Origin of the sequence: Providencia xihuensis (genome assembly GCF_041953405.1) — a bacterium.
In the GTDB taxonomy this organism is placed as follows: domain Bacteria; phylum Pseudomonadota; class Gammaproteobacteria; order Enterobacterales; family Enterobacteriaceae; genus Providencia; species Providencia vermicola.
This window is the reverse complement of record NZ_CP169565.1, coordinates 1,038,084-1,960,829: the sequence shown is the minus strand read 5'-3', so window position 1 is coordinate 1,960,829 and position 922,746 is coordinate 1,038,084. Positions and strand designations below refer to the sequence as shown.

The 922,746-nt window shown below is 40.9% G+C and carries 801 protein-coding genes, 12 tRNA genes, 3 rRNA genes, 2 other RNA genes, 5 pseudogenes, 1 riboswitch and 1 other annotated feature (2 of these 825 running past the window's edge); of the genes and pseudogenes, 300 read left to right on the top strand and 523 right to left on the bottom strand.

The window, feature by feature from the left end:
* The 4 genes from ACE2AL_RS08655 to ACE2AL_RS08640 form a co-directional block, all read left to right on the top strand.
* Positions 1-467 carry the end of a DMSO/selenate family reductase complex A subunit gene (locus ACE2AL_RS08655; protein ID WP_206082306.1) on the top strand. 1,963 nt of this gene lie to the left of the window's left edge, so only the last 467 of its 2,430 coding nucleotides appear in the window; the start codon falls outside the window, past its left edge; its stop codon occupies positions 465-467.
* Between the two features lie 11 nt (positions 468-478).
* Positions 479-1,096, top strand: a complete 618-nt coding sequence (locus ACE2AL_RS08650) for a DMSO/selenate family reductase complex B subunit (protein ID WP_206082307.1) — start codon at positions 479-481, stop codon at positions 1,094-1,096.
* Between the two features lies 1 nt (position 1,097).
* On the top strand, positions 1,098-1,874 hold the full coding sequence (locus tag ACE2AL_RS08645) for a DmsC/YnfH family molybdoenzyme membrane anchor subunit (RefSeq protein ID WP_206082308.1): 777 nt from the start codon (positions 1,098-1,100) through the stop codon (positions 1,872-1,874).
* A 150-nt stretch (positions 1,875-2,024) separates the two neighbouring features.
* A complete protein-coding gene (locus ACE2AL_RS08640) occupies positions 2,025-2,618 on the top strand; it encodes a molecular chaperone (protein WP_206082309.1) in 594 nt (197 codons plus the stop codon).
* Between the two features lie 54 nt (positions 2,619-2,672).
* Here ACE2AL_RS08640 and ACE2AL_RS08635 read toward each other — a convergent pair whose 3' ends face one another.
* The gene (locus tag ACE2AL_RS08635; RefSeq protein ID WP_375084247.1) at positions 2,673-3,215 is read right to left on the bottom strand and encodes a DUF924 family protein; all 543 of its coding nucleotides are present in this window, start codon (positions 3,213-3,215) and stop codon (positions 2,673-2,675) included.
* 418 nt (positions 3,216-3,633) lie between these two features.
* On the opposite strand from ACE2AL_RS08635, the gene ACE2AL_RS08630 reads away from it, so the two are divergent.
* A complete protein-coding gene (locus tag ACE2AL_RS08630) occupies positions 3,634-3,903 on the top strand; it encodes a hypothetical protein (protein WP_206082311.1) in 270 nt (89 codons plus the stop codon).
* Positions 3,904-3,943: 40 nt separating this feature from the next.
* On the opposite strand, the gene ACE2AL_RS08625 is transcribed toward ACE2AL_RS08630, so the two are convergent.
* Genes ACE2AL_RS08625 through ACE2AL_RS08605 form a run of 5 tightly spaced genes read right to left on the bottom strand, consistent with a single transcriptional unit; the run spans position 3,944 to position 10,125 of the window.
* Positions 3,944-5,686: an acetyl/propionyl/methylcrotonyl-CoA carboxylase subunit alpha gene (locus ACE2AL_RS08625; protein WP_375084246.1), complete on the bottom strand. Its 1,743-nt coding sequence runs from the start codon at positions 5,684-5,686 to the stop codon at positions 3,944-3,946.
* Between the two features lie 4 nt (positions 5,687-5,690).
* On the bottom strand, positions 5,691-7,277 hold the full coding sequence (locus ACE2AL_RS08620; RefSeq protein WP_272539628.1) for a 5-oxoprolinase/urea amidolyase family protein: 1,587 nt from the start codon (positions 7,275-7,277) through the stop codon (positions 5,691-5,693).
* Positions 7,278-7,286: 9 nt separating this feature from the next.
* Positions 7,287-8,093 (bottom strand): putative hydro-lyase, encoded by an 807-nt coding sequence (locus tag ACE2AL_RS08615; protein WP_353167675.1) that lies wholly within the window; start codon positions 8,091-8,093, stop codon positions 7,287-7,289.
* The gene (locus ACE2AL_RS08610; protein WP_375084245.1) at positions 8,090-8,869 is read right to left on the bottom strand and encodes a LamB/YcsF family protein; all 780 of its coding nucleotides are present in this window, start codon (positions 8,867-8,869) and stop codon (positions 8,090-8,092) included. Before ACE2AL_RS08610 ends, ACE2AL_RS08615 begins: the two co-directional genes overlap by 4 nt.
* Before the next feature lie 14 nt (positions 8,870-8,883).
* Positions 8,884-10,125 (bottom strand): NRAMP family divalent metal transporter, encoded by a 1,242-nt coding sequence (locus ACE2AL_RS08605; protein ID WP_206082316.1) that lies wholly within the window; start codon positions 10,123-10,125, stop codon positions 8,884-8,886.
* 413 nt (positions 10,126-10,538) lie between these two features.
* On the opposite strand from ACE2AL_RS08605, the gene ACE2AL_RS08600 reads away from it, so the two are divergent.
* Both ACE2AL_RS08600 and gltP read left to right on the top strand, forming a co-directional pair.
* Positions 10,539-11,201: a GntR family transcriptional regulator gene (locus ACE2AL_RS08600; RefSeq protein ID WP_272574084.1), complete on the top strand. Its 663-nt coding sequence runs from the start codon at positions 10,539-10,541 to the stop codon at positions 11,199-11,201.
* 573 nt (positions 11,202-11,774) lie between these two features.
* Positions 11,775-13,082 carry a glutamate/aspartate:proton symporter GltP gene (gene gltP / locus ACE2AL_RS08595; RefSeq protein WP_206082318.1) on the top strand — a complete coding sequence of 436 codons (1,308 nt, stop codon included), beginning with the start codon at positions 11,775-11,777 and terminating at the stop codon, positions 13,080-13,082.
* Positions 13,083-13,921: 839 nt separating this feature from the next.
* Here the strand turns inward: gltP and ACE2AL_RS08590 are convergent.
* Positions 13,922-14,425: an AAA family ATPase gene (locus ACE2AL_RS08590; protein WP_349422372.1), complete on the bottom strand. Its 504-nt coding sequence runs from the start codon at positions 14,423-14,425 to the stop codon at positions 13,922-13,924.
* Between the two features lie 79 nt (positions 14,426-14,504).
* On the opposite strand from ACE2AL_RS08590, the gene ACE2AL_RS08585 reads away from it, so the two are divergent.
* Entirely contained in the window at positions 14,505-14,855 is a 351-nt protein-coding gene (locus ACE2AL_RS08585; protein WP_272539631.1) for an SH3 domain-containing protein, read from the top strand.
* 264 nt (positions 14,856-15,119) lie between these two features.
* Here ACE2AL_RS08585 and ACE2AL_RS08580 read toward each other — a convergent pair.
* Together ACE2AL_RS08580 and ACE2AL_RS08575 are read right to left on the bottom strand one after the other, a co-directional pair.
* Positions 15,120-15,195: transfer RNA gene (locus ACE2AL_RS08580), tRNA-Thr, on the bottom strand.
* Between the two features lie 5 nt (positions 15,196-15,200).
* Positions 15,201-15,288, bottom strand: a tRNA-Ser gene (locus tag ACE2AL_RS08575).
* 213 nt (positions 15,289-15,501) lie between these two features.
* Here ACE2AL_RS08575 and rcsD point away from each other — a divergent pair.
* The gene (gene rcsD / locus ACE2AL_RS08570; protein ID WP_272539632.1) at positions 15,502-18,177 is read left to right on the top strand and encodes a phosphotransferase RcsD; all 2,676 of its coding nucleotides are present in this window, start codon (positions 15,502-15,504) and stop codon (positions 18,175-18,177) included.
* 1 nt (position 18,178) lies between these two features.
* Positions 18,179-18,829, top strand: a complete 651-nt coding sequence (rcsB, locus tag ACE2AL_RS08565; protein ID WP_206082322.1) for a response regulator transcription factor RcsB — start codon at positions 18,179-18,181, stop codon at positions 18,827-18,829.
* Between the two features lie 63 nt (positions 18,830-18,892).
* Here rcsB and rcsC read toward each other — a convergent pair whose 3' ends face one another.
* Together rcsC and gyrA are read right to left on the bottom strand one after the other, a co-directional pair.
* Entirely contained in the window at positions 18,893-21,679 is a 2,787-nt protein-coding gene (rcsC, locus tag ACE2AL_RS08560) for a two-component system sensor histidine kinase RcsC (protein ID WP_375084304.1), read from the bottom strand.
* Between the two features lie 217 nt (positions 21,680-21,896).
* Complete coding sequence (gene gyrA / locus ACE2AL_RS08555; RefSeq protein ID WP_375084244.1) at positions 21,897-24,497, bottom strand: DNA topoisomerase (ATP-hydrolyzing) subunit A; 2,601 nt, start codon at positions 24,495-24,497, stop codon at positions 21,897-21,899.
* A gap of 286 nt (positions 24,498-24,783) precedes the next feature.
* On the opposite strand from gyrA, the gene ubiG reads away from it, so the two are divergent.
* From ubiG to yfaE, 4 genes are all read left to right on the top strand, one after another.
* Complete coding sequence (ubiG, locus tag ACE2AL_RS08550; RefSeq protein ID WP_206082325.1) at positions 24,784-25,506, top strand: bifunctional 2-polyprenyl-6-hydroxyphenol methylase/3-demethylubiquinol 3-O-methyltransferase UbiG; 723 nt, start codon at positions 24,784-24,786, stop codon at positions 25,504-25,506.
* 358 nt (positions 25,507-25,864) lie between these two features.
* A complete protein-coding gene (gene nrdA / locus ACE2AL_RS08545) occupies positions 25,865-28,156 on the top strand; it encodes a class 1a ribonucleoside-diphosphate reductase subunit alpha (RefSeq protein WP_206082326.1) in 2,292 nt (763 codons plus the stop codon).
* 11 nt (positions 28,157-28,167) lie between these two features.
* Positions 28,168-29,304 carry a class Ia ribonucleoside-diphosphate reductase subunit beta gene (gene nrdB / locus ACE2AL_RS08540; RefSeq protein WP_225818901.1) on the top strand — a complete coding sequence of 379 codons (1,137 nt, stop codon included), beginning with the start codon at positions 28,168-28,170 and terminating at the stop codon, positions 29,302-29,304.
* A gap of 2 nt (positions 29,305-29,306) precedes the next feature.
* On the top strand, positions 29,307-29,570 hold the full coding sequence (gene yfaE / locus ACE2AL_RS08535; RefSeq protein ID WP_206082328.1) for a class I ribonucleotide reductase maintenance protein YfaE: 264 nt from the start codon (positions 29,307-29,309) through the stop codon (positions 29,568-29,570).
* Between the two features lie 75 nt (positions 29,571-29,645).
* Here the strand turns inward: yfaE and ACE2AL_RS08530 are convergent, their stop codons facing one another.
* Positions 29,646-30,986 (bottom strand): anaerobic C4-dicarboxylate transporter, encoded by a 1,341-nt coding sequence (locus ACE2AL_RS08530; protein WP_206082329.1) that lies wholly within the window; start codon positions 30,984-30,986, stop codon positions 29,646-29,648.
* Between the two features lie 481 nt (positions 30,987-31,467).
* Here ACE2AL_RS08530 and tyrP point away from each other — a divergent pair, with 481 nt between their 5' ends.
* Positions 31,468-32,616 (top strand): tyrosine transporter TyrP, encoded by a 1,149-nt coding sequence (gene tyrP, locus ACE2AL_RS08525; protein WP_272539635.1) that lies wholly within the window; start codon positions 31,468-31,470, stop codon positions 32,614-32,616.
* 342 nt (positions 32,617-32,958) lie between these two features.
* The gene (locus tag ACE2AL_RS08520) at positions 32,959-33,165 is read left to right on the top strand and encodes a hypothetical protein (RefSeq protein WP_349422365.1); all 207 of its coding nucleotides are present in this window, start codon (positions 32,959-32,961) and stop codon (positions 33,163-33,165) included.
* A gap of 151 nt (positions 33,166-33,316) precedes the next feature.
* Here the strand turns inward: ACE2AL_RS08520 and ACE2AL_RS08515 are convergent, their stop codons facing one another.
* The gene (locus ACE2AL_RS08515) at positions 33,317-33,859 is read right to left on the bottom strand and encodes a YfaZ family outer membrane protein (protein WP_206082332.1); all 543 of its coding nucleotides are present in this window, start codon (positions 33,857-33,859) and stop codon (positions 33,317-33,319) included.
* Between the two features lie 327 nt (positions 33,860-34,186).
* Between ACE2AL_RS08515 and ACE2AL_RS08510 the strand changes: the two genes are divergently transcribed.
* Positions 34,187-35,629, top strand: coding sequence for a catalase (locus ACE2AL_RS08510; protein ID WP_206082333.1), 1,443 nt, complete (start codon positions 34,187-34,189; stop codon positions 35,627-35,629).
* 122 nt (positions 35,630-35,751) lie between these two features.
* Positions 35,752-36,107 (top strand): annotated as a pseudogene (locus ACE2AL_RS08505) (DUF805 domain-containing protein).
* 82 nt (positions 36,108-36,189) lie between these two features.
* Here ACE2AL_RS08505 and menE read toward each other — a convergent pair.
* The 6 genes from menE to ACE2AL_RS08475 all read right to left on the bottom strand — a co-directional run bounded on the left by menE (position 36,190) and on the right by ACE2AL_RS08475 (position 43,315).
* Entirely contained in the window at positions 36,190-37,596 is a 1,407-nt protein-coding gene (gene menE / locus ACE2AL_RS08500; protein ID WP_353169003.1) for an o-succinylbenzoate--CoA ligase, read from the bottom strand.
* Entirely contained in the window at positions 37,584-38,555 is a 972-nt protein-coding gene (gene menC / locus ACE2AL_RS08495) for an o-succinylbenzoate synthase (RefSeq protein ID WP_375084243.1), read from the bottom strand. Before menC ends, menE begins: the two co-directional genes overlap by 13 nt.
* Positions 38,555-39,412 (bottom strand): 1,4-dihydroxy-2-naphthoyl-CoA synthase, encoded by an 858-nt coding sequence (gene menB / locus ACE2AL_RS08490; protein ID WP_206082336.1) that lies wholly within the window; start codon positions 39,410-39,412, stop codon positions 38,555-38,557. Before menB ends, menC begins: the two co-directional genes overlap by 1 nt.
* Before the next feature lie 12 nt (positions 39,413-39,424).
* The gene (gene menH / locus ACE2AL_RS08485) at positions 39,425-40,189 is read right to left on the bottom strand and encodes a 2-succinyl-6-hydroxy-2,4-cyclohexadiene-1-carboxylate synthase (protein ID WP_272539639.1); all 765 of its coding nucleotides are present in this window, start codon (positions 40,187-40,189) and stop codon (positions 39,425-39,427) included.
* Positions 40,189-41,862: a 2-succinyl-5-enolpyruvyl-6-hydroxy-3-cyclohexene-1-carboxylic-acid synthase gene (gene menD, locus ACE2AL_RS08480; RefSeq protein WP_272681859.1), complete on the bottom strand. Its 1,674-nt coding sequence runs from the start codon at positions 41,860-41,862 to the stop codon at positions 40,189-40,191. The genes menH and menD overlap by 1 nt, the downstream gene beginning before the upstream one ends.
* 127 nt (positions 41,863-41,989) lie before the next feature.
* On the bottom strand, positions 41,990-43,315 hold the full coding sequence (locus ACE2AL_RS08475) for an isochorismate synthase (RefSeq protein WP_353168998.1): 1,326 nt from the start codon (positions 43,313-43,315) through the stop codon (positions 41,990-41,992).
* Positions 43,316-44,072: 757 nt separating this feature from the next.
* On the opposite strand from ACE2AL_RS08475, the gene ACE2AL_RS08470 reads away from it, so the two are divergent.
* Positions 44,073-45,281 (top strand): alpha-xenorhabdolysin family binary toxin subunit A, encoded by a 1,209-nt coding sequence (locus tag ACE2AL_RS08470; RefSeq protein ID WP_272539641.1) that lies wholly within the window; start codon positions 44,073-44,075, stop codon positions 45,279-45,281.
* An 11-nt stretch (positions 45,282-45,292) separates the two neighbouring features.
* On the top strand, positions 45,293-46,303 hold the full coding sequence (locus ACE2AL_RS08465) for an alpha-xenorhabdolysin family binary toxin subunit B (RefSeq protein WP_349414931.1): 1,011 nt from the start codon (positions 45,293-45,295) through the stop codon (positions 46,301-46,303).
* Positions 46,304-46,357: 54 nt separating this feature from the next.
* On the opposite strand, the gene nuoN is transcribed toward ACE2AL_RS08465, so the two are convergent.
* The 14 genes from nuoN to ACE2AL_RS08395 form a co-directional block, all read right to left on the bottom strand.
* The gene (gene nuoN, locus ACE2AL_RS08460) at positions 46,358-47,818 is read right to left on the bottom strand and encodes an NADH-quinone oxidoreductase subunit NuoN (RefSeq protein WP_349422353.1); all 1,461 of its coding nucleotides are present in this window, start codon (positions 47,816-47,818) and stop codon (positions 46,358-46,360) included.
* A 6-nt stretch (positions 47,819-47,824) separates the two neighbouring features.
* Positions 47,825-49,345 (bottom strand): NADH-quinone oxidoreductase subunit M, encoded by a 1,521-nt coding sequence (gene nuoM / locus ACE2AL_RS08455; protein ID WP_206082343.1) that lies wholly within the window; start codon positions 49,343-49,345, stop codon positions 47,825-47,827.
* Between the two features lie 19 nt (positions 49,346-49,364).
* Positions 49,365-51,206 (bottom strand): NADH-quinone oxidoreductase subunit L, encoded by a 1,842-nt coding sequence (nuoL, locus tag ACE2AL_RS08450; RefSeq protein ID WP_272539643.1) that lies wholly within the window; start codon positions 51,204-51,206, stop codon positions 49,365-49,367.
* The gene (nuoK, locus tag ACE2AL_RS08445; protein WP_004912233.1) at positions 51,203-51,505 is read right to left on the bottom strand and encodes an NADH-quinone oxidoreductase subunit NuoK; all 303 of its coding nucleotides are present in this window, start codon (positions 51,503-51,505) and stop codon (positions 51,203-51,205) included. The genes nuoL and nuoK overlap by 4 nt, the downstream gene beginning before the upstream one ends.
* Entirely contained in the window at positions 51,502-52,038 is a 537-nt protein-coding gene (gene nuoJ, locus ACE2AL_RS08440; RefSeq protein WP_206082345.1) for an NADH-quinone oxidoreductase subunit J, read from the bottom strand. The genes nuoK and nuoJ overlap by 4 nt, the downstream gene beginning before the upstream one ends.
* 12 nt (positions 52,039-52,050) lie before the next feature.
* Positions 52,051-52,593 carry an NADH-quinone oxidoreductase subunit NuoI gene (gene nuoI, locus ACE2AL_RS08435; RefSeq protein WP_004259834.1) on the bottom strand — a complete coding sequence of 181 codons (543 nt, stop codon included), beginning with the start codon at positions 52,591-52,593 and terminating at the stop codon, positions 52,051-52,053.
* A gap of 14 nt (positions 52,594-52,607) precedes the next feature.
* The gene (gene nuoH / locus ACE2AL_RS08430) at positions 52,608-53,585 is read right to left on the bottom strand and encodes an NADH-quinone oxidoreductase subunit NuoH (RefSeq protein ID WP_206082346.1); all 978 of its coding nucleotides are present in this window, start codon (positions 53,583-53,585) and stop codon (positions 52,608-52,610) included.
* A complete protein-coding gene (nuoG, locus tag ACE2AL_RS08425) occupies positions 53,585-56,317 on the bottom strand; it encodes an NADH-quinone oxidoreductase subunit NuoG (protein WP_375084242.1) in 2,733 nt (910 codons plus the stop codon). Before nuoG ends, nuoH begins: the two co-directional genes overlap by 1 nt.
* An 89-nt stretch (positions 56,318-56,406) precedes the next feature.
* On the bottom strand, positions 56,407-57,765 hold the full coding sequence (gene nuoF, locus ACE2AL_RS08420; protein ID WP_206082348.1) for an NADH-quinone oxidoreductase subunit NuoF: 1,359 nt from the start codon (positions 57,763-57,765) through the stop codon (positions 56,407-56,409).
* Positions 57,762-58,310: an NADH-quinone oxidoreductase subunit NuoE gene (nuoE, locus tag ACE2AL_RS08415; protein ID WP_206082349.1), complete on the bottom strand. Its 549-nt coding sequence runs from the start codon at positions 58,308-58,310 to the stop codon at positions 57,762-57,764. Before nuoE ends, nuoF begins: the two co-directional genes overlap by 4 nt.
* A gap of 2 nt (positions 58,311-58,312) precedes the next feature.
* Positions 58,313-60,115 (bottom strand): NADH-quinone oxidoreductase subunit C/D, encoded by a 1,803-nt coding sequence (nuoC, locus tag ACE2AL_RS08410; protein WP_371006958.1) that lies wholly within the window; start codon positions 60,113-60,115, stop codon positions 58,313-58,315.
* A 74-nt stretch (positions 60,116-60,189) separates the two neighbouring features.
* Positions 60,190-60,864 (bottom strand): NADH-quinone oxidoreductase subunit B family protein, encoded by a 675-nt coding sequence (locus ACE2AL_RS08405; RefSeq protein ID WP_004912254.1) that lies wholly within the window; start codon positions 60,862-60,864, stop codon positions 60,190-60,192.
* Between the two features lie 18 nt (positions 60,865-60,882).
* Positions 60,883-61,326, bottom strand: a complete 444-nt coding sequence (locus ACE2AL_RS08400) for an NADH-quinone oxidoreductase subunit A (RefSeq protein ID WP_206082351.1) — start codon at positions 61,324-61,326, stop codon at positions 60,883-60,885.
* A gap of 1,099 nt (positions 61,327-62,425) precedes the next feature.
* Positions 62,426-63,349 (bottom strand): LysR family transcriptional regulator, encoded by a 924-nt coding sequence (locus tag ACE2AL_RS08395; protein ID WP_206082352.1) that lies wholly within the window; start codon positions 63,347-63,349, stop codon positions 62,426-62,428.
* 803 nt (positions 63,350-64,152) lie between these two features.
* Here ACE2AL_RS08395 and ACE2AL_RS08390 point away from each other — a divergent pair.
* A complete protein-coding gene (locus tag ACE2AL_RS08390; RefSeq protein ID WP_206082353.1) occupies positions 64,153-65,367 on the top strand; it encodes a pyridoxal phosphate-dependent aminotransferase in 1,215 nt (404 codons plus the stop codon).
* Between the two features lie 552 nt (positions 65,368-65,919).
* On the opposite strand, the gene ACE2AL_RS08385 is transcribed toward ACE2AL_RS08390, so the two are convergent.
* Positions 65,920-66,051, bottom strand: a complete 132-nt coding sequence (locus ACE2AL_RS08385) for a hypothetical protein (RefSeq protein ID WP_272516247.1) — start codon at positions 66,049-66,051, stop codon at positions 65,920-65,922.
* A gap of 201 nt (positions 66,052-66,252) precedes the next feature.
* Between ACE2AL_RS08385 and yfbR the strand changes: the two genes are divergently transcribed.
* Positions 66,253-66,834, top strand: a complete 582-nt coding sequence (gene yfbR / locus ACE2AL_RS08380; RefSeq protein ID WP_349422348.1) for a 5'-deoxynucleotidase — start codon at positions 66,253-66,255, stop codon at positions 66,832-66,834.
* 92 nt (positions 66,835-66,926) lie between these two features.
* On the opposite strand, the gene ACE2AL_RS08375 is transcribed toward yfbR, so the two are convergent.
* From ACE2AL_RS08375 to yfbV, 5 genes are all read right to left on the bottom strand, one after another.
* Positions 66,927-67,346 carry a hypothetical protein gene (locus ACE2AL_RS08375; RefSeq protein ID WP_272539645.1) on the bottom strand — a complete coding sequence of 140 codons (420 nt, stop codon included), beginning with the start codon at positions 67,344-67,346 and terminating at the stop codon, positions 66,927-66,929.
* Positions 67,347-67,501: 155 nt separating this feature from the next.
* The gene (locus tag ACE2AL_RS08370; RefSeq protein WP_206082356.1) at positions 67,502-69,331 is read right to left on the bottom strand and encodes an SLC13 family permease; all 1,830 of its coding nucleotides are present in this window, start codon (positions 69,329-69,331) and stop codon (positions 67,502-67,504) included.
* An 88-nt stretch (positions 69,332-69,419) separates the two neighbouring features.
* On the bottom strand, positions 69,420-70,094 hold the full coding sequence (locus ACE2AL_RS08365; RefSeq protein ID WP_272574092.1) for a sugar phosphatase: 675 nt from the start codon (positions 70,092-70,094) through the stop codon (positions 69,420-69,422).
* A gap of 425 nt (positions 70,095-70,519) precedes the next feature.
* Positions 70,520-71,014: a YfbU family protein gene (locus tag ACE2AL_RS08360; protein WP_206082358.1), complete on the bottom strand. Its 495-nt coding sequence runs from the start codon at positions 71,012-71,014 to the stop codon at positions 70,520-70,522.
* A gap of 150 nt (positions 71,015-71,164) precedes the next feature.
* A complete protein-coding gene (gene yfbV / locus ACE2AL_RS08355) occupies positions 71,165-71,620 on the bottom strand; it encodes a terminus macrodomain insulation protein YfbV (protein ID WP_206082359.1) in 456 nt (151 codons plus the stop codon).
* A 598-nt stretch (positions 71,621-72,218) separates the two neighbouring features.
* On the opposite strand from yfbV, the gene ackA reads away from it, so the two are divergent.
* Positions 72,219-73,421 carry an acetate kinase gene (gene ackA, locus ACE2AL_RS08350; RefSeq protein ID WP_206082360.1) on the top strand — a complete coding sequence of 401 codons (1,203 nt, stop codon included), beginning with the start codon at positions 72,219-72,221 and terminating at the stop codon, positions 73,419-73,421.
* Positions 73,422-73,492: 71 nt separating this feature from the next.
* Positions 73,493-75,637, top strand: a complete 2,145-nt coding sequence (pta, locus tag ACE2AL_RS08345) for a phosphate acetyltransferase (protein ID WP_206082361.1) — start codon at positions 73,493-73,495, stop codon at positions 75,635-75,637.
* A gap of 53 nt (positions 75,638-75,690) precedes the next feature.
* Here pta and ACE2AL_RS08340 read toward each other — a convergent pair whose 3' ends face one another.
* Positions 75,691-76,584, bottom strand: a complete 894-nt coding sequence (locus ACE2AL_RS08340; protein ID WP_375084241.1) for a LysR family transcriptional regulator — start codon at positions 76,582-76,584, stop codon at positions 75,691-75,693.
* 103 nt (positions 76,585-76,687) lie between these two features.
* Between ACE2AL_RS08340 and ACE2AL_RS08335 the strand changes: the two genes are divergently transcribed.
* Positions 76,688-77,158, top strand: coding sequence for a DMT family transporter (locus ACE2AL_RS08335; RefSeq protein WP_206082363.1), 471 nt, complete (start codon positions 76,688-76,690; stop codon positions 77,156-77,158).
* 56 nt (positions 77,159-77,214) lie between these two features.
* Here ACE2AL_RS08335 and ACE2AL_RS08330 read toward each other — a convergent pair whose 3' ends face one another.
* The 4 genes from ACE2AL_RS08330 to yfcD all read right to left on the bottom strand — a co-directional run bounded on the left by ACE2AL_RS08330 (position 77,215) and on the right by yfcD (position 80,884).
* On the bottom strand, positions 77,215-78,657 hold the full coding sequence (locus tag ACE2AL_RS08330; protein ID WP_349414927.1) for a sodium:solute symporter: 1,443 nt from the start codon (positions 78,655-78,657) through the stop codon (positions 77,215-77,217).
* On the bottom strand, positions 78,654-78,851 hold the full coding sequence (locus tag ACE2AL_RS08325) for a DUF3311 domain-containing protein (protein WP_206082365.1): 198 nt from the start codon (positions 78,849-78,851) through the stop codon (positions 78,654-78,656). The genes ACE2AL_RS08330 and ACE2AL_RS08325 overlap by 4 nt, the downstream gene beginning before the upstream one ends.
* Positions 78,852-78,869: 18 nt before the next feature.
* On the bottom strand, positions 78,870-80,105 hold the full coding sequence (locus ACE2AL_RS08320; RefSeq protein ID WP_272539649.1) for a M24 family metallopeptidase: 1,236 nt from the start codon (positions 80,103-80,105) through the stop codon (positions 78,870-78,872).
* A 236-nt stretch (positions 80,106-80,341) separates the two neighbouring features.
* Positions 80,342-80,884, bottom strand: coding sequence for an NUDIX hydrolase YfcD (yfcD, locus tag ACE2AL_RS08315; RefSeq protein ID WP_206082367.1), 543 nt, complete (start codon positions 80,882-80,884; stop codon positions 80,342-80,344).
* Between the two features lie 700 nt (positions 80,885-81,584).
* Between yfcD and ACE2AL_RS08310 the strand changes: the two genes are divergently transcribed.
* Positions 81,585-82,493, top strand: a complete 909-nt coding sequence (locus ACE2AL_RS08310) for a TIGR01777 family oxidoreductase (protein ID WP_375084240.1) — start codon at positions 81,585-81,587, stop codon at positions 82,491-82,493.
* A gap of 215 nt (positions 82,494-82,708) precedes the next feature.
* Positions 82,709-84,232, top strand: a complete 1,524-nt coding sequence (locus ACE2AL_RS08305; protein ID WP_375084239.1) for a hypothetical protein — start codon at positions 82,709-82,711, stop codon at positions 84,230-84,232.
* Positions 84,233-84,245: 13 nt separating this feature from the next.
* Here the strand turns inward: ACE2AL_RS08305 and ACE2AL_RS08300 are convergent, their stop codons facing one another.
* The 12 genes from ACE2AL_RS08300 to ACE2AL_RS08245 all read right to left on the bottom strand — a co-directional run bounded on the left by ACE2AL_RS08300 (position 84,246) and on the right by ACE2AL_RS08245 (position 96,323).
* Positions 84,246-84,818, bottom strand: coding sequence for a UbiX family flavin prenyltransferase (locus tag ACE2AL_RS08300; RefSeq protein WP_206082371.1), 573 nt, complete (start codon positions 84,816-84,818; stop codon positions 84,246-84,248).
* Between the two features lie 518 nt (positions 84,819-85,336).
* Positions 85,337-86,161: a YwqG family protein gene (locus tag ACE2AL_RS08295; RefSeq protein ID WP_206082372.1), complete on the bottom strand. Its 825-nt coding sequence runs from the start codon at positions 86,159-86,161 to the stop codon at positions 85,337-85,339.
* A 258-nt stretch (positions 86,162-86,419) separates the two neighbouring features.
* Positions 86,420-87,937: an amidophosphoribosyltransferase gene (gene purF / locus ACE2AL_RS08290; RefSeq protein ID WP_206082373.1), complete on the bottom strand. Its 1,518-nt coding sequence runs from the start codon at positions 87,935-87,937 to the stop codon at positions 86,420-86,422.
* Positions 87,938-87,951: 14 nt separating this feature from the next.
* The gene (gene cvpA / locus ACE2AL_RS08285; RefSeq protein WP_206082374.1) at positions 87,952-88,455 is read right to left on the bottom strand and encodes a colicin V production protein; all 504 of its coding nucleotides are present in this window, start codon (positions 88,453-88,455) and stop codon (positions 87,952-87,954) included.
* 178 nt (positions 88,456-88,633) lie between these two features.
* Complete coding sequence (gene dedD, locus ACE2AL_RS08280) at positions 88,634-89,269, bottom strand: cell division protein DedD (protein WP_206082375.1); 636 nt, start codon at positions 89,267-89,269, stop codon at positions 88,634-88,636.
* 5 nt (positions 89,270-89,274) lie between these two features.
* Positions 89,275-90,564, bottom strand: coding sequence for a bifunctional tetrahydrofolate synthase/dihydrofolate synthase (folC, locus tag ACE2AL_RS08275; RefSeq protein ID WP_206082376.1), 1,290 nt, complete (start codon positions 90,562-90,564; stop codon positions 89,275-89,277).
* On the bottom strand, positions 90,554-91,525 hold the full coding sequence (gene accD, locus ACE2AL_RS08270) for an acetyl-CoA carboxylase, carboxyltransferase subunit beta (protein WP_206082377.1): 972 nt from the start codon (positions 91,523-91,525) through the stop codon (positions 90,554-90,556). Before accD ends, folC begins: the two co-directional genes overlap by 11 nt.
* Before the next feature lie 104 nt (positions 91,526-91,629).
* Positions 91,630-92,316, bottom strand: coding sequence for a DedA family protein (locus ACE2AL_RS08265; RefSeq protein WP_206082378.1), 687 nt, complete (start codon positions 92,314-92,316; stop codon positions 91,630-91,632).
* Between the two features lie 65 nt (positions 92,317-92,381).
* The gene (truA, locus tag ACE2AL_RS08260) at positions 92,382-93,197 is read right to left on the bottom strand and encodes a tRNA pseudouridine(38-40) synthase TruA (protein WP_206082379.1); all 816 of its coding nucleotides are present in this window, start codon (positions 93,195-93,197) and stop codon (positions 92,382-92,384) included.
* Positions 93,197-94,207, bottom strand: coding sequence for an aspartate-semialdehyde dehydrogenase (locus ACE2AL_RS08255; protein ID WP_206082380.1), 1,011 nt, complete (start codon positions 94,205-94,207; stop codon positions 93,197-93,199). Before ACE2AL_RS08255 ends, truA begins: the two co-directional genes overlap by 1 nt.
* 79 nt (positions 94,208-94,286) lie before the next feature.
* Complete coding sequence (gene pdxB, locus ACE2AL_RS08250; protein WP_375084238.1) at positions 94,287-95,423, bottom strand: 4-phosphoerythronate dehydrogenase PdxB; 1,137 nt, start codon at positions 95,421-95,423, stop codon at positions 94,287-94,289.
* Positions 95,424-95,501: 78 nt separating this feature from the next.
* Positions 95,502-96,323: a helix-turn-helix domain-containing protein gene (locus ACE2AL_RS08245; protein WP_225818938.1), complete on the bottom strand. Its 822-nt coding sequence runs from the start codon at positions 96,321-96,323 to the stop codon at positions 95,502-95,504.
* A gap of 101 nt (positions 96,324-96,424) precedes the next feature.
* On the opposite strand from ACE2AL_RS08245, the gene ACE2AL_RS08240 reads away from it, so the two are divergent.
* Positions 96,425-97,345, top strand: a complete 921-nt coding sequence (locus tag ACE2AL_RS08240; RefSeq protein ID WP_375084237.1) for a DMT family transporter — start codon at positions 96,425-96,427, stop codon at positions 97,343-97,345.
* A 364-nt stretch (positions 97,346-97,709) separates the two neighbouring features.
* Positions 97,710-102,377: a sel1 repeat family protein gene (locus ACE2AL_RS08235; RefSeq protein ID WP_375084236.1), complete on the top strand. Its 4,668-nt coding sequence runs from the start codon at positions 97,710-97,712 to the stop codon at positions 102,375-102,377.
* Between the two features lie 209 nt (positions 102,378-102,586).
* Here ACE2AL_RS08235 and ACE2AL_RS08230 read toward each other — a convergent pair whose 3' ends face one another.
* Positions 102,587-104,017: a sensor histidine kinase gene (locus ACE2AL_RS08230; protein WP_272539896.1), complete on the bottom strand. Its 1,431-nt coding sequence runs from the start codon at positions 104,015-104,017 to the stop codon at positions 102,587-102,589.
* Positions 104,014-104,682, bottom strand: a complete 669-nt coding sequence (tctD, locus tag ACE2AL_RS08225; RefSeq protein ID WP_206082386.1) for a transcriptional regulator TctD — start codon at positions 104,680-104,682, stop codon at positions 104,014-104,016. The genes ACE2AL_RS08230 and tctD overlap by 4 nt, the downstream gene beginning before the upstream one ends.
* Positions 104,683-104,994: 312 nt before the next feature.
* Between tctD and ACE2AL_RS08220 the strand changes: the two genes are divergently transcribed.
* The 4 genes from ACE2AL_RS08220 to ACE2AL_RS08205 all read left to right on the top strand — a co-directional run bounded on the left by ACE2AL_RS08220 (position 104,995) and on the right by ACE2AL_RS08205 (position 108,905).
* Positions 104,995-105,969, top strand: a complete 975-nt coding sequence (locus tag ACE2AL_RS08220) for a tripartite tricarboxylate transporter substrate binding protein (RefSeq protein WP_206082387.1) — start codon at positions 104,995-104,997, stop codon at positions 105,967-105,969.
* A gap of 11 nt (positions 105,970-105,980) precedes the next feature.
* On the top strand, positions 105,981-106,412 hold the full coding sequence (locus ACE2AL_RS08215) for a tripartite tricarboxylate transporter TctB family protein (protein ID WP_206082388.1): 432 nt from the start codon (positions 105,981-105,983) through the stop codon (positions 106,410-106,412).
* An 11-nt stretch (positions 106,413-106,423) separates the two neighbouring features.
* Positions 106,424-107,932: a tripartite tricarboxylate transporter permease gene (locus tag ACE2AL_RS08210; RefSeq protein WP_206082389.1), complete on the top strand. Its 1,509-nt coding sequence runs from the start codon at positions 106,424-106,426 to the stop codon at positions 107,930-107,932.
* 511 nt (positions 107,933-108,443) lie between these two features.
* Positions 108,444-108,905, top strand: a complete 462-nt coding sequence (locus ACE2AL_RS08205) for a hypothetical protein (RefSeq protein WP_353167103.1) — start codon at positions 108,444-108,446, stop codon at positions 108,903-108,905.
* Between the two features lie 44 nt (positions 108,906-108,949).
* Here ACE2AL_RS08205 and ACE2AL_RS08200 read toward each other — a convergent pair whose 3' ends face one another.
* Positions 108,950-109,513 (bottom strand): hypothetical protein, encoded by a 564-nt coding sequence (locus ACE2AL_RS08200; RefSeq protein WP_375084235.1) that lies wholly within the window; start codon positions 109,511-109,513, stop codon positions 108,950-108,952.
* A 161-nt stretch (positions 109,514-109,674) separates the two neighbouring features.
* Positions 109,675-110,889 carry a beta-ketoacyl-ACP synthase I gene (fabB, locus tag ACE2AL_RS08195; RefSeq protein WP_272539900.1) on the bottom strand — a complete coding sequence of 405 codons (1,215 nt, stop codon included), beginning with the start codon at positions 110,887-110,889 and terminating at the stop codon, positions 109,675-109,677.
* A gap of 201 nt (positions 110,890-111,090) precedes the next feature.
* On the opposite strand from fabB, the gene mnmC reads away from it, so the two are divergent.
* Positions 111,091-113,130 carry a bifunctional tRNA (5-methylaminomethyl-2-thiouridine)(34)-methyltransferase MnmD/FAD-dependent 5-carboxymethylaminomethyl-2-thiouridine(34) oxidoreductase MnmC gene (gene mnmC, locus ACE2AL_RS08190; RefSeq protein WP_349414920.1) on the top strand — a complete coding sequence of 680 codons (2,040 nt, stop codon included), beginning with the start codon at positions 111,091-111,093 and terminating at the stop codon, positions 113,128-113,130.
* 36 nt (positions 113,131-113,166) lie between these two features.
* On the opposite strand, the gene ACE2AL_RS08185 is transcribed toward mnmC, so the two are convergent.
* The 11 genes from ACE2AL_RS08185 to hutI form a co-directional block, all read right to left on the bottom strand.
* Positions 113,167-113,682, bottom strand: coding sequence for a GNAT family N-acetyltransferase (locus ACE2AL_RS08185; RefSeq protein ID WP_375084234.1), 516 nt, complete (start codon positions 113,680-113,682; stop codon positions 113,167-113,169).
* A 72-nt stretch (positions 113,683-113,754) separates the two neighbouring features.
* Entirely contained in the window at positions 113,755-114,027 is a 273-nt protein-coding gene (locus ACE2AL_RS08180) for a YfcL family protein (protein ID WP_047756281.1), read from the bottom strand.
* Between the two features lie 27 nt (positions 114,028-114,054).
* Entirely contained in the window at positions 114,055-114,603 is a 549-nt protein-coding gene (locus ACE2AL_RS08175; protein ID WP_206082396.1) for an elongation factor P hydroxylase, read from the bottom strand.
* Between the two features lie 17 nt (positions 114,604-114,620).
* Positions 114,621-115,424, bottom strand: a complete 804-nt coding sequence (locus ACE2AL_RS08170; protein WP_206082397.1) for a TSUP family transporter — start codon at positions 115,422-115,424, stop codon at positions 114,621-114,623.
* A 172-nt stretch (positions 115,425-115,596) separates the two neighbouring features.
* The gene (gene aroC, locus ACE2AL_RS08165; RefSeq protein WP_206082398.1) at positions 115,597-116,685 is read right to left on the bottom strand and encodes a chorismate synthase; all 1,089 of its coding nucleotides are present in this window, start codon (positions 116,683-116,685) and stop codon (positions 115,597-115,599) included.
* Positions 116,686-116,798: 113 nt separating this feature from the next.
* Positions 116,799-117,731, bottom strand: coding sequence for a 50S ribosomal protein L3 N(5)-glutamine methyltransferase (gene prmB / locus ACE2AL_RS08160; protein WP_206082399.1), 933 nt, complete (start codon positions 117,729-117,731; stop codon positions 116,799-116,801).
* A 212-nt stretch (positions 117,732-117,943) separates the two neighbouring features.
* Positions 117,944-119,335: an amino acid permease gene (locus ACE2AL_RS08155; RefSeq protein WP_225818951.1), complete on the bottom strand. Its 1,392-nt coding sequence runs from the start codon at positions 119,333-119,335 to the stop codon at positions 117,944-117,946.
* Positions 119,336-119,425: 90 nt separating this feature from the next.
* Positions 119,426-120,958, bottom strand: coding sequence for a histidine ammonia-lyase (gene hutH, locus ACE2AL_RS08150; protein WP_206082401.1), 1,533 nt, complete (start codon positions 120,956-120,958; stop codon positions 119,426-119,428).
* 12 nt (positions 120,959-120,970) lie between these two features.
* The gene (gene hutU / locus ACE2AL_RS08145) at positions 120,971-122,650 is read right to left on the bottom strand and encodes a urocanate hydratase (RefSeq protein ID WP_206082402.1); all 1,680 of its coding nucleotides are present in this window, start codon (positions 122,648-122,650) and stop codon (positions 120,971-120,973) included.
* A gap of 325 nt (positions 122,651-122,975) precedes the next feature.
* Positions 122,976-123,707: a histidine utilization repressor gene (gene hutC / locus ACE2AL_RS08140; protein WP_375084233.1), complete on the bottom strand. Its 732-nt coding sequence runs from the start codon at positions 123,705-123,707 to the stop codon at positions 122,976-122,978.
* A gap of 306 nt (positions 123,708-124,013) precedes the next feature.
* Positions 124,014-125,252, bottom strand: a complete 1,239-nt coding sequence (gene hutI, locus ACE2AL_RS08135) for an imidazolonepropionase (protein WP_206082404.1) — start codon at positions 125,250-125,252, stop codon at positions 124,014-124,016.
* 219 nt (positions 125,253-125,471) lie between these two features.
* On the opposite strand from hutI, the gene smrB reads away from it, so the two are divergent.
* Positions 125,472-126,017: an endonuclease SmrB gene (smrB, locus tag ACE2AL_RS08130; protein WP_206082405.1), complete on the top strand. Its 546-nt coding sequence runs from the start codon at positions 125,472-125,474 to the stop codon at positions 126,015-126,017.
* A gap of 21 nt (positions 126,018-126,038) precedes the next feature.
* Here the strand turns inward: smrB and sixA are convergent, their stop codons facing one another.
* The 4 genes from sixA to ACE2AL_RS08110 all read right to left on the bottom strand — a co-directional run bounded on the left by sixA (position 126,039) and on the right by ACE2AL_RS08110 (position 130,915).
* Positions 126,039-126,521 carry a phosphohistidine phosphatase SixA gene (gene sixA / locus ACE2AL_RS08125; RefSeq protein ID WP_206082406.1) on the bottom strand — a complete coding sequence of 161 codons (483 nt, stop codon included), beginning with the start codon at positions 126,519-126,521 and terminating at the stop codon, positions 126,039-126,041.
* 314 nt (positions 126,522-126,835) lie between these two features.
* Positions 126,836-129,025, bottom strand: a complete 2,190-nt coding sequence (gene fadJ / locus ACE2AL_RS08120; protein ID WP_353167110.1) for a fatty acid oxidation complex subunit alpha FadJ — start codon at positions 129,023-129,025, stop codon at positions 126,836-126,838.
* On the bottom strand, positions 129,025-130,344 hold the full coding sequence (gene fadI / locus ACE2AL_RS08115; RefSeq protein ID WP_206082408.1) for an acetyl-CoA C-acyltransferase FadI: 1,320 nt from the start codon (positions 130,342-130,344) through the stop codon (positions 129,025-129,027). The genes fadJ and fadI overlap by 1 nt, the downstream gene beginning before the upstream one ends.
* A 274-nt stretch (positions 130,345-130,618) precedes the next feature.
* The gene (locus tag ACE2AL_RS08110; RefSeq protein WP_206082409.1) at positions 130,619-130,915 is read right to left on the bottom strand and encodes a YfcZ/YiiS family protein; all 297 of its coding nucleotides are present in this window, start codon (positions 130,913-130,915) and stop codon (positions 130,619-130,621) included.
* A 353-nt stretch (positions 130,916-131,268) separates the two neighbouring features.
* Here ACE2AL_RS08110 and fadL point away from each other — a divergent pair, with 353 nt between their 5' ends.
* Positions 131,269-132,591 carry a long-chain fatty acid transporter FadL gene (fadL, locus tag ACE2AL_RS08105; protein WP_272574108.1) on the top strand — a complete coding sequence of 441 codons (1,323 nt, stop codon included), beginning with the start codon at positions 131,269-131,271 and terminating at the stop codon, positions 132,589-132,591.
* 553 nt (positions 132,592-133,144) lie between these two features.
* On the opposite strand, the gene mlaA is transcribed toward fadL, so the two are convergent.
* A complete protein-coding gene (gene mlaA / locus ACE2AL_RS08100; RefSeq protein ID WP_206082411.1) occupies positions 133,145-133,897 on the bottom strand; it encodes a phospholipid-binding lipoprotein MlaA in 753 nt (250 codons plus the stop codon).
* Positions 133,898-134,461: 564 nt separating this feature from the next.
* Here mlaA and ACE2AL_RS08095 point away from each other — a divergent pair.
* Together ACE2AL_RS08095 and ACE2AL_RS08090 are read left to right on the top strand one after the other, a co-directional pair.
* Positions 134,462-134,536 (top strand) — tRNA-Arg (locus tag ACE2AL_RS08095).
* Between the two features lie 164 nt (positions 134,537-134,700).
* On the top strand, positions 134,701-135,870 hold the full coding sequence (locus ACE2AL_RS08090) for a tyrosine-type recombinase/integrase (RefSeq protein ID WP_375084232.1): 1,170 nt from the start codon (positions 134,701-134,703) through the stop codon (positions 135,868-135,870).
* Positions 135,871-135,920: 50 nt separating this feature from the next.
* Here ACE2AL_RS08090 and ACE2AL_RS08085 read toward each other — a convergent pair whose 3' ends face one another.
* Together ACE2AL_RS08085 and ACE2AL_RS08080 are read right to left on the bottom strand one after the other, a co-directional pair.
* A complete protein-coding gene (locus ACE2AL_RS08085; RefSeq protein WP_375084231.1) occupies positions 135,921-136,931 on the bottom strand; it encodes a Shedu immune nuclease family protein in 1,011 nt (336 codons plus the stop codon).
* A gap of 1 nt (position 136,932) precedes the next feature.
* The gene (locus ACE2AL_RS08080; protein ID WP_375084230.1) at positions 136,933-137,262 is read right to left on the bottom strand and encodes a hypothetical protein; all 330 of its coding nucleotides are present in this window, start codon (positions 137,260-137,262) and stop codon (positions 136,933-136,935) included.
* Between the two features lie 459 nt (positions 137,263-137,721).
* Between ACE2AL_RS08080 and ACE2AL_RS08075 the strand changes: the two genes are divergently transcribed.
* Positions 137,722-137,973, top strand: coding sequence for a hypothetical protein (locus ACE2AL_RS08075; RefSeq protein WP_375084229.1), 252 nt, complete (start codon positions 137,722-137,724; stop codon positions 137,971-137,973).
* 142 nt (positions 137,974-138,115) lie between these two features.
* Here the strand turns inward: ACE2AL_RS08075 and ACE2AL_RS08070 are convergent, their stop codons facing one another.
* From ACE2AL_RS08070 to ACE2AL_RS08025, 10 genes are all read right to left on the bottom strand, one after another.
* Positions 138,116-138,484 (bottom strand): hypothetical protein, encoded by a 369-nt coding sequence (locus ACE2AL_RS08070; protein WP_375084228.1) that lies wholly within the window; start codon positions 138,482-138,484, stop codon positions 138,116-138,118.
* A gap of 545 nt (positions 138,485-139,029) precedes the next feature.
* Positions 139,030-139,188: a hypothetical protein gene (locus ACE2AL_RS08065; RefSeq protein WP_375084227.1), complete on the bottom strand. Its 159-nt coding sequence runs from the start codon at positions 139,186-139,188 to the stop codon at positions 139,030-139,032.
* Positions 139,189-139,269: 81 nt separating this feature from the next.
* The gene (locus ACE2AL_RS08060) at positions 139,270-139,488 is read right to left on the bottom strand and encodes an ogr/Delta-like zinc finger family protein (protein ID WP_375084303.1); all 219 of its coding nucleotides are present in this window, start codon (positions 139,486-139,488) and stop codon (positions 139,270-139,272) included.
* Between the two features lie 300 nt (positions 139,489-139,788).
* Positions 139,789-142,503 (bottom strand): DUF927 domain-containing protein, encoded by a 2,715-nt coding sequence (locus tag ACE2AL_RS08055; protein ID WP_375084226.1) that lies wholly within the window; start codon positions 142,501-142,503, stop codon positions 139,789-139,791.
* Entirely contained in the window at positions 142,500-142,730 is a 231-nt protein-coding gene (locus ACE2AL_RS08050) for a hypothetical protein (protein ID WP_150375674.1), read from the bottom strand. The genes ACE2AL_RS08055 and ACE2AL_RS08050 overlap by 4 nt, the downstream gene beginning before the upstream one ends.
* Positions 142,731-142,732: 2 nt before the next feature.
* On the bottom strand, positions 142,733-143,245 hold the full coding sequence (locus ACE2AL_RS08045) for a host cell division inhibitor Icd-like protein (protein WP_375084225.1): 513 nt from the start codon (positions 143,243-143,245) through the stop codon (positions 142,733-142,735).
* Between the two features lie 69 nt (positions 143,246-143,314).
* Complete coding sequence (locus ACE2AL_RS08040) at positions 143,315-143,836, bottom strand: GPO family capsid scaffolding protein (RefSeq protein WP_150375678.1); 522 nt, start codon at positions 143,834-143,836, stop codon at positions 143,315-143,317.
* Positions 143,833-144,852, bottom strand: a complete 1,020-nt coding sequence (locus ACE2AL_RS08035) for a P2 family phage major capsid protein (protein ID WP_375084224.1) — start codon at positions 144,850-144,852, stop codon at positions 143,833-143,835. Before ACE2AL_RS08035 ends, ACE2AL_RS08040 begins: the two co-directional genes overlap by 4 nt.
* Before the next feature lie 21 nt (positions 144,853-144,873).
* Positions 144,874-145,713: a hypothetical protein gene (locus ACE2AL_RS08030; protein WP_375084223.1), complete on the bottom strand. Its 840-nt coding sequence runs from the start codon at positions 145,711-145,713 to the stop codon at positions 144,874-144,876.
* Positions 145,713-145,925: an AlpA family transcriptional regulator gene (locus ACE2AL_RS08025; RefSeq protein WP_210846750.1), complete on the bottom strand. Its 213-nt coding sequence runs from the start codon at positions 145,923-145,925 to the stop codon at positions 145,713-145,715. Before ACE2AL_RS08025 ends, ACE2AL_RS08030 begins: the two co-directional genes overlap by 1 nt.
* Positions 145,926-147,703: 1,778 nt before the next feature.
* Between ACE2AL_RS08025 and ACE2AL_RS08020 the strand changes: the two genes are divergently transcribed.
* Positions 147,704-148,135, top strand: a complete 432-nt coding sequence (locus tag ACE2AL_RS08020) for a hypothetical protein (RefSeq protein WP_206082412.1) — start codon at positions 147,704-147,706, stop codon at positions 148,133-148,135.
* Positions 148,136-148,140: 5 nt separating this feature from the next.
* On the opposite strand, the gene ACE2AL_RS08015 is transcribed toward ACE2AL_RS08020, so the two are convergent.
* The 4 genes from ACE2AL_RS08015 to ACE2AL_RS08000 all read right to left on the bottom strand — a co-directional run bounded on the left by ACE2AL_RS08015 (position 148,141) and on the right by ACE2AL_RS08000 (position 152,425).
* Positions 148,141-148,563 (bottom strand): GNAT family N-acetyltransferase, encoded by a 423-nt coding sequence (locus ACE2AL_RS08015; RefSeq protein ID WP_375084222.1) that lies wholly within the window; start codon positions 148,561-148,563, stop codon positions 148,141-148,143.
* A gap of 110 nt (positions 148,564-148,673) precedes the next feature.
* Entirely contained in the window at positions 148,674-149,204 is a 531-nt protein-coding gene (locus tag ACE2AL_RS08010; RefSeq protein WP_206082414.1) for an MltR family transcriptional regulator, read from the bottom strand.
* Between the two features lie 111 nt (positions 149,205-149,315).
* A complete protein-coding gene (locus ACE2AL_RS08005; RefSeq protein WP_375084221.1) occupies positions 149,316-150,464 on the bottom strand; it encodes a mannitol-1-phosphate 5-dehydrogenase in 1,149 nt (382 codons plus the stop codon).
* 11 nt (positions 150,465-150,475) lie between these two features.
* Positions 150,476-152,425, bottom strand: a complete 1,950-nt coding sequence (locus ACE2AL_RS08000; protein WP_272539909.1) for a PTS mannitol transporter subunit IICBA — start codon at positions 152,423-152,425, stop codon at positions 150,476-150,478.
* A 600-nt stretch (positions 152,426-153,025) separates the two neighbouring features.
* Here ACE2AL_RS08000 and ACE2AL_RS07995 point away from each other — a divergent pair.
* Positions 153,026-154,258 (top strand): SLC13 family permease, encoded by a 1,233-nt coding sequence (locus tag ACE2AL_RS07995; RefSeq protein ID WP_206082417.1) that lies wholly within the window; start codon positions 153,026-153,028, stop codon positions 154,256-154,258.
* A 61-nt stretch (positions 154,259-154,319) separates the two neighbouring features.
* On the opposite strand, the gene ACE2AL_RS07990 is transcribed toward ACE2AL_RS07995, so the two are convergent.
* Both ACE2AL_RS07990 and ACE2AL_RS07985 read right to left on the bottom strand, forming a co-directional pair.
* The gene (locus ACE2AL_RS07990; protein WP_206082418.1) at positions 154,320-155,057 is read right to left on the bottom strand and encodes a cyclase family protein; all 738 of its coding nucleotides are present in this window, start codon (positions 155,055-155,057) and stop codon (positions 154,320-154,322) included.
* A 209-nt stretch (positions 155,058-155,266) separates the two neighbouring features.
* Positions 155,267-156,109 (bottom strand): MetQ/NlpA family ABC transporter substrate-binding protein, encoded by an 843-nt coding sequence (locus ACE2AL_RS07985; protein WP_206082419.1) that lies wholly within the window; start codon positions 156,107-156,109, stop codon positions 155,267-155,269.
* A 213-nt stretch (positions 156,110-156,322) separates the two neighbouring features.
* Here ACE2AL_RS07985 and ACE2AL_RS07980 point away from each other — a divergent pair, with 213 nt between their 5' ends.
* Genes ACE2AL_RS07980 through ACE2AL_RS07965 form a run of 4 tightly spaced genes read left to right on the top strand, consistent with a single transcriptional unit; the run spans position 156,323 to position 160,594 of the window.
* Positions 156,323-157,447 (top strand): CMD domain-containing protein, encoded by a 1,125-nt coding sequence (locus tag ACE2AL_RS07980; RefSeq protein WP_375084220.1) that lies wholly within the window; start codon positions 156,323-156,325, stop codon positions 157,445-157,447.
* A gap of 4 nt (positions 157,448-157,451) precedes the next feature.
* On the top strand, positions 157,452-158,912 hold the full coding sequence (locus ACE2AL_RS07975) for an NAD(P)/FAD-dependent oxidoreductase (RefSeq protein ID WP_272681038.1): 1,461 nt from the start codon (positions 157,452-157,454) through the stop codon (positions 158,910-158,912).
* 3 nt (positions 158,913-158,915) lie between these two features.
* Positions 158,916-159,929 carry a methionine ABC transporter ATP-binding protein gene (locus ACE2AL_RS07970; protein ID WP_206082422.1) on the top strand — a complete coding sequence of 338 codons (1,014 nt, stop codon included), beginning with the start codon at positions 158,916-158,918 and terminating at the stop codon, positions 159,927-159,929.
* The gene (locus ACE2AL_RS07965) at positions 159,926-160,594 is read left to right on the top strand and encodes a methionine ABC transporter permease (RefSeq protein ID WP_206082423.1); all 669 of its coding nucleotides are present in this window, start codon (positions 159,926-159,928) and stop codon (positions 160,592-160,594) included. The genes ACE2AL_RS07970 and ACE2AL_RS07965 overlap by 4 nt, the downstream gene beginning before the upstream one ends.
* Positions 160,595-160,932: 338 nt before the next feature.
* On the opposite strand, the gene ACE2AL_RS07960 is transcribed toward ACE2AL_RS07965, so the two are convergent.
* The 5 genes from ACE2AL_RS07960 to ACE2AL_RS07940 all read right to left on the bottom strand — a co-directional run bounded on the left by ACE2AL_RS07960 (position 160,933) and on the right by ACE2AL_RS07940 (position 163,397).
* Positions 160,933-161,226, bottom strand: a complete 294-nt coding sequence (locus tag ACE2AL_RS07960; protein WP_206082424.1) for a helix-turn-helix domain-containing protein — start codon at positions 161,224-161,226, stop codon at positions 160,933-160,935.
* A 1,768-nt stretch (positions 161,227-162,994) separates the two neighbouring features.
* Positions 162,995-163,070: transfer RNA gene (locus tag ACE2AL_RS07955), tRNA-Lys, on the bottom strand.
* 42 nt (positions 163,071-163,112) lie between these two features.
* Positions 163,113-163,188 (bottom strand) — tRNA-Val (locus ACE2AL_RS07950).
* Positions 163,189-163,219: 31 nt separating this feature from the next.
* Positions 163,220-163,295 (bottom strand) — tRNA-Val (locus tag ACE2AL_RS07945).
* Between the two features lie 26 nt (positions 163,296-163,321).
* Positions 163,322-163,397: transfer RNA gene (locus ACE2AL_RS07940), tRNA-Val, on the bottom strand.
* 437 nt (positions 163,398-163,834) lie between these two features.
* Here ACE2AL_RS07940 and gltX point away from each other — a divergent pair.
* The 3 genes from gltX (at position 163,835) to ACE2AL_RS07925 (ending at position 165,626) form a co-directional block, all read left to right on the top strand.
* Positions 163,835-165,256, top strand: coding sequence for a glutamate--tRNA ligase (gene gltX / locus ACE2AL_RS07935; protein ID WP_272539205.1), 1,422 nt, complete (start codon positions 163,835-163,837; stop codon positions 165,254-165,256).
* Positions 165,257-165,428: 172 nt separating this feature from the next.
* Positions 165,429-165,504: transfer RNA gene (locus tag ACE2AL_RS07930), tRNA-Ala, on the top strand.
* A gap of 46 nt (positions 165,505-165,550) precedes the next feature.
* A tRNA-Ala gene (locus tag ACE2AL_RS07925) sits at positions 165,551-165,626 on the top strand.
* A 138-nt stretch (positions 165,627-165,764) separates the two neighbouring features.
* Here ACE2AL_RS07925 and ACE2AL_RS07920 read toward each other — a convergent pair.
* Positions 165,765-166,517, bottom strand: a complete 753-nt coding sequence (locus tag ACE2AL_RS07920; protein WP_375084219.1) for an SDR family NAD(P)-dependent oxidoreductase — start codon at positions 166,515-166,517, stop codon at positions 165,765-165,767.
* 121 nt (positions 166,518-166,638) lie between these two features.
* Between ACE2AL_RS07920 and ACE2AL_RS07915 the strand changes: the two genes are divergently transcribed.
* A complete protein-coding gene (locus ACE2AL_RS07915) occupies positions 166,639-167,055 on the top strand; it encodes a MarR family transcriptional regulator (RefSeq protein ID WP_206082427.1) in 417 nt (138 codons plus the stop codon).
* Between the two features lie 5 nt (positions 167,056-167,060).
* Here the strand turns inward: ACE2AL_RS07915 and ACE2AL_RS07910 are convergent, their stop codons facing one another.
* From ACE2AL_RS07910 to zipA, 4 genes are all read right to left on the bottom strand, one after another.
* Positions 167,061-167,279, bottom strand: a complete 219-nt coding sequence (locus ACE2AL_RS07910; protein ID WP_206082428.1) for a DUF3820 family protein — start codon at positions 167,277-167,279, stop codon at positions 167,061-167,063.
* A gap of 65 nt (positions 167,280-167,344) precedes the next feature.
* Entirely contained in the window at positions 167,345-168,529 is a 1,185-nt protein-coding gene (locus ACE2AL_RS07905) for a NupC/NupG family nucleoside CNT transporter (RefSeq protein ID WP_206082429.1), read from the bottom strand.
* Between the two features lie 271 nt (positions 168,530-168,800).
* Positions 168,801-170,819 (bottom strand): NAD-dependent DNA ligase LigA, encoded by a 2,019-nt coding sequence (gene ligA, locus ACE2AL_RS07900; RefSeq protein WP_375084218.1) that lies wholly within the window; start codon positions 170,817-170,819, stop codon positions 168,801-168,803.
* A 56-nt stretch (positions 170,820-170,875) separates the two neighbouring features.
* Positions 170,876-171,868, bottom strand: coding sequence for a cell division protein ZipA (zipA, locus tag ACE2AL_RS07895; RefSeq protein WP_206082431.1), 993 nt, complete (start codon positions 171,866-171,868; stop codon positions 170,876-170,878).
* 218 nt (positions 171,869-172,086) lie between these two features.
* On the opposite strand from zipA, the gene cysZ reads away from it, so the two are divergent.
* The 5 genes from cysZ to crr all read left to right on the top strand — a co-directional run bounded on the left by cysZ (position 172,087) and on the right by crr (position 177,075).
* Positions 172,087-172,851 carry a sulfate transporter CysZ gene (cysZ, locus tag ACE2AL_RS07890; protein WP_206082432.1) on the top strand — a complete coding sequence of 255 codons (765 nt, stop codon included), beginning with the start codon at positions 172,087-172,089 and terminating at the stop codon, positions 172,849-172,851.
* A 229-nt stretch (positions 172,852-173,080) separates the two neighbouring features.
* The gene (cysK, locus tag ACE2AL_RS07885) at positions 173,081-174,034 is read left to right on the top strand and encodes a cysteine synthase A (RefSeq protein ID WP_206082433.1); all 954 of its coding nucleotides are present in this window, start codon (positions 173,081-173,083) and stop codon (positions 174,032-174,034) included.
* A gap of 353 nt (positions 174,035-174,387) precedes the next feature.
* On the top strand, positions 174,388-174,645 hold the full coding sequence (ptsH, locus tag ACE2AL_RS07880) for a phosphocarrier protein Hpr (protein WP_047756382.1): 258 nt from the start codon (positions 174,388-174,390) through the stop codon (positions 174,643-174,645).
* A 144-nt stretch (positions 174,646-174,789) separates the two neighbouring features.
* Positions 174,790-176,517, top strand: a complete 1,728-nt coding sequence (ptsI, locus tag ACE2AL_RS07875; protein ID WP_206082434.1) for a phosphoenolpyruvate-protein phosphotransferase PtsI — start codon at positions 174,790-174,792, stop codon at positions 176,515-176,517.
* Between the two features lie 48 nt (positions 176,518-176,565).
* Positions 176,566-177,075 (top strand): PTS glucose transporter subunit IIA, encoded by a 510-nt coding sequence (crr, locus tag ACE2AL_RS07870; RefSeq protein WP_206082435.1) that lies wholly within the window; start codon positions 176,566-176,568, stop codon positions 177,073-177,075.
* 104 nt (positions 177,076-177,179) lie between these two features.
* Here the strand turns inward: crr and cysM are convergent, their stop codons facing one another.
* The 8 genes from cysM to ACE2AL_RS07830 all read right to left on the bottom strand — a co-directional run bounded on the left by cysM (position 177,180) and on the right by ACE2AL_RS07830 (position 184,757).
* The gene (gene cysM / locus ACE2AL_RS07865; protein ID WP_272539202.1) at positions 177,180-178,064 is read right to left on the bottom strand and encodes a cysteine synthase CysM; all 885 of its coding nucleotides are present in this window, start codon (positions 178,062-178,064) and stop codon (positions 177,180-177,182) included.
* A 375-nt stretch (positions 178,065-178,439) separates the two neighbouring features.
* Positions 178,440-179,528, bottom strand: a complete 1,089-nt coding sequence (cysA, locus tag ACE2AL_RS07860; RefSeq protein WP_272539201.1) for a sulfate/thiosulfate ABC transporter ATP-binding protein CysA — start codon at positions 179,526-179,528, stop codon at positions 178,440-178,442.
* Between the two features lie 2 nt (positions 179,529-179,530).
* Positions 179,531-180,391 (bottom strand): sulfate/thiosulfate ABC transporter permease CysW, encoded by an 861-nt coding sequence (cysW, locus tag ACE2AL_RS07855; protein ID WP_206082438.1) that lies wholly within the window; start codon positions 180,389-180,391, stop codon positions 179,531-179,533.
* A complete protein-coding gene (cysT, locus tag ACE2AL_RS07850; RefSeq protein ID WP_206082439.1) occupies positions 180,391-181,221 on the bottom strand; it encodes a sulfate/thiosulfate ABC transporter permease CysT in 831 nt (276 codons plus the stop codon). Before cysT ends, cysW begins: the two co-directional genes overlap by 1 nt.
* On the bottom strand, positions 181,221-182,243 hold the full coding sequence (locus tag ACE2AL_RS07845) for a sulfate ABC transporter substrate-binding protein (RefSeq protein ID WP_206082440.1): 1,023 nt from the start codon (positions 182,241-182,243) through the stop codon (positions 181,221-181,223). Before ACE2AL_RS07845 ends, cysT begins: the two co-directional genes overlap by 1 nt.
* Before the next feature lie 238 nt (positions 182,244-182,481).
* Positions 182,482-183,381 (bottom strand): Dyp-type peroxidase, encoded by a 900-nt coding sequence (locus ACE2AL_RS07840; RefSeq protein WP_206082441.1) that lies wholly within the window; start codon positions 183,379-183,381, stop codon positions 182,482-182,484.
* Positions 183,382-183,629: 248 nt separating this feature from the next.
* The gene (locus tag ACE2AL_RS07835) at positions 183,630-184,235 is read right to left on the bottom strand and encodes an RpoE-regulated lipoprotein (RefSeq protein WP_272539200.1); all 606 of its coding nucleotides are present in this window, start codon (positions 184,233-184,235) and stop codon (positions 183,630-183,632) included.
* Positions 184,236-184,325: 90 nt separating this feature from the next.
* Positions 184,326-184,757: a GNAT family acetyltransferase gene (locus ACE2AL_RS07830; protein WP_206082443.1), complete on the bottom strand. Its 432-nt coding sequence runs from the start codon at positions 184,755-184,757 to the stop codon at positions 184,326-184,328.
* A gap of 136 nt (positions 184,758-184,893) precedes the next feature.
* Here ACE2AL_RS07830 and hemF point away from each other — a divergent pair, with 136 nt between their 5' ends.
* Together hemF and ACE2AL_RS07820 are read left to right on the top strand one after the other, a co-directional pair.
* Positions 184,894-185,811 (top strand): oxygen-dependent coproporphyrinogen oxidase, encoded by a 918-nt coding sequence (gene hemF, locus ACE2AL_RS07825; RefSeq protein WP_206082444.1) that lies wholly within the window; start codon positions 184,894-184,896, stop codon positions 185,809-185,811.
* Positions 185,812-185,969: 158 nt separating this feature from the next.
* On the top strand, positions 185,970-187,124 hold the full coding sequence (locus ACE2AL_RS07820) for a M4 family metallopeptidase (RefSeq protein WP_206082445.1): 1,155 nt from the start codon (positions 185,970-185,972) through the stop codon (positions 187,122-187,124).
* 126 nt (positions 187,125-187,250) lie between these two features.
* Here ACE2AL_RS07820 and rluF read toward each other — a convergent pair whose 3' ends face one another.
* The 24 genes from rluF to trmJ all read right to left on the bottom strand — a co-directional run bounded on the left by rluF (position 187,251) and on the right by trmJ (position 217,080).
* Complete coding sequence (rluF, locus tag ACE2AL_RS07815; protein WP_206082446.1) at positions 187,251-188,126, bottom strand: 23S rRNA pseudouridine(2604) synthase RluF; 876 nt, start codon at positions 188,124-188,126, stop codon at positions 187,251-187,253.
* A 171-nt stretch (positions 188,127-188,297) separates the two neighbouring features.
* Positions 188,298-189,776, bottom strand: coding sequence for a ribosome biogenesis GTPase Der (der, locus tag ACE2AL_RS07810; RefSeq protein WP_047756428.1), 1,479 nt, complete (start codon positions 189,774-189,776; stop codon positions 188,298-188,300).
* Between the two features lie 129 nt (positions 189,777-189,905).
* Positions 189,906-191,078, bottom strand: a complete 1,173-nt coding sequence (gene bamB, locus ACE2AL_RS07805) for an outer membrane protein assembly factor BamB (protein WP_206082447.1) — start codon at positions 191,076-191,078, stop codon at positions 189,906-189,908.
* Between the two features lie 20 nt (positions 191,079-191,098).
* The gene (locus ACE2AL_RS07800) at positions 191,099-191,722 is read right to left on the bottom strand and encodes a tetratricopeptide repeat protein (protein WP_225819008.1); all 624 of its coding nucleotides are present in this window, start codon (positions 191,720-191,722) and stop codon (positions 191,099-191,101) included.
* Positions 191,723-191,732: 10 nt separating this feature from the next.
* On the bottom strand, positions 191,733-193,010 hold the full coding sequence (gene hisS / locus ACE2AL_RS07795; RefSeq protein WP_206082449.1) for a histidine--tRNA ligase: 1,278 nt from the start codon (positions 193,008-193,010) through the stop codon (positions 191,733-191,735).
* A gap of 223 nt (positions 193,011-193,233) precedes the next feature.
* Positions 193,234-194,352 carry a flavodoxin-dependent (E)-4-hydroxy-3-methylbut-2-enyl-diphosphate synthase gene (gene ispG, locus ACE2AL_RS07790; RefSeq protein WP_206082450.1) on the bottom strand — a complete coding sequence of 373 codons (1,119 nt, stop codon included), beginning with the start codon at positions 194,350-194,352 and terminating at the stop codon, positions 193,234-193,236.
* Positions 194,353-194,507: 155 nt separating this feature from the next.
* Entirely contained in the window at positions 194,508-195,455 is a 948-nt protein-coding gene (rodZ, locus tag ACE2AL_RS07785) for a cytoskeleton protein RodZ (RefSeq protein WP_206082451.1), read from the bottom strand.
* A gap of 199 nt (positions 195,456-195,654) precedes the next feature.
* Positions 195,655-196,836: a bifunctional tRNA (adenosine(37)-C2)-methyltransferase TrmG/ribosomal RNA large subunit methyltransferase RlmN gene (locus tag ACE2AL_RS07780; RefSeq protein WP_206082452.1), complete on the bottom strand. Its 1,182-nt coding sequence runs from the start codon at positions 196,834-196,836 to the stop codon at positions 195,655-195,657.
* Positions 196,837-196,984: 148 nt separating this feature from the next.
* The gene (gene ndk, locus ACE2AL_RS07775) at positions 196,985-197,410 is read right to left on the bottom strand and encodes a nucleoside-diphosphate kinase (protein WP_206082453.1); all 426 of its coding nucleotides are present in this window, start codon (positions 197,408-197,410) and stop codon (positions 196,985-196,987) included.
* 279 nt (positions 197,411-197,689) lie between these two features.
* Positions 197,690-200,011 (bottom strand): peptidoglycan glycosyltransferase PbpC, encoded by a 2,322-nt coding sequence (pbpC, locus tag ACE2AL_RS07770; protein WP_206082454.1) that lies wholly within the window; start codon positions 200,009-200,011, stop codon positions 197,690-197,692.
* Between the two features lie 70 nt (positions 200,012-200,081).
* Positions 200,082-205,121, bottom strand: a complete 5,040-nt coding sequence (locus ACE2AL_RS07765) for an alpha-2-macroglobulin (protein WP_272681049.1) — start codon at positions 205,119-205,121, stop codon at positions 200,082-200,084.
* Positions 205,122-205,437: 316 nt separating this feature from the next.
* Entirely contained in the window at positions 205,438-205,890 is a 453-nt protein-coding gene (locus tag ACE2AL_RS07760) for an enhanced serine sensitivity protein SseB C-terminal domain-containing protein (RefSeq protein ID WP_225819013.1), read from the bottom strand.
* A gap of 126 nt (positions 205,891-206,016) precedes the next feature.
* Positions 206,017-207,312 carry an aminopeptidase PepB gene (gene pepB, locus ACE2AL_RS07755; protein ID WP_206082457.1) on the bottom strand — a complete coding sequence of 432 codons (1,296 nt, stop codon included), beginning with the start codon at positions 207,310-207,312 and terminating at the stop codon, positions 206,017-206,019.
* 172 nt (positions 207,313-207,484) lie between these two features.
* The gene (gene iscX, locus ACE2AL_RS07750) at positions 207,485-207,685 is read right to left on the bottom strand and encodes a Fe-S cluster assembly protein IscX (protein WP_004912658.1); all 201 of its coding nucleotides are present in this window, start codon (positions 207,683-207,685) and stop codon (positions 207,485-207,487) included.
* 67 nt (positions 207,686-207,752) lie between these two features.
* Positions 207,753-208,556, bottom strand: a complete 804-nt coding sequence (locus tag ACE2AL_RS07745) for a helix-turn-helix transcriptional regulator (RefSeq protein WP_375084217.1) — start codon at positions 208,554-208,556, stop codon at positions 207,753-207,755.
* Positions 208,557-208,596: 40 nt separating this feature from the next.
* A complete protein-coding gene (locus tag ACE2AL_RS07740) occupies positions 208,597-209,763 on the bottom strand; it encodes an MFS transporter (RefSeq protein ID WP_206082459.1) in 1,167 nt (388 codons plus the stop codon).
* An 867-nt stretch (positions 209,764-210,630) separates the two neighbouring features.
* Positions 210,631-210,966, bottom strand: coding sequence for an ISC system 2Fe-2S type ferredoxin (fdx, locus tag ACE2AL_RS07735; RefSeq protein WP_206082460.1), 336 nt, complete (start codon positions 210,964-210,966; stop codon positions 210,631-210,633).
* A gap of 2 nt (positions 210,967-210,968) precedes the next feature.
* Positions 210,969-212,819 (bottom strand): Fe-S protein assembly chaperone HscA, encoded by a 1,851-nt coding sequence (hscA, locus tag ACE2AL_RS07730; RefSeq protein ID WP_375084216.1) that lies wholly within the window; start codon positions 212,817-212,819, stop codon positions 210,969-210,971.
* Positions 212,820-212,831: 12 nt separating this feature from the next.
* Positions 212,832-213,353, bottom strand: coding sequence for a co-chaperone HscB (hscB, locus tag ACE2AL_RS07725; protein WP_206082462.1), 522 nt, complete (start codon positions 213,351-213,353; stop codon positions 212,832-212,834).
* Between the two features lie 95 nt (positions 213,354-213,448).
* The gene (iscA, locus tag ACE2AL_RS07720) at positions 213,449-213,772 is read right to left on the bottom strand and encodes an iron-sulfur cluster assembly protein IscA (protein WP_047756461.1); all 324 of its coding nucleotides are present in this window, start codon (positions 213,770-213,772) and stop codon (positions 213,449-213,451) included.
* A 209-nt stretch (positions 213,773-213,981) separates the two neighbouring features.
* On the bottom strand, positions 213,982-214,368 hold the full coding sequence (gene iscU / locus ACE2AL_RS07715) for a Fe-S cluster assembly scaffold IscU (protein ID WP_206082463.1): 387 nt from the start codon (positions 214,366-214,368) through the stop codon (positions 213,982-213,984).
* Positions 214,369-214,392: 24 nt separating this feature from the next.
* A complete protein-coding gene (locus ACE2AL_RS07710) occupies positions 214,393-215,607 on the bottom strand; it encodes an IscS subfamily cysteine desulfurase (protein WP_225819018.1) in 1,215 nt (404 codons plus the stop codon).
* 124 nt (positions 215,608-215,731) lie between these two features.
* On the bottom strand, positions 215,732-216,229 hold the full coding sequence (gene iscR / locus ACE2AL_RS07705; protein WP_206082465.1) for a Fe-S cluster assembly transcriptional regulator IscR: 498 nt from the start codon (positions 216,227-216,229) through the stop codon (positions 215,732-215,734).
* Positions 216,230-216,348: 119 nt separating this feature from the next.
* Positions 216,349-217,080, bottom strand: coding sequence for a tRNA (cytosine(32)/uridine(32)-2'-O)-methyltransferase TrmJ (trmJ, locus tag ACE2AL_RS07700; protein ID WP_206082466.1), 732 nt, complete (start codon positions 217,078-217,080; stop codon positions 216,349-216,351).
* 123 nt (positions 217,081-217,203) lie between these two features.
* On the opposite strand from trmJ, the gene suhB reads away from it, so the two are divergent.
* Positions 217,204-218,007 (top strand): inositol-1-monophosphatase, encoded by an 804-nt coding sequence (suhB, locus tag ACE2AL_RS07695; RefSeq protein ID WP_206082467.1) that lies wholly within the window; start codon positions 217,204-217,206, stop codon positions 218,005-218,007.
* A gap of 51 nt (positions 218,008-218,058) precedes the next feature.
* On the opposite strand, the gene ACE2AL_RS07690 is transcribed toward suhB, so the two are convergent.
* On the bottom strand, positions 218,059-219,075 hold the full coding sequence (locus tag ACE2AL_RS07690) for a zinc-binding alcohol dehydrogenase family protein (RefSeq protein WP_241016771.1): 1,017 nt from the start codon (positions 219,073-219,075) through the stop codon (positions 218,059-218,061).
* Between the two features lie 142 nt (positions 219,076-219,217).
* On the opposite strand from ACE2AL_RS07690, the gene ACE2AL_RS07685 reads away from it, so the two are divergent.
* The 10 genes from ACE2AL_RS07685 to ACE2AL_RS07640 all read left to right on the top strand — a co-directional run bounded on the left by ACE2AL_RS07685 (position 219,218) and on the right by ACE2AL_RS07640 (position 230,923).
* Complete coding sequence (locus ACE2AL_RS07685; RefSeq protein WP_206082469.1) at positions 219,218-220,123, top strand: GntR family transcriptional regulator; 906 nt, start codon at positions 219,218-219,220, stop codon at positions 220,121-220,123.
* Positions 220,124-220,510: 387 nt separating this feature from the next.
* The gene (locus tag ACE2AL_RS07680) at positions 220,511-221,932 is read left to right on the top strand and encodes a tagaturonate reductase (RefSeq protein WP_375084302.1); all 1,422 of its coding nucleotides are present in this window, start codon (positions 220,511-220,513) and stop codon (positions 221,930-221,932) included.
* Positions 221,933-221,978: 46 nt separating this feature from the next.
* A complete protein-coding gene (locus ACE2AL_RS07675; protein ID WP_206082471.1) occupies positions 221,979-222,983 on the top strand; it encodes a C4-dicarboxylate TRAP transporter substrate-binding protein in 1,005 nt (334 codons plus the stop codon).
* Positions 222,984-223,060: 77 nt separating this feature from the next.
* Positions 223,061-223,540, top strand: a complete 480-nt coding sequence (locus ACE2AL_RS07670; RefSeq protein WP_206082472.1) for a TRAP transporter small permease — start codon at positions 223,061-223,063, stop codon at positions 223,538-223,540.
* On the top strand, positions 223,531-224,808 hold the full coding sequence (locus tag ACE2AL_RS07665; RefSeq protein ID WP_206082473.1) for a TRAP transporter large permease: 1,278 nt from the start codon (positions 223,531-223,533) through the stop codon (positions 224,806-224,808). Before ACE2AL_RS07670 ends, ACE2AL_RS07665 begins: the two co-directional genes overlap by 10 nt.
* Positions 224,809-225,267: 459 nt before the next feature.
* On the top strand, positions 225,268-225,861 hold the full coding sequence (locus ACE2AL_RS07660; protein WP_206082474.1) for a fimbrial protein: 594 nt from the start codon (positions 225,268-225,270) through the stop codon (positions 225,859-225,861).
* 47 nt (positions 225,862-225,908) lie between these two features.
* Complete coding sequence (locus ACE2AL_RS07655) at positions 225,909-226,601, top strand: molecular chaperone (RefSeq protein ID WP_206082475.1); 693 nt, start codon at positions 225,909-225,911, stop codon at positions 226,599-226,601.
* A 14-nt stretch (positions 226,602-226,615) separates the two neighbouring features.
* Positions 226,616-229,126 (top strand): fimbria/pilus outer membrane usher protein, encoded by a 2,511-nt coding sequence (locus ACE2AL_RS07650; RefSeq protein ID WP_206082476.1) that lies wholly within the window; start codon positions 226,616-226,618, stop codon positions 229,124-229,126.
* Positions 229,127-229,134: 8 nt separating this feature from the next.
* The gene (locus ACE2AL_RS07645) at positions 229,135-230,217 is read left to right on the top strand and encodes a fimbrial protein (RefSeq protein WP_375084215.1); all 1,083 of its coding nucleotides are present in this window, start codon (positions 229,135-229,137) and stop codon (positions 230,215-230,217) included.
* 10 nt (positions 230,218-230,227) lie between these two features.
* Positions 230,228-230,923, top strand: a complete 696-nt coding sequence (locus ACE2AL_RS07640; protein WP_375084214.1) for a molecular chaperone — start codon at positions 230,228-230,230, stop codon at positions 230,921-230,923.
* Positions 230,924-230,965: 42 nt separating this feature from the next.
* Here the strand turns inward: ACE2AL_RS07640 and ACE2AL_RS07635 are convergent, their stop codons facing one another.
* Complete coding sequence (locus ACE2AL_RS07635; RefSeq protein ID WP_375084301.1) at positions 230,966-232,117, bottom strand: 3-phenylpropionate MFS transporter; 1,152 nt, start codon at positions 232,115-232,117, stop codon at positions 230,966-230,968.
* Positions 232,118-232,196: 79 nt separating this feature from the next.
* Entirely contained in the window at positions 232,197-233,450 is a 1,254-nt protein-coding gene (gene glyA / locus ACE2AL_RS07630; protein WP_206082480.1) for a serine hydroxymethyltransferase, read from the bottom strand.
* A gap of 462 nt (positions 233,451-233,912) precedes the next feature.
* Between glyA and hmpA the strand changes: the two genes are divergently transcribed.
* Positions 233,913-235,112 carry an NO-inducible flavohemoprotein gene (gene hmpA, locus ACE2AL_RS07625; protein ID WP_375084213.1) on the top strand — a complete coding sequence of 400 codons (1,200 nt, stop codon included), beginning with the start codon at positions 233,913-233,915 and terminating at the stop codon, positions 235,110-235,112.
* A 183-nt stretch (positions 235,113-235,295) separates the two neighbouring features.
* Here hmpA and glnB read toward each other — a convergent pair whose 3' ends face one another.
* From glnB to ACE2AL_RS07600, 5 genes are all read right to left on the bottom strand, one after another.
* Positions 235,296-235,634: a nitrogen regulatory protein P-II gene (gene glnB / locus ACE2AL_RS07620; protein ID WP_004912721.1), complete on the bottom strand. Its 339-nt coding sequence runs from the start codon at positions 235,632-235,634 to the stop codon at positions 235,296-235,298.
* Between the two features lie 12 nt (positions 235,635-235,646).
* Positions 235,647-237,269: an NAD+ synthase gene (locus ACE2AL_RS07615; RefSeq protein ID WP_206082482.1), complete on the bottom strand. Its 1,623-nt coding sequence runs from the start codon at positions 237,267-237,269 to the stop codon at positions 235,647-235,649.
* Between the two features lie 74 nt (positions 237,270-237,343).
* Positions 237,344-238,684, bottom strand: coding sequence for a two-component system response regulator GlrR (gene glrR, locus ACE2AL_RS07610; RefSeq protein ID WP_206082483.1), 1,341 nt, complete (start codon positions 238,682-238,684; stop codon positions 237,344-237,346).
* Positions 238,684-239,502 (bottom strand): two-component system QseEF-associated lipoprotein QseG, encoded by an 819-nt coding sequence (gene qseG / locus ACE2AL_RS07605; protein ID WP_272539191.1) that lies wholly within the window; start codon positions 239,500-239,502, stop codon positions 238,684-238,686. The genes glrR and qseG overlap by 1 nt, the downstream gene beginning before the upstream one ends.
* A complete protein-coding gene (locus ACE2AL_RS07600) occupies positions 239,502-240,941 on the bottom strand; it encodes a HAMP domain-containing sensor histidine kinase (protein WP_206082485.1) in 1,440 nt (479 codons plus the stop codon). The genes qseG and ACE2AL_RS07600 overlap by 1 nt, the downstream gene beginning before the upstream one ends.
* A 1,042-nt stretch (positions 240,942-241,983) precedes the next feature.
* Here ACE2AL_RS07600 and ACE2AL_RS07595 point away from each other — a divergent pair.
* The 7 genes from ACE2AL_RS07595 to fbpC all read left to right on the top strand — a co-directional run bounded on the left by ACE2AL_RS07595 (position 241,984) and on the right by fbpC (position 251,336).
* A complete protein-coding gene (locus tag ACE2AL_RS07595) occupies positions 241,984-243,015 on the top strand; it encodes a methyltransferase (RefSeq protein WP_272539190.1) in 1,032 nt (343 codons plus the stop codon).
* 180 nt (positions 243,016-243,195) lie between these two features.
* Entirely contained in the window at positions 243,196-243,825 is a 630-nt protein-coding gene (locus ACE2AL_RS07590; protein ID WP_206082487.1) for a response regulator transcription factor, read from the top strand.
* Positions 243,826-243,829: 4 nt separating this feature from the next.
* A complete protein-coding gene (locus tag ACE2AL_RS07585) occupies positions 243,830-245,356 on the top strand; it encodes an MASE1 domain-containing protein (RefSeq protein ID WP_206082488.1) in 1,527 nt (508 codons plus the stop codon).
* A 106-nt stretch (positions 245,357-245,462) separates the two neighbouring features.
* A complete protein-coding gene (uhpC, locus tag ACE2AL_RS07580; protein ID WP_206082489.1) occupies positions 245,463-246,782 on the top strand; it encodes an MFS transporter family glucose-6-phosphate receptor UhpC in 1,320 nt (439 codons plus the stop codon).
* Positions 246,783-246,802: 20 nt separating this feature from the next.
* Positions 246,803-247,834 carry an ABC transporter substrate-binding protein gene (locus ACE2AL_RS07575; protein WP_206082490.1) on the top strand — a complete coding sequence of 344 codons (1,032 nt, stop codon included), beginning with the start codon at positions 246,803-246,805 and terminating at the stop codon, positions 247,832-247,834.
* 348 nt (positions 247,835-248,182) lie between these two features.
* Positions 248,183-250,261, top strand: a complete 2,079-nt coding sequence (locus ACE2AL_RS07570) for an iron ABC transporter permease (RefSeq protein ID WP_206082491.1) — start codon at positions 248,183-248,185, stop codon at positions 250,259-250,261.
* Positions 250,251-251,336 carry a ferric ABC transporter ATP-binding protein gene (fbpC, locus tag ACE2AL_RS07565; RefSeq protein ID WP_206082492.1) on the top strand — a complete coding sequence of 362 codons (1,086 nt, stop codon included), beginning with the start codon at positions 250,251-250,253 and terminating at the stop codon, positions 251,334-251,336. The genes ACE2AL_RS07570 and fbpC overlap by 11 nt, the downstream gene beginning before the upstream one ends.
* Positions 251,337-251,490: 154 nt before the next feature.
* Here fbpC and ACE2AL_RS07560 read toward each other — a convergent pair whose 3' ends face one another.
* The 3 genes from ACE2AL_RS07560 to ulaR all read right to left on the bottom strand — a co-directional run bounded on the left by ACE2AL_RS07560 (position 251,491) and on the right by ulaR (position 254,979).
* The gene (locus tag ACE2AL_RS07560) at positions 251,491-252,363 is read right to left on the bottom strand and encodes a DMT family transporter (RefSeq protein WP_272539187.1); all 873 of its coding nucleotides are present in this window, start codon (positions 252,361-252,363) and stop codon (positions 251,491-251,493) included.
* Positions 252,364-253,041: 678 nt separating this feature from the next.
* Entirely contained in the window at positions 253,042-254,109 is a 1,068-nt protein-coding gene (gene ulaG, locus ACE2AL_RS07555) for an L-ascorbate 6-phosphate lactonase (protein WP_206082495.1), read from the bottom strand.
* Between the two features lie 114 nt (positions 254,110-254,223).
* Positions 254,224-254,979: an HTH-type transcriptional regulator UlaR gene (gene ulaR, locus ACE2AL_RS07550; RefSeq protein ID WP_206082496.1), complete on the bottom strand. Its 756-nt coding sequence runs from the start codon at positions 254,977-254,979 to the stop codon at positions 254,224-254,226.
* A 402-nt stretch (positions 254,980-255,381) separates the two neighbouring features.
* Here ulaR and ACE2AL_RS07545 point away from each other — a divergent pair, with 402 nt between their 5' ends.
* The 4 genes from ACE2AL_RS07545 (at position 255,382) to ACE2AL_RS07530 (ending at position 259,170) form a co-directional block, all read left to right on the top strand.
* The gene (locus tag ACE2AL_RS07545; RefSeq protein ID WP_206082497.1) at positions 255,382-257,136 is read left to right on the top strand and encodes a PTS ascorbate-specific subunit IIBC; all 1,755 of its coding nucleotides are present in this window, start codon (positions 255,382-255,384) and stop codon (positions 257,134-257,136) included.
* A 69-nt stretch (positions 257,137-257,205) separates the two neighbouring features.
* Positions 257,206-257,682 carry a PTS sugar transporter subunit IIA gene (locus tag ACE2AL_RS07540; RefSeq protein ID WP_206082498.1) on the top strand — a complete coding sequence of 159 codons (477 nt, stop codon included), beginning with the start codon at positions 257,206-257,208 and terminating at the stop codon, positions 257,680-257,682.
* Between the two features lie 14 nt (positions 257,683-257,696).
* A complete protein-coding gene (locus tag ACE2AL_RS07535; RefSeq protein ID WP_272539185.1) occupies positions 257,697-258,518 on the top strand; it encodes a Cof-type HAD-IIB family hydrolase in 822 nt (273 codons plus the stop codon).
* Positions 258,519-258,522: 4 nt separating this feature from the next.
* The gene (locus ACE2AL_RS07530) at positions 258,523-259,170 is read left to right on the top strand and encodes a 3-keto-L-gulonate-6-phosphate decarboxylase UlaD (RefSeq protein ID WP_206082500.1); all 648 of its coding nucleotides are present in this window, start codon (positions 258,523-258,525) and stop codon (positions 259,168-259,170) included.
* A 115-nt stretch (positions 259,171-259,285) separates the two neighbouring features.
* On the opposite strand, the gene ACE2AL_RS07525 is transcribed toward ACE2AL_RS07530, so the two are convergent.
* Both ACE2AL_RS07525 and purL read right to left on the bottom strand, forming a co-directional pair.
* The gene (locus tag ACE2AL_RS07525) at positions 259,286-261,949 is read right to left on the bottom strand and encodes a calcium-binding protein (RefSeq protein ID WP_375084212.1); all 2,664 of its coding nucleotides are present in this window, start codon (positions 261,947-261,949) and stop codon (positions 259,286-259,288) included.
* Positions 261,950-262,312: 363 nt separating this feature from the next.
* The gene (gene purL, locus ACE2AL_RS07520; protein ID WP_206082502.1) at positions 262,313-266,200 is read right to left on the bottom strand and encodes a phosphoribosylformylglycinamidine synthase; all 3,888 of its coding nucleotides are present in this window, start codon (positions 266,198-266,200) and stop codon (positions 262,313-262,315) included.
* Positions 266,201-266,473: 273 nt separating this feature from the next.
* Between purL and mltF the strand changes: the two genes are divergently transcribed.
* A complete protein-coding gene (gene mltF, locus ACE2AL_RS07515) occupies positions 266,474-268,141 on the top strand; it encodes a membrane-bound lytic murein transglycosylase MltF (protein WP_375084211.1) in 1,668 nt (555 codons plus the stop codon).
* A 29-nt stretch (positions 268,142-268,170) separates the two neighbouring features.
* Here the strand turns inward: mltF and tadA are convergent, their stop codons facing one another.
* Complete coding sequence (tadA, locus tag ACE2AL_RS07510) at positions 268,171-268,662, bottom strand: tRNA adenosine(34) deaminase TadA (protein WP_206082504.1); 492 nt, start codon at positions 268,660-268,662, stop codon at positions 268,171-268,173.
* A 97-nt stretch (positions 268,663-268,759) separates the two neighbouring features.
* A complete protein-coding gene (leuE, locus tag ACE2AL_RS07505; protein ID WP_206082505.1) occupies positions 268,760-269,404 on the bottom strand; it encodes a leucine efflux protein LeuE in 645 nt (214 codons plus the stop codon).
* 533 nt (positions 269,405-269,937) lie between these two features.
* On the opposite strand from leuE, the gene ACE2AL_RS07500 reads away from it, so the two are divergent.
* Positions 269,938-270,198, top strand: a complete 261-nt coding sequence (locus tag ACE2AL_RS07500) for a YfhL family 4Fe-4S dicluster ferredoxin (protein WP_206082506.1) — start codon at positions 269,938-269,940, stop codon at positions 270,196-270,198.
* 83 nt (positions 270,199-270,281) lie between these two features.
* On the opposite strand, the gene acpS is transcribed toward ACE2AL_RS07500, so the two are convergent.
* The 11 genes from acpS to rpoE form a co-directional block, all read right to left on the bottom strand.
* The gene (gene acpS, locus ACE2AL_RS07495) at positions 270,282-270,671 is read right to left on the bottom strand and encodes a holo-ACP synthase (RefSeq protein WP_206082507.1); all 390 of its coding nucleotides are present in this window, start codon (positions 270,669-270,671) and stop codon (positions 270,282-270,284) included.
* Positions 270,671-271,402, bottom strand: coding sequence for a pyridoxine 5'-phosphate synthase (pdxJ, locus tag ACE2AL_RS07490; protein WP_206082508.1), 732 nt, complete (start codon positions 271,400-271,402; stop codon positions 270,671-270,673). Before pdxJ ends, acpS begins: the two co-directional genes overlap by 1 nt.
* 310 nt (positions 271,403-271,712) lie before the next feature.
* Positions 271,713-272,441 carry a DNA repair protein RecO gene (gene recO / locus ACE2AL_RS07485; protein ID WP_272573535.1) on the bottom strand — a complete coding sequence of 243 codons (729 nt, stop codon included), beginning with the start codon at positions 272,439-272,441 and terminating at the stop codon, positions 271,713-271,715.
* 11 nt (positions 272,442-272,452) lie between these two features.
* Positions 272,453-273,361, bottom strand: a complete 909-nt coding sequence (gene era / locus ACE2AL_RS07480; RefSeq protein WP_206082510.1) for a GTPase Era — start codon at positions 273,359-273,361, stop codon at positions 272,453-272,455.
* Positions 273,358-274,038 (bottom strand): ribonuclease III, encoded by a 681-nt coding sequence (rnc, locus tag ACE2AL_RS07475; RefSeq protein ID WP_206082511.1) that lies wholly within the window; start codon positions 274,036-274,038, stop codon positions 273,358-273,360. The genes era and rnc overlap by 4 nt, the downstream gene beginning before the upstream one ends.
* Before the next feature lie 304 nt (positions 274,039-274,342).
* Complete coding sequence (gene lepB, locus ACE2AL_RS07470) at positions 274,343-275,308, bottom strand: signal peptidase I (RefSeq protein ID WP_206082512.1); 966 nt, start codon at positions 275,306-275,308, stop codon at positions 274,343-274,345.
* Between the two features lie 17 nt (positions 275,309-275,325).
* The gene (gene lepA / locus ACE2AL_RS07465; protein ID WP_206083009.1) at positions 275,326-277,122 is read right to left on the bottom strand and encodes a translation elongation factor 4; all 1,797 of its coding nucleotides are present in this window, start codon (positions 277,120-277,122) and stop codon (positions 275,326-275,328) included.
* 385 nt (positions 277,123-277,507) lie between these two features.
* Positions 277,508-277,972, bottom strand: coding sequence for a SoxR-reducing system protein RseC (gene rseC, locus ACE2AL_RS07460; RefSeq protein WP_206082514.1), 465 nt, complete (start codon positions 277,970-277,972; stop codon positions 277,508-277,510).
* Positions 277,973-277,975: 3 nt separating this feature from the next.
* Complete coding sequence (gene rseB / locus ACE2AL_RS07455) at positions 277,976-278,926, bottom strand: sigma-E factor regulatory protein RseB (protein WP_206082515.1); 951 nt, start codon at positions 278,924-278,926, stop codon at positions 277,976-277,978.
* The gene (gene rseA, locus ACE2AL_RS07450; RefSeq protein WP_206082516.1) at positions 278,926-279,549 is read right to left on the bottom strand and encodes an anti-sigma-E factor RseA; all 624 of its coding nucleotides are present in this window, start codon (positions 279,547-279,549) and stop codon (positions 278,926-278,928) included. Before rseA ends, rseB begins: the two co-directional genes overlap by 1 nt.
* A 59-nt stretch (positions 279,550-279,608) precedes the next feature.
* Positions 279,609-280,187: an RNA polymerase sigma factor RpoE gene (rpoE, locus tag ACE2AL_RS07445; protein ID WP_206082517.1), complete on the bottom strand. Its 579-nt coding sequence runs from the start codon at positions 280,185-280,187 to the stop codon at positions 279,609-279,611.
* Between the two features lie 394 nt (positions 280,188-280,581).
* On the opposite strand from rpoE, the gene nadB reads away from it, so the two are divergent.
* A complete protein-coding gene (gene nadB / locus ACE2AL_RS07440; RefSeq protein WP_206082518.1) occupies positions 280,582-282,177 on the top strand; it encodes an L-aspartate oxidase in 1,596 nt (531 codons plus the stop codon).
* Positions 282,178-282,213: 36 nt separating this feature from the next.
* On the opposite strand, the gene ACE2AL_RS07435 is transcribed toward nadB, so the two are convergent.
* Positions 282,214-282,948, bottom strand: a complete 735-nt coding sequence (locus ACE2AL_RS07435) for a tRNA1(Val) (adenine(37)-N6)-methyltransferase (RefSeq protein WP_272539179.1) — start codon at positions 282,946-282,948, stop codon at positions 282,214-282,216.
* A 155-nt stretch (positions 282,949-283,103) separates the two neighbouring features.
* Here ACE2AL_RS07435 and ACE2AL_RS07430 point away from each other — a divergent pair, with 155 nt between their 5' ends.
* The 4 genes from ACE2AL_RS07430 to srmB all read left to right on the top strand — a co-directional run bounded on the left by ACE2AL_RS07430 (position 283,104) and on the right by srmB (position 287,771).
* Positions 283,104-283,835 carry an IclR family transcriptional regulator gene (locus tag ACE2AL_RS07430; RefSeq protein ID WP_206082520.1) on the top strand — a complete coding sequence of 244 codons (732 nt, stop codon included), beginning with the start codon at positions 283,104-283,106 and terminating at the stop codon, positions 283,833-283,835.
* A 2-nt stretch (positions 283,836-283,837) separates the two neighbouring features.
* Complete coding sequence (gene hutG / locus ACE2AL_RS07425; RefSeq protein ID WP_272539178.1) at positions 283,838-284,755, top strand: formimidoylglutamase; 918 nt, start codon at positions 283,838-283,840, stop codon at positions 284,753-284,755.
* Between the two features lie 289 nt (positions 284,756-285,044).
* The gene (gltS, locus tag ACE2AL_RS07420) at positions 285,045-286,250 is read left to right on the top strand and encodes a sodium/glutamate symporter (RefSeq protein WP_206082522.1); all 1,206 of its coding nucleotides are present in this window, start codon (positions 285,045-285,047) and stop codon (positions 286,248-286,250) included.
* Positions 286,251-286,430: 180 nt separating this feature from the next.
* Positions 286,431-287,771: an ATP-dependent RNA helicase SrmB gene (gene srmB / locus ACE2AL_RS07415; protein WP_353167025.1), complete on the top strand. Its 1,341-nt coding sequence runs from the start codon at positions 286,431-286,433 to the stop codon at positions 287,769-287,771.
* 31 nt (positions 287,772-287,802) lie between these two features.
* Here the strand turns inward: srmB and ACE2AL_RS07410 are convergent, their stop codons facing one another.
* Both ACE2AL_RS07410 and grcA read right to left on the bottom strand, forming a co-directional pair.
* Positions 287,803-289,248 (bottom strand): ankyrin repeat domain-containing protein, encoded by a 1,446-nt coding sequence (locus tag ACE2AL_RS07410; protein WP_206082524.1) that lies wholly within the window; start codon positions 289,246-289,248, stop codon positions 287,803-287,805.
* 158 nt (positions 289,249-289,406) lie between these two features.
* Positions 289,407-289,790 (bottom strand): autonomous glycyl radical cofactor GrcA, encoded by a 384-nt coding sequence (gene grcA / locus ACE2AL_RS07405; RefSeq protein ID WP_206082525.1) that lies wholly within the window; start codon positions 289,788-289,790, stop codon positions 289,407-289,409.
* 384 nt (positions 289,791-290,174) lie between these two features.
* Between grcA and ung the strand changes: the two genes are divergently transcribed.
* On the top strand, positions 290,175-290,855 hold the full coding sequence (gene ung, locus ACE2AL_RS07400) for a uracil-DNA glycosylase (RefSeq protein WP_272539176.1): 681 nt from the start codon (positions 290,175-290,177) through the stop codon (positions 290,853-290,855).
* 55 nt (positions 290,856-290,910) lie between these two features.
* Here ung and grpE read toward each other — a convergent pair whose 3' ends face one another.
* The gene (grpE, locus tag ACE2AL_RS07395; RefSeq protein WP_206082527.1) at positions 290,911-291,504 is read right to left on the bottom strand and encodes a nucleotide exchange factor GrpE; all 594 of its coding nucleotides are present in this window, start codon (positions 291,502-291,504) and stop codon (positions 290,911-290,913) included.
* 101 nt (positions 291,505-291,605) lie between these two features.
* Between grpE and nadK the strand changes: the two genes are divergently transcribed.
* The 3 genes from nadK (at position 291,606) to bamE (ending at position 294,742) form a co-directional block, all read left to right on the top strand.
* Positions 291,606-292,505 carry an NAD(+) kinase gene (gene nadK, locus ACE2AL_RS07390; protein WP_272539175.1) on the top strand — a complete coding sequence of 300 codons (900 nt, stop codon included), beginning with the start codon at positions 291,606-291,608 and terminating at the stop codon, positions 292,503-292,505.
* 85 nt (positions 292,506-292,590) lie between these two features.
* Positions 292,591-294,252: a DNA repair protein RecN gene (gene recN, locus ACE2AL_RS07385; protein WP_272539174.1), complete on the top strand. Its 1,662-nt coding sequence runs from the start codon at positions 292,591-292,593 to the stop codon at positions 294,250-294,252.
* A gap of 112 nt (positions 294,253-294,364) precedes the next feature.
* Positions 294,365-294,742, top strand: coding sequence for an outer membrane protein assembly factor BamE (gene bamE / locus ACE2AL_RS07380; protein WP_206082529.1), 378 nt, complete (start codon positions 294,365-294,367; stop codon positions 294,740-294,742).
* 169 nt (positions 294,743-294,911) lie between these two features.
* Here bamE and ACE2AL_RS07375 read toward each other — a convergent pair whose 3' ends face one another.
* Both ACE2AL_RS07375 and ACE2AL_RS07370 read right to left on the bottom strand, forming a co-directional pair.
* Positions 294,912-295,226, bottom strand: coding sequence for an RnfH family protein (locus tag ACE2AL_RS07375; protein ID WP_272573553.1), 315 nt, complete (start codon positions 295,224-295,226; stop codon positions 294,912-294,914).
* The gene (locus tag ACE2AL_RS07370; protein WP_206082531.1) at positions 295,219-295,653 is read right to left on the bottom strand and encodes a type II toxin-antitoxin system RatA family toxin; all 435 of its coding nucleotides are present in this window, start codon (positions 295,651-295,653) and stop codon (positions 295,219-295,221) included. Before ACE2AL_RS07370 ends, ACE2AL_RS07375 begins: the two co-directional genes overlap by 8 nt.
* Positions 295,654-295,806: 153 nt before the next feature.
* Here ACE2AL_RS07370 and smpB point away from each other — a divergent pair, with 153 nt between their 5' ends.
* From smpB to ACE2AL_RS07355, 3 genes are all read left to right on the top strand, one after another.
* Positions 295,807-296,289, top strand: coding sequence for an SsrA-binding protein SmpB (smpB, locus tag ACE2AL_RS07365; RefSeq protein WP_206082532.1), 483 nt, complete (start codon positions 295,807-295,809; stop codon positions 296,287-296,289).
* 48 nt (positions 296,290-296,337) lie between these two features.
* Positions 296,338-296,701, top strand: a transfer-messenger RNA (tmRNA) gene (ssrA, locus tag ACE2AL_RS07360).
* A 384-nt stretch (positions 296,702-297,085) separates the two neighbouring features.
* Positions 297,086-297,946, top strand: coding sequence for a WlaTC/HtrL family glycosyltransferase (locus ACE2AL_RS07355; RefSeq protein WP_375084210.1), 861 nt, complete (start codon positions 297,086-297,088; stop codon positions 297,944-297,946).
* A 185-nt stretch (positions 297,947-298,131) separates the two neighbouring features.
* Here the strand turns inward: ACE2AL_RS07355 and ACE2AL_RS07350 are convergent, their stop codons facing one another.
* From ACE2AL_RS07350 to ACE2AL_RS07215, 28 genes are all read right to left on the bottom strand, one after another.
* Positions 298,132-299,583, bottom strand: coding sequence for a hypothetical protein (locus tag ACE2AL_RS07350; protein ID WP_375084209.1), 1,452 nt, complete (start codon positions 299,581-299,583; stop codon positions 298,132-298,134).
* A gap of 5 nt (positions 299,584-299,588) precedes the next feature.
* Positions 299,589-300,248: a DUF2612 domain-containing protein gene (locus tag ACE2AL_RS07345; RefSeq protein ID WP_206082534.1), complete on the bottom strand. Its 660-nt coding sequence runs from the start codon at positions 300,246-300,248 to the stop codon at positions 299,589-299,591.
* Positions 300,245-301,432, bottom strand: coding sequence for a baseplate J/gp47 family protein (locus ACE2AL_RS07340; RefSeq protein WP_375084208.1), 1,188 nt, complete (start codon positions 301,430-301,432; stop codon positions 300,245-300,247). Before ACE2AL_RS07340 ends, ACE2AL_RS07345 begins: the two co-directional genes overlap by 4 nt.
* Entirely contained in the window at positions 301,425-301,769 is a 345-nt protein-coding gene (locus ACE2AL_RS07335) for a hypothetical protein (RefSeq protein ID WP_267722810.1), read from the bottom strand. The genes ACE2AL_RS07340 and ACE2AL_RS07335 overlap by 8 nt, the downstream gene beginning before the upstream one ends.
* Positions 301,766-302,458, bottom strand: a complete 693-nt coding sequence (locus ACE2AL_RS07330) for a Gp138 family membrane-puncturing spike protein (RefSeq protein ID WP_349491938.1) — start codon at positions 302,456-302,458, stop codon at positions 301,766-301,768. Before ACE2AL_RS07330 ends, ACE2AL_RS07335 begins: the two co-directional genes overlap by 4 nt.
* A 3-nt stretch (positions 302,459-302,461) precedes the next feature.
* The gene (locus tag ACE2AL_RS07325; RefSeq protein ID WP_375084300.1) at positions 302,462-303,277 is read right to left on the bottom strand and encodes a hypothetical protein; all 816 of its coding nucleotides are present in this window, start codon (positions 303,275-303,277) and stop codon (positions 302,462-302,464) included.
* Positions 303,270-303,563 (bottom strand): phage baseplate plug protein, encoded by a 294-nt coding sequence (locus tag ACE2AL_RS07320; protein WP_349484256.1) that lies wholly within the window; start codon positions 303,561-303,563, stop codon positions 303,270-303,272. Before ACE2AL_RS07320 ends, ACE2AL_RS07325 begins: the two co-directional genes overlap by 8 nt.
* Before the next feature lie 3 nt (positions 303,564-303,566).
* Complete coding sequence (locus ACE2AL_RS07315; RefSeq protein WP_206082539.1) at positions 303,567-304,094, bottom strand: phage baseplate protein; 528 nt, start codon at positions 304,092-304,094, stop codon at positions 303,567-303,569.
* Complete coding sequence (locus ACE2AL_RS07310) at positions 304,091-306,601, bottom strand: hypothetical protein (RefSeq protein WP_375084207.1); 2,511 nt, start codon at positions 306,599-306,601, stop codon at positions 304,091-304,093. The genes ACE2AL_RS07315 and ACE2AL_RS07310 overlap by 4 nt, the downstream gene beginning before the upstream one ends.
* A gap of 82 nt (positions 306,602-306,683) precedes the next feature.
* A complete protein-coding gene (locus ACE2AL_RS07305; RefSeq protein WP_375084206.1) occupies positions 306,684-307,142 on the bottom strand; it encodes a hypothetical protein in 459 nt (152 codons plus the stop codon).
* Positions 307,143-307,192: 50 nt separating this feature from the next.
* Complete coding sequence (locus tag ACE2AL_RS07300) at positions 307,193-307,645, bottom strand: phage tail fiber protein (RefSeq protein ID WP_068445366.1); 453 nt, start codon at positions 307,643-307,645, stop codon at positions 307,193-307,195.
* A 9-nt stretch (positions 307,646-307,654) separates the two neighbouring features.
* Positions 307,655-309,142, bottom strand: coding sequence for a DUF3383 domain-containing protein (locus ACE2AL_RS07295; protein WP_375084205.1), 1,488 nt, complete (start codon positions 309,140-309,142; stop codon positions 307,655-307,657).
* Between the two features lie 9 nt (positions 309,143-309,151).
* Positions 309,152-309,667, bottom strand: a complete 516-nt coding sequence (locus ACE2AL_RS07290; RefSeq protein ID WP_211889359.1) for a hypothetical protein — start codon at positions 309,665-309,667, stop codon at positions 309,152-309,154.
* Positions 309,657-310,025, bottom strand: coding sequence for a hypothetical protein (locus tag ACE2AL_RS07285; RefSeq protein WP_375084204.1), 369 nt, complete (start codon positions 310,023-310,025; stop codon positions 309,657-309,659). Before ACE2AL_RS07285 ends, ACE2AL_RS07290 begins: the two co-directional genes overlap by 11 nt.
* Positions 310,025-310,483: a hypothetical protein gene (locus tag ACE2AL_RS07280; protein ID WP_375084203.1), complete on the bottom strand. Its 459-nt coding sequence runs from the start codon at positions 310,481-310,483 to the stop codon at positions 310,025-310,027. The genes ACE2AL_RS07285 and ACE2AL_RS07280 overlap by 1 nt, the downstream gene beginning before the upstream one ends.
* On the bottom strand, positions 310,483-310,914 hold the full coding sequence (locus ACE2AL_RS07275) for a DUF4054 domain-containing protein (protein WP_272525297.1): 432 nt from the start codon (positions 310,912-310,914) through the stop codon (positions 310,483-310,485). The genes ACE2AL_RS07280 and ACE2AL_RS07275 overlap by 1 nt, the downstream gene beginning before the upstream one ends.
* A gap of 2 nt (positions 310,915-310,916) precedes the next feature.
* Positions 310,917-311,258: a hypothetical protein gene (locus ACE2AL_RS07270; protein WP_105881054.1), complete on the bottom strand. Its 342-nt coding sequence runs from the start codon at positions 311,256-311,258 to the stop codon at positions 310,917-310,919.
* Between the two features lie 56 nt (positions 311,259-311,314).
* On the bottom strand, positions 311,315-312,382 hold the full coding sequence (locus ACE2AL_RS07265) for a major capsid family protein (RefSeq protein WP_181468537.1): 1,068 nt from the start codon (positions 312,380-312,382) through the stop codon (positions 311,315-311,317).
* Positions 312,382-312,879, bottom strand: a complete 498-nt coding sequence (locus ACE2AL_RS07260) for a hypothetical protein (RefSeq protein WP_110592063.1) — start codon at positions 312,877-312,879, stop codon at positions 312,382-312,384. The genes ACE2AL_RS07265 and ACE2AL_RS07260 overlap by 1 nt, the downstream gene beginning before the upstream one ends.
* Entirely contained in the window at positions 312,879-314,135 is a 1,257-nt protein-coding gene (locus tag ACE2AL_RS07255) for a DUF2213 domain-containing protein (protein WP_375084202.1), read from the bottom strand. Before ACE2AL_RS07255 ends, ACE2AL_RS07260 begins: the two co-directional genes overlap by 1 nt.
* Positions 314,132-314,860 (bottom strand): phage minor head protein, encoded by a 729-nt coding sequence (locus ACE2AL_RS07250; RefSeq protein ID WP_375084299.1) that lies wholly within the window; start codon positions 314,858-314,860, stop codon positions 314,132-314,134. The genes ACE2AL_RS07255 and ACE2AL_RS07250 overlap by 4 nt, the downstream gene beginning before the upstream one ends.
* Positions 314,861-314,897: 37 nt before the next feature.
* A complete protein-coding gene (locus tag ACE2AL_RS07245; RefSeq protein WP_375084201.1) occupies positions 314,898-316,400 on the bottom strand; it encodes a DUF1073 domain-containing protein in 1,503 nt (500 codons plus the stop codon).
* Positions 316,401-316,404: 4 nt separating this feature from the next.
* Positions 316,405-317,802, bottom strand: a complete 1,398-nt coding sequence (gene terL, locus ACE2AL_RS07240; RefSeq protein ID WP_166685299.1) for a phage terminase large subunit — start codon at positions 317,800-317,802, stop codon at positions 316,405-316,407.
* Positions 317,803-318,015: 213 nt separating this feature from the next.
* Positions 318,016-318,450 (bottom strand): hypothetical protein, encoded by a 435-nt coding sequence (locus tag ACE2AL_RS07235; RefSeq protein ID WP_166264720.1) that lies wholly within the window; start codon positions 318,448-318,450, stop codon positions 318,016-318,018.
* Between the two features lie 30 nt (positions 318,451-318,480).
* Complete coding sequence (locus ACE2AL_RS07230) at positions 318,481-319,491, bottom strand: terminase small subunit (RefSeq protein ID WP_375084200.1); 1,011 nt, start codon at positions 319,489-319,491, stop codon at positions 318,481-318,483.
* A gap of 134 nt (positions 319,492-319,625) precedes the next feature.
* Positions 319,626-320,141, bottom strand: a complete 516-nt coding sequence (locus ACE2AL_RS07225; RefSeq protein WP_375084199.1) for a lipocalin family protein — start codon at positions 320,139-320,141, stop codon at positions 319,626-319,628.
* Positions 320,142-320,275: 134 nt separating this feature from the next.
* Positions 320,276-320,650: a KilA-N domain-containing protein gene (locus ACE2AL_RS07220; protein ID WP_349491950.1), complete on the bottom strand. Its 375-nt coding sequence runs from the start codon at positions 320,648-320,650 to the stop codon at positions 320,276-320,278.
* Between the two features lie 206 nt (positions 320,651-320,856).
* A complete protein-coding gene (locus ACE2AL_RS07215) occupies positions 320,857-321,099 on the bottom strand; it encodes a hypothetical protein (RefSeq protein WP_166686136.1) in 243 nt (80 codons plus the stop codon).
* Positions 321,100-321,494: 395 nt separating this feature from the next.
* Between ACE2AL_RS07215 and ACE2AL_RS07210 the strand changes: the two genes are divergently transcribed.
* Positions 321,495-321,626 carry an entericidin A/B family lipoprotein gene (locus ACE2AL_RS07210; protein ID WP_048607741.1) on the top strand — a complete coding sequence of 44 codons (132 nt, stop codon included), beginning with the start codon at positions 321,495-321,497 and terminating at the stop codon, positions 321,624-321,626.
* Between the two features lie 272 nt (positions 321,627-321,898).
* Here the strand turns inward: ACE2AL_RS07210 and ACE2AL_RS07205 are convergent, their stop codons facing one another.
* The 9 genes from ACE2AL_RS07205 to ACE2AL_RS07165 form a co-directional block, all read right to left on the bottom strand.
* Positions 321,899-322,102, bottom strand: coding sequence for a hypothetical protein (locus ACE2AL_RS07205; protein WP_375084198.1), 204 nt, complete (start codon positions 322,100-322,102; stop codon positions 321,899-321,901).
* Positions 322,103-322,645: 543 nt separating this feature from the next.
* Positions 322,646-323,095, bottom strand: coding sequence for a lysis protein (locus ACE2AL_RS07200; protein WP_375084197.1), 450 nt, complete (start codon positions 323,093-323,095; stop codon positions 322,646-322,648).
* Between the two features lie 20 nt (positions 323,096-323,115).
* Positions 323,116-323,289, bottom strand: a complete 174-nt coding sequence (locus ACE2AL_RS07195) for a hypothetical protein (RefSeq protein ID WP_375084196.1) — start codon at positions 323,287-323,289, stop codon at positions 323,116-323,118.
* On the bottom strand, positions 323,271-323,741 hold the full coding sequence (locus ACE2AL_RS07190) for a lysozyme (protein WP_349487124.1): 471 nt from the start codon (positions 323,739-323,741) through the stop codon (positions 323,271-323,273). Before ACE2AL_RS07190 ends, ACE2AL_RS07195 begins: the two co-directional genes overlap by 19 nt.
* Complete coding sequence (locus tag ACE2AL_RS07185) at positions 323,741-324,010, bottom strand: HP1 family phage holin (protein ID WP_375084195.1); 270 nt, start codon at positions 324,008-324,010, stop codon at positions 323,741-323,743. Before ACE2AL_RS07185 ends, ACE2AL_RS07190 begins: the two co-directional genes overlap by 1 nt.
* Positions 324,011-324,096: 86 nt before the next feature.
* Positions 324,097-325,281 carry a hypothetical protein gene (locus ACE2AL_RS07180; RefSeq protein WP_375084194.1) on the bottom strand — a complete coding sequence of 395 codons (1,185 nt, stop codon included), beginning with the start codon at positions 325,279-325,281 and terminating at the stop codon, positions 324,097-324,099.
* Between the two features lie 181 nt (positions 325,282-325,462).
* The gene (locus ACE2AL_RS07175) at positions 325,463-325,996 is read right to left on the bottom strand and encodes an antiterminator Q family protein (protein ID WP_375084193.1); all 534 of its coding nucleotides are present in this window, start codon (positions 325,994-325,996) and stop codon (positions 325,463-325,465) included.
* Positions 325,984-326,298 (bottom strand): Ref family recombination enhancement nuclease, encoded by a 315-nt coding sequence (locus ACE2AL_RS07170; RefSeq protein WP_375084192.1) that lies wholly within the window; start codon positions 326,296-326,298, stop codon positions 325,984-325,986. Before ACE2AL_RS07170 ends, ACE2AL_RS07175 begins: the two co-directional genes overlap by 13 nt.
* A gap of 11 nt (positions 326,299-326,309) precedes the next feature.
* Complete coding sequence (locus tag ACE2AL_RS07165) at positions 326,310-326,903, bottom strand: DUF1367 family protein (RefSeq protein ID WP_375084191.1); 594 nt, start codon at positions 326,901-326,903, stop codon at positions 326,310-326,312.
* A gap of 203 nt (positions 326,904-327,106) precedes the next feature.
* Here ACE2AL_RS07165 and ACE2AL_RS07160 point away from each other — a divergent pair, with 203 nt between their 5' ends.
* Positions 327,107-328,816 carry an ATP-dependent endonuclease gene (locus tag ACE2AL_RS07160; RefSeq protein WP_375084190.1) on the top strand — a complete coding sequence of 570 codons (1,710 nt, stop codon included), beginning with the start codon at positions 327,107-327,109 and terminating at the stop codon, positions 328,814-328,816.
* Between the two features lie 71 nt (positions 328,817-328,887).
* Here ACE2AL_RS07160 and ACE2AL_RS07155 read toward each other — a convergent pair whose 3' ends face one another.
* The 5 genes from ACE2AL_RS07155 to ACE2AL_RS07135 are packed head-to-tail and all read right to left on the bottom strand — an operon-like array spanning position 328,888 to position 332,121.
* The gene (locus ACE2AL_RS07155; protein ID WP_375084189.1) at positions 328,888-330,309 is read right to left on the bottom strand and encodes a replicative DNA helicase; all 1,422 of its coding nucleotides are present in this window, start codon (positions 330,307-330,309) and stop codon (positions 328,888-328,890) included.
* Positions 330,299-331,129: a replication protein gene (locus ACE2AL_RS07150; RefSeq protein ID WP_375084188.1), complete on the bottom strand. Its 831-nt coding sequence runs from the start codon at positions 331,127-331,129 to the stop codon at positions 330,299-330,301. Before ACE2AL_RS07150 ends, ACE2AL_RS07155 begins: the two co-directional genes overlap by 11 nt.
* A gap of 1 nt (position 331,130) precedes the next feature.
* Positions 331,131-331,355, bottom strand: a complete 225-nt coding sequence (locus ACE2AL_RS07145; RefSeq protein ID WP_068445415.1) for a hypothetical protein — start codon at positions 331,353-331,355, stop codon at positions 331,131-331,133.
* A gap of 17 nt (positions 331,356-331,372) precedes the next feature.
* Entirely contained in the window at positions 331,373-331,828 is a 456-nt protein-coding gene (locus ACE2AL_RS07140; RefSeq protein WP_110592086.1) for a toxin YdaT family protein, read from the bottom strand.
* Positions 331,829-331,872: 44 nt separating this feature from the next.
* On the bottom strand, positions 331,873-332,121 hold the full coding sequence (locus ACE2AL_RS07135; protein ID WP_375084187.1) for a helix-turn-helix domain-containing protein: 249 nt from the start codon (positions 332,119-332,121) through the stop codon (positions 331,873-331,875).
* 107 nt (positions 332,122-332,228) lie between these two features.
* On the opposite strand from ACE2AL_RS07135, the gene ACE2AL_RS07130 reads away from it, so the two are divergent.
* The 8 genes from ACE2AL_RS07130 to ACE2AL_RS07095 all read left to right on the top strand — a co-directional run bounded on the left by ACE2AL_RS07130 (position 332,229) and on the right by ACE2AL_RS07095 (position 338,445).
* Positions 332,229-332,981 (top strand): S24 family peptidase, encoded by a 753-nt coding sequence (locus ACE2AL_RS07130; protein WP_272525277.1) that lies wholly within the window; start codon positions 332,229-332,231, stop codon positions 332,979-332,981.
* Positions 332,982-333,359: 378 nt separating this feature from the next.
* A complete protein-coding gene (locus ACE2AL_RS07125) occupies positions 333,360-333,692 on the top strand; it encodes a hypothetical protein (protein WP_375084186.1) in 333 nt (110 codons plus the stop codon).
* A gap of 12 nt (positions 333,693-333,704) precedes the next feature.
* Entirely contained in the window at positions 333,705-335,672 is a 1,968-nt protein-coding gene (locus tag ACE2AL_RS07120) for a hypothetical protein (protein ID WP_375084185.1), read from the top strand.
* Positions 335,672-336,172 carry a siphovirus Gp157 family protein gene (locus tag ACE2AL_RS07115; protein WP_110732079.1) on the top strand — a complete coding sequence of 167 codons (501 nt, stop codon included), beginning with the start codon at positions 335,672-335,674 and terminating at the stop codon, positions 336,170-336,172. The genes ACE2AL_RS07120 and ACE2AL_RS07115 overlap by 1 nt, the downstream gene beginning before the upstream one ends.
* 45 nt (positions 336,173-336,217) lie before the next feature.
* Complete coding sequence (locus tag ACE2AL_RS07110) at positions 336,218-336,397, top strand: hypothetical protein (protein WP_273827039.1); 180 nt, start codon at positions 336,218-336,220, stop codon at positions 336,395-336,397.
* A 442-nt stretch (positions 336,398-336,839) separates the two neighbouring features.
* The gene (locus ACE2AL_RS07105) at positions 336,840-337,046 is read left to right on the top strand and encodes a hypothetical protein (RefSeq protein ID WP_375084184.1); all 207 of its coding nucleotides are present in this window, start codon (positions 336,840-336,842) and stop codon (positions 337,044-337,046) included.
* A gap of 44 nt (positions 337,047-337,090) precedes the next feature.
* Positions 337,091-337,300: an excisionase gene (locus tag ACE2AL_RS07100; protein WP_068445436.1), complete on the top strand. Its 210-nt coding sequence runs from the start codon at positions 337,091-337,093 to the stop codon at positions 337,298-337,300.
* Complete coding sequence (locus tag ACE2AL_RS07095) at positions 337,255-338,445, top strand: Arm DNA-binding domain-containing protein (RefSeq protein ID WP_375084183.1); 1,191 nt, start codon at positions 337,255-337,257, stop codon at positions 338,443-338,445. Before ACE2AL_RS07100 ends, ACE2AL_RS07095 begins: the two co-directional genes overlap by 46 nt.
* 166 nt (positions 338,446-338,611) lie before the next feature.
* Here ACE2AL_RS07095 and ACE2AL_RS07090 read toward each other — a convergent pair whose 3' ends face one another.
* The 5 genes from ACE2AL_RS07090 to lpxL all read right to left on the bottom strand — a co-directional run bounded on the left by ACE2AL_RS07090 (position 338,612) and on the right by lpxL (position 344,820).
* Entirely contained in the window at positions 338,612-339,262 is a 651-nt protein-coding gene (locus ACE2AL_RS07090; RefSeq protein WP_375084182.1) for a hypothetical protein, read from the bottom strand.
* 509 nt (positions 339,263-339,771) lie between these two features.
* A complete protein-coding gene (locus ACE2AL_RS07085) occupies positions 339,772-341,142 on the bottom strand; it encodes a DUF3427 domain-containing protein (protein WP_375084181.1) in 1,371 nt (456 codons plus the stop codon).
* 574 nt (positions 341,143-341,716) lie between these two features.
* Entirely contained in the window at positions 341,717-342,004 is a 288-nt protein-coding gene (locus ACE2AL_RS07080; protein ID WP_375084180.1) for a hypothetical protein, read from the bottom strand.
* Between the two features lie 161 nt (positions 342,005-342,165).
* Positions 342,166-343,230, bottom strand: coding sequence for an FtsK/SpoIIIE domain-containing protein (locus tag ACE2AL_RS07075; protein WP_375084179.1), 1,065 nt, complete (start codon positions 343,228-343,230; stop codon positions 342,166-342,168).
* A gap of 666 nt (positions 343,231-343,896) precedes the next feature.
* Positions 343,897-344,820, bottom strand: a complete 924-nt coding sequence (lpxL, locus tag ACE2AL_RS07070) for an LpxL/LpxP family Kdo(2)-lipid IV(A) lauroyl/palmitoleoyl acyltransferase (RefSeq protein WP_206082594.1) — start codon at positions 344,818-344,820, stop codon at positions 343,897-343,899.
* 266 nt (positions 344,821-345,086) lie between these two features.
* Between lpxL and ACE2AL_RS07065 the strand changes: the two are divergent.
* Positions 345,087-345,269: pseudogene (locus ACE2AL_RS07065) on the top strand (NAD(P)-dependent alcohol dehydrogenase); the annotation flags it as partial.
* Positions 345,270-345,357: 88 nt separating this feature from the next.
* Here ACE2AL_RS07065 and ACE2AL_RS07060 read toward each other — a convergent pair.
* The 6 genes from ACE2AL_RS07060 to galE all read right to left on the bottom strand — a co-directional run bounded on the left by ACE2AL_RS07060 (position 345,358) and on the right by galE (position 352,786).
* Positions 345,358-346,989, bottom strand: a complete 1,632-nt coding sequence (locus ACE2AL_RS07060; RefSeq protein ID WP_206082595.1) for a sodium/sugar symporter — start codon at positions 346,987-346,989, stop codon at positions 345,358-345,360.
* Positions 346,990-347,269: 280 nt separating this feature from the next.
* Positions 347,270-348,274 carry a substrate-binding domain-containing protein gene (locus ACE2AL_RS07055; RefSeq protein WP_206082596.1) on the bottom strand — a complete coding sequence of 335 codons (1,005 nt, stop codon included), beginning with the start codon at positions 348,272-348,274 and terminating at the stop codon, positions 347,270-347,272.
* Between the two features lie 136 nt (positions 348,275-348,410).
* Positions 348,411-349,442: a galactose-1-epimerase gene (gene galM / locus ACE2AL_RS07050; protein WP_375084178.1), complete on the bottom strand. Its 1,032-nt coding sequence runs from the start codon at positions 349,440-349,442 to the stop codon at positions 348,411-348,413.
* Between the two features lie 20 nt (positions 349,443-349,462).
* On the bottom strand, positions 349,463-350,614 hold the full coding sequence (galK, locus tag ACE2AL_RS07045; protein WP_206082598.1) for a galactokinase: 1,152 nt from the start codon (positions 350,612-350,614) through the stop codon (positions 349,463-349,465).
* 81 nt (positions 350,615-350,695) lie between these two features.
* Positions 350,696-351,748, bottom strand: coding sequence for a UDP-glucose--hexose-1-phosphate uridylyltransferase (locus ACE2AL_RS07040; protein WP_375084177.1), 1,053 nt, complete (start codon positions 351,746-351,748; stop codon positions 350,696-350,698).
* Between the two features lie 12 nt (positions 351,749-351,760).
* On the bottom strand, positions 351,761-352,786 hold the full coding sequence (galE, locus tag ACE2AL_RS07035) for a UDP-glucose 4-epimerase GalE (RefSeq protein WP_353167121.1): 1,026 nt from the start codon (positions 352,784-352,786) through the stop codon (positions 351,761-351,763).
* A 462-nt stretch (positions 352,787-353,248) separates the two neighbouring features.
* Here galE and ACE2AL_RS07030 point away from each other — a divergent pair, with 462 nt between their 5' ends.
* The 5 genes from ACE2AL_RS07030 to ACE2AL_RS07010 are packed head-to-tail and all read left to right on the top strand — an operon-like array spanning position 353,249 to position 358,537.
* Positions 353,249-353,962 carry an IclR family transcriptional regulator gene (locus tag ACE2AL_RS07030; protein WP_206082601.1) on the top strand — a complete coding sequence of 238 codons (714 nt, stop codon included), beginning with the start codon at positions 353,249-353,251 and terminating at the stop codon, positions 353,960-353,962.
* A 56-nt stretch (positions 353,963-354,018) separates the two neighbouring features.
* Positions 354,019-355,647 (top strand): OPT/YSL family transporter, encoded by a 1,629-nt coding sequence (locus ACE2AL_RS07025; RefSeq protein ID WP_206082602.1) that lies wholly within the window; start codon positions 354,019-354,021, stop codon positions 355,645-355,647.
* 21 nt (positions 355,648-355,668) lie between these two features.
* The gene (locus ACE2AL_RS07020; protein ID WP_353167124.1) at positions 355,669-356,871 is read left to right on the top strand and encodes an aminotransferase class V-fold PLP-dependent enzyme; all 1,203 of its coding nucleotides are present in this window, start codon (positions 355,669-355,671) and stop codon (positions 356,869-356,871) included.
* Entirely contained in the window at positions 356,868-357,593 is a 726-nt protein-coding gene (gene pepE / locus ACE2AL_RS07015) for a dipeptidase PepE (RefSeq protein ID WP_375084176.1), read from the top strand. Before ACE2AL_RS07020 ends, pepE begins: the two co-directional genes overlap by 4 nt.
* A complete protein-coding gene (locus ACE2AL_RS07010) occupies positions 357,593-358,537 on the top strand; it encodes a DUF1177 domain-containing protein (protein ID WP_375084175.1) in 945 nt (314 codons plus the stop codon). Before pepE ends, ACE2AL_RS07010 begins: the two co-directional genes overlap by 1 nt.
* A 53-nt stretch (positions 358,538-358,590) precedes the next feature.
* Here ACE2AL_RS07010 and uhpC (ACE2AL_RS07005) read toward each other — a convergent pair whose 3' ends face one another.
* From uhpC (ACE2AL_RS07005) to ACE2AL_RS06990, 4 genes are all read right to left on the bottom strand, one after another.
* The gene (uhpC, locus tag ACE2AL_RS07005) at positions 358,591-359,916 is read right to left on the bottom strand and encodes an MFS transporter family glucose-6-phosphate receptor UhpC (RefSeq protein WP_206082606.1); all 1,326 of its coding nucleotides are present in this window, start codon (positions 359,914-359,916) and stop codon (positions 358,591-358,593) included.
* A gap of 183 nt (positions 359,917-360,099) precedes the next feature.
* Positions 360,100-360,729 (bottom strand): NAD-dependent dehydratase, encoded by a 630-nt coding sequence (locus ACE2AL_RS07000; protein WP_272539148.1) that lies wholly within the window; start codon positions 360,727-360,729, stop codon positions 360,100-360,102.
* A gap of 85 nt (positions 360,730-360,814) precedes the next feature.
* Positions 360,815-362,071: a type II toxin-antitoxin system HipA family toxin gene (locus ACE2AL_RS06995; protein WP_353167126.1), complete on the bottom strand. Its 1,257-nt coding sequence runs from the start codon at positions 362,069-362,071 to the stop codon at positions 360,815-360,817.
* The gene (locus ACE2AL_RS06990) at positions 362,068-362,391 is read right to left on the bottom strand and encodes a helix-turn-helix domain-containing protein (protein WP_349415796.1); all 324 of its coding nucleotides are present in this window, start codon (positions 362,389-362,391) and stop codon (positions 362,068-362,070) included. Before ACE2AL_RS06990 ends, ACE2AL_RS06995 begins: the two co-directional genes overlap by 4 nt.
* A gap of 313 nt (positions 362,392-362,704) precedes the next feature.
* Between ACE2AL_RS06990 and hemP the strand changes: the two genes are divergently transcribed.
* The 8 genes from hemP (at position 362,705) to ACE2AL_RS06950 (ending at position 369,971) form a co-directional block, all read left to right on the top strand.
* Positions 362,705-362,878, top strand: a complete 174-nt coding sequence (hemP, locus tag ACE2AL_RS06985; protein ID WP_225819117.1) for a hemin uptake protein HemP — start codon at positions 362,705-362,707, stop codon at positions 362,876-362,878.
* Positions 362,879-363,238: 360 nt separating this feature from the next.
* Positions 363,239-365,239, top strand: coding sequence for a TonB-dependent hemoglobin/transferrin/lactoferrin family receptor (locus ACE2AL_RS06980; protein ID WP_375084174.1), 2,001 nt, complete (start codon positions 363,239-363,241; stop codon positions 365,237-365,239).
* A 25-nt stretch (positions 365,240-365,264) separates the two neighbouring features.
* A complete protein-coding gene (locus ACE2AL_RS06975; RefSeq protein WP_353167131.1) occupies positions 365,265-366,314 on the top strand; it encodes a ChuX/HutX family heme-like substrate-binding protein in 1,050 nt (349 codons plus the stop codon).
* Positions 366,315-366,332: 18 nt separating this feature from the next.
* A complete protein-coding gene (locus tag ACE2AL_RS06970) occupies positions 366,333-367,154 on the top strand; it encodes a hemin ABC transporter substrate-binding protein (RefSeq protein WP_206082614.1) in 822 nt (273 codons plus the stop codon).
* Positions 367,151-368,152 carry an iron ABC transporter permease gene (locus ACE2AL_RS06965; protein ID WP_206082615.1) on the top strand — a complete coding sequence of 334 codons (1,002 nt, stop codon included), beginning with the start codon at positions 367,151-367,153 and terminating at the stop codon, positions 368,150-368,152. The genes ACE2AL_RS06970 and ACE2AL_RS06965 overlap by 4 nt, the downstream gene beginning before the upstream one ends.
* A 3-nt stretch (positions 368,153-368,155) precedes the next feature.
* Positions 368,156-368,944 (top strand): heme ABC transporter ATP-binding protein, encoded by a 789-nt coding sequence (locus ACE2AL_RS06960; RefSeq protein ID WP_272573514.1) that lies wholly within the window; start codon positions 368,156-368,158, stop codon positions 368,942-368,944.
* A 278-nt stretch (positions 368,945-369,222) separates the two neighbouring features.
* On the top strand, positions 369,223-369,438 hold the full coding sequence (locus ACE2AL_RS06955) for a HEAT repeat domain-containing protein (RefSeq protein ID WP_206082617.1): 216 nt from the start codon (positions 369,223-369,225) through the stop codon (positions 369,436-369,438).
* A gap of 314 nt (positions 369,439-369,752) precedes the next feature.
* Positions 369,753-369,971, top strand: coding sequence for a HEAT repeat domain-containing protein (locus ACE2AL_RS06950; protein WP_206082618.1), 219 nt, complete (start codon positions 369,753-369,755; stop codon positions 369,969-369,971).
* Between the two features lie 84 nt (positions 369,972-370,055).
* Here ACE2AL_RS06950 and fghA read toward each other — a convergent pair whose 3' ends face one another.
* The 7 genes from fghA to ACE2AL_RS06915 form a co-directional block, all read right to left on the bottom strand.
* A complete protein-coding gene (fghA, locus tag ACE2AL_RS06945) occupies positions 370,056-370,889 on the bottom strand; it encodes an S-formylglutathione hydrolase (RefSeq protein ID WP_206082619.1) in 834 nt (277 codons plus the stop codon).
* Between the two features lie 10 nt (positions 370,890-370,899).
* A complete protein-coding gene (locus ACE2AL_RS06940) occupies positions 370,900-372,012 on the bottom strand; it encodes an S-(hydroxymethyl)glutathione dehydrogenase/class III alcohol dehydrogenase (RefSeq protein ID WP_206082620.1) in 1,113 nt (370 codons plus the stop codon).
* Positions 372,013-372,029: 17 nt separating this feature from the next.
* Positions 372,030-372,302, bottom strand: coding sequence for a formaldehyde-responsive transcriptional repressor FrmR (gene frmR, locus ACE2AL_RS06935; protein WP_206082621.1), 273 nt, complete (start codon positions 372,300-372,302; stop codon positions 372,030-372,032).
* A gap of 160 nt (positions 372,303-372,462) precedes the next feature.
* Positions 372,463-373,380 (bottom strand): bestrophin family protein, encoded by a 918-nt coding sequence (locus tag ACE2AL_RS06930; RefSeq protein ID WP_206082622.1) that lies wholly within the window; start codon positions 373,378-373,380, stop codon positions 372,463-372,465.
* A gap of 161 nt (positions 373,381-373,541) precedes the next feature.
* Positions 373,542-374,606, bottom strand: a complete 1,065-nt coding sequence (locus ACE2AL_RS06925) for an oxidoreductase (protein WP_272539143.1) — start codon at positions 374,604-374,606, stop codon at positions 373,542-373,544.
* A 15-nt stretch (positions 374,607-374,621) separates the two neighbouring features.
* Positions 374,622-375,365: a DeoR/GlpR family DNA-binding transcription regulator gene (locus tag ACE2AL_RS06920; protein ID WP_375084173.1), complete on the bottom strand. Its 744-nt coding sequence runs from the start codon at positions 375,363-375,365 to the stop codon at positions 374,622-374,624.
* A gap of 216 nt (positions 375,366-375,581) precedes the next feature.
* Positions 375,582-375,908 (bottom strand): DUF1090 family protein, encoded by a 327-nt coding sequence (locus tag ACE2AL_RS06915; RefSeq protein ID WP_272539141.1) that lies wholly within the window; start codon positions 375,906-375,908, stop codon positions 375,582-375,584.
* 544 nt (positions 375,909-376,452) lie between these two features.
* On the opposite strand from ACE2AL_RS06915, the gene ACE2AL_RS06910 reads away from it, so the two are divergent.
* Both ACE2AL_RS06910 and ACE2AL_RS06905 read left to right on the top strand, forming a co-directional pair.
* Positions 376,453-377,547, top strand: a complete 1,095-nt coding sequence (locus tag ACE2AL_RS06910; protein WP_272681095.1) for an acyl-CoA desaturase — start codon at positions 376,453-376,455, stop codon at positions 377,545-377,547.
* 403 nt (positions 377,548-377,950) lie between these two features.
* Positions 377,951-378,895: an ATP-grasp fold amidoligase family protein gene (locus ACE2AL_RS06905; RefSeq protein WP_371007016.1), complete on the top strand. Its 945-nt coding sequence runs from the start codon at positions 377,951-377,953 to the stop codon at positions 378,893-378,895.
* A gap of 61 nt (positions 378,896-378,956) precedes the next feature.
* Here the strand turns inward: ACE2AL_RS06905 and ACE2AL_RS06900 are convergent, their stop codons facing one another.
* Positions 378,957-380,099, bottom strand: a complete 1,143-nt coding sequence (locus ACE2AL_RS06900) for an MFS transporter (RefSeq protein WP_206083018.1) — start codon at positions 380,097-380,099, stop codon at positions 378,957-378,959.
* 584 nt (positions 380,100-380,683) lie between these two features.
* On the bottom strand, positions 380,684-382,276 hold the full coding sequence (gene prpR, locus ACE2AL_RS06895; RefSeq protein WP_272681097.1) for a propionate catabolism operon regulatory protein PrpR: 1,593 nt from the start codon (positions 382,274-382,276) through the stop codon (positions 380,684-380,686).
* Positions 382,277-382,521: 245 nt separating this feature from the next.
* Between prpR and prpB the strand changes: the two genes are divergently transcribed.
* The 3 genes from prpB to ACE2AL_RS06880 are packed head-to-tail and all read left to right on the top strand — an operon-like array spanning position 382,522 to position 386,094.
* On the top strand, positions 382,522-383,409 hold the full coding sequence (prpB, locus tag ACE2AL_RS06890) for a methylisocitrate lyase (protein ID WP_206082629.1): 888 nt from the start codon (positions 382,522-382,524) through the stop codon (positions 383,407-383,409).
* 53 nt (positions 383,410-383,462) lie between these two features.
* A complete protein-coding gene (prpC, locus tag ACE2AL_RS06885) occupies positions 383,463-384,626 on the top strand; it encodes a 2-methylcitrate synthase (RefSeq protein ID WP_206082630.1) in 1,164 nt (387 codons plus the stop codon).
* Positions 384,627-384,639: 13 nt separating this feature from the next.
* A complete protein-coding gene (locus ACE2AL_RS06880) occupies positions 384,640-386,094 on the top strand; it encodes a bifunctional 2-methylcitrate dehydratase/aconitate hydratase (protein WP_206082631.1) in 1,455 nt (484 codons plus the stop codon).
* Positions 386,095-386,174: 80 nt separating this feature from the next.
* Here the strand turns inward: ACE2AL_RS06880 and ACE2AL_RS06875 are convergent, their stop codons facing one another.
* Both ACE2AL_RS06875 and ACE2AL_RS06870 read right to left on the bottom strand, forming a co-directional pair.
* A complete protein-coding gene (locus ACE2AL_RS06875) occupies positions 386,175-387,215 on the bottom strand; it encodes a galactose-1-epimerase (RefSeq protein ID WP_375084172.1) in 1,041 nt (346 codons plus the stop codon).
* 240 nt (positions 387,216-387,455) lie between these two features.
* A complete protein-coding gene (locus ACE2AL_RS06870; protein ID WP_206082633.1) occupies positions 387,456-388,385 on the bottom strand; it encodes a cation diffusion facilitator family transporter in 930 nt (309 codons plus the stop codon).
* A gap of 299 nt (positions 388,386-388,684) precedes the next feature.
* On the opposite strand from ACE2AL_RS06870, the gene ACE2AL_RS06865 reads away from it, so the two are divergent.
* The gene (locus ACE2AL_RS06865) at positions 388,685-389,122 is read left to right on the top strand and encodes a universal stress protein (RefSeq protein ID WP_206082634.1); all 438 of its coding nucleotides are present in this window, start codon (positions 388,685-388,687) and stop codon (positions 389,120-389,122) included.
* A 63-nt stretch (positions 389,123-389,185) separates the two neighbouring features.
* Here ACE2AL_RS06865 and eco read toward each other — a convergent pair whose 3' ends face one another.
* A complete protein-coding gene (gene eco, locus ACE2AL_RS06860) occupies positions 389,186-389,662 on the bottom strand; it encodes a serine protease inhibitor ecotin (protein WP_206082635.1) in 477 nt (158 codons plus the stop codon).
* Between the two features lie 267 nt (positions 389,663-389,929).
* On the opposite strand from eco, the gene ACE2AL_RS06855 reads away from it, so the two are divergent.
* The 3 genes from ACE2AL_RS06855 to ACE2AL_RS06845 all read left to right on the top strand — a co-directional run bounded on the left by ACE2AL_RS06855 (position 389,930) and on the right by ACE2AL_RS06845 (position 392,436).
* Positions 389,930-390,142 (top strand): DUF465 domain-containing protein, encoded by a 213-nt coding sequence (locus ACE2AL_RS06855; RefSeq protein ID WP_206082636.1) that lies wholly within the window; start codon positions 389,930-389,932, stop codon positions 390,140-390,142.
* A gap of 212 nt (positions 390,143-390,354) precedes the next feature.
* Positions 390,355-390,723 (top strand): nitrous oxide-stimulated promoter family protein, encoded by a 369-nt coding sequence (locus ACE2AL_RS06850; protein WP_272573511.1) that lies wholly within the window; start codon positions 390,355-390,357, stop codon positions 390,721-390,723.
* A gap of 891 nt (positions 390,724-391,614) precedes the next feature.
* Positions 391,615-392,436, top strand: coding sequence for an AraC family transcriptional regulator (locus ACE2AL_RS06845; protein WP_349415790.1), 822 nt, complete (start codon positions 391,615-391,617; stop codon positions 392,434-392,436).
* Positions 392,437-392,639: 203 nt separating this feature from the next.
* Here the strand turns inward: ACE2AL_RS06845 and ACE2AL_RS06840 are convergent, their stop codons facing one another.
* From ACE2AL_RS06840 to xerD, 7 genes are all read right to left on the bottom strand, one after another.
* A complete protein-coding gene (locus tag ACE2AL_RS06840) occupies positions 392,640-398,138 on the bottom strand; it encodes a hypothetical protein (RefSeq protein WP_375084171.1) in 5,499 nt (1,832 codons plus the stop codon).
* A 20-nt stretch (positions 398,139-398,158) separates the two neighbouring features.
* Positions 398,159-398,707 carry a hypothetical protein gene (locus ACE2AL_RS06835; protein WP_272539132.1) on the bottom strand — a complete coding sequence of 183 codons (549 nt, stop codon included), beginning with the start codon at positions 398,705-398,707 and terminating at the stop codon, positions 398,159-398,161.
* 838 nt (positions 398,708-399,545) lie between these two features.
* The gene (lysS, locus tag ACE2AL_RS06830) at positions 399,546-401,060 is read right to left on the bottom strand and encodes a lysine--tRNA ligase (protein WP_375084170.1); all 1,515 of its coding nucleotides are present in this window, start codon (positions 401,058-401,060) and stop codon (positions 399,546-399,548) included.
* Positions 401,061-401,067: 7 nt separating this feature from the next.
* Positions 401,068-402,169, bottom strand: a protein-coding gene (gene prfB, locus ACE2AL_RS06825; RefSeq protein ID WP_206082641.1) for a peptide chain release factor 2 whose coding sequence is annotated in 2 segments (ribosomal slippage) — positions 401,068-402,090 and positions 402,092-402,169 — 1,101 coding nt in all. Because the reading frame shifts where the segments join, the coding sequence is not laid out codon by codon here.
* Between the two features lie 126 nt (positions 402,170-402,295).
* Positions 402,296-404,029 (bottom strand): single-stranded-DNA-specific exonuclease RecJ, encoded by a 1,734-nt coding sequence (gene recJ / locus ACE2AL_RS06820; protein WP_272539131.1) that lies wholly within the window; start codon positions 404,027-404,029, stop codon positions 402,296-402,298.
* Between the two features lie 9 nt (positions 404,030-404,038).
* Positions 404,039-404,743 (bottom strand): bifunctional protein-disulfide isomerase/oxidoreductase DsbC, encoded by a 705-nt coding sequence (dsbC, locus tag ACE2AL_RS06815; RefSeq protein WP_206082643.1) that lies wholly within the window; start codon positions 404,741-404,743, stop codon positions 404,039-404,041.
* 17 nt (positions 404,744-404,760) lie between these two features.
* Complete coding sequence (gene xerD / locus ACE2AL_RS06810) at positions 404,761-405,663, bottom strand: site-specific tyrosine recombinase XerD (protein WP_206082644.1); 903 nt, start codon at positions 405,661-405,663, stop codon at positions 404,761-404,763.
* Positions 405,664-405,780: 117 nt separating this feature from the next.
* Between xerD and fldB the strand changes: the two genes are divergently transcribed.
* A complete protein-coding gene (gene fldB / locus ACE2AL_RS06805; RefSeq protein WP_206082645.1) occupies positions 405,781-406,299 on the top strand; it encodes a flavodoxin FldB in 519 nt (172 codons plus the stop codon).
* 55 nt (positions 406,300-406,354) lie between these two features.
* On the opposite strand, the gene ACE2AL_RS06800 is transcribed toward fldB, so the two are convergent.
* Both ACE2AL_RS06800 and sdhE read right to left on the bottom strand, forming a co-directional pair.
* Positions 406,355-406,816: a protein YgfX gene (locus ACE2AL_RS06800; RefSeq protein WP_241016779.1), complete on the bottom strand. Its 462-nt coding sequence runs from the start codon at positions 406,814-406,816 to the stop codon at positions 406,355-406,357.
* Positions 406,746-407,012 (bottom strand): FAD assembly factor SdhE, encoded by a 267-nt coding sequence (gene sdhE, locus ACE2AL_RS06795; protein ID WP_206082647.1) that lies wholly within the window; start codon positions 407,010-407,012, stop codon positions 406,746-406,748. The genes ACE2AL_RS06800 and sdhE overlap by 71 nt, the downstream gene beginning before the upstream one ends.
* A gap of 250 nt (positions 407,013-407,262) precedes the next feature.
* Between sdhE and ygfZ the strand changes: the two genes are divergently transcribed.
* The 3 genes from ygfZ to ACE2AL_RS06780 all read left to right on the top strand — a co-directional run bounded on the left by ygfZ (position 407,263) and on the right by ACE2AL_RS06780 (position 409,969).
* On the top strand, positions 407,263-408,249 hold the full coding sequence (gene ygfZ / locus ACE2AL_RS06790; protein WP_206082648.1) for a tRNA-modifying protein YgfZ: 987 nt from the start codon (positions 407,263-407,265) through the stop codon (positions 408,247-408,249).
* A gap of 11 nt (positions 408,250-408,260) precedes the next feature.
* On the top strand, positions 408,261-408,881 hold the full coding sequence (locus ACE2AL_RS06785; RefSeq protein ID WP_206082649.1) for an HD family hydrolase: 621 nt from the start codon (positions 408,261-408,263) through the stop codon (positions 408,879-408,881).
* A 191-nt stretch (positions 408,882-409,072) separates the two neighbouring features.
* On the top strand, positions 409,073-409,969 hold the full coding sequence (locus ACE2AL_RS06780) for a YncE family protein (RefSeq protein WP_206082650.1): 897 nt from the start codon (positions 409,073-409,075) through the stop codon (positions 409,967-409,969).
* A gap of 99 nt (positions 409,970-410,068) precedes the next feature.
* Here ACE2AL_RS06780 and gcvP read toward each other — a convergent pair whose 3' ends face one another.
* From gcvP to ACE2AL_RS06745, 7 genes are all read right to left on the bottom strand, one after another.
* A complete protein-coding gene (gene gcvP, locus ACE2AL_RS06775; protein ID WP_349415786.1) occupies positions 410,069-412,945 on the bottom strand; it encodes an aminomethyl-transferring glycine dehydrogenase in 2,877 nt (958 codons plus the stop codon).
* Positions 412,946-413,340: 395 nt separating this feature from the next.
* Positions 413,341-413,733, bottom strand: coding sequence for a glycine cleavage system protein GcvH (gcvH, locus tag ACE2AL_RS06770; protein WP_047756761.1), 393 nt, complete (start codon positions 413,731-413,733; stop codon positions 413,341-413,343).
* A gap of 43 nt (positions 413,734-413,776) precedes the next feature.
* Complete coding sequence (gcvT, locus tag ACE2AL_RS06765) at positions 413,777-414,871, bottom strand: glycine cleavage system aminomethyltransferase GcvT (RefSeq protein WP_375084169.1); 1,095 nt, start codon at positions 414,869-414,871, stop codon at positions 413,777-413,779.
* Positions 414,872-415,441: 570 nt separating this feature from the next.
* Complete coding sequence (gene ubiI, locus ACE2AL_RS06760) at positions 415,442-416,671, bottom strand: FAD-dependent 2-octaprenylphenol hydroxylase (RefSeq protein WP_375084168.1); 1,230 nt, start codon at positions 416,669-416,671, stop codon at positions 415,442-415,444.
* Positions 416,672-416,695: 24 nt separating this feature from the next.
* Complete coding sequence (ubiH, locus tag ACE2AL_RS06755) at positions 416,696-417,874, bottom strand: 2-octaprenyl-6-methoxyphenyl hydroxylase (protein WP_375084167.1); 1,179 nt, start codon at positions 417,872-417,874, stop codon at positions 416,696-416,698.
* A 48-nt stretch (positions 417,875-417,922) separates the two neighbouring features.
* Entirely contained in the window at positions 417,923-419,245 is a 1,323-nt protein-coding gene (pepP, locus tag ACE2AL_RS06750; RefSeq protein WP_272539126.1) for a Xaa-Pro aminopeptidase, read from the bottom strand.
* A gap of 164 nt (positions 419,246-419,409) precedes the next feature.
* Positions 419,410-419,988 (bottom strand): YecA family protein, encoded by a 579-nt coding sequence (locus ACE2AL_RS06745; protein ID WP_206082656.1) that lies wholly within the window; start codon positions 419,986-419,988, stop codon positions 419,410-419,412.
* Between the two features lie 138 nt (positions 419,989-420,126).
* Between ACE2AL_RS06745 and zapA the strand changes: the two genes are divergently transcribed.
* The 3 genes from zapA to ACE2AL_RS06730 all read left to right on the top strand — a co-directional run bounded on the left by zapA (position 420,127) and on the right by ACE2AL_RS06730 (position 421,472).
* A complete protein-coding gene (zapA, locus tag ACE2AL_RS06740) occupies positions 420,127-420,456 on the top strand; it encodes a cell division protein ZapA (RefSeq protein ID WP_047756767.1) in 330 nt (109 codons plus the stop codon).
* A 111-nt stretch (positions 420,457-420,567) separates the two neighbouring features.
* Positions 420,568-420,749, top strand: a non-coding RNA gene (gene ssrS, locus ACE2AL_RS06735) — 6S RNA.
* A 132-nt stretch (positions 420,750-420,881) separates the two neighbouring features.
* The gene (locus ACE2AL_RS06730; RefSeq protein WP_272539125.1) at positions 420,882-421,472 is read left to right on the top strand and encodes a 5-formyltetrahydrofolate cyclo-ligase; all 591 of its coding nucleotides are present in this window, start codon (positions 420,882-420,884) and stop codon (positions 421,470-421,472) included.
* Positions 421,473-421,518: 46 nt separating this feature from the next.
* On the opposite strand, the gene serA is transcribed toward ACE2AL_RS06730, so the two are convergent.
* Both serA and rpiA read right to left on the bottom strand, forming a co-directional pair.
* Positions 421,519-422,769: a phosphoglycerate dehydrogenase gene (gene serA, locus ACE2AL_RS06725; RefSeq protein WP_206082658.1), complete on the bottom strand. Its 1,251-nt coding sequence runs from the start codon at positions 422,767-422,769 to the stop codon at positions 421,519-421,521.
* 482 nt (positions 422,770-423,251) lie between these two features.
* Positions 423,252-423,914, bottom strand: coding sequence for a ribose-5-phosphate isomerase RpiA (gene rpiA / locus ACE2AL_RS06720; RefSeq protein ID WP_206082659.1), 663 nt, complete (start codon positions 423,912-423,914; stop codon positions 423,252-423,254).
* A gap of 193 nt (positions 423,915-424,107) precedes the next feature.
* Between rpiA and ACE2AL_RS06715 the strand changes: the two genes are divergently transcribed.
* Positions 424,108-425,022 (top strand): LysR family transcriptional regulator ArgP, encoded by a 915-nt coding sequence (locus ACE2AL_RS06715; RefSeq protein WP_206082660.1) that lies wholly within the window; start codon positions 424,108-424,110, stop codon positions 425,020-425,022.
* Here the strand turns inward: ACE2AL_RS06715 and ACE2AL_RS06710 are convergent.
* From ACE2AL_RS06710 to ACE2AL_RS06695, 4 genes are all read right to left on the bottom strand, one after another.
* Complete coding sequence (locus ACE2AL_RS06710) at positions 425,019-425,750, bottom strand: oxidative stress defense protein (protein WP_206082661.1); 732 nt, start codon at positions 425,748-425,750, stop codon at positions 425,019-425,021. The two genes, ACE2AL_RS06715 and ACE2AL_RS06710, sit on opposite strands and share 4 nt — an antisense overlap.
* 155 nt (positions 425,751-425,905) lie before the next feature.
* The gene (gene argO / locus ACE2AL_RS06705) at positions 425,906-426,538 is read right to left on the bottom strand and encodes an arginine exporter ArgO (RefSeq protein WP_272539124.1); all 633 of its coding nucleotides are present in this window, start codon (positions 426,536-426,538) and stop codon (positions 425,906-425,908) included.
* 178 nt (positions 426,539-426,716) lie between these two features.
* Positions 426,717-427,583, bottom strand: a complete 867-nt coding sequence (gene mscS, locus ACE2AL_RS06700) for a small-conductance mechanosensitive channel MscS (RefSeq protein WP_206082663.1) — start codon at positions 427,581-427,583, stop codon at positions 426,717-426,719.
* A 142-nt stretch (positions 427,584-427,725) separates the two neighbouring features.
* Positions 427,726-428,091 carry a YacL family protein gene (locus ACE2AL_RS06695; protein WP_206082664.1) on the bottom strand — a complete coding sequence of 122 codons (366 nt, stop codon included), beginning with the start codon at positions 428,089-428,091 and terminating at the stop codon, positions 427,726-427,728.
* Positions 428,092-428,271: 180 nt separating this feature from the next.
* Between ACE2AL_RS06695 and ACE2AL_RS06690 the strand changes: the two genes are divergently transcribed.
* Positions 428,272-428,649 (top strand): VOC family protein, encoded by a 378-nt coding sequence (locus ACE2AL_RS06690; RefSeq protein ID WP_206082665.1) that lies wholly within the window; start codon positions 428,272-428,274, stop codon positions 428,647-428,649.
* Positions 428,650-428,703: 54 nt separating this feature from the next.
* Here the strand turns inward: ACE2AL_RS06690 and acnB are convergent, their stop codons facing one another.
* The 19 genes and pseudogenes from acnB to nadC form a co-directional block, all read right to left on the bottom strand.
* Positions 428,704-431,301 (bottom strand): bifunctional aconitate hydratase 2/2-methylisocitrate dehydratase, encoded by a 2,598-nt coding sequence (gene acnB / locus ACE2AL_RS06685; RefSeq protein WP_047757406.1) that lies wholly within the window; start codon positions 431,299-431,301, stop codon positions 428,704-428,706.
* Positions 431,302-431,742: 441 nt separating this feature from the next.
* Entirely contained in the window at positions 431,743-432,096 is a 354-nt protein-coding gene (locus tag ACE2AL_RS06680; RefSeq protein ID WP_206082666.1) for a VOC family protein, read from the bottom strand.
* A 246-nt stretch (positions 432,097-432,342) separates the two neighbouring features.
* On the bottom strand, positions 432,343-432,705 hold the full coding sequence (locus tag ACE2AL_RS06675; RefSeq protein WP_375084166.1) for a hypothetical protein: 363 nt from the start codon (positions 432,703-432,705) through the stop codon (positions 432,343-432,345).
* Between the two features lie 55 nt (positions 432,706-432,760).
* Entirely contained in the window at positions 432,761-433,045 is a 285-nt protein-coding gene (locus ACE2AL_RS06670) for a hypothetical protein (protein WP_206082668.1), read from the bottom strand.
* Positions 433,046-433,093: 48 nt separating this feature from the next.
* On the bottom strand, positions 433,094-433,441 hold the full coding sequence (locus tag ACE2AL_RS06665) for a DUF3969 family protein (RefSeq protein WP_375084165.1): 348 nt from the start codon (positions 433,439-433,441) through the stop codon (positions 433,094-433,096).
* Positions 433,442-433,537: 96 nt separating this feature from the next.
* Positions 433,538-433,762, bottom strand: a complete 225-nt coding sequence (locus tag ACE2AL_RS06660) for a hypothetical protein (RefSeq protein ID WP_375084164.1) — start codon at positions 433,760-433,762, stop codon at positions 433,538-433,540.
* Positions 433,763-434,417: 655 nt separating this feature from the next.
* Positions 434,418-434,741 (bottom strand): hypothetical protein, encoded by a 324-nt coding sequence (locus ACE2AL_RS06655; RefSeq protein WP_349415779.1) that lies wholly within the window; start codon positions 434,739-434,741, stop codon positions 434,418-434,420.
* A 250-nt stretch (positions 434,742-434,991) separates the two neighbouring features.
* Positions 434,992-435,153, bottom strand: coding sequence for a hypothetical protein (locus ACE2AL_RS06650; RefSeq protein ID WP_375084163.1), 162 nt, complete (start codon positions 435,151-435,153; stop codon positions 434,992-434,994).
* Between the two features lie 147 nt (positions 435,154-435,300).
* A complete protein-coding gene (locus ACE2AL_RS06645) occupies positions 435,301-435,516 on the bottom strand; it encodes a hypothetical protein (protein ID WP_349415777.1) in 216 nt (71 codons plus the stop codon).
* Between the two features lie 422 nt (positions 435,517-435,938).
* Positions 435,939-436,010: pseudogene (locus tag ACE2AL_RS06640) on the bottom strand (dihydrolipoamide dehydrogenase); the annotation flags it as partial.
* A gap of 100 nt (positions 436,011-436,110) precedes the next feature.
* Positions 436,111-436,347, bottom strand: a complete 237-nt coding sequence (locus ACE2AL_RS06635; protein ID WP_206082674.1) for a hypothetical protein — start codon at positions 436,345-436,347, stop codon at positions 436,111-436,113.
* On the bottom strand, positions 436,344-436,844 hold the full coding sequence (locus ACE2AL_RS06630; RefSeq protein WP_349415776.1) for a hypothetical protein: 501 nt from the start codon (positions 436,842-436,844) through the stop codon (positions 436,344-436,346). The genes ACE2AL_RS06635 and ACE2AL_RS06630 overlap by 4 nt, the downstream gene beginning before the upstream one ends.
* Positions 436,845-437,005: 161 nt before the next feature.
* On the bottom strand, positions 437,006-437,329 hold the full coding sequence (locus ACE2AL_RS06625; RefSeq protein ID WP_036959259.1) for a hypothetical protein: 324 nt from the start codon (positions 437,327-437,329) through the stop codon (positions 437,006-437,008).
* Positions 437,330-437,345: 16 nt separating this feature from the next.
* A complete protein-coding gene (locus ACE2AL_RS06620; RefSeq protein ID WP_375084162.1) occupies positions 437,346-438,719 on the bottom strand; it encodes a hypothetical protein in 1,374 nt (457 codons plus the stop codon).
* Positions 438,720-439,010: 291 nt separating this feature from the next.
* On the bottom strand, positions 439,011-440,438 hold the full coding sequence (lpdA, locus tag ACE2AL_RS06615) for a dihydrolipoyl dehydrogenase (RefSeq protein ID WP_206082677.1): 1,428 nt from the start codon (positions 440,436-440,438) through the stop codon (positions 439,011-439,013).
* A 204-nt stretch (positions 440,439-440,642) separates the two neighbouring features.
* Positions 440,643-442,499, bottom strand: a complete 1,857-nt coding sequence (aceF, locus tag ACE2AL_RS06610; protein WP_375084161.1) for a pyruvate dehydrogenase complex dihydrolipoyllysine-residue acetyltransferase — start codon at positions 442,497-442,499, stop codon at positions 440,643-440,645.
* Positions 442,500-442,512: 13 nt separating this feature from the next.
* Positions 442,513-445,179, bottom strand: coding sequence for a pyruvate dehydrogenase (acetyl-transferring), homodimeric type (gene aceE, locus ACE2AL_RS06605; protein WP_206082679.1), 2,667 nt, complete (start codon positions 445,177-445,179; stop codon positions 442,513-442,515).
* 171 nt (positions 445,180-445,350) lie between these two features.
* Positions 445,351-446,121: a pyruvate dehydrogenase complex transcriptional repressor PdhR gene (pdhR, locus tag ACE2AL_RS06600; RefSeq protein WP_206082680.1), complete on the bottom strand. Its 771-nt coding sequence runs from the start codon at positions 446,119-446,121 to the stop codon at positions 445,351-445,353.
* A 596-nt stretch (positions 446,122-446,717) separates the two neighbouring features.
* A complete protein-coding gene (gene nadC / locus ACE2AL_RS06595; RefSeq protein WP_206082681.1) occupies positions 446,718-447,620 on the bottom strand; it encodes a carboxylating nicotinate-nucleotide diphosphorylase in 903 nt (300 codons plus the stop codon).
* A gap of 105 nt (positions 447,621-447,725) precedes the next feature.
* Here nadC and ampD point away from each other — a divergent pair, with 105 nt between their 5' ends.
* The 7 genes from ampD (at position 447,726) to yacG (ending at position 453,305) form a co-directional block, all read left to right on the top strand.
* On the top strand, positions 447,726-448,262 hold the full coding sequence (gene ampD / locus ACE2AL_RS06590; protein ID WP_272539117.1) for a 1,6-anhydro-N-acetylmuramyl-L-alanine amidase AmpD: 537 nt from the start codon (positions 447,726-447,728) through the stop codon (positions 448,260-448,262).
* A 276-nt stretch (positions 448,263-448,538) separates the two neighbouring features.
* Positions 448,539-448,964: a prepilin peptidase-dependent pilin gene (ppdD, locus tag ACE2AL_RS06585; RefSeq protein ID WP_206082683.1), complete on the top strand. Its 426-nt coding sequence runs from the start codon at positions 448,539-448,541 to the stop codon at positions 448,962-448,964.
* 12 nt (positions 448,965-448,976) lie between these two features.
* A complete protein-coding gene (locus tag ACE2AL_RS06580; RefSeq protein ID WP_349415708.1) occupies positions 448,977-450,374 on the top strand; it encodes an ATPase, T2SS/T4P/T4SS family in 1,398 nt (465 codons plus the stop codon).
* A 1-nt stretch (position 450,375) separates the two neighbouring features.
* Positions 450,376-451,554, top strand: coding sequence for a type II secretion system F family protein (locus ACE2AL_RS06575; protein ID WP_206082685.1), 1,179 nt, complete (start codon positions 450,376-450,378; stop codon positions 451,552-451,554).
* 164 nt (positions 451,555-451,718) lie between these two features.
* Positions 451,719-452,324, top strand: coding sequence for a dephospho-CoA kinase (coaE, locus tag ACE2AL_RS06570; RefSeq protein WP_206082686.1), 606 nt, complete (start codon positions 451,719-451,721; stop codon positions 452,322-452,324).
* 8 nt (positions 452,325-452,332) lie between these two features.
* Positions 452,333-453,091: a cell division protein ZapD gene (gene zapD, locus ACE2AL_RS06565; protein WP_206082687.1), complete on the top strand. Its 759-nt coding sequence runs from the start codon at positions 452,333-452,335 to the stop codon at positions 453,089-453,091.
* A 16-nt stretch (positions 453,092-453,107) separates the two neighbouring features.
* On the top strand, positions 453,108-453,305 hold the full coding sequence (yacG, locus tag ACE2AL_RS06560) for a DNA gyrase inhibitor YacG (RefSeq protein ID WP_206082688.1): 198 nt from the start codon (positions 453,108-453,110) through the stop codon (positions 453,303-453,305).
* Positions 453,306-453,389: 84 nt separating this feature from the next.
* On the opposite strand, the gene mutT is transcribed toward yacG, so the two are convergent.
* The 3 genes from mutT to secM form a co-directional block, all read right to left on the bottom strand.
* Positions 453,390-453,782, bottom strand: a complete 393-nt coding sequence (gene mutT / locus ACE2AL_RS06555; RefSeq protein ID WP_272539115.1) for an 8-oxo-dGTP diphosphatase MutT — start codon at positions 453,780-453,782, stop codon at positions 453,390-453,392.
* Between the two features lie 61 nt (positions 453,783-453,843).
* Positions 453,844-456,555: a preprotein translocase subunit SecA gene (gene secA / locus ACE2AL_RS06550; protein ID WP_206082690.1), complete on the bottom strand. Its 2,712-nt coding sequence runs from the start codon at positions 456,553-456,555 to the stop codon at positions 453,844-453,846.
* A 96-nt stretch (positions 456,556-456,651) separates the two neighbouring features.
* On the bottom strand, positions 456,652-457,179 hold the full coding sequence (gene secM, locus ACE2AL_RS06545; RefSeq protein WP_272539113.1) for a secA translation cis-regulator SecM: 528 nt from the start codon (positions 457,177-457,179) through the stop codon (positions 456,652-456,654).
* A 77-nt stretch (positions 457,180-457,256) separates the two neighbouring features.
* Between secM and ACE2AL_RS06540 the strand changes: the two genes are divergently transcribed.
* Positions 457,257-457,778 (top strand): DUF721 domain-containing protein, encoded by a 522-nt coding sequence (locus tag ACE2AL_RS06540; RefSeq protein WP_272539112.1) that lies wholly within the window; start codon positions 457,257-457,259, stop codon positions 457,776-457,778.
* A gap of 27 nt (positions 457,779-457,805) precedes the next feature.
* Here the strand turns inward: ACE2AL_RS06540 and lpxC are convergent, their stop codons facing one another.
* The 21 genes from lpxC to leuO form a co-directional block, all read right to left on the bottom strand.
* Positions 457,806-458,723, bottom strand: coding sequence for a UDP-3-O-acyl-N-acetylglucosamine deacetylase (gene lpxC / locus ACE2AL_RS06535; protein ID WP_206082693.1), 918 nt, complete (start codon positions 458,721-458,723; stop codon positions 457,806-457,808).
* A gap of 99 nt (positions 458,724-458,822) precedes the next feature.
* Complete coding sequence (gene ftsZ, locus ACE2AL_RS06530; RefSeq protein WP_206082694.1) at positions 458,823-459,983, bottom strand: cell division protein FtsZ; 1,161 nt, start codon at positions 459,981-459,983, stop codon at positions 458,823-458,825.
* Positions 459,984-460,043: 60 nt separating this feature from the next.
* On the bottom strand, positions 460,044-461,300 hold the full coding sequence (ftsA, locus tag ACE2AL_RS06525; RefSeq protein ID WP_206082695.1) for a cell division protein FtsA: 1,257 nt from the start codon (positions 461,298-461,300) through the stop codon (positions 460,044-460,046).
* Between the two features lie 35 nt (positions 461,301-461,335).
* Positions 461,336-462,142 (bottom strand): cell division protein FtsQ, encoded by an 807-nt coding sequence (ftsQ, locus tag ACE2AL_RS06520; protein WP_047756121.1) that lies wholly within the window; start codon positions 462,140-462,142, stop codon positions 461,336-461,338.
* A 1-nt stretch (position 462,143) separates the two neighbouring features.
* The gene (locus ACE2AL_RS06515) at positions 462,144-463,064 is read right to left on the bottom strand and encodes a D-alanine--D-alanine ligase (protein ID WP_206082697.1); all 921 of its coding nucleotides are present in this window, start codon (positions 463,062-463,064) and stop codon (positions 462,144-462,146) included.
* A gap of 2 nt (positions 463,065-463,066) precedes the next feature.
* Positions 463,067-464,530: a UDP-N-acetylmuramate--L-alanine ligase gene (murC, locus tag ACE2AL_RS06510; RefSeq protein ID WP_225819189.1), complete on the bottom strand. Its 1,464-nt coding sequence runs from the start codon at positions 464,528-464,530 to the stop codon at positions 463,067-463,069.
* Positions 464,531-464,575: 45 nt separating this feature from the next.
* Positions 464,576-465,649 carry an undecaprenyldiphospho-muramoylpentapeptide beta-N-acetylglucosaminyltransferase gene (murG, locus tag ACE2AL_RS06505; RefSeq protein ID WP_375084160.1) on the bottom strand — a complete coding sequence of 358 codons (1,074 nt, stop codon included), beginning with the start codon at positions 465,647-465,649 and terminating at the stop codon, positions 464,576-464,578.
* Positions 465,646-466,839: a cell division protein FtsW gene (gene ftsW / locus ACE2AL_RS06500; protein ID WP_206082700.1), complete on the bottom strand. Its 1,194-nt coding sequence runs from the start codon at positions 466,837-466,839 to the stop codon at positions 465,646-465,648. Before ftsW ends, murG begins: the two co-directional genes overlap by 4 nt.
* Complete coding sequence (gene murD / locus ACE2AL_RS06495) at positions 466,839-468,149, bottom strand: UDP-N-acetylmuramoyl-L-alanine--D-glutamate ligase (protein ID WP_206082701.1); 1,311 nt, start codon at positions 468,147-468,149, stop codon at positions 466,839-466,841. Before murD ends, ftsW begins: the two co-directional genes overlap by 1 nt.
* A 1-nt stretch (position 468,150) precedes the next feature.
* Positions 468,151-469,233, bottom strand: coding sequence for a phospho-N-acetylmuramoyl-pentapeptide-transferase (mraY, locus tag ACE2AL_RS06490; protein ID WP_206082702.1), 1,083 nt, complete (start codon positions 469,231-469,233; stop codon positions 468,151-468,153).
* A complete protein-coding gene (murF, locus tag ACE2AL_RS06485; RefSeq protein ID WP_206082703.1) occupies positions 469,227-470,591 on the bottom strand; it encodes a UDP-N-acetylmuramoyl-tripeptide--D-alanyl-D-alanine ligase in 1,365 nt (454 codons plus the stop codon). The genes mraY and murF overlap by 7 nt, the downstream gene beginning before the upstream one ends.
* Complete coding sequence (gene murE / locus ACE2AL_RS06480; protein ID WP_375084159.1) at positions 470,588-472,075, bottom strand: UDP-N-acetylmuramoyl-L-alanyl-D-glutamate--2,6-diaminopimelate ligase; 1,488 nt, start codon at positions 472,073-472,075, stop codon at positions 470,588-470,590. Before murE ends, murF begins: the two co-directional genes overlap by 4 nt.
* Positions 472,062-473,828: a peptidoglycan glycosyltransferase FtsI gene (gene ftsI / locus ACE2AL_RS06475; protein WP_206082705.1), complete on the bottom strand. Its 1,767-nt coding sequence runs from the start codon at positions 473,826-473,828 to the stop codon at positions 472,062-472,064. The genes murE and ftsI overlap by 14 nt, the downstream gene beginning before the upstream one ends.
* Before the next feature lie 12 nt (positions 473,829-473,840).
* Complete coding sequence (ftsL, locus tag ACE2AL_RS06470) at positions 473,841-474,161, bottom strand: cell division protein FtsL (RefSeq protein ID WP_206082706.1); 321 nt, start codon at positions 474,159-474,161, stop codon at positions 473,841-473,843.
* Entirely contained in the window at positions 474,161-475,114 is a 954-nt protein-coding gene (gene rsmH, locus ACE2AL_RS06465; protein ID WP_206082707.1) for a 16S rRNA (cytosine(1402)-N(4))-methyltransferase RsmH, read from the bottom strand. Before rsmH ends, ftsL begins: the two co-directional genes overlap by 1 nt.
* Before the next feature lie 2 nt (positions 475,115-475,116).
* A complete protein-coding gene (gene mraZ, locus ACE2AL_RS06460) occupies positions 475,117-475,575 on the bottom strand; it encodes a division/cell wall cluster transcriptional repressor MraZ (RefSeq protein WP_206082708.1) in 459 nt (152 codons plus the stop codon).
* A gap of 698 nt (positions 475,576-476,273) precedes the next feature.
* Complete coding sequence (gene cra / locus ACE2AL_RS06455) at positions 476,274-477,290, bottom strand: catabolite repressor/activator (protein ID WP_206082709.1); 1,017 nt, start codon at positions 477,288-477,290, stop codon at positions 476,274-476,276.
* Positions 477,291-477,374: 84 nt separating this feature from the next.
* Positions 477,375-477,866: an acetolactate synthase small subunit gene (ilvN, locus tag ACE2AL_RS06450; protein ID WP_206082710.1), complete on the bottom strand. Its 492-nt coding sequence runs from the start codon at positions 477,864-477,866 to the stop codon at positions 477,375-477,377.
* Positions 477,867-477,868: 2 nt separating this feature from the next.
* Entirely contained in the window at positions 477,869-479,596 is a 1,728-nt protein-coding gene (gene ilvI, locus ACE2AL_RS06445) for an acetolactate synthase 3 large subunit (protein ID WP_206082711.1), read from the bottom strand.
* Between the two features lie 358 nt (positions 479,597-479,954).
* A complete protein-coding gene (locus ACE2AL_RS06440; protein ID WP_349415705.1) occupies positions 479,955-481,787 on the bottom strand; it encodes a long-chain fatty acid--CoA ligase in 1,833 nt (610 codons plus the stop codon).
* A gap of 244 nt (positions 481,788-482,031) precedes the next feature.
* A complete protein-coding gene (gene leuO, locus ACE2AL_RS06435) occupies positions 482,032-483,000 on the bottom strand; it encodes a transcriptional regulator LeuO (RefSeq protein ID WP_206082713.1) in 969 nt (322 codons plus the stop codon).
* 914 nt (positions 483,001-483,914) lie between these two features.
* Here leuO and leuA point away from each other — a divergent pair.
* The 7 genes from leuA to ACE2AL_RS06400 all read left to right on the top strand — a co-directional run bounded on the left by leuA (position 483,915) and on the right by ACE2AL_RS06400 (position 492,856).
* On the top strand, positions 483,915-485,492 hold the full coding sequence (leuA, locus tag ACE2AL_RS06430; protein ID WP_206082714.1) for a 2-isopropylmalate synthase: 1,578 nt from the start codon (positions 483,915-483,917) through the stop codon (positions 485,490-485,492).
* A 2-nt stretch (positions 485,493-485,494) separates the two neighbouring features.
* Positions 485,495-486,583, top strand: a complete 1,089-nt coding sequence (gene leuB / locus ACE2AL_RS06425) for a 3-isopropylmalate dehydrogenase (RefSeq protein ID WP_206082715.1) — start codon at positions 485,495-485,497, stop codon at positions 486,581-486,583.
* Between the two features lie 2 nt (positions 486,584-486,585).
* Positions 486,586-487,989, top strand: a complete 1,404-nt coding sequence (gene leuC / locus ACE2AL_RS06420; RefSeq protein ID WP_272539108.1) for a 3-isopropylmalate dehydratase large subunit — start codon at positions 486,586-486,588, stop codon at positions 487,987-487,989.
* 11 nt (positions 487,990-488,000) lie between these two features.
* A complete protein-coding gene (leuD, locus tag ACE2AL_RS06415) occupies positions 488,001-488,603 on the top strand; it encodes a 3-isopropylmalate dehydratase small subunit (protein ID WP_206082717.1) in 603 nt (200 codons plus the stop codon).
* A gap of 522 nt (positions 488,604-489,125) precedes the next feature.
* Positions 489,126-490,805 (top strand): HTH-type transcriptional regulator SgrR, encoded by a 1,680-nt coding sequence (gene sgrR / locus ACE2AL_RS06410; protein WP_206082718.1) that lies wholly within the window; start codon positions 489,126-489,128, stop codon positions 490,803-490,805.
* A gap of 564 nt (positions 490,806-491,369) precedes the next feature.
* Entirely contained in the window at positions 491,370-492,053 is a 684-nt protein-coding gene (mutH, locus tag ACE2AL_RS06405; RefSeq protein ID WP_206082719.1) for a DNA mismatch repair endonuclease MutH, read from the top strand.
* Between the two features lie 71 nt (positions 492,054-492,124).
* Complete coding sequence (locus ACE2AL_RS06400; protein WP_272573416.1) at positions 492,125-492,856, top strand: TerC family protein; 732 nt, start codon at positions 492,125-492,127, stop codon at positions 492,854-492,856.
* On the opposite strand, the gene ACE2AL_RS06395 is transcribed toward ACE2AL_RS06400, so the two are convergent.
* On the bottom strand, positions 492,853-493,101 hold the full coding sequence (locus ACE2AL_RS06395; RefSeq protein ID WP_353167364.1) for a helix-hairpin-helix domain-containing protein: 249 nt from the start codon (positions 493,099-493,101) through the stop codon (positions 492,853-492,855). The genes ACE2AL_RS06400 and ACE2AL_RS06395 overlap by 4 nt on opposite strands.
* A gap of 151 nt (positions 493,102-493,252) precedes the next feature.
* Here ACE2AL_RS06395 and ACE2AL_RS06390 point away from each other — a divergent pair, with 151 nt between their 5' ends.
* Positions 493,253-494,128: an alpha/beta fold hydrolase gene (locus ACE2AL_RS06390; protein ID WP_206082722.1), complete on the top strand. Its 876-nt coding sequence runs from the start codon at positions 493,253-493,255 to the stop codon at positions 494,126-494,128.
* A gap of 65 nt (positions 494,129-494,193) precedes the next feature.
* On the opposite strand, the gene ACE2AL_RS06385 is transcribed toward ACE2AL_RS06390, so the two are convergent.
* From ACE2AL_RS06385 to speA, 3 genes are all read right to left on the bottom strand, one after another.
* The gene (locus ACE2AL_RS06385; RefSeq protein WP_102137372.1) at positions 494,194-494,973 is read right to left on the bottom strand and encodes an acetoin reductase; all 780 of its coding nucleotides are present in this window, start codon (positions 494,971-494,973) and stop codon (positions 494,194-494,196) included.
* Between the two features lie 337 nt (positions 494,974-495,310).
* A complete protein-coding gene (gene speB / locus ACE2AL_RS06380; RefSeq protein ID WP_206082723.1) occupies positions 495,311-496,231 on the bottom strand; it encodes an agmatinase in 921 nt (306 codons plus the stop codon).
* A gap of 272 nt (positions 496,232-496,503) precedes the next feature.
* Positions 496,504-498,408, bottom strand: a complete 1,905-nt coding sequence (gene speA, locus ACE2AL_RS06375) for a biosynthetic arginine decarboxylase (RefSeq protein WP_206082724.1) — start codon at positions 498,406-498,408, stop codon at positions 496,504-496,506.
* Between the two features lie 905 nt (positions 498,409-499,313).
* Here speA and metK point away from each other — a divergent pair.
* A complete protein-coding gene (metK, locus tag ACE2AL_RS06370; RefSeq protein ID WP_206082725.1) occupies positions 499,314-500,465 on the top strand; it encodes a methionine adenosyltransferase in 1,152 nt (383 codons plus the stop codon).
* An 85-nt stretch (positions 500,466-500,550) separates the two neighbouring features.
* Here metK and ACE2AL_RS06365 read toward each other — a convergent pair whose 3' ends face one another.
* Genes ACE2AL_RS06365 through ACE2AL_RS06355 form a run of 3 tightly spaced genes read right to left on the bottom strand, consistent with a single transcriptional unit; the run spans position 500,551 to position 501,731 of the window.
* Positions 500,551-500,961, bottom strand: a complete 411-nt coding sequence (locus tag ACE2AL_RS06365; RefSeq protein ID WP_375084158.1) for a DUF6691 family protein — start codon at positions 500,959-500,961, stop codon at positions 500,551-500,553.
* Positions 500,962-500,965: 4 nt separating this feature from the next.
* On the bottom strand, positions 500,966-501,403 hold the full coding sequence (locus ACE2AL_RS06360; protein ID WP_206082727.1) for a YeeE/YedE family protein: 438 nt from the start codon (positions 501,401-501,403) through the stop codon (positions 500,966-500,968).
* A gap of 1 nt (position 501,404) precedes the next feature.
* Positions 501,405-501,731: a helix-turn-helix transcriptional regulator gene (locus ACE2AL_RS06355; RefSeq protein WP_206082728.1), complete on the bottom strand. Its 327-nt coding sequence runs from the start codon at positions 501,729-501,731 to the stop codon at positions 501,405-501,407.
* A 109-nt stretch (positions 501,732-501,840) separates the two neighbouring features.
* Here ACE2AL_RS06355 and ACE2AL_RS06350 point away from each other — a divergent pair, with 109 nt between their 5' ends.
* The gene (locus tag ACE2AL_RS06350) at positions 501,841-502,374 is read left to right on the top strand and encodes a SprT family zinc-dependent metalloprotease (protein WP_206082729.1); all 534 of its coding nucleotides are present in this window, start codon (positions 501,841-501,843) and stop codon (positions 502,372-502,374) included.
* Between the two features lie 31 nt (positions 502,375-502,405).
* Here the strand turns inward: ACE2AL_RS06350 and ACE2AL_RS06345 are convergent, their stop codons facing one another.
* On the bottom strand, positions 502,406-503,476 hold the full coding sequence (locus tag ACE2AL_RS06345) for a magnesium transporter (protein ID WP_206082730.1): 1,071 nt from the start codon (positions 503,474-503,476) through the stop codon (positions 502,406-502,408).
* A 74-nt stretch (positions 503,477-503,550) separates the two neighbouring features.
* A riboswitch (M-box (ykoK) riboswitch) is annotated at positions 503,551-503,723 on the bottom strand.
* 576 nt (positions 503,724-504,299) lie between these two features.
* On the opposite strand from ACE2AL_RS06345, the gene ACE2AL_RS06340 reads away from it, so the two are divergent.
* Positions 504,300-504,536, top strand: a complete 237-nt coding sequence (locus tag ACE2AL_RS06340; RefSeq protein WP_206082731.1) for a HEAT repeat domain-containing protein — start codon at positions 504,300-504,302, stop codon at positions 504,534-504,536.
* A gap of 102 nt (positions 504,537-504,638) precedes the next feature.
* Here ACE2AL_RS06340 and hcr read toward each other — a convergent pair whose 3' ends face one another.
* Both hcr and hcp read right to left on the bottom strand, forming a co-directional pair.
* Positions 504,639-505,643, bottom strand: a complete 1,005-nt coding sequence (gene hcr / locus ACE2AL_RS06335) for an NADH oxidoreductase (RefSeq protein ID WP_272573413.1) — start codon at positions 505,641-505,643, stop codon at positions 504,639-504,641.
* Between the two features lie 77 nt (positions 505,644-505,720).
* Entirely contained in the window at positions 505,721-507,373 is a 1,653-nt protein-coding gene (gene hcp / locus ACE2AL_RS06330) for a hydroxylamine reductase (protein ID WP_206082733.1), read from the bottom strand.
* Between the two features lie 307 nt (positions 507,374-507,680).
* Between hcp and clcA the strand changes: the two genes are divergently transcribed.
* Positions 507,681-509,066 (top strand): H(+)/Cl(-) exchange transporter ClcA, encoded by a 1,386-nt coding sequence (gene clcA, locus ACE2AL_RS06325; protein ID WP_272539102.1) that lies wholly within the window; start codon positions 507,681-507,683, stop codon positions 509,064-509,066.
* A gap of 44 nt (positions 509,067-509,110) precedes the next feature.
* Here the strand turns inward: clcA and tehB are convergent, their stop codons facing one another.
* From tehB to ACE2AL_RS06300, 5 genes are all read right to left on the bottom strand, one after another.
* Positions 509,111-509,998: an SAM-dependent methyltransferase TehB gene (tehB, locus tag ACE2AL_RS06320; RefSeq protein ID WP_206082735.1), complete on the bottom strand. Its 888-nt coding sequence runs from the start codon at positions 509,996-509,998 to the stop codon at positions 509,111-509,113.
* A 120-nt stretch (positions 509,999-510,118) separates the two neighbouring features.
* A complete protein-coding gene (locus tag ACE2AL_RS06315) occupies positions 510,119-511,198 on the bottom strand; it encodes a linear amide C-N hydrolase (RefSeq protein ID WP_272539101.1) in 1,080 nt (359 codons plus the stop codon).
* 179 nt (positions 511,199-511,377) lie between these two features.
* Positions 511,378-512,151, bottom strand: a complete 774-nt coding sequence (locus tag ACE2AL_RS06310; RefSeq protein WP_206082737.1) for a topoisomerase IV — start codon at positions 512,149-512,151, stop codon at positions 511,378-511,380.
* Between the two features lie 310 nt (positions 512,152-512,461).
* On the bottom strand, positions 512,462-513,040 hold the full coding sequence (locus ACE2AL_RS06305; RefSeq protein WP_206082738.1) for a YceI family protein: 579 nt from the start codon (positions 513,038-513,040) through the stop codon (positions 512,462-512,464).
* A gap of 13 nt (positions 513,041-513,053) precedes the next feature.
* Positions 513,054-513,611 carry a cytochrome b gene (locus tag ACE2AL_RS06300; protein WP_047756889.1) on the bottom strand — a complete coding sequence of 186 codons (558 nt, stop codon included), beginning with the start codon at positions 513,609-513,611 and terminating at the stop codon, positions 513,054-513,056.
* A gap of 366 nt (positions 513,612-513,977) precedes the next feature.
* Between ACE2AL_RS06300 and ACE2AL_RS06295 the strand changes: the two genes are divergently transcribed.
* Positions 513,978-514,607, top strand: a complete 630-nt coding sequence (locus ACE2AL_RS06295; protein ID WP_349422169.1) for a glutathione S-transferase family protein — start codon at positions 513,978-513,980, stop codon at positions 514,605-514,607.
* A gap of 147 nt (positions 514,608-514,754) precedes the next feature.
* Here the strand turns inward: ACE2AL_RS06295 and ACE2AL_RS06290 are convergent, their stop codons facing one another.
* A complete protein-coding gene (locus ACE2AL_RS06290) occupies positions 514,755-515,375 on the bottom strand; it encodes a malonate decarboxylase holo-ACP synthase (RefSeq protein ID WP_206082741.1) in 621 nt (206 codons plus the stop codon).
* Between the two features lie 208 nt (positions 515,376-515,583).
* Between ACE2AL_RS06290 and ACE2AL_RS06285 the strand changes: the two genes are divergently transcribed.
* Positions 515,584-516,579, top strand: a complete 996-nt coding sequence (locus tag ACE2AL_RS06285; RefSeq protein WP_272573410.1) for an FUSC family protein — start codon at positions 515,584-515,586, stop codon at positions 516,577-516,579.
* 19 nt (positions 516,580-516,598) lie between these two features.
* On the opposite strand, the gene ACE2AL_RS06280 is transcribed toward ACE2AL_RS06285, so the two are convergent.
* Positions 516,599-517,291, bottom strand: coding sequence for a DAPG hydrolase family protein (locus tag ACE2AL_RS06280; protein ID WP_206082743.1), 693 nt, complete (start codon positions 517,289-517,291; stop codon positions 516,599-516,601).
* Positions 517,292-517,382: 91 nt separating this feature from the next.
* Here ACE2AL_RS06280 and ACE2AL_RS06275 point away from each other — a divergent pair, with 91 nt between their 5' ends.
* Together ACE2AL_RS06275 and ACE2AL_RS06270 are read left to right on the top strand one after the other, a co-directional pair.
* Positions 517,383-518,024, top strand: coding sequence for a TetR/AcrR family transcriptional regulator (locus ACE2AL_RS06275; protein ID WP_206082744.1), 642 nt, complete (start codon positions 517,383-517,385; stop codon positions 518,022-518,024).
* Between the two features lie 129 nt (positions 518,025-518,153).
* Positions 518,154-518,795, top strand: coding sequence for an NAD(P)-dependent oxidoreductase (locus ACE2AL_RS06270; protein WP_206082745.1), 642 nt, complete (start codon positions 518,154-518,156; stop codon positions 518,793-518,795).
* A 181-nt stretch (positions 518,796-518,976) separates the two neighbouring features.
* Here ACE2AL_RS06270 and iolB read toward each other — a convergent pair whose 3' ends face one another.
* The 4 genes from iolB to ACE2AL_RS06250 all read right to left on the bottom strand — a co-directional run bounded on the left by iolB (position 518,977) and on the right by ACE2AL_RS06250 (position 523,969).
* Complete coding sequence (gene iolB / locus ACE2AL_RS06265; protein ID WP_272539098.1) at positions 518,977-519,807, bottom strand: 5-deoxy-glucuronate isomerase; 831 nt, start codon at positions 519,805-519,807, stop codon at positions 518,977-518,979.
* A 174-nt stretch (positions 519,808-519,981) separates the two neighbouring features.
* Complete coding sequence (gene iolE / locus ACE2AL_RS06260) at positions 519,982-520,875, bottom strand: myo-inosose-2 dehydratase (RefSeq protein WP_206082747.1); 894 nt, start codon at positions 520,873-520,875, stop codon at positions 519,982-519,984.
* A 30-nt stretch (positions 520,876-520,905) separates the two neighbouring features.
* Complete coding sequence (iolC, locus tag ACE2AL_RS06255) at positions 520,906-522,810, bottom strand: 5-dehydro-2-deoxygluconokinase (protein WP_375084157.1); 1,905 nt, start codon at positions 522,808-522,810, stop codon at positions 520,906-520,908.
* Between the two features lie 25 nt (positions 522,811-522,835).
* Positions 522,836-523,969 (bottom strand): Gfo/Idh/MocA family protein, encoded by a 1,134-nt coding sequence (locus ACE2AL_RS06250; RefSeq protein ID WP_206082749.1) that lies wholly within the window; start codon positions 523,967-523,969, stop codon positions 522,836-522,838.
* 390 nt (positions 523,970-524,359) lie between these two features.
* On the opposite strand from ACE2AL_RS06250, the gene ACE2AL_RS06245 reads away from it, so the two are divergent.
* Both ACE2AL_RS06245 and ACE2AL_RS06240 read left to right on the top strand, forming a co-directional pair.
* Positions 524,360-524,593: a type II toxin-antitoxin system RelE/ParE family toxin gene (locus ACE2AL_RS06245; protein WP_241016781.1), complete on the top strand. Its 234-nt coding sequence runs from the start codon at positions 524,360-524,362 to the stop codon at positions 524,591-524,593.
* A 125-nt stretch (positions 524,594-524,718) separates the two neighbouring features.
* Positions 524,719-524,862: a helix-turn-helix domain-containing protein gene (locus tag ACE2AL_RS06240; RefSeq protein WP_375084156.1), complete on the top strand. Its 144-nt coding sequence runs from the start codon at positions 524,719-524,721 to the stop codon at positions 524,860-524,862.
* Between the two features lie 67 nt (positions 524,863-524,929).
* Here ACE2AL_RS06240 and ACE2AL_RS06235 read toward each other — a convergent pair whose 3' ends face one another.
* From ACE2AL_RS06235 to ACE2AL_RS06215, 5 genes are all read right to left on the bottom strand, one after another.
* The gene (locus ACE2AL_RS06235; RefSeq protein ID WP_206082750.1) at positions 524,930-525,358 is read right to left on the bottom strand and encodes a PTS sugar transporter subunit IIA; all 429 of its coding nucleotides are present in this window, start codon (positions 525,356-525,358) and stop codon (positions 524,930-524,932) included.
* Positions 525,359-525,412: 54 nt separating this feature from the next.
* Entirely contained in the window at positions 525,413-526,819 is a 1,407-nt protein-coding gene (locus ACE2AL_RS06230; RefSeq protein WP_206082751.1) for a sugar porter family MFS transporter, read from the bottom strand.
* A 408-nt stretch (positions 526,820-527,227) separates the two neighbouring features.
* Positions 527,228-528,214, bottom strand: coding sequence for an inositol 2-dehydrogenase (gene iolG / locus ACE2AL_RS06225; protein ID WP_206082752.1), 987 nt, complete (start codon positions 528,212-528,214; stop codon positions 527,228-527,230).
* Between the two features lie 508 nt (positions 528,215-528,722).
* Positions 528,723-530,660 carry a 3D-(3,5/4)-trihydroxycyclohexane-1,2-dione acylhydrolase (decyclizing) gene (iolD, locus tag ACE2AL_RS06220; protein ID WP_375084155.1) on the bottom strand — a complete coding sequence of 646 codons (1,938 nt, stop codon included), beginning with the start codon at positions 530,658-530,660 and terminating at the stop codon, positions 528,723-528,725.
* A 12-nt stretch (positions 530,661-530,672) separates the two neighbouring features.
* Positions 530,673-532,184 carry a CoA-acylating methylmalonate-semialdehyde dehydrogenase gene (locus ACE2AL_RS06215; protein WP_206082754.1) on the bottom strand — a complete coding sequence of 504 codons (1,512 nt, stop codon included), beginning with the start codon at positions 532,182-532,184 and terminating at the stop codon, positions 530,673-530,675.
* Between the two features lie 394 nt (positions 532,185-532,578).
* On the opposite strand from ACE2AL_RS06215, the gene ACE2AL_RS06210 reads away from it, so the two are divergent.
* The gene (locus ACE2AL_RS06210; protein ID WP_206082755.1) at positions 532,579-533,415 is read left to right on the top strand and encodes a MurR/RpiR family transcriptional regulator; all 837 of its coding nucleotides are present in this window, start codon (positions 532,579-532,581) and stop codon (positions 533,413-533,415) included.
* 256 nt (positions 533,416-533,671) lie between these two features.
* Positions 533,672-534,667, top strand: a complete 996-nt coding sequence (locus tag ACE2AL_RS06205; RefSeq protein WP_241016783.1) for a hypothetical protein — start codon at positions 533,672-533,674, stop codon at positions 534,665-534,667.
* 150 nt (positions 534,668-534,817) lie between these two features.
* On the opposite strand, the gene ACE2AL_RS06200 is transcribed toward ACE2AL_RS06205, so the two are convergent.
* A complete protein-coding gene (locus tag ACE2AL_RS06200; RefSeq protein WP_206082756.1) occupies positions 534,818-535,072 on the bottom strand; it encodes a helix-turn-helix domain-containing protein in 255 nt (84 codons plus the stop codon).
* A 923-nt stretch (positions 535,073-535,995) separates the two neighbouring features.
* On the opposite strand from ACE2AL_RS06200, the gene ACE2AL_RS06195 reads away from it, so the two are divergent.
* Positions 535,996-536,880, top strand: coding sequence for a helix-turn-helix domain-containing protein (locus ACE2AL_RS06195; RefSeq protein WP_206082757.1), 885 nt, complete (start codon positions 535,996-535,998; stop codon positions 536,878-536,880).
* A 52-nt stretch (positions 536,881-536,932) separates the two neighbouring features.
* Here ACE2AL_RS06195 and ACE2AL_RS06190 read toward each other — a convergent pair whose 3' ends face one another.
* The 19 genes from ACE2AL_RS06190 to napF all read right to left on the bottom strand — a co-directional run bounded on the left by ACE2AL_RS06190 (position 536,933) and on the right by napF (position 555,674).
* Positions 536,933-538,969: a TonB-dependent copper receptor gene (locus ACE2AL_RS06190; RefSeq protein WP_375084154.1), complete on the bottom strand. Its 2,037-nt coding sequence runs from the start codon at positions 538,967-538,969 to the stop codon at positions 536,933-536,935.
* Positions 538,970-539,147: 178 nt separating this feature from the next.
* Positions 539,148-539,627 carry a DUF2946 domain-containing protein gene (locus ACE2AL_RS06185; RefSeq protein WP_241016784.1) on the bottom strand — a complete coding sequence of 160 codons (480 nt, stop codon included), beginning with the start codon at positions 539,625-539,627 and terminating at the stop codon, positions 539,148-539,150.
* A 250-nt stretch (positions 539,628-539,877) separates the two neighbouring features.
* Complete coding sequence (locus ACE2AL_RS06180) at positions 539,878-540,909, bottom strand: phosphotriesterase (RefSeq protein ID WP_206082759.1); 1,032 nt, start codon at positions 540,907-540,909, stop codon at positions 539,878-539,880.
* Positions 540,910-540,911: 2 nt separating this feature from the next.
* Complete coding sequence (locus ACE2AL_RS06175) at positions 540,912-541,877, bottom strand: DMT family transporter (protein WP_206082760.1); 966 nt, start codon at positions 541,875-541,877, stop codon at positions 540,912-540,914.
* A gap of 121 nt (positions 541,878-541,998) precedes the next feature.
* The gene (locus tag ACE2AL_RS06170; RefSeq protein WP_206082761.1) at positions 541,999-542,736 is read right to left on the bottom strand and encodes a glutamine amidotransferase; all 738 of its coding nucleotides are present in this window, start codon (positions 542,734-542,736) and stop codon (positions 541,999-542,001) included.
* Positions 542,737-542,762: 26 nt separating this feature from the next.
* Positions 542,763-543,983, bottom strand: coding sequence for a PfkB family carbohydrate kinase (locus ACE2AL_RS06165; protein ID WP_349415692.1), 1,221 nt, complete (start codon positions 543,981-543,983; stop codon positions 542,763-542,765).
* A 625-nt stretch (positions 543,984-544,608) separates the two neighbouring features.
* Entirely contained in the window at positions 544,609-545,679 is a 1,071-nt protein-coding gene (locus ACE2AL_RS06160; RefSeq protein ID WP_206082763.1) for a cytochrome c-type biogenesis protein CcmH, read from the bottom strand.
* On the bottom strand, positions 545,676-546,233 hold the full coding sequence (locus tag ACE2AL_RS06155; protein WP_206082764.1) for a DsbE family thiol:disulfide interchange protein: 558 nt from the start codon (positions 546,231-546,233) through the stop codon (positions 545,676-545,678). The genes ACE2AL_RS06160 and ACE2AL_RS06155 overlap by 4 nt, the downstream gene beginning before the upstream one ends.
* A complete protein-coding gene (locus tag ACE2AL_RS06150) occupies positions 546,230-548,161 on the bottom strand; it encodes a heme lyase CcmF/NrfE family subunit (protein ID WP_375084153.1) in 1,932 nt (643 codons plus the stop codon). The genes ACE2AL_RS06155 and ACE2AL_RS06150 overlap by 4 nt, the downstream gene beginning before the upstream one ends.
* Positions 548,158-548,643: a cytochrome c maturation protein CcmE gene (gene ccmE, locus ACE2AL_RS06145; protein WP_206082766.1), complete on the bottom strand. Its 486-nt coding sequence runs from the start codon at positions 548,641-548,643 to the stop codon at positions 548,158-548,160. Before ccmE ends, ACE2AL_RS06150 begins: the two co-directional genes overlap by 4 nt.
* Complete coding sequence (gene ccmD, locus ACE2AL_RS06140; protein WP_206082767.1) at positions 548,640-548,852, bottom strand: heme exporter protein CcmD; 213 nt, start codon at positions 548,850-548,852, stop codon at positions 548,640-548,642. The genes ccmE and ccmD overlap by 4 nt, the downstream gene beginning before the upstream one ends.
* Positions 548,849-549,589, bottom strand: coding sequence for a heme ABC transporter permease (locus ACE2AL_RS06135; RefSeq protein ID WP_272539087.1), 741 nt, complete (start codon positions 549,587-549,589; stop codon positions 548,849-548,851). The genes ccmD and ACE2AL_RS06135 overlap by 4 nt, the downstream gene beginning before the upstream one ends.
* Before the next feature lie 197 nt (positions 549,590-549,786).
* On the bottom strand, positions 549,787-550,425 hold the full coding sequence (gene napC, locus ACE2AL_RS06130; protein ID WP_206082769.1) for a cytochrome c-type protein NapC: 639 nt from the start codon (positions 550,423-550,425) through the stop codon (positions 549,787-549,789).
* A 9-nt stretch (positions 550,426-550,434) separates the two neighbouring features.
* Positions 550,435-550,884 (bottom strand): nitrate reductase cytochrome c-type subunit, encoded by a 450-nt coding sequence (napB, locus tag ACE2AL_RS06125; RefSeq protein ID WP_206082770.1) that lies wholly within the window; start codon positions 550,882-550,884, stop codon positions 550,435-550,437.
* The gene (gene napH, locus ACE2AL_RS06120) at positions 550,881-551,744 is read right to left on the bottom strand and encodes a quinol dehydrogenase ferredoxin subunit NapH (protein ID WP_272539086.1); all 864 of its coding nucleotides are present in this window, start codon (positions 551,742-551,744) and stop codon (positions 550,881-550,883) included. The genes napB and napH overlap by 4 nt, the downstream gene beginning before the upstream one ends.
* The gene (gene napG / locus ACE2AL_RS06115) at positions 551,731-552,441 is read right to left on the bottom strand and encodes a ferredoxin-type protein NapG (protein ID WP_206082772.1); all 711 of its coding nucleotides are present in this window, start codon (positions 552,439-552,441) and stop codon (positions 551,731-551,733) included. The genes napH and napG overlap by 14 nt, the downstream gene beginning before the upstream one ends.
* Positions 552,442-552,447: 6 nt before the next feature.
* Positions 552,448-554,934, bottom strand: a complete 2,487-nt coding sequence (gene napA, locus ACE2AL_RS06110; protein ID WP_375084152.1) for a nitrate reductase catalytic subunit NapA — start codon at positions 554,932-554,934, stop codon at positions 552,448-552,450.
* A complete protein-coding gene (gene napD / locus ACE2AL_RS06105) occupies positions 554,915-555,193 on the bottom strand; it encodes a chaperone NapD (RefSeq protein ID WP_206082774.1) in 279 nt (92 codons plus the stop codon). Before napD ends, napA begins: the two co-directional genes overlap by 20 nt.
* On the bottom strand, positions 555,183-555,674 hold the full coding sequence (gene napF / locus ACE2AL_RS06100) for a ferredoxin-type protein NapF (RefSeq protein WP_206082775.1): 492 nt from the start codon (positions 555,672-555,674) through the stop codon (positions 555,183-555,185). The genes napD and napF overlap by 11 nt, the downstream gene beginning before the upstream one ends.
* Positions 555,675-556,487: 813 nt before the next feature.
* Here napF and nrfA point away from each other — a divergent pair.
* From nrfA to ACE2AL_RS06065, 7 genes are all read left to right on the top strand, one after another.
* Positions 556,488-557,927 carry an ammonia-forming nitrite reductase cytochrome c552 subunit gene (gene nrfA / locus ACE2AL_RS06095; protein WP_206082776.1) on the top strand — a complete coding sequence of 480 codons (1,440 nt, stop codon included), beginning with the start codon at positions 556,488-556,490 and terminating at the stop codon, positions 557,925-557,927.
* 48 nt (positions 557,928-557,975) lie between these two features.
* Positions 557,976-558,545: a cytochrome c nitrite reductase pentaheme subunit gene (gene nrfB / locus ACE2AL_RS06090; RefSeq protein ID WP_272539085.1), complete on the top strand. Its 570-nt coding sequence runs from the start codon at positions 557,976-557,978 to the stop codon at positions 558,543-558,545.
* A complete protein-coding gene (nrfC, locus tag ACE2AL_RS06085; RefSeq protein WP_206082778.1) occupies positions 558,542-559,213 on the top strand; it encodes a cytochrome c nitrite reductase Fe-S protein in 672 nt (223 codons plus the stop codon). The genes nrfB and nrfC overlap by 4 nt, the downstream gene beginning before the upstream one ends.
* Complete coding sequence (gene nrfD, locus ACE2AL_RS06080; protein WP_206082779.1) at positions 559,210-560,166, top strand: cytochrome c nitrite reductase subunit NrfD; 957 nt, start codon at positions 559,210-559,212, stop codon at positions 560,164-560,166. Before nrfC ends, nrfD begins: the two co-directional genes overlap by 4 nt.
* A gap of 24 nt (positions 560,167-560,190) precedes the next feature.
* Positions 560,191-562,050 (top strand): heme lyase CcmF/NrfE family subunit, encoded by a 1,860-nt coding sequence (locus ACE2AL_RS06075; protein ID WP_375084151.1) that lies wholly within the window; start codon positions 560,191-560,193, stop codon positions 562,048-562,050.
* Positions 562,043-563,086, top strand: coding sequence for a heme lyase NrfEFG subunit NrfF (gene nrfF, locus ACE2AL_RS06070; RefSeq protein ID WP_272539082.1), 1,044 nt, complete (start codon positions 562,043-562,045; stop codon positions 563,084-563,086). The genes ACE2AL_RS06075 and nrfF overlap by 8 nt, the downstream gene beginning before the upstream one ends.
* A 315-nt stretch (positions 563,087-563,401) precedes the next feature.
* Positions 563,402-563,800, top strand: coding sequence for a hypothetical protein (locus tag ACE2AL_RS06065; protein ID WP_206082782.1), 399 nt, complete (start codon positions 563,402-563,404; stop codon positions 563,798-563,800).
* A gap of 149 nt (positions 563,801-563,949) precedes the next feature.
* Here ACE2AL_RS06065 and ACE2AL_RS06060 read toward each other — a convergent pair whose 3' ends face one another.
* Positions 563,950-564,216 (bottom strand): GDCCVxC domain-containing (seleno)protein, encoded by a 267-nt coding sequence (locus tag ACE2AL_RS06060; protein ID WP_206082783.1) that lies wholly within the window; start codon positions 564,214-564,216, stop codon positions 563,950-563,952.
* A gap of 173 nt (positions 564,217-564,389) precedes the next feature.
* On the opposite strand from ACE2AL_RS06060, the gene yegD reads away from it, so the two are divergent.
* Positions 564,390-565,742: a molecular chaperone gene (gene yegD / locus ACE2AL_RS06055; RefSeq protein WP_272573396.1), complete on the top strand. Its 1,353-nt coding sequence runs from the start codon at positions 564,390-564,392 to the stop codon at positions 565,740-565,742.
* 53 nt (positions 565,743-565,795) lie between these two features.
* Here yegD and ACE2AL_RS06050 read toward each other — a convergent pair whose 3' ends face one another.
* Positions 565,796-566,275: a DUF4822 domain-containing protein gene (locus tag ACE2AL_RS06050; protein WP_206082785.1), complete on the bottom strand. Its 480-nt coding sequence runs from the start codon at positions 566,273-566,275 to the stop codon at positions 565,796-565,798.
* Between the two features lie 182 nt (positions 566,276-566,457).
* A complete protein-coding gene (locus ACE2AL_RS06045; protein WP_272573395.1) occupies positions 566,458-567,318 on the bottom strand; it encodes a LysR family transcriptional regulator in 861 nt (286 codons plus the stop codon).
* Positions 567,319-567,428: 110 nt separating this feature from the next.
* Between ACE2AL_RS06045 and ACE2AL_RS06040 the strand changes: the two genes are divergently transcribed.
* The 6 genes from ACE2AL_RS06040 to dmsD all read left to right on the top strand — a co-directional run bounded on the left by ACE2AL_RS06040 (position 567,429) and on the right by dmsD (position 573,952).
* Positions 567,429-567,899 carry a multidrug/biocide efflux PACE transporter gene (locus tag ACE2AL_RS06040; RefSeq protein WP_375084150.1) on the top strand — a complete coding sequence of 157 codons (471 nt, stop codon included), beginning with the start codon at positions 567,429-567,431 and terminating at the stop codon, positions 567,897-567,899.
* A 253-nt stretch (positions 567,900-568,152) separates the two neighbouring features.
* A complete protein-coding gene (locus ACE2AL_RS06035; RefSeq protein WP_272681197.1) occupies positions 568,153-568,620 on the top strand; it encodes a hypothetical protein in 468 nt (155 codons plus the stop codon).
* Between the two features lie 617 nt (positions 568,621-569,237).
* The gene (gene ynfF / locus ACE2AL_RS06030) at positions 569,238-571,664 is read left to right on the top strand and encodes a selenate/tellurate reductase subunit YnfF (protein WP_272681198.1); all 2,427 of its coding nucleotides are present in this window, start codon (positions 569,238-569,240) and stop codon (positions 571,662-571,664) included.
* Positions 571,665-571,674: 10 nt separating this feature from the next.
* On the top strand, positions 571,675-572,292 hold the full coding sequence (locus ACE2AL_RS06025; RefSeq protein WP_206082790.1) for a DMSO/selenate family reductase complex B subunit: 618 nt from the start codon (positions 571,675-571,677) through the stop codon (positions 572,290-572,292).
* A gap of 1 nt (position 572,293) precedes the next feature.
* Positions 572,294-573,151, top strand: a complete 858-nt coding sequence (locus ACE2AL_RS06020) for a DmsC/YnfH family molybdoenzyme membrane anchor subunit (protein WP_375084149.1) — start codon at positions 572,294-572,296, stop codon at positions 573,149-573,151.
* A 183-nt stretch (positions 573,152-573,334) separates the two neighbouring features.
* Positions 573,335-573,952 (top strand): Tat proofreading chaperone DmsD, encoded by a 618-nt coding sequence (gene dmsD / locus ACE2AL_RS06015; protein ID WP_206082792.1) that lies wholly within the window; start codon positions 573,335-573,337, stop codon positions 573,950-573,952.
* 57 nt (positions 573,953-574,009) lie between these two features.
* Here dmsD and ACE2AL_RS06010 read toward each other — a convergent pair whose 3' ends face one another.
* Genes ACE2AL_RS06010 through ACE2AL_RS05990 form a run of 5 tightly spaced genes read right to left on the bottom strand, consistent with a single transcriptional unit; the run spans position 574,010 to position 579,188 of the window.
* Entirely contained in the window at positions 574,010-574,354 is a 345-nt protein-coding gene (locus ACE2AL_RS06010; protein WP_206082793.1) for a DUF3088 family protein, read from the bottom strand.
* 49 nt (positions 574,355-574,403) lie between these two features.
* Complete coding sequence (locus ACE2AL_RS06005) at positions 574,404-575,543, bottom strand: trans-sulfuration enzyme family protein (RefSeq protein ID WP_375084148.1); 1,140 nt, start codon at positions 575,541-575,543, stop codon at positions 574,404-574,406.
* Between the two features lie 26 nt (positions 575,544-575,569).
* Positions 575,570-576,565, bottom strand: a complete 996-nt coding sequence (locus ACE2AL_RS06000; protein ID WP_272681199.1) for a D-cysteine desulfhydrase — start codon at positions 576,563-576,565, stop codon at positions 575,570-575,572.
* Between the two features lie 16 nt (positions 576,566-576,581).
* Positions 576,582-578,006 (bottom strand): Na+/H+ antiporter NhaC family protein, encoded by a 1,425-nt coding sequence (locus tag ACE2AL_RS05995; protein ID WP_206082796.1) that lies wholly within the window; start codon positions 578,004-578,006, stop codon positions 576,582-576,584.
* A gap of 36 nt (positions 578,007-578,042) precedes the next feature.
* Positions 578,043-579,188 (bottom strand): PLP-dependent aspartate aminotransferase family protein, encoded by a 1,146-nt coding sequence (locus ACE2AL_RS05990; RefSeq protein ID WP_206082797.1) that lies wholly within the window; start codon positions 579,186-579,188, stop codon positions 578,043-578,045.
* Between the two features lie 1,339 nt (positions 579,189-580,527).
* On the opposite strand from ACE2AL_RS05990, the gene ACE2AL_RS05985 reads away from it, so the two are divergent.
* Together ACE2AL_RS05985 and ACE2AL_RS05980 are read left to right on the top strand one after the other, a co-directional pair.
* The gene (locus ACE2AL_RS05985; protein ID WP_272573392.1) at positions 580,528-581,658 is read left to right on the top strand and encodes a M20 family metallopeptidase; all 1,131 of its coding nucleotides are present in this window, start codon (positions 580,528-580,530) and stop codon (positions 581,656-581,658) included.
* Between the two features lie 24 nt (positions 581,659-581,682).
* On the top strand, positions 581,683-583,122 hold the full coding sequence (locus ACE2AL_RS05980; protein WP_375084147.1) for a YfcC family protein: 1,440 nt from the start codon (positions 581,683-581,685) through the stop codon (positions 583,120-583,122).
* A gap of 69 nt (positions 583,123-583,191) precedes the next feature.
* Here the strand turns inward: ACE2AL_RS05980 and ACE2AL_RS05975 are convergent, their stop codons facing one another.
* Entirely contained in the window at positions 583,192-583,593 is a 402-nt protein-coding gene (locus ACE2AL_RS05975; protein WP_375084146.1) for a hypothetical protein, read from the bottom strand.
* A 234-nt stretch (positions 583,594-583,827) separates the two neighbouring features.
* Here ACE2AL_RS05975 and dbpA point away from each other — a divergent pair, with 234 nt between their 5' ends.
* The 6 genes from dbpA (at position 583,828) to cfa (ending at position 591,399) form a co-directional block, all read left to right on the top strand.
* Positions 583,828-585,201, top strand: a complete 1,374-nt coding sequence (gene dbpA / locus ACE2AL_RS05970; RefSeq protein WP_272539074.1) for an ATP-dependent RNA helicase DbpA — start codon at positions 583,828-583,830, stop codon at positions 585,199-585,201.
* A 165-nt stretch (positions 585,202-585,366) separates the two neighbouring features.
* Positions 585,367-586,410: an ABC transporter substrate-binding protein gene (locus ACE2AL_RS05965; RefSeq protein WP_272539073.1), complete on the top strand. Its 1,044-nt coding sequence runs from the start codon at positions 585,367-585,369 to the stop codon at positions 586,408-586,410.
* Complete coding sequence (locus tag ACE2AL_RS05960) at positions 586,410-587,123, top strand: substrate-binding domain-containing protein (protein ID WP_375084145.1); 714 nt, start codon at positions 586,410-586,412, stop codon at positions 587,121-587,123. The genes ACE2AL_RS05965 and ACE2AL_RS05960 overlap by 1 nt, the downstream gene beginning before the upstream one ends.
* A gap of 134 nt (positions 587,124-587,257) precedes the next feature.
* Entirely contained in the window at positions 587,258-588,505 is a 1,248-nt protein-coding gene (codB, locus tag ACE2AL_RS05955; RefSeq protein WP_272539071.1) for a cytosine permease, read from the top strand.
* Entirely contained in the window at positions 588,498-589,790 is a 1,293-nt protein-coding gene (locus tag ACE2AL_RS05950; RefSeq protein ID WP_272681203.1) for a cytosine deaminase, read from the top strand. Before codB ends, ACE2AL_RS05950 begins: the two co-directional genes overlap by 8 nt.
* 445 nt (positions 589,791-590,235) lie before the next feature.
* Positions 590,236-591,399 (top strand): cyclopropane fatty acyl phospholipid synthase, encoded by a 1,164-nt coding sequence (cfa, locus tag ACE2AL_RS05945; RefSeq protein ID WP_206082806.1) that lies wholly within the window; start codon positions 590,236-590,238, stop codon positions 591,397-591,399.
* 58 nt (positions 591,400-591,457) lie between these two features.
* Here the strand turns inward: cfa and torS are convergent, their stop codons facing one another.
* Positions 591,458-594,220, bottom strand: a complete 2,763-nt coding sequence (torS, locus tag ACE2AL_RS05940) for a TMAO reductase system sensor histidine kinase/response regulator TorS (RefSeq protein ID WP_206082807.1) — start codon at positions 594,218-594,220, stop codon at positions 591,458-591,460.
* 84 nt (positions 594,221-594,304) lie between these two features.
* On the opposite strand from torS, the gene torT reads away from it, so the two are divergent.
* A complete protein-coding gene (gene torT / locus ACE2AL_RS05935; RefSeq protein ID WP_206083029.1) occupies positions 594,305-595,336 on the top strand; it encodes a TMAO reductase system periplasmic protein TorT in 1,032 nt (343 codons plus the stop codon).
* On the opposite strand, the gene torR is transcribed toward torT, so the two are convergent.
* Positions 595,309-596,010, bottom strand: a complete 702-nt coding sequence (torR, locus tag ACE2AL_RS05930) for a two-component system response regulator TorR (RefSeq protein WP_272539068.1) — start codon at positions 596,008-596,010, stop codon at positions 595,309-595,311. The two genes, torT and torR, sit on opposite strands and share 28 nt — an antisense overlap.
* A gap of 136 nt (positions 596,011-596,146) precedes the next feature.
* Between torR and torC the strand changes: the two genes are divergently transcribed.
* The 3 genes from torC to torD are packed head-to-tail and all read left to right on the top strand — an operon-like array spanning position 596,147 to position 600,476.
* On the top strand, positions 596,147-597,316 hold the full coding sequence (torC, locus tag ACE2AL_RS05925) for a pentaheme c-type cytochrome TorC (RefSeq protein WP_206082809.1): 1,170 nt from the start codon (positions 596,147-596,149) through the stop codon (positions 597,314-597,316).
* Positions 597,316-599,862, top strand: a complete 2,547-nt coding sequence (gene torA, locus ACE2AL_RS05920) for a trimethylamine-N-oxide reductase TorA (RefSeq protein ID WP_371007049.1) — start codon at positions 597,316-597,318, stop codon at positions 599,860-599,862. The genes torC and torA overlap by 1 nt, the downstream gene beginning before the upstream one ends.
* Entirely contained in the window at positions 599,859-600,476 is a 618-nt protein-coding gene (gene torD, locus ACE2AL_RS05915) for a molecular chaperone TorD (protein WP_349422148.1), read from the top strand. The genes torA and torD overlap by 4 nt, the downstream gene beginning before the upstream one ends.
* 59 nt (positions 600,477-600,535) lie before the next feature.
* Here torD and ACE2AL_RS05910 read toward each other — a convergent pair whose 3' ends face one another.
* Complete coding sequence (locus ACE2AL_RS05910) at positions 600,536-601,138, bottom strand: DJ-1/PfpI family protein (protein WP_375084144.1); 603 nt, start codon at positions 601,136-601,138, stop codon at positions 600,536-600,538.
* Between the two features lie 86 nt (positions 601,139-601,224).
* Here ACE2AL_RS05910 and ACE2AL_RS05905 point away from each other — a divergent pair, with 86 nt between their 5' ends.
* Together ACE2AL_RS05905 and ACE2AL_RS05900 are read left to right on the top strand one after the other, a co-directional pair.
* Positions 601,225-601,770 carry a TetR/AcrR family transcriptional regulator gene (locus ACE2AL_RS05905; protein ID WP_272681209.1) on the top strand — a complete coding sequence of 182 codons (546 nt, stop codon included), beginning with the start codon at positions 601,225-601,227 and terminating at the stop codon, positions 601,768-601,770.
* An 88-nt stretch (positions 601,771-601,858) separates the two neighbouring features.
* The gene (locus tag ACE2AL_RS05900) at positions 601,859-602,395 is read left to right on the top strand and encodes a GNAT family N-acetyltransferase (RefSeq protein ID WP_375084143.1); all 537 of its coding nucleotides are present in this window, start codon (positions 601,859-601,861) and stop codon (positions 602,393-602,395) included.
* A gap of 24 nt (positions 602,396-602,419) precedes the next feature.
* On the opposite strand, the gene ACE2AL_RS05895 is transcribed toward ACE2AL_RS05900, so the two are convergent.
* The 5 genes from ACE2AL_RS05895 to ACE2AL_RS05875 all read right to left on the bottom strand — a co-directional run bounded on the left by ACE2AL_RS05895 (position 602,420) and on the right by ACE2AL_RS05875 (position 608,038).
* On the bottom strand, positions 602,420-603,046 hold the full coding sequence (locus ACE2AL_RS05895; RefSeq protein ID WP_206083031.1) for an SDR family oxidoreductase: 627 nt from the start codon (positions 603,044-603,046) through the stop codon (positions 602,420-602,422).
* A gap of 319 nt (positions 603,047-603,365) precedes the next feature.
* Positions 603,366-604,541 carry an ROK family protein gene (locus tag ACE2AL_RS05890; protein WP_206082814.1) on the bottom strand — a complete coding sequence of 392 codons (1,176 nt, stop codon included), beginning with the start codon at positions 604,539-604,541 and terminating at the stop codon, positions 603,366-603,368.
* Between the two features lie 318 nt (positions 604,542-604,859).
* Positions 604,860-605,891: an N-acetylglucosamine-6-phosphate deacetylase gene (locus tag ACE2AL_RS05885; RefSeq protein WP_272573386.1), complete on the bottom strand. Its 1,032-nt coding sequence runs from the start codon at positions 605,889-605,891 to the stop codon at positions 604,860-604,862.
* Between the two features lie 24 nt (positions 605,892-605,915).
* Positions 605,916-606,659, bottom strand: a complete 744-nt coding sequence (locus ACE2AL_RS05880) for a glucosamine-6-phosphate deaminase (protein ID WP_375084142.1) — start codon at positions 606,657-606,659, stop codon at positions 605,916-605,918.
* Between the two features lie 41 nt (positions 606,660-606,700).
* Positions 606,701-608,038, bottom strand: coding sequence for an MFS transporter (locus tag ACE2AL_RS05875; protein ID WP_206082817.1), 1,338 nt, complete (start codon positions 608,036-608,038; stop codon positions 606,701-606,703).
* Between the two features lie 427 nt (positions 608,039-608,465).
* On the opposite strand from ACE2AL_RS05875, the gene ACE2AL_RS05870 reads away from it, so the two are divergent.
* From ACE2AL_RS05870 to ACE2AL_RS05850, 5 genes are all read left to right on the top strand, one after another.
* Positions 608,466-609,905, top strand: a complete 1,440-nt coding sequence (locus ACE2AL_RS05870; RefSeq protein ID WP_375084141.1) for a mannitol dehydrogenase family protein — start codon at positions 608,466-608,468, stop codon at positions 609,903-609,905.
* A gap of 704 nt (positions 609,906-610,609) precedes the next feature.
* Positions 610,610-611,398: a DUF3100 domain-containing protein gene (locus tag ACE2AL_RS05865; protein WP_206082819.1), complete on the top strand. Its 789-nt coding sequence runs from the start codon at positions 610,610-610,612 to the stop codon at positions 611,396-611,398.
* 12 nt (positions 611,399-611,410) lie between these two features.
* A complete protein-coding gene (locus ACE2AL_RS05860; protein ID WP_219246199.1) occupies positions 611,411-611,887 on the top strand; it encodes a hypothetical protein in 477 nt (158 codons plus the stop codon).
* A gap of 19 nt (positions 611,888-611,906) precedes the next feature.
* Positions 611,907-613,232, top strand: a complete 1,326-nt coding sequence (locus ACE2AL_RS05855; protein WP_206082821.1) for an amidohydrolase — start codon at positions 611,907-611,909, stop codon at positions 613,230-613,232.
* A gap of 574 nt (positions 613,233-613,806) precedes the next feature.
* Entirely contained in the window at positions 613,807-614,985 is a 1,179-nt protein-coding gene (locus ACE2AL_RS05850) for a M20 family metallopeptidase (RefSeq protein WP_206082822.1), read from the top strand.
* A 60-nt stretch (positions 614,986-615,045) separates the two neighbouring features.
* On the opposite strand, the gene ACE2AL_RS05845 is transcribed toward ACE2AL_RS05850, so the two are convergent.
* The gene (locus tag ACE2AL_RS05845; protein WP_206082823.1) at positions 615,046-616,023 is read right to left on the bottom strand and encodes a LysR substrate-binding domain-containing protein; all 978 of its coding nucleotides are present in this window, start codon (positions 616,021-616,023) and stop codon (positions 615,046-615,048) included.
* Positions 616,024-616,250: 227 nt separating this feature from the next.
* Between ACE2AL_RS05845 and focA the strand changes: the two genes are divergently transcribed.
* Complete coding sequence (focA, locus tag ACE2AL_RS05840; protein ID WP_272539063.1) at positions 616,251-617,108, top strand: formate transporter FocA; 858 nt, start codon at positions 616,251-616,253, stop codon at positions 617,106-617,108.
* A gap of 94 nt (positions 617,109-617,202) precedes the next feature.
* On the opposite strand, the gene ACE2AL_RS05835 is transcribed toward focA, so the two are convergent.
* From ACE2AL_RS05835 to ACE2AL_RS05735, 21 genes are all read right to left on the bottom strand, one after another.
* Positions 617,203-617,943, bottom strand: coding sequence for an SDR family oxidoreductase (locus ACE2AL_RS05835; protein ID WP_206082825.1), 741 nt, complete (start codon positions 617,941-617,943; stop codon positions 617,203-617,205).
* Positions 617,944-618,195: an acyl carrier protein gene (locus tag ACE2AL_RS05830; RefSeq protein WP_206082826.1), complete on the bottom strand. Its 252-nt coding sequence runs from the start codon at positions 618,193-618,195 to the stop codon at positions 617,944-617,946.
* Positions 618,196-618,216: 21 nt separating this feature from the next.
* Positions 618,217-619,023 carry a MaoC family dehydratase gene (locus ACE2AL_RS05825; RefSeq protein ID WP_272573383.1) on the bottom strand — a complete coding sequence of 269 codons (807 nt, stop codon included), beginning with the start codon at positions 619,021-619,023 and terminating at the stop codon, positions 618,217-618,219.
* A complete protein-coding gene (locus ACE2AL_RS05820) occupies positions 619,020-620,273 on the bottom strand; it encodes a beta-ketoacyl-[acyl-carrier-protein] synthase family protein (RefSeq protein ID WP_375084140.1) in 1,254 nt (417 codons plus the stop codon). The genes ACE2AL_RS05825 and ACE2AL_RS05820 overlap by 4 nt, the downstream gene beginning before the upstream one ends.
* Entirely contained in the window at positions 620,270-621,700 is a 1,431-nt protein-coding gene (locus ACE2AL_RS05815; RefSeq protein WP_206082829.1) for an efflux transporter outer membrane subunit, read from the bottom strand. Before ACE2AL_RS05815 ends, ACE2AL_RS05820 begins: the two co-directional genes overlap by 4 nt.
* A complete protein-coding gene (locus tag ACE2AL_RS05810) occupies positions 621,697-623,670 on the bottom strand; it encodes an ABC transporter permease (RefSeq protein WP_206082830.1) in 1,974 nt (657 codons plus the stop codon). Before ACE2AL_RS05810 ends, ACE2AL_RS05815 begins: the two co-directional genes overlap by 4 nt.
* 2 nt (positions 623,671-623,672) lie before the next feature.
* A complete protein-coding gene (locus tag ACE2AL_RS05805) occupies positions 623,673-624,851 on the bottom strand; it encodes an efflux RND transporter periplasmic adaptor subunit (RefSeq protein ID WP_371007054.1) in 1,179 nt (392 codons plus the stop codon).
* A gap of 2 nt (positions 624,852-624,853) precedes the next feature.
* Positions 624,854-627,049: a peptidase domain-containing ABC transporter gene (locus ACE2AL_RS05800; protein WP_272573381.1), complete on the bottom strand. Its 2,196-nt coding sequence runs from the start codon at positions 627,047-627,049 to the stop codon at positions 624,854-624,856.
* A gap of 5 nt (positions 627,050-627,054) precedes the next feature.
* Entirely contained in the window at positions 627,055-628,011 is a 957-nt protein-coding gene (locus tag ACE2AL_RS05795; protein WP_349415670.1) for an ABC transporter, read from the bottom strand.
* Positions 628,008-628,694 (bottom strand): DsbA family protein, encoded by a 687-nt coding sequence (locus tag ACE2AL_RS05790; RefSeq protein ID WP_272573379.1) that lies wholly within the window; start codon positions 628,692-628,694, stop codon positions 628,008-628,010. The genes ACE2AL_RS05795 and ACE2AL_RS05790 overlap by 4 nt, the downstream gene beginning before the upstream one ends.
* Before the next feature lie 78 nt (positions 628,695-628,772).
* Complete coding sequence (locus tag ACE2AL_RS05785; protein ID WP_206082834.1) at positions 628,773-628,973, bottom strand: DUF4762 family protein; 201 nt, start codon at positions 628,971-628,973, stop codon at positions 628,773-628,775.
* Positions 628,974-629,088: 115 nt separating this feature from the next.
* On the bottom strand, positions 629,089-630,786 hold the full coding sequence (locus ACE2AL_RS05780; RefSeq protein WP_375084139.1) for an O-antigen ligase family protein: 1,698 nt from the start codon (positions 630,784-630,786) through the stop codon (positions 629,089-629,091).
* Positions 630,787-630,803: 17 nt separating this feature from the next.
* Positions 630,804-631,367 carry a fimbrial protein gene (locus ACE2AL_RS05775; protein WP_272539055.1) on the bottom strand — a complete coding sequence of 188 codons (564 nt, stop codon included), beginning with the start codon at positions 631,365-631,367 and terminating at the stop codon, positions 630,804-630,806.
* 8 nt (positions 631,368-631,375) lie between these two features.
* Positions 631,376-632,497: a fimbrial protein gene (locus ACE2AL_RS05770; RefSeq protein ID WP_375084138.1), complete on the bottom strand. Its 1,122-nt coding sequence runs from the start codon at positions 632,495-632,497 to the stop codon at positions 631,376-631,378.
* A 2-nt stretch (positions 632,498-632,499) separates the two neighbouring features.
* Positions 632,500-633,114, bottom strand: a complete 615-nt coding sequence (locus ACE2AL_RS05765; protein WP_206082838.1) for a fimbrial protein — start codon at positions 633,112-633,114, stop codon at positions 632,500-632,502.
* A 10-nt stretch (positions 633,115-633,124) separates the two neighbouring features.
* On the bottom strand, positions 633,125-633,832 hold the full coding sequence (locus tag ACE2AL_RS05760; protein ID WP_371007075.1) for a molecular chaperone: 708 nt from the start codon (positions 633,830-633,832) through the stop codon (positions 633,125-633,127).
* 87 nt (positions 633,833-633,919) lie between these two features.
* Positions 633,920-636,388 (bottom strand): fimbria/pilus outer membrane usher protein, encoded by a 2,469-nt coding sequence (locus tag ACE2AL_RS05755; RefSeq protein WP_371007061.1) that lies wholly within the window; start codon positions 636,386-636,388, stop codon positions 633,920-633,922.
* Positions 636,389-636,468: 80 nt separating this feature from the next.
* Positions 636,469-637,008: a fimbrial protein gene (locus ACE2AL_RS05750; RefSeq protein WP_206082841.1), complete on the bottom strand. Its 540-nt coding sequence runs from the start codon at positions 637,006-637,008 to the stop codon at positions 636,469-636,471.
* A gap of 85 nt (positions 637,009-637,093) precedes the next feature.
* A complete protein-coding gene (locus ACE2AL_RS05745) occupies positions 637,094-637,636 on the bottom strand; it encodes a fimbrial protein (protein WP_206082842.1) in 543 nt (180 codons plus the stop codon).
* A gap of 182 nt (positions 637,637-637,818) precedes the next feature.
* On the bottom strand, positions 637,819-638,139 hold the full coding sequence (locus ACE2AL_RS05740; protein WP_206082843.1) for a helix-turn-helix domain-containing protein: 321 nt from the start codon (positions 638,137-638,139) through the stop codon (positions 637,819-637,821).
* 520 nt (positions 638,140-638,659) lie between these two features.
* Positions 638,660-638,977, bottom strand: coding sequence for an MGMT family protein (locus tag ACE2AL_RS05735; protein WP_206082844.1), 318 nt, complete (start codon positions 638,975-638,977; stop codon positions 638,660-638,662).
* Between the two features lie 226 nt (positions 638,978-639,203).
* Here ACE2AL_RS05735 and ACE2AL_RS05730 point away from each other — a divergent pair, with 226 nt between their 5' ends.
* The 5 genes from ACE2AL_RS05730 to ACE2AL_RS05710 all read left to right on the top strand — a co-directional run bounded on the left by ACE2AL_RS05730 (position 639,204) and on the right by ACE2AL_RS05710 (position 644,183).
* On the top strand, positions 639,204-639,875 hold the full coding sequence (locus tag ACE2AL_RS05730; RefSeq protein ID WP_272681222.1) for a heavy metal response regulator transcription factor: 672 nt from the start codon (positions 639,204-639,206) through the stop codon (positions 639,873-639,875).
* Positions 639,872-641,236 (top strand): heavy metal sensor histidine kinase, encoded by a 1,365-nt coding sequence (locus ACE2AL_RS05725; protein WP_375084137.1) that lies wholly within the window; start codon positions 639,872-639,874, stop codon positions 641,234-641,236. Before ACE2AL_RS05730 ends, ACE2AL_RS05725 begins: the two co-directional genes overlap by 4 nt.
* An 89-nt stretch (positions 641,237-641,325) precedes the next feature.
* Positions 641,326-642,333, top strand: a complete 1,008-nt coding sequence (gene msrP, locus ACE2AL_RS05720) for a protein-methionine-sulfoxide reductase catalytic subunit MsrP (RefSeq protein ID WP_206082847.1) — start codon at positions 641,326-641,328, stop codon at positions 642,331-642,333.
* On the top strand, positions 642,333-642,941 hold the full coding sequence (locus ACE2AL_RS05715; protein ID WP_353165770.1) for a ferric reductase-like transmembrane domain-containing protein: 609 nt from the start codon (positions 642,333-642,335) through the stop codon (positions 642,939-642,941). The genes msrP and ACE2AL_RS05715 overlap by 1 nt, the downstream gene beginning before the upstream one ends.
* Positions 642,942-643,178: 237 nt before the next feature.
* Positions 643,179-644,183 carry an FUSC family protein gene (locus ACE2AL_RS05710; RefSeq protein ID WP_375084136.1) on the top strand — a complete coding sequence of 335 codons (1,005 nt, stop codon included), beginning with the start codon at positions 643,179-643,181 and terminating at the stop codon, positions 644,181-644,183.
* A gap of 134 nt (positions 644,184-644,317) precedes the next feature.
* Here the strand turns inward: ACE2AL_RS05710 and ACE2AL_RS05705 are convergent, their stop codons facing one another.
* From ACE2AL_RS05705 to ACE2AL_RS05600, 22 genes are all read right to left on the bottom strand, one after another.
* Entirely contained in the window at positions 644,318-644,551 is a 234-nt protein-coding gene (locus ACE2AL_RS05705; protein ID WP_349415666.1) for a hypothetical protein, read from the bottom strand.
* A 48-nt stretch (positions 644,552-644,599) separates the two neighbouring features.
* The gene (locus ACE2AL_RS05700; protein WP_206082851.1) at positions 644,600-644,977 is read right to left on the bottom strand and encodes a CrcB family protein; all 378 of its coding nucleotides are present in this window, start codon (positions 644,975-644,977) and stop codon (positions 644,600-644,602) included.
* A 12-nt stretch (positions 644,978-644,989) separates the two neighbouring features.
* Complete coding sequence (gene crcB, locus ACE2AL_RS05695; RefSeq protein ID WP_206082852.1) at positions 644,990-645,370, bottom strand: fluoride efflux transporter CrcB; 381 nt, start codon at positions 645,368-645,370, stop codon at positions 644,990-644,992.
* A gap of 146 nt (positions 645,371-645,516) precedes the next feature.
* Entirely contained in the window at positions 645,517-646,116 is a 600-nt protein-coding gene (locus ACE2AL_RS05690) for an ATP-binding cassette domain-containing protein (RefSeq protein ID WP_206082853.1), read from the bottom strand.
* An 18-nt stretch (positions 646,117-646,134) separates the two neighbouring features.
* Positions 646,135-647,370 carry an SLC13 family permease gene (locus ACE2AL_RS05685; RefSeq protein ID WP_375084135.1) on the bottom strand — a complete coding sequence of 412 codons (1,236 nt, stop codon included), beginning with the start codon at positions 647,368-647,370 and terminating at the stop codon, positions 646,135-646,137.
* 100 nt (positions 647,371-647,470) lie between these two features.
* Complete coding sequence (locus ACE2AL_RS05680; RefSeq protein WP_206082855.1) at positions 647,471-648,646, bottom strand: ion channel; 1,176 nt, start codon at positions 648,644-648,646, stop codon at positions 647,471-647,473.
* A gap of 31 nt (positions 648,647-648,677) precedes the next feature.
* A complete protein-coding gene (yut, locus tag ACE2AL_RS05675) occupies positions 648,678-649,670 on the bottom strand; it encodes an urea transporter (protein WP_206082856.1) in 993 nt (330 codons plus the stop codon).
* Between the two features lie 167 nt (positions 649,671-649,837).
* Positions 649,838-650,803 carry an urease accessory protein UreD gene (locus tag ACE2AL_RS05670; RefSeq protein WP_206082857.1) on the bottom strand — a complete coding sequence of 322 codons (966 nt, stop codon included), beginning with the start codon at positions 650,801-650,803 and terminating at the stop codon, positions 649,838-649,840.
* A gap of 2 nt (positions 650,804-650,805) precedes the next feature.
* Positions 650,806-651,438, bottom strand: a complete 633-nt coding sequence (gene ureG / locus ACE2AL_RS05665) for an urease accessory protein UreG (protein WP_206082858.1) — start codon at positions 651,436-651,438, stop codon at positions 650,806-650,808.
* Positions 651,439-651,467: 29 nt separating this feature from the next.
* The gene (locus ACE2AL_RS05660) at positions 651,468-652,154 is read right to left on the bottom strand and encodes an urease accessory protein UreF (RefSeq protein ID WP_206082859.1); all 687 of its coding nucleotides are present in this window, start codon (positions 652,152-652,154) and stop codon (positions 651,468-651,470) included.
* Positions 652,155-652,183: 29 nt separating this feature from the next.
* On the bottom strand, positions 652,184-652,816 hold the full coding sequence (ureE, locus tag ACE2AL_RS05655) for an urease accessory protein UreE (RefSeq protein WP_349415664.1): 633 nt from the start codon (positions 652,814-652,816) through the stop codon (positions 652,184-652,186).
* Positions 652,817-652,878: 62 nt separating this feature from the next.
* Positions 652,879-654,597: an urease subunit alpha gene (locus ACE2AL_RS05650; protein WP_042848772.1), complete on the bottom strand. Its 1,719-nt coding sequence runs from the start codon at positions 654,595-654,597 to the stop codon at positions 652,879-652,881.
* 62 nt (positions 654,598-654,659) lie between these two features.
* Positions 654,660-655,085 carry an urease subunit beta gene (locus ACE2AL_RS05645; RefSeq protein WP_206082861.1) on the bottom strand — a complete coding sequence of 142 codons (426 nt, stop codon included), beginning with the start codon at positions 655,083-655,085 and terminating at the stop codon, positions 654,660-654,662.
* A gap of 19 nt (positions 655,086-655,104) precedes the next feature.
* Entirely contained in the window at positions 655,105-655,407 is a 303-nt protein-coding gene (locus ACE2AL_RS05640; RefSeq protein WP_206082862.1) for an urease subunit gamma, read from the bottom strand.
* Positions 655,408-655,633: 226 nt separating this feature from the next.
* Positions 655,634-656,413, bottom strand: coding sequence for an ATP-binding cassette domain-containing protein (locus tag ACE2AL_RS05635; RefSeq protein WP_206082863.1), 780 nt, complete (start codon positions 656,411-656,413; stop codon positions 655,634-655,636).
* Positions 656,413-657,219 (bottom strand): ABC transporter permease, encoded by an 807-nt coding sequence (locus ACE2AL_RS05630; RefSeq protein WP_206082864.1) that lies wholly within the window; start codon positions 657,217-657,219, stop codon positions 656,413-656,415. The genes ACE2AL_RS05635 and ACE2AL_RS05630 overlap by 1 nt, the downstream gene beginning before the upstream one ends.
* Positions 657,216-658,184: an ABC transporter permease gene (locus ACE2AL_RS05625; RefSeq protein ID WP_206082865.1), complete on the bottom strand. Its 969-nt coding sequence runs from the start codon at positions 658,182-658,184 to the stop codon at positions 657,216-657,218. The genes ACE2AL_RS05630 and ACE2AL_RS05625 overlap by 4 nt, the downstream gene beginning before the upstream one ends.
* Positions 658,184-659,773, bottom strand: a complete 1,590-nt coding sequence (locus ACE2AL_RS05620; RefSeq protein WP_206082866.1) for an ABC transporter substrate-binding protein — start codon at positions 659,771-659,773, stop codon at positions 658,184-658,186. The genes ACE2AL_RS05625 and ACE2AL_RS05620 overlap by 1 nt, the downstream gene beginning before the upstream one ends.
* Before the next feature lie 103 nt (positions 659,774-659,876).
* Positions 659,877-661,121: an ammonium transporter gene (locus ACE2AL_RS05615; protein WP_206082867.1), complete on the bottom strand. Its 1,245-nt coding sequence runs from the start codon at positions 661,119-661,121 to the stop codon at positions 659,877-659,879.
* 857 nt (positions 661,122-661,978) lie between these two features.
* Positions 661,979-662,431, bottom strand: a complete 453-nt coding sequence (arsC, locus tag ACE2AL_RS05610) for a glutaredoxin-dependent arsenate reductase (RefSeq protein WP_375084134.1) — start codon at positions 662,429-662,431, stop codon at positions 661,979-661,981.
* Between the two features lie 10 nt (positions 662,432-662,441).
* A complete protein-coding gene (locus ACE2AL_RS05605; RefSeq protein WP_206082869.1) occupies positions 662,442-663,731 on the bottom strand; it encodes an arsenic transporter in 1,290 nt (429 codons plus the stop codon).
* Between the two features lie 63 nt (positions 663,732-663,794).
* Positions 663,795-664,130 carry a metalloregulator ArsR/SmtB family transcription factor gene (locus tag ACE2AL_RS05600; protein WP_206082870.1) on the bottom strand — a complete coding sequence of 112 codons (336 nt, stop codon included), beginning with the start codon at positions 664,128-664,130 and terminating at the stop codon, positions 663,795-663,797.
* Positions 664,131-664,493: 363 nt separating this feature from the next.
* Between ACE2AL_RS05600 and ACE2AL_RS05595 the strand changes: the two genes are divergently transcribed.
* The gene (locus tag ACE2AL_RS05595) at positions 664,494-665,030 is read left to right on the top strand and encodes a MarR family winged helix-turn-helix transcriptional regulator (RefSeq protein ID WP_206082871.1); all 537 of its coding nucleotides are present in this window, start codon (positions 664,494-664,496) and stop codon (positions 665,028-665,030) included.
* Between the two features lie 78 nt (positions 665,031-665,108).
* On the opposite strand, the gene ACE2AL_RS05590 is transcribed toward ACE2AL_RS05595, so the two are convergent.
* Positions 665,109-666,041: a DMT family transporter gene (locus tag ACE2AL_RS05590; protein ID WP_206082872.1), complete on the bottom strand. Its 933-nt coding sequence runs from the start codon at positions 666,039-666,041 to the stop codon at positions 665,109-665,111.
* Positions 666,042-666,261: 220 nt separating this feature from the next.
* On the opposite strand from ACE2AL_RS05590, the gene dcuC reads away from it, so the two are divergent.
* The 3 genes from dcuC (at position 666,262) to ACE2AL_RS05575 (ending at position 670,049) form a co-directional block, all read left to right on the top strand.
* The gene (gene dcuC, locus ACE2AL_RS05585; protein ID WP_206082873.1) at positions 666,262-667,626 is read left to right on the top strand and encodes a C4-dicarboxylate transporter DcuC; all 1,365 of its coding nucleotides are present in this window, start codon (positions 666,262-666,264) and stop codon (positions 667,624-667,626) included.
* 26 nt (positions 667,627-667,652) lie between these two features.
* Positions 667,653-668,927: an amidohydrolase gene (locus tag ACE2AL_RS05580; RefSeq protein WP_206082874.1), complete on the top strand. Its 1,275-nt coding sequence runs from the start codon at positions 667,653-667,655 to the stop codon at positions 668,925-668,927.
* 72 nt (positions 668,928-668,999) lie between these two features.
* Entirely contained in the window at positions 669,000-670,049 is a 1,050-nt protein-coding gene (locus ACE2AL_RS05575; protein WP_375084133.1) for an asparaginase, read from the top strand.
* A 171-nt stretch (positions 670,050-670,220) separates the two neighbouring features.
* On the opposite strand, the gene ACE2AL_RS05570 is transcribed toward ACE2AL_RS05575, so the two are convergent.
* The 5 genes from ACE2AL_RS05570 to dpaL all read right to left on the bottom strand — a co-directional run bounded on the left by ACE2AL_RS05570 (position 670,221) and on the right by dpaL (position 677,145).
* On the bottom strand, positions 670,221-671,567 hold the full coding sequence (locus ACE2AL_RS05570; RefSeq protein ID WP_206082876.1) for a cytosine permease: 1,347 nt from the start codon (positions 671,565-671,567) through the stop codon (positions 670,221-670,223).
* A 27-nt stretch (positions 671,568-671,594) separates the two neighbouring features.
* Complete coding sequence (gene hydA / locus ACE2AL_RS05565) at positions 671,595-673,001, bottom strand: dihydropyrimidinase (RefSeq protein ID WP_272681232.1); 1,407 nt, start codon at positions 672,999-673,001, stop codon at positions 671,595-671,597.
* Between the two features lie 70 nt (positions 673,002-673,071).
* On the bottom strand, positions 673,072-674,670 hold the full coding sequence (locus ACE2AL_RS05560; protein WP_375084132.1) for an amidohydrolase family protein: 1,599 nt from the start codon (positions 674,668-674,670) through the stop codon (positions 673,072-673,074).
* A gap of 52 nt (positions 674,671-674,722) precedes the next feature.
* Positions 674,723-675,913 carry a YgeY family selenium metabolism-linked hydrolase gene (locus ACE2AL_RS05555; RefSeq protein WP_206082879.1) on the bottom strand — a complete coding sequence of 397 codons (1,191 nt, stop codon included), beginning with the start codon at positions 675,911-675,913 and terminating at the stop codon, positions 674,723-674,725.
* A gap of 14 nt (positions 675,914-675,927) precedes the next feature.
* Positions 675,928-677,145, bottom strand: a complete 1,218-nt coding sequence (dpaL, locus tag ACE2AL_RS05550) for a diaminopropionate ammonia-lyase (RefSeq protein WP_375084131.1) — start codon at positions 677,143-677,145, stop codon at positions 675,928-675,930.
* A gap of 347 nt (positions 677,146-677,492) precedes the next feature.
* On the opposite strand from dpaL, the gene ACE2AL_RS05545 reads away from it, so the two are divergent.
* On the top strand, positions 677,493-679,247 hold the full coding sequence (locus ACE2AL_RS05545) for a sigma 54-interacting transcriptional regulator (protein ID WP_206082881.1): 1,755 nt from the start codon (positions 677,493-677,495) through the stop codon (positions 679,245-679,247).
* Between the two features lie 271 nt (positions 679,248-679,518).
* Complete coding sequence (locus ACE2AL_RS05540; RefSeq protein ID WP_375084130.1) at positions 679,519-680,859, top strand: 2-carboxy-D-arabinitol-1-phosphatase; 1,341 nt, start codon at positions 679,519-679,521, stop codon at positions 680,857-680,859.
* Positions 680,860-680,940: 81 nt separating this feature from the next.
* Here ACE2AL_RS05540 and ACE2AL_RS05535 read toward each other — a convergent pair whose 3' ends face one another.
* A complete protein-coding gene (locus ACE2AL_RS05535) occupies positions 680,941-681,156 on the bottom strand; it encodes a YccJ family protein (RefSeq protein ID WP_047756975.1) in 216 nt (71 codons plus the stop codon).
* A 182-nt stretch (positions 681,157-681,338) separates the two neighbouring features.
* On the opposite strand from ACE2AL_RS05535, the gene rhaB reads away from it, so the two are divergent.
* The 6 genes from rhaB to rhaM all read left to right on the top strand — a co-directional run bounded on the left by rhaB (position 681,339) and on the right by rhaM (position 687,540).
* Entirely contained in the window at positions 681,339-682,787 is a 1,449-nt protein-coding gene (gene rhaB, locus ACE2AL_RS05530; protein WP_272539044.1) for a rhamnulokinase, read from the top strand.
* A 44-nt stretch (positions 682,788-682,831) separates the two neighbouring features.
* On the top strand, positions 682,832-684,082 hold the full coding sequence (locus ACE2AL_RS05525; RefSeq protein ID WP_272573365.1) for an L-rhamnose isomerase: 1,251 nt from the start codon (positions 682,832-682,834) through the stop codon (positions 684,080-684,082).
* A gap of 10 nt (positions 684,083-684,092) precedes the next feature.
* Entirely contained in the window at positions 684,093-684,914 is an 822-nt protein-coding gene (gene rhaD / locus ACE2AL_RS05520; RefSeq protein ID WP_206082885.1) for a rhamnulose-1-phosphate aldolase, read from the top strand.
* A gap of 74 nt (positions 684,915-684,988) precedes the next feature.
* Complete coding sequence (gene rhaT / locus ACE2AL_RS05515; protein ID WP_206082886.1) at positions 684,989-686,023, top strand: L-rhamnose/proton symporter RhaT; 1,035 nt, start codon at positions 684,989-684,991, stop codon at positions 686,021-686,023.
* A 39-nt stretch (positions 686,024-686,062) separates the two neighbouring features.
* A complete protein-coding gene (gene fucO, locus ACE2AL_RS05510) occupies positions 686,063-687,214 on the top strand; it encodes a lactaldehyde reductase (protein ID WP_272573363.1) in 1,152 nt (383 codons plus the stop codon).
* An 11-nt stretch (positions 687,215-687,225) separates the two neighbouring features.
* On the top strand, positions 687,226-687,540 hold the full coding sequence (rhaM, locus tag ACE2AL_RS05505; RefSeq protein ID WP_206082888.1) for an L-rhamnose mutarotase: 315 nt from the start codon (positions 687,226-687,228) through the stop codon (positions 687,538-687,540).
* 33 nt (positions 687,541-687,573) lie between these two features.
* Here the strand turns inward: rhaM and ACE2AL_RS05500 are convergent, their stop codons facing one another.
* The 3 genes from ACE2AL_RS05500 to ACE2AL_RS05490 form a co-directional block, all read right to left on the bottom strand.
* Complete coding sequence (locus tag ACE2AL_RS05500; RefSeq protein WP_206082889.1) at positions 687,574-688,431, bottom strand: helix-turn-helix domain-containing protein; 858 nt, start codon at positions 688,429-688,431, stop codon at positions 687,574-687,576.
* Between the two features lie 42 nt (positions 688,432-688,473).
* Positions 688,474-689,280 (bottom strand): HTH-type transcriptional activator RhaS, encoded by an 807-nt coding sequence (gene rhaS / locus ACE2AL_RS05495; RefSeq protein WP_206082890.1) that lies wholly within the window; start codon positions 689,278-689,280, stop codon positions 688,474-688,476.
* 830 nt (positions 689,281-690,110) lie between these two features.
* Positions 690,111-691,301 carry a hypothetical protein gene (locus tag ACE2AL_RS05490; protein WP_353169062.1) on the bottom strand — a complete coding sequence of 397 codons (1,191 nt, stop codon included), beginning with the start codon at positions 691,299-691,301 and terminating at the stop codon, positions 690,111-690,113.
* A gap of 306 nt (positions 691,302-691,607) precedes the next feature.
* On the opposite strand from ACE2AL_RS05490, the gene ACE2AL_RS05485 reads away from it, so the two are divergent.
* The 9 genes and pseudogenes from ACE2AL_RS05485 (at position 691,608) to ACE2AL_RS05445 (ending at position 697,413) form a co-directional block, all read left to right on the top strand.
* Positions 691,608-691,853, top strand: coding sequence for an Arc family DNA-binding protein (locus ACE2AL_RS05485; RefSeq protein WP_375084129.1), 246 nt, complete (start codon positions 691,608-691,610; stop codon positions 691,851-691,853).
* A 69-nt stretch (positions 691,854-691,922) separates the two neighbouring features.
* A pseudogene (locus ACE2AL_RS05480) lies at positions 691,923-692,120 on the top strand (tyrosine-type recombinase/integrase); the annotation flags it as partial.
* A gap of 7 nt (positions 692,121-692,127) precedes the next feature.
* The gene (locus tag ACE2AL_RS05475) at positions 692,128-692,382 is read left to right on the top strand and encodes a hypothetical protein (protein WP_375084128.1); all 255 of its coding nucleotides are present in this window, start codon (positions 692,128-692,130) and stop codon (positions 692,380-692,382) included.
* 127 nt (positions 692,383-692,509) lie between these two features.
* A complete protein-coding gene (locus ACE2AL_RS05470) occupies positions 692,510-692,923 on the top strand; it encodes a hypothetical protein (RefSeq protein WP_375084127.1) in 414 nt (137 codons plus the stop codon).
* A 690-nt stretch (positions 692,924-693,613) separates the two neighbouring features.
* On the top strand, positions 693,614-693,871 hold the full coding sequence (locus ACE2AL_RS05465) for a YjhX family toxin (protein WP_375084126.1): 258 nt from the start codon (positions 693,614-693,616) through the stop codon (positions 693,869-693,871).
* A gap of 10 nt (positions 693,872-693,881) precedes the next feature.
* A complete protein-coding gene (locus tag ACE2AL_RS05460; protein ID WP_375084125.1) occupies positions 693,882-695,519 on the top strand; it encodes a methyltransferase domain-containing protein in 1,638 nt (545 codons plus the stop codon).
* Positions 695,520-695,678: 159 nt separating this feature from the next.
* Positions 695,679-696,449 carry a DUF6597 domain-containing transcriptional factor gene (locus tag ACE2AL_RS05455; RefSeq protein ID WP_375084124.1) on the top strand — a complete coding sequence of 257 codons (771 nt, stop codon included), beginning with the start codon at positions 695,679-695,681 and terminating at the stop codon, positions 696,447-696,449.
* A 77-nt stretch (positions 696,450-696,526) separates the two neighbouring features.
* Positions 696,527-696,916, top strand: a complete 390-nt coding sequence (locus ACE2AL_RS05450) for a VOC family protein (RefSeq protein ID WP_375084123.1) — start codon at positions 696,527-696,529, stop codon at positions 696,914-696,916.
* A 14-nt stretch (positions 696,917-696,930) separates the two neighbouring features.
* Positions 696,931-697,413 carry a VOC family protein gene (locus ACE2AL_RS05445; RefSeq protein ID WP_375084122.1) on the top strand — a complete coding sequence of 161 codons (483 nt, stop codon included), beginning with the start codon at positions 696,931-696,933 and terminating at the stop codon, positions 697,411-697,413.
* 1,029 nt (positions 697,414-698,442) lie between these two features.
* Here the strand turns inward: ACE2AL_RS05445 and ACE2AL_RS05440 are convergent.
* Positions 698,443-699,652, bottom strand: a pseudogene (locus tag ACE2AL_RS05440) (tyrosine-type recombinase/integrase).
* Between the two features lie 195 nt (positions 699,653-699,847).
* A tRNA-Arg gene (locus tag ACE2AL_RS05435) sits at positions 699,848-699,924 on the bottom strand.
* 187 nt (positions 699,925-700,111) lie between these two features.
* On the opposite strand from ACE2AL_RS05435, the gene folD reads away from it, so the two are divergent.
* Positions 700,112-700,969, top strand: coding sequence for a bifunctional methylenetetrahydrofolate dehydrogenase/methenyltetrahydrofolate cyclohydrolase FolD (gene folD / locus ACE2AL_RS05430; RefSeq protein WP_206082892.1), 858 nt, complete (start codon positions 700,112-700,114; stop codon positions 700,967-700,969).
* Positions 700,970-700,987: 18 nt separating this feature from the next.
* Positions 700,988-701,200: a ribosome-associated protein YbcJ gene (ybcJ, locus tag ACE2AL_RS05425; protein WP_206082893.1), complete on the top strand. Its 213-nt coding sequence runs from the start codon at positions 700,988-700,990 to the stop codon at positions 701,198-701,200.
* 47 nt (positions 701,201-701,247) lie between these two features.
* Here the strand turns inward: ybcJ and ACE2AL_RS05420 are convergent, their stop codons facing one another.
* A complete protein-coding gene (locus tag ACE2AL_RS05420) occupies positions 701,248-701,997 on the bottom strand; it encodes a hypothetical protein (RefSeq protein WP_375084120.1) in 750 nt (249 codons plus the stop codon).
* Positions 701,998-702,539: 542 nt separating this feature from the next.
* On the bottom strand, positions 702,540-703,928 hold the full coding sequence (cysS, locus tag ACE2AL_RS05415) for a cysteine--tRNA ligase (RefSeq protein WP_206082895.1): 1,389 nt from the start codon (positions 703,926-703,928) through the stop codon (positions 702,540-702,542).
* 268 nt (positions 703,929-704,196) lie between these two features.
* Between cysS and ppiB the strand changes: the two genes are divergently transcribed.
* The 5 genes from ppiB to ACE2AL_RS05390 all read left to right on the top strand — a co-directional run bounded on the left by ppiB (position 704,197) and on the right by ACE2AL_RS05390 (position 708,529).
* Complete coding sequence (gene ppiB / locus ACE2AL_RS05410; protein WP_047756161.1) at positions 704,197-704,691, top strand: peptidylprolyl isomerase B; 495 nt, start codon at positions 704,197-704,199, stop codon at positions 704,689-704,691.
* A 10-nt stretch (positions 704,692-704,701) separates the two neighbouring features.
* Positions 704,702-705,427, top strand: a complete 726-nt coding sequence (gene lpxH / locus ACE2AL_RS05405; protein ID WP_272539448.1) for a UDP-2,3-diacylglucosamine diphosphatase — start codon at positions 704,702-704,704, stop codon at positions 705,425-705,427.
* Positions 705,428-705,576: 149 nt separating this feature from the next.
* A complete protein-coding gene (purE, locus tag ACE2AL_RS05400) occupies positions 705,577-706,092 on the top strand; it encodes a 5-(carboxyamino)imidazole ribonucleotide mutase (protein ID WP_206082897.1) in 516 nt (171 codons plus the stop codon).
* Positions 706,092-707,174 (top strand): 5-(carboxyamino)imidazole ribonucleotide synthase, encoded by a 1,083-nt coding sequence (gene purK / locus ACE2AL_RS05395; protein WP_272539449.1) that lies wholly within the window; start codon positions 706,092-706,094, stop codon positions 707,172-707,174. The genes purE and purK overlap by 1 nt, the downstream gene beginning before the upstream one ends.
* A 116-nt stretch (positions 707,175-707,290) precedes the next feature.
* The gene (locus tag ACE2AL_RS05390; RefSeq protein WP_206083035.1) at positions 707,291-708,529 is read left to right on the top strand and encodes an MFS transporter; all 1,239 of its coding nucleotides are present in this window, start codon (positions 707,291-707,293) and stop codon (positions 708,527-708,529) included.
* A gap of 128 nt (positions 708,530-708,657) precedes the next feature.
* On the opposite strand, the gene ACE2AL_RS05385 is transcribed toward ACE2AL_RS05390, so the two are convergent.
* The 3 genes from ACE2AL_RS05385 to ybbA all read right to left on the bottom strand — a co-directional run bounded on the left by ACE2AL_RS05385 (position 708,658) and on the right by ybbA (position 713,311).
* Positions 708,658-710,040: an esterase-like activity of phytase family protein gene (locus ACE2AL_RS05385; RefSeq protein WP_375084117.1), complete on the bottom strand. Its 1,383-nt coding sequence runs from the start codon at positions 710,038-710,040 to the stop codon at positions 708,658-708,660.
* A 140-nt stretch (positions 710,041-710,180) separates the two neighbouring features.
* On the bottom strand, positions 710,181-712,628 hold the full coding sequence (gene ybbP / locus ACE2AL_RS05380) for a putative ABC transporter permease subunit YbbP (protein ID WP_375084116.1): 2,448 nt from the start codon (positions 712,626-712,628) through the stop codon (positions 710,181-710,183).
* Complete coding sequence (ybbA, locus tag ACE2AL_RS05375; RefSeq protein WP_206082905.1) at positions 712,625-713,311, bottom strand: putative ABC transporter ATP-binding protein YbbA; 687 nt, start codon at positions 713,309-713,311, stop codon at positions 712,625-712,627. Before ybbA ends, ybbP begins: the two co-directional genes overlap by 4 nt.
* Here ybbA and tesA point away from each other — a divergent pair.
* The 5 genes from tesA to ACE2AL_RS05350 all read left to right on the top strand — a co-directional run bounded on the left by tesA (position 713,279) and on the right by ACE2AL_RS05350 (position 717,146).
* Positions 713,279-713,920: a multifunctional acyl-CoA thioesterase I/protease I/lysophospholipase L1 gene (tesA, locus tag ACE2AL_RS05370; protein ID WP_206082906.1), complete on the top strand. Its 642-nt coding sequence runs from the start codon at positions 713,279-713,281 to the stop codon at positions 713,918-713,920. The genes ybbA and tesA overlap by 33 nt on opposite strands.
* A gap of 77 nt (positions 713,921-713,997) precedes the next feature.
* Positions 713,998-714,801, top strand: a complete 804-nt coding sequence (locus tag ACE2AL_RS05365) for an SDR family oxidoreductase (protein WP_272681246.1) — start codon at positions 713,998-714,000, stop codon at positions 714,799-714,801.
* Between the two features lie 59 nt (positions 714,802-714,860).
* Complete coding sequence (locus tag ACE2AL_RS05360; protein WP_206082908.1) at positions 714,861-715,721, top strand: co-chaperone YbbN; 861 nt, start codon at positions 714,861-714,863, stop codon at positions 715,719-715,721.
* Positions 715,722-715,734: 13 nt separating this feature from the next.
* A complete protein-coding gene (locus ACE2AL_RS05355) occupies positions 715,735-716,670 on the top strand; it encodes an SPFH domain-containing protein (RefSeq protein WP_206082909.1) in 936 nt (311 codons plus the stop codon).
* Positions 716,667-717,146: an NfeD family protein gene (locus ACE2AL_RS05350; RefSeq protein WP_272539453.1), complete on the top strand. Its 480-nt coding sequence runs from the start codon at positions 716,667-716,669 to the stop codon at positions 717,144-717,146. The genes ACE2AL_RS05355 and ACE2AL_RS05350 overlap by 4 nt, the downstream gene beginning before the upstream one ends.
* Here the strand turns inward: ACE2AL_RS05350 and cueR are convergent.
* A complete protein-coding gene (gene cueR / locus ACE2AL_RS05345) occupies positions 717,100-717,510 on the bottom strand; it encodes a Cu(I)-responsive transcriptional regulator (protein WP_206082911.1) in 411 nt (136 codons plus the stop codon). The genes ACE2AL_RS05350 and cueR overlap by 47 nt on opposite strands.
* Positions 717,511-717,629: 119 nt before the next feature.
* Here cueR and copA point away from each other — a divergent pair, with 119 nt between their 5' ends.
* Both copA and ACE2AL_RS05335 read left to right on the top strand, forming a co-directional pair.
* Positions 717,630-720,563: a copper-exporting P-type ATPase CopA gene (gene copA / locus ACE2AL_RS05340; protein ID WP_206082912.1), complete on the top strand. Its 2,934-nt coding sequence runs from the start codon at positions 717,630-717,632 to the stop codon at positions 720,561-720,563.
* Between the two features lie 344 nt (positions 720,564-720,907).
* Positions 720,908-721,489: an HdeD family acid-resistance protein gene (locus ACE2AL_RS05335; protein ID WP_206082913.1), complete on the top strand. Its 582-nt coding sequence runs from the start codon at positions 720,908-720,910 to the stop codon at positions 721,487-721,489.
* 32 nt (positions 721,490-721,521) lie between these two features.
* Here ACE2AL_RS05335 and ACE2AL_RS05330 read toward each other — a convergent pair whose 3' ends face one another.
* The gene (locus ACE2AL_RS05330; RefSeq protein WP_375084111.1) at positions 721,522-724,314 is read right to left on the bottom strand and encodes an RHS repeat-associated core domain-containing protein; all 2,793 of its coding nucleotides are present in this window, start codon (positions 724,312-724,314) and stop codon (positions 721,522-721,524) included.
* Between the two features lie 206 nt (positions 724,315-724,520).
* On the opposite strand from ACE2AL_RS05330, the gene ACE2AL_RS05325 reads away from it, so the two are divergent.
* Together ACE2AL_RS05325 and ybaK are read left to right on the top strand one after the other, a co-directional pair.
* Positions 724,521-725,336, top strand: coding sequence for a TraB/GumN family protein (locus ACE2AL_RS05325; RefSeq protein WP_206082915.1), 816 nt, complete (start codon positions 724,521-724,523; stop codon positions 725,334-725,336).
* Positions 725,337-725,347: 11 nt separating this feature from the next.
* The gene (ybaK, locus tag ACE2AL_RS05320) at positions 725,348-725,821 is read left to right on the top strand and encodes a Cys-tRNA(Pro)/Cys-tRNA(Cys) deacylase YbaK (protein ID WP_206082916.1); all 474 of its coding nucleotides are present in this window, start codon (positions 725,348-725,350) and stop codon (positions 725,819-725,821) included.
* Between the two features lie 59 nt (positions 725,822-725,880).
* On the opposite strand, the gene ushA is transcribed toward ybaK, so the two are convergent.
* A complete protein-coding gene (gene ushA / locus ACE2AL_RS05315; protein ID WP_206082917.1) occupies positions 725,881-727,551 on the bottom strand; it encodes a bifunctional UDP-sugar hydrolase/5'-nucleotidase UshA in 1,671 nt (556 codons plus the stop codon).
* Positions 727,552-727,806: 255 nt separating this feature from the next.
* Between ushA and ACE2AL_RS05310 the strand changes: the two genes are divergently transcribed.
* Together ACE2AL_RS05310 and ybaL are read left to right on the top strand one after the other, a co-directional pair.
* Positions 727,807-729,030 carry an MFS transporter gene (locus tag ACE2AL_RS05310; protein WP_375084108.1) on the top strand — a complete coding sequence of 408 codons (1,224 nt, stop codon included), beginning with the start codon at positions 727,807-727,809 and terminating at the stop codon, positions 729,028-729,030.
* 286 nt (positions 729,031-729,316) lie between these two features.
* Positions 729,317-731,068 (top strand): YbaL family putative K(+) efflux transporter, encoded by a 1,752-nt coding sequence (gene ybaL / locus ACE2AL_RS05305; protein ID WP_375084106.1) that lies wholly within the window; start codon positions 729,317-729,319, stop codon positions 731,066-731,068.
* Between the two features lie 214 nt (positions 731,069-731,282).
* On the opposite strand, the gene ACE2AL_RS05300 is transcribed toward ybaL, so the two are convergent.
* The 4 genes from ACE2AL_RS05300 to ACE2AL_RS05285 form a co-directional block, all read right to left on the bottom strand.
* Positions 731,283-731,630, bottom strand: a complete 348-nt coding sequence (locus ACE2AL_RS05300; RefSeq protein ID WP_353167562.1) for a DUF1937 family protein — start codon at positions 731,628-731,630, stop codon at positions 731,283-731,285.
* A 106-nt stretch (positions 731,631-731,736) separates the two neighbouring features.
* A complete protein-coding gene (locus ACE2AL_RS05295) occupies positions 731,737-732,513 on the bottom strand; it encodes a DeoR/GlpR family DNA-binding transcription regulator (RefSeq protein WP_206082920.1) in 777 nt (258 codons plus the stop codon).
* Positions 732,514-732,549: 36 nt separating this feature from the next.
* On the bottom strand, positions 732,550-733,779 hold the full coding sequence (locus tag ACE2AL_RS05290; RefSeq protein WP_375084104.1) for an NAD(P)/FAD-dependent oxidoreductase: 1,230 nt from the start codon (positions 733,777-733,779) through the stop codon (positions 732,550-732,552).
* Positions 733,776-735,176, bottom strand: coding sequence for an NAD(P)/FAD-dependent oxidoreductase (locus ACE2AL_RS05285; RefSeq protein ID WP_272681251.1), 1,401 nt, complete (start codon positions 735,174-735,176; stop codon positions 733,776-733,778). The genes ACE2AL_RS05290 and ACE2AL_RS05285 overlap by 4 nt, the downstream gene beginning before the upstream one ends.
* 241 nt (positions 735,177-735,417) lie before the next feature.
* On the opposite strand from ACE2AL_RS05285, the gene ACE2AL_RS05280 reads away from it, so the two are divergent.
* Together ACE2AL_RS05280 and eutH are read left to right on the top strand one after the other, a co-directional pair.
* Positions 735,418-736,857, top strand: a complete 1,440-nt coding sequence (locus tag ACE2AL_RS05280) for an FGGY family carbohydrate kinase (protein ID WP_206082923.1) — start codon at positions 735,418-735,420, stop codon at positions 736,855-736,857.
* A 22-nt stretch (positions 736,858-736,879) separates the two neighbouring features.
* The gene (gene eutH, locus ACE2AL_RS05275; protein WP_206082924.1) at positions 736,880-738,130 is read left to right on the top strand and encodes an ethanolamine utilization protein EutH; all 1,251 of its coding nucleotides are present in this window, start codon (positions 736,880-736,882) and stop codon (positions 738,128-738,130) included.
* Positions 738,131-738,449: 319 nt separating this feature from the next.
* On the opposite strand, the gene ACE2AL_RS05270 is transcribed toward eutH, so the two are convergent.
* The 9 genes from ACE2AL_RS05270 to apt all read right to left on the bottom strand — a co-directional run bounded on the left by ACE2AL_RS05270 (position 738,450) and on the right by apt (position 748,995).
* Positions 738,450-739,763 (bottom strand): inosine/guanosine kinase, encoded by a 1,314-nt coding sequence (locus ACE2AL_RS05270; RefSeq protein WP_206082925.1) that lies wholly within the window; start codon positions 739,761-739,763, stop codon positions 738,450-738,452.
* Positions 739,764-739,871: 108 nt separating this feature from the next.
* Positions 739,872-740,990, bottom strand: coding sequence for an LPS O-antigen length regulator Wzz(fepE) (gene wzz(fepE) / locus ACE2AL_RS05265; RefSeq protein ID WP_272573351.1), 1,119 nt, complete (start codon positions 740,988-740,990; stop codon positions 739,872-739,874).
* 119 nt (positions 740,991-741,109) lie between these two features.
* Positions 741,110-742,078: a ferrochelatase gene (gene hemH, locus ACE2AL_RS05260; RefSeq protein ID WP_206082927.1), complete on the bottom strand. Its 969-nt coding sequence runs from the start codon at positions 742,076-742,078 to the stop codon at positions 741,110-741,112.
* 182 nt (positions 742,079-742,260) lie between these two features.
* Positions 742,261-742,905 carry an adenylate kinase gene (gene adk / locus ACE2AL_RS05255; protein ID WP_206082928.1) on the bottom strand — a complete coding sequence of 215 codons (645 nt, stop codon included), beginning with the start codon at positions 742,903-742,905 and terminating at the stop codon, positions 742,261-742,263.
* A gap of 192 nt (positions 742,906-743,097) precedes the next feature.
* Positions 743,098-744,972, bottom strand: coding sequence for a molecular chaperone HtpG (htpG, locus tag ACE2AL_RS05250; RefSeq protein ID WP_206082929.1), 1,875 nt, complete (start codon positions 744,970-744,972; stop codon positions 743,098-743,100).
* A gap of 451 nt (positions 744,973-745,423) precedes the next feature.
* Complete coding sequence (gene recR / locus ACE2AL_RS05245) at positions 745,424-746,023, bottom strand: recombination mediator RecR (RefSeq protein ID WP_206082930.1); 600 nt, start codon at positions 746,021-746,023, stop codon at positions 745,424-745,426.
* Complete coding sequence (locus tag ACE2AL_RS05240; RefSeq protein ID WP_004260403.1) at positions 746,023-746,352, bottom strand: YbaB/EbfC family nucleoid-associated protein; 330 nt, start codon at positions 746,350-746,352, stop codon at positions 746,023-746,025. The genes recR and ACE2AL_RS05240 overlap by 1 nt, the downstream gene beginning before the upstream one ends.
* A 47-nt stretch (positions 746,353-746,399) precedes the next feature.
* Complete coding sequence (gene dnaX, locus ACE2AL_RS05235; RefSeq protein ID WP_375084100.1) at positions 746,400-748,331, bottom strand: DNA polymerase III subunit gamma/tau; 1,932 nt, start codon at positions 748,329-748,331, stop codon at positions 746,400-746,402.
* A 112-nt stretch (positions 748,332-748,443) separates the two neighbouring features.
* Positions 748,444-748,995 carry an adenine phosphoribosyltransferase gene (gene apt, locus ACE2AL_RS05230; RefSeq protein ID WP_206082932.1) on the bottom strand — a complete coding sequence of 184 codons (552 nt, stop codon included), beginning with the start codon at positions 748,993-748,995 and terminating at the stop codon, positions 748,444-748,446.
* 142 nt (positions 748,996-749,137) lie between these two features.
* On the opposite strand from apt, the gene priC reads away from it, so the two are divergent.
* Together priC and ACE2AL_RS05220 are read left to right on the top strand one after the other, a co-directional pair.
* Positions 749,138-749,686, top strand: coding sequence for a primosomal replication protein PriC (gene priC, locus ACE2AL_RS05225; RefSeq protein ID WP_206082933.1), 549 nt, complete (start codon positions 749,138-749,140; stop codon positions 749,684-749,686).
* Between the two features lie 29 nt (positions 749,687-749,715).
* On the top strand, positions 749,716-749,895 hold the full coding sequence (locus ACE2AL_RS05220; RefSeq protein ID WP_206082934.1) for a DUF2496 domain-containing protein: 180 nt from the start codon (positions 749,716-749,718) through the stop codon (positions 749,893-749,895).
* Here the strand turns inward: ACE2AL_RS05220 and mscK are convergent, their stop codons facing one another.
* From mscK to acrR, 3 genes are all read right to left on the bottom strand, one after another.
* The gene (mscK, locus tag ACE2AL_RS05215) at positions 749,896-753,294 is read right to left on the bottom strand and encodes a mechanosensitive channel MscK (protein WP_375084298.1); all 3,399 of its coding nucleotides are present in this window, start codon (positions 753,292-753,294) and stop codon (positions 749,896-749,898) included.
* Between the two features lie 118 nt (positions 753,295-753,412).
* Entirely contained in the window at positions 753,413-753,766 is a 354-nt protein-coding gene (locus tag ACE2AL_RS05210; RefSeq protein WP_206082936.1) for a DsrE/DsrF/TusD sulfur relay family protein, read from the bottom strand.
* 16 nt (positions 753,767-753,782) lie between these two features.
* Positions 753,783-754,430, bottom strand: coding sequence for a multidrug efflux transporter transcriptional repressor AcrR (gene acrR, locus ACE2AL_RS05205; RefSeq protein ID WP_349415638.1), 648 nt, complete (start codon positions 754,428-754,430; stop codon positions 753,783-753,785).
* 134 nt (positions 754,431-754,564) lie between these two features.
* Here acrR and ACE2AL_RS05200 point away from each other — a divergent pair, with 134 nt between their 5' ends.
* From ACE2AL_RS05200 to ACE2AL_RS05190, 3 genes are all read left to right on the top strand, one after another.
* Positions 754,565-755,752, top strand: a complete 1,188-nt coding sequence (locus ACE2AL_RS05200) for an efflux RND transporter periplasmic adaptor subunit (RefSeq protein WP_206082938.1) — start codon at positions 754,565-754,567, stop codon at positions 755,750-755,752.
* A gap of 15 nt (positions 755,753-755,767) precedes the next feature.
* The gene (locus ACE2AL_RS05195) at positions 755,768-758,926 is read left to right on the top strand and encodes an efflux RND transporter permease subunit (RefSeq protein WP_272681751.1); all 3,159 of its coding nucleotides are present in this window, start codon (positions 755,768-755,770) and stop codon (positions 758,924-758,926) included.
* 188 nt (positions 758,927-759,114) lie between these two features.
* On the top strand, positions 759,115-760,053 hold the full coding sequence (locus tag ACE2AL_RS05190; RefSeq protein WP_375084098.1) for a filamentous hemagglutinin N-terminal domain-containing protein: 939 nt from the start codon (positions 759,115-759,117) through the stop codon (positions 760,051-760,053).
* 66 nt (positions 760,054-760,119) lie between these two features.
* Here ACE2AL_RS05190 and ACE2AL_RS05185 read toward each other — a convergent pair whose 3' ends face one another.
* From ACE2AL_RS05185 to dgt, 8 genes are all read right to left on the bottom strand, one after another.
* On the bottom strand, positions 760,120-761,505 hold the full coding sequence (locus ACE2AL_RS05185; RefSeq protein WP_206082941.1) for a DASS family sodium-coupled anion symporter: 1,386 nt from the start codon (positions 761,503-761,505) through the stop codon (positions 760,120-760,122).
* 351 nt (positions 761,506-761,856) lie between these two features.
* Entirely contained in the window at positions 761,857-768,654 is a 6,798-nt protein-coding gene (locus ACE2AL_RS05180) for a TcdA/TcdB pore-forming domain-containing protein (protein ID WP_375084095.1), read from the bottom strand.
* 220 nt (positions 768,655-768,874) lie between these two features.
* Positions 768,875-770,176, bottom strand: a complete 1,302-nt coding sequence (gene eno, locus ACE2AL_RS05175; protein WP_206082943.1) for a phosphopyruvate hydratase — start codon at positions 770,174-770,176, stop codon at positions 768,875-768,877.
* Positions 770,177-770,241: 65 nt separating this feature from the next.
* The gene (pyrG, locus tag ACE2AL_RS05170; protein ID WP_206082944.1) at positions 770,242-771,879 is read right to left on the bottom strand and encodes a glutamine hydrolyzing CTP synthase; all 1,638 of its coding nucleotides are present in this window, start codon (positions 771,877-771,879) and stop codon (positions 770,242-770,244) included.
* A gap of 568 nt (positions 771,880-772,447) precedes the next feature.
* Complete coding sequence (gene mazG, locus ACE2AL_RS05165) at positions 772,448-773,242, bottom strand: nucleoside triphosphate pyrophosphohydrolase (RefSeq protein ID WP_375084094.1); 795 nt, start codon at positions 773,240-773,242, stop codon at positions 772,448-772,450.
* 608 nt (positions 773,243-773,850) lie between these two features.
* Positions 773,851-776,082, bottom strand: coding sequence for a GTP diphosphokinase (gene relA, locus ACE2AL_RS05160; protein WP_375084093.1), 2,232 nt, complete (start codon positions 776,080-776,082; stop codon positions 773,851-773,853).
* 16 nt (positions 776,083-776,098) lie between these two features.
* Positions 776,099-777,430, bottom strand: coding sequence for a 23S rRNA (uracil(1939)-C(5))-methyltransferase RlmD (gene rlmD / locus ACE2AL_RS05155; RefSeq protein ID WP_206082947.1), 1,332 nt, complete (start codon positions 777,428-777,430; stop codon positions 776,099-776,101).
* A gap of 165 nt (positions 777,431-777,595) precedes the next feature.
* Positions 777,596-779,122: a dGTPase gene (gene dgt / locus ACE2AL_RS05150; protein WP_206082948.1), complete on the bottom strand. Its 1,527-nt coding sequence runs from the start codon at positions 779,120-779,122 to the stop codon at positions 777,596-777,598.
* Between the two features lie 246 nt (positions 779,123-779,368).
* Between dgt and mtnN the strand changes: the two genes are divergently transcribed.
* Both mtnN and btuF read left to right on the top strand, forming a co-directional pair.
* Complete coding sequence (gene mtnN / locus ACE2AL_RS05145; protein WP_206082949.1) at positions 779,369-780,061, top strand: 5'-methylthioadenosine/S-adenosylhomocysteine nucleosidase; 693 nt, start codon at positions 779,369-779,371, stop codon at positions 780,059-780,061.
* A gap of 63 nt (positions 780,062-780,124) precedes the next feature.
* The gene (gene btuF, locus ACE2AL_RS05140; RefSeq protein ID WP_272539469.1) at positions 780,125-780,955 is read left to right on the top strand and encodes a vitamin B12 ABC transporter substrate-binding protein BtuF; all 831 of its coding nucleotides are present in this window, start codon (positions 780,125-780,127) and stop codon (positions 780,953-780,955) included.
* Positions 780,956-781,363: 408 nt separating this feature from the next.
* Here the strand turns inward: btuF and erpA are convergent, their stop codons facing one another.
* On the bottom strand, positions 781,364-781,708 hold the full coding sequence (erpA, locus tag ACE2AL_RS05135; protein WP_154623408.1) for an iron-sulfur cluster insertion protein ErpA: 345 nt from the start codon (positions 781,706-781,708) through the stop codon (positions 781,364-781,366).
* Between the two features lie 213 nt (positions 781,709-781,921).
* Between erpA and hemL the strand changes: the two genes are divergently transcribed.
* The gene (hemL, locus tag ACE2AL_RS05130) at positions 781,922-783,211 is read left to right on the top strand and encodes a glutamate-1-semialdehyde 2,1-aminomutase (protein ID WP_206082951.1); all 1,290 of its coding nucleotides are present in this window, start codon (positions 781,922-781,924) and stop codon (positions 783,209-783,211) included.
* A gap of 327 nt (positions 783,212-783,538) precedes the next feature.
* On the opposite strand, the gene mrcB is transcribed toward hemL, so the two are convergent.
* Entirely contained in the window at positions 783,539-786,061 is a 2,523-nt protein-coding gene (mrcB, locus tag ACE2AL_RS05125; protein WP_375084090.1) for a bifunctional glycosyl transferase/transpeptidase, read from the bottom strand.
* Between the two features lie 189 nt (positions 786,062-786,250).
* The gene (gene hrpB / locus ACE2AL_RS05120; protein WP_349422762.1) at positions 786,251-788,710 is read right to left on the bottom strand and encodes an ATP-dependent helicase HrpB; all 2,460 of its coding nucleotides are present in this window, start codon (positions 788,708-788,710) and stop codon (positions 786,251-786,253) included.
* A gap of 100 nt (positions 788,711-788,810) precedes the next feature.
* Between hrpB and sfsA the strand changes: the two genes are divergently transcribed.
* From sfsA to panD, 7 genes are all read left to right on the top strand, one after another.
* A complete protein-coding gene (gene sfsA / locus ACE2AL_RS05115; RefSeq protein WP_206082954.1) occupies positions 788,811-789,521 on the top strand; it encodes a DNA/RNA nuclease SfsA in 711 nt (236 codons plus the stop codon).
* Between the two features lie 194 nt (positions 789,522-789,715).
* Positions 789,716-790,171 carry an RNA polymerase-binding protein DksA gene (gene dksA, locus ACE2AL_RS05110; protein WP_004260494.1) on the top strand — a complete coding sequence of 152 codons (456 nt, stop codon included), beginning with the start codon at positions 789,716-789,718 and terminating at the stop codon, positions 790,169-790,171.
* Between the two features lie 728 nt (positions 790,172-790,899).
* Positions 790,900-792,246: a polynucleotide adenylyltransferase PcnB gene (gene pcnB / locus ACE2AL_RS05105; RefSeq protein WP_241016797.1), complete on the top strand. Its 1,347-nt coding sequence runs from the start codon at positions 790,900-790,902 to the stop codon at positions 792,244-792,246.
* A gap of 14 nt (positions 792,247-792,260) precedes the next feature.
* Positions 792,261-792,752 (top strand): 2-amino-4-hydroxy-6-hydroxymethyldihydropteridine diphosphokinase, encoded by a 492-nt coding sequence (folK, locus tag ACE2AL_RS05100; protein WP_206082956.1) that lies wholly within the window; start codon positions 792,261-792,263, stop codon positions 792,750-792,752.
* Between the two features lie 58 nt (positions 792,753-792,810).
* Positions 792,811-793,602, top strand: a complete 792-nt coding sequence (gene panB / locus ACE2AL_RS05095) for a 3-methyl-2-oxobutanoate hydroxymethyltransferase (RefSeq protein ID WP_206082957.1) — start codon at positions 792,811-792,813, stop codon at positions 793,600-793,602.
* 26 nt (positions 793,603-793,628) lie between these two features.
* Entirely contained in the window at positions 793,629-794,492 is an 864-nt protein-coding gene (panC, locus tag ACE2AL_RS05090) for a pantoate--beta-alanine ligase (RefSeq protein ID WP_272681760.1), read from the top strand.
* Positions 794,493-795,101: 609 nt separating this feature from the next.
* Positions 795,102-795,482 carry an aspartate 1-decarboxylase gene (panD, locus tag ACE2AL_RS05085; protein WP_206082959.1) on the top strand — a complete coding sequence of 127 codons (381 nt, stop codon included), beginning with the start codon at positions 795,102-795,104 and terminating at the stop codon, positions 795,480-795,482.
* A 115-nt stretch (positions 795,483-795,597) separates the two neighbouring features.
* On the opposite strand, the gene ACE2AL_RS05080 is transcribed toward panD, so the two are convergent.
* Entirely contained in the window at positions 795,598-796,368 is a 771-nt protein-coding gene (locus ACE2AL_RS05080) for an ABC transporter permease (RefSeq protein WP_206082960.1), read from the bottom strand.
* A complete protein-coding gene (locus ACE2AL_RS05075) occupies positions 796,365-797,306 on the bottom strand; it encodes an ABC transporter ATP-binding protein (protein WP_206082961.1) in 942 nt (313 codons plus the stop codon). The genes ACE2AL_RS05080 and ACE2AL_RS05075 overlap by 4 nt, the downstream gene beginning before the upstream one ends.
* A 257-nt stretch (positions 797,307-797,563) precedes the next feature.
* Here ACE2AL_RS05075 and can point away from each other — a divergent pair, with 257 nt between their 5' ends.
* Together can and ACE2AL_RS05065 are read left to right on the top strand one after the other, a co-directional pair.
* Entirely contained in the window at positions 797,564-798,220 is a 657-nt protein-coding gene (gene can, locus ACE2AL_RS05070) for a carbonate dehydratase (RefSeq protein ID WP_206082962.1), read from the top strand.
* Positions 798,221-798,632: 412 nt separating this feature from the next.
* Positions 798,633-802,787: a filamentous hemagglutinin N-terminal domain-containing protein gene (locus tag ACE2AL_RS05065; RefSeq protein WP_375084087.1), complete on the top strand. Its 4,155-nt coding sequence runs from the start codon at positions 798,633-798,635 to the stop codon at positions 802,785-802,787.
* Positions 802,788-802,857: 70 nt separating this feature from the next.
* On the opposite strand, the gene hpt is transcribed toward ACE2AL_RS05065, so the two are convergent.
* The gene (hpt, locus tag ACE2AL_RS05060; protein ID WP_206082964.1) at positions 802,858-803,394 is read right to left on the bottom strand and encodes a hypoxanthine phosphoribosyltransferase; all 537 of its coding nucleotides are present in this window, start codon (positions 803,392-803,394) and stop codon (positions 802,858-802,860) included.
* A 127-nt stretch (positions 803,395-803,521) separates the two neighbouring features.
* Positions 803,522-805,171 carry a multicopper oxidase CueO gene (cueO, locus tag ACE2AL_RS05055; RefSeq protein WP_375084085.1) on the bottom strand — a complete coding sequence of 550 codons (1,650 nt, stop codon included), beginning with the start codon at positions 805,169-805,171 and terminating at the stop codon, positions 803,522-803,524.
* 240 nt (positions 805,172-805,411) lie between these two features.
* Here cueO and ACE2AL_RS05050 point away from each other — a divergent pair, with 240 nt between their 5' ends.
* Entirely contained in the window at positions 805,412-805,762 is a 351-nt protein-coding gene (locus ACE2AL_RS05050) for a YacC family pilotin-like protein (RefSeq protein WP_206082966.1), read from the top strand.
* 68 nt (positions 805,763-805,830) lie between these two features.
* Here the strand turns inward: ACE2AL_RS05050 and ACE2AL_RS05045 are convergent, their stop codons facing one another.
* Together ACE2AL_RS05045 and ACE2AL_RS05040 are read right to left on the bottom strand one after the other, a co-directional pair.
* Positions 805,831-806,871, bottom strand: a complete 1,041-nt coding sequence (locus tag ACE2AL_RS05045; RefSeq protein WP_206082967.1) for an AbrB family transcriptional regulator — start codon at positions 806,869-806,871, stop codon at positions 805,831-805,833.
* A 162-nt stretch (positions 806,872-807,033) separates the two neighbouring features.
* Positions 807,034-807,675, bottom strand: a complete 642-nt coding sequence (locus ACE2AL_RS05040; RefSeq protein WP_272574245.1) for a TetR/AcrR family transcriptional regulator — start codon at positions 807,673-807,675, stop codon at positions 807,034-807,036.
* 357 nt (positions 807,676-808,032) lie between these two features.
* On the opposite strand from ACE2AL_RS05040, the gene ACE2AL_RS05035 reads away from it, so the two are divergent.
* Together ACE2AL_RS05035 and ACE2AL_RS05030 are read left to right on the top strand one after the other, a co-directional pair.
* Entirely contained in the window at positions 808,033-809,250 is a 1,218-nt protein-coding gene (locus ACE2AL_RS05035; protein WP_349415628.1) for a Tm-1-like ATP-binding domain-containing protein, read from the top strand.
* Positions 809,251-809,261: 11 nt separating this feature from the next.
* Positions 809,262-810,089: a phosphoenolpyruvate hydrolase family protein gene (locus tag ACE2AL_RS05030; protein ID WP_206082970.1), complete on the top strand. Its 828-nt coding sequence runs from the start codon at positions 809,262-809,264 to the stop codon at positions 810,087-810,089.
* 50 nt (positions 810,090-810,139) lie between these two features.
* On the opposite strand, the gene ACE2AL_RS05025 is transcribed toward ACE2AL_RS05030, so the two are convergent.
* The 3 genes from ACE2AL_RS05025 to ACE2AL_RS05015 form a co-directional block, all read right to left on the bottom strand.
* A complete protein-coding gene (locus tag ACE2AL_RS05025; protein ID WP_375084082.1) occupies positions 810,140-810,835 on the bottom strand; it encodes a hypothetical protein in 696 nt (231 codons plus the stop codon).
* Positions 810,836-810,839: 4 nt separating this feature from the next.
* Complete coding sequence (locus ACE2AL_RS05020) at positions 810,840-811,577, bottom strand: hypothetical protein (protein ID WP_206082972.1); 738 nt, start codon at positions 811,575-811,577, stop codon at positions 810,840-810,842.
* A gap of 166 nt (positions 811,578-811,743) precedes the next feature.
* Positions 811,744-812,640 (bottom strand): diaminopimelate dehydrogenase, encoded by an 897-nt coding sequence (locus ACE2AL_RS05015; RefSeq protein WP_206082973.1) that lies wholly within the window; start codon positions 812,638-812,640, stop codon positions 811,744-811,746.
* Between the two features lie 199 nt (positions 812,641-812,839).
* Between ACE2AL_RS05015 and ACE2AL_RS05010 the strand changes: the two genes are divergently transcribed.
* Together ACE2AL_RS05010 and ACE2AL_RS05005 are read left to right on the top strand one after the other, a co-directional pair.
* A complete protein-coding gene (locus tag ACE2AL_RS05010; protein ID WP_206082974.1) occupies positions 812,840-814,186 on the top strand; it encodes an MATE family efflux transporter in 1,347 nt (448 codons plus the stop codon).
* A 208-nt stretch (positions 814,187-814,394) separates the two neighbouring features.
* On the top strand, positions 814,395-815,717 hold the full coding sequence (locus tag ACE2AL_RS05005; RefSeq protein WP_375084081.1) for a serine dehydratase subunit alpha family protein: 1,323 nt from the start codon (positions 814,395-814,397) through the stop codon (positions 815,715-815,717).
* 361 nt (positions 815,718-816,078) lie between these two features.
* Here the strand turns inward: ACE2AL_RS05005 and yjiA are convergent, their stop codons facing one another.
* From yjiA to ACE2AL_RS04965, 8 genes are all read right to left on the bottom strand, one after another.
* Positions 816,079-817,047, bottom strand: a complete 969-nt coding sequence (yjiA, locus tag ACE2AL_RS05000) for a GTPase (protein WP_375084080.1) — start codon at positions 817,045-817,047, stop codon at positions 816,079-816,081.
* A gap of 36 nt (positions 817,048-817,083) precedes the next feature.
* Complete coding sequence (locus tag ACE2AL_RS04995) at positions 817,084-817,287, bottom strand: YbdD/YjiX family protein (RefSeq protein WP_004260586.1); 204 nt, start codon at positions 817,285-817,287, stop codon at positions 817,084-817,086.
* A 101-nt stretch (positions 817,288-817,388) separates the two neighbouring features.
* Entirely contained in the window at positions 817,389-819,542 is a 2,154-nt protein-coding gene (locus tag ACE2AL_RS04990) for a carbon starvation CstA family protein (protein ID WP_206082977.1), read from the bottom strand.
* A gap of 421 nt (positions 819,543-819,963) precedes the next feature.
* Positions 819,964-820,416, bottom strand: coding sequence for a WG repeat-containing protein (locus tag ACE2AL_RS04985; protein WP_206082978.1), 453 nt, complete (start codon positions 820,414-820,416; stop codon positions 819,964-819,966).
* A gap of 16 nt (positions 820,417-820,432) precedes the next feature.
* Positions 820,433-822,982, bottom strand: coding sequence for an energy transducer TonB (locus ACE2AL_RS04980; protein ID WP_375084077.1), 2,550 nt, complete (start codon positions 822,980-822,982; stop codon positions 820,433-820,435).
* A gap of 12 nt (positions 822,983-822,994) precedes the next feature.
* The gene (locus ACE2AL_RS04975) at positions 822,995-824,431 is read right to left on the bottom strand and encodes a DNA-binding protein (RefSeq protein ID WP_272539481.1); all 1,437 of its coding nucleotides are present in this window, start codon (positions 824,429-824,431) and stop codon (positions 822,995-822,997) included.
* On the bottom strand, positions 824,431-825,183 hold the full coding sequence (locus ACE2AL_RS04970; protein ID WP_206082981.1) for a PP2C family serine/threonine-protein phosphatase: 753 nt from the start codon (positions 825,181-825,183) through the stop codon (positions 824,431-824,433). The genes ACE2AL_RS04975 and ACE2AL_RS04970 overlap by 1 nt, the downstream gene beginning before the upstream one ends.
* Before the next feature lie 3 nt (positions 825,184-825,186).
* Positions 825,187-825,867 (bottom strand): VWA domain-containing protein, encoded by a 681-nt coding sequence (locus tag ACE2AL_RS04965; protein WP_206082982.1) that lies wholly within the window; start codon positions 825,865-825,867, stop codon positions 825,187-825,189.
* 794 nt (positions 825,868-826,661) lie between these two features.
* Between ACE2AL_RS04965 and ACE2AL_RS04960 the strand changes: the two genes are divergently transcribed.
* The 8 genes from ACE2AL_RS04960 (at position 826,662) to ACE2AL_RS04925 (ending at position 833,714) form a co-directional block, all read left to right on the top strand.
* Entirely contained in the window at positions 826,662-827,192 is a 531-nt protein-coding gene (locus tag ACE2AL_RS04960) for a fimbrial protein (RefSeq protein WP_272539482.1), read from the top strand.
* Between the two features lie 70 nt (positions 827,193-827,262).
* Positions 827,263-827,937: a molecular chaperone gene (locus ACE2AL_RS04955; RefSeq protein ID WP_375084074.1), complete on the top strand. Its 675-nt coding sequence runs from the start codon at positions 827,263-827,265 to the stop codon at positions 827,935-827,937.
* Positions 827,912-828,475 carry a fimbrial protein gene (locus tag ACE2AL_RS04950; RefSeq protein ID WP_206082985.1) on the top strand — a complete coding sequence of 188 codons (564 nt, stop codon included), beginning with the start codon at positions 827,912-827,914 and terminating at the stop codon, positions 828,473-828,475. Before ACE2AL_RS04955 ends, ACE2AL_RS04950 begins: the two co-directional genes overlap by 26 nt.
* A 5-nt stretch (positions 828,476-828,480) precedes the next feature.
* Positions 828,481-829,026, top strand: a complete 546-nt coding sequence (locus ACE2AL_RS04945; protein ID WP_375084073.1) for a fimbrial protein — start codon at positions 828,481-828,483, stop codon at positions 829,024-829,026.
* 19 nt (positions 829,027-829,045) lie between these two features.
* Positions 829,046-829,759 (top strand): molecular chaperone, encoded by a 714-nt coding sequence (locus ACE2AL_RS04940; protein ID WP_375084071.1) that lies wholly within the window; start codon positions 829,046-829,048, stop codon positions 829,757-829,759.
* Positions 829,759-830,508 (top strand): molecular chaperone, encoded by a 750-nt coding sequence (locus ACE2AL_RS04935; RefSeq protein WP_272539484.1) that lies wholly within the window; start codon positions 829,759-829,761, stop codon positions 830,506-830,508. The genes ACE2AL_RS04940 and ACE2AL_RS04935 overlap by 1 nt, the downstream gene beginning before the upstream one ends.
* Positions 830,509-830,545: 37 nt before the next feature.
* Positions 830,546-833,125, top strand: a complete 2,580-nt coding sequence (locus ACE2AL_RS04930; RefSeq protein ID WP_241016790.1) for a fimbria/pilus outer membrane usher protein — start codon at positions 830,546-830,548, stop codon at positions 833,123-833,125.
* Positions 833,126-833,297: 172 nt separating this feature from the next.
* On the top strand, positions 833,298-833,714 hold the full coding sequence (locus tag ACE2AL_RS04925) for a hypothetical protein (RefSeq protein ID WP_375084070.1): 417 nt from the start codon (positions 833,298-833,300) through the stop codon (positions 833,712-833,714).
* A 69-nt stretch (positions 833,715-833,783) separates the two neighbouring features.
* On the opposite strand, the gene purT is transcribed toward ACE2AL_RS04925, so the two are convergent.
* From purT to ACE2AL_RS04910, 3 genes are all read right to left on the bottom strand, one after another.
* On the bottom strand, positions 833,784-834,962 hold the full coding sequence (purT, locus tag ACE2AL_RS04920) for a formate-dependent phosphoribosylglycinamide formyltransferase (RefSeq protein WP_272539488.1): 1,179 nt from the start codon (positions 834,960-834,962) through the stop codon (positions 833,784-833,786).
* Positions 834,963-835,088: 126 nt separating this feature from the next.
* Positions 835,089-836,015, bottom strand: a complete 927-nt coding sequence (rarD, locus tag ACE2AL_RS04915) for an EamA family transporter RarD (RefSeq protein WP_375084068.1) — start codon at positions 836,013-836,015, stop codon at positions 835,089-835,091.
* 170 nt (positions 836,016-836,185) lie between these two features.
* The gene (locus ACE2AL_RS04910) at positions 836,186-837,133 is read right to left on the bottom strand and encodes an aminoimidazole riboside kinase (RefSeq protein ID WP_272574253.1); all 948 of its coding nucleotides are present in this window, start codon (positions 837,131-837,133) and stop codon (positions 836,186-836,188) included.
* A gap of 163 nt (positions 837,134-837,296) precedes the next feature.
* Between ACE2AL_RS04910 and ACE2AL_RS04905 the strand changes: the two genes are divergently transcribed.
* Positions 837,297-838,754 (top strand): glycoside hydrolase family 32 protein, encoded by a 1,458-nt coding sequence (locus ACE2AL_RS04905; RefSeq protein ID WP_375084067.1) that lies wholly within the window; start codon positions 837,297-837,299, stop codon positions 838,752-838,754.
* 33 nt (positions 838,755-838,787) lie between these two features.
* On the opposite strand, the gene ACE2AL_RS04900 is transcribed toward ACE2AL_RS04905, so the two are convergent.
* Complete coding sequence (locus ACE2AL_RS04900; RefSeq protein WP_349415619.1) at positions 838,788-839,783, bottom strand: LacI family DNA-binding transcriptional regulator; 996 nt, start codon at positions 839,781-839,783, stop codon at positions 838,788-838,790.
* Between the two features lie 468 nt (positions 839,784-840,251).
* Between ACE2AL_RS04900 and ACE2AL_RS04895 the strand changes: the two genes are divergently transcribed.
* On the top strand, positions 840,252-840,881 hold the full coding sequence (locus ACE2AL_RS04895) for a response regulator transcription factor (RefSeq protein ID WP_206082995.1): 630 nt from the start codon (positions 840,252-840,254) through the stop codon (positions 840,879-840,881).
* A gap of 577 nt (positions 840,882-841,458) precedes the next feature.
* Here ACE2AL_RS04895 and ACE2AL_RS04890 read toward each other — a convergent pair.
* From ACE2AL_RS04890 to ACE2AL_RS04880, 3 genes are all read right to left on the bottom strand, one after another.
* Positions 841,459-842,097: a helix-turn-helix domain-containing protein gene (locus ACE2AL_RS04890; RefSeq protein WP_349422746.1), complete on the bottom strand. Its 639-nt coding sequence runs from the start codon at positions 842,095-842,097 to the stop codon at positions 841,459-841,461.
* 211 nt (positions 842,098-842,308) lie between these two features.
* The gene (gene rimO, locus ACE2AL_RS04885) at positions 842,309-843,643 is read right to left on the bottom strand and encodes a 30S ribosomal protein S12 methylthiotransferase RimO (RefSeq protein ID WP_206082997.1); all 1,335 of its coding nucleotides are present in this window, start codon (positions 843,641-843,643) and stop codon (positions 842,309-842,311) included.
* A gap of 135 nt (positions 843,644-843,778) precedes the next feature.
* Positions 843,779-844,708, bottom strand: coding sequence for a haloacid dehalogenase-like hydrolase (locus tag ACE2AL_RS04880; RefSeq protein ID WP_206082998.1), 930 nt, complete (start codon positions 844,706-844,708; stop codon positions 843,779-843,781).
* Positions 844,709-844,981: 273 nt separating this feature from the next.
* Between ACE2AL_RS04880 and ACE2AL_RS04875 the strand changes: the two genes are divergently transcribed.
* From ACE2AL_RS04875 to efeB, 5 genes are all read left to right on the top strand, one after another.
* On the top strand, positions 844,982-845,539 hold the full coding sequence (locus tag ACE2AL_RS04875; RefSeq protein WP_206082999.1) for an iron transporter: 558 nt from the start codon (positions 844,982-844,984) through the stop codon (positions 845,537-845,539).
* Between the two features lie 94 nt (positions 845,540-845,633).
* Positions 845,634-845,969: a cupredoxin domain-containing protein gene (locus ACE2AL_RS04870; protein WP_206083000.1), complete on the top strand. Its 336-nt coding sequence runs from the start codon at positions 845,634-845,636 to the stop codon at positions 845,967-845,969.
* Between the two features lie 11 nt (positions 845,970-845,980).
* The gene (locus ACE2AL_RS04865) at positions 845,981-846,829 is read left to right on the top strand and encodes an FTR1 family protein (protein ID WP_206083001.1); all 849 of its coding nucleotides are present in this window, start codon (positions 845,981-845,983) and stop codon (positions 846,827-846,829) included.
* Positions 846,807-847,709 (top strand): EfeM/EfeO family lipoprotein, encoded by a 903-nt coding sequence (locus ACE2AL_RS04860; RefSeq protein ID WP_375084064.1) that lies wholly within the window; start codon positions 846,807-846,809, stop codon positions 847,707-847,709. Before ACE2AL_RS04865 ends, ACE2AL_RS04860 begins: the two co-directional genes overlap by 23 nt.
* 11 nt (positions 847,710-847,720) lie before the next feature.
* Positions 847,721-848,992 (top strand): iron uptake transporter deferrochelatase/peroxidase subunit, encoded by a 1,272-nt coding sequence (gene efeB / locus ACE2AL_RS04855; RefSeq protein WP_272539492.1) that lies wholly within the window; start codon positions 847,721-847,723, stop codon positions 848,990-848,992.
* Between the two features lie 158 nt (positions 848,993-849,150).
* Here efeB and ACE2AL_RS04850 read toward each other — a convergent pair whose 3' ends face one another.
* From ACE2AL_RS04850 to ACE2AL_RS04840, 3 genes are all read right to left on the bottom strand, one after another.
* Complete coding sequence (locus ACE2AL_RS04850) at positions 849,151-849,885, bottom strand: vWA domain-containing protein (protein ID WP_225819555.1); 735 nt, start codon at positions 849,883-849,885, stop codon at positions 849,151-849,153.
* A 181-nt stretch (positions 849,886-850,066) separates the two neighbouring features.
* Complete coding sequence (locus tag ACE2AL_RS04845; protein ID WP_206086833.1) at positions 850,067-850,969, bottom strand: hypothetical protein; 903 nt, start codon at positions 850,967-850,969, stop codon at positions 850,067-850,069.
* Between the two features lie 230 nt (positions 850,970-851,199).
* Complete coding sequence (locus ACE2AL_RS04840; RefSeq protein WP_225819553.1) at positions 851,200-852,126, bottom strand: LysR family transcriptional regulator; 927 nt, start codon at positions 852,124-852,126, stop codon at positions 851,200-851,202.
* A 145-nt stretch (positions 852,127-852,271) separates the two neighbouring features.
* Here ACE2AL_RS04840 and ACE2AL_RS04835 point away from each other — a divergent pair, with 145 nt between their 5' ends.
* Both ACE2AL_RS04835 and ACE2AL_RS04830 read left to right on the top strand, forming a co-directional pair.
* Positions 852,272-854,047, top strand: a complete 1,776-nt coding sequence (locus ACE2AL_RS04835; RefSeq protein WP_206086835.1) for an adenine deaminase — start codon at positions 852,272-852,274, stop codon at positions 854,045-854,047.
* 32 nt (positions 854,048-854,079) lie between these two features.
* Positions 854,080-855,423, top strand: coding sequence for an NCS2 family permease (locus ACE2AL_RS04830; protein WP_375084062.1), 1,344 nt, complete (start codon positions 854,080-854,082; stop codon positions 855,421-855,423).
* A 55-nt stretch (positions 855,424-855,478) separates the two neighbouring features.
* On the opposite strand, the gene ACE2AL_RS04825 is transcribed toward ACE2AL_RS04830, so the two are convergent.
* The 3 genes from ACE2AL_RS04825 to mdlC form a co-directional block, all read right to left on the bottom strand.
* A complete protein-coding gene (locus ACE2AL_RS04825; protein WP_206086837.1) occupies positions 855,479-855,883 on the bottom strand; it encodes a RidA family protein in 405 nt (134 codons plus the stop codon).
* A gap of 130 nt (positions 855,884-856,013) precedes the next feature.
* Positions 856,014-856,775 carry an aminoglycoside adenylyltransferase domain-containing protein gene (locus ACE2AL_RS04820; protein ID WP_375084061.1) on the bottom strand — a complete coding sequence of 254 codons (762 nt, stop codon included), beginning with the start codon at positions 856,773-856,775 and terminating at the stop codon, positions 856,014-856,016.
* A gap of 127 nt (positions 856,776-856,902) precedes the next feature.
* A complete protein-coding gene (mdlC, locus tag ACE2AL_RS04815) occupies positions 856,903-858,531 on the bottom strand; it encodes a benzoylformate decarboxylase (RefSeq protein ID WP_206086839.1) in 1,629 nt (542 codons plus the stop codon).
* An 853-nt stretch (positions 858,532-859,384) separates the two neighbouring features.
* On the opposite strand from mdlC, the gene gltS (ACE2AL_RS04810) reads away from it, so the two are divergent.
* The 4 genes from gltS (ACE2AL_RS04810) to ACE2AL_RS04795 all read left to right on the top strand — a co-directional run bounded on the left by gltS (ACE2AL_RS04810) (position 859,385) and on the right by ACE2AL_RS04795 (position 863,338).
* A complete protein-coding gene (gene gltS, locus ACE2AL_RS04810) occupies positions 859,385-860,590 on the top strand; it encodes a sodium/glutamate symporter (RefSeq protein WP_206086840.1) in 1,206 nt (401 codons plus the stop codon).
* A gap of 185 nt (positions 860,591-860,775) precedes the next feature.
* A complete protein-coding gene (locus ACE2AL_RS04805; RefSeq protein ID WP_206086841.1) occupies positions 860,776-861,684 on the top strand; it encodes a LysR family transcriptional regulator in 909 nt (302 codons plus the stop codon).
* A 56-nt stretch (positions 861,685-861,740) separates the two neighbouring features.
* Positions 861,741-862,982 (top strand): D-amino acid dehydrogenase, encoded by a 1,242-nt coding sequence (locus ACE2AL_RS04800; RefSeq protein ID WP_272539497.1) that lies wholly within the window; start codon positions 861,741-861,743, stop codon positions 862,980-862,982.
* 2 nt (positions 862,983-862,984) lie between these two features.
* Positions 862,985-863,338, top strand: coding sequence for a RidA family protein (locus tag ACE2AL_RS04795; RefSeq protein ID WP_206086844.1), 354 nt, complete (start codon positions 862,985-862,987; stop codon positions 863,336-863,338).
* A gap of 57 nt (positions 863,339-863,395) precedes the next feature.
* Here the strand turns inward: ACE2AL_RS04795 and ACE2AL_RS04790 are convergent, their stop codons facing one another.
* Both ACE2AL_RS04790 and ACE2AL_RS04785 read right to left on the bottom strand, forming a co-directional pair.
* Positions 863,396-864,409, bottom strand: a complete 1,014-nt coding sequence (locus tag ACE2AL_RS04790) for an XdhC family protein (RefSeq protein WP_206086845.1) — start codon at positions 864,407-864,409, stop codon at positions 863,396-863,398.
* Between the two features lie 8 nt (positions 864,410-864,417).
* On the bottom strand, positions 864,418-864,981 hold the full coding sequence (locus ACE2AL_RS04785; RefSeq protein ID WP_206086846.1) for an NTP transferase domain-containing protein: 564 nt from the start codon (positions 864,979-864,981) through the stop codon (positions 864,418-864,420).
* A gap of 194 nt (positions 864,982-865,175) precedes the next feature.
* Between ACE2AL_RS04785 and ACE2AL_RS04780 the strand changes: the two genes are divergently transcribed.
* The 6 genes from ACE2AL_RS04780 to ACE2AL_RS04755 all read left to right on the top strand — a co-directional run bounded on the left by ACE2AL_RS04780 (position 865,176) and on the right by ACE2AL_RS04755 (position 874,987).
* Positions 865,176-867,971, top strand: a complete 2,796-nt coding sequence (locus ACE2AL_RS04780) for a xanthine dehydrogenase family protein molybdopterin-binding subunit (protein WP_206086847.1) — start codon at positions 865,176-865,178, stop codon at positions 867,969-867,971.
* Complete coding sequence (locus ACE2AL_RS04775; protein ID WP_206086848.1) at positions 867,968-868,519, top strand: (2Fe-2S)-binding protein; 552 nt, start codon at positions 867,968-867,970, stop codon at positions 868,517-868,519. Before ACE2AL_RS04780 ends, ACE2AL_RS04775 begins: the two co-directional genes overlap by 4 nt.
* Complete coding sequence (locus ACE2AL_RS04770) at positions 868,516-869,751, top strand: cytochrome c (RefSeq protein WP_206086849.1); 1,236 nt, start codon at positions 868,516-868,518, stop codon at positions 869,749-869,751. Before ACE2AL_RS04775 ends, ACE2AL_RS04770 begins: the two co-directional genes overlap by 4 nt.
* 423 nt (positions 869,752-870,174) lie before the next feature.
* The gene (locus ACE2AL_RS04765; RefSeq protein WP_375084060.1) at positions 870,175-873,093 is read left to right on the top strand and encodes a xanthine dehydrogenase family protein molybdopterin-binding subunit; all 2,919 of its coding nucleotides are present in this window, start codon (positions 870,175-870,177) and stop codon (positions 873,091-873,093) included.
* Entirely contained in the window at positions 873,090-873,656 is a 567-nt protein-coding gene (locus ACE2AL_RS04760; RefSeq protein WP_375084058.1) for a (2Fe-2S)-binding protein, read from the top strand. The genes ACE2AL_RS04765 and ACE2AL_RS04760 overlap by 4 nt, the downstream gene beginning before the upstream one ends.
* Positions 873,657-873,667: 11 nt before the next feature.
* The gene (locus ACE2AL_RS04755) at positions 873,668-874,987 is read left to right on the top strand and encodes a cytochrome c (protein WP_375084056.1); all 1,320 of its coding nucleotides are present in this window, start codon (positions 873,668-873,670) and stop codon (positions 874,985-874,987) included.
* Between the two features lie 13 nt (positions 874,988-875,000).
* Here ACE2AL_RS04755 and ACE2AL_RS04750 read toward each other — a convergent pair whose 3' ends face one another.
* Entirely contained in the window at positions 875,001-875,147 is a 147-nt protein-coding gene (locus tag ACE2AL_RS04750) for a hypothetical protein (protein ID WP_206086852.1), read from the bottom strand.
* Between the two features lie 117 nt (positions 875,148-875,264).
* On the opposite strand from ACE2AL_RS04750, the gene mutS reads away from it, so the two are divergent.
* The gene (gene mutS, locus ACE2AL_RS04745) at positions 875,265-877,832 is read left to right on the top strand and encodes a DNA mismatch repair protein MutS (RefSeq protein WP_206086855.1); all 2,568 of its coding nucleotides are present in this window, start codon (positions 875,265-875,267) and stop codon (positions 877,830-877,832) included.
* A 1-nt stretch (position 877,833) separates the two neighbouring features.
* On the top strand, positions 877,834-878,598 hold the full coding sequence (miaE, locus tag ACE2AL_RS04740; protein ID WP_206086856.1) for a tRNA isopentenyl-2-thiomethyl-A-37 hydroxylase MiaE: 765 nt from the start codon (positions 877,834-877,836) through the stop codon (positions 878,596-878,598).
* Between the two features lie 79 nt (positions 878,599-878,677).
* Here miaE and rpoS read toward each other — a convergent pair whose 3' ends face one another.
* The 15 genes from rpoS to cysJ form a co-directional block, all read right to left on the bottom strand.
* The gene (gene rpoS, locus ACE2AL_RS04735) at positions 878,678-879,664 is read right to left on the bottom strand and encodes an RNA polymerase sigma factor RpoS (RefSeq protein ID WP_206086857.1); all 987 of its coding nucleotides are present in this window, start codon (positions 879,662-879,664) and stop codon (positions 878,678-878,680) included.
* A 54-nt stretch (positions 879,665-879,718) separates the two neighbouring features.
* On the bottom strand, positions 879,719-880,792 hold the full coding sequence (gene nlpD / locus ACE2AL_RS04730; protein WP_206086858.1) for a murein hydrolase activator NlpD: 1,074 nt from the start codon (positions 880,790-880,792) through the stop codon (positions 879,719-879,721).
* Between the two features lie 313 nt (positions 880,793-881,105).
* Positions 881,106-881,732: a protein-L-isoaspartate(D-aspartate) O-methyltransferase gene (locus ACE2AL_RS04725; RefSeq protein ID WP_206086859.1), complete on the bottom strand. Its 627-nt coding sequence runs from the start codon at positions 881,730-881,732 to the stop codon at positions 881,106-881,108.
* On the bottom strand, positions 881,729-882,490 hold the full coding sequence (gene surE / locus ACE2AL_RS04720; RefSeq protein ID WP_272539506.1) for a 5'/3'-nucleotidase SurE: 762 nt from the start codon (positions 882,488-882,490) through the stop codon (positions 881,729-881,731). The genes ACE2AL_RS04725 and surE overlap by 4 nt, the downstream gene beginning before the upstream one ends.
* Positions 882,468-883,526, bottom strand: coding sequence for a tRNA pseudouridine(13) synthase TruD (gene truD / locus ACE2AL_RS04715; protein ID WP_206086861.1), 1,059 nt, complete (start codon positions 883,524-883,526; stop codon positions 882,468-882,470). The genes surE and truD overlap by 23 nt, the downstream gene beginning before the upstream one ends.
* Entirely contained in the window at positions 883,492-884,004 is a 513-nt protein-coding gene (gene ispF, locus ACE2AL_RS04710) for a 2-C-methyl-D-erythritol 2,4-cyclodiphosphate synthase (protein WP_206086862.1), read from the bottom strand. Before ispF ends, truD begins: the two co-directional genes overlap by 35 nt.
* 9 nt (positions 884,005-884,013) lie before the next feature.
* Entirely contained in the window at positions 884,014-884,736 is a 723-nt protein-coding gene (ispD, locus tag ACE2AL_RS04705) for a 2-C-methyl-D-erythritol 4-phosphate cytidylyltransferase (protein ID WP_206086863.1), read from the bottom strand.
* 59 nt (positions 884,737-884,795) lie between these two features.
* Complete coding sequence (gene ftsB / locus ACE2AL_RS04700; RefSeq protein WP_047757167.1) at positions 884,796-885,092, bottom strand: cell division protein FtsB; 297 nt, start codon at positions 885,090-885,092, stop codon at positions 884,796-884,798.
* Positions 885,093-885,262: 170 nt separating this feature from the next.
* Complete coding sequence (gene cysC / locus ACE2AL_RS04695) at positions 885,263-885,871, bottom strand: adenylyl-sulfate kinase (protein ID WP_375084297.1); 609 nt, start codon at positions 885,869-885,871, stop codon at positions 885,263-885,265.
* 4 nt (positions 885,872-885,875) lie between these two features.
* On the bottom strand, positions 885,876-887,318 hold the full coding sequence (gene cysN / locus ACE2AL_RS04690; protein ID WP_206086864.1) for a sulfate adenylyltransferase subunit CysN: 1,443 nt from the start codon (positions 887,316-887,318) through the stop codon (positions 885,876-885,878).
* A 22-nt stretch (positions 887,319-887,340) separates the two neighbouring features.
* Positions 887,341-888,249: a sulfate adenylyltransferase subunit CysD gene (gene cysD, locus ACE2AL_RS04685; RefSeq protein ID WP_272681796.1), complete on the bottom strand. Its 909-nt coding sequence runs from the start codon at positions 888,247-888,249 to the stop codon at positions 887,341-887,343.
* Between the two features lie 14 nt (positions 888,250-888,263).
* Positions 888,264-889,676 (bottom strand): siroheme synthase CysG, encoded by a 1,413-nt coding sequence (cysG, locus tag ACE2AL_RS04680; protein WP_206086866.1) that lies wholly within the window; start codon positions 889,674-889,676, stop codon positions 888,264-888,266.
* A 460-nt stretch (positions 889,677-890,136) separates the two neighbouring features.
* On the bottom strand, positions 890,137-890,871 hold the full coding sequence (locus ACE2AL_RS04675; protein WP_206086867.1) for a phosphoadenylyl-sulfate reductase: 735 nt from the start codon (positions 890,869-890,871) through the stop codon (positions 890,137-890,139).
* Positions 890,868-892,601: an assimilatory sulfite reductase (NADPH) hemoprotein subunit gene (gene cysI / locus ACE2AL_RS04670; RefSeq protein ID WP_272539508.1), complete on the bottom strand. Its 1,734-nt coding sequence runs from the start codon at positions 892,599-892,601 to the stop codon at positions 890,868-890,870. Before cysI ends, ACE2AL_RS04675 begins: the two co-directional genes overlap by 4 nt.
* Positions 892,601-894,406, bottom strand: a complete 1,806-nt coding sequence (cysJ, locus tag ACE2AL_RS04665; protein WP_272539509.1) for an NADPH-dependent assimilatory sulfite reductase flavoprotein subunit — start codon at positions 894,404-894,406, stop codon at positions 892,601-892,603. Before cysJ ends, cysI begins: the two co-directional genes overlap by 1 nt.
* 364 nt (positions 894,407-894,770) lie before the next feature.
* On the opposite strand from cysJ, the gene queD reads away from it, so the two are divergent.
* Positions 894,771-895,136: a 6-carboxytetrahydropterin synthase QueD gene (gene queD, locus ACE2AL_RS04660; RefSeq protein WP_206086870.1), complete on the top strand. Its 366-nt coding sequence runs from the start codon at positions 894,771-894,773 to the stop codon at positions 895,134-895,136.
* Positions 895,137-895,199: 63 nt separating this feature from the next.
* Here queD and queE read toward each other — a convergent pair whose 3' ends face one another.
* Positions 895,200-895,871: a 7-carboxy-7-deazaguanine synthase QueE gene (gene queE / locus ACE2AL_RS04655; protein ID WP_272539510.1), complete on the bottom strand. Its 672-nt coding sequence runs from the start codon at positions 895,869-895,871 to the stop codon at positions 895,200-895,202.
* A 173-nt stretch (positions 895,872-896,044) separates the two neighbouring features.
* Here queE and ACE2AL_RS04650 point away from each other — a divergent pair, with 173 nt between their 5' ends.
* Complete coding sequence (locus tag ACE2AL_RS04650; protein WP_206086872.1) at positions 896,045-897,412, top strand: amino acid permease; 1,368 nt, start codon at positions 896,045-896,047, stop codon at positions 897,410-897,412.
* A 56-nt stretch (positions 897,413-897,468) separates the two neighbouring features.
* Here ACE2AL_RS04650 and megL read toward each other — a convergent pair whose 3' ends face one another.
* The 13 genes from megL to rluD form a co-directional block, all read right to left on the bottom strand.
* Positions 897,469-898,671 carry a methionine gamma-lyase gene (megL, locus tag ACE2AL_RS04645; protein ID WP_206086873.1) on the bottom strand — a complete coding sequence of 401 codons (1,203 nt, stop codon included), beginning with the start codon at positions 898,669-898,671 and terminating at the stop codon, positions 897,469-897,471.
* A gap of 15 nt (positions 898,672-898,686) precedes the next feature.
* Complete coding sequence (locus tag ACE2AL_RS04640) at positions 898,687-899,079, bottom strand: hypothetical protein (RefSeq protein ID WP_206086874.1); 393 nt, start codon at positions 899,077-899,079, stop codon at positions 898,687-898,689.
* Between the two features lie 13 nt (positions 899,080-899,092).
* Positions 899,093-900,280 carry an FAD/NAD(P)-binding oxidoreductase gene (locus ACE2AL_RS04635; RefSeq protein WP_206086875.1) on the bottom strand — a complete coding sequence of 396 codons (1,188 nt, stop codon included), beginning with the start codon at positions 900,278-900,280 and terminating at the stop codon, positions 899,093-899,095.
* Between the two features lie 222 nt (positions 900,281-900,502).
* Entirely contained in the window at positions 900,503-901,060 is a 558-nt protein-coding gene (locus ACE2AL_RS04630; RefSeq protein ID WP_241016922.1) for a DUF1287 domain-containing protein, read from the bottom strand.
* A gap of 87 nt (positions 901,061-901,147) precedes the next feature.
* Positions 901,148-901,939: an endonuclease/exonuclease/phosphatase family protein gene (locus ACE2AL_RS04625; protein WP_206086877.1), complete on the bottom strand. Its 792-nt coding sequence runs from the start codon at positions 901,937-901,939 to the stop codon at positions 901,148-901,150.
* A 1,377-nt stretch (positions 901,940-903,316) separates the two neighbouring features.
* Positions 903,317-903,432: ribosomal RNA gene (gene rrf, locus ACE2AL_RS04620) — 5S ribosomal RNA — on the bottom strand.
* A 142-nt stretch (positions 903,433-903,574) separates the two neighbouring features.
* Positions 903,575-906,481 (bottom strand): 23S ribosomal RNA (locus ACE2AL_RS04615).
* A gap of 328 nt (positions 906,482-906,809) precedes the next feature.
* A tRNA-Ala gene (locus tag ACE2AL_RS04610) sits at positions 906,810-906,885 on the bottom strand.
* A gap of 140 nt (positions 906,886-907,025) precedes the next feature.
* Positions 907,026-907,102: transfer RNA gene (locus ACE2AL_RS04605), tRNA-Ile, on the bottom strand.
* Between the two features lie 65 nt (positions 907,103-907,167).
* Positions 907,168-908,707 (bottom strand): 16S ribosomal RNA (locus ACE2AL_RS04600).
* The 16S, 23S and 5S rRNA genes sit together here with 2 tRNA genes alongside, the layout of an rRNA operon.
* A 546-nt stretch (positions 908,708-909,253) precedes the next feature.
* Entirely contained in the window at positions 909,254-911,827 is a 2,574-nt protein-coding gene (gene clpB / locus ACE2AL_RS04595) for an ATP-dependent chaperone ClpB (RefSeq protein ID WP_206084782.1), read from the bottom strand.
* A gap of 124 nt (positions 911,828-911,951) precedes the next feature.
* Positions 911,952-912,686: a purine nucleoside phosphorylase YfiH gene (yfiH, locus tag ACE2AL_RS04590; protein WP_206084781.1), complete on the bottom strand. Its 735-nt coding sequence runs from the start codon at positions 912,684-912,686 to the stop codon at positions 911,952-911,954.
* Positions 912,686-913,663, bottom strand: a complete 978-nt coding sequence (gene rluD, locus ACE2AL_RS04585; protein ID WP_047757334.1) for a 23S rRNA pseudouridine(1911/1915/1917) synthase RluD — start codon at positions 913,661-913,663, stop codon at positions 912,686-912,688. Before rluD ends, yfiH begins: the two co-directional genes overlap by 1 nt.
* Positions 913,664-913,800: 137 nt before the next feature.
* On the opposite strand from rluD, the gene bamD reads away from it, so the two are divergent.
* The 3 genes from bamD (at position 913,801) to pheA (ending at position 916,670) form a co-directional block, all read left to right on the top strand.
* Entirely contained in the window at positions 913,801-914,532 is a 732-nt protein-coding gene (gene bamD / locus ACE2AL_RS04580; RefSeq protein WP_206084797.1) for an outer membrane protein assembly factor BamD, read from the top strand.
* 350 nt (positions 914,533-914,882) lie between these two features.
* Positions 914,883-915,212 carry a ribosome-associated translation inhibitor RaiA gene (gene raiA / locus ACE2AL_RS04575; protein WP_206084780.1) on the top strand — a complete coding sequence of 110 codons (330 nt, stop codon included), beginning with the start codon at positions 914,883-914,885 and terminating at the stop codon, positions 915,210-915,212.
* 141 nt (positions 915,213-915,353) lie between these two features.
* Positions 915,354-915,472, top strand: a sequence feature (Phe leader region).
* 25 nt (positions 915,473-915,497) lie between these two features.
* Positions 915,498-916,670, top strand: a complete 1,173-nt coding sequence (gene pheA / locus ACE2AL_RS04570) for a bifunctional chorismate mutase/prephenate dehydratase (protein ID WP_206084779.1) — start codon at positions 915,498-915,500, stop codon at positions 916,668-916,670.
* 48 nt (positions 916,671-916,718) lie between these two features.
* Here the strand turns inward: pheA and ACE2AL_RS04565 are convergent, their stop codons facing one another.
* From ACE2AL_RS04565 to trmD, 5 genes are all read right to left on the bottom strand, one after another.
* Positions 916,719-918,284: a methyl-accepting chemotaxis protein gene (locus tag ACE2AL_RS04565; RefSeq protein WP_206084778.1), complete on the bottom strand. Its 1,566-nt coding sequence runs from the start codon at positions 918,282-918,284 to the stop codon at positions 916,719-916,721.
* Between the two features lie 313 nt (positions 918,285-918,597).
* A complete protein-coding gene (tyrA, locus tag ACE2AL_RS04560) occupies positions 918,598-919,719 on the bottom strand; it encodes a bifunctional chorismate mutase/prephenate dehydrogenase (RefSeq protein ID WP_375084053.1) in 1,122 nt (373 codons plus the stop codon).
* 13 nt (positions 919,720-919,732) lie between these two features.
* Positions 919,733-920,827, bottom strand: coding sequence for a 3-deoxy-7-phosphoheptulonate synthase (locus ACE2AL_RS04555; RefSeq protein ID WP_272516353.1), 1,095 nt, complete (start codon positions 920,825-920,827; stop codon positions 919,733-919,735).
* A 962-nt stretch (positions 920,828-921,789) separates the two neighbouring features.
* Complete coding sequence (gene rplS, locus ACE2AL_RS04550; RefSeq protein WP_047757186.1) at positions 921,790-922,143, bottom strand: 50S ribosomal protein L19; 354 nt, start codon at positions 922,141-922,143, stop codon at positions 921,790-921,792.
* 41 nt (positions 922,144-922,184) lie between these two features.
* Positions 922,185-922,746: the 3' portion of a tRNA (guanosine(37)-N1)-methyltransferase TrmD gene (trmD, locus tag ACE2AL_RS04545; protein WP_047757187.1), read on the bottom strand. It continues 203 nt past the right edge of the window; 562 of the gene's 765 nt are visible here — the last part of the coding sequence; its start codon lies beyond the right edge, outside the window; the stop codon is at positions 922,185-922,187.

The window sequence follows — 922,746 nt, the reverse complement described above, 5'->3', positions numbered from 1 at the left end:
TCAAAAACTGGGAGTTGCCAGAAGGCCAGCGCATCCCTGCTCTTCCTGAATATTGTGTGAATAAAGAAGGGGTTGAAGCACAAGCTAAAGACCAAAAGCACACTTTATTAATGACAGGCTTCCATGATAAAGGCCACGTACACTCCTCTTATTATAATGTTGCGATGCTGCGTGAAGCCATCCCACACCAATTTTGGCTCAATCCAATTGATGCACAGCAACGTGGTTTAAGTAATGGTGATCTGGCTGAAATTTTCAATGACCGTGGCCGTATCCAAATTAAAGTCAAAGTCACTGAGCGTGTCTTACCTGGTGTTATTGCTGTTCCACAGGGTGCATGGCGTACTCTAAATAGTGAAGGTTTAGATGTTGGTGGTTGTATCAATACATTGACTTCTCACGTGCCTTCTCCGTTGGCAAAAGGAACACCACAGCATACTAACCTTGTTGAAGTTAAACGCGCTTAAGGAGTTAAATCATGAAACAGTATGGCTTTTATTTTGACTCCACAAAATGCACTGGCTGTAAAACCTGTCAGGTCAGTTGTAAGGACGAAAAAGATTTAGATTTAGGCCCTAAATTCCGTCGTGTGTACGAATTTGGCGGCGGTAGTTGGCAAAAACAAGATGGCATTTGGCAGCAGAATGTCTTTAATTATTATCTGTCAATTTCCTGTAACCACTGCTCAAACCCAACATGTGTCGCGGGTTGCCCAACAGGTGCAATGCATAAGCGAGAAGAAGATGGCCTAGTAGTTGTTGATCAGTCTATTTGTGTAGGTTGTCGTTATTGTGAATTGCGTTGCCCATATGGTGCCCCGCAATTTGATGAGAAGAAAAAACTGATGAGCAAATGCGATGGCTGTTATGAGCGTGTCGCAAAAGGTATGAAGCCCGTGTGTGTTGAGTCCTGCCCACAACGCGCTTTAGACTTTGATGATATTAATGTTCTGCGTGAGTTACATGGCACAGAGTGTGGGATTGCACCAATGCCAGACCCAAGCTTCACTAATCCGAACATTGTCATCAAACCCCATAAAGACGCGAAGCCATTTGGTGATAAAAGTGGCGAACTAAAAAACCCTGCGGAGGTGTAAAATGCATGAATTACCATTAGTTTTTTTCACCGTCTTAGGGCAATCCGCTGCGGGGCTGTTTTTATTGGCCTATTTAAGCCGCAAAATGGGTTCCATCGATGACAAACAGTTAAAAACGGCGAATATCGTTGCGTTTGTTATTATGCTTATTGGTTTAGTTATCGGTGGATTGCACGTAGGTCAACCACTGCGCTTCTTTAATATGCTGTTAGGTGTTGGTCGTTCTCCAATGAGTAACGAAGCCTTCTTAAGTGGTGTATTTGTTGGATGTGCAGCAGCAACCTTGTTTTTCACATTGTTCTTCAAAAATACCGTCTTGCGTGAATTGGCGAATATCGCGGCTGTGGTATCTGGATTAGCCTTTGTCTGGTCAATCCCACAGGTATATAACATTGCAACAATCGCAAACTGGAATACGGGCTATACCACACTGCAAATGTGGATGACCATGCTCGTTGGGGGTGGTGCACTTGCCATTGCCATTGGTGCTCGCGGATTAGGCATTGCTGCTTTTCTTATCGGTACGTTCGCTATTTTTGCCAGCCGAGCGGGATATCAAGCGTTCCTAACAGAAACAGGCCCTGTTCTCAGTAGCGAGCAAACAGGTTTCTGGGGCTTCCAAGTGGTTGTTTTAGCTATTGCCTTAGCTGCATTTGTTGGTATCGCACTGAAACAACGCGCACCGAAAGCGACCTTAGCTACCTGTGCGGCAGCGGTTTTACTGGCTGAACTTGCGGGTCGCATTGCTTTCTATAATTTATGGCAAATCACCATGTAACCCTTTGTTGTTACTGTGTTAAAATGACCTATCAAAGGACGCCTTCTGGCGTTCTTTGATTAAATGCCAAAATTACTCTGCAACAATATCATTGAACGTAATCAGATTAAAATGCCATGCTGCAGCGCGAAATAAGATGGATAAAATACGATGCTAGACACCACTATACTGCGCATTTTAGGTGCGTTTTTTTACTATTCCCCACAATCAGATACCTTACAGAACGTCTATTCCGCCTTAGGTGAATTACCACAATTACACTCATGGAAAGACTCAGAACAAATTCAGGCTATTTGTGCTTCATTGGCACAAACTGCCCCTAATGATATTGCTTATGATTACTCTGTCTTATTTGAAGGGCAAGGTAGCATGCCTGCTCCACCTTGGGGATCAGTGTACTTTGAGCATGATAATACCGTCATGGGAGAGTCAACTGCGGCTTATCGCAACTTACTGCAATCAAAAGGGTTAGTTACTGATACTGGCATTCGAGAACCTGAAGACCAGTTTGGCTTGATGTTGATGGCAATTTCAGCGCTCGCAGAACATGGGGAAGATGACGCTATCGTTGAATTGTTGGAGCAGCATTTATTACCGTGGGCATACCGCTACTTAACCTTAGTTCAACAAACGCAAACAGAAAACGCCTTCTACCCAAATATCGCCAAGGTCACTGAAGTCTACTTAACTGACTTACAAAAACAACTTGAACTTACACCAATTCAGGTTGAGTTATTCCGCTAATTTTATTATACCCAAGAGTAAGCTCAAGCTACCTGCTCTTTGGTTGTTTAAACGTTAAAATGAGGAGCCTGGCTCTTGCAAAAAAGCCAGCTCTTGTTGGGTCGATGAGCGGCCTAAAACCGTATTACGATGCGGATAACGACCAAATTTATCAATAATCGCTTTATGGCGCATTTCATAATCTAACGTATTGTCATCCCCTAACATACGGAAGAGTTCCACCGCTTGTAAATGAATGAAACTGGACTCTGAGTGCATATAAGGCATTAAGACAAATTTACGTTGCGATAGCGTCAATAAATTATAATCATGCTGCTTGATGGCTTCTTGCGCTAACGCCAACGCCATCGCATCTTGAGCAAAAGCGCGCGGAGTATCACGCCATAAATTACGAGAGAACTGATCAAGCACGATAATTTCCGCTAAACGACCACGAATTGACGCACGCCAATAAGCGAGTTCTCCTTTCGCTGCACGCTCACAAATCGCTGAAAAACGGCGGGCAATCGTCGAATCAAATTTTGTACTTTTTTCAAACCACTGTTTTGGTGTTGATTCTTCAAACCAAAATGAAAGCACTTCTTCCATGGCATTCATCGTATATTCCTATCGATTTTCTTATTAGACGTTATCGTAATCCTAGTTAATAATCGTATTAATTAACAGAGTTAAACTCTAAAAACAGCAATTCACAGCAAATTATTTTGTTTTTTTGAGACCTAACGCTAAAAAATTGCACAACATTTTTTGTCACAATTTAACAAATTAGCTTGTTTATACCTGAGGTAAATTATTGTATCTATCACTATAATAGGTTTAAACTTTTTCAATTTTCATGTTTTGTTATTTAATGTGAGGACATCTGTTTATCAAGAGGAAATAGATACATTTGGTTAAGCTAATGTTAGAATTTCACTGATAAGATAATTGTATAGCTAACGCGTTTAAGTACACGACGCCACATTAATAATTCTTCAGCGTTTAATATTGGCTCTCATTAAGGATGGCAATGTAAATGGCAGGACATATGGTACTTATTGGTTGGGCATTATGGGTCAGCCCTTGCGGGACAGATTCATGTGATGCACTCCCTGTCACTGACACCATTTTCACTCAAGAACAATGTGTTAGCAGAAAAAGCTACCTCGAGTCAAAACGCCCTAATCTGTATTTCCTCTGCGGGGAGGTCTATCGTGACAGCGAAGAAATGACTGCGGAAGAAAAACATGCTGTTCCAGCACCGCATCCCCCTCTACGTTCACTGCCAGAACGCCATTCACGCTAACTTGAGCCCCTATTTGAACCCAAGTTAGCTAAAGGATTAACTAATTTATTTGTGCAATTTGGCAATCTGCTTCGATAAAATCGCCTTTATTGACACTATGTTCTAAAGTTCCTGTTTGATGAGCAAGCACCTGAACTTCCATTTTCATTGCTTCCATTACCCCAATAATATCCCCTTCATTCACTTTTTCACCTTGTGGGATTAACCAGTTAAATAACACACCTGAGATCGGAGCATTAACAGCATCTGGATTACTCTCCTTTTTAGAAGTCACTTTTGTTACTGGTGCATTGTTAACGGATAAACCAGAAAGGAGCTCAGCTGGCAAGCCCAATTCACAGCGTTTGCCATCAATTTCAATAAACGTACGCGTTAATACATTGCTATCTTGTGGAATTTGACGTGGCGCAGGAGGAATATCCACATTAAACTCCGTTTCAATCCAGCGAGTGTGCACTTTAAAATCGCCACAAAAATCAGCCTGTTCCATCACGGCCTGGTGGAAAGGTAAAACAGAAGCCACCCCCTCAATAGTAAACTCAGCCAAAGCACGACGAGCACGTGAAATAGCTTGTTCACGGGTATTTCCAACCACGATCAGTTTTGCCATTAAAGAGTCAAAAGTTCGCGGGATTGTTGTGCCTGCTTCTACCCCACTGTCCACTCGTACACCTGGCCCTGATGGTGCATCAAAAACGGTAATCGTCCCTGGCGTCGGTAAGAAACCATTTCCTGCATCTTCTGCATTTATACGAAACTCAAAAGCATGCCCCCGCGGTTTAGGCATTTCATTGATACTTAACGGCAGGCCTTGTGCAATACGCAACTGTTCAATAACCAGATCAATTCCTGCCGTTTCTTCTGTCACAGGATGCTCAACTTGTAATCTTGTATTGACCTCAAGGAAAGATAACGTTCCATCTTGGCTAAGCAAAAACTCAACCGTACCCGCGCCGACATACCCCGCCTTACGACAAATATCGGTCGATGAAGTGATAATTTGCTGTAATTGCTTTTCTGATAAATATGGAGCAGGAGATTCTTCGACTAATTTTTGATTACGACGTTGCAATGAGCAATCGCGGGTTCCCACGACCAGTACATTGCCATGCGTATCTGCAATAACCTGTGCTTCAATATGGCGTGGATTATGCAAAAATTGCTCAACAAAGCATTCACCTCGACCAAATGCAGCGGTCGCTTCGCGCACAGCGGAATGATAAAGCTCTTCGACCTCATGCATTTGCCATGCAACCTTTAAGCCTCGTCCACCACCGCCAAACGCCGCTTTTATTGCAATCGGCAAGCCATGTTGATGGGCAAACTCCACCACTTCTCGCGCGTCTTTAACAGGGTCTTTTGTCCCGACAACCAAAGGGGCTCCGACCTGCATTGCGATATGACGAGCTTGCACTTTATCCCCTAAGATATCAATGCTTTCAGCACTCGGGCCAATCCAAATTAACCCTGCCTCGTTAACCGCGCGAGCAAACTCTGCTCGTTCGGATAAAAAACCGTATCCTGGGTGAACCATTGTTACCCCTGATTTCTTGGCAATACTTATCAGCTTTTCAATATTTAAGTAACTTTCAGCTGGGGTGCTCCCCCCTAAAGCATAAGCTTCATCAGCCATTTTGACGTGTAACGCAGCTATATCGCTATCTGCATACACGGCAACAGATTGAAAACCATAATCACGACATGCACGGATAATGCGTACAGCAATTTCGCCACGATTGGCAATCAATACTTTATGGTCTTTGTTATTGTTGTTCGTATTCATAAGCTCAATCACTCCCTTGTAATTCTTTAAACTCGCCTAATGGGTTAAAACGTATTAAGGCATTCACTGGAATTTGCCCTGCGAGATCCAAATGATACTCACAGACAGTACCGATAACGGGGTATCCGCCCGTCAATGGGTGGTCGTTTAAAAATAAAACAGGTTGTCCATTTGCAGGGACTTGGATCGCCCCAATACAGGTCCCTTCACTCGGTAATTCCTGTTGGATTTTTCGCTCAAACGGTTGTTCACCCAGAAGTCGCAAACCAATACGGTTCGATGCAGCAGTCACTTGCCATAATTGGTGAGTGAGTCGCTCAATAGCCTCCTGAGTAAACCAATCTGTTCTTGGCCCCAAAATAACATCTAAAACCACAACATCATCTGCTGATGGGTAATCAAAAGCAGGCATTTCGTTAACGGAGATAGCTTGCGAAGTTGTTTGATTATTTATTGCGAGCTCTTGACCAACCGCTAAGGGTAATGGCCCAACTTGGGCTAGGGTATCAAACGAACGACTCGATAAAATCGGGGCAACATTAAAACCACCACGAATGGCCAAATAACTGCGAACACCTTTCGTTGGGCGCCCCAGTTTAATCTCATCGCCTTTAGCAAGATGAAGAGTTTCATACACATTCGCTTCGTAGTATTCGTTGTTGTTTGTCGTTATTTCAATTGCACAAGGCGCCCCTGTGACCGCAACGATTAAATTTTTATTTGCCCGAGCCTTAAAACCACCTTGCGTGATTTCTAACACGGTTTCATCGGAACGATTACCCACAAGGCGGTTAGCGCTACGCAGAGCCGTTTTATCCATAGCCCCTGATTCTGAGATACCCAGCGCTGATTGGCCAACACGGCCTAAATCTTGGAATAATGTTTGTAACCCTGTCGCTAATACGGTGAAATCATTCGTTAAATTCTGAGAGATTGCTGTTTGCTTGACCTTTTCAGGCAGGCTATAGCTCAGCGTACTTTTCGCTGCATTGGTAAAATTCACCCGTGAGCCCGCTTGGACTAAAGCAGGCTCGGGACGATTGATATCCCACATAGCAAGATCTGTCACACCAATCAGCTGCCATCCGCCTGGACTTGCTTGTGGGTACACGCTGCTAAACTCCCCTGCAAGCGCGACAGAACCCGCGGGGATACGAACGCGTGGTGATTGGCGTCTAGGGACATGCAACTGTGCATCTTTCGACACCATGTAACCAAAACCAGGTGCAAAACCACTGAATGCAACGTGGTATTCATTTTCCGTATGACGACGGATCACTTCACTGATAGAAACACCTAATATTTCAGCAACTTCTATTAAATCTTCCCCTGTATAATGCACTGGGATGACCACTAATTTGCTCGATTTAGACGTCACTTTCGAAATATCTCTGACAGAAATCTGGCTAACCAAATTTTTCGCATTAACAATGATAGGGTTATAGCGAACTAAAATCGTCCTTGCTGCAGGTGTGATTTCTTCAATCCCCTTAATTGGCGTTTCATACAATGAATCTGTGAGCGCCATTGTCTGCTCAAGGCTTTGAAGCTCTACCATCAGCGCACTTAAATTGACAGGTAAAAATCTCAATGGGCACCTCTATATATGATAAGCCGCATCAGGCACATCAGTGATGAACATATATCCAGGCGCATGGCTTAACGCAAATGGCACCCCCGATTTCATCACTGCCGCTTGTGGCGTCACACCACAGGCCCAAAATACGGGAATTTCCCCCTCTTCGATACGTACCGCATCGCCAAAATCGGGTTGCATTATATCGGCAATGCCAAGCTGCTCAGGAGCACCAATGTGCACAGGTGTACCGTGAACGGAGGGGAATCGCCCTGTTATACTGACAGCATCAGCAACGCGGTTTGCAGGAATTGGTCGCATCGAAACCACTAACTCCCCTTGTAAGCGCCCTGCAGGGCGACACAAGCGATTGGTTTTATACATTGGGACATTCGATTTATCGGTGATATGGCGCACATCAATACCTGCCTCAATCATAGGTGTCTCGAATGTGAAACTACAGCCAATCAAAAATGTAACTAAATCAGGATATTGTCGATAAATTGCGGTCGCATCCGTGATTTCATCGGCTAATTGCCCATGTTCCCATACGCGATAACGCGGGATATCAGTTCGTAAATCTGCACCTTCAGCTAACATGGTTTGCCAACTTCCCGATTCACACACATCTAATACTGGGCAACTTTTCGGATTACGTTGTGCGTACAATAAAAAATCAAACGCCCAATCACGAGGAAGTGCAATCATGTTGGCCTGCGTCATACCTGGAGCAAGACCTGCAGTCGGTTTATCATAGCCATTACGTATCGCTTCGCGGGCAATTCGTGCGGCCTCAATCGCTTGCGTAGAGGCTTTCATTAATTGTGTCATTCGCGCTCTCCTTTATGGGCAAAGCCATAAATTTCAATCCCTTGTTTTTCAAGGATAGAGCGAACTTGTTGTGCCATTTCAAGCGCACCTGGACTATCCCCGTGAACACAAATGGAGCCAGCATCAATTGGGGTAAATTTACCATCAATAGATACAACACCGCCTTCCTGCACTAATTGCAACATACGCTCAGCCACAATTTTCGGGTCATATAATACAGAGCCTGCGAGTTTACGGGAAACCAATGTACCATCGCTGTTGTAAGCTCTATCTGCAAAGGCTTCTGCCACAACTTGCAAACCACTGTCTTGTGCCCAACCAATCAGCGGAGATCCCGCTAATGCAACAAGAATTAAATGATTATCAATCGATTTGATTGCATCAATCACTGCGATAGCTTGGCGTTTATCATGTGCAATCGTGTTATAAAGTGCACCATGGGGCTTCACATATAACACATCAGTACCCGCAGCAGTGGCTAAACCTTTTAGTGCGCCAATTTGGTAAATCACATCCGCAATCAATTCACTGGAAGCAATATCCATATTTCGACGTCCAAATCCCACTAAATCGGGATACCCTACATGAGCGCCTACTGCCACACCATTTTCTTTGGCCGCTTTTAAGGTTTTTAAGATCCCTTCAGGTGAACCCGCATGAAAGCCACAAGCCACATTTGCACTGCTGACTACAGATAAGATAGCCTCATCATTTCCCATCTGCCATTGACCAAAACTTTCCCCAAGGTCGCTATTTAAATCGATTTGTTTTTTCATCATCACTCCAAGGGTTATTTCAGATAATTAAAGATGGCGCTGACTGACATCGCCCCCATGTACCAAGTCAGTGCGCAAGTCACCACACCTGACCATAATAACCAACGTGGATAGTGATAACCTGACATCAAATCTGCACGTTTCCAGCCAATATAGACAAAAAGAGTCAAACCAATTGGCAGGATTAATCCATTGAATCCCCCCGCAAAAACTAGCAATGCAGCAGGTGCCGTTCCCATCAGCAAATACACTATCAGAGAAACTGCAATAAAAATGATCGTTGCGATATTACGTTGTCTTTCAGAAATAGTGTGTTTGAAAGCAGTTAAAAAACTCATCGACGTATAAGCCGCACCAATCACACTTGTTAGTGCCGCAGCCCATAAGATCAATCCAAAAATACGTAAGCCAAAATTACCCGCAGCAGCCTGAAAAGCTTGAGATGCGGGGTTAGCTGCATGACCAGAGATATCAATTGTTACGCCACTTGCAACAACTCCTAGAATGGCAAGGAATAAGACATAGCGCATTAAACCAACAACCAATATTCCTTTTGTTGCCGCACTGGATACCACATGAATGTTTTCAATCCCTACCGTGCCTTTATCGAGTAAGCGATGAGCCCCCGCATAACAGATATAGCCGCCAACCGTACCGCCCACAATTGTCGTAATCATCGCAAAGTCGACGGTATCGGGTAAAACACTTTGACGTAGCGCTTCCCCAACGGGTGGATTCGATGCAATTGCGACAAACACGGTTAAACCAATCATGACAATCCCGAGGCCAATAATTAACCTATCAATAAATGTACTGGCTTTGCGTGATGAGAAAATATAAATGGCAAGTAAGGCGCTAATTAATCCTCCCCATTTTGGGTCAAGGCCAACAAGTGCATTTAACCCTAGTCCTGCCCCTGCAATATTACCGATATTAAAAATTAAGCCGCCAAAAATCACCAATATTGCCAGTAAATAACCACTCCCAGGGATAGTCGCATTCGCTATTTGTGATGAGTGCATTTTGGTTAATGTCACGACTCGCCAGATATTTTGCTGCACAACAAAATCAATCACGATGGAGGCTAAAATACCAAAAGCAAATGCCGCGCCCAACGTTACAGTAAATGTTGCAGTTTGGGTAATAAACCCAGGACCTATCGCAGACGTCGCCATCAAAAATATGGCACCAATTAGTGACGAACGGCGACTTTTCACATACTCAGCAGTGCTTGGTGCGCTTTCTTGAGCTGCCATATACATACTCCTCTATGTGTTATTGTTTTAATTATTTGTGTCGTTGTAGATGTTGTTATTGCGATTATCACTCAGGCAATTATCGTGCCATTGTTCTACTTGTTATGTTAATTGTTAATTCATCTTTAATGGATTGTTGAACAATTAGTATGAGATGACGAATAAACAATCAATAAAAATCGTTATCCATGATTTAAAAATCAAGGCGTGATCACTTTTTTAACAATGAAAGCAAAAAATAGGTTATGGATCTCATTGGAATGCACTAATTCAGTGCGGCTTAGGCTATTTTTCACCATATAGGTGCAAATCAGGGGATGCACCCTGATGTTTTTGAAAGGAAACTTGCCGCTTAAACTTGAATATGTGAATATAGCCGCTTCATCATCCACCAAATTCAAGTTTGCATTTTTATGAAAAAAACGCCTGTTGCTCAAACCTTGTCAGTCACGATTGCGGAAGTCATCCGTGCTAAAATCACCGTAGGGGAAATCACGCCAGGGCAGCGGCTGTCTGAAGCAACATTGAGTGATGAACTCGCTATTTCACGTAATACGCTTCGCGAAGTCTTTCGTGTATTAACACAAGAAGGATTACTGACCTATGCACCAAATAAGGGCGTTTTTGTGTCAGTTCCTGATATGGCTGCGATTATTGATATTTACCATGTGAGACGGCTCATTGAATGTAATGCACTAGAACACGCTTATGCGTTACATCCTGCCGTGCAAAAAATGAAAGATGCAGTTGTTGATGCGCGTCAACATGAAAAAATCGAGAATTGGATTGGTGTGGGCACAGCCAATATGAAATTCCATACTGCTATTGTCGAATTAACCGATAGCGAGCGGCTTATCAAACTTTATCGTAATATATCTGCTGAATTACGTCTCGCTTTTGGGCACCTAAATGACCCCAAAATTTTATATGCACCCTATATTGATAAAAACCAATTTATTCTTGAGCTACTCGATAAAGGCCACAACCTTGAAGCTGCAAATACCTTACGCAGCTACCTTGATTTATCTGAACGAACACTATTGGCAGCTTATAAACGCAGCCAAACTTCATTTTAATTTTCTTGTTTTACCAAATTAACGCTGTTCCTCCCCTCTTTGAATTACCCCCAGATTAAATTTTTTACATTACAAAAATTTGAGTGAATCATCTTATTCCCACAATAAAAATTTTTACGAATATTACAGCAAAATAAGTTTAAATTTATCGAGTAGAAAACTCTGCATTGTTAATTAATCACATTCATATCTTTAATTTTAATATTCTATTTATATCGGTATGTAATAAAAAAAGTACTTTTGTTTGTTTTTTCATCCAATCTAGTTTCCCCCCTTACGCATTTAACTTATTTTTAACGTAAAAATAACCAGAATAAAACACTTTCATTTTTTTAATGTAACTCGAAAATTAACTTTCTCACGCCACAAGAATTTACATCAAACACAAAATTATCACAATTAATTGACTTTAAGGCCGCTTATTTAACAAAAGTAACGAATTAATATAAATTACCCACTGAAATTACTCAAATAAATCGAGTTAATAGTTGTAGTTTTCTCGAATATTCGTTATAAAATTTACGATAATAAAAAAGCATACATAAAAATTATTAATATAAATGAGATTTCATTATGACATTAAACCAAGTGACTAATAAGAAGCCCTTTAAATTTGGCCTAGGATGGCAAATACTGATTGCTCTTATTTTAGGTGTTATTGCTGGTGCACTTTTGCATGACAATACAGAGTACAAAGATTGGCTTATTTTAAATATCCTTTCTCCCGCGGGTAAAATATTTATTCAGTTAATTAAAATGATCGTTGTGCCCATTGTTATCTCAACGCTCATCGTGGGTATCGCTGGTGTCGGAAATACAAAACAATTAGGTTCTCTCGGTTTCAAAACCATTCTCTATTTTGAAGTGATTACCACAATCGCCATTATTGTTGGTATCTCCTTCGCAAATATATTTCAACCGGGTGTTGGTATTGATATGTCTCAACTCACCCAAGTCGATATTTCTCAATACGAAAAAACGACACAAGAAGTCGAAAGTCATCCATCAGGGATTATCAATACCATTCTCACTTTAGTCCCTAGCAATATTTTTGCTGCGATGGCAAGTGGTGACATGCTCCCTGTCATCTTTTTTGCAGTTATCTTCGGTTTAGGGCTGTCATCTTTACCCGCTGAGAAAAAACAACCACTGCTTGATGTGTTACAAACATTTTCTGAAACCATGTTCCGCGTGACTAATATGATCATGATGTATGCACCAATCGGGGTGTTCGCATTGATCTCAGTCACCGTTGCAAACTTTGGGTTCTCATCATTAGTCCCATTACTTAAATTGGTTATTCTTGTGCACTGTGCAATTATTTTCTTTGCTGTGGTGGTATTAGGAATTGTTGCGCGTTATTGCAAAATTAATATCTTCACGTTAATGAAAATATTAAAAGATGAGCTCCTATTGGCCTATTCCACAGCAAGCTCTGAAACTGTACTTCCACGCATTATGGATAAAATGGAGAAGTACGGCGCACCAAAATCTGTAACCAGTTTTGTTATTCCTATCGGTTATTCATTTAATCTCGATGGCTCCACTTTATATCAAAGTATTGCAGCAATATTTATCGCCCAACTCTATGGTATTGAATTATCCATAGGCCAAGAGCTGATACTCGTATTTACCCTGATGATTACGTCAAAAGGTATTGCAGGCGTTCCTGGTGTATCATTCGTTGTACTACTTGCGACATTAGGCAGTGTTGGGATCCCATTGGAAGGCCTTGCATTCATTGCAGGTGTTGACCGTATTTTAGATATGGCACGTACTGCTCTTAACGTTGTTGGCAATGCATTGGCCGCTCTCGTTATTGCTAAATGGGAACATAATTACGACATCAAAAAAGCACGTGAGTATGAAAGTACCTTTTAATTCAAAATATAAATAAGCTATTACAATGATGCCCTCTCTGACAATTAGATAGGGCATCATTTTCTAAAAAATACAAGTCTAGAATATTTTCCCTTACGCATTCATTATAACAATATTTTCTATATATATTTAAGATATCTTTAACATATCTTTAACACTAGTTACATATACCTATTTCTTTCTTTTATTTTATTTTTTTAAATAATTTACCTTTAGTCATTGGAACTTTATTGATATCTTAACTACGCTATAAATCTTGCACTAAGTATTTCGTATATTTGTTAGTCTGAGCAGGAAAAAATGAATCAAATAAGAAGATTTCTTTTATTTTTAAAGGTGCTTCAACACCTAATGGTAATTTTTGTATTTTCATTATCCTATTTTATGCTACACAGCTGGTTCTAACAAAAAAAGCCTCGTCATCTAACGAGGCTTTTCTTTATTAAAAATAAAATAGGTAATTTAACTTATTATTGAAAATTAATTTTTAACTAAAAATATCTATTTTCAATACGCAATGAAATTTATATTTCCACTGCACCAATATCTTAATACCTCATCCCCTTTCGACCATAACTATAAGCAAGACCATTGCCATCACCGATACCACCTCTGAGCCTAACGTGATTTCCTTTACCTTTAATTACTTTACAAAACTTAATTTAATTTTAACTATCACTTGCAAAAAATGACGCTCATTCGCGTATAACTAATTCTATGAGTTAATCCTAGTAGTACCATCCCTTTTAAGCCCCAACACCAGGGGCTATTTTTTTAGCCAATATTGATAACTTGTTTTCTCTTCCTCAGAGCCAGTCAATACTAAGACGTGATATTAATTAGGTACCTTTGAAAGACTTAACAATGTCAATCACACATAAATTATTGCGATTTATAATGACTTTCTTTGCATGAAATTCAGGGTGTAAGGCAAAAAAGGCCTCTAATCGAGATTCAAATTTTTTAGTAAAGTGCAATAACTCGCAAGTATTTTTCCACGTTTCTTTTGGTTGTGTCCTCGCTATACGTGCCAATAAGAAACGTTTTATAATCCGAGTGGCGCAAACATGATGTGGCTTTTTTAAATGTATGATTAACATGGAGTCATTAAAAAATGGCAAAAGTCGTTTGTCATATGCCCCCTCAACTATCCATTTATCCTGTGACAATACATTTGAAACCAAAGAATTAATAATAATTTGGGTATTTTTGTGGTATTCCCCTCCGCTTTTATCCCAATAAATATCATCATAACTGTATAGTGAAATATTAAATTCCTTAGACAGTTTTTTTGCTAACGTTGTTTTACCAACTCCCGATGTACCTACAATACAAATTTTCATTCTTATTCTTTTAGTTACGTTTAAATTAGACTATAAATGGTTAGTACCGCGCTATGTTCAAAATTTGAGACTACAAATAATGCGTAAATTTACTGTCGTTAAATCACATATTTCAGAATTCCCTAACCCTATACATTTTTGCAAAGGGGATATTCTGTCTGTCGGTGATGAATATATCGGAGATGAAGGGTGGGAGAATTGGTTAGAATGCCGTTTTAATAACCTACAAGGCTTTGTTCCTAAGCAAATCATCCAGCTTATTGATTCCAAGTCTGCCATTGCAATTGAAGATTACACTGCATTAGAGCTTAATGTAGTTACTGGTGAAACACTCACATCCACACGGGAAATCAATCAATGGATTTGGGCTAAAAATAGTAAAAACCAAGAAGGTTGGGTTCCGCTTTGCCATCTGCAAGAAGAACTTTAAGCATTAAAGCATCTCTTGATTTTTTTATGCTTTATAACAACAGAAATTCGCTCATTTTATTGCATTTCTTAAATTAAATCCCACTTCTCTACAGGCTTTAATGGTGAAAGACATGCTTAGTACTAAATCATCTTGCTGAGCATGTAAAATGGAGTAATAAACTGATGTTATACGATGGCACAACTACTACTTAACGTATTGTAATTATACAGAGAACTAAAAAGAAAAAACCCGCTAACTTTTTCAAGTTAACGGGTTCTTATTTGGTGCCGGCTACCGGAGTCGAACTGGTGACCTACTGATTACAAGTCAGTTGCTCTACCAACTGAGCTAAGCCGGCTAATTTGGCGGAGAGATAGAGATTCGAACTCTAGGATGGTTACCCATCGGCGGTTTTCAAGACCGCTGCCTTCGACCGCTCGGCCATCTCTCCATGGGGCGCGATTATGGAGGAATCTGACCTCCTTGTCTACCCCCGAAAGTAAAAAAATTGCTTTTTTTAATTCATTTGGCTAATCTTCACTCAATTGTTCTCATTTTACCAAGAAAAATGGTAATATCTGTGCAAAATCGGAGTCTACTAGTACTCTAGGCGTATGATTTTTAATCTAATAATAAATTTGCCGATGGGATCGCGTGCTCGAGTATGTACAGACAAACATTATTAAAACCAAATGCCCTTTCACGCATTTTTGCGACATTTATTTTACTGTTAGTTGTGATACTTTCGTTATCACTTTTTAACTACTATCAAGAATGGGTAAAAAGCCGCCAAACTGCACTTCATAGCATGGCAACTAGGTTAGCCTATCAAATTGAAGACTACCGTTATCAAGCAAGTCATATTTATAAACTTGCTAACGATAAATCACACGTCTCTGCAAATACCCCACTTTCCGCGATGGAAATACGCCATGATATTTATTGGTTGACTAGCACCAACCAAACCTTAGATGCCATTGTATTCGGGCCAAATAAAGCCACCAATAATGAACTCGCAACTAAACTAGCTAACTACATGGAGATCGTTTGGGGGGCAAGAAATGAATATAACTCCATGTATTACCTAAATGGGTTAGATAACACTTTAGTTCTTGTGACCACTCATTCCGTTCTAAAACCTGAATTGCGTTTCAAAGAAAGCTATCTAACACTCACGGCGGAAGAAAAACGCGCCGACATGCTAGCTCAATCCACATTACTTGACCGACGGGAAATCATATCTAACGTACAAAAATACTCCCCTGAAAATGTATATTACTATACATACCGGCTGATGTTTAATTCACCAGGGCAATTAACCAGTGTTATATCATTTGATATTTCGATGAATTCATTGATTCCTTCTTCATTAGATGGCGACTTCTTCACAATAAACTCTCGTCCAACTAGCACTCTGGGCCCTGAAACCAATACCACATTAATGGGAACAAACCTTATATTTTCACAACCAATAGACGGCACTCCCTATCAGCTTTATTATCATATTTCGTTAAAAACGATTATCTTTCATCTTATTAGCTATAACTTTTGGCTAATTGCTTGCATGATAGCCATGATTTTTTTAGCGGTATTAACGCTACTTTTCCTACGTAAGCGTTTGATTTCACCGAACACATCCATGCTGCAGGAGCTCCAGTTTAAAGAGTCACTGAATAACGATATCATCAATCATATATCTTATGGGATCTTGGTTTACGATTTTAATACCAACACGAAAATCCTCAGTAATAATCTTGCTAATCAGCTATTACCTTCAATGGATCTCGCTCACATAAAAGAAATGGCCATAGATAACCATGATTTTATTCAAGTCTCCATAGAAAATAATATCTTCGAAGTTGTACTCGTAGAAAATGACGCAATGCCTAATGCCGCACTCTTTATTATTATGGATAAAGATAAAGAGGTTTTGACGCAAAAACGCCAAGAACTCGCAATGCGTGAATATCAAAAAAATATTCAAATGCGCAAAGTTGTACTTGAAAATATGTGCCATGAAATTTTACCCGCACTGTCAGCGCTGGAATTACAATTCTCTCAGTTAACACAACCTACTGACCCTAGTGAACTATCCATACTACAAGAGATTGAAAATCAATTAATTACAATTCATTCTTGGTTTAATAATATTGAACTTCTTAACCAATTAGAGTCACAGAAAACCTCTCTCAAACCTGAGGCAATTTCAATCAGTCAATTGATCAACCAGTTTCTCAAGAACAATCTATCGAAAATCAATAATAAAGGTCTATCGCTCTATTTCCATAACAATGTAAATCCAGAGTCCCTAATTGAAGTAAACCCTATATACCTACAAAACCTTTTACAACTAATTTGGGAATATTCTCTTGTCACAACCTCTTTTGGAAAGATCTCATTCACGCTATCTTATGATACAGAGAAACATATTATTTCTCTCAATATTAGAGACAGCGGTACAGGCTTGAGTAATCAAGAGCTGAGTAATCTGCAAAATCCGTTTAGTGCGCAAACTGTTAAACCAGCACAATTTACGCGCTCAGGAATGGCACTCTATTTATGCAAATTGTTGGCAAAAAAGATGAACAGCACGCTTTCTATTCGCTCAAGTACTGCGATTGGAACACATTATGAACTTTCACTGCCTGCCATTAATGAATCTATCGAGCATGAATACCCTGCACTATTAGAAGATGTGTACATTCGTTTAAATATCCATAATGCAGACATCTCTCGTATAGTAAGAAGTACACTGTCAAACTACGGTGCTGAATTTCTTGATTTAAGCGAAAGCTCAGCCCAATCAGATTGGGATTTACTCATCACGGATAACAATGAAGAAGCGTTTGAATATACACTTAAAGTTGACGGAAGTATCACTTCAATAAATGAAGTTAATCATAATTATATTGAAGCTAACTACAATTTTGCAGATGAACTGATTGATGCGATTTCTTTATTAATAGAAAATGCCAATACCGATAGCAGTAATATTAATGAAATAGCTCTACCTGATGAACCTTTAGCCACTACAGAAAAAGCGATTGCGGCATATCAATTTGCTTTGGCACAAAGCGGTTATCGAGATTTGTTCATCACAACAGTACCGATAGATATTAATAAACTGTATAATAGTGAAAGTGTTGAGGATTTAGCCGAATTGAAAAACACTGCACATCGTTTAAAAGGAGTTTTTGCTATGCTCGAATTTACAGTTCTTCATAAACTTTGCGAGGACTTAGAACACTACATAGCAGATAAAAACGGAATTGAAATAAGAAATTGCATTAGAGACCTGGATAATTCAGTCAAAAAACTAATGCCAGAAGGTAACCAATAATATGAATAACCTAAATGTCATTGTTGCCGATGATCATCCTATTGTTCTTTTCGGTATTCGAAAGTCACTTGAGCAGATCGAATGGGTGAATATCGTAGGTGAGTTTGAAGATTCAACCTCTTTGATTAATAACTTAGCGCGCTTAAATGCTGACGTTCTAGTTACTGATTTATCTATGCCAGGTGATAAATATGGCGATGGTATTACACTAATTAAATACATTAAACGCCACTATCCTGACCTTTCCGTTATTGTTCTGACCATGAATAATAACCCAGCTATCTTAAGTGCTATTCTTGAGCTGGATATTGAAGGCATTGTTTTAAAACAAGGTGCGCCTGCAGACTTACCAAAAGCGCTTGCGGCTTTACAAAAAGGTAAAAAATTCACACCTGAAAGCGTCAGCAAATTACTCGAGAAAGTTAATGCAAGTGGCTATGGTGACAAGCGTTTATCACCAAAAGAAAGTGAAGTTTTACGCTTATTTGCAGAAGGTTTTTTAGTCACGGAAATTGCTAAGAAATTGAATCGCAGTATTAAAACAATCAGTAGCCAGAAAAAATCTGCGATGCTGAAGTTGGGTGTAGAAAATGATATTGCACTACTCAATTATCTCTCATCGGTGAGTATTGATAATTCTCCTTCCGAATAAGGCTTATCAGCCCATCTAAACGATAAAAACCCGATTGCGGGTTTTTATTTTTTATTCATTACGTTAACAAAATTGAATAAGTGTTTCACGCAAAATTGCAATAGTTGTTGGCTTAGATAAACACTCGTTCATCCCTGCATCAATACAGCGTTGTTTTTCTTCTGCCATTGCATTGGCGGTTAATGCAATAATCGGTAATGTTTCCCCTAAAAGTCGTAATTCCTGAGCCAACTGGTATCCATCCATATTGGGCATATTCACATCTGATAAAACGATATCTGCACGGTTATTTTTCAAATACTTAAGCGCATCAATACCATCAACTGCAGTGCTTGTACTAAAACCAATACTGGCAAGTTGCTCACTCAATAACATTCGATTAATTGGATGATCATCAACAATTAAAACATGATACCCACTCAATCGACAATCCGCTTCAATAGGCTCATGAATATTCTGGTTCTTTATATTTTCTTCTGCAACTTTAACTAACCACTTATCAATAAGTAGCGGTAGCTTATCTAATTGATAAGTATTATAAATCCACTCATTTGGCTGAGCCTCATAAAACTCTCCTGCATAGCAACTTAAAAGCCTGATTTGGTAACGGCTCTGTACTGAAATTGTGTCAGTAAAATCAGTGATGAGTAGGTCATAAGCCTTCTGTGTATCAATATCATTCCCAGTGACTACGGAAAATTCAGCATGTTTGAGTAGGCGTGACAGAAAACTCATCAAAAATTCATTTTTACACGAGACGGCGATTTTATAATTTGCGCGATATTCAGGTATATTTTTTTGAATATATTCTTGCCCATATAATGGAATACGTATAATAAAGGAACTTCCGAGACCATGCTGAGAACTCACCTCCATGTCCCCATCCATCAAGTTTATCAATTTTTCACAGATAGCTAATCCTAACCCTGTACCTTTATGACCCGTGTTATTTTGATCATAAACTTGAAAGAATGGATCAAACAACTGCATAACAACCGCATTAGTCATACCAATTCCTGAATCACGGATTTCAATTTTTAAATAATTATTATCTTTCCAAACATGGAGCAAGACGAAACCTGAATGGGTAAATTTAATACTGTTGTTCACAATATTAGAGACCACTTGTTGTAACCGCACTGAGTCATTCAATATCAAATCAGGGATATCAGGCTCAATATATGAATACAGTGAAATTCTTTTTTTCGATACCAATGGCAGGTAATTCGCTAATACAAAGGCAAAAACGTCTCGACAATTGAATAGTTTATTTTCAATTTTAAGTTGTTTAGATTCAATTTTAGAAAAGTCTAAAATATCACTGATAATTTGCAATAATAATGCAGAGGAATTATCCATTGTAGAAACTAAGCGAGTTGCTTTCTCTGATAACTCATAACGTTGTAATAATTCAATATTTCCAATGATCCCATACAGCGGCGTTCTTAATTCATGGCTCACTGTTGCCAAAAACATCGATTTAGCATGGTTCGCCTGTTCTGCTGCATCCGCAACATCTTGCAGTGATTTTTCCATTTGTACACGGATGCTAATATCTATCAACACACAGATCGCCACATCTTCGTTTTGATATCGAGAATTTACGAAGCTAATTTGTAAGTGAGTTCCGTTGGTGGTCACAACATCAATATAATTACTCGTTTTTTGGCGAATGATCGTCAAAACTCGCTGCTTGTCATCATCATTAAGCAGTCTAAAATAATCGTGTGCAAGTTCATTACTCAGTATGTTCCCGCCATCCGTTAACCTTAAAATAATAATCCCAACAGGTGCTGACGCAACAATTTTATGATTAAACTGTTCATGTTCTTCTAAGCGAATAGCTGTGTTCGCTGCAGGTTCTAACATTTTTCTTTCAAGCAGCCAAATCAAAAAAAATAGCAAAACCGCAGTAAAAATATTTAGCATCGCGCCATAAAATATAGTGCTTTCAAGGTTGGATAAAATTTCGGACGTCGGAATTGAAAAGAAAACAGTGAGTTGTGCAGGTAATAACCGTTTTTTAAAAATGAGTTTTGAGTAATCAGAATTAAAACCAAAGAATGAGGGCTCCGCAATCGCCAACAATGCTGAATTTTTCGGGTTGACCTCTGCTGACGAGTATAAAACAGGTTGATTATGGGAATTTACCACCATGATTTCGATGGATTTATCTTTGCTGATATTAAATTGATTTAAATTTATCGCACGCTCAATACCGATAAACCCTGTCACAGCTCCCTGGTTTTGAATCGGTTGGATCAAATAAACTTGGCCATTATCAGGTTGTGCACCATGTACGATAGTATATATATTACGCTCTTTACCTTGTGATTTTAGACTTTGGTAAGAGTGCGCACTTTCATAACCAACCTTTTTGAGCGTCTCAATATCAGAAACCGTCGAACGAATTGGATAGTCCACTAAGCAATAACTTTGAGAGCCAATGACAAAAACGTGATTCAATCCTTGAGGTACTGCAATACTCTCTTTCCAAAAATAATTTAGTTGTTCAAAAGCCAGTAAATACCCCTGAGAACGGTATTGAAAATAATCACAATCAGAGTTTAGCGTTAACTTATAGTAAGAGTAATTTACTGAGCCAGGTAATGTCATAAATTCAGGCTCATTTTCATTTAAATTTTTATACCTATCCAATTTAATCCGATGCTGTTCTGTCATGGATTGGATAGCTTGTAGCGTTTCACCTGTTTGTTGAATATACGATTGTAAGCTTTCAAAACCTGAATGGAATTGCTGACGAATATCCGATTTGTATTCATTAAATTGAGAATAGAGAAAAAATAATGTAATAAAGGCACCCATGCCCCATAACATCAATCCAAGGATACGAAAAAGATCCCGGGATAATCTTAATGATGTTTTAAATGAGGGTAAGTATCTCAAGTGTCTTCCTAATTATGCGTTATCACAACAGCGAATTATACTCGATTACAATATTAAAAAACGATAAACATGAAAAGGAATAAAATAGATGGTTCTATGGAAGATAAATAAAACGGGCAGCCATCTCCGTGCTGCCCGTTATATCGCTTAAAGGCGTTGTTTATTCTTGATCGTTGATATTTGCATCATCAGCACCATTTTCGTCGGTGCTTTCATCTGCATTCTCATCATCTTCAGTCTCAGCAACACGCTGTAATCCAACAACCTTTTCGTTTTCAGCCGTTCTAATCAAGGTAACACCTTGTGTATTACGGCCCACAATGCTCACTTCAGAAACACGAGTACGAACTAAGGTTCCCGCATCCGTGATCATCATGATTTGGTCAGTATCATCAACTTGAATCGCACCCACAACGTTCCCGTTACGCTCACTCACTTTAATGGAGATAACACCTTGAGTTGCACGAGATTTTGTTGGATATTCCGCTTCTTCAGTACGCTTACCATAACCATTCTCTGTTACGGTTAAGATATGCCCTTCACCACGTGGAATAATTAAAGAAACAACTTTATCGTCGTCCATTAATTTAATACCACGAACGCCCGTTGCGGTACGACCCATCGCACGCACTGCATCTTCAGAGAAACGAACGACTTTACCTTGAGCAGAGAACAACATGACTTCATTAGAACCATTAGTTAAATCTACACCAATGAGTTCATCCCCTTCATTGAGGTTCACGGCAATAATACCTGCACTTCTTGGACGACTAAAGTCTTGCAGAGGGGTTTTCTTCACAGTACCGCTTGCGGTTGCCATAAAGACAGTATAACCCTCTTCGTACTCCCGTACAGGTAAGATAGCTGTAATACGCTCATCTTGCTCCAGTGGCAATAAGTTAACAATAGGACGACCACGCGCACCACGGCTAGCTTCAGGTAATTGATACACTTTCATCCAATACAAACGACCACGGCTTGAGAAACACAAAATGGTATCGTGAGTATTCGCGACTAATAAGCGCTCAATAAAATCTTCATCTTTCGTTCTTGCAGCTGATTTACCTTTACCACCACGACGCTGTGCTTCGTAATCAGACAATGGCTGATATTTCACATAACCTTGGTGAGACAAAGTAACAACGACATCTTCTTGATTGATAAGATCTTCGATGTTGATGTCAGCGGTGTTTTCGGTAATTTCAGTGCGGCGCGGATCATTGTAAGTATCGCGAATAATTTCTAATTCTTCGCGGATCACTTCCATTAAACGCTCAGGGCTTCTTAAGATAAACAGTAGTGCCTCAATTTGCACTAACAGCTCACGGTACTCTTCCAGTAATTTCTCGTGCTCAAGACCCGTTAATTTTTGCAGACGTAAATCAAGAATCGCTTGTGCCTGTTGTTCAGTCAGGAAGTATTGACCTTCATGAACACCAAATTGCTCTTCAAGCCACTCTGGACGCGCTGCATCATCACCTGCACGTTCAAGCATAGCGGCCACATTGCCTAAATCCCAAGAGCGTGCAATCAGCCCCGCTTTTGCTTCAGCTGGCGTTGGTGCTTTACGGATTAACTCAATAATTGGGTCAATGTTAGCTAATGCAATAGCCAATGCTTCAAGGATATGTGCGCGATCACGCGCTTTGCGCAATTCGAAGATCGTACGGCGTGTCACCACTTCACGGCGGTGGCGAACGAAGGCAGCGATGATATCTTTCAGGTTTAGAATTTTTGGTTGGCCTTGGTGTAAAGCCACCATATTAATACCGAAAGACACTTGTAATTGAGTCAATGAATACAAGTTGTTCAGAACAACTTCACCCACTGCATCGCGTTTTATTTCAATCACAATACGCATACCGTCTTTGTCCGACTCGTCACGTAATGCGCTGATACCTTCAACACGTTTTTCTTTGACTAATTCAGCGATTTTTTCAATCAGGCGTGCTTTATTCACCTGATAAGGAATTTCGCTAACAATAATGGTTTCGCGGCCATTTTTTTCGTCAACCTCAACTTCGGCACTGGCACGGATATACACCTTACCACGACCCGTTTTATAAGCGTCGATAATACCGCGACGACCATTAATAATGGCCGCAGTTGGGAAGTCTGGCCCTGGAATATGTTCCATTAAGCCTTCAATACTAATATCTTCGTCTTCTATATAGGCAAGACAACCATTAATTACTTCGCCTAAGTTGTGAGGCGGAATATTGGTTGCCATTCCGACAGCAATACCTGACGACCCATTAACCAGTAGGTTAGGGATTCTCGTTGGCATGACTTCAGGAATTTGCTCTGTACCATCATAGTTTGGAACGAAATCTACGGTTTCTTTTTCAAGATCCGCCAGTAACTCATGGGCAATTTTCGCCATACGGATTTCCGTATAACGCATTGCGGCTGCGGAGTCCCCGTCAACCGAACCAAAGTTCCCCTGACCATCTACCAGCATGTAACGCATAGAGAAAGGCTGAGCAAGACGAACAATTGTCTCGTAAACAGCGCTATCACCATGTGGATGGTATTTACCGATAACGTCCCCGACTATACGGGCAGATTTTTTATAGGGTTTATTCCAATCATTTCCCAATACATTCATCGCAAAGAGGACTCTACGGTGTACTGGCTTCAGTCCATCTCGAACATCTGGAAGTGCACGGCCGACAATAACGGACATTGCATAATCCAAATATGAGCTTTTCAGCTCTTCTTCGATATTGACTGGGGTGATTTCTCTGGCAATCTCGCTCATGGAACCACTGTCCCTCATAACTTCGGATTCAAAGAGTAGGACTATACCACAATTCGCCAATTTAATAAAAATAAGAGACGGGTATTTGTCTTTCAAGCTATGTATAATAGCGGAAAATTAAGTTTGTGTGTCCGAAACTTGTGGGATTATTCATTAATAACTGCCTTAAGTGCATTATTGTCTAGATTATGACCATCAATGATTGACGGACACCTATCACTGCGCCTAATTCGTCTCATCATAAAAGGCAATATGCAGTCATAGGGTTAAAATAGGAGTTTTATCAATGAGCGATACCCAAGCACCGACATACTTAAATGTCGATAAACAAGAAATCGAAAAATTTGAGTCTATTGCATCCCGTTGGTGGGATTTAGAAGGGGAATTTGCCCCGTTACACCGTATTAACCCATTGCGTCTTGGTTATATTATGCAACGTGTAGATGGCATTTTCGGTAAAAAAATTCTTGATGTCGGTTGTGGCGGCGGTATTTTATCTGAAAGTATGGCGCGTGAAGGTGCGGATGTTACAGGACTTGATATGGGCGCAGATCCGTTAATGGTCGCTCGCTTACATTCTCTCGAATCGGGTATTCCCGTTGAATATGTTCAAGAAACCGTTGAACAGCATGCCGATAAACATCCACAAGCTTATGACATCGTCACTTGCATGGAAATGTTAGAACATGTTCCTGACCCACAATCTGTCGTGAGAGCTTGCGCTAAATTGGTTAAGCCTGGTGGTCATGTTATTTTTTCAACCATCAACCGCAACAAAAAAGCGTGGCTGATGGCAGTCGTTGCCGCCGAATACGTTATGAAGATGGTTCCAAAAGGCACCCATGATGTGAATAAGTTTATTCGCCCTTCTGAACTCATCGGTTGGATTGACGGAACACAGTTAAAAGATAAGCATATCACGGGGTTACACTACAACCCTATCACTGACAAGTTCTGGCTGGGGCCAAATGTAGATGTGAATTATATGCTTCATACAATTAGTGAGTAGCTAACTAATCACGAAAAGAATAAATCGCAATCAGTACGTTTAAGAAATCAGCAAACGGTCTACGTTTACAAAATTTATTTTAGTCATCATGTCGGAAGCCTTTTTTTTATTAGTCCCTTTTACCATGCAGCTTACCGACATGATCATTTTTCTTATCCAACCAGTTATCCACAAGATCCCTCGAATTTGTTCACTTGATAAAATCGCATATTAACATTATCTTGTTATTGTCTACTCAACAAACTACTACATATAGTAGTGAAGCTAAACTAAACAGCACTAGACTCATGGTATTCAACCATGAGCTTTTTTATGTTTGTGGCACACTATTTGTAGTTCAACCAAGGTGTACTTACTCATGAACCAGAGTCTGTTAGTCACAAAACGTGACGGACATAAAGAACGCATTGATCTCGATAAAATCCACAAGGTAATCACCTGGGCTGCGGAAGGCCTAAGTAACGTATCTGTTTCACAGGTGGAGTTACGTTCTCAGATTCAGTTTTATGATGGGATCAGAACATCTGATATTCACGAAACGATGATCAAAGCAGCTGCCGACTTGATTACTGGTGAAACACCAGACTATCAATACCTTGCTGCACGTCTAGCTATCTTTAACTTGCGTAAAAAAGCCTATGGCCAGTTTGAGCCGCCTGCACTCTATACGCACGTAAAACGCCTTGTTGAAATGGGCAAGTATGATAAGCATTTGCTGGAAGACTACACGCAAGCAGAGTTCGAGCAAATGGACGGTTTTATTGACCATTGGCGTGATATGAATTTCTCCTATGCAGCCGTTAAACAGCTCGAAGGAAAATATTTAGTTCAAAACCGTGTAACGGGTGAAATCTACGAAAGCGCACAGTTTTTATATATTTTAGTGGCGGCGTGTTTATTCTCCCATTACCCAAAAGAAACGCGTTTAGACTACATTCGTCGTTTCTATGATGCGGTTTCAACATTTAAAATTTCTTTGCCAACGCCAATTATGGCGGGGGTACGCACACCAACTCGTCAGTTCAGCTCTTGTGTCCTGATTGAGTGCGGTGACAGCCTTGATTCCATCAATGCGACATCAAGTGCAATTGTTAAATACGTTTCTCAACGCGCTGGAATTGGCGTAAATGCGGGCCGAATTCGCGCATTAGGTAGCCCAATACGCGGTGGTGAAGCATTCCACACAGGTTGTATCCCATTCTACAAACACTTCCAGACAGCGGTTAAATCATGCTCTCAAGGCGGTGTGCGTGGTGGTGCAGCAACATTATTCTACCCAATTTGGCATCTTGAAGTTGAAAGCCTGTTAGTCCTGAAAAATAACCGTGGTGTTGAAGGTAACCGTGTTCGTCATATGGATTACGGTGTGCAATTGAATAAATTAATGTACGAACGTTTAATTAAAAACCAAGACATTACCTTATTCAGCCCTTCTGATGTACCAGGTCTGTACGATGCATTCTTTGCTGACCAAGATGAATTCGAACGTTTGTATGTTCAATATGAACAAGATGAAACTATTCGTAAGTCCAGCGTAAAAGCCGTCGAATTGTTCTCATTAATGATGCAGGAACGTGCATCAACAGGCCGTATCTATATTCAAAACGTTGACCACTGTAATACACATAGTCCGTTTGACCCACAGGTTGCTCCCGTTCGTCAATCTAACCTATGTTTAGAAATTGCACTGCCAACTAAGCCGTTGAATAACATCAACGATGAAGAAGGCGAAATTGCATTATGTACGCTGTCTGCATTTAACTTAGGTGCAATTGATAGCCTTGATGAATTAGAAGAGTTAGCCATCTTAGCGGTGCGTGCTTTAGATGCCCTACTCGACTACCAAGACTACCCAATTATTGCGGCAAAACAAGGCTCTATGGGTCGCCGTACATTAGGTATTGGTGTGATTAACTATGCCTATTACTTAGCGAAACACGGTGTACGTTACTCCGACGGTAGCGCAAATAATTTAACGCACAAAACTTTTGAAGCTATTCAATATTATCTGTTAAAAGCATCAAACGATTTGGCGAAAGAACAAGGTGCATGCCCGTGGTTCAATGAAACGACCTATTCGCAAGGTGTATTACCTATCGACACCTATAAAAAAGAGCTCGATAAGTTAACCAATGAACCACTGCATTATGATTGGGAAGCACTGCGTAAAGATATTCAGACTTATGGCCTGCGTAACTCAACGCTGTCTGCTTTGATGCCTTCTGAGACATCTTCGCAAATTTCTAATGCAACCAATGGTATTGAGCCACCACGTGGCTACATCAGTATTAAAGCGTCGAAAGACGGCATCTTGCGCCAAGTGGTGCCAGATTATGAAAACTTGAAAGGGGCTTATGAACTGTTGTGGCAAATGCCATCTATCAGCGGCTACCTACAACTCGTTGGTATTATGCAGAAGTTTATCGACCAGTCGATTTCTGCTAACACAAACTATGACCCTACTCGTTTCGAGAGTGGTAAAGTACCAATGAACCAATTACTAAAAGATTTATTGCTCGCCTATAAGTTTGGTGTAAAAACACTTTACTACCATAACACCCGCGATGGTGCGGAAGATGTTCAGGGCGATCTGGAAGAAGTTGTTGAGTCAGCGGATTCCGATTGCGAAGGCGGCGCGTGTAAAATTTAATAGGAATTGTTATGTCACATACATATACAACGTTTTCACAGAAGAAAAATGACCAAATGCAGGAGCCGATGTTTTTCGGCCAACCTGTTAATGTGGCACGCTATGATCAGCAAAAATACCCGATTTTCGAAAAGCTGATTGAAAAACAGTTATCGTTTTTCTGGCGTCCTGAAGAAGTGGATGTATCACGCGACCGTATTGACTACAATGCGCTACCAGATCACGAAAAACACATTTTTATCAGTAATTTGAAATACCAAACGCTGCTTGACTCTATTCAGGGTCGCAGCCCTAATGTGGCATTACTGCCGCTGATTTCAATTCCTGAGTTGGAAACATGGGTAGAAACGTGGGCGTTCTCTGAAACTATTCACTCACGTTCATACACGCATATTATTCGTAATATTGTGAATGACCCAGCGATTATTTTTGACGATATCGTTGAAAATGAAGAAATTTTAAAACGTGCGAAAGATATTTCGGGTTTTTACGATGACCTCATCGAAATGACCAACTACTATCACATGTTTGGTGAAGGCACACATAATTGCAACGGGAAACAAATCACCGTTTCATTGCGCGCGCTGAAAAAGCAATTATACCTATGCTTAATGAGTGTTAACGCACTGGAAGCTATCCGCTTTTATGTGAGCTTTGCCTGTTCATTTGCGTTCGCAGAACGTGAACTCATGGAAGGCAACGCAAAAATCATCAAACTGATTGCACGTGATGAAGCGCTGCACTTAACAGGTACCCAACATATGTTGAACTTGTTACGTTCAGGACAAGATGACCCTGAAATGGCAGAAATTGCAGCAGAGTGCGAACAAGAATGTTATGACTTGTTTGTGCAGGCAGCAGAGCAAGAAAAAGAGTGGGCCGATTACCTGTTCAGTGAAGGTTCAATGATTGGTCTGAATAAAGATATTCTGTGCCAATATGTTGAGTACATCACCAATATCCGTATGCAAGCTGTTGGTCTGAAGCTGCCTTTTGAAGCACGTTCTAACCCAATTCCATGGATCAATGCATGGCTGGTGTCAGATAACGTTCAAGTGGCACCACAAGAAGTTGAAGTGAGTTCTTACTTAGTTGGTCAAATTGACTCTGAAGTCAATACTGACGACCTGAGTGACTTCGAACTGTAATTATGGCTAGCCACAAAATCACCCTGCGACTCACGCAGGGTGTTCAAGTCCCCTACCATACAGAAGTTCATTCTTGCTTATTGGAAGCGCTAGAAGATAGCCGAGTACCTGTCGAGTATCAATGCCGTGAAGGTTACTGTGGCTCATGCCGTGTAACATTGTTGCGAGGAAAAGTAGGCTATAAGCGTAAGCCTCTAGCCTTTGTACAAGAAGGTGAAATTTTACCTTGTTGTTGCCACCCGCTTTCTGATATCGAGATTGGCTAGCATTATCAGCGATTGCACAGCTCTTCTATGCAATCGCTTTTAATCTATTTGTTCTTTATTAATTCGCCCTCGCTATTATAAATAGCCATAAAGCGCTGCAAATACCCAACCAAACACACAGGATACACCAACCCCAATTAACCCGGGTAAGATAAAGCTATGGTTGATGACGAATTTACCGATACGCGTCGTTCCTGAACGGTCGAATTGAATCGCCGCAAGGTCGCTTGGGTAAGTTGGTAAAATATAGTAACCATAACATGCGGGTGCTGATGCAATAATATACGCGGGGTCAACACCAATACCTAACGCGATAGGCACAACCGCGGCCAATGCCGCTGCTTGAGAATTAACAAACTTAGATACCAGTAATAAGATGACCGCATACGCCCATGGGAAGTCTTTCACTAAAGACCCCAGTGTACTTTTAATTTCATCCATATGGGCGCCGAACATGGTTTCTGCCATCCACGCAATGCCATACACCGCCACAATCGCAATCATCCCCGAGCGGAATACTTCATTTTTCGAAATTTGCCCTGGATTGGTTTTACAGATAATGATGATGAGCGCACCCGCCAGCAACATAAACATCTGAATAACTAAAACCATCGATAACGGCTTGCCATTGACTAACGGCCTTAACTCAGAAAATGCGCCGAGTAATGCCACAACCACAATTGATGCTAAGAAAATCCACATCGCGACCCAGTTGATTTTCGGTAATTTTTTATCCAGCAATGTCACACTGCCACCATACACGTAATCATGGTTTTCAGGGACCGAAATAAATTCTTGGAATACAGGGTCTTTATCGAGATCTTTCCCTCTGAACCAACTAAAAATACCGATGGCTAAGATACCAATTAAGGTTGAAGGAATAGTAATTGCCAGTAAATCAAGGAATTCAAGAGACTTGCCATTAATAGTCACACCGTTAAGCATGGCAACTAGGGACACAACTGCAACAGAAACAGGGCTGGCGATGATCCCCATTTGTGCGCCAATACTACTTGCTGCCATTGGTCTTTCAGGACGGATATTATTTTTAATCGCCGCATCATAGATAATAGGTAAGATAGTATAAACAACATGCCCTGTACCACACAAAATGGTTAAGATACAAGTCACAAAAGGTGCCACAATAGAGATGTACTTAGGGTTTTTCCGTAGTAGTCGTTCTGCAATTTGTAGCATAACATCCAAACCACCTGATGCTTGTAACGTAGCTGATGCGGCAACAACAGCAATAATTACAAGCATAACATCAACAGGTGGTTTTCCTGGTGGTAATCCAAAACCAAATACTAAGATAACAAGACCTACCCCACCAAGAAGCCCTAATGCCATTCCCCCCTTTTTTGCCCCATAAAACAAGCAAACAAGGATAATGGCGAGTTGAATCATAAAGTCCATAGTTCCATCCTTTTATATGTATTTGCCTCCTATTATTGAGATGATTTTCAAGCATTAATTTGATTTATGATAATTTTAAAACCAATATAGTTTTATTTTTGTTGTGTTTATTTTGACCGCATCACACTATTTATCTTAAGTAACTGCGATACTAGCCAGTTCAAACAATAATTATGTAAAATCAATAAATTACACACCATTTCTTAACAAATAAGCCAAAATTAATTTACCTTTAGGTATCTTTATTCATCATTTTTCCTTTAGATAACTAACCTTGATATTGGTCGGTTATTTATTATTATTTTGCCTCTAATTAGTGTACAAATAAATTTACACCAACTGTAATTTACATTTGACACAATTCGCACAATCGCATAATCTGCATCACTTATTAATTATTCAGATTCAATTAGAGGAACTTGTGAAGAATCGTACTCTTGGCAGTGTGTTAATCGTTGCAGGAACAACAATAGGTGCAGGGATGTTGGCAATGCCACTTGCCGCTGCAGGCGTCGGTTTTACAGGCATCGTCTGTTTGCTTGTTGGGTTATGGATGTTAATGAGCTATACCTCATTATTATTAGTCGAGGTCTACCAACATAACCCTGCAAATATGGGGTTAGGTACCGTAGCAAAAAAATACCTTGGTCCAGCAGGACAAATCGTCACGGGTTTAAGCATGTTGCTACTGATGTATGCGCTAACAACCGCTTATATTGGTGGGGCTGGCGTATTGATTTCTGACAGTCTTTCATCTTGGTGGGGGATTACCATCAGTACCGAAGCGGCCATTATCGCCTTCACAATTATTGGTGGAGCTGTTGTATGTATTGGTACCCATTCGGTTGACTTTATTAACCGAATTTTATTTACCGCCAAAACAATTTTCTTAATCATCATGTTAGTTGTTATGATGCCACATGCTGAAGCGGTGAACTTAAGCACCATGCCTATTGAAAAAGGTTTAATTCTCGCCGCTGTTCCCGTTATATTCACCTCATTTGGCTTCCACGGTAGTGTTCCTAGCTTAGTTAACTATATGAATGGTGATGTGCGTAAACTGCGTATGATTTTCATTACAGGTAGCGCAATTCCATTGGTTGCATATATCCTTTGGCAGGTAGCAACACTTGGCTCAATCCCCTCAACAACATTTTTAGGTATTTTAGCACAAGAGTCTGGCTTAAATGGCTTGCTAACTGCCATTCGTGATGTGGTAGCAACACCACGGGTCAATATTGCTGTTAGCCTATTTATGGACTTAGCACTTGCGACTTCTTTCTTAGGTGTTGCTTTAGGATTATTTGACTACCTTGCTGACTTATTTAAACGCAGTAATAGCTTATTTGGTCGTATTCAAACGGGCTTATTAACCTTCGCTCCGCCATTACTTGCGGCACTGTTCTTTAGTAGCTTCGTGCAAGCCTTAACATACGCAGCTGTGGCATTATCTGTCCTTGCTTTAATTATCCCCGCCCTGCTCACTATGCGTGTTCGCAAGGTAGAAGATAAAGGTGAATACCAAGTTAAAGGTGGCATGCCTGTTTTAGCGATAGTATTACTCTGTGGTATTACTGTTATTGCTATTCAGTTCTCGATTGTTGCGGGTTTTCTACCTAACGTCGGCTAATAAATTGTTAAATTAAGCCGTAATTTGGATAACTTCAAATTGCGGTTTTTCTTTTATTTGTCATTCCCCTATTTCCAATAGCTTCCCTTCACTCTTTTATAGATCATATCAATCACGACGCCTCGAATATTGGCATTTAATATTTCAGTTCTCATTAAATGCTTATTATTGAAATTTATTTCTTTAATTACGTCATATACCGTAAATAATACTGAAAAGACAACCAAGCTACCTTGATTTACTGTTAACCAGAGGTTAATAAGGAAACTGTTAGACTCAACTAACTTTGAAGAAATCGTTCAAATTTTAGAGGAACAAACGGAACAACATAAGGAAACGATCATGAATATTGCACAACGCCTACAAAATAAAGGCCGCCAAGAAGGTATTCAGCAAGGAAGAGAAGAAGGTATTCAGCAAGGAAGAGAGGAAGGTATCGCTGAAGCCAAGATCACCATGGCAATCCAGTTGCTAAAAAATGGTGTTAGCCCTGAAATCATCATGAAAAGTACAGGGCTAAGTCATGATGTTTTGGCTTCATTACAATAACGCAATGAAAATCAACATGAATATCTAAGAAATCATAAACAAAAAGATAATAATTTGATTTAAAAGTATTTAATTGCAGCAAAATCAAGACCTATGCCCCTAGATGCAAATTACACAAGCAACTAAGGGCAATATAAACTAGGTTACAACGCTAGAATGAAAGACCAGCCCCTAAATAAAGACCATCTGCAATTTTTTCATTCGACTTGTTGTGTGAGCCTTTCATTTCAATTATACGATAGCCCGCATCAATAGATAACGGTTTAAATACCGTATAACGTGCGCCCGCTTTTGCTTCAACATAAGACTTGCTACCTGAAGTCAGTGACTCTGGTGCACCATAGGCTTCACCATAAATATTCAGTGAAGGCAGAGCCTGCCAGTTTAAACCACCACCCACAGCTAATGCTGCACCACTGCTGTTATTATCAGGGGATAAATATAAACCTTTACCGCCAACATAAGCAGAAAAAGGCCCAATAGGGAGACCAAATGTAGCGCCTAAACTGCCCATTTGACCATCATGGTCACTACGCGCCCAAGAACCATTAAACGCGAGGCCTGCATTTTGATTGCCTAAACCCGCTGATAATTCAGTATAGTGTTTGCCAGCTTGTGCGCTCACAGAAACAGCTTGAGCAGAATTCATAAAAAATGGGGACATCGCCGCCACTAATAACACCACTTTGCGCATTATTTTATCCTCTTTAAATTATTACCTACGGATATTACGCGATTTACACACGTTTCTCAGCCTTAATTACTCAGATTTACGCAACCTATTCAGCCAAAAGATAATTTCATCGCACCTAAGTCAGATTTAAATTTTAAATCTGTATTTTAAAAATCCAGCTTATCTCACATTCAATCACAGTAATTGGTTATATTAATTAGATAATCATATCAATAATTACTATACTGAATCACAAGTTTATTGTAGTGGTATTTTTGTTTTATTACAAAATAATAACTTTTTAGTTAGGTTTATGTAGTCATTAAATTCAAAATCAGGAGCATTGTGATGAAGAAAAAAGGCCTTACGACTGCCTCTGGCGCACCCGTCGCCAATAATAATAATGTCATGACCGCAGGTAAACGCGGCCCAATGTTGTTACAAGATGTCTGGTTCTTAGAAAAATTAGCCCATTTTGACCGCGAAGTGATCCCTGAAAGACGTATGCACGCCAAAGGATCTGGTGCATTTGGTACATTTACCGTCACCCACGATATTACGCCTTATACCCGCGCTAAAATTTTCTCTGAAGTAGGCAAAAAAACAGAAATGTTTGCCCGTTTTTCAACTGTAGCTGGCGAGCGTGGTGCTGCTGATGCAGAGCGTGATATTCGTGGTTTTGCACTCAAGTTTTACACTGAAGAAGGCAACTGGGACATGGTGGGTAACAACACACCTGTGTTCTACTTTCGTGACCCATTAAAATTCCCTGATTTAAACCACGTCGTAAAACGCGATCCTCGCTCCAACTTACGAACAATGGAACATAAATGGGCATTTTTCTCCCAATTACCCGAGTCTTTACACCAATTAACGATCGATGCTAGTGACCGTGGTATTCCACAAAGCTACCGCCATATGCACGGTTTTGGTAGCCACACTTACAGCTTTATCAATGCCAATAATGAACGTTTCTGGGTGAAATTCCACTTCCGCTGCCAACAAGGCATCGAAAACCTTTCCGATGAACAGGCTGAACAACTCGTGGGGAAAGATAGAGAAAGTTCACAGCGCGATTTATTTGAATCGATTGAAAAAGGGGATTTCCCTCGCTGGAATTTGCAAGTACAAATAATGCCTGAAAAAGAAGCTTCAAAGGTTCCTTATAACCCATTTGACCTGACTAAGGTTTGGCCACACAAAGACTATCCATTAATTGATGTAGGATATTTTGAACTAAACCGTAATCCAGATAATTACTTTGCTGATGTTGAGCAAGCTGCATTTAGCCCTGCTAACGTAGTGCCTGGTATTGGTTTCTCACCAGACAGAATGCTTCAAGGGCGTCTCTTCTCTTACGGTGATGCTCATCGTTACCGTCTTGGTGTTAACCATCATCAAATTCCTGTGAATGCGCCACGTTGCCCATTCCACAATTATCACCGTGATGGTGCAATGCGTGTTGATGGTAATAGCGGAAATCATGTTACCTATGAGCCAAACGAAGCGGGTTTATTCCAAGAACAACCTGATTTTAGTGAACCACCATTATCTATTGAAGGTGCCGCTGACCACTGGGATCATCGTGAAGACCAAGACTATTTCAGCCAACCACGCGCATTATATGAATTATTAGATGATGCCGAACACCAACGTATGTTTAAACGTATTGCTGGTGAGCTAATTGATGCCACAGAAGCCACGCAAGTGCGCCAAATTGCGTTATTCAAACAAGTTCACCCAGAATACGGTGCAGGTGTTGAGAAAGCGTTGAATGAATTAAAGAAATAAAAATATACCACGACGGGTAATCTGCCCGTCGTATTTCGTTCCCTACCTCCCTTCTGTATTTACATTCATTAATTCAAGCGATCTACTCTCCCTACTTTAAATTTAGGTTAAGTAAAGACAAAGTGAATTGGTATTTGGATGTATTAAGAAATAACTATGCAAATTTTGAAGGGCGCGCTAAACGTAAAAAGTATTGGATGTTTACATTATTCAACCCGATTATCTTTTTGGTATTGATTATATTAATCAGTATTTCAATGGATAGCTATATAGGTGAAATTGGCAGTATCGGCTATATAGCTTAGGGATTATTGTACCAAGTATCTCGGTCACCATTAAACACTTGCACGATATAGACAAATCAGGCTGGTGGTATCTTATCTCATTTGTTCCTTTCGGTGGGATTGTCTTATTTGTTTTTAGCATTCTTGGTGGTACTCCGAGTAATAATCGATTTGGTCCAGATCCAAAGGCCTAATTTTTTACTTATCAAGCCGATTCCTCGGCTTGATACTCTCAGTACAAGCAATATTGCCTACCCACAAACATTTTTATTCAGCTCATCGACCTTGAGCTAAAACCCAGCTTTTCACTTGCTGGCGAGACACTTTAATTCCCCCACTCTTTAAGCTAGGCTCTAACTGATAAAAGCTTTTCGGGTATTGATAGGGAGCAAGTTTGTCTTTTAACCAAACGGATAATTCACTGAGTGGTAAATCTGAGTCGCACTCCACCACGGCAACAGGGCGTTGACCAAATTCGGTATCATCAATGGGAATAATAAAACTTTGCGATACATTAGGGTGAGAATTAATGACTGCTTCAATATCTTCGGGTTGAACGCACTCCCCACCACTAATAAAGAGATTATCGAGGCGACCGAGTATTTGATACTCACCATCAATAAATGCGCCTTTATCATTCGTTTTAAACCAGCCATCAATACAATTTAAAGGCTTAATTTTACCGTCAAACCAATAGCCTAGAGCCTGACTCGTTGACTTAACTTGAACTTCATCAGCAACAACACGAATTTGTTTCCCTTTTAACGGTAGGCCTACACCACGTTTACCATCTGCACGCTTAGCACACACTGTCGAGGCCATTTCAGTCATACCATAGCCGCTCCAACATGCGATACCTCGACTTTCAGCTAAATCTGTTAATGCAACAGGAATAGAGGCTCCCCCCAACAACACTTCTTTAAGGGACAGTTGGCTGTCAAACTCACCATTAAGTAAACGCCATAATTGTGTTGGCACCAATGAAGCGTGAGTCACTCCTTGCAAAGCATCTATTAGTGGCGTACTTTTTAATGCGAGCGTTCCCCCTTTAAGCAGCCAACGCCAAACAATCCCTTGCCCAGAAACATGAAAAAGCGGTAGGGAAAGTAACCAACAATCGCCCTGTTGGTAGTCCATCGCATTAACGACACCATCTGCGCTACTGAGGTGCGCCTCAACGCTATGAACCGCCGCTTTAGGTAAGCCAGTTGATCCAGAGGTTAATATTAGTGTGGCTGGTTGTGTCACATGAATCTGAAAATTAACTGGCTGAAACTCATCATCACCAATAAAGTGGTAATACAGCTGATAGTCAAGATTTCGGTAATTTGAAAGTGTCTCAATATCATCAGTAAAATCAATCACGAAACTGATATCAAGATGGGGTAATAATTCCCTCAGCGTCCGTTCAGGTATCTTAGGGTTAAGAAGAAGAACACGCGCACCACAGGCAATCAGCGCCAGTTGGCTAAGTAATAACTCAACCGAGTTTTTACCCCGAAGAGCCACACATTGACCGTTCGTCACACCTTGCATTGAAAAATAGGTGACAAGATCTTTAACCTGTTGATTAAGTGAGTCCCAGGTTAAGCTCTCACAATCTGACTGTAAAGCAATTGAATTGGGTTGAAGATTGGCCCAATGCTGCCAAGGCCAATCTCTAAACTGCGTTAACTCTGCCATACAATGGTTAAGTCTTCTAACTGCTGTAATGGAATATCGCACTGCGGCCAAGGGCGGATTAACTGTGATTGAATTAAAGAAACCGTATCAAGGCCAGGGATAGTATTAGGTGTTAACCAATGCGCAACGCGAGCTAGCTGAGTTAAGCCAAAACTGCTTTCAATGGACGAGCTAATCACTGCTTGTAAGCCAAGGCGATGAGCATCTTCAACTAAAGAACGGCAATAGGCTAAGCTACCCGTAAGTGTTGGTTTAATCACAATTGCCGCAACACCCGCTTGAGCTTCCACCTTGAACCCCTCTTCTCGCACACTTTCATCCCATGCAATGTTAATGCCCGTATCAGCAGCAAATTGCAGAGACTCTTCACGCGTTTTACACGGCTCTTCTAAGAATGCGATACGATCACGATAGTCAGGGTTAACATATTTAGCAAACCCGTCCGCTTTCGTTCGTGTCCAACTGCGATTTGCATCAAGGCGTAGTTTGAGCTCAGGCACCGCTTCTAGCAACAAATTTGCTACCATGCCATCACGCACGGCCTCATATAAGCCCACTTTAACTTTCGCAACTTTTTCGCCTTCCATCGCATCAAGGCTTAAAATTAAGTCATCAGGATCACCACTACACAGTGGTGCTTTGCGATAGTCTGCGTCTTGGGGTAATTCGCCAGTTAGCTCAGCCACAGCACAACTACATCCAAATGCCACGGAAGGAAGTGGACTATCAGAAATTTTGCTGTCTTTCACCCATTCATTCAGGCGAACAATGGTTTCAGCGGTCGCTTCTTCCAAAGTTTCTTGACTGAATTCAGGTAGAGGTGAAATTTCCCCCCAACCTTCGTTATCCCCATCTTGCAAGCACACCAAAAGCCCATCACGTGTTTTGAGGCGTTGATAACGAAGGATAACACCTGCCTCCATAGGCAGGCTGAACGAATAAATTTTGGCTTTACGCATTACGGGTTACGCTTATATTTAGAGAAGTCAGGCGCACGTTTTTCGTTGAAGGCATTACGGCCTTCTTGACCTTCATCAGTCATATAGAACAGCATCGTCGCATTACCCGCCAATTCTTGCAGGCCTGCTTGGCCATCACAGTCCGCATTTAATGCTGCTTTCAAGCAACGCAGTGCCATTGGGCTATTCTCTAACATTTCACGACACCAGCGAACGGTTTCTTTTTCTAATTCTGCGTAAGGAACGACGGTATTAACCAGCCCCATATCTAATGCTTCTTTTGCATCATATTGACGGCATAAGAACCAGATTTCACGCGCTTTTTTCTGCCCTACAATACGCGCCATGTAAGATGCACCCCAACCGCCGTCAAAAGAACCTACTTTTGGCCCTGTTTGACCAAAAATCGCGTTATCCGCCGCAATCGTTAAATCACACATCATATGTAAAACATGACCGCCACCAATGGCAAAACCAGCAACCATTGCAACGACAGGTTTTGGACAGGTGCGAATTTGGCGTTGAAAATCTAAAACGTTTAAGTGATGAGTACCACTTTCATCACGGTATCCACCGTAATCACCGCGAATTTTTTGGTCACCGCCAGCGCAAAAAGCTTTTTCACCTTCACCCGTTAAAATAATAGTACCAATGTGGTCATCATAACGTGCGTCAGATAAGGCTTGGATCATCTCTTTAACCGTTTGAGGACGAAACGCATTGCGCACTTGCGGGCGATTAATCGTAATTTTCGCGATCCCTTCGGGGGATTTATGATACAGAATATCGTCAAACCCTTCGGAGCAATCTTGCCATTCAATAGGTGCGTACAGTTTTTCTTCGCTTGGATAAATCATTCTCAAATTCCTTTAACCACAGTGTGATAAAAAATGGTGAAGTGCAGTTGCATAGCCCACAGGATTTTCTCGATGAGCATTATGCCCTGCATTTTCAATCAGCGTTAATGGCAATGTGTATTGTTGCGAAACGCTTCGAAACTTTTGATCTCGCTCTCCACAAAAATAGTGGTACGGGCAAGATAATTGATGCAAATTTGGCACTAAAAACGGCTGCTGAGATAACGATGTACTCTCAAGCATGTCCGCAATACCTTGCGGATTATTTTCTTGACGCAATTCAATCAGTTTATTTCTCTGTTCTGGTGATAAATCCGCAAAAACAGCTTGTTGGTACCAATCATTTAGTACCTTTTTTATGGACTCTGTACGAAAACGTTGTGCCCATGCTTTATCATTCTTTTCACGGTCGCGTCTCGCCTGCATGTCATCCAACCCAACATTTCCGCCCTCTATAACCAACCCTAATAAACCTTTTGGCTGGTAAAAGCAGGCAAAATGCATAGCAAGGCGAGCTCCCAATGAATAACCTATCAAGTAATATTCATCAACATGATGATATTGCAGAAGTGCATTTAATTGCTCATCGAAGTGTTCGAAACCTTGACACGTCTCTTTCTGCGAAGCACCGTGTCCAGGCAAATTAATGGCTAGTGATCGGTAATCATTAAACTGTCTAATCACAGGAAGCCAATCATCTGCACTCCCCAGCAACCCATGAAGCCAAATGAGCCAAGGACCTGATTTTTCTGGATTGTACTGTGTAGCTGTTAGCATTATAGCTCCGAGACGACGCTGAGTAGCTGTTGTAACGTTCGAGCACCCTCATCACTGTCCACAACCAACTCCACAACCAATGTACCATACTGATTATGCCAAAATTGCTGGACAGTATTCTTTAAGCTTTCCCAATCTGTCGGGGCACAATACTGCAAGCCAAACATTTTTGCTGCAGGTTCAAAGCTGACATTCTGCGGCATACAATAATAATTTTGTCTCGCGTCAGCTGGGGTTGGCAGCATAGAGAATATTTGGCCGCCATTGTTATTGACAATAACCAAAATGGTCGGCGCTGAAGGTTTTCGTAATAACGCGAGGCTATTTAAGTCATATAAAGCTGACAGATCACCCACAATACCTAAGGTCGGTCTCGCCGTTGCACGCTGAACACCTGCCAATGTAGAAATTAATCCATCAATACCACTAGCTCCTCGATTGCTATAAACGGGATAACTAACAGGTAGTTGTGCGAATGAATCAATTAAGCGTACGATTAAACTATTACCCACAAATAATTGTCCACGCGGAGGAAGTAGTTCTGGGAGTTGATGTGCAACTGCGGCTTCAGAAAATTGACCTGAAAGTTGTTTTTCAACACAATTTTGAGTTTTCTCAGCAAGGCTCAATAATGCTTCACACCATAAGCTGCGCGGCTGAGCGGGATGGTTATCAAGCCAGCCCTTAATCGAACAAGTCAACTTGCGGCCCATGTGATTCGCAGGGTCTAAACGTTGTGGTATTGAGTCCACAATCCAGTACTCTTTCGGTTGGCAATTCGCTTGCCATTGCAACAAACGTTTACCTGTAATACTTGAGCCAAACTGCACCACTAATTCAGCACTCTGCAATATAGCTTGAGCACTCGGGTTTTGTAACCATAAATCACTGCAAGGATAGGGCTGCCCCGTTTGAGATAACACATCACCAAGAACGGGCCAGCCCAACTCTTGAGCCCACAGGGCAACTAATTCGCCTTCAGTAGCATTCATTCGCCCTGCGATGACAACACCCTTTTTCTGACGCCAAAAGTACCAATCCGCCACGAGTGCAACCGTATGTGTTAACGGCTCACTTAACCATGGGTGGTTTGAGTTCCACCAATCACCTAATGTTTGCTGCCATTCATACTCCCCCTCATTTTCGCCATAGAGGGGTTCAGCAAATGGGCAGTTAATATGAAAAGCACCATGATGGAGTTGGTTCATGCCGTTATCAACAGCAGTCACCAGCCATTTAGCGGAAATATCTCTCGTTGGACGAGGCAGCATCAATGACTGAGTCGGATGCGAAGCAAATATATGGGTTTGGCGAATAGCTTGATTTGCACCACAATCAATCAGTTCAGGAGGACGGTCAGCTGTCAAAAAAATAACGTTTTCACCCGTTAACCCAGCTTCTATCAATGAAGGATACAAATTAGCCACCGCAGTACCTGAAGTCACTATCACGCCGACAGGCTCACCGCTTGCCTTAGCCAGTCCGAGCGCAAGATGACCTAAGCCACGCTCATCAAAATGCGTATGGCAATGCAATTTTGGATTGTTACTTGCCGCTAACGTTAAAGGCGTCGAACGGGAGCCTGGCGCGATACAAATGTGTTTCATACCATGACGGCTAAGTGCTTCAATGATCACTTCAGCCCAACGGATATTAAATGCAGAATTCGACATAATATGCTCAGCAAATTATTAATTATCAATCAGTTTAGACTGATAGAAAAAAGTTTCTTGATCTCAGAACAATTTTTGATGAACTAATTGAAAATAAAAAGGAATAACCTTTTTTATTCTAAGGTTTTTAGCCATTACCAAACAACGATTTTAAACCCGCTGCTTTATTTTCAATTTCTTCCCACTCTTGTTCAGGAGCTGAATCTCTCACTATGCCAGCGCCTGAGTATAATGAAACTTGCGAACCATTAATTTGCGCACAGCGCAAAGAAACGGCAAACTCGCTTTTATTTAAGCTAATAAATCCGCCTGTTCCCGCATACCAGCCACGAGAAAAAGGTTCATTCTTTGCAAGAAATTGCCTTGCTGCCTGTCGTGGTAAGCCACATACAGCGGCTGTTGGCTGAAGTCGTTGCAAACAATCGCTGTCTGAAGGCTCAATCAGCGTTGCCACGATAGAACGATATAAATGTTGAATTTTTCTCAAGCGGATCACTTTCGCCGATGAAACATCTACTCCCGTAACAGCCCCTTGCAATTGTTGGCAAATATCATCCACGACAACTAAATTCTCGTGTTGATTTTTTTTGTCTTCCATTAACCATTTTGCTTGTTCCGCCGCAATGTTATCATCAGGATCATTCGCCACTGTACCAGCTAGAGCCTCTGAATTAAGCTGTGTCCCCTGCCTCAGATATAAACGTTCTGGCGTCGAAGAAATAAAGCCCGAATGTTTGTCAAACGCCATCATAAAATGGTAACAATAGTGGTTAACTTGTTGACTGGCAGATAAAAGCTCCGCGACTGAAATCGCATTTGATAGTGTGAGTTGGGTCTCCCGCGCCATAACCACTTTTTCCATCTTACCTGCTTTCATATCGCTAATGGCGCAATTTAATAAACGGCACCATTCATCATGGCAAGGAATATGTTTTTGCTCAGTAATCGACGCAGAAAGCGTTAGTGAGACATTTGGTGCCGCTGTCAGTTGCGAAAGAAATAAAATTGCAGCCTGAATGTCATCTTTTCCATCAATATTCAAGTTCACATTAATTGTTGAGCGCAGCCGATGAATCTCTAAACGCGGGAGAAAACAATATGTTGCTTGCTGTTTTTCTTCATCTGTGAGGCCATCCCCCACTGCATTCCAACCATTTAAGCCCCACAAACGCACATCAGGTATCTGTGGGTTTTGGGATAAGAAATATTCGGCATCCTCAATAGAGCAAAAGGATTTAACACGTCCCAACGCACTGCATTCCTCTGCACCTGTACGTTGATACCAATAAAATTGCGGGTAACAAGCTTGCGAAGATAACCATGCTAAACCAGGAAAAATGGTTTGCTCGTCAAGTTGCCAAACAAGTCGTACGTATTCTTTGTTTCCCAGTGCCAATGTAGACAAGTGTTCCAGAATTTCAGCTATTACATTATCAATTTTTTTATTTATCACTTTAGATCCCTACTGCCACAGCACATAGATTTACACCAATTATTATATAGCGCAATGTAATGCATTAATACATTGATTAATTATTGTATCTATAACTAGTCTCCCACAAGCACGCCTTTACTTATTCACAAAGACCAGCCAAAGCTGAGATTCGATGCTCTGCTTGCATCTAGTATAGTTTATTCTAACAATTATATAATGACATATTCATTTAATTAATTGATATTTTGTGGCTTTATCACTGTTCTTGGGATTACATTACCGATTTATTGGCCAATCAACTGCTTTACATCATCGATGCCAAGGATTAAATGGGGAGCGGACATTGATTCGTATAAAATATACTCGATTCTATTTATCGTATTTCATTATGAAACATATCTTTAATATCAATTGAACACGGAAAGTACAATACCTTATCTTATGGTACGATACTTTCTCCCTATCCTCTTTCCATATAAGATTATTTTTATAAAATTAATCTTTCTATTAATTAAGCTAATTTTATAAATACAAATTTTTACTATTGTGATACGCACATTGAGTTATTTTTTAGCGATGATTTTCATTTTTTAGTATCAACCCCCGTCATCACTTTCTAGTAGGTTATTCAATATAAAGCGCTCACCTTATGCTTTACCAATGATTAATTTCCATTGAATAGAACTAATTCAGACACCTACTGTACATACGTCTCCAAACAATGAATCAAGTTAAAAATTCATTACTCATTAACTTAATAAATCTGGAATTCATAATGTATATTCAAGAAAACTATGACCGAATTATTGAAAAAGAAAATATAGGAAATGCAACATTAGCATTGTTAACTAACCAAGATACGCTTTCTGCGCGTTCCGCAGGTATATTTACCTTAGATGATTTAGTCAATATTCATAAACATGTTCGTTTCGCACTTTCTCTTCCTTTACGAGAAATAGATATTTTGAAATGGTTTGGTATCAATAGTTCAACAGAACTACCGATTAACCATCATGATTTAACAAGTGCAATTATTGATATTCGAAATCATGCAAATAGTTGGGATAACGTAGAACAACAAGTTAAAGAACAATCTGTTAATTTATCACTGACAAGTCGCAATATTACACAAACAGGAAATCAGATAATTGAATATATTAACCACATGCCTATTTTGCAAAGAATATCCGATAGTCTAGATGATTTAACCACAAATGACTTAGATAAAATAACCTATCAAAATGATGACCAACAAATTGCTACTGAGCTTGTTAGCATTTTAAATATAATTAAAAATGACATTAAGCAGCAATCAATAAAGACAATAAAAATTAAAAATACAGTATCAGATTTTAGAGCTTACATTACAGGCGGATACCTCTCAAATTTTGAGCATGTTGAATCACTTCTATTTAATATAAAAGGTATTTATCAGCAACTCGAACCGACCAATCAAGATAGCACCGAATCTTTTTTGAAAGAAATGATTGAATTTAAAAAGCAAGATATTATGCAACTAGAACAAGAATATTCTCACTTTATTAAATTATGTTTTACTGGATTAGCTGGCGGAATTATTGGCCTAGTCATTACCAGCAGCATTTTTGGACCTAAAGCCGATTTGATAAGAACCAGAAAAAATGAACTACTGAAAGAAATTGCCGAAATAAACACCAAGATAAACAATGAAAAATTAATTCAAAAAACAATTTTCGATATCCAACTTAACTTACATAAACTTGAGGGACTATTTAAAGATGCTAGATTAGCGATTGACCACCTTGACTATATGTGGCTAGTTATTTTAACAGAAATAAAACAGTCAATTGATATTTTTCAGCGAATAAACAATGCAGACAAACTCATTCGATTTATTGCCCAGTTCAAGAAAATTATTATGTCTTGGAGTTCAATTCAAGATTACTCAGTTCATTTAATTACATTATTTGATGAGCTACAAAAAAATAACACATCATCTCAATAAAAGGCATTAATATGCATGACAACCTTGATTTACCAATGTTACCCCCTATTGATATTTATCAGTTAAGATGTATTTCAAATAATATCGTTGCATTTAATAAAAGCATCATGAGTTATGACTATATTATTTACGGACGAATTCAAAAAATCGCAATTAAAACAGAGCGTCTCAATGAGTTGATCCGGAATTCGATTCCAATATTACGCATCAAAATTAATTATATAATAGACAATGAGTTAAATAACCCCCAAAGCTCAACAACCAGCGAAGATAGCTATTCAGATATTAAAAAACAACTTCTAACCGCCAATTTTATTGATGATTTAATGGATGCAAAGTTAGAATTAGAAAAACTTATTTCAAAAATACGCTACGCAAATGAATCACTACTGATCTTTCACCTTAACGAACCTAATAAGTTAAAACTAACCCAGTACACTAGCCAAAAAGAAATCCTTTTGACATCCAAGCACAGTATGCAAGCTAAAATAAATGATTTACACAAGAATTATTCTATTATTATGGCTGCTGAAGATATTGTTTTGCGAGCAAAGCTAACTGATTTTTTTGATAAGTATTTTAAAGGGAAAGAGTTAATTGACGCTCTAAACATCCCCCCAAATAAAAAAGATATTTTAAAATCTGCAATTAGTTATATTAGAAACCTGCTAACAATGGTAGATGATGGCCTTGAATTTGCTAAATTAGTTGATGTTAGATTGTACTTAAATGACCAAATTATTGAGCACAAAGAAGAACTTAATACCATTGATACAAATATTTTTAGACTCACACAACTAATGTCTCTTTCCAATGAAGTTACTGCCATCGATTTACATAAACAAACCATTATCCACCAAGTTGGATTACTCAAAAATTACTGGGAGTCATGGTGTCAATATATTAGTGAAAAGATATCAGAACAACCCCTTAACTTAGTACAAATCAATACGGCAAGCCAAATGCTGATGACTTATTTGAATGATGTGGAATATCAATACCAACGCCAGCTACCCGATTAAAAAAAAACCGGTTACTTTGCAGTAACCGGCTTCATATTACTTAGACTGTATTCATTAACCAACGATTGCTACAGCTAATGCTGAAATATCAATAAGCGGTTGTGGCCAAACACCGAAGACAATGGCTGCAATTGCACAGACAGCTGCAAAAACCGTACCCAGAGTTGCTTTTTCAGGGCCAGTATAACGTTCAGCATGTTCTGCATCACGACTGTACAGGCTTGCCATAAAGCGCAGGTAATAGTACAAACCGATTGCACTACCGACCACAACAGCACCTGTTAACCACCACAGTTCGGCATTTACCGCTGAAACAATCACATAGAATTTACCAATAAACCCTAATGTAATAGGAATACCTGCTAAGGATAACAGTGCGACTGTCATCACAGTTGCAAGCACAGGCTTGTGCCAGAACAACCCACGAAATGCGCTGAAATCGTCTTGATCATCACCACGATAAGGGCTAGAAACGATACTGATCACGCCAAATGCGCCCAAACTTGCAAACAAGTAACCGACTAAATAAATTGCAATCGTTACTTGTGAAGCAACAGGGTCAATACGCAGGGCAACCAGTGCCACTAACAGATAACCCATATGGGAGATAGAGGAGTAACCCAGTAAACGTTTTGCGCTTTTTTGTGTGATAGCCAGTAAGTTACCAAACAGAATAGACGCAATTGCAATCACTGAAATAACAATTGTCAGTGTGTCGCTACTGGTAATTGGCGCTTCCATAAAGACACGCACTAATACCGCAAAAATAGCTATTTTACTGCCCGTTGCTAGGAAAGCTGAAACTGGTGCTGGCGCGCCTTGGTAAACGTCTGGTGTCCACAATTGGAATGGAAACAGTGACAGTTTAAAACCAAAGCCAACAATCAGCATACCGAAACCAATCATCACTAATGGTGCGTGAATTTGGCTATCAGAAAGGCTTTGACCAACCGCAGCAAAACTTAAGCTGCCAGATTCTGCGTACAGCAACGCAATACCAAATAACAGGAACGAAGAGGCTGCTGCAGATAACAGCATGTACTTAATCCCTGCTTCCAGTGTACGTTTACGTTCGAAGGTATACGCCACTAAACCAAACAGCGGTAATGAAATCAGCTCGATACCGATAAACATTGATGCCATATGATTTGACATGGATAACAGCACACCACCTGCGACGGCAATTGCGACTAACAGATGGAATTCATCTCTGTTATCACCAAAGCCTTCTAACCAGTGGTAAGCGAAGATACTGGTGCCGATACCTGCGATCAGGACAAGCGCACTATAGAACAGCGCAAAGCCATCAACACGGATAAGCGAAGTCACATCCATTAGGTAGCCGTCGGCTACCCAAATGAGTGAAAGCAACGCAATGATAAAACCCGATACTGTCAGCGCGGCACTAGTCAGGTGATCGCGTCGCCACGCAATGGACAGCATCACAACCACCGCCGTCAACCCGACGATCATCAGTGGTAGTATTGCGATCAGTTCTTGAGGAGTTATTGTCATGGCGAATTACAGCCCTAATGTTGTTAGTGAAGCAGAATACAGGTTATGCAATGTTTCCATTGAACCAACTGATGTATCTAAAATTGGTTGTGGATAGAAACCGATAATAACCAGTAAAGCAGCCAGAGCCAGTAGCACACCGAATTCACGCGCCGTTAACCCTTTCATTTCTTTTTCTGATTTTGGTGTACCGTAGTAAGTCTGCTGCATCATCCACAGTGAGTAGATAGAAGCAAACACCACACCAAATACCATAATGCAGGTCACTAATGTGAATTGGCTGAAGCTACCGAATAGGATCATGAATTCGCCAATGAAGTTACCTGTACCTGGCATTCCTAGCGTTGCCGCAGCAAAGAACAGGGACATTCCTGGTAACCATTTAATGCGTTTCCACAATCCACCCATCATGCGCATATCACGCGTTTGCGTACGCTCATACAGTTGGCCACTGATGATAATCAGCGCTGCACCTGACAGACCGTTGGTGATCATTTGGATTACAGCACCTTGGTACGCCAACACTGAGCTTGCATAAATCGCCACGGTCACAAACCCCATATGGGATAAGCTACTGTATGCCGCCAGACGTTTAATGTCGGTTTGTTTGAACGCTAACCATGCACCATAGAAGATACTGACCACACCCAGAGTCATTGCCACTGGCGTGAACTGGATAGACGCTTCTGGGAACAGAGGCAAAGTAAAACGTAACAGACCATACGCAGCGGTTTTTAGCATAATACCCGAGATATCTACCGAACCTGCGGTTGGTGATTGCTCTTGGGTATCCGCCATCCAACCATGGAATGGTACCAGAGGCATTTTAACAGCGAAGGCAATAAAGAAGCCTAACATCAACATGAATGCGACGCTGCTAGACATTTGCGTGCCTAATAACTGGTCGTAATCAAATGTTAAGGTACCCGTTGAGTTGAAGTGTGCCAGTGCCAATCCAATGATGGACACTAACATAATCAAACCACTTGCCTGCGTATAGATAAAGAACTTGGTCGCGGCTTTAATGTGTTGTCTGTTTTCTGACCCTTTGTGTCCCCAGTTTGCAATCAGGAAGTACATTGGGATCAGCATCATCTCCCAGAAGAAGAAGAACAAGAACAGGTCAACCGCCGTGAAAATCCCCATCACCCCTGTGATAATCCACAAAAGGTTAAAGTGATACGCACCTTGGTTCTTTTGGTTTTCACTCCATGAGCTCAGAATCGAGAACGCCCCCATGATAGCCGTCAAAACGACCATCAACAGTGATAAACCGTCAATCGCTAAGTGAATGTTGATTCCCAGTGCAGGGATCCACGACATGAAAAACTCGGATTGCCATAGTGGAACGCCTTGTGGGTTAGCCAGAGAGTAGCTCCCTTGTAACCACAATTGCACGGAAATAATAAGTGTTAATCCCATCGTCGCCAGCGCAATCCAACGTGGAGCGCGGTGACTGAACCGGTCAGCCTGCCAACTTAGCAGGCCACCGATGAAGGGAATAAGTATTAGCCAGGGTAGTAGCATGGCGCAATGTGTCCCTTAATTAAACCAAAAGCAGCAGAGCAAGAATCAGCACTGCACCCAGCCCCAATGAGGCAACATACCAACGGATCTGGCCGTTTTCACTCACTGCAAGTCCTTTATTTGCCCAACGTGAAAGATGTGCAGGAATATTCATCAGTGAGTTAATCGGATCGCTTTCCAGTAGCCATGCAATACCTTTAAACGGTTTCACAAAGACTACATCATACAGCCAGTCGAATCCCCATGCTTGGTACCACCAAGCACTGAAGAAGCGGCCAACCGCCGTTTTCGCGATAGCATCAACAATGGAACGTCTGAACAGATAGAGGAATACCGCAATCAACAAACCTGCGATTGCAAACCCGCCCGAAATCGCTTCAAGTAAGACTTTACCGTCTTCACTTCCTGCGGCTTCCGCTGGGAACACCCCTTCTAATGGTTGGTGGATTAATGCACCAACAAACGTTGCAAGGATAGCCAGAATGCCAAGTGGCAATGTGTGAGTGATGCCTTTAACCTTGTGCGCTTTGATTTTTGCTTCACCATGAAACACGATGAAAATCATACGGAAGGTATAAATTGCAGTCATTAATGCACCGAGGATACCTGCCCACAGCAACACAGTCTGTCCATCAAGCTTAGCTCCCCACAAAATCGCATCTTTACTGTAGAAACCTGCGGTAAACAGTGGCAATGCTGCCAGTGCGCTTCCGCCGATTAACATCACAGCATAAATGAATGGAATTTGCTTACGCAACCCACCCATTTTGAAGATGTTTTGCTCGTGGTGGCAAGCGAGGATCACCGAACCTGCTGACAGGAACAACAATGCTTTGAAGAAAGCGTGCGTCATCAGGTGGAAAATCGCCGCATCCCAAGCTTGAACACCCAGAGCCAAGAACATATAACCAATTTGGCTCATGGTTGAATAAGCGAGGACACGTTTGATATCCGTTTGGACCACTGCTGCAAAACCTGCCAGTACGAGTGTTACCGCACCCACAACGCCGACTAAGTGTAATACTTCAGGCGCTAACAGGAACAGAACATGGGTACGTGCGATTAAGTAGACACCCGCGGTTACCATGGTTGCGGCGTGGATCAGTGCAGAAACTGGTGTTGGGCCCGCCATCGCATCAGCTAACCATGTTTGTAATGGTAGCTGTGCAGATTTACCGACTGCGCCACCTAATAACATCAAGGTTGCCCAGTTGATTGCGCTTGAACCCTCAGCAAATTTCTGAGGTGCTAACACCGCCATTTCGCTGAAATTCAGTGTGCCCAGTTCATTCCACAGAATAAACATACCGATAGCAAGGAACACGTCACCGATGCGCGTCACAAAGAACGCTTTCATCGCGGCTTTGCCGTTATCTGGATTAGTGTAATAAAAACCAATCAACAAGTAACTGCACAGCCCTACCCCTTCCCAACCGAGATACATCAGCATCATGTTATCGGCGAGGACTAAAACCACCATGCTCGCGATAAACAGGTTGGTGTAAGCGAAGAAACGTGAGTAACCTTCCTCGCCACGCATATACCAAGAGGCATACACGTGAATAAGGAAGCCCACACCCGTTACCACACCTAACATAGTCAGTGACAGACCATCTAACATCAGGGTGAATGGGATATTAAAGGTACCGACAGACATCCAAGTCCAAAGTGGCTGAATAAACACACCAGCGTCGGGTTGAGCTAAAAATTCGTTACCAGCATAGAATGCGACGAGGGCAGCTAAGCCGACCGACCCCGCACCAATAATGGCCGAAACGTTTTCTGACCAGCGTCCACGGGAGAAGGCTAACAACACCGACCCCAGTAAAGGCAACAGAATAGTTAAATAGAGTAGGTTCATCCGCGCATCTCACTGACTTTATCAATATTCAGGTTCTGACGATGACGATGGAGTTGCAGTAACAACGCCAATCCAATACTCGCCTCCGCTGCAGCCAGTGCGATTGCCAAGATATACATAATCTGGCCGTCTGGTTGCCCCCAAAAACTCCCTGCAACGACAAATGCCAGTGCAGTTGAGTTAATCATGATTTCCAGTCCGATCAACATGAAAAGCAAGTTGCGGCGGATAACAAGGCAGCTAAGCCCCATCACAAATAGAATTGCCGCTAAAATCAGACCATGTTCTAGAGGTATCATTTTTGCTCCTCCGCAATGCTAACAAGGTCAGCACCGTTTTCTTTGCGGTCACGTCCAACATGGAATGCGACGACGATACCTGCCAATAACAGCAGTGAAGCAAGTTCAACAGCCAGAACATATGGCCCGAACAAGCTGATACCGACTTCTTTCGCCCCAATCACCGTGCCATCAATGCCCTTCTCGTAAGATAAAGAAGTGATGCCGTAAACCAGGATAGCCAGTAACACTGCGGATAAACCCGCTGGACCAATCCAGTTTTTCGGCGTTAGCCAAGCCCGCTCTTGTTCTTGCACAGAGCGGCCTAGGTTCAGCATCATGACGACGAACACAAACAAGACCATAATGGCACCTGCGTAAACGATGATTTCCAGCGCACCCGCGAAATACGCGCCGAGTGAGAAGAACACCATTGACAGTGCCAGCAGAGAAACAACCAGATACAACAGTGCATGCACCGGGTTGGTATTCGTTATCACCCTCAAAGTTGCAAGTATTGCAACCAGACCGGCGATATAAAATGTAAATTCCATGAATATCGCTCCTTATGGCAACAGGTCTTTGACGTTAATCGGTTTCGCTTCGTTATCCGCTTCACCTTTGTCTTTACCTGCAATCGCCATACCCGATTTACGGTAAAAGTTATAATCAGGATATTTACCTGGACCTGAAATCAACAGGTCATTTTTCTCGTAAACCAGATCCTGACGTCGCCAGTCGGCCATTTCAAAGTCAGGTGTTAATTGGATTGCCGTCGTTGGGCAAGCCTCTTCACACAGACCACAGAAAATGCAACGCGAAAAGTTAACGCGGAAAAATTCCGGATACCAGCGTCCATCTTCGTGCTCCGCTTTTTGCAGTGAGATACATCCCACTGGGCAAGCAACAGCACATAAGTTACACGCAACACAACGCTCTTCACCGTCTGGATCGCGGGTTAACACGATACGACCACGGTAACGGGGTGGCAGATAAACCGGCTCTTCTGGATACATTTGCGTTTCGCGTTTATCGAACGCATGTAGGCCGACCATCCAAATACTACGTACTTGGGTGGCGAAACCGACCAATAACTCTTTCAATGTCATGGTTCAATCACCCCTTACTGAGCGTTGTATAAAATCACTGCTGCAGTACCCAGCAGATTAAGCAGCGTCAATGGCAGACAAATTTTCCAGCCGAAAGACATCACTTGGTCATAACGTGGACGCGGTAAAGAGGCACGGATCAGGATGAACATCATCATGAAGAAGCCAGTTTTGATAGCAAACCACAAGAATGACGGCAGGAACGGGCCATGCCAGCCACCAAAGAACAGCGTCACAATCAGGGCAGAAACCGTTACGATACCGATATACTCACCAACGAAGAACAGACCGAACTTCATCCCTGAGTATTCAACGTGGTAACCATCCGCAATCTCTTGTTCTGCTTCTGGTTGGTCAAACGGGTGACGGTGACATACCGCAACGCCCGCAATCGCAAAGGTCAAAAAACCAAAGAATTGAGGAATAATGTTCCACATGCCTTCTTGGGAGTTCACAATATCAATCAGGTTGAATGAACCCGCTTGTGCGACTACGCCCATTAAAGATAAGCCTAAGAACACTTCGTAACTGACGGTTTGTGCCGAAGCACGCATCGCCCCTAATAATGAATATTTGTTGTTACTTGACCAACCTGCGAACAGAACCGCATACACCGCTAAACCAGCCATCATCAGGAAGAATAAAATCCCAATGTTTAAGTCTGCTACGTGCCAAGTCGGGCTGACAGGTACGATGGCGAATGCAAGGAACAGTGAACAAAATGCGATAACTGGCGCTAGCGTAAAGATTTTCTTGTCCGCGAACTGTGGGATCCAGTCTTCTTTAAACAGCATTTTGAACATGTCGGCGATTAACTGGCCCATCCCAAACGGGCCAACGCGGTTTGGGCCATAACGATTCTGGAACAGACCGAGAATACGGCGCTCTCCCAGACTCATGTAAGCCCCACAAGTCACAACAACCAATAAAATGACGACAGATTTGAGGATGGAAATTAATACTTCCATCACTTCAGGAGAAATCCAATCCATCATGCTCCCCTCCGCAGATTATTGACTGACACGCCAGCCATTGAAGGTGCGATACCTGGCATCCCTAATGGTAAGCCAATTTGACCTGTCGACAGGTTGTTGCTGATGCGTACAGTCAAGTTAAATCCTTGACCTGCATGGCTAAACTCAGCTTTTGTCCCTGCTGCCAAACCAAGTGCCGCAGCATCTTGCGTGCTCAGCATGATATAAGGCTCTGGCATGCGCTGTTGAATCACCTCTGAACGCTGTGACATTTCATCACTACCGAACAGATGGTAATACGGCGCGACTACCCACTGCGCATCCGCTGCTTGGTAAGCTGCTGGAATATCAGTGAAGTAAGCCAATTTACTTTCTGTTGAATTGAACAGGCGCACACCAGGGTCACCAAATAATAAATGGCCACCGACTTCCGCTTGGAATTTATTCCACGCTTGAGGTGAGTTCCAACCTGGCGCCCATGCAAATGGAATTTGCTGGCGTGGTGCGGTTGGGCTGTTGTTCCCTTCCATTGAGAAAGCAAATGGAGAGTCAATATCTTGCGGTTGGCGTGGTTCATGCACAGATTGGTTCGCCAGCATTGCTGTACGACCACTGTAACGATGCGGCTCACGCGCTAATTTTTGTCCGCGGATACGGAATGAGGCTTTCGGTGCTGAATCCACAATACCCGCAAATTGCGGTAATGCAGCCACACAGTCAGCAATCACATGGTCAAGTTGCGACCAATCTGCATCACGTTCTTGCGCTTCTGTTTGCAGCGAGTGCATCCAGCGCCAGCTTTCGTTCATCACGATAGTTTTGTCGTAATAAGTTGGGTCGAAAACTTGGAAGAAACGTTGTGCGCGACCTTCTTGGTTAATCAACGTACCGTCTGCTTCTGCGAAACTCGCCGCTGGCAGAACAAGCGTTGCTTTATCCATGATGTCAGTTTGCTGGTGATCAGCAACAATCAGGTGGCTCAATTTCGCTAATGCGCTATTGACTGCATCCACACTGCTGTGACGGTAAAGGTCATTTTCGATAACGATAGCCACATCCGCTTCGTTCGCTTCAATGCGAGCTAATGCGCTGTCTAATGGCTGTGCGTTCATCATCGATAAACCGAAGCTGTTCGCATGAGAGGCTAAGTAAGATAACCCGACATTCGCCCCTTTGGCTTTCAGTGCAAATGCCACGTTGGCTGCCGCTTGGATCATCGCATCGCTCGCGCTGTGGCTACCGCTGATAATCAGTGGTTTTTTAGCGCTTGAAAGGGCTTGTGCGATGGTTTCCACTTTCGCTTTAAGGTCCGCTGGCAAGTCGTTAACCGCAGGCGCCTCACCGTTAATCATATTGGCGATAGCAAAACCAAAACGCGCTTGGTCAGCAACTGGTGCACGGTAATTAAAAGCCGCAACATCGTCTAAGCGGGTATCATCAACGTTGGTGATAAACAGCGGATATTTCGCATGTTGACCAATGTTCATGATTGCCGCGATTTGCCAATCAGCCACTTTCTGTGCGGCGGCCATTTCACGTGCTTTACCTTTCACCGCTTGACGAACAGAAAGTGCCATACGTGCACCTGTCTGAGTTAAATCTTCACCCAGAACCAGTACCGCATCGTAACCTTCAACTTCACGCAGCGTTGGGGTATAGATACCACCATTTTGCAGAATATTTTGCATCAGCGCTAAACGGCTTTGCTCACCTGTGGAGATACCAGAATAGAAGTTTTCTGCACCCACTAATGCACGTAATGCGTAGTTGCTCTCAATGCTTGCACGTGGAGAGCCAATACCAATCACTTTTTTCGCTTGATTGATAATTTGCGCACCGCTTTGCATTGCTTCAATAGCAGAGATAACCTGTTTAACACCATCTTTGTTCAAGACAGCCTGACGTGGACGGTCTTTGCGGTTAACGTAACCGTAACCAAAGCGACCTCGGTCACACAAGAAATAGTGGTTAACAGAACCATTATAACGGTTTTCGATACGGCGAATTTCACCATAACGTTCACCTGGGCTAGTATTACAACCGATACTGCACTGTTGGCAGATACCTGGTGCAAATTGCATATCCCATTTACGGTTATAACGCTCAGAGTGGGTTTTGTCAGTAAATACCCCTGTCGGGCAGACTTCGACTAAGTTGCCAGAAAATTCACTTTCCAGCGTGCCGTCTTCTGTACGACCGAAGTACACGTAGTTGTGAGCTCCATAAACCCCTAAATCCGTGCCATCTGCGTAATCTTTATAGTAACGAACACAACGGTAACACGCGATACAGCGGTTCATTTCATGACTAATGAAAGGCCCCAGATCTTGGTTAATGTGTGTGCGTTTCGTAAAACGATATTTACGCATGTTATGGCCAGTCATCACCGTCATATCTTGCAGGTGGCAGTTACCGCCCTCTTCACAGACTGGACAGTCATGTGGGTGGTTGGTCATCAGCCATTCTACAACACTTTCACGGAATTGCTTGGCTTCTTCATCATCAATAGAGATGAAGGTGCCTTCCGTTGCCGGTGTCATACAAGACATTACTAGGCGACCGCGGGTATCATCCGCGTTCTGATACTGCTTAACCGCACACTGGCGGCAAGCGCCAACGCTTCCCAGCGCTGGATGCCAGCAAAAATAAGGAATATCTAGCCCGAGAGAAAGACAGGCTTGTAACAGGTTTTCAGACCCGTTAACGTCATATTCTTTGCCGTCTACATATATTGTAGCCATAGTCAGCATGCTTCCCAAAGGCCCGCATAAAGCAGGCGTTAATCAAAAATACGTTCTTCGTGAAAAATCTCGTTCGCGGTTGCTCAATCGCGAAACGATTACCAGCGCTGCTTCAGCAGGTTTGGCTGAATACCTGCAATCTGCACTAAATTGCGCAGATCTTTTTGCGAGATACCCGCTTCGAATTCATCACGGAAATATTTGATAGCACTTTGCAGCGGTTCAACTGCACCTGGTGCGTGAGCACAGAAGGTTTTACCTGGGCCTAAGAAACGGCAAAGTTGCTCTAATGTTTCAATATCGCCTGGTTGACCTTCGCCTTTTTCCAGTGCTTGTAAAATTTTCACACTCCACGGCAATCCATCACGACAAGGTGTACACCAACCGCAAGATTCACGCGCAAAGAAGGTTTCTAAGTTACGCACTAACGAAACCATGTTGATTTCATGATCAACTGCCATCGCCAATGCAGTCCCTAAACGGCTGCCTGCTTTAGCAATATTTTCGAAATCCATCGGTAAATCGAGGTGGTCATTGGTCAGGAAGTCTGTCCCTGCCCCACCTGGCTGCCATGCTTTTAATTTCAAGCCATCGCGCATCCCACCCGCGTAGTCTTCAAGCACTTCACGCGCTGTGGTACCAAACGGTAATTCCCACAGACCTGGGTTTTTCACACGGCCAGAGAAGCCCATCAGTTTTGTGCCGGCATCTTTACTCTTACCTGCGCTTAAATCGATATACCACTGGTCACCGTGCTCTAAAATTGCAGGCACGTTACAGATAGTTTCGACGTTATTTACGCAAGTCGGTTTACCCCAAGCACCTGATGTTGCAGGGAATGGTGGTTTAGAACGTGGATTTGCACGGCGACCTTCTAAGGAGTTAATCAACGCAGTTTCTTCACCGCAGATATAACGCCCAGCACCCGTGTGCACAAACAGTTCGAAATCGAATCCAGAACCGAGGATATTTTTACCTAATAGACCCGCTGCTTTGGCTTCTTCGATGGCCCGGCGCAGGTTTTGTGCGGCTTCAACGTATTCACCACGCAGGAAGATATAACCACGATAGGCTTTCAGTGCATAAGCCCCTGTTATCATCCCCTCAACTAACAGGTGAGGCAGTTGTTCCATCAATAGACGGTCTTTATAAGTACCTGGTTCCATTTCATCCGCATTACATAAGAAGTAACGCAGTTTCATGTTTTCGTCTTTTGGCATCAGGCTCCATTTCAGACCTGTTGAGAAGCCCGCGCCACCACGCCCTTTCAGGCCTGCGTCTTTCACGAGATTCACAACTTCATCTGGCGCCATGCCTTTAAGCGCACGCTCAAGACCTTTGTATCCGTTTTTACTACGGTACTCATCTAACCAAACAGGCTGATTGTCATCACGCAAACGCCATGTTAGAGGATGAGTTTCGGCAGTACGGATCACTGGATTAACAGAATTTGTCATGGATACTGCTCCAGTAATTTTTGAATATTTTCAGGTTGTACGTAGCTGTGAGTGTCTTCATCGATCATCATCGTTGGACCTTTGTCACAGTTACCTAAGCAACAGGTTGGCAGCAACGTAAAGCGGCCATCAGCTGTTGTTTGACCTGGGCGAATATTCAGCTGTTTAATGATCTCAGCTTCTAAGCCCTGATAACCTGTAATATGGCAAACAACACTGTCGCAATAGCGAATAATGTGGCGACCTACTGGCTGACGGAAGATTTGGCTATAGAATGTGGCCACCCCTTCAACGTCACTGGCTGGAATGCCTAAGACGTCAGCAATCGCATGGATAGCCCCATCTTCAACCCAACCGCGGTTTTTTTGCACAATTTTTAGTGCTTCAATTGAGGCAGCACGCGCATCTTCGTAGTGGTGTTTCTCACCTTCAATCTCTGCACGCTCTTTCTCTGTTAAGACAAAGCCATGATTGACTTGCGGTTCAAACACATTCACGACATTGAGCTCGTTGTGCTTCTCATTTTCGTTATGTTCATTATGCATGGTTAGCGATCCACATCCGACATTACAAAATCGATACTACCCAGATAGACGATTAAGTCCGAAACTAAACTACCTCTGATCACCGAAGGAATTTGCTGTAAGTGCTCATAACTCGGAGTACGAATACGTGTGCGGTAGCTCATGGTGCTGCCATCACTGGTCAGGTAGTAGCTGTTAATACCCTTCGTGGCTTCAACCATCTGGAATGATTCATTCGCAGGCATCACAGGGCCCCAAGACACTTGCAAGAAGTGGTTGATCAGGGTTTCAATGTGCTGCAACGTACGCTCTTTTGGTGGCGGTGTCGTCAATGGATGGTCGGCTTTGAATGGGCCTTCTGGCATATTCTTGTAGCATTGCTCAAGAATACGGATACTCTGGCGCATCTCTTCCACTTTGATCATCACACGGTCATAACAGTCACCGTTGTGTGCGATAGGAATATCGAATTCAAAGTTTTCGTAGCCTGAATATGGACGCCATTTACGCACGTCGAAATCAACACCTGTTGCACGTAAACCTGCACCTGTTACCCCCCAAGCTAGAGCCTCTTCTTTGTTGTACATTGCTGTACCAATTGAACGGCCTTTTAAGATGGAGTTTTTCAGTGCTGACGTGACATAAGATTCTAAACGTTTTGGCAGCCAGTCGAGTAACTCACGCAGCAGTTTTTCCCAACCACGCGGTAAATCGTGTGCAACACCACCGATACGGAACCATGCTGGGTGCATACGGAAACCCGTGATCGCTTCAATCACGTTATACACTTTTTGGCGGTCAGTAAACGCAAAGAATACAGGCGTCATTGCACCGACGTCTTGGATATACGTACTGATATACAGCAAGTGGCTGTTGATACGGAATAGCTCAGACAGCATGACACGAATGGTCTTCACGCGATCAGGCACTTCGATGCCAGCCAGTTTTTCAACGGCTAACACGTATGGCATTTCATTCACACAACCGCCGAGATACTCGATGCGGTCAGTGTATGGAATGTAGCTGTGCCATGACTGGCGTTCACCCATTTTCTCAGCACCACGATGGTGGTAGCCGATATCTGGCACACAGTCGATAATTTCTTCACCATCAAGTTGCAGTACGATACGGAACGCACCGTGTGATGATGGGTGGTTAGGCCCTAAGTTCAGGAACATGAAATCTTCGTTTTCATTTCCACGCGCCATGCCCCACTCTTCTGGTTTGAAAGTCAATGCTTCCATTTCCAGATCTTGTTTCTGTTTCGTCAGAACAAAGGGGTCGAACTCAGTTGCACGCGCAGGGTAATCCTTACGCAGTGGGTGACCTTCCCAGTTTGGTGACATCAGCAAGCGACGCAGATTTGGGTGACCTTGAAAGGTGATCCCAAACATATCCCACACTTCACGCTCATGCCAACTCGCATTCGGGAACAGTGAAACCACAGAAGGCACGTTTAAGTCTTTCTCATTAAGAGCGACTTTTAACATGATATCGCGGTTACGGTCGATGGAGATGATGTGGTAGAAAACACTAAAGTCTGCCTCTGGCAGACCTTGACGGTGAATTCGTTGACGTTCATCTACCCCGTGTAAGTCAAATAACATGACATACGGTTTCGGTAATTTTTTCAGGAAATCGACAACTTCCAGTAATTGTTCACGACGAACCCATATCACTGGCATACCAGTGCGGGTTGCTTGAACAGAAAAGGCATCCGGCCCAAATTGATTGCGCAGTTCCAGAAGCACAGGGTCATTTAAATGATCCTGCGTCTGCCATCCTGGCTGGGTACTACTCGCTTGCGCTATCTGATCTGTCATCATTCTTCACCATAACGCTTGATCAGGTTTATTATTTCGCAACAACATTGCTCTGTTACGCTGTATGGCTTTAAGCCTTAAATTTCGTCTGGTGTACGCAGGTTAGTCACTGCGATACGTTCACCATGCTTTCTTTCTCTTTCTGATTGCATATTGGCACGGTAAACCCCTTGGTCTCCAACGACCCAAGAGAGCGGACGACGCTCTTTACCGATAGATTCTTGCAACAGAAGCAGAGCCTGCATATAGGCTTCTGGGCGTGGTGGACAACCTGGGATATACACATCTACAGGGATAAACTTATCGACGCCTTGTACCACAGAATAAATGTCATACATGCCACCAGAGTTGGCACATGAACCCATGGAAATAACCCATTTTGGTTCGAGCATTTGGTCATACAGACGTTGAATAACAGGCGCCATTTTTGTGAAACAGGTTCCTGCAACAACCATGAAGTCGGCTTGACGAGGTGAAGCACGAAGTACTTCCGCACCAAAACGGGCTACGTCATGAACAGCCGTGAACGAAGTCACCATTTCTACATAGCAACATGAAAGACCAAAGTTATATGGCCATAGAGAGTTTTTGCGCCCCCAGTTAACCACATCGTGAAGTGCATGAGAAAGTTTCCCCATGTACACACTGTTTTCAACTTGCTGCTCCAGAGGATCTGTTACGATTTCCTGGGTTTGCAGTGGGTAACGGTCGTTCTCACCGTTCGGATCTATGCGGGTGAGCGTATAATCCATTGTATAATGCCTCGCTTTTTACTGCGGATGACGATTGCTGATTTTAATAACTTCACTAGGATGCTTCACTTTTCCGCGGGAACGGACTGGAGTCCAATCCAATGCTCCTACGCGAACCAGATAAAACAATCCCGCCAACAATACCAAAATAAAGATCGCGGCTTCGATGAAACCAACCCAACCCGCTTCGCGGATGGCAACTGACCATGCAAATAAGAACATGGCTTCAACATCGAAGATAACGAAGAACATGGCGACTAAGTAGAACTTAGCAGACATACGAAGACGTGCACTACCGACCGAATCAAGACCTGACTCGTAAGGAACATGTTTTGTTCTGGCTTTGGCGCGGCTACCTAAGAAGTGACCTGCGACCAACATGAAAGCACAAAGACCGATAGTGCCGATAAGGAATATCGCAAACGCCCAGTTATGGGCTAACGCTAGGATTGATGTAGACATACTCGTTGCTTACTCATTACTTATGGTGCGTAAACTGCTCTTTTTTACAACACGGCAGTATTGCACCACAATTGCCCAGTTAATCGAGAAGAAAGACCAAAAATCATCACCAAACATAAATCAGTCTGATGACTGCGTTTGGTTTGTCCTCTCTCATTACAATTTACTTTACCCAAATTAGGTAAAATAACCCGTATTTGTTACAAAAAACTCACACACAAAAAACATTAAAATAACAAAAAGTACTCATGATCTGCTAAAACGTGTCAGTGTAATGAAACACAAGTAAACACTCAAACTAGTTTAACTGATTATTCGTTTTTACTACACTATTATCGCAGGAAAAACCTGTCTTAACAGATGAAAAATTGCGCTTTTTATTTGATCTAACGCACAGATTTATTGAAAAAGTACTCAATTTGTTTACATGACGTTCAATTTTACTTTAAGAACATGTAACGCTTTTTTACTCAACAGTTTCACTAACCCGCTGACAATCCAGTGCTATTTTATCAATTCAGCAAAAAAAGATTGTTAATAGCGTAACAAGTTGTTAACTAAAAAATGAAATTCAGGTTCTGCCAACTACATCACAATTATTTCATGGTCTTCAACATTTAACCATACTTATTAAGTGGTTAATTGCAGGTTTTGTGTACTGAAATCGATAAAAAAATGATAAATTTGAACTTGATAACGATTTCTCAAAACCATCGCTCAATATTTATACCTTGTTTTAAAATGATTTCTTATACTCTCTCCCCAATATTGAAAATTTAACACATCAGTATTAAATAATCGTTTCAGTTACGAAGCATCTTACTCTGTAGATAGATGCATCCAAAAAAGAATGGCATTTCCCCTAGCTTATCATGGTTATACTTTCCCCTAGTAAATATCACTTTAGTCGATATATTTCTTTGAATTGAGCCGCTCATTGCATTTGCGTAAAATAATTAGATTGCAAATATTTTACCCACACTTTTTTTATGCAAATTTTTGATATAAAAAAAACGGCATTCCTAAAAAAATAGGAATTACCGTTTTATTCGTTGTATACTCGCGTATATTAACAGTCAGTTAATATCACCTGAAACGATTAATTATTCATTTCGCTCCCATCAGCAAGTTCACTTGCCGATGCAGCAACATAAGGAATTTTTTTGTTTTCAATGGCGCTAAAGACGGTCAAAACAAAATCTTTCTGCTCATCTGCATTCTTATATAGCCAATATTGAATATCAGGCAAACGCGGCAAACCATCTGTTTCATTTAAAATACGTAAATCCGCATTTTGCATTTCCATTGGGCGTGCAGTCACCCCGACTTCCGCTGTTACTGCAGCACGTACTGCAGGTAGCGACGCGGCTTCATAGGCGATGTGCCATGGTAATCCTGCGTCATCCAATGCTTGCGTGCAAAGTTTGCGGTATGGATTAGTTTCATCCATTACAACTAATGGGATCGGCTCGTTATGACGTAATTGGAAATCAGGCGAGCTATGCCATAGCACTGGCACGGTTCTTAATGCCGTTTTTGGGTGATGGCTAATACGCGCTGTTGTTAATGCTAAATCGATTTCATGGTTATCCAGCATTGATTCAATAAATTGAGCACGCTTAATGCGAACTTCAACCGCAATGCGTGGGTACACAGAAGCGATACGATTTAGCAAAAATGGCAAAAGGATATCAACAGTGTCATCAGATGCACCGATACGTAATTCGCCTTCAGCATCGTTATAGGTTAATGATGCTGTTGCATCATCATTAGCACGCAAGATTTGTCGTGCATAACCCAGTAATTGTAAACCATGCGCTGTGAGGAGTTTATTACGCCCATGACGAGCGAAAAGCTCACGGCCAACAAGTTGCTCTAAACGCTGCATCTGCTGGCTTACCGCAGATTGCGTTCTACACACTGCTGCAGCCGCAGCTGCGAATGTATTTAGATCAGCGACTGCAACAAACGTACGCAGCAAGTCCAGATCTAAGTTCATGATGGGACGATTGGAATTTATCATCGTTCATTCTCTTATATAATATTTATGTTACCTGGTGTTCTGCTCTCCTCCATGAGAATCAGCGATATAATTTAATACTACTCATCTAGTGCATCTCTAATCCTTAGATTTGCAATGACTACTCATTATTTTATCTAGTTATAACCAACCCGTTATTAACGAATAACATCAATGCTGGTATAAACAGGGTACTGCCAATCAATCAAAAATAGTGTTAACAAAAAGTGTATTCTCTTACAGAATCTGATTAAAGAAACGCTTTATAAAGTACCGCTAAATAGTAACATATTTAATGTAATCGCAATTATTTTAATGTAAGCACATTATAAAATTCATTTCACTATTTTTTTACGCTCTTAAATTTCAATGCGTTATGTATTTTAAGTATATGTTTAATTAAAAATTATTGAGCAAAACAATCAATATTACTAACAAAAACGGTCAAAAAAATATAAAAAAAGGGCAATATGCAGTGAAATTTATGACTAAACTAACGAATCTAGGCTTAATATTACATTTTGATACAATTTTTTAGTTCAACTGTTATTTTTCCTTTTTTTTTATATTTACACACCAAAAGACACGATATTATCGAGATATAAATCCAACATAAGTGTGTTAATTGAAATATTAAACCAACATAAAAAAGATAATAAGATGTCAAACATCACATTTATACTTTAACCAACCTTTTACACCAAAAATAACCTTGCATCTTCAAAAGCTTCTGAGGGAGGAGTACAGTAAGACAATAAAGCCGGCCCCCCCTACCAATGCAATCCCGTTAGGGTAATGAGAGAACAATGAATAATCTAACTAAATCCAGCAAGCTCGATAATGTCTGCTATGACATCCGTGGGCCCGTATTAAAAGAAGCAAAACGCTTAGAAGAGGAAGGTAATAAAGTCCTCAAGCTGAACATTGGTAACCCGGCACCGTTTGGCTTTGAAGCACCTGATGAAATTCTTGTGGATGTTTTACGCAATTTACCAAGTTCCCAAGGCTATTGTGACTCCAAAGGGCTCTATTCTGCTCGTAAAGCCATCGTCCAACATTACCAAGCTCGTGGTATTCACGAAATGACAGTAGAAGATGTTTACATCGGCAACGGTGTATCTGAACTTATTGTCCAAGCGATGCAAGCACTGCTTAATAATGGCGATGAAATGTTAGTCCCAGCCCCTGACTACCCACTTTGGACTGCAGCGGTTTCGCTTTCTGGCGGGAAAGCGGTGCACTATATGTGTGATGAGCAACAAGGCTGGATGCCAGATATTGAGGACATTCGTAGCAAAATCACTCCAAGAACTCGTGGTATTGTGGTCATTAATCCCAATAACCCAACAGGTGCTGTATATAGCAAAGATTTGCTATTAGAGATTGTTGAACTGGCTCGTCAACACAATCTAATTATCTATGCTGATGAAATTTATGATAAAATTCTTTATGATGATGCAGTTCATCACTCTATTGCGGCATTAGCACCTGACTTATTAACAATTACATTCAATGGGCTATCAAAAACCTATCGTGTTGCAGGTTTCCGACAAGGTTGGATGGTACTTAATGGCCCGAAAAAACATGCAAAAAGCTATATTGAAGGCTTAGAAATGCTAGCCTCAATGCGTTTATGTGCCAATGTGCCGATGCAACATGCCATTCAAACTGCACTGGGTGGTTACCAAAGTATTAGTGAATTTATTCAACCAGGTGGGCGTTTATATGAGCAGCGTAACCGTGCGTGGGAACTCATTAACCAAATTCCAGGTGTATCTTGTGTGAAGCCACAAGGCGCACTGTATATGTTCCCCAAAATTGATATTAAGCGTTTTAATATCCATGATGACCAAAAAATGATCCTTGACTTGCTGTTGCAAGAAAAAGTGTTATTAGTCCAAGGTACAGCATTTAACTGGCCAGAACCCGATCATTTTAGGATCGTGACCTTACCTTATGCTGACGATCTTGAAATGGCAATTAATAAATTTGGCCGCTTCCTTGAAGGCTATCGTCAATAACATCTTATTTAGATTATCTATTATTAATAAAGCCTCCAAATTCGGAGGCTTTATTAATTCAAAGTGTAATCATCATTAAATGAATGTGTTATTTTGATTATCAAATAATGGAAATAATATATATCGCAACCAGGAAAAAGCCTAAAAGTATGAAAGGAAAGTATTTCATAATATTCCTTGAAGATTTACTTAGTGAATCTCCATTATAAATATTAATATAGGCAAATCAAATTAAAATAAACACAACTAAATAGTTTATCTAAGATATCTCACAGATTGACCATCAAACATAGAATGGCGTTTTACACGTCTTAATTTTTCGGAGCAACTTACTGACTCAGAAAAAGAAATGTACGCCGTTTTCGTATCACCATTAACGCCTACAACTGCAACGTCTTTGTCCGAAGCAGTAATGGAACATGAGAAATAGCCATCAGTCTCATAAACCTCATCATCAATAGTGATTACAATCACTTTCCACATATTTTTAATATGGAAACAAGTTGGTTTAATAATAAAAGTGAAAAACATTTTCTTCTTTTTCACCATGGCTTATATTATTAACAGCCCCTCCGTTTTTTCTATATTATCTGCACTGTGCATAACTATAATCGACTTGATTTTGTTACCCCAATAGTTTTCTATAGAAACAAAACCTTTTTGCCCGCGTTCGTTATTAGCCATATTAACCCCTTTATTATCTAATATCACCTTCATCAAAATTAGATAATAAGTCATCGATTTTTTAATTAAACATTATTTTTCAACAGAGCTAATTATCTTTATTTTGATTTACTTTAAATAATAACTTGGCATAAATACATATCCCTCCGAGCCTATACGCGTTATAATTTACCCATTGTATACCACTGTTTATGAGGACTTATGAGCTACTTTTTTGCACACCTTGCTAGAATGAAACTAATTCACCGTTGGCCACTCATGCGTAATGTCCGAACGGAAAATGTCTCCGAACACAGCTTACAAGTTGCGATGGTTGCTCATGCACTTGCCATCATTAAGAATAAAAAATTTGGGGGTAATGTTGATGCATCTCGTATTGCTTTACTTGCCATGTACCACGATGCCAGTGAAGTTATTACTGGAGATTTGCCTACGCCTATCAAATATCATAATCAACAAATTGCCCATGAATACAAAAAAATAGAAAAATTTGCCCAACAAAAGCTGTTGGATATGCTACCTGATGAGCTTCAAGATGACTTCAGGGAGTTAATTATTGAAGACTTACAATCTGAAGAAGAACATTTTATTGTTAAGCAAGCAGATTCCCTGTGTGCTTATTTAAAATGTTTGGAAGAGTTGTCTGCGGGAAATAGCGAATTTAAATTGGCCAAAAAGCGCCTTGAAAAAATGCTAGCAGAAAGAAAAAGCCCTGAAATGGATTATTTTATGGAAAAATTTGTTCCAGGTTTTACGCTTTCGTTAGATGAAATTAGCAATTAATATATAAGTAGTATGTTATATCTACTTATATATCTGTTAATTTACCAATCTAAAAACTGTAGGCTAGATCTAACTTCACCTTATAAAATAGCTTAACCAACTTTGTTTAACTTTACACTACAACCTATCATTGTAGAGAATGCAACATACAATGTTTTTGCATCCCCATTAACGCCTAATATTACAAACTCAGAATCATCAATGGAGATAGTACAACGTAAAGGCTCTTTAGTTTCATAAACCGCCCCACTCTTAGTTACAAGTTTTATTGACCAAAAATCATATGAATCTATTGTAGCTCGCTCAAATAATATGGTAAATATTCTTTTCAGTTCAGTCCTATCTGGAATGTCATAAATTGTCTTTGAGGTATTTAATTTTTTGGTTACATCAAAATAACCAGAAACAAAGTGAGTTAATTCAACACTTGATAACTCTTCCCCCCAATAGTTTTCAAAATCACAGTAACCGTAAGTAAAACGCTCATCTCCCCACGATTCATTTTGACTCATTTCATTATCCTATAATTGATATGTAGTGAGTTGAAGAGAATATCAGTAGAGAATTCACTTTTAAAAGATATTAAATATTATAAATTTATTATTTTTAATATCAAAAGGGCTCTATTATATTTAGAGCCCTTTATTGAAGTTATTTTTATATTGACTTAAAACGGAAATAGTATTGGAATAACCGCAATACTGATAAACATCACAATAATCGTAAACGGTACACCAATTTTTAAGAAGTCAGAAAACTTATATCCCCCAGGGCCAAGCACTAAGGTATTAACGGGTGATGAAACGGGAGTCATAAATGCAGCAGATGCTGCGATACCAATTACCATTGCAAATGGTAAAGGGGATACCTCCATTTGCCGTGCGGCAGCAATCGCAATAGGGGCCATAAGGACTGCCGTGGCAGTATTAGAGATAAACAACCCAATAGTGGCACACAGAATAAATAAACACAGTAGCATCACATGTGGGCCTAACCCCCCTGCGACCTTCATTAGGCCATCAACCGCAAGGGCAATACCGCCCGTTTCTTGCAAAGCAATAGCAAACGGCATCATACCGACGATTAAAATAATACTTGGCCAGTGAATAGATTTGTACGCGCTTTCCATGTCAATACAGCGGAATTTACCCATCAGTAAGCAAGCTATCAAAGCTGCAATAAAATTTGGGATCTCATTGGTTACCATCATGGCAACCATCAGTGCGAGACAAAACAAGGCATGTGGTGCTTGTGACGCAGCTGGCGCAACGGCTTCAACCTCAGCAGCCAAATTTAGCACAATAAAATTACGTGGTTTTGTCGATAAGATACGAATGAGTTTCCAATCACCGATCACCAACAAAATATCACCAAGGCGTAGAGGCTCATCCACTAACTTGCCATCTAATGCCTTACCATCACGGCGAATACCCACCACGTTCAAGCCGTATCGTGTACGAAACTTAATGTCCCGTAAACTTTTTCCCAGTAACTCAGAGTCTGGGTTCATAGAAACTTCCGCCATCCCCACATCACGGGACTGGTCAGAGAAATAGTCTCCACGTAAAATCATTGGCTCAAGCAATTGTTCACTGCAAAACAGGCGTAAATCGTCATCACTTACAGAAATATCGACCAATAAAACATCTCGTTCACGTAGCTCTGTTCCGCCCGTTGCGCTGACCATCACACGGCGAAATTTCCGCCAGCGCTCAATCCCCACCACGTTAGCTTCATAACGTGAACGTAAATGGAGTTCATCAAGGGTATGGCCAATCAACGGTGAACCTTTGCGGATAGCTAAGCGGCGTGCACGGCCTGTCAGCTTATAATCACGAATTAAATCACGGAAGGTACGGCGGTAGCGTTCAGGAAGTTTATCAGGCTCATTACTGCCCAACCAGCGACGTGTTAACCACATATAGGCAATACCTGCCAGCAAAATAAGAATACCAATAGGAGTAATTGAGAAAAATTGAAAGCCTTTGATGCCTTCGCGTACTAACTCACTATTTACGACCATGTTAGGTGGCGTCGCGACTAGGGTCATCATGCCACTGATTAGCCCTGCAAAGCCTAGTGGCATCATTAATCTACCTGGCGATGTTTTCATTCGCGCAGCAACACTCAACACGACAGGAATAAAAATGGCAACAACACCTGTCGAGCTCATAAAGGCACCGAGCCCAGCGACTGTCAGCATCAAAAACACTAACATTTTGCTCTCGCTACTTCCTGCAACGCGAACAAGCCAATCCCCCATTTGATATGCGATCCCTGTACGAACGAGACCATCACCAATAACGAACAATGCCGCTATCAATAACACGTTCGGATCAGCAAAGCCTGATGTCGCTTGTTCTAATGTTAAGGTGTCGCTGAGCACAAACGCAACAATCACCAGTAATGCCACCACATCCATGCGGATTTTATTCGTGGTAAAAAGAACGACCGCTATCAGTAGGAGGGTTAATACCCACAGCAATTCTCCGTTCAAAATATCCCCTTTCGACGAAAAAAAACATTGCTAAAGATTTTCTTTAGTTAACCACGTTTTACGGAGAATTTCTTTGATTAGATCACGATTAAGGTAACTTTGACACTAAAAGTTCATAATCCCCATTAATGTCTGGTCCCATAACAGAAATTTGCTCTAACGAACTGACAATTACATCAATTTCATCACGACGCGGTAAGCTTTCTGGAGCATGGACTGCGACCACTTGGCAACCTGCACTAAGTGCGGAATGAATGCCTGCTTGGGCATCTTCGAAGGCAATGCAGGATTTTTCAGGCAATGAAAGTGCTTTAGCCCCTAACATAAACGGTTCTGGATCAGGCTTACCTTTAGACACTTTTTCAAATGTTACCCAATGTTTTGGCTCAGGCAGTCCCGCCGCTTGTTGGCGGCCATGAGCAATTGGCACTGTCCCCGATGTGACAATTGCCCACGGAGCTCCAATTTCATTTAAACGTGACAGCAAGGCAATCGCACCAGGTAGGGCCACAACGCCCTCCACATCTTCACTTTCCATTTTTTCTAACCAGCGAAAATACCCCATAATTTCTTCATCACTCGCCTCGGGTAAAAAGTGACGCAAGCTAGTTAACGCGGGTTTTCCATGGATAAAATTAATGACTTCGGCTGAGTCTACACCAATTCGTTCGCCAAACTTACACCAACAGCGCTCAACCACTGCCAAGGAATCTGCCAATGTGCCATCTAAATCAAATAGAAACCCTTTTGCCTTTAATTTCACGTCTACCCCTTTATTTGCTATTCACATAATAATTGAATCGATTCTGGCCCATTAGTTAACGCTAAATGGGCACATACACGCAACCTCAATATTAAAAATAATTAAGAATTGATACTAAGGCTTAGATTTGAATGCTTATGAGAAGTAAAAATCATGAGAAAAGAATGAAATTTGGCGTTCTAAATTATCCGCGTTGTCGCTAGGCGACTAGAGAGGATATCTCGGGGAGCATACACTAGTATGTAACCCGAGTAGCCGAACGCAGTCAACACCGCTACAGCCCAAAATACGACGAGCAAATATGCTCTAAATTATTCGCGTTGTCGCTAGGCGACCAGAGAGGATATCTCGGGGAGCATACAAAAGTATGTGACCCGAGTAGCCGAACGCAGTCAACAACGCGACAGCGCGAAGAATGACGAGCATTAGGCGTTTAAGATCTGGGAAATCTCCACCGCTGATAGATGATACTGCCTTGGACACGCATGCCAAATCGACAACATTCGCACATATTTCTCCCACATTGGCGTTTGTGAGTTGAACCCATGAGTTCCGCTATCAAAATGGGTATAACGCCCTTCTGTGTTCACCATAAAGCGCACATAGCTTAAATAGCGTGCTTCTGTTGCTGCATCAAAACCTAAAAATTGGACTCGGCGACCATCAATATCTTGTTTTTCAGGCAAATTACTGTAGGAAACTTGCAGTGCATGGTACATCTCCATAATTTCAATCACTGTGCGACACGTTTCTTCGCTTAAATGACCGAAATCTCTGTCTAGCTCACGCATCTGTAACCCAAAACCGCGTTCAATAATTGTTTGCAGGCGGCGATAACGTTCCGCGTTATCTGGGTCTAACATTGTCATCATTTTGTATTGATTTGATAAAATCAGGCGTTGGGCATTCGTCATTTCCATCACAGCTCTCCTACAGAAAAGTATGGCTTATCTTCGCACTCAACCCACATCTAAGACAGTGAAAACATCGCTTTTATTGATCTAAACACGCTTTTTGTATTACTTATTGTTAAATCTAGCTTTTAACAATAACTGTACAGCCATTTTTTGCTAAACATCTTCCATAAAAGAGCGATCTAATTGGTTAAATGCACGCTTAAGAAGGTCAGCCAACGCCATATAATCAGGCTGTTGTTCAACAGGTGCCATTGCTATTCCAGCCGCCGTAAATTTATCACGGATCTCATAAAACCAGCTCAGCAAGCCAGATGGCAATGGTGTAGACGCACGTTTCCCTAACCACCACAACCCTTGCATTGGTAAACTGCAGGCAAATAATGCGGTTGCGATGGCGGGGCCAAGCTGCCCACCTAAAGCGATTTGCCAGGCGAGCGTGAAAATAGCAATGGGTGGCATAAAGCGAATACCAAAACGTACCGCTTTATTAATTCTGATTTCAGGGAAGATAGGTGACAGTTTTTTTTCCATAGGAAAAATTTTCAGATATCGATTGCCTAATCTGAAGCGTTTAAAAAAACCTGGAGGTGTGTTTTGCAATGTACTCATGAATCGTTTCCTATGCACTTCTAAAACTGACTAGCTGCCGTTAAGCTTACGCCATTGTGAACAAGAACGCACACTTAAGTTAAACAAATTATTTTATTCAATTTACCTTAAGATAAGCGACTTTCATTAAAATCAGCTATTCTAATAAATACCTAACTTCGTGCTATAACTACACTTTATACGACACTTATGATTTTAATCAATCAAACGACCTATTTTTAAAAAAAACGTATAAAATATAAAATATTTTTAGTAGAATCTGCCACATTTAGAATTGCTGTTGAATTTGTTACTTTATCGCTTTATCCATCTTTTTAATAAAAAGATAGACAACAGTTATATATTGGGGTTTTGGTCGTTATTTCAACACCAGATGCGAAGTTTTCTTTTATATTGCACTTTGCACAAAAGAGTAACGATAGCTTTATAAAACCCTTGAAGATTACCAAGATCTTTAACTTTTTCGCCTTTAACATGATATCAATCATGATGTTTCAGGTCATAAATACGCTAGGCTCTAACACGCCATATTTTTATATCTGAGTCTTTTTCATGTTTTTTAAAGGCTTCACAACAACAATTAACGATAGGTATTTCCATGTCAAGTAAGCTGGTACTGGTTCTAAACTGCGGTAGCTCCTCACTGAAATTCGCCATCATCGATCCAACTAACGGTGACGAGTTTTTATCCGGTTTAGCTGAGTGTTTCAATCTCCCTGAAGCCCGTATTAAATGGAAAATGGATGGTGCTAAAAAGGAAGCTCCTTTAGGTGCTGGTGCGGCGCATAGCGAAGCATTGAATTTCATTGTTAACACCATTCTTGCTGAAAAACCTGAGTTGTCAGCGCAAATTACATCGATCGGTCACCGTATTGTTCACGGCGGCGAGAAATTCACCTCTTCTGTTTTAATCACTGACGACGTGATTGAAGGTATTGAAGCGGCAATCCCATTTGCTCCACTGCATAACCCTGCTCACCTAATTGGTATTGAAGAGGCAAGAAAATCATTCCCTCATCTGATCAACAAAAACGTGGCTGTATTTGACACCGCGTTCCATCAGACAATGCCACAAGAAGCCTATCTGTATGCCCTGCCATACGAATTGTATTCTGAACATAGCATCCGCCGTTACGGCGCACACGGCACAAGCCATTTCTATGTTTCTCGTGAAGCGGCGAAAAAACTCAACAAACCTGTTGAAGAATTAAACGTTATCACTTGCCATTTAGGCAACGGCGGTTCTGTCACTGCGATTGTTAACGGTCAATGTGTTGATACCTCTATGGGCTTAACCCCATTAGAAGGCTTAGTCATGGGAACACGTAGTGGTGATATCGACCCTGCCATCATTTTCCATTTACATGACGCTTTAGGCATGAGTGTTGATCAAATCAACAAAATGCTGACTAAAGAATCTGGCTTATTAGGCTTAACTGGTGTAACAAGCGATTGTCGCTATGTTGAAGACAACTATGGCACAAAAGAAGATGCAACCCGTGCAATGGACGTTTTCTGCCACCGTTTAGCGAAATACGTTGGTGCATACAGTGCACTGATGGAAGGCCGTCTTGATGCTATCATCTTCACAGGTGGTATTGGTGAAAACTCCGCACAAGTTCGTGAAATTACCCTGAAGAAACTGGCTATCCTTGGTTTCGAATATGACCACGAACGTAACTTAGCGGCACGCTTCGGCAAAGAAGGTTTAATCACTACCGATAACAGCCGTCCAGCGCTGGTTATCGCAACCAATGAAGAGTTGGTTATCGCTCAAGATACTGCGCGTTTAACCGCATAAGAAACTTCTACCGCCAGCAAATGCTGGCGGTATCGTTTTGTCATTAGAGTAACCGAAATAAAGAGGTTCCCGTGTCACGTACAATTATGTTAATACCTACCGGCACCAGCGTTGGCTTAACAAGCGTTAGTCTAGGTGTCGTTCGCTCAATGGAACAAAAAGGTGTTCAATTAAGCGTTTTCAAACCTATCGCACAGCCCCGCATCTCTGGCAATAAAGACCAAACTACTGAAGTTCTGCGCTCCCATTCAAGTATTACGACCATTGTTGAACCACTGACCATGGAATACGTTGAATCACTGCTGACATCCTCTAAAAAAGACGTATTAATGGAAGAGATCGTGGCTCGTTACCATGATCATACTAAAAATGCGGAAGTGATTTTAATTGAAGGCTTAGTGCCAACGCGTAAACACTCTTTTGCTCAGTCATTAAACTATGAGATAGCCAAAACGTTAGGCGCTGAAATTGTTTTTGTTACTGCGACGGGCAACAGCTCAATCACTCAAATGCAAGAGCGTTTAGAGCTGGTTCGTAACGAATTTGGTGGTCAACGTAATAAAAATATTATCGGTGTTATCATTAATAAAGTGAATGCACCCGTTGATGAACAAGGCCGCACTCGCCCTGACCTATCTGAAATCTTTGATGATTCAACCAAAGCAACCGTTGCAAATCTCGATCCTAAGCAACTTTCTGCGCTAAATCTGCCTGTGCTCGCGTCTATTCCATGGAACTTCGATTTAATCGCCACGCGTGCAATCGACATGGCAAAACACTTAGGTGCGGAGATTGTTAACGAAGGTGAAATCAAAACTCGCCGCGTTAAATCTGTCACATTTTGTGCGCGTAGCATCCCGCACATGCTTGAGCACTTCCGTCCAGGCTCACTGTTAGTGACCTCTGCTGACCGCCCTGACGTACTGGTTTCAGCATCTTTAGCAGCAATGAACGGTGTTGAAATTGGTGCGGTTCTGTTAACGGGTGGCTACAACATCGATGCCCCTATTCGTCAACTGTGCGAACAAGCATTCGAAACTGGCTTACCTGTCTTCATGGTGAAAAGCAACACATGGCAGACCTCCCTAAACCTACAAAGCTTCAGCTTAGAAGTACCTGCGGATGACCATGAACGTATCGAAAAAATTCAAAACTACGTGGCTCGCCATATTAGTAGCGACTGGATTGAATCTTTAGTAGCTGACTCTGAACGTCCAAACCGTTTGTCTCCACCAGCATTCCGCTACCAATTAACCGAATTAGCACGCAAAGCGGGCAAACGTATCGTTCTGCCTGAAGGTGATGAACCTCGTACGGTTAAAGCAGCGTCTATCTGTGCTGAACGCGGTATCGCAACGTGTGTTCTGTTAGGCAACCCTGACGATATCCGCCGTGTTGCTGCTGCACAGGGCATTGAATTAGGTACGGGTATTGAAATCGTTGACCCAGTTAAGGTTCGTGAAGAATACGTTGCACGCCTTGTTGAGCTGCGTAAGAGCAAAGGCATGACCGAAGTTGTTGCTCGTGAACAACTTGAAGATAACGTGGTTCTCGGTACATTGATGCTCGAAAAAGGCGAAGTAGATGGCTTAGTTTCAGGTGCAGTGCATACCACCGCCAATACTATCCGTCCACCGCTTCAGTTGATCAAAACTGCGCCAGGTAGCTCACTGGTTTCATCGGTGTTCTTTATGTTGTTACCTGAGCAAGTCTTTGTTTATGGTGACTGTGCAATCAACCCAGATCCAACCGCTGAGCAATTATCTGAAATCGCTATCCAATCTGCGGATTCTGCAAAAGCGTTTGGTATCGACCCGCGTGTTGCAATGATCTCTTACTCAACAGGTGATTCAGGCGCAGGTAGTGATGTTGAAAAAGTGCGTGAAGCAACCCGTTTAGCGCAAGAAAAACGCCCTGACCTGATGATTGATGGTCCATTGCAGTATGATGCAGCGGTAATGGCTGATGTGGCGAAATCGAAAGCGCCTAACTCCCCTGTTGCAGGTAAAGCAACGGTGTTTATCTTCCCTGATCTGAACACGGGTAACACCACCTATAAAGCGGTACAACGTTCGGCTGACCTCGTATCAATCGGCCCAATGCTGCAAGGTATGCGTAAACCAGTCAATGACTTGTCTCGTGGTGCGTTAGTTGATGATATCGTTTATACCGTTGCGTTAACCGCTATCCAAGCAGTACAAAACGAAAACGCATAGTTAATCAATTATTGCGATGAATGCCAGCCAGTGTCACTGACTGGCATTTTTTATTATATTAATAAACTAACAATAATCTCTCTTAGCCAATTCAACGCGTTATCTGCATCACTTCGTTCATGCCAAATCATTTGAAAATCAAGAGGCGAAATAGCAATCGGCGGTTCAAATATCACACAGTGTTCATCTATTTTCTGTGAAAAAATCTTTTGAGCGATAGTTAAGATGAGATCTGTACCTACAATAAGTTGTGGAGCAACTTGCCAATAAGGTACTGTTATAGCGACACGCCTATGCTGATTTAAGCGTTTTAATTGCAAATCCACCTCATTTGTATCAAACGGTTTCATACTCACTGCAACATGCGGATAAGATAACCATTCGTTTAGCTCCATCGTTCCGTTTGGGCAAATTGATTTGTCTGCCACACTCACCATTTTATCTTGGAAAACAGACTGTGCACGTAGTGTATTATCTAGCGCATTAAACACGCCAAATGCTAAATCTAAACTCCCTTCTAGCAACTTGTTTTGCATTTCTTCTCGGCTACAATGCCAAATTTTCAAATCCACATCAGGTGCATGTAATCGCAGATAATGCGTAAGCGGTTGTGCAATTATTGCCGCACCATAATCTGACAGCGCAATATTAAACCGTCGATGGCACAAAGCAGGCTGAAAGTCTTGCAGAGTAATCAAGTAGTCCAACTGTTCCAATGCCTGTGCTAATGGCCCATATAATGATTCCGCTTTACTGGTTAATTGATACTGCCCCTGCCAGCGCACCAAAAGTGGGTCTTGAAATAATTCACGAAGCTGATTCAAAGTATGACTAACTGCGGGCTGGCTTTTATATAAAGCCTCCGCAGCACGGCTAACATGACGTTCTCGCAATAGTACCAATAAGGTAACTAATTGATTCAAATCTAATCTTCTTAAGTTATTCATCTGGCGAATATCACCTTATAAAAATGTTCATTTCCTAATCAGTTCCCCGCTCATTAAGCTTATCTTAAATCAATCATATTCCCCTGTTAACTTTGAGGTTTATATGTCTACACTTTCATTATCTGGAATTATTTTAGCTTTGGCTGCTCTATTTGCAGGGGTTGTCGTCCCGATTCAAGCTGCAAGTAACGCCGTATTAGCCCGCCATTTGGGGCATCCGCTTTGGGCGAGTGCCATTTCACTGATTATCAGTATTATCGTTCTTATTCCACTATTATTTGTTTTTAAAGTACCAAAACCCAATTTTAGTGTTGAACTATTCAGCCAACCTATTTGGATCTGGTTTGGTGGGATAGCCGGTATGATTTACCTCACTTCGGCATTGATTTTAGTTCCTAAGATTGGCAGTACGACCTTCTTTGTTATGGTAATTGCAGGGCAATTAATCATTTCGGCTTTGATAGAGCACTTCGGCTGGTTTGGTATGCCACAAAATCCAATACCGTTCGGTAAAATATTCGGCATAGGTTTGGTCATTGCTGGCGTATTGTGTGTTCAGCTGTCTCGTAAATAATTGGCATAAAAATACCCGCATAAAGCGGGTATTTATTTTAGGTTGGTGTCGTAATATTACTTTTTATGGGTAAATAACGACACCACCACCGCAACAATAATATTCAGAATAAATGCAGCAATACCGATATTCATAAAGCTCAAACTTTCCCCTAACCAAGGGAACAATTGTGCTAACGAAATTTTCTCGATATAGGTTACCGCGAGAAATAATACCCCCGCTGAAATCCCACAGATAGCTCCCGCTGGCGTCATTGGGTTTTGCTGTTTAAAACTCATCAATAACGCAGGGAAAAATTGCGCCACAATATTTACACCGAGCAGCATAATTGCCACTAACGTGTCATTGCTATGAAAAATAAAGTACAAACTTACTAATGCCACTAATGGCACCATATAGCGCGCATAGACACCAGACTGACGCTTTTCTTCACTTGCACCCACCGCTTTTTGTACCACGCCCGCCAACATATTGGAGGTCGTTAGTAGTAGCATCGAACCTGGCACTAAGGCAGTTAACATCCCTGCTGCACCGATAAAACCAACAACAACAGGTGAAAACGTCTCTTTCGATATTTCAAATAGTGATAAATCCACTGCTGAACCTTCAAGGTGTGGAATTTGCAATATCGCCGCATAACCAACAAAAAAGGCAAAAAGCATAATCAAGCTATACGCTGGAATTAAAATACTATTTCGCTTAAGTGATTTTTCATCCTTAGCGGTAAATACCGCCGCCATATAGTGAGGCCAGCAAAAATAGGCCACGACAGATAGGAATATTGTGGAAATATACCAAGGAATATTCAGCCCTGTTTTTGGGAAGGTTAAGAAGCTCGGCATGGCGGTATCAATGGCTTTAAACATATCACCAAAGCTGCCGTAATAATGCAACGGAATATAAATCCCAATAAACACCACAACAATTAAGATCATTAAATCTTTTAGTGCGGATGTCCAAGCTGACCCATGTATACCTGAAATCATCACAAACAGCGTAACAGCAATAATACCAATCCAAATCGCCATATCTGCAGGGATCGCACCATAAGACGCTTGTGAAACAATAATACCAAGACCTTTCAATTGGAGCACAAATAATGGCACCATTGCCGCAATAGAAATTAGACTAATTAACAACCCAAGCCCTTGGCTATTATATTTCTTGGTAAATAATTCAGAGATAGTTCTAACATCGTTATCTTTTGCAAAGCGCCAGACCCGCGGATGCACCCAATATAAAAATATCCCCATAAACGCATTTACAGCCAAGGTGTAGAGGATTGCGGGGCCTTTACCATATGCCCAACCACTTCCCCCCAGAAACGTAAAGGTGGTGTAGATTTCCCCTGCACTCAGTAAGAAAACGAGCAGTGCCCCGTAGCTTCGCCCCCCCACAGACCATCCTTCATGATCCATGGTTTTTCCCTTTTTCGCTCTAATCGCCAAATAAATGCTGAAAAGGAAAAATACCGTAATAATAATTAATGCGGAACTCATGACGTTTCCTTAAGATTTTTATTGTCTAACACATTAATTAATAACATGATAAGTGCTGTCACGATCACCCATGCCACAATCCAAAACATCAAAAAAGGTAACCCCATTACAAAGGGCTCAACCTCATTGGCATAATAAATTCCAACGGTTAATGCCAATACAGGGAAAATAACGAGGTAGTGATACCATCTCATAAAGAATCCTTATTTTTATTATTCGAAAGAAATCAATTCACGAGGTAAATAACTTAACATTTCAACACCCTCTTCTGTAATCAGTAACATGTCTTCAATCATAATTCCACCAACTCCAATACCGTAGTAAGGTGTTTCCAAACTCATGACCATCCCCGCGCGGAATACTTCGGTGGTTGCAGCACTGACAAAAGGCGCTTCTTCTAAACCAACAAACACGCCATCACCATGCCCTAAATGGCCACGATTATAGTGCGGTAAACCTGATGAGCGAATTAATGCCATGGTTTCGTTAAATACGTCACTCAACGCAACTCCTGGCGCAATACGACTCAACATATATTGATGGCCTTTTAATATCGTTTGGTAAATCGCTCTCACCTTTTCATTGGGTTTACCTACCACAAAGGTACGTGCAATATCTGCACCGTATCCAGCGACATCCACACCACAATCAAACTTAATTAAGTCCCCTTCTTTTGCAGGCACATTGTCTGGCAACATTTTAGGTGAAAAATCACTTCCTACTGAAATTAAGTGAAAACGACTGTAATTGGTTTCAGGAAAGGACATTACTTTCGCTTTAAAAGCCGCGGTTAGTTCCGCGGATGTGCAGCCAACACGAATGAGCTGGCTAGCTGCTTCAATGCCTGCCTCAGTAATTTGGGCTGATTTTCGCAGATGGTTAATCTCCCACTCACTTTTGATCATGCGTAATTCATTAAAAAGCGGTGAGGAATCAACTAAGTTTAGTTCTGGAATGACTTTGTCTAACCAGTTTTTACCCGTGTAGGTAATTTGGTTAAGCTCAATCGCAACAGGTTTGCCATACACCCCCGCCTCAGATAAAGCGTCTTTTAATAAATTAAAAATGGTTTCGATTGGGCTATTGATCGGCCTTGCTTTCACCACTTTGCCATTATCAGGGTTATAAGGGTCGTCAACATCCACCCAAATTGGAAAGGTTTTAATTTGCGCATTTGGCATTTGTAAGCTTAAGTTCGCGGCTTCAAACTCATTCATGATCACCAGTGATTTTACCGTGGGATCACGGAAGATCACGGCAATGGCAGAACCTGTCTGCCTAAAAGTATACATAAAGAAGCTTGCAAACCCTGTTAAATGATAAAAATTATCACCAACTGTGGCAATTAGCGCTTCAATGCCATCACGCTCCATAATTTCACGGGCTTTATTTGTTACGTTTTCAAGGTGTTGTTGCTTTAAAAGTGACTCGGTTTTTTGAATTGTCATTGTTGTTTTCTCAATCCGTCGTTCTGATCGCTAAATAAATTCACAATATGACGAGCGAAATAATAAGTTCGCTTATTATATCGAGAGTTGAAATGAATACATCGTGTAAGGTGTAAGTTGGATATAACTAATAGTTATATATTAGTCAAAAATTAACCTTGCTAGAGATTTGAATTTTGGTGAAAAAATGAAAAGGACTACAAAAAATAGCCCTTTTACGATTTAAAACTGGGGGATTATAAGTTTTCAGCACAAGTGATGGCTTTTTCGGACTCATTGTTACGAGTGAGCCATAAAGAAAGCGCTTTTAATGAATCAGGTGTAAATTCATCACAACGTGCGCTAATTTCTTTTGGTGTAAGCCAACTTACCTCAACCACTTCTGACTCTTGCAGTGCAAAAGGGCCATGGCTAACACAGCTAAATAGCCCACCCCACACGCGGCAATGCTCATCCTCGAAATAAAAATGACCATGCTCTGCAAATGGTACACCTGCGATACCCAGCTCCTCTTCCGCTTCACGTTTTGCTGAATCAAGAATATTTTCACCTTGGGTAACAACACCACCTGCTGTGGCATCTAAAAAACCAGGGTGGAAATCTTTAATATCCGTGCGTCGCTGGACTAAGATCTTCCCCATTCCATCGTGCACAACAATATACGTCGCACGATGCCGTAAGTTTTCAGCACGCATTTGGCTGCGGGTTGCCTGAGCAATAACGTTATTATCCTCATCGACAATATCGACCCATTCGACGACTTCGGTTTGTTGTTCCATCCTGTAAACCTTTTATAATTAAGCTAAAATAGCTTATGTCATAGACTGATTGCCACGACATGTCAGACAATACAACGATGCTTTTGACTCGCACTTAATCGTTGATCCTAGCCCAATTTGCATTTGGTTGCTATCACAAATAAGCACTTATTATCACAATGCTCATAGAGCTTTTAGCAATTTTAAGATAACGTAATCAAATCACACAATTTGTGCTCACAGATGCTATAGTTAAATTATAAAACCTATGGAAACATTGTTTTAGCGCGATAACTTGAACTTAGCAAGATATCAGTTAGCTAACTGAGTGCAGACAACAACGCTGCGATTTGAATAACACACGGGATCCATCCCCTAAATAGTTCAAATTGCAGCTAGGCGTCAAACGAAGGCATCCTTAGGAGCATATACAAGTATGTGACTTAAGGTACTGAGTGCAGACAACAACGCTGCGGTTTGAATAACACACGGGATCCATCCCCTAAATAGTTCAAATTGCAGCTAGGCGTCAAACGAAGGCATCCTTAGGAGCATACATAAGTATGTGACTAAGGTAACTGAGTGCAGACAACAACGCTGCGGTTTGAAATATGACGGGGATGAGGAGCATACACAAGTATGTGACTTAAGGTACTGAGCGTAGTCAACAACGCTGCGGTTTGAAATATGACGGGGATTTTGAAATATGACGGGGATGGCAATGAAAATACTCATAACAGGCGGCACAGGGCTAATCGGTACCCCTTTAGTCCAAAAGTTAATCTCCCTTGACCATAAAGTCACCGTATTGAGCCGTTCACCACAAAAAGTGTACAGTCATTTCTGTAAAGCTGTCGAATGCTGGACATCTTTAAACGACATCAATAACCTCAACGGCTTCGATGCTGTTATCAACTTAGCTGGTGAGCCCATTGCCGAAAAACGTTGGACTGATGAGCAGAAAAAGCGCCTTTGTGATAGCCGTTGGAAAATCACCCAACGACTGACCGAACTCATTATAGCCAGTGAAACGCCACCGTCTGTCTTTTTATCGGGCTCTGCTGTTGGCTACTATGGTGACCAAGGCCAAATTGTTGTCACTGAAGACGAACAACCTCATGATGAATTTACCCATCAACTTGCCCAGCATTGGGAAGCGCTTGCAGAAAATGCAGCTTCCGATAAAACACGTGTGTGTTTACTGCGTACAGGGCTTGTATTGTCCCCTAATGGTGGAGTCTTGGGTAAAATTTTGCCTATTTTCAAAATGGGTGCAGGTGGGCCAATAGGTCATGGTAAGCAATACATGCCTTGGATACATATCAACGATATGGTCAATGCTATTTATTTTTTACTCATAACGCCTGTGCTTTCAGGCCCTTTCAATATGACAGCGCCTTATCCTGTGCATAACGACCAATTTACCGCCATTTTAGGAGATGTCCTCAACCGCCCTTCTTTTGTTCGCACCCCCGCTTTTGTGATCAAAGCCATTTTAGGCGAATCTGCAGCCTTAGTATTGGGTGGGCAGCAAGCGATTCCTAAACGTTTAGAAGAAGCTGGATTTGAATTCGAATTTATCGAGTTAAAAATTGCATTAGAAGACTTATTGGTTCCCAAGGAAAACTAACCCCCTTTTAATGCTCCTAATAGCCTCATATCTCTACCATCTCGTGATATAAATATAACGGGATGGTTTCCACGCATTCCTATGAAAATGCTTGTGAGAATCATATTTAATTATATCCATTACATATATTAAATACAAAATCATTGATATTTGAAAGATACAAATAGAAAACATCATTATGGTATCTATTTATTAGATAAATTAAGGATGCCATAATGCCTACCCAAATAAATTCATTGAATAAAACCCCCTTTACTCAATCAAAATTTTTAAATTTTTTACAAAAAGATAATTCTAAATTTTTCCAAGAAAACATTTTGAAAATTACAAACTCAAAAGAACCTTTCCTCGGTTTTTGTTATGGTGCATCTGTCAAATTCTTACACTATAGTGATAAAGGTTTAGAACAAGACTATATCAATATTTACAATAAATACTTCGATGATGTTAAAACTAATGACACAATGATACCAAGAGAACGCGGTAATTTAACGATGGCATCTATTTCAGATTATAAAAAATACACAGAAAAAAAACATGCGATTAAACAAGGGAATAAACTACTTAAGGAAATCTTTGATATACAAAAATTACAATGTGAATCCGCAAGCAGTTATGGTTTATCACTACCTATTCCATTATCTTCGCCTATTTTTGGAGAACAAGATTTTTTAAAATTAATAAGCCTAGCCTTAAATGAAAATTATGAAAAGCATAAAAGTGAGCAAGATAGACTGCAAAAAATGATTATAGCACCAATAGCTGAGGATAATATGAAATGTGCAAAAAATATATACACATTAAATGTAGATGAAAATTCAAACCTAGAAAATGATAAAATAAAAGAAACATATCAACTTGCTGAATTGAGCACTAATATTGAATCAAATCAAAAGAGAATTAATAGTCTATTACTTTCAATGAATAATTTAACAAAAGATAAAATAGAAAAAGAATGGGAGGATATCAACAAGAAACAAAATTTAACCGCCAGTGTGAAAGAACCCAACAGTACCCAAATAGTAAAAAAACCAGATGAATTTATAAAACTCATTAAATCCGATGAAAATCAAAATTATATATTTTTAAGCTCCAATCATGCTTGCGCAATTAATATCAAGAAAAGCAATAAAAGTGAAATCTATCAATTCTTTGACCCCAATGAAGGCATTTATCAATTTCATAACGTCGATGAGTTCACTTTTTTTCTAAAAAACTTTATGGATGAACATGAGACATATAAATTTATAAAAGATAGCGATTCTAATTATCAAATTTCATTTGTTAAACTTAATAGGATAAACCCAATTTCAAATAACCATAATAAAAAAAATGTTTTTGATAGTAATTTAAAAATAAACAAATTGCTTGCATTAGATAACTTTGAGGTAAAATTTAAAAGAAAATCATTCAAAAACTTGATACCAAAAAACAAAACTTATCGCATTGTTCATCGTAATTTTGACAAGAAAAGCCATCTTGTGACATTAGCGTTTCATTACACGAAATCCAATAACGATAAGCAAAAGACCATCTACTCATCGAACATTGCTACCCCCATCCTTCATCAGGTTATACAAAGTAACCTGGCGCTATTGAAAAAAACGGATGAGGACATTTTTATTGATAAAAGAGGCAATATTTATCCTGTGGCACCTGATATTTCTATGGGTAATTTTAACCCTAATACTGACCCTAGCATTATGTTTGGCACAAGGACACTTAATAACCAAGTATAAATACTATCTTAATTTATTTGGCCCCTTGCCAGCGATGAAATAAATCCTGTTCAAGTTCAATATCAAATTGGTCGAGTACACGGTTAACCGTTTGATTGACAATATCTTGAATGGATTGAGGTTGATGATAAAACGCTGGCATGGGTGGCATAATCACAGCTCCCATTTCAGCTGCTTGTACCATCAACTTCAAATGCCCAACATGCAATGGTGTTTCACGTACCCCGAGGACTAATTTTTTCCCTTCTTTGAGTACCACATCTGCCGCCCTTGTCACTAAGGTATCGGTATAGCTGTGAACAATACCTGAAAGGGTTTTCATGGTACAGGGCATAATTACCATGCCGGCAGTACGAAAGGAGCCTGACGAAATGGCCGCTGCAATATCGCGGCTATCGTAATTAAAATCAGCAAGTTGCTGTACGTCTTTCACGCTGTATTGTGTTTCCAGCGCTAATGTTTGGCGGGCAGCCGCACTCATCACCAAATGGGTTTCAACCTGTGTAACGGGTTTTAGTACCTCAAGCAATCTGACGCCATATATCGCCCCACTTGCTCCAGTTAACCCAATTATCAGTTTTTTCATTTCTCTGCCCAATCCACGGTAATTTTTAAAGATTATATACTATATTACGCGCCGTTGTTTGCCCTAACCGAATAATCAACATTCTGCGGATGTCAGGTTGCCACCAATACTGATAAAAACACACTGACGAAAACAATTCTCTAAATAGCTTGAACAACAGCTTAGCGGCAAGAGATGTCATCCCAAGGAGCATACAGTAGTATGTGACTTGGGTGGCTGAGCGCAGCCAACACCGCGACAGCCTAAAGGCACCAATCTCATCCTCTAAAGATTTTAGGTTGTCGCTAGGCGGCAAGAGATGTCATCCCAAAGAGCATACAGTAGTATGTGACTTGGGTGGCTGAGCGCAGCCAACACCGAGGTAGCCTAAAGGCACCAATCTCATCCTCTAAAGATTTTAGGTTGTCGCTAGGCGGCAAGAGAAGTCATCCCAAGGAGCATACAGTAGTATGTGACTTGGGTGGCTGAGCGCAGCCAACACCGCGACAGCCTAAAAGATGACGAGGATTTTAGGGAGATCAGCCACAATCCCAGTTATACACCACCCTGCTAAAATCCCTTTTCTTCAAATCTTCGGGATGAATAAAGAAATTCCCTACACCAATGTCTCCCCACAGGATCCCGACTTCATAGTCGCTGTTTATTTGTAGGAGCAACTCATATTGCTGAATATCTTCTTCGTACTCTCTTGGATCTGATTGCGTAAAGAATGGATAGCCACCAATACAATGCGCACCTGACGCAAAGGCATCACTGTATGGTTCAACCCAGTCATCATAAAAATCTTCGCCTTCAAACTGGTCTTCGTAGTCATAGAGGTTATCAACGCCCAATATTTTTTGCCCGAATTGAAAATCATCGATACTGATATACTGCTCTGTCGGCGTATACTCGATAGCACAGGTTTGGTCAACGGGCGTGTAATAGTCATCTGAGTGCGCTGCAATAACGGCAGAAAAGTCTTGGGTTAATTTCGCTGTATCTTCAATAATATTTTCACGGTAGATAATCCTAAAGTCCGCTTGTTTTTGGCGGTCTTCGAAATTAGCCCCATATAAATCATCACCGCCGATAAAAAATTGTAACAGTCCTTTTTCTGGGTAGTTTGCCAATTTAGGCATTTGTGCAAAGTTGATTTGTGCGAGCAATTTTAACGGAATTCCCTCGCTATCGATGGGGTAAGGTTCGTTCAGAGGTAAGTACGGCATTCCACCCACACGACTTTCCCACCACACATATTCTTCTATCGGTGTTAAGGTCATTTCAACAAGGTTTTTTTTCGTTGCTTTGATTTTATCTATGAAGGGTTTTATGACATCAGGAAGAGAATCGAAATCAGCCATACTTAGCTCCAAATAGGTTGTTAATTTCTTTCTAGCCTACTTGATTTTTTCGAATTTTAAATCAGATATAACTGCAACTTATTCGTTTATTTAAAGCAATGATAGAAAAAATAACGTAAGCCTATGTGGAGTCAATGTTCTAACGAGTTTGAGTAACAGCCTAGTGGCAAAGAAACTATCCCAAAGCGCATACAAAAGTATGTACTTGTTAGCTAAATGATGCCAACAACGCTGTCACTCAAACTATGAACGAAGATTTTAGCCTTCGTTATAAATTTCCAAATCCTCGACTTCACTCTTATCTTTTAACTTCAGCTCGTCGTCTTTTCGCAAATTTTCCAAATAATCTAAATAACCTTGGTCAATGTCTTTGGTAACATAAATCCCATCAAATACGGAACATTCAAACTCAGTAATTTCTGGATTTTCTTCACGAACAGCATCAACTAAGTCTGATAAATCTTGGAAAATTAACCCATCAGCACCAATTAATTTGCGAATTTCATCCACTTCACGACCATGAGCAATCAACTCGTTCGCATTTGGCATATCAATACCATAGACGTTCGGGAAGCGCACTTCAGGCGCCGCAGAGGCGAAATAGACATTCTTTGCGCCAGCTTCGCGCGCTAGTTCAACAATTTGCTCTGAGGTTGTGCCACGAACAATGGAATCGTCAATTAGTAACACGTTTTTGTCACGAAACTCAGCACGGTTGGCATTCAGTTTACGGCGAACAGATTTACGCCGCTCTTGCTGACCTGGCATGATAAACGTACGGCCAACATAACGATTTTTCACAAAACCTTGGCGATACGGTTTATTTAATATATGGGCGATTTCTAACGCAATATCGCAAGACGTTTCTGGAATTGGGATAACGACATCGATATTTAAGTCTTCCCACTCACGCGCAATTTTTGCACCGAGCTTTTGACCCATACGCAACCTTGCGTTATAGACCGATACTTTGTCGATGAATGAATCTTGGCGAGCAAAATAGACGTATTCAAAAATACATGGCGTCAATTGAGGGTTGTCAGAACATTGGCGTGTGAATAATTGACCTTTTTCAGTGACATATACCGCTTCGCCAGGTGCCACATCACGTAAAAATTCAAAACCTAATGTATCGAGTGCAACACTTTCAGAAGCGACCATATACTCATGTTCACCACTCTCTGTAATACGGCGTCCTAACACTAACGGACGAATACCGTGTGGATCACGGAACGCTAACATACCATGGCCAATAATCAGAGCGACACATGCGTAAGCACCACGCAGTTTTTTGTGCATCGCAGCCACTGCACTGAAGACGTTATCGGGTTCAAGGGGGAAATGGTCAAATCTGTCTAATTCATACGCCAGCACATTGAGTAAAATCTCAGAATCCGAGGTCGTATTAACATGGCGACGTGCAGTTTCAAACAAACTTCGCGTAAGTTCGTGTGCGTTTGTCAGATTACCATTATGAGCAAGTGTGATACCAAATGGTGAATTTACGTAAAAAGGCTGTGCTTCCGAGGCACTGGAGCTGCCTGCTGTTGGATAACGGACATGCCCTAATCCCATACAACCTTGTAACCGAAGCATATGGCGAGTTTCAAACACATCTTTCACAAGGCCATTTGCTTTACGTAAACGAATATTATTTTTGCCATCAATAGTGGCAATACCTGCTGCATCCTGCCCACGGTGCTGAAGCACTGTTAAAGCATCATAAATTGATTGGTTAACTGGTGTAACACCAGCGATCCCGACAATACCGCACATTTGGTCTTTCCTCATCAGCCAGACGGAGAAATGTTCTCCGGTAGGAAACTTGACGCATTTTGCAGGTAGTCAAAAAACCACCTGATAATATGACTGAACTGTGGAATAAATTCTGAACGCTGCCAATCCTCACTTTGAGGAAGCGGTGTAAAGGTATCGAGAAAAAACAGCAAGGCCGATACAATCAACACACCACGCAGCGCACCGAAGCAAATCCCCAGAACACGATCTGTGCCTGATAACCCAGTTTTTTGCACTAAAGAGCTGATCACATAGTTCACCACCGCGCCCACAATTAATGTGGCAATGAATAATGCGGCGATTGCAATGCCATTTCGCACCAGTACGTCCTCAAAGCGGGTAAAATAGTCCGCTAAATAAGGGTAAAATGTACTTGCGACAAAAAAAGCACAGCCCCATGTCACCAGTGATAGTGCTTCACGAACAAAACCACGGATCAAACTAACCAGTGCCGAGAAGCCAATAATGGCGATAATTGCGTAATCTATCCAGACCATATTTCATCCAAAATTCGCACTCACGACATCAGCGAAGTGCATTCTAACAGAAAACGAAAACGTTTGCGTAACCATTTTTCTATCAATTTACAAAAAATAGCGGCGAAAAGAAAAAATCATAATCGCCGCAGTAAGTTACTAAATCCCCTTACCTTTTAGGGATTATTGATTCTATTTATTAGGGTTTGAATGTTTGAATTATCCCTTTTGTTCCTGTTATCGCGTTAAGTTCAGGAAGCGCGGCTTCTAGCTTCTGCCGTGATGCCTCTGGCCCGACATAAATACGCGTGAGTTTATTGTTCACCGGTCTTGCTGGAACGGTATACACTTGGTAACCCGATAACCGCAGCTTCGCAACAATCTCCTCAACCTTGCTGGCATTGTTTAGAGCAATGACTTGAACAACAAATGCTTTGCCTTGCGGCTCAGGTTTAACCTCGGGTTTTGGTTCAGGCTTCGGCTGTGGTTTTGGCTCAGGCTTGGGTTCTGGCTTAGGCTCAGGCTTAGGTTCTGGTTTTATTGGCTCAACTGTCGCTGGGACGTTTGCCGCGACTTGTTCATTTTGCTGCTGGGTAATTGCTTCTGATAACATAGCCTCAGAAGCCCCTTCCGAAGAGGCGCTCGCGCTATTATGTGCTAACGGTGCAATTGCTTCGATATCTTCTTCATCACCTGGCTTTGGGATAATAGGAATGGCCGCAAATTCACTTTCATTATATTTCTTATCGCCATCAAGAAGTGCAGGAAGCACGATGACCCCTGCCGCAACCAGTACAATGACGCCAGCAAGACGATTTTGAAATTTACTAGCCACCAGCACTATCCTTTTTGGTTTTCTAATAACATCATGACATGAGCGACTGTGTGGAATGACCCACAAACTACAATCACGTCTTGTTCTTGCGCCTCAACACAAGCTTGCTGCCATGCTTTTTCAACACAATCAAACACATTAGCTTGCTGTACATGCTGGCTCAATTGAGCCACATCAGCCCCTCGAAACTCAGTTAATGGTGCGAGATACCAGTCAGTCACCTGCTGCGATAAACACTCAAGCGTGCCTTGAATGTCTTTATCACCGAGCATCCCAACAACCGCACGAATGCGACGGCCATCAACCGCAGGTAAGCCAGCTAATTTACTCACTAAATACCCTGCAGCATGAGGATTATGTGCCACATCCAAAATCATTAATGGTTTCTCACCAATAATTTGGAAACGTCCTGGCAATTGAGCTGATTTTAAACCTTGATAAATGGCAGCATCCGTGACTTTTTTTGCAATATCTGCATCAATTTGCAGTAAACAGCTAATTACGCCTAATGCCGTTGCCGCATTCGCCAGTGGCACATTCGGTAATGGAAGATCATGCCATTCACGTTGTGAGCTCTGCCAAGACCAACTCGTTGCTTGTTCGCTGTATTGCCAATCTACACCACGACGGAATAAATGGGTGCCAATGTTGTCTGCATATTTCCCAATCGACTCTGGCATATCGGGTTCACCCACCACACCATAATGTCCTTGGCGGAAAATACCTGCTTTTTCATGACCGATATGTTCACGATCAGACCCCAGCCAATCCGTGTGGTCGAGAGCAATACTGGTAATCGCAGCGATGTCTGCATCCACCACATTGGTCGCATCTAAACGCCCACCTAAGCCCACTTCTAAGATAACGATATCTAAATGAGCTTGCTTAAATAATTGTAGTGCAGCCAATGTGCCATATTCAAAGTACGTAAGAGAAATATTTTTACGTTGTGCTTCAATGGTCGCGAAAGCCTCACAGAAATCAGACTCGGAAAGCTCCTGCCCTTGAATACGTACACGTTCAGTGTAGCGCACCAAATGTGGCGAGCTGTAAACGCCCACTTTTAGCCCCGCTGCTATCAAAATTGATTCTAGCGTATGGCAAGTGGTGCCTTTTCCGTTGGTACCTGTGACGGTAATAACGCGAGGAGCTGGTTGCGTCAGATTCATGTGCCGAGCAACTTGGCCGACTCGTTCCAACCCCATGTCAATGTTTTGACTATGCAGGTCAGTGAGATAAGAAAGCCAAGCCTCCAAAGGAGACTTGGCTGTAGGAATGATTAGATTACTCATCATCTTTTTTATGCTTTGCAGAATCCTTTTCTGGTTCTTCGGCACTGATCTCATCAATAGCATTCAGGTCGATTTCTACTGTTTCTGCCACAATGATTGGCGTTTCATTAAAACTTGGCTTATTCGTTAACATCGCCAAAATTTCAGCCAGGCGATCACGCATTTCAGGGCGTCGCACGATCATATCAATGGCGCCTTTTTCCAGTAAGAATTCACTACGCTGGAAACCTTGTGGTAACTTTTCACGCACGGTTTGTTCGATAACACGAGGGCCTGCGAAGCCGATCAGCGCTTTAGGTTCTGCCACGTTGATATCACCCAGCATCGCTAAACTTGCTGAAACACCACCCATGGTTGGGTCAGTTAGCACTGAAATGTATGGTAAACCGCGCTCTTGCATTTTTGCTAAAGCGGCACTGGTTTTCGCCATTTGCATCAACGATAACAACGCTTCTTGCATACGCGCGCCACCACTTGATGAGAAACACACGAGTGGGCAATTATCTTCCAACGCTTGTTCTACCGCACGGACAAAACGTGCTCCGACGACGGAGGCCATTGAACCGCCCATAAAAGAGAATTCAAACGCAGCGGCAACAACAGGCATACCTTTCAATGTACCTTTCATCACGACCATCGCATCTTTTTCACCCGTTTCTTTCTGCGCTGCTGTAATGCGGTCTTTATATTTTTTGGAATCCTTAAACTTGAGAATATCTTTTGGCTCAAGTTCGCTACCGAGTTCTGTCGTAGAATTTTCATCAAGGAAAGTTTCTAAGCGCTGACGGGCATGGATACGCATATGGTGGTCACATTTTGGACACACAGATAAATTGCGTTCTAACTCAGCACCGTATAAAACTTGTCCACAGCTATCGCATTTAGTCCAAACCCCTTCAGGGATGTTGGCTTTGTGTGATTGGGTCAAGTTACCTTTCTTTAAAATTTTTTCAATCCAGCTCATTAATGGACCTTTTTGTCTGTTTCACTCTGGTTATCACCAGTATGTAATTTTTTGCCATTAAACCACAATGATATCTCACTGTAGATAAAAACTTTTTAAACCACTTAGTGGTTATCGATTTTTTGCGCTGCCGCACGCTTTTCTTTTGCAGCAATCCGACGATGACGAATAATTTCAACCACCCCCGGCAGAATTGAAACAAAGATAATCGCGACTATCAGTAATTTCAAATTCTTTTGTACGAACGGTAATTCACCGAAGAAATACCCTGCATAAGTGAATAATAATACCCAAATAAATGCGCCCGTCACATTATAAAATGCAAAGTGACGATAAGACATTTTGCCCATTCCTGCAACGAAAGGTGCAAAAGTTCTGACTATCGGCACGAAACGCGCCAGTATAATTGCCTTGCCACCGTGTTTTTCATAAAACGCATGGGTTTTATCTAAATAAACACGACGAAAAATCTTTGAATCCGGATTTTTAAATAATCTTTCACCAAAAATACGCCCAATCGTATAGTTTACCGCATCGCCAATAATTGCTGCGGTAATCATTAACGCCACCATCAAATGCACGTTGAGTTCATTACTGTCCAAGGACGAAATAGCGCCCGCAACAAATAATAACGAATCTCCTGGCAAAAATGGTGTGACCACTAACCCTGTTTCGCAAAATAGGATCAGGAACAGAATACCATATACCCACGTGCCATAATCTCTGACCAGTTCAGCGAGGTGCACATCAATATGTAAAATAAAGTCGATAATAAAACTGATAAATTCCATATAATCCTCATTAATAATAGCATCCGTGCTATTTGCAGTAATTATGAGATAAAGTTAGCGTCGATTTACATCAGTTCATCTTCGAGAAAAAGAGGCCCCATGACATGACTGGGGAGCGCAAATTTCTCTGGATAATCCACACTGACCAAATAAAGCCCTTCCGCTTTTGCCGTGGCGGCAGCTTTAGTTCGGTCTTTTAATTCAAGAAGATGAGCCATCCAATCAATGTCTTGATTGCCACAGCCAATCTCCAACAAACTACCAACAATGTTTCTCACCATATGGTGTACAAACGCATTGGCTTTAATATCCACCACCACATAATTGCCGTGGCGGCTCACATTGACGTGCATAACATTACGCCAAGGTGTTCTAGACTGACACTGGACTGCTCTGAATGACGTGAAATCACGCTCGCCTATCAGTGCTTGTGCCGCTTTGTGCATCCGTTTTTCATCCAGTGGATAATGAAAATGCGTCACGCCATTGGATAAGATGGCAGGCCGATAGCGGTGATTAAAAATCACGTAGCGATAACGACGCGCCGTTGCACTAAAACGCGCATGGAACTCATCACCCACAGGTTGGCACCAACGTACCGCAATATCTGGCGGTAAATGCGTGTTAACCCCCATCGTCCAAGCGGCTTCTTTACGCTCAACTGACGTTTCGAAATGCACAACTTGCCCTGTTGCGTGAACACCTGCGTCTGTCCGACCCGCACAAAACACGCCAATCGGCTCTGCGGCGATTTTCGACAAGGCTTCCTCAAGACAACCTTGTACACTTTTCACTTCTTGCTGGCGTTGCCAACCAAAATACCGACTGCCGTTGTATTCAATACCTAACGCGATACGATGCAACTTTGTTGACTCGGACATCAGTAAAACAGCTCCTGAGCGAGTTTTTCCGCTGTTTCAACTGCCATTAATGCACCACCGAAACGCACGTTGTCCGCGACTGACCAAAACTGTAAAATCTCGGGGATCCCGTAGTCATTGCGCACACAGCCAATACTGAGCAGGTCGTTACCTGACGCATCTGTCACTTGTGTTGGATAATCACCCTCTTCTGAGACCTGAATATCATCAAAACGTTCAAATTCATCGTTCGCTTCTTCAGCGCTAATCGGGCGCAGTGTTTCTAAATGGACAACTTGTGCATTACCATAAAAAACAGGGGATTGGATAAAACTGACTGCAACAGGTAAGCCATCGTCCTGCAACACTTTACGCACCTGTTCAACTAAGCGGCGCTCATGTATGACACTGCCTTCCATATCCGCCAATAGCGGCAGCATATTAAAGGCTAATTGCTTACTAAAGCGCCCTTCTTCCGCTGGAATACCATTCAATAAACGTGCGCTTTGCCCTGCCAGTTCATCTACCGCCGCTTTACCGTAGCTTGAAACTGATAGCATATTGGTTAATGTGATACGGCCTAAACCCGCGGCATCCACTAACGGTTTAATTGCTGTCAATAATTGGCTAACTGCGCTATCTGCTAACGAAATAATATTGCGATTACGGTAATCCGCTAATACTTGCGGGTTCACGGCAGGTACAATTAATGGCACATCAGGTTCTTGAGCAAACACACCGCTGGTATCAATCACAATGCAGCCATCTTGTGCCGCTGACTCTGCGTATTGCAGCGTTGCCGCTTCGCCTGCCGCGAAGAAAGCCATTTGGGCTTGTGACCAATCGAAGTCTTTGGCATCGTTTACTTGAATACTTTTACCATTAACACGTACGCTCTCCCCCGCACTGCGTTCACTGGCCAGTAAATACAGCTCGCCGACTGGGAATTCTCTTTCTTGTAACAGTGAAATTATTGCTTCACCCACAGCACCGGTTGCACCCAATACTGCAATATTCCAACCTTCAGTCATGGCTATTCCTCTAAAAAATAAAAAATTAAATGACCTCAATAATTGAAGTCATTTAATCAGATGTTCATCTTACTGAAATCTATGATTGGTGAATTAAGTTCGCCTTAAAACCGAGCTCAGTGAGTAAAGTGGCTGTTTGCGGGTCATCACAAATCACATTCAGGGATGACCACTCACGGCGTTCTTGGTAATTTTTGCGCAATTTATCAAATTCACCTTTGATACCAGCAACAGCTCTAAGTGCTGCATCATCACGGCGCACATCATACACTAGATGTACTAACCTTTTGAGCTGGTTTTGCGTTAATTTACCATTAAGAGCTAATTCGCTAATATCAGGTTTTGGCAGTAGCGATGAGAGGGAAACGTGCGCCGATTTACCGAGAAATTGGCAATAAGCTTCATAAACTTGTGTCGTTCCACGCGCTTTCCCCTCTAAGGTATAACCTGCAATATGTGGCGTACCGATATCGACTAAATGGAGTAAGTCGGTATTCAAATCAGGCTCTGGCTCCCAAACATCCAGTACGACACTGATTTTTTTTCCTTGTTGAAGTACTGCGAGTAACGCTTGATTATCAACGACCTCACCACGGCTAGCATTGATTAAAATAGTCCCTTCACGCAAGTTGTCTAAGCGGGTTTTGTCCATCAAATGGAAGGTTTGGTCTTCCCCTGCCATATTCAGTGGTGTATGGAAAGTCAGCACATCGGCCTGAGTAAGCAACTCATCAAAAGCCACAAATGGCCCTTCTTCGCCTTTTGCTGCGCGTGGTGGATCGCATAACACGGTTTTCACACCCCATGCGTTCAAGCGCGTGGCTAAACGACCACCCACATTACCGACGCCCACGATCCCAACGGTTTTATCCCGTAAATCAAAGTTATCGCGCTGTGCAAGCAGTAATAAAGACGAAATCACATATTCCACCACAGCAATGGCATTACACCCTGGTGCAGAAGAAAAACCAATATTGGCAGTGGACAACCATGCCGTATCCACATGGTCAAATCCTGCGGTTGCGGTACCGACAAATTTAACAGGTGTCTTATTCAAAAGTGATTCATTGACTTTGGTGATGGAGCGAACCATTAATGCATCTGCATCAATGAGTTCTTGTTCAGGGATCGGGCGTCCTGGTACGGCCTTAACGTCACCTAGCTCACTAAACAGTGCCTGAGCGTAAGGCATATTTTCATCAACTAAAATTTTCACGCGGTATGTCCCAATGATTGACAATTTATCTCTGTATCACAATATTTTGCCACGGTTTAATCTCGATGCCTACGAGAGTTAGCGCTCCAGACCAAAGTTATCATCCATCGCAAATTCTTTCACACGGAACCGGTCAGGTGTCACCCCTGAAATTTGTTGGAACATCGCAATAAATGCAGATGCCGAACTATATCCCACATCCAACGCCACTTCATGCACACTTTTTCCTCTTTCCAAGCCTGCAACCGCATGTAAATAACGTAAACGTTGCCGCCATTCACTAAACGACATACCGAGCTCTTGTTGGCAGCGCCTTGATAGCGTACGCTCTGAGGTATAAGAACGTTTTGCCCATTGGGCCAGTGTCGTGTTATCTGCGGGGTCGTTTTGCAGCTCTTGCAAAATCGGGGCTAAAAATTTGTCCTTGGTGGCAGGTAAATAAGTGTCTTGGCATGGGGAGAGGGAGAATTGGTCAATCAAAACATGGGCAAGGCGCAAATCTTGTTCTGTTTCGGGTTGAACAACACCCCGCTGGTACATATCCGTCATAATAGATTGAAATATCGTACTTAAACGAACCACGCACGGACGCTGAGCTAATACATCATTATATTCATGCGAGAAATCCACGATGCGAAATTTGACACTTTCTTTATTAAAGCTAGCATGGGGAATATTCGCGGGGATCCAAATACAAAATTCAGGCGGTGCCAAGTAGTGCTTGCCAGCCACTTCCATTTCCATAATACCGCACACGACATACAGCATCTGCCCAAATGGATGTGAGTGTGATTTGTACTCAGTGAGTGCAGCGGTTTGTTCGTGACGAAATGCAATAAGTTCAGGCTCAATTATATTGCATTCACTAATGTGCCAAATATCTAATTTTGAATTTCCCATGATACCTGTCTGAAAAGCGTTATCGATTGTCTGATTATCAGTATATCTAAAAAATCGGTCAGATGTATACTGGATCACATTCGATATGGGAGAATGTTTTAATGAAGAATTTGCTTTTTCCGCTAATTGCGGTTTTATTGTGGTCAATCAATGCCATTGTGAACAAAGCAGCGTCCACTGCCATTGACCCCGCAGCGATTTCCTTTTACCGTTGGGCACTTGCATTAGCCGTTATGACCCCCTTTGTTCTGCGCTCAGTACTGCGCCACCACAAAGTAGTGATGAAACATTGGTGGCAATTGGCCATTTTAGGGGCGCTCGGGATGATGCTATACCAAAGCTTAGCCTATTATGCCGCCCACAGTGTTAGTGCAACATTTATGGGAATAATGAACTCATTAATTCCATTACTTACAGTAATCATCAGTATTTTTGTACTGCGCGTAATCCCAACAGTCGGTATCGTTCTGGGTTCGGCTTTGTCGCTGTTTGGTTTATTGTGGCTAGTCAGTCAAGGCAATCCAAGTACGTTGCTATCCCACGGGTTAGGCCAAGGCGAGTTAATGATGATTGTTGCCTCTGCGGCTTATGCACTCTATGGCGTGCTGACAAAACGTTGGGCAATTCAGCTCTCTAGTTGGGACTCACTCTATGTGCAAATTTTCTTTGGGGTGATTTTACTGTTACCAAACTTCTTAATGGCCGATGACGTGGCACTGAATAGTCACAATATTGGGTTAGTCATGTTTGCAGGGATTGCCGCCTCCATTATTGCTCCAGCTTTATGGATCCAAGGGGTGATGCGTTTAGGCGCAAATACTACATCTATATTTATGAATCTCGCGCCTGTATTCACTGCAGTTATCGCTATTTTCGCCTTAGGTGAAGAGCTAAAAAGTTATCATTTAATCGGCGGAGGCGTGGTATTACTGGGTGTCATGTTAGCGCAGCAACTACGTACTCCACTCACACACATGTTCCGCCGTGAAAAAAAGGTGGTTCAAAAGGATACTTGTCAGTAGAATAGAATTACAAAAGCAATAAAGCAATGTCGTCACTCATATGCCCCACATTGTGGGGCTATGTTTGAAAGTCCCTCACAAAAGAATCCCTATATTTCTCTCTCTTTTTTACTTTTTTCGTCTCTTTTTTATCAACATTAATGCTTTGTGACATTTTAAAATCACTCAGTTATTCATTATTTTCCTACCATTGGTAATCTCAAAACCATCTTATTGCCCATTGTAGACAAAATCCGATTGAAACTTCTTCATAAGCAATTAGACTTAAGCCAAATTAAATACCTCTTTAGTAGTATTAACTCAGAGTGCCCATTGAACACAGGAGCGTGGCAAATAACCTGATAAGCCATGACAAGGAAAAACCATGACTAAACAGTTTAAGATGGTATTGTTTGTATTGATAATAATTGCTATCGCAGGTGGCATTTATTTTATCAATGCATCAAGCCAATCCAACCCAGCTCAAGCTGGGTATGACTTATATCAACAAGGTGATACTAAAGCCGCTGTTGAGCAATTTCAAAAAAATGCCGATAAAGATCCTCAATCTGCCTATGCCTTAGCCATGATGTATAAAGATGGAATTGGTATTGAGCCTGATGATGAAGCGGCGCAGCGTTATTTGATCAAAGCCGCTGAAGCTAATAATAAAAATGCACTCTATAACCTAGGTTATTACCGTTATAACCGTGAGATGGATGATACCCCAAACGATAGAAGTGGTCTCGTTTCCCTCACAAAAGCAGCTGATTTAGGTGTAATAGAAGCACAAGAGTTAGTGGGCAGTGTGTACATGGAGGATAGATACGACGAAATTCCCCAAGACATCAAGCTAGTGCGCCACTACTTTACATTAGCCGCTGAGCAAGGCTCCAAAATATCAAAATTTGCACTGGGTTATATCGCCCATCAATTTGACAAGGACAATAAAAAGGCAGTTGAAATCTTAACACCGCTAGCTAGCAAAGATTTTCCATTCCCTGCCATGTTGCTGGCCACGATTTATGAACAAGGTGGCGATGGGATCGCACCAAACCCTGCGTTAGCCAAAAAATACGAACGCATGTCATACTCCTCTACGTTCGATTATCTTTCCCAAAGCAATGACAGGGAGCCAGCACCTTTATCATTGTATGGTTCGCAAACTGCTGAAGAAAAACAACAAATTATTGCCAACCTTGAAGAACGAGCCAGTAAAGGCGAAGAATACGCTATTTACACGTTATATCACAAATACAGTGTGGGAGAAGACGTCAAACGCAGTGAATTACGCGCTATGGCGTATTTGCGCCCTCTAATACAACAAAAGAAACCTAAGGCACTGTACCTCAGTTACCTTGCAGACAATAGCAAAATTAAAGCGCTAACTGAGGCTGCGGACCAACAATATCCAGACGCGATGTATGAAGCTTATCGTGCTTATTCAGGTACTATTTTCAATTCAGTTGAACGGAATGACGCTTTAGCCAATAAATACTTAATCTCAGCGGCGGATTTGGGGCACCAAGAAGCGCTTATAACCATCACCCAACGCGCCATTTCTGACTATAATTTTCCCACTAAAAAACTCAATGAAACCGTGGCAAAATATCTGCCAGAATTAATGAAGAAGTACCCAAACTCAGCAAAGGCACAAATTCTTGCCAGCCAAGTTTATGGTACTAAAGGCAGTGTAATATATTCCCCAGAAAAATCTTTTGAGGCGACAGAAAAAGCAAACCGCATTCAGCCAAGTTATGAAACACAAATGCAACTTGCTCGCGGCTATATTAATGGCTTTGGAACAGAAAAAAACCTCGAAAAAGCCACACAAATACTGAAAGATAACTTAGATTCACGGGGCTACCCATCCACCGCAGAACGCATGTTAGTTCATTTATACTATCGTTATGATATTAAAGCATTTGTGGATGAAAAAACGATTGTTGATATCTTAAAAAAAGACGTTATTGAACGCGATAATGACGCATTAGCCCATTATTATGCAGACTATTTACTACGCCAAGATGCAGAAAACAATAAAAAATTAGCCTTTGAACTGTATGAGAAAGCAAGCAAATACGACTATAACGGCCGTGTCTATTACGCTGCTGCCCTGCTCAAATATCAACCCACTGAAACCAATACCATCGCCAATATACTTGTCGATTTATTAGACTCGCCTCGAGCCAAATCAGAGTTAACCCCCGAAGAACTCGCCACCGCCTATGATGTTTTATTTAAAGCAGGCTTAAACCGCAGAGATACGAAGGCCATACTGGTTAGATTAGCGGCCAATGAGAAAAATACCGAAGCACAAAAATTAATTGAGCCACTGATTGGTACAGACGCAGATATCACTTATCAGTATGGTATTACGCAACTTACAAACTTAAAAAATGTAAGTGCCCTAACGAATGACGAACTCAAGCCTTATTATGACACTATTTTAAAAGCCGCAGATTTAGGAAGTACCTCCGCGATTTTATATATTGCACAAAACCTTGATGGCGTGAATTACATCAATGATAAAGCCTATTATAAAGACCGCTTCCAAGCCATCTCTGGGTTAACGTCTAATGACCTCGTTCCGCAGTATAAGCGCTGTGCAGCATTAGGCAGCAACCGCTGTTTATATGAGTTGGGTGAAATTTACCAAAAAGGCAATTATGGGGAAGATGCTAACTATGATCTCGCCATGGAATATTACAACAAAATATCCGACCCTGATTTCAGCTTTTTAAAATCACGCAAAAGAGAAATTGAAAAAGCGAGAGCCTCGTTTATTACCATTCAGGCGAATGCAAAAAACAATGACCCTGATGCCATTCGCACCCTCGCCAATGCCTATAAATTCGGTAATTATGGGCAGAAGGTCGATAAGCAAAAATGGCAAGAATACCTAGAGAAAAGCGCCAAGCTGAATAATGAAACAGCACTTGAAGAGTTAATTGATTATTATAATGAAAATGAAGAACTTCAACGTGCAAACAAAAGCAAAATTATTGGTTATTACGACCAATTAGCTGCCCTTGGTAGCAAAAACTATACCCGTGAACTGGCACACCAATATTTAAATGGCAGCCAATTAGTTGATATTGATCGTCAAAAAGCCCGAGAATACTACCTAAAAGCAGGTAGTTGGGGCAATCAATACATCAAGTATATGGACGATTTTGATATTGGCATGCAAACACTAAATGAAAGTGCGGTTGCAAAATACAAAGTGGGCCGCGCCTATTTATATGGTAATGGAGTGAAAGAAGACCGCCAGCAAGCCATGAAATACTTGAAAATGGCCAGTGACGACAATAACGATAACGCAATAATCCTCTACAGTGAAATGCTGTATTTGGGCGAACTCTCCGCAGATAAGAAAACGCTAGTTGTTGAACCCAATTGGGATGAAGCCATTGTTTATCTGAGGAAACATTCCAACCCAAGCCGTGTTGAAGAATACACAAAACTGTATGATACCACCGTGGTACCTGCACAAAATGGTGATGCAGCGGCGGCTGAAAAATTAGGGGATTGGTATAAATCCCGCGGTCACGCCCCTGCTGCGCAGCTTTGGTACAAAAAAGCCATTGCTGGCGGCAACCTCGCCGTTTATCCATCACTGGATAAAGTGACAGAAAATAGCCAAGCCAAACGCCAAAACTACCTTGATGGCACCGCGAAAGGCGATCTGTTCTCTAAGGTGCAACTTGCAGGCGATTACTTGTACGATAGCAGCATCACCTTAGAGTCTGACGAATACAACGCTGCGATCCAATACTTGCAGGAAGGGATGAAATCGACTGATGAGGCGCTTTCAAAACAGGCGTTCAATTCCTTAGCAAATTTGTACCAAAACGGTATCCGCAGTGAAAAAAATGATCTAAATCGCAGCAAAGATGATAAAAAATACTTTTCTTTACTTGAAAGTGAAGCCCAAAACCGCCCTGATGCTCTCAAGCGTTTGTATTCCTATTACGCCAGTAGTGATCCACAAAAAGCCTTAGAATATCTGGAGCAAGCCTATAAAAAAGGCGATATGGGCGCAATCAAAATGCTCTATGAAATTAACTCTCCTGGGCGCTACTGTTCCAATAGTCGTAATACTGACATGGATAAGGCAGGTGCCTATCTGAAAGAGTGGTTAGAAAAAGGCAAGTTCGAAAAAAACACCGATAGAACCTTTATTCAAGAACCTGAAGATTTGTCTCGTGCCATGGGTGACCTCTACCTTAAGGGGGAATGTGATGTTGAGCAAGATCTTGATAAAGCCATTGAATGGTTTGAAATATCCTTGAAATACCATGATAAATACGCCCTTGGTAGTCTTTATGATGCCTATACCCGTAAAAATGATGCAAAACAAGCGTATTACATCGCCTTAAGATTGGAAAAAGATACTGACAATATTGAGTTGATGAATAAACTGTCAGCAGAAGATAAACAAAATGTTGATAAACGCTTTAAAGAAGAGCAGGACTTCCAAAAATATGGCCGTTTTGCAAAGGAGATTGAAGCTAAGCGGGTTAAAGCAGAAGCAGGCGACAAAATGGCCGCGTTCTCCTTAGGGATCAACTATGCCCGAGGTGAAATGGTTCCCGAAGATACGCAAAAAATGATTTACTATTATGAGCTTGCAGGAAAAAATGGTTACCCTAGAGCCTACAATATTCTTGGCAATCTCTATCGCAAAGACAATGAGCGCGGAATAGAAAAGGACTTCGTAAAAGCCCTGTATTATTTTGATTTAGGCGCCCAGCAAAATGACAGTAATACTGCGCACCTAGCAGGAGATATGCTGTACTTTGGGCAAGGTATGCCAAAAGATTACGACCGAGCAGCCAAATACTACGATATGACCAATTTAGAGCAAGGTGCCCACCATGCCATGGCAAAATACAAACTTGCCTATATGTACTATAACGGCTGGGTTGGTAGCAAAAATAAAGAAGATCTGCAAAAAGCCCACGACTACCTTGAATTAGGGGCTAAATACCAAGATAAAGACTCCATCAATGCCTTAAAAAAATGGGATTTTAGTGCACTGAAAAAATAGATGATAAAAATAAGGGCGCTCAATCAATAGCGCCCTTCAAACTGCGGAAAAACCGATTAGGTTTGGCTGTAGGTTGGAGATGTTTTAAAAATAAACTAGGAAAATCAATTTATTGATTTTCGGCTAATAACACAAAGCAGGAAAAACCACGTTTTTATCCTGCTTTGTCAACAACATCAAGGGCGCGCAATCAATAGCGCCCTTATTTTTTAACGAGTTGGCGCATAACTCGCTGTAAAAGCAATACGCACAAGCAACCCACCCAATAATTCACTTTTGAGTAATTGCGGTTCCGAATCGTGGTAACTGGCAATATCTTTTACTAACGCCAAACCAAGCCCAGCGCCCTCTTTACCCAATGCATTATTCAATCGTGTGAACGCCTCCATAGAACGGCTAATTTTCGCATCGGGGATACCAGGACCTGAATCCTCAATTTCTAAAACAAGCTGCTGAGTACTTTCATTATTCACTACACGCACCGTCACCACACCGCCTTCAGGGGTATATTTAATGGCATTATCAATTAAATTGGCGCACATCTCGGCTAGCAAAATAGGTTCGCCTTTAATCCAAGCGCTATCAAGACCTTCATAGCCTAAGTCAATTCGCTGACTTTCCGCTTGCCCGAGTCGGGTAAAACACGCCTGATGAACAATCTCCACTAAGTTAATCGCCCTGTATTGGCTAACCGCCGATTTTTCATGTGCTTTTAAGCGGGACAATTGCAAAAGTCTGTCTGTCAGCACAATGGTGCTATCCAATGTTTGATTAATCGCTTGTAAACTTTGCTGGCGTTGACTTTCATCACCGCTATTAATGGCAACAGACACTTGCGTTTTTAACACCGTCAGTGGGGTTTTTAATTGATGGGAAGCATCTGCACTAAAGCGTTCTTGCCGCCTAACCATGCGTTTTAACCGTGAAATATAACGGTTGAGCGCCTCAATTAATGGTGATAAATCAGACCATGGCAATAAATCAGGTAATGGCGTCAAATCATTTGCTGAACGCCCTAACATCAAATTCGATAGTTTCTTTAGGGGGGTCAAAAGCTTACTTAATAAGATATAGGCAAGTAACAGAGTTAAAAACACCACTGTTCCTTGGCTCATTAATGCCGATATTAATAATTGATTAGCTAAATCTTGCCGTGAATAGACCGTTTCTGCCACGCGAATTTCCACCATTCCCGTGATCCCACCTTCATTAATAGGCTGAAAAAATGTCGCAATCCGAATAGGTAAACCTTTATATTCAGCATCATAGAAATAAACCAATGCAGTATAATGCTGAGAACGCATCCAATAAGGGGGAATGGGAGGTAGGTCATCATAACCCGAAATAGTTTCACCATTGGGGGAAATCACTTGGTAAAAAATTCTGTCGTTATTGTTTAATTCAAAACTGTCGAGAACAACATAAGGTACACTCACCGACAGATGATTATCAATGACTTGTAACCTTTCCGCAACCGTTCTTGCAGAAGCCAAAAGCGTGCGATCGTAGGCCAAATTCGCGGCATATTTCGCACTATAATAGTGGGTATACACTGAAAAACTACCCAATAAAATGAGCGGGATACCGAAAAAGAGCAGCAACTGATGAAAGAGAGAGCGTGGATGAGAGACTAATTTCATACACTACACTGCTCTAGTCGGTATCCCAATCCGCGTAACGTATTGATATTAACATCTGAACCCGCTAATTTTTTTCTCACGCGGTGCACATATAATTCAATACTTTGTAAATTGGCTTCATCTGACAACGAAAAAACCTGCTCAAATAGTTGTGTTTTTGAAACAGGACGCCCTCGTCGATGGAATAACGTGTTTAACACCGCATATTCCCTTGGCGTAAGCCCTAATGGCTCTTGGCGCAATAAAAAATAACCTTCCTCATGGTAACACAGAGAGCCAAAACGCTGAGGTTCATTAACCTGCCCTTGGCTGCGCCTTAAAAGTGCACGAATTCGCGCTTCTAGCTCTGCGATATCAAACGGTTTGGTGAGGTAATCATCCGCCCCTGCATTCAATCCCTGCACGCGATCTGCCACGTCAGAGTTTGCCGTTAACAGTAAAACTGGCGTTTCTTGGTGACGTTTGCGCATTTGCGCCAAAACTTCAAGCCCACTCATTCGTGGAAGTGATACATCCAGAACAACTAAAGTATAATTTTCTGTCTGTAACAACTGATCCGCAATCGCACCATCAGGCGCAACATCCACGGCAAAACCAGAGGATGTTAAAGCCTTTTGTAACCACAACGACAATTCATCATGATCTTCAACCAATAAAATTCTCATACGCACACTCATTATTATTACTTATTGGTATACGTTGGCATTACCCATCATGAATGAAAAGCAGTTGTCATCATTTTTACTGTATTCATCACAACTATGACGTTGCAAGTACGTTAATGGTGTTAAATTAACATTAAATTAACATAACAAAGAAGCAAAAATATAAAACAATCTGATATATATCACATAAAAATAATATTATTTGTTAATGAAAGGTAAATGAAAGCTTCCTCGGCCAATCATGAGCTCGCAAACACAATAAGAAATCTACAAGTTGTTCCTCTAATTATTGGCTTAGTAAGGAAATAAAGAATGAAAAAGTTCACATTAAACACCTTAGCAACAGCAATATTTTTAGTTGGTATGAACTCAGCAGCCGCGCTCCCTGAGCGGACTGAATGTATCGCCCCTGCCAAACCAGGGGGTGGGTTTGATTTAACTTGTAAGCTCGTCCAAGTTTCCATGTTGGAAACCAAAGAAATTGAAAAACCGATGCGAGTGACCTACATGCCTGGCGGAATTGGTGCGGTTGCCTACAATGCCATCGTGGCACAGCGCCCTGCTGAACCAGGTACGATTGTCGCTTTTTCTGGCGGTTCGCTACTCAATCTCGCTCAAGGTAAATTTGGTCGCTATAACGAAAATGATGTTCGTTGGCTTGCCAGTGTGGGCAGCGATTACGGCATGATAGCCGTGCGTGCTGATTCCCCGTATAAATCCCTCAAGGATTTAATGGATACCTTTAAAAAAGACCCCAATAGCATTGTCTTTGGTGCAGGCGGCTCCATTGGAAGCCAAGACTGGATGAAAACCGCTTTGTTAGCCAAAGCCATTGATATTGACCCACGCAAAATGCGCTATGTGGCTTTTGAAGGGGGCGGCGAAACATTAACCGCGCTACTGGGTAACCACATTCAAGTACTTTCAGGGGATATCAGCGAAATGACCCCGTATATCAATGAAGGCAAAATCCGCATTCTTGCCGTGTATGCAGACAAACGTCTTGGTGACGGTTTAGCGGACATTCCAACCGCAAAAGAACAAGGCTATGACATTGTTTGGCCGATTATTCGCGGGTTTTATATGGGGCCAAAAGTTTCCGATGCAGATTACAACCAATGGGTTGAAGCATTCCAAAAACTGCAACAAACCGACGAATTCAAAAAGCAACGCGAACTGCGCGGGTTATTTGAATACAACTTAACAGGGCAAGAACTCGATAGCTATGTGAAAAAAGAAATCGAGCAATATCGTGAGCAAGCCCGTGCATTTGGTTTAGCCAAATAACGGAGCCGACGATGAGCCAACGCATATTTGCTCTAGTCTGGCTGATATTGTGTGTCATCGGAATTTATATTGGCTGGGGGATCCAAAGTGAGTTCTCTTATGAACCATTGGGCCCCCGCCCATTTCCGGTTGCCATACTCTCCTTAATGGCGATTTGTGCGCTTGCCTTACTGTTTGGTAAGCAAGAAGCCGTTGAGTGGCCAAAACCTTATGTACTGCGCCGCCTTGCTCTATTAATTTTATCCTTAGTGATTTATGCATGGGCGTTTGAGTGGCTTGGTTTTCCAATCGCCACCAGTTTATTGACCATCAGTGTCGCGCTGTTATTTGGCGCAACCCCCATCGCTGCGGTGATTTCGGGGCCTATTCTTGGCATTTTCCTCTTCTATGCCTTTGATAAGCTGTTGGATGTGACTCTGCCCATTGGCAGCCTACTGAGTTAAGGAGCGACAACATGGAAACTTGGATGTATCTATCACAAGGTTTTGAGGTTGCCCTTGTTCCTCAAAATATCTTGATTGCCTTGATAGGCTGTTTTATTGGTACCGTAGTGGGTATGTTACCTGGTTTAGGCCCCATTAATGGCGTGGCGATTTTGCTGCCACTGGCCTTTGCCTTGAAGCTCCCTGCCGAGTCTGCACTGATCTTGCTCGCCACCGTTTATTTAGGTTGTGAATATGGCGGACGAATCTCCTCTATTTTACTGAATGTACCTGGTGATGCCGCCGCGATAATGACCACGTTAGATGGTTACCCGATGGCAAAACAAGGTCGAGGTGGCGTGGCACTGTCCATTTCCGCAGTCAGTTCCTTTATTGGTTCAACCATTGCCATCGTCGGTATCATTTTGTTCGCCCCACTACTTGCCCAGTGGTCACTCGCCTTTGGGCCAGCCGAATACTTTGCATTGATGGTATTTGCCATCGCCTGCCTAGGTAGCATGATGAGCCAAAACCCAATTAAATCGCTACTCGCTGCGCTAATTGGTTTATCTCTTGCCACTGTTGGGGTAGATGCCAACTCTGGGGAATACCGTTTTACATTTGATAGCGTGCATTTATCGGATGGCGTGCAATTTATCGTTGTCGTGATTGGTTTGTTTTCTGTCAGTGAAATTCTATTGATGTTAGAAAGCACGGCGACTGGGCAAGGCCTAATTCGTAAAACAGGCCGAATGTTGTTTAACCGTAAAGAAGCCAAAGCCTGTGCTGGCCCTGCCCTGCGCTCGTCATTTATTGGTTTCTTCGTTGGGGTATTACCTGGCGCTGGTGCCACGATTGCCAGTGCCATCACTTACATGACTGAGAAAAAAATCAGTGGTGAAAAAGGTGACTTTGGTAATGGTGATGTACGAGGTGTTGCAGCACCAGAGGCAGCCAATAATGCTTCTGCGTGTGGTTCGTTCATTCCGATGTTAACCCTTGGGGTACCAGGTTCAGGGACAACCGCCGTCATGATGGGCGCATTAACCCTGTATAACATCACACCTGGACCTGGTATGTTCACTGAACAACCTGACATCGTCTGGGGGTTGATTGCCGCCCTACTGATTGCCAACGTGGTGTTGCTAATTATGAATATCCCGTTAATTGGCTTATTCACCCGTATGTTGACTGTGCCCCTGTGGTTTTTAGTTCCTGCCATCGCTTGTGTTTCTGCGGTAGGGGTTTATGCGGTTCACAGCACCACATTTGACTTACTGTTGATGATGGGGCTTGGGGTATTTGGTTTTATTTTGCGGAAAATGAACTTCCCCCTTTCCCCGCTGATTTTAGGCTTTGTACTCGGTGAAATGTTGGAGCAAAACCTGCGCCGTTCGTTATCTATCAGCAATGGTAATTTCGATATCCTCTGGAGCAGTACCATTTCACAAAGCTTATTAATCCTTGCGGTGTTAGTACTGGTACTGCCACCAATTATTAAGCGCATTCGTAAACGTAAACAGCAACACGCTCTCTCTTAGCTCGCCCCTGCGAGTACCTTCTCTGTAAAACTTTGCCCCAGATTGCTTTCGGGGCATTTTTTTGCTTATCAATAAACAGGAAGCTTTATGTAACTCAGCAATATCACATTTTTATTGTGTGCGCTTTCGCCGTAATATACATACTTTGACTCTGGAATTGGCATGGGCAGTGGTGTTTTAGGGTGTTTAATAAACAGCGGAAACGGCTTATTATTGTTAGATACACATTTAATTTTAACTGCGAATAGGCTTTTAATGCTGTTTATTAAAGCACTACCTAAAATTTTTAAGTCATTTTTCCAAATTTTGCATCGTGTGAAATCCATATTAGCCCCTTTGGTTAACTTTATTTACGTGAGTATTATCGCATTCACTCAATAATAATAATGTCATAAAGTGAGGTTTTATTATTCGAATCGTTAGATGTAAATGTTTAATCAGATAAAGACGATTGGCGAAATAACAGGTATCAATTAGCTTATAAACCCCATTTATTAAAGTAATAAGCCTTATGTTTGATAGATTATTTTTTGTTCTATTTAATATCAAGCCCAAACCGTTAGCGCATATTCGCACTGTTGAGGTGTACGATGAAACTTACGTGATCCACAGCCAAAACCCCGTTATCATCACTGAAAAAGACAGTGGTTATATTCAAATAAAATCATTTGGAAAAATGTTTATTTATTGCGGGAAAATGCTGCATGTCAGCGTGAGAAAAAATACCAGTTCAGTGACTATTGGCTGGGCAAAAGGGAAGAGCCAAATTTTTGAAGTACGTAAGAATGTGAAAGACACACCTAAACAAACCAACTCCAGCCATTCAAACTCAAGTTATGTTCCTCCCTATTATGGCAGCTCACCCAGTGATGATAACCCTCGTTCAAATAGCCATTTTTGTTCCACTGATAGCTCAAGTTCAGACTGTTCTTCATCAGATTCAGGTGGAGGAGATGGCGGTGGCGGTGATTAATCCAATCAATGGCAGAAAATGTACTGCCATTGATTTTGTTTACTCTAAAAATCAAACCTTAATTTCATTCTATTGTTTGGGTTATCTGCTTTTGTAGATAATGTATCCCTGTTTATTTTGTCCTTTATTTTTTCACTAATGTCAGAGCTTATCCCCTCATTGAAGTGAACTTTCAATGTATGACTTTCTGGAGATATAGAAAACATAACGGGGGAGTTGATATTTTGAGTCTCAGGAAATACATGTTTCAAATAAGACGAATAAATAGCTGACAACCTTTTTTCATATTTTTCTATACTTTTATCATTCACATTCAATTGATGGATTTTATTAATTTGTGAAGCAAATGCCTTTGAAACATTACCTTCTGTTGGTTGCTCAATCGCTTTAATCACTTTTGCAGAGGTTGCGCACTTGTTTTTTGTTTCTAATAAAGGAAAACAGTGACCACAACCTGATAATTCCGCATTAACCCCCATTAAAGCCGCAGCGATCCCAACAGTAATTAAGCCTGCATATACAGGAAGCATGACCAAACCTGACGCAATCTCAGCCCTATTATTGCGTATACCATTATGTAATTGGTGACCAATTAAAGAAAGACTCATCTACATTCCTTGTCTTAATAATAAAATTGAGCGGTATTTATAGCTCACCCGACAAAGAGCGTCTTTCAAAAAAAGAGGAGACAATATATTGTTTTATAAAATAAAAAAGCGAGATCCAAAGACCTCGCTTATCAATAATTCACTTATATGAACGATATAAATTACGCTTTATATTTGCTCATCACTAATGTGGCGTTAGTACCACCAAAGCCGAAGCTGTTTGACATCACAGTATTCAACGCTTGTTCCGTTGGTTTAGTGACGATGTTCAAACCCGCCGCTTTTTCATCTAAGTTTTCAACGTTAATACTTGGCGCAATAAAGCCGTGCTCTAACATTAACAAGCTATAAATTGCTTCGTGTACACCCGCAGCACCCAGTGAGTGACCGCTCATGGCTTTCGTTGCAGATATAGCAGGAGAGTGATCGCCAAACACTTCTTGGATAGCTTCTAATTCTTTGGTATCGCCGACTGGTGTTGAAGTCCCGTGAGTATTGATATAATCAATTTTATCAATACCTTGCATTGCCATTTGCATACAACGGACTGCGCCTTCACCCGATGGAGCAACCATATCAGCACCGTCAGATGTTGCACCATAGCCCACGATTTCAGCGTAAATATGCGCACCACGCGCTAATGCGTGCTCTAACTCTTCAACAACAACAATACCACCGCCACCTGCGATAACAAAACCATCACGGTCTTTGTCATAAGTTCTTGATGCTTTATCTGGGGTTTCATTGTACTTGGTAGACAATGCACCCATTGCGTCGAACTCACAGGTCATTTCCCAACTCAGCTCTTCGCCACCACCTGCAAAAATAACATCCTGTTTGCCCAATTGAATTAATTCAACCGCATGGCCGATACAGTGCGCAGATGTAGAACAAGCAGAGCTGATTGAATAGTTTACACCCTTAATTTTAAACGGTGTTGCTAAGCAAGCAGAAATACCCGATGCCATTGCACGGGTTACCATATAGGGACCCACGCCACGTAAACCTTTAGCACGCATACCGTCGGAACCTGCAACTTGGTTACGTGGAGAACCACCACCTGAGCCGACAACAATACCTGTGCGTAAATTCGAAACTTGTTCTTCAGTTAAACCTGAATCCGCAATCGCCTGCTCCATAGACAAGTAAGCATACGCGGAGCAATCACTCATAAAACGATACATTTTACGGTCAATCAGGTCTTTAGGATCTAAATTTTTGACATTACCCCAGACATGGCTACGTAGCCCTGCCTCTTTGAATTCTTCTGAGAAAGTGATCCCGGAACGACCTTCCTTCAGAGAAGCCAGTACTTCTTCCTGGTTATTACCAAGGCTGGAAACAATACCTAGACCAGTGATGACTGCACGCTTCATTCGTTACCTCATGACTATAATTATATGATTGCGGGATTACAGGGTGTCACTTTAGCTTACACTTGTACGCTGAACAAGTCCGATCAGGGTAAATATTTGTATTTTTTTCTTTGTAGCACAAATAAGACTTTTTTATGACGGTAGCCTTACACCGATATCAGCGGTAAAATTTAGGGATTATTTGACAATAATAGGCTTATCGTGAAAAAGAATGCTGTACAAACCGCGCGCCTGAGCTGGAACGACGAAGGCACACCAATGTCTGAGCAATTTGCAGATATCTATTTCTCTAACCAAAATGGGTTAGAAGAGTCCCGTCATGTTTTTTTACAAGGAAATCATTTTCCTGGGCGTTTCAAGACACATTCTGATGAAACCTGTGTAATTGCAGAGACAGGATTTGGTACTGGTTTGAATTTTCTCGTTTTATGGCAGTCTTTTATACAGTTCAAAGCGCAAAATCCACAATCCACTCTCAAGCGACTGCATTTCATTAGCTTTGAGCAATTCCCCCTGACAAAAACAGACTTAATTGCCGCACATCGCTGTTGGCCTGAGCTTTCAGCATTATCAGCAGCATTATGTGAAAATTGGCCACCTGCATTAGCGGGTAATCAAAGAATCATTTTGGATAATGGCAATATCACATTAGATTTGTGGTTTGGTGATGTTAATGAGCAAATATCTCTTCTTAAAGACAATTTAAACAATAAGATAGACGCTTGGTTTCTTGATGGATTTGCACCATCTAAAAACCCTCAAATGTGGAGCGAACACTTGTTCGCTACAATGGCAAAACTGGCACGAAAAGACGCGACATTTGCCACATTTACCGTAGCAGGTTTTGTTAAGCGAGGGTTACAACAAGCTGGGTTTACACTGAAAAAAGTCAAAGGATTTGGGCAAAAACGAGAAATGCTAACTGGGGTATTAGCCGAAAACAATCACCAACACACAGCACCTTGGAGCAAAAGATACCCCGCAGATAACCCAAATGATGTTGCTATTATTGGCGGGGGGCTTGCCAGCTTAACAGCAGCGTACTCACTCATGAGACGTGGTGCCAACGTCACATTGTATTGCCAAGATACTGACGTTGCCCAAAATGCTTCGGGTAATCGCCAAGGGGCTATTTACCCGTTACTCACAGGTGTAAATGACCCGCTCGAACGTTTTTTTGTAAGTGCTTTCCCCTTTGCCAAACGCTTTTATCATCAGCTTGAAACTATGGGAATTCCCTTTGATGGTCAGTGGTGCGGTGTTACTCAATTGGCCTATAACGAAAAAGTTGCCCGTAAAATTGCAGGTATGTTAGGCACCAATTGGCCTGAAGATTTTGCTCTGGGTAAAACCCATCAGCAGCTTAATGATATTTGTGGTGTTGATGTCAATTACGATGGTATTCATTATCCATCAGGTGGCTGGTTATGCCCTGCTGAACTTTGTGAAGGGCTATATTGCTACTTGAAAAATAGTGGCGTTCAATTTTATTTTAATCATAACGTCACGGCATTAGAGCAAGCCAATAGCCTCTGGAAATTACAAATAAGCACTTCTGAAAAAAAAGAGCTAACACGTGTACACTCTACCGTCATTATTGCTAATGGCCATAAACTACGCCAATATTCACAAACTGTTAATTTACCCATTAACCCTGTCCGGGGGCAAGTCAGCCATATACCAACGACCCCTACCTTACAAAAACTTAAAAATGTGTTGTGTTTTGAAGGTTATTTAACCCCCGTGGACAATACTGGAAAACAACATTGCTTAGGTGCCAGCTATCAACGGGATCACCTTGATTTAGATTATAACGAAGAAGAGCAGCAAGCTAACCGCCAAAAACTAATTGATAACTTACCAGATGCTTCATGGCCTCATGAGATTGATATTTCACACCAACAATCGCGCCAAGGTATTCGTTGCGTTATACGTGACCATTTTCCACTCTTGGGAAATGTGCCAAATTATGAGCAACATTTAGCGGCTTATCATGATTTGCAGACAAGAATTGCCAAAAATCAGCCAATTGATGATGCCCCTGTTTACCAAAACTTGTATATCTTTGGTGCCTTAGGCTCAAGGGGACTCTCGACCGCCCCATTGTGTGCAGAAATTCTTGCCTCGCAGATTTTTGGCCAGCCTTTACCATTGGATGATGAAACCTTGGCTGAATTGAACCCTAACCGCTTTTGGGTGAGAAAATTGCGGTTAGGTCGCCCTGTAAAAATACCGTACTAACAATCAACTGGCAGCATCAGAAATACGAAGCCTGATTTAGGTCAGTTTAATAACCATTGCACAACGGTCTTTTGCAGCGAACCCTGCGTTGATTTCATATTGCAAAATATCACGCAGGACTTCGGTTAACTCGCTTTCATTCAGTATTTCAAAACCTAATCGCTGGTAATAAGGGGCATTCCAAGGTACATCGCGGCAAGTGGTCAAGGTCACAGCCATGATATTACGAGCTCGAGCCGCATCCAGAACCTGTTTAATCAATTGCTTACCTAGCCCCTGCCCTTGCCATTGCTGGCTGACAGAAACCTCACAAATATGCAGGCTATCATGATGGTTTTCAGCATTGATGAAACCAATCAGCTCATCACTATCATTCACTGCCACCCATTCTAATTGCTCTGCGATGAACTCAAGGTGGTCTTGCTGCGTCTGTCCATCACCTTCAGCAAGCCATTTATATTTTTCGATACTCGTGAATGCCTGACCAGCAGAGGCTTCAACGGCAGGAAGGTGTTTGGCATCTGTCGGTATCGCTAAACGAATATGCACCATAATGTCTACTCATCACAAAATTTAGCTAACAAAAAAGCGGGTTTCCCCGCTTTCAATTCATAACACAGAAAATTAAATTGCGTTATTTAATAAGTTTTTCCACATACCTAGAACCAAAATTTGGTCAGGGGGTGTTAACTCACCTGCTTTAATGGCGGTTTGAATGCTGTCTTCTACGCGTTGATACAGCGCTTCTGAGCTGGTTTCGTTTTCTTCTTCAAGCTCAGCCACAGCAAGGGTTAAGTGACCACGCAGGTAACCGCCTGCGAATAGTTCATCATCGCTAGCATGTTCAACCATATCATCAATTTTTGTCAGTATGCGTGTTTCTAAATCCGCAAGCATGCTTAATCCTTACTTTAGGTGAGTCAATTAGGCAAAAATATCTTCCGGATACGGGAAGTCTTCTGCACAAAGTGGAGGCGTATTGTAAAACGATTGTAACGCATTAATAAAGCGTAATGGGCGCTCAGGAATGCCATTTTGCAAATAAATCATCACTTGTGCATGAACTTTGCGCATAAATGCAATGCGATCGGGTTCAAAATCCCCTTCTAAATTATCGCAACTGACATTAAAAGGGATCCCCACTGCAACACAAAATAGCCAATCGAGGGCTTGAGGTTTAATTTCAACGACTTCAAACTCACATTGTGTTTTTTCATCACGCCCATCTGGACAATACCAATAGCCGTAATCCACTTGTTGGCGTCTTGCATCCCCTGCAATACACCAATGAGAAATCTCATGTAGCCCGCTGGTAAAAAAACCATGAGCGAACACAATTTGATGATAAGGAACGACCTCATCAGCTGGTAAATAAATAGGCTCATCGTCCCCTTTTACCAGTTTGGTGTTATAGGTTTCACCAAAGCATCCATCAAAAATATCAATCAAATCCTGATAATTATATTTACTCATGAATAATTTAAATCATCTTAAAATAATGAAAGGAACCAAGCTTTAATGACATCACCATGGCTATCGTGGAGTAACTTAATACTCATTAACAACGAAATCACCACAATCATTGGCCTGATCAGTTTTTGTCCTTTAGTTAATACCAAACGGGCACCTAACCGTGCACCGATCATTTGGCCCGCCAGCATAACAAAACCAAGCACCCAAAGAACATGACCTCCGATAATAAAGAACACTAAAGAACCAAAATTGGAGGCAAAATTAAGTAATTTGGCATGGGCAGTCGCTTTAGCCAGATTATAACCGAGCAATAACACATAGCCTAATGCCAAAAATGACCCCGTACCTGGCCCAAAAGCCCCATCATAGAAGCCTAGAGTCATACCGATTGCAACGCCAAAAAATGGCATACTGACACGTTGCTGTCTATCTTGTACACCGATTGATGGAGTTAATAAAAAATAGAGACCAACACAGATAACTAATACTGGGAGTAATTGCTTTAGGAAGGCAGTATCAATCATTTGAATAACAATCGCACCGAGCATCGCACCAATCATTGTCATAATGAAGGGGAAAATTTGCTCACGTAGGTCAATCGCTTTACGCCTGACAAAATATAAGGTAGAAGAAAAGGAACCACCAACCGCTTGGAGCTTATTGGTTGCTAACGCTTCAACAGGGGTGATCCCAACGGATAATAGTGCTGGGATTGTTAATAAACCGCCCCCACCCGCAATGGAATCGATAAATCCAGCGAAAAGTGCAACAAAGAAAAGTAAAGCATAAACTTCGGGTGCAACGGCGGTCAGCCAATCCATTTTTCAATCCAAAATGAGAAATATCATGATGTTGGTACGTAATCTATCGCAACCTTGCGTTGCAATATCACAACCTAGATGAGGTGTTTTTAAGGAGGCGTCATCCAAACCTCCATATTAAAAGAGCGACTAACCGCTTCGCTCTTTCTATAACATTAACTACTTTTTACTATTATTCAAATGGTTGCATAGCAGGAGTTACATCAGCACACTGGCCGCGGTGACGCAAGTAATGATCCATTAGCACAATCGCCAGCATCGCTTCTGCAATAGGCACGGCGCGAATGCCTACACAAGGGTCATGGCGACCTTTCGTGATCATCTCCACTTCGTCACCATCACGATTTAATGTTTTACCTGGAACTGTAATGCTCGATGTCGGTTTTAAGGCAATATGGGCTATTATGGGTTGGCTGCTGCTAATTCCCCCTAAAATCCCCCCTGCATGGTTAGATGCAAAACCTGAGCGAGTAATTTCATCTCGGTTTTCACTGCCTTTAAGCCCAATAACACCAAAGCCATCACCAATTTCCACGCCTTTAACTGCATTAATGCTCATTAGTGCGTGAGCAATATCAGCATCTAAGCGGTCAAAAACAGGTTCCCCCAATCCAGCGGGGACGTGCTCTGCAACAACGGTGATTTTGGCACCGATAGAGTCACCTTCTTTTTTCAACCCACGCAGTAACTCATCAAGGGCATCTAATTTATTCGGATCAGGGCAAAAGAATGGGTTCTCTTCAACGATTGACCAATCTTTAATTTCGCACTCAACAGGACCCATTTGGGTTAAACACCCTCGAATCTGAATACCTAATTTTTCTTGCAGGTATTTTTTCGCAATTGCCCCTGCCGCCACGCGCATTGCCGTTTCACGGGCAGATGAACGCCCGCCACCTCGATAATCACGCTGGCCATATTTTTGCTCATAGGTGTAATCCGCATGCCCTGGTCTGAAGACATCTTTAATCGCACCATAGTCTTGCGAACGTTGGTCTGTATTTTCAATCAATAGACCAATGCTTGTCCCCGTTGTGATGCCATTAAACACACCTGAAAGAATTTTGACCTGATCGGGTTCACGGCGCGCTGTTGTATAGCGTGATGTGCCTGGGCGACGACGGTCTAAATCGATTTGTAAATCAGCTTCTGTCAGTGCTAACCCCGGAGGTACGCCATCGACGATGCAACCTAATGCCACGCCATGTGACTCACCAAATGTCGTCACACGGAACAGTTGCCCAATTGAATTTCCAGCCATCGGAGTTTCCTATTTTAAGCCGTTCTTGAATACCAAGAATGTGGTTAATAATTATGATGTCGTTATGTTGTTCTTATTGATTACCCGATCCTAACCCATCGTGCAACTATTGATTAATCAATGTATAAATCAAAATGGGCATGATGCTCAACTAGCTGCTCACGCGTTAACATAAATACGCCATCACCACCGTATTCGAAATCTAACCAAATAAATGGAATTTCAGGATATTGTTCAATGAGATGCACCATACTATTACCCACTTCGCAGACTAAAATGCCTTCTTCTGTAAGGAAACGCGGCGCATTCGCCAAAATTCGACGAACCAGTTTCAAACCATCGCTTCCTGCGGCAAGAGCCAATTCGGGTTCAACACGGAATTCTTCAGGTAAGTCATCCATATCCTCTGCATCTACGTACGGAGGATTCGTGACGATGAGGTCATATTTCACCTCAGGCATATCACGGAATAAATCTGAACGAATAGGGACGACACGGTGCTCTAAACCATGATTAGCGATATTTTCCTCAGCAACCGCGAGAACATCACTCGAAATATCAACGGCGTCCACTTCTGCATCAGGAAATTCGTAAGCACACGCAATGGCAATACAGCCGCTCCCCGTACACAAATCTAAAATCGTTTGCGGTTCATCTGCTAATAACCCAACAAAGTGGTTATTAATAAGCTCACCAATTGGTGAACGAGGGATCAGCACGCGCTCATCCACATAAAATTCATGACCACAGAACCATGAACGATTTGTTAGGTACGCTACTGGGATTCGGTCATTGATTCGTCGCAAAACACGCTCAATAATACGGTGGCGCTCAGTTGGCGTTAAACGTGATGTGAGAAGTTCATCTGGCAGATCTAAAGGTAAATAAAGCGTTGGCAACACTAATTGCAGCGCCTCATCCCACGGATTATCAGTTCCGTGGCCATAATATACATTGGCGGCATTAAAGCGGCTCATTGTCCAACGTAAAATATCCTGAATGGTATGAAGTTCTGCGACGGCTTCATCAACGAAGATCTTTTCCAAGAAGGTTTTCTCCAACGTGATTTTTAAAAGGGAATATATGAATTAGTAAAGTTTGCCACGAAGTGAAAGACAAATCAGCAGATTAATGCAATAAAATAATTAACAAAGTAACCAAACCACTCCTTTAAATAGCGATTTGATGCAAAAATGCCCTTTAAGTTCTTAAAGGGCATGAATGAAGATACCAAAACAATCAGAGAAAAATGGCGAGATTAATTTTCACTTTGGAGGAGATCTTTAGTTTCTTTTGCTGGCTTTTTAACCCATAACGCATAGGCGATAGTTAATAACGCCAACCAAACAATACCGACATATAAGGCAATTCGTGTGCTTTCGAAATAACCAAGCACGCCAAAAATAAATACCATAAAAGCAATCGCGAGGATTGGTGCGACAGGCCACATTGGTACAGGGAATTTCAATTTGCTAATTTCTTCAGGAGACATTTTTTTGCGCATCGCAAATTGTGACAGTAAAATCATCAGCCACACCCAAATGGTGGCAAATGTCGCAATGGATGCAATCACGACAAACACATCATCAGGAATGACATAATTCAAGACGACGCCCACTAGCAGTACAACCACCATAACAAGTACGGTCATCCATGGCACACCATTTTTTGTTAGCTTAGTGAATGCTTTTGGGGCTTGTCCTTCATGCGCCATCCCATACATCATACGCCCTGCACCAAAAATATCGCTATTGATCGCTGATATCGCAGCAGTGATCACCACCACATTCAAAATATTTGCTGCCGACTGGATCCCTAAACTATCAAAAATTTGGACGAATGGGCTACCTTGTTGACCAATTTGGTTCCACGGGTAAATACACATCAACACAAATAAGGTCAGGACATAAAAGAGTAAGATGCGAATTGGTACGGCATTTATAGCTCTTGGGATCGTCGTTTCAGGGTTTTTCGCTTCACTTGCTGTAATACCAATGACCTCAATCCCCCCGAATGCAAACATTACCACAGCAAATGACGCAATCACTCCCCCTATTCCATTTGGCATAAACCCATCATGAATAAATAAGTTCGACACACCCACCGCATGATCTGCTGCCTGACCAAAGCCAAACAACATGATTGCTGCACCGCCCACAATCATCGCGATAATCGCCACGACTTTGATGATGGAAAGCCAAAATTCCATTTCTCCAAACGTTTTTACGTGGCATAAGTTAATCGCCCCAATAAAAAATATAATGCTCAGAACCCAAATCCATTGTTCAACTTCTGGAAACCACAGTTTCATATACACGCCGAACGCTGTGACATCTGCGAGGCAGACAATTAGCATTTCAAATACATAGGTCCAGCCAGCAAAAAAACCCGCCCTAGCACCTAAATAGTGACTTGCATACTGGGAAAAAGACCCCGCAAGTGGGCGATGAACGGCCATTTCACCGAGTGCTCGCATGACCATAAATACTGCTGCTCCCCCGATAATATATGCCAGCAGGACCGCCGGACCTGCTGTTTCAATCGCTTTTGCTGAACCGTAAAATAGCCCTGTACCAATCGCAGAACCAAGAGCCATAAATCGGATGTGGCGCGCAGAAAGCCCTCGCGCAAGTTGTGATGTGCTTTGCATGATTTATCCTTCGTATTATTTTATTAGTCGTGCAGATAAATACTTCAGGCGGCCGATACATTGTCGGCCACCTTTTATTTGCTTGATGTGCTATTTAGGGAAGACTGTCCCTACCGTAAACAGTGTTGAGAGCTTGTGTTGATTAATAAGGTTAATTGCCGCTTCAATATCAGGGGCAAAATAGCGATCCTTATCATAGTAAGTCACTTGATCACGCAGTATTTTGCGTGCCTTTTCAAGGGCCTCACTCGATTTTAATCCTTCTCTAAAATCCATTCCCTGACAAGCGGATAACCACTCTATCGCTAGAATACCCGTAACGTTTTTCGCCATTTCCCATAAACGACGCCCCGCCGCAGGCGCCATCGAAACATGGTCTTCCTGATTTGCCGAGGTTGGTAAGCTATCAACACTAGAAGGATGAGCTAACGCTTTATTCTCACTGGCTAACGCAGCAGCTGTAACCTGCGCAATCATAAAGCCTGAATTTACACCGCCATTATTAACAAGGAATGGTGGTAACTGGGACATATGCGTATCCATCAATAACGCAATGCGGCGTTCTGACAGCGCACCAATTTCAGCCAATGCAAGCGCAATATTATCCGAAGCCATTGCTACAGGCTCTGCATGGAAGTTCCCACCAGAAATAATGTCACCGTTATCTGTAAAGACCAGTGGATTATCTGACACTGCATTCGACTCAATGAGGATCACTTCTGCCGCTTGACGAATTTGCGTTAAACACGCCCCCATCACTTGCGGTTGACAGCGTAGTGAATATGGGTCTTGTACTTTTACGCAGTTTTCGTGTGATTTGGCTAATTCACTTGTTGGCGATAAAATTTCACGGAACAATGCTGCCACATCAATTTGCCCTTTTTGCCCTCGAACCTCTTGCACTCGAGAGTCAAATGGCTTGCGAGAGCCTAATGTAGCTTCAACACTTAATGCACCACAGACAATACCCGAAAGTAGTAATTTTTCCGCCTCAAACAACCCCTTAAGTGCAAATGCCGTTGAGGTTTGTGTTCCATTTAATAGCGCTAAACCTTCTTTTGCTTCTAATTTCAATGGGGTCAGTCCAGCTTTTTCCAGCGCTTTCTTTGCTGAAATCCATTTTCCTTCAAAGCGTGCTTTACCTTCTCCTAATAAAATCAAGCTCATATGAGCTAAAGGAGCTAAATCCCCAGAAGCGCCAACGGAACCTTTAGCAGGAATGAATGGATAAACCTGTGCGTTGACCAATGCTATCAGTGCATTAATGACTTCCAGACGAATACCCGAAAACCCTCTCGCTAAGCTATTAATCTTTAAAACCATAATTAAACGAACAAGTTCATCATCAAGTGGGTCGCCAACCCCTGCAGCATGGGACATCACAATAGAACGTTGTAACGACTGCAAATCTTTCGTGGCAATACGGGTGTTTGCCAGTAAACCAAACCCAGTATTGATACCATATGCAGTTTTATCTTCCGCGATGATTTTATTGACGGTTGCAACGCTTTTCTCAATTGCAGCTTGTGCGCGTTTATCAAGAGAAATCGTCACCGTTTGTTGGAAAACAATACGTAATTCATCGAGTGTCATTTTTCCTGGATGGATCGTTAATTTAGTCATTAATGGCACTCCTTAGCGAGCTTTAATCATAGGTAAATTAAGGTTTTTTTCTTTCGCGCAATCAATTGCAATGTCATATCCTGCATCAGCATGACGCATAACACCTGTAGCAGGGTCATTGTGAAGCACTCTAGCAATCCGCTCAGCGGCTTCATCAGTGCCATCACACACAATGACCACACCTGAATGTTGTGAAAAGCCCATCCCCACACCGCCACCGTGGTGCAGTGATACCCACGTCGCACCACTTGCAGTGTTCAATAACGCATTGAGTAGTGGCCAATCTGATACCGCATCAGAGCCATCTTTCATGGCTTCAGTTTCACGATTAGGGCTAGCAACTGAGCCTGAATCTAAATGGTCACGACCAATCACGATTGGCGCTGAAACCTCGCCACTTCTGACCATCTCATTAAATGCTAAGCCGAGTTTTGCTCTATCCCCCAACCCAACCCAACAGATACGCGCAGGTAACCCTTGGAAGCTAATACGCTCACGAGCCATATCTAACCAGCGGTGTAAGTGCTTGTCATCTGGCAGTAATTCTTTAACTTTGGCATCTGTTTTATAAATGTCTTCAGGATCTCCCGACAAAGCAACCCAGCGGAATGGGCCAATTCCACGACAAAATAACGGGCGAATATAAGCGGGAACAAAACCAGGGAAATCAAATGCATTTTCGACGCCCATTTCCAGTGCCATTTGGCGAATATTATTGCCATAATCAAACGTTGGAATACCTTGCTGTTTAAACGCTAACATTGCTTTAACATGTTCAGCCATAGATTTTTTCGCGGCAAGCGCTGTACCTTGCGGGTCTTTTACGCTTTGCTCGCGGTATTCATCCCATGTCATTCCAACGGGTAAATAACCATTTAATGGGTCATGGGCACTGGTTTGGTCGGTCACCATATCTGGTTTCACACCGCGTTTAACCAGTTCAGGCAGGACTTCCGCAGCATTTGCACACAGTGCAATGGAAATAGCTTTACCTTGGGCGGTATATTTTTTGATACGGGCAAGCGCGTCATCAAGATCAATAGCTTGCTCGTCAACATAGTGAGTTCTTAAGCGAAAATCGATGCGGCTTTGTTGGCATTCAATATTGAGTGAACAAGCTCCTGCTAATGTGGCAGCTAATGGCTGAGCTCCCCCCATACCACCTAGCCCTGCGGTTAATACCCAGCGTCCCGTTAAATCCCCCTTAAAATGCTGGCGGGCAGCTTCTACAAACGTTTCATATGTGCCTTGCACGATCCCTTGGCTACCGATGTAAATCCAACTTCCCGCAGTCATTTGCCCGTACATCGCTAACCCCTTAGCGTCGAGCTCATTGAAATGCTCCCAATTTGCCCAGTGTGGGACTAAGTTTGAATTAGCAATTAATACCCGTGGTGCATTCGAATGAGTTTTAAATACACCAACGGGTTTACCTGATTGCACAAGCAGTGTTTCATCGTTTTCAAGTTGTTTTAGTGATTCAATGATTTGGTCATAGCATTGCCAATTACGTGCAGCACGACCAATTCCGCCATACACCACCAGTTCATGAGGATTTTCAGCAACATCTGGATCAAGGTTATTCATTAACATACGCAATGGTGCTTCCGTCAGCCAACTTTTTGCCGTTAATGTATTCCCATGCGGTGCTCTAATTTCGATATTTCTGTATTTATTATTTAGTGCAGTCACTTATATACCCTCTTTTATCGAATCATTGGATACCATTTATGTTTATATAGATATAGTTGTATAGACATGTATGATCAATCCATTTTTTAACATAAAAATTAAAAAAATTTGATATAAAAAGGTTTTTTCGTTTGATAAAACATTGAGATAGGTATTCTGCTTTTTTTATAACCGCTGTTTTTTTCTTCTAAATTTGCCTGTGAGATCACATTTATTTCACAATGCGTTTACACTAAGTTAGTCGAAAACAAAAAGGGGAATGATATTTAGAGAATGGCAAAACGGAAAATCACCTTAAGCAAGATTCCGTTTATAAATAATGGCGTTAGGAAGAAAAGCTACCTTTAAGTTTATAACGATTTCCAGGAAACAATAATTTAGTACTGGTAACAATAAATGCTTGTGACCACGTGCGACGAGTAATTAGCAAACAAGATGCCCCCGCATTGATTTGTAACAACTTCGCTGAGCGCTCATCTGCCTCAACCGCTTCAACAATATGCTCACCTTGAGTCAGAGGTGCTACTTGAGATAAGTAATCATGAGGCGTGACGGCTAAAAAATTCTGCTTAAGGTAGTCCGGTGCAGCCAACGCATTGACATAACGGTCTTCAATTTGAACTGGAACATCATTTTCCATATGTATAATAATCGAATGGAATACTGGGGTTTCTGGAGGAATATTCAGTTCACTTGCTAGTGATGTTGACGCCTGTATTTCTTCTAATTTAATAATCCGACAGCTGTATTTATGGTTTCTTGCAATAATTTCCGCTTCAATACTGTGAATTTCAAATAATGCAGACTGCCCTTTCGGTTCAGCAACAAATGTTCCGACCCCCTGTAAACGAACAAGTAACCCTTCCGCTGTTAATTCTCTTAAAGCACGGTTAGCCGTCATTCGGCTACATTGAAATTGAGAAACAAGTTCAGATTCAGAGGGGATGCGATCATTCGCACGCCACTTTGCAGTGTGTATTTTTTCAATAATGGATTGCTTAACTCGCAAATAGAGTGGAACTGGCGTTCCTTGTTTATTTTTTTGTTCGGCTGTCACTGTTCATTCCAAATTAGTCATTAAAATCTTGAATATGCGTATGCTGTTTTAATCGTCATTACGTTACGCAACGCGGCCTTAGTGCTATCGGATATCGTCATCATGACAGTCGCGAATAAAATCCATCATATTTAAAACGCGTTAATTGTGTAATTAAACAATGATGCTTAATAAAAAACAGAAAACAAAATACTGCCATATATAGTGACCACTTACACTATATACGGCAATAAGAACTTTATTAATTAATTATGGCGATTATCACGCCAATTTAAATGTCTTTTTTTATGCTAACGGTTATCAATATTATTGGTTATGGTGTGTAATTTGCCCTTGATAGACACGCATATGCATCGGATTACTGCCCTGCTCATAAATCATCTCTACAGGGTCTTTGGCATTCCAAACGATAAAATCTGCGGTAAACCCAACTTTTAACTGGCCATGAGTGTGCTCTTTACCTAAAGCTTTTGCCGCATGGCGCGTCACTCCAGCCCATATTTCCTCTGGGGTTAATTTAAATAATACCGCCGCCATGTTCATGATCAAACGTAATGATGCAAATGGACTTGTTCCTGGATTAAAATCCGTTGATATTGCCATTGGTACTTGATGTTCACGTAATAAGTCAATCGGTGGTAACTTCGTTTCCCGTAAGAAATAAAATGCACCAGGTAACAACACAGCCACTGTCCCACTTTCTTTAAGCGCTTTAATTCCAGCCAAATCTAAGTATTCAATATGGTCAACCGATAAACCATGATAGCGTGCCACTAACTCACTACCACCAAGATTAGATAATTGCTCAACATGGCCTTTAACGGGGATCCCTAATTGTTGGGCAGCCGCAAACAATTTTTCACTTTGCTTAAGAGAAAAGCCCACACTTTCACAAAATACATCAACAGCATCAAATAGCCCTTTATTCCATAGTTCTGGCATGATTTTTTGACAAATAAGGTCAATATATTCATCTGGTTTTCCTTTAAATTCAGGTGGCACCGTGTGAGCGGATAGCAAAGTTGAAGAAATAGAAATAGGATATTCTGCAAGTAATCTTTTTGCGACTCGTAATTGTTTTTCTTCGTTTTGATAATCAAGGCCATAACCCGATTTCATTTCAATGCTCGTTACACCTTCACGAATTAATACATCTAACCTTGGCTGTGCTTTTTCAAATAACTCAGCTTCGCTCATTTGCCTGGTTGCACGAACTGTTGAGTTAATTCCCCCACCCTGTGCACTGATGGTTTCATATGAAACACCATTCATACGCTGCTCCCACTCAGTAGCTCGGTCACCGCCAAAAACTAAATGGGTATGGCAATCAATTAATCCTGGAGTAATTAGTTTTCCTTTTACATCAATAATCTGACATTGGTTTTGTTCAATTTTCTCTGGCGGTAAAATTGCAATAATTTGATTATCACGAACGACAAGATCATGATTTTCGATAAGCCCATAAGGCTCAATTCGATCTGAATCCATTGTCGCAATACGACCATGACGCCAGATCACATCTTGTGGCAGCGTTTTAAATAGCATCAGTTTTCCTATTGTCGTAGCAGGTTGATTTATTAGTTTGAAAAATAATGGTATAGATATGTATATACAATTAGACTAGTTATACCCAGTTTGTCAATCTCTGCCGCTTAAAAGGTGACAATTTTGTTATGTCACGCTAAAAAATGCTTTTGTCTCCATCCCCCTTTAAAATAGGTTACACTAAAGACCAGCGAAAATGACTATATACACATTAGTAAAATGACGAAAAATAAATTTGGACTTAAAGATGATGAAATTCATCTATTTAAAGAAGCAATTCGTGGCGCAAAAAAAATTAATCAGGATCAAGTCCTACATGCACCTGTGCGAGTGAAAGTCACAAAACCTTCTGACAAAAAAATGAAACAGGAACAAGTTGATGCTTCTTTCTACTTTTCTGATGAATTTCAGCCACAGCTTGAAAATGAAGGCCCAACTCGTTATTTAAAACCTGATTCTAATCCTTATGAGTTAAAGAAATTACGTCGTGGGGACTATACGCCTGAATTATTTCTTGATTTACATGGATTGACTCAAATGGAAGCTAAGCAAGAAATTGGGGCGCTAATAGCTGCTTGCAAACGCGAAAATGTGTATTGTGCGTGCATTATGCATGGACATGGTAAACATATATTAAAGCAACAAACACCACTATGGCTTGCACAACATCCTGATATTATTGCATTTCATCAAGCACCTAAAGAATGGGGTGGCAATGCAGCGTTGCTACTTTTGATTGAAACCAACGAGAGCACTCGCCGTTAAGTGCTCTTATTACTGGATGGTTTATTTAGCGAATAGTAACTGTGACGGACTCAACATCCATTCAACATCACTTTTTTGAAAAGCCAAATCCAATTCAATACATGCAATCGTTGATGTTGTAAACATCGGCGGTTCTTTCTGTGGGCAGAGTTGTGAAACTAAATAGCCAACTAAAGGTAAATGGGATACAACCAATATTGCCTTTGCACCTGTCACCGCTAAATCGCGTATATGATCGGCAACAAAAGCAGCGTTTCCACCTGGCGTTAATTGCGCTAAAACCTCATTTTGTAATGGAAGTTTAAGGTGTTCACCTACTATTTTTTCCGTTTGTAATGCTCTTAGGTAAGGGCTTACTAATACAGTGTCAATTTCAATACCTCGGTTTTTCAACCATTTAGCCATTAATATTGACTCATCTATTCCCTTTTGTGTTAATGGCCTCTCGGCATCGCTTGCCGCATGTAACGCTGCATCGCCGTGACGCATAATATAAACTTGCATAATCCACCATCTGAGTAGCCTACTGACTTAAAGTGGCTATTCTTTTTGTTAAGATAATTATTGTAAAAGTAACCATCAGTTGGGGTAAAAAGTGATTCTGCATTAAATAATCAACAATTAAAATGATTTAAGTAACTTTTTGTTGATTTTTTAGTTTTCTTTACCAAGACTTATTAAATCAATCGATTAAAAAAGCCTGAAGACTGAATCGCCAATATTCAGCTCAGGCTTTATTTTTCAGGGTATTCAATTGCATTTATAGCTTATCGCATAACCCTCTCTAACTAACAAAAATAGTGTTTAACCCACTTTCGCTATTCTTGGTCATCAACAGCATAAAACGTCTGGTTATTCTGAGCCATTCTGCATAATAAGTCACAGGGTTGGAATTTATCACCATGACGTGCAGCAAGTGTTTTTAACGTCTCTACCGTTTTCGTGATACCAAAATTATCCATATACCTGAACGGGCCGCCAAAAAACGGTGGGAAACCGATACCAAAAACGGCCCCCACATCACCATCCCTTGCGCTACGAATAATTTTCTCATCAAGGCAACGGGCCGCTTCATTTAACATCATCATCACACAACGTTGAGCAATATCCGTTTTACTCAACTTGTTTTCTGGCGTGATATCAATAAGGGAATAAACTGTTTTATCCACCTGCCGTTTTTTAGTTTTTTTCCAAAATAGTAACTTACCCGAAGAATGCCCGTATTCATAAAAACCTTTACCGTTTTTCTTACCCTTACGGTCATCTTTAACAACTTTATCCAAGATATCAGGAGCTTTAAATCTTTCCCCAAACCGTTCAACTAAAATAGGTAAAATTTTAATGCCAACGTCGATACCAACTTCATCGAGTAGATTAAATGGCCCAACAGGAAAACCAAACCCAACCAATGCACTGTCAATATGGTCAATAGATTCTCCTTCAATAAGGCATTGCGCAGCCTCACATAAAAAAGGTGCCAGTATTCGGTTAACATAAAAGCCCGCATCATCGCCAACCACAATGGCTGTTTTACCTTGTCGTTTAGCAAACTCCACAACAGTAGAAATCGTTGTCTCATCTGTTTGTTTATGTGGAATAACTTCAACCAATGGCATTTTATCGACAGGACTAAAATAATGTAAACCAATAACCCGTTCTGGATGTTGCGCATTGGCGGCTATCTGGTGAATAGGTAACGAAGATGTATTCGACGCAAAAATAACGTCCTTCCTCGTCATTTTTTCAACATCAGAAACCATTTTTCTTTTTAGCGCCAAATCTTCAAAAACAGCTTCAATAACCAGATCTGCGGTTTCTAACCCTTTGTAATTCAATGTCCCTGAAATTTTAGCCATTGTTGCATCGCGTTCACGTGCCAATAACCGACGTTTGCTGACGCGTTGGGTTAATAAATCCCAGCTATATTTCAAGGCCTGAGCAATGCCTTTTTCTGAAATATCTTTAATACGAACAGGTACCTTTCCTTGAGTTGCGCTCACATATGCGATCCCGCCGCCCATTAGCCCGCCACCTAGTACACCAACTTGCTTGATATTCAACGGCTTAGCTTGTGCACCTGTTTCATTTTTTAATGCTGTGACTGCAAAAAATAAATTACGTAAAGCCGCTGATTCAGGCGTCATAACTAACTCGCCAAATGCTTTAGCTTCTTCTGCATACCCAGCCTGTACCCCTTTGTTCATCCCTATTTTTACTGTATGAATAATTTTTTCAGGAGCGGGATAATGCCCTTTGGTTTTACCCAATACTTTTTGCCTTGCACTATTAAACACTTGATTACGCAGTAATTTACAACTCAATAAGCGCTGTTGCCAATGAATAGCAGGTCGTTTTACGCCACCTTTTTTCACCATTTTAACGGCGACATCTAATAAAATTGGCTCTGGAACAACATCATCCACAAGCCCTAATTTAAGTGCTTGTTTGCCCTTTAGCTGACGTCCTGTCAGCATTAGATCAAGTGCATGTGGAATGCCAATCAAACGTGGTAAACGTTGAGTTCCACCAGACCCTGGCAACAAGCCTAACTGTACTTCTGGCAAACCTAAGCGGGTTTTATCATCATTTGAGCAAACCCTCGCATGACAAGCTAATGCTAACTCCAACCCTCCACCTAAGCATGCGCCATGGATAGCAGCAATAATCGGCAACGGATAATTATCTATTTTGTCGAATAATAAATGCCCTTCCTTTGATAACTCACTGGCTTGCGCTTTCGATTCACAGTGCGCAATCATGCTGATATCCGCACCCGCAATAAAGTTATCTTTTTTACCTGAGGTAATAACTAGCCCTTTTAAACCCGAGGTGGATTGCGCTTTTTGTAAGATGGTTAGAAACTGCTGCGCAAATTCAGCTTTAAGCGTATTGACCTTTTCATTTGGCACATCAATGAAAATCACCCCTACGTTCTCGTCATAAATTTCTAATGAGAAAGCCTGCGGCAGCTTATCCATTACTAATTCTGTAGTAGAATTTTGTGTCATTATTCCACCTCTAAAATCATAGCTACACCTAACCCGCCTGCAGCACAAGCTGTTGTTAAACCAAAACCACCACCACGACGACGAAGTTCATTTAATGTTTGTGTCACCATTCTGGCGCCTGTCGCCGCAAATGGGTGCCCGTAAGCGATAGAACCACCGAGAACATTAAATTTGTCCATGTCTATCTCGCCAATGGCTTGTGTTAAACCTAATTTATCTTGTGCAAATTGGCGACTACCAAACATTTTGATGTTTGCCAATGTTTGAGCGGCGAAAGCCTCGTGCATATCAATTAAAGTGAGATCTTGTAAAGATAACCCTGCGCGCTTCAGGGCTATGGGCGTTGCATAGGATGGCCCCAATAGCATGTCTTCCCACACATCAATCGCGCTAAAAGCGTAACTACGAATATAACCCAGCGGGGTATAACCCAATGCTTTTGCCCTTGACTCTGTCATCATTAATACCGCTGCTGCACCATCGGTTAAAGGTGTACTATTTGCGGCTGTTACACTGCCATATTTACGGTCAAATGCGGGTTTTAATTTAGCATAAGAGGACAATACTGAATTTCCTCGTACATTATTGTCCTGCGAAAAAGCGTGCTTAAAAGGCGGCAAATACGCAGTCATGACCTCATCGTTTAGTAGTCCTCCATCCCACGCTTTTGCAGCAAGGACGTGTGAACGATGTGCTAGCTCATCTTGTTGTTCTCTCGTAATGTGGTAACTTTTAGCCATTTGCTCCGCGGTATCCCCCATGCGAAGCCCTGTTGAGTATTCAGCAACACCAGGTGCGACTGGCATTAAGTCTTTTAAGCGTAATTTCGCGATAAGCGATAATTTTTGCCCAACCGACTTTGCCTTACTCAAAGCAAGTAATGTTGCTGCTAATTTTTTCGAAACACCAATCGGTAAAACTGAAGAGGAATCTGCCCCTCCTGCAACACCAACAGTAATATCCCCAACCATCATACTTTGAGCCACATTCACAATGGCTTGAAAACTTGTCGCGCACGCCCTTGAAACGCTGTAAGCATCTGTTGAAACGCTCATCCCCGTTCCAAGCACAATTTCCCGTGCAATATTGGGTGCTTCAGGCATTTGAACCACTTGGCCAAATACAAGTTGCTCAATCAACTGGTTATCTAAATCACTACGAACTAATAATTCAGCGACTACTGCTTTGCCTAAATCTACAGCAGCAACACCTTGATATGCTGTTGATTGCTTTGCAAACGGTAAACGTAAACCACTGACAATAGCAATACGCTCTTTTGTTGAATATGTACTGTCACCATGGTGGGAATGTTGATTCATGGTCGCTCCTGCAAAAGCATAAATAAAAAATTATTGTTAATTTTTTCATGACTGGCCGAAAGAGGTCTGACCTGTAATGATTGTTAACATAATTTTCACAATTATCAATTGCATTGACTAAAAAATGGGAGCGCGCACGCAAGTTAGCATAAAAATAGTGCGAAAAAGAAAGGAATGGGTCTACCTAATATCAAAAACCCTTCTAACGCTTAGCCACCTAATAAAAGGGCGCTATCACAGTAGAAGGGTTCACCTAATAGATTCAAACGTTTGATTAACGAAGGCCTAGCTGAAAAATCAGGCTTTCTGCTTCACAGCTAAAACTAAATTCTGCGCTCAGTTCAACACCACCATTAACTTGTTTAAAAGTATGGTTAATCGCACAGGGTTCAGACTCAACAGACTTCGCTTTTTCTGTGAGCATCTTCAACATGGATTCCGCTTCACCTTGTGTGGCAAAAACATGCTGATACGACGCAGTACAGTCTTTGTTGTCCAGCACTGTGCCTACATCTACACAGCAGCAAGCTGCTGTTTCATCCGCACTACAACGGTTAATCGCATCAGTCATTTTATTCTCCAAATAAACAAACTGTTAAGTGGCTATCATAACGCTGAAAAAGTGGTAAAAACCAGTGTGAATCAAAACTTATTGCTAATAATTAAACATAAGTTTGATCTTACCCCGTATCTGATTATTTATTGCTCCCATTTCGTCACTTTATGTTGCTATTTTGTTAAATGCATCGCATTTTTGAAAACGAAGTCGCAATAAACACAAAACAGACTTGCAACATATTGGGTGGTCAGACCTATACTCTAGTAACTGGTCTGATTTGTCATGGCGACAATGGACCCTACAATTCTGCGCTTCTTGCGATAGAAGTCGCTTTATTTAAAATAAAACATAAGAGGGTTTTGGTCATGAGCCAGAAAAACCTGTTTTCTAAGTCAGCTTTAGCAATAGCAGTGGCAATTGTATCATCCAACGCCGGCGCGGCTGGCTTTTTGCTCAATGAATATTCAACATCCGCACTGGGACGTGCGTTTTCTGGGGCAGGTGCGATGGGCGACAACGCAAGTGAGGGAAGCCGTAACCCTGCTGCGATGATGCTATTTGACCGACCATCTCTTTCTATCGGTGCTGTGTATATTGACCCAAGTGTTGATATTAAAGGCAAAGGTGGTTCTCCACTTCATAGTAATACGACTGCAAATGATATTGCACCAAGTGCCGTCGTACCTAATGCACACTTTATTTTTCCTGTTAATGATAAGTGGGCAGTTGGTACCTCAATGACGACCAACTTCGGCTTAGCGACTGATTTTAATAAAAATTATGCTGCTGGCCCTATTGGCGGAAAAACCGATTTAAAAACCGTTAACTTGAATTTAAGCGGCGCATACCGAGTTAATAACAACTTTAGTTTTGGCTTAGGTGTTAATGCTGTTTATGCTGATGCAGAAATCACTCGTCATGCTGGCGATCTAGGTGCATTAGCACCAATAATTAGCGGAGGACAACTTCCAGCTTTCCCTGCAAGCACCACGATGGCTAAATTAACAGGAGACGATTGGGGGTATGGCTGGAATGCGGGTATTTTATATGAAATTAATGACGATAACCGCTTAAGCTTAAGCTACCGTTCTAAGGTTAAAGTTAAATTTGAAGAAGGTAAATTCTCAAATGATATACCTAAAGGAATTCCAGGCCTATACGGTACGGGCGGCGAAAAAGTTAAAGGTAAATTAGATCTTAACTTACCTGACATTTGGGAATTCTCAGGTTATCACAAAGTTGCGCCAAAGTGGGCTCTACACTATAGTGTGGCCTATACAGGCTGGAGTGAATTTAAAGAATTAACCGCCTACCAAAAAAGTGATGGCAGAGAATTATTTCACAAACCTGAACACTTCAAGGATGCATGGCGTTTAGCATTAGGTACGACCTATTTCTATGATGATAACTGGACATTCCGCACTGGTATTGCCTATGATGAAAGCCCAGTTCGTTCTGAATACCGCTCAATTTCGATTCCTGACCAAGACCGTTACTGGTTAAGTGCGGGTACTACCTATGCATTTAATGAAAATGCGTCTGTTGATGTTGGTATTTCTTATATGCACGGTAAAAAAGTGAATATCAGTGAAAAATTGATTGAAGGTCAAGCAAATTCACCAGTTTATAACTTCAAATCTGAAGGCTCTGCTTGGTTATACGGTGTCAACTTTAACTACGCATTCTAATAAACCAAATGCTTAACTATCGGGGAGGCAACTCCCTGATAGCCCCACTATCTCAGTGTTCAAAAAAACATCCCTATCATAAATTTTTCTTGACCCTTATCACTCCCTCATGTAAATTAATTGTTAATAAAATAATTCTTATCCAAATTTCCACTTTTATACTAAAAATTAGCCCTATAAACTTTTTTCAGATAAATCCTTATATATTTCATTAGATTACCTTTCATTCTCTGAATGTTCTTATTTGCAAGCACAAGCCATACTCGTATTTTAGAATACAGATACACAAAAAATACGTATCCATTCATTAAACTGTATTATTAATGCGATAAATTCGCAGTAAAAGTACAAAAGAGGCAACAATGACAAAAACGTAGGGGGTTTTATGGGGACATTATTTACAGTAGGTTTTATTGGGGTGTTAGGCGTAATCGCCTTGATTGACACCGTTACCCAACGAGGAAAGCGAGACAATGACTAGCTGTTAATTTATCACTCTCACGTTTTAATCTAGACAAGAGAGTGATAAACCTTCCTGAGTCAATTCACCAAATTAATCAATCGAATCCAGATCCCCTTCAATTGCAGCTGCATTTGGGTTTTCAGTTGCTTTCAATACGCCGCCATTTGATAAGAAATCATTACGCTGGAAGTAAGCTTCACGCATCATTAAGTATGGGTCTGAAGAGTTTTTAAGTAACCCATCGGAATCCAGCAATCGTGCTCTTGTTTCTATCCCTTCAAGTGCCCATTTTCCTGCAGACATCCAGAATGTTAGATAGCTCAGCATTGGGTATAAACCATCAGCTAAATCCCCACCTTCCTCGCGTGGTGTTGCACTCCCATATCCGGGTAAAACGACATAAGGACCATAACCGACATCATAGTAACCGAGTGTATTACCAAAACGTTTAGGATCTTCTTTCGCCAATTGAGGATTCGCCATTGTTGCAACATCAATCAATCCCCCCATACCAAATACCGTATTGAGGAAGAAACGGTTAAAGTGTTTAAACCCTTGGGTCACTTCCCCACGCAAGAAACTGTTCAGCATACTTGCAGGCTCTTCAAGGTTAACAAAGAAGTTGGATAATCCATTACGCGCAGGCATAGGAACATAATCATTCCAAGCAACAGCAACAGGCCTTAAAACATAAGGGTCTAAGACGTTGTAGTTAAAATTAAACATTGCTCGGTTAAAACCCTCTAATGGGTCTGAACGTTCTTGCGTATCTGGGTCAATATTACTTGCACAACCTGCAATTAATACACCCGCTAGAAAAACGCTAGTCATGCGAAACTTCATAACACTTTCTCCATTCCCTGCACCGCCCTGCTATGGTACTTTCCACAATATTCACGAATTTGATAATAATAAGGGGAAAAAATTATTTTTGTTAACCGTTTTGAGTGATTATACAGATCGACTTTTAATTATACCCTAGTTAATCATGCCATTATTATAAGAGTTATGGCTAATTCACACAAAACCATTTAAATATTGTTTTTATATATTCGAAAATAGTGTGCAGTGCCATCAATTTTTACTCAAGAATAAAAGCTAACTTAACGATTAGATAAAAAATATATCAATAAAAGAAAAAATCACTGTAAAATGAGCCTTTCACCATTACTTTTTGGTTTAATACGTATTTTAACCGCTAATCCTGTAAGCACAGTTCCCATCAGCCAACCTTTAAATACGTTACCATGCGAGGTGACGTGTCAGATAATTATTTAATAAAAGAAAGACTAAAAATCATACAAAATTGCCTCATTAGCAATAAATTGAATTAATTCTATGTAACAACTTGATTCCATTGGATGCGGACAGTAAAATGCAAACCCTGTTTAGCAATGACTGCCAAAAGTCCCCTTAGTTAAATGGATATAACGAGCCCCTCCTAAGGGCTAGTTGCAGGTTCGATTCCTGCAGGGGACACCATTACCACTTCTAAACACCTCTCAAGACTTCCAATTTTTCAAATAAAAACAAAGAATTAATTATTTTGACTTCCAAGAAGGTCTAGTAACTTCTAGTGGAATCTAAGTACTAATGTGTATAGTATTGTGTATAGGTCTAGGTTCGATAAAAAAACTATACACATTATGCTGCTCACTGATATCCAAATTCGTAAAGCTAAGCCTAAAGATAAGGCTTACACCCTAAATGATGGCAATGGCTTATCCCTTCTCATTGAGCCCAATGGTTCCAAGGGTTGGCGGTTTCGTTATCGCTTTGCTGGCAAGCCTAAAATGATCTCATTTGGTGTGTATGGACAAATTTCTTTAGCCGATGCCAGAAGAAAAAGAGATGAAGCAAAAAAACAGCTTTCAGATGGCATAGACCCAAGTGATGCCCGCAAATCGGAAAAGATCACACAAAAATACGCTGCTGAAAATACGTTTAAAGCCGTTGCGATGGAATGGCATGCATCAAAATGTTCTACATGGTCAAAAGGCTATGCGAGCGAGATATTGCGTTGTTTTGAAAATGATGTTTTTCCTTTCATTGGTAGTCGACCTATTGACCAATTAGCGCCATTAGAATTACTTGCCGTATTGCAGAAGATAGAAAAACGTGGGGCATTAGAGCAAGCAAGTAAAATTCGCCGTCGTTGTGGTGAAGTGTTTAGGTATGCAGTTATTACAGGCCGAGCAAAATATAACCCTGCCCCTGATTTGTCTGGTGCAATGAATAAGCCTGAAACCAAACATTTTCCATTCCTACAAGAAAGTGAAATCCCTGATTTTGTGAAGGCACTTAATAACTATCAAGGCAGTAAAATCACGAAATATGCCACTCAGCTATTAATGCTAACAGGTGTTAGAACTGTTGAGTTAAGATTCGCGGAATGGTCAGAATTTGATTTTGAAAATGCACTTTGGGAAATACCTAAAGAACGAATGAAAAAGCGTCGCCCTCATTTAGTTCCTCTCTCACCACAGGTATTAGAGATCCTTGATGAGCTAAAAGTTATTTCAGGGAACTATTCGCTACTTTTCCCTGGGCGTAATGATGTACGAAAACCAATCAGTGATGCGAGTATAAATAAGGTCATCGCCAAAATTGGCTATAAAGGTAGACTGACAGGTCATGGGTTTAGGCACATGATGAGCACTATTTTGCATGAAAAAGGCTTTGATAGCGCGTGGATTGAGTTACAGCTTGCGCATGTTGATAAAAACTCCATCCGTGGAATTTATAACCATGCTTTGTACTTGGAATCTCGCCGACTAATGTTACAATTTTATACGGTTTTTTTATTTAATGAATGACAATGTTTCAACTCTTATACAAACCACCAGCAAGATCGTAACTTAAATTCTCACAATTCTAAAGCATCAGTAATTGAAGCCTCAAGAGATTCTGCATTTTTAACTATAAATTTAGCTCGTTCAAAAAGCTCATCATAAAATAATATACTAATACTTTTTAAATTTCTTCTATATAATTCTAGTGTTTTCTTTTTGATGATTTTTTCTCTATCACTGCCCGTGATAGATAAAGTGCTTCCAATGACTAAAATACACTCAGGATCACATGTATCTTCTAAAATACGCATGCCATCTGAAGTATAATTTGCACTTTGACTTTCGATTTCCCAATTAGCCTTTTGAGCCAATATTTGGCTAACAGCATCTGTTAATTCATTTGATAACCTCCATGAATCCGACCGATTTTGGCGGCTAGCAAACAAGGGTGTCTCTGGAGTTTTGAGCTCAACAATTTTAGTATATTGTGAATCAGACAAAAGAAAATCTGCAATTACATCATTAGAACCATTTAAATCAGTGTGTGATATATGAGCCTCTCTCTGCAAAATTTTCAAAAACTGATAATTTAATCCATAACCAAAAATCCACTCATTTCGCTCAAAAAATTTTTGCCAATCAGCTTCTCTGTAATGGCTACTATTAATTAACTTATCTTCGAATTCAGCTATCGCATCTTTTCGACCTAAAATAGTATTAATATCTGAACCAGTTAATCTATCACTAATTATGTGTTGCAAAGCAAGAATTAAAGAAGCATTATCCGAGCGTTCTAGAATTCTCATAATCTCATCATGATTGCTTTGTATTTCAACAAAACGCCCTGTAACAGAAGAAGTTGGTTCACGGATAACGCTATATTGTGATAAGTGACTATATAGGTCTTGTAAATGACTTAATTCTAATTGACATGTGAAATGTGATGAGCCTGTAGTTAAGCAATATGCATAAATACTTGCTCTGAGTGCAGATGTTTCTGTTTGGGCTCCATCTAAACCAGAAAGATTCAACATTAATTGATAAAGCCCATCACTACCAATTTCATAAGAATGGTTAATACTCATTCTACACCTTAGCAATTACATTATCATACCCAGACCACACTGGATTATATTTGCTATCAATATCAAACTGTATTCCGTTTTCTATAATAGCAACATTTGTAATCTCCTCGATATTAAACATTCTAAAGTCCGGAAAATTAGGCTCACTATCCGTTACCCCATCGACTTGTACTAAGTGAACTTTAGTAGACTCACGGCCATCTTTCGCTCTATAAATAAAAATAGCATGTGGGTTTCCTATTCTCTTTCCTGGTATTTTTCCAACTTTATTATATTCAAATGAAATTGATTTACGTTCTAAAATTGCTTTTTTAAGAAGTTGCAATGACATATTATATTCCTTTTATTTAAATTAACTAACATTACCATACCCGCTGACACTATTAATTAATAGTATTCCTCTGGCAGGGAAACGAAATAACTTTTATTTTGTGACCAACGTCATAATTTTAAAATAATAACTTTAAAATTCAGATTAAATTAAATTTTATTAAACAAACATTATTATTCAAGGAGAAGTAAAGGTTGTTTTTCTAATAAAATCATTTTGCAAAACAAAAAATAACGTAAAATTCACTACATAGCACCTTATGTCTCCCGAGACATGACCACCGATAAAGCGATGGTACTGGCACCTCAACATTGCTACAGGCTATCCAACAGACAGATAGCCTGTAGCAATTAAGCCATTGAATTAAATTGAATTTTTTAACCGGAATCGGTAAAAAAAGCAAAGGTTGATATTATTAAAGATGCCACGCTTACCGTTGTCCAAAAGCTAATTGAAAAGGTGGGCACACTTAAGCAAAGTATCGCAGGCACCAAACAAGAAATTATTGCACCTATTGTTTGGATTGGTAGCCAAGAAATTAACGTGGCACAGTTGATGATTGATACATTGGATATCGTGAAAGAGTTGGCCGAACTCACCGCCAATCATAGCCACAGCAACACAGGAATGCCAATGAATGCCAATGCTATTAAAGGCACGGCTAGTAAATCAGATGGCTTGAAAGAAAAGTATGAGCCAGTTATTGGTTGAGATACTGAACTGAACACTACACTTATTTTGTTAGTTGAAGAGTGTCGCGCAGTAATAAGATGCGCTCCTTGCACCAACAAGAACTAAGGCATATCAAGTATTTGCTTGAAATTAAAGAAACCCAACCTCACCAGTTGATTTTTTATGTTTTGAAATAATCATTTACTGCATAGGCAAATGAACAAATTAAAAAGCTATAAGAAACCATGAACTTCCATATTCTATTCATGAATTGAGAAGGTTTAAAAAAACTTCTATTTTTTATTACATTTTTAAGTTGTTTAATAAGTTCATAAAATTCATCATCAGCTACTTTAGCCCCACGTATTTTTTTAAATAACTCATATTCTTTTTTTGTTGTAAAAGTTGAAGATTTAGCAATTACTATAAAGCGTTCACTAAAGAATAATAATGTAATAGTGAATGCGGCTAATTGAAAGGCTCCATTTGTAACTCCCCAGCAGCCTAAGCTAAGTATGAATGGCCACTCCCATAATCCTCGTTTATTCATCGAATTCCACCACTCAAACATGGATTCTTTATAGTCACTGATTTCATTTTTTAACTGTAAAAACTGAGGCGACGAATTCGTCCTATTCACTATATTACCCTTAATGTTTAAATTATCATCATCATCAATGAGTTAACATAACATATCTCATATCTAGTCCTCCAGAAGTAAAACTGGAAAGAAATAACATACTAAGACCCGTACGAAATAAAGTTACTCACCACGTAAAATTCACTACACCGCACCCGCCTGCACAATTTGGATCATAAAATTATTTCAGTTTTAAAATTCTACAAAACATATCGCCAAGCCGTACCAATACTAGGTTGTTGCCGAAAATCTCAAACTGAAATCTGTGAAAAGATTTTCAATAAATTTCAGTTTTCAAGTGAAGCACACCTAGCGAATTGATTTATAATCAATTGAATATAAATAACTTTTCTATTTTACGTGAGATTTTCACTTGAAAGTATGAGCCGCATAAAAACTGAAAACCCAGTATCTATGCGGGTTGAGAGGAAATAGAAAACTGAAATATGAACGAATTACTTTTTTATTTTAGTGTTTGTTTTTTGAACTAATGAGCCTTTATTTAACCTCATATCAATCAAACGGTGGGCTTCTTTTTCTGTATATCCCCTTAGCTCTATGACTTTTTTATTGTCACTCACTTCTATTCGAATATTACGTTTTTCATTAAACATATTTAATTACCCTTAGTAATTATTACTACTTGGTTATATGTCGAAATTACCTTTATACCATTCGCCTTAATTTACATTTTGCTATGCTCTATTTTCGATAACATCAAAACATAGTTGCTTTGGCTGATCTTCGGGCTTCTTATGATAAATAGAATGTGAAAACGTCAGCGTTAGCCTATAAGTGTGTCCACACTCAAAATCAGAGCACGAACAGTAAATATAATGAGCATTATCCCTACCCTGCCTATCAATTTTCTGTATTTTGGCTTCCTGACCACACTCAGGGCAGTATATTTTCATTACTCGCATTGCTAATCCCCCTTGCTTTATATGCCTTCCAGAATAAAGCTTATTAAATACGTCCATTTCCAATTTCACTGGTAACAGTGGTAACACTGGTTACATCATTGATTTTAAATAATTTAACTTGTTACCTTTTCTGCAAAATCACGTGTAACGCAAGGTAACAGCCTATTTTTGTTACCTCTTGTTACCACTCACATTAATTTACTGGTAACAGCTATAAGCATTGATAGCCCTAGCTGTTACCTTTGTTACCACTGTTACACTTTAAATATAAGAAGGTCAGTTTCATTACTATCATTCAGCAGAGCCCAACACATCACTATTGAACAAATAAACACGTTTAAGCCCTATTTCTGGTAGGCGTATGCTGTTTTGTGACCTACCATCTTTGCCTGCTTCTAGCCAACCTTTATCAATACATAAACGCGCAACCTTCCTTGAATCATAACCTTTACATATTTCTTTCCATGCAGAAGATAGAACATAAAACTGCACCGTCGGTTCTTGGTTGCCAGCACCTTTTTCAACACGACGAAAGCCCATCATATTGAGCGGTCGGCTATTCTCATCATACCAATCCGCAAAACGGCTAAATTGATTACGTGAGATAAAATCAGTCACTTGCTCTAAGGCGGTGATATCTTCCTGATTTGCTGTATGCCCACGCTCTTTCATCCAAGCCGCTAGGCACTTTTCAGCCGCAATATAGGCTTCACCCTCCTGCCAGCCTGTGATCCCTGCAATTGTGGCAATCTCCCCCGCCATCGCAACAAGGGCAAAACGGGTGATAGCCCGACCAACTTGGTTACCTGCATTTTCAGGCATCATTTTAGCGGTATACTCTTTTAATAATGTTTTTGCTGTACCTGAGATGAACGTGAGATCATTTGTAAGATATTTTAGCCAGTCACGGAATGGGGTACCGTGGTATTTAGTGACTGCATGCTCTAGGTATTCCGCTAAGGCTTTGCCGCTAGCAAATTGATGTAAGTCCTCAAATACACCGTGTTTACCTGAATCACTTGGGATTTGTATCATACGGACTTCAACCCCTGCATAAGTGCGTTCGCCTGCATTGGCCGCATGTTCAACCAATGACAATTCACCCGTTGAGAGAAACAGTAAATTCCATCGATTCGTTTCCCTGACGCTGCCATCCGTTTTTGCACGGGCTTTACCTTGGCCATTTGCCAACATGTAAGCAATGTTACCCGCTTCGCGTCCGTCCACTTCTCGGATTTCATCCAGCATTAGCGTAGCGTCATTACGACGGCAAGCCGTTCCCTCAAGCGCGTTACCTGTTGCCCGCCATGTGTACCAGTAATCGGTACCACCACAAACAGAAGCGGCCACTTTCATTGTGGTCGTCTTACCGTCTGTTGATTCACCTTTTAAATGGTAGCCACCGCCTCCCACACCGACTAATTTTAATAATGATGACGCAAAGGCAAGGCTTACGGAAAACGCCAGCCTAGCGTTTCCCACGCAATATTTACCAATATGCTCCCGCCATTCATCGCTAGTGCCTGCTACCCTAAAATCTTTACCTTGAACACTGGAGGTTTGCAAAATAACGGAATCTGCGCCAGTTCCAACAACTTCATCCTGCAACACATACACGTTGCCATGCCAGCCCGTTTTATTTACGCAAGTGACTTTTTTCTCTGGTCGGCACAATGAAATGTATTCCATTAAATGCGCACGAGCCTGCCCCGAAATGTTGATATATGAAAGCCCGTTCACCAAAAGTACACGACGTAATTCTTCACCGCTACCGCTTAACATTTCCATTGGCATTGCCCATTTACGGCAATTTCCGTAGGTATCATCCCATTCCAATAAACGGCCGTAATTACTGCCGTCTGCATCGCAGGTGATCGCGGTAACTTTTATTGGACTGCTGATTTTGATATTTCTGACCTCGGTGTCACCATCCGATTTATTCACCAGTTTGTCATACCACAAATATTCTTGAGTCAGCCTAAAGCCTTGGGGCAAATAGGCTTTATCCTTACCGCAGTATGTCATTTCCTCAAAGAATGCTTCTTTGACTTTGACCGTGCTATTTTCTTGTCGGTAATCATCCCAATCCGCTTTGTAATGGGTTGGCGGTAAGGTGATCCAACCATCAACGGCTTTGGCGGCTTTCTCTGCCCACACCTTACCCGTATTCTCTTTACCATCTATAAAATCGTTATCACCCGCAATAATGATTTTTACCGATGGATAACGTTCCCGTAGCTGCTGAGCGACTTTCACAAGGTTAGTAGCCGCAACAGCGGCCACAATAAAGGTATCAATTACCTTTGATAGGCTTAACCCCGTAGCAAAGCCCTCAGTAATCACAATTTGTTCAAGTGTGTCTTGTGGTTCCTCCGACACAACAATAAATGAACCTGAAAGCCCAGAACCAGATAACAATGCCTTATCACCTTCTGGGCTGATAAGTTGCCCACCTTTAACCTGAAATTGATTATCAACCAAGGGCAATAAAATTGAGCCCGTTGGAAAACTTAATTCACCTTGTTTATAGAAATTCTGTGTAATTAAACATTGATGGTTAATTAAGCCCTTATTTGTTAAGTATTGGCTTTCCCCTAGGCATGACGATGCTTTCAACTTTTCAAATAATTCGATGCCCCGAGTCACATTAACTTTTTTTATTTTGGTAGGCATGACCTTACTAAACTCTGGTAGAAGCAATATTTTATTGATTTCAAAACAAGCGGTTTTCGTATCTTTTCCTATCACTAGTTTGAGCAAATCCAACCCATCACCACTGCCACAGTGGTTACAAAACCATGTACCTTTTCCATTTTTATCATCAAAACGAAAACGGTCTTTACCACCACATTTCGGGCAAGCGCCATGTTTATGATTATCAGGAACGCAAACACCCAAACTCGTTAAAATATAGTGCCAACGCCCATTTGCAGAGCGCATAATATCCGTAACGGATGGTAACTGAGTAGGAGTAGTTGATGAATTAGAACTGTTTAGTAAACTCATTGTTTTATGTCCTTATTCATTAAACTACTTTCGCTGATCACAAATTCAACCTGTTCTGCTAAACATTCCATCATTGCCGCCATTCCCTCACTTGAGACATGACGCTGGCCATTAATAGAACTAGCTATAAGTAATTCAGATAGAAAGCTCGTCATTTGCGCGGCTCTTAATAATTGTTTTTCGCCCGATGCAGAAATGACTGTATTTATATGATTTGTATTTTTCATGATTAGCATTCCTCTGTTTGGCTTACAGGTAAACGACCTGCAAAAAGTAAGATGAAATCATGAGCAAGCAGCATTCGTGCATCATATTCAGTTGACGCAATAGCAGCCCGACGGCAAGGTTTTGCTGTGATGTCAGCACGTTTAATGCTCAAGAATAAGAATTTAAATTGAGTTTGGGTAGGGGTTGCCATCATGACGATGATCTCCAGTAACTTAGTTAAGGAGTCACCACCTGAAACGCCAATTTCGGGGGTGGTGACGTTGACAGGGTTGGCGTAACTGGAGTTACTGGAATCCAGCCAGCCCGAAGGCTGCCCCGCCAACGCCACCATAGAATCAGGGCGATACAAAACCGCATTTAATAGGTGCACGTAGGCATAGACACAAAAAAAGACGCAAGGCGCGTCATGTGTCGCCAGTAACTGATTCAGGACGCCAATCCCGACGTTAGATTTTGCTAACGTGCGATCAATATAGCCCAACCGTTTAGACGGATGCAACCCTTTTATTTTCATAATTAACATGTCTTAAATTGGGAAGAATAGATATTTTAGGATATGCCCAGATCAATCTGGGCATAGGGTTTACCCCGCAGAGATAGCAGAAAACCAGTTATTTTTAGATTTGGTTAAACCACCTGATAGATTAAAATGCATTGGTGAACTAAATAAATACCGATAATTTTTATTAGCGAAATATAAGTTGTTAATTCTTAAACGTAATCTATCCGTACCTATGCTTGCTGGGTTATCCGTCACTGCTAATCCACCAAGGTAAAAAATACTCGTTCCTTGAAAGTCCTCTTCTACCTCAATTGAGCAAAATAATTTCTGACCTTCTTCATTGTATTTAATCAGTTTCTTGGTTGGTTTTAATCGCAAAAATAGCTGCATTTTACCATTCATCATGTCGGCTTTTGCATCGATTACCTCACCTAAATTCTCAAGATTACGGTTATGTTCTTCCCAAATTAAAGCCGTATAATACTTAGGATCATAGGTATCAGCCATTTCCTGTAACCACTCAGGTTTAATCGTACGCTCATCGACTGTTTGCCCTTCTGTAGCAACACAAATCCAATTAGTTATTAATTGAGGATCACTCATAATGAAAATACCCCGTCTTCAATTTGGATGGCATTTTCATCAATGGCAGCATAGAGATTTCCATCACCGAGGCCATAACCTTCATTTCTAATATAACTGTGCTCATAGACTTTTCTGTCATCCACAAACTCGGCACGAAAACGACGGGTATTTTTCTGGGTATAAATATGCAAATTATCTAATGTGGTAACCACTAAGCGACGACCAGGCATAAATGGTGGAATAATAGCGAAGCGTCCTGCAACCGTACTTAACGCCATTTGACTTGCCTGAATATCTGCGGCGTTATCTGCCCCTCTAAATAGTTTTTCACGGTATAAAGCAGCAAGTTCTGAGCCAACCAATACGACTAATCTAGGGTCTTCACGGAACTCTTCGGGTATTTTTTTGATAATAAGAAAGTTGGCCATGGCATCTAAGTTAGGGAAATCACCGTCTTTACCTAAAACAATTTTATCCGTTACAATTTGAGAGCCGTTATTAAATGATTTTGCTATGGTATGCCAACCACAGTTAACATCTTGCCCTCGTTTATATTTTTCTGGCTTTGTTGGAAACCCACAAAACTCGCCATTAAAGCCAACACGTATCATGTCTAGCGATACTGTTTTAGAGAACAAATCAGACATCACTTTAGTAAAGTGCTCATCATCACCACTACGGCTATTTGCAATTATCGAAAGCTGTTCGTAGGTAAGAGCCGTACAGGTATCCGTTTCCTCTAGCGTATAAGAAATAGCATCCATGCTTAAACGCTTATGAAAACGCTCCTCAATTGAACGACCAGTATGAAGGCTACTATCACCAAGGTTAACTGTATCCCCTTTGATTTCACTTACATCGGTTATTGTTAATTTATTTAAAAACCAATTCGAGTCTGATATTGCTACGCGCAATAAAGTTTCAGATGTATTAGTAATTGAAAATGTTTTACTATTTTTAGAAAAGTAATTTGCACCGCGTGTAAAATTGGCGTGAAAATCCCTTGCCACATTTGGTACTGTAGTAGCATACATAATATATTCCTTTTATATTTATTACATTAGATCTGATTTATTTTGAATTCTTTTTTGAATAGAAACCATTTTAGAAACATATTCATCTGCAGTTAATACTGTATTCACTGACTTATTATTAATATCATAATACTCTTTATAATAATTTAGTTGATTATCAGAGGTGTTTCTTCTCACATATTTATCAGTTGATAGATGACAATCACTAACAATTTTATTTATGTGCTTCTTTAAGTTCTCACACTCATCTAATATTAAATTACATTCATTTGAATAACCCCAATTCAAATTAGATCTTAATGAATGCGTAGTTATTTTCTCGTTCGGTATTGAAATTAAAAACTCCGATTTATAACCAGTTACGTTTTCTTTTAATAACTGTTCAACCACTGGCCTTAACAGTCCATATACCCCACTAATCTTACTTAACTTGTCTTGAGCATTACCTAAGCATCCTCTCGCTCTTTCAACGTTATCGTAAGAGTCTGATGCCCATGCATGTGCAGTTCTATAGTTATTTGGCTTTCTCAGTCGCCCTTCACTTAAATTTTCCAAGTAGGTTTCTGCATCTTCTAGTTTCTGAACCTGTACATCACAATCTGCTATATATTTTTCTAACAGTTGATTACCTTTATCAATGAGCAGCTTCACTTCTTTTGCAGTTGGCATTGAATTATCAAAGCTAAACCCTATGATTTCACCTAATGCGTTAACTTTATTTCTTAACATAAATAGATGATTTATTTCTATAGCACGAATAATAAACCCTGTATCTTTACCGTTAGCTTCAAATGGGATTGCTTTATAATTTAAAACAAAACTTAATGACTCATCTTTATAGAAAGATATATTTTCGGTCATTATCTTCTCCTTGCATTATTGATTATCCATTCATTTATTTCAGACTCTAGCCATGCAACAGAACGTGACCCTATTTTCATTTGCTTAGGAAAATCGTTCGATTTCATTTTTAAATAAATTGTGGAAGTTGGTAGACCTGTTAATAAAGTTACTTCTGGTAGCCTTAACAACCTATTTTCGGTGTTAAGTTCCCCCAAAGGTAATAAGCTCATAGTTATTCCCTTATAATTAAATTCTGTTTTTGAATCTTATTAGATGTTACTAGATGTCGTTGGATGTCTTTATATTTACACAGACATTAAGAATGGTAAAGAGAGAGGCTAAGGCATGATTTTTAGAATTATTATCTATGTCTAATTTTTGAACAACTCAAATAGCAACAAATAGTTATCAGTATTACTAGTCATTATCATTCATAACTAATCGTTCCCAATATAAAATTGCGAATTTAACAAACGGTTAAACAACTCCCTTTTGTAAAGAATTTTAATTATTTGTAAATTTACGCAAGTGAATTATAATGCATTGAAATTTAACACATTTAAATTTCAGCAAAATACTCAAAATAAACCACACATTATTTGTGTAATATTTACTCTAAAACAAATTCCTGAAATTGAGGTTCTATAGCAAAAAGTTTATGTATAACAATGTGTATAGGAAATAAAGAAAGAAAATAATATTTATTAAAAATCAACACATTGAATTAACTAGTCGATTCCTGCAGGGGACACCAGTACAAACGAAACCAACCTATTCCCAATCCTCACAAAAAATCATAGCAACTATTCATGTTATGCCGAACTATACAAAGCTAAACTGGCATGAACACATGGTGGAGAGAACATTAGTCTTTAATTGATGGCTATTGATATTTGACTTATGTATATTGTTAATCACTTAATCATACGGATGTATGTATCGTCATGGCTGAACTGATTACTTATGAAATCATATTAGGGATTGCAGTGTTTTTTTGCTTTTGGAATATAGACAGAACCAATACTTTCTGGTCTTTTATTCGAGTTATCGCTGGAATATGCCTGATAGCCACCATGTGCATGCTTGGAATGATCATAGCGTACGTTGCATCATAGCAATCATCTATCTAACGTAAATATTGGAATATATGTAGTGACATTCACCGTTATTTATCTTTTATTTGCTGCCTTTTTACTCCTGTGGCTTGCTTATTGGAGCTTTTCAGCACTATTTCCAAAATCACCACCAAGTAGTGTTTTATGTCTTTTCGCTAGGACAATCATCGGTGTGTCCTTGGTCTTATCTGCTATCTATGTAGCTCTTGTCGCTTTCGCAATCACCATCTAGTTGAATGTTGAATGTTGAATTTCCCCCTAGCCCTTTCAATCTCTCGAATGAATTTCTTGTCCAAGTTGCATTTTGCTATAGCGCTATGGCATCAGCGAATCACTGAGGCATCTCACTCCAATTTACCTGTTCAGGAATATCAGGCTGTTTTAGCCCCCTCAGCTAGTAACATCAATTTGTTTTCTTTCAATATTAGCCTAAATCACATTAATAAATTCACCTGATAAATAATATTTACTACTCTATAGATATACACAGGCAGAAAAAATGCGTTATCTGAAAACATGATACTATTAACATTAATTATCGTTTCTGCAATTATCAGACTACTTGATTCATTCATTTTAATTACCAATTAAAAGTTTACATCAATATAGCTAACTAATCATACTTGTACCACTTGAGCACTCATATCGCAATTAACGGTAGGCAGGGCATACACAATATATTAGGAATACAAGTTAGAGGCTCTTGCTTAGTTAGCCAACAACTGAAACTTTCCTGTTACTATGAATAATCTGCTCTCTTAGGGAAAAACAGTGCTGGCAGTTCGTTTATCAGTCTAAATAGAAAAATCCTATTTTTCATCTGAACATTTTTATCAAGAATAGAACTTTCTATTATCAACTCTACTGCGCGTATTCACTGAGATAATCTATCAATGAAAAATTTTATCATTATTCTTTTTTTACCACTTTTACTTTTAGCCTGCACAAAGAAAGAGCGAAAATTAGTCGTTATTTCTGGAATGAGCAAAGCTGATGTCATTAAAATTGAAGGGATACCGATTAGCTCTGCCTCTCAAGCTCAGTATGATTTGTTATTTTATTCGGATCAAATATTAACCAATCTGCCAAGTCAGAAAGCGGATCATGTGTTTATCTTTATTGATAATAAATTGATGGAATACTCAACAATAAATATTCGTTCAATTCATGATGAAAGTACAAGGGTAGGATTAAATGCAGAACAGAGCCTAGCATGCTGGGTAAATCAATTAAACTTACCTGTTAATCCATCTGCTATTGCAAATGAAAATACAATAACAAATGGGGTCAATTGTTTTTCGAATGTACGTAATGAAGACAATTAATTTCACTATTTTAAATTCATTTTAGTCAAATAATGAGATTGCATTCCCGTTTCAGGAAAATTTGGCAGTGACATTTGCTGGATATAACCTAATTTTTGGTAGAATGGTAATGCTTGAAAACTAAATGTATCGACTAAAGAATGAAGGCAGCCTACTTTTGAAGCCTCATGCTCAGCTGCTTGCATTAATTGCCTCCCTATTCCTTCATTTCTCGCAGATTCACTTACCCATAAATAATCAATACATAACCAATTGGCTCTGATTGTTGCAATCAAGCCCCCCTGCATTACACCATCATCATCTTTAAAATATACCCCTAGTTGACCGAATCGAGAGGCATCTAAAAACTGTACATTAAAACTACGAAGCCCCGCCAGTAATTCATCACGATCTTCTGGACTTACTTCATGTGTAATAACAATATTCATATTCAATTATATTCATTCTGGTTATACGTATTGGTATTTCGAACATACTTATATGATAAAGTAAATAGGTGAGTAAGATTTATAAAGAAAAAATAAAATGCGGTGACTCATTAAAAAACATCGGTTTCTAATATTTGAGCAATTAAATCGGCAACAGATAACACTAAAGACGATTTGACCATTTGTTGATAGCGTTGTTTCTGTAAACTCATTAGCTGCTGGTCAACCATGTCCTCAGGTTGATCAAAACGCATCATTTCAGGTAATGGCCCTATACAGTGAAGCGTTTTAATACTGCCTATTATTTCATCATCGGTATAATCTAATTTTAATTCTTGGTGAGATAACGAGTCATTTAATGCTAAAAATAATTCAATATCTTCATAGGTTTCGCGTGTTATAGCTCCCAAAGCAAATAACAATTTTAAACGTACAGATAAATCACCTAATGGGCCATTTCCTGTTAAAAGAGGTTCAACCGCATATTTTACGGCATAATCATCCTTTCTAAACACTTTTAACATCAACTTATCAATAGCTTGTGAAATAAGAATAATAGCCTCTTGAACAAACAAATGTAATTCTGGCCGCTGATTTAGCCGTTCAAGAATTTGATTTTCAATGTCTTGTTTATTTTCCATAATAATTTCTTTTGTCACTTTATGGCCAGCAGCTTGATATTTATTCGCAACTAACCATAAAGTGATTAAACCTCACCAATTAACTCATTATCCGTAATATTACCTATTACTCTACTTCATTAGCTCATACTGCGCACAAATTTTATTAATAATGACAGGGTGATGTTGAAGTCCACTTAATTCAACTATAGCTTGATATAGACCTTTATCTTCAATTAGAGCTGTCATTTCAATAGATTGAGGGTCACTAGTGCATCTAAAATGAAGCGCAGCTGCAATACCCATTATCAAATTCTTATTAGGGAGTTCATACTCTAATGTCCCCAATAGTGGCTTAATCAATCTATCTTCAGGGCTGAGTTTACGAATAGGTTGGCGCCCTACTCGACTCACATCATCCTTTAAATAAGGGTTAGCAAAGCGGCTTAATATTTTTTCAATATATTGCTGGTGCTTATCTGCATTAAACCCATACCGTTGAATTAAAACTTGCCCACTTTCTTCCATTGCAGCTTTTACGATAGCGAGAATCTTAGGGTCATTAATGGCATCTCTGATTGTTTGGTAGCCATATAATTGGCCTAGATATGCAGTAATCGCATGGCCTGTATTTAACGTGAATAGTTTTCGCTCAACAAATGCCATTAAATTATCCGTCAACTCCATACCGTCGATTGTCGGAATATTGCCAATAAATTGTGTTTTGTCGACAATCCATTCACTGAATGATTCGACAGTTACAGAAAGAGGGTCATCATTCGCTGCATCCATTGGAGGAACAATCCGGTCAACGGCGGAGTCAACAAAACCAACATATTGTTCAACCCATCCGTGTGTTTCTACAGGTAATTGAGCAAGAATATGTCGTTTTAATTGGCTTGTTCCTCTAACCATATTTTCACACGCAATAATATTGAGGGGCTTTTGGTTATTTAATTTACATCTTAAAGCAATACCTTGCGCTAAAGTCCCTGCTATTTTTTCGAGAATTTGTGGGCCTACTGCGGTTGTCACCATATCTGCAGAGGCTATATATTCTATTGTCTTTGGATCATTAGAATTAATTGCGTGTACATTTTGTACTTTTTCTATGCTACTTTCTTGCCCAACAACATGAACCTGATATGACTGCTGATGCTCTAGCTGATCAATTAATAGCTGATTAATATCGGTAAATGTGAGTTGTGAATTCGCATCAGAAAGTAATTTACCAATAAAACCACGACCGATATTACCTGCACCAAAATGAATGACTTTCATTGTTATTATCCTCACGCTGCACTTTGCGATGCTAAAATTTCGAGCACTTCTTGAATACTTTGGGTATTACACAATTTATCTATCACCCCATCTTCATCTAGTGCAGAGGTGATTCGTGTAATCACTTCAATATGCTCATTATTTTGTGCCGCGATGCCAATAACAAGACGTGCAATTTCATCGGGTTCATCTCCGAATTGAACACCTTCAGGATATTGGCAAATAACAATACCCGTTTTTAAAACACGATCTTTCGCTTCAATAGTTCCATGTGGGACTGCAATTGATTCACCAAGATAAGTTGAGGTTAATTTTTCTCTCGCTAACATCGCTTCAATATAATCAGGTTCTACATACCCACCCTCAACTAATTTTTGTCCCGCAAATTGAATTGCTTGCGTTTTATTCTTCGCTGATAAATTTAAGTAAATATGCTTGGCGCTAAGTGTAAACAACGCTTCATCTTTATCTTCAATATCAAAAGATTCATCATTTGCAGCAACAATTGTTTGCTTGATTAAGCGTCCATCATTTGCAGCAGTAGGATGTTTTTTCGCGATTAAATTAGTCACTAAATCATTATATATTTGACCATCTAAGAAATTCGCTAAAGAAATGTGCATTGCATTAGGTGCAAATGTTTTAGCTCTTTCAGTGAGGTCTTTGTGCGTTATCACAATATCAACACTCGTAGGAAGGTCATTGATAGCCATGTTCGTGACATAAATATCAAGCAACCCCGCATCACGAATCTTTTTCGCTAATACACCTGCCCCCATCGCACTGGAGCCCATTCCCGCATCACAAGCAACAATAATATTACGCACATTTGCAAGATTAACTGTTGAATTGTTATTCGTTACTTCCTTGCTCGATGATTTAGATTGCGCTTTCATATCACGCATTTTTTTCGTCGCATTATCTAATTCATCATCATCGCCCACACGGGTTCTTTTTAATAAAATTGCAGAAACTAAGAAAGAAACAAGTGTTGCACTAATCACAGACAGAATAACGCCAATTAAAGATGATTTTGGTGTCATCAGTAAAACTGCAAAAATAGAGCCTGGTGATGCAGGAGAGACTAAACCAGCATGAAATAGGTTCATCACAAACACACCTGTCATGCCGCCAAGAATAACTGCAAGAATTAACCGCGGATTCATTAAAACGTATGGGAAATAAATTTCGTGGATCCCGCCGAAAAAGTGAATAATTGCAGCACCAGGCGCAGACTGTTTAGCATTCCCTTTACCAAAAAACATGTATGCCAATAACACACCCAAACCTGGACCTGGGTTAGCTTCTATTAAGAAAAAAATAGACGCGCCTGTTTCAGTCGCTTGTTGAATACCTAATGGGGAAAAGATTCCGTGGTTAATGGCATTATTCAAAAAGAGTATTTTGGCTGGCTCAACAAAAATCGAAGTTAAGGGCAGTAGATTATTTTCTACCATCACATTTACACCCGCCGCCAACACTTTTGATAAGCCAGCAACGAGAGGCCCAATAGCAAGGTAAGCAAGTATCGCCAAAAGCATACCAATAATGCCAGATGAAAAGTTATTTACTAGCATTTCAAAGCCCGTTTTGACTTTACCATCTATCCAGCTATCAAAACGTTTAATAGCATAACCACCTAATGGCCCTGCAATCATTGCGCCCATAAACATTGGCATATCGGCACCAACAATTACCCCCATTGTTGTAATGGCCCCGACAATACCGCCTCTTTCACCACCAATAAGACGACCGCCCGTATAACCAATTAGCAGTGGTAATAAATAGGTGATCATTGGACCTACAAGCTGTGCCAACGTTTCATTTGGCCACCACCCCGTAGGGATAAAGAGCGCGGTAATTAAGCCCCACGCAATGAAAGCACCAATATTAGGCATAACCATATTACTGAGGAAACGCCCAAAATTCTGTACCTTTAATTTGATATTTGATGTTACCATGATAGAACCCCGTGGTACGAGAACGATAAGATTGCAACGTTATCGCCAAATAACGTTAGTGAATATTTAGACGCTTTCACTCTAACATGGCCTTTATCAGATGCGTACCACGCGGGCCTTATGTGACGGAAGTCACCTAAACCCCCCTCATCCCCCCACCTAAATATTGATCATGCTCACAAATAAATAGTGTAGTTTTACTACAAAGACGTTTTTTCACATAAAAAAAGCAAAAAAACGAGATTAATATCACATAAAAATACTTACCTTAATTTTCAGAAAAGAGATCCTGATCACAAATTATTTTCATATTCACCTTTTTTAACTCCATTAAAAACTCGATTAACCTTTTTATAGCTAGTAGATTTTATTTTGTAATTAATTTTCACTCGTTACTTATTTCAAAAAAGCACCTATGAAATGGATATAAAGTTGAAAATACAGGCTTAGCACTCATCTCATTTTGTATTTTCTATCTTTTTGCGATATCGTTAATAGGATTAACTGCAACTTATTATTATCCATAGAATATTTAGCCTTGATTCAAAAGATGTTCACCGATAAATTATTCTTAAACCTCTTCATTAAAATGTGAATATAATGACTTTAACCATTATTGTTTTTCTTTTGGTTTACGTTGCCATGGGCTTTGGTAAGTTACCTGGTTTTAAAGTAGATAGAACGGGAGCCGCTATTATTGGTGCCTTGGCCATGATGGCAGCTGATAGCATTACCCCACCACATGCATGGAATGCCATTGATTATCGGACAATTGGGATGCTGTTCGGCTTAATGGTCGTATCTGCATCATTTGTTGTATCTGGTTTTTATAGTTGGACAGCGAACCGTGTTGCGATGCTAAAAGTTTCTCCTCCAGCACTTTTAGCCGTATTAATCGGTGTTGGCGGAATTCTTTCCGCTTTATTAACCAATGATGTTGTCGTTGTAGCCATGACACCATTATTAGTTTCTATTAGCTTATCTCGCGGTTTAAACCCTATTCCATTTTTATTAGGCTTTTGTTTTGCCGCAAATAACGGTGCTGCAGGCTCATTAATTGGTAGCCCACAGAATATGATTGCAGCTCAAGGGCTCGATATTTCCTTTGTCGGTTTATTAGAAGCTTCCGCAATCCCTGCCTTACTGTCATTACCTATCACGTGGTTCGTCTTAGTTTGGCTGTACCGCAAGCGTTGGTACATAGCTAAGGACGAAACGCAAACTACAGTATCGACAATGCAAGAAAACCTCAATGTGTGGGAAACGACTAAAGCAGGAGTTATTACGCTTGCCGTTATTATTGCGTTTATTGTAAGTGATATCCCAAGGGAATTAATTGCCCTTACTGCTGCCGGATTCTTATTATTAAACCGCTCAATCGCATCAAGCGATATGCTTAAATTAGTTGATGGGAATTTGTTACTCTTAATTATGGGACTGTTTGTCGTCAATGCCGCGTTTGCCTCAACAGGTATTCCCCAGCAACTCCTCGATGATTTACGCACCCATGGCGTTGATTTAAATAATCCATTCGCTTTATTCTTAGTGACTGGAGTTCTCAGCACAATTGTGGGAAATAACCCTTCGGTAATGCTACTCGTTCCATTTTTAACCCCTGATGGAAATGCTGACGCCCTTGGTGCAGCATTAGTGCTAGGCTCAGGGTTTTCCAGCAATTTATTAGTATTTGGCAGCCTTGCAGGTATTATTGTTGTTGAACAAGCCGCGGCTTATGGCGTAAAAATATCGTTTAGTGAGTTTGCAAAATCGGGTGGTGTTGTTGCCGCGTTATGTATGATATTAGCGGCAATATGGATAGTATTAGTCTTGTAAGAATAATTGCAATTTATTACCAGCCACGCTAAGTAAATGGCTGGTAATAAAATTTCAATATTTAGGGAAGAATAGCAAATGAACGCACAGGAAACCCACTCGCATTATTTGGTTTAGCGACAATATTAAAGATCACTGCCCCACGAGTCGGTACTTTATCCAAGTTTGCCAGTAGTTCCACTTGGTAAGTATCTTGATCTAAAACGTAATACTCCCCAAGTAACGCATTATTTTTACGGAAATCTTTTGCCGCATCTGTATCAAACGTTTCATGTCCAATTGCTTTAATACCCCGTTCTTCAAATAAGAACTTTAAGGCATCCATCCCCCAGCCAGGTATTTGGTTATTACCTTCTTCGTCTTTATTATCCATAAGCTCTTGTGATGGCCAACGTTTGCTCCAATCTGTTCTTAGTGCAACAAAACTGTCAGGTTCAATTTTTCCATGCTGTTCCTCAAAAGTCAGTACATCATTAAGAGAAAATGCAAAGTTTGGATCTTGTTTTGCTCTTTCGGATTGATCAATAACAATTAAAGGTAAAACGAGTTCTTTTAGCTCTAGCTCATGCAGAAAACGTTTACCTTCAACAAAATGACATGGCGCATCAATGTGCGTGCCATATTGCCCTGGGAAGGTAAATTGCTGAGCAAAGAAACCTTCTGCATAGCCAAATAAGGTTTTAAACTCAGCAGCATCAAACATAAAAAAATGCGGTGAATTCCCATCAAAGCTGTGTGTTAAATCAACCCATTTCTTGCTCTTTATAATATTAAATGCATCAATCAGTTCGTGACTCATATTCTTCCCCTGTCAGGTTGATTTTGTTCAGTGTTTTTATGACGTTGTATTTTTTGTTGTGTTACTTATCTATTTAATAGCAGTAAAAATATTGTGTTGTCTAGGAATTTAATAAGAATAAATTTCATATTAAGTTTTAAAAAAGCCACTTATTAATTTAATAATAAGTGGCTAGGTAAGAATAAAAAAATAAAAATTAGACTAGGATTTTATTTAGGGTATTTATTCCAGCTTTCTGGTTCGATAAAGCCATCATAAATACGCTGAGAACGAATATAATCCGCATATTCTTTAGACTCAAAAGCCTCTTTTAAATCCTTAGCCCATTGAGAATCAAGATCTTTTTGCATGACAGTGACAATAACACGGTGTTCTAATGGTGAGTTTTCAACAACTAATCCATCGGCAATACGCTGGCCTGCACTTGCGACATAATTGCCATTTACCACAACAAAATCAACATCATCAAGTAATCTTAATCCTTGAGCTGCGTCCGTTTCACGCACATCTAAATGATATTTTCCTGATGAAATATCATTAACACTAAAACTCAATGTGCTGACATTCGGTTTAATTTTAATCCAGCCTAGTTGTTCTAAGATCCGCGCCCCTCTTTCTGCATTTACAGGGTCGTTAGATAAAGCGACAATCATGCCATCTTTTACATCATCAATTGATTTGTGTTTATTTGAACGTAAACTTTGTGGCGCGCTTGGTGAGTCTGTCAATGCGACCATATTAATATTATTCTTTTTGTTATATGCATCCATATATGCGCGGCTTTGGTTCACCGATGCATCAATAGAACCTTCTTCAAATGCAGGATTAATTTGCCTATTTTGTGAAAATTGACGCAAAGTTACCTTATAGCCTTTTTTCTCTAAAATAGGGACGATTCCTTTATCTACTTGATCGATATAATTACCAACTCCAAAACCTATCGTAATCTGTTTTTTATTTGGATTATCTTTTTCATTGTTATCACCACATGCTGAAAGCACAAAAACAGCTGATGCGATTAAAGATAAATTTATTAATTTTTGTTTTAACATATGTAACAACCCTGTGAAAATATTTCAGCCAGTATAATCATATTAATTTGGTTGTTCTTAGATCAGATAATTATAACTTAGTTAATTAGTGATATAAGAATAGGTTTTAATTCCTTTAAGTTATATGGATATAACAAATAGATCGTTCGATAAATGATGTGATTGATATGTAATGAAGGAGATAAAAAACGTTTAAAAAAAGTGAGTTGCTTTATGACTATTTTCAATAATGATTTAATTAACACCCTGACACACTTGCCACCAGATTCCGATTTAGCATTAATCCGCCAAGACCGATCAGCCGCAACCTTAAATACCCAAGCCGCATACAGCGAAATTTTCTCTGTACCATCAACACAATTTCCTATTGATGTTCGTTATGGTTTTGCGCATCAGGTTGCAAAATTGACTGGCAGCCAAACATTAGCAGATTTTTATTTTCAACAAGCACCAGCACTAAAAATAGAAAATCTTTCACCTGCTCTGCAAGCTGCTGCGGAATATCTGCAAATATTAACGTTATCTCCTAAAGATACTCAGTTTTTACTCATCGAAACCTTAATTACACAAGGCTGGGAAAATAGCGACATCGTTTTGCTCGCTCAGTTAATTACCTTTGTCACCTATCAAGCTCGTTTAGTCGAAGGAATTGAGCTCTTAACGACATCTAAAAATAATCCACGGGATGTCGCGAAAATAGTCGCGGGCAAATGGAATCATCAACCTTTCACTCGCCAGGGACGCCCATCCCCTACCGCCTTTACACAAGATAATTTAGGTTGGGAAGCTTGGATAACGGCTAGAAAAGCAGAAACGCTAAGCGATGAAGAAACTCAGGTGATGAAAAAATTTGGTCAATTAACCTCTGAATACTTTCTTCTGCTCGCTCACCAAAGCAAGATTTTAGAAATTAGAACCTTAATCGATCGTGGTGTCTTTTACACCGCTGGCGGCCTACCACGCTGGGAACGTGAGTTTGCAGCTGCCGCTGTCAGTAAAGTGAATGGTTGCATTTACTGTGCTTCTGTTCATGCACGCAAAGCCAGCCAGTATGCCAAAGAACGCCGTAGTGATGTCGATAAGCTATTAGCAACGCCGACAGGTGAGATTCTTGCGGATGGCTTTGACGATAGATTGTTAGCAATCACCGATCTCGTGGCGTCTTTATCAGCAACACCGATTCAAGCAACAATATCTCAAGTCGCAACACTACGCCAACTGGGACTATCTGAACTCGAATTGCTTGATTTAATTCAGTCTACTGCGTTTTTCTCATGGGCAAACCGCTTAATGCTTTCCCTCGGTGAGCCATTTGAAATTATGGAGGATAAGGAATAATTTCATGGATAGGATCATTGGCTTAGCGGCTTTAGAAGCGCACATTGCACAAGATTTGCAATATCTTAATCTCCCAATCACATCATGGGCATTATCAGATAATAATATCAACAAACAACATATTGACGTTGCCATTATTGGTGCTGGTATGTCAGGTGTCACGGCTGCATTTGCACTCAAGTTACGTGGTATTAATGCCGTCGTATTTGATAAAGCCATTACTGGAAGTGAAGGGCCTTGGCAAAAACCTGCTCTCATGGAAACACTACGTTCGCCAAAACAGGTTGTAGGGCCCGCTTTAGCTTCCCCCTCATTGACCTTTCAAGCGTGGTTCAAAGCGCAGTTTGGCGATGAAAAATGGGAAGAGTTAGATAAAATTCCTCGCCTTCAGTGGGGAGAGTATTTGCAGTGGTTTAAAGCGATTACTGCACCAAAAGTATTTAATCAATACGAACTGATTGACCTACATTTAACCGATAATGGTAGCAAGTTAATTTTTAAAACACCTGAAGGAACAACAAATTACATCGCACAGCATGTTATTTTAGCCACAGGTATGGAATCCTTTAGTGAACCGAATATTCCCAGTTTTATGGATAATATTCCACAAAACTATTGGGAGCATTCGTATGCAGGCACTGATTACAGCCGCTTTAAAGGGTTAGACATTGGTGTTGTTGGTTATAGCGCAGGTGCAATGGATAGTTCTGCAACAGCCTTAGAGAACGGGGCTAAGAGTGTGGAAATTTTAATCCGTGCCACAGATATGCCACGGGTAAACAGAGGTAAAGTTGCAGGAAGCGCGGGTTTTACTAATGCTTATGCCTATTTTACAGATGCACAAAAATGGCATTATTCAGCGTATGTTGCTGAAGCTAAAACCCCTGCCCCTCATGGCAGTACTTTACGAGTTTCTTGTCATCCAAATGCTTTTTTTAATTTTAATACTCAAATTAAACAGATTGAATTAAAAGATAAAAAACTACATATTTCGACGACAACTGAACAATTCACGTTAGATTATTTGATCCTCGCGACAGGATATAAAATTAATTGGTTCAAACATCCTGCATTTAACCAAATTACCCCTCTAATTAAAACGTGGGCTGATGTTTATACTCCACCAATCAACGAAGCGAATAGTGAACTCGGCGCACACCCTTATTTAGGCTCGCATTTTGAATTACAAGGCAAAAAAACGGCTGACACTGAAAAGTTAAAACAATTTTATTGTTTCAATTTAAGTGCTTCACTTAGCATGGGCCCTGTTATTGGTTTGATCCCTGGTACCAATACAGGTGCAGAGCGTTTAGCTGATCATATTGCCGCTCAATTGTACCTCGCTCATAGAGAAGAACACCTCGAATTAGTGAAAACAAGCCAAGAATTTGAATTATTAGGTGATGAATGGCAACCAGCAGCCTTGCCTTCAGAACGTATGCAGCTAACTGATAATGTAGAGTAAACTATGATTACATTTCAAAATGTCCAAAAAGTATATGAAAAAGATGGGCAATCTTTAGTTGCATTGCAAGATATTAACTTGCATATCAATAAAGGAGATATCTTTGGATTTATTGGCTATAGCGGAGCAGGAAAAAGCTCACTTATTCGTTTGGTCAATCAATTAGAAAAGCCCTCAAGTGGTGCTGTGATTATTGATGGGCAAAATATTGCTCATCAAACTCCCGCTGAAATTCGGGCCCATAAGAGAAGTATAGGAATGATTTTCCAGCATTTTAATTTACTGGAAACCAAAACTGTCGCTCAAAATATTGCAATGCCCTTGGTCTTGCTAGGACTTGATAAAAACGAAATCAGTCAACGTGTTGATAGCATTCTTGAATATGTAGAGCTGAGTGATAAAAAAAATCAATACCCAGGTCAATTATCTGGTGGGCAAAAACAACGCGTGGGTATTGCCCGTGCCCTTATCAATAACCCACAAATTCTGCTGTGTGATGAAGCCACATCTGCCCTTGACCCGCAAACGACACGCTCCATCTTACAGCTATTAAAAAAAATCAGTCGAGAACAAAATATTACCATCTTACTTGTGACACACGAAATGGAAGTTATAGAGCAAGTCTGTAACCGTGTTGCAGTGATGGAGGCGGGTAAAGTCGTGGAAGAAGGCACTGTATTAGATATTTTTGCAAATCCTAAACATTCAACGACCCAAAAGTTTGTTGGGACTGTTTTAAATGAAGAAATACCAGAGCGTGTGCTGCACAATTTAGACCACCAGCAAGATGTTTATCGCCTTGAATTCCTCGGGTCATCAGCTCAAGAGCCTGTTGTTAATGAGCTAATTTTAAAAAAAATCGTCAAAATAAATATTCTCTTTGCCAATATGAAAGAAATCAGTGGGGTAGTACTCGGCAGCATGTTTGTGCAGATTGTGGGTGATAAAGCACAGATTGAAGAAGCTATACAGTTTTTACGCCTGCGTGGCGTAGCGGTTAGCCAGGGGGCATTATGACAGAGTTATTTGAAACAGCCTTAACAAGTAAACAATTTTTACTCGCTATGTCAGAAACATTCACCATGGTGAGTATTGCCTTAGTACTCGGTTCCTTGTTTGGTATTTTACTGGGTATATTACTCGTTATAACGAGACCTGAAGGGATTTGGGAAAACAAATACATATACCGAATTGTTAACCCAATTATCAATATCATTCGCTCTTTACCATTCATTATCTTATTAGTGGCGATGATCCCACTAACCCGTTTTATGGTCGGAACATCGATAGGAACAACCGCGGCAATAGTGCCATTAGTGATTTTTATTGCTCCCTACACTGCCCGCTTAGTGGAAAATTCTCTTTTAAGCGTACACTCAGGGATCATTGAAGCGGCAGATTCTATGGGTGCAACAAATTGGCAAATTGTTTGGCATTTCATTTTACCAGAAGCTAAATCTTCTCTTATTTTAAGTTTGACTGCAGCAAGTATTACTTTAGTCGGTGCGACAGCTATGGCAGGAGCAGTAGGCGGTGGTGGTGTTGGCGATCTTGCTTTGAACTATGGCTATCAACGCTTTGATAATGTGGCAATGGCCATTACTGTTGTGACATTAATCATCATTGTCCAAGGGATGCAATTTATTGGCGACTACCTTGCCAGAAAAGCGCGTTTTCATTGATGATTCTTAAAGTTGATAGCGTTGCGTTATCAACTTTATTTTTCTATTTTCGCGGTTTCAATTTAGCTCACCTAGTAGCGAATCTAAAGCTTGACTATTTATCCTGTAATTAATCTCTGTTTAATTTAAAGTTAATTTCAGGCATATTATATAATAAAAAAATAAAAGCCCATTACAGGCTTTTATTTTTAAAGTTACACAGTATGAGAGATAAATAATGTATTTATTCTTTTTAATGAATTTAAAATGGTGATCAAACTTAATTTAAGTCCTTAATTGAAACAATTAGAAGTTAAAATCAAGTTAAGTTTCATTATGAGACAAAATAATTATTTATATTATACTAAAGAATAAATAGAATCATCGATCCCTTTAGTATCCCTTCTTTCTTCTGGTTGGGTATCATCTTGCAGCACTTCACTAAAAAACTCACCCATATTAACGCCTAAGACTTTTAATACGCGAACTAAACAATCAATATCAATACGATTTACACCGCGCTCATAACGAAATAATTGTTGTTCACTAATATCTATCTCTTTAGCTAACTGAAACACAGTATAGCCTTGAGCTTTTCTTAGCGTTTTAATTTTTTGTCCAACTGCACAAGCGACAGGATATTTTGTATTCATAAACATTCTCGCTTCAATTTATATTAATGAAATAAAAATTAGCAGATAAGTAGCTGCCATTTTTTTATTTTTTATGTTTTATATAATAAGTAGAACTTTGATAGTATTGCTGACGATTCAGCATATATCGATGGGAATGATATACTAGCAATCTAATTAGTTTCAACTAATCTTAAAATGATGTTACATTTATGTAACGAGATATTACAAGTCATTTACCCTATAAAAAAACAATAATTATCCCATAAATATCATACTATTATGATTAGTAAGGCAACTCCCACCCTTACCCATATTACTTGTATCACAATGAACACGACGGAATATTACACTAAAATAACAGATTTTATCCGATGTATCATCTGAAAACAAAGGAAATAAATAGAATAATTTAACACTGTAACAATATTAATGATTTTAAGAATGAACAATCATTTAACGAATAAAAAACAATCAGATATCATTTATATCTGTAAACAATGGTAAAAATAATAAGTTTTACCTCTAAAAACCTTTGGCAACATTAAATATCAATAACATATAGGAATGAATATTCTGTTACAATTAATGAAACGCTAAATTTTTAAAGTAGCATGGTAAATATTTACCAAATAACAGTGCTCAACATAACAAAACCATAACGTTAAGGAAGTTTATTATTCACTTTACTTGATGAACATCACAAAAATATGACAAACTAATACTATTAGATTATCTTATTTTAATATTGATAATTTTATCTTCGAATGAAAGTGGCGATATTAAACCCTCAAAATTTACAAATTATTAAAATTTAACCCCAAAAATACTCAAACACCCTTTTTAACGTTAAACATCCATATTTATTATGAACACATTCTATTCTAACGTTATAAAGTAATTCTCTTTACTTTATAATTCATTATTTGTAAGTTATTGATAACAATACCAAAAACGTGCCTCTATATCATCAATCATAGCAGCAGTCAGGAAAAGGTATCGCTTATATTGATTTTCAATGAGTAGATGACCTTTCAGAACATGAAATATATAGAAATAGTCCTTCAACCTTTAAGCACTATGTTCTGTTATACACTATTGGATGCTGAGATGATGGCTTAAGATGGTGGGTCGTGCAGGATTTAAATCCTTCGGATTTAGCCTTCGACCTGAACCTACAACCAGCTTATCGAGGTATCGCTAACCGATTAAGTATTTACTGGATTATGTTTTGGAAGCTGAGGTGATGACTTAAGATGGTGGGTCGTGCAGGATTTAAATCCTTCGAATTTAGCCTTCGGCCTGAACCTGCAACCAGCTTATCGAGGTATGGAAACCGATTGAATATCGACTTGAATGCGTGTTGGATACTGTGATGTGTGGCTTGAGATGGTGGGTCGTGCAGGATTTAAATCCTTCGGATTTAGCCTTCGGCCTGAACCTGCAACCAGCTTGTCGAGGTATCGCTAACCGATTGAGTATTTACTGGATTATGTTTTGGAAGCGGAGATGATGTCTTAAGATGGTGGGTCGTGCAGGACTTAAATCCTTCGGATTTAGCCTTCGGCCTGAACCTGCAACCAGCTTGTCGAGGTATCGCTAACCGATTAAGTATTTACTGGATTATGTTTTGGAAGCTGAGATGATGGCTTAAGATGGTGGGTCGTGCAGGATTTAAATCCTTCGGATTTAGCCTTCGGCCTGAACCTGCAACCAGCTTGTCGAGGTATCGCTAACCGATTAAGTATTTACTGGATTATGTTTTGGAAGCTGAGATGATGGCTTAAGATGGTGGGTCGTGCAGGATTCGAACCTGCGACCAATTGATTAAAAGTCAACTGCTCTACCGACTGAGCTAACGACCCATCTAGATTTGATTTGTGTTTTAATGTGAGTAGTTAATGAAGTGGTGGGCGATAGCGGGCTCGAACCACTGACCCCCTCCTTGTAAGGGAGGTGCTCTACCAACTGAGCTAATCGCCCACTTCATAACTTGTACCACATTATAAATGATTGGTGGGCGATAGCGGGCTCGAACCACTGACCCCCTCCTTGTAAGGGAGGTGCTCTACCAACTGAGCTAATCGCCCAATCATTTATTTTTCATCGTCAACGGTGGTGGGCGATAGCGGGCTCGAACCACTGACCCCCTCCTTGTAAGGGAGGTGCTCTACCAACTGAGCTAATCGCCCCGTCGTCGATGGAGGTGCATTATAGGGATACGGAGTTCAGAGTCAACGCTTTTTCGATAGATTTTTTTCGTTCGTTGCAAAATTAATCAAGATGTTTCAATATTCGCCAGAAAAGCTGCCTTTTTAATCAATTACCTATATAATTTAGCGTTTATATTCTTTCATAAACAGAAAATAAATTTTCACTTCAGCTTCAATTTCATTTTTTGCCTCACTTTTCCATTTTCTTTTCTTGTATCTTCATAACTTGATTGAGGAATCACCACAGGATGATAGAATAGAGGCACATTTTAGCAATGCTGACAGACTTCACGCGTTTAAAGCTTCATACGGCACTATTATCTATTGTAATGTGTTGCATACATTAGCCTTCTATTTATTCAGCCGTGAACTCTTAAGCACTTCAAAAACAATGTTTTGCAATTAAGGCAATCTCGATGAGTAAAATCAAAACCCGTTTTGCACCAAGCCCAACTGGCTATTTACACGTTGGTGGTGCGCGTACCGCTCTTTATTCCTGGTTATTTAGTCGCCACAACCAGGGCGAATTTGTCCTGCGCATTGAAGATACCGACTTAGAACGTTCAACTCAGGAAGCTATCGATGCCATTATGGACGGTATGAACTGGTTGAATTTAAATTGGGATGAAGGCCCTTATTATCAGACCAAGCGTTTTGATCGTTATAACGCAGTGATTGACCAAATGTTAGAAGCTGGCACCGCTTATCGTTGTTTCTGCTCAAAAGAACGTTTGGAAGCTCTGCGTGAAGAGCAAATGGCGAACAATGAAAAACCTCGCTATGACGGTTGCTGCCGCGACCATGCGCATAACCACACCGCTGATGAACCGCATGTTGTTCGTTTCCGTAACCCGCAAGACGGTTCTGTGATTTTTGACGATAAAATCCGCGGCCCAATTGAATTTAGTAACCAAGAGTTAGACGATTTAATTATTCGTCGCACTGATGGCTCACCAACTTATAACTTCTGTGTTGTTATTGATGACTGGGATATGGAAATTACTCACGTTATCCGCGGTGAAGACCATATCAACAATACACCTCGTCAAATCAACATTCTAAAAGCACTAGGCGCACCAGTACCTGTGTATGCACACGTTTCCATGATTTTAGGTGATGACGGTAAAAAACTGTCTAAACGCCATGGTGCTGTAAGTGTCATGCAATACCGTGATGATGGTTATTTGCCACAAGCGCTACTGAACTATTTAGTCCGTCTAGGTTGGTCTCACGGTGACCAAGAAATTTTCACCGTTGACGAAATGAAAGAATTTTTCAGCCTTGATGCAATCAGCAAATCAGCAAGTGCATTTAACACTGAAAAACTGCAATGGCTAAATCACCATTATATCAATGCATTGCCTGCTGAAGAAGTGGCTGTGTACCTTGCATGGCATATTGAGCAACAACATATTGATACCCGCAATGGCCCTCAATTAGTTGAGCTAATTAAGTTACTTGGCGAACGTTGTAAGACACTGAAAGAAATGGCTGAATCTTGTCATTATTTCTATCAAGACTTTGAAGAGTTCGATGCAGACGCAGCGAAAAAACACCTGCGCCCTGTTGCTCGCCAACCATTAGAAGTGGTTAAAGAAAAATTAACCGCAATCACCGATTGGACCGCAGAAAATGTCCACCAAGCAATTGAAGCCACTGCCGCTGAATTAGACGTGGGAATGGGTAAAGTGGGTATGCCGTTACGTGTTGCTGTGACGGGTGCTGGCCAGTCCCCAGGCCTCGATGTGACCGTCCACGCCATTGGTCAAGCACGTTCTATTGCACGCATTGAAAAAGCCTTAGCATTTATTGCTGAACGCGAAGCTTCTGCACAATAATTTATGCCATTTCTGCCCTCATTTCTTGGGGGCAGTTTTTTCTCTCTTATTTCTATCCTTGCGTTGATTGCAAAATGCTCTATATTTCAGCAATTAAACGGAAAAGCCGATTATTTTATTGACACTCCTACCGAGCTTGAATATGATGCCTCCCGTCCAAAAGATTTTGATTGGGGCTATAGCTCAGCTGGGAGAGCGCTTGCATGGCATGCAAGAGGTCAGCGGTTCGATCCCGCTTAGCTCCACCATCTAATTCCCTGTTAGATGGCTCTAAATAACAAAGTCTATCGATTTGGGGCTATAGCTCAGCTGGGAGAGCGCTTGCATGGCATGCAAGAGGTCAGCGGTTCGATCCCGCTTAGCTCCACCATAATTTCCTTCTGCTTTATCTTTCTTAAATCTAATAATTTCGAGCCTCAAAATACCCCTATTGTACTCAGCAGTATTCGGCGTATCCAACCTCAAACATTTCATAAGGAAAGCCTGTAAGCTCACGTTTTATCATCTATTACTGTGCTGTATAGCCACCATCAATAGGAATAAACGCCCCCGTTATAAAACTGCTGTCTGTTGATAATAAAAAAGCCACCACATTGGCGATTTCCTCTGTTTTTGCCATCCTCCCCATCGGGTGCGTTGATGCCATCCAATTTTGAGTATCCTGCGGTAACATCGCAATATTCGGTGTTTCAACATAGCCTGGCCCTACAGCATTAATCCGTATGCCTTTTTGGGCATTCTCTAATGCCGCTGAACGAGTGAGGCCTAACACCGCGTGTTTCGCTGCGGTATAAGGGGCTATCCCTGCTATCCCTGTTACACCATTGCAAGCGGATAAGTTTACTATTGCCCCACCGCCACTGCGATGAATTGCAGGTATGGCATATTTCAAGCCATGAAATGCCCCTGTAATATCCGTTTCAATCACGTCATGCCATGCTTCTAATGGATAATCTTCGATATTCACACCATGTGGACCTGTCACCCCCGCGTTGTTGACTAAGAAATGCAGTGCACCATATTTCATTTCTACCTGCTCAATCGTTGATTGAAAATCCTTTGCGCTTGCCACATCCATTTTTATTACACTAATACGCTCCCCTGTTGGTGTAATTTCCTGGGCTGCCTGCGTTAGTACATCTTCATGACGTCCTGTCATAACGACTGTCGCACCCAATGAGTGTAGTTTTTGTGCAATTCCAAAACCGACACCTGTAGATGCCCCTGTTACCAATGCGATTTGATTTGTGAATTGTTGCATAGCCGCCTCAATTATAATTAACTTTAGTTAACTATAATTGATTAACTTTGGTTAATCAATGCCTCGTTTTCTGCCTAGCGCCAAGGTATACTTCAACTGTTGAATAATAAGGAAGAATTTTATGCCTAGTACCCTTGAAGACGCATTATCATTATTGCAATGCACACTTGTTGCTCGCCGTGTCAGTTTCACACCAGAGCAAATTACATGGGGACAATACGATGTACTGGAGATATTGAGGCTTAAAGGTGACTTAACACCAAGCCAGCTAAGTCAATCACTGGGAATTTCACGGCAAAATTTATCGAAGTTTTTGCGGGTATTAAAATCTTTTGAGTTTGTCGAACAATATCAGTCTGAAGAAGATAAGCGGGAATTGATCACCCACTTGACAGAAAAAGGGGCTCATTTTTTACAGCGTGCAGCAACAGGGCGAGCAGAAAATGCATTAAAAGTTAAAGCCGCATTAACGCAGCAAGAACAAGATATCTTTATTCAACTGAGCAAAAAAATTACTGCCGCTTTAGGGCATGAGTGATCTGATCACTTAGCCCGTTTTAATGGCTTTACAAGCCCTTCTAACCCTTCAATTTTTAACCCAAGGGCCATTTCCATTAATTGGCCAAGACGCCCTGGTGGGAACTCTCCTTTCTTATAAAACCAAAGAAGGTATTCCTCAGGCAAATCAATCAAGATACAGCCTTTATATTTACCAAATGGCATATAGGTATTTGCCATATCGATAAGATCTTGCTTTTCCATTCTTGCTCCCATAAAAAAACGGCGTCCTAATGAACGCCGCTCTTAATTTAACACTTTTTTGCGAATTACAATACTAATCCGACAACCGCAGCGGATAAGAAGCTGACTAAAGTTGAACCGTACAGTAATTTCAGGCCGAAACGTGCTACTGTGTTACCTTGTTTTTCATCTAACCCTTTGATAGCACCAGCGATGATACCAATTGAAGAGAAGTTAGCAAATGACACTAAGAACACAGATAAGATACCGACAGAACGCTCAGATAAACCACTTGCAATAGCTTGTAAGCCATCCATTGCAACGAATTCATTCGTTACCATTTTAACTGCCATGATCCCACCCACTTGTAGGGCTTCATCCGCTGGGATACCTAAGATCCAAGCAAATGGATAAAATACATAGCCCAACATAGTTTGGAAATCGATACCGAAAATCGCAGAGAAAATACCGTTAATCATGGCAATCAGAGCGATAAAACCAATCAGCATGGCAGAAACAATAATCGCAACTTTAAACCCTGCAAGAATATATTCACCTAACATTTCAAAGAAGCTTTGGCCTTCATGCAGGTTGCTCATTTGAATGTCTTCTTCACCTTCTGGTGGGTACGGGTTGATTAAAGACAGCACCACGAAAGTACCAAACATATTCAGAACTAATGCTGCAACCACAAAACGCGGTTCCAACATCGTCATATATGCTCCCACGATTGACATGGAAACAGTCGACATAGCTGTCGCTGCCATGGTGTACATTCTGCGATCAGACATGCGGTTAAGCTGGTCTTTATAAGCGATAAAGTTTTCAGACTGACCTAGCAGTAATGAACTTACTGCGTTGAATGATTCCAGTTTACCCATTCCGTTAACTTTAGATAACACCGTACCGATGATACGAATAACGATCGGTAGAATTTTAACGTGCTGTAAAATACCAATTAACGCAGAAATAAAGATAATTGGGCACAGAACTTGTAAGAAGAAGAACGCTAAATTCCCTTCAATCATGCCACCAAAGATAAATTTTGTCCCTTCTGCTGCGTAACCGAGTAAGTGAGTAAACACCCCCGCCACACCGAGAACAAAAGATTCACCGATATTCGATTTTAAGAACAGATATGCTAATGCAATTTGGATAACAAGTAGTTGAACAACATAACGAGGACGGATCCCCTTACGGTTACTACTTGCTAAAATAGCAAGAGCGGCGATTACTACTAAAGATAAAACGAAATGCAGGATCGAGGTCATATGCGACTCCAACAAATTTAAGAATCAGTCTATGTGCATATTCTATGTAATAGACAACATTTAAATGAGACAGGCATCACATTAATATGAAAACAGAGTGGGTGTATTTTGCAGAAAGAAGAAGAGGATCACGTTTTAAATAGCAGAAAAGAGACAGATGACCTTTTCTGCATAGAAATTAAATTCAAAATTTAATTTAGGTCTAACAACCTATCAGTGACTTAGTCACCTCACCTAAGTGAAATAACTAAGCCAAATAGAATATAGTTCACTATTTAGTATTCAGCAAACGAATCAACTCATCCTCATCAATAACTGGAATACCTAACTCATTCGCTTTTGCTAATTTCGAACCCGCAGCTTCACCCGCAATCACCATATCGGTTTTCTTCGAAACACTACCTGCGACTTTTGCCCCCAGAGCCACCAGCTTATCTTTCGCCTCATCACGGGTTAAAATACTCATCGAACCTGTTAAAACCACAGTTTTACCTGCAAATGGGCTATCGATTTCTGCACTATTAATCACTTTGACTTCTGGCCAATGAATATTCGCTTTCGTGATTAAATCGTTAATAACTGCCTGGTTATGCGCTTCGTGGAAAAAATTCACCACATGTTTCGCAACCACATGGCCGATATCTTGCACCGTTTTTAAAGACTCTTCATCCGCTGCCATGACCGCATCTAGCGTTGCATAATGTGCCGCTAAATTAGCCGCGGTCGCCTCCCCAACTTCACGGATCCCTAATGCATAAATAAAGCGCGCTAACGTAGTTTGTTTAGACTTTTCGAGCGCATCAATCAGCTTTTGCGCAGATTTTGGCCCCATTCTATCCAAACCCGTCAATTTACCTGCGCTTAATTGATAAAGATCGGCTGGCGTTTTCACATATTCTTTTTCGACAAGTTGATCGATAATTTTATCGCCCATGCCATCAACATCCATTGCACGGCGAGACACAAAGTGTTTGAGTGCTTCTTTACGCTGCGCCCCACAAATTAAGCCACCAGTACAACGGGCAACGGCTTCACCTTCAATACGTTCAATGTCTGAACCACAAACAGGGCACTGGGTTGGAAAGACAATTTCACGACTATCCGCAGGACGTTTATCCGCTACCACACTGACAATCTGCGGGATGACATCCCCAGCACGACGAATAATCACTGTATCGCCAATATGCACGCCAAGACGCTCGATTTCATCTGCATTATGCAATGTCGCATTACTGACCATAACCCCCGCCACTTGGACAGGCTCAAGACGTGCTACGGGGGTAATCGCCCCTGTTCGCCCAACTTGGAACTCAACGTCTTTCAATAGAGTAATTTGCTCTTGTGCTGGGAATTTGAAGGCTGTAGCCCAGCGCGGTGCGCGGGAAACGAAACCTAATTCCTCTTGAATCGCAATTGAATTCACCTTGATCACCACCCCATCGATATCAAACCCTAATTCTGGACGAATTTGTTCGATTTGGTGATAAAAATCCAGTACAGCTTGGTGGCCTTGGCGCAGTTGTACATAGTCACTGACAGGGAGTCCCCACGCTTTAAACAGCTGTAAACGTTCATAATGTGTATCTGGCAATGTACCGCCTTCAACTAGCCCAACGCCATAACAATAGAATGTCAGTGGCCTTTTAGTGGTAATACGCGGGTCAAGCTGTCGCAAAGAGCCCGCAGCAGCGTTACGTGGGTTAGCAAAAACTTTACCGTCGGTTCTACGCGCTTCTGCATTTAGTGCTTCAAACCCTTTTTGTGGCATAAACACTTCGCCACGAATTTCCACACGAGCAGGAATATTATCCCCCATTAAACGCAGTGGAATTGCACGAATAGTACGTACATTTGCGGTAATATTTTCCCCCACCGTTCCATCACCACGAGTAGCAGCTTGCACAAATTCACCATTCTCATACAACAAACTAACCGCCAAACCATCAAGCTTCAATTCACAGCAAAATGTGAGTTCATTATGGTTTTTTAAGCGATCTCTAACCCGCTTATCAAAAGCCAAGTAACTCTCTTCATCAAAAACGTTATCCAAAGACAGCATCGGAATTTCATGGCGCACCGTTTCAAATGCTGACAAAGGTGCAGCACCGACACGCTGAGTGGGGGAATCGCTGGTGATAAGCTCTGGGTTCATTTCTTCCAGTGCCTTCAAGCGTTGCATTAATTTGTCATATTCCGCATCAGGAATTTCTGGGGCGTCCAATACATGGTATTGATATTCGTGATGACGCAGCTGTTTTTTTAATTGGTCGATTTCGTTTTTGGTAGTCATGATCCACTCGTAAAGATAAAAAACCCCCAATCAAGGGGGCTTTGTAAAACGCTTGTTTAATTTAGTGTGTTTCTGATCCGCGCATGATACACCTCTATTTTTTGCGGTGTCAGCATCTTACGCTCATCATCTAGCACCACCCCGCCTGCATCGGATGCAATGCGCTGCGCCGCTTGTAACATCAGTTTAAAGTTTTGGCTCGCATCACCGTAGGATGGCACCATCATAAACATGGAAATACCTGGTGTAGAGAAATCAGCCATGGTTTCAGGGTCAAAAGAACCTGGTTTTACCATATTCGCTAAACTAAACAGCACAGGCCCAGTACCTGACGGGTTCACGTGACGGTGGAATATTTTCATTTCACCGAATTGGAATCCCGCTTGAAGAATACTTTGTAGCAAGAGCTCACCTTGTAATTCTTGCCCCTGATGCGCCGCTACATGAAGTACCAGGACTGTCTCCTTGCTATTTGTTGTAGCAGAATTTTTCTGTGGCTCAGTTTTCGTCTCAGTGTGCGGCGGTGTCTGTTCATGATGTATCGGTTGTGTCTCTTCTTGTAGATTGTGGGTGTCAATATGGGGCTCCGATGCATTATGGTGCACGGGTTGAGTATGTATTTCAGGCTCAGCCACAATATCATCATTCATGTTGATGGTGAGCTGCTCTGGCACATGCGGCTCTTGAATACGCTGAACAACAGGCTCATCATGAACAGGCTGCTCTGACGTAGCACTCATTTTAATTTCAGGTTCAACCGACGGTAATGGCTGTATATTAGGTTCAACTTGAGACTCATTTTTTACCGGATATACAGGCTCAGTCGCAGCGGGTTGAACAGGTACCTGCTGAGTTGATTGATTTTCAGTAAATAATGCAGAATCATCATAATTCGATGAATTCTCCTGCGTATCATTTTTTCTACGTTTTACAGGTCTATCGCGAAATAACTTTGAGCGCTCTTTACGGCTGGTCCATAAACCATGCAGTAATAAAGCGACAATCGCTATCGCACCTACGACCACTAATATTAGACGCAAATCCTGCATCGCTGCTATCTCTAGTTGATGAATGAAAGTGCCATCACGGCGGAAACTACCTTAAGATTATTTCTCAATTGCTCTAAGTGCAACCCTCAGAACGATTTTCTTACAAGAAAGAGAATATTCCGCTTTCGTTTGCTGCTTTTTTAAGCAAATAATGGCTAGTCAGCCTAAATTCATATCTATATGATACAAGGTCAACCGAAAAGGAGAGAACAAGAAGTATGACCCAATCGACATTTTCGCCACAAAAAGACCACTCTGGTTTTTATTATTTTACACAAGGGTGGCGACTCGTTACACGTCCTGGCATTAAACGTTTTGTGATTTTGCCCCTATTAGCAAACATTCTTTTCTTAGGAGGCGCATTTTGGTGGTTATACAGTAAGCTTGGTGGCTGGATTGACCAAGTGATGAGCTATGTTCCTGATTGGTTACAATGGCTTAATTATCTTATTTGGCCTGTTGCTTTGATTTCTATTTTATTGGTATTCACCTATTTTTTTAGCACCATTGCCAATATCATTGCAGCACCATTTAATGGTTGGTTATCCGAAAAACTCGAGGCAGAACTTACGGGGAAACCCGCGCCAGACACTGGTATGGCTGAGTTATTAAAAGATGTTCCGCGGATGATCAAACGTGAGTTTGTGCGTATTGGTTACTATTTACCACGGGCAATTGGCTTATTAATTTTATTTTTAATACCTGGTATTGGCCAAACTGTTGCCCCCATCTTATGGTTCCTATTTGGTGCATGGATGATGTCAATCCAGTACTGCGACTACCCTTTTGATAACCACCGTGTTGGTTTTAGTGAAATGAAGCAAGCTCTTGCTAAAGATCGCATAAAAAACATTCAATTCGGAGGTGTGGTCAGCTTGCTGATGATGGTGCCGTTTATCAACTTAGTCATCATGCCTGTTGCCGTTTGTGGTGCAACATTAATGTGGGTTGACCGCTATCGTAGCCGCTACGCACGTTATTAATCTCTCTTTGCGCAGGTTTAATCGCCTGCGCAGTTACCTATTTTCTTACGCTATTCTGCCTTGTTACCCATTCTTTAGAACTATTGGATCTAAAATAGCCTTTTGTTATAAGCTTAGACCTAAATCATATTTGCATTAATCTGTTCTTCACGTATGTTGAATCCATACCCTATTTTATAGTGAACGCCAAATACTGTTTACTGGCTAACCGATTTTAAAAGGATACCCCATGAGCAAAATTTATGAAGATAATTCGTTGACCATTGGCCACACCCCACTTGTTCGTTTAAAACATTTTGGTAATGGCAATATTTTGGCAAAAGTGGAATCTCGTAACCCAAGTTTCAGCGTTAAGTGCCGTATCGGGGCAAACATGATTTGGGATGCAGAGAAAAAAGGTATCCTGAATAAAGACAAAGAGCTAGTAGAGCCAACCAGTGGTAACACGGGGATTGCTCTCGCTTATGTTGCAGCAGCGAGAGGTTACAAATTAACCTTAACGATGCCTGAAACAATGAGTATAGAGCGCCGTAAGCTATTAAAAGCATTAGGCGCTAACCTCGTGCTGACCGAGGGCGCTAAAGGGATGAAAGGGGCGATTGCTAAAGCAGAAGAAATCGTCAATAGCAATCCCAAAAAATATCTTCTGTTACAACAATTTAATAACCCTGCCAACCCTGAGATCCATGAAAAAACCACGGGTCCAGAAATTTGGGAAGACACGGATGGCAATGTCGATGTCATCATCGCAGGCGTTGGTACAGGCGGAACTATCACAGGTATTGCACGCTATCTGAAAAAGACCAAGGGTAAAGATGTGACCATCGTTGCCGTTGAACCTGAAACTTCTCCAGTGATTACTCAAGCATTAGCAGGTGAAGAAATCAAACCAGGTCCACACAAAATTCAAGGTATCGGCGCAGGTTTTATCCCTGGTAACTTAGACCTCACACTGCTCGATAAAGTGATTCAAATCAGCGATGATGAAGCAATTAAAACTGCACGTGAGTTAATGGAAAAAGAAGGTATTCTCGCAGGGATTTCTTCAGGTGCAGCGATTGCAGCAGCAACAAAAATTGCCGCAGACCCTGCTTACACAAACAAAAATATTGTCGTGATTTTACCGTCTTCTGGTGAGCGTTATCTCTCTACTGTCTTGTTCGCGGATATCTCTGCCGAGTAGCATACTTTCGTTACACAATCGTTAAAAAAGCACCTCAAAGGTGCTTTTTTTGTGGCACGGATCAAAGTTTAGCACGGATAGGGATGATTTCTAATCTGGGGTTTAGTATTAAACATAGTAATTATTTCGCACCTCAAAATTAATCAAATTTTAGTCAAATGAACGTGCCTATTTAGATGTTTTTCGACTAACCTAATCATCGTTATTTTGAGGATGAAAAGTAAAAAGGATTGATACCGCACAAAGTAGGAAACCTTTTTACAAGTTAATAATCTAACTTATACGCAAACCTAGTCTATTTCATCTACAATTGGCTGGGTAATTAAAAAAACTAAAGTTATTGAGGAAATACTATGTTCCAGCAAGAAGTCACTATTACAGCACCAAACGGTTTACATACTCGTCCTGCCGCGCAATTTGTGAAAGAAGCAAAAGCATTCACTTCTGATATTTCTTTGATTTCTGGCGGTAAATCTGCGAGTGCAAAAAGCCTGTTCAAATTACAAACCTTAGGTTTAACGCAAGGTACTGTTGTGACCATCTCCGCAGAAGGCGAAGATGAAAAAGAAGCGGTTGAATATTTAGTTAAACTGATGGGCGAACTGGAATAATTTCGCACGCAAGAGAACGCGTTTCATCGATCTCATTCGCTGTCCCTGAATGATTTCATTCGGGGACATTTGCATAATCAATAAAACGCGCCGCAGTCTCTACAACATCAGAACTCCCAGCACTAACAGCAGTAAGGTAATATTATGATTTCAGGAATTTTAGTATCCCCAGGTTTTGCTTTTGGTCAGGCTTTGATCCTCAAAGAAGACCCTATCGTTGTTAGCACAAAAAAAATCGCAGACGATCAGGTCGAAAAAGAAATTCAACGCTTCATTGAGGGGCGTAATAAATCCGCCGAACAACTTAGTCTCATTAAAGAAAAAGCCGAAAAAAATCTAGGAGCCGAAAAAGCTGAGATTTTTGAAGGTCATATCATGCTGCTGGAAGATGAAGAACTTGAGCAAGAAATTGTCTCTTTAATCAAAGGCGATAAAAAAACAGCGGATGCCGCTGCCTATTCTGTGATTGAAGACCAAGCTCAAGCGCTTGAATCTCTTGATGACGAATACCTTAAAGAGCGCGCGGCTGACGTACGTGACATCGGCAAACGCTTATTAAAGAATATCTTAAATATTCCTATTGTTGATTTAAGCGCTATCAACCAAGAAGTTATTTTAGTTGCCGCTGACTTAACCCCGTCAGAAACCGCGCAATTAAACTTAGATAAAGTCTTAGGCTTTATTACCGATTTAGGTGGCCGTACCTCCCATACCTCCATTATGGCTCGCTCATTGGAGTTACCTGCAATTGTAGGGACTAGCGATGCCACCAGCAAAATTAAAAATGGTGATTTTATTGTCTTAGATGGCGTGAATAATACCATTCACCTGAACCCATCTGATGCAGAAATTGATAAACTCAAAGCATTCCGTGATGACTATCTGCAAGAAAAAGAAGAACTGGCTAAATTAAAAGATTTACCTGCTGTGACTCTCGATGGTCATCAAGTTGAAGTTTGTGCCAATATCGGAACTGTGCGTGATGTCGCAGGTGCTGAACGTAATGGCGCTGAAGGGGTCGGTCTCTATCGTACCGAGTTTTTATTTATGGATAGAGATGCCTTCCCTACCGAAGAAGAGCAATTCCAAGCTTACAAAGCGGTTGCCGAAGCAATGGGCAGCCAAGCCGTTATCGTCCGTACCATGGATATCGGTGGCGATAAAGACCTGCCTTATATGAATTTACCGAAAGAAGAGAACCCATTCCTCGGTTGGCGTGCTATTCGTATTTGTCTTGATCGCAAAGAAATCTTACACTCACAATTAAGGGCTATTTTAAGAGCGTCAAATTTTGGTAAACTGCGTATTATGTTCCCAATGGTTATTTCCGTTGAAGAAGTTCGTGAACTAAAAGCAGAGCTAGAAATGCTAAAAGCTCAGTTACGTGAAGAAGGTAAAGCCTTTGACGAAACAATCGAAGTCGGTGTGATGGTAGAAACCCCAGCTGCCGCTGTGATTGCGCGCCATTTGGCGAAAGAAGTTGATTTCTTTAGTATTGGGACGAACGATCTCACTCAATACACTTTAGCGGTTGACCGTGGTAATGAACTGATTTCTCACCTTTATAACCCAATGTCACCTGCTGTTCTAAACCTTATCAAACAAGTGATCGATGCATCACATGCGGAAGGGAAATGGACAGGCATGTGTGGCGAGTTAGCGGGTGATGAACGTGCAACCTTATTGCTACTAGGCATGGGGCTGGATGAATTTAGTATGAGCGCAATCTCAATTCCGCGTATCAAAAAATTAATTCGCAATGCGAACTTTGCTGATACTCAGGCCTTGGCTGAACAAGCACTTGCTCAACCAACCGCAGATGAATTGATGAAACTTGTAGATACCTTTATCCAAGAAAAAACGTTATGCTAAGAACAGCACATTAGTTCGGTCCCATATAAAACGATTAGGAGAAGGTCCATGGGTCTGTTTGACAAACTGAAATCACTAGTTTCGGAAGACAAAAGTAGCAGTGGCAGTATTGAAATTATCGCCCCATTATCAGGCGAAATCGTCAATATTGAAGATGTTCCAGACGTTGTGTTTGCAGAGAAAATTGTCGGTGACGGTATCGCCATCAAACCTGCTGGCAATAAAATTGTTGCTCCAGTAGACGGTACAATCGGTAAAATATTTGAAACCAACCATGCGTTTTCTATTGAGTCAGACGATGGTATTGAACTGTTTGTTCACTTCGGTATTGATACCGTTGAGCTCAAAGGTGAAGGTTTCAAACGTATCGCTGAAGAAGGCCAAGCTGTCAAAAAAGGCGATTTAGTCATTGAATTTGATTTAGCTTTGTTAGAAGAAAAAGCAAAATCCGTTCTGACCCCCGTTGTGATTTCGAACATGGATGAAATCAAAGAGTTAAATAAACTAACAGGGTCAGTGACAGTGGGTGAAACTGTCATTATGCGTATCAAGAAATAATTACTACGCATAATAACTGAAAAACCATCAGGTTGATAACCTGATGGTTTAATTCATTCTATTGTTTCCTTGTGATAGCCTGACTGCCACCTAAAAACAACGTGTTAAGAACCAAAAACCCCCGTTGATAAATAACGGTCGCCTCTGTCGCAAATAATAGCAACGATCACCGCTCCTGGGTTTTCTTTCGCCACGCGTAAAGCCCCCGATACCGCACCGCCTGAGCTCACTCCACAGAAAATACCTTCAAACCTTGCTAGCGCTCTCATCGTCTCTTCTGCATCTTGCTGATTAACATCCAGTACGCTATCCACTAATTCGCCATCAAAAATCCCAGGAAGATAACCAGGTGACCAGCGGCGAATACCTGGTATTTGGCTTTTTTCGGCAGGCTGTAAGCCGACAATATGTACGTCTTTTGATTGTGATTTCAAATAGCGGCTTACACCTGTAATCGTACCCGTTGTCCCCATACTTGACACAAAATGAGTAATTTTACCGTGCGTTTGTTGCCAAATTTCAGGGCCTGTTGTTTTAAAATGAGCAAGTGGGTTATCTGGGTTATTAAATTGGTCTAATACCTTCCCTTCCCCGTTTTTTTCCATCTCTTTCGCAAGATCTCGCGCCCCTTCCATTCCAATGGTGGTGCTGACCAAAATTAACTCCGCGCCGTAAGCTTGCATCGATGCTTGGCGCTCTTTACTCATATTTTCAGGCATTAACAGCTTTAATTTATATCCCTTTACCGCAGCAATCATTGCCAGTGCAATACCTGTATTGCCACTTGTGGCTTCAATTAATGTATCACCTGGCTTAATTTCACCACGTTTTTCAGCTTCGCTGATCATGGAAAAAGCCGCTCTGTCTTTTACGGAGCCAGCAGGGTTGTTGCCTTCGAGTTTTACCCAAATTTCAGTATCAATCCCTTGCGTCAAACGCTGAAGTTTTACTAATGGGGTGTGGCCAATAAATTGTTCCAGAGTTGACACTTTCGCATCCTTATAATTTTTATTTATCACTTAGAATTAATAGAAATAAGATATTACCCCAATAAGTCTATGAGTGAACATGAATTCTCTTCATATTATTATTAGAAAAATAGATTATCTTTATTACCCATAATGATATAGCTAATTGATATATTATATTACAATAAGTTTATAGAATTGTCAGCTATATCTCTTATTTTAATGACAAATAAAATACTTATATATCAATTAATTAAAATTAAAATACGACAGGTGAAACCCATTGCCAATAATCAAAGAATGGGCTAGTGGAGGGTGATATACATGGAAAAAATAATAGAAAATAACACCAATAATGTTTAACTTATTGGCGTTATAAATAATGGAAAGCTATATTCACGCGCTTTGTGCTAATTGTGGAAAAACTAATTCAGTATCACCTTGATATATTTTCGCTTCTTGGCTGCCAAGAAAATAGTGTTCACCACGCTTAGGAATTGTCGAATTGGATTGCCAAATCACAGATAATGGGCCATTCCCCCACCCTATCGGTTGTACCGTCAATTGCCAAAAGTGCCCTCTTGGACCTGATTCGGTCACCCTAACTGGCAAACGATGCTGTACATCCACTTCAGGTCTCAATGAAACATCCCATGGGCGTAAAAAGACATCCACCTCACCTTGATGGGCGCTAGTATGATTTAACGAAAATTCGTAACCATCAATCGCTAAGACCGAGCCTTTTATCTGTGCAGAAATCTGATTAACTTCCCCCATAAACTCCAGTACAAAGCGGGTTTCTGGGCGCTGCCAAATATCATTTGGTGTGCCGACCTGCTCAATGTGCCCTTGACTCATGACCACAATTCTATCCGCAACTTCCATAGCTTCTTCTTGGTCATGCGTTACAAACACACTGGTAAATTTAAGCTCATCATGTAATTGACGTAACCAGCGGCGCAGTTCAATACGCACCTGTGCATCTAACGCACCAAAAGGCTCGTCTAATAGTAAAATTTGCGGGTCAACCGCTAATGCACGCGCTAACGCAACACGCTGTTTTTGCCCACCAGAAAGTTGCGCAGGATAACGCGAAGATAGATGGGCTAATTGCACCATCTCCAGTAATTGCATCACCTTTTGCTTAATCGCTTGGGATGAGGGTCTTTGCTTGCGTGGCAACACCGTTAAACCAAATGCCACATTATCGAATACGGTCATATGGCGAAATAACGCGTAGTGTTGAAAAACAAAACCAACATGTCTGTCTTTCGCATGAATTTGACTCACATCTTGCCCGTGAAAACGTAGTACGCCCCCACTTTGCTGCTCAAGCCCAGCAATAATTCGCAGTAAGGTGGTTTTTCCTGAACCTGAAGGGCCTAATAAGGCCACCATTTCACCCGATGCAATATCCAGTGAAATATCGTTGAGTACTTGGGTTTTCCCAAAGAACTTGCCGATTTTTTCAATTTCAATACTCATGTTTAATGGACTCCTGATTCAGACTGCTGACGACTTAAATGCCACTGCAATGCGCTTTTAAGAATTAGCGTAATAATGGCCATGAGCGCAAGAATAGCCGCAGCAGTAAATGCACCGACCGTGTTATAGTCCTGATGCAATAATTCAACTTGTAACGGTAACGTATAAGTTTCACCGCGAATAGCACCTGAAACGACGGATACCGCACCAAACTCACCAATCGCCCTCGCGTTGGTTAACACAACACCGTATAACAGCGCCCAGCGAATATTTGGTAATGTGACGCGCCAAAACATTTTCCAGCCTGATGCACCAAGCAATACCGCAGCTTCATCTTCTTGGCTGCCTTGGCTTAGCATCAATGGAACCAACTCTCTCACCACAAATGGACAAGTCACAAATATGGTGACTAATGCCATACCTGGCCATGAAAACATCACTTGAATATCAAAACCTTCAAGCCATCCACCAAGCCAACTGTTTGAACCATAAAACAGTAGATATAATAGCCCCGCTACCACAGGTGAAACCGCAAAAGGGATATCCACTAGTGTGAGTAATAATTGCCGCCCTGGGAATTGAAAGCGTGTCACCAACCACGCCATCATCGTGCCAAAAATCAAATTAACAGGAACCGTGATCAACGCAATTAATACAGTTAATCCAATCGCATGAAGCATATCTGGGTTAGATAAATTAAGTAGAACTTCACCAACCCCTTTTTGAAACGCCGTAATAAAAATCCAAATAATGGGGATCACCAGCAATAAGATGGCAAAGAAAACACCTGCAGCGATGAGAAACCATTTACCCCAATTAACGGGTGACCGTTGGGCGGTTTGTAGCGGAGTGATTTGCGCCATTATTTCCCCCCCAGTCGCTTACCAAAACGACTTTGTACTAAATTAACGCTGAATAACAAGAGTAGTGAAACCGCTAAAATAACCGATGCAACCGCACTTGCCGCAGGGTAATCAAATTGCTGTAATTGACTGAAAATCATTAAAGAAACCACTTCTGTTTGCCAAGCAATATTTCCTGCGATAAAGATAATTGCACCAAATTCACCTAGGCTACGTGTGAATGACAAAACGGTTCCTGCAAGCAATGCAGGGGAAAGCTCTGGCATGATCACACGACGGAAAGTTTGCCAGCGACTGGCTCCCAGTGTTTGTGCCGCCTCTTCATATTCTGGCCCCAGTTCTTCCAATACAGGCTGAACGGTACGCACAACAAAAGGGATACTGGTAAATGCCATAGCAACAGCAATCCCCAGCCAAGTATTCACGACTTTGATATCAAACTGGTGGAGATATTGGCCATACCAACCTGATGTCGCAAACAAGGTAGCCAATGTTAACCCTGCTACTGCGGTTGGCAATGCAAAGGGTAAGTCGACTAAACCGTCTAATAATGTTCTGCCTGGAAAGCGATAGCGCGTTAAAATCCATGCCAATAACAGGCCAAATACCGCATTAAATAAGCTTGCCACTAAAGCAGACAATAATGTCACTTTATAAGCTGCAACCACTTGTGGATAGCTAATCACCGACCAATATTGTTGCCATGTCATCTCCGACAGTTGGATCACTAACGCACTCATGGGTAGCAGCAAAATCAAACAGGTATAAAATAAGCTGCTACCCAACGTCAGGCCAAAGCCTGGCAAAAATCGCTTCCCAGATTGATTCATTAACGGCGCCCTTGTGCCATTAGTTCGTCAAACTCTCCTCCCGTTGAGAAATGTATATCCATGACTTTTGGCCAGCTCTCAAATTGGGATTCAACGGTAAATAATTTTGTTTCTGGGAATTTGCTTTTGTTCGCTTCCATCACCGCTTTGTCATTTACACGGTAATTAAAGTTAGTAATAATTTCCTGCGCTTGCGGGCTGTATAAATAATTTAAATAGGCTTTAGCGACATCTTCCGTACCATTTTTTTGCACATTTTTATCCACCCAAGCCACTGGGAACTCCGCCAGAATATCCACTGGTGGCACAATAACTTCATAATCGGATTCACCGTATTGTGAACGGATATTGTTAACTTCGGATTCAAAACTTATCAGCACATCCCCAAGACCACGCTCAATAAATGAGGTTGTCGCACCACGACCGCCTGTATCAAACACTTCCACATTTTTGAGGAACTGTTTCATCTGTTCGCGTGTTTTTGCTGTATCCCCTTTATTTTCTTGGTTAAATGCTCCCCAAGCGGCAAGGTAGGTATAACGGCCATTTCCAGATGTTTTAGGATTTGGAAAAATTAATTTCACATCACTGCGGACAAGGTCATCCCACGTTTTAATCCCTTTCGGATTATCTTTACGCACTAAAAAAGCCATTGTGGAATAGTAGGGTGAGCTGTTATTCGGTAAGCGAGACTGCCAATCTACAGGGATCAAATTCCCTTTATCATGCAAAATTTGTACATCAGTCACTTGGTTATAGGTCACCACATCTGCTCTTAACCCCTGCAAAATCGCCAGGGCTTGTTTTGATGAGCCAGCATGCGACTGCTTGATAGTTAATTTGTCATCGGGGTGAGCCTCATTCCATTGTTTTTCAAACGTTGGATTCAACGCTACAAACAATTCACGAGCAATATCATATGAACTGTTAAGGAGTTCAGCAGCGAATAGGTGCGGACTTCCTAACAAAGACACGGTCGCTAAGCTGGCTAAAGCTGTTTTCTTAAAAAAAGTTGTTTTCATGTCATTCCCATTCGTCACTAAACCAAAATATCTGTATGACTCCACTGTAGCGGTTTTGGTTATAACTGGATAGCTATCAATCAATTTTTTATATATCAAATTGGAATAACAAAGAAATAGAGGAAATAAGCACTAAAATATTATTAGCTATCAAAGAGTTAAACACATGAAACCTGTTCAATGATGGAAGTAAAACTAAAGAAAAGGAAATCGCCGCATCCGTGCGGCAAGGAGTCATCTATAATGCAAGCAATGTTTCAATTGAAGGTGCATAGTAATAGCTACCAGAAACCGCTTTAGTCATACGTAGAAGATCATCGTATTTACCGTCTTTTTCACCGAACATACTTAACAGTTGCTGTTCAATATTGTGTAATTTTGCACAATAGGCGATGAAAAATAGCCCGTGCTTACCGCTTGCTGTACCATATGGCAAGCTATGGCGCATCACTTCAAGCTCTTCACCGTCTTCTTCAATCACTACACGAGAAACGTGGGAAGTGATGTTTCGTGCATCTTCATCCAGTTCGACGCTATCTTTCTTGGTGCGGCCAATCATTTTTTCTTGTTCATGTTCAGAAAAACGATCCCACTTTCTTAAATCGTGCTCATAGCGTTGAACTAAAACGTAGCTTCCGCCTTTATCATTTCCTTCATCAATAAGAGTGACTTCAGCGATCTCTTCACCTTGTGGATTTTCAGTACCATCAATAAAGCCGCTTAAATCACGATCGTCAACCCAACGGAAACCATGAATTTCTTCAACTACGTTGATGGACTTACCAAATGCTTTCAATGCCGCTTGCGCTAAAGAAAAGTTGATATCATGACGCAGGGATTGAATATGAATGAACATATCTCGTTGAGTTGCAGGTGCTAAACCTTTACCTAAAGGCCGAAATGGCTTTAATTCAGGTGCACTATCTGCACGCCCCATTTGCTTCCACGCATCAGAGCCGAATGCAATCACTGCACCAAGGCGATCATCTGGGTATTGTGCTTGTAATTTTGTTAAAGCATCGATAAAGTTTTTGCAACCCGCTTTCACTTCATCCAGCGAACCTTCTTGCATCAATGCTTCAATAAAAATACCGAAACGACTATGTTCTTTCAAAATACCACTTTGAGAATGAGACATACGGTAAACCTCGTAATATGAATATGTTATCTAACCTATCTGTTATCTAGGACGATATCGCTATCCTACCTTATCGTCATGTTCTTCACCTTGTTTTAACGCAAGGCTTTATAGGTTTCGTTCTCTATTATAAGAAAGATAATTTAACAAAGGGGAAATTTCTTTAAGAAACTTAGTAGAAAAAATACCTGAGAGATAAAAAAATACCGTAAATGATTTAGCCACTTACGGCATTTTTAGAAAAAAGATTATTTATGCCAAAGGATTTGAGAGATTTCCCACTCTTTTAGGTCGTTATCTGATGGCATTAAATCCTCAGGCCCCTGCCATTTACCTGTAAAACGATACACCACTTGGCTAGATTGTGGCGAATTACATTCCACGGTAGGGACGTTGTCTATGCGCTCACCTACCCCACAGACACCAAAGGCTTTTTCATAAATATCGCTAAATGGTGTACCAATTTTTGGCCCCCATTCCGTCACCACATTCGGATCACTCACCACAATCCGTGAAACATAACCATGCTCAGGGCCAATAATTTCAACTTTGACTTTATCGTCATCAATACCTTGAAAAACCGTGACAACCTCGCCATTTTCCATTTGCATCCCATTACGGATGGAATAACGGTCATTCAGTTGTTGTTTAATAGTATCAGCCTGCATGGGTGTAAAATTAGTCACTTGTCCAAGACCAGAACTGGACACCATTAGTGGGCTACTAAACCATGTTGATGGCGAAAAAACTTTGAACCCGGCACAGCCAGATAACATTAATACCGTACCTAAAAGGGAAACTTTTAATACTGGGGCAAGCCATGTCTGGCTATTTAGATTTGCATGTTGGGACATATCATCCTCTTTAATTCGTCGCATAATGCATATTGTGACAATCTATTTGCCGAAACATTCAAACCAATGAACCAACAAATAGCAATTAACTTAGAAATCCGTTTCGTGGGTTAATTTTTTCGAGTAAATCAGGCGTTCAGGTTGTTCTTCTTCATACTGCATTTTTTCAAACATATAGATAGCAGCATCAAATTCTTCACTCACTAATAATTCTATTCTACCGCATCCACGGGCAATCAATTTCTTTTCGAGACGACTCACTAACGCATTTGCAATGCCACGACCACGGTAATCAGGGTGTACGGCAAGATAAACGGCGGTGCCACGAATACCATCATAACCGCCCATAATAGTGCCGACCACTTCCCCAGTTACTTCAGCAACTAAAAACAAGTCTGCACCACATTGTAATTTACGTTCGATGTCGAGTTCAGGATCGCCTGAAAATTCATTAAGAGAACAGCGCTCCCATAATGTCAGCACCTCTTCATAATCACCTTGGCGGAAGATCCGTATTTCCATAACATTTGCCCGTTTAAACTAATCTTCCTGCCATTATCACTGGTTTTACAACACAATCAATATTCAATATGCCTTTTTTAGCTTAAAGGAGTATACTTTAAGCATTATTTTTTCCCTTTGGTTTTATTAAAAAACAATGAATTACCCTGATATTGATCGTGTAAAAACCTATTTGCAAAACTTACAAGAGACTATTTGCAAAAAAATCACTGAGCTAGATGGTAAGGAAACCTTTCTAGAACAAACATGGGAGCGCGCTGAAGGCGGTGGTGGTCGTAGCCGTGTTTTAACAAATGGCGCCCTCTTCGAACAAGCTGGTGTAAACTTTTCGCACATAAAAGGTGAGCAACTTCCAACCTCAGCATCAGCACACCGTCCTGAACTTGCTGGTCGTAGCTACCAAGCCATGGGAGTTTCGCTTGTTATTCACCCATTAAACCCGTATATACCAACCACTCACGCCAATGTGCGCTTTTTTATGGCGGAAAAAGAGGGAGAAGCCCCTGTTTGGTGGTTTGGTGGCGGGTTTGATTTAACGCCATATTATGGTTTTACTGAGGATGTTGTTCATTGGCATACTGTTGCACGCGACTTATGTCTCCCCTTTGGTGAAGATGTTTACCCAAAATACAAGCATTGGTGCGATGAATATTTCTTTTTAAAACATAGAAATGAGCCTAGAGGTATTGGCGGTTTATTCTATGACGATCTCAATCAGGGTGGTTTCGAGCACTGTTTCAACTTTACCCAAGCTGTTGGCGATGGTTTTTTACACGCTTATGTGCCAATTGTTGAAAAACGAAGAAACTATTCATGGGCTGAACAAGAGAGGCAGTTTCAGTTATATCGTCGTGGCCGCTATGTAGAATTTAACCTTGTTTGGGATAGAGGTACATTATTTGGTTTACAAAGTGGTGGTCGAACTGAATCAATTTTAATGTCAATGCCTCCACTTGTTCGCTGGGAGTATGACTATCATCCTGAACCAAATAGTCCTGAAGAAAAGCTCTATACTGACTTTTTAATTTCAGGTAAAGAGTGGTTATCACCATAATTAATAATATTCACTTATAGAGAAAGGTAGAAAAATTATATTTTACCTTTCTAACAAAATGCAGCAGTCATTAACTTAGTTCCTTAGATATCATATAGTTACAATTAAAACATAACCGATTATGATTCCATCTCACCCAATTGAAATGGAGTTATATCATGAGTCATATCCTTGCCCGTTCATTATTATCCCCATGTTTAGTTTCTAATCTCATCACTGAAAATGATTCGGCTGAGCTGAAATCAACACTGATACATATCAATGATATGATGACCCGTGTCTATACCGATGAAGAAGTCCAACGCCAACGTAACTTGCTATCCCATTGTAAAACGAGTGCTGATAGTCACTATAAGCGTGTTATTCGCGATGCCCAACAACTTGTTGCACACAGCAGCCACACACACTCTGATCTCCCAATTTGCCAACTAGATGAACTGTCAGATGATGAGCACATGCTCTATGACGACTATAAAGTTGTAATGAGCGAAGGGGATGCCAAAGCGCCATCAAAACCTGCAGGGCATGTTTTTGATTCCATCGGGACTATTCGTACATTTTTTAAGGAGAAATTAAATATTGGTCAAATGTTTGGCTGTGCTGCTAATATCAATGCGATTATTCATTTTGGAACAAACTACTCCAATGCATTCTGGGATTCTCAAGCTATTTTCTTTGGGGATGGAGATGGAAAAACTTTTGGCCCATTCTACAATGACATTGACATAATCGCACACGAACTGGCTCATGGTTACATTAGCTCAGAAGCTAACTTTAACTATATTTTTCAATCTGGTGCACTTAATGAATCTGTCGCTGACGTTATTGGTATCATGGTCAAGCAATACGTCAACAATGAAAGTGCCACCACATCCAACTGGCTACTCGGGGAAAACCTTTTCATTAATAAAGTGAAAGCACCTGCCCTTCGTTCTATGTCTAAACCTGGCACTGCCTATTATTTTTCAAAATACAATAAAGACCCACAAGTTGCTCATATGCAAGATTACAAGGACTTACCTTATACCGTTGATAACGGAGGAGTACATATCAATTCAGGTATTCCAAATCGTGCATTCTATTTATTAGCCACTGAGTTAGGTGGGAATACTTGGGATGTTGCAGGGAAAATATGGATCGCAACCGTTTCTGATCCTGTGATTACGGCAAAGTCTAACTTCAAACAGTTTGCAACAGCCACAGTGAATAATGCACGTAAGCTATTTGGCGAAAAAGTTGCCTTACAAACACAAAAGAGCTGGGAAGATGTTGGTCTGATACTCGATAATAATGAATCGCTCACAGCACAGTAACGCATTAAAATACAGTTAGTTACCCATTAGTTTTACGTTATTTACATAAAAAGGCCGATGTTTAAGCGAATTCAATGCCCAATATTCAGCCTTATATTGCAGTCTATTTTTAACTAAGCCCACACGTTAACGTTTTTTCTTTTTACGACCTGGTTGTGTAAATTTTTTACGTGTAGGGTTTTCTGGTTTTGCCTTGGGTTTACTCCCTACGTTTTGCTTCGCCCCATTATTGCTCTTACTACTTGCTTGTGCTTTTTGTATTTTTTTTGGCTTAATATCTGATTCTGATTTCTCCATCATATCAAATAGTTCGATAAGCTCATCATCGGTTAAATCCCGCCATTCACCTACAGGTATTCCTGCTAGTCCCACATTCATAATACGAATACGTTCAAGCTTAGTCACTTCAAAACCAAAGTGCTCGCACATACGGCGAATTTGACGGTTAAGCCCTTGCACAAGGGTAATACGAAAAACAAATGGTGCTTCTTTTTTGACCTTACACTTTTTGGTCATTGTCCCTAAGATAGGAACACCTGCCCCCATGCCACGGATAAACTCATCGGTAACAGGTTTGTTGACCGTCACAAGGTACTCTTTCTCATGGGAGTTACCCGCACGCAAAATTTTATTAACCAGGTCCCCATGGTTGGTCAAAAAAATCAGCCCTTGAGAATCTTTATCTAATCGCCCAATCGGGAAAATACGCGTACTGTGATTCACATAATCAACAATATTATCTTTCTCACCACTTTCTGTGGTACTGACGATCCCCACGGGTTTATTGAGGGCAATAAGAATTAAGTCATCTTCATTACGCGGCTCAATCAATTGACCATTCACCTTGACCACATCACCTGCAAAAACTTGGTCACCAATACCTGCGCGTTTCCCATTAATAAATACATTACCTTGCTCAATATAACGGTCGGCTTCGCGCCTTGAGCAAATACCACTTTCGCTAATATATTTGTTTAGACGCGTAGAAGAACGAGTATCCATAAATTCCCTCAATCATTTATGCCCCGCCGACGCCATGATTATGCGTTATTGGCCACACGGGTTTGCGCTTTAATCGCTAAATTTGTCAAAAAGTAATATAACAAAAAGCCGTAACAGGTTGATGTGTTACGGCTTTAACGTCCATTAAGGCTAAAATGCCTTAATGACAGACTAACGTTTTTTCAAATGCTGCATCAAACGCTTACGCTTACGTAATTGTGTTGCTGTCAGCTTATTTTTCTTATCCGCATAAGGGTTTTCACCCTCTTTAAACAGAATACGGATTGGTGTTCCCATTACTTGTAATGAACGGCGGAAATAGTTCATCAAATAACGTTTATAGCTGTCTGGTAAATCAGATACTTGGTTCCCGTGGATCACTACAATTGGTGGGTTATGCCCCCCTGCATGAGCATACTTCATTTTCACGCGACGGCCACGGATCAACGGCGGTTGATGCTCATCTTCTGCCATTTTCATGATACGGGTCAGTAGCGCGGTACCAACACGACGAGTTGCGGATTCATACGCTTCTTGAACAGATTCAAATAAATTACCCACACCACTGCCATGTAGCGCAGAAATAAAGTGAATACGCGCAAAATCAACAAAACCCAGACGCAGTTCAAGCATATCCTTTACATGTTCACGATCTTCAGGCTTCATGCCATCCCATTTGTTGACCGCAATCACCAATGAACGCCCCGCATTCAAGATAAAGCCCAGTAAAGACAAATCTTGGTCAGAAATACCTTCACGTGCATCAATGACTAATAAAACGACGTTAGCATCTTCAATGGCCTGCAAGGTTTTGATGACAGAGAATTTTTCAACCGTTTCCGTCACTTTTCCGCGCTTACGTACACCAGCCGTATCAATGAGAATATATTCGCGCTCATCGCGTTCCATTGGGATATAGATACTATCACGCGTAGTGCCAGGCATGTCGAATACAACCACACGTTCTTCACCTAAAATACGGTTTGTTAACGTTGATTTACCGACATTTGGGCGACCAACAATGGCTAATTTAATTGGTAACGTTGTTGGGTCAAAATCATCTTCTTCGTCTTCTGCGAGCTCACCTTCGGCTTCTAACGCCGCCCAATAAGCCGCATTTTCCTCTTCTTCCGTTAACTCAACGTCTTCTTCATCTTCACCAATAAACGGTTTCAATGATTGTTCGATTAATTGAGTGACACCACGTCCATGGGATGCTGCAATGGGATGGATTTCACCTAAGCCAAGAGAATAAAAATCACCAATTGCCGTGGTAACATCAATACCATCCGTTTTATTGGCAACTAAATAGGTTTTTTTCTTACGGCTACGTAAGTGTTTAGCGATGCCTTCATCCGCAGGCATTAAGCCTGAGCGAGCATCTACCATAAAGAGTACGATGTCTGCTTCTTCAATGGCTTGCAAGGACTGCGCCGCCATGTGTGTTTCCACACCTTCTTCAGTCCCATCGATACCCCCCGTGTCGATAATAATGAATTCATGCCCTTCAACTTCAGCACGCCCATATTTACGGTCACGAGTCAGACCAGGAAAGTCCGCTACTAATGCGTCACGGGTACGGGTTAAACGGTTAAATAACGTGGATTTTCCTACGTTTGGACGCCCTACCAGCGCTACGACGGGTATCATTCTTAGATGCCTCACAACTTTAATTAACTAAGGAATTCTGAGGCTTAAACTCAGAAAACAAAAAAACGAAACGGCTCCTGTTATCAGGAACCGTTTATTTTATCGGTAAAATGGCGGTTTGTCAGGAAATTAACGCGTTAACAGATAAACTGTTCCGTTTTTCGCCTGAACCATCAGCTTATCACTCGCCACAACAGGTCGAGCATGAATACCAGAGCTATTCAATTTGTTTTGTGCAACAAAGCCGCCAGTGTTCATATCTAACCAGTGTAAATAACCTTCTTTATCACCAACAACGAGGTAGCCATTATACATTTCTGGTGCAGATAACCCACGGTTTAGCAGCTCTTCTTGCGTCCACAGAGTCACGCCATCACTTTTACGCACAGATAATACACGATCATTTTGGTCTACCAGATATAAGTTTTCACCCGATAAAACCATGTTATTCACAGAACCTAATTCGCGTTTCCACAGAATTTGGCCAGAGCGCATATCTAACGCAGCTAATGTGCCGTTATAGGCAATTGCATACACTTTACCATCATCAATGATTGGCGACATGTCCACATCATTCAAACGACCGATTTCAGTTGAGCTGGTCACTTGTGAAATACGTTGCTGCCAAATCAGCTGGCCTTGAGATAATAACACAGCACTGACACGACCGTTATCACCACCCACAATTGCGGCGCCAAAGGCCACTGCTGGCGCTGATTCACCACGTAAAGACAGTGATGGCGTATCCATATTCACGGTCCATTTAATTTCACCGCTGTTTACATCTAGCGCCTGCAACTGGCCATTACTGGTGTGAATCATCACTAAGTCGTTGCTAACGGTTGGCTTAGATAACGCTTCACCAGCAACTTCTACATCCCAAACAACTTGGCCATCTTCTTTGTTCAACGCAATCACAGTGCCACGTTCGGTACCAATAAAGATTTTGTCACCATCGATAGTTAAACCACCAGACAGTAGCGCAGACAAATTAGCAGAAAGGAAGCCTGTACGCTTTGAGAGATCAACAGACCAAATTTCTTTGCCACTATCGAGCTCAAGTGCTTTTACTAAACCTTTACGATCAGCCGCGTAGACGGCTGAACCATCCCAAGCTGGCGCTAATTCAGAGTAAAATTGTTCAACACCATTACCAACAGATTTATCCCAAACAATTGATGGAGTGAATTGATTCTCAACCTGTGGAAGTGGCGCCATAATGATAGAATCAGTTTCGCTGGAACAACCGGCAAGTAAAGCTGAAGCGACTAGGCCTATCAAAAGAGTTTTGCGCAACTGCATGTTTGTCGTTTCCTTTCTTCTTATGAATTAGATACGTTGTTCAATTTCAGAGTCAAAATACCTCTAAGAGATTGAGAACCTTCACTTTCTAACCCCTGTGCGTAAGCAGCTTTCGCGCCTGCTTTATCGCCCTTATGGAGCAGAGCATCACCACGGACATCCTGTGCCGTTGCTTGCCATGACTTACCTTTAATGTTAGCGACAGAAGCAATTGCCGCATCAGCATTACCTTGTGCAAGCTGTACACGCGCTAAGCGCAAGTTGATAAGATCTTGCATTTCAACCGTTTTCGCTTTAGCCAGAGCATTGCTTAATGCCGTTTGAGCGTTCGCTAAATCACCTTTATCGACAGCGATTTGTGCGAGTTCCAGCCCCATCATGGCACTGTAAACATCATCCGTTTCAGCTGCAAATTTTTGTGCAGCAATCACACCTTGCTCTGAACCTGAGCGTAATTGGGTGTTGATGGTTTCATATTTCTGCGCGCTTTCTTGCAGGACATTGACTTTATGAGACTGCCAATAGTTCCAACCGAAGACCCCACCCACACCAATGACGAGACCAATGACTAATGGCGCGCCATAATTCGCGAAAAAGCGTTTAATCGCGTCAACTTGATCATTTTCGTTTGTATAGACTTCCACTTGTCTCTCCTTAACCTAATAGCTCAGTGATACGTGATGCCATTAGTTGCTGTGAAATAGTTTCTTGCGCGCCAGTCCGTAAATCTTTTAGGGTAACTTGGCTATGATTAATTTCATCTTCCCCCAAGATCAGGGCAATTTTTGCGCCTTGTTTGTCGGCTCTTGCTAACTGTTTCTTGAAGTTTCCACCACCGTGGTTAGTCATTAACCGCAGTGTAGGTAATTCGTCACGTACTTTTTCTGCAACCAGCAGCGCAGCTTGTTGGCTGTTATCGCCAAAAGAGGCCAAATAGACATCAGCAACTGAAGTGTCTGCCGTAAATTCAGGGTTCACTTCCTGAACTAATAACACCATGCGCTCCATGCCCATCGCAAAGCCAACCGCAGGTGTTCCACGACCACCCAGTTGTTCAACTAAGCCATCATAACGACCACCCGCACACACAGTACCTTGTGAGCCTAACGCTGTCGTTACCCACTCAAAAACGGTGCGATTATAGTAGTCAAGACCACGGACTAAACGCTGGTTAACGCGATATTTAACCCCCGCATTATCCAATAATTTGCATAAGCCATCAAAGTGCTCACGTGATTCGACATCAAGGTAGTCAAACAGTTCCGGTGCATCATTCAATAAAGCTTGAATATCTTGATTTTTGGAATCTAAAACGCGTAATGGATTGGTATACATACGGCGTTTACAATCTTCATCCAATTTATCTTTGTGCTGTTCTAAGAATGCAACGAGTGCTTCACGGTAATTGGCACGCGCCTCTAAAGAACCAATAGAGTTCAGTTCTAGGGTGACATGCTCGCTAATCCCGAGTGCTTTCCACCAGCGCGCGGTCATTAAAATGACTTCAGCATCGATATCTGGCCCTGCTAAGCCAAACACTTCTGCACCTAATTGGTGAAATTGACGGTAACGGCCTTTTTGTGGGCGCTCATAGCGAAACATTGGTCCTAAATACCATAAACGCTGTTCCTGATTGTACAGCAGGCCATGCTCAATACCCGCACGGACGCAGCCAGCGGTATTTTCAGGGCGTAATGTCAGACTTTCTTCGTTACGGTCATTGAAGGTATACATTTCTTTTTCAACAACATCCGTCACTTCACCAATCGCTCTGCGAAATAGCGGGGTCTGCTCTACAATCGGGGTACGTATTTCACTAAAACCATAACCCTGTAAAATATTTTTTAATGTTGCTTCGATTTTCTGCCATACACGTGTATCAGCTGGCAAGTAATCATTCATGCCTCGAATGGCTTGGATATTTTTTCCCACTTTCTTTCTCTATTTTCAGAATGACATTAGTTTGATTATAAGAGCGAAATATCATCAGGTTCAATCAACAAACAGCAAATCCTGATACGAATCGAGATTTATCCGTGGATTTGCACAGTACTTGACCAATTTCAACTGCAAACACAGATAATAATTTGAATTGTGCACTAAAAATTTCAAGCTACAACAGATAACTGTGTAGCTTGAAATGACATGAGCAAATTTAGCTTTTTAAATTAATCTCAATTCGGTTACTTTCGTCCATCATGGCAGCTTTAGCACGAATCTTCGCTTCTAACTGGTCGATAATTTTATCATTATCAAAACGTTCTTTTTGGCGCTTGCCATCTTCATAAAAACCGCTTTTGGTTTTTGCACCTGCTACACCTAACGTTGACACTTCAGCCTCACCTGGGCCATTAACCACACAGCCAATAATCGAGACATCCATCGGTGTAATCAGGTCTTCTAAACGCTGTTCAAGTTCATTCACCGTACCAATCACGTCAAATTCTTGGCGTGAACAGGTTGGACAAGCAATAAAGTTTATGCCACGAGAACGAATACGCAGTGATTTTAGGATATCAAACCCAACTTTAATTTCTTCGACAGGATCCGCTGCTAATGAAATACGCAAGGTGTCGCCAATTCCTTCTGACAGTAACATGCCAAGGCCAATCGCGGATTTAACTGAACCCGCACGCGCGCCCCCCGCTTCGGTGATCCCTAAATGCAGCGGCTGGTCGATTTTATTTGCCAGTAAGCGGTATGAGCCAACGGCCAAAAATACGTCGGAGGCTTTAACGCTGACTTTAAACTGATCGAAATTCAGTCTATCCAAGATATCAACATGACGCATCGCGGATTCGACTAACGCTTCAGGCGTTGGCTCACGATATTTTTCTTGAATATCTTTTTCCAATGAACCGCCATTCACACCAATACGAATAGGAATGCCATAATGACGAGCACAATCAACAACTTGGCGAATACGTTCTTCACTACCGATGTTGCCAGGGTTAATCCGTAAGCAATCCACGCCATATTCAGCAACTTTCAACGCGATGCGATAATCAAAGTGAATATCTGCCACTAATGGCAAGTTAACTTGCTGTTTAATCAGTTTAAAGGCTTCCGCAGCGTCCATCGTCGGAACAGAAACACGCACAATATCAGCACCTACACGTTCGAGGGCTTTAATTTGGCGGACAGTGGCTTCGACATCAGTAGTGCGGGTATTCGTCATTGACTGAACAGCGATGGGGGCACCGTCGCCTATTGGCACGCTACCTACATTGATACGGGTGGATTTGCGTCTTTTTATCGGTGATTCGTTATGCATTTTTCTTTAATTCTCCGAACGTCCATGTGCTCTTTGTTACCGTGGTATAGTGTTAACTATTGCTTCTATGCGTTCCACTATACACAAGAAAGCAAACTATAACCTATCAAAAAAGATGTTTTCGGATATAGTTTGCTTCTTCTTTACAATATTTTTTAAGCTTCTGGCAGCTTGAATTTCGCAGGGCGCTTCGCTTTGATAAAACGGCTTAAATCAACGGGATTACCTTGGAATTGAACGGTGACATTAGCAGGTGCACCAATATTCAAGCGGTAAGGCGCTGTGCCATCCAATTCCAGTTTATCACCATTATTTTTAGCGCCACTGAATAAAATTTTATTATTCGCATCACGAACTTCTAACCAGCACTGCCCTGTAAAATTCAGAACTAATGCACTGCTACTAACTGGTGCAGGTTCTTCCGTTTGCGTATTTTGCGTTCGGTCTTGTGAAACAGTCGATTGAGGTGCATTCGGTAATGGAATGGTTCTCACGTTTGCTTGTTCAGAAGCACTATTTGATACAGCACCTTCTGGAGCCAATGTTTCTGACGTATTTTCCAACACCGCTGTTCCCACTGTAATTGAAGGATCATCGATTGGATTCGGTAATTCAACAGGTGTTGTGTTGTTGTCTTGTTGAGACAAAACCAAATCACTTTGATTTGCCATCGAGACTAATTCATCTTTTTGCGCGTTGTGGTCTTGCCACCACCAAATACCTACCATTGCTATCAAGATAATCACAATCAACCACGTCAGTTTCATTAACCAACCTTCGCGTTTTTTGCGTTTTTTACCCAACGAGTAGCTTTGCATTGGTGATACTTTCGCCAGAGGGATAGGCTCTTCCACTTTCATGAGTGCCTTAATATCACTTTCTGGTACACCAACCATCCGCGCATATAAACGAATATAACCACGTAAAAAAGTGGGTTCAACACCAGCAGGAGCAATGTCTTCTTCTATCTCTTTTACCGTACTGGTTTTAAGGCATAATCGTTCTGCAACAATATCTTGCGTTAGCCCCATGCGCTGACGTGCCTGCGCTAATAATTGTCCTACAGTGACTGTAGTTTGTTCGGTATTATTTTCGATAGTCATTTGCTGGCAACACTATTTCCAAGTTAAAAAATATAAAGCAAATATTTATAAGCTCTATTCGTCAGAATTTATCATAGTTCTGAAACAACAATTAAATTTATCTTATTGCTTCACTATTGTAGGTGAACAAAGGCGTTTTGCCTAACGTAAAAACGCCTTGAAACATTACCTAACTCACTTATTGGATAATATCTATAAATCAGACTGATTTTACTTGGATAGGTTCCCCTGCTAAGCGTTTTTTCAACGTTCGCTTGGTTCTATCGATCACATCGCCAGCTAATTGACCGCAAGCTGCGTCGATATCATCACCACGAGTCTTACGAACTATAGTCGTAAACCCGTATTCCATCAACACTTTAGAAAAACGATCGATACGACTGTTCGAACTTCGACCATATGGTGCTCCTGGGAATGGGTTCCATGGGATCAAGTTAATTTTGCTTGGTGTGTTTTTTAAACATTCGGCCAACTGGTGCGCTTGTTCTACGCTATCATTCACGTGATCGAGCATCACATACTCAACAGTGACACGGCCTGCATTCGCATTCGATTTTGTCAGGTAGCGATTCACACTATTGAGGAAGGTTTCGATATTGTATTTTTTATTAATTGGAACAATATCATCACGAATATCATCAGTTGGTGCATGCAGTGAAATCGCCAATGCCACATCAATCATATCACCGAGTTTATCCAGCGCAGGAACGACACCTGACGTTGAAATCGTGACTCGGCGTTTTGATAAACCAAAACCAAAATCGTCTAACATGATTTCCATCGCAGGAACAACATTGTTTAAGTTAAGTAATGGTTCACCCATTCCCATCATCACAACGTTTGTAATTGGGCGGCGTCCACTGGATTTTAGTGAACCAATAATTTTTGCGGCACGCCAAACTTGACCGATAATTTCGGAAACACGCAGATTACGGTTGAAACCTTGTTGCGCTGTCGAACAGAATTTACATTCCAGCGCACAACCCACTTGGGATGAGACACACAATGTTGCACGATCAGCCTCTGGAATGTATACCGTTTCAACCAGTTGATCGCCAACTTTAATCGCCCATTTGATGGTGCCATCCGATGAACGTTGTTCATCTGCCACTTCAGGAGCGCGAATTTCAGCCACTTCTTGTAACTTGGCACGAAGGACTTTGTTGATATCCGTCATTTGCTCGAAATCATCGTAGCAGTAGTGGTAAATCCATTTCATAACCTGATCGGCACGGAACGGTTTCTCGCCCATTTGTGCGAAAAATTCACGCATTTGCTTACGATTTAAATCGAGTAAGTTAACTTTTTGATTCGTTTTTTCTGGTGTGACAGAAATAGCGGAAGATGTTGCACATTGTGCATCAGTCGTCATATCGGACATGTGTATTGCCTCGTTGTTACACTTTCGGCAGTGCTGAGTTCAGCACGACGTAGATTTTGAGTAGTCTTAAAAATATAAGCGCCCTGCTAAATTATAGCAGGGCGTGGCATTGTACAAACTTTACAACAATAATGCTAATGCACGTTTATTAACGTGGGCAGATTTCATCAGCAGTGAAAAAATACGCGATTTCACGTGCGGCAGACTCTTCAGAATCTGAACCGTGAGTTGCGTTCTCTGTGAAACTGTCTGCGTAGTCAGCGCGTAAAGTACCCGCTAATGCGTTGTCTGGATTAGTTGCGCCCATCAGGTCACGGTGACGTTGAATTGCATTTTCGCCTTCTAACACTTGCAGCATGATTGGGCCAGAAGTCATGAATTCAACCAGACCATCAAAGAAAGGACGGCCTTTGTGTTCAGCGTAGAAGCCTTCAGCTTGTTCACGCGTTAAATGCATCATTTTAGCAGCAATGATTTTGAAGCCCGCGCTTTCGAAACGGTTGTAGATAGCACCAATCACGTTTTTCTTCACAGCGTTTGGTTTAATAATAGAAAATGTACGTTGAACAGTCATAAATAACCTCTTAGCGATTTATTAGGCCTTTATTCTTTGCTCTTCCCTGTAAGTTAGGATGCAAGAACGTAAAATAGGGGCATGTTGTAGTTTTTTATATTATTTCTAATTCGGATATTAGGGTTTTTGCCTCTAAAAATCAGCGCACCTAGGAAAAAGAAAAATAAGGCGTTGATTATAGGGGCTCTGATTACAATTTCCTACAGTCACAACAACATTTTGTTAAAGTTTTTATAGCAAAAAACACTATTTTTTCGGGTAAGTCACGTTTTTCCTCTGTTACTTAACTCTAAAGTTTAGCGCGGTGACTTGCCCGCTTAAATCTAAAACAGATATTTGGTAATTTCCGCTTTTTTCGAGCGTGAGCAAAATAGAGCCATTTTGCTCAGTGGAGTTCACTTGTTCACCATTTAAGAACCACCATTTCTGCCCTTGCCCACCTTGTGTGACTAAGCGTAAATCCAAGCTAGTTTTCCCTGGCAAGCGCTGTAAAACTTCCCCATCACGCACACCCGAAATCAATAACGGTGGCATTTCTAATTTCAATGGCGGGCAGCTTAAATCGGCTTTTGGTAGACGATTTTCACGTTTTTCACTTGAAGGCAACCAAGACTCAACCGTAATTGGCCACAAATGCACCTCTTTTTCTTGAGCCTTTGGACAATCTGCTGCTACTTGTAAACCTTGGTCATTGACCCAAATTTTTTGCCTTAGCCCTAATAATGACTCTTGATCACGCGCCATTAATGTTGGCGGGATGGTATTATCCAAAACCCAACTTAAACGCCGCTGACGGCAATTGTTATCGTCTTTTAATAACGCCGTCCCCCCTGGCCAACAAATCACCGCTTGGCTAACACTTGCGGGCTTAGTATCTTTTGGTAGCGTCTCATGAGAGAGGTAAATTCGGCTCAATAACATGCCATTGACTTGGTTCATAATCGGGATGGCTGTTGCAACGCCTAATTGCCCCGCAACGGGTGTGGCATCAGGTCTTCCAACCCAAACCCCGATGGTATATCGCGGATTGACACCTATCGCCCATGCATCTCGGTAACCGTAACTTGTCCCTGTTTTCCAAGCTAAGTTCAGTTGCCCTGATAAATTAGCCTCTGGAACTGGACGTGCCTCTCCTCCCATAATACGACGGACAATCCATGCAGCTCCTGGCGACATCAATGCCCTATCGCGAATTTCATCCGTCGGTTTAAAACGCAGCGGCGATACATTACCTTTGCGTGCAAACGCACTATAAGCTGACACCAAGTCTTCCATCCGCGTTGCTGTACCGCCTAAAATCAACGACAAATTTGGCTCACTGCCCACAGGGAAACGTAATTCAGTACCCACGTTACGCAATTGTGCGGTAAAGCGTTTGCTGCCATACACATCTAATAGTTGCACTACGGGCAAGTTTAATGAGCGCACCAGCGCATCACTCACGCTCACAGGGCCGTTAAAACCGCTATCAAAGTTACCTGGTCGGTAATCATTAAAACGCCTAGGCACGTCCTGTAGCAATGATTCAGCGTGGATCAGGCCATCATCCATCGCTAGCGCATATAAAAACGGTTTTAATGTCGAGCCTGGAGAACGCCAAGCGCTGACCATATCTACATGACCAAAACGGCTATTATCTTGGAAATCTATCGAACCTATATAGGCTTTCACCGCCATATCAGTGTGATCGACCACTAAAATCCCCAAGGAAGTTTGCTTGGGAAGTTGGTTTTTCCAGTTCATTGCCATGTCTTCCAGTTGACTCTGTAAACTGGCATCAATGGTCGTTTCAATGATCGACTCTTGAGCATCTTTGGTCACTCGTCGAGCCAACAGCGGGGCAGAATGTGGGTTTTTACGTGGTGCGAGCCAAATTTGCTCTTGCTTAATATCCGCCACTTTTTCGTGGCTCCAGACTTGGTATTCTTCAAGTCTATCCAGCACTTTATCTCGCGCCGCTTGTGCCCTTTCTGGATAGCGGTCTGGTCGTAAGCGGCTTGGTGCTTGTGGTAGCACTGCAAATAATGCCGCTTCACTGGCAGTAAGCTTGGCAGGGGATTTATTCAAATACACCCAGCTTGCCGCACCAATACCTTCTATCGTGCCCCCATAAGGCGCACGGTTTAAATACATTTCGAGAATATCATCTTTCGAATAATGATATTCCAGTTGAGCCGTTCGCCACAATTGCTTTAATTTTCCCCCCAGAGTACGTTCATGGGGGTCGATAAGCCGTGCCACTTGCATGGAAATGGTACTACCACCAGATACAATTCGCCCTGAGCTAACAAACTGCCCTGCCGCACGCACTAATGAAAATGGGTTCACGCCAGGGTGACGATAAAAATGACGGTCTTCGTAAGTTAATAGCGCTTCGATAAAATCAGGGGAAACCTCATCAATTTTGACAGGAAAACGCCAAATTCCGTCTTTATCCGCAAAACGCCACAGTGGTGTGCCATCAGCGGCCACAACGGTTCGTGCCATTTCGATCTGTTTGATTGGCAAAGGCCAAATTTTATCTGCTGCTAAAAATAATAACGGTAGCAAAATGACCAAAGACACGAACGTAATGCCTGTGCGACGTAACCATTTTTTCATTGATGGGTGTACCGAAAAAGAAGTAAAGAAAAGCCCTTATATTCCACAACATAAGGGCCTAAGGTGATAATTAGCGAACGATTTCGACTTGCCCTTCTGAGTAGCCAGTTGCACGCCAATCAGGGACATACATTGACTCAACTTGTGGGACAGGGATGCTATACACACCTGGTGTCACGGCACGCGCTAAGTAAACCAAGGTTGTTGGGCGATACTGCTGAACCTCAACGGCAGCCACAAAGCGATCGTCACGGTATTCCATATGACGAATTTGTGATTGTTGCATGTCATCAATCAGTTCTTGCAAATTCGGTGCTGATTCACTTAAATTCGCGCTGCTATTGGCTAAGTTTTGGTTTTCCAACTCTAAGCCCGCAGGCAGCAAATCTACGACTAGTGCATCTGGCACGCTTTGCGATGCTTGAACTTCCAGTTTCACCACCACCATTTCACCGCTTCTTAATCTATCCAGTGAAATACGGTTACCTTTCATATCAAAGTAACTGCGTTGAATCCCTAGTACATTCGACATTGGTTTCGGTGAACGTTGTGGATAACCCACCACATTCAGGCGCGTATACAATGTGTTTGTGCCACTGTTTTCAATGCTATAGCCGTTTTGAATTTGGCCTTTACTTAAGAACTCACTAACAGGTTTGTCCGAAATCATCGGCGGTTCTTGCCCGTTAATTAACGCTTTCCAAGGCGCTTCAGACTCATTCAAGTAGAAACGCCCTGCTAAGAACAATGCATTGCTTTCTTGAGTTGAGAAATAACGTTGCGAAGTCAGGTTATTTGACAGCGTTTGCAGTTTTTGGTCACGGGATTTCGGCATCAAATTATATTCATTTAATAACGCAATGATCATCGCATCATCACGAATGGTTGAGCCGTAATCACCAATATAGTTATAACCAGTACGTTGTTTTTTCAAGCCCTCAATAATCGCACTTTCACCACGGGATTTATCCCCCATCAGATTTAATGCCACCCCTAACTGAACCAATGGTAACCCGCTGATTGCATTGTTACTTTGGCTATACAGTTGGCGCAATGCCCCTAATGGTGCTTTTTGCTGTGATGCTAACACTAAACCTGCATACGCCTGTGTCGCAAAACGTGCAGCCGGCTGGTTGTCAGTGTATGGGTAATTGATTTGATTACCATCTTGCAAGTAACTTAACAGACGCGTATTGGCGTTGCTCAGTGCATCTTGCGGAACAGTGAAGCCACGTTGATTCGCTTTGTTTAAGAAATCTGCGGCATAAGCCGTTAACCAGTATTCTTCACGGCCGTTTCTATCCCATAAAGAGAAGCCACCATCGCCGCGTTGCATGCTTAACAGGTGTGGAATACCAATTTCAATCGCTTTATGGCGATCCGCATCTGTTTGCGTTTTAATCCCTAACTTGTTCAGCTCCGCTTGTGTGGAGAACAATGACGGATACAGACCACTGATAGTTTGCTCAAGACAACCGTACGGATACGCAAATAGCTCGCGAATATAACGAGAAATATCTAACGGTGGACGGCTAGTTAACAGCACTTGCCCTTCCAGAGTTTCAGGGTTCAATGCCGCTATTTGATTCGTTGGTAATGACCACACTGTACCTGGTTCAATTGCGGTTGCAAACGCTACAGTTTCCGCAGGTTGAGCAGGACGCACGCCCACTTTCCAGCTGTTGCTGTAATCTTTGTTCGCTTCCCCGTCAATCTTCATGCCATTAATGGTCATCGACACTTCACCTTGACCAAAGCCATAGTCAGCTTTGACAGGTAAATTGATTGTCGTGCGCTTACCTTTTGGAAGCGCTAATTCACGGCTCGTCACACCATCCAACTTCACCATGCCTGACGCTTTGAAATTCACGGTCAGGTTTTGCGTGTTGTCTGTCATGTTAGTCAGGTCGAGGGCGAAATAGGATTTATCACCACCCGCCATAAAACGTGGCATCGACATTTGCGTCACTAACGGTGCGGCAACAATCACTTTGCTATCTGCATGGCCGAAATCTTTTTCATTCCACGCTTGTGCCATCACACGCAGTTCACCATTAAAATCAGGGATTGCGAGGGAGACTTCCCCTTCCCCATTTTTATCCAATGTGACAGGCTTGGCTTGCTCAGCGATAATCTGCACTTCTGTCAGTGGCTTCATGCCACCCCGTTCCAGCGCAGCCTCTTCACTATCACCACCAAAACGCAGGTTCGCAACTTTACCTTGCCCTTCAATCAGATGACCATAAACGTCATATTGATCAACACTGTAACGCTTACGACCAAAGAATGCGTCGTATGGGTCTGGCGTTTTGAAATCGGTGATATTCAGTACACCCGTATCCACCGCAGATAACAGCACATTCACTTTTTCAGGAAGTGGCTTGCCATCTTGCGCTGTCGCTTTAATCTTCACCGTTAAGTCTTGGTTCGGGCGCATTTTATCTGGCGACGTTAACGCTAAAGCAATTTTACGGTTTTCATCCGCAATCGGCAGATGCAGCACACCTACAGCACGTTTAACGGTGGCTTCTTTCGAGTCATCACCTGGGCGAACGACAACAGCTGAAATATATAAATCATGACGTGCCCACTCTTTATTCACAGGCACTTCAACGTCTAAGCCTTTTTCAGGCACATCTATCTCTTCCCACCATAGAGGGCCATTGCTCGATTCAAGTAGAACGTAACCTTTACCTGCTTTTGGTGATTCAATGCGAACTTTCGCCTTTTCACCTGGTAAATAAGCGGGTTTGTTCAGGCTTAATTTCACTTGGTCAGGGCGCACAGAACCGCTGCCGCCAGTGTTATCTTGCCATGAATAGCCCGCCCAGAATTGCAGGCTAGAGACTAACTGGTTTTCTGGATTCAGCACTTCAATGCGAAACGCGCCCCAATCCACAGGGAACGAGACTTTGGCAGTACCGTCTTTTGCAATCGCGATATTTTCATTCGCCATCACTAAATCTTTTTGGTCATAATTGGATGACCAACCACCACTTTCAGACCAACTCCAGTAATAATCGCGGCGCTCATACACTAAACGCACGGTTAAGTTGTCAGCAGCTAGTTTATTACCCGCCGCATCCGCCATAACTAATTCGAACTCCGCCAGTGAATTTTCGTCCACATTATGGCGTTTCACATAACGGTCGGTGCGATAATCATAGATTTCTTTTTTCGCGAATAATGGGCGAATACCCACCAGTTTTTCCGCTGGCCAAATCGCTTGTTCCGCACGGCGCGTCACAGGGCGACCACCCGCTTCTAATAAGCTGGCCTGTAAAACCGCAGAAATTGGTGAACGAGTCGAACTCCAATTGCTATTTGGGATAGAAATAACCGTTTCACCATTGCTATCGAGTGTTAGGTCAAATTCATCCAACTTACGTGGTAAGCCTTCTTCATTGACGGCACCAAATTCAAAACCTGGCAATTTTGCGACAGCTTCACGGTTCGCTTTCAGGAGTATTTGCCCTTGCAGCTCATTGCTCGCCGCTGGTGCACCATACAAATAACGACCTTGAATATCAAAATCAACAGACTGAGTGGTTAAACGCGGCACATCACTGCCAACAATTTCTAATGCCATGCGTTCTGGCATAAAATCTTCAACATTGAACTTATAGTAACGCTGAGGTGAGCCATCCCCTAAATCAAAGCGTAATGACCAGCCACCAGTTTCGGCATTTTTTGGAATTTCAAATTGGTATTGATATAACCCATTTTGGTTTTCCTCAGGTTGCCAAACAAAGCTGCGCACCACTTGCCCATCGGTTTTCAAGATGTCAACTTTAACAGGCTGAGATTTAACAGGGTTACCATCACCATCACGCAGCAAACCATTTACTAGCAATAATTCACCAGGACGATACAAATCACGAGGGCCAAAGGTAAAGAATTGTTTTGCAAAACCTTCAGGCCCTGAAATATCGAATTCAGAAAGGTCCAACGCAGGTTGTGTTAAATCGATCATACTGGTTTGCCCATCATGGGTTGCCAGTAACAACTTGCCGCCAGCCAATTTATCTAATTGCGCATGACCGTCACCATCAGTGGTACCTTTGGTCACTAATTGGCCTTTTTCATCCAAAATACGCAATTCCACGCCTTTAATTGCGGAACCTTTAGCTAATGACTGAGTGAAAATATCCACACGGTCTTGGTAGCTGTGCAGCGATACGCCAATATCACTTAAAGTGAATACTGTCGCAGGGAATTGATAGCTGTATGAACCCGCTTTTTGCATGATTGCAAGGTACACGCCATCTTGCTGAAGTTCTTTGATGTCTTTCAGTGGCAATAAAATGGTCTGGCGGGTATTTTTATCTGGATTTAAATCAAAACGCCCTGTATAGGCCAGTTCAACCTTATCAAGAAATTCTTCGGAGTACCAATACTCGTAGTTACTGCGGTATTGCCACTGAGCTAAAAATTGCGGTAACTGTTTTTCATCCACACGGAAGAAATTCACATCCACTTTATCGACATTCAGCGCAATAACAGGCAAGCCTTGTGCCACTTTACTTGGTAATAAAGAACCTTTACTTGCAAAGCCAACGGTAGGAATGATTTGCGCCGTGGTGAACTTTTTATCGAACGTTTCAGAAATAGTGCGCTCATTAACCGCTTTAATACCTGGATTAATAGTAAGGTTTAATTCTTTTGACGGCGGTAAATGGCGAAAACGCAGTTCCATTTGATTATCAGACAGTTCCCAAGCACCATCTAATTTCCCTGACTTCACATCAATCAGGTTCACAAACTGCCCGAAATCTTGATTTGCTTGTAGCGGAACAGAGAAGGTAATGACCATCGCACTTGCACCATCAAGCTGCAATTCAGACGCATCCAGTACCGTTAAATCTTTCCCTGCGTATTTTTTAACCAACTCTTCAGTGGAAAGTTTTGGTGCTGTTTTTTTTTGCTCCGCAACGGGTGCCGTTTTGGTTTGATTTTCTGTCGACGATGCAACATTGTTTTCTTTTGTGGTTGGCTCTTTCGCGGTGTCATCACAACCAGATAATGCCACGACCGATGCTAATGCGATTGCAATATAGCGTTTTTTCGTTTTTAGACCCGCCAATGAAGCCCAACTAGATTGTTGTTTCATTACCGCCCGCCCTTTAATTAGTTAGAAATATTCTTTTTTTTAAGGTATTAACAGGAAGTTAAAACCCATTATGCATTTAGAATGGCTTTAGATTATGCATAAATGAAAACGATAGATATTTGTTTCATTCATCAACATAATTTAACAGAATGTGATCAAAAGACCTATCAGACAAAACGGAAAAAACTATCAGGGGCTAAAACAGTGGGAATGCGGGATATTTTATAAATAGGAAGTGAAATATACGTATAATTAATTATCAATAATCTGTTTATGAGTGAGAAAATACAGTTTCCCCACTCAATACGTGATTTTATCAGGTATTTTTTACAGGGATAGTGTCACGTAAAAAACTGCCTAAACGGCGCTGATAAAACGGCTGAACATGTTGAGTAATAAAATGACTAATACCTTTTTCATGTTCATTGACCACACAAAAATCAATCGATTCATCATCATTTAAATACTCACAAGCTAATGTACCTGCTTCATGAATAATTGTATCGATATTCTCTGCGCCAGTGGTAAATTCCAATGCAATCATTAAAATAGGGTTTTCGTCACCCTCTTCATCTTCAAGCGCTGACACCATAAAAGCCCGTCTGACGACCTTATGTTGCTTAAAGAACTCAGTCAGCGCATCGACAATCGCTTGTGGCTCTTCATCTAACACACTTAATTTCAACGAGGAACCTTTCGGCACCGTTAACTCTGTAAATTGGATCTCAGTTTCTTGGTTCGCATTATGATTGTTCGATTGCTGCGACATGCTCATCCCCTACCATGAAAAAATAATCGTTTATTATACGCGTACTTTTGTTGAGGTAAAAAATTGTTGAGATAAAAAATAGGCACGGAAAGTTTCCCCTTCGTGCCTGATATCAATAATCGCAATTTATTTTGCTTTACTGATTAATAAATTCGCTAATGTTCTCACACCTATACCTGTTGCGCCCTCAGCCCATAGGCTGACTGGCGATTTACGGTACGTTGCAGAGCAGTCAATATGTACCCAATTTTGACGGTAGTTTTCAACAAAGTGGGATAAAAATGCTGCTGCTGTACTTGCCCCTGCCGTGTGTGATGGCGCAGCAATGTTGTTCAAATCTGCAAAACCAGACGGTAATTGCTGGCGATGGAACTCTGCTAGTGGCAAGCGCCAAAATAGTTCAAACTCTGCATCAGAAGCACTCATTAAATCGGCAACTAATTTATCATCAAAGCTTAAAACGCTGTGGTAATCGCCACCTACGGCTGTTTTTGCTGCGCCCGTTAAGGTTGCTGCATCAATGATAAGTGTTGGTTTTTCTTTGCTTGCATCAATCAAACCGTCCGCAAGGACTAAACGACCTTCTGCATCCGTGTTCATGATTTCAACAGATTTACCATTACGGTAGCGAATAATATCGCCTAATTTAAATGCATTGCCGCTGACCATGTTGTCTGCTAGGCACAAGAACATTTTGACACGTTTTTTCAAGCCGCGTGAAATGGCTAATGCTAGTGCGCCAGCTAGTGTTGCTGCCCCGCCCATATCCGCTTTCATAGAGTTCATAGAAGAGGATGGCTTGATGCTATAACCACCTGAATCGAATGTAATTCCTTTACCCACTAATGCCGCAAATACGGGCGCATCAGGGCTTGCTCCTGGATTATAATCTAATGCTAAGAATACAGGTGGGCGGCTAGAGCCACGACCGACGGTATGAATACCTGCATAACCTTGTTCTAATAAATCATCACCTTTTACAATACGATAGCTAATGTCTTGCGCACCAACGGTACAGAGTAAATCGATAGCACGTTGAGCCAATTGTTCAGGGCCGAGTTCTTCTGCGGGCGCATTAATCACATCGCGCACCCAATCCACGGTGCGAATGCGGTTTTCTAATTCTTTACGGTCATCCTCTGGCAATACAGGCCATTCAATGGTTCTTGCCCCTTTGGGTGCACGAAAACCTTGCCAAAATGCCCAACTTTTTTCTAAATCCCAACCCTCGCCAGTCAGTGCAACATTGCGGATACCCTGGCCGTCTAATTTGCGACCCGCACTTTGCACTGCACAAAGTTTACCAGCGTGCTTCAGGTGAATTGTCATTCCTTTATCGCCAGAGCTTAACAATGCGCCCTCACCCCAACAAGGTGCTGCTGGCTCACAAGAAATCATTACTGGCATAATTTGTTTTGTCATCGTTTTTCTCACTTTGTCTATTTTTACCGACAGCAAAAGCCCAATAATCTATCGGCAGATGCCTTTACCTTAACCGATAAATAGCGTTAGCGATATCATTATAGTGCTGATATAAAATAAAAAACCGAGCACATTTTCTAATGATTGCTCGGTCTTTAATATTAATTGCTAATTATTCGAACTCATCCAGCCAAACTAACAAGATAGCTTCTAGGATTTTTTCATTCGACTTTTGCGGGTCATCATCAAACTCTTCTAAGTCGCAAATCCATTGGTGCATATCCGTAAAACGAACTGTTTTAGGGTCGACATCTGGAAACGCGTCATACAGTGCTTCGCCGATTTCACGGCTATTTGACCATTTTAAACTCATGTTTTTCTCTCATTATACGAATAATTGTTTTTCAAATTATACTCCATTGAGTCATATCAATGGCCCTTCATTTATTCTTCATTATACTATTTGTAAGAGGTAAATCGATAAGTGTCTCCAGGCATGCCAACGTAATACCTAGTTCTTTTAATGCAGTAAACAAGCCGCTTGATGATACATAAGGGCAGCCCAACTTTTCTTTGATGTTTTGTATTCGCTTATTTTCACTGGCTTCAGAGCAGCCTTGAATATAACTGATTTCTTTTACCCTACAGTGCGAAAGCAGTAACCTTATGGTTATCATTTCTTTTCGCGTAAAACGAATATTACCAAAGCGCATGTGCTTATGTGTATTGATAAATTCATCAGCAAGATTTTTAGTTTTACCTAACAACCCATTATCATCATTGATATTCGCTCTCATCGGTAATGCAATTTCTGGATTTTTTTTCCATGTATAGTGGGAGTAGTCCGCAATAATAGGACGATATTTATAAATTGCTAATATTTCAGATAAACTAAATTGCTTTTTAGCATTAATAGTCGTAATTTCAAAAATGTCGTCATATCTACTGCAAATATCTATTTTAAATTGATTTTTTTCTGTTTTTTTTAGTGTTTCTGCGTAAGCATCTGAGTAATTACTCCAATATTGAATACTCGATTTTAATCGTTCAGAAATTAAAAGGTCCAGATCATCTGCCCAACAAAGTAATTGCCATTCATAGTTACTTGATGATATATAGTATTCCTTTTTTTTAATATCAACAGAGAAAAAAGTTAAATCAATGTCATTCCAATCGAAGTATTTTGAAAATTCATTACTAAAATCTGAAAAGGTTTTTTCTAACACTATGCTTTCTATATTCATTTATTTACCTATGCAAAGTTTAAAATTGACTTACCATTATTTATCTACGAAAAGCAATAAATCTAACACCACCACAGAATGTTAAAAACACACCTATATAAATTAAATTAATATCGGCTAGATAGGATGTTATCAATGGTGTAATGCCCCCAAGCATAGTTACCGCCAGATTAAATCCTATTGCAAAATTTATCACATTACCTTCAGATGCATAAAACAACATATACGTACTATTAGATAACACCATAGCTGCATATAATGTTATTATAATCTGAGCTAATATTATTAGCTCTATAACTCGACTATTTATTAAGAAGAAAAGTGGAATAGATAAAACCAACATACAAGCCACACCCAAGTTATATATTTTTTTGGGATTACTATATTTATCAGCAAACCATCCAAAAAATAGCATGCTCACCAATAACAAAGTTGAAAACATTAACCCATACGTTGTTCTATTTTCTATAATATTCACTTTTTCAAGAAAAATAGGCGTTGATACATTTTGCACAAAGAAAATAATACTACCTGGAATAGTTAATAAAAAAACATAACCAATATTAGCATAACTAATAGATAGCTTATTTGTATCTTGAGCTATAGACTCTGGTAGTTTAACACGAAACCAAAAACTAATAATGATATTTAAAACACCTAAAAATAGAGGGATTCTCCATCCTATTGTCTGCATTACCTGTGCTTCCAGCACATTCTCAAGAATGAAGACGATACCTAGTGAAAGGATAATCCCTAGCGTTGAACTACAATTAATAATTGCTGATATCCGGCCTATTTCTTCTTTTTTTGCATCATTAAGTAAATAAGTAGATAACGAGGGATATTCACCACCAAAACTAAATGAGAGAGCCATCTGTAAAATTAAAATAATAATGGGAGTATAATTAGCTAATAACTCAATTGGAAGTAGTGCCATACATAATGTTGCTGTACCCGTTATTATCCCTGTCAATATCAACGCTGATTTTTTTCCTGATTTTTGTGCATAGCGACCTATTATATACCCACCAACAGGCCGAGCAATAAAGCGTAATGCAAATATTCCCCATACCATTTCTGTGGCTTGGTTATAGCCTAGTCGTTCTAATTCAGCGCTGAGATAACCCGATATTGCGGCAAATACTGCAATATCATAATATTCAAGTGTATTACCCGCTACTGCACCAAACCGATACTTCCATTTCATGTTAAAATTCCTTTTTATATTTAACATTATTGCATTGGTATTTATATGGAAATTAAATTATTATATTTTAACTTAAAAGACACCTCCCAATATCGATATTACCTATAACACAACAAATAAAATATAAAAAGTAAAAATTTAACCAACCCTATTAACCCATTAAACTAAAAAAAGAAATAAAATTAAAAACCGTAGTTGCATATAAAATAATTTCATTATTATATTTAATGCAAATAGTAAAAATGGCTCGTCATCTAAAAATAAAATTATCATAAGAAAACATAATTTATTTTTTAAATATTTTAAAATAACCATTAGTATATATATGAATATTTATTAATGGCTATTTAATGTTAATTATTTAAATGGCTAGTGTTGTCGCTAGGCGGCAAATTGAGCTAATCCCTAGGAGCATACAAAAGTATGTGACTAGGGTTAGCGAAAGAAGCCAACAACGCTACAGCATGAAGTATGATGAGCGTTTGGATTTTTAAATAATTCACGTTGTAGCTAGGCCGTGATTAAGAGTATCTCGAGGTGCATACAAAAGTATGTGACTAGGATTAGTGAAAGAAGCCAACAACGCTACAGCATGAAGTATGATGAGCGTTTGGATTTTTAAATAATTCACGTTGTAGCTAGGCCGTGATTAAGAGTATCTCGAGGTGCATACAAAAGTATGTGACTAGGGTTAGTGAAAGAAGCCAACAACGCTACAGCATGAAGTATGATGAGCGTTTGGATTTTTTAGATAATTCACGTTGTAGCTAGGCGGCAAATTGCGCTAATCCCTAGGAGCATACAAAAGTATGTGACTAGGGTTAGCGAAAGAAGCCAACAACGCTACGGCGTGAAGTATGACAAAAATCAGTGTTCGCGGGCGTGATTGATAGTATATTTAGGCAGCTCCACCACTAAGTCCTCATCCGCTACCATTGCTTGGCAACTCAGTCGGCTTTCAGGTTCTAGGCCCCATGCTTTATCCAGCATGTCGTCTTCTAATTCACTGCTTTCTTCTAGAGAATCAAAGCCTTCGCGCACTATACAATGGCAGGTTGTGCAGGCACAGGATTTCTCGCAGGCATGTTCCAGTTCGATACCGCTACGCAGTGCCACGTTTAAAATCGACTCACCCTCTTGTGCTTCAACTACAGCACCGTCTGGACATAAATCACTATGAGGTAAAAAAACTATTTTAGGCATAATTATATCTCATCCACAGAATGGCCTGACAACGCTTGGCGAATAGATGCATCCATTCGACGCGCAGCAAAATCCTGCGATTGCTTATCCAGTTGTTTAATGGCATTTTCAATTGCGATGGGGTCAGTACCCTCAACCGCTTTAATTAACTCATTGACCGCATTATCAATTTCTGACTCTTCGTTTGGCGTCAGTAAATTTGCATCTTGGGCTAATGCGCTCGTTAAACTTTCAAGCACTCTTGCCGCTTCAACTTTTTGCTCCGCTAGGCGGCGCGCAGTTAAATCATCTTGCGCGTTAGTCATTGAATCTTTAATCATGTTTGAAATTTCATTGTCTGTTAAACCATAGGATGGCTTAACTTGAATTGAGGCTTCTACTCCCGTGGATTTTTCCATGGCGCTCACGCTGAGCAGGCCATCGGCGTCCACTTGGAATGTGACACGAATATGCGCACCACCTGCCGCCATAGCGGGGATATCACGCAGAGTAAAACGCGCTAAAGAACGGCAATCTGCCACCATTTCACGCTCACCTTGTACCACATGAACACTCATTGCAGTTTGACCATCTTTGAATGTTGTGAACTCTTGTGCGCGGGCAACTGGGATAGTGGTATTGCGTGGTATAACTTTTTCCACTAACCCCCCCATGGTTTCTAAACCAAGGGAAAGAGGGATCACATCCAGAAGCAGCATGTCACTGTCAGGCTTATTACCCACTAAAATATCGGCTTGGATAGCCGCGCCAATGGCGACAACTTTATCAGGGTCGATGGAGGTCAGTGGTGTTTTACCAAAAAACGCCCCCACTTTTTGACGCACAAGTGGCACACGCGTCGAACCACCGACCATCACGACATTTAGCACTTCATCCGCTTCTACGCCCGCGTCTTTTAATGCACGACGGCATGCCATTAACGTGCGCTTAATATGCGTTTCAATCAATGCTTCAAATTGTTCGCGATGAATTTTCCCCTGCCAACTAGCCAGCTCAATAGTGGCTGTGTCTGCATCACTCAATGCAATTTTTACGTCAGTGGCAATATTCAATAACTGGCGATTTAAATGGTGGTCACCTTGCAGTGAAACACCGGCTTGGTCGGCAATCCACTGCGCAAGAACGTGGTCAAAATCATCACCACCAAGCGCTGTATCGCCTCCCGTGGCTAATACTTCAAACACACCACGACTTAAACGTAAGATAGACACGTCAAATGTGCCGCCACCGAGATCATAAACTGCGATTACCCCTTCTTGCCCTGAATCTAAACCATAGGCAATTGCAGCGGCGGTCGGCTCATTAAGCAAGCGCAACACATGCAGCCCCGCAAGGCGAGCCGCATCTTTGGTTCCTTGACGCTGCGCATCATCAAAATAGGCGGGCACCGTGATCACCACGCCATCCATTTCTCCGCCAAGGGTGTTTTCTGCGCGTTTTGCCAGTGTTTTTAAGATATCGGACGACACTTGAATAGGGTCAACTTGCCCTGTCGCTGTATGGATGAACGGTAATCCGTTTTCACTCGCGGTTAATTGATAAGGCAAATCAGGGTAGCGTTTTTGAATATCAGCCAATGAACGTCCCATCATTCTTTTTACAGAAATAATGGTATTCACGGGGTCTTGTTCTGCAAGTTGCTTTGCATACCAACCTACACGCTTATCCGTAGTTTGGTAATTGACGATAGAGGGCAGCAAAACACGCCCTTGGCTATCTGGTAGTGCGGCTGCTTCACCACTACGTACCGTGGCGATCAACGAGTGCGTCGTACCTAAGTCGATACCCGCCGCCAATTTGCGTTGGTGCGGCGCAGCGGTCATACCTGGTTCACTGATTTGTAATAAGGCCATAATCGTTTTCTCTTAAAATTCGTCCAGTAACCGTTCTTCGAGCTGCTCAGCTTGTTGCTGTAACTTATCGAGAAAACGCAGCTTACGCACAGTATCAGCGGCTTTTTCCCACTGCATCGCATCTAATTCGTTGACCATTAGCAAGTTTCTATCTTGCTGCATTTTTTTGACGTTCTTCATAAACACCGCCAATAAGTCAAGCGAATTGGCATTGTTTTCGATATTGTCGAGCTCTTCACGTAGCTCAAGTTGTTCCATCAGAAATACAGTATCATGCATAGTATGTTGTTCATTATTAATATCGAAACCATGCAATGAAAGCAGGTATTCCGCGCGTTTTAGCGGATGACGTAAAGACTGGTAAGCCGCGTTGATCGTGGCGGCTTTTTGAAGGGCTTGCATTTTTTCCTGCTCAGAGGAGGCAGCAAAACGATCAGGGTGGTATTGACGCTGTAAATCTTGAAAGCGCTGTGTGAGTTGTTCGCTATCAATTGCGTAATTTTGGGTTAACCCAAAGAGAGTAAAATAATCCATAAGTGCTTAGTGTCTCGAACCGGTTACCAATGCAACAAACACGTTGTTTAACAGTATCAGCTACATTGGTCGAAAATCATGCGTTTATGAAGGCATTATACGTGAAAACTTTCACCGCATCCGCATTCGCTATTGACGTTAGGGTTATTGAATTTAAACCCTTCGTTTAAGCCTTCTTTGACGAAATCCAGCTCGGTACCATCTAGATAAACGATGCTTTTACCATCGACAATGACTTTTACACCTTTATCTTCGAAAACTGTGTCTTCTTCATTGATTATATCAGCGAACTCAAGAACATATGCCATTCCTGAACAACCTGAAGTTCTTACACCTAAACGCAAGCCTTCACCTTTACCGCGATTTTGCAGGAAAGATTGAATACGCAGCGCTGCACTTTCTGTAAGAGAAATAGACATTGCAAACCTCACTTTAGAAACAAACAAGGCAGATGCTACACAATTGTTGCATCCGCCTTCAAATTATTTTTATACCTTTCACCCCGTTGATAAGTAATCACTTACTTAGCGATATTCAACATGTTGGATGAGCGATATTTTGACCAGATATAGGGCGGTAACTTTTTGTTATTTATTAATATGGGTTGCCCTATAAACTGATTTAAACCTTATTTGCTTTGGCGTTTGCTTTTGTAATCTGCAATAGCAGCTTTAATTGCATCTTCTGCCAAAATTGAGCAGTGAATTTTCACTGGCGGCAATTCTAACTCTTCTGCAATCGCTGTATTTTTGATTGACTCCGCTTCGTCTAAGCTTTTGCCTTTCATCCACTCAGTCACCAGTGAACTTGATGCAATTGCTGAGCCGCAACCGTAAGTTTTAAAGCGTGCATCTTCAATAATGCCGTCATCGCTAACTTTGATTTGCAGCTTCATGACGTCACCACAAGCAGGTGCACCTACCATCCCACTGCCGACGCTTGGATCGCTGTTGTCGAATGAACCAACGTTGCGTGGGTTTTCATAATGATCGATAACTTTTTCACTGTAAGCCATTTTTAAACTCCTGAAACCGTCTGATTAATGGTGAGACCATTCGATGCTGTTAAGATCTACGCCGTCTTTAAACATTTCCCATAAAGGAGACAGCTCGCGTAAGTGGCCAATTGCGCCATGAATCATTTTGATTGCATAGTCAATTTCTTCTTCTGTCGTGAAACGACCTAAAGAGAAACGGATTGAGCTGTGTGCTAGCTCATCATTCATCCCTAAAGCGCGCAGTACATAAGAAGGTTCTAAGCTTGCAGAAGTACATGCAGAGCCTGAAGATACAGCCAAATCTTTTAATGACATCATCAGTGATTCACCTTCAACATAGTTGAAGCTGACGTTCAGAATGTGCGGCGCACCGTGTTCCAAATCACCATTGAGGTAAACTTCTTCGATATCTTTAATGCCATTCCACAGACGTAAACGCAGGCCACGCAGACGTTCAGATTCCGCTGCCATTTCTTCTTTAGCGATACGGTAAGCTTCACCCATGCCCACGATTTGATGTACAGGTAATGTCCCTGAACGCATACCGCGCTCATGACCGCCACCGTGTTGTTGTGCTTCAAGGCGAATACGCGGTTTACGGCGAACATACAGCGCACCGATACCCATAGGGCCATACAATTTGTGTGCAGAGAATGACATTAAATCCACTTTTAACGCACTTAAGTCGATAGGTAATTTACCCACGCTTTGTGTTGCATCCACGTGGAAAACGATGCCTTTGCTACGGCATAATTCACCGATAGCCTCGATATCCTGAACCACACCGATTTCGTTGTTCACATGCATGATAGAAATCAGAATGGTTTCTTCGCGAATAGCGTCAATTAGGTCTTGCATCGCAATTAAGCCATTGCTTTGTGGTGACAAATAGGTCACTTCAAAGCCTTCACGTTCTAATTGGCGACAAGTGTCTAAAACGGCTTTATGTTCCGTTTTACAGGTAATAATGTGGTTGCCTTTCTTTTTATAGAAATTCGCTGCGCCTTTAATGGCTAAGTTATCAGACTCCGTTGCGCCTGACGTAAAGACGATTTCACGCGGGTCAGCACCCACTAATTCAGCGATTTGGTTGCGTGCAATATCAACCGCCTCTTCGGCTTGCCAGCCAAAGCGATGAGAACGGGATGCAGGGTTACCGAAGTTCCCATCCATTGTTAAGCATTGCATCATTTTTTCAGCCACACGCGGGTCAACCGGTGTTGTTGCTGAATAATCAAGATAGATTGGTAATTTCATTGCTCACATACTCCAAAGGACAAGCTAACTTGCCTTTAATTTTCTAAAGACACCGATGGCGGAACTTAGCTCTTCGTCTAGGCACTCACTACTCGGTATCGACTGCAATTTTTAATATAATATTTTAAGCACGTACATTGATAATGGATTCAGGCGTGATGCCGTTTGGCATACTTTTACGTTGTTCATTATCTTGTCTATCAGCCACAACCATCACTTCTTGATTTTTCACGAGCTCATCAAGACTGATGCTGCTAAGGAAACTGGTGATTCTGTCACTTAAGTCACGCCATAATGCATGCGTTAAACAGCGGTCGCCGTTTTGACAACCTTCTTTATTACCTTGGCAACGGGTTGCATCAACCGATTCATCAACCGCAGCGATTACCTCAGCAACAAAAATTTGGTCAGCGTCTCTACCAAGCAAATAACCACCGCCCGGACCGCGAACGCTAGAAACTAGCTCGTTTTTACGTAAACGAGAGAAAAGTTGCTCAAGATAAGAGAGGGAAATTCCCTGACGTTCAGAAATATCAGCTAAAGGTACTGGACCAGACTGAGAGTGTAACGCGACATCTAACATCGCAGTTACTGCGTAACGTCCTTTGGAAGTGAGTCTCATAACATATTACTCCGTGGTAAAATATGGCTGAATTGTGACATTCCTGAGTAATTTAGTCAACTATTTACCTGACTATTTTACTCAAGTATTATTCACTGACTTTCACCACGGATTTCGCCTCACTTTTTCGCCCATTTTTCCATCGACGTTAAGATACCGCGCAGAATGTGTAGCTCTTGGGTTTCAATGTGCGCACGAGTAAATAAACGACGTAACTTATTCATAATTAAGCCTGGATGCGCTTTGCGAATAAAGCCCGATTCATTTAATACGCTTTCAAGGTGCACATAAAAACGTTCAACATCTTCAGAGGGGGGATATTCTACCTCATCATCATTTGAGGTCACGGGATTTTTTTCATCCATGGCTAAATACGCCATACGGATCTCATAACTGACCAATTGTACCGCCATAGCAAGGTTTAAAGAACCATACTCAGGGTTAGTTGGGATATACAAGTGATACTGGCATTTTTGCAATTCTTCGTTGGTCAAACCAACACGTTCACGACCAAAAACAATCGCGACTGGCGATTCTTTTGATTGCTCAACAGATTTTACACCACATTCCCGTGGCTCAACCATCGGCCAAGACAACGTCCGCGAACGTGCGCTGGTGCCAATCACCAACTTACATCCTTCAAGGGCTTCATCTAACGTTTTGACGATGGTCGCGTTACCAATAACATCGCTCGCCCCTGCAGAAAGTGCGATTGAATGCGAGTCAGGTTCAACAAGAGGATTGACGAGGTACAGATTTGAAAGCCCCATGGTTTTCATTGCACGGGCGGTGGAACCCATATTGCCTGTGTGTGAGGTCTCAACAAGAACGATACGAATATTTTCTAGCATGGTTTATACGTTTAATGAAAAAATTATCGGCATAGCTTAACACAAAATTGCTTATTGTGACGAACATCTATATACTTCTGCTCTCAAGTTTTTTGTTCTTTAACATTCCAGTGGAAAAAGCCCATGCATCCGATGCTTAACATCGCCATACGTGCCGCACGTAAGGCCGGTAATCACATAGCTAAAAACTATGAAATGCCTAGCAATATTAAAGTCACTCAGAAAGGAACGAACGATTTCGTTACTAACGTTGACCAAGAATCTGAGCAATTAATTATTGAAATCATCCGTAAGTCTTATCCAGACCACACAATTATCACTGAAGAAAGTGGTGAATTATTAGGTAAAGATGATGATGTTCAATGGGTAATCGATCCACTGGATGGCACTACCAACTTCACAAAACGTCTCCCTCACTTCTCTGTTTCTATCGCTGTACGCGTTAAAGGCCGTACTGAAGTTGCTGTGGTTTACGATCCAATGCGCAATGAATTATTCAGTGCCGTCCGTGGACAAGGCGCGCAATTGAACGGTTACCGCGTCCGTATTGATGAGAAACGTGACCTTGACGGTGCTATCGTTGCAACAGGCTTCCCATTCAAACAAAAACAACACGCACCTGTATTTATGAACATCATGACAGCGATGTTTGATAAATGTGCGGATTTCCGTCGTACAGGTTCTGCAGCATTAGACTTATGCTATGTGGCTGCTGGACGTGTCGATGCGTATTTTGAAATCGGTTTAAAACCATGGGATTTTTTAGGCGGCGAGCTCATCATGCGTGAAGCTGGTGGGATTATGACTGACTTTATCGGTGGCCATAACTATTTAGCTTCTGGTAACTTAGTTGCAGGTAGCCCACGCGTTGTTCGCGATATGCTGTCCATCATGAAAGATGAATTATCTGAAGCGTTAAAACGTTAATTTCTCTTTTCGTTAAAGCCCACTTCATATGTGGGCTTTTTTGTGGCCATTTTAAAATAAAATAACACCTTTGATTAAGTCACGATTATTGATAACATCTTGCTCATAACGCTCGCCAATGGAATCAAAATCAAACTGGTGAGTAAGCATCATTTCACTTGATATTTTACCTTCAGCCATCAGTCTAGCAACTTTATTAAAGTCTTCAGGGGTCGCATTACGACTGCCCATCATTGTGGTTTCTTTTTTATGAAAATCAGGATCAGAGAATGAAAGGTTGCCTTTGAATAACCCCACAAAAATAACTTGCCCACCATGACGAATTAAATTAACGGTATTATTCATCGCATGCGGGTTACCCGTGGCATCAATCAATTTTTCGGCTAACATCCCGCCAAAATAGGCTTCAATGACGGCCAGATAGTCCTCAGAAGCAGGATCACAGGTTTTTACACCTAATACTTTTTCAACATGTTGGCGTCTTGCCAAGCTAGTATCAGCAACAAGAACATTTGCTCCATCTGCTTTTGCAATAGCTGCAACGCCAAGACCAATAGGCCCCGCACCGACTACAAGAATGGCATCATTTGGTTTAATTTGTGCTCGTCTCACCGCGTGGGCACTAATAGCGAAAGGTTCAATTAACGCCCCATCGATATCAGACACGCTGTCTTCAATGGCTAATATATTTTTTTCAGGGACATTCAGATATTCACAAAACCCACCATCTTCGTGCACACCAATCACTGAAATTTTTTCACAACAATTGGTTTTCCCGCTTTTACATGCACCACATTCATAGCATGCCACATAAGGCATTACAGCAACACGCTGCCCCACTTTCCATTGTTTTACATCATCAGCAACTGCACAAATAGTCCCCGAAATTTCATGCCCTAAGACACGTGGGTACTGAAAAAAGGGCTGATTCCCTCCCCACGCATGAATATCTGTTCCACAAATTCCTACCGCATGTATCTTTATTTTGACTCGCCCAGCCTTAACAACAGGTTCTTCCACTTGCTGGTAAACTAATTTTTTTGGTTCCTGACAAATCAATTGCTTCATATCACCCTCCATCAATTAATCCGTCTTTTTTAATTTAAAAAACATAAATTAGGTATTAAACAACTAATTTTTGTGATTAAATGTTTTCAAATCGGTATTAAATCGGTTTTTTAAACATAAAAATCATAGAGGGATACTGAAGATGGTAAGAAGTAAAAACTTACGTTACAGTTCAATTAATGAATTCCTAGACGCTATTCATAAAAATCTACTGTCTTCGCCATTTCCTTCACAATCATCTTTAGCTGAGATGTTTAATATCAGTCGTACGACGGTAAGACATACGATAGAATATTTACTAGAAAAGAAAATCATTGAAAAACAAGGGAGTGAATATCATGTTTCCCGATACCCTAACAAAAATGATTTCTTCCCCGTTGAGTCTAGCCTCCCCGATCAACAAATCGTTTTATTCGAAAAAGCCTTTTATCAAATGATAAAAGAAAAGGAATTGATGCCAGGTGACACATTTACTGAACTTCAATTAGCTAAAAAAAGCCATGTGAATTCCAGTGTAGTACGTGAGTTTTTAGTTGAGTTTTCACGTTATGGTCTGATTAAAAACACCCATCGCGGCAACTGGCACATGATGAAATTTTCCCGCGAGTATGCAGAAAAACTATTTGAATTCAGAGAATTACTTGAAACCAATGCACTAACACACTTTTTAAACTTACCCGCGGATGACCACCGCTGGATTTTAGCGAAAGAGTTACTTTTAAAACATCGCGCACTGAGGGAAACCGTCACAATCAATTACCGGGACTTCTCTCAACTTGACTATGAATTACACAGTTTAATTTTATCAGGTGCTAATAACCCTTTCTTTAATCAGTCACTTGAAATAATTACTGTTATTTTCCACTTCCAATATCAGTGGGATGAATCAGACCTAAAAGAGCGAAATGTGCTTGCAATTGAAGAACATATGACCATTCTCAGTGCACTAATTAGTCGTAATGACCTTGTGGCAATGAATGAGCTTCGCCACCATTTAGATACCGCTAAACGAACCATGATCAATTCTATTCAACAAACTTACGAGTAAATCGAACCATAAATAATTTGTTATATCACCATAGGGAAACAATTGATTTTTCTCATCTACTCTTATTTTCATTATTTTGTTTTTATCTGGATTTTTCCTTAAAAAAACCAAATAAACTATAAATAACATTTTAAAAACAAAGCGAAATAAAGAAAAATCAATTTAATATCAATCAATTAAACAAACAACTCCAATCAACTTTAAATTAAAAACTGTTTTTTACTCATAAAAAACAGATTAAAAGCATGAAAAAGCCATTTAATCCACAAAATTGATGCAATTAATAGTGCCTTTCTCTAAATACTTCTAGTCTGAGTCCACACCAGAACACATATACGCATAATAACTAGAGGAATGGCTATGAATTATTACCTGAACCGAAAGTCAATGGTGACAAAACAATACCCTGAAAAAATTCTTCAATTTGGGGAAGGTAATTTTTTACGTGCATTTATTGATTGGATGGTTGACCAACTTAATGAAAAAACAGATTTCAATAGCGGCATTACACTTGTGAGGCCCATTGACTCTGCTCACCCATCAATCAATAAACAAGATGGCCTATACACTGCCATCACCAGGGGACTTAACGAACAACAGCAACAAGTTGCTGATATTAGAATTATAAATTCAGTTAATAGAGAAATACTTATTTATTCTGAATATGATGAATTTATAAAATGTGCAGAAAATCCTGAACTGCAATGGATATTTTCTAACACCACTGAAGCTGGCATTGTGTATCATCATGATGTCTGTTTTGAAGAAAAACCAGCAAAGAGCTTCCCAGGCAAATTGACCCAGTTTTTGTTCCATCGTTACCAATATTTTAAAGGGGATAAAGATAAAGGTTTATTTATTATACCTTGTGAACTCATTGATTATAATGGTGAAAAGCTTAAAGAATTTGTTCTTCAACATGCACAAGATTGGGATCTGCCAGATGAGTTTGTTACTTGGCTAAATGAACACAATACCTTTTGCTCCACATTAGTGGATAGAATAGTCACTGGTTACCCAAAAAACGAAATTAAAAAATTAGAAAGCGAATTAGGCTACAAAGACGATTTTCTCGTTACTGCTGAATATTTTTATCTATTCGTCATACAAGGTCCAAAGATCTTAGAGGAAAAATTGAAGCTGAATTCTCTTCCATTAAATATCAAAATTGTTGATGACATTAAACCCTATAAAGAACGTAAGGTTGCTATTCTTAATGGTGCTCACACCTCAATGGTGCCTGTTGCTTACTTAGCTGGCATAAAAACCGTCAGAGAGGTGACTTCCAACCCAACCTTTTTGGCCTATGTTAATGAGCTTATCACTCATGAAGTTATCCCTGTTTTATCCCAACAACCCTCTGAGTTAAATCAGTTTGCTGCAGATGTTATTGATCGCTTTAATAATCCCTACATTGAGCATGAATTACTTTCCATTTCCCTTAATTCGCTCACTAAATTTAAAACGCGGTTATTACCCCAGTTAATTTCGTATTCTCAACAACGTAATGCTATCCCCTATTGTATTTCATTTTCACTTGCAGCTTTAATTGTCTTTTATCGTGGCAAATTCAACCATCTGACTATTCCATTGAAGGATGATGAATATTTACTGGAACGATTTAAGGTTTGGGACGAACTCTATGATACCGATATTACGCAGCTCACTTACAATGTGCTCGCCATGTCAGATTTATGGGAAATAGATCTCAATCAAATTGATTCGTTAACTGAGGATATCGCCTTAAAGGTTACACATATTTTACGCAGTGGCACTCAAGCAATACTTGAAGCACGATACACCAAATAAACAATAACTATTTAAAACAATAAGTCCCCCTACAGGAGATACACTTATGAAACTGAGCACATTAAACGGGAAGAATATTCTAGGCTTAACACTCAGCGCCATGTTTTTAATGGGCAGTATGGCAGGAACCGCTTTTGCAGAAGCAAAGTATAAGCTTAAAGTCGCTTACGAAAATAACCCTGGAGAACCTTTTGATCTCGCTATTCATGAATGGGCAAAAAAATTCAATGAAAAAACCAATGGTGAAGGTGAACTTATTCCTTACCCAAGCTCACAATTAGGTTCGAAAAAAGATGTCATTGAGCAGATGAAATTAGGTAGTCCACTTATCACTCTCGCCGATGGTGCTTTCTTTTCAGATTATGTTCCTGACTACGGCATCATGTTCGGCCCATATCTAGGCCTGTCATATAAGGATATTTTTAAATTAAATGCCTCTCCTTGGTATAGCTCGCTGGAACAGCAGCTAGACAAAAAAGGGTTGCATGTTGTTTCTAAAGATTGGTTGTATGGGTCTCGTCATATTTTAGCAAATAAAATGGTGCAAACTCCAGATGATCTAAAAGGTCTAAAAATTCGCGTACCGAACAACAAAATCCAAATTAAAGGATTAGAAGCAATGGGAGCTACACCGACACCATTGCCATTAGCTGAAGTTTATACTGCACTTAATCTTAAAATTATTGATGGTGCAGAGAATCCAATTCCTGTGTTATACGGTCAAAAACACCATGAAGCAGCGAAATACTTAATTTTAACTGGCCACGTTGAAAACGTTACTAACTTAGTTATGGGTAGCAAAACATATAATAAATTACCTGAAAATATCCAACTCGCCTTGGTTGAATCGGGGAATGAAGCTGGTCAATACCTCACCGAATTAGTCCTGAAAGAAGAAAAAGAAATTATTGAGAAAATGAAAAGTGAAGGTGTCACTGTTGTTGAAGTTGACCGTACCCTTTTCAAAGAAAAATCAAAACCATTCTATAACGAATTCCCTGAATGGTCTGCGAATTTATATCAACAAACACAAGATATTATTAATAACTAACCATCTATATTGGCGGTTAAACCGCCAATATTTTTAAATTAATAAATGGTTATTTATGACTTTCGCAAGGATCTTTTATGTTTAAATTTCTAGGGAAACTAAGTGATATTGTTTCATCGTTAGCTGTCGCTGCGATTGTCATTATCACAATTCTTGCTGTATTCATGCGCTGGCTGCTGAATGACCCGCTAATGTGGAGTGAAGAGGTTCTCATCATTTGCTACATATGGTTAGTCATGATCGGCGCTGCTTCAGCTGCTGGAAAAAGGATGCATGTTAGCATTGATGCAATTACATCTCTTTTTCCTCAAAAAATACAATTATCTATCGCTGTAATAACGCATATTATGGCCATCGTTGCGTTATCTATTTTTGGCTACCTTGGCTATGAACTCTCTCTAATCGCCGAAGATAAGATCACTCCAATAATCGGCGTTTCTTATTATTACATCGACCTCTCCGTTCCTATTGGTGCATCCATTATGGTGTTATTTTCCGTTCAGCATTTATTGGAAGATATGAGCAAACTGATTAAAGGGGATAAACCATGTCAGTAGTTATCGCCTGTATTGTCTTAATTTTTTGTTTTTTAATTAATGTTCCAATTTTCTTAAGTGTATTAATCGCGTTATTAACATATTTCTTTTCCGCTGGGGATATTTCGCCACTCATCGCTGTACAGCGTATTATTGGTGCTGGTGAGAACGTTACTTTACTCGCAATCCCATTTTTTATTTTGCTAGGTAACTTGTTAAATTACACTGGAATAACAAGCCGAATGTTGAAGTTTACTGGCACATTATCTGGCCACTATCCTGGCGGTTTGGCGCAATCAAACGTTTTGCTCAGCACGATGATGGGCGGGCTTTCTGCATCTAACCTTGCGGACTGCGCTATGCTGTCTAAAATGTTAGTGCCAGAAATGACCAAATTAGGCTATGGAAAAAGCTTTTCTGCCGCAGTGACCGCGGCTGGCTCACTTATTACCCCAATTATCCCCCCAGGGATTGCCCTAATTATTTATGGTTTTGTTGCCGATGTTTCTATTGGTAAAATGTTTATGGCTGCCATTATTCCTGGCTTAATGTGTTGTGTCGCATTAATGGTTGCAATTTATCTTATTGCTAAAAAACGAGGTTATAAACCTGCTCGTGATAAAGCACCGACTTTTGCTGAAGTTTATCAAACAGGTAAAGGGGCAATGTCTGCCTTTTTATTAGTATTAGTCATTATCGGTGGCATTCGATTTGGCATTTTCACCCCAACCGAAGCGGGTGCTATCGCAGTATTATACGTCATCATTATTGGCACGTTCTTTTATCGTGAAATGAAATTAAAAGATATTGCAGCTTCATTCTTAGAAACTGCCCGTTCAACCGCAAGTATTATGCTAATTATCATGACTTGCTCTGCTTTAGCATGGGTGTTAACTAACGAGCAAGTCGCACAAGATGTCGCCAGAATGATGACGAGCTTCTCTGATAATCCTTACGTATTTTTAATGATTGTTAATGCCGTTTTATTAATTTTAGGGATGTTTATTGAAGGGAATGCCGCCATTATTGTGCTTGTTCCATTATTAATGCCTACTGTTAAACTATTGGGAATTGACCCTATTCACTTTGGGATCGTCATGATACTCAATCTCGCAATTGGTTGTTTAACACCACCAATGGGCACAGTCATGTTTGTTGCAACTTCAATTACAGGTGTACGCATTGCCGACTTTATCCGTGAAGTTATGCCACTCTTCTTTGCCTTAATTGTGGTTTTATTATTAGTTACATTCATGCCATTCTTCACCACATTTTTACCTAGTTTATAATTTACAACGCCTCTAAAATGGTAGCTAGATATAATTCTAGCCACCATTTTTTACATTTATAATTTTTATAGATTAATTAAAATCAAAATAATCAAAATTATTAATTTCAAAGTAACACAATTACACTATTTAAAAATTTCGTGAATTTATTTTAAACTTAGCTCTTAACTCCCTAAAAAAACAATCACGCTAATGACAAAAACATCTGAAACATTCACATTAATATCTTAATATTCATAAAAAACACTTATTGAGTGTATTTTTTAATCTAAAATTAAAAATACATTTTCATTATTTTCATTAATATACAAAAGACGGCAATCTCATTTTTTTATTTTTTAAATTTATATTTGAAAAATATAAGAACTATATCTAGCATGAAATAAGGCAGCTAATTATTAACAGGCGGCCATTCAAAGTTATATAACTTTATTCTACTTGACCTTAATGGGGTTAACTATGTCTAGATATATACTACCTCTGTCTTTACTTTCTTTATCTGTTGTATCAGGTTCAGCACTCGCAGTAACAAACAGCCCTGGAGGTATTATTTCAATCTCAGGCGCTATAAGTGATACTACCTGTACTATTAATGGTGGTAATAGTGCTGATATGTCTATTGCCTTAGATCCAATTATTGCAACTGACGCTGGAACAACGGCAAATACAGTAATAACCAAAAACCAAAAGACATTTGCATTAACATTTTCGAATTGTGCTCAAGTTGGAGGGGGTACGCCTACTGGTACGTTAAAACTGCACTTTTCTTCCAGTAATATCTCGCCTTCTGGTCTATATCTGGTGAATACCACCGTGAATGAAAACGACCCAACGGTTGCTCGTAATGTGGGTTTTAGCTTGTCACAAACCACATCGCCAACTGTTGCTATCCCGTTAAATACAACATTTGATACTGCCCTAACCGCAGCAAATACAACTGGAGCAACAGGTGCAACATTAAACCTTATTGCAAGTTATTATAAAACGAATACAACCGCAGCCCAAGTTGGTGCTTTGCAATCTAACGTCATTTACACTGTTTCCTACTTATAAATAGCGTCTAAGCCAGGCTTTTATTAGCCTGGCTTTACAGGGATATTATGATGAAAAAAGCACTCCTATTATTCGTTATTTTATTTTCCAATAATTTATTTGCCAATGTCATTATTACGGGAACTCGAATTATCTATCCTTCAGATGCTGAGAGTATGGCAGTACAATTATCAAACAATAGTAAAACAGCTTCTCTTGTTCAGTCATGGATTGATAGTGGAGATGAAAATTCGACCCCTGAGAATTCAGATGCACCCTTTTATCTCTCGCCACCTATTGTAAAAATAGAAGGCTCACAAGGACAGCAACTTAAAATAAAAAAAATAGATAAAACTCTACCTAACCATATTGAAAGTGTATTTTATTTAAATGTACTGGATATTCCTAAAACACCCGATACTGCTAAAGGTAAAAATACGATTCAGTTAGCCACGCGATCTCGAATAAAAATTTTTTATCGTCCTGTGGAATTAACCGAATCACCTGACGATGTTATTAATAAAATTAATTACCAATTAAACAATAACACCCTATTAATAAAAAATAACTCGCAATATCACTTTACGGTTGCTGCATTGACAACAACCAATGATAAAAAAAACTCACTGATTGATTCAGGAATGATATCTCCAATGTCTTCTCTTGAGTTTCCGTTAAAACAGGTATTAAAAAATCGTGACCTTGTTTTAGTTTATGTCGATGATTATGGCGTTTTCAAATCTCACAATATTAAACTTTAAAAGAAGATATCATCGTGAAAAAAGAAAACTATCTCTATTTCCTAATTTTATTAGGACTGCAAAGCTGTCTCAAAAACGCGGTAGCAGATGAATTTGAGACATCCCTATTAGTCGGTAAATCCGCACAGGGTGATATTTCACGATTTTATACGGACAGTAAAATTCCTTCAGGAAAACAACTAGCAGATCTTTATGTAAATAATAACTGGAAAGGCCAATTTGAAATTGAGATTGATCATGACGGTAAAGTCATCAGCCTTTCCTCTAACGATGTTAAAAAGTTAAATTTAAACTTATCGCCAAGTGTGATTGAAAAAATTCAACAGCAAGATGTTATCCCTATTGATTCTTTAGTGCCAAATGTTCATTACAAATTCAATATTAATGAATTACGACTCGACATGACGGTGCCCCAAGTGGCATTAAAACAATCTGAGGCCAACTATGTCGACCCAAGCTTATGGAACTATGGTGAACCTGCAATTATTTTTTCTTATAATACAAATTATTACAGCTATAAAGAAAAGAAAAATGCCAAAACCAGTAGCGATAATTTTTATGCAACACTCAATTCGGGTGTCAATTTAGGGGCGTGGCAATTTAGGGATGAATCAAGTTATCGCAACAGTTCCCATGGTTCATCAAAATGGAAAAATAATACGCGTTATGCCTATCGTCCCATTAGCCAAATAAAATCAGGGGTTAAAATCGGTGATTTTTACACCCCTGCGGCGCTATTTAACAGCCTGCGTATTCGTGGGATTGCGCTGGCGACCGAAATGGGGATGTATCCCAACTCGAGCCAAAATTTTGTTCCTATCATTCGCGGCGTGGCTCAGACCAACGCATTGGTCAGCGTCTATCAAAATAATAACTTAGTTTACCAAGAAAACGTCCCACCGGGTGAGTTCTCCTTTAACGACCTTCAACCCAGCGCAGGCGGGGGGGATTTATTTGTCGTTGTACAAGAGGCGGATGGCCGCAAAGAAACCTTCACCGTCCCCTATTCTGCGGTTCCTGATATGCTTAAAGAAGGCATTTATACCTACAACCTTCTTGCTGGAAAAACAAACATTGAAAGCACACACTACCAGCCTAATTTTACACAAGGTGAAATACACTACGGCCTGAATAACCTCGTCACTCTCTATGCAGGTATGTTGTTCAGTGAGAAATATTATTCCGGCGTTGTGGGGAGTGGTTGGAACTTCAGTTTTGGTGCTATTTCCGCTGATGTGACACACGCAAATGCAAAACTAGACGCTGGCTCTCAGAGTGGGCAAAGTTATCGACTGACTTACAGCAAATACATTAATTCAACCTCAACCAATTTAACGTTGGCGTCTTACCGTTACTCAACGAGCGGTTATTATAGCTTTATGGATACTATCTACGCCCAAGATAACTATCGCGCGTGGAAATCTTATCAAGATGACCTTTCCCAACAACTGGGGAATGATGCACCTTCCGACTTATCATTAACCAATTTTGATGCCCTGCGCGGGTCTCGTGCAAAAAATACCTTTACGTTGAATTTGAATCAACAACTCGCCGATGGTTACGGCTCGGTCTTTGTTTCTGGCACCCATCGCGATTATTGGAATACCCATGGCAGCAGCCGTGAATACCAAGCGGGCTATGCCAATAACTACAATGATGTGTCCTACAGTGTATCGGTTTCTCGTATTCGTAATTATGATAATAAAGAAGAAACACGGGTGTATGCGAATGTCAGCGTGCCATTCTCTTTGTTTGAAAAACGCGCCAATATTAATCTCGGCAGTTACTTTACCGATTCACATTACCAACAAACAGCGTTGAGCGTTAGCGGCATTGCGGGTAAAAATGATCAAGTCAATTACACAGTGACAGCGACCAACCAAAGTGGCGGGAATAATTTAGTGGGGGCAAATGCCAGCTATCAACTGCCATCGACGACCCTGTCAGGTTCATATACTGAAGCCAATAACTACCGCCAAGCGGGTTTAGGGGCCAGAGGAACGGTGGTCGCCATTCCTGAACATATCGTTTTTTCAGGAGAAACAGGCCAAACCTACACCATTATCGAAGCGCCGTTGGCTAATAACATGATGGTCAATTCAGATAAAACCACCCTCACCAATCAGCAAGGTGTCGTATTGGTTGCGAATTCAACACCTTATCGAACAAATACCTATACCCTTTCTGATACTGACAAAACATCAGGCGCAGAAGTCCTTGGCAATATGGCTAATGTGAGCCCGTATCAAGGTGCCGTGAATTATATCAAACTCGAAACAGACACGCGTCAAACTTACATATTTAGAGCCTCACTGGCCAATGGGGAAAGTCTGCCATTTGGTACTGAGGTAAATAATGAACAAAAACAAAATATTGGTTATGTGGGGCAATCTGGAGTGATCTACATTAAGAGCGATCAATGGCCTTCCATTTTGTACATCAAGCTCAATTCTAAGGAAAAATCAGAGTGCGTAATTAAAGACCCCGTTAATACCATGGATAAAAACCATAATTTTTGTCGATAAAGGACGTTATGATGAAAAAGACGCTACTGGCACTTCTCTTACCCGCATTATTACTCGCAAGCTATGATGTTGCTGCCAGTTGCAGTAATGCGGGAGAAAAAAATGCACCGCCACTGAATTTTGATATATCCACGGAACTCACAAGCACATCAACCACCGTGAACAAATCAACCCGAACAGGATTCACAGGTCAGTATACCTGTGTAGCACCAGGGCTACTTCAATCAAATACAGTGGGCATTGATAGCCCATTTCGCCAATCAACAGTTGCGATTGGCTTTAATGGTGGGAAACAAGTGGTTTCTATCTCGGTCAGCGGTATTAGTCAATCAAGCGTGACTAATATTCCCCCAGGTACCTACCCCGCCTCTAATCTAGATACAAATTTTACGATTCAATTTAAATTACTCAGCAGCCCACCCGCAAATAATTATAAAGAGGTTGCAGGTAACAGTGTGTTAATCAGCCCAGTAATGATGGCAACGGATGTAACGGCATTAGGTCTTATCCCTTGGCTACTGCGCCTTCTCTCAGATTTAGTCACGTTTCTGTTAACCCTGCAATGGCCAACACATGCTGAAGATATGTTTTACCAACCGATGCAGTTAACCTATAACCCAATCCTAACAACCTGTAATTTTACTAATCAAGGATTAGTCGTTTCGCTTCCGCCTGTCAGTATCAATACTGTCAAAAATGTGACTCGAGCAGGCTACACGCCATTCACATTGAATTTCACGTGCCAAGATTTCCTCGCGGGTAGCACCGCTTCTCGCGATGTGTCTATGTTTTTATCCAGCGGTAGCTTACTGGCAAATGATAAAACCACGATAAACAATACCCTAACCCAAGGTGCTAAAGGTGTCGGTTTTCGGCTCGTCAAAACGAATAACCTCACCGCCCCTTTATTCCTTTCAGACAGTGTAACGGCACAAAATACTGCCACAAGTATTTTTTTCGTCCCAAAAGGCAATCCCATTTCACCATCCTTTTCCGTCAATTTAGGGGCTTATTATTATCCCTATAACCCCAATATTGTCACTCAAGGGGCGGTATCTGGTACGGCAACTGTCGTAATGTCTTACAACTAAAAAAGGAGCGATGATGAAATACTTAGGAGGAATTGCCTTATTACTGATAAGTTTACAAACACAAGCAAGCCTTGTTTTACAAGGAACTCGGGTTATTTTTCCCAGTGATAAAAAAATGGTTAGCATTCAGATGACTAATTACAGTGAACAGCCGACGTTAATCCAAAGTTGGATAGATGAAGGGAATATTAATTCGACACCCGAAACAACCAATGCGCCATTTATTGTCACGCCGCCTATCAACAAAATAGCCGCTAATGAAGGCGTTCAGCTCCGCATCCGTTTTCTTGGTAATAACTTACCCATGGATAGAGAGTCTGTTTATTATTTAAATGTTTTGGATATCGCCCCCAAGCCTAAAAACACCCAGGGTATGAATACGCTCCAGTTTGCCATCCAAACTCGAATTAAAGTGTTTTACCGCCCTATTTCGCTGTTACCCCTTCCAGATACATTATTGGATAGCGCTAAATTTTATGCCGATAACGGGCTATTAGCCGTGAATAACCCAACACCTTATTTTCTCAGCATTGCCAATATCTACACAGCAAATAACGCCAATGAGCTTATTGCTAAAAGTTTAATGATCGCACCATTTTCGACTCAGACAATCCCCTCGGGGAAAAAAGTGGTTAATGGAGAAAATATTACCGTGGTTTATATTGATGATACTGGGCAGCAAATTGAGCATCAAACCAAGCTATAAATGAAGGTGTTTCACTGCATTTATAGCTCTTTGATGGGAAGATTATGACTGTGCAGTCACTTTAGGGCGAATAAATAACGCAGGTACAGCAAGTAGCGCCATCAAATAAAAGACCACGCCATGATGAGCAGGAACACGCTCATAAATATAACCGACAATAATTGTTAATACCGCTAGACCACCACCCGTCGCCAGTGCCGAATAGACACCCTGTAATGGGATAATTTCATTTTCTTTACGCGCGCTGATAAAACGCATTGCCGCAAGATGACAAACAGTGAACGTTCCACTGTGTAAAATTTGCACGATAATAAGCATAGGTAATGCGGTAAATGCCCCCATCATTCCCCAACGGATTATTCCACAGAATGCGGATAACAACAGTAAGTTACGTGCACTCCAGCGCCTAAATAAACGGTGACTCAACATAAAGACAATAACTTCTGCGACAACACCCAATGACCATAAGTTACCAATCACTAAGTCTGAATATCCCGCTTCCTTCCAGAACAGCGAGGCAAAACCATAGTAAGCTGCGTGAGCACCTTGCAATAAAGTCACGCAAATCAGAAATCTGACCACATTTTTATCAGCAATCAGTTGTTTAAAAGTAACTTTATTACCATTATCTGCTTTTGCCGCCCCCGCAGGCATTATTGTAGGCCTCAACATCGCCCCCAATAATAAAGCTAAGCAGCTGATAATCAAAGCAACCATAATTGATTTATGGCCCCAAACCCCAGCTAGATAACCCATTAATGAAGAACCAATAATAAAGGCTATCGAGCCCCAAACACGGATTTTGCCATAATCAAACGTAAATTGTTTCTGCCATGTTCCTGCCAATGAATCCCCTAATGGAACCATTGGAGCGAAAAATAAGTTAAAACCAATCATCACAAAAAGCAGCCATGCCCAATGGGAACCAAAAGCAAAGCCAATGGAAAAAATTAAGGATGATGCAGCCAACAACCGCAATGCAGTAATTAATTTTAACGGCTCTTTAACTAATGGTGTGATAAACATCGCCCCAAGAAAACGAGCCGCAAGGCCTACACCAAGCAAAACACCGATCATTTCGGCATCAATGCCCTCACCCTGTAGCCAAACAGACCAAAACGGCAAGAAAATACTGTATGCAAAAAAGTAGGTAAAATAATCAATTGCTAGCCAGCGCGTTGATGGAATGACCATCATCCCTCCATTTTTCAATGCAAAAAACCCGCTCATACTTAACAGTAGAAGCGGGTTTAGGTAACTAAAAGTCGTTATATTATGCGTAAACTGGGTATTTTTTGCAGATTGCTAATACTTTTTGTTTCACGCTCTCAATGGTCGCTTCGTCATTGAGGTTGTCTAGAATATCACACATCCAGCCCGCTAGCTCGCGCGCTTCAGCTTCTTTAAAACCACGACGCGTAATTGCTGGAGAACCAATACGCACACCTGAAGTGACAAATGGGCTCTTCGGATCGTTTGGTACACTGTTTTTGTTTACGGTGATATTCGCACGACCTAATGCAGCATCAGCATCTTTACCCGTGATATTTTTATCAACTAAATCAACTAAGAACAGGTGGTTTTCAGTTCCACCAGAAACAACTTTATAGCCGCGTTGTTGGAAAACGTCGACCATTGCTTTCGCATTTTTCGCAACTTGTTGTTGGTAGACTTTGAACTCAGGTTCCATGGCTTCTTTAAGTGCTACGGCTTTACCTGCAATAACATGCATTAAAGGGCCGCCTTGCGAACCAGGGAATACGGCTGAGTTGATTTTTTTGTACAGCTCTTCGTCGCCACCTTTCGCGAGGATCAAACCACCACGAGGACCCGCTAATGTTTTGTGAGTTGTGGTTGTCACAACGTGAGCATGTGGAACTGGGTTTGGATAAACACCTGCCGCAATCAGACCCGCAACGTGTGCCATATCAACGAATAAGTAAGCATTGATAGCATCTGCGATTTCACGCATTTTAGCCCAATCAACCACGCCTGAATACGCAGAGAAACCACCGATAATCATTTTTGGTTTATGTTTTTCAGCTTGCGCTTTGATATCGTCGTAGTCAATCTTACCGCTTTCATCGATGCCATAAGGAACGATATTGTACAATTTACCAGAGAAGTTAACTGGGGAACCGTGAGTTAAGTGGCCGCCGTGCGCCAAATTCATACCCAGCACAGTATCACCTGGTTGTAGCAATGCCATGTAAACTGCCGCATTCGCTTGTGAACCAGAGTGTGGCTGCACGTTTGCGTAGTCTGCACCAAATAATTCTTTTGCGCGGTCAATCGCTAATTGCTCAACGACATCAACATACTCACAACCGCCGTAATAGCGTTTGCCTGGATACCCTTCTGCATATTTATTGGTTAGCTGAGAACCTTGAGCCTGCATGACTCGTGGACTGGTATAGTTTTCAGAAGCAATTAATTCAATGTGTTCTTCTTGACGTTGTACTTCTTGCTCCATTGCTTCCCATAATTTTGGATCATAGTCTGCAATATTCATTTCACGCTTTAACATTCGCTTCTCCTGCCTCAGCAATTCAATAGGTTGACAATCAATTCATCGCAATAGCACACAGTGTAAACTCTTTTTCGTTCTTGAGATAGCCCTAAAGAAAAAATATACGCAAACGATTGCATTAATTTTTTTCACGTCATTTACCACTTTCAGCCTCATTATAAAATAGCTCAAATTTTAAATTTTGACGGAGGAATATCTGGTATTGCGAGTCCCTTCTCATTATGTGCCTATTTTTGCCCTATTTTGTCTATTTGCATCTTTACAGATACCCTTAAATATTATAAATTGCATTTAAAATACATGTTTATAAATAAACTTTATGTCTCTCATAAAAGTGAAGATTTTCGGCACAAAATTCAGCTATCCCACTGAAAATTAAGTGCTATATTTTTGGATGCTTCAGAAAAAATGCCAAACTCTTCCTAACAGAGAACATGAAAAAAATTCAGGAGCACCTGTATGTTAGACAGCCAAACTATCGCTATCGTTAAATCAACCATTCCTGCTATCGCAGCCACTGGACCAAAACTTACCGCACATTTCTATGACAGAATGTTCATTCAACATCCTGAATTAAAAGATATTTTCAATATGACTCACCAAGCTAATGGTGCGCAACGTGAAGCATTATTTAATGCAATCTGCGCTTATGCTGTGCATATTGAAACCCCTGAAGCATTAATTTCTGCCGTTGAAAAGATTGCGCAAAAACACGTTAGTTTAAATATTAAGCCTGAACATTACCCTATCGTCGGCGAAAACCTACTGGCTGCCATTGATGAGCTCCTTAATCCTGGTCAAGAAGTGCTTGATGCATGGGGCAAAGCCTACGGGGTATTAGCCGATATCTTTATTGGTCGTGAAGCCTCAATTTACCAAGAAAATGCCGATAAAAATGGGGGTTGGGAAGGTTTACGCGAATTTAAACTGAAACAAAAACAACCACAAAGCGATGTTATTACTAGCTTTGAGTTCGTCCCTGTTGATGGAAAACCCGTCGCAGGCTATCGCCCAGGTCAATACATCACAATTTATATTAATCATGATGGATTCGAGAACCAAGAGATCCGCCAATACTCCTTAACGACAGCACCTAATGGCCAAAGTTACCGTATCGCAGTAAAACGCGAAGACCAAGGCGCTGTGTCTAATTTCTTGCATCAGCACATCAATGAAGGGGATAGTATTTATTTAGCACCACCATGTGGTGATTTCTTTATCGATGTTGATAACCAAACGCCCGTCACACTCATCTCAGCAGGCGTTGGCCTGACGCCAATGTTAAGCATGCTAAACCACCTGACGCAACAAGGCCATGAAGCAACGATCAACTGGCTACATGCGGCTGAAAATGGAGCTGTTCATGCGTTTAACCACGAAATCCAGCAATTGATGGCCAAACAAAAAATGGGGCATTCTGCCATTTGGTTTAACCAGCCTCGAGGCAGTGACCGCCTCGGCTTTGATTACCAATATGAAGGATTAATGGATTTACAGAAAGTACGTGAATGGATTGACCAACCGAATATGCAATTCTATTTCTGTGGTCCAGTAGGCTTTATGCAACATGTGGGTCAACAATTAATTTCGATGGGTGTTGATGCCGATGCTATCCATTATGAGTGCTTTGGCCCACATAAAGTGCTGTCCCTGAATTAATAGATAAAAAAATGCTCTTCGGTTTAGAAGAGCATTTCCTGAAACGTATCAGCCAAAAGAAACTGTTCTAATGGCTTGGTGTTTGAAGTTTTTTCACAGCTTAGCGGTAACGGGCCGCATAAAAAATACACTGTTCTAATCCCATTCCTGTGTATTTACCGTTACCGCCTTTTAACCCTAAAGTTAAATTGCTTCCTCATCTTGCTCACCCGTACGAATACGGATCACACGTGCAACATCATAAACGAAGATTTTACCGTCACCAATTTTACCTGTTTGCGCTGTTTGCATAATAGTTTCAACGCAGTTTTCTACAATATCGTCAGGGACAACTATTTCAATTTTGACTTTCGGTAAAAAGTCCACCATATATTCCGCACCACGATACAGTTCGGTGTGCCCTTTTTGACGACCAAACCCTTTCACTTCCGTAACCGTCATCCCTGTGATCCCGACTTCCGCCAGTGCTTCACGTACATCATCAAGTTTAAATGGCTTTATAATTGCATCAATTTTTTTCATAAATAGTTCCTGTTATGACCAATTTTTACGGCCAAAACCTGAGGTGATCGGATAACGGCGGTCTTTACCAAAATTCCGCATGGTAATACGCGGCCCAACAGGTGCTTGTCGGCGTTTATATTCATTCAGATCAACCAAGCGCACCACTTTACGAACAACTTCTTTATCAAAACCTAGCTTGATAAGGTCATTCACGGATAAGTCTTTTTCAACATAACCTTCTAAGATAGCATCTAATATATCGTAAGGCGGCAAGCTATCTTGGTCTAACTGCCCTGGAGCCAGTTCTGCAGATGGCGGCCTATCAATCACACGCTGTGGAATAGCGGGTGAAAGTGTATTGCGATATTTTGCCAGTTCAAAAACCAATGTTTTTGGCACATCTTTTAACACATCAAAGCCGCCAGCCATATCACCATACAGTGTTGAGTAACCCACTGCAGACTCACTCTTATTACTGGTCGTCAGGACTAAACGGCGGCGTTTATTGGACATCGCCATTAAAATAACAGCACGGCAGCGAGCTTGTAAGTTTTCTTCGGTGGTATCAACCGCAGTTCCTTCAAACATTGGACTTAATTGCGCCATGAATGAATCAAACATCGGTTCGATAGAGACAATATCAAATTCCACACCTAACAACTCAGCTTGTTCTTTGGCATCATGAATGCTCATTTCTGAGGTATAACGGAACGGCATCATCACCGCTTGCACACGTTCTTTACCGATAGCATCTACCGCGATAGCCACTGTTAAACCAGAGTCGATCCCTCCAGATAACCCAAGGATTGCACCATTGAAACCGTTTTTATTGATATAATCGCGAGTCGACATCACTAAGGCTTGATATACCTGCGCGACAGGATCATTTTCAATAAACACACTACCTTCACTTACCAATTCCAGCTCATCAAATTGTACCGTAACAACTTGTTCTTTGAATTCGGGTAATTTAAAGGTTTGTTTGCCTTTATTTGCAATGACTTTCGAGCCACCATCAAATACCAACTCGTCTTGTCCACCCACTTGGTTGAGGTAAACGATAGGCATGTGAGTGCGTTGGCAATGGTCAACCAGTAAGTCGCTACGGATATGTTCCTTGTGAATATCATACGGTGATGCATTGATAGTTAGTAATAACTCGGCTCCAGCACCTTTCACCGCATCAACAGGCTCGTCATACCAAATGTCTTCACAAATCAATAAACCTAATTGATAGCCTTTGAATTCTACCACGCAGGTTTTTTCAGCTGCGCTGAAATAGCGCGGTTCATCAAAAACACCGTAGTTTGGTAGTTCTTGTTTAAAATAGCGAGCATGCAATTTCCCTTGATAGAAGAAAGAAAGTGCATTGAAAATTTCGTCCCCTTCATAGCAAGGGTGGCCGACAATAATTGCCGTTTCTGCACTCGCCTTTTGCAAACGTTCAAGCTGAGCTTCACATCTGTCTTCAAAATCTGCACGGAAAATTAAATCCTCAGGCGGGTAGCCTGTCAGAGACAGTTCTGAAAACATCACAATATCGGTTTGTGAGGCTTGTTCACTCACGACTTGTAACATGCGATCGCAATTACCTTCGATGTCACCGACTAACCAGTTAAGTTGTGCGAGTGAAATATTAAGCTTACGGCTCATAACGTGTTTCTTCTCCCGAAGCGTGAATACGGTTTACCTTGTCCACGTAGATTATATAGGTGAATAATAGTTAATTATTCTTTAAAGTCATTAGCTTCCAAATCGTGGCGGCCAAGTAATTTATAAAATTCTGTGCGATTTCGTCCAGCCATGCGTGCGGCTTGTGTGACATTGCCTTTCGTCATCTGCAATAACTTGCGTAAATAATTCAATTCAAATTGATTACGTGCTTCAACAAAGGTTGGCAAGGCAGTATTTTCACCTTGTAACGCCTGGCTAACAAGGGCTTCACTAATAACAGGAGATGTTGTTAACGCTACACATTGTTCAATCACGTTAACCAACTGGCGTACATTACCTGGCCAAGTTGCTGTCATCAGGCATTTCATCGCATCACTTGAAAAACTGCGAACAAAGGGCTTATGCCGAGACGCAGATTCTCTCAATAAATGATTTGCTAATAATGGAATATCTTCTGCACGTTCATTTAATGCAGGAATACGTAAATTAACCACATTCAGGCGATAATAGAGATCTTCACGAAACTCATTTTTTTCCATCGCTTTGGGTAAATTACGGTGTGTTGCAGATAAAATACGCACATCGATGTCTAAGTCGCGATTGCTCCCTAATGGGCGAACTTTGCGTTCTTGTAACACCCGCAATAGTTTTACCTGCAAGGGCATTGGCATATCGCCAATTTCATCAAGAAACAGTGTGCCACCACTTGCGGCAAAAAACAGCCCCTCGCGGTTACTCACTGCCCCCGTAAAGGCACCTTTTGCATGACCAAATAGTTCAGATTCTAAAAGTTGTTCTGGCAATGCGCCACAATTGATAGCAATAAAGGGTTTACGGGCGCGCGGACTTGCTTTATGAATGGCCTGCGCTAACACTTCTTTACCCGTTCCACTTTGGCCGTTAATCAGTACACTAACGTCTGATTGTGCCACCATATGGGCTTGTTCAAGAAGACGTATCATTAAAGGGCTGCGGGTGACTATCCCCGAACTCCACTCTTCATCACTCATCGGTGAAGAAGATAAAGCAAGTGCTTCATCAATAGCTTTATATAAAGCATCTTTATCAACAGGTTTCGTTAAAAAGCTGAACACGCCACGTTGTGTCGCAGCAACGGCATCAGGGATTGAACCGTGTGCCGTTAAGATGATAACTGGCATATTAGGATGCGCTTTTTGAATTTCATCAAACAGCGCCATTCCGTCCATCTCATCCATGCGTAAGTCACTTATCACCAAATCTAACTTTTCTTTCTGTAAGATTTTAAGTGCTTCAGGGCCACTTTCCGCAGTGGTCACTTTAAACCCTTCACTGCTTAACCGCATCCCAAGTAACTTAAGTAAGCTAGGGTCGTCATCAACGAGCAGTAAACTTGCCGACTTACGGTTTGTCATTATTTCGCGTTCTCCGATGAAGGTTGTTCTACAGGAGGCTCTGCGGGTTTTGCTGCGTCAGATGAGGTTTCTTTATCGCCTTCAACAACGCTTTCGACTTCTTTTTCCGTTTCATTAGTGCTTTTTTTCCGTGAGGAAAGTTGACGCTCAATGTCTGTTAAGTTTTCGAGTTTGCGCGATGTTGTGTTCAGTTCAAAAGCTAACTTAGCGTTGTCTTCTTTTAAGCGATCAAGCTTAGTATCCATTTCTTGCTGTAAGCGTTTATAGCGCGCACCTGCATCTGAAAGGTTAATAATTTGCACTTGTTGCTCACGCCATAACTGTAATAAAGGGCGTACCGCAGTTGGAAAACTGAGGCTATATGTATTAATGCTGTCGAGCATTTTTCGCCGCTCGGCAATCGTTGGGTCAGCTGAATTTAACAGTATATTTTGTTGAAATGCATCTGACCAATTTGTAACCTCTATTTTGCTTGCATTTTCACGTGCTTGTGAAGTTTCTGTGCGATCTGCACAATCCATCATACGCAACCAAAATAGCGCATTTTCACGAGCAGCAGGCTGGTCATTTTCCCAAATCGTATCGCATGATGCATAACGATAATCAGTCACTTTCACTTCAGGCACAACCACTTGTGCCAGCGTTTCCAGTGGCGATTGACCATTTTTTGCTACGCACCCGCTTAGGATAAGGGTAAAGAATACCGCCCCAAAGCTGACCCCTGTTCGTCTCATCACGAATGGGCTTATTTGATTAAGTTTATTTGGCAGTGCTTTACGATAAAGCACTGCCAAAAAATCTGTAGACCGATTGACCATTATTCATTCTCTGCTGTTAGAGGCAGTTCAATTCTAAAACAGACATCTGCTGATTTATATGGGACTAGTGAGAGTTCTCCGCCCATTTGTTTTATACAATCTTGTGCAATACTTAACCCCAACCCACTCCCTTTCACCGCACCTTTTCTTTGCAAGGACCCTTGGTAAAAAGGCTCAAAAATCATGCTTTGCTCAGATTCGGGAATTGGCGTACCTGTATTTGCAACTTCAATCAGCAGTTTATTGCCTGTTTGACGACTCGTGATCCAAATATTACCTGATTCGCCACCATAGTGCACCGCATTGGAGTAGATATTATCAATAACTCTCCCAAGTAAAGTGGGTTCCGCTAAACAGCTTTCGACTTTTAAACGGACTTCCGTTTTAATATTTTTGGCTCTAGCAGGTAAATTATGTGCATTAACAATATCTTCAATCAATTTATTTAGGTCAACTAATTGGGCTTCTGGTGGGTCATCAACCAATTTACGATTATAATCGAGTAACTGCTCAATAAGTTGCTGAAGATGCTTACTGCTATGATCAAGAATTTCAACAACCTCCCTTTGAGAGTCAGTTAATGGCCCTGCGACTTCATCAGCAAGTAATTCGGTGCCTTCTCGCATACTGGCGAGTGGTGTTTTTAACTCATGGGAAATATGACGTAGAAACTCATGTCGTTGAGACTCAAGCCAAGCCAAGCGCTCACTTAGCCAAATAATACGCTGAGCGATTGTACGAAGCTCTCTTGGTCCTTTAAAGCGTTCAATGTTACTGGCTAGAGTTCGGCCAGTACCAAGGCGATTGATCATTCGCTCAATGACTTTCACTGGCCCAATAATCATTCGAGTAAATAAAGTCACTAATAGTGCACTGAGTAAGAACAAGATCAAACTTTGCCAACCGAATAATTGCCCTTTATTTGCAATTGCTTTTTGCAACTGTTCCCCACGGCTAAAAATCACATCGCGAGTTTCCTGTACAAGTGCGGTATTTTCTGCTGAAAATTGCTCCAAGGCTTGAGTGACTTTTGCGGTAGGCTCATTATTTTCACATGCCACTATTTTAAGTTGTGTTAATGTTGCAGTGAGCTTTGAGGTGTCAGATGTTTGAGGCAAAATGGTTTTTTGCCTTTCAAACATTTGTTCATAATCGGCAAATTGTTTTTGATATTGGGTTTGCAAAGCTGCATCTTGTAATACGCAATATTGACGATAGCTTCGCTCCATTTCCAATGCGAGACTGCTCATTACCTCACTGCGCCTAGCATCCAGTAAAGTAGTTTTATTGATATTTGCGGCTTGGTTACTCAGTTGTTCTAAGCTTTGATACGCTTGATATGCCAAAACTAATAAAGGCAACAAGACGAGCCAAAATGCCATCACAACCAGTTGGCGCAAGGAACGCGGGAAAAAACGCCATTTGCTCAATACATTCATCTCATACCCATTAAACGTATTTCAATGGTAGCAGAACTCTCTCCCGTGCGAAAAGGTGAATTCGGGTTCTGAGTTCCATAGCATAAAAATCAGACTAACTATGACTGAGCCGCTGCAATGAACGTGCCAATTTTTGTATAAAAATGAGTATTTTCAGTGAGGTATACCCTAAGAGGGAATATTTTAGAGTATTTATTAATATCCTCTAAATAATTCGGATTGTAGCTGAGCGCAGGTAACGACGTTGTGGTTCGAAGTATAACAGGCATAGGAAGGCGGAGATAAGGATCGACCTTAACTCCGCCAGCGATGATTTACTGCTTGTATAGGATTATGTCTTTACATTAAAGATAATCATATAGGTGGTGCCTCACTCCACGTGTCGCCCTGTGTTTGATAAGGCCCGAAGGCGAGTATCTGTGCTGTTGGACGGTAGGCACCTTACTTTGGCGTCATTCTGGCTTTATGTGGTATGTTCCCAACTATTTTTGGACCGACATAATGAATTGAATGAGCAACTGCATATTATTATGCACAACTCATGCCAACTTTTCAAGTAAATATCTAACCCATTAAAAAATAAGCAAATTAAATTTATTACTTCTTTTAACTCTTTCTGAATACGCTGAAACGGTTTATCCGAACCTTCAGTTTGTCGCTAATTTAAGACACTCAAAAGCTCAATTTATAAAAACTTTATTTATCATATAGATAAATGTCTCCTTTTGGCGACAGTACATATGGGGTGTTGTCGCTAATTTTAGACAACGAGGAAAAAACGCTAACTCTACGCTGCTTATTTTATCTTTTCACCAAGAAATAATTAATAATATTTATAGTTTCAAAAAAACATTTCCCACCTCAATCTTAAAATTCACAATAAAAAAAACATAAAAACCAAAATAATACACTAGGTTAATCAATTAAATTCAAATAAAGCAATTCACTAACCATTCACCTTTACACTTTAACCAATTTAAACAATACTTAATATTGATAATCGATGCATGTTCTCACTTTGAAATTAATAATTGGAGATTGTATGAATCCTACTTCAGAAACTTCAAACAAAGCAGAAAATATTGACATTGCCGTCCGAGTCATTGAAAAAGTGACGGGTTACATGTTTCAAGCAGCATTACGGGCAGCAGTCAAATTAAACATTGCAGAATATTTAAAAGATGGGCCTAAAACGTCACAAGAGTTAGCAGAAATTATTAATGGCAAACCAAAAGTTATCCATAAAACACTACGTATATTAACAACTCAAGGTATTTTTAAAATACAGGATGATTTGCACTTTGCCTTAACCCCCGAAGCTGAGTTTTTACTTCCTGACCATCCTTATTCATTACGTCAAGCGATACTCATGCTAACAGATAAGACTTTCTGGATGCCTATACATAATCTTGATGAAATTATTCTTGGCAAACCTGTATTTAAAAATATGTTTGGAGGGACATTCTTTGAATACTGGCAGAAAAATGTTCACTTACCTGACAACTTTGATGTCGGCATGTCATCTATGTCACGCATTGAAAATGAATACGTTATTAATGCATATCAATTCCCAGAAAATATTGTGATTGCAGATATTGCTGGAGGCTTAGGAGCATTACTTTTTGAGGTATTAAAAAGAAACCCCACCACTAAAGGCATTCTATTTGATCAGCCTCATGTATTAAAACAAACAATATTACCTCTACTCGGTGACGATTCGCGCTGGACCACCTACCCCGGTTCATTCTTCGAAAAATGCCCTGAAGCTGATATTTATTTACTCAAATACATTACTCATGACTGGCCAGAAGACAGTGTAATTAATATTTTAAAAACCATTCGCCGTGCGATGAAAACAACATCAAAACTCTTGCTCATTGATTGCATCGTCGCTGATGATAACAAAGTAAATATTGGTAACGATATAGACTTAATTTGTTTAAGCCTTTCACCCGAAGGTGGCGAACATACTATCAGTGAGTTTGAGACATTATTAAGCAATGCGGATCTTAAACTTAACAGAATAATCGATACCCATTGTCATATTCATATTCTTGAAGCTATACCTATATAATTTGATTAAACCAATGAATGCCGACCTTAGGGTACAAGTGATAGGTAGGCATTTTATCCATTGAATAAAACCACCGACATTTCTGATACACTTCAGAATTCTCAACCTTCTTCCTAGCTTATCCTTTCTCATCTTGATATAAGATTTCTCAATACCCTATTCATCACAGAATATAACAACATGATAAAAATCGCCTTAGTTGATGACCACGTCGTTGTGCGCTCTGGTTTCGCACAGTTGCTGACCCTAGAACCCGATATTTCCGTTGTCGGACAGTATGCTAGCGCCCAAGAAGCATTGCCAAAGCTTCTTAATTTAGAGATTGATGTCGCTATTATGGATATCTCCATGCCAGATGAAAATGGTTTGCAGTTGTTATCACGACTTCGCCAAAAAAAGCCAGACTTCAAAACCATTATTCTCAGTATTTACGATACCCCTGCTTTTGTACAAAGCGCCTTAGACGCAGGGGCCAGTGCTTATTTAACCAAACGCTGCGGGCCAGAAGAGCTGGTACAAGCGGTACGTTCTGTTCACCAAGGGGGATGCTATTTATGCGCAGACGCCATGCGAGCGCTACGCCATTCGCCGCAACAACATCAAGGGATGCAAGAATTAACGCCTCGGGAGCGGGAGATTTTTGATTTACTCGTAGCAGGCCTCAGCGTTAAAGTGATTGCAGAACAACTCGAGCTTAGCCATAAAACAGTGCATGTCCATCGCGCTAATGTGCTCGGTAAATTGCAATGCGAAAACACCATTGACCTCGTACACTACGCACTAGAGCACAACCTTATTTCAAGGTCTTAATGGCATGAGTAAAAACCTGCGTTTAACACTTCAATCTATTTTTCTACTCTTTACCTACTCATTGCTGTGGATTGGGTTGTGGATCATTGGTTTTTATTTAAGTGAAAACAGCTTTCAAGCAACCTTATTTTTACCGCAAGGGTTGCGCCTTGCTTTAATGATCATCCTGTGGCGGCGCTATTGGCCTACTTTGCTACTTAGCGAAGGTATTTTGAATTTTTGGTTATCTGGGGAGCAACTGCTTTTCCAACCGATTTTACTGCTATCTCCACTATTAAGCCTTGGTGTGGCTTTTGTTATTCAAGATATTTGGTGGCGCTATACTTTATATTGGCAACGTTTATTATTGTTGCTAGCTGGTGTCGCTGCAAACAGTGTGCTTCATGCATTGCTGTTTGGCTGGCTATCATCCTATTCCATTAGCCAACTCTTTTTAACGACATTCACTGGGGGGATATTACTCTCCCCATTTGTTTACCTTATCTATGAATACCTGCATGAGCAGCACTACCAAATGTTGCTTGACTATGGAACTCCCGACAAACAATTACGTACTTCTTTGATTGTTTGGTGTTTTTTATTTTGTGTAGTGGGATTAAGTGCCCAAGTCTTTTTCGCACCTGAAATCGAACGTTTGATTGTTTTACTGGTGTTTATTCCAAATGTGTTTATGGCTTACCGCTATGGTTGGCAAGGAGGGGTGCTTTCCGCATTATTAGGCAGTTTAATTATTACTTTTGCGCGGCAATTTCACGGTGCTTTTGCAGACTTAGAAGAACTGGAAATGTTTCTCAGCACTCAAGCCTTAATCGGTATTGGGCTGGGGATTGCCATTAGCCGCCAAAAACAGCTCGCCAATAACCTACAACGTTATCGACAACGCTTAGAACAAGAGCTAAAAGCACGACGTGATCTGATGCGCCAATTAGTTCATACTGAAGAAGATATCAAAAAAGCCATCGCCCGCGAATTGCATGATGAAATTGGGCAAAATATTACCGCCATTCAGATTCAATCCATGTTAGTCAAGAAAACAGCGCCAGACTCATTAAGCCACCAAGCGGCAAGCCAAATTAATGAGCTTGCTCAGCAAATTCACCAATCGACTCGGCAACTGTTGCGCCAATTGCGTCCGCCTGTATTGGATGAGATGTCCCTCGAGAATGCGCTCACCCATTTAATCGCAGAATTTTCCTTTCCTGAAAATAATATTCAATGCCATTTTCGCTATGCGCTACAAGAAACCCCCGTCAATGAAACCGTTCTATTTACGTTGTACCGCCTTGTTCAGGAATTACTTAACAATATCAGCAAACACGCGAAAGCCACACAAATCCACATTTCACTAGCGCAAATAGGTGACTCGATCCAGCTTGTTGTTGATGATAATGGCGTGGGTATTCCCTTTAGCAAACGCACGAGTGGCTTTGGTTTACGCGGTATTGAAGAACGCGTTAGAGCTTTAGGGGGAGATTGGACTCTCACCACACAAAACGGTACGCAAATAATTGTTAACTTGCCCACATTTTAAGATAAAACATCACAAAAATAGGAATTATTCCTAGTCCTCTAATACCTTCTCTCATCCCTTTTGTTAAAAACTTGATTACATTTTGCCAAACACGAGAAATACCATCATGACAGGTCAACATACATTGGATTTGGATAGCACTTATCGCTTTTGGCGCCGCCGACTGATGTTATTCATGATAGTGGGTTATGCCACCTTTTATCTGACGCGAAAAAGCTTCAATTTTGTCATGCCTGTCATGCAGAGCGAATTGCTGCTCGACAAAAGTGATATTGGCTGGATTGCCACGGCGTTTTACCTGACTTATGGCATTTCCAAGTTTTTATCGGGTATTTTCCACGATATCACAGGCTACCGCTGGTTTATGGGTGCAGGTCTTGTGATGACGGGGCTACTGAATATCATTTTTGCCTATTGTTTATCGTTCCCTGCCCTTTTGTTGGTATGGACGCTAAACGGATTTTTCCAAGGTTGGGGATGGCCACCTTGTGCACGAATTCTCACTCACTGGTACTCACGTAATGAACGTGGTTTCTGGTGGGGGTTGTGGAATATCTCCATCAATCTCGGCGGCATGCTGTTGCCTTTGCTCACTGCGCTGTTAGCAACGCAATACAGTTGGCAAATGGCATTGATAGTGCCAGGGTTGATTGGTGTGGGGGTTGGGCTTTGGTTATGTCGCCAGCTGCGAGGAACACCACAAGAAGAGCAACTACCCAGTGTTGGGCAATGGCGCCAAGATGTACTGGAGCTACGCCAAGAGCGTTTATCCCCCCCGATGCCAATGTGGGTGATTTTAAAAGACGCGATTGTTTTCAACCGCATGATTTGGTTATTAGGTTTCTCCTATATTTTGGTTTATCTCATTCGTATGGCGATAAACGACTGGGGAAATCTCTGGTTAACAGAAACACACGGCACCAATTTACTCAGTGCCAACGCAACATTGTCGTTATTTGAATTAGGTGGGCTACTTGGCGCACTGTGCTCAGGATGGGGCTCTGATATTTTGTTTCGCGGGCAGCGGGCACCAATGATTTTGCTGTTTTCATTGGGGTTGTGTATCTCAGTCAGTGCTTTGTGGCTTACCCCTATTCATCATTACGCTTTACTCGCAGTGTGTTTTTTTGCTATCGGCTTTTTTGTTTTTGGACCACAAATGTTAATCGGTCTCGCTGCAACAGAATATTGTCATAAAAAAGCAGCGGGCGCGGTAACGGGTTACCTTGGGTTGTATGCCTATCTAGGGGCTGCAATTGCAGGGTGGCCGCTCTCTCAAGTCATCGCACATTACGGTTGGTCAGGGATGTTTACCTTACTAGCCAGTGCCGCTGCCTTGATGGGGCTACTGCTTATGCCGCTTTTGATTGCGAATGTCAGCAAACGAGAGCACATGGCAGGATCTGTTTCACCCTCTGATAATTAAAATCTGATAAAGGATTGAAAATGAAACTGAAAACTCTCTCTACTCTAATCGCAGCAGGCTTATCCCTCGCCGCAATTTCGACCACTGCAAGTGCGGCGGGTCGCCTTGTGGTTTACTGTAGTGCAACCAACGCGATGTGCGAAACAGAAACCCAAGCATTCGCTAAAAAATATGATGTGAAAACTACGTTTGTACGTAACGGCTCAGGCAGTACTTTAGCTAAAATCGAAGCTGAAAAACGTAACCCACAAGCAGACGTGTGGTATGGCGGTACATTAGACCCACATTCACAAGCAGGAGAAATGGATTTACTTGAGCCATACAAATCACCAAAACTCGCTGAAATTATGCCTCAATTCCAAGACCCTGCAAAACGCAAAGGTAATTATTCCTCTGCGGTTTACATCGGAATTTTAGGCTTTGGAGTGAATAAAGATCGCTTAAAAGAAAAAGGCTTACCTATTCCAACTTGCTGGAAAGATTTAACCAAACCTGAGTATAAAGGTGAAATTCAAATCGCTGACCCACAAAGCTCAGGAACTGCGTATACCGCACTAGCAACATTTGACCAACTTTGGGGTAACGAGCAAGCCTTTGATTACCTGAAAAAATTAAACTCTAACATCTCTCAATACACCAAATCAGGTATTGCCCCAGCACGTAATGCCGCACGTGGTGAGTCTGCCATTGGTATCGGCTTCTTACATGATTATTCATTAGAAGTGGAAAATGGCGCACCATTAGAATTAATCGCACCATGTGAAGGTACGGGCTATGAAATTGGCGGGATCAGTATCCTGAAAAATGCCCGTAACATGGATAATGCTAAACTGTTCGTGGATTTCGTGTTGTCTAAAGAAGCCCAAGAGCTGAGCTGGAAAGAAGGTAAATCTTACCAAATCCTCACCAATACTACGGCGGAATCGTCTCCAATTTCGTTAAAACTGAACGACCTGAACCTGATTAATTACGATATGGACAAATACGGTGATGCCGATGTCCGTAAGAATTTAATCAACAAGTGGGTTACTGAAGTCAAAATGAGCAAATAACCACCCTGTGCGGCGTGAACGCGCCGCACTGAGCACTTACTTAACTAAAATAAAAATTAATTTAATTAAGCTCTAAATAGATTGGGTTGTCACAAGGTGGCAAGCGACCTTATTCCGAGGAACATACACAAGCATGTGACTAGGATAACAAAGCAAAGCCAATACCGTGACAGCGCAAAATATAACTAGATAAAAATTCTAACTATTATCATTAAGCTCTAAATAGTTTGGGTTGTCACAAGGCGGCAAGTGACGTTATTCCTAGGAGCATACACAAGTATGTGACTAGGATAACAGAGCGCAGCCAACACCGTGACAGCGCAAAATATGACGAGCTTAGGGGGATCTATGTCTCAAACCCTAGCTCTGACACCACCTAAAAAGCGAGATAGCACCTTTTTTTGGCTGCTATTGGCATGGGTTGGTTTCGCCTTGTTACCGTCTTGGAGCCTTGATTATGGCTTACTTGACTCAACACAAGATGAAATTCTTGCCGCTTATGGTTGGAGCAGCATAAACATTAGTTGGCTTTGGTATCTCTTGCCATCTGTACTGTTTATTCGCCCGTTAACACCAGCGGATCGTTATCATAAAACACGCCATTACTTCGATATTGCTGTCGCGGCTATCACTGCCGTTGTGGTGATCATCACGGCTTACTTTGATGGTAAGGGCCTTGGTTATTCCGCCATTGTGCTGTTTATTGCCCTAGGTATGGTGATGACGCACGCGTTAACCCGCCTTGAGTGGCTGGGTGGCGACCAATTCGTCATTGGGTCGCTTATCACCGTTATCGCACTGATCACGTTGTTTATCGTCTTCCCAAGTGTAGCGATTTTTATCCCCATGTTTACCGATGGTAATGGGGATTTCGCGCCATTTGCCTTTGTGGCAATTTTAACGCAATCCCATATTGTTCAGGTTATCATTAACTCGGTATTTCTCTCTTTAGCCGTGGGAGCTGGCTGTACCTTCTTTGGGTTAATTTTAGCTATCTACACCACACGTATTGCGAAACGTTCTGCCATTATTGGTCGCGTATTTTCTATCCTACCTATCGTTACACCACCTTTTGTTGTGGGCCTTGGTGTCACCTTGATGATGGGTCGCTCAGGTTATATTACTGAATTTCTGGCGACTTACATGGGGTTAGAAAATACCAACTGGCTGTATGGCTTTACGGGAATTTGGCTCGCACAGGTTCTGGCCTTTACCCCAATGTCATTTATGATTTTGGATGGTGCGATTAAAACCATTCACCCATCATTGGAAGAAGCCTCTTATACCCTGCGCGCTAATCGTTACCAAACCTTCTTTAATGTGTTTATGCCATTATTGAAACCTGCATTAGCTAACGCATTTTTAATTGTTATTGTTCAGTCACTGGCCGACTTTAGTAACCCATTAGTGTTAGGCGGTAACTTCGATGTATTAGCGACGCAAATTTATTTCTATATCACAGGTTCTCAGTTAGATTACCAAGCAGCCAGTACCTTGGGCGCTTCCTTGTTAGTCTTCTCTCTGTTGGTATTCTGTGTGCAATATATGTGGATTGGTAAACGTTCGTACGTCACGGTTTCGGGTAAATCTTATCGTGGTGATGTCCAACCCTTACCATCGTCTTTAATTGCCACTGTCACGACATTCTTAGCGATTTGGGTCGCCTTTAACGTTCTGTTATACGGTAGCATTTTCTACGGAAGCTTTACGGTGAACTGGGGTGTGGATTACACCTTAACGTTAGATAACTTTATTAAGTTATTCGGTCAAGGTATGAGTGATGGCGCATGGCCTTCATTGCTCGATACCCTTCTGTATGCAGGAATTGCCGCACCGATCACCGCAATTCTGGGTCTATTAATTGCCTATATCGTGGTGCGCCAAGATTTCCGCGGTAAGAAAACCATCGAATTCACCACCATGTTATGTTTCGCCGTACCTGGTACAGTTGCGGGTGTGTCATACATCTTAGCCTTTAACGACACACCGTTCTATTTAACAGGTACAGCGGCCATCGTAATTATTTCGATGACTATGCGTAACGTTCCTGTGGGGATCCGTGCTGGCATCGCAGGATTAGGCCAAATTGATAAATCATTAGATGAAGCGTCGCTGAGCTTACGAGCAGGTTCTATGCGTACTATTTTCTTTATCTTACTGCCGCTCTTGCGCCCTGCGATTTTATCCGCGCTGATTTACAGTTTTGTACGAGCGATTACCACTGTTAGTGCAATTGTGTTCTTGGTTACTCCTGATACACGCGTAGCCACCGCTTACATTCTTAACCGTGTTGAGGATGGTGAGTATGGTGTTGCGATTGCTTATGGCTCCATTTTAATTGTGGTCATGCTCGCAATTATCTTCTTATTTGACTATTTGATTGGCGAAGCCCGTGTTTCACGTTCCAAAGCCAAAAATGCACAGTAATCATGGAGTAACTGACATGACACAACCGAATTCTTGTGAAACAACTAGTTTTGTTGAATTAAAAAATGTGACTAAACGCTTTGGTAGCAACACGGTTATTGATGATTTAAGTTTGTCCATTCCCCAAGGCAGCATGGTGACCTTATTAGGTCCATCGGGTTGCGGAAAAACTACCGTTTTACGTTTAGTGGCAGGGCTCGAAAAGCCGACCGAAGGCCGTATGTTTATTGATGGGGAAGATGTAACCGACCGTTCAATACAACAGCGCGATATTTGTATGGTGTTCCAGTCCTACGCTTTGTTCCCCCATATGTCATTAGGGGATAACGTAGGCTACGGCTTGAAAATGTTAGGGTTACCGAAAGCTGAGATCAAAAAACGCGTTGATGAAGCATTAGAGCTGGTGGATTTAGCTGGCTTTGCCGACCGCTTTGTTGACCAAATTTCGGGAGGACAACAGCAGCGTGTCGCCTTAGCTCGGGCGTTGATCCTCAAGCCCAAAGTGCTGTTATTTGATGAGCCGTTAAGTAACTTGGATGCCAACTTACGCCGTAGCATGCGTGAGAAAATTCGCGAGCTACAGCAGCAATTTAACATCACCTCCTTGTACGTTACCCATGACCAAAGTGAAGCCTTTGCGGTGTCTGATATGGTGTTGGTGATGAACAAAGGGAAAATCATGCAGCTAGGTTCCCCTCAAGAGTTATACCGCCAGCCAGCGTCGAAATTTATGGCGAGCTTTATGGGGGATGCCAATATTTTCCCTGCAACATTGACCGCGGATTCTGTGGATATCTTTAATTATCGCTTGCCTCGTCCTGCGCAAATTACCTCAACACAAACGCAAGTCACTGTGGGTGTTCGCCCTGAAGCCATTACCTTGAGTTTACAGGGTGAAGATAGCCAACGTTGTACGGTTACTCACGTTGCTTATATGGGACCTCAATACGAAGTTACTGTTGACTGGCATGGCCAATCCATGTTGCTACAGATCAATGCAATACAGTTACAACCTACTGTTGGCGAAAATCTTTATTTGCAGATCCACCCATATGGCATGTTTATTCTTGAGTAATATCCCACTCTTTGAATAATACTAAATGTCATTAGGTAACAAGGGAAACTTAGCATTGTGAATAGCACATTTCCCCTTCGCCCAAAAGGGCGGAGGGGAAATGTGCACCCATAAGAAAATAATCACTAAAAGCATATTATCGGTGACTTAAATATCAATTTTTATTTTTTTCTGAAAGTACAATTAACATACTTAGCAAAATAAATAACATACCAATTATCATTGAAATTGTCATCGACTCATCTAAAAGATAAGATGAAATCATCACACTAATGATTGGTGAAATAAGGATTGAGTATGATGAAAGCTTTGCGCCACCATGCCCTATCATATAATACCAAAGAACATAAACAATCACGCCATTAGCTAGCCCCATATAGATAATTGGTATATATACACTGATAAAAAACTCAGAATGTATATTGCTCAATATGTTTAAATCAACATTTAAAAATGGAATTAATAAAATAAAAAAAACAAATGACACTACATTTTGATAAAATACTTTTGAAGTTAGGTTTATTTTCAAGGTGATTTTTTCAGATAAAATAGTTCCTAGTGCCCACATAAATGCACTTAATAAAATTATCACTTCACCAATACTTATACCAACTGGTGATATAAAGATAAAAATACCACTAATGCATAACAAAGATACAAATACTGACCTAGTTTCAATATGTTTATTCATTACACCCAATACAACTGTTGCCATTACTGGCATTGTATAAACAAGTACAGATGCCTTTACCGCTTCTGTATACTTTAACGCCAAACTATTTAATATAGGAACTAAAAAAACATTTAAAAAACCAAGTGGAATACTTTTTACAAAATCTCGCAAATTAAACCGACACCGACTAAAAAAGAAAAAAACAAAACACAAAAAAACAACTGAGATAATTAGTGAGTAGATTCTAAAAGCCCAAACACCTACTTGGTCAATCGCTAGTTTTGATATAGGAAATGCACTCCCCCATATAAATGATATTAAAATAGCACAAAGAAGTACTTTAATTTTTTTCATTATACCTCACAACTAATGCCATTCTTTTACTTGTTCTATTAGATGTCACTGCGGAAACGAAATGTGGGATTTTTCTTTTTTTTTGTATCAAAAATTAAAATATTTAAATATGACGGGATAAAAGTATCTAAAATTGTCTTTTTATCCTTATCTAAAATCATCGTTAATCCTCCATAATTTGCTTCCCATTCCTTGGTTAGATTAATGACAATACCTATCCCATCATCGGAGTCGCAATGTGTAGTTAGAAAATCATCTTTATCAAACCTGCTTAAGTACATGTTTGATATAATATTTATTTTACTTCCCGTTAGGTTTTCTAAAAAACTTTTAAATTTAACATCATTAACAACTGAAATTAAATTAGCATAAATTATTTTTATCTCATTAAAACATATTCTTCTATACGTTCAGTTAATTCATGAAATATTATTTCATTTTTCATATTTCCACCTTGAATTAATTTAATTTAATCTTAGTGTTATCTATATTGATAACACTAAGATTAAAAAGCATTAAATTAAGGCAGTCAATACCAACAAATTAATAAAAAACAACACCGCATAAATAATAAATATATTTAAAATACATATCATTTTAATATATGTATTTTTTTAAATACAATAAAAAAAGCAGCACCTAAGTTTCCTTAAATGCTGCTTTTAATAGCAAGGTTAATTATAAAAATGCTTTATATGGCAATTCAGGTTCATTTTTAAAGATATCGTTAAAACCACGAAAATGCTGATAATGCATACGGTCTTTATCCGTTGGGTAAGTATATTTGCCCCCCACTTGCCAGAAGAACGGTGCAAAGGTGTATTGCAAGCGCTCTTTTTTCATATTCCACAGCACTTCAATTTCCCGCGGGTCATTTTGGAAGTTTGCCCAAATATCATGGTGGAATGGAATAACCCGTTCACAATCTAATGATTCAGCTGCACGTAAAATATCCGATGAGGTCATTTTATCGGTCACACCACGCGGGTTTTCACCAAAAGAAAGCAGTGCGACATCAATATTGTAACGATTACCGTGTGCCGCATAATAGTTTGAATAGTGTGAATCACCTGAGTGATAAACCGAGCCGCCAGTGGTTTCAATTAAATAGTTGACCGCCCGTGAGTCCATACCATCCAAAATGTCCTTATCATAAGAAGAGACCCCTTGAGGTAGTGTCACTAGCGCCGTGCGGTCGAACGAATCTAATACGCGGATTTTCATGTCCCCCACTTCGAGTACATCACCGACTTTGGCGACAATACAGCGCTCAGCGGGCACTCCCCATTTTGTCCATAAATCCACGCACGCTTGTGGGCCAATAAACTTAACATGATCACCGCAGTTTTGCAGTACGGCCGCCGCCACGTTCACGTCGATATGATCAGCATGGTCATGGGACGCTAAAATGGCATCGACTTCTTTAATCGCAAATGGGTCAAGAGGGAAAATTGCTGTACGTAAGTTGGGTTGCAATGCTTCTACTCCGCCCATACGCATCATTTGATGCTGCTTGTTCATGAGTGGATTTTTTTGCGTTTTTTTCCCTGTTCCACACCAAAAATCGATGGAAATATTCGTATTACCTGCGCTTTTCAACCAAATACCTGTGCAACCTAACCACCACATTGAAAATGTATTCGGCTCAACAACCGTTTTTTCAATTTCTTCATTTAGCCAAGTTCCCCACTCAGGAAACGTGCTTAAAATCCAAGATTCACGTGTAATTTCATTGACTTTGCTCATAGTGATAATACCTTTTTCCAGAATTTTAGATGTCGGGAGCCCGATGCCTTAATGAGAGAATTAAGGCATGAAGGCAAATTGGTTTAAATTCAATAAATCAGGTAGTGGATGGGATTAAACGAGTATCACTCGCGTCCCTTGCGCTTGAATTCCTTTAATCACCTCAGGATTGGCATTTCTTCCCGTGATAAGAACATCAATTTTATTAGCTGGGCAAAATAACATTCCCGTTCGATGCCCCACTTTGGAACTGTCAACAACCACCACTAACTTGTCTATTTGATCTAGCATCTGTTGCTCTGCCACAGCGGTTAACATATCAGCTTTATATAAACCCGCTTCTGTTAGCCCCTTCCCTGACGTGAACATCCAGTTACCTGCGTAGCCCATCAGCGTATTGAGGGCTGGGTTTAAAAAGATGTTTTGTGCCTTATTATACTGCCCACCAATTAAAATGACGTCTTCATGGTCTTCATCAATCAAATAACTGGCCAGTGGAAAATAATTGGTCACAATCTGTACGTTTTTACCACAAAGCTGCTGCCCTAACATAAAGGCGGTTGAACCACAGTTAATCACTGCACTTTCCCCTGGTAGGCAAAGTTCAGCCGCTTTAATCGCGATTTCTGATTTTTCCTCGTAATGATCAGCACTATTAATATTGAGTGGTGTCCACTTACGCTTTTTCGTTTCAATTCGTTCTGCACCATTACGGACTTTCCGTAACTTACCCTGCTCGTCAAGCTTTGAAATATCACGACGCGCAGTAGCAGGAGACACATTAAACTGTTCGGTAATATGAGAAACGTTAATCACCCGCTGCGTTTCTAATAACGACAAGATTTCATTGTGTCTTTGCACTTCATTCATAACTATCGCCTTATTAAGAAATAATCACATCAATGACAACTTATGATTGAAAATGATTATTGGTGATTAGTTTTGATTCTATTTATCTCATCCGATATTGTCAACCTTTGCCTGAGCAAAAAATTGATATTTGATATAAATAAAATTATCATATTGATTTAAAAGATTATTTTAAATTTTACGTGATCAAGTCGCCATTTATTTATTTTTTTACTGGTAAAAAAACAGACAAATGCAAACAATCATAAAAGAGCAATTCGTGATTACATTTGATCATAATTGATTTTTGCGCGACCGTTTATCCATTTTAAATGATTATATCGCAATAACACCAGATACGATCAATATGATTAATCTCTGACCCCTATAAATTACAAATACAATTTGATTAGAGGTAAAAATATGGATTTTTTATACGACGCTTTCTATATTTTTTACAGCCAAGTAATGACTAAAGCGCCTCTGTTACTCGGCTTAGTCACTTTTATTGGTTACTGGTTGCTAAAGCGCGATGGAACAACAATTCTCAAGGGAACAATCAAAACGATTGTTGGCTTTATGTTAGTGGGTGTCGGAGCCAGCACCTTGGTATCTAGCTTTAAACCTGTTATTGAAAAAATGTCTGAATATCATGGCCTCACAGGTTCAGTTATCGACCCATACACCTCAATGATGGCAACCATGGAAACCATGGGTGATAACTATTCGTGGGTCGGCTATACCGTGTTGTTAGCCCTCGCGATTAATATTCTTTTAGTGCTCTTTCGCCGCATCACGGGTATTCGTACCATCATGTTGACAGGCCATATCATGTTCCAGCAAGCTGGCTTGATTGCTGTTTTCTATTTTGTGCTAGGTTCAAGCATGTGGGAAACTATTTTGTACTCTGCAGTCTTGATGGCGCTGTACTGGGGGATCTCCTCCAATATTATGTTTAAGCCAACGCAAGAAGTGACTGGCGGTGCTGGTTTTTCTATCGGTCACCAGCAGCAGTTTGCCTCCTGGATAGCCACTAAGGTTGCCCCAAAACTTGGTGATAAAAAAGACAGTGTTGATAACTTAAAATTGCCAAAATGGCTGCATATTTTCCACGATAGCATCTCCGCGACGGCCATTGTAATGACGCTCTTTTTTGGCGTTATTTTGATTTCTTTTGGTCTGACTAACCTGCAAACCATGGCAGGCACCACGCATTGGACTATCTACATTATTGAAACAGGACTGAAATTTGCCGTTGCTATTCAAATCATCGTGACAGGTGTGCGAATGTTTGTTGCAGAACTGTCTGAAGCATTTAAAGGCATTTCCGAGCGCGTTATTCCTAATGCCGTGCTCGCCATCGACTGTGCCGCTATCTATGCGTTCTCGCCAAATGCGATGGTCTTCGGCTTTATGTGGGGTGCAATCGGCCAGTTTGCTGCTGTATTGGGTATGTTAGCCTTCAACTCACCCATTATGATCATCCCAGGATTTATTCCGATGTTCTTCTCCAATGCGACCATCGGTATTTTCGCTAACCACTTTGGCGGTTGGAAAGCCGTGATGAAAGTCTGTTTTGTGATGGGCGTCATCGAAATTTTAGGATCTGCATGGGCGATTGACTTAATCAACCGCCAAGGCACGGATTTTAGTGGCTGGATGGGTATGGCCGACTGGGCATTAGCGTTCCCAGTGATTATGCAAGGCTTGTCATTCTCAAAAATGTTCTTCTTTGTGATTGTCGCTCTTGCCCTTGTCTACATGTACTTTGCCGCGAAAAAACTGCGAGCAGAAGAGGATGCCGAAGGTGCCCTTGAAGCAGCCATTGAAACAATAGAAGAAGACGTTGAATCAGCCCCACTTGAACACAGTGGTGCTAAACCGGTGCGCATCTTAGCAGTATGTGGTAATGGGCAAGGTTCCTCTATGATGATGAAAATGAAAATTGGCCAATACCTTGAGAAAAAAGGTATCCCACACGTTATGGATTCCTGTGCGGTATCCGACTATAAATCGAAATTAACAGCAACAGACATTATCGTCTCGTCAAAACATTTAAGTTCAGAAATGGACCCAGGTGAAGGTAAGTTCGTCCTTGGCGTACAAAACATGCTCAATCCTAATTCATTCGGTGACGAGTTGCTAAATATCATTCACACCAATTTTATTCGTAATTAATCATGTTGATGCCTCGATAAACGTCCCCCTATAGCTATCGAGGCAATTATCACCCAAGAGGAAGTCATAATGGGATTCAAACAATCATTAATCGACAATAATTCTATTCAACTCCATGCCAATGCAGCCCATTGGCGCGATGCTGTTAAAATTGGCACAGATATGCTGGTTGCCTCTGGTGCAATCAAACCGACTTACCATGACGCCATCATCAGCAGTGTTGAAAAACTGGGCCCGTATATCTGCATCGCCCCGCATCTAGCCCTACCCCACGCGCGGCCTGAAGATGGCGTTATTCGCACTGCTTTTGCCTTAGTCACCTTAGAAAAACCCGTTATTTTTGATGGGGAAGATGAACCTGTCGACGTTTTAATTACACTTGCGGGTAGCTCTTCGGACGAACATATGGAAGGATTGATGGAGGTCACCCAAGTTCTTGACGATGAAGATAGTGAAACGGGTGTCGATCTTAACAAACTACGCCAATGCCACACAGCCGACGATGTATATCGCGTGATTGATGAGGCACTCGCGAAAAATGCTTAAAAGGATTCATTGATATGTATAAAGTGCTCGCATTAGATTTAGATGGGACGGTTCTGACAGCTCAACACACAATCCACCCAGAAGTGAGGTCTGCTATTCAACATGCGGCGAAACACTGCCACGTAATGATTGTCACGGGACGTCACCACACCGCTGCGCGCCCTTATTACGATGAACTGGGGTTAACCACGCCAGTTATTTGCTGTAATGGTACCTATATCTATGATTATCAAAACGAAAAGGTGCTCACACAAACATCAATTGCCAAAGACGATGCCTTAGCCTTTATTGAATTGGCACAAAAAAAACAATTTAAATTGGTGCTGTATACCACCAATGAAATGACCTATTCAAAATCACAACCGATTGACTACATGAAAGATATGGAACAGTGGGCAGCGGATCCAAGCCTTGCTCATCCCCCTAAAATCTACCGTATTGATTCATTTGAAGAACAGGTTCGTGATACCGATTACGTTTGGAAATTTGTTGTTGAAGGTGACCCTAATGCCATTGAACAATTAATGGATGTCTCGTGGGTGAATGACAAATTCACTGCCGAACGTTCATGGGTCAACCGCATTGATATCGCCTGTAAAGGCAACAACAAAGGCATGCGCTTAGCGCAATACGTTAACCAACTCGGCCTCGAGCCTGAGCAAGTGATTGCCGTCGGCGATAACCATAATGATATTTCCATGATCCAATACGCAGGGCTGGGTGTTGCGATGCCTCACGCTGATGACGCAGTCAAAGCGCAAGCCAATGCTATCTGTGCCACCGATAACAATCACGATGGGCTCGCCCGTTTGATACGAGAAAAAATTCAAGGATAAAACCATGACTAAACCGTTGATCCAAATCGCGTTAGACCAAACTAACTTACCTGCGGCACTGGAAGTTGCTGAAAATGTACACACTTTTGTTGATATCATTGAAGTAGGCACAATTTTAGCGTTTGCTGATGGTATGAATGCAGTGTCGACGTTACGCCAAAGATATCCAGATCACATTCTGGTTTGCGATATGAAAACCACTGACGGTGGCGCAATTCTTTCGAAAATGGCATTTGAGGCAGGTGCAGATTGGATCACGGTGTCAGCGGCAGCGCATATTGCCACCATTGCAGCCTGTAAAAAAGTCGCTGACGAATTTAAGCGTGAAATTCAAATTGAAATTTACGGCAATTGGACATTTGACGATGCACAAAATTGGGTAGATTTAGGTATCACTCAAGCTATTTACCACCGTTCCCGTGATGCCGAGCTCGCTGGTATTGGCTGGACCGATGAAGATATCGAAAAGATGCGTAAGTTATCTAGTTTAGGGCTAGCACTATCAATAACTGGTGGCATCGTGCCTGAAGATATTCACCTATTTAATGGCATTAAAGCCAAAGCCTTTATTGCTGGTCGTGCCTTAGTGGGTGAAAAAGGCAAAAAAACCGCGGAAGCGTTGCGTGAGCAAATTAATCGTTTCTGGAAATAAGCTATTTGATGTACCACCTATAGTTTGCCCTAAAATAATATTAATTTTTAGGGCAAATTATTTTTAGATTGTCACTAAATACATAAAATAAATATCTCTGTGACTCGCTTAATTATTAAATTGCCGTTCCTTTATCCATAAAAACTCTTACAAGGCTCGCTGGGTTCCATTCGGACTTTATATTATTAACACCATGACTATTATATTCGTCCTGTAAGCGCATTGTTGCCAATGCATTTCCCAAGTATTCAAGTTTTTGTTGAGTTGTATATTCCCGCATACCAGGCAATAAATTACGATGAATAATTATTGGGGCTTCCACTCCATCTGCCTGATTAATTGTTACTTTATAGCCTGACTCAGATTGATAAATATATTGTGTTATTTTGTTTTCATTATTTTCTTTTAAAATAACTGGAGTTTCATTAAAGCTAATTAGGTATATCTCATTCGTTCCATTGCCATAATCAATGGTGCTTTCTCCCCTAACACCACCATCTATAATAAAAACATTATCTCCTTTTTTATCGTGTATTTCCCCATTATGCCCATTGATAATAAATACGTCATCGCCGGCACCACCATGCAAACTCGCAGTTCCTCCTCTCGCATCAAACACATTATTACTCAATTTATTTTTAGACAATGAAATAGAACCCTTTTCAACGTCAACTTTAAAATATCGACCATGACCACTTTCGTCCATTAAAACAGAAGATTTACCATTTATGTTAAGCACAAGCTCACCAAATGACTCACCCTGATTAATGATAATATTCTCCTTAGACATATCAATGAAATCATGTGAAGTATTTTTGAAAAAGCCCTTAAATGCATACATTGGTTGCCAAGGCAATAATGGTTTTTCCCTTTTCCAATACTGCTGATGTTCTGCTAAATATCTGACCATATAGCTCATACTTTCTTTTACGTCATTAGGGATATGTTGAGGAAGGCTATCATAGTGGTGAATATTATTTTTACGTCCCTCATTCTCTGGGAAATATTTTATTTTCACCTCACGAAGCTGCGATTTTGACGTATAAACTTGATACTTTGAGTTTTCTTCTTCGACTATTGTATATGCTTTATTAAAGTGCATTAAATGTATATTATTAATACCATTGTCATCATCTATAATTGTAGTTCCCATACCAATTGAGCCATCAACAATGTATTCGTCATTCCCCCATCCCCCCTTTAAAAGGTCATTACCTAAATCTGAAAGTAGCAAATCCCCTTGGCTCCCACCGTCTATAACATCATCACCGTTTCCACCGTAAAGAACGTTTATACCTTTTAATGCCTTAACGTTATCATTCCCATCCCCTGCATTAATAATGATCCCCCCACCACTGAAATCTTTAATTTTATCATCACCTGCTAATGTGTCGAAAACTCCCTCAGGGCAAGCTTGCCCCCTAAGAAGATAAATGTCATCAGACTGTTGGGTAAGCTCACTCACTGGATTACCCACAATAACCTTATGCCCTTTAGGATCGAGTTTAATTTGATATATATTTCCATTTGCATCTTTTAGATACACAAGATTCAGTCGATTATGTTCATAATTAATAAATTTAATTCTTGATTTTTTATCATTAAATATATTTTTAAAATATATCGACTGACCATCCACCATCAAATCCTTGCCAAGCCCATCAGAAACCTTAATAATTACACTTTCTTTCCCTGTATGATTTCCATGCAGTTCTGAAAAATCAAATGTTACTTCAGAAATGATAAAGTTATCTTCTTTTAATTGATAAATGTCATTTCCTTTCGTAACCATAATATAGCTATTTTTATTAATCATAGTGACTAAATCATCTTGGCTGCTACCTGTAAATCTTAAATTTTTAATATCTCCATTTAAGTTGAAATCCCCCCACATAGGAGCGTGATATCCATGGTTATTCACTATAATGTGCTTTTTCTCTTTATTAATAATAACGCGATCACTTTGATCCCTTGGAAGGTAATCCCTATTTTGTAAGTAGCTTACTTCGTAAAATTTCTCTATACTCTTCTTATAACTATCATTTGTTAAAATGGGATCTAATCTAAACCCATCCCGTGTATAGAGTTGATAATCATGATTTAATACTTTCCCCTCATCTAAGTCCTGATAAACATTTTTTAATGTGACGTTTAATTTTAAAGTTTCTGAGGGATTATGCGGTGATTTTGCGCTAATCGTTAGCGCTAGGTCATTACCCGCCAATTTAACGTCTGTTATCTCATCTAAAGAATAGCCTAAATGAATTTTACTTTTCCCTTTTGATGTTTCAACAATCCTTGCGCTCAGTTTAGTTATTGGTTTGCTTTTCGTATTTTCCCATTGGAAACGGCGTAAATAATAACTGTCATCCCCATTTCCCCCTCTTGCAACTCCTGCCCTAAAAATAAGATGATCATCTCCATCATATCCATTAATTTTAGTTTTGATTAAACCTGCATCTAAAATATTAGCCCTCTTATTTCCCTTTAATAAAACTTTAGATTTAGTCTGCCCATGGAGTATTATATTACTGACATCTTTCAACCTAACCTCATAGCACTCTGTATTGCTTAACTTTACATTCTTATTCATTAAGTTGATATATATTGGAATGGCAACATCCTCCAGTAAAAAATTATTTTTATTGTCATTTATAGTTTTTGAAAAATTAACATAATTCTCCCTAAATAAAAAACTCACTGTTTCATCTTGCTTTAAGTTTTTAGTATAAATATCACTTGAAAACATGTTTTTTTTTAACATATCAGATAAACTCAAAATCTATTCCCCTGTAAAATCTCATTAATAAATTTGAGGTTTTAATACAGCCACCTCAATTCCCCAGTGGAATTTAACATGTTATTTTTTGTTTTTTAAAAAAGTTAATCTGATATATCACCTTCTTTATTGATAAAAAAAATACAAAAAAAATTAACTTTATAATAGTTATATTAATGTTCTATTTTTAAGCCATTCATTTAAAATAAACATAAATTAGACAAGTCCCATTACCATGGTTCAGAAAATACTTTAGATAACCATATTTATATTAAAGTTAATAGGTGTCCATAAAAAAACACTCCACCGTTATGTTTCAATTCCTAACGATAGAGTGCCATTCTTACTGAAATACTGAGTTTTTTAGCCTAGCTGTTTACGCGCATTACGGAAAATACGCATCCATGGGCTGTCCTCTCCCCATGTTTCTGGGTGCCAAGAATTGCTCACTGTACGGAATACACGCTCAGGGTGCGGCATCATGATAGTCGCGCGACCATCTTTCGATGTCACTGACGTAATACCATGAATCGAACCGTTCGGGTTCGCAGGGTATTGCTCCGTCACTTGCCCATAGTTGTTCACAAAACGCATCGCCACTAAGCCGTTATCTTCTAATTGCTGCAAGTGCGCTGCCGCGCGAACTTCCACTTGCCCCTCACCATGAGATACCGCAATCGCCATACGAGAACCTACCATATCTTGCAGTAATAACGATGGGCTGTTGGCGATTTCCACTAAGCTAAAGCGGGCTTCAAAGCGCTCTGAACGGTTACGAACAAAACGAGGCCAAAACTCAGCTCCTGGGATCAACTCATGTAAGTTGGACATCATTTGACAACCATTACATACACCCAGAGATAAGGTGTCAGGACGATTAAAGAACGCAGCAAACTCATCACGCACTTGGTTATTAAACAAAATCGATTTTGCCCAACCTTCACCCGCGCCCAGTACATCACCGTAGGAGAATCCACCACACGCTACCAGAGTTTGGAATTGTTCAAGGGATAAATTCCCCGCTAACAAATCACTCATATGTACATCAACCGCATCAAAGCCTGCTCGGTCAAAAGCAGCGGCCATCTCAACATGGGAATTAACCCCTTGCTCACGCAGCACGGCAACTTTAGGACGCACCCCAGATAAGATAAACGGCGCAGCAATATCATCGTCAATATCGTAAGTTAAATGAGCATTTAAGCCTGGGTCTTGGTTATCTTGCTTTATTGCGTGTTCTTCGTCTGCACACACTTCGTTATCACGCAGGCGTTGCATCTGCCATGTAGTTTCTGCCCACCATTGGCGCAGCAAGCTGCGTGATTCACGGTAAACGACCGTATCACGGCTGTTAATAATCACAACATCGTCATGAATTGCAGAGCCTAAATAATGCACACAATTCGCTAAACCCGCCTCTGCAAAGCAGGCCTCAACATAAGCTCTATCTGCACCACTGATTTGGATCACAGCACCTAATTCTTCGTTGAACAATGCAGCTAAGGTGTCTTCATCAAATGAGCTGATGTCGACATTAATTCCACAATGGCCTGCAAATGCCATTTCTGCTAAGGTGACGAATAGACCACCGTCTGACCGGTCGTGGTAAGCCAGCAATTTTTGCTCTGATAACAATTTTTGAATGGTATTGAAGAAACCGAGTAAACGCTCAGGGCTATGTACATCTGGTGCTTTATTTCCTAGTTGACGATAAACCTGTGCAAGCGCTGAACCGCCTAACGCGTTTTGACCTTCACCCAAGTCAATCAATAACAGCGCGTTATCTTCTACTGTTTTTAATTCAGGCGTTACTGTTAAACGTACATCTTCAACGCGACCAAACGCCGTGATCACCAATGACAGTGGTGATGTCATTTCACGATCTTCACCATTTTGCTGCCAACGCGTTTTCATCGACATGGAGTCTTTGCCCACTGGGATAGTTAAGCCCAATGCAGGACAAAGTTCTTCACCGACAGCTTTTACTGCTTCATATAGCCCAGCATCTTCCCCTGGATGACCTGCTGCTGCCATCCAGTTTGCAGATAATTTCACACGTTTAAGGTCTTGCACATAAGAACAAGCAAGGTTAGTGAGTGCTTCCCCTACCGCCATGCGAGCCGATGCGGCAAAATCCACTAATGCCACTGGCGTTCTTTCACCAATTGACATGGACTCACCGTAGTAACTGTCTAAGCTCGCCGTAGTGACCGCACAATCAGCTACTGGGATTTGCCAAGGCCCTACCATTTGATCACGAGCAACCATTCCCGTTACCGTACGGTCACCTATCGTGATCAAGAAGGTTTTTTCTGCAACCGCTGGTAAGTGTAAAACACGTTTGACGGCTTCATTTAAATTAATCGCTGTTCTGTCTAATGCATCAGGCTCTGCTTTGAGGGTTTTCACATCACGTAGCATTTTGGGTGTTTTACCCAGTAATACATCCAATGGCATATCAATCGGTTGATTATCAAAATGCGCATCATTTAAGGTTAAATGGCGTTCTTCTGTCGCTTCACCAATCACCGCAAATGGCGCACGTTCACGCTCACAAATCGCTGTAAACTCAGCCAGATTCTCAGGGGCCACTGCCATCACATAACGTTCTTGAGATTCGTTACACCACACCTCTAATGGGCTCATACCAGGTTCGTCGTTCAAAATCTTACGTAATTCAAAACGGCCACCACGACCGCCATCACTGACGAGTTCGGGCATCGCATTGGATAACCCCCCAGCACCCACATCGTGAATAAATAAAATTGGGTTATCATCACCAAGCTGCCAACATCTGTCGATCACTTCTTGGCAACGTCGCTCCATTTCGGCGTTATCCCGCTGAACTGACGCAAAATCTAAGTCTGCATCTGACTGGCCTGATGCCATCGATGACGCCGCACCACCACCTAAGCCGATATTCATTGATGGGCCACCGAGTACGATCAATTTCGCCCCCACGGTGATCTCACCTTTTTGTACGTGATCTGCACGAATATTACCAATACCACCCGCTAACATAATTGGCTTGTGGTAGCCACGCAATTCTTCTCCATTGTGGCTGTTCACTTTCTCTTCATATGTGCGGAAGTAGCCTAATAATGCAGGACGACCAAATTCGTTATTGAACGCAGCCCCTCCAAGCGGGCCTTCCATCATGATATCCAGTGCGTTCACAATGCGTTCTGGCTTACCAAAATCCTCTTCCCAAGGCTGTTCAAACCCAGGGATACGTAAATTAGACACTGAAAAGCCCACTAAGCCCGCTTTGGGCTTTGCCCCGCGCCCTGTCGCACCTTCATCACGAATTTCCCCACCAGAACCCGTTGCTGCACCAGGCCATGGTGAAATAGCCGTTGGGTGGTTATGGGTTTCCACTTTCATTAAAATGTGGGTGTCTTCTTGGTGATAACGATATGTGCGACCTTCTGGCTCTGGGAAGAAACGCCCAACGACAGAGCCTTCCATTACCGCAGCATTGTCTTTATAAGCAGATAGCACGTGATCAGGTGTTTTTTCGAACGTGTTTTTGATCATCTTAAACAGCGATTTAGGCTGTTCTTGGCCATCAATGACCCAATCCGCATTAAAAATCTTATGGCGGCAATGTTCTGAGTTCGCTTGTGCAAACATATACAACTCAACGTCTGTTGGGTTACGTTTTAACCCCGTGAAGGCCGCTTGCAGATAATCAATTTCGTCATCCGCCAACGCTAACCCCATTTCTGTATTTGCTGTTGCCAGTGCTTGGCGTCCACCTTTGATAATATCGATGGTTTTCATCGGTGCAGGTTGTTGGTGTGCAAACAAGGCACCTGCTTGTTCAAAAGAAGAAAAAATTGTTTCCATCATACGGTCATGTAACAGTGCAATCACTTCATGCCACTGTGCTTGCGTTAATGCATTTCCCTGAACGTAGTAGGCAATACCGCGTTCAATGCGTTTAACTTGGGTAAGACCACAGTTGTGAGCAATATCCGTTGCTTTAGATGACCAAGGAGAAATTGTACCTGGGCGTGGAGTAACTAAAATCAATTTACCAAATGGGTCGTGCTCAGTTAGGGAAGGACCATATTTTAACAAACTGCTCAGTTTGCCTTGCTCACTATCACTTAACGGCGCTGATAAATCAGCAAAGTGCATATATTCAGCATAGATATCTGTTACAGGTAGTTGTTTTTCTGCAAACAACGCCAAAAGGCGGGTAATACGAAATGCTGATAGAGCAGGTGAACCACGCAAAATTTCCATAGTCTTAATTTCTCTCTTTTAAACGCCAGCCCTGAACATGAAAGCAGGGAAACTGGAGCCCATTATAGAGCAATGTTCATCAATACGAAACCGTTTGCGTGATTAAAAATAAAGCGATTAGTTAAATATTATTATGTGCTAAATACGATAATATAGGTTGCACCGATCATAATTGTTGAGCAAAATACCCAACCACTGGAATTATAACCATTACTTAGCCATACTCTTTTTTAGACACCACACAACACCAGTGACTGCACGAGAAATTATTATTTGAATAACTTAAAAGTTAACTACTTAATCATCGTGGTTATCGCGCTACTGGCTTCAATGGTCATCGGCTTTAATATCCGCTGGCCCAATACGCAAGATTCACAAATTAATAAAATACTGTCACAAGGTGAATTACGTATTAGTGCCGTCAGCTCGCCACTTATCTATATAGATGAGCAAAAACAGCTTCGTGGTTTTGACTACGAGCTTGCTCAAGGCTTTGCTTCGTACCTAGGAGTCAAACTTAAAATTACTATCCGCCCGACATTCGAGCAGATTTTTGTCGACCTCGAAAATGGTGATGCTGATATCGCTGTTGCTGGGCTACTCTACAATAAAGACCGATTAACTAAGACCAAAACTGGCCCAAGCTACCTGACGGTGACTCAGCAATTGGTCTATCGTAAAGGTTCAACACGTCCTAAATCGTTTAATGATATCAATGGTAAACTGCTTGTCACTTCTGGCACAGCCCATGCAAGCACCTTAAAAGAGCTTGCCAAAGAATACCCAAACTTAAAATGGGAAGAGACCTCTAAATACAATACAAATCAGATCCTTGAAATGCTTGCTGATGGTGAAATCGACTATACCCTAGAAGACTCTATCGCCGTTGCATTACAACAGCGCATTCACCCACAGATAGCCGTCGCCTTTGATTTACTCGATGATCATGCTGTCACCTGGTATATGCGACGTGGTGAAGAAAATAGTTTAGATGCTGCCCTACTTGATTTTTTCAACCAAGGCAACGAAACGGAGCTTTTGGCTCGCTTGAATGAGAAATATTTTAGCCATGTGGAATCGTTCGATTATTTCGATACGATGGCATTTATTAAAGCAATCGATAATAAACTACCTGAATATCAACCATTATTTGAAAAATACGCTGAAGTGATTGATTGGAAACTCCTCGCCGCAATTGCGTGGCAAGAGTCTCATTGGGACCCCCTTGCGACTTCGCCAACAGGTGTACGTGGTTTAATGATGTTAACTAAACCTACGGCTGCGACGATGGGTATCTCAGACAGATTAGATGCAGAAGAAAGCATTAAAGGTGGCGCAGCCTATATTGCTTATATAATGGAAAGGTTACCAGAAACTATTGCGGAAGATGACCGTATTTGGTTTGCACTTTCTGCTTATAATATGGGCTATGGGCATATGTTGGATGTACGAAAATTAACTCAGATGCTTGGTGGTGACCCAGACAGGTGGCTTGATGTTAAAGCACGGCTTCCACTGTTAACCCAGAAGAAATATTACTCACAGCTCACTTATGGTTATGCACGTGGGCATGAAGCTTATCGTTATGTAGAAAATATCCGCCGATACCATCAAAGCTTAGTGGGATACCTTCAAACACAAGAGCGTAAGCAGCATGCTTTGGATATTGCCCAACAGTCTTTAACCTATTTAATTTTGCCTGAGAACTTAAAAACGAAAGAGGCTAAAACTGTTGAAAACCAATCACCAATCCCTGACAATAATCATATTCCCTATTTAGGGGGATTGAACTCATCAAAGCTGTCTCAAGATAGCAATGAAAACACGAAAACATCACTCGGCCAATACCTCATTTCATTGCATCCTGAACTCAAAGAAACTGAATCAGAACAAAGCCCTATGTTCATTTCCCCTCTTAAAACACCTAATTCAACACCTTAATCAGATTTTTTGCATCAATTCACAAAGCGTTAATTCTGTTGGCGCTTTTGTTCTTTTTTCTGTGTTCTACGCATTTTAAAAAAAGCACTCAGCATCGAGGAGCATTCTTCTGCTAAAATTCCCCCCGTGACTTCCACATAATGGTTTAGCCCTGCTTGCTCCATGATGTTGATATAAGAACCACAGGCGCCTGTTTTAAAATCTTTCGCACCATAAACAACGCGCCTAATACGGCTATGGATCATCGCGCCTGCACACATTATGCAAGGCTCTAAAGTAACGTATAACGTGGTATCAAGCAGACGATAATTACTCAGTGTTTGCCCTGCTTGTTGCAGTGCCATAATTTCAGCATGGGCGGTCGGGTTATGGTCGAGAATCGAACGATTCCAACCAGAGGCGATTAACTGATTATCTTTAACTAATAATGCACCTACTGGGATTTCACCTACATCTTGTGCTTTTAAAGCAAGTTCAAGGGCTTGCTTCATCCAATATTCATCAATTTCTATTTGTGTCACTCTTACCTCTGGGCGCTTAACTCGAAAGCTAATTATTACCAAATGTCAGAGTGACTGCAATTTTAAATCTTAATCTTGAGATTCTTCACCCGACAAACTAATTGCTCAATGCCAGTTTTGCTGCAAAGCCCATAAAGAAGGCCCCAACAGTGCAATTACCCAATTTTGCGAGAATTTTTTTCTCACGTAAAAATTTAGCAATCAAATAGCCACTAAAAATCAGTATGCTTAAATATAAAAAGCTGACTAACTCTAAGATTGTCGCCAGAACAAGGTATGGTACCCACGCATTCGCGTAGTTAAAATCAACAAACTGAATAAAAAACGAAATATAAAATAAAATCGCTTTTGGATTCGTAAGACTTAACGCTAAAGCGCGAACAAAATGGTTTTCTGACTTGACTGTCACCGCAACCTCTTCTCCCTCAACCTGTGGCTTGCGCTTTAATGTACCGTATAAGATTTTACAACCGAGATATAAAAGGTAAGCCGCACCAAGATAGCGAACAATCATAAAAAGGGTTGGAGATGCTTTAATCACAGATGCGACGCCGATAAAAGATAAAAAAACCAATATGGCATCACCTGTAAAAACGCCTAGTGCAGCTCGATAGCCATACCGAGCACCACTGGAAGTACTCGTTTTGAGTACATAAATCGAATTAGGCCCTGGTACAATAATAATGAAGACCAATCCAGCAAGATAAGTCCAGAAATTAAGAACCCCGAGAGTTTCAAACATGTTTGCATCCCTTTATATTTTTTATTATTACTACCATAGATTTCGTTATTTGTGAACACTATCATTATTTTGGTTTAAATATTAAAAACAATAGGTTATGTTACCCTCAAAAGGATCCGACTTGAATTTTGTTAACCACAGAGTTTATAAAATGAAATTTCTTTCAAAATAGATAATTATACAAAAAAATTTTTTGATGATTTATCAACCTCAGAAACTAGATTAGTGCAATGCTTTATAACATCACTCTATCTGTAGTCTCTTGTTATCATGATATTAATCATGGATAAAAATGAGTACTGGTGTAATTTATTCGACTCCACAGCTCAGGGCGTTTAAAATAGTTTTATAACGACAGAATCTAGATACACTCACTGATACATATGCTATATGTAAAGTGCAGTGCTTCTATATTACAACCTTTTGTTTTTCAATACGAAATATAACTTAAGTAAAACCCAAACTGAAAGTAACGAATAGGTGCAAGATATAAGTTACTGATTTTTAACTTAATTGAATGCAAGTTATTATAAATGGCACTGTTAATTACCAAAAAATGTATCAATTGCGATATGTGTGAACCCGAATGCCCTAATGATGCAATTTTTATGGGCGCCGAAATTTATGAAATTGACTCAAGCTTATGCACAGAGTGCGTTGGCCACTATGACAAACCGACTTGCCAGTCTGTTTGCCCTATTACTAACACCATTATTACTGACCCTAACCACATAGAAACTGAAGAACAGTTGTGGGATAAATTTGTCGCTATCCATCACGCAGATAAAATCTAACTTTAATCCCACTCACGATAACTTTATTTGTAAAGCCGCCAGATATGACTGGCAGCTTTATATTCAGCCTATCAGAAGCAAATTCAATCACTAAGGCGTTCAATAATCACGGTAGCTGACGCATAATGCCGTTCATCCGTTATTGAAACGTGGAAACGGGTTGCGTTTAAGCTTTCAGCCAACTTTAATGCTTCCCCCTTTAAATTCAGCAATGGTTTACCCAGTTCATCATTCGTCACTTCAAACTGATTAAATGCTAGACCATTACGGATGCCCGTTCCCAAGGCTTTAGCAGCCGCTTCTTTAACTGCGAATCGTTTCGCCAAAAAACGAGCGGGCTTTGCTTGCTGCTGGTATTGCAAGAACTCTTTCTCAGTCAGAATTCGCTTGGCTAAGCTGTCGCCTGTACGTTCAATAACAGATTCAATACGCGTTATTTCAACGATATCTGTTCCTAGCCCAACAATTGCCATTATTTACGCGCTTCTAATAAGATTTTTTTCATATCAGCAACCGCTTGTGCGAGCCCGCTAAACAATGCACGCCCAATAATTGCATGGCCAATGTTTAACTCATAAATTTCAGGTAATTGTGCAATACGTTGAACATTATGGTAAGTCAAACCATGCCCTGCATTCACCTTGATACCTTTACCTGCCGCGTAAGTGACGCCATCACGGATACGGCGAAACTCTAACTCTTGTTCCTGCTCCGTTTTTGCATCCGCATATGCTCCAGTGTGGATCTCAATAAATGGCGCCCCACATTCCTGAGCAGCATCAATTTGTGTGTGGTCAGCATCAATAAATAGAGATACTAAAATACCGGCTTCAGTTAAGCGCTTCACTGCATCTGCCACTTTTTGCTTTTGACCTGCAACATCCAAACCACCTTCAGTGGTCACTTCTTCGCGCTTTTCAGGAACAAGACAACAAAATGCAGGTTTAATACGGCAAGCAATATCAACCATTTCATCCGTTACTGCCATTTCAAGGTTCATACGCGTTTGTATTGTTTTGTTGAGTAGCTCAACATCTCTATCCGTAATATGACGGCGGTCTTCACGTAAATGTACTGTGATGCCGTCTGCACCTGCTTGTTCAGCAACAAATGCGGCCTGCACAGGGTCAGGGTATTGCGTCCCTCGTGCATTTCTGACTGTCGCAATATGATCAATATTAACGCCTAATAAAAGCTCTGCCATTTTATACTCCCTTCAATAAACGGTAACGGATACTTCAATGCCACTATCCTACTGTAATTTTCAAAGTTCAGGGAATAAATCTTGTATCATTCGAGGCAAATTCCAAAACAACAACGCTATTACATATGAGGGATAAAATTTTTGCGAAGCGCTTCGTAAACTTTATGATGAGGCCCCAAACTTAGTGGTTTAACACCATAAAATGAGATACAACCAATACAGAGCTGAAAAAGATAAGTTAGAAAGAGATAAAAAGAGGAATAAAACAAAACATAGCAATTAATACATAAATAAAATCAATAATGAACTATTAGCTTGGTTTGTTCGCAGGGGTAGGTGATACGACAAATTGCCTAAATAACTCTCTACTTTTTAATGGCTTACCACCTAAATAAGGTTTTAACGCCATACGAGTGAAACGCTTTGCAGCCTTTAGGGTGTCAGCATCAGGGAAATCACGGCTTGCAAGTGCTTTTAATTGTTTACCCGTAAAACTAAGTTGGTCAACAATTAAACTGCCTATAAAGCCTTTTTCCTCACGGTAGCGATAAGTCATTGTGTCAGAAACAGGCTCCCCACTGCCTGCGCAATGTAAAAAATCCACGCCATAACCAAGGTAGGATAATAGCGCTAATTCAAACTGGCGCAATGCAAATTCAGGGGTACGCTCGCTTGCGGCAAGGATTTGCAAACAAGAAAGGTAATCAAAAAATAACGCGGAATATGGCGTCCCAAACTCAATCACACGAGCCGTGAGTTCATTAAGGTACAGACCACTATAAAGAACAGTACCACTTAGAGGAAGTGCTAACGAAACAGGGTCTGCACTAATCAAGGTTTTAATTTCACCTTTGCCACTCCAACGGATTAGCAAAGGTGTGAAAGGCTGTAAACAGCCTCTTAAAGGGGAGCGATTGCGGCGAGCACCTTTAGCCAGTAAGCGAATTTTCCCTTCACCTTCAGTAAAGAAGTCAAGTAATAAACTTGTTTCACTGTAAGGCCTTGAATGGAGCACAAATGCGCGTTGCCAACCACTCACTCCGCCACCTACTATTTTAGATCGTCAACATAACCCAGACTGCGTAATGCTCTTTCATCATCCGCCCAGCCTGATTTAACTTTGACCCAAAGCTCAAGGTGAACTTTGTTATCAAACATGCGTTCCATGTCGATACGCGCTTCCGTACCAATAGTTTTCAGTTTGCTACCTTTGTTACCAATGACCATTTTTTTCTGGCCTTCACGTTCAACAAGAATTAAACCATTGATATGGTAAATACCTGTTTCGGTTACTTTAAATTGTTCAATTTCAACGGTAACAGAATAAGGTAACTCATCGCCCAAAAAGCGCATCAGCTTTTCACGGATCATTTCTGACGCCATAAAACGTTGAGAACGATCTGTAATATAGTCTTCAGGGAAATGATGTGTTGCTTCAGGGATATGTTGCTTCACAATTTTAGCGATTGTATCCACGCCAGTACCTTTTTCAGCACTGATAGGCACAACATCTAAAAAATTCATTTTTTGGCTGATCATGCCAATATGTGGCAATAAAACCGTCTTATCGGTCACGTTATCAATCTTATTGATTGCTAAAATGACAGGGCAACGTAAGCTTGATAGCTTAGTTAGAACCATTTCATCATCAGCGGTCCAGTTGGTACCTTCAACGACAAAAATGACCAGTTCAACATCACCAATAGAACTTGATGCTGCACGGTTCATTAAGCGGTTAATTGCACGTTTTTCTTCAATATGTAACCCTGGGGTATCAACATAGATAATTTGATAATTATCTTCTGTGTGGATCCCCATAATACGATGGCGAGTCGTCTGTGGCTTTCTCGAGGTGATCGAGACTTTTTGCCCCAGTAATTGATTTAATAATGTCGATTTACCGACATTCGGCCGTCCAACTATGGCAACGAAACCACAGTGGGATTGTAATTCACTCATTCAAGCTCCAAAATTTTCAATGCTTGCTCTGCTGCGGCTTGCTCTGCTTTACGACGACTTGAACCAACACCATGGATGGGTTGTTCGATGCCACTTACTTGGCAGTGGATCGTAAACTCCTGATCATGAGCCTCACCTTTTACTTGAACAACTAAATAGTTCGGTAATGGTAAGTGACGCCCTTGCAGATATTCTTGTAACCGTGTTTTCGGGTCTTTTTGTTTATCACCCGGACTAATTTCAATTAATCGGCTTTGATACCAATCTAAAATAATTCTTTCAATCGTTTGGATATCGCTGTCTAAGAAAATGCCACCTATCAGTGCTTCCACTGTATCTGCAAGAATTGATTCTCGACGAAATCCACCGCTTTTTAACTCACCTGGACCTAAGCGTAAGCACTCACCCAGTTCAAACTCACGGGCAATTTCTGCCAATGTATTTCCACGAACAAGTGTTGCCCGCATCCGGCTCATATCCCCCTCATCCACTTTAGGAAAACGGTGATACAGGTCATTTGCAATCACAAAACTTAAGATTGAATCCCCTAAAAACTCTAGGCGTTCATTATGTTTACTGCTGGCACTTCTGTGAGTTAAAGCTTGAATCAACAAATCATGTTGTTTGAATTGATAACCAAGCTTACGTTGTAATCTTTCTACTAAAGAGGGGTTCATGTGCGCCCAACCATTTTTATTTGATAAAAAAAGCACACGCAACAGACCTGTAAAATAATGTATTTTACAAAACTGTTGCGTTTGCACTGACTCCTTACCTACCCACATTTTTTGTAGCTCAGTAGAACTAATGAGATAAATATTATTAGTTACAGTGAGTTACAAAAGAAAGGAGTTATAATTGGGGAGCCAATAATATTAACTAAATTATATTGTACACTGGGTAAAATAATAATGCTTCGGTTAATGCGGATTTTCAAATGAAAACCCGCACCTTCACTGTTGGCATATCCAATCAATGAAATTATAGTGGACCAATTCGACTAAAGCGAATGCCTGTTGGCCATTCGTTTTCTTGCTTATCGAGGCTTAACCAAATAAACACTGCGCGACCCACTAAATTTTGCTCAGGAACAAAACCCCACATACGGCTGTCAGAGCTATTGTCCCGATTATCACCCATCATAAAATATTGTTTTTCAGGAACAATCCACTCATTTAATGGCATTCCTGGTTGCAAGTATTTTGCTTCAGTGACGGCTTGGCGAATAATTAGAATTTGATGTTCAACTGTATCGAGTTTTTCGCTACGCTCATATTGACGCAATGCATTACGTGGCAACTCTTGATCTAATGGAACTTCATAATTCCCTTTTTGACTATCAACAACAGAGGCTACATCAAAAAACATTGTCCATTCGCTTGGGGCTAATGGCCCGTAAGTAATCGGCAAATTTTCTGTGCATTTGTTATCCGCACAATTTGGATAAATCGTCAGTTCCTTGGCATCTGGATTATAAACAATTTTATCACCTGGCAAACCTATTACACGTTTAACAAAATCGACATTTGTGTCACGAGGGTATTTAAATACAGCAATATCACCGCGTTTTGGTTTACCTGTTTCGATCAGTGTCGTTTGTGTAATAGGGTCTTTTAAACCGTATGCAAATTTCTCAACCAACATGAAGTCACCAACTAATAACGTTGGCATCATTGACCCTGATGGAATTTGAAACGGCTCATAAATAAATGACCGTACAATCAGTACAATAGCTAACACAGGGAAAATTGATGTCCCTGTTTCTAGCCATGAAGGGCGGCGGACAGCATTCGCCACATCCGCTTCGCTCACTGCACCATTTGTTGCATCCTGTAACTGCTTCAGTTTTGCTTTACGCGCAGGCGCAAATTTAAACTTATCTAAACACCATATAATCCCAGTGATTAAAGTTGCCAGTGTTAGGATCAAGGCAAAGGTGTTAGCCATTGAGACTCCTTGTAAACTTAGTTGTCTTTACCAACATGCAATATAGCAAGGAACGCTTCTTGTGGTAGCTCAACGTTACCCACTTGTTTCATACGTTTCTTACCATCCTTTTGCTTCTGCAACAGTTTCTTCTTACGGCTAACGTCACCGCCATAACATTTGGCAAGTACGTTTTTACGCAACTGTTTAACTGTAGAACGAGCAATAATATGGTTACCAATCGCGGCCTGGATAGCAATATCAAACTGCTGGCGTGGGATCAGTTCTTTCATTTTCTCGACTAATTCACGACCACGATATTGTGAGTTTGCGCGGTGTGTAATCAATGCTAATGCATCAACACGTTCGTTGTTGATAAGCACATCAACCCTAACCATGTCTGACGGCTGAAAACGCTTAAATGCATAATCCAATGATGCATAACCACGAGATGTTGATTTCAAACGGTCGAAGAAATCCAGTACGACTTCAGACATAGGAATGTCATATGTCAACGAAACTTGATTACCATGATAGACCATATTGGTTTGAACGCCACGTTTCTCAATACAAAGTGTAATCACGTTACCTAAGTATTCTTTAGGCATTAACATGTGGCACTCTGCAATTGGCTCACGCAGTTCTTCAATATTGTTTAATGCTGGCAGCTTTGATGGGCTATCCACATAAACAATCTCACCGTTGGTTTGTTGAACTTCATATACAACCGTTGGTGCTGTAGTGATCAGGTCAAGATCGTATTCACGTTCTAAACGTTCTTGAATGATTTCCATATGCAATAAGCCAAGGAAACCACAACGGAAACCGAAACCTAAAGCAGTCGATGTTTCAGGCTCATAGAATAGAGAGGCATCGTTTAAGCTAAGTTTACCTAGCGCATCACGGAAACCTTCATAGTCATCGGAACTGACAGGGAATAAACCCGCATAAACCTGTGGTTTTACTTTTTTAAAGCCTGGTAGTGCTTTTTCCGCAGGATTACGAGCGCCCGTTAAGGTATCCCCTACTGGCGCACCTGTGATGTCTTTAATTGCGCAGACTAACCAGCCTACTTCGCCACAACTAAGTACATCACGGTCGATTTGTTTAGGTGTGAAAATACCAAGGCGATCAGCGTTATACACCTGCCCTGTACTCATGACTTTAATTTTATCGCCTTTTTTCAGTGACCCGTTTTTAATACGGATCAACGAAACAACGCCTAAATAGTTATCAAACCAAGAGTCAATAATTAGTGCTTGTAATGGGGCATCCACATCACCAACTGGTGGTGGGATCTCCTTAACAAGGCGTTCAATCACATCCTGAACACCAATGCCCGTTTTTGCAGAACAGCGAACGGCATCGTGGGCGTCAAGGCCTACAATGTCTTCAATTTCATCAGCAACTCGCTCTGGGTCTGCTGCTGGCAAGTCAATCTTGTTTAAAACAGGAACGACTTCTAAATCCATTTCAATCGCTGTATAGCAGTTAGCTAATGTTTGAGCTTCAACACCTTGCCCTGCATCGACAACTAACAGTGCCCCTTCACACGCCGCAAGAGAACGCGAAACTTCATAAGAGAAGTCAACGTGGCCTGGTGTGTCGATAAAGTTTAATTGGTAAGTTTCACCGTCAGAGGCTTTATAATCGAGCGTAACGCTCTGTGCTTTGATGGTAATTCCACGCTCACGTTCCAGATCCATTGAATCTAAAACCTGCGCTGCCATTTCGCGATCCGTTAAACCACCACAAATCTGAATAATACGATCAGATAACGTGGATTTGCCATGGTCGATATGAGCAATGATAGAAAAGTTTCTTATATTATTGATTTTCAAGGTAATATCTTCTTTTAAATTGCCTTACAAAATCAGTTTTGTGCAAATATCGCGACAAAACTAAAATGCTATGATTATCACAAGATTGTTAATTAGCTGCATTTTACATATAAGACCCCGCTAACACAAAGATTCAATGTAAAACAACTGTAAACTTGCTAAAGGTTAATGAGTTAGAGCACTAATTTAGCGCTAATTTAACCCTCTAAATACTCATTTATTACGAATAATAACAAGCCTATTTTGATTTTTATCTCAAAAGAGACTGAAAAATCAATTAATTGATTATTTAAACCAATAAACTACAAAAGGAAAACATCACGTTTTCCCCTTTTTTATCATGGTATCAAATAATGAATTGAATACAATCTATTGATATTTAGCAGTTAACCTGTACTGAAAGTTCGGAAGGTGGTAAACCTATTTGCAAGACGACAGGCTGAAATGCGTCATCATCACGCCAATGAGAAGCTAATTTCCGTGCAGTATAAAAACCAACCACACCCCCTAATACACCAGAAGTCGCTACCAAAAATTGGCTAAAATCAAACGATTGAGCTAACCCAGCAAAAATAAACAACCCTAAAATTGGAGTTAAGTACACCAGCATAGCCGAACGAATTAAACTCCCTTCGGGAATACCAACCTCGATTTTTTGTCCTACGACTAAAGGTTGTTCAATAGCAATTTCTAATTCATGTTCCGTGTTTGGCCCTATTTTGCTGAGTGCATAAGAGCCACACGTTTTACGAGCACCGCAACTTCCACATCCTGATGAAGAGCCATAACGCAGTAGTGCCCTTCCGTTTTGCCAACGAATGACAGTTGCCCACTCTTTTACCATAACCTACTCCCGAAACTGAACACTACCTGCGATAACTTGTGCCGTTGGCAAAGGTAATTCGCCAATTACTGTAATGACATTTTGCTTTTGTGTCATAGTATAAATTGAACGACGCCCATTTTGCATTGGTTGATCTAACAACGGGCCTTTCACCGATTTTGTCACATTCACTGAGAAGGTAAATAACCCATCGCTGAACATTGCACTTTCCACAACGTCATCTTCACTTAATTTACGTACAGAACGCGATGTTTCTTCAAAGCCTGGAGGAAGCATCCCCACTTGCCATTTGAAGGATGGTGCCGTATTTTTCGGATATACCAATAACGGCGGCATATTCACCTTACTCAATGCAAGTAATGAATCATTAACTGTTTTACTATCTAGCACTGTAGAGATAACCCGAAATTGCTCTAACGTTTGGCTGTTATTATCCAACAAATCAATACGTAGCGGCAGTTTCGTTTCCTCATCGATTAATAGTACATAATTAAATCGGGAATTGTCTTTCGATATTATGCGGATCACCAAAGCAGGTCGATCACCAATATGTGTGCGCCCCGCATCAATAAAATTGTAGTAAGGCTTTATCTGTTCATAATTTGTAAATAAAACAGAAGGTAAATTATCAACGATATTTTGACCATTCAAACTAAACGCATCGAAGCCTGGCTCAAAGTAACTAATCCTATCACCTTTTTGAACAATCTCTCGGCGTGATGAATCCATCTGAATCATTTGTGAAACAGGAATACCGTCAATAATTGCGTGGCGATATCTTACAGGTGTAATTGTTTGCGGGCTGAATGTCATAAATGACATTTCATAAGAAAGGTTTTGGGCAGCATTCCCCATTTCTTTAAAAAGGACATCGGCACCCTGTTCAGATGCCGAAGCTTGATTAGAAATAATCAGGCTGCCCGTCAGGCAGATGACGGATAACCATTTTTTCATTATTTCAGCTTAACTCCTGCCGCAGATGCAGGTTGTTCAGATTGTTGATATTGCTGGTTCAACATCGAGCGTCTTTCAATTTCATATTGTTGCAGCATCGCATTAATACGTTGATTTTGTTGTTCAACCTGTTGAAGTTGTTGTTCATTACCAAATAATTGGTTATCTGAAATATTCAGGCTTACAGGCGCACCACTTCCAACAGGAATGGTATTAAACATTGGCTCATCAACGGTGGAATCAACAGCATTACTTTGGTTGTACTGCTGTACCCCCACAATAACGGCTAATGAAACACATGCTGCAACACCAATTTGAGTTATTTGGCTCGCCCAAGGACGGATTTTACCCCAGAATGGGAAAGCACCCCAAGTCGCAGGTTCAGGCTGCGATTCGACAACTACCTGAGGATTAATACGCACAGCTTCATTCTCTAATGCTGCCGCAACGTTACTTGCAATATCAAAATGTATGACATTGCCAGTATCATTACGTAGAGTATCACGAATAAGATGATAGCTCTCCCAACGTTGCTTTAACGTTGAATCACATGAAATGGCATTTACAAGCTCTAAATCTAGAGCTTCGCCATCCATCATTGCGGAAAGTTTCTCTCTTTGCATGCCCAATTACCTTCAGTTAATTGCATCACAATTATAATTAACCTGCTGATTTAATAGCGCTAGTGCTGTTGAATCAGAGGTTGTACTTTATTATCAATCGCTTCCCTTGCCCTAAAAATACGGGAACGTACAGTACCTACTGGGCAATCCATAATTTCAGCGATTTCTTCATAGCTCAAACCATCAAGTTCACGAAGTGTGATTGCCATTCGTAAGTCTTCAGGCAAGGATTCAATGGTTTTGAAAACAACTTTCTTTAATTCTTCAGACAACATTAAGTTCTCTGGGTTCGAAATTTCTTTTAAAGCACCAGCGGTTTCAAAGTTTTCAGCATCACTCGCTTCAAGATCTGACGCAGGAGGGCGTCTATCTTGTGCGACTAAATAATTTTTAGCCGTATTGACCGCAATACGATAAAGCCAAGTATAAAATGCGCTGTCACCACGAAACGAACCGATAGCACGATACGCTTTTATAAATGATTCTTGTGCTACATCAGGCACATCCGCTTGCGGCACATAACGGGATACTAAACTTGCAACTTTGTGCTGGTATTTAATTACCAGTAAGTTGAAAGCTTGTTGATCGCCTTTTTGTACCTTTTCAACCAATAATTGGTCTGTTAATTGCTCGCTCATTTCGGGAAGCATCTCCCGAACTCAGGCTGATAATATGTTGACTTGTTCATGTTCTCCCATCCTAAAGCAAGCACTACTTTGAGTTATAGAAACCATTGAAGTTCAATTTAATCTAAAAAAATAGTCAAAAATTTACAAAAGTGCTGGATTTTCATTTTCTAAGATCCCAAAGATCCTTATTAAAACAGTTGCATACAAATACCTTAAAGGTCAAGAACACAGCATACGGATTTTGCAAATGAATGCTATAGCTATCACATTTATTCGATGCGAATAAGTAAATAGACCTGGGTCAAGATAGTGACTGTAAACATCTATCCAGCAATAGTAATCGACAATCTGATAGGCTAACATAAAAAAACACACTACATACTATTATATACAGCAAACACTCATGAACGGATCCACACAGCATTACACTGATATTTTAATCATTGGCAGTGGTGTCGCAGGACTATCCGCCGCCTTACGCCTTGCTCCTTTCCACCAAGTGACTATTTTGAGTAAAAGCAGCTTGAGTGAAGGCGCTTCTTATTATGCTCAAGGTGGTATTGCCGCCGTATTTGATGATACCGACAGCATCGAATCCCATGTTGAAGATACCCTCATTGCTGGAGCAGGCATTTGTCATAAAGGTGCGGTTGAATTTATCGCCTCTAATGCAAAAGAATGCGTGCAGTGGCTTATTGACCAAGGTGTTTTATTCGATACTGAAATCACAGAAAGTGGCGAGACTCAGTACCACTTAACGCGAGAAGGTGGTCACAGCCATCGTCGCATACTTCACCATGCTGATGCGACAGGAAAAGAAGTTGAAACTACGCTTGTTGACCTCGCTTTTGCTCACCCAAATATCCATATAAAAGAACGCTATAATGCTGTTGACTTAATTCTATCCGAAGACAAGGCACCCTCACGTATTTTGGGTGCTTACGTTTGGAATCGGAAAAAAGAGCAAGTTGAAACGATCCGCGCCAAAACCGTTATTTTAGCCACAGGTGGCGCGGCAAAAGTCTATCAATATACCACTAACCCCGATATTTCGTCAGGGGATGGCATTGCAATGGCATGGCGGGCAGGTTGCCGTGTTGCTAACTTAGAGTTCAACCAATTTCACCCCACTTGCTTATTCCACCCACAAGCACGAAACTTTTTACTTACCGAAGCATTACGGGGTGAAGGTGCGTATTTAAAACGCCCTGATGGCAGCCGCTTTATGCCTGATTATGACGAACGAGAAGAACTTGCACCTCGTGATATTGTTGCACGAGCCATTGACCACGAAATGAAACGTCTTGGCGCAGACTGTATGTACCTTGATATCAGCCATAAGCCAACAGATTTTGTGCAACATCATTTCCCAACTATTTATGCCAAATTAATGACGTTAGGGTTAGATATCACCAAAGAGCCTATTCCTATCGTGCCCGCGGCACATTATACCTGTGGCGGGGTGATTGTCGATCAAACAGGTATGACTGATATTGCTCACTTATATGCCATTGGTGAGGTTAGTTATACTGGCCTACACGGAGCGAACCGTATGGCATCTAATTCATTGTTAGAATGCCTTGTATATGGCTGGTCAGCCGCAGAAAACATCAAATCGACACTGCAAAATATTGGTGAAGTACCACATTTACCTGAATGGGATGAAAGCCGAGTACATAACTCCGATGAACAAGTTGTAATCCAACATAACTGGCATGAATTACGTTTATTTATGTGGGACTACATGGGGATTGTGAGAACCACTAAGCGCCTCGAACGGGCACTCCGACGTATTCATTTATTACAGCAAGAAATTCATGACTATTATGCTAACTTCCGTATTTCCAATAACTTACTAGAGTTACGAAACCTTGTACAAGTCGCGGAGCTAATGGTGCGATGCGCTTTGGCGCGCAAAGAAAGCCGTGGGCTACACTACACATTAGACTATCCAGATATGTTAGAAAATTCAGGTCCAACTGTCCTGAAACCTGAATAAAGCCACGAAACCAACGGAATAACTGTTCCGTTGGTTTTAATATTTAAGGTAAAACGGCTGGATCAATGCGCGAAAATCCTCAGTATACTCACCGCTCTGTGCTTTTAGAGCTAAATTGCTTACCTGAGTGTGAGAGTTCACTAATCGCAAACCCAATAACATACGGTGAAATGGTGTTGTTGGTTTGTCACTAACATTGACTCTCAACGCCGTAAACCACCCCCTACTTTCAGCCATTGCTTGCACTTTCTCACCAACTTCATACGGTAGCACTAAACAAAATAACCCATTTTCCGTTAAACAACGCTGGGCACATTCTAATAGTACGTCATGGGTTAGTGCGCTTGTGTAGCGAGCTTGGTCACGTTGCTCATCTCGACACGCCACCGCAGGCTCAAAATAAGGCGGATTGCTTACAATCAAATCATATTGAGTGGGTGAATGCTGACTATAGTGAATAATATCCTGATTGATGATATGTAACCGTTTCGCCCAAGGTGACTCCACAAAATTACATTGAGCTTGCTGCGCTGCTTGAACATCCAATTCAACAGCATCAATTTGTGCATTTTGTTGTCGCTGTGCCAACATTAGCGCGACTAACCCACTCCCACTACCGATATCCAATGCAAATTGAACATGACCAATAGGTGCCCATGCCCCTAATAATACGCCATCAGTGCCCACTTTCATTGCACATTGGTCATGGGCCACAAAAAACTGTTTAAATGTAAACCCACCTTTTCGGTAGTTTTTTTTCTGATTGCTCATCCACACACTCTACTTACCTGAAGCTGACCATTTTCTCATATTGAGCAAATAAAAGTCATCGTTTAACCTATTCGTTACAATATAATTCTTATAATATGAGAATTATATTTGAGGCACAAAAAGTTTACTGCTAAGTTCGAAAAAAAGGAGATGCGATGAACAGCATTAATAGAACCTTAGATGTCTTGTCCTACATCACGAGTTGCGCATCCCCAGTGACGCCACAGGTTATCTCAACGGCACTGGATATTCCATTATCAACGGTTTATCGCTTACTGACAATTCTCATAGAATGGGAATTTGTGTCTCATGCAAAGCAGTATGGTACTTATTGTGTCGGCTCGCAGAGTATCAAAAATCACGAAAAATACTATCACCACAGCTTATTGATGGAAGCCACAAAATCAGAGCTTCAATCATTAGCGAAAAAAACACGAGAAACCGCAGCGATTATCACCTCAAACCTGCGAGAAACGATTTGTGTAGACATGATAGAAAGCGAACAAGCCCTACGTTGCTCATTTATCATTGGCCGCGGTAATACCCTAATCAAAGGGGCCAGTGCCAAAACATTGTTAGCTTTTCATCAAACACAATACCAAGAACACGTGTTTGAGATACATGCAAAACAGCTTATTTCTGACGTAGATAAGCTGAAATTACAACAAGACTTACAGCAGATCCGCAAACAAGGCTACGGCACATCAACCAGTGAGATTGATGAGGGGGTCTTTGGCGTTTCCGCCCCGATTTTTAAAGGAAATGATGTACTGGCCGTCGTCTCCGTTATGGCCCCTGAATTTCGCTCAACTCACCGTGTTGACGAGTTAATTATGCATACACGTCAAGCGGCAGATAACATCACTAAATTGATTAATTTGGAGTAACTATGACACAACCTTTCCAATGGCAAGGGCGCACGGATGGTGAAACACAAGAACATTTGCGTATTCATCAAGTGATTAACAAAGTATCACCCGCACAATTTACGTTGATAGGCTTTGCCTCTGATGAGGGCGTAAGACGCAATAAAGGCCGACAAGGGGCTAAAGCAGGGCCTGATGCTATTCGTCGCCAACTTGCTGGGTTACCTATCCACCAACCGCTAGCCATTAAAGATCTAGGAACCGTAAGTTGTGATGATGGTGATCTTGAATCTGCACAACGCCGCTTATCCGACAAAATTATTGAAAGTTTAACTGCAAATGAGCGCCCGATTATATTAGGTGGTGGCCATGAAGTGGCCTTTGCTAGCTTTCAAGGGTTATTTGATTATGTCGAACAAAATCAATCAGGAAAAACGATTGGGATCATCAATTTTGATGCCCATTTTGATTTACGTGAAGCCCCTGAAGCGACTTCTGGCACGCCTTTTTTACAATCTGCGCAGTTATGTCAGAAGCACCAGCGTCCTTTCCACTACTTGTGTTTAGGTATCGCTGATCATGGCAACACCAAGGTATTATTTGATACTGCAGACCGATTAGGCTGCCAATACCTTCGTGATAAACAGCTAAGCTTTTCGCAACTTCCACAAGCAGTTAAACAACTTCAAGCATTCATTGATGGCGTTGATTATTTGTATGTCACTGTGGATTTAGATGTATTCTCTGCCGCTATTGCCCCTGGTGTCAGCGCCCCTGCACCTAAAGGTATCTCTACCGAAACATTTGATGAACTTTTTACCGTTATTAAAGGCAGCAAAAAAATCGCCCTCTTCGATATTGCGGAGTGCAACCCTGAATTTGATATTGACAACCATACCGCCAAGCTTGCGGCTTATTTGATTTACCAATATTTATTCTAATAAAACAACACAACAATTCGACTGATAAATAAACTGTTCGCTTCAATCTGTTGAGATAGCTTCTATTCGAATACCACAATAAAAATAGGTTCGAAAAAATATCAACTTAGCTGTAACTCGCTAAATTATAATGTTTTTCATCATAAATATTTTAACTATTAGATTTCGAGTTACAGCTAGGCGGCTAACGAAGATAGCTGTAGGAGCATACAAAAGTATGTGACTACAGTAGCTGAGTGCGGCCAACAACGCTGTAGCTTGAAAGATAACAGTTAAAAAAGGGAAACTTATGATTCTACACCTAGACGCACTATCCACCTTATTCCTTACCGTCATCTGCCTCCTCATGGGCATCCACTTAAAAAAACGCATTGAGTGGTTACAACGATTTTGTATTCCATCTCCTGTCATTGGCGGATTTTTAGTGAGTTTAATCATTTGGGGACTGAAATCGTTCAACCTCGCTGAAATAAATTTTGATACCAGTTTACAAACCTTCTTGATGGTCGCATTCTTCACCACAATAGGTATTGATGGCAGTTTCCGAATTCTCAAAACAGGTGGTCGCTTATTATTTATGTACCTGTTTATTTGCTGGTTTGTGGTGATTTTCCAAGATACCTTTGGGGCAGGGTTAGCGCATCTATTAGGCATCGAACCTGTCATTGGTATTATGGCTGGGGGTGTATCACTCACGGGTGGCCATGGCGGAGCTGCTGCCTTTGGCGGTATGGCTGAAGGACTTGGCGTACAATCAGCGACAGTTGCCGCGATCGCTGCCGCCACCTTTGGGTTAATTACGGGAAGCTTATTGGGAGGCCCAATCGCTACCTATTTGATTAAAAAATTCAATGTCCGTATTCAAGCAGACGAAAAAGTTGAAAAAATTCAAGTTCCTGAAACTATTGCAGGGAAAATTGAGTCTATCGATGCACATGCTTTCTTGAAAATGCTTGCCTTGATCTTAGGGATCATGGTCATTGGTCAATTTGCCTCTGCGCAATTCACTAAAGCCACTGGTTTTTCACTACCGAGCTACGTTGGCGCGATGATCATTGCAATTGTCATCCGTAATATTAATGATCAGGTCGAATTGTTCCGCATCAACCAAAAATCTATCGATCTTATTTCTGAAGTGTCCCTCGGTCTTTTCTTAACTATGGCCATGATGTCACTGAAGATTTGGGAATTAAAGGCTGTGGCTCTTCCGCTCTTCACAATTTTATTGGCGCAAGTTGTCGTTTTAATTCTGCTCGTCGTATTTGTTATTTTTAGGTTGTTAGGGAAAAACTATGATGCCGCGGTAATGTGTGCAGGTTTGATGGGACATGGCTTAGGCGCGACACCAAATGCGATGGCGAATATGTCATCCGTTTGTGAACGTTACAAACAAGTTTCCATGAAAGCGTTTATGATTGTGCCATTAAGTGGCGCAGTACTCATCGACTTAGTGGGTATCCCATACCATACTTGGCTGATTAATATGCTTAGCTAATAAATATCTAGTCCAGGAGAGTTTCGGCTCTCCTGAATTCTTTTGTCATTTCGCTAACTTTTCCTCGAGTTATCGCTCCCTGTCTAACCTGAAAACAGTTACACTTGTGAAAAGCGGATTTTTTCAGGTGAACAATTTTGCTAACCTGTTTATAATCAGCGCCCCAAATAGAGGTATATAATGACTGCATCCACTTTTTCTGAACTTGATCTTGATGAAAGCCTAATTGACGCGCTGTCAGATAAAGGCTATCAACGTCCCACTGCTATCCAAGCTGCGGCTATTCCAGCTGCAATGGATGGTCGTGATGTGTTAGGTTCAGCACCAACAGGGACAGGTAAAACAGCGGCATTCCTACTGCCAGCAATTCAACATTTACTTGATTTCCCAAGAAAAAAATCAGGGCCACCACGCGTTCTGATTGTCACGCCTACCCGTGAATTAGCTATGCAGGTTGCTGACCAAGCAAAAGAATTATGCGCACATAATCACCTAGACATTGCAACAATCACAGGTGGTGTTGCTTATATGAACCACGCTGAAATTTTCAGCGAAAACCAAGATATCGTTGTCGCCACAACAGGTCGCTTATTACAGTACATTAAAGAAGAAAACTTTGACTGCCGCGCGGTTGAGATTTTGATCCTAGATGAAGCTGACCGTATGTTAGATATGGGGTTTGCAAACGACATTGAAACTATTGCAGGCGAAACGCGCTGGCGCAAACAAACCATGCTATTTTCAGCGACGCTTGAAGGTGAAGCCATCCGTGACTTTGCAGAGCGCTTGCTAGAAGATCCCGTTGAAATTGATGCGGATCCATCTCGTCGTGAACGTAAAAAAATTCAGCAATTTCATTACCGTGCGGATACCGTTGAACACAAAACTGCACTACTATGCCACTTACTGAAACAAGAAGAAGTGACAAAAGCGATTGTGTTCGTACGCAAACGTGAACGCTTACGCGAGCTTGTTCAGTGGCTACGTGAAGCAGGTATTGAGCCTTGTTATCTGGAAGGTGAAATGCCTCAAGCGAAACGTAACGAAGCGGTACGTCGCCTTGTCGACGGGCAAGTTAAAGTCCTTGTTGCGACGGATGTAGCATCACGGGGTTTAGACATCGATAACGTCAGTCATGTTTTTAACTTCGACTTACCAAGAACTGCTGACGTTTACTTACATCGCATAGGCCGTACTGGCCGTGCAGGTCGCAAAGGTACGGCAATTTCCTTAGTTGAAGCACATGACTTCCCGTTACTAGGTAAAATTACACGCTACATTGAAGACCCTATTAAAGTGCGTGTTATAGATGCCTTGCGCCCAACAACAAAAGCGCCATCTGAAGCGATGTTAAATAAGCCAAAACCATCGAAGAAAGTGCTGGCAAAGCGCAAAGAGAAAAAGAAAGAAGAACAAACGAAGAAAAAAGAAAAAGTACGCCATCGCGATAAGAAAAATATAGGGAAACGTCGTACTCCAGCCAGTCCAACAGCATCAGCGATTAGCGATAAAAACCAATAATCACTCAAACGGGTTTCGGCCCGTTTTTTATTTAATTCATCATATGAATGATTTTTTCTCGCATTTTTTTCCCTTCTTGCGTTAATGCATCATATTTAATGATATGATTATTAATGATATCTTTGCAATCAAGACCTTGGTTGTTTTTTGCCCGCCAATCAGCCCCATTGACTAACAACAATTCAGCAACATCCAAAGCATGACTATTTAAAGCATCATGGAGTGGTGTATTTCCTAAATTATCTTTTATATCAACCATTAAACCATTATCTAACAATATTTTAGACTGCATCACTCGGCCACTTTGAGCCGCTAAATGTAAAATACTTTTTTGCTGGATGAGTTGTGTATTTTTAATGGCTTGCCCATACTGTGAATCGAGTAGAATTTGCATAAACTGCCCATTCATAGCCCGCGCTGATTGATTCGCTAAAAAATCAAGGTCACATGCTTTATTGTGGCATTCTAAAAGATTCGAAAACTCAACAACATTGCCTTTTTTAATGGCACTTTTACAACTTTCTTGCCAATTAATTTTTTGTTGCTCTTCGATGATTGGGAACACTTTTAGCGGGAGCTCGACGGCTTTATCATATTCCCCAGTAATCGCATTCCAATTATTCCACGGTTTATGTTTACACATCACCTTAATAATTTTAACCATCGTATGTGCAATAAAACTTCTTGTTAATAACCGGTGTGGTAACCAATTTTTCCAAGAACTCTGTTCGCTATAAGCCATTTTAATACGCGTTCCCAGCGCTGAAGGGATAGGTAAAGTATTTTGTAGAGAATCAAGCCAGTCATATTGCACAGTATAAAATCGTATCAGCCCTTCGTTCGCCATTCGTTCCGCAACATCATAATCAAGCCCGATCTTATTTACCGTATTCCTTGCCAGCCCTGCGGGGCTAAACACAACTGCAGGGCTATGGCTCGCCAATGCGGCAATTGACGCAAGGCCACCACCTAATGAGTGCCCCGTACAAATCAGATTTCCTCTTACTGCATTAAATAAAATATTTGTCAAACCAACAGATTGATAATACTGAGGTTCATACTGCCCTAAGCCTTGACGGATGTTGGCATAAAAATCCACAATATCGTTTGAGCCTGCAAAACAGAGAATATATAAATCATTATATCGGCATATATTGGCTTGAAATCCTGATGTCACATCACCAAGTAACTCCGCATCAATACCTAATGCATTAAGTTGAGTGGTATTTAATCTCTCTACACCTAACATCTGTTGCCAATCTGTATGGTAAGCCCCATACGATAACATGGCTAAAACAAAGTCTTTTTTTTGTGCATCTTGGCCAAAAAAGTGTTCTTTTATCGTATTTTTTGGCCAATGTTCTCTTTCACATAATGAAATATCTAAACTGCGATTTTGTAAATAAATGTCTAAGCCTTCTCTAGCAAGAGAAAGGCCATCCACTGAACTAAGTGTTGGTTGTATTGAAAAAGGCATAAATTCTCCCTAACAAATGCGTATGTTGGAAGAGTATTGGAAGCTAAATAGCGGTGAAGAGAAATAATCAACTTTATTAGAGGTAAATAAAAAGCCATTGATATCAATGGCTTTAGAATTTATTATACTGTACTAGATGTAATAGTGTTTAAACTTTATTACAGGCTTTCAGTGAAAGTACGAGTAATAACATCACGTTGTTGTTCAGGGGTTAATGAGTTAAAACGAACCGCATAACCAGAAACACGGATAGTTAATTGTGGGTATTTTTCTGGGTTTTTCACTGCATCTTCTAACGTTTCACGGCTTAATACGTTAACGTTTAAGTGCTGCCCACCTTCTACACGTACAGTTGGCTTCATTTCCAGTGGTACTTCACGATACTCAAAAGCACCTAATTCATCTTTATCAACGATTTGGCCTTCATTATAATCTGCTTTAGCACAAACACAGCGAGCTTCATTTTTCTCGTTATCCAGTAACCAGAAAGAATTCAGTAATGCTGCATTATCAGTTTTAGTAATTTGAATACCTGTAATCATGTCGACCTCCACGTTCGAACTTGATTGCGCCCGATTTTTTATATCAATCAAAGCTGCATTAACCATCAATCTTATGTAAATTTGCAATTGGATATTTGGTCTAACCAATGTCTATAGGTATTTTATACCAGCTCAATAGGTCACTTTCTTTGATATTTATCAATTATTCCGTATAGCAATTAATCAAACCCATTCAACTTTATGATTTAAATCAATATTCACCATAATGAAATCTTAATTATTTTTATAAACTTTCAAATTAATTTGAAGCGTAATTATAAAGATCAGGGCTTTATCTCTGCCCAACGAACCAGTAAGCTTATTACCATCATTTGGTTCAGTTATAAATTGCGCCAGCCAACATTCATTGTTATGGAAAATTTCATGTCAAATACCATTACATGGCACGACGTCATTGGCCCCGAAAAAGTAAAACCGTATTTTAAAGAAACATTAGCCTATGTCGCGCAACAGCGCCAAGCAGGTAAAATCATCTATCCCCCGCAAGATGATGTTTTTAATGCTTTTCGCTATACCGAACTTGCTGATATTAAAGTCGTTATTTTAGGTCAAGACCCTTACCATGGTCCAGGCCAAGCCCATGGATTGTCTTTTTCAGTTTTACCTGGTATTAAGCCACCACCTTCCCTAGTAAACATGTATAAAGAACTCGAAAAAGACATCGCAGGGTTTACGCGACCATCACATGGTTATCTACTGAGTTGGGCTCAGCAAGGTGTATTACTACTCAATACTGTACTCACTGTTGAACAAGCCCATGCGCATTCTCATGCACATTTAGGATGGGAAACATTTACAGATAAAGTCATTGAAGCAATTAATGAAAATACGGAAGGCGTGGTCTTTTTACTCTGGGGTTCACATGCGCAGAAAAAAGGGAAAATCATTGATACCAAACGCCATTATGTTTTAAAAGCACCTCATCCCTCCCCGCTTTCTGCGCATCGCGGCTTTTTAGGTTGTGGTCATTTTTCACAGACTAATGAAATTTTAACTCAGCAAGGTAAAGCGCCAATTGACTGGAACCCAGTTATTAACGAATAGCTGCATATTATAGGTAAGCAAAAAAATGGGATACACATGTATCCCATTTAAACAATTATTTCGAAACAATAACCATCGCAGGTCTGAGTAATCGGTTATTTAACGTATACCCTTTTTGCATCACGTTAATCACATGATTAGGTTGGTGGTCAGGTGATTCAATCATTGTCATTGCTTGGTGAACTTCAGGGTTAAATGGCACATTCGCATCCCCCACAGGTTCGATACCAAACTTAGCGACAGCATCTAAGAACGTTTTCAGCGTTAAATCTAGCCCTTCTAACATGGCTTTAGATTGCTCATTATCGCGATCAGCAGCATCGATCGCACGCTCCAAATTATCGATCACAGGTAAAAGTTCATTTGAGAATTTCTCAAGTGCAAATTTATGTGCTTTTTCAATGTCTTGCTCTGTACGGCGACGAATATTTTCGATTTCAGCATGAGCGCGTAACATTGCTTCTCGTTCGGTCTTTTGTGAAGCAGCTAATTGCTCTTCAAGCTCAGCAATACGCGCTGCTAACGCTTGTTCGTTTGCTTGTGCATCTTCTACTTGCTGGGAGTTCACTTCTTGCTCTGCTTGAACTTTTTGTGATTCATTTAACTCAGAAGCTTGCTCATCATGCATGTTTTGGTCTTTACTACTCATGAATATCTCCGCGTATTTAGCATTAATCCCATATATGAGAGTATTATGGGGATCTAATACAGGGATTCAAGGGAAGTCATACAATGAGAGGCCAAAAAAGTATGCAAAAGGACAATAATACAGCACATTCTCACTTCAAAACGATAGGCATTGTCGGGCATCCAAGGCATCCTGAAGCGTTAGCAACCCATGAACTGATTTATCACTGGTTAATTTCAAAAAATTACCATGCCATTATCGACAAACAAGTTGCTAAAGACTTGAAGTTAATGAATGCGACAACTGGCACATTAACTGAAATTGGCCAACAAGCCGATTTAGTCATCGTCGTAGGGGGGGACGGTAACATGTTAGGTGCAGCCCGTATATTATCTCGCTATAACAATAAAGTTATTGGTGTGAATCGTGGAAATTTAGGTTTTCTAACTGATCTTGACCCCGATAATGCCTTACAGCAACTTTCACGCGTGCTTGAAGGCGAATATCGTGAAGAACAACGTTTTCTGCTTGAAGCTCAAGTGATCAAGGCTAATCAAAAGGCGCGTAAGAGCAGTGCGATAAATGAAATCGTACTCCACCCTGGGAAAGTCGCTCATATGATTGAGTTTGAAGTTTATATTGATGATAAATTTGCATTCTCACAACGTTCTGATGGGTTAATTATTGCCACACCAACAGGCTCAACAGCCTACTCTCTATCGGCAGGAGGCCCTATTTTAACCCCTAATCTGGATGCCATTGTCTTAGTTCCCATGTTCCCGCACACACTATCTTCTCGTCCTTTAGTCATCAGCAGCGACAGTAGCATACGCTTGAAATTCTTACGTACAAATATTGATTATGAAGTCAGTTGTGATAGCCAAATTATGCTACCAATTCAAGATGGTGAAGAGGTTATTGTAAAACGTAGTAATAAAAATCTAAATTTAGTTCACCCTAAAGATTATAATTACTTCAATACGTTAAGCTCAAAATTAGGGTGGGCAAAAAAAACTTTCTAATTATTTTACTTTGCCTCTTTACTGTATAAAAAAACAGGATAAACTGTATGAAAACACAGGTGTGTATTTTTACAGGAGAGCGCAGATGCTTACTCAATTAACTATCAATAATTTTGCTATCGTTCGTGAATTAGAAATTGATTTTCGTAGCGGTATGACAGCCATCACTGGTGAAACTGGTGCGGGTAAATCTATTGCAATTGATGCGCTTGGCCTGTGTTTAGGTAACCGTGGTGAAGCCAATATGGTTCGTCCTGGTGCTCAACGGGCTGATCTCTGTGCCCGCTTCTCGCTATCTGATGCAAAAATGGCCGCAAATTGGTTAGTAGAACACCAACTTGATAACCAAAACGAATGTTTATTACGCCGTACTATTGCCTCTGATGGGCGCTCAAGGGGCTTTATCAATGGCATATCGGTTCCCTTATCTCAACTCAGAGAATTAGGCACCCTATTAATCCAAATTCATGGCCAACATGCTCACCAACTGTTGCTTGATAATATTCATCAAAAATCCCTACTTGATGCCTATGCAAATCAGCAAGAATTGCTTGTACAAATGAAAAAAGCATGGCAATCATGGCATGATTCCTGTCAGCAACTCGCCGTATTTCAAAAGCAAATGCAAGAACGTGAGTCACGTCAGCAACTGTTGGATTACCATTTAAAAGAGCTCAATGAGTTTCTTCCTGTCCAAGGTGAATTTGAGGAAATTGACCAAGAATACAAACAACTCGCCAATCATGGTCAATTTTTAACGATTGGGCAAAATACAGCACAAATTTTGTCTGAAGATGATGGTGCCAATGTTATCAGCCTGCTAAACATGGCAAAAAATGAATTAACCGACCTTGTTGCACTAAACCCTAAATTCTCAGGGTTACTTGATATGCTCGAAGAAGCATCAATACAAGTCAGTGAAGTCAGCGATGAAATAAAACATTATTGCGACCAATATGAGCTCGATCCTAATCGCTTGTTTGAACTTGAACAGCGCATTTCTAAGCAAATTAGCTTAGCCCGCAAGCATCGCATTGCTCCCGAGGCTCTACCTGAATTATTTCAACAGCTTTCATCTGAACAAGCGCAAATTGCCAACCAAAACGAAGATTGTGAGGCACTAAACGCGCAAGTCTTTGCTGACCACCAAAAAGCACTCGCTTGCGCAGAACGCTTGCACCATGTTCGTTTACATTATGCACAAGAACTCAGCACACTTATTACAAATAGCATGCACCAATTATCAATGCCTCATGGCTTATTCACTATTGATGTAAAATTTATACCAGAACAACTCCAAATTGATGGCGCTTGTAAAATTGAATTCAATGTTACAACCAATCCAGGACAGCCACATCAAGCACTAGCAAAAGTCGCTTCAGGTGGCGAACTTTCACGTATAGCTCTTGCTATCCAAGTGATTACTGCGAAAAAAATGGATACCCCCGCATTAATTTTCGATGAGGTTGATGTTGGTATTAGTGGCCCTACCGCTGCCATTGTGGGTAAATTATTACGTGAACTCGGCGAATCGACGCAAGTGATGTGTGTAACGCATTTACCACAAGTTGCGGGATGTGGTCATCATCATTTTTATGTGAGCAAAGAAACAAATGGCATTGAAACTGAAACTCACATGCAATTATTAGACAAAAAAGCAAGATTACAAGAACTTGCAAGGCTTCTAGCAGGTTCTGAAGTCACAAAAAATACGTTGGCAAATGCAAAAGAATTGCTTGCGGCGTAATTTTTGACAACTTTTTTGCGCTCATGTGGTCTTAGAGTCGATAAGGAAGGTTTTAAAATGTATCAATGTCGATTATCATTGATGTTCTGACTCCAAAAGGAATGAGATATCCATGCGTTATAAATTGTTAACTGCTGCTGCACTATCACTCGCATTAATGTCTACGGGCTGTTCAATGATGGAACGTCTTGTCTATCACCCAGACATTAACCAAGGTAATTACCTCACAGCGAAAGATGTTGCTAAGATCCAAAAAGGAATGACACAGCAACAGGTCGCTTATACTTTGGGCACACCAATGTTATCCGACCCGTTTGGTACTCAAACCTGGTATTATGTATTCCGTCAAGAGCTGGGGCATGATCCAGTCAAACAAGAAACTCTGACACTTATTTTTGATCGCAATGGTATTCTTACTGACATCAAAAATGAGAAGAACCTTGCAGCTCAGGAATCGATGGAAGCTGCTGAGACTAAAACAGCTGACTAATAATGCATATGCATTGATATAGAACTACAAATATAGCTACCTATAACTGGGCCTTGGCAGGTAGACGTGTGTTTTTATAAATGCCTGATAATGCCTTCTGAGCTATAAAGTCACCGCTGATATAAACAAAAAACCGAGCAAATAGCTCGGTTTATCAATTAACTGAAGTTTAATTACTTTTCGATTCTTTCGATTCTTTCGATTCTTTCGATTTTTCAGCACGCTTACGGCGTAATTCTTTCGGATCTGCAAGCAAAGGGCGATAGATTTCAATCCGCTCCCCATCCTGTACAGTATCAGAAAGTTTTGCAGGACGACTATATATCCCTACTTTATTTTTTTTTAAATCAATATCGTCACGCAGTGAAAGAATACCTGAGGCGATAATTGCCTCTTCTATTGTTACACCTTCAGTAAGCTTTACGGATAGTAAATATTGTTTCTCTGGCAGTGCATACACCACTTCAACATTAATATCAGACACTATAAACATCCTTAGCTCTTAATGTAAAAGCCTGAACCATATTATTAGCAAGTTCTTTAAATATTTTGCCAAATGCTAGTTCTATCAGTTTATTGGTAAATTCAAAATCAAGATGAAACTCAATTTTACAAGCATCCGCACTGAGAGGAATAAACCTCCACCCGCCAGACAACTTACTAAATGGCCCTTCTACTAATTGCATATGTATGCATTTGTTGTCTTCAAGCACATTTTTAGTGATGAACGTTTTGCTAATTCCCGCTTTGGATACCTCAACAGAAGCCGTCATTTCCTCAGCACTATGACTGATAATACGACTCCCCACACACCCAGGTAAAAAGCTTGGGTATGAAATTACATCATTTACGAGTTTATACATTTGTTCTGCGCTAAAAGGGACTAACGCAGAGCGACTAATCTGTGGCATATCAATTCCTATCCCTAAAAACTGGGCATATAATAGCACTATTGATTGGTTAAACAAAAAACAAAACCCATACAGGGCAAGAAATGCACAATCAAAAAAATATCAACGCAGAAAGATTTCTTTCGACTCAGCTTACAGTATAATGATTGCACTATGACAAAGAAAAAACCATATAAACCCGGTTCAGCAACAATTGCTATGAACAAGCGTGCTCGCCACGAATATTCTATCGAAGAGGAGTTCGAGGCGGGTTTGTCCCTACAAGGTTGGGAAGTTAAATCACTGCGTGCTGGCAAAGCCAACATCGGTGATAGTTACGTATTACTGAGAGATGGCGAAGCCTATTTATTTGGTGCTAACTTTACGCCTCTTAACGTTGCTTCTACTCATGTTGTTTGTGATCCAACACGTAGCCGTAAACTATTGTTAAACCAACGTGAATTAGACACCCTTTATGGTAAAGTCAACCGTGAAGGTTACACCGTCATCGCACTTTCACTCTATTGGAAAAATGCATGGTGTAAAGTAAAAATCGGTGTTGCAAAGGGTAAAAAAGCCCACGATAAGCGTTCTGATATCAAAGAACGTGAATGGCAACTTGATAAAGCACGTATAATGAAACATTCTAATCGCTAAGTCCTAGCTTTATAGGATAATTTTCTGTTATACTGCGTTCAACAACTTGGGGCTGATTCTGGATTCGACGGGATTTGCGAAACCCAAGGTGCATGCCGAGGGGCGGTTGGCCTCGTAAAAAGCCGCAAAAAAATAGTCGCAAACGACGAAAACTACGCTTTAGCAGCTTAATAACCTGCTTAGAGCCCTCTCTCCCTAGCCTCCGCTCTTAGGACGGGGATCAAGAGAGGTCAAACCCAAAAGAGATCGCGTGAATGCCTTGCCTGGGGTTGCAGCGTTAAATTTAATCAGGATAGTTTGTTGATGGCGTGTCTGTCCGCAGTTGGCAAATGAATTTAAAGACTAGACTAAGCATGTAGTACCGAGGATGTAGAAATTTCGGACGCGGGTTCAACTCCCGCCAGCTCCACCAAATTTGGTGGGTCAGTGATAGGACAACAGGTTTAAAAACAGGAAGTTAGCAAAATCAGTTGGACTAGACACTGGCAACATTAAGACTAGAAAGTGCACGTGAAATGCACGCGCATTTGAAAACAAAAACCCCGAGGATCACTCCTTGGGGTTTTCTTTTTGTAAAAGTAAAAAAAGTGAAATTAGATATTTCATTTCACTTGAACGCCAATATATATTTTGAAAAAGATGATAAACCACCAAGCAAGTAGCTTTTTGCTGTTAGATGGCTTCACTATTTGATAGTATGAATACCTAGAACTTACTTGATAAATCAGTAATAATTTTGCTTTAAGCTTATAAATTTTACTTTATCAAAAGTAATAAAATATAAACTGGGATTTACATGAAAAAGTCTATATCTATAGTAACTGCTTTTTTTGATATTGGTAAGGCTAGTTGGAATGCACAAAATGGCAAAGAAAATAGACTAGCTAGAACCGCTGATACGTACTTTGATTATTTTAATAAGCTAGCTCAACTAGAAAATGAAATCATTGTTTTTACTTCACATGAGTATGAAAAGCGAATATTAGAGCTACGGGAAGGAAGACCAACTAAAGTTATCACGCTTGATTTATTTAGTAAATTCAAACATACATTGAGTAAAATATCATCCATTCAGTTAAGTGAAGAATATAAAAATAAAATAAGACCACAAGAAGCGGTAAATCCAGAGTGTTGGTCTGAAAAATATGTCCTTGTAACTAATCTTAAATATTATTTTGTCCATAAAGCAATTGAATCTGGTCTAGTATCTAATGAGCTCGTCGCTTGGGTCGATTTCGGCTATTGCAGAAAGAATAAGACAACTTACGGAATAAAAAATTGGTATCACCCTTTTGATGAAAATAAAATTCATTTATTTACTATCAGAGACGACTTTAAAATTGAGCCACTAGATATCGTCGTTGGCAGAGCGCTAAGAAATGAAGTGTTTATTGCAGGTTCACCGATTGTTGGCTCCCAAAACCTTTGGCGTCGCTTTTATCTCATCACATCAGAAATACAGCGGAGATATTTGAAAAGCGGCATTGTTGATGATGACCAAGGCACTCTTTTAATCGCAGCTACTGAAAACCCCGAATTAGTCGATTTACATTTTTTGGGTAAAATGAAATGGTTTTATGCCCTGAGATTATTTCATAAAGGATCTTCTATAAATTACCTAACAAGGATCAAGTTACTATTAGGAATTGCCAAGTAGTTGGAAATAGAGGTTTATTCTATTAAAAGTACCCCACCATTTTTTTAGAGTTAACTCACAATAGTATTTTAAAAGGTCAGACACTTAAAACTATAAAAGTATTCTGACCTTATCAATTCATAAACAGACGTAGATTATCAGCCTCGTAATGTAATATGTAACTATTTGCTTATGATTGGTGCGCCTTATTTAAACAAGTAAACTTTGCCAAGGCTCCAATATCTCATATCGTTTACTGTTAATGTTTTCCCGCCGTTAGATAATCGCCCCATAGCTCCACGAGAACCATTACCTCCATCAATAGCAAAGGGTATACCATCAATTGGCGCAACTCCCGTCCAAAGAGCACTACCATCCCTAGTACTTTGGATTCCAATTATAAATCCAGTAACTGATTCAGGTAATGTATGAGAAGAATCCCCAGCGCCCTTACCATCATATATTTGAACCATTGATAATTTTTTATATGATGGCAGTGTATTAATTTTATTATCAATTTCTTTTCTGTTGTACGTTTCAGATTTGGTATAACTATCACCTTTAACGGCATAATTCCCTGCAGGTGCATAGTTGCCCGCAGGTTGATAGTTCCCTTTTGGCTGGTACCGTGTATCCCCTTCTGCTTTCGTGTAGCTCTCACCCTTAAGCGCGTAATTACCTGCAGGTGCATAGTTACCTTTGAGCTGATATTTAGTATCAGACTCGGCTTTAGAATAGCTGTAGCCCGCCACTTGATAGCTGCCTTTAGGTTGGTACTTATTATCGGTTTCTGCTTTAGTGTAACTATCTCCTTTTAAAGCATAATCCCCTGACGGCTGATAACTCCCCTTAGCTTGGTAACGTGTATCCCCTTCCGCTTTGGTGTAACTGTCACCTTTAAGCGCATAATTCCCTGCAGGGGCATAATTGCCCTTAGGTTGATAGTTGGTATCAGACTCCGCTTTTGAATAACTATAGCCTGCTGCTTGATAGCTGCCTTTAGGTTGATACTTACCATCGGTTTCAGCCTTGGTATAACTATCTCCTTTTAAGGCATAGTCCCCTGAGGGCTGATAACTGCCTTTCGGCTGATATCGCCCATCGCCCTCTACTTTAGTGTAGCTTTCACCTTTAAGTGCGTAATTGCCTGCGGGGGCATAGTTGCCTTTGGGTTGATATTTGGTATCAGACTCCGCTTTAGAATAGCTATAACCTGCCGCTTGGTAATTGCCTAATGGCTGAAAGCGCTTGTCAGATTCGGTTTTGTTATAAACATTGATATCACCGGCACTTAAATCCGCTTTCAGTTCCTGCCATGCTGTACCTGCGACAGGCTCAACATTGTTATTTTCAATCTTCGACTGCCATGTTTTATTCTTATGATAAACAATGGCGCGAATAGGGTAAGGTTTGCCTTCTATCGCCCATTTAGGAAAACCAAAGCTTTGCAACTCGCCTATCGCTTCCGTGATATCGTGAAACATGCCGTTCATTTTTTCGCGTTCAATATCTTTGGCCGCAGGATCAGTTTGTTGGTCACGCTCATAATCGTAACTATAGCCTTGCGTGTAAGAAACCGCGCCATCGGCTTGCACATCATCAGGAATAGAAGTCCTGTCCCCTTGTGTTGCAAAGGGGATTTTAAATATTTTTGTCATGAGTTTTAGGCTCCGAAATTACTGCTAAGGAAGTTTTTGCGATGTTGGCCGTGACCAAAGGCTTTCTTTGTCACGATACGATATTTAACCCCTACCCCTGATGGACGAGGCATAAGGTCGAAGTTTTCAAGAAGTACCCGTAATCGTTCATCTGGATTGAAATTAAACACGTAATACAGATAGGTCATATCCAGCGGATCAAGCACAAATACTTTGCTATCAGCTTGCCAAAAGAACCGCTTAAGAAATTCGTTAATATTGGTGACCGTTGGGCTTTGCGTAAGGTTAAAATAACGCATACGCACAATGAGGCGCTTTTGGTCTACCGTCAGTGATAAGGTGTAATCGGCATTACGCCGAAAGTTGCCTTTGAAATTGGCATTCTTTTTACCAAAACCGAAACCGATTTTTGTTTTATCACTCGGGGGAACATCAATCCCCAACGGCACATCGAGTATGCGCGCCCAAATATTTAGCCCAAACTCGTTCGCGGTATCGATATTAAACACATCACGATACCAATCACGCCAAAACTGGACTGTGGATTGTTCAAAATAGTCTGCTTTGTATTTAGCTAACGCCTTGAGGTTTGCCGCATCTTCATATTGCCAAAGGATCGCCTTTAATAAATCAGAATGAAAATCAAATGATTGGATTTTGCTCATACCAGTACCACCTGTACCGCACTGCGTTTGAGCCTTGCCACCTCATTCATTTTGATTTCATAGTTATTTGATGACCAGGCTTTGCCATCGGTTGAAAGCTCGACACGTGTAATAAATAAACGAGGCTCAACAGCATTGATACCGGCTGATATTTCGAAAGGTGATACATCACGCCCCACCACTAAACCGCCCTCACCATCGATATCCCCATTTGCCCATGACTCAACCGCGGCGGGAATAATGGTTTGTGCATCGACGGTGGCTTTTTTCACTGTTACTCGGCAGAACAACACAATTTCTTTCGCCCTATCGAATTTAACGGGATAAATTTGACCGCTGATAGTTTCCAATACCTCAACCTCTTCACGACCGTTAAAGGCGGCGCCAAGGGTTTTAGTACGTAGTAACGAACGTGCTATAGCCTCTTTATCACCCCCTTCAACACACACATAAATGCTATGGGGAACTAACGTGATCCCATCAAAAATCATCGGTTCGTCCGTGTAGTTTTCTCGATACGACAACGAACGTACCCCTTCCAATTCATACAATGCAGAGGTAATCGCCTCCCCCACACTCACCGTGTTTTTGGCTAACGTCTGTTTGCGTCGTCGCCTTGATTGTAAGTCTGATTCAGCATCTCGACCCAACACCGCATTGCTGGGGTTATGTACGGTTTCCCAGCCTAATACCGAACTGGCCACTTTATTAAGTTGACCCACGCCACACTCAACCGCCCCTGTTTCAATGGCGCGCATATCCCCAGTTACTGAGCCATCTTTACCGATAATTAAGGTTTTGGTGGTTTCGAATAAGTCGCCATTCAGCGTGGCCGCTTGTGACCCCTTAGGGATGATAGTCTCGGCAATACCCGTGAATTTCACCTGTGATAAAAAGGAGTGTGTGGCATCAAAACGCTGACCGCCCATTAAAGCCCATATTGCATCAAGAAAAATACCACCGGCTAAATCAGGATTAATTTGATTGGCCAACTCTGCATTATTGCGCACAACGGCGTCCCGATTTTCGACCTCCATGGTGATCAATGCGCCTTGCGGGGTTTCGGGATTAACATCCAGTTGCTGACCAAAGACACTTTTAAATTCGTTTTCAACGTCATCACGTAACGTGCTGGTATCTGGCACAATTACACCCTGTGATGTGAGATATTGATAATCAGCCATTGAGCGTTATCTCCCCATAAATGGTTTGGATCACCGCGGTATAGTTCAGCGAGTTATCCGCGATTAATGCCGAAAATGACACCACCGATATCACATCATCCAGCTCACGCAGCCGGTCACGAAACGCCGCTTCAAATAACGGAATGTCCGCCTGTCGCCCAAAGGTGGTTTTCCAGTAGGGAATGCCCATATCGAGGTTATGCAGCATTTCACCACGGAGTGCTTTGACATAATGTTCACAACGGTTTTTCGATGCCCGTTCACCACTCGTAATCGCTAAGTTGCCACTGTTCCCCAAATGGATATCGTTATTGTTGTTTACATCAAAAGTTATCATATGGGCTCTCCTGTATTACTATCACCTCGTTGAATGCCATTGTGTTTATGGGTTGAGCCGATATCTTTACCGTTGTGTTTCATTGTGCCCCCGTTTGAATCACTGTTACCGTTTACGGCCTGATTACCATTCACCGTAACATTGCCGTTAAAGGTGGTTTCAAGCACATTGACTTCAAGAACGGGCGAATCTAAAACCGCTTTACCCTCATGCAGTGACAAACACACGGAGCCATCCATGGATTGAATCACCAAGGCATCTGTATTTTTGCCATCAATTAGCCAGCCTTTAAGTGTATCGGGAAAGAACATCGCATCGCTGAAAGTATGTAAACGAGCCGTATTCGGTTCATCCTCTAAGCCGCCACGCTGAAAGATTAAGCTGATATCACGGTCATTGGCTTTTAACCAACCGAAATCACCCGCCTTGATCGGCATACGGATAAAAAAGCCACCGCCACCAAAACGAAAAACGGGAATATTCGGTACTGCCGCTCGCCCGACTTTTTGCCCCTCCGTCGATACCATCATGACGAGTGGCTTAATCACAGCGCGGTTAGTTTTATCGTCATAACTCACCACCGTCGCGGGGAGCATGTCGTCAATATTCATCAATAGGCTACGAAATGCAGCCATAAACTGCCCTGCCAAGCTGCCTTCGCTAGCAATATCACTGTTGGGTTGGTTCATGGTTTACACTCGTTTGCAGGTCGCTTGGTAAAAGAAAGGGTCGTCGTGAGAGGCAATGTCGAACTTAAGTTGCTCAATAATGTAGTCGCCATTTAAGGCAGGATTAAACTTGCTTTCAAGGCGTAACATGCCGCCTAATGACGACTCGCTATCAATTAAATAAGTGACATCGACACCTTTTTCCGTGGCTTTCGGTATCCCTACCATGCCCGATTTTTGGTTAAGAATTCGCAAGCGGCCACTTAACGCTTTATCCTGGTCTTTCACATATAACATATCGTCGTCGATAAAGGCTTTCACATTACCAGCATCTTGCAGGCGTTCCACTTGCTTGAGTGCTGGCCCACAAAAATACCAATTGGCAATATTTTTATCAGTGGCTTGAAAGTCCAATTTAACCCCGCAATCCTGTGCAATGTTCTTGGCCAGTTCGCTCATTTTGCTTATTGCACTACCCGATGAAGATACAATATCACGCGCGTTTGCATTATTGGTTTTCGCTTTTAAGGTCAGTGTCACATCTGGCGGCGAGACGATTTCTGCACTAACAATATCCCCCACATAAATGCGAAATACGCCCGTACTGGCGCGACCGGCTTCGACAATTAAACGGTGCGGTTTCTTCGCTTGGGTATAGGGGCTGGTTTCGGTCAGCAACATATTGCGTGTTGTCGCATTGAGCCCATCGATATTGACAGTGCATTCATTTTGCAGGGGATTGGCATATTTAGTGCCGTTGGCACGAATACGCAGTCCTTCATACCATTGCAGCCGACCATTAACTTCAATCCCTAATCGGATACGACGTAAATCAATCATCATCCCCCCACCAAACAAGACTGTGCGATTGCCCAAACTGCGCCCACCACGGATATTCATCATTTTCTGTGATAAAGGCAAAATTACCGTTACCTGATAAATAGCGGTAGGGGATCAGCGGTTGATTGGGCATCACACGAATGCCTTGCAGTAAAACCACATCGTTGCGTTTGATATCGCAGCACATTGTTGTTCGCGCCGCTTTAATCGTCAGCTCCCACTCATCACCGCCAAGGCTCACGCGCAAACGTTGATTAGGCACGGCATTTAAAGGGATCTCTTGCATGGGTCACCACCCTAACGTAAATTCACCGTCAGCAATTTTGGTTGCTGCCGATTTTTTCTTTTTGTCCGGTACCGTGGACGTTTGCACTTTCCCGCGATTCACCGTACTCGATTGCTCTTTTTTTGCCACCTTACGGGGCGGCAGGTCGCCATATTCTGGCTCAACCGTTCGCCACTCCGTAAAGCGCAGCGAGAGTTTAATCGCATCGGCCATCTCTGGAGTTTCATCGTGATAGAGATTCACTAACAGCATCGGTTGGTAGGTTTTCACCCGCGTTTGGATACCCACTAACTGATGTTTATCGTAGGCTTGCTGTAGGGTTTCAAAGGCGCTTTTCATTTCGCCAGCTAAAATTAAATCCATGCCAATTTCAACGGGCTGAACTACCACATGGTCACTGCGTGTTTCCCCCGACTCAACGGTAAATTGTGTTGCTTTGTGTTCATCACGGACGTTAATTTGAATCGGATTGGCCGTTTCAAATAACGTCGAAAAGTTATCGATATTGAAGATTTTCACCTCGGTGATCATTTGCTTACCCCCGAACTGGTTTGATGGGCTAAATCTTGTAGCTGGGATTGCAGCGCATCTTTCGTGCCATTCGCCATTCCTTGCGCGTCCGTCGCTTGGGTTTCCACTTTGATTTCACCAATCGACAAGTTAGTTTCATTGGTGGTACTGGATTGATTACTGATGGCTTGGCTGGTCATCGGGTTAATTGGATTAGCCGACATACCGTTAATTTGTTGGCTCAGCCCTTTCACTAACAACGCAGTATCTTCTCCAGATAACTTGGGCTGTTCGGGGATTTGGTGCTCTATCGTGCCGTCAGTCGTGATTTTGCGTTCAACCGTTTGAGTCACTTGTGCATCCTCAAAACCAAACCACCCTTTGACCGTGCTCCAGCCATTTTTAATCGCTTCTAAGCCGTCATTAATCCAACTTAAATACTGTTTGATTTGCGCCCATAACCACTTAAAAATCCCTACAACGGCATCAGAAGCCACCGTAAAGACCCCTTCAAATTGCTTGCCCCAATCCGCTAAATCGCGAATAAACCCCGAGAGCCATACCCATAACTGCTTGCCACCATCAACAATAAAGTTAAAAGCTGACACTGCTACATCGGCAACGACCTGAGACAAGGCGATGACAAAATCAAAGAAGGCTTTAAACGCTTCCCACAACGCAATAATGGCGGCTTTAAGTTCGGGGTATTCATCCAAAAGACGCCCTATCATCGAATCATTGCCGTCAATAAAGTTCATGATATCGTCATAAACTAAGGCAAACGCCGAAGCCAGTAAGGCAATAACCGCGATAATCGCCAAGATAGGCCATGTTGCTGCCAAGGTAGCTGCCGCAGCTGATAACATGGCAGGCACATAAAACACCGCAATAGCCGAACCTATTGCAATAAAGAACCCCACAATGAGCGACTTGTTTTCTTTGCAAAAGCTCACAAAACGGTTAATCCACTCTAGCCCTTTGGTTAAAATCGGGATCACCATTTCTAAGAAGCTGTTTTTCAGTAAGCCTGATGATTGCTTAAAGCCTTGCATGGCTTTGTTGAATTTGATGGATTGTTCAATACTCTCTTTGTTGATGCCTGAGTACTCTTTTTGAATACCCATCATGCGCTCGAGTTCTTTGCGACCTTTCATCATCAGCTCGACGGTTTTATCATCTGTTACGCCCAGTCCCGCAAGCGTTGCCTTGGCTTTATCAAACTTCATACCCTGCACTTTATCTGCAGTCTGAAGTACTTTTTCCATGGAGTTTTTAGCCAAGCCAAACGATTTGGCCATCGCCGATAAATCTGCTTGGGCCGCATCACGCGTGCCGCCCAGTTCAGCCATTGAACCCGCGAATGCGTCTACATCAGCAGTCGCCACATTGATTTTTTTACCCAACTTATCGAGGGTTTCAATATCAGCCGAACGTGAAATTGACTCCCCCACCAAGGCAGTCGCCCCCATCAATAAGCCAACCGCCCCCAATGCCTTTTTGGCAAACGACATGACCGTATTACCAGCTTGCTGATATTTGGTTTCGGTATTCTCAAGGGCTTTTTGCAAGGATTGCTGTGCTTTAATTTCACTGGTCGCCGCTTCAATTCCTTTCACTTTCATGGTGTCTACAAGGCGAATTAGCTCGCTGTAATTACCTTGCAGTGCTTGAATAATGGCGTTGGACAGTTGCTTCGCGGTGATACCTTGGTGTTCGGCTAACGTGAGGTCGGTGACACCTTGATTAAGTTGAATAACATTTTGCTGTAGTGCCTGGTAGTTTGCATCGAGCTCGCCCAAGACAACCTGAGTGGATTGCATGCCTGCGTCAGATATTGACCGCTGCGCCTCAAGGTTAGCCATCGAATCTGTTACTGTCTCTAATTGTGTTTTAACCGAGCCAGTTTGGGCAATAACCTCATCTGCATTAGTAACGAAATCAATCGAATGTTCAACCGATAAGCCTTGCACCGATTGGCGTAAGTCTGCCATTACACGTTCAATTTCTGCGGCGCCATCGGCAGTGGTGGTCGGGATTTTTTGCAGCTCACTAATATACTCACTGACTGAGCCTTTTACCTGTTCTAATGCGGTTTTTTGGTCGCTCACAGATAACGAGCCAAGGTCACTTTTTAGTTGAGTGATTTCAGCTTGCAGTGATTGCCCCCAATCCCCTAGCGCATCCCCCGCTGAGACCCAAGCAACGTCTGCATTTTGCCGTTGCTCATCCAATGCGCTTAATGATGATCCCACCGCATCTAACCTATCCACGATTTGGCTTGTCTCAGCACTGACCTCGCTGGCATTGGTGGTGAACTGAATAGCATGATCGGTCGACAGCCCCTGCAACGATTGCCAAAGCTCCGTCATCACACTTCCGATGGTCAGTGAACTTTGCTGCGCCGCCTGTTGGGTTTGTTTCATGCCATCGATAATGTCATCGGTCGAACGTTGCACCTTTTTAAATGCCCCATCCGCTTGCCTTGTATCAAACTCAAAGACCTGCACAAAGGTATCCATTAATGACATTAGCGATCCTTTGAAGCCGCAAGGGCTTCGTTATAACGGTTAGTAATGGCAATTTCCCACAGGTCCATTGCTTCTTCTAAATCTATTGAGGTTTTGAGTTCGGTGAAGGTGGCGAGGCGTTCGCTGACGATGACGGCAAAGAACCCATCAGCGTTTTTATAATCGACGGGAGTGAACCGCTTACCTTGCTGAGCAGGAAGTGGAGGAAACCTTGGCTCCCGTCGTTGCCGAAAAAACTGGTGTTATATTTCAACATTTCCAACTCTAAGCGGATCAACGATTCGCCATCAGGCACATGGTTATCAATAAGTGCTTGTGTTTTAAGGGAGATTTCTTCACCATCGATAGTGACACACACATAGGCCATCATTTTGAGCATGGCCTCTTTGCTGACCTCATAGTCACCAATTTTGGGGGCGTTAGATAACGGGTATTTCGCTAGGATTTCACGCCCGACTGTGGCGGGTAGGCGACTAATAATGAATAGTTTTTCAACGCCATCAACGTCTTTGATAGCGACTTCTTTAGGTTTAATCATCATGGTAAACACCAATAAAAAAGGCGGGAAACCCCGCCAGAAATTGAAATAAATTAACGGATACGCGTACTGTCGAAATCCTGAAACACAAAGGTATAGGCTTTAGATTTCAAACGCCCCGCAGAGGCGGCTGAGTTGCCACGACTACCATTGGTGATTTTGCCATTGCGCGCCGTGACCGTTGAGCCATCGCCATAAGACGCAACAAAAGTAATAATATCCCCTGCGTGTCGGCGCCCTTTTTTCGCGGTATTTGCCTCGAGCAAAATAGACAAGTTTTGATCTTCTTCGCTACCGGCCAATACGTTAATCGTGACGGTTTGTGGTGTTGGTGTAGACCAACTCACCAAGTTACCGTTAATATCCATACCCGTTTGTGCAATATCGACAGCCGGTAAATCCAGTGGATCAGCATCGTCAGCAAAGGCGGTAATTAAAATCCCAGTGGGAAAGGTTTTGCTGGCTTGAATGGTAAAACTCAAGCCGGTTGCAGATACATCATGCATGTTCTACTCCTAGACTAAATTATGTGAGCCTTCGACTTTGCGAACCCAATCGCCTTTGCCGTAAATCAGCACGTATTTCATGACATACTCAGGCAAGTCGCTTTCACCCGTGTTTTCAACAATCTGCGCGTTATACCAATAGCCTTTATCCTGTACGTCATACCAAGCAAGGTCATCGCCAGACGCATCCGCAATAGCAAGCTTTTGCACGTCACTCAGCATTTTACCGGCTAAAATCGTGCCGTTATTAATCGCTTTGGTGACCGCACCGGCAATGACCATCAACGCACGCGCTTCACCGTCTTTATTCGCGGGAACACCACGTGTGGCCAACAACACGTTAAACCATTGCTGAGCAATATAGGCTTTTAGCCATTGTTCATTAGCGTGCACGCTCATATCCAGCGGATTAGACGCACCACCGCACAAGAAGCCCCGTTGATAGAAACGGATTTGCGAGCCGGCTATCGCGGTTTCACCGTAATAGTTCACGCGCAGCTTATCGAATCGGTCAGCCGCTTTATCTGTGGCCACTTGCGCAGGGAACGTCACACCTAACTGGCGAAACATGTAGTTTGTCGTGGCATTCGTGCGGTCATAATCCGTCGCCGCCATAACGGCCATGGGTAAGGTTTGAATAAAATAGTTAGTATCCGTTTTGAGGTTTAACCCCACGGAAGCGGTTCCCATCAATGCTGCACTAAAATCTTCAACCTGCTTTTCACTCACGCTAATATGCAACTGGTATTTGACGTTCTCACCCGACACATACTGTGCCAATGGCACCGCTTGCTCTAACGTCAGTTCATCCAAAAATGTCGCGCTCCCGAATGAATCGGAAACCTGCTCTGCTACCATAAAGGCTTCCAGAGGCGTTTGTGCGGGATTACCTTCAGATGCCGTACCGGAAGACAGCCCCATGGCATTCGCCAGCACCGAATATTCAACACTAATGGATGCGCGTTCTTGCACACCGCCACTCAGCTCAAAGGCGCTATCGAGTGAATTAAACGTCAAATAGCTACTGGAAAATTGCTGTTCTCTTTCTGCATTGAGTTTTGCTTGAATGGTGGACGCAATATCCGCATAGGACTTCGCTTCTGACAAATCAATGTCTTTGTAGCTTTTAGTGACGGTACCAATCGTGACGGAGAGCGTCCCATCCGCAATAATTTTTAAATCTGCTAATGCGGCGGCTTTGGTACCAAACAGTGTCGGTGCTCGCCCCACAGGCTCATAAGAAGCAACTTGCAGTTCTTTCGGCTTGCTCACTGGTGCGGGGCTAACATAGCTAAAATATTGTCGTGCAAAGTTAGCTTCGGGAGAATCAACACCTAACAAGTCATCAACTTGACCATTGGCGAACTCTAAAACTTTACCTGCAGGTATTTTGGGGTTAGTGGAAAATAAGCGGCCGGTTAATTTACGCATCGGAACTGCAGACGCGCCAATGACCGCTGATGCAATATCAACGTATCGAGTTTGTTTAATTGGCATAGTAAAACCTTATATGCGATGGATATCAGGATAGAGCGCGCTTATGGCAGCTGTATCAGGGAAAAGAGAGCGTTTAAACGTCACATTAAAATCAAACGAGGGGTTTTGTTCGTAGTTGCCCTGGTCATTTACAAAGTAAGGCTGTCGAACGGATGTTGCCCGTTGCACGCCAATACCTTGTTTTCTCAGTGTGGTCACAAAAGGCAGTGAATTGACAACCATTCGGGCAATGGCGGCAATATCATTGGCGGTATACGTGCCTAATTGGGTAATGAATGCCTGAACTTGGTACGTTTTCTCCGATAATTGGTTTTCTTGGTGATTGGCATTGTTACCTTGGACATTGTAATTGCGACCTTGCCAACCATGCCCACTTTCATTGATGGAAAAGAACATCACCATATTATCTTCACGGCCTTGCTTGGTGGATTGAAAACCCGCTTTCACAGGGATATCAATACCGACTTCGGCCAGCTGCCGTAATAACTGTTTGCGAATGGCGATATCAACGTCATTATCCGTCATAGGCCCCTACCTCGATGCAAATCACTGATTTCCAGCCGTCCTGCTCATACCAATCCGCGTCCCCCATCACATCGTATTTTTTACCATTAAAAACAAGGTAATCGGGAGATGTACCGCGCTGAATGCCTTTGATATCATGGGAGGTATAAAAACGGCGATAAACTTGGTTTGAATCAAAGCCCATTGATTGTGCATCTTGAGTATCGACCGCTTGCCAGCTCCCGCGAATATCAACCGGTTCATAATATTGGTTTTGGTCATGCCCTCGCTCATCGGGCTCACGGTTTTTAAAGCGAAACCACTGGACTGTTTGCTGCGGAATATAGCGAGAAGCGATACGGTGTAAATTCCCGAACATTACTTATCCTCCACGGTAAAACTGACGGCTTGTAACATCTGCCCCGTGTCCACTAAGGGCTTATCGGTGGATTTACCTTTGCTATGACGCCGCGCTCTGGCTTTTACCGTTGAATCGTCTAACGCAGGTGTGGTTACCGCTTTAATGGCCAGTTTCACATCCCCAGCCGCTTTTGCGCCGACTTGGGTTAGCCCATCGGTAACAGAGATATTGCCAGCGGCCGCCGCTTTGGCCACACGGAAAATTAACTGGCCATACTCTGTTTTTTTATCGCTCATCGTCGGGCGAAAAAACGAACGGGGAGGAATGCCACCAGCGGGGTATCCCAATTCTTGAATCGCCGCAATATAGGCAATGGGCGTGCCATCGGGATATTTGGAGTGTTCAAAGAAACCCACTTTCAATTGTTTCTTGGCTAACTCATCGTAAACCGCTTTTAACTGGGCTAATTTCGTCATTAACGTAATCGACCCCCGCGCGTAAATCGCCCACCCACACCACGAAATGCCGAGCGTTCACCTGCTCCACCAATATATTGCGGTACGCTACAGCGCTTTATCAGAGCTAAGAACTGTTGGCCGTAGGTCGTCATTTTGAACCAGTGTGACCAATCAGAACCCGCAGGCGGTGCAGAGAATGATACGCTGATTTTGTCCATGGTGACGCTGGTAACAACACCCGTGGGCGCGGCGCCCTCTGCAATTTGCTGATTTAAGTCCAACATGTGGGCGACAACCAGCATCCACAATTCATTGGTACAAACACCACGACAAGGGGAGAAATAATTCAACGCGGATTGGGCAATAATATAAATATCATCATCAGGTACTCCGCAGAACTGTGGACGAAGCACACGAAATGACGTTAGGGGAAATGTGCTCGCCTCCATCATTATTTACCCTTTTTGTTGGTTTTCGGGACTGCTTGTTTTTCTGCTTCCAATGATTCCACGGTATCCGGCGCTGACTTATCGCTGGCTTCCATATTGGTGGCCACTTTTTCAGGATCTTCTTTGCGATTTTCAACGCTGATAAACCCGTTTTCTTTATGCAGTTGAAATACATGGTTATCTTTAAGTTGAGCATATTGTTCGTCGCTGATTTCCGTGACACGCCCTCGCGGGGTATACATATGCTTGGTCATGATATTGGCTTGACCAGCAATAAACACTTTGCCATCCGTGACCGAATAGTTTTGGTCATTGGATAGCGTGCAATAGACATAGAGAGACATGGCTTGCTCCATTAAAAAAGCCCTCATTTGAGGGCGTAAAAAAGGAAGTGGTCAGGTTAAATGCCAGTTAGGCGGGTGATAGCCCAAGGGCGCGTGACAAAGACACCCGCGGTTGCGTTGGTCGCATCCTCTAAATACCCTTTAATCTGGGCTTGCGAGCCCAGTAATTGGTACTTAACGGGCACCACTTGTAGAATGGTCGCGCTGGTTGCGGTTGAACCATCATCGATGGTATCCGCAAACATATACGCCACATCCGCACCACCATTTGCCCCGACAAATTCAGGTGAAAACACAAAGCGCAGGTTTGGATAGTTCTCTTTCACCCACTGATACACCGTTTCACCTCGCGCCACAGGGTTAGCGACATTTAGCGTTGAACGGTAGCCTAACGGTAACGTCAATGTGATCGCGATATCGTCTTTGATAATCCCACCTGAACTCATTTCAATGCGCGAGAACATATCGGTAATATCTTGGGTGATATCGGCAAACGTGCCGCCCTTCCATTTTTTCGAAGCGGTTTCATAAGCCGGTAGATTCGGCTCATTCATCAAGCCAAATACACGTGTTTCAGGGCTATTAAACCCATAGTAACCAATCCGCTCACGCCCTTGCTCTAAAGATTCAGTCGCTGAATTACGTTTTTCCGCAGCAGCTTCAAACCCAGCTGCAGATTGACGCGCTTCCTCTAACTTACCAACTTGAAAACCTTGTTCAAAACGCACGATACCGCGGCGTTCTTGGTCTTGAATGTAAGACGCTAACGGCACGTTGGTATGGTCGCCGTAAAGTTCAGCCTTACCGGTTGGTGTCGCCACGTTCAGAATGATTTCCTCATCGTGCCATTCACCGGCATTCAACACACCGGTGATTTCATCCAACACACGAACACGGGTTGCAGTACGAATGAGACCAGGAAGAACGTGTTGCAACATTTCACGCTGAATTAAACCGCCTTGTACAGCAGCACCAGTGATCGCGGAGTCCATCGACGCCAAGCCACCAAAACCAATTTGCTCAAGTTCCCGATACGTCCACTGTTGGTTAGGTTGGATATTAAGTTGGCCATGTTTACGGATATCGCGGCCAGACATATAAAACTTTTGCTTGCTAACTGGCATTATTCACCTTCCTTTACTGCCGCTGGATATGGGATTTCGGTTAAGCGAATAACGCTCAAATGCGGTGCGTCAGTTGATGAAAGATGACGACTGACAAAGCCAATCACGCGCTCACCTGTACCTACCGTACCTTTAGCCGATAACGAACCGTCCGTTTCGCTGAATACGACGGGATCATTGATTTTGCCTTCGTCATCGCTTAGTTCGACATACACCTCACCCATCGTTAAAAACTCACCTTGGGTGCCATTGCGTGCATAGTTCACTTCAATACGATACGCTTTCGGGTTAATCATGATCCCCGCAAATGCGCCCTTGCCACCCACTTGCACAGACTCTACAGAATCATCTTTGTAGGTGTAAGCCCGACCGAAGATATTTTGCTTTTCATCCGCTGAGCTGAGAATGGCGGCAACGGCACGAATAGGCCCTGCATGGCTGATTTCACCCACTACGCCAGACGTTAAGCCATGCGACACTGATTTAGGAATTGCCATTATTTCGCTCCCCATTTATCCATAATTGATTGATTACTCACCGCAGAGTCCATCGTCACTGTGGCTTTCTGTGAATCAGGCACACGCCCTTGCATCCACGCATCTAGCGCAATGGCTTCATTACCTTTACCGCATTGAATACCAAGCTTATCAACGCCATACTCCGCCACTTGCTGCTTAGTCATTGCGGCATGGTCGAACACACCAAGGAATGGGGTCAACTTATGCGCTAATGAATCCCGCTCACCGATTTGTTTTAACAGCACGCCAGTATCCATCGTGGATTTTGATGCTTCTAAACGCTTAATCTTGCGCTTTAAGGATGCAATCTCATCCATCGTACCGATGCCGTTTTTTAAGCGTTTGAGTCGGCGATTTAAGCTATCCGTTGTCGCTTGGTCGAGATGCTCTTTGGCTTCTTCAATCGCTTCAACGGCAGTCTCAATCGCAACTTCGGCAGCTTCAACGGCTTCAGGTGTACCCGTTGTGGCTTCTTCTGCTGCAACTTCTGCAGCTGCCACAGCCTCTTCCGCTTTTTGTTCTTCTTCGGGATCAACATCAGTGGATTTCTTTTCTTCTTCCGGTTCTTCATCGGTTGAAGACTGAGTTTGTGCAATCACCTCTGCAATAATGCTTTTCAGCGCAGTGACTTGCTCCGCTGTAAACGTACCTTCATCAGCGGTTTGCTTCTCTTTGTTTTCTTCTTCGTTCATGCGAATAAGTTCCTTTGTGTCGATAGTGATAACGAGGTGATCTTGCACAGCGACGTCAGGGCCGGTTCGCCCTTCATCGACTAATGCGAGGTGATTGCCACGTAGATGACGCTGAATGGCGTCATAGTGTTGGCCTTCATAAATGCCTGAGGTGAATTCATATTTACTGCGATAACCCGGTGAAAGGTCGATTTTGCCGCTGTCGATATTGCTAAGCGCCACATCTGAAAAGATTTTGATATTGGCTCTAAGATACGGCGGGTCAAAATAAACATTTTCACCAATCACCCCTTGGATGCCTTTTTTCTCCGCTGGGGTCGCGTGCTTGCCTAACATTTCATGTTCAATGATGAACGGGGTGAGTTTGAAAGAGTTAATCGTCGCTTCGCTGGCCAGTTCTTCCGGTGGCCGCAATACGCGATAGATTTTATCGGGTACCGGCGCACCAATCTCTGCCCCCAAATAATCAAAAACCCCAACTTTAGAGATGGGGTTATCTGTCACTTCGAGCCAGCCGTTGTTGTCATAGGTTCGTTTTGTCATGTCTCCTCGCCACTTTCTTCCCCACTAAAATCGATTACAGGCGTCCAAAAACATTTGCAGTTAGGTAATTGACCCGGCAATCCACGTTCGCCCGTTTTTGGGTCAATAATCGGTGGGTTGTCTAAATCAAACACTTCACCATCCAGCTGTAGATGCCATTCTCTAGGTTCAGCGCTTCCACCAGAGTGATGCCAAATAGCCTTACGAATTCCCGCTGATTTCATGCGCTCATAGTTTGCCGCAGTCGTGATTTTTCGCGTTTGGTCAACGCCGATAAAATTCGCTCGGCTTTCTGTGACGCTGCCAGTGTGCCTGATTTCATCTAATAAGGTTTTCGCACCCTCACCCCCTTGTGAGATAGAGCGCAGAGCGACACTTTCGATACGTTGATGAAATTGAGTAGGGATGGATTTAATCAGGGAAACATTTTCAGCCGTGGCGGCAATCATTCGGTCTTTTAACGCGTCCGGCATGACAGCGGTTTTGATGGTAATACCGCCAGAGAGCTGTTTAAGAGAATCATCTAAATTACGCTGCGCGCCGATATCGACTTGGGAAACAAACTTATCGGCCATGGCGCTAGACTGCGTACTAAAGATTTTATCCCACTTGCGTTTTAACCGGTTGAGCCAAATTCGCGTTTGACTCGCAATGCTGGCATCCATCGTGGAGCCGTAAAAACCCTCCTTCAATTCACTAAATACGTTTTCATAGTCTTTAATCATCGAACTAATCAACCGTGACATGTCACGTTGATAACGGCTAGATGGTGCTGCTGAATACTGCAGGGGTTTGCCCTTCAATACCGCTTGGCGGGAGGTTGCCCATTTCGCCTTTTTCGTTCGGACTCGTATTCGTCTCGACATAATCGCCCTCGTTTACATCAATGCCGTAATAGCTCGACTCTTTATCAGCTGCCAGTTTTTTACGAATATCTAACCCATCAATTGCGCCCGTAGCCGCTAGAGCCGCATCCGTCTGAGCAGACTTCAACTCAATATCGGCACTCTCTGCGGCCGTTGGGCTATCAAGTGGCGCCCAAGTGACCGATATTTCAGTCAGTGGTAATTCTTCACTGCGCATCAACATGTCGTAATGACGCTGCAAGAGTTCTTCTAAGTCGTTCGATTGGACGCTTTCCAGTTCTTCACGGTAGTTCGACTCTTCATATTCACCGGTGGCATTAAAGCCCTTTGGCGTGGTACCGAGTAACTTAGTGGCGGGTACGTTTGCTGCCGCAGCCACCAGCTGGTATTGCGTCATAATGGTGGCGTCTAAATCCGCTAACGAGGTGTCGAACTGCTGTGCAACATCCTCTTTCCCCATTACCTGCACACCATAGTTATCGCGCATCTCCATAAAATAAAGCATATTTTCCTGAATGGTGTTCTTATCTGCACCTTCAGGATCAGCCATACCAATCGTCAATAACCGCTTGGTCATCGCCAGTTGTGGCGCTTCATTGGCTGTACGTTCTGAAGCATAGACACGCTCATAAATGCGCTCTGGCACGGATACGCCGAAATAGTTATAAAGCGGCTTTAGCACGTTAGGCACGGGGAACGGGACAAACTTAATAAAGTGCGATTTATGGTATTTGCGACCCGCAATCACATAATAGGTTGGGTCGTAAAAATCCATGCTGGCAGGGTCTTGGATATTCGAATCAGTTAAATCAGGCGTTACCCATTGCGGGTCAATTTGCTTGATCCCCTTGTACATCCCTTTAGTCACACCATCGAGATTGAACGGATTTTCATACCACTCTTTCGGGTTTGAGGTTTCCACCACAAACAGTGCTAATCGACCGCCATACACTCGCCCAAAGTGAATAAGCTCTTTCAAGTGATGCTGTATGCGGTACTTTTTATCACGTTTGCGTAGCTTCTTACTGATAGCGCTGTCATCGTCATCATCGCAATCAATATCATACCCTTGGCGAATGGCATCACGGGCAGGCATATTACAGGCCTTATCCACCAGCCAATGTTTCGCAATGATGGCGCACATATTGTTGCCAATAAACATTTGCGAGGCATACCACGCCGCTTGCGATTCAGGTACGCCATAAACTTGCTCGCCTTTAAATGAGGGAACGGAAGTATCGATGCTGTCCATCCCCACACCGTTAATCATCGGCTGCGGTAGAACTAACCCGTTAAATCCCTTCTCTTTTGCTAATGCAGGATACAAATCTGTGGTAAACGCTGACCGCTTCGGCGGTGCAATCTGTTCTGCAATTTTTCGCCTTTTAAACGGCCACATAGAATTACCTCTTGGTTGTAAAGAAACCGCCTTTTTTCTTCTGGTATAAATCACGCAGTGCCTGCGTCATCGCATCCACCGTATCGTCATGGCCAGCAAATGGGAACGTGGTAATTTCCTCAACGGTTTCCACTATCCACGGTGCAATGTCTTTGTGTGGTAGCCACACGTTGCCAGCCTCCCATTCAGCGGTACAGGCGTGAGCGCGTGCGATTTTGCTGCCATCAGGCTCAACGGGAATTAAGCCTGATACCGATGATTTAAGAGAGTCGATAACTGCAGGACCATTAGCTTTATCCTCCACCAGCTTACGGCGCCCTTCAGGGAATTTTTCCGCGAGCAGCTTCACGGCATCCTTAGTTTGAGTAAAGCTCATGCGTTTTCGAATTTGATAGAGCAAATAGGCATTGGCATCTTTCTTGCCCCAAACCTGACCAACAACATAGTCAGTACCGTCGCTGTCTTTAAAGGTCATATCCCAGCTATGGATAACTTTATCGAACTTATCCGGTAGGTCTTTAGGTAAGTAATAGCGAACAAACTCTTCGTGGAAGATTTGACCATCCCCCGGCTTCGGTGACTGTTGATACATGGCAGACCAGAAGTAATCACCAAGGATCGCTTTGGTTTCCAACAGTTTATCGATAGGATGAAGTTCAGGTACCAACGCTTCCCCTTGCTCATTAATGGCAGGGAATGCAAGTACCTTGGTTTCAGGGGCTTTTTCTTTTAATTGGCCAGATAAATCATCGGTCGCCCACCGCGTGGCCATGATGATTTCACCGCTGTTTTTTGATAAACGGGTCTTAAAGGTCGATACGTACCAGTTCCAAATCGATTTTTTAACCGTCGGGCTAAGTGCTTCTTTCGAGTTCTTTATCGGGTCATCAATAATACCGAGGTCAACTTTCTTACCGGTTAATGGACCACCGACCCCCGCACACACATAGCTGCCTTTGTGATTGGCAATGCCGAACTCGTCAGAGTTACGTTTAACAGCAATGCCATTCTCAGGCTTATTGCCTAACCAGCTCTTAGGAAATAACGCACGATATTCAGCCGACATCATAATTCGCTGAACATCGGTGTTCATATCACCGGCTAAATCAGAGGAATACGATAGCGCCCCGACGCGCATGTTGGGGTATTTTCCAAAGAAATAAGCGGGAAGATAACGGGAAACAATATCAGACTTACCATGCTGTGGCGGTGCGCCTAATATTAATTTAGGGCGCTTCCCGTCCATCATATCAACCAAGAACTGGTCGAGCGCATCACACACTGTTTGAGAAAAATGGCTCGTGATGTATTCAGGATTTATATACTGAATGAACTCATGCAAACTGCGGCGCGCTATCTCCCTTTCGATCTCTTCATCAAACAAACTGAAATCGATATTCATAGCCACACCTAAAATGGAATAAATAGCCCTTTCACCTCAAAATGACAGTGAAATGGAAAATGAGTTTTTGATAACAAATTAGCAACGAATAAAAAGCCTAAATTCAGAAAGAAGATTTAGACTTTTATCGGTTTGAGGTGACATTTTAATTGAGTTGAAAAGTCGCAGGGCATGTAAGGACCATTATGTTAAATAAAGGCGATAAAGAAGAAATTATCTACTAATCTTTTTCACTTCATGAGGTAGTGCTTTTCTATCTATCCACTCTCCCCGTACATCAGCAATAAATGGCCTAAATCTATCACTATTAATATGCTGCAAAATGCTCTGAATGTGTTTACTTTTGATATCATGGCCTTTGGCTATATTAAGCCTCGGTCTATATAAAAATAAACGCACACCTGATTCAACAACACTATAATCCTTAGACAGCACAGAGCCAAAGCACAACATAGTCCCAAGAGAAAAATAGCCGGCGTATTTACGCACTCGCATTACGATATGAAAATCATAATCAACACCTTTAATTTCTAGAACTTGCGCATTAGTACCATCGAAATTGAAACCATAAATTCCGTTGTACTTATCGGTTTCATATGTATGCCACTCATACGTTATTTGGTCTATTTTTACCTTTTGCATATCCATGCTTCCATTTTTCCACATGGGTATGTTATATCACTTTTGGGCTTTTTCTCTCAATTGTATAAGCTGCTCAAAACTCAAATGACTTAAATCAATACCTGTTGATTGAATAGGCCCACCATCGGCGCCCGTTATCTCAGTCTTGTTCTTAACCATCCCCAAATGCTGTGCAACCATTTTAAGCGCATCGTCTTGATTACGAGTGATCACCTCGACACCAAACTTACCCTCTTTCACACCAGCAAATAAACGACGAGCCGCGCCAGTTAAATCACGCGTATCATGAAAATGCGCACGGCCAATACCAGCACCATTACATCTAGGGCAATCGGGATTAGGGTCTAATGTGTCATCGTAACCGTAGCCACCCACATCTTGCGGAGGCGGTTTACTTGCTGCCATGTTTTTTTTCACAGCATCGTCATATTCGACCGCATCACGCCACTGATAATTGAAACCAAAGCCCCAACAATGACGACAACATAATCGGCGATATTCCGTTAGCTCGTTAACATCTGCAGTTGCAATATCCCACCACATTTTTAATACGGCATCTTGGGTTATTTCGGTTCTGCGTTCTCGTTCTACTAGTGCGTCTCTTATTGCTCGATTGACCTCAATATTTCTATATATCTGACTTGCGCTAGCGTAGGCATTATGGCCATCACATTTACCACCTGCTCTTTTGTATGCAGCTGTGCGGTTTAAGTCGATAAGATACTCATTGACGAAACGAAATTGTAGGTCTGTAAGCTTGTAGTTGCGCAGGTTAAACGCACTTTCATCATTGTGCGCATTATCTTGTTCACTAATTTGCGCAGTTGGTATAGAGCCATTACATATAAGCTCTTTTGCGCATTCTTTTTCGTGCGCAGTGCGCAATTTCTTGCGCGCAGTTTTTTGCGCAGCTGGCTTTTTAATATATCGTCGCGCAGTTGCGTAATTAAGTCCCTGGTCTTCACACCACTCTTTAGGGGATATTCCTGATTTAGCGTGTTCGGTGAGGAACTGTTGCTGTAGCGTCCCCCAATCCAGTTTAGCCATCGTCTTTATCTCCTTAGCCCATTAGAAAGTCTACTTGTAGGAATAAACTTTCTGATTAGCTATTTCCCTCAATAAAAAAACCCGCACTTGACGGGTCATGCATTGATTTATTAAGTTTTCACAAGGAATAAATACTATTGAAATATCAATATTCTTTGCCTATCAAAACCACAGCTACTTGCAAAACTAAGGTATTCATTTAATAACTCTGGTGGCATAGTTGGAGTACGCGATAGTACCCACAGATAATCTTTGTTAGGGCCAACAACTAATGAATATTGATAGTTATCATCGAGCTTAATAATATTATAACCGCCATAAAAAGGACCGAAGAATGAAACCTTCAAAGCCCCTACATCAGAAGATTCAACAAAGTAAGCTTTTCCGATACTTTCTTTCCATTTTTTATTCTCCGAATCCCATCCTTTGTTTACTACTTTTACGCCTCCATCATCACGAAGGGAATAATTAGCAGAGACCTTACTTAATCCTTTTTCAAATCGATTATCGATTCTAGCTACCTCATGCCACTCCCCAAGATAACGAGACAAATCAAAATTCTTAACAGGTGAAATATCCTTTGGCACTTTTACACTGCAACCGTTAAGTAGCAGCATACTTAAAAACATTAATGTGGACTTTATCTGCATTGTCATCTCACTCAGAATTCGCTGATGAGATACTTTCGCATAAAAAAGGCTGCTGAGCGACCTATTCAATATTCGGTAAGTACATCTGAGCTTCTTTCACTACTCGCTCTCTTGCTGTTAGTAGTAATTGCTTCCTACCACCCACTCCCCCAGTTAGCCATTGTTCTTGCACAGCTACTTACATTTTTGGTTTCAGTGTTGATGACGTGATCTAACTTATTAAGCTTAGTCATGACATCCAAACCTTTCCTTGCTGCATCTTTGAATGTGTTGTAAACGAGAATTTCAAACTCATGCTTTAACCAAGTAGCATATCTAATGACAACTAACTCTAAAGCCCATACTCCATGATTCAGCCCACCATTGATAACTTTGACCGCAGTGCAATTTTGCATTGCGCTTAATTTATCAACAAATGTCTTTATCTGCTTACTTCTCAAGAACTGGCTAGGGTTGTGATGTTTGCGTGTGAGATACGCTTTGAATAGAGATAAGCAATCGGTACGCACGGATTGAGGTTGACTCCTCTATATGGGCACCTATTTTCATTTACTGATTTTATTGAGTTTATTTTTCACAGCCATCATCACGTACCACTACGTTACTTTGGTCACTTACGGCTTACCCGTCAGTAAGATATGAACCACCTCACTTAATTGCGAAGAAGCCATTAAAAAGCCCCGCTATTGCGAGGCTCGTGATGAATTCTTGTTATCTATTTAACATCTGATGGCATATCGCGCATTGATTTAGGAATTTCTCTTCCACCATACTCTTCAGCTATGGCCATTATTTCCTTATATGGGCGAGCATACGGACCAACTACAACAGTAATGTTTTTCCTTTCTGCCTCTTCAGGCGTTAACTTCATAGCTTCGACTGTCATTATCAAGGCTACTTTCAAAGCCGCACCTGTCCATGGTAAATACTTAATTTCGTCCACTTCACTACCTGCCATGACTGACTCCCTAAATGCTACTCACTTACTAGATTCTACCCTACAAAAAAGACTGATGTCTTACCTAACCAATTTGGTATGGCTATTGATGTTAATAATAAGAGAAAACCAACTACTAAGTATTGAAAAACATAAAGCATACGGATAAATAGCTCTTTTAATATCATAGAGTGTACCCTTTATTGCTAATGTGATTAATTACCAAAATAAGTATTAACACTTAAAATATAGCAGCTCATTTTCATTTGTCAGGTATCCCTAACCATACCATTCCCATACAGATATCATGGATTAATATTACAGCTCTATGCAGATAAAAATGGTAATCAAATTGTTCTGCTATAATTAAAAGTGATCTTTTGTAACTTATAGCTTCACACTAAAAGGAAGAAAATATGTTGAAAAAAATCAGTTTCCTCATCTGCTCATTAGCTGTTGCTTTCACATTAACTGCCTGTAACACCACTAAAGGTGTTGGTGAAGACATAGAGGCTGGGGGAGAGGCAATACAAAGAGCAGCTCAGTAAAAAGCCTACTTCCATGCAAAAAGCACTAGAGGATATATTAATTCTTCTAGTGTTTCTTTGTACATTTAACGACACTCTATTTTGTATTTTCTTTTCCGTATTTGCTTACACTTAATTCATGTGAAAACTTTGCTAATCATCTATGCTGATAGTGTATTCAAATTATTGCTTCGTTTTATTTCGCCCCTAAACTGGGGCTTTTCTTTGTTTTTACTGCGTATTTTCTCATACCTCCCTTATAAAAACTCGTATAGGCTGGCTATTATGTATAGTTATTTTCCATCATTTACTATATCTACTCTCATTTTTAATATAGATGACAACGCTTTCATTGAATAAAGTTGTGACTCAAACAATCTTTTTTCACTATCTGGTAGTTTATTAAATACTCTACTTTGTATAAATTTGACTAAATATCTAATTCTTACATCTAAGAGTGCTGAATCATTTAGTAATTGTTGACTTCTGTTTTTCATACCACTTTTGTACAATCATTTACATTAATTATGGGTATTTAAAGGGTAGATGTGAATCCAGATATTTCAAATTATCAATGACTGATCATACCAGGCTAAAGGCTGCTGTGAGACCTATCCAATATCTGGCTACTAAAAAGCCCCAAAATAGAGGCTCATTGTTCACTTAATCGACTATAAATTTAAATTCTTAGAAATCATTTTGCATACTTTGAAATACCGACTATGTTTAAAGAGATATTCAATTGTATAAAGCAACATCTTTTAGCCTACTGCTGTGTAGGCTTTTTTTTGTTAAGGATATATTTTACTATTTGATAAGAATTCCATCACAAAGAGAGCTGTATAAATATATATGTATACTTACCCCATTGCGCTCTTACTCATATCTATCCCTATCCTTATCTGCATCCTATTCATTATTAGTAAAGATAAAAAACAACCAGATATAACGACGCTTTTTTTAAAGTTTTCCATCTACTTATTAAGTGCCCTTACCTTCATAAGTTTAATTTTTTTTGCAAGAGCATTTACCGATTGGTATTAACGTAAACACTCCGTTCTAATGTAATCCTGCAATCCAAGTATCATTTGCTTGGACTCTGCAATTCGTTGTCTGAGTAACCAATAATTTCGGATAGCGGAGTCAGTAGGTCTGGCGGTGATTGCATCATCCAAGCCGGAGGCGGTAGTGCCTTCGGCTTTTTTACAACTGACTTTGATATACACCCGCTCAGGATTGCGCTCAGCAGCAATACGTAACTTATCAACTTCACTTTTTGCATTAGCTAGTTCCTGAGTATGTTTTGTATCGAGTTTATGAAGAGATTGGACGCGTTCTTGGTAATCTTCATTAATTTTGACTTGCTCTGTCAGCTCAACAAGTAGTTCGGCATTCTTGGTGTTTAGCTCACCTATCCTTTCATGTTGTTTCCACATTCCCCATATGGCCACCCATGCAGCGATAAATAACAATGCTCTGACTTTATTCATGCCGGTTACCATATAGAAGATTAAAAATTAACTTGCTGACCTTTATAATGATCGATGGCTTTCTGGCAGCGTTTTTCTAAACTGATTTTATCAATACCACATGTATTATCTGTCAGACGGTAAGCACCGAAAGCTATTATTGATATCGCAAGTAGCATGCAACACATTACAACCACTATAGGTTTCCATGACATATGGCCGCCTCCGCTTCTCTGCGATTAACTAGGCCACGCCATACTTTCTTTTTAACATAAACCCATTTTTTTAATTCTTCACAGGCACCGTATTGATCACCCTCGTTGAGTTTTTTAAGCATTGTTGATCTTGCAAATGCATTAGTTCCAACATTGAAAGCAAATGAATATAGAGCTGCTTTTGTATAATCATTGATAGGAACTTTCACTAATCTATCAACCTGCATTTTTGTTAATTCGAAATCTAATTCTAATAGCTCATTGCATTCTTCTTTTGTGTAAGTCTTGTTGGGAACAATATCTATTCCCGTATGCCCATAGCAGACCGTTAATACCCCGCCAACGTCTTCATACGGCTCATACCTAACACCCTCAAAATGTGCAATCACCGTTAAAGCGATAGCCGAAGCCCCTGCGCCAACAAGCACAGTTAGTTTTTGTTTGAGTGACATTAGATATCCTTTGGCGCTTTCGCCATAAGTTCGGCGGCTTTTCGTGCAGTGGCTGAGGGGTTTAGAGGATCGGTTTTATTAACGAGTTCTTCAAATAAACGTGTTCGCCTTCGTTGCTCTCGTCGATTCATAAAAAAGGTAGCGAGACCAAGGATGATGCTGAACGCCATCCCGATAATAAAGCCCCATTCATAAAGTGATAGGCTTGCAAAGAATGCTGTAAGCCCAGCACTACCGTAGGCTGCGTTGCTATATTTATCCATACGCATGATTTCACCCCCTACGGAGTGCCTGAGATTAATTAGATATAAAAAACGGGCGAAATTATGAATTTAGCACATTAAATCAAAGTTCACTATGGAGTAGTTTTATTAGAGTTATCTCCTCTAATAGTACTTATCAATTTAGCCAACTGTTCTAAACTATCTAGTGATGAAGGAACTTTTTTCTCATCAGAGATGATATTTGAAAAAATAAGATTTTCAAATTTACTTAAAGACATATGCTCTTCATGCCTTTTAGAAAAATCAACATATCCATTAATAAATGCACATAAATTTCTTCTAAGACTTATTTGTGTCAACTCCGTTTTAATAGAATTATAATTTATAATTGCCAGTCTAAAATAATAAAGAATAATAAAAGTAACCGCCGCAGATAATGCATAACCATATATACTATACACAGTAAAAAACATAGATAGTAATTTAATTAAAATAGGAACAAATACGCTACCTCCCAATACATAAACCCATATTAAAGCGTTCTTTTTTTCATTTAACTTATCATTATAAAGAGTCTGATACCCTTGATCTAAGGAAACGAAAATTGCCGAATCAATACCTTTATTTATTCTAGTTTCCAACGTTTTTAGATCTTCAAGCTTTAAATTCAAATCAGTTTCCAATTTATCTATTCCTGTTCTTGTCTCTGATTCAATCTTCTCAAACTCTCCTTTTATTTTTGAATAAAAATCACCAGATTCAGAGTCATACTTATTCAGCTCAGATTTAATCTTATTATTAAAGTACAAATAAAGCTTACTTTGATAAATATTTTTATAGTAAAAATAATCATACTCCAGCCCTCCACCTTTCTTTAAGCATTCCAATATCAGACTTGAGTTAAACTTACGTAAATATTTATTAAAATCGAATGAATATTTTTTATCTTTATCATCCAGACCAAGATAAACGAACTCCATTAAAATCGCAATTAACTTAAAGTAATTCCCTATAAAACCAGTACTTATAGATTTAATAATTACATTTTTCATTGTATAATCACAATTATTAACAATAAAATCTGTAATATCACTTAAGAAACTTCTAATTTCAAAAGATTCTTTAATCAATTCATCAATTAGTAAATTAGTTTTATTTTGAAAATCATCAAGTGTTGAATATGAACTCTCAATTTCAATTAATTTGTTAAGTTTTTCAACATCTATATGATTCATGATGGTACTTCTGTCAACGCTATTATCAAAATAGTTTAAAAAATCAACTAATTTATTTTTATTATCTTCGGTGCTATCCATCGGTTTATCTCCTATGACAAAATATTAAACTGTTAACTAATATTCTATACTAGCTTAGTATTCTTCATAGAGTTATTTTATAAAAGAAATTAGATGGTAGTAATCAAAGCAAAAACCCAGCGCATTGGCTGGGTTAGTTCGTCACAGTTACTAAAACGGCAACTTATACTTAAATAGTGGCTCATTGGATCAAAGAAGTCAACACGTTATTACTATTATTTTTCTTTTTCCACTCATTATCGCGTATTTTAAATGCATTATAGAGATGTGGATAAATTAAATACTCTGCAGAACGGATGATTTCTTTTACCTCGCGACGGCATGTGGCCATCGAAGGTTTTCGATATTCAAGCGTGCGATTTCTGCGAACCATTTGCCGTGGCGGTGCAATACCATAGTAATAACGAGCAATGGCACGGTCAGAACTCACAAAGGCATAGCGTAATAACAATAACGTGAATGCGACTCGGTCTATATGATAAATTTTATCAACCACCTTGGTGATTAACATTCCGTCGTCGTCATTACACATTTCCCTTTCTGGATAATCACGTTTTTCTACAGTAGCCATAAATTCAGCGATGATACTGCTTTGGCGTTTCTCTAATCTACCACTGTAAACCCAAGCGCCAAATTTGGATAGCCAACCTTGCAACCAAGCTTCTTGCTCAGCATCAAGTACAAGCCCATCAGAAACACTTTTTATACTCGACATGCTCGCAGCTCCATCACTTCTCTTTTGGTTTGCTCGAGTAACTCGATTTCGGTACCGTGAATTTCCTGCCATGTTTTAGGCGCTGCATGAAAACCAGTGTCATAACTAGGCCTATGATGAGATGGGCATAACGGTAAAACATCTTTATGGCTAGCTCGTTGAGCCATGCCCTGCCCTGTTCGTGTATGATGAATTTCCGCGGGACTTGCTCCATATCCCATGTTTCGACAGCAAATACAGCCAAGTGCGGCTACATCTGATAGCCACTGTTTATCTTCTTTGGTCTTTGATTTTTTGGTCATTGGTCTTGCCTCTAGGTAAAATCTAATAACTGAACCGCCGCATTTTCAGCAGCTTCTTGGGTGGGAAATTTACGGAATAGAATGAAGTTCCAAAGCACGTCGAGCGTGGCTTTGTAGAGTTCGCCAAAGGCTAAGTCATCCATTTTGGCAAAGCTGATTGATTTGGCTACACGGCGTAGACTACCGTCTGGCATTTCAAAGGTTTCATAATGGCCAGATTGCTCTACCACCCAATAACGGAAAGCATCAAAGGATTTGGTTGCTGAAATATTATGTGCACGTTTCTGTGCTATCTCATCAAGATAAGCATCTGCAGCAGATTGGAGGGCGTCGTCGTTATCGGTGTAGTAAGCAAGGAATTTAACGTAACCACGTACTAGCTCTTTTTCTTCGGGTGAAATGGTGCCGCTGGTTGGTTCCCAGTATTCGTAGCCTAAATTGAGTAATGCGAAGTATTTGCGGTGGAATCGTGGGTTTCGTGCTTTCTTAAAATCAGCATAAAGCACATCACCACACTTGATTTTGGAATGCAAAAAATCCCTTGCCGCCGGATTAGCCGGTACAAGAGTGTCGTTAGACATTTTGATAAAGCTATGCTGTGCCATACGTTTCTCTCAGTAGACACAGCAAGTGTTAAGATTGGGTGTTCAGGCCAAGAATGCATTGTAAATACTTAATGCTTATTAATCAAATCCTATATTACTACTCAATTTATCCATACTTAGATCACATTATTTGGGCAACTTTAATGACAATTCTTTAAATAATTAGTTTGATGTAACATAAATTAACATGAGGTACCTATGAAATGAAATTAAATTTTTTTTCAATTACTAATTATCGAAGTATAACTACTGCTCACAAAATAGCCATAAGTGACTTTACCGTTTTACTAGGAAAAAACAATGAAGGTAAATCTAACATATTAAAAGCGTTAGATACTGCACTTTTCCTACTCCAAAATAACTCTTTTACTTCTAGAACTATATCTTCTTCTTTTTATAAGTACAATAGAAAGATTGATATGTATAACTGGGAGAATGACTTTCCAATATCGTTACAATTAAGAAAGTCGGGATTACAAACGATATTTAAATTAGAATTCCTATTAGATAATGATGATAGAAATTCATTTAAAGATAGTATAAAATCCACTATAAATGAGTCACTCACTATAGAAATTAAAATTGGTAAAGATAACTCTCCTAATATAAAAATATTAGAAAAACGAGGAAAAGGGGGAGTAACTTTAAATAAAAAAATAGCAAAAATAACTAGATTTATAGCCCAAAAAATTATATTTAATTACATACCTGCTGTGAGAACTGAAAATGATTCAATGCAAGTAGTAAAGAAAATGCTTTTATCAAAAATGAAAGAGATTGAGAAGTCTCCTGACTATATAGCAGCCCTTGATACTATAAAACAAATACAGCAACCAATCCTTGACACCTTATCCGACACAATAAAAAAACCACTTATCGATTTTATTCCTTCTATAAAAGATGTAAATATTACAATACCTGACGATGCAAGAAGGCTCTCAATGAGGAATGACTTTGAAATAATTATAGATGATGGTACCCCAACAAATTTATACTATAAAGGTGATGGAGTAAAAAGCTTAGTAGCACTAAGCTTACTAAGAGATAATTCACCGAACCACGGAACATCAATTATAGCAATAGAAGAGCCAGAATCTCATTTACACCCAGGGGCAATACATCAAATTAATGATGTAGTTTGTTCCCTTTCAGAAACGAATCAAATAATTTTGACAACCCACAATCCTATTTTTGTTGCTAGAGATAACTTGAAAGCAAATATTATCATCGATAATGGAAAGGCTACGCATACAAAAAACATAAAAGAAATAAGGGATATTTTAGGTATTAGAGCATCAGACAATTTAGTAAATGCTAATTTTGTTTTAGTTGTAGAAGGTGACGATGATATTATATCCCTTAAAGCCATTTTAAGTCATTTCAGTAAAGTAATAGAAGCTGCTATAAAGTCACATTCTTTAATTTTTTATTCTTTAAATGGAGCTAGTAATTTATCATACGCTCTAACATTATTAAGGAATTCTCTTTGTATGTATCATTGTTTTTTAGATGATGATCCTGCTGGTAAGGATGCTTACGCAAAAGCAGAACAATATTCATTGCTTAAAATGAAGGATGTAACTTTTACAAAATGTAATGGGAATACTAACTCTGAATTTGAAGATTGCTTAGATCTGAATCTATATAAAGATTTAATCTTTAACGAATTTGGAGTGAATTTAAATACAAGTAAATTTAAATCTAACGCGGTATGGTCTGACCGAGTAAAAAATTGTTTCTATGGTGCAGGTAAGCAATGGAGCGCTCACATTGAAGCAAAAGTCAAAAGTACTGTTGCCAATGCAGTAAAAAATAACCCCGAAAGGGCATTAAATAAACATAAACAAGGCTCTGTTGACTACCTTATTACAAATTTAGAGAATATGATTACTCAGCATAAAGCTGTAAATTAATTTACAGCCAAGCTATAGCCCATATAAAAACTTTATGTTCTTATACGGGCTCCTTTAGAAGTCATCATTGTTCAAAACATCGCTGTATTATGTTGTAGCGCTTTCTTTGAATACCCTCTCCCTTTGTCCAGCCCCTTAAACGACAGTCTTTCAGCCTCATTTTGGCTAATGTTTTTGATATACGAATCCACCAGCTGCCCATAAGCCGTTCCGGTATTTCCATCACGATTCAAACGAAGAATAATTTCCATCAGCGATTTATCGGCATTATTGTTATAAACCGCATCACGGTATAGGCCGATCCAAACATCACAATCTTGCTCAATTTGCCCTGTATCTCGGCTATCTGCAGGTGTCGGTCGTTTATCTGCTCGTTCTTCCAGTTTACGGTTAAGCTGGGTAAGTAATAGGACCACACAATCCATTTCCTTGGCTAAGTTCTTTAAACCCGTTGTAATGTCACCGTAGGCAATATCGCGGCGTTCTGCTGGGGCAGCTTTGATTAATGTCAGGTAATCCACAGCAATGAGCCCAATTTTCCCTTTAACTCTTTTTACCTTTCGACACTCAGCAATAATATGTTGCAAATCAACACCAGGAGTACTGTCGATGTACATATTCGACTCTGCGATTTCTTCAGCTCTTGCTAACGCCCGCGCCATTTCCATGTCATCATGCGCACCGGTATAGAATATATCTGCTGAAACACCACCCTCTTGAGCTATCATGCGCTCAATGATCCCTCGGTCAGTCATTTCAAGGCTGAATAACAATGTAGGTAATCTGTGATTTAAAGCAAAATGAGTCGCTACACGGTTGTAGAACGCGGTTTTGCCCATTTTAGGTCTAGCACCTACGACAATTAGAGATCCTCTTAGCGCTTGCTTGGGAGCCATTAAATCATCAAGTGATTCAATACCTAAGGTAAAACCAGCGGCATTCGTCGGATCATCAAAACGCCTTTCAACTTCCTCGACCCAGTCTCCTACTACATCACGAGCTGGTCTAAGACCCTTACTCTTACCTGTTTTAGCATGCTCAATGATGCTTGATACCACCTGCTGTACATTGGCCAGTTTATGATTTACTTCAAGGCCATCATTGGCCATCAACATTTCGACGCAAGTGTTGAGATTGTTAATCGCATAACGCTGTATAGCCTTGTCACGAATGATCCGTGCATAATTCACTATGTTTGCTGCTGTTGGTAACATACAAAGCTCAGCGACATAGGCGAAACCGCCAACTTTGTCTAAATCACCATTTGCTGTTAGCGCATCGCTTACGGTAATTACATCAGTAGGCTGATTGGTTTTAATCAGTCGTACTATCTCGGCAAAAATCCGATTATGTGACCACTGATAGAATGATTCAGGTTTAATTAGCGAAATAACATGCAGACGCTTATCTTCGTCTGTGCTAATCATCAAACCACCTAAAACCGCTTGTTCAGCTTCAAGGTTACAGGGAGGAACAAAATAATTATTTGTCATTGGCTCGCTCCTCCTTGACCGCCACGTAGCAACGTTCAGTGATCAGGTAATCCAAGTTTTTGCGTCGCCATAAACCTCCTCGGCCGTTATCACGATCTTCAGTCATCCACCGACAATGATTCGCAATGTACGACAAGTAATTTTCCCAACGTTCCTGGTTAAATTTAAATTTTAGCCAAAAGTTTTTCAGCATCCGTTTTCGTGCATCAGTCATCACTTTAACCGATGGCATATCAGGCAAAATGCTGTGATAAGCCTCAAGGATATGGCCATAATCTAATTTTATTCTTGATGAGGGTTTGGGTACGTCAGCACAGCCTGACGTACCATTAGTATTCTCTGTAGTAATCTCTGTTGTAATCTCTGTAGGATCGAACTGCGGATTTGTTTCACCGCCACCGTCGAATTTGTCTTGTGGCGACTGTTCATTTTGTTGTTTCGCCAAATCCCCATTGTGACTTTCCCCAGTTGCGCTTTGCGCATTTGGGACTTTATCAATAGGTTGCGACATTATTTGGTCAAGTTGGTCACAATCTATACGGTAATATATTTTGTGTTCTAAACGCCTATCCGTTTCAATTAAAATCCCACGTTTAACGAGGTGCTTTCTGGCGGTGAGTTGCTCGCGATAGCTTAACCCCGTTTCGGCTGTAATATCCTCAGATGACTTATAGACTCCTAATTCAGAATCCGTTTTATCTTGCCAATAAAATATCTGGCTAAAAAATATTACCGCATTGACGCTACCAAAGCGTTTAACTAGACCAGGGTAGTAAGCCACTGGCCGCCCAAAATCGAGTAACAAGTCTGATGGTCTCATTTCACACCCCCAGCGCTTTAGCGATATCGCGGCAAGCGTTCTGGTACTGCTCGGGTGACAATTTCTTTAAAAGTAGCTTTTGTTTTTGTTGTTCGTATTGCTCCCCAATATTGAGTGCTATCGCCCTTCTTCCCTCAAAAATATCTTCGATTTGTTTTCTGTCTGCTGGCTTTCCATTCAATAAAAAACCATTGCAGTAGGTAATCAATTCAGTCGTTCTTAGCATTGGTCTTGCCTCTTGAATTAGTGCACGCTGGTCGGGCGTGATATTGCATTTAGTGCGGTAATAGCGCTATTGATGTTCCGTGACATGTCACGACCCTCTAATAAAATTTCGGTCATAGCTTCTGCAAATCGCTGTATGGCCACTGATGCTAAATAGTTTTTTGTGTCGCCACGTACTCGAGCTAACCTCGAAGCTGGCAACGCCATCTCAATTGCAGGCATCAGTTCTGCTAATTTCTTCATTGATGCATTCGAATCGCCTCGCAACCAACGAAATATCTGCTGTCGGTTATTGTTAATCGCTTTCCAATCCGCTTGTCCTCGTTCATCTTCAATCACATGCAAGCGGCTCTGTGATTTGTCTCGTGTGATCTGCAAATACGCACGGCTTATCTCAATCGCTACGTGCTCTTGACCATGTTCTGTAGCCCAGCTCTCAATTTCGGAGCGGACAATATCGATATCAAAACTCATCTCTGCGTCTCCTGTCGCAAAATTGATTATGAATAATCAGTTTTTTAATCTGATAGCTGTAATACTGATGGCTCGTTGGGTAAGCCGTCGTAAGGGTTTGGGTAATCTATCGGGTTCAAATCATGTGGGGTTACTAGCCAATTTGTTTTGGATGCCCACTCGATAGCTTTTCGTCCCTTTGGAATGTAATTCCCTGAAATGACTTGGCTAATGTAGCCCTGTGTCACGCCAACTGCCTGAGCAAACTCAGACTGGCTAATTTGCTGTTGCTTTAGGTAGATATTTAATTTCATTTGTTAGCTCCTTTTTAACTTAACAATGCAATATTAGCAATGCTAATTAAATAGATCAATAGCAACGCTATTAGAAAAATATTAGTAATACAAATAAACTAGACGGTATGAACAGAAAAATTTCCGAATCTGACAAGGTAGCAGCCCAGAATTTACGCAATATCTGGGAAAGCAAACGTGAATCTCTCGGCTTAACTCAAGAAAAAGCAGCGGAGGCTCTTGGTTTTGCTACGCAGGGAGCGGTTAGTCAGTACCTAAATGGCCGTACCGCTTTAAATACAGATACCACATTAAAATTTGCTGCTTTACTTCGCGTTGATCCTGAAGATATCAACCCTGAATTAAAAATTTTACTCGACTACGTCAGGTCAACAAATCGAAATGTTGAGGTAGCTCAGCCGCAACAATCGGTTAGAAATGATCACAACACATTGAGATTAATGGATATATATGCGAAAGCAGGCCCGGGTGGTTTTATTAACAATGACTTCCCAGATACCATAAAATCTATCGAGTTCTCTTCCGAAAAAGTTTTTGAGTTATTTGGCCGTAAAAGTCTGAAAGGCATTGAGATGATTAATATCAGTGGTGATAGCATGTCCCCTGCAATTAATCCTAGAGATGTTGTCTTTGTTGATACACATAGCGATTTCTTTGATGGGGATGGCGTTTATGTGTTTAGTTTTGAAAATTCCCTATTCATTAAACGACTACAACGCGTTAAAGGCCGAAAACTTGCTGTCAAATCAGATAATCCCGCCTATGAAACCTTTTATATCGAAGAGTCTGAAATGCATGACTTGCGTGTGATAGGTAAAGTTATAAAATCTCTTCCAATAAAAATGGTTGATTTTGCTTAACTAAAACAAACAGTTAAATACCGCCGCTAATATTAGCGGCTTTTTTTTGCTTAAAATAATTAGCAATGCTATTGATAATTAAAAATAGCGCTGCTAATATTCATTTCATTAATACAAACACAGCAAGTGTTTAGATAAGTGTTCAGACTTAAAAATTAGCCCACACCAGGGAAACAGTTAAACCAAAGCCAGAGGCAAGACCAGACAGCTCGGAAAGACGAGTATTGATTTGGAAACGTAAAAAAACCCACCGAAGTGGGTTCCTTTACCTCGGGTCGCCGACCAAAGCTAACCGAGATTTCTACTAGCGCGACCAAACGCTAGAAGAGGCAAGACCAATGATAAATCACTGATCACAGTTATTTTAAAGGAGCTGCTATGAAAGCACAACCTAAAACCCTAAGTGTCACCTTATACATTCATGCACAGAAGCAACTTGACGGTTCATATCAATATAACGCATATGCATTTAAAGCTGATGTCAAATCAGGGTTAGGCTTTGTTGTTGCTGAACACACTATAGATATCCCCTTTACCAAACCAACCAATGCAGAACTTATTCAGTTAGAAATAAATGTACTCAAAGCCGAGCAAAACAAAATTCTTGCTGATGCTCAGGTTAAATCAAGCTTACTGGAAGACCAGATCCAGATGCTTCTCTGTTTGGAAGGCAAACCCATTTCTAAAACTGACGAACAAATCCCTTATTAAGAGGCAAGACCAATGACAACTTTTATCTGTGTATTTGAGCCTACGACCGAGGCTCGAACCAATGGCGCTGTACCTTTAACAATTGCTTTCAATGCAGCGAATGCCAAAATTGCGGCAGCAACAGCAATGATTAAGCTATCGGAAGCCTACCCTGATTCCATGGATAATTTTAATATCGATGAGCCGATTATTTGTGAAGATGCAGTAGGTTCCCCCCGCCCTGCACTCGATAAGTTTGATGAAAAATTTGCTGTTGAAAATGAATTTGACGGTGAGAAATGGCAACCCATTAAATATAAAGAATTTAAAAAGCTTGCAACTAAACCTCGCGTAGCTGCTTTACTACTATTTGGTAAAACTCAAATAACGGATAAAGAATTCACTTATACATTAAACCATCTTAGTGAAAGTAAAGCTGCCCCTAAAATTCGTAATATCGCCACTGGCCTTGCTGAAATCACCAAAGTTTCATTGATGGATGCTGAAGCCACGATGGAAATTGTACAGGCGGTTTATGAGCATGCTGACGATAATGTCACTATCGAAGATGCTAAGGCGCTTGGTGAAAGTTGGTTAACCGAGGAACCTGAACTTCCTCCCGTTGAGGATGAGCCTGTCCTTAAACGTGATTATGCCGCACTTGATCTCGAAATTGCCCTCGCACTCATGGACATTAAACCAAGCGATGCAAAAAGCGCGGATATTCGCAAAGCAAAAGAACTCATCAGCACTGAAGATAAAGCATGGAAACGCTTATCAATGGATTTACGCACCTTCCCTAGCGTTCTAGATATCCCTCGTGAAAACATATTTGCACTAGTGACCGAGGCACGAGAACAACCTGAATTATTTGATGACGCTAATGCCCGTAAAGCGTTTATTGATTCAAAACTTGGTACCAACAACCCAAAAGTAACATCTCTCGGTAGTGGCCGTTTCGCTGTTGATAATTTAGATGCTAAGCCAGCTAATGATGAAACACCTGAGCAACTGGCTAAAACAGAAAAACCAAGGCGCGCCAGTAAGAAGAAAGACACACCGGCTAAAGTAGAAAAAGAACCTGAACTGGTTGTGATTGAAACACCTGTTATTTCTGCGCCAATTGCCACTGAACAAGATGACTTTCAACAACGCGCAGCAGTCATTGATGAAGTGATCGATAGTAATAATGACCACCTCAATATTTGGAAACGAGTTCAGCGTACTGATGCGCGATTTACCAAACCGCTTGATGGGGTTGGTTATACCGGAACCAGTATTAACAGCACCTATATGTTTATGCGAGCCACTGAAATATTCGGCCCTATTGGTGAAGGTTGGGGTTATGAAATCGTTGAAGATAAATTTGTTAACGGCAAGCCTCTTACTGAACCGGTTCTCGATGAACGCAACAAACAAGTCGCAACGCGTTTTTTACGAGACGGTGACGGCTCTTTATTCTGCGAACAGAACCACTCACTCAAGATCCGCTTTTGGTACACCATCGAATGTGAAACACGAGGTGAATTTGAAAGCTACGGCGCTACACCTTACCGCTATCAAACCACCTATGGAATTAAGGTTGACGGTGAAGTGTTTAAAAAATCACTCACAGATGCAATCAAAAAAGCCCTTTCCATGCTTGGCTTTAGCTCTGACGTCTATATGGGAATGCATGATAACCCTGAATATGTTGCAAGCAATAAGCTCGAGTACGAAATCAAAGCCGCCAGCGATAACGCTGAAGATGCTACCCGCATTCGTAAAGAGCTAGATGAGAAGTTCACCCGACACACTGAAACTATGCGCAGTGCGGTGACGCCAAACGAATTACGGGGTATCACATCCACCCTCACCCGTGAAATTTCAACGCATGCCAAGTTGGCCAAACAACGTGGCGACAGTGAATATGAAAAATATTTAAACGGCCGCCTACGCCGATTAAATGAAATTGAAAAAGAGTGTTTAGACCAACTGAAACAAAAAGAAGAGGCAATCTAATGACCAAGACAACTGCTATTGCAATGGCTGCTGACTACAGCAAATTACAACAACTCGTCGAAACAGGTGAATTCACCGCAGAAGATGTCGCCGATACCTTAGAGGGCATCGAGTGTGAACTAGGCGATAAACTGGATGCAATTATGCTTCATGCCCGTAATTTAGAAGGGCAAGCTAAAACGCTGGATGAAGAGTCAAAACGTTTGGCTGATCGTAAAAAATCATTCGAAAACCAAGTTAAGAACTTGAAAAAATATGCATTGGATTGCTTGTTAACATCAGGCAAAGACAAGTTAAAAACCACGAAAAACACCTTTACGGCTCGCACTGGTGTTGTGCGTGTCATCATCGATAACGAAGCAGCCTTGCCCGATGAATTGGTAGATGTTCAGACCATTACAGCCCCTGATAAAAAACGGATTAAAGAAGCGATTGAAAACGGTATTGAAATACCTGGTGCTCACTTAGAAGTGGGTGACCGTTCATTAATGGTTCGTTAATAACTATAGCGCCCAGCAATGGGCGCATTATCAGGAGATATTTTTATGGCCATGAAATTAGAAGTCATCATTACTCACGATGAAACTAACAATAAATGCAGCGTTGAGTGGACCACTGCATCGACTCAACAAGTCACTCGCCAAGAAGAACAAACGCTATCACTGGTAAAAAAGGCATTGTTACTTCAGCTGGGTTACCCAACATCAATAGCCGTTATTCACTAGTGTGACATGTCACAAACGAGGCAAGACCAATGCTAAGACACGAACATCAAAAAGACCAGGAAGTAAAAATCACCCTACCCGATGGCTCGCACGGGTTTGTTTCAACGGATAGGCGTTGCAAGGTTTCTTATGACTTCCCAGCGCATATTAGAATAGAAATACAGCCAACTCAGGCAGAGCTACAAAGGAGTAAACAATGATTTATGGTTTATTCCTGCTAATTTGCAGCGGTGCTGATTGTTTATATAAATCTAACGGCTATACATATCCCGATGAGCAGAATTGTTTAATGGATAAAGACGCCCTAACTCAACAAGGTGTTTTGTCTGAATGCTATCCCATCGAAGCGATTATTCGGGCCAATAATTGATTAAGCATAATCAGTTTTATTCTGCATTTTTTCTTACTGTGGTGGTTTATTCAAAACCAATGGATAACCGCCATGAAACAGCCACAATTAGCCCCTTGGGAAACCGAGGAACAATTATTAACTGAGTTTGATATTAAGTTAGGCAAGTTAGCTGCCAGTGTAAAAAACAGACCATGCACTGAAGCTGATATCAAACATGCCTGCAACATTGCTGACCAACTTATTTTATTAATGATGAGGCAAGACCAAGATGAGACAAAATATCACAGAAGGCTATGATTTATTTCCCCGCGACATTAAGCAAGCGGATATAGGAGGAAGTTATGTTATATGAATGTTTGCCTATTTCCGCGTACTGCAATATGTACGGAGAAACACCAGAGTCCATTAATAAGCGCATACAACGGCAATATTGGATAGTCGGTGTACATGTTTTAAAGGTTGAAGGTTCAAAAGAACGTTGGATTGATATTGCTGAGGTGAATAAGTGGGCGCGAAAAAACAAACAGGCTACGCACTACCAAGAGGGGTGACGGTTCGTAACAACAAAACCAGCCAAACTATTGTTATCACGTTTACTTATAGAGGGGCGCTCTGTAGAGAGCCTCTCTCAAGATTAACCGTCGATAATAAAAATATTAAATACGCTGAAAGGTTGCTTGCTGAAATTCAAAATAATATTGAAAAAGGCACTTTTAATTACGCTAAATATTTTCCTAACTCTAAAAAATTAATGCTTTTTGGTGTTAATAATCGCGAAAAAAGAGTGATTGATTATTTAGAGGAATATTTAGTTATTTGCGAAACTCGAAATTTATCACCCTCAACGATTGGCGGTTATAAAAAATGCAAAAGTGCCTTGTCTGATTTGCACCAATTACATGTTTCATCACTGACACCGGCGATCCTAAAAAACTGGATACAAAAACAAACGACAGTACTAAAAACCATCCGAAATCAGCTCTCATTTTTGCGCAGCTCGCTAGATGAAGCCATTACCGATGGGATTGTATCAATTAACCCAGTCAGCCTTGTATCTGCTTCAAGATACCAATCAAATAACAGTGACAATGAAAGCAGTTATATTGTTGACCCATTGTCACCTAAAGAAGTCTCTGCCCTACTCGCTGCGGCAAGATGTGAGCAATGGAAAAACTTATTCCAATTTGCCATTAATACTGGGTTAAGAAGTTCTGAATTATGTGCATTGAGATGGAGTGATATAGATTTCATAGAAAATACTGCACACGTGCAATCCGCCAGCGTGGTGGGGGTTATTAAGAAAACAAAAACTAAAGCCGGCACCAGAAAAGTTGAGTTGAATAATGAAGCCATAAACGCCCTAAATGAGCAAAAGCAATTCACGTTTATGAAAGATGGTGTAATTTTTGAAGACCCGAAAACAAATAAAGCCTGGGCAGGAGCTGATGCGATCAGAAAAAAAGCATGGGTACCAACGCTAAAAAAAGCAGGTATCAGGTATCGTAACCCTTATCAAACGAGACATACCTTTGCCACGATGCATATCAGCCAAGGCGCTAATCTGTTTTGGCTAGCTGGACAAATGGGACATAAAGGACCTGAAATGTTGTTTAGACATTATGGGGGATATCTTAAGGAGTATGATGGGGGTACCGTGAAAAATGATAATTATTGTATTGGCTCAGACTTGAGTTGAATTAGGTCAGAAGGTATTCACGTTCATCAGGTCTACATATAGCTACCCAAAATACCTGTTAACAATTACATAGTATTAAGAGCTACCTACTGCTTATCAACCTAATATAGTGCAGTTTAGGTTCAATTTTGGCACTAGACAGCTCTTTAATAGGGATTAATCGCTGCTAAATCAATAAATCTTTAAACGCACATTCTAAGCCACAGTGATTAATTAATGTTTTAAGTTTTTCTTCATCCCAAGTATTTTTCCAGCATGTTCCATATTTATCAACAAGGCACTTACCTATCCGGAAAGTCGGGGTTATAGTATCCCAAGTATCACATTGAGCTTCTAACTCCCATGGCTGAGCATAGTATTTCAATACATTAATAACTTGCTCAGCAAAACCTTGTTGTCCTTCTGTATAGCGTAGCTCTGGAAGAGTCATTAAATGATGTTTTACTCCCTCCCAGTAAAGTTCCCCATGATCCGAAAAAAATAAGCGGCCTGAAATTATCTGTTGGAGATGAATTGATTCATGCTTCCATGATTGTTCTATATCTTCAAAGCGGCTTGACCTTCCAATAAAAAATAATAATGAAGGTAGCTCATTCATATTTTTATTTCCAGGAATAGCAAATCCTGCTGGACCAAAGAGATTTGTATCAACAAAACAGACACGATAATCAGCATCACTAGCCTCATCCCACAATCGACCAATTCTTTCTCGTATTGATGCTGTATTTGAATTTCTATCAAAGATATCTGGATCGACACTGTATTCCGTATGGATATATGACAAATGTTTTAGTTCATTATATGAAACGAGCATCACCAATACTCCTGATAGCTGATATAAAAATATTTTTTACACCTTATCAGAAAACCACAAGGTGAAAAAACCCCAAAATTAAAGAGATTTTGAATCTTTAGTCTCCCAATAAAAAATCAATGCGCTTTAAAATCGGTGGTACACCTATATACCCGTTAGGAATATCTTCTATTATTAGACATGCATCATGGTTGTATAACAAGTCAGCATGTATGTATCGACTTCGTCAATTCTGTTCAGAATATCCATAAGTGTTATCCGTCTGTATATAGCACAGAGCGGTCCATTGGATTAGATTTAGCTCTGTGCCACAGTAATGTCTGGTCAGTTCTGGGTTAATGCAACTCTGCTTAAAATTAATAAAACTAAATAATGCGCTATTTGCTAAGTATTAAATTTAGAATTGTGTTTTGTATTTCTTAATTTAGTACTATTTGAATTGAAGCAATATCTTATTTATAGAGTTGAATTCGCACAACTATCCAAACTTATTTTTAACTCAGCACTTCTGACTACTTTAGCGCAGCTCGATAACTTTCTGGAGTCAAATCAAAATGTTTTTCCACAGATCCTTGTATAGTATAAAAATCCACCTCATTTTTTTTCTCATTAAAGTTATAGACTCGATATATCCAATATTGCAGCCCTTGTATCTTAGAAAATTCCACCTCATTTCTTGATATAAAAAAAGGTGAATGCTTTGACTGCCTTGTAGTCTTGACTTCAATATATTTTTCAATGCCTTGCTCATCAAAAGATAGGATATCATAACCATCAGAATCTGAATTTTCTGCGGTATGGGTTACTCTTTCTGCTAAATGCGTTAATCCTAGCTCAGTCAATTTTTGAATTTCATATTGAAGAACTAGTTTCTCTCCCATCAATCCTAGACTCCTATTTTTTTCATCACGTTCTGCCCAATTAATTTTAACTTTCCTGTTATTTTTACCCCGCCCATTTGTTTTATTTGAGGCCTCCGGTGGATTAGTTTTATTGAGTGCTATTTCTGAAATATCAATAACCTCTTGTTCTGTAGTAATACCAGGAACCCATTCATATAAGCTAACCAACTTATCACTAGCTGAGCTTTGGTACTCTAATACATCGAAGATCACTTCAATAGGAACATTTTTTCTATCAACTGTATTGTTATGTTTGACATACTGTAGTTGGCCAACATATATAAATGGCTGTGATTTGCTTTTTATCTTTTCATGCACTCTTGCAAAAAGAACAACAGGATCACAATTAATGATTTTCTTTATATGTGGAGTTTCTTCTGTATTCTTATTTTGAGATTCCCACTGAAACATTTTGCCATTCAGAATGAATTTATCATTATATTTATGTGCGAGCTCTTTATGGTCCTTTTCTAGAGTAACAAACAGTACAACACAATTATTAAATCTAGTGGGTCCAGGGATATCCCGTGCGTGATTAGGAACCCAGACTCCCGCTTTTTCAAATGCTTTTAACTTAGTATACTCTTCACCAACAACAAAACTTGAATAATCAAAAAACTCATATTCACGTTTTGTTTTGTTTTTTCCAACGATTTCAAAGCGTAAATTTTTCAATATCCGAAAACAACTACTACCTTCCCCTCCAACAAAGTGTTCCGGAAGAAATTCGACACCATAATAATCTGATAGAGCTCTGCCAAGTATGGCCTTAGGAGGATACTTCTTAGAACCAATAACCACATCAAAACCGGTTGAATCTTTAAATGCACTCATATATTCATCTGATTCATCTAACTTTAAAGCGGCTTGTCTAATATGTTGAGAAGAAAGAGGTTTTGCTATCTCCCATAGTTCTTTGATTCGTTTAGTTTTATCAGAAATAGCAATTTGTGTTCCTAATTTCGTTATTAGCTTATCCAACTTAATTCCTTATTCTCAGCATCAACATGAAAACAAGTTTAACTCTTAATCAATATATCTCAATCTCATATTTAGGGTATTAATTAATAACTATTGGTAACTAAATTTGTAGCATCCATTTCAGCTATAGGAACTTAGGTATTTCTCTGCAACTAGTTTTTTAAGACATCGACAACAATATGACAGTACACAGTCCTCTATATGCACATCTAGTGCACATAATTGAAGTTCAGTAAAAATACCCTTTCACAATCAACAAATTAAAAAATTACGGACTCGGGTTCAACTCCCGCCAGCGTGATAGGACAACAGGTTTAAAAACAGGAAGTTAGCAAAATTAGTTGGACTACGCACTGACACAAATAGGACTACAAATGAAACGCAAATCGTACGCGGATTATTAAGTTCACTAAAAGCCCGCTTCGGTGGGCTTTTTTATTTACTGCTGCAGCGCTGTATCATTTTCATCAATAATAGTTTCCTGCGCTGCCCTTTCCGCTTCCTCTGCTGCACGTTTAGCTTCTTCTTGCGCTAATCGCTCTGCTTCTAGCTTAGCGAGTCTCTCAGCTTCAGCTTACTTTTGATTGTAGATAGAGTTTGATGGCATGTTTACACGAACATCAACCCAGTGGCCGCGGGGAGTATCACAAGGCTCTCCTGGTGTTAATTCTACCTTTTCCCCGCTCACTTCCTTCAAGAATTCAGGGTAAAGCTTGAATCGCTCATATTGAATGTTCTGAGGTAAATCATGCTTACGATAAGTCGTGTATAGAACAATGTCTCCATCTTCATCAGGTTCAACAATACGGCCATCGAATGAATGTGGCTTGCCCTTTTCAAGTACATCATAAAGCGCATACACAAGTGGTAGCTAATTAATACCGCATGGAATCGTGATACCACCGTGAATACCGCCCCAGCTTGCATCAGAGTGTAGGCCAAGAACACCATGCAACTGATAGATACCTGTGTGCAATTTTTGAGTGTTATGTCATCAGCTTCTTCATTTGGGGATATTCGTGGTTACTCATATGGTGGAGCTAATACCTCACGATGACCATTGTAGCCTTGTTCACTGACGATACCTTGTAATTCTAACTGCTCTACAATCATTGCGGCTCTGTTGTAACCGATTCGGAACTGCCGCTGGATCCCTGAAATAGAAACGCGCTGTTTTTCTACAACATACTCAGTTGCTTGATCAAATAATGGGTCAAGTTCTTCGTTTAGCATACTTGTATTCTGGACATCGTTATAAAGATGAAGATAATTCGCGCTTCCCCATCGTTTGCAATAATCGGCTGTATTCCTAATATCTAAGTCACTCACATAAGCACCTTGAATTCTTGTAGGCTCAGATAAACTCGGTAATGCGAATAGCATATCCCCCAAACCAAATAGTGATTCTGCACCATACTGGTCAAGGATTAAATTAGAGTCAGCCCTAGACGACACAGAAAGAGCAATACGCGTAGGAATATTGGTTCGAAGCTGTGAACCGATACTGGTGGATAAAGGGCTACGAGTCGTCAGAATGAGATGAATACCAACCGCGTGACCTTGCTGGCTCAATAGAACCAACATTTCCCCTATTTGTTTATACTCGCCAATGAGTTGGACGTAATCATCGACACAAATAACAATTTCAGGCTCATAGCCTAAATAAGGATGCTCACTATCATTCTCATTAGGGCGCCAGAAGGGATCAGGTATAGGCCTACCTAACTCTTTCGCACTTGATATGACCTTATTATATCCACTCAAATTACGTTGATTTAATGCTCCAAATAATTTTTGTCTACGCTTTAACTCATTAACCAAAAACGTTAATGGCTTTATTGATTCAACGGAATCAGAAGCGGATGGAAATAATAAGTGGGGTATATCGTTATATAAACTGAGTTCAAGCTGGCTTGTATCAAACATCACAAAGCGAACTTTATCCGGCGAGTTTCTGTATAAAATGCTCATTACCAAGGAATGCATTAACATTGACTTGCCTGAGCGCGTCACGCCTGTAATAAGTAAATGCGGCATTTGAGCCAAATCCCAACCAACTGGCTCTCCTATAATGTTTTCTCCTAACATAACTGAAAGGGAAGACAACCCATAACACCAAACTAAGCACCACGTGCTTATACTCGGAGGATTCAACGCTACCACGTAGTTGATTAGCGGTATCCCAAAGGGTTTCTTCAAAGCCTTTGGTTGGTTTTTTCGCGGGTGATTTAGCCATGTCGATAGATTCTCTTTTCTTATCAGTTATTATCGGAAAGCGCGGGTAGGGCTGAGTTAGTGTTGATTATTTTACGCTAACTGCCGATAATATATACAAAATAGATTTGGAAAAGATTATCTCATAAAATCAGGTAGGTTTGGGCAGCTAAAGCTAAAATAATAGTCCTCTTTTCTATTCATAGAACAGTAAAAATAATAAAATTGATTATAAAAACACCAAGAGATCTATGTGTATGACGATTGTACATGATTGAGGCTGCTTAGAAATATTATCGCTTTTATCAGCTCCCCAGCTATCTATGGCTGGGGACCTGATTGCTTTGTGTATCAGTACCACATGCAAAACATAACGACTCGAGAGGCGCTATTGTAGAAATAGTTTGATAAAACGTTTTTTAATTACAACAATAACATTGCCTAGAATATTTATTTTTTTAGTATTCTCTTGCTTGCACTTCTTGTCTTAAAGACCCTTATTAGCCCTATAATCAGAAAAACACGCATATTTTATTGTCGCTAAATATATAAGGAAGCCTCTCCATCTGGCCTAGTTTTAAATCGTCTATGAGCCCATAAATACTGTTCAGGTGCTTTTATTATTTCCTTTTCTAATATGGAATTAATAATAGTGGCGTCTTGTAAAGCATCATTAGTCGGATAATTAATAATTTCTTTTCCTAGTACTAAATCATAATTAATACCATTACTATTACGTAATAATGTCACCGTCAGTGTTGGTGATTGAGACAGTTGAGCAAGCGTTGATGTGCCTTTTGAGGTAGACGTATTTTTAACTGAAAAAAATGGGGCAAATACAGTCCCTTTTCTGCCAAAATCTTGGTCTGGTGCAAACCAGATGGCTTTACCGCTCTTCAATTCTTGTACCATGAATCGTAAGTTTTTTCGGTTTATCATCCCTTTTCCTGATCGGCATCGTCCTTTTGTTTGAATATACTCCATCGCTTTATTGTTATGTGGCCTATACATCGCATTAACAGGAAAACAAAGCCCCATTATCCTACCGCCCAGCTCTAAAGACATAAAGTGAACACCAACTATGATGACCCCTTTATTTTTGCTGATAACATCTTGATAGTTAGACATTCCTTTGACTTGAAATAATTTTTTTATTTTATTATCACTCCAAAACCACGCAATCCCTGTTTCAAATAATGCAATACCTAACGACCTTAAGTTTTCAGTAACGAGGTCATCTATCTCTTTGGTACTTTTATTTGGGAAACATAACTCTAAATTTCTTTTTATAATTGAAACTCTTCTTCTAATAAAATACTTCGAGTTTTCGCCCAAAAAAGCACCAAGCTTAACTTGCCATTTATAAGGAAATTTAACCAATAAAAATAAAAATACAATTCCTAACCATGTCATAGCATATTTAGGATGGAGCAACTTTATAGAAAATAAATTTTTGGTGTACATGATATTTATCAACACTTCATCTTTGCGGTATGCAATCTACGTTAGACAGTTGAATTTTTTTAAAATTCAACATCTATGATTAATTATTTATCAACGCCACGGTTTCAGCAAAAAGCTCTCACTGGGCTCATGTCCATACGATCGCCTATATAAATCAACCCTATCAATAAACGCATACTCTGAAATATGTTACCGCTTTGCATCTAAGTTCACTAAAAGTGATATTGTTATACCGCATATTGAAACAGCTATGATTGGTATGATGGACACCCACGATTCAAGGAATTGGTGTTGGTCATCGCCGAGCACTTGAAGATTTTGTCAGGGCTGTCGACTCAGTCAAGTTAAAACCAGTAATCGATAAATTATTCCGCTTTGACCAACTGCCAGAGGTACTGGCACTACTCAATCAAGGGGCATTAGGAAAAATCGTTATCGAAGTAAGCTGATATCTGACCCAAAATAAAATCTAACGATAAATGACAAAACCCACTTTTGTGGGTTTTGTCATTTTATTTATATCAACACACTTGCTGATTACCAAAACAAAGCATACAACACACACAAGATAACCATAATTGCATAGGACGCAATATTGAACCCTGTTGATGTTTTAAACGTTTCAGACGTCAAGATAATCGCGCCATTGCTATCATCCTCTTTTGCTGTTGTCAGGCTAATTAAGCCAATCACTACCGCAGTGAAGAAGAAGGTGTACATCATTTGGTCGAGGAATGGCATTCCAAGTGGCATTAACTTTAAAAATAATGCAAATGGAATGGAAAGCAGCACACCGATAATAGCACCTTTCGCATTGGTTTTTTTCCAGAACAGACCAAGCAGGAATACCGCTAAAATACCAGGGCTCACTAAGCCAGTATATTCTTGAATATACTGGAATGCTTGGCCAATATTCCCCAGCAGTGGCGCAATAAAGCAAGCAATAATTAACGCAATAACTGCACTAACCCGCCCAACATTCACTAATTTATGATCGGCAGTTGCTGGAGCAATATATTCTTTATAAATATCCATAGTGAAAATGGTTGCCACAGAGTTCAACATGGAGGCTAAAGAAGAAACAATCGCAGCGGCCAATGCAGCAAACACGACACCTTTCGCACCAACAGGTAAGAACTGAGTTAACCATGGATAGGCTTTATCAGCTTGCGCCAAGGTTGGCATATGTTCAGAAGCCATTGTCCCTAAGCCAGCCAGTAATGCAGGGTCAGAGACAATCACAAATGCAGCAATCCCAGGGACGACAACAAGAATAGGGACAATGAGTTTTAAGAATGCCGCAAACACTAGACCTTTTTGTGCTTCGCCAATGGATTTAGCGGCCAATGCACGCTGAATAATGTACTGGTTAAAGCCCCAATAATATAAGTTTGCAACCCATAGGCCACCAATCAGTACTGCGATACCAGGTAAGTTACTGAATTGCGGGTTATCTTGGCTCAATATCATCTCAAAGTGAGCTGGAGCCTCGCTCGCCATTCTGCTCATACCTGCAAACAAACCCGCATCGCCACCAATATAATTCACAGCCATAATCGTGGTTAAGAAGCCACCGAGGATTAGGAAGAAAACTTGCACAACATCGGTCCATGCAACTGCCGATAAACCACCATAAAGGGAGTAAATAACAGCAAACAGTGCTAAACCAAAAATAGCGTAATGCATTGGAATACCAAGGATGGTTTGTAATGCCAATGCACCTAGATAGAGTACTGAGGTTAAGTTAACAAAGATAAATAAAGCCAGCCAAAATACAGCTAAGATCGTTTTTAATGTTTTATTAAAGCGTTTTTCAACAAACTCAGGAATGGTGAATATGCCTTTATCTATAAATACAGGCATAAAATACTTAGCAACGATAATTAGTGTCAATGCGGCCATCCACTCATAAGAAGCAATGGCTAGTCCGATAGAAAAGCCGGAGCCTGACATACCAATAAACTGTTCTGCGGAGATATTTGCTGCAATTAAAGATGAACCGATTGCCCACCAAGGCAGTGTTTTTCCTGCTAAGAAGTAGTCTTTTGTTCCTTTTTTTTGCCCATTTTTATCTCGAGATACCCAAAGCCCGACGGTAATAATGATTAGCACATACAAGATAAATATCCCGTAGTCTAAAGTGCTTAATCCAACACCTTCTGTCTGCATAATAAATTTCCTTCGCCAAGTGATAACGAAGCAAGTGTAAACGTTACCACAAAATAACTCCGTTACTTGAATCACATATTTTCACCATTTTTTTACTTATGCCTATTAATCCCACAGAAATTGCACTAACAATGCAAATTCAACGTATTAAAAATAAGTAAAAGCAAGATTTTGACTAAAAAAATAAGAATACATGTTAAATACGTGACAAACCTCAAAAACAAAATGTAAACGTTATCATTTGACATTATGCTTTGTGGTTTTTATTGAGATAGAACGATTAAGAATGCAGTGGACGAACAGAGTTTCGTTGAACTAAAGTGGGAGAATAGATTAAATTATCGCCAGCGATAGTTTCACCTCGAGCTAAAGAGAGTGCCAATTGCGTGGCTTTTTCTGCCATCATTTGAATCGGATAGCGAATAGTGGTTAAACGAGGATGAATATAACGTGCGATTAATACATCATCAAACCCAATCACAGAAACTTGGTCAGGGGCATTAATTTCATTTTCATCAAGTACAGCAATAGCACCTGCTGCCATAAAATCGTTGTAGCCTACAACCGCCGTTATCGCCAAAGATTTGGTCAGCAAATTTGTCATCGCTTGTTCACCACCTTCACCATAAGGCACCCCATATTCAATATAGCTATCCGAAAGCGTTATCCCGTTGTTTTTTAAGGCATCACGGTAGCCTAACAGACGCTGTACCGCATCCTCAATTTGATGGTTTGACGAAATGTAAGCAATTTTCGTATGGCCATGGCGAATAAGATGTTCCGTCGCTAAATACGCGCCTTTGTAATTATTCAGTGAAATACAGCGATTACCAATTGCTTCAATATGGCGATTTATCAGTACCATACTGGGAACTTCTTTCGCATATTCAATCAGTTCATCATCAGACAGCGCTTTAGAATGGATAATCAACGCATCACATCGGTTATTGATCAGCAACTCTATTGATTGCCGTTCTTCTTTCGCATTGTGGTAACCATTACAAATTAAAATATGTTTACCATTTTTGTGGGCTACTGCATCAACAGCTTTGACCATGACGCCAAAGAAGGGGTCTGAAACATCGTTGACTAGTACGCCAATAGTATTTGAGCTCTGATTAACAAGGGCACGTGCAGCAGCATTTGGGCGGTAGCCAAGTTTATTCATGGCTTTTTTTACGGATTCAATCGAGGCTAGGCTCGCCTTTGGTGACTTATTTATCACCCGTGAAACAGTTGCAACGGAAACGCCTGCTTCTTTCGCTACATCTTTGATTGTCGCCATCGTGCACCTCTACAATTAGGATGGCTTATTAAACAATGTGCTAGGATTAAAAACAATGGCATTACGCATAATAAAATTGTTTAAATCAAAAGAAAACACCGCTAAATCGCGGTGTTGAACATACAAAACAATAAGTCTAGAAAATAAATTGGTAGCACGTTTCACTGATGTAAATCTGTTCAGGCTGTGAAATCGGGCTAAACTGCGCCCCCCACTCAGGGTGGTTTACTGCATTAGGGGGAAATTGCGTTTCAAATGCGACGCCTGAATAGGGGACATATTCCCCTGTCTTTCCTGCAACTGAGATTAAATAATTTCCTGTATATAATTGCATTGATGGCATTGTCGTTAAAACATTCATTTGTACATCCCCGTTAGGAGAACGCAGTGATGCAATGGGTTGCCGAGCATTATTCAATGTATCATCAAGAATAAATGTGTGGTCGTAACCTCGAGCCGCTTTTTGGTCTGCATCTTGTAAAAAGTCGCGGCCAATTGTTTTTACACAGCGAAAGTCAAAATGTGTATTCGCTACGCTTTTCCATTCTCCCGTCGGAATACCGTCTAAATCAGTCGGTAGGTAATAGCCGCTCTGGATTTCTAACTCATGGCCTAATACGGTTTCTCCCGCCCCTTCCCCTGCAAGATTAAAATACGTATGGTTTGTTAGGTTGACTGGGCATATCTGTGTTGTTTGGTGTTGATAACGAATAACCACTTGGTTTTCTTCCGTTAATTCATAATTCACCTCAACCTTTAGCTCCCCAGGAAAGCCTTGGTCGCCATCAGGTGAAATTAGCGAAAAAGTGACTTGATGTGCATTTTGCTGGGAAATATTCCATATTCGATAACTGAAATTATCTTTTCCACCATGCAAGCAATGAACACCTTGGTTATTTGTCACGTTGTACTGTATTCCATTAACTGAAAATTGTGCATTTTTAATGCGGTTTGCCACTCTACCGACCGTTGCCCCTAAATATACCTCCTGCTCCTTTTGTTTGGTCATATTAGGGGAGCCTAAAACAACATCACGTTGCCCATTTGCGAGGGGTAAAATACAACTTAACCAGCTCGCACCTAGGTTTGTCAGGATAATTGTCATTCCTCGTCGATTGGTTAAGGTTACCACCGTGGGTTCAGATGAAACGGAGTCTCTCTCTTGCATAAACAATCCTTTGCCCTGAATTATATAACGCCTGCACCTTGGCTTGGTTGGCACACATAAATATCCGCATGTAAACCTGTTTTATTCGCATATTGAGCTTCAACCGCATTGATGACAGGCTGAACAAACTGCTGTTGCATTAGTGCGACCACACAGCCGCCAAAACCGCCCCCTGTCATGCGGACACCACCTTGAGAGCCTAGAACCGATTTCACGATGTCCACTAACGTATCAATTTCTTTAACTGTGATTTCAAAATCATCACGCATAGAAATATGCGATTGTTCCATTAACTGGCCAAGTAACAATAAATCATTTTCTGTCAGTGCTTTGGCCGCTGATAATGTGCGCTCATTTTCGCTAATGACATGCTTTGCACGCTGAGCAACAAGGGGGGACAACAAGTGTTGTTTCTGTAAAAAGTCTTCATAGCTCACGTCACGCAATGCTTTAACGCCAAAGGTTTTCGCGGCTTCCTCACATTGCTGGCGACGCGTGTTGTACTCACTCCCAACCAGCCCTCGCTGTTTATTTGAGTTGATTATCATCACAACTAAATCATCAGGGATGGAAATAGGGAACAGTTCTAAGCTACGGCAATCAATCAATAAGGCGTGCCCTTCGTCCCCACACGCAGAAATAAGCTGGTCCATAATGCCGCAATTACAGCCGACAAATTGGTTTTCCGCCTGTTGACCATTAAGCGCAATCTCTTGTTGGCTAATATCTAATTGATACAAACTCTTAAGAGTCTGACCTATCACCACTTCTAATGAGGCTGAAGAGCTCAAACCTGCGCCTTGAGGGACATTTCCACTAACTGCTATATCACAACCATTAAATGAAAAACCGCGTTCTAATAAGAACTTAATCACACCACGAATATAGTTCGCCCACATTTTTTCAGGTAAAAATGTAATTTCGTCGTCTAAGCTGAATTCATCACTGTCATTATCATAATCAGCAGCAACAACACGAATAACACGATCTCCGCGTTTTGATGCCGCTGTCATGGTTTGGTAATCAATGGCACAAGGTAAAACAAAGCCGTCGTTATAATCGGTATGTTCACCAATTAAATTGACCCGTCCAGGCGCTTGAACATAGATATCAGCGGGGTAACCAAATGTTTTTTCAAACGAACTAGCAACCGTCTGTTTTAGTAATTCCATTATCGTGTTCCTTAATCATAAAATTGATTTGCTCGGAAAATAAAAACCAAACAAATATTAATTAGGTGTATTTTTGTAGGATTAGCACTGTTTATAGTGCTGTTCACTCACATCTCTTAGTCGTTGAGCCGCCTGCTCAGGGGTTAAATCACGCTGTGTTTCTGCCAGCATTTCATAGCCCACCATAAATTTTTTCACGGTTGCAGAACGCAGTAATGGCGGGTAGAACAGCGCATGTAACTGCCAATGTTCAATGTTTTTAGGTTCTTTAAAATAAGGGGCGAAGTGCCATCCCATTGAATAAGGAAAAGAACATTCAAATAGGTTGTCGTAACGACAGGTCAGTTTTTTCAGCGCAACACTCAAGTCCAAACGAATGGCATCGCTCATCTCATCCATGCGTTTAATGTGTTGTTTTGGCAATAATAAGGTTTCAAATGGCCAAGCAGCCCAATATGGCACCAGTGCTACCCAGTGCTCAGTTTCAACCACTATGCGAGAGCCATCCAGTCGCTCTGCGTTAACATAATCCATCAGTAAGTTAGTGCCATTGCGTTGATAATATTCAGATAAAAAATGGTTTTTACGCTCAATTTCATTAGGAAAAAAGTCACTCGCCCAAATTTGCCCATGGGGATGTGGCTGTGAACACCCCATAATTTCACCTTTGTTTTCAAATACCTGAACCCATGTATAACACTTACTTAGTTCACTAATCTGCTGCTGCCATGTGTCTATCACGCCGCCAATTTCAGACAATGAAAGTTCAGGTAAGGTTTTACTGTGATCTGGCGAAAAACAAATCACTCGGCTAACGCCGCTCACTGATTGAGTTTGAAATAATTCAGACTGGTTTTTCGGTTGCGCACAGGCATCTGCCAATAAAGCACCATGGTCATTTTGAAAAACATACGTTCCTTGATAGTTAGGGTTCACTTCCCCTGAAACCCGTGTATTGGTTGGGCAAAGAAAACAATCAGCATCATAATGGGGTAGGTTTTCTACCGCAGGCTTTTCATCCCTACCACTCCAAGGGCGTTTGGCTCTATGAGGGGAAACTAACACCCATTGCCCAGTGAGTGGGTTATAACGGCGATGAGGGCAGTCTGAGGGGTTAAATTGCATTGTGTTCATCCAATTACTCTCCTATTCACCGTAACCATTGGGATTATTTGATTGCCAACGCCAGCTATCTACCGCCATATCATCAATGGTACGGCACGTTTTCCAACCAAGTTCGCGATACGCTTTTTCAGGGGTTGACCAATATTCGGCAATATCCCCCGCACGACGTGGTTCAAACACATAAGGGATGGGTTTTCCTACGGCTTTTTCAAAAGCCTGCAATACTTGCAGCACACTGACACCGCAACCCGATCCTAAATTATAGGTGTGCAGCCCCGCTTTATGGCCGACACCCTGTAATGCAGCGACATGTCCATCCGCCAAATCCATCACATGGATATAATCACGAACCCCTGTTCCATCAATGGTTGGGTAATCGTTTCCATAAATAGCCAGTTTTTCCCTTTTTCCAACAGCGACCTGTGTAATATAAGGTGTTAAGTTATTTGGGATACCCTGAGGGTCTTCACCAAGTAATCCTGAAGAGTGTGCGCCAACGGGGTTAAAATAGCGCAACACCGATATCGACCAAGTGTTATCTGCTTGATAGAGATCCCCAAGACAACGTTCAACCATGTATTTACTTGTGCCATAGGGGCTCTGAGTATTCCCTGTCGGGAAATCTTCAGTAATAGGTAATGTATGAGGCTGTCCGTATACTGTTGCGGAAGAACTAAAAATCAAACGCTTTACGTTCACTTTTTGCATGCAGCGCACTAATACTAAGGTTCCATTGAGGTTAACATCATAATATTCAATCGGTTTTTCGACTGACTCACCGACTGCCTTTAACCCTGCAAAATGGATCACTGAATAAAATTGGTGGGAGGCAAAGATCTCATTGAGTGCTTGCTCATCACGAACATCACATGGGTAAAATACAGGCCGAACCCCCGTTAATTTTTCAATACGATTAAGGACTTCCCGCTTTGCGTTATACAAATTATCAACGATAACAGGTGAAAACCCTGCTTTTATTAGTTGAATACAAGTATGGCTGCCGATATACCCTAACCCACCTGTGACCAACACTTCAGTCAGTTGCATTTTTCACCTCTACACGTTTTTTAATCTTTAAACTTGCCATTACTGCGGAGTATAACAATGAGTCATTGCCCGCTTCTGTGATCAACCTCGACTTAGTGTAAACGTTTACACAAAAAATATAAAGGCTCTCTGAAAATAACCAAAAAATAAGAGTGAAGGAAAACCACACTATTTATTTAGCTCAATGAAAGTATTCTCTCGTTTGGATTGTGTCGCTAGTAGGAACACACTAAAAAAAATAAAATCATTAAAATTCAATTCATTATAATAGATATTGAAATTTCAAATATAAAAAACTGATTAATTAAGTGATCCAATTAACACTGCAGCAACAATTCATTTACTTCACCAGCTATTTAATCTAATTATATCTTTACTAGATATAGGAACACTGTTCCTCAAAAAGGAACGATAGAGATAACAATAAAATCGCATTCTCACGTTAACGCATAGGGGAAATTTATGAATAATCGACTACAATCTGCGGGTTTTGTCCTCGCTCTGCTTGATTATTTCTCTATTAGCAAACCAATATGGGGAGTGCGAGAACTCGCACGCCATATTGATAAGAGCCCTTCTGTTGTCCAACGTGGCTTTAATATTTTAGAAGAACAAGGCTTTCTCCAAAAAAATAAAAATAAAGAGTATTTATTAGGTTTGCGCTGTATTGAAATTGGTCACCTTGCGAATAACACACGACAATTTTCGCAATTAGCAAATGACTACTTACGTCCCCTTGCGGATAAAACCCATGAGACTATTTTTATCTATCGTCGTTATAATGATATTGCTATTTGCAATTTTATTTTAGAAAGTGAGCACCTTATTCGTTTTACTTCAAAAGAAGGTGAAGCATTATCATTGCATGAAGCACCTTTTACCCAAATTATTCTCAGCTCGATGGATGTCTCCTATATTGATGAGTATCTTGAAAAACATGATTTACAAGACAATGAAACATTGAAGAAACAATTAAAACTGTATTCTGATGAAGGCTACGCTTATTCCAAAGAAGCTTATTTAGTGGGCACACAAGGATTATCCGTTCCCATTTTTTCATTTGAAAAAGGCGTTTTAGGTTCACTTTGCATTGCTGCATCAAGCCAAAGTAAAAATTTAACTGAATATTACCCATTATTAAAATCTACAGCCAGTAAGTTATCCGCCATATTCTAAATATGGAAATATAAATTATAAAAATTAAATAATAATTAATTAAAATAGGTAACTCTATGAATCTATCTCATGATAAAAATGATACTGAGGTACGTGTATCTATTTTCTCACCAGCAATATTAATTGCTATTGTTATATTATCTTTTGTGGGTGCCATTATTGGCATTCAAATTATTGTCACACTCGGAATATCTGCAAATACATCCATTATAGGTGCCGTATTAGCTATTTTATTATCTCGGTTACCTATTGGTATATTTGCTTCATTTAAGTTTATAGATGCACAAAATTTAATTCAAACCAGTATTTCTGCTGCCACCTTCGCCGCCGCTAATGGCCTGATGGTTGCTATCGGTGTACCTTGGGTACTCGGCCTTCCAGAACTGATTTACCCTATGATGGCAGGGGCTTTTTTTGCCATTATCATTGATGGCACAATGTTATACGGTCTATTTAATACTAAAGCTTACCCAGCAAGTGCATCATGGCCAGCGGGTGTTGCTACGGCAGAAACACTATGGGCAGGGAATAAAGGTGGAAAACGGCTAGGCGCATTACTTGCTGGATTTACTGCGGGTGCAGTTGGTGCAGGATTCGGCATCCCGATGGCATCTGCGGGGATTGCCCTAATTGGCAGTATCTTTGCCTTATTCATGTTTGCAATTGGTTTACTCATTCGAGGGTTTTCTGAGTCAGGCTTAATTACTTATAATTTATATGAAAACTATGTCCCTCATGGGGTGATGATTGGTGCAGGCATTGTTGCGTTAATTCAAATTGGTGCGATTGTTTTTCGTCAGAAAAAAAATGACGACCCAATACAAGAAGAAAGCGAAGAACTCGCTCAAAGTAGCCGCCGCATTAAGTCAACGTTAATGAAAGGTGCCATCTTTTATTTCTTAACGGCATTAGCACTAACATTCATTAGCCAAATATTTGTCACTATGACATTACCGCAGTTAATTGGCTTTCTGATTTTTGCCACGCTAGCTGCCTTAATTCAAGAAATGATAGTCGGCATGGCCGCCATGCACTCTGGCTGGTTTCCCGCCACCGCCGCAGCACTTATCTCACTCATGATTGGTATTTTACTTGGCTTTCCGCCAGAGGCGCTTGCTGTGCTTGTCGGTTTTTGTGTCGCCACCGGCCCCGCCTTTGCCGATATGGGGTTCGACCTAAAAACGGGCTTTATGATCCGCGGGTATGGCAAAAACCAAAGTGCGGAACGTTTTGGCCGTAAACAACAATACTTTGCCTCCATTATTGGTTTTACCTGCGCATTGATTGTGGTTGCGCTCACTTATGATTTCTATTTTCAACAAGACAAAATTGTCCCTGCCTCTCGTTTATACGCTGCCACTATTCAAGCGGGAAGCTCGTCTGATGTCGCCATGATGCTGCTCCTGTGGGCCATCCCTGGTGCAGTGATCCAATTAATTGGCGGTGCAAAACACCAAATTGGCGTTCTATTTTCCACAGGCTTGATGATCAACTACCCCATCGCGGGCTGGACAGTCCTCGTCGCGTTAGCCGTGCGGATAATCATTGAGCGCTTCTTTCATGTTAGCTCCGACAAAATATCAACCTTTGCAGGCGGTTTGATTGCAGGCGATGCGCTGTATTCAACAGCAAAAGCCTTCTTACCCACCATAAAAGCCAAGCTGCTCGCTTTATGGACTCGCTAATTTGATGAGAGGAAATAAATAATGACGAACAAATGGTCTCACGTCGCAAACGATACTTTGGTTTCACAACATTTTGCGTATTTTGACACTGGAGCAGCGGCGCCTCCACCAAAACAGGTCATTGATGCTGTAAAAAATTACCTTGATAAAACTGCAGAGCTAGGTATCTATCTACCCAGTTTTCGAAAAGAAACATACCAACAAGTTGAAATCTGCCGTCAGAAAATGGCGGCCTTTATCGGTGCGAAAGAAACCGAAATTGCTTTTACCAAAAATGGGACAGAATCCATCAGTTTAATTGCCCGCGGGATCACATGGCAGCCTGGAGATGAAGTGATCATCCCAGATACTGAAATGCTCAGCAATATCGCTATTTGGCAATTATTGGCTGACGAAAAAGGCATAAAGGTTGTTACTGTTCAGGCAGATAGCCAAGGCGTTATCGACCCGATATCAATCAAAGAAGCCATTACACACAAAACCAAACTGCTAAGCTTTGTCGCACTTTCGAATATCACAGGCGTTATGCAACCTGTTAAAGCTATTTGTGAAATCGCAAAACAGCACAACGTGCTCAGTCACGTCAGTGCTTCACAAGCACTTGGTATGTATCAAGTTAATGTTAATGATTGGCAATGTGATTTTATGTCCTCTTGTGGGCGCAAAGGATTAAGAGCCATCGAAGGCAGTGGCATTCTTTTTGTTAAAGAAGATAAGATTACGTCGATGATACCGATGTTAGCGGGGTGGTGGAATAGCAGCATTGATAGTAATACAGGCCATATTGTTCTGCCTAACACAGCCAAACGGTTCGAAGCTGGCTGCCCTAATGTGCCTGCGATTATCAGTTTAAATACCGCATTAGACTATGCAAATCAGTTAGGCATCTTGCAGATAGAGGAACGAAATCGCGAATTAACTACCTATGCGATGAAAAAACTTGCCTTATTATCTGGTATTGAAATTTACGGCCCTGATAATAGCCACCAGCGAATAGGTATTATTCCATTTAATATTCGCGAGATTCACTCTGATTTATTAATGCAGAAATTAGAAACCAAAAATATCATCATTGAGTCAGGCCATTTTATGGCAACTGCTATTTTAGAATTTTATCACATAGAAAAAATGGCACGTATCTCCCTGCATTATTTTAATAACGAAAATGAAATTGACAGATTAATAACCGCTCTTCAAGAAATAATTAAGGAATATAAAAAATGACAAAGGCACTATTAATGAGCAGTTCACGTATGGGAAATATGAATTATTTAGAACATGCAGATGAACAAATTCACCGTTTATTACAACATAAAGAACAAGAAATTTTATTTATCCCTTACGCTGCTGTGACATTTAGCTTTGATGATTTTGAAGCTATTGTTCAACCTGTCTTTAACGCTTTAGGGTACAATTTAAAATCAATTCATCGTTTTAATGACCCAGTTTCAGCTGTTAAACATGCACAAGCCATTGCTATTGGGGGTGGAAACACATTCGCACTCCTAAAACGCTTATACGATGCCAAAATTGTTGAGCTAATTTCACAACGCGTCAAACACGAAGCAACACCTTATATGGGGTGGAGCGCAGGTAGTAATGTCGCAACACCAAGCATACGAACAACCAATGACATGCCGATTGTTCAGCCTCCGTCTTTTCATGCCCTGAATATCTCCCCTTTTCAAATCAATCCACATTTTATTTCTGGCAAACCTGTCGGCCATAATGGTGAAAGCCGCGAAGAGCGCTTAAATGAATTTTTAACGATTAATCCGAGTGAAGAATTAATTGCCTTATATGAAGGTACAGCTCTATTCATTGAAAATGAACAAGGTACTATTTTAGGTGACCAGAATGCACTTTGGTTGAGAGGGCCAAATGAGATTGAAGAGATTTCGGCAAATCATCCATTTCGCTTAGATATGATTAAAGGAGCCAACTAATGTCACTTAATTATATCAGTCAAGTGTATGACTTACTTGATGCCCCCCAAGTTGATGGTGCCAAAATGGCAGAATTGCTGCGTTCAGTGGGGGTAGAACACGCCAATATTCAAGTCACGTCTATTCCCTATGAAGCACCTGAAGATCCTAGCCAACTGTGTCATTTTATTAAAGTAACACTTAAGGGTACTGAAGGTAAGCTTTCGGGTGGCAGCTACCCCACATTAGGCATCATCGGCCGTTTAGGTGCTCAACAAGCACAACCCAATAGAATGGGGTTAGTATCAGATGCGGATGGCTCGATTGTTGCGTTTGCCAGCGCCATGAAACTACTGGATATGGCAACTAAAGGTAACCGCTTAAAAGGTGATGTAATTATTTCCTCACATATCGCCACTCATGTATCAATCACCCCCCATGACCCTGTCGACTTTATGGGGATGCCTGTTTCTTCATCAACAATGAATACCTATGAGGTTGATGAACAAATGGATGCGATTTTGTCAATCGACACATCGAAAGGAAATAGCATCATTAAGCACCGAGGTATTGCTATTTCACCAACCGCAAAACAGGGGTATATTTTACGCGTATCCCCTGACTTAGTGCGTTTGTTGGAGCACGCAACAGGCGATGTGGCCAAAACATTCCCAATTACAACGCAAGATATTTCCCCTTATGACAACGGGGTTTATCACTTTAATTCAATCATGCAACCGCATGTCGCCAGCCCTGCCCCTGTTGTTGGTTTAGCCATTACCGCTAAAACCATCGTTCCAGGGAGTGATACTGGTGCAAGTTATGAAAGTGAACTCATTGATGCAACGCGTTTTACGGTGGAAGTCGCTAAGCAATTTTGTTGGGGCCGCATTCAGTTTTATCAACAAGATGAATATGAAGAGCTTTATAATTTATATGGCTCATTAGCCCAAATCCAAGGTTAATCACTTTACCGAAAAAAGCCCACAATAGTGGGCTTTTCAATATGTTTAACATATTAATCTTCTATTATCACTTTCTTTTTGGTCATTACCATTGCAATGATCAACAATAAAATTAAGAAAATAGATAAAGTTAATAGTAAAGAATAGAAACCGTTCCACTGGTATTTTTCAATCACAATGGATAATGGATAACCTGCAATTGACGCACCTATATAGGCAAATAAGCTCACGAAACCTGTCGATGCACCAGCAGCATTTTTATGGGAATTTTCAGCAGCAGCCATAGCAATTAAGAACTGTGGGCCAAAAATAAAGAAACCCGTCATAAAAAATAAGAACGAAAAGACATATTCATTATCAACAGGTACAATCCATAAACAGAATGATGTGATAATAATACCCAATGCGTAAATTACGTTCATTTGCGCACGGTTACCTTTAAAGATTAAATCAGAACCCCATCCTGCAACAATTGCACCGAAGAAACCGCCAATCTCAAACATCATGACAACAGCATTAGCCGAAAGCAAATTAAAGCCATGTTCTTCGATTAAATATAAATTAGCCCAGTCATTAATACCTGTTCTGACGATATAAATAACCGCATAGGAAATCGCGAGAACCCAAAGGACTTTATTTTTGAAGATGTATTCGTTCAGAATTTTACCTAAAGGCAAACCAGCCCCTTTAGCTTCATACTTTAATTCCTCAAGGTCATTACGCCACTCACCCACAGTGGGTAACCCCATGGTACGAGGCCTATCACGCAAAAGAATACATAACCCAATACCAATCACAATGGCAATGATACCAGGAATGATCATCCCATAGCGCCAACCTAACGCAAGTGCAACTCCCCCTGATAAGATGGGAATTATTGCCCCACCAATATTATGGGAAGTATTCCAAATCGCCCACCAAAGACCACGCTCATTACGCGAATACCACGTATTGAGGATTTTGGCACAAGGCGGCCACCCCCAACCTTGGAAGAACGCATTCACCATCCATAAGAAAATAAACATCGATATTGAAGAGGTTAAACCGAATAGAATATTCACAACGCCCGTTGCGATTAAACCAATTCCCATAAAATAGCGCGGATTCGACCTATCACCGATAATACCAGAAAGGAATTTAGATGCGCCATAAGTTAGGTAGAACGCGGTACCTACCATACCGATGTCAGCCTTAGTGATCCCTAAGTCAGTGAGCATCTCTGGCATCACGAAGTTAAAGCTTTTGCGTGTGAAATAAAAAACTGCGTAGCCAATGTAGCTCACAATCATTAAATGTAATCGCCAGTATTTGTATTTAGCGTCGATTTCAGATTTCGACATTGTGACTGGTATATCTGGTTGTTCCTTAAATATTGACATATTTAACCCCGTCTAAAAGTACAAGCAGGCAAAAATATGACAATAAACATGCAGCAACAATAAGTGAATACACTTAAATATTACATTTTTGTTACGTTTTTGTTTCAAAATGTTGTGTGCATCAAATAATGCATTTTTTCTTATTTTATCTATAACACTAAAATAAAAGTGCTCAGTAAATTGTTATGCAAGTTGTTTCGATGAAATAATTCTCACCCCTTTTTCTGAATGAATAGCTGAATTTAGCAAAGCGCTAGCAATATTTTTTGCAGGGCTAATTTGGCAACTCGCAGGTAATATTCGGGATAAACAAGAAATAAGACGAATAACAATAACTTCACCAAGGCGCTCTTGATTGCGATGACCACTAATGACATTAGGACGCACTAATGTCAATGACTCAAAATTCAAGGCGATTAAGCTTCGTTCAAGCTCCCCTTTTATTCGGCTGTAGAAGAATGGTGAGTTTGCATTAGCACCTAATGCAGAGGTTAACGCATAAGTTGGACACCCCCATTTTTTGGCAAGTTTTGCGCACTCTAAGGGATAAGTGTAATCAACTTGGCGAAACGCAGATTTTGAACCCGCCACTTTCATTGTTGACCCTAAAGTGCAAATCACTGCATCCACTTCCCATATCATCGCATCATCGGGAAGCTGTTCAAAATTAACAATCGGTGCGAATAATTTGGGATGCTCAGGTAATGCATGGCGTACAGGGGCAACAATTTGGCTAATTCGAGAGTCTGCAAGCGCTTGCTCTAACACATGACTACCCACTAACCCTGTTGCACCTATTAGTAATATTTTCATGGATAATCCTCATAAATTAGAAATAAGGCCAATAATGCGGACTCAAAAAATATCCGTATCAATGCACTGAATATAGAAAGTTATTTTAACCAATCCGAAAATCATCACTTAACTGAGCCCAGTGCCTAATTAATTGTTCTTTCTGTTCTTGGAACATAGGCAACTCCTTTAGCATCAAGGGCCAATACGCTCTCGCATGTTGCATAACATCTAATAAATGAGGCTTGATGACAAGCCAAGGAACACCAACTTTTTGTGCCCACTGTTCAAAATGCGCCAACGTAATCTCATTCCATTGTTTTGTACCAACAAATTTTAATGCAAGTTTATCGTTCGCAATGTAAGGACTCGTGAAAACCACATCATATAATGGTGATAGGCAAGGGGATATTTTATCTCGGTAGATTAGTGACCAATTTTTTAAATGGGCATCTCCATTACCTAATAAAATATTAATTAACAATCTCCTCGCCATTTGTTGAATATCTTTATATTTTTCTGAACTTGAATAATAAAGCGTGCTTCCTAAAATTTCATAATTTGCTTTTTGATACTTATCAGTGGGATATAAACCAAATATTTGAGCAAAATCCTCCGTATGAATTCGGCCTTCTGGGCTACGATCAAACCGTTTAATCCCATAAGCATATTCCTCATCAGCCAACTTTATATCTGGAAGATCCTCAAGCTCTGCTAACTTAATTAACCGTATTTCGGGGATGTCTGCCCCTGCACTTTCAGCTAATCTCATGCAGGTATATTCATTGACTGGAACACCCTGGTGCAATGTGGAAGGCGTTTTAACAATCCACATATCCTCTGAAATTTCTTGATTAATATAGTAGCGTCCATCTAAATAAGAAGACGAAAATTTTATTTGAACGCCCGCTAATGAAAATTTGTTATCTGAATGCTTAACATCAATTTGTTGTGGTTCAGTCGAAGTTCGATATTGCAAAGCCCAATCAGGCACTTTTCCAGCACGAATTGGTTCTACATATAATGCCCCAGATAAATTACGTCCTAAATATGCCAAGAGCGCAAATTCATTGTCTATCTGACATTTAATCATTTTTGCAGTGTGTTCCCTTAAAGCCCCTTCAGGTAACAAATTGGATAAAATAGGAGGGAGCTTTATTCGACTCATTAATGGGCTATCAAGATAATCTGTGTCCATTAACTGCCGCAATGTGAACACTGGACGCTCTAGCACTGACATACCCACAAAGTCAGGATGAAAAACGAGTATATTCCTTTCCCCTGCATAATGAACAACAATGGCAACCTCTAAACCATATAACTGGATCCTGAGTCCTTCAACATTTTCAGTTTGTTTACTCATTTCGTCCTCGTGATATTTGTCCAAAAATCTAAATCATCACTCTGTGAGGTTTGTAAATCTTCCTGGTCATCTGGCAGGTGTGTTTTTTCAGCATTAAATTGTAATGATGTTTTATGCGAATCTTTCTGTACAATTGAAAGCGCTAAGTCTAACCCTTCAAGCACACGAAGAAATGTTGATAATTTAATATCGTTACCTGCTTCAACACGTTGGTATTGTTGCTGCTTCATACCAATACGCATGTACATATCTTTTTGCTCAAGACCTAAATTTTTGCGTTGTTTAATCAATATGCTCGCTATTTTTTTAATCTCGTCCATACCCACCTCAAATTACAACTTAAGTGATGTTTGTTACTCAACAATACAACTTTAACATTGTAAAACATCAAAATACAACTTAAATATTGTACAAGCCAAAAAAACAACCTGTAGATTGTTTAAATTAAAAATTACAACAAAAGAGCTGTATTGTAGCTTTAATACAATAACTAAGTTGTTTTTAATTCAAAATTTGCAGCTTGTAGCTCTTTTGTTGTTTGATTGTGAAAATCACTTGATATTGGCCATAATTATAAAGATAATCATTCTCAATATCATTTCTGTTATCAGTATAGTTAGCATGGTAAATAATATGACAGCGCCAGTTGCAGAAAATATCGCCGAAACGGCCAAGCAAACAATCAAAACTGACGTCGTAGAGAGCCAACAGCTCTTGGGGCCGACAGGAAAGGTTTCCATACAGCACAATGGCGAGCTTTACCAGTTAAGGCAAACACGTACAGGTAAATTGATTTTAACGAAGTAACGTTCCAACAAAAATTTTATTCGCAAGCCACCTAGGTCACTCATCCAGGCAGCCAGCTTAATCTAAAACATAGGAATCGGTTTCTATGGAGTTTAAACTGTCGTCTGTATTTGCTGATTTTTCATCCAAAAAGCAAACAAAAAGGTCATACTCCGACCGCGTAAAATTCGCAATCATCACTCGCACACTTTGCGATATTCCTGCGCATCTTACATTCGAAGCTCCCCATGTAATGCCTATTTCCTATCCTCCTGATGGGCAATCCGCCTGTCTATATGCATTTTCACCATTACATAAATAGCCTTTTATTTTCGCTAGTTAGCCTAGCAAAAAATGAAATTTTTACGGAGTATCACCATTATGTCTCATGTTTTACGGATATCCGTGTTGACCAGTGCGATCCTAAGTGTCATCGCCAGCGCTCATGCACAAGCGGCTGAACCCTCAACGACTAAAAAAAGCAATGACGTCATGACTGTTTATGCAACAGGGACTGAACGTGATAGCTTTGATGCGCCCATGATGGTAAGCGTGATTAAAAATGACTCACCTGAAACCCAAACGGCAAGCACGGTTAATGACATTCTACGCAAAGTTCCCGGCATTAACGTGGCAGGCACAGGCCGTTCAAATGGGCAAGATGTCTCTATGCGTGGCTTTGACCGCCAAGGGATCTTGACCCTAGTAGATGGCGTTCGCCAAGGCACCGACACAGGCCATGTGAATGGCACATTTATTGACCCTGCTCTGATTAAACAAGTTGAAATCATTCGAGGCCCATCCGCCCTGCTCTATGGTAGCAGTGCAATGGGGGGAGTCATCGCATGGGAAACCGTTGATGCTAAAGACCTACTACGCGATGGGCAAAATCACGGCTTTCGCGTATTTTCCCAAGCTGCAACAGGTGACCATAGCTTTGGTTTTGGTGGTACAACGTTCGGGCGTACCGATAACCTCGATGGTGTTTTTAGCTTTGTAACAAAAGAAGTGGGTGATATTCGCCTCAGTAATGGCGATGATATGGATAACAAAGAAACTATTGCCAACCTGCTAGCCAAAGGCACATGGCAAATTAATGACGAACAGAAGCTTGCAGGTCAGGTTCGTTACTATAATAACGACGCCCATGAACCTAAAAATCCACAGGCATTGAATGTCGGTAAAGATAACCTACAAGTTAACCGCACCACACGCCAACGTGATGCACAGGCAACTTACCAGCTCAACCCTGCATCACAAGATTGGTTAAACCTAAAAGTTACCCCTTACTATTCAGAGGTCAATATTACAGCAAAAGGGATTGGAACCCCTTATGAAGGCCGCACACAAAAAACCTACGGCTTAAAAGCAGATAACCGTTCTAACGTTTATGATTTACCGCTGGCGGCTCATAACCTCACCTATGGCAGCGAAGCTTATAAGCAAAAGCAAACCCCTTACGCAAACACAACCCAATTCCCTGATGCGGATATCACCTTTGCTTCTGGCTTCTTGCAAGACGAAATTGCCCTAAAAGACTTACCCGTGTCATTTATTGTGGGGACACGTTATGACCACTATAAAGCAAAAGCAAAAGGCAATGAGGACGTTAAAGCAGATAAATGGTCATCAAAAGGTGCGGTAAGCATTACGCCAACAGATTGGTCCATGCTATTTGCATCCTACTCTGAGGCTTTCCGTGCGCCGACAATGATGGAAATGTATAACGATGCAATTCATTTCCCTATGGGGCCCAACAAATACAACAGGTGGCGACCAAACCCAAACTTAAAACCAGAAACAGCCCAAACTACTGAATATGGGATGGGATTACGTTTTGATGATTTATTGATGGAAAGAGATAACCTGCAATTTAAAGCCAGCTATTTTGATACAAAAGCCAAGGATTATATCAATACAAGCGTTAACTTTGCTGAAGGTTATACCACATCTGTTAATGATAAACGCGCCAAAATTTGGGGTGTAGATGCATCACTGGATTATACAACAGACTATTTCACGTGGAACCTAGCCTACAACCGTACAACAGGCAAGAACGAATATGACGGCAAATCAATTACGTCAATCAAGCCAGAGTCATTAACCAGTAACCTGTCGGTTCCTGTTGCTAATAGCAGTTTCTCTGTGGGCTGGTTAGGGAAATTTACCCGCCACACCGACTTTAATAAGGCCTCTAAAGCTAAGCAACAAGCTGGCTATGCCGTCCATGATTTCTACGTTAGCTACCAAGGCGACGGTGAACTCAAAGGTTTAGGCACGAGCGTGGTGTTAGGCAATGCCTTCGACAAAGAATATTACTCATCACAAGGCATTCCTCAAGATGGACGTAATGCCAAGCTACTGGTCAGCTTCCAGTGGTAATTCATACAATACTAAGGAGATAGACGTGAATCCAACCATTTTCGAGCGTTACCAACAAGCCAAAGCAGATAACAAAGCCAAATACGCTCGTGATCTTGCCGCTTACCTGAATATTTCTGAAGCACAGCTACTGCACAGCCGTGTGGGTCATGATAAAGCCGCGCGTTTAGAAGTTGACGCGCCAACCTTGTTGACTGAATTAGCGGCAGTTGGGCAAGTCAAAGCCATTACCCGCAATGAATATGTGGTGCATGAACAAGTGGGTCGTTATGACAATGCAACATTCAGCCCTCACGGTGGTTTGATTTTAAACCCTCGCGCGCTTGATTTGCGCATGTTTTTTTCCCATTGGGATGCGATTTTCGCACTGACAGAAGACACCAAACACGGTGAACGCCACAGTATCCAGTTCTTTGATAAACAAGGTGATGCGCTGCATAAAGTCTACACCACAGATGAAACTGACATGACGGCTTGGCAAGCACTGATTGAAAAATACACTACCCCAAATAACCGTGAATTAGCCCATGTACCCGCTACGCCATTCACTAACCAACCTGTTAGTGATGAACTAAAACAGCAATTAGAACAAGAATGGCGCAACATGACCGATGTGCACCAATTTTTTGTGTTATTGAAAAAGAATAATTTGAGCCGCCAGCAAGTTTTCGCCGCTGTGAGTGATGATTTAGCCTGGAAAGTGCCGAATGATTCCTTCAATCAGCTGATTAACACTGCGTTCAATGATCAGAACGAAATCATGATTTTTGTGGGCAACCGCGGATGTGTGCAAATTTTCACTGGTGAAATCAAAAAAATCATGCCATATCAGAGTGAAGGTTCAGACTTGAAATGGCTTAACATTTTCAATCCTGATTTTACCTTACACATGATTGAAAATGGTATTCATGAGTGCTGGGTAACACGCAAACCAACGCAAGATGGCTTTGTGACTAGCCTTGAAGTTTTCGATATTGAAGGGAATCAAATCGCACAAATGTACGGTCAACGCACTGAAGGTACGCCAGAGCAAGAACAATGGCGCCAGCAAGTCACTGCGTTACCCCGCATTTAAAATTTAGGTAAATTTATTATGAAACAATGGCTTCTAACCTTATCGGTCCTGTTTGTCTCATTCAGTTCTTATGCTACCCAGCGCATTGTCACCCTCGGTGGCGATGTGACAGAAATAGTTTATGAACTTGGCGCTCAAGACCAACTTGTGGCCCGTGATAGCACCAGCTTGCACCCAGAGCAAGCGACTAAGCTTCCTGATGTGGGCTACATGCGAATGCTTAATGCAGAAGGCGTGCTTTCAATGCGCCCAACATTGGTCCTTGCCAGTGAATTAGCAAAACCATCCATGGCGTTAACGCAAATAGAAAAAAGCGGCGTTAAAATCATCAAAGTCACGGGAAAGCCGAGTTTAGAAGCCATTCCAGAAAAAATCACCACCATTGCCACTGCGGTTAACAAACCTGAGCAAGGCAAGCAATTGGTGGATAAATTTAATCAATCACTTAGCCAAGTCAACACCGCGCCAATTGATAAAAAAGTTTTATTTATCATGAGCCACGGTGGCGTACTTCCCCTTGCTGCGGGGAAAAAAACCGCGGTTGATAGCATGATAACCGCAATTGGCGCAAAAAATGCAATGGCCAATTTTGATAGCTATCGCCCGCTTTCCTCGGAAGGTTTATTGTCCAGCCAACCAGACTTAATTGTTTTCACTGAAGAAGGCATTAAATCATTAGGTGGCGTTGATCGCGTGTGGAACTTGCCTGGTATCGCCATGACCCCTGCGGGGAAAAATAAAGCACTCGCCGTCGTTGATGATGTGGGCATGCTGACATTCAGTTTAGGCACGCCAAAAGTTATGCAGCAGCTACGAGAGGCATTAGAGAAGTCCCAATGATCCGTTTTAAACGCCCTTTTTTCGTTATTCTTATTTTATTATTCGTGCTTTGTGGCTTGACGTTTATTGCATCCAACGCAGGGCCGATAAATTTTTCGTTCAATACACTGTGGCAGGCTTCTGCCACTGACCCTGACTGGCAAATTTGGCTAAATATTCGTTTGCCACGCGTCTTAATTGCCATTTTAGTGGGGCTAGCATTGGCTGTGTCTGGCGCCATTATGCAGGGGCTTTTTCGTAATCCACTCGCTGACCCTAGTTTACTGGGCATTAGTAGTGGTGCAGCATTAGCCGTTGCCGCTTTTATCGTTTTATCATTTTCATTACCAGCAGTAATGCAAAACTATGGCCATATCGCAGCAGCTTTTATTGGTAGCTTAGTTGTCTCCTTAATTATTTTTAGCTTAAATCGTTCATCCAACGGTAATTTGGCGCGTCTACTCCTGGCTGGTATCGCGATAAATGCACTGTGTATGTCATTTATCGGCGTACTCAGTTATATCAGTAATGACCAACAACTCAGAACCTTTAGTCTCTGGATGATGGGTACACTGGGAAATGTGGATTGGATGTCTCTAGCCATTGCCGCTACGGTCATTTTACCTGTCACCCTAGTGTGCTTATGGCAGGGAAACAAGCTAAATATCCTCCAATTAGGAGATGAAGATGCTCATTACCTTGGTTTGAATGTTGAACGGGCTAAATTTACCTTGCTGTTTCTCAGTGCCTTATTAGTCGGGTGTGCGGTGGCGATGAGTGGCGTAATTGGCTTTGTTGGGTTAGTGGTTCCACACTTAATCCGCATGACATTAGGCCCCGACCATCGTTGGTTAATACCAGGGGCAGCCATTGTGGGCGCTGCCCTGTTATTAATCGCCGACACCATTGCCCGTACCGCGGTCGCCCCTGCTGAAATCCCTGTGGGTCTGCTTACAGGGCTAATTGGTGGGCCATACTTCTTATGGCTTATTTTACGCCAGCCTGCGGGGAGAATGTAAGCAATGCAAGATAAATCTATTTTATTAGAGGCACAAAATCTCATTTATCAAATAGATGATAAAGTATTGATTAACAATGTCAGTCTCTCGATTAAACAACATGAAATGGTGGTCATTATTGGCCCTAATGGTGCAGGAAAATCCAGTCTACTAAAACTGTTAACGGGCTATAATTCCCCCACACAAGGTACCTGCTTGTTAGAGGGGCGCTCTTTAAAAGAGTGGCAAGGTAATGAGTTAGCACGTAAACGAGCAGTAATGAAGCAACATAGTCATTTGCAATTTGCTTTTACTGTTGAAGACGTTGTAGCCATGGGACGTACCCCTTATGGTTCGGAACACAAGCAAGTTGCTATTGAAGAAGCATTATCCCTGACCCATTGCCAAATGTTGCGCCACCGTGATTATCGGCAACTTTCTGGCGGTGAACAACAACGTGTTCAATTAGCACGTGTGTTAGCGCAGTTATGGCAACCCACACCTCAAAGCGCTTGTCTATTTTTAGATGAACCCACGTCGGCTCTGGATTTATACCACCAGCAACATAGCTTGCGCTTACTTCACCAGCTCACCCGTGAACGCCCAATTGGCGTGTGCTGCGTACTTCATGATTTAAACCTAACTGCATTATATGCCGATCGCGTTTTTTTAATTCACGAAGGGAAATTAGCCGCTAGCGGTACTCCTGCGGACGTGTTAACAGCAGAAAATCTCACTCGCTGGTACCAAGCAGACTTAGGGGTGAGCAAACACCCTGAAAATGATACACCTCATGTCTATTTGCGCCATTAATCGTTAAGTTCAATTTATACCTCATAAGAGCACACAAACGTCGTGCTCTTTCTTCATATCGACTAAAACATTCTACTCATTTGTTTTCTTTGAGCTATTCATTTCACAATTATCTTATAGCACCTAAACTTTCGCGATAAATCAATCATTCACTTACATCTCTAAAAAGGCGTGAAGTTGGTACAATCTATTGATAGTCATTTGAAATTTGAAGATAAATATTAAGAATTTTCCCCTAGAATACGCCTAAATACACAAATGGACTAACAAGGCAGAAAATGGAAAACAATATTATCCAAACATTGATTGAATTGACGCATCGTGGCAATGATGATGTGAAAATTGCCGCAATTTCTGCGTTAGGGGATTATCGAGCGACAGTCGAACAACAAACCGCAGTTCATCGTCTACTCGATTTATGTAAAGACCCAAATAAAGATGTGGCTGTATCCGCGATTAAAGCACTAAGTAAGTTATCTGAACATTTTGAATAAAAACCTTTGCCTTCGATTAAGTTAATTCGTTAACGAATCCACTGATATTTTCGCTCGTTTTTTTAGCCTCCTCCCCACACTTTTTCTTACTAAATCAAAAACTCAGGTAGGTACGGTACACTCTCTGCCGTCCTGTCATTTTTATCGTCAAAACCAATAAATTACATCTCATCTCATTTCATCCGTTTTTTTTTATATTTTTAAATAAATAATTTTGATAATATTAATATCATTGGATTTAAATGCTGATATATATTAAATATCAGTATATTTAACTACCTTAATATTTATAACATGATTTCGTAGGATGGATAATGGATACACAAGTCATCAACACACTGCTCGATTTAACCAATAGAAAAAATGACGATGTCAAAATAGCGGCAATTTCAGCGCTTGGTGATTGCAAGTTGCCAATAAACCAAATGAATACCATGAGCCGGTTGCTAGAACTTTGTAATGATCCGAATCGTGATGTGGCTATCAGCGCGATTAAAGCTGTGAGTAAGCTTTTAAATCATGATAATGAATGAGACAAATAACTTATTCACAATTGTGATAACTAGAAGGAAATAGAAGGGTAAAATTAATTATAATCCTACCCTTCTCTATATTTATTACGCCTGCTTTAAATGACGTGCGTGAAAAGCAATATGTTCACCAATAAAGCTGCTAATAAAATAGTAGCTATGGTCATAGCCATCACGTAAATGCAGTGTGCAATCAAACTGTTTTTGCTCACTTATTTTTGCGAGTAACTCAGGCTTTAATTGCTCATAATAAAAGGGATCTGCCGTGCCTACATCCACTAACATTGGTGGCGTTTTTTCGGCTTTGCCCAGTAACTCAAGCGTGTCATATTGTCGCCATTGTGCTGTATTGCCCCCCAAATACGCGGTAAAGGCTTTTTGCCCCCATGGTACTTGTGTCGGTGCAATAATCGGCGCAAAAGCAGATAAACTGCAATAACGCTCAGTATTACGCAAACCAATCATTAACGCCCCGTGTCCTCCCATAGAATGCCCTGAAATTGCTCGTTTGTCAGTTACGGGTAAATAATTTTCGACTAAAGCGGGTAACTCTGAAACGATATAATCATACATTTGATAATGACGTTTCCACGGTTCTTGTGATGCATTGACGTAAAAACCAGCCCCTTGCCCCAGGTCATAGGCTGCATCATCTGCCACGCCTTCGCCCCTTGGGCTGGTATCTGGTGCAATCAGGACCACGCCCTGTTCTGCGGCAAATTGTTGCGCCGCTGCTTTAGTGATGAAGTTTTGCTCGTTACATGTCAGCCCTGACAACCAATAAATCACAGGGCAAGGCTGCGTTTGTGCCTGCGGCGGCAAATAAGCTGCAAATTTCATTTCACAACCTAGCACCGTTGATTGATGTTGATAAACATCCTGCCAGCCACCAAAGCAAGCATGGCGCTCAATTCTCTCCATCAAAGACTCCTTATTCGTAGTGAATGACGGTGCGGATAGACTTGCCTTCATGCATTAAATCAAAGGCTTCATTGATGCTATCAAGGGGTAATGTGTGAGTCACAAACGGCGCGAGTTCTATATCACCTTTCATTGCATCTTCAACCATTTTTGGCAGTTGACTGCGCCCTTTCACACCGCCAAATGCGGTTCCACGCCATGAGCGACCAGTCACCAATTGGAATGGGCGAGTTGAAATTTCCTGTCCCGCACCTGCAACACCAATAATGATCGACTGCCCCCAGCCACGATGTGCGCTTTCCAATGCCGCACGCATGACATTCACGTTACCAATACATTCAAAGGTGTGATCGACACCCCATTCGGTCATTTCAATCAATACTTGTTGAATCGGCTTATCAAAGTCCTTTGGATTTAAGCACTCTGTTGCACCGAATTGGCGGGCTAATTCGAATTTTGAGGGATTCGTATCAATAGCAATAATACGACCCGCTTTGGCTTGTCTAGCACCTTGAATAACCGCCAACCCAATACCGCCTAACCCGAAGACCGCAACTGAGTCCCCTTCTTGTACTTTCGCTGTATTATGTACTGCACCAATACCCGTTGTCACACCACAACCTAATAAGCATACTTCTTCATGGTTCGCTTCAGGATTAATTTTAGCGAGGGAAACTTCAGCGACGACGGTATACTCACTAAATGTTGAGCAGCCCATATAGTGATAAACAGGCTCACCATTATAAGAAAAACGCGTTGTACCATCAGGCATCACACCTTTGCCTTGCGTCGCACGAACAGACACACATAAGTTCGTTTTGCCTGATTCGCAGAAAACACACTTCCCACATTCAGCGGTATACAATGGAATAACGTGGTCACCTACGCTGACACTCGTCACACCCTCACCGACCTCAACCACAATACCTGCGCCTTCATGGCCTAACACAACTGGAAATAGCCCTTCTGGGTCATCCCCTGAAAGTGTGAATGCATCTGTGTGGCAAACACCTGTATGGCTGATTTTAACCAAAACTTCACCCGCTTTTGGCGGCATAACGTCGAGCTCAACAATTTTCAGTGGCTCCCCAGGAGCAAATGCAACTGCTGCACGTGATTTCATCGTTGTTCCTTTTTTATTTAACGCAAATAAGTGCGAATAAGTGAAATAGCATCATCAACGGACTCTTTTTGATGCTGTGTGGTGGCAGACTCTTGGAGCCCCTCGCGTAAATGACTTTCTAGTACCCCCGCCATTAATCCATTAACAGCACCACGAATGGCAGCAATTTGCTGTAAAACTGCAGCACACTCCACTTCATCCTCTAGGGCGGATTCAAGAGCTAAAAGTTGCCCTTTAAGTTTACGAACCCGAGTCAGTACCGCTTTTTTTTCTTTTGGTGAATGTGGCATCTTTGAGCCCCTTTCATATACATAGGGGGAGTATAGTATCTATATTGCTATCAGTACAGAATGACACTATTTAATTTACTTATTTAAAGCACAAAAAAAGAAAAAATGGCAAAGTGAGCTCTGTTTCACTTTGCCAGTTATGGAGATATAACAATAGGAATTACAACAAATTAAAGTATTTATCAGGTTTATTGACAGGGGGAAGCGGTTTGAGATCCAGCATGTCCATTGCATTTCGCTCGATACTATTGCAAATCGCATTTAATGGCAGGTCATTCGCAGAAGTCCCAAAAGGATCTTCCAATTCTTCCGCTAATGAGTCCCACGCTAAAAAGGTATATGAAATAAATACCGAAACAAATGGGGTCATATAGTGTAAATCAACCACTAACGCAAACGGCAATAACGTACAAAATAAATACACAGTGCGCTGCAAAATCAAGGTATAAGCAAAAGGAATAGGGGTATTCGAAATACGTTCACAACCACCTAAAACGTCAGATAACGCATTAATATCTTTATTGATTGCTTGGAATAATACATCGCTAATCACTTTATTATCACGCAATTCCCCGACCTTCAGGCCAATCTGCATTAAAATACGGCTACTTGGAAATGGACTATGAATGACTTCATCAAAAATAGCGCGCGGCAGCAGCCGATATAAATCAACAATGGGGCTGGTTTTTCTTAGCTCATGTTTTAAGCTCCAACCAAATGCAATCAATAAGTGAGCGAATTCTTTTTGCGCAGCTTTGTCATTTGGTAATAATCCTTTAATATTTCTTAATATATTGCGTTGATTAATCAACAAATTAGCCCAAAGTGTTCTCGCTTCAATTAAACGGCTATAACACGCGTTATTACGAAAACCTAAAAAGATAGCGATGGCTATCCCTAATAAACTAAAAGGCGCAATAGTTAAATGAATACCTAATTGTTCGTACCATTGGTAACTCAATACGGCAACAATCGAAATCATGATATTAAGAGATAAGCGAAAGGTGATTTTTGACAGCACGGAACCGTGCCAATCGAACAACCGAAAAAACCAGTGTTGATGCGGGCGAATGACCATAATGTAATCAATAATAATTTAGCAAAACGACATAAAACTTATTATTTCATTTATCAAACTGATAATCTATAGGCCATAATTGATTAACAGTTTCCTAGTAATTTCATCTAAAGATAAAAAATAGCTGATGGACACTCTCCAGAGCAGCTATTTTTTCTATATTATTTATTCCATTGTGCTATTTCGTTTTCAGTTAGCATTAAGGGTTGCGTACTGCCAGTCTCAGCCGATTTTACCGCAGCTTCCAGAACTGCCATAACCGCCAGCGCTTGCAATGGTGTTACGGGATTAGATGCATGGCCATTCAATGCATTACGGATGCCCACATAATACTGGCTTTGGTCACCTTTTGGTGTTTGCTGCTGCTTAGGTACCAACGTCTCATCGATTAAAATAATGGAATCATTATCCAATCCCCATTCTTTATCTTGAGGAGTGATCCCTTGCAGTAATTGTTTTTCTTGTTGATCTGGCTGAGATTTTACAGCACTGCCTTTATCACCATGCACAGTGAAACGCGTAAATCCACCCGCGGCTAACATGCTGCAATGTAAAATCACTTTATGGGTTGGGTAGTTTAATAACACATGTGCCCAATCATTAATTTGACCATTATTCCTTAACGTCGCAATATTACCTTGCACAGACTGCGGCAGACCAAACAGTTGTAGTGCTTGGTCAATTAAATGTGGGCCTAAATCAAACCATAAGCCACTACCTGGTAAGTTTTGTTCACGCCAACGTACTCTTACTTCAGGGCGAAAGCGGTCGATGTGAGATTCAAAGTGCTTTATTTCACCTATCTGTTTTTGTTCAATCACATTTTTAATAGCAAGGTAATCGCTGTCCCAGCGGCGATTATGAAATACAGATAATAAAATATTGTGGGCTTTCGCAAGTTCAATCAACTCTCTTGCTTCTTGCATATCCAACGTAAATGGCTTATCAACCACCACATTTTTACCCGCTTCAATTGCTAACTTTGCCAATGGTGCATGAGTCGCATTTGGGCTTGCTATCACCACTAAGTCAATATCAGAACGAAGAATAGCCTCCTCGGGTGATGCTATCACCGTGGTGTTTGGAATATCACGTTTTACTTTTTCTTCATCACTTGAAGCGACGACAGCAAGATTCAACCCATCGACAGACCTAATTAAAGGTGCATGGAATGTTTTACCCACAAACCCATAGCCAATCAGTGCAACATTAATTTCTTTGCTCATAATCTTACCTGTTCATTAAATACTAAGAGAATTTACAGTCACCTTGCTATTAGGACTGAGTTCATCCCAACCACAATCTAAAAATAATTGGTCAATTTCGTCTAAATTAGCAACTAAATAAGGCTGACATAGGTTTAATTTCGTGCTGTCTGCAACCACCCAATGCATTTGACTATTGGCAATCATGGCGCGCTTTACATCACAATCCGCTTCCTCTGAAGCACTTAGTCCCAGCGTGGAGTGCAGTGCACAAGCGCCTAAAATGGCAATATCCGCTCTGTACCTCGCCAGCATAGATAATGTGGCACTTCCAGAAAATAACCTTTGCTGAGGATCCCACTCACCACCGAGCAAAATTAACTGGATATCGGTGCGGTCACTGAAGTGGGTCGCGATGTCCAAGGATGTGGTAATGATTTTCATCGGGCCTTGGATAAAGCTAGCAATAGCCATTACCGTACTGCCAGAATCAAGGAAAAGTGTTGAGCTCTTCGGAATCAATTTAGCAACCTGTTGCCCTAATTGTTTTTTAACCTCAGGCAATAAAATATTTCGCCCGCGACGGCTCATAACTGGCACATTGAACCCCACAGCGCCGCCATGGTTTTTTTGTGCCAAACCTTGGTTTTCTAGTTCAGTTAAATCACGCCGGATAGTATCAGCAGAAACATGCAACTGATTAGATAAGTCTGCAACACTCACCTGACCATTTTTTGCTATTATTTCAATAATATAATTCTGTCTCGCTTGTTTATGCATAACCGCAAAATCTCGCAAAATACTGCAATATGCATCATATTACCGCAATACGAAAAGAAATAAACATGAAAATAGCGCAATTATTACCGACATTTTTAATTTTATTAAATTGACATACTGTTATGTTGAATAAGAAAGGAGATTGCACATAAGAGAAAGGTCGAGATACAGTAGAAAACCGCCTATTCGGTTCTCTACTTAGCTTGAATTAAAACACTAGCTTTTTAACGATTCTAACCGTTTAATTTCATCACGTAATGCATCAATTTCGCGTTCTAACTGACGACTTTCATCTGAATAATATTTACTGTTCAGTTTTGTTGGCCCTGTAGCCCCAGAGTAATGATCATAACAACGGTTTTGTACATTAGAAATAGCACGTTGTAACCCAGCGACTCGATGACGGTTCCCATATGCTTTTGCGTATTTTAGCTGTTTTTCAAGTTGGTAAATTTTATTATCACAACCAGAGTAATTAGAACCCGCTTGGGAAGATAATGGAATAAATAGTGTTGATAAAATAATTAGCATTATCTTTTTCATTTAACTCTCCAAATATAAAAAATAAATTAAATTTTACCTATTTCATCACTTTTATATTTTATTAATATAAGCAAGCTCCTAATTTAGCTTAAGATAACAATTAAATCTAAAATAGTCACATTATAAAGCAGGATAAATGATAACATATATTTATAGTTAAGACGTCAAACAGGTCTGATCACTTTTTATGATAATTTATTACAGACAGACATAATTTTCCTTGTTACCTTACTCTCATGGACTTTTCTCTACACGGATGTAGACACTTCTTACTTCGAACGGTCATAAGCGCTAGGCTGCTTTTCAAACAGATACTTCAATTTATTCAATTAAACCTTGTCTTTTAGCTTAATTTTTTAAAATATTTATTAAGCACAAATAGCACAAAATTATTTTTATCTAAAAATAAAAAAATTCATTTAATTTGTATTTACTTAAACCTATAGGAATAAGTTTAAATCCCCCCTTATTTTCATATATTTTTTGCAGTCTCTTTATGGGCAAAGATATACTCTAGCCAAAGGTAATACTAAAGAGAGTAACCATGCACTCAACTAAATTCGAGCTCACATTTGCCAGCGCTGACGAACAACATTTTCATACAGCCTTAAAACAAGCCAGCCAAGATTATCTACAAAGCAAACACGATCACGTATATGCGAGTAAAACCGATATTGCAGTAGTCATCATCTTATTCAGTATCGCAATATTATGCTACCTACCTACGCTGTTTACCTCATCCGTATTAACTTACAGTTTATCCTATTTTATTTTTGTTCTGCTCATCATGTTCCTCAATGTCATTGGGCAACACGATGCTTGTCATAATACGTTATTTAAAAATAGTTGGAAAAACCGGGTATTTGGACGTTTAGTCACCTTACCTTTAGGGTTAGAGCCTGAATTTTGGCGAACCCGCCATGTTCACTACCACCACCATTTTGCCAATATTGAAGATTATGACTTAGACACAGAAGAAAATGGCATCTTTCGCCAAACGCCTTTTCAAAAATGGCGACCTTTCATGAAGTATCAACACATCTACTGGCCATTTATTGCGTCTTTTTCTTTAACATGGATAGCACTGGTTTTTGACTGGTCGGATAGAACAGGGAAAACACGCCTGAAAGATAAAAAGGTTTTAGCGGGAAAAAAAGGTTGGGCACTTTTTATTACTAGCAAAATTGGTCATTTACTACTGATGCTAGGCTTCCCTTTACTTTTTGCCCATGAACATGGAATAAGTTTAACCGCTATTTTTGTCACTTATATTTTAAGCCAAATGATTGCATCTATTTTTGTCATTTATTTACTTTTGGGGACGCATTGGGCTGAAACTGAATTTTTTACTGCACCAGAAGACAAACAAATTAAGCATGGTTGGTACCATCATAATTTTGTTACTGCCTGTGATTGGATACCAACACCACATTGTCTATGGCGTTTAACTGGCGGACTTAATTATCATCTCACCCATCACCTTTTCCCCAATTGGCACCATCGCCACTACCCTGCCTTGGCAAAGATTTTGGGTGAGTTAGCGACGCAACACAACATGCCTTACCGCTGCATTCGTTATAATGAATTGGTCGCAGCACAAATTCGCTTCTTAAAAAAAATGGGTGAAAAACCACACTAAATGTCGTCTCACTGTATGCATATTCTATTAATACAGTGAGGTCATTTTTCTATTTAAACAGTTACTCAACAAACTAATTATTTAAGCATTTATTAGACCTTAAAATAAATGCTTAAGGTTCATTAACCAACCATATGGTATCCTACTAAATAACCTATACCCGTATTATTTTTGGTGAATAATTAAAACAATTGATTTAATTATTGATATAAATTCAATCAAAAAACCATAATATTAATTATTTTAACATTCATTTATCACTTGTTTAATTTTCATTTATTAAGGAATTATTAAATTCACTATTGCATTCATTGATACTTCATTTAAGTTATCCAAAATATACTTCATAAAAAATAATATTTCTAATTTACACACTACATTTTATAGAATGGTTGACACTCGCATGAAAAAAGCAGAGTACATTATAAAAAAACTACGCACATTTATTATTAGTGATAAGCTTTATCTTACTAATAAATTTGCAAAAAAACTAAATTATCGCCCTGATTTTAAAACACCTAAAAGCTTCAATGAAAAGGTGAATTTTAGAATGCTGCGTGATAAAAACCCACTGTATACACAGCTTGCTGATAAACTAGCCGTCAGGAGCTACATCAGTCGAACCATTGGCGATGAGTATTTAGTTCCTATCTTAGCCACCTATCGTCATGTAAATGAAATTAATATCGATACACTTCCTGAACAATTTGTTCTTAAATGTAATCATGATAGCGGCAGCAGTGTAATTTGCCGAAACAAAGAAAAATTTGATTGGCAACATGCCAAAGATAAATTGTCATTTCATTTATTCAAAAATCTTTATTACATTACTCGCGAACGTCATTATAAAAATATTTCACCACAAATTATTTGTGAAAAATATATTGACTTATTCGCCAATAAAAATAGAAAACTCGTTCCTGAAACTTGCCGTATACATTGTTTTTCAGGTAAGCCTGTCTATGCAGAAATCGATTATACTGATGAGTCAGGTGAAGAGTTTATCAATATCTATGATATTAACTGGCAATTGCAACCCGTCACTTTTGGCTACCCAAATATGTTAGAGCCAGTATCTGAGCCACCTCTCTTTAAAGAAATGCTACGCTTGGCTGAAATTCTCGTCACACCATTCGATTATTGCCGTGCAGACTTTTTGATGTCTGATGAAAACACCTTGTATTTTAGTGAACTCACGTTTGCCCCTAATGCAGGTAGAACAGAAATATCACCATTGTCGTGGGACTTTAAATTAGGGGAGCATTGGGAACAACGCATTACCCAATCTGCGGGCTATGCGCCTCTCGAAGGTGCCTTATCAACTATCTCCGTGAATAAGAAAAAGTAACGAATAGAAAAAAGGCCCTGTGAATTCACAGAGCCTTTATAAACCATATTAACTTAAACAGTTAATTCGCCAGCACACTCGCTTTACGACGCAAGCTGGCTATTAACATATAAATTGCCGTCACGAGCAACACAATAAAGAAGAAATCCACTAACCCATTATGCTGACTTAATAATGCGCCCGCCGCGATTGGGCCCATTGCTGAACCAATGCTATAACTAAATAACATCACTTGTGTTGCAGCAACAATATAGGATGAATCCAAGTTATCACACGCTAAAGTAATCGCAACCGGGTATAACGCAAATGAAGACATTCCTAACAACGCTAATGCAACAATCATCACTAAGTAGTCGCTAGAAATATAAATAACCCCCATCGCGAATACCCCTAATAAGGAAACCATCGCTAATAACAAGGTTTTGCTCATCAAAATTGACAACTTACTGACAACAGGCTGGATCAACATACCACCCAAAATAATTGAAGCCATCAAAACCCCAACTTGGTCAGTCGTGAATTGTTCTTTCTTCAACGATAAAGGCATCAACCCATAAATCGTACCCATAGTGATACCTGAAACCATACACCCAATAATTGCAGGTTTACTTAATCGTGCAATTTTTTTCAGCGATAATTTTTGGTGTGACCCGCTATCTGGTTGCCCTTGGCGAACGAATAATGGGGGCATTACAGCTAATAACAATAAGCCCAATACAACCATAAAAGGATAAGCACCTTGGGTTCCGATAACGCCAATCGCGAGTTGCCCTAACGTTGTCCCGCCATATAATGACGTCATATAAAAGCTTAATCGCTTAGCTCGCTCTTTCGGGCTGTCACCAATCAGCAGCCAGGATTCAACCACCACAAAGATACCCGCAACCGCGATACCTGCAATTAAACGGTTTGGAAGCCAAGCTTCAATCGAAGGTGCCCACGGCAAAACCACAACCGTTGCGGCTAGCATTAATAAAAAACCAATAAAAGCGAGGCGATGACCAATTTTGGCAATCACGGGCTCAATTAGCATTGAACCAATTAATAAGCCAATGTAGTAGGCACTTGCTAACCAACCTGCGTACTGCGTATCAATTCCGAAGCTCCCCATTGATAATGGGATTAAGCTCATTAAATAACCCGATGCAATAGCAAAAATCGTTAACCCTGCAACAGGAACGAATGCATTATCGCGTTTGCGCATGATAGTAGTGGACTGATTCACGCCCCACTCTCCAACAAATAAAAATAAATAATATGCGCTGCAACTACATCGTAGAATACGACAAGGCTGTGATCTCAAAAAAGGAACACATTTCGGCGATTAGTGCAGGAGTAAAATATAAAAATAAGACTGATTTGAGCGCAATATAGAACGTTAAATCGGTAAGTTAAAATGAGAAAATCTAATGGTGACTAGTAAAATAATTTATGTGAGAAAAATCACGTTTTTTCCGAAAGAGAATTTAAATCAATATCGACCATTAAAACAAACAAAACCCTTTAAATTCATACCGATAAAAAAACAATCACTTTTCTTTTTTTGTTACAGATTGACACAACTTAAGCCAAATGGAAAAGGCCATAAAAGTACTCAATGGTAAAATAATTTATTTATTATTTAATCTTGCTATCACGCCCAATGCAAAATACCTTTTTTGCTGGCAAGAGAAATGAAAGTAACTTAATTTATACTTCTATAATGCCCTATTTAATTCATTTCGTTTTTAGTCAAAAATACTTAATAGAACATACGGTTTAATAATTTCTTTCCGCATAGTTTACCAACTAGCATTTTTCTAATGCACAAAGGCGGCGCCAAAGTGTTGTTCTGCTAATCCCTAGGTACTGAGCTACCGCTTTACGATCACCATTAAACCTTGCCATTATGTCAGTAAGTGATTCCTTACCTCTATCAATAACAACATCATTGTCATTTACTATCCACTGGCGTTCGGGAGATAAACTGATCAGCATCTCTTCAGTAATGGCCTTTTCAGGGTATGCACTACAATAAAGCGCAACTCGCTCCATTAAGTTTCGCAGCTCACGCACATTTCCTGGCCATGCATAATTTAGAAAAAAATGACGACAGCTTAAAAGCTGCTGTACCCGAAACGCAGGGAGCGGTAAAACCAAACCAGCAAAAGCCAATTTTAAAAGCCTCTGTGCGAGAAAAAGAATGTCTTCACCTCGCTCATTAAGCGCAGGTACTTGCATCCGAAGTACCCCTAAACGGTAGAATAGGTCAGCACGAAAATGCCCATTTTTCACCCAATCATCTAAATGGCAATGGGTCGCACAAATCACACGCACATTGACTTGCAAAGGTTTATAACCACCAATCCGTACCACAGAGCGCTCTTCCAGCACCCGCAAAAGTCGCGTTTGCAACGCTAATGGCATTTCGCCAATTTCATCTAAAAATAATGTGCCACCATGAGCTAGTTCAAACAACCCTGCTCTTCCCCCACGCCGTGACCCTGTAAATGCCCCCTCTTCATAACCAAATAATTCAGCTTCTAATAATGTTTCAGGGATCGCGCCACAATTAACCGCGACAAAAGGCATTTGCTGCTTACTGCGTTTGTGCTGATTAAATAATGTAAATTCATGGTGAATCGCTTGTGCCACCATTTCTTTCCCTGTTCCACTTTCGCCTTGGATCAGTACAGTAGCCTCTGAGCGTGCATATAACATAATCGTCTGTCTTACCCGTTCCATTGACAATGATGAACCAATTAAATCATTGATTGTATGGCGGACTTTTGGCGGGGTAACTGGTCGATATTTATCTGATGAATGGCGATTACGGTGAGACATTCGGCTTAACTCAATAGCATCGGAAAATGCCTGCCGTATGGTTTGAGTTGAATAGACAAAAATGCCTGTCATTCCCATTTCATCCGCTAAGTCCATAATCAACCCAGCGCCGACAACCACTGAAATCCCCATCGATTTCAAAGCCTTAAGTTGTTCTCGTGCATCTTCGGCGGTAACATAGCTACGTTGTTCAATTTGCAATGCAAAACGTTGCTGAAAATCGGTTAATGATGGAATGGTATTTTTATAATTAATAATACCAATCTTATCACTGATTTCTCGCCCCTTCGCAAGTGCTTGCATTACGTCAAATCCGTTGATATTAACGATGATAACAGGCACAGAAACATGACTTTTGAGGTAAGCACCGTTTGAGCCAGCACTAATGATAGCATCACAATGCCCTTGCTTTAGCCTCTCTCGTACCTCTTCCGCCGCCTGTTCAAATCCCAGATTTAACGGTGTAATGTCTGCTTGTTCACTAAATTCGGGGCTTATATCGCGAAAAAGTGTATATAGCCGTGAAACAGACACTGTCCAAATAATCGGTTTTTCCATCTATTTCACTCCCTCACAGTTATGTTTCAAAAAATGTTTCAATTAACAATAGCGCGTTTCAATGAAACATGCTAATCACAGATTAGAAATTTGTTTTCTTTATCACAAACCCACACAACACCCAACCAATTAATTTATAAAGATTTATTTCAAATAACCCACCTTTAGGCTAGTTGGCATGCCAATTGCTATATGATTATAGTGACCTTAAATAAAAACAATTTATTAACAATTAAGAGGCTTCTATGACATCTATTCCTGCTGGACAAAAATTCCGCGATGCTGTCGCTCAAGAATCCCCCCTTCAGTTAGTTGGGACGATTAATGCCAATCATGCCCTTCTTGCCCAACAAGCAGGCTATAAAGCGATTTATTTATCTGGTGGTGGCGTCGCGGCAGGATCATTAGGTATGCCTGACTTAGGGATCTCCACTCTAGAGGATGTGTTAATTGATATTCGTCGCATTACTGATGTCTGTGATTTACCCCTGATGGTTGATGCCGATATTGGCTTTGGCCCTTCAGCTTTTAATGTCGCTCGCACCGTCAAGTCATTTTGCAAAGCAGGTGCGGCGGGATTACACCTTGAAGACCAAGTCGGTGCGAAACGCTGTGGTCACCGACCTAATAAAGAGATTGTCTCAACACAAGAAATGGTAGATAGAATCAAAGCCGCGGTAGATGCCCGTACTGATGATAGTTTTGTGATTATGGCTCGCACAGATGCACTCGCCGTCGAAGGCCTAGATGCTGCACTTGAACGAGCTCAAGCCTATCTCGATGCAGGTGCAGACATGTTATTCCCTGAGGCTATTACTGAACTGTCTATGTACCAACAATTTACCCAAAACACCCCCGCACCTGTTCTTGCTAATCTTACAGAATTTGGCCAAACCCCATTGTTTACGTTAGATGAGCTTCGTAGTGTCGGTATCGCTATCGCACTCTATCCGCTGTCAGCTTTTCGTGCGATGAATAAAGCCGCAGAACAGGTCTACACTGCAATACGCCATGAAGGCACACAGAAAAACGTTATTCCTTTGATGCAAACACGTGATGAACTTTACCAAAGCATTCATTACTACGATTACGAACAAAAACTGGATGCCCTATTTTCGCAAAAAAAACCATAGACACACAGGCGGCACCAAGTTGAGTCTCCTCTATCCCTTACAAGGAAATTACGATGAATGAACAACTTAGTAACACCGTATCACCACAATTTAAGCCCAAAAAATCGGTGGCACTTTCAGGTGTTCCAGCGGGAAATACTGCACTTTGTACCGTAGGACGTAACGGGAATGATCTGCACTATCGTGGTTTTGATATTCATGACTTAGCCACTCAATGCGAATTCGAAGAGGTTGCACACTTACTGATACACGATAAGCTCCCCACACAAACTGAGCTCATCGCCTATAAAGCAAAACTACAAACCTATCGCGGGCTACCTGCAAGTGTGAAACAAACTTTAGAATCTGTTCCCGCAAATGCACACCCTATGGATGTCTTACGAACAGGGGTTTCGATGATGGGCTGTGTACTCCCCGAAAAAGATTCACACCCATTTTCAGGTGCCAGAGACATTGCTGACCGATTGTTAGCCTCATTAGGCTCAATGTTACTGTACTGGTATCACTTTAGTCACCATGGTCGTCGTATCGAAACGCAAACCGATGACGACTCAATAGGTGCCCATTTTTTGCATTTGTTGCATGGCAAAAAACCGCCAGCTCAATGGGAAAAATTCATGCATATTGCCGCAATTTTATATGCAGAACATGAGTTTAATGCCTCAACATTTGCCGCTCGCGTCATTGCAGGCACAGGTACCGATTTTTATTCAGCAATAACAGGCGCAATAGCCGCCTTACGAGGGCCAAAACATGGCGGCGCAAATGAGGTTTCATTAGAAATCCAGCAGCGCTATGCCTCAATGGATGAAGCCGAACGAGATATCACGGCTCGTATTCATAATAAAGAAGTCATTATTGGCTTTGGCCACCCAGTGTACACCCTTGCTGATCCACGCCATCCCATCATTAAATCCGTGGCATTGCAGCTTTCAGAACAAAATTTGAATCGCCATTTATACAGCGTTGCTGACCGTATCGAAACGGTAATGAAACGTGAAAAAGGCATGTTTCCAAATTTGGATTGGTTCTCTGCAGTGGCCTATCACTTAATGGGGGTACCAACCGCCATGTTTACCCCGCTATTTGTCATGGCGCGGACTGCAGGTTGGTCTGCCCATATTCTCGAACAAAGACAAGACAATAAAATTATTCGTCCATCGGCCAATTATATTGGGCCAGAAAATCAATTATTCACTCCAATAGAACAGCGTTAATAAAGGTAAAATAATGACAACACAAACCGTGAGTTCTCAAAAAATTGAATTTGATAAAGTTATCAGTGACATTGTTGATTATGTAATGGATTACCCAATTGTTTCTGAACTAGCTTACGATACCGCCTATCATTGCCTGCTCGATACGCTAGGCTGCGGCATGGAATCGTTAGAATACCCGGCCTGTAAAAAACTGTTAGGCCCAATAGTACCAGGAACAATTGTTCCCAATGGCACTAAAATTCCTGGCACCCAATTTCAATTAGACCCTGTTCAAGGTGCTTTTAATATTGGCACAATGTGCCGCTGGCTTGATTTTAATGATACTTGGCTCGCCGCTGAATGGGGCCACCCTTCAGATAACTTAGGTGGCATCCTTGCTACCGCCGATTGGTTATCGAGGGAAAATCTAGCTAAAGGCAAAAAACCGTTAATCATTAAAGATGTATTAACGGCTATGATTAAAGCACACGAAATTCAAGGGTGCATCGCCCTTGAAAATGCCTTTAACAAAGTCGGGCTCGACCATGTTATTTTAGTCAAAGTCGCCTCAACAGCTGTTGTCTCACAAATGTTAGGTTTAAACCGCGAACAGATCCTCAATGCTATTTCCCTAGCGTGGATTGATGGCCACAGCTTACGTACTTACCGCCATGCGCCGAATACAGGTTCAAGAAAATCATGGGCAGCAGGAGATGCAACCTCCCGTGCAGTTAGGCTCGCATTGATGGCGCAAAAAGGCGAAATGGGCTACCCAACGGCATTGACTGCCAAAACATGGGGGTTTTATGACGTTTTATTTAAGGGGCAGCCGCTTCGCTTCCAACGCCCTTATGGTTCCTATGTTATGGAAAACGTATTGTTTAAAATCGCTTTCCCCGCTGAGTTTCACTCTCAAACCGCCGTCGAAGCTGCATTACAATTACATAGAACATTAGCCGCAATGGGTAAAAGTGCCGATGATATTGCATCAATTACAATTCGCACCCATGAAGCCTGTATTCGCATTATTGATAAGAAAGGCCCACTCAATAACCCTGCTGACCGTGACCATTGCATACAATACATGGTGGCTGTGCCACTAATTTTTGGTCGACTCACCGCCGCTGACTATGAAGATAACATTGCGCAAGATAGCCGTATTGATGCGCTTCGTGCCAAAATACATTGCCATGAAGACACGCAATTTACCGCCGACTACCATGACCCAGATAAACGTTCAATTTCTAATGGATTAACCATTACGCTAAATGATGGTCACGTGTTGGATGAAGTGGTGATTGAATACCCTGTAGGCCATAAACGCCGCCGTAAAGAAGGGATGCCGTTGTTATTGAAGAAATTTAGAATTAACTTGGCAAGGCAGTTTCCTGAAGCGCAGCAGCTGCGTATTCTTCAAGCATCACTCGATAAACCCATGTTAGAAAAAATGTCCGTAAATGAATATATGGATTTATTTGTGATTTAAGCTCGTTCCACCTTTAATAATGACAAAACGCCGCTATATATTGCGATATTGCGGCGTTGCTATTTTTTAGCATCAATAAATTAAAAAATAAATTGATAGCGGGTTTGACTGGAATAAATCCGCTGTGATTCAGCAATACCCGTATATAGATCCCCCCATTCAGGGTGATTGACCGCATCAGGTGGAAACTGTGTTTCTAAAGCCACCCCTGAATATGCGGTATAAGTTTGGCTTTTTCCTGCAATAGCAAACAACTGATTACCACTATAAAGCTGCATCGCAGGCATTGTTGTGCTAATTTTCATCTGTACATCACCATCAGGCGCACCTAATGTTGCCACCGTTTGCAGCCCATCCGCCATACCGCTATTAAAGATGAACGTATGGTCATACCCACCAACCGCCGCTTGTACATCATCTTGTAAAAAATCTCGGCCAATGCGTTTGCTCGCTCGAAAATCAAAGTTCGTATCAGTGACATCCCGCCACTCCCCTGTTGGCAGCCCTTCCGCGGTTGTCGGTAAAAATGTATCAGCCGCTATCTGCAAGTCATGCTCAAATACGGTTCGAGCTGAATCTTCCCCCGCAAGGTTAAAATAGGTGTGATTCGTCAGGTTCACTGGACAATCTTCTGTTGATTGGTATTTATAATCAATAACCACTTGATTATCTTCAGTTAGTTCATAGCTAACCTCAACCAATAATGTCCCTGGAAAGCCTTGATCCCCCGCAGGCGAAACTAAAGAAAAAACCGCTTTGGATGGACTAGGCTGAATGATCCCCCAAATTCGATAGCTAAAATTGCTTTTTCCACCATGTAAACAGTGGATATTTTGATTATTGGAAACTGTATATTGATGGCCATTTAACGTAAATCGTGAGCCACAAATGCGGTTTGCAACTCGCCCGATGGTCGCACCGAGATAAACACCCTGCTCCATCTGCTTCGCCATGTTGGGTGACCCTAAAACCACATCTCGCTTCCCACTTGGTAAAGGCAATATACAGCTAACCCAGCTGGCGCCTAAACTTGTGAGTAAAACTTTCATTCCATTTTGATTAGTCAGTGCAATAACTTTTGGCGATCGGATAGCGTGACGCTGTTCTTGAGTAAACCGCATTTTTCCCTCAATATTCGACAGTAATCTATTCAGCTGAAGGGGTAAAATATTAACATTTGCTCAACCGCCCCTTCCGCGTGAACAAAAAAATTGTTCCATCCTGCAACAACAAGTTGATTTTCCACTGGTTGCCTATTGAGTGCAATAACTTATTGGCTGATATTGTTTTAATGTGACAAAAAAATAACCGAATAAGACACAAAATTCGGTTATTTTGAAAACATATTGGTAACCATTTTATTAATGCTTGATGTGTTTGTCGTAAGGGTCTAAGTGAGTCATCACATCTAAAATTTGTGGGTTTTCCATGAGTTTTTTACGTGTATTAACAGCAATATCATGCCCTTGTGTAATACTCATATTTCCATCAAGCTCTAAATGCACATCAACTAATAAAAAATCCCCTGATTTGCGGGTTTTTAAATCATGATAACCCGATAATTCGTCGATGCTATCTAGTACATCGCGGATTTCTTGTAGTGTCTCCTCATCAGCGCCTTTATCCATTAAATCTTGCATAGATTGATTGGTAAATTTAAAACCCATTCTGAAAACAAATGTCCCCACAATCATTGCAGCAAGTGGATCAAAAATACGCAGTCCACATAAATTACCCACAATACCAATAGCCACAACCAAAGAAGATGCAGCATCAGAACGTGCGTGCCATGCATTTGCAACTAACATGCTGGAATTCACTTTCTTTGCTACATACAACATATAACGGAATAATCCCTCTTTTGCGACTAATGCAACCAATGCTGCCACTAATGCAATCATATGAACTTCAGGGATCAAATCAGGATTGAGTAGCTTTTCAATGGCAGACCACACCATTCCCACTCCAACAATCAATAAAATAATCCCCAAAATCAATGATGCCCCATTTTCATAACGAAAATGTCCATAAGGGTGGTCTTCATCTGGTTTTTTGTGGCTCTTTTTATTGGCGATCAGAACAACAAAATCCGCGATTAAATCGGATAATGTGTGGATCCCATCAGCGATTAAACCTGACGAGTGAGAAAAAATACCAATAATGATCTGCCAAATAGATAGCAGCGTATTGACCAACACACTAATCAATGTGCTTTTTTTCGCCGCCTTAAATTTAGCCTGCTGAACGACAAATTCCTTGCTTGGCTGCCCTACCGCTTCATTTTTATTCATACCATCATTTCTTTAATGAAAAACAAAATAATTATCATTTAAATAAACTTTTTAAATCAATAAGTTAAATAAATACTCTGCCAATACTCGCACATTAAATGTTAAATGTCTCATGATAATTTGTAACCAGTTAGCTTGGATGAAAATGGTTATTCTTTATTTTTGATTACAAATGCGTTCATTATTTAAAATAGCGATAAATGCGCACTTAATAGCATTTCTTCTATCTTATTTAACTTATAGTATATAAATAGTGAATTGCTATAATCGATTTCAAATAACATATGAATGAGGTGGCTATGTATAAAAAAATTCTAGTTCCTATTGATTTACTAGAAGATGAGCTGAATCAGGACATCATAAAACACGTTGAAGCCTTAGCCATGTTGGGGGCACCTGAAATTCATTTTTTATCCGTCATTCCGAGTGTTGAATTATTTTTTGGTATTGAAATCGCCGCATTGCCCGAGAGTCAAAAAAACTCTGCGGAACGCTCTGTTTTAGCGATGCGTGCACTGGAAGAAATAATTAAAGACATAAAAGTGCCAGATGCTCAGATTAATTGCAAAGTCAGCATTGGCTCAGCGAAAGATGAAATCTTAGATTACGCACAAGAGATTGATGCGGATTTAATCATGGTGGGCTCACACCATCCAAGTACCTCAACTTATTTATTAGGTTCAACAGCGTCAGCTATTGTTCGTCATGCAAAAACATCGGTCTTTGTGATCCGCTAAAATAATAGATAAAAAAATGCCGCAAATTTATGGGGGTCACCTTCAATTAGCGGCATTTTTTATTTATTTTTTGGTGGAATCAATTAGCTTATCGTCTGTTGACCAAATACGATATTTAACATCCATATCTGCAGGCGCATAAACAACAATAGGGAGCTTGCTGTTATAACGAACAAACGCATCATCACCTAATTGAGTTGTGATAAAACGATCTTCAGCTGGCTTAGTACAGGCCATCATTGTTGATGCAGGCCCTTTAATTTCATCCAATTTATAGTAGTCGTAACCCCACCCCTCTAAGGTTTTCTTATCAAGATCCCCCATAAACCACTGATGGTTACAATCTGCTTTAATTGTTTTACCAATGACCAGCTCAACCATAAAGTTATTTTCATTTTGCTGGTTTGCAAGTTGAATCACATGACGAGTCATACCTGATTCTGCTTTTGGATATGGTGCGATCTTTTCCAAGTCCTCCGTTGCTACTGCACAAGATGAGACAAGTGCCGCTGCCATTACAGATAAAATCGCTTTTTTCATCATTTATTCCTATTTCAAAAGAGAAAATCAATTAAAAACTCTAAGTTCCATTACATAGTAAGTCAATTACACTGCAATTATCACTATAGATGATTCTTAATTACAAAAATATAGGTTTTTCACAGTAGATAGACGTAATAGTACTTAATTTTAGTATAAGGATCATAAAAATGATAAAAATTATGTAAATTACCCGCTAATTTAATGCACAAAATATGCGCACTGATTATACTAAATTTGAGGCTTAATACATTCTGAGGAGGTAGTATGTTATCAGCAGATCAAGATTTAGTTTCAAAATTAGTATCCACACATCCCCGTTTTCAAACGTTATATGAAAAGCATCATCGACTCGATAAAGAAATCAGTAAACTCGAAGGCCCATCTGGCGCTGGTTATAACGAGCACGTAGCCAAACTAAAAAAAGAAAAATTACATCTTAAAGATGAAATGCAAAAAATAATGCAATCTAGTCTGTAACCTATTAAAGATAGGCTCGATGAGTTTATCTTTTTATTGAATATCCAAGTGGTTTCAGTAAAAGAGGGTGGCCCACTGGTTAGCCCTCTTTTTCATTATCCCCAAATTTATTGAACTCTATCAAAGAATCCATCGTTAAGCTCTCATAAGCTTTCTATTGAAACCATTAAAATGTATATTAAATGCATGTTTTATTTTAAGCAGAGACAATCATGGTTGGTAAACGAATAAATCGGGAAATTAAAACGATTGAAAAAATGATCAACATCTATGAGAAAGCGCACTCAGCCCCCAATGACATACCAGATTATTATCAAAAGCTTTTCACTTATGCCGTTAATCGCTTAGAGAAATGTCGTTATGGGGAAGCAAAGCCTGCCTGCAAACAATGCCCTATTCATTGCTACCAACCGAAAATGCGAGAACAAATGAAGGCAGTGATGCGCTGGGCTGGCCCTAAAATGCTGTTACACCATCCAATACTCGCAATTCGACACCTACTTGATGACCGTAAGCCAGTGCCCAAACTTCCAGCTAAAGTTAATAAGCGCGCAGCGCAGAACCAAGACATAAATAAGTAGAATTAACTTAAGGGCAGAAATATTACAGCATAATCCACATAAGCGTAAGCTACATTTTTTATGCTTATTTACATAAGGTAGTCTTATTCTTTCAATATACTCTCACCATTAAGAAATTATCAATATCCAACTGATATATTTATGTTTTTCTACAAAAACACCTTTTATGCGTAAACATAAAAATGAGAAATACTGGAATCCATCACCTTAACACTGACTATTTATGACTGAAATATGCCCTTATAAAAAATAGTAACCCAAAATAACTAATTACCAAAATCTATATTTATATTACCTATTAAAACCATTAACACCACCTATCAATTGAAAATAGAGACATATATCTCATTATCATGCAATTAAATGCCATTTAAATAAAAATAACTAATCATGACGACAAATTTAATAAATAACTCAATTAAACAATTAATAAATACATAAAAATTACTTATAAATAATATTTTTTACGAGTATTTAATCAATTATTGTCATGGCAATAAAACCGATTACTACACGAAAAATGATGATCCTATACAAAAATAGAAAAAAAACACGATTAAAGGGTAAAAAACAACAAAAAATTTACAACCAGACAGAATGTTAAAATCAGAATAATAAACCATATGTTACCCGTAACTATAGAATATTATAAAATAACAAGCTTAATAGCATTTGTAAATCCGATCTATAATGCCAATTGATTCGGAAAAACTATATTTTGAAACATTTATTTATATTTAAAATAACAAAATGACACATAAATAATCGATTTATATAATTTCAACCATACAGGTAATGTCGATTTTTTATATCAAAGTCATTTCTTTTTTTGATATTTAATTTTGATAGTGATATTTAAATAGTATGAATACGATTACTTAGGTGGCTATAATGCAAGTTAAAAGCAATTTAAATCAGACCGTTATAAAAAAAATGACTATTGATAACGAGGTAGCACATACCATTATCGATTTAACATCCAAAGGCGTCATTATTGTAGAAAAAGGAACACTATTACTGGAAACCCCTGCCAATGTACAAACTTTAAATGAAGGTGATATTTTATACCATAAACAAGGCTCTTACTCATTTCAGTCTGCTGATTTAACAACAGATTGTCAGTTACTCTGGGTAGGTTTAAACGATGACTTTCTACGTGAGTTTATTACTCTACACGGTTCACAACTGACTGAGATCGAGCGATTTGAAGATACATCATCTGATGTCATCAAGTTTACCTCATTTCCATTAATTAAAGACATTAAAAATAGCTTAAATGCAATCATTGACCACGATTATCCTGAAGCTATCGTATCATTACGAATAAGCGAATTATTGCTGTTATTATCCTACAGTGAGCAAGGTGCTATTTTACTTTCTAACTTTAAGCAATTAAGTAACCGTCAAGCCCAACGATTGCAATTATTCATGGAAAATAATTATTTGAAGGAATGGAAGTTAAGTGAATTCGCTCGTACATTTGGAATGGGTTTAACAACATTTAAGGAACTATTTAATACCGTTTATGCAACATCACCCCGTTCATGGATCAGTGAAAAACGAATTATGTATGCACACCAATTATTGGTAAATACATCAATGAGCATTGTTGAAGTTTCAATGGAAGCAGGCTTCTCTAGCCAATCTTATTTCACACAGAGTTATCGAAAGCGATTTGGTTACACCCCGAGTAAATCAAGAATAACCTCTTAATTACTCAATAAAACCGAATATAGACACATGCCCTGTCAGTTATAGAAATTTATGATTTAACTATAATCTGGCAGAAAGGCAACCCAAAGTCCCTTCCTTTATTTCACTTTTAACTATTTTTCATCTCCAGTTACTCGCCATAAAAAAAGGCAATTTGCCTGAATGACAAATCACCCTTTCAAAAACCTAAACGAATTCTTTGGTTATTTGACTTTCATGATCTTCAAGTCAATGATAGACATAGAGTTTGGTGGTATTTCACCTGGAACTCCCTCTACCCCATAACCACCTTCTGGCTTAATATAAACTTTCACCATCCCGCCTTCCCCTGCACGTTCAACAAACGAATTTAATGGCGTCGGTAATTCATTATAAGGCAGCGTCACAGGGTTTTTATCCGTATACATAACAGTAACCGTTCCATCCGTTAACTGCTCTCTCATAATAAATGTGATGTCTTTCTTTTTAACATCGTTAATCGGCGTACCACGCTGAATAATTTTATAGTATGTATTATTATCCAGCTTACTGTATTTTTGTGCCGTAATATCTTGAATTATCTTCTGATTTTTCTTAGCATTTTCTGCGGCAACGACCTTGATATCTTTACTTGGTGGCACGCGTCCTGCTAGCCCTGCGTTCGAGCCAGTGTTACCTTTCGCTTTTAACGCATTATTTTCGTCTTGCAACAAAGTTATACGACGATTTAAATCCATAATTTGTGATTTAAGTACCTCATCACTTGAGAATGATTTTTGCTTCTCTAGCTCAGCCTGTAGTTTTTTCAATTGCTCTTGCGCAGAAGCTAATTCTTTTTGTGCTTTGGTTGCAGAATCCAATTTTTGAGTATCTAATTTCAAAGCACTAATTTGTTTATTTGCATCAGCCAGTTGTGACTCAACCTCTGCTTGTTTTTTAGCCTTAGCCGCTATTTCATTTTCAAGCTTGCTAATTTGCGATTCTTGTTCTTTTGTTTGTTTTGCAAATTGTGAATTTTGTAATTCGAGTTTTTTTCTTTCACTTTCTTGTGCCATAAGTGCATCTTGAATCGCTTTTTTCTCTGAATCAAGTTTACCCAAAGCATCTTCTTTTTGCTTCAACAACGCTAACTGCTTATTCAAATCTGCCGTTAATTCTTTTACTTGCTGGTCACTTGCTTGACCAATTAATGCCGTTTGTTTTTCAACGTCTTTTTGCAGTTTTTGCAAGTTATCATTAGCCTGAGCCAGCTGCTTCTGAGCCGACACATAATTTTGCTCATTTTCAGTCAATGTGGCCTGAAGTTTCTGCAGCTGTTTCTGGCTTTCTGTATATTGTTTAGAAAGCGTATTTTGAGCTGCTTGATGCTCTTCTAATTGCTGTTTAGCCAGTGTAAGCTCAGATTCTAGCGTAATTTTTTGAGCAACTTTAGCCGATTGCTCAACGAGTGACGCTTGGATTTTATCTGCTTGCTGTGTTTTGTCTTTCAATTGAGCCGAAAGTTGCTGATTTTTTTGCTCTAATTCTTTCGATGTTACTTGTTGCTTCGTCAATGCCTCTTTCGCTAAACGGCTATCTGTCTCTGCTTTCTTCAAGCCATCTTCTTTTTGCTTTAACAATGCAATTTGTTTATTTAAATCGACAGTTAATGCTTTAATTTGCTGATCCGTAGCTTGGTTCATTAATGCAGTTTTGGTTTCTATATTCGCTTTTAACGTTTTAAGCTCTAAGTTAGCTTTGTTTAATTGCTCTTGCGCAGCAACATAATTTTGTTCATTTTGGCTTAATTTGGCTTGCAACTCAGCCTGCTGTTTTTCACTATCAGCCACTTGTTTAGCTAACGCATTCTGTGCATTTTGGTGTTCAACCAATTGTTTTTGCGCCAATGCTAACTCACTTGCCAAGCTAACTTTGCCTTCCGCTTTAACTGTTTGAGCAGACAATAATGCTTGAATTTTATCTGCTTGCTGAGCTTTTTCACTCAATTGTGCGGCTAATTGTTGGTTTTTTTGCTCAAGCTCTTTGGCTGCAGCTTGCTGTTTGGCGAGCGCATCACGGGTTGATTGGCTTTCTACTTGGGCTTTTTTCAAATCGGCTTCTTTCTCTTGAAGTCGCGCAACTTGCTTATTAAGATCAAGCGTTAATGCTTTGATTTGTTTATCGTTCGCTTGCTCCATTAATGCAGTTTGTTTTTCAACGTCTTTTTGCAGTTTTAGCAGGTCTGCATTAGCTTTGTCCAACTGCCCTTTAGCCGTTGTAAAATTTTGTTCATTTTGGCTTAGTTTCGCTTGTAGCTCAGCCTGCTGTTTTTCACTGCTTGCCAGCTGTTTCGCCAACGTATTTTGCTGTGATTCATGTTCAGCTAACTGTTTCTTCGCTGCCGCTAATTCTGTTTCTAACGCGGCTTTATCCGCAGCCTTCGCCGTTTGTTCAGCTAATGCAGCTTGAATTTTATCGGCCTGTTGCGATTTTTCTGTTAGTTGCGCGGCTAATTGCTGATTTTTCTGCTCAAGCTCTTTAGCTGCAGCTTGCTGTTTGGCCAGCGCATCACGGGTTGATTCGCTATCTGCTTGCGCTTTTTTCAACCCATCTTCTTTTTGTTTTAGCAACGCTATCTGTTTATTTAAATCAGCCGTTATTGCTTTCACTTGTGCATCACTGGCTTGATTTAGTAATGCCGTTTGCTTTTCAACATCTTTACGTAATTGCTGTAAATCCGCATCGGCTTGCTTCAACTGAGCCTGTGCAGTGGCATAATTTTGTTCATTTTGGCTTAGTTTCGCTTGTAGCTCAGCCTGCTGTTTTTCACTGCTTGCCAGCTGTTTCGCCAACGTATTTTGCAGTGATTCATGTTCAGCTAACTGTTTCTTCGCTGCCGCTAATTCTGTTTCTAACGCGGCTTTATCCGCAGCCTTCGCCGTTTGTTCAGCTAATGCAGCTTGAATTTTATCGGCCTGTTGCGATTTTTCTGTTAGTTGCGCGGCTAATTGCTGATTTTTCTGCTCAAGCTCTTTGGCTGCAGCTTGCTGTTTGGCCAGCGCATCACGGGTTGATTCGCTATCTGCTTGCGCTTTTTTCAACCCATCTTCTTTTTGTTTTAGCAACGCTATCTGTTTATTTAAATCAGCCGTTATTGCTTTCACTTGTGCATCACTGGCTTGATTTAGTAATGCCGTTTGCTTTTCAACATCTTTACGTAATTGCTGTAAATCCGCATCGGCTTGCTTCAACTGAGCCTGTGCAGTGGCATAATTTTGTTCATTTTGGCTTAGTTTCGCTTGTAGCTCAGCCTGCTGTTTTTCACTGCTTGCCAGCTGTTTCGCCAACGTATTTTGCAGTGATTCATGTTCAGCTAACTGTTTCTTCGCTGCCGCTAATTCTGTTTCTAACGCGGCTTTATCCGCAGCCTTCGCCGTTTGTTCAGCTAATGCAGCTTGAATTTTATCGGCCTGTTGCGATTTTTCTGTTAGTTGCGCGGCTAATTGCTGATTTTTCTGCTCAAGCTCTTTGGCTGCAGCTTGCTGTTTGGCCAGCGCATCACGGGTTGATTCGCTATCTGCTTGCGCTTTTTTCAACCCATCTTCTTTTTGTTTTAGCAACGCTATCTGTTTATTTAAATCAGCCGTTATTGCTTTCACTTGTGCATCACTGGCTTGATTTAGTAATGCCGTTTGCTTTTCAACATCTTTACGTAATTGCTGTAAATCCGCATCGGCTTGCTTCAACTGAGCCTGTGCAGTGGCATAATTTTGTTCATTTTGGCTTAGTTTCGCTTGTAGCTCAGCCTGCTGTTTTTCACTGCTTGCCAGCTGTTTCGCCAACGTATTTTGCAGTGATTCATGTTCAGCTAACTGTTTCTTCGCTGCCGCTAATTCTGTTTCTAACGCGGCTTTATCCGCAGCCTTCGCCGTTTGTTCAGCTAATGCAGCTTGAATTTTATCGGCCTGTTGCGATTTTTCTGTTAGTTGCGCGGCTAATTGCTGATTTTTCTGCTCAAGCTCTTTGGCTGCAGCTTGCTGTTTGGCCAGCGCATCACGGGTTGATTCGCTATCTGCTTGCGCTTTTTTCAACCCATCTTCTTTTTGTTTTAGCAACGCTATCTGTTTATTTAAATCAGCCGTTATTGCTTTCACTTGTGCATCACTGGCTTGATTTAGTAATGCCGTTTGCTTTTCAACATCTTTACGTAATTGCTGTAAATCCGCATCGGCTTGCTTCAACTGAGCCTGTGCAGTGACATAATTTTGTTCATTTTGGCTTAGTTTCGCTTGCAGCTCAGCCTGCTGTTTTTCACTTGAAGCTAACTGGGCCATCAGAGCATTTTGTGCTGTTTGTGACTCTTTTAACGCTTTCTCTAATACAACTTTTTGCTCTGCTTGTGCTGTTTTTTCAGTTAAAGAAGCCTGGATTTTTTCCGCTAGCTGTTCTTTCTCTGCTAACTGAGCTAACAATTGTTGATTTTGCTGCTCTAATTGTTTGGCGTCTGCTTGCTGAGCACTCAAAGCCGACTGGGCAACATCTTTTTCATTTTTTGCAGTATTTAGTTCAATTTCTTTTTGTTTGAGTAATTCTTTTTGCTGCAAAAGTTCATTGGTCACTAATTTCACTTGCTCATCTGAATTTCCTGCAAGCTGTAATTGGTTTTTAGCATCCAGCTCTAATTTTGCAATATCTGCCGTTAACTGCTCAATTTTTAAATTTGCAGAGGCATACAGCTCCTCTTTCTCAGCAAGTTGTTGTTTGATTTTAGATTGTTCAATTGCACTTTCATTTAATTGTTTTTCAAGTTGAGCAATCGTTTCTTGGGTTTGCTGATTCTCTTGGCTAAGCTGCGTTAAATTATTCTGTTTCTGTTCAATCGTTTTTTCCGCTTCTGCCAGTTTACGATTTAGCGTATCAATTAACGATTGATCATCTGAAGATGAATTTAATAGTGCTTGTAATTGCGCAATTTGATTTTTATTTTGTTTAACATCGTCATTAAGCTGATTAATTTCAAATTCTTTTTCTGCAATTGTCTGTGTTAATTGCGCGATACTCTTATTGTGGTTAATTAGCTCAGCGACAAGTTGTTCATCATTTAACAAATTGTTATACGAAATAAGTTGTCCTACACCTTGTGCAATACCAAATTTATACAAATTGGTTAGCTGCTGGCGTTCAATTAATTTTGCAAGTTGTTCAAGATAGGCTGAGGTATCTATTCCTGAGGGTCTGGCAAATTTAGAAGAATACAACCCAAGAGGATCGAGAACTAACTGATATTTAGCAAAGTCCCTTGCTAAATATTCAGGGCTCCATTGGTTACTTTGAAAAAAGTATGGATAGGAGGAGAGTAAAATTGGCGCAGACGCGTTATCTGTTGTCACCGCACAGACATCAGAAAAAATCGTTTTTTCTGGTTCTGTTGGCGTCACTTTAGCCGAATCAACTTGGCTTGCCGATGCTACGCCAGACTTTCTTTTACCCGTAGTTTTCCCTTTGGTTCCTTTATTCGCTGCCGCAGACTTTTGTTTTTCCTTCGGCGCAGGCACTGTCGAGAGTGAAGAGAAAATATCGTAACCTTGAGCTTGTGTATTAACTGGCTGTTGTTGTTGTTTTTGCTCTTTTACTTTGCCTTCGCTTTCCAATTGGAGGTAAGTGTCAAAATCATCAATAACGCTATTAAATTTGTCTGCTTTTGGAGCATGACTAAAAAATGTCGTAACAAGTGCCAGCGACACACAAAGCCTAAGGTTTATTCTCATAATCCACTAATTTTCTTCAATGTTGATTCGGTAGACAATACTGAGTTATAGCGAACTTTTGCACAGAGTACTTTCGTTTTAGATTCAATCGCCATTTGCAGTAATTCAATTGTGTCAGGGCTAGCAGTGCCTTCAACTTCTCTGTAGAGACGATTGATTTCACTAACCTCTTTGAATGAACCTACTAAACGGTTGTAATCCTTTGGCGAAAGTGTTTTTAGTGCGTTTAATTCCTTAACACACGTATTTAGGTGAGCAAATGTTTGTTGATCAGCGCCACTTTGTCCATAAGTTGTTGACGCTATTGGTGTACGATTAATAGCGCTATTTAAAACTTTTTGTGATTCTGGATAAGAATCATCAGCTTGGGTCGCACTTGCTGATGGTTGCTCAGCAGCAGGGGCGGTATTTGCTGTTACGGTTTGTTTACTTGGGGTATTCGGTGTTGCTGTATTGTATGTGTCTGAGCCAAATGTACAGCCAGAAAGAAGAGCCGTACCTGCTATAAGCAAAGATGCAACATGAAATTTATTTTTTAAAAACATATGGTTACCTTACCAGTACTTTTCTTCGCTATTATAATGATGTCCAAGAAACCTAGTGTAAGCTAAAAGTTAGCTATTTTCTATAAGTCCGAATGTAGAAATAGAGTCATCTCATAAATTTAGATTAAAATAATTTTAGTTTTAAACTTATTTAATCGCTACCCTTTCGTAACTTTTATGAGCTTATTCTTATTAATACACCAAGACAGTCATAAATTAACACATTTAAGGTGCTATTTAATTATATTATGTTATCCAAACATTATTTTACTAGTTTATGTAACCATAAACATAACAGCTCAATAACACAAAACCCGCGTTCTTTTTTATCTTCCTGTTGTAACACTTACTAACAAATAAAATAGTTTTTTGTTACACAAGAAGAGTGTTTTAAGCACTCTCACAGTATCTGTACTGCTTTAAAAACATTTCAGTGCAACCACTTTACTTAAAAACTCAAAAACAAGTAACTTACTTGGAATTCATTTATAAAAAAGACAGCGAACAATAAATTTCATGCATTCTCAATAGGTTATATTTCAAAAAACCAACATATACCATACGTAGCACTTGTGTAATTATACCAACTCTTTGGAATAATTACTTATACTAAATTGATACTATTCGTAACTCAAATTTATTTTTAACATTATTATATAGACTACTTTCCGCTAATTAGCGAATACGAACAAAAAAAAGACTGGCACATATTATGTTGATATTAGATTGAGAGGCTTGAGGAGTCGCAAGATACGTAGAATAAAAAACAAGGAAAGTTTGAACATATTAAGAGTAAAATGATGTGCCCAGTATTATCTGGGCACAAAAACAACATCGGCTATTTTGTCGGACGTAATGCTGGGAATAAAATAACATCACGAATGGTATGACTGTTAGTGAATAACATCACCATACGGTCGATACCAATACCAAGACCTGCAGTTGGCGGTAAACCATGTTCTAAAGCAGTAACATAGTCTTCGTCATAGAACATTGCTTCATCATCACCTTCGTCTTTTTGACGAACTTGCTCAGCAAAACGTTCTGCTTGGTCTTCTGCATCATTTAATTCCGAGAAACCATTACCAATTTCACGACCACCAATAAAGAACTCAAAACGGTCAGTAATAAATGGATTGTCATCATTACGACGTGCTAAAGGTGAAACTTCAGCAGGGTATTCAGTGATAAATGTTGGTTGAATTAAGTGGCTTTCAGCGACTTCCTCAAAGATTTCACACTGGACACGACCTAAGCCCCAACTTTTCTCAATCTTAATACCTAATGATTGTGCAATCTCAACGGCCTTATCCATATCGTCTAAATCAGCCACATTGGTTTCTGGACGATATTTACAGATAGCTTGCTTCATGGTCAATTTAGTGAACGGCTGACCAAAATCAAACTGTTGGTCGCCATACTGAACGACTGTGTTGCCTAACACTTTTTGTGTCAGTGTACGGAATAAATCTTCCGTTAATTCAATCAAATCACGGTAATCTGCATACGCCATATAGAGTTCCATCATAGTGAACTCAGGGTTATGACGAGGCGATAAACCTTCATTACGGAAGTTACGGTTAATTTCAAAAACGCGTTCGAAACCACCGACCACTAACCGTTTTAAGTACAGTTCTGGTGCGATACGCAAATACATATCGATATCTAACGCGTTATGGTGCGTGATAAATGGACGTGCTGATGCGCCACCTGGAATAACTTGCATCATTGGGGTTTCCACTTCCATAAAATCACGACCAACCATGAAGTTACGGACTTCAGCTAAGATTTTAGAGCGCACAATGAAGGTGTTACGTGATTCATCATTTGCAATCAAATCCAAATAACGCTGACGATAACGTGTTTCTTGGTCTGATAAACCGTGAAATTTATCTGGCAATGGACGCAAGGCTTTGGTTAACAAACGTACTTCATGACAATGAACAGTGAGTTCACCCGTTTTCGTTTTAAATAAACGCCCTTTCGCACCTAAAATGTCACCCAAGTCCCATTTTTTGAACTGTTCGTTATAAACGCCTTCCGCTAAGTCATCACGTGATACGTAGATTTGAATACGGCCACCAACATCTTGCAATGTTGCAAATGAAGCTTTACCCATGATACGGCGCGTCATCATACGACCCGCGATAGAGACTTCAATATTCAAGTCTTCCAGCTCTTCCGATGACTTTTCACCATACTGAGCATGGATTTTGTCTGAAAGATCTTCACGACGAAAATCATTTGGGAATGGAATTCCTTTTTCACGCAACGCCGCAAGTTTTTCTTTACGGGTTTTAAGTTCGTTATTCAAATCGGGAGCCTGTTCTGCACCCTGTTGCTCTTGAGACATTTTTCCCTCACAGGCCAGCTTTTAAACTAGCTTCAATGAATTTATCCAAATCACCATCCAGTACGGCTTGCGTGTTACGCGTTTCCACACCAGTACGTAAATCTTTTATTCTTGCATCATCAAGGACATAAGAACGAATTTGGCTTCCCCAGCCAATATCTGATTTGTTCTCTTCCATCGCTTGCTTGTCCGCATTTTTCTTTTGCATTTCCAGTTCATATAGCTTCGCTTTTAACTGGCGCATTGCTTGGTCTTTATTTTTATGCTGCGAACGGTCGTTCTGGCACTGCGTCACAATATTCGTTGGAATATGAGTAATACGTACCGCTGACTCCGTTTTGTTTACGTGCTGACCACCCGCACCTGAAGCGCGGTACACATCAATACGTAAGTCCGCTGGGTTAATTTCGATATCAATATCGTCATCAACTTCAGGGTAAATAAAGGCTGAGCTAAACGAAGTATGACGACGCCCGCCCGAGTCAAATGGACTCTTACGAACTAAACGGTGAACCCCAGTCTCTGTTCTTAACCAGCCGTAAGCGTAGTCGCCAATAATTTTCACTGTCGCTGATTTTAGACCCGCGACATCACCATCAGACTCTTCAATAATCTCGGTTTTAAAGCCCTTCGACTCCGCCCAACGCAAGTACATACGTAATAACATACTTGCCCAATCCTGAGCTTCAGTACCACCAGAACCCGCTTGTAAGTCGATATAGCAATCAGCGCTGTCGTATTCACCCGAAAACATGCGGCGAAATTCCAATTGCTCTAATTTGCCTTGTAGTAATTCAAGCTCCGCCCCCGCTTCATTGAAGGTATCTTCATCGTCAGCCTCAACGGCCAACTCCAATAAACCTTCAACATCCTCAAGACCTTGTGTTAGTTGATCGATTGTTTCAACTATCGCCTCAAGAGATGAGCGTTCTTTACCAAGAGCTTGCGCTCTTTCTGGCTCATTCCAGACATCGGGTTGCTCTAGCTCTGCGTTGACTTCTTCTAAGCGTTCTTTCTTGGCATCATAGTCAAAGATACCCCCTCAGAACCGATGTCCGATCAGACAGGTCCTGAATCTTACTTTTTACTGGGTTTATTTCAAACGTCATTTTCAATATCTTATGGTTGGTCAAAATAATTTTTATTTACAAACCAATTAGTATAACGGAATTTATCTCAGGTTTATAGCACCCTAAAACGCTATTTCATCCCATACTCATCGATAATATTTGTGTTTAATCAGGCCAAATATGCTCAACCATTAATTGTACGCTTCGTTGCCCTCGGTATTCATTTACATCGAGTTTAAACGCAATTTTAGCTTTCTTAATGCTGTTATCTGGCCATCTGCGCACATCAATGTTAAACATAATTGCATCCAGCATTGGACCGCCATTGGCAGGTTCTACCATCAGTTTAAGGTGGCGCTCTCCCACTAACCGTTGCTGTAATAATAAAAAGTGTCCGTCAAACACGGGTTCGGGGAATGATTGCCCCCATGGCCCGCTTTCACGAATTAATTCTGCGGTTTCTAGGCAAAACTCGTTGCGAGACAGCTCACCATCGCTCCAAACAACACCCGCTAATTGTTCTGGTTTAATGAGCTCCCCCATTAAACGCTCAAAATGATGCTTAAAATCCTCAAATTTACTTTCGTCTAAAGTCAAACCCGCAGCCATCGCGTGGCCACCAAACTTTTGCATTAATCCAGGTTGCAAGGTATTTAAACGTTCAAGGGCATCACGCATATGCACACCTTGAACTGAACGCCCAGAACCTTTGAGTACGCCATCCCCTGCGGGAGCAAATGCAATCACAGGCCGATGATATTGCTCTTTAATTCTAGATGCTAAAATCCCAACAACCCCTTGATGCCACTCAGGGTGATAAATGGCAAGGCCATTGGGTAGTTGATTATCACTGTACTCAAATTTGTTAAAAAGCACCGACGCTTCGTGCTGCATTCCCTGTTCAATTTCACGACGAGTTTGATTTAACCCATCTAATTCGTTAGCAAGCTCCCTCGCATAAGCCATATCATCAGTCAGCAGTAATTCAATACTCACAGACATATCATCCAACCGACCCGCCGCATTCAACCGTGGGCCAAGGGCAAAACCAAAATCATTGGCAACTAGCCTTGGTAAATCACGCTTTGACACCTCAACGAGTGCCTTAATACCTGCGCAGCAACGCCCTGCTCTAACACGGTTTAATCCTTGGTGAACCAGTATCCGATTGTTGGTATCAAGAGGTACCACGTCCGCCACCGTGCCTAATGCAACCAAATCAAGATATTCGGCTAAATTAGGTTCGCTTAACCCTTGTTGGATAAACCATTCTTTTTGACGTAAATGTGCGCGCAGTGCTGACATTAAATAAAATGTCACCCCGACGCCTGCTAATGATTTTGAGCCAAAGTGACACTCATTGAGGTTTGGATTAATAATAGCGTCGGCTTCAGGCAGCGTTTCTCCTGGTAAATGGTGATCGGTAATGATGACATTAATCCCATATTGCTTTGCAACGACTACACCTTCATGAGATGAAATACCATTATCCACGGTGATAATTAAATTTGCCCCCCGCTTGTGTGCTTCTTCAACCACCAGCGGTGTTAAACCATAACCATTTTCAAAACGATTCGGTACGATATAATTTAAATTGGCATAACCCATCGATTTTAATGCACGAATAGCCAGTGCTGTACTTGTTGCACCGTCCGCATCAAAATCCCCTACAATGGTAATGGATTCGTGCTCAGTCAGTGCTCGGTAAAGTAAGGCAAGTGCATTCTCAATGCCTGATAGCGAACGATAATCCAGCAAATTTGTGGCTTTACGCTCCAGCTGAGCCATATCCGTAATACCACGATGCAAGTAAATACGCTGCAATAATTCAGGGAGCCCTGGAAGTTGAGCAGACTCACCATCAACGTGCCGTTGTCGTAAAAAAGTTTCTACATTCACAATAATTAACTATTTTTCGTCGAGTAATTGAATAAGTGCATCAGGTTTTAGGAAGCCAGGTAACATTTGACCATTAGGTAAAATAATCGCGGGGGTGCCAGTCACTTTAAATAAATTAGCTACATTCATATGCTTACTTAGATCAATTTTACAGTTGTCTATCATAGCGATTTCTTCACCCTTAAACGCTTGTGTTAACGCATTTTGTGGTAAGCCATTACACCAAATAGACGCCATCTTTTTACCTACATCACTTTGGGCACCTTGACGAGGGTAAGCAAGGTAACGCACCGTCACACCTTTACTATTAAGCTCGCCGACAGTTTCATGGAGCTTTTTGCAATATCCGCAACTAATATCAGTGAAGACAGTGACCACGTATTTTTCTTGTGGCGCCTTAAAATAAATCATTTCATTTTTAAGGGCTTCAACCTTTTTCATTAGCGGCTGGTTACTAATATTCACGGGGTTTTTTCCACTCATATCGTAAATTGGCCCTTGAAGTAAATACTTACCATCATCCGTAATGTAGACGATACCCGTCGTCGTTTCGACCACATTCAACCCAACGATAGGTGAAGGTTTAATTGACTCCACTGTCATATCGTATTTTGCCAATGTATCACGAATGACTATCTCTTCCGTTGCACTGTATGCGTTCGCGGTAATCGCAGCAAAACAAGCCACCGCCAGTAATAGCAATTTGCGTTTCATTAATAATCCTTTAATTGTCATCCTCTTGGATGATGTTGTTCATGTAGCGCGCGTAATCGTTCAGTCGCAACATGGGTATAAATTTGCGTTGTTGATAAATCGCTGTGGCCTAATAACATCTGTACGACACGTAAATCTGCCCCATGGTTCAATAAATGTGTTGCAAAGGCATGTCTAAGGACGTGAGGCGAGAGTGATTCTGCATCAATTTGTGCCAGCACCGCGTAGTACTTTATTCGATGCCAAAATGTCTGCCGGGTCATTTTTGTTCCACGTTTACTCGGAAACAAAATATCACTAGTTTTACCCTTTAATAAATCAGGGCGACCTTCATCAATATATTTTTCCAGCCAATATATTGCCTCTTCCCCCAAAGGAATCAATCTTTCTTTATCGCCTTTACCGACAACACGAATGACGCCTTGGCGCAAACTAATGTCAGAAAACGTTAAACCAATCAGTTCAGAAACACGTAAACCGCAGGCATATAAAACCTCTAGCATGGCTTTATCCCGCAATTCTAGGGAGTCTTCTGTTGCAGGCGCATTTAATAAATCATCGACTTGTTGTTCACTGAGGTCTTTTGGTAATCGCTGCGGTATTTTAGGTGCTGCAATGACAGCTGAAGGATCATCGCTACGCAACTTTTCTCGATATAAGTATTGAAATAGGCGACGCATCGCGCTTAATAAACGAGCAGAGCTAGCGGCCTTATAACCACCATCAATACGTTCAGCGAGAAAAGATTGCAAATCAATTGATTGAACACTCTCTAAATGTAAATGATGCGCATCAAGCCATCTATCTAGTGATTGAAGGTCATTACGATACGATGCTAATGTGTTTTCCGCTAAATCCTGTTCAAGCCAGATTGTATCAAGAAATTGCTCAATTAATGGATTAAGGTGTTTTGTTTCCACAGCTAATTCGTTTCCTTTGAATAATACCACACGATTCTATTATGCCTGAAAGGGGGGGCTTCTGTTACAATACCCCTCTTGTCATCAAAACCATAGCTGGACGTAGTAATAATATATATGAAAATAGGCCTTTTTTACGGTTCTAGCACCTGTTATACCGAAATGGTTGCTGAAAAAATACGTGATATTCTCGGTGATGATTTCGTCACACTGAATAATGTTAATGATACTCCCCCCAGTGAAATGGAACAGTATGATATTCTAATTTTGGGAATACCCACCTGGGATTTCGGTGAAATACAGGAAGACTGGCTAGAAATTTGGGACGCGCTTCCCAACCTTAACTTAACGGGCAAAATTGTTGCTATGTACGGGTTAGGCGATCAAATAGATTATAGTGAGTGGTTCCTCGATGCATTAGGGTTGCTATACCATCAACTTAAACCGACGGGCGTGCAGTTTATCGGTTTTTGGCCAACCGAAGGATATACTTTTGATAGCCCAAAACCTTTAAATGAAACAGGCGATATGTTTGTGGGGCTTGCGCTTGATGAAGTGCACCAATTTGAACAAACTGATGAACGCATTGCCCAATGGTGCGTACAAATTTTACAAGAAATTGAAGCGTCCCTTTAAGACGCAATTCTGGCGGTAAATATTGTTCCTACTTAACTATGGATTGAACTCACTTTTAAATATCTGGGTATTGGAGCAATAACTGATTGAGATTCCGCCAGTTTTCTTCTGAAACTGAATCTCTGGCAACCCACAAATGAATCTTCTGCGCCTTTCCTTGCAGAGCTTCCAGTGTCAGTAATATACCATAGCGGGTCAGCCACGGCGCTTTCACGATATTCCATTCGTTTTTCTTCCATTGAACTTTATTACCGTTTACCAGTACAGCAACACCTTTTATTTTGCTGATATTTTTTTGGCTTTTAGCCCAACTAGCCACCACAACAACGAGTAATGGCAGCCAAAACACAGAATTACCTTGTGACCATGGAGCCAATAGCAAAAATATGCCAACGACACCATGAACACAGGTAGAAAAAAATTGTGTCTTCCATGAAATGGAGAGATTAGATTTCCACAGGACCACGATTTTTATTTTTTTCCTGAATAAGTTTGACCATACGGAACAACTCGTCATCCTCAGGACGACCGTGATTCATTAACCAATTGAATAAGTCTGGATCCGCACACTCTAATAAACGAACAAAAATTTGTTTGTCGTGTACCGTTAAGCTATCGTATTCATACTCAAAAAAAGGCATGATTGAAATATCTAGCTCACGCATTCCACGACGACAAGCCCAATGAATTCGTGCTTTATTCTCAATATCCATTCCACTACGACCTTTTGTTGCAGTTAACTGATAAGATTGATTATTTTCAATACTCTAACAGATTATCTGCGAAGAAAACATGTCATAGACTACATTGTTGTAATTTTAGTAGTAAAATGCCGTTTTTCTACAAACAGATGATAAAAAAATCCGAGATAATGCAAGCTGCATCATAATAACTACTTGCAATGTTATCTAGCTATTTTACCATTAAGCACCTTTAATCTATCCAAGAACAACAGGTGAAATCATGACTACCCACATTGATAGTACACAGCAATTTCCCCTTGAATCTCAGTCTTTACCACTCGTTTTGATTTCACTGGAAAACTGGGAACTTATTCATCTTGCAGGCCTCGATGCAGAAAAATATCTGCAAGGACAAGTAACTGCAGATATCACCACACTGGGACAAGCTCATACTTTAACAGCACATTGTGACCCAAAAGGAAAAATGTGGAGTGACCTACGCTTATTTCATCATTTAGAGGGTTTTTCTTATTTGCTTAGGCGCAGTGTTGCAGACTCGCAATTAGCTGAGCTTAAAAAATACGCTGTTTTCTCCAAGGTAACTTTTGAGAAAAAAACCGAGATAAAATTACTCGGTGTTGCAGGAAAAGGGGCAAGAGAAGCACTCGCAACGTTATTTACCACGTTACCTGATGAGCAAAACCAAGTTGTCTCTGAGGGTGATGCTACGTTGTTGTATTTTTCATTACCTGCTGAACGTTTTTTAGTGTTAGCCACTGAGGACGTTGCACAAAAAATGGCTGAAACATTAGGTGCGACTCAAGTCAACGATGACCAATGGCTCGCGTTAGATCTCGAAGCGGGTTTCGCAGTTATCGACCAAGAAAACAGCGCACAGCACCTGCCGCAAGCAACTAATCTGCAAGCACTTCCTCACGGGATCAGCTTTAAAAAAGGCTGCTATACTGGCCAAGAAATGGTCGCTCGAGCAAAATTCCGTGGTGCTAATAAACGTGCGATGTATTTATTAAAAGGCACTGCCACAACACTTCCAGCTATTGGCGAAGGTGTAGAATGGCAATTGGGTGACAAGTGGCGCCGCACAGGAACTGTTCTTGCCGCTGTTCGCCTAGGTAATGGTGAAATTTATGTGCAAATCATTATGAATAACGATATGGAAGCCGACAGCATTTTTCGTGTCATGGCTGATGAACAAAGCCATTTAACCATTGCCGCTTTACCTTATTCATTAGAAGAAGAACATTAATTGAGGTTTTTATGTCATCTGCATTAAGTAACAAGCCCATTGAGGTGGTTAATTTTGGGGCTTTTACTGAAGTCGTCCAATTTTTAATGGAGCTCGATAAGCTTAAAAGTATTTATCGTAAAAATAAGCTACTCAACCGTGAACGCCATGAAAATACCGCGGAGCACAGCTGGCAATTTGCCGTTGCCGCAATGAGTTTTGCGCCTTATGTTCAAGGCGTGAATATCGAACATGCAATTAAACTGGCTCTCGTGCATGATATTGTTGAAATTGATGCGGGTGATGTATTGGTTTTCGATAATGCTGCTCGTGATGCTATTCATGCAGAAGAAGTCAAAGCCGCAAACCGTATTTTTAATCTTTTACCAAGCCCACAAAATACAACATTGTTAGCACTGTGGAACGAATACGACGCATTAGAAACCCCTGAGTCGCTCTATGCGAATGCGATTGATAGAGCCATGCCAATGCTGATGAACTTGCATAATCAAGGTCAAAGTTGGGTCGAAAATCATATTCGCCTCGAACAAGTACTCAGTAAATGTGATTACATTGAGCAAATACTTCCTGAGTTCTACCAACAACTTAAGCAACAATTAGAGCTTGCTCAACAAAAAGGTTGGTTGCTTTAATTAATCGGCTAAAGCGGCTTTTCTGTCGCTTTAGCCTAATCCAGAAAGCATCTCTTCACTTACCTCCTCCTTAAATAAAACTAGCCTAATTAATAGCCATTTATTAAATCAAATTAAACTATACTTAGATAAATAATTGCCTAGTAATTTATCTTTTATGCAGTTTTGATTCGCTGTCAATGAGGTTAGATATGCCAAAAGACAATAAAAATGCTTCCCCTTATTTGTTATTGCTTGATATTCATTCCCCTTCTATTGTTCAGTTCAATAAGTCAACTCATCACCTAATGCCTCTAATTGAAGGACTCGGGGGTACACCTGACGGTATTGCAGTTGATCCTGATAATCGCTTAATCTATTGGAGCAACATGGGGGATAATTTTGATGAAAATGATGGCTCAATCAATGTTATGCATTTTGATGGTAGTAATAGAAAAATGCTATTAGGCAAAGGAGCAATAAGAACCCCCAAACAATTACAACTCGATCTGCTCAATCAACGGTTATATTGGTGCGATCGTGAAGGTGGAATGGTTTGCTCCTGCAGCATTAATGGTTCTGATCTAATGACCCACATTGCAAGGCCGCGAGATAAAAATGATCAAGTTGACATACTCGAACAATGTGTAGGCTTTGCCCTTGATCTAAAAAACAATTGGATTTACTGGACGCAAAAAGGAACGCCTAAGGGAAACTTAGGACGCATTTTTAGAGCACCATTAAGACCCAAAAATCCGCAATCTCCAGAAAGCCGCAGTGATATTCAGTTACTCTTGGCTGATTTACCTGAGCCTATCGATTTGTTACTCGATGAAGAAGCGAATATTTTATATTGGACTGATAGAGGGGCTGAACCTGATGGTAATAGCCTAAATTGTGCCAATGTCACCCTTCACGGGCTCACGAATCACCGCGTGATCAGCCGAGGATTCAAAGAAACAATAGGCCTAACTTATGATAAATCGGCACAACTGATGTATGTCGCCGATCTCCGTGGCGGCGTTTATCAAGCTAATATAACAACGGGTGAGGTTGAAAAAATTTACCAAGGCAACAGTTATACAGGTATTGACCAATATTCTGGTTAAACGATAGAAGAATAAAAAGGCTTGCCCCAATAAAAATGAAAAAGGAAGCAAGCCTAATATTTATCTAACTAAATATATCTAGTTTACCCGATTAATCAATTACATATATTCTTCAATCGGCACACATGAACAATGTAAATGACGGTCGCCATAGACATCATCAAGACGTTTTACTGCTGGCCAATATTTGTTCGCTCTGGTTTGTTCCGTTGGGAATACTGCCAGCTCGCGGCTATAAGCGTGTGGCCACTCACTTGCCAGTTCAGTTTGCACGTGAGGGGAATTCACTAACGGGTTATCTTCTAATGTCCATTTCCCTTCAACCACTTGGTCAATTTCATCACGTATCGCTAACATCGCATCGATAAAACGATTGATTTCTGTGATACTTTCAGACTCAGTTGGCTCAATCATCAATGTTCCCGCCACAGGGAAAGACATCGTTGGCGCATGGAAGCCATAGTCAATCAGACGCTTAGCAATATCTAATTCGCTGATCCCAGTATCTTTCTTAATAGGACGCAAATCGACGATACATTCGTGAGCCACATAACCCTCTTGCCCCGTGTACAGAATGTCATAACGACCCGCAAGGCGCTTAGCGATGTAGTTCGCATTCAAAATCGCCACTTGACTAGCCTTTCTTAAGCCATATGAGCCCATCATGCGAATATACATCCAGCTGATAGGTAAGATTGACGCACTACCAAACGGAGCAGCGGAAACCGCGCCTTGATCAGTAACCATATCTAATTCAACCACACTATGCCCTGGCACAAATGGTGCGAGATGCTTTTTCACACCAATAGGCCCCATACCTGGACCGCCGCCGCCATGTGGAATACAGAAAGTTTTATGTAAATTAAGATGAGAAACATCCGCGCCAATGAAGCCAGGTGTCGTCAACCCAACCTGCGCATTCATATTGGCACCATCAAGGTACACTTGCCCACCGTGCTGGTGAATGATTTCACACACTTCGCGAATGCTTTCTTCATACACTCCATGGGTGGATGGATAAGTGACCATCACACAGGATAAATCATCGCTATGCTGCTGTGCTTTTTCACGCAAATCCGTTAAGTCGATATTACCTTCATCATCACAACGCACCACCACGACTTCCATTCCTGCCATATGGGCAGATGCAGGGTTAGTACCATGCGCAGAAGCAGGGATCAAACAAATATTACGCGCACCTTCATTGCGGCTTTCATGGTAACGGCGAATAGCTAACAGACCAGCATATTCCCCTTGTGCACCTGAGTTTGGCTGCATACAAACCGCATCATAACCCGTTAATTGCACCAACCAGTGAGAGAGCTGCTCAATCATTTGGTGATAGCCTTGAGCTTGATCCGCTGGACAGAATGGGTGTAGCTCGCCAAACTCTGGCCACGTAATTGGGATCATTTCCGCGGCAGCATTGAGCTTCATGGTGCAAGAACCTAGCGGGATCATGGCTTGGTTCAGCGCTAAGTCTTTGCGCTCTAAGCTATGCATATAACGCATCATTTCCGTTTCGCTGTGGTAACGGTGGAAGTTAGGATGCGCTAAGATTTCGTCTTTACGCTGTAATGCATTGGGGATGGCTTGTTCAATTTCAGCAACTTGCTGATCTAGCTTTTCAAAATTTAGTTTTTCGTCTGAGCCAGTGATTACTGCAAATAATTGATTGATATCTTGGCGAGTGGTTGTTTCACTTAGTGTGACACCTACAGCGCCATGAATATCAGTACGTAAGTTGATTTTTGCTTTTTCTGCACGCGCTAATACCGCAGTTTTGTCTGCCACCTCAATCGCTAAAGTATCAAACCAGGTTTTGTGACGTGATACAAAACCTGCATCTGCTAACGCTTTCGCCAAAATTGATGTAAAGCGGTGGATACGCCCTGCAATCAATTTAAGCCCTTCAGGGCCATGATACACCGCGTACATGGCAGCAATATTAGCCAGTAATACTTGGGATGTACAAATATTCGAGTTCGCTTTTTCACGGCGAATATGTTGTTCACGGGTTTGCATTGCCATGCGTAATGCCGTATTACCCGCTGCATCACGTGAAACACCAATAATACGACCTGGCATAGCCCGTTTAAACTCATCACGGCATGCAAAGAATGCTGCGTGAGGCCCACCATAGCCCATCGGTACACCAAAGCGCTGAGCGGAACCAAAAACAATGTCCGCCCCTTGTTTACCTGGGGCCGTTAATAATACGAGCGCCATCATTTCTGCCGCAACACAGCTGACAATTTGACGCTCTTTTAATTGGGCGAGCAGCTCAGTGTAATCATGAACATTGCCTGTTGTGCCAACTTGTTGTAACAACACACCAAATACGCCTTCATGATCTAAAACTTTTTCAGCACTATCGACAATAATTTCAAAGCCGAAAGTCCCTGCACGCGTGCGCACTACATCAAGCGTTTGTGGGTGAACGTCATCCGCCACAAAGAAACGCTCCGCATTTTTTAATTTACTAATGCGCTTCGCCATCGCCATCGCTTCTGCCGCGGCAGTGGCTTCATCCAATAATGATGCAGAAGCAAGGTCTAACCCTGTTAGGTCAATAGTCAGTTGCTGGAAATTAAGCAGAGATTCTAAGCGGCCTTGGGATACTTCGGGTTGATATGGGGTATAAGCCGTATACCAACCTGGGTTTTCCAGTAAGTTACGTAAGATAACAGGTGGCAATACAGCAGGTGCATAGCCCATCCCAATGTAGCTTTTATAGCGTTTATTCAACGATGCAATGGCTTTTAACTCAGCCAATGCTTCTTGTTCGGTGGCTCCGCCGCCTACTCTTGGCGGCTCTGGAAGTAAAATGGCCTTCGGCACAATTTTATCCATTAAGTTATCGAGCGATGACGCCCCCACGGTATCTAACATGGTTTTTATTTGTTGTTCTGAAGATCCAATGTGGCGCGAGATAAATTCTGAACGGTTTTCTAATTGACTCAGTGACATCGACATATCTGTGTTCCCATCCTTTGTCTGCTATGCATAAGTTGTCGGGCGGTTATTACGGAACTTGCGAGATAACACTCAAAATCAGTGATGTAGCGATTTGTTTCTTGTTTCTTGTTTCTTGTTTCTAACGAATTATATTTTATCAATCCTCTAAATAGTTCAACTTGTGGCTAGGTGGCAAGCAAATGAGCCCCTAGGAGCATACACAAGTATGTGACTAGGGCGAGTGAGTGAAGCCAACACCGCCACAAGATGAAATATGACGAGGATTTTATTCTAAATAGCTTGAGTTGTGGCTAGGCGGCAAACGAAGACAATCTTGGGGAGCATACACAAGTATGTGACCCAAGTTGTCGAGTGCAGCCAACACCGCCACAACACAAAATATGACGAATAAACTATTCTTCAGCTTCAATCATAGAGGTATACCCCGCCGCATCAATCAAATCCGCCAGCTCTGCGGTATCCGATGCTTTAATACGGAAAATCCAACCTTCTTGGTATGGTTGTTCATTTACCAGCTCAGGAGAATCGCTCAGTTCGCTGTTTACTGCCACAATTTCGCCGCTCAGTGGTGCATAGATATCGGATGCCGCTTTAACGGACTCGACCACAGCAACATCATCACCTGCACTGACGACATTTCCCACCTCAGGTAAATCAACAAACACCATGTCCCCTAACGTTTCTTGCGCATGTTCAGTGATACCAACGGTATATTCACCATTGCCTTCATCACGCAGCCACTCATGTTCACGGGTATACATTAACTCTTTAGGTGTATTGCTCATCATTAGCCTCTCATTTTAAATTTATTGATTGGGTTAGCCCAAATTACACTAAGCGGTTACCTTCGCGGACAAAGCCCGGTTTAACCACTTCAACTGGCATTTCTCGCTGTCGAATTTCAACAATCGCTTTGTCTTGAATTCCGTTCGGGACACGTGCCAACGCAATACTAAAACCTAAAGTGGGTGAGAAAGAACCACTGGTAATGACGCCTTCTTTCAATTCACCCAAATCATCAGTGAAGCGAATCACTTGCCCTGCACGCAGTATACCCTTATCGCGCATCACAATACCGACAAGTTTTTCTGTTCCTTGCTCACGTAATTTTTCGAGCGCTTCACGGCCAATAAACTGGCGGTCTTCAGGTTTCCACGCAATCGTCCAACCCATATTTGCAGCAAGAGGAGAAATTGTTTCATCCATATCTTGGCCGTATAGGTTCATCCCTGCCTCTAAACGTAATGTATCACGGGCACCTAAGCCTGCAGGATGAATACCTGCTTTCAATAATTTATGCCAAAAATCAACAACCTGTTCTTTTGGCATTGCAATTTCATAGCCTTTTTCGCCAGTATAACCCGTTGTTGCGATAAACAAATCGCCAGTTTGAACGCCATAAAATGGCTTCATACCCTCAATGGCATGCTTTTGCTCTGGGCTCAATAATGAATGGACTTTCTCTGGCGCTTTAGGGCCTTGAACAGCAAGAAGAGCTAAATCATCACGCACTTGGATATCGACGGCATAGCCTGCAGCGTGTTGCTCAATCCATGCAAGGTCTTTTTCCCGTGTTGCCGAGTTAACCACGAGACGATAAAAATCATCAGCAAAGTAATACACAATCAAGTCATCAATCACACCACCTGATGCATTCAACATACCGGTATACAGTGCTTTACCTTGCTCGGTGAGTTTATTGATATCATTCGCTAAAAGGTAACGAAGGAAGTCACGACAGCCACCGCCATGCAAATCGACAATGGTCATATGGGAAACATCAAACATCCCTGCATCCGTTCGAACAACATTATGTTCATTAATTTGCGAACCATAATGCAATGGCATCATCCAACCATGAAAATCCACCATCTTTGCACCACAAGCAATATGCTCGTCATACAGTGTTGTCTGCTTTACCATGAATACCCTCTTTGTTCGATTAAGATATTTTGGAATGTTTACGGGTTAAAAATATCAATTGGTCATTATTAAATGGGCATTTTTAACCTAACGCAAACGATAACTTCTGTTAAAAAACTACCACTGTTTGCCTTCTGACTCTATAAAAAAAAATAGGGCGATATCTCCCTCTGTATTACTGATTACCCCCTACTTTTACCAGTGATTTTTGTTAAATAATTGAGAATGATCACTCAAAAACAGCCCAACACTGCTTATTTAGCTCAAAATATCGTCAGGCAGCTCTAAAAACACATGAATGGTTTAATTAATTAAAAGCCCATTAAATTAGAAAAACTAATGCGAAAACTTGATATAATTAGTTTTTTTCAGTCATTGATGGAAATAATAACAGAGCAAAATTAACTCAGAAATGATCATCAATGGCGACAAAAGATAAAAAGATGAATGACTCAATTATTTAAATTGGCAATTGATGTTATGAAAAAATAGGTCACTGATAGTGGAAAATTGGAAGGTTTTAATCATTTGAGAAGGCATAATTTATATTATGCCTTCTGAGAAAGGAATTTATACTACTTCATCAACTTGTAGCTGTTCCAACCACTTAGGCATATCAAACAACCCCATCGCGTGGTTCAATAATTGGGGTTTTACACCTGGTAGGCTATCTGCCAATACTAAGCCTATATCACGCAAGAGTTTTTTCGCTGGGTTATTGCCATCGAACAACTCACGGAAACCTTGCATCCCTGCTAACATCAATGCAGCGCTGTGTTTACGACTACGCTCATAATCGCGCAAATAAAAATACTGGCCAAAATCCTTACCTTCACGATGTAAACGCTTAATTTCACCGATTAACATCGCCACATCCATGAAACCAAGGTTAACCCCTTGCCCAGCCAATGGGTGGATGGTATGAGCTGCATCACCCAATAAGGCTAATCGCTGCGCCGCAAACTGCCGTGCATAACGCCCTGTGAGCGGAATGGTCATACGGTCACTTTCGACTTGGCAAAGGCCAAGCTGAACATCGAACGCAACAGCAAGTTCTTTATCAAAATCGGCTTTATCCAACGCTTGGCGCCTTGCGGCTTCTGTTGCCGGCTGTGACCAAACAATGGAGCAAAGATGCGGATCAGCTAATGGTAGAAAGGCTAAAATGCCTTCGCCATCAAAAGATTGGTGAGCAACACCTTCGTGCGGTTTTTCTGTGCGAATAGTTGCCACCAGCGCGGTATGTTCGTAATCCCAAAACGTCAGTGGGATATCGGCATGGCTGCGTAACCACGAATTCGCGCCATCAGCGCCTACAATCAGCCTTGCAGTCAACATGTTTTCATCATCTAACGTGATAAACACATCATTCTCACCCCATACGACTTTTTTAATGGTTGCAGGTGCCAATAATGTCACATCACGCAGTTCAGAAGCCTTTTGCCACAATGCATCGCGTACCACATTATTTTCGACAATATGGCCTAAATGAGTCAGATTGCGCTCTTGTGCTGAAAATGTGATACGCCCAAAACTGTTGTTGTCCCACACTTCCATACCGTTATAGGCGGCAGCTCTCATGCTTTTAATCGCTGGCCAAACGCCCAAATGGGTCAACAGTTTTTCACTTGCCGCATTAATCGCGGATACTCGTAATGCATAAGGCTCCGACGCAGAAAATGTCTTTTTCGGTGGATGATTTTCCACCACAGCAACGCGCAGGCCGCTTCCTTCAAGGCCACATGCAAGGGCAAGCCCCACCATGCCACCACCAGCGATAACCACATCAAACGATTGCATACTTTTTTCCTCTTTATATCGTGGTTATTGGTGAACAACCCAGCCCAATGTTTGACGAGCCAAAACATCGCGGACAGGCGGCAACATCTCCATTGCCATTAAACCTAAATTTCTTCCCACAATTAATGGGATACAGCGATTTGCAAATACGCGAACCAAACCATCAGTCATGGTCACGGTTTTTTCTCGGTCAATTGCACGAGCCTGTTGATACTGGCTTAATAGGGAATAACTGCCAATATCTTGCTGATTTTCATGAGCCTTAACCACAATTTGTGCCAATTGCATCACATCACGAATACCAAGGTTAAACCCTTGCCCCGCGATAGGGTGTAATGTTTGAGCTGCATTACCGACTAAAACGACACGGTGACTCACTGGGTTCAGTGCTTTGCGAAGTGCCAGCGGGTAGCAATGGCGTTTACCCGCCATTTCTATTTTCCCTAGACGCCAACCAAATGCGGTCTGCAATTTGTTAATAAAGGTTGCATCATCCCATGCATTAATCGCCTCCGCATGTTCTTGATGATGACACCAAACTAGCGAGCTGCGCCCCTCTGACATAGGTAATAACGCCAGTGGCCCAAACTCAGTAAAGCGTTCAAAAGCTTGGCCTTTCGGGTCAATGGCCGTTTTCACATTAGCAATAATGGCGACTTGGCCATAATCATCCTGCTGCCACTGCATATTGCAGGCTTGACCAACTAAAGAACGACTACCATCTGCAGCAATCAATAGTTCACCACTCACCATTTTCCCCGTATCTAATGTCACGGTGACTGAATCTTGTTCGCGGCGAATACTGTCAACTTTTGCAGGGCAATATAACGTGACGCCAGGCGCCTTTCGTAATAGCGAAAAAAGACGAGCACCCGCTTCGTGCAACTCAATCACATTGCCAAGAGCAGGAATATGATAGTCTTTTGCGTTGATATTCACAAAACCTGCGTGCCCACGGTCAGAAACATGAACGTGAGTAATCGGCGTTACACAATCGGCAAACGCTGGCCATACCCCTATTTTCGCTAAATATTGGCACGTACCATGGGCTAATGCGATAGCACGCGCGTCGAATCCAGGGTGTTTACCTTCTGGTAAAGAGGCCTCGATTAATGAAACCGATAATTTTCCTTGGCTAAGTGAAGAAATTGCCAAGGCTAATGTCGCCCCAGCCATTCCTCCACCCACGATGATCACATTCATGGGTTGTTTATTACCTTTTTATGATTAACCTTTTACCGTTAATAACCTCTACCCTAAACGCTGCTTTGCAGCCGCCATTAGGGCTTCTATTTCATCAGGGTCTTTGACTACTAAATCCGTTAAGTTTTCATTCCCGTTTTCAGTGATCACAATATCATCTTCAATACGAATACCGATGCCACGGTATTGTGGCGGTACGTCAGCATCTGGCGCAATATATAAACCAGGTTCAACCGTCAGCACCATTCCTACTTCTAGTGTACGGTCACGGTCTGTACCATAGAAACCAACATCGTGCACATCTAACCCTAACCAATGACTTAAACCATGCATAAAGAAAGCTTGATATGCTTTGTTTTCGATCAATTGATCGACGTCGCCCTGTAAAATTCCGAGTGCAACTAACCCTTCAGTCTTAATCCGCACAATTTCACGTGTCACTTCATGGATACTGGTACCTGGGCGATACAGCGTTAATGCAGTATCCAGCGCTTTAAGAACAATGTCATAAATTTCACGCTGTGCTTGACTAAACTTGCCGTTCACTGGGAAAGTGCGGGTGATGTCCCCTGCATAGCCGTCAAACTCGGCGCCTGCGTCAATCAACACTAACTCGCCATCTTTCATTTGGCATTCATTTTCGGTGTAATGCAAAATGCAGGCATTTTCGCCGCTACCCACAATCGAGTTATACGATGGGAAACGTGCTCCATGACGAGTGAACTCGTGTTCTAACTCGCCACAGAGTTGATATTCATACATATTTGGTCGGCAGGTTTCCATCGCACGAATATGTGCTAAGGCAGAAATTCGCCCTGCCTCACGCATGGTATTCAGTTCGGCCTCAGATTTAAACAAGCGCATTTCATGGACAATTGGACGCCAATCGATAACCGCTTGCGGTGCACGTAGATTACGGCGACTGCCTTTACGCAAGGTTTCCAGCGCATCAAATACCAGCTTATCTGCATACGCAAATTCCCCCTGAGCATGATAAACCACATCCAATCCATTCAGTAATTGGTAAAGTTGTTCTTCAATTTCATCAAAGGGCAATGCTTTATCAATCCCCAGTTTTTGAGGGGCGGCTTCTTGACCAAGGCGACGACCAAACCAAATTTCAGCCGTTAAATCACGAACGCGGTTAAAAAGAACAGTATGGCTATGTTTTTCATCACTTTTAATCAGTACTAATACCGCTTCTGGCTCACTAAACCCTGTCAAATAAAGAAAATCACTGTGTTGACGATACGGGTATTCACAATCGGCATTACGCTGCGCAGTTGGTGCAGAAAAAACCACTGCTGCACTTCCCGCGTCCATTTTTGCCAATAATGCATTGCGACGAGCAACAAATTCCTGTTTATTCATACCGTTTTTGCCTTATTGTCTGAATTATTAGGTTGCTAACATATTGTTGGTGCCAATATGCGCGACGATAATGACTTAACACTGATTAAAATCGACCCAAAGCCGCTTCGTTCTACCTTTCGATAAAACAAAGTGGCGTGTTTTTAGTCATAAACAAGTCGGGATTAGTGAAGGATCGGCTTGTTATTCTCAACAACAGTTGGGCCTTTTTTCGGCTCAACTAACGCGATATAACATAACTGCACAGCCACTCTCACGTATTCAACCACTTCTTCTAGTGCCTGTTCTAGTTCTTCTTGGTCTTCATCTTCATCGTAACCAAGCATCCCGATATTACGCAGATCCGTAATGACTTCACTGATTTCTTTTTTATCAGCTAATTTCGGTTGTGCGACACCCACGCCTAATAGAAAGTGATTAACCCAGCCCGCTAATGCGTCTGCGTGGTCAAATATCGACGCCTCTTCATCAGGGAATAGCATGGTAAATGCAAATTCACTATCATCAAGCGCTTCAAATGTGGTATCGAACAATTCACGCAGAGGTTGAGCGACAGTTTGCGGGAATGCAAGACCATCGTTAGCAAGGTCATGGACAAGTGTTTGCCAGCCATGATCACGGCTTCCACCACAGATTAAGCCCGTAATTAAACCATGGATTTCCGCCGCGGTAAGTGCTATTGAGTGCTGTTGCAGCAGTTTGTCCAGTGATTCATAGTTTGGTAAAGATTTTTGTATAGACATCTGAATTCGTCATGTTAGCTTATGATTCGTGATATGCTACCATCAAGGGTAGTCGCTAACCAGTATGCTTTTGTCTTATCTATTAATTGCGCCAAATATGATGTATTTATGGCGAGTATTATTCAGTATGGAGGTTTCATGTCCGCACAACCTGTCGACATTCAGATTTTTGGGCGTTCAATGCGCGTTAATTGCCCATCAGAACAAAAAGAGGCCCTTCTTGAGTCGGCTAAAGAATTAGAACAACGCTTGCAAAATCTGAAAGATAAAAGCGGTGTTACCAATATGGAACAACTTATTTTTATCGTAGCATTGAACGTCTGTCACGAATTAGCACAAGAAAAGACAAAAACGCGTGATTATGCTTATAATATGGAAGAGAAGATAAAAATGTTGCAACATACGATTGAACAAGCCTTGCACGATCAGGTGAAAATCACTGAGAGGCAAGTATTGCCCTTAGAGTAAATCTGCTTATTAATCAGACACTAGTAAAAAAAAATATACAAAATTAGGGTTGCATTTTAAATCTAGTTTCGTACAATGAAATCACTGAGTAACGATAAGTTCTCAAACCAAATTTCTCTGAGATGCGCGTGAGTGGGCGAGTCCCCTGAGCCGATATTTCAACTAAAAAGAATGCGGTTATTGCGCTGGTGAGCATGCCTGATTCGTTCAGGAAGCCTAAAGGTTGCTAAACTGCGTTCACCTTGAACCAAGGGTTCAAGGGTTACAGCCTACAACGGCATCTTGGAGACCCTCAATTTTTTCTGTTGTACTTTCAATTGCTTAATCCCTCAAGCCCAATTTATTAACCTGCACTATTTCTGACCTTACGATATACTATTTTGAATATTGCTATTTCCTATCGCCGTTCACAGTAGGTTATTGATATGCAAGACACACTTTCTACCCAGCGCCAACAAATTCGCCAAACCATTCGTCAAGCTCGCCGTCAGTTAACCCCTGAGCAGCAAAAAATTGCGGCTGAACAAGCTAAACTCAATGCGTTGCAGCACCCTAAAATTGCACAAGCAAAAAATATCGCCCTGTTTTTATCGTTTGATGGTGAAATTAATACCCAACCGCTTATTGATGCCTTATGGCAACAAAATAAACAGATTTACTTACCTGTTTTACACCCTTTTAGTGCCCACCATTTGCTATTTCTTCACTATCACCCAGATTCACAGCTAGTGAAAAATCGCTTTAATATTGCGGAGCCGCCATTAGATGTGCGTGATGTTTTACCACCCGAGCAACTTGATGTGATGTTAATTCCGCTAGTGGCCTTTGATAGCCAAGGACAACGCTTAGGAATGGGTGGCGGTTTTTACGATAGAACGTTAGCGAATTGGCAGAAAAGTGGTTTTTACCCCATCGGTCTGGCCCATGATTGCCAACATGTTGAACAGTTGCCTGTTGCTCATTGGGATATTCCATTACCTGAAATTATTACCCCGAAAAAAATATGGCGCTGGTAATCAATACCTGCGCCATCGCATTAGAAATAAAACGGGTTATACGAAATTAGAATAACAGACGTGCACGAATAGTGCCTGGTAAGTCTTTCAGTTTTTGTAACGCTTCATCTGTTTGATTTGGTGTTTGCATCAATACGTCAATAACGACGTAACCAACATTGCCAGATGTCCGCAAATACTGACCCACCACGTTAATGTTACTTTCAGTAAACACTTGGTTAATGCTATTCAAGATACCAGGGCGGTTTTCATGGATATGCAAGAAACGGTTAGTATCTTCAGTATGCACTGGCAGAGAAACTTCTGGGAAGTTAACCGCAGAGAGCGTTGAACCGTTATCTGAGTATTTCGCCAGCTTACTTGCGACTTCTAATCCAATATTTTCTTGCGCTTCTTCTGTAGAGCCCCCGATGTGAGGGGTTAAGATCACATTATCGAATTTAATCAGTTCAGAAATAAATGGATCATTCGGGTCATTATTTGCCGCAGGCTCACTTGGGAATACATCAACTGCTGCACCTGATAAATGCTTACTTTCCAGCGCAGCTGCCAATGCAGGAATATCCACCACAGTACCACGTGACGCATTAATAAAGATTGAACCTGGTTTCATGCGGTCAAACTGTTCTTTAGCAAACATGTTTTTCGTGCTAGCTGTTTCTGGGACATGGAGGCTGACGACATCACTCATATTGAGTAACTCAGTCAAAGAACGCACTTGTGTTGCATTTCCTAAAGGCAATTTATTTTCAATATCATAGAAGAAAACATTCATACCAATACCTTCAGCCAAGATCCCCAGCTGGGTACCGATATGGCCGTATCCAACGATACCAAGACGCTTACCACGTGCTTCAAAACAGCCTTTTGCTTGTTTTTCCCAAATGCCACGGTGTGCTTGCATATTCGCTTCAGGAATACGACGTAACAGCAGTAATAGTTGACCTAATACCATCTCAGCAACGGAACGGGTATTTGAGAATGGTGCATTAAAGACAGGGATACCGCGTTTTGCCGCAGCGTCCAAATCCACTTGGTTGGTTCCGATACAGAAACAACCCACCGCCACTAATTTTTCAGCAGCGGCGAAAATCTCTTCAGATAAATGAGTGCGGGAACGGATACCGACAAAGCGCGCATCTTTGATCGCTTCTTTTAATTCTTCATCAGATAATGCGCTTTTATGGTATTCAATATTGGTATAACCCGCCGCTTTTAGGTTATCAACAGCGCTCTGGTGAACACCTTCTAGCAGTAAAAATTTTATTTTGTCTTTATGCAAAGATACCTTGACCATTTCCCTACCCTATCGTGAACGTTTTAAATTTGTGACAGATGAATTTGCTTGTTTGACTCATGGTTTTGCTCAACATAATTCAAGGCATATCCATACCAGCACATTCATCTACCTTGAAATCTGAAAAGAGTATACCAACATAGCAAAATTCCGCGCAGTATCAATACAACCGTTTGCTTAAGAGGTGCTAAAAAGCGCGAAGAAAAAGAAGTTAAATGGTAGAAAATCAGGAGCAGTAACACAAAATAAGGATTTTTCCTGCACAATACATATTAGTGTGAGATATATCACCAAAATCGCGGAATAATAAAAATAATGAAATAAATTTCAAATTAATGATATTTATAAAACTGGTCAATTGTTTTCCTATCTACCCACTAACTAAATACGTTAATTCCTTTTTTACCTTATAAAAAAGCCAGCAACTAAACAGTTTGCTGGCCTATAAATTAGGTCAATTAATTCACCAAAATAATTAGCGATTATAATTTGATCGTTTTAACACCTTCATCTGTTGTTCCCATCAGGACAACATCAGCACCGCGATTAGCAAATAAACCAACAGTGACAACGCCCGCAATACCATTAATGGTATTTTCTAACGCGACAGGATCAACAATGCTTAAATTGTGAACATCTAAGATCACATTGCCGTTATCAGTGATCACATTTTGACGGTATTCTGGTGTACCGCCCAGTTTAACCAATTCACGTGCCACATAACTACGTGCCATTGGGATAACTTCAACAGGCAGAGGGAACTTACCTAATACATCAACCAGTTTTGATTGGTCAACAATACACACAAAGGTTTTCGCGATCGCAGAAACGATTTTTTCACGTGTTAACGCAGCACCACCGCCCTTGATCATGTTCATATGGTGATCGACTTCATCCGCACCATCAACGTAAACATCTAATGAATCCACTTCATTGCAATCAAAAACAGGAATACCTAATGATTTAAGTTTTTGAGTAGACGCTTCAGAGCTAGAAACAGCGCCTTCAATTTGCCCTTTCATTGTCGCTAAAGCATCAATAAAGTGCGATGCAGTAGACCCTGTACCTACACCGACAATTGTGCCTGGTTTGACGTATTCTAGTGCTGCCCAACCCACCGCTTTTTTTAATTCATCCTGCGTCATGCTCATGCCTTTTGCTATTTAATTGAGACGTAATTGTGAATGAGTATATACCGAACCGAAAATAAGTTGCAGTGTTGTTCGCTGCATTTGTGCGTTACTTCTTGCGATTTGTCGGAAGCTCGCAATAATTGCAGGTGTTATCAATAAAAATATGGCATAGTGCTTAGCAGAATAACAACAAGGAGACTTTTTGATGAAGCGCCCTGACTACCGCGCATTACAAGCACTGGATGCTGTTATCCGTGAACGCGGCTTTGAGCGTGCAGCTCAAAAGCTTTGCATCACGCAATCTGCTGTTTCACAACGGATAAAACAGTTAGAGAACCTGTTCGGGCAACCTTTACTTGTGCGAACCGTTCCGCCACATCCGACTGAACAAGGGCAAAAACTGTTAGCACTGCTTCATCAAGTTGAATTATTAGAAGAACAGTGGCTTGGAGATGAAAATACAGGGTCAACACCTCTATTACTTTCCCTTGCAGTTAACGCCGACAGTTTAGCAACGTGGTTTCTCCCTGCACTCAACCCAGTTCTAGGCAATAGCCCTATTCGGTTGAATATCCAAGTGGAAGACGAAACTCGCACTCAAGAACGTTTAAGACGCGGTGAAGTGGTAGGTGCAATCAGTATCCAGCCACAAGCGTTACCCGGCTGTTTAGTAGATAAACTAGGCGCCTTGGACTATATCTTTGTTGCTTCTCCTGATTTCGCCGCAAAATATTTCCCTGATGGCGTCACTCGCTCATCCCTATTAAAAGCCCCCGCAGTCGCATTTGACCACTTGGATGATATGCACCAAGCTTTTGTTCAGCAAAACTTTGGCTTATCGCCGGGCAGCGTTCCTTGCCATATTGTTAATTCGTCAGAAGCCTTTGTGCAATTAGCTAAGCAGGGTTCTACCTGTTGTATGATCCCTCATTTACAAATTGCCGAAGAATTGAAAAATGGTGAGTTAGTCGACTTAACACCGGGGCTATGCCAACGTCGTATGCTGTACTGGCACCGTTTTGCACCCGAAAGCCGTACCATGAAGAGAGTGACTGACGCCCTCTTAAAAACTGGGCGTCAGATGCTAAAACAAGAAGACGAAAATGAGACTGAAAGTTAACGTTTCAGTTCAAATACAACATCAACTTGGTCATTAAAATCAATACTTTGCTGTTCATAGGTCTCATCAATATTGAGATCTTGAGCAGCGGCTTTCATTTTACCACCATAAGCTCTTGCCGCTATTGGATAAGGCACTGCCGCAGGTGCATTGTAACTAATGCTATACACTGGGCCCAACTGTGCATTAAACCCTTTTGCAACTTCAGTCGCTTGCTCTGTCGCATTTTTGATAGCTTGCGCACGAGCGGCATCACGGTATTGCTCAGGTTTTAACACCCCAAACTGCACAGAATTAATATCATTTAAACCTGCGGCTAACGCACCGTCTAATAGGGTGTTTAGTTGGTCAAGTTTAGTGACTTTCACTTCAACTGAACGGATTGCGGTATAACCTTCAATCGTCGATTTTTGCTTCACGCTGCTGTAATCATATTTTGGCTGCGTACGCACATTGGCGGCGTTAATGTCTTGTTTCTCGATTCCGTTTTTCTTTAAGAATTCGAAATACTCGGCAACACGCTTGTCTACTGCAGCCTTCGCAGCCGCAGCATCTTTTGCTGTCACTTCCACAACGATATTCAATGTCGCCATATCAGGTGTTGCTTTCACAACAGAATTACCCGATGTGGTAATGTGCGGGCCATTTGGTAGCGCATCGGCCAGAGACAGGGTAGGAACCGCTGCACCTGCCACCATGGCAGCGAGAACTAAAGATTTTAATTTCACAGAACCTCCCAATACAATAATTTGTCGCTAAAAAAGGGACAGTTCACCATAAACTATCCCGAGTACAAATTAACAGTAACACATCATAAAAAAAGTGCAGATCAGAATAATAAGAAATTCATAGTATTTATCATTCTGTTGAGGTTATGTTGTTATTAGGATACTAGCCCCAATCCTTTAAGCCCTTGTATTGCAAGTTGAAATGCAATAAACCACATCACACTTCCTACAAAGATATTAATAATTCGCTGTGACGCTGGCTTATTCAATACAGGCGAGAACCAAGCAGCCAAAATCGCTAATGCAAAAAACCACACAAATGATGCTGTCAGCGCGCCTGCCGTAAACCAAGGCCGTAATTGGCTTTCTAATTGCCCTCCCACGCTACCAAGCACCACGAATGTGTCCAAGTAAACATGCGGATTTAGCCATGTGACGGCAAATAGCGTAACTATCACTTTCCAGCGAGTAATCACTTTATTTTCAGCTTGTAAAACAACATCATCTGGGCTGAGTGCAGTACGGAACGCACCATAGCCATACCACACCAGAAAAATAACCCCTGCCCATGTAATTAGCTGCATCAATATTTCGGATTGGCTCAATAGAGCGCTGCCACCAAATACCCCACCAATAATTAACACGGTATCACTTAAAGCGCATAGAAATGCACTCATCATATGAAACTGTTTACGACTGCCTTGTTGTAAAATAAAGGCATTTTGTGGCCCTAGCGGTAAAATCATCGCTGCACCAAGAAGTGCACCCTGGATATAAGTTGTAAACATGCAAAAAATCCTAATAATTATTCAGTTCGTACACGCAAATAGTAACGAGAAAAAATTATTAGTGGAAATGATTAACTCTAATAGGTCATAAGCTAGGCTTATATAATAGAATGGGAATACAGAGACAAAAATAGCGCCATAAATAGCGCTATTTTATTGAGTCTAATTAAAAATTCTTTTATTGAATTTTGTGGGTTTCAGAACCTTGTTTATGTACATGCACATCCATTTGTGGGAATGGAATACCAATGTTGTGCTTATCTAATGCACGTTTGAATTCTTCTAACAAATCCCAATAGACAGGCCACGCATCACCATTTGTTGTCCAAAAACGAACTAAATAATTTAATGACGATGGAGCCATATCATGCAAACGAATAGTCACACCTTTACCGTGTTGAATACGGCCATCAGCGGCAACAATGTCACCTAAAACTTTTTTCACCACATCAATATCAGAATCATAAGCCACACCAATAATAATATCTTGACGACGGTTAGGCTCTCGAGTTGTGTTGATGATATTATCTGCGATTATCTTACCGTTCGGAATAACAATAATTCGGTCATCGGCTGTTTTCAGTGTAGTGGAAAAAATCTGGACATTTTGCACTGTACCTTCCACGGCACCAATAGACACATATTCTCCCGCTTTCAGTGGTCTAAACACCACCAGTAATACGCCTGCAGCAAAGTTACCCAGTGAATTTTGTAATGCTAAACCAACCGCTAAACCAGCCGCACCCATCACCGCAATAACAGAAGCCGTTTGAACGCCAATCTTGCCTAAAACAGCAATTAAGGTAAATGCAACAATGGTATAACGCGCAATTGCCGATAAAAAGTCACTAACAGTGCTATCAATACCTTTTAGGGTCATCACACGGTGTAAACCGCGACCAACCCATTTCGCAATCATCATACCGACAATCAGGATGACAATGGCAGAAACAATATTCACCACATACTGGACTAACAGATCTTGGTTTGCGACAAACCAGTTCGTTGCATCATTCAACGCACCTGTAACATCATCAGTATTCATATGTGTGTTCCTTTCGCTTTTGTTATCAAAAAATAAATTTCCGCTAGCTTATCTTAACTAAAGCGTTAAACCGCTAGTTTCACACTGCAAATAATAATGATAATTTGTTAAAATACAAAACTTATCACTAAAAAAAATGCATTTATCGATTTTCGATAACAAAAACACGATAATCTTTTAACATTAAGAGGAAGTCGTCAATACCACAAAAGGCAACGCTTTCATTATCATAGTAGCTCATTCCCTCTTCAAGCCCCTCAGTTTCAAACGACAACTGATTGGCTTTAATCATCACTTCTTCATCATCAAGTAGAAGCGTGTATTCATGGCCAATCAGCTCCCACTGATTTTCGCTGCCTTTTATTTTTTCGTAATTTTCTTCGATAGTATCGAGCAGACTAAGGTCGTTTTTAACCTCTTCATTTAGCCAATATCCAATCGCCTCATGATCCATCGAGAATTTTGCGGAAATAGCGCCTGTTATGTCTTGGAAAAATTGGTAGTCCATATGCAATACCTCTACTCTTGCGTCATTATGGCTCAGTATAACGCGAGACAATTCGATTTGTTGAGCGGTATTAACGCCTATTGCGCGATATTTAAATAAAGGCATCAATTTCAACGCCGCCTCGATAAAATTCGCTTAAAATTAATGCAAATGATATGAATGCAATGAATAGGAGCGGCAATGATCAATCGCTTAGACCATATCGTCCTGACGACAACACAATTAGACGCCTGCCTTGATTTTTACCAGCGCGTTTTAAAAATGCAGGTAATAACCTTTGGTGAACAGCGTTATGCCCTACAATTTGGCCAGCAAAAAATCAATATTCATCAGTATGGTAAAGAGTTTGAACCCAAAGCACACTTGCCTGTACCCGGTGCGTTAGATTTGTGTTTTATCAGTGACATCCCTCTCACTGAAGTTCAGGCGCATATTCAGCAGCAAGGGATCGAGATTATTGAAGGGCCCGTTAGACGAACAGGGGCAATGGGCCCCATTCTGTCTATTTATTTACGTGATGTGGATTTAAATCTGATTGAAATTTCGGAATATCTTTAGACAACAAAAAAGGCCTCTAGTCAGTAGAGGCCTCATCGTTAACAAAATAACAGATTACACTGCGGTTTGGAAAATCACACCGTCAGCTTTTTCCGTATATTGTGATAACTGGTCAAAGTTCAGATAGCGGTAGGTATCTGCCGCAGTTTCATCCACCTTGTCCATATATTGCAGGTATTCCGCAGGCGTTGGTAAACGACCTAACAATGACGCAACAGCGGCCAACTCAGCGGATGCAAGATACACATTCGCCCCAGTCCCTAAACGGTTAGGGAAGTTACGTGTTGAGGTCGAAACGACGGTAGCGCCATCTGCCACACGTGCTTGGTTACCCATACACAGTGAACAGCCTGGGACTTCAATACGTGCCCCACTCTTACCAAATACGCTGTAATAACCTTCTTCCGTTAATTGTGCGGCGTCCATCTTCGTTGGTGGAGCAACCCATAAACGTGTTGGTAATTGGCCTTTATGCGAGTCTAATAACTTACCTGCGGCACGGAAGTGACCAATGTTAGTCATGCAAGAACCGATAAACACTTCATCGATTTTCTCGTTCTGAACATCAGACAGCAAACGCGCATCATCAGGGTCATTTGGTGCACACAGAATTGGCTCTTTGATATCATTTAAGTCGATTTCAATTACAGCTGCATATTCCGCATCTGCATCACCTTCAAGCAGTTGCGGGTCCGCTAACCAACTTTCCATCCCTTTAATACGACGTTCGATAGTACGACGGTCGCCGTAGCCTTCTGCGATCATCCATTTTAACAGGACGATGTTAGATTGCAGGTATTCTGTGATTGGCGCTTTATCCAGTTTGATCGTACAACCTGCGGCTGAACGCTCAGCAGAGGCATCCGCTAATTCAAACGCTTGTTCAACTTTCAGTTCTGGCAGACCTTCGATTTCTAAAATACGACCAGAGAAAATGTTTTTCTTCCCTTTTTTCTCAACCGTCAGAAGGCCATCTTTAATCGCATATAATGGGATAGCATGTACAAGGTCACGTAACGTGATACCTGGCTGCATTTCACCTTTAAAGCGCACCAATACAGATTCTGGCATATCCAGAGGCATAACCCCTGTTGCCGCAGCAAACGCCACCAAACCAGAACCCGCTGGGAACGAAATACCGATTGGAAAACGTGTATGGGAGTCACCACCTGTACCAACGGTATCTGGTAACAGCATACGGTTTAACCATGAGTGGATAATACCATCGCCTGGACGCAGAGAAACACCACCACGGTTCATGATAAAATCAGGTAATGTGTGGTGAGTTGTTACGTCAACGGGTTTTGGATACGCCGCAGTGTGGCAGAATGACTGCATCACTAAATCCGCAGAAAAACCTAAACACGCTAAGTCTTTTAACTCATCGCGAGTCATTGGGCCCGTCGTATCTTGCGAGCCTACTGAGGTCATTTTTGGCTCACAGTATTCACCAGGGCGAATACCTGGGCGACCACAAGCACGACCCACCATTTTCTGTGCTAATGAGAAACCACGATTGCTTTGTGCAACAGATTTCGCATGACGGAAGACGTCGGTTGCTTCTAACCCTAATGACTCACGCGCTTTGCTAGTTAAACCACGACCGATAATCAGTGGAATACGACCACCTGCACGCACTTCATCAATCAGCACGTCAGTTTTTAATTCAAACGTTTCGAGTAACTCATTGGTTTCGTGGTTGCGAACTTCACCTTTAAATGGATAGATATCAATGACATCCCCCATATTTAGTTTAGACACATCCACTTCTATTGGTAGCGCACCCGCATCTTCCATTGTATTAAAGAAGATAGGCGCAATTTTGCCACCTAATACCACACCGCCACCGCGTTTGTTCGGCACGAATGGAATATCATCGCCCATAAACCACAATACGGAGTTAGTTGCAGATTTACGTGAAGAGCCCGTACCCACAACATCACCGACATACGCCAGTGGGAAGCCTTTTTTGCTCAGAGCTTCGATTTGTTTGATTGGTCCAACGTTACCTGCGTCATCTGGTTCAATACCTTCACGGGCATTTTTCAGCATCGCTAACGCGTGCAGAGGGATATCTGGGCGTGACCATGCATCTGGTGCAGGTGATAAATCATCGGTATTGGTTTCGCCTGTCACTTTAAACACTGTGACAGTCATTTTTTCGGCTAACGCAGGGCGTTGTTTAAACCACTCGGCATCTGCCCATGATTCAATAACTTGTTTCGCGTGTGCATTCCCAGCTTTCGCTTTTTCTTCTACATCGTAGAAGTTATCGAACATTAATAAGGTGTGGGAAAGGGCTTTTGCCGCGATAGGAGCTAATTTAGCATCATCCAGCGCTTCAATCAGTGCATGGATATTATATCCACCCTGCATAGTACCAAGCAGTTCAATCGCTTTTTCAGGGGAGATCAGAGGGGAGGAAGTTTCGCCTTTTGCGATAGCGGCTAAAAATCCAGCTTTTACGTACGCTGCTTCGTCAACACCAGGGGGGACGCGGTTGGTCAGCAGGTCTAACAAGAAATCTTCTTCACCTTTGGGTGGGTTTTTCAGTAACTCTACCAGTGCAGCTACTTGTGACGCATCTAATGGCTTAGGGACAATCCCTTGAGCGGCACGCTCGGCTACGTGCTTACGGTATTCTTCTAGCACGACGTTCTCCTCGCTTCTTTGTTATTTATATACCCGGCTGTCTGCACCTTATTGACAAAATTATCATCCGGTGCCAGGTCAGAGGAATTTGCTCGCATAATCTCAATGGCGGTAAAATTATGCCCAGCTTCGGGCTCTCAGCATAGCAGAATTTAAACGTAATGTTAATTCATTCACAAGAAAGTAACATTTATCTACTAACTTCATGCCTTAACACTTAATTACGGGTTATTTTTTAGCTTAAGAGACTATAAATCATCATAAAAAGCTGAAAAAACCATACTTTTTATAATGCATTTTACTGAGTAAAGCACCCTCTTTTGTGGCTTTTTCCCTCAGGTATCACAAATTATATTTATTATCGCAATTTTATTTACATTACTAATTGATAAGGTAAATCATTGCGATTGGTTTTTATAAACTTAAAGGATTTAATTGATTTTATTGACCTTTTATTCCAAGCAAGTTTCCGAAGGGATCAACGAACTGACACATTTGCTTGTTACCATCGATTAACATCGGTCCACGATACAACTTAGCCCCTAGCTGAGTGAAATGCCCAAAAGCCAAATCAAAATTATCGACCTGCCAATACAATACCGTCCCTTTTTTACCCTCGCTCACTTTGGCATCCGCTTGTACCACCTCAATCGTGAAATCCCCGACATGTAATAAGGTGAAATCAAAATCAGGCAGGTACTCCGCCCTAGCATGTGGAAAGGCTTGTTGGTACCAAGCCAAACCCGCTTGGACATCAGGCACATGAATTAAAATTGCAGTAGGTTTTAGTTCCATAGCGCTTTCTTATTGATATGTATTATTTTGTTTTATCTACACGAATGATTGAAAGTTAGTAGATGCAGATAAGGTGTAAACAATAGCCAAACCAGCATTTGCCTACACCTTTAGCATCATCAAGTCAGATCATATTGCGTGTTTTTCTGATAAATAACGAAGAATGGCTGATACATTGACTCTGTAAATATACAGAACTATTTACAGAGTAATATTGTATTGTTCTAACCCAATTTAGATAAAAATTTAGGAACCCACATATTTTCCTGATTCATCTCGCCATAAAATTGCTGACATTTCATAAAAATAGAAATTCAACTCATCATCATCTTCTGCTTTCGCATTTTCAGGCCAGTGTTGTTCAAGATAATTCATAATATCTTGGCTATTCGCACTCCAGTACGGAACCACTTTGCCTAAAGGGTCATCTGGTGAACAAAATTTAATTACTTGCTCATCTAATAAATCTTTTATCATAGAAAAAAATATACTCCGATGTTCATAGAAAGATTTATTTGGATTCCAACCCACGATGGAACCAAAGAGCCCTGATAACCATAACCCTTTTGAATCATTCAAAATTTCATTAAAATATAACGTTTTTTCCATTATAGACTCACTTAAAACCAGCTATTGCTTACACCTTTAGCGTCATCAAATCAAATTATATTGCGTGTTTTTCTGATAAATAACGAAGAATGGCTGATATATTCTTTAAGTTATATTTTACAAGTAGTTCATTTTCTTTAGCTTTACATAGCATCTCATAATCAGCCTCTAATTGCCCAATATCTAACTGAGTAGGCTCATTGTATATATCATAAATAGATTCAGAAGGCACATTCCAATAAAAATCTGCATCTAAGTCTATATTATCCATTCCCTGTACTTTCATTTCTTTGAAAATGGCTACTATAGCCTCTTCCAGTAGACTCAGTTCTATTTTCATATTTTAACCTTTACCATTCTTAATTTCATTTATGTTCTAAACATTTAGTTAGTCATCAATAATATTAATTTCTTTATCAATTAACCGTCCTAAATTTTCACTATGAGAGATTACTGATAATGTTTTGTCTAATAGATCTTTTATCTGAACGTGAAGATCTTCTGGATATAAACTTGCCACATCATCTAATTCACAACCTAGGTTTATTATATCTATCAATTTTTCCTCAGAACCCATTTGTTCAAGTAACTTGGCCAAATACGGTTTGAAAATGAATCCTTCCGCTTCATCAATTGATATCAAATTTTTATCTAATGCAGTTAATACACCTAAAGTTAAAAAGCTTATAAATTTGCTAGCCTGTTTACCACTAATACTATAATTAAGCCTCATCATATATTACTCCAGCCCGGTTTAACTTTTACATTAATTACTCTACCACTTTGGTTCCCCCACGCTAAAAATGGAGGAACCAACCTGCTTATGAGGAAATTAAACTAAAGGTTCTAAACGTAAAAGATGATCTTTAGCTTTCTCTATCAATAATAAAAATTCACTGTAATTAAATTCTAAACAATCCGAGTCAGGATAAATAATAATTTTTACCTCTTTTTTATCTTCAGACAGTGAAATTTCCCCCCACTGAACATCATTAAAGGAGAGCTCAGCATATAAATCATCTCGGCTTAAAGAACTTCCAACACTGTATTCCAACATAAAATCCCCCCATCAATCATTTGCAAACATTATGGCTCTCTAAAACCAATAAATTTCTTACCATCTATACTAAATCTTAATACCCGACCATCAGGTGATTTAGCATCAAGCACTTCAATTCTTTTCCTATTTTCATAAATAGTTCTAGGTCTTATTATTACATTTGGATTATCTAATACTTCATCGATTAATGCTTAGCTTCCTGATTCAATACTGAAGCCTTTTGGTTGGAATATAAGTATGCAGATCCTTCCCTACCTCCATGCTTTTGGAGCGATCTGCCAGCATTTGTTAAACCATTGCGATTGATTTTTGATGCTGCTTGCTTTAGTTCTTCTTTAGAAGGAAGGCCATTATTTTTTATAGAGAACTCATCAGGTTCCCACCCCTCCGGTCATCCTGCCCTAGAGCCCCCTACCTCTACTTTATCTGAATTTGATAACTCTTTTCCAACATTTGGATTTTTTGCTGCTTTATCTATATCATTTGAGCAACTCATTCCAAAAAAGCAATCAAACGTTTCAGCTAAGCAATCACGATATTGCCTAAGGGAGCCACTCCCACCTCAGCCAGCGGGACGGTTGATTATCCGGTTGGCTGACAGCTAGTAAGACCGTTAATTTAGCTCCCAGTGTGGGCTGGGATATCCTTACTTTTAAAAATCAGACCACTCTGCATAGCTAATATCATCCTCGGTTAATTCAGTAAAACCATCTTGACTTAGCATTTTATTAAAATAAAGGATCGTGTCTTCTAGTGCCTCTTCAATAGTATCTCCATAGCCAATAGCACATTCGGGAGTACCATCAAATTTTCTTTTTATTGCCAAGTCAGTCATACCAGTAAAATTTCCGGATTGACTTTCATAAATTTTCACTTTCATCTTTGAATAAGGCAAAATAGGGATCATCGTAATCGTGAATTCAGCAACTGTTTTCTCTATACAGCTCACATTTGTAATATTTAAATCATGCCACATAAGACATTCCTTTCTATTAATCTGATAGAACCTACCCTCTACAGCTCTACGTCCATTCTATTGTCCCATCTTTAAGTATCCAAACGGCCCCATCAGGGCATCCTTCATCAAAAAACCAAAATTGATCAATTAATTGCTCCTCTGTTTCCGGAAATGCAGTCATAGAATGACTGTAATTGTTCATCTATTGAACCACTTAAAAATTTACCGTACTTAGCTAATTTTAATTTTCCATCACGTAATAATTTGTCTAAAAACAAAAAAATATTTTTTTCCTTTCCTGAAAAGGAAAATTATCATACATGGCATGGAGTGAAGGAAGCATATCTGGGGTGATATACGCCCATAACCCATCAAGCGCTTGGGTTTCAGCGTATTCAGCAATAGTTTTATATTCAATATTTGATATCATCTTATTACCTAAACTTGATCTCTGCGTTTCTTCCAAGGCCGTTCTCTACTTGGCGTAAAGTTGGACAATTGATTATCCAGCTGACTGAAGGGGAGTAAAGCGGCTAAGGAGATCCCAACCCAGAACTGGGCTCTCTCTTTAATTATTTTAAACTACAAAACCATCAACCCAGCCATCTCTATCTAGAACTTCTTCACTAATACTAAACCCATCAGGGTAATCTATGAATCCAGGTTGATTAGATACCTTGTCTTGAGCCTTTTGAGCAAGCTCAAAACTTGAGTAAATTCCAATAATTTTCATATCTTCATCCTTGGTATCTTCATCTCGAATATGGTAGAGCATATAAACTGTTACCATCATTTAAAGCACTCTCTCTAAACTAGTCAGTAATATGGTCATAGTTCCCCCATTCAGATTGCATATATGGGTTTTCTTTAACAGGTAAGCGTGTTCCAATAACCGTTATTGAATCTACATGCGTCATCTTGTCCATAAACCAACTTCCTTATTAGTTATAAAAAACAGAACAAAGAAATTAGAATTTAATATTTTTATAGTCAACTAACCGTTATTACTAATAAAGATTCGTTAGTTAAAATTAAAAATATATTATTTATAAAATGATTAATATCGATTTTAATAAATAATTGAACAGACACATGCGACTAATTATTTATATTCACAAAAACAAAAAAAGTCAATGTGTTTCCATATTGGCCTCTATACGCTTTGGTGATAAACAGCATACTAGAGATACTGTTTATCTATACGATTAAAGAAAATTATTTTTCCTTTTTCGCTTTTGCGTTTGGTAAATCAGTAATGCTACCTTCGTAAATCTCAGCAGCCATACCGAATATTGCCTAAGGTAGCAATTACACACTCACGCACCAAACTAGACAGTTAATCATCCAATTAGCTGACAGCGAGTAAGACCATTAATTCAATAAAAGTTTATTGTTTCTTTAATGTATCTCTGGCTTCAATTAATATTGAAATTAGATCATCTAAAGGCATTTTCGCTGTAAAACCGCGGGATAGATCTGAACCAAATAGTTCAACTTCTAAATTGTCTACACCTTTATCTTGATTAATTTCTGCAACCCGCCCCCAATTTAATTGAACTTCTAACGTTAGATTCTCATATTCCATTGGACTTGAAAAAAATAGTTCTAATTTATTATCTTTCATTTTATTGCCTTCTTTGGATCTAACACAGTATTAAATGAGCCATCCGTATTATATCTAACGCCTTTTCCACTAGGCAATCGATATTCAAATGCACCGCCACCTAAATCGTTTCGAACGACTTTAGGATCGTTAAAGATTTCTCGGATGAAGTTCTCGGCAGCAGCATTTTTTTGTGCTGGATTACCATTTAAGGGTTCAAAAACGCCATTGGGTCTAGCAGCATGTTTGCCCCACACACGTACAGCAACAGAAAGCCTTTGCTTATTTATTATTTTATTGGCTGAAAAAATGAGCTCTTGTTTAGTAAAGTTTTCAAATTTACTCTCATTTTGTCTTTGATTATTTCTATATTCTTCATCATCTGGCTCAAAACCATTCGGTGTCCCGCTAGTGCTTCTTCCACTTGAGATCCCAAGCGCTTCTTTTTCTTCTGCTGTTAACTCTTTCCCTACATTCGAATTTTTTGCTGCTTTATCTATATCATTTGTGCAACTCATTCCAAAAGAGCAATCAAACGGTTACGCTAAGCCATCACAAATATTGCCTAAGGTAGCCACTACACACTCACACGCTAAACCGGACAGTTGATTATCCGGCTGACTGAGGGAGAGTGAAACTGTTAACAGAGATCCCTGCACTTACAGAGATCTTTTAACTTTTAAAAATCAGACCATTCTGCATAGCTAATATCATCTTCGGTTAACTCAGTAAAACCATCTTGACTCAACATTTCTTTAAAATAGAGGATAGTATCTTCTAACGCTTTCTCAATGGTACTTCCACGTCCAATAGCGCACTCGGGGCAACCATCAAATTTTCTTTTTATTGCTAAATCCGTCATACCTGTAAAAAAACCCGACTGATCTTCATAAATTTTTATCTTCATTTTGGCGTAAGGCAAAATAGGGATCATAGTAACTGTGAATTCAGCAACTGTTTTCTCTATACAGCTCACTTTTGTAATATTTAAATCATGCCACATAACATATCCCTCTATATTATTGTTTTCCAAAAGATATTATCTTTCCTTCGGATGTTCTATCTAAATATTTCCCATTTTTATAATAACGAGTCACATTATCAGTCGCACCTCTTACTTTCACTGTTCTAGCACCTTTTAAGTTTTTGACAAATTCTTCAGCTTTGTTTCTATACTGCTCAACACTACCCGCTCCAACTTCTTTTCCATGTTTTTCATAATGCTTCTGTAATGATTCGTCAGGAGAGTTAAAACTACCCTGATGCCATTTATTTTTAATATTATTTTTGTTTTCAGATAAATAGGCAATATCTTCTACTGTAATCTGATTAGGCAGTGGGGTTATATGCGTATTATCTATATGTTCAGGTATTTGATCTCCGCCAGTATCCGTCCGCCCTTGTTCAGGTATCTGTTTTCCACCCGTATCAATTTTTCCTTGTTCGGGTATTTGGTTTCCACCTGTATCTATCCGACCTTGCTCAGGTATTTGGTCGCCACCAGTATGAGGTTTCCTAACATTCGAATTTTTTGCTGCTTTATCTATATCATTTGAGCAACTCATGCCAAAAGAGCAATCAAACGTTTCCGCTAGGCCATCGCGAATATTACCTAATGTCTTTTCGATACCTTTTACAATATTGCTATTTGCCGTTTGTGTTACTTGTGAATTTGAAGCAACGCCATGAGGTAATGTAGGAACATTCGGTGTGGGAACAGCAAATACACTACTTTGGGCTATTTTCAGCTTATTTAATTCATTTACATTAAACTGAATTTTATCCGTAATACTTTTATGTTGTTTTTTAATTTCGAGCAATTGATTTCTAGCATCACGGTCAGCTCGCTTATTAACCGCATCTATATATAGATCTATATTATCAAAAGGAAACCTCGGTATACCCGGTATATTATCGTCAAAATCATCTGCGAGGAGCCTGTCTCTATCTTCAATTGTGCGAAATTTAAAGGTTGCTGAAATTTTTAATTTTGAGGAGTCTGAAGATTGAAAATTCCATTTATATGTACAAGGGTACTTTTGCGGATCAATGATAAATTTCCAGCCAGGCGATTTCTCAATCTTCGCAATATCCTTTCTCAATGTAATTAAAGCATTTTCAATTAATGCTTGTTTATATTTTAAATCATCCTTAATTGTAGTAGAAGAATCTTGAAAAGTATCGACTTTATGATTATCAACATCATCATGGATATGAGCTATATTTTTATTATCATAAAGATTTTCATGTAAAATATTTTTTAATTCTTCATACCTCCCAGTTAAATCAATATCTTCATGAGCATTATCATAATTATTAAAATAATCATTAAAATGTTCTCTTGGATTGTTTCCCCATACAGTTATTGTACCTAGGTGTGTCACATCATCCATAAACTAACTTCCTTATTAGTTGTAAATAAAAATACAATAAAGAAATTAGAATTTAATATTTTTATAGTCAACTAACCGTTATTATTAATAAATATTCGTTAGTTAAAATTTAAAACATATTATTTATAAAATGATTAATATCGTTTTTAATAAATAATTGACAGGCACATGCGACTAATTGTTTATATTCACAAAAATAAAAAAAGCCAATGTGTTTCCACATTGGCTTCTATACGCTTTGGTGATAAACAGCATACTAGAGATACTGTTTATCTATGCGATTAAAGAAAATTATTTTTTCTTTTTCGCTTTTGCGTTTGGTAAATCAGTAATGCTACCTTCGTAAATCTCAGCAGCCATACCGATTGATTCATACAGTGTTGGGTGAGCATGGATAGTTAATGCTAAATCTTCAGCATCACAGCCCATTTCAATTGCTAGGCCGATTTCGCCCAGTAATTCACCACCGTTCACACCGACAACCGCACCACCGATAACACGGTTAGATTGCTTGTCGAAAATCAGCTTAGTCATACCTTCTGAGCAGTCAGATGCAATTGCACGACCTGACGCAGCCCATGGGAAAGTCGCAACTTCGTAGCTGATATTTTGTTCTTTCGCTTCTTTTTCAGTTAAACCAACCCATGCAACTTCTGGCTCAGTATAAGCGATTGATGGGATCACTTTCGGGTCAAAGTAATGTTTCAGACCAGAGATAACCTCTGCTGCAACGTGACCTTCGTGAACACCTTTGTGAGCCAACATTGGTTGACCAACGATATCACCGATAGCGAAAATGTGTGGAACGTTAGTGCGCATTTGTTTATCCACGTGGATAAAGCCGCGATCATCAACTTCAACGCCAGCTTTGCCTGCATCTAAGTTTTTACCGTTAGGAACACGGCCGATAGCCACTAACACAGCATCATAACGTTGTGGTTCTGCGGAAGCTTTTTTACCTTCCATAGAAACGTAAATACCGTCTTCTTTCGCTTCAACTGCGGTAACTTTCGTTTCTAACAGCAGGTTGAATTTTTTGCTGATTTGTTTGGTGAATACTTTAACCACATCTTTGTCAGCCGCAGGGATGACTTGGTCAAACATTTCAACCACATCGATTTGAGAACCCAGTGCATGGTACACAGTTCCCATTTCTAAACCGATGATGCCACCGCCCATAACCAGAAGACGCTCTGGAACTTCTTTCAGTTCTAACGCATCGGTTGAATCCCAAATACGTGGGTCTTCATGAGGAATGAATGGTAATTGAATTGGACGTGAGCCCGCTGCAATGATTGCGTTATCGAAATTGATAGTCGTACTACCGTTTTCGCCTTCAACAACCAGCGTATTTGCACCCGTAAATTTACCCAGACCGTTAACGACGGTCACTTTACGACCTTTCGCCATCCCAGCTAGACCACCCGTCAGCTGATTAATGACTTTTTCTTTCCATAAGCGAACTTTAGAGATATCGGTTTTTGGCTCACCAAATACGATACCGTGCTCTGCTAATGCTTTCGCTTCTTCGATCACTTTTGCAACATGCAATAAAGCTTTTGAAGGAATACAACCCACGTTTAAACAAACACCACCAAGGGTTGAATAACGTTCAACTAAAACAGTTTCTAAACCTAAGTCAGCGCAACGGAAAGCCGCAGAATAACCTGCAGGGCCTGCACCAAGCACAACGACTTGGGCTTTAATTTCAGTACTCATCATGACCTCTTTTTGTTTTGTCCAGCGGTACTGCTGAATAAACGATCTTCCACTGGAAAAGTACACACCGAGAGCAGTTTACAGAATTGTTAACACCCTGAAAAGGCTCATTTCGTGATGTAACTCCCAACCTTTCGTAGCAGCAGCAAAAAATTCTGCCTCAGCCTAAATAAAACAGACCGGCCTATCAGCCGGTCTTATTATTTACATCACTAAACGGCGAATATCGCTCATTAATTGCCCTACTAGGGTGATGAAGCGTGCTCCATCAGCCCCATCGATGACACGGTGGTCAAAGGACAGTGACATAGGCAGGATCAGGCGAGGAACAAACTCGCTACCGTTCCAAACAGGTTTCATTGAAGAACGTGACAGCCCCATAATAGCCACTTCTGGTGCGTTCACGATTGGTGCAAAACCAGTTGTACCGATACCACCAAGGCTAGAGATGGTGAAACATCCGCCTTGCATATCAGCCGCAGTCAGTTTACCTGCACGCGCTTTCTTAGAAACTTCCATCAGTTCACGAGATAACTCTAAAATGCCTTTTTTGTTAACGTCTTTAAAGACAGGAACAACTAAGCCATTTGGTGTATCAACCGCGATACCGATATTGATATATTTTTTCAAGAACAGACGCTGTGCATCTTCAGAAATCGAGCTGTTAAAGCGCGGCATTTCTTCCAGAGCGCGGGCAACTGCTTTCATGACAAAAACTAATGGCGTGATTTTCACGTCCAGTTTTTTCTTCTCTGCTTCTTTATTCTGTTGCTTACGGAATTCTTCAACTTCAGTGGTATCCACTTCTTCCATCAGCGTAACGTGTGGGATCATCACCCAGTTACGGCTCAGGTTTGCACCAGAGATTTTTTGGATACGACCCAGTTCGACTTCTTCAACTTCACCAAACTTGCTGTAATCTACTTTCGGCCATGGCAGCATACCAGGTAAACCACCACCTGCTGCAGCTGGGGACTCAGCACGTTTGACTGCATCTTTCACGTAAGCTTGGACGTCTTCACGCAGGATACGGCCTTTACGACCAGTACCTTTTACTTTCGCTAAGTTAACACCGAACTCACGCGCTAAGCGGCGAATAACCGGTGTTGCGTGGATGTATGCGTCGTTCTCAACAAATTCATTTTTGCTATCAGCTGCTTTTGCGGCTGGAGCTGGTGCTGCTGCAGGTGTAGGTGCTGGTGCCGCTGCTTGAGCAACTGGTGCCGCAGCTGGTGCTGCACCGGCAACTTCAAAAGTCATGATCAGCGAGCCAGTTTTCACTTTGTCGCCTGTCGCAATCTTGATTTCTTTAACAGTACCAGCAAATGGTGCAGGAACTTCCATTGATGCTTTATCGCCTTCAACCGTAATGATTGATTGCTCAGCAGAAACGGTGTCGCCCACTTTAACCATTACTTCGGTAACTTCAACTTCATCACCGCCGATATCTGGCACGTTAACGTCTTTAATTGCAGAGGCTGCTGGAGCCGCTGGTGCTGCTTGTGCAACTGGAGCAGAGGCTGGCGCTGCGCCTGCGACTTCAAAGACCATGATCAGCGAACCAGTTTTCACTTTATCGCCTGTCGCAATCTTGATTTCTTTAACAGTTCCAGCAAATGGCGCTGGGACTTCCATTGACGCTTTATCGCCTTCAACAGTAATTAAAGATTGTTCTGCGGTCACGGTGTCACCCACTTTAACCATGATTTCAGTGACTTCGACTTCATCGCCACCGATATCTGGTACAGCAACGTCTTTTGACGCTGCTGCGCTTGGTGCTGCCGCAGGAGCTGCTGGCGCTTGTGCGGGAGCTGGTGCTGCTGCACCCGCTTCTGCTTCAAAGACCATGATTAGCGAGCCAGTTTTTACTTTGTCGCCTGTCGCAATTTTAATTTCTTTTACCACACCCGCTTGTGGTGATGGGACTTCCATAGAAGCTTTATCACCTTCAACGGTAATGAGCGATTGCTCTGCTTCTACTTTATCACCAACTTTAACCATCACCTCGGTGACTTCAACTTCATCAGCACCGATATCTGGCACTTGGATTTCAATAGACATTGATATTTACCTCTTATGCCAAACGTGGGTTAACTTTTTCTGGGTTAATGTTGTATTTTTTAATCGCTTCTTCAACGACTTTAACATCAACCTCACCACGTTTAGCTAATTCACCTAACGCTGCTACGATGACATAGCTGGTATCCACTTCGAAGTGGTGACGCAGGTTTTCACGACTGTCAGAACGACCAAAACCATCAGTACCCAGTACGCGGTAATCACTTGCAGGTACATAAGTACGAACTTGTTCAGCAAACAGTTTCATGTAGTCAGTTGATGCAACTGCTGGTGCGTCATTCATTACTTGTGCAATGTATGGAACGCGTGGTGTTGCAGATGGGTGCAGCATGTTCCAACGCTCACAATCTTGACCATCACGTGCCAATTCAGTGAATGAGGTTACACTGTAAACATCAGAACCAATGCCATACTCTGCAGACAGAATATCTGCCGCTTCACGAACGTGGCGCATCATTGAACCTGAACCTAACAACTGCACTTTACCTTTGCTACCTTCAACAGAAGCCAGTTTGTAGATACCTTTACGGATACCTTCCTCTGCACCTTCTGGCATTGCAGGCATGTGGTAGTTTTCGTTCAGAGTCGTGATGTAGTAGTACACGTTCTCTTGTTTCTCACCGTACATGCGCTCTAAACCGTTTTGCATAATCACTGCAACTTCATAAGCGAATGCAGGGTCATAAGAAATACAGTTAGGAATAGTCAGTGATTGAATATGGCTGTGACCATCTTCGTGTTGTAAGCCTTCACCATTCAGCGTTGTACGACCTGAAGTACCACCAATCAGGAAGCCACGTGCTTGTTGGTCACCCGCTGCCCACATTAAGTCACCAATACGTTGGAAACCAAACATTGAGTAGTAGATATAGAATGGGATCATCGGCAAGTTGTTAGTACTGTAAGATGTTGCAGCCGCTAACCAAGAAGAACCTGCGCCCAACTCATTGATACCTTCTTGCAGGATTTGACCTTTCGAGTCTTCTTTATAGTAGGCAACCTGTTCTCTGTCTTGCGGTGTATATTGCTGACCTTTCGGGCTATAAATACCGATTTGACGGAACAGACCTTCCATACCAAATGTACGCGCTTCGTCAGCGATAATTGGCACTAAACGCTCTTTAATAGAGTTGTTTTTCAACATCACGTTCAATGCACGAACGAAAGCAATTGTGGTCGAAATTTCTTTTGATTGTTCTTCTAATAATTGGCTGAAATCTGCCAGTGCAGGGATTTCCAGTTTCTCATCAAAAGTTGAACGACGAGCAGGCAAATAACCACCCAGCGCTTGGCGACGCTCGTGCAGGTATTTGTACTCTTCGGAATCTTTTTCGAAAGTAATGTATGGCAGTTTTTCGATTTGCTCATCAGCCACTGGCACATTGAATTGATCACGGAAGTGGCGAACACCGTCCATGTTCATTTTCTTCACTTGGTGCGCAATGTTTTTACCTTCAGCTGTTTCGCCCATACCATAACCTTTAATGGTTTGCGCTAAAATAACAGTTGGTTTGCCTTTGGTTTCTTTTGCTTTCGCAAATGCAGCATAGACTTTCTTCGGATCGTGACCACCACGGTTCAATGCCCAAATTTCATCATCAGTCATATCTTTAACTAATGCTGCAGTTTCTGGGTAACGATTGAAGAAGTGTTCACGAACGTACGCGCCGTCGCGTGATTTAAAGGTCTGGTAGTCACCATCTAAAGTTTCGTTCATTAACTGAACAAGTTTGCCGCTCGTATCTTTACGCAGCAGCTCGTCCCAACGGTCACCCCACATAACTTTGATAACTTGCCAGCCAGCACCGTTAAAGATACCTTCTAATTCGTTAACAATTTTTCCGTTACCTGTTACTGGGCCATCTAGACGTTGCAGGTTACAGTTGATAACGAAAACTAAGTTATCTAGTTTATCGCGTGTTGCGATAGTAATCGCACCTTTAGATTCTGGCTCATCCATCTCACCATCACCTAAGAATGCATATACGCGCTGCGCAGATGTATCTTTCAGGCCACGGTTATCAAGGTATTTCAGGAACTTAGCTTGATAGATAGCATTGATTGGGCCCAGCCCCATTGATACTGTCGGGAATTGCCAGAAGTCAGGCATCAATTTAGGGTGCGGATATGAAGATAGGCCATTACCACCAATTTCTTGACGGAAGTTGTTCATTTGCTCTTCAGTTAAACGCCCTTCTAAGAAAGCACGTGCATAGATACCTGGAGAGATGTGACCTTGGAAGAATACTAAGTCTCCGCCATCATTATTGTTATGAGCACGGAAGAAGTGGTTGAAGCAGACTTCATACAAGGTTGCTGATGACTGGAAAGAAGCCATGTGGCCGCCCAGTTCTAAGTCTTTTTTAGACGCACGCAGAACAGTCATTACTGCGTTCCAGCGAATTGCAGAGCGAATACGGCGCTCTAAGTCCATGTTACCAGGGTATGCAGGCTCATCTTCAACAGCAATTGTGTTGATGTAATCAGAACGACCAGATGCACCAGCAGCAATACTTACGCCGCCTTTACGCGCTTCGCTTAATACCTGTTCGATAATAAACTGAGCACGATCAACACCTTCTTCACGGATGACCGATTCAATCGCCTGTAGCCAGTCGCGAGTTTCAATCGGATCCACGTCATTTTTTAACATATCTGACATGGTGTATTCCTTATCTGTTATCTATTTTATATGGTTATGTGGAGCCTATCTTCCCGCTATTTTCCCAATATTGCTAAAACAGCGGGAAGATAGGCCCTGATGTAGTTGCCGCTTTAACTCTCTTTTAGAGCATTCACAATAATATAGACGCAGCAGTCAGGATCTATATTACTAAGTTAAATCAGGGTGTTGCTGTAACCGCCGTAAAGAACGTTCTCTACGAGTTTGCTCTCGGCTAATATCCAATAGCAAATCTTCAATAAAAGACAGGTGACGGTGAGATGCTTCGCGCGCTTTTTCAGGTTCTCTTGCCATTATTGCAGCAAAAATTTGTGCTCTATGGGAGCTAACCGCGTTATACATCTCTTTACGGGTATACAAAAATTCAAAGTTTTGACGGATATTCTGTTCTAACATTGGGATCATGCAGCGCAATAAATGCAATAGAACCACGTTGTGAGCCGCTTCTGTCACAATGAGTTGGTATTGGAGTACCGCATCTGACTCGGCATCTAACTCGCCGCTTTTTTGCGCGGTTTCGATAAGTTCATAACTTTGACGAATACGGTCAAGATCTTCTTCAGTACCACGGAGTGCAGCATAATAGGCCGCAATACCTTCAAGGGCATGACGAGTTTCAAGAAGATCAAATTGAGATTCGGGATTACCTTCGAGTAACTGAGCTAAAGGATCACTAAAGCTTTGCCACATTTTCTTTTGTACGAAGGTGCCGCCGCCTTGACGACGAGATAGAAGCCCTTTCGCTTCTAATGTTTGAATTGCTTCACGCACTGATGGCCTAGATACGTCAAACTGTTTTGCGAGTTCACGTTCAGGGGGCAGCTTTTCGCCAGGGCGCAATGTCCCTTCGAAAATAAGATGTTCAAGCCGTTGCTCTATTACATCTGATAACTTTGGTTGGCGAATTTTACCGTAAGTCATAATCTGCCATATTCATAAGTGAGTAATTATTGATTACGTATTACCCAGTGTTAATTGGTAATACCAATTTGTTTATGGGCTAATAAAGTAACAAAGTATTCACTATCTGTCCATAAAGACCTTGCGCTAAATCATAAAATCCTGCAAATATTAACAATTTATTTTAAAATTTAGCATGTTTTGATAACTAAACAACCAATGTCGTGAGAGTATTTTTAACATAAAAAACATCATTTACCGATTAAAAATACAAACTGAATCGTAAAAGCAATCACTTTAATGAATAAAAATTCATTAAAAGCAAATTAAAAATCAAATAAAACCTTAGCTGCTCTATTATACTTAAACGTCTCACTTTTTTTGTTTCAAAAATGTTAAAATCACAACTGAATTTACACTTATCTTAAATTCTAACCGCATCTTCAACTCAAATTGGCCCGCTTTCTATAGAATAATATTGATGCTTTTAAAAATAATATGCCAATACTTCCACTTTATGAATACTGATATAAATCACTTAATGAGAAATAAAAGAACTGTATGATGAAATTGAGCAATACAGTTCTTATATCAAACTTTGATAGCGTAATGATGCTCTAGGAATGGTTCTCAACAAAACGCATTGATAAGTCCATCGCTTGAATATGTTTAGTCAAAGCACCCACTGAAATAAAATCAATGCCAGTTTCTGCAAATTCTTTTATTGTTTTTAGTGTCACATTACCTGAGACTTCAAGCGCAGCCTTCCCTGCAGTTAGCACTACAGCCTCTTTCATCATTGTCGGTGTAAAGTTATCTAACATAATGATGTCTGCGCCTGCTTTTAGCGCTAGAAGTAACTCATCTAGGCTTTCCACTTCAATTTCAATAGGTACTTCAGGGTGTGCTTGTCTGGCAAGTTCAACCGCCATATCCACCGAACCTGCTGAAATAATATGATTTTCTTTAATTAAATAGGCATCTGACAATCCCAAACGATGGTTAAATCCCCCTCCCATAAGAACAGCATACTTCAATGCAGTTCTTAGGCCAGGAATCGTTTTGCGAGTATCAAGTAGCTTGGCACGAGTTCCTGCAATCTCTTTTACATATATCGCAGTTACTGTCGAAACCGAAGAGAGTGTTTGGATAAAATTCAGCGCAGTCCGCTCCCCTGTTAATAAAACTTGAGATGGTCCCTGCATTTCACATAACACTTGATTTGATGTGACGGTATCACCGTCTTTCACTTTCCAATCAATTTTAACTAGCCCGCCTAATTGAAGAAAGACTTCTTCTAACCATTGTTTACCGCAAAAGATACCGTTTTCCCGTGTAATAATACGGGCGGTTGCAATCGCGCTTTCACTAAGTAGCTGCCCTGTGATATCTCTTTTATAGTCAACAACCTGTCCAAGGTCTTCTTTTAATGCAACTGTCACCATAAAAGGGATATCAACTGCTAATCGCTCTAATAGAATGCCGCGTCTTTGCTGTTCATCATAACGCCGTATAGCCATTTCTTTCTCCAAAATATGCTCTCGTCTTATTGTATCTATGCTAATCTTTCCATCCAAAGATAACGAGCCCTGACAAAAAGAAGATAGAATACTATGGATAACGAGATGAAAATACATGATGGTTGGTTAAATAATGTGACTCATATCCCCTCACCGCATCATGATCAACGCCCTGATGGTGTTACTCCCTCTTTGCTTGTTATCCATAATATTAGCCTTCCTCCAGGTCAATTTGGTGGGCCTTATATTAATCAATTATTCACGGGGGTTTTGAATCCTCAAGAACATCCTTTTTTTGAGGAAATAAAACACCTTCGCGTTTCTGCTCATTGCTTAATTCGCCGTGATGGCTCAATTATTCAATATGTTCCTTTTCATTTACGTGCTTGGCATGCAGGGCAATCAAGCTACCAAGGAAAAGAAAAATGCAATGATTTTTCAATTGGTATTGAGCTAGAAGGCACTGATTTTGAGCCGTTTACTGAATCACAGTACCAATCTCTCGCGACTTTAACCCAACAACTTATTACTCAATATCCATTGATTGCCCATAATATTACGGGTCATAGTGATATCGCCCCTTTACGTAAAACCGATCCTGGCCCATTTTTTGATTGGCAATATTATAGAAGCTTACTTTAAAATTAGTTTAATCATATATAGCAATGAAAATTAATTATTTTTTAATTGCTATATATTTATTATTCTTAATACATCCATTTTCCTTTAATTAAAGAAATTAAAAAAGGCCAATATTAAAATTAAATTATATTTTGCGAAGCCGATCGATAAAAAATGTAATAAACCATCAATTCATTTATTTATCTACAAAGCGTTTCGCAACATCATTTACAATGAATAAAATATAGAGAAAAATAGCTTTATGATAAAACCTCACTTAACAACAGAGGTTTTATCATGCGCCAACAAGGATTTTCACTTATCGAAATAATGGTTGTTATTGCAATAATATCTATACTTGGTGTTATTGCTATTCCTGGTTATCAAAGCTATATGCAAAAGGCTGCAATGACCGATGTCCTGCAAACCATTTTACCTTACAAAAATAGTATTGAAATATGCCACTTCAATTTCGGTAGTCTATCTCAATGTAATAGTGGCAACGATAATATTCCAAATAATATTTCAGGGAAACACATCAAAACCATTGATGTAAAATCAGGTATTGTGAAACTGAGTGGAGATAAAACATTATCAGATCTTAATATTACACTAACACCTGTTGTCACAGGTAATAACTCGCCATTTAAATGGAATGTTGCTTGCGAAATAAAAGACAATACAAATTTAAAATCTTTATGTGAAAAAACGTTTAGTTTTTAATTAGGGGTAATTATGAATATAACGAAAGATAACCAGTTTATATTTAAAGAACTAAAAAAACTATGTGATAAGCACTATATTATTATCGTGGATTATAACCATAAAAGATTATCTATAGCCACGGTTAAAAAACCTGATGATAATCTTATGGCAACTCTAAAGTTTATTGCTAGCGTTCCTGTTTGCTATGATATTTGGCCTAAAGAAAAGGTTGATCATTACTTCAATAGTGTAATACATCAAATCAAAGAGGAGGATATCCCTTACCAACCTAAAGAAGCAGAGACATTAAATATTACATCCCCTGCGGTTGATTTTGTTGAGAATTTACTTAAAACCGCAGTTCATAAACGCTCATCAGATATTCATCTTGAGCCATCCAAACAGGGGTTAAAGATTAGGATTCGTGTTGATGGGAAACTTTACTTTCTTCCTTCTGCACCCTACGAAATTAACAATGAAATCATTGCTCGGCTAAAAATACTTTCCAAAATGAATATTGCGGAAAAAAGACGTCCACAGGATGGACAAATGAATTGGTATTTTGATGGGCAAAATTACAGCATACGCCTTTCTAGTATTCCCACCTTATATGGTGAGAAACTCGTATTAAGAATTCTTAATACTCAATTAAAATATTCATTAGAGCACATAGGGATGTGCTCTTCCCTTCTTGACTCATTAAAAAGATACTTAAATCAGCCTCAGGGTCTAATCTTAGTGACAGGCCCTACAGGCAGTGGCAAAACAGTGACTTTATATAGTGCCCTGGAATTTTTAAATCAATCTTCTCGGAATATTTCAACAATAGAAGACCCAATTGAAATTCCTTTGCAAGGAATTAATCAAATACAGGTTCATGAAAAATCCGAACTTAGCTTTGCTTTTATTCTTAGAGCACTATTACGCCAAGATCCCGATATTATTATGATTGGTGAAATAAGGGATGAAGAAACCGCCCAAATTGCTACTCGTGCAGCGCAAACTGGCCATTTAGTTTTATCTACATTGCATACTAATTGTACTGTAAGCGCTATAGAACGTATGATCCAGCTTGGCGTAGAAAAAAAACAATTAATGTCTTGCTTAAAAATGGTGATAGCTCAAAGATTAGTACGTAAATTATGTCCTAAATGTAAAATACCTACACCATCAAAAACTCAGCTAAATAGAGTGTTAACGATTAATGAATGGAAGTCTAAGGGATGTGAGCACTGTTTTTCTGGCTTTATGGGAAGAACAGCTGTTTATGAGTACATTGACCAGCAAATAATTCAAGATTTACAGGAGCAACAAGGTCGTAATATTGTAAATTTTGAACGTCTTTTTCAAGCAGGTATCAAGCTCATTGAATCAGGGGAAACAACGTTACAAGAAATTTACGCCATTGTTGGCAACGAGGGGGCTTGAAATGTTCATTTATTCATATATTGCACTCAATGCTCACAACCAAATAATTGAAGATACCTTGTTAGCTAAAAGTAAAAAAAAAGCTTTTCTTATTATTACTGAAAATAACCTTATTCCATTGAAAATCAAAATTAAAGCGATTTTTAATTTAAATCACGCCTGTATTAACTATCGAATACATTTCTTTCATCAACTAGGTGCCTTAACATCATCTGGGATAACACTAATACAAAGCTTAAAAATACTTTCAGAAAATTGCCACCTTCCTTTTTGGCGTCACTTTATTAAAAATTTGATTCTACATATCGAAAAAGGGGAGCTTTTTTCCGATTTTTTAAAGAATCATCCACAAATTTTTAGCAGTACAATTATTAGCCTTATCATTGTTGCAGAAAAGACAGGTAAATATGATGAAAATTTTAATACGATTAGCTTTATGTTAGAGCATAATGAAAAAATCTCTGCATTGTTCAAAAAAGCAATACGTTATCCGCTCACTCTCTGTCTATTTTCAGGTATGTTACTATGTATTATGTTTTTGTATGTCATTCCTCAATTTAAAGAAATTTACGATAGCTTTCAACAGGAGCTACCTCTATTAACACAAGCTATGCTTTACGTATCCGACTTTATAAAAGAACAATTCACATATTTTTTATCAGTTATTTTCGTTCTTCTAATATTTACACTAAAAATAAATAAGCATCAGCACTTACAACATTTTTTTTCACAACTGCCAGTATTCAAAAGTTTAATCTCCTATCATTATCTAAGCTTGTATTTTCTAACAGTATCATCCACATATAAAATCGGCCTTCCGCTAATTGATTGTTTAAAATGTACAATACAAACAATCAATAATAAGCAATACAAAAAAGATTGTGAAAATATTCTCTCTGCTGTTCTTAAAGGTGGGACACTTTCAAATGCAATGAAAGAGACTGTTTTATTCCCAAGTTTAGCAGTTCAATTAATCGCCGTTGCTGAAGAATCAGGTAAACTCTATTATTTTACAAGATACCTATTTAAGTTCTACTCCGAACAATACATGCTCCATATAGAGAGAAAAGTGAAAAACTTGGAACCTGTCCTTCTTGTATTTATTTCACTCTTAATTGGCATCATTATGCTAGCTATGTATCTTCCAATATTTAATCTAGGGAATGTTGTCACTGGATGATAGTTTTTAATAATATCTATCTCATATTATTAAGATACTCTAACCATATAGAATCATGTTATATAAGTATTTTTAACTATATTCATTCAAGTTAATTTGAGTGAAGACAAACGGATAATTTCAGTGTAATCTATTTTTATTTTCTATAAGTGATCGAAAAATTTATGCCTTATATCGTTGCTTTAACAGGGGGAATTGGGAGTGGTAAGACGACCATTGCAAACAACTTTGCTAAATTTGGTGTCCCCATCGTCGATGCTGATGTAATAGCTCGCCAAGTTGTAGAGCCGAATACCCCTGCTTTTGACGCTATCAGGTCACACTTTGGTAAAGAGATTATTTCTTTAGATGGCACGCTAAATCGAGGCCTTTTAAGAGACATTATTTTCTCAAACACTAATGAAAAAAAATGGCTAAATACACTTCTTCACCCCTTAATTCAGCAAGAGACGCAAAAACAGCTCTACCAAGACAATTATCCTTATGTTTTATGGGTTGTTCCTTTATTAATCGAAAACAACATTTCTCATTTAGCAGATAGGGTATTAGTCGTTGATGTTACCCCTGAAGAACAAATTCAACGTACAATAAAAAGAGACAATATAAGTCTCGAGCAGGTCAAAAATATATTAAATGCACAAGTTAGCCGTGAAAAACGATTATCTTATGCTGATGACGTTATTACAAACCATACTAAAGACACCAGCATTCAAGACAAGGTAGCAAATCTTCACAATAAATATTTAACACTAGCAAAAATAAAACCATAGGAATTAAAATGGGCGAACTAGCAACTACAAATTTAATCACTTATGAATATCCAATGAATGAAAAGATCCGTTCTTGGTTGCGCCTTGAAACTCTTTTATCTCAAATTTATGAGCTCAGCAATATCACCTCCTACTCTTCTGGTATCGCATTTTTTCGTTCAGTCTCAGAACTTATTGAAATTCTAGATAGAGGCGAAGTCCGTTCAGATCTTATTAAAGAGCTTGAAAAACAACGCACTCGCTTATCAAATTGGGCTAGCGACCCTAATGCGGACAATCAACTAATTAGTTCATTACTCACTGATTTATCAGATAAAATATCTCACTTAATGTCTGCACCTCGCTTTGGTCACCATTTACGAACAGATAAAATTATTAGCATGGTTCGCCAAAGACTAAGCATTCCCGGTGGCTGCTGTAGTTTTGATTTACCTACATTACAATTATGGTTAAATATTCCAAAAAATGAACGAGATAAAGCCATCAGTGGCTGGCTTCAAAGTCTCGATCCTTTAAATGATGCTTTAAAAACAGTTCTGTCATTAATTCGCCAATCAGGAACGTTTGAAACTAAAGAGTCATTTAATGGCTTTTATCAAGATAGTGTCGAAGGTAAAGAGCTACTGCGCATAAAATTGCCCGCAGAAAACTTTATTTACCCACAAATTTCAGGTCACAAAACACGCTTTGCTTTACGTTTCCTGCATATCGATAGCGAGAATGGTATACTCCCTGATATGATCCGTTTTGAATTATCTTGCTGTTAAAGTAGAGAAATGTTTTATGAGTGAAATTATTGAAGTTAACTGCCCAACCTGTCAAAAAGTTGTGATTTGGAATGAAAGCAGCCCTTTTAGGCCTTTTTGCAGCAAGCGTTGCCAGCTCATTGATCTTGGTGAATGGGCCAGTGAAGAGAAACGCATTGCAAGCCAGAGCGATATCTCTGAAAGTGATGATTGGAGTGAGCAACCAGATAACTAGCTTTATATTTTTATAAAGTGGAAAATGTAACTTCTGTTTAAACTTGTATATTTTCCACTTTATTTTCAATGTATTAAAAAATTATTACTGTATAAGCATCTCTACAATAACACGGTTTGCAGGTGGGAACTCATTCTCAACCAATGCTTTTTGTTCTACCCAGCGTGAATCCTGCCCTTCTTTTCCATAAGGTTCATTATCCCACGCAGAGACAATAAAGAAATAAAGCGTAATAATTCTATCTTCAAACTCATGATCTACACGGTGAAATTGTTCATACTGAGTGGCAATAATCCCGACTTCTTCCTCAAGCTCACGAATCAAGGCAGCTTCAGGTAATTCACCTTGTTCTAGCTTTCCGCCAGGAAACTCCCAAAAGCCAGCCATATGTGTGCCTTCTGGTCGTTTAGTAATAAAAATTTTTTGCTGGGAATTACGAATAATTCCAGCCGAGATATGCAGATGTTTTTTTTTCATAATCTTTTCGTCAAAAAGGCGGGTTACCCCGCCTTTTTTATATTAATGAGTTAATAGTAACTTAATTCAAACGGCCATGGCATTGCTTGTATTTTTTACCTGAGCCACAAGGACAAGGGTCGTTACGACCAATTTTGTGACCTTGAGTTGCTATGTTAGCTTCGGTTTCAGTCATTAAAGATTCAGCGCCCGCTTCATGACTTAATTGTTGTCTTTTCGCTAAACGCTCAGCTTCTTCACGACGCTGTTGCTCTAATGCTTCAACCTCTTCAGGTAAACGAACTTGTACCTTAGATAATGTGCTGATAACTTCATATTTCAAGGCTTCAAGCATATTAGCAAACATACTAAAGGATTCGCGTTTATATTCTTGTTTAGGGTCTTTTTGTGCATAACCACGTAAGTGAATGCCTTGGCGCAAGTAATCCATTGAAGCCAAGTGCTCTTTCCATAAGGTATCTAGTGTTTGTAACATGACACCTTTTTCAAAGTTACGCATCGCTTCTGCACCAACAATTTCCTCTTTACGCTCATAGATTTCAACCGCTTTTTGCATGATACGTTCACGTAAAGTTTCTTCATGCAATTCAGGTTCTTTATCCAGCCATTCTTTCATTGGCAGATCAAGATCAAAGTCATTAACTAAACGCTGATGCAAACCATCAATATCCCACATTTCCTCTAATGATTGAGGTGGAATATAGGCATCCATCGTGGTGGTAAAAACATCTTCGCGAATGCTGTCAACCGTTTCTTTAATATCACCACCGTCGAGCAATTCATTACGCTGAGTATAAATAGCACGACGTTGATCACTCGCAACATCATCATATTCAAGTAATTGTTTACGAATATCAAAGTTACGGCTTTCAACTTTACGCTGTGCGTTAGCAATCGCTTTAGTTACCCATGGGTGCTCAATCGCTTCTCCTGGTTTCATACCCAGTTTTTTCATCATGCCAGTCACACGATCAGAAGCGAAGATACGCATCAGAGCATCTTCCATCGATAAGTAAAAACGTGAAGAACCCGCATCCCCTTGACGACCTGCACGACCACGTAACTGGTTGTCGATACGACGTGATTCATGGCGCTCTGTACCAATGATATGTAAACCACCCGCAGCTAAAACCGCATCATGGCGCACTTTCCAATTCGCTTTGATTTCATCAATTTGCTCTTGCGTTGGCTCTTCTAACGCAGCAACTTCCGTTTGCCAGCTCCCACCTAACATGATATCCGTACCACGGCCTGCCATGTTCGTTGCAATAGTAACTGCACCAGCTTGTCCCGCGTTTGCGATGATATCCGCTTCCATTGCGTGGAATTTTGCATTCAGGACGTTATGGGCAATTTTGGCTTTTTTCAGTGCATTAGAAATTAATTCAGATTTTTCGATGGAAATTGTACCAACAAGAACAGGTTGCCCATTGGCGGTTCTTTCACGAATATCTTCAATAATGGCTGCAAATTTATCGGTTTCGTTCATATAAACGAGGTCAGGTAAATCTTTACGCACCATTGGACGGTTAGTTGGGATAACAATAGTGTCTAATTTATAAATTGAGCTAAATTCAAATGCTTCAGTATCCGCTGTACCCGTCATACCCGCCAGTTTTTCGTATAGACGGAAATAGTTCTGGAATGTAATCGACGCTAAGGTTTGGTTTTCATTTTGAATTTCAACACCTTCTTTTGCTTCAACCGCTTGGTGTAAGCCATCTGACCAGCGACGACCTTCCATTGTACGACCTGTATGTTCGTCAACAATAACGATTTGGCCATCTTTAACGATATAGTCAACATCTAAGGTGAACAATGCATGAGCACGTAAGCCTGCCATTACGTGGTGCATAAGCATAATGTTTGTTGGTGAATATAATGATTCGCCTTCATCCATTAAGCCTTCTTTTGCCAAAAGTTCTTCAATTAACACCAGACCGCGTTCGGTGATAGTGACTTGGCGTGATTTCTCATCAACAGAGAAATGCCCTTCCCCTTGGAAAGTATCTGAATCTTCTTTTTCTTGGCGTTGCAGATGTGGAATTAACTTATCCACTTTTTGGTAAAGTTCTGAGCTATCTTCTGCAGGACCTGAAATGATCAGCGGTGTACGCGCTTCATCGATAAGGATTGAGTCGACCTCATCCACTAATGCATAGTGCAATTTACGTTGTACACGCTCTTCTGGGCTAAATGCCATGTTGTCACGTAAGTAGTCGAAACCAAATTCATTATTAGTACCATAAGTAATATCTGCAGCGTAGGCTTCGCGCTTCGCAGGCGGTGCCATACCTGGTAAGTTGATACCAACCGTTAAACCTAAGAATTCAAATAAAGGGCGGTTATTTTCCGCATCACGTTTTGCTAAGTAGTCGTTTACCGTCACAACATGGACGCCTTTGCCACTTAACGCATTAATATAAGCAGGTAATGTCGCAGTTAATGTTTTACCTTCACCTGTACGCATTTCTGCAATACAACGCTCGTTCAGTACCATCCCACCAATTAACTGCACATCAAAGTGACGCATACCAAAAACACGACGGCTGGCTTCACGCACGGTCGCAAATGCTTCTGGAATAATGCTTTCTAAGCTCTCGCCTTTAGTTAAGCGTTCACGAAATTCAACTGTTTTGGCTTTTAACTCATCGTCTGATAGCTTTTCAAAATCAGGCTCTAAGCGATTAATTTTTTCCACTTCTTTGCGCAGTCTGCGCAGAGTACGATCGTTACGGCTACCGAATACTTTGGTCAAAATTTTAGTTAACATACTTTTAATCTCATTAAATCAATAAGTTATTTTATTATTTCATAGATTTTAAGGCGCAGATTTTCTCAACATTGAGTTGATAAATCTATTAAGAGATCAAGCAGTTAATGGACCAGCACGAATGCCATGTACTTGTGCAACCCAAATAGCAGGCTGGTAGGTAACAAAATGAGGGTAAATATAATGACTGACTAGTACCGTGCTTTCGTGCGTTTGAAGCGAACGCTCTGCCAACATGGCATAAAGCGTATCCAGCATCAATTGTGGTACAATAAGCTGTTCGGATTCTTCTTTTGTCGTCGCTACGTCATCATCTTCATTTGCAGAAAAAGCAAACGTGAGTTGGCGAATAACATTGCGCACCGCATGTTGCTGCCAATAATTAACCGAGTATGATGATGAAGAAGAAGAACGCTGAGAATTTTGCTGCGCAAATAAGTTATCAAATGCATTAACCGCTTGGTTTTGGCGGTTCGCAGGTGATGAGTTAACTTGCGTAAGCTGAGATTCGGAAAGAGCATTTAAAATTGTAGGCAAGCCGACACCCGTGGCAACCACACCTAATAATAGGTGGGACCAAAAGTATTTTCTACCAAGTTGTCGCCAAAAATTTAAAATGCCCATTAAACTCTTTTATAATGAATAAATGACAATATTATTATCTGTACATTAGTTTTCATCATTGTTAGCCGGAGCCAAAAATGAGAGATAGTCATCCACAAGCACTTTTCGATGTTCTTGAGGGATCATTGGCAAATTCATCAAATACTTTACAAACTATTCAGCGAAATGCAAAAGCCATTATCAAGCTGAACCGCGCTGTAAAGGGCTTATTGCCGGCTGAAATTAAGCCAATGTGCCGTGTTGCAAACTACCGTAATAATATTATGGTCATTGAAGTGGCAAATGCCAGTTGGATGACCCGTCTTAATTATGAAAAATTAAACTTACTTTCCGCATTAAGAACTTCTATTCTACCATCATTATCGTCTATCGACATCAGAATCAATCCTGATTTAATGCGAAAAACCAAACAAAATAGCTCAGTAAATAACCGAACAGCTGCATCAACACAAAAAATGAACGAAAGGCAGATAAGTACACAAACAGCACAAGTATTATTAAAATTAGCGGAAAATAGCCCGAAAGGATTAAAAGAAAGGTTTGAGCGGCTGGCTGCACTAGCCGGAGAGAGTACTAGTGCAACCAACAGAAAGCGCTAACCCAGATTTGGGCTAGCCGCATAATAGTTATGCGTATACAGCTGAAGGCGCTTTGAATGCCACAGGCAATTCAGCTTCATCTTCAAAGGTGACCAGATCCCAAGCTGACTCTTTAGCAAGAACCGCTTGCAGAAGTTTGTTATTCAGTGCATGGCCAGATTTGAACGCAGTGAATGCGCCAATAATGTTGTGCCCACACATAAATAAGTCACCAATTGCATCCAACATTTTGTGACGAACGAATTCATCTTCAAAACGTAAGCCATCTTCATTGAGGACTTTATAGTCATCAACAACGATAGCGCAGTCGAAACTACCGCCTAAACATAAGCCTTGGGATTGCAGATATTCGATATCACGCATAAAACCAAACGTACGTGCACGGCTGATTTGGTTCACAAATGATTCCGCAGAGAAATCAAGTGAATAGCGCTGAGTGCTGCTATCAATCGCCGGGTGTTGGAAATCGATAGTGAAATCCAGGCTGAAACCATTGTAAGGTCGCATTTCTGCCCACTTATCGCCATCTTCAACACGAACAGTTTCTTTAATACGTAAAAATTTCTTCGCACAATTTAACTCTTCAATACCGCCATCAAGCAGTAAGAAAACAAACGGTGCAGCACTGCCATCCATGATCGGGATTTCAGGCGCATTGACTTCAATAACAATGTTATCGATACCTAACCCTGCTAATGCAGCATTCAAATGCTCAACGGTCGAAATACGTACGTTATCTTCATTGACTAAGCAAGTACATAACATCGTATCGCGAACGGATTTCGCATCTGCCGGAAAATCAACCGGTGGATTAAGGTCAGTACGACGGTAGATGACCCCGGTGTTTGCCGGCGCTGGACGTAAAGTCAGCGTAACTTTTTTGCCGGTATGTAAACCAACACCAGTCGCTGTAATAATACGTTTTAATGTCCGTTGTTTGATCATCGTCTATTTCTCGCAATGTTATAAGTCCTACTGATCATCATACAAAATAATCAGTAGGAAATTTTAGCACAAAAAGCGGAGAATCCAATATAAATAAAATTAATCGGCTTGCTTACGCAAGAACGCAGGAATATCGAGATAATCTGGTTCTTTGTTTGTTTGCGTATTTTGGTCATTGACCGCTTTAGCCGCTGCTGGTTTCTCTTCGGTTAATGAAGACATGCTATTTTGCATTTGCTGATAGCGTTGTTCCATTGACGCCTGCTGTGACATTTTGTTGCTAACTAAGGTAATTTCAGGGCGTTTGTCCATACCAATACCTGTTGCAACAACTGTAACGCGCAGCTCTTCATGCATTTCTGGGTCGAGAGAAGTACCGATTACCACAGTCGCATTATCAGATGCGAATGCACGAATAGTGTTACCTACCGTTTCAAACTCATCCAAACGCAGGTCGAAACCAGCGGTGATGTTGACTAACACACCACGAGCGCCTGACAGGTCGATGTCTTCCAGTAATGGGCTAGAAATTGCCATTTCAGCAGCTTCTTCGGCTCTATCTTCACCGCGTGCCACACCAGACCCCATCATCGCGTAGCCCATTTCTGACATAACGGTACGCACGTCAGCAAAGTCCACGTTCATTAAACCTGGGCGAGTAATCAGCTCTGCAATACCTTGTACTGCGCCTTTAAGTACGTCGTTTGCCGCACCAAAAGCATCCAGTAATGAGATACCACGACCAAGAACTTTTAATAATTTGTCATTTGGGATGGTGATCAAGGAGTCAACGTGTTTTGATAACTCAGTGATACCCGCTTCTGCAAATGCCATACGCTTTTTGCCTTCAAAATTGAAAGGCTTAGTCACGACCGCAACTGTCAGAATACCCAATTCTTTCGCCACTTCGGCAACGACTGGCGCTGCACCTGTGCCTGTACCACCGCCCATACCTGCTGCGATGAAAACCATGTCAGCACCATCTAATGCATTACGTAGCGCTTCGCGATCTTCTTCCGCAGCATTGCGGCCGACTTCAGGGTTTGCACCTGCACCCAAACCTTTTGTAATACCCGTACCGATCTGGATAGTTTGTCCGACTGCGGTTTTACGCAGTGCTTGTGCGTCCGTGTTGACGGCGAAGAATTCGACGCCTTCAATACGTTCACGCACCATGTGTTCAACGGCATTACCGCCGCCGCCACCAACACCGATGACTTTAATCACCGCATCGTTAGTGAGCTCCATTGGTTCAAACATAATGTCTCTCCGTTTTGTGCTTACTACTTTTGAAGCTAATAATAGGCTTCTTTATTAAAATTAGAATTCTTTTTTCAACCAACTGGTGATTTTACTGAACCAACCTGTGACTGAGGCACGCTTTTCTGTCTCGGTATCATCGCCAAGATGGCTTTCTTTACCGTAATGCAGAAGCCCTACCGCGGTAGAATAATATGGCTCCTGCGCGTAATCTGTTAACCCCGTAATATTTAACGGCGTACCAATCCTTACTTGGGTGTGGAATACTTTCTGGGCACATTCAACTAAACCGTCAATCTGTGCAGCGCCGCCCGTTAAGACAATACCAGCCGCTAAATGGTGTTTGACACCTTGTTGACGTAACTGTTCCTGTAAATTTAAAATTTCTTCATTTACTAAGTTTAACAGCTCAGTATACCGCGGCTCGATGACTTCTGCTAAGGTTTGACGTTGTAAACTTCTCGGTGGTCGACCACCAACGCTCGGCACTTCAACCGTTTCATCTTTACTCACAATCGAACCGACAGCACAACCGTGGCGAACTTTAATCGCTTCTGCATCACTTGGTGGCGTACCGAAGGCATACGCGATATCGCTGGTAACCACATTCCCTGCGTAAGGAATCACTTTCGTGTGGCGTAACGCACCGCCAGTATAAACGGCCATATCCATAGTACCACCACCGATATCCACCACGCACACACCTAATTCACGTTCATCTTCAGTTAATACGCTATAACTTGCTGCGAGACCAGCAAAAATCAGCTGGTCAACTTTTAGTCCACAACGTTCAACCGCTTTAACAATGTTTTTCGCCATATCATTATGGCAAGTAATTAAATGAACTTTTGCTTGCATGCGCACACCCGACAAACCTACTGGGTTTTTAATCCCTTCTTGGTAGTCGATCGCAAATTCTTGCGGGATTACGTGCAGAATTCGATGCTCATCACGCACACGCACTGATTTCGCCGTATGCACCACACTATCAACGTCTTCTTGTGTCACTTCTTCTTCAGAAACTGGCACCATACCAATTTCATTTTGGCAGCTAACGTGTTTACCTGAAAGCGCCAAATAGACAGAGGAAATTTGGCAATCTGCCATCAGTTCTGCTTGGTCGATAGCCCGTTGAACACATTTTACAACAGACTCTAAGTCGTTTACGCCGCCTTTATCCATTCCACGAGATGGGCAGCTTCCCACCCCGATAATATTAACCATACCATCGGGCAGAATTTCGCCAACAAGGGCTGATACCTTGGAAGTTCCAATTTCAAGGCCTACCACTAATTTTCTGTCCGTTGCTTTAATCATTTCTTCTGCCTAATTTGAGTTATTAGCAATATTTTTTATTGTAACCCCGGTGGTGCATCGACCAAAACTGGCGCCCAGCCCACCGCAGCACCACTGGTATAACGTAAGTCAACGTAGTCGACGCGTTTGTCCGTTGTTTGCTGCAAGAGCGGATAAAGTTCAAGGAACCGATTTAACCGCTCTGAAACATCTTTTTTACCCAGTTCGATTCGGGTGTCGTTATCCAAAATGATCTGCCATGCATGACGGGCTGTCATTGATAACGATTTAAGCTTTAACTTATTTGTCGCAAGCGTATTTTTAAAGTTAGCGAGCTCTTTTAGTACCTCTTTTTGGCTACCTTGTGGGCCATAAAGCAATACATAATCCCCTTTACCATTTTCGCTTGCTGGTAAGTTAAACACCCTACCTTCTACATCCACCATATTTTGATCGTTCCATCTGGCGAATGGTTGATACTCAACAATATGAATTTTTAATTCATCTGGCCATTGTTTACGCACAGTAACTTGGCGTATCCATGGCATCATACTTATTTGGTTTTGGATAGCGTTGACATCGACAGTCATAAACGTACCCGGTTGCCCTAACGATAAAATCGCCTTTCTTACATCATCGTTCTTGGTGTAATGCCGCTCACCTGTTAAGACGAGCTTTGACATCGGTAGCCTGTCAGCATCTTTCATCCACGTCATCACCATCCAACCACTCCAAACGATGGTACCGACAACGATGAGAAAGAAAAATAACCCGCCTAAAAATGCCCCATTACTTGGGCCTGAACGTGGGTCATCATCATTGTGATGATTATGATGCCTGACGTTTAACGCTGCTTGTGACATATCAACGAGCCAATTCTAAAATTCGCACAACTAACTGCGAAAAATCTAAACCTGCCTGACGCGCGGCCATTGGTACTAAGCTGTGGCTTGTCATACCTGGCGAAGTGTTCACTTCCAACAAGTAAAACTGGCCATCGCTATCTTGCATCACATCAACACGCCCCCAACCATCACAACCGACCGTTAAATAGGCGTTCATCGCTAACTCAGCAAGCTCAGACTCACGTTGTGTATCTAAACCACTTGGGCAGAAATATTGGGTCTCATCAGACAAATATTTTGCTTCGTAGTCATAAAATATTCCTGGCGGCTGGATACGAATCGACGGTAGAGTTTTATCACCTAATACCGCGATGGTGTATTCAGGACCACTGAGCCATTTTTCAATTAATACGGTTTCGTCGAAACGAAACGCTAATTCAAGTGCCGCAGGTAATGCATCTAAGCTGTCCACCTTACTCATACCAACACTCGAACCTTCTAAGCTTGGTTTTACAATTAATGGCAAATCCAGAGCCTTAACTTTTGCAGTGATTTGTTCACTGCTCATCTGCAAATGTTGCTGTTTAGTTAAGTATATATAAGGAGATACACTTAGTCCCGCACCTTGCCATAATTGTTTTGTTCTGAGTTTATCCATACTCAGTGCCGATGCCATTACGCCACTTCCAGTATAAGGCAAACCAAGGTATTCAAGCATCCCTTGGATCGTACCATCTTCACCACCTCGACCATGTAATGCGATGAAAACTTTATCAAAACCTGCTTCTTTTAGTGTAATAACAGGGAAAGTTTTGGTATCAATAGGATGCGCATCAACTCCGCCTTGGCGAAGCCCTGCCAATACGGCATTTCCTGACTGAAGTGACACTTCACGTTCAGCTGATGTCCCACCAAATAGCACCGCAATTTTCTCTGCCATGTTTATTCCTCGACCATTGGCGGCTGTAATTTCGTTTCCGCGAGCGTTTTGGCTATTTTACCAATATTTCCTGCGCCTTGAACTAAAATTAAATCATTTTCATCAAGAGTTTGAGCTAAAAGGTGAGAAATTTGTTCCGGTTCTGAAACATAAATAGGATCAATCTGACCACGACCTCGAATTGTGCGGCACAATGAGCGGCTATCAGCCCCTGCAACATGCTTTTCACCCGCTGAATAGACATCCAACATCAGCAATACATCCACTTGCCCTAATACATTGACAAAATCGTCGTATAAATCACGGGTACGTGTATAACGATGAGGTTGAAAAATCATCACAATGCGTTTATCTGGCCAACCTGCTCGTGCTGCTTTAATGGTGGCATCCACTTCTGTTGGGTGGTGACCATAGTCATCTACTAACATGACCTCACCTTCTTTGCCGTTGACATTGCGTAATGCAAAATTACCCAAGAAGTCAAAACGGCGCCCTGTACCTTGGAATTCCACCAATGCAGACAAAATGTGTAAGTCATCAATGCCTTCTTCCGTCGCAACCGCAACCGCAGCTGTGGCGTTTAATGCATTATGGCGACCTGGTGCGTTCAACACGACCGTCAATTCCGGCATATTTTCACGTGCAATAGTGAAAAATCCTTGATTGCCTTTTTGTTCGTATTTGGTGATGCGCACATCGGCGTCCTCACTAAAACCATAAGTGGTGATGTAGCGGCCAATTTTTGGTAGCAATGAACGAATAACAGGATCATCAATACACATCACTGCTCGGCCATAAAATGGCAAGTTATGCAGAAAATTAATGAAGGTGTCCGTTAAATTATCAAAGTTACCTTGGTAAGTATCCATGTGGTCAGCTTCGATATTGGTCACTACTGCGACTAATGGCTGCAAATGCAAGAACGATGCATCACTTTCGTCCGCTTCTGCAATCAGATAACGGCTACTCCCTAAGCGTGCATGTGTTCCCGCTGATTTCACTAACCCGCCGTTAACAAACGTAGGGTCTAAACCTGCTTGTGCATAAATGCCTGAAATCATCGCCGTCGTAGTCGTTTTACCATGTGTTCCCGCAACAGCGATACCGTGACGGTAACGCATTAATTCAGCTAACATTTCTGCACGACGAATAACTGGAATACGGAGTTCTTTCGCCGCTTGAATTTCAGGGTTTTCACTTGAAATCGCCGTTGAAACGACAACCACACTGGCATTCTCAACATTTTCTGGACGGTGATTAAAATAAATCGTTGCACCTAATTCAGTTAATTGTTGAGTCACAGCATTGGGTGCCAAGTCTGAACCACTAATTTCATAGCCTTCATTTGCCAACACTTCAGCGATACCACCCATGCCTGCACCGCCGATGCCGACAAAATGGATGTGCCTGACTCTTCTCATTTCTGGCACTGATGTTCTTAATTTCGCTAATTGTTGTGTATTCACTCTGTTTTCGCTTCTTTATAAAATCGGTATCAAATGTGACTAAAACTATTTAGCCACTTCGCAAATCACGGCTGCAACACGTTCAGTTGCATCACTAATTGCACAATCATGGGCTTTTTCAGCCATCGACAACAATTCTGCTCTATCCCACTGCTCAAGCAAGTTTGCTACCGCTTCAGCGGTAAATTGTGGTTGCTCTAAGATCTTCGCAGCGCCCGCTTTTTCCAGTGGTAATGCATTCCAATATTGTTGGCGGTCTTTGTGCTGAAAAGGAACAAAAATAGCAGGTAAACCTGCGGCTGCAACTTCACTGACGGTCAATGCGCCAGAACGGCATACAACAATATCTGCCCAAGCATAAGCTTGCGCCATATCGTCAATAAATTCAGTAACTTTATACTCAGAATTGCCTGAAACTTGCAGCTGTTCATTATACAACGCTTCAGTGGATTCCTTACTGCCTTTTCCCGCTTGGTGCCAGATATTTAACTGTTTGCCTACTTTTGCAGCAACTTGCGGCATCACTTGGTTTAAAATCCGTGCGCCTTGGCTACCACCGACAACTAACACGCGTATCGCGCCTTCTCGGCCTGCTAAGCGAACCGCTGGCGTAGGAAGTGCCAGTACATCTTCACGAACAGGGTTACCAACTACAGGCGCATCAGGGAAAGCCCCTGGAAACGCTTGCAAAACCCGTTTTGCGATGCGTGATAACCATTTGTTCGTCAAACCCGCGATGCCATTTTGCTCATGCAGAACAACCGGAACACCACACTGCCATGCCGCAATACCACCAGGCCCTGAAACATACCCACCCATGCCTAATACCGCATCGGGCTGATAACGCTTGATGATTGTTTTCGCTTGTCGTATCGCTTTATAAATACGCCATGGCGCGCCTAACTGTGCGGCAATACCTTTGCCTCTTAAACCTGAAATCTGAATAAACTCAATATCTATGCCATGTTTTGGCACTAAGGTCGCTTCCATTCTATCGGCAGTACCTAACCAGCGAATTTCCCAGCCCTGAGTCTGCAAATAATGCGCCACAGCGAGCCCTGGAAAGACATGCCCTCCTGTTCCACCTGCCATGACGAGTAATTTTTTGGGCTGACTCATTTGGTACTCCTTACAAACGCCTGCGCTTTTTCTAGGCGTGTTTCAAAATCAATTCGCAGTAATACCGCTATCGCTGCGGCCATCACTAATAAACTGGAACCACCATAACTAATTAGGGGTAACGTTAACCCTTTCGTTGGCAGCATACCTGAGGCTGCACCAACGTTAACCAAAGCTTGGAAAGTAAACCAAATACCAATAGAGCAGGCCATATAGCCGCCAAATAATTGGTTAGACATCAACGCACGACGCCCAATCATCATCGCCCTAAATGCCAACATGAACACCATTAACAGGACTAATACAACTCCGACATACCCCAATTCTTCCGCTAACACGGAGAAAATAAAGTCAGTATGCGCTTCAGGGAGGTATTCCAGTTTTTGAACTGAATTTCCTAACCCTTGGCCTAACATTTCACCACGACCAAATGCCATTAATGACTGTGTTAACTGGTAGCCACTACCAAATGGGTCATCCCATGGGTTTAAAAACGAGGTCACACGGCGCAAACGGTAAGGCTCAAACCAGATCAGCGCTAATACCCCCACCGCACAGGTGGCAATACCGATAATAAACGGTGCCAGCCTTGCGCCCGCTAAAAACAGTAAGCCTAATGTTGTGACGACTAATACAATGACTGTACCTAAGTCAGGCTGTAAAAGCAGTAATGATGCCATCACAATCAAAATACACATCGGTTTGATAAACCCGAGAAAGCGAGTACGAACTTCTTCTGACTTGCGTACTAAGTAGCTTGAAACATAGCAAAATAGAGTGAATTTCGAAATTTCAGCTGGCTGAATTTTCACTAACCCGACGTCAATCCAACGAGATGCCCCGTTAACCGAACTCCCTGCCACTAATACCACGACTAACATGCCCAGTGAGCCCATCAAAAATAGGAAATTATACTTTTCCCAAAAAGCCATCGGTATGCGCATGACCGCTAATGATAAGGCGAAAGCAATAACGAGATAGACCATGTCGCGTTTTGCAAAGTAAAACGGGTCTTCTGTCAAACGCTGCCCTACTGGCATCGACGCCGAGGTCACCATAATGAAGCCGATAGCCGCTAAACCGAATGCCAACCAGACCAATGTACGGTCGTACAGCGTTGAGCCTGAAATTACGCCATTTTTTTCACCAATGACCCAATTTTTTAAACGCATCGCACCCGGTATGGTCATTACCCAAGCTCCTTCGCTAATTGAGCAAAAATAGCGCCACGCTGCTCAAAGTTTTTAAACTGATCTAAACTGGCGCAAGCTGGCGATAATAACACCATATCCCCTGCTTTTAATTGCGGTGCAATTTGACGTAAGCTTTGCTCCATCGTGTCAGTTAATACTGATTTTTCAGGGGCTAAAGCGGCTAATGATTTACCATCACGACCAAAGCAGTATAAATGGTAGTTATCCGCGGCAATATATTGTTTTAACGATGAAAAATCAGCCGACTTACCATCACCACCTAACAATAGATAGACTGAGCCGTCAACATGCAACCCATTCAATGCGGCTTCAGTACTGCCCACATTAGTGGCTTTGGAGTCATTAATCCAACGTACTCCATTGTTAAATAATACCAATTCAAAACGATGTGCTAACCCAGCGTAGGTTTTCAACACCTCAATACAAGCAGGGCGCGGAATATTTACCGCATCCGCAAGGGCTAACGCAGCCAGTGCGTTCAAATAGTTATGCTGGCCCGTCAAGCGCATCTCATTCACGTCTAACAATGTTTTACCGTTGACCACCAACGCACGATTTTTCGTGTCAAAGCAATACTTGCCACTGTTCACCCCAAAACCAATACATTCATCAGCGGATTGGTTTTCAGGCAGCGTTAACGCATCTTGCATATTCACGATACAGTTCTGTGCACCATGATAAATTTTTAATTTCGCACCGCGGTATTGTGATAACCCCAGCGGATATCTGTCCATATGGTCTTCGCTGATATTCAGTACCGTTGCTGCTGCCGCTTTTAGGCTTGATGTGGTTTCGAGTTGGAAACTGGATAACTCTAGAACGTACAATGCATGGCCTGAATTGAGTAAAGACAGCGCTGGCGTGCCAATATTGCCACCCACACCGACAGAAATCCCTGCCGCGCTCGCCATCTCCCCGACTAATGAGGTAACAGTGCTTTTCCCGTTTGACCCTGTAATCGCCACAATTGGCGCATCCGCTTCACGACAAAACAGCTCGATATCACCGACGATTTCAATACCGTTTTGCGCAGCTTCCTGCAATTGTGGTGTCGCTAATGCAATCCCTGGACTTGCAACAATCAAATCGGCTTCTTGAAGCCATGCGTTGTTCAAACTTCCGCTATGGCACTGCACATTTTCAGGCAGTTTATCCACACCCGGAGGTGTTGCACGGGTATCCATCACGCGTGGCACAGCACCACGCTCAATGAAAAATTGAACGCACGATAGACCTGTGACGCCCAGACCTATAATGACAACGTTCTTACCCTGATAATCAACCATATTAACGCACCTTCAACGTTGCTAGCCCAATCAGCACTAGCATCAAGGAAATAATCCAGAAGCGCACGATAACACGAGGTTCTGGCCAGCCTTTCAATTCATAATGGTGGTGAATTGGTGCCATGCGGAAGATCCGTTGACCACGTAATTTAAACGAACCGACCTGTAAAATAACGGATAAGGTTTCAACCACAAACACCCCACCCATAATCACTAATAGGAATTCTTGGCGCAGTAAAACGGCGATTGTACCTAATGCACCACCGAGCGCCAGTGAGCCTACATCCCCCATAAAAACTTGTGCTGGGTATGTGTTAAACCAAAGAAAACCTAAACCTGCCCCAACAATAGCCGTGCAAACAATCACCAACTCACCTGCGTGTGGTAAGAATGGAATATGCAAGTAGCCCGCAAAATTGACGTTACCTGTCGCCCATGCCACTAATGCAAAACCAGCTGCAACAAATACCGTTGGCATGATGGCTAAGCCATCAAGGCCATCCGTTAAATTCACCGCATTACTGGTACCGACAATCACAAAATAGGTCAGTAAAATGTATAACATGCCCAGTTGTGGCATCACATCTTTGAAGAATGGCACAACAAGTTGAGTGGCTGGCGTGTCTTTGCCTATCGTATACATAGAAAAAGCAACAACTAACGCGATAACGGACTGCCAAAAATATTTCCAACGAGCGATTAAGCCACGCGTGTCTTTTCTTACTACCTTGCGGTAATCATCCACAAAACCAACGATGCCGTAGCCGATTAACACCAGCAATACACACCAAACATAAGGGTTATCTAAGCGCGCCCACAGTAAAACTGACACTGTAATTGAAAACAGGATCAACAGACCGCCCATAGTTGGCGTGCCACGCTTACTGAAGTGTGACTCAGGGCCTTCGCTACGCACGACTTGCCCAATCTGCATTTTTTGCAGATAAGCAATCAGGTGCGGCCCCATCCATAACGCAATCGCAAGTGCAGTCAGCAAACCGACAATGGCTCTGAACGTCAGATATGAAAAGACGTTCAAGACGGAAAACTTGTGGACCAACATTTCGGCAAGCCAGACTAACATTCGAAGCACTCCTTCAATGCATTCACCACATCTTCCATCGCGGAGCTGCGTGAACCTTTAACTAAAATGGAAACAACATCATTCTGCTGTGCTAGCGGAATTAGTCGGGTTAATAAATCGCTTTTTACCGTAAAGTGCTCACCACACTCACTAAATTCGCTGATCAACTTACTGAGTTGACCAACGCTGAATACTTTATCTAAACCAGCCTGTTTAGCCGCAACGCCAACACGTTGGTGGCACTCTTCTGCGTAATCGCCAAGCTCGCCCATATCACCGACAACTAAAATGCGGTAACCTGGCATTTTTTCCAGTACGTGAATGGCGGCAATCATGGAGCCATCATTGGCATTGTAGGTGTCGTCCAACACCACTTTGTGTTCTGCTAAGCGAACAGGAAACAAACGGCCTGGCACGGCTTTGGTATTTGCTAAGCCATTCTTGATATCTTCAAGGCTTGCCCCAACCGAAATGGCTAATGCACTCGCCGCTAATACGTTGGCAATATTGTGGACGCCTGGTAGTGGTAACGTAATATCAACGCACCCAACTGGCGTATGTAACACAAAATCTGTTGTTAGCTGTTTGATTTGAATATCTGTTGGGTAAAAATCAGCTTTAGGCTGTTGTGTTAATGAGTAATACCACACCGTTTGGCGTGGTTGGAACTGCCATTTTTCACTGTAGCTATCCAAATTGACAATTGCCGTCCCTTCTTCTGGGATACCTTGGTAAATTTCACCTTTGGCTTTTGCCACGCCTTCTGGCGAACCAAACCCGGCTAAGTGCGCACCAAATAAATTGTTTACTAATGCCGTTTCTGGCTTAACAATATTAGTGGTGTAAGCAATCTCATTTGGGTGGTTAGCCCCCATTTCAATCACAGCAAAATCGTACTCTGGCGTTAAGCGAAACAGCGTTAACGGCACGCCGATATCGTTATTTAAGTTACCTGCGGTATATAAGGTTTTGCCTCGCTCAGCCAAGATAGATGCCGTCATTTCTTTCACGGACGTTTTGCCCGATGAACCTGTTAAACCAACAATGCGAGCACTCACTTGCTGGCGAACCCAGGCAGCCAGTTGCCCCATTGCAATACGGGTATCATCAACAACCACTTGTGGGCAATTTACGGCCAGTTGGCGATCGACTAATAAGGCTTTTGCACCGCCTTCCACCACTTGCTCAGCAAAATCATGAGCATCAAAACGCTCCCCTTTAAGGGCAATAAACAAACCGTTCTCACCAATTTTACGGCTGTCTGTGCTAACGCTTTCAAGCACAAATTCGCAGTTAGATGCAAACTCAATCCGCCCTGAAGTGATTTTTGCGAGTTGCGTGAGGGTTAATGGGATCATGCTATCACCCCCAATAACCGTGCCACCGTTAAGCGATCTGAATAATCTAACTTACGATTACCTATAATTTGGTAATCTTCATGCCCCTTCCCTGCAAGGACAATCACATCATCTGGTGAAGCTTGCAAAATAGCATTAGTTACTGCTTCTGGACGCCCTGGTATCGCTAGAGCACGACTTGAATCCAGTAAGCCCGCCATAATATCGTTGATAATATCCATTGGGTCTTCACTGCGAGGATTATCGTCAGTGATAATGATTTTATCTGCCCACTCTTCTGCCACAGCACCCATAAGTGGGCGCTTACCTTTATCGCGATCTCCACCGCAACCAAACACACACCAAAGCTGCCCTTTACAATGTAAACGAGCTGCTGCAAGCGCTTTTTCTAATGCGTCAGGTGTATGAGCGTAATCAACAACCACGGTCGGTTTGTTTGGTGCACTAAAAACTTCCATTCGACCACAAACAGGGGAAAGGGAAGATGTGGATGCTAATAACGAGTCAAGTGGGTAACCCATCATTAACAATGTCGCCATCGCAACTAATAAGTTACTGACGTTGAACGCCCCCATTAATGGACTTTCAAATGCGCCGTTACCCCATGTGGAATCAAAATGAATAGTCGCGCCTTTATCGTGGTATTCCACTTCAGTAGCTTTTAACCAAGGCCCTTGCCAGTTGGCTGGAATACGATTTTCCATCGTTACCGCACATGCTTGTGGTAGGCGTTGTAACCATTTCAGCCCAACGTCATCATCTGCATTAATAATTTGATTTTTAGTTTGATGCGTCGAGAAAAGTAACCATTTTGCTGCTTCATAATTTTCCATATCACCATGGTAATCAAGGTGATCACGGCTTAGGTTGGTGAACACTGCGGCAGCGAATTGCAATGCAGCGACACGCCCTTGTACTAAACCGTGGGAGGACACTTCCATCGCAGTCAATGTGGCTTTTTTATTTAATAACTGCGTGAGTTCTAACTGAATATCTACCGCAGAGCCTGTCGTATTCTCCGTTGGTGAAACCTGCCCTAATAAACCATTTCCAACAGTTCCCATCACAGCGCTTGTCTCGCCAAGACCTTGCGCCCACTGTGCAATCAGTTGGGTTGTTGTTGTTTTACCATTTGTTCCCGTCACGCCGACTAATTTCATTTTGGCAGAAGGCTGGTCATAAAACTCACCTGCCAGTGCAGATAAACGATTGTTTAAGTCATTGAGATAAATCACTGGCACACCATGAACAAAGCGAATTTCGCCTTCTTCAGCTTCACCTTGTGCCTCTGCAATCACAGCACCACCCCCTTGTGCAATCGCTTGAGGAATATAATGCCTACCATCCGACTGATGGCCTTTTATCGCAATAAACAGATCGCCCGCGGCAGCCTTTCGACTGTCTAGCGTCATCTCACGTAGTGAGATAGGAGTTGTGCTTACACCAAATGGCGCAAGAAGATCACAAAGATTACGATCTGCCACTTTTAACCTCTTTTTGACTGTTCACAATTTCATTTTTATCATCAGGTTGTAACGCATCTGGCTCAATATTCATCAGTCGTAAGACTCCGCCCATAATCGAACCAAACACAGGAGCAGAAACTGCCCCTCCGTAGTACTTACCACCGCTTGGCTCGTTGATTAATACAACAAGCGCATAACGTGGATTACTTGCAGGGGCTACACCCGCTGCATAAGCGAGATATTTTTCAACATATCGCCCTTCAGGACCGACTTTTTTCGCGGTACCTGTTTTAATTGCAATACGGTAACCTTTAATCGCGGCACGAGCACCACCACCACCAGGCAGAGCTACACTTTCCATCATATGCACCACCGTACGCATAATTGGCTCAGGGAAAACACGAGTTCCTGGTACTGGTGGGTCAACTTTTGTGATAGATAGCGGCCTATAGATACCAAAACTACCAATTGTTGCGTAGGCTCGCGCTAATTGTAACGGTGTTACCATTTGCCCATAGCCAAAAGAAAAGGTGGCCCTATCTAAATCAGACCACCGTGTTTTTTTACTTGGAAAGATGCCACTACTTTCCCCGACTAACCCCAGATTAGTCGGCTTGCCAAACCCAAAGCGGCTATACACATCCACCAGCTCTGTGGCAGGCATCGCTAACGCCAGTTTAGAAACACCCACGTTACTCGACTTCTGTAAAATTCCAGTAATCGTTAATTCCGCATAGCGCGCAACGTCTTTAATTTCATGTCCACTAATACGATATGGATAAGTATTAATGACTGAATTTTCTTTAATAATTTTGTTGTGTAATGCGCTCATTACCACCATTGGTTTTACTGTTGAACCTGGTTCAAAAATATCGGTAATTGCGCGATTACGCATAGCATCCATTGCTGTGCCAGCAAGGTTATTTGGGTTATACGATGGGCTATTGGCCATCGCCAATATTTCCCCAGTGTGTACATCCACTAAAATCGCCACACCTGATTCCGCTTTATTTTCTTGCACGCCGCGAGTCAGTTCACGGTAAACAATTGATTGAATGCGTTCATCGATACTTAATGTCAGGTTATGCGCCGCTTGGCTATCGACTGATGAAATCGTTTCGATCACGCGACCATTTCTATCTTTACGAACAGTACGCTCTCCTGGAGCGCCTTTTAACCAGCGGTCAAAACTTTTTTCAACACCTTCAATACCTTCACCATCAATGTTTGTCACACCTAACAAGTGTGCTGTCACAGGGCCTGAAGGGTAATAACGGCGAGATTCTTTGCGCAGGTAGATACCTGGGATTTTTAATTTTTTAACGTAGTCACCGATAGATGGGTTAACTTGGCGCGCTAAATACACAAAACGGCCACGTGGATTGGCCGATATTTTCTTGGTAATTTGCTCGAGTGGAATTTCGAGTGCGTCTGCAAGCGCTTTCCAGTGCTCATCATTGCTAATTCCACCTTTCTCAAACACTTCTTTTGGATCTGCCCAAATTGCATTAACTGGCACGCTGACCGCGAGCTGCCGACCTTCACGATCGCTAATCATACCCCGAGCAGTTGCCACTTCTTGAACACGCAAAGAGCGCATATCCCCTTCTTTAACCAGTTTTTCAGGGGCAATAATTTGCAGGTAAGCCACGCGCGTTAATAACCCTGCTAGCGCTAAGACAATACACCCGCACAGCAAAATAAAGCGCCAGCGGACAAAGCTGGTACTTTCTTCTTGTTTCTTATTTTTTGCTGTTTTTGGTGCTTTCATTGGGAACCTTTTTTATTGTTGAGAAACAATAATTTTTTCTTGTGATGGCTCAACTTGAACCATCTGTAATTTATCAACGGACAAACGCTCAATACGGCTATGGCTCGCTAATGCGTTTTCCTCGAGGATCAGATTGCGCCATTCAATATCCAACGAATCTTTTTCTTCGTACAATTTGTCTTTAGCTGCGGTTAATAAGCGAGTTTCATGTGCCGTTGTAACCACAAACACGGCGCTAATAATAATCGCAGCCAATAAAATCAAAGGAACGATGCCGTAGCGAAATAAATCACGTCCAATTACGCGTGCTAGGCTGTGCCTTTCAGGAACCATTATTGCGTCGCCTTTTCTGCAAAACGCAGCACAGAGCTTCGTGCGCGTGGGTTTTCGTCAATTTCATTATCTGAAGGCTTCATTTTGCCTAAGTCACGTAACTGCGCACTACCTAATGCTTTAATTTGCGTTTCTGTCAGTGGGATCCCAGCAGGCACACTTGGCCCTTTACTGTTTTTACGGATAAATTGTTTAACTAACCTGTCTTCCAAAGAGTGAAAACTGATCACTGATAAACGCCCTTCTGGTGCTAAAACCCTCATCGCACCGTTTAGTGCCTGCTCAATCTCTTCCAGTTCACTATTGATGTAGATACGAATAGCCTGAAAACTGCGAGTTGCAGGATGTTTATGTCGGTCTTTCATCGGGCTGACTTTTGAAATTAATTCAGCCAGATGGCGTGTTCGTGTTAATGGCTCTTCTTCGGGGTTATGATTGCGTTCCACAATCGCCCTAGCGATACGCTTCGAAAAACGCTCCTCGCCAAAGGTTTTCAGCACCCATGCAATGTCATCAGCCTCTGCGTTCATTAACCATTGCTGTGCCGATTGCCCTTTGGTTGGGTCCATGCGCATATCCAATGGTCCGTCTCGCATAAATGAAAACCCTCTTTCTGGGTCATCCAATTGCGGTGAAGACACGCCTAAATCCAATAAAACACCATCAATTTGCCCTGTTAACCCTTCTTCTTCCACATATTGTGCAATGTCAGAGAACGGGCCATGCTTAATCATAAAACGTGGATCATCAATGGCTTCGGCGGCTTTAATTGCCTCTGGGTCACGGTCAATGGCGATTAAACGCCCATGCTCACCCAATTGACTTAAAATTAAGCGAGAGTGCCCACCTCGACCAAAAGTGCCATCGATATAAATACCATTTGGCTTAATATTCAAGCCATTAACGGCTTCATCCAATAATACGGTTACGTGCTTAAATTGCTGTTGCGTCATTGTTATAGTGACAAATCCTGTAAGCGGGCTGAGAGTGGTTCAGTGGTGAGACGCTCCGCAGCGATATCATTTTCCACTTGTTTGTACCAAGTTTGCTCATCCCAAAGTTCAAATTTATTAATCTGGCCAACCAACATGACCTCTTTGGTTAGCCCTGCGTGTTGGCGCAATGTATTGGCTAACAAAAGACGTCCTGCATTATCCATCTGGCATTCGCTAGCATGACCCAGTAAAAGTCGTTGTACACGTCGTTCTGCTTCGTTCATGGTAGATAAACGAGACAGCTTTTCTTCAATGATTTCCCATTCAGGCAAGGTATAAAGCAGCAAGCACGGCTGGTGAAGGTCAATGGTACAGACCATTTGCCCTTTCGCTTCCTCGGTCAGCATTCCTCGATAACGAGTAGGCACGGTTAGCCGCCCTTTGCTGTCGAGATTAACCAGTGTTGCCCCACGAAACATACCCGATTAAACCCCTTTTATTTCCTAGCTACCCACTTTACCCCACAATTCTCCACATATAAAGTTTACGAATGGTATGAAAACCTTGTCAAGCCAGTCACACCTGGCTTTAGGTTTATTTACAGAACAATTCAGAAAATAGAAGGACGAGTAAAATCTTACTTGGAAAGAAAATAAGAAATAACAAATTGATATAATTAGCTTATTTTATAAATTTCGCACAAAATAGCAAAGTGGCTGTTTATTGTTGAAAAATTACACAAACGACGCTAAATCCAATCTCTATCTCATTTTTAATCAGTGTATTTCGTACCAATTCTTTACTTTTAATCTGTTCGTAAAACAGTGTTGATGCACTGTAAAGATAAAAACGCCTCTCCAGTAAAATAAAACCGTTATATTTCATTGAACTAAACAACTGTTTTAATAAACAGTATTAAAATTACAAAAGAAGTAACCAACCCAATGCAAACCTATGCAAAAACCTTTTTTATTTTTGTTTTTATCGCATTTAGCTTTTGTTACAAAATAAATAAATAATCGACTAGGATAATTCCTAAAGTTAAATATTTACTTATTTTTAGCCTATAAAAAAAGGGCGCCTACATTGTAGGGGCCCTTATATTACTCATAATCGTGATCAACATCACTCATTATTGAATGGCATTACACTGATCGCCTAAAGTTGCGGCTATTTTTTATTGCTTACGACCTAAACTTCCACGACGACATAAGTCACGACGAATTCGAGTGATACCTGCCTCGGGTTTTTGCTTTTCATCGAGGCTAGCTAATACTAGTTCTAAGATACGCTCTGCAATATCACGGTGGCGCTGAGCAAGTGATAGCACAGGGCAACCGAGGAAATCCAATAATTCGTTATCCCCAAAAGTCGCAATAACCATATGCTCAGGCAAACGGCCACTACGTTTAAGAGCCACATCCAGTACGCCTTGGAGTAAGGAAAAGGATGTTGTAAATAACGCATCTGGCATCTCATTACCGCTGTCGAGCCAATTCGCAAATACTTCTGCGGCAGCATCTCGCTCGTAGCTATTTGCATACAAATAGTCAACTTCACGTTCACGCGTATCGCCATTCCATGCTTTACGGAAACCTTGTTCACGTAAATAGCTGACAGACAGTTCAGGTAATGCCCCTAAGTACAATACCGATTCAGCTTTGAATTTACGCAATTCAGCTGAAATCATAAAAGCATCTTCTTGGTCATCCCCTACAACACTAATAAAGTGCTCTTTTTCAAGCGCCCTATCCAGTGCAATGATAGGAAGTGAACGGTTCGCCCAGCGCTGATAAAAAGGGTGCTCTGGCGGAAGTGCAGTCGACACAATAATAGCATCAACTTGGCGCTGCAAAAGGTGCTCAACACAACGGATTTCGTTGTCAGGTTGATCTTCAGAACACGCGATTAGCAGTTGGTAGCCACGTTGACGTGCCTGTCTTTCTAGATAATTTGCTATACGTGTATAGCTGGTATTTTCCAGATCAGGGATCACTAACCCAATGGAACGGGTGCGCCCTGCACGTAACCCCGCAGCAACTGCATTTGGATGGTAATTGTGCTCTCTGACGACTGCCATCACTTTTTCAACAGTTTTATCGCTGACTCGATACTGCTTGGCCTTGCCGTTGATCACATAACTAGCCGTTGTGCGGGAAACACCCGCTAGACGGGCTATCTCATCCAGTTTCACGTTAACCTCTTTTTAATTTCGGGAGCAGCCTCGAGTCATTCGAGGCCTTATATCCGAGTATTCTACCTTTGGAAGATAAATTTTTCACCGCATAATTTTGTCACCACGCGAAACACCGACAATACCCGAGCGTACAACTTCAACAATTTCAGCAACACCACGTACTGATTCGATGAAAGCATCCAGTTTATCGCTTGTTCCTGCGAGCTGAACGGTATAAAGCGTTGGTGTAACATCAACGATTTGCCCACGGAAAATATCTGCACAGCGTTTCACTTCATCACGCCCATAACCAGACGCTTGAAGCTTCACTAACATGATCTCACGTTCGATATGTGCTGAAGCCGTCAGCTCACTCACACGCAGAACATCCACCAGCTTGTGCAATTGTTTCTCAATTTGCTCAAGAACTTTCGCATCGCCTTTGGTTTGGATAGTCATTCGTGACAATGTTGGGTCATCAGTGGGTGCAACCGTCAAACTTTCAATATTATAACCACGTTGAGAAAACAGACCTATGACACGGGACAAAGCACCTGATTCATTTTCTAATAAAACGGATAAAATACGACGCATAATCAGGTCCTCTCTGTTTTACTCAACCACATTTCGTCCATTGCTCCACCACGGATCTGCATTGGATAAACGTGTTCGGTTTCATCAATATTGATATCAACAAATACTAAGCGTTGGTTTTCATTCACTTCCACAAGCGCTTGCTTGAGTTTTTCTTCCAGTTCATCAGGAGAAGCAATTGAAATTCCAACATGGCCATATGCCTGCGCTAATTTAATAAAATCAGGGAGCGATTGCATATAAGATTGTGAATGGCGGCCTTGATAAATCATATCCTGCCACTGTTTCACCATCCCTAAAAAGCCATTATTGAGGTTCAGAACTAACACAGGCAAGCCATATTGCAATGCCGTTGATAACTCTTGGATATTCATCTGGATGCTGCCATCACCCGTCACACAAACCACTGTTGAGTTTGGATGGGCTAACTTCACCCCTAATGCAGCAGGTAAGCCAAAGCCCATCGTGCCGAGACCACCTGAATTTATCCAATGTCTTGGTTTATCAAAAGGATAATACAATGCGGCAAACATTTGATGCTGACCAACATCAGATGTCACATATGCCTCACCATTTGTTAAACGGTAAATCATTTCAATGGCTTGCTGTGGTTTGACTTTTGTTTGATTGGTTTCATAACGTAGACACTGTTTTTTGCGCCACTCTTCAATGTCTTTCCACCAATCTTTTAATGCATTTTCATCTTGTTTTGCAACAGCTTGATCTAATTGCCCTAACATTTGTTTTAAGGTTGATTTCGCATCACCAACAATCGGAATATCTGCATTTACCGTTTTTGAAATTGAAGTTGGGTCAACGTCAATTTGGATCACAGTCGCATTCGGACAATATTTTTCTAAATTGTTCGTAGTGCGGTCATCAAACCGCACGCCAACAGCAAAAATGACATCTGAATTATGCATGACTTTATTTGCTTCATAAGTCCCATGCATACCTAACATCCCTACGGATTGCTTATGAGTTTCAGGAAATGCCCCTAAGCCCATCAACGTGGATACAACAGGCAATTTTAATGACTCTGCTAATTCAATGATTTCCGCTGAGCAATTGGCGTTAATCGCACCGCCACCAATATAGAAGACGGGTTTTTTCGCAGCGACTAATTTAGAAAGTGCTTTTTTGATCTGCCCTTTGTGCCCTTGCAGTGTAGGGTTATACGAGCGTAAAGAAACAGATTCAGGATAATGATAAGGAAACTTAAGTGCAGGGTTTACCGTATCTTTCGGGAAATCGATAACGACAGGTCCAGGGCGACCACTCGCCGCAATGTAGAAGGCTTTTTTAATCGTCTCAGGAATTTCTTCAGCACTTTTAATTAAGAAACTGTGTTTCACTATCGGGCGAGATATTCCTACCATGTCACATTCTTGGAATGCATCATTACCGATTAAAGAGCTAGCAACCTGCCCTGATAGCACCACCATCGGCACAGAGTCCATATAAGCAGTTGCTATGCCAGTAATCGCATTAGTTGCCCCGGGGCCTGAAGTGACGAGAACTACACCAACATCCCCTGTTGAGCGAGCATAGCCATCGGCCATATGCACTGCGGCTTGTTCATGACGCACCAGAATATGTTCCACACCACCAACGGTATGAAGCGCATCATAAATATCTAATACTGCACCGCCTGGATATCCAAACACGTGCTTTACTCCTTGGTCAATCAATGATTTGACGACCATTTCAGCTCCCGACAACTTCTCCATGAGTTTGCCCCCAGACATTATTTGCAAGTTAAGAGGTATTAATTACCCCTTTATTTTTATCGTTTAAACAGGTTAATGCGTGCTATTAACATATCTCTCTGGCTGAAACGAAGCAAACATCATTTCAGCACAAAAATAGCAAGTATTTCACATCATCTTAAACATTTATCGTTCACAGAGGGAATAACTGCATATGGAAAAAATGGAAGAAATATTGACTATTTTCCAACCAACTAACGACGTGAAATATTTTGTACTGCAGGCAGTAATGAATAAGAAAAAAGAACATGGATGAAATGAATATATAGAAATCAGGCTCACCTACCGACATAGATAAGCCTGATAATAAAACGCTTAATTACTCTTGATACATAGACTCAATTTCTAATTGATAGCGTTCAGAAATAATCTTACGGCGCAATTTCAACGTTGGCGTTAATTCCCCTTTTTCCATTGAAAACGTAGTGGGCAACAAGGTAAAACGCTTAACCTGATGAAAATTCTCTATATTTTTTTGCAGATCTTTTAAGCGAGCTTCAAAAAGTGCCACAATATTAGAATCTTTCAGCAACTCAAGGCGATCACGATATTTTAAGTTAATCGAATGCGCGTACTCTTCTAGGCTGTCATAACAAGGAACTATCAATGCAGAAACAAACTTACGTGCATCGGCAATGACGGCAATATGCTCAATAAATTTGTCTTGGCCTAATACCCCTTCAATCATTTGAGGTGCAATATACTTGCCGTTAGACGTTTTCATTAAGTCTTTGAGCCTATCCGTAATATATAAATTACCTTGCTCGTCAATTTTCCCTGCATCACCTGTTTTTAACCAACCGTCGGAGGTAAACGTGTCTAAGGTTTCATTCGGGCGATTGTAGTAACCTTTCATCACGACAGGGCCCTTGACTTGGATCTCATCATCTTTACCGATACGCACTTCAACCGAAGATAATGGTGTACCAATCGAACCTAGTGGATATTTACCTTCTTCCCAACATGAAACCGTCGCGCATGTTTCTGACATACCATAGCCGTATTTAATATCCACGCCTGCGGATAAGAAAAAGGCAATAACATCGTCATCTAAACGCGCTCCTGCGGCGGGCATAAAACGAATGCGCCCCCCTAACCCCTCGCGTATTTTACTTAAAACCAATTTATCCGCTAATGGGAAGATAGCCTGATTGATTAATGATGGTGTGCCGCCTTTTGACAACGCTTTAATGCGACGTTTACCAAGGGAAATTGCCATCTTAAATAGCATTCTACGTGCCCACGACGCTTTCGATACCTTACTTTGCACCGCACTGTAAACTTTTTCATAGAAACGCGGCACTGCACACATCACCGTTGGTTTGACATCAGCTAGCGCTTCTCGCACTAAATTGGTGTCCGTTAAATAGACGTTAAGTGCCCCCACGTGTATGACATAGAAACTCCAAGCGCGCTCAAACACATGAGATAACGGTAAAAAGCTTAACGAAATATCATCGGCGGTGAGTTGTAATCGTTCATCGTGCAGATACAGTTGGGCAGCCATATTGTAATAATCCAACATAACGCCTTTTGGCTCGCCTGTAGTGCCTGATGTATAGATAATCGTAAATAAATCACTGAGGTTATGGGCTGAAATTCGGGCATCCAGCTCCATTTGGTATTCAGGTTGTGCTTGTGCCATAAAAGTCGACAAGTGTAAGGTTGCCACTGAGTTATCAATCAACTCAACACTCTCGTCCATGACGACAATCATTTTTAATTGCGGGCAAAGCGCAGGCAATTGGCACGCAATGTCATATTGCGTTTGTTCACCGACAAACAACACTTTAATGTTGGCATCGTTGATAATATAAGCGGCTTGTTCAACACTGCTGGTCGCATAAAGCGGAACCGTCACTGCTCTAATCTGAAGTGACGCTAAGTCAATCAGTGACCAATTCATGCTGTTATGGGCAAATAACCCAATATTTTCCTGTGTTGAAACATCTAAGGCCAAGAGGTGGCGAGAAATCGCAGAGATGCGCTCCCCCACTTCATTCCATGTTAATGAGCTTTGTTGCCCATTATTCCATTGACTGAAAGCTATCCGGCTCGCTGATTCGTGTGCGTTAATTCTGCTACGTAAGCGATTGACTAAATGGTATGGATATAGATTTTCAGTAATCAAAGTTAATTCCCTATCGGTCATTATTGATATAAGTCACTCGGTATCTTCACAAGAACTTAACCGTTTCATTATTTCAGCTTACAAGTGTTAGCTGAATATCGGCAGTGTATCGACTAATAACGTAGGAGGAAAGTTTTTGTATGTAAATTTTCTGCAAATGTTATGTTTGCCGCAAAACTCATCATAGTATTCTCTAGAATGAGTGAATTAACTTGTCTTGGAGCCAAGAATCCTATAGTTCAAGGCTCCATTCAGAGTATTTACCTTAAGCCGCGACAGCTTGGTCCAAGAGTTCCGCAATCATTTGGCTGAATTGCGATTTCATCCATTGGTGGCCTTTATCCCTTGCAGTTGATTCATGCCATGTCAGATAACAAGGACGAGACTGACTTTCTAAAAGCAACGGTAAAGTACGTAATTTCAGTTGCCCTGTATAATGTTCAACTAACCATTTAGGCGCAATTGCAACTAAATCGGTTTGTGCAACGATATTTAATACACTACTGAGGTCAGTGCCTTGATAACTAATAGTATGGGACAATTCAGTATTGTAATAATAAGGTTTGCTGAATGAACCAATATTGTCCATTGACATGATTGCGTGTCGTTCATTCATTAAATCATACTCTTTAATAGAATTAACAATTCGTGGATGGTTATTCGCTGTAACTAATACCAGTTCATCATTAAATAAAACCTGATGTTGATATTCGGGTTTTTCGAATTGGTTATATCCAATAAAGAAATCTATTTCTTGATATTTTAACTGATGTGCAATGTTATTATCCAAAAATGAATGAATAAACACATTAATATTAGGTGAGGCCATTTTAAATTTTGCAACAATCATAGCAGCCAAGCGAATATCTAAAGGTGAACAAATCGATAAATTAAATATACGGTCGCTATCTTGTGGATCAAAACCTGCGCCAGGTAATTCATTATGCACTAATTGCAACGCTTGTCTTACAGGCCCAAAAAGCTGTTTTGCCCGCGATGTAGGCTGGATACCACGGCCATAACGAACAAATAGTTCATCGTTAAACATTGACTTTAAACGTGAAACCGCATTACTCACCGCGGGTTGAGACATCCCCAAAACTTGTGCTGCTTTCGTGACATTTTGCATCTGCATAACGACATCAAAAACGGTTAATAAATTTAAATCAACATTACGTAGGTGAATATCGCTGCTTTCTTTTTTACCTGTTGAAATCGTATCAAAATCAGTCATTTTTTACTCCACTAAATATATTTATCATTTTTCATTAACGAAAAGACAAATTCACCTTAAAAATACCGACGAATATATAAACTCGTTAAATATTATTTCTGAAACAACTTATAGATAGTAAGCTATTTCGCTTTCCCTGCATTTATTAAAACGACGTTTCTATTACTTTACTCATTAATTATAATTCACAGAATAGATATCATTATAAAACGCAAACATTCACCAAGGTAATGAGTGATATTTTTGTATTAGAATCACGATTACTCTCAGTAAAAATAATAAAACAATTTCCCGAAGAAATCATAATAAATCGCATTTGGATTCTGTAATTATTCTTATTATCAGATTAATTTTTACTTATTCATTTATTAGACAACTAAGTTAATCAATAGCTATTGATTTTAGTAATTAATTTTATGTGTTTTATCTTTTTTACAAATCATTAAACCCCAAAAAAGGCAACAATAATTTAAAAAACAATAAGTTATATGAATCAAAGACACCAATAAAATTCATTGAAAGAATTTTACCCTAAGTTTAGACTCAAAAAATAGGCAAAAACATCATAGAAATTAGTGAAAATAGTCACATACCCTAACTCAAGGGCTTAATTCACAATTGGTAAAAAACAGTCAGAAATCCATGATTGACATTAACTTTAAGATCACGTATCAATAAATACAGTTTAATTTAGATATTGATGAGAGACAGTTTAAAATGACATTTTCTATTCGCCTACTAAGCCTACTACTACTCGCATTAAATTTGCGCGGTATGCTTATGGACGGAAAATAGAAAGGCACTGTCCACAAACATTAAGAACCCGCGCAACCCGCGGGTTTTTTTATGCCTGCGGCTTTGGAAGAACATAAAACTCAATTTATTAAAACAAAATTCGATATGAGGAACACAATATGAGCAACCAAGTCATTATTTTCGATACCACATTACGTGATGGTGAGCAGGCGTTACAAGCAAGTTTGTCCGTAAAAGAGAAATTACAAATCGCATTCGCATTAGAACGCTTAGGCGTTGATATTATTGAAGCTGGTTTCCCTGTGTCATCACCAGGCGATTTCGAATCAGTTCAAACTATTGCTCGTGAAATTAAAAATAGCCGTATCTGCGCATTGGCTCGTTGTGTTGAAAATGATATCGATGTTGCGGCAGAATCCTTAAAAGTGGCTGAAGCCTTCCGTATCCATATCTTCTTAGCCACCTCCAATTTACATATGGAGAAAAAATTAAATAAGTCGTTTGATGGTGTGATGGATATGGCAATCAACTCTATCAAACGTGCAAGACGCTACACGGATGATGTTGAATTTTCTTGTGAAGATGCAGGACGTACAGACCCTGACAATTTGTGCCGTATTGTTGAAACGGCTATTAATGCAGGTGCAACCACCATTAACATTCCTGATACCGTAGGCTATACAACACCTTATCAATTTGGCGGTATCATTACCGATTTGTATAACCGTGTTCCAAATATTGATAAAGCCATTATTTCAGTTCACTGCCACGATGACTTAGGCATGTCCGTCGCAAACTCTATTAGCGCCGTTCAAGCGGGAGCTCGTCAAGTAGAAGGGACTATTAATGGATTAGGCGAACGCGCTGGAAATACAGCATTAGAAGAAGTCATTATGGCCATTAAATTGCGCGAGCAAATGTTAAATGTCCACACCAATATTAATCACAAAGAAATTTATCGCACTAGCCAATTAGTTAGCCAATTATGCAACACCCCAATCCCAGCCAATAAAGCAGTAGTTGGTAGCAATGCGTTTTCCCACTCCTCAGGTATTCACCAAGATGGCGTATTAAAAAACCGCGAAACTTACGAAATCATGACGCCTGAGTCAATTGGTTTAAAAGCAGAGAAATTAAATTTAACCTCTCGTTCTGGCCGCGCTGCCGTGAAACACCGTATGGAAGAAATGGGCTATCACGAAGGCAAAGACTTCAAATTGGATGAGTTGTACACCGCGTTTTTGAACTTAGCCGATAAAAAAGGTCAAGTGTTTGATTATGACTTAGAAGCCTTGGCATTCTTTACTAAGCAACAAGATGAAACCGACCACTTTGTGATGGATTATTTCAGTACACAGTCTGGTTCAAGCATTGTGGCAACCGCAACTGTCAAAATGCAGTGTGGCGATGAAGTGAAATCTGAAGCTGCAACAGGCAATGGTCCTGTAGATGCTATCTACCAAGCCTTTAGCAACATCACCAATTACCCAATGAAATTAGTTTCTTATCAGTTATCTGCAAAAGGTCATGGTGAAAACGCATTAGGCCAAGTGGATATCGTGGTGGAATGCCATAACCGTAAGTTCCACGGCATGGGATTAGCGACAGATATCGTTGAATCCTCAGCAAAAGCGATGGTTCACGTCTTAAACAGCATTTGGCGTTCTGAACAAGTCGAAATCGAAAAACAAAAAATAAACCAAGAATTACAATCAAACACAAAGGAAGCAGTGTAACCATGTCTAGTTATCAAATTGCCGTATTACCGGGAGATGGTATCGGTCCAGAAGTAATGGCACAAGCGCATAAAGTCTTGGATGCAGTGAGCAAACGCTTTGCTATTACGATTAACACTAAAGAATATGATGTCGGTGGTGCGGCCATCGATAATCATGGCGAGCCACTGCCACAAGCGACGGTAAAAGGTTGTGAAGAAGCTGATGCGGTGTTGTTTGGCTCAGTTGGCGGCCCAAAATGGGAACATTTGCCACCCGATAGCCAACCAGAACGAGGGGCATTATTACCATTACGTAAGCATTTCAAATTATTCAGCAACCTGCGTCCAGCGCGCTTATACCAGGCCTTAGAGGCATTTTGCCCGTTACGTGCAGATATCGCTGCACAAGGCTTTGATATTCTGTGCGTTCGTGAATTAACAGGCGGTATTTACTTTGGCCAGCCGAAAGGCCGCAAAGGCGAAGGTAGTGAAGAATATGCGTTTGATACCGAAGTGTATCATCGTTACGAAATCGAGCGTATTGCACGTATCGCGTTTGAATCTGCGCGTAAACGTACACATAAAGTGACGTCAATCGATAAAGCAAACGTCTTGCAAAGCTCTGTATTATGGCGTGAGGTTGTCAACCAAATCGCCAAAGAATACCCAGATGTAGAAGTTAATCATATGTATATCGATAACGCCGCGATGCAAATGATTAAAGCACCATCGCAGTTTGATGTAGTTTTATGTTCTAACTTATTTGGCGATATTATCTCTGATGAGTGTGCAATGATCACAGGCTCAATGGGCATGTTGCCATCGGCGAGCTTAAATGCAGACGGTTTTGGTTTATATGAACCTGCAGGCGGCTCAGCACCTGATATCGCGGGTAAAAACATTGCAAACCCAATTGCCCAAATTTTATCTGCCTCAATGTTATTACGCTTTAGCTTAAACCAAGCCGATGCTGCTGATGCAATAGAGCGCGCAGTTAACAAAGCATTAGAAGATGGCCACAGAACATCCGATTTAGCGGGTGCGGGCAAATCAATCAGTACCAGTGAAATGGGCGATGTTATTGCTCGTTATATTGCACAAGGGGTTTAATCATGGCCAAAACTTTATATCAAAAATTATATGATGCTCACGTGGTACGTGAAGTCGAAGACGAAATCCCTTTGATTTATATCGACCGTCATTTGGTACACGAAGTCACTTCTCCACAAGCATTTGATGGGTTAAGAACCAAAAACCGTCCATTGCATCAACCAAGTAAAACGTTTGCTACGATGGATCATAACGTATCCACCCAAACCAAAGACATCAATGCTTGCGGTGATATGGCGCGTATTCAAATGCAAGAACTGATGAAAAACTGCAAAGAGTTTGGTGTCACCCTGTATGATTTGAACCACCCATACCAAGGGATAGTTCATGTAATGGGGCCAGAACAAGGGATCACCTTACCAGGTATGACGATTGTGTGTGGGGACTCACACACCGCAACCCATGGCGCTTTCGGTGCATTAGCGTTTGGTATCGGTACGTCAGAAGTTGAGCATGTTATGGCGACCCAGACACTGAAACAAGCTCGTGCAAAAACCATGAAAATTGAAGTGGTCGGCAAGGCGCCTGCAGGCATTACAGCAAAAGATATCGTTTTGGCGATCATTGGTACAACAGGCAGCGCAGGTGGTACAGGCTATATTGTTGAATTTTGTGGTGAAGCCATTGAAAACCTGAGTATGGAAGGTCGCATGACGGTTTGTAATATGGCCATCGAATTGGGTGCAAAAGCAGGTATTATCGCACCAGATGCGACAACATTTGATTACATGAAAGGCCGTCAGTTTGCACCAAAAGGCCAGCAATGGGATGACGCCGTTGCTTATTGGAAGACCTTAAAAACGGATGATGATGCTAAATTTGATAAAGTCATCACCATTCAAGCTAGCAGTATTGCACCACAAGTGACTTGGGGAACCAATCCAGGACAAGTGATTGCAATCAACCAACCGATCCCTGCACCAGAGTCTTTTGCGGATCCTGTTGAGCGCGCATCTGCTGAAAAAGCTTTAGCTTATATGGGGTTACAATCAGGTATTAAGTTATCTGATGTCAAGATCGATAAAGTGTTTATCGGTTCATGTACTAACTCACGTATTGAAGATTTACGTGCAGCCGCAGCAATTGCTAAAGGCAAAAAAGTGGCTGATGGCGTACAAGCTATTGTGGTTCCAGGATCGGGGCCTGTAAAAGCCCAAGCAGAACAAGAAGGTTTGGATAAAATTTTTATTGATGCAGGCTTTGAATGGCGGTTACCTGGCTGCTCCATGTGCTTAGCCATGAACAATGACCGCTTAAACCCAGGTGAACGTTGCGCGTCCACCAGTAACCGTAACTTTGAAGGTCGCCAAGGCCGAGCAGGTCGCACCCATTTAGTCAGCCCTGCAATGGCAGCTGCGGCGGCGATTAATGGTCATTTCGCTGATGTTCGCGATATTCAGATTTAAAGGAGAGAAAAATGGACAAGTTAATCACCCATGTGGGCATTGTTGCTCCTTTAGACGCCGCGAATGTGGACACTGACGCGATTATTCCAAAGCAATTTTTACAAAAAGTCACCCGCACAGGTTTTGGTCAACATTTATTTAATGACTGGCGTTTTTTAGATGAGAATGGTCAGCAGCCTAACCCTGATTTTGTACTGAATAAACCTGTTTTCAAAGGGGCGAGTATTTTGTTAGCCCGCGAAAACTTTGGCTGCGGATCGTCTCGTGAACACGCCCCATGGGCACTGACGGATTTTGGTATCCAAGTGGTTATTGCACCAAGCTTTGCAGATATTTTTTACGGCAACTCATTCAATAACCAACTGTTGCCAATCAAATTAAGCGAGCAAGAAGTGGATGAGATGTTTAACTACGTCAACAGCCACGAAGGTTGCCAGTTTACCGTTGATTTAGAAGCACAAACGGTCACTGCAGGGGATAAAACCTATCATTTTGATATTGATAGTTTCCGCCGTCATTGCATGATGAATGGGTTAGATAGCATTGGTTTGACATTGCAACATGTCGACCAAATAAAGAATTATGAGCAACAAATCCCAACCTTTATGAACTAAGATACTCGTCATATTTCACATGGCAACGGCTTCACTACGCCTGCTTCGGTAGGCGTATTTCCGCTTTTATCTCACATTTATTCATATATAGCCGCTTTTCACCTCAAAAATGCGGAATTAACCCTTCTTAACAAATTTACGACTCCAAACGACTTCCCTATTAATTTCTTCCTGTATAATTAATAACAAAATAAATTTTTGCTTTTGCTTTTACTTTTGCTTTTAACTGACCGATTTTTTCTAAATAGTTTGAGGTGTGGCTAGGCGGCAAGCGAAGATAGCTTGGGGAGCATACACAAGTATGTGACCCAAGTAGCTGAGCGCAGTCAACAACGCCACAGCGCAAAATATGACGAAAAAATAAAAAAAAGCCGGCGAACCGGCTCGGTGATATATACACCATTACTCTAAATGGGGGAGTCGGCTTGCAATTGCACGCCAAACGAGCTACTTACTGCCACCTATTATCCGCAGATATTAGGAAATTAAAATTGATGCAATTTTTGCCGGAGTTCCTCTTTTATGTCTAATACACGCTTACAAACACAATTCGTTCGCCTCTGGCAACATTTTCAAGGGCACGATAGTGAAACCACGTTGCAGGATATTGCTGATATCTTGTTCTGTTCGCGCCGTCATGTACGAACGTTATTAAATAACATGCAAGGCCATGGTTGGTTAAGTTGGCAAGCGGAATCTGGTCGAGGCAAGCGTTCTACACTTATTTTCCATGTGAATGGGTTAGAACTCCAGCAAGCCCAAGCAGAACAACTGCTTAAAGAGGAAAGCATTGAAAAACTCGTGGCGTTAGTGGGTGATAAAGAAACTATCCGACAAATGGTGCTTTCCGAATTAGAGCGTAGCTATCGGCAAGGAAAAAATCTCTTACGCATTATTTATTACCGTGATTTCCCCAATTTATTGCCGGGAGCCCCCATGCGCCGCTCCGAAATTCATTTAATGAGCCAAATTTTTAATGGGTTAACCCATATAAATGAGGAAAAAGGGGAAGTAGAAGACGGGCTAGCCCACCACTGGCAGGACATCAGTGACACCCATTGGCGTTTCTATTTACGCCCTGCTATCTATTTCCATCATGGGCGGGAAATGCTTGCGGAAGATATTATTCACTCATTATTACGTTTAAAACAGTGCTGGCCTCTATTTTCCCATATTCAATCTGTGAGTTCACCACTGCCTTATGTCATTGATATTCAGTTAAATCAGCCTGATAAACAACTGCCTTGGTTGTTAGGTAGTCACCATGCGGCTATTTTACCTAAAGAATGGGAAAGCCTAGAAAACTTTAACCGCTACCCTATTGGCACTGGCCCCTACCAAGTTGATAAAAACCTGCCTCAAAAGCTGACCATTACCGCCTTTGACCGCTACTTTGGTTATCGCGCGCTCTTGGATGAGGTCACCATTTGGGTTGTACCTGAACTTTCAGAACAAATGGTGTGTACCACTCTAAAAATGGATGGTGATAAACACCATAATGATTCCTTAGAAAGCCGTATGGAAGAAGGTTGTTATTTTTTATTGATGGATCAACGCTCTGAGTTATCACAGCGGGAAGACGTTCGCAAATGGCTATGCAGCTTTCTCACGCCTGTCAACCTACTTGCTCATTGTGAACCTTTTTACCAGCGCCATTGGGCACCTGCTTATGGTTTATTGCTGCACTGGCATCACAGCAAAATGCTAACGTTATTTCCCAAACCTGACGACCTCACAGAGCTAACGGTCACATTTTACCATCACCACCACGAGTTCTATGCAATCAGCCAAATTATGAAGCGAGTGTTGCATGAACAAGGAGTCGAGTTAAAAATCAACATTGTTGACTATGATGACTGGTTTAACGGCAATTCCCAAAGTGATATTTGGCTAGCCACCGCCAATTTCTTTAAACCCCTTGAGTTTTCTATCTTTGCCACCTTGTATGAAATGCCACTATTACGTCAGTGCCTTGGTGATAGCCTCGATACGCAATTAAATCAATGGCGAAATAATACTTTTGATGTCGAAGCGTGGTGTGAAAGCTTAATTGACTCACAAATCTTTCATCCTATATTTCACCACTGGCTTGAGTTGCAAGGTCAACGCACTATGCGCGGCGTTAGGATGAATACCTTTGGTTGGTTTGATTTTAAATCCGCATGGTTTAAGCCTTCTGAGGATAACCTGTCTAATTTATGATAGTTATAAACAGCCAAAGTGAATAATAAGGATGTTATTCACTTTTTCTGTGGATATCCATGTGAACAACCCTATAGCAATCAGGGTATATCCCCAAATCAGGTTTTTATCAAAAATAATTAAAATCTAATAAACTTTGATAAATCAACGAAATAAAGCCCCAAAAAACACGTTATCCACTGGTTAATTTTTTCACTAAAAAGCTTAGGACTTTAACTGAGCAAATATCAAACAACGTCGTATTTATCCACAACTAATGTGTTTAACTTACTCTATTTTTGTGATGAACATCATAAAACCCCATTCGTCAAGGCTGTAAATACACACAGTAATCACTGTTTTACACAGTTATCCAGAAAACCTGTGGATAACCTAGTGTATGATCCTGTGATTATCTTGGGATGAACATGAATAACCCGATAAACAAAATTTAATACCGTTGGATAAAAAGCATTAACTACATATATATCATGCAGTTAAAAATAGTCATGAAAAAGTGTTATACTCTCTTAGTTATGTGAATTATTTTTGATTGTTTTTTATACATTTAATTTTTAGAGCATTATGTCATTTACGCCACCACAACCACCAGATAACGAAGCTACCTTAATGAGTCGGGCTCAAGCGCTTGCCGGCTATACTTTAGGTGAACTCGCCCAAATTGCCAGTGTCCCTATCCCCCCCGATCTAAAACGTGATAAAGGCTGGGTAGGCATGCTACTTGAATATTATTTAGGGGCGAGTGCAGGTAGTAAGGCGGAGCAAGATTTTGCCCACATTGGCGTTGAGCTCAAAACTATCCCTATCGACCGCCATGGTGTTCCTCTCGAAACGACCTTTGTCTCCGTTGCCCCTTTAACAGGGAACAGCGGTTTAACATGGGAAAATAGCCATGTACGGCGTAAACTATCGCGTATACTGTGGTTTCCTATTGAAGGTGAACGCCAAATTCCCTTAGCGGAACGTCGGGTCGCTAACCCAGTAATTTGGAGCCCATCCCCGCTTGAGGAACAGTTACTACGGCAAGATTGGGAAGAATTAATGGATTTGATTGTGTTGGGAAAAGTCGAAACAATTACGGCACGCCATGGGCAAGTTCTACAAATCCGCCCAAAAGCGGCAAACAATAAGGCTCTGACAGAAGCCATTGGCGAGTTTGGCCAACCCATTATGACGCTTCCTCGCGGTTTCTACCTTAAAAAAGATTTTACCGCCCCACTGTTAGCTCGGCATTTTAATCTCACTTAATCAACAAGGTGTCGCCTGTACCAAAGCAGACGATAAACATTTATCCCTGTTTCATAATAAAAGGTACACAGATGTTTGAATGGATACTCGACCCCAATGCTTGGATGGCACTTGCCACTCTAACCATTTTGGAAATAGTTTTAGGTATCGATAATATTATTTTTTTGAGTATCGTAGTGAGTAAGCTCCCCGCTCACCAACAAAATAGTGCCCGGCGTACAGGGCTAATTGCAGCGATGGTCATGCGCCTTGCCTTATTAGCCTCAATTGCCTGGTTATCACGCCTCACAACCCCGTTATTCACCATTGCAGACCATGTCGTTTCCGCTCGAGATATCATTTTATGTGCAGGGGGAATTTTCCTGATATGGAAAGCCAGCCAAGAAATTTTTGAAACTATTGAAGGAGAGGATGAAAACAATCTTGCGCAGCGGCAAGTGCATTCATTTTGGGGCGCTATTGTACAAATTGCCCTGTTAGATATTATTTTTAGCCTCGATTCCGTTATCACCGCCGTTGGGCTTTCTGATCACCTGTTTATTATGATGGCCGCAGTGATTATTGCAGTGCTTATCATGATGTTAGCCGCAAAAAGTATTGGTGACTTTGTCGAACGCTACCCATCCGTTAAAATTCTCGCGCTCTCTTTTTTAATTTTAGTCGGCTTTACACTGATACTCGAAAGCGTACAAGTTCATGTTGCTAAAGGGTATATCTATTTCGCAATGTTCTTTTCCATGGCCGTTCAAATGCTCAATATCCTGCGCAGCAAAAAATGGAAAATGAAACACAAAGTAAATTAACGCCCTGATTCAAGCGCTTGCTTTGCAGCTAAGATAGCCCCTTCAACTGCTTTCTTAGCTTGTGGGCTATTTTTCCAGCAACTTGAACCTGTAAGTGCAGCACCAGCAATTAAAATTTCATCATAAGATGCTTCACTAAGCTGAGCCAATGATGAAAACCCCATCTGTTCCAAACGGCTGATCACCATCGGGCCAACCCCTTTCACTGCCAATAAAACCTGCTTTTCTGACGCCGAAAATGCCATGAACACCTCTTTTCGTTAATTATTCAGCTAATATTTTGCAATTTACCTCTTTAATACTTTAAAATTGCAACCATAACAATGCCAGTTTGAATAATTATTAACTGAACTATCTTATCACCCAATCTTTCTTTGCCTGTTTTAGGAATTTACCATGTACAATGTGCCGTTGATTAACCCACGCCAACACTTCATGACGCTCTCTGATGGCCGTCAACTTTGCTGGTTTGAATCAGGGCCCAAAACAGGTTTTCCTGTGATTTTTTGTACTGGTGCAGGAATGAGTGGCAACCTTGGCTTTGGCTTAGATTTGCTGGAAAAATACAACATTCGCTTAATTGTGCCAGAACGTGCTGGCCTCGGTGATTCCACTTTTCACGCCAAAAAATCATTAAAAAGCTTTGCATTCGATATTCAAGCACTACTTGATAACCTAGCAATTAACCAATTTTCGGTACTGGGTTTTTCCCAAGGTGGTGTTTTCGCGATGGCGGTTGCCCATTATTGCCAGCCTGTTTCCCTTTCGATTGTGTCTGGGCAAGACCAATTCGAATACCCTGCGACTCGCGCTAAATTAACCGCTGACGTAGTGAATATGCAGGAACAAGCACTGAATACACCTGAGAACTTATCCGACTGGTTACAGAAAAATGTCACTGGCGAATGGTTACTAGCGTTTATCCTCAATTGCAGTGCAGAAATCGACCAACAGTTATACAATGAAGCACATTTTTTAGAGGCCTATACCGATTGTATACGCCGTGCTTTTTCTCAAGGCAATCAAGGCTATGTGCAGGATTTATTGCTTTCCCTGCAGAACTGGGAGTTCACCCCTGAAGACATCACCTGCCCAACCTCATTATGGTATGGTGAATTGGATATGAGCACCGTGCATTCCCCTGATTTTGGCGATGTTTTGGCCGACCGTTTTTTCAACTGTAGCCATCATTTATACACACAAGAAGGCGGTTCCTTGCTCTGGACACAAGCCGACGCTATTTTAACTGACCTGCAAAACCACGCCGCATAACATAAAAAGCCGCGGTGAATAATTCACAGCGGCTATCATTGCCATCCTAATATTACTACCTTCTATTAACGGTAAACGATCCCGCCATCCGTCAGGATAGATTGTCCTGTAATATAGTCAGAGTCATCGCTTGCTAAGAACGCCACTAAGCCCGCGACATCATCAGGAGTTTGAGCACGGCCTAATGCGATACCTTCAACATATTTTTTGTAAGTCTCACCTTTTGGTGCGCCTGTAATTTCAGCAAAGCGCTCATCGATTTCCACCCACATGTCTGTCCCAACAATACCTGGGCAATATGCATTTACAGTAATACCTGAACTTGCGTACTCTTTCGCCGCCGCTTGTGTTAAAGCACGCACCGCAAATTTGGTTGCTGAATATACACCTAACATAGCGAAACCGTCATGGCCTGCAATAGAAGAGGCATTAATGATTTTCCCTTTGTGCTTACGCTCTTGGAATTTCTCACTGGCAGCTTGAATACCCCACATAGTGCCATCTACATTGATTTTGAAGATTAAATCCATATCTTCTTGGCGAACATCAGCGATTGGCTTAACTTGCGCAATCCCTGCGTTGTTGATCATCACATCAAAACCACCTAGCTCAGCTTCTGCATGAGCAACCGCTGCAAACACTTGGTCACGCTGGCTAATATCCGCAGCAAACGTCGTGACTTTACGACCTAATGCTTCAATTTCTTTAGCCACATCTTGCAGTTTGTCTTTTTTCAAATCAACCAGTGCAATGTCCGCACCTTCTTTTGCTAAACGCAGAGCAATACCACGACCAATTCCCTGTGCCGCTCCGGTCACTAAAATAACTTTGTTATTTAAAGCCATACTGTTCTCCTACTTATTCATAGCCAAAATGACTAGTCCACCATGACTTATAAGTTAACAATAATAACAATAAGTTACAAAGAAATGATTTTAATCTACCATTTGGAACTTATAAAAAACATTTCACTATCTGATAGCGCTATTTATTTTACTCACCAACGAAAAGTACACAAATTCGTAAATTAGCAGGTATTCGTTAATAAAAATCATTCTCAAACAAGTGAGCAAAAAGTGCGAAACTCCACTATTTAATTCACGATTGTTGAATATACCAACATAAAAAAGCCACCAATTTGGTGGCTTCATGATAGCTAACTATATCGCTATAAGCGGATGATTATTTTTTAGACGCTTGAATATACAGCATTTCTAAAGCAATCGATGCCGCGGCTAATGCGGTGATTTCAGATTGGTCATAAGCGGGAGCCACTTCCACTAAATCCATCCCAACGATATTTAATGGCTGTAAACCACGCAGTAATTTCAGTGCACGGTCTGACGTTAAACCGCCAACGACTGGTGTGCCTGTGCCTGGTGCAAACGCAGGGTCAAGGCAGTCAATGTCAAAGGTTAGGTACACTGGCATGTCACCCACGATCTCTTTAATTTGCGCAACCATCTCGTCCACACCGCGGTCATTCACTTGCCCTGCATCGAGTACAGTGAAACCGTTGTCGCTATCGTGCTCAGTACGGATACCAATTTGCACTGAACGCGTTGGGTCAATCAAACCTTCTTTTGGTGCATGATAGAACATGGTGCCATGGTCATATTGACTACCATTGCCGTAAGTGTCAGTGTGAGCATCAAAATGCACTAGCGCCATTTTGCCGAAGTGTTTTGCATGTGCACGTAACAGTGGCAGCGTGACAAAGTGGTCACCTCCAAAGGTTAAGCAACGTTTGCCTGACTCTAACAGTTTTTCAGTATGTGCTTGCAGTTTATCGCACATGTCTTGTGCATCACCAAAAGCAAACACGACATCGCCGCAATCTACCACGTTTAAACGTTCTGTCAGTTTGAAGTTCCACGGCCAACGATGGCTTTCCCATGCTAGGTTAGTAGATACTTGACGGATTGCCGCAGGCCCATGACGGCTACCTGCACGGCCAGAGGTTGCCATATCAAATGGCACACCTGTAATAACCCACTCAGCGTCTGAGCTATATGGTTGAAAATTCAGTGGGAAACGTAAAAAACCAAATGCGTTAGAAACCAGTGAATTATCAACTTGATTACCTAATGTACTATTAATCATTTTTTATTCCTCAAAATAGACCCGCCTATTAGCAAGCCCCTTTAATATTTGGTTCGAATGGTTTTTACCTAATCAACTTCGCACAGTATAAATAACAAGTCATGTTATGCGCATAAAGTTATTATCTATTCACCTTCTTGATGCGCTAAATAGTTCGCGTTGTGGCTAGGCGGCAAGAGAGGATATCTCGGGGAGCATACAAGAGTATGTGACCCGAGTAGCCGAGTGCAGCCAACACCGCCACAGCACGAAATATGACGAGCATTAAGTATTTATTCGTCTTCTAAATAAGTATAACCATACAACCCATTTTCGAACTCTGCCACAAAGTCTTTTTGCAGCTGCTCGCTCAGCCCCGTACCTTTGACTTGCTCTGTAAAACTGTCTAACAGTACCTCTGGCACCAGTTTGACGTATTGCAGCATATCTGCCACTGAGTCGCCTTCTTCACTTTGTAGGTAACGAATATTACCTTGGCTATCGACCCACACATCAATTGCTGCAGTATCTCCGAATAGGTTATGCATGTTGCCTAAGATTTCTTGATAGGCACCTATCATAAAGAAACCAATCATTGGTGGGTTTTCTGGATCATACGCTGGCATTGGCATGGTGGTTTCGACACCATCACCATCAACGTAATGGTCGATTATGCCATCGGAGTCACAGGTGATGTCTAATAGCACCGCGCGGCGATCTAACGGTTTATCTAAGCCTTCAATCGGTAACACAGGGAAAACTTGGTCAATCCCCCATGAATCTGGCAGAGATTGGAATAATGAGAAATTTACATAGAACTTATCTGCCATGCGCTCTTGCAGCTCGTCGATGATTGGACGGTGAGCGCGGTTGCTTGGGTCTAAGTCTTGCTGGATACGACGGCAAATATTGAGGTATAGCTCTTCTGCCCATGCGCGTTGAGTTAAATCAAGTACGCCATGAGCATACTGGGTATGGGCTTCTTGCAAGTCGAACTGGCTATCATGCAACCATTCACGTAGCGAACGACTATTGCCTTGGTGCTGCATGGACTCCCATGTTTCCCACAGTGATACCAAAGAGCGTGGTGCGTCTTCATCTGGCGGTGAGGTTTTGGTAAATTCGTTACGCTCAACACCGATAACATTCGAGACCAACACAGTATGGTGCGCTGTCAATGCACGACCTGATTCCGTAATGACGGTTGGATGTGGAAGGTCAAATTCTTCACACGCATCGCCAATTGCCCAAATCACATTATTCGCGTACTCGTTCAAGCCATAGTTAACTGAACAATCGGACTGCGAACGTGTTCCTTCATAGTCAACGCCTAAACCGCCACCCACATCAAAGCATTGAATATTGACACCTAAACGATGCAACTCCACATAAAAACGTGCAGATTCACGAACCCCTGTCGCGATATCGCGAATATTGGCCATCTGTGAGCCTAAATGGAAATGCAGTAATTGCAGGCTATCTAACCGATTTGCATTGCGTAAAATTTCCACCAATTGCAGAACCTGCGTAGCCGCCAAACCAAATTTTGATTTCTCGCCGCCACTGGCTTGCCATTTGCCTGATCCTTGAGAAGCTAAACGTGCACGCACACCTAAACGAGGCGTCACATTCAAGCTTTCCGCTTCTTTTAACACCATCTCAATTTCAGACATTTTTTCGATCACAAGATAAACCTTATGACCCAATTTTTCCCCGATTAACGCTAAGCGAATATATTCACGGTCTTTATAACCATTACAGACGATGACGGTTTGTGTTTTGCCTGCGTTGGCGAGTACCGCCATAAGTTCCGCTTTCGAACCTGCCTCAAGCCCTAATGGTTCTCCTGAATTAACCAATGACTCAATCACGCGGCGCTGCTGATTTACCTTAATTGGATAAACCAAAAAATAGTCGCCTTTATAGCCATAGGATTCACGAGCGCGTCTAAATGCGGCATTAATTGAACGCAAACGGTGCTGTAAGATTTGAGGAAAACAGAACAATGCAGGCAAGCGCAAATGCTCTTGTTCTTCTTTGACTTGGTTAACTAATTCAGCAAGATCAACAAAAGTGTCAGGGTTTTCAGGGTTTGGGCAAACACAGACATTTCCGCGCTCATTCACCTGATAGTAACCACCGCCCCAATACGCAATGTTATAGGTCTGGCGCATTTTGCGTGCGATATTATCATTCATAATAAACTCCTGTATGGAGGGGTGAGTGGCGCGCTCTCATTCCTGATATATGTCAGTAAAGACATAGCACTGGCAAGCAGTTATATCGGAGGAAACGGCAATACTCAGATTTTAATAAAAAGTGCTTAGAATTCTAAACAGTGACAATATACGACCTTAAGCTGACAAATTAATGACTCAGCCTTGAAGGTGTATTAAAGATGTGACGGTAACTTCGTGATGAAGTAAAGAATGACAGGAAAGTAAACGCCAAAGTCACACGGCGATCCGCATATGACGGTTGGATACTGTTATTCAGTAGATTATGGATCATTCCCCATTAACCCCCAATATAACTGTTTAGCCCCTTCAGATTTCAATGTTGTAGCACTATTTTGGCAGGCTGACCTGTTGATTTAAGCTATATCACCTTGTGTTTTATTGAAATTCAAAAGTTTATAAACATTCCTGATAGATAGTAGGCGCTTTATTTTGACCTACTGGTATATAACGGGAAAAAACAACCATCCGTTACGGTCGCAGTTTATACATCTATTGGACGCAAAAAGCAAAAGCAAAATGCCGAAATTGCGATAAAATTTTAACGGCAATAAATCGAGCTATTAATCACGGCGACCTATAAGCAAAAAATAGCTCATCGATATAATGCTATTCACCCTAAATGATTTTTAAGTGAAAAACAGCCAAATAAAATAAACCTCCCTTTCCTTAAGGATTTAAAGCGATTTTGCTTAGTTTATGACGTGTTAGTAGGGATTACGCCTAGGGGATGATAGTTAATTTGTGCCTCTATTCGTTTTTTGTATAAATACAGGTAGAAATTTTTACTTCATAGGACTAAAATAGCCGTCTAGATGTTAAAACATCCAACTATAAATTCTGCGAATTCTTAAGGTATTAAACTCATGGCTACACATCTCTTTACTTCTGAGTCTGTATCAGAAGGGCATCCAGACAAAATTGCGGATCAAATCTCTGACGCAGTACTTGATGCTATTCTTGAACAAGACCCAAAAGCTCGCGTTGCCTGCGAAACCTACGTCAAAACAGGTATGGTAATGGTCGGGGGAGAAATCACCACCAGTGCTTGGGTTGATATTGAAGAAATCACACGCAAAACGGTTCGTGAAATTGGTTACACCAGTTCAGATATGGGCTTTGATGCCAATTCTTGTGCTGTTTTAAGTGCGATTGGTAAGCAGTCTCCTGATATCAACCAAGGTGTTGACCGTACAGACCCATCAGAACAAGGTGCGGGTGACCAAGGCCTGATGTTTGGTTATGCAACCAATGAAACTGATGTGCTAATGCCAGCGCCAATTACTTATGCACACCGCTTAGTTCAACGCCAAGCAGAAGTGCGTAAAAATGGTACATTGCCATGGTTGCGTCCAGACGCGAAAAGCCAAGTCACCTTTAAATACGATAACAACAAAATTGTGGGTATCGACGCCGTTGTTTTATCCACTCAGCATTCTGAAGATATCCAACAAAAAGAACTGCATGAAGCGGTGATGGAAGAAATCATCAAGCCCGTTCTGCCAGCAGAGTGGTTATCAAAAGAAACGAAATACTTTATTAACCCGACAGGCCGTTTTGTTATCGGTGGGCCAATGGGTGACTGTGGCTTAACAGGCCGTAAAATTATCGTTGATACCTACGGCGGTATGGCGCGTCATGGGGGCGGTGCGTTTTCTGGTAAAGACCCATCAAAAGTTGACCGTTCAGCAGCCTATGCAGCACGTTATGTTGCAAAAAATATTGTTGCGGCTGGCCTGGCTGATCGTTGTGAAATCCAAGTGTCTTACGCGATTGGTGTTGCTGAGCCAACCTCTATTATGGTGGAAACATTTGGTACAGCGAAAGTTGATGAGACTTTACTTATCCAATTAGTGCGTGAGTTCTTTGACTTACGTCCTTATGGTTTGATCAACATGCTTGACCTACTACACCCTATTTATCAGCAAACTGCGTCTTATGGCCACTTTGGCCGCCCACAATTCCCGTGGGAAAAAACAGACAAAGCAGAAGCTTTACGCGAAGCTGCTGGTCTGTAATACATCGAACTAAAACGTATTACACAAAAACCCATCATAGTGATGGGTTTTTTTATTGCTTGTGACTTAAACCCTATAAAATGGCTTAGGATTTTTGGCTAAATTGGTAAACGGACATCCCTGCAATCATTGCCAGCGTAAAAATAATTCCTTGAGTGATCCCCAAGCCAGTTAATAATAATGCAGGTCCTGGGCAAATCCCTGCAAGTCCCCAACCAAGGCCAAATACCGCACTCCCAGCCAACAACTTTTTGTCTATTTTTTGATCAGTTGGAATTTGCAACGGGCAATTTAACACACTCACTCGGCGCTTTTTCACCCATGCATAAGAAACTCCGCTAATCGCCATCGCAACAGCCATCGTCACCAGTAATGAAGGATCCCAATTTCCAGTGATATCTAAGAATGCTAAAATTTTGGCTGGATTTCCCATCCCCGCAAGCACTAACCCCAAGCCAAATAAGACCCCTGAAATTAAGGCAATAAGAATTGGCATCAGTTTATCCCCCTAACCCAAAATGATTAGAAATCGCAACGGTCACAAAAGCAACAATCATGAAAATCAACACCGCGACAATTGAGCGACGGGAAAAACGCGCCATACCACAAATGCCGTGTCCACTTGTACAGCCGCTCCCTAAGCGCGTGCCAAAGCCAACGAATAAACCCGCGATGATCAAAATAGGCGTACTTGCCGCGATATTGACTTCAGGTGTATAAGCAAACCACGTAAATAAAATCGGCGAGATAATAATGCCCAAAATAAAGGCAACCTTCCATGCGGTGTCCCCTTTAGTCGGTTTTAAGATCCCTCCCAAAATACCGCTAATCCCAGCAATTCTGCCGTTAAAAACCAACAAAATTGCCACAGCAACACCAATGAATACCCCACCGATTGCTGCTGAGACTGGTGTGAAATTTGCCCAATCAATACTCATCTTATTTCTCCTGCACGGGGCAATAAAGTTGATATAACGTATTGAGTAACGTGAATAATTTTTCATCCGCAATTGCATAATAAATGCGTTTGCCCTCACGGCGAGTTTTCACAAGCCCATCATTACGCAACACCGTAAGTTGCTGGGATAATGTAGGTTGTTGGATACCGAGTTGTTGCTCCAAATCGCTGACGCAAGCCTCCCCTTGAGTCAATTGGCACAATAAAATTAGCCTATCTGGGTTACCCAACGTTTTTAATAAGGAAGCCGTTTGTGATGCCGCCTGTTTCATAGCTGAAAGCTGCTGTTCCGATGTGATATTATTCATACAGTCACTTATACTTAGCAATATTATATATAAATACAATATATTATTTAATATAATAACTGTCAATTTTTACTTGTTTGAAAGCAACTGCATCACGTATTCTTAACTAATGAAAACCATTCGAGTCCCCATATTCCTACAACAGCACGTTATGCGAGTTCTACGCGAAAAGCTGGCCCTTGCTGAACAAAAACTGGAACAAACATTTCCTGAGCCCGCTGTTAACTACAAACAGCGAGGTACCACGGCGGGTAGCGCTTACCTGAAAGAGTGGGAAATTCGCCTCAATGCAACCCTACTGATTGAAAACACAGAAAAATTTATCGATGAAGTCATCCCTCACGAACTTGCACACTTGTTGGTATACCATGTGTTTGGGCGTAAAGGTGTTGCCCCCCATGGGAAGGAATGGAAATGGATGATGCAGCATGTATTAGAGGTTGATGCGAAACGCACACACAACTTTGCCGTTGCAACGGTAAAAAGCAAAACATTTGCCTATCACTGTGCTTGCCAAACCGTACATCAATTAACCATTCGTCGCCATAATAAAGTGGTACGAGGGGAAAACCAATATTTGTGCCGTCAATGTGGGGAGATTTTAAAACAAGAAAAATTAATCGAAACTGCGGCAGAAAACTGATTTCCTGCCGCATCAAATTTGAGGCGTGTGCTTAAGCGAACTCCGTCATCACTAATTTAGCAATTTCAAAGTAAATGATTAAGCCAGTTCCATCGATAAAGGTCGCGATAAACGGTGCAGATACCACGGCTGGGTCAACTTTCATTTTCTTTAAAACCATTGGAATAATTGAAGAAACAATCGCACTCCACATTGTAATCGCGACGATAGTTAAGCTCACCACGATAGTCACTTCATGGCCAACACCTAAAATCCAAGCACGGATTAGGGCTGCGCCGCCAATAGTAATTGCGACTAAAAACGAAGTTGAAACCTCTTTCTTCAGGACTGTGCCTAAATTACGCAAACTCACCTCGCCCAATGCCATCGCACGGACTAACGTTGAGGTAATTTGTGTTCCACTGTTACCCCCCGTTCCAATTAATAATGGAATAAAGAAAGCCAGTGAAATTGCGGCTTCAAGTTGTTCTTCAAATGCTTTTAGTACTGTTCCTGTGTATGCTTCCGCCACAAACAACATTAATAACCAAACCACACGCTTACGCCATAATGTGACTGGGCTTGTGGTTAAGTAAGGTTCATCAAGTGGTGTGGTTGCGCCTTGTAACTGCGCATCAAGTGTATTCTCATCTTCAATCAGTTCTGCGATATCTTGCGGACGCAAAACCCCCATTAACTTGCCAAATTGCACCACTGGGATCATATCTAACCCACTATGGTTAATCAGGTCATAAACATCATGACGAGATTGTTCAGGCGCAACTGAAAAATAATTGTGACGCATAATATCTGACACAAATAAGTTTTCAGGTGATGCTAATAATGATTTAACTGAAAGAATACCATTTAAATAATTGTCGTTATCGACAACAAATAAATAGGTGGGGATTTGCTCGCCCTCAAGGTGCTCAATAAGGTTTTGTTTTACACAAGCAATTGAATCTGCGACAGAAACTGGCAAATATGATTGGCTCATATATGCGCTGACTGTGGCGTCATCGATTTTTGGTTGTTGTGTATTGTTGCCTTTGAGGCGTGCGTCTTTCATCGCGGATTGAGCAATGGCAACTGCTCCCGCTTTGTTCTGGGTAGTGAATGTCATTTTTTTAGTCCCTAGTTACTGTTGGTTACTCAAACAGTACTCACATAGGGGCGAAACCAGATGAGAGAATGCGAAAGCTATCTCTTCGTCTCGGTTTTAGCACTATACAACGTATCCTGTCTTTAACAGGAAGTTACATGGGGATATACCTTCGGTCGATATATCCTGTCCTAATCTTGGGCGTCTCTCGACGTCGTCAGATCAGTAACCTATGTTTGTATAGGAGCCTCGCCTAACGAGATACTGCACTTTGGATGCGGCGCGAATTATACCCACTGAGAAATTAATTACCACCCTATTCCTACGGTTTTTTACGCATTGAAAACTTACCGTTTAGGTCTCGTTTAAGTTAATGTTTAAAATAAACTAATAAAGTAACAAAATGTAATTTTAAATAATTTTCATTACTTTTCTATTAACAGTTAGCATAAAAAATAAATAACCATGTGGAAAATTAAAAATGTATTTAAAATAATCGTTAACGTTTTTTATATTATACAAAGAAAACAATGACCAAACTTCATGACTACAGCCTATTTCAGCTTTTCAAGATAGATTCGCCCCATTTAATATAATGTGAACTCATATAGCGAGTAAGATAAATCACTCATACTATTATATCTTACAATCCTTTCTTTCACCAAAGGGAAAAAAACAGAAATTTAGGTATGGAAATTTACTTATGGTGATATTTAATTCCAAAAATTAACATAAGGGCACTTTTTTAATTTTATATAAATATTTTTTTATTTTAATTCAGAATTAAATATCAACGGATTTATCTTAAAATAAATCAAGATTTATTAACCGTGAAAATTTTATTATGGATAAAGTAATTGTAGGAATGTTAACTAGCTTAACATTTCGTGTAAATGATGAAATAAAAATCGCGGCGATTTCCGCTTTAGGAGATTTTAAAGCAACGATTGAATATAATGATGCCATTATAAGAATCATAGACTTGTGCCAAGATCCGAATAAGGAAGTTGCTGTTTCAGCGATCAATACATTAAGTAAGTTATCGGTGTATTTTATACAAACCCCGCTATTAGAACATTAAATCTTACTCTTATTTTATGTATTGTAAATTTTAAATACCTTTTATATGGAATACTGTCCCATTAAATAACACATGAGACAGTATATTATTATTTAAATAACATTAGGCTATTTCAGTGTCGCCTTGTAATTGACAACTACATGCTAAAACATACCCTTCTGCTATTTCAGCGGCGGTCAATGTCATTGTACTTGTTGTTGTATAATTGCCTGATAATACTTTTGTCTTGCAACTTCCGCAAACACCTGCACGGCATGCAGCAATAACAGGCTGTTTATTTTGTTCTAATGCAGATAATAACGAAATCCCCACAGGCACTTTAAAATCAGCGAGGCGCTGGCGAATTTTAAGCGTCAGCACATCTTCGCTATTAACCACTTCTGGCTCAGTTGAAAAACGTTCCATAAAAAAATGTTCGGCAGGTACACCTAAATTAGCCGCAAATTGCTGAGCATTTTTCATATAAGGAACTGGCCCACAAGTCATCACTACCCGTGAAGCAATATCGGGGACTAATGCTTGTAGTTTTTCTTCATTTAATCGACCTTGGGCTAACTCCCCATTATCTGGCGTTTCAGCCATAATACATAACTGTAAACGTTCTGGGTATGCACGTGTCAGTTGTTGCCATTCCTGCGCAAATATAACTTGCTTGTCGTCTCGCACATTAAATAATACTTTAACATGCGTTTCTGGACGATTGGCCATCAACCAGCGTGTCATTGACATAATTGGCGTCACGCCACAACCCGCAGCAAGCATTAGATATTGTTGGCTTTTCACATTTGCACAGGTAAATTCCCCTTGAGCTTCAGACAACCAGAGGTAATCCCCAGGCTTCACTGCACGAGTTAACCAGTTAGAGCCCATACCATCCTCTAATCGCCTAACGGTAATTGAAATATAACGGCTTTGACCTGGTGATGAAGAGAGAGTGTAAGCCCGCATGACATCATCACTATTTTTAATACTAACCAATGCATATTGCCCTGGTGAATACATATAAAAATCATGATTAATTAAGTTGATCGTCCAAACATCCGATGTTTCTTGGATAATCGAATGAATTTGCATTCTATTTGGACATAAACTACTTGGCATTGTCATCGCACGACTCCTTTAAAGGGGCTTTCGCCCCTCTCTTCTCATATCTGTGTTTAGGCTTGTTATATTTTTCTGGCTAATTATGCAGGTAAGATTTCAGCCAAATCTTGCTCAACTGTCGTAATGCTACGCATTCCAAACTTCTCATTTAATACATTGAGTAAGTTTTCAGTTAAGAAACCAGGTGCACTTGGGCCGGTATAAATGTTTTTCACGCCAAGGGCCAGAAGGGTTAATAAAATCACGATGGCTTTTTGCTCAAACCATGACAAAATTAAGCTCAGCGGTAAATCATTGATACCACATCCCAGTTTTTCTGATAAATTCACAGCAAGCATAATCGCTGAGTAGGCATCATTGCACTGACCCACATCAAGTAAGCGTGGTAAGCCTTCTAGGGTACCAAAATCTAATTTATTGAAACGATATTTACCGCAAGCCAGTGTTAAAATCAGGCAATCTTCAGGTACTGCACGTGCAAAATCAGTGTAATAACTTCTTTCATCACGGCTGCCATCACACCCTCCAACAAGGAATACATGACGTAATTTTTTCTGTGATACTAAATCAATTACCGCGTCTGCTGCACTTAACAGGGTTTGGCGACCAAAACCAACCGTAATTTTGTGTTCGATTTCGGTATATGGGAAACCCGCTAATGATTGTGCTTGCGCGATCATTTCTGCGAAATCATCACCCTCGAGGTGTTTTGCTCCAGGCCAACCGACAATACTGCGAGTCCAGATCCGGTCTTTATAATCCCCCACATCTGGGTCAATAATACAGTTTGAAGTCATCAATACAGGGCCTGGGAACTTCGCAAACTCCACTTGCTGATTTTGCCAACCGCTACCGTAGTTACCCACTAAGTGTGCGTATTTTTTCAGCTCAGGGTAACCGTGAGCAGGTAACATTTCACCGTGGGTATAGATATTAATCCCTGTTCCTTCCGTTTGTTCTAATAGCATTTTTAAGTCTTTCAGGTCGTGACCTGAGATTAAAATACATTTCCCTGCAACAGGGCGAACATTAACTTCCGTCGGCGTTGGGTGACCAAACTCGCCAGTTTCACCTGCATCTAAGATTTCCATGATTTTGAAGTTCATCAAACCAATTGCCATGGAATTATTGAGCAGTTCATTCATATCAGCAGGTAATGTACCAAGCCAAGCCATAATTTCATGATATTGACCATAAACATCATTATCATATTGGCCTAAAACATGTGCGTGCTCCATATACGCTGCCGCACCTTTTAAACCATACAAGCAGAGCATACGCAGACCATGGATATCCTCACCCACTTGTGCTTTATCAATATCTAATGCAAATTTTGCCGCTTGTGCTTGTAGTGTTGGGATGTCAGAGCCATCTAATTGTAAATTAATGAGTGGATGATTAAATGCGACTGCGCTATTCACAGATTGGCAGTGTTTAATTAATTTATCGCGTAAATAAATCGCTTCACGTGCATAACCAATAATACGGTCTGAATCAAAGTTCACGTTGGTTAACGTGGAGAAAAATGCGCGGGGTGCAAAGCTATCGATATCATGATCAATAACGCCTAAAGTCCGTGCAGTAACCGCACTCGCAGATAAACTTTGCAATACAGCAACTAATAAATCTTGTAGATCAGACGTTTCAGCTGTTTTACCGCACATACCCTGCGCGTATGCACAGCCATTTCCAGCTGGAGTTCTAATTGTTTGTTCACATTGCACACAGTACATGTTGTTCGCCTCTTAAAGTTGCATTTCAAATACAACATTAAGATTACGCTCTTTATTAGAATAAAAAAGAGACATTTCAGGTTATCTAACCATTTATTGATCTATATTAATATTCAATGTTAATGAGAACTATTCACATCAATTAAAGTATGCTAAATAAACAAATTCGCCTTTTTTTGTGTTACTTTTTGTTCCTTTCAGCCTACCTTATGAAAAAAAATCATTTCCTATGATGGTTTTCGAGTAAGCCTTGGTATACTAAATATAAGTGGTTGTTATTTGGTCGTAATTAGAGAATCCAATAAAGATGATACAGGCAAACGCGTCCCAAAAATCTCCCCCTTCTTCAGCCAAAGGGTTATTCACACGAATAAAAAGCTCAGACAAGACGCCATTAAAGATCCTATTACTGTCCGCCATTATTGGCGCATTTGTAGGATTAGTCGGCTCTTTATTTGAAATGGGCACAACATGGGTCAGCAACATTCGAGTTCAATCGGTAGATGAACTTGTTGATAACAAGTGGCTGGTTGTTGTAACCATGTTTTTTGTTTCCGCCATTTTAGCGATGATTGGCTATTACCTCGTAAAACGCTTTTCTCCAGAATCTGGAGGGTCAGGGATCCCTGAAATTGAAGGCGCTTTACAAGATTTACGCCCTGTCAGGTGGTGGCGAGTGATCCCCGTAAAATTTATTGGTGGCCTTGGCACATTGGGTTCAGGAATGGTTTTAGGCCGTGAAGGCCCAACAGTACAATTAGGCGCAAATATTAGCCAAATGTTCTATGACCTTTTTCGCTTAAAGGATAATGAATCCCGCCATACTTTATTAGCTTCAGGGGCAGCAGCAGGTTTGGCCACTGCGTTTAATGCCCCCCTTGCAGGCATATTATTCATTATCGAAGAGATGCGCCCGCAATTTAAATACAGTTTAATCTCCATTAAATCGGTGTTTATTGGTGTAGTGACTGCCACAATTGTTTACCGCTTAATCAACGGTGAAGCTGCTGTACTCAATATTGGACAATTTTCTGCTGCTCCGATGAATACCCTGTGGTTGTACCTTATTTTGGGTATGTTATTTGGCATTATCGGCATTTGTTTTAACCACTTCCTGCTGTTCTTACAAAGCCAGTTTCAACGTTTTTACCAAAATAAACTTTCTCGTTTTGTCATGATGGGCGGTTTAATCGGTGGCCTTTGTGGCGCAATTGGTGTTTACATGCCTGAAATTGTGGGTGGCGGTTATGCCGTGATCCACCAGATGGTTGCTGGTAGTTTTACCGTCACCTTATTATTATTGTTTTTTGCACTGCGTTTTCTGACGTCGACCATTAGCTTTAGTTCAGGTGCACCTGGTGGGATTTTTTCACCTTTACTCGCTTTAGGTACATTATTTGGAGGGATTTTTGGTTACAGTGCATTAGCGCTTTTTCCTGAATACCAAATCGAAGTGGGCACATTTGCCATCGCTGGAATGGGTGCTTTATTTGCAGCAACAGTAAGAGCCCCATTAACAGGGATAGTCTTAGTTTTAGAAATGACCAATAATTACCAGTTAATCCTACCGATGATTATTACCTGTATTGGCGCCACTATGATGGCTCAATTCTTAGGCGGTAGACCGCTATACGCTGTCTTATTAGAAAGAACCTTAGCACGTAGCGAGAAAGAAAAAGCAGCAAACGCATAACTCTTGTGTAAAAAAGGGGGCTTTATATTAGCCCCCTTTTTTAATTATTTCTTTTTAGCAATTAGCGTCGCAAAATTTAATTTAATGCGGTTACCTTGTGCATCTGTACGATGTAAATGCCCAGGATTTTCATTGTATTTTAAGATATCCCAATCTTGGTAATAACCCTCTAATTCACCTGGTTTTAAGAAACACTTGAATGGTACTAAATCCAATGGTGCATCTGGCGTTTCAACTGCGCAGACAATCACATTGACTCCACCAGATAACGTGTGTTCTTGCATGTTTCTCACCACATCAGTAATTTTTTCTCGCTGTAAGAACATCAATACCACAGTAGAAATAATTAAATCGTAATCACCTTGAATTTGGTGACTATTGATGTCATAAACTGCGGTATTAATATTATCAATACCTGCTTGTTTTTTAACAAAATCAATTGCCTGAATATGTTGCGGATTGATATCAACCGACGTGACATCATACCCTTGCAATGCAAGATAAAAACTGTTTCGCCCACGTCCTGAACCAAGATCCAGCGTTTTACATGGCTTAGCAAGATTATTTTCACACAGATAACGCACTTCAGAATGTGGGGTTGTTAAACCGTATTCTTTATAAAACTTAAGTTCAGGCTTACACATAAATGAAAGCTGGCACTGCATATCATCGCTACATTTAGAAATGCGGTGCCAAACTTGCGGCTCAATTATTGGTGGCTGGTTATTTATATCAAACGTGAAATGTTGTTCACTACCATCATCATTAAAAATGATGAAATCTAAAGAGCCTTGCAGCACCTTCAATTGCGCATAAGAATCTTCTTTTGTGTTATGACGTTCTTGAAACATTAAAGGAAGAGACGCTTTATCCCAGACAGGCATGGTCTTGTAACACACTAGCTCGTTCATATCATCACCAATAAGTTGCATTTTAAATGCATCTTATACTGTTAGTTTATTATCTGCAAAGTATTCATCAATAAATTACTGAGGCTTTGATACATATCAACCTACAGCAATTACCGTAGGTTGATACCCCAAGATTGGACACTAATAACCTAATTGTTTTGCGCTAAGCCCTAAGAACTCAAATGGTTTTGTCACCACATAATTATTAGTGGCATCCCCTGAATAGATATGACTTTGCTCTTCACCTAGATCCAACTTTTTCACTTTTCCAGTCTCAGCCGAAAAATCGATTTTCGCTAAATCCGTCCAAAAAATATTAGGCGTGAGTGCAGACTCAAAAAAGTATAATTGACGCTTATGATCTACAAGGGTACGCCAACGAGTTGAGGATATTTCAGGGGAAGATTCAGAACTTAAACCATAAGGTACAGAGACGTTACGGATCACCCCAAACACACTCGCAACCGCTTTATTTGCCGTGGTATTTTGAGGGATGGCATTGACATAAAACTGAGCACGAGCGAACCTGTCTGCTGATCGGTTAGTACCTGGTAACATCACAGTGCCACCAATACCTTGCCAATATTCCTGCATTGCCAGTTGTTTTTCATAGGTTGGTGAGTTGGTCATGACTTGATATTGACGGCTGTGATGAATAACTTGCTTACCATCAATATATTCAATGATTGCACTATCACCGCTAGCATCAGAAATCGATAGATGTAAGGTGGCTAAACGGTCTTGGCCAGGAACATTATCAGTGGCCACCAGCAATGGATTTTTTTCAAGCGCCTCAACGGCCTCGGCGACAGTCGCATAGTTGTCTAAAACATATTGCGCCCATAGTGAAATTGATAATGCAGGTTGTTTGTCATTGACTTGCGGATATTTAGATTCTGCTAGCCACAATAGATTGGCAACTAAACCTTCTTCATTAATACCATCAGTGGTCGAAATATCGTACCCTGAAGCAATCACACTGCCGTATTTCGATTTCCATTTCACTGAATTCGGCCCCGCTACACCATCCCGCGCCATACCACGTGGAAAGATCCAAAGATTAGTGCCGATATCATATTTCCAGTCCATGGTTCGCCCTGTCATGATTTGCTCATTTTCCCCTAAATACACAACACGGGTACAAGCTTGGCTAACCACGGCTGGCAAAGAAATTGCCGCTAGGGTAATGAGCGTCACAATACTTTTTTGAACGAACTTCATGCCACCTCCAAAAGAGATAAAACTAACAGATTGATATAGTAAGCATACTACATAAATGCAGATAATAAGTTTTGCACAGATAAAGTATAAAAAATGGCAGGAGATGTGAATAAAATAAATGTAATAATTAATAATACGTAATAGCACCCCATTAAGAGGTGCGACTATTTAACCTAAAACTAATTATTCACCGATGAAAATAAAGAACGTAATAATGCGGCTTTTTTCCCGTTATCAGGGATAGCAAGAATTTCATCATAAAAACTGATGGATATTTGGCAAGCAAGTGCAGGGGATTTTTTACCTGCCTCTAAATTCCCAAGAATTGCAGCATCTGCACCATATTCAGCACTCAGACCAGCGGCTAATTGGCTGAGTGTTTCCGTATATTCAGTGGGTGACATTAACGCCTGAGTTTTACCTGCTTCACTGGAAATCAATAATTCATTCGTCGCTTGAATTTGCTTCAATAATACTGCTTGGCTTTTTTTCGGTGGAATGATTTCAGCCGTTTCTCTTAAATGTGGAAATAGTGAATAAAAACAGGTTTTCCCTGTAGGGTCTTCTTCCAATAAAACTTTAAGATAATCATTAACCTTACTGGTAAAATTAATCACTGCATCATCAGATGCGTATTCCATTCGTTCTAAGACCAGTTTCATCACACTACCGACAACTTGGTCGAATAATTGGCGACGAATATCTTCGTTTTCAGGGTAGTATTGTGTAATCAGGTGTTCAAAGCTTTGATAGGTTTCAGGGCTGATTTTTTTCACCGTCGCAATAATTGGCAGCTCTTTCTCAGCTTGCGCTAACGCTTCCGAGTGGATAGCGGTATTATTGTCTGTAGATAACACATTGTTATCTTTGCTTAACCAGTAAAAACCGACTGCAAATGCAATAAATATAATGCTAACTATCAATGCGGTTTTACGTGAACTATGTGTATTCAAAGTCGCCCTGCCTTTTCTTAATAAAACGAATAACTACTCTCATTTTCACGTTATTACGTTACCTTTTCGTCACATTCAATCACCCAAAGACATTAAGCCTCTTAGGTAATTATAGTGTGCATTACGATAACATCCTGAATTAACCTGAAAAAAGTGATATTGGCTATTTTAGCCTGTATCAATGCGGGCTAGCTATAGGAATAAGGGAAATTGCGAGGGGAAAAAGAGAGGAATTGCCACAAAAAATCAATTCGTTCTTTTATGAAAAAACACCCTCAAGGTTTATTTCCCCGAGAGTGTTGTCATAGAATTATTTAGTCTGAACGCCTTCAACTGAAATTAACAGTTGAGCTTCTTGGGATTTAGGGCCCAAATCAGACTTAATATTAAACTCTTTCAACTTAATGTTACCTTGCGCTTCGAAACCTGCACGGTATCCACCCCATGGATCTTTACCTTCCCCCATGAGTTTTGCATCTAATGTAATTGGTTTCGTTACACCATTTAAGGTGAAATCACCCGTAATTTTGTAGGCTTCACCGTCTTTTTTCACTTCCGTTGAAACGAATTTCGCTTCTGGGAATTTAGAGGCATTTAAAAAGTCTGCGCTGCGTAAGTGTTTATCACGCTCTGCATGGTTAGTATCGATGCTGCCTGTTTTAATCGTCACTTCAACTTTGTCTTTTGATGGGTCTTTTGCATCATAAGTAAAGTTACCATCAAAATCTTTAAAACTGCCGTATACCCAGCTATAACCTAAGTGCTGAATACGGAATTCGATGAAAGCGTGTTGGCCTTGCTTATCAAATTGATAAGTTTCAGCAAGTGCTGAACCTGCCGTTAAAAATAGAGCACCAGAAGCCAGACCAAGAACCGTTTTCTTCAACATAATTATCTCCACGTTACTTATCGGGATTAAAACCCAACATTCTTTTTAATGTAATATCACGATCAAAGATGTGATGTTTAAATGCAGCAAACGCATGTAAAACTGACAATAAAACTACCGCCCAAGCGAGGTACAAGTGAATTTCACCTGCGGTATCCGCTTGTGTTGCAGCGCCAGTAAATAAAGCGGGAACATCAAACCAACCAAATACGCTGATTGGCTGTCCATCAGCGGTCGAAATTAAATAACCGCTAATCAAAATACTGAATAAAATAATATAAATCAGAATTTGAACAGTAATAGAACTGACTTTAGTTAATTTACTGTAACTTGATAATGGCTTTGGTGGCGGTGAAATAAATCGCCAAATCACACGAAATGCCATAACAATAAATAATAATATTCCTATACTTTTATGAATTTCTGGTGCTTGGTGGTACCAACTATCATAATAGCCCAGCGTCACCATCCATAAACCTAAAGCAAACATTCCATATACGACAATTGCGACTAACCAGTGGATGAGCAGCGAAATGTGCCCATAACGGGTTGTATTATTTTTCCATTGCATGATAAAAAACCAGTTAGAGATGAAGGTGATATTTAATTAACTAAGCCGTAATAATCATAAGGTGAAATTAATTTTATTCCTATCCCAAAGTTAGACAAATATTTTGTTGAAGATATTCAAATACGATCACCATTATAAAAAATAGTTTATTATTCCATTTTGTCTATATTAAATAATAAAATTTGAATAAAGTTTTTTCCAGTTTTGTAAATCACTATGACAGTTTATTTTTTAATAGTGTTATTCATTCTATCTTATTCTGATTCGTTATATTCTGTTTAGCGATAAAAAACATTTGTAGACCCATCATCTTCCTTTTACATTGGTATTCTCTCTTCCCTACTTTTTTGATGAGCAGGTTCGCCTATGTACACACTTTGGATTGCTAACAAAAATTACTCTTCTTGGTCATTACGTCCTTGGGTTTTATTAAAAACGTTGCAAATTCCTTTTGAGGAAAATATCTGTTTTTTTGAAAGCGGCAGAAGCAGTCATGATAAATTTAGCCGTTTTTCTCCGACGGGGTTAGTCCCTTGTTTAGTGGATGGGAAACAAACCGTTTGGGACTCTTTAGCGATTTGCGAGTATGTGGCAGAAGATCACCCCCAAGTGTGGCCAACAGGCCGTGCAGCTAGGGCTTGGGCACGTAGCGCCAGCGCTGAAATGCATTCAGGTTTCACTGCCTTACGCCAACAATGCCCAATGGATGTTTCTCGCAATGCACCATTAACTGAAATATCCCGTGAGTTGCAAGCAGACATCGATCGAATTTCACAGTTGTGGCAAGAAGGGCTGGAAAAATTTAGCGGCCCTTGGCTGGCTGGACATGAATTTACAGCGGTAGATGCTTTTTATGCCCCTGTCGCATTTCGTATCCACAGTTACCAGTTGCCAGTTAATGCAGCGGCACAACAATGGGTTGCCCGTATGCTGAGCTTGCCTGCGATGCAAGAATGGCGACAAGCTGGCATTCAAGAGCCCCATATCGACCATTAAAAAAATAGCGCAGAGTCTTTTTTCTCTGCGCTATTTTCAACCGATTATTGTTCGGTAAAAAATCACCTGCACGAGCATCAAAATTAATTATTAAACAATGTGTTTAACAAACAAACAAGTTACGTGCATTTTTACGACAAACTCAATTTAAAGTGTTTCATCCCACGGATCTGCTGTCATCACATCACCTTGTGGTGTATGCAATGTCACCTGGTCATTTTTAAACCACTCCGCTAATGAAAACCCCCCTTTCGGCGTTTCCACATGAATATCGATGGGGCAATAAGGTGTATTCGCTTTGATGGCAAATTCAGCAAAATCTTCTTTTTGATGGCGCGTTGGGCAGCGCAGTACTACATCGAGGTCGCAATCGGACAGCATGCTTTGAATATCCGTTGCCAACGTATAGGCACAGCTCCCCGCTACGCCCCATTTCCACGGCCATTTGGTTTGTGAAATTAGCCATAAAACCTGTACAGGTGGCAATGCAATAAACATCGACCGTTGTAATTCAACGGAATCAGCCACCAATGATTCCACATTCATAATGTGAGTGATTGCTGATTTTTTGATTTGTGTCGTAGCACGTTGATGCGGCTTAATGCCCCGTATTGCGACTGTCACATAACCGTCTTCTGCCTTATCACGGTACACCGTCAGTGGCAATTTGCTATTCCACTGTGCGCCAACCCATTCAGGGAGTGATTCTATCTCGACATCTTCATTACTGCCGACCCAAACAAAATCATGAGGATTGATTATTTGCATTTTTTTACCTTTATGATTGTTACGACTGCTCTTTGTCTATTATGCCTTTTTTGCTATATAAAAACAGAAGTTACCTCGACTTTGCTTTGGCAATAACATTTATTTCCAATCTGATAAAATACATATTCTCCCTTGTAATCCCATGATGCTTATTATTTAATTACCTTAATAATTAATAAGTTAAATATCGGTTTATGAGCGTCGTATTATGAGAACATTTCCAGCTATTCACGATGGGATAACCTTTACCAGTTGCATACTTTTCAGTGCGGCAACCGCTTTTGCAATTTTAGATGCGCAAGCGGCTATGTGGGCGGCCTTCTCGACCTTATATTCCTTTAATTTATTCAATGCTGCGAAAGAATATAAAAATTATGCTTATACCGCGTTTTGTTTATTGATGATCTTAGTGGCAATTTTTATTGGCGATACCCTGCGTCTTGGTACTGCTTTTTATCTTTACCTGGCAGTCTTTTCGTTCATTTATTATCAATTGTACGGCACCGATCCCGCCATGGATTTAACCATGAAATTTATGATTATCATGTCAACCATTGGGACGATTTTACCCGATATTTCTAAAAGCTTAGCGCTGGGATTTATTATTGGCAGTACAGTAACACTGATTACCTATTATGTTCTTAGCCACAAAATGACGCGCCACAGTGTGGTCACCAGCGCCTTAGTTGAACGCAATTTATTTACCTTGCGTAAAAATATTATCCCACGGTCAATGACCTATGCACTGGGATTATTACTTGCACTTGCGATCCCACGGTTTATCGACCTCGGGCACTTTTATTGGACACTACTGACTTTTGTGTTTGTTTTGCACCCCAAATCACAAAGCATTATTAAGATTACCTTGCAGAGAGTCTTAGGCAGCCTGATTTCTGTTTTACTACTCTATTTTTTATTTAATACTCCACTCATGCCGTATATCGGGTTAATTGCGATGGTCGTTTTTGCTTTTTTAATGCCAATGAGTTTCCATCACGGGTATACCTTTATGACTTTTGTTGTAACGAGTTTGATACTCTCCGTGCTTGAACAAGTGGTGTATTGGCGCCATCCAACCTATGAATTACTGTTCGACCGCGTATTAGAAACCGCATTGGGCGGTGCAATTGCCATTGTGACGAGTATTATTTTGAAATTGTTCCGTGAGGGAAGCTCAACTGGGCAAACCGTGGAAAAAGGTTAATTTTCCACGGCGGCCGCATTTACCAAGGCAGAGGGGCTTTCTCATTATTTGCGTGTTCTCCGTAATATAATGACGGTAAGAAACGCGATAAATAAGTAAATTCGTTATAACAATGGCGCATTAATTCAAGCCCGATATTGTCAGGTAATTCATTGATAGGGTCAGCTAATGAAGCGCCCAGTAAAAAACGGCTCCGCAAAACGCAGCCAAACTCGGTGTCTCGCGTAATGTGCATCATTTTGCCATCGACTGGGTAACCTTGAGCATCCATCAATACATTGTTCCCAAAACCAATTGAAGCACAAACTGCCCCCGAGATTGATTGGTTTTCAATCGCTTGTTTCAGTGCATTTGAGTCAAAAAAGTCACTGGCTTCGCGAAATTTCAATTTAGCGGCAACAGGGGGGATCTCCCCTAATGATTCAACCGCATGAATTGATGCACCAATATAACTTTCCCCTTTTTTCCACTTGTCATCCCATCCATGGTGGGCAACATGGTCATGGGGATGCCACCAGCGGATGTGCTGCGTTGTTTCAAAAAAAGTAAACCACCACTCCACCATTCGGCCTTTACAACCGTGTAAGTCCGTTCGAACTGCAACAGTAAGTAACCCATTTTCATCCCTTTCAATTCCCATCTCTAACCGTAATGGTGCAGGTAACAGTATGTCATTTACATTTTCGACGGCCCAAGCGGTATTCATTTTCATCTTTCACCTCAATTAGGAAACTTTATTTGTTTCCTAATTATATTTGAGCTAAAATACGCCTAAGTCAAGCACAAAAAATAGAGCGCCATTTATGCAAAAAGATGAACCGAGCAAATCGACACGCGGTAGACCCAGTGTTCCTGAAGCTGAATTAAAAGAAAAAATTATTCAGGCCACAGCGCAATCTCTCCTTGAGGAAGGTTACTTATCCACCACCATTGATACGGTGGCAAAACGAGCAGGTGTGGCGAAAAAGACTATCTACCGCTTTGTTGATAACCGCGAAACGTTAATTGAGATGGTGATTTTGAGTTGGACAGACAGCTTTGTTCCCCTGTTTGAGCAAGAAGCACAATCAACCGATAACTTTTTTGCCTTGCTTACCCAAAACCTCAATGCAATTGCACAAAAAGTATTGTCTTATGAAGCCGTTGGGCTCTTTCGTTTATTGCAAACCGATTTCAAACAAAAACACATTTTGCTCGATAAATACCAAAAAAGTGGCATCGAACGCAGCCGCCAACTGTTGACGCAGTGGTTAGTTCGCCATAAAGAAAAGCAGCTTATCAAACAAGCGGATTTTGTGGTGCTCAGCGATTTAATCTTATCCATGGCCATCGCCGAACCATTGAGGCAGATTTCCTTAGGGCTCTCCCCTGCGGGGTTAACACCCACAATTGAAGCAAGAACAGAGCAAGTCGTTGCCCTTTGTAAACACGTATTGCACCCATAAAAACTGGCGAATAATATCAAGAAAATGCATTAAGTACATTCCGCAGAAGATAAATCTGCCCTATACTTTAATGAGATGATATTTACAAAATCAATCAAACAACAGTGTGTCACACACTAGGGGTTCCGTATGAAAATATCGATCATTGGTGCGACCGGTTTTGTGGGAAAAGCATTAGTTGCAGAAGCGCTGCGACGCCATCACCAAGTGACTGCCATTTCTCGCCATAGCAACACCCTGCCGCAACATGCTCATTTGATAACAGAATCTGGGGATATTACCGATGTGGCTTGGCTAACGTCTCGCCTTAAAGGCCAAGATGTGGTGATCAGTGCATTTAACGGTGGCTGGCAAAATCCGAACTTGTACCAAGACACGGTTACAGGGAACAACGCCATTTTGCAGGCGGTACAAAAAGCCGCGGTAAAACGCTTTATTGTGGTAGGCGGTGCAGGCAGTTTAAAAATCGCGCCTAATTTGGATTTAATCGACTCCCCTGATTTCCCAGCTGAAATTAAACCTGGCGCACAAGCCATGCGCGAGTTTAAAAGCCAATTGCAAACCATCGATACCCTTGACTGGACTTATGTGTCCCCCGCAGCCATGTTAGAACCTGGTGAACGTACAGAAACGTTCCGTTTGGGTGGTACTGAATTGTTGATGAACGGTAATGTGCCTGCGAAAATTTCGGTCGAAGACTTTGCCGTTGCTGTCCTTGATGAAGTCAATAATGCCCAATTTGTTCGCCAACAATTTACAGCGGCTTATTAATCACAGATAAAAAAGCCGGTAAATAATTTACCGGCAAAATAGATAACAGATTTGGTGCTTATACTCTAAATCATTCGAGTTGCATATAGGCGGCTATCTGAGTGTAGCCAACCCCCATGCAGCACGAAGGATAACGAGCATACAACTTTATTTCACTTTATTCACAACTACTGGTAACAACTTACTGCCCTTTGTGCTTGGCGGCATACACATCACTATTGACCCAATTATGGTCTTTTTCCCATGTGAATAACCACTTACGTGTTGGCCCTGCCATCACATTTAAATAGTAGTTATCGTAGCCTGCCATGGTTGCCATTGGGTGATATCCTTTTGGCACCATAACCACATCTTTGTTATACACCGCCATACACTCGTCTAACTCACGGTCGTCAGTGTAAACACGCTGCATACAGAAACCTTGTGATGGGTTCAATCGGTGATAATAGGTTTCTTCTAAATAAGTTTCATTGGGTTCATTATCGGTATCATGTTTATGGCTTGGGTACGAGCTGGTACACCCTTCATCCGTAAATACTTCCACGACTAATAAACTATCTGCCGCTTTATCGTCTGGTAAAATATTGTGGACATAACGTTTGTTATAACCATGGCCACGTTGCTCAGCACCAATATCATCGGGCCCAATTAAACGGGTTGGATAAGTCCCTTTGCCTTTCGCACTACAAACAGCAAGCTCCAATGCTGTTTCGGCTTTAACTTCTGCAAATTCTTGCGCTGTTACATACACTGCATAGGGTTTTTTACGCTCAAATGGATCCATGCGGTCGCCGATATTTTCAAACGCTTGATTTGGCGTTTTGATCGTCGCCTTACCTGCCACTAAGACTAAACACATTTCATTTTCAGAGGCAGGCAAGGAAATGGATTCACCTTGTTTCAGTTCATACACATCAAAGTGTACATATCCCCAGTTGGCAATCTGCGGCGTGATATGCTGAGTACGCTTATGTGCATCTGGAGCATGGTATTTCGACAATAATTTTGACATAACTTTCCTCTAGCTTTTTCAAGTTGCCTGCTAATACTCGCAACCTGTTTAATGAAATTTTTAACGTTCAGCTTTTCAACCCCCATACGTGAAGTCGTTCAGTCTGTGGCACAAGTATATGAACTGTGTGGTCGAGTGCAGACACCAACACCACGGACTGAATATAAAGCTGAGTTAGATTAAACCAGCCTCTTTAGCCAACTTAGATAAATTATTGTACCCAAGTGTTGCATATGTCAGTGGGTGTGCAATTGCTGGGTCTTGCTCCGCTTCTACCACTAACCAACCATTTTCATATTGGCTATTTTTCAATACTTTGAAAACTTCTGGGTAGTTAACACAGCCATCGCCAGGTACTGTAAAGACCCCTGCCAGTACCGCATCTAAGAAGCTTGTTTTACGGTTTTTCACATCGTTAAGTACGTCAGCACGAACGTCTTTACAATGTACATGGTTAATACGTTTAGCCCAACGTTTCGCCACTTCAACAGGGTCTGCCCCTGCAAACGTTAAGTGACCCGTATCAAGCAATAAACCGACTTCATCACCCGTATATTTCATTAGGTTATCCACATCTTCGGCTGATTCAATCACGGTACCCATATGGTGATGATAGGCAATTTTAACGCCTTGGGATAACGTATATTTCGCAAATTCCGTCAGTTTCTTACCGTATTCTTCCCATTTGTCCGCAGGGAACAGTGGGCGCATATGCACAGGCTTATTTTGATCCCCATGAATACAATGGGTAACCTCAGCGAATACCATCACTTTCGCACCAAGGTCGCGTAGTAGCGCTAAATGGCCTTGGACGGCTTCAATTTCTTCTTCTACACTGCGGGTTAATAGCTCACCCGAATACCAGCCTGAAACTAATTGTAAATCGTGTTGTTTTAAAATTGGCCCTAAAACGTCGGCTTTACGGGGAAATTTATTTCCCAGTTCAAAGCCTGCAAACCCTGCCTGACGGCCTTCTGTCAAACAAGTTTCCAGTGACGTTTCCGCCCCCAGAGTGGGTAAATCATCATTGGTCCATGTTAAAGGGTTGATACCAAGTTGGATTGCCATGATGAAGCTCCTGTGTAGGTAAGAGGGATATTATTTACGCTGACGCCATAGGGCTATCAGGTTTAAATAGTTTGTTTTAATTTTCTGCACTAGCTCGTCATCATTTAGCTCGCCTTTCATCCATTCTAAGGAGGGTTTACCAAACAATGTGCGACCTACTGCGAATCCTTTAACAATTGGTTTTCCTGCTGCGGCATTAAAACCTGCTTGTAGCTCATCTTGCGGTGCATCTAACCCTAATAACACCACGCCGCGGCAATACGGGTCACGCTCTTGAATTAAAGCATCCACCGCATCCCAATTTTCCGCTTTCAGCGGTGGCAGCTTCCACCAATCAGGCTTAATACCTAGGTTATAGAAGCGTTTGATGGCGCGTAAATACAGCTCGTCAGTGCGTTCCATATCTGCAGGTAAAATCACTTCAAGCAATAATTCATGGCCAGATTGGCAACATGCGCTATACACTTCTTGCACCGTTTTTTCTTGTTCTAAACGCAGAGGGTGGTTATCTTCTGGGTGGAAGAACACCAAACATTTCACGATATGCTCTTTCGGCCAGCTAATCAGTTGTGAGCCAATATTGCCATGCTCTAAACATAATGGCCTTGATGCTGGTAATTCGATTGGGCGACCAATCCACCAGCCACGACCTGTCACATCATTGAGTACATCTTGCCCAAAGGTACTGTCACACAGTAAACCAGCTTTACCTTGTAAATTCGCTTCTTGCGACACTTCAAGGCTGGCGCGGAAAATCAGTTTTTTCAGATGAGGGATGCAGGAAATATCTGCTCCAGCAGCACGCGCCATATCCACAAACTGAATACGATGGTCAAATGCCATCACACAAAGTTCATTCCACTGTGTGCTACGTGTGGTGACTCGGTGTAGATGATTTAATATTGGATCAAGATCTGGGCGCGGCACTACGGCAGCTCGCTGAAGATAGTTATCCAACTCAACCTTTGTTGGCATTGCTGGCGCACAGCCGTGGCGTGAAACCACCAGCGCACCACAAGCATTCGCATAGGCACAGGCTTTTTCCCAACCATCACCATTTAGGTAGCCCCGCAGCAAGCCTGACATAAACGCATCTCCCGCACCTAACACATTAAGTACGTCAACTCGAACACCGTGAACCGTAATGCCTTCGTCCAGAGTCTCTGGGATAGCGCCACTGAATACCGAACAACCTAATGAACCGCGTTTACACACTAATTCAGCATCCGTTAGTCTACGGATATTTTTCAGTGCTTGAATGGTGTCGGTTGTTCCCCCTGCAATGTGAAACTCTTCTTCAGTTCCCACAATTAGGTCAAACATCGATAACACATCTTGCAGTTGCTGCGTCACACTTTCTGAGGCAATAAAGCGGGTTTCGCCATCACCCAAAGAGGTTAACCCCCACAACACTGGCCGATAATCGATATCAATCGCAGTCTTCACATTATTGTGCTTCGCATATTCCAACGCTTTCAAAACTGCTGCGCGAGTTTTTGGGTTCGATAAATGCGTACCTGTGATCGCTAAACAACGGGAAGAGGCGATATATTCCTCAGTAAAATCATCTGGCGTAATAGCCATATCCGCACAATTATCACGATAGAAAATCAGCGGAAACGTATCTTGGTCTTTGATCCCTAAGATCACTAATGCCGTTAGTCTGTCTTTATCCGTGATCAAATGGCTCGTATCGCACCCTACGCGTTGCAGTTCCTCACGTAGAAAGCGCCCCATATGTTCATCCCCCACACGGGCTAACATCGATGATTTCAAACCTTGTATTGCTGTACCAAATGCAACGTTACCTGATGAGCCGCCTAAATATTTGGCAAATGTACTCATGTCTTCTAAACGAGAACCTATCTGTTGTCCGTACAGGTCAACGGCAATACGGCCCATACAGATAACATCTAACTTCTTCTGCTTATCCATTAATCACCCCTTAACTACAACAGAATTAATTGATTTCTTTTACTTTGACCCAGCGCTGCTCTTCATAAGAACGCGCGATGGCATCTAAAATACGCGACACTTTCCAACCTTCTTCAAAGTCTGGCCACAGGGCTTTGCCTGTCGCTACACCATCAATTAAATCGCGCACTTCAACTGTTTTTTGATCGTTAAACCCGATTCCATGACCTGCCCCTCCGCAAAATGGCGCATAGTCTGGGTGCTCAGGCCCAACTAAAATTGTTTTGAACCCTTGACGGTTCGATGGCTCATCGTGGCGATATAGTTTTAATTCTGCCATTCGCTCTTGGGTAAATGACAACGTACCTTTGGTGCCCGTCACCACATAGGTCAGCCCCATTTTGCGGCCAGATGCGATGCGGGAAGTCTCGATCACCCCCATGGCACCGCCAGCAAAACGCACCATTGCATGTGCTTGGTCTTCATTTTCTACCGCAACCATCACTGAAGAACCTGCCTTTTCAGGGCGTTCTTTAATGACAATTTCCATATCGCCACACACCGTTTCAATATCGCCCACTAAATATTGCGCCATGTTGATAATGTGAGCGCTAAGATCCCCCAGCGCACCCAGTCCCGCCTTTTCTTTAAAGCAGTGCCAATGAATCGGCGCCGTTGGATCCGCCATATAATCTTCGTTATGGGTGCCGTAGAAATGGATCACTTCCCCGATTTCACCATTTTCGATGATCTCTTTTGCCAATTGCGCCGTTGGGTTCTTCATATAGTTAAACCCCACCAAGGTTTTTACTCCTGCTTTTTCAGCTGCGGCAACCATCTCTTTTGCATCGTGGGAATTAAGGGCTAGTGGCTTTTCGCAATAAACATGTTTGCCATGTTTAATGGCTTCCATCGCCATCTCTTTGTGTAAAAAGTTAGGGGAACAAATATCCACCACATCAATATTTGGATCCGCTACGAGTTTGCGCCAATCATCCGTTGAACGATTAAAGCCCATTTCCTGTGCACGGGTTTGTGCAAGCTCTGGTGTGACTTCCGCAATCATTTCGCGAACTAACGTTCCTTTTAGAGGGAAGACCGTTGATGCTTGTGCATAAGCAATCGCATGAGCGCGCCCAATGTAGCCTGTTCCAATCATACCAATACGGATTTCTTTCATTTGTTCTCTCCCTCGCACATTCTGTATGGCGCAATGGCTGTCCCAATGCTTTATTGAGTACTTTTGATTTGATAATACTGTTATACGGAATATTTATTTCATTTTCAATAAAATTAGAAATATTAATTTCATTATGTGATCTGGCATAGATTTTTCTGTAATTAGCTAATTTATAAAGAATTAAAAGTTCATAGTTTCTATTTAACCAAATAAGCAGAGGGGGAAAGTCAAATAAAAAGACACTAAATGAAATGAAAAATGAAATAAAAGGGGATGTGATTGGTATTGTATGAATTTAAATTACACTTATAGATTAATTGAATCTATAGCTTCATTTAACTCCTGAGTATCATTATTTCTCTTTTACTGTAATGTTCATGGAGGGTAACAATGTTTAAAATTAAAATTCATGAAGATGCATTATTGCAGGAATTAAAAGCTCTGCCAGCCTCATTACAAGGGAAAATGGTTCGCCAGATAAACAAACTATCTGAATTCGGTACCTTACTGAAAGAACCTGATGCTAAAGCTATCACAAATGGTTTTTTTGAACTTAGAGCAAAAGCAGGCAATATCGGTCGGGCGATTTACGTTTATCGCTATGGAAAAAAATCTACATTTTAAAGATTTTTGCTAAAAGTACGGCTAAATTACCATCAGCTATTTTAACTTCAGCAGCAAAGCGACTAGAGGAGATGCTAAACGATGAGTAAAAAATCAATTGCTTGGGAAGATGCTCTGCTGGGCTAATGAGTTCTCAAGTTGCAGCACGATTAGGCATTTCCCCTTCAGCCGTATCGAGAACCGAAAGGCATGCGGAAAAAGCAACAATCGAAACACTCGCTCGCTATGCCGCCGCATGCGGTATAAAAAAACCTAAAATTATGCTGTAAACTCGGAATATTACACCCACCATGTAAGTCAGTATCACCATGGTGGGCGCATTTATGTGCTAAAACATTAACGATGAAGGATACTCAAAAATTCCTCTTTGCTTGAGGTGAGTGATAGCGCATTCGCAATAAATTCATCACTAAAGATCAACGCAATTTCTCTGAGCACATCAATATGCTCCCTTGATTTTGCGATAACACCAATAGCGATGAACATCACATTTGTTCGGTCCCAAATTACCCCATCGGGAAATTGGAAAATCTCTACACCACTGTGCAAAATAATGTCATTCGCCGATTTGGGTAGGTGCGGTAAAGTAATACCATTACCTAAAAAGGTCGAAATTTGCTGCTCTCGCTCTGTTAAAAAGTGGACGCAGTCCCTATCGACATAGCCTTTTCGTTTAAATTCAGCGCCAACCATTTGCAATACTTCGGCTTTATTTCTTGCTTGGCAACCTAAATGCAAGCTTTGTGTGGTTAGTTGTTCAATCATATTCCACCCTATTGTAAATTCATTATGTGCATTCACTAGATGAATGCACTGTAATTACATTGATGACAATTCTTCTTCCAGCTGTTCCAGAGATTTGTTTGATGTTTCAGGCAATAATTTCACCACAAACACAATAGCAAGATAGTTTATCACCGCGAAAATCAAGAATACTGGGCCTAATCCTAGCTCTGCCTGCAATACAGGGAACAGATAACTGACAACCGCGTTCATGATCCACATAAAGAAAACAGAGATCCCCATGGATAGCCCACGAATTTTCAGCGGGAAGAGCTCTGCCAATACCACCCAAGTTAGGAAGCCCATAGTCCCTTGCATTACTCCGACAAACACCGCACCCAACAACCAAATTAAGGTCGCTTTCACATCTCCAGTTAAGAAGTAATCCGTTGCAGCGATTAATAAGTGCAATGAGGCCATCAAGGCAAACCCCCCCACAATCAGGGTTTTACGTTTGAAACGATCAACTAAGAAAAGTACTCCGATAACCATACCACCGACAGAGAATACTCCGTTAAGTACGTTGAAAACTAACGATGTTTGCTCAGAAAAACCGGCTGTTTTTAGGATTTCGGTCCCGTAGTACATAATCACGTTCACACCCGTGGTTTGCTGCAATGCTGCCCACACCATACCGATGAGAACTAACTTTAAAATCCACGGTGTATTGAGGATAAGGGCTAAATTTCGCTTGTTAGCATCTGGATTTTTCTTCGCTTCTGCCGCTTCAACGTCTAACAGCGTCACGATGTCTTCGTACTCTTGTATTGCACGTTTTTCAGGGCGAATTTGCTTTAGAATTTTCAATGCTTCTTCACGGCGATTTTTGCTCATTAACCAACGTGGGCTTTCAGGTGCTTTCCACATACCAAATAATAAGCACAATGCAGGAACAGCTTGAACAAGCAACATATAGCGCCAAACGTCGGGTAAATGTCCCCAAATAGAGCCAATAATGGCATTAATCGCAAATGCTGCTAGTTGACCAATAACAATAGCAACTTCGTTGAGCCCTGTGAGTTTTCCCCGCATTTCTGTCGGGGCCACTTCCGAAATAAAGGTTGGTGCTGTAACAGAGGCACCACCAACAGCAAAACCAAGAATAAACCTTGCCACTAATAAAACTTCGATATTTGGTGCAGCCGCGGATAAAAATGCCCCAAATAAGAATAAAAAGGAAAGGTAAAGTAGGTAAGTTCGTCGCCCCACATAGTCAGCGACACGCCCACCACAAACACTACCGAGCGCTGCGCCCACTAACAGAACGCTCATCACTAAGCCTTCAGTCGTTGGCGTGAGCCCCATATTTTCTTTCAGTGATGAAAATGCACCGTTGATAACACCGGTGTCATACCCGAAAAGTAATCCACCAAAAGTGGCAACCAGTGTAATTTGGTGCAACCTTTTTCGCTGTTGTTCATTGAGATTCATTATTAATGACATATTATTACCTTATTATTTGAATCATTATGTCAGTCAAAAAATACCTTTTCAGTATTTAAGTAAATGCTTTAATTTAAGGTTTAAATAATGAAAATATTTTTTAACACGCTGAATTGAATCACTATTTAATTAACTTCATTATGTTTTCAAACTAGCTCCACAGAGGGAATTAAAATCAATAAATACAACAAGTTAATTAAATAGAGCAAAAATAAGATTGTAAAAATCCCTCAATCTATATCGGAATATAAAAAGTCTGAAGAGTTTTTTATTAAGTATAAAATCCATTGTTTTTATATTTGATTGATGCGTGGACATCATTAAATACATTTAGGATTTTACTGCGGACGAAATTATTTTTCGCCCGCAAATTTGTAATCGAATTTAAAACATGTTCAAAGAAACAAATTACAACTTAACTTCTTTACCTGATTTTAATGACTCAAGTGCTTTATCCGCTAAGTACAGCGCTAACTCACCATCTGTTCCTGTCGTTTCTGATTGCGCGCGACCAGCTAAAATGTCCACGAAATGTTCCCATTCCGCCTTATAAGCTTCATGGTAACGTTGCAAAAAGAAATATTCAGGTTTCGCAGATAATGCCCCTGCTTCACTTAACAATGAAACACTGTTTTCCTTAATGTTCCCTGCGGTTAATAAGCCTTTTTCACCATGTAATTCGATGCGCTGGTCATAGCCATAACCTGAACGGCGGCTATTGGAAATGGTAGCCATCGCTCCTGATGGGAATTTCAATATAATAAATGCGGTATCGATATCACCAGCTTGGCCAATAGCAGGGTCAACGACATTGCTACCCTGAGCAAAAACTGAGCATGGTTCTTCGCCTATCATAAAACGCGCCATATCAAAGTCATGGATAGTCATGTCTCTGAACATGCCGCCAGATACTTTGACATATTCTGCTGGTGGAGGTGACGGGTCACGAGAAGTAATAATTAAAGATTCCGCTTTACCAATTGCGCCTTGTTGGAATAAATTTTTCAGGTGGCGAAACTGTGGGTCGTAACGGCGGTTAAAACCGATAAATAAGGGTACATTATGTTCTTTAACGCTTTTGATACACTGTTTAACACGTTCTAGGTCAAGGTGAACTGGCTTTTCACAGAAAATGACTTTTTTATGTTTAGCAGCAAGTTCGATTAAATCAGCGTGGGTATCTGTCGCAGAAGCAATCAAAACACCGTGAACATTCGGGTCTTGCATCGCTTCTTCTGTCGTTTGCACTTTTGCTTGGTATTTTTCAGCCAAGGCAACCGCGTTGGGTTGATAAGGGTCGATAACAGAATAAAGTGCGGTTTCTTTATGGCCGGCAATATTAACAGCATGAACCTGTCCGATACGTCCTGCGCCGAATAGTGCTATATTGAACATTCAAATGCTCCTTGATACTTTAAATCCACTATTTGGATAGTATGAAATATACCAAACAAAACGTTCATTTCAATTTATAATTTTTTGGAAATTATGTTTTTGGGCTCTAGGTAACAAATGTTACATTAAAGTGGATTTTTAGTGTTATTTAGATCACAAAATAATAATGCAAGCTATCAGCATCTGACAATAAAGTCTGCGCGCTATATCCCTTTTTTATTTCATTGTCTCCTTCATCAACTTACCAAAGTGATATTTTAAAACATTCATTCCATTTTATTTATTTTTAAATTATTAAAACCATAAAAAAACCCAGCAAAAGCTGGGCTAAAATGAAAGTAAGCTAACGCGCACGTTAACCTCAGAGAATATAGAATAAAAAGCAATCCTTGCTAAACTTCCAATAACGACCCTACCTGACGATGTTAACGCTATAGGCATGACACACAGAAGCGCTCCTCGGCGGTTAACAACCGCCGATTCCATTCAATGAGTCACTAGACATTCATTAGTAAAGACGAACGTTGTTCTCAACCATCTGTTTAATATTTTCTGCCGCTGCAACGATTTCTGGTTTCTCAGAGACTTGAGCCGTACCTGTACGCCACCATGCCTCATAGCCATTTGTCATTGTTTTTGGCAATACCTTAATATCAATCAATACACAACCTGAATGTTCTTTAGCACCCTTAAGTGCTTCCAAGAGCTGTGTTTCATCATGTACTCGATAACTTTTACATCCATAACTTTCTGCGTTTTTCGCAAAGTCCACTTTCACTAATGGCCCATCCATTAAGCCTGTTTGTGGGTTTCGATAGCGATTTTCTGTGCCAAAACTGCCCATACCTTGGCTCATCTGTAAGTTATTAATGCAACCAAACCCTGCGTTATCAAACAATAAAATCGTGATTTTAATGTTCTCTTGAATGGCGGTTTGTAACTCACTATGCAACATTAGGTAAGAACCATCGCCAACCATCGCATACACAGGTTGCTTCGGTGCGGCAATTTTAGCACCGACTGCTGCCGCAATTTCATATCCCATGCAGGAATAGCCGTATTCTAAATGGTAGGTATCGCGTTGTTTTGGTAACCAAATACGCTGTAAGTCACCAGGTAATGAGCCCGCTGCTCCCACAATAATGGCGTTATCTTCCAGATGTTGCTGCATCAGCCCCAGTACGCGAGTTTGCGTCAATTCGGTACCTAGAACTTTACAATATTCTTCAAGTTTATCATCGAGATGACCTGCAATTTCAGGAACAAAATCTAACGGCTGGTACTGAATACTAAACAAGCGGTCGAGTTCCGCTTTCCACTGTGATTTCGCCTGTTTAATTTCATCACCCCATTGCCCTTGGTAGCCCGTCACTTTCATTTTAGCATCAAGTGCTTGCAGTCCTTCTCTTGCATCTGCCACCACTTTTAATGCATCCAATTTACTTGCATCAAACTCAGCGACATTAATGTTCAAGAATTCAACTTGGGGATGACTAAATAAAGATTTAGAAGCTGTTGTAAAATCGGTAAATCGGGTGCCGACACCAATAATAAGATCAGCTTCTTTCGCTAATAAATTCGCCGCTAATCCCCCTGTCGTGCCGATCCCCCCCATGTTAAGTGGATGACTCGCAACAATAGCACTTTTCCCTGCTTGGGTTTCACCAAATGGAATGTGGTAATCTTCTGCAAACTGGATAAATGCATCATGTGCTTCAGAATAACGCACCCCTCCACCGCAGATTAACAGTGGCTTTTTCTTACTTTGAATCAGGGCAACCGCCTCTTCAATACTCACCGTTGTTGCAGGGCGCCGCTCGATACGATGAACTCGTTTTTCAAAGAAGTAATCAGGGTAATCCCACGCTTCACCTTGCACATCTTGTGGTAAGCAAATGGTTACCGCCCCTGTATCCGCAGGGTCAGTTAATACCCTCATGGCATTAACCATAGCAGCCATCAATTGTTCTGGCCGTGAAATTCTATCCCAATAGCGGGAAACAGGACGAAAGCAATCGTTGGTGCTGATAGTTCCATCACCGTATTGTTCAACTTGCTGTAAAACAGGGTCTGGCTGACGCGTTGCAAACGTGTCACCAGGTAATAACAACAATGGGATACGGTTTGCCGTGGCGGTCGCAGCAGCGGTGATCATATTCGCTGCACCAGGCCCCACTGAAGAGGTAACCGCAAAAATCTGCTTACGTTTTTTTTGCTTAGCAAAACCTGTCGCAATATGCGCCATGCCTTGCTCGTTACACCCTTGATAAACACGCAGGTGACCAGGCGCCTCTTCAAGCGCCTGACCTAAACCTACAACGTTACCATGGCCAAAAATCGTAAATACTCCCTGAATAAACGGATACTGCTCACCATCGACATCAACATATTGTTGGTTAAGAAACTTTACCAATGCTTGAGCTGTGGTCATTTTCTGCTTATTCATCTGGGTCTCCATTTATTCCATGGTTGGCATTGTGAAACTACTTTCGTGATGCTCTAAACGCACACTGGCTGGCCAACGGCTTGTCACCGTTTTCATGCGAGTATAGAAGCGTACACCATCATTTCCATGCACATTTAAAGGGCCAAAAATTGAACGTTTCCATCCACCAAAGCTGTGGAATGCCATTGGAACAGGAATGGGAATATTGATACCAACCATACCCGCTTGAACATTCTCTTGGAATTCACGCGCCGTTTCGCCATCACGGGTAAAAATCGCGGTTCCATTACCATATTCGTGTTGATTAATCAGTTTCAACCCCGTTTCAAAATCTGGTACACGGACAACGGCAAGCACGGGTCCAAAAATCTCTTCTTTATAAATGTCCATTTCAGGAGTGACATTATCAAATAATGTTGGCCCAACGAAATAGCCATTTTCAAACCCCGTCACTTTAAAATCTCGACCGTCAACTAACAGAGTCGCGCCTTGTTTTTCACCACTGGTAATGTAGTCACAAATTTTGGCTTTATGTTGCGCAGAAATAACTGGCCCCATATCATTTTCTTTACCTTCTGTGATACCAGGGCCAACTGTCATTTTAGCGATTTGCCCTTTCAGGTTGGCAATCAACGCATCTGCGGTTTCATCACCAACTGCTAACACCACAGATAGAGCCATACAACGCTCACCCGCGGCGCCAAAACCTGCACCCATAATGGCATTTGCAGCCTGACCCATGTCGGCATCAGGCATTAAGATACAATGGTTCTTCGCACCGCCTAATGCTTGGCAACGCTTGCCATGAGCAGATGCTGTTGTGTAAATATATTCTGCAATTGGTGTTGAACCGACAAAACTGACCGCTTGGACTTCTGGCGCGGTTAATAAGACATCAACAGACTCTTTATCCCCTTGTACAACGTTAAACACGCCATCTGGTAATCCCGCTTCTTTCAGCAGTTTTGCTAGTTCCAATGCTAAGGATGGATCTTTTTCAGAAGGTTTTAAAACAAAGGTATTTCCCGTTGCAATCGCTACTGGAAACATCCACATTGGCACCATTGCAGGGAAGTTAAACGGCGTAATCCCAGCACACACGCCTAAAGGTTGCATTAATGAATGGCTGTCCACGCCCGTTGCCACATTGGCTGAGTGCTCACCTTTTTGTAAATGCGGAATCCCACAAGCAAATTCAACAACTTCCAATCCACGGGTCAACTCCCCCACTGCATCGGAAAAAACTTTACCGTGTTCTTTTGAAATTAGGCGAGCCAAATCATCCATGTTGTCTTCGAGTAATGCTTTAAATTTAAAAAGGATGCGAGAACGTTTTAACGGTGATAATTTTGCCCATTTAGGGAATGCGTTATGTGCAACTTCTATGGCTTTTTTCGTTTCATCAGCGCTGCTAAGCCCCACTTGTGCAATTTGCGTTCCTGTTGCAGGGTTAAATACTGGCGCAAATCGCCCACTTTGACTGGATACGATTTCACCACCAATAAAATTATGAATCTGTTCCATGCTGCCTCTCTTTAGCTGATAGAGTTACCTTGTGTTATTTAATGTATATGAAATATTCATTTCATTTTCAACCAAATTTGAAATAACATTCAATTTATGTGATCCAGCCAAAGTTTTTATGAAATTTTCTATTCACTTTAAAGACACTCGTTTCAAAAACTGTATTTAGCCATTAACTCCCCCAAGAACAATCAAACTTATCGGGTTAAATGCGGCGGTTCTAGTGTATTCAATAAAAGAAGAACATGAGGTAACCCATTCAATTTGTTGAATGAAAACTACATAGTTTAAGATAGGCGATGAGAAAAGGCTTGGTCGTATGAACTGATTGTTTCAAAAAGATTCGACTAACGGCACAAAACAACTACAATTAGAGCCAAATCATGGAGGTTATATGTCAAGTGCAGCAAATTTAAATGAGTTTCAAGAGCAAGTTCGTGCACGTTATGACGAACTCAGTAAACGCTTACAACAGGTAGCGAGGTATGTGCTCGATAATACTAACAGCGTTGCCTTCGATACCGTTGCCGTTATTGCTAAAGAAGCCGATGTTCCCCCATCAACACTGATCCGCTTCGCCAATGCTTTCGATTTCAGTGGCTTCAATGAAATGAAACAACTATTTCGAATGAATTTGGTTGAGGAAACCGCTAGCTATACAGATAGAGCAAGACTCTTTCGTGAAATGGATAGTGAGCAGGAGCTAAGCGATGATCCAGCTCAAATTTTAAAAGAATTTGCGCATTCAAACGCACAAGCATTGCAGCAAATGGCAGCAAGAACGCCTGCTGAAGATATGGAAAAAGCTGTATCATTATTGGCAGGAGCACAAAATGTCTACATTATTGGCTTACGCCGTTCCTTTAGCGTTGCAACTTATCTCAGTTACGCACTGAGTCATTTAGAATGCCGCCCAATTTTAATTGATGGGCTGGGTGGAATGTTTAAAGAGCAAATCAGCCGAATTAGCGAAAATGATGTTGTTATATCGATCAGTTTCACACCTTATGCCTCAGAAACTGTGATGGTAAGTGAAAAAGCGGCTCAAACAGGGGCAAAACAAATTGTTATCACAGATAGTCAAATCAGCCCATTGGCCAGTTTTAGTGATGTCTGCTTTGTGATTAAAGAAGCCCAAGTTGATGCTTTTCGTTCACAGTCTGCTACATTATGTTTAGCCCAATCACTTACTGTAGCCTTAGCCTATCGCCAAGGCAGCAAGCTCATATAAGCATAATTGCTCTTAACTCACTCCTCCATGGGTTAAGAGCCTTCTATTTAGCTGCTCTATATTAGCCATTCTTCCTCTCCCACACTTTTGTTCGACTCGACAATTTAAATGTGATTTTTCGACATTATTTTCTGTAAATTGTGAGTTACATCAGAAAATACAAATTCCAACAAAACATTAAAATGAAATTATTATTTCACCCTGTTATGTTGAGATTATGTGAATTTCCGATAGGCAGCAAAAATAGGGGTAAAACATGGTAAACACACACTTTCTGTATTTACTAGGTCACCTTCGTTTACTTGAAGAGCAACATTCCGTCACGTCCCTAGAGCGTACTGGCGTTGGTTTAATCGGAACGTACAACCAAAATTTACCGTATATTCAAGCAGTCAAATTGAGCGCACATCATTGTGAGCTCAAAGCAATTTGTGATATTGAACCATCGTTACCATCAATGAGCTATTATATGTGCCAAAAGCGCAAAATCGAGGAACTGATAAATAATGATGATGTGAACTCCATCATCATGACATCAGTGTGCAGTGATGAATTACTCAAATTCACGATAGAACGCACTATCGATGCAGGAAAAGATCTCTTGCTGAATAATATCCCCAACTATAAAGAGCCTGAGCTAACTGAATTATTTAAACAAGCAAAACGTAACGGCGTTTGCATTTATTACAACCCAGTGCTTTCTTTTGAAGATACATTTAATCAACTCAAAACGTCTTTAGCTGTTAAAAATAAATCCGAAACAGGGTTATTACGACTTTCTTCCCATCGAATGATCGAGCCTGAAAATAGACTCCCTTTCAATACATTACGCAGTGCATTGACGCAAAAAGTTGAATTACTTTTATCGTTATTACCTGACTTATCCCTAACCGAAACTTCAGTTCAATACTCACACCCTTTCGCAAAAATGGAAAATGGTGATGTTCTCATTATTAACCTTCGCCATAAAGGCGGGCTGCTCGTTTCAATTGAGCTATTTTTTAATACTGGAAATATTACCGATAAAATTTCACTTAAACAGTGTAATCACAGCTATGAAGCTGAGAGTAAATTTATTATTAATAAAGAAAATCAAAGCATTAACGAGAAAACATCTATCGTTAAGCAACTTGACCAATTTATCCTAAAATTACATAACGACGAAAAATTATTGCAAAAGAATCACTGGTTACAAGCGAACAAACTTACTGACGAAATAATAAACCATCTAACTAATAATGGTTTTATTTAGTGTAACTTCATTTTTGAATACCTGATGAAGTAAAAAGCAATTCGCTTTCGTATTTCATAACGTATTGAATTTATATAATGTATATTCAAAATGACAATTCACAAAAGACATCTTATAGAAGCTAGTCTGATGACTGACATTACAAATTAACTAATGCAATGTACTGCGCACTCCACTATTCGTGTTAACAACGCCATATAAAAAAGTGGTTGGCTCTAAATTAAATAAATAAGCAAATTGAAATAATGAATCAACATCAATACAGCTATCACCGTTCTCAAAACGACTCATTTCATCCTCCGAAACGCCAATTAAAGTCGCTGTTTGTTTTATTGTCATTTTATGACTCTCTCGTTGCATTCTAATTTTTAAGCCTAACATTTTAGCGATATTATCTTTACTCATAACTCCCCCAAATAGATTTAATAACATTACAATTAATCGAGGCGTAAATTACCATTCCCATTAAGTGTATAAATTGATTCATAATAATAAAACCTCAGTTAAACACATCAAAATAAGACTATTTCTTTATAAATAAAACCAAAAAATAGAAGTATCCATTTGAAAATAAACGTTTTTTAAGATTACATCGTTACACTCTAAAGTTGAATTAGATCACAAATTAATTCCCCAAAAAACAAAATGGATTTTCTTTTTAAGAATAATCCAATAATGTTATTCTAGTTTTGTAATTTACTTTTTAATTAAGTTAAAATTCTAGCTTATTTTCCCTATCTTATAAAATCAATCTGAGCTATTTATTGTTATTTCCTTAGAATTAACGTGACAATTTGTTTTCAACCGTATCAATAAGTTTCCATCACCAAGGATTAGTCAATAAAAACAAGCTCAAAACTAATTTTCAACCTTCAAATCATAAAAAATTCAGATATCTATAAAAATATTCAAATAACTTATCCCCCCCATAAAATAAAGACAAGATTATCTGCTGCATACAATTCTTTTTTTAATAATCATTAAAATACCATCTAATATTGACGTATCATAAGTGATAATCTTCTACCTTATTTGACACCTTATTTTTATATATTAATTTAATACTAAAATTAAGTTTATAAAAATTGAGTTTTATCTTTTTATTAGGCAATAATTTAAGTTAACACCGAATAGGCGTATTGCGTTGATTTTTATTTAAATCATACAATTGCAAAACTTACTTAACTTCACATCTTTTTAATTAAATTGTCAGTAGACATGCTATCCTTATTTAGAGGACTCATGAATACTCACCTAACATTGGCTCCTGCTATTGATAGTTTTGCATTCTGTTGATCTTAAGTAAAAAGCGAATTGAAAGGATTATCATGCTACAAGAAAGCGTTATCAGAGAAATCATTCTTTGGATTGAACAAAATTTAGAATCTCGCCTATCCCTTGATACAGTTGCCGATAGGTCTGGATATACTAAATGGCACTTTCAGCGTCTATTTAAAAACCAGACGGGCTTAGCATTAGGCTCTTATATTCGTGCTAGGCGTCTATCTTGTTCCGCTGTTGCGTTGCGATTAACCAATGATAGCATTATGGATATTTCTCTTCGTTATCGCTTTGATTCTCAGCAAACATTTTGCAGGGCCTTCAAAAAGCAGTTTAACCTGACACCATCTGAATACCGAAAACGTGAAGGCTGGAAAGTTGACGGATTCTGCCTCCCAATTCGAGATAGCAAAGAATTACAAGTGCAAGTTAGATTAACCCAATTAACTGCAACCAATTTATTGGGTGTCCAACACCGTTATACACAAGATATCAATGAATGGAACCTTAAGACTGAAGAGCTCAGACGTCATTATTGGAAATTATTCCTTGATAATAACCAATATGTTACCCAACATTTATATGCTATTCATGGTGTTGATTTAAATGCTACCGAAGAAGGCCGTTTCTTATATACCACGGCTTTAGATGAAAAAGATGTAGATATCGTTCCTGCACAAGCAAAAAACTTACAAGTCCCCGCAGGAAATTATTTAGAAATCAAATTCGATGGCAGTCTGCAAGGGATTGATTATAACGATATCATTTACACAGCATATGGCAAAGTACTCGCAGAAATGGACATTATGCGTGGGGATGGCTCCGATGTTGAGCTCTACATATTGAAGTCTAAGCCAACTTATCATGATTTTATTAATGACCCACATAACTATATTCAAGAACTCAATTATTATATACCCGTCATAATTTAAAAAATTTCTTAGTAACCCGCTAATAAATAGCGGGTTACTCTCATATTATAAATTAAAATGTCACGTTTACTTTAGCCCAAAACGTTCTACCAGGTTCATTCACTGGCATATTAGATGAATAACCAAATCCGCTATTACCCGCTAAATTTAAGTGCTCACTGTAGGTTTTATCAAACAGATTATCGACCCCAGCGCTTAATTTCACATTTTCATTCACTTTGTATGCAGTATTTAGTGAGAAAATGGTAAAGCCCGCGCTTTTGCTAAAGTCTTTTCCCACCACATTGCCGTCATTGATAGCCACACGGTTTTGGCGACTCACAACACGAACTAAGCCCGTTGTTGTCCAGTCCCCTTTTTCCCATGACAAACCAAAGCGACTTTCAAGAGGTGGCATCTGAGGAAGCGCTTTACCGTCTGTTCTGTTTTCTCCCCATGCATAAGCAAGGCTAGCATCAGCTTTCCACTCGTCACTAAGTTTTTGTGCTACGCCTAGCTCTCCCCCCATAATCATAGCATTCACATTTTCAACTTGACTCATCCGTGGATTGCTGGCGCTATAACGGAAAAGAATGAAATCATCAACACGGCCAATATAGGCAGAAACCCACGCATTGGTATTTTCATGGCTATACTTTGCCCCAATATCAAGTTGAGTTGTTTTTTCTGTTTTTAGGCGGTCAAAAACATTGTGGGTACCATCCGGCCCCATTTTCGGTGAAAATAATTCCCAATAATCTGGAAAACGTTCAGTGTAACCGATACCGGCATACAGCATAACAGGGGTATTTTCGAGGGAATGCTCATAACGAGCAAAACCTGCTGGCATAACGGTGTTACGACCTGATGAACCGATTTCTTTATTATTTTCAACAAGTACACGATCCAAACGTGCCCCGCTGACAACCTTTCCTTGTGTGGTAGCTTGCCATGTTAACTCACTAAATAGGCCGTAATCTTGGAATTGTGCATCTTTCACCCAACCACTTGTACTTTTGCTGCGGTGCTTATTGGTTTGCATATCTGCCCCCGCTCGCAGCTCATAGTCCGTCCAGAGCCATGTTCCCATCACACGGCCGCCCATCGTTTCACGGTCAACACGCATTTTCATTGGCATATTCATCATACCGTGACCGCCATGCCCCATCCCCATATGTCCGCCCATTCCGCCACCTGATGGTGAGCGTAGAGAATAGTTATCCATAATATGGTCAGCATAATTGTAATAAGCACTGGCTTCTATTTTGTCGAGAACATCACCGATATTGCTCTTTTCAAAACGAAGTCCATAACTTTCACGTTTAAATTGAGAGCCATCCATGCCACGCCCTGCATAACGTGCTTCACCATCACCTTTCCCAGCAGTAAGTTCTAATAACGTGTATTCATCTGGCGTCCAGCCAATTGCAATATCCGCATTCCATTTGTCCCATTTCGACGGGACTTTATCGCCATTGCCATCTTTATAGTCATTAGAACGGGATTTATTGCCAATAACACGTAAGTAACCTGTTTCGTTGCCCACGCTAACATCCGCATTCGCATCCCAACGGTTATTTGACGCGGTTAGCGCGCTTGCATTTCCTTTAATTCCACCTTCGGTGAATAACGGTTTTTCACGTTCAAAACGAATTGTCCCTGCTGAATTACCGGGTCCCCAGAGCACCGTTTGAGGCCCTTTAATCATATTAAGCACATCAAAGTTTTCAGGGGATATATAAGATGTTGGCGCATCCATCCGTGATGGGCAAGCCCCTAGCATTTCGCTGTCATTGGTTAAAATACGCAAGCGCGAACCAAACATACCACGAAAAATAGGATCGCCATTGGTTCCACCATTACGAATTTGGGAAAAACCTGGGATAGTTTTGAGGTAATCAGAGCCATCACTAGCAGGAACAGGCTGCCTTGGTGTTTTTGGCGACGTCGTGATCGTTAATGGTGAATCAACGGGAGCAGTGACAATCATGACTGAGCTTTCAGTGATTGGGCTTTGGTTAATCTCATTTTTTGCCATAACCGAGGCGGAACAAATCGCGCTGATAACCAATGTTGCTGCAGGTGCAAATTTAAATTGCAGTGTATTCATTTTTAACCTGTTTCTTATATCAATAAAAATACCACCACCTTTGCTTTAATCACAAAATCAATGCTTCCCTACAGGGATGTTTCTTGAAAATATAATCAAATTCAAGACGTACGCAATCGACCTTGCTGAATAAGGCAAAAATAGAATTAGTTTGTTGAAATATTCATGCTAAAGAAAATCAGATTATTGGTGGTGCTCTGGCTAAACGCAAAGTCCAAGGTCTAAATAACCAAAGCTGGACACTACGTTCAAATGGTAGGAACAGTGTTAGCGTTGCGAGCTGCCGAATAACGGCTGCAATTAATAAGATAAGAAACGGAAAATGAACCAATAACTGACAGTAACCGCAGGCAATATCTTCCATCGGTGACTGCCCAATCCCCGTCATTAACAGGTGATTCATTGCACTGCTATGTTCACAACCTTCAGGCATCAACATCCCTTGATGCAAATGCATCGAATGCTCTGCCATTACAGTGTTCTCTGTAACGTTATTCGTCGCTATACAATGATTCATCTGTTCCATCGATTTAGAGATCAATGGCGCAATGAACAACATAGCAACGGCTAATAACGCCAGATAGGCAGCAAGTTGTCTGATTGAGGGGCGCAGGTGCAACGTTTTTCCGTCATCTGGGTAGATATTTATAGCGCGCAATTGTATCTTATTTAGATTCTCATTGTTATTGATATTTGTGTAATATGTTAATTCAATATGAGTTTTATGAGTATTTTTAGTGATATGCGGTCAATATTCTTCAAGAATAAAATCAATCAGTTGTCTGATTAACAAACTCACTCAAGCTCCTTGAAATACCTTATCAAACTAAAAAACAAAAAATGCGGCACTCCAATAAAGTGCCGCACATGTTTTCTCTTCAGATAAAACGCAAAATAGATCAGTGTATTTATGCCAATAAATTTGCTGGGTTATCAATACAAAGACGGTTAATCATTGATTTATCAATACCTTTTTTCGCAAGTAAGGATAAGAAAACATTAGGAACAAACCCCCAACCATTTCCACCATTTTTAGCCCACATCTGCTTAAGGAACACATCATGGCTTAACACAATTTGCTGACCATAGCCCATCTCAATCAACTTACAAACCGCATCTGCAGTTTCTGTCACTGTAGGAGCAACCCCTTCTTTTGGAAATGAAATATCAAGGCCTATCATGTCAAATTCAAGCCAAACTCCTCGGTCTAACATCCGACGCTGGTAATCAAAGTCTTTCCCTGATGGGTCTGAGTGCGCCAATGAAATTTTAGCTGGGTTAACGCCCATTTCCTTAATTAAGATATCAAGGACTTCATCACCACGACGCTGCCAGCCTGGCATGTGGATATTCATAGAAACGTGGTCATTTGCCAACTGTGCAACAGAGGCCGCGCGTAAACTGTTCTTTTCACCTTCAGTAAAAAAAGGTGAAACACCGATTTCACCAATCATACCAGCACAGATATCGGTTCCATCAATACCAATATTCAGCTCATCATCAATCATTTTAGCCATGGCATCGATATCGTTGACGAGGCGAGAGCCTTCAAACTTTTCGATATATAAACCAGAAGAAGCGACAACATTAATGCCCGTTTCAATCGCCACTTCACGTAATTGGTGTACATCGCGACCAATCGCCTTTGAGCCTGTTGCATCGACTAATGTTCTGCCACCTAATTCTTTGAAGTTATTCACTTCATAGATAACATCTTCAATGGGTTTTTTATCCATGTTATCGCAACAGCAATACGGGTCATGTTTAAGGCCCCATTGGATGTCTGCACTCACTTTTTTATCAACCAGAACGTGCGAGAAATCATAGAATGGTTCATCGACAACCGTTGATAAATCGTTAAACAAATGTTCATGTGGTAGTGTCAGTCCCATATCTTCTTTTTTAACAGGCCCAATCACTGTTTGGATATACCCTTTCATCTTTATACTCCTGCGGCTTTTGTCGCTTTTGCTTCTCTAAACTCAGGAATGGTGGTGATAATCGCTCCCACTAAAGCAAATACAGTGCCGATGATAGTGACTAAATAAACGGTATTACCGAGAGATGGTAATAGAAGGTCAATTAATACAGAACCAAGTAACTGGCCAGCCGTTGAAGCCACACCTAACATCAACAAACCTAAACCGCGAACTAAAATAGCCATTAATGCAATCGACATAAGCCCTAATGGACCACCTAAATACATCCACCAAACGCCAGGTAAATCAAGGGTCAAATGGCCTAATGCCATACGGATCACTAACGCAATCGTTAAAACAGTAAAGCCAACAATAAAATTCCATGTGATAGAAACCATCATAGAGCCAGTGGCTTCGGCCACTTTTGAGTTACCTGCAGGCTGCCAACCTGCTAATAAACCCGCTAAGAAAGGCAGAATAGCTAAATAAATTGCTGAGCTGGAATGCCACTGTGGCGACACCACAAATAAAGTAGCAACGACAGCAAAAACGGCGCCTAATACACGAAAAGTAGTAAACGGTTTTTTCTCATCAATACCAATGCCAAAACGGTCGCATAATAATCCTGAAAGTAATAATGCTGAAATCAGTGCTGTTTGGAAGGTAGCAATCCCTAATGCGCTGGCTGATGCCCCTTCAGAAAATACCACCATTGCGCCACATAACCCTGCAAACCAATTCCATAGTGGGATTTTTTTGTTCTTAATTAAACTCGGAATTGCTGCAAATTGTTGTCGAGTTTGTTTTTTCGCAATAATGATAAAAAACATCACAACCAAACCACTGGCAAAGGAAATAACCGCACTCGCATTACCATCTTTTAAAACATCACCGAGCTGCCCATTCACTGCAGATTGCATTGGCGATAACATACCGGCCAATACCGTTGCTATCATTAAAAACGGAGTAGAATAACTTTTAACACTCATAAAATATTCCTTTTGGATTTTGACTATGAGTCATTATTTTTTGTAATCGGCTTACAAAGTGCTGAACATAATTCAGCACTTATTTTCTTTATTGTTTGGTTTTTTACTTTTAAAGAATTAATTAACGTGCGATTTGCTTTAGAATATTTACCCACATATCTGAATAATGTTCCCAAGCCATAAACTCACGACTTCCCCAATGCGGCGAACAGTCACTCATAAAACAACCTGTTTTTCCGTTTTCATATTGGCCAAAGACCAATAATGGATCATCACCAATATTTAAAACAACTTCTGTATTTTCTCTTGGCTTAACTTTGTTATAGCCTAAGAACATCGGCCAATTACCAAATCCTTTAATTGCTTCATGCTGCATATTTTGGGGTGTTGCGAAAATACCTTCTGGCGTTTCCACACGGTCATCGCCATCTAACATTTCGACTGGTAATACATCGGCTAATAACGTATTTTTATAATTCGCTTTGGCCTCAATACCCATAAAAGATAAATAACCACCGATCATTAATAAGCCGCCACCTTGACTAACGTATTGCTTAATTAGGCCTAATGCATTTGGTAATACTTTCATATTATAGAAAGTATCATTTTGTAATAGGAACGTATTAGCACCGATATCACTGATTACAACAACATCATATTTTTCTAATTCTTCGACAGTTTTCGGAAATGCCATTTGCACTGTGTGGGCTGGCATATAATCAATTTCTACACCTTTATTTTTTAAGCACTCTAGTAAAAATGTAGCACCTTCTTCATATTTACTTGATGTAAAGCTGTCATAACCTTTTGTGTGGATCATATGGATATGCCATGATTCACCAATAAATAAAATTTTCATTTTTTTCCTCGTTTCAGAATATTAATTTATTCAGGGGATTGAGTCACAACCTGCGAGTAGGTTGTTTGATTAATACGATGCATAACATTAATATCTTCAGGCATTTCTGAAGCGTTGCTTGTTTCAACAGCCAGGGATGAAAACGCTGATGCATAACGTAAGGCATAAGAAAATTGTTTTCCTTTTGCTAATGAAGCGGCTAGAGCCCCATTAAATGCATCACCTGCACCCGCCGTATTTTTAACAACGGCAGTGTAAGCCGGAGAATAAATGAACTTATTACCATCAAATGCAATAGAGCCTTTACTTCCGAGTGTAATGACAACCTTTTTTACGCCTTTGTTATAGATAATTTCAGCTGCTTTTTTGGCAGTTTCAATGTCCACAACATTGATGTCAGAAAGCAAACTTGCTTCTGTTTCATTCGGTGTCAAAATATCGACCTTTCCAATTAGCTCATTTACGATGTTATTGTAAGGCGCAGGGTTTAAAATAATCGGAATTTTATATTCATTGCCAATTTCGATTATTTCCCTTAATGCTTCAACATTCGTTTCTAATTGAAGAAGAATAATATTTGAATTTACAATTTTATCTTTCTGAATTTTAACTTCATCCGCAGAGATATCCATATTTGAACCTGGATAGATAGAAATAATATTTTCCCCACTATTTTCAGAAACAAATATAGATGCCGTTCCTGTTTGGTATTTTTCTGTTTGGTATATTGTTGATGTTTTTATTTTTGATGAAGAAATAAAATTTATTGCATACTCACTAAATTGGTCTGTTCCTATTTTAGTAATAAAATGCACAGGAGAATCAGAATAACTTGCAGCTAATGCTTGATTACACCCCTTTCCACCTGGTGAAAAAATAAATTTATTCGATAATAATGATTCACCCGCTTCAGGAAGTCGAGGTAAATAACTAATCATATCAACGTTAAATGAACCTAATACACATACTTTACCTAACACGGCATCATCCTTATCTGTTCTTTCATTAAAACTTTCATTGCACTCAAGAAATTGAATAATTTCTTTCTTAGCAACTTTGTCTAGGGTTTCAAATTCAATATATGCGCCACCATGGCAACGGCTAATAATCCCTTTTTTTGCTAAAGAATTTAAATCCGCCCTAATGGTTTCTTTCGTGACATTAAGTTCTTTCGATAAAACAGAAACTTTTGCTGCGCCTGTATTTTTTAAAATACTAATTATTTTCTTATGTCGTTCTGCTTTCATGCCATTTTTACCTCATGGCATTTACTCTAATTTATACCTTGTTGCGTTAATGTGACTATACTCATACCTTCCTATTCAAAAGCAAAAAAAAGCAAAAAGCATAAAAATAAAAACAAAAAAAACCAAAAAAGAACAACCAAAGTAAAATACCCTATTATTATCAATATAATATTAGAATTGATTAATTAATTTAATTGAATTTCAACTAATAACTTTAAAGATAAGAAAATATTAACTCTCATTTTATTCGTTATTTAATTTTCAAATAAATAGTTTGTTTATTATTTTAAAGTTAAATTATCAATCTGTTATGCGATACAGGTTTAATTTTATTGCAATAAATATATTTATTCATCGCTATAATCTATCAATAAAGAAGAAGTGTCTATTTGTGATGATATTCACAATTCAATAAATTAAAAAAAATCTAAAATAGGAACACGCTTAATTTGATAAATAGGGCAAAGGTAAGCTAAGTGGAATTGGGATGATCTGATAGAAACGTTCCCCCTTAAAGCAAAAAGTTGTTCGCTGAAGGCGCTAACGTGACCTGAATGAATTTGAAACTATAAAAACAAAACGGGGGCTTACGCCCCCGTTTAGATCATATTGAGCAAAATCGATACTACTTATCAGCTGACGAGCCTTTCTTTTCATGCACCATCATCAGTGCTTGCTCCACGCTACGCTCAATAATCACTCGGCGCTGGTCATTCTCGGGCAACAGTTTTAGCATCATTTGCCATGCTGAAATTGCCTCTGCATAACGTTCTTGTTCAAATGCATTGAAGGCAAAAATGCTTAACGCTTTTACATTCGTGCGGTCTTCTGCAATCAGCTTTTTCAGTAACTCTGCACCTTGACGGTTATCTTCAGGATCAGAAGAACGCGTTAACACTTCTGCATAACCTATCACTACATTTTCATCTTTCGGCGAAAGACGATACGCGCGGCCATAAGCATCAGTTGCCATAGTTGCATTACCAAGCACCATACCAATGCGCCCTAGCATCACCCATGCTTCTAAATTTTGCGGATCTTCTTGTAAGCGAGTACGCAAGCCTAATGCTAAATGCTCCATTTCTGCATTATTCAGCGGTGGCTCAGAAGGGTCTAAGGCTCTATCCAGCAAAGCAGGTGCTTGTTGATAAGCATTGTTCCAATCAGTCACCTTTTCATAACTACCCACTTGGTAATATGCCCCCGCCGCAACACCTAGTGCAATCAATACGCCTGGTAAATAGACCCAATTACTTGCCCGTGAAGCTTCAGGAACTTCATCTTCTTCACCGTTTTCCACCTGCTTGATACGCACACGTTTTTTCGAGCGGGCAAAAATAATCCAGCCACCAATGATGATAGCGACAAATGGCAGCCCCCATAACATCATTGTTAATGGCGTTAAGGGTGGGTTATAAGTAACAAAGTAACCATAACGCGCCACCATATAATCGACGATTTCATCACGGTTTTTGCCTTCTTTCATCAACTCATACACTTTTTGGCGTAAATCCAGCGCAATCATCGAGTTAGAGTCGGCAATACTGTTATTTTGGCACTTAGGACAACGCAGCTCTTCTGTTAATTTACGAAATTGCTGCTCTTGTTGTTCGTTATCAAACGTAAATACTTCCGTAGAGGCATACGTGATTGTTGCACTGAGTGCAAGCATCAATAGACCGAGTAAATACCTCATTGGTTCGCCTCCTGGTTATAGCGCTCCCAAAGGGGTTTAAATTCTTTTTCCCAAATACGTTCATCCATTGCCCCTGCGTGGCGGTAACGAATAATCCCATTGCCATCAATAAGGAAGGTTTCTGGTGCACCATAAACCCCGAGATCGAGCGCTAACATACCTTCACCATCAAATAGGCTTAATGCGTAAGGGTTACCCAGCTGACGCAACCATACAATTGCTTTATCGCGTTTGTCTTTATAATTTAAGCCAACCACACGAACACCTTGCGCTGATAACGAGTTGAGGTACTGGTGCTCCGCACGGCAAGTGACGCACCATGTTGCCCAAACATTCAATAAGATAGGCTGACCTTGCGTTAACACCTCTGACTCGTAATGCTTTCCAGGGTTTTCTAACGATTCCAAGCGGAAAACAGGTACGGGCTTACCAATTAATGCAGACTCTAATAAACGTGGGTCATCGCCTTCTGCATTACGCATTAACTGCCACAGCAACACCGCGGCTATCCCTGCGAAGATAATAAAAGGGATTAAAAAGACTTTGCGGTTCATGCCGTTTCCCCTTGTAATTTACGACGACGATAACGTGGGTCAAACAGGCAGAATAATGCGCCAATTGCCATTAACACACCACCAGACCAGATCCAGCGAACAAATGGCTTATAATACAAACGCATAGTCCACGTATTTTTATCGACTTCCTCACCAAGGGCGGCGTATAAATCGCGGGTAATACCACCATCAATCGCGGCTTCCGTCATGACAGCACGGCTCACGCTATAAAAGCGTTTTTCAGGCATTAAGATACTCACCACTTTGTCGTTTTTGGTGACAGAAATACTGCCGATAACCCCTTGATAGTTCGGGCCATCTGCTTCACGTACACCATTAAAGGTGAAGGTGTAACCGTGAATAACAATGTTATCCCCTGGTTTCATTTTCACATCACGCTCAATGCTGTAGTTTTGGCTAAAGGCAATCCCTACAATCGTTACCGCTAAGCCTAAATGAGCACATACCATACCCCAGTAGCTTGGCGTCAGTTTGATTTTTTTGCTGATGCGCACTTTCATTTCAGCGAACGCTAAAATGGCAATCCATATCGCCATCATCAAACCAACAACGGTCAATGCCTCAACGCGGTCTTCCATTAGCATTGGTAATGCGAATGACAGAATGAGCGTCATCACTGTCGCAATAATCAGCATTTTTTTAATCGCTGCAGGACGGTCTCGTCCCCAACGAACCAATGGTCCAATCCCTAATAACAAAGCAAATGGCACCATCAATGCAATAAACATGGTATTAAAGAACGGCTCACCGATAGAAATGGTGCCTAACCCAATTTGTTTATGAACTAACGGCAGTAATGTGCCAAGCAGCACGACGAGCATCGCCGCAGTTAAAATCACGTTATTACCCAATAACATTGATTCACGCGACCATAGCGCATTGTTAACGCGTGAACGTACTTTATGGCCTCGCAGTGCAAACACGAGCAGCGAACCGCCGATCACCAGCACCATAAATGCTAGGATGAAAAGCCCACGGGATGGGTCAGAGGCGAACGCATGCACAGAAACTAACACGCCCGAACGCACCAAGAATGTGCCGAGTAAACATAATGAGAAGGCAAATATCGATAAGAGCAATGACCACGCTTTAAATGTCGCTCGTTGTTCCGTCACCGATAAAGAGTGAATCAATGCCGTTCCCACTAGCCATGGCATAAAGGAGGCATTTTCTACTGGATCCCAGAACCACCAGCCGCCCCAGCCAAGTTCATAATAGGCCCATGCGGAACCTAACATGATTCCAAGCGTTAAGAAAAACCATGCAGCCATCGTCCAAGGACGGGCAAAACGGGTAAAGGAGCTGTCTAATCGCCCACTGAGCAAGGCCGCAATCGCAAAGGCAAATGCCACTGAGAAACCCACATAGCCCATATACAATAAAGGTGGGTGGAAAATAAGACCGGGGTCTTGTAACAATGGGTTCAGGTCGCGCCCTTCAATTGGGAACGACGGTAATGTGCGTGAAAATGGGTTTGAGGTAAAAATGATAAACAGTAAAAAGCCAACACTCACCATCCCCATCACCGCAAGCACACGAGCTACGATGTCTAATGGCATGCGATAGCTAAACAGCGCGACCGCAAATGTCCAGCCACTCATCAACAAGACCCATAACAACAATGAACCTTCGTGAGCGCCCCACGTTGCGGCAACGCGATACCAAATCGGTAGTTGAGTATTCGAGTTGTTCGCCACATAAGTGACAGAAAAATCATTTACGACAAACGCATTGACGAGAACAAGAAATGCCCCCGTTACACAAAGAAACAGTAACCACGCCAACGGACGCGATGAGGCCATTAAACGCGTATCGTTACGCGCCACTCCCCACAGTGGGTAGATAGACAGCAAAACGGCAAGGCCGAGTGCCAAGCACAGTAAAATGCTACCAATTTCTGGGATCATGACGCATTTTCCTTATAGGCTGCGGCTGGTCTCCGATGGTTTTCTTGCATTGCTTTTTCCACTTCTGGCGGCGTGTAATTTTCATCATGTTTGGCTAACACTTCTTTCGCTAGAACATGATTATTTTCTTGTAATTCACCTTGTACGACCACACCTTGCCCTTCTTTAAATAAGTCTGGCAAAATTCCGTCATAACTGACATCAATTTCTGCTTCTGCATCATAAACGGTGAAGGTGATTTTTAATGATTTTGGATCAGCATCACGCACAACACTGCCTGGCATGACCATACCACCCACACGTAAACGCTGCCCAACTTCAGGCATCTGCTGAGTTTCACGTTTACCGTAAATGATTTCACCGGGTGTATAAAAGAGATCAATACTTGAGCGCAGTGCGTAGAGGATCAGCGCTAGCGTTAAGCCAACACCAATAAGTATGGAACAAATTAACCAAAGTCGGTTACGACGACGAATATTCACATCTCCTCCCTACGCGCTCTTGCGGTTTTTTGTCTTTGTTCGCGAGCTTGCTGTTGAATAATGGCATTAATGATCATTTTTCGTTGGATAACGGTATGCACACAGAGTAGCAATATAGGGATTAAGGTCAGCGCCACCGCCAACCAGACATAAAACCCATAGCCTCCCATCGCAAAGAAATCGCTCCAAGATGCAAATGCGCTGGTCATTTAAGGCGCCCTCCTTTTTTCACAATATCGAGCACCCAAGGGCGGTTACGTTCGAGGATCAATAACTGATTACGTAAGCGAATGAGTGTTAAAGAGATAAATAAGAATAGATACCCAAGGATAGCTAGGCGCAGTGGTGTGCGCATCGCTGGGTTGATACTTTCTTGCATGCGTGTCGACGGCTGATGCAGTGTTTGCCACCATTCAACAGAGTAATGAATGATAGGTAAGTTAATCACGCCAATTAATACTAAAATCGCCGCAGCTTTGCCCGCTGTACGGCGGTCATCAAAGGCATGCCATAACGCAATAACGCCCACATACAGAAAAAATAGAATTAATTCAGAGGTTAAACGTGCATCCCACACCCACCAAGCGCCCCACATCGGCTTACCCCATGTCGCGCCAGTGACTAATGCAATAAAAGTAAAGACCGCGCCAACGGGTGCCATTGCGGCAATCGCCAGCTCCGACACTTTCATCTGCCACACTAGCCCAATAAAGGCAGTGATCGCCATCGTGGCATAAATCCCCATTGACCACATCGCAGCAGGTACGTGAATATACATAATACGGTAACTCTCGCTTTGCACTTTATCGGTTGGTGCAAAACCAAAACCCCAGACCCAACCTACCGCTAAACAAATCACACTTAATATAATAAACCACGGTACTAGACGCCCACATAACCGGTAAAGGTTAACGGGGATGGCAAGTTGATGAAGCTTTTTCCACATAGTTTAATTACCCTGATTTATTATATTGTTAGTAAATGCTGAGTGACAGCATCATACAATACACATTAAAAAAGCAAAGATATTGATTTAACACAAATATAACTTAGGCTGATTATACTCTTATGCATAATCAGCCTATTTCATGATCATCACTTATAATTCATTGAGATAACCAATCATAAAACGATAACTCCAGATTAAAAGCCTGGTTCAACTTCACGCATATCAGGAAGCTTATGTGCAATCCCTTTATGGCAGTCTATACAGGTTTTACCCTCCGTAACGGCTTGGTCATGCATTTTGGCAGCCACCCCTTTTTGGGCAGTGAAGTCCATATACTCAAAGTTGTGGCAGTTACGGCACTCCTGCGAGTCATTGTTTTTCATTCGCCGCCACTCACTTTGCGCCATCGCTAAACGGTGATCTTCAAATTTTTGCGGCGTATCGATAATGCCAAAAATTTTCCCGTATAATTCTTTACTGGCTTGGATTTTACGCACCATTTTAGGACCAAATTCGTGAGGTACGTGACAATCTGGACAGGTTGCACGAACACCACTACGGTTAGTATAGTGAATCGTATCCATATATTCTTCATAGACATTTTCACGCATTTCGTGACAGCTAATACAAAACTCTTCTGTATTCGCCATCTCCATACCTGTGTTAAAGCCACCCCAGAAGATCACGCCACTGACAAAACCAATCAGCAATAACGTGCCTAATGCTAAGCGGCTAGGTCTACGCCACCATTGCCATATACGTCCAATCAGCCCAAACAAGCCTTTTTTCTTCGGCTTTTCACCTGTTGTTGGTTTTTCGTTATTATTTGCCATAATTCCCCCTTATTTCCCAAAACCTTTGGATGGGGTAAATGTGTTATCAATGATTGCCGGAGTATCCGATTGTGGTACATGGCACTGTAAACAAAAATAACGGTTTGGTGCGACTTCCCCCAATACTTTCCCAGTTGCATCCATAAAGTGTGTTGGGCTAACACGTGGAGCACCTGTGGTACGGTAGTTTTCAACGCCGTGGCATTGTAAACAACGGTTCGTGTTGGTGGTAATTTGGTAACCCTCAACGCTATGTGGGATCATCGGCGGCTGGTTCACATAGTTTAGTGCCATTCTTTCTTGCTCTTTAGGAATATGAATACTTCCCTCAGTCGTACCAGACACTTCTGGCGATTGCGTCAAATCGACACCATTAGCAGCCCAAACTAGACCACTGACAACAAAGACCATACCTGCGATTGCGCGGCTTAGCGTCTTTTTCAGGACTGAATTTTTCATGATTTAGCTCCCGAGCTCCATCGTAGTGTTATTTTAAAAACATCCTCAGAACAGACATCGATACAACGACCGCAAGTAATACAGTCTTTATCAGAAATCAGTGCTGGGGCTTGTTTATCGAGGACCGGCGCACGCAACACTTGCGGCTCCGGGCAAACGTGGAAACAATCCATACAGCGGCTACAGTCTTTTTTATTCACCGCAGTGACGACCAGTGCGCCCTTACAACCCGCGACACCATACAGTGCGCCTAATGGGCAAAGGTGACCGCACCAGCCATGTTCCACTACCAATAAATCGAATAAAAACAGCGCAACTAAAACCAATGCACCACTTCCAAAACCGAAAATTAAACTACGCCCCATTAATGAAACTGGATTTAGCCATTCCCACAGTAAAGTACCTGTCACCGCTGACCCCACTAAAATCACCACCAGCAACACATAACGAATGTAGCGTGGAATGGTGGCGGATTGGTTCAAATCAAACTTACGGCGCAGCCATGCTGCAGCATCAGTTATCGGATTAACAGGGCAAACCCAACTGCAAAAAATACGTTTACCTAATAGCGCATATACACCGAACACAATAGCGGCACCGATCAGCGCAGAGATCCCTGGTAAGTAACCACTTGCTAAGCTCTCTAATGTAATCAGTGGGTCGGTCAATGGGACTGTGTCTAACAATAAGCTACTGCTATAGTTTCCGTGTAAGATCCACACACCAAGCCATGGACCACTCAAAAACATCGCTAGCACCAATAATTGGCTGACACGCCTTAACACCAACCATTTGTGGCTTTGCCACCACCCTTTTTTTGCCTGAGCTTCACGTCCGGCGTCGCGTTTACGATTTGCCATTGTTTCCCTCCAGCCAACCAAAACGGTAATGATGGCCTAATTCACCTTTCGCCAAGTCTCTTGGCAACACTTTGATAGCCGCTTCTTCCAGCACACAAGCTTGCTCGCACTTACCGCAACCCGTGCAGTAATTGCTGTTTACCGTTGGTAAGAAACGCGCGTGTTTACCTGTTCGATGATTCTGCTCAAGCTCCAATGTGATCGCTTCGTCAATAAGCGGACAAACGCGGTAACACACATCACAACGCAACCCTTGGAAGTTCAGACAGTTTTCTTGGTCAAGTAACACAGCCAAGCCCATACGCGCATCATTGATAGACTCAATGTCTTTATCCAGCGCACCACTTGGGCACACTTTTGCACATGGAATGTCTTCACACATTTCACACGGGTTTTCACGGGCGATAAAATACGGTGTTCCCGCTGCCAGACCCGATGCCAATGTCGCTAATTTCAACATGTCATAAGGGCAGGCTTGAACGCATTGACCGCAGCGCACACAGGCACTCGCAAATGCAGCTTCATTTAGCGCACCCGGCGGGCGAAGTCTCACACCGCTCGCTCGGGAGGTTTGTTGCTGAAGCCCCAGTACCACACCAACAGCCACTAACCCACCCGCAGCACGCCCTACATCACGCAAAAAGCGACGGCGACTGTTCTGAGACTTAACCTTGTTAGGATGCGTTTTCTGGGGCATTAGCAATTACACCTTTTCCAGTTTAACGGCACATTTTTTGTAGTCCGTTTCTTTCGAAAGTGGATCAGTCGCATCCAGTGTTAAATTGTTCACTAATTGCGCTGCATCAAAGAATGCCATGTACACCAAACCTTTTGGTGGTCTATTACGGCCGCGAGTTTCAACAATCGTTGTCACATCACCACGGCGAGAAACCACTTTGACTTTGTCGCCACGACGTAATCCACGATCTTTCGCATCAAGTGGGTGCATAAACACTAATGATTCAGGGAAAGCGCGGTGAAGCTCAGGCACACGACGCGTCATACTGCCAGTATGCCAATGTTCAAGAACACGCCCTGTTGATAACCACAAATCGTATTCTTTATCTGGTGCTTCTGCAGCGGGTTCAAACGGCAGTGCAAAAATAACCGCTTTGCCATCAGGTTTACCGTAGAATTGATAACCTTCACCCGCTTTAACGTAAGGGTCATTTCCTTCGCTATAACGCCACTGGGTTTCTTTGCCATCCACTACTGGCCAACGAATACCGCGAGCTTTGTGGTAAGCATCAAAGTCTGCTAAGTCATGACCATGTCCACGACCAAAACCTGCATATTCTTCAAATAAGCCTTTTTGTAAATAAAAGCCTAACTCACGGGATTCATCGTTTAATTGGTCTTCTGCTAACTCTGTCACTGGGAATTTAGTGACAACTTCGTTGGCAAATAACACGTCATACAAGGTTTTACCGCGTAGTTCTGGTTTTTTCGCCAGTAACTCTTCAGGCCACACTTCATCCGTTTTAAAGCGTTTAGAAAATAACACCATCTGCATTAAATCAGATTTTGCTTCACCTGGCGCTTGAACTTGTTGACGCCAAAACTGGGTACGACGCTCTGCGTTGCCGTAAGCCCCTTCTTTCTCTACCCACATCGCGGTAGGTAAGATTAAATCAGCGGACAATGCACTGACAGTTGGGTATGGGTCAGATACCACGATAAAGTTACGCGGATCGCGCCACCCTGGCATACGCTCTTGATTGATATTTGGGCCCGCTTGCATGTTGTTATTACACATGACCCAGTAGAAATTTAGCTTCCCGTCTTTTAAGGCGCGGTCTTGTGCAACGGCGTGTAAACCAACTTTTTCTGGGATGGTGCCCGCAGGTAATCCCCAAACACCTTCCACTTTTTCACGGTGTTTTTCGTTAGTGACCACCATGTCCGCAGGTAAGCGGTGTGAGAACGTCCCCACTTCACGCGCGGTACCACAGGCTGATGGCTGGCCTGTTAAGGAGAAAGGACCACAGCCTGGTTGAGAAATTTTGCCCGTTAATAAATGCAGATTGTACGCAAGATTATTTGCCCAAACTCCGCGGGTGTGCTGGTTAAAGCCCATAGTCCAGTAAGAAACTACTTTGGTTTTCGGGTCTGCATACAGCTTCGCTAACTCTTCTAACTGGTCTTTTGGTACCCCAGTCATTTCCGCAGTTTTATCTAAGGTATATTCCGCAACAAAGGCTTTATATTCGTCCCATGTCATTGGTTCAGAGGCATCAGAACCTGCATTTTTCGCGCTTTTTTCTAATGGGTGAGTTGGGCGTAAGCCATAACCGATATCTGTTGCACCGCGGCGTAGGTTAACGTGTTTATCCAGGAAGTCCTGATTAACTGCATTATTTTGAATAATATAATTCGCAATATAGTTCAGGATCACCAAATCAGACTGCGGCGTAAATACAATGCCGTTATCGGCAAGTTCAAAGCTACGGTGTTTAAACGTAGACAATACTGCAACACGTACATCTGGGTTAGATAAACGGCGGTTAGTAATGCGAGACCACAAAATAGGGTGCATTTCAGCCATGTTTGAACCCCACAGAACAAAAGCATCTGCGTGCTCAATATCATCATAACAACCCATCGGTTCATCCATACCAAAAGTACGCATAAAACCCACTACTGCTGACGCCATACAGTGACGCGCGTTCGGATCTAAGTTGTTAGAACGAAAACCACCTTTAAACAGTTTAGAAGCTGCATAACCTTCCCAAACAGTCCATTGGCCTGAACCGAACATGCCGATCCCTTCTGGCCCTTTTTCTTTTAAAGTGGTTTTGACTTTTTCTTCCATGACATCAAACGCTTGTTCCCACGTGATCGGTGTGAACTCACCATTTTTGTCATATTCGCCATCTTTCATGCGCAACAATGGCTGCGTTAAACGGTCTTTTCCGTACATGATTTTCGGTAAAAAATAGCCTTTGATGCAGTTCAGGCCACGGTTTACAGGGGCTTCAGGATCACCTTGGCTCGCAACAATACGGCCATTTTGAGTGCCAACAAGAACGCCACAACCTGTACCACAAAAACGGCAAGGGGCTTTGTCCCATTTAATACTTTCTTGTTGACCGACGACCGCTTTGGCAATACTGGGAGTGCCAATACCTGCCGCCGCAGCAGCGGCCGCTATCGCATTGGCTTTCATAAAGCTACGACGACTGAGTTTCATAATCTTCCTCACCTTGCTCATCCTGCTGGTGATACACCAGCGAAACATCTAGCACGCCTTCGATATCGCGTACTAAATCAATAGTATCTAACAACGTTTTACTGCCTTGCCCTTCAACAACGACAATCAGTTTTCCATTTTCAGGGGCGCTAATCGCCACTTCACAGTTCGGAAACTGATTTATTTTTTCGGTCACAGCAGACATTCGTTCGCTTTTTATTTGTACAATCAAACTGCACACTTGATATTTACTGTGCATGTTCATGCTCCACGGTAATGGCTGATACAGGGCAGCCTGCAACACAGGCACCACAGCCTGTACAGCCTTGTGTTTCTATTTTTGGCTGGTAAATACCTGCCAGTGACGGACGAAAAGAGATAACTTCAGGCTCACAACTGTCTTGGCAACGGCGACATTCAATAGATTTAAACGCAAGGCAGTTCTGACCGATAGAAACGGTGATATCCCAAGGTTGGGTTTGTTGTGGCAGAAAAATAGGTTCAGGGCAGGCGGTCGCACACGCGTAGCAAAAGGTGCATTCGCCACGTTTAAAATCGACAACAGGGTACCCACCTGCGCCAGCGTATAAAATTGTTGTTTCACAACTTTCTACACAAGCATTGCAGCGGGTACACTTTTCAATAAAGTGCGCTTCACTACCACTCCATGGCGGTCGAACCACTGGAGCGGCATTACGCCACGCACCAGTTAATACTCCCCGACGGGTGAGATCAACCATGTTGATTTCCTTTACATTGCCAACAAAATCGTAAAAAAGTACTGATAAACCGCAGTTTTTATATGTGTATTATTTATGAGAAATATTAACGATAGAGGTTAGAAAAATACATACTACCAAGTAGGTAAAAGGAGTAATAACACCACTTACAACGGAAAATCACCGCATTCGAATTCTTGATAACTTTTGAACATCAGAATGACTCAAAACAGGGAATACCGACAGTTTTTTAATTATTTTTTAACAATCATTCAATATAGATATTTAATTTAATCGTGAGTTTTAATGTTGCAAGTTTAAATTAACACCAAGAACTACTACTAAAGTGGTAGATACAATGTCATTTTAGAAAAAAATAATTGCAAGTTTTTTGATATTACGCACGATTTATTTCTTATTTTAATTTACGAAATATAAAAAGGATTACATCTAGAAATATTACTCTTAAAAATCAAATAACTAAATAAAACAAATCGTGTTGGTAAAAATAAGAATCATTACTAAATTATTATCCTAAGTGATCAGTTTAAAACCAGTCATTAATAACTATAGCAGTTTCTTTAATACTCCGTATTTATTATTTATCTGCATTCTATTTCTTTAATCCAAATTATATTTTGATCAAAAACAATATTTTTTGTGTGGTTTTTTGTTACACATATAAGTTGGCAATGTCTTGATAGCATCCATCTGCTTGCTATCAAACCTATATAACAAAAAATACCCAAAATCGTTCGAGCTGATATACCCCCCCTAAAATAGTCGCTCGAAAAATGAAGGGATGGTTGGCTCACATTACTCGAGGCCCTTTTTATGGCAAACATAAGAAATAATGTACTGTGCTTACTGAGTCTAGTGGCAGGAATATTTCTCTTTACCTCTGTTCATGCACAAACCCCTACTCCGACTAAGGATGGTACCTCCACAATAAATACACGAAATGAAACTTTCGAAGCCGCTCATCCAGACCAATATCACTCTTGGCGAGCAACTTCTGAACAAGCGAACCGCGAAGATGCCCTCGCAGAAGACCCGCGTTTAGTCGTTCTTTGGGCGGGATACCCATTCTCCCGTGACTATAACAAACCGCGGGGTCATGCGTATGCCATCATTGATGTACGCGAAACATTGCGCACAGGTGCACCAAAAGATGCACAAGATGGCCCATTACCAATGGCTTGCTGGAGCTGTAAAAGCCCCGATGTTGCAAGGCTTATCCAAGAACATGGTGAAGATGGCTATTTTGAAGGCAAATGGGCAAAAGGTGGCCCAGAAGTCGTTAACGTTCTCGGTTGCGGTGACTGCCACAAAACTGATTCCCCTGACTTTGCGAAAGGAAAACCCGAGCTAACTCTGACACGCCCTTATGCAGAGCGCGCGATGGAAACCATAGGCAAGCCTTTCGATAAAGCCAGTCGTTTCGACCAACAATCCATGGTGTGTGGTCAATGCCACGTTGAGTACTATTTCTCTGGCGATAAAAAAGCCGTTAAATTCCCATGGGATAACGGAACCAAAGTCGAAGAGATGGAAGTGTACTATGACAACATTGGTTTTTCTGATTGGACAAACACACTATCCAAAGCACCAATGTTAAAGGCACAGCACCCTGAATATGAAACCTGGAGTGCAGGTATTCATGGCAAAAATAATGTGACCTGTATTGATTGCCACATGCCGAAACTACAAAACGAAAAAGGCGAACTGTATACCAGTCATAAAATTGGTAATCCGTTCGATAATTTCGAGCAAACCTGTAGTAACTGCCACACACAAAGCAAACAACAGCTGCAAGATGTCGTCGCAGAGCGTAAACACGCTATCCAAGAAATGAAAATCAAAGTGGAAGATCAGTTAGTTCGTGCTCACTTTGAGGCGAAAGCCGCATGGGATGCAGGTGCAACCGAAGACGAAATGAAACCAATCTTAACCGACATTCGCCATGCACAATGGCGCTGGGACTTAGCGATTGCGTCTCACGGTATCCATATGCATGCGCCTGATGAAGGTTTGCGTATGTTAGGTGGCGCAATGGATAAAGCCGCTGATGCGCGTACCAAACTTGCTCGTTTGCTCGGTTCGAAAGGCATCACCCATGAAATTGCCATCCCAGACATTTCCACCAAAGAAAAAGCGCAACAAGCCATTGGTTTAGATATGCAAAAAATCAATGCTGAGAAACAAGAGTTCTTAAAAACTGTTGTACCTCAATGGGATGAACAAGCTCGTAAAAATGACCTATTAGCCAAATAACCGTCATTTGCCCCGATGATAAGGGGCAATACAACCAATGGAGTAATTATGAGCGTACTACGTTCGTTATTCACTGCTGGGGTGCTGGCAACAGGCTTATTATGGGCAACTGCCGCCTCCGCTACACCTCAACTTGCTGAGGAAAATGCTGATGGCCGTTGGGTTGTCACACAGCAACGCAGCGCTGATGGCGCATGCTTGGATTGCCACAAACCAGACAAAGAAGGCATGCACGGCACGCACTCAGAAGTGGTCAATCCAAACAATAACTTACCAGTGACTTGCACCAACTGCCACGGTAATCCTGGGCCTGATCACCGCGAAGGCGTAAAAGATGTTATGCGCTTCAACAACCCAATGTACACCGTGGAACAACAAAACAGCGTCTGTTTATCCTGTCACTTACCAGAGCAACTGCAAAAAGCGTTCTGGCCCCATGATGTCCACGTGACAAAAGTGGCCTGTGCCAGTTGCCATGACCTCCATCCAAAACAAGATACGATGAAGGTCCTGACCGATAAAGGCAAGGTGAAGATTTGTGTTGATTGCCACTCTGAGCAGCGCGATAACCCTGCTTTCAACCCAGCAGCGGTGAAATTGCGTAAGGAGCAGCCATGAGTTGTTCTCGTCGTCAATTCATTATTTATTCAGGAGCACTGGCGGCGGTAGGAGGAATAGCTGGCCAAACTCTAGCGAATACCATGAAAATAGACGGCGTTCGCTACGGCATGATCCACGATGAAAATTTGTGTATCGGCTGTACGGCATGCATGGATGCGTGCCGTGAGGTTAACCAAGTCCCAGAGGGAGTTTCACGGTTAACCATTATTCGTAGTGAACCCATCGGACAGTTCCCAGATATCAAATATCGCTTCTTTCGCCATTCATGCCAACACTGCGAAAGTGCACCTTGTGTTGACGTCTGCCCAACAGGCGCTTCTTTTATCGATAAAACGACAGGCATTGTTGATGTCAATCCTGACTTATGCGTGGGCTGCCAATACTGTATCGCGGCATGCCCTTACCGTGTGCGGTTTATTCATCCTGTCAATAAAACAGCGGATAAATGCGATTTTTGTCGAAAAACCAATCTAAAAAATGGCAAGCAACCTGCTTGTGTTGAATCTTGCCCAACCAAAGCACTTACATTTGGTAATTTAGATGATCCTAAGAGTGATATTTCCTTGATGCTAAAGGAAAAACCCACTTATCGATTCAAAATCGCACTCGGTACTCACCCCAAAATGTACCGAGTCCCATTCAAATATGGGGAGGTTAGCCAATGACAACCGCTTCTGCTTTCCATTTTGAATCACTGGTTTGGGACTGGCCTATTGCGGTATACCTATTTTTAATCGGTATTTCTGCAGGTCTAGTTGTATTGGCCGTGTTACTGCGCCAGTACTACCCTAACGCTGCTGGTAGTAACAGTACTCTAATGCGTACTACGCTAATTTTAGCACCAACCACCATTGTACTGGGCTTGTTAATTTTGATTTTCCATTTAACACGTCCATGGACGTTTTGGAAATTGATGTTTCATTACAGTCCAACTTCCGTCATGTCGATGGGGGTAATGCTATTCCAAGTATATATGGCGGTCTTAGTGGTATGGCTGGCTAAAATCTATGAGACAGAACTGATTAGCCTGCAACAAAAATGGCTACCGAAACTCAGCATAATTCCTCGTGTACTCGCGATGCTTACTCAAGCTATGCGCTTTCTCGATATTATCATGCTGGTTTTAGCAGTATTACTGGGCGCCTATACGGGGTTCTTACTGTCTGCCTTAAAGTCCTATCCATTCTTAAACAATCCATTATTACCCGCTTTATTCCTATTTTCTGGAATATCGTCAGGAATTGCCGTGTCACTAATAGCATTAGCGTTACGCTACCGCAAAAATATTCATAATCCAGAATCAACCTTTTTACACCGTGTAGAAGGGTTTGTGATTTGGTTAGAGATATTCCTACTGGCGGCCTTTTTTGTCGGCTTAGCCTTAGGTGATGATGGTAAAATTCGTTCATTAATTGCTGCACTAGGCGGTGGTTTCTGGACATGGTGGTTCTGGATTGGTGTGGTTGGCTTCGGCTTTATTATCCCATTAGGCTTAAAAAAATGGGTAGATAAAAGCCATCGTGCAACAAGAATTTTGCTGGTCAGTGGTTCGAGTTTATTCGGCGTATTTTGCCTGCGTTTCTTTGTGCTATACGCAGGGCAATTAACGGTTGCATAATTTATTCAAGATTAAAGGTGATAATTGGAACTAATACTCCCAGAAGTGGGTTTCATCTGCCTTGTGCTGGCTCTGGGTCTCACCAGTTTTCAAGCACTATTTGGGTTTATTGGTCACTTCAGACACGTTCCGAGGCAAATGCCTCAGAACGTGTTTTGGACATCTTTGCAGTTTATCCTATTACTCAGTGCATATATTTGTTTAACCATCAGTTTTGTTAACAGTGATTTTTCGGTGGTTTATGTTGCTCAACATAGCTACCGACTCTCTCCGTTATCCATTAAAATTGCCGCCGTTTGGGGCGGGCACGAAGGGTCATTATTTCTCTGGTTATTGTTTATCTCAGCTTGGAGCACCTTATTTGCGTGGCGCTATCGCCAGCAAAAACACCCATTATTTTCATTAACACTCACCCTAATTGCGGTCATTAATGCGGCTTTATTGCTGTTTATCGTCCTGTACTCCGACCCTTTTGCTCGTATTTTTCCACCTGCAATTGAAGGGCGAGATCTCAACCCAATGCTGCAACATTGGGGGTTAATCTTGCATCCTCCGCTGCTTTATTTAGGTTATAGCGGTTTAATTATTGTTTGTGCTTTAGTCATTGGCTCACTGTTATCAGATGCATTTAATACAACAACAGCTTGGTTGTGCTGGCGCTTTCTAGTACCAAGTTGGTGCATACTCACTCTCGGTATCATTCTAGGTTCTTGGTGGGCTTATAGCGAATTAGGCTGGGGCGGGTGGTGGTTTTGGGACCCAGTCGAAAATGCTTCTTTACTACCGTGGCTCAGTGCCACCGCACTGCTTCATAGCTTAGCTGCATCACGAAAAAATGTGCTTTATCGCCACTGGTCTATGTTATTGGCAATCGCCACATTTATTCTCTCTTTATTAGGAACCCTGATTGTTCGTTCTGGTATTTTAATGTCTGTACATGCCTTCGCATTAGATAATGTGAGAGCCGTCCCCCTCTTTATATTATTCAGTTTTTTAAGCCTAACCTGCTTACTTATCTACGGATGGAAAGCCAAAACTACTGACAATGCAACACAAAGCAAAACACAGCGTGACGTTTATTTATTACTCACATTAATCCTATTTGTCGCTGTGTTATTTATTGTGCTTACAGGCACATTGTACCCGATGATTTATACGTTATTTGGTTGGGGGAAAATTTCGGTTGGTGCTCCTTACTTCAACCAGACCTTGTTGCCCTTTGGCATTTTAATGTTGCTGGTAATTACATTAAGTGCATTTAATCCAAATCCAAAAAAACGTCGTATTCTTTATATTGCATTTTTCGGCTTACTACTTGGCCTAGTTTTAGCGGCACATGGTATTATTATTGCTACGGCGTGTAGTTTATTAACTGTTGTTTTATTGGTTTTATGGTTAAAACCTTTCTACATTATCCGACAACAACTCCCTTCTTTATTAGCGCATACTGGCGTAGTTATTTTTGCTGCGGGTATTGCATTTTCAATCGGTAGCCGCCAAGAAACTAGTGTTAATCTAGCGGTTGGGCAAACTATCACATTAGCAGGCTATCAATTCAAATTTGCCGATTTACAACTCGCGGCACAGCCTAATTACACCACTGAAAAAGCTATTATTCACATTACTCAAGAGAGCCAATTTCAACATAATTTAATTACTGAACGCCGTTTTTATCTTGCTCGTCAGCAATTAATGATTGAACCAGGCATTAACTGGGGGTGGTTATGTAATTGGTATGTGGTGCTTGGTGAAAAGACTGGTGATCAACATTATGCAATGCGCTTTTATGTGCAAGATGGCATTCAATGGATATGGGGCGGCGGCATATTAATGTGCCTAGGACTCTTATTTGGCTGGATACGAGGGCGAAAAAAATATGCTTAATCTCTTACGTGCCCTATTTTTATTATGTATTTCAACCGTAGCGAATGCGCAAATTGTCGATACATGGCAATTTAACAGTGCTGAAGAACAAGAGTATTCTTTACAGATTGCTGCACAACTACGCTGCCCTCAGTGTCAAAATCAAAACCTATTAGAGTCTAACGCCCCTACCGCCGTCAGTATGCGCCATCAAGTCTATAAAATGGTATCCGAAGGGAAAAACCAACCCCAAATAGTGCAATATATGAGAGAACGGTATGGCGATTTTGTTCTGTACAACCCACCCGTCAATTTTACTACCGCCATTCTTTGGTTATTGCCTTTTTTTGCATTTTGTCTGACTTCTTACTACCTAATACGCGCTCTCCGCACACAGAGAAAACAGGCGTCGACACAATCATCAATAACCCCATCAGAACAATTACTGACGATACCTAAAATAAACCCAAACCTTAATACATGGAATCGTAAGCTCAATGCTTTACTCATCGTATTGGTCGTAGGGATCACCGCAAGCTATTTTTTATTACCCCGTTTTCAATTAGCTTATAATGAATATCAACGCATTTCAGATCCCATAAATGCCTTCACGCCATTAGAACAAGAACAAAGTGACCTATTACGCTTACAAAATGATATTCGCCAATCACCTAAAAACGGTGAACTTTGGGCCGTACTTGGGGAGTATTATTTATACCAGAATAGTTATGACAATTCGTTAATTGCCTACCAGAGAGCACTAAAATACACGGGGGAAAATGCACAACTGTACTCCGCTATCGCCACTGTTTTATATTATCAAGCGGGCCAGCACCTCACTGATGAGACACTAGCCGTTATCAACAAGGCACTTAGCCTTGATAATAATGAAGTCACTGCGTTGATGTTAATTGCTTCCGATGCGTTTATGAATGCAAACTATGATAAAGCTATTCAAATTTGGCAAACTCTACTCGATAGTAATAGTCCACGAATTAATCGAGCACAACTTATTGAAGCAATTCAAATGGCAAATATCATGAATAATAAACAATAATAAATTTATTCTAATATTACTAACGCTAGGTATTAATACATGGTAATCTATCACTAAGTAAAATTGTCACTAGCAAAATAATGACAATCTATTTAAATATGTAATTTTTCGTTTCTTATTGATTGTCATTATTTCCTTTCTATATTACTTAAAAAAAATTTATGCTAGATTTAATAAAATCAGCATTTCTTAATACACATACGTACAAAACCGTAATTAATATAGTCATATAGCTACATATACTGCTTATATGCATTTTCCTGTTTGTGTGTTTATTAAGGATAATTAAAATAACTACATATAGAAATAAATACTATGAGAAATAAAATATTTTCATTTTTAGTCGTAGGCCTTATTGCTGGCGTCTCCTTTATTGGCGGCGTTGCGAGTAATTATACTCCTGATTTAGATATTGTCTCTAAATCACAAAAAGCAGTAGAGGACTTTTTAGCATTCCCAAAGACAGCAAAGTATAAAAACGTTAAATATCATGAAATAAGAGAAACACTAGATCATGGCATGCTCGGGTATGTTTGCGGTGAAGTTCTTATCTTCACGACCCAAAACTCATACAGTTTTAAGCGATTTATTGTCAAAACATACCTACATCAAGATGGACGTAATGTCGTTTCTATTCCATTAATCGATAGTGATGAAAAAGAATTTCCAAACGATGAATTTAATATCATTTGGAATAAATACTGCAATAGTTAACAAAACGTAAATATCTAATTCTATTTATTATAAATTTAACTTAAAAGAAAAAATGAAATAGATATAAATTAAATATAGGATTTATATCTAATGTCAATAACTGCACTTCATTTATATGATAGTTGATAACAAATTAGAGTCCCATATTTTCATATGGGCTTTTTATTGGTCAGCTTAACGGTTGAGCAACAACAAGAAGACGAGCCATTAATTTCGGCCTCTTGAATCGGTGGACATTTAACTGAACCATAAGAGCAAAAAACACAACAATCCCCTTTTAATGGCTTCAATAAAACACCACAGTGCTTGCATTCATAAAACCATTGGCATGCATTTGTTGGCATTTCTTCCGCTTCAGATTTCCTACACTCAGGGCACGTGATCACTGATATTAATTCTATCTGTTTATGACTCATTTTAGCTCCATAACATCCGCGTTTTATTTTCATAAGAATAGCCCTTCTTCATTACAAATTCCTTGAGCTAAGAACAGATCAAGCTAAAAACTACTATTCTGATAGTAATTCTAATCTGCTTGATATAAAGTCTTCCCCCTTTTTTCTTTGGTCACTTAATTTTTGGAGATGAGATGTTTATTGGTTTTGATTATGGAACATCCAACTGCGCTGTCGCGATAATGGAAAATGGCGTACCTAAATTGCTGCCTTTAGAAGGTGAGCAGGCTTATATTCCATCGACTCTTTGCGCGCCAACGAGAGAGTCCGTTTCTGAACATTTATTTCGCCATTGCAAGATTTCACCTTCCGATGATATTGGACAACAAATTTTAAGAAGATCAATGGCATTTAACCAAGAAGAAGGTGTTGAGTTAGTACCTGAAGACATTGTATTCGGTCAAGCTGCGTTAGATTTATATTTACGGGATCCTCGTGATGTCTATTACGTCAAATCACCAAAGTCATTTTTAGGGGCTTCTGGTTTACATGAAACACAAATAAGTTTTTTTGAAGATCTTGTCTGCGCCATGATGCGCAATATAAAAGACACCGCCGAAATAAGTACACACAATCCAATTACAGATACCGTTATTGGACGCCCTATTAACTTCCATGGCCGTGGTGGTGAAACAGCCAATCAACAAGCAGAAGCCATTTTATACCGCGCGGCAAAACGTGCAGGTTTTCATAATATTGCTTTTCAATTCGAACCCGTTGCGGCAGGTTTAGAATATGAGTCAACGTTAAATAATGACCAAATAATCTTAGTCGTTGATATCGGTGGCGGAACAACAGATTGCTCATTAATTCAAATGGGGCCAAGTTACCGTGGTTCAGAAGACAGAACCCAATCATTATTAGCTCACAGTGGCCAACGTGTCGGTGGGAATGATCTCGATATCTACCTCGCTTTAAAACAACTTATGCCGCTTTTTGGCATGGAGAGCCAATCATCATCTGGGTTAAAAATGCCATTTTTGCAATTTTGGAATCCCATAGCCATTAATAATGTCGAAGCACAAAAAGAATTTTATTCAAGACCGAACTTATTGGCACTTACGCGTTTAAAGCAAGATGCGAAAGAACCTGAAAAAATTGCGCGCTTGCTCGAAGTCTATAACCAAACATTGGGCTATAGCCTTGTTCGTAAAGCTGAAGAAGCCAAAATTGCCTTATCAAATAGTCCTGAGTATTTGGCTCAAATAGCCTTAATGAATGAAGCGTTAGAAGTGAATATTCAGCAAGATCAGATGGTTGAATCTATTGAATCACCAAAAAGTAAAATGATTGAACTAGTAAAAGAAGCCGTAATTCAAGGTGGCGTACAACCAAATGCTGTTTTTGTCACGGGAGGAAGTGCTCGTTCACCGATACTACACCAAGCTATTGCTCAGGAACTGCCAAATATTCCTATTGTAAAAGGTGACGATTTTGGCTCTGTCACGGCAGGATTAGCACGTTGGGCAGAAACCTGTTTTAAATAAAAAACGATAACTTGCCTAAAATTAATGCCGCATTAAGCGGCATTAATTAGAAACTATTTTTTTACTTTATGGACAATATCAAAGTACTTATCTTTGCTATCTTGTTCAGGGTAAATACGGTAAGTATATTCTTCTGGTGTTACTGTGACGTTTTCAACAACACGGGTAAATAATACTTCACCTTTATCATTTTTCGCCGTTAATGAGCGAGTTTTTCCATTTTCATCAAATGACCAATCCCCTTTCATTTTCGGTTTGCCATCGAAAGTGGTCATATTAAATGTGCCATCAGGGTAATACTCAGCTAAGCCAAAGAAATTAGCGACTTGCTTATCATCAGCACTTACTGCTTTTTTGTCTTGATCCAACGCTTCCGTGGTTGTCCAAACTTTACCGACCATTATTTCTTCATAAGCATTTAATTTATGCTCCGCGCTCTGAGCTTGGCTCACAGCTTGAGTTGTAGCGGCATGAATACCAAATGACATAGTAGATACAACAGCAAATAATGTAGGTACTAATAATTTTTTCATTTTCTTCCTCTCAATTAACGCTAACAACAGAACTTGTTTTATTTAGGTTAACGACATGAGTCTTATTATCAAAATAGTATTACGTTTATTTACATGAAAACATTTTGTTACATACAATATTTAGTTTTTTAATCTAAAAATGACATAAAAATTCCACAATAACAAAACTAAAAAATATTTATTTAAACCTTTTCCTCAAGTAGCTTATTGATTAACCAATAGCCTGCTTTTCCAGGTGGCGTATTTTTAGACCAAACTAAATCAACATCGATTTTTCGTGGCCACAAATCATAATTAAGGCTAACTAACACATCATGGCCAAATTGTTTAACTAACCATGTGGGTAAAATAGCCCAGCCAATACCTTGCTCCGCCATTTCCAATAACAATAAATAGTTAGGTGCTAACCAGTTTTTCTCGCTATTAATAATAATTTGACTACTGCTACTCAAACGTAACTGACGAGTCATCGTTAAATGTTGGTAAGTCACCTTTTTTACTAGCGCTAAAGGATGTGTTTTTAATACATATAATCCGAGCTCACCTTGAATAGGTAACCGTGAATATGAAATATCCGCGGGGTATTCAGTTCTTGATTCTATCATTCCAACATGGGCCTGCTGATTTTGGATCATCTCAATAACCGCATTATTTTCTGCAATTAGAAATTCAAATTCGATATGCGGAAATTGTCTATTGAGTGTTGTGAGAATATGCTCAGCATGAGGTGGCTGATAAATATCCGAAAAAGCACAACTTAATTGTGGCTCAATATCTGGAGATAACTCGACTCTTAATGCTTGCAAGCGCTCATCAGCTGATAATATATCTTCAACCAAGCTCAGCACTTTTTTCCCGGCCAACGTTAACGTCGATTCACGCCCTTGACGGTCAAATAATACAAAGCCCATATCATCCTCAAAACCACTGATTGTGCTACTAATCGTGGACTGACTTTTATTGAGCTTCCTTGCCGCCGCAGAAAATGATTTTAACGATGCCGCTTCTACAAAGGTACGTAATGTTTCAATGGAATAATTCATAAGGTATCGGTTTTATCGATGGCTGCCATTTTGTATATATAGTAAAAATCACCAATAATTGCACCTGTTTTTTTACTAATACATTATTTTGCTATAAGTTTGAGGTTGTTATGAGCAAGCATACAAAAACATTAACTGAACGAGTTTTTCACGCAGTTTCATTCGAAGTCATTGCAATAGCAATAACTGCACCGGTCAGTGCGTGGGTTTTAGGACGCTCAATTTTCCAAATGGGAACAGTGGCTATCGTACTTTCCACACTCGCCATGTTATTAAACCTATTTTATAACATGCTGTTTGACCATTTTTGGCCTTTATCAAAAGGACCAAGATCTACAAAAGTACGTATTGGCCACGCCGTTGGTTTTGAACTTAGTTTCGTTATCTTAGGTGTCCCAATGTTGGCTTTATTATTAAACATGACCCTATGGGATGCCTTTATTTTAGAAGTTGGCTTTTTTACTTTTTTCTTATTTTATACGTATGCATTTAATCTGGTATATGATGTTTTACGCGTACGTTGGTTTGAACATCAAGAAAAACACGCCAAAGGTGCTAATCCTATCGTAAAACGTACTTAATTCGCCCAGTAACACCGGATATCGATATATTCGGTGTTACCTGTGTTTTCTCTTCTATTTCCCCAAACTATCCATCTCTATAATTGCAAAAAAATTCCGTTTATTAATTAATAGATGCGTTTTTTGCATTCAACATTTGCAGAAATGTCAATTTTCCCTTTGCTTTTCATCACTTATATTTAGCGCATTAAAGAAACAAACACTTAAAGTCACAAGCCAATATTAGCTGGCTAAACTGTTTAAAGGTATTTAAATGAAAAAAATATTTATCTCATCAGCATTTTTTTTAATTTTTCACATGAGCGCACAAGCCGATATCCGCGCACATGAAAATGCAATTGTTTCATTAAGCTTTAATGAAAATAACACATCTTATGCAAATGAAGCGGCAATCGCGGCCCATGCAAAGGCCGCAAATTTACCTAAAAGTGGCATCAATGGAGTGGCTAAGCCTTTTTCACAAATGAACATTCATGAAAAAGCCATAACCACATTAAATTCCACTGAAAATAATACGTCGCCCGCTATTTTGCATATTATCGAGTCGCATATTAAAGCAAGCCAACTACCTTCTAATAAAATTTCAGGGGTTAGCAAATCTCTTTCAGACATGGATTCCCATGAAAAAGCAGCTGTTGCATTAAGTTTTACCCACAACAACCAGTCCCCTTCAATGATTTATGCAATGGAACAACACTTAATCCGGAGCCAAACAAAATAAGAAAATTCGTTATTAACACACTATTTCGATTTATCACACACTAATCATGCTCAAGGCTTAGGAACTATTCTGAGCCTTTTTAGTTACCCCGCATCTCAAAAAACCTATTAGCCGATTAGCCTCACGAAAATTTTGGCACAATCATTTATACTGAATATTGAATTTAATTAATTTTAAAAATAAAACTCATTCCCATTAAACTTAATAATTACAAGCCAACTCACGAATAATAAATTCAATTAGAAACTTATGTTAAAATAATGAAAATATTTTTCATTAGATAAATCACATCATATAAATAAAGATAACTATTTTTTTCGTCCACAGATAAAATATTTCTCTATTTCGCATTCAAGAATTAAAAATAGAGAAACATTTTTCATCTATCAGTTATTATTAACAAAATAATCGTACTCCCCCAACCAAGATTCAATTAAAATCATTTATTATCAATAGATTGGAAACTTAATATTTTTTAATGAAAATTAATTATTATCAATAAGTTACCAACCAATAAAATATTAATTCATTGATATGACGCAACAAATCATCTTAATCAAATAGTAAGATGATTTCCTGAAAACCATATATTTAGTATGGTCATAAAGGTCATCACAATGAAGATAAAAAATAAATTATTAAATAGCCCTATTTCAAGACGTAATGTCGTGAAATCAGGAGCTGCAAGCGGACTATTTGCAGCTGTGGGTGGTTTGTCTCTTCCTTTTAATGCAAAAGCAATGAATGCCTCCTCTTCAACAAACTTCTCTGAGGATAAAGTCGTTTGGAGTTCATGTACTGTAAACTGTGGAAGCCGCTGCTTACTTCGTTTACATGTCAAAGATGACGAAGTGTTTTGGGTTGAGTCTGATAACACGGGTAACGACGAATATGGTAACCATCAAGTACGTGCTTGTTTACGTGGCCGTTCAATTCGCCGTCGTATGAATCACCCTGACAGATTGAAATACCCAATGAAACGAGTGGGTAAAAGAGGTGAGGGTAAATTTACCCGAATTTCATGGGAAGAAGCACTCGATATCGTTGGCGATAGCTTACGTAACACATTGAAAAATTATGGTAATGAGGCTGTACACGTTTTATATGGAACGGGTGTTGATGGTGGCAACATCACCAACTCTAATGTCCCTTATCGCTTAATGAATTCATGTGGTGGTTTTTTAAGTCGCTATGGTAGTTATAGTACCGCTCAAATCCGTGCAGGTATGAACTACCTATATGGTTCTCAGGAAGCCAATAGCCCCGATGACATCGCAAATACTAAACTTGTCGTGATGTTTGGCAACAACCCAGCCGAAACTAGAATGAGTGGCGGCGGAGTTACCTATTATGTCGAGCAAGCTCGTGAGCGCTCAAATGCACGAATGATTGTTATTGATCCTCGTTATAACGACACCGCTGCAGGTCGTGAAGACGAGTGGTTACCAATACGTCCAGGTACTGACGGTGCTTTAGCAGCAGCATTAGCCTATGTCATTATCACAGAAAACATGGTTGACCAGGATTTTGTTGATAAATATTGCGTAGGCTACGATGAAAAAACATTGCCAGCTTCCGCTCCACGTAATGGTCATTATAAAGCCTATATTTTAGGTGATGGTGCTGATGGCATAGCTAAAACACCACAGTGGGCCTCGACTATTACAGGGATCCCCGCTGATAAAATTATCAAACTCGCACGTGAAATTGGGCAAGCCAAACCCGCTTATATCGTTCAAGGTTGGGGGCCTCAGCGCCATTCAAATGGAGAGCAAACTGTACGAGCCATTGCAATGCTCGCCATTATTACAGGTAATGTAGGGATTAGCGGAGGAAATTCAGGTTGCCGTGAAGGCACTTATGATTCAGGCGTTGAATGGTTCCCTATGCTTGATAATCCTGTAAAAACGCAAATTTCGGTGTTTACATGGACCGATGCGATTGAACGTGGAACTGAAATGACCGCCACTCGCGATGGCATTAAAGGAAAAGATAAACTGGATGTACCGATTAAATTCTTATGGTGCTATGCCAGTAATACGTTAATTAACCAACATAGCGAAATTGCACGCACTCATGAAATTTTACAAGATGACAGTAAATGCGAAATGATTGTCGGTATCGACCATTTTATGACCGCATCGGCAAAATATTGCGATATTTTATTGCCTGATTTAATGCCAACTGAACAAGAAGATTTAATTCCGAGTGAATCAGCTGGGAATATGTCCTATATGATTTTAGGGCAACCCGCCACCAGTGCTAAATTTGAGCGCAAACCAATTTATGAAATTTTATCTGAAATTGCAAAACGCTTAGGTCCAGATGTTGAAAAAACCTTTACAGAAGGTCGCACTCAGCATGAATGGGTTAAATACCTCTGCGAAAAAAGCCGCGAACGCTTCCCTGATATGCCAACTTATGAAGAGATGAAAACAGTGGGTATTTTCAAACACAAATGCCCTGATGAACATGTCATTGGTTTTAAAGAATTTCGTGATAACCCACAGGCCAACCCACTGAAAACGCCATCAGGAAAGATCGAGGTCTACTCGGAAGCTCTTGCTGAAATTTCAAAGAATTGGGAGCTATCCCCAGATGATATTATCGACCCATTGCCAATTTATGCCAAAGGGTTTGAAGGGCATCAAGATAAATTAAGCGAGAAATATCCACTCCAAATGACAGGTTTTCACTACAAAGCTAGAACACACTCAAGCTACGGTAATATTGATATTTTAAAACAAGCTTGTCGCCAAGAAATCTGGATTAACCCTATCGATGCTAAAGCTCGGGGCATTGAACAAGGTGATATTGTTAAAGTTTTTAATGACCGAGGGGAAGTGCATATTCCTGCCAAAGTCACACCGCGGATTATGCCTGGCGTAACTGCGATGGGGCAAGGTGCATGGTTAGATGCTGACATGTTTGGTGCAAAAGTCGACCAAGGCGGATGTATTAATGTTCTAACAACGCAGCGCCCATCACCGCTTGCGAAAGGAAATCCGCAACATACTAACTTAGTCGAAATCGCAAAACTGTAAGGAGCCCGATATGTCACAACAATATGGTTTTTATATTGATACACAACGATGTACGGGCTGTAAAACCTGTGAACTCGCTTGTAAAGACTTCAAAAATTTATCAACGGATGTTCACTTTCGCCGTATTTATGAGTATGCCGGTGGGGATTGGACTGAACAAAATGGTGCTTGGCAACAAAACGTTTTTTCCTACTATCTGTCCATCTCTTGTAATCATTGCGATGATCCTGCCTGCGCTAAAGTATGCCCAAGTGGCGCAATGCATAAACGTGAAGATGGTTTTGTTGTTGTCGATGAAAGTGTTTGTATTGGCTGCCGTTATTGCCATATGGCATGTCCATACGGTGCACCTCAATTTGATGCAGAAAAAGGTCACATGACCAAATGTGATGGCTGTTTTGAGCGAGTTGCTGAAGGTAAAAAACCGATTTGCGTTGAATCTTGCCCGTTACGCGCGTTGGATTTTGGCCCTATCGATGAATTGCGAGCAAAATACGGCAACATTAATGAAATTGCCCCTCTTCCACCTGCACATTACACCAAACCGAATATTGTTTTAAACCTTAATAATAATTGTCGCCCCGTTGGTGATACTACGGGCTATCTTGCAAATCCGGAGGAGGTATAAAATGGGTGCTGGCTTACATGAATATCCATTAATACTCTTTACTGTTATCGGACAAACAGTCGCTGGCGCTTTTATTTTAATGGCGCTTGTTTTACAACTTAAACCTTCCGCGCAACAGCATCACCAAATCGTGATGAGTATGTTCGGATTATGGTTATTAATGGGTATCGGCTTTTTATTATCCATGTTACATATGGGTTCACCCTTACGCGCTTTTAATTCGATGATACGTGTAGGACATTCTGCATTAAGTAATGAAATTGTCAGCGGCTCCCTCTTTTTTGCTTTAGGTGGGTTATATTGGCTTATTTCATTTTTCAAAAAAATGCCTCGATCACTTGGTCAAATTTGGTTAATGATCACCATGTTTGCTGCTGCATTTTTTATTTATGCAATTTCTCGCGTTTATCAAATTGAAACAGTACCAACCTGGTTTAATCAATATGGTAGTTTGCAATTTATTTTAACTAGCTTAATTGCAGGCCCTGTATTAGCTGCTTTTTTATTGCGTATAGCCAGCTATGACATTAGTCGGGTACGTTCTTTTGCGCTCATCAGTATTATCGGCATAATAGCTAGCTGTATTTTAGTCACGGCTCAAGGATATGAACTTGGTTCAATTCAAAGCTCTGTGCAAAAAGCCAGTCAACTAGTACCTGACTACGCATCATTAATGGGATGGAGAACTATCTGTTTATTCCTTGGTTTAGCTTTTTGGCTTTATCCTCATATTAAGATGAGAAATCCCTCAATTATCAGCTTATTCATTGCTGTTTTATTTGTAGTGTTTGGTGAACTTATTGGTCGGGGTATTTTCTACGGATTACATATGACTGTTGGTATGGCAGTGGTAGGTTAATTGCTCTTCATGAGGGGGATATCCCCCTCTTCTCGTCGACAAATATCTGATGATTCGTTACGATGGTTAAATCAATATGTTGATATTTCCATAAATAAGTACAATCGAAAACCACCCTTTATTTCATTTGAAACTCAAATGGTTAAAAATTTTTAGTAAAATTAAAAGACGAAGTGAATCAGTATGGAACAAAAACAATTAGATGACATGTCACTGTGCACCCAAACTTTAGGCGCACTCTTTTCCTATGACCCTTCAGACCCTCGAGTTAGCAGACTCATTGAGCTATTTAGCACCAGTGAATGGTTAACCGAGTGGCCTCTCACCGCTCATTATGATTGCCAACGAATTAATCAGTTATTTCAAGGTGATACTAAGCAATCTGAAACGCTAAAAGAGGCCTATGAGCGATTATTTATTGGCCCTAATGCACTCCCTGCTCCGCCGTGGGGTTCTGTTTATCTCGATAAAGAAAATGTTTTATTTGGAATTTCTACCCTTGAGTTAAGAGCTTGGCTACGTAACAACCAAATTAATATTGAATTGAATGCCAATGAACCAGAAGACCATGTTGGCTTATTGTTCTTATTAACAGCGTGGGTTATCCAAAATAAGCCTGAATTGCTAAATGATTTATTGGAAATTCATTTCTTACCTTGGGTATATCGTTATTTGGAAAAAATGCAATTACAAAGCGGTAATAACTTTTATGAAGCTACTGCGTTATTAGCAACAGAAACCTTAAAATACTTGCAGAAAGAAGCTCAATTGACACCGGTGAATAAAGAGCTTTATCTATAGTTTCCATTATTTATTCAATGACAAGCACCCTAAAGAATATTAGGGTGCTTGTTTTTATTATGGATGCTGTTTAGGTATATGGTAAGTATCTACTAAAAACGCAATGATTTGGCTTAAGTCAGAAATATAAGACGTGTTTTTATACACTCCAGTTTGATAAGAAGACGTTATCCCCTCTGGTAATATTAAAGCAGGTAAAGATTGATTCTCCTCGCCACACATATCCACTAATTCTTCTCGTGGTTTCTCAAAAGGCAGATAACTTACATCAATGAAATTGGATAACCTCGGGTTTTTAGCGAGTATTCCCTCTAGCATTGTGCAGTCTGGGCAAAAAAAAGTGTCATCTTGATAATTTTTATCTGAAAAACCCATATCTAAAAGATACAATTTACATTTCATTGTGATACCCATTTTTGTAAGGAATAAAGATGAAAAATAAGCCTTCAGGTTATAACGTTGATAGTGCGTTATCTAAATCAGCTAATAAGTCACTAATGTCTTCACAGCCAACTGAAAAACGTAGCAACCCATCCGTTACTCCCTGTGCAATGCGTTCCTCTTTAGGAATACAGGCATGGGACATAATCTTAGGATAAGAAATAATTGACTCAATTCCCCCTAAGCTAACAGCGACCAATGGGATACGAATCGCATCTAAAAATAATTTCACATTTTTTTCATTGCCTAAATCAAACGAAACGACCATTCCGCCATTTTTTGATTGCTGCATATGAACCTGGTGATTTGGGTGTGAAACCAAGCCTGGGTAAAACACCTTTTTTACTTTCGAATGCTGGTTAAGATATTCTGCAAGCTTCTGTGCATTTTCACTGGAACGCTCAACACGCATTGCCATTGATTTTAAACCGCGCATGGTCAGCCAACTATCAAATGGTGCAGCAATACTGCCTATAGCAACCGCTGATTTGTGTAACCATTTGGCATATTCGGCATTATTTGTTGCAACGGTTCCTAAAATAACGTCGCTGTGCCCATTAATAAATTTAGTGGCACTATTAATCGAGAAATCAATACCTAACGAAATCACATCCGACAATAACGGCGTCATAAATGTGTTATCACACACAGTGATTAAATTATTCTTTTTTGCCAAACCAATGACCGCATTTAAGTCTGTTACTTGCAGTGTCGGATTCGATGGCGTTTCAATGTAAAATGCCTTAGTATTTTCTTGTATTGCATCTGCATAGTTTTTAGGATCTGTCGCATCAACAAATGTCACTGAAATACCGTAACGAGGTAAAAACTCAGTCATTAACTGAAAAGTGCCACCATAAATACTTTTACAGGCAACAATGTGATCTCCCTGGCTAAACCCTAATAAAACTGCACTAATAGCAGCCATGCCCGATGAAAAAACCTCAGAAAATTGTGCGTTTTCAATTGAGCAAATAGCTTCGCTTAGTGCATCACGGGTTGGGTTTGAAAAACGCGAATAAATATACGCGTAATTTTCTTCAATATTACTTTGCGAGTAAGTTGACGATTGATATAACGGAATAGATGAACTTCCCGTGTACTTATCCGTCATTGGATAACCGTGTATAACTTTAGTATTAATCTTCATAGGTACATCACATCTTTAATATAGTTTTAAATACTTGCCACATTGATTTCAGGATAAGCAAATAAGGCAGGTGAACCGCCAGTATGAATAAATAAAAGCGGCTGACTGCCTTCAATAGTTTCTTTTAATACATTATCAATTAACCCTGCCATGGCTTTGCCAGTATAAACAGGGTCGAGTAAAATCCCTTCTTTTTGTGCTAATAATTCAATTGCTTGTTGCCCCTTGCTATTCGGTGCACCATATGCAGGTGAAAAGTATTGATCCCATAATTGTACATTCGGAAAATCAGCAAGGTTTAATAATTCACTTATTTCATTTTGCAGCTTTTCAACTTTTGGCTGTTGTTGTTCAACCGTACGCGAGACTGTTACGCCAATAACAGGAGTTTGAGGTAAAACGACCTGTAACCCTATAGCTAAACCAGCATGGGTTCCCGCACTACCTGAAGCAACAATCACCGCAGCAAAATCAATATCTTTTGGCTTTTGTTGTGCAATCTCCAAAGCACAACTGACATACCCCAGTGAACCTAGAGCATTCGAACCACCGACAGGTACAACATACGCATTTTCTAACCCTAATGACTCAATTAATGCTTTCATTTGTTCATTAGGGTCACTTAATTCTTCACAAAAATAACAGCGAGTATTAAATAAATCTGTCAGCAGCTTATTGCCATTATTTAAAAATAGGGAATTCCCACTTTGCAGCGGGTTTTCCAATAAAGCCACACACTCTAAACCATACATTGCTGCAATAGCGGCTGTTTGGCGAACATGGTTAGATTGTATAGCGCCTGCAGTGACTAATACTTTAGCTTTTTTCTGTAGTGCATCCGCAATAATAAACTCTAACTTACGCAGTTTATTGCCCCCCATCGCAAGGGGGGTCATATCATCACGTTTAATATAAATTTCTCGACCAAGGTATTCAGATATATTATTCAATTTCACCAATGGCGTTGCGGTGTGCAATAAATTAATTTTCGCTATTGCTGAAAGCCTTTCTTGTATATTCATTTGAATATTATCCAGATTAATATGTGAAGCCTAAATAGAGGTAGACCATCAGAGCAAATGCAGCTGTCACAGTAGCATAAGGCATTTGTGTTCGGATATGTTCAATATGGTCACAATCTGTTGCCATGGAAGCCACAATCGCATCACTGGAAATTGGGGATGTCATATCGCCGTAAATAGACCCTGCGATAGCTGCACCAATCATATATTCCACTGGCATTCCCACTGAAATACCTAATTGCACACCGATAGGGATCATAATGGCAAACGTTCCCCACGATGTGCCTGTTGCCAATGACATTACAGCACTAATTAAGAAAATAAAACCGATTGAGAATGCAGGGGAAATAACACCAGAAGTCACTTCAGCAATATAAGCCCCAGTATTTAAATCTGAGGAAACTGTCCCCATTAAGAATGCTAATATCATGACTGAGCTGATTTTCACCATGCTAGCGTAACCGATATATAGTTCTTTAAAGAAACTCTCAATATTTAATACGCGACGCGCTAAGAACCAGACAAAAGAAACTAGCGTTCCAAACATGACCCCCCAATAAACAGATGTTGAGCCGCTGCCTTTACTAAAGTCACCATTACCAGTGATATATAAAGCCACTGGGACCATTAATACCGTTGATAAAATTGGGATAAAGAAATTTAAAGATGTATGGCAATTAGGATGTTCAATAATATCTTCATCATCTTGCTCAGTATTTTCCGCGGATAAGATGGTTAACGATTCTTCATGAGCTCGCAATTCTGCTTTTTTCATCGGCCCCCAAGAAAAATTGGAGAAGATATAAAATAAAACCGAAGCTAAAGAAAACCATGCCATGATATTAAATACCATCGAGCTGGCTAAAATTTCAAAAGGTTCACCCGTAATAAAACCTTTTGATATCTGCACGCCAATCACCCCCATCATTGCCGCCCCCCAACCGTTTATCATCGCTGACGAGCACACCGACACACAGGATGTTTGCACGATATAAGACATTTTTTCTGGCGAAACACCATAATTCTTCGCGAGTGTTTTTGTTGACGCACCTGCAATTAACTGGTTAATTGAACTTTCAATAAAAATTAATGACGTAATAATCATTGCCATTAATTGAACTGCTTTTCTATTTTTAATCAACTTGGTTTTATTAGTCAATAATCTAACAAGTGACCTAACACCACCTGTAACCACAACAAGGCGCATAATACCGCCTATCATGACCATAAATAGAATTGTTTTTGTATTTCCAGGTGAGGCAAAAGTATTAATAATTCCATCGAGTGTTCCGTTAACACCTAATAATATATTATGATCATTAATAACGGTAAACCCGACTAATATTCCCAATAATAAAGATAAAATAACTTGGCGTGTAAAAATGGCTAAAAGTATCGTGACCAGTGGAGTGACAATGGTCCAAATTCCATAATCATTCATGGGGTGCTCTCTTATTATATTTTATTGTGATTTTAATTAAGATAATGCTTTTTCTAAATCATTTAATAAGTCGTTAATATCTTCAATACCTACTGATAAACGCAATGTCGTATCGTAAACATGAATACTTTCTCTTTCTTCTTTAGTCATTGAACCATGGGACATGGTCGCTGAATGGTTTACCATACTTTCCACACCACCAAGAGACTCCGCCAATACAAAATAAGTCACCTTAGATAAAAATGTTTTTGTATCCTCAATATCACCTTTTAATTTAATCGTCACAACTGCCCCCCCGCTTCGCATTTGTGTTTTACATAGCTGATGTTGTGGGTGTGATGGTAAACCTGGGTAATAAACGTGCTCAATTTTCGGGTGTGTTGCTAGATATTCTGCGACTTTCTGCGCATTACTGCATTGTGCTGACATGCGTAATGCCAATGTTTTTAAGCCGCGTAATGCAAGGTAAGCATCAAAGGGAGAAGCAATTGCACCGAGGGTGGTTTTTAAAAAATCAAGTCGACTGGCAATATCTTCACGTTGTGTAATTACCGCACCACCAATTAAATCAGAATGACCACCGATATATTTACTGGCTGATAACATCACTAAATCGGCACCTAATTCTAATGGTTTTTGGTTCCATGCTGTTGCAAATGTATTATCCACGCAAGTCAAAATATCATGCATTTTTGCCAACGAACAAACCGCTTTAATATCCACTAACTCTAATAACGGATTAGTTGGACTTTCAATCCAAATTAAGCGGGTATTGTCTTTTATGTTAGCTTTGACCTCATCCAGATTATTTAAATCAACATAATCTATTTTGTGACCACAGTTTACGGTTGCAACACGCTCAAATAAGCGGAAAGTTCCACCATAAACGCCCTTCATTGCAATAATATGAGAGTCTTTTGGTAGTAAATTTAGCACTAAACTTGAAGCCGCAACACCTGAAGCAGTCGCTGTTGCGTAGATTCCACCTTCAATTTCCGCTAACAGTGTTTCATAGGCATAACGAGTTGGGTTACTGCAACGGGAATAACAATATTCTCCATGTTCAGTTAAGCTTTGTTGGACAAAAGTACTCGCGGTTGTGATTGCAGGGAAAATCGCATGATTGACAGTATCTTGCTGTTTTCCACCATGAATTAAAACAGTAGCAATATTCTTAGTCATTATTAAAACCCAATCATAGAAAGAGAAAAAAGTGTTTATTTATATTTGTTGCTGAAAGGAATATGCCATAGGGAAATAGAAAAATTTTTCTAAAAATCGATGACTTTATACAAATTTAGAGAAAAATTTTCTAAATTTAAATTAATAATCTTAAAATACAATAAGTTAATCAATAAACATGAAATGAGCGAGCCGTCACAATATCACTATTTAGTTTATCAATATCTACTTCACCAGTAGATAAAATTCATTAACCTATTAAAATTAAAGAATAATTGTATATTAAAAGTTAATTATATTACTAACCAATGTAATCAGGCCTAATGAAAACCATGATTAGCATCATAGTCCTATCCGAAATTTCACTTACCATCTCTACCGACTTACTCTTTAATGGTGCTATTGTAGAAACTTATTCTCTTTTGCCATCCTAACTATTCTCTCTTACAGATTGCTCAGCTATATCAGCTCATTTATTACCAACCACAAAGTGAAGAACAACAATTACCCTATCAAACCTCTGTAAGGTAGCTAAAAACGTAGCTTCATTTTATGTTTCTAATAATATCGCCAATTAACCAAGTCAGCATTTAGCACATTATTTAAACAAAGTAATACTAATTATTAATCTCAATTTAACCTACGAACAAAAATCACATAATTATACTTATTTAAAATCAAAAGCTATCCACAAAACAAAGTGTTCAATAATTGTTCGATTCAAATCCTAAAGACCATAAAGTTTATTATGTTTATTAAATTCAAATAAAAATATAAATTTTAATATTGGTTTATTTACACTCTAAATTATACTTTATATAAGCAAATTGAATAAAATCAAACAAAAAAACCATTGCTGTAAAACAAAAATCCAAAATATAAAGTTCCTTAATTATTTATAGCGAATGATTAAATTTATTTAATTATTTTGTATTTTTCATTCAATTTCAATGCGTTAAATTAAAATAAAACAAAACTTGTATCCAAATTATTTAGTATGATAGAGTCAAAAAGTACCGACCGCTATCGGTATCCTGCATATTAACCTTTCACATAATAGTGAAGTTATATATCGAATCATCAAATTCGATTTAGTTAATCCGTGTCATAGAAACATAACAGAGACGATAAAAAATGCTTACAATAATTATTGAAAAATTTTAATCAAATAATTAAAACTGAGTACTTTATCAAGTGGTGCATATATTTATTTAATTTAAAGAAAAATGAAATTTCTTACATTGCACTTATTCTTATCTTTATTTTTCGATGTAATACCACATGCAGAACACAATAAAAACAGTCTCATTAACGACAAACACAATATTAGGAATCCATTATGACTAATCATTTTTTAGTGCACGAGCCCGCCATGTTAGAACTACTGGAACAGGTCGTGAATATCGAATCTGGTTCTTATGACAAGGCTGGCGTCGATAACCATGCTGCCGTGTGGTGCGAAAAATACCAAGCAATGGGATTTGAAGTTGAAGTCATTGAAAATGAATCATTAGGCAATAACTACCGTATTTATTACCCATCGGTAAAGGCCGATATCTTAATTTTACTGCACTTAGATACCGTTTTCCCAAAAGGCACTGTCGCAGAACGTCCATTTAGTATCAAAGGTGATAGAGCCTATGGTCCAGGTGTGATTGATATGAAAGGCAGTCATGTCATGGTGTATCAAGTCATGAAGCAACTGTACGACAACCAAGACTCTCGCTATAAAAATATCGAAATTTTACTTAACTGCGACGAAGAAATTGGCTCTATTTCATCCCGCGGTGTGATTGAAAAATGTGCATTAGGCAAGCGTTATGCCTTAGTTATGGAACCTGCACGTGCCAATGGCGCCATTGTTAGTGCACGCCGTGGCGTCGGCACTTATGTACTGAGCATCGAAGGGAAGGCTTCTCACTCGGGTATTGCCCCTGAAGCTGGTATCAGCGCTATTCAAGAGCTATCCCACAAAATCCAAAGCTTACATGCACTCTCTGCCCATGACCAAGGCTTATCCGTTAACGTTGGTCTCATTTCAGGTGGAACCTCAGTCAATACTGTGGCACCCAATGCGAGAGCAGAAATCGATGTACGAATTTCTTCTGAAGAACAAGGCGTAGAAATTGATAAAAAAGTCAGAGAAGTGTGCAGCAAACCGATATTAGATGGCATTAAACTGACGCTAACTGGGGGAATCAATCGCCCGCCAATGGCTAAAACGGATGAAAGTACAGTACTTATCGACATCATCAAGCAAGAAGCGACGAAATTAGATATCGAGTTAATCGACGTTTCAACAGGCGGCGGCTCAGATGCTTCATTCACAGCAGGTGTCGGCACTGCTACTGTTGATGGCTTAGGCCCAATCGGCGGCTACCAACACAGTGATAAAGAATATTTAGAAATTCCATCATTAACTGAGCGAGCACAGTTATTTTTCAATGTATTACAACGTATTACACAATAAATAATAATCCAACAGGATAATAATATGGCAACAACGTCAACAAATACACCACCACCAGCGAAAAAACGTTCGGAAGGTTTGAACCCTTACGTTTTATTGTTCTTCATTTTAGTCATCGCAGGTATTGCTACTTGGATCGTTCCTGCGGGGCAATATGCATCAGAGACTAAAGTCATCACCATGGTCAAAGATGGCATTGAAACTAAAGTATCTAGCTCTTACACCATACCTGGTAGCTATGAGCGTTTACCTGAGCAATACGGTATTTTACCGGGGCAAATCTTCACGTCTATTGCCGATGGCTTAGTAAAAGCTGCACCAATTATCTTTTTAATTATTTTTACAGGTGGTGCGTTACATCTTCTTGAAGAAACTGGTGCCATAAAAAAGGTACTGAATAATATTTCGCGCAGTAAGAAGCTCAATGATTTTCTGTTAATCACAATTTTCTTTGTGGTGTTTTCTATTTTAGGCACTACTGGCATTGTCGTTAACTCAATCATTGCATTTGTTCCTATCGGCCTGCTAGTCGCAAAATCTGTTGGGATGGACGATAAATTTGGTGCCGCATTGGTCTATGTTGCTGCCTATGCTGGTTTTAATGCCTCAATCATGGCACCGATGACGGTTGGCTTATCACAAGGCTTAGCAGACGTTCCCCTGCTATCTGGCCTTGGTTTTCGAATGGTGATTTATATCGCTTTCGTCATCGCGGGTATCTTATTTTTAACGTTCTATACTAAAAAATGCCGTAAGCAAGGTATGGTTCGCCCAGAGATTGCTGTCGATGACGCTGATCACCAAACCTCAAAAATTTCGGCGCTACATATCATCACTTTGTCATATAGCGCATTCTGCTTAGTCGGCTTTATTTTTGGTGCTGTCGAATGGGGCTGGGGTGAAAAAGAGATGATGGCGATGTTTATCATCTTAGGGGTCGGTGTTGGTGTACTCAACCGTATGTCACCAAATAGCATTGCAACAGGCTTCTTAAAAGGCTGTGCGGGTATGGTTGGCGGTGCATTTATCGTTGGTATGGCACGTGCTATTGCGATTGTATTATCTGATGGCATGATTTTGGACACCATCGTCAATGCGATTATTTCGATGATGGATGGTTTGCCAAAAACCCTTTCTGCACTCTCTATGTTTGCAACTGCAGCGATTATGCACTTCTTTATTTCTTCTGGCTCAGGTGAGGCCGCTGTATTAGTGCCAATCTTTACTCCGATGGGCGACCTACTCGAAATTACCCGCCAAACTACCGTACAAACGGTTCTGTTAGGTGAAGGTGTGGTGAACTGCATTAACCCAACATCGGGGATCTTAATGGCCGTGCTGGCTACGGCGAAAATCCCATATACCACGTGGGTGAAATTTATTTGGCCATTAGTCTTCACATGGATTGCCATTTCTATTGTGGCTCTGGTTTATGCCGTCCTGACCAATTTAGGGCCGATTTAATCCCTAGTTAACAATAGAGAACACTGGCTCAAAGCTTCCTTTATTATAAGAAAGGAAGCTTTTTATGACTTACCTTTCTATTTTTTCAATAAAACACATCACGTCATTCATCAGTGGGAACAGCTGTTTTTCTATTCCAACAAATAGTGCACTTTTTTGCGTGAAATCAGGATGAGAAATTAGCATAGTCGCTAACACACTGTATTGCGGCATTTCAGTCAAATGTGTATTCCATGGACTGGATTTTAATTTTTGCCAATATACCTTTTGTATTGATGCATTTTGCCCCATCAACCATAATTCTAAACACAATTTACGGTGATTAAGCACAATACCAAAGCGCAGTTTTCGCTGTTTCAAAAATGTATTTACAATAGGAAAATATGAGTAATCTAGGTAACCTGGGGAGATATTTCCATATTCAAAACCACGTTCAGATTGATTTGCAAGATATTGCTTTGCTTGCATCATGGTTTTAATTAAATACTCATAGACAACGTTGAGTTCACTTTCTTGAATTTGTCATTGATAATGATTGAGCCGCTGCTGCAAATTGTCCATTTAATTATCCTCCAGTCTGGTTTATCTAAAATCTTACCTGAACCCCACCTTTCCTACCTTAATTTGGAATTAAAAACAGACAGCATCATGCAGGGATAGTATCATTGGCGCCATTAGCTCCTTTTTATTATTTGAGATTTTATTGTGACTTCATTTGCTGATCTTAACGCGCTGAGCGCGGAACAACTGTCTAACCTACAAGAGTTAGGTTACCTCAGTATGACCCCGATCCAAGCGGCCGCCCTTCCTGCTATCCTGTCGGGGAAAGATGTTCGTGCGCAAGCCAAAACAGGCAGCGGTAAAACTGCTGCATTCGGTTTGGGGTTATTGCAACGTATTGATGCCAAATTATTTAAAACCCAATCATTGGTTTTGTGCCCTACTCGCGAACTCGCAGAACAAGTCGCCAACGAATTACGCCGCTTAGCCCGTGCAATTCCAAACATTAAAATTCTCACCTTGTGTGGCGGTGTACCTTTTAGCGTGCAGCGCGATTCCCTTGCTCATGCAGCCCATATAATTGTCGCGACGCCAGGCCGCTTACTTGATCACCTAAACCGCGAAACCGTTCAACTTGATGAATTGCAAACGTTAGTGCTGGATGAAGCGGACAGAATGCTAGATATGGGCTTTATGCCTGACATTGAAACCGTAATTAACTACGCACCAATAAGCCGACAAACTTTACTGTTTTCCGCTACTTGGCCAGATGAAATAGCACGCATTAGCCAACAAATTCAGCACGAGCCACAAACAATTGAAATCAATAGTGTTGATGAATTACCTGCGGTTGAGCAGCAATTTTATGAAGTCTCACGCCACGGTAAAATCGAATTATTACAAAAATTATTAAGCCGTGAACAACCCGCTTCTTGCGTCGTTTTTTGTAACACCAAAAAAGATTGCCAAGCGGTGTATGATGCACTAAATGACAGCAAGCAAAGTGTGTTAGTGCTACATGGCGACTTAGAACAACGTGACCGTGACCAAACCTTGGTGCGCTTTGCAAATGGGAGCAGCCGCGTGTTGGTTGCGACCGATGTCGCTTCCCGCGGACTCGATATTAAAGCCCTTGAAATGGTGATTAACTATGAATTATCGTGGGATCCTGAAGTTCATGTGCACCGTATCGGCCGTACTGCTCGTGCAGGTGAAAGCGGTTTAGCCATTAGCCTATGCGCCCCTGAAGAAGCACAACGCGCAAATGCCCTCGAAGAAATGCTAAATATGAAGCTAAACTGGCAACCCGAACCCGCAGGTCTTCGCATTACACCACTTGAAGCCACAATGGTGACGTTATGCCTTGATGGCGGCAAAAAAGCTAAAATGCGCCCTGGTGACATTTTAGGAGCTCTCACTGGAGAGGTCGGCCTTGACGGCGCAGACATTGGTAAAATTGCCATTCACCCAACCCACGCCTATGTGGCAGTAAAGCGCTCCGTGGCTCAGCAAGCGTGGAAACACCTGCAACAAGGTAAAATCAAAGGTAAATCCGTTAAAGCGCGACTCTTAAAATAGCCTTTCTGTTGTGATTTAGCGTCTAAGCTTATTAGGCGCTAAATTTTTCTTTTTATTTCTTATTTAACATCAAGTTTAAACCCATTAATTCACCAAATGATAGTTGACCCTTGAAATTAATCGTTATATAAATCAATTTACATCGAAATACTAGGTTATATAACAATGAAAAAATATCTTATTGGCCTTTTGGCTTTATCTTGCTCATTCGCCAGCTTAGCTGAGCGAGAATTTACCGATCAATTAGGTCGAAAAGTTGTCATTGACGACCAGATTGAACGTGTCGCCGTTCTCCAACACCAAACATTAAATTTACTGGTTCAGTTGGATGCCACCGATAAAATCGTTGGCGTCATGGGGAATTGGCGTGAACAACTTGGGCAAAATTATGAAAGACTTGCTCCTGAATTGGTCAAAGTTCCCAATGTCGGTGACCTCAAAAGTGTTAACCTTGAAAGTTTAGTGCAATTAAAACCTCAAGTGGTATTTGTAACAAACTATGCCCCGCAAGAAATGATCGATAAAATATCCCAAGTGGGCATTCCTGTTGTGGCAATTTCATTGCAAAAAGAAAATAGTGGCAAAGCAAAAAACAATGTCAATCCTGAACTTATCAACGAAGAACAGGCATACAACGAAGGCTTAAAAGAAGGCATTGCGCTGATTGGGGATATCGTCAATAAACCCGACAACGCAAAAGCACTGATTAAAGAAACTTTTGATAGCCGCGACGTTGTAGCTCAACACTTAAAAAATATTCCTGAAAATCAACGTATTCGAGCCTACATGGCGAACCCTGAGCTCACCACTTATGGCTCTGGAAAATACACGGGTTTAATGATGCAACATGCAGGGGCGATGAACGTTGCCGCATCAACCATCAAAGGATACAAACAAGTTTCCTTAGAACAAGTGATTAGCTGGAACCCTGAAGTCATTTTCATTCAAGACCGATACCCAAGCGTAGTGGATGAAATCAACAATGACCCGCGCTGGCAAGTTATTGATGCTGTTAAAAATAAACGCGTCTTTTTAATGCCTGAATATGCGAAAGCATGGGGTTATCCAATGCCTGAAGCTATGGCGTTAGGTGAATTATGGATGGCGAGCAAGCTCTACCCCCAAAAATTTGCTGATGTTGATGTGGATGCAAAAGTGAATAATTGGTATCAAAAATTCTATCGTACTCAATATCAAGGCAACCATTAATGCATATTATGGCAGCGGGCAGTCTACGTGGCGCATTGACTGCCATTTTAACGCATTTTCCGCAAGCGGATGAGCATGCAATCACCTGTGAGTTTGGCCCCGCAGGTCTATTACGGCGAAAAATTGAGGCAGGTACATATTGTGATCTGTTTCTTTCTGCGGATAAAGCACATCCCCTAGTATTAATGCAACAAAATATCGCCTATGCCACTTTGCCCTTTATTACTAACCGCCTAGGAATCACCACAACGACACTGCTTGCCCAAAAGTACCCAAATTGGCTGCAATTGCTTAGTGCACCAGATATTATCATTGGCACATCTACGCCCCACGATGACCCTTGTGGGGATTATGTTATCCAACTCTACGATAAAATTCGCCTGAATCATCCTCACCTTGCTAATGAGATTCAAGCTCGTACTCGCCACTTAGTCGGTGGGAAAAACTCTCCCGTGATCCCTTCTGGTCAATTAGCTTCCCAATGGTTAATAGAATCTCATCAGGCAGACTTATTTATTGGCTATCATCACTATCAACAAAAAATTGCAAAACTGCCAAACCTCACCACGCTCCCAATTCCAAATCACGATAATATCCAAGCGATTTACACCATGGCATTGATAACAAAAAAATCAGAAATTTTCGCAAATTACCTATTACAGATTGAATCACAAAAACTTTTTACTGAATATGGATTTACCACTCTGCAATAAATCACCTAAGAGCACACATTTCAAATCAATAAATTAAAAATATTGAACAATATACGAAAACGTTTGCTTTTTATTTTGATGGCTATAAAATGCGTCGGATTTTTTTGGCCTGAGAAAAATAACTGGAGACAATCGTGCCTGAAGATAAAAATTATAGCCATGGGCCCGTGCCCATATCCGCGCGAAAAGGCGGACTAGCATTAACCTTTGTGATGCTAGGTTTAACGTTCTTTTCAGCCAGTATGTGGACCGGAGGCGCTCTCGGTACCGGTCTTAATTTTCATGATTTCTTCCTCGCAGTTCTTATTGGTAATCTTCTTCTTGGTATCTACACCGCATTTCTTGGTTTTATCGGTTCAAAAACTGGCTTAACAACTCACCTCCTCGCGCGTTACTCCTTCGGTATTAAAGGCTCATGGCTCCCTTCATTCTTACTTGGCGGCACGCAAGTCGGCTGGTTTGGTGTGGGTGTTGCGATGTTTGCTATCCCTGTTGGTAAAGCCACAGGCTGGGACATTAACTGGTTGATTGGTATTTCAGGCATTTTAATGACCATCACCGTATTTTTCGGTATTTCCGCATTAACCGTCCTTTCTATCGTCGCCGTTCCCGCGATTGCTATATTAGGGAGTTACTCTGTCTACCTCGCGATCACCGATATGGGGGGAATGAGCGCACTACAAGCCGTTGTCCCTGCAAAACCGATTGATTTTAATTTGGCACTTGCCATGGTGGTCGGCTCATTCGTCAGCGCAGGCACCTTAACCGCAGATTTTGTTCGCTTTGGTCGCAAACCGAAAGTCGCCGTTTTAGTCGCACTCGTGGCTTTCTTCCTTGGTAACTCATTAATGTTTATCTTTGGTGCAGCTGGGGCCGCGTCACTCGGAATGGCTGATATCTCAGATGTCATGATTGCCCAAGGTTTGTTATTACCCGCAATTATCGTTTTGGGTTTAAATATTTGGACAACCAATGACAATGCCCTTTACGCTTCAGGTTTAGGCTTCGCCAACATTACTGGGTTATCCAGTAAAGCCTTATCCATTGTGAATGGGTTAGTTGGTACTTTGTGTGCATTATGGTTGTATAACAATTTTGTCGGCTGGCTAACCTTCTTATCTGCCGCCATTCCACCGATAGGTGGGATAATCATTGCTGACTACTTGATGTATCGCCATCGTTATGAAACATTCGATCGCAGTAAAATGCGTGATGTGAATGTCAGTGCGTTAATCGCTGTTGCAGCGGGTGTCATTGCGGGGCATTGGTTACCTGGAATTGTGCCTGTTAATGCCGTCCTTGGGGGCGCTTTGTGTTACGCTGTACTTAATCCTTTATTAAACCGCCGCCGTGCCACGGATTCGGAGCTAACTCGTGCATAATCAAACTATTAAACATATCCATAATGTCCGCTTACCTGAGCGTAATGGCTTATGGCGCATCGATATCGATAACCAAAAAATCACTGCAATTACCCCGCAAGTGGATGGCGAGATCTTGCCAGAAAGCTTAAATGGTGAAGGTGGGTTAGTTTCGGCTCCTTTTGTTGAGCCGCACATTCATTTAGATACAACCCAAACGGCGGGACAACCTAGCTGGAACCAGTCTGGTACCTTATTCGAAGGGATTGAACGTTGGGCAGAACGCAAAGCGATGCTCACACACGATGATGTGAAAAACCGCGCATGGCAGACCTTGAAATGGCAAATTGCGAATGGAATTCAACATGTTCGTACTCATGTTGATGTGTCTGATCCTACGTTAACGGCACTGAAAGCGATGCTTGAAGTGAAGCAAGAAGTGGCGCCATGGATCGATTTGCAAATTGTCGCCTTTCCACAAGAGGGCATTATGTCTTACCCAAATGGTGAAGAACTCCTTGAAGAAGCTCTACGCCTTGGTGCTGATGTCGTTGGTGCAATTCCTCACTTTGAATTTACCCGTGAATACGGTGTGGAATCACTCCATAAAACCTTTGCTTTAGCTGAAAAGTATGACCGTTTGATTGATGTTCACTGTGATGAAATTGATGACGAGCAATCGCGCTTTGTGGAAACTGTTGCCGCGTTAGCACACGCGAAAGGCATGGGCTCCCGTGTGACTGCGAGCCACACTACAGCGATGCACTCCTATAACGGTGCTTATACATCCCGTTTGTTCCGCTTGTTAAAAATGTCGAAAATCAACTTTGTTGCCAATCCGTTAGTGAACATTCACTTACAAGGCCGATTTGATACCTACCCAAAACGCCGTGGGATCACGCGAGTAAAAGAGATGCTGGCTGCGGATATTAATGTGTGCTTTGGGCATGATGACGTTTTTGACCCGTGGTATCCACTTGGCACAGCCAATATGTTGCAAGTCCTGCATATGGGGTTACATGTTTGCCAATTAATGGGTTATCAGCAAATCAATGATGGATTGAAACTGATTAGTGAATACAGCGCACGTACCTTGAACTTACAAGACTACGGTGTCAGTGAAGGTAAACGCGCAAGTCTGTTAATTTTGCCTGCTGAAAATGGTTTCGATGCGGTGCGCCGTCAAGTGCCAGTGCGTTACTCTATTCGTGATGGACAAATCATTGCCAATACCCAACCTGCGGTAACCCAAATTCACCTCGAAGAAACTGAAACCGTTCGTTACGGATATTCCCCACTCGTTTAATCATTGTTGATTAAACTGATTAATAGCGCTCAATAATTTATTGAGCGCTATTTTACCCACTAAGATTATCTGCAAACAAGAATAGCCATCTACACATCTGTAACTATTTAAACTTACTTATAAAAATAGTGTTCATCATTTTGTCACTCACTTAAGTCATACTAAAATATAATGGTATAAGGGCAATATCCCCTTCATTCACCTTGTTTTTTGGTGATAAGTGCCTTTTATGTTATTTAGTTGTAATTTTGATTGAAATTCACACTGAAGGTTTTATATTTTTTAGAGAGTTATCTGAAACTGGATTTGAGCTTTATTTATAGCAACAATAACGCTAATACACTGTCTGCCATACAGTGGTGGTCAATATTCCTGTTTTGCTGTACCGCGAATACGTCACAAATAAAGCTCTCTGAATCCCACTTTGCTAAAAATTGGAGATCAGATGAGTACTGAACATGCTGTTAATCAAAAAACCTCTGTCGACTCTTGGAAGCGCATTGTTAGTGAGTTATTAAGCGAAGCTGGCATTGAAATTAATGGCTCCCAACCTTTCGATATTCGTGTCCATAATGACCAATTTTATAAACATGTCTTACAACAAGGTTCCATTGCACTTGGTGAAAGTTATATGGCGGGTTGGTGGGATTGCGAACGTTTAGATATTTTTTTCCACCATGTACTCCGCCATGGTCTCGATAAAAAACTACCACATAATTTCAGCGATATACTGAAAATTGCGATTGCACGCATCCGTAATTTACAAACACCAAAACGCGCACGCATTGTAGGTGAAGAGCATTACGACCTTGGGAACGACCTATTCTCACGGATGCTTGACCCTTATATGCAATATTCCTGTGGTTATTGGAAAGGTTTAGATAATACCCCCGAGAACTTGCCGATAGCACAAGAACAAAAATTAAAACTGATTTGCGAAAAACTGCAATTAAAACCAGGAATGCGTTTACTTGATATCGGTTGTGGTTGGGGAGGCCTTGCGGCTTTTGCTGCAAAGCATTTTTCAGTGTCGGTAACGGGTGTAACGATTTCGGCTGAGCAACAGAAATATGCACAAGCGCGATGTGCTGAACTTGATGTGCAAATTATGTTAGAAGATTATCGTAATCTTAATGCCCAATTTGACCGCATTGTTTCCGTTGGCATGTTTGAACATGTCGGCCCCAAAAATTATGCAACGTATTTTGATGTGGTGAAACGAAATTTAAAACCAGATGGGCTATTTTTATTGCACACGATTGGTTCCAATCGAAATAAGGTAAATGTTGACGCATGGATCAATAAATATATATTTCCAAATGGTTGTCTGCCTTCACTGCAAAATATTGGCGAAAGTAGCGAAAACAAATTAGTGATGGAAGATTGGCATAACTTTGGTGCTGACTATGATAAAACGCTTATGGCGTGGTATTCACGTTTCCAATCAGCTTGGCCTGAGCTAGAGCATAATTATACACCGCGCTTTAAACGGATGTTTTCTTATTACTTGAATGCCTGTGCTGGCGCTTTTCGAGCCCGTGATATCCAGTTATGGCAAATTTTATGGAGCCCGCAAGGGGTCGAAGGTGGCTTAAGAGTTGCAAGGTAAACAATGATGCCGTAAAAAGGCGATTAAATCGCCTTTTTCACAACATTTGAAACTTGAATCAAGTCGATTGGTTTTCCAACCATTTTTCAATCACTTGTAACCCATCTTCTATTTCTTTTCTTAATTCAGTGGATTGTAAAGGTTCTTTTTCTAAAAGAACACACGTCGCCATCGCCATTTGTAGGCCTAAACTGGCGCAGCTGCTTTTTAATTGATGAGCCAACTTTTTTATACGTTCAGTATCATTATGTTGATAAGCAGCCTCAATATCAGCCAATAAGGGGAAAGAATGCTGTTTAAAAATAGCTACCCAGTCCTTGATTTTTGGGTAACCCATTAATTGTGCATCATTTTCCAATTGCACTAAATTAACTGACTGTATATTCTCAGGAATAATAGATGGAATTGAAATGCATTCCCCACCCGAAATATATTTAGTAATTAATTGATTTAGTGTATCCCTCGGAACAGGCTTTTGAATGATCCCACGGAAAATTTTATGAGTACGTTGTCGCAACGTTTCATCAATCACATGGGCACTAAAACCAATCAGGAGAAGCAACGGATATTGCTCTGATAACTGCTTCGCTAATGTAATCCCATCAATATCTGGCAAGCCAAAATCGACTAGTGCAGCAGTAAAGGAAGGTTGTTGCGAGAGTATTGCCAGCGCTTCTGCCGCTGACCCCGCGACTGTCACTTTCGCCCCACTTGAAATTAGCATTTCACTGCTAATTTTTTGTGTCAACGGGTTATCTTCAATCAGCAATAAACTCACACCATGCATGTTAACAGGTAAATCAGAAGAATTATCAATGGGCTTTAACGCAGGGCAAAGGGGTAATGTTAAACGAAAACAGCTTCCAACACCCAACTCACTATTCACAGTAAGCTCTCCCCCCATGGCCTCAGCCAAGCTTGCACTGATGGTCAACCCAAGACCTGTTCCGCCTCGTTGGCTATCCACTTGCACAAACGGTTTGAAAATATCAGCTAGGCGCGAGCCTTCAATGCCACACCCAGTATCTTCTACCTCAATAAACCAGTATTTACCAAAACGACAACTGCGTAAGGTAATTTGCCCTGCCTGTGTAAAGCGCAGTGCATTGCTCAACAAATTAGTAATAATCTGTCTAATACGTAATGGGTCGCCCTGTAGTGCCACAGGCAAGTCATCCGCAATATCTGCCACCATTGTGATAGCGCGGTTTTTATTGCTCGCATTCATTAAATATAATGTGCTTTCTAGTAGCGGTTTTGGTAGAAAAGGTTCATCGCTGATAGAAACATTCTGCCCGCCTGCTTCAATGGCGGAGTAATCTAAAATATCATTTAAAATAGCCAGTAAAGACTCACCTGAATCTGTGATGGCGTGCAAATCTTCACGATATTGCTTAAGCGGTGGCTTTTCTAATAACAACTGCGCTGTGCCTAAAATACCATATAGCGGTGTGCGAATTTCATGACTCATGGCAGCCAAAAAGGCAGATTTTGCGTGGTTGGCCTTTTCCGCTTCGGCGCGTGCTTTTCGGTGCTCTACCACCAATACCCGTAATTCCGCAGTCCGTGCTTTGACTTGATCGGCGAGCTGTTCACGCTGACTATTCAGCGCATGAACACTTGAGCGAAACGCATCCATCAAACGACCGATGGTGTCTAATTCTTTCACCCCCGCTGTTTCAGGAAATGCGGAATCAATATCCCCCTCAAGTAACCGCTGGAGAGCTTGTGTTTGCTGCGCGAGTGGTTTAGTCACTAGCCGATAAACCACACGCCATAAAATCAAAATAAATGAAAAAAGTGACACAACACTGAGTAACAACAACCAGTTTTGCCCCCGTTCACTGGCTTGCTTGAGTTCGACAAGTGCTGTTTGATTACGTTGTTCAATCGTATCAACCAGTTGGGTAACTTCACTGCTAAAGCGTGCAAATTGGTCAATATTATTTTGCGATAAAATCTGTAAACGCGTGGTGATATCGTTTTCTTGGCGATATAGCGAAATCAACTCCACATAACGGCTAACGATGTCTAATGCATTTCCTACTTGGTGACGAACTGCAGGATCTTCAATGTATTTTTGCCGACGTTGGAGGATTTTCACTGCTTGGTTGAGTTGGTTATCTAACTCCACTGTATTTGGGGTTAATGGCAATGTACTTAAATTTAACACCATCTGTTGAACACGCATCGCACTGAGCCGTAATTCATTCATTTGACTGACATATTCAAGGTCAATATCAATTAAGCGATCAAGTGCCGCCTGCGCTGATGAAGTTCGTTTTTCTTCAATTAAATCATATAAACTAACTTGCGTTGCTCCTGCAGAGGTTGTGGCATTATTTGCCTGCCCATGAGCTAACTGCGCAATTTCCCCTGCCGCTGAAATAATTCGTTGGCGTAGTTGTCGCTGTGTATTACGCAACGTCAGCCGTTGGCCAACAAGCTCCCCCTGTTGGCTTAACGACTTGGCGATCTCTTTTTCTTGCTGTTCAATTGCTGATGTATCAAACCCTTGTTCACGAAGGGTTTTCAATAAGTTCGTAATTTTTAAGCTTTGTGCTGTTAGCATTCGGCCTTGGGCAAGCCAGCTGTTTTCATTATCTGCATTAGTCAAATTTTGTGCTGAAAAAAGCTCCCATGCGCTGGCTTCACTTAATTGGCGCGCCATATTCATGGTTGGAATTAGGGCTTGGGTGTTATCTTGCTCAACCTGACTAACAAAACGGAGGTTATACCAGCCCACTAGGGTACTGATGAACGTCAATGCGGCCATTAAGGCAAAGCCCATCCACAATCGTCGAGTTAGTGATAAATTCACAGTTTACGTACCTAGCGGTTAATAAAGGTTGAGTTCATATTACAAAAGCATTTAGGATAAAGGTTTATGACCAGTGAGGCTATCATGCGCGCATTTATTTTACTGTTCGTCACGTTTTACGCGGCACTCGGTTATGCTGCGGATAAAAACGAGTCGCTATTGCGTTGGCAAGATAATTTGTCTTTCAGTCATCAAAAACACCAAACGCCCCAAACCGACAAAGTTTGGAAGTTATGTGCCCTTTACCCAAGTTTAAAAGATTCTTATTGGTTATCCATCAATTATGGTATGCAAAAAGCAGCCCAGACTTACGGTGTCGATTTAAAAGTTTTGGAAGCGGGCGGTTATAATCAGCTAGCGACTCAGCAAAAACAAATTTCCCAATGCCAACAATGGGGAGCCGACGCGTTGTTGCTAGGCAGTAGCACCACATCATTTCCTAACTTAAGCCAACAAGTAGGTCATTTACCTGTTATTGAAGTGATAAATGCCACTCACAATAACATCATTAAAACTCGCGTGGGTGTACCTTGGTTCCAAATGGGCTATCAACCTGGTCGTTACCTTGTTCAATGGAGCAAAGGCAACCCATTAAAAGTATTACTGATGCCAGGCCCTCGTGATGCAGGTGGCAGTCAAGAAATGGAAGACGGTTTCCAACAAGCTATAGCTAAAAGCAATGTAACTATTCTTGATATTGCCCATGGTGATAACGACCTTGAAATTCAACGTAATTTGTTACATGAAATGCTAGAGCGTCACCCTGATGCCGATGTGGTGGTCGGTACGGCCATTGCCGCAGAGGCTGCGATGGGTGAAAAACGAAACCTTGCAAAACCACTCAATATTGTTTCTTTTTACTTGTCCCACCAAGTCTATCGTGGCTTAAAACGCGGCCGAATTATCATGGCAGCCAGCGACCAAATGGTTTGGCAAGGGGAACTCGTCATTGAACAAGCAATTAATGTGCTCGAAGGCCATGCCGTACCAGATAATATTAGCCCACCCATTTTAGTATTAACCCAGAAAAATGCCGATAGTGAGCACTTACGTTGTTCACTTTCTCCTGGGGGATTTCGCCCTGTTTATCAATATACATCAGCCGCTAAAAAATAACCTTCACCATGCTGAGTAACCAATAAATCCGCCTTTAATTTATGACGCAAACGGCGGATTAGCACATCGACAGTACGCAAATCTGGGTTATCAACGCGGCGTGCTGATAACATACGTAATAACCGCTCACGACTTAGAATTTCCCTTGGATTCGTCACAAAAGCCACTAACATTTCATATTCAGCACGCGTTAATTTTATGGTTTCTTGGTTAAACTCTAACGTGTGCATAGACACATTGAGGCAATAACCTGCAAATTGGTAGCAATTTTCTTGGGAAATAGGTTGCGAGTGCGCTTGGTTTGCTAAGTCAATGCGCCATAAAAGATTTTTCACACGCACGACTAACTCCCGCAATTCCAGCGGCTTCGTCACATAGTCATCCGCTCCCATCTCTAAACCAACAATACGGTCAATTTGGTCGCAGCGCCCTGTCACTAAAATAATCCCTACCGTAAATCGCTCTCGCAGTGCCCTTGTGAGCATCAATCCGTTCTCATCAGGTAAATTAATATCTAATAAAATCAGGTCGACAGGCTGAAGCTCCATAATTTCACGCAGACCCGCACCACTCCCCGTGACCGAAACACGATACCCTTCTTGCTCAAAATAGGCTTGCAACCGTGCCTGAGTCACGGGTTCGTCTTCAACAACCACAATATGATGTGATGCCATCAATTTCTTCTCTTCTGTTCATATCTGTTCATATTTATTCACATCTTGCCGCATGCTGTTCATCCTGACCAGTACCGCTATTCATATTTGCTGAATAAGATCCTCTATATTAAACCATATTATTTTAGGGGATATTATGCGGAAACTCTGGAGAGCGTTATTAAGGCCAAGTGCGCGCTGGTCAATGCTCACACTACTTATCGTCGGTATTGTTGTCGGCGTTGCACTCATCGTTGTTCCTCATGTGGGAATGAAAGTCACCAGTACAACGGAATTCTGCGTTAGCTGTCACAGCATGGAAACCGTTTATGAAGAATATAAACAATCTGTTCATTTCCAAAATGCTTCTGGTGTTCGTGCAGAGTGCCACGATTGTCATATACCAAATGACCTCCCTGGCATGATTAAACGTAAACTCGAAGCGAGCAATGATATTTATCAAACATTTATCGCACATTCGATCGATACCCCAGAAAAATTTGAAGCGAAACGTGCAGAACTTGCAGAACGCGAGTGGGCTCGCATGAAAGAAAATAATTCCGCGACATGCCGCTCCTGCCATGATTACGATTCAATGGATCACGCTAAGCAAAACCCAGAAGCGGCACGCCAAATGCAAATTGCAGCGAAAGATAACCAATCTTGCATCGATTGTCACAAAGGGATCGCCCACCAATTACCCGATATGAGCAGCGGTTTTCGTAAACAGTTCGATGAATTACGTTCCAAAGCAAATGACGATGGCAATACATTATATTCCCTTGATATCAAACCGCTTTATGCTCAAAAAGGCGATAAAGACCCAGCAGGCTCATTGTTACCAGCATCTGAAGTGAAAGTGTTAAAACGCGATGGTGATTGGCTACAAGTCGAAATTACGGGTTGGACAGAAACCGATGGCCGCCGCCGTGTACTTTCTGAGTTACCAGGCAAACGTATTTTCGTTGCGTCCATTCGTGGTGATGTTCAAGAAAATGTAAAAACCCTCGAAAGCACGACCGTTGAAGCCACTGATACCTCGTGGAGCAAATTGCAAGCCACTGCGTGGATGCAGCAAGGGGATATGGTCAACGATATCAAACCAATTTGGGCTTATGCAGACTCCCTGTACAACGGTTCATGCAACCAGTGCCACGGTGCACCTGACATCGCCCACTTCGACGCCAACGGCTGGATAGGCACCCTAAATGGCATGATTGGCTTTACCAGTTTAGATAAGCGCGAAGAACGTACCTTATTGAAATACCTGCAAATGAATGCATCTGATACAGGTGGTGCGGCACATGGTGACAACGGAGAAAAATAATGAAAAATAATCCGACATTTCAAGCTTCTCGTCGACGCTTTCTTGCCCAACTAGGCGGGCTAACGGTGGCAGGGATGCTAGGTCCTTCATTACTAACCCCACGAAAAGCCAGTGCAGCAACGGCAGCAGAACAAACCGCTGTTGTACAAGAAGGCATTTTAACGGGATCGCATTGGGGTGCTATTCGCGCCACCGTTGTTGATGGTCGATTTATCGAAGCGAAAGCATTTGAGCGCGATAAATTTCCATCCAAAATGATCGCTGGTTTACCTGACCACGTACATGGCACTGCACGCATTCGCTACCCAATGGTGCGGGTTGATTGGCTACGCAAGCGCCATTTAAGTGATACCACCCAACGGGGCGATAACCGATTTGTGCGTGTTTCGTGGGATGAAGCCCTAGATTTATTCTATCAAGAGCTTGAACGCATTCAGACAACTTATGGCCCAAGCGGGTTATTAACCGCAAGTGGCTGGCAATCAACGGGGATGTTCCATAATGCTTCTGGGATGCTTGCCCGCGCTATCGCCCTGCACGGTAACAGCGTCAGCACGGGTGGCGACTACTCCACGGGAGCTGCGCAGGTTATTTTACCTCGCGTAGTGGGTTCGATGGAGGTCTATGAGCAACAAACTTCATGGCCACTGGTATTAGAAAACAGTAAAACCATCGTGTTATGGGGCTCTGATCTCATTAAAAACCAACAAGCTAACTGGTGGTGCCCAGACCACGACGTATACGCTTATTACGAGCAGCTAAAAGAAAAAGCAGCAAGTGGTGAGATAAAAGTAATTAGTGTCGACCCAATCATTACCTCTACTCATGATTATCTTGGACGCGACAATGTTCAACACATTGCCATCAATCCACAAGCCGATGTACCTTTACAACTCGCTTTAGCCCACACGCTATACACGGAAAATTTACACGATAAAAACTTCCTTAAAGATTACTGTGTTGGTTTTGAGCAATTCTTACCCTATTTACTGGGGGAAAAAGATGGGCAAGCCAAAGATGCAGAATGGGCAGCTAAAATTTGTGGTATTGATACTGAAACAATCCGCACACTTGCACGCCAAATGGCGGCAAACCGCACGCAAATTATTGCGGGTTGGTGTGTGCAGCGCATGCAGCATGGCGAACAATGGTCGTGGATGATTGTTGTGCTCGCCGCGATGTTAGGCCAAATTGGTTTACCTGGAGGTGGGTTTGGTTTCGGCTGGCACTATAACGGTGCAGGCACACCAAGCCGCCAAGGAATTATTTTAAGTGGCTTTTCTGGCTCAACCAAAGTCCCGCCAATCCACGACAGCAACGATTACAAGGGCTATAGCAGTACCATTCCAATCGCGCGTTTTATCGATGCGATTCTAGAGCCGGGTAAAACCATTAATTGGAACGGTAAATCCGTCAAACTACCGCCATTAAAAATGTGCGTGTTTGCGGGTACTAACCCGTTCCATCGCCACCAGCAAATTAACCGTATTATTGAGGGGTGGCGTAAGCTTGAAACGGTGGTTTCGATTGATAACCAATGGACATCTACCTGCCGTTTTGCCGATATTGTCTTGCCTGCCACAACGCAATTTGAACGTAATGACCTCGACCAATACGGTAACCACTCTAATCGCGGCATTATTGCAATGAAACAGTTAGTTGAACCGCAATTTGAATCGCGTAACGATTTTGATATTTTCCGTGACTTATGCCGCCGTTTTGGGCGTGAAGACGCATTCACCGAAGGCTTAGACCAAATGGGCTGGCTCAAACGGATTTGGCAAGAAGGCAGCCAGCAAGGAAAAGGCCGCGGGATCCATTTACCTGCTTTTGATGCGTTCTGGGAAAAAGACGGTTATGTGGAATTTGAACATCCACAAATGTTTGTTCGCCATCAAGCCTTTAGGGAAGATCCAGATTTAGAACCATTGGGCACACCAAGCGGCTTGATTGAGATTTACTCAAAAACCATCGCAGACATGCAGTACGATGACTGCCAAGGCCACCCAATGTGGTTTGAAAAAGTTGAGCGCTCCCATGGTGGCCCAGGCTCTAAACAATGGCCTTTGCATTTACAGTCTGCTCACCCTGATTTTCGCTTACACTCGCAATTATGTGAGTCCCCAGCACTACGCCAATATTATTCTGTCAGTGGCAAAGAGCCCGTATTTATCAGCCCTCAAGATGCCAAAGCTCGTGGAATTCATAACGGTGATGTGGTTCGAGTCTTTAATGACCGCGGGCAAGTTTTGGCTGGTGCTGTGGTTTCTGACTTGTATGCGCAAGGTGTTGCCCGTATTCACGAAGGTGCCTGGTATGATCCTACCAAAGGCGGTGAAATCAATGCACTTTGTAAATATGGCAACCCTAACGTATTAACGTTAGATATTGGTACATCACAACTCGCCCAGGCTACCAGTGCACATACCACCTTAGTGGAGATCGAGAAATTCACAGGGCAATTAGATAGCGTTAGTGCATTTGATGGGCCAATTGAAATGGTAGCACAATGTGAATATGTGCCTGCATCACAGGTGAACAAATGACCAAGAACAGCGTGTTAACCGGGGAACAGATAGCCTGTATTTATGCATGGCTAGCACAACTATTCTCACGTGAATTAGATAGCGCCCAATTGGCACAGCTTCAGTCCACCGATAGGGTGGACTGGTTTACCATTATCGAGCAAGAACCGAGATTAATTGCACCAACGCATGAATTACAGATAAAAATCGATGCCCTTACGCATCGACCTGACGCCCAATTAGAACTAGCTGCGGATTTTTGTAGCCTATTTTTAATGTCAGATAAACAATCTGCCTTACCTTATGCCTCGGTTTACCCAAGTAATGCGCCAAATAACGTACAAATTGCGAGTTTGTTATTCGAAGCAGGAATGGAAACCAGTGATGTATTTAATGAACCGTTAGACCATCTTTCCATCTTTTTGGAATTACTCAGTCACCTGCATTTTTCACTCAGTGAACCCCATATCGATCACGAAAAAATCAGGCAATTACGCCAACAAACCTTATCGTGCTTATTACAGTGGTTACCTACATTTAGTCACAATTGCCAACGTTATGATGAATTCGGTTTTTATGGTGCCTTGAGTCAATTATTACTCACATTAGTTCAGTTAGACGAACAAAATCAATAACGTTGTGACTCATAACTATTGGGTTGCGTGTGTTTACACGCGACCCAATTTAAAACAACCTAAATTCGAGCTTGAATTAAACTTGATTCGATTAAGTTTTCAAAGCGTGTTTGCTGACCCGTTGGTAAAACATGGCATAGCGTTTCTTTCCGCTTTTGTTTATCAAATAGTGATTCAATCAGCCAACCGACAAGGTACAACGTGGATAAGCATCCCCCCGCTGTAGCGATTTTCCCATGACAAACAAGAGGCTGGTCAATCGGCTCTATCTGCCTTAATTGTAACGCTTTTCTTGCCTCTTGGTGAGTTGTCGCTTTTCGTTCAGATAATAAGCCAAGCGCATCTAAAATAAACGCTCCCGCACAAATCGAGCCAATATATTGACGGTTTGAATCTAACTGTAATACAGATAAAAAATTCGGATCCGCCAATACGTCTGGCACGCCTTTTTTACCACTGCTAAACAACACGGCATCGGCTTGATTCGCGTCAGATATTGAACCATGCACTGGAATTTCCAGCCCATGAGCAGAACGAATTGTGGGCGTGATGGCCAAAATACGAACGTGCCAATCTCGTTGATTCCGCCCCAAAATATCCCACATGAAAAACAGGTCAATATCTGTAAAATCATCAAATGCAATAATCGCTATTTCTTTCATATTGGTTCCTTTATGCTCTCGTTAATGGCAAATTAAGGGCATAAAGTAACAGTAGTATTTCCACCATACACAGCCTGTATTGAACAATGAAAAAATTAACCAAAGCGTGTTGGATTAAAGCGGGATTTGATGTGTTAGACACAGAAGGACACACTCGATTTTCCAGTGAGCACATTGCGCGAAAACTCAATGTGACCCGCGGTTCTTTTTACCACCATTTTAAAAATCGTGAAGAATATGTTCGCACTTTACTGGAATGCTGGGAGTTAGAGTACACGGAACAGATGTTAGCTCAGGCCAATTCTGCTTATACTCTTGATGATATTTTGAAGAAATATCTTGATGTTGCATCGCAAAAACACCCATCAAGAGAAGTCGCCATTCGAGCATGGGCGCTCAACGATCCGATTGTTTCAGAGTACCAACAAAGGGTCGATGAAACCCGATTAGCTTTTGTGACTCAAAAACTCAATCGTTTATTTATTCCTCGCCACTATACTGATTTGCTCAGCAAACTGATCCATTTATGTTTTATTGGTGGCCAAATGTCTGGTGATAGGCATAACAACCAAGAGTTTAACCAGTTGATCCTTGATGCGCTCCGCTTAAAGGCGCGACTCTTTAACTTTTGATGATGCTTATCTAGCACGTAAAACACCACTTATTATCCTAAAATTCCCTACAATTAGGATGACTGAGAGAAACATATTTAGGTATTTTATGATTATCCGATACAGGCAGTGCCACACTTCACAGCTTACTGATGACGAAAAAGACACGTTATTCGATATGTTATTTGTTGGGTTTGAAGGGGATTTCACTCGGGATGATTTTGAGCATGCCTTGGGCGGCATGCACGTTTTAGCCTATGACCAACATCGTATCGTGGGTCACGTGGCGATAATTCAGCGCCATATGGCGATAAATGATAAACCGATTTCAGTGGGGTATGTCGAAGCCATGGCGGTACTGGAAAGTTATCGTCGCCAAGGTATTGGGCGTGAATTGATGTCTATGACAAATACGATCATCGGCAATTGCTACCAACTTGGCTTGCTGTCGGCCTCTGACGAAGGGTTCCATCTGTATCAATCCCTTGGTTGGAAAGTGTGGAAAGGCACCTTGTTTGAATTATGCCAAGGCGCCTACGTCCGCTCTGAAGGCGAAGAAGGCGGCGTGATGGGCTGGTCTAGAGATAATTCTATTGAGTTTACTGAATCCCTGTACTGCGACTTTCGCGGTGGCGATCAATGGTAACAGGCTGATAACGATAATCTAGCCTTATTTACTGATAGTCAGGTTTGGCTGAATAAGGCTATAGATTTGATTTTTCAATTCTGTTTGACTCGCAAGTTGGTAAACCTGCGCAGCAACATCGGCCCGCATCACTAACCCATGCGCTTCAACAGTTTGCTGCAAAATGGACTTTCCTGTCGCATCCCCATGAAGTAACCCGCCTGGTCGCACAATCGCAAAATCAAGGGAACTGGTTTGTAACCATGATTCAGCCAGTGATTTTTCCCTTACGGCGTGTCCGAAAGCAGCTCTTGCCCGTAAAGAAAGATATTGCCATGAATCCCCGCATCCCAAAGATGTCACCAATACCATACGGGAGATCCCTTCTTGTTCCGCACAGTCAATCACTGTACGGTTCGCTAAATAATCTTGTGAGCCTCCCATGGTGGAAATCACCGTTGCATTGGTTCCCGCCGCTTGGCATGCTGCGGTTACAATGGCCTTATCGCAAGCATCCCCCACAAATACGTTAACCCCCTGTAATGACAACTTTTCCGCGGCTTCAGTATTGCGTACCACTGCCACCACTTGCTGCTGATTTGTAATCGCCAGTTGGGCTATCATGTTCCCAACCCCTTTCCCACCTGCCCCAAAAAGTAGCCACTGCGCCATACATTCACCTTTGTTATTCACTGAAATTACCCACCACGCTACCAAACTAATTGAGATATAAATACCATTCATTTTGAAAATACCATCAACCAAGCTCACGTTTATTCCCTTTTTCTATCCAATAATATCCTCAAAATACGCTCGGGGCTTAAGTTCGCGATGATAATGGCAATGCTGTTATCAATGATGGTGGGGGAACGATGATGAAGTTTGTGATGAAACTGGCGCAGGGAAGCACAGTCAGTTAGGGCTTTTAATACTTAAGCGCTTTTAGCCCTTGATGATCACAGGGCTGAGAATTGATGACTTATCGTTGAGTTTATTGAGCAAGTAATTCCAATAATGTTTGTTCCAAAACAGGCAAAGCAGCGCCATAAATGCGAGAGTTGCGGTTAATTTGGCTCATTGAAAGCTCTGGAAGAGTTTGTCCAAAAAATGCATTTTGCTGCTGAAAGTTTTCACAAAAAGTCGCCCAAACTTGTGGATTTTTCACAAATGGGCCTGAAACAATGAGGCGTGAAGGAAAAAACACCCGACATATATTTGATGCTGCATTCACCATATGAATAATTGCTTGCTGCATGACGGGGTTACTGGCTAAATCACAGCTTGCTAATATTTCAGCGATATTTTCCTCGTCATCATGTGCCTTGAATTTATTTCCAAGTACATCAGGCCCGATGGACCATAACGCGGCCACCGTTTCTAAACATCCCACTTGCCCACATTGGCAAGGTTTTATTTGCTGGGGAATATGCCAATGGCCTATCTCGCCAAACCCGTGCCCACCTACGTTAATCTGGTTATCTGCTGTACTAAATGCAACACCAACGCCATATCCCCAATGAAGTAATAAAGTACTTCTATTGCGTTCAAGAACATGAAGCATCAGTTCATCATCCAGCGTACGCGACAAAACGACTCGATAATTCTCTGGAAACAATTTTTTGATATTCAGGTTATTCATTCGAGGCCATCGGGAAGCATGTATCCAATGGTAAGTTTGGCTATCGAAAATTCCCCCTAGAGAAAACACGCACCCAGCCACTTCGGCTGATTTCGGGATCTTTACCATAATTTTTTCATGGAGCTGGCTAAACTTATCGGCCAATGCCTGATTATCGCAATCTGGGGATGCCTCGAGTTGCTCATGAGCAATAACATTTGACACTAAATTGATAGCAAAAACGTGCAACGACAAGCTAATTACTTGAAAAACTAATGTAATTAACCGGTTAGGGTTAACAACTAAAACCATTGATGGCCTTCCCCGACCTGAATTTTGGCTAATGGTCTCAGTTAATAAGCGGCTATCAAGAAGTTGTGCAACATATTCAGACACTGTTGTCGAGCGAATATTCAACAACTTCACGGCTTCGCGGCGAGTTGTGATTTGCCCATTTAAAATAGCAAAAAATATACGCTCTTTATCGTGGGTTATGGGTTGCGTTATCGGTAGGTGAGAAAGAAAACCTGTCGTTTGTTTAAGTATCATAATAGTGAGATATAAAGCTGTTTAATCAATAGCTTACCCTAAAAACAATTGTCTTAAACGACCGGGAAAATACGCTATTTATCGGCAGCCTAGCCCTTATATGTGCGGAAAAATGGTGAATCACTATCAACAAAGTATGCCTTAAGGAATAGTAGTCAATCAATCCCTATCCACAAAAGAAAATACAAACAAAACATTAGAGAAGCGCAAGAGGCAAGAAGAAGGTTTAGGTATAAACACTTATTGCACCTATAAGTAGCCAGAGCAAACCTTTAGCTCTAGCTACTGAGTTATTAACACATTCTATAGCTTATTATTTTAAAATACATATTCGCGCGCGATATCTTCTCCTAATACACAACTGACGACATTCATGTCTTCATCCCATTTCACCGCAGATATTTGAGGGACTATCCCATGGAAGTCGAACGCTGATTGCAAATAGCGTAATGGGTTCATCCTCGCCATCATGATTGCCTCATCAAATTTAGCCATTTTATGTGTCACAACATTACGAATGGCTTGATCTAACGTTAAACTAGACCCTGCTAAATTGACCTCTCCTGGTACCCGTACTGTGCCATCAGCCGCCCGCTCAATCGACATTGTTGCAAATTGGTAGACCCCAGCTTGATGACATCCCGCTGCGCTGACGGCATCAGTAACCAGTATTGACCTTGCTACCGTCTTTGTTCGCAATAAATTTTTTAACGCAGGAAATGGAATATGGATCCCATCTGCGATAAAACTTGCGCCAATCGCATCGCAACTTAATTGAGCTTGCAGCGTATTTTCCAATTTATGCAAATGTTGAGGGATCCCATTACCTAAATGGGTACTCATGCAAACCCCTGCGCTGGCTGCCGCTTCCATTTGGTTAAAGCTAACATTCGAGTGGCCCACTGCAATACATTTACCTTCCGCGACTAACTGCTTTGTAAATTGAAAATCGTCATCAAACTCAGGTGCATAAGTGATCAATAAGATTGGCTTAGTGATTTCCTGCTCTAACCGACTTATCAAGTGCACATCAGGTTTAATAATTTCGTTAGGTGGATGACATCCTGCATAGCCTATTGCTGAATTAATAAAAGGGCCTTCTAAATGATAGCCAGGCACCATCCATGGCCCTAAGCGACTTGTGGATACCGCCTTATCAAGCGCTCGAAAGCGCTTTATCAAAGATGATTCCGATGCTGTTATTAATGTTGGCAAACAGAGTGTGACGCCTGTTTTTAACATCGCCTCTAACGCATGATCCAATGCCTCTGCGGTGATTTTTTCGTCATTAAAATCAACACCCGCAAAACCATTGACTTGAATATCAAATAAGCCACCCGTCATTTTCATAATTTGTTCCTTCAATACTTTTCCTTAATCAACCTTTGATAACAATGACGCAGAATCTTTATCTAAAAATATTTGGCATTGGGCATGATTTTGAACAATAGATGCAGGCACACGAGGAGTGATTTCTCCTTCAAGTGTGTTTTTCACCGCCCTCGCTTTTCGTAAATCAGGAATACTCAGTATTAATGATTTTGAACGCATGATCTGTGGAATACTCATCGAGATAGCCTGTTTAGGCACCTCATCTAAACTCGCGAACCATTTTTCACCCAGTTGTTGTCGTCTACAATCTTCATCAAGATTAACAACAAGATATGCAGAGGTAGCATGAAAATCAGCGGGTGGATCATTAAATGCTAAGTGCGCATTTTCACCAATACCAGCAAAACAGACATCAATTTCATACTGCGAGATAATCTCGTTAAGCCGTTGAATTTCCTTTCCAATATCAGCAGCAGAACCATTCACACCAATAAATTGGTGTGGCGTGGGTAATTTATCCACTAAACGTTCTTGCAAATAACGGCGAAAACTCGCTGGATGAGTCTCATCAAGGCCAATGTATTCATCTAGGTGAAAAATAGTCACCCTTGACCAATCAATATCTTCTTTGATTAAGCAATCCAACATCTCAAACTGACTGGCACCGGTGGCAACAATAATGGCAATTTCGCTTTTTTCGCGCATTGCTTGTTTAATGGCCTGCACTCCAGCTTTACTGGCTTTTTCACCTAGTGCATGTTTCGTGTCGGAAATAGTAATATTCATACGAACCTCATATTTAAATATTGATACGACCACAAATGGCCTTATTGATGCTGTTTTAAATTTTTCGCCATTTGCACTGCGGCTAACGTCAGTACACAACAGAAAATCAGGTAATAAACAACATAGGTGGGTTTGCCATCACCAACGGTAACAAGGGCGGTCGCAATGACGGGAGTTGACCCTGCGAAAATCACACTGTTTAATTCTCGTGAAAGTGCAATACCTGAATAACGATATTGTGTTGGGAATAAATTGGCTAGGAATGCACCTTGTGCACCTGACGTAGCACCGTGTCCAATACCATACGCAATACACATACCGAGCGTTGCTAGTACTAAACTGCCACTCCCCAAAAACCAGAATAAAGGAAAGGCAAAAGCACCTAAGAAAATAGCGCCGAAAGAGAAAATGGTCGTAGTTCCGTATTTATCCGTTAAACGTCCCATGACAGGAGTCATTATTGTATTCACCAGCACAGCAACCATTAACGCCATCAATCCATCTGATTTTTCCATTCCTAATGTATTGGTCAGATAGCTAATACTAAACACACTAAGAACATAACCATTTGCTTGGTGCCCCGCTAAACTGAAGAAGCCACACAATAAATTTTTTCGGCTATGTATAAAAAGCTCTTTAATTGGGATCTTTTGCTCTTTTTTCTCTTTCTCCGCTTTTTCAACGGATTTAACGTATTCAGGTGTTTCATCTAATTGCTTACGGATATAAATCGCAACAATAAATAAAACGATGGATAACAAGAAAGGTATCCGCCATCCCCAACTCATAAAAGCTTCATCGGGTAGCTGCGTCACGGCAAAAAATGCGGCTGTGGAGAGCAAAATTGCAATCCCCGTAGAAGCATTAATTAGCGATGTATAGAAGCCCCGCTGCTTCATGGGGACATATTCCGCCACAAAGGTTTGCGCACCTGCTAATTCAGCCCCTGATCCAAACCCTTGCATTAACCGAATAATAACCAGAGCAATCGTTGCCCAAATGCCGATATGGTAATACGTGGGTAATAACCCAAGCGCTAATGTCGCAATCCCCATTAAGACGATTGCAAAAATGAGTGCTGGTTTTCGCCCATAGCGGTCACCAATATGGGCAATGATCACACCACCGAGTGGTCGTGAAATAAAACCGACGGCAAAAGTTAAAAATGCAGCCAGCGTTGCAATTGTTGGTGATAAGTTTGGAAAATAAAGTTTGTTAATCACCAATCCTGCTGCTGCGCCATAGAGTGAATAGTCATACCATTCAATTACGGTGCCTGACACGCTTGCCATCATCACTTTTCTAATCGTTTTTTTATCTGCCGCGGGCTTATCAACCGCGGTATCTGTGGCTAATTGTTCTGAAATAGTGTCACTCATACTGCCCCCTACATTTTAGGAATACATTATTTGAGGTATGTTTTGTTCAAACAAAACGGACAAAAAGCGCGCACCATTGAAACTAACACTGAGACAATTATTTTAGAACATAATTGTTCTTAATTTATTTAAAAATGAGATCGAAATCAAATTTAATCGATAAAGCAGTGCTGTCATTTGAATAATTCAATTTTTCCTTATACTCAACCATCGAATTACCAACTTTAAAAATAAATAAAAATACATACAAATCAATAAATTAAAATCATAACCAAATTATTTCTTTAATAAATATTTTAACGTTGTACACTTTTATTATTCATGACACTTTTTCTATTTTTATCTACAATTTAAAACAAAATTGTTTTTAAAATCTAAAATAGTAAAGTGTGCGTAGCGCATATTCTTTTTATGATAGGGAGTGATAATGGATAACAACAGGCATCAGTTAGTTCCTCGAATAGTACACCTTGGTTTCGGGGCATTTCATCGTGCTCATCAAGCACTTTATACACATCTATTAATTGAACAATCTCAATCTGATTGGGGATATTGCGAAATAAACTTAATGTCGGCGCGCGGGGCAGAACTTATCCGTCAGCTAAAGAAACGCCACTGCACTTACGTACTATTAGAAAAAGATGAAGAAAGAACCACGCTAACACGGATTAATTCAATAAAAGAAGCGATGCACCCACGTATTGATGGGGTACATGCCGTGATTGAAAAAATGGCAGCGCCTGAGACTGCGATTATCTCTTTGACAATAACAGAAAAAGGCTATTGCACTGATCCTTCAACGAATAAACTCAATTTATCACATCCTGCAATACGCCACGATATCGCCTATCCTGAAACGCCAGAGTCTGTTTTAGGCTATATCCTTGCCGCTCTCAAAATACGCTTTCAACAAAATCTTCCCCCTGTGACCATACTTTCTTGCGACAATATTAGAAATAATGGTGAGGTTGCACGAAATGCTATTTTAAGTTTGGCTGCACAACAAGATAGTGAATTAGCATTGTGGATTAAGCGAAATATCACATTTCCAAGCACGATGGTGGATAGAATAGTCCCTGCGATGACCGAAGATTCTTTTGCTGAAATCAAGCAATTAACAGGTGAAGATGATCCTTGTGCGGTTATCAGTGAGCCATTTCGGCAATGGGTTATTGAAGATTGCTTTGCGAACGGCCGACCTGATTGGCACTATGTGGGAGCGCAATTTGTTAAGGATGTGGCACCTTATGAAATGATGAAGCTAAGAATGTTAAATGGCAGCCATTCATTCCTGGCTTATTTAGGCTATTTAGGCGGTTATGAGTTTATATCAGATGCCATGCAAAATCAGGATTACTACCAAATCGTACAACGCATAATGCTAGCCGAACAAAAACCGACTCTCAGCTTGCCTGATAATATTGATCTTAACCAATATGCCCAACAGTTATTAACTCGCTTTGCTAATCGAGCAATTAAACATAAAACAGCACAGATAGCCGTTGATGGTAGCCAAAAACTACCTCAGCGCCTACTCGACTCTATACTTTGGCACCAGAAAAAGGGGTCAGACTACCCATTACTTGCTTTAGGCGTTGCCGCCTGGATGAGATATGTCAGTGGTATCAATGAGGACGGAGAACCTATTCCCATCAAAGACCCACTTAGCGACGAGTTTTCGAAGATTTATCAACACCATGGTACATCTTTAGAAGCCGTTGATGCCCTATTAAAAATTGATGCAATATTTAGCCCAGAAATATCACAAAACAATGATATTGTTAATAAAATAAAAACCGCATACCAACAATTGTTGACACTTGGAGCACGACAGACTGTCAAATATTACTTAACAAAAATCGATTAATAATATTGAAATTCCACTCGGGTTAAGTCGCTCACTCTAGCCCGAGACACTTTGGTCTTATGATGCAGACCTACCTTCAAATTACTCCCCCATTATTGCTTTTCAATTAACAAATGTTCAATTTTGAGATCTTGATCAAAAACCCCTACCAATGTAGGTATATTTTAAATTATCAAATTTATTTTAGAAAAATGAATAAAATCAACACTAGATAATTATCCCTTAAATAATATTTAACCAAGATTAAAATAGAAACAAAAGAACAAAAAATCCATTATTAATGCTATTTAAAATTCAATTTTCATCATTATATAAATAAATTTAAATTAGCCATTTTTTCAGAGTGAATAGAAAAACAAGAGCAAAATCACATTTTCCTATAAATTAACGGTTTTTTACTAAAATTCAGCAAGCAATCAAAAACACTTATGAAACAACATGTTAAAAATTTAACATAATTTTATATCTCGATGAAAAATAAAAGAATATTACCAAAAACACAATTGAGAATAATTCTCTTTATTTTAATTTATTAATAAATATTAATTTATGATTTTTAACCATGCCTTTTAGGCATGCCTGAGACTTTTTCGGAATATTGTCAGGAAAATAGTTTCGTGGATAGTATGAATACGCAAATAATGCTTTTTATTATAAATATATACGAATTACTCTTAAAAACATTTCCAATGAAAGGTAACACTATGGGTATATTAAAAGATAGTAAGTTGCTTTTGGTTAGCTTACTTATCATTCTTCTTTCAGAAGCAATAGGGCAAATTAAAATCAGTCTCGTGATGGTTTTTCCAATGCTTTATTCCATGTTGATGGGTGGTATTGTCAGTTTCCCAAAATTCAAAATTCTTAATGAACAAAACATGGCACGTGCTAGCTCAATTATGAGTGTCGCGTTAGTTATCTTAATTGCAAAATTAAGCACCTCTGTTGGTGCATCTTGGGAAAAAATTATTCAGGCAGGTGGCGCGCTGATCCTTCAGGAAGTTGGCCACTTTATCGGTACTATTCTGCTCGGTTTACCGCTCGCCATTATGTTAGGTATGGGACGTGAAGCCGTCGGAGCAACCTATTCGATAGGTCGCGAACCAAACATCGCCATCATCGAAGCGAAATACGGTTTAAGTTCGCCAGAAGGCCGCGGCGTCATGGCAATGTACATTTGCGGTACATTATATGGTGCAGTTTGGATGGGGATTATTGCCAGTGTTATTGCAGGACTCGATATTATGAGCCCACTTGCATTAGCCATGGGCGCTGGTGTTGGTAGTGGTTCGATGTTAGCTGCATCTGTTGCACCGCTACTCGAACTTTACCCTCAACATGCAGCGGATATCCAAGCATTTTCATCATCCGCAAACTTGATGTCTTCCGTTTTAGGTCTGTACATCTACATTTTCTTCTCCTTACCTTTTGCCTCTTTCTTGTACAACAAACTGAAAAGAAAACGTGCAATGGCATCAGCGGATACAGAATAAGGATACGAAATCATGAAAAAGATGGCAGAAATTGCAATAATCATCGTATTAGTTATCATCTTCACTTCATTGGGTGATGCACTGGGCGGTTCAATCTATGGCCGGGGTAGTTTTGGCGCAGTCTTTAGCGACTCGCTAATCGCGATGGCGCTTTTAGGTGGTATGTCATTTGTGGCGTACTTAATCGCACAAATCCCACCATTAGGTAAATTACCCGTTATTTTCTGGGTATCCCTCATTGCTGCGGGTCTGTGTTCACCATTATTCCCTTACGATAAAGAAATGATCGCAATGACAGGCAAAATTTCACTTGCTGTTATTAGTACCACGGTACTGGCATTTGCAGGTCTTTCACTCGGTAAAGATATCGAAAAATTTAAAGCCATCTCTTGGCGGATTATTCCAGTTTCACTGGCGGTATTCACGGGAACATTCTTATTCGCTGCACTTATTGGTCAAGTGACTCTTTCATGGAGTGGCGTTATCTAAATAGAGGAAAATATTAACCATGACAATGACCAAAGACCAATTGAAAGCCAAAGTATGTGAAGCTATTGCGTCTAACAAAGACATAATCAAAAAGCTAGCAGACGATATTTGGGCAGAGCCTGAACTGGGTTATAAAGAAACCAAAACAGCAAAAAAAGTTGAAGCCGCATTTTCCGCTTTAGGCGTAAACTACCGCAATCAACTTGCCCTAACAGGTGTTAAAGCACGCTTAAAAGGTGGCAAAGGAAGCAAGCACAGTATTGCCGTGATTGGCGAGTTAGATGCCATCATTTGTGCTGAGCACCCTGATGCCGATGACCTCACAGGCGCGGCTCATTGCTGTGGGCACAATGCGCAAATTGCCAATATGATGGCGGTGACAATTGGTCTGGTTAAGTCAGGTGCAATGGAATACCTCGCGGGGGACGTGGTTCCCTTCGCGGTTCCCGCTGAGGAATATGTCGAGCTTGCCTACCGCAATAAATTGATTGAACAAGGAAAAATCAATTATATCGGTGGCAAGCCCGAATTAATCTCCCTTGGTGAGTTTGATGATGTGGATATGGCGATGCAAATCCACTTAACCAGTGTTAAGCCTGAGCGTGATATCGGTTTTATCGAGATGTCGACAACCACCAATGGGTTTATTGGCAAACTGATTAACTACAAAGGTAAATCTTCCCATGCCGCAGCGGCACCCCATTTAGGTGTGAACGCACTGAATGCGGCCATGATGGGTATTATGGGGGTAAATGCGATTCGCGAAACCTTCCAAGAAAAAGATTATATCCGCTTCCACCCAATCATTACCCAAGGTGGCGATTTAGTAAATGTCACGCCAAGTGATGTGCGGATGGAAAGTTATGTCAGAGCCTCAAATGTCCCTGCGATGGTTGATGCTAATGAGCGGATCACTCGTGCACTGGTTGCTGGGGCAATGTCTGTTGGCGCTGAAGTGGAGGTAAAAGATTTACCAGGTTATTTGCCACTTTATAACAACGACACACTCAATGACTTACTACAGCACAATGCTCATGACTTAATTGGTGAAGACAATGTCTGGGTTGCAGAACATATGACAGGTAGCACAGATACTGGCGATCTTTCCCACATCATGCCAGTGAGCCACCCATGGATTGGTGCAATTCGCGGTGGATTACATGGTAAAGATTACGTGGTATTTGATGATGATATGGCCTATATCCGTCCAGCTCAAATGATGGCAATGACCATTATTGACCTGTTGTTTGATGATGCTGCTGGCGCTGATGCTCTTATGGATAATTACAAGCCATTGATGAGCAAAGAAGAATACCTCGCATTTATCAGCTCCTTTAAAAATTAATTTGTCCCCTAAATATGTTGCTAAAAGCTACATATTTAGGAGGTATTTCTTATGCACTCCTCCTCACCTTCCTTTTATTTATCGTTATCAACGATTATTCTTAAATATATTTAATTTTATTGGGCATTCTTTATTTATCAAATCAATTAACTTATTTTAAATAATGTTTTTAAATCATAAAAACCTAACGGAAATCCATCTAAAAAATATAAAGAAACACTAAAACCCATACAACAAAACCACAAAACACACTGATATATAATACATTTTTAATTAAATTTATTTTTCTACTTTATTTCCTTTGCTTACCATCTAAATTCTTCATGAGCCATGAAATACTGATATGATATAAATACGATCCCCATCACGCATACTTTCTGAATATTAACGTTAAAATCTAGCTAACCAATAATAATCAACAATAACCACTAACAGATATTTTCTGAAATTTGGCTTATTTTGAAAATAAATGACAATGATGTTATGTCATTGCAGCACCAAGAATTGAACACGCTTACACCAGGGCCCCTTTTAACAGCATGAAAATTGCTTTCTGTATACGGGAAATAATGTAATGACCAATAAGTACAATATTAGTGAAAAACTCTTTTCGCTTGAGACATTTAGCAAAAAAACGCGCCAAGACTTACATAAAATCCCTGAACTCTCAGGTCAAGAATTCAAAACATCGCAATACTGCCGCGAGCTGATGCAAAGTTTTGGCTACAGCATTCGTCTATTTGAAGGTTATACCGGTTTTACCGCTGATCTGATTATTGACCCTGCTAAGCGTTTAATTGCTTATCGTACCGATATCGATGGCCTTGAAATGCCTGATTTAACCTGTAACGAACACAGTTCTGTTCATGAAGGTTGTGCCCACAACTGTGGTCACGATACCCATATGACCATCGCACTGACCGCGGCAAAATACCTGAGTGAAAACCGCGATGAACTGACCCATAACGTTCGTTTTATCTTCCAGATGGCAGAAGAAGACATGCGTGTTCCTGGCGCCAATAAAATGGTTGAAATGGGCTGTATGGATGGCGTTGATGAGGTTTATGGCTTACACAATGATGCGGCATTTGAAACAGGCAACATCAAATTTAACGCTGGCGTGATGTCCTCTTATGGTTCAGCTTGGACACTGGATGTACACGGTGTTTCCGCACATGGCTCAACACCGCATAAAGGGCTAGATGCCATTCGTGAAGCAACACGTATTATCGATTACATGGATTATATTGTTGCGAAAAAAACCGATCCTTTTAGCCCTGCAGTCTTTGGCTGCGGCATGATCAACGGCGGAACTATTCCAAATGCATTGGCCGATCATGTCCAAGCACGTGGAACCATTCGTTCAATGGATGAGGAAACCGACAAAATCTTAAAAGCAAGCTTTAAAGAAATTGTTGAACGTAGTGAAGCTGGCGGTTTCAAAACGACACTTGAGTGCAGTGGTTACCCTGCAGTCGTAAACCACCCACAAGCCGCTAAAGTGATTTACGATGCAGCGGCGGCATTCTTACCCATTGAAAACATTGAGTCAAATGGCAAGCCAATGACAGGAAGCGAAGACTTCAGTTTTATGGTCAATGCCACAAAAGATAAACTTGGCGCCATGTACTTTTTAGGTAGCGGTAACCAAGCAAAAGGCATCAATAACTATCTGCACGCCAATCCCTATTTTGTCGACGATGACTGTCTGTTAATTGGCGCTCAGATTTTTATTAATATCGCGACACGTTAAAACTAAAATAATACACACAGTAATCTAAAGCCGAATAATCTAAATTATTCGGCTTTTTTCTTAGAGTTCAGGTAGTGAGCGATAGAGCTCGTCACGCTCGTTTTTATCCGTTGGAACCCATTGCGCAGATTGGTGAATATAATTTAAATCAAGGTGAGGGGCATAGCTGGAAATAAAGTCATACATATAGTCTTTCAGGTGCATATGTCGACTAATACAAACATGTGTATAACTTGGCTTCACTAAATTACTAATATCAATGCAACGTAATGTCTCGCTGTCTTCTTCAGGGTCAAAAGCAACGGTCGAAATAATACCAACCCCTGCTCCGTGCTTCACATAGTATTTAATAATTTCTGTATCAACTGCCGTTAATACAACATTTGGCGTTAATTTATTTTGATAGAAAACTTGGTCGAGCTTTGATTGACCTGTAAAACCAAACACATAGGTAATTAGTGGGTATTGAGCAAGTTCCTCAATCGTTAATTTTTCACACTGTGCAAGTGGGTGATCATGGGGAACGATAACGCTACGTGACCACTGGTAGCAAGGCAAGGCTAATAAGTCATCGTAAAGGTGCATCGATTCTGTTGCGATAGCAAAATCCACATCCCCATTGTTAACCATTTCTGCTAACTGCGCTGGCGCACCTTGATGAAAATGCAGGGAAATATTGGGGTAACGTGCATTAAAGCGCTCAATCACCTTTGGCAATTTATAGCGGATTTGTGTATGTGTCGTGGCAATATGCAGATTTTGTTTAATCGTCGTGTCTTCGTGGGAAACAATATTTTTAATTTTATCAAACTGCGCCAAAATATCGCAGGCCACTTGGTGAACTTGTTCTCCAATCGGGCTTAATGAAAGTAAGTTATTATTTTTCCGATTAAATAAAGAAACATTCAGCTCATCTTCCAATAGTTTAAGCTGCTTACTCACTGTAGGTTGCGAGGTATACATTTTCTCAGCAGCATTAGTGATATTAAAATCACTTCTTACCACCTCAACAAAACTTTTTAGCTGACTAATGTTCATTGCTGATTTATCCAGTTTAAATGGATCAAAATAAGAATTAAAAGAGACAATTTTTTATACAACATACACCATGTTGTGCGCAATAATTGTATCACAAAAAGATAAGCCCACTAAATTAATGGCTACTCATTATTCTTTTCTAATGATAAAACTCGTTCAACCTTGGCATAGGTTATGCATTTATTTTGTAATGACCTCTATTCATAGCACTATCCAAGGAGCATCTCATGAAAGACAATAATATATTTGACTTACGTCTCCCTGCGGAAATGGCTAAAGTCGCAGAGCAAGCAGGCCTTTATAAAGTCAGCAAAAAAAAGGATATTAGCTTTTTTTTAGCGATTATGGCTGGTATTTTTATTTCTATCGCATTTACGTTCTATATCACGGTTACGACAGGCGCCGTTCCCGCAAATTCACTCACTAAATTAGCAGGAGGGCTTTGCTTCTCATTAGGGCTGATTTTAGTGGTAGTATGTGGAGCCGATCTTTTCACCTCAACAGTCCTCACCGTTATGGCAAAAGCCAGCAATTTAATTACGTATAAGCAATTGATTGGTAATTGGATATTGGTTTATCTTGGTAACTTTGTTGGCGCAATTTTCTTTGTCGCGCTTATCTGGTTTTCAGGCCAATTAATGAACAGCAATGGCCTGTGGGGACTGAATGTTTTGCAAACGGCTGACCATAAAATGCACCATACGTTTGTTGAGGCCGTTTGCCTTGGCACACTGTGCAACTTGATGGTCTGTCTTGCGGTTTGGTTAAGTTATTCTGGTCACTCTTTGACCGACAAAATTGTCGCTTTGACGCTGCCGATCGGCATGTTTGTCGCCAGTGGCTTTGAGCACAGCATCGCCAATATGTTTCTTATTCCCTTAGCCATTGTCATACGCAACTTTGCTCCCGACACATTTTGGAATGCAATCCACAGTTCCGCTGATAGCTTCCCTGCTTTAACCGTCAACAATTTTATTACCGACAACCTTATCCCTGTCACCATTGGCAATATTATTGGTGGTGGCGTACTCGTGGGGATTACCTACTGGTGGATTTATTTGAAAAATCAAAAAAGTGAGCATTAATAAAATTAAAAATAACACCAACACACATTCACTATCTATGGTTGAATTAATACAGAGAGTTAATTTTATAGTATATCCATTAACTCTCTGTTAATTATGCAGTTAGGCCGCCATCAAGCACCAATGTTTGCCCTGTCAAATATTGGCTATTGTCACCAATCAGAAACTCTACCATTTTGGCAACTTCTTGTGGCTGGCCTAAGCGACGTAACGGAATATTTTTACACATCGATTTTAATTTCGCTTCAGGCATCGCTCGCGTCATATCACTCTCAATCAACCCTGGTGCAAGGCAATTTACCCGTAAACCAAACCGCCCAACTTCATGCGCTAAAGACCGAGCCATCCCCATCATCGCCGCCTTACTTGCTGCATAAGCCGTTTGCCCAACATTCCCTTTTAACCCAGTAACCGATGACATCAATACAATAGAACCTGAATTCGTCATTAACATCGCAGGTACCAATTTGCGGTTCCAATTCACAATGCAAATCAAGTTATTATCTAAAACATCTCGCCAAATATCCCCATCCTGATGAATATGCAATGCATCTCGAGTAATACCTGCGTTATGTATAATGGCGGCTGGGGCGCCAAATTTATCCAATAAAGATTGAGACAACACATCGACTTGCTGCCCATCTTTACCATCACATTGAAACCCTTTTATCCATCTATTTGGACGTCTATTTTCGAGTAAAGAAAGCGTACTCGCTATACTTTCAGTACTACGTCCAGTGAAGATAACATTCCAGTTATGTGATAATTCAGCGACTAATGCCTGACCAATTCCCCGGCTTCCACCAGTGACTAACACCCACTTATGGTTTTCCATTTAGGATTCAGACTCCTTATCAATATGTTCACAAAGTTCTTTAATTGAAAGATTTGGATGCTGAATGAAAAAATCAGCGTCTAAAGCAACATTAAAATCACGTTTTACCAGTACCATTAATTCAACATAATCGAGGCTATCAAATTCTAATTGAACTAATGTGAGGTTCTCATTCACCTCTTCGCTTTCTAAATCTTTTGCATCACAGATCATTTCGCTAATTTTGTTATAAATTGTTTGATATTGGCTCATTTTTTTATCCTTCCACTGTTATCAATTTAACGCATTCACTTTTAACGTTATTAAATTACTGATTAATTTATTGTCATAACGACCAATAATATTGATATTAATTAATAGCCCACCATCTAAATCCCCCATCACTAATGCAGGTAGAATGTGTATCTGCATCGGCTTAGGTTCCTTTATCGGAGACCACTTCTTAAGAAGATCTCTATCAAAAATCACTTCCTGATGTGTTTGTACGATGGGGTAGCGGGAAAAAATATCTTTCAGGGTTGCTCCTTCGGATAACCATTTCGAGATATCTTTTTGTTTTAATAATGAATTATCATGTATCAAATATTGAAATAAAATTGCATCTATAAATTGCCACTCATACATCTCTGTTGGATAAAGCGGAAAAGATAGCTGTAATTTCGCCATCTCCTCTGAAGAAATATGCGCCCCCCAATCCAACACGTTAGTGTTTAAGCCATCAACTGGGGATAATTGACAAGTTAGGCAATTTTGCTGCTCTTCTGTAGATAAAATAGCGACTGAACCCGCTTTATTACGCGCGACTAAATCATAGGATTTATCATTCCATAATGGACTTCTTAGCCGTACCGCACATTTAACAAACGCTGATTTTGTTCTCTGCTGAGCATCTTGTGAGCCGTGAAGAAATTGCTCACTTGCAAATTGTTTCGCATCAAGCAATGCCCGCATTCCATGGACGCTTAATTGTTCCCCACCAGCCGCTTGCACCCACTTAAGATCAAAATGAATCGGGTTATAGTCTCCAGAAAATTTCGCCCACCCAGCTGCATCAGCTAATGTGTAATACAACGCTCTCATTTCGCGCGCTCCAATATCAGCGCCGCATTTGCACCGCCAAAACCAAAACTGAGATTCAACGCCCTTTCTACTTTTTTGAAACGGTGGTCATTCGGAATATAATCAAGATCGCATTGTGGATCAGGGGTATGGAGGTTTGCGGTTGCGGGCATCACGTCATGTTCCATCGCTTGTAAGCAAATGATAGTTTCAAAACTCCCCGCTGCTGCGATTAAGTGCCCACTATATGATTTAGTGCTGGAGATTGGGATATCGTAAGCGGCTGCCCCTAAGGCTTTTTTAAGTGATTCCGTTTCATTCAAATCATTCAACGCCGTCGAGGTACCATGGGCATTGATATAATCTAATGACGCAGGCAAGATCTTCGCTTGCTGTAACGCCATTTCTATCGTTTTAACGCGAGCTACGCAGTCCTCTGCAGGTGAGGTAAAATCAAATGCATCTGAATAATTTGCATACCCAGTAATTTCACCCAATATCACCGCCCCTCGGGCAATTGCACTGTCACGCTCTTCTAAGCATACGACCGCAGCACCTTCAGATAATACGAACCCGCTGCGCTCTGCACTAAATGGGCAACTGGCACGCGTAGGGTCTGTTTTCTCTCGTGTTAAAGCACCTAACACGTCAATATTCCACACAGCGCAATCTGTACGTAATGATTCCCCCGCCCCCGCTAACATCATGGAAGCCCTACCATTGCGGATCACTTCAAACGCATCCCCAATCGCGATAGTCCCTGTGGCACATGCGGCTATTGTCGTATTTTGATATCCTCGTAAATTCCAAAATTGGCTGCATGCCGCTGTTGTGACATTTGGCATCGCATAAAAACAGTTGAATGGCGATGTCATGCCTGTCGCATCAAACTCACTCACCGACATATAACTTTCATCTAAACCTGCCCATCCAGTTCCCATAATCACGCCACACATGAGAGGGTCATAAAATTCTGATGGTGAATTCCCTGAAAATGCCATTTCCATGGCTTCTCGAGCTGCACCTAATGCTAGGCGGGTATGCCGTGGTAACCGACGGCGAATGGCGGCAGGAACACCTTTTAAATTGGGTTCATTATCAATTAATCCCAAAAAGTGGCTGTGAATATTTTTATCCGTTTTATCAACGTAACGGTATCCTAATTGCTTATCCATGATAGCTTGCCAACATGCTTGCGCGGTTCCACCAAGGGGAGTGACAGCGCCATATCCTGTCACAACAACGCGTTTTAATTGGGTCTTTTGGTTCATGATTGGTTGTCCTCGTGATGAACGCTACCACCACCTTGTGCTAGCCAAAGTTGCAACGTTGCATAAAGATAATCGTATTGGTTTTGCGCTAATGAGTTTTCGATGGATAACAAATCATCCTGCGCATTAAGTAGTGTTTGATAGTCAACAGCGCCAGCGCGATAACGGTTTCCCGTGAGCTTTAATCTTTGCTGGCTAAGGGATAATGACTGCTGTAACTGTGTCCGTATTTCATCTGCAGTAAAACGCGCCTCCATGGCATTATCAATTTCAGCGAGTGCGCTATAAGCTGTGCTTCGAAATGACACTGCCGCTTGTTGCACCTGCAAATCTGACTGTTCAATAGTTAGTTTTACGGTATTCCATTGAATAAAGGGGAGTGAGATGCTGCTGCCAATAACTCGAGAGGGGTCACTAAACCATTGAGAAAATAACTGGCTTCCTGCGTTAAGCGCACCTTGAAGAGATAGCGTAGGATAGAAACTCAACTTCGCAGCATCTGAATCAGCAAGTGCAGAGCGCAAACGTGACTCTGCGGCTTGAATATCTGGGCGTTGTGCTAATACCGCCAAAGGGGTCATTCCCTGAATCTCAACTCGCAGGTCACTATTAAGAGAAGATAATTCACTCACATGCTGCTCTGCAGGGCGATTTAACAACAGTGCTAAGGCATTACGTGAGTTCTCACGTTCCTTGATAAGCTGACGTAATTCATTCTTACGACTAATTAGCGTTTGTTCTGATTGCAATAAATCTAATTGGCTTACTTTCCCAGCTAAATACCAAGACTGAATGAGTTGCTGGCTTTTCTGTGCAATTTCCTGACTTGCCGTTAGGTTTTTTATCTGTTGATTTAATAGCGCAATATTCCAATAGAGCTGTGCCGTTGTGTTGATTATCACAAGCGTCGTTGCATGGTAATCTTGTTCAGTAGCGACGGCCTCCCATGCATTTTTCTCACGAACACGTGCTAATTTACCCCATAAATCAATCTCATAACTTAATGTTAAGTCTGCACTATAACTTTCTTGTGATGAGTTGCCATGGCGAATTGATTTTGAGTTACTCGCAGATCCCCCTAATGAAAAATCAGGCGTTATATTGGTATTTGCTAAACCTGCCGTATTGCGAGCCAGCTTTAATTTAATTGCGGCTAATGCTAAATCATTGTTATTTTCTAAAACTTGATTAATCAATTGGGATAGCTTGGGATCATTAAAATTTTCCCACCAACGCCCTACTGTATTTCTCTGCAGGTCAGATGGCATAACATCATTCGCACTTGATGAACGCTGAATTTTATCATCCCATTGCTGAGGTAAAATAAGTTCAGGACGTTGGTACTCGGAGCGGGTAAAGTTCCCACACCCACTGAGTAAACAGATAAAAAGTACCACTGAACCAAAATAAGGCGATTTTATTTTCATTCCCGTGCTAATGCCTCCGTTGGGTTAAGCTTGGCTGCCCTACGTGCTGGGAAATAACCAAAAACTAAGCCAATTAGCGCAGAGAAACCACAAGCCAATAACACGGGTAACAGTGTGAATACCATGGTAAATTCAGTCGTGATGTACGCAAAAATGCCACCTGCTAACCACGAGCCTATAATCCCAATGAGCCCTCCTAACGCACAGATCATGACGGCTTCAATTAGAAATTGGTTCATGATATCCGCAGGTCTCGCTCCCACTGAAAGGCGGATACCTATTTCGTGGGTTCGCTCTGTAACTGAAACCAGCATAATATTCATAACACCCACCCCTCCCACTAATAAGGAGATGGCTGCAATCGACGTGATCAGTAATGACATGGAATCAGAGGTTTTTTGTAGCGCGCTAGCCAGTTGGTCATCAGACTGAATAAAAAAGTCTTTTTTTCCATGTTCACGCAGTAAATGCTTTTCGACCTGCACTTCTACTTGTTTAGCGGCTAACATTTCGGGAAAACGTAATGTGATATATTCAATAGGTTTATCACCGAGAACTCGCTGCTGAAGAGCCGAGTAAGGAGCCCATCCCATAACATATCCGCTGGACATTTTCGGGCCTGGTTTACGCGCAATTCCAATGATCCGCCAAGGTGAACTACCAATTTGGACAATTTGGCCTAAAGGCTCTTCATCGGGTGCAAATAAAATATCCCGACTAGCATCATCCAGCACAATAACAGGCTCACTGTCATTCACATCTAACACACTAAATTGATTTCCAGACAACATTTGAATACCTTGAGCTGCAAAGTATTCATCAGAAACACCATTTAGCATGATGGAGTAATCGAGCCCTTTATTGATAGCTACTGTCATGCTGCTGACAACTGGCGAAATAGACTCAATCCATGAGAGCTGTTTTAGGCTTTTAATATCATTTAATGATAACGCGCGTTCCATATCTGGCCGCTTTGCCCCCCATCCAGTACCTGGGCGAATTTCAAGCGTTGTGCTGCCTAACTTACCAATTTCATCCATAATGGCACGTCTTGCGCCTTCACCGACCGCCATTGATGACACAACAGAAGAGATGCCAATAATAATGCCCAGCATTGATAAAAAAGCGCGCATTCGGTGCCCTAATAATGCCCGCCAAGCCATACGAATCGACTCATAAATGCCACGCCAAAGTGATGCCCGACCATTATCTTTAACAGAAGGAAGATTATGCTTAGCACGTGCCTGCGCTTGTGAAAGGTTTTGATTATCGGCGACAATTTTCCCATCACTGATTTCGATAATACGTTGAGTTTGCTCAGCAATATTTCTATCGTGGGTCACAATCACCACGGTATGGCCGTCTTGATGAAGTTGATGCAAAATATTCATTAATGCATGCCCACTCGAGCTATCCAAAGCGCCCGTTGGTTCATCCGCTAAAATGACTTGTGCGCCATTAATTAATGCACGGCACACACTGACCCGTTGTTGTTGCCCTCCAGATAATTGATATGGCTTATGGTTCAAACGAGATTGTAAACCGAGCTTATCAGCTAAAAGTTGAATTCGCTGCACACGCTCATCTTCAGGCATTGCGGTGTACAGCGCTGGAATGGCAATGTTTTCTTCAGCGCTGAGATAAGGCATCAAATGATATCGCTGGAAAATAAACCCAAGATATTGGCTACGCAGCTCAGCAAGCTGCTCACTGGTCGCCTCATGAACAGGGATACCATTGATAAAAACTTCGCCACGAGACGGTTTATCTAAACAGCCAATAATATTCATCAAAGTTGATTTACCAGAGCCAGAGGCTCCAATAATGGCAACCATTTCCCCTTGATTTATCGATAGTGTTATATCATTCAATACAGGGATGATTTGTGTTCCAGCCGAAAACTCACGATAAACATGGTGAAGTTCAATTAGAGGGCGAGATGAAGATAACGTTGGTGATATTATCTTCATGATTAACTCGCTATTTTCTCTTGTTGAACAACAACTTGCTCACCTTCAGCGATACCCTCCAGAATCTCAACAAAATGGCGATCATTTATACCTACTTTGACGGTTCGAGCTTCTGTTATTTCATTTTTGATAACAATGACTTCATATTGGTTAAGACCCAGAGAACGACCTAACGCACTCACGGGTAAACGCAGCGCATTTTTAGCTTGGGCAACACGAATAAAAACCTGTGCCGTCATCGATGTTTTTAATGCGCGGTCGGTGTTATCAACCTCAAATGTTCCATTATAATAAATCGCGCTATTTTGCTGACCAGCTGAATTATTATTCCGCTCATCAAGGGCTTCGGGCGGAATAGGTTGCACGTACCCCATGGTGCTTTCGTATTGTTTCTCAGGATTTGCAATTACATAGAATGTCAGTGGCTGACCAGGTTGAATTTTTTGAATATCCGCTTCTGAAATGCGGGTTTGTACTTGCATCTTATCTAAATTAGCCAGCACCAAGATCGTAGGTGCCGTTTGTGAGGAAACGATGGTTTGCCCCTCATTTGCAACAATACCCAGTACTTCTCCATTAATTGGAGCCACAATGCGGGTAAAGTTCAAGTTAGCCTGAGCCGTTTGCACATCCATTTCTGATTGTGTGATTAACGCTTCATTAACGCTAACTTGCTGTAATTGTGCTTCATATTGCGCTTGCGCTTGCTCATATTCACTGCGAATGCCAGAACCGTCGCGCTGCATGATTATCTGGCGCTGATAAGCTTTAATGTATTGAATTAACGTTGCTTCTGCTGCGCGCTTTTGCGCTTGTGCGCTCAATAGGCGTGCAGTCGCATTTTTAAGCTCAGATTGCTGAATTGTTGGGTCTATTTCGGCTAATAACTGCCCTTTTCTGACTCTATCACCTTGCTTTACAAATAATTCTCTAATTTGCCCATTAACCTGAGCCCCCACATTCACTTGAATAGACGGTTTTAGTGTGCCAGTCACCATGACCACTTTTTCAATATCCCCCCGATCAACCGAAAGAATGACTCTACTTTGTGCGGGTTCTGTCGGTGCTTGCCAAGCAAGGCTCGTCAACACAATGACAAGTAACAATGCAATGAGACCAATCCAAACACGAGCTCGCATAAATAAGTGTAAAAATGTCGGCTTAATGCGGGGAGAAGTCATAATCAAAGCTCTCCTATGCTAGCAAGCAAAGACGTTGTAGGCTGAGGTGCGTCCTCACGATTACCACCATCATTTCTGATTGATACTTTTTTATGTAATTCACCCGCAGTAATTCGATAAATTGAATCAAATCTTGTCGTGATTTCCTCACTATGTGTCACAACAATGAGGGTTTTCCCTGTTTTTAGGCAATGTTCCTGAATTGTTTCTATAACGATTTTTGCCGTTTCTTCATCTAAGTTTGCGGTAGGTTCATCCAGTAAAAGAATTGGGCGAGAACTATAAAGTGAACGAGCTAGCAACAAACGTTGGCGTTGCCCAAGAGAAAGTGCAGAATGGCTTTCCCTAATCAACGCATTTAAACTGCCTGGTAACTGGCTTACCACTGTGCCTAACGCCAGTTTATTGAGTAAGTTTTCGACCGTTTTTCGGTCTTTTTCGCGGAAGTTAGGGTCAAACAACGTGATGTTATCTAACACAGTTGCATTGAATAAAATATCCTCTTGGCTTTGTAAACAAACAAGTTGCGTAAGCTGTTGTACACTTACAACCTCTTCATTTGACAAACATTTTCCTTTCTGAGCACTAAATAGCCCTGCAATAATTCTCAACAAGGTACTTTTACCCGCCCCAGACTCACCCACAATGGCGACTTGAGCACCTGATGGCAAATCTAGCGAGATATCATTTAATATTGGCTTCGATGGGTCATAGCTAAAATGAATGTTTTCGAAGGTAAGGTTCGGGGCTACTCTACCTGCTGGTGATATTGTTTGAGGTGAGACCGTGCTTTCCTCACTTTTCTGAGGAAATAAAGAGTGAGCGCGTGTATCAATAATATGCAGCTGAGATTTGTGAATAATCGCATAAAAAATTCGAGTAACATAGGTAGTGAAAATTTGACGTAAAAAGCTATAAGCAAAAAAATCACCTAAGGAAATCAGGTCATTAGCAACCATCGGCAGCACAACCAACATAAAAATAACCATTTCGAGGCTACCTGTTAGCTGGTAAATACCATCTTTAATTTGTTGGTACACATTTCGACGCTGCATGCAGGTAAACAATTCACGGCTTAGCCACGCAAATTGCGCCTTACGTTGCTCTTCGATACCGGCTGTTTTTATGGTCAGAATGCCCTGTAAGGTTTCCATAAAAAAGTCATTAAGCTCAGCAGCTTTAAGCTGTAATTGCTGGGTGTACCAACGATCGCGAATAATTGCCCATACACTAATGAGCCCCATCACGGTCACCCCTGCCGCTGAAATAACGGCAAGAACAGGAGCAATCCAAAACATCACACCCAATGCAATGGCGCAAATAATCCAATCAGTTCTAAGCCCATTATCAAGCTCAATTTTCTCAGTTAATGCGCCCTGCCAAGCAACAAAACGACTGAAAATATCCCCTGGTGCACGTTTTTCAAAAAATCGCAAAGGGTTACTCATTAACCGCGAAAAACCCACCCCACTGTTAATTAACACAAAGTGTTTAACAAACCGTTCGCTTATCATACGAACACCAAGCGCAAGTAGCGTGGCAACAACAAACGCGACAATAAACCAACCATAAGGAAACACTGCATTTTTAGCATCTGAAAATGCTTGGTTGATTGCATTACTCACCATTGCAGGCATTAAAAACAATGTTAGCGAAACGAGGAAAACAAAGGTCATTAACCAATAAATACCTCGCACCTTAGCGGTTTCTTTCAAACTCATCGCATGAGGTACTTTCTGTGTGGAGGCCTTGTTTGTAGCCTGTTCAGAGGAAAGTGATTCGACTTTTTTCAATGCCGTATCTGGCTCTAAAATCAACGCATAACCGCTAATTTCAGCTTTTAGTGCAGAAAAAGGCAACCATTGCTGCCCTATCGCAGGGTTCATTACACAAACATTATTTCCCTTACGATAAGCAAGTAAGACAAAATGATTTGCGCCATAATGCAAAATCGCAGGAAGCGGCAGGCTACTTAATTCGTCATGCTCAAATAAGACAGGCGTAGTTGAAATGCCATAATTTACTAAAATTGAGGAAAGATCGATCAATGAAGTTCCATGATCAGAAGCTGGATGAACTTCCCTCAATGCATTAAGGGAAAGCGAAAGGCCTTGAGTTTGGGCCAACATCGCAATGCATGCCAAACCACATTCATTCGTTTCTTCTTGAGCGACAAAATTTGGAATAGTATTTTTCATTATTATTAGTGACTAATAAAATAAAGTGAATGGCTATGCCATAAAAGCCAGTCATTGGGATATTCGCGAATTGAATTTTCGATAATAACGGGCATTTGAGCTGCAACATCCTTTGCAGCAATAGGTGGATATATCTTGATTTTTAAGCCATTTTGATAATACAGATGATAAAAAACGACCTGCGCTGAAATCGCATTAGATAAACGTACAACCCCATTATGTAATTTCGCTGCTCGACCAAATAACTGACACGATAATTTACTCGACATCCCTTCTTCAGTTTGAATGGTGTAATCTGGCGTGATATCTGGAAATACAATCATATTTTTTTGGCCCGTCGCAGTTTCTGTCATTAAAGTCATTAATTGAGTCGCTAATGACTTATTGTCTTGATGAATTGAACAATACGACAAATTCACTTGGCCTAATTCACGGGCAGAGGCATTGTATTTTTGTTGCTCCGCACTGGATGAAACCACTACCGTAGCGTTGCCTGGAGTAACTCCAGAGCCGACTATCGTAGCCAGCACATCAGAAACCATATGTAATGGCGCCAAAACAATCGGTTTATTTTGCTGATGCAAAGGTGCAACAACACTATCAAGGGCAAGAATGCAGGCTTGTAATTGCGCCATAATTTGGCGGTTTTGCCCCCATGTAGCCGCTTCTTCCAAAATAAAGCGCTGTACTGCGGCCCATCTCGCATCGACGTTGCCATTCGTCTCCACTAAACTGCGATAATTTTGCGTTGCAACTTTGTTTTGATTACGGTATTTACGACCGAATACCCCAATTCGGCAACCCAGTTTAGCGATTAGCAGAACTGGGACAATATAACCTCGACGCAAAAGAAAGCGAAAAGAAGAGATTCCATAGTGGCTGAGATTTTCATATCCTTTTTTAAACGGTATTAAGCAGCTTTTTACACTGAACACCGTCCAAACAATTAAAAACCGGATCACTGTGACGCCTTATTGCTTTTTTCCAATAATTCCAACATATAAGCTGAAAATTCAGGGAAATCACGATCCTGATAAACTACATATCGTTTATTAATAATAAATGCAGGGGTGCCTGTGATTTGGTAATACTGGGTAATATCAGCCATATATTTAATACGTTCTTTAACTGCGCTGGTTTGGCTAATTTCATGATATTTTACTGAGTCAATGTCATGCTGCTTTAACCATACATCTAAAATATCTTTCTTGGTTAAGTCCAGTTTTTCGTTGATAACTGAGTTATAAAGTGCCTGACGTAATTCGGCTTCTACCCCCATTTCTTCAAGGGTTGCAAAAATAGGCGCGTATGCAGCAAGCCCTACGCTATTATCCATTGCTAAATGAATGGCTTTAAACGTAACACCCTCTGGAAGCTCCTTTTCAAATTTGGCCATATTGTCATGGCTTAACGCACAATAATGGCAACCATAAGAAAATATTTCTATGATGCTATTATCTTCCTTTATTGGGCTTGATAAAACTTGTGCAGTATTAAACTCGACAAAAGAAGAATCATCTAGGTTACTATTTGAAAAAGTATTAAAGATGAAAATATGGTAGAACAAAACCGTCATGAGTGAAGAAATCACAGCAACGAATATTGTGTAAATTGTGATGGTTATTGGTTTAAAATGCATATTCATAACAGCCGTTCCAATTTAAAGTAAAATATACATGGGGGTCCATCCCCATGTATTAATTAAAGGTAGTTAAATTAAATCTTATGGTTTAACAGCACCTGAACAGTTTGCAGCGTCAACATTTTTAGCTTTGTATGTTTTATTTCCATGCTTGTCAGTACAAGTTGTAATTAATTTACAAGATGAAACACCACCAACAATGATACTTTCATAAGAATCAGTACAAACTTGTTTAGTTCCACCAACTACAGCAGCAGCTTCGATAGCATTTAATGTTTTCATGTTATTTCCTTTTAAGATAAATATTAATTAATAAAACACATATCTGTTGATGATTTTTCACCAACAAATTCTTTAGAATTTTTTATTTTTAGAAAAGAAGAACAATAATAACCAACTAAAAATTCAATTGATTTAACCTTTCATTTTCGCCAAACAAATAACTCGCCTTATATCTAACGTCTCTTGCTTTATCCTTTTCACCTAGCTCATTTAAAACCAGAATCCAAGAAATATAAACATTAATGTCAGGAGATGAATTTGATGCGTCCATGGCCCAATCATTAAATAAATTAAGGTACTTAATATCCTGCGTTTCGTTATAGCGCAATAAATACCCCATATTCAAATCAAACTGATAACGGTCATACATCAATAAATAGTTCCAATTATGGTAAAGAGGCTTTTCTATTGATAACAACATTTGCTGTCCCGTTTTTTCTATATAGGTTAAATATTGTTGTGCTTGTAATGTCATGTATAACAGAATGACTGACAAGGCTGAGCCAAATATAATAATTCCTTTTGAAAAGTAGTTCACCATCTTATTTAGTTTATATTTTTTATTTGGTGAATCAGCACAGCGTAATAACAATATTAAAACTATCCCATGAGGTATCGATAACCACAAAGGAAATTCTGTCATCATATGGAATATGATAGGCAAAGCCGCTACCCAATAAATGTAATTTTCATTTTTATTTTTAAATGTAGATAGCAATAAAGCTACACCACCGATAATAATTAAAACTGTCGCAATAAGCCCAACAAAACCACCTTCGACCATCCAACGTAATATTTCATTATGTGGATGTGACATTATTCTTTCATTAGTCTCTAGTAAACCACCACCAAATCGCTCTAAAAATACTGACTCAAAACTTCCTACGCCCCATCCCAATAATGGTTTTTCGCTGAAAAGATATAAACTATGCTGCCATAAAACCCATCGAATTCGTGATGTATTTAATTTACTTTCAGTCGCATCTATAATATTAAGACCATTCTTAATTCCATAGCCAATTATTAAACCAAGAATAACAACCAGAAATAAAAATAAAATTTTCTTACGATGATACTTTGCAATTAAATAAAAAACAATAAAAATTAAAATTAAATTTAAATAACCTGTTAATGATTGAGACAAAGGTACTGTTGCACTCATTAAAAGCAAAGCAGTAGCAATAAAGCCAACTAAATACCATTTAGCATTCTTTATTTTGATCAACAAACTTACTGCACTTGCTATTCCTACGCAAATGAAACTAGAAAAAATATTAACCTGTTGAAATACACCATATGGCCTATCTCCATTTAATGGCGGATAAGGTAGACCTATTAATGGCAATAGATTAAAAACTTGAAGCATCGCCAATATACTTTCTATAATAGCAGCAACAAGTATTCCATAAAGTATAATTTCACGGACTACATTTGAAATATTAAATTGAACTAAAACCTGATAACATATCAATATCCCTAATAACCAATAAGCTATTAAGTAAGCATTGTAACGATAGTTCTCAGGCGAAAAAAAACATAGCACCATTAAGATAATTAAGCCTAATGAAATAAAATTACTTGCTAATGAATAAGTTATACTTATCTTTTTTATTTGAAAAAAAATCGCCACCACTAAAAATAAAGCCAGAAAAAAGGCACTAACGATATTTAATGGTAGTGAAAATCCTGCCCCACCTAAATTAGGTAGATAGATGTGAAATATAATTCCAAAGCACACAATCACACTACCGATAACAACCCAATTACTCTGACTATATAAATATAAATTATTTGATTTTTTTATTACACTCATCGTATTTATTTTACTTATCACTGATAATTTAATGTGTAATATGCGGTGCTATAAAATAGCCCATATGTAATAGTCTGATTAGTTCGAGCTTCTGGTTCAGCTTCAACATAAGCTTTAAATTGAAGCTCAGTATTATTATCCGCCAGATTTTGCGCCAATGATGGAACATTTAACTCTATCGGTGTTTCATTTAAATTTAATAGTCCAATCCCGATTCCATTCGCTTCGCTTTTGTCATTAATCGCTAAATGATCAGGGAGATTAGTATTTTCTACTCCATTAAATGTTACTGTTACCGCGTTAAATACAGACGTATTACAGTTTATTAAATGAATCGAAAATAATAAAGGTTTCGATTTTCCTGTTGAATAAAGCTCTTTTACTGAAACCTCTTTAAAGTCTACTGGCACCTTTTCACTACCTGGTGCAATTTGGCAAGGTGTAACCATCACATTACCCCTAAAAGAATAACTCCCCATATTAGTATGAGTAATATCTGCAACAGCCTGATTTGAACCAAATAAAAAAAGGCAACATACCGATAAATAAATTGTGTTTAATATTTGATTATTATTTTGCATTGTTAACCTCATTGGAATTCAGCGAGGATCGTGCCTGTCGCTGTAAATTCACCATCGTCCACTGTGCTACCTGGAGCTGCAATTGGTGCCGCAGTTAAATTCCAAGTACCTTGGTTATTAAAAAAATTAGGTACAGTATAAGCTTGGTTAGGTTTAACTAATGCTCCCGTCAAATTCTCTTTAATAACAATGCCAAGGTTTGTTCGCTTCACGCCATTTTTTAATGTTCCGTAATAATCCGCATTAAAATCGGCTTGACCTGAAGCACCTGGGAGTAAAGATAACTTGATGTTCAGATCCCCCGTCGTAAAGCTTCCACCTCTACATTTCACTGGGATATTAAAAGGTTCTGCATAATTAATTCCATTTAATTGTTCACTTGTATTTGCAACATCTTTAAAGTCAATATTAATTGGATTTCCATCATTTATCGTACATTCATCAGCAACTGTAATAATTCCCGCAGCCAGTACAACACGTGTTGATGGAATTGGTGGATAAGACGTTAATCCATTAGTCGCGGTTCCTTTTTTAGCAAATACTTGAACTAATTCCGCTTGGTTTATGGTAATTCCATTAATAATCGGTTTTTTTAACCTAAACGTTACTGTTCCGCTAGAGCCTGTTCGAAGCGTTACTGCATAAGGACGGCTATTTGTACTCGTCGGCCTACACTCCATTGGATCAGACCCCCCATTCCACAAGTTCGATGCTGGAACAGCCACTTTCCTAGGCTGCGTCCCGCCAAGCTGGATTTCAACTTTCACATCGAAATACTCATTTAAGGTCAAATAACCCGGATTTTGCATTGATTGGGGTATTGTTGACATTAAATCAAAGGTCATTCCAGAATCGGGATTGTTGTTACCTGGCCCACCAGGCTGCATATAAGTTTGACAATAAATATCAAAATAAGGCCAGTCTGTAACATCAAAATTAAATACCGTCTCTGCGTCTTTTTCATTTATCAAAAGCTGGTTATTCATTCTTGCTTCGAATGTATAGGTCCCTCCATCGGGTATTACAGCCCCATGTGGATACCCAAATACTGACAGAGGTAACAATGCCACTACCGCCAAACTAGTCGCGATCGCTATATCTTTTAATATTTTATTGTTGGATATAGACATTGTTATAAATACTCCAGTTTTAACCTAACTAATCCGCTAAAATTACCTGCTGAAACAACTTGGCTTGTTGCTTCTAAAGATGCGTTTAAGGTAATGTTATTATCCCCTGGCTTAAGCACCCATGAGCCTTTAGGTTGGTTAAGCATTAAATTCTCATGGTCTTGGCTGAAAATACGCAATCCCGCACCTTTAACACCACCACTAACTCTCACTAAATCTGAATTATAGAAATCAGAATCCCCCGCAATACTCAACGAAACCGCGCTTTCACCTGTTAGGTAATAACGCTTACCATTTTGCGTTGCTTCTCCCGCCGAATTTACAAAGGATCTAGATGCACCACGCTGGCAATCTTTAAGCCTCACGCTAAAAGTCACTGGTGTACTTCTATCGCCAATACGATGAAATGACCGCGCACTTACCTCACCTAAATCAACATATTGTTCCTGAGTATTTAATTCAAGAACGCAAGGCGATGCATACACACTCCCTTGAAAATGCACAGTACTGTGTACATCCAATAAGGTTTGACGCGAGGTTTTATCATCAGCCATTTCCGCAACCGCAGAAAAACTGCCGACCCCTAGTAACACAAACCCTAAGCATTTAATTTTCATTCGAATACTCCTAGCGTGGCTGTTGCTCCGGTGGTAGTGCTTTACAGACATTTCCATTACAGCTGTATTTTAGTTCTGGATGGCCGCCGTAATCGTTCACATACATCATGGTAAAGCTTTCACCTGCTCCATTAACCTTAATATCTAGATGAGATTTAGGCGCTACCATTACCCCTGGAAAATCCGTTAATTTTTTCCCACCCTCTGTAATCAACTTATTATTTAAACTAATAATAGTGACAAAATAAGGTGTCGGGTTTTCAGCTCGCCAGTTATTTCCTTGCTTATAAAATGTCACTTGGTCTTGCCAAATTGCACTTTTTGACGTGGGAATAATTGCCGTTGGTCGATAAAATAATTTGATGCGCGATTGCATCGCTAATTGTAAAACATTTGGTTTATCTGGCTTTGGTGGCACTTCCCTAACATTTAAATAAAATAAACTTTCGCGATCTTGAGGAAGTTTATCTATTTCCGCTGTTTTTGAGACTCGAGCAACACCTTTTTGTCCGCCATTAATTCTCTGTAATGGGGGTAATACAACTAATGGAGATGTAATTTTTTTCCCATTTGCATCTTCAACCCAAGATTGCGCTAAAAAGGGAATACTTGAACTGGTGTTTGATAAATTAGCACTCGAAGAGGTTTCCGCACCGGTAATAATCAACCGAGTTCTATCTAGTGATATTCCTGCATATGATTGGCTTACTCCAGCCATAATTACCAGTAAACCACCCACCCATTTTTTTATACAAATCGCCATTTTTTATACCTTATTTAAAAACTTGTTCTGATTGTCATTTCATTATTGGCAAGGCAGTAAAACTGACATACCAGGATTAATTTTTTCAGGTAATTGAATTTTGCATTGCGCTTTCCCACCCCAAGAGACCGTTAATGTTTCTTTAGGATTTACAGCCATCAAATACGCCAATCCATCTTCCATCAACATTGCAACATTAATACCGTCAGCGTTGGTCACATCCGCCCCAAACGGAGGAACTGTATTATTAAAGCGAATTGTGGCAATCAGTTTTTCACCTTGGGCAACAGCAAATCGCTGGTAACCAATCGCCCCTTCCGTCAGTGTTGACGTTGCGATCGCTTTGTTGGTATCAACATCACTATTTAGCTTATCGACATCAATACGGGTATCGAAGCTGTAATAACTCACGATATCTGGTACCACTGAAATACCCGCCCAGTTTGTTCGTGTTTTTTCATGGTTAAATGGCACACCACTAATTCCATTGGTATCGACCATAATCCTGGCTGTATCAGTTGTTGCGCTACTATTATGTAGTGCGGCACCATAGGCTGTTGCGGTAAAGCCGCCGCGCAATGTCCCATTGATGGATGCAGTTTGTCTTTCTTGATAGCTGACGTTGGTATTTACATCAGCAAGTTGAGTGCGCTTTTGATAATAACCGTCAAATTGCACACGATCATCACCACTACGCCCAGCTCTTACTCGCCATAAGTTATTGAAATCTCTATTATCGCTATACGACAACATATGACTTGTTTTACTTCCGCTATTTTGTAAGTCATATCCCGCCCAACGGCTATCACCAACAGGCACAGAGACAGAAAGGGAGACACTATCGTCACGTCTTCCTCGATAATCTGAACGATAAGCGGCAATATTCGTAGAAACCCCATCGATGCCCATTAATCGGAATGTTCGACCAACAGACAAGCCATACCTATCTTGAGATGTTTGATCCCAAAAAGTTTGATGCGTGTAAGTTAAAAATAGTGTTGTTCGCCAATCAGGCTCATCTGCCCAAAACGTTTTATTCGCGGTGATGGTATACATCTCTTTCTGGCGACCTATACCTAAATAACGGTTTTCACGTTCATCTAAATATTGTGATAGTGTGCGAAACTTATCTTGTGAGAAGCGATATCCCGCAAATGTGATCGTACTGTTTATTTCATCAAAAGATTTTGAATAACTCAGACGAAAAGAAGACCCCGTTTCTGTATTTTCACCAGGAATTCGGCTAACTGATTGTGTCACATCCGCAGACAAAGCTCCGAATACAGATAAGTCACGGCCTAACCCTGCTGAAAGTGCGGTATAATCCCGGCCGGCAAATAAGATCCCTCCAATTAACGACCAGTTATTACTCAGCCCCCAAGAGAAATCTCCTGTCGCAAACATTGGCCCTTCTGGCTTATGGTTAAAGCGAGAAGGCTTACCCATTGAGACGTTATAACGAACATAACCAGGTCGAGTTAAATAAGGGATATTGGCGGTATCAATCTGAAAAGTGGATACATCACCGTCATCACCTTCAACTCTAACATCCAAAGTTCCTCGAATTGAGCTTTGCAAATCTTGAATACTAAATGGCCCCGCAGGTACTGTCGTTTCATAAACAACACGCCCTGCTTGGCTCACTATCACCTTTGAATTACTTTTAGCAATGCCATTGATTTGCGGCGCATATCCCCTTAAATTTGGTGGTAACATACGCTCATCGCTGGCTAAGTTAAGTCCTGTATATCGAATAGTATCGAAAATTTGCGAATTTAAATAAATTTCACCCAGAGTTAATTTAGCCGCTATATGAATTAAAGGGCGGTATGCATAAAACTGATTCCAATCGAATTTTCTGTCACCACGCTCATTGTAATTTGCTTGGTAATCAGCTCTAAAACGCCATGCACCTAAATTCACTCCAGCTTGGCCATAAGCAGATAAAGAATGTCTACTTGTATGCCTGACTAAAGAACGTGAAATCGAACCATTTAGGTTATAATCGAACAATAAACCTGAAACACCTGTATCCCAACGCTCAGGCGGTACCCAGCTTGGGTCTGAATACTTCATCCAAGCTTGCGGCATTGTGATATCAAGCTTACCTTCGAAGTTATTAATTTTGACACCTGATATAGGTAAAATATTCGAGCATCCTGGTGAGATCGCCTGAATTTTCTTTAATGCATCTTCTTTAAGTGCCAGCATATCAATTTGTTCAGGCGTAAAACAAACGAGCGTTTTTTCACTATCCTGAGGGTCAATGATATAAGTAACTTTTTGCTGCGATAATGATTGCCCATTAATATAAACATCTAATAGATAAGTACCAGGAAATACAAAGTTGTCTTTTGAAAAGCGAGTTAAGTCAATATTATTACGATCCCCGACATCTAATACATCTGTATTAAATTCAACAATATCGTTAGCTAACATATTAGGTGAGTAACAAAGCATTGCAATATATATTGCAAATATTTTTTTTATATTCCCACTGAAAATAATCATTTTAATTCACTCTGAATTCACTAGCTATTCTAAAAGACCAATCCGATTCTTAATAAAATCGCAAATATTTTTATATTTATTCAAAAATAATCCATTCTAAATCTCAATACACCTGCAAATTCACCCGCCTTAATGTATTTTTGATAAGCGACTAAAGTTGCAGTAAACTCCAAACTGTTTCGTCCCTCGAGCAATGTATAATCAGGTAGCTTTGTATTGAATTTTAGTATTTCTCCATGAGAATTTTTTAATTGAATACCAAAACCTTCTGAATCGCCATTAACTTGAAGTAACTGACCGCGGTCCACAGTGCTTCCCATCATTGTTATTTGAGCTCTTGATGCACTACCTTTATCTTCGGAAGGAAGCGTACAACCGACTAGCTTTATATTAAAATTTTTACTTAAAAGTAAATTAGCATCAGGCGTGATTTCACGTGCACTCACTTCCCCGAAATTAATCCAAAGCTCTCGACTATCAGGATCGATATTACAAGAAGCCTCAATTAACTCGCCTTGCATAACAATATCACCTGGGGTGTTATTTACAGCACTTCCCCAGCTTAATAAGGGCCATAATAAACTAGAGCTTAATGCTATTTTTTTAACTCGAATTATCATGGGTAACACCGCTTTAATTATATTTCTAGGCTCAGTATTGCGGAGTATTTAATACTCCGCATACAATCACTAAATTAATTCCAAATTATTGGTAATCGATTTGGAAGTTAATTGTAGAATCGAAGTTACCTGGAGTAACAGCATTAGATGCGTTATCTGATTTCAGGTATGCAACAAATGGAATTGTTGTTTTACCATTAGTTAAGTTAACCGCTGTAGAAGCCTGGCCCCATACAACATCTTGATTTCCATTATCTCTTAAACCAATACCAGCACCGCTTGCTGTTCCTGAAGTAAATGCAGCTAATGCGCTATCATTCGGATTTACTGTAGATGGCGTGTAAGTAACAGTTGCAGTTTGAGCTACTGTAGTATCACAGCCTTGCAGAACGATATCTTTTTTAACATTACCTGCACGCTCACCATTTTTTAAATTTGATACAGGGATTTGGTAAAAATTAACTTTTACAGGGCTTGACTCTTCGCTTAAACCACAAGCAGAGTTAACAAGCTCACCTGTAATTTCAATTGTACCGTTAGTTGGGGTACCTGTATAAGCGGCCATAGCTGCAAATGAAGCAAAACCTGATGCTAATACTGCGCCGACTACAAATTTATTTAATTTCATATTAATTTAATCCTGTATGATTTATATTTTGCTATAATAGTTGTTCATAACAACTTTAGATAAAAATAATCATTAATCCATATAATGATTATTTTTAATAAAGTTATCACCTTGACAAGTTAAATTTATTTATTTGTATTATCTGTTTATCATGCCTTGTTCTTAATTGTCATGAGCAAAAATTATCGCCACATTTTTTTTGTATCTTTATCTAAGATCGAATAATAGTTTTTTTCATTCATTACAATGCATTTTAATCTTTCGTTATCATGCTTATCTATTACATGATTAAAAAAATCTCGCCATGACTTATTAAATAGTGCTAAGATGGTGTCCATCATTTCAAACGTTAATTTCGTTTTTCCCGTTTCATAGCGAGAAATTTGTTGTTGACTCACATTTAACTTTTTTGCCAGTTCGCTTCCTGTTAAGTTTTGCTCTTTCCTTATCCCTCGCAAATACTGTCCTATTTCTATATTTATCCCTTTAGAAAAATAAGCCATCTTTATTTAACCTTTATATTAAATAATAAATTTTAGACACTTTGTTAAATTTAGAATGATTATATGTCTGAATATTTAGTTTGTATAATTGATAGTGCAAATCTATTTTTATTAAAAAAAAACACCGCCCTATTAAAATAAGTATTTGTTACAAAAAAATGAAACTTAAAGTAAATAACCATTGAATAACAAAGAGTTAATTTTTTGGTAGTGAAAATACTTAGTTAAATATTTACAAATTGATACAATTTAAAATATCAATATATACTTTTAACCCGCGCCATGTTTATTTAGGTTAAAATTTAACCACTAAAGTTAATGAAATAAAATTTTTCCACTCGTATTTTGGGTTTAATTTTATCTTAAATATTTTTTTAAGACTTATCTTAGCCTGTTAAAAAATGAAGTGTTTAGCTCACTAAGCGTAAAGGGGATTTTTAGAATCATATTTATGTGGTTTTAGAATCATAGTGAGAGGATTCATCAGTGAGGTCGAGAATTGAAGTTCGAAATTTCCCTTCTAGCTAAGCCCTTCCCACAAATATTGTTTCAGCTTTATCTTATCATTTGAATCAAAAATAATGCCTTCACTGATAAGTGCTTTTTTATGTCGCGTATAGCTCTCCCCTTTCACAGACAATTTCCCTTGCCCATTTATAATGCGATGGCACGGCAAAGTACTGTCTGCGGGGATCGTGCGGATCACTTGGCATACTTGTCGTACATAAGTAGAGTAACCCGCCATTTTGGCCAGCGTGCCATAAGTCACGACTCGGCCTTCAGGGATACTACCGATTAAGTGATAAATTATATCTTGAAAAGAGGGAGTGCTATTCATAATAAATTGCTTATATTCAATATGTTACTTAACTTAGTAACGTTATTAAGTAGGCCTATATTTAATATAGAAAGCCCATGATACGTCTAAAATCAGAGCAGACAATAGAATGTATTATCACTCTAAATCGCCTTCACAGCCACGACCCTATGATTTTTAATTGTTAAACACACCTAAGTTTCTTTAATATAAAATAAAGTCAAATTGAGGTTACCGTTCGAATTTCATGAAAATACTCTTAATTGAAGATCATATAAAAACCCAACATTGGGTTAAAAATGGCTTAGAAGAAGCAGGTTTTCTTGTGGATACTGCCCAAGATGGCCGTGATGGTCTCTATTTTGCCTTAGAGAATAACTACCAGTTAGTTATTCTCGATATTATGCTCCCTGGCATGGATGGCTGGGACATTTTGAAAATTTTAAGGACATCTAAAAATGTTCCTGTAATTTGCCTCACCGCTCGCGATGCAGTAGACGACCGAATTAAAGGATTAGAGCTCGGTGCAAATGACTATCTCGTTAAACCATTTTCATTCTCAGAATTACTCGCTCGGGTTAAAAATCTCTTAAAAGTTCATCAACCCACATCTACAAATATGGCGGTTGCGGATTTAAAAATAGACCTTACTCGCCATGAAGTTGAACGTGGTGGTATAAAAATCACCTTAACCCGTCAAGAATTTTCTCTTTTACTGTTTTTTGTACTGCATTGTGATGAAATCTTGCCGAGAGCATTAATTGCAAGTGAAGTTTGGGGGATTGATTTTGACAGCGATACCAATGTTATTGATGTCGCTATTCGCCGGCTAAGAAAGAAAATCGATGATAATTTTGACGTTAAACTCATCGAAACGATTCGTGGTATGGGATATCGCTTAAATAGGCCAGAAAAATGAAAAAAAAATCGCTACGCTTTAAGCTTATTTCATTATTTATTGCTTTGATGGTTGTAAATGCAGGTATGGTGACGTGGGTTTTGTATCACTCACTTAAAAATGAGCTCGTTGAACAAGATAACAACTTACTCATTAACCGAGCCCACCAGCTCGCCAAGTTAATTTCCAGTGGTATTGATATCAAAACGCTTCCCATGTATTTCCAAAGCATGATGGATATGCGCCAAGATATTATCCAAATCTCGGATGACGCTGGGCGCGTATTAGTTTCGACAAATAATGCGCAACTTGATACCCAACAACTCAAATTAGTGCCACAAAAACAATTAAATCTCAATGTTATCAACCATGGGAAAACAGCGCAGGGGATCTCCTTTTCCTCCGTATATTTCGTTTCAAACTCCCCACAAGGGCCCTTACAAGTTGTTCTCGGCAAAATATCGGTCGACCGCAGTGGCATCTTAGCCCAATATTTAACCCAAAGTATGCTGGTTTCAGCATTTTCAATATTACTCATGGGGATACTCAGTATATGGCTCTTGAAAAAAGGACTGTCAGATATTCAATCGCTTAGCCAAATCACAGCAAAAACAGATATTTATACATTAAAGAACCCTATCGATATTGAGCAGTTGCCGCAAGAGCTTAAAGAGCTGGGTAAATCAATGAATACCATGCGCCAACGATTGAAGCATGATTTTGTTAAACTCACCCAATTGGCTGATGACTTAGCCCATGAGTTAAGAACCCCAATTAATGCTATTCGTGTGCAGAATGAAGTTACATTGCAGCGGCCTCGTAGTGTTGCCGAATATGAAACGATGATCGTCAGTAATATCGAAGAGTTGGATAAACTGGCTAAAATGATCCAAAACACCCTATTTATTGCCCGTGCTGAAAATAAGAACATTACGTTGAATCGCGAAAACATCGTTTTATTTCAAGTTATTGATGAGGTGTATGAGCTATTTTCCGCCTATGCACAAGAAAAACAAATCGAGCTATCATGTGAGCCATCGTCATTAACCCTTTATGCTGACCCTACACTACTCACCCGAGTTTTCATTAACATTTTCTCAAATGCAATTAAATTTTCTCACGCACAAACTCGCGTACTCACTGAAATCACTACATATCCAAACCACCAAGAAATTAAAATCACTAACCAAGGCGATCTGCTGCAAGATAATGAGGAAATTTTCACTCGTTTTTGGCGGGGGGATAATGCTCGTTCAACAGAAGGCTCTGGTTTAGGATTAGCAATTGTTAAAGCAATTGTTGAATTGCATGGTGGGTCAGTAAGCTTTGAACACTGCTCAGGTACCAGTACAATTACCCTCCGATTTCCTACAATCAAGTAAGATGACAAATTTGTCATCTTACTGTCAGCTTTATTTTTTGCGCGTTTGATATAACAGATTTAACCCACCTTATTACTCTGGAGCGCACAATGAAAAAAACACCAAAAATTCCGACGTCTCAAATCACAGATGAGTCGATTTTTTTTATGAAACGCCGACAACTTCTTAAAGCCTTGGGTATCGGAGCCGCAGGATTAACCCTTGCATCTACGGCAAATGCAGGTTTATTTTCTTGGTTTAGTGACGATACCCCCGCGACTCCAACCGTGCCTAGAAAATCGCTGATATTTATTCAACCTCAGGAATACCAATCATCACTTATTCTGACACCAGAAGATAAAGTGACTGGGTATAATAACTTTTATGAGTTTGGACTCGGTAAGTCAGATCCCGCCGATAATGCTCATACATTAGTCACTGACGAATGGACTGTCACGATTGAGGGTGAAGTTAGCCATCCAATGACTCTCAATTTAGATGACATCAACACTAAGTTTCCCTTAGAAGAACGTATTTATCGAATGCGCTGCGTAGAAGCGTGGTCGATGGTTATTCCATGGGTTGGTTTTCCACTTGCGAAGTTATTAGCGCTAGTGGAACCTACGAGCAAAGCTAAATATGTCGCCTTTGAAACACGTTACGCCCCCGAACAAATGCCTGGGCAAAAAAGTCGTTATGTTGGTGGCGGGTTAGCCTATCCCTATGTGGAAGGATTACGCTTAGATGAAGCAATGAATCCACTCACTTTATTGGCCACTGGCGTATATGGAAAAAGCTTACCTAACCAAAATGGCGCACCTATCCGACTAGTCGTTCCTTGGAAATACGGCTTTAAAGGCATTAAGTCTATCGTGAAAATCCGCCTAACTGAGCAAATGCCCGAAACAACGTGGAACCTTTCTGCACCAGATGAATATGGTTTTTATGCCAATGTAAATCCTCACGTAAACCACCCCCGCTGGTCACAAGCAACTGAACGTTTTATTGGTGCAGGTGGCTTAGGCCAAGTAACTCGGCAACCCACGTTGCTCTTTAATGGATATGCCGACCAAGTGGCAAGCTTATACCAAGGAATGGACTTGCGGAGATACTATTAATGTCCCAAGAAAATAAACTAACAGTATTGTTAACCAAAGGGAGTATTCACCTTGTTGCTCTACTCCCTTTGTTGTGGTTAATTTTTTTAATAGATACCCAGCAACTTGGCGCCGATCCCACTAAAGATATACAACATTTTACAGGGATCACTGTGTTACGTTTATTAGTTCTGATTGCGTGCATCCCACTTATTGCTCAATTATTACGATTTACCACATTGTTTCAAACACGCAAAGCACTTGGGCTCTGGTGTTTTTTTTGGGCAGCTCTACATTTAAGCAGTTATCTGTTACTTGAAATCGGTATAAATAATTTGGGGTTATTTTTTGAAGAAATTTATTCGCGAGTTTATTTAGTTATTGGCGCTATCGCTTGGCTATGTTTATTTCTGATGGCTATTAGCTCATTAAACTGTATACGTAGTTGGTTAGGTACATGGTGGAAAAGAGTCCATATGCTACTTTACCCTACCCTCTTACTTGTACTTTGCCATTACATTTTGTCACTCAAAACACTCACACCTGAACCTTTTATCTATTTAGGGCTAGTTGGATGTGCATTTTTTTATCGTATAAAGAATCAATGGAAAATGTCTATTTCATCATAAATATAAATTGAAATGAATAAAACCTATCGTTTATTTTTTTATATCTTTTTATGATATGTTTAAACATAATTCGAATACTTTTAAACACCTCTAAAAAATACATGCCAACAAAAATAATTTTATATTTTCAATGTATATTCAGAGTTATCACAGACTAAAACAATTCTTTAATTTACGATATAACTCGACTAAGATAGATGGTGAAAATAACTAAAAAAGATAGAGTGAGTAGTTAACATGAAAGATATTAATAAAGAAAATAAATATATTAGCTTTAGAAATAATGGAGTTTTTTTGATTACTGCCATAGTCAATTCAACTATTTGTTTTTCTTTATTTGGCTTCATAGGTGGGACATTTGGTCTTTTAACAACACTATTCTCTAATGTCGTTTATGATACAAAGCCTGATAGTAGTAATATTTTTTATGTATTTTTTTTATTATGTTTAGTTATCGTTGGTGGGGGGGTTGGTTTTATACTAAAGCTAACAATTTATTTTCATATTTACTTATTTATCCTCTCCTATTGCTATTACCTATTTTACAAAAAAGATGATTACTTAGATCGTACATTTCCATTTTTGATTATCTTTTCTTGTATGGGAACAACACTTGACTCTATTAGCTTTGACTTGCCGATGGCCTTTATCTCAGGGGTTGCTATTAGTCTGCTTACATTTAGCTTACTTAGACATAAAAATTTTGAAAGTCATGCATTTAAAAATGGATTATTTTCAAAGGAAATATATCATAGTGATGAAAAAGTATATATACGCGCTTTCTTATTCAGTTTTTTTCTATTTTTAAGTCTTTCAATACCTGACTATCTAAATTTATATAAACCTTATTGGTCGCCTCTAACATTCATTATGTTACTCCATCCAAAAGAAATGCACATAATAAAGGTTACCTTACTTAGGTTTTTAGGAAGTCTATTGGCAGCCGTTTTTGTTATTGCCATGTTTAGCATAACCAAATCACAGGAAACTTATATTTACTTAGCAGTTTTAGCTTTAATCATATTTTTCATGCCAACACTTTTCCGCTTAAATTATCTACTAAAAACATTTTCTATTACTGTTTTTGTTCTACTTCTTCTTGAAGAAACTCAATTTTTACATAACCCAAGTTACTTACTACCGATATCAAGAGCATATGAGACATTTATCGGTGGTGCTGTTGCAATTCTTGCAAGCTTAGTTTTAAATATTTTTAGGATCCTAAAAAAAGAAAAATCATAAATTAAAATTTATAGTAATAAAAATAAGGAAGCCTTCTTTAAGTAAATGTTGAAGCTTCCTCTATATTTAGACTGCCATTGAAGAAAACCATAACAAAAAAAATAACTACACTCTTATAAAAGTTTTCATACATATTATTTATTTTTACTTCTATTACAATACCAGCGGCTAAACCAACGTGTAATGTAAATATAAACTAAAATAATTAATGTAATAGTGAAAATATCCATATTTAATGTTTTTGTGTCAAAACCAATTATGCTGATAAATATCACAGGTGATAATACCAAAAGTATTAAATCAAAAAACAATTGTAATCTATAAGGCTCTGAAGTAATTCCATGCCATATTGATTTAGCTATTTTCATTTCAAAGCTCCTTGTTCTATTGTAAACTTAAAAATAACAGTATCATATTTAACTATATTGCTTATTACTCACTGAGTATCCAATATAGATAGCAGCAAACCCGATAACGACACTTAAAATCAAGTAACTAACTGCCACTAAGAAAGCCCCTGGATACTTCATTATCTCAACGGCGCCATAGACAAAACTAGAAAATGTTGATAATCCACCCATTACACCTGTGGCAAAAAATGCATTCATCCCTTGGCCTATTTTCTTCCTCATTAATAGTCCAGCGACAATGCCCAGCAATAATGATGCGATAATATTTGCTATAAATATGTCAAGGGGAAAGTGATCATTCATGGTAGGAACAGACACCATCAGTAATTCTCGGGAAATTGCGCCAATTGCACCACCAATAAAAACTAAGATCATAATATTCATTTTTAGCCCCTGTTAGTTTGCTAACCAAGCACCAATAAATGCCGCAGCTAACCCAAATAAAACCGAAATTAATAAGTAAAAGAGTGCGAGTAATTTTTGTTTAGTTTGAGTCAACTTCAAGGCATCAAGCTGCATGCTACTGAATGTTGTATACCCCCCCAGTAACCCTGTTAAAATAGCTGATTGTAGAAATGTCCCATAGCGGTCATCCCAATCAATAGAAAAATAACGGCTTAAAAAACCAATAACAAATGCGCCAGAAATATTAATGATGAACGTTGATAATGGAAATTTTCCGTGATAGCTCTCGCCCACTAGGCGACCAATCCACCAACGCAGTAGTGAACCAATACCTCCGCCAGCTCCAACTAATAAAATATCAATAGCTACCATTGCAGCATCCTCTATTTGATATCATAGATATAAAAACATCGTTTCTAGAATTTAAATTAAATACATTAATGTAATATCAAAAATTAACAGTCATTAAATGAGCATAATTAAATAGCCAGTGAATACTTTTGATAATTTAAAATAGTTCACTCTGATATTGTTATATTCCAAATCGATGTACATACCTTTTCTAATAGGAATTTATTGTGGCTAAAAACAATCATCGATAATGGTCTTTCTTCCGAGAGCTGAATTAAAAACTGCCATATATCTTTCTGTAAGTGAGCATCTAATTGTGCAGTGATTTCATCTGCAATTAAGGTTTTTGTTCTTGGGTCTAATGCTCTTAATAAGGCAATTCGAGCAAGCTCTCCGCCCGACAGTTCATTTGGTCTTCTAGCCAACCACTCTGATTTAATAAACAAACGTTCAAGGTAGTATGGAGCAGGCTCCCAAGCATCCTTCACACTTTCACCGACTGTCCGATAAGGGTTAAAGCACTTTTCAGGATGTTGAGGAACGAGCTGAACAGGGCAATATTCGTTTTGAGACAATTTTTTTCCATTAAATAGCACATCTCCTTGCGCAGGTATTTGCCATTGGGCTAATACACGGCCTAATGTTGTTTTACCAAAACCACTCGGTGCTGAAATCCCTAGGCGCTCATTTTTATTCAGTGAAAATGACAGTGAATCCCATAATGTACGGTTATCTTGCTTTATACATAAGTTTTTGACTTCTAACATGTTGAAACTCTCTATAAACTAATAGATGGATAACCAAACAACAGCAATAAAAATACAAATAATGGAAATAATACCGCCTGATTTTGTAAACTCTAAAAACGATATTTTAATACCATGCGCAGAGGATTGCTCAACAGCAATAATCCCTGCAATACTACCAAATATAAATATATTACCCGCAAAACAGGCCCCTAAAATTAACGCAGCACCTAACAAATCGACATTGCCATGAGGGTAAACAAACTGGATCAATAAAATCACCGTTGGTGTCGTCCCTACAAAAATACTCATTACGATGGTGACCAAAAATAACGTAATAGGGCTATTTAGGTCGATACCTTTGCCCAATAGATAATGCAATATCTCCTGAGGGATACCAGTATTAGAAAATGCGGTATTAATAATAAATAACCCCATCATTAAAAGAATTAAGTCTCCATCAACATGCTTTAACATGTCACTGGACGCTATTTTTCTGTTTAACAATAAAAAACAGGCTGCTGACAATGCAACAAGCTCACGAGGTAAATCACTAAATAAAAAAGCGAGAATAACCGCAAATAAAACCGTAGCGGCTTTTATCGTTTCCCACCAATTGAATTCAATAATCGAAGGTTCGCCATTGGACAATGTTGACTTTTTATCGTCAGATAAATACCAACGATTACGGTAAAGCAAAGTGATCACACACCATACAATGGGAATTGAAAATAAGACTGGAATAGCCGTAATATTGAGTATGCCAATAAAAGATAAATCCAATCCTTGTGCCACAACCATATTTTTAGGGCTGCCAATTAAAGAACCTGCGGCACCGTTATTGGCCGCAAAGCAAAAGCCAAGTAAAAATGGAATTGGGTTAAGACCACGAGATAATGTAACGGAAACCAATAAAGGCGTCATCGCCACCACAACAATATCGTTTGTAAGTACAGAGGCAAGAAGTGCGCCAACCATAATGAAAACAGCCATTAATTTAGGTGGGCTAATATTTAAGCTCGCCACTTTTTGTGCCGCTTGGTGATAAAATCCTGATACTGTAAATGATGCAGATACCACCATTAAGCCAAATAGTAATCCAATCGCACTGTAATCAATTGCATTCCAAGATACTTTGGGCGAGATAATCCCAAACCCTATCATGGCCAATGCCCCCGCTACAGATGCACCAGTACGGTCAATTTTAATCCCTGGGAAAGTCCCAAAAGCCATTGCGACATACACTAGAATAAAAATAATAACGGTTAGATCCATAATAAACTCTCTATCTCTTATCTATATTTTTATTTCTTCGTATAAATGATAAAGCTGCAGATACTCCACAGCAGCAATTTTCTATTGGGACTCCAGCATATTATGATTCTAATATGTTGTTTGAAAAAATAATATTTTCCATCACTTGGTTATTAATGTTTTCACCAAAGATCATTTTAATCAGAACTTCACTTCCTAAAGATGAAAGCGAAATGAGTAAATCCGCATGTAGTAGCTGCATGTTTTCGTAGTTTTTGTCATCATTTACAGCAATAACACTTTTAATATTTCCACCAACAATTTCTTTCGCAGCCAACATAGAAATGGTGTTTTCAGAATCAGAGTCACCTAAAATAAATAACGCTTTTGCCTGATCTAAGTTAGCGCTATTTAATGTATGTTTATTAATTTGCGCTGTGACAATAACTTGCGCATTATCTGGATAGCTCTTTTTTTGATCTTCATGACAAAGCACCATGACATCTAAGTCGCGCTTTCTTAATCCGTGGTAGGTGTTTAAAGCTAGGGGGCTTGCGCCAACAATAATATAGTGGTTTTTCATACGGAATAATCTCTTCTTAACAATTTCCTGTGTGCTTTTTGCAAATACCCCTAAAAAATAAACAATAGAGGTTGTGAAAATTGTAATACCTAAAATTACAATCGAAATGGTGAACAGTCTTGCCTCAACGCTAATTGGAATAATGTCACCAAATCCCACCGTCGTCATACATACCAGAGCAAAGTAAAATGCTGATGAAATATCAGTAACATGGGGTTGAAATTGTTCGCCTAAATACAAAGTTCCAAATACAGAATAACCCAATAATACGCTTAAGCTCATGAAAGCAACAAAGCCTGCACCAGATAAGCTATGGCGATTAAATGCTTTCCAATTTGCAACAGCAATAATCAGTACTATCAGTGAAAAAGTTCCAGTCAGGACATTTTCCCTTGCTAATACCAAGTTAATTAACATAATAATAAACAGCATAAAGCAGCTAAATAACCAACCGATCCGCAGGCCTAAATATGTAGGAATAGCAAGGATAATGAGTACAACTCCAATAGCAAATCTTGGAATATCTAATAACTTAACTAATCCTAAAGATTGTAGCCAATCAACAAAACCTAGATGCTGAGGGTATAAATGAAAATCATAAGTTGAGATGATGGGGATAATAATCAATATCCCATCTACAAGTATTAATAATGAGAGCACTAAGCGTAGCATTCTCATATTTTGAATATATTTATATATTGCATTTTTTTTCATAATTGAATACCAAAAAGTTTTAGTGCAAATATTACTGCCGATGCTTAGGCATAATATCTTGATTCGGTACTAGAAATAGCCATGATGCTAGAACAAATGGCATCGTTAAGGTCGGGATACCAAATGGTTCAAGAATAATATCGAGTGCCCCTTGAACAAATACGGTAAATATCACACCAACGATGGCATAAACGACCACTCGATAGCTCGGTTTATTAAAGGTAGAACCTAAAGCAATCGCAGTTAATACAGCGCTAAATGAATATAAACCAGTATGAATACTCGAAAAGTCACCTTTTAAAAGAGTTGCAACAATAAAAGCAAGAAGAGAACCAAATACGGCAAATATCGCTGCCCATATAGAGCTAACCGCAAGACCAATGACAAAAAGAATGCCGACAATCATGCTACTGAGTAAAAATACTTCCGAGACACCACGGAAAATATCAGCAACCAGATCGCTATGAGGAATTAACCCAATAGGTTCAATAAGTTGTTTAGGTAATGCGGGGGTCGGCAATGCAACACCTTCAATACCTAAGAAATTGTAACTCGCGAGTAAAATGATCCATGATACTAAAACAAAAGGGGCTGTTAATGCTGCAACTTTCCAGTTTTTTAGAAAATCCATTAAAGAGATAGTCGCTATAACAGAAACGATACTCCCTAATACGATTGTTACCCAAACAAATGGGGTATTCTCTAAGAAAGTAGGAAGAGCAACCCCAACTAAGCAACCATTGTATCCATAAAGCCCCGAGCGCAGTGATTCAGTATCTAATTTACTAATATAAGCGGTAAGTGTAGCCACAATGGTACCTAACAAACAACCTAAAGCGACTTGCGGCATGCCTTCTAAAAACGCACCGATGAAAATGGCAATAAAAAATAGAAGTCCGGTGAGTGCGTTATTTTGAAACATAACTTGAGCACAGCCACGCAAGACGATATCAATAAATTGTATCGCTATATTTTTGCTGGCTAACTTATTCCAAGCATTCTGATTTATTATTTTTTCCATCATGAAATTCCTTGATAGGAATATCAGTAGAGAAATCATAAAAATTACTCTACTGATAATATATTAATAAATTACTTTGATAACCTAACCGGTTATTTCAGTCACTTTATGACAACCATTACTATTTTGTATTAAATGCAATAATAAACATTTAATGTAATAAACCGCATTTAACGCCATAAAAAAGGTTCTTGTAGCGAAATACCTAATATCTCTTCTCTCGCTATTTGCCAAAAATATCTGACAGCATCCTTCACTTTTGGACTATCAACCCCCAATGCTTTAAATATTAATCCACAGTCATTCGGTAATTGAGTTGCACCAAAAGCAATTTCATTTTTCGGGTCATATATCGCATCTAGACGTTCTAAAATACGCTCATGATGAATTTTAGGTGTCAGTAAAATAACATTGCCAAAAGTATCAAAGCTATCCATAACCGCTTTAAGATTTAACGGTGATTTTTTTGGCTCTAAAATGTATTTCTCAACAAATAATTCTTTATTGAACGATGATTCTGCTCGAATATGGGATGAAAAAACATCAAATCCAAACTGTTCATCTGGGTGGTGATATTTCCTGCCCGACATGAGTATTTCGGAATAAATCATTGTCGCACTTGGATGAATATTAATCCGCGTGTCAGTAATAAACCGAGAATTACGGTGAGGAATTATAGGATCGGGTAAATACTCTAAATACCCATCTTCCTCAACGATAATATTCTGGTACTGTGTGGCATAGTTGGCTTCCATCATATGAACCTTGGTCGCAGATTGCGTTGTCACATGAGCACAAGCACCTTTTTCAACTATAATATCAAGGGCTTGCCTATCACCTTGCAGTAAACTACCAGAGGTAGAGATCATAGTGACGCAGGGTAGATGGGGCATCAACTCATCCCAATACAGCGCTTTTTGCACTAAAGAAGGAACGCGACGCTCCATTTCCACCAGCTCACTACGATACTCTCCTTGAGCAAACCTTAATTTTAAGTAACCACTTTTACCAACAGCACCACTTTGCATTTGCTTCGGTTCATCTTGATATGCGGCGAGTTCAGGTGCATTGCTGCCTAAAATATGAGCTTTAACACGCGTTGGAGTATTTGCTATATCTGCCCTGAAATTCGTCATCTTTACCCCCTTGGTACTTGGTGCGTAAAGAGGAATTTATCCATGATCATATCAACCAACTCAACAACCCCTTCCCCCGTTTTACAGTTAGTCAGTATATAAGGGCGGTCGCCACGAACAATTTTGGTATCATGTTCCATCACTTCAAGACTGGCACCAACATAAGGCGCTAAGTCAATTTTGTTGATAACTAAAATATCGGCTTGAACTAAACCTGGACCATTTTTACGTGGAATTTTTTCACCTTCAGCTACATCAATAACATAGATGTAAAAGTCAGCAAGTGCAGGGCTAAAGGTTAAAGTTAAATTATCACCGCCACTTTCGATCATAATCACATCGCTATCAGGGAAGCGTTCTTCCATATCTTCAACTGCAGCAATGTTCATACTTGGGTCTTCACGTACTGCAGTGTGAGGACATGCCCCTGTTTCAACACCTAAAATTTTCTCTTCATCAAGAATGCCTTTCAAGGTGCGTTTTACTTGTTTTGCATCTTCAGTCGTCACAATGTCATTCGTGATGATTAGCGGTTTAATACCTCTTTCAATGAGGATCGGGGTGATCACTTCAATAATTGCTGTTTTTCCTGAACCTACTGGTCCACCAATTCCGATCCGAGTCATTTTTTTCATCATTTTTCCCCAAAATTTTTAGTTGTTCGTTAGTTCATAAACAAACGGACAAACGATTTAGTGTGTACCGCAGCTAAGACATCAATCACAGGAACATATGAGGACATTTGCTCTATGTCACCATTAGCTGCGATGTCACAAAAAACCTTAATTTCTTCATTTAATTCAAAAAGAATATGCTGTGTTTCATAGTGTGTGATACGCATTAGCCGCATCGCAGCACTCAAAATGGTCATGGCAATACCATATTGGTGCATCACAACAACATCTCTTTCCGCGATCCCTTGAACAGCCATAACAATGGCTTGTGTTACTGGCTGAGTCCCTGGAACCTCATTAGCTTTGATTTTCGCAAGCCACCCACTCACTTGTGGGTTCTCAAAAATATGGACTGAGATTTCAGCGAGTTTTTTCCCCATTCGGGTTGTCATTATGCGTGCTTCTTCATTCAATTTACGGTTATGTACCGCCCAATCAACCTTCGCTAATGTGTCGTTATCTTGAGCAATAGCAGCACGATGAGCCGCCACAATGGCGATACAATCTGAATGAGCTGCGACACTCAAAGACGTATGAACAAAAGATTTCAGCGTTTCTTTGTCGTGGACAACACCTTTTTGAATGGCGGATTCAACCCCATTTGAAAATGTAAATGCACCAATTGGTAGTGCTGAATCACCAAACTGCATAATTCTAATTAGGTCAGATGCTTCCATATCACTTTCCTTACTCATGAACACGAACGTTATTTGTGTGTATGAGTGTGCCCATGGTCATGATGGTGATCATGACTGTGACTGTGCCCGTGGATCTGCCCTAATTCCACATGAACATGCGTATCTGTTTCCTCTGCACCACCAAATAATAAACGCGCTTCAGAGTGGCTCAATTCAGGTAAAATGCTTTCACCTTTCACAAAGGCAAATGTTTCTTCACCAAAACCATGTGTGCGCATGACCGAACCCATGACTTTTTCACTTACCGTCAGTGGTACGTAAACAAGATCACCCTTTAAAACGGCTTTCCAGTGCTGGTTACCTAATGCATGCCCTAATTCGAAACTAATACGAATATGCTCTTCAGTACTTAGGTTTTTCAGGTGGGACAAATTGACCATCATGACGTCACGTAAAGAGATCTGAACTATCGTCATTGTATTGGTTGTTTCATCAAATAGCAGGACATCACCATCCGACAACAAGACTTTTCTGTCCAGCGCAATACCTAAGTCTTGGCCTTTTTCAGTATTTTTACGACAGCGGCTTTTCTGTGCTTCTCGTTGATCAAGGATCAACGTATCAACGTCAGCATTTTTCTGGCGCGCTTGCCACACTGGGTCTTTTTTAACATTGCCAAGAATATGTTCAATAATGATCATAATATTACCTTTTATGTTAATTCTGCCTGCCACTGGCAGGCAGATAATCCAAACATGTACAATTAGCTAAAGAAATAACGTTGATTCATTGCGGCTTCGCTAATCGGCTGGCAAGTTGCATGTTCACCATTTACTTTTACAGCAAAGGTTTCAGGGTCAACTTCAATATTTGGTGTCTCACCGTTACGCACTAAATCACGCTTTCCAATCGCTCGGCAGTTATTGACAGCAACCACTTGCCGCTCAAGGTCTGCTTTTTCTTTAATGCCATCATCTAAAGCAGCTTGTGAAACGAAAGTCACACAAGTGTCGTTAACGGTTTTACCCATTGCACCAAACATTGGACGATAGAACACTGGCTGTGGTGTTGGCAGGGAAGCATTCGGATCGCCCATTGCTGCCCAGTTGATCATGCCACCTTTAATAACCAGTTTAGGTTTAGCACCAAACATACGTGGGTCCCATAATACGAGATCCGCCATTTTGCCGACCTCAATGGAGCCTAGAATATGGCTGATACCCTGAGCAATCGCTGGGTTGATGGTGATTTTTGCCACGTAACGTAGGACACGGAAGTTATCATTGCCTGGCGCATCTTCAGGCAGCTTGCCACGAGACGCTTTCATCGCGTTGGCTGTCTGAACAATACGTAACCAGTTTTCACCCACACGCCCCATCGCTTGTGAATCACTTGAGAACATCGAAATAGCGCCCATATCATGTAGCACGTTTTCTGCTGCAATGGTTTCAGGGCGAACACGGCTCTCTGCAAATGAAACATCCGACGGGATATTTGGATTCAAGTTATGACATACCATGATCATGTCAAATAACTCTGACTGGCTGTTAACACCGAACGGTAAGGTTGGGTTTGTTGAGCTTGGTAATACGTTAGGCTGGCTAACAACTTTTATAATATCAGGGGCATGTCCACCACCAGCACCTTCTGTATGGTAGGTGTGGATAGTTCTACCTTCAAAGGCTTCGATGGTATCTTCAACATAACCACCTTCATTTAGGCTGTCTGTATGTACTGAGATTTGCACATCAAATTCATCAGCAATACGTAACGCATGGCGAATCGCATTTCCTGTTGCGCCCCAGTCTTCGTGAACTTTTAGGCCAGCAGCCCCCGCAACCAGCTGTTCTATCAGTGGTTCACGAGTATAAGAGTTGCCTTTACCTAAAATACCTACGTTAATTGGTAAACCTTCGATAGCGCGTAGCATGGAGCGCATGTTCCAAGGGCCTGCCGTTACTGTCGTACCGTTAGTTCCATCGGTTGGGCCAATACCACCACCAAAGAAGGTTGTCACACCGTTTGATAACGCCGCATAAGCTTGTTGCGGCGAAATTAAGTGAATATGAGTATCAATACCCGCAGCCGTTAGAATCAAGTGTTCACCGGAGATAGCATCCGTTGATACCCCAACAACCATACCTGGCGTGATGTTATCTTGAATATTTGGGTTACCGCTTTTACCAACACCAACAATTTTGCCTGCTTTAATCCCCACGTCGGCTTTGATCACACCTAAACGCGCATCGACGATAGTGACGTTAGTAATCACTAAATCTAAAACACCGTTATCACTCGTGAAAGTATTATTCGCGCCCATACCATCGCGTAAAGATTTACCACCACCATAGACAGACTCCTCGCCATATCCACGTAAATCTTTTTCGATTTCAATATATAAATCGGTATCGCCTAAACGAATTTTATCGCCAACTGTTGGTCCGAATAAACCGTTGTATTCTTGTCTAGAAATTTTTGGCATGTTATTTACCTTTAACGTTAAGAAGGTGCATTGTTATTTATCATTACTGACATCTAACGCGCTTACTGTTCCTTATGCTTAAAACCACGAGCAATTGCTTTATTTAAAGCGATTGCTTTAGCAGGACGCTCAGTAGCGGCAACGTTGTCACCCGCCCAACCATCAACAAGGTTATTAAACCCATAGACACTTTGCTTTCCACCATAAGGGATCAGAGAAACTTCCACTTCATCACCTGGCTCAAAACGAATTGCCGTTGTAGAAGCAATATTTAAACGCTTACCGTAAGCCGCTGCACGGTCGAACTCTAATGCGTGGTTAACTTCAAAAAAATGAAAGTGGGAGCCAATTTGCACAGGTCTATCACCTGTATTACGAACTTTAATTTTTGTTTCAGGTTTGCCAACGTTGAACTCAATAGGCTCATCTGCAAAAATAACACCACCTAAAGGAGTCGGGGCTTTAATGCTTGTTTTTGAATTACTCATATTTCACCTCACCCTTCATTTATTTAATCGGATTGTGGACAGTCACTAAGCGAGTACCATCAGTAAAAATCGCTTCAACCTGAACATTTGGAATTAAGTCGTCCACACCATCCATAACGTCTTTTTTCGTTAAAACAGTTGCCGCTTCTTTCATCACATCTTCAACGGTTTTACCATCACGTGCACCTTCAAGTGCGGTAACCGTAATAATGGCAACAGCTTCTGGGTAATTTAATTTCACACCACGCGCACGGCGTTTTTCAGCTACGTCTGCGAGTGTGTAAACCATCAATTTTTCAATTTCTCTTGGGGTTAACTGCATAACGCCTCCTCAATTGATAAAGCTTAGTATTGTTAATACTGATAAGTATTCATTTTACGAACCAATAACTCATTTTCATTTGTAAAATATAAATTGAGTTAAATATCCAATAACGACGAGTTAAATAAATAAAATCCTTCTCAATAAACATTCCAATTTAATTAATCCAAATAAGACTGGATACGTATTGGCTATTTATTAAATTCAATTTTTAAATCATATTTATTCACTGGGTCCAATTTATAAATTGTTGTTCGGGCAAAGAATTCCACAGAGATTGAAAACACTTCCCTCCTCCGCCTCGCTTTAATATTTCACTACTGAGTACTTCTTCTAAAACACCATTACGTAATAGCGCAATGCGATCAGCAAAACGCACAGCCATTGCAAGGTCGTGGGTCACCCACAAAACACCTTTACCATCAAAGCAAAGAGATTTGATATGTTGTAGAAGTTGCATCGCATGTTCATCGTCTAGCCAAGATGAAATTTCATCTGCAAGAATATATTCAGCTTGAGAGAGTGTCGCGCTACAAGCGAGTACACGTTTTGCCATTCCCCCAGAAAGCTTATTGGGATAGCTATGGATTAAATCTGCTTGTAAATTATATTGTTGTAAGTGCAACGCGACGTCATGCATTTTAATATGCTGTCCACTTAATACAGCGGCACGTTCAAGTTGAGGGCCTATCTTAATGAGAGGATTTAATGCACTAATCCCTTGAGGGATATAGCACAGTGAATTACCACGATATTGCTGTTTAGATTTTTCTGTTAACTGGCATCCATTTAATACAATATCACCACGACAGCGCATATTTTCAGGTAATAGACCTAAACTACTTTGTAGTAATAAGCTTTTCCCTTCTCCGCTTCCACCTACCAATGCAACCATTTCACCTGGAGCCACATCCAATGAAATATCTTGTAAAAGCGGTGACCACTGTTTTTTGCCTAACCAGCGGAATTTCGCAACATCAATCGTAAGGTTATCAAAACTTAACATCAATCGCTCCTCAACCATAATTGTTGTACCGCTTTAGCAAACTGATCAAATAACAGCACTAACCCAACTAATGCAATGCCTGGAAACACAGCTAACCACCATGCACCTGTACTTAAGTAACGCAATGCATCTGACAGCAAAATACCTAACGATGCTTCATGTGGAGACAAACCAAACCCCAAAAAACTCAGTGCCGCACTATGTAATATCGCATGTGGAAACATTAATAATGACCCCACTAACCATTGTGAAAGGATCATCGGTAAATAGTCATATCGGCATCGGTAGAGCGCACTATTTCCAATCCGTTTCGATAACATGATGTAATCTGTTTGCTGCACTCGGAGCAATTCGGAACGTAAGATCAACGTCAACTTTGGCCAGTGTGTCAACGCAACCGCCCAAATTACCCCCACTTTGCCGCCACCTAATGTAAAGCAAATCAATATCAACAATAACAAGTGTGGCAACGCTAACAACGAATCAATACATCCACGAATAACATAATCCATCGTCTTACTAAAAGAGGATAAACTTGCCATCACTAGCGCTATCACTCCGCTCGATAATGCTGCGATGGTACCAATTTGTAAGCTGGTCGCTATTCCTTGGAATACTCTGTCCCACAAGTCTCGACCTAAATTATCAGTACCAAATAAATGAACCAACGATGGCGCTTGTCGGCGGTCGAGTAAATTCACTTCTACATCAGTTTGGGAAAGCCATGCTGCATAAGCCCCTAAAGCAAATAAGCACAATAAGGAAATAACTAACTTAATTAAGGCCTTATTTGGATTATAAGTCATGGCTCTCGGAGTACTCCTTTGTTCACGCTCTTGAGCAACCTATCAGAGATACTATTACTAAAGAAAATCACTACCGCACATAGCATCACGATCCCCATTAATAAAGGGATGTCACCCCGTAAACCTGCATCAATGGTCGCTTGCCCTAATCCTGGGTAAGCAAACACTTTTTCAGCTAGCAATGCACCACTGAGCAATTCCCCCATTGAGGCAAACTGTAAACATATTGCAGGGGTAATCGCATGTTTTACGACATGAAAGCTGATCATCGGCCATCCTTTATCCCCTTGAGCTTTTGCATAATGGATAAACTCACTGTTCATTACTTCAGCAACTTTAGAACGCGTATGCAGTGCGATATTACCAATACCTAACATCCCTAAAGCCACTACAGGTAACACAAGGTGATGCACTTTTTGTGACAATGTTGATGTTTGTTCATCTAAGCCTATCGGCCAAGCGCAACAAATTGGCGCCCACTGTAATGAAACAGCAAAAAGTGACAATAAAAGTAAACCAACCCAAAAAACAGGAATTGAAGCCAATAAATAAGATAGCGTTGAGATGATTTTATCTGGCCATCTATTTAGGTATCTCCCTGCTATCAACCCAAGTCCAAAACCAATCGCTCCAGAAAATAGCCATGCCGATAATAACAAGGCTAATGAAGGTGCTAACCTATCAGCAATCACTTGTGAAACAGGGGTGTTATAGAGCATGGAATACCCCATATCACCTTGTAATATCTGTGAAAACCAACGCCAGAACTGCATCCATAAAGGCTGATCAAGCCCCCAACGAGCTGCAATCAATGAATATTGCTCAGGGGGAACATGCATTAAATCATTACCAATGTAGGCTTTAATTGGGTCTATTGGTGAATAGCTTAGGAGAATAAAAACCCCAAATGCTGTCACCAATAATAAACAGATAAACCGCAATAAAAGCCCGATGGTTGTCCGCATTACTTGCAGGTCCAAGCCCAGTCATCTACATTATTCAACACTGACCACGAGCCGTGAATTTCAGGTGCGCCCTTTCCTAGCTCGACACAATTATTCAATAAATAAAGATGTTGTACGTTCATTAACCAAGCCCAAGCAGCATCACCTTGAATACCTGTTCCTGTTTTGCCATCCCAATCCACTTTCTGCCAAAATGGAATAGCCGCATCTTGGTCTGGCTGGCGAAGTGCCTCTTCTATCACCTTATCAACAGCTGGATTTTTATAGTAACCCGCATTATAGAACCCTACGCCAGCAGCCTTGCTGCTGTAGTTATGAACCAGTTCCATCGGGTCAAGGCTACCCCAACCAAACAATGTTGGGTTGGCATGCATATATTTTTCAACGGTTTCCCAGCTGCCTGATTTTAAATCCATTTCAATGCCAATTGGCTTTAAGCTTGCTCTCACGGCCTGAGCTAAATCACGACGAGTGCTGTCGCCGCTGGCGTACCAAAGCGTTAGTTTTGCCACTTTGCCATCTTTTTCTCTTAAGCCGTCTTTATTCAGTTTCCAGCCAGCATCATCAAGAATAGTTTTCGCTTTTTCGACATCCCCATCTTTAAATGAAGATTGAGGATTATTCCAAGGCAAGCCTTCAACGCCTGTATATGCAGGGATCGCAAAACCTTCTAACACCGCATCCGCCAATAGCTTACGGTCAATGGCGTAGTTGATCGCTTTACGGATAGCGACATCTGAAGTAATGTCATTTCCAATTGGGTCACCTGCCGCATTTTTCTCTCCCGCAGGTGGAATTGGGAAGGAAATCCCTCGGTTTTCAACACTGTGGCGCTCAATCAACTTCATTCTTTTCACATCTTTTGCATTATTCGCAACGGCTGCAGGAATACGAACAATGTCTAATTCACCACTTTGAGCTGCGGCAAAAGCGCCATCTTCATTCAAGAAGACAAAAACCATTTTATCGAAATCGTTTTTGGGCCCCGCATAAAATGGGTTTCTTTCAACAATTAATTGCTGGCCTGGCTGGAAGTTCACTAAGCGATAAGGGCCTGCCCCGATAGGATTATGTGCGTATTTTTTCGCATCATATTTATCCGCAGAAACAATCCCTAATGAACCTAATACATTAATAAAGGTACTTTGCGGAGCAGATAACGTCATTTTAACGGTAGATGGGTTAACTTCCTCTGCTTTAGCAAAGTTCCCCATATCGACTTTTCCACCACTTGCTGCGGCATTGTTATAGGTAAAAACAACATCTTTTGCGGTTAATGGGGAACCATCGGAGAATTTAAGCCCGTCTTTTAATTTTAATGTCCACTCTTTACCGTCATCTGAATGTTCATATTTTTCAAGCATGTAGCTATGCCATGATAAATCAGCTTTTTGTTTTAATAATGGACTATGCAAAAGTAAATAGCTGCCGTGGCTCCAACCTAACATTGGATCAAACCCCTCGGTTGGCTCAGAGCCTATCGCTAAGCGCAAAGTTTGCGGTTTCTGAGTATCAGTCGCAGCATTTACACTCATCGATAGCCCCATAAAACAAATAGCCTGAATAGCTATTGCTACTTTCTTTTTCATATACCCATCCTAAATTACCAGCTGTATTTAGCAGCTATCCCAACCGGTGGTTCAAATAAACCTACCAATTAGGATAAACTGCAAGAAATAATATATTTGATAACTAATCTGCTTTTTCTCGATATGCGTCTTCATCAAATTCAACGGTATCTAAATTGTCACCAACCGCACTTTGGTCAACTCTGACTGGTGTAAATTTATTGATTATCCAAAGAATTAAGATTGTAAAAACAAAGGACCAAATACTGGTAAAGACAACTGCCACAGTTTGCTTCACAATTTGCATCCCGTTACCTTCAATTAACCCAGCAGGACCTTTCGCATTCCAAACCGTTGATGCAAACACGCCGACTAAAATAGAGCCAGTAATACCACCGACACCGTGCACACCGAATACATCTAATGCATCATCTAAATGACGCCTGACTAAGAAAACACAGGTGTAACAAACGATACTCGCAATAATCCCAATAATTGCCGCAGAACCAATTGAAACATAACCTGAGGCAGGCGTAATAGTGGCTAATCCCGCTACAGCCCCCGTTAAAAAACCAACAAGTTTAGGTTTACCTGTATGGAAACGTTCAATGATAAACCAAGTAATTGCTGCAAATGCCGCGGCAATATCGGTAGTAATAAACGCTGAAACGGTTACGGTATTGACTTGCAGTTCAGAACCCGCGTTAAAACCATACCAACCAAACCACAATAAAGCCGCGCCAAGTGCAATATAAGGAATATTGTGAGTACCATCTGACTTAATGACTCTTTTACCTACATATAATGCTGAAGCAATTGCAGCAAACCCTGCAGTTGCATGAACGACAATACCACCCGCAAAGTCAACAACCCCCCATTTAGCAAAAATACCATCTGGGCTCCAGACCATATGAACGAATGGTGCATAGACAAATAATGTCCATAAGGTTAAAAAGATGAGATAAGCAGGGAAATTAACTCTATTTGCGAAAGCCCCTGTAATTAAGGCGGGCGTAATAATCGCAAACATCATTTGATATCCAAAATGAACCAGTATTGGCAAACCACCATCATTACCGGTATACATCGTCTGAGGATCAATGTTATTCAAGAATGCATAATAAAGTGGGTCGCCAACAATCCCATTAATTGTAGGACCGAACGATAATGAATACCCAACCGCAAACCAAATAATTGCCACCCACCCCATAGAAAAGAAACTCTGGGACATAATGGTAATAATACTTTTACGCGAAACTAATCCACCATAGAAAAAAGCAAGCCCAGGAGTCATTAGCATAACAAGACTAGTACAAAGCAGCATAAATGCTGTATTTGGGACATCCAAAACTGACAATACATTTTCCATGGATACTCCTAAATTAACATAATGATATTTAAAATTTAGAGATATTTATTACTTCATTAAATGACTAGAATGATTATCACAATTGAAATTACATTCATAATAGAGTGATCACTAAGATAATCAATAAAAAAAAACAAATTAGATAATAAAAAATAATTCATACGTTTTTTAATAATCGATAAATGATTAACCATAAATGACTAATTAACATCGAAAAATAAAAATCATTTTAGCCAGTGAAACATTCATAATTTTCAATCAAAAACAAGGCATCTTCTTAATTAATAACAATCAGATTTAAAAGCATATTTTTTACATTTTCCCGCATTCTTTATTTTAATAGGTATAAAAATAAATCTATCCTCCGAAATCATTCATAAACATTACACTTTCATTACTATTAAATTGAAAAATAGCGTAATTAATTCAGTATACTCAGTTAAAAAACAGAAACCTACACAGCACTAATCAAATAAACTGCAAAAACCATTAGCAACCATAAATACAAAAACAAAACCCCGTAAATTCCTTAAAAGAAAATAAATTAAATAATATTAATTAAAAGAAACCCTACTTAATAAAAAATTCATCATGGTAATTCCAATACCTATAAAGTTAGTATGGTTTTATTACACTTATTTTTAAAAATATAAGAAGGGTTTATTTTTCTTTTCATTATTCAGTGTACTCATTTCATTTTCCACAAATGTACTTATTCTTGATATCTTAAGGTTGCTTCAAGGCATAAGTGCCGCAGCCGCATTTTCTGGGGCAATATCTCATATTTTATTTAATTAACAGCATAAACACATACAGAGTGTTGAAGTTGCCAACAACACCCAATCCCATTTATCTTCTTAAGGTTTATGCTTACTAGCCTCTTCATTTGCATTTTGTACATCGTGACGACCAATCACTATTTGACCATCTTCCTTGATAAATTCACTTTGTTGCTGGTTAGGCAATATATCTAACACTACCTCTGAAGGTCGACACAACTTTACGCCTAGCGGAGTGACGACAATCGGCCTATTAATCAGTAGCGGATACTGCAACATCACATCAATGAGTTGGTCATCTGTATAGCTATCTTTTTCTAAGTTTAATTGCTCATAGGGTTCAACATTTTTTCGTAGTAACGCCCTTACCGTGATTTTCATATCAGCAATAAGTTGCACTAACACATCTTTAGCCAGCGGCGTTTCTAGATAATAAATAATCGTTGGCTCAATACCACTATTGCGGATCATCGCAAGCGTATTGCGTGAAGTGCCGCAGTTTGGATTGTGGTAGATAGTGATCTCATTCATGGGGCTACCTTTAATTTAACAGTGAAAGTCGAAGTACTAAAGCAACGAGTGTGACAATGAGCACAGGGATCGTCATGATAATCCCTGTTTTAAAATAGTAGCCCCATGTAATGGTCATGTTTTTTTGCGATAAAACATGCAACCACAGCAATGTAGCCAAACTACCAATCGGTGTAATTTTAGGCCCCAAATCGGCACCAATCACATTGGCATAAACCATGGCTTGCTGAATTAATCCTGTCGCTTCACTCCCTTCAATGGATAAAGCACCAATTAATACCGTTGGCATATTATTCATAATTGATGATAAAAATGCGGTAATAAACCCAGTACCCAGAGTTGCTACCCATAACCCTTTGTCTGCAAGGTAATTGAGCGCTTCAGAAAGATAATCGGTTAACCCTGCATTTCTTAAACCATAAACCACCAAGTACATACCTAAAGAGAAAATGACGATTTGCCACGGTGCACTACGTAACACTTTTTTGGTATTAATCGTATGGCCTCTGGCTGCAATCACCCAAAGAATTAAGGCGCCAATTGCCGCAATAGCGCTAACAGGAATACCTAATGGTTCTAAGACAAAAAAACCGATGAGCAACAACACCAATACCAGCCAACCTGCTCTAAACGTTGTCATGTCCTTAATGGCTAAAGTCGGTTCACTCAGTTTAGTGATATCATACTGCTTAGGAATATCTTTGCGGAAAAACCAATGCAGCATCGCTAATGTTACAATAATTGCTGCAATATCCACTGGCACCATAATCGATGCATATTCAGTAAATCCAATATTAAAGAAGTCCGCAGAAACGATATTCACGAGGTTTGAGACAATAAGTGGCAAGCTCGCTGTATCTGCAATAAAACCCGCTGCCATGACAAATGCTAATGTCGTGCCTTTGTTAAAACCAAGTGCCAGTAACATCGCAATTACAATGGGCGTTAATATCAAAGCTGCGCCATCGTTGGCAAATAAAGCAGCAACCATTGCACCAAGTAATACAATATAACTAAATAGCAGTCTTCCTTTACCCCCGCCCCACTTAGCAACATGCAATGCAGCCCATTCAAAGAAACCGCTTTCATCTAAAAGCAGGCTAATAATAATTACTGCAACAAATGTCGCAGTGGCATTCCAAACAATATTCCAAACAATCGGAATATCTTGAAAACTGATCACACCAAAGATCAGTGCCAACACCGCTCCTGCCGATGCACTCCAGCCTATACCCAACCCTTTGGGCTGCCATATAACAAACGTAATCGTCAAAACAAAAATTAATGCCGCAATAAACATAACAACCTCGTACTTATTACACTTACAACACATATGTTTTTTCATATGTGTTTATTTAAAAAATTATCTTGCGCAATTACCCATCGAATGTGTTTTCGCTATAGCTGAGAGTAAGTTTGATACTCTCTTTTTTTCTGTTAAATACGTTATATCAATGATATTTTTTACCCACGGTAGTAATGCCGGAGATAATCGATAATGAACCCATTTACCATGTTTTGAATCGAGCAAAAGACCCGATTCTCTTAGCATTGCTAGGTGTCGAGAAGTCTTTGGTTGCGATAAATTTAAGGCCGTATAGATATCACAGACACATAGCTCACCAGATGCTTTCAAAAGCAACACGATATCGAGCCTTGTTTGATCACCTAAAATTTTAAACAGTTGTAGTGGTTCCATATATTCTCCTGAATGCTCTATGGGCATTCTACCCCCTAAAAACATATATGCAAAATCAAATATAACAATAAATACTAAAAAGAATTTTTAAGCTGAAGGATCGCGAGTTAATTTGAAGACCTAATTAGTCGTGTTTCTATAAAACAGTGACTAAGACTAGATTACAAAAAATATACTCGAAAAATCAAACAGTAAGCTAAATATAAAAATAGCTTTTCTACTTCCCCCGCTATTAGTTCTATATCTTGAATAGGGGTAAGTGTGTGAAAAGATCCTTTTTCATGATAAACTTACATTGAAAATATAAAGAGTTAGGTTGATTCAGACTTAGTATAAAAGTAAGCTTAAAACTGGATTTTAGTCATGAAAGAAATCAAAAAAATGTCAGATAAAGACTTTGTTGATACACTAATACAAGAATGGCTGGAAACCGTCCCTACATTGGATTTGAGTGGTTTACCCATTATCGCCCGCATAGTACGTATGAGTCATTATATCTCGCAATTTGTTGATGCGAATTTGGCCCGATACAATCTAAATGTGGGGGAGTTTGAAGTGCTAGCAGCACTTGCTAGAAACCCTGACCGTCAACTTTCCCCCAAAGAACTGCAAAAGAAAATTCTTATTTCCTCTGGTGGATTATCTAACCGAATTAATCGATTAGAAGAAAAGAAATTCATTGTTAGAATTCCAGATCCTGCTGATCGACGTGGTGTTATTGTAAAAATAACACCAGAGGGACGAAAATTGACGCTTGAAGCAGTAGAAACTCACGTAGCGATTGAAAAATCATTAATTCAAGGCTTAGATGCTGAAAATAAAGATCAACTCGCTATGCTACTGAAAAAACTTATTCAATCACAAAAATCTGAGCTCAACGAGAAAAATGGAGCTGAATAAAAAAACACCCCAAAGTTGGAGTAAACTTTAGGGTGCAGCTCACATTGAGCTATTTTCATTCTGACGTAATCATTTCAGCTAAGCTTTTTGCTGGCCCTCAGACTTTAAAACTAACCATAGACCAGCCAAAATCAAACATAATCCTATTACAGCCAGCATATTGACGTTTTCATGCGCAACAACAATCGCAAGGAAAAACGCCACAATGGGCTCAATTAAACCCAACGCCACACCTGTAGGAGCACTGATATGTTTCAATGCTTGGGTATATAACAGATAAGCCACGCCAGTTGTTAATAATCCGAGGTAAAATATCACTGCAATGCTCACCCAACTGACCGTTGGTGTTCCTGCTAATATCCAAGCAATCGGAACCGCAATAAATATAGCAATGCTAAATGTATGCTTAGTAATCGTTAATGGAGAATCAATACTGACCAATTTCTTACTCATCAATGTATAAAGTGCATAGCAAAAACCCGCACTCAAACAAATAAGTAAACCACCTGTATTAATTTGCCAACTACTACTTTGAGAAAGAACCATCCATGTTCCTCCTGCCGTTGCACAAAAAGTTCCAAGCCACCAAAGCAAAGACGGTGATTTCTTCAGAAGAATCGCCTGCATTAAGCCAGCCCAAATAGGGGCACTACCAATCGTTGTAGCTGTTCCTATTGCTATTCCAGTCGCCTTAATACCTGCAAAAAAAGTTAAGTTATATAACCCCATACAGATACCTGCGATAATGATATATCGCCAATATGTCATTGACCCCTTGGCAGAATTATCTGTTTGTTGTTGCTCATTTACGTTTAGTGCTTGGCGGTTTGTAATTCGATAAAAAAACAACAAATGAAAGAATAAACACGCAACAAGCAACCTAAATGCACCAATCCAGTAAGGTGCTGTTGCACCTTGCACAAAACTTTGAGCGGTCCCCGCAGTTCCCCATAAAAAAGCCGCACAAAGCGCCAGCGAGATCCCAATTAAAGATACTTTTTTCATCGTCATTGAATTTTTACCACCATTTCAATAAAAATATATCTTCACACTAAGATACTTAATGTGAAGATACAAGGGGGTTGAAATTAAAGAAGACAAAATAGTAATCATTTATGACAAAAGTCAATAATTGTACGTTTTGTGATTGATATTAAAACACCAATTATTAATATTGATATATCTTCTCGTGAAGATACTTCCAATAAAGAAATAATAATGAGAGGCAGCTATGACTGTTATAATTATCAGTGTAATAGTGTTGATACTAGCGGGTTATGCAATTGCGAAGAACTACGAGGCAAAAATTGTATTATTCACCGCAGGTATTGCGCTGATGCTCAGCGCAGCAATGTTAGGAATGCCTATTTTAGATATAAAACAAAGTACAGGGAATATCTGGCTTGACCCACTAAAACAAATACAACTAGGATTTATCAAACAATTTGGTGGCGCAGGGATCATAATCATGGTCCTATTCGGCTTTTCTTCTTATATGTCACGCATTGGTGCAAACGATGCCGCTGTTCATTTAGTTGCAAAGCCTATTTCAAAAATTCGCTCTCCTTATATTCTAGTTCCAATTGTTTTTTGGCTCGGAAACTTACTGTCGTTAGTGATCCCCAGTGCCGCGTCATTAGCCGTTATTTTAATGGCGACTCTGTACCCCATATTAAGGGCTGCAAAAATGTCATCAATGACAGCGGCGGGGATTATTGCGACCACAGCAACAATTATGCCAACACCATTAGGGGGCGATAATGTTGTTGCAGCTCGCTTACTCGGTTTTGAGCATGTTGTCGACTACGTCACTTTACATCATGCCGTTATCTCTCTCCCCGTTTTATTATTAATGGGTTTTGCCCATTATTTTTGGCAAAAGTATATGGATAAACGGCAAGGCGCATCAGCATTTACTGAAGTTGATGAAAGTAAAATCGAGGGTAATAAAGAGCTACCTCCCTCCTATTACGCCTTATTTCCGCTTGTTCCACTTATTCTAATTATCGTTTTAGGGCTGTGTTTTCGAGAAATCAAAGTAGGGCTTGTTGAAATCACACTATTCTCATTTGTGCTCGCATTTGCCACAGAACTTATTCGTAAAGGCAACCCGAAAGAACAAATGGTTCAAGCAGGACTCTTTTTTAAAGGAATGGGTGAAGGATTTTCTCAAGTCGTTGTCCTGATTGTTGCCGCAGGCACACTAGTAGCAGGTCTTAATGCTATTGGCATCATCGATATGATTTCAGGTGTTGTTAAGAACGTAAATAATGCAGGCGTTGGATTAATGTTTATTTTCTCTGGCTTAACAGCGTTAATCACCTTTATTAGCGGTAGTGGTAACGCGGTGTTCTATTCATTTATTGAATTAATTCCATCTATTGCAAATCAAGCCCATGTTGACCCGATTATGGTTGCTCTTCCAATGCAATTTACGTCTAACTTAGTCCGAGCCATCTCTCCAGTTTCTGCTGTCGTTATTATTGTCGCATCGGTTATCAAAGTGAGTCCTGTTGAAGTAGTAAAAAGAACCTCAGTACCTTTAGCGGTAGGCACGATAGCAACGTTAATTTATGCATATTTTCTGTATGCGTAGAATGGGTTATTAAAAGGAAAACCAAAATGACTACAATAAATAATGCCTCATTAGTTGCATGGCGACGTGAATTTCACCGTTACCCAGAAACGGGTTGGGGGGAATTTTACACCACTGCCACCTTGATTAAACTACTGGAAGAAATGGGACACCACGTATTAACAGGCGAACAGATTATCAACCCTAGTTTTATTCGTGGACGTAACCCATCAATAGTTGAAAAAGCCAAACGCGCAGCCAAAGAGCGTGGCGTAGATGATTCACTACTCGCAAGAATCGGTGACTATACAGGTTGCGCGGTGATCTTCGATACAGGGCGCCCTGGCCCAACGGTTGCATTTCGTTTTGATATTGACTGCGTCAATGTGCAAGAAACTGATACGGCAGAACATATTCCAAACCAAGAAGGCTTTAATTCTACCAACCCAGGTTATATGCACGCTTGCGGCCACGATGGGCACATGGCTATCGGTCTCGGAGTCGCAAAATGGTTGATAGAAAATAAAGATAGCCCACTGAAAGGCGTGATTAAACTTATTTTCCAACCCGCAGAAGAAGGCGTACGAGGGGCAAAACCTATCGCCGAAAGTGGTATTCTCGATGATGTTGATTATTTTGCTTGTGGTCATCTTGGTTGTGATGTCCCGAGTGGCGTAATTGTCGCTGCACCTGAACGTTATCTTTCTACATTAAAAATGGATCTGCGCTTTAAAGGTAAAGCCGCGCACGCAGGAATGGAGCCACATGCAGGCAAAAATGCGTTACTCGCCGCCTGTAACGCAACAATTCAAATTCTAAGCCTACCAACTCACGGCGAAGGAATGACTCGCGCTAATGTCGGAGTATTAAATGCAGGAGAAGGCCGCAATGTGATCCCTTCATACGCGCAAATGCAAATTGAAGTACGTGGCGAAAATGAAAAAATCAACAATTACATGACAGAAGAGGCTTTAAGACGTGCCCGCGGAGTTGCACTCAGTTTTGATGTTGAACTCGAAACTGAGGTCATGGGGGAAGCCGTTGATTTCATTCCTGACGATGAAATGACTGACTATATAACCGAAGTAGCCCAAACCATCCCAGCGGTAGAAAAAGTACAACGTACAATGAATTTTAATGGCAGTGATGATGCCACTCTATTGATTAAACGCGTACAAGCCCATGGTGGAAAGGCGGCTTATTTTGTGATTGGCTCAGACATCAAAGCTGGCCACCATCAAGCCAAATTTGATATTGATGAAAATCAGCTATTCACTGGCTTTTCAATCTTTACAGGGTTACTACAACGCTTATCAGTATAAAAACAGCAAATCAATATAAGCCAATTATAAAACCTTATAGCGGATGATGTTATAAGGTTTTTTTAAGGAAATATGATGAAAAAGACATTATTAAATACATTACTTTCTAGTTTGATTTTATATACCTCTGTTTCACTAGCTGCTGGTGCTATTAAACCCAACGTTACCATTTTAGCCACTGGGGGAACCATCGCAGGAAGCTCAAAATCCAACCTTGATACCACCGACTATAAAGCGGGCTCACTGGGTATTGATGTGTTAATCAATGCTGTGCCGGAGATCAATGATGTTGCTATCGTCAAAGGTGAACAAATTTCTAACACTATCAGTGGCAATATCAGCAGCGAAATCCTATTAAACCTCAGTAAACGCGTTAATCATTTACTAAATGAAGGAAAACAACAAGGCATCGTTATCACTCATGGGACTGATACAATTGAAGAAACAGCCTTCTTCTTAGATTTAACCACTCAAAATGAGCAGCCTATCGTTATTGTCGGAGCCATGAGACCAGCAACTGCTATCAGTGCGGATGGCCCAATGAATCTGCTTGAAGGTGTTGTACTTGCTGCGGATAAGAAAGCTAAAAATCGCGGCGTCATGGTCGTTTTAAATGATCGTATTGGTTCTGCTTTTTATACCACCAAAGCAAACTCAACTACCCCTGATGCATTTAAATCTTATGAACCTGGCTATCTTGGTGTCTTTGTCAGCGGAAAACCTAAATTTTACTATACCCCTGCACAACCCGTTGATCGTACTTTTTTCGATGTCAGTAAGGTAGATAAACTCCCTAATGTCGAAATTATTTATGCATACCAAGACCAGACCCCCGCTATGCTTGATGCTGCTATCAACAACGGAGCAAAAGGAATTATTGTTGCGGGAAGTGGTAATGGAAATGTATCGAGTAACATGGAGGAGGCAATTAAGCAGCTCAGTGATAAAGGTATTCCTGTTGTGATGGCAACCCGAACAGGCTCTGGCTATGTGAGTAGTAAATCATTTGCCATAGGATCTGGCTTTTTAAATCCACAAAAATCTCGCATTCTATTGCAGCTCGCACTTGCAACTGGTGCCGACCTTAAGCAAATATCGAATTACTTTGATAACCAGCGTTAAAACCATTACTATTTTACGATTAATAGGCGCCTCTAATATAGGCGCCTTTTTATTTATTAATAACTTTAATTCTTAATTAAATTAAATGTAAAAATTAAAACATAACTCACCAGCCATTTAATTAAATGGATATTAATTTGATTATTAGAAATACGTTTTCTATCTAAATTTTTAAAGACTTTCTTTTTTTGCTAATAGGTAGTAAATAATTGCTGTAATCGGAAATGCAATAAAGAATGCAAAATTATAGCCTATCATACCTGAGATCAATCCAATCACTAGCGCAGTAATCCCTGGTTTTCGCCAGTTAGGAATATCATCACTGTATAGATTCTCTAAATTAAGATGGCATTTACGAATAAGGTAATAATGCACTAACATAATCGCCAATATAGGGGCGAGTATTGCAGAGAAAATCATTTGTACGTAATCAAGATAACTTAATAATAACCATGGCATCATTAGAATACTAATCAACCCAACTAGCCATGTCGCTTTCGCAAAAGTTAATTTAGGAAAAAAATTAAGCATGATCAATGTTGCGGGGAAAATATTCGCACAAGTATTTACTGTCCATTGCGCAAATACAATAATAATACAACTAACAATTAATATACTCGAGTTATCAGCAAAAGCAATTTGCAACATACCAATTGGATTGTCACTTTTCGTAAGATAAGCACTAATTAATCCTGCGAGAGTCAATAATAACCCCGTACCAACGAATCCGAGTCCAAAGCAAAATATAGTGCGCTTATTACGTGAAAAGAAGCTGTTTGAACTTGTGTTTTCAGGTAGTTTTAACTTTCTGGTTAAGTCACTACCATTTAGTGCTTCAGATAACCATCCTCCACTAAATATAGCGATAACAGTAACAAAGCTAAACCCAGTCCCTTCTAATGGTGAAGCGGTTATAACCTCTGGTAACGAAATTTGATGTTCTTGCAATAACCAAACGACTAACGAAACCAATCCACATGCAAGAATAGGTACTGCTAATGTTCCAAACTTACTCATGCTATCCACATTACGACTTGCATTAAATAACTGCAAAGACGCATAAGTAATAAATATCACCCAGAACATTGAAATTCCTGTGACAATTTCAATAATCGCATTAATCGCTTGTGTTCCTAAAAATAAAATCACACCACACCATGTTAAACAGACAATGGCTCGACATATCGCCCCAATTTTCGCCCCTTGTTTTCCTAAACAGTCGCGAATAAAAATAGTGAAAGGAACGCCATAGCGTGTTCCGATATCACCCGTTAACGTAATTAAAATAGTGACTAATAAAAACCCCAAAAAACATGCCATCAATACTTCTATTGGGGAATATCCTCCTCTTAAAAGTACTTGAGCGGGGATCACTAAGCCAACAACATTAATCACCATTGACGAGCAAAGTACGAGTAAATCACGTGTTTTTAAGGTTCTATCCTTTTCCTGTGTTGGCAAGAGTTCTTCATTGGCTTTAGCAAGCAATTCCTGTGAAATATTCTGTCCATTATTCATGAGTTTAGCCTCATCTTTATTGTCGTTTTAGTTTAATTTCAAAATACGTTTAATAAATTTCCCTTGTCCTTTACTTCCCATAAAGGTGTTGTTATCCATAATAATTTCACCACGTAAAAGAGTTGTTTTTACCTTTCCTTTCGCTTTATATCCTTCATGTAGGCTATAGCCAGCACCACTGTGTAAGTTATTGGCTGAAATAATCCATTCCTCATTCGGATCAAAAATGACAATATCAGCATCAGCTCCTGGCAATAGCGTCCCTTTTTGTGGATAGCACCCCATGGTTTTCGCAATGTTAGTGCTGCATAATGCAACAGCGTGGTTCATCGTGATTTTTCCACTTGCCACCCCCTCAGTTACCATCAAGTTAAATCGGATTTCGAGACCAGATAACCCATTAACAACTTTAGTAAAATCAGGAATGATTTTGCCGTTTTCATCACGCTGTAAAGCCTTTTCTTTTTCCTCTCGAGTAAAAGTACAATCATCGGAGCCTATCAAGGTGATCGTACCGTTCTTAATGCCATCCCAAAGTTCATCCCGCTCTTTACGAGTACGCAATGGAGGCGAGCAAATCGCTAAATGTCCATTGTCAACATCATCATAAAGTTCATCGAAAAGTGTCAGATAATGAGGACCCGTTTCGATATACAGCTTTTGACCGCGCTCTTGTGCTTGCTGTGCAATATCAAGACAAGGGCCATTTGTGGTATGAACAATAAGAAGAGGAACTCCAACTGATTCAGCAAGTTTAGCCACACGACCAAAAGCTTCTGTTTCACAAATAACGGGTTTACTATTGGCAAAATCACGCCAAGTCAGTGTGTTATTTTTGATGCACTCATCCACCGCGGTTTCTGCTATCGCATTACTTTCCGCATGGATCAATGGCATACAATTATTTTCTTTTGCGCGTTTGAAGACCTGCATCAGTGTCATATCATCTGCCATCACACCTTCTTTACGGTAGGTCATAAATAACTTAAATGTTGGGCACCCTTTTGCTGCAAGATGTGGGATCTCATCTAATAACTGTTCGTTCGCTTCAACAAATTTGCCATGAACACTAAAATCAATTGCAGATTCAGTCATTTCCTCAATACGGTCATCTAGAGCCTGAAGGACACTTGAACCTTTCCAAGTATTGGTAAAATCCATATAAGTGGTAACACCCGCAAACGCGGCACAAATACTTTGCTGATAAAAAGTTAGTTGCGGGGAAATCCCTTGAAATGGAGCCTGTGTGTGCATATGAGCATCAATTAAACCTGGTAGAACTAACCGACCTTGCGCGTCAATTTCTTTTTGGCATTCAGCGTACTCATCAGGGCCAAGTAACGCTGCAATTTTGCCATTTTTAATTGCCAGATCGGCACGGACAGTACCCTCTTCAAGAACCAAATGCCCATTTCTAATAATTGTGTCAAACATAACTATCTCCAACGATTTTTATGTCACAACACAGCGAAAAAGAGGCTGTGTTGCAGCTATTATTGATTGATCAACTCAGCGTTCCTTTCCGTAAAACTTGCCCACTACAGGCATAACTTTCAATATGATTAAACAGCGCAATTCGGCCATTAACCATCACAAGCTCGATACCATCAGGGTATTGATTAGGTTCAACAAAAGTACCTTTATCTGTAATGGTCTGTGGGTCTAACATCACGATATCGGCTTGGTAACCTTCTTTAAGTAATCCCCTGTCGGTTAAGCCTAAAACCTCAGCAGGTTTACCCGTCATTTTGCGAATTGCCGCTTCCCAAGTTAAACAAGCTTCTTCGCGTACATACTTCCCAAGCACTCGAGGAAATGCTCCAAAAACACGGGGATGGGGCTTACCAGCCCCCATTAAGCCGTCCGTACAAACATTCTGCTCTGGCCGACACAGGAATTTAATCACATGATCTTCTGTCCCATAAAAGTCCACCATTCCAACTGCGTTATCTTCCTCATATAACAGGTCAAAAGTGGCGTTATAAGGGTCTTTACCGCGTAATTCGCCAAGCTGAACTAAATTTAAGCCCACGGCATCTTGGTTTTTCGGTTGCTTCACACTGGTAATAAATATTTGCTCTAACCCTGCGAAATCAATGAAGTTATCCCACCCCGGGATCCCTTTTTCTATATCGTCAATCATGCGTTGGCGTAATTCAGAAGATTTCAGGCGTTCGAGTAGTTTTTCCGTGCCACCTGCATGCACCCACGGTGGTAAAATCACCCCTAGCATGGTGCTACCTGCAACATAAGGGTATTGGTCGAAAGAAATACGGATCCCTTCTTGCTGTGCTTTTTCAAGCATCGATAGCATTTCATCGATCAGCGGCCAGTTTTTCTTACCACACACTTTCATATGGGAAATATGGAGCCAAACTCCAGATGCATGAGCAATATCAATAAGTTCTTGAGTAGACTGAATGATGTCATCCGCTTCACTACGCTGATGAACCACAAAAATACCATTATATTTGGCTGTCACTTTGCAAAGTTCGGTAATCTCAGCGGTATCGCCAAATGCACAAGGCATATAGATAAGGCCAGTGGATAGTCCATAAGCTCCCGCTTGTAACTCTCGTTCAAGAATCTGGCACATTTTGGCGACATCTTCCTGCGTCGATGCCTTACCATCCAATCCCATCGCTTCCATACGAATATTACCGTGGGGAACAAGGTAAGCGAGGTTCGTGGCACTTCCTCGCGACTCTAACATGTTGAGATACCCCTCAGTATTCTTGAAATGCCAGTCTATCTCATCAGAGTCACCATCAAGACCAGCAATATTTTTACGCCACGCTGAAATATATTGTTCAGGCAAAGGTGCCAATGCGACGCCGTCTTGTCCCAACAGCTCAGTCGTGATCCCTTGGCGAATTTTGGCGGAAACTGCGGGGTTTAATAACACCGATAAATCAGAGTGAGTGTGTGTATCAATAAAACCAGGGCAAATAATTTTCCCAGATGCATCAATAACTTGGTCCTGAGTGTTGGCGCAAATATCGCCGATTTGAATAATTTTACCTTCATTAACAAGTAAGTCGCCGTGATACTGGCTTTCCCCCGTACCGTCAATGATGGTGGCATTTTTAAATAATGTTTTCATTGTTCTCTTCCTTTATTGATGCCTTAGTAATCACAAAGGCATCAACTGGTAACTATTTGTTATTATTGTAAATATTTGAAATTATGCTGTAGTAACCTTTGGCTGAGCCTGTTAATTGATCTATCTCGATATATTCATCAATGGTATGCGCCAAATTCTCTCTCGAAGGCCCAAAACCAATCGTTGGAATATTAGCTTCCCCCGCATAATGGCTACCATTAGTGCAGAATGAATATTGTGTAACTGTTGGGTCGAGGCCGACTTTTTTGAGGCCTAATAATGCATGCTGAACAAAGTTATCCGATTCGTCTAAGACCCAGCCAGGGAAGAAACGCTCTCCCTCAATCGTATTGCCGGTATAACAAGATTCTGTTCCATAGGCATAAGATACTCGCGCCTTAAACTCAGGATCAGACTGTGTTATTTCATCTAACGCTTTTTGGATAGGTTGGAGCACACTCTCTTTGCTCTCACCGACTAATAACCTGCGGTCATAAGTCGCACGGCAATATTCAGGAACAACTGATGCCCCTGGATATGGAGACGATTTAATGTCTGTTAATTCAAGTATTCCTAACCCAAGAACTGGGTGAATGGTAGGGGGAAGCATTCTAATTTTTTCAATCAATGTAGCCATTTTATAGACCGCATTAATACCCGCTTGTGGGTTTGCAGAATGAGCAGGTTTCCCAAATGTTTCTAACACGACTTCAGCTCGGCCACGTTGACCTATTTTCAAATTAAGTTCTGAGGCCTCACCGATAACTACATAATCAGGATGATATTTATCAGTAACTAGCCGTGCAGCAACGCCTTCAAAGCACTCCTCATGTACAATACAAGCAACATAAATTTTCCCTGCAAACTCACGCAGATGGTCTTGACCAAAAAAGCCAACCGCTGAAATCATAGCAGCAACCGCACCTTTCATATCGGTCGTACCACGGCCATAAATTTTGCCGTCTTTGATTTCTCCGCCAAATGGATCTTGCGTCCATTGGCTTTCATCGACTGGAACAGTATCAATATGTCCATCAAAAACCAGCGTTTTCCCAGGGTATTTCCCTACAATCCCACCAATAATATTGCCGTATCTATCAATATGAATGTCATCAAATTCATACTCTTCCATCATGGATTTAATAACGTTGACAACATTACCCTCTTCACCGGAGTAACTTTTTTCGCGAACTAAAGCCTGACAGTTTGTGATGACTTCATTAAAACGACTTTCTGAAAACATATTTTTCACCCCGACTAAAATTGACCAAAACTTGGGAACTCACCATCCCAAACAATATCCCGATAACGTTGAATATCCGTGTCGCCCTCAGTACTGATCACCAAAATGCGTGAATTTTCATTCAGCTCCAGCTCGTTGCGCACATCAGCATAATTTTCAGACTGCATTAGAATAGAAAGTAACCCTGTCGTGACCGCACCTGACTCACCCGAAACAATTGGAGGATCAGTCGGTAATGGATTGCCTAATATCCGCATCCCTCGCGTTGCGACAAAATCGGGGCAAGAGAAGAAAGCATCAGCGTAGTCTCGTAATAATTGCCAACCGGTAATATTGGCTTCACCACATGCCAACCCAGCCATAACTGTTTGTAAATCACCGCCAACAGGGATCGCATCTTCATTTTCAGCAACCGCTGAACGGTAAAGGCAATCCGCAATTTGAGCCTCAGCAATAATCACTTTTGGTCTATCTTCTCCATAAAGCGCCGTTAACATCCCCTGCACCATGCCAGCAAATGAGCCAACACCTGCTTGAACAAAAACGTGGGTCGGTTTCACTTTATGTAACTGGGACAAAGCTTCAAACATTAGCGTGCTGTAGCCTTGCATAATCCACTGAGGGATCTTTTCATAGCCAGCCCAAGCGGTATCTTGCACCACCACCCAGCCATATTTCTCTGCCATTTCGGCAGTCATACGTACCGCATCGTCATAATTCATATCGACAATTTCTGCTGTCGCACCTTCATTCAAAATGGCATCTAAGCGTTCCTGAGAAGAACCTTTAGGCATATAAACCACTGATTTTTGTTTAAGTTGGCGTGCCATCCACGCCACACCTCGCCCATGGTTGCCATCCGTCGTAGTGGCGAAAGTAATGCCATTTAATTGTTCTCTAACCTCATTGCTGACCATGACGTTATAAGGAAGCTCAGAGATATCTTTCCCCAACTCTTCGGCAATATGGCAGGCCATTGCATAGGAGCCACCTAATGCCTTGAATGCCTTGAGGCCAAAGCGTTGAGACTCATCTTTTAAGTAAATCTGTCCAACTTTTAATGACTTGGCGAACACAGGTAAATGATAGAGTGGTGTTGGTGCATACTCAGGAATTGAGCGGTGAAATTGCCACGCTTTATGTAATTCAGCTTCCGAAAAAGAGACAAGGTTCGCCGTCGGTTTCTGCTTAAAACGGCTGTGATTAATGTAGTATTTTAATTGCTCCTGCATGGAAAACCTCATGAACTTATTATTAATAAACAAGACAATTAAGTCTTAATAAAAAATAGGTTTACAACTTAGGTAGCAATACACATGCCAAGATCGCCATTTACGTATAATTATAATGAGGGAATAATGTAATTAGTTGATACAAAACATAATTTAAAATAAACAATATAGAATTGTTTTTAATAAATTTGAGATCATTGATTTACCTCATTGATAAATTATCAAATATGATAAATAGTGTGATGGCGGTATATAAATAATTTAATACATTGATTTATAAATATATTAATAATTATCACTTCAATTAAATTTATTAATATTTATCAATCTTGATAATAAGGAAAAAAATGACATCCATTCTGAGTACTATCCAAAATGAAATTTGCCATTATGCAGAAGCCATTTCTGGCGTGACTGGAACAGATGTCGAAATTATTGATGAATATCTGATCCGTATTGCAGGAACAGGTTATTACAAACACATGCTTAATCAAAACGTTTCACGTAACGGCTACATTTATCGTCATGTTTTACGAGTACAAGAAACCGTATTAATTAAAGATCCAGGGGAAAATAACCTCTGTCATCTATGTGAAAATCGAGAAACTTGTACGGAAGAATTAGACCTTAACGCACCGATTTTTTTAAATGGCAAAGTCATCGGGGTCATTGGTATTATTTGCTCGACTAAACAACAGCGAGCCGTATTACTTCAGCAACTCAATAAATTCATCACATTCATCGAACAGATTGCTGAAATGATATCGAGTAAGGTCTTTGAGTGTCTTGAACGCTTGAGAGCCCAAGAATCTTTACATGCATTCCGACGATTGATTGATGCCATGGATAGAGGCGTGATAGCAATTGATAGCCAACAAAAAATTTGGCATACCAACCGCTCTGCATCCCGCTTTTTTAATAAAGATATTATAGGCCTGTCACTGTCCTTTGAGCTAACAGGGGATATTTTATATGGTGATGAAGAAGCATGGCTAGAATTAGAAGGCCAGCGCTATCATGTACTCTGTCGTAATGTCACTTTTACTTCACTGGAAAATGATACGTTAACCATGATCATTTTTCAGGATGCCCGTGATTATATTACTCATGTCAATCAATCATCCGTTGAAATCAGCGAAGTCCCTTCCCAGTTAATCGGTAATTCATTAACCATGATGAACCTTAAACAAACCATCAAGAAGGTTGCTATCAGCCATGCAAACGTGCTGATCACGGGAGAAAGTGGCTCAGGAAAAGAAGTTGTCGCTTATGCTCTACATGCACAAAGTGCTCGACATGATCAGCCCTTTGTCACCATAAACTGTGCTGCAATACCAGAGCAACTCCTAGAAAGCGAACTCTTTGGCTATATCAGAGGCGCATTCACTGGAGCGGATCCCAAAGGGCGTATAGGTAAGTTTGAATTAGCTCATGGGGGAAGCCTATTCCTCGATGAAATTGGTGATATGCCTTTGTTATTACAGGCTAAATTACTGCGCGTTTTACAAGATAAAACCATCACCCGAGTTGGCTCAAATAACCAAATACCTACCGATGTCCGCATTATTGCAGCCACAAACAAAAATTTATTAGAGATGGTCGAGAACAAAACGTTTAGAGAAGACCTATATTACCGATTAAATGTTGTGCCAATCCCTGTTCCTGCATTGCGGGAGCATCGTGAAGATATTGCTGATTTAGCAAAGTATTTTTCTGACCAATTTTCAATACAATATGATAGAGAAAAGCAAAAGATCCCTGATACAGTAATGAATTATTTATATGGCTATCATTGGCCAGGTAACATACGTGAACTGCGCAATGTCATCGAGTATATTTATGTCATGCAAGGCGATCTGCCTGAAATGAACCATAGCCATTTGCCTGAGTATATTACAAAAACAAATTCATCTGTAGAATCATTAGGCTACATCACAAAAACCGCCGCAGTACCTACGCACCATTATGAAAAAGAGACCATACAACACGTACTTGAAAAAACGGGTTACTCCATGAACGGAAAGAAAGAAGCGGCACAAATATTAGGTTTAAGTATTGCAACACTGTATCGCCGATTAAAAAAATACGATATCACCAGCTGATATTCATTTTGGGTACGCATGTTGCCTTCTTCCCCTTTACGCCAATCTGTTTCACTTATCTAAAAACAATCACAAAATGAACAGTCTTTTTGTGATGACCATCTTACCCACTTTGGTTTTTTCGCCAATTTCAAGAATATCTGGCTAAAAAATACAATTAATCCTAATTCATTTTACTTAGATTAGGAGCGCCAATTTATTTTTAATCAATTGGTAGACAGGTTAATTATGCCACTAAGAATGGCATCATAAATAAATTATAGGTGCAAACATGAAAAGAATTAAAACTAAGATTCTCTTGTTATTTTATATACTTATTTCAATAATCTCCACCAGTGCTTTAGCCACATCAGATAACGATGCCCTTTATTTTTACCTTGTTAGACATGGGCAAACTTATTCAAATATTAAAGAAATGACCATTGGCGGAGGTGGTAATGCTCAGCTCACAGCCAAAGGACGCTATGATGCACGTAGCCTTGGTTTAGGTCTAGAAGATGTCAATTTTATTGCTGGATATAGCAGTACATTAGGTCGAGCCCATGAAACTGCCAGTAATATTTTAACTGGCCGTAATATGGATATTATTGAGATTGAGAACCTAAAAGATATATCTTGGGGTAACGCTGAAGGTGGTAGAATTGATGACTTAACGAGCCAATACGGCCATTCTGGTAATGAATTTGAATACTATTTTGGTCACTATAAGGACAAAAACTTCAAATCTATCGTCAACACTGAAAACATGTATGATTTTTCTCAACGCTTCGAGTCTGCATTATTGGATATTGCTAATCGCCATAAAAATGAAACAGGTAATATTTTAGCCGTTGGCCACTCATCAATGGCATTTTATTTGCAAAAATACCGTCAAGATGAACCATTATCAGGGTTAAGCAATACTGCCGTTTCGGTATTAAAATATAAAGATGGGCAATTTACTCTTCTCGACTTTAATAATACGGATTATTTAAAATCAGGTTATGCAAAACAAGAGAAACTTCCGCCTCTTGAAATCTCGATTGTCATCAACCCAATGACTATTTTAAATGATGCCAATATAATGGAAGGTACCTCAGACTCCGATCTCAGTAAATCAGGTGTTGCGGCGGTTAATCAATTGAAACAACACATTAACCCTACTGACTATTTTGCGGTTTATAGCAGCACATTAAATAGAGCCAAATATACTGCAAACCACTTATTTGAAAATAGCCCCCTACCAATCCAAATTAATCGTAATTTAGATGAAATTTTCCTTGGCCTTTGGGAAGCAGAGAAAATCAGCACATTAGAAAAAGAACCTGAAGGCCAGTTTGCCAAGCTACATTCAGGGACAAATGTGTTGAGCTTTGAATCCCCAGTCGATGGTGAAACTGGGGCTATTGCAGCCTACCGATTAGAAAGCTTACTCAGAGATATTGGTATCCAAAATGAATTCCATACAGGAAAAGTGATGGTGGTTACTCACCCGATTATTTTCAGTGCATTTTTAAATAAAGTTCAGCCAGAGTACCAATTCATCCCTAAAAAAGACTTACAACTGATTACCCTGCAATATAAAAATGAAAAATTCAGTGTCAAAAATATCCAGTCTTTTAATGGTAAATAAGAGAAATTAACACCTTATAATCGCCAATAAAAAACCTCGCCATTGCGAGGTTTTTATCTCTTCAGAAAAGCTCAAAACGAATTATACATTTTTCCTTTCGATAGTTTCTTCCCCCCAATATAGCCTATCCGCGGTGGTCTTCGAAAAGGCAAGAGGTAAAACCTCATCAGAGCCTTCTTCCCAAATTTGTTCCGCTAGCACTTCATCATTATTCGCTAATTCAAAAATAGCTTGAGCAATTTCAATTGAGGTTTCTCTAACTTTAGCCCATTCGGCTATATGGTGAGGATCTTTCATTATTCGCTCCTGATTCAATGGTTCTGATAAAAATACTCATATATTTCAACTCTGTGAATAAGATCACTGTGACTTTAAATATATTGCCATTTTTCCTTTTTAGTGGCGCTCCATTAAACGCGCTCATTGTTCACTCTCTCTAGTATATGACTATAAGTTAAGTAATAGAGATAAAAAAAGTCATGAATATTCGCCATGTTGTTGCTATTGATTTAGGCGCATCTAGCGGTCGTGTCATGTTGGCTTGCTATGATGTGCATAATAAAAAATTATCGTTAGATGAAATTCATCGTTTTACAAACCATTTGATCACTGAAGGTGAACACTGTTATTGGGATCTGGATGATCTTGAAGCTCAGATACTGATTGGCTTACATCGTGTAGAGCAATCTGGTATCAATATTGACAGCATTGGCATCGACACTTGGGGGGTTGATTATGTCCTCCTTGACCGTGATGGGGCTACCGTTGGTCGTCATTTTTCCTACCGTGATAACCGTACTCAAGGTGTCATGGAACAAGTTCAAGCCGATCTAGGTGTGCAGAACATCTACCAAAAAACTGGGATCCAATTCCTCCCTTTCAATACTTTATACCAATTGAAGTCCTTACAACAATCACACCCTCAATGGCTGGAACAAGCACATCATTTATTGTTGATCCCTGATTATTTGTCATACCGCTTAACTGGGAAAATCAACCATGAATATACCAATATCTCCACCAGCCAAATGATTAACCTGCAAACGGGCGATTGGGATGATGAATTAGTCGAGTATTTACAGTTGCCACGCCGTTTATTAGGTGAAATCAAGCAACCAGGTAATACCATTGGCTATTGGCACACACCCAAAGGCCAAAAAATCCCCGTGATTGCTGTGGCAAGCCATGACACTGCCAGCGCTGTCATTGCGGCACCGATAACCGATAGCCATGGTGCCTATTTAAGTTCAGGAACATGGTCATTAATGGGCCTCGAGCGCACATCCCCTTGTACTTGTGAAAACGCATTTTCTGCCAACATTACCAATGAAGGTGGGATTAATGGTCACTACCGTGTTCTAAAAAATATTATGGGGCTATGGTTATTCCAACGCATTTGCCTTGAGCACAATGTGCAAGATATTTGCAGTCTCATTACCTCGGCAGAAGCAATTCCAGCATTCACGTATCTGATCAACCCCAACGATAACCGGTTCTTGAACCCAGAGTCGATGAGCCAAGCCATTAAAGAGGCTTGTCGGGAAAACCAACAACCCGTCCCAAATACTGTCGCTGAGCTAGCTCGCTGTATTTTCGACAGTTTAGCGCTGCTTTATCGTCAAGTATTTCTTGAATTACAACAGGTTAATCATTCCCCATTACAACAGCTGCATATCGTCGGTGGTGGCAGCCAAAATGCTCTACTTAACCAATTATGCGCCAACACTTGCGAAGTTCCTGTGAGTGCAGGACCGGTTGAAGCCTCCACCTTAGGCAATATTGGGTATCAGTTGATTGCCCTAAACACCATTCCAGATGTCCCCACTCTGCGCTCCATTATTGCGCAAAATACTGAACTTTGTTGGTTTCAACCTCAAAGCATCGCACTGGATGAACCTTGGAAACGATTTAAAACCATTACGGGCTAACTCAGGTTATTAACCGTAAATCGATAAGTTATAAGGAAAATTTCATGTCTAATTACAAAGAAAGTTATCTTATTGCCAAACAACGTTTTGCTGACCTTGGTATCGATACTGAACTAGCGATGCAAGCTATGGCTGACTTGCCTGTATCGATGCATTGCTGGCAGGGAGATGACGTAGCCGGCTTTGAAAAATCAGCAACCGCTTTAAGCGGCGGTATTCAAGCTACAGGTAATTACCCCGGCAAAGCGACTAATGCGATTGAATTACGTGCAGATATGGATAAAGCAATGAGCTTAATTCCAGGCCCTAAACGCGTTAACTTGCATGCTCTTTATCTCGAAGCAGATACTGCCGTCGAACGTAATGAAATTGAACCTCGCCATTTTGCTAATTGGGTTGATTGGGCGAAAAAAAACCATATCGCACTCGATTTTAACCCTTCTTACTTTTCCCATCCGCTCAGTAGCGAAGCAACTCTTACTCATAGCAATAAAGAAATTAGAGACTACTGGATTGGCCACGGGCAAGCTTGCCGCCGTATTTCTGCATATTTTGGTGAGTCATTAAACAGCGCTTCCGTGATGAATATTTGGATCCCTGACGGCATGAAAGATCTCCCTATTGACCGCTACGCTCCTCGTCAACGCTTAGTCGAGTCATTGGATGAAATTATCAGTGAAAAAATTGATATTAAATATCATATCGATGCCGTCGAAAGTAAATTATTCGGTATTGGCGCAGAATCTTACACCGCAGGCTCCAGTGAGTTTTATCTGGGCTATGCCATCACACGTAAAACCGCTTTATGTTTAGATGCAGGGCACTTCCATCCAACCGAAGTCATTTCGGATAAAATTTCAGCGGTCATTCCTTATGTTGAACGTCTACTGCTGCACGTCAGTCGCCCTGTACGTTGGGACAGTGACCACGTCATTTTGTTAGATGATGAGACTCAAGCCATTGCCAATGAAATCATTCGCCATAACTTAAAAAATCGTGTGCATATTGGCCTCGATTTCTTTGATGCATCGATTAACCGTATTGCCGCTTGGGTCATTGGGACTCGAAATATGAAAAAAGCCTTACTACGTGCCTTACTTGAACCAACAGCAAGACTACGCCAACTCGAAATTGAAGGGGACTTCACGGCTCGTCTTGCGCTATTAGAAGAACAAAAATGCCTGCCATGGCAAGCGGTTTGGGATGAATATTGCGAACGCAACAATGTTCCTGTCGGCGAAAAATGGTTAGATGAAGTTAAACAATACGAAAAATCAACATTATTAACACGTTAAGGTGAATTGTATGCAAGATATTCTGACATCTTGGTTTGTTCAAGGAATGATAAAAGCCACCAGCGATATGTGGCTCAAAGGCTGGGATGAACGTAATGGCGGTAATGTGAGCTTACGACTCACCGAAGACGATGTTTCGCCATTTAAACACACTTTTCACGCTGACCCACGTTATATCGAAGCGACAGAGCCAGTTAAAGAGCTCGCAAACCAATATTTTATTGTTACAGGCTCCGGTAAGTTTTTCCGTAACGTTGCCTTAGACCCCGCAGATAACTTAGGTCTGGTTCGTATCGATAGCGAAGGCCAGGGTTACCACATTGTTTGGGGCTTTGTGAATGGTGCAATACCAACCTCTGAATTTGCTGCACACTTTCAATCGCATATCACACGTATGCAAGCCACTAATGGCACTAACCGCGTCATCATGCACTGTCATGCAACTAACATCATTGCATTAAGTTATGTTTTACCACTCGATAGTGCATCCATCACTCGTCATTTATGGGAAATGAGTACCGAATGTTTGGTAGTTTTCCCTGATGGTATTGGTGTGCTGCCATGGATGGTCCCCGGCACAGATGGTATCGGTTTAGAAACAGCGGAACAAATGAAACAACATGGCTTAGTACTTTGGCCATTCCACGGTATTTTTGGCTCTGGCCCAACTTTAGATGATGCTTTTGGTTTAATTGATACCGCAGAAAAATCTGCGGAGATATTGGTAAAAGTTCTCTCCATGGGTGGTAAAAAACAAACTATTTCAACAGAAAATCTGATTGCGCTTGCCAAGCGATTTAATGTCACACCAATGTCTGATGCATTGAAATAAAACCTGTTTCTCTGTGGATACCCCTTTCCTTCCACAGAGAAATTAAAACGATAATAAACAGAGAGGAATAGTTCATGGGCAGTGGAATTTTACTCGGTATTTTTTGGCATTTTGTCGGCGCAGCTTCAGCTGCCTGCTTTTACGCACCATTAAAGAAAGTTAAAAACTGGTCATGGGAAACGATGTGGTCCATTGCCGGTATTTTTTCGTGGATTATTTTACCTTGGACCATCAGTTATATTTTACTTCCTGACTTTTGGGCCTATTACAACTCTTTCAGTGCAAGTATTCTGATCCCTGTATTTTTATTTGGCGCCATGTGGGGGGTTGGTAATATTGGTTATGGCTTGACCATGCGCTATTTAGGTATGTCAATGGGGATTGGGATTGCCATTGGTATTACACTCATCGTTGGTACCTTGATGACCCCTATTATTCAAGGCACATTTGGCGAGTTGATTGCCTCGACTGGCGGAAAACTAACGATTCTTGGTGTCTTAGTGGCTGTTCTAGGGGTTGCTATCGTTTCCTATGCTGGGTTACTGAAAGAAAAGGCGACCGGAGTGCAAGCTGAAGAGTTTAACCTGAAAAAAGGCTTATTACTGGCAGTCATGTGCGGTATTTTCTCAGCCGGTATGTCATTCGCCATGAGTGCAGCCGTCCCTATGCACGAAGCTTCCGCTGCCCTCGGAGTTTCTTCTCTTTATGTCGCATTACCAAGTTACGTCATCATCATGGGCGGCGGCGCATTAATCAACTTAGGCTATTGTTTTATTAGGCTTATTTACCGCCAAGATATCTCTTTCAAATCAGATATCTCTGTCCCCAAAGCCCTACTCGTCAGCAATATTTTATTTGCCATTTTGGGTGGCGGTATGTGGTACTTCCAATTCTTCTTCTACGCATGGGGACACGCCAATATCCCATCACAATACGGCTTTATGAGCTGGATGCTACATATGAGTTTTTATGTTCTGTGTGGCGGTATTGTGGGGTTAGCCCTAAAAGAATGGAAAGGCACTGGCAGAAAACCTGTCCGAATTTTATGTTTAGGCTGCTTAGTGATTATCTTAGCTGCAAACATTGTTGGCTTGGGAATGGCAGCATAACGTAACGACTTTTTATTTTAATCGATCGGGAGGTCAGCGATGACCCATAGAATGATACTCAATGAAACCTCATACTTTGGCGAGGGAGCTATTAATCACCTTGTAGAGGAAATTCAAAAACGCCAATTTAACAAAGCACTGATTGTTACGGATGCGGATCTGGTTAAATTTAATGTTGTCAGTAAAGTTACCCAATTATTAGATAACGCTAAATTAGACTACGCCATTTATGATGCCGTTATTCCTAACCCAACCATCGATACGGTCCAACAAGGACTAGAATCCTTCAAACAATCTAATGCAGATTATCTTATCGCTATCGGTGGTGGTTCTCCACAAGACACCGCCAAAGCGATTGGGATTATTATCAATAATCCACAATATGAAGATGTGGTGAGCTTAGAAGGTGTCGCTCCTACCCAAAACCCAGCGGTTCCAATTATCGCCATCCCAACTACCGCTGGAACCGCGGCTGAAGTCACGATTAACTATGTCATCACGGACAACAAACTGTGCCGTAAATTTGTGTGTGTTGACCCCCATTGTATCCCTGTGGTTGCGATTATTGACCCTTCAATGATGGCATCTATGCCCGCTAGCCTAAAAGCCGCTACTGGCGTTGATGCCCTCACTCATGCCATTGAAGGCTATATCACGAAAGGAGCTTGGGCACTTACCGATGCTCTGCATCTTAAATCCATAGAGTTGATCAGCAATTCGTTACGGCAATCCGTTAAGGGCGACCCGCACGGCGTTGAAACAATGGCTCTCGCACAATATATGGCTGGAATGGGCTTCTCTAACGTTGGATTAGGGTTGGTTCATGGTATGGCTCACCCACTTGGGGCGTTTTACAATACACCTCATGGCGTCGCCAATGCCATTTTATTGCCCCATATCATGGCGTATAACGCAAATTATACAGGGGAAAAATACCGCGATATCGCCCGTGCAATGGGCGTAAAAAATATAGACTCCCTACCACTTCAAAAAGCCAGAGATACCGCCATTGCAGCTGTCTTTGCGCTAAACAAAGACGTTGGTATTCCTGAAAAACTGCGTGAAATCGGCATGAAACCAGAAGATATTCCCTCCCTTGCTCAAGCCGCCTTTGATGATGTGTGTACTGGGGGTAATCCACGTGACGCAACATTAGAGGATATCGCTGAATTATATCAAGCGATTTATTAGAGGACAGTATCATGATAAAAAAAGCATTTGTGATGCAAGTTGCTCCTAACGCCCACCAAGAATACCAGCGCCGACACGATGAAATTTGGCCTGAATTAGTGCTTACACTCAAAGAACACGGTGCACATCACTATTCTATTTTCTTAGATAACAAGCGAAATTTATTGTTCGCCTATGTGGAAATTGAATCACAAGAACGCTGGGATAGCGTTGCACAAACGGAAGTATGCCAAAAATGGTGGAAATATATGTCGGATATTATGCCATCAAATCCTGACAACAGCCCTATCAGTGATGAGTTAAGAACGGTATTTTATTTAGACTAATCCCCCCAGACAGTGCTAGCCTTTGGCTAGCACTTACCTCAATTTATTTTTCTGTAAAAAACAGCGTCGATATGCACTTGCGGTCATATTCATTTTTCTATGGAAAACACTCGAAAAATAATTACTATCCTCATAACCACATTGCCCAGCGATTTCACTGATCGACAATGAAGTACTACGTAATAATAATGCCGCTTGGCATAAACGTAGTTGTTGCAGATATTCCATTACCGTCATTCCTGTTTTCGACTTGAATAAACGCTGTAATGAACGAGCGGACACCTGGTTTTCCTGAGCAAACTTATCTAATGAAAATGGCGTATTGATACTTAGATTTAAACGGTTTATTAACTGATCCAGTTGATGTAATAAGCTTATTGGCACTTGGTCTGGCTGATACCGTAAACGATAAATATAAATTGCCAGTTGTAAGAATAACCCTTCGCAAAGATGAATGGATGGGATATCAGGTTTTTGGCACTCTAATGCCATTTTTTCAATAATTGGCGTTAAAGTCGATAAACTTGAAGGCGGTAATTTCCAATGCCGAGATATTATCGGCTCATGGCTTAATGGTACATACTGTTCGATAGATTGTTTTATGAGAAACTCATTAGGCTTGTATAATATATTAACTAGCTTTAAATTATTTACAGAGTGATAGCCATGATAATCCTCCGCATTAATATAAAACAGATCTCCACAAGTAATTGGGTAATCAGAACCATTCCAATGATGTAAACCATTTCCTGAAAAAACAATAACAAACTCATTAAAATCATGACGATGAATAATAAAATCTTCCTGAGAATCTCGCTTTTCTATCGTCACAGTATTTTCAGGCCGAATAAAATAATCACCGCTGTTGAGAGACAGAATTTTTTGTATCATGGCCACCTCAGAAAAGAATATGGATGATCATGACGATCTTTGTTAATTGCTACAATGACGCAAGTCACGAGGTGTGAAATTATACTCGCTTTTAAAACACGTCGAAAAATACGCACTATCATTAAAACCATTTTCCAACGCAATATCCGTAATGGTTTTATCCGAAAAACGGATTTGATAATAAGCTTCTGATAACCGCAATTTTATTAAGTAATTTTGTGGCGATATACCTAAGTTATTTTTCATATAGCGATGAAAAGTCCGCAACGAGACCGAAAACTGAGTCGTTAAACTTTCCCAATCAATTTCTTCCGTAAAGTTTGCATTCAACCAGCGTAGCATTTGGATAATCCGTTGTTCATTATTCCCTTCACCTACATAGTTATAACGCCCCTCTTGCAGATTAACAATTAACTGCAAAAAAAGGCTCTCAGTATACGCAAGGTCAGAATCACTTTCATGGAGTTTAACGATAATCTGTTGCGCTCTATTGTAATGCTCTTTATTTAATAGCCAATGGGAAATGTTTTTTTCAGTATCCGCAGGGAAAAAATGACTGATATTATTTAAATAAGTAAAGCTGGAGTCTGAACGATATAACACGTTAGTTAAATTGAGGTTAGAGACATTATCAAATAAGTGATAATCGCTGGATTTAATATAACACACCATACCTGGGCATAATGTATAAGGCCGCCCATTAAGTATATGTAGACCAATGCCCTGAGTTACCAAAAAAATCTCACTAAAATCATGTGTATGTTCAGGAAAAATAGGCTGAGGCACTCTTGGTTCAACCGTAATGTGCTGCTGTGGTGTGATAAAAAAATCTTCGCTATAGAGTTTCATGAAAGATCTCCGAGTAAACACTCCTCCCCCGTAGAACCTACCATGGACTTACTTATCATTCATTAGCCCATCGTAAATACCCTTATATCCCTATTCTAGCGTTCTCATCTAAAATCACCTTGAAATTACTACCAAGCAATCACAAGTTATTGGCTATATTTTCAAGAGTTCATCAAATAAATGTGCAAAATGTGACCTTGAATACACAAAGGCGACTTCATCTAAGATCGCAGTTTTGCAAAAGGGGGCAATCACCAGCTAGTTAACTATCTGACTTATCAAAATAGGATTGGTTATCAATAAGCTGTAATCACATGAAAACATAACATTGTATTTTCACTTTTCGAAATGGTGGCCTATGGCTTAGAAGAGTGTAGAATTAATACTTTATAATCAGTCAATTACAGTCTATCTCAGTGTTCAAAAGCTACAAAGAAGATAAAGTAATTCAAAGTTGTTTAAAGTCGTTCAATCATATTCAAACTTGAACGTCACAACCACGTCCTATCATTCCCCTCTCATTTTTTGTATCACAATTTCGGCATAGCTCGTCACAGTAAATTAAACCTAGTAGTTAACAACGTACATATACTTAATTGATGATATATTAAATATCCCTTTAACTTCTAAAATATTGTCGTTACGTATCACTGCATCACCAAACCCGCCGAATCTAATATCAATTGCAATTGAGCACATCGTCCCCCTTCACCACAGGCAGCACATCGAAATTTGTCGTGTTTACTGGTGATAAAATTTCGCACTTCATCTGGTATTTAAACCAAAAACAGCCACTAAGGACTGTTTTAGTTTTATGTCATAGGCCGTGGTTACTCAATAAGAAAATTGACATCTAAACTTCCTCTATAACCCCCTGGTGCTATTTCCCCATTAACACATAAAGCAAAGTTTAGCCCTTGAATAAAATTTTTCCCTACCGTGCTATAAACTTGCTTGCTCTCTGTATATTTAATGGCCTGCGACGAGTCGGTAGTACAAACTTCATTACCTTTTGCTGCCGTTCCTACTGATGTAGCGATATAGGGCAAATCACCAGAATGGCCATCTAACGATTCTAACACCATGCCCGTTTGATTTCCGCTCACCAAAGCGTTATTTGGCTTAACAGACATGAAGTATTTACCTGTATTTGGGCAGCTGACATTAATTTGAGCAAGGGCATTCGCTAAATTTTTCGGGCTTGGATAGGTCCCCGCTAGCTGAGAACCAAAATTAATTTTAGTATTTGTAATTGGAGCAACTTTACATGTATCTACTGCAAATACACCTAAATCTTGATACTCATTAATGAATGTAGCATTCGATTGATTAACTGAAAAACCATCACCAGGGCCATCACGATGCGCCATGATTAACCTATCATCTGCAAAATAACGACCTTTTTTTAGTGGTTGAGGTGCATACGCAGAATAGCTCGTAATAATGCCTGTGAACTGCATAGGAGCAACTGAAGAATCTTGAATCCTATTAGCTAAATAGCCACTCACTCCGCTTTGAGGTTCCAGTCCAAAATTTAATGGATTTGGAAGCGAAGAACCAATAGGTACATGATACATTCTATCTGATGATGTCATTTTTGAGTTTTTCAGCGTAAAGGAAGCGCCTTCCCACATATAACCTGAATTTGCGTCACCAATAACTTTATACCGCAAATATTTCACACTAAATGTGCCATTTATCAGCAAGATTATTCTATTATTTTTGTCAAATTCATTAACTAGCGTAACGCCATATGCCCCTTCAGGTGGATAATAGGTGTATTCCCAGTTAGGGCTTCCTCCCTTCTTCCATGTTATCAATTCAATAAATGGGAAATTTGGATTGATCCTACTTGTTCCTGCTCGCTCTTGAAAATTAACCACCCTCAAAGGCGGTGAAACCTCTCCCAGATAACCTGTAGCTCCAACAGAAACGCGCAAATTATCTCCATACGAAACAGGAGTAAGCGCACTCATAGCGAGTACAGTCACACACACAAAATAACGTATTATCTTATTCATACCTTGCACCATAATTTTTAATCATTTTAAGTTGCATTAATCATATAACCCTTTTATTTATCTGAGTATGAAATACACGCATAAATTGTAACCAGAAATTACTCACACTAAGAGTTTAAAAGGAATTAAATGTCATCAATTGATTAAAAGTAGTGCATGTACTAAAAATAACAACTCTAATAAATAAATCTAACTTAACTCTCTTACCCATTAATAGACTGTGGGTATACACAGTAATACCTACTTAGTACGCATTGATACCTAAAAAACACCTATCTAGAATGAGAGTTTTTGAGGATAGGTGGCATGGAAAGAAAATATAAGCATCCGCAGATTAACCTCAGATTACTGACTAATTTAAAAAATAAAATTCAAGAGTTAGCTGAATGTAATAATCGGTCAGCAAATCAAGCAATGGTCGCAGCTATCGAATATTGGATATTGCGTCATTCTCATGTTGAAGTTTTAACGATTTGCGATGTGGCTGAGCTCATATTCCAACTTGAACGAGAGATGGAAGTCGTTAAGGAAAAATTAGGGATTAAGAAGTAGTCCCCACTATTGAGGGCTTTCTCTCACTCACGATAGTATTGATTTTTACGTCATTTACGGCACACATGAGCGAGTTGGCTAATTCAGTCTGGCGTCCTACTTTCAGTTCTGCAAGAAATGGGCGGCTGGGAATCAGTTGATATGGTGAGAAGATATGCTCACTTAGCACCTAATCATTCAATTGAACACGCTAAGCAAATAGACACTATTTTTGGCACTTGCGTCCCAAATATGTCCCAGTTAGCAAAAGTGGAGAGTTTTAAATGATGTTGAGTTGGAGCTAGGATTAAGCTCTGAAGATGGCAATTTAGTTGTGGATGCATATCATGATATTCGCACCAGTAATCATCGTTCTAGTGCAAGAATATCCTCAGCCCTTGTTAATCCAGAAATTGGGGTTTCATTAATTAGAGCGCTTCAAACATCTGACGACTCCCATGACTACCGTTTGCCACCTGCTGGACATGAATTAGAGATAAATGATGACCCATTTTTACTGCATGGTTGGCTCAACGAACACTCTAGGTAAATGGATGTCCCATCACCTAGCTGAGTTGATGCAAAGGGCTGAGCATGAAGAGAGTCCAGAGAAAAAAGAAAAATACCAATAGCAAGCTGTTGAGTTAATATTAAAGCTATGGGGGCATAGGCGTAATATGAGTAGCAATGCTTATCCATTAGCTCGTTTTAGGAAAATTATTGAATCACTGAGTATATTATCTCCTGAAGCTAACGTATGGGAAAGGAACAAGTTAGGGAAGTATGAATCCTTAGCTGCGGATACATTTTCGATGATAGTTGACTTGTATAGAGCGCTGCATTTTGTTGAGTTTACTTCATTGAAAATACATAGAAGTCACCAAGTACCCCCTTCCGTACTCACTTCTGAAGAGCAAGAAGTATATGATTTTTTAATCTCATGGGCTGAAGAGGAAATGAACTTTCGCTCAGCTAACGAATTACCTACCGAGAAAAGTGAAGTTCAACATGTGTCAAAATTTCTTAGTGATCATATTGATGATTTATGTGAGAAATTAAATATGCTCAAGAATGAGCTCTCCGAAAAATAGCTTTTTAAATTGTCCAATATCGACAATTTTCCCTATGTAAGAATAGCTAGAAGTCCAGTATAACAAGTGCAATCACTTGGAACTACTTCCCGCTATGTTACAAACTACTCTGTGTAGCGAGTATGCCATTTGCATACTGGAGCTAATCTGAAAATACGTTGATTCCACATAATCCCTAACTCAGAAATGTCCAGAAACGAGTTGTGAAGACTATTTAGGAAGTGATGCCAATGGCCCCAAAAAAAATCATAAATGCCTAGCGAGTAGCGAGCAGTGCGAGCATCAAGAGTGGCTTTATTATTTTACTTATATCAGCTCAGACCTTACTGACAAGTTTTATTGATAAAACACAACTATGCCTGACAGTCTGGTATGAGCGAATTGCGGACAATGCTAACGGAGTTCTATGTGAATGAACGGGGAGTAGGCCAAAGTTAAAAAAGGGTATTTGATGAAGTAAATCACACTTTATTGTACCGTACATACCCATATTTAAATTGTGTGTTAACATTACACCCTGTAAATACCTTTCAACTCAACCCGAGGCTTTGATGCTGGAGAATGTAATCATCCGATAATCAGCTTACCGACCTTTTCAGGCCGAACTGATTATCAATGCGCCGAAATCGAATGTGGACACCGCAGTGTGTTTGCAAGTTTTGCACATGATGATTAAACAGGTTCTTCAGTATGAATTTATCCCGTCAGGAACAACGTACCTTACACGTTCTCGCCAAAGGTGGCTGTATCGCGCACGTCTGCGATGCGTCTGGCCGCATCACCGCCGTTGAATGCTACACCCGTGAAGGGCTGTTGCTCACCGACTGTACCCTCACCACTTTCAAAAAACTCAAAACCAAAAAACTTATCAAGTCCGTCAATGGTCAGCCGTACCGAATCAACACCACCGGGCTGAATAATGTTCGCGCACAGCTTGATAACCGTTAAGGAGAGCATAATGGATATCAATACCCTTATTTCTGCATCCCGACACATCCAGCTGTCAGAGGATGAAAGCAAAATTCCCTGGGATGAACCAGCCTTCAGCCAACGCATGCTGGCGAACCATTTATCGCAAGATCACGACTGGGCCAGCCGTAGACAGAGCGTCATTGAGCAGCAGGTAAAATGGATCGCAAACCAGTTATTACCTGGTGCACAAATCCTCGATCTCGGCTGCGGTCCTGGCTTTTATACCCACCGCTTAGCGGAGCTTGGATTTCACTGTACCGGCGTGGATTTCTCACCAGCATCCGTGAGCTGGGCTCGCCTGCAGGCGCAGAATGCCAATTTGAATATCGACTATGTTCAGCAGGATATTCGCACATACTGGCCAGATAGGCCGTTCGATTTCATCATGATGACGTTTGGGGAACTGAATGTGTTCAGCACGGTGGATGCGCGCGTCATCATCAGCCGCTGCGCGCTTTGGCTAGAGCCTGGTGGCAAGCTGCTCACTGAAGTCCATACTTTCGAAGAAGTTAAACGCCAGGGAATGGCTAAAGCAAGCTGGCAGCGCTGCCCAGACGGACTGTTTCTGGACGTCCCTCATCTGCTTCTGACGGAGCATGGCTGGGATGAAGAAGCGCAAACCAGCTCAACACAGTTCTGGACCATAGAGGCAAACGGTCACACCACACGATTCGGTAGCCAGATGACGGCCTGGCGCGATGACGAGTACGTCAGCCTGCTCGATAATGTCGGATTTACCCTTCTTCCTTCTCCTGAAAGCCACGACTGGCCAGTCAGCGAGACATTTGAAGGGAAACTATTTGCTCTGCTGGCTGAAAAAGCAAAAAACTCAGAGGAACTTCCTCTTAATACTCAACATAATAAAAGGAATTCAGCATTGGATATCCCACGTATATTTACCATAAGTGAAAGCGAACACCGCATCCACAACCCGTTCACCGAAGAGAAGTACGCCACGCTAGGCCGCGTGCTACGCATGAAGCCAGATACCCATATTCTCGACCTCGGCAGCGGATCTGGGGAAATGCTTTGTACCTGGGCCCGGGATCACGCTATTACCGGGGTCGGTATCGATATGAGCCAGTTGTTCAGCGAACAGGCCAGACACCGCGCAGAAAAACTCGGCGTCAGCAGCAGGGTGCAGTTCATACATAACGACGCCACCGGGTATGTTGCAGAGGAGAAATTCGACGCGGTCGCCTGCATCGGCGCGACATGGATTGCTGGTGGGTTTGCTGGAACCGTCGGGTTGCTAGCTCAGAGCTTGAAACCAGGCGGATTCATGCTTATCGGCGAACCCTACTGGCGTCAGTTACCCGAAACAGAAGAGATAGCGCAGGCCTGTGGTGTCAGCACGATAGCTGATTTCCTGACGTTGCCAGAGCTTGTCAGCGCGTTCGACGGCCTCGGCTATGACGTGGTGGAAATGGTACTGGCAGATCAGGAAGGCTGGGACCGGTATGAGGCCGCGAAATGGCTGACCATGCGCCGCTGGCTGGAAGCCAACCCTAACGACGACTTCGTTGCAGAGGTCAGGACTGAGCTAAATATTTCACCGAAACGCCACGTAACGTACGCGCGGGAATACTTCGGCTGGGGTGTGTTTGCGCTTATAGCCAAGTAACAACAGATCCCCAGTATTTCTTTCTGGGGATACTTACAGTACCACTCTAGCATAGATAAAAGCGGTGATCTTAGCTACAGAAATGATCAATCTTGTTAGAACCTATCTGTAATTAGATATAAAATGAGCTATTTGATAGCATCATGCTCAGGAAAAAAGATGTATAACCCTATCCAAATACCCTATATGCTTAACCATGAATTCAATAAACATGTTCGGTATGTAGAAAAAAAATATCCTCTATTTGAAAGATTTTTTATTTGTTTTTGGGAAATGACATCGTTACCCAATACAGATGAATGTGTTGATAATATTATCATTCCAGATGGTTGCATTGATCTTATTGTGGATTATAAGAATAAACGTATAGGTTATGCAGGAATGAGTAAAACTAGCTTCCATTTTAAAATATCCCCAAATTCTCAGTATCTTGGCGTAAGAATGAAGCCTGGTGCATTTAACCAACTCACTCAAGTTTCAGCATACCAAGTGATGGATAAGTTTATTCCTATAAACGATATTGATCATGATTTCGACTTAAAAAATTTTTTCTCTTTACCAATATTACAGATTAAATCACTATTGAAGAAATATTTATTTGAACTAATAAAACTAAAAGAGCCTTCATATTTTATGCTATTATTTGATCAAATCTATAGCACCTCCCCTTTTATGTCAACGACTGAAATTTACCAGAAGTTAAATTATAGCCCTCGCCAATGTCAGCGGCTTTTCATGAAGCACTTTGGTATTTCCCCTAAAATGGTTTTAAGCGTTATCCGATTTCAACTAGCATTAAAACAACTTTGTTCTTCTGAACAAAAACATAATAACATAGAAGGATATTACGACCAATCTCACACTATTCATGATATTAAGAAAAATATTGGCATTACACCTATAGAACTTATTCGTCGTTATAAAAATTAATTATATGGCGTATTTTTACAATTAATTTTAATTTATATTTTATATAATAACTATAGTTTTCAAAAAAGGAATATGAAATGATTAAATCAATAACGACAAATATGATGGTTACTAATGTTAAAGAAAGTGTCAGTTTTTATTGTGATACACTTGGTTTTTCACTCATTAACTCAGTCGCCAGTCATGAAGGTTATTTAAATTTTGCGATTCTTTCTAAAGATGACCAATTAATAATGCTACAACAAAAAGATAATTTTATTGCAGAGTACCCTATTTTAAATACAGAAAAGGTTAGCCCCTCTATTTCACTCTATATTGTGGTAGATAACTTTGATGATATGTATAATTTAGTTAAAGATAAAGCCTTAGTCCTTATCGATATACATACTACATTTTATGGTAGTAAGGAGTTTGCGATTGCAGATAATAATGGCTATGTGATCACAATTGTCGAAGAGAAAATTTAATATAGGATGAAATTATGAAATATAAATGTACGATGTTAGTTGTTAATGATATAAAAAAGTCAGTTGAATTTTACACTCACATTTTACAATTAAAAATCATTTCAGATTTAGGTGCTAATGTCACTCTAAGTGGTGGAATTGCTTTACAAACGAGAGAGTCTTGGCAACAGTTTACTAATAGCCAAATAGCATGTGTATTTGAACCAAATAACAATGTTGAATTATACTTTGAAGAAAATCATTTTGATAAATTTATTGCAAGGATAGAAAACAAAGAACTCGAGTTTTTAGGCGAAAAAATCACTACTTTCCCATGGGAACAAAGAGTTGCTCGATTTTATGATCCTGATAGGCACATTATCCATGTGGGTGAAGATCTTGTTACCGTGGTAAAAAGGTTACATCATCAAGAAATGCATCTTGACGAAATTATAAAAAAAACATATTGCCCAAAAGACATCGCTGAAAAAATTATACTTAGTTTCGATAAGCGATGAAAACATAAAAATCCTTAGTAAACTACACTCATCATTGTCTACATAAGAGTCTTCCTTAATTGTAGTGGGTGGTATATTATTAATTGCACGTCAAGAGTCATACCATACCGGTATGGTCTATTTTTTAAAAATAGGGAATTCCTGATAGGTGTACAGCATACAAAAGTTGAATTATTTTTTGCTATTAATAAATTTTAAGTAAATTAATTACCTTAACGTAATCCAGCTAAAAATTATATTAAATAACTCAACGTATGGAATGTCCGAGACCTTGTATCGTATCTACTCAGATGGAATTCCCTTATTATAAATTAGATCACTTCTGATACTAAAAGTCTACCTGTTAATTATTCAGAAGATGGCTAGAAATAGAAATAGAAATAGAAATAGAAACTTAGGTTATCCTTCCTCTCTCATTTTAATATAATTATCGAATGTTTTTATAAAAGTAACGAATGAGTTACAGAGGATAAATAAGAATATCTATATCCAGATTCGGGTCTAAATACGCTTGAGTCAGGTAATTTTCTAACTTAGTTGTATCTGTACTATCCACCTTAAGCAGAATATTTTTTTAGATTTTATTTTTATGCTATCCCCAATTTTTATAATGTCAAAATAGGCTTTTCTTGCAATATCACTCTTACACCATTATAATTAAACTTCCCTTTTAAGTTCACCCAACCTTCATGCTCCCCCAAGGTATAGGTAGAATTTAGTGATAGCTTCACATTTTTTCAATAGAAATTTTTTTGAAAGAAGAGCTGCAAACAATATTTTCCAGCTCATTAAATTGATACACAGCGATAGATGAAATAAGAAAAACTGATGTGTATATAATAAATTTTAAAATATTTTTTCATTTTTAACTATCTCAACCAATCTAGAATATAATAAGAGACACACTCATTTTTTCTCAATGAGAATGAGTCTAGTTTTCTAGTACAATAAATAACTGATATTTTATCTGTAAAATTTCTTATTAAAATATATAGTCAATAACCATCTTTATATAAAGATGGTTATTTTTCACTTAAAATTCACACTCACCACATTCCCTGCCCCATACTCCAATTCATCAATATAATCCGCATACCACTGGTATCATCTCTCTTCTGTTTTCAAGGTACTGAGCATGGTTATACCTGCCACGGATCGTGTTCTTATCAACGTGAGCGAGTTGAAGCTCAATCCATGCCGTATTGAATCCCTTCTCATGCAAGATAGTGCTCATTGTGTGCCTAAAGCCATGTCCAGTCACTTTTCCATGATAACCAATACGTCTAAGAACCTTATTAACACTCGCTTCGCTCATTGGCTTAGTAATGTCATTTCTGCTGGGGAATACCAATTTATAGCGCCCAGTAATGGCTTGAACTTCACGTAATGCCGTGATGACTTGAGTCGATAATGAAACAAGATGCGGGCGGCGCATTTTCATTCTTTCTTTGGGGATCTCCCAAATACAGCGTTCGAAATCAAACTCGCCCCATTCGGCTAAACGTAGCTCAATAGTTCTCACGCCTGTTAACATCAAAATTTTAGTTGCTAGCCGAGTGATTGGGCTACCTGAATAATGATTTAATGCATTAAGAAATTCAGGTAATTCGTTTGCGAGTAAATGTGGATAGTGTTGTGCTTTGGGAGGTGTTAATGCGCTAGCAAGTTCAGAGGCAGGGTTATATTCAGCTTTACCCGTTACAATAGCGTATCTGAAGACTTGGTTACATGCTTGACGGATCTTACGTAACTTGTCTAGCACTCCTCTTTTTTCTAGTTTACGCAGCGTACTAAGTACTTCTAGTGGCTTTATTTCAGCAATTGGCCTTTTACCTAGATCTGGGAAAATGTCATTTTCAAATGACTCCATCAGATCTTCAGCATAACCTTTAGACCAGTTTGGCTTTTTATATTCGTGCCATTCAAGGGTTACTGCTTGAAATGTATTATTCACCGCCGATTTACGTTCTATCTTTTCAAGCTTTTTCTGCTCTGAAGGATCAATGTTGGTAGCAATTTGTCGTTTTGCTTCATCTCTATGCAGTCTTGCATCCGCTAAAGAAATTTCAGGGTAAACGCCAAGTGCCAATGTTTTTTGTTTTCCGTCAAATCGATATTGTAACCGCTAGTATTTAGAACCATTAGCATGCACGTAAAGATGCATTCCTTCACCGTCAGTGAGTTTGTATCCTTTATCGGCAGGCTTTGCCGTTCTTACCTTCACATCTGTTAGTGCTATATAGGAACTCCCATGAGTTTGTGTTGGTATAAGAGTTCATTGAACCTGTATGTACCAACGCATATACCAACAAATATTACTTGATGTAGGTTGATATAGGTAGACGTCAGTTGAACGAAGAAAGGTTAAAATCAGCTAATTTACTGAATTTTAGGCATAAAAAAAGACATCGGTTGATGTCCATTGACTTCTAAATGGTACGCCCTACAGGATTCGAACCTGTGACCTACGGCTTAGAAGGCCGTTGCTCTATCCAACTGAGCTAAGGGCGCATTGTTAATGCAGGCAGCCTATCTGGCTGATGGCGTTGAATTATACGGTTGCTGAGCGCTGAGTCAATGGCTTTTCGCTACTAAAATAGCTATATGCTCATTTTATGTAACAGTTTGAACTGACAATGACGTTAACTTCTGACAAAATAGAGCCATCACCGTGTCTCATATATGGATTAAGTTACAGATGTTAGCAAAAATTATTGATGGGAAAACGATTGCGCAGACAATTAGGCAGGAAGTTGCCCAAAAAGTACAGTTACGTTTAGAACAAGGAAAACGTGCTCCAGGTCTCGCCGTCATTTTAGTTGGTGCGAACCCTGCTTCCCAAATTTACGTCGGCAGTAAACGCCGTGCTTGTGAAGAAGTAGGCTTTATTTCACGCTCTTATGATTTACCCGACACCACCACAGAAGCTGAACTTCTGAAACTGATTGACGATTTAAATCAAGATGTTGAAATTGATGGCATTTTAGTCCAGTTACCCTTACCTGCTGGTATTGATAATGTTAAAGTGATTGAACGTATTCATCCAGATAAAGACGTTGATGGCTTCCACCCTTATAATGTAGGCCGGTTGTGCCAACGTGCGCCTCGTTTGCGCCCTTGTACACCACGTGGGATTGTCACACTGCTTGAACGCTATGACATCAATACTTATGGCCTCAATGCCGTCATTATTGGTGCATCAAATATTGTCGGACGCCCAATGAGCCTTGAATTATTATTAGCGGGCTGTACAACAACTGTTACCCATCGATTTACTAAAGACTTAGAACAGCATGTACGCAATGCGGACTTGCTGGTTGTCGCTGTCGGTAAACCTAATTTTATTCCTGGAGAATGGATTAAACCTGGTGCAATTGTCGTTGATGTGGGTATTAACCGCTTAGAAAATGGCAAAGTGACAGGCGATGTGGACTTTGATGAAGCATCAAAACGCGCTGCGTGGATCACCCCTGTTCCAGGTGGTGTAGGCCCAATGACTGTCGCAACACTGATTCAAAACACGCTGCAAGCGTGTGAAGAGTATCACGATATTTAATGTACTTTGGAGTAATTAATGGAAATTTTCAATCTTGAAGGGCACCCACACGTTGAACTGTGTGATTTGCTAAAAATTCAAGGCTGGGCAGAAAGCGGCGCAATGGCTAAAGCCATGATCGCTGAAGGTTTAGTACAGGTTGACGGTGTGGTAGAAACTCGTAAACGCTGTAAAATTTTGGCAGGTAAAGTTGTCTCCATGGGCGACGAAAAAGTCAAAATCGCTGAGTAAGATTTTGGGTAAATAGGTTAGCCTATTTACCCATCTTTCAATCAAGCTTATCCCCTTGATTGACCTAGTTTATTATCAACTCGAATACTATCAAATAAATCCTTCGGCACCCTTTCCCCAAAAGCAAACTGTGAGATACCACCAGCCACTTTATCTGACTGATTTTGGTAATTGTTTCTATTTGGGTATGAACTCAAGGTACTCCGCAGATCCATTAATTCAAACATACGATTAGTCAGCCCTGCTTTTTCATTTGGCTGCAATTTAATTTCTTCAGACCAATTCGTTACATACATGACTGGTACTGAGTATTGTTGATTATTATGGGTAATCGTTAGGTTATAACAATCCAGATTCAAGTTCCCAATGCACTTCGTCACTGCGGTTTTAAATGAACGTGTTTTCAAATCACCAAACTGTTGCTCTTTAACCCCCTCAGAAAATAGTGTTTTTCCTTGTTTTTCTTGCTGCTGCGTTGATGACCAAACAATAACCACTTGGGGTTTATTTTGTCTAATTTCATTGAGAAATTGTTCAACGGGTGGCGCTTTGGGCTTGCTTGATTCAATCTCTGCGACAACGACCTTTTGATCGTTTTTTATCGGAACTTGGCTTGTATTACTAGACGCTATAGTACTCTCAGAGGGTATCTTACTTGAAATATACCAAGTTGCAGTGGGGATATTCGCTGGTTGCCTTTTAATCCCTACTAGTTTTTGTAAAAAGTTGATAACACTTTTTTTAATCGATGTTGGAGACCATAAACTTCTAACTGAGGTGCTGATTGGTGATGGCATAATTATTCCCCTTATTTCAAATAATAGTGCCACCGCATTGTGCGTACTTTGATGGCTGCTGTTGTTCATTAATTGAACTTATTATTTGATGAAAAAAATAATTATTTCTTGCAAATTTAGCCACTAAATAGAAAAACGGCCAGATATTGTATCAATCAATACCTAACCGTTTAATTTTATCAAACTCTAACTTTTTAACGCGCTCAATACGCTAAATAGTTCGTGTTGTGGCTAGGCGCCGAACGCGGATAGCTTGGGGAGCATACTCTAGTATGTGACCCAAGTAGCCAAGTGATGGCAACACCGCCACAGCGCGAAATAATGTTCATATCAAATAGAAAAACGGCCAGATATTGTATCAATCAATACCTAGCCGTTTAATTTTATCAAACTCTAACTTTTTAACGCGCTCAATACGCTAAATAGTTCGTGTTGTGGCTAGGCGCCGAACGCGGATAGCTTGGGGAGCATACACTAGTATGTGACCCAAGTAGCCAAGTGATGGCAACACCGCCACAACGCGAAATATGACGCGTAGGTGTTTATTTACGGCGCCACGTTGTCCCCGCAGATGAATCCTCCAGCACAATCCCCATCGCTGTCAGCTCATCACGTGCAGCATCGGCTTGTGCCCAATCTTTATTTTGACGTGCATCTAATCGCTGTTGAATTAACGCTTCGATTTTTGCGACTTCCGCATCATCTTCACCTTGAGCGCCGCCTTTTAGGAAGTTTTCTGGATCTTGTTCTAGTAAACCGAGCACGCCTGCTAGTTCACGCAGTTCTGCAGCCATCCCATTAGCAGCGGCCATATCTTCCGCTTTCAAACGATTGATTTCACGTACCATGTCAAATAGCACAGAATAGGCTTCTGGTGTATTAAAATCATCGTTCATGGCTTCAACGAAACGGGCTTTAAAGGCTTCTCCGCCCGCTGGTTTTGCAGATTTTTCTGTGCCACGTAATGCAGTGTACATACGCTCTAACGCGGTGCGCGCTTGCTTCAGGTTTTCTTCCGTATAATTCAGTTGGCTACGATAATGGCCTGAAAGCAGGAAATAACGCACGGTTTCGGCATCGTAATACTCAAGCACATCACGAATGGTGAAGAAGTTATTGAGAGACTTCGACATTTTCTCTCTGTCTACCATGACCATGCCTGAGTGCATCCAATAGTTCACATACGGGCCATCATGCGCACAAGTGGATTGAGCAATCTCATTTTCATGATGCGGGAACATTAAATCTGAGCCGCCGCCATGAATATCAAAATGATTACCCAATGTTTTGCTGTTCATCGCCGAACATTCAATGTGCCAGCCTGGACGACCTAAACCCCAAGGTGACTCCCAGCTTGGCTCACCTTCTTTGGACATTTTCCAAAGCACGAAGTCCATTGGATTGCGTTTAACATCCGCCACTTCAACACGCGCACCCGCTTGAAGTTGTTCTAAATCTTGGCGAGATAGCAAGCCGTAATTTGGGTCAGTTTTCACTTCGAACATCACATCGCCGTTATCTGCCACGTAAGCATGACCACGTTCAATTAAGCTTTCAGTCAGCTCAATAATTTCGCTGATATGCCGCGTTGCACGTGGCTCGCTATCAGGGCGAAGAATATTCAACGCATCGAAATCTTTGTGCATTTCCGCTAACATGCGAGTGGTGAGTTCTTCAACACTTTCCTTATTTTCCGCGGCACGTTTAATGATTTTGTCATCAATATCCGTGACGTTACGGACATAATTCAAATCATAGCCCAAATAGCGCAAATAGCGGCTAATTGCATCAAATGCCACAAATGTCCGGCCATGGCCGATATGACACAAGTCGTAGATAGTGATGCCACACACATACATCCCAATCTTTCCTGCGTGGATGGGCTTAAACTCTTCTTTTTGACGACTTAGTGTATTAAAAATTTGTAGCATCTGGACTTTTCCATGTAAGTGAAAAATGATTATCGATTTCTATCGGTAAAATACCATGTTATTGAACCCCGATCACCTTAAGAATGCAAGGGTTTACCCTGCCTTTTATTGTTGGATTCAATAGGCATTTAATACACACCTATTATGCTATAAACCACCTGCAAAACGCACTGTCGCTTCAAGTCAGGTTTTATCTGTGATATAAACGTGCAGATCTCAACGCTTTCGCAAGATAGCGCACAAAAAACAATTATTCAGGATAGCTATTATGGTTACATTTCATACCAATCACGGCGACATTGTTATCAAAACATTTGACGATAAAGCGCCAGTCACAGTCGAAAACTTTTTAACTTACTGCCGTGAAGGTTTCTACAATAATACCATTTTCCACCGTGTTATTAACGGCTTCATGATCCAAGGCGGTGGTTTTGAGCCAGGCATGGAACAAAAAAACACGAAAGCGCCTATTAAAAACGAAGCAAACAACGGTGTAAAAAATACCCGTGGCACACTAGCAATGGCTCGTACTAACGACCCACACTCTGCTACTGCACAATTCTTTATCAACGTCGTTGATAATGACTTCTTAAACTTCCGTTCAGAGCGCCCAGATGGTTGGGGTTACTGCGTATTTGCTGAAGTTGTTGAAGGTATGGACGTGGTTGATAAAATCAAAGGCGTTTCAACTGGCCGTAGCGGTTTCCACCAAGACGTTCCTCGTGAAGATGTGGTGATCGAAAAAGTGACTGTCAGCGAGTAATCCTGTCTCTATGTCTACTTACATCATTGCAGATCTGCATTTGAGTGAAGATGAACCGGCGATCACCGCCGGTTTTATCAATTTTATTCAACAACGAGCCATCCACGCCGATAGCCTGTATATCCTCGGTGATTTTTTCAATTATTGGGTGGGCGATGATGATGATAACCCGCTTCATCAGCGCGTTGCGAACGAGCTAAAACAACTCACAGCCAAAGGTATTCCTTGTTACTTTATACATGGCAACCGTGATTTTTTAATTGGTAAACGCTATGCCAAGCAGTGTGGAATGACGATTTTACCCCAAGAAACTGTTCTCGATATTTATGATAAGCGCATTTTAATTCTACACGGTGATACCTTATGCACTGATGATATGGCTTATCAAAACTACCGTAAAAAAGTTCACACTCCTTGGATACAACGTATTTTTCTCACGCTCCCTCTGTTTATTCGCCGCCGAATAGCACAGAAAATGCGTAAAAATAGCCAGTACGCCAGTAGCATGAAAACCGAGTCTATCATGGATGTTAATCCACAAGCGGTTGTTAATGCGCTACAAAGACACCAAGCGCAGTGGATGATTCATGGCCATACCCACCGCCCAGCCATTCATGAAATCAATATTGATGGCAGGCTACATTTCCGAGGTGTATTAGGTGCATGGCATCATGAAGGCTCAGCCTTTGTGATTAATGAACACGGTATTGAACTGATTTTCTTTCCCTTTGAATAATACCCATGAAAGTTCTTGCTCGTAAACGCGACTGTTTGCTTACTTATTAATCACGCAAACGTTTTCCTTGCTGCTTTGTCATGATATGATCGACTCAATTCAATTCTCCACCTTCGGGTGACGTTTTTTTCAATACAGGAAAGCACCAAATGACTGCCCAAGCTTCTGCTCAATCTGCGGCAAAAATCGCCATTGTTATGGGTTCGAAAAGTGATTGGACGACCATGCAGCACGCTGCTGATGTATTAACCGAACTCCAAATTCCTTTTCACGTCGAAATTGTTTCTGCACACCGTACACCCGATAAACTGTTTTCGTTTGCCGAAACCGCCAAAGAAAATGGTTTTGATGTGATCATTGCAGGTGCAGGTGGTGCAGCCCACCTACCAGGTATGATAGCGGCCAAAACCTTAGTGCCTGTTTTTGGTGTTCCTGTACAAAGCGCGGCACTCAGTGGTGTTGATAGCTTATATTCCATCGTTCAGATGCCAAAAGGCATCCCAGTGGGTACGCTTGCCATTGGCAAAGCTGGTGCAGCAAATGCCGCGCTGTTAGCAGCGCAAGTATTAGCCATTGCAGATACCGCTGTTTTTAATCGCTTATCCACTTGGCGTGAAATACAAACTAACGACGTACTCAATAACCCAGACCCGAGGGATGCGTAATGAAACCCGTTTGCGTACTGGGCAACGGTCAACTGGGTCGCATGCTGCGCCAAGCTGGCGAACCATTAGGTATCGCCGTTTTCCCTGTCGGATTGGATGCAGAGCCTGAAGCAGTTCCTTATCAACAAAGCGTGATCACCGCTGAAATCGAGCGTTGGCCTGAAACGCCTTTGACTAAAGAGTTAGCTAGGCACAATGCCTTTATTAACCGCGATATTTTCCCGCGTTTAGCTGACCGCTTCCCACAAAAAAGCCTGTTTGATAGCTTACATTTGTCAACCGCCCCTTGGGTACTGCTCGAATCCCCGGAGCAATGGCCTGAATTGTTTGCCTCACTGGGTGATTTTCTGATAGTCAAACGCCGAACAGGCGGCTATGACGGGCGCGGCCAATGGCGTGTACGCCCAGGTGACGAACTCAGTTTACCCGCTGAAGTTTACGGTGAGTGCATTGTAGAGCAAGGCATCCCTTTTGATGCTGAAGTCTCGGTGATTGGTGCTCGTAATGCTGCTGGGGAGTCAGTTTTTTACCCTATCACCCACAATCTACACCAAGAAGGTATCCTGCGCACCAGTGTCGCTTTTCCGAAATCCACCAATCCTCAGCAAGATCAAGCGCAAGCGATGTTAAGCGCTGTAATGGATGAGCTCGGCTATATTGGTGTGATGGCGATGGAATGCTTTGTTGTGGGCGATAAACTGCTGATCAACGAAATTGCCCCTCGCGTACATAACAGCGGACATTGGACCCAAAACGGTGCATCAATCAGCCAATTTGAGTTACATTTGCGTGCCATATTGAATCTACCAATGCCATCCCCTGAAGTATACAGCCCTGCGGTAATGGTGAACTTAATCGGCACTGATGTGAATATCGATTGGCTCAATTTGCCACTAGTTCACTTGCATTGGTATGAAAAAGAGGTGCGTCCAGCCCGTAAAGTTGGCCATTTAAACCTCTCCCACAGTGACTGTAATCAGCTAACCGAAACGCTCAGTGCACTTATCCCACTCTTACCAAATGAGTATAAAAGTGGCATTGAGTGGGCAAATGAAAAATTAGACTGGTACTCTCACCAATAAATAGGGAAAATAGCCTTAATCGATGCCCGAACTTGTTTTCGGGCATTTTGCTATTTTCGCCGTCATCCAGATGATAATTCTCCTGACTAAAGGTGTGCGGCATGACTGGAGTTACTATGTCCTCGCAGCATTTTAGTCCGTTTTATCAGTGGTGTATTTTAATTCTATTAGGGTTAGTTTATTTTTTAGCCACAGCCACGACTTTCACCTCTTTAGGCGTTGTATTGCCAGAAATGATCAGCGAGCTAAAATGGAGCTGGAGTGAAGCGGGTTTTGGCTTTACCTTATTGGGCTTGACCTGTGGGCTTGCCAGTTTCTTACCCTCTTTGCTGATCCGTAAAGTTGGCGTGCGAGCCACATTACTGCTGGGTACCTTAGTCTTTGTCGCTGGGTTTTATAGCCTGTATTCCACCAACACCATCAGTACATATTTCTTAGGTACAGCCTTGATTGGTATCGGTTTTACCTTATTAGCCACGGTGCCTGGCACTTACGTGCTTTCCCGATTATTTGAAAAACAGTCCCTCGCTTTTGGCTTGTATTTCACCATTGGTGGGCTCGGCGGAGTTGCAGGGCCATGGATTTATTTCTATGCTTCAAACCAATTGGGCTCATGGCGCATGCACTGGGTTTTGTGTGCGATTTACCTCAGCATCATCACGTTAATCACTATCTTTATGTTACGTGAAGGCAAACAAGAGCAAGAACATGCCAAGAAAGTGATGCAAAAACAAGTCAGTGATGCAAGTAAACCCATTTATCGTACAGCTGAAGTGTGGACAGTTGGACGCGCACTGCGCACATGGCAGTTCTATTTAATTGCAGCGACCTATACCTCTTTTCTATGGTGTGGTATTACCGTTAACAGTTTTGCTGTTGCCCATATCGAAGAACGTGGTTTTGGTATGACCGTTGCAGTTTCATTACTTAGTACAATGGCTTTTGTTAATGCATTTTCACGATTTATTGGCGGCGCAGCTGGAGAATGGTTGGAGCCCAAAAAACTGCTGATTGGCAGCTTAATTATCATGGTGCTTGGTGTTATCTTCCTCAGTATCGCAAGCTCTTGGTTCTGGTTAATTTTATTTGTTTTGTGCGTAGGAATTGGTTACGGCATGACGTTCTTAGCATCAAGTGTTTTGTTATCAAACTACTTTGGTCGTGGCCCCTATTTGGAGCTATTTTCTGTGGTTAACTTGATTTCAACTATCGCCTGTTTAGCGCCATTTATCGCAGGTGGGATCAAGGACTACACAGGTAGCTTCACCCCTGCATTTTTAGTCATTGCCGCCCCTGTGGTGGTTATCCTCGGCTTAACATTAATGATGAAACCGCCCGCACTCCATACCAAATAAAAAATCCCGAGTATTAACTCGGGAAAGATTGAAACCAAAGGGAAAATAAGCTTAAGACCAGATATTGGATCAAAACATGCGTTTCACATTGTGCCACGACAAACTGGAATGAGGTGGCACAAATTCAATCAAGGCTTTAACAATTCAGGGACTTTCAACAGAATAAATTCATTATCATCGGCTTGATTTGGCTCACGGCTGGATGAGAACGGGTAGTTATTGTCATTACCAACAATGATATGTTCACCGTCGACCACATCCACATTCTCAATCGTAAAGAATGGAAAGGTAAATACCCCGTCATTCAGTGGCTTTCTTGCTTGACTATTTGGGTCTTTAATATTCATTAAATCAATGTACGCCTGCTTATCAACCGCTTCACCGACGTTTTTATCTGAAAACTCAATACGGTATACACGCTTAAATTTCGCTAAATTACTAAAGCAATTTTCCGTGTTCATACTGCCTGCAGCACAGGCTTTATCCGATGTCCCCTCGCCATTATCACGCTCGATGATTAGGCCATGAGTGTCATCGATTAAATTAAAATCGCCGATAGCATTTTGGTTATCTTCGAACACATATAGCCAGCTTCTGCCTGTCCAATCTTGTTTTTTTACATCAAACTCAAGAATGCGTGCAGCGCGTTTACCATCCACATTTTCATAATCTTGTTTTTCATCAACCCAAATTGCCCCTTCAAGCATTGGGTACAGTTTTGAACCGTCTGGTGAGGAAGCCATACCTTCAAACCCTTTTGAGCGATTCACTTGGAAGGTGACTTTATCTGTTGGTTTTCCTGGTGTGGTGACTTGATAATGGTCTGGAGAAACCACTTTTTTGCCATCGACCTGCGTTTCAAACAAGGCTAACACTTTGCCATCCAAATCCATTTTTATCAGATATGGGCCAAATTCATCCCCTACCCATAATGCACCATTAGCAAACTGAAAACTTTCTGGGTCGAAGTCGCTGCCCGTTAAGTAACGTTCCTTTGTGCTCTCATTAATAATGTGAAAAGGAATGATTCTGTCGGGGTCATGGAAAAAAACCGTTTTGAGTGGTGTTGTTTTGCCTGATTTAAAATCAATATCGTATTGCGTCACATACAGCATAGAGTCTGGTGAATTCACTTTATTACCAAACCCATTATCCGTTAACACCCAATAGGTGCCATCCCCCATCCGTTTAATTCCTGAATGGCCTTGCAATGGCTGCCCTTTGATTGGAATGTGTTTCCCCGTTGGACGATCAGCGGATTTTCCTTCGACTTTGCCGAGAGTGTCAACGCGTGTGCCAGTGGTGAATTTTCCGCTCACTTGAAGGTCTGCAGGCGCATTTTGTGGCGCTGAAACGGTGGAATCAACGGAAAGAATGGAATGCCCCATTAATGTGGCAGGCACTTCTTGTTGAGCAAACCCTGAGAAGCTAAATGAAATCAAACTTGCCAGTAAAGAAAATGAACCCAACGTCTGTTTAATTGGGTGTGTAATTGAATTTTTATGCTGCATGGTTATGTTTCCATTTTAAGGCTATCAATAATCGACGGCGGAATCATAACCTGAGTAAATGACGATTTTGTGAAGGATTCAAGACAGTTATTTTAATTGGGCGTAAATAATTTCACGCCCAATTATTCCCTATAAATTAATCATCCATTGGGTAATCGACGGTGCTGGCTGCCTGTTCCTAATAAGCGAAGACCTAGCCATCCCCCACAAATCGACAACAAAATAGCTGCGCACAGTGGTAATAATAGCCACATACGCCATTCAGGTTGCCATGGAAAATCAAACACTTTACTTTGCAATAACCACAAGGCAATTTCAGCACCAAAGGCCGCAGCAAGGCCTGCCATTAAGCCAAGTAATGCAAACTCGCTCCATAATGTTCTGCGCATCAGCTTTCTGCTCGCACCTAAGGTGCGATAGACCACCAGTTCGCGCTCACGTTGGCTCATTCCCACTTGAATCTGTGCCAACAATAACAGCAAGCCACAGAAAATCACTAAGACGACCATCACTTCAAGAGCTTGGCTGACTTGCTGAAGGATTTGCTGAATCTGTGTAATGATCGCCCCTGTATCCAGCACATTTATGGTTGGGTAATGGCGGCTAAGTTGCGTCAATAACTGGCCGTCCCCCCCATAATGGAAACTACTCAGCCATGTTGCTGGCATTTTCGACAAGCTTTCTTCCGAAAAAATAAAATAAAAATTCGGTCGTAAACTTTCCCAATCCACAGTGCGGATGCTGCTTACCGTCGCCGTAAAAACTTGAGCTCCTGCGTTAAATGTCAGTTTATCCCCCAGTTTTAACCCTAGCTCTTTCACCACGGTTTGTTCAATGGAAACCTCCCCCGCTTTCGGCGGCCACGTGCCTTCATTCACGATATTCGCAGGGGCCAATTGAGATTGCCACGTTAAGCTTAATTCACGCCGTACCGTATTATTATTTGGGTCACGTTTATCGGCCCATTCAATCGCTGACTGGTCATTAATATCGGTTAAACGCGCTAAAACCACAGGATTGAATTCCGTTGGCTTCACTTGATACTGTGCCAGTAACTCAGTCACAGGTTTAAGCTGTGATTGGTTCATGTTAATCAAGAAATAGTTCGGGCTATCTGCTGGCAATTGCTGCTGCCAGCGGTCAAGTAAATCACCCCGAACTAAAATTAATAATGCCAGTAACATAAACGAGAGCGAAAAGGCGCTCATTTGGGTGATAGTTTGCAACGGTTGGCGCAACAAGCGGCTGACCGAAAGGCGTAAACTCAGCTGGCGAAATTTAATATGGCGCAGCCCCCAAAGCCCGACCCAACCAATTAAAGCCAATAGAATCGCCACGACAACAATCCCTGCAAGAATCGACCATAACAGGGGGTTTACTCCCGCAAAAATAAATAACCCGCCCACGACAATTAATATAACCACAGGGAGATAATAATGCAGCGGCCATACTGGGGATTTTGCATCTTCACGTAACACCCGAGAAGGTTGGGTCGCCATCAATTGGTAATAAGGACGACTGCCTACAATAATGGCAATGATAAACAATGTCCCTATCGCCCAGACCCACGGCATTAGGCTAGCAGGAGGCAATTCTTTTGGCAGCATTGCGCCTAGAATTTGCATCAAAATGCCTTCAAAGGCTAGCCCTAATAACGAACCTAATAACGCCGCTGCCACTAAAATGACCAACCACTGGCCAATGATCCATTTACGCAGCGCACTGCGTCCAGCCCCAAGTGTTTTTAGAACCGCAATAAGCTGGTGGCGGCTACGGCAATAGTGGGTCATAGAAACCACAACAGCTGCAATCGCCAGTAATAAGGTTAATAATACGGATAACAACAAAAATTGCTGAGCACGTTGGAAAGTTTTCCCCACCGCGCCATTGTCTTCACTTAAGGTATACCATCGCTGGTCATTGCGCAGTTCTTTATCAAACTTTTGCTTAAATGCATCAATAAGTTGGCTATCACCCGCGAACATATCGCGATAGGTTAAACGGCTACCTAACTGAATCGCCCCCGTTAACGGTGCATCTTCAATCGCAATTAATACTCGAGGGGCAATTTGGAATGGATTGAAGCCACTATCGGGCTCTTGGAGTAATTTCCCCGAAACCTTTAACGTCGCATCGCCGATATCAATATTATCGCCAATATTCAGGTTCAATAACTCTAATAAGCGAGGTGCCACTAACACCTCCCCTTGGTTTGGTACTAACCCTTCAGGTTCTGTAACTAACTCGCCATACAGCGGATAAGCCTTGTCGGCGGCTTTGACTAACACCAGCTGTGGGCGGGCATCTTCATCTTCCGTTGCATAGGCCATCGTCGAAAATGATATCTGCTGGCTCAGTTTTAACCCATCTTTTTGTGCCTCTTGCAACCAAGCGGGCTCGCTCGGGTGTGAGGAACGCAGAACCAGATCCCCTGCAAGTAGCTCACGGCTTTGGTAGCTCATGCTGTTTTCGATACGATCACTAATGCGCCCTAACGCTAAAACACAGGCAACGGCGAGAGTGAGTGCTAACCAGACAATCAATAATGACGGCGTTTTCCATTCACGCCAAAACCAACGCCAAATCATGCTTCTTCCCTCAGTTGTCCATCAACCAAGCGTAAGCGACGCTGACAACGTGCAGCGAGTTCGTTATCGTGTGTAACTAAAATCAGCGTAGTACCATGTTCTTTGTTCATGGCAAACAGCAAGTCCGCGATTTTATCCCCAGTCTGTCTATCAAGGTTACCTGTCGGCTCATCGGCAAATAAAATTTGTGGACGACCGTTAAATGCGCGTGCCAGTGCCACACGCTGTTGTTCGCCACCAGAAAGTTGTGGCGGCATATGCTTCATGCGATCTTTTAAGCCTAAATCAGTCAGTAATTCAGCGGCATGTTGGTGGCTAGATGACTCTGGCTCTCCACGCAACAAGGAAGGTAGCTGCACGTTTTCAATCGCATTTAATGTAGGGATTAACATAAACGATTGGAACACAAACCCCACGCTTTGCGCGCGCAAACGAGCTCGTTCCTCTTCATCCATGCGGGTCAGGTCTTGCCCCAATAAATTGACCGAGCCACACGTACCGTCATCTAAGCCCGCAATGATCCCAAGCAGAGTTGATTTCCCCGATCCTGACTCGCCAATTAAAGCAATTGTTTGACCAGACTCGACAATTAGCTCAACACCTTGCAATATAGTCAGTTCATGTTCACCTTGACCAACACGTTTAATGAGATGATGAACTTCAAGAATATTATTCGCCGACATATATTGGTTTTTCTCCTGTTACTGACTGCAAGTGGACACGCCCTTGCGTCAACTAAGCTATTGATCTTAGGTGATAGCCTAAGTGCAGGCTACCGTTTACCCGCTGAGCAGGCGTGGGCCTCTTTGCTTGCCAACCGCTGGCAGAAACTGTCTCCGCCTATTGAGGTGGTCAATGGCAGCATTAGTGGCAATACATCAGCACAAGGGCTGGAACGCCTTTCTACCTTATTGGAACAAAATAAACCGAGCTGGGTGCTGATCGAGTTAGGTGCTAACGATGGTCTGCAAGGCTTACCTGTCGAACAACTGGAAACTAATTTACAGCAAATAATCGACCAAATCGTGCAATCGGGTGCAAAACCGCTCTTAATGCAAATTCGTATTCCACCAAATTATGGAAAACGTTATACAACAAGCTTTGAAAAAGTGTACCCGAAACTGGCGGATAGCAATCAAATTCCGTTACTGCCTTTTTACATGGAAACCGTTATCACTAAGCCTGAGTGGATACAACAAGATGGGATTCACCCGACGGTTGAAGCACAGTCATCCATTGCTGACTTTATGGAAAAACAACTTTCCGCACATATTTTACCCTCAAACAAGTAAAATAGACGGTAAACAAACGCGATAAAGGGCTCTTTATACGCGAAATAAATTCAGTTGCATGAAATGAAGGTAAAGTTATGCAAACATCCGCACGAAACGGAAAATCGGTTCTGATCACTGGAGCATCAAGCGGTATAGGCTTTTGTGCTGCCCAAACTCTGCGCCAACGGGGCTACCATGTGATTGTCGCCTGTCGCAAAGAGAGCGATATCTTCCGCTTAAGAGACCTTGGCTTTGATACAGTTGCTCTCGACCTTGATGATAAGAATAGCATAGATACAGCGGCAAAAGAGGTGTTAACACTCTGTAATCACCGACTTTTCGGATTATTCAACAATGCGGGTTTTGGGGTTTATGGGCCATTGAACAGTGTTAGTCGGGAACAACTCGAAGCCCAGTTTTCCACAAACTTTTTCGGCGTGCACCAATTGACCTTCCAACTGCTACCCGCCATGCTAGCACACCATGAAGGGCGCATTGTGCAAACCAGTTCGGTGATGGGCATTATCTCTACCCCAGGTCGTGGTGCTTATGCAGCGAGCAAATATGCCTTGGAAGGTTGGTCAGATGCCTTACGGTTAGAGCTAAAAGGCAGTGGTGTTTTCGTGAGTTTGATTGAGCCAGGGCCAATTCACACGGCATTCACTCAAAATGTTGAACAAACTCAAAAAGATAAACCTATTAAAAACCCAGGGATCGCCTCGCGCTTTACCTTAACCCCAGAGCATGTGGTGGAAAAGCTTATCCATGCGTTAGAAAGCCCACGCCCACGCGTGCGTTATTCTGTCACGCTTTTAACAGTGGCAGTCCGAGTGCTTAAACGTGTTTTACCTGACAAACTGATGGATAGAATACTGGCAAATCAGGGAAAAAAGGCTTGAAAAAAGCAAATTAAGCCCCACTCTACTATTAATGCTAACTCATTCAAAAGAGATACCCTATGTTTGCGAATAACGCACAAATTATTGATATTAACGAAACTAATCTTCATCAAGTCATTGAACAATCAATGAACTTACCCGTCATGTTTTACTTTTGGTCACCTCGTAGCCCTCATTGCCAAGAGTTTGGCTCAATGTTGGAAAAAATTGCCAACGACTACGCAGGTTTATATATCTTAGCTAAAGTTAACTGTGACGAAGAACAAATGATTGCCAGCCAGTTTGGCTTAAAAGCCATCCCAACGGTATATGTCCTGCAAAATGGCCGCCCCGTTGATGGCTTTGAAGGGCCGCAACCGGAAGAGGTCGTGTTAGAGATTTTATCTCGTGTTCTACCAAGCCCTGAAGAGTTGAAAGCGGCACAAGCGGCTGAATTAATAGCGGAAGGTAAAACACAAGAAGCATTGCCTCTGCTGAAAGAAGCTCATCAACTAAACCCGAAAAATAGCGATATCACGCTGTTATTGGCAGAAACGCAAATTAACCTAAAACTCGTCGATGATGCACAAACCACCTTAGATGTGGTGCCATTACAAGACAAAGACAGTCGTTATCAAGGGCTGATTGCACAAATTGAGTTGTTAAAACAAGCAGCGGATACCCCTGAAATTCAACAATTACAGGACGAATTTAATCAAGATCCGCAAAATACCACGTTAGCCGTTCAATTAGCACTAAAATTACATGAAGTGAACCGTAATGAAGAAGCCCTTGAAATGTTATTTAGCTTCTTACGTAAAGATTTAGGTGCGGGTGACGGTGCTGTGAAAAAAACCATGATGGATATTATGTCCGCCATGGGTACTGGCGATGCGATTGCGAGTAAATATCGCCGCCAAATGTATTCATTACTTTATTAATTAAGGGTTAGATATGGACTTGTTCGCCTTTGGTGCCATTCCGATTATTATTTTTGTAGCCATCGTTATTGTTTTTACCTGCGTTAAAACAGTACCGCAGGGTTTTCAATGGACAGTTGAACGTTTTGGGCGTTACACCCGTACATTACAACCTGGGCTGCATATCATTGTGCCATTTATGGACAAAATCGGCCGTCGTATCAATATGATGGAACAAGTCCTTGATATCCCATCACAAGAAGTTATTTCACGGGATAACGCCAACGTCACTATTGATGCCGTGTGCTTTATTCAAGTGGTTGACCCTGTTCGTGCTGCTTATGAAGTCAGTAATTTAGAACTGTCCGTGCTTAATCTGACAATGACCAATATTCGTACCGTGTTAGGGTCTATGGAACTTGATGAAATGCTGTCTCAACGAGATTCGATCAACTCCCGCTTATTGCATGTGGTGGATGAAGCAACTAACCCATGGGGTGTGAAAATCACCCGTATTGAAATTCGTGATGTGAAACCGCCAAAAGAACTTATCAGCGCGATGAATGCGCAGATGAAAGCGGAACGAACAAAACGTGCCGATATTTTAGAAGCGGAAGGTATTCGTCAAGCGGCAATCCTTAAAGCGGAAGGTGAAAAACAATCACAAATTTTAAAAGCCGAAGGGGAAAGACAATCTGCTTTCTTACAAGCTGAAGCGCGTGAAAGGGCTGCAGAAGCTGAAGCGAGAGCAACCCAAATGGTATCTGAAGCAATTGCCGCTGGGGATATGCAAGCCATTAACTACTTCGTGGCACAGAAATACACAGATGCGTTAACCAGTATTGGCTCGGCACAAAATAGCAAAGTGATTATGATGCCATTAGAAGCCAGCAATTTAATGGGCGCGATCGGCGGTATTACCGAACTCATTAGCGAAAGCAAAAAAACAACACAAAAGGCGAAAGAATGATAGAGCTTATCAGCGCTCAACCCGCATGGTTTTGGCTGTGCCTCGGTGGGCTATTGCTGATTGCTGAGTTACTCGGCACGGGTGGCTATTTGCTTTGGTCGGGGATTGCCGCTGTCGCCGTCGGTTTATTGACTTGGGCTTTACCCTTCCTAAATTGGGAGTGGCAAGGGATTTTATTTGCCGTCTTTACCCTTGTTTCTGCCGTGTTATGGCGCAAATGGTTAAGCGGCCGTAAAAGAAGCAAAGCTGACGATGTCAATCAAATCAGCCACCAGCTTGTGGGGGTTAAAGCGCGTTTGTTAACGGATACCGAAGAAGGCTTTAGCCGTGTTCGCCTTGCTGATGGCAGCTGGCGGGTTTTCAGCGATGTCCCACTTCTTGCTAATACTGAAGTAGTGGTCATCGCCGTTGATGGCATTACATTGCAAGTTAAACCTTCTGGTGATGGCAACAGCCACGTGCCAGGTGGTCAATAATTGGGCAGTTAGCGCCATCATCCCCTGGGCACACATCCACCAGCTCCTGTAATGTATCGCGGATTGCAGACAGTTTAAAAATTGTCTGCTCTATTTCATTTATCTTAGCAATGGTCGTGCTTTTCACATCAGCACTGTGTCTGGTTGGATTACGAAACAGCCCAAGCAGTTCACCGCATTCATCCAAGGTAAAGCCAACATCCTTCGCTTGTTTTAGCAATATCAATTCGTTTAAATGCCGTTCTTGGTAATAGCGGTAGCTATTCTCCCCTCTTTCAGGTGGCGTAATCAGCCCTTTATCTTCATAAAAACGGATTGCTTTTGCAGTTAGGCCTGTTTTTTTGGCAATTTCACTAATATTCATAATAACCCCTTGACCTTAACCTTGCTGGAAGGTGTAACCTTTGCTCATTGTCGAATTATAGACCTAATTGTCGATAAAGTTATAGACCCAATTCATCGAACGGGTTCGGAGGCTGCAAAATGAGTAACAAAACTATCCTAAAATTACAGGGGCTAAGCTGCATGCACTGTGTCGGCTCAGTCACTAAAGCATTAGAAGCTCGCGGTGATGTGATAAATTTAAACGTCACTATCGATTATGCGACATTAGAAAGTGATACCAATGTTGCTGATATCATCAACACGATTACTGAAGCTGGCTATGAAGCCGAAGTTGCATCAACACCTGATGTCGAATTGCAGCTTTCGGGTTTAAATTGCATGAAATGTGCAGGCAAAACCCAAAAAGCCCTTGAAGAGGTTGAAGGTGTTGCCGCTGCGGTTGTTAGCACAACTCAGGCAAAAGTGTATGGCTCTGCTGATGCACAAACCTTAATCGCTGCGGTTGAACAAGCAGGCTTTAAGGCCCAGTTGCCGCAGTCCAATGAGGTGACGTTATCCCTTTCAGGATTAAGCTGCATGAAATGTGCGGCGAAAACCCAACAAGCACTCGAAGCTGTTGACGGCGTAGAAAGCGCGCAAGTGGATACAACGTCTGCGGTTGTACAAGGTTCTGCATCAGTTTCGGCATTGATTGCTGCCGTCGAAGCCGCTGGCTACCAAGCTACAGAAGGTGAATCTCACCCAAAAACTGAGCCGCTGACCACCCAAACTGAACAGCCGGATGCTGATTCAGCGGCAATTTGTGACATTCCGGCACAAGAGTCAGATTTAGGTGAACAGCCTGACATCCCCCCAACGGATGACAGTGTGCAGTTACTGCTTGATGGCATGACCTGTGCCAGCTGTGTGAATAAAGTACAAAAAGCACTCAGCGGCGTCCCCGGTGTGGAAAACGCACGCGTTAATTTAGCCGAGCGTAGCGCATTAGTCACAGGAACTGCAGATCCCAATGACCTGATTAATGCCGTGGTTAAAGCGGGTTATGGTGCTGAAATCATTCAAGATGAAGCCAAACGCCGTGAACGCCAGCAAGAAGTTGCTCAAGCCAATATGCGCCGTTTCCGTTGGCAATCAGCCTTAGCCTTAGCCCTTGGTATCCCTGTCATGGTATGGGGAATGATGGGCGATAATATGGTGCTGACTGAGCAAAATCACACCACATGGCTTACCATTGGGGTATTAACCTTCCTAGTAATGGTGTTCGCAGGTGGGCATTTTTATCGCAGTGCATGGCAAAGTTTAAAAAATGGCAGTGCCACTATGGATACCTTGGTTGCACTGGGTACAGGAGCTGCATGGCTCTACTCTATCGTCGTTAATATTTGGCCTGAATGGTTCCCTGACCAAGCTCGCCACCTTTATTACGAAGCCAGTGCGATGATCATCGGTCTGATTAACCTTGGCCACGCTTTAGAGCAACGGGCACGCCAACGTTCCTCCAAAGCCCTTGAAAGGTTGTTAGATTTAACACCGCCAACTGCACGTGTTGTGACGGAGCAAGGCGAAGTTGACATGCCATTGGAGCAGGTTAAAAAAGGCATGATCTTACGCTTAGCGACGGGTGACCGCGTACCTGTCGATGGGGAAATCATCGAAGGGGAAGTTTGGCTAGACGAAGCGATGCTGACAGGTGAACCTATCCCGCAACAAAAAAGTAAAGGTGACCCTGTACATGCAGGTACTGTCGTGCAAGATGGTACGGTACTCTTTCGCGCCGCGGCAGTGGGAAGCCAAACCACATTAGCGCGAATTATTCACCTTGTTCGTCAAGCACAAAGTAGTAAACCGCAAATTGGCCAAATGGCGGATAAAATTTCGGCAGTGTTTGTCCCTGTAGTTGTTGCTATTGCATTGATTTCGGGGGCTATCTGGTACTTTATTGGCCCTGCGCCACAAATTACTTATGCCTTGGTTATCACCACAACTGTGTTAATCATTGCCTGTCCATGTGCTTTAGGATTAGCAACGCCGATGTCGATAATTTCAGGTGTCGGTCGTGCAGCTGAGTTCGGGGTGTTAGTCCGTGATGCGGATGCCCTTCAGCAAGCTAGCGAACTGGACACTATCGTCTTTGATAAAACAGGTACATTGACCGAAGGTATGCCTCAAGTTACCGACATCCACGTATTTAATGGTTTTGATCAGGACGGCGCATTGCAGCTCGCAGCATCGTTGGAAAATGGTTCAAACCACCCATTAGCGCGTGCTGTCTTAGCAAAAGCGAAAGGCTTAACCTTACCCGCTAATGAGCAATTTAGGACATTAGCAGGCTTAGGTGTAAGCGCAATTATTGATGGTAAAACCATTTTGTTAGGTAACCAAAAGCTGTTAGCGCAAAGCAGTGTGGATACCACAGATGTCGACGGTATTCTGCATCAGCAAGCCTCTCAAGGGGTGACCCCTGTACTGTTGGCCGTTGAAGGGAAAGTCGCTGCGTTGTTATCTATTCGTGACCCATTGCGTGAAGACAGCATCAGTGCTCTTGCTCGCTTACATAAACAAGGCTTCCGTTTGGTGATGTTAACAGGGGATAATCCAGTCACCGCAAATGCTATCGCTAAAGAAGCGGGTATTGATGAAGTGATTGCTGGCGTCATGCCTGATGGTAAATCAGCCGCAATTGAAGCCCTGCAAGCGAAAGGTCATAAAGTAGCGATGGTCGGTGATGGCATCAATGATGCCCCTGCACTTGCCCGTGCTGATGTGGGTATTGCGATGGGCGGCGGTAGTGATATCGCCATTGAAACAGCATCTATCACCTTGATGCGTCAAAGCTTACACGGGGTTGCTGATGCGGTTTCTATCTCAAAAGGGACGCTGCGCAATATGAAGCAAAACCTATTTGGTGCCTTTATATATAACACGCTGGGGATCCCAATTGCTGCTGGTATTTTATACCCACTCACAGGGACTTTACTTAACCCAGTAGTTGCAGGAGCAGCAATGGCGCTCTCCTCTATCACTGTAGTGAGTAACGCAAACCGTCTATTACGTTTTAAGCCTGAAAAATAACCTTTAAAAAAGGGTGGGGGCCTCTCTCACCCTTGAGGTTGTTGACAAAGCAGGATAAAAGCGTGGTTTTTCCTGCTTTGTGTTATCAGCCGAAAATCAATGAATTGATTTTCCTCGACTATTTTCAAAACCAATCCAACCTGCAGTCAAACCTAATCGGTTTGTCAGCAGTCTGAAGGGTGGGAGCCTCTCTCATCCTTTCTCGTCTTATTTCAATCATCAAAATACGCTAAGTATTTGCCTTCCAAGATTTTATTATTTAAATCGCACGATCTTTGATGCCCTTTCTCGTCGGCTAGGTCTATACTATTAAATAATTAGCTACTTAATATTTGGAGCGCAAAATGCTTAATATTGATCGTGAAAAACTTGCCAAACTCGCTGGTGAGGAATTTAAAAAACAGCGAACTTTTTTATTAATTTTGTCCTTTTTGCTGTTGGCTGGCGGCATTTTTTGTATTGTTAACCCAATGATTTCAGGCATTGCGGTCAGTACGGTATTAGGCGTTTTACTGATTATTGGTGGTGTCGGTGCCATTGTTAGCATACTTAGCACGGTAATTTATACGGGATGGTCGCGCTTATTTGGTTTTGTGATTGGGCTAATCTATATTATTGTCGGCTATTCCTTTATTAAAGACCCACTACAAAGCTTAATCGCTCTCGCGATTTTAGTCGCCGCACTATTTATTGTCGGCGGTGTCATTCGCTTATATGTGGGTTTTCAACAAATAAAATCCCCAAGCGGTTGGCTGCAAATTCTTATCGGGTTATTAGATTTCTTTATTGCCTTTTTGCTTGTTGGCAATGGGCCATTAACGTCGATTACGCTATTAACCACGTTAATTGGTATCGAAATGGTGTTTAGCTCATTCAGCTTATTTGCGTTGCTAAGTGTGTTTAAAAACATTACTAAAAACAGTTAATTCAATTTGCCCCCTATTTGGGGGCAATCACTTCATCGATGACGACGACTGGTACTGGGTTGATTTTTATCAAGCTGATGGCCACGACCTCCTGAGCTTTTGGGGGGTTTAGGGGGAAATGACTTTTTGACTCCCTTTCCGATAGGAAGATTCCCAAACACACGTTCAAACTCATTGGCATACATTGTATAGAGTGTTTTATCCATCCCTCCCCAGAAATTCCCCATTCCAACCTGAAACTCTATATCTTTATAGTCGTATAATGTGAAACTCGTTTTCCCTACCGCCACTCCAGCAGAATATGAAGAGTTTTTATAGCGAGTTCGTGACTGCCCATGTTGTATGGCTGCAAGAGGTAAATCACCATCTCGAAGAATCATCGTTGTGAAGCGACGTTTAGGCATTGATTGTCGAAAAGTATACATGGCATTTTCACAACTTGAACATAATTTAGCCTTTTGGGATATGATTAAATTACTTATGTTAAAACTATCATGAGCCGTTAATGTTCTTATTAATGCCTGCTCCGCATGATTAACCGTTTCCCAGCCAGGCTGACGCTGGCGAGAAGTATTTTGATAGCTTAATTTATTTGTCGCCCATGTCTTAAACTCCTCACTTTGCGAGTCCATCTCCAAAAATTCATATAAATTAATAGCATATGTAAATTTAGATGTTTTATCTTTGTAAAATAATTGCGCCATACTAATGACTCGGTTGCGAATTAATGATGGATTTTTCGCAATTCTTTCAATTTTAGAGGATGCATTAAGCAGCTTTGATACTGTTTGCTGGAAATCAGCAAACATATCATCCTGTGTATCAAAAAGTCGAGGTGCTAACCCATGTTCATCCTGATAGGTCAATGGGTTGTTACGTACCATCCGATACAGATTTAAACCATCAATAGTTCCCGCGGGATCTGCGCTTAACCAACGCCCCACCCAAGGCTGATAATAACGACGACCATAATAATAAAGCCCTGTAATATCACGCTCTTGCCCTGAATAGCGCCGTGTTTTGTAGTTTACTTCCAATGCGCTACTTACCGCCCAAACAGCCGTTCCACCAAAGGGATAAAACTCCTCTTGGCTAATCAAGTTTCCATCCATATCGAGTTCTAAACCGCTATTGCTGGCAAGCCCATTAATACTATAACGAACGGTATTATTTACCATTTTATCTGGTAGCCCAATTTCCCAATGCAATACTTGGGCTAGTACCTCACTGTCTTCCCCGATACAGATCACATGGTATTTTTCATTATGTTCAATTTGCCTAATCTCTAGGTTCGGTAAATAAACAACCTTGCTTTGTTTTTGATTATATTGTGTTATTTTTAATGCCCGCTGGCTGTCGCCATCGTAGCGGTAAAACTCATTCCCGCCAGCACCATTAACACTTTGCAGTTCTTGCCTTGATGTCCACGTTAAATTTTTTCCTTGCAAAAGCTGTTTTTGCTGTCCACTTGGCGTGAATAATGGTTCCACTTGATGAGGAAACTCAGCTAAATCTGCCAGTACTGCATGGTTACTTCGGCTGCTCGTTGTCATTTTGATTGTATAAGCTTGCTGCATCGCAGGGGCACGGTGGTGAATTTGAATTAAATTCCCGCCTTTATCATAAGAATAGGCACGGAAATACCGTGTATATACCGAATTATCAATTGATGAATGGTGAGGAAGGTAGTGACTTTGCTGGCTAATACCCGCTATTTCTCGCCCTGTCGCATGGACTAATTGATAAAGCGTGTCATATTGATATCGATGCTTGGGTTCGACTTTTTGATTCCGCCAAAAAACCTTTTTTTCTGCACTATTATAAATTGCAATCACATTGCCGACAGGATCGTAGTCGTAATGTAAACTCTGAAATAATTTATAACCCAGTGAGTGATTTACTGGCCTATAGGTCTGAATAAGGATTAAGCGCTGTGTCTGCGCCTCGTATACATACTCAGTCACGGCACCATTACCATAGATCTCTCGCACTTTCTGACCGACTGCCGAATATTCAATGATCTGAGTTATTAGCTGCGTATCTTGTCCTTTAACTGTGAATGTCGTTCTGATTAACTGACCTGTAATATCATACTCTCGCTGTTGTTTATGGCCTTTTGCATCAATAATAGAAAGGCAAGCACCTGCAGCATCAAAATGTGTTTGGTGAGAAAATTTTTCGGGTGATAATGCTGTTAAATCACTATCTCCTTGCCAATCAACATTAAACTCAGCATTATCAACTTGTTGAATAAACTGCCGAGTCAATAAAGTCGGTTCCCCTTGCAGTGATACTTCCTGTGTTTGCAATAACCCTGCAGTATCAAAGTGACTAATACATTGCCCAGCTAAATTTGCCAATTGTTCGGTATGCGAATTACCTGCATATTGAAAACGCTCGCTGACTCGCCAGTTCCCTCCCTCTATTTTCTCACTGACACTTTCGAGGCGACCTAATGAATCATTAGCCTCATAGCAACACCATTTAAACGTTTTATTTGCGTCAATGCTTACCATAAGCCGCTGTTCAATATCATTCAGTTGGTAAATTTCACCGCTATCAACACCTTTGTTTAATAAAGAGAACCCCATTAAATCCGTATGATAATAAAAGTTATCTTGCCCACTTTCAGACAAACGTGTATCTGCATTTTTCTGTAAAAAACCATAAATATTAAAATAATGAAATTCAAGACGCTCCTGTACATCCTGTTGAATATTAGGCTGTCGATAGTATTGAAGTGTACGAACCGTAAAGTGACGGTTATCGAATGCCGTTATTGTTGGTGTGCCCGCATGAATATTTGAAATTTGAGGCGTTATCATGTTATCTCCAATTAAGGCTAACAAAATGATAACACCATCTTGTTAACGTATTGCTTCATATCGTGAAACCATAATTGAAGTGTGCCTAAATTGTCATTGTCCATTTTTATCAGGACAGACGAAAAATGCGTAATTGACGTACAACATTCGCAAATTCGCGAGAGATTGTTTACCCTATTAACCCAAGAAAAATGCAGGGTAAAATGATGGGAAAACTGTTTGAAAGCTTTAAAAATTGGCTCCATATGGAAACGGCGCTGGTATACCCCTATCCTGCGATTGATGTTCGCTTATCAAAAGGCCTTAAATTGCACATTGTAGGCAGTATTCATATGGGAACAGAAAATATGTTTCCGTTATCTGCCATATTGCTCGATAAACTGAATCAAGCGGATGCATTAATTGTTGAAGCGGATATAACCCAAGCTCAATCCCCTTTCCCTCATGAAGTTGATGAGCAGCGCCCTGTTCAGCAACGTTTGAGCGAAGAACAATACGCCTTATTTTTGCAATGTTGCCAAGAAATTCACCAGTCACCCGAAAAATTTGATAGTCTCCCTTCATGGCAAATCGCCTTGATCCTACAGGCCACTCAAGCACAAGGGCTTGGCTTGCGCGGCCACTATGGCATCGATTATCAGCTTATTCGCAACGCTCAGACCCAACTTAAACCGATCATTGAACTTGAAGGCACTGCATCCCAAGTTGAATTGCTGCTTTCCTTGCCTAATAATGGGTTAGCGCTCTTACAAGACTCATTAGTCCATTGGCGCGCAAATGCACGTTCACTGCAAACCATGATTGGTTGGTGGCTTGATTATCAACCCAATAACCACATGACTTTACCTAATACTTTCAGTAAAGATGTCTATCAAGTACTAATGGATAAACGTAATGCAGTTTGGAGTGAACAACTTAAGGCGCTTCCAGATGGCAATTATGTGGTTGCTGTTGGTGCATTACACCTATTTGGTGAAGACAGTCTTGTTGAGTATCTGCGCCATTGTGTCAGAGATAAATAAAAGGTAAAAAAATGACTCCTGCTGTTAAATTACTTGAAAAACAAAAAATTAACTTCACATTGCACCCTTATGATCATGACCCAAATGAGAGCAACTTTGGTGATGAGGCAGTACGTAAATTAGGCTTAGATGCCAAACAAGTGTTTAAAACGTTATTAGTGGCATTAAATGGTGACCAAAAAACATTAGCCGTTGCCGTCACCCCTGTCTCAGGGCAGCTTGACTTAAAACTGGTCGCAAAAGTGTTCAAAGTGAAAAAAGTGGAAATGGCCGATCCCCAAATCGCGCAAAAGACCACTGGCTATTTATTAGGTGGCATCAGTCCATTGGGCCAAAAGAAGCGATTACCCACGGTAATCGATGACCAAGCCCAGCAATATGCAACAATGTTTATTTCAGGGGGAAAACGCGGGTTGGATATTGAATTAGCGCCAGCTGATTTAGGTAACGTACTCAATGCTACTTTTGCTGAAATTCGCAAGTAAATACGCGCATTGATAAAAAAAGCCTCATCGATATGAGGCTTTTCATATTATAAAATGAATTATTTATTGTTATAAATAATCTCACCTTTTGGTTCGTAATCTGCAGCTTTTAGTGGAGAATGTTTCTCGATATAACCTTTGAGCACTTCCGCATCCACAAAACCTGTATTCACATAGTTAGGGTGATTATCAATTTTCGGATAACCATCACCACCAATCGCATTAAAATTCAATGTTGCCATACGATAAGTTTTTGATGTATCAACAGGTTTACCATCGATTTTCACATCGCTAATCGTACCATCTTTATTCAACGTCAAGTTTACATTATAGAATTGACCATATGCCCCTGCATCGGGTTTCATATTCGCGACCGCAGTCAGGTAAGGAATGACTTCATCCCCTTTAAAATCAACGTACACTAATTCATTCGCAAAGGGTTGAACTTTCAGCACATCTTTATACGTGATATCACCGCTTTCGATAGAATCACGGACACCCCCCCCACTCATGATGGCAAAATCAGCGCCTGCGCGCTCTTTTTGAGCTGCTAACAGAAGGTGCCCCATATTGGTTTGCACAAAGCGCACTTTGCTACGATCGCCTTCCAGTTTGCCTTCAACAGAACCCACTTTGACGCTTAATTGCTTATCACCTTTCTCTTGGTATGGCGTCAGTAATTTCATCATATCTGGGTTGTGGGCGATTTCTTGTGTGTAATAAACACGCTCACTGGTACCATCTTCTTTGGTCACTTTTTTCTTCAAGTTAATTGGAATTAACTGGTAGTGTTTTAAGGTAAATTTGCCATTTTTGAATTCAAAATCAGCACGTCCTACATATTTACCCCACTCATGGGCTTGAACAATCCATGTACCATTTTGATTATCTGGCGCACAAGGAGTCCCTGGTACATAGTCCGCTTGTTTATAGTCTTTGTTTTCTTGGGACATACAAACGGGGTCTTGTGAGTGACCACCCACTATCATATCTAAGTAACCCGCAGGTAAACTGCGTGCCATTTCGACGTCACCTGGTGCGTTTGAACCATGTTTGCCGTCATCATAGTGCCCCATGTGGGTTGCGGCGATGATAATGTCAGGTTTTTCAGTCTGGCGCAGTTCTTCAACCACTTTTTTCGCTTCATCCGCAGGTACGCGGAATTCGACATCAGGGAAATTTGCTGGGTTACCAATACGTACAGTATCGTCTGTAGTCAGCCCCATCACTGCAATTTTTACACCTTGTTTATCAAATATTTGATAAGGTTTAAACAGACGTTTACCTGTGCTGGTTTGGTAAATATTAGCGGATAAGAATGGGAAGGTTGCCCATTTTTCTTGCTGACGTAGCGTTTCAAGCGGATTATCGAACTCATGGTTACCCAATGCCATTGCATCGTACCCGACTAAATTCATCCCTTTGAAATCAGGCTCCGCGTCTTGTAAATCAGATTCTGGAACCCCTGTATTGATATCACCACCAGAGAGTAGCAACACACTGCCACCTTGCTTCGCCACTTCATTGCGAATTTCATCAACGACGGTTTTTTGCGCTGCTAAACCGTATTCGCCGTGGTCGTTATGCCAAAAGTGACCATGGTGGTCATTTGTATGCAAAATAGTGATATTGTAGGTTTTGTCTTTTTCCCACGCGTTTGCCATCGTCGCGGGTATTAACGCTAACGATACTGTTAATGCACATGCGGATGCTTTAAATGCAAACTTCATACACTTCTCCCTGCTGGTATAGGAATTTTTATTCGTTAATATTAGATTATAGTTTGTCACTGCCCGCAGATTTATAGCATAAAAATATGAGCAAGATTTGATACCTCTTGCAGAATAAGAAATTCGTTTCATAAAAATGAGATCACCATCAAATAATTCACTGATATTATTTTTCATGTGGCTTATTTATTCATTTCAATAAATTGTATTTCAGTTATATTGATAACAATTATGTAACACAGAAAGTTGATAATTATGAGTGAGCAAACAACAACCCCTAATAACGCAAATCCATCAAAACCCGTGAATAAAACAGGGAAAACCGTCTTCAGTATTCTGACAGCAATTAGTGTCTCCCATTTATTAAACGACATGATCCAATCGCTTATCTTAGCGATTTATCCTTTATTACAATCTGATTTCTCGCTGAGCTTCGCGCAAATTGGGATGATCACCCTAACGTATCAGATTACCGCATCCCTACTGCAGCCTGTTATTGGCTACTACACGGATAAACACCCTCAGCCATACTCATTACCAATTGGCATGAGCTTTACATTGACTGGGTTAATTTTATTGGCGATGGCAGAAACCTTCCCAATGATTTTATTTGCAGCCGCTTTAGTCGGGACGGGTTCTTCAGTCTTCCACCCAGAATCATCTCGTGTAGCTCGAATGGCTTCAGGTGGTCGTCACGGCCTTGCTCAGTCATTTTTCCAAGTAGGCGGTAACTTAGGGGCATCACTAGGGCCGTTGCTTGCCGCATTAATTATTGAACCTTATGGAAAAGGCAACTTAGGTTGGTTCTCCCTTGCGGCTTTGTTAGCGATTGTGATTTTACTGCAAGTCAGTAACTGGTATAAGCAGCAACATCGCGCTGCCAGTAAAAAAACCATTTCCACTGACAACATTAAAATCTTACCTCGCAAGGCGGTTATTGGTTCGTTAGCGGTCTTACTGGTTTTGATTTTTTCTAAATACTTCTATTTGGCTAGCATTAGCAGTTATTACACCTTTTATCTTATAGAGAAGTTTGGTGTTTCTGTGCAAAATGCCCAGATTCACCTATTTGTTTTCTTATTCGCTGTTGCCGCAGGGACAATGATTGGCGGCCCTATTGGGGATAAAATAGGTCGTAAATATGTTATTTGGTTCTCAATCCTCGGTGTCGCCCCCTTTACCCTCATTTTACCGTATGCTTCGCTGTACTGGACGGGCGTGCTAACTGTAATCATTGGGATGATTTTAGCCTCTGCGTTCTCAGCTATTTTGGTGTATGCACAGGAGCTGATCCCCGGTAAAACCGGCATGGTATCAGGATTGTTCTTCGGTCTTGCATTCGGAATGGGCGGTGTTGGGGCAGCAGTTTTAGGCCATATTGCTGACCAAACCAGTATTGAGCAAGTTTATCATTATTGTGCTTTCTTGCCATTACTTGGGATTTTTACAGTATTGTTACCAAATATCGGTCATAAATAGATTTATTTTCTTATTTTACCCACACTTAATTAAAAATAAGTGTGGGTCTTTCCTACCATATTTCCTAAAAATTTCAGCTAAAAATCGCCTAATCCTAAAGTTTGTAACGATTTAGCACCTTTAGTCTGTCTTTTTTTTAAAAACATTTCATTTTTTTAAGGAAATATTTCTCAAAAAAAGTTAAAATAGAAAAACATGCAAATTGGCATTTTAAAATGAAGGCCTCATTTTAAAAGTCAACGGCATGTACCCACCTTATATTTTCATACTAACCAGAGGAGACTAAATGGAGCATTCAACGCCCTTAATCACAACCATTGTTGGTGGTCTCGCCCTTGCATATTTGTTAGGTATGATCGCACAGCGATTAAAAATCTCCCCACTTGTGGGCTACCTTGCAGCAGGTGTCCTTGCAGGCCCATTTACCCCAGGGTTTGTGGCAGATGCAGCGCTTGCACCTGAATTAGCTGAAATCGGCGTTATCTTGCTGATGTTTGGCGTGGGTTTACACTTTTCACTCAAAGATTTACTAGCCGTTAAAGCCATTGCTATTCCTGGTGCAATTGCACAAATTGCGGTAGCAACCCTATTAGGTCTCGGCCTGTCGATGTTATTTGGCTGGGGCATTTTTACTGGTATTGTCTTTGGTTTATGTCTTTCAACCGCCAGTACCGTGGTTTTATTACGCGCATTAGAAGAACGGCAACTCATTGAAAGCCAACGCGGGCAAATTGCCATTGGCTGGCTAATTGTGGAAGACTTAGCCATGGTTCTTACCCTGGTACTGCTTCCTGCCGCTGCTGCTATCATGAACACAGATGATGCAAGCTTTAGTGAGCTCGCATTAAGCCTTGCCTGGACAATTGGTAAAGTTGTTTTATTCATATTCATTATGATTGTGGTCGGTCGTAAAGTCATTCCATGGATTTTATCTCGTACCGCCTCAACAGGTTCTCGTGAGCTGTTCACCTTAGCTGTTCTCGCCCTTGCGTTAGGTATCGCTTATGCCGCTGTAGCTATCTTTGATGCTTCCTTTGCGCTGGGGGCGTTCTTCGCGGGTATGGTTCTGAACGAGTCTGAGCTGAGCCACCGTGCAGCACAAGACACCTTACCACTGCGTGATGCATTTGCGGTTCTGTTCTTCGTTTCCGTTGGTATGCTTTTCGATCCGATGGTTCTGATCCAGCAACCTCTCGGTATCTTGGCTGTTCTGGCTATCATTATTATTGGTAAGTCCGCTGCGGCCCTGGTTCTGGTCAGAATGTTTGGGCACTCACGGCGAACCGCATTAACCATCTCCGTCAGCCTTGCGCAAATTGGTGAGTTTGCGTTTATATTAGCGGGTATGGGCCTCACCCTCGGCGTGATGGATAAAGACGCACAAAACTTGGTGTTAGCGGGTGCTATTGTCTCTATTATGCTTAACCCAGTATTATTTAGTTTGTTAGATAAATACCTTGAAAGAACAGAAACGATTGAAGAGCAACTTCTGGAAGAAACGCTGGAAGAAGAAACACAAGTACCTGTCGATATCTGTGGTCACGCCATCATCGTCGGTTATGGTCGTGTCGGAGGTATGTTAGCGGACAAACTGCGTAGACGAGAAATCCCTGTTGTCGTCGTGGAAGACACCCGTGCTCGCTTTGAGGAGCTGGCTGAAAATGGCTTCAGTGCAATCCTCGGTAATGGAGCGAATAAAGAAATCATCAGCCTTGCCCGCATTGAATGTGCTAAAACGTTATTATTAACCATTCCAAATGGTTATGAAGCAGGTGAAATCGTCGCAACCGCGAAAGAGATGAACCCTGACGTTACCGTTATTGTTCGTGCCCACTATGATGATGAAGTCAGCTTTATTAAAGAGCGCGGCGCTGATCATATCATTATAGGTGAACATGAAATTGCCAAATCCATGGCGACACTCATGTGTAATGATGTGGAAGAGTTTGGCTGTTCTATCGATGATATGCTTGATGGCGGCAACGATAAAAAAGGTGAAGGCAAAAGTTTAGATGATTATCTAAAACCGGCTCACTAACCTCCTCTCTCTATAAATACAAAAAGGAAGCCATGGCTTCCTTTTTTATCTTTTGCCTTCTTTCATCTCAGCATTTGTCTTTTACCTTCCATCCCTCATCACTCACTCTAAATAATTCCCGTTGAGGCTAGGCGGCAAGTAAATGAATCCTTAGGAGAATACATAAGTATGTGACTAAGGTGAACGCACGCAGCCAACAACGCATCAGCGTGAATTATGACGAGTGAGCGATAAATTCATCACTGGTCCAAACTGGCAGCCCTTTATCTTTAAAAAACTGAATTTCAGCTGCAACACCACCACTCTTTTCCCAACCTGGTAGCGTCAGTACAATTAGCCCATCACAACGTTTTAAGAATTCCATATCAATGGATGACCATGCTACTTTTTTCCCTTCAGTGGCCAAATATTGATTAATTGGGTGCGTCATGGTGATTTGGCTATAGGTCGCAATTCCTTTTAGCGCAAGTTCTGCTGCAAATTTAGTACATTCAGCAAAACGCATTTCTACAATATTGCTATCGGGATCAGAGTAAGGGCAAGCTATAAAATAAAGGCTCATAATAATTCCTGATGTTAGTGTATTCAAATTTTAGATACAGTTATCCCGTGAAAAATAAGTGATTATTTTCCAAGGGATAGGTTTAAATAGGTGCTACGTTAAAAACTTATTCAATATCAGCAACAATGATTTTGGTTTTTGGTCGCTTTTTATTTTCGGGTAACTTAAATTCTTTACTGGTTGTCACCAGATAATCAATATTATCCCAATTAGTGACAAAGTTAATGGCGTGCTTATTGGCCTTAGTACCATCCGCCAGCACAATCAGTTTGTCACTGTTTTCCATCATTTTTTGGGCTATTGCTGCCTCATCCACATGCTGATCCATCACGCCATGTAATGCATGGATAGCCCCTGCACCAATCACTGCATAATCTGCAAAAAACTCGGCAATATTTTTTAACGCTATTGCGCCTAAACAGGCATTTTGCGCCGCATTAAACTGCCCTCCAATTAAAATGGTTTCAATGGATGGGTTTTCTTGCAGTGTGGTCGCTAATAATGGCGAATTAGTAATTACCGTTAAATTATCAATCAATTTAATACGTTGACTAAATTCAAACGTCGTCGTACCAAAATCAATAAATAAGGTATCGCCAGGTTTAATCAATTCAGCTGCCTTGATGGCAATCGCTTTTTTCTCATCCACAGCAGCTTGAGCACGTTCAGTAAAATTCCGTTCAAATTTTGACTGAATATTCACCGCCCCGCCATGGACTTTCTTTAATAACTTTTGTGATTCCAGCTTACTGAGATCTCGACGGATTGTTTCCTGCGCGACATTAAAATGCTTTGCGAGCTCCTGCACGTACACCTGACCTTGAGTCGACAATAACTCAATGATGGTTTGATGCCGTACTTTTGAAGAGCGCCCTTCACACATAGTTTAATCCTTCTTGACCATTTAACATTTCCAGCACTATACAACAGTGATACGAATTTCAGTAGCGTCTGGTTGTATTTTTGTTAAATCGATATTTTTCAATAAAATGCGTCTTGTTGGTAAACAACGGTGCTTTTTCTCATACAAAACCGTATTCCCCGCCATGACTTTGATTGTGCCTTGCAACGCTTGTTCAACTTTAATATTGAAGTCGATACATCCTTGGGATAGCGCGTCCATATTTATACAAGCAGGAACGCTAAAGCTGATATTTGAATCTCTGCTCACAGGGATGCGCTGTACAGGCTGAATTTGCGGCTGATGGTGATTGGCTAATAAATCATTCGCAATATTCTCCCCTGTCAATAAACCTTCTTGGTAGCACTGATCCCCCATATCCGCAGGGTGCAACATATTCCCCGCCGCATAATATGCCCCATCCGAGCAGCGACTAAATTGGTCTGTTACAGGCTTCCCTGTGCTCGCATCAAATTCAAGGTGACTTTTGCGGATTAATGTATTTTCCCCCACAAATTGCCCCGTAAAAATGACCGAATCACACTCAATTTTGTGGTTTTTTCCGTTGGTTTCCACCATCACATACTCTACACGGTCAAGGCCACCAATTTCAGTGATTTTACTGTTTAAATAAACGGGTGTTCCCATCGCTTTGGCAAATAAGGTCGCGGGTTTAAATGCCAGAATGCGCTCCCCATCTTCCACCATTGCCTGCGCTTTTACACCTGCATTTTTTAATGTCCACAGGGCAGAAAAACTGACTAACTCACTTCCCACAATGACAGGGTTTCGGCACGGTTTTTTACCATTAAGGTAAACAAACTGCTGCAATGCCCCTGCGGTTAAAACACCTTGCGGGCGAAGGCCTGATACCAAACGTGGGTGACGCGGTGTTTCACGAACCCCTGTCGCTACCAAGATGCGCTTAGCGTGCATCTCAACTAACCCCTCTGCGGTAGAGACCGTCAGTTTTCCATTTGGGTGAAGCTGCGTCACGGTGCTGCGGGTAAAAATTGGGGTATCACCGAGGCTTTCCACAATTTTCGCTGCAAATTGATTACCTTTCATCGGCCGCTTAAATACCAACAAACCAAATGTTGGGTGTTGGCAATGACGAGGAACACCGCCTGCATGGGCTTCTCGCTCAAGAATAGCGATATTCTTAATGCCACGACGGCGTAGAGTATGAGCTGCGGCAACACCAGTTGGCCCTGAGCCAATGATAATCACATCATAATATAAACTCATTTTACCGCCTCCACTGCCAGTGTATGGTCAAAACGACCATTAATGATTTCCGCCACCTGACTACTGCAATAAAAGCCATTACAACGCCCCATCATAACCCGCGTTCTACGGCGCAAAGCCCCCAAGCATTCAGGCGGAATATCAGAGTCAAATGTCGCTTCGATTTCCCGTTGTGTTACCAATTCACAATGGCACACAATGCCGCCATTGCTTTTACATTGGTAATCACGTTGATGATATTCAGAAATCGAGGGCATATTCGGCCAAATAAGTTCTTCTGGCGGCAATAATTCAAATAATGGCGTGAAGTTTTCTTGGTATAACTTACCCAAGTGATTTGCGACACCCAGTGCTGATGTTAAGCCTGTAGAACGTATCCCCCCTGCACAAATCCATTGTTTTTCAGGGTAACCATTGATACGGTAATATTTTTCTTCTGTTGCAGGACGTAAGCCCGCATAAGTCGCCGTCACACTGTAATTCTGTAAAGACGGTAACATGCGAGAACCTTGGGCGATTAAATCTTCCATCACCTCTTGTTTGACTTCCGCTTTCCAACGGTCATCCTGTTCTTCGGCTGTTGGCCCTAACAGCAAATTACCGAAAATAGTTTTTGATAACAAAACACCCTTTGTGATGGCGGTTGGTACAGGTAAAATAATCGCATTGATATCCGCAGCTGCCGCTTTGTCATATACCAAAAATTGCCCTTTGCGCGGTTTTATTTGGAATGGTGATGGATGGCAAATCGACTCAACAATATCCCCGTTAATCCCTGCACAGTTAATCACTAAACGGGCAGAAAACTCACCTTTTGTTGTGGTTAAATGCCACAGTCCCGCCTTTAGCTCACCGCCTTTGACTTCACAATGAAAATGGTATTGTGCTCCGTGTTTCACGGCTTGGGTTAAATAAGATAACGGTGTACTCCACGGGTCAATCACAGCTTCACCTGGAACCGAAACCGCCGCTAAAGCACCATCTGCTAAGTGAGGTTCACGGCGGTATAATTCGTCTTTATCAATAATTGCCACATCTAATACATTATTAGTATGTGCTTGTTCAACAATGCCTGGCAGCTTACTCAGTTGTTCTTCATTCCACGCAACAACCAATGCCCCCGTTTCGAGGATCGGCAAATTCATTTTTTCTCTGATTTCAAGGAATTCGCGATACCCATCTTGCATACATTCCAGTTCTAGACTCCCTGGTGTGGCGTCAAAACCTGTATGTAATAGTGCGCTGTTGGCCTTACTCGCCCCTGACAAGATGTCACCACCTCGTTCTAGCAGCAAAGTATTTGCCCCCATCAGTGTGAATTTACGTGTCACTGCACAGCCAATGACACCACCGCCTATGACAATGACATCCCAAATTTTTTTATTATTAATATCCATGGCTGAGATCCTTTACTTAAAACTTGCACACATAAAACCACATAATTCCCACAATCACAATAATTAAAACAACACAAAGTACAACAACAAACCAAAAACTACTCACATTGTTACTTTATTGTGAGTTTTGTCACATCAGTGAAACTTATTGTGAGTTTTTTGTGGACTTTCCTTCCGATTAAACGATAGTAGGCAAAAAAACAGACCTATTTACAACATTTATAACACTGGGAATACTGTGATGCTCAACCAACGTTATGCCGCAATCGATCAGGGAACAACGGGAACCCGAGTCGTGGTCTTCGAAGAAGGCGGGCACTATTACTCCCCGATGAGTATTCCTCATAAACAAATCACATTGAATAGTGGTTGGGTTGAACACGACCCAGAGGAAATACTCGCTAATATTATTAAGTGCTTGAATAGCTGCGAAGTCGTCGATGCTATTGGTTTATGCCATCAAGGTGAGAGCATTGTCGCTTGGGATGCTGACAGCAAACGCCCACTTTACAATGCGATCGTTTGGCAGGATTTACGGACTGAAAAAACGATTTCTCATCTCAAAGAAGCAGGATTAGAACCCGTGGTTCAGTCCAAATCAGGCTTACCACTCGACCCTTATTTCTCCGCCAGTAAAATGGGTTGGATCATGGAAAATGTGGTGGGTGCGAAAACTTTAGCAGATAAAAACAAATTACGTATTGGCACCATGGATGCCTTTTTTCTAGACCGCTTATGTGGCGTGTTTGTGACTGACTATAATTCAGCCTCTCGCACCTCTTTGCTCAATATTCACACATTAAAGTGGGATAAAGAACTGTGTGACATATTTGGAGTGCCAATTCATTGTCTTCCACCAATTAAAGACAATATTGGCGATTTTGGCGCTATCAACCTTGACGGCCACTTAACCCCTGTTACAGCGGTGATTGTTGACCAATTTGCTGGCACATTCGGTCACGGTTGCCGTGAAAAAGGCGATGCCAAAATCACCTTTGGTACAGGTGCCTTTTTGCAAGCACTCACAGGGTTTGAGATCCCACAAACTCATGAAAGTGGCTTGTTACCCACTCTATGTTGGAAATTCCCTAATGAAGCCCCCGTTTTTGGCTTAGATGGCGGTGTGTATAACGCAGCATCCGCCATTAACTGGGCAAGAAAAATTGGGCTATTTGATCAATTCGATGAACTCAGTGATTTCAGAGCAGAACCTGCCATTAAACGCGGTTTAGCGTTTGTTCCCGCATTATCTGGCTTAGGCTGCCCATATTGGGATCGTAGCGCTGCTGGCTTGTGGGCAGGCCTTTCATTAGATACCGACAAAAAAGACATGATGCAATCGGTGTTGGAGGGGATTGCCGCTCGCTCTGCCGAAGTCATTTTTGCAATGGAAAAAATTTCACCACTGGGACAATCAATCTCTGTCGATGGAGGGCTTTCTTCAAATCAGTACTTTAAGCAATTTTTAGCCAATTTATTACAAAAAAATATTGAAGCACCAGCAAACCGTGAAGTGACTGCACTTGGCGCTGCCTTATTGGCACGCAAAGGGTTAGGGCTGACTCACGATATGGCAGTTAGGCGCAATGCAACCATAACACACCCCGATGGCACCAACATGCAAGGTGTAATGGAACAGTACCGCGACATCATTGCCCGTTCCCGCCAATTAAGACACTAAAATAATAAAAGGAAACCCTACCATGGCTGAATTCGGAAATTACATTATTTATTTAATCATGTGCGGTGCCATTATTGGTGCTGTCGCCTCTATCGTTAAACCGACCAGTGATCTGGGCAAAGAATTTGTTAACGGGATTTTCTCCATTGGCCCTGTATTTCTTGCTCAAGCAGGGATCATGGCTGCCGTACCACTGCTTTCTCAGTTAATTTCTTATGTTTTAGGGCCTATATTCTCTTCTGTGGGCTCCGATGTCTCTATCGCCGCATTGTCGATCATTGCTGTTGATATGGGGGGCTACCAGCTTGCAGATGCGTTAACCACGAACCGTGATATGTGGATCACTGCGATGTTAATCGGCTATACCTCAGGCGCGACGATTGTGTATCTCATCCCTGTTGGCTTAACTATGTTAAATCGCAAAGATCACAAATACCTCGCACTCGGCGCAATGGCAGGGTTAATCTCCATTCCATTTGGTGTACTGGCTTCACTGCTATTAATCACATTCAATAATATTCCCGTTCGCGATATTATTTCAACCAATTCCCCCGCAGCACATCAACTCACCCTTGATTTTATGACCATGCTGCAATATTTGATGCCACTGTTTGTTTTCTGTTTCTTATTGGCCGCGGGCTTGAAATATCGCCCAATGCTGATGGTTACAGGCTTCTTAATCTTCGGTAAGATTATGGATGCCTTTGTCAAACTGGTTCTGGCTTTCTCGATTGTCGAGCACTTTACTGGCGTATTTACCAAAGTTTTCGGTGCGTGGGGCTTTGACCCGCTCTTTGCAGACCAAAATGAGCTGTTCCGTGCCATTGAAATAGCAGGTTATATTGGCATCATGTTGGCAGGGACATTCCCAATTTGTTACCTATTCCAACGTTATTGCAAACCGTTAGTCCGTGCATTAAGCAACCGTTTGAAACTGAGTGATACTGGGTCGTTAGGTTTTATCATGGTGATGGCAAACATTATTGCAACTTATCATTTATTCAAAGATATGCGTGCAAGAGATAAAGTTCTGTGTGTCGCATTCGGTGTCTGTGCACAAGCCACCATCGGCGATCACTTAGCCTTTACCGCCAACTTCCAACCAACGCTCGTTCTGCCTATTTTATTAGGAAAACTGGTTGGGGGCTTCTTAGCGGTATTTATCGCAATTAAAATTTCGGTTCCACAGGCATTGCGTTATGAAGAGGAAGACCAAAAAGCAGTGGATGCCGTTAAAGGTGATGCTGAGTTAGCGGTTGCCAAACAAAGTTAAATATAATTAATATTAAACAATTTAATAACTGCATTCGAAATATTGCAATTAAATAATATCGAATGCAGTTTTTTATTATTCGTCATCATCAGTGATATTATTTACGACAAATTTTGATAGTTAATTTCTGCCTATTTGTCTATGTTTTTTTACTATCGATATTAATTATTAATTTACTTATAAATTAAGCTTTATTCTTTTATTAACTTATTAATTAAATACCCATAATGGAGTATATAAAAACACATTAATGCTCTTTCTGATATTAATGTGTTTTTATATTAAACATATCCAAACTGGACGAATTATAACCTAATCATTAACGTTCCCAATAAGACTCTTCTAAACTGTCTTCTTTTTCAGGAAGCCCACGAGTTAGCCGAGGGGAATGCTGGGTTAACACTTGATAACTCACTCGATTTGCATACTTACAAACTTGAGCCAATGAGGAATAGGTTAAATATTGGCGCTCATGTTTGCTGGAATTAGGCACATTTGAACGATGGTAAGAATTCGCTGTAATATCATGCAGTAATGCAGATAAAGCCCCGTCTCCAGCACCATTCGTGTTCATAATTTTCTCAGGGCCACCCATATACGGTTCAATATGCGAAAATATACGCAGTGGTACTTTGCAATCTTGCTGGCGCATTGCACGGCTAAATTCATATAAATTGAATTCTGCAATCGCACCAGGCAACAATGGGTGCTGAGTCGTCCGTTTGTAGCTCTCTTCTGTATATCCTGCCATATATAGCCCTGATGGGCCCGCCGTACAGAGCACCAAATCAACCCAGTCTAAAGCCATATTAGAGGCTAATAACGGGTCACTCAGACCTGTCAACTCTTGCGCTTCATCTTCATTCATCGCAACGACCGAAATATGCTCAGCAAGGAAGTCACGCCAAAATTGCGGATCTTGAGCAATCACAAATTTAGTTCCCAATGTGAGCACCACAGGAACATTGTGTTTTTTCGCATAGGCTATGGCTTGCATTGTGGCATCAGGCATGGTTTCACCGGGTTTGCAACGCACCAAATACGCCGTTAAAACTAACGCAGACGCCCCAGCGATAATCTCTTCAGGAATACTCATTGGATGCAGGCGATTCATATGCCCAGGGCTAATGGCAAATGTCCGTTCACCATTTTCGGTAATCAATGTGAAACAACGACCAATTGGACCATCAACGCCTTGCAGATAGTTCAGATCCATACGGCTTGAGGTATGGCACAGGTAGCGATAAGCATAACTTCCTATTTGGATATTATTACACATCGTCCCTAATAATACCGACCTATCATCTGCTAACACTGAGTAGTTATGCAGCGTGTTACCGATGGTGCCACCCGCAAATTCATGCGTAATCAACGCATTGTCAGTCAACTCTTTATACAACGCTTCAGCAGCATCATCTTCAATAACCAATGAATGCCCTTTACTGAGCTGATAACGTTGAATAAAATCATCATCTACTTTCGCTTCAATATCGACGAGAGTTTGATCTATCCCCACAATATAGGATTTACAATTCTCATCATCAGCCAACGTCTCTTTTAATGGCTGTAAAAGTGGATCTCTGAGACTAACAGGGAAATAATGTTTTGACTTGCGTTGACCAGGGAATTTCATAAGTAAGAAGATTAACAATGGAACATCACGCTATTCTAGCACGATAAAATAAAGCCAGCACCTTCAAAGAAAGTACTGGCCTCATTGTTTGTCTTTTGTAAGGTTAGCTTACTGATTTTGCATTTTATAATCGCGATAAAGCTCACGGCTTAATACAAATGCACAACTTAAAATTAAGCCTAAAATGGCGCTTAACGCCACAATCAATGCTGATTTAGGTGATTCTTTATTCAATGGCAAATCAGGTTGTAATATAAAAGTGACTGGCGTAAAAGCCAATTCCTTACTCTTCAATTCAGTGATTTCATTGATATAAATCTGGCGATTTTGCAAATTTTCACTCATCAAGGCTAAATCACGGTTTTGTGTCTCAATCAGTAATTTCTTTTCTAACGCCTCAGCTCCCAACGCAATAGGATAGTCTGGGTCATCATTAATCGCTTGAGAATCACTGGCTATAGGCTTTTCAATCCCTGCTGCTTTAGCAATATCCACTGCACGTTTTAACCTTTCAACTTTAACGTCATACTCAGTTTGAATTTTGCTCACTTCACGCTTAAGTGATTCAGTGGCAAAAATAAGTTGCTGTGAGATCGTATTATCAATTTCGTTTTTAATCTGACTTCTCACTTTAGATGCGCTATAGCGGATATAGCCATCCAATAAATCTTGGGCTTCTGTTGGCTGTGATGCCGTAAATTTTAAGATAATATCGTTAGAGGTACTGTTTTTCTCTTTAGATTGGTCTTGAATTTGAATATCGTTATTGATGATTTGATTCACTAAACGTTGCTGTGCCACCATATCATCTTTAGGATCAACATTTTGTGCAAGTTTATGATAGTACTGGGTACTTCTAACATAGTCGCTTTGATTAACTTTAGAACGATATTGGTCTATAAAGGCATTAAAAATACGTTGAGAAGTTAAATCGATAGGTATTTCAAGTACATCCAGTTGAGCTTTTAGTGCATTAACTTCTTTCATGCTTTCGGAGGTTGGCGGAATGACAATGGCCGTGCTGCTCCACTTTTGAGGTAAAAGCTTGACAATCCCAGCACTCAACGCAATACATAAAGCCGTAAAAATGGTAATCAATAATTTATTTTTTAATAAAACACTCAATAATGCCATGAGATCAATTTCATCACTCTGCTGAATATGAAATTGATGAGCAGAATTTGACTTCTGCTCAATACTTTTTCGTGGCGGCTGCTCATTGCTCATATTAATTCCAAAAGACATAACATTTCTTTAATAGTTTTTAATTTAAGATAAGTTATTATAGTCTATATTTGAAATTTTGATATATCGATTACTGAACTTTTTAGTATCAATTTAAGCGATCACTGATTTAATTCATCTTGAATAATTAAATTAATCATGCGAATACTATTTAGATTATCATTTAACGCCGCTATGTAATTATATTTACTACCCCCACTACTGATAAAGAATTCTTTATTTTGTTCGCTAATTTCTTCTAATGTTTCCAAACAATCAACAGAGAAGCCAGGGCAAATGACCTGAACAGAGTTTACCCCTTGTGATGGTAATTCATGCATGGTTTTATCCATGTATGGCATCAACCAAGGTTCACGACCAAAACGTGACTGATAAGTGAGCAACACTTTTTCACTTGGGTAATTCAGCGCCTCTCGAAGCGCCTGAGCCGTTTGTTCGCATTCTTGCTGATAGATATCCCCTGTATCACAATAACGCTGTGGGATACCGTGGAACGACAATACCAGCCTATCAGGTTCACCATGTACTGCAAAGCTCTCTTCAATTGATGCTACTAATGCTTGAATATAAGCAGGGTGAGTTGCATAACTGCGAATAAAACGGACTGACGGAATGGTACGCCTACCTTGAAAAGCTCTCGTTACAGCATCATACACAGCAGCAGTTGTTGTGCAGGAGTATTGTGGATATAACGGTAAAACAACTAAATCATTAACGCCTTGCTCCATTAAACTATCAACAGCACTTTTAATGGAAGGCGAACCATAGCTCATCCCTATTTCTACGGGGGTGTTTGGCATCAACTCTGCCAGCTTTTGTTTTTGACGCAATGAATACACCAATAAAGGTGAGCCATCATCAAGCCAAATTGACTGATAGAGCTTAGCCACTTTAGATGAGCGCAGCGGTAGAATGGCTCCATGTAAAATGGGTTTCCAAATCAAACGAGGTACATCAATAACGCGCTTATCACTAAGAAACTCGGCTAAATAACGTCTAACAGCTGAAGTTGTTGGGGCATCAGGGGTTCCTAAGTTCGCTAACAGAATGCCGGTTTTTTTTTCTGACATGAAACAGCTCCTAATTGATAATCATTCCCAACTTTATCACAATTAAATAACGATTTTTGTCACCAAGTGGTATAAAAAAGAAAGGCAGCGATATTCGCTGCCTTCATATAATACATTCATACTCTAAATAATTCGAATTACAGTTATCAATACTGTAATTTAGCGCATGATACGTACAAATATTAACCTAAAATTTTCGCTAACTCTGCGCTAACTTCTGCGACTTTACGAGTACCGTCTAATTTAAAGTATTTAGTGTTACCCGCTTTAGCTTCGTTTTGATAATAAGCAATCAATGGCGCAGTGAGTGCATGGTATTCAACCAGACGCTTACGAACCGTGTCTTCTTGGTCATCTTTACGGATAGTCAGCTCTTCACCTGTCACGTCATCTTTGCCTTCCACTTTTGGTGGATTGAAGTTGACGTGGTAAACACGACCTGATGGTGCGTGAACACGGCGACCGATAATACGCTCAACAATGATTTCGTCTGGTACGTCAAACTCAAGTACGTTATCAACAGTAATGCCCGCTTCTTTCATCGCATCCGCTTGTGGAATTGTGCGAGGGAACCCATCCAACAAGAAGCCGTTACGGCAGTCATCTTGTTTGATGCGCTCATTAACCAGTGCGATAACAAGTTCATCCGTCACTAATTTGCCGTTATCCATCAGCTCTTTAGCTTGTAAACCTAACTCGCTCCCTGATTTAACAGCTGCACGTAACATGTCACCTGTTGAAATTTGTGGGATCCCAAACTTCTCCATAATAAATTGAGCTTGAGTGCCCTTACCAGCGCCCGGAGCGCCCAGCAGAATGATACGCATTGCGTAAACCCCTTGCTATTTAGTTTTTTATAATTTGAAAAGAAAACACGCTACCATACCATTAGCATGGCGCTTTACTCAAGAACACACGTAAACGTTTTCGCATTTATCTTTTTTCGCAAAAGAAAAAAACCACGCTAAAGCACAAGCAAAAGCGCGGTTTATGTTCAGAAACGAAAATACAATTTCACATTACTTTAGAAGTAATTCATTGATTTTTCGTATAAATAGATTTGGATCTTCTAACGTCCCGCGTTCTGCCAATAAGGCTTGATCCAGCAGGACATCTACCCAGTCAGCGAAAACAGACTCATCTGAGACTTCAGACGCTTTTTTCACCAGTGGGTGTGCAGGGTTTAGCTCAAAGTTATATTTCACCTCTGGTGCTGCTTGCCCCGCCGCCGCAAATAATTTCGCCATTTGCGTACTCATTTCATCCGCGTTGGTGGTAACAATCGCTGGAGTGTCGGTTAAGCGGTGCGTTAATTTCACCTCTTTAACACGCTCACCTAAGAAGGTTTTCACGCGCTCAACAAATGGTTCAAGCTGTTTGTCTGCTTCTTCTTGTTCTGCTTTGTTTTCATCGGCAAGTTTATCCAATGATTCATCTGCTTTACTGACTGATTGGAACTGTTTACCGTCAAACTCAGACAAGTAGTTCATCATCCATTCGTCAATGCGGTCGGATAACAGCAGGACTTCGATACCTTTTTTGCGGAACAATTCCAGGTGTGGGCTACCTTTCGCTGCTGCGTAGCTGTCTGCGGTGATGTAATAAATTTTGTCCTGACCTTCCACCATACGGCTAACATACTCTTCCAACGACACGTTTTGTTCGCTGCTATCGGTATGTGTTGTGGCAAAACGCAGAAGTTTCGCGATTATTTCGCTGTTCGCCATATCTTCAGCAGGGCCTTCTTTCATCACAAGACCAAATTGCTGCCAGAAGGTTTGATATTTTTCTGTATCTGATTTTGCCAGTTTTTCGAGCATTTGCAGAACGCGTTTCGTTAATGCACTGCGTAAACTGCGAGTCAGCGCGCTATCTTGTAAGATTTCACGCGATACGTTCAGTGGCAAATCATTGGAATCCAAGACACCGCGGACAAAACGCAGATAATTAGGCATAAACTGCTCTGCATCATCCATAATGAATACACGCTGAACGTACAGTTTTAAGCCATGTTGTTGGTCACGATTCCACAAATCAAACGGCGCTTGAGAAGGCACATACAGCAAACTGGTGTACTCTTGCTTACCTTCAACACGGTTGTGAGTCCACGTTAGTGGATCAGCATAATCGTGGGAAATATGTTTATAGAATTCAACATATTCCTCGTCTGATATTTCAGATTTGCTACGTGTCCATAGGGCTTTCGCTTGGTTGATTTTTTCCCAAGTGACTGTGCCGTCTTCTTCGTTTTTATCTTCGATTTCAACAGGCAAGGCAATATGGTCTGAATATTTACTGATCACTGACCGTAAGCGCCAGTTATCGAGGAATTCTTTTTCGTCATCGCGTAGATGTAAGGTTATTTCAGTCCCACGCTCCGCTTTTTCAATATCCGCGATGGTGTATTCACCCTCACCCGCGGATTCCCAGAAAACGCCTTCATCAGCTGGCGCACCCGCAGCACGGCTGCGTACAGTGACTTTATCCGCCACAATAAACGCGGAGTAGAAGCCCACGCCAAACTGGCCAATCATTTGGCTGTCTTTGGCTTGGTCGCTACCGAGAGTTTCTAGGAATGCTTTTGTACCCGATTTTGCGATTGTCCCAAGGTTGTCAATCACCTCGTCACGGCTCATCCCGATACCGTTGTCGCTGATAGTTAGCGTGCCTTTATCTTTATCGGCGCTGATGCGTACACGTAATTCACCCTCATTTTCATACAGCTCTGGCTTAGATAGCGCACGAAAACGCAGTTTATCTGCCGCATCAGATGCGTTAGAGATAAGCTCACGCAGGAAAATTTCTTTATTGGAATAAAGAGAGTGGATCATTAATTGGAGGAGTTGTTTAACTTCTGATTGGAAACCACGCGTTTCCTGTCCTTTCATACTCATTAATCGCCTCTATTTCATCAATCTAATTGGATAGGTTTGACTTACCGATGCAGATTAGTTGGGGGCGAAAAACAGAAATTCAAGCGAAAAAGACAAAAATTTTTATCGAATAAAAACCTAAAACCAATGATTAAAAAGGAAATAATAACAACATAAATTATTTTGAAGGAAACCAAGAAGGAGATCTTTTTACCACCTCCCAGTATATACTCTAAATAATTTGTGCTGTAGCTAGGCGGCAAATGAGGAGAGCTCGGGGAGCATATATGAGTATGTGAGCCCAGTCGCCGAAAGCAGACTCCTACAGCTTACCCTCTCCAGTTATATCCTCTAAATAGTTCAAACTGTAGGTAGGCGGCAAATGAGAAGATCTCGGGGAGCATACATGAGTATGTGACCCGAGTCGCCGAGTGCAGCCAACACCCCTACAGATTGAAATATGACGAGGATATCAAAGTTTAAGGCGGCCGGAGAGCGAATGGGATAACGTCGTACTATCTACAAGCTCCAACTCCCCCCCCACTGGAACCCCGTGGGCGATACGGCTCGCCGTCACCCCATATTGCGCGCACATTTGCCCAATATAGTTTGCCGTTGCTTCGCCTTCCACCGTCGGATTGGTGGCTAAAATCACCTCGACGATTGATTCGGCGGCTAAGCGCTCTTCAAGCCGATCCAAGCCGATATCCATCGGGCCAATACCATCTAGCGGTGATAGATGCCCCATCAGAACGAAATAACGCCCTGAAAATTGCCCCGTTTGCTCAATAGCGTATATATCCGCAGGGCTTTCCACCACACAGATCAAGCCATTTTGTTGGCGGCGGGGATTATCACAAATATTGCATACATCTTGTTCAGTAAATGTTCTGCAATCACGGCAATGGCCAATTTCAGACATCGCACGTGTTAACGACTGCGCTAAACGCATCCCACCACTACGGTCACGTTGTAGTAGTTGGAAAGCCATTCGCTGCGCTGACTTTGGCCCAACACCAGGGAGACAGCGCAGAGCTTCCATTAATGATTCAAGAAGCGGACTAGTTTGCATTAGAATGGCATCTTAAAGCCTGGTGGTAATTGCATACCACTAGAAACACTCGCCATTTTTTCTTTTTGCGTCTCTTCGATACGACGTGCTGCATCATTAAATGCCGCAGCAATTAAATCTTCCAGCATTTCTTTGTCGTCTTCGAGCAGACTAGGGTCAATTTCTACGCGACGACAGTTGTGTGAGCCATTGATAGTGACTTTAACCAGACCCGCGCCAGATTCGCCTGTAGCTTCTAGTTGAGCGATTTCTTCCTGAACCTTTTGCATTTTGTCTTGCATTTGCTGGGCCTGTTTCATCAGGTTACCCAATCCACCTTTACCGAACATAGTTTTCTCTCACAACTGAGGCTACAGCTAAATATAAGACTGTAGCGTTAAACGGGGCGAATACTCTCTTCGTCCAACTGCGCATCAAACATTGAGCGCAGTTTTTGAATCGTCTTATCCGCAATAATAGACTGGCGAGCTTGTGCCAGTTTCTCTTCATAAATCGCCTGTCGCCATTCCAGCGGGGTTTTCACCTCACTATTATCATCGTGAACGATTTTCAGTTCAACAGTACGACCATACAGTTCACTCAGAGCCTCTTCCAATGCTCTATGGGCAGAGGGTTTATCAAGGTGTTTCTGAGCGGGACGCAAATGCAAAGCAATTTGCGACTCACTTAATTCTTCTATATATGAATTCAAAGCTAATTGTTCAACTAGCTTGGGAATATTTAATTTTGCAATTTGACCTGACCAGCTATCTCGTTCACGCCCTTCTTCGATAATTTTTACTGCTAATTCAGGGGTTTTCTCATATTCGAGCGCCTCTTTAATCTCCGTTGGCGTGGTGACCGCCTCTTTCGAGTTCATAACGGCTTCGTTTTGTGGCTTCCACTGATACTGCTTCGGTTTTTCTGGTTTTGCAGACCCCGATGCCTTGTTTGCCACATTTTGTTGATGTTTGCTGGTCACGGCGGCCAGCCTTTCCAGTGCTGATACCGCCGGCTTTGCCCTTTCAGACATCACCGGTTTAGCCTTTTTTGGGCTAGGATCCTCACTTTGTGGCACTTGCAGCGCCTGCCTTGCTTTGAGCAATTGCGCTGTCGGGCTATTTTCAGGCAAATTTTCTGAACGAGGCATCGAAGGTGCAACACGTTGCTGAGTAACGGGCTGGTTCACAACAGCCGCTTGCTGCACTATTCTTGGGGGCGGTTCAATCTCTTCAATCACGCTCTTTGGGTGAAAAGCTAACGCCCGCAATAGCGTCATTTCAACCCCCATACGCCGCTCTGGTGCATAAGGCAGCTCTTTTCTGCCCACCAAAAGAGTTTGGTAAAAAAGTTGCAAATCCGCAGGGGAAACCACCCTAGCCACTTGCCGTAAACGCCCCTCTGTTGAAGATGGGTCGGTTTCTTGTTCCGCAGGCAGTAATTGGATCATCGCGATGCGGTGCAGTTGCGATAGAATTTCCACTAATAAGTTTTCCCAATCAGCACCGCGACTTGCCGCGTGCTCCACTTGGGTCATAACCGCAATGCTATCTGCTCTAACGAGGGCTTCGATAATGGCTAAAGGTTGCTCATCATCCAACGTTCCTAACATTTGGCTGACTATGTCTGCGGTGACTTTACCTTGCCCCATAGCAATGGCTTGGTCAGTTAAACTTAATGCATCACGCAAGCTGCCATCCGCAGCACGAGCAATTAATTGACGTGCACGTTGGTCGTGCTCAATATTTTCTGCATTGAGAATAACCTCGAGCTGTTCACTGATTTGCGTGACATCCAACGCTTTAAGATGGAACTGTAAGCAACGCGATAAAATCGTCACTGGCAATTTTTGTGGATCCGTCGTTGCCAATAAAAACTTGACGTGCTCAGGCGGTTCTTCGAGGGTTTTTAACAGCGCATTGAAGCTGTGCCGTGAAAGCATGTGAACTTCATCGATGAGGTACACTTTAAAGCGCCCTCTCGCAGGTGCATATTGCACGTTGTCTAGCAATTCACGCGTATCTTCGACCTTCGTTCGCGAAGCGGCATCAATTTCAATGAGGTCAACAAAACGACCTTGCTCAATTTCAAGACAGTTTGCACATTGGCCACAAGGCGTTGCTGTGATCCCTGTTTCGCAATTGAGCCCTTTAGCAAAAAGGCGTGCGATTGTGGTTTTCCCAACACCGCGAGTCCCCGAGAAAAGATAGGCGTGATGAAGCCGCTGGTGCTCCAGCCCATTAGCAAGTGCAGTCAAGACATGTTGTTGGCCAACAACGTCTGAAAATTTTTGAGGTCGCCACTTACGGGCAAGTACCTGATAGCTCATGGATCCCACAGTAATTTAATAATGGTGTGTGAATAAAGGTAATCATAGTACATGCTACCACAGCCTCAACCTCTGCGGCGAGACTGTGATAAAAATAGAGGAAAAATAAAGATTAATGGCCAGGGAATTCAACCAAGCTGTATGAAGAAACGCCTTCTTTTTGTAAGCGTTCAACGCCACCTAAGTCAGGTAGGCTAATGATAAATGCAGCCTCAACTACATTTGCGCCAAGTTGCTTGATCATTTTCACGGTCGCTTCAACTGTTCCGCCTGTTGCCAGCAGATCGTCAACCACCAGCACATTATCTTCTGGACGAATGCTGTCTTTGTGGATCTCAAGGGTATCAGTGCCGTATTCAAGATCATAAGTCATACTTAATACTTCGCGCGGTAATTTTCCTTTTTTACGAACAGGAACGAAACCCACGCCTAAACGTAATGCGACTGGTGCGCCGAATAGAAAACCTCGCGCTTCAGTTCCTACAATCTTAGTGACGCCTTTATTTTGATAATGCTCAACTAACATATCAATCGTTGCTTGGTATGCAGCAGGGTTATTTAACAAAGTCGTAATGTCACGGAAGATCACACCTTCGATTGGATAATCTTGAATGGATGCGATACTTTCTTTAATCAATTGCAGTTGTTGCTCTTTAGCGGTCATAATAAAAGCCATGTAGTAAACACGAAAGTGTAGAATCTATGTAAAGTACCATAAAAATGCAATAAGCAGCCGTCTATTTGCGGTGAGTTTTGTTGCTGAATATCAATTTTACGCGATTTTTCACATTTAATGGGAACAAAAAATGAAAATACAAGCTCTGTTGGATGCGTTAAAAAAGCAAATTGACGAGTTAGAAACCCGTGTCGCTCCCATTAAAGATAACGAGTTTTCCCACTCACGTTTTGATATGCAACTGTTTAGCCATAAATCGACGCGCTTAGGGGATTGCCAAAAAGAGTTAAATAATCTTTATCAGCAGTTGTGCAACAGTGTCACACTGAACCATACCGAACAAGTGAATTTTCTCACCGAAAAAATTGTGCATCAAATGCAGGCTATTTCCCGCGAAATTTCAACGCAATCGTTGCGTGAAAAAGAATCATCCTTTACCAAGAAAAAGGAACAGGTTGATTTATATGAACGTTTATCACAACATCAAGATTATGAGCGCCGCTTACAAGCGATGGTCAGTGAAAAAGAACTTCAATTATCAGGGCTAACAGACCACCGCTTACAGCACCAATGCCAAAAAGAGCTCGCAACATTAGCAGGCCGTTTGTACCGTTGCCGCCAAGCTCTTTTACGTATTGAAAAGGCCATAGAGCACCAAGAAAATCAGTATTTTGAATAATACGACACACCGCAATATAAGGAATACGAATGGACTCACTCAAAGATGCCTCCCTCGAAATACAGCTTGCCGTTGATTTGATTTACTTGTTAGAAACGTCAGATATTGAAACCGATATTGTTCTTAAAGCCCTAGATATTGTTAAAAATGATTATATTTTAAAACAACAAAAGCAAACGGCAGAAACAGCCTGCTTTGAAGAGCTTTAATTATTTCCCGCTATCTTCGCCATTTTCTTTCGAGGAACGTTGCACTTCCTGTACTTCCTCCCCTTTATTATTGTGCAGATGAACTTCCAGCTGATTAAAGGCGATATCAATGTCGTTTTCTCTGCACAGTTTATCAATCGCTCGATTCACTTCATCACTGGTCACGCTGCGATCGCCAATTTGGCGGACGTAGAAGCGCAGTTCATGGTCTAACGTGCTCGCACCAAACGTGGTGAAATAAACGCTCGGTGCGGGCTCTGTCATCACTTTGGCATTACTGGTGGCCGCAGAGAGTAATACACGCTTCACTTTGTCCAGATCCGATCCGTACGCTACGCCCAGTGAAATCGTGATCCGCGTAACTGTATCTGACAACGACCAGTTGATCAGCCGTTCAGTGACAAACGCTTTATTAGGAATGATCACTTCTTTGCGATCGAAATCAACAATGGTGGTCGCACGAATACGAATTTTGCTCACCGTGCCTGAATAGGTCCCGATGGTGACGGTGTCGCCAATACGGATCGGTCTTTCGAATAAGAGGATGATCCCCGAAACAAAGTTCGCAAAAATTTCTTGTAAACCAAACCCCAACCCGACGGTTAAAGCGGCAGCTAACCATTGTAATTTGTTCCATGTCACGCCAATCATGCCCAGAGACGCAATCGCACCGATCCCCACAATGATATACGTTAATATCGTCGTTATGGCATAAGTTGACCCTTGTCTCAATTTTAAGCGTGATAAAACAAGGACCTCTAATAGCCCAGGCAAGTTGCGGGTCATCACCCACGCAACAATAATAATCACCACCGCTAAAATGAGATTGGCGAGTGTCACGGACTGAAGAATATTCGTACCTTCAGGAGAAACATCGGTATAGCGCCACAGTTCCACACTATCAAAAAACGAGAAAATGGTAATAAAATCAGACCAAATACCATAAAACGCCAACGCAAAGATGATAAACAACACCATGGTTGTTAAACGCAAAGATTGCTGGCTAATCAGTTCAATGGTCATTGGCGGCTCTTTAATTGGCTCATTTTCCGCATCTTCCTGCGGTTCCTGCCTTTCTAGCCTTAATGCTTCACGACGTTCGACTGCACGTTGATAAGCCAGCTTGCGCGCCACCAGCGTCAAGCCCCTTAAACAGGTGTTATAGGTGATATACCAAAGCAACAACAAATACAAACTATCAAGCCAACGGTTTGCCAAACGTAGCGTGGTGTAATAGTAACCCGCCATCATCAGCCCCACTAAAATAAGCGGGGAAAACGTCAATAATGTGATGACAATCGTCCGCGTTAAATGGCTACCTTTCTCTTGCCAGACTTGTTTGCAAAATGGCACGGTAAAAATACACAACAGCAGTAGCGAAACTAAAACTATCAATTGCCCAATCACATCTTCTGATACTTTTAGTGGGTTGATCACGCCATAAGTTGAAAAGAAGATTAATGGGATCAGCGGGATAGATAACCGTGACATACGGCGACGAGTACGTGAGATAGTGCCTTGGTCTATCCCAAAATGCTTCTGTGCAATGCCTTGTGGCTTCAATATGCGGAATGTCAGCTCAAACAACGCCCAAAAAATGGCAAGTTGTTGGCAAAACTGCCAAAAGAACGGCCCTTGGACATTACCTGTTTTTAAGAACCAATAACCTATCGCCAATAATAATAAAGAGATAGGCAGGGTTTGCATCAATGTCAGTAAGAGCGCTATTGGCGTGCTCAAAACACTGTCATTCCGTAGGCTCGATAAGCGTTGGTCAATCTCTTGTAAACGTCGGTTAATTTTGCGATGAAACCAAATAAAAATCACCGCAATCAATACCAGCGGGATCACCACTAACAACGAGTTTGTTATCCCGCGCTGAATACTGCGAGACGATAAACTGAAATCAAAACTGCTGATTTGGGCTGCCGCAGCTTCTGGGAAGGTTTTAATCCACTCCAAATCCATCGGTTTATTGCTGTTCACCCAAAATATTTGCTGAGCTAATGTATTTTCAAGGGAGCTTACCACACTCAATAATTGGTTTTGGTCGAGCTGCAAGTTAATTGCTTGGGAAATTTGCCCGCCCAGTTGCTGGTTAAGCTCATCTAACAAGCCACGCCTGACATCTAAAAGCTTGGTCAATGCGGCCTTATCATCTGTTGATAGCAATGATCCGCTGCTCTGTTCTTCACCTGTTTTGACGGCCAGTTGGCTCTCTAAACCAGAGATGTAGTCATTAGGTTGATACAACGCATCACGCTGCTGATTAATATCAAACTGTTCAAGACGTAAATCCGCAATCGTCACAGGCAAGTTTTTAGTTAAAATATCTGGCGGTAAATCGATTTGCTGTTGGAATAAGATACGAGATAGCAATAAGCTCCCGCGTAAAACGTTAATTTGCTCTTTCAAATTACGTTCTGACTGCGTTGCCCTTTCTAACCACGCTTTAACACGGATACCGTTTTGTACCAGTTTATTGCTTTCCTCGGTCACTTGGATCAATCGGTCACTGAGCGCATTATTAATAGCGACTTCTTTTTGAATAACGGGGTTTTGCTGTGCTTGAATATCCGCTTCAGAAGTATTTAAAGCTTCACGCACAGTTGATTGGGAATCATCTAGACGGCGATTACTGATAGCCGCTTGTAGCTGTTGAACCTGATCCTCAAGCTGCACAATATACGCTGCGGTATAATCACGTTGCTTTTGCAGAACATCTTGCAATTGCGTGTTAGTTTGCAAAATCCGTTTTTGGTATTCATTTTGTTGCTGCAAGAGATACTGCTCGACTTGTAGCATATCAACCTGAGAAGGCCGCAAGCTCACTGAGTCATTAAGTGTACTGTTTAATTCATTACGAATTTCTTGTAATCGCCGCGCATTATCTAACATCAACGCCTGCGCACGTTCTGGTTGAGTTTGTAAACCGATAAGTTGGCTATTATAGGTTGCTAGGTCGTTTTGTTCAGACTGTAAGTTTTCTAAGTAGGTCGATTGTAGGGTTTCTAATTGAGAAAGTGAGCTACTTTTTATCTTTTCAGCGAATTGGGAGGCTTGTCGTTCGCTTTCATTTCTAACTTGTTGCAAACCTTGAATAGCAACTCTTGATTCTTCACTTGTTCGATTAAGTTTTTTTTGCAGTTCTTCCGTTCGTTGCTCAAGTTTATCCAATTCATTATAAAAATCAGATGTTTTTTCTAAGTCCCCACGCACCAATTTTTCTTCTTCACTTAAGCTACTTTTTTTACTTAACGCAGTGAGCGAATTTTTAATGTCGTTTTTACTAGGCAGGTTATTGGGAGCTAAAGCAGATGCGGAGTAAGAAAAAAATATCATTGCGAGTAACAACACAGCGCTAATAAAATACCGCTCTATTCTTTGTTGTTTTATCATCATAATATTCTTATACCCGCTCATATTCTTTCTTTTGTTCCAGCTTTATCCAGAAAAGTAAAGTGCCAGTAATACATTACCAGCACATACGATTAGGCTAACATTTTAAACCAACAAATTAGAATGTTAAGACTTTATCTGATGTTAATGTCCAGCTAGCCAATTCCACTAGTGTGCCAACTTCAACGCCATCCGCTAAAGTTAACTCACTGATACCACGGGCATCGGTACATGTCTTACATAATTTAACAGGCACCCCTTGAGCCGTTAAAATCTCTAACATTTGCTGAAGGTTATAACCTTCTTTCGGCTTTTGAGCAGCTAAACCTGCACAAACCGCATCTGACATTAAAAAAATTTTTAAATCTAAATCTGAATTTTGCTCTTTTAGCGTGATAGCAAGACGCAGGGAGTTGAATAAAGTTTCACTACCATATGGCGCGCCATTGGCGATAATCAGAATAGAGGCCATCTGTTACTCCAGTTTATTATATTTGAGTGGGTTTAAGTCGTATTGCTGGGTTACACTTTAATGTCTCTAATAGTGTCTCAACCAACGTTATCGTGTGTTGATTTATATTAAAGTTCTCAGGTTGTAATAGCCAGTTTTCTAACAAACCCGACATTAATGAACGGATCATGATGGCAGCGCATTCAATATCAAGGTCAGCAGGTAATTGCCCAGCATCGATACAATCTTGCAAATTACCGACAATACGACACTGGCTAGCCACATAATTAGCCCGTTTAAAATCGACTAATTCAGCCATCTCACCAACTAATTCGCATTTTAAAAAGAAAATTTCCATCAACGCACGGTTTTTGGGATTGTCGATAAAATCGGTCAAAATAAAAACTAATAATTCTCTTAGTATTGAAAGTGGATCATTGGTATATTTAGAACGATAATATTCTTCAGCTTGGATTATTTGGTTATCACCAAACTCACAGGCCTGAAAAAAGAGATCAACTTTATTTTTAAAATGCCAATATATTGCACCTCGGGTTACCCCCGCTGCTTTTGCAATATCGGCTAATGATGTGGCTGAAACCCCTCGCTCAGAGAATGTTTTGATGGCAGCATCTAGTATTTCCTGGCGGGTTTCTTCAGCCTGTTGTTTAGTTTTTCGTGCCATTGTGACCCGTTTCTATCGAAAGCTGATTTACATACATTCGTGTATGTTTGTACTATAGCACAGTGATAAATCATATTGTTTACCATTTTTCTTATTTTTGTTTTGAACTCATATTGATTAATTGAGGTTAACTTATGCGAAAAAACAGAGGGGTGTTACCTCTGGCTCTGTTGGTTCTTTCAGGTGGCTTAGCTTTATCAGGTTGTAACGATGAACAACAAGGTGGCGGAGAACGCCCGGCGCCTGAAGTAGGAATTGTTACGCTGAAAGCCGAACCTCTGACTCTCAAAACCGAGTTACCAGGCCGTACATCTGCATTCCGTGTTGCCGAGGTTCGCCCACAAGTGAGCGGCATCATTTTAAAACGTAACTATAAAGAAGGTAGCGACGTAGAAGCTGGAACATCTTTGTATCAAATTGATCCTGCTCCTTTCCAAGCAACCTACGACAGTGCAAAAGCAGAACTTGCAAAAGCGCAAGCGAATGCAAATATCGCGGCTCTGACGGTTAAGCGTTATAAACCATTATTAGGGACGAATTACATTAGTCAGCAAGAATACGACCAAGCGACTTCAACTTATGCCCAAGCGCTTGCTGCCGTCAAAGCAGCCGAAGCAGCTGTTGAGACTGCGCGTATCAACCTGAACTATACCAAAGTGACCGCACCAATCAGTGGCCGTACTGGCAAATCGAATGTGACTGAAGGGGCGTTGGTCTCCACAGGACAAGCAACTGAATTAATGCGAGTTCAGCAACTTGACCCTATCTACGTTGATGTGACGCAATCGAGCGATGATTTTCTGCGTCTAAAAAATGAGATAGCACAAGGCGCTGTGCAAAAAGAGTCTGGTCAGGCACCTGTTAGTTTAATTAATAACAATGGCCAAGAATACGCACAAAAAGGTGTTCTCGAGTTCTCTGATGTCACCGTGGATGAAACCACAGGTTCCATTACTATGAGAGCCGTTTTCCCTAACCCGAACAAAGAGTTACTTCCGGGAATGTTTGTCCGTGCAATTTTAGAAGATGGCGTTGTTGAAAATGCAATTTTGATTCCTCAACAAGGTTTATCGCGTACTGCTCAAGGTACCTCTCAAGTCATGGTTGTTGGCGCAGAGAATAAAATTGAAGTCAGGACGGTTAAAGCAGGACAAGCGGTTGGCAACAAATGGCTGATTAAAGACGGTTTAAAAGCAGGTGATCGCGTTGTCGTCATTGGCTTACAAAAAATCAAACCAGGAATTGTTGTGAATCCTAAGGAAGCAAACTTAGAAACGCAATCCATAGACAATCAGGCTAAACCTGAAGAAAAGTCTAAATAAGGGAGCGGCTGATTAATGCCTAAGTTTTTTATAGAAAGACCAATTTTTGCGTGGGTAATTGCGATTATCACCATGCTTGCTGGTCTGTTGGCAATTATCCAGTTACCTGTTTCTCAGTACCCGACCATCGCACCTCCAGCTGTTTCTATTTCAGCTAACTATCCAGGAGCGGATGCTGAGACGGTACAAAACACAGTAACGCAGGTTATCGAACAGAATATGAACGGTATCGATAACTTGGTATATATGTCATCGAGCAGTGACTCATCAGGTTCTGCTAGCATTACGCTTACCTTTGAAGCAGGAACTGATGGTGATATCGCGCAAGTACAGGTGCAAAACAAATTGCAACTGGCGATGCCATTGCTGCCACAAGAAGTTCAACAGCAAGGTATTAGTGTCGATAAATCAACAAGTTCGTTCTTAATGGTTGCAGGTTTCGTGTCCAACGATGGGTCGATGGGCCAATATGACATTGCTGACTACGTAGGTTCGAATATTAAAGACCCATTAAGCCGTGTAAATGGTGTGGGTGAAACACAGTTGTTTGGTACCCAATATGCCATGCGTATTTGGTTAAAACCAGAGCAACTCGTTAAATACAATATGACGACGACCGATGTCATTAATGCAATCAAGGTTCAAAATAACCAAGTTGCAGCAGGACAGCTCGGTGGCTCGCCGTCAATTGCAAACCAACGTTTAAACGTTTCAATCATTGCACAGACACGTTTAAACAGTGCAGAAGAGTTTTCTAATATCTTACTGCGTGTTAACCAAGATGGTTCGCAAGTTCGTATTAAAGATGTTGCGGATGTTCAATTAGGTGCGGAAAACTACAGTACCGTAGCGCGCTTTAACGGAAAACCTGCTGCAGGTATCGGTATTAAACTAGCGACAGGTGCGAATGCGTTAGATACCTCTAACAACGTACGTGCTGCGCTGGAAGAGATGAAACCGTTCTTCCCGCAAGGGTTAGAAATCGTTTATCCATACGATACAACACCATTCGTTAAAATCTCGATTAACGAAGTTGTTAAAACATTAGTTGAAGCAATCATGTTGGTTGTCGTGGTTATGTATTTGTTCCTCCAGAACATTCGTGCCACATTGATCCCAACAATTGCCGTTCCTGTTGTATTGTTGGGGACATTTGCCATCCTATCGGCATTTGGTTACTCAATAAACACCTTGACCATGTTCGCGATGGTACTCGCCATCGGTCTACTCGTCGATGATGCCATCGTTGTTGTAGAGAACGTTGAACGTGTTATGCAAGAAGAAGGCTTATCACCGAAGGAAGCGACCAAAAAATCAATGGGTCAAATCCAAGGTGCGTTAGTCGGTATTGCAATGGTGCTGTCTGCGGTATTTATCCCAATGGCCTTCTTTGGTGGGTCAACAGGGGCAATTTACCGTCAGTTCTCAATTACCATTGTTTCATCCATGATCCTCTCAGTTCTGGTGGCGATGATTTTAACACCAGCACTGTGTGCCACGATGTTAAAGCCAATTGAAAAAGGCAGCCATGGTAGCCAAAAAGGGTTCTTTGGATGGTTTAACAGAACGTTTGAAAAACAAGCTCACCACTACACAGACAGCGTAAGCCGCATGCTTAACGGCACAGGTCGTTACCTGGTGATTTACCTGATTTTAGTGGCAGGCATGGCATTCATGTTTGTTCGTTTACCGTCGTCCTTCTTACCAGCAGAAGACCAAGGTGTATTCCTGTCAATGGTTCAATTACCACCAGGATCAACACAAGAACAAACTCAAGCTGTATTAGATGAAGTCAACAATTACTACCATACTGACGAAAAAGACAATGTTGAATCTGTCTTTACCGTTGGAGGCTTTAGCTTTGCGGGTCAAGGTCAAAATATGGGTCTCGCCTTCGTCGTTCTGAAAAATTGGAGCGAACGTAAAGGTGATGAAAACCACGTTGATGCGATTGTACAACGCGCGAATATTGCGATGTCCAAGAAACAAGAGGCACTGATTTACGCCTTTAACCTACCCGCAATTGTTGAGTTAGGTACCGCAGACGGTTTTGACTTCGAGTTAGTGGATAAGGGTAACTTAGGGCATGACAAACTGATGCAAGCACGTAACCAATTACTTGGTTTAGCGGCTCAACATCCAGAAATGCTCCAAGGTGTTCGTCCAAATGGTCAGGATGATACGTCACAATATCGTATCTACATTGACCAACAAAAAGCGCAGGCACAAGGTGTCGCAATCAGCGATATTAACGCAACACTCAGCTCCGTCTTTGGTGGAAGCTATGTAAACGACTTTATCGACCGCGGTCGTGTTAAGAAAGTTTACGTACAAGGTGATGCAGAAAGTCGTATGTTGCCATCGGATATTAGCAACCTGTATGTTCGTAATAACCAAGGCAAAATGGTTCCATTCTCGGCATTCTTAGATGAATCCAAAGACCCTTGGAAATTTGGTTCACCACGCTTAGAACGTTATAACGGTGTGCCAGCAATGAATATTCAAGGCCAAGCAGCACCAGGAAAAAGTACGGGTGATGCGATGCTATTGATGGAAAAACTCACGACTGAAAACCTGCCAGAAGGTATTGGTTATGAGTGGACAGGTATGTCCTATCAAGAACGCTTAGCGGGTAACCAAGCTCCTGCTTTATATGCGATTTCCTTGATAGTGGTATTCCTCTGTCTGGCTGCTCTTTATGAAAGCTGGTCAGTGCCATTCTCCGTTATGTTAGTGGTTCCATTGGGTATTATCGGTGCATTACTCTTCACCAGTATTCGCGGTTTAGATAATGACGTTTACTTTAAGGTTGGCTTATTAACAACCATTGGGCTCTCAGCGAAAAACGCAATCTTGATTGTTGAATTCGCCAAAGACCTAATGGAAAAAGAAGGTAAAGGGTTAGTTGAAGCAACGCTAAATGCCGTTAAGATGCGTTTACGACCAATCCTGATGACATCACTGGCATTTATGCTGGGGGTTATCCCGCTAGTGTTTAGTAATGGTGCAGGTTCAGCTTCTCAGAACTCAGTAGGTACAGGTGTTCTGGGTGGTATGTTTGCTGCTACCTCTCTGGCTATCTTCTTTGTTCCTGTATTCTTCGTGGTGATCCGTCGCCGCTTCTCTAAGAAGTCTGAAGATATTGAACACAGTCATCCACCTGCAGCACACTAATTGCTGATAAGTAACATATTAATAAGAGCCACTGAAATGTGGCTCTTATTTTCTTCTTAACTCAATATAATTACCCCCTTTTACCTGTTTCTATCAATCCCATACTATTTTTTGATTGCTTTGAAAAATGCATTCCCCCTTATACTCCTTAGCGATTAAGGGATTTTTTAATAGCAGGGAGCTGATAAATGAAATCAATAACGACACAAACTATCACTGTCTTTTTCTTATTTTCGCCATTCATTACTAATGCAAATGAGCTCAGTATTGATAAAGCCAAAATCATCAATATCAATGCACCTCTAAAAAACCATATTTCATTCAATACGTTCGAGACCTTATCTTCAAATGAACATGGTTTGATTTTTAATAATGATGTAGCGAGCAATAATAACTTGGGTGATAAGGCAGCAAAGTTAATACTCGCAGAAGTGACAGGTACCGAAGAAACTCAGATTCAAGGGGTATTAGGTATCAAGGGACAACGAGCAAACCTTGTTATTGCAAACCCAAATGGTATTTCTTGGAAAAAAGGCACGATAAATAATATCAATAGCCTGTCTTTAATTGCAGGGAAATTAGAACAGCAATACGTTAGAAATAAAGAAAATAAGAAGCAACTTGAACCTAAAAAAAAGGAGGATTACAGTAATCTTAAATTTTCAACCCACCCGGCTGGGCTAATCAGCATAAGCCAACAACAAGGCAATCCTATTCAGTTATCTAAAATGAATATATTTGCCGATCAAATAAAACTGCAAAATAACCTCAATATCAATGCTGCCTTGCAAAACTACATAAGTACGTCAGGTAGTGGAACACTTTCACCAAGTGAAGGTGTGATAAAACATAACACTAAATTCAAAACAGATATCCCATATTTTCAAGGAAATCACTTTGAATTAAGTGAACAAGCGAAATTAACAGGGCATACTGTGATGTTAGAAAGTCATCAATATCAATGCAGTAATGATTTTCTTTGCCCTCAAAATAAAATCGATATTCATGGGACAATTAAAGCAATAAATTTCTCATTACGTGGTAACAGTGAAATAACATTTTCAAATACAGGAGTTCTTCAGATAGGGAAGAGTCAACAAGCACTCGTCGCACGCCCCCCTCAATAATATCGAAATGCAAAACAACAATGTAAAGCGGCCTCAAAAGAAGAGGCCGTAAGGTAGATTTTTGAATTACATCCAGAAGAACCAAGCAAATAATGAAATCACAATGATACAAGCGACATTCAGTACAGCTCCAACTCTCACCATTTCTATTTGGCGTATATAACCCGAACCAAACACAATCGCATTAGGTGGTGTTGCTACAGGTAACATAAAGGCACACGATGCACCGATACCAATAATCATGGTTAGCACAATGACAGGCATACCCAACGCTTCAGCCACTGTTGCAAAAATAGGAACTAATAACGCAGCACTTGCCGTATTACTGGTAAATTCTGTCAGAATGATAATAAAGGTCGTGACCGCTAAAATAATGACAAACCAATGACTTTGGCCAAATGTTAGCTGCATCCAATCCGCCATAATTTTACTTGCGCCAGAAGAGCTCAAAATTGCACTCAGTGTTAAACCACCACCGAATAACATCAATACGCCCCACTCTGTATTTTTTTGAATCTGAGACCAATTTGCGACGCCCGTGACACAAATTAGAATTGCGGCGCTCATCGCAATGATGGTGTCTAAATCTTTCACACCACCGAATGCATCGCTGATAAAAGTACTAGTGATCCAACAGACTACCGCTAACAAAAATATTATCATTGCAGTAATACGTTTACTGTTCCATTCAACATGTTCTAATTCAATTTCAAAGCGATGTTTAAGGTTTGGACGCAACATCATGTACATTAAAACAAACATCATCGGCAATAACACAACCATAATTGGAATGCCGTATTTCATCCAAGAAAGGAAGTCTAAGCCTAAAGCAGAAGCCGCAATGGCATTTGGAGGGCTACCAACGATCGTCCCTAATCCGCCAATACTTGCACTGTAAGCCACACCAAGCAAGACAAACACAAATGTATTACGTTCATGACGGACATCAAGATTGGACAAAATACCGAGCACAAGCGGTAACATCATTGCTGCTGTTGCCGTGTTACTGATCCACATTGACAAGCCCGCCGTTACACCAAATAACAGCAATACAGCAACTGAGAGACGCCCACGCGCAGCCATTAATAAGCGATTCGCGATAAGCCTGTCTAAACCTTGAATATGCAAGGCTGTGGCTAATGCAAACCCACCAAAGAATAAGAAAATAATGGGGTTCGCAAAGGATTTAAGCGCATCCCCAGTATTCATTAGCCCAAGTCCCACGGCTAAAATAGGAATGCATAGCGCTGTCACCGTAACGTGTATAGCTTCAGTAAGCCAAAGCACGCCAATGAAAACCATCATCGCTAACCCTGCATTCGCTTTCTCATCAAAAGGTAGGTATTTCAAAAGTAAAACCAACAGCACAATATCAATTGCTAAAATAATCCAACCACGCTTATTGGCGGGAGTTGGACTTACTGCCGGCGTCAAAGATTCAGAAGCATCCATGTAAGACTCCATAGCTCGGAAGCAAATTGTTTTCGAGTATTATTGTTAATATTTATTTACAAGGTCTGAAATATAGAGTTAATTGAATGGAATGAAAATGTGGAGTAACCAAAAGTGCGATCTATGCCGTGTAATTTGCTAATCTTTACCATAAACTCTAAAAAACCGAGCTATTGCATCGCAAAAATCGAAGAATTAAAAACCATCATATGAAAAGTGTGCAATATAAATCTCTTTTTATTCCCTTGGGTAAGAATAAACATAACTTGCTGATTTTTATATAATAAAATAACTTATTCCATTGGTTAATTTATTGCTATAAAAACCAGCTATGAAATCAATCAGTTAAATCTATAAGTAAGGTGATAAAAGTGGTGGCATCAAACTTAATGCACGTTCTGATGGAAAATAAGCACCAGTGTCTTGCTGTGATAAATCAAGGTCAAAATTAAACATCACTGCTTTTTCAATAATTAATTGAGTTTGATGTTCACTCATTGCGCTAAAATCACCTTGTTGTGCATTAAATAAACTTTCTGTATGTATTGTATCACGAGTAAATTCACTCAGACTCATAGAGTATGATTGATTGTGTATTCGGATCTTTAAATGATTATGTGTTTTAGCGTTTTGACCAAACACCTGCCTAATAACTAATGATGTTGATGAATTTATATCAAAAATAACTAAGTCATCATCCCGACGAAACGTCATAAGTGAACGGCGATTTAATGCAGGCAAAATGAGAAGATCCTCTTTTTCATCATAGCTATCATTATCAATAATAATCGTTTGGTAATTCAGCCATGATTCTTGGCTGATTAAATAACTATCTTGTCCTTCTCCGCCACTTAAAATAATATTTTTCACGTTTTTGATTATTGATGGGCTAAGAATATCATGCTCTTTTCCACCTTGAACAATCAAAGAAGAGCTTAAATGATTAGCACTAAATTCATTATTTGACTGGCTGTTTAATAAACCAATATAAAGTATTTCTCCATTTTCAGCGGAAATTAATAAACCTTCATCTACTCGTTCTACTTTATTAATTTGAAAGCCAGAGTAAAGGTCAATTATAGCAGGTAAATCAGTTGGGTTATTGAGTACTGAGCCTTCAGAAAATGCAGCCATTAATTCTTTTTCTGTTGCGAAGTGTTGTTCATACAATTTTTTTTGCTTTCTATCAAAAATTAACCCTCCAGAACACGTTGCGTTCAGACCTAAAAATTGCAGTTCATTTTCTGAAGAAAGTTGATGTGCAATGATGACTTTCCCTTGAACACTCCATGCTGGAAGTATTTTGCTATTATCAACACTTCTAATACCAAGTAATGGAAGAACCGTTTTATCCCGATAATCAGATTCTAAGTTCCGCCACCAATATGCATGCTCTCGAAGCCATTTATCAGTCAATGCAACTGTAGATGAAGACCTATTAACATTTAACTGGCTAACAACACCAATGCTATCAACAAGTAGTAAATTTCCTTTCCATGTAAATACACGCTCTAAATTAGGCATGAACATAAACCAGGCTGAAGGTTTTATTACATTTAATACATCTTGCCCCGCACCTCTTTGTTGATATAGTGATTTTTCCTTATCACTATAAAAGTAAAAGACTTCAGTCCCATCGTTATCAAATAATGATGAGACTAAATGTAAATCCTCAGGGATTGCCCAATGACTTTGCCTCAAAGTACGATCGACGGGAAAATGACCAAACCCTAACGAAGCAGATAGGTTAGGCTTAATCAGTTTATTATCTTTGAGTCTAATCCAGTAGCGGTGCTGAGCTTGATTGTAGTCACTTCCAGATATCATCACCAAACTGGCTAAGCTGGAGTATTTCAATTGTGACATTCTAAAATTATTTTTATTATCAATTAAGTAACGCTGTAAAATTTCTTCAGGTTCAGTACTTCCTAACTGAGTATGAGTGCTAGCTAAATCGACTAACAGTTCAGGTGCTGAAACAAGACTCACCAATTCAATGTTGTTTTCTACAATTTGGTAATTTGCTACCTCGAGTGAATCTTGATAGCGACAAGAAAAATAAATAATATCTTCTTCTGACCATACTTTTAAAACATCTAAATTACGTGCCATTTTGTTTTCTAATCGGTATTCAGAAAGAACCTTTCCACTATTAAGGTCTGTCACCCAAATCAGAGGCGAGCCTACTGAATAAAAAATAGCCTTATCTTTTCTAACCCACGCTAACAGTGCATTTTTTTTCTCTGCATCAATTGAGTCTGTAAATAGTATTTTTTCCGTTTTCACATCAAAATAAGCACGGCCTACATTGTTTCCATTATGCTGATAATTTTCAATAATAACATACTGTTGATGTGTTCTATGTTCCAAGGCTAAAGTGTGTAAATATGCATCAAAACCTTTTATGTTATTTTTCCATACTGTTTCATCAATACTCACAACTGTCATCGATTTTGTTTTGAAATTTATTTCGTTTACTTCATTCTCATTTCCAATAATATAATATTTACTTCCTGGATTTTTATTCTTGATAAAAAAATCAACCTCCCCAACGCTTACTCGATCATCAAATATTTTTATATTATTATTATCTTTTGAGTTAATTATCCATTGAGAAGAGTTCTGGCAGCTTGAGCAATCTGATAATAATACATTGACTCCTTCATTAATATTAATGGTATATTTTCCCCCACACCCTTCTAGATCATAACTAACAAATCCGTGCCACTCTTTTGGTAAATTAGGTATAATTAGATTACGTTTTTTATTGTCTAACCTAACACTTATTGGGGTATTAACATACTCATGGTAAATATGAGTAATTGTATTTTCGCTTGGGAAAATATAAAAATCATAATCAAATTTATCAGTCCGCTCTAGCCTACGAATAACATCAAAACCATTGTCGTGCCTTGTTGTTGCCCCAGGCCATAAATTATAGTCATACTTTATATATGATTTTGGTGTCACTGGTAAAAAAACATTCTCCTGTGAAGCGAAATCCACAGTATGGTACCTACTTACATAGCCTATTCCTGTACGAATATTAATTGCTTGTTGTCTATCATGTACCATAGTTGGAAAATTACCCGCCCAAAAAATATAATTTTTTCGCCCCCCGCCAGAAGATTTCTCACTCGTGCGATAAATATATTGACTATCAAATTCGATTTTATCCGCTTGTAAGTCGATAGTTTTAAATACAGCACCATATTTAGGTATTAAAGTTTTATTATCTTTCGAATATTCATAACCGTTACCTTGGTATGCTTTATCCAGTGCGCTAAAATACAAACCAACCGCTTTGGCATCCTCACCTATGATGGCAAAATTACGCGCAAGTGCTGTGAAACCAATCCCAAGCCCAGAAACAATGACCCCCATTCCACCGAAAGAGGCTGATGCCGTCGTGTAACCAAAAGCATCAGCACCTATAGCCACAGTATTAGCTAAAAAACTTGCAGAATCAAAAACGAGTTGAGTACTAAAAGTGATTGTCTGTGGCTCATTTTCAGCTTGTGTTATTTCATAAATATCAAACCCAATCAATGCACCATTAAATAATGTCGATAGCCCCTCATTAGCAATTTTAGCGAGTGATGATGAAAAGAGATTCATTGAGGGAGCTACTGCTTTTGTTTGGTAACTTAATGCGGTTTTAGCTAATTGCGTTATATGAGCAATATCTTTTACTGTGCTCTGGGTGATTAATGCATAATTTACATAGGTATGAATTTTTAAAGCCATAGCTAAATTTGATGTATTCGAAGTCTTTGTATTTTCAATCCGGTTTCTGTCTTCTACCCATTGGATGATTGATTGAATCACAACCCCCGCATTTAAACCATCAATAGAATTACCTTCTACAGTTAGGCTTTTTTGTCTGAACTCTTCTTCAATAAAATGATAATCACGCCCAAACTCCGTCATTTTTTCAAGGCTATATTGGTGAAAATCTTTAAATGTTTTATCGGTTGTTTCAACCCATTGAGTTAAATCTGTGTTATCTAAGTGAATAAATTGAATACGATAATGCCCCTCTTTCTCTTCTTCTATATTAGAAAACAAGGGAAGCCATCGATCATCAAGGTTATTTTCTACAGATAGTTTAACGCTTGCTTCATGAATTTTTTCTGCCCACTGGTTTGCATCCAAGATGGATAGTGAACATTTTAATTGTAAATCTTCTTGGTATATTTCATTTTGGCCTCTTAATATTAATCTTGCTTTATTCTGCCTCGCTTCTATTGTGCTAATCTCATTTTCATCGCTTAAATTTTCAACGGTAAGCTGGTTACCTATCGAAACCCCACTCATTTTATGAGTATCGATATAAACCAGATTAAAAGCCGGCTTTCCATCTACGTCAAATGCAGAGTAATAAGGTGCAAATTTTTTCTCAATAAAGAACTTTGTTATTGCATTAAATAAACTTTGGCTATTATCAAATACAAAAATACCAAAGTTAGGATCATAAAAATAGTAGTTACTCTTACCATTTTCCACTTTTTTCCCTAACATCATTGAATGACTATTAGTATTTAATGCAAACATCATTGTGTCATCACGAACAGTTAATAACTCTTGGATCTTGTTTAAGCTCATTTTCCCATAGGAAAAAGAAGATTCAACAGCACCGGTATTTGAGTGTAGGTTATTCAACCCCTCCTTTAATAAAATGGAATTTTCATCATCTGGATTTGCAGCAGCGACATAGAGTTTATCTATGAGCTTATCAGCACTATTTTGTCCCCCTTTTGCCAATGCAACAGACATCGCCCTAACCAGTGGATAACAGCGTCCACCAGATTCACTTTTAATAATTGATAAGTAAAAGTCCTGGGGGATCAACCTATTTCTTTTACTACCATTTTCATAAAAAAACTCACTGATCTTACCCGTTTCAATAAGAATTTTATCGATATACTCCGCATAATCAGCATCTTGAATCAATCGATATAATGCACCTCTTTCTTTTGCGGAAATCTCCGCTAATACATACTGTTTTTTTAATTGCCAAGACGTTGCATTACTATTAATTTCTTTAATTACAATATTATTATAGTTTTTCATTCCTTCATTAAATTCATTTCTAAAATCAATATTCTTTGATGTTCTATGTAAATACAATAAATTTTCATAGCGCTCGATTATTGTTAGCCGACTACGTTCATCTGCTTTAGATGATGAAGACCCTGAGTTTATTCCTCGAACCACAAAGTCCATACCTTTATTCTGTTTAAGTGTTTGCAAATAAAAAGCATATTCAACCTCAAGCAAGCTCGAGTATACCTCATTAAATTGTTCATTTTTTATTCTATCTAAAATCTGATTAACATCTATCGTTGCTTGCATATCAGAAATAATATTTTCATCATTAATTCTCTTTAAATTTAGTTCTATATTTCTAATTCTATTTTTTAACTCATCTGAACTCGCTTGGACTTTTCTTTTTAGTTCATTAGCTAAATTTACCCAATGAATAGAGTTAACTTTTTTTTCATCTGTGACTGAATACTCTTCAGCTGTAGAAAAATAGACGTCTAGTTTTTTTGCAAAAAGATTCAACTTTTCGTGTACATTTTTTCTGTAAAGATTAAATTCCGTTATTTTTTCATCTAAAAAATAACTCTCCGCTGATTTAATTTTTACACTATCAGGAAAAAAGTGTAATCCATCCTGATTCGTTCTATCTTGAAAAACCAACTTCCAATTTTCATCATCAAAATATAAAAAAACAAAGGGGCTATCATGCTCCCTATTTTTATAATCCCGCTCATCTATAGCCATGGTAACATTATCATAAAGTAAAGAACTGTTATAACGGCTATCATAGAAAACTCTATATTTTTCTGAATCTAACTCTGTTACAACAACAGAGCCTTTATTAACCTTACTTAAAAATAAAAATTTATTTTCTGGAGATGTTTTTTCTATATCAATATAATTAGAAAAGTCTTTATCTGCCCCTTTTGAGTTAGTATCTAAAAAATAACTCTCTAGCGCATAAGCAGGATTTGAATGATAAGTATCATCAACATACTTTATTTCATATTCGGATTTTTCATTACGGTAAAATACAACTTTCCCACTTACTGGTATTTCGTCTATATCATTGAGATAACCTGCATTAACTTTATATGAGTAGCAAAATTGCTCGGGGTTTAATACAAATTGTTGTATATCTCGACTTGGAGCAGCAGTACCTAACTCTAAATTTGAACCATTCAGCCCTGTTTTCAAAAACCTATCTTTAATCGTTTGAGAAATAAGCGCAGGGTCTTTAGGATCATAGCCAAAACGTTGTAATGTTCTTGGTAATGTGTTTATTAACCTTTCACCTGTTAATAACGATTCAGTGACTGCCTTGGCCATAATCACTGCCCTTAATTCACCATAGCTACTAGATTGCCCCTCTACCGTTTCAGAATAAGAGATCCCTGTCATTAGCCTTTTCATACCAACGGGCGTATGTTCAATAAGTGCATTTGGTGGTAACAGTGATTTTAATTGCTGGCTAACTTCTTTAGCAGACACAGAACTCGCCTCTGCAAGGTAAATAACGGCTTGATTGGTTCTGTTACCTAATTTTCTTGGCCCCATAATTTTTGATTGAAAGACATTTTTTTGCGGATCATTGTCATATAACTTAATTAAAGCATTTGCTAAATCAATGTAATTTTTCTTATTAACATTAACCGTTAATCGAGCCATTAATTTGGATCTACTCAAATAACGTTGACGGTAATCTTTTGGTAAAATACGATAAGCACTTGCATTCAATTGTTGTTCTGAACTTAATTTAAAAAAAGATTCTTCATTTTGCCCTTGGGCTCTAATACTGACTTTATCCCTAACCTCTGAATTTAGAAGAGTTTTAAACTCATCTAAAAATAAATTTCTTTCTTCAAGATTTAACCTACTTGATTCTGTCGGGATATCATTATTATATAATTGATAAATAATGTCAGTTATTTTATCTTCAATATACTTCTTTTTTTCTATTAGTGTCGAATCCCAATTAAAACTATTATTTTTATAACCAATTTTAATCTCTTTAATTAAATCGATAATTTCCTGAGCAGTTCTTGCTTTATCTCTGCCTTCCCTTGAAATGGCAAGTAACGACTCATAACCTTCCTTTTCCATATTCCACCATTTAATATCAAAATTAATTTATTTTAAAGACTTATTTCTATCACAGAAAATAAATATTATTGAATTCGTTTTAATAAAATAGGTAAATTTAAGATTAACTTTAATATGGAAAAAATGATTTTTTTATCGTTTTTTAAAATATCATTTATTTTAAGCATAAAAAACGGGAAGCCGATGCCTCCCGTTGCAATCAATTAGCTTAGCAATTAAATTATGCTTGGCCTTTAACTTCTTTTAAACCGTTGAATGGTGCACTGTTACCCAGAGCTTCTTCAATACGGATTAATTGGTTGTATTTAGCAACACGGTCAGAACGGCTCATAGAACCTGTTTTGATTTGCCCCGCTGCAGTACCCACTGCTAAGTCCGCAATAGTTGCATCTTCAGTTTCGCCTGAACGGTGAGAAATAACAGCAGTATAGCCTGCATCTTTCGCCATTTTAATTGCAGCCAAAGTTTCAGTTAACGAACCGATTTGGTTGAATTTAATTAGGATTGAGTTAGCGATACCTTTGTCGATACCTTCTTTCAGGATCTTAGTATTAGTTACAAACAGGTCGTCACCAACCAATTGGATTTTGTCACCAAGAACTTTAGTTTGGTATGCAAAACCATCCCAGTCAGATTCGTTCAGACCATCTTCGATAGATACGATTGGGTACTGTTTAGTCAGCTCTTCTAAGTAATGAGTGAACTCTTGAGACGTAAAGGTTTTACCTTCGCCTTTCAGTTCATAATTACCTGTTTCAGCGTTGAAGAACTCAGATGCGGCACAGTCCATCGCTAACGTTACGTCTTTACCTAATACATAACCTGCTTGTTCAACCGCTTCTTTGATAGCGGCTAACGCTGCTGCGTTAGATTCTAAGTTAGGTGCATAACCACCTTCATCACCTACAGCCGTGTTCATACCTTTAGATTTCAGTACTTTTGCTAAGTGATGAAAAATCTCAGAACCCATGCGAACCGCTTCTTTCAGCGTTGGTGCGCCAACAGGCTGGATCATGAATTCTTGGATATCAACGTTGTTATCTGCGTGCTCACCACCGTTGATGATATTCATCATTGGCAGAGGCATTGAATATTGACCGTGAGTCCCATTCAGATCAGAAATATGCTCATACAGAGGCATACCTTTTGCCGCTGCTGCTGCTTTTGCGTTTGCTAAAGAAACAGCCAGAATTGCGTTCGCACCAAATTTAGATTTGTTTTCAGTGCCATCAAGGTCAATCATGATTTTATCGATATTTGCTTGATCTTTTGCATCTTTACCGATCAGGGCTTCTGCGATTGGGCCATTAACTGCACCAACAGCTTTCAGAACACCTTTACCCAGGAAACGTGCTTTATCACCGTCACGCAGTTCCAGAGCTTCACGAGAACCTGTCGATGCACCTGATGGTGCAGCTGCTAAACCAACGAAGCCACCTTCTAAGTGAACTTCAGCTTCAACAGTTGGGTTACCACGAGAGTCAATGATTTCACGGCCGATCACTTTAACAATTTTGGACATTAGGTTTTCCTCAGTACAAGTTAAATTTCGGGAAGTTGGTGCCAATGCGCCGACTTCCCCATATCTTATTTCAACTCACCTTTCTGGTACTTACCAGCGGCTTTAACAAAACCTGCAAATAATGGGTGACCATCTCTTGGGGTCGAAGTGAACTCTGGGTGGAATTGGCAAGCCACAAACCAAGGGTGATTTGGGTTTTCAATAATTTCTACCAGTTTGTTATCTACTGAGCGACCTGCGATTTTTAGGCCCGCATCTTCGATGCGTTTCAGTAATAAGTTATTCACTTCATAACGATGACGGTGACGTTCAACGATGGTTTCAGCACCATACATATCACGCACTAAGCTACCATTCACTAAATGGCATGGCTGCCCGCCAACACGCATTGTACCGCCAAGGTCGCTCTCTTCAGAACGCACTTCAACGTTACCCTCTTCATCACGCCATTCTGTAATCAGCGCAACAACTGGATATTTACAATCTGCTTTGAATTCTGTTGAGTTTGCATCTGCCATATTGGCAACGTTACGTGCAAATTCAATCAGGGCAACTTGCATACCCAAACAAATACCTAAATAAGGGATTTTATTCTCACGTGCGTATTGCGCTGTCAGAATTTTCCCTTCTACACCACGCTCACCAAAACCGCCTGGAACTAAAATTGCATCAAGCCCTTTCAGTAATTCAACACCACGGGTTTCGATATCTTGCGAGTCGATTAGCTTAATATTCACGGTTAAACGATTTTTCAAGCCGCCGTGTTTCAGTGCTTCGATAACTGATTTATACGCATCTGGTAACTCAACGTATTTACCCACCATTCCGATAGTTACTTCCCCAGCAGGATTGGCTTCTTCGTAAATAACTTGTTCCCACTCAGACAGATTCGCTTCAGGCACATCGATACGGAAACGGCTACAGATGTATTCATCCAAACCTTGGGATTTTAACAAGGCTGGGATTTTATAAATAGAATCAACGTCTTTTAGTGAGATAACTGCTTTTTCTGGCACATTACAGAATAACGCGATTTTCGCGCGCTCGTTTGCAGGAATCACACGGTCTGAACGGCAAATTAATACGTCAGGTTGAATACCAATGGACAGCAATTCTTTCACAGAATGTTGCGTTGGTTTGGTTTTTACTTCACCCGCAGCTGCAAGATATGGCACTAAGGTTAAGTGCAAATATAGTGTACGTTCACGACCCACTTCCGCCGCCATTTGACGAATAGCTTCTAAGAATGGCAGAGATTCGATATCACCGACAGTTCCGCCAACTTCAACGAGAACAACATCATGGCCTTCACCACCACGGATGATACGGTCTTTGATTTCATTCGTAATATGCGGGATAACTTGGATGGTAGCGCCTAAGTAGTCGCCACGGCGCTCTTTGCGCAGAACTTCAGAGTAGACACGGCCTGTCGTAAAGTTATTACGACGTGTCATTTTGGTACGGATGAAACGCTCATAATGACCCAAATCCAAGTCAGTTTCAGCGCCGTCTTCTGTAACGAAAACTTCCCCGTGTTGGGTTGGGCTCATTGTACCTGGATCTACGTTAATGTAGGGATCCAGTTTCATAATCGTTACATTGAGTCCACGGGCTTCGAGTATAGCCGCCAACGAGGCTGCGGCAATGCCTTTACCCAGAGAGGATACGACCCCGCCGGTCACAAAAATATAGTTAGTTTTCATGCTGAACCTGAAAGTTTAGGTTTAAAAGATGATGGATATAACAGGACGGGAAAACAGTATACCCGAACCTTAATTTCGCTACAAATGTTCTAAGCATAATAAGGCTAAATTTCATCAACACTCTAATATTATCAGCAAGTTAAAAACGAAAATTATTTATCGCTTCAAAAATAGTCATCTGCGTCTGTTTTTATACATTAACACAGTTTAAAGGCAAAAGCTAAATCCTTTCAGCTCATTCTATAGCGTAAAAAATGCAATTCTGCACTAAGTTTGATTTTGAATAACTATTTACTCTATCACTCGCTATTTGACGCCTAAAAATGCCATTCTATTCATTGTTTTTGAAGCTTTATTTGGGAATATTAAATAAATTACTTTTAGAATAAACCAACAACATCCAAATCTTAAAACGACAAATAGTTTCAATACTTACATGTAATGGCTCTAAATAGTTCGCATTACAGCTAGGCGGCAAGAGAGGATATCTCGGGGAGCATACATAAGTATGTGACCCATGTGCCGAACGCAGCCAACAACGCTGTAGTGTGAAATATGACGAGACATTTTATTCTTGGCTTTTAACCTGCAGCCAAAGTGCCTCCATCTCTTCAAGTGTAGCACCTTCTACAGACTTACCACTTTCGGATAAGCTTTTCTCGATTTGCCTAAAACGTCGTTCAAATTTATTACAGGCTTTTTGCAGTGCAATTTCGGGCTTATGGCCTAGGTGACGAGACAAATTTACTGTCGCAAACAGCAAGTCTCCAATTTCTTCTTCTAAGCGGTTTTGATCTACAACCACCTGAGTGGCTTCTTCCATGACTTCTTCAAGTTCTTCATGCACTTTTCCAACCACTGGGCCAAGCGTATCCCAATCAAAACCGACAGAAGCACAACGTTTTTGAATTTTATAGGCTTTCATCAGTGCAGGGAGTGAGTTTGGAATATCATCAAGTACAGAAAATTGAGACTTTTCAGCACGTTCTTTTGCCTTACGCTTTTCCCATCCCTCAATCACTTCGGAACTTGAAAGTTGGTTGTTCGTATCAAAGATATGTGGGTGACGATGCTCAAGTTTGTCACTCACCGCTTGGCAGATATCATTAAAATCGAAAAGTGATTTTTCATTCGCCATTTGTGCATAAAAAACGACTTGGAATAATAAGTCACCCAATTCGCCTTTTAGATCAGAAAAGTCCTCACGCTCTATCGCATCAAGTACCTCATAGGTTTCTTCAAGTGTGTAAGGTGCGATGGTTTTAAATGTTTGTACTTTATCCCAAGGGCACCCCGTTTTTGGGTCGCGCAGCTGTGCCATGATGGATAGTAAGCGTTCAATTTGGTGATTTTGCTGACTCATTGTATTACCCTTTGATTTTCTTTTGTTTCTACATTGCTACCTTTATTTCAAACTTACCAGATATAAAGGCTAATCAACAAAGAAAACTTGAAAAGGATCATTTCAAAATAGTTGGTGTTGTCGCGAGGAGCGCGCGCAGCCAACAACGCTGCGGCTCAAAATATAAAAATGGTTAATTATAATGGTGCCGATTTTCAAAATAGTTTGAGTTGTAGGTAGGCGGCAAGATTAGCTATCTCGGGTCACATACATAAGTATGTGACCCGAGTAGCTAAGTGTAGCCAACACCCCTACAACGCAAAATATGAAGAAAACCACTGACAATATAACAGTACTGATTTTCAAAATAGTTTGAGTTGTAGGTAGACGGCAAGATTAGCTATCTCGGGGAGCATACATAAGTATGTGACCCGAGTAGCTAAGTGTAGCCAACACCCCTACAACGCAAAATATGAAGAAAACCACTGACAATATAACAGTACTGATTTTCAAAATAGTTTGAGTTGTAGGTAGGCGGCAAGATTAGCTATCTCGGGGAGCATACATAAGTATGTGACCCGAGTAGCTAAGTGTAGCCAACACCCCTACAACGCAAAATATGAAGAAAATCACTGGGAATGGCGTTTTGCCTCAATAACATCCGGCAACTGATTTAATTTTGCTAACACCCGGCTCAGCACCTCAATATTATACAGCTCAATTGTCATATCTATCGTTGCTAATTGCTGCTTCACATCGCTGCGGCTACTGACGCCAAGCACATTAACCTTCTCATTAGCTAATATTGTCGTGATATCACGTAGTAGACCACTACGGTCATTGGCGACAACTCTAACCACGAGAGAATAACCACTGGAATAGTTTTCTCCCCAAACTGCATCTATCACGCGTTCTGGTGCGTGACTTTGCAGCTCAGCTAATTGTTCGCAATCCGCACTGTGAATAGAAATACCTCGTCCTTTCGTGATAAAACCGACAATTTCATCCCCTGGAATTGGCTGGCAGCAACGTGCAATATGGTGCATTAGGTTACCAACCCCTTCAACCACCACTCGACCACTACCATGGGATGGTGCTCTTGGGAGTGAAGACTTACTTTCTAATGTCTTCATTGCCGCGCGGTCTTCTTCTTCCGCCGTTGCTTTATTGAATTTGCTTTGTAAGAAATTCACCAACTGGTTAATTCGAATATCACCGCCACCAATACCTGCTAATACTTCGTCCAGAGAATGAACGTTATAGCGGGCAATAAGCAGTTTTTCCGCTTCACGCAGGCTAATATCAAGCTGAGATAGTTCACTATCTAAAATCTGGCGTCCAGCAAGAATGTTTTTATCTCTGTCTTGTTTACGGAACCAGTTTTGAATTTTGGCACGCCCACGGCTGGTTGTGACATAGCCTAAGTTTGGATTTAACCAATCACGGCTTGGGTTCGGATGTTTTTGGGTGATGATTTCAATTTGATCCCCCATTTGCAGTTGATAACTAAATGGCACGATCCGACCACCAATTTTCGCACCTATACAACGATGCCCTACATCACTGTGAATATGGTAGGCAAAATCAAGTGGAGTTGACCCTGTCGGTAAATCGACAACATCCCCTTTCGGTGTAAAGACATAAACACGATCATCAAATACCTGGCTACGAACTTCATCAAGCATTTCACCTGAGTCTGCCATTTCTTCCTGCCATGCAATTAATTTACGCAGCCATGCAATACGATTTTCGTAGCTGCTTCCCTTGCCAATTCCTGTTGCGCCTTCTTTATATTTCCAGTGTGCAGCGACCCCTAACTCTGCATCTTCATGCATTTGGCGGGTACGAATTTGAATTTCAAGGGTTTTACCGTTGGGGCCCAACACAACTGTATGAATTGATTGATAGCCATTTGGCTTGGGGTTTGCTACATAGTCATCAAACTCATCAGGAAGATGGCGAAAATGGGTATGCACAATTCCCAGTGCCGCGTAGCAATCTTGCAAACGTTCAACCACAATACGTACAGCCCGCACATCGAACAGCTCATCAAACGCCAATGATTTCTTCTTCATTTTGCGCCAAATACTGTAGATATGCTTGGGACGACCGTAAATATCAGCCTGAATGTTTTCTTTTAGCATATATTTACGCAACGTACCGACAAAATTATCAATATAATCTTCACGGTCAATACGGCGTTCATGGAGTAACTTAGCGATTTTTTTGTATTCATCAGGGTGCAAATAACGGAAGCAGAAGTCCTCTAATTCCCATTTTAATTGCCCTATCCCTAAGCGATTCGCTAATGGCGCATAAATATTGGAGCATTCTTTTGCGGCTAATACGCGTTCATCTTCTGTGGCGTCTTTGACTTCACGCAAATGCGCGATACGCTCTGCTAGCTTGATGACAACACAACGAAAATCTTCCACCATCGACAATAACATACGACGGATATTATCGACTTGGACTGAGCTTGTTTCACTGGATTGTGTCGCTTTTAATTGACGAATAGCATCCATCTCAAGCACGCCTTTAACAAGTTCGTGTATCGAATTTCCGAACTGTTCAATGACTTCGTGCTCTTCCAGCTTGCCTTCTTCTACTAATGGAAATAATAATGCGGCTTGTAAGCTGCCAATGTCCATGCTGAGCGTAGATAAGATTTCGGTCATCTCGATGCCACGCCACAGCAATAAAGGCCCAATTTCTTGGCCTGCTAATTTATCGTGACAAAACTGCCAGGTATGGATGAGCTTTTCTTCTGATTGTTTATTGCTCAAACCCAGACCGCCTACCCATTTTTCTGGGGCAAACTCACCTGCTGGGGTAAGATGTGCGCTTCTTACTGCAACCATATATTCTCCCTACCTGTTAATGCTCTGGCCGACGGATAAATAGTGCCATTGATTCTAAATGGCTAGTGTGCGGAAACATGTCTAACATCCGCAAATGTAACAATTGATACCCCTCATCAAGCAAAACTTTACTGTCCCTTGCTAATGTCGTTGGATTACAAGAAACATAGACAATTTTTTCAGGCATCAGTTTAATTAAATGTTCCATCACGCCCGCCGCCCCTGCTCGTGCAGGGTCTAATAATACTTTATTGAACCCTTGAGCTGCCCACGGTTGTGTATGAATTTCGGCTTCTAGGTTCTCATTATAGAAGGTCGCGTTGGAAATAGTATTGAGCTGAGCGTTGTTTCGCGCCTGTTCGACTAAATTTTCGACACCTTCAACCCCAACAACTGATTGCGCTAATCGTGCTATTGGTAACGTAAAATTACCCATTCCGCAAAAAAGGTCTAATACCCTATCTTCACGCGTTAGATCTAACCATGCTAACGCTTGTGCCACCATCAATTGATTTACTTGCCCATTCACTTGAATAAAATTCAATGGGTTAAATTTAAGCACTTCACCTACCACTTGATATTCTGGCATTGGTGAGCTCGACGTCAGCGCTTCTAATGCATTGTCATTTCCTGCCAACCAGATAGACACGTCATATTGCCTTTCAAAATCGTTAAGTTTCTGTTTATCTGCATGTGAAAAAGGCACTAAATGACGGATCATGATGATATTGCTGTTATCCGCATGGATAAGCTCAACATGGCCTAATTTCGGCTTAATGCTAAGTTGGTTAAGACACTCAGAAAGGGGGGTAAGTAACATATCCAGTTCAGGCACTAACACTGGACAGTTTTTAATATCAACCAGCGTATTGGACTGTACTTGACGAAACCCCATCACCAACCGTTGATGTTTAGGTTGATATTGCAAGCCTAAGCGAGCACGGCGGCGATAGCCATAAGGTTCACCACTCATCACGGGAGCTGCACTTTTATCAACTCCCGTTTCTCGCATCATTAAATATTGTAAAGCCTCGGCCTTACTTGCTCTTTGTAATTCAATATCAATATGTTGCTGTTGGCAGCCACCACACTGATTAAAATAACGGCATTGTGGCTTCACTCTCTGTGGACTTGTTGATAAGCGCTTAACCACTTTCGCTTTCGCAAAACTACGCTTATCTTCCGTTAACTCAATCTGAGCTTCCTCCCCTGGTAATAAATCCGCAACAAAAATTGTTTTCCCGTCAAGACGTGCTATACCTTGCCCTGCGGCATCTAAGCTATCAGCAATGACCGTAAGTTGACGGCGTGGAGTGGTGCGGCGGTTCGGAGAGTAAAATTGAGCCATAAGTAGTCACAACGAAGTATTAGTTACAAAAAAGGGTCCTTGTTTGTTTCCATTTCAGGCATTTTTTATTTCTGAAAAGAGAAAAACAGACATGCCTAGTATACCTGTTTTTCCTTTTATTTTATTGCCTACTTTTCGATTTTATTACTTAGCGAATTAATATTATTAATTACTCACCATAAATTTTCTATATTCTTCATAAGCATAGTGATCTGTCATACCGCTGATGTAGTCTTGAATCAAGCGGGCTCGATAGTAAAACTCAAGAATAGATTTATCCGCTTCATTCGTTGCAGAGACTTTCTCAAGCGCCTCGTTATAGGATAAACGGTGCTTATTGGATAACTTATGGAATAACCGCGTTTCAATAAAAAAGTGTTTGTGGTAATTTTTTTCCACTAAATCTGCAAAGTCAGTTCGGTTCATCATTAGCAACGGACTATAAAAATCGAGTAATCCACTGATAATTTTATAACCTTGTAACTCTAACTGCTCGACTTCGTGATGGTTAAATACATGTTTAAATGCAACGGTTTTCAACACTTTCAGCAAACGATGCTCAGGGCTTTTGTCTTCCAATAATGCGCTATTAAAACAACCATGATAAATTTCAGGTAGGTTTTTAATAAAGCGCTGGGCACTATAGTGCGCTAACTTACCTGTAATATTAACGCGTAAGTACATAAAAAACTGGTCTTGCTGAATCCGCCTTGTGTGGTTATCACTAATATTGTTATAAGCACGCATAATGGTTTGATCGAATAAATCATTCTGCTCAACTTTCCCCCACTCTGCGCGCAAATAATCAATTAATTGCTCAACGGTAAAGATCCCTTTTTCTGCAGCGTCATCCAAATCAGCAATACAATAAGAGATATCATCTGCCGCCTCCATAATGTATGAAAGTGGGAAACGGCAATATTTCTCCATATCGAGTTTCTTGGTAAGTTCACTGACAAAATCCGCTTCAGACCAGTAATACCCTGGTTTTTTCATCAAATAATCAAATTCTGCTGGGATTGGTTCTAAATCATAAGCTCCTCGCGTATATTTCAAGATAGAACCAATTTGTGCGTAGGTTAGGTTAAGTTTCAACAAGCGGTGAGCCATTCGTAAACCTTGTGCATTCCCCTCAAATGAACATAAATCTCGCTTCAATTGGCGACGAAAAAGGTCTTGCTTTTCATTGCCTGTTAATTGCAATGCTTCAATTTGACAAGGGTCGGGTAGGTCAGATGAAAATAGATACTCAGGGGCGAGTAGTTTGCTAAACCAGCGCTGAATAGCAGCCTCACCAAAATGTCCGAAAGGTGGGTTACCAATGTCATGCATCAGGCAGGACATCTCCACTAAGCTTTCAAAAGCATCACAACGCTCATCTAACCCATAGGTTTCTAACAATTTTTTCTTTTTCAGCTCACCAAGCACAGTTTTACTGATATAGCGCCCCACTTGCTGAACTTCAAGTGAATGAGTTAATCGGCTGCGCACCGCCGCATTTTGTTCTAATGGGAAAACTTGTGTTTTTTGCTGTAAACGACGAATAGCAGCGGAATTAATAATACGCCCACGGTCACTTTCAAATAAGCGGTTTACGGCGTCTTCATCCTGTGGTGAGACTTTCTGGTTTTTAGCACTGCTCATATAGTTACGCTGAAAGCTCAGTTTCTTTAGAAAATTAATTTCACCCACGCTGCCACCTTCCCTATCTCAATTGATGCTTCATTATATAGCCTAAACACAGGAAAAATACTTCACGACTCACCTTTCAATGTTACACTTCGTGCATCTTTGTAATTTCGTTGTCGAAATTCGAGTTGTTGCAATAAAATTTGCGAACCCGCTCGAAGAACACAGCACTAACACAATAAAACATTATCTTCCCTAGTCAAAATATTGACACTAATCGTACAAATTGAGCAGGGAAAAGGAGACAAAATGAAAGTTGGGATCATTGGAGCGATGGAGCAAGAAGTTGCTATTCTTCGCTCACAAATTGAAGGCTGCCAAACCATTAGTCGTGCAGGTTGTGAAATTTACACTGGGAAAATTAACGGTGTTGATATTGCCCTATTAAAATCAGGTATTGGTAAAGTTGCTGCTGCTATTGGTACGACTTTGTTGTTAGAACATTGTCAGCCTGATGTTGTGATTAATACAGGTTCCGCTGGCGGGTTAGACCCTCGCTTAAATGTGGGTGATATCGTTGTTTCGACCGAAGTACGCTATCACGATGCTGATGTTACGGCATTTGGCTACGAGCCCGGCCAGATGGCACAATGCCCACCTGCTTTTGTCGCTGATAACAAACTCATTGATGTTGCTGAGCAATGCATTAAGTTGCTCGATATGAATGCAGTTCGTGGCTTAGTGTGTAGCGGTGATGCCTTCATTAATGGTGCAGAACCTTTAGCACGCATTAAAGCGACCTTCCCACAAGTTGCTGCTGTTGAAATGGAAGCGACGGCGATTGGCCAAGTCTGCCATCAATTCGGCGTACCATTTGTTGTGGTTCGCGCGATTTCAGATGTTGCAGATAAAGAATCGCATACCAGCTTTGATGAATTTCTTCCCGTTGCAGCTCGCCAGTCTTCACTGATGATCAATGCAATTTTAGCTAAGCTGGCTTAAATTCAACAAAAAAGGCATAACTAATTGTCAGGTATGCCTTTTATCGCCACATGATGATGCGCCATGAAAAAATTAACTGCCTATTCATCCCACGTTATTACTTTATTATTGGCTTGTTTTATCTCCTTTTCTGCTCTGTCTGAGCCAAAACAGCGCGTGGTTAGTTTATCCCCCGCAAATACAGAGCTCGCCTATGCTGCTGGGTTAGGTGATAACTTGATTGCAGTTAGTGCTTACTCCGATTACCCCGAACAAGCAAAGAAGCTGGAGCAAGTTTCTGATTGGCAAGGGGTTAATGTCGAACGTATTATCGCGCTTAATCCTGATTTAATTTTGGCATGGCGAGGGGGAAACCCGCAACGGCCGCTTGATCAGTTGGCATCCTTTGGCATTCCCATTATCTATTTTGACCCACAAACCATTGATGGAGTCATCGACGCTGTCAATGAGTTATCCCAATACAGTCCTAGACCTGAGCTGGCTCAGCAAAATATTAGCGCTATGCGAGCTAAGTTGACTCCTTATCGAAATCAAAAAAAGTCAGATCTCAAAACCAAAAAAATCTTTATCCAACTGGGGACTCAGCCTTTATTTAGTACGGGTAAACATACATTGCAAAATGATGTCGTGACATTTTGTGGAGGGGAAAATATTTTTGCTAACAGCGCCGTGCAATGGCCGCAAATTAGCCGTGAGCAAGTGCTCACTCGTAATCCTGATGTGATTGTAATGACTGGCTCAATTGAACAGGAAAAAGTTGTAAGAAATTTTTGGCAATCACAACTGGATGTCCCAATCATTCGTCTAAATGAAGATTGGTTCCATCGTGCAGGCCCACGAATCATCGACGCCACCGAACAACTTTGTGAGCAGTTAAACGCTTTATCCGATTGATAAAGAAGAATTACGAATTACGAATTACGAATTACGAATTACGAATTACGAATTACGAATTACAGAAATTTTCTAAATAGTTCGCGTTGTGGCAAGGCGGCAAATGAAGATATCTCGGGGAGCATACACAAGTATGTGACCCGAGTAGCTGAATGAAGCCAACACCGCCACGTAGCAACTCTGCAAACAATAAATGTCTTATCCAATTAAGAATTAAAAATTAAGAATTAAGAATTAAGAATTAAGAATTAAGAATTAAGAATTAAGAATTAAGAATTACAGAAATTTTCTAAATAGTTCGCGGTGTGGCAAGGCGGCAAATGAAGATATCTCGGGGAGCATACACAAGTATGTGACCCGAGTAGCTGAATGAAGCCAACACCGCCACAGCACGAAATATGACGAAAATTAGACGCTAAAGGATGAACCGCATCCACACGTAGACTTAGCATTTGGATTTGTTACGATAAAACGAGAACCCTCTAAGCCCTCTGTATAGTCGACACTTCCACCCACCAAATATTGCAGACTCATTGGGTCGACGACCAGCGCAACACCTTGTTTCTCAATGGTCATATCACCATCGTTGATTTGATCATCAAAGGTGAAACCGTACTGGAAGCCGCTACATCCGCCACCAGTGATATAAACACGCAGACGCAGATTTGGGTTGTCCTCATCAGAGACTAAATCTTTAACTTTAATTGCTGCCGCATCAGTAAATTGCAATGGCAGAGCTGCATCATCACTCATTTTTCACTCCAAACCGGTGACCGGTAAATTCATGTGTGGGCTAAAAACCACTCAGATCAATTAACCCAATTATCCGCCACTTGACTAAATCGTTCAAGTGTTGTTACGCAATTAGACACATTGTGCATATCTTGCTAGCAACATTTGGTTTAATTGATGCAGTGCTTTAGAATGGTGGCAAATTTTTATTTCGCCCTTTTCTGGAGCCCTGCCATGTCGCAATCTGAAATTCTGTATGAGCAAGCAAAACAACAAATTCCTGGCGGTGTGAATTCGCCAGTTCGCGCCTTTAATGGTGTCGGTGGTACGCCTTTATTTATCGAAAAAGCGGATGGTGCTTATATTTATGATGTTGATGGTAAAGCGTATGTCGATTACGTTGGCTCATGGGGACCAATGGTCTTAGGTCATAACCATCCAGAAATTCGCGATGCGGTGATTAAAGCCGTCCATAAAGGTTTGAGTTTCGGCGCACCAACTGCCGCCGAAGTTGAAATGGCCGAATTAGTATGCGAACTTGTTCCTTCTATGGATTTAGTTCGCATGGTGAACTCTGGTACTGAAGCTACCATGAGTGCTATTCGCCTAGCTCGTGGCTATACAGGCCGCGATAAAATTATCAAATTCGAAGGTTGCTACCATGGCCACGCAGATTGCTTATTAGTGAAAGCAGGTTCTGGTGCGCTGACCATGGGCGAACCAAACTCGCCAGGTGTTCCTGAAGATTTCGTCAAACATACGCTCACTTGCACTTACAATGATCTTGCATCTGTGCGCCAAGCGTTTGAAAATTATCCTGAAGATATCGCTTGTGTCATCGTGGAGCCTGTTGCTGGGAACATGAACTGCGTGCCACCCACTGCAGAATTCCTACCTGGTCTACGTGCGTTATGTGATGAATTTAATGCCGTACTGATCATTGATGAAGTAATGACAGGCTTTCGTGTTGCATTAGGTGGCGCACAAGATTACTACGGTGTTGAGCCAGACTTAACCTGCTTAGGCAAGATTATTGGCGGTGGTATGCCTGTGGGTGCATTTGGTGGTCGTCTTGAAATCATGGAAAAATTAGCGCCTATAGGCCCTGTTTACCAAGCTGGTACTTTATCGGGTAACCCTGTTGCAATGGCAGCGGGCCTTGCTTGCTTAAAAGAAGTGTCCCAACCAGGCGTTCATTCACGTTTAAATGAGCTAACAGAAAAATTAGCCCGTGGGTTAAAACGTGTTTCCCAAGAACAAGGAATTCCAATGGTCATCAACCATGTCGGGGGGATGTTTGGTATTTTCTTCACGGATGCAGCAACAGTGACTTGCTACCAAGACGTGATGAAATGCGATGTGGAGCGCTTCAAAAAATTCTTCCATTACATGTTAGAACAAGGCATTTACCTCGCACCATCCGCTTTTGAAGCTGGGTTTATGTCTATCGCACACAGCGATGAAGATATTGAAAAAACCATCAAAGCTGCTGAAACAGCGCTGGCGAAAATCAAAGCGAATTAATTTGCATTAAAAACAAAGAGGTGAAGCACTCTAGTTTCACCTCTACCTTTCTAAGGTTAACTTTTATAGTTATACATCTTACACAATAATTCCTTATATAGTTCGCCTTGTGATAGGTTTCGGGAAAATTATTTTCTAGGCATTGAAGTGGTCAATTAAAAGAATTAGATAGCAGAAAGTTAGAAAACTGAATATATCGTTAATTTTCTAAATAGTTCGAGTTGTGGCAAGGCGGCAAGTGAAGCTATCTCGGGGAGCATACACTAGTATGTAACCCGAGTAGCTGAATGTAGCCAACACCGCCACGGCTCGAAATATGACGAAAATTTAGGGATTATCGCCAAACATATCCTTCACCCAATCTGGCGCATCACTTTTTTGCTCATCATTATTACCATTTAAATTCCACGTTGGTGCTTGGTCTTCTGAGGCTTGGCATAGACTGTCTGGGTTATCAGTCCAAATCGGCAACATTCTACCACCACCAAAGTTTGAGCAGCTTAACTGACCATCAGCCGTGACTTGCATATCGACAATGCCCTCTGGTGCACGATTAATCAGAGCTAATGGCGCTTGGTTATCAAGGTAGCGTTGGTAGACTTTTAAAGCCCCTGTTGCCCCTGTTAACTGTGTCGGACCATTGTTATCACGCCCTACCCAGACGATTGCCACCTCTTTGCCATCAATACCCGCATACCAGCTATCACGCAAATCATTGGTTGTCCCTGTTTTACCAGCCAAATTGTACTTACCGTATTTGGATAATAAAACGCGACCTGTTCCTTGATTCACCACTTGCTGCATACCATAAAGTGTTAAATAAGCAGCTTGTGAAGGTACAGCACGCTCTGCGGATGGGTAACTTTGATAAATTTCGTTACCATCACCGTCGATGACGGAACGCAGGGAGGACAATTTCGCCCGATTGCCTTCACCACCAATGGTTTGATAAACCTGAGCCACTTCCGCTGGCGTTAAGTTAACAGCACCTAAGAACATTGCTGGCACTTTTTCCATCGCTGCGGCTGGTGCCCCTAGACGAACAAACGTATTAAACACTTGGTCGAGGCCAATATCTAACCCTAAGTTTACGGTTGGGATATTCTGTGATTTTGCAAGCGCATCAACTAGCATCATACGGCCATTGAAATTACGGCTGTAGTTTCTTGGGCTCCAATTTTGGTTGCCGACTTTAACCGTCAGCGGTTCATCTTTTAACCATGTGTTCAAACGGTAACGATCAGGCTCACTCAGTGCGGCGAGGTACACAGGCGGTTTTGCTAATGAACCAATACTACGACGTGCGTTCAAAGCACGGTTAAACCCTGAAAATTGTGGCTGAGAACCACCCACCATGGCACGCACTTCACCGTTAATACGGTCAACCACCACCATTGCACCTTCAATATCGTCTAATTTACGGGTTTTGCGTAAATCTGCGACACCATTTTCTACGGCATTTTCTGCTGCAGTTTGCGCGACAGGGTCTAAGGTTGTGAAAATTTTCGCACCTGATAATTCTTTGACTTTATCGCCCAATTTTTCATTGAGTTCTAAGCGAACCATTTGCATAAAGGCAGGTTGGGATGCCACCAGCCCTTCTTTATTTTTCACGCCAAGTGGCCTTGCACTAAGGACTTGGTACATTTCTTGGTCAATCACACCGCGCGTTTCAAGAATTTTCAACACGATATTACGGCGTTTGATGGCATTTTGTGGTTTTGTCCAAGGGTTATAGGTTGATGCCCCTTGTACCATTCCCACCAACAAGGCTTGCTGATCGAAGCTTAATTCATTAATTGGACGACCAAAATAGTACAAGCTCGCTAATGGGAAACCACGAATTTCATCATTACCATTTTGACCTAAGAAAACTTCGTTTAAATACAGTTCTAAAATACGTTCTTTGCTGTAATTATAGTCCAACAGGAGAGCCATATAGGCTTCGTTAGCTTTACGCTTTAAGGTTCGCTCATTAGTCAAAAACAGGTTTTTAACTAATTGCTGTGTCAGGGTACTTCCCCCTTGTACTGAGCGCCCAGCAGTTAAGTTAGCAACAACAGCACGGCCGATAGAGTACAAACTGACACCATCGTGCTCGTAAAAGTTTCTATCTTCGGTTTCAAGTAAGATTTTCACCAGAGATTCAGGAAAATCCGCTAATGGCAGCACCAAACGCTGCTCATTATTTGCAGATTGCATCATGGTGATAAGTTTTGGATCTAAACGGAAAAAACCAAATGAGCGGCCATTCTCCATATTTTCAATCTTACTTAAGGCATTATTTTCAAACACCATACGAGCCAGAATCTGCCCTTCTTTTTGATCAGGGAAGTTAAATGGACGGCGTAAAATTTCAATGGTATTGCCACGCAAAACAAACTCACCCGATGTGGTGATTTTACTGACTTTGCGATATTGCATACCTTCGAGCAAGCGTGTCATTTCCGCTTGGCTATAATCCATCCCTGGCTCCAGGTTGACCATGCGACCGTAAACCGCAGCGGGTAGATCCCAAACTTTGCCATCGAGACGCTCTTTAATTTGTTGATTTAAATAAAAACCATACGCCGCTAATAGCACCGCAAACACGATCATCAACTTGACGAGTAGCCAAAACCAACGCCATTTGCTTTTTACTTTGCGCTGTTTTTTATTTTTTGAGCCTTTTTTAGCCATGTGCTCTTCTTCATCTTCATCATCGAGATATTGTTCTTCAATATCATCATCTTGGTATAAATCTTCATCATCATAATCATCGCGATCTCTACGGCGGCGTGATGAGGATTGTTTTTTATCAGCCGTTTTTTTATTACGTCGGCCAATTGGTTCAAAATCTTTACCGGACATGGTCGCTCCATATCACCTTACAAAATTACTTAACAACTTAATTATTCACTAATTGCTTAACGCCTAGTGGTTAATTTTGGCCCATAACCCTTGAGATTTCACCAAAGAAAGCTCTTAATTACATTTCCTTACTCTGCTTTGCCCATTCAAGCCCGTTTTGGAAACCCGCTATTAGAGCACAAAAATCGGTTATTTCGTACTCATCATCGCTTTTTTTGTTTGCCTTGTGGGTGCCGTATTCGCGGGGTCATCTGGCCACAAATGCTTTGGATAGCGTCCTTTCATCTCTTTTTGAATCTCTTTGTAGCTACCTTGCCAAAACGCACCGAGGTCTTGAGTAATTTGCAGTGGTCGCATGGCAGGCGATAATAAAGACAGCGTTAAGGTAAGTTTTCCCTGAGCAACAGTTGGGTTTGTTTTTTCACCGTACATTTCTTGCATGCGAATTTCGATAAATGGCGGTTTATCTAAGGCATAGTGAATACTCACATCGTGTAAGGATGGCGCGTGGTAAGTGTCTGGAAACTGACTCTGCAACCACTGCTGTTGCTGCCAATCCAAACGGTTGATTAATAACTTGGCTAAATTAATTTGCTGCAATTTTTGCTTGTTCGTCACGCCATCCAAATAGGGCTCTAACCATTCACCCAAAGAATCCAATAGTGCATTTTCATCAAAATCAGGGAAGTTAACTTCAGGAAACAACTGTTTCGCTAATGTGCAACGAATACACAATTGAAGTGCATCTTCCTGCCAATTCAGTTGTTGTAAGCCATTTTGCTTTAGCCAGTAAACCAATGCTTGGCGAATTTCTGTTTTATCTGGGTTAGTAAGCCGCTCTGATTTCACCACCAGTTGCCCACATTGCAAGCGTTTCCACGCTAATAAAGTGCCCTTTTGCTCATCCCATTCCACGGTTTCTTGCGACCTAAATAAAGTAGGGTTATCAACTTGCAACTGTTCAATTTCAATCGGATAAGCTAATGAAATTCGTGCATCTGCCGAATTTTCAGGCTGCCAAACCGAGACGACCATTAACCATGGCGAGCCAATAAGCGAATCCGATTCATTCAGGGATGCACCTAAGCCGCTAGCGAGTTGATAACGCAATTGGTTATCACGAGATTTGGCGATACGATCTGGGAAAGCCGCAGCTAACAATGTTGGTAACCACTCACTTATCAGCGCACCTTGTTGACTAATTTTATTCGATACTTTTTGTTCACTCAGCATTGATGCACGTTTACACCAATTGTCTGTCGGCCTTTCTATAAAACTACGTAAGTCGCATCCCCCATTACGTGGAGGTTCTTCAATGATTGCCGTTAACAATGCGGCGAGCTGCATCACATTTTTATTTTGACTTTCTTGCGCTTTACAGAGCATCGCAGCAGTTCGCACCTCGCTAGCGAAAGCCGCCATCTTTTGCCCCAATACCGTTAACTTGCCTTGGCTATCTACAGCTCCTAATTTTGTTAATAACCCCTTCGCAGCGGCAATCGCAGGTTGCGGTGGTGGCGATAACCAATTTAGTTGCGCCGTATCATGACATCCCCATTGTAATAAAGAGAGCCATAACCCACTGAGATCGCTTTGGTTAATTTCAGCCTCGCTAAACTGGGCGGCACGTTCGGCTTGCTCCTCACTGAATAAATGCCAACACATACCCGCTTCTAAACGTCCTGCTCGCCCAGCTCTTTGAGCCATTGACGCTTGGCTTATTCGTTGTTTTACCAATTTTGTTAACCCTGTACGTGGGTTAAACTGCCCAACACGTTCAAAACCGCTATCTACCACTAAACGAATACCCTCTATGGTTAAACTGGTTTCTGCAATATTGGTTGCCAACACCACTTTGCGTTTTCCTTTGGGAGCAACTTGGATGGCTTGTTGTTGAGCTTGCAGTGAAAGTGCACCATATAACGGACACAAAAGTATGTCCTCACTTACCATAGAGGAGAGTTCTGCTCTCACTTTCTCTATTTCCCCAACGCCTGGGAGGAACAAAAGTAGTGAGCCTGGTTCTTGTTGCAATAATTGCCACACCACTGATGCCACTTCTTTATGGAATAACTTGTTAGAGTTAATTGGATGGTATTCACGCACAACAGGGAAAGTACGACCTTGAGATGTAATGACTGGCGCTTCAGGAAATAACTGTGTCAGGCCTTGGTTATCCAATGTTGCTGACATTAATAAGATACGCAAATCATCTCGTAGTGCTTGCTGAGTATCTAATAACAGGGCAAGGCCGAGGTCTGCCTGTAAATTTCGCTCGTGAAACTCATCTAAAATCACCAACCCAATACCTTCAAGCATCGGGTCACTTTGTAACTGCCGTGCAAGTACGCCTTCCGTTACCACCTCTAGACACGTATGGCGGCTCACTTTCGTTTCCGAACGCATACGTAACCCTATCGTGTTACCTACCTCTTCGCCAAGCTGCTGTGCTAAACGCGTTGCGACTGAACGCGCAGCAAGACGACGCGGTTCTAACATAATAATTCGCCCATTAATGACGCCACTTTTGAGTATTTCAAGGGGTAATACCGTTGATTTACCCGCGCCTGTTGGGGCGTGTAATAAAACTTGTGGAGAAGATTTTAAGGCTGCCAGTAACGATTCACTGACTTCTAATATAGGTAACACGAAAGTAACTACTCCCTGCATTTAACTTTTGCTATCAGACATTGTAGCATTAGCCTCTTTCATCAGTCAGCTTATCACTGGTTAGCACCGCGGAGACCTTATGGAATTTCATCCCCCTTTACAACCTGCCACTTTAATTAAGCGTTATAAACGGTTTCTAGCGGATGTCACCTTACCTAATGGCGAAGAGATAACAATTCACTGTGCCAATACAGGTGCGATGACTGGATGTGCAACTCCTGGAGATACCGTCTGGTATTCCACCTCTGACAATGCAAAACGCAAATATCCCCACAGTTGGGAGTTAACTCAAACAACACAAGGACACTTTATTTGTATCAACACCCTTCGTGCAAACCAACTTGTCGCTGAAGCCTTAACCGGAAAGTGCATTCCAGAATTATCTGACTACAGCAAGATAAAACCTGAAGTGAAATATGGAACAGAAAATAGTCGCATTGATTTTCTTCTCTCACACGATGGGTTACCTGACTGTTTTATTGAAGTTAAATCAGTCACTTTACTGGAAAATGAACACGGTTTTTTCCCTGATGCGGTGACGCTTAGAGGACAAAAACACTTAAGAGAACTCATGCATATTGCGAAAGAAGGAAAAAGAGCCATACTATTGTTTGTTGCGTTACATACAGGTATTCACGTAGCATCAGCAGCGGCGCATATTGATAAGAAATATGCGCAATTATTAGAGGAAGCAAGGCAAGGCGGTGTTGAAGTACTTTGTTATCAGGCAGATATAACTGCTCAACAAATGTCGTTAAGTAAACAGATTAGTTTTACATCTATTAAATAATATTTTTTAATAGATTTTTATACGGGGCCGCTGAGTTCTGGGGCGCTAAAAGGGAATAAACACGCTCGCCCTCACAGCATTACAAAACTCATTGCATGAACGATTGCCAAGAGAGCTCTCTTCTGCTATTTATAGCGACCTTAAATTTTCCCCCTTGGGGTTTTTGTAAAATTTGCGTGTGTAGGAGAAGCATTATGCAAGAAGGGCAAAAACGTAAGACATCGTCCTTAAGCATTCTCGCCATTGCTGGGGTTGAGCCCTATCATGAAAAAGCTGGCGAAGAGTACATGAACGAAGCCCAATTGGCGCATTTTAAGCTCATTCTCGAAGCATGGCGCAATCAACTCAGAGATGAAGTGGACCGGACTGTTACTCATATGCAAGATGAGGCAGCTAACTTTCCAGACCCCGTTGATAGAGCCGCTCAGGAAGAAGAATTCAGCCTTGAATTACGTAACCGGGATCGTGAACGTAAATTGATTAAGAAAATCGAGAAAACGCTGAAAAAAGTTGAAGATGACGACTTTGGCTACTGTGAATCATGTGGTGTAGAAATTGGCATCCGTCGTTTGGAAGCCCGTCCTACCGCTGATTTATGTATCGACTGTAAAACATTAGCTGAAATTCGCGAAAAGCAAATGGCAGGCTAATTGCTCAAATGGAGTCCTGAACGGCGCATATTGCGTGCGCCGTTGTAAGGGTTTCGCCCCTTTAAAATCCCCTCTTTTTCACACAATCTAATACGCGCCTTTATTCATTCCTTATTTTTGCTATCATTTTTGATAAAATTCATGGCTAGCAAACGAATACGTTAATCAGATCTTAATAAAAATGCGATTTTTCAGTAAATTTTTTATTGAATTTTACAGTGTATTTTTCAGATTATGGTTTAAATAGCGCTTAATGTCTTTGTGGTAAAAACCCACTAAAATAAGGTATTCTGCGCCATAAGTGATGAAACCAAGAAAAATATCGCTTGTTTTTTAATCTATTTTTATTGATAAAAAAAATGATTAGACGTGACTTTTATTCGTTTAAGCATTCTCAAAGAAACTTCTGTGAGCTATGATTAGCCGCTTATTTTGTTTATTGAACATTGGTAATCACATCGAGGTGTACTATTTTTAACCGAGTAGCAAATTTCTGCCGTCACATTTTATCTCGTAATACCACTGCATCGAATAGTGAAGATTCCTTGCAGCACACGCATACTCAGCGAGATACCTCGGCAGCCGGTAAAAGGCCAGTCACTCATTCCGATAAGGAGCAGACATCTCCTCGTACTCGGAACGCTAAACAAACGCCAAAAACAGCGTCTATTAAAAAAACGGTTCGTCAATCTCAACGTGCCGATTCTTCGTCTGAGAAACACCCTACAATGACAACCGAAAATAACGAAAACATTACTGTTATTCCGCGTTCTGAACACTCTATTTCCCGCAGTGACATCAGCGATAATGCGCTGAAAGTCCTCTATCGTTTAAATAAAAGTGGCTATGAAGCCTACTTAGTGGGTGGTGGTGTTCGTGATTTATTATTAGGCCAAAAGCCAAAAGACTTTGATATCACAACAAATGCAACGCCAGAGCAAATCCGTAAGCTATTTCGCAATTGCCGCCTTGTTGGCCGCCGATTCCGCTTAGCGCATATTATGTTTGGCCCTGAGATTATTGAAGTTGCAACTTTCCGCGGACATCATGACCAGAATGCCTCAGATGATAAGAACTTGTCATCACAGGCACAAAATGGCATGTTGCTGCGCGATAACATTTTTGGTTCTATCGAAGAAGACGCTATTCGTCGCGATTTCACCGTTAATAGTCTGTATTACAACATTGATGATTTCACTTTACGTGACTACGTCAATGGATTGGCTGATCTTAAAGCGGGTGTTATTCGTCTTATTGGTGACCCTGAAACTCGTTACCGCGAAGACCCTGTTAGAATGCTCAGGGCAGTACGCTTTGCGTGTAAGTTGGATATGACTATTGAGCCAAAAACCGCAGACCCAATTTATCATCTTGCTCCATTATTAAGGGAAATTCCTTCTGCAAGATTATTTGAAGAGTCCTTAAAATTACTTCAAGCAGGTCAAGGTTATTCAACGTACAAGATGCTCAAGAAATTTGGTTTATTTGAGCAACTATTCCCTGTTATTTCGAGCCGTTTTAGTGAAACTGATGACTCGCCAATGGAAAAAATCATTGAGCAAGTCTTGAAAAACACAGACTTCAGGCTTAAAAACGATAAGCGTGTCAACCCTGCATTTTTATTTGCGGCCATGTTATGGTATCCCGTTACTGAACATGCAGAGAAGCTGTCCCAAGAAGGTGGCCTCGCTTATTATGATGCCTTTGCCCTTGCGATGAATGATATTTTAGATGAGCAATGTCGTTCAATTGCCATCCCTAAACGTATCACGACAACAATGCGTGATATCTGGTTACTGCAATTACGCTTACCACGCCGCCAAGGGCGACGCGCCAATAAATTAATGGAGCACCCAAAGTTCCGTGCCGCCTTTGATTTATTAGAGCTTAGAGCCAATGTAGAACATCGTAATGAGCTACAAGAACTGGCACTATGGTGGGCAGATTTTCAGCAAGCTAACAACAGCAAGCAGCGTGAGATGATTTCAGAATTAGGCAATGCCCCAACTCGCCGCCGTCATCGCCCGCAACGCTCCTCTCATGCAGGGGCACGCAAACCCAATAAATCGTCATAAATAGAGAGCCCGTTATGGAACAAGTCTATATTGCTGTAGGAAGTAACCTTGGTGAGCCTCTTAAACAGGCACAACAAGCTATTGCAGCATTAGACGCTATTCCTAATAGCCATGTTACTGCAACATCATCTATTTACCGCACGAAGCCGTTAGGCCCGCAAAATCAGCCAGATTTTTTAAATCTGGCTGTATGCCTTGAAACAACGCTTGAGCCAGAAGCACTACTCAACTATACCCAACAAATCGAGCTTGACCTTGGTCGTGTGCGCAAAGACGAACGCTGGGGGCCGAGAACCCTCGATCTCGATATCATGCTTTTTGGTAACCGTGTTATTAATACACCACGATTAACGGTTCCACACTATGGGCTGAAGGAGCGAGAATTTATGTTGTATCCACTCAGCGAACTTGCCCCTACTCTTGTTTTTCCAGATGGTGAATTGCTGTCTGAAAGACTCACACACGTCCCGCGTAACGGCCTAACATTTTGGGATATTAACGCCTAAAATAATCAACCTCTTCTGAGGTGTGGTCGTTGGGAGATCATTTCCGGAGGTTATTATAATGAAACCAATTTCTCTGGCTGATTTATGTCAGTTTAAAAAAGACAAACGCAAATTTGCTACCATGACCGCCTACGATGCAAGCTTTGCTCAATTATTTTATGAGCAAGGGATCCAAGTGATGCTGGTAGGTGACTCGTTAGGTATGACTATTCAAGGTGAAACCAGCACATTACCCGTTACTGTCGAACAAATTGCCTACCATACCCGCTGCGTCCGCAAAGGTGCACCAGACGCCTTTATCATCGCAGACATGCCATTTATGAGCTACGCTACCCCAGAGCAAGCCTGTGCTAATGCCGCTATTCTTATGCAGGCGGGAGCAAACATGGTTAAAATCGAAGGTGGTAGCTGGTTATGTGATACGGTCAAAATGCTAACTGAACGTTCTGTGCCTGTTTGTGGCCATTTAGGGTTAACACCACAAGCGGTGAATGTACTGGGTGGGTACAAAGTACAAGGTCGTGACGAAGTGACAGCTAATCAGCTAGTAAAAGATGCAATTGCCCTCGAAAATGCAGGGATACAGCTGTTAGTACTTGAATGTGTGCCAACGTCATTAGCTAACCACGTCACAGAAGAATTGTTATTACCCGTTATTGGTATTGGCGCAGGAAATGGAACGGATGGGCAAATTTTGGTGATGCATGATGCGTTAGGGATTACCGCTCGCCCACCGAAATTTGCGAAAAATTTCCTTGCGCAGGCAGGCAACATGCATGATGCCATCCGCTTGTATATTCAAGAAGTGGAAGCAGGCATTTACCCAGCTGAAGCTCATTCATTTTCTTAATTGACTCATATATAAGGACGACTTGTATGCTTATCGTTGAAACGGCACTGATACTTCGCCGCGAAATTCGCCGTTGGAAACAAGAAGGCAAACGCATCGCACTTGTCCCAACGATGGGAAATTTGCATGATGGTCACTTAACGCTGATTGACCAAGCCAAACAGCAAGCTGATATTGTTATTGCGAGTATTTTTGTTAACCCAATGCAATTTGATAGACAATCAGACCTCGCAAATTACCCTCGCACACTGCAAGAAGACTGTGAAAAACTCAAACGTAAGGGCGTAAATTTAATTTTTGCACCCTCTTCGCAAGAATTCTACCCTGACGGTATGGAAAAACAGACTTTTGTTGAAGTGCCTGAGTTATCAACGATGTTAGAAGGTGCAAGCCGCCCTGGGCATTTTAAGGGCGTAGCTACGGTTATCACAAAGCTGTTTAACCTCGTTCAGCCTGAAATTGCCTTATTTGGTGAAAAAGACTATCAACAACTGCAATTAATTCGTAAATTAGTTAATGACTTATCTTTTGATACCCAAATTATCAGTGTCCCAACAGTGAGAGCCAAAAATGGTCTAGCACTGAGCTCTCGTAATAACAATTTATCTGCCGATGAGCTAAAAACCGCACCTATGCTGTATCAAATTATGCAACAAGCGGGAGAAAAATTAGTAATTGAGCCAAGTTCATCTGACGATATTATTGCCGACATGAATAACAGCTTACGTGAAGCAGGTTTTACCCCTGACGAGCTGTTTATTCGTGACGCAGAAACATTATTGCCACTTAGTGATGCAAGCAAACGTGCTGTAATTTTAATGGCTGCATGGTTAGGTCAAACCCGTTTAATTGACAATTTACAAGTTGACCTGAAACGCGATATTAAATAAAACAATAAGACTTATAATACTTTCACAGCAACCATCTTGCTGCGTTGATAATCCAGTTACGACTTACATTGCACGTAGCCAACAACGCTGCAGTTTGAAGGCACAATGATTTCTTCAAAGTCATTCAGATTGCAGCTAGGCGGCAAGTAAGTGAGTTCCTGGGAACATACATAAGTATGTGACTAGGGCGAATGCACGTAGCCAACAACGCTGCAGTTTGAAGGCACAATGAATTTCTTCAAAGTCATTCAGATTGCAGCTAGGCGGCAAGTAAGTGAGTTCCTGGGAACATACATAAGTATGTGACTAGGGCGAATGCACGTAGCCAACAACGCTGCAGTTTGAAGGCACAATGATTTCTTCAAAGTCATTCAGATTGCAGCTAGGCGGCAAGTAAGTGAGTTCCTAGGAACATACATAAGTATGTGACTAGGGCGAATGCACGTAGCCAACAACGCTGCAGTTTGAAGGCACAATGATTTCTTCAAAGTCATTCAGATTGCAGCTAGGCGGCAAGTAAGTGAGTTCCTAGGAACATACATAAGTATGTGACTAGGGCGAATGCACGTAGCCAACAACGCTGCAGTTTGAAGGACGAAGAAGAAAAAAATGTTAAGAAAAATGTTACAAGGCAAACTCCACCGAGTCACTGTCACTCAGGCTGACCTCCACTACGAGGGTTCTTGTGCTATCGACCAAGACTTTATGGACGCTGCGGGTATCCTTGAATACGAAGCCATTGATATTTATAACGTTGATAATGGTGAACGCTTTTCAACTTATGCTATTTCGGGGGAAAGAGGCTCGCGTATCATTTCCGTTAATGGCGCTGCTGCTCGTCGTGCTGCGGTGGGTGATAAGCTGATCATCTGTTCATATGTGAATATGAGTGATGAAGATGCTCGCACTCACAAGCCAAACGTCGCTTACTTTGATGAAAATAATGTGATGAGCCGAATTGCAAAAGCAGTCCCTGTACAAGTGGCTTAGCCCGTAAATTACATATTTAACTAACTGATAATTATGTTATTTAAATATAAAAAGCTGCTTTTGCTATATTGCATAGCAAAAGCAGCTTTTTCATACAGAATTCAATCGTCCATTCTTAGCTTCTAAGCCCTCTACCCTGCTCAATTAAATACCAGGTCAGTAAATAGAAAACGACTAAGAAAATCATTAGTACTCCAAGTGTAATTGCAATTGACACATCTGCAATACCAAGAAAACCATACCTAAACCCGCTAATCATATAAACGATGGGGTTTAACTTTGACACGGCTTGCCAGAATGGCGGCAATAACGATAAGGAATAAAATACCCCACCCAAGTAAGTTAAGGGTGTTAGTACAAACGTTGGTACAATACTAATATCATCAAATGTTTTTGCAAAAATCGCATTTAATAGCCCAGCAAGTGAAAACACAATCGCTGTGAGCAATAGTGTCACCACGACCATAATCCATGAATGCACTTGTAGTGGAATAAAAAACAAAGAAACCAATGTGACGAGGAAACCAACTAAAATTCCTCTCGCAACACCACCACCAACAAAACCAGCGATAATAATATGCGTTGGAACAGGCGCAACAAGTAATTCTTCAATATTTTTTTGGAATTTTGAACCAAAAAATGATGAACAAACATTCGAATATGAATTGGTAATAACAGCCATCATAATCAGACCAGGAACGATAAATTGCATATAATCTACCCCTCCCATATCACCAATTCGTGAACCAATTAAATTACCAAAAATCACAAAATACAGCGACATGGTGATCACGGGTGGTAATAATGTTTGTATCCAAATACGGCCAAACCGAGTGACTTCTTTTATCCAAATAGTTTTTAATGCAACCCAGTATAATGAGATCATCTTGTTATCTCCTTTTCGGTCGCATTACTTTCTTTTTTGACTAAACTAACAAATAATTCTTCCAAACGATTTGCCTTATTACGCATACTTAAAATTTGGATACCTTGTTCGCTAAATTGACTAAAGACACTATTTAGCCCCTGCTCTCTCTTTACATCCACTTCAATCGTTGATGTGTCTACCAAACGAGATTCATACCCTAATAATTGTGGTATAGGACTTTTTGGCATTAAATCAAAAATAAAGGTCTCTGACTCTAATTTGCTCAACAACTGTTTCATACTGGTATTTTCAACAAGTTCACCGTGTTGAATGATACCGATATTACGACACAGCATTTCTGCTTCTTCTAAATAGTGCGTTGTTAAAATAATTGTTGTGCCTTGTGCATTCAAATTCTTTAAAAAAGACCACATAGAACGGCGTAATTCAATATCAACACCCGCAGTAGGTTCGTCCAAAATTAATAACTTTGGTTGATGCATTAACGCTCGAGCGATCATTAATCGGCGTTTCATCCCGCCTGATAAATTACGAGCGCGTTCATCACGTTTCTCCCACAAATCCAATTGCGTCAAATATTGTTCAGCACGTTGGATGGCAACAGAACGCGGGACACCATAATAACCCGCTTGGTTTAGGACAATCTGCAAAACGGTCTCAAATGGGTTGAAGTTAAATTCTTGAGGGACCAACCCGAGTTGCTGCTTCGCAAGTACAACTTGTTTTTCTAAGTCATAGCCAAATACTTTAACTGAGCCGCTCGTTTTATTTACTAATGAGCTGATAATACCGATAGTTGTTGATTTGCCTGCGCCATTAGGCCCAAGCAAAGCATAAAAGTCACCATCTTCAACATATAAGTCGATTCCTCGCAGAGCCTTAACGCCACCTGAATAGGTTTTTGTTAACTGCGATAACTCAAGTGCATACGTCATATATAAAAAAACCCTTTATTCTTAGGACGGTTTGGAGGCAATATACTCTTATGATGCCACTTTTTTCTGCTCTATGTTATGCAGAAAAGAGATAATAGATTTATATAAGATAATTCAATATGTTACTAATTGAGGGTTGTCTTGTCTAAATGAGTGGTTCATTATACCAATGTTGTAATTAGTATAACTAATTATTAATTAATCAATAAATGTTGTATAAGATTTTATCGCACAGTAACACAACTAGGCTATAAGTCATGATGAGAAAAATCGAAGAGCTGTTTGCTAATAATGAAGCATGGTCAGCCTCTGTAAAAGAACAAGATCCTGAATTCTTTAAAGAATTATCAAAAGCACAAAAGCCAAGATTCCTATGGATTGGCTGTTCAGACAGTCGAGTTCCTGCTGAAAAATTGATCAATGCAGCGCCTGGTGATCTATTCGTTCACCGTAATGTTGCAAACTTAGTTATCCATACCGACCTTAACTGCTTATCCGTCATTCAATATGCTGTCGATGTTCTGCAAGTTGAACATATCATCATTTGTGGCCATTACGGCTGTGGTGGTATTGAAGCGGCTGTTGATAATACCGAACTTGGTTTAATTAATAACTGGTTACTTCACATACGTGACATATGGTATAGGCATAGCTCAATGTTAGGCGAACTCAAACCTTGTGAACGCTTAGACCGTTTATGTGAATTAAATGTTGTTGAACAAGTTTATAACTTAGGACATTCTACAATTATGCAATCAGCGTGGAAGCGTGGCCAAAAAGTGATGATCCACGGTTGGGTCTACGGTATTAATAATGGCCGTTTACAAGATTTGCATATTACTGCAGATAGCAGAGAAAAACTCGAACTTTGTTATAGGGAATCTATTGCAACATTAACACAAAAAAATAAATAAAGTTACAAATTGAAAGCTCTCTTATGAGGGCTTTTAATTACAAACATCCTAATTCAGAGTAATAAAAAATAAATAAAAATATAAATAAAAGAAACAAATAAAAATATAAAACAAAATTTAACATTAACAATAATTAAGAGTAAATAAGTAAGTATACAAGCATAAGTAATAACACATACCCACCCCGCCGCAGAGTAAACATTATCAATTGATAATAAAAGAATTAATCATTAAATATACACTTTAACCTGCTTTTATTAAATCCCCAACATTTTGTTTCATAAAAAAACCACAATCTCAATTAAGTATTTTTAAATATACTTATTTTTATTTTCACTCATAATTTATTGGTCATAATAAAATATCATTATTTTACAAATATTAATCTCAAATCATATTTAGGGATATTTCTATGAGTCAGCCTATTCAAATTGGGTCCTATACACCCACGTTAAAGCTAAAACCGATTGTTTTATGTGTTTCCGCCATTTTAGGTATTACTTCTGTCGCTCAAGCAGAAATAATTAATACCAATGGTGCCGGCGTCATGAATAACAGTAATGGTCCAACGATCGTCCATATTAATAAAGCCAGCGATAAAGGTGTTTCTCACAATATATACAGTAAGTTTGATGTTGATAATAAAGGGGTTATTCTAAATAATAGCAAAGATAATGTTAATACCCAATTGGGTGGAATGATTAACGGCAACCTTAATTTATCAGGTGGTGAAGCCTCCGTTATTATTAACGAAGTCAACTCCAATAATGCAACAAACTTAAACGGTATGGTTGAAGTTGCAGGTAAAAAAGCACAAGTGATTGTTGCTAACGCATCTGGAATTACTTGTAATAGTTGTGGATTTATTAATACCGAAAGTACCACACTCACAACAGGTAAACCTATTGTGACTAACGGTGAATTGCTTGGCTATAACGTATCCAAAGGGCAAATTATCGTTAATAAAGGTTTAACTTCTGATTCCCCTACTGAAATTATCGCGCGTTCAGCGGTGATTAACGGCCAACTAAAAGCAAAAGAGCTCAAAGTCGTCACTGGACATAACTTTGTCGATACTAACGGTGATGTTGTCTCTACTGTTGCAGCTACAGGTAGTAGACCTTCTGTGGGTATTGATGTTTCTGCGTTAGGTGGTATGTACGCTGATAAAATCACCTTAATCTCTACTGAAAATGGAGTCGGTGTAAAAAATAAGGGGATTATATCAGCGGGTGATAAAGGCTTATCGGCTAAATCTGCATGGGTTTTCTCTAATGAGAGTAACAAAATAGAGTCTTCTGGTGATATTGACTTAAACGTAAACACTTTTCATAACAAAGGGTTAGTCAGTGCTAAAAATGATCTTAATATTCTGACGAATGAAACTAATTCTGGATATGTAACCTTTGATAACGATAAAGGCAAACTTATTTCAACCTCAGGTGATATTAATTTACGCACCAATAATACTGTTTTAAACCGTAACGGTGGGAGCATCCAAGCTAAAAATAATATTAATATTAAAACCAATGAGATTCAAAATGGTGGCGGTTTAATCAAAGCCGAGACAGGTGATGTCAATATTGACGCTAGAGGTACAATTTATCAGTGGCGTGAATATTCAAGTGTCAGACCTGAAGATAGAATTATTGCTGGTAGAGATATTAATATTACCGCAGATAGAATTATTAGTGAAAATGCTAAAATTGATGCAGGTAGAGATGTCATTTTAAACACTGTATCCTCTATAGAAAATATTAACTCTGTTATCACGGCTAAACGTAGAATGAGCATTGATGCGAATAGTCTAACAAATAAATCATCATCGATTACTGCCACTAATGCTAAATCTGATTTAAATGTCACTAATTATATTACTAATGACGCAAACTCAGTCATCAGTAGTGGTCGTGGATTAAATATTACATCTGCAAGGCTCACTAATGCAGGTAAAATCATTTCCCCAACTAATGTACCAAATACGGTTCCAACGCCAACCTACGAGTCCAACATTAATGTTAAAGATATTGATAACAAAGGCGGTTTCATTGCTGGCGATAAACTGAGCATTACGTCTGATTTTATCTATAATGACCAAGGTTTTATTGATGCAAAAACACTTGATATCAATGCTAACTATTTAAACAATAACGGTGGATATATTCGTTCATATAACAATATGGCGTTAAATACTCATCAACTAAATAATTATAATTCAAGTAATTTTAGCCGAGTTTCCAGTAAATTTGGGTTAATCAATAAAGTGGGTGGTATTGAAACCTTAAATGGTGGCATTACCGTTACAGGTCATTACCTATATAATAACTACGGGTTATTCAAAAGCGCAGCCCAAGATAGAGCTGCACCTTTGGGTGGTATGGAGTTTAATTTAACGGGTGATTTTAATAATACTTATGGTGAACTAACCAGCGATAATAGTATTGCTATCAACACTAAATCACTCAATAATTACTGGGGTAAAATTAACTCTGGCAATAAATTAATCATTAAATCGACAGGTTCCATTAATAATTACTATGGAAAACTATCCTCACTAGGTGTTACTGAACTTTATACCCCTTCAGTTTTAACCTATGATTCAAACGAAACCTATAGTGTTGATGGAACTGGTATCATTTATAGACCTGATGGTCTAAATATTATTCACATCAAAAAGCCTACTGATAAAGGTATTTCACATAATACTTATCAAAGCTTCAATGTGAAAGATAAAGGAGTCATCTTTAATAATAGTAGTTCATTAACCACAACTCAGTTAGCTGGCAATATTAATGGTAATGACAATATAACAGCAGGAAAAGAAGCTCAAATTATTCTTAATGAAGTTGTCGGTAATAGCATCAGTACCATTAATGGTATGATGGAAGTTGCAGGTAATGCGGCTCAAGTCATTGTGGCTAATGCATCAGGTATTACCTGTAATAGTTGTGGCTTTATTAACGCAGAACGTGGGGCATTTGTCACCGGTACACCATTAGTCGTTGCTGGTAATTTAATTGGCTATAATGTTACTAAAGGACAAGTCACTATAAATAAAGCAATATCCTCAGCTGATGCAATTGATTTTATTGCTCGCTCAGTACTTATTAGTGGTGATGTTAATGCAAAAGAGTTAAATATCGCTACAGGTAATAACTTATTTGATGCAAATGGTAATGAGTTATCTACACTGACTAATACCAATATCTCTAGTAAAGGGGTGACCATTGGAGCTAATGGGAAATTAAATGCTGATAAAATCAATATTAATTCAGTCGGTTCAGGTTATTTACTTAATAACAATGGTTTAATTAATGCAGGAAGTACGGGATTAACCGTTAATTCGGATTCTATTTACAATACCGCAGTGATCCAATCTGTCGGTGACATTAATATAACATCGACTAGCAACATTGTATTTAATAATAAAAATTCCATTACATCTAGTGCCGGCAATGTTGATATAACATCTAATGGCCAGATGGTAAATCATCCTAGCGCATTAATTAGCGCTTACAAAAATGTCAGTATTAATTCCCTTGATAGCTTTTACGGTAGTGGAAGCTTAGTTAAATCAATCACTGGTAATATTGATTTTAATTTAGCAAAAAGTTTCATTCATTGGAGTGGATATTACAGTAAATGGGGTGCAGATACAGTTATTGCTGCAGGCGATATTAATATAAATGCTGCATCAGCGACTATTGAAAAAGCAAATGTTAGCGCAGGCAGAGACTTTACCTACACGGGTTCTAATTTAAGCATTGGTAAGTCTAGTACTGTGAGTGCTAATCGTCGAGTTATCATTGATACTGACAATTTAAATAATAGCGCTTCCGTTCTTAAGGCTGAAACTGGTCGTATGGATATTACCGCACGAAATGCAATACAAAATGACAGTACCTCAGTAATTAGTAGCGATAAACTGTTAAATATTACAACGCCTAAATTAACTAACACAGGTGTTATCGCCTCAGGAAATGGTAAATCAACATTCCGTGTCGATAATTTGGTTAATACTGCAGGTTATATTAAAGGTTTTAATCTTAACTTTATCTCTGAGTATCTAAACAATACAAACGGGTTGATTAAAGCTGATAATAATATTGTGATGGATGCAACGTATGTCTCTAATACTAATTCCTCTAACTTTAGCAGATATGCGACCTACCTTGGCTTAGTACAACAAAATGGTGGAATTATCGCTGAAAATGGCAGTATCAAAATGCAAGGTACCCAATTGAATAATACTTCTGGCATTATTCAAACCAATGCTGTCTTCCCTGCTTCTGGCGAAGCCGATATTAATATTACAATGGGTAATGAAATCATTAACAACTATGCTCAAATAAAAAGCGCAGGAAATCTGAAAGCAACTGCAAATACAATTTCCAACTATAGTGGTTTAATGAATGCAGACCTTGGCTTAACCGCTAAAGCTACGCATTCTATTAATAACTATAATGGAAAAATTAACTCAAGAAATGTCACTACAGTGACAACACCTAGCCTATCAAACACTAACGGGCAAATCTTGGGCAGCAATGTCATCATTAATACCCCCTAAAATATGACTGGTATGCCATAAAACAAAAAGGACAGCTTAGCTGTCCTTTTTTATGGGATTGCCCAGAATATTAATCTTCGAGTAACGTTACATGGCCAATATAAGGCAAATGACGGTACTGTTGTGCGTAGTCGATACCATAACCAACAACGAATTTATCTTCGATTGAGTAACCAATCCATTCAACTGGAACATCCACTTCACGGCGTGATGGTTTATCCAACAATGTGCAAATAGCGACAGATTTAGGGCCGCGTAATTCGAAAATCTCACGAACTTTATTTAAGGTATTACCAGAGTCGATAATATCTTCAACAATTAAAACGTGCTTATCACGAATATCTTCGTCCAAGTCTTTGACAATTTTAACATCACGGCTTGATGTCATCGCATTGCCGTAACTTGAAACAGTCATAAAATCAACTTCATGGGGAACATTAATTTTACGGCATAAATCTGCCATAAAAATGAATGACCCTTTTAATAAACCAACAAGGACTAAATCGCCTTCAAGTGGTTGATAATGAGCACTGATTTTTTCAGCTAATTCGCTGATTCGTTGAGCAATCTCTTCTTCAGAGATCATGACTTCAAGGGTATGTTTCATCTTCAATTACGCATCTATGGGAATGGAAAGCGCGTAATTTTACCATAGGCGAAGCGTAGATACTAATAAAGGAAAATGCAGCAATAACATTTAATGCTGCATTTCGTCCTAAAACTAAAGTATTTGGTTAACTCACTGTAAAACCAAGCATCATTCCTGTGTCTTCATGTTCTAATAAATGGCAATGTGCCATATACGGATGCTCTTTCGTCGCAGGGTGTTTAAATTCCACTAAAATTTCACTCACCTGCCCTTCAACTTTAACAATATCTTTCCAGCCTTGGCGATGCGGCTCAACAGCCTGGCCATTTTCTTTCAGGATACGGAATCGAGTTCCGTGTACATGGAATGGATGCAACATCATGTCACCACGCCCTGAAACGACCCATATTTCTTGGCGGTTCATTGGCGCATCAAATGCTGGGTGTGTCATTGAGAACACTTGCCCGTTAATGGTATTCGCGTTATGGATATCTAAATCACCAGTCCCTGTGCCGCAATGCCCGCCATTCCCCATGCCACCTCGCATATTTCCACTACCCATATTACCTTGACTCATATTACCATGGTTCATGGTGCCATTGTTCATCATCGCGCCATGATCCATATTGCTCATCATCGCGCCATGACCGCCCATGTTCCCCATCGCTTGAGCACCATACTTTTCGCGCAGCATCATCATACCTTGCATGTCTAAACGCATATCCATCATAAGGTGGAAACGGCGGCGATTTAATCCTGCTAAAGAAGGGATTGCAGAAATTGCAGCAAGAGTTGAAGGTAATTTACCTTCACCATTTGTTAATGTAGTTTCGATACGTAAAACAGGTAGAGGTTGGTCAAATGGTGCAATAGTCATCCCCATTTGCCCTACGGGTAATGTCACTAAATCAAATGCACGACCATCTGAAGCATCAATTAGCACCTCAAAACGCTCTCCCATTAAGATAGGTAACTCTGTTACCGCAATCGGCTCGGCCAACAAACCACCATCACTCGCAACGACATACATGTTACGTCGATCACTGGTGGAGATATTTAAACTACGAGCGTTACAACCATTTAAGAGCCTTAAACGTAACCAGCCTTTGGGAGCGACATGTTTAGGATAAACTGCACCATTGGTTAACATTATGTCACCAAACCAACCTACCGCAGCGCTCATCACATCTAGTTGGTAATCGATTTGCCCATCATCTTTCAACCGTTTATCTTGTAAAATCACAGGGATATCATCAACGCCCCAATGGCTTGGTAAACCATGTTTTGCCGTGTCATCATCTTGAATTAGCACAAGGCCTGCCAGCCCCATCGCCACTTGGTATCCGGTTTTTCCATGAGTGTGAGGATGGAACCAACAAGTCGCTTCGCTTTGATTTACCGTAAAATTTACGTTACGACTGGCACCAGGTTGGATTATCGCTTGAGGGCCGCCATCTTGTTCACCTGAAATTTCTAAGCCGTGCCAGTGAACAGTGGTATCTTCAGGGAGCTGATTCACAATATTAATATTAACACTTTGGCCATTTTTTAAGCTGATTGCTGGGCCGAGCAAATCACCGTTATACCCCCATGTAGTCGTTTTCTTACCAGGGACAAATTGGGATGTTCCTTGCTTGATCGCCAATTGAATATTCCCTTGAGCATCAGGCTCTAGTAACGGGGGAATTGCCAATGTGGGATAGTTTTCAGCCGCTACTGCGATGCGGCTCCAAATAGGCAGCGCACTTGCAGCATATGTGATAGCACTTAATTTTAAAAAATCGCGACGTAACATTGATAACCTTCCTTTTATTATCAAATCAATAATCACTGGCAGAGTATGTTGAGGGAAATTACCCTTTCTCTGCAAAACATGGTTTAATAAAACAAATGATAAAGCCTCCCCTTACAGGAAGGTCAATAAACCCACTCAATAATTATGGGTTTATTACATTCATTTAAGAAAAATATAGTTGACTAACAATTCTATTCTTATGCTAACGTTACTTGACATAGAAACCCGATAGAATAAAGAATGCGCAAATTTATATTAATGATGTCATGCATAATGACTCTGTTAGGGATAACCAATTCTGCCAGAGCTCTTGCCCCTAACGAAGCTGAAGATCTGGCTGATCTGACGGCTGTTTTTATTTACCTAAAATATGACTGTGGGTACTCACAAATTCCCGATAGAGAAATTGAACGCGCTATCGTGTACTTTGCGAAAAGCAATAAATGGGATTTGAGCAACTACAACTCTGAAAAAATGACTCAGCTAAATAAAGAAAGTTATAACGACTTGAAGGGAATACCACTCACACAAGAGTTTAAATGCCAGTCACTCGCACGGGATTCACTTGGCCTTTTCGCCTACGTAAAATAACCCCATGCTCTAAGTCGAGAAAACATGCAAGGATTTAAGTGCATGTTTTCTTCTCCTACTAAGCACATTTATTGCATTTTTTTAGCCCTACGTTCTTGCCAAAATAAAACAACAGATGGAATGCTTTGAATAATCACCATGCGGATAATATGATTCGACATGACAAATCCTGCATCCAAATTCATTGTAATTGCAGCAAAAGTCATCGCTTCCATACTACCTGGCGCCCAAGCAAGTAATAATACCGAAATATCATACCCCGTTAACCATGCTGCAAATACCGTAATCAAGAATGTCAAAATAATATTGATGACGACAACTTGCGCAGAGGAGTAAATATTTTTAATTAATGATGAAAGCGGAAAAACCACAAAGTGATTACCGATATTCATCCCAATTAATACCATACTCAGTTCAGTCAGCATTAATGGGAAGTTTAATGGAATATCGACCCAACTTTGTATTAATGTTGCTGCGGCTAATGATGTGAGCATATAAGGTGCAGGAACTCTAAAACGCTGCAATATCAAGCCTGTAATCACCCCAACAACAACAATGAGCAATAACCACATTGTTGCAGCCAGCGTTAATGAAGGAAACTCAATAATCGGTTGCGGATCGCCATCGCTCCCAACCACAATCCCAGCTAATAAAATTAATATAATAAGGCGAATAGTATGGGAAATAACAATCTTCTGTGGTGGTGTGTGAGTATGGTCAGTTAAGGCCAAAATGGCAGCCATTGCCCCTGGTACAGACCCCAACATAGCTTCTTGTTTTGTCCAGCCAACCTTGCGGTAAAACCAAAAAAAACTAAAGGAAAATTGCACAGCTAGGCACACAACTAACATCAATAACAGCAAGAATAAATTATCAGCCTCATTGAGCGAAACCTGGTTAAACATCAAACCAACCGAGGTACCTAATGTCACTTGAACAAAAGAAATTGTGTGTTTTGGTATAGCAAAAGAAATGCCAAAGCGATGAAAAATGATAACAGCGATAATTGGGCCAAACATCAGTGCAAGTGGGACACCAAGGTAAGTTAGTCCCCCTCCAATCACTGCGCAAACAACGATCCCAATTATCATATTAAATAATTTCATCATACAACATTAACCGTTAAGATTATTTATAGTCTTAATTTATATCATATTATTAATGCCTGATGACCTTAGTTTTCATTTATTTATTATGATAGTGATCATTCACTGCGGTTTTACCATTATTAGTTTTTGATTTCCTTATTTTTACTGCCTCCCAATCTGTCTTTAAAGAGCCTTATTTTGACATTTAGCATTATCGGTTATGGCTTGGTTAATTATCGCTTTTGCCATCCATTGTGCTAATTCAATGACCTGCTCATTATCCATCTTCCAAATATCCTTTAGCACTAAGAAAATCTCCGAGCCATAAATAACGGAAAATGCTTTGATTACCTTATCAACAATTTCTTGCGGATATTCCGATTTCATCGGTGCTGTGACCATTGTTAAAATATCTTTGCGGTTTCCCCGTTCGAATTGCTTATTTTTTACCTCTTGCGGAGCAGAACGCCCTTGTGCCCATTGCTGCAATGAGGCTTGTAATGCAGCTCTTAAAGCGCCTTCATGCTCAAACATTCTTGGAAAAGCGAAGGTCAGCAGTTCATCAATACGCTCTTCCGTTTTTTCACTCTGAGGCCGCCATGTTAAAATGGGCCCTAAGCTTTCATTAACAGTTGCCGTGATTAAATCACTTTGAGTGGGAAAATACCGATAAGCGGTTGCACGGGAAACCCCCGCTTCAAGTGCTAGCTCAGAAACGGAAGGCATTGCCCCTTTTTCAAATAAATCTAAAGCCGTTGTTACCAATAATAGATAAGTCCGTTTTCGCGTTCCCTTATATCCCTGAGCCGAATTAGTTTTAGGCATTTTATTTATCCTTAAAATACTGTCTCTTACATCAAGTCTAGTCAATAATACTGAGAAAACACAAGCAAAAATAAGTTATCCTTCTCAGTGACATACCGTTAAATGTTTAATCTCCCAAACTATCCTGTATATACAATTAAATATTGTATCCCTATCACAAATTTAGCAACCCTATGATACAAAGCACTAATAATATTTCTGATGTTTTATCAATATGATATGCATAATATCAACTAATTGTTTCTTCAATAAACCCAAAATGAGACTGCAATCTCATTTTACAAACGTAAAAAATGATACTATAGTCTCATTGCGGTGAAAAATTCAACGCGAACTCTAATCTGAAAGGATTTTTATATGAAAAAACACCCTGGTTTTATCTATATTGCCACAACGCTGGATACCAAAAGTGCTGAAATATTTTATGTCAGTGAATTAATTAAAAGCGCTGGGTTAGCTGTTCGCACCGTTGATTTAACCACTCAACCAACGCAATTAGAAAAAGAGGCAGATGTCAGCGCACACACCATCGCAAGCTTTCACCCTCTTGGTGTGGATGCGGTTTTTTGTGGTGACCGTGGCAAAGCGATTGAGGCGATGGCTCACGCTTTTAGCCTTTACCTTGCTGCACAAACTGATGTCGCGGCAATCCTTGGTTTAGGGGGCTCGGGCGGGACCGCATTAATCACCCCTGCAATGCAAGTGCTCCCTGTTGGTATTCCTAAGTTAATGGTCTCCACTATGGCGTCTGGGGATATCTCAGGTTATATCGGTGCAAGTGACATCTCGATGATGTACTCAGTCACCGATGTTTCAGGATTAAATATTATTTCTCGTAAAGTGTTAAAAAACGCAGCAAATCAAATAGCAGGTGCCGTCTGGTTTAACCAAGAAGAAGAAAATATTGATATCAAACCTGCCATCGCCCTAACTATGTTTGGCGTAACGACACCTTGCGTTCAACAACTTACCGCACAATTAGAAGAGCAATACGACTGCCTCGTGTTTCATGCCACGGGGAGTGGTGGTAAAGCGATGGAAAAACTGATTGATAGTCAATTACTACATTCTGTGCTGGATATGACGACAACAGAAGTGTGTGACTATTTATTTGGTGGCGTTTTAGCCTGTGATGAAGACCGTTTTGGTGCCATTCAACGTACACAAATACCTTGCGTCATGTCTTGTGGTGCGTTGGATATGGTGAATTTTGGTCGCCCCGCCACAGTACCTGAAAAATACCAAGACCGCTTATTTTACCATCACAATGCGCAAGTCACATTGATGAGAACAACCAAAGAAGAAAACCAACAAATGGGTCGTTGGATTGCTGAGAGATTAAATCGCTGTGATGGCGAAATCCGTTTTATTGTTCCAACATCAGGATTTTCCGCATTAGATACCGAAGGTGCACCGTTCTGGGATCCTATTGCGGACCAAGCGTTTATCGATGCACTGAAAGAAAATTTGATAATAACAGAAAAAAGACAGCTTATTTTGAGTCCTCACCACATAAATTCCCAAGATTTTTGTGAACAGGTTATTCAGCTACACCAGGAAATTTTGAACAAATAATAGAGGTTAATATGAAACATAACCGCGCAGAGTTATTGAAAAAATTCAGAGAAATGATTGCTCGTGGAGAACCAATTATCGGCGGTGGTGCAGGTACAGGTTTATCCGCAAAATGTGAAGAAGCTGGTGGCATTGACTTAATCGTTATCTACAACTCAGGCCGTTACCGCATGGCGGGTCGTGGTTCACTTGCAGGCTTGCTCGCTTATGGCAATGCCAATGAAATCGTTATGGACATGGCAAAAGAAGTCTTGCCTGTTGTTAAGCACACTCCTGTTCTTGCAGGTGTTAACGGTACTGACCCATTTTGCCAGTTTGATAAATTTTTAGATGACATCAAAGCGACAGGCTTTGCGGGCGTGCAAAACTTCCCGACCGTTGGCCTGATTGATGGTAATTTCCGCGCTAATTTGGAAGAGACGGGAATGGGCTATGGCCTAGAAGTAGATATGATCCGCATGGCACACGAAAAAGATTTATTGACCACTCCGTATGTTTTTAGTGCTGATGATGCTGTTGAAATGACCAAAGCAGGTGCGGATATCATTGTGCCACATATGGGTTTAACAACAGGTGGGAATATTGGTGCCGAAACAGCACTAACGCTCAAAGACTGTGTACCTCTTATCAATGAATGGGCAAAAGCAGCTAAAGCGGTGCGTGATGATGTCATTGTCCTTTGCCACGGCGGCCCTATCGCAACACCTGAAGATGCCGAGTATATTTTAGCAAACTGCCCTGACTGCCATGGTTTTTATGGTGCAAGTTCAATGGAGCGTTTACCTACCGAAGTCGCACTAACAAAGACTACACAGCAATTTAAATCAATAACACGTTAATTTTTTTATTTTTTGCCAACACCAGGCGCCTATTTCGATAGGCGCTTTTTTTATCTCTTTTTTGGGTTTAAAAAACGCCACAAAACCCAAAGTAGCGATGTTGAATAATACAAAACACCGAATTGAATAATCATAAGCGGTTTTTCCGTCATCCCTGTCATTTTTAACATGCTATAATAGTTATTATCTTCAAGGTATTGATCCGTAAGCCCCCCTTCAGGCAAATAATGCGTTAAAAATACAGCAATAATAAAACACGCAACATAATGACGTAATTTAGCAATCCCTTCATCGAAGGCATTAAAATTATCAAACTCATTCCCTTGCTGACGCCCAATAATAATTCGGTTTATTAACGTAGCCGCGTAAATATAAAGAATGGCGGAAGAATTAATTTGCGTAGTATGAAAAATATAAGCCACGCCACCTAAAATAGCGGCCACAAAAATAAAGAAAAAACCACGCTGAAGTACTGCCATCATTGTGCCCATATGCACTAGAATAAACTCAAACAACAGTATCAATACCATATTGTAAACCACTTCAACACCTGACCAATCAGGGGAAAACCACAAAGACAATAAAAAACCGATATAAAAAATAGTTAAGCCGTGATCCACCAGCGAAGGTAGAAAGTGCATAACACCTTGAGGTTTACCTGATGCAATAAAATGGCGCTTCCCTTTTACTGAGAATGATGATGAATGCTTATTGGTATTTTTTTTGTTTCTTATCTTCCTTGCCACGAACTTACTTTCCTTTTTCTCGGTAAATAGAGTGACCTTTACACAAGAAATTCATTAAACAGGCCATAAAAATGGGTAACCCAAAGTAGAGCACTCCAAACGCAAAAGCGACATGAGGCTTGTCAGGAAACTCTCCCCCCGTGGAAATACTGGCGTAATAACCAATAGACCGCAAATACTCAGGTGTTAACCCACCATAAGGCACAAGGAAAGATAAAATTAATACGAGAAAAATACAAAACATAAAATTGAGCGCCATTAGTGCTGAATAGCCCATATTTTCATTGCGTTCTTGTTCGCTGCGGCTGGTTAAACCAAATAGCATCCGGTTCGCGACCGTCGCACTATATAAATAAAGTATCAAGGGTGAATCCCCTAATACTGACATATTAATTACCAATGCAAATAAGCCATAGAAAAGCGCAAATAAGGTTAATATTCGCCAATCACGAAATACCGCCATAAAGACGCCAGAGTGAATCAAAATAAATTCAAAAATTAGAATAATGGTCAGGTTATAAATAATTTCCACAGTGTAGTACTCAGGAAAGAACCAAACGGATAAAATAAACCCAACATAGAAAAGGGAAAAACCGTAATTAATTATTTTAGAAAAAGCACGAATAAGGCTAAAAGAGTGCGAGCTTTCTTTCACACTTTTTACTGAGGGTTGTTTTGGGAAGAAACCTTGATTTTTATTTTTTCCTGTTTTTAATTGCTCATTCCCTGACGGCTTAACCATGATCTCACTCCAGATTATCAATTTTACTTTCTGAATAAGCTACTTGATAACGCAAAAAATAAATAGTGGCCAAAATCCGAATGACAAAGTACAACCAAGATAAAGTGTAAAAAACATCAGCAAGATGGCATGAACTTAACGTTTCATGCCACAAATAGAAGCGTAATTAGACGAGTTTGGCAATCAATGTGTCTAAATCACCTTGCAGGAAATTCACCGGTGGGATTTCAATTACAGTATAAGCACCCGCCGCCTGCTTCATTGAAGCGCGCGCAGCTGAAACCATAAATTGTGATGTTAATGCAGGGTTATTGATACGCATTGAATATTCGAACAATTGGTTGTGTGTAGCACCCGAAACGCCTTTGTGCGTCATGTGTACACCGTGCCCAACGTCTTTTAATGCGTCAATGCTATCGACCTGGCGAATATGGGTTTCATCAGAGGCAAAATAGCTATCCGCTTTAATCGCTTGAGCAACATCATCAAATTTTGCGCCTGCGTCTAATTCAATGTACACCATACGGCGATGTACCCCAGTTCCTAATGGAATCGTTACCGATAACGCATCTTTCACGCCATCAATCGCTTTTGCCGCAACACTGTGCCCCATGCTCATACCTGGTCCAAAATTGGTGTAAGTCACCCCTTTTGGCGCCATGGCTAACATTAAAGTACGCATGATAGAGTCAGAACCTGGATCCCAGCCAGCTGAGACAACGGCGACGCTATTATGCTGCTTGGCAACATCATCGAGGCTTCTTTTCAGCGCCACAATGTCTGAATGCACATCAAAGCTATCAACAGTATTGATGCCTAATGCTAAAATTTTTGCCGCAAGTGGCCCGATTGCACGGGTTGGTGAGCACAGGAGCGCAACATCCACTTTCCCTAGTTTTTCAATATCATCGACGACTTTATACGAGGCAAGTTCAGCAGGGATATCTTGTGTATTGCGACGAACGATACCAACAAGCTCAAAATCATCAGCGGCCAGAACAGCTTCTAGCGCATAATGGCCAATATTGCCATATCCCACTATTGCTGCTTTAATTTTTGTCATTTTTACTCCTATACAGTTCTGATGTTGCTTATTAATTAATTTATAGCGAAATTAAATCTAACAGATTAATTAAAAGTAAACAAAACATTCACTTTACGAAATTGGGGGCATTTTAACCCTATTTTCATTAATGAATTCCATGTAGAATTCCCAGTTCAAACGACTATTCTTAATTCTCATAAATATATAAAGGTTCTCAATGCATCAGTCTGATGTGACTGAGCGGTCACTCTTTTCGCTCAGTTGGCCAATTTTTATCGATATTTTTCTGCATTTGGCCACATTATTAATTAATACTTACATGGTTAGCCATGTATCGACGGCTTACCTTGCTGCAATGGGGGTGGGTAACCAAGTCTTTGATCTTTTTATCACTATTTTTAACTTTATTAGTGTGGGATGCAGTGTGGTTATCGCACAATATTTAGGGGCAGGCCGCCGTGAAAAAGCCAGCCAAGCGATTCACATCTCCATCGCCTTTAACTTTATTCTGGGTTTTTCCAGTGCATTAGTCGCGGTATTCTTTGGCTATACCATCCTAAAAATCATGAATATGCCATCCCATTTAATGGCGGATGGTTATACTTATTTACGTATTTTAGGGATTTGTTTAATTCCTGAAGCAATTTCCATTATTTTAGCGGCATGTTTACGGGTTTATGGCAAAGCACAGCCTGCCATGTGGGTAACATTGATTGCCAACCTGATTACTGTTGTTGGTAATATCATTGTGCTTTATGGTTTCTTCGGCTTGCCACAATATGGTTTAGAAGGTGTGGCATGGTCAACCGTAGTCGGACGTATTGTTGCTGTCATCTTACTTTTCTGCTTATTATTCTATGGGTTACGAATAAAGTTTGTCCCAATGATGCTCATTCATTGGTCACGTAAGATGCTCGGTAAAATTTTGCATATCGGTTTACCTTCAGCGGGGGAAAACCTTGTGTGGATTTTACATTTTATGACAGCATCTGCCTTTATTGGGTTAATGGGAGAAACTTCCCTCGCTGCGCAAACGCTTTATTTCCAATTATCTTTATTTATCATGTTGTTTGGTATTTCTGTCAGTATAGGTAATGAGATCATGGTGGGTCATCTGGTTGGCGCAAAACGCTTCCAAGATGCCTATATTCGCGGTATCAAGAGTCTAAAAATGGGCTTTTATGTCACTATCGGTGTTGTTATTGCTTTCTGGTTACTTCGCGATCCTATTCTAAACAACATTACCGATGACCAAGGTATTATCGATCTCTTATTACCCTTATTTTTACTCTCAGTATTTTTAGAGCCAGGGCGCACCATTAATATTGTCATGGTGAATGCGTTACGTGCCTCTGGGGATGCGCGCTTCCCATTATGTACTGCCATTATCTTTATGTGGGGAGTGGCGATTCCACTCGGCTATTTTTTAGGGATAAAAATGGAAATGGGCTTGCTGGGAATTTGGCTCGGCTTCTTTGCCGATGAATGGCTGCGTGGCTTAACTAATGCATGGCGCTGGCGCTCACGGAAATGGCAAAGTAAACGCCTTGATGTAGAGAGTTAATCGGTAAAACAATCACAATGTCCTGCCCTGTTTTATAGGCAGGATTTTTGTGACAAAGCTCAAATTTAAAAATATTTTATTTTTATCTCAACATTTGGAGATTTTTTTTCTCCCTCTCCCCAATATATCCCCGAACATAGTGAAGTTTTTCTCCAACAGGTTGTTTAAAATAATAAAATCAAAGAAGATTTCATTAAGGGAAGCTGCCATGCATGCGCAATCACAACCATTACTTTGGCAATATTTTATCAATGCGGTAAAACAAGAAGTTAAGCCTGCTTTAGGTTGTACCGAGCCAATTTCACTGGCTTATGCTGCAGCAAAAGCAGCGTCCTTCCTTGACGGTGACATCACTCGCGTTTGTGCCTTTGTCTCCCCTAACCTGATGAAAAATGGTATGGGTGTCACGGTGCCAGGTACAGGCATGGTAGGGTTACCTATCGCTGCCGCTTTAGGTGCGGTTGGCGGCGATGCGGATGCGGGTTTAGAGGTTCTAAAATCCGCTTCGGCCGATGCCATTGCATTGAGTAAAACTATGTTAGCACAAGGACTAGTGACTGTTGATATCAAACACCCTTGCGAAGACGTTATCTATTCCGAAGCGACGGTACATACCCAAACAGGCTCAGCGACTGTGATTATCACGGGTTCACATACCAACATTGTGAAGATAACCCATAATAATGAAACTGTGTTTGATACCTTATCAAGAAAACCCCTAGAGGATCTTCCTGTTGATTGTGCAGCAGATATCCCTTTACCGCCCGTTACCGCAAAGGCCGTCTACCAATTTGCAACTGAAGCCCCATTAGACGATATCCGTTTTATTTTAGAAGCCGCCCAGCTAAATGAAGCCCTTTCCCAAGAAGGTCTGCGTAATGTCTATGGCCTACATATTGGGAAAACGTTGCAAACTCAGCGTGATCGCGGTTTGTTATCGAAAGACTTAATGTCCGAAATTATGATCCGCACCTCTGCCGCATCCGATGCCCGTATGGGCGGCGCGGTTTTACCTGCAATGAGCAACTCTGGCTCAGGTAACCAAGGTATTGCCGCAACCATGCCTGTTGTGGTAACTGCAGACTATTTACAATCCTCTGAAGAACAGTTGGCTCGTGCGTTGATGTTATCCCACCTAATGGCTATTTATATTCATAATCAGTTACCTGCGTTATCTGCACTGTGTGCGGCAACAACCGCTGCTATGGGTGCAGCGGCTGGGATTGCATGGCTATTGGAATCACGCTATGAAGTCGTCGCAATGGCGATTTCCAGCATGATTGGTGATGTCAGCGGGATGATTTGTGATGGTGCATCAAACAGTTGTGCAATGAAAGTCTCCACCAGCGCCAGTGCAGCCTATAAAGCTGTCCTCATGGCCTTAGATAATAGCTGTGTGAGAGGATCTGACGGTATTGTGTCGGATAATGTTGACCAGTCGATTGCTAATTTGTGTGCATTAGCAGCAGGGTCAATGAGGCATACTGATGTGCAGATTATTGAGATTATGGCGTCAAAAGCTCGTCCGTAGCGTTGTTGGCTGCATTCACCAACCCTAGTCACATACTTGTGTATGCTCCTAGGGATTATTTCTTTTGCCGTCTTGCTACGGCCGCTAATTCTTCGTCCTTAACGCCGTAGCGTTGTTGGTTGCATTCACCAACCCTAGTCACATACTTGTGTATGCTCCTAGGGATTATTTCTTTTGCCGTCTTGCTACGGCCGCTAATTCTTCGTCCTTAACGCCGTAGCGTTGTTGGCTGCATTCACCAACCCTAGTCACATACTTGTGTATGCTCCTAGGGATTATTTCTTTTGCCGCCTTGCTACGCCGCTAATGACTTTGAATTTTTTTTTGAATTTCTTTTTTTGAATTTCTTTTTTTAATTGTTCTATTTTGAATTAACTTCTAGGGCGGCGAATTTTTCACGGATCATATCTTCGGGTAGGTCAATACCAATAAATACCAATACACTGCGGCGTTGTTCATCAACTTCCCAGTCTCTATCCCAGTCTGCACTATAGAGGCGCTGAACCCCTTGGAATAACAGACGTTTTGGTTCGCCTTTGATGGATAAAATACCTTTGTAACGCAATAAATTATCCGCAAAGCCGAGCAGTAAATCTTCCATTACCTGTGAAACTTCCATTAATTCAACAGGGTAATCGAATTCCACGACAATAGATTCCACTTCATTTTGCTGTTTTGGTGCAAAACGGAAAGTCGGTTTATTCACCTTCAGTTGCGAGTCTAATAAAAAACCTTCAATATCTAATAAAAGCTGTAAGTTAATGTCGCCATGAATAACTGGGTAAATTGGCGCTCTGGCATTAATACGTTGCAATCGCTCTAACAGGGGATCAGTATCTGGATTGATATCGGTTTTGGTTAATAAAATTCGGTCTGCATAGCCAATTTGAGCTTGAGCAATCGCAAAATCATTCAGTTGTTTCTCTGCATGAACTGCATCCACCAACGTAATAATGCCATCTAATAAAAATCGTTCGCATAACACGTCATGGGAAAAAAAAGTCTGCGTAATAGGGCCAGGATCTGCCATTCCTGTACATTCAATGACTAGGCGGTCAAAATCCAATTTGCCACTGTCGAGGCCATCTAATAAATCCAATAATGCATTTTCTAATTCGCTTGAACGAGAACAACAAATACAACCGTTACTCAAGGTAGTGATTTGTGTGGCTCTGTCACCAATAATAGCATTATCAATCGGGACTTCACCAAATTCATTTTCAATGACTGCAATTTTATGCCCATGTTCTGCATGAAGAATATGGCTAAGGAGCGTGGTTTTACCCGCACCGAGAAAACCGGTTAGGATTGTGACATTAATTGGTTTCATTATTATCCTCTTTGCATCATTGTTTCACTGTGAGCATCAACAGCAGCGGAATCCGCCTTTACCACTTCCACCATACCGCGCATCTTGTCTTTCACGAAAAAATTCTTTGTAAGTCATGACAGGCTTATCAGGGTGATTGTCACTCATATGTTGAACATAAGTATCATAATCAGGAATACCAATCAGCATACGAGCTGCCTGCCCTAAATATTTGCCTGTTTTACCAAGGTTTCCAAACATCAGCCTCTCCAAATACAAATGCCCTACATCATGAACACACAATGTAGGGCTACCGTTCAGTTATCGAGCCACATTAACCGCTCGATGGTGTCGAATGGTCACTAGTGTGTAGATGAAACTTTCACGCCCTCTTTCGGTACAGGGACATATGGTGTTTCTTTGTCTGTACGCTCTGGGTTTTTGTGTGCTTTCATTCCCACGCGGATACCATAGAAAATGATACCGTAAACAACCACTAAGAATAGGATACTCAGGCCAGCATTGGTGTAGTTATTAATAATAATGTGATTCATATTAGTAATTTCTTGTGCTGTCAGCTCTGCACCACCTGCGGCAATCTTATCTTTATAAGATTTCGCTAAGTACAGGAAGCCTTCAAGCTGCGGGTTATCACTGAATAATTTCAGTCCTAACGCCCAAGTGGTACAAATCAATAACCATACCGCAGGTAATACTGTCACCATGATGTATTTACTGCGTTTCATCTTAATCAGGACAACCGTACTTAAGACTAACGCAACTGCGGCTAACATTTGGTTCGAGATACCGAACAGTGGCCACAGGCTCTTAACGCCGCCCAGTGGGTCAACAACGCCTTGATACAGTAAGTAACCCCATAAGCCAACACAACCTGCCGTACCAATGATACCTGCAACCAGTGAGTCAGTTTTCTTCAAGAATGGAACGAAGTTACCCAATAAGTCTTGCAGCATAAAGCGGCCAGAACGGGTTCCTGCATCCAATGCAGTTAAGATAAACAGCGCTTCAAACAGAATACCAAAGTGATACCAGAAGCCCATATTTGCCGCAGGCATGATTTCGTGGAATACGAATGCAATACCAACAGCTAATGTTGGGGCACCACCTGCACGGTTCAGAACAGACGGTTCACCGATATCTTTCGCCGTTTGCATGATTTGCTCAGGTGAAATCACAAAGCCCCATGAACTGACCGTTGCCGCTGCGTGAACAGAAACATCTTTCAGTTGAGCCATAATAGCCGCACCATCTGGGCCACCCAATTCATGCAGGTTAGGCATTGTAATGCCTAATGCTGCTGGTGGGGTGTTCATCGCAAAGTATAAACCTGGTTCGATAATCGATGCAGCAACCAATGCCATAATCGCAACGAAAGATTCCATTAACATTGCACCGTAACCGATGTAACGTGCATCTTTTTCGTTTGCTAACAGTTTCGGTGTTGTACCGGAAGAAATTAAGGCGTGGAAACCAGATACCGCACCACAGGCAATGGTAATGAACAGGAATGGGAACAGCGTACCTTTCCAAACTGGACCTGAACCATCAACAAATTGCGTCACAGCTGGCATTTTTAACTCAGGGTTTAGAATAACGATACCAATCGCTAATCCAACAATAACCCCTATTTTCAAGAAAGTCGCCAGATAGTCACGAGGTGCTAAAATTAGCCATACAGGTAATAGTGCAGAAACAAATGCATAACCAACCAGCGCATAAGTGATCGTAGTGTCTTTAAATGTCAGTGCAGGACCCCAGTATGGGTCGTGAGCAATAACGCCACCGAACCAAATGGATGCCACCAGCAACACGATACCGATGACGGAAACCTCACCAACACGCCCTGGTCGGAGATATCGCATGTATATCCCCATAAACAAAGCAATTGGTACCGTCGACACCACGGTGAATACACCCCATGGACTTTCTGCCAAGGCTTTTACGACGATCAACGCCAATACGGCAAGGATAATGATCATAATGAGGAAACAGCCAAAGAGTGCTAGCGTTCCTGGAATTGGGCCTAACTCTTCTTTAACGATTTCCCCGAGTGAAGCACCATTACGGCGAGACGAAATAAACAACACCATAAAGTCTTGTACCGCACCCGCTAATACAACCCCTGCCAGTAACCATAGCGTACCTGGTAAATACCCTACTTGCGCTGCCAGTACAGGCCCAACTAATGGCCCTGCCCCTGCGATTGCCGCAAAGTGGTGACCGAATAGGACATTTTTATTAGTTGGAACATAGTTTAAACCGTCATTATTAATGACCGCTGGAGTCGCACGGGTTTCATCCAGCTTCATCACTTTTTTCGCGATATACAAGCTGTAATAGCGATAAGCAATAAGGTAAACCGCCACCGATGCGACGACTATCCATAGCGCACTAATGTGCTCGCCGCGCCTTAGCGCAACAACCCCTAAACAAATTGCACCGATGATCCCAAGGATCATCCACGGAACGTGCTTTAAAATACCATTTTTGTTCATAGAACACCCTTCTGAGGTAAAACGAACATGCCTTTGATTTTGTATTTACCATCACGCTAACAACATCATAGTGCTGCTTGTCATTGATGGTTTTTTAATTGGCAGTGGTTGAACTGTATTAAATCGAAAATTTTGAGCTCTGCCATGGTGTCTATGGTAAGAAATTACACTCTGCAAATGACTAAAGTTACACTAAGCGGTGCCATACAGAATTAAGCGGTTTGAATTTTGCCGTGAATGGTTTTAAGGAAGGTTTAACAGGATGAAAACTGTGATCTACATAACAATAACAACTGTTTTTCAATAAGTTAAGTAATATAAATAATATGGTTAAAATCGAATTAATTGTAAATAAACATCATGAAAATCGTAAAAAACGTCTTAGATACCCGGAAAAAGCGTATCTAAGTACTTAGTCCCCTTAGGGTAGTGTGATTGTTGTCCAATCCCCGCCAACCCACCAGCTGTGTTCACCATCTGTTTGCGTTTTACACCCTACCCCAACTTTAGCTTTGCCGTCTTCAAAGGGATAGGCGCAATCATATGTTGCCTCAATAACCACCTTCCCTGTTACAGCATCTGCAAAACCAATTTTATTTCCCTTTCGAATACGATAAACCCCCTCTTGGGCTTCGTCAGGCCAATTATCAAAATAGTAAATTTGATAAACTTCTTGATTATGTTTATCCGCAACAATTAACTTGCCATCTTCTGATTGTTGTAAACAATATTGAAAAGGCGATTTGGCTTCAAAGCAATGAATTTGGCTTTTTTGGTCATCCACCCATAGGCTGTACTGTTGATCCAGATTTTGTGCAAACAAAGGTGCAGAGCCAAATAAGGCAAGTAACACAGCAATTTTAGATCGGTTCATCCTATTCCTTATTCCTTTATGGCTTATAATTTAGCGAAGCATCGCTGGATTGGTTAAAAGTCACTGGAATTAATAACACTTTATTTTGAGACGCTGAATTAAACCGCCACTGATAGGCAACTGAAATTAAGCCATCATCAAAATAATCCACACCACTACTCTGCTGTAACATGATAGAGCTTGGCACGCCCCCTTTTGGTACATCAATTTTCAAAATTGCTTCACCTTGCTTATTCCCCACAAATTCGGTTGAGATAATAGGAAGTTTCAATGTTTTTTCTTGAATACCAAAAGCCGAAGCATCTACATTTACTATCACTCTGTCAGTCAGGTTTTCATTTCTCATAGGCGAAATGCGGGGGGATGAAACAAAAGGTACTGCCGCAGGCATCACTTGTTGAGCCAACGCCTTTTGTTCTTCAAGCTCTTGACGTTCCTGCTCTGTAGCTGATGCAGGCAATTCACTTTTACTATACAGCAGTGCCATACGCGCATTAATAATATTCACCCGCGCTTTGGTTTCATCAGGCAAACCAAATAAAAAGAAACGAGATTGCGCCACCATCAAACGCTGATCTAGGCTATTACCCGCATTATAATGCATTAATGCAAATGCACCTGCCGCCAACTCAGGGTCTTCATCTATCATCGTCACCCCCCAAGCAAACCAGGCGTCAATGCGGTTTGGGTTAATGGTGATAATTTGTAGGTAGTGTGCCCGTGCACTCAACAGTAAATTACGCCAATGTTGCTCATCATCAACAAAGCCATCTTTTATGGCAGATGCTTTATTTTCGGTTAATAACGTGCGCGCCGCATTGAAATGCATTAATTCCATTCTTGCCGTTGTACTCAGCACTTCAATGTTATTTGGGTACTTTAGTAATAATGAACGAACTCTTTGCGTGTTACTTTCCCACGCTTCACCGTTGGATTTAGAACGGCTATCCGCTTGTCGCAATGTTGCGCGTATCTCTTTTGAGATCTCCTGCTGCTGCTGGTAATATTCATAAGATGAACCAGCGCTGCGTGTATATTTAGCGGGGACTGTATTATTCACATAACTCACGAGCCTTTTGATCACATATCCGAACGATTTTTCATTATGCCTTGCTAAAGCCTTACTGGCGCTCTCCACTAAAAGCCCAACTTCTTGCGCATAATCATCCAGGCTTTTCACCGTACTTTTAAAGCTAACAGTGACTAGGTGGCGAGCTGGCTGCTTTGTCGGCTCAAATCGTAATTGACTCACTGCATATTCTGCTGCGATATCATAATTTTTTACACCACTGGTGGTATCGATTAACGTGAATGCAGGAACACCTTCTTCATTCACATCTACCGCAACAGTTGCGGTAACATTATCGATGTCATATTTAATCGAAAGGTAACGAACGTCATTAACAGAGCTAGGCTCAATTGCAGTTCCCTCTGTATTAATCGTTATTTTCCCAGGGTAACGAGGGTCACTTCGATCATAGTACGTCGCAAGCTCTACAACCCCATATATTCCTTTAATTGATAATGGTTGTTTTGCCAATACTTGTGTTTGTTCATCCACGGTTTCTCTGAACCAATCTAATACCTGTATATTGCTCCTTGCCTGCAAGATAAAAAAGTTTTGGCGTTCCACTGTAGAAAGATGTTGAATTTCTTTTGCAAATATTGCGGCGCTTTGCGTATCAAATAATTCAGAGGGGGATTCTGACCATTTATCACTGAGACTCAGATATTGTGCAAAAATAAGTGCAGCATACGCATTCTTTAAATTCGCATCGCTATTATCGACTTGGCTTTTTATCAAGCTATATGCGAGCCCCAAACCTTTCCAATAAGTGGCGTTATTCGGCTGCGCAGCAATAGCACGAATAAAGAAAATAAGGCTATCTTCTGCGGTCTCAGTTTTGCGTAATGTAAGCAAACCAACGGCGAAAGCAAGCGCCCCATCTTGCGGCAAATATTGGCTCGCATTTTGTAATTGAAAAATTTCGTCGTTTGAAACTGGCGCATTTGTTTGCAATAAGGGTTGCCATATTGCACGCATTGCTGCGCTTTGTGGCTCTAATTCTGCAAGCTTATCCATCTTATCAATACGCGCTTGCAATTCATGGTATCGCGCTTCAACTTCAGTGTTAGCTTCATGGTTATAAATAATTCCTGATAACACACCACTCACAGCCGTGTTTTGTTCATTCTGGAATAATTGCCAATCACGCTGTTCAATGAGTGTTTGTGCCCGCCAACGTTGGTTTGATTCCGAACTTAACGGAATATTTAAAAGTGTAATGACGCTAAATACTGCCAATGTAATAATAGCTGCCCGCCAATATTGCCTCGCTTGAAAGCGAACAGCACCTATCGACAATGCAATAATAAACGTCAATCCAAATAACCACATCACTGTCAGGAATAAGTTATCACTGACATTCAAAGCACTCGGCCAAATTAATTCACCGAGTTCAAATAACGCAATAAACACACCATAGCTAAAGAAAAAAGGCAATGCAGGCACAGCAAACAACAAGACCAAAGGTAATAAAAGAAGTGGGCTCAGTTTTATTTTCAACGTCATCCTTCCTTATGGCTTTTTGGTCAAAATCGATTTGATGGGTAAAAAGAGCCCCAACCAGAAAAATAAGCCCAGTCCCAATATGCTGACTAAAGTAATAAGACTCAGAGCCATATCAGCCCCTAAATTTTCCTGCGCCCAATGTTGATAAAAAGTCGCAGGTGATAATGTTTCGGGTTTCATGTTTTGAGTAATGCGACTAATAATAAACGCCATCAATAAGGGAACAGCGATAGCAAAAAATGTGTAAATATGTACCTTTTTAATCGCCGTAAACCACGCTGGTGGTGTAAAGGTAATTGGCGGTGCAGGTTGAGGACGAACAACTCGACGAGTTTGCGTTTGCCCCCTAACTTGTGTTTTATACACATTTTTTTGCTGCCGTGTTTTTTGTAATGCTTCACTGGCAACTTTTAATTGCTTAACCCGTTCACAGGCAGCACATTTCAATCCAACAAAATATTGATGTTCTTTATTTTTGCTACATACCACCATCTTTTTCTGGCTACGCAGTGCATAAGTGCGTAAACACTGTACCCACTCGGCTGCACTTGGCCTTTGCGCTGGAGAGCCACTAAACGCTTTATCAAATAATTGGCGAATATCATTAGGTAAGAAAGTATGTCCACTGGTTGGCACAGGGCTTATCCCTTGATGCGCCTTTACCCCATAGGCATAATATTTTCCTGCAATTCGGCTGGGTAAATCATTTGGCACTTGATTATGCAAAGGTCGACCAGAAAATGGATGAATGCCAAAATTCAATAATTGAAATAAAATCACGGCCAAAGAAAATCGGTCTTGCTGGGATTCTTGAGATTGAGGAACACTTTTGGCGTGTTGAAATTCAGGGGCAAGGTAATCGACCGTAAATTGACCTGCGGCAAAACGTTCTTTTTCCCCTTGAATACTAAAGCCATCACAATCTAACATTGATACATATAAGCTTTCCCGATAAAAACGCAAATTCACGGGTTTCATGTCAATGATAAAGTGGTTTTGTTGATGAATCGCCTCAACCAATATTGCCAAATTGGTTGCGAGTTGAATTTTAGCCCCCAATCCAACGGGTAAATTATTTTCCCTCGCCTGCCTTTCTTGCAAAATATATTCAAGCTCAATGGATGCTCTCACATCCAGCTCAGGCATAACGAAACCAACAAACTGTTTTTTCTGGTTAAATAACTGGCTGATTGGCCATGCCAACTGAACGACGGGAATTGCAGTATCAGTAATCGGCGGTAAACTCGGCTTTAATGCTAACATTGCTGATGTCTTTCGACGATATAACGCTTTATCAATTTTATCGTGGTAAAGCTTAGCGACTTGCCCCTTCGCTGATGCAATATGATAAACACTGCCCGCCCCACCGCTTTTAATTAATTTACCCAGCTGGATAACTTGCCCTTGCCCATCGACAAGTTTTATCTTATTAACCACCGCCATTACATTTCCCTAAATGCTACAAATAATGTTTTATCATCCCCAGTGATTGAATAAGTGCGAGGGTCATCAAGCGTCCCTTTTAGTGCTTCACTTCCCGTTTGCTCATCATTTTGCTGTAAAAAACGAGTGACAGGTTCAATAAAAGGGAGATAAAGCGCGTCACATTGTTTATTCATAGCAAAGGGTTGTACGCCATCAGACATTAAAATGATCCGCTCTATTTTTGTAACGATAGGCGTAATACGTAAGTGTTCCTGCCAATCACTTGAGGTTAAAAACCACGTTTGATTGGCATACTCCCCATTTTCTGGCACGGAAACCTTATCAATAAGACGCCCATTTTGTTGGTAAGAAGCGATGGCTACCCCATCGCCTAAATGAAAAAGAAAGCCTTGGCGTTTGCCAACCCATGCAGCGACAAGCGTGCAAGCAAAATCCTTTAACTCACCCTGCTTATCATTTGCAAGGGAAACCAATTGTTCACGAATAGCACTCAGTGTACGAAGAATAACAGGTTGTATTTCTTCAACACTTAAATAGTCAACATGACCAAATTCAGAAATTCGCTGAACAAATAACCTTGAAACATAACGTGAACCAATCTCACTATAACGAGCAGACCCTGCGCCATCACATACACAAGCCGCTAAGCCATTTGTGGTATGCTCCACAGACCATGCATCTTGACAAGGCTGGTTATTTTCCCGATGAGAGTGCCCTTGAACTGATGCGCAATAAATTGACCAACTCATACGTTATACCGACACTGTAGACCAGCTATCCGTTGAAGGGAGTTGAGCTTGCCCACCTGGTGTCGATTGGGAAACCACTTGCATACTCGCACTCAACCACAAAAAGAGTTCTTTAAATTGCAATCCTTTTAGCTTTTTCACGCCATTCAAGCCTGCAATACTGAACTCCCCCATAACTTGCGCACTTGCCCCATCAACCATAATAGGGAACATCGCCACTTTTTGATCTTTTTGCGCTTGGCGACAAACTTGTGCCGATTCTTCCCATAAATCTGTAGGAGCACCATCTGACATTAAAAATAACCAAGGACGGGTATAAGCGACGCCCGCTTGGCGAAAACGTTGTTTTTCAGCTTCTATTTCATCTAACGCCACCATAACAGCTTGCCCTGTTGGTGTTGTCCCATTCGCTTCTAATATAGGTGCAGTAAAATCCATGGCATCACACCAATCACCAATAATCGAACATTGGTCGTTTCCACCATATTGAATAACAAGGATCCTAACCCGCTTTGCCGCAATAACATCATCCTTCAATTCTTTTTCGAGTATCTGTAAACCTGCATTTAATTCATTTATCGGCTCGCCGTACATACTGCCAGAACAATCTAATACTAAAACCAATGGTGTTCGTTGCTCACTGTTATCAACTAGAGCAACATCAGGAATGATAAGTTGACTCATGCACTTTCCTTATTTTATTGGGACGAAAATACCAATATACAGAATCACACCACGAATGAAACTAAGAAAAAAAGAGGAATAGATAAATATAATAAGAATAATCTCAAGAATATGATAACTTTTATCTCTTATATATTTTATCTTAAATGAGAATTATCCTAAGTATTTAAACCTAAAAAATTAACCAATATAATTAAAAAAAAGAAAAACAATGAATATTTATAAAAATACCAGCTTAAAACTAAATGTTTCTAACATCCATTATTCATTAGTAACATCCCTTACCTATACGCACGATAAGCGTAAAAAAGAGAGACAAATTATGAATAATTGTTAATATAAGATTTATAGTCTTTATTTACAACCAAAATGGACAATTTTCAGAATAAAAACCCAATAAAGACAATGAAATTTAACTTAAGAAAATGAATAAAATTACAATACATTGAAATAAAACAAAAATAACATTTAGAAAACTATTAAAAAGCACTATAAAATTATTTTCACCTAGTTTGACAACAATAATGAGTACAACTAATATTAACCCCGTAGTCAGCGAGCAAGAGTTCGCAAATACTCAGAAAAAAACAAACTTTAAATTAAGCCGAAATAAATACTGTCTATTTAAATGAGATGGAAAATAAATTTAAATATTTATAATTTTCAAATCAAAAAAAATAGCAAGATTTAATGCTATTAAAGCAAATAAAAGCTTAATTGATATCTCTAAAAATTAGATACAAGAAACTTTAAATTTTTAAATTATCTATCTCACATACTTAGGAATGATTATTATGAAATTAAATAAACTTGCTTTCATCGGTGCTTTAACCGTTGCAACTCTTTCTTCACAAGCTTTTGCTGCACAAGACGCAACAGTAAACTTCAATGCTCGTTTAGTTGCTGCAACATGTGATATCAGCGCATCTAAATCTTTAGTTAATTTAGGTACGCACTCAATTGAAAAAATTACTGATATCAACAAAGCATTAGCAGAATCAAACTTCAACTTAGTATTAAACAAATGTACTAAAACTTATTCTGATGACACTACTGCAACAGAAGTTTCAATTCTAGCAACAGGTGAAGCTTTAACAGGTCACTCTGATATGTTTGCAGATGCTCAAGCATCACAAGTTGGTGTTAAATTAAAAGCAGGTACAACTGAGTTAACACCTAATGCAGAAACTACTATCAATAACCTGAAAATTTTAGGTGAGAACGACTATATCGTTGAAGTAACTGCTGGTTTATATGCAACAACTAAAGATGCAGTCGCTCAAACGTTAAATGTTCCAGTAACTTTCAGCGTTGCATACGACTAATAACTACTTTTGTTAATTAGCTAGTTGAGCAGGCAGTATTTATTTACTGCCTGCAATAAAGGAAATAAAAATGACAAAATTAAAATCCTTATTTTTTATCTTATTAACTTTTTCATTTGCAACCCAAGCGGGTGTTGGCTTAAGCCAAACACGTATCGTTATTGAGGAAGCAACGAATTCAGCCTCTATTTCAGCACGAAATGAAGATGACAAGTCTTATTTAGTCGCTAATTTTATTACACAACAATTAGATAGCAAAACAGCTACTGAAGGTTTATTTGTTATTACGCCTTCAATTTTCAAATTAACGCCGAAACAACGCAATATCATTAAAATTAAGGCTATTACAAGTAAGTTTCCAAACGATAGAGAGTCAATGTACTACTTTCACTCTCGTAATGTACCCGAATTAAACGAAAATGATGGTGTGAAAGTCGGCTTAGAAAATGTCATTAAGGTTTTCTATCGCCCAACAAATTTATCGATGCCACAAGAAACAGCTTTTAAAAATATAAAAACAAAAAGTACTGCAAACGGTATTAAGTTAATTAATGATTCACCTTACTACGTCAATTTAGCTGGATTATTTGTTAACAATAAAAGCATCAAACTCAATAAACAAAATAATGTGTTGGCCCCATTCTCTGAAATAAGCTATCCAAGCCAAATAAAGAATGGAGCAGTGAAATGGGCTGTTATCAATGATCTTGGAGGATATAATGAATACCATGGGACGGTTCAGTAAAATAGTACTCGCTCTATGTGTTATCCTATTTTCAAGTCAACTTGTTGCCCAAAACGGACAAATACAGTTCAAAACCCGGATTACAAAAGGAACTTGCGAATTCGACGATAACAGTGATTTAAATAAAACTATCGACTTTAATAAAATTGGAGTCCTTATTGCATCAGAGGTTGATGGGCAACCAATTAAAAAACCGATTTTAACTGAAAATTTCTCTTACACCATTATTTGTAAAAACTTCCCTGCTAATACTGAGAAGAATATAAAAGTAAAATCAAAATCAGCTGCTTCAACACTATTTAGCAATGGAATGTTTTACGGATCAAATGATACAACTAAAACGGGTTTTTTACTTGAATCATGTAACAAAAGCAACCAAACTTGTAAGGAAGTGAATGAAGAAGGTGTTGCTACTTTTCCATCCACAACCAGTGACTCAGTTGAAGTTAATTACCGAGTAAGTCTAGTAAAACGCGAAAATGGTGTAAAACCAGGTGATTCTAACGCTGCCGTGACTTTTGAATTTTATCAGGATTAGGTGTCATGAAAAAAATAGAACAAGTATTAATCACTTTTTTAATGTTTTTCATGTATTTCCCTGCAATAGCGGCTGATGATTACATGGTTAGATATGAATTCTCTGTTTTATTTTTAGCTAAAACTTGTGATATTGATGTTCCTTCTGAAATATTACTGGGTAATCAAGCAGGTATCACCACCGTAACAGAAATTAAAAATGATAGCGTAACCAAAAGCTTTACCATTGGTTTGAAAAACTGTAACAACCAATCGCAAAGTACGGCACTGGTTTATCTGTCATCAGGTAATACATTGAACGGAAGTAATAATTTTTTCAATGATGATCCAAACGGTGTTATTGGGGTTCAATTATTAGATGGAAATCGTGTTATCAATATTAACGGAAACCCTTTGGGTAAGCCCAGTCCAGCATCAGTTATCTGGGAGAATATTGAAAGCACCAGCGCAACGAAAAACATCAATGCTAAGTTACGTTGTGCAGTAGATAATTGTGAACCTAATGAAGGTGATTTCTCTGCAACATTAACTATTGGTTATTACGCCGATTAATAATAAAGCGGAAATTTACATGAAGAAGATGGTAAAAGCTTTTCTGGGAATTTTTTTTATTACCCAAAGTTCTGTTGCTGCTGTTTCACTAGATCACTCAAGAGTTATATTTACTCAAGATGATAAAAGTCAAAGTGTAAGCGCTTATAACACAGCAAATAAAAAATACCTGATTCAAAGCTTAGTTTTTTCTGACTTAAGTTCAGAAAACGAACCAAGCCATAATTTCACGGTAATACCACCAATCGTAACATTAAATGAAAACTCTAATAATGCATTAAAAATCCTGCCAAAGGGATTGAATGAACTACCACAAGATAGAGAGTCGTTATTTTATTTGATGGTTAATTTTATACCTGAGACAACAAAAAAAAATAATGATCAAAATAATCAAATAAATACAAAATTTAATTTATCTACAAAGATAGTCATAAAAATGTTTTACCGTCCAACTGGCATTAAAGGTAATGTAAAAAACTATATTAATGAACTAACAGCTAAGCAGTCTGGGAATAAAATTATTATCAACAACCCATCTCCTTATCATTTTACGTTAGTTAATATCAAAATGGACAATGAGTCATATAACAGTGATAGAGCACCTATGGTCGCCCCTTTTTCTAAAATTGAGATACCAGCAAATAAAAAAGTATCGAAATTAGAATGGGACATGATTAATGACTACGGAGGGGAAACCCCACTACAGCCAGTAATATTAGGTGGAACTAAATAATGATAAAAAATAAATTACTAATATTTTTTCTTTTGTCTGTTTGCTTGCCGGTAGCCGTATTAGCAAAATCGCCTACAGGCTTTGATTTTCTGCTTAAAAGATACGTCTATAACGAAAGTAATAAAAGTGGTATCAGTATCGAGATACTGAATGGAAACGACAAAAGTTATTTAATGGAAGCCTGGATAGCAAACGTTGATAAAGAAACGTTACTACCAAAAGAAAAAAAAGAGACTGAAATAGTTCCTTTTATTATCTTACCACCATTAAAAAATATGGGACCAGGATCCCAAACTTCATGGAATATAAGGCGTACAGGTATTGATATTAATGGCGTTAATATGCCAAAAGATAGAGAAAGTCTCTTTTGGATTGGAATCAGGGGCATTCCTAGTGAAGAAAAATCAAAAGAAGAAAATAGTATTCAGTTAAATGTTATCCCTAATTTCTACTTTAAACTACTGTACCGTCCAAAAGAAATTCAAAATTTAAAAACGAGTGACTTAGCTAAAAAAGTTAAACTAACTCAAAATAGCAGTGTATTAACAATAGAAAACCCAACACCTTTTTATTTAACATTTGATTATTTAAAAGTTGCAGGGCATGAAATTAAAAATGGCGAAAGAGAAATAACATTGACACCTTTTTCAACAAAGGAAGTCACGCTACCAAACAATAAAGTTGGAAAGATCGAGTGGCGATTCACGGATGAATATTTGATGGAATTAGATAAAGAGTCCTTAAATTAAATTTCAGTTGAAATATTATTAACTATAACGATTGACGATGAATGGTGATGCTGTGAAAGGGATGAAATTTAAAATAATAGCATTAGAAGTTTTTGCATGTTGTTATGCAATGACTCCTGCTTTTGCACACGCCGAATCTTATTTCGATCCCGGCCTGTTAATGCATGGTAGTGGTATTGATATCAATCAAATCAATTTAAACGATTTCGTACAAAACAACACCCTAACACCTGGTACTTATGACGTCACCATCAACGTTAATATGATCCCTTCAGGGGAGTTGAGTATCCCATTTACTAAAGCTGATGGTGATAAAGTTTCTCCCGTTTTTACTATTGAGCAATTGCAAAAACTCGGTATTAATACCTCTGCAGTGCCAAGTTTAAGGGGCTTAGCTGAAACCACCGAGATTGCTAACTTATCTGACTATATTACTGATGCTTCGGTCACTTTTGATGTGCAAACCTTGACTGTCAATTTGTCTATCCCACAAATTGCGATGGTACCTAATTTTACAGGTTATGTTCCGCCAGATGCTCGCGATGATGGTGTAACAGCGTTAATTATGAATTATGTACTTAACTACAGTAATAACCGTCAGCTTTCCAAATACCACCAAAAAGCAAGCACCTCAGATTCAATATTTACGAATATTAACGTGGGGATTAACTTTGGTGCATGGCGCTTAAGAACGAGTTATTTGTACAACTACAGTAAAAATAGCGGGGCCTCAAGTTACAGTGATTCTGATTTCTCAAATACTTATGTATACAGAACCATTAATGCGATTAAATCAACCTTAAGAGCCGGTGAAATTTCATCTGGTGGTACAATTTTTGATTCAATCCCAATGAAAGGGGCGAGTTTAAAGTCAAACCCAAACCTTAATCCGAATAGCATGCAAGGGTATGCCCCTGTTGTTGAGGGTTTTGCCAACTCAAATGCGACAGTGACTGTACGTCAAAATGGTAGTGTTGTTTACCAAACGTTCGTTGCACCAGGTAGATTTGTGATCCGAGATATTCCTGCCAGTGGTTTAGCTGGGGATATGGAGGTCACCATTGAAGAAGAAAATGGTAAGCAAACGGTTTATACACAAGCTTATTCATCATTACCAATGATGGAAAGACAGGGTATGTACAACTATGAAATTGTTGCAGGCCGCTATAACGGAGGTATCGCTACGGACTCCAAAAGAAAAACATTTACCTTAGGTACGTTCAGTGTTGGTTTACCATACAACATAACGAGTTACGGTGGTTTATTGGTCTCCAATGGTTATAACTCTATCGTGGGGGGGCTTGGCTTTTCTTTAGGTGTACTCGGCGCTTTATCTACGGACGTGACTCATTCTGATGCGAAATTTTCTAATCAGCGCTTAAAAGGGCAATCTTACCGTATTCGTTATTCGAAAAGTTTACTCTCAACAGGAACATCGTTTGACTTAACAGCATTACGTTATACCACAGAAAATTTTTATTCATTCTCTGACTATAACAATACGGGTTACGATATTAAAGAGGGGTTAGCACCGTGGACAGGCTCAAGGCAGCGTTATAGTTTCCAAACATCAATTAGCCAGTCTTTTGATTCTTATGGTTCTTTATCATTAAGAGCAGCGAAAAATACCTATTGGGGTGGGCAAAGCTCAAACACCTCTGTTGGTATGTCATACAATAATAACTACAAGGGTGTATCTTACAGCTTAAGTTATATGGTTGACCGCGTGAAAAGCTACAATAACTCATGGCCAGAAAACCGTGTTGTTTCTTTAGATATTTCAGTACCTTTAAGCTTACTGACGAATAGCGAGATGGCTCAAACCATGAGTGCTCGCTATGGTATCAGCGTTGATAACCATGGTGAAACACGAAACCAAGCAGGTTTGACGGGAAGTGCGCTGGAAAATAAATTCAGCTACGGTTTATACCAAAACTATAACAGCCAAGGCAGTAACTACGGCGGTAGCGTAAATGGCACATACTCAGCAGATAACTCCACATTATCAGCAGGTTATAGTTATTCTGACTCGAACCGTACAATGAATGCAAGTATGAGCGGCGGAATGATCGCCCATTCAGATGGTATCTCACTATCCCCAAGTGTGGGTGATACTCTCGCTATCATCACTGCGGATGGTGCTAGAGGTGCAGAACTCACCATGGGTGCCAAGTTTGACCGTTTTGGGAACGCGATTATTCCACAGTTAGCAAGCAACGCGGCGAACCAGATTTCAGTCAACGTTAATACGTTGCCAGATGATACTACCTTTAAAGATACCTCAATGATGGTGTACCCAACGGAAGGGGCAATCATCAAACGTAACTTTAAAACGAAAATTGGTTACCAAGCCATGATTAATATTAACACAACGGGAAAAATGCCACCATTTGGGGCGATTGCAACACTCGTCTCTACTGATAAAAATAATGATATTAATACAGGTATTGTTGGCTCTAATCATCAGCTGTACATGAGCGGTTTACCTGATTCAGGAAAACTGAATATCAAGTGGGGTAATCAAGGTGATCAATGTTCAATCAGCTATGCTTCATTGGAAAGTATTGCTGTCACCGCTGACTCACCAGTTAGAACAATAACAGCTGAGTGTAAATAATAAATATTCACTGTCAAATTGACGAGCAAAAGAATAACTATGAAAAAAATGACATCCTATTTCTCATTTTCACACAAAGTGGCATCCGGCTTTCTACTAGCGCTTTTATTTGGAGCACGCACTCCGATAAGCTAACCATTCGTGCGGGGCAGATAGGTTATTTAGTACCCAATTGGCGGGTAATAGAACCAAACAGTTGCTAGAAACGCGTCCTGCGTCAATGTCAATAGACTGTGTTACCACGGGTAAATTGCTGATGGTGTTATCCGCTAACCAACAACTGCATGGACAAAGCAATGCAGGAACTGGATCAAGTACTAACCTTGCAGGTATGGCATTAGACTCGGTGACAGGTAACTCATCTAACTCGACTGAACGCCCTTATATCGTGACGTCGAAAGTTCCACCGTCTTCAGATATCTGTAGAAGAGGAAACTCAGATGCTTTAGTGTATTATGACCGTATAAAGCTAGGGGATATTGCCACGACCAATTTACGCCAAAACCTATACTTTAACCTTTGCCAAAATGGGAACGTACAAGCGGGTGGCTATAGAGGTAGCATCGACGTCTCTTTCTACCTTGAATAATCGCTTGTTATTATTTTCATTTTTTGGCCCATTAATTTTTATATTAAAGGGCCATTTTTCATATCATATCTAACCTGACACATTTACTGCACTTGCCGCTTTTTTTGCCCTTTCGAGTGCTTTTTCGATTGAATCTGCAATGGCTAACGCAACACCCAACCTGCGAGTTCCTGCAATTTCAGGCTTACCAAATAAACGTAGTTGGATATCAGAATCGAATGCATTCTTAATATTAGAGAACACCACATTTTGGCTATGAAGTTCAGGTAAAATAACCGCAGAAGCACTTGGGCCATATTGGCGAACGTTACCAATAGGGAAGCCTAGAAATGCACGTACATGTAAGGCAAATTCAGAAAGATTTTGCGAAATCAGCGTCACCATTCCAGTATCATGAGGGCGTGGGGATACTTCATTAAAAATGATGTCATCACCACACACAAATAACTCAACGCCAAACAAGCCGTAACCACCTAACGCAGAAACGATTTTTGCAGCAACATCTTGAGCCTTTTTCAGCGCTTTCTCGCTCATCACTTGCGGCTGCCAAGATTCGCGATAGTCACCTTTTTCTTGACGATGTCCTACAGGAGCACAAAAATGGATCCCATCTACAGCGCTAACCGTTAACAGGGTAATTTCAAAATCAAAATTGACCATTTTCTCAACAATGACTCGACCTTGCCCTGCGCGCCCCCCCTCTTGAGAATAATGCCACGCCTTTTCTAAGTCCGCACTTGAACGAATGACACTTTGCCCTTTTCCTGATGAACTCATGACGGGCTTTACAATACATGGGAAACCCATTTTTTCAGCGGCTTCAATAAAATCTGATTTATTTTCTACGAAATAATATTCCGATGTAGGTAAACCTAATGTTTCAGCAGCAAGACGACGGATACCTTCTCTATCCATTGTTAAAAAAACGGCTTTTGCAGAAGGGACGATTTTTTGCCCTTGCTCTTCGAGTTCAACTAACGTTTGGGTCGCAATTGCTTCAATTTCAGGCACAATAAAATCAGGCTTTTCTGCGATCACTAACTGTTTTAGTGCCTCACCATCCAGCATATTGATGACGTGGCTACGGTGAGCAATGTGCATAGCGGGTGCATTTTTATAGCGGTCTACTGCAATCACTTCGATACCTAAGCGTTGGCATTCAATGGCAACTTCCTTACCTAACTCCCCTGCGCCCAGTAACATAACTTTTGTTGCAGATGCACAAAGTGCCGTACCTAACTGTTCCATGATTGATGACCTTATATGCGAAAATAATACCGATGATTATATACGCAAACGTTTGCTTTTGCTATCCACGTAATAAAAAGGCCATGATAAAACATATTCGTGTCTTGAAATTAAATGAAATATTGTCTAATTCTGCGGGGTTTCATCTCGCCCGGTAATAAAAGGTTCTTTTTGGGAAAATTTGGCATATTGCTTATGCAATAAAGCCAAAATACAAAATAGTAAACCAATCCAGATTAATGCAAAGCTAATCCCTTTAACCCAATCAAACAGTTCATTAAACAAGAACACAGCGAGTAAAAATTGGATAGTTGGCTCTATATATTGGGCCAAACCAATAACAGTGAGTGATGTGCGTTTGATAGCCGCAGTAAAAAACAGCAAGGGAATAATCGTCACAGGTGCCGCTAACATATACAAAATACGAAGCTGCCAATCTCCCGCCTCCACTGCGCTTAACCCTTTTGACGATAACCACCAAGTAATACCCATTGCAATAGGCAACAACCATAATGCTTCTAAAAACAATGAAGTAATAACATCAAACCGAATAAATTTACGGATCAATCCATATACCGCAAACGCACTCCCCATCACGAGTGCTAAAATAGGCAATTCACCATATTGCCAGATTTGATAACCAACCCCAGACAAAATAAACGTAACGGCCATTTTTTCCACAAAAACTAACCTTTCACGTAAAAAAACAACACCGAGCAAAATAGAGAATAATGGATTGATAAAATAGCCCAAACTTGCGGCTAACACTTGCCCATGAGTGAGTGCATAAGTGAATGTGGTCCAAGAGATAGCCATAATGGACGAACTAAAAAGACAAAGGATAATGGACTTTTTATCAACCCATACTTGTTTCCATATTGTTTTATTTTTAATGACTAAACGGATTAAAAATAGCAATGGAATTGACCAAATAAGACGTTGGGCAAGGAGTTCTAGCGGTTCAGCTTCAGGAAGCAGCCGATAAAATAAGGGCGTTATTCCCCATAAAATATAGGAAAAAATAGCTAGAGCCACACCTGAACGCAGCAACATAATATAGCCTACAATAAAGTCAAATAAGGTAAAATTTGCTCCACATCATACGCCAATATAAAGAAAATAAAATGTTACTAACGCTCATTCTAAAGCTATCTATTTAAGATTATATGCAAATAAAAAATAGCATATAAAGCCAAATTTTATTTGCACGTTAACTCTTCACATTAAAAAATCTGTTTTTGGTGCAATGGCGGCTGCTGCTGCATAAATTCAACAAGCTCTTGAGACGTTGGCGCTGCGGAAATTGCCCCTTTTTTAGTTGTGGCTAAAGCCCCACAAGCTGTTGCCTGAGAAATAATCTTCATCAAATTATCTTTTGTATTAGCCATGCCATATTGATTAATTGCCGCTAACAATCCAGCCATAAAAGCATCTCCAGCGCCCGTGGTATCAATACTATCGACTAAATAAGCACTTACTGAAAAATGATACTCTGTCGTAAATACCCTGCACCCTTGCGAACCTTGCGTCACGACCTTAAGCTCCGCAGGATAATCACGCAATTTTTCAACCGCCTTATCAAATAGGCTCTCACCCGTTAACCAAAGTAATTCATCATCAGAAAGCTTTAAAATGTCAGCCTGTTTTGCAAAGGTGTCCACAACTTGATGCATTTCTTCGTGATCTTCCCACATTTGTGGACGAATATTTACATCAAAACTTAATCGGCCCCCAGCTTGCTTAATTTGAATTAATCCTTCCGTTAATGATGTACGGCATATTGGGTGAACAAGCGCGAGTGAGCAAAAATGCAATATATCCTGACCAAACTGAGGTAAGTTTTTTGAACTTAAAAATTGATCTGCTGAAGGCGAAACTAAAAATGTAAACTCACGTTCGCCATTTTCATGTAATGAAACTAATACTGTACTTGTTCGATATTCTTCATCAAATTCCATTGCCTGTGTATCAACACCTAGGTCAAATAAGGTTTTTTGCATAAAATGACCAAATGTATCTTCTCCGACTCTACCAATAAATCCGCTTGGATGGCCAAGCTTAGCAACGCCAGCCGCAACATTGACAGGGGCCCCCCCTGCACAAGCTTGATACCGCATATTTTCTAATGGAATTAAATCAATAACAGCATCGCCCAATGACCATATTTTCATATTTTCACCTTTTTAGTTTCCGACCAGGAAAATTTAAGCTAGTAAATCTAAGTTGTTAACGTTAACATAAAGTATAAAGTGATCGATTAGAAAACACACGTATTATCTCACCCCATTTTATCCATTTCAGATTTGTTATAGCAAAAAAGGTTAGGGATCCATTATGGAAAAACAGATTGAACGAGCAAATCAAGCCATTAAAAAAAATGCAAAACAGCTAAATACCCTGTTTTATCCGCACTATCATTTAGCACCACAATCAGGTTGGATGAATGACCCTAATGGATTAATTTATCATCAAAACTTATACCATGCTTTTTACCAACATCATCCCTACAGTTCCGTGTGGGGACCAATGCACTGGGGTCATGCAACAAGCACTGATATGGTACATTGGCAACACCAACCGATAGCGCTTGCTCCGAGTGAGGACTATGACCGTGATGGCTGTTTTTCTGGCTCAGCCGTCAGTCACGAAGGTAAACTGTATTTATTTTACACGGGCCATATTTGGCTAGCCGAAGAAGGCGATGACAGCCAAATTCAGCAATCTCAATGCTTAGCAGTAAGTAATGATGGCATTCATTTTGTGAAAAAAGGTATTGTTCTTCCCGCCCCTGAGGGATACATGCACTTTCGCGATCCAAAAGTGTGGCAACAAGAGGGCAAATGGTGGATGGTTGTTGGTGCAAGGGATACATTTGACCAAGGGAAAATTCTGTTATTTAGCTCAATGGATTTACTTCACTGGGATCCTAATTTTCAGATACTCGCTAAAACAGATGACAAAAATGTCTACATGTGGGAATGCCCTGACTTCTTTCCACTCGATGACCAATTTATTGCTTTATTTTCTCCTCAAGGAAAAAAAGCAATAAATTTCCAATACAGAAACCTCTATCAAAATGGTTACCTTATTGGGCGTTGGTCTCCCAATTCACCTTATAAGATTACCCAACCCTTTACTGAATTAGATTTTGGACAAGATTTTTATGCACCTCAAACTTTTTTAGCAAAAGATGGGCGCCGTATTGCGATAGCATGGATGGATATGTGGGAAAGTCATATGCCTTCAAATAAACATGGATGGTCAGGTTGTTTCACATTACCAAGGGAGCTTACCTTATCAAAACAAGGTAAAATTATAGCAAAGCCCATTCGTGAATTAAAAAAATTGCGGCGGTCAGCGGTCCATTTTCCAGAAATGTGCTTGCAAAAAAACACCACACTTTTGCTAAGTGAAGATGCAAGTAGCTGTGAAATTGAATTAATTTGGGACTTAACACAAAGTGCTTCAGCAGAAAAATTTGGTTTCTGGATTGGAAATGGGCTGCAATTTTATGTTGATAACCAAAGCCACCAGTTAACATTAATGCGACACTATCCTGAATATATTATCAGTGATAGTCGTTGCGCACCTTTACCACAAGTCAAACAACTCAAAATTCATGCCTTCGTTGACCAATCTTGCCTCGAGATTTTCATCAATGAGGGTGCAATAAATTTTAGTTGCCGCATCTATCCAGAGCTACAGCAGAGAAAACTACAACTATTTACGATAAACCAGTCAGCGCACTTGAAAGAAGCTACTTATTGGCCGATAAACAACGCGATTGAATAAGTCGTTATGTTCGTTGGAATAGTTTGAATGCCGTTAAAATGAGCTGCGCTCAAGAAGGTCACATGCCACATATTGAATATCTTGTTGCTGACGCCCTTCTATTATGTGAAGCGCAGCTTGTTGCCCCAACTGATAGTGCGGCAATACAACTGTGCTCAATGGGGGATAAAATAAATGCCCCACCCCAATCATGTTATCGTAACCAAGAATGGCAATATCATTTGGGATATGTAAACCCCGACTTAATAAAATTTGATATGCTAAAAAAGCAACACGGTCATTTCCACAAATAATAACATCAAAATCAGGCTTATTATTTTGAAAATGAGAATCAATTAGAGAAATAATATCAATATAATGCTCATCACCAAGCTCAAGATGATATTGCATCAAGTCTTCGTGCGGTAAATTAGCATTTCCCCATGCTGTTTCCACTGCTTCACGGCGTATTTTCCCTGCTAACGTCTCATATGGAATATATAAACATAATGGCTTTCGGTAACCTTTCTCTATTAATCGCTCCACCGCTCTGTATTGACCATTAAAGTCATCAGGAATATAAGCAGGGAACAATTTATTTTTATCAACGCAGTTCGCTAAAACCAACGGGCTTTGATGCAAAGCTTCAGGAATTGTGACTTCCCTTAACCCCATTGTCGTAAAAATAATACCATCAGGACGTTGAGACAATAGCTGTCGAACCGCCCTGTCGTTATCTTCCTTTGATGTAATATTCACAACAAAACTGTTCCAACCATATTGCCTAGCTGTTTGCTCTATTGACAAAATAATTTCAACAGAAAAAGGCGTCGTTGCTGTATCTAAAGCTAGTACCCCTACCGTTGAAACCTTAGAACTTTTTCCTCTAATTTTTCGCGCTGAAAAATCAGGAACGTAGTTGAGTGCATTAATTGCTAGCTGAACTTGTTTTAATGTATCTGGTTTTAACAATTCAGGGCTATTAATTGCCCTAGAAACTGTCATTAAAGATACATTTGCAAGTCGAGCAACATCTTTTAAAGAAGCCATTAAGTATATTCACTCAGTTAAAAAGGTTTGTAATAAATTCTACCATGTCAGAAGCAAAAAGCACCTTAACTTCCAAAACTACATATCGCCCCCCTTACTTAATAAAATCGCATAAAATATACTCCTTAGGCTTTTTATGACTTACTATTTAAGATATTATTGAGCCAGTCATAAAAATTTCAATCTGATTTTTGAGCCTAAAAAACTCGCCAAACAAGTAAAAGCACCTAAAATGTTACATAAGATTAATCGATTCTTACGCATTGACACAAAATTTAACCATTGTTTCTATTTTATATTAAATTTAACTAGATGATAATTTTAATATAAATTAAGGTCAGTAATACATTAATAAAAAAAACAACGTTCTGTAGAAAACATTATCGCTAAATTTATTTTTAACGATATTTATCTACTTATTTTATCAAATTAATATGAATATCAAATCAGTTCAACAGGAGTATGGTGATGAATAACACCATTCACGTAATCATAGATAGTGATAATGTCTTTAAGAATAAACTGAAATTAATGATGGAATCATTTGGTTTTGTCTTTAATTTTTATAATAACGAAGACACATTTATTAGTAATTATACTTACCCTTTAGAAAGCAATGTAAAGGAATGTATTTTGTTATTTTTAAAAAATAACGAAAATCGTATTAGCCGATTAACCAATATAAATAACTCTTTTGGTATTGTTCCTTTTATTGTCCTTGCTGAAGAACCTTCGGTTAGCCTCTGTAAAGAAAGCTTTAAGTCTGGTGCTTATGACTTCTTCCCTTTTCCATTCAAAGACATTGAGATTCTCAATGCAATCAATAGTGCCACAGAGCAATTTTTAAGTTCATATGAAAAGCACAAGAAATATACCTATCTATCTGACAAATTTGAGCGTTTATCCGTCAGGGAAAGAGAAATAATGGATATGATCTTAGAAGGTAATACCAGTAAAGAAACTGCTGAAAAACTTTCATTATCTCCGAGAACTGTTGAAGTACATCGTTCGAACATCTATACAAAATTAGGTATAAAATCACTCCCTCAACTTATTCAAGAATACGAATATATTAATACCTATTCAAAATATAGGTAATATATACTATATGCTTTTACAATCTAGTAGTCATTATATCTGATGGTTTTATTTCAAGCCGTCAGATATTATTTCTCACAAAATATTAACACATAAGAATTTTGATAAACATAGATTAATATGCTATTAATTTCACAAATTACCCTTACTCTCATGAATAAGGGCAATTTGATTACACGACTATTACACAAAATGCACTTAAGTTAATTAATGATTACAGATGTAATAATTACATAGATTATTTACTATTTTAGATGGAGTAATATTGTTTATATTGCACATTTCCATTAAGCCCTCATTGATAAAAATCTAAATTACACCTCTCATGCATTATTTTGACATCTATTTTCTTAAACTAAAAAAATAAGGCTGCTATTAACATACTGACAAGTAATATCGAAAGATAATGCAGTCTCTTTTTCATTGCTCTTTATCTCAATACAGCCAACTTCAGAGGCTATTTGCAGTAAGTGTTGGTCAGCCTTTTACGCTTCAGCTATTTTAGATGATACATCTCCATCCAAAATACGCCGAAGCATTTTTTTTACATAACCACATGAAAAAACACCGAGCGTGACTACTTATATTCTTTAATATTAATGTCATATTGCTTCAGTTTTCGCCACAGCGTCGTTCTTCCCATGTTCAAAATCTGATGCATTTGCTGAACTTTACCTCGACAGTTTTTTGCCACTTCAATAATGAGAGCTTTTTCAACCGACTGAATATTCAAATCTGCAATGCTTGGAGCCTGAAATGGTTTCGTTGAGGATGGTTGTATATAAGATTGGCATTTCAGCTTTGCAGTAGATTCTCTTGCCAATGATTGCAAAAGAGCAAGAAGAATATTGCTATTCATTTGAGCTGTTGATAAAGCCACAATCAACCACAACTCGCCAAATTGCGAATATATCGGCGCTAAATAATAAAATTTCCCATGTAATTCAATAGGATTAGCAAAAAGACGCTCCTGAGCGTTCTTGCTCATTTCACCTGATAGTAAATCGGCTATTGCAAAATAGTCTTGTGACTTTTGGCTTAACCATAATGTTTCACCTTGAATATTCAGCAAAGAAACATCGGCGTTAAGTTCATGAAGTGAAGACAACCCTGATAAAACAGTATCACGTATTAACGAGATTAGAAGCTCATTATCATCTAAATAAGCTGTATTTTCTTCTATTGGTGTATTTGTAAATAATGAATGAGCCGACATAGTTATCCTTATTCTTCGATAAGAGTTATCTGATTATGTCAACTTGCCATTTAATTTTTATATTCTAGATCAAGTTATTCTTTAATAGATTTTCGGCGCTTGATCTACGTCAATTTTTAACAAAGATAAGGAATAATTTCAAAATGAAACCAAAAAAGCCTACTTATTAAACAATAAGTAGGCTCGAAAAGATACAAACAATCTTTGTCTATTATTTAGTAACGATTGCGCCCCATAGGTCATACTCATCAGCGTGCTCAACAAGCACTTTAACGATATCCCCGACTTTTACATCAAACTCACCGTTTAAATACACCATCCCATCAATTTCAGGTGCATCTGCCATGCTACGGCCAACAGCCCCCTCATTATCAACCTCATCAATAATCACCCAAATTTCACGACCAATTTTATCTTGCAGCCTCTGCGTTGAAATTTGTTGCTGTAATTGCATAAAGCGATGATAACGTTCTTCTTTGACGTCTTCAGGAACTTGATCGGCAAGTTCGTTAGCTTTCGCGCCCTCCACTGGGCTATATTTAAAGCAACCAACGCGGTCTAATTTAGCTTCAGTTAAGAAATCCAACAACATTTGGAAGTCTTCTTCTGTTTCGCCTGGAAAGCCCACAATAAAGGTTGAACGTAATGTTAATTCAGGGCAAATTTCACGCCAGCGCTTAATACGCTCTAACGTCCTTTCCACCGCACCTGGGCGTTTCATTAATTTTAATATTTTAGGGCTTGCATGCTGCAAAGGAATATCCAAATAAGGTAAAACCTTACCTTCTGCCATAAGTGGAATAACGTCATCCACATGCGGATAAGGGTAAACATAATGCAAACGAACCCAAACACCCATAGAAGCGAGTTGTTCACATAACCCAATCATGCTTGTTTTAACTGGCTGACCATCCCAAAAACCTGTGCGATGCTTAACATCCACACCATAGGCAGAGGTATCTTGTGAAATAACCAAGAGTTCCCTCACACCAGAAGCGACTAAACGTTTCGCTTCATTTAATACATCACCAATTGGGCGGCTATCTAAATCACCACGCATCGAAGGAATAATACAGAAGGTGCAACGGTGATTACAACCCTCTGATATTTTTAAATAAGCATAATGCTTTGGCGTTAACTTAACGCCTTGTTCAGGCACTAAACTCAAGAAAGGATCATGTTCTGGTTTCGGGACATAATGATGAACATGGTTTAATACTTGCTCATAACTATGCGGCCCCGTTATCTCCAAAACTTTTGGATGGACTTCACGAATTTGGTTTTCTTTTGCACCAAGGCATCCTGTCACAATGACTTTACCGTTTTCATTTAACGCTTCGCCAATCGCTTCTAACGATTCTTGTACCGCGCTATCGATAAAACCACAGGTGTTTACAATGACCAAATCAGCATCATCATAGCTTGGGACAACTTGATAACCATCAGTACGCAATTCAGTTAAAATACGTTCTGAGTCCACCAAGTTTTTTGGGCAGCCGAGTGAAACGAAGCCAATTTTTGGCACCGGATTAGTATTTTGCGACATAACTCACTTCTTTTATTGTTTTAAAAAATGGGCGAAATTTTACCTGAAGAATAGTGGAAATTGTATAATTTTCTGCCAAAAAAATGATTTTCCGAACGAAAAATAGATTGTCATTCGCTCGGAAATAAAAGAGATTTAGCGGTTAATTGACCGCGCAATTCGAGCGTAAGTATGGCGAACACCACGGATAACAATGCCGTAATTCAAAATATTTTCAGGTAAGGCAATTCCGTTGTACCCTGAGTCGCCAATGTGGTGCAAATCAGTCCCTGCCATTTTGCACATCAGGGCAATTTGACGGATCGTCTGTATATCCGCACCTTCCTGTGAAGTGCCAATTGCCGTCATTGTCATCACACCTTGGGAATGGCAGTAACTCACCATTTTTTGCACAAATTCTAATGAAATACCTGGAACCGTTCCTGGCGCTGGCAATAAAATAATATCTGCGCCACTGGCAATAAATGCCCGAATATCATCCTCAGTGATAAGTTGCTCTGCCGATGCATTTAACACACCTGCGGCATGCATTTTTCCTGTAATCAAAATGACATCATTGCCAACAACCGCCTTCAATTCTTTCAAGCTTTGATTAATTTCTTGGTTAGTGACACCATTGCCAGGATTCCCCGTCAGAACAATAATATCGACCCCCATTTCTTTTAATTTCATCGCATTTTTAACGGTTGCTAAACGCCCTTCAGACATTTTCCACTGAGCATCTTGAGTTGGGTTATTAAACCCAGCAGGGACAGGCTCTAAATTAACACCTATCGCACGCCCTGTTAAATGTTTCAATGTGCGGATAATTTCCTCTGGTGCAATACCTTGGGGTAAACCTTGCATAATCGGTTGATTAACATCGAAAACGTTTAACAACAAAATATCAGCGCCTTGGCTTGCTGCAAGTTCTGCATTCGTTACCGTCATTAAAACAGGCTGAATCGTCCCGATAGTTTCAGAGACGAGTAACCGCCCTTCACTGGCTTTTATTGCTTCTAACAGACTCTTTTTACTTAAATTTGCAATCTCTGAAGCTGAACAATCAAGATAACGTTTTTGCATTTGCAACACCTTTATTTATCAACAGATTTCTCAGTAAAATAATTTCCTTTAATGGAATATATCATGTAATAAATAATAAACTGTTTTACAGTGCACATTCTGTATAAAGTTATTTTTCAAAGAATAATAACTTTATCTAACACCTAGATTTTTATCAAAAAACAACCATTTCGTGCATTTAAATGGCCACTCATCGAAAATACTCACTTGTAATCTTGCAATAGTAATGATTATCATTACGACTCTAACTTAAATAATGGTAAGGACGTAATAATGAAACTCGCCTACAAAGCTGCTGTTTCGGGTCTCGCGTTGTTTTCAATTTCTGCATTTGCTCAAGAGTATCCGCTTGGCCACCCAGTGATTAAAAACGGAATGGAAATTCAAGGTGTCTATTTACAACCCATTACAATGGATACTGAAGAAGGGCATCATAAAATGGCCCACTTAGCGGCAGATAAAGCCGATATCCACTTAGAAGCTGACATCCATGCAGTGGAAGATAATCCGAATGGCTTCGCAGAAGGCGATTGGATCCCTTACCTAACTATCGAATACTCCGTGACGAAACTGGGTGATAAACCGCAAACTCAAACAGGCACTTTTATGCCTATGGTTGCCAGTGATGGCCCTCACTATGGGGAAAACATCAAGTTAGATGGCAATGGGAAATATCGTGTGACCTATAAAATTTACCCACCTTCACATAATAAAGATGTTGCCTTTGGTCGCCACATTGATAAAGAAACGGGTGTTGCTCCTTGGTTCCAACCCTTTGAAGTCTCTTGGGACTTTGACTACGCAGGTGTAGGCCGTAAAGGAAGCTACTAGTTTTATCTAAAGTGAGCAAAGGGTCTTGTAGGAACTCTCATTGTCTGCAAGCCCTTTTTCTGTTTGCGCTAATAAATGGACTCCCTAAGCCAAAATGAAAATATTACTGAGCTTTTTACTGGTTATTGCCTGCTCTTTTTTGCCTCAATCTGTTTTTGCGGCAGAAAAATACACCGTGGAATTAGAAATGAAAAATGGCGATTTAATTCCACGCGTACTGGAAGTTCCTGCAAAAACAATCATCCGTATTAAAATAACCAACACAGGAACTGAACCCGCTGAATTTGAAAGCATTCAACTACGTAAAGAAAAAGTGTTAGCGCCAGGAGCCAGCTCCGTCGTTGTTATTGCGCCTCTCAAACCAGGTACATATACCTTCTTTGATGATTTCCATCTTTCTAGCCCTAAAGGCGAAATTGTAGCTAAATAGAGGGGTTAAATATGGGACAAGTTCTGTTTGTTGTTTGGCGAGAAAGCTTTGAAGCCCTACTCGTTATTGGCATTATCTATGCGTGGATAAAACGCCACCCAGATGCCCGTAATGGTATGAAATTCCTGTGGGGTGGTGTCGCTCTTGGTGTCATCATCTCAGTCTTGCTCGCCTTGCTTATTTATGGCGTGTTTAATGTTCTTGATGACACTGGCCAATCCTTATTCATGATCTTCATGGAATTACTTGCCTGTATATTAATCGTCCAAATGGTGTACTGGATGAATAAACACGGCAGCTCGATGAAATCAGAAATAGAATCGGGTATTAACCGTAATGCTGCACACCATAATTGGTGGGGAGCCGCATTGATTATTGCCATTGCTATCGCACGTGAAGGCAGCGAAATTGTGGTGTTTCTCTCCAGCTTTATCATGTCGCTTACATCAGCAAATGCATCTGCATTTTTTGCCGAAGTGGGAGGAGGAATTGCCATTGCAGGCTTAACGTTATATCTATTCCTTCTCACCAACCGCCTTATTTCATGGGCAATTTTCTTCCGAGTAACTGGCGTTATCCTGTTATTTTTAGCCCTATCCTTGCTACTTAAAGGTGTCGAAGAAAGCGCGAATTTATTCATTGAATATGATTATTCAATCCCTGAGTTTTTAATCTATCCTGCATGGGATACCACTGGATTACTCGATGATTCAGGCATTGCAGGGAACTTTATTTCATCTTTCTTCGCATATCGTTCTCAGCCTATTTGGTTAAGCGTAATCACTTTTGTCCTTTATTGGCTCATTGTTATTCCATTATTTGCACGGAGCAAAAAACATGTACAGCTCGCTAAGGCATAAGACGAGATGGATTTTTTTTAGTTTAATACTCACCATAACCATTTCAACAACGGTTCAAGGTAAGGCGCTACGCTCCCCTGTGCAAACAGGGGATGAGATTATTGTTGCCAAAGGGGATATCCCAACCCCCGAAAAATACCAAACGAGTATCCAAACTTATCTTAATTTTGCCAACGCTGAGTTGGCAGAAATGGTTGAAGAATTAAACCTACTACAACAGTCGCTAAAAAAAGGGGATTTAGCCAAAGCCCAATCCGCCTATATTGCGGCCCACCAGCATTATGAAACAGTGCGTCCAATCATTGTGCTATTTGGTAATACAGATAGAACCATTAACCCTCGTGCCGATTATTTTCTCGATAAAGAAAAAGATTATCGCTTCACTGGTTTTCATCTCGTTGAATACCAATTATTTGACCAAAAATCTGCCCAACAAGCGCTTGCTCCTGCCGAAGAACTATTATTAAAAGGGCATGACTTACAAAAGCGAGTCATGACAGAAACGATTGAAATTCCTAAGCTAGTTCAGGCCTCTGCTGACTTTATGGAAATGATTATTGAAACAAAGTTAGACGGTAAAGAAAATATCTACAGTTTGTCAGATTTAACCGATATTGCAGCAAACCTCAAAGGTTCTCAAGAAATCATTGAAATTCTTAGCCCTTTTCTTGAGCCTAAAACCTTAGATCAAATAAAAGAAAATGACCAAAAAATGAATAAGATTGTGCAGGCCTATCAAGTTTCAAATGGTCTGTATCAACCTCACAGCCAATTACAACAAAAAGACAAAATGGCACTCTACTCCTTATTAACTCAACAAGCTGAAATCTTAGCGACATTAAGAGCGCAGCTCGATGTTGATGTTTACTATAAATATTAAGGCATAAATTTATGCAAGCTAAACTTAGAAGCCAACCCCCTGCCAATGGGCTATCTCGCCGTTCTGCATTAAAAGCCCTCGCGATTGGTAGTGCCATTTTTGCAGCCCCTGCGTTAAAAGCGAAAGAGCAAATCGCTAACTGCCAGTTAAATTACGATAAAACAATAAATTATCTCGGTCAGCACCAAGCTGGGGTATTAACACCCGAGCAAAAAAATGCCTCTTTTATTGCTTTCAATATCACCACGACCAAGTTTGATGAACTACAAACTGTTTTTTCGCTTTTATCGCAGAGGATAGCCTACCTAACACAACCTCAGCAGGCACCATCAACCACAAATGATAAAATGCCACCTGCTGAATCAGGTATTCTTGGTACCCACCTACAACCTGATTCGCTCACCGTCACCGTAGCACTTGGAAATAGCCTGTTTGATTCACGCTTTGGATTAGACAAAATAAAACCAAAACAGCTCGTGGAAATGGCCAGCTTCCCAAATGATCGGTTAGAAGCAAAATGGTGCGGTGGTGATATCATGCTGCAAATTTGTGCGAACAGCCAAGAAAGCGTCATCTATGCCTTAAGAGACATCTTGCGTCATATTTCACCTTACAGTTTTCCACTGTGGAAAATTGATGGTTTCTTGCCTTCCCGTGACATCGATAACCACAGTACACCTATTAACCTATTTGGTTTCAAAGATGGTACAGGAAATGCTTCAGCCGATGATGCCGCGCTGATGAATGAATTAATTTGGATCTCTGGCGGTAAAGAGCCCGCATGGTGTGATGGTGGGACTTATCAGGCTGTGCGCTTGATACGTTTTAACCTTGAATTTTGGGATAGAACGCCTTTAGAAGACCAAGAAAATGACTTTGGTCGCCATAAAGCTACTGGGGCACCAATGGGCATGAAGCAGGAACATGACGATCCTGCTTTTGATAAAGACCCTCATGGCGATCGTGTGTTATTTGATTCCCACATGCGTCGTGCTGAGCCGCGTAATCCTGAACGCCATACCGCCAAGTTAAGACGCCGAAGTTACAGTTATTCATTAGGATTAACAGACGCTGGCGCTCTGGATATGGGGTTAATTTTTATTTCTTACCAAAGCAATTTAAAAGCAGGCTTTATTGATACTCAAAAACGGTTAAATGGTGAACCGCTTGAGCGCTATATTAAACCATTTGGCGGGGGATATTATTTTGTTTTACCAGGCATGCAATCACCACAAGATAGCCTTGCAAAAACAATGTTTGACGCACTAAAACAAGTAAACTAATTGATAAATGCCCTTAGGATATAAACTATTCTTAAGGGCATTTTAGTCTACAACTTCACATTCATTTACGGATCCAATCTTATGTTAGCCTATCTCCTGCGGCTACTCATCCCTGATTCCCCATCCTTGATAAACTCCCTCTAGGCTTGGTTACCTTATTATTTTTTGCGTTCCTTCACATCAGCTTCAACTTCCTGTTTCCAATCCTCTGATATTGGTGCAGCTTGTTGCTTCGCTTCGACGGCTTTATTTACAGCGCGATACGCTTTATCGTACCCTTCACCGTCTTGTACATATCCCGTTGCATTCGAACTTTTAATACCAATATTTTCAGCTTCCGAAATCGCATCAATATTGGCACCTAAGAAAATAAAGTCCCATTTATCTTCTGTTTCTGCCGACTTAATCATGGCTTTAATTTTAGAAGATGAATATTTGCGGCTACTATTCTCTTGTCCGTCTGTAATAATGACAAAAAGAACATTATTGTTTTTGGTGATTTTTCTATTTTCACGCATTTTTTCGATGCCCTCACCAATAGCATCAAGTAATGCGGTATATCCACCAACAGGATAATCATTCAGCGTTAAGTTAGCCACTTTGCCAATTGGTTCACGATTATGCAATAAACTTGTTTTGTCATTAAATAAAATAGTCGTGATATAAGTTTTTGATTTTTTATCTTTGTTTTCAGCAAGTACGCTATTGTACCCACCAATAGTGTCCGACTCGAAACCAGACATCGAACCGCTTTTATCGAGAATAAAAACTAAATCTAATACTTCAGGATCTTGTTTCGTCTCAATCACAGTTTTACTGCTTGAAACCGAAGAAAACAGCAATAAAAATGCTGTTGATATGACGGTGAAAATTGATTGTTTAGATAGGTTCATCGCCGAGTTCCTTGGTGAGATTAATATGAGTATTGCCACACCAATGTCTCGTTTTATGACATTATTTCACATAAGATTACTCTGCTTGCTGAATAAGCATATTCTGAATTAAAAACAAACAAAATAGATTACCTTAAACACGCAAAATTAAGGTAATCAACGAAAAATATCTATAATAAACTTAATTATTGGATTTTACCCATATACCATTTCCTCTAAGCATATTAACTTCTTGAATAAAATCGTTATATTTTATATTTTCCTCAACTGTATTATTGGTGGCACTCACAGCATGCTTATCGACTAACTCAATCGTTGCCTGATGAAATTCTTTATTTAATTTTTTATGAATATCAACATCATCTGTATTTTTCAACTGTTCAGTAAGCGCAACAAGTTGTTGCGCTTTTAATTGTACATTTTTATCATTAAATACAACTTTCGGTATGTCATAATTAAAAACCATATTAATAGAATTAATACCTTCGTCACCGAGCGTAGCTGGCATTAAATTTTGGTCATATTCATTAGCCATATACTTAACCAATTCAAGTTGGTCAAAACATTTAGATTTAATATTACCATCTGAGTTATCATCATAAAGTGTAATTGAATCAGGAAAAGCTTCTCCTATTGGGTAACTACATCTAAATAAATTAGTATCAATGATTACTGCATTAGCACTGCGGATCGGTAAATCTAGCTTATGACCATTAATAGTAATAGGGTAGCTTACAGGTTTAAAGCGGTCTGACTTTCCATCTACGGCATAAACCTCAGATAAGGTATAATAGATAAAATGATTTGGGTTAAGGATACCCCCAGAGTTATTTTCAAAAATCATAAACTCGGTCATTTCGCCTTTATCATTTTCTAAATGATGGACACCACTAGAGAGCATAATAACGCCACTTCCATTAGGTAAAATTTCATAGCGTTTCCCATCAACTTTAAACCAAATATTACTGGTACTTGGGTTGCTATAATAAAACTTACCTTTACTTCCAATGGCATCAAAATCGTCACAAGCTGAAAGTAGTAGCAACGAAACCGTTAAGCAGCTGAATCTCAGGAGTGTTTTCATTAAATATTCTCAATAGACTGAGCATTATAGTAATATATTTAAAATCAATTGGTTATATTTTATAATATTAAACATCTACTAAAATGCATTTTTATTCATCTATACGATTTAAATATAAATAGACAAAAATAACTTTACGTTAAATGCTTTAATCTTGAGTGTGTACTGAGTTATGTTTTTATAATAATAAATAGCGTTACACTCGATAAGAAAAAAGTGTAATAATTTCGTTACCCTCTCTTATCCTTTAATGCATTTAAAAGCACCTGAAAAATAGACTCTATCATTGGTGTCTCCGCTGCATTATTGCGAATTAACGCTACAGTTCGAGCAAGTTCAGGTTGTTGTAGTTGCAGTACTTTTAGTTCAGGGTCACGTAAATTGACAGTATACAGTTGAGGCAAAATCGCAATGGCTAATTTTGATCGTACCAAACCATACAGCGTTTCAATATAATCCACTTGATAGCGTGGATTTAGTTTCAATCGATGACTTTCAATTGTTGCAGTCACCAACCGCTGGATATTTCCTTTTGAAAAAACAGCGATATCACGACCATTAAGTAATTTCCAAGGTAAATGAAATTCATTACTAGCCAATACATCATCGGAATGAATTACCGCTACAAATGGGTCATCTTGTAGAGGGAAAATACGTAAGTCTTGTGGAACAAAGCTATCAATGACCCCTATCCCAAAATCTATTTCATGATTAACCAATTGGTTTACCAGCGAATCATTGGTTTGGTCATAAAATTCAATTTTTAACCTCGGAAAATGTTGGCTTAATAATTCAGGCACCGCAGGAAACAATAATGAACTCACTGAAGGAACAAGGCCAATCCGTAGTGTGCCATCGCCCCCCTCTTCGATAATTTTTTGAATTTCACTAAATGCGCGATGGGAAACACTCAATATCTGTTGAGCATGAGGCAAAATAGCAATCCCTAATTCTGTTAAAGAGACGGATGAAGCCGTTCGGTTGATCAATTTCCCGCCTAAAACAGACTCGATTTGCCGTATCGCGCTACTCAACGCAGGCTGACTGACAGATAAGCGGCTTGCCGTTTCTGTAAAATGACGTAACTTTGCCAACGTGACAAAATACTGAAGTTGCTTAAGCGTGAGCGCGGGCAAGCGTTGCCAAGGTTCAGTCATAGCGGCCTATTATTAAATTGATTAAATATTCCTGAAGTATTCATCGCATTATAACCTTTTCTTATGAACTGATAAATTTTATCATCTTGGCAAACGTTTGCGTTGCTCATAAAGTAACTGTCATAAATTATAGGGATGGTGTCTTATGTGCAAAAAAGAGCAAAGTCGACGTCACGTCGTTCAGTCTGCAAAAGGGGATATTCCTTTTGACCTTTTACTGACCAATGCCAATATCATTGATATGGTCACGGGGGAAATTCGCCCCGCGGATATCGGGATCACGGGTAATCTTATCGCTAGCGTTCATCCAACAGGTACACGTACAGATGCAAAAGAGACTCATAATTTATCTGGCTATTTTATCTCTCCAGGGTTGATTGACACACACGTGCATTTAGAAAGCTCCCATTTGCCTCCTGTACGCTACGCAGAAATTGTCTTAACACAAGGCACGACAACCGTCTTTTGGGATCCCCATGAGCTTGCTAATGTATTAGGCCTTGACGGTGTACGTTATGCCATTGATGCTAGTCGAAATTTACCACTGGATGTCATGGTCGCCGCACCGTCTTCAGTGCCTTCCACTCCTGGATTAGAAATGTCAGGTGCCGATTTCGAAGGCGAAGAGATGTCGACTATGCTGAGCTGGCCAGAAGTCCACGGCGTCGCTGAAGTCATGGACATGTTTGGTGTGCTTCATGGCAGTGAACGCATGGAAGAAATCTTAGAAGCGGGATTACGCTCAGGGAAATTGATTGAAGGGCATGCCCGCGGGCTAAAAGGGGCGGATTTACAAGCCTATCTTGCAGCAGGTGTCACATCTGATCATGAGCTGACGTCAGCGGAAGATGCCCTCGAAAAATTACGCGCAGGGCTCACTCTCGAAATTCGCGGTTCACACCCTTACCTGTTACCCGACATTGTCACCACGTTGAAATCACTGCCCCATTTATCTTCACAAATTACCGTGTGCACGGATGATGTACCACCCGATATGTTATTGGAAAAAGGCGGTATTATTGCGCTACTTAACTTATTAATTGAACACGGAATGCCCGTGACTGATGCACTACGCTTTGCGACACTGAATGGCGCAATCCGTTTACAACGTAATGACTTAGGTTTAATTGCTGCAGGTCGAAAAGCCAACTTGGTGACTTTTGATTCACTACAAACATTAAAAGCCCATTCAGTGTATGTTGCAGGCCAAAAAATTGCCGAAAAGGGTAAGCTACTCACCACTATCCATTCACCAAGTGATGTTTTACCTCCTCGTGAAACGATGCGACTTTCCCCGATTACTGCCGATGATTGCCAACTTAGAATTGATGGAGTCAATAACGGTACGGCGCGTTTACGCCATATTCAAGGCGCCCGTTTTACCCAATGGGGGGAAGTTGATGTAGAAATTAATGAGGGTGTTGTCCAGCTTCCTGATAATTTTAGCCTTATTAGAGTTCAACACCGCCATGCACGCCATGAATCAAAGCCCCAAATCGCGCTACTAGCAGGTTGGGGAGAGCTCCGCGGAGCCATAGCAACAAGTTACTCCCATGATTCCCATAACCTTGTTGCATTAGGCCGTGATCCACAAGATATGGCCATTGCATGTAACTTACTAATTGAAAGCGGCGGTGGTATGGCATTAGTGCAAAATGGCAAAGTCTTAGCCCATGTTGCGATGCCAATTGCAGGAATGTTATCAGACCTCCCAGCTCCTGAGCTTGCAGCACAATTTCGACAACTCCGTGATTTAAGCAGTGAAATTGCGGATTGGGAGCCACCTTACCGTGTATTTAAAGCGATTGAAGGCACTTGCCTTGCGTGTAATGCAGGGCCGCACTTAACCGATTTAGGGCTCACCGATGGCACAACGCGCCAAATTGTTGATGCAGTTATCCACCGTAATGAACATGCATAACGTAATTAAAATAATAAAAGGAGAGCCAACTCATGGCTGACAATTCAATTAATAAGCCAGTATCAGGGAATTGGCTTGAAAAACGCTTTGCCTTGCGTGAACGCGGCAGTTCAGTCAAAACGGAATGTTTAGCGGGGATCACAGGTTTTTTGGCTGCGGCTTACCTTCTTGTGGTGATCCCTGGGTTACTGGCTGCGGGCGGGATGGATAAAGGCGCTGCAACCACTGGCACTATTATTGTGTTCGTACTCGCGAGCTTATTAATGGCTTTTTATGCGAATTTACCTTTTATTGTCGGCCCTGGAATTGGCGGTTCAGTCTTAGTCGGGATCACCCTTGCTGGCAGTGAAGGCATTGATTGGCAAATCGGTTTAGGTATCGCTTGTTGGTCGGGTATTTTATTTTTCCTGCTCACTAAGTTTGGCTTGCGTGAGGTCGTGACGCGCTCTGTACCGCAATCCATAAAGCTTGGGCTTACCGCATCAATAGGCTTGTTTGTCGCGATATTAGGCTTTCGTAATGCAGGGTTAGTCCTTGCTAACCCAAAAACAAATGCACTGATGTTAGGGGATTTTTTGTCGCCTGGAGCTCTGGTTGCACTTGCAGGATTTTTTGTCGCCATAGCCTTGCAAGCTCGTAAAATTCCAGGCGGTATTTTGTGGGCCATCTTATTTGCCACCCTTTTAGGTATCCCTTTTGGTGTGACAAAACTACCTGAAAGCTTTATTGGCGTGCCACATTCTGTTACCCCAGTATTAGGCCAAGTGGACTTAATTGGCGCCTTGAATATTGCCTTTTTACCGTTCTTATTTGTCTTTTTTGCCGCCGAATTCTTTTCCACAATGGGCACCACCTTAGCCGTCGGCGGGGAAGCGGGTTTATTAGATAAAGAAGGCAATATGCCTAATATTAACCGCCCGTTTATTGTGGACTCCATTGCGGCAGCATTAGGGCCATGGGTAGGAATTCCTGCAGCAACAGCATTAATTGAATCATCCGCTGCCGCAGAAGCGGGTGGCAAAACAGGGATGACTGCGCTGGCCGCTGCAATTATGTTTTTATTGATGCTACTATTTACCCCAATCGCATTAATGATCCCTGCGCAAGCCACTGCACCAGCCCTGATTTTAATCGGCTTAAATATGTTCAGCGGATTACGGAAAGTCGATTTAGCTAACTTTACCGACGGATTGCCTGTATTAATGATGGTAATGATTACGTTAATCGCCAATAGTTTCGGGACAGGCATTGCTGGTGGGCTGCTATTTTACATTTTAATTAAAGCCGTTGCAGGGCAATGGCGAGAAATTCCAATTAGTTTGTGGATACTTGCAGTTCCGTTAGTTTACTACTTCTCAACGCTCGTTAAACACTAATAAGCTGTGATATGAAAAAGCTGATTTGATTATCGGCTTTTTCAATTTTTTCGGGTTAATTTAAGACCGCATGGGCTTCAATTTCAATTAGCCACTCAGGTAATGAAAGTCCTGTAACAATAATCCAAGAAGAAGCGGGTGGTGCATCACCAAACTTTTCTTTTAATGCCTTAGCGATGTCTAATTGTTCTTCGTGGCTATTCGCCCCATCTTTAATGTAAATACGCAAAACAGTCACATTCGATAAGTTTCCCCCCACCTCACGCAGCACATGTTCGATATTTACCAGTGACTGAACAGTTTGTTCATAAATTCCCCCCGCCACTGTTTCTTGATTAGCGTTTACGCCCACTTGGCCTGATAAAAATAATTGGCGAGTTCCCGTTGTTTCTATTGCTTGGCTAAAGCCATACTGCAAAGAATTAAAGACAGTTGTAGGGTTAATTGATTTTTTTTCCACGTTTTTGTTCCCTCGTTAATCAAACAGCAAAGCAGTATAAATCATGTATTTTTTAGATTCTTTAAACATCCAACAAACAGGGTTTTAATCGCACTTAAAGAGCACCAAAACACACATCGATTGAGCTCATCTAAGAACAAGTACGAATACATTCAGCTAAATAGTCAACACACGGCTTAATGCCCTCTGTTTGGTCTGCCCAGTCAGTAGAAGCCCCCGTTAAATAGTCATTTTTGGCCATTATAATTATCGAGGATAACGCCGTAGGCATTAAATCTATTGCCCAATTGGCAGCCCCATCCTTTGAAATAAATAACCCTGTCTTCATGGTGTACCACATTCGCACAAGGGTAAGTAACACATTGCGTTCATCCCCCTTTAAAGATAACAGTAAGTTAGGAAGAGCATCTAATATCGCTTTTCGTATATCAGGCTGGACTATCATGGGTAAACTGTGCATTTCCTTATGCCATAAAGCGACCGCATCTTGTGCAGCTTGCGCTAACATCAATGTAAATTCAGGGTCTTGGGTTTGCCCTTCAAATACCCCTTGTTCATACTCTGTGCGTAACCACTCCCCGTACATTAATTCACATTTTGCTGGGGAAGAAAGCATGTTTAATTCACTTGATAAAAACACGGCAACTTCAAGTGGTCGGCGCCCTTCTGGATCAATCGGGTATAAGCCAGAAATCGCCATTAGCCCTCGCACAAGCTGTTCACGGCATATCTCTGTCAGCGGCTTGTCAACCACAACAAGTAAATCAATATCACTCGTTGGTCTTAGGCCACTCGAAACAGCCGATCCATGCAGATAAACTGCAATTAATGAATCAGATAAATATTTTTGCAAAATAGCTAAAGCGAGCTTTGCTTGAGGATGGGGCGTCATAAATATCGAGTCCTGTCTAACTTTATTAAATAAACATCATAATTTATCGACTCTATCTATTCCTTGAATAAAACATAGATAAAAAAAATAGCCCCTAACGAGGAGCTATCCAATAAAGTCACTAACATTAAATGAGTGGTGGAATTGAAGGCAAAATAGGGACTTCAATTACCGTCGGCCCATTACGCTTAAACGCCTCTTCACACGTTTTTTTCACATCCTCCACCGTTTCAGCTCTCACCGCAGTGCAACCATACCCCTTACCTAAAGCCACAATATCTAAGTTTGGAATATCAAGCCCTGGCACGCCTGGGGTCTCTTCCAATACCGCAAATGATTTTAAAATTGCATATTCATTGTTTTTCACAATGATAAACACAATTGGTAAATTCTGCTGCGCTGCACTCCATAAACCTTGAATAGAGTACTGCATGGAGCCATCTCCAATAATGGCCATCACTGGGCGATGACGCCCACTATCCCTTTCTGCTAATGCAATCCCCACACTTGCAGGTAAATTCCAACCTAATGAACCGCTTGCAAATGTATAAAATGAATCAGGGGATTCAATTGGCCATTCACGATGAAGCTCACCTAGGTTTGAAGGTGATTCTTCTACTAAGACAGTCTCTTTCGGTGAAACTTCCCTTAACGTGCGAAATAACTCTGTTGCACTCAATATTGAGCTCTGGCTCGTTTGTTCAGGTGCTGCTGGGTGCGGCGCCAAACCATGAGGCTGTTTCACCACACTGTTTGATGCAGCACGCGGTGCAACTAAGTTGATTAACCCTTCTAGAGCAAGCACCGCATCACTTAATAAGCTATCGCCAACAGGGGCTCTCCCAGCTTCTATGGGGTCATCCGTGATATGCAATAATCGCAACTTTTCAGGAATATAACTCCCTGCAACATAAGGGTAATATCTAAATACTGGCGCACCAATAACAATAGCTAAGTCATGTCCTTCCAGTTTTTCAGATAATGGTTTAGTCGCAAAAGGTAACCCGCCTGCATATAACGGGTGCGTCTCAGGGAATGGCGGGCGTTCAGAAGCAGGCGCCGCCCACACGGGGACATTTAATTTCTCTGCAAGCTTAATGCCGATATCCCACCCTTGCCCTCGAGCAATGGCGGAACCATAAATTAGCACGGGATTCTTTGCATTAGATAACGCAGTGGCAAACTCTTGTAATCGAACAGGATCATAACCAATACGCTGTGGCACTGAACGAACGACTGCCTCTTGTGCTAATGCAGGTTTGTCCCAATCATCCAGCGGGATTGACAAAAATACGGGCCCTGCAGGCGGTTGCAGCGCCATCGCATAAGCACGCATAAAAGCCGCGGGGACATCTTCTGCACGTACTGGCTGATAGCTCCATTTTACCCACGGTTTCGGTAAGGTTTCTGGCTCAATATTGGTAAGCCAAGGTTCCATTAATAACATTTCTCGCGTTTGGTTCCCCGCTGTAATGATTAATGGCGTGCGGTTCATATATGCCGTCAAAATATTACTCATGGCGTTGCTTAAACCTGCAGAAGTATGTACGTTGACCATTGCAACCTTACGCATTCCTTGTGCATAACCATCAGCGGCAGCGACAGCGGAGGCTTCTTGCAAGGTTTGGATATAACGAAAATCACTTGGGAAATCTTTCAAGAATGTTTCTTCTGTTGAACCTGGGTTCCCAAAAACAGTTGTAATATCCAACTTACGTAATAAATCAAAGGTGACTTGGCGGATCGTTTTTTGCATTTAAAACACTCCATAAAACAATATTAAAAACACCTAATAAAAAAGAAATTTTGAATTAAAGATATGCTTTTAGATTTGCACACCACTGCATGATTAAACAACCTAAATATAACCTAACCTATTGTAATTAGGCCATCATAGCAAACAATTGACTGACGAGATATCCGAGTAAATTTGACTTTTATATGGGTTTAAAACAATTTAAATAATAATAATCTTATAAAAACAATCTATTAATAAACAAGCCAAATTCGATGGCCTTAATAAGATGGTAAAATAAACCAAATATAAGCCTGAAACAAAATTATCAAATAACGTTTGTTTATTATATTTGTACTTATTCCATTTAAAAGTAACCATCCACAATTTATCATCGATAAAAGATTGATGTGTATTACTTAAAATCAAGAGGTTAACAAAATACCTGACACTTAATTGTCGATGTTTTTTTAGACGACGCTTTCGACAAAATTTGCACAATGCATCAAAAATAGATTATGTGCCCCATATTCCACTCCTACCTGTCTATTTTCTTTTATGTTGTACATCACATTTCTTATAATTACTTATGCTGCATGGCGTTCAGGCACATCCGTTTAAATTTCATTGTTATATCGCCACCTTCAAATAAATAAGTTCTTTGGAAACCTGCTATTCACGCTACTTCTCGCGATTTTCGCTTAATAAATACCATATTTTCATCCTGCCTAATACACAGCCTAGAGTTAACTAAAGGTTATAGATACCCAAACAAAACTCATTGTTAAACAAAGGTTGCGCAAAGTAGCTTAATTTATCATTAATGTTAAATAACGATAAAAGAAGCTCTGGTAAGCTTATTTGAGGTAAAATAATGATTTTAGATGCCAGCTACACATTATTAGTCGCTTGTTTAGCGCTATTGATTGGGATGTTTGTTGTTAAATACACGCCCTTTTTACAGAAAAACCATATTCCTGAAGCCGTTGTTGGCGGTTTTATTGTGGCCATTATTTTATTGATTATCGATAAAACTGCAGGGTATTCTTTTACTTTCGATGCATCCTTACAAAGTATTCTGATGATCACCTTCTTCTCATCCATTGGGCTAAGTTCGGATTTTTCACGATTAATAAAAGGCGGCAAGCCACTGGTATTATTAACTATCGCCGTCACCATTTTAATTGCAATTCAAAATACTGTGGGTATGGGCATGGCAGTCATGCTAAATGAGAGCCCATTTATTGGCTTAATAGCGGGTTCAATCACCTTAACGGGTGGCCACGGAAACGCGGGGGCTTGGGGGCCAGTATTAGCCGATAAATATGGTGTTACAGGTGCCGTTGAATTAGCGATGGCATGTGCTACTTTAGGTTTAGTATTGGGTGGTTTAATTGGTGGTCCAGTAGCTCGCCATTTATTGAAAAAAGTGACAATCCCAAAAGCCACTGAATTAGAAAAAGAAACGATTGTTGAAGCATTTGAACAACCTAGCGTTAAACGTAAAATCAATGCCAACAATGTCATTGAAACTATCTCAATGCTGATTATCTGTATTGTTGTTGGTGGGTATATTAGTGCCTTATTCAAAGATACAGTTCTGCAATTACCGACCTTCGTTTGGTGTTTATTTGTCGGTATTATCATCCGAAATGTATTAACGCATGTATTTAAACATGAAGTGTTTGAGCCTACCGTTGATGTTCTTGGTAGCGTTGCCTTGTCATTATTCTTAGCGATGGCATTGATGTCTTTAAAATTCGGTCAATTAGCCAGCATGGCAGGCCCTGTTTTATTAATTATTGCTGTGCAAACTGTAGTTATGGTGCTGTTCGCCTGCTTTGTGACCTTTAAGATGATGGGCAAAGACTATGATGCGGTAGTGATTAGCGCGGGACATTGTGGATTCGGTATGGGGGCAACGCCTACTGCTATTGCAAATATGCAAACCGTCACAAAAGCATTTAGCCCGTCCCATAAAGCTTTCTTAGTCGTGCCAATGGTGGGGGCATTTATCGTGGATATTTCAAACAGTATCTTAATTAAAATATTCATCGAAATAGGTACCTATTTCGCCTAACCTACTTTATAAAGTGCCAGTTTATAACCAAAAGATATAGACTGGCATTTTCCTTTCTCGTTAAAGTATCTCCTTATGCAAAAAATTCTTTTCTCGTATCCCATCACAAAATGACGACCGCATCGGATTAAATAGGATTAATTCGGTAAAATACCTTGATAAACAAAAATGGTAGGTTTCATAGCATGAAATTACGGCATCTTGATATATTTTACGCAGTCATGACTTGTGGTTCTTTAACACGAGCGGCAGAAGTCCTTCATATTTCTCAACCCGCGGCGAGTAAAGCGTTAAAACATGCAGAACAGCAGCTTGGATTGGTTTTATTTCAACGAATTAGAGGAAAACTAATCCCTACAGATGAAGCGAATTTATTGTTTGAAGAGGCAAAAGAAGTTTATCAAAATTTAGATAAGCTCAGAATTTTAGCACAAAATTTATCCCGTAATCCGCAAGGTAAATTAGCTATCGGCTGTTTGCCAAGCCTAGGGTTAAACCTAGTACCCGAAGTCACCGCCCTGTTTATTAAAAAACACCCCAATATAAAACTCACGATTGGAACCCACCACACAACAGATATTCTGCAATTATTAACACAGCAAGATTTGGACATTGGTATTGGCTTTAATCTTGAAATCGAAGGGGGGATTACTGTGCTGCCAATTGCTGATATTCCCTTAGTCTATGTTGACAGTCAGCCACCATTACACACCCCCGTTTCCTTAGTTGATATTGACCAAGAACGTTGGATCCATCCTGGCTCTGATTCATTGTCTCAGCTTTTACAAAAGCGTCATCAATTCGCTGAATCAAATATCAGCGTACACACTTACCATATGGCTGCCGAGTTTGTTCAAGCAGGGTTAGGTTGCAGCATTACGGATATTTTCTCAGCAGAACACACACTACCAGAATCGATGATCTATCCGTTAAAAGAAGGACTGCGATTAGCGGTTTCTGTTTTCCACCGTGCAGATAAACCATTAACCAAAGCCGCACAAAATTACGTCAATACATTAGCGTTAACTCTCGAAAAAAGGAATAAAGTCGTTAACCAAAAGTTATACTCTGGTAATGAAAACTCAATTGTTTAGTTAGCCTATTCGCCGTTAAATATTCATTCCTACATTATTATAGGTTGTGGAATATTATGGCTAAACATGTGGTGATTATTGGAGCGGGTGTGATTGGGTTAAGTACCGCATACGCGTTAATTAAAGCGGGTCAAACCGTCACCTTGCTTGAATCTGATTCAGATGTCGGAATGCAAACCAGCTTTGCTAACGGTGGGCAGCTGAGTTACCGCTATGTTTCGCCACTTGCCGATTCTGGCGTTCCCTTACAAGGGCTGCGCTGGATGGGGAAAAACGACTCCCCGTTGAATCTGAAAATAACCCCATCAATTCAGCAATGGTCATGGTTAGCGCAATTTACCCTAGCGTGTAACCGTAAAACCAATAAAATCAATGGTGCACATATTCTGCGCTTATCACTATTAAGCCAAAACATAATGAATATGTGGCGGAAAAATGGTGATATCGCTGACTTTGCTTGGGAAAAATCAGGGAAATTAATTATTCATCGCGATAAAAAAAGCTTTCAAAAAGCGTGTGAAACGGCTGATAGTCAATTTCAAAAAATCTTAACGCCCGCTGAAATTACTGAGTTAGAACCCTCTCTAAAACATATCCAATCACAGCTCGTTGGCGCAATTTATGCCCCTGATGATGAAAGTGCCGATTGTTATTTATTTTGCAAAAACGTGCTGCAATATTTAAACACGCAGCCACAGTTTACTCTCTGCTTGCAACGTAGTGTCAAATCCTTTACCCAACACAATAATTGCATTACTGGAATAGTCACTCACCAGGGAAATATTCAGGCTGATGAGGTTATTGTTTGTGCTGGCAACGGCAGCCGAGAATTACTTAAACCGCTGGGAATTGATGTCCCTATGTTAGGCTTAAAAGGTTATAGTCTTAGCGTTGAATACCCACAAGCTGAGCATTGTGTCCCTAAGATGAATGTGACTGATTATGGTAATAAAATTGTTTATGCCAAATTGAATGACCAACTGCGCATCGCTGCCATGGTCGATATTGGTTATGATGATTCAGGGCTGCGCGATAACCGCGTGAATGCCTTAAAGGACATTGTGAAAAAAACGTTTCCACATTTACCTAAAGTGGATGATGCCCCTGCATGGTATGGGTTACGGCCATCAACACCAAAGGGCCCACCACTATTAGGAAAAACTACCTATAAAAACCTTTGGTTAAATATTGGCCATGGTAGTTTAGGGTTTACTCTAGCTGCGGGCAGTGCAGAAATATTAAGTCAATTGATTACGACAAAAACATCCCCCATTTCTCTTGCAGGATTAACGAGGTAAATATGAGTATTAAACGAAATAATCCAAAGCCACGCCTAGCAGACAGTGTTGAGTTTGGTGGCCTTGTGTACTTATCTGGCCAAGTTCCTAGCGATTTAACGGGTGACATTACACAACAGACTCAAGACGTTCTTGATAAAATTGATGCATTATTAGCAGCAAGTCAAAGCGATAAAACGTGCATTTTATCCGCTCAAGTTTGGATTAAAAATATGCATCGGGACTTTGCTGCATTTAATGCGGTTTGGGAAAGCTGGATGCCTGTTGAGCACAGCCCAGCACGTGCAGCTGTTGAAGCGAATATGGCGCGGGAACAAGTACTTGTAGAAATCATGGTGACTGCTGTACAACGATAACATCAGATATCATTAAAGACAGGGCGATAAACTGGCCGCCCTATCTTAAACTTTAACTTATTGATTTACCGCCGATAAATGATTTTTTATTTGTTTATCGTTCTGGCCTTTCACACCATTTTTGTATGCGACAATGTCTGCCATTATCGCTAACGCAATTTCAGGCGGCGTTTTGCTACCAATTGGAATACCAATAGGCGCGTGAATACGGTCGATTTCCGCCAATGACATTCCGCCAGCGCCCAATAACCGTTCACGTCGACGTGCACTTGTGCGGCTTGACCCCATTGCACCAATATAAAACGCAGGGGTATTCACAGCCTCCATCAATGTTAGGTCATCAATACGAGGATCATGTGTTAAAGAAACAATGGCCGTATTTGGCGTACAACTTTGGGACTCTAAATAACGGGCAGGAAATAATTTAATCACCTCAAACTGGCTAGAAAGCTGCCCAGAAAAACGCCCTAATTCATCCTCACGGTGCTCGCAAATGATCACTTCGAACCCCAATGTTGCCGCAAAACTTGCACAATAAATCCCAACATTCGAGATCCCTGCAATAATTAACCGTGGTGGTGCGGCAATATAAAATTGAATGTCATCACCAACACGCTCTATTTGGGTTGGAATCTGTTGATTATTGGCTGTACTAATTTCACCGCGTTGGGGCAAGATGATTTTTTTATTAATTGCGGTATATCCTAATAGTGCTTGATGTATTTCAGTGAGATAACTAACACTTTCGTCACTCTTAGGTAAATATTCAATTAAAACATCTAAACTACCATCACAAGGCAAATTCACTTTCGCCTCTAATCCACCGCGACCATAGCGAACAATTTGACTACCATTTAGGTATTTCGCATCTTGAATACGCTGAATAAAATCTTCCTCAATACAACCACCTGACAAAGAACCAACATACTGGCCATCCGCTTTTGCGACAAGGAGCGACCCTGGGCTGCGAGGAGAAGAACCATACGTACTCAGCACAGTACACAACCAAATGGGCTCTTCTTTTATCCAAGAAAGGGCTTGAGAGATAACAAAAACATCTTCACGCAGCATACTTGCTCCTATTCATTATCAACTATTGGATAATCAATATCTTTAATAACACTTTCATCATTTATCTCTAATTCATAAACAAAATTGTGACGTAATATTGATTTTGCCCCATCATCCCCTGCTAATTTAATTAATTCTGAATAATACTTTGCAGATATTCCCACTGGATGACCAGGCAATCCACCATATACAGGTCTAACGAGCGAATGGTGATTGAGGTTATTGGCAACACAGAGGAGTAGACTGCTACTTATATAAGGCATATCCGCTAATTGAATTAACCAACCATCTAAATAAGATGTATTTTTAATGCCCAACGCTATAGATTCGCCTAATCCATCACTATCCAACAATGAGAATGGAATATTATATTGTAAGCAACTGTGAATAACCCCCTCATTATCAGGCCTGGTTACAACATGAACAGCAAGCTTGCTATCCATTGAATTTAAAAGTGTTTTTTCAAAAACAGTTTGTTCACCTAATAGAAGATTCAATTTACTGCCTTTTCCACCTGCATTTTTAAAACGCTGGCTGCGACCAGCTGCTAATATTAATATGCCAATATTCATAATTGTAATTATTCAGACGTATATTTATTTATGCTCTAATAAATAAGGGATATTCAATAAGATAACAAGTTATTGTTAATAGTAGCTTGCCAACCATTCACAATTAGACAATATTTGAATCAGTATGTAATAATTTTCAGAGTAATGATAAATAAAACAATATAGATGTAATATAATAAGTGTAAGGGTTTATTATGAGCAAAAGCAATGTCGAACTCTCCCGCAGACACTTTCTAAAATGTGCCGTTGTTGCTGGAATTTCAGTGTATCTCGCCCCTTTATATAGCCGCGCTTTTGATGTGCTATTTGAGGAAAAAATTCTTCAGTCCCCAGACTGGAACCCCGTTGATAAGCGAATAAAATTTCGTATTGATGCCTTTTCTAAAGTGCAAGGTGAAAAAGTTTTCGCCAGAGACATCCGAGCACGGGATATTCCCCACTGGCCAAAACAACAAGGCCACGCATTTTTACTCAGAGTGACCCAAGCGGACAAAATTTACCAAGGTTTTAACCTCGATAGGCTCAGCGATGGCTTGATGCCAGACCGCATTGTGACGGCAAGTGACTTAGAAAAAGACGGTGTTGCTTTCCCTGAGTTTTACGGAGAAGACTTGCTTCTTCCCGAAGGGAAAACCCCTGCCTATTTAGGCCAAGCTGTGGCACTGCTCATTTACCATGACTTTGCAAAATTCCGCTTTGCCAAAGAAACGCTTAAATTCCACGATGATATTATTCAATATGGTGCATTTACAGGGCCATTAGAACGTGACCCTTGGGGCACCTATCGTGGAGTACGTATTGGAAGTGAAAACCCTTACGACCCAGATATTTATTCCAGTATGAAAGACATGCCGATATCACCCATTGGGATGAAAAAACATCTTCCCGTATGGCCTGAAGGCCGTGAAGGTGGAAAACTGGATGAAGAAGGTATGTTTTTTGCCGATGCGCTAGCCAAACAATTGGAAAATCCCCCTGAAGACTGGTTAGTCATTAAACGCAAATATTCAACTCAATCCATTGATACCGCTGCATTAGAGCCTGATAATGCCAATGGTTGGTATGATGCAAAAACGCAATCATTCCACCTTGTGATCCCAACTCAGTCACCACAAGAAGTGGCGGCATCGTTGCCTGAAATGCTGGCTAAATCAACGTTCCCAATTAAGCAAATATTCCTACATCCTTGTTTTACAGTAGGTTATGGTTCAAAAGACCACGCCCCATTCCCTTATTATGGCGCCATGGCAACACTATATGGCGATGGCGTACCTATTCGTCTAGCTAATGACCGCTATGAGCAATTCCAATCCAGTATCAAGCGCCACGCTTTCGACATGGATTACACATTAGCCGTCAACAAGAAAACACATAAAATTGAAGCTCTCAGCGCCTCATTTATTGGTGATGGCGGTGGACGCTGTAACTTTACACCATCCGTTGTGATGGTTGGTGCCACGGGAGCACAGGCGATTTATTATATTCCTCGTAGTGACCTTTCTGCAGTTGGCATTGCATCACGAGCGGTCGATGCTGGCTCTGCTCGAGGTTACGGCACACTGCAAGCCATGGCTGCTACCGATATGTTAATGGAGGAAGCTGCGAAGCTGCTCAAGGCTGACCCCATTGAATTTCGCCTAAACAATCTAATCAAATCAGGGATGAAAAATACCCAAGGGGCAATCCCAGGCGGCGCGATCCGTGCCGATGAAGTATTAACGCGCTGCGCAGCTCACCCGATGTGGACCGAAAGGGCCAAACGCAAAGCCGATTACGAAGCCAAAAATAGTGGGAAATTTTTTGGTACAGGGATTTCCTGTGTGCAAAAAGACTTTGGGACAGGCGCGGAATCGTCATTTGCTCGTGTAGAGCTAACGCGAGAAGGCAAAATTGCCATCTACCATAGTGGGGCTGAAATGGGAACGGGCATGTCTACCTCTCAAGCCGTTGTATGCGCAAAATGGCTTGGAAAACCCGCTGAACTTGCTCACTTTTCTGTAGCTGACTGGTCGATTTTGCCTATGATATCAACGGGTAACCCGTTTGCCATGGCACAGGAAGAACAAGACCGCTTAGCGCAAAACCCACTCTGGACGCCAAATTATTGCTCACCGTCAAGTGCCAGTAATTCCGCATACTACTTTACCCACAGTACAGAAGAAGCGGCTCGACTCGTGTTCGAACATGGACTGTGGCCAGCTGCAATGTCAATTTGGCAAGAGGGCATTGGCGGAGGGCAAGCCGCACCATTAGTTGTACGCCGCGAAGATGCACGCTGGGTTGCTGAAGGGCTAACTGCCGATGGATTAGAGGTGTTAAGTTTACAGCGATTAATCGATCGCACCTTTGAAATGGGGGGTGTGACAGGTGCAGTTAGCCACGTATTTAACCGCTGGCAATGGGCTGAAGCCGATTTTAGCATTCAAGGCGAAATGCGCCGCTTACCCGTCGATGGGCTCGCGTTGCGTTTTGCTGAAAAGGATTACCAAGTCTGTCATCGTGAAAAAGCCTATTACCCTGATACGCAAAGAAATAACGCAGGTGTAACCTACTACAGTGCAGTAGCGACTGTCACAGAATTGTCCATTGATAAAGCCACGGGGCAAGTTGAATTACTTGACCATCACACCGTTGTGGAATGCGGTAATTTAATCGTTCCACAACTGGTTTCAGGGCAAATCCAAGGTGGTCTCGCAATGGGTATCGGTCATGCCCTCCATGAATATTTACCTCTGTATGAAGACGGCCCTGGTAATGGAACATGGAACTTCAATCGTTACCATCTTCCACTCGCCAGTGACGTTGCAGTTTGGCAGCAGACCAGTGAAATCCTACCAGGACTCTCAGAAACCGATCCCCCAAAAGGGGTTGCTGAGGTAGTGATGATCCCTGTGGTTTCATCTATCGTCAATGCTATCGCCGATGCAACTGGCCACCATTTCTTGCACCTCCCTGTGCGAGCTAAAGACATTCAAGAGGTATTATCATGAGCTTAAATTTCCTTCCGCTGACATTAACCATTAATGGTCAATCTTATGGGCCAATGGATGTACCTGAAGGCCTCATGATGATTGATTTCCTTCATGAATATGTTGATTTAACGGGTTCACGTCTAGGTTGTGGTCAAGGTATTTGCCACGCCTGCGTGGTGATCTTAGACCACCCTTCAGGTACCAGTGAAGAGATCCGCACCTGCATCACAGGCGCTCACTTTTTTAACAACAAAAGCATTCGTACCATTGAGGGGGCTGCAACTAAAGCGGAAAATGGGGATGTGAAATTATCCCCTGTGCAACAAGCTTTTATTGAGCATTTTAGCTTCCAGTGTGGCTATTGCACTCCTGGTTTTGTCAATGCAGCAACCGTTTTTATTGAGGAACTTCAACGTAACCCAATTAAAGAGGAAGAATTAGAGGAAGCCATTAAGCAGGCTCTGAACAACCATATTTGCCGTTGTACAGGCTACGTTCGTTATTATGATGCGGTGCGAGAAGTTGTTCTTGCCACTCCTGGGCTTATCAAGGAGGCAATCAAATGATCAAAAAAATCATTTTATGGCTGATTGCGATAATTATCGTCGTTTGGGCTGTACTTTACTGGTATGAAAGCCGTACATTGGATGGTCCCGCTCAAAAAGTGACCTCAACTCCCCAAGAAATTGAACGAGGTCGCTACCTGACTCTCGCTAGCGACTGCGCAGCTTGCCATACCAGCACTAACGGCGCACCACTTGCGGGCGGATTTCCCCTTGATACGCCTTTTGGTACCATCTATAGCAGCAACTTGACCCCTTCTGCAGATTTTGGGATTGGCCGCTGGACAAAAGATCAGTTTTATAAGGCGCTTACTCAAGGGATCTCACCGCCGAGTAAACACCTTTACCCTGCGATGCCATATACCTCCTACAAAGGTATAACCCGAGAAGACTCCGATGCAATTTACAGCTACTTGATGAGCCGCCCAGCAGTGGATGTTGCACCACCCGAAAACTCATTGCCTTTCCCTCTAAATCAGCGCATGGCAATGATTGGTTGGAACCTGCTATTTTTTAACGATAAACCGCTTCCAGACAGCTCTCAAGGCAGCTCTCCTGAATGGCAACGTGGAAAATATTTAGTTAACGTATTGGAACATTGCTCTGAATGCCACACGCCAAGGGGAGCTTTAGGTGAAATGGATTTGGACAACTATATGAAAGGTGGTGCATTAGGGCGCTTTATCGCACCTGACATTACGCCAGAGGCGCTCGCTGCACGTGGCTGGACAAAACAGGATTTACAGCAATTTTTCATGACGGGTATCGCCCCACAAGGTTCAGCCTATAGTGATATGCACCCTGTGATTTACCTGAGTTCACAGCATTTAACTCCTGAAGATAATAGCGCAATCGCCACTTATCTGATGGGCGACAACCCACCGACCACATTGCCACTAAAAATGGGCGAAGGTAACCCACAAGGCCGACAAGTGTATTTAGAAACTTGTTCCGGCTGCCACGCTTACGATGGTGGCGGTAAACCGAATGTGGCCGTTGCGATGAAAGGCAATTCAACATTACGTGATGTAGACAGTACCAATCTGATTAATGCTATTTTGGATGGTTTACCAGAACAACAATTTCCGAATAACCAAAGCCTACAAAGCATGCCAGGTTTTGCGAATAAGCTGAGCGACCAACAAATCAGCGAATTAGTCAATTTTCTACGTGTTGAATGGGGTGGTCAACCTGCTGATGTAACGCCAGAACACGTTAAAGCCTTACGTCAATAACCTAAAAAAGCCAGACTAACAAAATGAACCGGTCAGTCTGGCTTCTCATTAAAATTAATAACAATCAAAAAATAGAATCGTTATATATTTAATTATATATTGAATTTATTTAAAAATAATCAAAATGATTTTACCCCATTAACTCAACATGAATTTTAGGCAGTGATTTTTGTTAAAATTGTCCAATTAAGATTACTCCACCAAGATTATTCACTTTCTTGTATAAAACCCTTTACTCATTTCCCATAACCCTTTATAGATACCCATACTATTTATGTAACTTATTGAGTAATCACATATTAACCATCTAAATGTGATTTGATTTATTCGTCATAAAATAATCTTATATTTAATTATACAAATACATTATTTATTACTACCTCTAATGCAAATCCCCCTAATAATAAAATTTGGGAGTACATAATGACGGGACATATTTCTAGGCGTAATTTTATTAAATTAGGTACCATCGCAGGGATTACCGTCATGGTAGGTAAACTCCCTTTTGCCCTTGCGGTTGAATTGGATTCAGATTCACCGAAAACCGACTGGATTGGGCAAAATGGTAAAGCGCGTTTTCGTTGGGATGGCGTTGAAAAAGTCACGGGGAGAAAAAACTTCGCCCGTGATTACCGCGCCAAAGATATTCCAGGCTGGCCAAAAAAACAAAGTTATGCCTTTATGTTAAAAGCCACCAATGCGGATAAAATATTTGAAGGTATTGATATTTCAATGCTAGGGCCAAACTTACAGCCTGATAAAGTCATCTTACAAGAAGACCTCATCCGTGATGGCCTGAATATCCCCCAAGATACAGGGATGGGCAAAGGTTTTTACGGTACCAATGTGCTAGTTCCGTTAGGGGAAACAGCACCAATTATTGGCCACCCAGTTGCCATTTTGATTTACCAAGACTTTGATAAATACAGTGCAGCGCAGCGTATGTTGCGCTTTGCAACGAATACAGTGAAATATGGCGCCGTTACAGGCCCTAAACCACCTGCAAACTATGGGGCGGCCCGCTATGTACGAATTGGTGGGGAAACGCCGCTTTCCCCATCAATTTTCTCCCCTTACCAGGATTCTGGGATTAAAGGCGGTTTTGATGGCAATACACCTGTTTGGCCTCCTTATGACCCTAAACATGCCATCACCGTTCCCCCTGTTATTCGCAAAGATCGTGGTGGAGGCTTTATTCAAGCCCTTCATCAAGCAGAACAACGGCCTGATAAGCAAGAAAGAGCCATGGATTACGCACGGGAAATTGAGCAAGAAATTGCCGCAGCACGCCAAAACCCAGACAAATTTGTGCTTGAACGCCACGGTTTTTCGCAATCCATCGACCCTTGCGCCATGGAGCCTGATAACTGCAACACATGGTATGATGCCAAAACCAAAACTCTGCATATTTTGACGGCGACACAATCTCCCGCAGGTGTCGTCAATGCAGCGGCAGAATTATCGAAAAATAACAAACACTTTTCTGTTGAAAACATTGTTTTATTAACAGGCTCAACGGTGGGCTATGGTTCGAAAGATTATTCGGTTTTTCCATTCTATGCCTTAGTTGCCAGTTTTTACGCAGATGGCCTGCCTGTGCGCATGGCTAATGACCGTTATGAACAGTTCCAAATGGGGATGAAGCGCCATTCGATTGAAATGGACGTGACCATTATCGGCGATAAAAAAACGGGGAAATTTGATGTTTTAAAAGGCACATATAACTGCAATGGCGGAGGGCGTGAAAACTTATCCGTTGCGGTTTCTCATGTTGCGGTACGGGGTGCACAATCTATTTATTATTTCCCAAAATCTGATTTAACCGCGCTCGCCATGGCAACGCCTGCGGTTGAAGCTGGTTCAATGCGAGGTTTTGGGTCGCTGCAATCCATGGCAGTAACTGAATTGATGGTAGATGAAATAGCGCATAACCTGAATATCGACCCAATAGAGTTACGCCGTCGTAACGCCATTTTAGAAGGTTATCCGAATACCCAAGGTGGCGTAATCGCAGGAGACCCACGCAATGTGGAAATGCTGAACTTGGCAGAAAAGCATCCGATTTGGCAAGATCGTGAGAAAAACAAAACCGAATATGATGCCAAAAACCCTGGTAAGCTGTACGGTGTTGGCTTTGCTCAAGTTCAACAAGTGTATGGTTCTAGCGGCGTACCTACCATCCTTTCCCTTGAATTTGATGCCGACGGTAAACTGACCATGCGCCACTGCATGCAAGAAATCGGCACAGGGGGAACGACTGCTCAACAAGTGATGGTATGGCAAGCTCTCAGTAAAGCTCCTGATGTAGTGGAGTTTGGCGTCACCGAATTTGCTGAATTACCGTTAAAAACCAGCTGGGCAGATCAGAAAAAACAAGACGAACTTGCCAAAAGCGACCCGTATTGGACACCTGCGTTAATCCCTGATATGAGCTCATCCAGTGGAGTCTACTATATCGGTTTTGGCACACGCCAAGCGGGTCACTTCTTACTGGAAAATACCTTATGGCCTGCGGCAAAAAGCATTTGGAGCGAAGGCCCTGGAGGCGGTGCATTTAACGGTCTAAATGTTGAGTTTTCAGATATTCGAGTGGGGCCCGATGGCATTGGAGGTGGTGGTATGAAGCCCATCCCTTTCAATATTTTAGCCAAGCGTGCCCATAAAATGGGACTAATCACGGGGATTGCAGTACATGGTTATTCCAGCTGGCAATGGGCTCGTGCAGACTTTGATATCCCAACAGTGGGGCTAAAAAACCTGCCTCTTGATGCCATATCCATTCGCTACGGTGATGGTGCGCCAAATGAATTGAAGAAACAAATGACAACGGGCGGTTACCACTTTATTAAACGTAAAATGGCGTACTACCCACCAACTCAGAGGGCGAAAGCAGACCCAACAACGGTCACTCCCGCGTGTTGCTTAGTCGAGCTCAACGTCAACACCATGACGGGGGAAGTGGATGTAATGCGCCATCATATGATTATGGACCCCGGTACCATGATAGTCCCTGAGCTGGTTTCTGGGCAAATTCAAGGTGGTACGGCAATGGGCATCGGGCATGCATTGATGGAAGAACTGCCACTGTATGAAGATGGCCCAGGTAACGGAACGTGGAACTTTAACCGTTATGTTTTACCTCGTGCAAAAGACGTGGCAGTTTGGCAGCAAACTATCGATTATTTGCCACCACTGTCTGAAACTTCGCCGCCAAAAGGCATGGCAGAACTGGGGATGATCCCTATCTTGCCTGCCACCAGCAACGCACTCACTCACGCGACGGGGAAACGTTTTTATGAATTCCCAATTACGGTAGATAAAATTAAAAAGGCCCTCTCATGAATATCACCAATGCCGTTCCGATTATTGAGCGCAAGCCATTAACTCTGACTATCAATGGTCAAAAAATTGGCCCTATTGACGTCCCTGTTGGGATGCCAATGATTGAATTTCTTCATGAATACCTCGACCTAACGGGGACTCACTTTGGTTGCGGGCAAGGAATTTGCCACGCTTGCACCATCATGGAAATTCAGCCCGATGGCACCACCGTTGAAAGCCGTACCTGTATTTTTGGCGCGCACTATTTTAATAACAAAAACATTGTCACTATCGAAGGGCAAGCAAAGCTGGATGAGCAAGGTAAAGTGGTTGAATTAACCCCGATCCAACAAGCCTTTATCGAAAACTTTTCGTTCCAATGCGGCTACTGTGCCCCAGGTTTTGTGACAGGCGCTACCGTATTCCTCGATAAGCTCAAGAAAAATCCAGTTAAACGGGCTGACCTTGAACAGGCCATTGAAGAGGCGCTAAATGAACATATTTGCCGCTGCACTGGGTATGTGCGTTACTACGAAGCTGTGAGAAAAGTCGCCCTCGACACTCCTGGCTGCGTAATTGATTAGGGAGAACGACGATGACTAACTCTCGTTCCATACGTAAAACGCTCTATATCATCATTGTACTATTTGCTGCACTGATGCTTTCAATCCTGTTTGGTGCATTTCGTACCTCCAGCATTGGCCCTGACTTAGACAAACCACTCACCTCGGAAGAAGTCGCAAGGTTAATACCTCGCGGGCAAGAACTGGCTATTGCAGGGGATTGTTTTGGTTGCCACTCTTTACCTGAGGGGCCTCTAGCCGCTGGTGGACGGGCTATCGGGACACCTTTTGGTACCATTTATTCCACCAATATCACTCCTGATAAACAATTTGGTATTGGTAACTATACCCGTGCCGATTTTCATCGTGCGCTTAAAGATGGCATTGGCAAAGAGAGGGGTAACCTCTACCCTGCCATGCCGTTTGTTTTCACGCATATGACTACTTCAGAAGATATTGATGCGTTGTATGCCTATGTGATGACCTTGCCGCCAATGGCCGTGCCCAACAAAGAGAATACAGGCGTATTTGTTTTACCTGTTCGCCCGTTTATGAACTTTTGGACGCTGCTTAATTTCCCGAAACAAAATGCGCCACATGACCCACAGCGCTCTGAGCAATGGAACCGAGGTGCATATATCGTGGAGGGTCTTGCCCACTGCGGTGCCTGCCATTCACCACGTAACCTGATGATGGGCGTCGAATTTTCTCGCTCATTACAAGGGGGGGAAGAAGCGGGTCTGGCAATTCCAGATATCACTGCACAAGCGTTATCTAAACATGGCTATGACACTGCGTCTTTGAGCCAGTTTTTACTGACAGGTAATGCCCCTCAAGGCTCAGCATTTGCCGATATGAGCACCGTGACACATTTTTCCACAAGCCAAATGAAGAAAAGCGATGTCGACGACATGGCGATTTATTTGATGACGGATAAACAAGGAAAGGTGTTAGGCGCCAAAGCACCACCCGCGCCATTACCTGAAGCCAATGCTCAACCTACCGCGGATATTGGCGCAACAATGGAAACGGGTCGCTTGATGTATATGTCCACTTGTGCGGGTTGCCACGGCATTACAGGTGAAGGCGTACCGAATGGTATTCCGGCTTTAAAAGGCAATGCTATTTTAGCGATGGACAGCCCTGAAACTTTTATTAGCGTAGTATTAACGGGTATTCCTACCACCACATTCCCTAATGGGCAACGCATGTACGCCATGCCAAGTTTTGCCGACGATTTGGACCCTCAAGAAATCGCTGATTTGCTTTCATGGGCACGCGCCGAATGGGGTGGTCAAGGCAAGCCCGTTACCGCCGAACAAGTTGAAAAGCTGAAAAAATCGATGCAATAACAAAAAACGCCTCTTAAATTAAGGGGCGTTTTTTCACCTGCTCAACGTCGTTAAACTTATTTTCGCACACAAACAAGTAATGCCCACACATTTCAGACTCTTTATCACCAAACTCAAGTTGCCCTCTATCACTTTGGCGTAATACCATAGATAAATCCATGCGTAACACATTTGCCTACTCTCATTTGATGGGATCTGTGGTATTTTATACCCTTTAGTGAACGTTAAACACGCTCACAGAACTTCGTTAACTCAATACGCTAGAACAGACAACACTATGACTGATAAGCAAAGCTTCGAATCCCACACACCAATGATGCAGCAGTATTTAAAACTAAAAGCACAACATTCAGACATACTGCTGTTTTATCGTATGGGGGACTTTTACGAACTGTTCTTTGATGATGCTAAAAAAGCCTCACAATTACTGGATATCTCCCTAACAAAACGCGGGCAATCTGCGGGTCAACCCATTCCGATGGCGGGTGTACCACACCATGCTGCCGAAGGTTACCTCGCCAAACTGGTGCAAATGGGCGAATCTGTCGCGATTTGCGAACAAATTGGCGACCCAGCGACCAGTAAAGGCCCCGTTGAGCGCCAAGTGGTACGCATTGTCACACCAGGCACCATCACCGATGAAGCATTATTAAATGAACGCCAAGACAATCTACTCGCCGCAGTATGGCAAGATGCTCAAGGCTACGGCTTTGCCACACTAGACATCACGTCAGGCCGCTTTATTATCAGCGAAATTTCTGATGAAGAAACCCTGCAAGCCGAGTTACAGCGTACGCGCCCTGCAGAGCTTTTGTACCCAGAAGATTTCGCCAGTATGTCCTTGATTGAACATAATAAAGGCTTACGTCGCCGTCCATTATGGGAATATGAACTGGATACGGCAAAACAACAGCTTGGATTGCAATTTGGCACCAAAGATTTAATCGGTTTTGGCGTAGAGAATGCCCATAAAGCCCTACGTGCTGCAGGTTGTTTGCTGCAGTATGTCAAAGATACCCAACGCACTTCGCTACCACATATCCGCAGTATTGTGATGGAAAAACAAAATGATAATGTCATTTTGGATGCGGCAACACGCCGTAATCTAGAAATCACCCAAAACCTTGCGGGTGGCACTGAAAATACACTCGCCTCTATTTTAGACATGTGCGTAACACCAATGGGTAGCCGCATGCTAAAACGCTGGTTACATACCCCACTGCGTAATATCCAAGTATTGAATAACCGCCAGCAAGCAATTAGCGCTTTGCAGGAACACGGTTTTGAATTACAACCGTTTTTACGCCAAATTGGTGACTTAGAACGCGTTCTTGCTCGCCTTGCACTGCGTTCTGCGCGACCACGTGATTTAACTCGTATGCGTTATGCATTCCAGCAATATAGCGATATACATCAAATTCTTAGCCAATCCAGTAGCCCGTATTTAAAAGAACTACAAAGCCGAATTGGGCAATTTGATGAACTACAAAGTTTATTGGAAACCGCAATTATCGATGCTCCCCCTGTATTAGTACGTGACGGTGGTGTGATTGCCCCTGGTTACAATAGCGAACTCGATGAATGGCGTGCTTTGGCCGATGGCGCGACAGATTACCTCGACCGATTAGAAATTCGCGAGCGCGAAAAATTAGGTATCGACACCTTAAAAGTTGGTTATAACGCGGTTCATGGTTATTATATCCAAGTCAGCCGCGGCCAAAGTCATCTCACGCCAATCCACTATGTACGTCGCCAAACCTTAAAAAATGCTGAGCGCTACATTATTCCTGAGCTCAAAGAGTATGAAGATAAGGTTCTAACCTCTAAAGGGAAAGCATTAGCCATCGAAAAAGCGCTATATGACGAACTGTTTGATATGCTACTTCCACACCTTGCTGCGTTACAAACCAGTGCAGAGGCATTATCAGAACTCGATGTCTTAGCCAACCTTGCTGAACGCGCAGAAACATTAGGTTATGCCTGCCCACAACTCACTGAAAAAGCAGGTATTCAGATTACAGAAGGCCGCCATCCAGTCGTTGAACAAGTATTAAGTGAGCCGTTTATTTCCAACCCGCTTTCATTATCTCCACAGCGCCGTTTGTTGATCATTACAGGGCCAAACATGGGCGGTAAAAGTACCTATATGCGTCAAACTGCGCTGATTACCTTGCTTGCCTATATCGGTAGCTTTGTGCCCGCTAGCAAAGCGGTTATTGGCCCAATTGATCGTATTTTTACTCGTGTAGGTGCCTCGGATGATCTTGCTTCTGGTCGTTCAACATTCATGGTGGAAATGACTGAAACAGCCAATATTTTGCATAATGCAACCGAACACAGCTTGGTCTTGATGGATGAGATCGGTCGTGGTACCTCAACGTATGACGGGCTTTCTCTTGCATGGGCTTGTGCTGAAAACTTAGTCAATAAAATCAAAGCAATGACATTGTTCGCAACCCATTATTTTGAACTGACAACCTTACCTGAAAAACTGGAAGGCGCCGTAAATATCCATCTTGATGCCATTGAGCACGGTGATACCATCGCCTTTATGCACAATGTTCAAGAAGGTGCAGCCAGTAAAAGCTATGGCCTTGCCGTTGCGTCGTTAGCAGGTGTGCCTAAAGAGGTGATTAAACGCGCCAAGCAAAAACTAAAAGAGCTAGAGATTATCTCGAATAATGCCAATGCGAGTCATGTCGATAGCGCACAACTGAGTTTCTTAACAACGGAAGAGGCGGAACCCTCTCCAGTGTTAACCACACTGGATGGCATTGACCCAGATAAGCTGACACCTCGCCAAGCCCTTGATTGGATTTATCGTTTAAAGGATATGAATAACTAACATGGATGAGTATGCGGTGTTACTCGCACCAATTCGGCAATTTTTACAGTGTGAAACCCCAGATGAATGGGTGCAAAAAGCGAGTCAGCCTGAAAACTTACCGATTATCCTTAAAGACCACTTATTGTGTGAGTTAAAAGCCGCGCAAAGTGCTCTATTTTTAATCCGTAAATATGCCGTGGATAAAGACAGTGCGGCTACGTTACTCGAATGGTTTAAACCCTATGAGGCTTTTGCTTACGATAGAATTGGTGATGTTCACACTTTAAGAAATAAAAACCAGATTTCCAAACAGATACTAGCGCGTAAACAATCACCTTATAGCCAAAATTTAATCGATAAAATGGTGCTGCTCATCAAGGAAGAGTTACATCATTTTTACCAAGTGTTGGAAATCATGCACGAGCGTAATATTCCTTATGATGGCATCACTGCAGGCCGTTATGCCAAAGGATTATTTAGCCATATCGATCCGCACGATCCAAAAACCTTAGTCGATAAGCTGATTATTGGTGCTTATATTGAAGCACGTTCTTGTGAACGGTTTGCAAAATTAGCGCCTTATTTAGATGAACAACTGGCTAATTTTTATATTTCATTATTACGCTCAGAAGCTCGACATTACCAAGACTATTTGCAGTTAGCTCAGTTAATTAGTAAACAAGATATTACTGAGCGTGTTAATTATTTTGGAATCATTGAAGCTGAATTAATTTCAACGCCTGATAATGATTTTAAATTTCATAGCGGTGTTCCCATTAATTAACGCTATGTCTAGTCATAAAAAAATCCCTATAAACTTTCACTTATAGGGATTCTTATTTATCTTTTATCTCATTAACACTCTACATATTGAATAGCGACTCTAATGTCAGTTCTTCGCCATGTAAAATATCTTTTAACCGTCTTAAACCTTCCACCTGAATCTGACGAACTCGTTCACGAGTGAGCCCAATTTCGCGCCCAACCTCTTCAAGAGTTTCTGCTTCATAACCTAAAAGCCCAAAACGACGTGCTAAAACCTCCCTTTGTTTTGGGTTCAATTCATATAACCACTTAACAATATTATCTTTTAAGTCGTTGTCTTGAATTGTATTTTCTGGGCCTGAATCATTATCATCAGACAATACCTCAAGCAAAGATTTCTCTGAGTCCCCTGCAATTGGAGTGTCAACAGATGTAATTCGTTCATTTAAACGCAACATACGGCTGACGTCTTCAACAGGTTTATCTAGCTGTTCAGCGATCTCTTCAGGGCTTGGCTCATGGTCCAATTTTTGGGCTAATTCACGTGCAGTACGAAGATAGATATTGAGTTCTTTTACGATATGAATAGGAAGGCGAATGGTGCGGGTTTGATTCATAATGGCGCGTTCAATCGTTTGACGGATCCACCACGTCGCATACGTCGAAAAACGGAATCCTTTTTCTGGATCAAATTTTTCAACAGCACGAATCAACCCAAGGTTACCCTCTTCAATCAGATCGAGTAAAGCAAGGCCTCGGTTATTATAACGGCGAGATATTTTCACAACTAAGCGAAGGTTACTTTCTATCATGCGCTGGCGTGAAGCTACATCGCCACGCAGTGCACGTCTAGCATAGAAAACTTCTTCTTCTGCTGTGAGGAGTGGTGAAAATCCAATTTCACTTAGATAGATTTGGGTAGCATCCAGAACACGTTGACTCGTGTTCTGGAGTAAATCCATTTCTTCATCCTGTTCAGAAACCAGATCTTCTTCTTTAAACTGACTCTCATCAAAAGCGTCGTCTAAATTGCTTTCGTCAAGGTCATTATATAACTCGTTAACTTTCAGCGAACTTTGGCTCATCAGTGACTCCTACCCTAGATAATGCGGACAGAATGTCAAAGCATTCTGCCCAGTTTATCGTTGCGGTAAATAACGCAACGGGTTTACTGATTTTCCCTTGTAACGAATTTCAAAGTGTAGTCTAACTGAACTTGTACCAGTACTACCCATAGTAGCTATTTTCTGACCTTCAGTTACATCCTGTTGATCGCGCACAAGCAACGTATCGTTGTGTGCGTAAGCACTCAAGTAGTCATCGTTATGTTTTATAATTATTAGATTTCCATATCCACGCAAAGCATTACCTGCGTAAACGACTTTTCCTGGCGCAGAAGCGAGCACAGATTGACCTCGGGAACCGGCAATATCCACCCCTTTGTTCCCGCCTTGGGCATCAGAGAAACCTTCAATCATTTTCCCTTCTGCTGGCCAACGCCATTTTATTGACGAATTATTTGTGCCACTTGCTGCTGTAGAAGCAGTTGATGCAGTAGTCGTATTCGTTGTTGTAGAAACTTGCGTTGCAGGTTTTCTATTATTCGGCAACATCTTACCCGAAGTTTGACCACCACTGTTTGCAGGATACTCATTAGTTGTTCGGAGATCAACTGGTTGCTGATGACTATTTGATGAATTTGACGCCAATTGCGTGCTCGAGTTCACATTTGTATTACCAATATTAATTACCTGACCGACATTTAAGCTGTATGGTTCAGGTATATTGTTTTTCGATGCTAACTCGCGGAAATCATTACCCGTTATATACGCGATATAAAATAACGTATCGCCACGCTGAACAGTATAACTATTCCCACTATAACTGCCTTTTGGAATACTGCCATAATCACGGTTATAAACAATACGACCATCGCTGCTTGTATTTACAGGCGTCGACGTACGGTTTATCGGCTGATTATTCGTATTACTCGATAAGTTTGGACGTGATGATGGCATTGCCGTACTCATCCCTGTGCTGTTTGACGCAGTAGATGTTGTCCTTTGAGCCACTGGCTGACGCGATTGGCTATCATTCACACTCGAAATAGGTGCTGCTGGATGATATGGCGTAGAACACCCTGCCAATAGCGCTCCGCTAAATGAAAAGATGACTGCCCATCGAATTCTGCTTATAGGGCTAACAATTTTCATGCTTCTTCTCCCGTGAAGAAAAATCTGACGCGACAATTCAGTTTTATGTCAGTAATAGAGTTACCATAAAATATTTCACTTATTAAAGCAGAAATACAAAATAGTGAACAAGTTAAATATATCAAAAAGATAACAATTTGAGATTATGACTTAATAGTTTAAGCCACTGATTCAATTTTAGATGGGTAAAATATCATATTTGGAATGGTTTTACTTCTATTTGAGTTAGTAAAACTTTTGCAATGGCATTTTATTTAACATCATTATAAAAAATCAATCCGTTTTATAATGCAGAAATACCATTGCAAATAAATTAAAGCAGTTCACCCGCAATAAGAGGCACAAAACGTACTTTTTCAATGACGTTTGCATGATAATCATTTCCCCGTCGAGTAATTAACTTCAGGGATTGCTCTTTATCCCCAACAGGTAATACCATTCGACCACCATCTTTTAATTGCCCTAACAACAGAGTCGGAATTTCTGTTGGTGCTGCTGTAACAATAATGGCATCAAATGGGCCTTTGGATTGCCACCCTTCCCAGCCGTCACCATGGCGAGTAGACACATTATGCAGATCCAGCTGTTTAAGCCGACGTTTAGCTGTCCATTGCAGGCTTTTAACACGCTCAACCGAGAACACATGGTGTGCAAGATGCGCCAATACCGCAGTTTGGTACCCCGAACCTGTACCGATTTCCAGCACATTATCATTCGGTGCTAACGACAATAACGCCGTCATTTTTGCCACAATATACGGCTGTGAAATAGTTTGCCCATGACCAATTGGTAACGGGATATTATCGTAGGCTTTATGTGAGAGCGCTTCGTCCACAAACCGTTCACGAGGAACCTGTGAAATAGCATCCAATAGGCGCTCATCGTGAATTCCCTGTTGGCGTAACTGTGCCAAAAGTTCTTTCATGAGCCCTGTTTTCATTTTACTGTCACTCCTGATTTTTCCAACCACTCTTCGACCAATGTGTGCGCTTTATACGCCGTTAAGTCAACTTGTAATGGCGTAATGGAAACATAACCATTTTGAACGGCTTCAAAGTCTGTCCCTGGCCCTGCATCGCGAATTTCCCCGACAGGCCCTAACCAGTACAGCATATTTCCTTTAGGGTCTTCAAGATTATACACTTCCGATGCCGCGTGGCGGCTACCACAACGCGTGACTTTGATACCCTTAATTTCTTCATAAGGGATATCAGGTACATTGATATTCAAGATATTTCCTGCTCGTAATGGGTTCTTTTGTAACATCGAGAGAATATCACAAGTCACTTTTGCCGCCGTTTCATAATGGATTTCACCATCTAGCGAAACGGCAATCGACGGCAACCCTAAATGACGGCCTTCTGTTGCTGCTGCCACCGTACCTGAATAAATCACGTCATCACCCAAATTAGGGCCACAGTTAATCCCCGATACCACGATATCAGGGCGCGGACGAACGACTTTATTCACGCCAATATAGACACAATCAGTCGGCGTTCCTTCTTGGACAGAAAGATCGCCGTTACTTAACGTTTGAATTTTTAGCGGTCTATCTAATGTAAGTGCATTAGACGCACCACTGCGATTACGATCAGGCGCAATTACTTGAACATGATAATATTGGCGTAGCGCTGCCGCAAGCGTTTGAATTCCTGGAGCATTTACACCATCGTCATTACTCAATAAAATCTTTAGCATCGACATTATCCTGCCCATTCTGATTAATAATTTCTCGTACCACGCTAGTAGCAAAACAACCTGAGTTCAAGAAAAACGCCAATTTTACTGTCGAATCATCTAACCATTGCCATGAAAAATTTTGCGGTTTAGCAATAATCGCACGCCTAACTGGAGAAACGCGTTCGCGTTGCATCAGTGGGATAACGGCTTGATATTCTGTTAAACATGCCGTTTCAAATGCCAGTGCGTCATCTTGTGTACCTAACTCACCATCTCCAGGTAAAGGTGCGGTGACACTCAACTCTGATGATAGCAAACGGCTTTGCAATGATGGAAGTTCTTCTTGTGTTGCCACAAACCAACTACCACGCCCCGTTAATTGCAAGGCATCACCTAGCAGCACTTGCTGCTGGATTCCTTGGGCAATTCGCTCGCTCGCCACATGATTAAACATCGCACTGCGTGCCGCAGACAAATAAAAACTGCGTTTATTGCGTTCGCGAACTTGAATTTCTTGGTTAGCCCAGCGCAAAGCTTGTGTTAAATTTTGTCCATCACGCCCAAAACGCTGCTCACCAAAGTAGTTTGGCACACCCGAAGTGGCGATTTTTTGCATACGCTGCTCAACATCATTGGCATTAGAAATATCACGCAGCGTGATTTCAAATTGATTTCCTTTCAGGGAACCAATACGTAATTTACGCTTTTGTCGCGTCACAGCAAGCACGCGGCAACCTTCTAATTGCCACGCTGAGAAATCAGGTGTGTCTTTGCCTGGCATTTGCAAACAAAACCACTGTTCGGTCACCGCATGTCTGTCTTTTAAACCTGCATAGCTAACAACACGGGCTGAAATTTTGGCAAATTTGGCAAGTTGCTCTGCCACAAACAGCGTATTACAGCCTGTTTTTTCCACGCGCACCATCACGTGCTCGCCTTCGCCATCTAACTCGAAGCCTAGATCTTCTTTAACAATAAAATCTTCAGGAATACTTTTTAATGTCCCTGAAGAAAGAGGTTTACCATGCAGGTACTGAACATTCATTGCTTTCATTACTATTATCTTTCACTAAAAGGACAACGGCGGCACACGCGATGCCTTCTTTACGACCCACAAAACCTAATTGCTCTGTTGTTGTCGCTTTTGCATTCACGTCATCCATATGACATTCTAAGTCTTCAGCAATATTCACACGCATTTGTGGAATATGAGGCAGCATTTTCGGGGCTTGCGCCATAATGGTGATATCGATATTACCAATACGATAGCCTTTAGCACGCACGTGGCAAAAGGCTTCCCTTAATAAAACACGGCTATCCGCCCCTTTAAATGCAGGGTCAGTATCGGGGAATAATTTTCCGATATCCCCCAATGCCGCAGCGCCTAAAATAGCGTCCGTTAACGCATGTAACACCACATCACCATCTGAATGAGCCAGCAAACCTTGCTCGTAGGGAATACGCACGCCGCCAATTACGATAGGGCCTTCGCCACCAAATTTGTGTACGTCAAAACCGTGTCCGATTCTCATTGTTTTTCCTTAGTTATTCATTCTTGAAAGATAAAACTCCGCCAGCGCGAGGTCTTCAGGCTGCGTCACTTTTAAGTTATCCGCTCGGCCTGCCACGAGAACAGGTTGATAGCCACAATACTCAAGTGCTGAGGCTTCATCGGTGATCACGGCGTTCTCTTTCAAGGCTTTACTTAGACAGTTCCGTAAGAGTTCCAACGGAAAAAATTGAGGGGTCAATGCGTGCCATAGCGCCTCACGTTCAACCGTGTGGTCAATGAATACTGAGGTTTTTACACTACGTTTCATTGTGTCACGCACAGGGGCGGCAAGAATACCACCACAGCAACCTTGTTCCGTTGCTAATTGAATAATGTTGTTGAGATCTTGTTGGTGGAGGCAAGGCCTTGCCGCATCATGCACCAGTACCCAACAATCATGATAATCGGGTTGTGATGTAAGGTAATTAAGCCCTGCCAAAACAGAATCGGCACGCTCTTTTCCACCCGTGACTACCGTCACCCTAGGGTCTTTCGCAATATCAAGCTGCTGGAAATAATCATCATCGGCGCTAAGTGCGATCACCACCGTATTGACGGTATTATTCGCTAACAATGCATCAATAGTATGTTCGATAATCGTTTTGCCCGCGACGGGTAAATACTGCTTAGGGCAATCAGCATTCATACGACTGCCAATACCTGCTGCAGGGATCAGTGCAACAATTTGTGGGGCAACACTTGGATTTGTCATTATTTGGTTCTTACATCAGAAATTATCAGGCAAATGGGCTCATTGTTTTAGGTTTCATATTATTGAGCAGATTTCTGGTTGCTGCTTTCTTTTACCATGCGATAGAAAGACTCACCTGGTTTAATCATACCAAGCTCGCTACGCGCACGTTCTTCAATTGCATCTTGACCATCATTGAGGTCATTAATTTCAGCAAATAATTGTTCATTACGCATTTTCAAGCGCGAGTTAACAATTTCCTGTGCGGCAACATCGTCTTTAACTTGGACATAATCATGTATGCCATTCTTGCCTAACCATAAGGAATACTGCAACCATGCTAATATCGCGATTAATAGTAGCGTTAATTTACCCATCTTGCCCCCTGAAATGATGTGCTAATCATCCCATAACTCAGCGAATCGCGCTACTGTGACAAAAAATTATATTAAAAAGTCAGAATAAATCGGATTTGTACCCCTTAACTATCACCTTATTTTATCACTAAAGATCAAGATCTGTGATTTAAGATAATAGCTAAGTGGCATTAATAATCCATTTGAATGATATTATTGCGCAGTAATAGCGCAATAATATGAGAAAGAGAATCGGAGATAGGTTGCCGCCCGTCAAGCCGTAATTCAGGGCTTAAGGGTGTTTCATAAGGGGAGTCAATCCCTGTAAACTGTTTAATTTTCCCTTCTCGTGCTTGTTGATATAACCCTTTCGGGTCACGTTGTTCACACACATACACTGGCGTATCAACGTATAACTCAAAAAATTGGTTTGGTTCGAATAATTCACGAACACTTTGCCGATCCGATTGAAAAGGCGAAATAAACGCCGTTGCTACAACTAACCCCGCATCCACCATTAGTTTAGCAACTTCACCCACTCGCCGAATATTTTCTTGCCTGTCAGCCTCACTAAAACCAAGGTCACGACATAACCCATGACGAATATTATCGCCATCCAATAAATAGGTTTTCACGCCAATAGAGGCCAGCTGGTGTTCAATGGCGCCCGCGAGTGTCGATTTACCCGACCCAGAGAGCCCAGTAAACCACAAGACGGCCCCTTTATGACCATTATTACTTTCCCGTAAAGGGCGCGTGACCACATGTTGATGCCATACAATATTGTTATCTTGAGTCATTGGTTTATTTTCCACCCAGTACGTCCCGAGCCCCCCAATGAGGAAAATGCCGGCGAATCAGCTGGTTAAGCTCAATTTCAAATTCACTAAATTCCCCCGTTGACTCAAAAATTGGCTCCTGTGCTTCTCGCACGAGTCCAGCCCCCACAGTCACATTCGTCAGCCTGTCGATAAAAATCATGCCCCCCGTGTCCGCATTGCGTTGGTAGTTTTCCAATAATAATGGCTCATCAAATGAAAACTCCACTAAACCAATGCCATTTAACGGTAATTCCGTTGCCACTTTTTGTGTGAGGTTATTCACATCCACTTGATATTGAATATTTTCAACTTTCCCTCGGCTGCGTTTTCCTGCAATTTTAATATCTAATTGCTGGCCTTGAACAAGGGGTTGTTCCGCCATCCACACCACATCAATCGACGCATGTTGCGTGGTTTGCAAGTTTTCGTTTTCTGCGACAATCAAATCGCCGCGGCTAATATCGATTTCATCATCCAACACCAACGTGATGGCTTCACCAGGTACGGCGAAATCCTGTAAGCCCGAAAATGTCACTATTTCCTTAATTTTGGCCGTTGCCCCCGATGGCAGCACTTTAATTGCTTGTCCAACTTGAACAATGCCTGACGACAGTGTGCCGCTGTAACCGCGAAAATCTAAATTGGGTCTATTCACATATTGCACAGGAAAACGCAACGCTTGCTCTGAGGCTTTTTGCTCAACCTGCACATTTTCTAAAATAGACAATAACGTTTCCCCTTGATACCAAGGTAGTTGCTCACTCGGGTTAACAATATTGTCACCATCAAGGGCTGAAATCGGTACAAACCAAACATTCAGCTCGACGGGTAATTCAGTAGCAAACTGTTGGTAATCCTGTTTAATTTTGTCGAATACAGCTTCACTGTACTCCACCAGATCCATCTTATTCACCGCAACAATTAAATGACGGATCCCCAGCAATGTACTAATAAAACTGTGGCGGCGAGTTTGCTCTTGCACGCCTTTTCGAGCATCGATCAACAAAATAGAAAGTGAGCAAGTTGATGCGCCTGTCGCCATATTGCGGGTATATTGCTCATGTCCTGGGGTATCTGCGATGATAAATTTGCGCTTTTCTGTCGAAAAATAGCGATATGCCACATCGATGGTGATCCCTTGCTCACGTTCCGCAGCAAGGCCATCCACCAACAGGGCGAGATCAAGCTTTTCCCCTTGGGTGCCCATTCGCTTACTATCGCTTTGCAGTGTTGTGAGCTGATCTTGGTAAATTTGGCGAGTATCGTGCAATAAACGACCAATTAATGTACTTTTCCCATCATCCACATTGCCACAGGTTAAAAAACGCAAAAGTCCTTTTTGCTGTTGCGCAAGTAAGTAAGGTTCCACGCCACCTTGCTGCTCAATTTGCAGCGCGATTGATTCGTTATAAACGGCTTGTGCCATAATTTGCTCCTTATCTTGCGAATTAAAAGTAACCTTGGCGCTTTTTAAGCTCCATAGATGCAGACTGGTCACTATCGATTAACCGCCCTTGTCGCTCACTCGTGGTCGAAATCAACATTTCTTCAATGATTTCAGGCAATGTTTGGGCTTGAGACTCAACCGCGCCAGTTAGCGGCCAGCAGCCTAACGTTCGAAAACGTACTTGCTGTTGACTGATCACCTCTCCGACTTTTAAATCAATTCGGTCATCATCCACCATTAGCAAAGTACCATTTCGCTGGATCACCGGGCGCTCTTTCGCAAAATACAGCGGAACAATATCGATATTCTCCAAGTAGATATACTGCCAAATATCCAACTCTGTCCAATTCGAAAGTGGGAATACGCGAATACTTTCCCCCTTGTTGATCTGACCGTTATAATTGTGCCAAAGTTCAGGGCGCTGGTTTTTTGGATCCCAACGATGAGATCGGTCTCTAAATGAGTAGATCCGCTCTTTTGCTCGGGATTTTTCTTCGTCACGCCGCGCGCCACCAAAAGCCGCATCAAAACCGTATTTATCAAGTGCTTGTTTCAATCCTTCCGTTTTCATGATATCCGTGTGCTTTGCACTGCCATGTACAAAGGGGTTAATTCCCAACTTTTCCCCTTCAGGGTTACGGTGAATCAATAATTCAAAACCGTATTTTTGTGCGGTAGCATCACGAAACTCATACATTTCGCGGAATTTCCACCCTGTATCCACATGTAACAATGGAAAAGGTAATTTCCCAGGATAGAAAGCTTTGCGCGCTAAATGCAACATCACAGAAGAGTCTTTACCGATGGAATACAGCATCACAGGGTTTGCGAACTCAGCGGCAACTTCACGAATAATATGAATACTTTCAGCCTCTAACTGCTGCAAGTGGGTCAATTTTTTCTCGTTCACGACAATCTCCATCATTAAGCCAGTTCCAGCACAGCGCTACGCCAGCGGATATCTTCTGTTTGCGAACCAAACCATGCGAGCTCATTGTGTAATGCTGTAACCTCGCCAATCACAATCAATGCAGGTGCGGGTGCTTGTTGGGCAAGTGCCTCGAGGTCATGCAATTGACCTGTTACCACTTTTTGGTCTCGTCGTGTCCCACTCCCCACAACGGCGACAGGGGTGTCACTCGCGCGACCAAATTTAATCAATTGCTCACTGATATTGGCCGCCTTTACGGTGCCCATATAAATCGCTAATGTTTGCTGACCGCGAGCCAATGCCTGCCAATCCAGATCCGCGCCATTTTCACGGCAATGTCCAGTAATAAACGTGATGCTTTGCGAGTGTTCTCGGTGAGTGAGAGGAATTCCTGCATAAGCCGTCGCGCCGATTGCAGCGGTTACACCTGGCACCACTTGGAAAGGGATCCCTGCTTTTGCAGCAACTTGTAATTCCTCACCGCCACGACCGAAAACAAACGGATCGCCGCCTTTTAATCTCACCACTTTTTTACCTTGCTGAGCAAATTTCACGATCATTTCATTGGTTTCTTCTTGAGAAACACTGTGATTGCCCGCCCGTTTACCCACACAAATTTTGTCAGCATCACGGCGTACCAATTCGAGAATCTCCTCGCTCACCAAATGGTCGTATAAAACCACTTCCGCGCTTTGTAATACTCTCAGCCCTTTTAATGTAAGCAGTCCTGCATCACCGGGGCCTGCACCGACTAAAACCAATTCTCCACGGTTATCTTGCTCATAAAGCTGGCGTTCAAGCTGTTGTTCCGCTTCGCTTAACTGGCCTTTTTCCACCAAAGAGGCAAAGCGCCCACTAAAACTTTTTTCCCAGAAACGCTTTCTTTCTCGCATATTACTCAACGTCTCTTTGACTTTACCGCGCCAACGCCCTGCGATTTCGGCCATCTTGCCTAACGATAATGGCAGCATGGTTTCCAATTTTTCTCTAAGTAAACGCGCCAACACAGGGGCGGTTCCACCAGAAGATATCGCCACAATCACAGGCGAGCGGTCGATAATCGAAGGCACGATAAACGAACACAGCGGCTGGTCATCAACCACGTTGACAAAAATTTTGCGCTCATTGGCATCGTAAAACACGGTTTCATTGAGGAGCGCGTCATCCGTTGCTGCAATCACTAAAAAAGCATCATCCAACAGCGAAGAAAGGTACTCTTGCGCCAACCACTCAAAGTGGCCTTGCTGATGCTGTGTTTGTAATTGAGGACATAACGACGGGGAGATCACCACAAGCTTAGCCTGTGCTTTGATGAGCAATTCGGCCTTGCGCGCGGCCACTACACCGCCGCCAATTAACACCACTTTGCGCGTACGTACATCGACAAATAACGGTAAATAATCCATCTTGCTCACCCATCGTTATACAAACAAATTATATGAAACATAAAATTGACTATATGGCGTAAAAGTTAAGGTTTGAAATGCTAAAAAAATATGACTTGTAACAGAAAGGAATAAGCCAAATACTCATTAATTAGCAACAAATAGAGACCAAAAACACCAAATAGACAAAACTTAACTTAAACTTTATTTTGAAAGTAAATTTATAAAAATTAAGGAATATCTATTTTTTAGATATAAACATCACTTTGTAATTAAACAAATATTTTATTAAATCCATCACTATTTAGACTCTAAACTAAAACTATAGCTTGGGTTACAAATAACTAATACTCTAAATAATTCATGTTGTCCCTAGGCGATAAGTAAATGAGTCGCTAGGAACATACACAAGTATGTGACTAAGGTAGCTGAGCGCAGACAACAACGCTGCAGTTTGAAATATGACGGGGATGACGAGTACTTAGTTTTCATGAAGCCCACACTCCCTCTTTAGGCCAAAGAAACGCGTATCTTCCTCATTCATGCCCGCTTCCCATTTGCGGGTTGTATGAGTATCCCCAACAGATAAATATCCCTTCTCCCACAACGGATGGTAAGGCAAGTTATGCTTTGTTAGGTATTCATAGACTTGCTTATTATTCCAATCAATCACGGGTAGAATTTTAAAAATCCCTTTGCCTATGCCAAGCACAGATAAATTTGCACGGCTTGCAGATTGCTCTCGCCTTAACCCTGAAAACCAGCTCTGCGCCTGTAGTTCATGTAAAGCTCTTTCCATGGGCTCCACTTTGTTCAATTGGTTATAATGTTCTATCCCTTCAATACCTTGCGTCCAAAGCTGCCCATGAATTGCTTCTTGCCAAGCGGGTGTTTGTTTCGCGCGATAAACCTGTAAATTCAGGTGTAATCTCTCCGTTAATTGCTCAATAAATTGATAGGTTTCAGGAAAAAGATAACCTGTATCCGTCAATATCACAGGGATTTCAGGTAATACTTGCGTCACCATATGTAAGGTAAGTGCCGCTTGAATACCAAAACTGGATGACAATACAAATTGTATGGGTAAATTTTCAACTGCCCATTCAATGCGCAGCTGCGCAGTCTTATTTTCCAATTGAGTATTAAACTCAGACAAATACTCCGTTTGCTGCTCTTTATCTAACCCAATAACGTCTGCAAGCTGAAGTCGGCTCATACCGCCTCCTTAACCTCATAGAAATCCACAGCAGAATTTAGCACAGGCTTCACAACCTCAGTACGGATCAGAAAATCACCAAACCCCTCTTGTGCTAAGCGGTTTTTCGCCCAATCGCCAATAAGATCATCAAGGATGGATAAAATTTCTGCGCTGCTAATATTTTCACGATACATACGAGGAATACGAGTCCCAATGCGGTTGCCACCAAGGTGTAAGTTATACCTATCTAACGCTTTCCCCACTAACCCGACTTCCGCCAACATCGCTCTTCCACATCCATTTGGGCAACCTGTGATACGCAAAACGATGTGCTCATCTGCCACATGGTGTGCTGCCATAATATTCTCAACATGGGTCGTAAACTCGGGTAAAAAGCGTTCGGCTTCCGCCATTGCCAGAGGGCATGTCGGAAAGGAAACACAGGCCATGGAATTTTCACGCTGTGGTGTAATGACATCGCTCATTAACCCATGGGCTCTCGCAATGGCTTCAATGGTCGCTTTTTCACTTTCGGGCACACCCGCTACGATGAGATTTTGGTTAGCCGTTAAGCGAAAATCCCCTTGGTGGATACGTGCTATTTCTGCAACACCCGTTTTCAACGGCCTATCTGCTAAATCAATTAATCGACCATTTTCAATAAATAATGTTAAGTGCCAACGATCATCTATCCCTTTAAGCCAGCCAATCTTGTCACCGCGTTCGGTAAATTCATAATGGCGGATCGGCTCAAAATTCACGCCTGCACGCTTTTCAACCTCAGCTTTAAAAGTGTCAACACCCACGCGTTCTAAGGTGTATTTCGTTTTGGCATTTTTACGCTCAGTACGGTTCCCCCAATCACGCTGTGTGGTGACAATCGCTTCCGCAACTGCCAATGTTTTGTCTAATGGAATAAAACCAAATTCACTGGCTAAACGTGGAAATGTTGCGGTATCCCCGTGAGTCATTGCTAACCCGCCGCCCACTAACACATTAAAACCAATCAACTCACCATCTTCAGCAATCGCCACAAAGTTCATGTCATTAGCGTGTAAATCCACATCGTTCAATGGCGGAATGACGACTGAGGTTTTAAATTTTCGTGGTAGGTAAGTTTGGCCTAAAATCGGCTCCTCATCCGTGGTCACTACTTTTTCTTTATCTAGCCAAATTTCGGCGTAAGCACTGGTGCGAGGCAGCAGATGCTCAGAAATTTTCTTTGCCCATTCATACGCTTGCTGATGTAATTCTGATTGCACAGGGTTAGATGTACATAACACATTACGGTTAACATCGTTTGCCGTAGCGAGTGCATCCAAGCCAACATGGCTTAACATTTGGTGGGCAGGTTTTACATCCCCTTTAAGGATGCCATGAAACTGAAACGTCTGACGATTTGTAATGCGCACACTGCCATATAATGTGTGTTCTGAGGCAAATTTATCAATATCAATCCATTGTTTTGGCGTGATAATTCCCCCAGGTAAGCGACAGCGCAACATCATTGCGTGGCGAGGCTCTAATTTTTGCTCAGCTCGCTCAGCGCGAATATCACGATCATCCTGCTGGTACATGCCATGAAAACGGATTAATAAAAAATTGTCCCCATCAAAGCCACCTGTTAAGCCATTTTTTAAGTCCTCCTTAATGGTACCGCGCAAATAGTTACTGTCTTGCTTCATACGTTCGCTATCGGCTAACTTGCCTTCGACGATTAAGGGTTTTTGTTGCTGTTCATTGCTCATTAATAAACATCCCTCTGATAACGGCGCATTACGCGCAGCTCACTTAAAAATTCATCGGCAGCCTCAATGTCCATGTTGCCGTATTGACCGATGATATCCAATAAAGCCTGTTCAACATCTTTCGCCATACGGTTTGCATCACCACAGACGTAAATATGTGCGCCTTCTTGCAGCCATTGCCACACCGCTTCCCCTTGTTCACGCAACTTGTCCTGTACATAGATTTTTTGTTGTTGATCGCGCGACCAAGCCAAAGAAATTTGCGTTAATAAGCCCTCTTTCACATAGCGCTGCCATTCCACTTGATACAAAAAATCATCGACAAAATGGGGGTTACCAAAAAACAACCAGTTTTTCCCCGTTGCGCCGTCGTTATCTCGTTGTTGTAAGAAAGCACGGAATGGAGCAATCCCCGTTCCTGGGCCAATCATAATGACAGGCGTTTCTGGGTTCGCAGGTAAACGGAAATTATCATTGTGTTCAATGAAAATACGTAGCTCATCACCTTCATTGAGTCTGTCAGCTAAAAAACCCGATGCGCCCCCAGTACGCAAGCGACCATCAATGTCATAGCGCACCACCCCTACCGTGACGTGAACTTCGTCTTCAGCCTCTGACTGAGACGATGAAATGGAGTATAAACGAGGCGTTAATGGGCGCAGCAAATCAATAAACTCTTGTGCACTTGGCTGAGATGCCGCTTGGCGCACCATGTCCACAATTGGCGTATTTTGTGCGTAATGCAAAATGGCTTGCTTATCACTGATCAGCGATAACAACGCATCGTCTTTAGAAAGTTGAGCGTATTTTTCCACAATCACTGGGGTATTTTGCGTTAACTCTAATTGGTAAATTAATGCATCACGTAAAGAGTGGCGTTGAGTCCCAATAAAGACGTCTTCGTCGCCCTTTAGCCACAGTAATGCCACCAGCTCATCAACTAAAGCAGGGTCATTATCGAACCACACACCTAACGCATCCCCTGGTTGATAACGCAGGCCTGAATCTCCTAAATCAATTTCAATGTGCCGCACGTCTTTTTGTGAATCTCGGCTGGTGAGTTTCTGGTTACTGAGCAGCGATGCCGTTAATGGCGCGGTTTTACTGTACGGGGAAGTGTGAATTTCATTCATACTTCCCGCTTGTGCAGACAACAACTGACTGTCGCTTTGTGCGGGTACACGCGCTTTTAAAATACGGGTTAAATTTTCGACCCATTCATCGGCAATGGATTGGTATTCCACATCCGCATCAATACGCTCAAATAATGATTTCGCACCCAACAAGGCTAGTTGTGAATCAAAATCTTTGCCTGCTTGGCAAAATTTTTCATAAGAAGAATCGCCCAGTGCAAATACCGCGTATTGCGTTTGGGATAAATCAGGAGCTTTTTTCGAGAACAAGTACTTGTAAAGCGCAACCGCCTCTTCTGCTGGCTCCCCTTCTCCTTGAGTCGATGCCACAATAACCAACACTTTTTCTTGGTTAATTTGCTTAAACTTATAGTCGCCCGCGTTTACTAAATGGACATTAATTTTTTCACCGACTAAACGCTCCCTAAGCTGTTCCGATAAACGGCGAGCATTCCCCGTTTGCGATGCAGAAATAATTGTCACGGTTTCTTGAGCCGCAACAGGGGCATTCACAGACACATCCGTGGCTGCCGTTTGGTTTACCATTCCCCATAAATACCCCGACAGCCATGCAAGCTGATGAGATGAAAAATCGTCGACCGCAGTTTGTAAACGCGCTAATTGCTCAGTTGATATTGGCAGCAATGTTAATGGCGGCTGTTTTTTTGTCATTATCCTGTAACCCCAGTGTCGCTCATCGTTGAGTTTGTCTTACAATCGAGTGAAATGGGCAAATTTGTTCAGCCACTCGCTCGGAAAAGTTCTAAAACCTATCGCTCAATCGTTTCCCTAAATAATTCAGGTAGCAAAGCAAAAAATGCCGAGTTACCTCCAATATGCAGGGTATACGATTAGGTTATAACAACCGTCAATAACGGGATAAGAAACGATAGCCATAAATCATAACTAAAAAGCCTAAATCAATTACCAGATGGATCATATGGATAAAACAGGTTAGCGATAATTTGGCAAATAACGACAATCTGCTCTAAAAATACAGTACAATACGCTGTTTATTAACACTAAGGAGCCACTAATGAGCACAACTATCTATAAAGATTTCACCTTCGAAGCTGCACACAAATTACCCCACGTTCCTGAGGGGCATAAGTGTGGACGCCTTCATGGGCATTCTTTCATGGTGCGTTTGGAAATCACGGGTGAAGTCGATGCACACAGTGGCTGGATCATTGATTTTTCTGAGGTCAAAGGGATATTCAAACCGATTTGGGAACAACTAGACCACCATTACTTGAATGATATTGCAGGCTTAGAGAACCCAACAAGTGAAGTTTTAGCACAGTGGATTTGGCAACAAACGAAACCCCATTTGCCATTACTCAGCGCGGTCACTGTGAAAGAAACCTGTACTGCGGGCTGTGTTTATCGCGGGGAAGCTTAAATAATACCATTATGTAGAGTGGTTTTTCCCCAGCCATATCACTTTTTATGGCTGGGGTTTCAATTATTGAATATTTAAATACTTATGTGTTTGAATGGATAAACGCCAATTTCGTTGAATACACATCTCAATACACAATTTTGTGGCTGCTGTTTTTTGGCTGATCGGTTGCAATGCAACAATTGGCGGGTTAACTGATGTACGCAACGCTAAAATAGCTTCTAGAGCCTCAATATCTTTTTCCCGTGCAACAGGATGTTTAACCTCATTTGCTCGGTTAACTGCCTGAGCCAAAACTTTAAGCCCACCTTTCATACCCACTTTTGGTGAAACCGTTACCCATGTTTTTTCTGTGCATTGAATAGGGTAAGTTCCGCTGGTTTCAATCTGGCATTGATACCCGCTTTGTTCTAATGACTCCGTTAGTGGCGTTAAATCATAAATACAAGGTTCTCCCCCTGTAATCACAATATGCTTTGCTGTAAACCCCTTCGTTTTCATCAATTGAATCAATTCGTCGCTATCAGCCATAGCCCATGTATCTGAATCAAGCGTCTTTAATACGATATCACCAAGGGTGGTTTGTTTGTCTTGTTCTTTTTCCCACGTTTGCTTGGTATCACACCAGCTACACCCTACTGGGCAGCCTTGTAAACGAATAAAAACTGCTGGAACACCTGTAAAAACCCCCTCTCCCTGCAATGTTTGGAAGATTTCATTAATTGGGTATTTCATATCACTCCTAAATTAGTTAACTAAGTGGACATTATATTGCAGATATCTATCTCACGAACAAGGGAGTTTGTGATAATGTAGCCATCTTGGGTTCAATAATGTACGTCCAACTTAATAAACAATACCGAAATTACATTCGGAACGATATCTCCTAAGAAAAGACAGGAAAAGACATGCAAAGTAGTCAAACAAACCAACTCAGAAAGGGACTGAGTGTCAGGCACATTCGCTTTATGGCTTTAGGGTCTGCGATTGGGACTGGTTTATTCTATGGTTCCGCATCCGCAATTCAAGCTGCGGGTCCTGCAGTTCTGCTGGCCTATATGGTTGGCGGTGCTGCCGTATTTATGGTCATGCGCGCTTTAGGCGAAATGGCCGTTCATCATCCTGTCCCTGGTTCTTTCTCGCACTACGCTAGCCATTATATGGGCCCCCTCGCAGGCTTTTTAACGGGTTGGAATTATGTCTTTGAAATGCTGGTTGTTTGCTTAGCAGATATCACCGCTTTTGGGATGTATATGGGCTTTTGGTTCCCAGATGTTGATCAATGGATATGGGTATTAAGCATTGTATTATTTATCGGTGCGCTAAATTTATGCCACGTCAAAATCTTCGGTGAAATGGAGTTCTGGCTATCCATAGTGAAAGTTTCCGCAATCATTGCGATGATTATCGGTGGAACCTTCTTGATGTTTTACGGCTTTGGCCAAGAAACTGACCATGCTGTAGGCATCCAAAACTTGTGGGAACATGGCGGTTTTATGCCAAATGGTATTTCGGGGGTGATTGCTTCTCTTGCCATTGTTATGTTTGCTTTTGGTGGAATTGAGGTGATTGGGATCACAGCCAGCGAAGCGCAAAACCCAGAAAAAACCATCCCGAAAGCCATTAATGCGGTGCCTCTTCGCATCTTATTATTCTATGGATTAACGTTATTTATCCTGATGTGTATCTATCCATGGAACCAAATTGGTCAAAATGGTAGCCCATTTGTCCAAATTTTCTCCAGTTTAAATATCGCATCCGCCGCAAATATTTTGAACGTTGTGGTTATCACAGCAGCAATTTCTGCAATTAATAGTGATATTTTTGGCGCAGGCCGCATGATGTATGGCATGGCACAAGACAAACAGGCGCCACAAGTTTTTACTAAGCTGACGAAAAACGGTGTGCCTTGGGTCACTGTTTTAGTGATGTCTGTCGTGATGTTATTAGGTGTGTACCTGAACTACCTGCTACCAGAGAAAATCTTTGTCATTATTGCTTCGATTGCGACATTCGCAACCGTCTGGGTTTGGTTGATGATACTACTATCCCAAGTCGCTATGCGCCGTCAAATGAGCAAAGAAGAGGTTAAAAAACTGAAGTTCCCTGTGCCATTCTGGCCTGTAGGGCCTGCGATTACTATCGCCTTTATGGTATTCGTTATTGCATTGCTCGGCTTTTTTAAAGATACACAAGTGGCGCTGCTAGTTGGGTTTGCGTGGGTCGCGATACTCAGCGTGACCTTCTTCATTATGCGTAAATTTCAAACCAAATAACCGTTCGTATTCGTAATATAGAGCCCAATATCACAATGATATTGGGCTTTTTTTCATTATGCTAACGCTTGTTTAAGATCTTCAATCAAATCTCTCGTACTCTCGAGCCCAATTGATAAGCGAATTAACCCATCACTAATCCCGTACTGTTGCCGTTCTTCAGCGGTATAAGTTGAATGAGTCATACTTGCAGGGTGCTGAGCAAGGGATTCACAATCTCCCAAACTAACCGCTCGAGCAAATAAATTTAAACGGTTCAGAAATTGCTTACCAGCCTCAAGTCCACCTTTAAGTTCAAACGCAATCATTCCCCCAAATAATCTCATTTGCCTTTGAGCCAGCTCATATTGGGCAAAACTAGGTAACCCAGGATACATCACTTGAGCAACATGAGGATGTGATTCTAAATACTCGGCCACTATTTGCGTGCTTTCTACAATGCGCTCCATACGAACAGGGAGGGTTTTCATTCCTCGTAACACAAGATTTGCATCATGAGGAGATAAACAAGCCCCTGTCATATCCTTGAGCCCTACCAATCTAATTTGTTTCGCTAAGGCTTCTGTCGTCACAACAGCCCCCGCCATTACATCACCGTGACCATTCATATATTTTGTCAATGAATGAATAACGATATCAGCCCCTAATTCTAATGGCTTTTGGATATAAGGCGTACAATAGGTATTATCTACTACCGTGAATATTTCCTGTTGGTGAGCTTGTCGGTATTGATGAACTATATCGCTTACCGTTTTAATATCTACCAAACGCATATTTGGATTCGCTGGTGATTCAAAAAATATAATGCGTGTTTTATCGGTTAATTCGCGAGCAATATTCTCTGGTGCACTCATATCAATATGGCGAACCTTCACACCAAAGCGCGCTAAACCATGATGAAAAAATGCATAAGTACAACCATATACGGTCATATCCACCAACAATTCATCACCTGGGCTCAATAACGTCCAAAGTGTTGATGTTATCGCTCCCATGCCAGAAGAAAATACAATTCCAGCTTCCCCTTCCTCTAAATCTGCAATTCGTTTTTCTAAAAGACTCAAGGTTGGGTTGTTGATACGAGTATAAATATAACCATTCGATTCACCACTAAAGCAGGCAGCACCTTCTTCTACACTGTCAAAAACATAAGTTGATGTCTGGTAAATAGGTGCAGTTAGTGAACCTAAATTTTTGATAGGATCGTAATAATTATGTATCACACGAGTATCAAAAGAATACAATTTATCTAAAATCATACCACCTCCGAAATATTACCCCTCCTGGGTCTTATTCAATCGAGAACCAACAATTTGTAAAGTTCGTAAAACGGTACTTATTCCACGTAATGTATCGGGATCTTTTAATAAACTATAAACAGAACGAAAATTATGTGTTTTATCTGAATATTTGGCTTCCATCTTTGCCATGTTATAAGCGGTACCTAATTCCCACACTGGCGTTAAAGTATCCTCAAAACTATTTGCTAATTTTTCTACCGTCCCCGTATCCATAATATCTACGAGGTCAGATAATAAAGATAATAAATCAACTATATTGTCAAAACGCTGTAAATATAATAATGGGGCTATTTTTTCCGCTAAATGATTTGCAGGTTCGCTATTTAGTAATTCCAGAAGTTTTGCTTGTTGATCATTACTTGACATGATTATTCTCCTATTACACTAAACCACGAATAGCAGCCCAATATATTCCTCGATTAAAACCATTTCTTAATAACCCTCCCACTTTTGTTGCTGGGGTAGGAATTACATCATGCTTATAATCGTATTGTAATGGCATCCCCGCATTAAGCCCCATTTGGGCAACAGCTTGGACACGCCCATCATAAATAGCGGAAGGGTATCCATAAGTAAGCTCTCCGCAAATATTATCTGCAATTATGGCGGCCTGATTATGACAGCTTCCTCCTGCTTTACTTATTGGCAAATCAACAGTGTCACCAATAACATAAACACCATCTGTACCATATACTTGCATAGTTTCATGGTCCGTTGGTAACCAACCTTCACCATTTTTATGTTCGCTTAAATTTGTATTCACTACGGCTTCAACCGCTGTAATTGGAGGTGTGCTAATTAAAATGTCAAATGGTTGCTCATCCCCCTCTTTCGAATAAGCAATTTTTTTATCTGGATCGACCTTGTTTAAGGTAAAGCCGCGCTGGGCTTTGATGTTTTTAATATTAAAAATTTCAGGTATCGCTTCACATACAGGTTGCTGTAAAAACAAACAATTCCTCAGTAATTGTGAAACCGTCGGGTAAGTATAAACAATTTCAATATTATCCCGAACTCGCCGTTTACGTAAGAACTCATCAAGCATCAATGTTGTTTCCATTGGTGCTATTCCACATTGGTGAGGTACATTTGGTGTTTCAGGAAATGATACTGTAATAAAAATACGTCCCTTTTCAATCTTAGCAATTTGATCCGCTAATTTTCTTGCGGCATCATAAGCATAAAAATGATTTCCTATCTCTTTCAATCCTTCAATTCTATCTGGCCTCGGTACGCATCCTGTAGCGACAACTAAAAAATCATAATTATATTTTTTTCCACTTCTAGAGTGTAGTTCTTTATTTTTAAAATCGAATGATTCAATTTTATCAATCTCTAATTGAATTTCAGGTCTTAATAGTGAACTCTGATCTCTCATCAATTCTTCTTTAAAAAACAAATTGAATGCAACATACATAAAGGCTGGTTTGTAATAATGAATAGGATTATCAGTGATGAGTGTTACTTTTATTTTTTTTGAGAAAATTTCTTTGTTCAGTTTTCGGGACAATATGTTTGCCAACATTGTTCCACCTGTACCACCACCAACGATCACTATATTTATCATAACATCTCCAAACTAAATATTTAAAATGGATGGCAAGACATCAATTAAATTAAAAAACTGATACCTTTTAAATATAGTTCAATTCTAATAATTACCAATACAATTAATTGAATATAATTCAACTAACAACAAGAAAAATTAATCACACTAAAATATAAATACCCATGAATAAATTAATGATAAAAACTATCATCACTGTAACCATTTTAATTTAAAAAAAATTCAATAAGAATAATGACCTATCAATTTCCATTTAAATAAAACATCTTCCGTGACTTGACCATAACCAATATTATGCATAATCAAATAATTTTTATTATTAACAGATTTTATAGAGGTCACAATGCCAATATGTGGTCTTCCATTATCTAATCGCCATGTAACAATATCACCTGGCACATAATCTTTTGTATCTTTAGTGACAGGTTTTTCCTGTCCTTTACGTGAGAAAAAAACTTCTAAATTAGGCACTCTGCGGTGATCAATATTGGTATCCGTTTTACGCAGCCCCCAAATACGCTGACTCGGATATTTGCTAAAATTCGATTTCATATCCTCATGTACTAATTTTTGTAGATCAATCCCCATTTTTCGATAACTGCGAATAACAACATCAGAACAAACGCCGTAATGTTCTGGAATATCACCATTAGGATAAGAGATCTGTCGATATGCTGGATCATAAATAACAAAACGAGGGAGCGCTTCTGCATGTTTAGCTAACGTTAAATTAGCACTACTTGCAGTGTGAGAAAGGGCTAATAATAAAATAGCTGACATTATAGTTTTCAAAGAGATACTCTCCATATCAATATATGAATAAAATCTACAATAAAAACAGAGAAAAATAAGGTGTGAAAATCTTAATTATCTAGACACATCAAACCGAGTGATAATCGGGTTATGATCAGAAGCATCTGTGATTAATACTTTACTATCAATAGCTTTGAGCCCGCGATAAAAAACATAATCTAGCGGTCGACCAAAAGCTTTGGTCCGTAAATCCTCATCAATCGTAATTTCTTTTAACCCCACACTGCGAATGAAGCGTTTTAGCGCATTCACCCTTTGTCGACTCCATGCGTTAAAATCCCCCGCAAGAATCACAGGGCCAACATGTTTACTAATATGAATACCAAGCTTATTCAATTGCCTTGTATAAACATCAACCCCAAAGCTAAAGTTAATAGCATGGACATTTGCCACCATTAATTGCTGCCCATTAGGTAAGGGATAAACCGTAATCAACGCTGATTTAGCGAGCCGAAGCAGTGGTTCTTTTTCTCGTAATGGGCAGCAATAAATAGGATGAGCAGTGGCAAGGGTCATCACTCCCGACGGATGGGGAGAAAAAGGAAGAGCAGGGACTTGATCTGCAATAAGCTGCTCAGAAGCAGCAAAAGAAATCAACTCAGGGGACATTTGAGCTTCTTGTAATAAGATCAACTTACGACCTTTAACCAGCTCGCTTAAAGCTATTTTCCAATTTGGCCGTTGCTGTTTATAAATATTCCATATAACAACATCGAGAGTTTCGCTGGCAGCAAACAAAGGTAACCCGATTGGGAGAGATTCCCCTAGCATATGCACAGGTGTCGGCTGAATACGTTTAGCGGGTTGACCTGCAATATATCGAACTGAATAGGTTCTTTTCGCCAAATTCAACTTCCTACTTATCTCAATGAAATGATAAATTCTACGCTTTATAACTTATCTCTGTAGCCAGTATACCAAACACACCCTGTTATGGCCTATCAAATTTAGTGAATAACATCTTTCGCTCGGCAATATCGTTCAATAAACAGTTACCCTATCCATATCCCGAATGACTCATTGACGCTCTTCCAACTCTAGCCTTACAAAGAAATGAAAAAGCCATCATGAGGAATACAAGTAGTAATCAAGCAGAAATTAATAGCGACAATACAGGCAAAATATTCTGAAAAAAAGACTGTAGGAAAAATCCTTAGAATTGAGTATTCCGAGTCTAAGGACCAATCAAGTGCTAAGAGAGAAAAACAGTGAACAAAAATACGACCTAAGAGACAACGAAAGTAATGAAAACTGTGATAACACAAGTTAATTACTGAGCGGATTATTGATTAATTTAGTTTTTTCTTCCTTAGCCCATTAGAGAAACAACTAGCGGAGTTAATCAAGAAAATATCCTCTACTCATCTAAGCGACAAAATACAAGTCACTTACTGAGCTGACGACTAATTAGCTTATTAGTCTTTCATACTCTTTTCCTGTATAAACGTCGCTTTATCAGAGTAAACAATGAGTGATTATCCATAGGCACAGTCAATACGTAGACAAGGAATAGTATAAAAAGAGCAAATACGATAAAGAACAAGACAACACAAAGGCGAGCGACTGAATTATTGATTAGCTTACCGCTATTTATCTAACCTTCAGCTTGTCATACCAGTATCCCGCGCCATTCTTTAATTTTCCACTTATTGTCATCACAAAATGCGATTTACTGTAATCAACGACAGTTGCTAAGGGAGCGTCGGATAAGCTTACGAAGATTTCTACCTTTTACCCACAAGCCATAATGACGTGAACACAGAAATACAGAACACTAATAACACAATGATTAGTTGCTAAGTGGACTATTGATAAGCTTGCAAAGATCCCCCCGTTTTAATCACAAGCCATAATGACGTGAACACAGAAACACAGAACACGGATAACACAACGATTGGTTGCTAAATGGATGATTGATAAGCTTAGAAGAATTTCTACGTTTTAATCACAAGTCATAATGACGTGAGCACAGAAATACAGAACACGGGTAACACAACGACTGGTTGCTGAGGGGATTATTGATAAGCTTGCAAAGATTTCTCCGCTTTAATCACAAGTCATAATGACGTGAGCACCGAACACGGGTAACACAACGATTGGTTGCTGAGGGGATTATTGATTCGCTTAGCTTGCGTTATTTATCTCATCATCTCGGCCTTTTCTTGGCCCCATTCCCCAAACGCAAAAAAGCCACCCAATGGGTGGCTTTCTCACTAATTTAATGTCTGGCAGTTCCCTACTCTCACATGGGGAGACCCCACACTACCATCGGCGCTACGGCGTTTCACTGCTGAGTTCGGCATGGGGTCAGGTGGGACCACCGCGCTATTGCCGCCAGACAAATTCGGTTCGTTCCCGTTCAGCGCTTTTCTTCGCTAAACCAGAACATCAATCTTGAACAAGCTGCTGTGTCCGTCACCTTTCGGCTTCTCACGCATATTCGAAAACTATCTCGTCTCTCTAAAACACCTTCGGTGTTGTCAGGTTAAGCCTCACGGTTCATTAGTATTGGTTAGCTCAACGTATCGCTACGCTTACACACCCAACCTATCAACGTCTTAGTCTTAAACGTTCCTTTAGGACCCTTAAAGGGTCAGGGAAGACTCATCTCAAGGCAAGTTTCCCGCTTAGATGCTTTCAGCGGTTATCTTTTCCGCACTTAGCTACCGGGCAATGCCATTGGCATGACAACCCGAACACCAGTGGTGCGTCCACTCCGGTCCTCTCGTACTAGGAGCAGCCCCTTTCAATCTTCCAACGCCCACGGCAGATAGGGACCGAACTGTCTCACGACGTTCTAAACCCAGCTCGCGTACCACTTTAAACGGCGAACAGCCGTACCCTTGGGACCTACTTCAGCCCCAGGATGTGATGAGCCGACATCGAGGTGCCAAACACCGCCGTCGATATGAACTCTTGGGCGGTATCAGCCTGTTATCCCCGGAGTACCTTTTATCCGTTGAGCGATGGCCCTTCCATTCAGAACCACCGGATCACTAAGACCTACTTTCGTACCTGCTCGAGCCGTCACTCTCGCAGTCAAGCTGGCTTATGCCTTTGCACTAACCGCATGATGTCCGACCATGCTTAGCCAACCTTCGTGCTCCTCCGTTACTCTTTGGGAGGAGACCGCCCCAGTCAAACTACCCACCAGACACTGTCCGCACCCCGGATAACGGGGCAACGTTAGAACATCAAACATTAAAGGGTGGTATTTCAAGGTTGGCTCCACGCAGACTGGCGTCCACGCTTCAAAGCCTCCCACCTATCCTACACATCAAGGCTCAATGTTCAGTGTCAAGCTATAGTAAAGGTTCACGGGGTCTTTCCGTCTTGCCGCGGGTACACTGCATCTTCACAGCGAGTTCAATTTCACTGAGTCTCGGGTGGAGACAGCCTGGCCATCATTACGCCATTCGTGCAGGTCGGAACTTACCCGACAAGGAATTTCGCTACCTTAGGACCGTTATAGTTACGGCCGCCGTTTACTGGGGCTTCGATCAAGAGCTTCTCCTTACGGATAACCCCATCAATTAACCTTCCAGCACCGGGCAGGCGTCACACCGTATACGTCCACTTTCGTGTTTGCACAGTGCTGTGTTTTTAATAAACAGTTGCAGCCAGCTGGTATCTGCGACTGGCTTCAGCTCCATGGGTAAACCACTTCACCTAATGCCAGCGTGCCTTCTCCCGAAGTTACGGCACCATTTTGCCTAGTTCCTTCACCCGAGTTCTCTCAAGCGCCTGAGTATTCTCTACCTGACCACCTGTGTCGGTTTGGGGTACGATTAATGATAATCTAGAGCTTAGAGGCTTTTCCTGGAAGCGGGGTATGAGCTACTTCGCCACCGTAGTGACTCGTCATCAGACCTCAGCATATAGTGAACCGGATTTGCCTAATTCACCTGCCTACATCCTTAAACCGGGACAACCGTCGCCCGGCCAGCCTAACCTTCTCCGTCCCCCCATCGCAATTATCACCAGTACGGGAATATTAACCCGTTTCCCATCGACTACGCATTTCTGCCTCGCCTTAGGGGTCGACTCACCCTGCCCCGATTAACGTTGGACAGGAACCCTTGGTCTTCCGGCGTGCGGGTTTTTCACCCGCATTATCGTTACTTATGTCAGCATTCGCACTTCTGATACCTCCAGCATACCTCACAGTACACCTTCACAGGCTTACAGAACGCTCCCCTACCCAACAACATCTAAATGTCGCTGCCGCAGCTTCGGTGCATAGTTTAGCCCCGTTACATCTTCCGCGCAGGCCGACTCGACCAGTGAGCTATTACGCTTTCTTTAAATGATGGCTGCTTCTAAGCCAACATCCTGGCTGTCTGAGCCTTCCCACTTCGTTTCCCACTTAACTATGACTTTGGGACCTTAGCTGGCGGTCTGGGTTGTTTCCCTCTTCACGACGAACGTTAGCACCCGCCGTGTGTCTCCCGTGATAACATTCTTCGGTATTCGTAGTTTGCATCGAGTTGGTAAGTCGGGATGACCCCCTAGTCGAAACAGTGCTCTACCCCCGAAGATGAGTTCACGAGGCGCTACCTAAATAGCTTTCGGGGAGAACCAGCTATCTCCCGGTTTGATTGGCCTTTCACCCCCAGCCACAAGTCATCCGCTAATTTTTCAACATTAGTCGGTTCGGTCCTCCAGTTAGTGTTACCCAACCTTCAACCTGCCCATGGCTAGATCACCGGGTTTCGGGTCTATACCCTGCAACTCATTCGCCCAGTTAAGACTCGGTTTCCCTACGGCTCCCCTATACGGTTAACCTTGCTACAGAATATAAGTCGCTGACCCATTATACAAAAGGTACGCAGTCACACCCTAAAGGGTGCTCCCACTGCTTGTACGTACACGGTTTCAGGTTCTATTTCACTCCCCTCGCCGGGGTTCTTTTCGCCTTTCCCTCACGGTACTGGTTCACTATCGGTCAATCAGGAGTATTTAGCCTTGGAGGATGGTCCCCCCATATTCAGACAGGATAACACGTGTCCCGCCCTACTCGTCGAGTTCACAACACTAACACCTTCGGATACGGGGCTATCACCCTTTACTGCCAGCCTTTCCAGACTGTTCTCCTGATGCTAATGCTGATTAAGACTCTGGGCTGCTCCCCGTTCGCTCGCCGCTACTAGGGGAATCTCGGTTGATTTCTTTTCCTCGAGGTACTGAGATGTTTCAGTTCCCTCGGTTCGCCTCGTTTGACTATGTATTCATCAAACGATAGTGCAACGAATTGCACTGGGTTTCCCCATTCGGACATCGTCGGTTATAACGGTTCATATCACCTTACCGACGCTTTTCGCAGATTAGCACGTCCTTCATCGCCTCTGATTGCCTAGGCATCCACCGTGTACGCTTAGTCGCTTAACCTCACAACCCGAAATTGTTTCAACGTTCACTTTACTGTCATGGCTGTGCGTGGTGAACTTCTTCGTTGGGCAGTGCTCGCCATGCTCACGTACCTATGTACGCTGCGCTGGCTGTGCGCTGTCCGCCTTGAATTTCACACTGCTCGCGCATGCCGCTCGAGTTAGTGACCGAAAATTTCAGGTCTGAAATTTTGAGAGACTCTCACATTGTTTAAGCGATAAACAATGTGCGTTGTTTTCAATTTTCAGCTTGTTCCAGATTGTTAAAGAGCATAATTATTCGCAATAGACTATTTGACTAATCTATTCTGAATAATCAGAAAAATTTATGGTGGAGCTAAGCGGGATCGAACCGCTGACCTCCTGCGTGCAAGGCAGGCGCTCTCCCAGCTGAGCTATAGCCCCATAAAGGTTTTTTTAGTATCGATTAATCTCCTGATAAGATTCTTTCTTACTCGGAGGTCTTTTTTCTTAGGCAAGGCGTGGATTAGCGACGTTTACTTTTGGGTAAACAAGCTGAACCATAACGCAGCATAAGAGAAAAGTGGTAGGCCTGAGTGGACTTGAACCACCGACCTCACCCTTATCAGGGGTGCGCTCTAACCACCTGAGCTACAAGCCTATCGATACCGCACTTTAATTTCATCAGACAATCTGTGTGAGCACTTCACAAAAACACTTCAATGGTAAGGAGGTGATCCAACCGCAGGTTCCCCTACGGTTACCTTGTTACGACTTCACCCCAGTCATGAATCACAAAGTGGTAAGCGCCCTCCCGAAGGTTAAGCTACCTACTTCTTTTGCAACCCACTCCCATGGTGTGACGGGCGGTGTGTACAAGGCCCGGGAACGTATTCACCGTAGCATTCTGATCTACGATTACTAGCGATTCCGACTTCATGGAGTCGAGTTGCAGACTCCAATCCGGACTACGACGTACTTTATGAGTTCCGCTTGCTCTCGCGAGGTCGCTTCTCTTTGTATACGCCATTGTAGCACGTGTGTAGCCCTACTCGTAAGGGCCATGATGACTTGACGTCATCCCCACCTTCCTCCGGTTTATCACCGGCAGTCTCCTTTGAGTTCCCGACCGAATCGCTGGCAACAAAGGATAAGGGTTGCGCTCGTTGCGGGACTTAACCCAACATTTCACAACACGAGCTGACGACAGCCATGCAGCACCTGTCTCAGAGTTCCCGAAGGCACCAAAGCATCTCTGCTAAGTTCTCTGGATGTCAAGAGTAGGTAAGGTTCTTCGCGTTGCATCGAATTAAACCACATGCTCCACCGCTTGTGCGGGCCCCCGTCAATTCATTTGAGTTTTAACCTTGCGGCCGTACTCCCCAGGCGGTCGATTTAACGCGTTAGCTCCGAAAGCCACTCCTCAAGGGAACAACCTTCAAATCGACATCGTTTACAGCGTGGACTACCAGGGTATCTAATCCTGTTTGCTCCCCACGCTTTCGCACCTGAGCGTCAGTCTTTGTCCAGGGGGCCGCCTTCGCCACCGGTATTCCTCCACATCTCTACGCATTTCACCGCTACACATGGAATTCTACCCCCCTCTACAAGACTCTAGCTGACCAGTCTTAGATGCCATTCCCAGGTTAAGCCCGGGGATTTCACATCTAACTTAATCAACCGCCTGCGTGCGCTTTACGCCCAGTAATTCCGATTAACGCTTGCACCCTCCGTATTACCGCGGCTGCTGGCACGGAGTTAGCCGGTGCTTCTTCTGTCGGTAACGTCAATCGTTGATGATATTAGCATCAACGCCTTCCTCCCGACTGAAAGTACTTTACAACCCTAGGGCCTTCTTCATACACGCGGCATGGCTGCATCAGGCTTGCGCCCATTGTGCAATATTCCCCACTGCTGCCTCCCGTAGGAGTCTGGGCCGTGTCTCAGTCCCAGTGTGGCTGATCATCCTCTCAGACCAGCTAGGGATCGTCGCCTAGGTGAGCCATTACCTCACCTACTAGCTAATCCCATATGGGTTCATCCGATAGCGCAAGGACCGAAGTTCCCCTGCTTTGCTCCTTAGAGATTATGCGGTATTAGCTACCGTTTCCAGTAGTTATCCCCCTCTATCGGGCAGATCCCCATACATTACTCACCCGTCCGCCGCTCGTCAGCGGGAAGCAAGCTTCCCCTGTTACCGCTCGACTTGCATGTGTTAGGCCTGCCGCCAGCGTTCAATCTGAGCCATGATCAAACTCTTCAATTAAAAAGCTTGATGCTCAAAGAATGTTTACTGTCGTATGTCTTCTTACGAAAACATATTACCTATTAGTTCATATATATGAATTAACGTGTTAGTCACTCTTCAAGACTTAAAATCAAATATTTTTTTGATAGTGTCCTGTGAGTGCCCACACAGATTGTCTGATAAATTGTTAAAGAGCGTTGCAGCATTTCGTCGTGAAATTGACCTTCTGGGTCGTTGCTGCGAGGAGGCGTATAATACGTTTTCCTCCGTGAGAGTCAAGCAATTTTTTGCTTTTTCTTTTCAGAATCTCTCGCTGCCGTTTCAGTGTTCACCGCGCTTTGCGTTGTCTTGTTCCCGGTCAGTGGATGCGCATTATAGGGAGTCAGAAAAATCTGGCAAGTGTTTTTTTGAAAATAATTTTCAACTGATTATCTTTTGCACTTCACGCCCAGTTTTAGACCAAAAAAAGCGATTTTCTAACCAAATTGATAAGAAAAAGGCGGCATATCGAATGCCGCCTTTAAGTTTTACTACTGAATCAACGAACTAAACTTCCTTCATTGATTACTGTTTTGCTACGATTTCGTTGTTTTCAACATCTAAAACAACAGGTTTTCCTGGAAGTAACCGACCAGACAAGATTTCTTGTGCTAGCGGATTTTCAATTTCCTGCTGAATTGCACGTTTCAACGGCCTTGCACCAAAGATTGGATCAAAACCTGCTTCACCAATTTTCTCAAGTGCTGCTGGTGTCGCGGTAACTTCATAACCGTGCTCTTCAAGACGTTTATATAAACGAGCCAACTGAATATTTGCAATATTCGTAATTTGCTCTTTGCCTAGTGGGTGGAAAACAACCACTTCATCAATACGGTTAATGAACTCAGGCCTGAAGCTGTGAGATACCACTTCCATCACCATATCTTTCATCTCTGAGTAACCAATCATGCCAAATCTTTCTTGAATTAAGTCAGAGCCCAAGTTAGATGTCATGATGATTACTGTATTACGGAAGTCTACGGTACGGCCTTGACCATCCGTTAAACGCCCATCATCCAACACTTGCAATAAGATGTTAAAAACATCAGGGTGTGCTTTTTCAACTTCGTCTAGCAAAATGACAGAATATGGACGACGTCTGATAGCTTCTGTGAGATACCCACCTTCTTCATAACCAACATACCCTGGAGGTGCCCCCACTAAACGTGATACCGCATGTTTTTCCATAAATTCGGACATGTCGATACGCACCATTGCATCGTCACTGTCGAACATAAAGTTCGCCAATGCTTTACATAACTCGGTTTTACCGACCCCTGTTGGCCCTAAGAACATAAAGGAACCAATTGGTCGATTGGGATCAGACAACCCTGCACGGCTACGACGGATTGCATTCGATACCGCCACTACTGCCTCGTCTTGACCAATCACACGTTGATGGAGTTGCTGTTCCATACGTAACAGTTTCTCTCTTTCGCTTTCCAGCATTCTTGAAACAGGGATACCAGTCCAGCGCGCTAGAATTTCAGCAATTTCAACGTCAGTCACCTTGTTACGTAAAAGCTTCATGCTTTTACCTTCCGCTTTAGTTGCGGCTTCAAGTTGTTTTTCTAATTCAGGAATACGACCATATTGTAATTCAGACATTTTTGCTAAATCACCCATACGGCGCGCTTTTTCCATTTCGATACGCGTATTTTCCAGTTCTGCTTTAATATGCTGAGTGCCCGTTAACGAGGCTTTTTCCGCTTTCCACTCTTCTTCTAACGCAGAATATTCACGTTCTTTCTCTGTCAGTTCTTCTTCTAACATTTCAAGACGTTTTTTACTCGCCTCATCCGATTCTTTTTTCAGTGCTTGCTGTTCAAGTTTCAGCTGAATAATACGGCGTTCTAATCTATCTAAGGATTCAGGTTTTGAATCCATTTGCATACGCAGGCTTGCACCCGCTTCATCAATTAAGTCGATAGCTTTGTCTGGCAACATACGATCGGTAATATAACGATGCGATAACGTTGCTGCTGCGACGATCGCAGGGTCAGTAATTTGTACATGGTGATGAAGCTCATAACGCTCTTTCAAACCACGCAAAATTGCAATCGTGTCTTCTACTGAAGGCTCTGCGACATACACTTTTTGGAAACGACGTTCTAACGCAGGGTCTTTTTCAATGTATTGACGGTACTCATCTAACGTCGTAGCACCAACACAGTGTAATTCTCCACGGGCAAGCGCAGGTTTCAACATATTCCCCGCATCCATTGCACCATCTGCTTTACCTGCACCAACCATGGTATGCAATTCGTCAATAAAGAGAATAACGTTGCCTTCTTGTTTTGCGAGGTCATTCAAAACAGCTTTTAAACGCTCTTCAAATTCACCTCGATATTTAGCCCCCGCAATCAAGGCCCCCATATCAAGGGATAAAACACGTTTGTTTTTTAGGCCTTCAGGTATTTCACCATTCACAATACGTTGTGCCAGCCCTTCAACAATGGCGGTTTTACCTACACCAGGCTCACCGATCAGCACTGGGTTGTTTTTTGTACGACGTTGTAATACTTGGATAGTACGGCGAATTTCTTCGTCGCGGCCAATCACTGGGTCTAATTTGCCTTGTTCTGCACGTTCAGTTAAATCAACAGTATATTTTTTCAAGGCTTGGCGCTGGTCTTCAGCGCTTTGGTCATTCACTTTTTCTCCACCACGCATCTGTTCTATTGCCTTTTTTAAATTATCTTTATTAACACCTGCTGCTTTGAGCATGTCTGCTAATGTTGTATTGGCTTCTAAAGCGGCGATAAGAAATAATTCAGAGGAGATAAAGTCATCTCCGTGCTTTTGTGCCAATTGATCACATAGGTTCAAGTGACGCATTAAGTCACTTGATGGTTGAACGTCTCCTGCCACACCTTGTACTTGAGGCAAACGCCCTAATGCATCTTCAATCTTTTGCTTAAATTGCACCGCGTTAACGCCAAGTGTCGTCAGCAAAGGACGGACTGTGCCACCTTCTTGATTAAATAAGGCACTTAATAGATGAATAGGTTCGATAAACTGGTTTTCACGCCCAAGGGCTAAAGATTGGGCGTCAGCGAGAGCTTGCTGGAATTTATTAGTTAAACGATCCAGACGCATAACACCTCCGATAAATGAGATTAAATTTGCTACTGGATACTAGATGAGGTCTATTTTTAAATATTCAAGTTTTGCATTGAATAATTTTTGTTATATCTGTTAATTTAGAGTAAAACGCTAAACACTAGTTATTTACCCATATCAAAGAAGCCATTCTTCCCGTTTTTCCCTCACGTCGGTAGGAAAAAAATCTGTTTTCATCACTTACCGTGCAAAAATCGCCACCATAAATGGCATTAATCCCTACCGCATTGAGCTTTTTACGGGCTAATAAATAGATATCAGCAAGATACTTTTCATTATGAGACGTAAAAGCAGAAGCTAAATCAGATGATTGATTAACAAACGCCTGTTTAACTTCAGAGCCCACTTCAAATTTTTTTGCACCAATTGCAGGGCCGAGCCACGCTATTATTTCATTAGCAGGACTAATAAATTGACGAACCGTATTTTCAAGAATGCCATTGCATAACCCCCGCCACCCTGCGTGAGCCGCTGCAACTTCTGTTCCCGCTTGATTACAAAATAAAACAGGCAAGCAATCCGCCGTCATAATGGCACAAACTTGCCCTGCTTGATTGCTATACACTGCATCTGCTTGTTTGTTTTTGATTTCACCACCATTAAGATGAAGAACGTGCGTACCATGGACTTGCTCAAGCCACACGGGTTGTTGTGGTAATTGAGCAAGTTCAACAAGGCGCTGGCGATTTTCACTGACGGCTTCAGGGCGATCGTCTACATGGTCGCCAAGATTCAAACTGTCAAAAGGTGGCAGGCTCACACCACCCGCACGGGTTGTGCTACAACTTGATACGCTTTTAGGCTGCGGCCAATCAGGGAAAATCAGTGTGCTCATTACCAGTCCATATTGTCTTTATGAAGTTCAGTATCTGCCTTTAAGGCTTCAATAAGCTTAACCATATCATCAGGTAGTGGTGCATGCCACTCCATTTGAATACCTGAAATTGGGTGATATAAGCGCAGCATTGTTGCATGCAGTGCTTGCCTATCGAAATTACGCATCACTTCTAAAAACTCTTCCGTGGCACCTTTTAATGGGCGAGGACGGCCACCGTATAATTGATCGCCAATTAATGGATGGTTAATATGTGCCATGTGAACACGAATTTGGTGCGTTCTACCCGTTTCTAAACGTAAACGTAGACGCGTGTGTGCTCTAAAATGCTCCATGATGCGGTAGTGTGTGACCGCTGGTTTACCCATTGGGTGAACCGCCATGTGAGTTCTTTTCGTTGGGTGGCGAGAAATCGGCTCTTCAACCATACCACCAGCAGTCATACGACCCACCGCCACAGCTTCATACTCACGCGTAATTTCTCTTAACTGTAAAGACTCGACTAGATGGGTTTGTGCTGGAACGGTTTTTGCGACCACCATTAGTCCTGTGGTGTCTTTATCAAGACGGTGAACAATCCCTGCTCTTGGAACATCAACAATTTCTGGGTAACGGTATAATAAAGCATTTAGGATTGTTCCGTCTGGGTTTCCAGCCCCTGGGTGTACAACTAATCCACGCGGTTTATTAATAATTAGGATATCTTCGTCTTCATAAATAATGTTAAGTGGAATATCCTGAGGTTCCCAACGATTATCTTCTTCAATAAGGGCATCGATTAAAATTTGTTCACTACCTAAAACTTTTTCCTTTGGCTTATTGATAACTTTGCCATTAACCTGCACTCTATCATCTAAAATCCACTCTTTTATGCGTGAACGTGAATAATCAGGGAACAATTCGGCCAAAGCCTGATCTAAACGTTGACCGAGCTGTGATTCAGCGATAGTTGCACTAAGTTGTACTTGTTGAGCCATAAATTAATCTACTTTTTGGTGTTTGTATTTTGACGGCGCTGCCGTTTCATTTAAAATATATGCTATTGTAACTCGAATTTTGCCGGGAGCCTTATGGATAGACTCCCTCGAAACACTCAGAGGATAACCTACACGTGATGATACGTATGAAAAATCTGGTGGCTGCAGCCACGTTGAGCCTGGTTTTAGCTGGGTGCTCCAGCAACCCTGAAGTCAGCCCTGATAGCTCCCCAGCTGAAATCTATGCAACGGGTCAGCAAAAACTACAGGACGGTAACTTTAAAGCTGCCATCAAACAGTTTGAAGCCCTTGATAACCGTTATCCGTTTGGCCCATACGCCCAGCAAGTTCAATTAGACCTGATTTACGCCTATTATAAATCAGCTGAGCTGCCTATGGCGATAGCGGCAATTGACCGTTTCATGCGTTTAAACCCGACTCATCCAAATATTGACTATGTACTTTACATGCGCGGTTTAACCGCTATGGCCTTGGACGATAGTTTACTGCAAGGCTTATTCGGTATCGACCGTTCAGATAGAGACCCTCAGCACGCTCGCGTCGCCTTTAAGGACTTAAGCCAGCTAGTTCGCTACTATCCTAACAGTATGTATGCAAACGATGCTAGCAAGCGCTTAGTCTACTTAAAAGAACGTTTGGCAAAATTCGACCTTTCTGTGGTTGAATATTACAACAAACGAGGTGCTTATGTCGCGGTTGTTAATCGCACAGAACAAATGCTGAAAGATTACCCAGACACTGAAGCAACACGTAATGCCTTGCCATACATGGAAATTGCGTATAAACAAATGGGTTTAAACCAAGAAGCAAATAAAGCCGAAAGTATTATTGTTGCGAACCCACAATAATCTCGAGTTTGATCTAAAACAGCAGCCTCGGCTGCTGTTTTTGTTTGTCTGATTGGCTTCCAATCGTTACCGTATTCTTTTACTTTTTTATTTGTATTAATCAATCTTTTAGATTAGCTAAATTTTAACCCAAAAAAAGATCCGACTATTAACCGTACCGATAGCCAACCTAATCAGTCTCCACTAATCCATTCATTTTGGCAATGCTTTTCCTCCCCTTTTTTATACAAAATCACACTTCGGATGCGTGTTGACTCTCCCCTGAATCAGATGTGATCTACATCAATTTTTTATTACTGATAACGCGTATTCTGAATTCATCAAAGACGGAAACAATGAGAGGTAACACTATGATAGTGAACATAACTAGCAAACAAATGGATATTACCCCAGCTATTCGTGAACACATTGACAGCCGTCTAACAAAATTGGATAAGTGGCAAGTTTCCCTGATAAATACGCATATTGTTTTATCAAAAGAGCCACAAGGTTTCATGGTTGATGCAAATATCAAAACAGCGACAGGTAAATTAGTCGCTAGCGCCAAACATGAAGATATGTACGTTGCAATAAATGAACTGATCAACAAACTCGAAAGACAACTCAATAAAGTGCAACATAAAGGAGAATCAAGAAGAGCCAACAATAGTGTAAAAGAAGCGAACCTCGTTACGTTATAATTTTATATTATCTATCAACTTATCTTGAAACTTTGTAAAACGCGCCTGCAATAGGCGCGTTTTTTATGTTTATGATTCTTTTTTATTGACTTCTTATTGCGTATCGGGTTTATTTGAATCAAGTTTATTTAAAGGTATTCACATGAAACGTAATTTTGTTTTCTTTTTCTTCTTTAGCAACTCCTAATTAGGGGCTTTTGTCGTTCAAGAAAGAAAAGAAGACAAAATTAGAAAGCCCCCAACTAGGGGGCTTTTTTTATATCACGACATTACAGGGTGGGCAGGATGGAAAACAGCACTAATTTACTGAAAGTAAGAGAAAAAATAAGCCAGTTAGATAGTGAGCTCCTAAACCTTTTGGCAAAACGCCGTGGGTTTGCAGCAGAAGTTGCGGAAACAAAAATTGATGACAACCGCCCTATTCGTGATAAAGACCGCGAACGTCAGCTTTTAGATGTGTTAATTAATAAAGGTAAGCTACTGGGGCTTGACGGCTTTTATATTACTCGCTTATTTCAGATGATCATTGAGGACTCTGTATTAACCCAACAAGCGATTTTACAAAAGCACTTAAACTTAACACCAAGTGACACTGCCCGTTTTGCTTTTTTAGGCCCCAAAGGTTCTTACTCACATATCGCGGCTCGCCAATATTCGGCCCGCCATTTTGACCAACTCGTCGAATGTAGCTGTAATAAATTCCAAGATATATTTTCATTAGTCGAAAGTGGACAAGCAGAGTACGGTATTTTACCGATTGAAAATACCAGTTCTGGCGCAATTAATGATGTTTATGATTTACTGCAAAATACATCACTCTCTATTGTGGGGGAAATCCGTTTACCCATTAACCACTGTTTGCTTACCACGGGTAATACTGATTTAAGCCTCATTGATACGGTTTACAGTCACCCCCAACCTTTCCAGCAGTGCAGCCAATATTTAGCCCAGTTCCCACAGTGGAAAATAAAATATTGCGACAGTACATCAACTGCGATGCAAATGGTGGCGGAGCAAGACTCCCCTAATGTTGCAGCCCTGGGCAGTGAAGCAGGTGGCGCACTGTATAACTTACATGTTGTTGAACACAATTTAGCAAACCAACAAATCAATATGACCCGCTTTATTGTCGTTGCACCACAGTCTATTGAAGTCACTGAACAAGTTCCTGCTAAAACCACGTTATTAATCACCACAGGTCAGCAAGCTGGTGCATTGGTTGATGCGCTAATTATCTTAAAAAATAATAAGATAATTATGAGTAAATTAGAGTCTCGCCCAATTAATGGCAAACCTTGGGAGGAGATGTTTTATGTGGATGTTCATGCGAACTTACGTTCAGATAACCTGCAACAAGCACTCAAAGAACTTTCTGCAATTACGCGCTCAATAAAAGTGTTAGGCTGCTATCCATCTGAAAATATTGTTCCCGTTGAACCTGAAAAAGTAGCACCATAATTAAACGTAAAAAGGCTGCTTAAATAGAAAAGCAGCCTTCATTCAAAATTATACCGTCGTTTCTGACTGGTAGTTAGAATTAACGCGGAAGTAATTCACGAGTTTTTTTAGATGGAATGCTTGTTCATTTAATGAGTCTGCCGCCACAACGGACTCCTCGACTAAGCTAGCATTTTGTTGCGTGGTTAAATCTAACTGCCCTACAGCACTGTTAATTTGTGAAATGCCATCGCTTTCTTCTTGGCTTGCTTGGCCAATTTCTCGTAATAGCGTGTTCATTTCTTTCACACTATCAATCATGCCATGAATTTGTTCTGTCGCTTTCTCTACGAGCTCCATACCTTCTTTGGTTTGCGATGAAGAGTTCTCAATCAGCCCTTTGATATCATTGGCTGATGCCGCACTTTTTTGTGCCAATAAACGTACCTCTCCCGCAACGACCGCAAAACCACGACCATGTTCGCCTGCTCTTGCCGCTTCAACCGAAGCATTTAATGCCAGAATATTGGTTTGGAATGCAATGGAATCAATTAAGTTAATAATATCAGTCATCTGTAATGATGACGTATTAATAGCTCGCATTTTATTCGTCAGCTGATTCATCATTTGACCATTATTCTGCACAACAACGGCCGCTTGTTCCGCTAACATACTTGCTTCATGAGTATGTTCAGTGGTGTTTTTTACTGTTGAGGTAATTTGTTCCATAGAACTTGCTGTCTCTTCAACAGATGCGGCTTGTTCTTCGGTGCGGGCGGCTAAGTTCTGGTTACCTGCCACAATTTGTCCAGCGGCCGCGGAAATACTTTCAGAGCCTCTTTGCACCTCTTGAACAATTTCAACTAACTGGCCTTTCATGTCATTCAATGCATTTAATAAAATACCTGTTTCATCTTTTGAATCTACTTTAACGTCTTTCGTTAAATCACCACTCGCAATAGACTGCGCTAAACCAACCGCATTTTCGAGTGGTCGGGTTATCATAATGGTAATAAACCAGCCCATCGCACAACCCGCAGCAATGCTGATCACAGAAAGAATCGCCAGTAAAATTTTATTGCTTTCATAATGGGTATTGACGGTACGCCCAATATCCTGCATTTCTAAATCTTGGATAGCCATTAGCGTTTGAATATGGTCTCGATAATCACGCTGAATACTAGACGTTTTTACCATCATTTCATCAATAGCCGCTTGACGGTTATTTTCAGAAAGGAATGTATTGATACGAGCGATTGATGCATGAAATTGTTGGCGAATAATTCGCAATTCAGAAAGGACTTCTTTAGAACGATCATCCGTGACATTTTTTTCTAAGCTGTCCATCAATTCATTAATTTTCAATGTAATTTTGGCTAACTCTTCACGTCGCTTATCACTCCCTCGGTCATCAAGTAAAATCAATTCTTGAATACCAATAAATGAATAAAAATTATCCATCATCTGCCCTGCTGTTGAGGCAATGGGGTAACTTTCATACAGAACTTGTTTCATTCCATCATTGGCTCGGTTCATATTGGCCAAAGAAAAGAGTGAGCTCAGGATAATAAGCGTAACAAATCCCCCAAATGCTATCGTTAACTTCATACTAATTTTGAGATTTTTAAAAGACATATGTTTACCACGCTAGCCATCGTTGAATGAGTAATGTTATCGGTAAAATACGTCACATCTTTACCAGATAAATCGATCGATAATTAAATATCAATTTTATAAATCGATTAATTTACCCTTAAATAGAGGAAGATATCTGTTTTAGATTAGAAAGGAGATTTTTCAATAGAAAGCACAGGAAATAAGTAAAATTACTTATTCAAAATAAAATATCGAATTTAGAAGGTCGAAAAAGAAAGATTACCTGAAATAACAAAAAATTAACAGTAAAAAAGCCCTCTATTGCAAACAATACAATAGAAGGCGGGGATAATTACTTACGATTATCGTTGGCGCGTTGCAACAATGACTGGCTTTCTTTCATAAAATGGTGAGCATCTTCGCCGAACCACTCACTAACTTGATTAAACTGGCGAATAAATTCTGCTTTATCTTTATTTTCAAGCATTTCAATAGACTGCCCTAAAAGCTGATGATAACGGCGAATTAATTCTACGTTTTTATCTGAAGACATGATGATATCTGCATACAACTGGGGATCTTGAGCAAATAACCGCCCCACCATCGCGAGTTCTAAACGGTAGATGGGAGATGACAACTCAAGAAGCTGCTGTAAATCGATATCCTCTTTCGCCAAATTTTGCCCATAAGTGAACGTCGTAAAGTGGCGCAATGCTTGGATAAAACTCATGTTTTTATCATGCTCTTGCGCTGAGATTTCTTTCAAACGCGCCCCCCAAACTACTAGCTGTTCAAGGAACCATTGATAAGACTCAGCACCACGGCCATGACAATATGCAAAAACTTGTTTTGCTACGCTGCCAATATCGGGGCCAAACATCGGATGAAGCCCCAAAACTGGCCCTTCATGTGCCGCTAGCATGGCTTCTAATGGTTGTTGCTTGATAGATGCGATATCCATCAAAATAGTGTCTTTATCCAATTTTGGCAGTTGATTAATCACCTGAACAGTTAAGTGGATAGGTACGCTGACCACCACCACACTTGCACCCGCAACAATCGATTCTGCCTGCGGCCAATCATTTTGATTCAGCGTTTTTACTTGGTAACCTGACAACGTCAGAAGACGATGGAATAACCTCCCCATCTTCCCATCGCCACCCACAATAACTATTGTGCCAGCATTCGGGTTGAGTGTCTTGAAACCTTTGTCATTTTCACGTGCGTAAGACTCACGCATGATCCGCCGTAAAATATCCTCAATCAGATCAGGCGGGATCCCCATACGTTCTGCTTCGGCGCGCCGAGCCGCTAGCATGCTCGACTCACGCTCAGGTACATAAATTGGCAACCCATGTAAGCTTTTGACTTCGCCAACTTCCGCCACAAGTTGCAACCTTTTGGCTAATAAATCCAATAAGGATTTATCAACCGCATCAATTTGGTCCCGTAAATGGGATAACTCAACAGACATACTAATACCTTGATCAGCTCACTTTGCTCAATTTCTGCGTGCGTTGTTCAAGCACAGGCAATAATGCCTGATGTAAATGACGCAATACAGTCTCTGTTGTCTGCCAGTTAATGCAGGCATCTGTTACAGAAACGCCGTACTGCATCGCATCGCGTGGCTGTTCAGATGTTTGGTTGCCTTCATTAATATGGCTTTCCAGCATAATACCTGTAATTGACTCATTACCATTAACAATTTGTTCGATAATTGAATCAACCACCAGTGGCTGACGGCGGTAATCTTTATTTGAGTTACCATGACTGCAATCCACCATTAGGGATGGTTCCAGCCCCGCTTTACGCATTTCAGCTTCACACGCCGCGATATCTTCTGCGCTGTAGTTGGGTGTTTTACCACCGCGTAAAATCACATGACCATTGCTGTTGCCTTTGGTGTGCAATAAGCAAACTTGGCCCGATTGGTTAATTCCCATGAAACGATGTGGCATTGCAGCCGCTTTCAATGCATTAATTGCGGTAGATAAACTACCATCAGTCCCATTTTTAAACCCTACAGGCATTGAGAGTCCTGATGCCATTTCACGGTGGGTTTGTGATTCAGTGGTTCTTGCACCAATTGCAGACCAGCTGAATAAATCCCCTAAGTATTGTGGGTTATTTGGGTCTAATGCTTCAGTTGCCAGTGGCAGCCCCATATTGACTAAGTTAGTCAATAAGTCGCGAGCAATATGAAGGCCTTTTTCCATTTGGAATGAACCATCCATAAATGGATCACTTATTAAGCCTTTCCAGCCCACAGTTGTCCGTGGTTTTTCAAAATACACACGCATCACAATATATAAGCTATCACTTAACTCTTCGGCTAATTTTTGTAGGCGTTCACCATATTCAATCGCAGCATCCACATCATGGATTGAGCAAGGACCACATACCACGAGTAAGCGAGGATCACGTTGATGGATAATATCCGCAATAACTTGACGCGATGTCGCAATGGCATGCAGGTTGCTGTGACTCAGCGGATATTTCTCTTTCAGACTCTCAGGAGTGATTAATACCTGCTCGTCTTGAATATTCACGTTGTTGAGTACATCTTTTTGCATGATCATTTTTTACCTACTTAATTAGCTTATATTTGCTTGGTTTATTGTTTACATATTGTGTTTGAGTGCATGGGTAATAACATACCATGCATCGTAAACAATTCAATCCATTTATGTAAAATATTTCCACGTCAGTAAACAATAATTTACACCAAACTAACCAACTGATAAATAATTAATTTAACAAAAAATAAACATTAAAATAATTTAAATTAGAACTGTGATGCATTTTATTGTAAACATTTATTTACGATTAATGAGTTAACTTCTCAACCATATTCTAAATAATTCGAGTTGTGACTAGGCGGCAAAGTGAGGACACCGCAGGGAGCATACATAAATATGTGACCTGTTGGCCGAGCGAAGCCAACATCGCTACAGTTTGAAATAAGCTTCCTCAACCATATTCTAAATAATTCGAGTTGTGACTAGGCGGCAAAGTGAGGGCATCGCAGGGAGCATACATAAATATGTGACCTGTGTGGCCGAGCGAAGCCAACATCGCTACAGTTTGAAATAAGCTTCATCAACCATATTCTAAATAGTTCGAGTTGTGACTAGGCGGCAAAGTGAGGACATCGCAGGGAGCATACATAAATATGTGACCTGTTGGCCGAGCGAAGCCAACATCGCTACAGTTTGAAATAAGCTTCCTCAACCATATTCTAAATAGTTCGAGTTGTGACTAGGCGGCAAAGTGAGGACATCGCAGGGAGCATACATAAGTATGTGACCTGTGTGGCCGAGCGAAGCCAACAACGCTACAGTTTGAAATAAGCTTCCTCAACCATATTCTAAATAGTTCGAGTTGTGACTAGGCGGCAAAGTGAGGGCATCGCAGGGAGCGTACATAAGTATGTGACCTGTGTGGCCGAGCGAAGCCAACAACGTCACAGCACGAAATATGAAGAATAAAAAGGCCCGCACTAAGGCGGGCCTCTTCAACTTTCGGATGTAGCGAAAGCGTATTACTTGGCGTTCAGACGCTCTTTGATACGAGCTGCCTTACCAGAACGCTCACGCAGGTAGTACAGTTTAGCTCTGCGAACAGCACCACGGCGTTTAACAGCAATGCTATCTACGACTGGTGAGTGAGTTTGGAAGACACGCTCAACACCTTCGCCGTTAGAAATTTTACGAACAGTGAATGCAGAGTGCAGACCGCGGTTACGAATAGCGATAACCACGCCCTCGAATGCCTGCAGACGTTTTTTAGAGCCTTCTACGACCCATACCTTAACTTCCACAGTATCACCCTGACGGAATGAAGGTACGTCCTGCTTCATTTGCTCTTGTTCAATTTGTTTAATAATGTTGCTCATAATAACTCTCTTACCCTAGGTAAACTGATATGTTTAGACAATTAATTGTCTGGATTCATTTGTTGCTCAGACTGATATTCACGTTGGAACTCAGTCAGCAACATCCTCTGCTCGTCAGTCAGAGCTAGGCTTTCCAGAAGCTCAGGTCTTCTAAGCCAGGTACGGCCAAGTGATTGTTTCATGCGCCAGCTATCTATTTTAGCGTGATTCCCCGAAAGTAATACATCCGGGACTTGCATGCCATCTAACACTTCAGGGCGGGTATAGTGAGGACAATCTAACAAGCCATCAGCAAAAGAATCTTCTTGAGCTGAAGCTTGATGACCAAGCACCCCTGGTATAAACCGAGATACTGAGTCTATCAACACCATTGCAGGGAGTTCCCCACCACTGAGAACGTAATCGCCGATTGACCATTCTTCGTCAACTTCGGTTTGAATGATACGCTCATCAATGCCTTCATAGCGGCCACAAACAAGTATTAATTTCTCATTGGTTGCCAGCTCGCAAACACCGTCTTGACTTAGCTTGCGCCCTTGCGGTGAAAGATAAATAACCTTTGCACCCTCACCAGCCTCAGTTCTTGCTGCGTTGATTGCATCC

What these genes read in the sequence shown, in the direction of transcription:
- ACE2AL_RS05075 (WP_206082961.1), bottom strand. Translation starts at nt 797,306, where the DNA reads ATGACGTATGCACTTGAGTTATCGCAGTTAACAAAAACCTATTCAGGT.
- dmsD (WP_206082792.1), top strand. Translation starts at nt 573,335, where the DNA reads ATGGAACAAAAACAATTAGATGACATGTCACTGTGCACCCAAACTTTA.
- ACE2AL_RS04990 (WP_206082977.1), bottom strand. Translation starts at nt 819,542, where the DNA reads ATGAACAAAAATGGTATTTTAAAGCACGTTCCGTGGATGATCCTTGGG.
- ACE2AL_RS08650 (WP_206082307.1), top strand. Translation starts at nt 479, where the DNA reads ATGAAACAGTATGGCTTTTATTTTGACTCCACAAAATGCACTGGCTGT.
- recR (WP_206082930.1), bottom strand. Translation starts at nt 746,023, where the DNA reads ATGCAAACTAGTCCGCTTCTTGAATCATTAATGGAAGCTCTGCGCTGT.
- cueO (WP_375084085.1), bottom strand. Translation starts at nt 805,171, where the DNA reads ATGTTACGTCGCGATTTTTTAAAATTAAGTGCTATCACATATGCTGCA.
- yjiA (WP_375084080.1), bottom strand. Translation starts at nt 817,047, where the DNA reads ATGAAACCAATTAATGTCACAATCCTAACCGGTTTTCTCGGTGCGGGT.
- ACE2AL_RS08205 (WP_353167103.1), top strand. Translation starts at nt 108,444, where the DNA reads ATGTTTGATAGATTATTTTTTGTTCTATTTAATATCAAGCCCAAACCG.
- ACE2AL_RS08470 (WP_272539641.1), top strand. Translation starts at nt 44,073, where the DNA reads ATGTATATTCAAGAAAACTATGACCGAATTATTGAAAAAGAAAATATA.
- ACE2AL_RS05765 (WP_206082838.1), bottom strand. Translation starts at nt 633,114, where the DNA reads ATGAAAATTAAATGCTTAGGGTTTGTGTTACTAGGGGTCGGCAGTTTT.
- ACE2AL_RS08385 (WP_272516247.1), bottom strand. Translation starts at nt 66,051, where the DNA reads ATGGCTAATAACGAACGCGGGCAAAAAGGTTTTGTTTCTATAGAAAAC.
- gltS (WP_206082522.1), top strand. Translation starts at nt 285,045, where the DNA reads ATGATTCTACACCTAGACGCACTATCCACCTTATTCCTTACCGTCATC.
- pepB (WP_206082457.1), bottom strand. Translation starts at nt 207,312, where the DNA reads ATGACAAAACAAATTATGCCAGTAATGATTTCTTGTGAGCCAGCAGCA.
- ACE2AL_RS06200 (WP_206082756.1), bottom strand. Translation starts at nt 535,072, where the DNA reads ATGAGTAAAGATAATATCGCTAAAATGTTAGGCTTAAAAATTAGAATG.
- ACE2AL_RS07030 (WP_206082601.1), top strand. Translation starts at nt 353,249, where the DNA reads ATGAATAATCGACTACAATCTGCGGGTTTTGTCCTCGCTCTGCTTGAT.
- ACE2AL_RS06645 (WP_349415777.1), bottom strand. Translation starts at nt 435,516, where the DNA reads ATGATGGTAACAGTTTATATGCTCTACCATATTCGAGATGAAGATACC.
- ACE2AL_RS06785 (WP_206082649.1), top strand. Translation starts at nt 408,261, where the DNA reads ATGTCATCTGCATTAAGTAACAAGCCCATTGAGGTGGTTAATTTTGGG.
- ACE2AL_RS06675 (WP_375084166.1), bottom strand. Translation starts at nt 432,705, where the DNA reads ATGGAAAAAACGTTATATTTTAATGAAATTTTGAATGATTCAAAAGGG.
- ACE2AL_RS07100 (WP_068445436.1), top strand. Translation starts at nt 337,091, where the DNA reads ATGTTATATGAATGTTTGCCTATTTCCGCGTACTGCAATATGTACGGA.
- ACE2AL_RS07685 (WP_206082469.1), top strand. Translation starts at nt 219,218, where the DNA reads ATGGTAAGAAGTAAAAACTTACGTTACAGTTCAATTAATGAATTCCTA.
- ACE2AL_RS06635 (WP_206082674.1), bottom strand. Translation starts at nt 436,347, where the DNA reads ATGAAAGATAATAAATTAGAACTATTTTTTTCAAGTCCAATGGAATAT.
- ACE2AL_RS07370 (WP_206082531.1), bottom strand. Translation starts at nt 295,653, where the DNA reads ATGCCACAGATTAGTCGCTCTGCGTTAGTCCCTTTTAGCGCAGAACAA.
- ACE2AL_RS06580 (WP_349415708.1), top strand. Translation starts at nt 448,977, where the DNA reads ATGAATATAACGAAAGATAACCAGTTTATATTTAAAGAACTAAAAAAA.
- ACE2AL_RS05285 (WP_272681251.1), bottom strand. Translation starts at nt 735,176, where the DNA reads ATGGATATTAATAATAAAAAAATTTGGGATGTCATTGTCATAGGCGGT.
- ACE2AL_RS05865 (WP_206082819.1), top strand. Translation starts at nt 610,610, where the DNA reads ATGGGTATATTAAAAGATAGTAAGTTGCTTTTGGTTAGCTTACTTATC.
- ACE2AL_RS05295 (WP_206082920.1), bottom strand. Translation starts at nt 732,513, where the DNA reads ATGTGTGAAGGGCGCTCTTCAAAAGTACGGCATCAAACCATCATTGAG.
- ACE2AL_RS08645 (WP_206082308.1), top strand. Translation starts at nt 1,098, where the DNA reads ATGCATGAATTACCATTAGTTTTTTTCACCGTCTTAGGGCAATCCGCT.
- ACE2AL_RS07275 (WP_272525297.1), bottom strand. Translation starts at nt 310,914, where the DNA reads ATGGAGGCGAGCACATTTCCCCTAACGTCATTTCGTGTGCTTCGTCCA.
- sfsA (WP_206082954.1), top strand. Translation starts at nt 788,811, where the DNA reads ATGGAATTTCATCCCCCTTTACAACCTGCCACTTTAATTAAGCGTTAT.
- ACE2AL_RS08375 (WP_272539645.1), bottom strand. Translation starts at nt 67,346, where the DNA reads ATGAGTCAAAATGAATCGTGGGGAGATGAGCGTTTTACTTACGGTTAC.
- ACE2AL_RS07910 (WP_206082428.1), bottom strand. Translation starts at nt 167,279, where the DNA reads ATGGAAAAGCAAGATCTTATCGATATGGCAAATACCTATATGCCATTT.
- ACE2AL_RS08635 (WP_375084247.1), bottom strand. Translation starts at nt 3,215, where the DNA reads ATGAATGCCATGGAAGAAGTGCTTTCATTTTGGTTTGAAGAATCAACA.
- ACE2AL_RS08015 (WP_375084222.1), bottom strand. Translation starts at nt 148,563, where the DNA reads ATGAATATTGTTATTACACATGAAGTAAGTCCAGAAGATCGTGATGAA.
- ACE2AL_RS05860 (WP_219246199.1), top strand. Translation starts at nt 611,411, where the DNA reads ATGAAAAAGATGGCAGAAATTGCAATAATCATCGTATTAGTTATCATC.
- ACE2AL_RS04930 (WP_241016790.1), top strand. Translation starts at nt 830,546, where the DNA reads ATGAATGGTGATGCTGTGAAAGGGATGAAATTTAAAATAATAGCATTA.
- mdlC (WP_206086839.1), bottom strand. Translation starts at nt 858,531, where the DNA reads ATGCAAAAAACGATCCGCCAAGTCACCTTTGATTTATTACGTAAGTTG.
- ACE2AL_RS06340 (WP_206082731.1), top strand. Translation starts at nt 504,300, where the DNA reads ATGGATAAAGTAATTGTAGGAATGTTAACTAGCTTAACATTTCGTGTA.
- ACE2AL_RS08235 (WP_375084236.1), top strand. Translation starts at nt 97,710, where the DNA reads ATGACTAAACAGTTTAAGATGGTATTGTTTGTATTGATAATAATTGCT.
- ACE2AL_RS04890 (WP_349422746.1), bottom strand. Translation starts at nt 842,097, where the DNA reads ATGTCGGCTCATTCATTATTTACAAATACACCAATAGAAGAAAATACA.
- nuoI (WP_004259834.1), bottom strand. Translation starts at nt 52,593, where the DNA reads ATGACATTGAAAGAGTTATTGGTCGGTTTCGCCACCCAAGTACGTAGT.
- ACE2AL_RS08085 (WP_375084231.1), bottom strand. Translation starts at nt 136,931, where the DNA reads ATGAGTATTAACCATTCTTATGAAATTGGTAGTGATGGGCTTTATCAA.
- terL (WP_166685299.1), bottom strand. Translation starts at nt 317,802, where the DNA reads ATGAATATCGATTTCAGTTTGTTTGATGAAGAGATCGAAAGGGAGATA.
- ACE2AL_RS05995 (WP_206082796.1), bottom strand. Translation starts at nt 578,006, where the DNA reads ATGAATGATTATGGAATTTGGACCATTGTCACTCCACTGGTCACGATA.
- ACE2AL_RS08110 (WP_206082409.1), bottom strand. Translation starts at nt 130,915, where the DNA reads ATGACTGATGCGATTAACCGTTGTAGTGCGGATGAAACAGCAGCTTGC.
- hscA (WP_375084216.1), bottom strand. Translation starts at nt 212,819, where the DNA reads ATGGCCTTATTACAAATCAGTGAACCAGGTATGACCGCTGCGCCGCAC.
- ACE2AL_RS07075 (WP_375084179.1), bottom strand. Translation starts at nt 343,230, where the DNA reads ATGTTAGGAGAAAACATTATAGGAGAGCCAGTTGGTTGGGATTTGGCT.
- ACE2AL_RS07195 (WP_375084196.1), bottom strand. Translation starts at nt 323,289, where the DNA reads ATGTCATGGAAACCTATAGTGGTTGTAATGTGTTGCATGCTACTTGCG.
- ACE2AL_RS04630 (WP_241016922.1), bottom strand. Translation starts at nt 901,060, where the DNA reads ATGTCAGCTATTTTATTATTAGCCCTTTCTCACACTGCAAGTAGTGCT.
- ACE2AL_RS05500 (WP_206082889.1), bottom strand. Translation starts at nt 688,431, where the DNA reads ATGATACAAAAAATTCTGTCTCTCAACAGCGGTGATTATTTTATTCGG.
- ACE2AL_RS07230 (WP_375084200.1), bottom strand. Translation starts at nt 319,491, where the DNA reads ATGGCTAAACTGGATTGGGGGACGCTACAGCAACAGTTCCTCACCGAA.
- ybbP (WP_375084116.1), bottom strand. Translation starts at nt 712,628, where the DNA reads ATGATTTGGCGTTGGTTTTGGCGTGAATGGAAAACGCCGTCATTATTG.
- ACE2AL_RS07645 (WP_375084215.1), top strand. Translation starts at nt 229,135, where the DNA reads ATGATGAAAAAGACGCTACTGGCACTTCTCTTACCCGCATTATTACTC.
- ACE2AL_RS06365 (WP_375084158.1), bottom strand. Translation starts at nt 500,961, where the DNA reads ATGCCAATTCTTATTGCCTTAATTTCAGGGGTCTTATTTGGCTTGGGG.
- prpC (WP_206082630.1), top strand. Translation starts at nt 383,463, where the DNA reads ATGAATGAACAACTTAGTAACACCGTATCACCACAATTTAAGCCCAAA.
- ACE2AL_RS05805 (WP_371007054.1), bottom strand. Translation starts at nt 624,851, where the DNA reads ATGACTTCTCCCCGCATTAAGCCGACATTTTTACACTTATTTATGCGA.
- ACE2AL_RS05850 (WP_206082822.1), top strand. Translation starts at nt 613,807, where the DNA reads ATGACCAATAAGTACAATATTAGTGAAAAACTCTTTTCGCTTGAGACA.
- yfbR (WP_349422348.1), top strand. Translation starts at nt 66,253, where the DNA reads ATGAGCTACTTTTTTGCACACCTTGCTAGAATGAAACTAATTCACCGT.
- ACE2AL_RS06650 (WP_375084163.1), bottom strand. Translation starts at nt 435,153, where the DNA reads ATGATATCAAATATTGAATATAAAACTATTGCTGAATACGCTGAAACC.
- ACE2AL_RS05625 (WP_206082865.1), bottom strand. Translation starts at nt 658,184, where the DNA reads ATGCGGACAACCATCGGGCTTTTATTGCGGTTTATCTGTTTATTATTG.
- ftsA (WP_206082695.1), bottom strand. Translation starts at nt 461,300, where the DNA reads ATGATTAAAGCAACGGACAGAAAATTAGTGGTAGGCCTTGAAATTGGA.
- lpxH (WP_272539448.1), top strand. Translation starts at nt 704,702, where the DNA reads ATGTCTACTTACATCATTGCAGATCTGCATTTGAGTGAAGATGAACCG.
- ppdD (WP_206082683.1), top strand. Translation starts at nt 448,539, where the DNA reads ATGCGCCAACAAGGATTTTCACTTATCGAAATAATGGTTGTTATTGCA.
- ACE2AL_RS05730 (WP_272681222.1), top strand. Translation starts at nt 639,204, where the DNA reads ATGAAAATACTCTTAATTGAAGATCATATAAAAACCCAACATTGGGTT.
- ACE2AL_RS08060 (WP_375084303.1), bottom strand. Translation starts at nt 139,488, where the DNA reads ATGAAAATATACTGCCCTGAGTGTGGTCAGGAAGCCAAAATACAGAAA.
- htpG (WP_206082929.1), bottom strand. Translation starts at nt 744,972, where the DNA reads ATGAGTATGAAAGGACAGGAAACGCGTGGTTTCCAATCAGAAGTTAAA.
- grcA (WP_206082525.1), bottom strand. Translation starts at nt 289,790, where the DNA reads ATGATTACAGGTATTCAAATTACTAAAACTGATAATGCAGCATTACTG.
- fadJ (WP_353167110.1), bottom strand. Translation starts at nt 129,025, where the DNA reads ATGACACAAAATTCTACTACAGAATTAGTAATGGATAAGCTGCCGCAG.
- gltP (WP_206082318.1), top strand. Translation starts at nt 11,775, where the DNA reads ATGACATTAAACCAAGTGACTAATAAGAAGCCCTTTAAATTTGGCCTA.
- sgrR (WP_206082718.1), top strand. Translation starts at nt 489,126, where the DNA reads ATGTCTAATACACGCTTACAAACACAATTCGTTCGCCTCTGGCAACAT.
- btuF (WP_272539469.1), top strand. Translation starts at nt 780,125, where the DNA reads ATGAAAAAATTAACTGCCTATTCATCCCACGTTATTACTTTATTATTG.
- folD (WP_206082892.1), top strand. Translation starts at nt 700,112, where the DNA reads ATGTTAGCAAAAATTATTGATGGGAAAACGATTGCGCAGACAATTAGG.
- nadC (WP_206082681.1), bottom strand. Translation starts at nt 447,620, where the DNA reads ATGGCTATACGGCGTTATGATGAACAGCAAAGACGCGGCATTCTATTA.
- sdhE (WP_206082647.1), bottom strand. Translation starts at nt 407,012, where the DNA reads ATGGATATTGAGAATAAAGCACGAATTCATTGGGCTTGTCGTCGTGGA.
- ACE2AL_RS05460 (WP_375084125.1), top strand. Translation starts at nt 693,882, where the DNA reads ATGGATATCAATACCCTTATTTCTGCATCCCGACACATCCAGCTGTCA.
- galM (WP_375084178.1), bottom strand. Translation starts at nt 349,442, where the DNA reads ATGCAAGAGAGAGACTCCGTTTCATCTGAACCCACGGTGGTAACCTTA.
- focA (WP_272539063.1), top strand. Translation starts at nt 616,251, where the DNA reads ATGAAAGACAATAATATATTTGACTTACGTCTCCCTGCGGAAATGGCT.
- ACE2AL_RS05570 (WP_206082876.1), bottom strand. Translation starts at nt 671,567, where the DNA reads ATGAATAATGGACAGAATATTTCACAGGAATTGCTTGCTAAAGCCAAT.
- ACE2AL_RS07235 (WP_166264720.1), bottom strand. Translation starts at nt 318,450, where the DNA reads ATGGATATGCAAAAGGTAAAAATAGACCAAATAACGTATGAGTGGCAT.
- fucO (WP_272573363.1), top strand. Translation starts at nt 686,063, where the DNA reads ATGACCCATAGAATGATACTCAATGAAACCTCATACTTTGGCGAGGGA.
- ACE2AL_RS04850 (WP_225819555.1), bottom strand. Translation starts at nt 849,885, where the DNA reads ATGAACCTATCTAAACAATCAATTTTCACCGTCATATCAACAGCATTT.
- ACE2AL_RS07325 (WP_375084300.1), bottom strand. Translation starts at nt 303,277, where the DNA reads ATGATTGATTTACGTCGTATCCGATTAGGGATTGAAGTTAATGGTCGG.
- ACE2AL_RS07270 (WP_105881054.1), bottom strand. Translation starts at nt 311,258, where the DNA reads ATGTCTCTCTATGTCTATTGCACGCTATCCAATGACCAAAACTATTCG.
- ackA (WP_206082360.1), top strand. Translation starts at nt 72,219, where the DNA reads ATGTCAAGTAAGCTGGTACTGGTTCTAAACTGCGGTAGCTCCTCACTG.
- ACE2AL_RS05240 (WP_004260403.1), bottom strand. Translation starts at nt 746,352, where the DNA reads ATGTTCGGTAAAGGTGGATTGGGTAACCTGATGAAACAGGCCCAGCAA.
- ACE2AL_RS06870 (WP_206082633.1), bottom strand. Translation starts at nt 388,385, where the DNA reads ATGAATAAAAATGAAGCGGTAGGGCAGCCAAGCAAGGAATTTGTCGTT.
- ACE2AL_RS06215 (WP_206082754.1), bottom strand. Translation starts at nt 532,184, where the DNA reads ATGGAACAGATTCATAATTTTATTGGTGGTGAAATCGTATCCAGTCAA.
- ispF (WP_206086862.1), bottom strand. Translation starts at nt 884,004, where the DNA reads ATGAGAATCGGACACGGTTTTGACGTACACAAATTTGGTGGCGAAGGC.
- ACE2AL_RS08070 (WP_375084228.1), bottom strand. Translation starts at nt 138,484, where the DNA reads ATGAATAAACGAGGATTATGGGAGTGGCCATTCATACTTAGCTTAGGC.
- iscX (WP_004912658.1), bottom strand. Translation starts at nt 207,685, where the DNA reads ATGAGTTTAAAATGGTCAAATAGCCGTGAAATCGGCGAAGCACTGTAT.
- pepP (WP_272539126.1), bottom strand. Translation starts at nt 419,245, where the DNA reads ATGAATAAACAGGAATTTGTTGCTCGTCGCAATGCATTATTGGCAAAA.
- ligA (WP_375084218.1), bottom strand. Translation starts at nt 170,819, where the DNA reads ATGACTACCAAAAACGAAATCGACCAATTAAAAAAACAGCTGCGTCAT.
- ACE2AL_RS04985 (WP_206082978.1), bottom strand. Translation starts at nt 820,416, where the DNA reads ATGAACCGATCTAAAATTGCTGTGTTACTTGCCTTATTTGGCTCTGCA.
- qseG (WP_272539191.1), bottom strand. Translation starts at nt 239,502, where the DNA reads ATGGTCAATCGGTCTACAGATTTTTTGGCAGTGCTTTATCGTAAAGCA.
- ACE2AL_RS07835 (WP_272539200.1), bottom strand. Translation starts at nt 184,235, where the DNA reads ATGTCCCAACATGCAAATCTAAATAGCCAGACATGGCTTGCCCCAGTA.
- nuoM (WP_206082343.1), bottom strand. Translation starts at nt 49,345, where the DNA reads ATGCTACTACCCTGGCTAATACTTATTCCCTTCATCGGTGGCCTGCTA.
- ACE2AL_RS07600 (WP_206082485.1), bottom strand. Translation starts at nt 240,941, where the DNA reads ATGAATGTATTGAGCAAATGGCGTTTTTTCCCGCGTTCCTTGCGCCAA.
- ACE2AL_RS07055 (WP_206082596.1), bottom strand. Translation starts at nt 348,274, where the DNA reads ATGGCGACAATCAAAGATGTAGCGAAAGAAGCAGGCGTTTCCGTTGCA.
- gltX (WP_272539205.1), top strand. Translation starts at nt 163,835, where the DNA reads ATGAGTAAAATCAAAACCCGTTTTGCACCAAGCCCAACTGGCTATTTA.
- ACE2AL_RS08295 (WP_206082372.1), bottom strand. Translation starts at nt 86,161, where the DNA reads ATGGCTGATTTCGATTCTCTTCCTGATGTCATAAAACCCTTCATAGAT.
- ACE2AL_RS05330 (WP_375084111.1), bottom strand. Translation starts at nt 724,314, where the DNA reads ATGATAACGCCTCAAATTTCAAATATTCATGCGGGCACACCAACAATA.
- ACE2AL_RS07980 (WP_375084220.1), top strand. Translation starts at nt 156,323, where the DNA reads ATGACTATTTTCAATAATGATTTAATTAACACCCTGACACACTTGCCA.
- ACE2AL_RS07265 (WP_181468537.1), bottom strand. Translation starts at nt 312,382, where the DNA reads ATGCCAGTTAGCAAGCAAAAGTTTTATATGTCTGGCCGCGATATCCGT.
- ACE2AL_RS05830 (WP_206082826.1), bottom strand. Translation starts at nt 618,195, where the DNA reads ATGAGCCAATATCAAACAATTTATAACAAAATTAGCGAAATGATCTGT.
- ACE2AL_RS07845 (WP_206082440.1), bottom strand. Translation starts at nt 182,243, where the DNA reads ATGAAAACAACTTTTTTTAAGAAAACAGCTTTAGCCAGCTTAGCGACC.
- ACE2AL_RS07205 (WP_375084198.1), bottom strand. Translation starts at nt 322,102, where the DNA reads ATGAAAAACAGAAGTCAACAATTACTAAATGATTCAGCACTCTTAGAT.
- mtnN (WP_206082949.1), top strand. Translation starts at nt 779,369, where the DNA reads ATGAAAGTTGGGATCATTGGAGCGATGGAGCAAGAAGTTGCTATTCTT.
- rseA (WP_206082516.1), bottom strand. Translation starts at nt 279,549, where the DNA reads ATGCAAAGAGAGAAACTTTCCGCAATGATGGATGGCGAAGCTCTAGAT.
- ACE2AL_RS06315 (WP_272539101.1), bottom strand. Translation starts at nt 511,198, where the DNA reads ATGAAGTTCGTTCAAAAAAGTATTGTGACGCTCATTACCCTAGCGGCA.
- ACE2AL_RS07670 (WP_206082472.1), top strand. Translation starts at nt 223,061, where the DNA reads ATGTTTAAATTTCTAGGGAAACTAAGTGATATTGTTTCATCGTTAGCT.
- ACE2AL_RS05040 (WP_272574245.1), bottom strand. Translation starts at nt 807,675, where the DNA reads ATGCCTAAAACTAATTCGGCTCAGGGATATAAGGGAACGCGAAAACGG.
- ACE2AL_RS05725 (WP_375084137.1), top strand. Translation starts at nt 639,872, where the DNA reads ATGAAAAAAAAATCGCTACGCTTTAAGCTTATTTCATTATTTATTGCT.
- ACE2AL_RS07920 (WP_375084219.1), bottom strand. Translation starts at nt 166,517, where the DNA reads ATGCAACAATTCACAAATCAAATCGCATTGGTAACAGGGGCATCTACA.
- yfaE (WP_206082328.1), top strand. Translation starts at nt 29,307, where the DNA reads ATGGCTAGCCACAAAATCACCCTGCGACTCACGCAGGGTGTTCAAGTC.
- ACE2AL_RS08465 (WP_349414931.1), top strand. Translation starts at nt 45,293, where the DNA reads ATGCATGACAACCTTGATTTACCAATGTTACCCCCTATTGATATTTAT.
- relA (WP_375084093.1), bottom strand. Translation starts at nt 776,082, where the DNA reads ATGGTTGCAGTAAGAAGCGCACATCTTACCCCAGCAGGTGAGTTTGCC.
- ACE2AL_RS07200 (WP_375084197.1), bottom strand. Translation starts at nt 323,095, where the DNA reads ATGAATAAAGTCAGAGCATTGTTATTTATCGCTGCATGGGTGGCCATA.
- ACE2AL_RS06050 (WP_206082785.1), bottom strand. Translation starts at nt 566,275, where the DNA reads ATGAAAAAATTATTAGTACCTACATTATTTGCTGTTGTATCTACTATG.
- ACE2AL_RS08530 (WP_206082329.1), bottom strand. Translation starts at nt 30,986, where the DNA reads ATGGACTTTATGATTCAACTCGCCATTATCCTTGTTTGCTTGTTTTAT.
- yacG (WP_206082688.1), top strand. Translation starts at nt 453,108, where the DNA reads ATGAGTGAAATTATTGAAGTTAACTGCCCAACCTGTCAAAAAGTTGTG.
- srmB (WP_353167025.1), top strand. Translation starts at nt 286,431, where the DNA reads ATGACTGCATCCACTTTTTCTGAACTTGATCTTGATGAAAGCCTAATT.
- priC (WP_206082933.1), top strand. Translation starts at nt 749,138, where the DNA reads ATGAAAATACAAGCTCTGTTGGATGCGTTAAAAAAGCAAATTGACGAG.
- tehB (WP_206082735.1), bottom strand. Translation starts at nt 509,998, where the DNA reads ATGCAACTTATTGGTGATGATATGAACGAGCTAGTGTGTTACAAGACC.
- ACE2AL_RS05010 (WP_206082974.1), top strand. Translation starts at nt 812,840, where the DNA reads ATGCATCAGTCTGATGTGACTGAGCGGTCACTCTTTTCGCTCAGTTGG.
- ACE2AL_RS06275 (WP_206082744.1), top strand. Translation starts at nt 517,383, where the DNA reads ATGCAAAAAGATGAACCGAGCAAATCGACACGCGGTAGACCCAGTGTT.
- ACE2AL_RS06295 (WP_349422169.1), top strand. Translation starts at nt 513,978, where the DNA reads ATGTACACACTTTGGATTGCTAACAAAAATTACTCTTCTTGGTCATTA.
- ACE2AL_RS07280 (WP_375084203.1), bottom strand. Translation starts at nt 310,483, where the DNA reads ATGACGAAATTAGCCCAGTTAAAAGCGGTTTACGATGAGTTAGCCAAG.
- ACE2AL_RS06745 (WP_206082656.1), bottom strand. Translation starts at nt 419,988, where the DNA reads ATGTCTATACAAAAATCTTTACCAAACTATGAATCACTGGACAAACTG.
- ACE2AL_RS06175 (WP_206082760.1), bottom strand. Translation starts at nt 541,877, where the DNA reads ATGAGTGTTAAAAGTTATTCTACTCCGTTTTTAATGATAGCAACGGTA.
- ACE2AL_RS06630 (WP_349415776.1), bottom strand. Translation starts at nt 436,844, where the DNA reads ATGAGTTGCACAAATGATATAGATAAAGCAGCAAAAAATTCGAATGTA.
- nadB (WP_206082518.1), top strand. Translation starts at nt 280,582, where the DNA reads ATGAACGGATCCACACAGCATTACACTGATATTTTAATCATTGGCAGT.
- rnc (WP_206082511.1), bottom strand. Translation starts at nt 274,038, where the DNA reads ATGAACCCCTCTTTAGTAGAAAGATTACAACGTAAGCTTGGTTATCAA.
- ACE2AL_RS07545 (WP_206082497.1), top strand. Translation starts at nt 255,382, where the DNA reads ATGGATTTTTTATACGACGCTTTCTATATTTTTTACAGCCAAGTAATG.
- ACE2AL_RS08640 (WP_206082309.1), top strand. Translation starts at nt 2,025, where the DNA reads ATGCTAGACACCACTATACTGCGCATTTTAGGTGCGTTTTTTTACTAT.
- arsC (WP_375084134.1), bottom strand. Translation starts at nt 662,431, where the DNA reads ATGAATGAGATCACTATCTACCACAATCCAAACTGCGGCACTTCACGC.
- ACE2AL_RS06385 (WP_102137372.1), bottom strand. Translation starts at nt 494,973, where the DNA reads ATGGCTTTAAATAACAAAGTTATTTTAGTGACCGGAGCGGCACAGGGA.
- adk (WP_206082928.1), bottom strand. Translation starts at nt 742,905, where the DNA reads ATGCGTATCATTCTGCTGGGCGCTCCGGGCGCTGGTAAGGGCACTCAA.
- tyrA (WP_375084053.1), bottom strand. Translation starts at nt 919,719, where the DNA reads ATGTCTGTTGAGTTATCCCATTTACGGGACCAAATTGATGCGGTTGAT.
- ACE2AL_RS07535 (WP_272539185.1), top strand. Translation starts at nt 257,697, where the DNA reads ATGTATAAAGTGCTCGCATTAGATTTAGATGGGACGGTTCTGACAGCT.
- ACE2AL_RS08520 (WP_349422365.1), top strand. Translation starts at nt 32,959, where the DNA reads ATGAATATTGCACAACGCCTACAAAATAAAGGCCGCCAAGAAGGTATT.
- ACE2AL_RS07500 (WP_206082506.1), top strand. Translation starts at nt 269,938, where the DNA reads ATGGCACTGTTAATTACCAAAAAATGTATCAATTGCGATATGTGTGAA.
- ACE2AL_RS06280 (WP_206082743.1), bottom strand. Translation starts at nt 517,291, where the DNA reads ATGAAAATGAATACCGCTTGGGCCGTCGAAAATGTAAATGACATACTG.
- ACE2AL_RS07345 (WP_206082534.1), bottom strand. Translation starts at nt 300,248, where the DNA reads ATGAGCAAAATCCAATCATTTGATTTTCATTCTGATTTATTAAAGGCG.
- ACE2AL_RS07905 (WP_206082429.1), bottom strand. Translation starts at nt 168,529, where the DNA reads ATGACCTCGATCCTGCATTTCGTTTTATCTTTAGTAGTAATCGCCGCT.
- menE (WP_353169003.1), bottom strand. Translation starts at nt 37,596, where the DNA reads ATGGCAGAGTTAACGCAGTTTAGAGATTGGCCTTGGCAGCATTGGGCC.
- ACE2AL_RS07150 (WP_375084188.1), bottom strand. Translation starts at nt 331,129, where the DNA reads ATGAGACCATCAGACTTGTTACTCGATTTTGGGCGGCCAGTGGCTTAC.
- ACE2AL_RS05975 (WP_375084146.1), bottom strand. Translation starts at nt 583,593, where the DNA reads ATGATGCAAGCAAAGCAATATCTTGCAAATCAATCTGAACGTGGTTTT.
- torR (WP_272539068.1), bottom strand. Translation starts at nt 596,010, where the DNA reads ATGGCATCACATCATATTGTGGTTGTTGAAGACGAACCCGTGACTCAG.
- ACE2AL_RS04725 (WP_206086859.1), bottom strand. Translation starts at nt 881,732, where the DNA reads ATGAAAACAGGGCTCATGAAAGAACTTTTGGCACAGTTACGCCAACAG.
- ilvN (WP_206082710.1), bottom strand. Translation starts at nt 477,866, where the DNA reads ATGCGTCGTATTTTATCCGTTTTATTAGAAAATGAATCAGGTGCTTTG.
- fbpC (WP_206082492.1), top strand. Translation starts at nt 250,251, where the DNA reads ATGCACAGTAATCATGGAGTAACTGACATGACACAACCGAATTCTTGT.
- ACE2AL_RS07615 (WP_206082482.1), bottom strand. Translation starts at nt 237,269, where the DNA reads ATGAGCCGTAAGCTTAATATTTCACTCGCACAACTTAACTGGTTAGTC.
- ACE2AL_RS08310 (WP_375084240.1), top strand. Translation starts at nt 81,585, where the DNA reads ATGAAAATACTCATAACAGGCGGCACAGGGCTAATCGGTACCCCTTTA.
- purL (WP_206082502.1), bottom strand. Translation starts at nt 266,200, where the DNA reads ATGGAAATTTTGCGTGGTTCACCTGCTCTATCAGCATTTCGTATTACC.
- acrR (WP_349415638.1), bottom strand. Translation starts at nt 754,430, where the DNA reads ATGGCACGAAAAACTAAACAACAGGCTGAAGAAACCCGCCAGGAAATA.
- iscU (WP_206082463.1), bottom strand. Translation starts at nt 214,368, where the DNA reads ATGGCTTACAGTGAAAAAGTTATCGATCATTATGAAAACCCACGCAAC.
- cysN (WP_206086864.1), bottom strand. Translation starts at nt 887,318, where the DNA reads ATGGCACAAGCCGTTTATAACGAATCAATCGCGCTGCAAATTGAGCAG.
- ACE2AL_RS04555 (WP_272516353.1), bottom strand. Translation starts at nt 920,827, where the DNA reads ATGATCATGCAAAAAGATGTACTCAACAACGTGAATATTCAAGACGAG.
- ACE2AL_RS07575 (WP_206082490.1), top strand. Translation starts at nt 246,803, where the DNA reads ATGAAACTGAAAACTCTCTCTACTCTAATCGCAGCAGGCTTATCCCTC.
- fdx (WP_206082460.1), bottom strand. Translation starts at nt 210,966, where the DNA reads ATGCCTAAAATAGTTTTTTTACCTCATAGTGATTTATGTCCAGACGGT.
- tyrP (WP_272539635.1), top strand. Translation starts at nt 31,468, where the DNA reads ATGTTGGCAATGCCACTTGCCGCTGCAGGCGTCGGTTTTACAGGCATC.
- cysA (WP_272539201.1), bottom strand. Translation starts at nt 179,528, where the DNA reads ATGAGTATTGAAATTGAAAAAATCGGCAAGTTCTTTGGGAAAACCCAA.
- ACE2AL_RS08050 (WP_150375674.1), bottom strand. Translation starts at nt 142,730, where the DNA reads ATGAAAAATACAAATCATATAAATACAGTCATTTCTGCATCGGGCGAA.
- ACE2AL_RS08220 (WP_206082387.1), top strand. Translation starts at nt 104,995, where the DNA reads ATGAAAAAGTTCACATTAAACACCTTAGCAACAGCAATATTTTTAGTT.
- murD (WP_206082701.1), bottom strand. Translation starts at nt 468,149, where the DNA reads ATGGTTGATTATCAGGGTAAGAACGTTGTCATTATAGGTCTGGGCGTC.
- cysC (WP_375084297.1), bottom strand. Translation starts at nt 885,871, where the DNA reads ATGACTCAAGATAACAATATTGTATGGCATCAACATGTGGTCACGCGC.
- ACE2AL_RS08055 (WP_375084226.1), bottom strand. Translation starts at nt 142,503, where the DNA reads ATGAGTTTACTAAACAGTTCTAATTCATCAACTACTCCTACTCAGTTA.
- ygfZ (WP_206082648.1), top strand. Translation starts at nt 407,263, where the DNA reads ATGACTACCCACATTGATAGTACACAGCAATTTCCCCTTGAATCTCAG.
- clcA (WP_272539102.1), top strand. Translation starts at nt 507,681, where the DNA reads ATGATACAGGCAAACGCGTCCCAAAAATCTCCCCCTTCTTCAGCCAAA.
- ACE2AL_RS06960 (WP_272573514.1), top strand. Translation starts at nt 368,156, where the DNA reads ATGCAAGATAAATCTATTTTATTAGAGGCACAAAATCTCATTTATCAA.
- ACE2AL_RS05740 (WP_206082843.1), bottom strand. Translation starts at nt 638,139, where the DNA reads ATGGCTTATTTTTCTAAAGGGATAAATATAGAAATAGGACAGTATTTG.
- ccmD (WP_206082767.1), bottom strand. Translation starts at nt 548,852, where the DNA reads ATGACCAGCGCATTTGCATCTTGGAGCGATTTCTTTGCGATGGGAGGC.
- ACE2AL_RS07025 (WP_206082602.1), top strand. Translation starts at nt 354,019, where the DNA reads ATGAATCTATCTCATGATAAAAATGATACTGAGGTACGTGTATCTATT.
- ACE2AL_RS05715 (WP_353165770.1), top strand. Translation starts at nt 642,333, where the DNA reads ATGTCCCAAGAAAATAAACTAACAGTATTGTTAACCAAAGGGAGTATT.
- cysI (WP_272539508.1), bottom strand. Translation starts at nt 892,601, where the DNA reads ATGAGCAATGAACAGCAACAAAAACCCTTAATCGTCGAAGGCAAGTTA.
- ACE2AL_RS05465 (WP_375084126.1), top strand. Translation starts at nt 693,614, where the DNA reads ATGAATTTATCCCGTCAGGAACAACGTACCTTACACGTTCTCGCCAAA.
- ACE2AL_RS05210 (WP_206082936.1), bottom strand. Translation starts at nt 753,766, where the DNA reads ATGGCCTCTATTCTGATTATCGCCAATGGCGCGCCATATGGTAGTGAA.
- ACE2AL_RS06930 (WP_206082622.1), bottom strand. Translation starts at nt 373,380, where the DNA reads ATGGTCATTCGCCCGCATCAACACTGGTTTTTTCGGTTGTTCGATTGG.
- ACE2AL_RS05420 (WP_375084120.1), bottom strand. Translation starts at nt 701,997, where the DNA reads ATGCCATCACCAATCAGCACCTCAGTTAGAAGTTTATGGTCTCCAACA.
- ACE2AL_RS05755 (WP_371007061.1), bottom strand. Translation starts at nt 636,388, where the DNA reads ATGATTATTTTCAGTGGGAATATAAAAAAAATATTTGCAATATATATT.
- ACE2AL_RS06180 (WP_206082759.1), bottom strand. Translation starts at nt 540,909, where the DNA reads ATGAAAGGGTATATCCAAACAGTGATTGGGCCTGTTAAAAAAGAAGAT.
- ubiI (WP_375084168.1), bottom strand. Translation starts at nt 416,671, where the DNA reads ATGCAATCGTTTGATGTGGTTATCGCTGGTGGTGGCATGGTGGGGCTT.
- ACE2AL_RS08255 (WP_206082380.1), bottom strand. Translation starts at nt 94,207, where the DNA reads ATGACTGAAGGTTGGAATATTGCAGTATTGGGTGCAACCGGTGCTGTG.
- bamE (WP_206082529.1), top strand. Translation starts at nt 294,365, where the DNA reads ATGCGTTATAAATTGTTAACTGCTGCTGCACTATCACTCGCATTAATG.
- ACE2AL_RS05800 (WP_272573381.1), bottom strand. Translation starts at nt 627,049, where the DNA reads ATGAAAAATACTATTCCAAATTTTGTCGCTCAAGAAGAAACGAATGAA.
- ACE2AL_RS06165 (WP_349415692.1), bottom strand. Translation starts at nt 543,983, where the DNA reads ATGAAAGCAGAACGACATAAGAAAATAATTAGTATTTTAAAAAATACA.
- ACE2AL_RS06190 (WP_375084154.1), bottom strand. Translation starts at nt 538,969, where the DNA reads ATGAATACACTGCAATTTAAATTTGCACCTGCAGCAACATTGGTTATC.
- ACE2AL_RS06285 (WP_272573410.1), top strand. Translation starts at nt 515,584, where the DNA reads ATGAGAACATTTCCAGCTATTCACGATGGGATAACCTTTACCAGTTGC.
- ACE2AL_RS04865 (WP_206083001.1), top strand. Translation starts at nt 845,981, where the DNA reads ATGGGACAAGTTCTGTTTGTTGTTTGGCGAGAAAGCTTTGAAGCCCTA.
- ACE2AL_RS07210 (WP_048607741.1), top strand. Translation starts at nt 321,495, where the DNA reads ATGTTGAAAAAAATCAGTTTCCTCATCTGCTCATTAGCTGTTGCTTTC.
- ulaR (WP_206082496.1), bottom strand. Translation starts at nt 254,979, where the DNA reads ATGAATGAAGTGCAAAGACACAATGAAATCTTGTCGTTATTAGAAACG.
- ACE2AL_RS04640 (WP_206086874.1), bottom strand. Translation starts at nt 899,079, where the DNA reads ATGTCAAGTAATGATCAACAAGCAAAACTTCTGGAATTACTAAATAGC.
- hydA (WP_272681232.1), bottom strand. Translation starts at nt 673,001, where the DNA reads ATGTTTGACACAATTATTAGAAATGGGCATTTGGTTCTTGAAGAGGGT.
- nrfA (WP_206082776.1), top strand. Translation starts at nt 556,488, where the DNA reads ATGGCAAACATAAGAAATAATGTACTGTGCTTACTGAGTCTAGTGGCA.
- ACE2AL_RS07105 (WP_375084184.1), top strand. Translation starts at nt 336,840, where the DNA reads ATGAAACAGCCACAATTAGCCCCTTGGGAAACCGAGGAACAATTATTA.
- rodZ (WP_206082451.1), bottom strand. Translation starts at nt 195,455, where the DNA reads ATGACTATCGAAAATAATACCGAACAAACTACAGTCACTGTAGGACAA.
- cysG (WP_206086866.1), bottom strand. Translation starts at nt 889,676, where the DNA reads ATGGATTATTTACCGTTATTTGTCGATGTACGTACGCGCAAAGTGGTG.
- ACE2AL_RS07660 (WP_206082474.1), top strand. Translation starts at nt 225,268, where the DNA reads ATGTCTAGATATATACTACCTCTGTCTTTACTTTCTTTATCTGTTGTA.
- ACE2AL_RS07000 (WP_272539148.1), bottom strand. Translation starts at nt 360,729, where the DNA reads ATGAAAATATTACTAATAGGTGCAACAGGGTTAGTGGGTAGTCATGTG.
- gyrA (WP_375084244.1), bottom strand. Translation starts at nt 24,497, where the DNA reads ATGAGCGAGATTGCCAGAGAAATCACCCCAGTCAATATCGAAGAAGAG.
- ACE2AL_RS05875 (WP_206082817.1), bottom strand. Translation starts at nt 608,038, where the DNA reads ATGAGTGACACTATTTCAGAACAATTAGCCACAGATACCGCGGTTGAT.
- yut (WP_206082856.1), bottom strand. Translation starts at nt 649,670, where the DNA reads ATGATGGAAAAAATAATAAATCAGAATGCTTGGAATAAGTTAGCCAGC.
- dsbC (WP_206082643.1), bottom strand. Translation starts at nt 404,743, where the DNA reads ATGAAACGCAAATTGCTATTACTGGCGGTGGCTTGTTTTGCTGCGATT.
- rplS (WP_047757186.1), bottom strand. Translation starts at nt 922,143, where the DNA reads ATGAGCAACATTATTAAACAAATTGAACAAGAGCAAATGAAGCAGGAC.
- rseC (WP_206082514.1), bottom strand. Translation starts at nt 277,972, where the DNA reads ATGGTAAAAGAGTGGGCAACTGTCATTCGTTGGCAAAACGGAAGGGCA.
- hemF (WP_206082444.1), top strand. Translation starts at nt 184,894, where the DNA reads ATGAATTACCCTGATATTGATCGTGTAAAAACCTATTTGCAAAACTTA.
- ACE2AL_RS05980 (WP_375084147.1), top strand. Translation starts at nt 581,683, where the DNA reads ATGGCAACAACGTCAACAAATACACCACCACCAGCGAAAAAACGTTCG.
- yfbV (WP_206082359.1), bottom strand. Translation starts at nt 71,620, where the DNA reads ATGAGTACATTGCAAAACACACCTCCAGGTTTTTTTAAACGCTTCAGA.
- gltS (WP_206086840.1), top strand. Translation starts at nt 859,385, where the DNA reads ATGATTTTAGATGCCAGCTACACATTATTAGTCGCTTGTTTAGCGCTA.
- ACE2AL_RS08300 (WP_206082371.1), bottom strand. Translation starts at nt 84,818, where the DNA reads ATGAAAAAACTGATAATTGGGTTAACTGGAGCAAGTGGGGCGATATAT.
- ACE2AL_RS07665 (WP_206082473.1), top strand. Translation starts at nt 223,531, where the DNA reads ATGTCAGTAGTTATCGCCTGTATTGTCTTAATTTTTTGTTTTTTAATT.
- argO (WP_272539124.1), bottom strand. Translation starts at nt 426,538, where the DNA reads ATGTTTACAACTTATATCCAGGGTGCACTTCTTGGTGCAGCGATGATT.
- rhaS (WP_206082890.1), bottom strand. Translation starts at nt 689,280, where the DNA reads ATGAAACTCTATAGCGAAGATTTTTTTATCACACCACAGCAGCACATT.
- zipA (WP_206082431.1), bottom strand. Translation starts at nt 171,868, where the DNA reads ATGCAGGATTTGCGTCTAATATTAGTGGTCGTAGGTGCGATAGCGATT.
- ACE2AL_RS05335 (WP_206082913.1), top strand. Translation starts at nt 720,908, where the DNA reads ATGCTTAATATTGATCGTGAAAAACTTGCCAAACTCGCTGGTGAGGAA.
- ACE2AL_RS05870 (WP_375084141.1), top strand. Translation starts at nt 608,466, where the DNA reads ATGGATAACAACAGGCATCAGTTAGTTCCTCGAATAGTACACCTTGGT.
- iolG (WP_206082752.1), bottom strand. Translation starts at nt 528,214, where the DNA reads ATGTTCAATATAGCACTATTCGGCGCAGGACGTATCGGACAGGTTCAT.
- hutH (WP_206082401.1), bottom strand. Translation starts at nt 120,958, where the DNA reads ATGACTAAATTAACGATCCATCCAGGAAAAATGACACTCGATGAATTA.
- ACE2AL_RS04755 (WP_375084056.1), top strand. Translation starts at nt 873,668, where the DNA reads ATGACTAACTCTCGTTCCATACGTAAAACGCTCTATATCATCATTGTA.
- ACE2AL_RS05455 (WP_375084124.1), top strand. Translation starts at nt 695,679, where the DNA reads ATGTATAACCCTATCCAAATACCCTATATGCTTAACCATGAATTCAAT.
- ACE2AL_RS07410 (WP_206082524.1), bottom strand. Translation starts at nt 289,248, where the DNA reads ATGCCTTTTTCAATACAACCAACACTTAGTTCAGTGGATGGCCTTTCT.
- ACE2AL_RS07135 (WP_375084187.1), bottom strand. Translation starts at nt 332,121, where the DNA reads ATGAAATTAAATATCTACCTAAAGCAACAGCAAATTAGCCAGTCTGAG.
- ACE2AL_RS05820 (WP_375084140.1), bottom strand. Translation starts at nt 620,273, where the DNA reads ATGAACCAAAAGACCCAATTAAAACGCGTTGTTGTGACAGGATATGGC.
- ACE2AL_RS06020 (WP_375084149.1), top strand. Translation starts at nt 572,294, where the DNA reads ATGGGTGCTGGCTTACATGAATATCCATTAATACTCTTTACTGTTATC.
- ACE2AL_RS08610 (WP_375084245.1), bottom strand. Translation starts at nt 8,869, where the DNA reads ATGAAAAAACAAATCGATTTAAATAGCGACCTTGGGGAAAGTTTTGGT.
- napB (WP_206082770.1), bottom strand. Translation starts at nt 550,884, where the DNA reads ATGAAAAATTCAGTCCTGAAAAAGACGCTAAGCCGCGCAATCGCAGGT.
- efeB (WP_272539492.1), top strand. Translation starts at nt 847,721, where the DNA reads ATGCAAGCTAAACTTAGAAGCCAACCCCCTGCCAATGGGCTATCTCGC.
- ACE2AL_RS07675 (WP_206082471.1), top strand. Translation starts at nt 221,979, where the DNA reads ATGAAACTGAGCACATTAAACGGGAAGAATATTCTAGGCTTAACACTC.
- ACE2AL_RS07300 (WP_068445366.1), bottom strand. Translation starts at nt 307,645, where the DNA reads ATGCATGATGTATCTGCAACCGGCTTGAGTTTTACCATTCAAGCCAGC.
- ACE2AL_RS08245 (WP_225818938.1), bottom strand. Translation starts at nt 96,323, where the DNA reads ATGGGAAATTCAAAATTAGATATTTGGCACATTAGTGAATGCAATATA.
- iolD (WP_375084155.1), bottom strand. Translation starts at nt 530,660, where the DNA reads ATGAATAAGCAGAAAATGACCACAGCTCAAGCATTGGTAAAGTTTCTT.
- mrcB (WP_375084090.1), bottom strand. Translation starts at nt 786,061, where the DNA reads ATGTCCGGTAAAGATTTTGAACCAATTGGCCGACGTAATAAAAAAACG.
- ACE2AL_RS08340 (WP_375084241.1), bottom strand. Translation starts at nt 76,584, where the DNA reads ATGAATAACTTAAGAAGATTAGATTTGAATCAATTAGTTACCTTATTG.
- ACE2AL_RS08215 (WP_206082388.1), top strand. Translation starts at nt 105,981, where the DNA reads ATGAGCCAACGCATATTTGCTCTAGTCTGGCTGATATTGTGTGTCATC.
- ACE2AL_RS04955 (WP_375084074.1), top strand. Translation starts at nt 827,263, where the DNA reads ATGACAAAATTAAAATCCTTATTTTTTATCTTATTAACTTTTTCATTT.
- aceE (WP_206082679.1), bottom strand. Translation starts at nt 445,179, where the DNA reads ATGTCAGATATGTTAAAAAATGACGTGGATCCGATTGAAACTCGCGAC.
- purF (WP_206082373.1), bottom strand. Translation starts at nt 87,937, where the DNA reads ATGTGCGGTATTGTCGGGATCGCTGGTGTTACACCAGTTAACCAATCA.
- ushA (WP_206082917.1), bottom strand. Translation starts at nt 727,551, where the DNA reads ATGAAGTTTGCATTTAAAGCATCCGCATGTGCATTAACAGTATCGTTA.
- ACE2AL_RS06000 (WP_272681199.1), bottom strand. Translation starts at nt 576,565, where the DNA reads ATGAATATACAAGAAAGGCTTTCAGCAATAGCGAAAATTAATTTATTG.
- speA (WP_206082724.1), bottom strand. Translation starts at nt 498,408, where the DNA reads ATGAATGATAATATCGCACGCAAAATGCGCCAGACCTATAACATTGCG.
- ACE2AL_RS07115 (WP_110732079.1), top strand. Translation starts at nt 335,672, where the DNA reads ATGACCAAGACAACTGCTATTGCAATGGCTGCTGACTACAGCAAATTA.
- uhpC (WP_206082489.1), top strand. Translation starts at nt 245,463, where the DNA reads ATGACAGGTCAACATACATTGGATTTGGATAGCACTTATCGCTTTTGG.
- ACE2AL_RS04895 (WP_206082995.1), top strand. Translation starts at nt 840,252, where the DNA reads ATGAATAACACCATTCACGTAATCATAGATAGTGATAATGTCTTTAAG.
- ACE2AL_RS07320 (WP_349484256.1), bottom strand. Translation starts at nt 303,563, where the DNA reads ATGCAAGAGATCCCTTTAAATGCCGTGCCTAATCAACGTTTGCGCGTG.
- msrP (WP_206082847.1), top strand. Translation starts at nt 641,326, where the DNA reads ATGAAAAAAACACCAAAAATTCCGACGTCTCAAATCACAGATGAGTCG.
- rpoE (WP_206082517.1), bottom strand. Translation starts at nt 280,187, where the DNA reads ATGAGCGAGCAATTAACAGACCAATTATTGGTTGAAAAGGTACAAAAA.
- hcr (WP_272573413.1), bottom strand. Translation starts at nt 505,643, where the DNA reads ATGACAATGCCAAGTAGTTTATGTCCAAATAGAATGCAAATTCATTCG.
- ACE2AL_RS08395 (WP_206082352.1), bottom strand. Translation starts at nt 63,349, where the DNA reads ATGATAAATTCCAATCGTCCCATCATGAACTTAGATCTGGACTTGCTG.
- copA (WP_206082912.1), top strand. Translation starts at nt 717,630, where the DNA reads ATGAGTAACAAAACTATCCTAAAATTACAGGGGCTAAGCTGCATGCAC.
- ACE2AL_RS06655 (WP_349415779.1), bottom strand. Translation starts at nt 434,741, where the DNA reads ATGTGGCATGATTTAAATATTACAAATGTGAGCTGTATAGAGAAAACA.
- pepE (WP_375084176.1), top strand. Translation starts at nt 356,868, where the DNA reads ATGACAAAGGCACTATTAATGAGCAGTTCACGTATGGGAAATATGAAT.
- nuoL (WP_272539643.1), bottom strand. Translation starts at nt 51,206, where the DNA reads ATGAACCTACTCTATTTAACTATTCTGTTGCCTTTACTGGGGTCGGTG.
- ftsB (WP_047757167.1), bottom strand. Translation starts at nt 885,092, where the DNA reads ATGGGTAAATTAACGCTACTATTAATCGCGATATTAGCATGGTTGCAG.
- crr (WP_206082435.1), top strand. Translation starts at nt 176,566, where the DNA reads ATGGGTCTGTTTGACAAACTGAAATCACTAGTTTCGGAAGACAAAAGT.
- ACE2AL_RS07690 (WP_241016771.1), bottom strand. Translation starts at nt 219,075, where the DNA reads ATGAAGCAATTGATTTGTCAGGAACCAAAAAAATTAGTTTACCAGCAA.
- hpt (WP_206082964.1), bottom strand. Translation starts at nt 803,394, where the DNA reads ATGAAACATACCCTTGAAGTCATGATCTCTGAAGAAGAGATTGCTCAA.
- leuA (WP_206082714.1), top strand. Translation starts at nt 483,915, where the DNA reads ATGAGCAACCAAGTCATTATTTTCGATACCACATTACGTGATGGTGAG.
- ACE2AL_RS07915 (WP_206082427.1), top strand. Translation starts at nt 166,639, where the DNA reads ATGCCTAGTACCCTTGAAGACGCATTATCATTATTGCAATGCACACTT.
- ACE2AL_RS07175 (WP_375084193.1), bottom strand. Translation starts at nt 325,996, where the DNA reads ATGTCGAGTATAAAAAGTGTTTCTGATGGGCTTGTACTTGATGCTGAG.
- aroC (WP_206082398.1), bottom strand. Translation starts at nt 116,685, where the DNA reads ATGGCTGGAAATTCAATTGGGCAACTGTTCCGTGTGACGACATTTGGT.
- fadL (WP_272574108.1), top strand. Translation starts at nt 131,269, where the DNA reads ATGAGCCAGAAAAACCTGTTTTCTAAGTCAGCTTTAGCAATAGCAGTG.
- ACE2AL_RS07570 (WP_206082491.1), top strand. Translation starts at nt 248,183, where the DNA reads ATGTCTCAAACCCTAGCTCTGACACCACCTAAAAAGCGAGATAGCACC.
- rluD (WP_047757334.1), bottom strand. Translation starts at nt 913,663, where the DNA reads ATGGCTCAACAAGTACAACTTAGTGCAACTATCGCTGAATCACAGCTC.
- ACE2AL_RS06845 (WP_349415790.1), top strand. Translation starts at nt 391,615, where the DNA reads ATGCAAGTTAAAAGCAATTTAAATCAGACCGTTATAAAAAAAATGACT.
- ACE2AL_RS06400 (WP_272573416.1), top strand. Translation starts at nt 492,125, where the DNA reads ATGTTTGAATGGATACTCGACCCCAATGCTTGGATGGCACTTGCCACT.
- ACE2AL_RS05185 (WP_206082941.1), bottom strand. Translation starts at nt 761,505, where the DNA reads ATGGATGCTTCTGAATCTTTGACGCCGGCAGTAAGTCCAACTCCCGCC.
- lysS (WP_375084170.1), bottom strand. Translation starts at nt 401,060, where the DNA reads ATGTCTCAAGAGCAACAGGGTGCAGAACAGGCTCCCGATTTGAATAAC.
- ACE2AL_RS05670 (WP_206082857.1), bottom strand. Translation starts at nt 650,803, where the DNA reads ATGACGAATTTCAGGGCAGATATAGCAAATACTCCAACGCGTGTTAAA.
- ACE2AL_RS04635 (WP_206086875.1), bottom strand. Translation starts at nt 900,280, where the DNA reads ATGATAAATATAGTGATCGTTGGTGGTGGTACAGGTGGAACAATGTTG.
- leuO (WP_206082713.1), bottom strand. Translation starts at nt 483,000, where the DNA reads ATGACTGATTTTGATACGATTTCAACAGGTAAAAAAGAAAGCAGCGAT.
- frmR (WP_206082621.1), bottom strand. Translation starts at nt 372,302, where the DNA reads ATGCCACATTCACCAAAAGAAAAAAAAGCGGTACTGACTCGGGTTCGT.
- mutT (WP_272539115.1), bottom strand. Translation starts at nt 453,782, where the DNA reads ATGAAAAAAAAACATCTGCATATCTCGGCTGGAATTATTCGTAATTCC.
- ACE2AL_RS05600 (WP_206082870.1), bottom strand. Translation starts at nt 664,130, where the DNA reads ATGGAACCACTACAACTGTTTAAAATTTTAGGTGATCAAACAAGGCTC.
- ACE2AL_RS04830 (WP_375084062.1), top strand. Translation starts at nt 854,080, where the DNA reads ATGGCTGACAATTCAATTAATAAGCCAGTATCAGGGAATTGGCTTGAA.
- bamB (WP_206082447.1), bottom strand. Translation starts at nt 191,078, where the DNA reads ATGCAGTTGCGCAAAACTCTTTTGATAGGCCTAGTCGCTTCAGCTTTA.
- nrfD (WP_206082779.1), top strand. Translation starts at nt 559,210, where the DNA reads ATGACAACCGCTTCTGCTTTCCATTTTGAATCACTGGTTTGGGACTGG.
- ACE2AL_RS04835 (WP_206086835.1), top strand. Translation starts at nt 852,272, where the DNA reads ATGTGCAAAAAAGAGCAAAGTCGACGTCACGTCGTTCAGTCTGCAAAA.
- ACE2AL_RS06065 (WP_206082782.1), top strand. Translation starts at nt 563,402, where the DNA reads ATGAGAAATAAAATATTTTCATTTTTAGTCGTAGGCCTTATTGCTGGC.
- ACE2AL_RS04675 (WP_206086867.1), bottom strand. Translation starts at nt 890,871, where the DNA reads ATGAGCCGACTTCAGCTTGCAGACGTTATTGGGTTAGATAAAGAGCAG.
- folK (WP_206082956.1), top strand. Translation starts at nt 792,261, where the DNA reads ATGGAACAAGTCTATATTGCTGTAGGAAGTAACCTTGGTGAGCCTCTT.
- ACE2AL_RS06025 (WP_206082790.1), top strand. Translation starts at nt 571,675, where the DNA reads ATGTCACAACAATATGGTTTTTATATTGATACACAACGATGTACGGGC.
- torC (WP_206082809.1), top strand. Translation starts at nt 596,147, where the DNA reads ATGCGGAAACTCTGGAGAGCGTTATTAAGGCCAAGTGCGCGCTGGTCA.
- ACE2AL_RS06680 (WP_206082666.1), bottom strand. Translation starts at nt 432,096, where the DNA reads ATGGAACTAAAACCTACTGCAATTTTAATTCATGTGCCTGATGTCCAA.
- ACE2AL_RS06205 (WP_241016783.1), top strand. Translation starts at nt 533,672, where the DNA reads ATGGTAAACACACACTTTCTGTATTTACTAGGTCACCTTCGTTTACTT.
- can (WP_206082962.1), top strand. Translation starts at nt 797,564, where the DNA reads ATGATGAGAAAAATCGAAGAGCTGTTTGCTAATAATGAAGCATGGTCA.
- ACE2AL_RS05595 (WP_206082871.1), top strand. Translation starts at nt 664,494, where the DNA reads ATGAAAGAAATCAAAAAAATGTCAGATAAAGACTTTGTTGATACACTA.
- ACE2AL_RS05575 (WP_375084133.1), top strand. Translation starts at nt 669,000, where the DNA reads ATGATGAAAAAGACATTATTAAATACATTACTTTCTAGTTTGATTTTA.
- ACE2AL_RS05290 (WP_375084104.1), bottom strand. Translation starts at nt 733,779, where the DNA reads ATGAGTTTATATTATGATGTGATTATCATTGGCTCAGGGCCAACTGGT.
- dksA (WP_004260494.1), top strand. Translation starts at nt 789,716, where the DNA reads ATGCAAGAAGGGCAAAAACGTAAGACATCGTCCTTAAGCATTCTCGCC.
- ACE2AL_RS06155 (WP_206082764.1), bottom strand. Translation starts at nt 546,233, where the DNA reads ATGAACCGCAAAGTCTTTTTAATCCCTTTTATTATCTTCGCAGGGATA.
- ACE2AL_RS08045 (WP_375084225.1), bottom strand. Translation starts at nt 143,245, where the DNA reads ATGAAAATAAAAGGGTTGCATCCGTCTAAACGGTTGGGCTATATTGAT.
- ACE2AL_RS06800 (WP_241016779.1), bottom strand. Translation starts at nt 406,816, where the DNA reads ATGACGAGTTGTTCCGTATGGTCAAACTTATTCAGGAAAAAAATAAAA.
- queE (WP_272539510.1), bottom strand. Translation starts at nt 895,871, where the DNA reads ATGAAATACCCAATTAATGAAATCTTCCAAACATTGCAGGGAGAGGGG.
- yegD (WP_272573396.1), top strand. Translation starts at nt 564,390, where the DNA reads ATGTTTATTGGTTTTGATTATGGAACATCCAACTGCGCTGTCGCGATA.
- ACE2AL_RS06360 (WP_206082727.1), bottom strand. Translation starts at nt 501,403, where the DNA reads ATGAGTATTGATTGGGCAAATTTCACACCAGTCTCAGCAGCAATCGGT.
- ung (WP_272539176.1), top strand. Translation starts at nt 290,175, where the DNA reads ATGTCAAATACCATTACATGGCACGACGTCATTGGCCCCGAAAAAGTA.
- ACE2AL_RS07145 (WP_068445415.1), bottom strand. Translation starts at nt 331,355, where the DNA reads ATGCTAAGAACGACTGAATTGATTACCTACTGCAATGGTTTTTTATTG.
- rsmH (WP_206082707.1), bottom strand. Translation starts at nt 475,114, where the DNA reads ATGACGCAACAGCAATTTAAGCACGTAACCGTATTATTGGATGAAGCC.
- ACE2AL_RS05790 (WP_272573379.1), bottom strand. Translation starts at nt 628,694, where the DNA reads ATGAATATGCATTTTAAACCAATAACCATCACAATTTACACAATATTC.
- nuoE (WP_206082349.1), bottom strand. Translation starts at nt 58,310, where the DNA reads ATGCATAATGAACATAACGAAAATGAGAAGCACAACGAGCTCAATGTC.
- ACE2AL_RS06160 (WP_206082763.1), bottom strand. Translation starts at nt 545,679, where the DNA reads ATGAGGTATTTACTCGGTCTATTGATGCTTGCACTCAGTGCAACAATC.
- rimO (WP_206082997.1), bottom strand. Translation starts at nt 843,643, where the DNA reads ATGTCGCAAAATACTAATCCGGTGCCAAAAATTGGCTTCGTTTCACTC.
- ACE2AL_RS05785 (WP_206082834.1), bottom strand. Translation starts at nt 628,973, where the DNA reads ATGAAAACATTAAATGCTATCGAAGCTGCTGCTGTAGTTGGTGGAACT.
- mraZ (WP_206082708.1), bottom strand. Translation starts at nt 475,575, where the DNA reads ATGTTTCGTGGGGCAACACTGGTTAATCTCGACAGCAAAGGGCGGCTA.
- torT (WP_206083029.1), top strand. Translation starts at nt 594,305, where the DNA reads ATGCGCGCATTTATTTTACTGTTCGTCACGTTTTACGCGGCACTCGGT.
- pdhR (WP_206082680.1), bottom strand. Translation starts at nt 446,121, where the DNA reads ATGACTTACGGTAAAATTCGCCAACCAAAGTTATCAGATGTAATAGAG.
- ACE2AL_RS08155 (WP_225818951.1), bottom strand. Translation starts at nt 119,335, where the DNA reads ATGCAAAGCACATCACAACTTGCGCGAGGGCTTTCTGCGCGCCACATC.
- ACE2AL_RS07120 (WP_375084185.1), top strand. Translation starts at nt 333,705, where the DNA reads ATGACAACTTTTATCTGTGTATTTGAGCCTACGACCGAGGCTCGAACC.
- ACE2AL_RS05745 (WP_206082842.1), bottom strand. Translation starts at nt 637,636, where the DNA reads ATGAAATTAAATAAATTTGTAGTCGGCGCAGTATTAGCATCAGGTTTT.
- ACE2AL_RS07710 (WP_225819018.1), bottom strand. Translation starts at nt 215,607, where the DNA reads ATGAAATTACCAATCTATCTTGATTATTCAGCAACAACACCGGTTGAC.
- smpB (WP_206082532.1), top strand. Translation starts at nt 295,807, where the DNA reads ATGACAAAGAAAAAACCATATAAACCCGGTTCAGCAACAATTGCTATG.
- ACE2AL_RS04795 (WP_206086844.1), top strand. Translation starts at nt 862,985, where the DNA reads ATGAGTATTAAACGAAATAATCCAAAGCCACGCCTAGCAGACAGTGTT.
- nrfB (WP_272539085.1), top strand. Translation starts at nt 557,976, where the DNA reads ATGAGCGTACTACGTTCGTTATTCACTGCTGGGGTGCTGGCAACAGGC.
- cysT (WP_206082439.1), bottom strand. Translation starts at nt 181,221, where the DNA reads ATGAATCAATCTGGGAAGCGATTTTTGCCAGGCTTTGGCCTGACGTTG.
- ACE2AL_RS05895 (WP_206083031.1), bottom strand. Translation starts at nt 603,046, where the DNA reads ATGGCGCAGTGGCTACTTTTTGGGGCAGGTGGGAAAGGGGTTGGGAAC.
- lepB (WP_206082512.1), bottom strand. Translation starts at nt 275,308, where the DNA reads ATGGCTAACACCTTTGCCTTGATCCTAACACTGGCAACTTTAATCACT.
- clpB (WP_206084782.1), bottom strand. Translation starts at nt 911,827, where the DNA reads ATGCGTCTGGATCGTTTAACTAATAAATTCCAGCAAGCTCTCGCTGAC.
- ispG (WP_206082450.1), bottom strand. Translation starts at nt 194,352, where the DNA reads ATGCATAACGAATCACCGATAAAAAGACGCAAATCCACCCGTATCAAT.
- napD (WP_206082774.1), bottom strand. Translation starts at nt 555,193, where the DNA reads ATGCACAGTAAATATCAAGTGTGCAGTTTGATTGTACAAATAAAAAGC.
- ACE2AL_RS06235 (WP_206082750.1), bottom strand. Translation starts at nt 525,358, where the DNA reads ATGATTGAACAACTAACCACACAAAGCTTGCATTTAGGTTGCCAAGCA.
- metK (WP_206082725.1), top strand. Translation starts at nt 499,314, where the DNA reads ATGGCTACACATCTCTTTACTTCTGAGTCTGTATCAGAAGGGCATCCA.
- ACE2AL_RS06010 (WP_206082793.1), bottom strand. Translation starts at nt 574,354, where the DNA reads ATGAAATGTAAATTGTATCTTTTAGATATGGGTTTTTCAGATAAAAAT.
- panD (WP_206082959.1), top strand. Translation starts at nt 795,102, where the DNA reads ATGTTAAGAAAAATGTTACAAGGCAAACTCCACCGAGTCACTGTCACT.
- menD (WP_272681859.1), bottom strand. Translation starts at nt 41,862, where the DNA reads ATGTCGAATTCTGCATTTAATATCCGTTGGGCTGAAGTGATCATTGAA.
- sixA (WP_206082406.1), bottom strand. Translation starts at nt 126,521, where the DNA reads ATGCAAGTTTATATTATGCGTCACGGCGATGCAGCGTTACATGCGGCA.
- nrdA (WP_206082326.1), top strand. Translation starts at nt 25,865, where the DNA reads ATGAACCAGAGTCTGTTAGTCACAAAACGTGACGGACATAAAGAACGC.
- napH (WP_272539086.1), bottom strand. Translation starts at nt 551,744, where the DNA reads ATGGCAAATCGTAAACGCGACGCCGGACGTGAAGCTCAGGCAAAAAAA.
- ACE2AL_RS05280 (WP_206082923.1), top strand. Translation starts at nt 735,418, where the DNA reads ATGCTCAACCAACGTTATGCCGCAATCGATCAGGGAACAACGGGAACC.
- ACE2AL_RS05835 (WP_206082825.1), bottom strand. Translation starts at nt 617,943, where the DNA reads ATGGAAAACCATAAGTGGGTGTTAGTCACTGGTGGAAGCCGGGGAATT.
- ACE2AL_RS08080 (WP_375084230.1), bottom strand. Translation starts at nt 137,262, where the DNA reads ATGTCATTGCAACTTCTTAAAAAAGCAATTTTAGAACGTAAATCAATT.
- ACE2AL_RS08010 (WP_206082414.1), bottom strand. Translation starts at nt 149,204, where the DNA reads ATGGAAAATAAACAAGACATTGAAAATCAAATTCTTGAACGGCTAAAT.
- fldB (WP_206082645.1), top strand. Translation starts at nt 405,781, where the DNA reads ATGAAAATAGGCCTTTTTTACGGTTCTAGCACCTGTTATACCGAAATG.
- ilvI (WP_206082711.1), bottom strand. Translation starts at nt 479,596, where the DNA reads ATGGAGAAGTTGTCGGGAGCTGAAATGGTCGTCAAATCATTGATTGAC.
- zapD (WP_206082687.1), top strand. Translation starts at nt 452,333, where the DNA reads ATGGGCGAACTAGCAACTACAAATTTAATCACTTATGAATATCCAATG.
- ybbA (WP_206082905.1), bottom strand. Translation starts at nt 713,311, where the DNA reads ATGTCGGCGAATAATATTCTTGAAGTTCATCATCTCATTAAACGTGTT.
- ACE2AL_RS05605 (WP_206082869.1), bottom strand. Translation starts at nt 663,731, where the DNA reads ATGTTTATTGCGGCATTAATTTTTGTTTTGACGATTACGTTTGTTATA.
- ACE2AL_RS07590 (WP_206082487.1), top strand. Translation starts at nt 243,196, where the DNA reads ATGATAAAAATCGCCTTAGTTGATGACCACGTCGTTGTGCGCTCTGGT.
- ACE2AL_RS05845 (WP_206082823.1), bottom strand. Translation starts at nt 616,023, where the DNA reads ATGAACATTAGTCAGCTAAAAAGTTTTGTTGAGGTGGTAAGAAGTGAT.
- leuC (WP_272539108.1), top strand. Translation starts at nt 486,586, where the DNA reads ATGGCCAAAACTTTATATCAAAAATTATATGATGCTCACGTGGTACGT.
- ACE2AL_RS04800 (WP_272539497.1), top strand. Translation starts at nt 861,741, where the DNA reads ATGGCTAAACATGTGGTGATTATTGGAGCGGGTGTGATTGGGTTAAGT.
- ftsW (WP_206082700.1), bottom strand. Translation starts at nt 466,839, where the DNA reads ATGACCATACCGGGTGCGATGCGTTTAAAAAATTGGGTCATTGGTGAA.
- ACE2AL_RS08615 (WP_353167675.1), bottom strand. Translation starts at nt 8,093, where the DNA reads ATGACACAATTAATGAAAGCCTCTACGCAAGCGATTGAGGCCGCACGA.
- ACE2AL_RS07435 (WP_272539179.1), bottom strand. Translation starts at nt 282,948, where the DNA reads ATGAGCAATCAGAAAAAAAACTACCGAAAAGGTGGGTTTACATTTAAA.
- ndk (WP_206082453.1), bottom strand. Translation starts at nt 197,410, where the DNA reads ATGACTGTTCAACGTACATTTTCTATTATTAAACCAAACGCTGTGAAG.
- nuoH (WP_206082346.1), bottom strand. Translation starts at nt 53,585, where the DNA reads ATGGATTGGATTTCTCCTGAAGTGATGGAAGTATTAATTTCCATCCTC.
- ACE2AL_RS05360 (WP_206082908.1), top strand. Translation starts at nt 714,861, where the DNA reads ATGTTTGCGAATAACGCACAAATTATTGATATTAACGAAACTAATCTT.
- ACE2AL_RS06715 (WP_206082660.1), top strand. Translation starts at nt 424,108, where the DNA reads ATGAAGCGCCCTGACTACCGCGCATTACAAGCACTGGATGCTGTTATC.
- ACE2AL_RS05035 (WP_349415628.1), top strand. Translation starts at nt 808,033, where the DNA reads ATGAAAAAACACCCTGGTTTTATCTATATTGCCACAACGCTGGATACC.
- ubiH (WP_375084167.1), bottom strand. Translation starts at nt 417,874, where the DNA reads ATGAATGTGATCATCGTGGGTGGAGGAATGGCTGGGGCGACATTAGCC.
- ACE2AL_RS07780 (WP_206082452.1), bottom strand. Translation starts at nt 196,836, where the DNA reads ATGTCCGATATGACGACTGATGCACAATGTGCAACATCTTCCGCTATT.
- dnaX (WP_375084100.1), bottom strand. Translation starts at nt 748,331, where the DNA reads ATGAGCTATCAGGTACTTGCCCGTAAGTGGCGACCTCAAAAATTTTCA.
- nadK (WP_272539175.1), top strand. Translation starts at nt 291,606, where the DNA reads ATGCAAAAGGACAATAATACAGCACATTCTCACTTCAAAACGATAGGC.
- ACE2AL_RS07655 (WP_206082475.1), top strand. Translation starts at nt 225,909, where the DNA reads ATGATGAAAAAAGCACTCCTATTATTCGTTATTTTATTTTCCAATAAT.
- nuoF (WP_206082348.1), bottom strand. Translation starts at nt 57,765, where the DNA reads ATGACAAATTCTGTTAATCCAGTGATCCGTACTGCCGAAACTCATCCT.
- ACE2AL_RS05660 (WP_206082859.1), bottom strand. Translation starts at nt 652,154, where the DNA reads ATGGAAGCATCTGACCTAATTAGAATTATGCAGTTTGGTGATTCAGCA.
- ACE2AL_RS04765 (WP_375084060.1), top strand. Translation starts at nt 870,175, where the DNA reads ATGACGGGACATATTTCTAGGCGTAATTTTATTAAATTAGGTACCATC.
- ureG (WP_206082858.1), bottom strand. Translation starts at nt 651,438, where the DNA reads ATGAAAAAAATGACTCGGATCGGAATTGGTGGACCAGTAGGTTCAGGA.
- ACE2AL_RS04995 (WP_004260586.1), bottom strand. Translation starts at nt 817,287, where the DNA reads ATGTTTGGAAACCTTGGTAAAACAGGCAAATATTTAGGGCAGGCAGCT.
- leuB (WP_206082715.1), top strand. Translation starts at nt 485,495, where the DNA reads ATGTCTAGTTATCAAATTGCCGTATTACCGGGAGATGGTATCGGTCCA.
- iscA (WP_047756461.1), bottom strand. Translation starts at nt 213,772, where the DNA reads ATGTCTATTTCTCTTACAGAAAGTGCAGCGCTGCGTATTCAATCTTTC.
- ACE2AL_RS05350 (WP_272539453.1), top strand. Translation starts at nt 716,667, where the DNA reads ATGATAGAGCTTATCAGCGCTCAACCCGCATGGTTTTGGCTGTGCCTC.
- ACE2AL_RS07340 (WP_375084208.1), bottom strand. Translation starts at nt 301,432, where the DNA reads ATGGCTGATTATCAATATCTCACATCACAGGGTGTAATTGTGCCAGAT.
- ACE2AL_RS05005 (WP_375084081.1), top strand. Translation starts at nt 814,395, where the DNA reads ATGCATGCGCAATCACAACCATTACTTTGGCAATATTTTATCAATGCG.
- folC (WP_206082376.1), bottom strand. Translation starts at nt 90,564, where the DNA reads ATGATGAGTAATCTAATCATTCCTACAGCCAAGTCTCCTTTGGAGGCT.
- ACE2AL_RS06925 (WP_272539143.1), bottom strand. Translation starts at nt 374,606, where the DNA reads ATGAGCAAAGAAATTAATGTTGCACTGATTGGCTATGGGTTTGTGGGT.
- rhaM (WP_206082888.1), top strand. Translation starts at nt 687,226, where the DNA reads ATGATAAAAAAAGCATTTGTGATGCAAGTTGCTCCTAACGCCCACCAA.
- ACE2AL_RS06395 (WP_353167364.1), bottom strand. Translation starts at nt 493,101, where the DNA reads ATGGCATTTTCGGCGTCAGAAAAGCAGGTTTTATTGGCAGTGAAAGGG.
- pyrG (WP_206082944.1), bottom strand. Translation starts at nt 771,879, where the DNA reads ATGAAAACTAACTATATTTTTGTGACCGGCGGGGTCGTATCCTCTCTG.
- ACE2AL_RS07290 (WP_211889359.1), bottom strand. Translation starts at nt 309,667, where the DNA reads ATGACGGATAATGACGTTGATATCGCCATTCGCAAACAGTTATTACGG.
- lpdA (WP_206082677.1), bottom strand. Translation starts at nt 440,438, where the DNA reads ATGAGTACTGAAATTAAAGCCCAAGTCGTTGTGCTTGGTGCAGGCCCT.
- ACE2AL_RS06210 (WP_206082755.1), top strand. Translation starts at nt 532,579, where the DNA reads ATGTCAAGTGCAGCAAATTTAAATGAGTTTCAAGAGCAAGTTCGTGCA.
- ACE2AL_RS04775 (WP_206086848.1), top strand. Translation starts at nt 867,968, where the DNA reads ATGAGCTTAAATTTCCTTCCGCTGACATTAACCATTAATGGTCAATCT.
- ACE2AL_RS05540 (WP_375084130.1), top strand. Translation starts at nt 679,519, where the DNA reads ATGAAAAGAATTAAAACTAAGATTCTCTTGTTATTTTATATACTTATT.
- menB (WP_206082336.1), bottom strand. Translation starts at nt 39,412, where the DNA reads ATGATTTATCCAAGCGAAGAAAAACTGTACGCACCTATTGAATGGCAA.
- ACE2AL_RS07635 (WP_375084301.1), bottom strand. Translation starts at nt 232,117, where the DNA reads ATGGTCATTCCATCAACGCGCTGGCTAGCAATTGATTATTTTACCTAC.
- ACE2AL_RS07110 (WP_273827039.1), top strand. Translation starts at nt 336,218, where the DNA reads ATGGCCATGAAATTAGAAGTCATCATTACTCACGATGAAACTAACAAT.
- zapA (WP_047756767.1), top strand. Translation starts at nt 420,127, where the DNA reads ATGTCCGCACAACCTGTCGACATTCAGATTTTTGGGCGTTCAATGCGC.
- ACE2AL_RS08240 (WP_375084237.1), top strand. Translation starts at nt 96,425, where the DNA reads ATGAAGAATTTGCTTTTTCCGCTAATTGCGGTTTTATTGTGGTCAATC.
- ACE2AL_RS06005 (WP_375084148.1), bottom strand. Translation starts at nt 575,543, where the DNA reads ATGAAGATTAATACTAAAGTTATACACGGTTATCCAATGACGGATAAG.
- ACE2AL_RS05965 (WP_272539073.1), top strand. Translation starts at nt 585,367, where the DNA reads ATGAAAAAATATCTTATTGGCCTTTTGGCTTTATCTTGCTCATTCGCC.
- ACE2AL_RS07190 (WP_349487124.1), bottom strand. Translation starts at nt 323,741, where the DNA reads ATGTCACTCAAACAAAAACTAACTGTGCTTGTTGGCGCAGGGGCTTCG.
- ACE2AL_RS06970 (WP_206082614.1), top strand. Translation starts at nt 366,333, where the DNA reads ATGAAACAATGGCTTCTAACCTTATCGGTCCTGTTTGTCTCATTCAGT.
- ACE2AL_RS07225 (WP_375084199.1), bottom strand. Translation starts at nt 320,141, where the DNA reads ATGCAGATAAAGTCCACATTAATGTTTTTAAGTATGCTGCTACTTAAC.
- dpaL (WP_375084131.1), bottom strand. Translation starts at nt 677,145, where the DNA reads ATGCAGGAGCAATTAAAATACTACATTAATCACAGCCGTTTTAAGCAG.
- ACE2AL_RS06135 (WP_272539087.1), bottom strand. Translation starts at nt 549,589, where the DNA reads ATGTGGAAAAAGCTTCATCAACTTGCCATCCCCGTTAACCTTTACCGG.
- ACE2AL_RS06515 (WP_206082697.1), bottom strand. Translation starts at nt 463,064, where the DNA reads ATGGCAGAGAAAATTGCGGTGCTATTTGGTGGGACATCAGCTGAACGT.
- ACE2AL_RS04780 (WP_206086847.1), top strand. Translation starts at nt 865,176, where the DNA reads ATGAGCAAAAGCAATGTCGAACTCTCCCGCAGACACTTTCTAAAATGT.
- ACE2AL_RS05195 (WP_272681751.1), top strand. Translation starts at nt 755,768, where the DNA reads ATGCCTAAGTTTTTTATAGAAAGACCAATTTTTGCGTGGGTAATTGCG.
- ACE2AL_RS08040 (WP_150375678.1), bottom strand. Translation starts at nt 143,836, where the DNA reads ATGAGTGATCCTCAATTAATAACTAATTGGATTTGTGTTGCTACAGAA.
- ACE2AL_RS08405 (WP_004912254.1), bottom strand. Translation starts at nt 60,864, where the DNA reads ATGGATTATACGCTCACCCGCATAGATCCGAACGGTGAGAACGACCGT.
- ACE2AL_RS04935 (WP_272539484.1), top strand. Translation starts at nt 829,759, where the DNA reads ATGATAAAAAATAAATTACTAATATTTTTTCTTTTGTCTGTTTGCTTG.
- ACE2AL_RS04870 (WP_206083000.1), top strand. Translation starts at nt 845,634, where the DNA reads ATGAAAATATTACTGAGCTTTTTACTGGTTATTGCCTGCTCTTTTTTG.
- ACE2AL_RS04975 (WP_272539481.1), bottom strand. Translation starts at nt 824,431, where the DNA reads ATGGCGGTGGTTAATAAGATAAAACTTGTCGATGGGCAAGGGCAAGTT.
- ACE2AL_RS05590 (WP_206082872.1), bottom strand. Translation starts at nt 666,041, where the DNA reads ATGACGATGAAAAAAGTATCTTTAATTGGGATCTCGCTGGCGCTTTGT.
- purE (WP_206082897.1), top strand. Translation starts at nt 705,577, where the DNA reads ATGACTGCCCAAGCTTCTGCTCAATCTGCGGCAAAAATCGCCATTGTT.
- ACE2AL_RS08035 (WP_375084224.1), bottom strand. Translation starts at nt 144,852, where the DNA reads ATGTATGCTACTACAGTACCAAATGTGGCAAGGGATTTTCACGCCAAT.
- ACE2AL_RS04970 (WP_206082981.1), bottom strand. Translation starts at nt 825,183, where the DNA reads ATGAGTTGGTCAATTTATTGCGCATCAGTTCAAGGGCACTCTCATCGG.
- ACE2AL_RS05560 (WP_375084132.1), bottom strand. Translation starts at nt 674,670, where the DNA reads ATGAAAACATTATTTAAAAATGCCACCATCATTGACGGTACGGGGGAA.
- ftsL (WP_206082706.1), bottom strand. Translation starts at nt 474,161, where the DNA reads ATGGTTCCTGAAAGGCACAGCCTAGCACGCGTAATTGGACGTGATTTA.
- ACE2AL_RS08360 (WP_206082358.1), bottom strand. Translation starts at nt 71,014, where the DNA reads ATGGAAATGACGAATGCCCAACGCCTGATTTTATCAAATCAATACAAA.
- ACE2AL_RS06910 (WP_272681095.1), top strand. Translation starts at nt 376,453, where the DNA reads ATGCACTCAACTAAATTCGAGCTCACATTTGCCAGCGCTGACGAACAA.
- nuoG (WP_375084242.1), bottom strand. Translation starts at nt 56,317, where the DNA reads ATGCTGACTATGGCTACAATATATGTAGACGGCAAAGAATATGACGTT.
- ACE2AL_RS07155 (WP_375084189.1), bottom strand. Translation starts at nt 330,309, where the DNA reads ATGACAAATAATTATTTTGTTCCTCCCTGTAACCTTGAAGCTGAACAA.
- ACE2AL_RS06575 (WP_206082685.1), top strand. Translation starts at nt 450,376, where the DNA reads ATGTTCATTTATTCATATATTGCACTCAATGCTCACAACCAAATAATT.
- ACE2AL_RS07310 (WP_375084207.1), bottom strand. Translation starts at nt 306,601, where the DNA reads ATGTCATTAATGGATACCTTTGTGCAGGTCTTTGAGTTTGATACAAGG.
- ACE2AL_RS08175 (WP_206082396.1), bottom strand. Translation starts at nt 114,603, where the DNA reads ATGAGTAAATATAATTATCAGGATTTGATTGATATTTTTGATGGATGC.
- queD (WP_206086870.1), top strand. Translation starts at nt 894,771, where the DNA reads ATGAGCACAACTATCTATAAAGATTTCACCTTCGAAGCTGCACACAAA.
- ACE2AL_RS08230 (WP_272539896.1), bottom strand. Translation starts at nt 104,017, where the DNA reads ATGAAATTAGTCTCTCATCCACGCTCTCTCTTTCATCAGTTGCTGCTC.
- ACE2AL_RS04790 (WP_206086845.1), bottom strand. Translation starts at nt 864,409, where the DNA reads ATGCTGCGTGAAGATGTTTTTGTTATCTCTCAAGCCCTTTCTTGGATA.
- pdxJ (WP_206082508.1), bottom strand. Translation starts at nt 271,402, where the DNA reads ATGGCAGAGCTTTTATTAGGCGTTAATATTGATCATATTGCGACAGTC.
- ACE2AL_RS05685 (WP_375084135.1), bottom strand. Translation starts at nt 647,370, where the DNA reads ATGGATCTAACCGTTATTATTTTTATTCTAGTGTATGTCGCAATGGCT.
- ACE2AL_RS07830 (WP_206082443.1), bottom strand. Translation starts at nt 184,757, where the DNA reads ATGGAAATACGGATCTTCCGCCAAGGTGATTATGAAGAGGTGCTGACA.
- ACE2AL_RS05270 (WP_206082925.1), bottom strand. Translation starts at nt 739,763, where the DNA reads ATGAAATTCCCTGGTCAACGCAAGTCAAAACATTATTTCCCTGTTAGT.
- rhaD (WP_206082885.1), top strand. Translation starts at nt 684,093, where the DNA reads ATGCAAGATATTCTGACATCTTGGTTTGTTCAAGGAATGATAAAAGCC.
- ACE2AL_RS06230 (WP_206082751.1), bottom strand. Translation starts at nt 526,819, where the DNA reads ATGTCATTAATAATGAATCTCAATGAACAACAGCGAAAAAGGTTGCAC.
- ACE2AL_RS06990 (WP_349415796.1), bottom strand. Translation starts at nt 362,391, where the DNA reads ATGGACGAGATTAAAAAAATAGCGAGCATATTGATTAAACAACGCAAA.
- ACE2AL_RS07140 (WP_110592086.1), bottom strand. Translation starts at nt 331,828, where the DNA reads ATGAGTTTTGATATCGATATTGTCCGCTCCGAAATTGAGAGCTGGGCT.
- prpR (WP_272681097.1), bottom strand. Translation starts at nt 382,276, where the DNA reads ATGGAAAAACCGATTATTTGGACAGTGTCTGTTTCACGGCTATATACA.
- ACE2AL_RS04805 (WP_206086841.1), top strand. Translation starts at nt 860,776, where the DNA reads ATGAAATTACGGCATCTTGATATATTTTACGCAGTCATGACTTGTGGT.
- lpxC (WP_206082693.1), bottom strand. Translation starts at nt 458,723, where the DNA reads ATGATCAAACAACGGACATTAAAACGTATTATTACAGCGACTGGTGTT.
- ACE2AL_RS06730 (WP_272539125.1), top strand. Translation starts at nt 420,882, where the DNA reads ATGCAAGACACACTTTCTACCCAGCGCCAACAAATTCGCCAAACCATT.
- ACE2AL_RS08180 (WP_047756281.1), bottom strand. Translation starts at nt 114,027, where the DNA reads ATGCTTGCGGATTTAGAAACACGCATACTGACAAAAATTGATGATATG.
- eno (WP_206082943.1), bottom strand. Translation starts at nt 770,176, where the DNA reads ATGTCCAAAATTGTTAAAGTGATCGGCCGTGAAATCATTGACTCTCGT.
- grpE (WP_206082527.1), bottom strand. Translation starts at nt 291,504, where the DNA reads ATGAGTAGTAAAGACCAAAACATGCATGATGAGCAAGCTTCTGAGTTA.
- ACE2AL_RS06780 (WP_206082650.1), top strand. Translation starts at nt 409,073, where the DNA reads ATGCCAAAAGACAATAAAAATGCTTCCCCTTATTTGTTATTGCTTGAT.
- hemL (WP_206082951.1), top strand. Translation starts at nt 781,922, where the DNA reads ATGTCGCAATCTGAAATTCTGTATGAGCAAGCAAAACAACAAATTCCT.
- cysZ (WP_206082432.1), top strand. Translation starts at nt 172,087, where the DNA reads ATGACCCAATCGACATTTTCGCCACAAAAAGACCACTCTGGTTTTTAT.
- ACE2AL_RS08185 (WP_375084234.1), bottom strand. Translation starts at nt 113,682, where the DNA reads ATGGTGCATATTCGTTTAGCGATACCGACAGATGCCAAACACCTTCCT.
- ACE2AL_RS06350 (WP_206082729.1), top strand. Translation starts at nt 501,841, where the DNA reads ATGAAAACCATTCGAGTCCCCATATTCCTACAACAGCACGTTATGCGA.
- ACE2AL_RS05050 (WP_206082966.1), top strand. Translation starts at nt 805,412, where the DNA reads ATGCGCAAATTTATATTAATGATGTCATGCATAATGACTCTGTTAGGG.
- galK (WP_206082598.1), bottom strand. Translation starts at nt 350,614, where the DNA reads ATGGAATTACTAAAACAGACGGTTGCTAGTTCGTTTGAAAAAACATTT.
- ACE2AL_RS06390 (WP_206082722.1), top strand. Translation starts at nt 493,253, where the DNA reads ATGTACAATGTGCCGTTGATTAACCCACGCCAACACTTCATGACGCTC.
- ACE2AL_RS04750 (WP_206086852.1), bottom strand. Translation starts at nt 875,147, where the DNA reads ATGGATTTATCTATGGTATTACGCCAAAGTGATAGAGGGCAACTTGAG.
- ptsH (WP_047756382.1), top strand. Translation starts at nt 174,388, where the DNA reads ATGTTCCAGCAAGAAGTCACTATTACAGCACCAAACGGTTTACATACT.
- nrfC (WP_206082778.1), top strand. Translation starts at nt 558,542, where the DNA reads ATGAGTTGTTCTCGTCGTCAATTCATTATTTATTCAGGAGCACTGGCG.
- ACE2AL_RS04875 (WP_206082999.1), top strand. Translation starts at nt 844,982, where the DNA reads ATGAAACTCGCCTACAAAGCTGCTGTTTCGGGTCTCGCGTTGTTTTCA.
- ACE2AL_RS06875 (WP_375084172.1), bottom strand. Translation starts at nt 387,215, where the DNA reads ATGCGGTTTACTCAAGAACAGCGTCACGCTATCCGATCGCCAAAAGTT.
- rcsD (WP_272539632.1), top strand. Translation starts at nt 15,502, where the DNA reads ATGTACAGACAAACATTATTAAAACCAAATGCCCTTTCACGCATTTTT.
- ACE2AL_RS05445 (WP_375084122.1), top strand. Translation starts at nt 696,931, where the DNA reads ATGAAATATAAATGTACGATGTTAGTTGTTAATGATATAAAAAAGTCA.
- hmpA (WP_375084213.1), top strand. Translation starts at nt 233,913, where the DNA reads ATGTTAGACAGCCAAACTATCGCTATCGTTAAATCAACCATTCCTGCT.
- ACE2AL_RS08005 (WP_375084221.1), bottom strand. Translation starts at nt 150,464, where the DNA reads ATGAAAGTCATTCATTTTGGTGCAGGTAATATCGGTCGTGGTTTTATT.
- speB (WP_206082723.1), bottom strand. Translation starts at nt 496,231, where the DNA reads ATGATTAATAGTACATTAGGTAATCAAGTTGATAATTCACTGGTTTCT.
- ACE2AL_RS05770 (WP_375084138.1), bottom strand. Translation starts at nt 632,497, where the DNA reads ATGTCTATATCCAACAATAAAATATTAAAAGATATAGCGATCGCGACT.
- ACE2AL_RS05045 (WP_206082967.1), bottom strand. Translation starts at nt 806,871, where the DNA reads ATGATGAAATTATTTAATATGATAATTGGGATCGTTGTTTGCGCAGTG.
- leuD (WP_206082717.1), top strand. Translation starts at nt 488,001, where the DNA reads ATGGACAAGTTAATCACCCATGTGGGCATTGTTGCTCCTTTAGACGCC.
- iscR (WP_206082465.1), bottom strand. Translation starts at nt 216,229, where the DNA reads ATGAGACTCACTTCCAAAGGACGTTACGCAGTAACTGCGATGTTAGAT.
- ACE2AL_RS07995 (WP_206082417.1), top strand. Translation starts at nt 153,026, where the DNA reads ATGACTTTAACCATTATTGTTTTTCTTTTGGTTTACGTTGCCATGGGC.
- ACE2AL_RS07540 (WP_206082498.1), top strand. Translation starts at nt 257,206, where the DNA reads ATGGGATTCAAACAATCATTAATCGACAATAATTCTATTCAACTCCAT.
- ACE2AL_RS06965 (WP_206082615.1), top strand. Translation starts at nt 367,151, where the DNA reads ATGATCCGTTTTAAACGCCCTTTTTTCGTTATTCTTATTTTATTATTC.
- hutG (WP_272539178.1), top strand. Translation starts at nt 283,838, where the DNA reads ATGACACAACCTTTCCAATGGCAAGGGCGCACGGATGGTGAAACACAA.
- hcp (WP_206082733.1), bottom strand. Translation starts at nt 507,373, where the DNA reads ATGTACTGTGTGCAATGTGAACAAACAATTAGAACTCCAGCTGGAAAT.
- megL (WP_206086873.1), bottom strand. Translation starts at nt 898,671, where the DNA reads ATGATTTTAGATAAATTGTATTCTTTTGATACTCGTGTGATACATAAT.
- ampD (WP_272539117.1), top strand. Translation starts at nt 447,726, where the DNA reads ATGAAAATACATGATGGTTGGTTAAATAATGTGACTCATATCCCCTCA.
- ACE2AL_RS08510 (WP_206082333.1), top strand. Translation starts at nt 34,187, where the DNA reads ATGAAGAAAAAAGGCCTTACGACTGCCTCTGGCGCACCCGTCGCCAAT.
- ACE2AL_RS08170 (WP_206082397.1), bottom strand. Translation starts at nt 115,424, where the DNA reads ATGGATTGGCTGACCGCCGTTGCACCCGAAGTTTATGCTTTACTTTTC.
- ACE2AL_RS05310 (WP_375084108.1), top strand. Translation starts at nt 727,807, where the DNA reads ATGAGTGAGCAAACAACAACCCCTAATAACGCAAATCCATCAAAACCC.
- fabB (WP_272539900.1), bottom strand. Translation starts at nt 110,889, where the DNA reads ATGAAGCGTGCAGTCATCACTGGTCTAGGTATTGTTTCCAGCCTTGGT.
- ACE2AL_RS07315 (WP_206082539.1), bottom strand. Translation starts at nt 304,094, where the DNA reads ATGATCACCGAGGTGAAAATCTTCAATATCGATAACTTTTCGACGTTA.
- ACE2AL_RS06270 (WP_206082745.1), top strand. Translation starts at nt 518,154, where the DNA reads ATGAAAATATCGATCATTGGTGCGACCGGTTTTGTGGGAAAAGCATTA.
- ACE2AL_RS07585 (WP_206082488.1), top strand. Translation starts at nt 243,830, where the DNA reads ATGAGTAAAAACCTGCGTTTAACACTTCAATCTATTTTTCTACTCTTT.
- rhaT (WP_206082886.1), top strand. Translation starts at nt 684,989, where the DNA reads ATGGGCAGTGGAATTTTACTCGGTATTTTTTGGCATTTTGTCGGCGCA.
- pbpC (WP_206082454.1), bottom strand. Translation starts at nt 200,011, where the DNA reads ATGAAAAAATGGTTACGTCGCACAGGCATTACGTTCGTGTCTTTGGTC.
- accD (WP_206082377.1), bottom strand. Translation starts at nt 91,525, where the DNA reads ATGAGCTGGATTGAAAAAATTTTAAAGAAAGGTAACTTGACCCAATCA.
- secA (WP_206082690.1), bottom strand. Translation starts at nt 456,555, where the DNA reads ATGTTAACTAAAATTTTGACCAAAGTATTCGGTAGCCGTAACGATCGT.
- ACE2AL_RS06670 (WP_206082668.1), bottom strand. Translation starts at nt 433,045, where the DNA reads ATGAAAATAGAACTGAGTCTACTGGAAGAGGCTATAGTAGCCATTTTC.
- ACE2AL_RS05780 (WP_375084139.1), bottom strand. Translation starts at nt 630,786, where the DNA reads ATGAGTGTAATAAAAAAATCAAATAATTTATATTTATATAGTCAGAGT.
- ACE2AL_RS07760 (WP_225819013.1), bottom strand. Translation starts at nt 205,890, where the DNA reads ATGTCGCAGCAATCGAACAATCATAATGCGAACCAAGAAACTGAGATC.
- cysW (WP_206082438.1), bottom strand. Translation starts at nt 180,391, where the DNA reads ATGGCGCAAATCACTCCGCTACAAACCGCCCAACGGTCACCCGTTAAT.
- ybcJ (WP_206082893.1), top strand. Translation starts at nt 700,988, where the DNA reads ATGGAAATTTTCAATCTTGAAGGGCACCCACACGTTGAACTGTGTGAT.
- purT (WP_272539488.1), bottom strand. Translation starts at nt 834,962, where the DNA reads ATGGAACAGTTAGGTACGGCACTTTGTGCATCTGCAACAAAAGTTATG.
- ACE2AL_RS05735 (WP_206082844.1), bottom strand. Translation starts at nt 638,977, where the DNA reads ATGAATAGCACTCCCTCTTTTCAAGATATAATTTATCACTTAATCGGT.
- glrR (WP_206082483.1), bottom strand. Translation starts at nt 238,684, where the DNA reads ATGACAAACCGTAAGTCGGCAAGTTTACTGCTCGTTGATGACGACCCT.
- nuoC (WP_371006958.1), bottom strand. Translation starts at nt 60,115, where the DNA reads ATGATGACAGATCAGATAGCGCAAGCGAGTAGTACCCAGCCAGGATGG.
- ACE2AL_RS05900 (WP_375084143.1), top strand. Translation starts at nt 601,859, where the DNA reads ATGATTATCCGATACAGGCAGTGCCACACTTCACAGCTTACTGATGAC.
- ACE2AL_RS08200 (WP_375084235.1), bottom strand. Translation starts at nt 109,513, where the DNA reads ATGAGTCTTTCTTTAATTGGTCACCAATTACATAATGGTATACGCAAT.
- aceF (WP_375084161.1), bottom strand. Translation starts at nt 442,499, where the DNA reads ATGTCTATTGAAATCCAAGTGCCAGATATCGGTGCTGATGAAGTTGAA.
- fadI (WP_206082408.1), bottom strand. Translation starts at nt 130,344, where the DNA reads ATGAATCAACATTCCCACCATGGTGACAGTACATATTCAACAAAAGAG.
- ACE2AL_RS05190 (WP_375084098.1), top strand. Translation starts at nt 759,115, where the DNA reads ATGAAATCAATAACGACACAAACTATCACTGTCTTTTTCTTATTTTCG.
- ACE2AL_RS06195 (WP_206082757.1), top strand. Translation starts at nt 535,996, where the DNA reads ATGCTACAAGAAAGCGTTATCAGAGAAATCATTCTTTGGATTGAACAA.
- ACE2AL_RS05525 (WP_272573365.1), top strand. Translation starts at nt 682,832, where the DNA reads ATGTCTAATTACAAAGAAAGTTATCTTATTGCCAAACAACGTTTTGCT.
- prpB (WP_206082629.1), top strand. Translation starts at nt 382,522, where the DNA reads ATGACATCTATTCCTGCTGGACAAAAATTCCGCGATGCTGTCGCTCAA.
- napA (WP_375084152.1), bottom strand. Translation starts at nt 554,934, where the DNA reads ATGAAACTCAGTCGTCGTAGCTTTATGAAAGCCAATGCGATAGCGGCC.
- ACE2AL_RS05615 (WP_206082867.1), bottom strand. Translation starts at nt 661,121, where the DNA reads ATGGAAAATGTATTGTCAGTTTTGGATGTCCCAAATACAGCATTTATG.
- yfcD (WP_206082367.1), bottom strand. Translation starts at nt 80,884, where the DNA reads ATGGAACAACAAACCGAAGTCGTCGAATGGGTCGATATTGTCGATGAG.
- ACE2AL_RS07255 (WP_375084202.1), bottom strand. Translation starts at nt 314,135, where the DNA reads ATGACAAAACGAACCTATGACAACAACGGCTGGCTCGAAGTGACAGAT.
- ACE2AL_RS08400 (WP_206082351.1), bottom strand. Translation starts at nt 61,326, where the DNA reads ATGTCTACATCAATCCTAGCGTTAGCCCATAACTGGGCGTTTGCGATA.
- ACE2AL_RS07530 (WP_206082500.1), top strand. Translation starts at nt 258,523, where the DNA reads ATGACTAAACCGTTGATCCAAATCGCGTTAGACCAAACTAACTTACCT.
- rseB (WP_206082515.1), bottom strand. Translation starts at nt 278,926, where the DNA reads ATGAAAAAATGGTTATCCGTCATCTGCCTGACGGGCAGCCTGATTATT.
- ACE2AL_RS04565 (WP_206084778.1), bottom strand. Translation starts at nt 918,284, where the DNA reads ATGTCTTTTAAAAATCTCAAAATTAGTATGAAGTTAACGATAGCATTT.
- ACE2AL_RS06540 (WP_272539112.1), top strand. Translation starts at nt 457,257, where the DNA reads ATGAGAGATAGTCATCCACAAGCACTTTTCGATGTTCTTGAGGGATCA.
- ACE2AL_RS05545 (WP_206082881.1), top strand. Translation starts at nt 677,493, where the DNA reads ATGACATCCATTCTGAGTACTATCCAAAATGAAATTTGCCATTATGCA.
- ybaL (WP_375084106.1), top strand. Translation starts at nt 729,317, where the DNA reads ATGGAGCATTCAACGCCCTTAATCACAACCATTGTTGGTGGTCTCGCC.
- ACE2AL_RS06850 (WP_272573511.1), top strand. Translation starts at nt 390,355, where the DNA reads ATGGTTGGTAAACGAATAAATCGGGAAATTAAAACGATTGAAAAAATG.
- ubiG (WP_206082325.1), top strand. Translation starts at nt 24,784, where the DNA reads ATGAGCGATACCCAAGCACCGACATACTTAAATGTCGATAAACAAGAA.
- crcB (WP_206082852.1), bottom strand. Translation starts at nt 645,370, where the DNA reads ATGGTAGCTATTGATATTTTATTAGTTGGAGCTGGCGGAGGTATTGGT.
- eco (WP_206082635.1), bottom strand. Translation starts at nt 389,662, where the DNA reads ATGAAAAAAGCGATTTTATCTGTAATGGCAGCGGCACTTGTCTCATCT.
- ACE2AL_RS05220 (WP_206082934.1), top strand. Translation starts at nt 749,716, where the DNA reads ATGGACTCACTCAAAGATGCCTCCCTCGAAATACAGCTTGCCGTTGAT.
- ACE2AL_RS05580 (WP_206082874.1), top strand. Translation starts at nt 667,653, where the DNA reads ATGACTACAATAAATAATGCCTCATTAGTTGCATGGCGACGTGAATTT.
- nuoJ (WP_206082345.1), bottom strand. Translation starts at nt 52,038, where the DNA reads ATGGAATTTACATTTTATATCGCCGGTCTGGTTGCAATACTTGCAACT.
- ACE2AL_RS05640 (WP_206082862.1), bottom strand. Translation starts at nt 655,407, where the DNA reads ATGCAGTTAACCCCAAGAGAAATTGAAAAATTGATGGTTTACACACTC.
- mscS (WP_206082663.1), bottom strand. Translation starts at nt 427,583, where the DNA reads ATGAATACTGATGATGTTACAGGTGCGTTGAATGATGCAACGAACTGG.
- murF (WP_206082703.1), bottom strand. Translation starts at nt 470,591, where the DNA reads ATGATCCCATTAACCCTCACGCAACTCGCAAAAATCACTTCAGGGCGG.
- ACE2AL_RS07985 (WP_206082419.1), bottom strand. Translation starts at nt 156,109, where the DNA reads ATGTTAAAACAAAAATTAATAAATTTATCTTTAATCGCATCAGCTGTT.
- ACE2AL_RS04945 (WP_375084073.1), top strand. Translation starts at nt 828,481, where the DNA reads ATGAAAAAAATAGAACAAGTATTAATCACTTTTTTAATGTTTTTCATG.
- ACE2AL_RS05710 (WP_375084136.1), top strand. Translation starts at nt 643,179, where the DNA reads ATGAAAGATATTAATAAAGAAAATAAATATATTAGCTTTAGAAATAAT.
- ACE2AL_RS06060 (WP_206082783.1), bottom strand. Translation starts at nt 564,216, where the DNA reads ATGAGTCATAAACAGATAGAATTAATATCAGTGATCACGTGCCCTGAG.
- ACE2AL_RS07975 (WP_272681038.1), top strand. Translation starts at nt 157,452, where the DNA reads ATGGATAGGATCATTGGCTTAGCGGCTTTAGAAGCGCACATTGCACAA.
- ACE2AL_RS08025 (WP_210846750.1), bottom strand. Translation starts at nt 145,925, where the DNA reads ATGAGCTTATTACCTTTGGGGGAACTTAACACCGAAAATAGGTTGTTA.
- ACE2AL_RS08515 (WP_206082332.1), bottom strand. Translation starts at nt 33,859, where the DNA reads ATGCGCAAAGTGGTGTTATTAGTGGCGGCGATGTCCCCATTTTTTATG.
- ACE2AL_RS07960 (WP_206082424.1), bottom strand. Translation starts at nt 161,226, where the DNA reads ATGAATACAAAATATCCTGTCGCTTGTGCAGTTGGACAAAAAATTAAA.
- ACE2AL_RS06170 (WP_206082761.1), bottom strand. Translation starts at nt 542,736, where the DNA reads ATGAAAATTTTATTTATTGGTGAATCATGGCATATCCATATGATCCAC.
- cueR (WP_206082911.1), bottom strand. Translation starts at nt 717,510, where the DNA reads ATGAATATTAGTGAAATTGCCAAAAAAACAGGCCTAACTGCAAAAGCA.
- ACE2AL_RS07820 (WP_206082445.1), top strand. Translation starts at nt 185,970, where the DNA reads ATGAGTCATATCCTTGCCCGTTCATTATTATCCCCATGTTTAGTTTCT.
- dcuC (WP_206082873.1), top strand. Translation starts at nt 666,262, where the DNA reads ATGACTGTTATAATTATCAGTGTAATAGTGTTGATACTAGCGGGTTAT.
- gcvP (WP_349415786.1), bottom strand. Translation starts at nt 412,945, where the DNA reads ATGTCGATGTCACTGAGTCAATTAGAAAACCGTTCAGAATTTATCTCG.
- mlaA (WP_206082411.1), bottom strand. Translation starts at nt 133,897, where the DNA reads ATGAAGTTTCGCATGACTAGCGTTTTTCTAGCGGGTGTATTAATTGCA.
- ACE2AL_RS06305 (WP_206082738.1), bottom strand. Translation starts at nt 513,040, where the DNA reads ATGTTGAAGAAAACGGTTCTTGGTCTGGCTTCTGGTGCTCTATTTTTA.
- ACE2AL_RS05815 (WP_206082829.1), bottom strand. Translation starts at nt 621,700, where the DNA reads ATGAAAATAAAATCGCCTTATTTTGGTTCAGTGGTACTTTTTATCTGT.
- ACE2AL_RS06665 (WP_375084165.1), bottom strand. Translation starts at nt 433,441, where the DNA reads ATGATGAGGCTTAATTATAGTATTAGTGGTAAACAGGCTAGCAAATTT.
- bamD (WP_206084797.1), top strand. Translation starts at nt 913,801, where the DNA reads ATGATACGTATGAAAAATCTGGTGGCTGCAGCCACGTTGAGCCTGGTT.
- ACE2AL_RS04880 (WP_206082998.1), bottom strand. Translation starts at nt 844,708, where the DNA reads ATGCAAAAACGTTATCTTGATTGTTCAGCTTCAGAGATTGCAAATTTA.
- ftsZ (WP_206082694.1), bottom strand. Translation starts at nt 459,983, where the DNA reads ATGTTTGAACCAATGGAGCTCACTAACGATGCGGTGATTAAAGTCATC.
- ACE2AL_RS07765 (WP_272681049.1), bottom strand. Translation starts at nt 205,121, where the DNA reads ATGAAACAACAATCTAGTTGGGCTTCATTGGCGGGTCTAAAAACGAAA.
- ACE2AL_RS06040 (WP_375084150.1), top strand. Translation starts at nt 567,429, where the DNA reads ATGAGCAAGCATACAAAAACATTAACTGAACGAGTTTTTCACGCAGTT.
- hscB (WP_206082462.1), bottom strand. Translation starts at nt 213,353, where the DNA reads ATGGATTATTTTACTCTCTTTGGGTTAACCCAAAATTACGCAATTGAT.
- ACE2AL_RS05065 (WP_375084087.1), top strand. Translation starts at nt 798,633, where the DNA reads ATGAGTCAGCCTATTCAAATTGGGTCCTATACACCCACGTTAAAGCTA.
- galE (WP_353167121.1), bottom strand. Translation starts at nt 352,786, where the DNA reads ATGCAACTGACTGAAGTGTTGGTCACAGGTGGGTTAGGGTATATCGGC.
- ACE2AL_RS05180 (WP_375084095.1), bottom strand. Translation starts at nt 768,654, where the DNA reads ATGGAAAAGGAAGGTTATGAGTCGTTACTTGCCATTTCAAGGGAAGGC.
- hutI (WP_206082404.1), bottom strand. Translation starts at nt 125,252, where the DNA reads ATGCTATTTAAAACGCTGCCACAAGATGTGATCTGGCGTCATGGTCGT.
- ACE2AL_RS06045 (WP_272573395.1), bottom strand. Translation starts at nt 567,318, where the DNA reads ATGAATTATTCCATTGAAACATTACGTACCTTTGTAGAAGCGGCATCG.
- hemP (WP_225819117.1), top strand. Translation starts at nt 362,705, where the DNA reads ATGACAGCGCCAGTTGCAGAAAATATCGCCGAAACGGCCAAGCAAACA.
- pheA (WP_206084779.1), top strand. Translation starts at nt 915,498, where the DNA reads ATGGAAAACAGCACTAATTTACTGAAAGTAAGAGAAAAAATAAGCCAG.
- ACE2AL_RS07355 (WP_375084210.1), top strand. Translation starts at nt 297,086, where the DNA reads ATGAAAAAGTCTATATCTATAGTAACTGCTTTTTTTGATATTGGTAAG.
- truD (WP_206086861.1), bottom strand. Translation starts at nt 883,526, where the DNA reads ATGAAAGCAATGAATGTTCAGTACCTGCATGGTAAACCTCTTTCTTCA.
- ACE2AL_RS05810 (WP_206082830.1), bottom strand. Translation starts at nt 623,670, where the DNA reads ATGAAGATAATATCACCAACGTTATCTTCATCTCGCCCTCTAATTGAA.
- ACE2AL_RS05325 (WP_206082915.1), top strand. Translation starts at nt 724,521, where the DNA reads ATGGGAAAACTGTTTGAAAGCTTTAAAAATTGGCTCCATATGGAAACG.
- ftsQ (WP_047756121.1), bottom strand. Translation starts at nt 462,142, where the DNA reads ATGTCACAAGCAGCGTTAAACGTCAGGCATCATAATCATCACAATGAT.
- torD (WP_349422148.1), top strand. Translation starts at nt 599,859, where the DNA reads ATGACCAAGAACAGCGTGTTAACCGGGGAACAGATAGCCTGTATTTAT.
- cysS (WP_206082895.1), bottom strand. Translation starts at nt 703,928, where the DNA reads ATGCTACAAATTTTTAATACACTAAGTCGTCAAAAAGAAGAGTTTAAG.
- era (WP_206082510.1), bottom strand. Translation starts at nt 273,361, where the DNA reads ATGAGTGAATTACAATCCCACTGTGGTTTCGTTGCCATAGTTGGACGG.
- ACE2AL_RS05760 (WP_371007075.1), bottom strand. Translation starts at nt 633,832, where the DNA reads ATGGCTGGAGTAAGCCAATCATATGCAGGAATATCACTAGATAGAACT.
- panB (WP_206082957.1), top strand. Translation starts at nt 792,811, where the DNA reads ATGAAACCAATTTCTCTGGCTGATTTATGTCAGTTTAAAAAAGACAAA.
- ACE2AL_RS08590 (WP_349422372.1), bottom strand. Translation starts at nt 14,425, where the DNA reads ATGAAAATTTGTATTGTAGGTACATCGGGAGTTGGTAAAACAACGTTA.
- ACE2AL_RS05855 (WP_206082821.1), top strand. Translation starts at nt 611,907, where the DNA reads ATGACAATGACCAAAGACCAATTGAAAGCCAAAGTATGTGAAGCTATT.
- glyA (WP_206082480.1), bottom strand. Translation starts at nt 233,450, where the DNA reads ATGTTAAAGCGTGAAATGAATATTGCAGACTATGATCCAAAATTATGG.
- ACE2AL_RS07840 (WP_206082441.1), bottom strand. Translation starts at nt 183,381, where the DNA reads ATGTCTCATTCTCAAAGTGGTATTTTGAAAGAACATAGTCGTTTCGGT.
- mutH (WP_206082719.1), top strand. Translation starts at nt 491,370, where the DNA reads ATGTCATTTACGCCACCACAACCACCAGATAACGAAGCTACCTTAATG.
- ACE2AL_RS05635 (WP_206082863.1), bottom strand. Translation starts at nt 656,413, where the DNA reads ATGTTAAGTTTTGATAACCTTACGATTGATGTTGCGAAATTCCGCTGG.
- ACE2AL_RS05645 (WP_206082861.1), bottom strand. Translation starts at nt 655,085, where the DNA reads ATGAGTAATTCAAAAACAAGCATTAAAGCCCCGACTCCTTTAGGTGGT.
- ACE2AL_RS07680 (WP_375084302.1), top strand. Translation starts at nt 220,511, where the DNA reads ATGGTGACAAAACAATACCCTGAAAAAATTCTTCAATTTGGGGAAGGT.
- ispD (WP_206086863.1), bottom strand. Translation starts at nt 884,736, where the DNA reads ATGACAAATCCAAGTGTTGCCCCACAAATTGTTGCACTGATCCCTGCA.
- ACE2AL_RS07970 (WP_206082422.1), top strand. Translation starts at nt 158,916, where the DNA reads ATGATTACATTTCAAAATGTCCAAAAAGTATATGAAAAAGATGGGCAA.
- ACE2AL_RS04910 (WP_272574253.1), bottom strand. Translation starts at nt 837,133, where the DNA reads ATGAAAATATGGTCATTGGGCGATGCTGTTATTGATTTAATTCCATTA.
- ACE2AL_RS08320 (WP_272539649.1), bottom strand. Translation starts at nt 80,105, where the DNA reads ATGACAATTCAAAAAACCGAGTCACTTTTAAAGCAACAACACCTTGAA.
- ACE2AL_RS06355 (WP_206082728.1), bottom strand. Translation starts at nt 501,731, where the DNA reads ATGAATAATATCACATCGGAACAGCAGCTTTCAGCTATGAAACAGGCG.
- ACE2AL_RS08335 (WP_206082363.1), top strand. Translation starts at nt 76,688, where the DNA reads ATGTCTACACTTTCATTATCTGGAATTATTTTAGCTTTGGCTGCTCTA.
- ACE2AL_RS07595 (WP_272539190.1), top strand. Translation starts at nt 241,984, where the DNA reads ATGAATCCTACTTCAGAAACTTCAAACAAAGCAGAAAATATTGACATT.
- yfiH (WP_206084781.1), bottom strand. Translation starts at nt 912,686, where the DNA reads ATGAGCACACTGATTTTCCCTGATTGGCCGCAGCCTAAAAGCGTATCA.
- ACE2AL_RS04650 (WP_206086872.1), top strand. Translation starts at nt 896,045, where the DNA reads ATGCAAAGTAGTCAAACAAACCAACTCAGAAAGGGACTGAGTGTCAGG.
- ACE2AL_RS06900 (WP_206083018.1), bottom strand. Translation starts at nt 380,099, where the DNA reads ATGCGCAAACGCGATAATGCATTCGTTCCTGTTGCAGGGTTAACGATT.
- ACE2AL_RS07060 (WP_206082595.1), bottom strand. Translation starts at nt 346,989, where the DNA reads ATGCAGACAGAAGGTGTTGGATTAAGCACTTTAGACTACGGGATATTT.
- ACE2AL_RS08000 (WP_272539909.1), bottom strand. Translation starts at nt 152,425, where the DNA reads ATGGTAACATCAAATATCAAATTAAAGGTACAGAATTTTGGGCGTTTC.
- serA (WP_206082658.1), bottom strand. Translation starts at nt 422,769, where the DNA reads ATGGTCAAGGTATCTTTGCATAAAGACAAAATAAAATTTTTACTGCTA.
- ACE2AL_RS07180 (WP_375084194.1), bottom strand. Translation starts at nt 325,281, where the DNA reads ATGGATAGCACCGAAGATAATAAAAATAAATTAGTTGATTTTTTAAAC.
- suhB (WP_206082467.1), top strand. Translation starts at nt 217,204, where the DNA reads ATGCATCCGATGCTTAACATCGCCATACGTGCCGCACGTAAGGCCGGT.
- ACE2AL_RS08265 (WP_206082378.1), bottom strand. Translation starts at nt 92,316, where the DNA reads ATGGAATTTATCAGTTTTATTATCGACTTTATTTTACATATTGATGTG.
- torA (WP_371007049.1), top strand. Translation starts at nt 597,316, where the DNA reads ATGAAAAATAATCCGACATTTCAAGCTTCTCGTCGACGCTTTCTTGCC.
- ACE2AL_RS07215 (WP_166686136.1), bottom strand. Translation starts at nt 321,099, where the DNA reads ATGGCAGGTAGTGAAGTGGACGAAATTAAGTATTTACCATGGACAGGT.
- ureE (WP_349415664.1), bottom strand. Translation starts at nt 652,816, where the DNA reads ATGATCATTATTGAACATATTCTTGGCAATGTTAAAAAAGACCCAGTG.
- purK (WP_272539449.1), top strand. Translation starts at nt 706,092, where the DNA reads ATGAAACCCGTTTGCGTACTGGGCAACGGTCAACTGGGTCGCATGCTG.
- ptsI (WP_206082434.1), top strand. Translation starts at nt 174,790, where the DNA reads ATGATTTCAGGAATTTTAGTATCCCCAGGTTTTGCTTTTGGTCAGGCT.
- nuoN (WP_349422353.1), bottom strand. Translation starts at nt 47,818, where the DNA reads ATGACAATAACTCCTCAAGAACTGATCGCAATACTACCACTGATGATC.
- ACE2AL_RS05985 (WP_272573392.1), top strand. Translation starts at nt 580,528, where the DNA reads ATGACTAATCATTTTTTAGTGCACGAGCCCGCCATGTTAGAACTACTG.
- ACE2AL_RS07040 (WP_375084177.1), bottom strand. Translation starts at nt 351,748, where the DNA reads ATGAACACAATGCAATTTAACCCCTCAGACTGCCCTCATCGCCGTTAT.
- mazG (WP_375084094.1), bottom strand. Translation starts at nt 773,242, where the DNA reads ATGAGTCAGCAAAATCACCAAATTGAACGCTTACTATCCATCATGGCA.
- ACE2AL_RS06620 (WP_375084162.1), bottom strand. Translation starts at nt 438,719, where the DNA reads ATGGATGATGTGACACACCTAGGTACAATAACTGTATGGGGAAACAAT.
- ACE2AL_RS07740 (WP_206082459.1), bottom strand. Translation starts at nt 209,763, where the DNA reads ATGAAATGGAAGTATCGGTTTGGTGCAGTAGCGGGTAATACACTTGAA.
- ACE2AL_RS06245 (WP_241016781.1), top strand. Translation starts at nt 524,360, where the DNA reads ATGTTTAAAATTAAAATTCATGAAGATGCATTATTGCAGGAATTAAAA.
- ACE2AL_RS08605 (WP_206082316.1), bottom strand. Translation starts at nt 10,125, where the DNA reads ATGGCAGCTCAAGAAAGCGCACCAAGCACTGCTGAGTATGTGAAAAGT.
- recN (WP_272539174.1), top strand. Translation starts at nt 292,591, where the DNA reads ATGCTTACTCAATTAACTATCAATAATTTTGCTATCGTTCGTGAATTA.
- ACE2AL_RS05300 (WP_353167562.1), bottom strand. Translation starts at nt 731,630, where the DNA reads ATGAGCCTTTATTTTATAGCTTGCCCTTACTCTGATCCCGATAGCAAT.
- tesA (WP_206082906.1), top strand. Translation starts at nt 713,279, where the DNA reads ATGATGAACTTCAAGAATATTATTCGCCGACATATATTGGTTTTTCTC.
- ACE2AL_RS04840 (WP_225819553.1), bottom strand. Translation starts at nt 852,126, where the DNA reads ATGACTGAACCTTGGCAACGCTTGCCCGCGCTCACGCTTAAGCAACTT.
- cysJ (WP_272539509.1), bottom strand. Translation starts at nt 894,406, where the DNA reads ATGACAAAAAAACAGCCGCCATTAACATTGCTGCCAATATCAACTGAG.
- surE (WP_272539506.1), bottom strand. Translation starts at nt 882,490, where the DNA reads ATGCTAAAGATTTTATTGAGTAATGACGATGGTGTAAATGCTCCAGGA.
- ACE2AL_RS05650 (WP_042848772.1), bottom strand. Translation starts at nt 654,597, where the DNA reads ATGCCAAAAATTTCTAGACAAGAATACAACGGTTTATTCGGACCAACA.
- ACE2AL_RS08390 (WP_206082353.1), top strand. Translation starts at nt 64,153, where the DNA reads ATGAATAATCTAACTAAATCCAGCAAGCTCGATAATGTCTGCTATGAC.
- rluF (WP_206082446.1), bottom strand. Translation starts at nt 188,126, where the DNA reads ATGGATACTCGTTCTTCTACGCGTCTAAACAAATATATTAGCGAAAGT.
- ACE2AL_RS07560 (WP_272539187.1), bottom strand. Translation starts at nt 252,363, where the DNA reads ATGAAAAAAATTAAAGTACTTCTTTGTGCTATTTTAATATCATTTATA.
- ACE2AL_RS05385 (WP_375084117.1), bottom strand. Translation starts at nt 710,040, where the DNA reads ATGCAGCATAAAAATTCAATTACACACCCAATTAAACAGACGTTGGGT.
- ACE2AL_RS08030 (WP_375084223.1), bottom strand. Translation starts at nt 145,713, where the DNA reads ATGACCGAAAATATATCTTTCTATAAAGATGAGTCATTAAGTTTTGTT.
- ACE2AL_RS07165 (WP_375084191.1), bottom strand. Translation starts at nt 326,903, where the DNA reads ATGGCACAGCATAGCTTTATCAAAATGTCTAACGACACTCTTGTACCG.
- rpoS (WP_206086857.1), bottom strand. Translation starts at nt 879,664, where the DNA reads ATGAGCCAAAGTTCGCTGAAAGTTAACGAGTTATATAATGACCTTGAC.
- ACE2AL_RS06625 (WP_036959259.1), bottom strand. Translation starts at nt 437,329, where the DNA reads ATGTGGCATGATTTAAATATTACAAAAGTGAGCTGTATAGAGAAAACA.
- ACE2AL_RS05825 (WP_272573383.1), bottom strand. Translation starts at nt 619,023, where the DNA reads ATGAGAGCGTTGTATTACACATTAGCTGATGCAGCTGGGTGGGCGAAA.
- ACE2AL_RS05910 (WP_375084144.1), bottom strand. Translation starts at nt 601,138, where the DNA reads ATGAAAGAAATAGCGATTATTGCATTTGATGATTTTACAGATATTGAC.
- murG (WP_375084160.1), bottom strand. Translation starts at nt 465,649, where the DNA reads ATGAGTCAGCCCAAAAAATTACTCGTCATGGCAGGTGGAACAGGAGGG.
- ACE2AL_RS04845 (WP_206086833.1), bottom strand. Translation starts at nt 850,969, where the DNA reads ATGAAAACACTCCTGAGATTCAGCTGCTTAACGGTTTCGTTGCTACTA.
- ACE2AL_RS05905 (WP_272681209.1), top strand. Translation starts at nt 601,225, where the DNA reads ATGAAAAAATTAACCAAAGCGTGTTGGATTAAAGCGGGATTTGATGTG.
- pcnB (WP_241016797.1), top strand. Translation starts at nt 790,900, where the DNA reads ATGACAACCGAAAATAACGAAAACATTACTGTTATTCCGCGTTCTGAA.
- ACE2AL_RS08325 (WP_206082365.1), bottom strand. Translation starts at nt 78,851, where the DNA reads ATGAGATGGTATCACTACCTCGTTATTTTCCCTGTATTGGCATTAACC.
- ACE2AL_RS05390 (WP_206083035.1), top strand. Translation starts at nt 707,291, where the DNA reads ATGTCCTCGCAGCATTTTAGTCCGTTTTATCAGTGGTGTATTTTAATT.
- ACE2AL_RS07170 (WP_375084192.1), bottom strand. Translation starts at nt 326,298, where the DNA reads ATGACCAAAAAATCAAAGACCAAAGAAGATAAACAGTGGCTATCAGAT.
- ACE2AL_RS06955 (WP_206082617.1), top strand. Translation starts at nt 369,223, where the DNA reads ATGGAAAACAATATTATCCAAACATTGATTGAATTGACGCATCGTGGC.
- ACE2AL_RS05020 (WP_206082972.1), bottom strand. Translation starts at nt 811,577, where the DNA reads ATGGTTAAGCCGTCAGGGAATGAGCAATTAAAAACAGGAAAAAATAAA.
- ACE2AL_RS05365 (WP_272681246.1), top strand. Translation starts at nt 713,998, where the DNA reads ATGCAAACATCCGCACGAAACGGAAAATCGGTTCTGATCACTGGAGCA.
- menC (WP_375084243.1), bottom strand. Translation starts at nt 38,555, where the DNA reads ATGCGTAAAGCCAAAATTTATTCGTTCAGCCTGCCTATGGAGGCAGGT.
- cysK (WP_206082433.1), top strand. Translation starts at nt 173,081, where the DNA reads ATGAGCAAAATTTATGAAGATAATTCGTTGACCATTGGCCACACCCCA.
- napC (WP_206082769.1), bottom strand. Translation starts at nt 550,425, where the DNA reads ATGGCAAATAATAACGAAAAACCAACAACAGGTGAAAAGCCGAAGAAA.
- ACE2AL_RS07160 (WP_375084190.1), top strand. Translation starts at nt 327,107, where the DNA reads ATGAAATTAAATTTTTTTTCAATTACTAATTATCGAAGTATAACTACT.
- nuoK (WP_004912233.1), bottom strand. Translation starts at nt 51,505, where the DNA reads ATGATACCTCTAGAACATGGTCTGATTTTAGCGGCAATTCTATTTGTG.
- ACE2AL_RS07010 (WP_375084175.1), top strand. Translation starts at nt 357,593, where the DNA reads ATGTCACTTAATTATATCAGTCAAGTGTATGACTTACTTGATGCCCCC.
- ACE2AL_RS08020 (WP_206082412.1), top strand. Translation starts at nt 147,704, where the DNA reads ATGAAAAATTTTATCATTATTCTTTTTTTACCACTTTTACTTTTAGCC.
- smrB (WP_206082405.1), top strand. Translation starts at nt 125,472, where the DNA reads ATGACGAAAAATAAATTTGGACTTAAAGATGATGAAATTCATCTATTT.
- rarD (WP_375084068.1), bottom strand. Translation starts at nt 836,015, where the DNA reads ATGTTGCTGCGTTCAGGTGTGGCTCTAGCTATTTTTTCCTATATTTTA.
- ACE2AL_RS05880 (WP_375084142.1), bottom strand. Translation starts at nt 606,659, where the DNA reads ATGAATATTACTATTTCCGACACGAAACATGCACTAGGTGAAAAAGCC.
- ACE2AL_RS06950 (WP_206082618.1), top strand. Translation starts at nt 369,753, where the DNA reads ATGGATACACAAGTCATCAACACACTGCTCGATTTAACCAATAGAAAA.
- rhaB (WP_272539044.1), top strand. Translation starts at nt 681,339, where the DNA reads ATGAATATTCGCCATGTTGTTGCTATTGATTTAGGCGCATCTAGCGGT.
- ACE2AL_RS06150 (WP_375084153.1), bottom strand. Translation starts at nt 548,161, where the DNA reads ATGATCCCAGAAATTGGTAGCATTTTACTGTGCTTGGCACTCGGCCTT.
- menH (WP_272539639.1), bottom strand. Translation starts at nt 40,189, where the DNA reads ATGCTAACAGCTACACAGTACAATCCAGAAAAATCAGGTCCTTGGCTC.
- rcsB (WP_206082322.1), top strand. Translation starts at nt 18,179, where the DNA reads ATGAATAACCTAAATGTCATTGTTGCCGATGATCATCCTATTGTTCTT.
- lpxL (WP_206082594.1), bottom strand. Translation starts at nt 344,820, where the DNA reads ATGTACACCAAAAATTTATTTTCTATAAAGTTGCTCCATCCTAAATAT.
- rlmD (WP_206082947.1), bottom strand. Translation starts at nt 777,430, where the DNA reads ATGGCTCAATTTTACTCTCCGAACCGCCGCACCACTCCACGCCGTCAA.
- gcvT (WP_375084169.1), bottom strand. Translation starts at nt 414,871, where the DNA reads ATGGTAAAGCAGACAACACTGTATGACGAGCATATTGCTTGTGGTGCA.
- ACE2AL_RS05535 (WP_047756975.1), bottom strand. Translation starts at nt 681,156, where the DNA reads ATGAAAGATCCTCACCATATAGCCGAATGGGCTAAAGTTAGAGAAACC.
- ACE2AL_RS06995 (WP_353167126.1), bottom strand. Translation starts at nt 362,071, where the DNA reads ATGAGTAAACAAACTGAAAATGTTGAAGGACTCAGGATCCAGTTATAT.
- ACE2AL_RS06300 (WP_047756889.1), bottom strand. Translation starts at nt 513,611, where the DNA reads ATGCAATGGAAAAATAATACAACCCGTTATGGGCACATTTCGCTGCTC.
- ACE2AL_RS05690 (WP_206082853.1), bottom strand. Translation starts at nt 646,116, where the DNA reads ATGTTAGAAGTCAAAAACTTATGTATAAAGCAAGATAACCGTACATTA.
- ACE2AL_RS05490 (WP_353169062.1), bottom strand. Translation starts at nt 691,301, where the DNA reads ATGAATAAGATAATACGTTATTTTGTGTGTGTGACTGTACTCGCTATG.
- ACE2AL_RS06695 (WP_206082664.1), bottom strand. Translation starts at nt 428,091, where the DNA reads ATGGACTACCAATTTTTCCAAGACATAACAGGCGCTATTTCCGCAAAA.
- ynfF (WP_272681198.1), top strand. Translation starts at nt 569,238, where the DNA reads ATGAAGATAAAAAATAAATTATTAAATAGCCCTATTTCAAGACGTAAT.
- ACE2AL_RS05200 (WP_206082938.1), top strand. Translation starts at nt 754,565, where the DNA reads ATGCGAAAAAACAGAGGGGTGTTACCTCTGGCTCTGTTGGTTCTTTCA.
- ACE2AL_RS08210 (WP_206082389.1), top strand. Translation starts at nt 106,424, where the DNA reads ATGGAAACTTGGATGTATCTATCACAAGGTTTTGAGGTTGCCCTTGTT.
- ACE2AL_RS06290 (WP_206082741.1), bottom strand. Translation starts at nt 515,375, where the DNA reads ATGCAAATAATCAATCCTCATGATTTTGTTTGGGTCGGCAGTAATGAA.
- eutH (WP_206082924.1), top strand. Translation starts at nt 736,880, where the DNA reads ATGGCTGAATTCGGAAATTACATTATTTATTTAATCATGTGCGGTGCC.
- acpS (WP_206082507.1), bottom strand. Translation starts at nt 270,671, where the DNA reads ATGGCAATTGTTGGGCTAGGAACAGATATCGTTGAAATAACGCGTATT.
- ACE2AL_RS05030 (WP_206082970.1), top strand. Translation starts at nt 809,262, where the DNA reads ATGAAACATAACCGCGCAGAGTTATTGAAAAAATTCAGAGAAATGATT.
- ACE2AL_RS06880 (WP_206082631.1), top strand. Translation starts at nt 384,640, where the DNA reads ATGACAACACAAACCGTGAGTTCTCAAAAAATTGAATTTGATAAAGTT.
- ACE2AL_RS07965 (WP_206082423.1), top strand. Translation starts at nt 159,926, where the DNA reads ATGACAGAGTTATTTGAAACAGCCTTAACAAGTAAACAATTTTTACTC.
- ACE2AL_RS06980 (WP_375084174.1), top strand. Translation starts at nt 363,239, where the DNA reads ATGTCTCATGTTTTACGGATATCCGTGTTGACCAGTGCGATCCTAAGT.
- ACE2AL_RS06690 (WP_206082665.1), top strand. Translation starts at nt 428,272, where the DNA reads ATGATCAATCGCTTAGACCATATCGTCCTGACGACAACACAATTAGAC.
- cvpA (WP_206082374.1), bottom strand. Translation starts at nt 88,455, where the DNA reads ATGGTCTGGATAGATTACGCAATTATCGCCATTATTGGCTTCTCGGCA.
- ACE2AL_RS06855 (WP_206082636.1), top strand. Translation starts at nt 389,930, where the DNA reads ATGTTATCAGCAGATCAAGATTTAGTTTCAAAATTAGTATCCACACAT.
- truA (WP_206082379.1), bottom strand. Translation starts at nt 93,197, where the DNA reads ATGTCCGAGTCAACAAAGTTGCATCGTATCGCGTTAGGTATTGAATAC.
- ulaG (WP_206082495.1), bottom strand. Translation starts at nt 254,109, where the DNA reads ATGAGCAAAGTCAATGAAATTACACGTGAATCTTGGATTTTAAGCACG.
- mraY (WP_206082702.1), bottom strand. Translation starts at nt 469,233, where the DNA reads ATGTTAGTCTGGCTTGCCGAAATGTTGGTCCACAAGTTTTCCGTCTTG.
- apt (WP_206082932.1), bottom strand. Translation starts at nt 748,995, where the DNA reads ATGACCGCTAAAGAGCAACAACTGCAATTGATTAAAGAAAGTATCGCA.
- trmJ (WP_206082466.1), bottom strand. Translation starts at nt 217,080, where the DNA reads ATGCTAGAAAATATTCGTATCGTTCTTGTTGAGACCTCACACACAGGC.
- ACE2AL_RS04760 (WP_375084058.1), top strand. Translation starts at nt 873,090, where the DNA reads ATGAATATCACCAATGCCGTTCCGATTATTGAGCGCAAGCCATTAACT.
- ACE2AL_RS07125 (WP_375084186.1), top strand. Translation starts at nt 333,360, where the DNA reads ATGAAAGCACAACCTAAAACCCTAAGTGTCACCTTATACATTCATGCA.
- ACE2AL_RS05750 (WP_206082841.1), bottom strand. Translation starts at nt 637,008, where the DNA reads ATGATAATTCGAGTTAAAAAAATAGCATTAAGCTCTAGTTTATTATGG.
- ACE2AL_RS07245 (WP_375084201.1), bottom strand. Translation starts at nt 316,400, where the DNA reads ATGTGGCCGTTTAAAAGGCGAAAAATTGCAGAACAGATTGCACCGCCG.
- ACE2AL_RS04905 (WP_375084067.1), top strand. Translation starts at nt 837,297, where the DNA reads ATGGAAAAACAGATTGAACGAGCAAATCAAGCCATTAAAAAAAATGCA.
- ybaK (WP_206082916.1), top strand. Translation starts at nt 725,348, where the DNA reads ATGACTCCTGCTGTTAAATTACTTGAAAAACAAAAAATTAACTTCACA.
- ACE2AL_RS05990 (WP_206082797.1), bottom strand. Translation starts at nt 579,188, where the DNA reads ATGACTAAGAATATTGCTACTGTTTTAATTCATGGTGGAAAACAGCAA.
- ACE2AL_RS05630 (WP_206082864.1), bottom strand. Translation starts at nt 657,219, where the DNA reads ATGACTTATAATCCAAATAAGGCCTTAATTAAGTTAGTTATTTCCTTA.
- ACE2AL_RS04820 (WP_375084061.1), bottom strand. Translation starts at nt 856,775, where the DNA reads ATGACGCCCCATCCTCAAGCAAAGCTCGCTTTAGCTATTTTGCAAAAA.
- secM (WP_272539113.1), bottom strand. Translation starts at nt 457,179, where the DNA reads ATGGGCATTTTAAATTTTTGGCGACAACTTGGTAGAAAATACTTTTGG.
- ACE2AL_RS07330 (WP_349491938.1), bottom strand. Translation starts at nt 302,458, where the DNA reads ATGAACCAACCCAACAGTGATATTGCTAGCGAAGGCAGCTTGGCAGGG.
- ACE2AL_RS04950 (WP_206082985.1), top strand. Translation starts at nt 827,912, where the DNA reads ATGAATACCATGGGACGGTTCAGTAAAATAGTACTCGCTCTATGTGTT.
- ACE2AL_RS06905 (WP_371007016.1), top strand. Translation starts at nt 377,951, where the DNA reads ATGAAAAAAGCAGAGTACATTATAAAAAAACTACGCACATTTATTATT.
- ACE2AL_RS05705 (WP_349415666.1), bottom strand. Translation starts at nt 644,551, where the DNA reads ATGAAAATAGCTAAATCAATATGGCATGGAATTACTTCAGAGCCTTAT.
- ACE2AL_RS05450 (WP_375084123.1), top strand. Translation starts at nt 696,527, where the DNA reads ATGATTAAATCAATAACGACAAATATGATGGTTACTAATGTTAAAGAA.
- mscK (WP_375084298.1), bottom strand. Translation starts at nt 753,294, where the DNA reads ATGATAAAACAACAAAGAATAGAGCGGTATTTTATTAGCGCTGTGTTG.
- ACE2AL_RS05470 (WP_375084127.1), top strand. Translation starts at nt 692,510, where the DNA reads ATGAGTAGCAATGCTTATCCATTAGCTCGTTTTAGGAAAATTATTGAA.
- ACE2AL_RS04770 (WP_206086849.1), top strand. Translation starts at nt 868,516, where the DNA reads ATGATCAAAAAAATCATTTTATGGCTGATTGCGATAATTATCGTCGTT.
- miaE (WP_206086856.1), top strand. Translation starts at nt 877,834, where the DNA reads ATGGATGAGTATGCGGTGTTACTCGCACCAATTCGGCAATTTTTACAG.
- iolB (WP_272539098.1), bottom strand. Translation starts at nt 519,807, where the DNA reads ATGTCAAAATTATTGTCGAAATACCATGCTCCAGATGCACATAAGCGT.
- ACE2AL_RS07990 (WP_206082418.1), bottom strand. Translation starts at nt 155,057, where the DNA reads ATGAGTCACGAACTGATTGATGCATTTAATATTATAAAGAGCAAGAAA.
- ACE2AL_RS07185 (WP_375084195.1), bottom strand. Translation starts at nt 324,010, where the DNA reads ATGCGTATGGATAAATATAGCAACGCAGCCTACGGTAGTGCTGGGCTT.
- ACE2AL_RS07285 (WP_375084204.1), bottom strand. Translation starts at nt 310,025, where the DNA reads ATGTTCGGGAATTTACACCGTATCGCTTCTCGCTATATTCCGCAGCAA.
- der (WP_047756428.1), bottom strand. Translation starts at nt 189,776, where the DNA reads ATGATACCCGTCGTAGCGCTGGTAGGGCGTCCAAACGTAGGAAAATCC.
- fghA (WP_206082619.1), bottom strand. Translation starts at nt 370,889, where the DNA reads ATGGAGAGAATTGAGCGCCATGCTTGCTTTGGTGGCTGGCAGGATGTT.
- ACE2AL_RS08630 (WP_206082311.1), top strand. Translation starts at nt 3,634, where the DNA reads ATGGCAGGACATATGGTACTTATTGGTTGGGCATTATGGGTCAGCCCT.
- ACE2AL_RS06940 (WP_206082620.1), bottom strand. Translation starts at nt 372,012, where the DNA reads ATGAAATCACGTGCAGCAGTTGCATTTGCTCCTGGGGAGCCACTGAAA.
- ACE2AL_RS06240 (WP_375084156.1), top strand. Translation starts at nt 524,719, where the DNA reads ATGAGTTCTCAAGTTGCAGCACGATTAGGCATTTCCCCTTCAGCCGTA.
- ACE2AL_RS05680 (WP_206082855.1), bottom strand. Translation starts at nt 648,646, where the DNA reads ATGAAAAAAAATGCAATATATAAATATATTCAAAATATGAGAATGCTA.
- ACE2AL_RS04785 (WP_206086846.1), bottom strand. Translation starts at nt 864,981, where the DNA reads ATGAATATTGGCATATTAATATTAGCAGCTGGTCGCAGCCAGCGTTTT.
- ACE2AL_RS07305 (WP_375084206.1), bottom strand. Translation starts at nt 307,142, where the DNA reads ATGATGATTAAACCTAAAGAAGTCGCTATCAAAGACGTTGATGGCGTT.
- raiA (WP_206084780.1), top strand. Translation starts at nt 914,883, where the DNA reads ATGATAGTGAACATAACTAGCAAACAAATGGATATTACCCCAGCTATT.
- napF (WP_206082775.1), bottom strand. Translation starts at nt 555,674, where the DNA reads ATGGTTGATCTCACCCGTCGGGGAGTATTAACTGGTGCGTGGCGTAAT.
- mutS (WP_206086855.1), top strand. Translation starts at nt 875,265, where the DNA reads ATGACTGATAAGCAAAGCTTCGAATCCCACACACCAATGATGCAGCAG.
- leuE (WP_206082505.1), bottom strand. Translation starts at nt 269,404, where the DNA reads ATGTTTGAAACTCTCGGGGTTCTTAATTTCTGGACTTATCTTGCTGGA.
- glnB (WP_004912721.1), bottom strand. Translation starts at nt 235,634, where the DNA reads ATGAAAAAAATTGATGCAATTATAAAGCCATTTAAACTTGATGATGTA.
- ACE2AL_RS04900 (WP_349415619.1), bottom strand. Translation starts at nt 839,783, where the DNA reads ATGGCTTCTTTAAAAGATGTTGCTCGACTTGCAAATGTATCTTTAATG.
- ACE2AL_RS04940 (WP_375084071.1), top strand. Translation starts at nt 829,046, where the DNA reads ATGAAGAAGATGGTAAAAGCTTTTCTGGGAATTTTTTTTATTACCCAA.
- ACE2AL_RS05700 (WP_206082851.1), bottom strand. Translation starts at nt 644,977, where the DNA reads ATGAATATTATGATCTTAGTTTTTATTGGTGGTGCAATTGGCGCAATT.
- ACE2AL_RS08090 (WP_375084232.1), top strand. Translation starts at nt 134,701, where the DNA reads ATGCTGCTCACTGATATCCAAATTCGTAAAGCTAAGCCTAAAGATAAG.
- gcvH (WP_047756761.1), bottom strand. Translation starts at nt 413,733, where the DNA reads ATGAGCAATACACCTAAAGAGTTAATGTATACCCGTGAACATGAGTGG.
- ACE2AL_RS05015 (WP_206082973.1), bottom strand. Translation starts at nt 812,640, where the DNA reads ATGACAAAAATTAAAGCAGCAATAGTGGGATATGGCAATATTGGCCAT.
- ACE2AL_RS04860 (WP_375084064.1), top strand. Translation starts at nt 846,807, where the DNA reads ATGTACAGCTCGCTAAGGCATAAGACGAGATGGATTTTTTTTAGTTTA.
- ACE2AL_RS05485 (WP_375084129.1), top strand. Translation starts at nt 691,608, where the DNA reads ATGGAAAGAAAATATAAGCATCCGCAGATTAACCTCAGATTACTGACT.
- ACE2AL_RS07250 (WP_375084299.1), bottom strand. Translation starts at nt 314,860, where the DNA reads ATGATTAAAGACTATGAAAACGTATTTAGTGAATTGAAGGAGGGTTTT.
- ACE2AL_RS08305 (WP_375084239.1), top strand. Translation starts at nt 82,709, where the DNA reads ATGCCTACCCAAATAAATTCATTGAATAAAACCCCCTTTACTCAATCA.
- ACE2AL_RS08585 (WP_272539631.1), top strand. Translation starts at nt 14,505, where the DNA reads ATGCGTAAATTTACTGTCGTTAAATCACATATTTCAGAATTCCCTAAC.
- ACE2AL_RS04960 (WP_272539482.1), top strand. Translation starts at nt 826,662, where the DNA reads ATGAAATTAAATAAACTTGCTTTCATCGGTGCTTTAACCGTTGCAACT.
- cfa (WP_206082806.1), top strand. Translation starts at nt 590,236, where the DNA reads ATGAGTACTGAACATGCTGTTAATCAAAAAACCTCTGTCGACTCTTGG.
- ACE2AL_RS05890 (WP_206082814.1), bottom strand. Translation starts at nt 604,541, where the DNA reads ATGATACTTAAACAAACGACAGGTTTTCTTTCTCACCTACCGATAACG.
- ACE2AL_RS06250 (WP_206082749.1), bottom strand. Translation starts at nt 523,969, where the DNA reads ATGAAAGAAATCCGTATTGGTATGATTGGAACAGGCTACATTGGGCGC.
- ACE2AL_RS06440 (WP_349415705.1), bottom strand. Translation starts at nt 481,787, where the DNA reads ATGACCGATAGGGAATTAACTTTGATTACTGAAAATCTATATCCATAC.
- ACE2AL_RS05355 (WP_206082909.1), top strand. Translation starts at nt 715,735, where the DNA reads ATGGACTTGTTCGCCTTTGGTGCCATTCCGATTATTATTTTTGTAGCC.
- ACE2AL_RS07020 (WP_353167124.1), top strand. Translation starts at nt 355,669, where the DNA reads ATGACGAACAAATGGTCTCACGTCGCAAACGATACTTTGGTTTCACAA.
- panC (WP_272681760.1), top strand. Translation starts at nt 793,629, where the DNA reads ATGCTTATCGTTGAAACGGCACTGATACTTCGCCGCGAAATTCGCCGT.
- ACE2AL_RS06035 (WP_272681197.1), top strand. Translation starts at nt 568,153, where the DNA reads ATGAAAAAAATATTTATCTCATCAGCATTTTTTTTAATTTTTCACATG.
- tctD (WP_206082386.1), bottom strand. Translation starts at nt 104,682, where the DNA reads ATGAGAATTTTATTGGTTGAAGATCATGATGAATTGTCGTTGTGGTTA.
- ACE2AL_RS07745 (WP_375084217.1), bottom strand. Translation starts at nt 208,556, where the DNA reads ATGAATATAGAAAGCATAGTGTTAGAAAAAACCTTTTCAGATTTTAGT.
- ppiB (WP_047756161.1), top strand. Translation starts at nt 704,197, where the DNA reads ATGGTTACATTTCATACCAATCACGGCGACATTGTTATCAAAACATTT.
- iolE (WP_206082747.1), bottom strand. Translation starts at nt 520,875, where the DNA reads ATGGCAATCCAACTTGGTATCAACCCTTTAACATGGACCAATGATGAT.
- ACE2AL_RS08330 (WP_349414927.1), bottom strand. Translation starts at nt 78,657, where the DNA reads ATGAGTTCCGCATTAATTATTATTACGGTATTTTTCCTTTTCAGCATT.
- ACE2AL_RS04965 (WP_206082982.1), bottom strand. Translation starts at nt 825,867, where the DNA reads ATGAGTCAACTTATCATTCCTGATGTTGCTCTAGTTGATAACAGTGAG.
- ACE2AL_RS06915 (WP_272539141.1), bottom strand. Translation starts at nt 375,908, where the DNA reads ATGAAAAAGATAATGCTAATTATTTTATCAACACTATTTATTCCATTA.
- ACE2AL_RS07430 (WP_206082520.1), top strand. Translation starts at nt 283,104, where the DNA reads ATGAACAGCATTAATAGAACCTTAGATGTCTTGTCCTACATCACGAGT.
- ACE2AL_RS08065 (WP_375084227.1), bottom strand. Translation starts at nt 139,188, where the DNA reads ATGTTTAATGAAAAACGTAATATTCGAATAGAAGTGAGTGACAATAAA.
- nlpD (WP_206086858.1), bottom strand. Translation starts at nt 880,792, where the DNA reads ATGAAAATTGTTAGCCCTATAAGCAGAATTCGATGGGCAGTCATCTTT.
- ACE2AL_RS07640 (WP_375084214.1), top strand. Translation starts at nt 230,228, where the DNA reads ATGATGAAATACTTAGGAGGAATTGCCTTATTACTGATAAGTTTACAA.
- ACE2AL_RS05620 (WP_206082866.1), bottom strand. Translation starts at nt 659,773, where the DNA reads ATGAAAAAGAAAGTAGCAATAGCTATTCAGGCTATTTGTTTTATGGGG.
- iolC (WP_375084157.1), bottom strand. Translation starts at nt 522,810, where the DNA reads ATGGATAAGCAGAAGAAGTTAGATGTTATCTGTATGGGCCGTATTGCC.
- ACE2AL_RS07295 (WP_375084205.1), bottom strand. Translation starts at nt 309,142, where the DNA reads ATGCCAATTAAACAAACTCGATACGTTGATATTGCATCAGCGGTCATT.
- ACE2AL_RS07130 (WP_272525277.1), top strand. Translation starts at nt 332,229, where the DNA reads ATGAACAGAAAAATTTCCGAATCTGACAAGGTAGCAGCCCAGAATTTA.
- ACE2AL_RS06345 (WP_206082730.1), bottom strand. Translation starts at nt 503,476, where the DNA reads ATGACATTCACTACCCAGAACAAAGCGGGAGCAGTTGCCATTGCTCAA.
- uhpC (WP_206082606.1), bottom strand. Translation starts at nt 359,916, where the DNA reads ATGTCAATATTTAAGGAACAACCAGATATACCAGTCACAATGTCGAAA.
- ACE2AL_RS05775 (WP_272539055.1), bottom strand. Translation starts at nt 631,367, where the DNA reads ATGCAAAATAATAATCAAATATTAAACACAATTTATTTATCGGTATGT.
- napG (WP_206082772.1), bottom strand. Translation starts at nt 552,441, where the DNA reads ATGCCCCAGAAAACGCATCCTAACAAGGTTAAGTCTCAGAACAGTCGC.
- hemH (WP_206082927.1), bottom strand. Translation starts at nt 742,078, where the DNA reads ATGTCAGAAAAAAAAACCGGCATTCTGTTAGCGAACTTAGGAACCCCT.
- ACE2AL_RS05885 (WP_272573386.1), bottom strand. Translation starts at nt 605,891, where the DNA reads ATGAAAATGACGGGTGGCTTATTTGATATTCAAGTCAATGGTTTTGCG.
- ACE2AL_RS05555 (WP_206082879.1), bottom strand. Translation starts at nt 675,913, where the DNA reads ATGTTTTCAGAAAGTCGTTTTAATGAAGTCATCACAAACTGTCAGGCT.
- erpA (WP_154623408.1), bottom strand. Translation starts at nt 781,708, where the DNA reads ATGAGTGATGATGCAGCTCTGCCATTGCAATTTACTGATGCGGCAGCA.
- ACE2AL_RS06660 (WP_375084164.1), bottom strand. Translation starts at nt 433,762, where the DNA reads ATGTTGGAATACAGTGTTGGAAGTTCTTTAAGCCGAGATGATTTATAT.
- ACE2AL_RS06835 (WP_272539132.1), bottom strand. Translation starts at nt 398,707, where the DNA reads ATGTTTTTAAAAAATAAATTTCATGTTGCATCTTTGCTTATAGCAGGT.
- nrdB (WP_225818901.1), top strand. Translation starts at nt 28,168, where the DNA reads ATGTCACATACATATACAACGTTTTCACAGAAGAAAAATGACCAAATG.
- ftsI (WP_206082705.1), bottom strand. Translation starts at nt 473,828, where the DNA reads ATGAAAGCACCAAAAACAGCAAAAAATAAGAAACAAGAAGAAAGTACC.
- rpiA (WP_206082659.1), bottom strand. Translation starts at nt 423,914, where the DNA reads ATGACGCAGGATGAATTAAAAAAAGCGGTGGGTTGGGCAGCACTAGAA.
- ACE2AL_RS06920 (WP_375084173.1), bottom strand. Translation starts at nt 375,365, where the DNA reads ATGCATAAACAAGCGAGACAGAATTATATTATTGAAATAATAGCAAAA.
- ACE2AL_RS05080 (WP_206082960.1), bottom strand. Translation starts at nt 796,368, where the DNA reads ATGATCTCATTATACTGGGTTGCATTAAAAACTATTTGGATAAAAGAA.
- ACE2AL_RS07350 (WP_375084209.1), bottom strand. Translation starts at nt 299,583, where the DNA reads ATGACAAAAATATTTAAAATCCCCTTTGCAACACAAGGGGACAGGACT.
- ACE2AL_RS05960 (WP_375084145.1), top strand. Translation starts at nt 586,410, where the DNA reads ATGCATATTATGGCAGCGGGCAGTCTACGTGGCGCATTGACTGCCATT.
- ACE2AL_RS07335 (WP_267722810.1), bottom strand. Translation starts at nt 301,769, where the DNA reads ATGATAACTTTTGATGTAAACAACAATAACGATATCCATTTGGGGAAC.
- ACE2AL_RS06865 (WP_206082634.1), top strand. Translation starts at nt 388,685, where the DNA reads ATGTATAAAAAAATTCTAGTTCCTATTGATTTACTAGAAGATGAGCTG.
- ACE2AL_RS08625 (WP_375084246.1), bottom strand. Translation starts at nt 5,686, where the DNA reads ATGAATACGAACAACAATAACAAAGACCATAAAGTATTGATTGCCAAT.
- ACE2AL_RS08600 (WP_272574084.1), top strand. Translation starts at nt 10,539, where the DNA reads ATGAAAAAAACGCCTGTTGCTCAAACCTTGTCAGTCACGATTGCGGAA.
- coaE (WP_206082686.1), top strand. Translation starts at nt 451,719, where the DNA reads ATGCCTTATATCGTTGCTTTAACAGGGGGAATTGGGAGTGGTAAGACG.
- ACE2AL_RS07260 (WP_110592063.1), bottom strand. Translation starts at nt 312,879, where the DNA reads ATGGCAATTCCTAAATCAGTGTCGCATGGCTTAACGTCTGGCGTAGTG.
- nrfF (WP_272539082.1), top strand. Translation starts at nt 562,043, where the DNA reads ATGCTTAATCTCTTACGTGCCCTATTTTTATTATGTATTTCAACCGTA.